A 922746-nucleotide genomic window follows, 5' to 3' on the forward strand; every position below is an offset into this window, starting at 1 on the left:
CCTGCCGCTAGCGTTCATCCTGAGCCAGGATCAAACTCTCCATCGTAAATATGTGCGTAGCTACTCGAAAGTAGCTACTATGTTTTTAGCACGATTTGTGCTTTACTATTCTGCCAATACGCCAAAGAACTGATCCCTGTTTGATAAACTCGCTCACCGTTGTGCGCTGTTTCTATCGATTTGGGACTGCAAAGGTAGGGTGACAATTAGCTTTACGCAAGCTCTAGCCTGAAAATAATTTAAAAATCTTTTTCCATAAATGGGTAACTCACTGAACGTGGGGAAACTAAGGTTTCTTTTATTGTTCGCATCGATACCCAACGCATCAAATTAACCGCTGATCCTGCTTTGTCATTAGTGCCGGAAGCCCGTGCGCCACCGAACGGCTGCTGTCCAACAACGGCGCCGGTTGGCTTATCGTTGATATAAAAGTTGCCAGCCGTATTCACCAGCTTTGCGGTTAGCTCCGTGATCACATGCCGGTCTTTCGTTAGAATCGCTCCTGTCAAGGCGTATGGTGACGTCGTATCGATCAGGTTTACTACCTCGTCGAGATTTGCATCATCGTACACGTAAACCGATAGTACAGGCCCGAACAATTCATCACACATTGTTTGATACTTCGGATCACTCACTTCGATTACTGTTGGCTCAATAAAGTAGCCAACCTCGTCGCTGTAGTTACCGCCCGCAATGATCGTTTGACCATCGGCTTTTGCCTTATCGATGTAGCCCGTGATCTTCTTGAACGACTTCGCATCAATGACCGCGTTGAAGAGGTTGCTGAAATCTTCCACGCTTCCCATTGTCTGCTTGGCAAGTTCTTCCTGTAACTGCTCTTTAATGGCTGGCCACAAGCTGACAGGTACGTAGGCGCGCGATGCTGCCGAACATTTCTGTCCCTGGTATTCGAACGCCCCCCGAATCATGGCCACAACCGACTCCGTGACATCGGCCGTATTGTGTACCAGAATATAGTCTTTACCGCCCGTTTCTCCTACAATCCGTGGGTACGTCTTGTACTTATTTATGTTCTCACCAATCGATTTCCAGATTGTTTGGAATACGCCGGTGCTGCCCGTAAAGTGAATGCCCGCGAAATCTGGATGGTTGAAAATTACCTCCCCTGCTTCCGGACCATCTACATAAATCAGGTTGATCACGCCGTTAGGCAGGCCGCTTTTCTGCAATACGTCCATGATCACCTGCGCCGAATACGCCTGCGTGTAGGCCGGTTTCCAAACAACCACGTTCCCCATCAATGCGGCTGATGTAGGCAGATTACCTGCGATGGCCGTGAAGTTGAACGGAGTCAACGCGAAGACGAATCCTTCCAAAGCCCGGTATTCCAAACGATTCCATACACCCGGCGGTGAGTAAGGCTGCTGCGAATAGATCTCCGTCATGTAATGGACATTGAATCGCAGGAAATCAATGAACTCACAGGCAGCATCTATTTCTGCCTGATAGACGTTTTTTGACTGACCAAGCATTGTTGCCGCGTTGATCTTTGCCCGATATGGCCCGGCAAGCAGATCGGCAGCTTTCAGGAAGATACTGGCGCGCTGCTCCCAGGGCATCGACGACCAGCTTTCACGCGCCTGCAAAGCCGCGTCTATCGCCTGGTGTACATGCGACGCATCCCCTTCGTGTAGATAGCCTAATGTGTGGGCGTGCTCGTGTGGTGGCGAAACCCGTATCTTTTTACTGCTGAACACGGCCTCTCCGTTGATGCACATCGGCAGGGCCTGCTCGCTGGACTTGGCCTCTTTCAGCGCTTCCTGAAGGGCTTTACGCTCTGGTGAGCCAACCCGATATTCCTTTACCGGTTCGTTCTGGGGTTGGGGTACACCCGTAATTCCGTTTGTCATCTTTTTTAGTTTGTCTCCTGCAAACTTAACAAATAGCTACCCTGTAAGCGTTCTTTCGCGACTTACTATGATGAACGTGAACTGATTTTGGCTTTCTGTTTCAGGGGCTTTACCCCTAACTTGCAACCACTTTTTTGCTACTCGCTGCTCATGACCTTCTACAGTACAAACAGTTCGGCCAACGTTGTTTCCTTGCAGGAAGCCCTTTTCAATAGCCTTCCACAAGATAAAGGCCTTTATATGCCTACGTCTATTCCGCAGTTACCAGCCGGATTTATGGATGGTATTTCGAATCAGTCGCTGGCCGAAATTGCGTATAAACTAACCAAGCTCTGGTTGCATGAAGACCTGACCAATGAGCAGATCGAGGAACTGGTAACGCATGCTTTCCCCTTCGATACGCCATTGGTTGAACTGGAAGCCGGTCGGAAATATGTGCTGGAGCTTTTTCACGGCCCGTCACTGGCTTTCAAAGACGTTGGGGCTCGTTTTATGGCCGGGCTGATGTCGATCTACTCCGCTACCCAGTCTCGTGAAGTGCATATTCTGGTCGCTACATCGGGCGATACAGGCGGGGCGGTTGCTATGGGTTTTCACAACGTACCTGGTGTTCGGGTATCTATTCTGTATCCGAAAGGACGGGTTAGCCAGCTTCAGGAAAAGCAACTGACCACTCTGGGTGGTAATATTCACGCCTTCGAGGTCGACGGCTCATTCGATGATTGTCAGGCAATGGTGAAAGCTGCTTTTCTGGATGATGATCTTACTAAAGCGTTCTCACTTTCATCAGCCAATTCGATCAATATATTCCGACTCATTCCCCAAAGCTTTTACTATTTCCGGGCCTTGGCTCAATTAAAGCCTGACCACGCCCCGGCTGTCTTCTCAACGCCAAGTGGAAATTTTGGCAATTTAAGCGCTGGCGTTCTTGCCTGGCGAATGGGTTTACCTGTACAATCGTTTGTGGCAGCTACCAATCTAAACAAGGTTGTACCCGATTACCTCTTATCTGGACAATACGCACCCATGGCGTCACTGGCTACACTTTCCAATGCCATGGATGTAGGGAATCCGAGCAATTTTGTTCGTTTACAACGCCTTTTCAACGACGATTTCGAGCAGATGAGCCAGTTGATTTCCGGCCATTACTTCACTGACGATCAGACAGTTGCTGAGATGATAACGCTACGTGATAAGTATAAGTATATCGCTTGTCCACACACGGCTGTCGGGTTATTAGGGCTCGAAAGTTATCAACAACCGCATGTGGATAACTGTGGTATTGCGTTGGCAACTGCTCATCCGGCCAAATTCAGTCCGGCTGTGGATACTATATTCGGCCATGCTGTCGACGTACCTGAACGATTAGCTATCCTCTCTCAACGTGAGAAACAGGCTATTGCTATTCCAGGTACGTTCGCGGCTTTCAAAGAGTCTCTATTAGAACTGGCGTAAGTCTTACAAGGCACTAACCTTGTAGTGTGCTAGATGAATTAGATTTACCACAAGGCTGGTACCTTGTAAGACTTCAGTTTATCTGATCGCCACGTAGCTGACGTAGGCGTTTGCGAGCATCGGCGGCGAATAGACTTCCCGGGTACGTTGTCAGGAATTGTTGATAAAGCTTCAAAGCCTCCACAGTGTTCTTCTTGCGCTCATCGGTGAGTTTCGCCATCTCATACAGCGCATCATCGCCTAGTATGTCAAGTGGATATTTATCAACAATTGTCTTCAGGTTGGCAATTGCTTCGTCGACCTTCCCTTCTTTCACGTAGATCTTCGACTGTAGCCAGATTAACTCATCTGCCAACGTGTGCTTTTCGTACTTTTTCAACATGACGTTGATCTGATTGGTGGCTTCTTCCAACTTATTTTGAAAAAGCAACAGATCAATTGCTGAGTAGTCTTTCATGGCTGTTTCGGTACTATCCAGGCCTGTGTTGTCCAAGATCAGCATACTCAATTGTTCGGCGTCGTTGGCAATCTCCCGCGTCGTAGCCATTTTTAATACATCAAGTACCGATTTAGCCAGTGTAAAATCGCCCCGATAGTAGTGCAGCTTGGCGTTTTTCAGTTTGGCCTCGTAACCCAGCAGGTCATCTTTCTGTGATTTCTCAACCTGTGAATAAAGCAGGGTCGACTCCCAGGGCTCATTCTTCAGCAAATACACATCACCTTTATCCAGCTTGCACTTATCCACAAATAGGGGATCACTTTTCCCCATTGTGATCGCTTTATCCAGCATAACCAGTGCTGAATCTTTCTCGTCGAGGTAGTTTGCGTAGAGATTAGCCGAATTGCGAAGTGCATCAAGCGTTTTAGGCGTAATGCCTACGTCGCTTAAAACCCGCTGATAATCGTAAATGAGTTTCCTTATTTCAGCTTTCTCGATTGGATACACATTCTTCACCTGTTCTTCCCGGGCATTGATGATCATCCGGCGAGCGTAGGGGTAAAACGTGCCCTGTGGATACGTCTGAATTATATACTCGTAGGAGTCTATAGCCGTTTTATATTCCCGGTTCGTCATGGCCAGTTGGGCCAATTCGAACACTTTCGCGCCTGATAATTTCAGGCGTTTATCCATTGCTTTCTCTTGCAACAGGGCCCGACTAAACTTCTGCTTCTGGAGATAATACCAGGTAAGCATATCGTTGGTAGCAATCGATTCCGGTTCTTTCTGTACACGCTCGTAAAGGACCTGCTCTAAAAGGGGTTCCTCTTTGGTGTTGATCAGCGCCTGATAAGCACCCTGAACCCGCTCTCGCTGGTCGGGCTTTTGCGATAAGGGCAGTAGCGTCTCGATCCACCGTCTGGTATCGCCTTTTCCACGATATAAAGTCGCTAAATCCTCCGCGTGGAAGGTTACATCTTCTGTAAGCTGTTGGCCTCTCTGGTAGGCCTGAATAGCCCAATCAGCAGCATTTACTTCTTCGAACAGCTCGCCTATCCGCGCCACTTTTATTGGGTCGCCTTTGGCCAGGTCATAGGCCTGACCAAACTGTTTCTTTGCAGTCAGTGTATCACCCGTTTCCTGTGCACCGCTGCCAAGCAACAGCAATGCATACGTTTTCACGTTGCCTTCTGCCTTTGCCCACTTCTTGAGCTGACGGTCGGCTTCATCAGATTTCTTTGATTTCTTCAGGCTAACAACGTACCTATAGACGGTTTGCCAGGTCGGCCCCCCATTCTCTTCATTCTTTCGGACTTGCTTTCCGTACTCTGCGGCGGCTTTTTCAAATTCTCCGTTTTTGAAGTATTCATCAGCCAGGTCTTGCTCTGTTTGACCCCACGATAGCTGGCTGACCAAAAGCAGGAACCCCAGCAAAATCTTTCCACAAGCCCTATTTTTCATTTTATAGTTTTGGTTTCCAAACCTTTTTAATGTCTCTATTATGCCTGTGCATAAGTGCACAACATGGTTGTCCACTAAAATCTATGCCAAGTGTGTATAAGCTTTTAAAGTTATCCACGGGGTTATCCAGGTTCTTTTGGCTTATCTGGCTCTGTGGTAAAGCTTTTTACAAGTTATCAACATTTACCACAAATAGCCAACCTGTATTTGTGGATTAGAACTGTCCACATTTCTACGGGCTTATAACTTGTTTGGGAGCCGTTCAAAACCGGGCTGTTCTGCACATGATCTCCTGTGGATAACAACGAATTGTGTAGAACGCTTCTTTCATCCACATTCCGGTTTGTTGCTTTATCTGGTTATCCACAGTTTATATGATCTTTTCCACCTTATTCTCCACAGAAAAGTGGCGAAAAATATAGTTTTCATTGACCTTTTCTAATAAGCCAGATTAATGTCATCTGACTCGAAGTTTTGCTTGATCAGTATAATTCCCGGATAATAAATGATGGGCTCGGCCGGTATCCGTTGTTCATAACGGCCTGTGTTCCACATACCGTTGTTGTTGGTATCAATGATAAGCCGAAGCCTGTATTTACCCGGCTTTATATTCTTCAATTCATAAACAGGTACGTTCCTCAATCGCTGAACTACTACCTTTCGCTCGTCTATCAACTCCAGAATGTAATTGGGTTCCTTTGTTGTGATACGACCGCGCAGGACACCAAAGTTTTCTGGATTAAGAATTGGGTACGTTATAGTGGCTGCCGTTATCGTATCGCCCAACATACTTTCAAAAGCATCCTTGTTCAATCTGATTCGTATGAACTTCCGGGCTTTGGTAGTTATACTGGTCAATAATTCCGTCTGTTGCCGCCCAACAACGGACGTGAAGGAACTTAGATCAGTTGAAGAGAGGCTGTCGATTGAGAATTGAACCCGCTTCTCATTGACTTTTCCGATGGGTTTGTTAAACAGCAGTTTCCACGAGAAGTTTGGCTCTACAGCATCATTTGGCGACGGGTCTGGCTTAAACGTAAACTCTTCGGGTTTCTCGCGCTTACTCTTTTGCCGAAAGTTTATCGTATGTTTTATCTGATTAGTCAGCCCTAAGGAATCAATGGCTGTCAGCAGGATCGACAGCGTATCCGTTGTCTCCTTGGTTCGGAAGAATTTGATCTGGTTTATCGCGGGCTGAATCGACGGTAAACTGTCTTTCAGATCACGAAATTTGACGGAGTAGGCGGCTATCCCCTTATTCAAATTCAGGGTATAACTGTCAGATCGTGAGTCGGTTCGCTGCACTCTGATTGGCGTCGTATTCTGCTCGAATAACTGAATAGCCAATCCATTTACTGGCTTATCCAGTTTCACCCGTTCCCTCGCAAAGCCAATATCTTCTCCATTCGGGTTAAAGAGGAAGTTGTTGTTTTTGTCTGTAAAGGCCAGTACATCGTACTCACCAGCCTTTATGTTTTCGATAATAAACCGACCCGACGTGTCTGTTTTTGTATAATATACAGGCTTTATACGTTGGGCGTCCAATGTATCACGTGGCGTGTATAAACCAACCAAAGCACCTTCTACCGTCGTGCCTGTGGTGACGTTTGAGACGGTTCCATTCAGACTTAACGAATCTAATTGATCACCCGTACTGAACACCAGTTTCAGATTAGTTGCCGGGTTTCGTTCGCTGGCATCGCGAATACCATCGGTGAAACTGATGGTGTAGGTGGTGCTATCTTTTAATGGCTCGTTAAAAATCAGTACCACGCTTGTTGGCTTTGCCCGGTAATCGAACGTCATGCCGCTACCGGGCGTGATGATTGTTTTCTGAGGCAGGTTTTCCACGTTGATGTATTCATCAAAGAAAAGTTCGACCTGTTTAGGCTTTACATTCTTAGCTCTCATTTTGGGGATGCTAGCAATCAGCTTTGGAGCAAGTGTATCTTTTTTACCACCCGGCGGCTGGGCTATCTGAGCGCAGTTGCTGGCAAAAATGGCGATACATACCAATAAGAAAACGCCCCACAAGGAGGGCGTTCGGTAAGCGGCTGATTTCATTCTGTTAGAGTTTCCTGAATACATAGGTAAGGCTTGAGTAGTTACCTGTCTTGCCAGCAGCGTTGTTGGATCGCATACCACTTGAAAGGCTCTCGACATAATCAATTTTTCCGTCTCGATGTTTGGTACTTAGCATGGCAATGTAATACGCATCGAACCGCATCGGCAGGCTCTTTTGGAGTTTTAGACCGAACGTTTCAATTAGTGCTGTCAAAACAGATGGCGTGAAATGGTATAAATGTCTGGGTACGTCATAAGCGGCCCAATTGGCACCATACATGGCCGCATCTTTCGACGCTGGATTGGGTACAGCAATAACAAGATGACCACCCGTTCTGAGTTTATTAGACAGCATTGCCAATGTCTCGTTTAGGTCAGCTACATGCTCCAACACATGCCATAGCGTAATAACGTCAAGTTCAGGCAGACTCTTTATCTCGTCGTTATCTTTTAAGATTTTTTGGCTAACCCGTTCGCTTGCCAGCCGTCTCGCATCATTGTCGGGCTCAAAGCCAATGATGTTCCAACCTTTTTCCTGGCACTCTTTTATGAAAGCACCTGTACCACAACCATAGTCGAGCACCGCCCCTACCCCACCATTCATTGACTTTATCCAACTTTCCTTTTGGCTCAAAGCGTAAGAACGAACAGTGCGATAGATCGTGTCTACTATCCCTTTCTTCGTATCATCATGGGAGATGTAGGTATCGGATTTGTAGTATGAACCGATTGTTTCAGCAGATGGGCGAGGATTGGTAAATAATAACTGACACGAAGAACACTGCTGAATAGTGAACTGCTTTTGACTGACTAATTGATCCTGACATGTCAGGTACGGGGTAAACAACGTACCTGCACATGCCGGACATTCCTGTAATTCTTCCACGATTAGCGACCCATGTAAACTAACAAAATTGAAATGTCGGATGGGCTTACGCCGCTGATCCGGGTAGCCTGCCCGATGGTTTGTGGCCGAAGTTTCTTGAGTTTTTCACGCCCTTCAAATGATAACGCTTTAACCTTATCAAAGTCAAACATGGGCGTAATTTCCAGCGATTCCCATTTCGTTAGCTTCTCTGCGTTTTGCCGTTCACGACTCAGGTAATCGTCGTACTTGATTTCGATTACCGCTTGTTCCAGCGTTTCGTTGCTAAATGAAGCCGGCACAAATTCACCGGAAGCACCTACCAGTTCAAGCAATTGCCGAACGTCGACGGCGTCGATCTCTGGCCGTTTTATTAAGCTTAATACAACCGATTTTTCGCGTAATGGTGCTGAACCTCGGGCAACAAGCCAGTCGTTAACTTCGTCGGGCCGGAGCTTGGCCTGTCGGAAAATAGTGGTCAACTGCTCTATGCCTGCTTTCTTCAACCGCATTGTTTGCAGCCGTTCATCATCGGCCAATCCAATTTCGTGACCTTTTTCAGTGAGCCGTAGATCGGCGTTATCCTGCCGTAATAAGGTTCTAAATTCAGCCCTAGATGTGAACATCCGATATGGTTCTTCGGTCCCCTTCGTTATCAGATCATCGATCAACACACCGATGTACCCTTCCGACCGACTGATGGTGAACGGGGCTAGCTCGTGTGAGTTACGATGTGCATTGATACCAGCCATCAGTCCCTGACAAGCCGCTTCCTCATAGCCGGTAGTTCCGTTGATCTGTCCTGCGAAGAATAAATTGGTTACCAGTTGTGTCTCCAGCGTTTGTTTTAACTGGGTTGGCGGGAAGAAATCGTACTCGACAGCATAGCCTGGACGGAACATTTTGGCCTTTTCAAAACCAGCAATTTTGGTTAACGCCCGGTATTGAATGTCTTCAGGCAGGGACGTTGAAAAGCCATTTACATAGACCTCTACTGTGTTCCATCCTTCTGGTTCTACAAATATCTGGTGACGGTCTTTATCCGCAAATCGGTTGATCTTGTCTTCGATTGAAGGACAATACCGTGGCCCTAATCCTTTGATTCTGCCCGTAAACATCGGCGACCGCTCAAATCCTTCTTTCAAAACATCGTGGACGGCATTGTCTGTGTACGTAATCCAGCAGGACCGTTGCTTAGTTAAGGCTGGTGTGTTGGTGTACGAAAACTTGCCTGGATTCTCATCACCTAGTTGCTCTTCCATCTTCGTGTAATCAAGACTACGTCCGTCTACACGTGGAGGCGTACCTGTTTTCATCCGGCCTGATTCAAATCCCAGATTAATTAACTGCTCCGTCAATCCAGTTGCTGCCCGTTCGCCTGTACGCCCTCCACCGAACGTTTTCTCGCCGATAAATAAGCGACCATTCAGAAACGTACCGTTTGTGAGTACAACCGACTTAGCCCGGACTTCTACACCCATGGCTGTTTTGACGCCCTGTACACGACCATCTTCAACTAGAACTGCATCGACGGTATCTTGCCAGAAGTCAACGTTTTCGTTACGCTCCAGGGTGTCACGCCATTCTTGAGCAAACAACACTCGATCGCTCTGGCAACGAGGACTCCACATAGCTGGGCCTTTCGACCGATTTAGCATTCGAAACTGGATCATCGTTTTATCACTGATGATTCCAGACTGGCCTCCCAAGGCATCTATTTCACGAACGATTTGCCCTTTTGCCACGCCACCCATTGCTGGATTGCAAGACATTTGGGCAATCGTCTGCATGTTCATTGTAATTAGCAGCACCTTGGAACCCATTGTTCCAGCAGCATGCGCAGCTTCACAGCCTGCATGCCCTGCTCCTACTACAACAACATCATATTCATTAAACATTGGTGAAAATTTAAAAATGTTCCACGTGGAAACTTTCACAAAAACATGGAAAGTCAATTATACTACTTCGTGAGTTTCTGTAAATACCGATTAGACTCACGCTTATAGAATAAGTTGTATGCAGGCGAAACAGTTCGCAAAGCCTCTACTTGACGTGAGCGACTTTGTGAATCAGGAACAACGAAGGTAGGCTGACTAATCTTTTGTTGCTTAGCTGCTTCTCCCTGACGTTTGGGATCTTCTTCCTGCTGGCGCAACGCTTTCTCCGACTCCAATAGACGAGTTAAGATGTCTTTCTGCCGATTGTTGACGGCTGGATTAATACGCTTATTGACCAGATCCGTTTCCGTTTCATCCATCTTTTTCATCAAGTCCTGAACCTGCTCAGCTTGCTGTTTCCCGGCTTCGGTGCCTTTTGCCTTGTCTTGTAGCTCCTTGAGCATATCGCGAAGAACGCCCTGCTCAGCAGCTAACCTAGATAGTTCTTCCGATAGAGCACGGCCTTGTTTGCCACCTTGAGAAAGCTGCTGAATGCGCTCATTAAGCTGTTGTTGCTTCTCGCCAATACCAGGAGAAGGTTGATCACCCTTGCTTTTGCCTTTGCTCTTGCCCGAACCAGGCATCGCCATCGCGTTCATTTGCGCTTGCATTTGTTTGAAAGCATCGTTCAGCATCAACGACAAATTGTTGATTGACGTCATGGATGATTGCTGCCGGGCCGAAGCCATGCTCAGTCGACGCTCTTTCAAAAATCGTGAACTTTCGTCCATGTAATAGCGCATGTTCGTTAGTTCACGCGTGACAAAAGGCTGAATTTGTGGCTCACGAGAAGCCAACGAGTTCAAGCTGTCTTCCAATACTTTGGCGTTATCCTGCAAGCGAATCTGCTCTTGCGACAGCTTAAGCACACGAGGGTCTTGTAAACTCATACTCCTGAAATCACGCATCAACCGCTCCTGAGTAAACGACAGAGTAATCAAGTTATCCAGCAGATTACGAAGATCATCAAGGTTCTCGCTCATGCTCTTCATGTCTTGACCTTCCATCGACTCTTCCATCGACTTGGCCATGTTACGCATCGACTTAGCCGTTTTCTTCTGTGACTTAGCCGCGCTTTTCTGCTCTTTCTTATCAAGCTCCTTTTTCGATTCGCCCATCTGTTTCTCAATCTCCTCCTGCTCTTCCTTCTGGGTATCTGGTGATGAAAGCTTCTCTTTCTCGGCGTCCTGCTTCAGTTTATCGAGCTGTTCCTGTAGCTTTTTAAAGTCTTCTTCAGCTTTCTTCTGCTCCTCTTTCTGTTTCTCCAGAGCTGCTGGGTCCTTCTTAGCGTCTTCTTTTTCGTTCTTCTCGGCAAGCTTCTCCTGCTGTTCAGCCTGCTTCTCCAGCTCTTTAATCGCGTTCTCAGCCTTTTGGTCCTGCTGCATTTGCTTGAACATCTTCAAGGCCCGATCAAGCTCCTTTTCCAGATTACGCTCCTTCCGATTCAGCTTGTTCATGAGTTCAGAGGCACGTTCGTCCTGCTTCTTCTCCATCATCTGCTTTAGCTCTTCATATAGCTTTTTCGATTCAGGGTCCTGCATTTGGTCGAAAAGCTTTTGCAACTGCTCAAGCTTCTGCTTCATCATTTCCTGCTGCTGAGGATTCATTCGCTGTTGCGTATCATTCGTTTTCTTGAACTGTTCCTGCAACTTCTCAATCTCATTCATCAGTTCGTCACGCTTCTGGAGGATGTCCTGGAGTTGCTTCTTATCCTGAAAATCCGACGACTTCTTAGTACGCATTCGTTCTTCCAATTGCGTCAATTCTTTCTTGATAGCCTGAGCCGTTTTCATGGCTTCATCCATCTGCTGCTCTGTCTTGTCAGCCGATTCCTCCACCTGTTTTTGAAGCTCGTCAAGCGAAGGAACTGCAAACGTCATAACAGACGAACGGGTTGTTTTAGGGCCATGTACCCCATCGTTGTCAGCCACCTGAACGTAGTAGTCTAACTTATCCTTCGGCTGGAGTTTCAGGCTATCAAGCGCCCAGTTGTATACGTAGTTCTGCGAGGTAGTAGCCGCAGCAATCGGAATCGGACGTGTAAACGATTGTTTAGTTGTGCCATCCGCACGTGTAATGGTAGCAACCAGCTTCAAATTCGAAAAGCCATAATCGTCGGTGATTAGACCATACAAGCCGATGTAATTATAGGTAACGGAGTCTTGTGTCTTCTGAAGATTGATCTGCGGAAAACGGTCAGGAATAACCTGGATAGAGTACGTCAGGTCTCCCCCATTCCGCGCATGGCGGTTCATCAGATTCAGCGAATACGTACCTGACTGCAAAGCGCGATGGGATAAACCAAAGGCGTTGTCTTCAACTTGAGAAGCTCGAACCATTCCGCCTGGCGCAAACTGAACGGCTAATGAATCGGCATGATCAGCCAGAAATTTCCACTGAATAGATGTGCCCTCCGGTACGAGCAGATTACCAACATTCGAGAGTTGTTCGGCTGGCTTGCCCAGATAGGCTGGGTACGTTAACGATACGTCGAACGAAAGAACTGATGGCCGGTCAAGCAGCTCGAGCTGGTATGTGGGCGAGCTAAAGCCTGCCGCTGAGACCTTGAAATCGAGATCACGCTGTACGTTATCGAAGGTGTAGGCATAGGCATTACGGCCCACATTTTCGAGTTTAAACCGCGTATCGTTCAAGACCAGATAAACGGCGTCAGGAACGGCATCTCCTTCCAGATGGAGTTTGAGCGTAAAATCTTCGTTACGAAAAGCTTCCAGCCGCTTCGAATCCAATACAAACCGGAAGGGTGCTTCTTCAACGAATTCTTTATCAAACTGTACAATCCGTGACGAACTCTTGGTGAAAAACGCTGGGTATAGCAACAGGATACCGCCAATGATAGAAGCAGGAACCAACGCATATTTGATAAAGCGGCGGTTCTTATTTAACTGGATCGCCGACGAGAAACGGGTAATCAATAATTGACTCGAACGTTGCTCAATACTTGCTTTTAGCAAATCACTTTGGTCATTGGTCAGGCTACGGAGTTGAAGCGTATTCAGAAGTTTATCGCCAATCTCCGGGAAGAACTGGCCAATCTGCTGAGCGGCTACCTCATCGGAGATTGGTTTACGGAGTCCATACAAACCCATCACTGGTTTGAGGACGTACCCATACATGCCAGCCAGAAATAGCCCAATGTAACTGAACAGCATAATAGCCCGAACAGGCGTGCTGAAACGACCGTAATACTCAACGGTATTCAGAAGCAGGTACGTTGCCAGCAGAATGCCCAAAAAGAGCAGTGATCCTTTGATCAACTGATTCTGAAAATACCGGCGTTTATATTCGTCGATTTGTTGCGTTAATGCGGTAAAAGAAGATTGAGCGACCATGAGTTTAGCTGTTGAGCATCGAATCAAAATAAAGCAACACGTGTGATTTCAATAAGTCTTCCTGAGCAAGAATGTCGCCAGAAGGCAACGGTTTTAATAAGTCGAACTGCGGCCAGTTATCTTTATCAAGGCCAGCCGGTGCGTAATAGCCGGACTGGCTAAGAACAGTGCAAACAGCAACGTGCAGAAGGTCTTGCTTTTGCTCTTTCGAGAAACGCTTGGGTCCCCGACCCAACTCTTGCATACCAATCAGGAATAATACACCATTAAGATCGGCTGGTCGTTTACCGACCAGTTTTTCAAGCGCATCGAGCAAGTTTTCCCATTTGACATCAAGGGTAGATGAAGCAGCACTGAAAGGCATAACAAGTTGGTAATGATTGATTAAAATTACAGGATTTCCTGTAAATCGATATATAAGTATGTGTCGCTACAACTGAATAACCGGCTGCAAGTCAGATATAATTAGCTAGTAACGATAAAACGTTCAATCAAGATGATACCGTTTATACAATCTGCTTTCGAGAACCTTATTTATCTCTTTTACCCGACGCTCTGTGCGGGTTGCCAAACTATGCTGTACGGGGAAGAAAAAGGGTTGTGTTCGACCTGCCGAATGCAACTACCCCACATAAACACAGGAGAGGAACAATCAGTGCTGCTTAACAAATTTGGAGGACGTACCCAGGTCGACTATGTATATGCCTACGCGTATTTCACGAAGAAAAGTATTGTTCAACGATTGATTCATCAGTTGAAGTACCGGGGTAAGCGCGATCTTGGTTTCCAGCTTGGTCGCTGGTGTGGTCAGGAATTAATGGAGTTGAAGGGAATACCAACACAAGCAGACATGCTCATTCCTGTTCCAATTCACCCACGCCGCCGTCAGCAGCGAGGCTACAATCAGAGCGAATGGATTGCCGACGGCTTATCACAAAGTTTGGGAATTGTGAGCAGAACCGACGTTATGGAACGTACCCAGTTTGTTGCTTCACAAACCCGGAAGAACCGAATAGAACGCTGGAAAAATGTGGCGGATGTATTTCAAGTTACAAAACCAATTGCCGTGCGCGGACAGCATGTAATTGTTATAGATGACGTGTTGACGACTGGCGCAACGCTGGAGGCCTGCGTAACTCAGTTGCGTGCGGCTGGAGCTACAACCGTAGGCATTATAACAATAGCGGCCACCCGATGAGGAGTGGCCGCCAGGCAAAGAAAAAGAGAGTTGGTACTACTGTTTATTTGTTGAAGCCAACACCTGTCATAGCACAACGGAAACCGATGGTAGCTGTAGCTGAATCCTGGTCCATAAAACGACGGGTACCTGGTGCTAACCAATAGGCTACATCGCTCCAAGAACCGCCTTTGTACACACGAAGCTTGTCGTTGATCAGCGAGTTGTTACCCTTGCTGTCGTAGTTTTTCGCTTCATCGAGATAACCATTCCGACGTATCGGGTTAAGGTCATTTTCAACCTGGAACGTCAACGGGCGGTATACGTCATATACCCACTCATTCACGTTACCGGCCATGTTATAAAGCCCAAAATCGTTGGCAGGATATGCATAGATTTGCTGGGTGATGATAGCGCCGTCGTTTGAACGGCCGGCAATACCGGCGTAGTCACCACGACCCCGCTTGAAGTTAGCCAGCATTTGACCTTGTTTGCGGCCTTTCTTCGGGTTACGAACCGATGAACCATCCCAGGGGTAGATTCGCTGATTCGATTGGTTCTCGTCAACGTATTGCGTACCAATAAGTGCTTTAGCAGCATACTCCCACTCCGCTTCCGTTGGAATCCGATAGTCAGGCAAAATCAGACCGCTTTCCAGACTCGGCTTGGCAACCGCTGCTGTTGCTGTTTCAGCACCCTGCACGGTTTCGGCCGCTGGATCGGCCGCTTTTGATTTACGCTTCAGCGAGAAGCCCTTGCCGCTGCTCTTCTTGGCTTTACCACTGCCTGTTTTATACAATTCTGCATTAACAGCATCGGTCCGCCAAACAGAGTAATCGTTGGCCTGCACCCACGATACACCCACCACCGGATAATACCGATAGCCAGGGAAACGAAGGTACTGCGTTACGTACGCGTCATTGAACGATAGTGGATTGGCCCAAACGGTGGTGTCTGGCAACGCACGGGTATACACTTCTTCCGATGAATCGCGACGAATGGCATCCAGATATTCTAAGTAGTGGATGTTCGCAATCTCAGTCTCGTCCATATAGAATGACTGAATAGATACAGTTCGCTCACGGTTGTCGCGTGAGTTTACTACATCTTCTTCCAGTGCACCCAATGTAAAGCGACCACCTTCAATATAAACAAGGTTCGGTCCGGCTTTCGGTCCAGCAAATTTCTTAACCTGGAAACCTTCCTTCTGATTGTAGGCAATGCCCGTTGCTGTACTTGTTTTACCCGGCTTTACGCTCGTCGGGTGTTTGGTCTTACAGGCTGCCATGGCGGCCGTTGCGAGGAGCACGAGAGCCGCGCGTTTCAGGTGATACTTCTGAATCATTGTTGTGTATTGTGTGCAGGCTTTAACTACAGTAGCAGGACATAAAGAAGCGGGAAGCAAGAATTAAACGGATAAATAACTTGCTTCGTATATTCCAGCGTCTTGCGACATACGTCTAAAATCAGGTATTACTCAGTTAGTTTTTCGAGAATCTTGTCCATCTGATCAATGTTGGTCACGGTCTGATGGGTAAAGATCAATCGGTTTTTGACGTCTTTAAGCGAGCACTCTTTTGGGTGCGCCTTGATGTAGTCAATTACCTTGCCAAAGCGGTCTGATGAAAAGAAGCTATCAGCTCGATTGTCTTTCTCGGAAGAAACGAAGGTTCCCTTCAAAATCGTATTCTTAAGTGTCAGTTTTTCAAGGTGTAGCTCTTCTGCCTTCCAGCGAACAGACACCATTTTAAACAAATTCTCAACCCCACGAGGAACAGGACCGAACCGATCAGCTACTTCTTTCTTAAAAGCCTGTAATTCAGCTTTGTCCTTGATGCTATCCAAACGGGTGTACAAAGATAAACGCTCGGAGATGTTCGTCACGTATGATTCTGGGATCATCACCTCCAAATCGGTTTCAATAATAGTATCCGGTAACAGCGGCCTGAAGACATCGGGTGTATCCATGAACAGTTCCTTGAATTCCGTTTCGCGCAGTTCCTGTACGGCTTCATCCAGAATCTGATGGTACATCTCATAACCAAGGTCGTTCACGAAACCGCTTTGCTCTGCGCCCAATAGGTTACCCGCTCCACGAATGTCGAGGTCACGCATGGCGATCTTGAAGCCTTCGCCGAGGTCCGAGAAGTCCTCAAGCGTTTGCAGCCGCTTACGGGCGTCAGAAGACAATACAGAGGCTGGCGGCGTAAGCAAGTAACAGAATGCCTTCTTGTTCGACCGCCCTACCCGACCGCGCATCTGATGCACATCCGACAGGCCGAAGTTCTGCGCCTGATTGATGAGTATCGTATTGGCGTTCGAAATATCCAAGCCAGACTCAATGATGTTGGTTGACACCAGTACGTCTGTTTCGCCTTCAATGAACCGGGTCATTACTTTCTCCAGCCGGTCGCCTTCCATTTGTCCGTGGGCAACACCTATCCGCGCATCAGGCACCAGCCGTTTAATCATATTGCCCATCGACTCAATATCGCTAACCCGGTTGTGCACAAAGAAAACCTGTCCACCCCGGCGTAATTCATAGCTAACAGCATCGCGAACGAGCGTGTCGCTGAAGGGGTGAGTTTCGGTAGTGACGGGCTGACGGTTGGGTGGTGGCGTGGCAATGACCGACAGGTCGCGCGCACCCATCAGCGAAAAGTGAAGCGTCCGGGGAATGGGTGTGGCCGTAAGCGTAAGTACGTCTACCTCCACGCGCATCTCTTTTAACCGATCTTTTGTTTTTACGCCAAACTTCTGTTCCTCATCAATAATCAGCAAGCCGAGATCTTTAAACTTGACGTCTTTATTCACGATGCGGTGAGTGCCGATCAAAATTCCTAGCTCGCCGGAAGCTGCCTGCCGCAGGGTTTCTTTAATCTGAGCCGTTGTCTTAAACCGGTTGATGTAGCCAACTTTCACCGGAAAATTTGCCAACCGATCTTTGAAGGTGTGATAGTGCTGCATAGCCAGGATCGTGGTTGGTACCAGAATCGCTACCTGCTTATTATCGGTCACGGCTTTGAACGCCGCCCGAATCGCCACCTCCGTTTTTCCAAAGCCAACATCGCCACAGACAAGCCGATCCATCGGGTGCGGCTTCTCCATATCATTCTTAACATCGGCGGTTGCTTTAGCCTGATCGGGGGTGTCTTCATAAATAAACGATGATTCCAATTCAGCTTGTAAAAAAGAATCATCGGAGAACCGATAGCCAGGCGCATTTCGCCTTTTCGCGTATAAAGCGATCAATTCGCGGGCAATATCCTTAACCTGCTTGCGAACTTTCGATTTTTTTAAATCCCACTCCTGCGAACCAAGTTTGCTCATCGTGGGTGGCCCACCCTCTTTTCCGCTATACTTAGAGATTTTATGGAGTGAGTGAATGCTTACCAACAGGATGTCATTGTCTCGGTAAATGAGTCGGATCGCTTCCTGTTCGTTGCCGCCATGATCGACCCGCTCCATACCGGCAAACCGGCCAATACCGTGATCGACGTGGGTGACATAGTCGCCCGGTTGCAGGGTCTTTAGTTCGCGAAGGGTTAGCGCTTTTGATTTGCTGAACTTGTCGCGAACCCGATACTTGAAATACCGGTCAAAAATCTGGTGGTCGGTAAAGCAAACTACTTTTAAGGTTTCATCGATGAAGCCTTCTTTGATGCCGACCTGAAGTGTTTGAAATTTCAGGAAGGGGTCGATTTCATCGAAGATCGTTTTCAGTCGTTCAAGTTGTTTGAACGACTCCGCAATCAGGATGTTGGTAAATCCCTTGCTTTGAAAATCGTTCAAGGCTTCGGCCACCCGCTTGAAATCTTTGTTAAACGACGGCTGCGGCTTGGACGGATAGGCGAGCTTATTTTCTGATTTGAAGTAAAACTTCCGGCCAAACTCAACGGTCGTAAATCCTTTTACATGATTCAGAAACGTCCGGCGTGTTTCAAACAATGTTTCAGGATCGTCGACAACCTGAATATTTCCGCCGACTCCTACCACCTGTGCCAGACTTTCTTCGGCCCGCTCGAAGCACTTCTCAACGATTTCGAGGGCAAACTCAATGTCTTTGAACCAGAGGCAGGTTTCCTTTGGTAGAAAGTCCAAGAACGATTCGCGGGTCTCGTGCGTCAGCCGGGTTTGTACGTTCGGGATGATGCTGATCAGGTCGAGACGGTCGGTTGAGAGCTGGGTTTCGGGGTTGAAATGGCGCAGGCTTTCGACTTCATCGCCAAACAGTTCGATGCGATACGGAAATTCGGAAGCAAACGAAAACACGTCGATGATACCACCCCGAACGGAGAATTGACCGGCTTCATACACGAAGTCAGTTTTCTCGAATTCATAAGTTTGCAGCATCTCAGAAATGAAATTCGTATCGAGCCGATCTCCAGCACGTACGGTCAGCGTATTTGCCTTCAGCGATCGTCTGTTGATCACTTTCTCGAATATGGCCTCCGGGTACGTTACAATGAGGTTGGGCAGTGCTCCACCAGGTTGCTTGTTGGCCAGTGAGTTACCCCCCAAATTGATACGGTTTAATACTTCAGCCCGCATGAGCACATTGGCATTCTCAACTTCTTCGTACTGATACGGTTTCTTGTACGACATCGGAAACATCAGTACGTTACTAGACGTATCAACGGAGCTAGTAGCCCGATCACGGTCTGATAATTCAGTAACGCCAAGCAGGTTTTGGAGGTCGTTGAAGAAGTAAGACGCCTCTTCTTTATCAGTCAGTACAAAGAGGTGGTTGCCGCCGGTTTGCTTCGTCAACGTAGCAGCCAGCATAGCGTCCAGGCTTCCGGTTATGCCTTTCACCTGAATGCGTGTAGGGTCAGTCTTACTGCGGCTAAGCAGTGGTTGCGCCAGGATGTTAATGAACGGATCGTCGGCGTAAAGCGATAAAAGAGCAGTGGTTGTCAAGGCGTAAAAACAGGTCTGCGAGAACACGAAAAGCCGCCGGGCGATAAAACCCGGCGGCATAAAAAGAACAGCAATTCGAGCCAATTTGTTGCTGTAACGAGGGTATCAGGCCGCATTTTGGCGTAGAAAAGATGCGGAATGGCTGGCCCTGCTTAAAGGACGTGTTACGGCAATAAACCCCTACCCTACCGTTTCAAACGCGATGCCTTCCTGCTCAATCAGGGATTCAATGCGGGGGCTGGTCTCGAAAACGATTGAGAGTTCTTTCTTATCAGCCATATCGGTCTCATCGTCGGCCATCCACTTCCAGTCTTCGGCGGTTGCTTCGAGAATGGCCAGCACAGAAGCTACCTTTTTCGGGTCGCGCTCCTGACTGATCAATTGATCGGTGTTGGTGAAATAAAGAACGATCTTCTCATCTTCCAGCCATTGTAAATCGTTCAGCGCATCGTTTAACGCGTCGAGATTGTTGCCAAAATCGGGGAACTCCAGCACATCGGCTATCTGATCGTAAAACTGGCGCAGCGTGCGGGCTTTACTCCCATCGATATGAGCCACAAAGTGATCTGGAAAGCGCTCGGCCAGAGCCGGTTCAGATGAAGAAAGAATGAAGTTAGCAGCCATAGTATGAGGTTTGCGGTTTTTGGCGTAACTCCTAAATCCCCTGAAGGAGACTTTTGCACTGCTGATCGAAGCTTTTTAAGTAGTAGCGCTAAGTCTCCTTCAGAGGATTTAGGGGTTACGCCAAAAACCCATTTATTTCACTTCCACGAATGTGTTATAATGATCATTTGTATACCAGGCGCGGTTGTCTGAGCCAATGATCAATCGCTCGGTACCCCGGTTGCGGCCCTGAACTTTCGGGTTAACATCCCATTCCTGATACTGAATGGGTTTTCCGCCGGTGTCTGAACGAGGGAGGTGATTTTCGAAATTTCCGAATCGACGTCCGCCAACGTATCCGTCCATAGCACGCTTGTTGGCCCGAACGTAGGTTAATACATCATAGACTTTCTGCGGAATCTGCCCTGTCTGGGTACGTTCGCCTGAATCCTGGGTTACCCTGCTGGATTTATCTTGCTGGGTACGTTGCCCCTGCTGAAAATTGCGATCGCGATGACGTTTGCGGTGCTTCTTCTGGTGCGTCCGGGCTTGTTCGGTTGCTTCTGAATCCTGTGTATTCGATTGGCAATCAGTAAATAACGACGTACCTGTAAAGAGGAAAAGAAACAGGAAGCAGCGGCGGAGGTAGAAAGGCATAGGCATAAAAAACCTATAAGGTTGTCGAAGACCTTATAGGTTTAACTGGTCAATTGAGCGAGAACATCGGTACACGCAATGAGACGACATTGTTGAACATCAGTTCTGAGATATCGGGCTTCATATAGTCGATCAAGGGAAACTGGGCGATAATTTCCATCACATCCAGTTCGGAGTCGGCGTTAACGATGCACCACAATTTAGAACGGTCGGCGGCCAGCGAATAAGACAAAATGTGCCCCTGCTCCATCAACTCGTTAATTTTAGCCCGTTGTGCTGGAACCTTGGCCATAAATACCTCATCCATATTGGCTAGCGAAAACTCGACCATGAATTGACTCATAACGACTAGAAGTTAGGTGCCTGGCCCTGTTAACTGGCCATCAATACGGTATTAACCAAAGATAACTCATCTTCGTTAATTGTGTGCCCACCATTGGGATAGATTCGTGTTTGCACGGTGGCCCCCATACTGGAAAAAATAGCGTCTGTTTCCAGCACACGTGCTTTTGGGATGTGCGAATCGGGGTCGCTACAACCCAGCACAACTGGCGTGCCAGCAAACGTACCCGGATAGTCGCGGGGTGTATTGTCTGGCCCGATGACGCCACCGCTCAGACCGAAAATGCCACCGTAAGCTGCCGGATTACGCGCCAGAAATTCGAGCGTTAAACAGGCACCCTGCGAAAAGCCAAGCCAGTATATCTGCGTGGGTTTAACATTGAAATCAGCCTGCAAACGTGCTCTGACCATTTCCAGCGTAGTCAATGCCGACGACAGATAAGGCTCATTGCGTTCGGTAGGTTGCAGAAATGAGTATGGATACCAGGTTCCGTCGGTTGCCTGCGGGGCGACAAAGGCCATGTCGTCAGCGTTCAGGTACGTTGCCAGCGACAACATATCACGCGCCGAACCGCCCCGGCCATGCACCATGATCATCACGCGCTTGGCCTCTTCGAGCGGTACGCCAGCGGTGAGGTAATTGTTTGGGTTGTGAATCATTGTAGAAGATGGCCCCTATCCGTGGTTCTCTGTCCTCCGTTGCGCTGCCCAGGTACGTTACTGATAAGCAGGGCAACAGAGAAATGAAGACAGAGGGCTTAAAAATTAGTCAATTACTGGCAATACCTTCTCCAATTGAGCGCGGCGCGCTTCGTATTGAGGCGGCAACATCAGCGACGTACCCAGCAATTCGGGCGATTCGTCGATGGCAAATCCGGGCGGGTTGGTGGCTACTTCAAACAACACGCCACCCGGCTCGCGGAAGTAGATGCTGTGGAAATAGTTGCGATCCTGCACGGGCGTTACCTGATAATTAGCCTCGGCCAACTGGTGCTGAATAGTCAACTGCGTTTCGTCGGTATCGGTCGAAAAAGCAACGTGATGGACCGAACCAGCGCCTTGTAAGCCACGAACCGGGTTGGGCGATACGTGAATGTCGACGTATTTGCCTGACCCTCCTACCCCGGCTTCGTAACGGAACAGACCAGGCTCTTCGGCTACCAGTCGGTGCTGCATGATGCCCGTCAGTAACTCAACCGTCCGGTCGGGTTTCAACTGCTCCAGCGTGACCGTGTGGAAGCCCCGAACAGCGTTTTCGGGCGTTATCTGACCATTACTATACCCCGGACGCGTGTCGGCATCGGTGAAGACGAGTTCAACGCCCATGCCGTCGAAATCTTCGAAACGCACATACATTTCGTCGAAGCGTTTGTTGGGTCCGGCATACGCAATCTGGAACTGATGCAACCGATCGAGCCAGAAACTCATCCCTGCTACAGGTACCGAGAATGCGGTGTAGGTCAACTGACCAACGCCTTTCCGGCCGCGTGGAATGTTGCCGTATGGGAATGACGTGTAGATAGTGCCGGGTGAACCCGTTTCGTCGCCATAATACAAGTGGTACACGTCCGGCGCGTCGAAGTTGACGGTTTTTTTCAGGAGTCTCAGCCCTAATACATTTCTGTAAAAGTCAACGTTGCGATGCGTATCACCGGCAATGGCGGTGACGTGGTGAAGGCCGTTAATCAGCGTGCTCATGGTCTGGTTCTTTTTATTTTCAACTGTATTTAATGTTGATACATTTAATAAATCTATTTCGTTCATTACCAGTTAAAATTCGTTCAGGAGGCCCAAATCATAGGGTATTTAAACCACTGGGCCTGTGAAACGTTTACCCTTTCAGGCACTACACCACTGTCATTACATAAACAGGAATGAATCCCCCCTCTGAAAGCACCGAACGCCCGTTAGTAAGCAAGCGCATCGACGATACATTGTTGTCTTTATACAACGTATTCACGTTTGTGGGCCGCTTTTTTCGGGATGTTGCCTTGCCGCCTTATGAAGGGCGCGAGATCATCCGCCAGTGCTACGAGGTTGGGGTACGTTCGTTACCGCTTATTTCGCTGACGGGCTTCATCACCGGCATCGTGTTTACCAACCAGTCCAGACCTTCGCTGTCGCAGTTTGGGGCTACTTCCTGGCTACCGTCGCTAGTGTCTATTGCGCTCGTCCGGGCTATTGGCCCGCTCGTAACCGCACTGATTGCAGCAGGTCGGGTTGGCTCAAACATTGGCGCTGAACTCAGTTCGATGCGGGTAACCGAGCAGATCGACGCCATGGAGGTATCCGCTACTAACCCATTTAAGTTTCTGGTTGTCAGCCGGGTCTTGGCCACCACGTTCATGATTCCAGTGCTAACCATGTATGCAATTTGTGTGGGGTTCCTTGGCTCGTTTTTGAATGTGAGCGGTAATGAAGCGACCAGCATGCAATCATTCATCAGCGAAGTGTTCAACACCATTACTTTCCTGGACATATTCTCGTCGGTTATTAAATCGATCGTCTTTGGCTTCACCATCGGGATGGTTGGTTGTTACCAGGGCTACAATTCATCGAAAGGCACAGAAGGCGTTGGTAAAGCGGCCAACGCGTCGGTGGTAACCTCGATGTTCCTGGTATTTGTTGAAGAATTACTCTCCTTACAGATCGTCAGCGCAATTCGCGACATGTAGGTAAACCATCCCAACTAACTATGTCACAATCAGTTATTCAGATACACGACCTGCACGTTGCCTTTGGCGACAACTACGTGTTGCGCGGTGTCGATCTGGATTTATATAAGGGTGAGAACCTGGTCGTATTGGGTCGTTCGGGTACGGGCAAATCAGTATTGATCAAAGTCGTTGTTGGCCTGCTAAAGCCGGATTCGGGCACCGTGAAGGTTCTCGACGAGGACGTGACGGCCCTCGGTTCGATTGAACTGGATAAGCTCCGGTTAAAAGTGGGCTTTTCCTTTCAGAACAGTGCCCTCTACGACAGTATGACGGTGCGCGAAAATCTGGAATTTCCCCTGGTGCGAAACGTGCGGAATCTGACTCGTGCCGAAATAAACAAACAGGTTGAAGAAGCCCTGGATAACGTCGGCTTGAAGCAGGCGATCAACCAGGTACCTTCCGAACTGTCGGGTGGGCAGCGTAAACGTATCGGTATTGCCCGTACGCTGATTCTAAAGCCCGAAATAATGCTGTATGACGAACCCACGGCGGGCCTCGATCCGATAACCTGTACCGAAATCAACAGCCTGATCAACGAGGTACAGGAACGAAACGGCGCTTCGTCGATCATCATTACCCACGATTTAACCTGTGCAAAAACCGTTGGCGACCGGGTGGCCATGCTCTTCGACGGCCAATTTCAACGCATAGGTACGTTCGACGAGGTGTTTGCCACCGATGATGAACGCGTTCAACAATTCTATCACTACAATTTCACTGAATAATAATGGGTTCGCCGAGAATCCGGTCAATCTGCATTCCATTCAATACACATCCTTATGAAATCAAATCGACGTGGCGTTATAGTTGGCCTGTTTGTACTCATTGGTCTCACCATCCTGATTGCGGGCATCCTGTTTCTAGGTGGCCAGCAGAAACGGTTTGTATCGACGGTACAGATTAAAGCCGTTTTTAAGGATGTTGGCGGACTTAAAACGGGCAACAATGTCTGGTTTTCAGGCGTCAAAATCGGTACCATCAAACGCATCAGTTTCGTAGGCTCCTCAAAGGTCGAGGTGGATATGAACATCGAAGAAAAATCGGCGCAGTACATTCGGAAAGATGCGCAGGCAACACTTGGCTCCGATGGGTTGATCGGTAATAAGCTGATTGTAATCGTGGGTGGTTCACCAGCATCGCCGCCCGTTGAAGAGGGCGATATGCTACGAGTACGTGAATCGCTCAGTATGGAGTCGGTGATTGATACGTTGCAAATAACCAACCGTAACCTCCTGAAAATCACCACCGATATTGGTGCGATCGTAAATAAGGTGAAAAATGGCCGTGGCCTGGCTGGCCTGTTGCTGAACGACACAACGATTGTTCAGAACTTCCGCGGAACGATGACCGGATTGCAAAAAGCATCCAGCAATGCGGCGCAGATGACCAGTTCGCTGACTGCCTATACCGCTAAGCTAAACCGCCCGGGTACGCTGGCCAACGACCTGATCACCGATACAACCATCATGCGCAGCGTTCGGGCGTCGACGTCGAATCTGCAACGGGCATCTGTTTCAGCAAACGATGTAGTAGCTGACGTGAAACAGGCCAGTGAAAAACTGAAAAACGGCAATAGCGCGTTGGGCGTGCTGACCAGCGATCTGTCGGTTGGTAATGACATTCGTAGCACGGTTCGAAACCTGAACAGCAGCACGCAGAAGCTCGATCAGAATCTGGAGGCATTGAAGAGCAATTTCCTGTTCCGGGGGTATTTCAAAAAACAGGAAAAAGCGAAAGCTAAAGCAGCAAAAGAAGCCGAGAAAAACGGAACGCCGCTACCTGTCACGCCCGCCGATTCGGTTAGGTAGGTGAGTTAACCCAGCTATTACTTCTGAACACGTTTGTTCATTATTTTCAGAAATAAGGCAGGGGCTAGCCTTGAGCCGATGCGAAGAGCTTTTACCCGGCCAACGTTGATCGCATATGCATTAGCTTTTAGTCCTTTCAGTGTGGCTTTGGCAACTTCGTCTGGTTCAATACCCATATCGGTCTGTCCGCGTGCCTTTCTGGCTCCTTGGTCCAGCTCGGTGTCTACAATGGGCGGAACAACATCGAATACCTGCACTGGCGTACCTGCCAATTGCTGGCGGAGCGAGATGCTAAATGATTGCAGGGCTGCCTTTGTAGCGCAGTAAACAGGCATAATGGCCAACGGCACGTATCCAAGCCCCGACGAAACGTTGATCACCGCCGCTTCTGGTTGTTTGAGTAGCCGCGAGATTAACAGCAAGGTTAAATGAATGGGCGCGGTCAGGTTTATTTCGATCTCATTTTCTTGTATAAATGCGTCAGCAACACCGGTTTGTTTCACCATAAACTGCCGCTGGATACCCGCATTGTTCACCAGAATATTTAGGTTTGGATGCGCCTCCGCGAGCCACTCGGCCAGGCTTCTCCGGTCATCGGTGCTGGTCAGATCGGCCACCCGCGTGTGAAGTTCCGGGTACGTTTCTTTAGCTTGCCGGAGCGCACTTTCGCGGCGCCCACAGACAATAACGGTATTGCCTTCCCGCAAAAAAGCGGCGGCTAGTGAGAGGCCAATGCCCGTTGCTCCGCCCGTAATTAAAATGGTATTGTTGGTAAGTTGCATGCTCAGGTACGTTGGTGGTTGTTTAGGTCGTAAAAGTCAGCACATTACCGGACCAATGCATTGCTTTAGCGCAACGTTTTCAATGTATTTACTTGAAAAATGGCTCAGAGTTGAGCTTTTAACCGGCTAAGGGTAGCTGGGGTGATGCCAAGGTAGGATGCAACCAGTTTACTCGATACCCGACCAAGTAGTTTTGGTTGGGAAGCCATTGCCCAACGTACCTTCTCAATGGCCTCCAAGCCTTGAAAACCGTAAATTCGCTTCTGAGCGGATATAAAAGCAATTTCGAGAATAGCGCGGTATATGGCCCCAAACGCAGGTACGTTATCGACCAGCCAGTAGAAATCGGTTCGGCTAATGACCAGCAGTTCGGCGGGTTCGATGGTTTGTACATATTCGAAAGCCGGTTGTTGATCAATAAGGCTTGGCAGGGCCGTACCGAAAGCTCCCTCGAAGGCGAAATAGCGGGTGCCTTCGATGCCCTCCTTGTTGATGGTAAACAGACGCAGGCACCCTTTATTAACGAAGTAATAATGCTGGCAAATCTGACCGGGCGAAAGTAGGATTTCGTTGCGTCTCGTTTTTTGAACCTCGAATTTTGAGCAAATAAGAGCCAACGTAGCGAAGTCAATGGTCTGTCTATCCGTTAAATAGCGGGTCAGTTGGTCGAACATAAAAGAGAAAATTTGCTTCATTGTTTGCAGATAATCAGCTTGGCTACGTGCTGGCTTTATCCGGGTGTCCATATCTAAAGATCAGTTATCAAAATGGTAACTGCTACCAATTACCCTGCCCAGTTCTCCCGGTCCAGGCTGCGGTATTGAATGGCTTCGGCGAGGTGCTCAATTCTTATTTCGTCGGTGCCGGCGAGATCGGCAATGGTTCGCGATACTTTCAGGATGCGGTCGTAGGCGCGAGCCGAAAGGCCGAGGCGCTCCATAGCGGTTTTGAGCAGTATGCGCCCTGCCGGGTTTATCTGGCATATTTCCTTCACCATTTGCGACGGCATCATGGCGTTCGAGTAAATGCCTTCCTGCCCCTCGAATCGTTTGGTTTGTTGCTCACGGGCTTTAATTACCCGTTCGCGAATGGCCTCACTTGTTTCGGCAGGGCGGTTGCCGGTCATCTGATCAAATGAGACGGGGGTGACTTCTACGTGCAAATCAATCCGGTCGAGCAGCGGGCCGCTCACTTTGTTCAGATACTTCTGCACCACACCAGGCCCACACACGCACTCTTTATCGGGGTGATTGTAATAGCCGCACGGACAGGGGTTCATGCTTGAGATGAGCATGAAATTAGCCGGAAACTCGACCGCCCATTTTGCCCGCGAAATGCTGACTTTCCGATCTTCGAGCGGCTGCCGCATCACTTCCAGCGCCGACCGTTTAAACTCGGGTAGTTCGTCGAGAAACAAGACGCCGTTATGCGCCAGTGATATCTCGCCCGGTTGTGGAAAGCTTCCTCCTCCTACCAGCGCCGCGTCGGAAATAGTATGGTGCGGTGCGCGATACGGGCGGCGGGAAACCAGCGTGGCTTTGGCTCCAAGTTTACCCGCTACTGAGTGAATCTTGGTGGTTTCCAACGCCTCCTGAAGCGTCATTGGCGGCAAAATTGTTGGGAGCCGTTTCGCCAGCATGGTTTTCCCGGCTCCTGGTGGGCCAATCATAATGACGTTATGGCCACCAGCGGCGGCAATTTCCATCGCCCGTTTGATGTTTTCCTGACCCTGTACGTGAGCAAAATCGGCATCGTAGGCGTTCTGATTACTGAAGAATAAATCGCGGGTGTCGACAACGAGTGGTTCGATGGCTTTCTTTCCCTCAAAGAATTCGAGCGCATCCATCATGTTGTGGACCGGAATAATGTCGAGGTTATTCACGATGGCGGCTTCTTCAGCATTTTCAACAGGCAGCACAAAGCCTTTAAACCCTTTTTTGCGTGCTTCGATTGCGATCGGTAACACACCTTTGATCGGGCGTAGGGTGCCATCCAGTGCCAGTTCACCCATGATCACGTACTCTTCCAGTTCCTTCTCGAAGTTCACCTGTTCCGACGCTTTCAACACACAAAGCGCAATGGGCAAATCATACGCTGAGCCCTCTTTCCGTATATCGGCCGGCGCCAGATTGACCACCACTTTCTGGCGCGGCATCCGGTAACCCGAGTATTTCAGCGATGCTTCAACACGCTGTTCGCTCTCTTTTACGGCACTGTCGGGCAAGCCAACCATAAAAAACTTCATGCCCTGTCCGGCAGTCACTTCAACGGTAATGATGGTGGCATTAACGCCATATACGGCTGCGCCAAAGGTTTTTGCAAGCATAATTTTACGGTAGGCAACGATACGATTACACCCGAAGGGTATAACTGTCAAATCTACAACAATCCTGACTATCTGCCGTACATGACAGGATACGGGTGTAGTAATGGGGTTTTAGATACTTATCTTTTTGCATATTTTTTGACAGGATTTACGGGATGAACAGGATTTTCTTTGCTCTTGATAAATGAAGAAATCCTGTTCATCCCGTAAATCCTGTCAAAAAATATGCGCTGTCTCTCAGTCATTCATCAGGCCGTTCGCTAAGGTTGTGCACTATTGCAGGCCGTTATGCGTTATGTACACATCGTTTCACCTAAACTCCTATTCTATAGAATTACTCTACCTAGTACCTCAATTTTGTGTTTGTTCAACTAAAATCCGTACTATTTATTATGGAGAGTAATCAGCAGAAGCCAAAGGCAAACGGAGCACTTTTAGCCGCCCTTATATTAATGACGGGCCTGGCCGGAGTGACGAGCTACCTGTATTTCGATAAGAAAACAGTGGCTGAAACCCAGGAAGTCACCATCGCCGAGCGCGTGGAAGAACTATCCAATACCCGCGTAAAGCTTGATTCGATTTCGACCGCTCTGGATACCAAAATTGCCGAAGTGCAGCGGTTAGGGGGTGACGTAACGGAGCTTCAGAAGGTGAAAGCGGATCTGGAAGCCGATAAAGTAGCTCTTGCCAGAGGTGCCAAACTATCCAGGGCCAACATCGCCAAATATGAGCTTAAGATACAGGAGTATATGGCGTATCTGGCCGAAAAAGACACCGCTATTGCCCAGCTACAGCGCGAGAAAGAGGTGTTGGCTGTGGATAATCAGACCCTGAATTCCGAGAACGTTGGTTTGAAAACGCGTCGTCAGCAGTTGGAAGATACGGTAGCCGTTGTGGCGTCGCAGAATCAGGAACTCGCCTCGAAGGTGACGCGGGCTTCGGCACTTAAGGCGCAGAACATCAAGGTGTTGTCTGTGAATAGCAAGGGTAAGGAAAAAGAGGACGATGCCTATAAGTCGAAGCGCCTGGAGAAGATTAAGCTGGTGTATGCGCTGGCCGATAACCCAATTACGCAGGAAGAGCCCAAAGACGTGTTCATCCGTGTATTGGACCCCGATGGTGCCGTGATCTCTGATATGGCCAACGGATCAGGTACGTTCAAGTCAGGTAGCGACGAAATGGTTTACACTGTTAAGCAGACGGTTGACTATGACCGGAATGGCAAGAATGTCGAGCTGCTTTATACACGTGGTACACCTTATCGGCCGGGTAAGTATACAGTAGAGCTGTACAGTGAGGGCTTCAAAATTGGAGCTGGCGCTTTTGCAGTTCGTTAATTAACAAGAAGTTAACAGTGTAAACCCGTCAGGAACATGCTCCTGACGGGTTTTTTGTAAATGAGCGGGTTGCCAAGCGAGAAAAATCCCATGTTCTGATAAGCTTCGAACGTACCTGTGACTCGTTTTCACCAACGGGGAACCGTCAGTCAACTACCCCATTACCTGTCGCCTCTTCACTGAAGCCATTGACAAAAACGTACTTTGTTTTGCTTCCCTGTTTCAGCAGAAAAGTTGGTATCTGACCCAAACCGGGCGGTCGACCTGGTAGTTTCCCATCTGAAAGCAGATGAACCAGGTACCTCGGGAACGTATTTTTTCTGATTGGTCCCCGAATTTTGAAAGCTACGATGCCTTCCTGCCGAAGTGTTACCAGGTCCAACTTGCGCAGGTCGGCGATCGAGTCGAGTGTGGTGGGATGCAGGCGAACTGGGGTCAGGGTCAGGCCGGTTGCATCAAGCTCGGTTAGCCCATGAAATGTGGAGAGGTCGCCAATATCTTCGATGGTACTGCGGTACGAAAATGCCCGAGCCGAGTCGGTGTTGACCTCGACATGGTTGATGCCTAGATCGATGGCGTATGGCTTGCCATTACGCATCGCGGTAGCGTTGCGAATCAGGAGATCGAACAGGGGGCGACCGTTCTCCGGGATGGCCTGATAGTCAGCTATTTTCTCCTCTGAGTATGACTGTGTAGCAATAGCGTGCAGGGCCGTGAGGATGGCTACAAAGTTAAGCCGACGGATGCTCATTTTCTCCGGGTCGCCAACCTGCCCGCCCGACTCGATCAGGATCAGCGTTGTTCCCCATTTCTGAATGTTGTCGCCGAAAGCGCGGGGTTCAAACTCATCATCGTAGCGGGCCACCTGACCGGGAATAAACCGTTGCAACACACGGTTCATACCCACGATCAATTGCATCGATCGCTTTCTAACCTCATTGATACTCCGGGCCGGATCGTAGGCCGTAGCCAGGAACGACACCACCGCCTGCTTATCTGAACGACCTACACTGTACCGCGGATTCTGGTCGTGAAGGTTAAAGCCTACAAGCGGTTTCAGCGTTTGTTGAAGGCTTTTCAACAGGACCGATTCGGGCGATTGAAGCCGTAACGCATCGCGGTTCATGTCGATATCGGCCGAGGTACGTCGTTGGAACCGTTCGGCCCCGTCCGGGTTCAGCATGGGCAAGAAGTAGAGCGTAGTATTGCTCAGAATAGTCTGCCGCATCTCATCGAAACCATCACTGGAGGCTTGCAAAAAGCGGAAGATATCGAACATAGCCATCGTAGCCGTAGCTTCATCACCGTGCATCTGCGACCACAGCAGCACCGGAATAGACCCCGTGCCTGCCTTTACCTGGTGAATGCTGCGCCCCTCCAGCGACGTACCTACCGGGCTCACCGACAAGGGTTCACCCAGTTGCTGGAGAACCGGCAGTATATCGCGGTGCTTGAAACGACGGTGCGTAAACGACGAATCTTTATAGCTTTCGTGGGCATCGTATAGCTGCTTCGATAGCTCCTGCGCCTGTGTTTGGGTAGTCGAAATCATGCACAAAAGTAAAATCAATGTGGCTGTTAAGGTAGCAAGTTGATGCATAGCAGGAAATGCGGGTTAATGTTTTCAGGTACGTTGTTTCATTCATTTGGATGCCAGCCACCAGCCCGTTGCCGATGCCAGCAGGCAACCCAGTACATTGAGCGAAACATTCAGAAAGGCGGCTCCTATCCTACCCTCTTGGAGCAATAGCAGATTATCCTGACTGAAACTGGAAAATGTGCTTAAGCCACCGCAAACGCCAATGCCCAGTAGCAACCGCCACGGCTCAGCTTCGGGCCGACCAGCGACCCAACTTACTACGGCGCTTAACGTGGCAGAAGCAAGTACGTTTATAGTGAGGATACTGACCGGAAAAGACGTACCCAGCCAGGTAACAGGCATCACTTTACCCAGGCTAAAACGAAGAATGCTGCCAAGGCCACCGCCCAGAAAAACAAGTACGTATTGGTTCATCGGCCAGAAAAAGAAAAAGCTCAGAATGTAGGGCCAAAATACGCGTAAAACGTACCTGACCCTATATTCCGAGCTTTAATCAGTCAATCGATGATTATCGGGTAACCATGATCTTTTTCACCTGCCGGGCGTCGCCTGCATTGAGTTGCAGGAAATACATGCCTGCTGGTAACTGGCTTACATCAAGCTGCTCGCTGATTTGCTTGCCATTACGCACCGCTACGGGCAACTGCCGTAAGGTTTGCCCGCTTGGGCTGGTCAAGGTCATTGTGCCCTCTGTAGCTGCCTGTGACAGCTCGGCCGTTACCCGAACCGAACCCGACGCCGGGTTTGGATAGACCGCGAACGACGCCATTGGAAGCGGTTCAGTGGCCAGAATAACGGGTGGTGGTGGCACCTGGATTTTCAGGTTGTCGATCTGCCAGCCCCAGCCATGCGCTAGCTGATCGGCATAAAGCCGGAACCGGATTAGAATTACGTCGTTGGCTTTGAATTTGCCACTCGTCTGTAGGCCAATCGTGCGGGTTTTCAACAGCGAGGGCGTACCCACTGCCGTCGAATTCACTTCGCCCGTGTTAGGTAGTCCAGGCGCGCTGCTCGAACTCCAGGTATTGAGCCATTCGGTATAGGCGTTGGTGTTGTATCCGTCCAGCAACGGTTGCCACGTTAAACCGTTGTCTTTACTGCCCTCGACTATGGCATAGTCGTAGAAGCCAGTACCTCCATAGAATGAACCAGCGTCATTGGGTTCTACCAGTGCAATTTCGTCAAACTGAATACGGGCACTATCGGGATTGGTCTTTACCCGGATTGGAGCCAGCAGCGTATACGTATAATTGGCTTCACTAAAGGCATCTGCTCCATTCTTGTATGGATGCTCGGAGTTGATACTGGCACTGGTAAAACTTGTTGGTTGCTGAATGCTGAATCCGCTACCAACAAAGTCAGTTGCCGCTGTTGCGCCCACGTTGAAATCATTGATGTATTGACTTCTAACGGTTGTCTGAGGTGCCACAACGCTAACGGAGTAGAAACCTGTAGCAGGGCTGATTGCCTGATTCCGGGCCGCCGATACGTCGCGGGCTACAATCCGGTAGTTGATCACGGACCCCGCCTTCAGCGAGCGGGTTGGAATAGGAATGTAGGTATACCAGGTGCTGTCAGGTACGTTAAACACATTCGTATCCAGTAGTCCCATCCGTATGGCCGGCCGAGCTACGCCATTGATTTGATATTCAACGTAAACCGTGTCGACTCCCTGCTTGGTGCGAGCCGCGTTGATCAGCCTGCGGTCGTCTGTAACCCTGGCCAGAATATCCAGCGTATCTACTTCAGCCTCAAGTATGACCGTCTTGTCTGGTGCATGAACGATAGTAGGGGCTACGCGGTCAGGGCCAAGCGTGAAGGAATAATAATACTGAAGTGTACCGCCATTGTCTTTACCCGGGTTGGTGTATGTGCGCCCGCCCGCGTCCTGCGTTTGCAGGTAGTAAACGGTACGCCCCGGCGTTTCAGTAGTTGGCAACGTAACCGAGTACGTATCCGAAGTGCCCTGTCTGACCAGATTGACCTGTTTGTACGTATTATCGGTATTGGTTGGTATACCGGTACGATAGAACAGTTTAGGCGGAGCAGTACCCGGCACCGTATCACTAACAACGCGCGCTGTAAACGTTACGGCGCTTGTCGATTCGGTATCGGTGATGGGCGTGTGCAGCAATGAGGTCGTCTTCCATTCCATATCCTCGAAAAAGGACAAAATAACAGGGCCTGGGTTTTGGGCTACCTCAGCGGCACCGATGAAGGGTGTCATCAGCGAGTTGGGGTCATTGGCTTTATACGTGGTTTCGTCGAGGTGGTACAGCGTTGATCCCGTACTGTAGGTAGCCGGGGCATACAATTTGGCTCGGTCACCCGTTCTCTGTTTCAGAATAGGCGCATTGATGTACAGGTTCTGACCGGTTAACTGCGTAAACAGTGTTGATGGATTAGCGGCGATAGCCTCACTTAATATCTTGGTACCCAGACGGTTTTCAACGTAAGCGTCAAAAACGGTAGAGTAGTTAACACCAGCTTCTCTGGTCGATGTGTTGGCCCGAATACCGCCAGTGAAGCCCAGTCCGTGACCCAGTTCATGCAGTACGATCGTTACCAGATCATATTTACCAGCCGTGGGCTTTCCGTCTAATCCTAGATACCAGGTGTTGGTGCTGCTGAAGTTGGCAACAATATCAGCCGAGTCGGGATGGTTAATATTACGCCGGGCAATTTTTTCGGCCAGGGCCATTGGGTAATACGTAGTAGCCCGTTGCGACCCGTCTGGCGCACCTATATAGTCGGCCGGGCTGGCGCTACCCAGTACACCGCTTCCCAGCGGTTGCCATCTGGCTGTAATGCGAATGGGAACGGGGCTAACGAGCAACGTTGACCAGATATCTACAGCCCGCTGAAACGCGGCTCTGGCACTGTCGGGATAACCAATGTATTTAACGATAAACGTGGCGGTAGCGGCCTTTCGTGCCCGGGAATCGTTGAAGCCGGCTGGTGGTCCTATGCGCGAAAACACATTTTCTTTCGATGCATAGCAGATGATCGAATCATTTTTTACGATCCGGTTTCGCAGGGCGAAATTCTCGTATGTCGTCAGGGGCTTTGTGCGGGCGGGTGCTGTTCGTTTCTGGGCCATCAGCGAACCCGTAGCCAGCAGAAAAACTACCAGCAAACGCAATGCGTATTGGTGCATCATATACGTAGTATTGAGTCAGAGTCAAGAAGGATTGATTAGTACTAAAGATACTGAATTCAGGCAATAGCGCAAGCCCGTTGGCGGCGGGCCATCGTCGAATACGTGCCCAAGGTGCGCGTCGCATACATTACAAAGCACTTCAACCCGATACATACCATAACTGTAGTCTTTTTCGAGGCGAACGGTGTCAGCGTCAAGGGGTTCGGTGAAACTTGGCCAGCCCGTACCCGACTCAAATTTATTGGTCGATTCAAACAACGGTGTTCCGCAACAGACGCAGGCATACGTACCCGGCTCTTTCGATTCGCAATACTGACCCGTAAAGGGGCGTTCTGTGCCTTTCTGCCGCGTCACCCGAAACTGTTCGGGTGTCAGAATCTGTCGCCACTCCTCGTCGGTCTTTACAACTTTTTCCATAGTACAGGTCTTTTCTCAACGGAATTGAGGTTTATTCTACAAACGAACAACTCTGCCTAATTGTCTTACCGAAAGCCGGCGTACGCCTGTTATTTTTGTAATACGTATGACTGCGCCACAACTGTTGCAAACGTATTGGGGTTATTCAACTTTCCGGCCATTGCAGGAAGACGTTGTCAATGCCATACTCGACGGCCACGATGCCTTGGTGCTCATGCCTACGGGTGGTGGTAAATCCATTTGTTTTCAGGTGCCTGCGCTGGGCATGGAGGGCGTTTGCATTGTGGTAACGCCGCTCATCGCCCTGATGAAAGACCAGGTGTTTCAGCTACGGAGGCGAGGCATCCCGGCCGCAGCGATCCATTCCGGCATGCATTATCGCGAAATTGACACCATTCTCGACAATTGCATCTACGGAAATCTGAAATTTCTGTACGTCTCGCCCGAGCGCCTGCGCACCGAGATCATGATTGAACGGGCCAAACAGATGACCGTTTGCTTGCTGGCGGTCGACGAAGCGCACTGCATCTCGGCTTGGGGACATGATTTCCGCCCGCCTTATCTCCAGATCACCGACTTTCGAAACCACCTTACCGACAACGTACCTACGATAGCCCTCACCGCCTCGGCCACGCCTGATGTGCAGCAGGAAATCATCGAAAAACTGGATTTTCGGACGGGCTACCGTGTCTTTCGGCAAACGTTTGCCCGGCCCAATCTATCCTATTCGGCCATGCTGGAAGAAGGCAAAGAAACGCGCCTCCTCAAGATTCTGACCAACGTACCCGGAACCGGAATCGTCTACGTGCGCAGTCGGCGGCAAACGCAGTATATCGCCGAATGGCTGGTGAAGCAGGGCATTTCGGCCGACTTTTACCACGCTGGCCTCAGCACGCCCGAGCGCTCGCAGAAACAGGAAGACTGGATCAATAACCGAACCCGCATCATCGTGTCGACCAACGCGTTCGGGATGGGTATCGACAAGCCCGATGTACGCGTAGTGGTTCACCTTGACCCGCCCGATACACTCGAAGCCTATTATCAGGAAGCTGGCCGTGCCGGGCGCGACGGGCAGAAAGCCTACGCCGTACTGCTCTACACCGAAGCCGACTGTGAGCGGGTACTTCGTCAGACAGAACAACAATACCCGGCCGTCGACCTGATCCGGCGAACCTATCAGGCGCTGGCCAACTACACGAAAGTGCCCGTTGGAAGCGGTGAATTCGAGACGTTTGATTTCGACCTGGCGCAGTTTACCAAAACGTATTCGTTACCGCCGCAAGACACGCATTACGCGCTGAAACAGCTTCAAATGGCTGGATACATCGACCTCAGCGAAGCCTACTTCCGACCATCGCGGGTAGTGATGAACATGGACAATCGGGCTATCTATGAATTTCAGGTCATGAACCCCCGCTTCGACCCGTTTTTGAAACTGCTGCTCCGCATGTATGGTGGGGAACTGTTTACGGATTTCCTCCCCATTTCTGAAGGCAATTTGTCGCGGGCGTTCATGGTGTCGGAGAATGAAATCAGTCAACTGCTGACCCAACTTGCCGAACGGGAGATCATCATCTATGAAAAGCAGACCGACAAGCCGCAGCTAACGTACCTAACTCCCCGACAAGACGCCCGGCAACTTCCGTTTGATGTCCAGGGCCTGGAAAAACGCCGTCAGCACGCCCTCGCCAAAGCCCAGGCTTCGGTAGACTATGCCCGCCACCAGACCCAATGCCGAACCCGGTTGCTGCAAAATTATTTTGGCGAAGCAACTGATGCCGCCTGCGGGGTTTGCGATAACTGCCTGAAAGCGAAGAAGAAAGCAGGTCCCGACCCGCAGGTACGTGATCAGGTACGTCAGTACGTGACGCTGGCGCGCGATAAAGGCGTTACGCCCAAGCAACTGTCTGGCTATTTCAGCCAAACCGACGAAACCGATCTGGCGCAAACCGTTCGCCTGATGCTTGCCGAAGAGGAACTCCGCTACAACGCCGCCGGTAACCTGACAATGAATAAGTGAAAGGCTTATTCTGGTTCACCCCCAACCCCCTGAAGGAGGCTAATGCGCTGGCAATTTTCCCTCGCGAAGCATCAGTCCCCTTCAGGGAGTTGGGGTGAACCGAAGCAATTCATTAAAAATAAAGGCCCTTCAGACAGTATCTGAAGGGCCTTTACGAAGAGACTAAACGTGTGAAATCTACCGACGGCCGCCGCCGATGTCGAAGCCAATTTTGATGCCGGCATATGAGTTTTTACTCTCTACGCTGGTGCCAATCTTGTTTGTCCCGTTGTTGTCATAAACAACAGAAGTGGTGCTTGGAATCAGGTTGTACTCAAGGCCCAGAACAAAGTGACCGGTTTTGAAGCCAACACGTGCCATCCCGCCGAAAACATTACCGGCCGAAATCGTGCCATTCGTACTCTGGCTAGTTGAGCCAGACCCGACTACCGTTACACCAGTGCTCCCTACGCCAAACAAACCAGCCCCAATACCAACGAATGGCCGGAAACCAGCGTCAGATAACATGTAGTTTCCGGTCAGGATATATGAACCGGCAAACTTAACATCGCCCGTTGTAGTGTTACCATTGGCTACTACGTTGCGGGCCATGCCGGCACCTTCGATACGCAACCCAATATCGATCTGGTCGTTGATACCATATTTCGGTTCAACGGCAAACAAAACGCCACCGCCGCCGCTTGGAATAGCAGCACCAATTGATACATTTACTTTGAATGGCTTAAACTCTTGTGCCTGAGCGCTTACGCCCAAAAGCAACGATGCACATAAGGCAAAAAACTGTTTCATTGGATTGTGTAAATAAATGTGAGAGAGGCCGTTTATTAGCTAAACGCCCCCTTAGAAAACAGGCATTATCGAAACATGGGCGAATCATCCTATTTTACGGCCCAACAACCAGCATGTTCTTCAATGAAACGCTTTTTCGCTACTGCCGCCCTGCTAACGGGCCTATTCGTGTCGGCTAACGCACAAACAACCACAAAACCAGCAGCTCCTTCGCCCGAAATGATCAAGCTGGATTCGCTCACGAAGCTATCGCAGCGGTTTCTGAACGAACAAAAAGTGGATTCGCTCTACGCGCTGATGGGTGCCGCCTTCAAAGGCCAGATTTCGCCCGAGATGATGAAGCAGGTCGCTTCGCAGGTAAGTGGTCAACTAGGCAAGTGGACTGCCGCCGAGCCGGTTGGTATCAAAGATGGAATCGCCAAATACAAAGCCACGTTTACCAACGCCGCCCTCGATTTTTACATCAGCCGCGACGCTGAAGGGAAGATTGCTACGTTCCTGATGAAACCGTCAGAATAAGAAGATATTAAGAAAAAATAACTTGTTGTTACAACGCTTGCGGCCTAACTCGCGTCTAGGGAATGAAGCGCATACGATCATGAAAAAAGCCTTACTGTTCAGCATCTTACTTCTCGTATCGGCCGCCTGTAGCCGCAGCAACGACGTAGCGCCAACGCTGGCTGGAGAAGTGTCGGGAACGTACCTGACCAACGGCTTTCTGGATTATCTCTGCATTGCCTTACCGGCCAATCAGATGCCAACCGCCACGCTGACGCCCGAAACAGAATCGACCGTGACGCTAACGTACCTGCGCAAATACCCGACCGCCCAATCGCAGGCGTTCCCGCACCTGCAACTCACCCGCCTGGCTGATAAAAGCATTCAGTTATCCCGGCAAGGCCAGGTTTTCGGCACTGTTCAAACCGACCGCGCTTTTAATACCAACGGCATGGAACGTCAAGCCCTTGTCCTCCGTGTACAGTCAAATCCCAGCGATCCACAAGACGCCATTACCTTCACCGGCGCGAAAGAATAAACGTATTTAATACTTTGGTTAGCCTAGTTCTTGGTGAGCCAGGCCCTTCGACAGGCTCGCCAAGAAACAGGCTAATTTGCATCGAACCATAAACAACAATGGCCATTCCTGCACAGGAATGGCCATTGTTGTAACAACCCTATGAAGTCTCTTTTCTGACCTTATAGGGTTAGTAATCAATCCGCTAGTTCCGCAGTGGTTTGCCGCCTTGCAGCAGGCTCTGAATGCGCTCCAGCGTTTTCTTCTCGCCGGTCAGAGACAGGAAGGCTTCGCGCTCCAGGTCGAGGAGGTATTTTTCCGTAACGTTCTGAGGTGAACTTAGGTCGCCGCCGCAGATAACGTAAGCCAGTTTATCCGCGATTTTCAGATCGTGCTCCGAAATAAATCGGCCCATTTTCATGGCGGTGATACCCGCTTTGAACAACGCGATACCCGTTTTGCCCTGCACCTTAATGTCATTGCGCTGTTTGGGCTGCGTGTAGCCATTCTCGGCCAGTTCAATCGCTACCTGCTTGGCTTCGGCAATCTGACGGCTGCGGTTTAGCACAATCTGCGCCGAAGGCAACAGGTAATTCATCTCGCGGGCCTCCTGCGCCGACGTCGACACTTTCGCTGTGGCAATATTCATGTAAGCCGCTTGCAGAATGTTCAACTCCGGGTCGCCGGTTTGGTACAGGTCCGAGCAGCGGGCGGCCATTTCTTTGGTGCCCCCACCCGCTGGAATCAAACCCACGCCTACTTCCACCAGACCCATATAGGTTTCTGAATGCGCCACCACACGGTCGCAATGCAGGTTTATTTCGCAACCGCCACCCAGCGCCAGCGAATGAGGCGCACCCACCACCGGAATAGACGAATACCTCGCCCGCATCATGGTCTGCTGGAACTGCGAAATCATCAGGTTGATCTCATCATATTCCTGCTCCAGCGCAAACATGAACAACGTAGCCAAATTAGCTCCCGCCGAGAATGCCTCGGTCGATTCGTTACCGATCACCAGACCCCGGAAGTCTTTCTCGGCCAGCGCAATTGCTTTGTTCAGGCCTTCGATTACCTCCGCGCCGAAGGTGTTCATCTTCGAGCGGAATTCGAGGTTGATAATGCCGTCGCCCAGATCATAGATGGCAGCACCGGCATTTTTCCAGATCACATCATCGCTCAGGCTTTCGAGAATAATGAACGACTCAGTACCCGGAATGGTCTTATACGCTTTTGCGGTAATGTCGTAATACTGCTTTTTGCCTGTCGAGGTTTTGTAGAAGCTCGTAGCACCGCTGGCGGCCATGTCGTAGACCCATTGCGCGGGTTTCGAATCCAGCTTTTCCATCATGTCGATACCAGCCTGCAAACCAATCGCGTCCCAGGTTTCGAACAGGCCCATCTGCCAGCCAAAGCCCGCTTTAATGGCTTCGTCGATCTTGTATAGCTCATCGGCTACTTCGGGAATACGGTTAGTGGCGTACTGGAAGGCGTCGGAGAAGGTACGGCGGTAGAATTCGCCTGCTTTGTCGGTGCCCGCCAGCAACACCGAAAACCGCTTCCGCAGGCTCTCGATGGCTTTAGTGCTCTCGAGTGTGGCAAATTTTACCTTCTGCGAGGGTTCGTACTCAAACGTTTTCAGGTTGAGGGCCAGAATGACCGTTTTGCCCTTTTCGTCTTTCGTCTTCTTGTAGAAACCCTGTCCGGTTTTGTCGCCGAGCCACTTGTTATCGCTCAGCTTTTGCATCACCGAGGGCAGTTCAAATGCCGCCCGCGACTCATCATGCTCAACCTTCACCAAATTGCTCGCCACGTTGACGGTCGTGTCCAGACCAACCACATCCGACAAACGGAACGTACCTGACTTCGGCCGACCAACCACCGGACCTGTCAGTTTATCCACTTCCTCCACGCTGAGGCCCATCTCTTCGGCAACGCGGATGGTCTGCACCATGGCGTAGATACCAAGCCGGTTGGCAATGAAGCCGGGCGTGTCTTTGCAGAGAACAGTTGTTTTACCCAGATACAGATCGCCATAGCTCATCAGGAAATCCACGATGGCGGGGTCGGTGTCGGGGCCGGGAATGATCTCGAGCAGGCGCAGGTAGCGCGGCGGATTGAAGAAGTGCGTGCCGCAGAAATGCCGGCGAAAATCGTCGCTTCGGCCTTCAGTCAGCAGATGCATCGGAATGCCCGACGTATTGCTGGTAATCAACGTACCTGGCTTGCGGAATTGCTCAACGCGCTCATACAGTGACCGTTTGATATCCAGCCGTTCCACGATAACCTCAATCACCCAGTCGTAGGTGGCGATGTCTTTCAGGTTATCGTCGAAATTGCCCAGCTTCACCCGGTCGGCAAATTTGGGGCTGTAGAGCGAGGCGGGTGATGCTTTTAGCATCGTTTGCCAGGCCTCGGTTACCATCCGGTTGCGCACCGCAGGTACGTCGGTAGTAAGACCTTTGGCAGCTTCGGCGGCATTTGGTTCGCGCGGAACCATGTCGAGCAGCAGCACGTCGAGGCCGATATTAGCGAAGTGAGCCGCAATGCGCGACCCCATGATGCCCGATCCCAGCACGGCTACACGCCGGATGCTACGGTTCTTCTGAGTTGTTTTGGTTTTTTCGAGTGTTGCTTCCATGAGAAGGGTAAATGGAAAAAGGTCATTAAATAGTCATTGGCTACGCTGTCGTTAGGTGGTCATTGATAGTCATTTATTGAAAGGGGACTTGGGGAAACAACAAATGACTATCAATGACCACCTAATGACAGCGTAGCCAATGACATTTCTGTCTATAAAACGTCTTCGATTGGGGCGTTGCTGGCTTTCAGCTTCGTGTTTTCTTCTTCCACAATGAGGTTAATTTCCTTGATGACGTCGAAGAAGACAACGAGCTTATCGAGCGGAATTTTGTCGCGAACCATCTTATTGAACTCGATTACGCCCTCGCGGGCCATTTCGCGCTTCTCTTTGCCTTCTTCCGTGAGGTAAATGCGCACAAACCGCTTGTCCGACTTGTCAGTCTCTCGCCGAATCAAGCCGCGTTCTTCCAGCGTTTTCAGCATCCTGACCAGGCTACGCGGCTCCATGCCAAGCAGCGGACCAATTTTGGTAGCGGGTGTTCCCTGCTCGGCGTCGATGTTCAGCAGCACGTACCCAGTAGCCATCGTCAGATCGAACCGGGCCGCATGGGCATTGTACATTCTGGAAATGGCGTGCCAACCCCACTTCAGGTGAAAATCAACGGTTTTCTCTTTCTTCATAGCGCGTGTCGCCTGCCCAATAGATTGTTGTTCAGTAAGACAAAACTACGAAATTTTCAAAAATAGTATGCATGCATACTGATTTTGATTGAGTACAGTTAACAGAAATGATGATGGTAACTAAATAGTAAGTTTAGATGTGAAATTCATAGCTTGCATCAACGACAAGTTATAGATCAAAACACACAGCAGTCATGGCGAAATACCTTTTCCTGATCGGTATGCTAATCGCACTTGCTGGCGTTTACCTCTTTTCCTCCCACGCCAACGTAGTGGTTGCCGGTCGATAATGGCTTGTGGATTTATTATAGAAGTGGTTGGTGGCTTTCTGATTATCAGACAACTCATTAAGAAAAAAATTATTTGATAAATAAGGGCACAAACAGAAAAAGGCGACTGGATCATCCAGTCGCCTTTTTCTGTTTGTGCTTCCTTACGCCGTCCGCGAAACAGCAGGTTTAGCTTGCTTAGCGCTTCCGTAGGCCGGACAAACACCTTTGCGGGCGCAGGCACCCATCGACAGTAACAAAACGGCACTCGCCAGCATGACTACCTTTTTCATGAGTTTGATTTGGTTAATTATCTTCTTTCACTAATTCAGGCTGTAGGTCGGCAATTTCCTCTGCTTCTTCAGCGGCCTGTGCCGCTTCCAGTTCAGTTGGTTGCGGTGTACTGGTAGGCGTGTAGCCCAATATTTTCAACATCGACTCGCTGTGCTGCTCCGGCGCAAACAGGCGCGTGCGGAGGTTGCCTTCCTCGTCTTTGTCGACAATGACGTGTTGCGGTGCCGGAATCAGACAGTGCTGAATACCGCCATACCCGCCAAGTGATTCCTGATACGCCCCCGTGTGGAACAGACCCACATACTGATCTTCCGTCTCCTGATCGAAAATAGGTAAATAGAGGTCAGCCGAGTGCACTTCGGTATTATAAAAGTCGTGCGAATCGCAGGTTAATCCACCCAAATTTACTTTCTGGTATGGATTGTCCCAGTTATTCACCGACAGCATGATGTACTTCTGCCCCAAGCCCCAGGAGTCGGGCAGTTGCGTAATGAACGAACCGTCGATCATGTACCACAACTCCTTGTCATTCTGGAGTTTCTGGTCAATCACCTTGTAGATAACGGCGCCACTCTCGCCTACCGTATACGAACCGAACTCGGTGAAGATATGCGGTACGGGTACGTTGTTCTTGTTGCAGATCCACTGAATCGATTCCACGATCTGGTCGATCATGGCCTGGTAGTCGTACGAGAACTGGAACGAGGTCTGAATGGGCAGTCCGCCGCCGATATCGATGCTGTCGAGGTCAGGGCACATCTTGCTCAGTTCGCAGTATTTGTACATAAACCGGCTCAATTCGCTCCAGTAATACGCGCTGTCTTTCACGCCCGTATTGATGAAGAAATGCAGCATCTTCAGTTTGAACTTGCTGCTGTTCTGAATCTTGCTTTTATACAGTTCATTAATGTCGCTGTACCGAATACCAAGCCGCGAGGTATAGAACGCGAAGTTTGGTTCTTCATCCGTCGCAATTCGGATGCCAAGATTGACCGAATCGGCAGTTACTGAGTCTTCGTAAGCCTCAATTTCCTTCAGATTATCCAGAATCGGCAGCACATTAAAGCCCTCATTTATGAGTTCGCTGATGTACTGCGTGTATAAAGGCCGTTTGTAGCCGTTACAGATAATGTATGTGCTCTTATTGATCTTTCCGCTCCGGTATAACTCCCGGATAATGGGAATATCAAACGCCGACGATGTTTCGAGGTGGACGTTATTTTTGAGCACCTCGTCGAGTACAAACCGGAAGTGCGATGACTTCGTACAATAACAGTAGGTGTAGTTGCCTTTGTAATTATAGCGCTTCATCGCGTTTTTAAACAGCGACTTAGCCTGATCAATATGTTCCGTAATTTTCGGCAGGTACGTCAGTTTAAGCGGGGTGCCATACTGCTTTACAATGTCCATCAGCGGTACATTGTTGAACAACAGGTGGTTGTTCTCGACGTTGAACTCCAGGGTTGGAAATTCAAATGTCTGGTCAATAAGGTCGTAGTACGTCTTCATCCCTGCGGTCAGCGCATAAAGAATTTGTTCGTGGTTAGTAAAAAAACGGGTTGCGAAAGTGGGACTAATTTTGGTGTCATGCAAGTAGTCTCCATCTGCAAAATAGAAAACGCATTTATGGGGGGTTTGATTCTATGACGTTACGTTTTTTGGGGAAAGTTTGGCTATTGGCATTGATAAGCTTGCTACCGAATAGCAGATATGCATGGTGTTCGCCGCCCGATCGTGGACACGCCCAGTGGTTGCCCGTGCTGCTTGATGGTAGATATGTAGGGGCGGGCCATCGTGCCCGCCCGCTCTCGGACCGTCAGGGCCGCGTATTTGTTGCGGGCAAATACACACCGGATAATCACAATTCACAGGCCAGTATTCAACATCTGGGAAGTGGACGACATTCACAGGCGTCCCTGACGGTCCGAAAGCGGGCGACCACGATGGGTCGCCCCTACATGCGAACCATCCAGTATACGTTTCGGCGTGGATTGATGGGGACAACATTTACCGTCAGGCTATACGCCAATGATAGCCTAACCGCCAAGAACGCATACGAGGCTGTTTCGGCGCGGATGGATACGTTGAACCAGATCATGAGCGATTATCTGGATGGGTCGGAGTTGAATCGGTTATCGGAAACGAGTGGGCAGGGCCGCTGGGTACGTGTTTCACCTACGCTGTTCGATGTGTTGCAGAAAGCCAAAACCATTGCGAGGCAATCGGGCGGGCGGTATGACCCTACGATTGGGCCACTATCGCAATTATGGCGGCGGGCGGTACGGCAGCGCACACGGGGCGGGTTCGCCTTTCCTGATGCCCGCGAACGGCGAAATGCGCGCCGGGCCGTTTCGTGGCGGTATATCGAGCTGGATTCGACTACACAATCGGTACGATTGCAGAGACCCCACATGCGGCTCGATCTGGGTGGTATCGGTCAGGGATTCGCTATCGATGAAGCGCAGAAAGTGCTTCATGAGCACGGAATTCGTGTTTTTTTGCTCGATCTGGGCGGTGATATTCTGGCCGGTGAGCCACCGCCCAACCAGCCTTCAGGTTGGCGAATAGGGTTAGCCAGCCGCAATCCCGTAAAAGCCGGGCAGGCTATATCTGACGCAGACACGACCGTTATCTTGTTGAAAAACGCAGCCATCACCACATCGGGCGATACCGAGCGGCATCTGGACATCAATGGTCGCCGGTATTCGCATATCATGAATCCGCGAACGGGTTTAGGGCTGCGGCATTTCGTGCAGGCAACCGTGCTTGCTCCCACAGGTACGTATGCCGACGCGCTCACGAAGGTGTTCAGCATGGCTACGCCCGGCCAGCGAAAGCGATTGCAACGCCGTTTTCCGCAGGCACGGGTGTGGATTAGGGAGGAAAAGTGAAGGAAAAAGAATTGTAACTCTGAGCCACACAGAGGTGCTTCAGGGTTATACAAAGTCGCCAGTAAAAAAACTCTGTGTAGCTCCGTACTCTAGTTTTCTGCCCCGCTCATCCCATTTCATACTGCCTTCGTGCAGGCTAGACTAATCTTTGCCGACCTATGCTTACTCTTCATAATTTCCGGAAATCATACGGCGAACGGCCTATCCTGATAATTCCTGACTGGCATCTGCCAGACGGAATTCACTGGTTAAAAGGGCCGAATGGCGCTGGAAAGACCACGCTGTTCAGGTCCATTGCCGGTATGTTACCCCATGAAGGGTCGGTGAGGCTGGACGAACTGGATAGTCGGCAAGATGTGGTAGCCTATCGGCTGAAGGTAAACTATGCTGAGGCTGAACCAACCTTCCCGCCTTTTCTGACCGCCCACGAACTGATTTCCTGGATTGCCAGTGCCAAACGAGCGCCCGCTGGCCAGGCTGAGGCGTTGATTGACGAATTTGGCATTGGTACGTATCAGCATACGCCCGTGGGTACGTATTCGAGTGGGATGTTGAAGAAAACATCGTTGATTATGGCGTTCCTGGGCCAGCCCACGCTGATTTTATTGGATGAGCCCCTTGTTACACTCGACGTGGCGGCCACGAAAACAGTTTCCAAACTGATCGACGAGGCGCGGCTACAGGGTATAAATTTCCTGCTTTCATCGCACCAGGCGATGGAAACGGCGCAACTCCCCATCGATTCTGTTTGGCAAGTGGCGAATCAGACGGTAACCCCCGCTACGGCATGATGGGCACCCCGTTTCGATCAACCTGTATCATTCTGACCAAAACGCTGGTCTATCCCTTTTACCGGCAAAATGCGGGGCTGCTATGGATTGCCGGACTACTGGCGGGCGGTTTCATGCGGAGTAGCGATCATATCGCGCTGGCGACCTATGCGGTGTCATCCGGTTTGGTACTGGCATTGTATGTTGGTATCTGGCTGCTATACACCTTACTGGCCACGCGTTTCGCCGTGAGCATGATCAATCGGTACGACGTGTTGCTGCACCTGCGACTGGTCAAGCCACTTCAAAGATGGGCTGGTTTGGGGGTGGCGCAACTCCTGCTGATGGGGCCAGCAGTGGGCTATGCGTGGTTTGTTGGTCGCATTGCGGCGCAGGAAGGGCAGATGTGGGCTGTTGTTGCTATTGGAGCGAGCTTATTACTGCTTCTGATGGCTGGATTGGCCTGGTACGAATACGCCTTACGCCACCCAAATCCGGTGAGCCGATGGGCAGTGTGGGTAAACCGATTACGTAGCTATATTAACACGCCCTACGGCCTGTTTTATCTGCGTTATCTGCTGAACGAACAAGCTACGCTATTCTGGCGGACGAAGCTAGGAACGGGCCTCATCTGGATTGGTATGTTGAAGCTCTACGCCACCGACCACTACCAGATAAATCTCTTCCGCACGCCCGATTATGACCTTCGGTTGATCGGGTTGGGCGGCTTACTGGTTGGGTTAGGTCACGCTACGATGGTCTACGAGCACTACCGATTCGAGCATCAGTGGTTACCTATTTACCGGAATATGCCCGTAGCCAACTGGCGGCGATGGGCTGGGTACGTTGGTCAGTTCGCGTTGCTGCTCCTGCCCGAAGCTCTGCTCCTGCTCTATCACCTCCCGGCCGACCAACCTCTGTGGCGATCGCTTGGAGCCTGGGCGTTTGGCGTGAGTCTGCTAAGCGTGCAACACGGTTTGCTGTTTCGCGTTCACCGGACGCCAGATCGTAGCATGACAGTTGTCTACATCATGCTGATCGCTTATTTCCTTTTCATTATGTTCCGCATTCCGCTCTGGCTGCTGGCAACGGCAAATCTGCTGGCCTCCGGTTGGCTGTTCAAACGGTATTACTGGACGTCGGCCTGGGAAGGGGAATAAATGTCGTGTTCGAATTAACCCCTAAATCCCCTGAAGGGGACTTTGGCTCTGCTTATGGAACGACCTCGTTCTTTAGCGTAGCAAAGTCCTCTTCAGGGGATTTAGGGGTTAATCCGAGACAATAAATTACACCGTGATCGTCTTACCCGGAACGGCTACGGGGTAGAAACCGTCGGCGTTGGGGAGGAGTTTTGGTTTAGCATCCCAGGCCAGCGTATCGGGGAAGAGGTCGATCTGCGAATTGATCGCGTCGTCCCATTTCACTACGTTGCCTGAGTAGGTTGCCATCCGGCCCATGATTGATGTCATGGTGCTTTTCGCCCCGTTTTCGGCATCGGCAAATTTGTACTCCCCTTTGGCAATGGCCGCAAACAGTTCGTTGTGTTCAACCTGATAGGGGTCTATGTCTGTTTTAGCGCTTGCATGGGCATATATCGGTTGCCCTTTATACCCTTTCAAGATCGTTTTGTTACCGTTGAAAGAGTCAATACGGCCTTTTGTGCCCAGGAACTGCTCATCTACTTTACTGAATGTTCCCTCGTAGTGGCGACACTGGCTGTTAATTGTCGTGCCATCTGCATACACGAAATCGACGATATGGTGATCGAAAATTTCGCCGAACTCTTTGCCGGTACGTACCTGCCGTCCGCCGGTTCCCTGCGCCGACACGGGGTATCCGCGTTTCGCCCAGTTGGCTACATCGATGTTGTGAACGTGCTGTTCAGTAATATGGTCGCCGCATAACCAGTTGAAATAGTACCAGTTACGCATCTGATACTCCATTTCTGTCTGGTTCGGTTGCCGTGGATTATTCCAAACGCCACCGCTAATCCAGTATACACTACCGCCCACAATGTCGCCAATGGCACCATCGTGAATCCGTTTCATCGCCTCGCGGTAGTTGCTCTGGTAGTGCCGTTGCAAACCAACCACCACGTTGAGCTTCTTCTTTTTCGCTTCTTCAGCCGCCGCCAGCACTCGCCGGATACCCGGCGCATCGGTAGCAACCGGTTTCTCCATGAAGATATGCTTGTTCTGCTTAACGGCCTCTTCAAAATGACCAGGACGAAAGCCCGGTGGCGTAGCCAAGATCACCACATCGGCCAGAGCAATAGCCTTCTTATACGCATCCAGCCCAACAAACTGACGCTCTTTAGGCAAGTCTACTTTCTGAGCATTCTCCGGCTTGCTTGTCAGCGTCTTGTAGGCAATATCGACCCGATCCTGAAACGCATCGGCAATGGCGACAATCCTGATATTCTGCTTGGTATTGAGCGCCTGCATGGCAGCGCCCCTTCCCCGGCCTCCGCACCCAATCAGGGCTACTTTAATGGTGTCATCAACGGACGTATGAAAGCCGGGGTTCGCTGCTGCCGATAAGCCGAAAGGAAGGCTGGAAAGCAACGCACTGCCCGTAAACAGGCCAGATGTTTTTAGGAATTGGCGGCGATCGCCCGAAAGCGAATCAGTATCGTGAGTAGCCATAGCGATTGACTGTAAAGGGGTTGGTTTTCCTGCGAAAGGGAAAAACAAACCCGTTTTACTTGTAAATCAACTGGTAACACGGACTTCAGCCCGTTTTTGGCACAGCCTAAAAACGGACTGAAGTCCGTGTTACGTTAGTCACTTAGAAATCGCCGCCTACTGCCCTGAGCAAGGCCACCAGATACTGCACTTCCTGCCCGCGTAGCTGAACGTATTGTTGTTCATTTGTCAATACAGTGCGTTGTGCATCGAGCACGTCCAGGTACGTTGTCAGGCCCTTCACGTACAGTTCACGGTTGTATTGTTCGGTGCGGCGGGCAAGCGCCAGTGTCTGGTTTTGCAGGTCGAGTTGTTGGCGCAGGTACGTAAGGTTATCAAGGGCGGTTTCAGCTTCGCGTTGGGCAATCTGAAATGCCTGTAGATACGTCTGCTGGCTGGTTGTGATCTGTTGCCGCGACAGAGCTACGTTCTCCCGATTGCGGCGGCCTTCGTAAAGTGGAACCGATGCGTTGACGCCGAGCAGGTACGTGGCGCTGCTTGGAGCAAATGTGTACCCCAATTGGCCTGAAAGCAGGCCGCCTGATCCTACAAGCGTGACACGCGGCTGTACGCTGGCCTGTTGCAACACCACCTGCGCGCCAGCGATCTGAATGGCCCGGTCGGCCTGGAGCAGGTCGGGGCGACGACGAAGCAGATCAGGTGTGATAGCCACGTATGGAAAAACTGGCAACGTACCTGGCAGTGCTCCGGCGTCGATGCCAAACGTAGCGGGCTCCTGCGCCGTGAGTTGAGCCAGTGCGTTCACCAGTTCGGCTCGGGCACGTTGCAGGCCCATCACCTGAACGCGCAGACCTGCCAGATCGGTTTCGGCCCGTTGTACGTCGAGTTGATTCACGAGGCCCACCCGAAATCGTTCGCGGACAATACCCAGTGTAGAATCACGGGTAGCGATGTTGCGCAGAAAAACGGCCTGCTCCGATTCATTGGCACGGATCAGGTAATACGTGCGGGCAATGTCGGACGCAAGCGTGAGTCGGAAAGCGCGCAGATCGGCTTCCGACGCCAGCGTTTGTTGCTGGGATAGCACAATACTACTCCGAATCCGTTTGAACAGGTCGAGTTCCCAACTGGCATCCAGTGGTAGTAACTGGAAGGTATTTAGCTGAAAGCGCGGTAGCTTATCCGTCGCCACGGGAACAGCGACGGGGCGGTGTTCCGATAAACTTTGTGTAGATACCAGCACGCTGCTCCGCAGTGATGGTTGTAAAAATGACTGGGCAACACGTACCCGGCCCCGTGCTTCTTCAATTCGGCTGATGGCCGCCCGCAAACTGGGGCTGTTGGCCAGACCTGTCTGGATAAGATCGGTCAATAGCGGGTCGTTAAACCGCTGAAAGCCAGATGCCGAGAGGTCGGTGGGGGTGGGGGCGTTGCCAGATAACGTACCTGGCGCGGGGGCAGCCTCCGGTATGTTATTGCCCGTTGGCTGTACCGTTCCTGCACCTGGTTGAAGCGTTACTGCTCCACCCGGAGGGCTTGTTTGGGCAAACGCACTGGTTGACAGAAAAAAGAGGACGATCAGTTTTTTCATAAAGGGGAATGGTTCGTGGTTTGCCACGGCGTATTCCCTATATCCAATACATTGAGCCGCCCTGAAGGAGATTTTGCTCCACTTTTAGAGCGTTCGGTGCTCTGGTAACGCAAAATTCCCCTCAGGGCGGCTCAATGTATTGGATGTAGGGGATACGCCCAAACTCTTTTTTACGCCTGCTCGGGCTTGGTTTTTTGCTGACGTAACCGGACTTTCATGCCGTCTTTGAGGCGGTCATTCGGATTGGTGATTACTCGTTCGCTGCCCGTTAGCCCCGAGGTTACTTCGATAACGGTGCCGTAGTCGCGGCCCAGTGTAATGGGTTGAAAACGCACCTTCATGTTATCGTCCAAGATAGCGGTAAGAGCACCTTTAGGGGTCATTTTCAACGCGTTAGCGGGTAGCATGATGCTGCCTTTTGAGGCTCCACGTGGAGCGAATTTCACCTGCGCATACAAACCGGACGGAATACTTCGACCCGGATTGGGTATAACGACCTCGGTCAGTAGCGTCCGGGTATCGTTGTTGAGGGAACCACCAGTGCGGGCTACGGTGCCTGTCAATGTCCGGTTTTTCAATTCCGCGATTGTCACTGTAGCGGGCATGCCCACTTTGATTTGCTGGAAGTACGTTTGCGGTACGTCAACGTACACGCGCAGCCTGTCGGTTTGCGACAGCGTGTACATTGGTTTCACGCTGGACGGCGAGATGAGGTCGCCAACTTCAACGTCACGCGTAGTGATAAGCCCGCTGAATGGCGCCCTGATTTCCTGCAAACCCCGTACTGACTGGAACCGACGCAGGTTTGCTTCGGCCACTGATACGGCTGATCGCCGGTTGTCGATATCCTGTTTCGATACCGCACCCGCCAGGGTTACACTGGTGACGCGGGCCAGATTGGTTTGGGCCAGATCAAGGTCGGCGCGGGCGCGGGCGAGGTCCTGCTCAATTTCAGGTACGTCGAGTGTGGCCAGAAGTTGCCCCTGCTGCACGGTGTTACCAATGTCGGCCATCCGTTTTTTGACGAAGCCCTGTGAGCGGGCACGGATAGGGGTTTCCAGAAATGGACGGATCTGGCCGGGCAGCGTCAGGCCAGTCGAATCCATGCCCTGTTGCAGCGAAACCACGTTGACGATCAGTTCACGGGTACGTTCGGCATCGGCGTCGGCCAGTAGCTCCTGCTTATTTTTGATGCGGGGCAGGATGCCGATAAAGACAAAGAGCGCGATCAATGCGAGTGGAAGTAGAAAAAGAAGTATTCGTTTCATAGAAAAGAGTAGCACCGAAGCTCCAGCTTCGGTAGTCAGCTTCACATGAATTACCTACCGAAGCTGGAGCTTCGGTGCTACAGGCTATTTGATTTCTTCCACCATCACCACGGCGTCTTTATTCAATTTGCCGTAGAGATGAGGGAAATGTTCGTTATTCGTTGCTGCTTCGTACCGCAGGTTATGCATCAGCTTGTTAGGGTCGATCTGAAGCAACAATAAGTCAGCTACGTTCTGATAATACCGTTCCAGTACACCCGCTACCTGTTCTTTCGTCGACAGATGAATGAACCCTTCGGTTCGCAGGCTTGGTGCTTCATACTCAGCTTCATCGGCCTGCCGTTCCCAATCGGCTTTGGTTACGATATGATAGATCATACGATTTATTTGGTCATTAGCGTAGCCCCCAACCCCCTGAAGGGGGCTATTGCGCTGCTTGGCTATATCGCGGAGCAGTATCCCCCTTCAGGGGGTTGGGGGCTACGCCAGTTCTCTTTCACTCTTCTTTTTATCGCCTGCGAGGTAACTGAAAACGGTTGGTACGAATAGCAGCGTGGTGAATGTGGCGAGTAGCAAACCACCAATGACCGCACGGCCTAACGGGGCGTTTTGTTCGCCACCTTCGCCTAAACCCAGTGACATGGGCAGCATACCGATAATCATAGCGATAGCCGTCATCAGGATGGGGCGGAGGCGGGTCCGGCCTGCTTCCAAGGCTGCTTCGTAGGCGTTGTTGCCAATTTCGGGCAGGTGATCTTTGGCGAAACTCACCATCAGAATACTGTTGGCCGTGGCGACGCCCACACTCATGATCGCACCCATCAGCGACGGAATACTGAAGGTAGTGTGCGTCAGGAACAGCATCCAGACCATGCCGCAGAGGGCACCGGGCAAGGCCGTAATGATGATGAACGGATAGCGGAACGACTGGAAATTGACTACCATGAGCAGGTACACGAGCACCGCCGCAAAGATGATACCGATGCCCAGACGGCTAAACGCACCTTCCATGCTTTCGACCTGCCCCCGAATCAGGATTTTGTTGCCTGGCTTCAACTGTGGTTCGTATTCCTTCGCCAGCTTGTTCAGCTCCGTGGCTACAGATCCCAGATCGGTGCGTTCAACGGCGGCATACACATCGTAGGTCGGCTGGGTATTTACCCGGTTGATGATCTGGGGCGTGGTACTGCGTTTTACGGTGGCTACATTGCTTAGCAGTTGCGGCGTCATAGACTGGTTGGCAATCAGCGGCGTACGCAGGAGTTTGTCGTAACTGTCGAGTTTGTAAGGCGGCGTTTGTACGGCAATCAGGTAGGGAAAACCTGTAACCGGATCGGGCCAGAAGTTGGGACGTACCTGGGCCGTTCCGCTCAGCGAAATGTTCAGGTTAGTGGCCACACGTTGTTCAGTCAGGCCGAACTGCCCCGCCCGTTCGCGGTCAATTTCCAGGAAAATTTCGGGGGCATCCAGCACCTGGTGAATGTGTACATCGACCGCACCGGGAATCTGGGCAATGCGCTGGCGCAGTTCACGGGCGATTTTCAGGTTGTTGCCCCGGTCGAAACCGCTGATCTGCACATCGATGGGAGAGGTGAGGCCGAAGTTCAGGATTTGCCCCACAATGTCGGCGGCGAGGAAGAAATACGTTACGTCGGGCATCTCTTCGCGCAGGCGATTCCGAAGTTCGTGGATATAATCGTCGGTCGGTCGGCTAGGGTCTTCGGCGAGAGAGATCAGCAGTTCGGCATCACCCGCACCAGCAGCGGCATTATCCGTGAAAGTGAAGTTATAGCGTTCGGATGTCAGACCGATGTTGCTGATGATGGAAGCGACTTCCCGCTCAGGAATGACTTCGCGAATAATGGCTTCGGTCTCAGCAGCAATGCGTTCCGTTTCTTCCATCCGCGAGCCAACCGGAGCCCGCAGATGTAATTTTATCTGGCCCGCATCAACGCGGGGGAAGAAGTCGCGGCCAACGAATGGGAGCATGGCAATGGTGACGCCCACTGTCACGGCGAAGAGCGCCAGCACTGTTTTCCGGTTATTCAATGACCAGCTCAGTGCACCCAGGTAACTGTTCTGAAATCGGTCGAAGCCAGCGTTGAACCGGTCGTAAAACGTGCGGCGGGTGCCAGCGTTAGTTGCTCCATGCCCTTCGGCCCCATGCTTTTTGTGTTCGTTCCGGAGCATCAGATCGGCGAGCATAGGCACCAGCGTTCTTGACAGGATGTACGAAGCCAGCATGGCAAAAACGACGGCCATTGCCAGCGGCCCGAACAGGAAACGGGCAGGACCTTCGAGGAAGAGTACCGACACGAAAACGATACAGATCGTCAGGGTAGCAACCAGGGTGGGCGTGGCAATCTGGGCGGCACCTTCCAGAATGGCTTCGCGCAGGGGTAGGCCCAGTTCTTCATTGCGGTGGATGTTCTCGATAGTCACCGTGGCGTCGTCGACCAGAATACCGATGGCCAGCGCCAGGCCGCCAAGGGTCATGATATTCAGCGTTTCGCCAAGCAGATACAGGGTTGTGAGCGAGGCCAGAATCGAGAGTGGAATCGAGATAGCAACGATCAGGGTACTGCGCCAGCTACCCAGAAAGATCAGGATCATGGCGGCGGTGAGCAGGGCCGCAATAATGCCTTCTACGACTACGCCCTTGATGGAAGCACGCACAAAAACAGACTGGTCGAACAGGGCAACGAGCTTTAAGCCGGCCGGTGCCGACGCCCGAATGGTGGGAATAACCCGGTTTGTGATTTCATCGACAACGCGGGTGGTGGAGGCGTTACCGGTCTTTACCACGCTCAAGAGCACCCCCCGGCTGCCATCCTGTTTCACTACGTTGGTTTGTACCGCTGAGCCATCGTGTACATTCGCCACGTCGCGCATGTGAATGGTAACCCCGCCAACGACCTTCACCGGAATGTCGTTCAGAGTTGAAATGACATCAGGTTTACTGTTTAGCCGAACGGCATACTCGCGTTCTTCGAGGCGAAGTGAGCCGCTGGGGAGTGTCAGGTTTTGGGCCGAAACTGCGTTCGTTACATCTTCGGGCGTAACACCACGGGCAATGAGTTGTTCTGGTTCCAGATCGACCATAATCTGGCGGGTACGTCCGCCAAAAGGCTGCGACATTCTACTGCCGGATACGGTCGCCATCTGCGGACGAATGCGGGTGGCCGAGTAGTCGGTGATCTGCGGCTCCGTGAGACTGTCCGACGAGAGGCCCAGTTGCAATACAGGTACGTCGGTGGCGTTGTAGCGAACAATCAGCGGTGGCTGCGTACCGGGCGGCATGCGGACAATGATCGTTTGCGAAATAGCGGCTACCTGCGCCAGTGCTTCTTCGATTTTGACCGTTGGCTGAAAAAAGAGCTTGATAACCGCGGTGCCGTTATACGTCTGCGATTCAACGCGCTGAATGTCCGATACGTTGTTGATGAGCGAGGTCTCGGAGAAGTTGGTCACCATCTTCTCCATCTCGTTGGTTGACAGGCCACTGTACCCCCAGATTACCGTAACAACGGGAATATTGATGCGGGGAAATATATCGGTGGGCATCTGGATACTAGCTACTGTCCCCATTATCAGAATCAGCAGCGCCATTACGGCAATCGTGTACTTCTTCTCAAGAGCGAGTCGAACAATCCACATAAAATGGGCGAGAGAGAGTAATCAATACGATTTTGCAACAGTATGACCCTAAAATTGGTTGCCCTCCGTTTCGTCAGATTACCTATTGCGTTGCCTACCTTTGATTATTCTCCATGCGTCAATATCGCGGAACCACGCGTTAACAGGGATTATCTATGAGCGTTATCAACCGCCTGAAAGGCATCGTTAAGCAAGCCATTCAGCCTAAGCCCAAGCGGGTTACTGACTTTGATTATCAGACAGTTCCGTGGATCGATAAGAGAGAGGCCGACATAGATCAGTTCAGTAAGCAGTTTGCTCCTGCCGCCAACGTCCCCTATGACATGGCGGAGAAGCTGGCCTTCTGGAAAAAAAATGGGTACGTTATTTTTGAGCAGGCAATTCCGACCGAATGGATCGATATGCTGTGGGGCGAGGTGGAGCAGGTCATCGATACGCATGAAAAGTACGACATGCAGGTACGTATCGACCTGCCCGATTACACCAAAACGCCGGTTTTGCCGGTGAAAGACGTGCCTCAATCCGTGTTGAACGGGCCGTATATCAAATACATGGACTTTCACGATGCCTCTGTGGTAGGCAAGAAAATCATGCTCCATAACCATATCGTGACGTTTCTAGAGGCCGTTTTCAATGATCGCGTAGTGGCCATGCAGAGCCTGTTGTTCAAGTACGGCAGTCAGCAGCCAACTCATCAGGACTTTGCCTATGTGGTGTCGGAAATTCCGAGTCACCTGGCGGCGGCCTGGATTGCGCTGGAAGATGTAGAGCCCGATTCTGGCCCGTTGTTCTATTACCCCGGCTCGCATACCATTCGTAAGTTCGACTTTGGCAATGGCATCTTTTTTAACGGAGAGTCGACCAATGATCCGAATGACTTTGCCAACTATTTAGACGAAGTGTGCCAGAAAAGCGGGCTGACGCGTGAAACACTGCTCATCAAAAAAGGCGATCTGCTGATCTGGCATGCGGCCCTGGCTCATGGTGGTGACGCTATTCGTAATGAAAGCCAGACCCGGAAATCGTATGTCTGTCATTATTCGTCGCAAAGTGCCTATAAGCACCACCGGTCAGAAGTGAGCAAGGAGCCGGAGCGTTACACGCATAATAACGCCGATGTGTTCAAAAATCCGCTGATTCCTCAGGAAGAGAACATTTTCAAAGGCGGGGAGGCGATTTAGTTCAAGGTCTAATGTCTGAAGTTGCTCTGCTAATCTGCGGAGCAACTTCAGACATTAGACCTTGAACCTTACAAATTCACTTCGCCACGATGACCTGATCGGAGAACTGGATGCTTTTGCCAGTGGATGACGAACGGGCCCAGCCTACGCGGTAGGTTCCGGGCCGGAGATCACTGGCCCGTAGTTCGGCCTGTAGCACCCGTGATGGGCGGTGTAGCCAGAAGGTTGGTAGCCGGTAAGGCGTTTTAGCGGGCGTCAGGTACGTATGCTCAGGTGATTGCAACACGGCATACGCCTCGCTGATCGGGTCGGGGAGGCCGTCGCTCTCGATGATGTACGATTCATTGGCCAGTTGAACAACGGCCCGTAGCGGTTCACGGCTTTCCGGGTAATCGGCCACCGGACTGGCCGGAAAGACGTAGTATCCTTTTTTCACGGCCCCATCAAGCGCGTTTTTGATGTACCCTTCGAGAAACGTGCCGACCTGACCACCCAGCCCGATTCCGTTATGTTCCTGGTTGTAGGCGGCGGCCCGCACGAACTTATTCCGGTATAGCATTTCGGGTAGATGCCAGAAGTACGACGACCCCCAGATCAACAGACCCACTACCAGGCCAACCCGTTGCCACGTGGGTCGCTGGCGGTGCGATACCTCCTGTAAGCCATTGAGGTAGAGCAGGCAGATCAGCAACGCCGGGTAGATCATGTAGTTGCTCACCAGCATGACGCCGTAGCCGTACCGCATCCGCAGCAGCCCTACGGCCGCAGCATTGATCAGGAGCAGCCCGTAGCAGCCCACGAAAAAATTGTCATTCATGGTCCGGACCGACCTGTTATCGCTTGTTGTAAACTGACGACGAAATGGCCACTTCATCTGACTGATCAGCCACAGCGCGACGCCGACCAGCAGCAAGCCACCGATGGTGGGTAGAATACCCCGCCAGAAATAGGGGAGAACGGGCAGGAAATCGAACGAGCCGCCGATAAACGACAAAAAGCCGATGATGACCATGTGTGGCTTGTGAATCAGGAAATCAAGGCTTTGGCCGTGGCCCTGTGCATTATCAAATCCCCGCACGTAAAGCACCATCGTCACTACGCCCATCAGCCCCCAGATGGCCAGCCTTTTGTAATGCCCCTGCCGCCAGAGAATGACCCCGCCGCTGATCCAGCCGAAGAGGGCATTGCTCATCGACAGTGATGCAAAGATCTGGAGTGGCAATGCCCACACAAATCGATTTCGCCCGCTTCGGGATAGCAAATACATGACCGAACAGGACAGAAACAGCACCACCGGATGTTGAAGACTGGTGATACTCCAACTGATGGTCATGAAGTACTGCGGCTGAAGCAGAATAAACGGCACCGGCACAAACGCCCAGACCGGCAGGCGCATCGATCGGAAAATGGCGTATAACAGGCCGAGGCTGAAGAACAGAAACAGGTTTCCGATCAGTGTCATGCCCCGAAAATTCATATGGCCGGTGGTGAGGTAGGTAAATAGCGCCGCCAGTTTGGCAAAAAGAATCCGGTGCTCGTTGTTGGGTTCCAGCAGCCAGTAAACCTTTTCGTTTAATGTATCGACGTTGTAATAATCCTGAATGAACACGATAAACATCTCCACATCGTCGTACCAGGGTATGTTTTCAACAAAACGAAGCGCAATGCTGGCAAAGAGAAGTATGGGCAGGGCAATCAGTAACCAGGCTAGCCAGGGCGAACGGGTTTTCAACGACGTTTGTAGCGAAGAGTTCGGTGAAAAAGGCATGGACAGTTAACGCAGATGGCTATAGGTACGGTAAATGCGATACATCTCGGTCCACATGCGGAACATGTAGGTGGGGCTAATCCGTGAATCGGCCTGCTCGATCCATTCCTGCAAGGGCTCTTCCAGCAGCTTGCCTCCCAGGTTTGGCCGACCAAAATGACCGATCAGCCGGGCCAGTAATTCCACATCGAACAACCACGGACTGATGAAACTGTCGCGGAAAACGGAACTGACAACCTCACGGCGAAGGAGTTTTGCGCCACATTGCGTGTCGTAGGCAGGCAAGCGTAAGATAAGACTGATGATGGTGGCAATGATGCGGCCTACGTAGTGCCGGAAGGCGTCGCGTTTGATGTTCACGCCCAGGTGCTTGATGCGGGAACCCATCACAAATACACAATCAGGGTGTTTGTCGAGTACCAGCCGCAGGTTGTCGATTTCGGCCAGCGGTGTGGCCAGATCGGCATCGAAATAGCCCAGATAATCATGGCCCTGCTGAACAGCGTGGAGCATCCCCGCCCGTACGGCCCCCGCTTTCCCCTGGTTCTGCGTCAGATTCAGCACATCGAATTGGGCTGGATGCTGTTGCTGCAGGTTGGCCAGCACCTCGGCAGTTCGATCGCGGCTGCCATCGTTCACGAAGCAGAACGAAACGTCGGTGTGCGTTTGCTGGTAGGCTAGAAACGCGTCGACGGGCAGGCGTTCGGCTTCGTTATAGCAGGGGATAATGATACAAACAGGTGTTGTCATAAGCGGGGGAAAGGGGCACGAAGCGTAGTGTCGACGATGATGGTCTTATGGTGATAATACCCGGACTGGCAGCGATTCCACCAGTGCGTGGGGTCGGTGCGTACATCTTCCAGAAACAGGCTGGGCGGGTAAGCCGTCAAGGGTGCCAGTCGGAGTGTATCGGCCGGTTTTGAGGTAACAAGGTACTCATGCCGGGCCGTCATTTCGCGGTTATACGTAGCGGCGTTTCCGCCCAGCAGGTCACGGTATAGCTGTTTCATGGGCTGGCTGTTGAACAAGCTGCTCAAAAGCCAAAGGCCGGTTAAGGTGGGAAGCACCGATGGAGGTACACGGGCAATAGCTGAAAACGCCATTAGTTGGCTGGTAATCAGGTAGAAGAAGCCGAATAGGAATACGGCATACGTAACATTGACAGCCCGCAACGTCAGGAACTGGGTGGCGTAGAAAGAGGGAAGCACCGTTGCCAGTAAAAGTCCGGCCACCACCAGCGCGGCATACCACAACGGCAGGCGAAATACCGTCGGTAGCGAGCCGCCTTTATACAGGTATGTGTTGCCAATGACGCCCCACCAGATAGCCAGGGGCAGCAACGGTGTTTTGATGAACCAGCCAGGTACGTTCCTGATCAGCCACTTGAGCGATAGTACCAGTCCGCCAACCAGATCGCCACTCGTTGCGCCGCCGCTCATCCGAACGGCATTGCCCGGAGCCCGAAAAACCAGCCAGGCCGACACAAGCGCAACTACCAGCAACCCAGTCAACCGCCAGTCGATGAAACGATGAAAAAGCAGGTGGTACATGATAATCGCCAGCAACAGGCTGATTAATAGGAGCATGTGCGTCTCGCCGCAACCGACAATCAGGAAAACCAGCACACTGGCCCAAACGCCCGTAAGGCTATGCAACGTACCTGAAGGCTGCCGGTACCAACGCAGGAGAACCGCGCCCCAGTAGAGCATCAGGGCGGTGGGCACCGTATACACCGTTATCGATGCCATCCAGACAAACGCTTCGACTACGCTTGGCAACAGAAGCATATACAGGAAAAACAACGTACCTGTCAGCAGCGCAGCGACACGACGAATTGTTGCCACCGGGACCAGACCATGCAGTAATTCGCTGATGAACAGATAGCTGGCCCAGACCAGGGCCGTGGCCATCAGGGCGGGAATAAGTTTAAAGCCGTTGTACCAGCCCCACACAAGCGGGCTACCATGCACCAGAAAATTCGAGAAATAACGCCCCGTCCAGCCGTCGTAGTAATATTTCTGGGCCTGCCAGAATCCGTAGTGCACGGCTGTATCGGCAAAACAATAATCGTCGGCGGCGGAGGGGTGATTGAACCAGGAAAGCGCTAAAAGCGGGACAAACGCTATGGCAAAAAATCCGTAAGCAGAGAACGACAGCAGGCGGGCCAGTAGCGGGTGGTTCATGGGGAATCAATTATCAACGATCAATTATCAATGAACAGTTTGTCAGTCTTGGTGCGTTGATGTGTTATTCAACTGGGTGACTGATCATTGTTTATTGATAATTGATCATTGTTTAAAAAAGGATAAGCCAGCACGGCCAGCAGAATGACCAACGTGCCGAGGTAAAAGCCTGTGGTCATTCGCTCGCGGTCGTTGAAAATCAGGACCGCCAGTAGAATGCCATAGACTGGCTCCAAATTTACGGTCAGAATAGCCATGTACGGCGAAAACTTGCGCAAGAGGCTCACGCCCGCCGTGTAGGCATATACGGTGCAGACGAAAGCGAGGATAAAAAGCCACAGCCACTGCGCCGGGCGTTGGGGTACTAGTTCGGCTATTGGCGGGTGGACAACGGCGATGTAAAGAGCACATAGTGCCGCTGAGGTCAGAAAGGCACCGATCATTTCCTGGCGGGCAATGACCAGCGAAGCGTGCCGTTGCGCAAACCGGCTATTGATGATGGTGAACAGTGCCGCCAGCATGGCCGAAAATACGGCCATAGCCAGCCCGGCTACCTTGTCGAACTCAAACCGGAAAATTAGATAGAGTCCAGACATGACTACCACGCCCATCAGAATCTCGATGGCTTTAACGCGCCGTTTAAGAATGATTGGCTCCAGGGCCGATGCCCATAGCGAGCTGGTTGCCATACCGGCCAGACAAACGGACGCATTGGACAGCCGCGCCGCCCAGAAGAACGCAAACCAGTGAACGGCAATGAGTCCGCCCGTGGCCAGTAATGCCCATTGATCGCTGGCGCGTTGCTGGGCAACCAGCGCCTGCCCGGACGCGGGACCGCCCGCTTCGGTGGGGTTGCCAGTCTGCGTTTTATCGGGTCTGATTTTCAGTACCAAAATAAGCCCCAGCGCGGCTAGTCCCGTACGAAGGGCGACGAGCGCCGGTGCACCAAGTGGTTCCAGCAACAGGCCGAGAATAGCCGTAAACCCCCAGATCAGAACGATGAAGTGTAAATGCAGGTAATCGCGGAAGGAGGGAGTGGGGGTCAAAGGAGTTTATTGTTTTCTGTTTACTGTCTTCTGTAGCGCTGCTTCTGCACCACCTCATACCTTAGCGGAGAAACAGAAGACAGTAAACAGAAAACGGCAAACGTAAGATTATCGTGGTATCGTATTATACAGCAGCACGCCGATGCCCGCGAAAATAAGGTTGGGAAGCCAGACGGCCAGCACCGGACTGATTGCCCCCGACTCGGCAACGCCTTTGGCCAGCATGTAGAAGAGGATATACACGAAGGCAAGAATGAAGCCCAGTGCCACCTGCCAACCCACGCCCCGCCGACTTTTACGCGCCGACATGATCACGCCGATGACGGTCAGGATCACGATGGCGAAGGGACGCGTGGCACGGGTGTATTTTTCGAGCAGGTACGTTTGCACTCCGTCGGCTCCCCGGCTCTGAATCAGGGCAATATAACTTTCGAGTTCGGGCTTGGTCAGGGTTTCAAACAGGCTGAAATCCGAGTCGAAATCGGAGGGTTTCATATTCAGCGTCGAGTCGGTGCGCGAAATGGGCGGGGTGAGGCTTTCATGCTGCTGATCGTCGAATTTACGTACCTGATAGTCGTATATCGACCATTTCCCTTTTTTGGTATCCCACTCAATGCGGTCGGCCGACAGTTTTTGGCGGAGTTGATTTCCCCGGACTTCTTCAAGTGTAAACTTATAGCCCGTATTGTTCAGGTTGTTATAGCTTTCCAGGTACGCGTATATGTTGGGGGCCAGTTTCATATGCACATTCCGGCCTGTGTAGGTGTAGGCGTCTTTAGTGTACTTCAGTTCAAAGCCGATCCGCGTTTTGTTGGCCTTGGGAATCAGGTAATTCACCATGTAATAGCTCACCGCCGCCAGAATGAGCGACCCAAGCACATAGGGATAGAGCAACCGGATAAAGCTGACGCCACTACTCAGAATGGCAATAATTTCGGAGCGGGACGCAAGCTGCGACGTCAGGAAGACGGTGGCGATGAAGACCATCAGTGGGCTGATCATGTTGGCCCAGTGCGGAATGAAATTCAGGTAGTAATCGAAGAAAATAGCCGCACCGGGTGCCGACCGTTTGCGGAAATCATCGACTTTTTCGGTATAATCGACCACGCAGACAATCAATACGATGAGCAGCACGACGAAAAAGTAGGTCTGCAAAAATCGTTTGAGAATGTACCAATCAAGCTTTTTCATTAGGAAACTAACAAGTTCTTCGCCACATCGTAGCTAACAAATAACGCCTGATCGGGCCCAATAGTCACCTGCATCGACCGATCGAACGGGCTGATTTCAGAAACTTTAACAACACTGCCCAGGGTCAGTCCGCAGGCGTCGAGGTGTTGGAGAAAAGCTACTGAATGATCCAGTACGCCCATCAGGCAGGCCTCATCGGCGGGGGAAAGGTCGGCTAACTTTCGGTAGGTTACGTTGGGCATCAGACCTGCCGGGTTCGGAATGGGGTCGCCGTGGGGGTCAAACTGCGGGTGATCAAGGAACGCATCCAGGCGGGTTACCAGTTCGTCGGAGCGCACATGTTCCAGTTCTTCGGCCATCTCATGAACCTGATCCCAGCCAAAACCAAGCTTGTCAACGAGAAAAACTTCCCAGAGCCGGTGCCGCCGGATAATGGTCAGTGCCAACCGTTCACCTTCTGCCGTTAGCCGAACGCCCTGATAGCGTTTATAGTGAATCAACCCTTTGTCGGACAGACGCTTAAGCATATCTGTCACCGATGCAGCGCGGGTGGCTGTCATCTCCGCCAGCGCGTTGGTTGTCACCTCACCTTCCTGCCGACTGGCGATAGCGTAGATCGTTTTCAGATAGTTTTCTTCAGTGAACGAAGGTGTCGCCATAGCATCGCAGGTACGTTCTTTCCCGTTTGTACAGGTAGCGTGAACATATTTCGCACAAATGTAGTTTTTTGGTTGATGATAATAAATTTTTAGACGAATCTAAAATAAGTCTTCTGTCTTCAGTCCTCTGTCTTCTGTTGCGTTGCTACTGAAAAAGACAGTGAGTAAGCAGCGCAACAGAAGACAGAGGACTGAAGACAGTAAACTGTTTAATTATGGCCTGGCGGCAGGAAATCTTTACTCAATCATTACCGGAGGTGCATTCCAGCGTTCACGTACCTACGTCGGCTGGATTTTTCCGGACGTTAAAAGCGTATTTAGGCCCCGGCCTGATGGTGGCTGTCGGTTATATGGACCCCGGCAACTGGGCCACTGATATTGCCGGTGGGGCTCAGTTTGGGTACAAACTGCTGTCGGTGGTGATGATCTCCAATCTGTTCGCCATTCTGCTTCAACATTTGTCGCTGAAGCTCGGCATTGCTACCGAACGCGACCTGGCGCAGGCCTGCCGCGATCATTATAGTCGCCCGGTAGGGTTGGGGCTTTGGGTGCTGGCCGAAATCGCGATTGCGGCTACTGATCTGGCCGAAGTCATTGGCTCGGCTATTGCGCTCAACCTGCTCTTTGGTATGCCGCTGGCCGTTGGGATTTCGGTTACGGCCGTTGACGTGCTACTACTGCTCTGGCTACAGAACAAAGGGTTCCACATGATCGAAATCATTGTGGCTGGCCTGATTTTTATGATTCTGGCCTGTTTCGCCTACGAGTTAATTGTGTCGAAGCCGGAGGTAAGTGCCATCTTTGGCGGACTGATACCCCGTGCTGAAGTGGTTACGAATCCGAAGATGCTGTACATCGCGATTGGTATTCTGGGGGCAACGGTTATGCCGCACAACCTGTACCTGCATTCCAGCATTGTACAAACCCGCGACTATCCCCGTACCGAAGTGGGTAAGACGCAGGCAATCAAATTCGCCACCATCGACTCGTCGGTGTCGTTGTTACTGGCGTTCTTTATCAACGCAGCCATCCTGATTCTGGCCGCTGCTGCTTTCCACTTCTCAGGCAATCAGCAGGTTGCCGACATTACCGATGCCCACCGCCTGCTCGATCCATTGCTTGGCGTTCAGTTGGCCAGTACCATCTTTGCCGTAGCGCTGCTGGCATCGGGGCAGAACAGCACGCTCACCGGTACGTTGGCCGGGCAGATCGTGATGGAAGGCTTCCTGAACCTGCGCCTGAAACCCTGGGTACGTCGCCTGATCACCCGACTGATTGCCATTGTGCCCGCTCTGATCGTCGCGATCATTTACGGCGAAAAAGGAACGACCGAATTGCTTGTCTTGAGCCAGGTTATTCTGTCGCTGCAACTCAGCTTCGCCGTGGTGCCGCTCGTGCAGTTCACCAGCGACCGCCTGAAAATGGGCCGTTTCGTCAATCCTGGCTGGGTACGTTATTTGTCGTGGGCCGTTGCTGGCCTGATCATCGGCCTGAACGTGTACTTGCTGGTTGAAACGGTGTTGGGCTAACGAATCAACACCGTAGCGCTCACGAAACAGATTAGTGCCCATTCTATATTTGCCAAAACACACGTAGTTTCTTTACATAATGGCACCTATATAACACCTCCATTCCAACGTTTTTGAATAGAAAGGTATCCTTGTTGTGTGAAAGTAGACACTGATTCTAAGAAACACACATCATGAAAAACAACATATGGATACTAGTGCTTGTATTAGCAGGATGCCATAAAGAGCCGGACTTATCTGTGCAACCTGGTCAACTAATAGGAACTTGGAATAGCTCTTCTGTTTTACCTTCGGCTAGTAAAAAACCCTTTCTTCGTTGGACATTTGAGCCAGACTATTTATACACTTTAGAAGATACGTCGAAAACTTGCCAATCGCTTAATAATAACACTTACTATAGGTACTGGATTGAAGACGGAGATATCCTAGTAATGCGGTATATGGGTATCAGCGTCGGCCCCGGCCCTACAGTTGATACTCGTCGGCGAATTGTCTCCATTACAGCTAGCGAAGTGGTGTTAGATGCGCCCCGACAGATACTTGAAAAATGCCTGTAGGATTTGTACAATTACACCCAAACGGATATGCCACAATTAGCCATTATTAGAACCTTCCATTTACATAAGCGCACTTATAAAACAGTTTAGATTCCAACCCTGGCGAGCAAAACTGGCTCTACCATTGAGAATTAAATAAATACGTATATGCGCCGTCTACTTATTATATCTGGATTGTTACTTTCCATTTTTAGTTGTGGTAAAGACGTTGAATCTCAAGAAAAAGCAGCTTTAGTAGCTTTTCAGGATTTCACTATGTGTGCTGGCTGCGGGGGTTGGATACTCAAAGTAGACGATCAGTCGTTGAGAGCTGATTTGCCGATTTCATTCACTAGGCCGAATACAGCAGTTTGGCTTCGTTACGAGCGAGATGAGAAAAAGGCAGGCAATTGGATAAACGTTTTGTCGATAAGAGAGCGATTACCGTAATTTCTTTACACAGTACTAACTTATACAACAGAGTTCGCTAAAGACAGTTTGAGAGTAACAGTTAGTGGATACTTTCTTACATTTCCTGAAATCGAACTTATGAATGTGAGCCCCCTTTCTTTTGAAGTAACCGGTGCCAGATTGCGTAAATAGAAAATTCTTACGTTGTGAATAATTTAACGATACTAACTGCTTCTGGCTTTAGTCGAATAACATAATTATAGTTATGAAGCCTGGGTAAAAAAATGTAAAGTCTTTCCCTTAAATATTTTTATACTATTCGGATTAATTTAAAAGTGTGAACGTACGTTTAGCTACGGAAAATAGACGTCTCGTTCACTACAGCCCCAGTTCCTTTCGCAGGGTGCTGTCGGCGGGGGTGTTGTGGTTCCAGTAATCAGATTGAAGGCTTTTCTGGAGGATGGCGCGTGAGGTCAGCACCTTGTCTTTTGTCTTGTAGGTATCTTCCCAACCGGCAATGCGATGCGGAAAAGCCGACTCGAAAACGACGGTTAACGTTCGTCCGTCTTCCTTGTAATCGATCGTATATGCTTTGCAGGGGCCAACGGCCACGCCAGGTACGTAGGTACGTGTCCAGGCAACGCCCTGAGCCGAGTCGAGGGTGGCGGTGGCAGAGAGCGCTTCCAGGCGTTTGTGGCGGAGGCGGGCGGCCTGCGTACCGGGAATCAGATGGATATCGCCGGTAGGCAGCTTGTCGGGGTTTAGCCGGATGCGGTTCCAAAGCTCATCTTCCAGCATCGCCTTGCCAATGGTATAGTCTTCAGTAGCTTCCTGCTCAAAATACGACCGGCCCGATACCGCATACCCGTTGTTTTTGTAACTGACCTGCACATAGCTCTGGCCGCACCATTCCTGCCCCGACGTAGTCACTTTCAATGTATTCGGGAATTTGGGGCTGTCAATCGGCGTGAAGACCGACGTGAACAGCGAGTAATCATACACGCCCGTGACGAAGCGGCGGATGTAATTGGTTTTCAGCACCGGGATAGCCATACTGCGCGACTCGTCCGACTCTGATTTTACCTGCTTATCGGTTCTGAAATCTTCCGTTACGAACACCAGCACGGCTTCGCCGGTGCGGGAAGCCCCGTATTGTGCCTGATTGAGGCGGTAGGTGTTTAGTTCGGCTTTTCCACCAAACCAGTAATCCCGGAACGGTTTTGTGGAGGCCAGCGACGGGGCGGGTGGTGTGGCGGGGCCTTTCTGGTAGACAGTGGCGCCCATAAAAATGGCAAAGCCCACGGCCAGGGCCATAACAATATACAGGAAGTTGCGCTGAACGAACATTATGTCAAATATTTAGTGTAGAGACACCACCGGGCATTGCCACGCCGACGGGCCATTCTTTGCAGCAAACCTACATCATTATGCGCCTTCTTTGCTACCTCGTCCTGCTTCATGGCATCAGGTAGGCGAGACCCGCTACTTTGGTTGGTTTTTCACAGTGAAAATCAGTTGCTGGCTACCGGCTACACCTTGCGTAGTGAGGCCATTTACGTCAATCAGGTACGTTCCTCCCTGGTCCGACGTCGAGAAGTTGATTTGGGCTTTGCCCTGGGCGTCGGTTTTTAGATCGGGGTTCCAGTACAGGAGCGTGCGGGCGTCGGGCAGGCGACTGGTGGCGGTTCGGTCGTAGCGGGGCGTATAGAATTCCCGTTGAAGTTGCAGCCCGTCATAATCGAGCTTCACCAGTTTATTGGTAAGGGGAAAACCAGCCAGATCACCTTTATAAGTCATGAAGCTGATAATGCCCGAAAATGGATTGGCTCCAATAAAATGCTGATTCGTGACAACGTCTAACTGCTTAATTTTTAGCGGACTAAAGTCGATTACTTTGTCCATGTCGAAGATGGGGACTCCATCCATCAGCACGAGCGATGGCTCATCGAACAGCGTAGCGCCGTAGGGAATGTTGGGAACAAAAAGCCGGAAACTGCCTTGCCGTTTTCGCGGCATCACACCGCGTACGTATTCACGCAATACCTCTTCCATGCGGGGAAAACGCGTGTAGATATCCAGCAGATACGATTCGCTGGGCGTGCCGTAAAAGGCGGTACTATCAACGGTTGGCAGCCGGTATTGACTCACCTGCTCGCCGGTATAGGTTGATTGTACCTGCATGGCCACGCTACGCCTTACCAGTAGGTCGGCCTGTGATTCGGGTAGTGAAAAATCGGCCAGTCGCGTGCTGGAACGGCTGGCAGAAAATGGAGTAGCGATGGTCAGATTATACAGGCTATCTGGCGGATTGGTCTGGAGAATCAGGTTTTTGGGGCCATAGTAGTCTTCCAGTTCAAACTGGATTTGCCCGGCGGAGTTACTTCTCGACGCATACAGCCGAACTGGCTTGCCGGGCGGGGTCAGGTACGTTAGCACGTCTGAAACGGGTGCTCCCGACGTGGGATTGGTCACCCTGCCCTGCACCAGCAATCGGTTGTATTCAGGAATAAATGGCCTGGCTGGTTGGCTGGTACTCAGCACCTCGTTCCATCGAAACCGCCGCCATCCGTGAGTCAGCATCAGGTTGTCGGCGGCCTGTAGTTGCTCTGGCGTTTCGGGCTGTAGGTAGTAGGCCGGCGATTCGATAGCACCCCGCAGGTCGGAGGTCATCCAGAGGTAACTCAGTATGTTGCCCGAATCGGTGGTGGCGAGCGAATCAACCCGATAAACGGCCACCGACAGGCCCGCCTGACTGGTTTTTGTAACCGGTGCCTGCACCGACACATCCAGCTTGACTGCCGATCGGGAGGTGTACTGGCGCTGATCTGATGTCAGCGAAATGGCCAGTTGCTGGGCCGGTCGTTTAAAGTACAGGCGCTCACAAACAGGTTTCTGATTAGCATCGAAAATGGTCAGGTGCGAGATTCCGTCGCCCAGCACGTTCCTGTCGAGCAGAAAGGTCGTTTCCCGCTGAATAGGCTTCATATCGGCCACCTTGATATCGTGGCGGGTATGCGCGAACAGATAGACGGCCGATGCTCCGTCGACGTTAGTCGCCACGGTCACTTTTAGCTGGTTCGTGCCGCCATCGGCAACGTGCATGGTGTAGCCCCGTGCCTGCACCGCCGGTAACGGGCGCGTTCTGATCGTGCCTTTCTCATCCTGAAAGACAATGCGGTAACTTACGTTGGCCTGTGGGGTTACGGCAAAGGTGCCGATGCCAAATTTATGCGTCTGGAAGAGGGTCAATGTATCATTTTTGTCGGTCAGCAACCAGCCGCGTACCGCCACGCCCCTGCCCGATGGATTTGTTATCTTGAAAGCCACGTTGCCCGGTAGCCCCTGCACCAACTGCCCGCCTTCTGGAAATAGTTGAACATCATCACTGGCCGTTTCGGTGAGCAGGGGCAGGCCCAATGGCTTAAACGTGTTGACGATCGTCAGTGGTTTTTCGAAGAAGAAATCGGGGCCGAAATTCTTCATCCAGCTTGTGTAGGCGCGTATCAGGTACGTACCTGAGTTGAGCGAGGCAGGTAAAAACAGCGAGCCATTACCACCGTCGGGCGAAAGGGCAATTTTTGCTTGTAAAGCGGGTTTGCCGTCCTTATCCAGCAGGTCAACATACGCTACCTTGCTCAGATCGAGCGGTTGGTGAAAGGCTCCATCCACGTAATACAGTTTGAACCAGATGATCTCGCCAGTCAGGTAAAATGCCTGATCGGTATGCATGAATAGCTTTTCCTGAAGCGCCTGCCTGCGATACTGGTCAAACGATTGCACGAGCGTATTGGCGGGCGCAGGCGTTTGGGCCGTTAATGGCAAGCTACTCAGTGTCAACAGAGTAAGTAGTGTGCAATATATGAATCGTCGTCTTGCTGGCATACGTGTCTTATCTCCAGAAGTCAGGTCTTTTGGTAGTGCCTCCTCTTATTCGACAATCGATACACTCTGTTGTGGTGGTCGTGTACTTCACATTGTCGTATGAAATAATGGCTGGCTGGAGTCGGCGAATGGTGATCAGCGACATGGTATCGGTGATTTCGCAACCACCGAATCCCGGTCTGTTTAGCCAGAAAGGTAATTCTGCGTTGGCAATAAAGAGGCGTTTGGTTTCAACAGAGCCAACCCGGAAAAAACCTACGACTATATCGCTGTCGTTCGTTGCCGAATGGATGTTGCCTGTAACCTGGGTGGGTTGCGGGTCGAAGACGGAGCCAATGTTTTGGGTCAGTTTAGCCAGTTGATCATAGTAGTTGAAACCCGCCTGGGTTAAGCCTATTTGCTTCACCAAAATGCTGTATTGGTAACCAAGTTTGATAGACGTGCCGGAGACGAACGTAATCGGGTATTGGCTGACAACATCTTTGCTCAGCCGGACGGTGGAAGTCGTCAGGATATTGGTTGAGTTTTCGTTGCCCCAACACCGGAAGATATAGTCCTGACGATCTACCACCTGGTTGTTTTTCAGCTCTTTGTCTGAGAAAAAGTCGGCGGTATACTCCCAGGTTGCCTCGTATTCCCAGCGGTAATACCGGGTGTTGTTGGTGGGGTCGTGGGTGTTCACGTTAATCTGTACGCCCTCGTTTTCAACGCGCCAGCTAACACTATCGACCGGTGGTGATTTAACCACAGGTACGTAGTCAGAGTAATAGTCGAGCCCTTTTGTTGTACGAATATGCAGCCGGTACAACTCGCCTGCCTGGGGAGTTATTCCCGCCAGTGTGTAGGCACCAGCGCTGCTTTCGGTAAACGTGTAAATCGTTTTTTTCTGACTCTCGACCGTTACCTGCGCCTTGGTTTCCAGGATGGGCGTTTTGTTGTCGGCCAGGTTCTGGGTACGTGTCAGACGAATAGTGGAAGTGGCTCCTGGTGTGCTGTTGAAGAACCCGTTCATGACCAGATAGCTGTCTGGCGCACTGATCTCGGGTGGCCGGTAGGGGTCAACGCAACCGCCTGTTGCCAGTAGCAAAAGCAGCGAAAAGCCTATGAGTTGACGTTGAACGGCTGACAGCATGTTACTTCCAGAAATCGGGTTGTTTGTTGGTGCCTCCCCGTAGGCGACAGTCCATGCAGGTCTGGGTGGTTGTCAGGTAGAAAATAGTAGTGCCAGGAGGAGGCTGCCAGGTCGTGACAATAAACGACTGGTTTTTTCGGACCTGATCAATGAGTAGTGTATCTAACAGGCAGCCTCCATCACCGTAATATGGGGGCCATTTGGGTAATTGTGAATTGGCAATAAAAATACGCTTTGTTTCCACAGAACCAACCCGGAAAAAGCCCATGACCAGTTCGCTTTCGTTGGTGGCCGAGTGAATATTGCCCGTAATCTGAGTGGGTTGCGGGTCAAAAACGGAGCCGATGTTCTGGGTCAGTTTAGCTAGCTGGTCGTAGTAGTTGAAGCCAGCCTGGGTCAGGGCCATCTGCTTCACCAGAATGCTGTACTTAATACCAAACTTAGGCGAGCTGCCGGGAATATAGGCCACCGGAAACTGGCTGACAATGTCTTTGCTAAGCCTTGTTGTCGATGTGGTGATGATGTTGGTTGATGCGCCGCTACTCCAGCAATTGTAAAGGCTTTCCTGACGATTGATAACTTCATTACTCTTCAACTCAAAGAGTGAATTGAAGATAGCTTTGTATTCCCAGGTTTCGTCATAATCCCAGCGGTAGTATCGGGTGTTGTTGGTGGGGTCGTGGGTATTTACGTTGATCTGCACGTTCTCCTCGTCGATGCGCCAGCTAACACTGTCGATTGGTGGCGACTTTACCACCGGCACGTAGTCGGAATAATACTCGCTCCCCCTGGCCGTGCGGATGTGCAGCCGGTACATTTCGCCTGCCTGTGGCGTTATGCCTGCCAGCGTGTAGGTTGCACTGCTACCCTCCGTGAGCACATAGTTTGTTTTGCCCTTACTTTCGATGGTAACCTGCGCTTTGGTTTCCAGAATAGGCGTTTTGTTGTCGGTCAGGTTCTGGGTACGTGACAGGCGAATAGCGGTGGAGGCTCCCGGCGTGCTATTGAAAAAACCGCTTACGACCAGATAGCTTTCCGGCGAACTGATCTCGGGTGGCCGGTAAGGATCAACACAACTGCCCACCACCAGCAAAAGCAGCAAACAAGCCAGCCGTGTTGTGTATAACCAGTTCATGGTCAGAACCTAAAATTGTAGGTGATGGATGGAAGCGGCTCGCCGAAAATAGACAACTGATACCCGTTGATCCGGCCGTTTTCCGATTTGAAATAAACCGAATACGCGTTGTGCCGACCCAACAGGTTATAGACCGAGACTGTCCAGGAACTGTGCGCCAGTTTTTTCACCTTATGATTGCCCTCAATGTTCATGGCAATGTCTGCGCGGATGTAATCAGGAATCCGGTACTGATTGCGATCCGAATACAGAAGCCGGGGTGCATTATCGAGCGTAAATTTGCTGACGGGCACGGTAATGGGTCGGCCGGTGCTGTAGGTGAAATTCAGGGAGAAGCTGAACCGGCGGCTGAATTTGTAGTTGCCCACCATCGTCACGTCGTGGGGTTTATCGTAGCTGCTTGGGTAAAAGTTGCCTTTGTTGATCGTTTCGAGGCTACTCAGGCCCTGCGTACGCAGGAGCGTTCGGGCGTAGGTGTAGCTTAGCCACCCGTTCAGCTTACCCGTCGCTTTCTTGATCATTAGTTCCACGCCATACGCCATGCCCTCCGCGTTGACAACGTCGGTTTCGATATGCTGATTGAGCAGCAGGGTCGCGCCGCTTCGGTAATCGAGCATGTTCTGCATGGTTTTGTAATACACCTCCGCCGACATTTCGATGGTGTTGGCGCGGGCATTCTTGTAGAAACCCAGCGAATACTGATCGCCCACCTGCGGCTTGATCGACGGATCGCTCAGCTTCCAGATGTCGGTTGGCGAGATCACGGTCGTGTTCGAGAGCATCTGTATATACTGGCGCGTGCGGTTGAAACTCGCCTTGACAGAGGCCGTGGTAGAGAGCGAATACCGGAGCGCCAGGCGATACTCGGGACCGTGATACGTTGAAATACCCTGATTGGCCCCATACGACAGCGTATCGGTGATGGTGTCTACGGATTTAGGTAAACCCGGCGCATACTGAAACTGGTTGTGCGGCCCCAGGTAGGTATACAACGAATACCGCAAGCCACCACTGATGGAGAGGTTGGCGTTAACGTCGAACCGATCGCCGATATACACGGCACTTTCCCGGCCTTGTTCGGTGGGCACCACATCGGGCAGGATCAACGATTTGGGGCCACGCGGACCAAACGTTCCGGGCGAAATCTGGTATCTCGTGGTGCTGATACCAAAATCGAGCGCGTGTTGATTGCTCGGGTAGTAATTGAAATCTGCTTTTGCCTGAACCTGATTGATGGCAAACGCCAACTGGTACGCGTTGACTGGATTTTTCTCGCTCAACACGTCGTACTTGTACCCACTGTAGCTACCCGTAAAGACACTATACAGTTTGTTAGTGAAAACATGTTTCCATTTCAACGTAGCCGTCTGATTCTGATAGGTATACGCCGTATCGCTGGCCAGTTTAAACCGGTCTTTGCTGAGGTAACCCGTCAGGTAAAGGGTGTTTTTGTCGTTGAAGTCGTGCGTGATGTGCAGGTTAAGGTCATAAAACTGCCCCTGACTTTTGCTGTAAGCGCCGTTTTGTAACTGCTTCAGCAACCAGTCGGAATAGGTAGACCGGAGGCCAATGATGAACGACGTTTTATCTTTGAAAATCGGCCCTTCCAGCGTCAGGCGGCCGGTGAGCAGGCCAATACCCCCCGATCCGATAAATTTTTTCTTGTTGCCATCGCGCGTCTGCACATCCAGTACCGACGAGAGCCGCCCCCCAAACCGCGAAGGAATGAAGCTTTTGTACAGCTCGGCGCTTTTGATCATGTCGGGGTTGAACGCAGAGAAGAAGCCAAACAGATGGGATGAGTTGTAGATCGTGGCATCGTTATACAAAATCAGGTTCTGATCGGTAGAGCCGCCACGAACGTTCAGGCCCGTTGAACTTTCGCCAACCGTTTTCACGCCCGGCAGGGTTTGAATGACCCGCAGCAGATCGGCTTCGCCGAGGGCGGTAGGCACCTGCTTGATGCTTCGGATATCGACCCGTTCCTGGCCCATTTGCAGGCCCGATATGTTTTTGTCTTTTTCCGCTTCGATCACCACTTCTTTCAAGGCAATCACATCGTCGGCCATCTCCAGATCAAACTTGCCGTCATCGTAGAGCACAATCCGCCGCCGCCCGTCTTTCATGCCAATGCTTCGTAGTTTCAGTTCATGTCGGCCGCGGGGCAGCGTAATGGAATAATAGCCAAACTGGTCGGTTGCGGTGCCAACGCGCGGGTTGTCGAGGTAAACGGAAGCGCCCACGATTGGCTCGCCCGATGCCGAGTTTCGAACGTACCCGGCCAGGGTAGCGCGCCCCGCCCGGATGGGAGTGGTTCGTTTGCCTATTTCGTATACTTTCGTTTCGGGCTGTACCGTCTTTTTCTGGGTCTCGGTCAGGTACGTGTTCATGGTTGAATCTGAACCGGAATCGAACCCGCCCCGACGGAAAAACCCAATCGGGAGTTCCGTTCGAATAACCCGGCTGACGGTGATGTACACCCGATGCTCCTTGTCGATGGCGTATCCGTAGCTGGTGCCCTCGAAAACGCGTTGCAACACCACCGGCAGGAGTTGATTTTCCACGCGTGCGCCTACCAGCATACTATCGGCATAGGCTGGGTTGTAATAAAATCGGTAGGGCGTCAGGGCTTCAATCCGCTGGGCAAACTGCTCCAGGCGCAGGTTCTGAAAATCACCACTAATGGGCTTGTCGGGCGTTGATTGCCCAAAAACAGGCACCGCAACGAGGGTGACGGTTACCAAAAGCAAAAGAACACGGTATAAACGGGCCATAGTTACCGGGTTAATTCGTCGTAACGTTGAGCAAGGCGGGCGATCGATAAGCCGTGCTGTTCTCCTTTAAATGGGAGGTTGTTGGCTCGAATGTATTTTCGTAATTCCCGTGTTTGCCCGTCGAAAAGCCCAAGCACAGCCCGTTTCGACTTTACGTCATGATACGCCCCGTCTTTCAGCACATAGAACCGATCTTTTTGCACGTAATTGGCTTTGTACGTTCCGCTCGATACATCTTCATTGATCGTTTTGATCCGGCGCGACACGACCTGCGTTTTCCCGTCGTACAGCATTTCGTAGAACCCCGTTGCCAGGCCCACCGCATTCCCGCCGTCGTCAGGCGAAACGAACCGGACAAATCGATCGGTGTTGATGGAAAAAGCAGTGATGAGTTCATTGCGTAAACGAACCCGAAACCCACTTTGTGCCGGCTTAATCGCCAGTTCGTCCCGCACAACGTCGTATTGCATACGCAGGTTACTATAGTGCACACCGTTGTAGGTGACTGTTCCCGTCTGTAAGCTGTCGACCGGGTAAAATGGGTACCCTTGTATGCGGAAATTGTGGGCAATATATTCGTTACCGTCAAACACGTGCGCCTGCTGCCGGGTAGCCCGTTCGTAGGCCAGAACAGCCTGATCGCGCGCTGCCCGAACAAACGAACTGTCTGACTTTACCGCCTGTCCGAACGCATTAGCCGAGAGAAGAAGAACGAGCAGCACAACGTTGAGAGGCGGCATAGAGAAAGTAGTCGTATTCGTTAGCAAAAACCGGAGTGCTAACAAACATACTGTTGTTACTCATCAAGTTAGACCTGGAATGTGTTCAATAGCGCAATAAATCATATGTTAAACAAGGATTAGGTCAATTGTCCCGGTTTTTGCGTGGATAAATCTTGGACGTAGCTGGCAGTCTGGCCGATTCGATATAGTGTGCACTTCCAAAAACTGTGAATGAAATGGAAACCGACCCCTGGGAATTTCTACAAGCCTACACCGCCGCCCGTATTGCGCGGGGGCGGGCCGGTTATAGTTTGCCAACGAGAGCCCTGCTCGATTTTCAGCTCGATCATGCCCGCGCCCGCGACGCCGTTTATTCGACGCTTGAAACCGGCCGTTTGCTGGCTGAAATAGATCGGATTCAGCCTCGCCCCGTACTGTTGCAGAGCCAGGCTCCAGATCGCCGAACGTACCTGCAACGCCCCGACCAGGGCCGTCGCCTCGACGCCGAATCGTGGCTTCGCCTGCAAACGCTGGGTACATCGCCCGCCGATTTGTCGATCGTGGTTGCGGATGGGTTGTCGGCCACGGCCATCAACACGCACGTTACGCCTTTACTCAGTCAACTGGTGCCTGAACTGGTAGCGCAAGGCTGGACACTGGCGCCCATCTGTCTGGTGCAGCAGGGCCGCGTAGCCATTGCCGACGAAGTGGCTTATGCCCTGAAAACGAATGTTACACTGATATTGATTGGCGAACGGCCTGGTCTCACCTCTCCTGATAGCCTGGGTGCTTACCTGACCTACGTCGATGCGTTGACCCGCCCCCGCTCCGGCCTGACGGATGAGTCGCGCAACTGTGTGTCGAACATCCGGCCCGAGGGAATGCCCTACGATTTTGCCACGCAGAAACTCTTATACCTGCTCACCGAGATGAAAACCCGCAAGTTATCCGGCGTTCAGTTGAAGGATGAAATGGGGTTGCTGGATGGATAAGTAACCAGTGGTAAAGAGGCAGGGCCTGCGATGAAGCGGCCTCTGGAGACGGCGCGGACCATGTAGTAGAGGGTTTTGGTTTCTGAGCCGCCCACCGAGAGGTAGTAGTTGACCCGGTCGTCGCGGATGTCGAAGTAATCGACGGGCGAAGCGTTTTTGATTAGGCGGGTTGTAAACCTCTGTCGGGCATGGTGAAGTGCTGAATTAAGGCCCGATTTACTTTCTTTTCGGCATGCCATAGCTCGTAGTTTTTCTGGAGGTTTACCCAGAATTGGGCGGTGTTGCCGAATGCTTCTGACAGTTTTACCGCAAGTTCGGGGCTGATACCAGCCCGCTCGTTCACGACGGCGGATAGATTCGCGCGGGCAATGCCGATGCCTTTCGCTACTTCGGTAACCGTTAAGCCGCGCTCTTTAATATAATCTTCCCGTAGAATCTCGCCGGGGTGTACAGGTGCCAAGTTGCGTTTCATAAGTTGTGTATGTTAATGATAATCAACGTAGTCTACATCATAGACGTCCCCGTTGTCGAATCGAAAAATTACCCGATAGTTTGGGGTGATGGTAACCGCCCAAAAGTCGGCTAAATCGCCCGTCAGCTTGTGAATGCCTGAACCCATCTGCTGAATATCACTGATCGATGTTACGGCATCCAATTGGTCAAGAATCCGGTTGATCTTTCGCAGGTATTGAGCGGGCAACTTAGCACCGTTACCCTCCTCGTAATACTGCTGTAAGCCTTTGTGACGGAACGTTAGAAGCACATCGGTGTGTATTGTGTAATACTACACATTACACCTGAGAAAGGCAAGATTTGTGGCTTAATGCCTTTCAAGTATTTGATAATACATTTTTGTCATCCTGACCGCACCGGCGGACCGGTCGGGATGACAAAAAAAGCAGAATACAATCTACTCCACCACGACCCGTCCTGCGCCGTTGTAGCTGCGGAGTTCGGGGTTGTACATGGCGTCGGCGGCGGCGGGGCCTACGATGAAACGGCCTTTGGAGACGGCGCGGACCATGTAATAGACGGTTTTGGTTTCTGAACCACCCACTGAGAGGTAGTAGTTGACCCGGTCGTCGCGGATGTCGAAGTAATCGACGGGCGAGGCGTTTTTGATCCAGTCGAGGGTGCGCTGTTCGGCCGTGCCGTTCTGGGCGGTGGCGCCGCTGAGGCGTGGGTTCTCTACCTCGAAACCGGCGGGAAGCAGGTCGGTCAACACCACGTTCTTCACCGGTAAGCCCGATTGGCTGCTCAGGGTCAGCTTCACCACGATCAGGTCGTTTTGCCTGAAGCGCGTCTGCACGGCTCCGTCGCGGCTCAGGTACGTCCGGCGCACAATCAGCCCACGGTCTTCGTCAGGTACGTTGCCAGAGGTCGGTACGCCTTCGCTTTGGCCGAAATAATACAGGCTTCCGCTGCCTTTGGCGGTCAGCGTCAGCGGTTGGCCGGTGGGTAGTCGGCGGAGGATCACATCAGTGCCGGTAAACGTGCCCAGGGCTTTGCCTGCGCCGGTCAGCGTGGCGGTGGCGGTGCTGTTGGCGTTTTGTTTGGCCAGCTTGCCGAGGGCCAGAAACGCAAAGGCGGCTTCCTGCGTGTTCAGGTAATCGGCCTGCTGCACCGCGCCAGACAGTTGCCGGGCCAGCGTCGGAATCTGCAAATTATCGGGATCGGTGTCGACCAGGTTGCTCAGCACCAGCGCCACGTTGCGGATCGGCGAGGCGTAACTGTCGCCGGTTTCGCGGCCCATCGTTCCGGCGGCAAACTGCTTCGGCAGGAGGGAGGCGCTGCTTGCCTGATCGCCGAGGCGGGCGTAGGTCGTCGCCAGCAGGTAACGTCCGTCGGTGGTCAATGACGTACCTGCCGATTCCTTGTAGACGCTCATGGCGGCGCGGTTTGGTTTTTCGGCCAGCGCCAGCACATACAGGCCGTAGAGGTTCGTCCGGCTCGCCACAGTGCGGTCGGTGCGCGAGCCGTCTTCGTTCATCACCGATACCGTTTCAGTGCGGTTGTTGCCCGTCAGCGTCGTGAGGCGGTCAATGAGTTTGCTCTTCACCGTGGCGTTTGCCTCAAAGCCCGCTTTTTCGGCTTCGACCATGAAGTGCAGCGCGTAAGCCGTGGCCCACGGATCTTCCACGTTGTAGCCCGGCCAGAGCGTGACACCGCCGTTGAACAACTGCCGGTTTTCGATCTGCTGCAACGCTTGCTGAATGTTCGTCGCCGGGTTATAGTCCGACTCGCCATTGCGGACGAAATAGACCGTGCCCTGCCGCACCGTTTTGGTCAGGTCGGCGAAGTAGAGCTGCGGAAACGCTTTCGAGATGGTCTGTTCCGTGCAACCGTGCGGATAGCCCAGCAAATAGCTCAGCGTTTTGGCATACTGCACCACCGGCGACCGGCTGATGGTGAGGCTGCTGCGCGTGGTGCCCGGCAGGAAATTGCCCGTCAGCGTCAGGGCCTGGGTACGTCCACCCGCCACCACGCCCGCTACTGTGGTTTTCTGCAACGGCGCGGCGGGGCGAACGGTGATGTCGGTTTTCTCGACGTACGTTTTGCCCATCGCAGTCACCGTCACCGTAATATCCCCCGGTCCAACGCCGCCCGTGGCCCGGATGCGGAAGGTCGTGCGGCTTTCGCGCCCCGGCTGAACGGTCAGCGACTGCGACACGCTACGGCCCGAGTCGGCTACCACCTGTAGCGGCCCGCTGACGGTGACTTTCGCCACTACCCCGGCGGCTTTGCTGGTCGTGTTGCTCAGGTTAACGGGCATGTTCAGCTCATCGCCGGGCGACAAAAAACGCGGAATGCCGGGGCTGATCACGATCGGGTCCGATACGGTCATGCCCTGCTCGCCCGACCCGAAGGCGTTGTCTTTGTAAGCCACGGCCATCACACGCAACGTACCTGAGAACTGCGGAATGTCGATGGTGTATTCGGCCTCGCCCGAGCTGTTGGCTTTGAGCACGCCGCTCCAGAGCGCCACGAGTTGTACGCGCTTGTTGCTCAGCGGATTCACGCGCCTTTCCAGATCGTAGCCGTCACCGCCACTGCTCGACCGGCTTCGGAGCGACAGTTCGGGATACAGCAAGGCGTAGCCATCAGACGGAATCACTTCCAGCGCCCGTTTCTGGAAAAAATAGCTGTGCGGATCGGGCGTTTTGAAGTTTTTCAACTGCAAAATCCCCTCGTCGACCACCGCAACCGTCACCGATGCGTTGGCCTTTGTTTTCACGCGAATGGTCTGTTTCGTCTTGGAAAACGACTTCGCCACGGCCTCGATCGTCACTGGCAATTTCGTGTCGGGATCGGTCACGGCTACCGACGCGAAGCCGTGAGCCACGGTCAGCGGGAGGTCGGTGCCGTCCATGGCGCGGATGAGCGTGGCCGTGACGTAGGCGTTGGGCAGGTGCGCTTCATCGACGGAAAATGTCCATTCGGCGGCTTTGTTTTCGGTGGTCAGCCAGGCGTGGGTTAGTACACCGCTGCGCTCTACCGTCACCAGGATTTTCCCCTCGAACGGTGCTTTGAACAGGACTTTAACGGTGGAGCCGGTTTCGTAGGAAGGCTTGTCGAACTCCATCAATACCTCGCCTTCGGTGCTTACTTCAAACGACGAAGCCGACGTGCTGCCCCAGCCATAGGCATAAAAGTCAGCGGCCGTATGCCCCACCGCGCCCGGTCGACGTACCCGGACTTCGTACTCGCCCGACACCGTGGGAACGTACCTGAACGGCGTGGGTTTCGCGCCCAAGCTCAGCGTGTTGGTGTACACGATCTTCTCGCGGCGTTTGCTGCTGTATTTGATCTGTCCGTCGGCCTGTTTTTCGGTCACGGTCTGGTAATCGAACCGCACCACCTCGACCTGTGCCTTGGCCGACTGCGGTTGACCGTCCTTATTCAGGCCCACGACCTCAACGGCCAGCGGCGTGTTGGTGGTCAGGTACGTATCGGCCAGCCGGATGCCGTAGAATACGTCCTGCGTCTGCACGTCGAGGCGGCGGAGGCGGTTCACGGGTCGGCCATTTTCGTCGAAAACGGTGACGAATAGCTTGGCTTCAAGCAGCCCGATGTCGCGGTAATCGGCGGGGATGGGGAAGCTTTCGGTGGCTTGTCCGGCGGCGTCGGTCCGGCCCTGCCGCAGCGTTTTCTCGAACGACGTGGGTACGCCCGTCGCCTCGGCGGGGATGCTGAACGTGTAGGCTCCGTAGCCTTTGGGGGCAAAAACGCGGCGTTTCAACTGCAATTCAACTTCGTAAGCCCGATCAGACGCGGGTGGGCCGAACAGGTTCTGCGCCGTGGCTGACAGCACGATCGTTTGCCCCGCTTTGTAGCTGTCCTGCGCTGTTTTCACGTCGACCTTGATGCGGTCGGGAATAAACTCTTCGATGCTGATTGCCTGCGAGGTAAGCAACGTATTACTGGCGTTCAGCACTTCCACGGTATAGTTGCCCGTCACGGCGGCGGGGTCAACAGGTACGTCGGTTTGCACCGATCCCTGCTCGTCGGTCACCTTGCGGAACACACGGTATTCGCTGCCGTTGGGCATCAGCACCCGCACCGTCAGCGGAATTTCGGCGATGGTGGTTTTGCTGCCCGCTTCGTTACGGATAACGGTGTTCAGGTGAATCGTTTCGCCGGGGCGGTAAATGTTGCGGTCGCCATAAACAAAGGCATTCAGGCCCGTCGCGTTCGTGCGTTTACCATCCACCTCGAAGCGCGACGTTTCTACCTGCGTGTCGGTCAGGTGCAGGAAATTAAAGTCATCGGCGGTGCGGGCCGTGAGCATGGCAATGGTGAAGCCCAGCGCTTTTTCCTGGATTTTCTCGAAACGAACAAACCCCTTTCCATCGGTCTTCAGCGTGTACACCGACTGGTTATTGCTGCTGATCAACGAAATCTCCACGCCATCGAGCGGCTCGGCGGTCTGAATGGAATTGGCCCAGACCAGCAGATCAGTATCCGTTTTCCGGGCAATCAGGCCGATATCCGAGATCGACACCAGTTGCGTCGCCGATACATACGCCTCGTCTTTCGACTGTACCGACACCAGGTACGCGCCGCGCAGAGGCCGCTCACGGTCGCCGCCGCCCTGCTCAGGAATGGCCAGGTTCAGGGCCGACACGCCGCGTACTTTCGGCAGATCGCTCGTCTGCACCGTCTTATCGACCAGCACGCTGCTCAGGTCGCCCTCTTCGTCATTTCCGTACGAATACGTACCTGACGGTCCCCAGGTGGCATCTTCGCCGGTGCCCTGCTGCACGTACTCTTCGTAGCGGTTATTTTTCAGATAATGCAGCAGGTTGTTTTCGTACAGCCGCGCAATTTTCACCTGCACTTTTTCCACGTTCGTGATACTCAACCCCACATTCCGCGACCCTTTCGACGACAGATACAGCGCATTTCGGGTGGCGAATTGTAGCCCGGCGGGCATTTTTCCGAAGAACACATCGCGCGAAACGGGCTCTTCGAGTTTGGTGTTCAGCACCCCGCGCATGGCGTCGGTGAAGGTGATGACGTAGGTGTCGGTTTCGTTGAAATCGCCTTTGATCAGCAGGCCGTTCTCGGTGAGCTCGGCAGTGGTTTTAACGGCGGGCTGAATGGTGTAATACTGGCCAGGATTCTGGGTTGGTTGCAGCGTTTGCGTGGTCACCACGCGCACCGTGCCCAGTTGGCTTGCGTAGCCGGTCTGCACATCCACCACCTCCAGCTTCGAGCGGGTCGGTAGCGTGGCGGTTTGCTGAATGGATTCGGTACTCGTATAGGCCGTGTTCGGCACTTTTATGCCTTTATCGACGGTAAATGTCAGCGGCTTTTCATTGTCGGCATTCGGCGCATCGGTCAACGTGACAACCAGGCCACCACCAGAGAGCGCATCGCCTTGCGCTTGAATCGGCCCCGCCGTAACGGTTGCGTCTTCCGCTTTGATGCCCAGCCGCGACGCCACTTCTGCGGCCGAAACGGGGTAGTTGAACCGAAGTCGTGTTTTGGCAACTGGTTGCCCGGACGTACCTGAGCCGTTACCTGATGCACGTGTCCACCACGTTTCGGTACCGACCAGTTGCAGATACGGCGTATGAAATTCGATCTCTTCGCCCGATACGCTCAGGTCTTTATCGGTCGCATTCCGAAGCAGTTCTTTCGACAGTTCGGCGCGGTAATTCGTGGCGGGATCGAAGGCCGTGGCGGGCGAAAATACCAGCTCGCTCGGCGACGTCCATTTGAATTGCCCTTTCACAGCGGGCTTGAAGGTGATGTACGGCGTTGATTCCCAAACGTCCGCCTGCGAGCCGGTCCCATCCGGCCCGACGTTTTTATTGAAGGAGAAAACCAGGTTTTGCGACTGCTGAATCTCATCCTCGAAGTTGCGGCCAACCACCGAAACGGTATTTGATAAACGGGCGCAGTGCGACAGCGTCAGCGTGACGGTCAGGAGTGCCGGCCACAGGCGGGCGGGGGCAGAAAAGAACATGAATGGCAAGGGTTTACGCTGCTAATAAACGCAGAATTCCGGTGCCTTTCGTATAGTAAGAGGGGATTGTCTTTTGTACGGTAATGTAGCGGTAGGTTAGACTAAAGAGCTATAGTGGGCTGGTGCTGTATTGCTTCGCGCTACGTGCCCTTCGACTAGGCGTCCCCGACAGGCTCAGGGTGACAAGAAATTCAGGTACGTCCATGATGACCTTGAGTGGGATTGTCACCCTGAGCCTGTCGGGGACGCCTAGTCGAAGGGCACGTAGCGCGAAGCTTTTTTCCTTTCTACAAACTAGCCAATACGCGTTCGGAGGCGTTCAGCAAATTCTCGGCAATGCAGTCACCGGCCGAATCGGTGGGGGCATGGGTTACGTGTACCGTTTTAACACCCACGCGGCGACCGGCGAGCATGTCGCGCAGGGCATCACCGATCATCCACGATTTAGTGACGTCGATGTTGTATTTGGCGATGGCTTTTTCGAGCATCAGCGACTCCGGCTTGCGCGTTAGCGAGCGGGTATTGTAGTCGGGGTGATACGGACTGTAGTAGATATCGTCGATCAGATTGCCACACTGTTCCTGCAAATAATTGTGGCAGCGCATCACATCGTCGCGGGTGTACAACCCTTTGGCAATACCCGCCTGATTAGTCACCACAATTAGCATGTAACCTGCTTCCTTGAGCCGCCGAAGCCCTTCCACGACACCATCCGGGATAATGAAGTCTTCGACCCGATACACATAGTCGGTCCGATCCTCATTCAGTACCCCGTCGCGATCAAGGAAGATGCACTTATTCATGGTTGAGCTAGTCGTATGTTTGATAGTCGGTTGCAATATACGCATCTAATTAAACTATTTCATTAAGTAATTGCAATTAATCAAGCAAAAACCTGGCCGAAGTTTTCAAATAGGGAAGTTTGCTTACTACATGCCTTTCTACCTCTACCTGATAGACAACAGTTGCTATGGTTCGTTTAACATTTTTAGTGCTCTTTTTGCTTTCTGTTTACCAGCATTCAGCGGCTCAAACCACCGATTTTGCTTCCTACACGCAGGTGATCACAGGCAGTAACCAGACGTATCCCATGCAGGCTATTACCGGCGGAACGTACCTGATGGGCAGCCCTGCTACCGAAAAAGGGCGTAAACCAGACGAAGGGCCGCTGCATAAGGTCACCGTTGAACCCTTCTGGATGGGGAAATTTGAGGTCACCTGGGATATCTACGACCTGTTTACGACAAAAAATATCGAAAAGGAAATGGCTTCCCGCTATCCTGAAGGAGCCGACCTAAGCAAAACCGACGCCACTACCCGGCCGAGTCCGTCGTATGTGGATATGTCGTTTGGCATGGGCCGCTCGGGCTATCCGGCGATCAACATGACGCAGTATGCGGCGGTCAAATTCTGTGCCTGGCTGTATGACAAAACGGGTATTTTTTACCGCTTGCCCACCGAGGCTGAATGGGAGTATGCCTGCCGTGCTGGTACAACCACACCCTTCTCGTTCGGAGCCGATCCGAAATTGCTGGGTACGTATGCCGTGTATAAAGCCAACAGCGGGGGCGGCTATAAGAAAATCGGCACTAAGAAACCCAATAAATTCGGCCTGCACGACATGCACGGAAATGTGATGGAATGGACGCAGGATCAGTATATCAGCGACTATTACGCGCAGGTGGCCAAAGGCCTGGTGAACGAGCCGTACGCGCCCCGAAAAACACTGTACCCGAACAGCGTTCGGGGCGGCTCCTGGGACGATGACGCAACAGTGTTGCGCTCAGCCGCCCGCACGCCATCCGATCCCGCCTGGAAAGTGATCGATCCGCAAAGCCCGAAATCAGACTGGTGGATGACCTCTGCCTCGTTCTGTGGTTTCCGAATCGTGCGCCCCATGAAAACCCCTTCCGTTGAGGAAATCAGGGCCTATTACGACATTAAGCCGATCAAGGATTATTAACAGAAACACTGGGGGAATTATTTTTCGCCCGCCAGTTGTAGTAGCGGATTCCCCGCCCGAACGGGTAATAAATGGCCTTTCTTGTCTGTTAGTCCCATCTTTTCCAGCCAGTTGACGAATTCAGGAGCGGGTTTGCTGCCCAGCACCTGCCGCACATATTGTGCATCGTGAAAACTGGTGCTCTGGTAATGGAGCATCACATCGTCGGCACCGGGCAGGCCCATCACAAACGTCACGCCCGCCGCGCCGAGCAACGTTAGCAGCGTGTCCATATCGTCCTGATCGGCTTCGGCGTGGTTGGTGTAGCAAACGTCGACGCCCATAGGCAGGCCGAGCAGTTTTCCGCAGAAATGATCTTCCAGCCCCGCCCGGATAATCTGTTTGCCGTCATACAGGTATTCGGGACCGATGAAGCCCACTACCGAGTTGACCAGCAACGGATTGAACGCCCGCGCTACCGCATAGGCCCGCGCCTCGCAGGTTTGCTGGTCAACGCCGTGATGCGCATTGGCCGACAACGCGCTGCCCTGCCCGGTTTCAAAATACATTACGTTTTGCCCAACTGTGCCGCGTCGCAGCGCCAGCGTGGCTTCGTATCCTTCGCGCAACAAGGCCAGATCAACGCCGAACGACCGGTTCACGGCTTCGGTGCCGCCAATACTCTGAAACGCCAGATCGACCGGTGCTCCCTGCTCAATGGCCCGAATGGTGGTGGTCAAGTGACTCAGTACGCAGGTTTGCGTAGGAATAGCCAGCCGCTCACGTACTTGATCGAGCATGCGGAGCAGGTTGATCGTGACCGGTACGCTATCAGTCGCCGGATTGACGCCAATCACCGCGTCGCCCGATCCGTAGCAGAGGCCGTCGATGAGGCTGGCCGTGATGCCCCGCAGGTCGTCGGTGGGGTGATTGGGTTGCAGGCGGGTATGAAACCGGCCGGGTCCACCGAGCGTATTCCGAAAGCGGGTGACGATATGGCAGTTCCGCGCCACACTGATCAGGTCCTGGTTCCGCATCAATTTCGACACGGCGGCAACCATTTCGGGTGTCAGGCCACGGTGCAGGCGGGTGAGCTGGGCCGGGTCAGCAGCTAGCAGGTGATCGCGCAAGTCGCCAACGGTCAGGTGACGTAGCTGAGCGAAGGACTCGGCATCGTGGGTATCGATAATGAGCCGGGTCACTTCGTCCTGCTCGTAGGGAATCACCGCTTCGTTGAGGAACGTACCCAGCGGCAGGTCGGCCAGCGTCATTTGTGCCGCCACGCGCTCTTCGGCCGACGCCGCTACCAGCCCCGCCAGTTCATCGCCCGACCGCCGGGACGACGCCTGCGCCAGCAGCGTTTTCAGGCTGGCAAAGGTGTAGGTACGTTGCCCGATGGTATGCCGATACATGCAGTTGAGTTGCGAGTGGTTTTGGTACTACTTGTTTAGCCGAACGGCCAATTAACGCATCTAAATTAAACCAATCACCCCAATCAGGCAGGTGCTTTTCCTCCCGGCCACGGTATAACCGCCCGGCTGAGTTACGTAGCCGAGTATTCCCGGTATGGCAAAGTGACCATTCTTAACAAGTTATTACATTATTCGAGTAATTACTATGAAAAATCACAGTAATGTGCCTTCAATGGCTTAAACTGTCATTAATAAAACAAAACGCTTTACTTATGAAAAAAAGAATCCTGGGATTCGTCTTGCTACTGGCAGTCGCATCCGCATGTAAAAAGGGGGACGACAACGGGGGGACCACACCGGTACCGCCTGTGGTGGAAGCCACAACGTTGAAGGGAGCCGCTACATTTCCCATTGCTGTGGCGGGCAGTAATAACGCTTTTCTGACAAATGCCATCTCATCTACGGTGCTCAGGGGTGAATTTAATGGCATCACGTTTGAAAACGAAATGAAGAACAGCTCCCTCGTGACTAGTTCCGGGGGGTTCAATTTCGCTACGGCCGATGCCATGGTGGCGGCGGCACAGGCGGCGAATATTCAGGTGCACGCCCACGTGTTAGCCTGGCACTCTCAATCGCAGGGAACCTATTACAGGAGCATTCTAAGTGCGGCTACGCCAAGCGGTACCAATCTGATTCCAAACCCTGGATTCGAAACTGGAGATGCAGTCAGTTTCGGCAATTTTACCATACTGAATACCGGCAATCCAGCCGGCACTGCCAGCGTAACAGTAGGCGCCGGCACAGCCGAGGTACGTTCCGGTACCCGGTCGATGAAAGTAGTGAACCCCACTGCCTACAATACTGAGCAATGGCGGGTGCAGGTGGCTACCGATCCGATTCCGCTGACCGTGGGCAAGCAATATCAGGTTAGCTACTGGGTGAAAGCGGCAACGGCAAACGGCTCTATACGGCTTTCTACCCAGCCATCGGCTTTGTATCAGGCCGATCAGACAATCGGCACTGCCTGGCAGCAGGTTGTCTGGCTCATAACGGCCAATGAAGCGCAAACCCGCATTGTGTTCGATATGGGACGTACCAACAATACTTATTATATCGATGATGTAAGCGTCAATGAATTGATCTCTGCGGGTGGTCCCACCAATAACTATACAAAAGTGGACAGCCTGCTTAAAAACAACATTCAACAGATTGCGGGGCACTTTAAAGGTAAAGTGCGGGGCTGGGATGTGATCAATGAAATGTTTTCTGATGGCCCTGCCGGCGCTATCAGAAACAACACGAATACAGCCAACGCTACCGCAAACGATGTGTTTGTCTGGAGCGCGTATTTGGGCCGTGATTTTGGGGTAAAAGCATTCAAATATGCCGCTGAAGCTGATCCGTCGGCAAAGTTGTTTATCAACGATTACAACCTCGAATCGTCTACGGCCAAGCTGGATTCACTGATTAGTTATGTGGCAGAGATCAGAAGCAAGGGCGCTAAAGTGGATGGGATAGGTACCCAGATGCACATTAGCATCAGCACGAATAAAGACCAGATCGACACCCACTTCAGGAAGCTGGCGGCTACGGGCTTGCTGGTTCACGTGTCTGAACTGGATATAGGCGTTAACACTACGAATGCAACCAGTTTAACGCTTACCGATGCCCTGGAAACCACGCAGGCTGAGATGTACAGTTACGTCGTCACGTCCTACATGCGGAACGTACCCAAGGCGCAGCGTTATGGTATAACTATTTGGGGCATACTCGATGATCAGAGCTGGCGGTATAGAAGTGGTGCAGATTATCCGCTTCTTTTCAACCCAGCCGGTACTAAAAAGAAAGCCTACAATGCCGTGTTGAGCGCATTGAAATCGGGGCTGTAAGTCACATTGCCACAACATAATACAAGTCTGGTCAGCCATCCAGGTACATTTTAGCGTATGTCACGCTCTGAAATGTACCTGGATGGCTGACCAGACTTGTATTATGCCAATCCTCTACGTTTAACCTGCGCCTGAAACGACGGATTCTGTTAATCTTGCACATCTGAACCGTCGGACCGCTTTCATAAAAAACGCTGATGAAGATTTCCTGGCGAACAGCTTGTGCGTTAGTTATCTCGAATATGGTTGGCACGGGCGTATTTACCAGCCTGGGTTTTCAACTGGCCGTAGTCCAGAATACCTGGTCAATTGTGCTTTTATGGGTACTGGGCGGTGTTCTTGCGCTGATCGGTGCCTTCACCTTTGCCGAATTGGGCACGCACTACGCCCACGAAAATGGGGGTGATTACGTATTCATTTCCAAGGGATTACATCCATTTTTGGGCTATCTGTCGGCCTGGGTATCGCTCGTGGGCGGATTTGCAGCACCAGTCGCCATTGCGGGGAAAGCGATGGAATCGTATCTCGCGCCCGCCTTCGGCCTGCCCAATCTGCGCGTTTTGACGGTGGCGGTGGTGCTGCTCATTGGCTTGTTGCACTCGGTTAGCCTACGCCACAGCAGCGTATTTCAGAATGCGACCACGCTGGTGAAGATCGGTTTTATAGCGGCCATTCTGGCGGTGGGTGTATTCGCCCCGGCCATTTTCGGCAATGCGTTGCGCTGGGACAGCAGCTATCAGGCCGAGGTGTTCACGTCGCCTTTCGCCGTTTCCCTGCTCTATGTTACCTACGCCTACACCGGCTGGAATGCCGCCGCCTATATCGTGGCCGAAATCCGTGATCCGCGCCGGAACCTGCCGCGTGCGCTCCTGCTGGGTACGTTGGGTGTGGCCATTATCTATGTTTGTCTGCAACTGGTGCTGCTCAAATTGGCCCGCGTCGAGCAATTGCAGGGGCAGGTCGATGTGGCGGTTATCTCGCTGGCGAACGTGCTGGGGCCATCGGGCGGGCGATTGGTGGGTGCGGGCATTGCCATTCAGTTGATCGCCACCATGAGTTCCTACGTGTGGGTGGGCGGGCGGGTAACACAACGCATGGCGCAGGATTTTCCGCTCTGGCACTTCTTCAGCAAGCAGACAGCCGGGCAAATTCCGGTGCGGGCAATCTGGCTACAAGTGGGCATCACGCTGGTGTTGCTCTTCTCTGGTACGTTGGAACAGGTGCTGCTCTGCACATCGTTTGTGTTGCAATTGATGGGTACGCTGGCGGTGGCCAGTTTGTTACGTACCCCACGCCAGCCCGGCGATTTTCCGAGTCCGCTTCGTCCGTGGCTCCAATGGGGGTATATTGCCTTTAGCCTATTTGTACTGGGCTTCATCCTGACCGATCGCCCCCGCGAAAGCCTGATTGGGCTGGCTGTTGTGGCGGTGGGCGGCGCAACGTACTGGCTTAAAAAGAGCGGAGACGCCCAATGAACATCTACCTCGATTTTATAACGCTTTTCGACGTTTTCTGCATTGTCCAGGGCCTGACCACGGCTACGTGGCTGTTCTGGACGCCCAACAAACCCGCCAATCGCTGGCTGGCCTGGCTGATCCTGGGCCTCACGCTTCAGACAATCGACTACTTTCTGAGCCGGTCGGGCGTGTATTATCGGCATCGGTCGCTGTATTTCATGCCGCTTTTTTTCTCCTGGAGCTTCGGTCCGCTCTTTTATGGGTACGTTCGGGCGCTGACAAACAAGCCGCCCACCATCAGCAGGTTCTGGTTGTTACCTGTCGTGGTCCAGGTCCTGTTTTATTGCGTTTTGACGGTACAGACGCTCGACACAAAAGCGTGGTTCTGGCAAACCGTTCACAAACCGTACACGCGCTATGTCGATTACTACGTTGGCTGCGGCTTGATGCTGTATTTTCTGGCCCGTAGCTGGAAAACCATCGAGTCTGACAATCCAGCGGGAAACTGGCTCAACGGGTTGATAAAAAGCCTCGCCGTTTTTTATGTCATCGCCGCCATCGACCCGCTAGTCAACGCAACGTACCTGGCCCCCAACGCTCCCCGATTCTACCTCACAACCCTGGCTCTACCTTTTTTTGCGTACATGCTGGCACTGACGGGCCTGTTTCGCGACCGGTTCAAGCGCGTGGTAAAACAGCCACCAATCATCGTCTCGGCCGATCAGCAGGAGCGGCTTCGGCGGGCAATGAGCGTCGACAAACTATATCGAAACCCGGATCTAACCCTCGCTGTGCTGGCCGAACACCTCGGGTTAACGACCAATGCGGTTTCCCGGTTGATTAACGCGGGATTCGACCGCTCCTTCGCCGACTTCGTGAACGCCTACCGGGTCGATGAAGTGAAGCAGCGGCTGGCCGCGGGCGAGGCCGACCGGGTAACGATTCTGGCCCTGGGACTCGACGCGGGCTTCTCATCGAAAACGACCTTCAACCGGGTCTTCAAGGAACAGACCGGTTTTACCCCGAAAGACTACGAAAAGAAGTCCCAAATCACACCGTGGGACGACACGGCGCCTGAAACGCTCTAAGTTTGGTGCATAAACCATACAACAATGCACACGGTACTACTCATGGCCTGGCTCATGTTGAGCGGCCTTCTACTGGCTGGCCACGCCACCGCCCAGATTCCTAAAACCACGGCCGACCGTATGCAGCGCGTCGAGAACAGCCTGATTCCCTACGTACCTGTAACGGGTTTCAATAACTGGAACCTGACCGACCGGATGGCCTTTCACCGCGTACAGGGCCTGAGTATCGCCGTGATGCACAACTACCGGATCGACTGGGTGAAAGCGTATGGAGTAGCCGACACAACAACCCGCCGACCGGTAACGACCGAGACGCTGTTTTCGGCGGGCTCCATCTCGAAGCTCGTTGCGGCCATGGCTGCAATGACTCTGGTAGACCGAAAGAAAATGGCGCTCGACACGCCCATCAATACGTACCTGACTTCCTGGACATTGACCGAAAACGAGTTTTACCGCCAAAAACCGGTCACGCTGGGGCTGCTCCTGAGCCACCGGGGCGGCACAAGTCAATCCGCTTATTTTGGCTACACACCCGACAAGTCGCCCCTGCCATCGGTGGTCGATATTCTGTCGGGTGCGCCCGGTACCGAAACCCGACGGGTGGTGGTGAACAGTGAGCCGGGCAAAGAGTTTCGGTACTCGGGTGGTGGGTATCTGGTGGCGCAACAGGCAATGGCAGACGTGAGCAAACAGGATTTTGCCACGTTTACCAACGAAGCATTGTTTCGTAAGCTGGGCATGATGCACTCCACGTTTGCGCAGCCATTGCCCAAGCAACTGGACCGTAACGCGGCCTGGGCTTATTCTGAGAACGGCTGGTTTAAAGGCATGCCCTACGTGTATCCGCAGGCGGCTCCGGCCGGTCTCTACAGCACCCCCACCGATCTGGCCCGCCTGCTGATTGACCTGCAAAACAGTTATCGCGGTAAAGGCGGGATACTGAGTCAGGCAGCAGCCCGGACTATGTTAACGCCCAGAGCCCCGGTTTCTAGTGGCTATTATAAAGAAGAAATTGGCATGGGTCCGTTTTTTTTGCAACGGACTGATAACCAGACAAAAGCAGGGGTTTATTTTGAGCATACCGGTGTAAATGCCGGCTTTCTTGCCTACGCAATCGGTAGTCTGGAAGGAGGCAACGGCGTAGTTATTATGATGAATAATGATGGGGGAGCCAGCGAGTTGGGTAAGGAAATCAGGCGGGCCGTGGCGCAGGTTTATCAGTGGCCCGGTTTTCTGCCCGATCCCATTACGCCCCGCCCTCAGCCCGAATCCGTACTGGCTGGGTACGTTGGTCGGTTTCAGCGCGGGCCCGATGAAGTCATCACGTTCCGAAAAGAGCAAAACTACCTTGTTGAAACCATTAATGAAGGCAATCCGATCTACTGTTTCCCCATTGCCCGTGATACCATCGCCTTTTCCGATTATCCCCTGAAAGCATATTTCCACCGCAATGCTTCAGGTCAGGTCGATTCTGTGCGAACAGAATGGCAACAGACCGCCATGCGTCGTTTGAGTGATAATGAATTGCTGCCCAACGAGTTGATTCGGGCGGGACGAATCGCTGAGGCCGTAAACGGGTACAGAGCTATGAAAAAAGGACTGTATGATCTGACCTACATGGCTTATGACTTTACCAATCGACGGCCCGCCAACCTCGACGCGGCAAAAGGTATTCTGGAGCTGGCGCAGGAACAGCACCCTCAGGCCAGCATCGTGTATGCCCGGTGGGGCGATTTATACCAGAAGCAGGGAAGCAAATCGAAGGCTATAACCGCCTATGAAACAGCCACAAAACTTGATCCCAATGACACCGATAGCCGCGAAAAGCTGACCGCCTTACTGGCTCATTGAGGTAGAGTTATGGCTGTATCTAGCCTTATGCGGGCTAAAGTGAGTCAGCGGGATTAGGCTGCGTCTAAACCATTTCGAGTCTATTTAGTCAATAGGTATATAGCTACGTAATAGATCGTGGCTTTACTCAACTAAACGACTTAAACCATGAATCGCTTTTCACTCCTAGTCGTAGGGTCTCTGTTATCAACGTCGACCCTATCGCTTGCTCAAACTACGGGCGGCCTTCCGCAGGCCCTTCTTGAGCTTGTCGGCTCTGTCACCCTTTCCGACGCGCAGGTGGTTGAAGCCTCGAAACAGGCTGTACAACAGATGGACGCGCAAAACCAGGTGGCGGGTCCGAGTGATCCGTATACCGTTCGGCTGAACAAAATTGTGGCTCGCCACCACACCATCAGTGGCATTCCGGTCAACTACAAAGTGTATTTGACCAAAGACGTCAACGCTTTTGCTACCGCCGACGGCAGTGTGCGGGTGTTCAAAGGTCTGATGGACATTATGACCGATCAGGAAGTGCTGGCGGTGATGGGCCATGAGATGGGGCACGTGGTGAACAAAGATTCACGCGACGGGATGAAAGCCGCCCTTCGCCGGTCGGCCGTTCGTGATGGACTAGCTTCCCGGTCGGGTACCGTTGGGCAGGTAGCCCGGTCGCAGTTCGGGGCAGCGGCAGATTACCTGCTCGGTGCTAAATTCAGCCGGCAACAGGAAACAGAAGCTGACGACTACAGCTACCAGTTCCTGAAGAAAAATGGGTACAGCGTATTGGCATTGGCTACCTCGTTTGAGAAGCTGGCGAAATTAGGTGGTGGCGGTGGTCCCGAATTCATTTCCGATCACCCCGACAGCGCCAAACGGGCTCAGCGCGTCCGTGATCGCGCCCGTCAGGATGGACTAGCGAGGTAGTGAATATGGGGCCACGAGCGTGGAGCAACATTGAATACACACAAAAAAGCCGTTCCTGATTCAGGAACGGCTTTTTGACTCTTCAGTTGTTGTAAAAAGCGTAATTAGCGACTGGCAGCCACTTAAAAAATGTATTTATTCTCGGCGATCATGGCATCGGCCACGCGACGGCGAGCGTCTTTCAAATTGATCGGTTCAATTTTGGTGAACCGTTTCAGGCCCATCAGCATCACCCGTAGTTCATCGCCTTCCGCAAAGCTCGTAATGGCTGACCGACCGGCGTTGCTGATCTTCTCAACGGCTTCGTGCAGGTACGTGATGGCAATGTCTTTCTGCAACGCCAACGCCGCTTCGCCTTTCACCCCGATCGACTTCTCGACGCGTAGCAGTACCGACTCGGCCACGTACACTTCGATCGCCATATCGGCCAGGTTCATCAGTATCTCCTGCTCATGCGAGAGTTTGCCCATGAACTTCTGAACGGCCGCACCGGCTATCATCAGCACCGATTTTTTCAGGTTTTTCAATACCTTCTTTTCAGCGGCAAACATCGACTCGTCTTCGTCGGCGCTGAAATCAGGAATCGACATGATCTCTTTGGCAATCGCCATCGCGGGCGTCATCAGGTCGAGTTCGCCCTTCATGGCGCGCTTCAGCAGCATATCCACCACCAGCATCCGGTTGATCTCGTTGGTACCTTCAAAAATCCGGTTGATCCGGGCATCGCGGTAGGCACGTTCCATCGGTGCGTCGGCTGAGTAGCCCATGCCGCCGTACACCTGAACGCCTTCATCCACCACGTAGTCGAGCACTTCTGAGCCGTGAACCTTCATGATGGCGCACTCGATGGCAAACTGCTCCAGGGCTTTCAATTTCGCCGTAGCATCGTCCATGCCGCCTTCTTTCAGGTCTTCGATGGCATCATCGATGTTCTGACCGGCGCGGTAGCTGGCTGATTCCGAAGCGTATACCTTAATCGCCATTTCGCCCAGCTTGTGCTTGATGGCACCGAAGCGGGAAATGTTGATGCCGAACTGTTTCCGTTCGTTCGAGTACCGGACCGCGTCGTTGATCGCCTGCTTGGCACCACCCACAACGGCAATGCCGAGTTTGATACGACCAATGTTCAGGATGTTCACGGCAATTTTGAAGCCGTTACCACGATCCGACAGCAGGTTCTCAACGGGCACTTTTACATCGGTGAAGAACACCTGACGCGTGTCTGACCCTTTGATACCCAACTTGTGCTCGGGCTCGTTCATCGTGATGCCTTCGTACGAACGCTCAACGATGAAGGCCGATAAATTCTTGTCATCATCTATTTTGGCGAAGACAATATACAGGTCTGCGAAACCACCGTTGGTGATCCACATTTTCTGACCGGTAATGGTGTAGAACTTACCATCTTCCGTCAGTTTAGCTTTCGTTTTACCCGAATTGGCATCTGAACCAGAATCGGGCTCGGTCAGGCAATAAGCCGCTTTCCACTCACCCGTAGCCAGTTTAGGCAGGTATTTAGCTTTCTGCTCGTCGTTGCCATAATACACGATGGGCAACGTACCTATACCCGTATGCGCCGACAGAGCCACCGAGAACGAATGACCGGCACCCGTTGCTTCAGCTACCAGCATCGACGTATTGAAATTCATGCCAAATCCGCCATATTCTTCGGGAACCGACGTACCCAGCAGACCCAGTTCACCCGCTTTATCCATCAATGACGACATCAGGTCGGGCGACTTGGCGGCGTCAATTTCGTCCAGACGGGGCCAGATTTCTTTGGCCAGGAACTCGCGGCAGGTAGCCGCAATCATCTGTTGCTCCTCCGTAAATTCTTCAGGAATGAACACCTGCGAGGCATCCGTGTCTTTAATCAAAAACTCGCCGCCTTTAATCGAAGCTTTATTGTCGGTTGCAATCATTGTTCAGGAATTGTTATGCGTGCATACTATTTACGTACAAAGATGAGAATTAATTCAATAGGTAGTATGCATGCATACTATTTTTTATGCAAGTGGTTTCTGCCCAATTGACGTAACTTTCAGCGCTGAATTTAGTAGTCACTTTACTACGGTGTCATTTGCCACCAAAGACCTTAACACGACAATCAATGGATTTTCTGTATTCGTTCGACACCTCTACCTGGCTTATCATTGGCGGTATCTTGCTATTCATCATTGGCGTCGCCATCTATCTCCGCTGGTCGGCCGGAAAAAGCCCAAAAGCGGTGGCGCAGGCTACCCAAAACGGAATCACCGTAAAGGTGTTCTATAGCCAGCCCAGCCGAAACGACCGCACCATTTTTGGGGGCGTCGTGAAATATGATAAGGTCTGGCGCACAGGTGCCAACGCTGCCACGATCATTGAGTTGGCGCAGGACGTTCGGGTCAGCGGAAACCGCCTGGCCAAAGGCCGCTATTCACTCTACACCATTCCAACACCCACCGACTGGACGATCATCATCAACCGCCGCACAGGCCAGTGGGGGCTGAGTTATAAAGAAGCCGCCGACGTGCTGCGTTTCACCGCCTCGACACGTACCTACAGCCCAGCCGCCGAGCAATTTTTCATCAGCTTCGAACCACAACCCGGCGGCCTCAACATGTTGCTTACCTGGGCAGACGTTCAGGTCGTGATGCCGTTCCAGAAAGCGGCGTAAGTAAGAGCACGAGTAGCCAAGCAGCCCCCAAAGCGCGAAACGGTGGCTATTTTAGTACATCAATCGTGTGGACCGGTTGCGCCCTATCGACCAGCATTTGCATGGTCGTTGTTTCGTAAACCGCCAGATTGGCGTCACGTACCTGGAGCATGATGGGCCGGATGGTGCAGGTTTCCTCGTCAGCACAGTCGTCGCAGCGGACGTAGAAATTGAGCGATACGCAGGGGGTTGGCGCAATGGGGCCGTCGATAATACGAATGACCTGTGCCAGCGTGATTCGTTCCGGGTCGACCCGCAGCGAATACCCGCCGCCTTTACCTTTCTGACTTTGTAGCACGCCGTGATTGCGTAATTCCAGGAGGATGGCTTCCAGAAACTTCTGGGGAATCAACTCTCTGGCCGCTATTTGGGAAATCAGAACCGGCCCTTCACCGTATACTTCCGTGAGCGCTTTCAGCGCCTTGAGGGCGTATTTTGCTTTTTTAGAGATCATGTGTCCTGTCAGCTAGTTGTGAATCGGGTAGGCCGTTACCATAGTCCTTCTGGTCAATAAATTTTATATAGTTATTCGAAAAATAAAAATTTCGGTCCTCTGCAAACCACCTCCCGCCCGCCGAATCCATTTGGGCGGGCCATACCAGATGCCTATCCTGCTATAACGATAGACCTCCCCGATTGCTTTGCTGAAGCGACAATTTTTGTGTAACGGCAACTTCATAACTTGATAATGAGTAAATTAATAATCTTAGTCTATTGATTTGATATAATAACTCCCTAAAGCCTATAGACTTTTGTTCAAGTATTTGATAATCATTTGCTTATATTTTCTTTTCGTAACTAATCTTTACTGTTCATCTTTGCTGTACCTATTCACCAACCGTGTTATGAACTTCTCTTATTAACTCTATGATCAGATTCTTACCTAAAAATCAATCAGCCACCGGTTTCACCGCCTACTGGCTGATCATCATCGGATGTATGTTCATCCTTCCGTCGGCCTGGGCGCAGACGATTGTTACCGGCACCGTCACCGATGCTACGTCCAACGAACGGCTGGCCGGTGCCACGGTTCAGGTCAAAGGCACCACGGTCGGAACCACTACGGATGCGCAGGGAAGCTACAAAATCAACGTACCTGCCAACGGCTCGTCGGCCACGCTCGTCTTTTCATTTATTGGCTATCAACCGCTTGAGCAGTCCGTTGGCAACCAGACAACCATCAATGCGAAACTGACCAGTTCCGACAACGCACTGGGCGAAGTAGTCGTTGTTGGTTATGGCGTGCAGAACCGGCGCGATATTACCACGGCTATTGGTTCGGTTCGGGCGCAGGATATTGCCAATCAGCCGGTTTCGAGCTTCGATCAGGCCCTGGCGGCTAAAATTGCCGGCGTGCAGGTAACCCAGACATCAGGCGCACCGGGTGCTGCTCTCCAGGTACGTGTGCGGGGCACTGGCTCGATCAGCGCGGGCCTTGATCCGCTGTATGTGATCGACGGTATTCCGCTGTCGCGCGATACGAAATTTGCGACGGGCAGCACAAACACCCAGTTTCCCGATAACCCGATCAACGTACTGAGCACGCTCAACACCGACGATATTGAGCGGATTGAAGTGTTGAAAGATGCGTCGGCGGCGGCTATTTACGGGTCGCGGGGCTCCAACGGCGTGGTGCTGCTAACGACCAAACGCGGTAAAGAGGGAAAAACCATTATCAGTTACGATTCGTATGTGGGTTTTCAGCAGGTGACCAAAAAACTCGATCTGCTCAACGCCTACGAGTACGCGACCCTGAATGCCGAGGGGAAAAACACCGCCTACCTGGAACGCAACCCGGCTGGAAAACCAACCGACTCGAACGATATTCGGAACAGCAACGCGGCCTGGGGGGCACCCAGTACATTGATTCCACCCCAGGTTACGCCGTATCTGACCGGGCAGGCGGGACTGACGAATACCGACTGGCAGGATCAGATTTTCCGGACAGCGCCAGTTCAGAATCACACGATCTCGATCTCTGGTGGTAACCCGAACGTCAAGTACTACGTGTCGGGCAACTACATGGATCAGCAGGGGACGGTCATTAATTCGGGGTTCAAACGGTACAGCGCCCGCGCTAATCTGGACATCAAAAGCGGTCGCCTTTCAGTTGGTTTTAACCTGAACCCGACGTTTGCGCACCACGACCTGATCAAAGCTGAAGGCCCGTATCTGGCCGATGGCGTGATTGGTCTGGCGTTGCAAATTGCCCCGATCTGGCCTGTTTACAATGCTAATGGCTCGTATAATTTCGACGCCAACGGCTGGGGCTACGGCGCTACCTCAATTCTGAACCCGGTGGCCGTGGCTAAAGAAGTGAGCGACAAACTGGATCAGATCCGGCTGCTGGGAAATGCCTACGCGCAGTATGATATCACGAAAGGCTTATCGTACCGACTCAACATCGGAGCTGATCTGAACAACTTCCAGCGCGATTACTACCGCCCGTCGACCGTTGAAATTCGTGACCGCAAAGGCCCGTCGATTCCAACCGGCTTTTCGCGTACCCAGAATTATGTTGACTGGCTGATCGAGCATACGCTGAACTATACCCGCACCATCGGCCTGCACAACCTGTCGGCGCTGGCAGGATTCACTTCGCAGAAAGATCGCCGGACGGCCAGCGAACTGTCGGCTACAAACTTTCCAAACGATCTTGTTCAGACGCTTAATGCCGGTCAGGTTACGGGCGGCAGTTCCGACATTCAGGAATGGTCACTGCTTTCGTATCTGGCCAGGGTTCAATACGATTACGATGGTCGATACCTGCTTTCTGCCGCCATTCGGGCCGACGGTTCGTCGCGTTTCGGAGCCGCCAACCGCTGGGGCTATTTTCCAAGTGTGTCCGCTGGCTGGAACGTTGCTCAGGAGCCTTTTCTGAAATCGTCGACATGGCTCAGCGACCTGAAACTACGCGGCAGCTTCGGTCTGACGGGGAATTTCCAGATTCCAAACTACGGCTCGGTTAGTCTGCTTAACTACCAGAACTACGTACTTGGGCCCGAAACGGTCGTGAGCGGACTGGCTCCCGGCAACTCGGCCAATGATAAACTAAAGTGGGAAAAAACGGCCATGCTCGACATCGGGTTCGACGCCAGTTTCTTCCGCAACCGCCTCACGCTGACCGTCGATTATTACAACGCCAATACGTCTGACCTGCTGCTGAACGTACCTGTGCCGCGTACCTCAGGATTCAGTACGGAACTACAGAACATCGGAAAAGTAAATAACCAGGGTTTTGAGTTCACGCTGGGTACGCAGCAGACCTTCGGGCGGTTTGGCTGGACGGCGAGCGCCAACCTGGCCACCAACCGCAATGAAGTGAAGGCACTGGGCGCGTCGGGCGATCCGATCATTGTGTCGGGCGGGGTTGCCGGAGCGCAGTTTATTACCCGAATCGGCGAACCGATTGGCCAGTACTGGACTATGCAATACGACGGTGTGTTTAAAAACCAGGCCGAGATTGACGCCTATCCGCATACGGCCACGACCCGGCCCGGCGACTTCCGGTTTATTGACACCAACGGGGATAAGAAGATTGACTTCAGCAGCGACCGCACCGTGACCGGCAGTTATTTTCCGAAATATACCTTCGGCTTTACCAACCGGTTTACGTACTCAGGTTTCGATCTGGGCGTGACGGTGCAGGGTGTGCAGGGCAATAAAATCATGAACCTGATCCGGCGCTACCTCTACAATTCCGAGGGTAACGGCAACCAGTTCCGGGGTGCGCTCGACCGTTGGCAGTCGGCCGATAATCCGGGCAATGGGCTGGTTAACCGGGCCAATCGTCTGCAAACCGGATCGAACGGCGAAATATCGACCTGGCATATCGAAAACGGCTCGTATGTTCGGATCAGGACGATCTCGCTCGGTTATTCGTTGCCCTCCGCCCTGTTGCAACGCCTGCACCTGAACCGGGCCAGAATCTACGTCAGCGCGCAAAACCCGTTCACATTCACCAAATACAGCGGCTATAACCCGGAAGTGAGCAGCCGACCCGATAACTCGCTGTCGCAGGGCGAAGATTACGGCACGTACCCACTTGCCAAAACCACCTCGCTCGGCATTAACCTCAGCTTCTAAACCCACCCAGCGATATGAACAAAGGAACACATCCCATTCAACAGTCGGTCTTTCGTACATCACTGCGCAAGACGGTTGCTCTTTCACTTCTGATTACGGGCCTTTCTGCCTGCCAGCAAGGCTTTCTTGACCTGAAACCGCTGTCGCAACCGAACGTCGATAACTTTTACAAGACCGCCAACGACTTTGGCAACGCGGTAAATGGGGCGTACGACGTGCTGCAATCGGCCAGCCAGTATGGTGGCGATTTCAATACACTGCTCGAAGCCCGAAGCGATAATGTGCTCGACAACGACCCATCGTCGAACGCCGGTCTGCGCTATAATGTCGACCGGTTCATCGAGCCAACCACCAACTCGATTCTTCGCGATACCTGGGGCAGCCTGTACACTGGCATCAACCGGAGCAACCTGATCCTGGACAGGATCGATGCCGTGACCTTCGACAATACGCTGAAGAACCGGTACAAAGGCGAAGCTCAGTTTATTCGGGCGCTGTCTTATTTCAATCTGGTTCGCTTATGGGGAAAAGTACCGCTGGTACTCAAAGCCGGAACGACCACCGACTCGCGTTCGTACATCCGCAATGAGGTAGCTGAGGTATACGCCGCCATTGAAAAAGACCTGACCGATGCGGCGGTGAATCTGCCCGCCAGCTATACGGGCGCCGATATAGGCCGGGCCACATCGGGCGCGGCCAAAGGGTTGCTGGGCAAGGTACTGGTAACCGAAAAGAAGTTTGGCCAGGCGGCTACGGTGTTGCGCGAGGTCATCAGCGCAGGTACGTATCGCCTGTTGCCAAACGCGGCCGATGTGTTTGCTGTCACCAATAAGAACAACGCCGAAATTGTGTTTGCGGTGAAGTTTAAGAAAGGTGTCGGCGGTGCCTTAGCGGAAGGTCATGCCCTTTGGTACGGCACCAACATCGGTGATAACATCGAGGCGTCGCTCCGGGCAGCCTATCCGGCTGGCGATACGCGCAGAGCGTTGACGGTGCAGATTCCGGTTCCCAGCAACGTCAATGTGGTGCCCCGGAAGTTTTACGACGAGTTCTCGGCGATCAGCGACGTAGGTAACGATTTTCCAGTGTTGCGCTACGCCGACGTGCTCCTGCTGTATGCCGAAGCCGTAAACGAATCGGCGGCTCAATTTAGCAGCGAAGCGCTGTCGGCGGTTAATCAGGTACGTTCGCGGGCGGGTGCGCCAGCTTATACGGAAGCGCAGCTTGGCGGTTTACAAGCTACCTTCCGCGAAGCCATCATCAACGAACGTCGGCTTGAACTGGCGTTGGAAAACGACCGTTGGTTTGATCTGGTCCGTACGGGAAAGGCCGTGGACGCGTTGAAAGTGACGGGTATTACCGTGCCTGCCAACCGGCTCGTTTATCCCATTCCCCAATTGGAAATCGATACCTACAATAATCCGACAACGTTTGCCCAAAATCCGGGTTATTGAGTAAAGAGACTTTTATCTATTACATCGCGCCAGATACGTTGCTGGCAAGCAATATCACCAACTCGCGAAGCAATAAACGATGTATATGACGCGTAGACGTTTCTTCGAACATTCTTCAACAAACAAAAAACGAGTATGAGTAGCTTACAACAGCCGAACCGGTTCGCCGGAGCGACGGCCCGGCCCATCGGGATTTATTACGAACATCCCGACTGGTTTAAACCGCTCTTTGCCGAGTTGGACCGGCGCGGTATTGCCTACGAACGAATCGACGCAGCGCACCATCTGTACGACCCTTCGGAAACAGAAAGCCCGTATGCGCTGGTCGTAAATCGCATGAGTTCGTCGGCCTATCTGCGTGGGAACGGGCAGGGTATTTTCCATACGGCGGGATTCCTGACTCATCTGGAACGCATCGGCGTGCGGGTGATCAACGGTACGGTAGCCACGAGCATCGAAACGAATAAAGCGCGGCAATTGTCGCTGCTGGCTTCACTTGGGTTATCTTTTCCGAAAAGCCTCGTTGTGAATCACGTCTCGCAGATTCCGAAGGCGGCGGCACGATTGCAGTTTCCGCTGGTGGTGAAAGTAAACATCGGCGGTGCCGGGGCGGGCATTGTCCGCTTCGACACGCCTGAAGGGCTACAGGCCGCTGTCGACGCCGACCAGATTGATCTGGGCATCGACCAGACGGCGCTGGTACAGGAATTTGTACAACCGCGTGGTGGGCATATCGTTCGGGTGGAAACGCTGAACGGCAAGTTTCTGTACGCCATGAAGGTGTTCACGACGGGCGAGAGTTTTAATCTCTGTCCCGCCGAAATCTGCGCTATTCCCGAACAGCCCAGCGCCGATTTCTGCCTGACCGACGCCCCGAAAAAAGGAGTTCAGGTGGAAGCCTACACGCCGCCAGCCAACATCATCGCCGATGTAGAGCGCATCGCCAAAACTGCTCAAATTGACGTCGGCGGTGTGGAATACCTGATTGATGACCGTACGGGCGAGGTGCTATTCTACGATATCAATGCCCTCTCCAATTTCGTTGCCGACGCGGTGAATGTAGTGGGTTTCAACCCCTACGCCAACTTCGTCGACTATCTGGAAACCCAACTGGCTGGCGACTCCGTGGAGTCGAAAGCTGAAGATGTTTTGGAGGTGTCGTAGAGACAACGATCAGGTACGTTACGCCATACGTTAAAAGTCACTCAACAACGCTAACTCAACAAGTATGAAATTTGGTTATTGGATGCCCGTCTTCGGCGGGTGGCTTCGCAACGTCGATGATGAACAGATGCGGCCCGACTGGTCGTATGTAAAAAACCTGGCCCAACGATCGGAAGAGTGGGGCTATGACCTGACGCTCATCGCTGAATTAAACCTTAACGATATCAAAGGCGAAGAGGCTCCGTCGCTCGATGCCTGGTCAACGGCGGCTGCACTGGCTGCAGTTACGGAGCGAATCGAATTGATGGTGGCGGTGCGGCCCACGTTTCATTCACCCGCCCTGTTGGCCAAGCAGGCCGCCAATATCGACCATATCAGCGGGGGAAGGCTCACGCTCAATGTTGTGTCATCCTGGTGGCAGGACGAGGCTAAGAAGTACGGTGTTCATTTCGAACAACATGATGATCGCTACGCCCGCACGGCCGAGTGGCTACATGTAGTGGACAACCTTTGGAAGCAGGATCATTTTTCGTTCGAGGGAAAATACTATCGGGTCGAGGATTCGATTCTGCAACCCAAGCCACTGTCGCTACCACGGCCATTCATTTACGCCGGAGGTGAGTCAGACGCGGCCAAAAACCTGATCGCTGCCCAGTGCGATGGGTACGTCATGCATGGCGATGATCCCGAAGCCATTGGCCGACGAATCAACGACCTCCGTGAACGGCGCGAACGCCTGCGCCCGGACCTTCCGCCAATGAAGTTCGGCGTGGCTGGCTACTCGATTGTTCGGAATAGCGAACAGGAGGTAAAACGGGAGATCGCGCGCATTACGAATGTGCAGGGCTCGTCGGCGGGGTATAAGAATTACCAGCAGTGGCTGGCCGGTACGCAGTTGGAAAAGAAACCGTCGCTCGAAGATTATTCGGTCTCGAACCGGGGTCTTCGTTCGGGCCTCACCGGCACCCCCGACCGGGTGGCTGAACAGGTGGCCGCTTTCGAGGCCGTGGGCGTGGATTTTCTGCTGTTGCAATGCAGCCCGCAATTAGAAGAAATGGAGCGGTTCTCCGAGGCGGTCATTCGCGTAATGGCATAGGAGACTGACTGAACGCTTACATTTCGGGACATATAATGGACAAGCCCCTGCTGGTTACCCCCTTAGTCAAGATAGGGGCTAACCAGCAGGGGCTTTAGTACATGTAGGGGTTATCGGGCAATCAGCACGCGCCTGGTCTGAATGCCGGTTGGCTCTACAACTCGTAGCAGGTACGTTCCTGTTTGCAAACCGCGTACGTCAAGTTGCAGTCTGTCGGTGACAACGGCTTGCCAGTGGTGGCGTTGCCCGTTCATATCGAGTAGCTCGGCGGTAGAGCCGGGAATCAGGCCCGCAATGTTGATGTCTGTGCCAACGGGGTTGCCCAGAATAGTGAGCTCGCCGTTGGCACGAATGAGCACCGCCCGGATAGGGGAGTAGCTGAATGTTCCGTCGGCATCCACCTGCTTTAGCCGGTAGTAGTTGGCACCGGAAGCAGGCGTTTCATCGCTGAAACTATATTGCTGGCGTGTTGTGGTTGTGCCCTGACCAACTACGTGCCCAATGCGCGTGAAGGTCTGTGCATCAAGGCTGCGTTCTATATCGAAGTGGGCATTGGCTATTTCGCTGGCGGTAGTCCAGTCCAGGCGGGCCATCAGATTAGTCGCTTTGGCGGTGAATGACGCGAGCGTAACGGGTAGCGTCGTATTGGTTATAGAAAAAGTGGCTACGACTGGGTTGGCGGCACTACCATCGACAAATGGCCCCCCATTGCCCGTATTGGCGGAGATCGTAAAATAAACGTTGAGGATGTAGTTTCCTGACGGTAGACCTGCCGCCAGATTGATACCGGCATTTGTGGTAGTCCAGGACTGATCACCATTCGCAAAATTTTGACCAAATGGTAAGTTAATGGCTGTGTAGGCAGGAGCCAGATTCCCTTGTTGGTATACGCGATAATACATTGTGGCCCCTGTAACATCACCACCACTATTTTTATACGTTTTCACTTCGCCCCCGTTCAGGAAAATCGAGGTGTTGATCAGCCCAAAATTGACTCCATTCAGGGGTGGATAGAAATTTTCGGGCCCCACGAATCCTTCGCGATATAGGTTGCCTCCACCGTCTATGTTGAGGATAGCATACGTTTGAAAAAGACCGGCGTTTTGAGCGTTCGCTGAAAACAACAGCGATAAGCAAAGCAATAAGCTGTAAATGAACTTCATAGGTTGGTTGGTTAGCACCCACAAATATGAAGCTTTTTACCTAATAAATGGTATAAATTACCTAATAGGTTAGTATTTTTCCGTGTTTAGTCGGCTATGGTTACATAAACTAATCGGGGCCGTTGCACCCATATCATTAGTGCAACGGCCCCGATTAGTTTGTAATAAATTACTTCTTGTTGCTATCTACTTTCAACCGTTCCTCACGGTTAGCGATTTCCCAGGCGGTGAAGAAAACAAGCCGGGCCGTTTTTTCTGCCAGCTTAAAATCGATCTTCTCTACATCGTCGGTAGGCCGATGATAGTCTGGATGGAGGCCGTTGAAATAGAAGATGATGGGTATTTTGTGCTTAGCGAAGTTGTAGTGATCCGAGCGGTAGTAGATGCGCTCGGGATCGTTCGGATCATTGTATTTGTAATCCAGGTCCATCTTCGTGTTGGCGTTGTTCTGCTCTTCGCTGATCTTGTGCAGATCGCTCGACAGTTTATCCGAGCCGATCACGTAGATGTAATTGTCGTTGGGCTGCTTGTCTTTGTGCAGGTCATCGACCCGGCCAACCATGTCGATGTTCAGGTCGGCAACGGTGTTTTCGAGTGGGAAAATCGGGCCAAAATCGGCGTAGTATTCCGAACCCAACAGGCCTTTTTCTTCACCTACCACCGTCAGGAACAGGATTGACCGGCGAGGGCCCTTGCCTTCGGCCTTTGCTTTGGCAAATCCCTGAGCCAGTTCCATCACCGATACGGTGCCCGAGCCATCGTCATTGGCCCCGTTGTTGATCTGTCCGTCGGGGCTAATGCCGATATGGTCGTAGTGGCCTGATACCACCAGCACTTCGTCTTTCTTGTCGGAGCCTTCCAGGTAACCTGCTACGTTTTCGGTCTGCACGTTCTCGTCTTTGCGTTCGCCTTTCACCGATATCTTACCAGCGAGCTTACCAATGGTGCTGGTGCCCATTTTCGCCATCTGATCCAGTCCCTTGCGGAATTTGTCGGGCGACTGACCAAGTAGGGCGGCGCCCATATCGGTCGATACCATGAACGTACCTATGCTGCCGGTGTTTTCGGCACCGGGTTTCAGCGACAGCCGGTTGAAGCGTTGTTGCAGGGCACCGCGCTCGCGCAGCAGTTGCTTGAAGCCCGCCGCGTCGGCCGTTGAGATAATGAATATTTGCGCGGCTCCTTTGTCTTTGGCGGCGGTCACCTTGGCCCGGTAGCTATCGGGCTTACCCCACTTCGACCCTTCTTTGGTGTTGTTCACGGCCGATGTTCCGTCGGCGTTTTTGGGCTCGCCATCGAGCATGACCACGGCTTTTCCCTTCACGTCGAGGTTCACGTAATCGTTGAATTGATCGTCGACGATGCCGTAGTTCACGAAAACGGTTTCGTAGTTGGTTTCGGCTGGTAACGAGAACAGGCCGTTGAGCAAAAAGTCGGTCAGGTACGTAAACTGCTTGCCACCCGCTTTAACGTAAAGGTCGCCCCAGTTTTTTTTGTACAGGGTAAACGGTTGCAGGAAGCCCATTGTACCGTCGGCCTGTTTCACAACGGGTTTCAGGCCGTAGGAAGCGAACTGGCTGGCGATAAAGGCCGCGGCTTTTTTCTGGCCACGCGTGCCTGTTTCGCGGCCTTCCATATCGTCGGCGGCCAGAATGCGCAGGTTTTTTTCAAGGTCAGCCGCCGTAACGGTCTGCGCGTAGGTAACAGCCGCCGCCGACGTTGGACCGGAAGCCGTTGGGGCCACCGAAGAAACGGTCTGAGCCAGCACAAACTGGCCGGTCAGCATAAGAAGGCCGGTCAGCCGACCAGCGCGAAGTGAATACATAAGGTGTATGTAAGGTGATGAACGCGTGTATTGCAATTCCAAAGATAAACGATTGACTGGCAGTGGATGGTATCTGACGAGTACAACCGCATTTTTAATGAGTTTTGTCATCGCACCGGATGGTATCTATCCCTTTAACCTGTCTTTATAGTGGTATGAAAACGAATGGATTACTGATCGGTGGCATAGGTGCAGTGGTAATTCTGTGCTCGTTCTCGTTATGGGGGCCTTTCACAGACCGTGTCGATTTCAATACGCAGATCAAACCGATTCTCAACAAGAATTGCATCGCCTGCCACGGCGGGGTTAAAAAGGCGTCTGACTTTTCGTTGCTCTTCAAGCAGGAAGCGTTTGCGCCTGCCAAATCTGGCCACCCGGCCATTATCCCCGGCGACGCTGACGGGAGCGAACTCATCCGCCGCCTGAGCCTGACCGACCCCGACGAGCGCATGCCGCTGGATGCACCGCCGCTGAAAGCTGACGAGATCGAACTGCTCAAAAAGTGGGTCGATGAGGGTGCCGAATGGGGCGATCACTGGGCCTTTCAAACCCCAGCTCTGCCAGACGTACCCAGCATTGGCACCATCTGGAGTCGACTGGGGCTGGGCGCGCATCCCGAAACAGACTGGGCCACCAACGAAGTGGATCATTTTGTGTTGGAAAAGCTTCACGAGAAAGGCCTGACCGCCTCGCCAATGGCCGATAAAGCCACGCTCCTTCGCCGCCTTAGCCTCGATATAACGGGCCTGCCGCCAACGGAAGCCGAACTCGCCGCCTTTACCGCCGACCACTCGCCCGACGCGTACGCAAAACAGGTCGACCGGCTGCTGGCTTCGCCCGCTTTCGGTGAAAAATGGGCGGGTATGTGGCTCGATCTGGCCCGCTACGCCGATACGAAAGGCTACGAGCGCGACCCCGGCCGAAAAATATGGCGATACCGCGATTACCTCATCAACGCCTTCAACGCCGACAAGCCGTATAACCAGTTTCTGACCGAACAACTGGCCGGTGATCTGCTCCCCGATGCCACCGACGAACAACTGATTGCTACGGGCTTCCACCGAAATACGATGAATAATGACGAAGGTGGTACGCAGGACGAAGAGTTTCGGGTGGCAGCGGTCATTGATCGGGTGAACACCACCTGGGACGTTTTTCAGGGAACTACCTTCGCCTGTGTGCAATGCCACAGCCACCCGTATGACCCTTTCCGGCACGACGACTATTACAAGTACATGGCGTTTTTTAACAACGCCCGTGACGAAGACGTGACCACCGAAACGCCGACGCTACGGTTCTACAAAGGAAATGATTCGACCCAACTGGTTCAGTTAGCCTCGTTTGTGCGCCGGTCGGTGCGCGATCCGAAACAGGCCGATGCGGAGGTGCGTCGGGTAGAGAAGCTGGCCCGCATGGTGGAGCCGAAGATCAATTCCCACGATTTCGATCAGTATGTGAACGCCTCGTTGCTCGATGCCAAGTTCTTCGTTGTTCAGGATAAAGGCTCGGCCCGCATCAAGCCGATGACCCTCACGGGACGTACCCGACTGTATGTAGCCTGGGGTACGTCGGCGCCCGATGCGCAGATGACCTTCCGGCTCGACAGCCCAACCGGGCGCGTGCTGACAACGGTGCCGGTGCCCAATACGGGCGGTGCCTGGAGCGATTCGGTGCAGGCCATCACGCTGCCCAACGTACCTGGAAAACACGCCGTGTATCTGTCGCTGAACAGCCCGACCAAACCGACTGAGTGGGTGATGTTGAAATGGGTGTCTTTCCAGCCGCCACTGGCTTCCGTTGCCGAAACTACGCTGCTTGGTTTGTTGAACAAAAATCCCGACCAAACACCCATTATGCTCGACGGTACGGGCGAACTGGCTCGCAAAACACATGTGTTTGTGCGCGGAAGCTGGCTGTCGCCCGGTGCCGAAGTGATGCCCGACGTACCGGGTACGTTGCCCCCGATGGACACCGACGGCCAAACGCTACCCCGCAACCGCCTCGGCCTTGCCCAATGGATGACCCGCGCCGACCATCCGCTGACGGCCCGTGTGGCGGTGAACCGGTTTTGGGAGCAGCTTTTTGGTACAGGCATCGTAGAAACCGTAGAAGATATGGGCACGCAGGGCATTCAGCCCACCCACCGCGAACTGCTCGACTGGCTGGCGGTGACCTTTGTGCAGGATGATGAGTGGAGCATGAAGAAGTTACTGAAGCGGATGGTGCTGTCGAGTACATACCGTCAGCGGTCCGGTGTTACGCCGCCCGCGCTGGCGGCCGATCCGTTCAACCGGTATTTTGCGCGTGGGCCGCGAGTCCGTTTATCAGCCGAACAAGTGCGCGATCAGGCGCTGGCGGTGAGTGGCTTGCTCAATAAAAAAATGTACGGCCCGAGTGTGATGCCACAGCAGCCCGATGGCATCTGGCAGTCGCCGTATAACGGCGAAGCGTGGGTGCAGGCCAAAGACGGGGAGCAATACCGTCGCGCACTATATACGTACTGGAAACGTACCGCGCCGTATCCGTCTATGATCACATTTGATAGCCCCAGCCGTGAGTTTTGCCAGATTCGCCGCCTGCGCACGAACACGCCGCTTCAGGCCCTGGTTACGCTCAACGATCCGGTCTACGTAGAAGCCGCCCACCGCCTGGCCGACTACATGATTCATCGAGGGAAAACAACTGACCAGCAAATCCAGGCCGGTTTTCGCCGCCTGACGCTGCACGATCTGACAACCAAAAAGCAGGCCGTCCTGCTGAATTTATACCGCACTACAGAAGCTTACTACGCTCAACACCCGACCGACGCAGGTACGTTGTTGGGGCAGGCTACTGGCTCAGGTACGTTGCCTGCTGCCGGTGAGTTGCCTAAGCGGGCGGCACTGCTGGTGGTGGCCAACACGATGATGAATCTGGATGAAGTGATTACGAAGGAGTGAGGGTAAACACAACTACACATGAAAAACCTACAAAACGAACTTCAGCAAGCCGCCCTTCGTCGCGAAACGAGGCGGCACTTTCTGCAAACCTGCTCAACGGGGCTGGGGGCTATGGCCCTGGGTACGTTCATGGGCGGTTGTAACCCGTTCAGTAGCGATAAAAAATCTGCCGCCAGCCTGGCTACCGGGGCTGATCCCGCTGCGGCCTCGATGGATCCTCGGTTGTCGCAGTTTGCGCCGAAAGCCAAGCGGGTCATCTACATCCACATGGCGGGTTCGCCGAGCCAGTTAGAGTTGTTTGATTACAAGCCTGAACTACAGAAATACGATGGCAAAGACTGCCCGCAGGAGCTGCTCACGGGTAAGAAGTTCGCCTTTATCCGGGGCGTGCCGAAGATGCTTGGCTCAACGGCTAAATTCAGCCAACATGGGCAGTCGGGCGCGTGGATCAGCGACTATATGCCCCACTTGCAGACGGTTGCCGATGAGCTGACGTTTATCAAATCCATGCACACCGACCAATTTAATCATGCCCCGGCACAGTTGCTCATGCATACCGGCTCGGCGCGACTGGGACGCCCTAGCATAGGCTCGTGGGTGACCTACGGGCTGGGAACAGAGAATGATAACCTGCCCGGTTTCATCGTGCTGGCATCGGGCGGGAAACAGCCCGACGCGGGGAAGTCGATCTGGGGAAGCGGTTTCCTGCCAACGGTGTATCAGGGTGTGCAATGCCGGACGGATGGTGACCCCGTTCTGTATGTGTCTGATCCCAACGGCATGTCGCGCGATATTCGGAAGCAGACCATCGAGGCCATCAACCAGATCAACGAGCAGGAATACCAGGAAGCCAAAGACCCGGAGATCCTGACCCGGATTTCGCAGTATGAAATGGCCTTCAACATGCAGGCGTCGGTGCCCGATGCAATGGCCATAAGCGGCGAACCCCAGTACATCCTGGATGCCTACGGCGTTGATCCCAACAAAGGATCGTTTGCCCGAAACTGCCTGCTCGCCCGCCGACTGGCCGAACGCGGTGTTCGGTTTGTGCAGCTTTTCGACTGGGGGTGGGATACCCACGGCACCAGCAAAGATTCGTCGGTGGATTTTGGTTTGCAGGAAAAGTGCCGACAGACCGATCAGGCCGTGGCGGCGCTGATCAACGATTTGAAACAGCGCGGCATGCTCGACGATACGCTGATTGTCTGGGGCGGCGAATTTGGTCGAACCCCGATGCAGGAGAACCGCGACGGGCAGACGCAGGCATTCCACGGCCGTGATCACCATCTCGACGCGTTTACGGTCTTTATGGCGGGCGGTGGCGTAAAGCGGGGCCTGACCTATGGCGAAACCGACCCAATCGGCTATTACGCCATGAAGGATAAAGTGCATATTCACGACTTGCAGGCCACCATTTTACACCAGATGGGTTTCGATCATACCAAACTGACTTACCACTTCCAGGGGCGTCCGTTCCGCCTCACCGACGTGGCCGGAAAAGTGGTGAAGGGCGTGCTGGCGTGATAATCAGGGGTGTGGGTAATTGGTTGGCCGGTTTCTAATACATTGCTTTTGCGAGTTGCTTCGCTAGTTGTGCCCTTCGACAGGCTCAGGGTGACAATCATACCCAAGGTCGTCATGAACATCTAGATGTGAGTTGTCACCCTGAGCCTGTCGAAGGGCACGACTGGCGAAGCAACACGTAAAAGCTTCACAACAAAGCATTATCTTGCTTTCCACCGCTTCCCCCATCGATTCATGAAACACCTCTTCCTCCTGCTCTTCAGTATAACGACGGCATTGGCCCAACCCTATGATCTGATAATCCAAAACGGACGGGTCGTCGATGGGACTGGTAACCCCTGGTATTATGCGGACGTTGCCGTGCAAAATGGCCGGATCGCCCGAATTGGTACTATTCCGGCTAGTGAAGGCAAAAAGGTGATCGACGCGAGGAAACAGATTGTTGCGCCGGGGTTTATTGATGTGCATACCCATGTAGAAGGCGATCTGGAGAGCCGCCCCGGTGCTGAGAATTTCATCTACGACGGTGTTACTACTATGGTGACGGGCAATTGTGGTGGGTCACGCACAGACTTGCAGACGATGTTTGATACGCTTCGGGTAAAAGGGTTCTCGTCTAATCTGGCTTCGCTGGTCGGCCACAATTCTGTGCGGCTGAAAGTGATGAAAGCGGCTTTTCGTGAACCAACGGCCCGTGAACAAACAGAGATGGAGGCGCTGGTAGAGAAAGCCATGAAGGAAGGTGCCGTTGGCCTGTCTACGGGTCTGATCTACACGCCGGGTACATATGCCCGCACGCCCGAAATCGTGAGCCTGGCCAAAATGGCGGCAAAATATGGCGGCGTGTACGCCTCGCACATTCGGAATGAAGGCCAGGATGTACAAACCGCCATTCAGGAAGCCATTCAGATCGGTCGTGAGGCGGGTATTCCCGTGCAAATCTCTCATTTTAAAGTAGCCAGCAAGCCGCTCTGGGGAAAGAGCACCGAAACCGTTTCGCTGGTTGAAGCGGCTCGACATAACGAAGGCATCGACGTAACAGTCGACCAGTACCCGTACACGGCGTCGAGTACATCACTACAGAGTATTATACCTTCCTGGGCCCTGGCCGACGGCGATTCGGTAACGCTGGGGCGCTTCCGCGACGCTGCAACTCGTCGAAAAATTCGGAACGAGATGACGGTTTCGTTGAAGAAGAACGACCGTAAAAATTACGATTACGCTGTGGTATCGCGTTTTGAAGCCGACACGACCTACAACGGAAAAAGCATTCATCAGATCGCAGTGCTTCGCAAGCTGAAAACAGATGCCGCCTCGGAGGCTGAGCTGGTCATGACCCTGATTGAGCAGGCGCAGATGAAACGGATTCAGATGGTGTATCATACCATGTCGGAAGAAGATGTGGCTACCATCCTGCGTTACCCGAATACCATGATTGCTTCTGATGCGGGCGTTGCCAGTTTTGGCCGAAATATGCCGCATCCCCGCGCTTATGGGACCAACACACGGGTTCTGGGCAGGTACGTTCGTGAGCTGAAGGTAATTCCGCTGGAAGAAGCTGTTCGCCGCATGACCTCACTGCCCGCCCAGCGTTTTCGCTTCGCTGATCGGGGGCTGATTCGGACAGGCTACGCCGCTGATCTGGTCATTTTCGATGAAAACACCGTCAGTGACCAGGCAACTTATGAAGCGCCACATGCCTACGCCACTGGACTCAGCTACGTACTCGTGAATGGTGTACCCGTAGTCGAGAACGGGAAGCATACCGGAAAACGGCCCGGCCAGATCTTGCTGGGAAGTGGCTATAGCAAGTAATTACTACGGGAACAATCCACCGATAGGGAAAATAAGCGGGTTTCGCCCTTTCACAAGATATTGATAATGACCGTTCGGGTAATGTAATCCCGTACTCGCCTAAACCATGACTATGCAATCACGACGCACTTTTTTGAAGAATACAGCGCTGGCCTCGGCCATGCTGACTGCCCCGGCCGTCCCGGTCCTGACAAGCCGTGCCGAAGATGCTGTGGTTATCGGCCACGGCACTAACAAATATCGGGTTGTACCGAACTGGGGCGTACTCGATGCCGGAAAAAACCCTGTCAACGACTGCCACGAGATGGTGCAGGACGCCAAAGGGCGCATTTTCCTGTTGGGCAACGAAACCAAAAACAACGTACTCATATACGACCGATCGGGTAAATTGCTGAGCACCTGGGGCACAACGTACCCAGGCGGGCACGGCCTGTCGATTGGTACCGAAGGCACGGATCAATACCTGCTCATCTGCGACACCGACCGCCATCAGGTGATCAAGACCGACCTGGCCGGTAAAGAACTGATGAAGATCGACTACCCGCGCGAAACGGGGGTCTACGCCTATCCAGGCCAGTTCAAGCCTACCGAAACGGCTATTAACCCGTCAAACGGCGACATCTATATCGCCGACGGCTACGGCTCTAACTACGTCACGCAGTTCGACCGGACGGGGAAACTCATCCGGTATTTTGGCGGGGCGGGCGGTGCCAGCGAGCAGTTCGACTGCTGCCACGGAATCGTAGTCGACACGCGCAACCAGGCAAACCCAACCCTACTGGTTACTGACCGGCGACATAATTGCCTGAAACGATTTACCCTCGATGGAAAGTACCTCAGCACTATCGCATTGCCCGGTTCGTACGTTTGTCGGCCCGTGATCAAAGGTGATATGCTCTACGCGGCCGTATTCCGCAGTACGTCAGATGGTTACCCTGATTCCGGGTACGTTCAGATCCTGGATAAGAATGACAAAGTCGTATCGACGCCCGGCGGGTCGGCCCCAACGTACCTGAACGGCCAGCTTCAGGAGCAACGTAAAGACCGTTCGTTCATGACCTTCCTGCACCCTCACGATGTACTGGTCGATGTCGACGAGAATCTGTATGTAGCCCAGTGGGCTTCCCGCAAAACCTACCCCATTAAGTTAGAACGCGTTTAACTTAGTTACGAGGTACGAATTTCAGTTTGCGTTGCCGAATTGAAATTCGTCCATAAAACGGAGCTAAATCGTAATTCGTACATCATATGCTCTTCCTTCAGGCCCAACCTTCCGACTGGGCGTTGTTTTTTGGCCGTTTCCACCCGCTGATTGTGCATTTGCCCATCGGCTTTCTGGTCGTGGCCGGTATTCTCGAAGTTGGCCGTCGGTTGGGTAAACTGCAGGTAAGTGGCAGCACCATGTCGGCCATTTTATTCTGGTCGGCGGTCAGTGCAACGGTGGCTTGCGTGTTTGGATATCTATTGTCGCTGGGCGGGGGCTACGACGAGGAAATTCTCGACGAACACAAATGGCAGGGCATCGGGGTGGCGGTGTTCGCCTGGATCGCCTGGGCCGCTAAAAGCGATTTCCTGCTAAAAAAGGTGCCATTTAGCGCGGTGCTGTACCTGCCTGCACTGGGGCTGTCGCTGGTGGCCCTGATGGTGGCCGGGCATCATGGCGGGTCACTCACCCACGGCTCCGATTACCTCACGCAGTACACGCCCGAGCCGTTTCGGACAATGGCAGGTCTGCCGCCCCGTGCGGCCAGCGTTGCGGTCAAAGCCAAGCCGATCATCGACGTGACTCAGGCGATGGTATACGAACAGATCGTGAATCCAATTCTGCAAAGCCGCTGCGTACAATGCCATAACGCCGAGAAATCGAAAGGCGATCTACGGATGGACACGCCCGAGAAACTGATAAAAGGTGGCGAGAATGGCCCCATTTTCGTAGCCGGAAAGGGAACCGACAGTGAGATGATCAAACGCTGTCTGCTCGACGAAGGGGATGAGCACCACATGCCGCCCAAAGGCAAAACACCCCTTACCGATCAGCAGATCACGCTACTTACCTGGTGGGTTGATCAGGGTGCGCCGTTCGACAAGAAAGTGGCCGACTTGGCGGTGACCGATATGGTCAAACCGGCTCTCGCTTCGTTAGGTAATGGCAAGGCCGTGGCCAGCGCCGAAGCTACCGGAAAGGCAGTTCCTGTCGTTGGCCCCGCACCACTCTCGCCAGTTTTAACCATGAACGTACCGGCTGCCGATCCGAAGGTGATCGACGAGCTGAAGAAGACGGGGTTGCTCGTCTTACCTTTATCCAAAGAGAATAACCAGCTGGAAGTCAGTGCGGTCAATGTTCGTACGTTCAACGACGCACAGGCGGCAGCATTGGTAAAACTCAGTAACCAGATTGTGTGGCTTAAACTGGGCGATACGCAAATCACCGATGCCGCGCTGGCGTCGATTGCCAAATTGAAGAACCTGCAAAAGCTGCATCTCGAACGTACCCAGATCACTAATGCCGGCCTGGAAAAACTGACCGGCCTAACGTACCTGGAATACCTGAACCTCTACGGCACCGCCATCACCGACGTTGGTCTCGCCAGTCTGAGCGATTTGAAATCCCTGCGGAGTGTGTACGTCTGGCAAACGAAAGTGACCGAATCAGGCATCACCGCCTTGAAAAAAGCCTTACCCAACGTAGAGGTCGTAGGCGGCATGAGCGAAAACGGCGTGGCGAAACGTTGATAATATAGCCTGTTCGTTGATTTGTAGGGGCGGCCCATTGTGGCCGCCCGCCTTGCGTCAGCAATGCGCGTTCAGGAACGTAGTATCTCGCCCAACAGGCGGTCGCTGTCGCGCCCGAAAGCGGGCGGCCATTACGGGCCGCCCCTACAGATCAACCTACTAGGCTTTCCGCTTCGCCAGCCAGTCTTTCACGGCCGGGCCAGTGCCGAAAGGCCAGGGGCGCAGCTCGTTGATGGGCGTAAGTTTATAGGCCTGTAGCTCGGTTGTGTCCATCACGATATCTCCGGTGGCGCGAACATGGTAGGTGAAGATGATCTCGTTGCGCTGGTAGAACGTGTAGATACCCAGAAACTCCACAATCTCGACCTGCGTAAGGCCAATCTCTTCCTGAATTTCGCGGAGTATAGCCTCGGCGGGCTCTTCGCCTTTCTCCAGAAAGCCCGTTACCAGACCAAACCAGTCAGCAGGCCAACCGATGTTCTGCGTCAGCACCACCGTGTCGTTGTCATACTCGACAATGGCACCTACTACCGGCAGTGGATTATCGTAGAAGACATACCCACAGGGCTTTGAACAAACCAGTCGGTCGCGGCCACTGGCTTCTTTTACTTCCAGTGGTGAGGCGCAAACGGGGCAAAAATTAAGTGTCGCCATGTGTAGATTAAAAAGAGGTATTAACTCTGAGTTATAACCTCTTTTTTTAAATCTCGTCCCAAAATGCTTCAATCGCACCCAACGCCTCATCAACGGTGTTGGCTACGATGAGCAGCGCACGGTTTTCTGGTTTCAGAAAACCATCTTCCACGCAACGGTCAAGCTGCTGGAGCATCAGGTCGTAATACCCATCTACGTTGATTACTGCAATGGGACCATCGTACAGCTTGAGCTGACGCCAGGCCAGAATTTCGAACAGCTCGTCGAATGTGCCATAGCCACCGGGCAGCGTGATGACCCCTTTCGCCAGCGTAACCATTTTGTATTTACGCTCGTGCATCGTTTCCACGAAATGCAGTTCTGTCAGCGTGTTATGGGCTACTTCCAGTTCGGCCAGAAAATTCGGGATGACGCCCGTTACTTCACCGCCGGCGAGTAACACCGTATCGGCCACGTTGCCCATCAGGCCAAATCCGCCGCCGCCGTAAATGAGGCGAATGTTCCGCTCGGCCATTTTCTGACCCAGTTCAACAGCTACTTCTTTATAAATAGGTTTGGTCCCAGGTGAGGAACCGCAGTAAACGACAATGCTTTGCATAATTTTTATTCTTAGAATCGGCCTACCCCCACCCCCTGAAGGGGACTACTGCGCTGCTCGCTTAGCCCCCTTCAGGGGGTGGGGGTAACTTAGACAAATTTAGTTAAATCCATCCCGCCGAACGTACCCGGACGCGGGACCGCCGAACTCATCAGGAGAAAAATATCGGTGTTGGCTTGGTTTTGCTTGATAAAGGCTTCCAGATCAGCGATTTCTGTAAATACCTGTAGGCCGGGTTTGTCAAATGCGTTTAGAACGTCGGCTGGTGAGATGGGTTCCAGCCGTTTTACAGCCAGCGTGTGGGCGTTGAAATAAACCGCCGTTACGTCGGCCTTGTCGAGGGTGTGGCGATACTCGGCCAGAAAGGCGCTGTTGAGGATGCTGGAGGCGTGCAATTCCACGCAGGCCAGCACCTGCTTGTCAGGATACTGCGCCTTCACGGCTTCAGTGGCGGCTTCTACTTTCGAGGGAGCATGGGCAAAATCGTGGTACACGATCCTGTTGCCTGAAAGAGCTACTGTTTCGAGCCGCCCCGTTGCCCCTTTGAACGTCTGAATGGCTTCATAAAACTGCTCGTCGGTAACGCCCAGCCGGTCACAGACGGCCATTGCACCAGCGATATTTTTCATGTTGTGCAACCCGAATACCTGCAATGGAATCTCGCCGCCTGTTGTGGTAGTCAGGTACGTATGCCCATCGCGGATCACGTGCGGATGTGCCTCGTAGGGCACTTTCTGAACGTCGCTGCGTTCTTTGGCACCAATCACATCCAGCATATTATCCGTTTCGTCGAAGATCAATACCCCCGACTTGGGCATCTGATCAGCCAGTAGTTCAAACTGGTCGACGTATTCGTCGTAGGTCGGATAAATAGTAACATGGTCCCAGGCCAGACCGCTGATCAGCGCCATATGGGGGTGGTAATGCAGGAACTTGGGGCGGCGGTCGATCGGTGAGGAGGCGTACTCGTCGCCTTCGATAATAATCACTGGCGCGGCATCGGCCGAGGTGTCATCGGTCAGGCCAACCATCGTATCGAAGCCGTCCAGTTGGGCACCAACCAGATAATCGAACTTCCGATGGTGGTACTTCAACACGTGCAGAATCATTGATGTGATGGTTGTTTTTCCGTGACTGCCGGCAATAACGACCCGTTGCTTTTGCTTGCTCTGCTCGAAAATGAACTCGGGATACGAAAAAACAGTCAGTCCCAATGCCCGTGCCCGTTCGAGCTCCGGGTTGTCGAGGCGGGCGTGCATGCCCAGGATAACGGCGTCGAGGCCCGTATGAACCCGGTCGGGAAACCAGCCCATTTCGGTGGGCAACAGGCCTTTATCGTCTAAACGAGTGCGGGCGGGTTCGTAAATTTCGTCGTCGGAACCCGTTACCGTATGGCCTTGCTGATGAAGGGCCAGCGCGAGGTTATGCATGGCACTCCCGCCGATGGCGATAAAATGGTAGGCCTGCGGCATGAAATGTGCCATGTAGGTATGAGGTGTTGAAATGGTAGACGAAGGTAAGGGCTATCTTCGTTTCATAATTAAGCGTACTCTCTCCGCATTCATGAAACGTACTTACTGGCTCGGAGCCGGATTGTTGGTTGTTCACATAAGCCTCGCGCAGGCGCAGGTAGTTCCGTCGCCCTACAAAGGCGAAAATCTGGGGCCACAGGTCAATTCGACTTACAACGAAGGCACGCCCCTGATCAGCCCCGATGGCCGAATACTTTACTACACCCGCGAAGACCATCCCAACAACACCATGTTTGCCGACAAAGACAACGGCAGCACCGACATCTGGTATTCGGAGTGGCAACCCAGCAACCAGTGGGGCCCCGCCCGGCGGATGGGCGCACCGCTGAACCAGTTCAACCACAACGCCGTATTCAGCATCACGCCCGACGGTAATTCGTTGCTCCTGCGGGGTGCCTACGTGAACGGACGGTACGAAACGCGCGGGTTCTCGATCAGCAAACGCGTGAACGGCAACTGGAGCACGCCCGAGCAACTGGTTATTGCCAACTACGAACGGATGAGCAAAGGCGCGTTCGATTTCGCGTACCTGACCGTCGACGGAAAGACGCTGCTGTTGTCGTTCAGCGAGAAAAAGAACGGCGTCAAAGATGATCTGTACGTCTCCTTCCGGCAGAAAAACGGCACCTGGAGCCAGCCCATGAACCTCGGCCCCGACGTGAATACCGAGGATTTTACCGAAACGACCCCCTTTCTGGCCCCCGATGGCAACACGCTTTATTTTTCGACGAACCGCCCGGGCGGACAGGGCGATAACGACGTTTGGGTAACGCGTCGGGTTGATAAAACCTGGAAACGCTGGTCGAAACCGCAGAACCTCGGCCCCACCGTCAATACCGATGGCTACGATGCGTACTATTCCATTTCGGCCCTCGGCGACATGGCCTATATGACCACGTTCAAGAACACCCAGGGTGGCAAGGGCGGTGATATCGTGCAGATTAAACTGATCGACGACGTACCTGCCAAACCGGGTGCGGATTCGACTACGCTGGCGCAAAACCCGGCGAAAGCAGGCGGTGGGGATAAAAATCCGGCCGACGACCTGACGCGTCCCGGCGCGGTAGCCATGCTATCGGGAAAGGTGATAGACCAGAAAACGGGTAAGCCGATCTCTGCCCGAATCGTGGTGCAAACTTTACCAGATGGAGCGGAGGTTAGTGAAACAACGTCAGATCCTAACACGGGAGAATACAAACTTATTTTGCCTTACGGTCAGAAATACACCATACGTCCAATTTCGCCAGACTTTATTGCCGAAGGAGAAAACGTGGATTTAACTGGCGGTCCGAATGATAAGCGGAAAGGTTTTCAGGAAATAAAAGGGAAGGAGTTGAAACTGATTCCCATCGAAACCGGTGGCGTCGTTCGTCTCAACAACGTGTTCTTCGATACGGGTAAAGCCATCCTGCGCGACGAGTCGGCCCCCGAGCTTGACCGGATGGTGGTGGTGATGAACGAGAACCCCAAACTAGCCGTCGAACTGGGCGGCCATACGGATAACACTGGCTCCAACGAAATCAACGCCAAACTCTCGCAGGACCGCGCCGATGCCGTTCGCGAATACCTGATCGGCAAAGGCATCGAACCCGACCGCATTGCCAGCAAAGGCTACGGCGAAACCAAACCCGTTGCCCCCAACGACACCGACGCCGGTCGTCAGCAAAACCGCCGCGTAGAGTTCGTGATCACGAAAAAGTAGTAGGTGGTGAGCGTGCCGAACATTTACACACAAATTTATCTGCACGTTGTATTCGCGGTGAAACACCGGCATGGGTTAATTCGGTCAGCGTGGAAAGAAGATTTGTACCGATACATGACCGGGATTGTGAAAAATCAGGGCCATAAACTGATTGCCATCAATGGTATGCCTGATCATGTTCACGTGTTTATCGGCGCGGATCCGAAGCAGGCGATTTCCGAACTAATGCAATACCTCAAAATGGATTCCTCGAAGTGGATTAATGAGGAAAAGCTGACGCAAAGCCGATTCGAGTGGCAAACGGGCCACGATGCCTTTTCATACAGCCACTCCCAGATAGATGCTGTTGTTAAATACATCGAAAATCAGGAGCAACATCATCAGAAGCAGAGTTTTCTGGACGAATACACCACATTCTTCCAGAAATCTAACGTGCCTTAAGACGAACGCTACTTGTTCACACCAATACAGCAGGAGTAGTGATACAGTTAGAAAAGAAAAAGTTTGGTCGCTATGCGACGGAAAACGTGGAAGTGGCGAACGCTGCTATAGACATTGAGTCGCTATGCGACGGTAAGGAGCGTACCTGAAATTCTCCCATGAGTAGTGATTCAGAAGAAGGTGATATTTCCTCGTCGCATAGCGACCAAACTTTATTCCAAAACCTCCCCGTTACTGCCAAATCCGCGTTCCATTCGCCTACTTTGCAGGCATGTGGCAAATCTGGATTGATACGGGCGGCACCTTCACGGACGGCATCGCCCGTGACCCAAACGGCGTTCTTCATCGTACCAAAGTACTGAGCAGCGCTCGCCTGCGTGGGCAACTCATCAACGGGCGCGTAGTAGCTCCCTGGTTAACGGCACCTATTTTCGACGGCTACACACTGCGCCTTGTCGACACAGGAGCAACGTACCTGATTCAATCGCTATCTGCTGATGGGAAGCTGACACTGGCTGATGGGGATAACGTACCCAGCCAAACCGTTACCATCGAAGTCTTTACGGGGGAGGAAGCGCCCGTACTGGCTGCGCGGCTGCTGACGCAAACGCCCGTCAGTCAGGCTTTTCCTGCCCTGGACATGCGGCTTGGTACTACGCGGGGTACCAACGCCCTGCTCGAACGGAAAGGTGCACGGGTGGTGTTGCTGGTAACCGAAGGCTTTCGCGATTTGCTGCTAATCGGGACGCAGCAACGGCCCGATCTGTTCCAACTGGCTATTCCGCCCGCCGAAGTTCTCTACGATACGGTCATCGACGTACCTGAACGAATGGCCGCCGACGGACAGGCGTTAAGGCCGCTTTCCGGCGAAGCAATCCGGGCCGTGATCGATCTGGTACAGCTTGCCCGGCCAGATGCGGTGGCCATTTCGCTGCTCAATGCGTATCAGAACCCCGCCCATGAATGGCAACTAGCCGAAGCGTTACGTCAGGCCGGTTTCCCGACCGTGACCACATCCACTAGCTTATCGACGGCACCCGGCTACGTGTCGCGCACGCAGACTGCCGTGATCAATGCGTACCTGACCCCTGTGCTGGCAACGTACCTGACCAACGTACAGACGCAACTGGGCGGGCAATCGGTTCGGGTCATGACGAGTGCGGGCGGGTTGGTTCGGGCCGATCTGTTTCAGCCCAAAGACAGCCTGTTGAGTGGACCGGCAGGTGGCGTAATCGGTGCCGCAGCCGTTGCTGCCGCAGCACAAGCCGAAGCGGTATTGACCCTCGATATGGGCGGCACCAGTACTGACGTAGCGCGGCTCGAAAAAGGTCGGCCCGACTACCGATTTACAACGCCCATCGGCCCGTTTGAGCTACAATTACCGTCGCTGGCTATTGAAACGGTGGCGGCTGGAGGCGGTTCCATCTGCTGGTTCGATGCGCTGACCGGTCAGTTACGCGTTGGACCAAAGAGCGCGGGCGCCAATCCCGGTCCGGCCTGCTACGGCGTGGGTGGTCCAATGACGATTACCGACGTGAACCTGTTGTTGGGTAAGGTAGATCCGCAACAGTTTGGTATTCCGGTGTTTACTGAGAAGGCGCAGGAAGCACTCGACGCCATTGTGCAACAGGTAAACGGGGTAACGGACGTACCTACAAATCCGATTGAGCTGTTGCAGGGTTTCGAGCGCATCGCCGACGAAATCATGGCCGGGGCTATCCGCAAAATATCGGTTTCGCGGGGCTTCGATCCGGCCGGTTACAGTCTGCTGGTTTTCGGCGGAGCGGGTGGCCTGCACGGCTGTTCGGTAGCCCGGCTGCTGGGTATGAACCGACTCATGCTCCCCTTCGACGGCGGATTACTAAGCGCCTACGGTATTGGTCAAGCGCAGATCGAACGGCGCGCCAGTCGAACGGTACTACAACCGGCAGCAACGGTATTCGATCAGCTTCCGGTCTGGATCGATGAACTTACAGAGCAGGCAACGGTAGCTCTTCAACAGGACGTACCTGCTCAGAATAGGTCGCTGATAACGGCTGTTACGCTGTTTTTGCGGCTGCAAGGTCAGGAAACTACCCTGCCTGTCCTGTTTACGAAAACTACGCTGGCCGAAGTAGAAGCGGTGTTCAGGCATGACTACAAACAGGTTTATGGCCACTTGCCGACAGGGAGGGTCATTGAAATCGAAAGCCTGCACGTAACTGTAGGTACAGCCAATGCGGCTATGAACAGCGGACCGGCCAGTACCAACGAAGCAACAGAGGCTACCCCCGCTTTCCAGACCGATACGTACCCAGCTTACGACTGGACGACACTACAACCCGGCGACACTTTCAGCGGTCCGGCTTTGCTGCTTAATACGACCTCATCGGCCTTCATCGAAGTGGGATGGGAGGGAACAGTTCAGGGGGATATGACGGTGGTAGCGGTGACGCCTGCCCTCAGCCGGACGCGGGACCGCCCCAACGTGGGAGAGGGGCCGGGGCGGTCCAGCGTCCGGGTGAGGGCAGGCGTCATCGAGCTCGAACTCTTTACGCAGCGTTTTCGGGCTATTGCCGAGGAAATGGGCGCTCAGTTGCAACGCACGGCTTTCTCGATAAACGTAAAAGAACGCCTCGATTTTTCCTGCGCCCTGCTCGATGCCGATGCCCGCCTGGTGGTCAATGCGCCGCATATTCCGGTGCATCTGGGTAGCCTGGGCGTCTGTGCCCGGCTGACACTGGCGAAGCTGGAACAGGACGGTACGCCGCTTGGCCCGGGCGACGTGGCTGTGACGAACCATCCAAAGTATGGCGGTTCCCACCTGCCCGATGTGACGTTGCTGCAAGGCGTATTTGATGATGATCAGGTCTTGATCGGGTACGTTATCAACCGGGCGCACCATGCCGAAATTGGCGGCAAAACACCCGGGTCTATGCCCCCCGACGCCACGTCGCTCGTTGAAGAAGGCGTGGTGCTGGAACCGCAGTTTCTGGTGCGGAATGGCCATTTCTTGTGGGAGACCGGGGCTGATGGTCAACCCAAAAGTGGACTGGCTCATGCCTTTTCTCAGGCAACGTACCCAACCCGGGCACTAGCCGAGAATAGGGCTGATCTGGAAGCCGCCATCGCGTCGCTACGGGCGGGCGAAACGGCCTTGCAAAATCTGGTGCGGGCGCATGGGCTGGAAACGGTGCATCACTACATGGACCGGCTTCAGCAATCGGCCGCAACGGCCATCCATAGCGTGCTGTCGCAGTATGACGGCCAGTCGTTTTCGGCCATTGAAACGCTCGACGACGGCTTGCCGATCCAGGTACGTATGTCGGTGCATTCAGCCGTTCCGTCCGATCAGCAACTGACCATCGACTTGCGTGGAACGGGCGCGGTTCATCCCAACAACCTCAACGCCAACATATCGATTCTGCATTCGGCGGTATTGTATGTGTTGCGGCTGTGGGTGGGTGAGCAAGTCGATGCGACGAATATTCCGCTCAATGAAGGCTTAATGGAACCTGTACGGTTCATTTTGCCCGAATCGTCGTTCCTGAATCCGATTTTCCCTGATGATTCTTCCGCTTGCCCGGCGGTGGTTGGGGGCAATACCGAGGTTAGCCAGCGGCTGGTCGATACGTTGCTCAAGGCACTGGGACTGGCGGCGTGTAGTCAGGGAACGATGAACAACTTCCTGTTCGGTAACGAAACGGTAGGTTATTACGAAACCATTGGCGGCGGGGCGGGGGCAACGCGCGGGCAGGCGGGCCGGTCGGGCGTGCATCAGCACATGACGAATACCAAACTCACCGACCCTGAGACGTTGGAACGTCGCTACCCCGTGCGGCTCTGGCAATTCAGTCTGCGACCTGATTCGGGCGGGGCAGGCACGTGGCGCGGCGGCGACGGGCTAATCCGTGAACTGGAATTTCTGGCCCCGTTACAGACCACACTCATCAGTCAGCATCGGGTGGTAGCTCCCTACGGTCTTGACGATGGTAAGCCGGGCGCAGTGGGAAAACAAACATTGATTTTTCCTGATGGAAAGGAGGAACGGCTACCCGGACTCTTTACCCGGCAGATGCTCCCCGGCGAACGCATCCGTCTGGAAACACCCGGCGGTGGCGGAGTAGGAGGGGGCACCGAAGCTCCAGCTTCGGCAGAGTAAAACTAGCCTTGACTATCGAAGCTGGAGCTTCGGTGCCACACATCTATCTGATATGAAAACTCTTTTCTACCTTCTCTTGCCCCTCATAACCCTGTCCGCTTTCGCCCAAAAGAAGGTGGCTGACAACCAGGAATGGCTGTCGCTGTTTAACGGGAAAGACCTCAGTAACTGGGATATAAAAATTACCGGTTACCCGATGGGTGAAAATTACGGCAACACGTTTCGCGTCGAAAAAGACATGATCCGCATTGCGTATGATCAGTACAAAACGTTCGATGGGAAATTCGGGCACATGTACTATAAACAGCCTTTCTCGCACTACATCCTGCGGTTCGAGTACCGGTTTACGGGCAACCAGACACCCGGCGGTGCCACCTGGAACGTGCGGAACAGCGGCATTATGTTCCATTCACAATCGGCGGCGAGTGTGAGTTTGAAACAGGATTTCCCCGTGTCGCTGGAAGTGCAAACGCTGGGTGGACTGAGCAACGGAAAGCCCCGGCCAACGGCCAATCTGTGTTCGCCAGGTACGTTGGTAAAGCAGAAGGGACAGGTGAATCCGCTTCACTGCATTGAATCGACCTCGAAAACCTACGATGGCGATCAGTGGGTAGCTGTGGAAGTGCTGGTGCTGGGCGATTCGCTCATCGAACACCGCATGGAAGGGAAAACCGTGCTGGCCTACGAGCACCCGGTGACCGACGCTGTGTTTATCAGCAAAACCAACGATTATGAGCAGGCCGGTGTGGCCGACGCCGCCTACTGGCGCGCCAGAGCTGGTAAGCCCCTGAAAGAAGGCTATATTGCTCTGCAAGCCGAAAGCCACCCTATCGACTTCCGCAACCTGAAGGTGCTGAACCTGAAAGGCTGCATGAACCGCAAAGCCAAAAACTACAAGTCATACTACGTCGAGGCAGACAACAGCCAGTGCGTGTTTAAGTAACGGTGAACCACAAAAAAATGCCCAAATCCCTATCCATACGCGCCGGTCTTGGTAGTATTCTCTTTTGGTCGGTCATTTCGGCTGCGTTTATTGGTCCCGGCTCGGTTACGGCCTGTGCTATGGCCGGTTCGCGCTACGGACTGGAACTGCTCTGGGTGCTGACCTTTGCCACGTTTGGAACCGTGTGGTTGCAGGAAGCCGCCTCACGAATCACCATCACCACCGGGCGCGATCTTGGGCAAGTGATTCGACAGAGCTATTCGGGCAAAACAGGCGTTTGGGTAGCCTGGGCCCTATTTCTAGCCATTTTTCTAGGTTGCGCTGCTTATCAGGCCGGTAATATTCTTGGCGCAGTAGCGGGGCTGTCGTTACTCACGGGCGTACCCGGAACGTACCTGACGGGGATTGTTGGGCTGGTGTGCGTGGCCCTGCTCTGGGTGGGGTCAACGCAACACTTGGCTAACTTTCTGGGGCTGATCGTTTTTGCGATGGGAGGCGCGTTTGTCTACGTTGCTTTTGGTGCTCCTGTCACGCCCGTTGCGCTGGCAAAGGCGCTGGTTGTGCCTTCGTTGCCCGCCGGTTCGCTATTGCTTGTAAACGGACTGATTGGCACAACCATCGTTCCGTATAACCTGTTTTTTGGGTCAAGCATATCACCCAATCAATCGCTGGGCGACATGCGGTTGGGCATCTGGGTGGCGGTGGTGCTGGGCGGCATTATTTCAGTAGTGCTGTTGCTGGCCGGCCTGCTCATCCCCGGCGATTTTTCGTATCCACACATGGCCGCCGTGTTGTCCGAAAGCCTGGGTACGTGGGCGGGTTCGCTGTTTGCTTTTGGGCTATTTGCGGCGGGGTTTGCGTCATCACTCACCGCTCCGCTGGCTGCCGCGATCACGGCACAAAGCCTGCTGGGTATTCCTAAAAACTCGCCGCAGTTCCGACTGATCTGGCTGGCCGTACTGGCAACGGGTGTTGGTTTCGGGCTAGCCAATGCCACACCGATTCCGGTCATTGTAGCCGTGCAGGCGATCAATGGCATTCTGCTTCCCTTCGTCACGGTGTTTCTTTTTGTGGCCGTTAATAATCGCACGTTGTTGAAAGAACATGTTAATTCACTGCCTCAAAACATCGCGATGGCGTTGGTGGTGCTGGTTACGGCTGTGCTGGGCGGCTGGAATGTATGGCTGGCAATATTACCCCCAAGCCCCTGAAAAGGTTGGGGGTAAACCTACTTCGGAATCAGCGTGTATACGTTGATGCTGGTGCCCGTTTTCAGGTTCGGTTTGGTAGCCTTGATGACGAGTTATAAGCCTTTGGGAATCAGCCTTAAAATGAAAATATAGTTAGTTGACCCGTTCATAAAGCTTGTTCCCCCGGCCCCGGTTGAGGTGCATACCACTGCCGTTGTCGTTAATGAAATAGTCGCCCCAGATTCCATCGGCTACTTTTTGTTGGGTGGCGTGTAGCCAGATTTGGTTGCCTTTGGTGTACCAGACCACCCCCGGTTCAATGGTGACCCCATCGGCTCCCGTATTCATATACGATGAACCGGCGGCTCCGTCGTAGCTGGCTGCGGCTTCCCCTGTACTTGACCCCAGCCGCCCGTCGGGGTAGAAATAGAGAAAACTGCGGCTCGTAAACCTGAAATCGCCGCCACTGCGGTAGGTACTTGAGTAAACCCACACGCCCATCAGTCGGTTGTTGCGTGGCAGGCGATCCTGGGCACGTTGCTGGTCAGGTACGTTGGCGCGGGCTTGCGGCCCGACCTCTCTGCCACCCGCGCCGAGGCGAGTCAGCGTACCCGTCATGATGGGCGTGTTGTTGAGGCCAACTGCAAACGCCAACTGCGCCCCGGTGAGCTGCGCCTCGAACTGAAATATTGAGCCGTCTTTCGGGTACGTGGCCGTACCTGCCGCTTGCCCGTCCTTCGCCCTCCCCTGCAACACATACAGATCCTTCACGCCCTGCGATTCCATAATGACGCTGCCCGTTAGCTCCGTACCTACGACGCTGAACGTGACTGTAGCTGGGTACGACAGGGACTGATTTTGCGTAGAAACGAGCCTTCCCTGCCACGACGTACCTCCCAACGACTGTGCTGAGCCGGTGGTTGAAGCGAACAGAGTGATGAATGATAAGATACTGACTTTCAGTATTTCGAATGGTATGTGGTGCAGTTCCATTAATCAGTTAGTCTAGGCTAATACGAGTCTCACTTGTCAATAAGGCTGGCTCAATTTACAGCGGTAGCCTCCTTGGTCGCTTGCCTATAGAAGTAGACAAAGCCAAGCCCCAATGCCAGCCGGAACAGTGAATCGGCTACGAAAAATGTACTGAAAGGTACGTGTAGCACTACCACGTGATAAACCCCCAGCATTACCCCGGCCAGAATCGTGCCCGCCTGTGCCAGCAGAAGCGTACGAAGTGGGTACGAGTTGGGCTGGTTGCGGTTCAGCAACGTCATCAGGGCTAATGCCCCGGTACTTGCCCCCAAAAACTGCATGATGGCAATATGGTCAACATCAACTTTCGGAACACCATAGTTGGTCAGGCTGCTTTCCGTCAAAAAGAGCATGGTTATGGCCAGGAGAAGGCCGTATGTACCGGCGAAAAGGAGGAAATGCGAACGTTTCATGATCAGCTAGTTAAGGGAGAGATATGAATGATGAGCCTAATTGGGCGACGCATACAACGCTTTCACATCGGCGGCGGTGAGGGCGCGTTTGAAGATATAGACCTCGTCAATTTTTCCATCGGTGCCGTAAGCACTAAAGTTATCCTTGCCATCTGCCGCTCCGCTGGCTAATGAGCCAATGTATAAAGGGGAAAAGTGTCCTGTTTTTGGGTAGCTATAACAACCTTTTGTAGTTATTTCCTGCACCTGCGTTCCGTTGAAATAGAGTCGCGTAATGTCGCCTTCCTGAACCGATACTACATGCACCCATGTTTCCTGCGGGAAAATAAACATCGAAGTTTTTGTTTTCCAGTGGTACTTTTATGTCGCAATAACACGTAGAATTTCCGTCGTAAACAGGTTTCATAAAATCTTTGCCAACACCGGCAAAATAAGACGCCTCCAGTTTAAGTCTAAAGTGCATGTCTTCTGGAAAATCTCCGTACCTAGAATCGAATAACTTTCCCCATTTGGTCAGGATTGGAAAGATAGTGGCTCCTCTATTTAGGTAAACCCAGGCCGAAAGAGTGATATTATCCCGTAATTTATTCAGTAAGTGGGTCGTGTCAGCGTAGGTAACCGTAGCTGTTTTACTGGTCGTTATTTTAAACGCGCTTTTTTGAGCACCATTAAAGGCATAGGCTCTGTTGGCCCGTCCGTTTCGGTCGGTAGTCAGAACGGGGCTGTTTATGGGCACAGCATGAAACGCATTAGTTGTCGAATCTTTTGAATGGCCATTGAATGAATAATAGGCCACTAACCCGGTTTTGATATCGGAAGTTTCGTCAGCAGGTTCGCAGGGTGGGGCGAAACTTATTTCTTTCAGTTCTATAAGCGGTTTGCTATACAGCAGCAGCCTCGGCTCAATGATTGGCGTTACGCCATATAGACCAAGCTTTGCTTCCAGGTACGTATCCCAGGTAAGTGAAGGCTTGATTGTGAACTTATTACAGACAGAACCGTCTGACAATTTCCCGATACTGGAAAGGGTTGCTTTACCGCCGATAGCTACTTCTGTGGCCAGTGCAACGTAGGAGTTGGCCTTGTCTTTGTTGTAAGCAAAAGCGGGAAATCTCAGGAATAATCCGGCACCACCGGCCAGTTTGAATTTGCCATCAAACGTTATTTCGGTTCCATAACTTTCCGTGGCCGTTGTGAGGGGTGTAACCGTTCGCTGATTGGGCTGGGCCGAATTATACTTGTAGGTATAGCCAAAGTTTTCATAGCTGTAAAAGATCCTAAACCGTCCTTCGCCATCCAGTTCAAACAGCATATACACATCAATCGCCGGCCGTACAACAAGTGAGGCCAGTGGATTATTGGGCAGTGGAATGGTGAACAGCAGTATTTTCGTACCAATAACTTCCCGCTTAAATGAATTAAATGATTCTGCGACGATTTTTTTCGTCAGTTTATCCGCCACATATTCATACGAAATGGCGGGACTAAACGTGTATTTATGTTCGCCGGATATAGTAAACGCGTCACCGCCGGTATACTCGATATTTGAGGTGGCTTTGGTGTGTTCGAAGGTAAATGTAAAAAATAATTGATTATTACTTGTATCATAATTTTTGTCAACGTCATAGGCTACGTACTTTATATCGAATCGTTTTTCGGTGGCTTTAAATTTAACCCGCTTTGGGTTGGCCAGGTCCAGGAGTGTACCTCCCGCCCCTACGCGCCCACCTCGATTGACGGGGTCCATCGGGTCATAAAAAATGGGTGGATTCTGCAAGAAATCAGGTGCGAAGGTTTGGTCTTCTTTCAGCCTGGCAAATACTTCGCTGATGGTGGCCGGGCGGGTATCAAAAACTACATTGTTGCCCTGAACGGTCTTTTTTGTTACCACCAGCGCGTAGCCATCGGGGGCCTTATCCGTTGGGAGCGAATACAGGGTTTCGCCCACCGCAATGGTGTTCGATTCGGCCGAGGCCAGGTACGTTATGCTGGTGGCCCCCAGGTCAACAAGCTTGTCGTTCAGGTCTTTCCGAATCAGGATGGCCGTTGGCTTCAACTCGATGGTCGACGCGGGCGTTGTGGCCGTGTAGCCCCGAACGGATGAGGTTACCGAACTGACGGGTGGTGCTGGTGGTGTAGGGGTTGGGTCCGCCACTTTTTTGGCACATGAAAACAGGATCAGCACAAGGAGGCAGCTAGATAAACGCTTCATAAGGGTGTAGTTTTAACTTGATAATCATTGAATTAGCCCCTGCCGCATAGCTTGTTTCACCAATCCGGCCACACTTTTTACCCCTGCCTTTCGGAGCAGATTGCGGCGGTGCGTTTCCACCGTTGGCACCGACAGGCCCAGCACACCAGCAATTTCGGTGGTGGTTAGCTCGGTGGCAATTAGGGTCAGCACCTGCTGTTGACGGATGGTAAGGAGCATGGTGGTGTAGAAAAGAAGCAGAAAGCCAGTGACTATTGCCTGGTCAAAGGTGACGGCTTATTGCCTGTCTGCATTTCATGGTAAACCATGAAATTAGATCATGCTTTACCATGATTTTCTAAAAAGAATCTAGCTTGCGTGCCCTATCTCCATCCAACTCATGCGCTTGCTTTCCACGCTGATACTCATTCTGTTATTGACCACAACCGGGTTGGCGCATCCAACAGATTCGCTGATCAATCCGACTCTTCGGCGAATCAGGAAACTGGAACTACAACCCGCCAGCCGAAATCGGGATACAGCAATGGCTGTACTGCTTGATAGTTGCGCCCGATTCTGGATCGGGCGTGGGCGGCCAACAGAGGCACTGGAATCCTTACGCCGGTGCGAAGCTATTTCCGCTCAATACGAATGGCCCTATGGCGAGGCCCTACTGTTGTATCGAAGAGGGCATTACGAAGTGTTGCTGGGTAACAGCACCAAAGCCAAAGCCTATTTTCTGGAAGCCATACCCCGCCTGAAGCAAATCGGTCAGATACATGTCATGTTGCTGGCCTACGTGCAGATGGGAATAAGTGATATTGATCGCGACTGGTCAGATACGACCGGTATTCGCACCGTTATCCGGTATTTGCAGGAGGCAAGAGCAATTTCATTGAAACCCCCCAATCGGCTGTCTTATGCTTCGCTGACCTTCCGCCTGAGCCGGGCCTATATGCAACTCCAGAACTACCGGGAGGCCCTGCATTATCTGACTGAGTCGTGGCACGAAAGCCAGCGCAACGGCTATACAGATATGCCTTTTTTTAATTGTCTGCACTTTGCCGTTTGTTATACGCACCTCAACGACGAAGTACGACGCCAACCTGTTTGGGCAAAGTGCCAGACATTTCTACCTACCCTGAATGTGCGGGAATACTATGCTTATTATTGGTTCAGTGCGGATATGCATCGCTACCAGAAAAAGCATGAACTGGTTGTAGCCGACGGAAAGCAACTCGTGCGGTATGCTCAGGAAATTGGGTCGCCATCGAAGAAATTACAGGCACATCGCATTCTATTCGATGCCTATAAACAATTAAACCGTTCGGCTGTTGCGCTGGGGGAACTGGAACTGATCAATAGGCTGGAAGATAGTACCCGTCAGCAACGCTCAAACGTGATGTTGGCCGAGTTACAGCTTAAATACGATATGAAACAGAAGCAGGCAGAAGTAGACCGGCTAACGATTGATAACCAGCGTAGCCAGACTCGATTTCTGGGTGCTGGCCTTGTGGTGCTGGCTTTGTTGCTGTCTCTGATTGTTTATAATAACCGTCGCCTTCGCCAGAAAAATCGCCAAATCACCGCTGCTCACCTTCAAGGACAAACCCTCGAACGCCAACGGGTAGCGGCTGACCTGCACGATAACCTGGGCACGACCCTCACAGCCCTGCAATGGAGCCTGGATGCGACGGATAAATCGAAACTTACCGCCGCCGAACGGGCCGTGTATGCCACCATTCGCGAGCAGGTGGGGCAGGCTTACCGCGATGTCCGGTTATTGTCGCATAACCTGTTGCCCGCCGAACTGGCCAAACAGGGATTGGCCGTGGCGCTGGGCCAGTTGGTGGAAAAGATGAACCGCAACACGGCGGTTCGCTTTCGCCTAACCGGGGCCGAACGGCTTCCCCGCCTCGATGAGCAGACAGAGTTTGAACTGTATAGCATTTGTCTGGAATTGCTGAATAATACCATCAAACACGCTAAGGCCAAAGAAAGTAGCATTGACTTCCGGCTCACTACAGATACGTTGTTTATGACAGTCAGTGATACGGGGAAAGGTGTCGATAGTCAGTCTGTAAACGGGCGGGGTTTGGCCAACATAGCGGCGCGGGTGGCGTCGCTCTCAGGTACGTTGGTGACCAGTTCAGAGTCGGGCGGTGGGGTGCGAAACCAGATTACGGTGCCAATCAGGCTACCAGTCCGTGCTTCATCGCAAACTTAACCATGCCGACCACGCTTTTTACGCCCAGTTTCTGCATCAAATGGCGGCGGTGGGTTTCTACCGTCGGAACGCTGATATACAATTTCTCGGCAATCTGATGGGTAGGGTGTTCATTGGCAATCAGCCGCAACACATCTACTTCCCGCTTTGTCAGGGCCGACAGTAGCGTATGCTCGGTGCTTGTGTCGGTCTGTAGGTACGTTAGCTGGTCGATAATATCGGGGCTAAAATACCGTTGACCTCGCCTGAGCATGTTGATGGCTTTTTCGAGTTCTTCGCGGCCGGCCCGTTTCAGCACGTACCCGGCGCAGCCTACCCGCACGGCCTCGCGGATGGTGGCGGCCTCTTCGGCCATTGTCAGCAGCAACACCTTCAGGTGGGGGTGGCTTTGCCGGAGTTGCAACGTCAGGTCTGTGCCCGACAGATGAGGCATGTGCAGGTCGCAGACGAGCAGGTCAACGGCTAGTTTAGTAACCAGTTCGGGCACCCGGCGGCTGTCATTCATTACCCCAACCACTTCCACGCCAGAAATTGACGCAAACAGCAGTTGAAGACTGTCCAGGATCAGTTGGTGATCGTCGACAAGTAACAGGCGGGCGGGGCTATTCATGGCTATGGAACGTATCTGTGGTTGAACGGAATAGAGAGTTACATACTGGCTAAGTTACTACGAAGTAAGTTATGGCCAATAGCTGCTGCCAAGATGCTTTACACGTTTCTAAGTGCCCAACTGCCAGGCGAAACCGGCCGCACCCCGATTGATGGTCAGGCGCTGAATCTGGTCGGCTTTGCTGTACTTATCAGTAAGCAGGTGCAACAGTGAAGAACGATTTCAGGTACCGGTAGATGGGGTTTTGCTTATAAAGCAACGCATGATCGTTCGCTAATAAAAATGCCTCGATTTCGTTTAAATAAGGTAGTAAGGAATGACCCCGCCAAAACGTTATTATCTTGGGCGGGTTAATCTGTTTTGCTCCATTCGATTATGAAATTCTATATGCGGGTTCCGCTGCTGATTCTGAGTGTAGCCATTGGGCTGAGCAGTTGTAATTCGGCCATGCAGGCCTACAAGAAAGGTGTTCGCCACTTCGACGCTGGCGAATATAATCTGGCCCTTGGCCAGTTTACAAAAGCAGTCGGCAAGGTCGATGCCGGGCGGCTGAACTATTATACAGCCGAATCGTACCGCCTGTCCAATCGAATCGATCAGGCTGCGCCATTTTACCAGAAAGCCATTGAGGGTGGTTTGGGAGCCGCTGCTGTAACTACCCCCGACGCGCCAGCAGCTACACCAGCGCTGGCCGATGCCAATCTGGCCGACATTCGCCTCAACTACGCCTACGCGCTGAAGGCTGGTGGTGATTATGCGGGGGCACAAGCGCAACTGCAACAATACATCGACGCCCGCCCAAAGAGTAAGGTTGGGCTGGCTAAAGCACAACGCGAAATAGAAACGTTGCGGGCTATCAGCGCTATTACGGCCAAGCAGGCCGACTTTCGGGTGACTAACCTGGGTGGTATAAACTCGCCCGGTACGGAGTATGCCCCGGTGCTACGCGGTGACGAATTGATTTTCACGGCTTCGCGGAAAGACGTTACCTACAAAAACAATGGCCTGGCCATGACAGGCTTATACAAGGCAAAACTTGGTCAGAAACCCGACGAGACAGGCGCGGGTAGCGCAGGACCGCAATTGTTTAGTGGCAACGTATTTCAGGGCGATGTAAATGAAGGGACGCCCGCTTTTTCGAAAGACGGCAAGATGATGGTGTTTGCCCGGGGTAACAACGGAAAGCGCAAAGGTGGTGCCGACGTTGACCTGTACTTAAGTCGCCAGGACCAGAGCGGCAACTGGAATCAACCGTTCCGCCTCCCTATCTCCGATTCACTGGCGTGGGACGGGTCTCCTGCTTTCTCGGCTGATGGCAAAACGCTGTATTTTGCCTCAAACCGGGCAGGTAGCGTAGGCGGTATTGACCTGTACCGGGCCAACATGGATGCCTCGGGCCGGTTCAGCCGCCCTGTAAACATGGGTCGCGATATCAATACGCCCGGCGATGAGCTGTTTCCGTTTGTAGCGGCCGATGGCAAGCTGTATTTTTCATCCGATGGGCACCCTGGTTTGGGTAAGCTGGATGTATTCGTGGCAACTCGTTCGGGCGGGGTCATTCGCATCGAAAATATGGGGCAGCCTATCAACTCACCGGCCGACGATTTCGGCCTGACTTTCCCGGAGCCAACTAGAGGGTATATGGCCAGTAACCGCCCCGGTGGTAAAGGTGACGACGATATTTATCTGGTCGAAAATGGGTCTGTTCCGTCGGGCGACACAACGACGATTGCCCGTAACGATCCACCGAAAGCGGGTGCCCCCAAAGTGGTGCGCTATTTCCTGGCCGGAACCGTTAAGATCAACGCCGCTCCCAACGCGCCGCTCGATTCGGCCCGGGTACGTATCGTAGACGATAGCAACGATGCTACGGTAGCCGAAGCCACTACGGGTCAGCCAGGTACGTTTGGGAAGTTTCCAGTCGTGGAAGGGAAAACATACAGCGTGATTGCCGAACGTCGTGGTTACCTGACCCGCCGTGAACCGTTTACCATGCAGGGCCGTAGTATTCCCGAGATTTTCCTGACCAAGCCCGAAACGGATACCACCTTCAACGTAGCATTGTTGCTGGACAAAGTGGAGCTGAACAAGACTTTCGCCCTGGAGAACATTTATTACGACCTCAACAAGTACAATATTCGCCCGGATGCTGCCGAGGAACTGGATAAACTGGTCACGATTCTAAAAGACAACCCGACGATCAAGATCGAGCTTGGTTCACATACCGATGCCCGGTCGCCTGATGCGTATAACATGACGCTATCGCAGAACCGGGCCAAAGCGGCCGTAGATTATATCGTTTCAAAAGGCATTGAACCAGAACGGATTACGGCGAAAGGCTATGGTGAAACGCAGCTAGTCGTGAAAAATGCCCGGACTGAAGAAGAACACCAACGCAACCGCCGCACCGAATTCAAAGTGCTGGCTCTGTAACCAAACGTATATAGGTTTAAAAAGCCCTGCCAGTATCAGCAGGGCTTTTTAATGATCTTGATAACTAAATTTATAGTTATAAGCGTAAGTTTGTGGCCAAGCTGTCTGACATACTGTCTAAAAGGTGATGCGAATCCTCTTATTGCTCTTGCTAACTACACTCACGGCTCATGCCCAACTTTCGCTGCGTGGCCGTGTTGTGAATGCTGCTGATGGGCAACCGGTGCCTTTTTGTAGTGTATTTCTAGCCAACACAACTAAAGGCACTACTGCCGACGAAAACGGCAACTTTCTACTGCCTAATCTGCCCGCTGGCCGTTTCGACCTGATTGTTTCCAGCGTAGGGTTCGAGACGCTGGCCTCGCCGATCAATACGAATCAATCGGCTCCGTTGTTGATTCGGCTTGCTCCATCGGCCAATCAGTTGGCGGAAGTACAGGTACGTGCCAATCGTGATCCCGAATGGCTGGAGCATCTGGACGTATTTCTAAAGAATTTTATAGGGACCAGCAAGAATGCACAGGAGTGCCGGATTGTGAACCAGAATGCCCTTTGGTTCGACGATGATCGGGCCGCTCTACAGCTCAAAGGGGGAGCTCGTGAACCGCTGGTGATTGAAAATAAGGCGCTGGGTTACCGGATCAGGTACGTTCTGGAGCAGTTTATGTTCGATTATGGCCGCAAGTCGGTGTCGTACCTGGGTTATCCCGTTTACGAACCCATGAAGCCCCGCAGCCGACGGGAAACGATGCGGTGGGAAAAAGCCCGCAGAACGGCGTATCTGGGCTCATGCATGCACTTTATGCGAACGCTTTATGCCAGGAAAACGGCTGAAGAAGGGTTTGAGATACGCCGGGTGCTGGAGCGGGCCGATTCTACGAAAGTAGCGGGTCAATGGCGGGTCAAGCGGGCGCGTTACCTGGTGAAAGACGCGTTGCCTGCCACGTTTCTCCTGAATGACGACGCCTCGACTGATTCGACAACTGCATTGGCCTTCGAAAACCTGATTCAAATAACGTATACCCAGGAAAACGAATCGCCGGAGTTTGTGCGTTCGCTTTCGCCGTTTAGCGAAAAGCTTAGCCCTGGTGGTCCTCAAACGTCGCTTATTTACCTTACAGAGCCAACCGTGACGGTGGAGCGAAATGGGAATTTTTATAATCCGCTGGGCATTATCTTCGAGGGGTATTGGGGGTGGGAAAAGATGGCGGAATTATTACCGCTAACATACGAGCCCTAACCGCCAGGTACGTAACTTGTGAACACTTGGTGAACGGCGCGGGTTGTATCACCAATCAATTCTACAGGTCTTATGATGAATGATCGTTTACGTCAGGTACTGGTGGTCGTTGTTACGGTTACACTGATCGTAATGAATGGCCTCTCGAACGCGCGCGTGTTTGGCCCAAAGACGAACGGCGACGTGTCGAATAAATACAACACCCTGATCATACCTGCCGGTTATGCGTTTGCAATCTGGGGTGTTATTTTTCTGGGTCTGCTGGGATTCGCCATTTATCAGGCACTGCCTTCTCAGCAACATAATCCGCGTTTTCGAACAGCAGGTCCGTGGTACATCATCAATGCCCTGGGTAATGCGTTCTGGAGCCCAATTTTTAATCAGGAATGGATTGGCGGAGCCTTGGTTGTTATTCTGATCATGTTCGTCAGTCTGTTTATGGTGATGGAATCGCTGCGTATCAATCCGCGTACCGATATGGCGATGATGCGGCCCGTGAAAGCCGCCGAAACGTGGCTGGCCAGAGTGCCGTTTTCTATTTATTTTGGCTGGTTAACGGTGGCTACAATACTGAACATCACGCTCTGGTTCCGCGCCCACAGTTTCGATCTGTCAGGTATATCGGAGCCAGTCTGGGCCGTTGGCGTGCTGGTGTTGGGCCTGGTGGTTGGCGCGGTGCTCTACAATAGGTATCGGAGTGCAGCTTTCATTCTGGTGTTCACCTGGGCCTATGCCGCCATTGCGGTTAAGCAGGAAGCCACGCCTACTGTACAGATTTTCGCGGGTGCCGGTGCCATCATCGCCGTCCTGCTGGCCATCTACGGCCTTATCGCCCCCAAGCGCAGGCAGGTTTCATTTTGAGCTAAGAGTTAAAAGTGACGAATTAAGAGTTGCGTTGCCAGGCCTCAGATCGGTACTGTAAGTCAGCAACGTAACTCTTAATTCGTCACTTTTTACCCCTTAAGCATTCACCAGTTTCATCATTGCCTCTGGGTAGCGTTCACCGGCGACGGCACCTTTGGGGGATATACCTTCAATGGCGGCCAGATCGTCCGGGCTAAGTGACACATCGAGGGCACCGAGGTTTTCTTTCAGGTACGTCCGGCGTTTGGTGCCTGCGATAGGCAGAAATTCACTGCCCTGAGCTAGAATCCAGGCCAGCGCCAACTGCGAAGCTGTTACGCCTTTCTGAGCAGCTAGTGCTTCAATCTGCTTCACCACGTCGAGGTTCTTCTGGAAATTTTCGCCCTGAAAACGAGGCGAGAAGCGGCGGTAGTCATCGGCGGCAAGATCGTCGAAGTTTTTGATCTGCCCTGTCAGGAAACCGCGTCCGAGCGGGCTGTAGGCTACCAGCGTAATGCCCAGCTCACGTACCGTAGGCAGCACTTCATCTTCAATGTCGCGGCTCCAGAGCGAATATTCCGACTGCACGGCCGCGATAGGATGAACGGCATTGGCCCGCCGAATGGTATCGGCTCCGGCTTCTGACAAACCCAGAAAACGTATCTTCCCTTCATCAACCAGTCGGCTCATTTCGCCTACTGTCTCTTCGATGGGTGTAGCCGGATCTACCCGGTGTTGATAATACAGGTCGATATGATCCACGCCGAGGCGCTTCAAGCTGCCCTCACACGCCTGCCGTACGTAGTCGGGACGGCCATTGATACTCCGTTTCGTGGGGTCGTTCGGATCACGGACGATGCCGAATTTGGTGGCTAGAAATACATCATTGCGACGATTTCGGATAGCGTCGCCTACTAGTTCTTCGTTCGTGTAAGGGCCGTACATGTCGGCGGTATCCAGGAAATTCAAGCCTGCATCGAGCGCGGCATGGATGGTCGCGACCGATTCGTCATCGTTACGCTGGCCGTAGAAGTCGGTCATTCCCATGCAGCCAAGGCCAATTGCCGATACTATCTGCCCTGTATTTGCGAGTGTTGTGGTTTTCATATAATCAGTTTTGTTAATTAGCCGTTCGTAAGGGCATCCAGGCGAATTACACGGTTAGGTACAGAATAGTTTTTAGCATGACGAACAGATAGAAGCTACTTAGCTTATGGCCGTTAGCTGGAATGCCGTTACTTTTTTATCAGCTTTTCGAGTTTCTACCGTTTACTCCTAGGCAAGCTATTGCCGTAGCTGGAATAGCTTGCGCACCCAATCAATACCGTTGATTAATGTACGTACTTTATACTAAACTGATTGCTTTGCCCGTTCGTTTGGCTTTGCTAGCTCACATAGGCTGGCTATCCTTTGGGTTAGTGAGTGCTGTTCAAGCGCAGAATGCCCGAATAAATCAGTATCACCTGGAGGCGGGTAGTCTGCTGTCAACCGATCAGACACCGTTTTGGTTACGGGCTAATCAATACGGCATTGTTCCATTGAAAGGCCCGGTAGTTCGGTTGCAGGGCGGCATTCGGTCAGATTACAGGCTTGCCGATAGTAGCGGTCATCGGCCCAAAGTGGATTGGGGCTATGCCGTTGATGCTGTAGCCAACGTAGGTGTTACGAATCAGATTATTCTGCCCGAAGCGCACGTAAAAGGCCGTCTAGGCGCTTTTGAGCTCTATGTTGGTCGTAAACGGGAGATTGTCGGGCTTGTCGATACGCTGCTGACATCGGGTGCTTATGCCTGGTCGGGTAATACGCTGCCACTCCCGAAAATTCAGATCGGCCTTTATCAATACACGCCTATCCCGTTCACGAAGGGTATTCTCTCTGTTCTGGGTGCTTATTCACATGGTTGGTTCGAAAACGGAGATCGCCTGGTAAAGGGCTCTTACCTGCACCAGAAATACCTGTACGGACGAATCGGTAAACCGACCTGGCCCTTCCGGCTATATGGCGGTTTCAACCATGAAGTGATCTGGGGTGGACAGGCGGCTCCCGGTGTGTTGAGTGATCTGATCGCCGTAAATGGAAAACTGCCATCGTCTATCCAGTATTACCTGCCAATGGTGCTGGGCTTGCGCGGGCAGGGAGACCGTAACGATCCAAACGTAACCTCGCTTGAAGACAACCGGATTGGGAATCACCTTGGCTCAGTTGACCTGGGAGCAGATGTTAATCTGCGCAACTGGAATCTGTACGTGTACCGGCAGTTCCTCTACGACGATGGCTCCTTGTTTTACGGAACGAATTTGGCTGATGGTCTGAACGGTTTACGAATAAAGAATCGTCGCCAGTCGGCTGGTGAGCCATTTTTTTTACAGCAGATTACCCTCGAATACCTGTTTACGGAGAGCCAGGGTGGAGACGACTTTGTGATCGATGACCCTGAACTGCGTGGACGGGATAACTACTTTAACCACAGTCAGTTCATCGACGGGTGGACTTACTTTGGCCGCACAATTGGTACGCCCTTTCTGACGCCAACGGCCGAAGCACGCCCGACGTTACCGAGTAGTATAGGCATTGTGAACAATCGGGTGAGCATGGTGCATTTAGGGGGTAGTGCTCTTCTATCGGGGAAGATCCAAGTTATAACCCGCTTGTCGTTCTCACGCAACCTGGGTACGTATCCTTATCCTTATCCAGATGCACCGACGCAATTTTCGGGTTTACTGACGGCTGCCGTGCCTGTACGCGCCTTTGGGGGAACGATGCTGAGCAGTTCACTGGGCCTGGATCTAGGCGGTTTGTTGCCCAACAGCGTAGGTGTATATGTTGGCCTGCGCAAGACGGGGCTGCTCAGTCGTGGTAATAATCAGACGCTCACACCACGTTGAGGTACGTATCTTTGGGGCATGTCTACAGGATTTGTCCCCGCTTCTGTCTATCTTCTTCTTGGTGCCAATCTGGGTGACAAACAGCAGATGTTTACTGACGCTCGCAGGTACATTGCCGGGCAGATCGGGCCAGTTACCGCGCAATCGAGGCTCTACGAATCGGAAGCGTGGGGCGTGGCCGACCAGCCAACGTACCTGAACCAGGTGCTGGTGGTGGCAACGTACCTGGAACCCGCCGAGGTTTTAAGCCGAACGCAGGCTATTGAAGAAAGACTAGGCCGGGTTCGGGTCGAAAAGTGGGGCTCCAGAGTGATTGATATTGATATGTTATTTTACGATGCGCAGATTATCTGTACGCCCACGCTAACGGTGCCGCATCCACTCTTACACGAACGTCGGTTTACGCTGGTGCCTTTAGCCGAAATTGCCCCTGATTTTGTGCATCCGGTACTGAAACAACCTGTTCAGGCGTTGCTTGAAAGCTGCGCTGATAAGAGTGAGGTAATTAAATTCTCCTAACTATCCGGCTTAACTGCGTTGAAGTCACTAATTTTGTGGTCATTCAGTTGCCAAATTTTCAATAAACAGATACCAGTATGGCTATTGCCGTAGAAAGTCCCGCCAGTATGCTGGCCGACCGGATTAATGCGCTTGAAGAATCGTCGACGCTGGCCATGACCAAAATGGCGCGCGAACTGGCCGCCAAAGGCCACAAAGTGATTAGCCTGAGTGTGGGTGAGCCCGATTTCAAAACACCCGCTCACATCTGTGAAGCGGCTAAAAAAGCCATCGACGACGGTTTTCACGGCTACAGCCCGGTAGCTGGTTACCCCGATCTGCGGAAAGCCATTGCCGATAAGTTCAACCGGGACAATAACCTGCCCTGGAAACCAGAAAACATCGTGGTGTCGACGGGAGCCAAACACTCCTTGGCCAACGTGTTGCAGGTTTTGGTAAATCCCGGCGACGAGGTAGTTATTTTCTCGCCCTACTGGGTTAGCTATTCCGAAATGGTGAAGCTGGCTGAAGGTGTATCGGTTGTGCTCGACGGTGCTTTTGATAACGACTTCAAAGTAACACCCGAACAGTTTGAAGCTGCCATAACCGAGCGCACGAAAGTGGTGATGTACGCATCGCCAAATAACCCAACGGGTTCGGTGTATTCAGAAGCCGAACTGCGGGCCATTGCCGAGGTGGTAGCCCGGCACGAGAACGTGTATGTGCTGGCCGACGAAATCTACGAATACATCAACTTCACGCCCGAAGGGCATTTTAGCATCGGCTCGATTCCTGAGATAGCAGATCGTGTTATTACCGTCAATGGCGTGGCAAAGGGCTACGCGATGACGGGCTGGCGCATTGGCTATATTGGTGCCGCCAAATGGATTGCCGAAGGTGTTGAGAAACTACAGGGACAGGTAACGTCGGGCACCAACTCGATTGCCCAGAAAGCAACCGTAGCGGCCCTGAATGGTTCGCTCGACGCCAGCCGCGAAATGGCAAAGGCCTACCACCGGCGCCGCGACCTGGTGGTCGGTTTGCTGAAAGAAATTCCCGGCTTCAAAGTAAACACACCGGAGGGCGCGTTCTATGCTTTCCCCGATGTAAGCGCCTATTACGGTAAGTCAGACGGAACGACGGCGATCAACAACTCCGACGATTTCTCGAATTGGCTCCTGAATACCTGCTATGTAGCTACTGTGGCCGGCTCAGGTTTTGGCGCACCCAACTGCATCCGAATCTCTACCGCCGCCGCCGACGAAGCCCTCGTCGAAGCTGTACAGCGCATCCGTGATGCCGTAGCGACGCTGAAATAACTGGCCACTAAATAGTGTATAATGCACGATGGGCTGACGCAAGAGTATGTTTGCGTCAGCCCATCGTGCATTATACACTATTTAGTGGCCAGTGAGTCAAACCAGTTCGCGTATTTCCAGCAGGTCGGCGGGGAGTTTGATACGAGCCAGTAATCGTTCTTCGAGCAGATTGGCCCACTCGTGCAGGTACGTTACCACGTCGTCGCGGCGATTATGTTTCAGGAAGCGTTGCTCGATAGGGAACCGGTGCAGTACGTCGCGGTCGTCCAGCTTTTCGAGGTGTTTCAGGTCTTCCAGCGAAAGCCCCGCCTGTAGCATCTGGTTAATGATGATATCGAACGGGAGCTGGCTTGTGTCACAATAATCGGCCACCTGTTCGTTCCAGTCGCCATAGCGTTGCATCGCATACTGGTGAATCTGGTCTTTGGTCATTCGGGTCAGTTCCTGCGCCAGATTGCCACAGTTGCAACTGCCCATGTGGCCCCATTGGTAGGGTGCGCCTTCAGCTACGTTACGAGCCGTACGCCGCAGAGCGTCGATCAGTTCGGGGGTTGGTCGTGCCATAATTAAGTTTGACTAGGTTTATTGGGAAAGCCGATTAACTCGTCAGAATGAACCATCGAAACTACACGTTTTACCAACGATCCAATGTAGATCAGATAAAAAATAACGTGCAACGGCAGCTCGCATTGACAACGACCCGTTCAGCCGATTTGTTCGCCGACTACAAAGTACCGATACTACCTTTGATGTCTTCTTCTAACTATCCGTTTGTGATTGGGTCCGCGCTGATAAAGAGCCGATACAGGCTGCTTGCTTTCTTCTTTTCTCTGATTTCGGGTCAACTGGCTGGGCAATCAATCTTGTCTTCGCCGCTCGCGAAGGTGTACTCGGTGGCTCAACTGCGGAGTGATTTTCAACTCATGCGCCGGGCGATGGAAGAGGCACATCCCGGCTTGTATCGGTATCATCCCCGCGATAGCGTATCTCGCTGGTTCGATGCCACTGAAGCCCGCCTGAGCCACCCAATGACCGAGCTCCAGTTCCGGCGGGTTGTTGAGCCTACCATCGACCGAATCGGCTGTGGGCATACCGACCTGTATGGCTCAAAAGCGTATGTGAAATACCGCAAGACGCACCCTCTCCGGCCGTTTCCTGTCGACGTGTTTGTGCTGGACGATAAACTGTATGTGCGCGAAAATCGCAGCACTGACACCACCGTACGGCGGGGTGCCGAATTAATGGCCATCAACGGTCGGCCCGCAGGTACGTTGCTAAAACAGTTCTACAAGTACATTTCCTCCGACGGTTATAACCAGACCTTTAAACCTTATGTGTTGAACACGGGCCTTTTTAGTTCGTACTACATGCTGGCTATTGGCCTCGACTCAACCGCTCAACAGTTGACTTTGCGCGATTCGACCGGCGCGGTGCGCACGTTGACGTTTCGGACCCGCCCCGACAAAATCAAGGCGGGCGCTGATTCAGTGGAAAAACGAGTGATTCCCGCTTCAAAGCCGCGTAAGCCAAAACCACGCAAACCCGATCCTAAAGAAGACGCCGCCGTACGAACGCTGACGTTCTCAGAGCGTGATTCATCCGTAGCGGTGTTGAAAGTGGGGTCGTTTACCGGCGGCGGGCAGCGGTCTTTCTTCCGCCGGAGCTTCAGGGCAATTGCCAAACGAAAAACCGTTACCAATCTGGTTGTCGATGTACGGGGCAATCTGGGGGGTAACTCAGGTACGTCGGCGAAACTGGTTTCTTACCTAGTCGACAAACCTTTTCAGGCCTACACTCAGGTGGATGCGAACGTCCGGCAGGTATCGTTTAACCGCCATCTGGGCTGGAAATTCTGGCGCTTCTGGATTCGTAACTTCTTTACCCACCGAACGCCCGAGGGAACCTTCCGGCGAGCCGGTGTAACGAAGCTTATTAACCCAACCGGCAACAATGGGTTCCGGGGAAAGGTATTCGTGCTGACGAACGGAGGCACTTTTTCAGCGGCGTCTATATTTACATCCCTGGTAAAGCACAACGCCGCCAACCGGGTCACGGTGGTTGGCCGCGAAACGGGTGGCGGCGAGTATGGCTGTAACGCCTTTACGTCTCCATATATGACCCTGCCCGAAACAGGCGTTCAACTTCGCCTGCCGCTCTACAAGATCGTGCTGGCTATTCCCGGTACCGACAAAGGCCACGGCGTTATGCCCGACGTACCTGTGCCCTACACCGCGTCGGCCATCCTGTCAGCGCAGGATTTAGACATCGAGAAGGTGTACGAATTGCTCAATAACTGAACCGTTATTAAGTGGTCATTTGTCATTGAACGGATGAATGATCATTTAACGACAGATCAATTATGCGTTTGATAACTGACCGGCTACGTTCTGGAGGGCCGCACCAAGGGCTTCGAGGCGAGTGGCCATATCGCCCTCCGGCCCAACTTTTACGCCCATCTCGTGCGTATGCGTTGCCAGCTCGAGCAGAATCTGCTGCATTTCGCCGGGGTTGGGCGTACCGCTCTCCAGTTGGGTTTTTAGCTGTTGAAGCAAGTCAACAACCTCTTTCGTATTCTCCGATGGGCTAAGCGTACTGATCCAGTGGTCAATAACTCCCTTTCCGCTTTGTGGCGTTAAGTCGGTTACACCAGTAGTCAGCGTAGACATGGTCGTGTCGAGCAAATCGGTAGCTTCTTCGTGATTATCCATGTTAGGGTAAACTAAAAGTGCCCCACTACCGGTATGGTAGTGGGGCACTTGCGTGTAAATTATACAGTCGTTGAGAGCTGACCCGCAAAATTGCGGAGTGATGTGCTCAACGTATTCAGCCGCGAGGGCAAATCGCCACCTGCCGACGTACCCAGCGCATCCGTCTGGTCGGCCAGATTCAGCAGTAGATCGTGTAACTTCTGATTGCTGGGCGAGCCACTCTGCAACTCAGCCTGTAACTCCTGCAATGGCTGGATCATCTTGCTGGCGTTATGATCACTTTTAAGCGACGAAAACCAGTCGGTAATTAGAGATAATCCTTCCTGAGGAGAGGCCGCCTGCCCCTGATCAAAAGCCTCGATTGTAGCGTCAATTAATGTCGACGCCGATGAACCGCTTGATTGTGAATGTTGATTTGCCATGATTTGAAACGTGTAAACTGTAAACTAACTTTATTTTGACCCGTAGCCTGAATTGTAAGGGCCGCCGTCTTGCTGGGCAGCGCCGCTGGCGCCAAGCGAGTCATCATCGCTGTTGGCCGACGAAGCACCAACGCTCGGTGCTACCGTAGCCGGGGCACTTCCATCGCCAGAACGGTTACCGGCCAGCCGTTGGCTAAAGCCTTTCAACGCATCCGACAGTTCGATCAGCGACATTTGTTCGCCGCCGTCAACGGAGCGGGCTACGTTTCTGGTCTGTTCGGTCAACTCGTCGAGAAGGCTTTGGATTTGCCCAACGTTTGACGTATTGCTCTGCAATTGCATGCGTAACTCGCTGAGTGTATGTGCAATCGGGTTCGTCGACTCGTCGCCTGAATGAAGTGCGCTAATCCAGTTCTCGATCAGCGAAATGCCATCTGTGGGCGAAACTGTTTCGGCGCCGCCGCTGAATGTGTTTACGGTCTCGTTGACGAGTGCCGTTGCAAATTGTGATGATTCTGCCATGGGAATAGGAGAAGGTAGGGGACGTGCTAAGTCTGAACTCGGTACGTCCCCCAACTGTCATTTAGATACTTGTTGGTTAAGCGATTCCAGTGTTGAAACGAGCCGTTGCAACTCCGTTTGTTGCGCACTCGCTTCCGGCGACTCCATAACGCTCTGGGTAATGTCGATAAGGTCTTCCAGATAAGCCTGAACAACAGATGGTTCTGGTGAACCGCCGTTCTGCTTGCTTTCCTCCAGTTCAGCTTTCAGGTCTTCGAGAACATCGGCGATTTCGTCGGTCTCATCATTGCCATTCTGATCGAGCAATTCAAGCCACTGATCAATGAGCGACAGTCCATCTGTGGGCGTTGTCGTCTGAATACCGCTGTCGAAAGCAGAGATCGTCTGTTCGATCAGCGCGGTTGTTTGGGGGTCTTGTGATGTAAGGGCCATTTTGTGGGTATTTTGTTCACCTGCCAGCAGGATGAACGATTACTTATTTAAGTTCTTTAGCAAAGTCTTTGAGCGATTCACCCAGGTCTTTCAGCGATAGCTGGTATCCGTCGTCTGCTTTCTTAGCAACCTTGGCCGTCTCATCGCCTAACTTTTTCATTAATTGAGCGATCTTCTTTTTGTCGATTTCTTTCTCGCTCAACTGGTCGTGAAGTGTCTGCAACTCATCAGCAATACCACTGGCCGATTCGTCTTTCTTCACAAATGCAATCCATTCTTTTAGTAGCGATACGCCATCTTTAGGTTTTGTGCTATCGACACCATTGTCAAGCGTTTCGATAGTCGATGTAAGTAGCGTTTCGGCTTTTTTGGTCGCCATCTGTCAACTGGTATTGAGTGATCAAAAGAGTCCCTATTGCTACTGGACGTAGCGTGGGGATAAAACTCGACTAAATCGGTATTGTTTGTAGAAAAAACGTCACCTGAGTTAATGGTCAGTTGGGCTGACTAGGAATGACCCACTTCGTCGGTGCTGGCGATCAAACCCTGTAATGAATCTGCTAATCGGCGCAGGGCCGCAGGGTTGGTGGTCGTTTCCTGCTGGGCAAAAGCCTGGGTGTACTCGGCCAGTTCCATCAGCAGCACACGGATCTGAGCTGGGTCGCCGTGGTTCAGCAACGTTTTCTGAAGGCTGCTGAGCGCCTCCCGTACATTGGCGAGTCCGTCGTAGTGGGCTAATTCATTCAGCCAGTCATCGACCAGCGCCGGGCCTGATTCGGTCGTGTGTTCGCCGTTGGTAAGGGCCTGAACGGTGGTTTCGAGCAGCGTATCGGTTGATTGAGGTGTGTTCATGCTGTTGCGTTTTTTTAACAGGTATACGGATTTTGATGGATACCATCGTCACGTACTATATGGTTAAACTGTTTTGGTAGCATAATGGCTGTTTATCTTTACCCAATGAATCCTCAACTCGAACGCCTGTATCAACTCGCTCAGAAATCCGAACGCCGTATCATCGGTCTAATGTCAGGTACGTCTCTCGATGGGTTAGACGTTGCCCTCTGCCGGGTATCGGGAAGCGGCCCACAGACGCGTGTTGTTATCGAGCAGTTTACGACAGTAGTATATGAGGAAGCTTTTAAAGCCAGTATCCGGGCTGTTTTTGCGCAGAAACAAGTTGATTTTGAGTTACTAACGCTGCTAAATGAGCATATTGGTCGCCAACACGGTCGATGGGTAGCCGACTGCCTGCGCAGTTGGAACGTACCTGCTAACTCGGTGGATTTGGTCGCCAGTCATGGACAAACAGTGTACCACGCTCCCCGGAAGCAACACCAGCGATCGGGTTACCCCAATGCTACCCTGCAAATCGGCGACGGCGATCATATTGCGGCCGAAACGGGCATCATTACCCTCAGTGACTTTCGCCAGCGCCATATTGCCCACGGCGGAGAAGGCGCTCCACTGGCTGTCTACGGCGACTATTTTGTCTTTTCGCAGTTGGGCGAAAACCGTATCCTGCTCAACATGGGCGGCATTGCCAACTTCACGTATCTGCCTGGCTCACTCGATGCCAGCGTTGTGTTCACGACCGATACTGGTCCCGGCAACACGTTGCTGGACGCTTACGCGCGGCTGTTTACCGGCAAACCGTATGACGACGGTGGCCAGCTTGCGGCTAAAGGACAGGTTAATGGCCAACTGCTTACTGCCCTGCTCGATCATCCGTTTTTTGCCCAGCCATTTCCAAAAACGACGGGACCGGAAGTGTTCAACATAGGGTACGTTCGTGATGCTCAGCAGCGTAGCCAAACCGATGATCTGTCGGCCGAAGACCTGATGGCTACCCTCACGCGGTTTAGTGCTGAAAGCATTGCTCATGCCATTGACCAGACCCTTACCAGGCCCGTCAGCGCAAATCAGGCTGAGCCTGGAGTAGCCAGTCCTGTGCGTGTGTACATGAGTGGCGGGGGCGCCCACAATCCCGTGTTGACCAAAACAATAGAAGGGTTGCTTCCGGGTTGTACCTTTGCCAGAACCGATGAGCTGGGCATTGCCGGCGACGCCAAAGAAGCGGTCTTGTTTGCCGTTCTGGCCAACGAAGCCGTAGCAGGTTCAGGTACGTCCTTCGGTGAGCGGCAAGGCGTGCCCAGTGTCTCGATGGGGAAAATCAGCTTTACTAAATAGAGTTTACCGGTTACTGTTTACCGGTAAACGCAAAAATATGATTGACGTAACTGTAATTGGCGGGGGGATCGTTGGCCTGGCTACGGCTCTGCAAATCAAGCAGCAACGACCGGCGTTGTCGGTGATCGTGCTGGAAAAAGAAAACCAGGTAGCGGCGCATCAGACCGGACATAACTCGGGCGTTATTCACTCGGGGCTATACTACAAACCGGGGAGCCTGAAAGCCACCAACTGCATTGAGGGCTACCGAATGCTGCTCGATTTCTGTGATCGGGAAGGTGTGCCGTACGACCTCTGCGGTAAAATCGTAGTCGCTACCAAACAGGAAGAAGTTGGCCAGTTGAACACCCTTTTTCAGCGTGGTCAGCAGAACGGGTTGGGCGGGCTGCGTCGTATTTCGCTGGCCGAGATGCGCGAGATCGAGCCGCATGTGAAAGGTGTGGAAGGCATCTTCGTCCCGCAAACGGGCATCATCGACTATACGCAGGTTTGCGAAGCCTATGCCCGCAAATTCCGGGAGCTGGGCGGTGAACTGCACCTCGGCGAACGGGTTGAACAGCTTACCCCAGGTACGTCCCTAAGCGTGGTGGTAACCAACAAGAGCCGTTACGAAACGAAACTGGTTGTGAACTGCGCCGGTCTGTATTCAGACAAAATTGCCCAACTGACGCAACGGGAGCCGATTGCCCTGCAAATTGTACCGTTTCGGGGCGAGTATTTCAAGATCAAACCGGAGAAGCAGTACCTCGTCAAAAACCTGATTTATCCCGTGCCCGACCCAAATTTTCCATTTCTGGGCGTACACTTTACCCGCATGATTCATGGTGGCGTAGAAGCGGGTCCGAACGCCGTGCTGGCGTTTCAGCGCGAAGGCTATAAGAAGTCGGACGTGAATTTGCGGGAATTCTGGGAAACGCTGGCCTGGCCGGGCTTCCAGAAAGTAGCGGCCAAATATTGGCAGATGGGTCTGGGCGAAATGTACCGTTCCTTCTCGAAGTCAGCGTTCACCAAAGCTTTACAGGAGCTAATCCCGGACATCCAGGAAGACGACCTGATCGAAGGCGGCGCGGGGGTACGTGCTCAGGCCTGCGACCGCACCGGCGGCCTTCTCGACGATTTCTCGATCATCGAGACCGACCGCGCCGTCAACGTGTGTAATGCACCTTCGCCCGCTGCCACCTCTTCATTATCAATTGGAAAGACGGTATCGGAGAAGGTTCTGGCGCGGTTTTAACAAATCGTTGCTATGTAGGGGCGGGCCTTCGTGCCCGCCCGCTTTCGGGCGCAATAGCGACCGCATGGAAGAGCGAGAGCAGGCGCGTTAAATAGATAGGGCTATTCCTTCATAGAGTACGCATTCGGTAAGGGGGAGCGTATTATTGGCGGTCGCCATCGCGCCCGAAAGCGGGCGGGCACGATGGCCCGCCCCTACATAGCAACGATTTGTAAACAATCCTACCGCTCCAGTTTAAAGCCGGGGTCTACTGTTGGGCGGGTAGGAGCGTTGGCGACTTGCCACGCGGTGACGTACATCCAGCGGGTCATGTTGGCCAGTTTGGCGTAGTCGATGCGGGCGGGTTCATCGCGGGGTGTGTGGTAATCGGGGTGCAGAAGCGAAGTGAAGCAGATCGCAGGTACGTTGGCGCGGGCGTAGGGTAGGTGATCCGAGCGGAAATACCAGCCTTCGGGGTGGTCGGGGCGGTCCCAGAGTGTATCGAGTTTAAACTTCGCCGTAACCTGATTCGCGCTCATCGCCTGATTCACCAACTCGAGGGAGTTCCGGTGTGGTACCTGCGAACCAAGCAACGCCGCGCTGTCGGGTGAGTTTCGGCCCATCATCTCGCCGTTCAGCACCGCCGCGATGGCTGATTTAGGCACAGTTGGGTGCTCCACGAAATAGCGTGATCCTAGCAATCCCCGCTCTTCAGCCCCGTGGAAAACGATTAGCAACGACCGTTTACCGGGTTTCTGTGCAAAGGCGCGCCCGATGGCCAGCGCCGCCGCACAACCGGTCGCGTTGTCGTCGGCTCCGTTATAGATCGAGTCCCCTGCTACCGCCCGCCGAATGCCGTCGTGATCCTGGTGCGTACTGATAAGCACGTATTCTTCTTTCAGTTTGGGGTCCGTTCCCGGCAATTTTGCCACGATGTTCACCGACGGATAGCTGAAGCTTTCTACGTTTACCACGTTGGTAAACTGCTGGTTCGGTTGCTGCACCAGAGCCAGCTTACTGGCCGGTAGCCAAAGTAACGGCGCCTGTGCAAACACGCGGGTATTTGGTCCGCCGGGTAGATCGTAGCGGCCCATTTCCATGGCGCTGCTCCACCAGTTGTAAATCGCGTCGGCCCGGGTATCGGAGACAAAAATGGTCGCTACCGCACCGGCTTTCACAAACTCGGCGGCCCGCCTGTTCATCGTTGTCTGCATAAACCGGCGAAAGCTTAGGTCGCCCGGCGGAGTGCCCGAAAAGAGAATCGCCACGGCTTTGCCCTTCACGTCTACTTTCGCCATCTCGTCGGGCGTACCGGTGCCAACATACACCAGCGGTGCATCAACTGAGGCAATGGCGGGGGCCAGCGCAATCACGTCCGGGCCATAGGTCAGGGCTTTGCCGCCAATAACAAACCGGCTGGTTTCGCTCACGCGGGTACGTTGGATGTGGAAGAACTGAAAATACGTACCGTCATCGCCAGCAGGTTGCAGCCCCATAGCGCGAAACTGTTCGGCAATCCAGGCCGAGGCTTTCAATTCGTTGAGCGAACCAGCCACGCGACCCTGAAAATGGTCATCGGCGAGTTTGTACACATCGCGTTTCAGATCGGCCTCTTTAATAGACGCCCGGTTGTCGGCGGCTTGCTTTTGGGCAAAGGCGGCGGTCGACAAAAGAATCATCAGCAGGGCCGTCTGGCCGATGAAGCGAGTTAAGTTGATCACAGAGAGTAGTCGGTTAGATGATGAGCTAAAGTACTACGGATTTGAGCGTAATACTGGTCTTTAAGGCCATAATTACGCTGTATTGCCCTAAAAGCGCATCAGACCGGACCGGTAGGTGATCACACAGAAGTAAGCAATGCAGACCTGCTAATCTCTGCTTAGGAGCCCGTTCAGCAGAGCAGTGGCTGAAAGTGGCGGTACTACTACAAGGCTTGTTTCAGCCCTTTGAAATCGCTGACCGAGAATTTAAACGCCAGTGTCAGCGCACCATAAACGGCACCACCAATAACTATTTCCGCGATGGTGTTGACGATGCCTTCGTAGCCGAAGATCGATTTGTACACGGCGATGGACCCGACCATGAGCAGACAGAAGAGAATCGGGCGGACAATATTGCGCAGGAATATGCCCATAAAGTCGCCGATCAGGTACTGAACAAGCACAAAATTGGCCAGCAGATTGAACAGCGTCGCCGACAAAAAGGCGGTTGCGGCTCCCATAACGCCGTAGGTACGTCCCAGCCAGTATACGAGCGGAATCTTGACGATGAGTGTAACCAGGTTGAGGTAAAACAGCAGGTTGGGTTTCCCCTTCGTAAAGGCCAGGGTAAACAGCGGATGGCTCAGGCACATCATCATCCCGACAAACACAAACACCTGAATCAGGCCAACAGTACCGCCCCAGCCGGGCCCGTAGAAGAGAGGGACTACACTGTCGGCGGTGATGTACAAACCGGCCAGCAACGGGAAGTTACAGTAGCTCAGTACGTCGAGGATTTTCAGATAAGACCGCTTCAACTCGTCGTTGTTATTCTGCATTTTAGCCAGCACCGGGTAAGCTACCTGCAAAATAATGGGGTTGAGTTTAGTGATCGGGAAGATGGCCAGTTGGTACGCCAGCGTGTACAGGCCAAGCATTTCGTTGCCCAGAATGAAGCCGATAAACAGGTTGTCGTAATTGGATTGAACGTACCCAAGAATGCCGTCGCCGAGGTTGAAGAGGCCAAAACGAAGGTGCTCACCCACTTCACCGAAGGCAAATCGGAAGACCGGCCTGAAGAGCGAACTCCCAAATACAACCTGCAATGTGGTTTTGATGGTTTGCGTAACAAGCTGCCCAATCACCAGCGACAGTTCATGATAACCGTTGAACGCCATGGTCAGGGTGGTGGCTGTGCCAATGAACGTACCTACAATCTCCATGATGGCGATGGTTCGGAATTGCAGCTCCTTTTCCATCAGGAACAGGTAAATCTGCCCGAAGTAGACAATCAGAAAGTAGCAGGAAGACAGGTGCAGCACCCGGTCCAGGCGGGGCTCGTGTTTGAAACCGACAATGGCCGGTGTGGCCAATTGAATGATCCCGAAAATGAGGATGCCAAGCGTAATATTCAGCACATACAGTGTCGATAGAACAGAGCGGTCGCTTTCCTGTTTATAAATGATCGAATTGGAAAATCCGAGGTTGGTAAACAGTTGAAAGAAGGTGAGGATAAGGTTGCTGAGTGCTACCAACCCAAAGTCGCTGGGGGTGAGCAGGCGCGCGAGAACAACCATCTGACCAAATTGAAAGACAGTTGAGATCACCGTAGCAATGGTGATCCACTTTCCCCCATTCATGGCCGCACTTTTTGTGTTCATCAGTTACTAATTATGGTCTTTCTCCGGGTCTGTGCCTACTTTAATTTGCCAGGTGAGCGCAAAACAAAGACGGGTGTTTCGCCCACCGGAATCTGTATACTACCATTGAGACTGACAATAGTACGTTTTGTCATATTTTCCTGCCCTCTAGTAGGTATATATAGCTGAATAGTGTCGCCTTTCGGGGCTGGCAACGAAAAAAAAGCCGTGCGGCCACGCTCGTCGGGTACCATCAACGCATACGCCGTCTGGGTAGTACCATCGGGCCGACGCAGCATATAGCGGTCAACGATAGGCTGGCTGGAACTGGACCGGTGCAGCGTTTCCTGGTAGGTGAAATTGCCAATCAGCCGGGTTGCCTGATACAGGTAGTCGGCGCCGGGCTTACGCGTTTTGTTTCCGGTGATGAGTCCCATAGAACTGAACTGCGTTGGGTCGGCCGGATTTTCGTCATACATCTGGTAGAAGAAGACCCGATCAATTCCGGTGCGAAGGTAAAGCAACGCCGTGCGTAATACCCAGTCGGCCTGGGTTTGCTCTACCGATTTGTTGCCGATCGGAATGGCATGAAACGGGCTGCCCTGATTGGTGTCGTAGCCCGCCTCTGTAATCCAGACGGGCATGTCGTTACACAAGTCGTGCGACAATTTGACAAACGCCGCCGCCTGCTCGCCAACGCCTGCCAGTTCGGGCGCCGCGCCGCGCGAAGCCGCTTTTCCGGTGCTGCTCTGCGACGTACCTGCATTGTTGGCGTACAGATGCTGGTTGATCACGTCCCAGCAAAGGTTTACCCGCCCGTCGGGATGATACCCCCGAAATTCGCGGCACCAGTCAACCATAGCCCTGACATAATCGGTGGTATGGGCGGCCAGTCCACCAATGACTACGGTAACCGATGGATCGGCGTTTTTAACACCCGCCCCCGGCCCCAGTATATTCTTGTGCCCATCATAAAAGGCCGATAGATTGGCGGCGTATTCACGGGCTGTCTGGTAGCCTTGCCGACCTTTCCAGGTTTTATCACGCTCGTTTTCGCACTCGATGTACCGGATCAGCCCCAGTCCTATCTTCTTCTGATTGGCGGGTGCCCAGTGGTTATGTTGTGCCGTAACAGACACCAGCGTGGGGTCGATGCGCTTGTTATAGCCATAACGGGCCATATACTGAAACGCCACCCGTGCCTGCTCCAGGTAAGATGCTGGTTTAGACAGGTCGCTGCCGTAGCGAACCGGATTGTTGCCGTAGTCGCGCTGATCGGCCGGGTATAAATTTTCCAGCCATTTTGGAATCGTTTTCAGGCAGGCCAGCACGTCGATATGTTCGGCTTTCAGGCGTTCGTACATGGCATCATAGTTCCAGGCTCCGCTGAGGGTCAGGTTACAGGAGTACTGGCCGGGCTGCGCTTCCAGTTTCTCCCAGTCCAGGTAATGCCGCACCGCCGCAAAGCTACGCATGGCCGGTATCCGGTTTTCGTCCACCTCCCACGACCGCGCCGCCTCTTCCATATTCCACTCGAACATGTTGACACCCACGGCCTGCCGGAAAGGCGTCTGCCGAACAGGAATAGCCGTTTTAGTAGCTACGCCCGGTTTGTACGTGCCGTATAGTTCCAGTTCAGACGGATAAGCCCCCGAGGTGTTGATCAGCAGAAACCGCGCCCCGGCAACGGGTTTCTTCAATCGGAACGTACCTGGTTGCGCCGGATCGGGGCCTACCCATTCTTTATATTTATCGCCAACGAACCGCGCAATCGGAATGCGTTTCCAGTCGGCCGTGATGATCGACAGCGTCATGGGCTTGTCCAGGTTCTGATCCGCGTAGTCGTAGAGCCGAATCCGGTCGATGGTCATCTGTTCGCCATCGCGGAGTGGGTAATACGCGTCGTAGTTCGTGAGCAACTTGTTCCAGCCGGTGTTCACATTCTCTTCCGTAACCCCGTCGAAAAGACCATCCAGCCCGGCACTGGCGTTTACTACCTGATACCATCGTTTGGCATCGATGGGTATCCGACCGGCAGTATCGAAGGCAGTGGTTATCAACGAAGCTGTTTGGGGTGGATGCGATTCCACGCTGTTTGGCCGGTTTACCAGCAACAGGATGACGCCCAACGCCGCAACGGAAAAAAAGAGAATCGATTTCATTAACTAATGCCGAAGCCGGGGCTTCGGTTGTAACAACATTTTTCTACCTACCGAGGCTAACCAATAAGCGCCGCTCCGGTTCAAACTCGTGATCACCTCATCAACAGTACGCGGCCAGTGCATGAATACGTTGAGGTTGTATTGAGTGACGTAACAAATTGATAGCTTACTGTCCAGATGTACTGGCCTTCGGGGCAAGGTTGCCCGTTCACGGTGCCGTCCCACTGCTGCTCCAGATTCGTACTGGAAAAGATGGCATTGCCCCACCGGTCAAACACATTGATAGTGACGGAGGTTGCCCCGGTCAGGTAGATGGCGAGGCGATCGTTTTTCTGATCATTATTGGGTGTGAATACGTCAGGTACGTAGACGGGCTTGGCGGGGCAGGCATTGCATCGAATCAATTGCAGGTCGTCGATGAGAAAATCATTGCCGCATCCCGACTGGCCTTGATTATCAATAAGTTTCACCACAACTGCTTCATCGACATGTGGTGTGGTAAATGAAACCGAGAAACGCTGCCACGTGGGTACGGCAGTCTCTGGTATCGACCCAACGGCGGCTTTGGCCAACAAGCGGCCCGAGGCGGTTTCGATCTGAATACTCAGATCTGGAACAAGGGTTCGGCTGCACCGTTTCAATTTAAGAAGATTCAACCCCCACACCGAAAATTCGTAGGTCGAATTACCACACAGGCTGGGGAGTACCTGCCGGTAGAACTCGCCGGGTATGTTGGAGCCGTTGACAATCAGCATAGTACCTCCTTCGCCTGCCTGCGTATGATCGGTAGGAACAGCATGCCAGGCTCCGCCGAAACAGGTTCCGTCTACCCGACTGGCCAGGGCGTACTCACCATCATTGGGGCACGACGCCGTAGTGGCGCGGTATGATGTTCGCTGGGCCAATGACGTACGGCTGGTCACGGTGCCGAATGTCTCATTAATGAGTACTTCGGCGTTTGGGCCCGAACACGTTTGAGCTTGTGTGGGAAGTGCTGTTACCGAGAATAACAGCAGAAGAAGCCAGTTGTAACTCCCGGTCTGTTGTCGTGATCTGTACGCCCAGAAACAAAAATGAACCCAATTAGCCATTATAGGTATTTAGACCTTAAATAAACAACTTCGTCACGCAAGTTATTCCTGCGAATTGTACTTATACTACTCACCAATATGCTCGTTCATGCGTCCTGGGAACGGTGGTCTACCGGGTTGGAGCCCCCTTCACTGGCTGTATTTCGCTATCGTATATGCCCGGCTGATCAACCCTGGTTGTATGACTTGCTGCTGCCCGATGAACAGCAGCGGGCCGCTCGGTTCAGGCGCGAGGCAGACAGGCACCGCTTTGTGGCCGGGCGTGGCTGGCTGCGCTGGCTAATCGGCCAGTTTACCCACCAGTCACCCACCGCAATCCAATTGACGACGGGGCCGTTTGGAAAACCGGAATTGCTGACCACTACAACCTCTGGTAGCAACTGGCACGTCAATGTGTCGCATGCGGGTGAGTGGGTACTGCTGGCGGTTGGTCCTGTGCCCGTAGGCGTCGATGTAGAATGGATAAATCCAGACTGGCCTTACCAGGATCTGATCGCTTCGAGTTTCAGCGCCGTCGATCAGGCTCAACTGGCGGCCAGTTCAACCCCGCGTGCGTTGTTTTATACGTTCTGGACGCGAAAAGAAAGTTTACTTAAAGCCACTGGGCAGGGGTTAACGAATGACCTTCTTGCTTTTTCGGTGTCAAAAGAGGGAGATCAGTGTATACATGGCTTACAGACTGAAGCAAGTTCCTGGATGATAGTGAGTTTTACGGTAACCGATGGGTATGTAGGTTCGCTGGCCTGTCAGAAATTGCCGGAGTCAAGTCGCTTTTTTACGCTCGCCGCGACGTCTGTAAGTATCGATCCGCCCACCACCGATTAAGAATAAGGGTACATTAACATGATTATTGGTCTTGAAGCCCAGCGACTACTGCGGCCCCATAAACACGGAATGGACATCGTAGCGCTGGAAACGATTCGGGCGCTGGTTGCTCACCGTGAGCACGAATTCGTCGTTTTCGTAAAACCTGATACAGACCGTGCCTGCCTGCCAATCGCCGACAATATGCGGGTTGTTGAACTGGAAGGCGGCCCTTATCCGGTCTGGGAGCAATGGGCGTTACCGAGAGCCGTTCGGCAGGCGGGCGTAGATCTGCTCCATTGTACGGCCAACACGGCGCCACTGCGCGCTTCTGTTCCAGTTGTATTGACGCTGCACGACATAATTTTTCTCGAAAAAGCCATCGTTGGAGGAACGGCCTATCAACGGTTTGGCAACGTCTATCGCCGCTGGAACGTACCCAGGGTTGTGAAAACGGCCGACCTGATCCTGACCGTTTCGCACTACGAACGCCAGCGCATCATCGAACACCTGCATATTGCCCCCGAGCGTGTAATAACCGTTCATAATGCCGTGAGTTCGAAGTTCAGTCTGATTGCCGATGCCGCGCAGCTTGCCGATGTGCGGGCTCAATTCAAGCTGCCCGGCGAGTTTATGTTCTTTCTGGGAAACGCCGATCCGAAAAAGAACGTACCCAACGTACTGCGGGCGCTGTTGTTGCTGAAACAGCGTGGGCAACTTACGCTACCGCTCGTGATGGCCAACGTATCGGCCGAGTATGTGGATAAGGTGCTGGAAGAGACCGGAACCACAGCCCTGAAGCCGGATATCCTGTTGTGCGGCTATATTCCCAACCCGCTGCTGCCTACGGTCTACAACCTGGCTACGGTGTTTCTTTGTCCGTCGTTGCGCGAAAGTTTCGGCCTGCCCATTCTGGAAGCGATGGCTTGCGGAACGCCCGTACTGACGGCCAGCACATCGGCCATGCCCGAGGTAGCGGGCGAGGCGGCGTTACTGGCCGACCCAGCTTCGCCCGAAGAAATGGCCGGGCAATTGGCCCGCCTGCTCACCGACACCGACCTGCGCGCTGATCTTCGGCAACGAGGCCTTGACCGGGCAGCCTTATTTTCGTGGGCCAATACGGCAAAGCAGTTACTGACAATATATGCGGGGGTTAACTGAAGTATAACGGCCAATGGCCATCGTTGCTTTGCTCGGTAAAGTGACCGCGATAAGCAGAGCAACCTTAAACGGTGACCTCATTTTTATGATTAAAAAACTACTTCTCAAATCATTGTACGTCGTTGCGGCATTGCGTTATCCACGCTATCGCCCCGACCTGCGTTACTTTGTGCGGGATAACTACTTTGCCCGCCTGAGTCAATGGCGCTTCTGGCGAGCCGATTTTGTGAAGAAAACGCCGTATAAGGTAGTTGAATTTTACGGCGAATTCGACCAGGAAGTGCGGTATGCCATGCCATTTGCCTACTGGCACTACCTGAACGGTACATTGAAGCAGACCATCGGCGCGAAGAATACCCGACCCTTTTACTTCTTCAGCCCCGACCATGTTGAAAAACACGAAAAGCGCGTGTGGGAGGCCGGTTACGGAAACTACAGCATTCCGAATATGACCCACGCGCCCAGTTACGATTTCTCGAAATGGACGCGGGTGCCGTTTAAACAGCAGTACCGGAATGACCTGTTTGTTTATGACAAACCGCTGCTGGTGATTGCCAACAAATACAATATCGAATGGGATAAACCACCCATTAACTTCCTCGATATCCCGTCGCTCGACCGACTGATTCGCCAGTTAAAAGACCGCTATCAGATCATCTACAATCGGCCGCTGGGTGGGCAGATTGTGCTCGACAACAGCGAAATCATGGACCTGGGCGAGCACGCCTGGCTACAGGCAACGTACCCGGAGGTATTGTTAATGAACGACTTATTCGAGCAGCACCATAACCGTGTCGACAACTTCAATCACCTGCAACTGATGGTCTACGCCAACTGCGACCACTTTATTTCGATGCACGGTGGCACGGCGGCGCTGGCAAGCTGTTTCGGCGGTGTCAACACATTGTTGTCGCATCCGGGCGGCGGTTTTGAACACGATTTCGACGAATACAAAAACTTGTTTCCTGCCTTATCGGGCGCAAAAATCCTCCACGCCAAAAATCGCGATGAGCTGTTCAGGTATGTAGACGAGGAATACTAACAGGTAGTAGTTACCAGTTATCGGTGGATAGCTTCGCGGAAGCAACGTACCTGAGCAGGCCGATAACGACTAATTGTTGACGGTTAACTGATATATGGTTATTGCAAAAATTACATCCGGGCTTGGTAATCAACTGTTTCAGTACGCGCTGGGGCGGCATCTGGCGGTGCAGAATAAGACGTCGCTCTGGTTCGACCTCCGGTATTTTCGTCAGGAATATGCGACCGACACGCCCCGGAAGTTTAAGCTCGACCGGTTCAATGTAGCCTACAACCTCCTCGACCGGTCGCCCTGGTTGTGGGCGTCTAAAGCAACCCGACTATTGCCCGGCCGTTCGCTGCCGCCATTCATCGACACCCGCTACGAAACCGAGTTTCATTTTGATCCCCAGATCATTCGGCCTGCTGCCCCGTTCACCATTCTGTGGGGATTCTGGCAGTCGGAACGCTACTTCGAGGCTAGTGCCGCTCAGATTCGCCAGGAGCTGACGTTTAAACCGCGGGAGAGTAAAACATTTTTAACGTTTAGTAATATAATTGAACAGACGAAAATACCTATATCTGTTCATGTTCGAAGAGGTGATTACGTGACCCACCCCGAGTTCAGTAAATCGTTCGGATTTGTGGGGCTCAGCTACTACCAGACGGCACTGGCGCAGCTAAAAAATCAGTTTCCCAACGCGACGCTTTTCTTTTTCAGTGATGATCCTGACTGGGTTCGTGCCAACATTGCTACCGATCAGCCTCATGTATTTGTGGCCAATAGCGGTCCCGATGCAGACGTCGATGATTTGCAATTGATGAGCATGTGCCATCACCACGTCATTGCCAATAGCTCGTTTAGCTGGTGGGGTGCCTGGCTGAATTCGCGGCCCGATAAAGTAGTGATTGCCCCGCAGCGCTGGTTTGCCAACAAGCCCTGGGACACAAAAGATTTAGTGCCTGCCTCGTGGTTGAGGCTATAAGATATATGTATAGCCGACGATTGATTTATTCAATGAGATGATGAAGTCATACATCGATGCCCGCCCGGCGTTGAAACGGTTTATTCACTGGCTCCTGGTGCCTGCAAACGAGGCCAGGCCCCGCCGTTGGGTAAGCTGGGTCCTGAACCCATTCGTGCACGAGCGTCATGTTTCGGCGCGCATCCGGTCGCGGGCGCGTCTGGACGTGCTTCCCTTCAATCCCTTCAAGATGGGGGCCAACAGCCTGATCGAAGATTTCAGCGTGGTGAATAACGGCGTTGGCGGCGTAGTAATAGGTAAAAATTGCCTGCTTGGCATTGGGTCAACCGTCATTGGCCCCGTCAGCATTGGCGATAATGTCATTATTGCCCAGCACGTTGTGTTGTCGGGGATGAATCACGAGTACAAATCGGTAGTAACCCCAATCCGGGATCAGTCGGTAACAACGGCTGAAATTGTGATCGAAGCCGATTGCTGGATCGGCGCCAACGTAACCATCACGGCAGGGGTGACTATCGGTCGGCATTCAGTTGTGGCCGGGGGCAGCGTGGTTGTCTACGACGTACCTGCGTATACCGTCGTTGGCGGGAACCCCGCCCGGATTTTAAAGCAGTATGAGCCAGAAAGTGGCCAGTGGATGTCGGCTACCGCAGCAGCAACGTTGCTGGCTAGTGTGCATGAATAAATGCTGGATACGGGCCATTTGCAGTCTAAATCCAGACAGTTAGCTCGTGGGACTGGCTTTGTGCATCAACTGCGCAAAGACCGCTTCGAACTCCTTGGCCCGGTGTGCCCACGAATTGCCACGGGCCATCTCCACGCGAGCCTGAATTTGGGCGGGTGCCTGGTCTGCAAGTGCATGGCGAAGGGCTTTAGCAAATGCTTCGGGCGTATCGGCTAGCTCAACGATGCCCGTAAACTCGTCGAGGATTGAGAAGGGCGTGGATACTACGGGCAGGCCACCAGCCAGGTACTCGTTGATTTTTAGCGGATAGATCGTGTACGTATGGGCGTTGCAAACGAACGGGATCATCGTGGCCGACAGCCCCGCCAGCAACGGCGGCAGGTTGGCGGGCTGGTGCGGCGGTGTGAAAACAACGTTAGGCAACGTACCCAGCCGCTGCGTAATGGCTGGCTCCTTTATTTCGCCGATAAACTGAAACGTCACATCAGGCATGGTCCGGGCGCAGTGTTCCACAATGTCGACGTTTACCCGGTCGTCGGCCGTGCCGAGGTAGCCCACAACGGGTCGGGTGGGTGGGTGCTGTTCGGCCAGTATACGCGCCTGATTGAAGAGCGGAAAATTGACCCCGTTTTTCACGCAGAACGCATTTGGCTGGAGCCTGGCTTTCGTTTGTCGTAAGGTTTCGGAGGTCGTCACCACGGCGTCGACCCGGCGTAGATAGTCGGGTTCATATCGGCCACCGTGTTTGCTCATCCACCTGGCGATGGTAATCTCGTCGAAGCAGTAGTAGATGGTACCCGCTTCATCGAGTTCGCCCAGCAAGGCCAATCCCAGAACCGGGTGCATGCCGTTGATGACCAGCGGCCTTTTAAAACCCAGCTTGGCCATTACCTGCCGTAGCCCCGAAACCAGCCGCCCGGCGTTCAGTTTCAGAAGCGGGTCATGAAGCGTAGGTGGCAGAAAATTAATTGGCAGCATAACGGGTGGCTGCCACACGTGAACAAGGCTGCCATCTTTCCCCGGTTTGGTCGTCAGTGGGTTGTCGAGCCGCACAACCGCACGAGTAGGTACGTCTTTTTGTCGACCTAACGTGCCCAGCAGCAGGTCTTTGGCCGTGTGTTGATAGTCGACATACAGCACCCGGTGGCGCACCGCCAGTTCGCACATAAGTTGCACAACGGCTTTCTGAAAGTCGCCTTCCCAGGTAGTCTGGCCGACGCAGATAATACTATCGAAGGGAGGCATGGGCCGAGCGCGATGCAGCTTGAAGCGTTGAACGTTTGACCGTAGACGCTTTCTTTTCCCACCGGTTGGCCGAAGCAAAAAGCATGGAATTGATATAAAGCATCGTACTGGTTGGGAATTGACCCAGAATTGGATTAGAGTAGCTGACCACGCAAATGCCAATGAATTCGCATAATAGCACGAGCATGAGGGTGATCAGCCACGGGTCTTTCAGATGCCACAGTTTCCAGATACCCGTTAGAATGATGCCCGCCAGCACAAAGAGGTAAATACTGAGGCCAACGATACCTGTCTCGATCCAAAGCTGCACATACCAGCTATCGGGGGGGATCTGGGCGGCCCAGTGCCAGGGTGTAAACCGAACGCCTGCCCCCGATGAACTACCAATACCGGTGCCAAATGGGAGATTGACCAGATACGCTTTCAGCCGTTGCTGGTTTTCGAGCCGTACCAGAAATGATTCATCCTGAGTGGGATGGAGGGCCGTTCTGATTCGGTAAATCTGGTACACACTGTCGCCAATGTTTGTGAAATACAGGACAGCCATGAGCGGAATGCCCACCGCCGCACTGTAGATAACCGGCATCAGTTTGCGCTGGAGCACCAGAAATGCACCGAATCCACCTACCAGCACAAACAGGGCTGAACGGGTACCCGACACGGCAAATCCCCAGAAAATAACGAGGGAAAGAACGAAATACAGTGCCCGATAAAACCAGCTTTTTTCGGCCATGAACAGTATAATGCAAATCAACGCAACCCCGGCCATTTCGGAGCCGAACTGCCCCGCATCGGAGTAGAATGAGAAGCTGCGCAGTTGGCCCCAGAGGATGTGGGTACGTGCCGCGCCCGCCGCCAGCCAGTTTAATTCGGCCTGTTCCAGCCCGATATATTGCTGCTTGAATCCCCACAAAGCCGCCAGTATCGACCACACGATCCACGTCTTAACCAATAGCCAGACGTCTTTCAGCGTGATAGGGTTTACCAGTACGATCAACGAAAGAAAAGACCAGCTCAGCGAAAAGGACCGGGCGTGGTAGAACCAGGCGGGTGGATACGGAGAATCTGGATTGAAATATTCGAGGATGGTATAAAACAACCAGAGCAGAACCAGAAAGAAGGCCGGGTTTTTCAGTCGGCTCCACTCCATACGTTTCGCATTGAGCAATGTAGCGGCGAAGGTGAGCACAAGCAGCCCATCGAGGCCCAGCCCGATCTGAACATCGCCTTCCATAAAACGCGCCATGCCGATCATGAAACTGAAGTTGGCGTAGAGATATACCCCGAATTTGGGTTCGAGGAGTATACCCACCAGTGTCGCCAGCCCGATGGGAACCGCAATGACCAGCATCCCCCCCATGATACCGAACCTAGCGAGCAGTACGCCCGCCAGCAACGCCAACGCGAGGCCCAACCCGCCGTATATCCACGGGTTATGGCGCCATTGGCTGGTCAGTATAGAGAGTTGATCGCGCAAGAAAAACGAGTTTACTGTTTACTGTTTGCCGTTGCCCTGCTTAGGTGCGCCTGATTGACTTGGCAGCGCAATAGAAGACAGAAAGCAGAAAACAGTAAACTTTTTTATACCGCCGAGGCTGTTCCATTCTGCAAATTCCAGACGGTAGCTTTCAGAAAGGCTTTGGCATGTTGGAAACGCCCCTTAAGCAAATACGAAGCTACGTGTTTGGGCAGTACCGCCACGGCAAAAAAACTATAAAAGATCAATCGTTGTGCCAGCGAACCGTGTCGCCGGATAAACAGGATACGGTTTCGGGTGAGGTAATAAGTACGAAGGGTACTTTCCCGCCCTACCGATGCCGATTCTTTATGCCAGATTGTGGCCGTGGGCTGGTAGTGTATCAGAAAACCCGCGTTCCGAATGCGTTGCGACCAGTCGAGTTCTTCATAGTAGAGAAAAAACCGATCAGCGAATCGACCCACCCGGTTCACCACCGCCCGGCTAACGAGCATGGCGCATCCATGCGCAAAGGGCGACGTACCTGGCTGATCGAACTGGGGGCCGTCGGGCTGGTTGAAGCCTACGAGGTGGGCGGTTCCCGTCAGCATGTTCATGGGACCGTAGCCTGCGAACTGCACCAGATTGGGCGCATCGAAAAACCGGATTTTAGGGCAAACCACCCCAACCTGGGGATTTTCCAGAAAAGGCTTAATGAGTTCGATCAACAGGTTGGCTTCCAGCTCTGTATCGTTATTGACTATGAAGAAGTAATCGCCTTTCGCCGATGCGATGCCGAGGTTGTTTCCTCCGGTAAAGCCCAGGTTTTGCTCGCTGCGAATCAACCTGGCGAAAGGGTACGCGGCTAGGTCAAGTTGGGTGCTTAAGGCTGGCGACGATGCATTGTCGACCACCACTACTTCAAAAGTCGGGTATGTTAATCCGCGCACCGATTCCAGAAAGAGCCGGGTCATTTCGGCCTGATTGTAATTGATCGTGACCAGCGAAATCAGAGGGACAGCCGGACTCATGCGTTGTGTGGGGTGTGCATGAACGACTTGAACGCCTTCCGCATATTCAGTAGCGCTCGCCCAAAACTGATCATCAGTGAAAAGACCACGCCCAAATCCCGGATCGACAGGCGTTTCCAGAGATAAGCAGGAATCGACAGGGCCATACTGAGACACAACGCCAGTAACAGGCCCGCCGACAGCAGGATAGTAGGTACGTTGCCGGTTAGCAAACAAACCAGCGTGGTAATCAGGAGGATACCCAGTAGCAGCACTTTCGGCAGGGCCATCTCCTGCACTAACTTAATGCCGCTGAGCCAGTTGCCCGCCAGTAGGTTGCGCATGCCGGGCTTAAAATAATCGGCAACGAATTGCCATTGCGCGGCGATCCAGCGGGTGCGCTGATGCTCGAAGACAGCCCGCTTCGCTACCTTTTCGTCGTAGACATACGCTTGCTCGAGATAGCCTATTTTATGGTTATCAACCGCCAGTTTCATGGCCAGTTCTTTATCGAACCCGCCAATGGTGGTCAGGTTGTCCATAGCGGCTTTCATCAGGCCCAGATCCACGGCCATGCCCGAACCGATGATCGTGGCCGAAACCCCCGCCGCCCGGTAGCCTTTGCGGGTGATGTGGTTGTTGATCTCCTCACTGACCGCGTCGAGCACGGCAACGCGTGTGTTGGTGTTCTTCGCCACGCGGTGACCCTGCACGGCCCGCCATCCGTTTACGAACGCTGCATTGACCCGGCTCAAAAAATCGGTAGCCAGGTGATTATCCGCATCAGCTACCACCACAATATCATAATCACGGGCCGATAACGTACCCAGCGCCGTGTTAAGCGCCTTGGTCACCGTCGACACCTCGAACGACACGGGTAACACATGCACGGGCAATTTTGCCAGCGCATCGAGTGTATGTGGCTGAAACGAGTCGGCAATGACGATCAGATCGTACCGGCTGGCGGGGTAATCCTGTTTCAGATTGGCTTCAACAGAGTCCAGAATGACCGCGTCTTCTTTATAGGCAGGTACCAACACCGCAATGCGGTTTAACGATGCATCCAACGGAGCAACGGCTTTGTTGGGCGTTACATCGTCGGCGCGGCCAATACGGCCCATTATGGCGTAAAAGAGGTAGTGTAGCGTGTTTAGGCCCAGAAAAAGAAAGAAGAGACCGACAAGTAGGTGGAATACTGTTTGCATGTGAATAAACCAATAAGGTCGCTGCAGGACTTCACAGGTTTGGAGGTTCGTCTATTTAGACGCGAAAAAGTCTGTTCAGTAACACCGTCCCCACACCTTCATCGTCAACCCTGTTGTTTGGCCTGATTCTTATAGTACCGGATCATTTCGCCGTAACCCATGCCCATCGTAAAGCCCGAAACGGCCTGAGCAATACGTTTGGCTTTGGTCTCGGTAGTTTTCGCGCTTTCGATCCAGTTGGTATAGTACCGCTGATGGCCCGGTGGCAGCGAATCGAAGAAAGTCTGTGCGGCCGGATCGTCGGCAAGGCAGGCCAGTAAATCGGCCGACTGCGCGAATGGCTCGTCATCGACCTCGATGGTGACCTGTACTGAAGCGCCTTCTTCTTTACGGATAGCCCGGCGCATGGTTGCGTTCACAACCAGAATGAAGGTGCTGTCACCAATGGGGATCAGCGCTACCTGCCGAAACGGATAGGTGTCGAGTAGGCCCTTTACCCGGAACGAGGTACGTTGACCGGGACTGAGCGTTTCAGCCAGTGCGGCTGGGATTTCGATGTATGTCCAGCCTGTTTTTTCGCCGTTCTGGCCGTATTTCAACAGGCTGGTTTTAAACGTGATAGGCATAGCTAAGCGGTGGTGACTAGCTCGGTAACTACTTAATGACCACGCAACGTAATGGCGTTTAAATTACTCCACTTCTGTCATGGATCGCCAGATCGATTTGGCGGCAGATTGCAGGAAACCCGGCCCTTCCGATTTGCCTTCGTTGAACTCGAATACGTACCCATCAGGATCAGATACATATAGGCTATTCTGGCCTGTCGACATGCTTTGTCTGGATATAGCCACACCGCGCTGCTTCAACTGTTGCTCTGTCTGCTTTAATGAGCTGACAACCAGGGCGAGATTCATGGTTGTGGGGCGGCTGGCGTCTGATCGGCCTTCGATCAGACGAATCTGTTGGCCACCGCCAATTTCGAACCAGGCTTGCGAACTGGCTACTCCGCTGGGTACAGCTACGGGTTTCAGGCCAAGTACGTTATTATAAAATGGAATACTGGCGGCCAGCGATTTTACAGGCAGCACCACGTGGCCATACCGTTGAATGCCCAGCCGTCCCTGTCCGGCCGCTACCAGCGACACCAGCAAGAGTATGACCGTCAATCGTTGTTTCATACGTCGATAAGTTTCGTTTCGCAAGTTAGCGGTTGAGCAGGTACGTTCCCGCCGCCAGGCTGCAATTGACAGATGCCGAATGGGCACGTCTCCGTTGCATACCAGTTGCCAAAAAGTACGCTTATTCGACAACGTGACCCACAAACTGAGCTGTGTTATCGATGACGGCACCACCCCGACGAAACCCAAGCCCACAGGCTTCACCCGCAAAGAATACGCCTGCCTGATACCGATTGCCGGCTGCATCCTGCGGAAAATCAACGTATTGCTGGTAGATCGTGTCTTGGTCGCCGTAGTCACCATCAACCGTTTGCGTAATCTGACCGGCCGCGTCGAGAATACGCACGTTGGCTCCTTCGCGCCCGAACAGCACTTTCTCGACCGATGATTTTCCCTGCAACGGTTCTATATCCGTTTCAAGTAAAAGCGGGCTGTCGGGAAACAATTCCCAAAGAATCTTCAACATGTATTTCGACTGAAACAGCAGCGCATACGCCGGATTCAGGATGACCACTTTTCGTTGCCGGACCAGTTGCGTCAGAATCGCTGCGAGTTCGGGTTCGTCGTTGCCGATATATTCCCAGGGAATGAGCTTGAACCAGAAATCGAAGCGGGTGAAGGCCCCATCTTCGAAGCGATAAATGCCTTCTGTGGCTGAGAACTCTACTTCGTCGATGTAAGCGAAAGCGACGTCGAAGCCGGCTTCTCGGGCGGCTTCGCCCAGCAAGGCCACGTTGGCATCGTCTTCAGGTGAATCGCGCATGGCCGAGAGCAGAATTGTCGGCGTCAGGTCGTTGTTCTGCGCCTTTATTTCTTCGAATTGAGCTACCAGTGCCTCAAATACGGCGTTTACCTGCTGGCTTTCATCCAGATTGTTCGCTTTCAGGTGGGCGTATTGTACCACTGCCGTTTCGGGCAGGCAGGTAGCTGTATCCGCGTTGAATTCGATCAACTTCACTGGCTTGTCATCAACGCCACCGGCCAGATCAAAGCGGCCGTAGAGCAGAATATTCCGGTCGTCGTCCCACGAGTGGCGAATAAGGTCCACCAGATTTGCAGGAATGCCAAGTTCGGCAAAACGATCCTGGTCAATAACATGTTGTCCGGCTTCGACCAACATCTCGAACAGGCGGTTGGCAGCTTCGGCATAGCCCATTGCCTGCTGTACGTTCAGTTGAACTACCTCATTGGTCAGATAGGGCCGTGTATCGGTGCCCAGCATCCAGTCCCACCCAAGCTGGCGAAGTTGCACATCGGGCGATTGGGGGAGGGGTTTAAGTGAAATCATCAGGGTTTGTGGTTTGTCGTCTGTGGTTGCGTTGCTAATCTGCGGTACAACTGGTTTAGCAGCGCAACCACAGACGACAAACCACAAACTGTATCTGTTCTATCCCGAAAAGCCTCGTCCGCCGGAGCTGCGGCTGAAAAATCCGCTTCGGCCACCTGATGGGCGGCTGGTGACTACCCGCGACGAGGTAACGGTACGGCCAATCTGTTGCGACCGATTGTAGGTATTTGGATTCGTGTAAAAGCCTGAACTGTAGCGTTGTTCGTTATAACGCGGAGCCGTACTGCGCCCCAGCATATAGCCCAGTCCGCCCCACAGCAACGCATTGGAGAGCCCATTCGAATGGTGTTGTCCATACGATCCCGGGTCGTTAAAATACCGACTCGTCGATGGGTCATTCTGCACTAACTTTCGGGCTGCTTCTACGCTCAGTGTGTCGGAGTGGCCATCTTTGTAGTTTACGATCGCCCCGGATGCACTCGGTTCTGCTTCCGTTTCGTCGGTGATTTTAAATTCGCCGGGGGCCGTTTCAGTAATCACCGAGCGGACACCTTTTTTGAAGGTAACAGTCTCTTCCGCAGGACCGTCGCCATAGCTACCACCCGTCTCGTCGGAGCGGTTATTGCCACAGCTTTGTAGCATCACCGAGCCGTTGAGGAGGGCAATGGTGAGCGTAGTGCCCAGGGTTATGTCTTTAACGCGCCGTAACAGCGTGCCTTGTCGTAGTATGGTCATGAGTGATAACTGCCTGTCTGAATATACTAAACTACAATCGGCTATAGCTGGTTGCAATGGCTTTCGGGCAGGCGGTTGCGGGGCTTGGCAAGCGTAAACCAGACCGGTTGGACGGAGGCGTTACGCCTGTTTCGCAGGGGCTATAAAGCCAGCGAGCAGCCCGGCTAACTTACTGTTAACTGGCTGCTCGCTGGCTTTCTTTATGTAGCTATTGGTTGCTTACTTAAGTCGTCGGATACTGATTGGTACACATACGCTACCCACGCAATTGCATGATGCCGGGGCCAGGTACGTTATCGTTTGGGTGCCACAACCCGGTAGCGTGATGGTGACCGTGTGAACAAGCCCATCAGAAACCAGACCGTTGAAGGTGGCCACCGCCGTTGTAGCTCCTATTGAAGCGGGCACTACAAACGGCACGCTTCGGCTGCCCTCACTCACCGTCAGGGTGCCTGCTGTAGGATTGGTGAGCGTAACCAGCACCGTGTTGGAGTAGGTATTGGTGGCTGAAGCACATAAGCCAGGGGTAGCTACCGCACTCAGGCTACAGGGAGGCATCACCGAGCAGGACGCTGGCGCCGAGTAGGTGGTCGAGGCCGTTCCACAGTTACTGCCAACGACCGAAACGGTATGCGTTGCCCCATCACTTGTCAGGGTGGTGTAGCTGAAACCGATGGTGGTTGTACCCGCACTGGCGGTCAGCGACCGAACATAGCTGCCATCCGTTAGTGTCAGCGTCTGGCTGGTGGGGCTGTTGGCCAGGGTAATAGTACCACTCAGCACATAGAGGTTGGTGGCCGGATTGCAGTTGGTGCCGCTGGCCGTTACGGTGAGTCCACAGGCAGGTGTTATTGAGCAGGAGGCCGGGGCCGTATAAGTGGTCGTGGTGCTGCTGCAACCGGGTAGGCTAACCAGTATTGCGTGCGCTGCTCCGTCAGAAACAAGCCCGTTAAACACTGCTACATAGGTGGCTGAGCTAACAGGCGTAGTCACAAACGTTAAGCTCTGCGCCCCATCACTGACCGTCAGGGTGCCCGCCATGGGGCTGGTCAGTTGCACCACCGCCGTTGTTGAATAGGTATTGGTAGCGGTGCTGCAAAGGCCCACCGTAGCCGTAGCCGTCAGACTACAAATCGGTGCTACTGAACAGGACACTGGCGCGGTGTAGACAGTAGTTGTAGTTGAACAACCCGGCAGGCTAGCCGTAACAGTATGGCTCGCTCCATTAGAGATCAATCCAGTGAAGATCGCCGTAAAGGTGTTCTGACTGTTAGCCGTCGTAGAGAAGGCCAGGGTCTGTGCGCCATCGCTAACCGCCAGTGTTCCAGAAGTTGGGTTCATAACCGTAACAACAACTGTTGATGAATAGGTATTCGTAGCTGTCTGGCAGAGACCGGCTGTGATCACCGCACTCATGCTACAGGGTGGCGCTACCGAACAGGCCACCGGCGCTGTATACGTAGCCGTAGTGGTGCCGCAACCAGGTAAACTGACCGTAGCTGTGTGACTGGCTCCATCGGAGATCAAACCGCCAAACACCGCCGTAAAGGAGGCCGTATTGGCGGCGATTGTCTGGCTGATAGGGCCTGAAGCTCCGGGCAGCGTTACGGTTAGGGTTCCGGCCGAGGCATTGACCAGACTAACCACAACCGAAGCAGAGTAGGTATTGGTGGCCGAGGCACACTGACCAGCCGTTACTGCCGCACTGAGGCTACAGGGTGGTGCTGCCGAGCAGGAAACCGGGGCGGTATAGGTTGTACTCACTGGGGAGCAGGCCGAATCGGAATAGCTGGCTGTAACCGTGTAAGTCTGCCCCGTAGAGACCAGTCCGGAGTAGCTGAACGTACCTGAAGCATTGCCGACTGGCAGAGTAATGGTCCGGTTGGCAAAGGAGCCTGAGCTAATGATGAGCGTTCCGCTGGTAGGTACATTGGTGGCGGTAACACTGCCAGAGAGTACATAGCTATTGGTAGCCGACAGACACAGGCCCGGTGTAACAACCATATTGAGGCCGCAGGATGGTGCTACTGTACAGGCTGCTGGAGCGGTATACAGTGTACTATCTGTACCGCAACCGCTCAGTTGGGTACTAACAGTGTGACTGCCACTGCCAGACGTCTGACCCGCCAGCGTGAAGCTGACGGCTGTGGTACTGGTAGCCACCGAGGCCGTGGTGCTGAGTGCACCATCGGTAATTGTCAGGATACCTGCCAGCGCATTGGTAAACGACACCGTTCCCGTTAAGGCATATTGATTGGTAGCCGTGTTGCAGGCTCCTGGCGTAACAGCCACACTCATCTGCCCCCGGATAACCCGCACGGTGTCGCTGCAACCCACACCGGATGAGAGGACAAATTGATAGATACCATTAGCGGTCAGCCCCGTAACTCGCCGGAGTTTCCCGATGATGGTTGTACTGGTCGGGTTGCCTGGCACAGCCATCCAGGTTTGTCCGCTTACCATTGCCGAAAGGCCAGCATCGGTAGTTGGCGCACAGATGTGAACATCGGCTCCTGCATTGGGTTTAACACAAGCCTGCACCAGTACATTCACCGTCAGGCTGGCGTAACAGCCATTGTTATCAACGGTCACCTTATACGTACCTGCATTGGCGGTGGTGACGTTGGGAATGGTTGGATTAGCCAACGTGGAAACAAAATTATTGGGGCCAGTCCAACTGTAGGTGCCTCCACCACTGGCCGATAATGATAGGGTACCACCAACAGCTACAGGTGAATTGGAGGAAACGGTGGGCGTAAAGCCACAGTAAATACCCAGGTCCCAGGTAAGGTCTTCTTCCAGCGCATCGAGTTGGGTGATAGACGTAACATAAGCAGGTGCTCCCTGATAAGTCGTTACGGTACCGTCCGAATCAATGGTATCGTTGGTTCCCTGATTAGGCAGAGAAACCGAATAGCTGGTAGGGGGGAAAAATAGGGCGTAATAGCTACCGGCCGTCAGGTTAGGAAATAGATACTTGCCGCCGTTGCCGGTAACCGTAAAGCCAATCTCCGTGTCGGTGGCTGGATTGGATACACCGTCCCCATTATCCTGAAAGAGAATCACCTTTACACCATCAACGCCTTGTTCACCGGCATCCTGAATGCCATTGTGGTTGGTGTCGTACCAGACATAATCACCATAGTAAGCTGGGGCTGGGGCCGCTAATTCAATACCCACTTTGATGGGCTCAGCGGCTAACAGGCTGGTGTTGTTATCGGTTCGGGTGGCAACAAAGGCGAACGAGTTCCAGGCATTCTCACCGTTCGTAGGGGCATCTACGGGCGCTCGCATAGGCCAGGTTAACGCCAGTGAATCACCACCATTGAGCACGATTGAGCCAAAATCGAACTCAAGCGACTGTACCGTCGTGATATCGGTGGGGGGAACTGTACTCCAGTTGGCAACAGTGCAACCGGTTGGGAACGGCGACGGGTCCGTAGCCGCTTTCAGTTCGTCGCGGCAGGGGTTCTGAGCGGTGCTGTAGTAGACCGTGACACCCGCTGGCGCCGTGATTGGCCCGGCCAGGTTTGGCCGCCATTCCGTATTGCGGGCGCTTGGGTCAATTACACCCATATCACCGATAAATGGCAGAATATCCACGACCAGAATATTCTTCATGGGTACGTTACCTGTGTTTTTAACAATCAATTTATAATCAGCTTTTCCGCCGGGAACTGTGGTGCCCGACGCGGGATAGCGTGAGTAATCAGCATCTAACTGGCCCTTGACCCACTTAACGGATTCCATTGAGGCCGAAGCCGCCACCGTAATGCGGCAACTGCTGTACGACGTTTCTGAGGTTCCTATAATGTCGGTGGTACTTCCATTGTTATTTAAATCGTAGGTGTCGACTGCCGTAATTGGCGCACCGCCCAGATAATGGGCGAAGCTGCCAATATTTGTGCCACTGACGTAAGACCTCAGTTCCTGCCCGGAGGTGACACCGTTCGTTATTACGAATTTGGCACTAACCGACATATTTGTGCCATAAGGCAAAACGGTACCGGTGGGGAATGTCCAGCGCAGCAGGAATCGGCCGGTTCCTGCATAGTCAGGGATATACTCGAATGTAGGTGTAACGGTCAGGCTGGACGTACCGCTGAGGAATGTAGCGCTGCCAGGTACGTAGGTGAAGGCACCAGTTGGGCCGGGAAACATCATCAGCACCGGGTTTTCCAGATCGGCCCCGCCCTGGTTTGTCGACACGATAAGGCTGCTGGTCAGTACCTGTCCCATAGTGTAAGGAGCCTGACAGCCGGGCGAATGATAAGTACCCATCGCAACAATGGATTCTGTCGGGCGAGGTTTCAATGTAATTGTATTCTCGCAGGCAGTCCGGTTGGTTGGAAGGCTAGTCGTTGTACTGGTCCATTCTACGCAGTTTTGGACGGGCGTATCAACGGTAACATCAGTAGCGGGTGTGAAGTTGAAGCTAGGGCAGGTACCAGCGTAACCAGGCAACGTGGCATTGGGTGGAAAAGGCGACGTGAGTACTATCTTAATTTTCGTATAATACTCTGCTGGATTATTGGGGTCTGGCCCGGGCGATGGACCGCTTACCGGGCCGGTCGTCCAGGTAGTATTCAGATTTGTTTGGTATTCAAAATGGTCGATATAGCTATTGGTAGGGCTGAAGTTTTTTCCTGCATAGCGTAACGTAGCCGGTATGGTTTCAATAATCTCAGCATTGGTCAGATCAACGTTTCCTGTATTGGTGAAGTTGACGCAATAGTTGAATGTTTGTCCAGGATAAATATCTGTATTTACGCCGTAGCCCCGTGTTTTCTCAAGAACAGCGTTGACGATTGGCGCGGCTAAAACGAGCGACTCCTGCAAGTCATTTATACAGGCATCAGCAGAAACCCGGCTACCGTCGGTAACGGTAATTGGACTACCTCCCAGCGGAGTGAAAACCAGACTGGCTACATTGTTTACCGTTTGACCGGCAGTAAACCCGGATGCTGTATTGTATTTTACGCTGATACGAAGCTCGTACAAGTTAGATCGCCAGGTAGTAGTCCCTGAACGATTTACGATTATATCGGGAATCACTGCTGTAATGACTCCGCCACTTTGACTAATAGTCGTTGATACAGTACTGTTATCACCTAAATCAATCAATTGAGCACTGACAAACTGGGCTCCGGCGGGCAGGTTGTCGGTTAGTGTGATATTCGATGCATCTAAATAACCATAAGGTGCAAACCCGTAGCCTATATCATTGGCTGAAATGCGAATGGCATATGTTGTAACATTATCCAAAGCGCCTCCCCCTGTCAGGGTCTTTTTTGTGCAGATGTATGGAGCAGCGGTCACGGTTACCGAATTACTTTGCACTCCCGACGTAAAGCCTCCCGTGCTTGTCAGCTCCGCCGTAGTAGGCACAACAGTTCCGTTTGGGATCTCACCATTGTTAAGGACTAGCCCAACCTCTAAAACTCCTGTAGAGCCGGAAGGTAACGGGTCAATAAACGTGATGGTTATAGTTTTTGCACCTGGCGTATTATCGAAGACAAAATTGGCGACAGGAGCGTGTATAGTCCCTACTAAGCCCGTTACATCTATAATATTATCAGGAAGATTAATGACCGCCTGTACGCCCGAAGCATTCCCCGTGGTGCTGGATATGGAATAATTTAACTGCATGGTATACACGCTGCCAGCAGGAAGAGTAGTGACATTGTTTTTCTCCGTGTATTGGAGTGAGACTGTCACTTGAGCTTTCATTTGAAGACTCAATAGAAGTAATCCTATAAACCAGAACAGGGTAAACGACTTTGGCTTTATTTTAGTAGGCGATAGATGCATAATAAAGAGTGGTTTTAAGTGCCACGCCAGAGGAAGTGTACACTTGTTTAATCGAAAGGTTAGAAGGCTGTTGGCAGCTAAGAAGAAATTGACGACAAACCCAGGAGGGTATACTAGCGTACCCTCCTGCGGAGACTTGTCTGCTGATATCTATTGGTATGGAAGTCTTCCTGAATAACTGAAAAGCTTTTTAGAGCTTTCGCATGAAAAGGAAGGCGCTATTCGCCGGGAGGCAGAATAAGACAGGCTATTTATTTTTGATGATTGGGTTTCTCGGCAATACTGCACAATTGAGGCATCGTACGTCAAACCACATGCCACTTACTTATATGATAGCTTTGTATTATATACCGAAAACACTAAGTTGTTGCTAGTGCTGCAACAGTCTCAAAAAAACAAGAAAAACTACTTAGTAATAAGGGTTAGCCATTTTTAGCAACTTCCATACCAATATTTCTTGGTTGGCTAAATAAACTAAGGCACATTCAAATTATACAGCCTTTTTAAACGTATTAATATTTGAGTATAAATACACTGTTTGTGACTATGGACAGGCGATATTTTTTGTTAATGCCCCCCTTTGAGTTAGTGTCTGGTAACGAGCCAACTGACTGCCAACGTTTCATAATAGCAAAGCCGCCCTGACTCCAGAGCGGCTTTGCTATTATGAAACGTTGGCAATATGTATTATTTACCCCGCCAGCTCCATGGCCAGGAACTTGCCGGTATAGCTGCCTTTGGTTTTGGCTACTTTTTCGGGCGTGCCTTCGGCAATGATTTCGCCGCCTTTATTGCCGCCTTCCGGGCCGAGGTCAATAACGTGGTCCGAGACTTTGATCACGTCGAGGTTGTGTTCGATCACCAACACTGTATTGCCTTTATCAACCAGCTTTTGCAGCACACCCAGCAATAAGGCAATGTCCTGGAAGTGGAGGCCTGTGGTGGGTTCATCCAAGATGTACATCGTCTTGCCCGTATCCTTTTTCGAGAGTTCTTCGGCGAGTTTTACCCGTTGCGCTTCTCCGCCAGACAACGTCGTGGCATGTTGGCCGAGCGTGATGTAGCCAAGACCCACGTCGCTGAGGGTCTGCACTTTACGAATGATCTTTGGCTGGCTCTGGAAGAACTCAAGCGCCTGTTCAACGGTCATGTCGAGCACGTCGGCGATGGACTTCCCTTTAAAACGTACCTCCAGCGTTTCGCGGTTGAAGCGTTTGCCTTTGCAGGTTTCGCAGGGTACGTGTACGTCGGGCAGGAACTCCATTTCGATCTTCTTCATGCCCGCACCTTCGCAGTCTTCGCAACGTCCGCCTTTCACGTTGAACGAGAAACGGCCCGGCTTGTAGCCCCGAATTTTGGCTTCCGACAGTTCAGCAAACAGCGTACGGATTTCCGAGAACATACCCGTGTACGTAGCCGGGTTCGAGCGCGGGGTACGTCCAATCGGCGACTGATCCACCTCGATTACCTTATCCAGAAACTCCAGCCCTTCCACGCTCTTGTGCGGCATCGGCTCGCGCTTCGACTTGTAGAAATGGCGGTTCAACAGCGGGAACAGCGTATCGTGAATCAACGATGATTTGCCACTACCCGACACGCCCGTGATGCTGATCATGCGACCAAGCGGCAGTTTCAGGGTGGCGTTTTTCAGGTTGTTGCCCGTTGCGCCCTTGATGATCAAAAACTTGCCGCTGCCTTTGCGTCGCTCGGCAGGTACGTTGATGTTCGTCCGTCCACTCAGGTAATTGGCCGTGGTGCCGCCTTTCTGAATGAATTCGGTGGGTGTACCGTAGCTCACCACCTGCCCGCCATGCCGACCCGCGCCGGGACCAATATCCAGGATATAGTCCGATTCGAGCATCATGTCTTTGTCGTGTTCAACAACCAGTACGGTATTACCCAGATCGCGCAGGTTCTTCAACGATTCGATCAGTTTAACGTTGTCACGCTGATGAAGACCAATGCTCGGTTCATCCATAATGTACAGTACGCCAACGAGTTGCGTGCCAATTTGCGTGGCTAGCCGGATACGCTGCGCTTCGCCACCCGACAAGGTTTTCAGCGACCGGTTCAGTGTCAGGTAGTCCAGGCCAATGTCGACCAGGAAGCCAATGCGCTTACGGATTTCCTTCAGAATTTCTTTGGCAATGGTGTTTTGCCGGTCAGTCATCCGCGACTCAACATCAACGAACCAGTCGGCCAGTTCGGAAATGTCCATGTTGGCCAGTTCGGAGATATTCTTTTCGGCAATCCGGAAATACTGCGACTCCTTTTTTAAGCGAGCACCATTACATTCCGGGCAGGTATTGACCACCAGAAAATCGCGCAGCCATTCCTGAATCTTCTCGGAGCCCGTTTCCTGCTGCCGTTTCAGGAAATTGACAATGCCCTCAAATTTGAAGTTGTAGTAGTCCTCTCCGGGATGTTTTTTCGACGGAACGGCCGCTTCTTCTTCCGTGCCGTGCATCAACACGTGCAGCAACTCGGGTGGGTATTTGCTAACCGGCGTGGTCAGGTTCATCTTGTATTTTTTCAGGATGACCTCCACTTCCTTGAAAAACCATAGCTCGCGGTATTCACCCAACGGTGCAATGGCGCCCCGGCTAATACTCAGCGACTTGTCGGGAATGACCGATTCTTCGGTAATTTCTTCCACTACGCCAAGCCCCTGACAGGTGGGGCACCAGCCATAAGGCGAGTTGAACGAAAACGAGTTTGGCGATGGCTCGTCGTAGCTGATACCCGATTCCGGGTCCATCAGGTTCTGCGAGAAATAATGCAGTTTGTCTTTGTAATCAACTACCTGAATGGCCCCTTTGCCTTGCTTCAGCGCCGTGGCCACCGACTGACTAAGTCGGAAACGGTCTTCCTGCGTTGGAATCAGCCGGTCGATCACGATCTCGATATCGTGCACCTTGTAGCGGTCGACCTGCATTTTCGGCACAATATCCTGAATCACGCCGTCGACCCGCACTTTGGTGTAGCCGAGTTTGGCGATCTGCACAAACAGTTCGCGGTAATGCCCTTTCCGGCCGCGTACTACGGGAGCCAGCAGCGTTGTTTTCTTGTTGGCGTACTGTTCCAGCAGTGTATCCACGATCTGATCCTGCGACTGCCGAATCATTTTCCGGCCTGTCACATACGAGAACGCTTCACCCGCACGGGCGTAGAGCAGCCGCAGAAAGTCGAAGATTTCGGTAGTGGTACCCACCGTTGACCGAGGGTTCTTCGACGTCGTTTTCTGCTCAATGGAAATCACCGGGCTCAGTCCGTTGATCTTGTCTACGTCGGGCCGTTCCATATCACCCAGAAAGGAGCGGGCGTAGGCCGAAAAGCTTTCCATGTAGCGCCGCTGTCCTTCGGCGTAGATGGTATCAAATGCCAGCGACGATTTACCCGATCCGCTGATGCCGGTGACGACAACCAGCTTGTTTCGGGGAATGGAAACGTCGATGTTTTTGAGGTTATGTTCGCGGGCACCGAGCACGTCAATCTGCTCATAGCCGGTCAATTGCACGTCGGTAAGCGGTGAGCGGTCAGACTGGGTCGTTGGCTCGGCTGCTGGCGTAGTATGGGTCGTTTGTTGTTCCTGCGTCACGTGTTGTTCATTGGCCCAAAGCGACAGGGCTATTCTTAAGATCAACACCCAATGAGCAGGGGGAGTTTCCGCCAAATTCTATTTGATTCAGGTTAATCCTGATGCGCGCCGCCATACGTCAGCTCACCCGCTTTGATGGGCACTGCCAGCCGGTTGGCCGCCGGTGGAATGGGGCAGGCATAGCCCGATTTGTAGGCGCAGTACGGGTTGTATGCTTTGTTGAAATCGAGCATCAGTTTCCCGTTCTGAATCTGCCTGGTCCTGAGGTCGAGATACCGCCCGCCGCCGTAGGTTTCTTTGCCGGAGGTGGCGTCGGTGAATGGCAGAAACAGGTAATCGCGATACAGCGGATTGTTCGCCAGGCTCAGGCTTCTATACACCGTTAACTGGCATGGTTTGCCGTCGATGGTAAATGAGAGCGTGGCGTAGGGCGCTTCGGTAGCCGTTCTGGTGGCCATCGACGTCGGCAAGTCGACCGGTGCCATACGAGGGGTAAGCTGCACGGTGGCCGTCACGCGATACATGGAGTCGGGCGGGTAGAAACGAAGCAACGAGACAGCCTCCTGCGACTGCAACGGGCTACTTTTTGTGCTTAAAAACTCAGCCTTATACTGTTCGCGGTGCGCGGCAATTTGCTGATCGAACGCCGATTGCGCGCTGGCATTCAGGCTGGTCAGGGATAGCAGAAGAAGACAAAACTGCCTGGGTACGTTGTTCATCGCGTTACCGGCTTCCCTGTAAAGTCAGTTCAATCTGGCGGTTGTTGGCCAGCGATTTGCCGGGCTCCAGCGACTGGCTGACTACTTTGCCACGCCCCTGGGCCACCACCCGCAGGCCCCGATTTTCGAGTAGGGGCAGGGCATCGCGCAGGGGTAATCCGCGCACGTCGGGCACCTGATCTTTCCGAACAGGCATGCTTTTCCAGTCTCCGCCTGAGCCACGACGTACCCAGCCTTCGGCGGCGGGTTGGGTAGCGATGTTCAGTTCCGTGCCAATAGTGTGCAGGTCATCGGCATAGCCCGCACTCGCAAGCATAGCCCCCTGCGGCCGCTTATTTTTCCTCGCCCTCATCGGGGCGTGAATGTCTGTATCGTAGGCGTAAATACGGTCGGCTACGGCTTTAAAAACCGGGGCCGACACACTGCCCGCATACAGCAGATTAATGTTTTCACCACGCGGATTGTCGACCATGGCGATCATGCTGTACTTAGGGTGGTCGGCGGGGAAATAGCCGATGAATGAGGTGTAGTAATATCCTTTCTGGTACTTACCACCAATGATTTTCTGTGCGGTGCCCGTCTTACCCGCAATCGAATAGTTGGTATCCAGGATATTGCGGGCTGTACCGTGCGTCACAACGCCTTCCAGCATTTTCTTCACCAGCCGAATGGTTTCAGGTTTGGCAATCGGGTTGGGCGATACATAGGGCTGCGTTTCCTCGACCACCTCGCCCGCCAGTTTTACCTGCTTCACCAGCATGGGACGTACCCACTTGCCATCGTTGGCTACGGCATTGTAAAACGTCAGCATTTGCAGAGGGGTAAGCTGCATTTCGTATCCATACGACATAAAGGTGAGCGAGGTCTTGCTCCAGCCTTTCATATCAGGATTACGCATGAAAGGTGGTGCCTCGCCTTTCATATGAATACCCGTTGGCCGATTTAAATGAAATTTTCGGAGGTACTGGCAATACAGGTCAGGGCGGGCGTAGAAGTAGCTCTGCATCATCATATGGATGCCCACATTCGATGACTTTTCAAACACCTGCTGGGCGGTGAGGCTACCCGATGCACCACCCTTCGAGTCGGCCACTTCAACGCCGTAATAGTGAACCGCATGATCGCCGGTATGGACCATCTTGCCGGGATAAATTGCTTTTTCTTCCAGCAGGGCTATCATCGTAGCCAGTTTGAAGGTGCTGCCGGGGTCGGTGCGGCCTGCCAAAGCATGGTTGAAGTTTTCGACGTACCCGTCGCCGTCTTTCGTCAGGTTGGCCAATGCCCGGATTTCGCCGGTCTGCACGTCCATCACGATCACGCATCCTTTGTCGGCGTTGTACTTCACGAGCGCCTTCTTCAGGGCCGTCTCGGCAATATCCTGAAAGTTTATGTCGAGGGTTGTGTGCAGGTCGAGGCCGGGCTCGGGCTTCATGTCGGGGCCATCGTCAACGGGTTTTTTCACGCCTCCGGCCAGCACTTCAACCAGACCTACGGCATTCTTCCCGGCCAGAACGGGCTGAAAAGAGGCTTCAAGGCCCATTTGTCCCTGCATGTTGCGCGGGTTCAGGTCGCCCACTGTTCGGAGCGCCATTTGCCCATACGGATGATAGCGTTCGTAGTAAGCCCGCAGGCCGCCACCCCGGGCAGAGAGCTTTTTGGTTGACCGGAAAAATGGCCACGTCAACAGCTTTTGCCGTTCCTGAAACGAAATACGGCGGTGATTGAGCAGTAAGTATTTACGGCCACTAAGCCGCGCCGCCCGGATCAGACTCGTGTACTCGTTTGCCGATTTATCCCGAAACAATCCCGACAGATGCTTGCCCAGTGAGTCTACTCTACTGTTGAAATAAGCGTCTTTGGCCACGCGCGGGTCAATGCCAACCTCGTAGGTAGGCAGCGAGGTGGCCAGCAGACTTCCGTCGCGGGCGTAAATGTCGCCGCGTTTGGCCCGGAGGGTATCCTGCCGAATCTGAAACCCTTCAATTCGGTCGTGCCAGTACTTGGCTGTCGTTTCGCCTTTCTTTTTGAATGTGGCGAAATACTGCATGTAAACCAGTCGACTAATGATCGCCACGCCCAGCAACACCAAAAAGTAGAAGGCGTGCCGCGACCGGATGAGGAATTCTTCTTTGATGTTCATGGGAAAAGTTTACTGTTTTCCGTTGCCCCGCCAACGTACCTGGCTTTGCTTTAGCCACGCAACAGAAGACAGTAAACAGATTGTTAGTCGTTGACAATCAATTTGGTTGGTGGGCTTTGGCTGTCGAGCAGGCTATCGGCCAAAACACGTTTGCTCAGTTCAGATTGCTTACTACTTCGGGCCAGATCGGCTTCAAGTGTAGTAGCCTGCGAGCGAAGTTCATCCACATCGGTACGGGTACGGTGAATTCGACGAACCAGGCGTTCGGCATTGTGATTCAGACCGATATATACGACCAACAGCAGCGTTACCCACAGAATACGGTTGATGTTTCGGATGGGCCAGGCATTGTCTGAGCCAAACAGCCGATCAAATCCCATCACCTCGTTGATCCAGACAGCGAGGCGGTTGGGCTTCCGTTTACGCCGGAGCGGCTTCACCGGCGGCTGATGTTTGAGTGTGTTAAGGGCCATAAAAACAGTTGATAAGTCTTCTGCCTCCTGTTCTGTGCTACACTGCTTACAAACGTTAGGTACGTTGCCTGACAGCACAACAGAGGCCAGGAGACATAAAAAGACAACTTATTTTTTCTCCGCTATTCTCAGTTTTGCTGACCGTGCCCGTGGATTTCTCGCTACTTCGTCGGCGCTGGCCTCAACGGGTTTGCGCGTAATGGATTGCAACGGTTTAATCTCGTTGCCATACAGGTCTTTCTCTACCTCGCCCGAGAATTTTCCTTTATTGATGAAATTTTTCACCAGCCGGTCTTCCAGCGAATGATAACTCATCACCACCAGCCGCCCGCCGGGGGCCAGCACGTCGGGCGTTTGCTCCAGAAACTCTTCAAGCACTTTCAACTCGTCGTTCACTTCAATGCGCAACGCCTGGAACACCTGCGCAAAATACTTGTTCTCTTTGCCTCGTGGCGCACAGCGTTTCAACGCCTCTTTCAGATCGTTAATTGTCTGAATCGACTGGTTGGCGCGGGCCGATACCAGGGCGGCGGCGGCGGTGCGGGCGTTGGTTAGTTCGCCATACATGCCCAGAATACGGTGAAGGTCGGGTTCCGGGTATGAATTGACAACCTGCTTAGCCGTGAGGTCGCCCTGCTGGTTCATGCGCATGTCGAGATCGGCCTCAAAGCGGGTCGAAAACCCTCGTTCGGGCGTATCGATCTGGTGCGATGAAATACCCAGGTCAGCCAGAATACCGTCTACCTGACGTACCCCGTAGAGGCGCAGGTACCGTTTCAGATTGCGGAAATTGGCAGCAATGAAGGTTAGTCGGGGATCGTCAATAGCGGCGGCATTAGTGCGGGCGTCGGGGTCCTGGTCAAACACCAGTAACTTGCCTGCCTGACCTTTCGTATCTGGTTGCAGCGCGTCGAGAATAGCCCGACTATGCCCGCCGCCGCCGAAGGTCACATCCACATATACTCCCCCTGGTTTCAGGGCGAGACCGTCGATGCATTCGGCCAGCATAACGGGATTATGGTACTCAGTAGTCATAGGGCGTGGGTTAGGGAGGCTCGTTGAGAAAGCCTTATACAAACTTAGCAAAACCCGCTCAATTGAGCTTCTACAAGTTGTTAGTGAAGTTTATTAATACCCAACTGAATGATTTGTATACAAACTATTTAGTAAACAAGCTTGGTTGTTTTTGCACGCAAGGCGATGGTGACAATTCAGAGACCTTAATTATTTCTTATAGTCATCGATAAGACGTTATTGACTAGAAATAAATCGCCTAATTTATAATGGTAGGTTAAATGAATATAATGAGATGAGATTGGATTTTGTATGAGATTATCTGAGCAATCAATACAGATAGGGTGATAATTTTTTATAAATCCGCCTGGGTCTTCATTCAAACAAGAATCGCAAGCACAGATGTAGCATTCCCACATAGTTTATCGATAGATTATATCTTGACAGAATAATTCACCTGAATAACTACGCGCTCTGTTCGGTGGAAGTTACCTATAGATGACAGAGGGTTAAAATAATAGGAGTGGTTGACTTTTTCTCTGAAATTTTTGACCACAAATAAACAATACCTGTCTAGTAATCTTTCAGCCATATAATACTCTTTTTGAGTTAGCATAATATTGCCGTTTTGGCTCGATAAACCCTTCACTTCTACGAAATACATATTTTCATGGCTGTGGGCTAGTTCGAAATCATATCCACACCCGAATAGTGTTGTGTCTTTCAGTGTATGGCTTTGAAATTCAGGTATTAGTCTATAGTTACTTTTAAAATAGTGCTCGGCAGCCAGACCAGTTACGAGTCTTTTTTGTGCACTTAATGGCTGATTCTCTTCCGTAGTTTCATTAAGAATTTCTTTATACATGTCTAACTCAAGTAGAGACCCAATTGTATTATAAAAATCTGAAAGAGACAAACTGGAAAAAATATCATAAATTGGCCGACAGTAAGCTTTCATTTCTCTATTTCTCCAACCTTTTCTATTGTTTGGAAAATAGGGATCAAATTCATCTCTGTAATTTTTGATAGTTGAAGGTGTTGTATCGAGGATATAACTGAACAAATTGAAAGCCTCGGTGAAGGTAGAGAGTCCAAAATAATTTAATCCTTCCTTATCAAACTTTGACAAAAATAGGCCAATCAAGATCGATTTTTCACTTTTTGTTAATTCTTTCATTAATTATAATTGTTACAACCGTATTTTTCAAAACCCAGACAAATGCCACCTGTACCGGCAAGAAGACAATAACCTTCATGGAGCGTATAGGCGGGCGGGCTTACTGCCGTTGCCTTATACAAACTTAGCAAAACCCGCTCACCTGACCAGACTCCTGGGTACGATAAACCCTAAAACAGTCGTAGTTGGCTTATCGTAGTCATAATTATGCTAACTCAGCAAGAAACCAGCACAGCCCGAGCGGCATCAGGTACGTTGCTGGCTTAGCCGTGAACGGGAAAGCCCCTTTTTGCTGTTGCCCACTTTGTAAATCGGAGCTTACCCTACAGGCGTTTACCGCATGAAAAATCGACTGAATTACGTCACAACGGCATTACTTATTCTACCTTTTCTGGCCAATTGCCAGTCAACCACGACGGTGAAAACGGGTGTGTGGCGGGCTACGTTGCAAACGAGTGGCGGGCAATTGCCGTTTGGCCTCGACATTAAACCTACCGCAAAAGCAGGGAAGTACACTGTTTTTGCTATCAACGGTGCCGAACGCCTGCCAATGGATGAGGCTACGCTTATGGGCGATACGCTGCGTATACCGATGGGGCTGTTCGAGTCTGAACTCGTCGGGAAAGTGTCGGGTGATAAACTGACGGGCGTCTGGCGCAAACGGCGCGTGAAAGATCAGTACCAGGTAGTGCCCTTTTCGGCGCAATTTGGACAGACATTCCGGTTTGCAGAGTCGGGTAAAGCGCCGTCGGGCAATTTGTCGGGTAAATGGCAAACGGTATTTCGGGCCGCAGGTAATGACGGTGCACCGGGCGACACCACGGCAGCAGTTGGTGTATTTGAACAGAAAGGTAACCTGGTAACAGGTACGTTCCTGACACCAACGGGCGATTACCGGTATCTGGCAGGAAACGTATTCGGTGACAGCCTATTGCTATCTTGCTTCGATGGGAGTCATGCATTTTTGTTTAAAGCTAGGAAGGGGGCAAATCAGACGTTGACGGGCGTTTTCCATTCCGGCCCAACGTACCGTGAAACCTGGACGGCCCGGCTAGACCCTACTGCGTCACTGCCAGATCCGGCTAAGTTAACGTACCTGAAACCTGGTCAGCCGTTTTCATTTGCGTTTCCGAATGCGTCGGGTAAAACCGTATCGCTGGCCGATCCGCAGTTTAAGGGCAAGGTGACTGTAGTGCAGATTATGGGTTCGTGGTGCCCCAATTGTATGGATGAGACTAAGTTTCTGGCGCCCTGGTACTCGAAAAATAAAAGCCGCGGCGTAGAAGTGGTTGGCCTGGCTTTCGAAAAAACGGCCGATTTGGCTGAGTCCGGGCCAAAACTGACCCGGATGAAAGATCGGTTCCAGATTCAGTATCCCGTATTGCTGGCTGGTACAAACGATAAAGCCGAAGCGGCCAAATCACTGCCTGCGCTGAGTAGCGTGGTTGCCTTCCCGACTACGATCTTCATTGATAAGAAGGGGGCCGTCCGCCACATCCATACCGGATTTGCCGGACCCGGAACGGGAGTGTACTACGATCAGTACGTTGGTGAGTTCAATCGGCTGATCGATAAATTACTGGCCGAATAATTGCTCTGTGCTCACGCTGAAGCAACAGGATTTGTGAAAACCCCAGTAGGGGAAATACCTGTATACGTCGGCACAAAAAACTTATGTATCTACACTTACTTTTTTCTGTGAAAAACTAATCCGTCCTTTGTTTCAGAATCTAACTTTTTTTAACCGTATGAAATTTTTACTCATCCCTGTAGCCGCTCTGTTAAGCTTATCGGCCGCCAATGCGCAAACCTGGACCGTTGATAAGTCGCACTCGCGGGTTGGCTTTACCGTAACCCACCTGCTGTTGTCGGAAGTAGATGGCAACTTCAAAACGTTCGACGCCAAAATCACGTCGGCCAAAGAAGATCTGTCTGACGCTGTCATTGAACTGACTGCCGACGTAAACTCGATCAACACGGACAGCGAGCGCCGCGACGGTCACCTGAAAAGCCCTGATTGGTTTGATGCGGCTAAATTTCCAACGGTGACGTTCAAGAGCACCTCCTTCAAGAAAGTAGAAGGCAAGAAATACAAACTAATGGGCGACTTGACCATGCACGGTGTAACGAAGCCAGTGACGCTTGATGCCGTTCTGACGGGTCCCGTTAAAATGAAAGGTATGGGTGGCAAAGAGCAGGAAAAAGTAGGCATGAAGCTCAATGGCACCATCAAACGGACTGATTTTGGTGTAGGCTCATCGGGCGGCGCTACCGTTAGTGAAGAAGTAGAGCTGAAAGCCGCTGGCGAATTCGCCAAGCAGGCTGCCCAGTAGTAGCTGGTCAATCCAGGTACGTCCTTCCATTGAAAAGCCGATGCGTTCCTGCGTGTCGGCTTTTTTGTGCCCGGCTTTGCCCCCCGCTCTAAAGGGTACCCGCTGGCGCATAAACACGTCTTCGGCGGAGCTACTCGTGCGTCGGCAGACACCCTTTAGGGCGAGAGGCAAAGCCAACAAACAGGCTATTTATTCGTATTTTTGCGGCCTCAAAGTGGCCTAGGCCCTACCAGACGGCATGATTGCAAAAACATATTCACCTACCGATATTGAAGCCAAATGGTACCAGTATTGGCTTGATAATAAACTGTTTACCTCTACGCCCGACGATCGCGAACCGTACACGATCGTGATTCCGCCACCCAACGTAACGGGTGTGCTGCACATGGGCCACATGCTGAACAATACCATTCAGGATGTGCTGATTCGCAAGGCCCGGATGGAAGGGAAAAATGCCTGCTGGGTACCCGGCACCGACCACGCCAGCATTGCCACCGAAGCCAAAGTGGTGAATATGCTCAAAGAACGAGGCATTGATAAGAAAGACCTGAGCCGCGATGAGTTTCTGGCCTATGCCTGGGAATGGAAAGAAAAGTACGGCGGAATCATCCTGCAACAACTCCGTAAACTCGGTGCCTCCTGCGATTGGGACCGCACCCGTTTCACGATGGACCCCGCCCTGTACGAATCGGTGATCGATGTGTTTGTTGACCTATACAACAAAGGACAGATCTACCGGGGCGTTCGTATGGTGAACTGGGACCCGCAGGGAAAAACTGCCGTCTCGGATGAGGAAGTAATTACAAAAGAAGTACAGCAGAAGCTCTGCTACATCAAGTACGAGATAGTAGGCAGCGACGAGCACGTTATCATTGCCACTGTTCGGCCCGAGACGATCATGGCCGATGCCGCTATTGCCGTGAATCCAACCGACGAACGGTATCTGCACTTGCACGGTAAAAAAGCACGCATTCCACTGATTGGCCGCGAAATTCCGATTATCACCGATGAGTATGTAACGATCGACTTCGGTACGGGCTGCCTGAAAGTGACACCTGCGCACGACCCGAATGACTACGAACTGGGTATTAAACACAACCTACCCGTTATTGACCTGCTCAACGACGATGGAACGCTGAACGAGAAAGCGCAGATTTTGGTCGGAATGGATCGGTTTGCGGCCCGGAAAGCGATTCTGAAGATGCTGGAAGAATCGGGCAATCTTGAGAAAGTAGAAGAATACAAATCGAACGTCGGTTTCTCGGAGCGGACCAATGCTGTCATTGAGCCGAAACTGTCGTTGCAGTGGTTCCTGAAAATGCAGGATATCGCCAAACCCGCCCTCGACGCGGTCATGAACGACGATATTGCGCTGGTGCCGCCCAAGTACAAGAACATGTATCGTTCGTGGATGGAACAGCCCCACGACTGGTGCATCAGCCGCCAACTGTGGTGGGGGCAGCGTATTCCGGCGTTTTACATGCAGGATGGCACCGTAATCGTAGCCAAAAACAAGCGCGAAGCCCTACGGAAAGTGCAGCACGAAAAACTGCTCTTCGCCATGACGGAAGCCGACCTGACGCAGGACGACGACGTACTGGATACCTGGTTCTCGTCGTGGTTGTGGCCCATCTCGGTATTCGACGGTATCCGCCACCCCGACAACGAAGAGATCAACTATTACTACCCGACCAACGACCTCGTTACGGGTTTCGACATTATTTTCTTCTGGGTGGCCCGGATGGCGATGGCGGGGTTCGAGTTCCGTGGACAGCGACCGTTCAAGAACGTGTATTTCACAGGTATGGTCCGCGATAAACAGGGCCGTAAAATGTCGAAGCAACTCGGCAACTCGCCCGACCCGCTTATACTGATCGACCAATTTGGTGCCGATGGCGTACGGACGGGTATGCTTTTCAGCGCTGCCGCCGGTAACGACCTGCTGTTCGACGAGAAGCTCTGCGAACAGGGCCGTAATTTCTGCAATAAAATCTGGAATGCCTTTAGGCTGGTGAAGGGTTGGACGGTAAGAGAGAAAACGCTGATAGATGGATTAATCGACAAAATTAGTTGGCAGAAAAGTAGTAACGAATTGGCTATAGACTGGTTCGAAGCCAAACTGAGTCAAACACTGGTTGAAATCGAAGATCATTTCAGCAAATTCCGCATTTCGGACGCCCTTCAGAGCATCTACAAGCTGATTTGGGACGATTTCTGTTCGCAATATCTCGAACTCATCAAGCCAACGGACTACACCGAAAAAGACGCCGATGGTACTTACAGCGGCATTATCGACGAGGCAACGTACCTGGCAACGATCAACTTCTTCGAGCGATTAATGGCCCTGACGCATCCGTTCATGCCGTTTATCACCGAAGAAATCTGGCAGGATATTCGGGAGCGTCAGTCCGGTGAAAGCCTGTGTACGGCCACGTTCCCAAAAGCAGGGCAGATCGACACGGCTATTTTGGCCGATTTTGATACACTGTTCGAAATCGTAACCAGCATTCGGAACATTCGCAATGCCAAGCAGATTGCGCCAAAGGTCGAATTGCCACTGTCTATACGCACCGCTACGCCTGACCGGTTTAAACCATTGGAAGGGCTAATTCAGAAGATGGCGAACGTACCTGCGATCGACTACGTATCGGAGAAGCCAGAGAATGCGACGTCATTCCTGATCAAAGGCGACGAATTCTACATCGATCTGGCCGATCAACTCGACGAAGAACAGGAAAAAGAAAAAGCCGGGCAGGAGCTAACGTACCTGATCGGCTTCCGCGATTCGGTCATGAAGAAGCTGTCGAACGAGCGGTTTGTAGCCAACGCCAAAGCCGATGTTGTGGAGCGCGAACGTCAGAAAGCCGCCGATGCCGAATCGAAAATCGCCTCGTTGCAAGCGTTTTTAGCGAAGTAGCGTTTACGGCTTCGCGCTTGTTTGTTGCTTCGCCAGCCACCTGGCAAAGCAACACACCTCAGCAAGATAATACAGCACAAAAAAGCCCAACCGTTGCCGGCCGGGCTTTTTTGTAAACCACAGTTCATCTCTTTCCTGTTAAAAACTGCCAGAAGGAGCGCCGTTTAGGCTGGTCCTGCCGAATGACAAGAAGGCCACCGCCAACGACATCATGTCTTGGTGCTGGAGCGTTCACGGTGAGACGTAGTGGAGGCTGCTCCTGTTTAGTCGACACATTAACATATTGTCGATCGTCATACCTCATGGACACCCTTATCGAATCTTTTTTCTGATCGGACGCATAAATGGGCAAACGGAATTTGCCGTCGCCATCTGCCACCACTGAGACGCCTGCCGATTCATTTTGGACAATGGCGCGGCTGTATGGCTTTCCATCCCCGTCAACTACCTGTCCTGTTACATACAGCACTGGTTCCGGGCTGATTAGCGGACGAAGACCACTTACCAGACCTGCTTTAGGCTGTATCGGCGACAGGGTGGCTGGCGAGTTGTTTGATCTGGCTGCACTAGTCTGGCCCTTCGCCGTTTGCCAGCCCAGCACAAGCGCCACCGCCCAACGTACCCAGTTTCCGTTTCTGCTTTGTTCCGAACGTACCTGAACGGGCTGTATAGGCCGCTCTAGTTGATCAGCGCGAAGTCGACCGCAGATTGCGCCGCCATCGTAAGAGGATAGCCAGTTTGCCAGATCTCGGTCCGAAAACGCGGAGAAATCCTGTACCGTTTTTTGGCAGGCGGCGCAATGTCGTCCACCGCCTACGATCTCCATCTGCTCCCAGGGCTCAGGGCAGGGTGAGGGAATAGCGATTATAGCTGGCTTTTTCATGAACCGTTCGTAGTCAGCAAGATATAAAAAAGTCTCAATTAGCTACACCTGGTTCGCTTTACTGGCTTCAACTAAAGCCCGAACTTAAGTGAAGCAATTCATCTGTACTGGCAGGTAAGTGAGGCGGGGTGTCGTGACTTTGATTAGCCATCGAAGTCCAAGGAACAAACCACCATCTCACTATACACATATGGATTTCACTAAAATTACGGATCAACTCCTGACGTTGGTCACGCTCTACGGCACCAAGTTACTGCTGGTCATTGTCACGCTGATTGTTGGCTTGTGGGTCATTGGCCAACTGATCAAATTCCTGTCGAAACTGATGAACAACCGGCATGTCGACCGCGATGTTCAGCCATTTCTACTGTCACTGATTAGCGGTTTACTTCGCGTGTTGCTGCTCTTAAGCGTAGCCAGCACATTGGGTCTCGAAACCACGTCGTTTGTCGCCATTATCGGGGCAGCGGGTCTGGCCGTCGGACTGGCTTTACAGGGTAGCCTGTCCAACTTCGCTGGTGGTGTGCTGATTTTGATCTTCAAGCCGTTTCGCGTGGGCGACCTCATCAGTGCTCAAGGGTTCACCGGTCATGTCGATTCAATTCAGATTTTCAATACCATTCTGGTTACGCCCGATAACAAGACCATCATTCTGCCAAACGGTCCATTATCAACTGCACCCATCGTCAACGTGTCGACGCGTAACCTGATTCGGGTTGATATGACATTTGCCGTTGGTAATGGTAATGATCTGGCCGCTACCCGCGCTTCGGTGCAGAAGGTGATCAATGCCTGCCCCTACGCGGTTAAAGACAGAGAGCATGACATACTGGTTAACCACCTGAACGACAACGGCGTTGCCTACGACGTACGCGTCTGGACCAAGCCCGAAACCTATTGGGAAACCTACTATTACGTACAGGAAAACGTAGCCAAACAATTCAGAGCTGACGGTATTGTTGGGCAACGAAACGCCATACTTGTTCAGCAGGCGTAGCGCTGCGAGCGTGCAGTAACACATAAAAAACGTCTTTGACCAGCAGAAGTCAGAGGCGTTTTTTTATGGCTGCTTATTCAGTAGATCCTGATTGATGAAAATCAGGTTCTCGTGTTTCATGTCGAAACTGAAATTATACTGGCTCGTTGCTCTGAAAACGGCGGCCGAACTTCCCATCTGCATGTTATCATGTACTTCAACCAGCAACATGCGCACCCTGGGAAGCCATGATTCGTAGTTGGTAGAAAAAATCTCTTTTTCTGAACCTTCAATATCAACTTTCAGCAGATCGATAATAGGCCAGTTTTGCTGTTGCATAATCGTTGCCAGGCAAATGGCCGGAATAGCGCTGGCATCAGCGGGAGAGGTTTCAACCACTCGAAACGAATTGTTTGTTGCCTCGGTGTTGATGATTTTCAAATAGCTGTCCGTCGACCAGACGCCCGCGCAAATGGCCTTGACGTGTGGATAATTGACGCAGTTCTGCTGCAATTGAGCGAAATTGGCTTTGTCTGGCTCGATGGCTATTAGCTGGGCGTTGGGGAAACGGTGCGAAAAATAAACCGCTGACAGCCCGATATTGGCTCCTGCGTCAACAATGGTGTGGGGCTCGAACGGGTAGTTAAGCTGGTACTGATCCTGAATGAATACCTGATCGAAGGTATACAGATCAGACGTACCTGGCCGGAGGTGAAACGTAGTACTGTAACGACTCGATGATAACTTCCCGCCTGGCTTTGTCTTAATGTGCGAATACATGCGGAGCCCATCGAGCCACCCAAACGCTTTACGTAATCCAATGAATCGTGATGCCATACTATCTGCACGCAACGGCTTACTAACGCCTCTTTTGTTGAACAAGCCACAATGTTACTGCAAGGTGCAGAAATCTCACTTGTCGGCTCGCGGTTTACTCAACAATAAACATAGTTGGGTAATGGAATAAACCGGCTGGTACTAAAACGACAGAACCTCAACTCGTTGCAACGAGTTGAGGTTCTGTATAATGTGGGGAAAGCGTAGTCGCTTATTTGTTACCGTACTTCTTACGGAACTTGTCAATACGGCCGGCGGTATCGAGCAGTACGTTCTTACCCGTGTAGAAAGGGTGCGATTGCGAGCTAACTTCGATTTTTACCAGTGGGTACGTTTGACCTTCAAACTCCATCGTGTCTTTGGTCTGAACAGTTGAGCGCGTTACAAATTTGTAATCGGCCGACATGTCGTGGAATACCACATCGCGGTACTCTGGGTGAATGCCCTTTTTCATTGTATCTATCTGATTATCTGCCAAAATTCGGTTTCCGTCCGAAAAGGATTGCAAAAATACGGGCTTTTTCGCTGACACACAATACTTTCTGACAACGAATTGCAGAATTAACCGCACCCTAATATTAATGCTGTAAAAGGGGCCAGGACGCTGGGATTTTCAGTCGCAAATCGAGTATTTTAGTGAGCCTCCTGGTAGATCTTTCCGTCCTTTTACCTACTAATCCTATATATACAGTGGTTTCAATGGCTTCTGTGCGATATAATTTTTTTGAGTATCACCTTTTTTAGGTAATATGTTCAGTAGGGCTTTGTAAGTCGTTTACGATCAGCCATCAACATAGTAGTTGGGTGTTTAACCAAGTTTCACTTTTCAAAGGAGTTTCCAAGCGAGCGAATTTTTCGGCCGCTTTGGGGTTACCTTTAACAGAGACTTAATAATCCGTCGGAGTCCACTTTATTTCTATATTGGTCTAATTTTCAGCACATTGAATTATATCTGATTGGCCGGCTGCGTAGGTTTGTACAGATCTTTTTGCGGCCAGTGTTAATCCTAAAATCACCGAAAAACGCATATCTAACCCCCTACAAGCACCATGTATGTAATTAAGCGAGATGGCCACCGGGAGTCGGTCAAATTCGACAAAATCACCGCCCGTATCGAAAAACTATGCTATGGCCTTGACCCAGCCTATGTACAACCCGTTGAAGTAGCCATGAAAGTGGTCAACGGTCTTTATGACGGCGTGAAAACCACTGAACTCGACAACCTGGCCGCCGAAACGGCCGCGTCGTTGACTACCCGGCACCCTGATTATGCGATTCTGGCAGCCCGCATCGCGATTTCCAATCTGCATAAGGAAACGAACAAATCATTTTCAGGGACCATCAAGCGTCTTTACAACTACATTGACCCCAAGACGGGTGAGAATGCGTCGCTGATTTCGAAAGAGGTATATGACATCGTTCGGGAGAATGCCGCCATCCTCGACTCAACGGTGATTTATGACCGTGATTACGGCTATGATTATTTCGGCTACAAAACGCTCGAGAAATCGTACCTCCTGAAGATGGAAGGTCGGATAGCTGAACGTCCTCAACATATGCTCATGCGCGTATCTGTTGGTATCCACATGGACGATATCGACGCGGCTATTGACACCTACAACCTGCTGAGTGAAAAGTGGTTTACCCACGCTACGCCTACGTTGTTCAACGCCGGTACGCCGAAGCCACAGATGAGTAGCTGCTTCCTGCTGACAATGAAAGACGACAGCATCGAAGGTATCTACGACACGCTGAAGCAGACGGCCAAAATATCGCAGTCGGCGGGCGGCATTGGCCTGAGCATTCACAACGTGCGGGCCACAGGTACGTATATCAAAGGCACCAACGGTACCTCGAACGGTATTGTACCCATGCTGCGCGTATTTAACGATACGGCCAGGTACGTTGATCAGGGCGGTGGCAAGCGGAAAGGCTCGTTCGCCGTTTATCTGGAGCCCTGGCATGCCGATATCTTCGACTTCCTGCAACTGAAGAAGAACCACGGTAAAGAAGAAAACCGTGCCCGCGACCTCTTCTACGCCCTCTGGACGCCCGATCTGTTCATGAAGCGGGTAGAAGATAACGACGTTTGGTCGTTGTTCTGCCCCCACGAGTGCCCCGGTCTGTCTGATGCCTACGGCGACGAATTCGAGGCGTTGTACACCCGGTACGAGCGTGAAGGTCGCGCCCGCCGCACGGTGAAAGCGCAGGACCTGTGGTTTGAAGTGCTGGAAAGCCAGACCGAAACCGGTACACCTTACATGCTGTATAAGGACGCCGCCAACCGGAAATCGAACCAGAAGAACCTTGGCACCATCAAGTCGAGTAACCTCTGCACCGAGATCATGGAATACACCTCGCCCGACGAAGTGGCGGTGTGTAACCTGGCCAGCATTGCCCTGCCAAAGTTTATCCTGAAAGGCGACGACGGCGTGTTGCGGTTCGACCATCAGAAATTATATGAGGTAACGCGCACAGCTACGCGCAACCTGAACAAAATTATTGACCTCAACTACTACCCGGTTGAAGAAGCCCGCCGCTCGAACATGCGTCACCGGCCAATCGGGCTGGGTGTGCAGGGGCTGGCCGATGCCTTCATCATGCTCCGTATGCCGTTCGAATCGGACGAGGCGCGGCGATTGAACGAAGATATCTTCGAAACGATCTATTACGCCGCCATGACCGCTTCGCTGGAACTGGCCAAGCAGCACGGCCCGTACGAAACATGGAAAGGCTCGCCAATTTCGCAGGGCCAGTTCCAGTTCGATATGTGGGGCGTAACGCCGAAATCAGGCCGTTGGGACTGGAATGCACTGCGCGCCGAGGTAATGGAGCACGGTGTACGGAACTCGCTGCTATTGGCTCCGATGCCAACCGCGTCGACAAGTCAGATTCTGGGTAACAACGAGTGTTTCGAGCCGTACACGAGCAACATCTACACCCGCCGCGTATTGTCGGGCGAGTTTGTGGTGGTGAACAAGCACCTGCTGCGTGATCTGGTGAAACTGGGTCTATGGAACGAGAGTATGAAGAATAACCTGATCATCGCCAACGGATCGGTGCAGGATATTCCGAACATTCCGCAGCATCTGAAAGACCTCTACAAAACGGTTTGGGAGATCAAGCAGAAGCACATCATCGATATGGCCGCTGATCGCGGTGCGTACATCTGTCAGTCGCAGTCGCTGAACATCCACATTCAGGATGCCAACTTCGGCAAGCTGACGTCGATGCACTTCTATGCCTGGAAAGCGGGTCTGAAAACGGGTATGTACTACCTGCGCACGAAGGCCGCCACCGACGCCGTGAAGTTCACCGTGGTGCAGCCACAAGCCGAGCCACAACTCGAACCCGCCATGGCCGAAACCGCCCCCGTCGAAAAACCCCTCGACTACGTTGGCTACGCCAAAGAGCACGCGGCGCAAAACCCACAGCAGGTCAGCGAAGCTGAACAAGCCTATGCCGCCATGATCTGCTCAATCGACAACAAAGACGATTGCGAAATGTGCGGATCTTGATTTAAAGATTAAACAACAGTTACTTATCGCTCCCGGCTGTGTCTGACATGGCCGGGAGCAATTTTTTATATATGTAGAAGGGAGAATTGTCATTAGTAACTTACTATAAACTATTCCAGTTGAAGTGTACAGTAACAATAACAAAGTATGAATGAGCTTCTCGCTTTCGTCATCGCTGCACTGGAAACGGTGCCGATGAATTATATGCTGACAGGGAGCATGGCGATGACTGTCTACACCATTCCGCGTTCTACTCGCGATATTGATCTAGTTGTTGAAGTAATGCCGAGTCAGAAGGAGATGTTTTTGGCGCAGTTCAAAGACAGGTTTCATTTCAATGAACAAACTATAATCGATGAGTTTGCTGGCAAAGGGGTAGGGATGTTCAATCTGATTGACCACAAAAGTTTTTACAAAATCGACTTTATAATCAGAAAGACAAACCGATACGAACAGGTTAAATTCAGTAACCGTCGACGAGTGGTAATAGGTGATACTGAAGCATGGGTGATAAGCCCTGAAGATTTAATTCTTTCAAAAATTCAATGGATACAGCAGCTAGAAAGCGAACGACAAAAAGAAGATATTCGTCAGCTCCTGGACTTTTCTGGCTTAAATATGACCTATGTAACTAGTTGGGTAGATTTTCTCAAACTTAATACATACAATCTACTTCCATGAATGATACATCACCAGACATGGCTGCTTTGCAGAAGCAATTGATTATGGGCTTATCGGAAGGCGAGCGGCTTCGGATGGGGTTGCAAATGGCTGAAGATGGCTGGAATCTGATGTTAGCAGGTATTCGGTCGCGGCATCCCGAGACGGCGGGCGACGAGAAAGCGTTTCGGCGCGTGGTGTTGGCTCACCTGCAACGCTTCGACCCCGCCGGGTATGGCTGGGTACGTATGGAAGATGTGTAATGCCCGCTATTTCATCGTCAACTTCACTACAACGGGCTGGTGGTCGGAGGGGTAGCGTTGGTCTTTGGCGTCGGTGAGGACGGCGTAGGAGAGGACCCTGATGGGTTTGCTGACAAATACGTAATCAATGCGATCTTTCAACGGGGCATCGAATTTAAAGCCGTTGAACGTACCTACGGGGCCGTAGGGCGGCATGGCGGTTACCTGATACGAGTCGTTCAGGAGCGTCTGGATGGTCTTAACCTGCTCGGTATCGGGCGTTGAGTTCAGGTCGCCGACGCAGATGGTCAGGTCGTTGCCGGCAATTTCTTTCATTTTCTGCACCATCAATTTCCCTGATTCACGGCGGGCTACCACGCCCTGATGATCGAAGTGAACGCTGAAGAAGTATAACGTCTTTTTCGTGGTCTTGTCTTTGAACTTCGCCCAGGAGCAGATGCGGTTGCAGCAGGTAGCATCCCAGCCTTTGCCAGGTACGTCGGGCGTTTGGCTCAGCCAGAAATCACCGGACGTGAGCACCTCGAAGCGGTCTTTTTTGTAGAAGATGGCCGAATGTTCACCGGCTTCTTTCCCATCGTCGCGGCCCTTACCCAGAAAGGCAAATTCGTTCATCTCGGCCAGATCGACAAGCTGACCGCGTAACGCCTCCTGCACGCCGAAGAGGTCAAAATCGTGGTACCTGACCAGGGCTTTCACCATCTCTTTCCGGTTTGGCCAGGCGTTGATACCATCGCCGGGATTATTGTAACGGAGGTTATAGGAAGCAACGGTGATCTGCTCTTTCTTCTGGGCCAACGCTGAGTGTGTCCAGAAGAGGCTACATACGCTTAGAAATAGGATTAGTCTCATTGCAGGCTAAAGGACAAAAGCCCCCAGAGCTAACTATCCTGGCTGGGTACGTTGCCAATCAGCAATTCTGTCAGCGGTTACAGATGAAGCGAACTGAGCTATGGAACACTATTAAATTTACACGTTCTGATGCGGATATCCAGGGTAGATAACCGGCCCGCTCTAGTTTGAGTAATGGGGGCATAAAATAGGGCTGAAAATAGAGTTTCAAACCTATTTCATACTAAGTGGGCCTATAAGGGCGAATTATATTTAAAAAGTACAACTTATTTGTATGGTTTACAGTTGCCTATACGGTGGGTTATACTATACCCGCACGGATTGGTGGCCCGTTTAGGCGATTGCCTACCTCTCTGGATATCAATCCTGGCGCAGGCGCGCGGGTTCTCTCACTTAATACCAATCATGAATGGAGACATTTAGCAAGAAAGAAAAAGAAAAAGCAAGACAGAAAAAGAGAAAGGATAAAGATGAAAAGCGGGAAGAGCGCAAAGCCAGTGCTCAGAAAGGCCTTGGTCTTGACGACATGATGGCTTACGTTGATGAGAATGGAAACATTACGTCGACGCCGCCAGACCCGAATAAAAAGAGGCGCGTAATTGACCAGGCAGACATCCAGATCGGCGTGTCGAAGCAGGAAGATGCCGCCCCTGAAGATTTAGTCAGGAAGGGGATCGTTACCTTTTTCAACTCCTCGAAAGGCTACGGCTTTATTCGGGACCAGCAAAGTCAGGAAAGTATTTTTGTTCACATGAACGGCCTCATAGACGCCATCACGGAACAGGATAAAGTAACCTTCGAAGTCACGAAGACCCCTAAAGGGCCTAATGCGGTTGAGGTTAGGAAGCAAGTAGCCTAGATCATACATTAATTTTTATCATACGAATCATGAGCAAGCCAGTTTATACATCCATTCCGCCTACTACCGACAACGTTTACTGGATGCTCAAATTCTCGGACGGGAAAACCAGCATTTACGTTCCACGGGATAAGGAACTTGATCGTCAGTTGAAGATCAAATTCCAGGCCGAAGTTGCCGCCCGGACATCGATTAAGCGGAAGCGGAACAGCTCAGCTTCATAACCTTTAGTCAGGTACGTTACGTTTACGAGGCATCTACAGACTTTTTGGCGTCTGTAGATGCCTCGTTCTTTTTACGGGTATAGGCCTTTTCTTCGCCTGCTTCCTCTGCTTCCAGTTTCTGCTGAGCATCGCGGATAGCTTCCTCTACCGAGTGCGTCTTACGCAAGTCACTGGCCGTACGAGTCAATTCAGCAAGCGTATGGTAGTGTTGTCGGAGTACTTCCAACTCCTGTTCCGACAGCTCTTCAACAGAAACGAGCCTATTGCTGGCTCCTTTTGTGGCCGCAATAAGCTCATTGAGCTTTAATTGCACAGCCATCGACTCTTTATTCTGCGCCTTTTGGATCACAAATACCATCAGGAAGGTGATGATCGTGGTGCCCGTATTGATTACCAGTTGCCAGGTTTCGGAGTAATGGAAGAACGGACCAGTGGTAGCCCAGATAATAACGACGGCAAAAGCCAGCAGAAACGCAGTTGAACTGCCGGTAATACGGGTTATGTATAAGGCAAATCGCTCGAAGCGTTCAGCCATGCGTTCAGAGAAGGTCTGTTCCTGGTCCATATAGATAATCGTGTAAGATGGTTTTCGTCTAGTATAACAGTAAAAACGGCTCGCACCGGTAGGTTTGAGCCGTTAAAAACTACTTAACGTTGTTTTGTTGCGCGACAGCGACACATACAAGAAGCAGTTCGCCTAGACAGTGGCTGGTTGCACTCGCTTTTCCTGTTTCTTTCGATCCTGACGGGTGTAGATCAAGCCGTAAATAACGGGCAGGATCAGGAGCGACAGGATGGTGCTGGTAATGAAACCGCCAATCATCACTGTTGCCAGTGGCTTCTGTGTTTCCGAACCAATTCCCGTCGATAAAGCCGCTGGTAGCAGACCCAAAGAAGCCATCAGGGCGGTCATCATGATAGGCCGGACCAGGGCGATGGCTCCTTCCCGTACGGCTTCCAGAATGTGCATTTTCCGATGCTGGTTCTCTTTGAACCGGTTGATGAGGATTACGCCGTTGAGCACCGATACGCCGAATAGACAGATAAAGCCTACCCCCGCCGAGATACTGAAGTTGATGCCGGTAATCCAGAGCGCCAGGAAGCCGCCAATGAGGGCGAAAGGAACGTTCAGGATCACGAGCGTGGCGTCGAGCGCACTGCCGAAGGTGAACAGCAAAATCAGGAAGATGACAGTGATCGAGATGGGGACCACCACCATCAGCGTTTTTTGCGCGCGGGTCTGGTTCTCAAATTCACCCGCCCACCGCATCCGGTAGCCTTCGGGCAGTTTTACCTGATCGCCTACCGTTTTTTGCGCTTCGGCAATGGTTCCGCCCAGATCACGACCGCGTACCGAGAACTTGATGGCAATAAAACGGGCGCTATTCTCGCGGTACACGAACGCCGGACCTGACTTGGTCGTAATCTCCGAAATCTCCTTCAGCGGCACCTTGGCCCCTGACCGGGTTGGCACCAGCAGGTTTTCGATCATTTCGGGCGAATACCGGAAACGTTCGTCGTACCGCACTTTGATGTCGTAGCGGCGTTCGCCTTCGAAATACTGCGTCACGGTTTTACCGCCAATGGCCGTTTCAATAACCGACTGCGCCACGTCGGTAGGTACGTTGTAGAGTGCCAGTTTCTGTGGGTCGAGGGTAATGCGGAATTCGGGCTGGCCGAGGTTACGGAATACGCCAAGGTCTTCGACGCCCCGGACTTTCTTCATCACATTTAGTACCCGCGTGGCTTCTTTATCAAGCACGTTCAGGTCCTGCCCGATGATCTTGATCGCCATCGACCCTTTCACGCCCGATACGGCTTCTTCCACGTTGTCGGAAATAGGTTGCGAAAAGCCGAACGTTACGCCGTGGAAACGGGCTAGTTTCTGCCGCATCTGTTCAATGATCTGGTCTTTGGTCAGGCCGCGCGTCCATTCTTCTTTGGGGTACAAGTCCACGAAGAATTCGTTGTTGAAAAAGCCGGTTGGATCGGTACCGTCGTTTGGTCGACCGGTTTGCGAGATCACGCCACGTACCTCAGGGAACTCCTTAAAAATGGCCCGGAACTTCCGCGTGTAGGCGTAGCTTTCGTCGAGCGATACCGAGTAGGGGAGGCTGGCCCGAACATAGATCGATCCTTCGTTGAGGCCTGGCAAAAACTCGGAGCCCACGTGCGCGGCGAAGATGTAGCCCGAGATTGCCAGACCGGCCAACGCGATGCCGATGATGGCTTTGGGTTTCTGAATGGCCCAGTCGAGCGCAGGTACGTATCCTTTCTCGATTCCCTGCACAATAGGGTTGTGCCGTTCGCGGACGTTCTTTTTCAGCAGCAGCGAGCACAACAACGGAATGAGCGTGAGGCTGACGATTAGGGCACCGAGCAGAGCAAAGCCGATGGTCCAGGCGAGTGGGCTGAAGAGTTTACCCTCCACTTTCTGGAAGGCGAAAATGGGCAGCAATGCCGTAATGATGATGATTTTAGCGGTGAAGATCGATTTCCCTACCTCCGTTGCCGACGACGCGATCCAGCTCAGTTTGGCGCGTTTGTTAAACTGCATCATGCCCAACTGATCGGCTCGGTGGGCTAGCATCACGAAGAGGCCTTCCACCATAATCACGGCACCGTCGATGATGATACCAAAGTCTAAGGCGCCGATACTGAGCAGGTTGACCGTCATGCCGCGCAATCGCAGACAGATAAACGCAAACAACAACGAGAGCGGAATGACGATGGCTACCATGAGCGTGGTGCGCCAGTCGGCCAGGAATAGCAGCAGAATAACTGTGACCAGGAAAATGCCCAGAAACACGTTTTCACCCACCGTATGCATGGTGTAGTTGTTCAGTGTTGTGCGGTCGTAGAACGTCTTGATCTTGACGTCTTTGGGTAAAATCTGGCTGTTCAGCTCGTCGATCTTTGCTTTCAGGGCGGGAATAACTTCGTTGGGGTTCTCGCCCTTCCGCATCACCACGATACACTCCACGACATCGTCTTTCTTGTCGCGGCCCACAATACCCAGCCGGGGTTGAAACGACTCGCGAACAGTAGCCACGTCACGTACCCGGACAGGCGCGCCGTTGACGTTGTCGATGATGATACCGGCTACGTCTTCAGGCTTGGTCAGCAGGCCGATACCCCGCACGACGAGCGCCTGGTTGCCTTGCTTGATGACGTCGCCGCCCACGTTTACGTTGCTTTGGTGAATCGCCTGATCGACATCTACAGCCGTGAAGCCGTAGTTCGCCAGCAGCGTTGGGTTGAGGCTTACCTCGATGGTCTTCACTTTACCGCCAAAGCTCACCACGTCAGCAATGCCCGGCACCGATTTGATTTGCCGTTCGATCACCCAGTCCTGAATCGATTTCAGTTCGGTGATATCCTTCGTTTTGCTTTCCAGCGTGAAGCGGTAAATTTCACCCGTTGGGCCGTATGGCGGCTGAATTTCGGCCTGTACGCCTTCTGGCAGATCCACGCCGGCGATGCGGTTGGCTACGTTGGTTTGCGCGGTGAAGTTGTCGACTCCATCGTCGAAAATCATCGTCACCACCGATAGGCCGAACAGTGATACTGACCGAAGCGTGGTTTTCTTGGGAACCGAATTCAACTCGGTCTCCAGCGGAATAGTCACGTAGCGTTCTACCTCTTCGGCCGACCGGCCCGGCCACTGCGTGATGACAATGGTGTTGGTATTCGTTACGTCGGGAAACGTCTCAACGGGCGTATCCATGAAACTAGCCACGCCGCCCACAATGATGAGTAGAATGCCGAAGAACACGGCAAACCGGTTCGTAAGGGCAAACGTGATAATACTGCGAATGAATTTGTTCATGATGGTGACCCCACCCCAGCCCCTCCCATCAGGGAGGAGGGTAGCTTTGGCGTAGTTCTGCCAGGTAGCAAAACTGCTGTAGAAAACGTCCCCTCCCTAACGGGGAGAGGCTGGAGTTGGTGTATTTTTAGTCTGTTAAGTCGTTGTATAACAGCAGGCTACCTTCTGTGATGACGGTTTCGCCGGGCCGGACATTGCCTTCAACGAAGGCATAGCGCGACGTGTTTTTTTCTACTTTCACTTCACGTACCTCATACTTCTCTTTGCCCGTTTGTACGACCACGTAGTAATGATCCCGGTCGAAGACGACGGCTTTCTGGGGAACGGCCAGGGCGTTACCGGCTGTGCCACCGCCATTGTTACCTACGTGTACGTGAATGGTGGCGAACATATCGGGCTTTAGCAGGCCTTCTTTGTTGTCGAGCACAATACGCACCTTCAGCACCCGCGCCTGTTCGTCGAGAACATTGCTAATATTGTCGATGTGGCCACGGAAAATCCGGTCGGGGTAGGCCAGCAGTTGAACGTCGACTGCCTCGCCCTGTTTAATCTGCGGAATGTCCTGTTCATACACATTCGCCATAACCCAGATGCGCTGGAGGCTCGAAATGGTGTAAAGCGGATTCTGGTTGTCAGAGCGTAAATCCTGACCGGTATTCACGTTTTTTTCCACAATATACCCGGCAATTGGTGCTTTCACCGTGAAGTAAGGTTGTCCGGTATTCGCATTGGCGCCGCCATAAACCCGCAGCACATTCGTTGACCGGCCTAGTTCTTCCTGCGCTTTCTTGAGGTTGTTGCGGGCGGTGATCAGATCAGTTTGCGACGCGAAACCAGCTTTATACTGGGCTTCCGTGTTCTTCACCGCCTGTTGTGCCACTTCCAGATCAGCCTTATCGGCCTGATAGCTATTGACGTAATTCGAGATATCGCCCGACCGGATCACGGCCAGGTCTTGTCCCTTCTTCACATAAACGCCCAGCGTTACGTTGGCTCTTTCGACGTTGCCCGACACCAGTGGAAACACCCGAACTACATTGTCCTGGTCAAAGGTGACCGTACCGTTGAGGATCAGTTCGTTTTCGGGGTTCATCCGCCGCACCGAATCGGTAAGATAGCTGGCGGTAGAGTCGGCATCAGACGTAGGTACGTTGGCGGCCTTCTCATCTTTGCTCCCGCACGCGGCCAACAGGCAAACGGCGAGAAGTGGGAAAATTGAATGGATCGGTTTCATATGAATGTTTACCCCCAGCCCCTCCCGTAGCGGCAGACCGCCCACGTTGGGAGAGGGGCTTTTTAGAAAAACTTCGTGTTCGTTACGAAATCAAGTTGTTGCTGACTCTGGAAGACGTTATTGAGCAGGTTGATGTGGTTAAGTTGTGCCTGCTGGTAGGTACGTATCTTGTCCAGATAATCGAGGAGACCGATGGTGCGGGCGTTGTACGCCTTCGACGCCTCGACGGCAATGTTCTGAATCCGGTCCAGGTACGTTGGTGGGCGGGAGTTTACCTGTTGGTAATAGGCATTCAGCACGTCATAGGCGTTCAGGACGTCGCTCTGCACGATGGCCTGGGCGTTTTCGAGACCAGCCCCGGCACTTTTGGCCGTCAGTTCGGCTGCCCGGATAGCCCCCTGATTTCGATTACGGATGGGTAAGTCCATACTAGCCTGTAGTCCAATGAAATTGGTATAGGCATTTCCGTAGCGTTCATAGAGTAGCCCGGTTGTGAGGTCGGGCGTTCGGCGGGCACGTTCGAGGCTGAGGCTTCGTTGAGCGTTGGTAATTTGTTCCTGTGTCAGGGCCAAATCCGGGCGGTTGGTCAGGGCCGAATCGAGCGCCATACTAAGCGCTGGTGCAGGCTTTGTTTGTAATGATAGTGTAATGGGCAGGATGAAGGTTGGGCTGGCCTGCCGTAATAAAATGCGCAGAGTAGCCTGCTCATCAGCAATCTGATTTCGGTAATTTGAAATATTAGCTTCTAAATCCCGGTTTGCTACGTCGAGGCGCGTTACTTCATAAGTTGCTGCACTACCCGTCTGTAACGCAATCCGGGTTGATTCAACCAATCGCTGCTGCCGGGCTAATTCTTCCCGAAACAGGTTCAGGGCCTGTAGGTCAAAATACAGATTGGCGTAGGTCGTATATAACTGGTAGCGCAGCGACCGTAACACATCGCGAAAAGCAATTTGCGATAGTGTACGGTTGCTCTCTGCCAACGCAACCAGTTTTGATCGTTTCCCGGCCAGCGTGATCACCTGCTGCAGTTGCACCGCGAAGTAGCCACTATTGAAGGTTTGCTGCTGTAGATCGGCCTGTGAGGGTGTTCCGAGTGGTAACACTTTGCCCGTGTTTGGATTATACAGGTTGGTTTGAAACCACAGATTCGGATTTACGCGTAAGCCGGCCTGTGTGATCGCAGCACCAGCAATGTCGATCTGGTACCGTTGGGCCAATAGCTGATAATTGCGGGTCAGTACCTGTTGCTCCAGGTCTGGCAGGCTAATGCGAAGCGTATCGGTAACGGATGGAACGATGGGAGCAGCAGGAGCCTGGGGCTGAGCTTGCCCGGATAAATAACCGAACAGGAGTGAAGCGCAGCATAAGTATTTCCACTGTGTTGAGCTAACTCCAACTAAGAATTTCATAAAAATCACTAGTCTATGATGTGTGCCATGGTCAGCGCAATAGTAATGCCCTGATTGCGGGTGCAAGTAGCCAGCGTCCTGTTAATGTCTAATTAAACAGTTATTAAGACCTTCTTAAACTAAAATGAGGACGTTTATGCGGTTTTAATTCTGTGTTCACACTCATTTAATGCTGTGCAGATACCTTCGCAGTTACAAATTACACTCAGCTATTCATGCACCTGCCAAGTACTAATTCATTCTGTAAATGCTTATTAATCTTCAGCTTACTTGGTAGTTCGATCGTTGATTTATACGCCCAGAAAGACAACAATAATAACTACCTGGACTCGTCGCAGGCCTGGAGCTTACATTATCAATTCACAACCATTGTGCAGGGACACACAAGCTTCAAAGGCGCTGGGTACGTTGGTCATAATACCCTTAGTGCGTTGCCTGATACCGCGTTATCGGTAACTACGACGTTATTCGTTGGCCGGAAATTATGGAAAGGCGCGGCTATCTACGCCAATCCTGAGATTGCAGGTGGGGTGGGCGTGGGCCATCGGGATGTGGCCGAACCGTATAATCCCGCCCTCTACAGTGCGGCGGTAGGTATTGCTGGCTTCCCCAATGGCGAAAGCTTTCGGATTGGTAGTCCAAAACCTGCCGTTTATATGGCCCGGTTTTTTGTTGAGCAGGTTTTTGCGCTCAACGATGCACAACCAGAAGATATTCAATCGGAAGCAAACCACGTAAAACAACGTCGTCCCGACTCGCGGGTGGTTATCACGGCCGGGAAGTTTTCGGTTGCCGATATCTTCGACAATAACAGGTATTCACACGATCCCCGAACGCAGTTTTTCAACTGGTCGCTGATGAGTTACGGTGCCTGGGATTATCCTGCCAATACGCGGGGCTACACCTGGGGGCTAGCCGTGGAGTATGTCAAGCCGGCTTATGAGTTGCGGATTGCTTACAACCTGATGCCTCAGACTGCTAATGGTAATGTTCTTGACTGGACTATCAGCCAGTCGGGTGGCTTAACCATCGAACTGGAAAGTCGATATCGAGTATTGGCGCAACCTGGCACCGTTCGATTACTGGCATTTCGGAATGCCTCGAAAGCACCTGCTTACCAGGATGCCACCCAACGGCTACTCAACGGTACGTACGACACGTCGCTTCCCTACATCTTAAACGGACAGCAGTACGGTGGCGTGAAATACGGTTTTGGCATAAGCCTTGAACAGCCAATTGCCAAAAACAGCGGCCTGTTTGCTCGTGCCAGTTGGAATGATGGCAAGACAGCTACCTGGGCCTTTACTGAGATTGACCGAAGCATTTCGGCCGGAGCCTTTATTGCCGGTGGGCGCTGGGGTCGTCCTGAAGATGCGATTGGCATCGCGGCCGTCGTCAATGGTCTGTCGCCCGATCATGCCGCCTTTCTAAACGCAGGTGGCATAGGGTTTATGGTTGGCGACGGGAGGTTGCCGAATTATAAAACGGAGCAGATACTGGAGGCGTTCTACAAAACCCGCCTTACCCGCGCCCTATTTTTAACCGCTGATTATCAGTTAGTCGATAACCCTGGTTACAACGGCGATCGTGGTCCGGTGAATTTGTTTGCCCTACGTACCCATGTGGAATTTTAGTAAGTTTCACCCCACCCCCAACCCCCTAAAGGGGGCTAATGCTCCGCGTCGCTCTGTAATAGCGCATTAGCCCCCTTTAGGGGGTTGGGGGTGGGGTGAAACTCGTCTAGATTTGCCATCTCGCTGACAAGATTAACCAATAAAAAAGCCCAACCGTTGCTGGCTGGGCTTTTCTCATATGAAACACATCGAAGCATTAAACAGCTTCTGAAGTAATTTTCGACCCCAGGTATTCGCGGTTCAAGCGGGCAATGTGATCGAGTGAAATCTCTTTCGGACATTCAACTGAGCAGGCACCGGTAAACGAACAAGCTCCAAATCCTTCGGCGTCCATCTGTGCTACCATGCGCTCGGCACGCTGGCTGGCTTCTGCCTGACCTTGGGGCAACACCGCCAGGTGCGATACTTTCGCCGCGACGAACAACATGGCCGACGCATTTTTGCAGGCCGCTACGCAGGCACCGCAACCGATGCACTGAGCCGCATCCATCGCCTCATCAGCAATAGGGCGGGGAATCAGTGTTTCGTTGGCATCACGGGCAGAACCAGTATTGACCGATACGTACCCACCCGCCTGAACGATCCGGTCGAATGCCGACCGGTCGACCATCACGTCTTTGATAACAGGGAATGCCCGGGCCCGCCACGGCTCAACCACGATGGTATCGCCATCGCTGAACGAGCGCATGTGTAACTGGCAGGTGGTAGCCCCCGTTTGCGGGCCGTGCGCCCGGCCATTGATGTACATCGAGCACATACCGCAGATACCCTCGCGGCAGTCGTGGTCAAAGGCAATTATTTCTTCACCTTTCATGGTTAGCTCGCCGTTCAGCACGTCGATCATTTCCAGAAAAGACATATCAGGAGAGATATTGTCGAGTTGATAGTCAACGAGTTTGCCCTGTGCGTTCCCGTTGCGCTGTCTCCAGACTTTGAGGTTAACTTTCATAGAAGAAGGGTCATTAGGTTGTCATTACGCTACGCTGTCATTGATAGTCATTCATTGCAAAACGGTAAATGACCTCTAATGACAGCGTAGCGTAATGACAACCTATGACATTTATTTATAGCTACGCTGGGTGAGTTTGACGTTTTCGAACTCAAGTTCTTCTTTGTGCAATACTTCAGGTACGTTGTCGCCTTTGTATTCCCAGGCCGATACGTATGTGTAGTTGGCATCGTCGCGAAGGGCTTCGCCGTCTGGCGTCTGGTGCTCTTCGCGGAAGTGACCACCGCATGATTCCTCCCGCGCCAGTGCATCGTCGACCATCAGTTCGCCCAGTTCAATGAAGTCGGCCACACGCCCGGCATGCTCGAGCGACTGGTTCATTTCTTCATTTTCGCCCATCACCCGAACGTTCGTCCAGAAATCAGCTTTCAGCTCCTGGATCATCTTCTTGGCTTTGGTCAGGCCCTCGGCGTTACGTGCCATGCCGCAGTATTCCCACATAATATGACCCAGCGCCTTGTGATAGGCATCAACCGGCTTGTCGCCTTTGATGGTCAGGAACCGATCGATCATGTGCTTCACATTGGCTTCGGCTTCTTTAAACGCCGGATTGTCAACCGATACTTTATCGGCAGGGCCGATCGTAGCCAGATAGTCGCCCAGCGTGTAGGGAATCACAAAATAACCATCGGCCAGACCCTGCATCAGGGCTGACGCACCCAGGCGGTTGGCACCGTGGTCAGAGAAGTTAGCTTCGCCTAATGCGTACAGGCCAGGAATGGTCGTCATCAGGTTGTAATCGACCCACAGACCGCCCATTGTGTAGTGAACAGCCGGATAGATCATCATCGGCGTTTCGTACGGGTTGTCGTCGACGATTTTTTCGTACATCTCGAACAGGTTGCCGTATTTAGCTTCGATGGTTTTTTTGCCGTCGCGCTTGATCGCATCTGAAAAATCAAGGTAAACGGCCAGCCCTGTTGAGGCAACACCACGTCCTTCATCGCACATGTTCTTGGCGTTTCGTGACGCCACGTCGCGGGGAACCAGGTTACCGAAAGCCGGGTAACGGCGTTCCAGGAAGTAATCACGATCTTCTTCTTTCAGGTCGGTTGCTTTCAACTGACCTTTCCGGATTTTCTCGGCGTCTTCTTTCGTTTTTGGTACCCAAACGCGACCATCATTCCGCAGCGATTCCGACATCAGGGTCAGTTTCGACTGGTAGTCACCTTTAACCGGAATACAGGTCGGGTGAATCTGCGTGAAACAGGGGTTACCAAACAGGGCACCTTTCTTGTGCGCCCGCCAGGCCGCCGTTACGTTCGAGTTCATGGCGTTGGTACTCAGGTAGAACACGTTTCCGTAGCCGCCTGTACACAGCAATACTGCATGGGCCGCGTGCGACTCGATCTTACCTGTTACCAGGTTGCGTACCACAATACCACGGGCTTTGCCATCCTGAACCACCACGTCGAGCATTTCGGTGCGGGGGTACATCTTCACTTTACCGTTGGCAATCTGCCGACTCAGGGCCGAATAGGCACCCAACAGCAGTTGCTGACCGGTTTGTCCCCGCGCATAGAACGTACGGGATACCTGTGCCCCACCGAACGACCGGTTGGCCAGCAGACCGCCGTACTCGCGGGCGAAGGGTACACCCTGCGCTACGCATTGATCGATGATGTTGACACTCACTTCGGCCAGGCGATACACGTTGCCTTCGCGGGCGCGGTAGTCACCACCTTTGATGGTATCGTAGAAGAGGCGGAAAACTGAGTCGCCGTCGTTCTGATAGTTTTTGGCCGCGTTGATACCCCCCTGCGCCGCAATACTGTGGGCCCGGCGGGGGCTATCCTGAAAGCAGAACGCTTTCACGTTATAGCCTAATTCGGCTAGCGAGGCAGCGGCAGACGCACCGGCAAGCCCTGTACCTACAACGATGACGTCGTATTTACGCTTGTTGGCGGGGTTTACCAGCTTAAGACTAAACTTGTGCCGTGACCATTTTTCGGCCAGCGGCCCTTCGGGAATTTTTGACTCTAAGTTCATAGACAATCGTTGTTAGGAAAGCTACTTATCCGATTATACCTACGTGTTTTAAGAACATATATACCGGCATGGCTGCAAACAAAACCGGTATGAGAATGGCAAAGACATAAACACCAAGAAACTCGATGAGGGGTGTATATTTTTTATGACGTAAGCCCAGGGTCTGGAAACCACTTTTGAAACCGTGGACGAGGTGATAGCCCAGAGCGGCCATTGAGATAACGTAAATGGCCACGTACCACCACTGCGAGAAGGCGGCCACTACCGTCTTATACAGGTCTTTATATTGCTTACCGTCATACTCGGCCATTGGTACGCTGCCAAAGTGCATCTCGTACCAGAACGTCCGCATATGAAGAACAATAAAGATGAGCAGAATCGTGCCCAAAATTCCCATGTTCCGCGACGACCACGGGCTGTTTGCTTCGGGCTTTGCATACGCGTATTTCACCGGGCGTGAAGCCTGATTGTGGCGCGTCAGAATAAGGGCCATCAGGGCGTGAACGATAATCGACGTGTAGAGCAGGTAGGAAACCGTCATGATCAGCGGATTATGCGTCATGAAGTAACTATACTCGTTGAAGGCCCGGCCTTCGTCACCTTTAAAAAGCTGAAGATTGCCCGCAACGTGAACAATCAGAAACGTACACAGAAATAGGCCTGTTAGTGACATAATCACCTTCCGGCCCAGTGAACTGGCTAACGTTTGGGTTACCCAAGACATAGATTGATTGGCAGAGATAAACAGTTGAAAAACAACAAAACAAGTCTTTTATTTCAGCGAAAAAGTAGCCTCGTAAAGACCGCGTAAAAGTACAGACCGATGGATACGCAAACAAGGTAGCCCCCTGTTTTTTGCCAGCCACAGGTCGTTTTAGCGTATGTTCGCTAACTGCCTGTTTAGCTCCTTTGTTCTGATAAGCCAACACGTACCCGTATTTAGTAGGCTGGCGGGCCCAATCGGTAGGGAAACCGTCGTTGCTCCCGTGTCCTATTTTTCTGATAGCCAGTACAATTGATGAAGCAGTTTGCGCTTGCAAATCTCACAGATGATGGCTATATTTACTCTACTATTTCAGTAAACTAACAAACAGATGAACGCCGGGCACCGCAGTGGTGAAAACCGGCTTTTTTGCGCTTATGGCACGTACCAAATATCATCCTGCACAGCTTCAGATTGATTTTCTGGCCAACTTCCGCCAGATGCTCGTCAGCCTAGGCAACGCCGATAACCTTCCTCAAAACGAGGCCCTCTTTGTTCGTATGACTGACCAGTGGGAAAGTCGGCAGGTGTTACCCGCTGATCTGCTGTTTCAGAAGAGCCCCGTTGAAGCGGTTGTCTATCGGCTTCAGAAAGAAGAAGTACAGGCTGGCACCGACCGCCTACGGTTTCCGACCGATCTGATTGCCGGCGAATTACGCGGCACGCCGGGGTTGACAGGCTTTTCGGCCCTGTTCCGGGAGCAGGGCTGGATCATCCTGCCCGCTGAGCTATCGGGCATGTACAAAAACCTGTTCCTGAATATCCTCACGGCTTCGATTGGTTTGGCCCATCTGTATCCGAACCGTCGCGAATTGCTGGTTGAAGCCGAGAAAGTGGCGCTGGCATCGCTGTTGCCTGAGGCCGAAATGAAAAAATTCTTTGGCATCAAGCTGTCGCGCTTTCCCGACTCATTCCGGAGCGAGGTGTCGAACTACTTCAACCTGCCGTTTGATTATGTGCTGAAGAGGGCGCATCACATGGGGGCAGTTACGGCCGAGGCGGTTGAGGAAGCAGCCAATCCGCGCAGTGTTCGTCCGGCTACCTTGCGTAAGCCTGCCAGTTCGCGAGCTGCGTAGACGCGCACGTAGTCAGCCGTTTAGACCGTATATGTAAAAAGGGTGACCCGTCGGGGTCACCCTTTTTACGTTTGTAGCGGTGCTATTTCCAGACACACAGGTGACGCTGATCAACCTGATATAGTACTAATCGCAGACAGATTTTGCCTGAAGAAAGAATCTTCAAAAAACTTAGGAAACTGCAAACTTTCTGCGAGTTTCCTAAGTTCCGGGTGAGATGAACGTACCTGTGACCGGAAATATTAAAGAGAAAATCCTCTCTGAATCAGAAAAACTGCTTTGGAAATATGGCGTGCGCACGATTACTATGGATGACATCGCACGTCGGCTGGGGATTTCGAAAAAAACGATTTACCAACATTTTACCGACAAGGAAGATATTGTTTATCACGTAGTTAGTCATCATCTGACCAATGAGATCTGCGAGGTTGATAAGATTCTGGAGATTGCCGAAAACCCCGTAGAGGAGATGATCCTGGTATCGGACATGATGCGTCAGCATGCTGATGCGGTCAATCCGAGCCTCCTGGTTGACATCCAGCGCTATTACCCTAAAGCGTGGGCTGCGTTTCTGGAACATAAAGAAAACCGAATTATTAAAGACATCATGGCCAGCCTGCAACGGGGCGTTGAGCAGGGCCTCTACCGCGCCGATATAGACCTGGAAACGATGGCACGGCTCCGCGTTGAACTAATCCAGCTTGGCTTTGATGACCGTGTATTCCCGCATGCAAAAGATATAATGGCCTTACAGGATCAACTGCTGCACCATTTTGTGCGTGGTATCCTAACCGATGCTGGCTTCGTTGCTTACAACCAGAGTATTGATAAGCTTAAAAAGAGTACAATCTGATTCTTCCATAACAATGAAAAATACGCTACACACACGTACCCTGCCACGCTTCGTTCCGGCCATCTGGCTGGCAATGGGCTGGCTGGTTGCCGCTACGCCAGGTACGTCTCTGGCGCAGGTACCTGCGGCGGGGGCACCAACGGGTACGGTGCCTACTCAACCGTCGGTGGGGCAACAACCAACCGGAGCCGCCGCCAGCGGTCAGCAGCCAGGGGCTCAACAACCAGCGGCAACAGGCTCGATCTCGCCAAACGGGCAGGCAACAGTCCCATCTCAGCCAGGTACGTTGCCTGCAGGTACTACCCAGGCGGGTATTCAGACTACGCCGGTCAATCTACAGTCGGGTAACATTTCAACCTTCAATTCAGGGTTGGCTCCGGCCCCAATGGGTTTGAAACCATCGAATCAGCAAGGCGACGGACAGCGGTTCTCGATGCAGGAAGCCATCGATTTTGCGATCAAGCAAAATATCAACGTGCGTAACAGCCAACTCGATGCGGTCAGTGCCGAAGCGCGCATTCGGGAGGTAAAGGCATCGGCGCTACCACAGGTAAGTGCAAGCGGCTCGTTTACCGATAACCTCATCATTCAACGGGCCTTCTTACCTGCCAACTTCTTCGACCCTAAGGCATCGCCTGATGCGCCTGCTGTGCCGGTGCAGTTTGGGGTAAACTACTCGGCCAATGGTACCGTTGCTGTGAACCAGTTGCTTTATAGCGCAGGCCTGAATGTAGGGCTGCGTGCCGCTGCTACGTACCGTGAGTTGGCGCAACGCACTACGCAGGCAACCAAAGTAACGGTGGCCGAGCAGGTAGCGAAAGCGTATTACGGCGTGCTGGTAGCCCGCGAGCGGTCGAAACTGCTCGACCTGAATATTGGTCGGCTTGATACACTGCTGCGCGACACGAAAGCGTCGAACCAGCAGGGCTTTGTGGAACGGCTCGATGTGCAGCGGCTCGAAGTACAGGCCAACAACCTGCGGTCGGATCGGCAAAATGTGGAGAACCTGATTCAACTTAGTTATGCCCTGCTGAAATACCAGATGGGCCTGACGGTAAACGATGAGATCACCCTTAGCGAGCAATTGCAGGACCGCGACCTCGCCGAACTGGAATCGTTGATTGCTCCCGACCCGACGTTCCAGTATCAGAGCCGGATCGAATATTCGACGTTGCAAACGCAGCTAAAACTGGCTGAACTGGACATTGAGTTGTCGAAAAAAGGCTATTTGCCAACCGCTTCGGCGTTTGTTAACTACGGGTATAACAATGGTAAGAACCGGCTCGGCGACATGGTGACTACGCCCTGGCTCAACTTCGCAACGGCTGGTCTGAGCCTCCAGATTCCGATTTTCGATGGTTTCCTGAAGAAATACCAGATCGCTCAGAAACGCATTACGCTTCAGAAAGCACAGAATAGCGGTGAACTGCTGAAAAACTCGATCGATCTGCAAATCCGGCAGTCGAGCATTACGCTCAACAACGGTTTCCAGACCCTGCGAACCCAACTGCGTAACCGCGATCTGGCCCAGGAAATCGTTCGGGTCACCCGCATCAAATACAAGGAAGGGGTTGGTTCCAACATTGAAGTGCTCAATGCTGAAACATCGCTCCGCGAAGCCCAAACCAATTATTTCGCCTCCCTTTATGATTTTCTCATCTCGAAAGTAGATCAGGACAAAGCATTGGGTCGGCTATATACAGGACAATAAAAAAGTTTACTGTTTACAGTTTTCTGTTGGGCTGCCGAGTAAGAACTATCCCTTCAGCGGAGCAACAGCAACCAGTAAACTCAAGAAAAAAATGAAACACACATACATCATTATTGCGCTGCTGGGTACGTTGCTGGCAGCTTGTGGGGAAAAGAAAAGCGACCTGCAAACGAAGAAGGCGGAACTGGATAAGCTGAAAGGCGAACAGGCTGACCTGAGCGCGAAGATTAAAGGATTGGAAGGGGAACTGACCAAGCTTGATCCGGTAAAACGCGAAGAAGCGAAGATAAAAGCAGTGGCCGTGTCGCCAGTAACGGCGGGTACGTTCCGGCATTTTGTGGAACTCCAAGGGTCAGTTGATGCGAAGAATAACGTTCAGGTAACTCCGAAAGGGCAGGGCGGTGTGATTACGGCCATGTATGTAACGGAGGGAACACCTGTAAAGCAGGGCCAGGTGATTGCGAAACTCGACGATCAGATTGTACGTGAGTCGCTGGCGGAGGTGCAAACCCAATTGGCGCTGGCCAATACGGTTTTCGATAAGCAAAGCAATCTCTGGAAACAGCAGATTGGAACGGAACTGCAGTATCTGCAAGCCAAGAGCAACAAAGAATCGCTCGAGCGCCGGATCGCTACGGTTAAAGCACAGTTGGGCCAATCGACGGTAACGGCCCCCATTTCGGGTGTTGTCGATCAGGTGATTGGAAAGGTTGGTCAGGTAGCAGCGCCGGGTATGGGTATTGTCCGGGTGGTTAACCTGTCGAAGTTGAAGGTCGTTGCCAAAGTGGCCGATACGTATGCGGGCACGGTGAAACGGGGTGATGCCGTGCAGGTTGTCTTCCCGGATATCAACAAGCAGATCAACGCGCCGATCAGTTTTGTATCAACATCGGTTGATCCATTGAGCCGGACGTTTACGATCGAGGTTCCGCTTCCGTCAGACAACACGTTGAAACCCAACATGCTGGCTCAGGTGAAAGTGAATGACTTCTCGAAGGCGAATGCTATTGTGATTAACCAGAACCTGATTCAGAATACGGAGAACGGCCAACTGGTGTATATCGCTGTGGCAGAAGGCAACAAGAAGATTGCCCGCGCCAAAAAAGTGGTTGTGGGGCAGAGCTACGGCGGCCAGATCGAGATTACGCAGGGCCTCAGCGCAGGTGATCAACTCATCACGCAGGGCTACCAGGAAGTGACAGACGGACAAACTATTTCTTTTTAGTCATTATGCTGCGCTGTCATTAGGTAGTCATTACGCTGCGCTGTCATTAACAGTCATTCTTTGCCTTTCCAGTAATGACAATCAATGACAGCGCAGCACAATGACAACTGAATGACGCCGCAGGCAAATGACCCCCTTCTATGAAATTCACAGACTATAAAACCCTTGGCTTCACCAACTGGTGCGTCGAGAATCGGACGGCGATTTACATCTTCACCTTCCTGATTACGTTTGGCGGGTTGTTCGTCTACAATAACCTCCCAAAAGAGCAGTTCCCGGACATTAAAGTCCCCACCGTCATTATTCAGACGGTCTATTTTGGTACGGCGCCCGCCGATATCGAAAATACGATCAACAAGCCGATCGAGAAGCAGTTGAAGGCGGTTACGGGCGTAAAACGCGTAAAATCGAACTCATTGCAGGATTTCTCGCTCATCACCGTCGAGTTCAACCCCGATGCCGATGTAGCCGAAGCCCTACAGCGGGTGCGTGACGCCATTGATAAGGCGCGTCGCGATCTGCCACAGAAGCTCGATAGTGGCCCAACGGCACAGGACGTAAACTTCTCGGAGTTTCCGATCATGAACATCAACCTGGCCGGCAATTTCTCACTGAACCAGTTGAAAGACTACGCCGAAGACATGCAGGATGCCATTGAGGCCATGCCTGAGATCAGCCGCGTAGATATTGTTGGTGCGTTGAAGCGGGAAATCCAGATCAATGTGAACCTCGCCCGGATGCAATCGACCGGCCTGACCTATTTCGACATTCAGAGTGCCGTACAGGGCGAGAACATCAACGTGTCGGGCGGTGACCTGGATGTGGATGGCGTTCGCCGGACGTTGCGCGTAAAGGGTGAGTTTACCGACGTAGCCCAGCTTCGTAACCTGCAAATCCGCACCGGAACGGGGGCCACCGTACGCCTTGGCGACGTGGCCGATGTGCAGGATAGCTTCGAAGAACAACAGGATTTTGCGCGCCTGGACAACAAAACGGTCGTAACACTGAACGTTATCAAACGGGCGGGGGCCAACCTGCTGTCGGCATCGGAGAAAATCGAGCAAACGATTGATCAGTATAAAGAAGATCGTTTTCCACAAGGCCTCGACATAAAAATCACGGCCGATCAGTCGGAGAAGACAAAGGAAAACGTCAATGACCTGGTGAACACCGTTGTACTGGGCTTCATCTTCGTGGTACTTGTGCTTATGTTCTTTATGGGCGTGCGCGACGCCATCTTCGTTGGCCTGTCGGTGCCACTCTCGGCGCTGGTGGCTTTCGTACTGATGCCCGTACTTGGGCCAATCGTGGGAACGGCTTTCACGCTGAATACTATCGTGCTCTTTGCCTTCCTGTTGGGCCTCGGTCTGGTGGTCGATGACGCCATTGTGGTTATCGAAAACACGCACCGACTCTTCAATGAGAATAGAAGCTGGACCATTCAGCAAGCTGTAAAAGCGGCGGCTGGTGAGGTATTCATTCCGGTATTCTCAGGTACGTTAACAACCATTGCTCCTTTCTTCCCGCTGCTGTTCTGGCCGGGTATTGTGGGTGAGTTCATGAAGTTTCTGCCTCTGACGCTTATTCTGACGCTTTTCGCTTCGCTATTCGTAGCCTATGTGATCAATCCGGTGTTTGCGGTATCGTTCATGAACCGTCACGACGATGATCATCATGAAGACAACCAGGGTTTTGATACCATCAAACGGCCGCTGATGATTATAGGCGGGCTGGCTATCATTGGGTACGTTGTTGATCGGGGTGTTGGCAACCTGTTTGTGGTTGGGTTACTACTATATGTATTCAACCACTATGTGCTGACGCCAAAGTTGATCCTTCCTTTCCAGGAGCGCCTGCTGCCCCGTCTGAAGAGCGGCTACCGGAAGATGATCTCGTTCCTGTTGACTGGTTACCGGCCCGTATTCGTCGTACTGGCGGCCTTTGGTCTGCTGATCACCACGTTCCTGCTGCTGGGCGTTTTCCCGCCAAAAGTGATTTTCTTCCCGAGTGGCGAGCCTGATTACATTTACGTATATAATGAGTTGCCCCAGGGTACCGACGCCCGCGTGACCGATTCGGTGACGAAGGTGATTGAGAAACGGGTGTACAAAGTGCTGGAAGAAAACAAGGCAAAGGGTACGGTCAACTCGGTAATATCAAACGTAGGTAAAAACGCGGGTGATCCACAAAACCCCGACCGGAACGCTACACCGCAGAAATCGAAAGTGACCATCGCGTTCAAAGGTAACGAAGAGCGGGAAGGCATTTCGACGGATACGCTGCTGAACAAGGTGCGTATCGCCATGCAGGGCATTCCGGGTACCAACATTTCGGTACAGCGCGAAAGCAACGGACCACCAACGGGCAAGCCTATTTCGGTTGAAATTGCCGGCGATGACTTTGTTCAGCTTCAGAAACTGGAGCAGCAGGTACGTCAGCGGATTCAGCAGGCGGGTATCGAGGGTATCGAGCAGTTAAAATCCGATCTGGTGACCAATAAGCCCGAGATCGTTCTTAACATCAATCGCGACAAAGCAGAACGGGAAGGTATTTCATCGCAGCAGGTAGCGTTTGCGGTACGTACCGCTCTGTTTGGCACGGAAGTATCGAAGTTCCGCGATGCGAAAGATGAATATCCGATCATGGTTCGTCTGCAAAAAGACAACCGGAGCCAGATCGAGCGCCTGTTGAGCCAGAATATCGTGTACCGCGATATGAACTCAGGCGGTGCGTTGCGTCAGGTGCCCCTGTCGTCGGTGGTTGATATTCAGTACTCGACCACGTTTAGCCAGATCAACCGTAAGAATCAGAGCCGTCTTGTCACGCTCAGTTCCGATGTGGTGACGGGCTATAACGCCAACCAGATTGTGGGTCAGATTCAGCAGATTGTGAATGACCTTGACGTACCCAACGGCTACACGATCAGGATGGGTGGTGAGCAGGAAGATCAGAAAGAGTCGATGAACTTCCTGGTGTCGGCGTTCGGCATTGCCATTCTGATGATCTACCTGATTCTGGCCACGCAGTTCAACTCGGTCATCAAGCCATTTATCATCTTCACTACCATTCTGCTGTCGTTGATCGGTGTGTTCCTTGGCTTCATGATCACGGGCAAATCGTTCTCGGTCATCATGTCGGGTGTGGGTATCATCGCCCTGGCCGGTATTGTGGTGAAAAACGGTATTCTGCTCATCGAATTCATCGAAGAATTGCGCGGACGTGGCGTGCCAACACGGGAAGCCATTATTGAAGCGGGTGGTACGCGTTTAACGCCCGTGTTGCTGACCGCGGCGGCGGCTGTTCTTGGTCTGGTGCCCCTTGCCTTCGGCCTGACGGTCGATTTCGTGGGCCTCTTCCGCGATTTCGATCCGCACGTGGTCATTGGTGGTGACTCATCGGTGTTCTGGAATATCCTGGCCTGGACTATCATCTACGGCCTGACGTTCTCGACGGTGCTGACACTGGTCATGGTACCCTGTCTCTACTGGATCAACGAGCGTGTCCGCGACAAGTGGTTCCGCAAAGGCAACGCCATTGCCCAGCCTGCCCATCAGGAGGAGCCCGCCGAAGTGTAGGAACGTACCTGATGTACATGCAAAGGCCCGCCGCGATTTCTCGCGGCGGGCCTTTGCTGTATTAAATAGATTTACAGAGAGCTGTTTCGGGAAATAAATAGCTTGTCCGTCTTTACTTGGGAATCCATTTGACGTGACGTCTGCCAACATGGGTCATAACGACCGTACTGGTTTTTATCGCCTTTGTGTATTGCCTGATTACTACAGGCTGGGCTTACGTGGCTCATAACCAGTAGTTGCTTTATCCATTCGTTGCCTTGACGGGCGGGCTATTGGTTATTACTCTGGTGCTTGGAGGAGAAGCCAGTGAGCAGTTCAGGAAATGAGAGGGTAGCCCTGACAACTGGCTTCTTTTCTGTAGCTTTGATAGTACGAGTCAACCAACAAACTACATGTCATGGAGCCTATTTTTGCTACCGATCATACCCGCGAGCTGATTCCCCGCATCCGCGCATTCATAGAAAACGAAATCATTCCGCTCGAAACGGCTGAGCACCTGACGGGTAACTTTTCAAAGGTGGCCGCCATTCTTGATCAGAAACGCGAACTGGTCAAGAAAGCGGGTTTGTGGGGCTTGCAACACAGTGTTGAAGAGGGTGGTCTGGGGCTGTCGCTCTGCGAATTCGGGCAGGTAAGCGAGGTGCTGGCCTATAGTCCATTTGGGCATTACACGTTCAATTGCCAGGCTCCCGACATTGGCAATATGGAGCTGATGCATAAATACGCGCCGGAGCATCTGAAACGAACGTACCTGGAACCGCTGAAAGAGGGCCATATACGCTCGTGCTTCTCCATGACCGAACCCGAATTTGCCGGGTCGAACCCTACGCAACTGGGTACGTTGGCCGAGCGCGAGGGTGACGATTGGGTGATCAACGGCCATAAATGGTTTACGTCGTCGGCCGATGGATCGTCTTTTGCCATTGTTATGGCCGTTACCAATCCTGATGCCGCGCCGCACCGCCGCGCCAGCATGATTCTGGTACCAACCGATAATCCCGGTTTTGAACTCGTTCGGAACATCAGCATCATGGGCGACGGGTCTGACCACTGGGGCAGCCACGCCGAGGTACGTTACACCAATTGCCGCGTACCCACTGCCAACCTGATTGGGGGCGAAGGGATGGGCTTCACACTCGCGCAGGAGCGCCTCGGGCCGGGCCGTATTCACCACTGCATGCGCTGGATCGGCATTGCCGAACGCTCGTTCGATCTGATGTGCCGCCGCGCCGCTACCCGCGAAATGGAACCGGGCGTGATGCTGGGCGAAAAACAGTTTATTCAGGGATTCATTGCCGAAAGCCGCGCCGAAATCGACGCCTCGCGCCTGATGGTGTTGCGTACCGCCCGCAACATCGACGAACAGGGAGCCGCCGCCGTTCGCAACGAGATATCGACCATCAAATTCTACGTGGCCAACATGATGCTGCGCGTAGTGGATCGGGCTATCCAAACGTTTGGCGCGGCAGGCATCACCGACGATGTGTTACTGGCCTGGTATTACCGCCACGAACGCGGTGCCCGCATTTACGACGGTGCCGACGAAGTGCATAAAACGGCCCTCGCCCGCAGCATCCTGAAAGGCTACGGCCTCGACACCCGCAAGGCCAAACAAGTAGTAGGTTGATATGTAGGGGCAGGCCATCGTGCCTGCCCGCTCTCGGGCGCAACAGCGACCGCTGACAGGAAGTTAGTATAGTATAGTTGAAAATGGTCTTTCTTATCTACGATTTTACATTTGCTCTATCTGCGGTCGCTGTTGCGCCCGAAAGCAGGCAGCCACGATGGGTCGCCCCTACATATCAGCGATAATGGACGTTAAACAAGACAGTGCTCGGCCCGTGCGGGCGGGGGAAGAACTCAACGTACCTGCGCTGGCAACGTACTTGGGCCTTGGGCCGATTACCAGCGTTAGTCAGTTTCCGGGTGGGTATTCCAACCTAACGTACCTGATTATGATTGACGAATGCGAGTACGTGCTTCGCCGGCCGCCGGTGGGAGCGAAGGCGATTAAAGGCGGGCACGATATGGGGCGTGAGTTCCGGGTGTTATCGCTGCTGCGCGATGTGGGGTATGGCAAAATTCCCGCTCCGGTGGCCTATTGCGAGGACGAGAGCGTACTGGGTTGTCCATTCTACGTGATGGAGCGGGTGCCGGGTGTGATTCTGCGTGCTCAGTCGGCACCGAAATTGGGGTTACCAGCAGCAACGATGCATGCCCTGTCGACGGCCTTGGTCGATACGCTGGTCGCGTTACACGCGCTGCCTGTTCAGCCCAGCCTGATTCAGTTAGGTAAGCCGGATGGGTACGTTCAGCGGCAGATTGAGGGGTGGCACAAGCGCTATCTGGCCTCACAAACCGACGAGATAGCCGCAATGACCGAACTAGCCCGTTACCTGATTGACAACCTGCCTTCGCAAAACTCCGATGTTACGCTGCTGCACAATGATTTCAAGTACGATAACGTGGTGCTAAACCCGGATGATCTGACTGGTGACCCAATCAGAGCCGTTCTCGACTGGGAAATGTGTACGGTTGGTGATCCGTTGATGGATGTGGGTACGTCCTTATCGTACTGGGCCGAGGCGGCTGACGATCCGTTTCGGAAGTCGTTCAATCTGACGTGGTTGCCTGGTAACCTGACCCGCCGCGAATTTGCCGATCGGTACGCCGAACAGTCGGTACGCGACCTCTCACATATCCTGTACTACTACGTCTTCGGTCTCTTTAAAAATGCCGTAGTCATTCAGCAGATCTATGGCCGCTACAAACAGGGCCTGACCAACGACGAACGCTTTGCCGGTTTGCTGACCGGGGTACAGGCCCTGTCTACGGTTGGCGTGAAAGCAGTGGAAACGGGAAGACTGTGAGCTAGTTTGCGTGTATGTTAAACTAGATACTAACTCGGGTATCAAAGATGGACTTTGCCTATATTTAAAAGCAAAAACTCGTCTGTTATGAAAACTATGATACCGATCATTGCTGCGTTGGCAATGCTCAGCGGCTGCGCTTTACCGCCCAATAAATCGCAACTGGTAACGCTCAGTAGTACGTTACAGGCAGCGCCAGAAAAAGGATTCGTTTACGAGACAGATACGCTGCGTCTCAGCTACCAGTTTTTCAGCGAAGGCGGTACGGTTCACTTCAGCATCGAGAATAAACTGGCCCGCCCGCTCTACATTGACTGGAAACGTTCGTCGTTTATTATCGGTCAGAAAAAGCTGGATTACTGGTATGATGCCTCGTCGATCAATCTGACTGGAACCGCTTATACAAGTGGTTACGGCCGTTACCTGCGTACGTCGAGCAGTACATCCGTGAGCCTGACAGGCAGCGTTAACAAAGAAAACGCGGTTGACTTTATCCCGCCCGGTACGAAAATAGAAAAAGACCAGTTTGTGCTGGTACCAGGCTCTGCGCTAATTCTGCCGGGTCAGTACCTGACCGAGAAAGTGGCGTCTACTGATTTATCCAGAAGAAAACCGGTCGACGTGCAGACCTATCAGTATACGGTCGATACCTCGCCCCTACAGTTTCGCAATTACCTGACGTTATCGACCGATAAGGACTTCAGGAGCGAATTTGTGTTAGATAACAAGTTCTGGGCCTCGGGGGTGAAAGTGATGCCTTTCCAACAGCTTACGGGGGGAAGCTTCTATGATTACGAGTTCAAAAACAATAATCTGAGTACGCTCAAATCATTTCCTTATTTCCGATCTGATGCGTTCTTCATTCACTACTCGCCCAATTCATACAGCTCAGCCGGTACACTTGATCCGGCCCCCAGATAGGCTAGCTAAGACAGCCCTAACTGCTTCTCGATGAGCAGAATAAACAGGTGAATAACCTTGATGTGGACTTCCTGAATGCGGTCGGCATAGCCGAAGTGCGGCACCCGGATCTCAACGTCGGCCGCGTTGGCGAGTTTACCGCCATCTTTTCCCGTCAGCAACACAACCTTCATTCCCCTGGCGCGGGCCGCGTCGACAGCGCGGATGATATTGCCCGAATTGCCGCTGGTGCTAATGCCCATGAGTACGTCGCCCTCGTTGCCGAGGCCTTCGACAAAGCGTGAAAACACCGATTCGTACCCGTAATCGTTGCTTACGCAGGACATATGACTAGGGTCGGAAACGCACAGTGCAGCTAGTGAACGGCGATCGCCACGGTACCGGCCCGACAGTTCTTCGGCGAAGTGCATGGCGTCGCAATGGGAGCCACCATTGCCGCAGGAAATAATTTTTCGGCCGTTTTGCAGCGCGTTGGCCATTACCTGAGCCGCGTTAGCAATGGCCTGTATGTTGGCTGGGTCGGCCATGAAAGTGTCCAGAACCAACCGTGCTTCGGACAGTTCGTTGATGATAATATCGTTCATTTGTCTGACGTTTGTTGTTTGAGGTTTGTAGTGGCGTATCAACGGACCACGAACAACAAACCACTAAAACATCCAGCTTCGATAAGGAGCGTTCCAGCGGATGGCGAAGGTGGCAACCGTCGTGTTATAACTGTCGGGGATGTACTGACTGTCCTGCATGCGATTCAGGTAGCGGCCTTCCAGAAAGAAGTTATGCTTCAGCATATAGGTCAGGCGCAAGTCGGCATAGTTGATAATCGTTTGTCGGCCCTGCCCCACGAAATTACCATAATCGCGAAGGCGCTCTTCGTAATCTTTGAGTGGATTTCCCCCGTAATTGCGTCCGGGGGGATCAGTGCCTTTCATCATCACGCTGAATGTTCCATTAACAGTCATACGCTTATACTGATAGCGGACGATGCCGATGCCTTCCATAAAATTGGCTCCCAGTGGGTGGGCCAATGGCTGGTTATAGTGCGTGTAGTTGGTCTGTCCCGATTTGTGGGCGTAGGTATAGGGGCGGGCTATGTTAAATTCTCCCTGCAAATCAAGGTTTGGGATACCGAGCACATCGATATACTTCGCCCCGGCCTGAACCGCAAACTTGTTGGTCCAGGATCCATTAGCAGCCCGCAGTTCCTTGATCAGAAATTCATCGAGCATCAACTGGCCGTAGAGCAGAAAATGATTGGCGGCATTCACTTTAAAATCTAACCCAACAAAGGCGTTATCGCCGCTGCCTCGGGCCGACTCAACGTACCTGTAGAAGATAACCGGGTTCAGGTAATTGATGTCGAATTTATCGCGGCTGTATATTTCCGATTCGAACAGGCCGATATTCACCCGCTTGCTCAGGTTGATGCTCAGGTGGTGCATTGCCGTGAATTTCTGCGGGAAAAAGTTACTGCCATCCAGAATTACTTCGCCATTCTGCAACTCCGTAAACAGGTTCGTGTACAGGAAGCGCTTACCAAACCGGGTCTGGAATTTCAAAAACAGGGTCGACGCGGCGTTGTCTGATAACAGTAAAGAGCGAATTCCATTTCCGAAGAAATTACGGTCGTGACCAAACTGTATGTTTATGATTTTCAGTGCGTTGAAGGTAATGTAACCTCTGGCTTCGATAAAGTCGGCCGATCCGTTGAAAAGCTTGGCAACGCCCTGCCCCGGAGCAAAACCACCGCCTGTATTGAGTTTGTAGAGCTGCCCGTAGTCCTGAATGTATTTTGGGTAATAGATCTGATTATCGGCCACGAATGTGTAAAAACCCAGTCGCCGACCGATGCTGCCGCGAATTTCAACGCCGCGGGTGTTGGTAGTCAGGGCCGTTGTTAAGGCCTGATCACGCCCGTATCCGATGCTAAGAACCGGGCTGATGTGGAGGTCAAAATCGTCGTTTTTAATACTATAAAAGTCGTTTTTCTTCCGGTAAAAATAGCCCAGCAACGGCTTCTCGCTGTTGCCCGGCTCTTCGTAGCGTAGAATGACCGGCTGGGTAGCCGACGAATCGGAGGAGCGACCGAAAGCGACCGAAACGGGCGGGAACATCGCACGCACGGGTTGCGGGCTGGCCCACTCCCAACTGTCGGCGCGGAGGTAATCGATATTGAATTTATCTGTTGGCGACAGACTCACCCCGTCAGGGTCGTTTTGCAGGGTATCGATCAACTGCATGACGGCCTGCCGGTTGTAGGGCTTCACGGTGCTGTGAAAATTGTCGGCCCAACGGCCCTGCCGAATCTCGTACCGATCGATGAGATGATACTGGTCCTGGTTTAGTGGAATGTACGGACTCTGAGCCCGAACGGTCAGCGAAATAAGCAGGTAAAATAGAACGAATAAGCAGCGCATAGAGGACTCAGCAAAGGAAGGCAGTGCAAGGCAAGAGGCCATGTAGCGAAAAATAGCCGTTTGTGTTGGCATTACGTGATCTGGGCAGCTAAATTACACGGAAACTTAGCGACAATTAGTACAACCGTATGTTTGTATTTGCCCAGCACCCCTCTATTGCCAACCAATACCTCGCCGAACTTCGTGACGCACAGGCACAAACTGACCGGCTGCGTTTTCGCCATAATCTGGAACGACTCGGTGGGCTAATGGCCTATGAAATCTCGCGGACGCTGGCTTACCAAAATGGCAACGTGCAAACACCACTGGCGATGGCAGCCAGTCAAACGCTGCTGCAACAGCCTGTTCTGGCAACGATCCTGCGCGCTGGTTTACCGTTTCATCAGGGCTTCCTGAATGTGTTTGACCGGGCCGACAATGCCTTTGCCGGAGCCTACCGCCGCGTAGCCCGCCCGGGCGATGATGACAACGAGTTCGATATTGAAATGGAATACGTCAGCGGGCCAGACTTGAGCGGTCGCACGCTGATTCTGATTGACCCGATGCTGGCCACGGGGCGGTCGCTGGAGAAGGTGTACCATACCATGCTTCGCTTCGGGGTGCCCGCGCAGACCCATATTGCGGCGGCGATCGCCAGTCCGGAGGGGGTCAGGTACGTTCAGCAGCAACTCCCGCAGTGCCGGCTCTGGCTCGGAGCCATAGATAGTCACCTCAACGATCATTACTACATCGTTCCCGGCCTCGGCGATGCCGGTGATCTATCCTTCGGCGAGAAGATTTAGCGGGTAACGTGTCAGTTGCTTTGCGGTTTACCCCCAACTTATTTCACAAGCACCTTATGTACCTGCGTGGGCTGGCCGCTGGCGTAGAGAGACAGAAGGTAGATGCCCGTTGATAGCTCGCTGACCGTGATTTCGGTAACGTCACCCGTTTTAGCTTGCCGTCGTACAATCCGTCCTGTCAGGTCGGCTAGTTCGAGTTGGCCATCAACGTTTTCGTTTAGCCAACGTACCCAGAGGCGATCTGTGGCCGGGTTGGGGTAAACCGTAATTGCGCTGGCGACCGGTTCTGTGGCTGTGATAATGTAGTTCAGCGCTTCAGATGGCAACGATGAACACCCCCCCGATACCGCGACCACGTAGTAGGCACCCACGCCGTTTGGCCTGAACCGTGGACTAGTGGCACCTGCCACCGGCTGGCGGGAATTAGTATACCATTGATACGTTACCCCCGACGACGCACTAGTGCTGACGACTAGCTCTTCGCCCGCCTGTACCACGGCTGGTATAGCTGGTGCCACGCCTACCGTAACCGCCAGCGGATCGCCTGTATAAGCGGGCAGTGCAGAGGCGGCCCGTAACCGGTAGCCAGTGCCAGCAGCCATCGTGCCGGGCAGGGGTACGGTAACCACAAAATTGGTTGCATTGAACGGCGCACCCGTTACGCCAATAGGTATGTTACCAACTGTTTGGGAGTTGTTGAAATTTCCCTGCGCATCAGACAGTTGAAGAACAGGCCCCTGCTCAAAATAACCGGTATACGTACCGCTCAGCGGAACACTACTACCTGCACAAAGGACCGCCGAAACTGAAGCCGGGCGAAGCACAAACGGTTGCAACTGCGCTAGGAAATAGGCCGGTGCTGCCGACGTACCTGTCACCGACAACGTACCCAGTGGCAGCATTCCCGTTGTTTTACCCAATAGCAGGAGCGCACCGTTTTCGGCGCGGGCCACATCAACGAGGCGATCAGTACCGGTTGGGGCGTTCAGTCGTGTCGACCAGCGCAGGGTGCCAGCAGGGGAATAGCTGGCCAGACTACTATAGTCGGATGTGCCATACTGGTTAGTCGACTGGTCGTAGGGGCCATCGTAGCCGCCATGCGCAATAAATGCTCCGCTCTGATCGGCCAGCACGCCGGTAGCCACAGCCGAATCAAGGCGGGACACACCAGTCCTGAGCCATTGATTGTGGCCGGTAGCATCGTATCGAAGTAGCACCTGACCGTTTTCAATGGGAATACCCAGCGTTCTGTCGATGAGGGTATAATTGCTCAAAACCAGCAGGTTATCGTCTTTGTCGAGGGCTATATCTACAGGCGTTGTATCGTAATTTCTGGTTGCGTTGTTGCCCAGTGCTTCGTACAGGTACGTTCGCCACTGAGTGTCATCTTCGTTGGCCGCAACCAGCACCCCAAACGATCCGCTCCGAGTACGTTCGGTAATGGCCATTCGGGCAGCACCTTTCGAATCTGCAGCCACCACAACTGCTTCTGGAGCAGGTATGGTGGGAAAACCAAATACATTGGCACTGGCAAAGCGGCCATCTGCATCGAAGGTACAAAGAAATGGAACCCCCGTACCGGCCTGTCGGCCAAAAGCCATCACCGTTCCCGTTGCATCGATAGCCAGGCTTACCGGCTGGCTCATCAGCCCTTTCGGCGTAAGTACATACGTCAGCCAGCGTTGTGTATGGGTGCTGTCGAACTCGGCAATAAACGTACTACTCTGAAAAGCGTTGTCGAGGCGGTAGGTAGAGTCGCCAACGGTAAACTGCCCGGAAAAAGCTCCGGCTATAACTAGGTTTCCCGTGGGCGTGATGGCAAGACGCTGGATCGTTGGCCAGGTAGAAAACGTCTGTTTCCAGCGCTCACGGCCTTTGTTGTCGAGCAGGATCAATGTGTTGCCTTTGGTAAGAACGTAGGCACCGCGCGGCCCATCGGCGACTACCGCCAGCGGTTCGGCGGGTAGGGTGGTTACCCATGTAAAATTAGTCGACATGTCTGTAACTACCTGCGCCTTACATGGATCAAGTATAGCCAACAGGAGGATAAACAGAGTAAGTAAACGGTTCGCCATCATTACAAGATTTCCACAAAATCGACGCCAGGAACGAAGATAAGAAAACAACCCGCAGCCATGCTATCCTACGGTCCGTAAAATGAGAGGGGGCGCTGCCAATGAACAGCTAGTTCATCGGCAACGCCCCCTCTAGATAAAGCGTAATGAATGCGTCTTGGTCGGTTTAGCGCATCAGTTCATCAAAGGTTAAACCTATGTAGAACATTGAACCAACGGTTGAGCTACCGTATGCTTGGAAGTAAGGTGTGCCCAGGATATTGGTGCCGCCTACCTTCACAATCGACTTGATGCTGGTCAGCTTGTAGCTCACTTGGGCATCCAGGTTATCAATGGCTGGCACTATTGTGTTGTTGAATGGCGTTACACTCGCTTCGGATGGCTGCACAATGCTCGATTCCCAGACGAACTGATCCTGATGTTTCAAGTTCACACTAAAGCCGATCTTCGAGGCGTTGGTCGCCCGTTTGGTGAACGTGAGGTTGTAGCGGTATTTCGGCGTATTGAAGCCTGAATACTGCACCTCGTCAGACGGAACAAAGTTGTTTAGGTTGTTATTTGAGATGTTGCCGCTAATTACATACCCTTTCTCCAGTGCGTAGTTCAACCCAATGGCCCAACCCGATGCCGTAATGTCCTGGCTGCTGTTGGCCGGGAGCGAATAGGCCTTGCGGGTACTGCCACCAAACACGCCACTTTTCAGATCGAGCAGACCGGGAGCCGCTGAAGCAGTAGGCTGTATTAGCACCGCGCTACCAATAAAATCGGTATAAACGCTATAGTAATAATAGGCATCAACGAAGAGTTTCTTGCCGAAAATGCCCCGGTATCCAATTTCATAGTTGGCTACGCGCTCTGGTTTAAAGGCCCGTTGCTTGTAAGGAACCAACTTGCCATAATTGTTAAGGACGGCAACCCCCTGTTTCGTCGCATCAAGGTTGGCCGTGATGGCCCCCGGCAACGCAGCTGCTACACCCTGCTGAATTACGGTCGCTGATACACTGGCTGGAATCGTTCCTGCGGCTACACTCATTGCAATTACGCTCGTTACCTGAGCCGTTACCTGCTGCGCAATCAATCCCCTGGCTGCGGCTTCGGTGGCCGGATCGGCAAGCGACCTCATGATGTCGGCCCCAACTGCCTGTACATTGCTGAGTGTGTATGAGTTATCCAGCTTGTAGCGCGTGTAGAACTCTGGCAGGCCACCAATCAGGCGGGCGTTGGGCGTTTGCAGGTCGATGTACTGATTTTGCGTTGTCGGGATACGGAAGCCAGTCTGGTACGACAGGCGAACGTTGTGATCGCCAAAGGTGGTGACGGCCGAGACACGCGGCGTAAATTGCCCCTCGAAGTTTTGGTTTTTATCGTACCGTAAAGAGCCGGTAATTTTCAGGTGATCGCTCAGCAGGTTTTTACCTACCTGTGCAAAAGCACCATATTCATTGATGTTGATGCGTCCGTTCCGACCTTCTGCCTGATCAGCAAAAAGTGTGCCTTCTGAACCGAGTTGATACTGCCGGACGTTGGCACCCACCAGTATGTCCGCGAATTTGATCATGTCTTTGAAGTTATACACCCCTTCCGCATGATACATATTTGATTTGTCGAGAAAGGCACCGCCCCCCTGCGAGATTGGTTTTTTGCGGTATGTTTCGTACAGCGTTTCGTAGGCTGCTGTACCGGGTACAGGACGAACCCCGTTATTAAAACCTGCCGTGTACGGGTTGTTATCGGCGAAGGTCCGCGCCGTTACGAATGCCTGATCGACAGGCTGTCCTGCGCTGCGTGCCTGCACAAAAGCACCAGCGTACTCGCCAAACCATTGGGTGCTGGGCTTCCAGGCTTCATTCATGTATATGCTGGCCAGGCCCGCCGCGTAGGAGTCGCCCGAGCGTTCCTGGGTGGTGTAGGCCCGTAGTGAATAGTTGCTACCCCGCAGTTCTAGTTTAGCCTGCGTGATGCTGAAATTGCGCAATGAATACCGGCTGGCACCCGTGTATACCGTAGTTCCCTGACCGTAGTTCAATTGACCAATCAATTCAGCTTTTTCTGTTACCCGGTAATGAACAGCGCCATTGAATTTCAGGCTTTTCGTATTATAATCAACCAGATCAAGCTCTTTGTAGCCGGTCCGGCTTACGCTCTGGTTTGGCAACAGGCCCAACGCCGCCGCCGGGAGCCTGCCAGCAGCAACCAGACTTTGGCCAACCGATAATAGGTTGGCCTGGGCTTCGTCGCCATAGACGTTTGCGCCGTCGTAGTTTGGGGCAACACCCAGGCCACGAGCCGGATCATTGAGGCCTACTTGCGGGCCATTGATGTTCAGGTTGCTATAATTATTGGCCTGCCAGTCATTGGCTTTGATGTAGGAAAGGTTCAGCTTGAACGCGATCTTGTTGTTAAATGCTTTGGCATACCGGATCGAGCCGTCGTAGAAGCCGGTTGTGGGGGTTGTCCGGCTACTTTCACTCATGATACCCGTTTTCACGTTGGCACTCAGACCCTGGTAGAGGAAGGGGCTTTTGCTGCTCATCAGAATCAGGCCATTGATGGCGTTGGGACCGTAGAGGGCCGACGCAGCACCGGGCAGGATTTCAACGCTTTCTACGTCCAGTTCGGGCATGCCTACGATGTTATCGACGGGGAAATTCAGGCCGGGAGCCGAGTTATCCATTCCGTCGATCATTTGTACGGTGCGGGGGTTACCAGTAGCACCAAACCCGCGCAGGTTGATCGATTTGAACAGAAATCCCTGCGTAGCCATATCCACCCCTTTGACATTGGCCAGACCGTCGTAGAAGTTGGCAGCAGGTGTTTCGCGAATGGCCCGGATGTCCATTTTTTCCACCGCTACGGGCGATTTCATGACGCTCTCTTCCACGCGCGAGGCGGCTACAACAATCTCCTGACCTTGCATGGCCTGCTCCTGGAGCCGTACGCTGATGGTCGAAGTATTACCAGTAACGGTGGTTTCCTGCGTGGCAAAACCAACCGAGGAAATAACAAGTACAAACGGTGGTGGCGTATTTGTTGTGAGCGAGAAGTCGCCTTTTACATCTGTGGTTGTTCCGGTCACTTTGCCTTTCACTTTCAGGCTGGCCCCGGGTATTGGTAGCCCGATGGCGTCGATGATACGGCCCGAGACTCTTGTTTGCGCCATCGCCGTAATTGACAGAAGCAGCATGGACAGGATAAGGGCGTAAACGGTTTGAGGTACGTGTTTCTGCATATAGAAATTTGTTGATTGTTTCTGGTGGTTATTTAGCGGTCGAAATTACATATACCATAGATTGTGTACAATTTAATATTAGAATTATTACCTAACCCAGATTAAAATTAAGTCCAAATGCTTCGTTACCAAACAGTTACATACATAAATGTTTTTTTAGCTCGTTGCCTGTAAGTCAGTGGGTTAATGCTTGAACTATACCGAATTAAGCGAACAGGGCACATTAAAAATGGTGTTCCACGGCGATAATTATCATAAATAGGTTGCATTGCCTAATAATTCGGAGGCGTCTTTCCGCTTTGCCTTACCTTTGCCGCAACATCGAGTTCACTATGAATCACACATATGTTGTAATAATGGCAGGCGGCGTTGGCACACGCTTTTGGCCGTTCAGCCGTACGAGTTATCCGAAGCAATTTCATGATGTGCTGGGCACCGGTCGCACGCTGCTTCAACAAACCGCCGACCGCTTCGAGGGTATTTGCCCGGCCAGTAATATCTACATCGTCACCAGCGATAAGTACAAAGACCTTTGCCAGCAGCAATTGCCGCAGCTCACCGACGATCAGGTGCTTTGCGAGCCAGTGGCACGGAATACGGCCCCCTGCGTGGCGTATGCCTGCTATAAAATCCTTCAGCAGGACCCTGACGCAAACATTATAGTGGCCCCCGCCGATCATATCATTCTGAAAGAAGAAGCCTTCCGTGACACCATCCGCACGGCACTGGCGGCTACGGAAGGCAAAGACGTGCTGGTGACACTCGGTATCCAGCCCAGCCGCCCCGACACAGGCTACGGTTACATTCAATACCTGGCCGACTCGACCAATGGTGCCGGGGGTAGCGTGAAGAAGGTAAAAACCTTTACCGAAAAACCACATCTCGAACTAGCCCAGCAATTTGTTGAGAGTGGCGAGTTTGTCTGGAACGCAGGTATCTTCGTCTGGAACGCAAAGTCTATTCGCAAAGCGTTTGAGCAGTATCTGCCTGAGATTGCCGAAATATTTGCCGAAGGGGATAACGTGTATTATTCCGACAATGAAACGGCTTTCATTCACAAAGCCTATTCGTTGTGCAAAAGCATCTCGATTGATAACGGGATCATGGAAAAGGCCGACAATGTGTACGTAGTCCTGAGCGACTTTGGCTGGTCGGATCTGGGTACGTGGAAGTCGCTCTATGAAGTATCGGATAAGGGCGAAAACCTGAACGTGATCGATGGGCACATTCTGCTCTACGACACAAAGAACTGCATCATCAAGACGCCCAAAGACCGGCTCGTGGTTGTGAATGGCCTCGACGGCTATATTGTAGCTGAGTATGATAACGTACTGATGATCTGCCGCAAAGACGAAGAACAGAAAGTGAAAGAATTCGTTGCCGACGCCAAAGAGCGGGGTAATGAGTTCGTCTGATTCTGTTCACCGTTGCGCTGCTGATCAGCAGCGCAACGGTGAACAGAATCAGACTGGTAAATACACGTTGAAAGTTGCGCCCTGACCGAGTTGGCTGTGTGCGGCAATGGCTCCACCGTGGTTTGATACCACTTTCTCGCAGATAGCCAGACCGATACCAGTGCCGGCATAGTCGTTTTTACTATGCAGACGCTGAAACACCTGGAAGATTCGATCGGCGTATTTTTCTTCGAAACCAATGCCATTATCAACTACCGAGATCCGGTAATAAGCGCCCGCCGTTCGGGTAGGACTTACAGAAGGCGGTAGATCGGTTGCCATGATCAACTTGTTGCTTATCCGAACGAGTGGAGCCACCGCAAGGCCGAGAGCGCTTGTTTGTCGGAATTTCAGCGCATTACTGAGTAAATTTTGAAAGAGCTGCCCCAACTGCATAGGATCGCCTAATACGGTTGGTAAAAGATCGACCTTGATTACGGCGCCCGTCTCCTGAATCAGTATGTCGAGGTCGGCCAGAACGCTGTTGACCACGTCGTTTAGGGAAACCAGTACCAGTTCGTCTTGCCGGGGAAGAATGCGTGAGAAACTGAGCAGATCCCGAATCAACGTCGACATTCGGAGGGCTGCTGCCTGCATACGCTCCAGATAAGCCACACCATCGCCCAGTTGATCGGCGTATTGGGTCTGTAGCAAGTTGCCAAACTGCTGTACTTTCCGCAAAGGCTCCTGTAGATCGTGCGAGGCCACATACGCGAACCGCTCCAGGTTGGTATTCGACCGAATGAGCATCTCGTTGGATTCGTGCAGGTCTTCATTCATGGCTATGTACTCTTCGTTGATACTGGCGTACTCTTCGTTGAGGGCGGCCAGTTCTTCGTTGGTCGCCTGCAAGTCCCGGATGGCGGCGGCCAGTTCTTCGGTTCGCTCGTTCACCTGGCGTTCCAGCGCGAGTTGTACCCTGCGTTGGTCGGTAATATCCCGTGCAGTACCGCTTAGGTGTACCGGATTGCCGTTGGCATCGCGGAATACCTGCGCCTGCGCATGAATGATACGTACCTGGCCCGTAAGCCGGTTAACGATGGGGTGCTCATTCTCATAAATCCCCGACGAGTTTGGGGCGATAGCTGCTTCTATTGCTTCGCCTACAGATTCGCGGTACTCTTCAGGTAGCGGGTTATAGGCGTCATCCAGCGCCTTGGTCGATTCTGAGAAGCCAAGCCAGTCCATGAATCGTTGCGAATAATGGAACGTAGCGGCCGGAATGTCCAGGCTCCAGGTGGCCAGTTCAGCCAGTTCAACAGCGCCTCGTAGCGATGCCTCGGCTTCTTCGATCTTTTTGCGGGCCATAACCCGTTCAGTAACATCGACAGCCACGTTCAGGATGGCATACACTTCCCGTTTTTCGTTCAGCAATGGCTGATAGGTGAAGGTGAACCAGTAGGCCTGCAAAACGCCGTCGACAACCAGATTAGCCTGTTGCTCATCAGACTGATAAGCGATGCCCGAGTTATACACCTGCTCGAGCAAGCCAATAAATGGTTGGCCTTCAAGCTCTGGTAAGGCATCGGTCAGTTTCATGCCAATTACGGCCTGGGTTTTTCCCCACACCTTAATCATGGCGTCATTGGCCGTTTCTATAATCAAGTCGCGGGTGGCATAAACGGCCGTTGCAACCGGCGATTCTTCGATCAGGGTCCTGTATCGCTTTTCACTATGCTCCAGATCACGCTGCCTGGCTGGCGCGTTAGCCGTTTCCAGGCAGGTAATGAGTACCCCAGCTATCTGTCCGGTGTCGTTATACGCCGGGCTATAGCTGAATGTTCCGTATGTATGTTCCAGTCGGCTATTCTGAAAAAACGGAATCAACTGGTTTTTATACCAGACAGGTTCACCCGTTTCGAGTACTCCGTCGATGAGCGGGCCAATAAAACCCCATAGTTCCGGCCATACCTCCCGGCCCGGTTTGCCCAGCGCCGGATGCTTTCCCTGAGTGCCCAGACCAGGCCGAAAGGCGTCATTATAGAAACAGATAAGGTCTTTTTCCCAGAACAGGAACATGGGAAAAGCCGAGTGGAGCACAAGTGCTATGGTTGTGCTCAGACTCGGCGACCATTGGTCGGGTGTGCCAATCGAGGTGCCCGACCAGTCATACTGTCGGATCATTCCTCCCATTTCGCCCCCGCCTTTCAAAAAAGGGTATTCGTTTGTGGCAGTTGTCGTCTCCAAGGTGCAAAGCGTCTTTCCCTGTTTGTCTCTTTCTGTGTTTATAAAGGCTGACAGTCATTTAAGAAGCTATTGGCTGCCTGTTATGGCCTAAAAGGAAAGCACCAGAAGTTAACAAGATGGACTAAGTGTGTGTTTAAAAAAGGGGACCATCTGTAGTAGGTTGATTAAAAAAAGTCTTCTGTGTGCAATTTGACGTCGGCCCACCGACCCGGCCATCGGGTATTGTGCCGGGAACGTACCTGAGTTTTGATACCTCTTCTTCCGTATGGCAGCATTGAAACAAGGCACTCAACGTGGCGAGATCGCACCAGAGCTGGCTCAGTTCAGGACGAATAAGATCATTCCTGCGGTGATTGAAGGGAATGTGCTCATGGCGCTGTCGTTTTACCCTGAGTTGAAAAACGTAGCGATTCAGTTCGTCTTCAAACAGGCTATAAAGTCCTCGGTCATGCAGGCACAGCCCGTATTCAGCAGTCTGTTGAACAGCCGCAAAAACAGGTCGTACCGGATCAATATCAGCGCGCTGTTCAAACTGACACATACGGCTATTCCCATTCATCAGTTGCCCGACGCCATCATGATCGGCTGGATCGGTCACGAACTGGGGCATATCATGGACTACCAACAGCGCAGCAATATGGGTATGGTTGGGTTCGGTCTTGGGTACGTGCTGTCTTCTGCCTACGTGAAAAAAGTAGAGCAACTGGCTGATCAGTATGCCGTACAGCACGGATTGGGCCACTACCTGATTGAAACAAAGCGGTTTATCCTCGACCATGCCGAGCTGCCGCAGGCCTACAAAGATAAGATCGCCCGCCTGTACGTGTCGCCCGAAGAGATTGTGGAGCAGGTGAAACGGCTCGAAGAAGAGAAAGTGGCCGCTCAGAAAAAAGCGCTATGAGAAGGAATACAGTGTATGCCAGTTACGCCATATCGCCAAGATATAACGTAACTGGGGCAGAACTATGAAAGGCTACTGACATACTGGTCGAACTCCAGAAAGTCGGCCTCCTTCATTACTCTGGGAATCTTTGTTTGCCCGCCTAGTTTTTTGACGTCTTCGCTCCATCGGTAGACATGTTCGACCGGAATAACATCGGCCTCTACACCTTTCAGCGATTTGCTGCGGGCCACTTTGTAGTTCTTGTTCAACTCGCATAAGGCCGCATCCAGCGAGGCGGCAAACGTCTGCCCATCCACCACCTTATTTGAGCCAATCACCCATTTGTTGATGTACTCGCCCTCTTTCCGAATGGCCGACACCACAAATTCTTTGATTTCAACGTCAAACTGTTGCTGCATGGCTTGCATGGCCTTATTCATCTGATGAACAGATAATTGCTCGCCCACCACGTTCAGGAAATGCTTGGTTCGACCGGTAATTTTTATCTCGGCCCGCTGCTTGTCGGTGATCATGACCGTATCGCCGATCATGTACCGCCACGTACCTGAAACCGTGGAGATCAGGAGTACATAGTCAACATTTTCCTCGGCTTGTTCCAGCGATAGAATGGTTGCATCCTGCTTCACCCGCCCTTCTTCATCCATATTCTCGTCCAGGAAAGGGACAAACTCGAAGAAGATGCCATTGTCGACGATCAGTGCCATCGACGAGGTGTCGGGCCGTTTCTGCGTGGCCAGGTATCCTTCCGACGTCAGGTACGTGTCGATGTAGATCAACGGCTTCGCCAGTAACGTTTCCAGGCTTTTTCGGTACGGGTCGAGCGCCACACCGCCCGATGTGTAGACCTGTAGGTTGGGCCAGATGTCATGGATGGTCTTTAGCCGGTTGTGGGCGATTACTTCTTTGAGCATCATCTCGATCCAGGACGGAATACCGCTCAGACTACCAATATCCCAGGTCGGTGCTTCCGCTGCAATTCGCTGCACCCGTTCGTCCCAGTCGGTGATCGACGCAATCTCGACGCCCGGTTTATAATAGCCTCTGAACCAGGCCGGGATGTTAGCCGCGCTGATGCCACTGATCTCTCCCTCCTGATGATCGTCTTTCTCAATAAGGCTTACGCTGCTACCGAGCATCATGATCTGCTTCTCGAAAAAATCGGCGGGCAGGTCGAAGTTCTTCAGGCTCATAACCTGCTGTATGCCCGCTTTCCGAATCGAGTCGAGCATATCGTCGGTCACCGGAATTGATTTGCTGGTGCTGGTGGTTCCGCTGCTTAGGGCAAAATACGATTGCCCGCCGGGCCAGGTCACGTTCTGATGCCCTTCGAGCAGATAATGCCACCAGTCGGCATACATTTTATCGTAATCATGGACGGGAACGGCCTGTTGAAAAGTCGACACGATGTCATCGCTAGCCAGTAATTCGCTGAAATTGTGCTTTTTACCAAAGGCAGTGAGCCGGGCTTTGGTGACAAGCTTGCGCAACTCCTCACGTTGCGCTGTTACCGGATCTGGCTCTGACGTGACGAATCCATAAACATCAATTGCTCGTTTGAGGAGCTCACCAATAACTGCCATACGTACCTGAATCGAATAGTGGTTCCATTGGCTAACCCGTCAGGCTGAGCATTGTTGGTTATTGTTCGTATAAGGCACCGGCTGGTATAACCAACAAAAAAGCCCTCAACGGGCTCATTTGACAATTCCGGTAAGTGATTTCCGCTGGCTCAATGCGCTACGTCGGCCCGCAACTTCTCTTTAAGAAATTGAAGATTACTTATTAATGACTGATAATCAGATATTTATATATTATAATAGCTGTGAGGTACAAATAAGGAGCAAAATTGCCAAAACATCAATGTTCCCAACTATACCTTACTCTCGGTGGGCGTAATACAGGAGTGAAATACATCATTTCAAAATTGGCCTACCGAATGGGGGAAAGAGACTATCTATATGAGACAAGCTTAAGTTTTTGGCATAAATTAGTGTACTGATTTGATACCATACCCTTTCGCAATTGATGGTTACTATTGATTATCTCAAACATGCCCGTGAATCAGAGGATCACGTTGAATTTAAGGAGGCTAAAGGAGGAAGCTATTCATACAACGGAGGAAGCAAGTTGACGCCTAGAGATAGGAGGCACTGTATACTAGGCTACGTGGTTGCACTAGCTAATGAGGGTGGTGGGCGTTTAGTCTTAGGAATGGCTGATAAATACCCTCATCTAGTGGTCGGTACAAGTCAATGCCTTGACGGATGTGGTAAACTAGAGCAAGATATTTATAATGACTTACGGATTAGAGTTGATGTTTTTGAGCTGTATGAGAACGAAAAGCGCGTACTAGTTATAGAAATACCGTCTCGTCCTACAGCTAAAATTTATAAGTTTGAAGATGTGCCCTTAATGAGAGTTGGTGATGAACTTCTTCCAATGTCTGATGAGCAATACTTGAAAATTATTCAAGAGCAGGAACCTGATTTTTCTCAAAAAATTAATCAAGACTTGAGTATTAGTGATCTTGATGTCTTAGCGATAAGAGCTATGAAGGATTACTATTCTGAAAAAAATAATAACCAGCTTTTTCTAACATTGCCAGATAGTCAAGCACTTAGAGACTTAAAGTTGATAACTGAGTCTGGAGAAATTACAAACGCTGCTTTAATCTTGGTTGGAAAGAAGGAGTCTATACAAAAGCACTTACCCCAGTCTGGTATATTTTTAGAGTATCGAAACGTTGTTGGTCAGATAACTTTTGATAATCGGGATTTTTTTCAGGGACCATACTTCCTGATTATTGATGATATATGGGATCGAATCAATGCAAGAAATGGTAAGGTGCCTGTTCAACAGGGGCCTTTTATTAAATTCGATATTCCATTTTTCAATAAAGAGGTTATTCGTGAAGCAGTTAATAACGCTATTGCTCATCGGGATTACCGTAAAAACAGTGAAGTTGTTATAAAGCAGTATCCTTATCAATTAATTATAACTAACCCTGGAGGATTCCCCCCGGGTGTAAACTTGGAAAATATAATCACAGTAGCCAGCACTCCTAGAAATAGGCGCTTAACAGATGTTATGGCGAGGACTGGAATAGTAGAAAGGTCTGGACAAGGAGTTGACAAAATTTTTTATCAGTGTTTATCTGAGGCAAAATCTGTTCCAGATTACACACAATCTGATGATTTTCAAGTTGAACTTAAACTATCTGCTGTCGTAGAAGATAAGGCCTTTGCGTTATTTATCAACCATATTCAAGAAGATAGAAACGATGGAGATAGAGAACGATTATCTGTTCAAGAGATAATCGTTCTTAATCAAGTGAGAAAAGGAGTTCATAAAGACTTGATCTCGAGACATATAGCTAACAAGCTACTTAATGACGGATTAATAGAAAAAATTGGTAATACAAGTAGACAATTCTATCGTTTACCTAAAGCTTATTACGTTTTTATTAATAAAGAAGGAGAGTATACTAATGCTGCAACTGTAGATGAGACTCATGCAACAATGTTGATAATGAAGCACTTTGAGTCTTTTAATCAAGCCTCAATGGGCGATTTTGTTAGCTTTTTGGGCAGATTTATGTCAAGGGAGCAAATAAAGAGGTTAGTATATACCTTAGTCAAACAGGGTCAGTTAGAGCAACTTAAAGCTCAGAGAGGTACAAAATACATTATTAGTGAAAGGGCGATAGCTGGTAGGAAAGTTATTAATAGGGCAATAGATATTGGACTTGAGGAAATGCGCAAGAGAGGGGAAATAGGGTAGTTACACAAGAACTTGTGCAAAATACACAGCAATCTGTGCAATTGATTGATTTTCAGGTGTTTATGTTGAACATAAAATGCACATGAATTGCTATAGAGATGCAACACTTTAACTCACACAGAAAGAAGGAAGTTACACATAAAATACACATAGATTTATCAGATCAGACACAACTATCTGAAATACAGGTGATTGTCATAGAGTAGAGTGAACATGTTTATGTTTTTAACAATGTATCTTAGATGGATAAGCCTGATATCAGTTACTTTGATTCTAAGTTGAAGTGTAATGATCTTCGTATATCATTGTATTTCAGAGCAACAGTATATCTTTAAATTCATACCGATATCATAGGCTCAAAGTATTGGGTATGTCCATTGTGAGATTTGTTATCGATGGTTCCTTTGCAACTCGAGCGTATTATCTCCGGTGGCCAGACGGGTATCGATCAGCTCGGCCTCGAAGTCGCCCGCTCGCTGGGCATTCCCACCGGTGGGGTAGCGCCTAAAGGCTACCTGACCGAGGCTGGTCCAAACAGCTCGTTACGCGAATGGTACGGGCTCACCGAACACGAGTCAGCGAACTACCCACCCCGCACCCGTAGTAACGTGCAGCAGGCAGACGGTACGCTGGTGCTGGGCCAGTTGACTGGCGGGACGAAGCTGACGGTAGACGCCTGCCTGAAGGCGAGTAAACCCTACCTGGTGAACCCAATTGCGGATGAGGTACGGGCCTGGCTGAATGAGCATCGGATCAAGATTCTCAACGTAGCCGGTAATCGGGCAAGTGCCTTGTCGGCCGAGCAGCTAACGCACTATCGGAGACTGTTGTACGAGGTACTGATGACCAACCAGCGGTTAGCCGTACTGTTTCAGGAACGCCCCGCGCAGTGGGGTCTGCGGGGAGATCCCTTTCTGTGGGATGAACTCGAGCAGGTAAGCAGGACGCTGGTGCTACCCAAGACAACGCAGGAGTTGAATCGGCTACTTCTGTTGCTAATTGGCAACTTAGTCGGCGAAGACTTGATACCTGGCAAATATATTCCTGTAGCCCGATACAGCTTCGGTGGCATGAGTAGCGGCATATTGAACGCTGATTTCTGGCTGGAAACCGTAATTCCCATGTTGCAAGAACGATTAATAACAAAGCTACTGCCAAGAAACTGAATCAGCGTTTTTGCAATACATAAGCCGAGAAGCTTTATGTCTGTTTGACTCCTGTGTAGCGACTTTGGAGCCAAGTGTTAGCAGAGGCTTATTTTAAGCTAAGCGACGGGTACCTAAATACAATTGATAGATTTGTCCTTCAATCACTTTCGAAACTTGACTTAATCTCTATGACAATCATTCAGCGTTTACCTCTCTTAACCGTCCGACGGGTCGCGCTTCACACCATAATTGAAAAAGGAAATAATGATACATGCGCCACTGTTGAACATGATCAGGAACTATTGAGCGCATCCGATGAGATCATAACAATGCTACTGGGTAGGGTTGTTGAGGCTGCTGGGCGACAAACAAAATCATTTTCGCTTGAGATTGCGCATTCTCAACAAGGCTCATTCTTTGACCTTTGCGAACCGATTAAGACACAAACCGATCAAGAGTTTTTACGCACTTCTAGCCAGCTTGCCGAAAAGCTAGCAGCCGCTCAGACACATAATCGGATACCTAGTGGGTATTTCGTAATGCTTGATTGCTCAGACCCTTCAACTCAATTAGGTCAATACATTGTTATAAAAGCTGAGCTAGACGAGGTTATACACGTTACTCGTGAGAATAATGTAACAAGACTTGAGTTGTTGAAGAAGGTATTTTTCGGTAGCGCTAAGAAGCTGTATAAAATCGGTATGCTATTTGAGCGTCCACAAGCTCAGGGGCCGCTTCCCAATGATCGTTATGAATGTATCTTGTTTGATGATCAATTCAATGATGACAAAAAGCCAGCCGAGTATTTTTACAGTAACTTCTTGGGGTACTCAATTGATAGAAATGGTAAGATACAAACGCAGCGGTTCGAGCGTCTCGTTGAATCTTTCGGTCGTGATCATATTTCTGATGACCGACGTTTGCAAGATTGGGTCGATGCGCTTCGCGTCGAACTTCGGAGCCAAGATAGTTTGATTGATCCCATGAGTTTTGGGCATCGTCATTTGCATGATAGAGACTTAGAGGATCAGTTCCTTGCTCAAGTGGTTAGTCAACTCCCACAGGCAATCCCAAAAGATACGTCGCTGATAAGCCGTCGTCTTAACCAGCGCAAAGTAGATTTCCCAGACAAGATAATAGTAAGTGGACCTTCGGATGACTTTGACGATAAAGTGAAAATCATCCCTCCCGGTGAGTCTCTCGATCCACTATTCGAGGAGGAGGGTGAGGAAGTAACTTACACGTATATCCGTATAGCAGGCCGTCCTTATCCACGCAAGCGTCGCTGATATGGACGAGCAGCAGTTACGAAATGCTTTTCGTGGTATTAAGCTCAACTTGGAAAGTTGGGGTAAGCGGGTCGATCAGATAATAAAGGATGTTTTGGATCCTTTGGCTAGCATCCATCGAGTGCAAATCGGACCGCAATTTCGAATAAAAGATGAAGATTCATTTATTGCAAAAGCCCTGTACCGTAACAAAGATTATTCGGACTACTTGCTCAACATAGAAGACAAGATTGGTACTCGTGTGGTTATGTTGATGTCTGAGGATGTAAGTGCAGCCGCTGATCTACTAATGCAATACCAGGGGTGGTCTTGTAAGGTAGGAAAAGATCATAGAAACGAGATCAGCCACCTGCCTAACCTATTTGATTATCAGTCGATTCATCTTACTGTTTGGCCCAAAGAAAACACTTCCGAATTCCCTGAAAATGTCGTAAATTTATTGACCTGCGAAATACAGATTCGTACTCTTCTTCAGCATGCGTATGCTGAGGTTAGCCACGATAACGTATACAAAGGCCCATATAAAAACGACAAAGGAATTCAGCGAAAGTTAGCCAAATCGATGGCCCTGATGGAGTCAACAGACGACTACTTTTGCGATATTTTTAAGCTAATGACAAATGAGCAGCGACCAGACCAACTCTTTTTGGGGGAGTTGACGAAACGATTTCGCAGGCTCAAACCGCAAGCTGAGCCTGCGCCGATAGATACGACGATTACGGACTTAATTTTTGGCTTACTTTCTTCTAAACAGGTATCGCCTGCCGATATAGACAAGTTCCTTGATGAGCGAGGTGAAGAAGTTGTGCCTTACATAAGGAAAAACGACTCTTTACTATTTAATCAGCCTATTATATTGCTCGTTGCATATTACCTTCTCTATAACCAGCGATTTATGGAGGAAAATTGGCCTTTGAATCGCAATGCTTTACAAAGTGTTAAACGTGGTTTTGGATATGGTTATAATTAAATATAAAGCAAGTAGTTGGAGTTGAAGAGTTTGACTAGCACCAACTGCTTGCTTTATTTAACCGTCAATATATCCTTCCACCTGGTCGTATATCGCCTTGACATCCACTGCTGTTTGTGATGCCAGGTCAGATCGTAGCCCGCTGCGGCGAGTCTGATCTTATACCGACTATAGTGTCCCCTATCAAGTGGACTACCACTGTTAGAGCGGGTAACTTAATCAATCTGGCCGAGGCTATGCTTATAGCTTTCCCCCACGGGTATGATTGTGTCACCAATCGTAATGCTACTCTTATCGGCCAGATGAACGAAGGACTTGTTGACTAAATAGGATCGATGCACCCGAAAAAAAGGGGGAGAGGGTAATAGCTGGGTCAAGTACTTCATGGTCATATGCGTTAAATACTTACCGTTGAGAGTGCGCAGTAGGACATAATCCTTGACTGATTTCGCGTACAACAAGTCAGTGTGCGCTATTTTCACTAGCTGGCCGTCTATTTTGAAGTAGGTGTACGCTTTGGGTACCGCTAGCTGAGGAGGATGGAGTTTTAATAATTTGGTTATGCCTCGGCAAAAGCGCTCATAGGAAATTGGCTTCAGTAAGTAATCAATGGCGTCAAGTTCAAAACCGGCCATCGCATACTCCGCAAAGGCGGTCGTAAAAATGACGGCTGGCGCTGCCCTTAAGGATTTAATAAAGTCCAGGCCGTTGATGCCGGGCATTTTGATATCCAGAAACAACAGGTCTACCGGCTGATGATGCAACACCTCGAAAGCTTGCAGGGCGCTGCTACAGGACTGAATCAGTTGTAGGGCAGGCGTACGGTCAATGAAGTTTTCCAGCACCTCCCGCGCTAAGGGCTCATCGTCCACAATAAGACAGCGAATCATGCGATGCGTAGGGTCAAGGTTACCTGATAGGTCGTCGGAGTGTCCTGGGTGTCGATCTGGTAGTGGCCAGGATACAATAAGTCAAGGCGTTTATAAACATTGGCTAGTCCTACCCCTCTATCGCTCCCTGCTCGTCGGGTATCAGGTTTACTATTCTCGACGGCCAGCACTAACTCGTCTTCGGTTTGACAGAGGATAACGTGGACAAAACCCTTGTCCGTTTCCTCTTCCAGACCATGCTTAAAGGCGTTCTCCACAAAGGGTAACAGCAGTAGGGGCTCAATTTGGTAAGTGGGGCAAATGCCCTGCACCTCAAAGTGAATCTGACTAGTGGGTGGATACCGAATCCGGGCCAGTTCGATAAAACCGCCCAAAAAGTTAACCTCTCCCTGGAGAGGAACGGTTTGCTGCGCGGCTTGGTAGAGCACATACCGCATCATTTCTCCCAATCTGGCTATCATGGGTGCTGTTTCGGCGGATTGCTTCAGGGCCAGGGCGTAAATGTTATTGAGTGTGTTAAAGAAAAAATGAGGCTGGAGCTGGGCTTTCAGGTAGCCGAGTTCAGCTACCAGTTGCTGTTCGGTTAAGGCCTTGAGTTGAGTCGCCTGCGTCAAGGACCGGACCAGAAAAGCCAGGCCCAGCAGCGGAATGATCGCTGCGATCAACAAGTAATTGATGGGGAAGCCGATTATAGGCCGCTTCAAACTACGCAGTGCCCGCCGCCGCAGGTCGTCGGCGACAAAATCGGCCTCGGAGACGGCCCAGTTGATGACGTATTGATTAAAGATATGATAGACCACCACGAACCCGAGCGTGGCGAGTAGGATGCCCACCAGATTACGCTGGAAGACGTAGCGCTTTAAAAACCCCCAGTAGTATAGCCCATAGGGAAGGAGTTTTAAAAAGTCGGTTACTACCCGGTAGCCCAAACTTTCGGTAAACTTCCTGACATCATGTTCCTCATAGGTGCTGTACTCTAGATCACTGATGAGCGACAGGCCATAGCAGAGAAAAAGCAGGAAGAGACATTCTAATCTGAGGTAAGGGCGGCTTAGTATACGGTGGCCAGTATCCATGCCGAAAAGTAGGCATTTCCGATTAGGCTACCCACTTAGCCTTCCCGCGTTTCGACCAACCTCCCTTTTTTTTAGACTAAGCCCGTCCCGTCGCTCCTGGTCGAAATTACCGGAGCGCTGGTCGAATACGTCGGCACCAACGAGATAGAGGCCTCTACATTTGCCCAAAACAACGCCCGTTTATGACCTCTTCCATTGGCTTACTTGCCACCGCCTTGCTGCTGTTCACAACCTGTAGCCTTACCCAAGCCCAGCAAGGGTATACGATTAAGGGTACCGTGGCGGGGCTGCCTGACAGTACCTGGCTCTACCTTCGCACGAGTGAACCATTCGACTCTTGTCAGGTCCTGAACGGGCAATTTAGCATGAGCGGTCGGCTAGCCGAGTCAGCGAAACGGGTTCTGTTGCACACCCGTGGCTTTACCAACTATGTTAGTTTCTGGCTGGAGAATACCCACCTCAGCCTGAGCCTGAAAGCTGGTGGCTTCAAGCAAGGACGCATTAGTGGTTCGGCTACGCAGGATGAGTCTAAGCGATTAGCCGCCTTGCACGAGCCAGTCGATCATCTCATCGATAGCCTCGACCGGTACCGACAAACTACCAAGGATCCTGTCCTCCGAAAAGAGTTGTTACATCAACGCCATCAGCTAGCGCAAAAGAATACGCAAATCGATACCGACTGGATCAAAGCTCACCACGGCTCCTTGTTTGCTACGGAATTGCTGAACATCTACGCAACTACCTGGGGAAAAGCCATGGTTCAGCCGTTATACGATCACCTGAGTGCAGCGATGAAGGCCACCCAGTCTGGCCAGGAAGTGAAGCAGTACTTGGTACTCTACAGGGGAGGTAACATCGGCGACCAGTTCCTGGATTTTGAGCAGCCGAATCCGGCAGGACGCTTGGTAAAACTCTCTGAAGCGAAAGGCAAATACACCCTGCTTGATTTTTGGGCCAGTTGGTGTGGACCCTGTTTGGAGGAGAACCCTGTCCTCAAGGAAATTTATGGCCGTTACAAAGACCGGGGTTTCACGGTGGTAGCGGTATCTTTGGACAACAATAAAGCAGCGTGGCTCAAGGCGATTGAAGCGGGCAAAATACCCTGGGAGAATGTGAGCGATCTGCGGGGTGACAAGAATGTGGTAGCCCTGATGTACGGTATCAGTGGGATTCCGGATAACTTTCTGCTTGACGAAAAGGGGATCATTATTGCCCGAGGGTTACGCGGTAAAGCGCTGGACGATAAGCTCAGGCAGCTGATGCCTTAACCCTAACGAGATCACTGGTGGTACCTTATTGGTCGCGAGCGGCCAGCTACATTACTGTCGATAAAGAAGGCTCCTGGACTAGTTTCCAATCAAGAAAATGGTAAACCAACAGACTGCCTATACTAAAAAGTAGTATACCCTTAAATGGCTTAACCGAAACTAGCCCTTTCAACAGATCGGTGGCTTCTCCGTCGAAGGGGGTTAATGCAAACGCGCCGACCAGGAGGCATACCATTAGCCCCAGTGCTAACCAGCCATACACGACGGTATCGGTGGCAGTCGATCGCTGAACCTCAAGCTGGCTGATAACTTGATCCGAAAAGTTGGGGGCCGCCTGAATGGGAAGAGTCTGTTTGAGTTCATCGAACACCTGCTGGTACAACTGAACCTCGCTGGTATTAGCCACTGAGCTTGCATCGACAAAGGGTAAGCCATCGTCCAGCATCTGCTGAATCTGCTGGTCAGTGAAGTGACGTTTCATAATTCTTGGTTAAGGCTAATGGCTAATCGATCTTTTAACAACTTACGGGCGCGGAACAAATGGCTTTTAATGGTGCCAACAGGCATACCCGTAATCTGCTCAATCTCGCTGTGCGAAAATTCTTCCAGGTGATACAACGTCAACACCACTCGATACGATTCGGGCAACGTCTCGATTAATTTCTGGATATACGACGAAACGTCGGATTGAATCAATACCTGCTCGGGGGTATCATGCGTCAAATAGAGCTGATCGACGGGCTGGGTGGAGTCAGTTGGGTTGGAAGGATATTTTCTCAGATAATCGATAGCCGTCAAATAAGCGATACGGGCAATCCAGGTGGCTAGTTTGGACTCGAAGGCAAAGGTATCCAGTTGCCTGTAGACCTTGATGAACACCTCTTGGCTAATATCTTCGACGTCTTCAGGCCGCGTCACGATTCGCTGAACAACGTGAAAGACCAGCTTCTGGTATTGCTTTACCAATACTGAAAACGCTTTCCGATCTCCCCCTTTTATTTGTTGCAGGACCAGCCTCTCATTGAACATGCCCAGTAGACGGATGATCGGTTCCAAAGGTTGCAGAAAGTTGGTTCCAATTGCAACCTTTGGAACCGATCATCCGTCTACTGGGCCAAACACACGTTAAATCATACCAACCATGGGAGGTCCGCACATCGTTGCCGTCGCGCTATTTTTAGTTATCGCTTTCATCATCAATGCTCTGTTTACCTATTTGCTCAAGAAACGTATTATTGACTCCGGACGGATCGATAAGGAGGCACTTCAGGTATTGTTGACGCCAAACGGGACCACCCCTCTTGGCGCGAGTTCTGAGTCGCTTAAGTGGGGATCGATCTTGTTTTTTGGGGGTATAGGACTAATCATCCTGGAATTTGTACCTTATCAGCCCGACAACTCGACTCTGCCTTACGGTATTGAAGCCGTATGCCTGTCGACGGGTTTCCTGGCGTACTACCTATGGATGCGTAAGTTGTCGTAGAATTTGGGGGATTCATACGATCTTCAGCGAAGAGTCCTTGCAGCCCAACTAGTCAGCCTGTAAGGACTCTTCGCTGTTTCACTGTGGACCTCAGACCCATTAGAAAGACAGCATATAACTGTCGCCATCTGCTAGCGATCGAAAGGACTACTTGGCAGACAAATCAGTGGCGTTGACAGATTATGTTTCTGATGGCTACCCACTCGCGTCACCTTTGAGCCAATAATCACCTTCGATCGTTGTCTTATGAGAAACCTCATTGTACTTCTAGGCTTGCTTCAGCTAAGCTTAGTTTCGGCCTCCGCTCAGCCAGCTCAAACCCCTACCGCTAAGTCCATCAAGGACAAAGCCTTTATCAAGGCCATTCGACAAGCGGAAGCGTACGTCGATTCACTACGTACGCGCCAAGCTATTCCGGGCCTGTCAGTTTGCGTAGGGACTCCAAACAAAGTCCTATGGGCGCAGGGGTTTGGCTACGCCGACCTGGAAGCCCAATTGCCGGTCACCATCGACACTAAATTCCGACTCGGCTCGGTATCCAAATCAGTTACCTCTCTAGCTATTGGGCGATTAGTAGAGCAGCAGCAGCTTGACCTGGACCAGCCCATCCAGCGCTACGTTCCCACCTTCCCGCTAAAAAAGCATCCCGTTACCCCCCGGCAGCTAGCAACCCACACGGCCGGCATTCGTCATTATCGAGACAGTGATCCGATTGCCTGTAGCCCTGGATCAGATTCTCTACATCGAAGGCATGCGAGATTACCGGCGGATTCATCTGGCGACCGAAAAGATCATGACCCTGGAAACGTTCGGTGAACTGGAGCAGCAATTGCCTGCCCAACAATTCTGCCGGGTTCATAAGTCGTACCTAGTCGCCGTGGCTAAAGTCGAGTCGATCGAGAGGGATCGCTTAAAAATCCAGCAGACGCTCATCCCCCTCTCCACGACCTATCGAGCCCGATTCTATCAACTGATTCATCGATCGGCAAAGTAACCGGTGCTGTATTCATGGCCTTGGCTACCCTCGCCTACCAAAGCGTTACTGCACGGCAACCTTGCTGAATTCGGTAAAGACGCTACGGGTAGTGTACCCATTCAATTGGGTTCTATTGGCGGTGTGTCAAAACCAGTCCGACTACCTGATGGCTACCCGCTGGAGGTTAAGACGATGCCCAACTTAAGTAACAAAAGATGATCACTCAAGCAACGCTCGCCTGGTGTAGCTCCTCATTACCCGTCCTCTAAAGGATTTAGAAAATTGATTAGTTTAGTTAACAAAGCCCCGATTTCCTAAGTCGGGGCTTTTTGTGGTAAATCATGACATCGGGTTGCCTACACCACCTCGGTAAGTGTCTGCATTTTTCCCCTACCTTATCGCACATTTATAATGTAGTTTGCACCCACATCGAAAGGGAAGTAAATCCGCCTTGGTAATCGGTGCTGTATTTGCACTTTACCCAGCTTTAGCAGCTGCTTTAATCCTGATCAGACCAAGGGCGTGAGCCTTCAAAAGCTTCTCTTCCAAAATTGGAAAATTAAAACGAGCAGACCATGGCCACTAAAAAAGCGAGCCTTCCCCACTATTACATGATCTACCAAGTAGATGATGCTTACCGAACGCAACAAGCCAGAAGTTACATCGAAGCGACTGAAAACCTTAAGGACGCAGCCCAGCAGGGAGCTATCCCTGTCGCTATTTACGATGTGTTCGACTGGAGAACAGACTGGAAGCTACCAGCTCCCCACAAACGGGAGACGCACGAAGCGGCAGTACTGAATCTTACCGACGTACTCCGACTGAAGCACGAATGACGTTCTCATAGAATGCTATCACAAGGCATAATCTGTTGTCAAAGGGATAGGTCGTTTTACGGCGTATTAAAGACGAGCTTATAGCCGCTTACTTTCTTCGTCCAAACCCGTTTTTCGCTGACGAGCCGCTTTAATCTGCTTACGACCAAATGCATAAGTGAGGTTTACACGGACCTGCCGACTTTCGTAGCTCCCACTGGCATTCATGTACAAACCGCCAAACTGACTGATTCCTTGCCACCGTTGGCTGTTGAAGGGATCTGACAACGTCAGAATAAGACTTCCCCGGTCAGCCAGCATTTTCCGTTGCAGGCCGATGCTGCTGCCCCAGTATCGTCGGTTGAGGAAGGTGCCCCCCCAGAGTGAAGGCGAGGTATAAAAGGCAGACAGCTCTACGCGCCACGAGCGGGGCAAGCTAATGGTGTGCTGCATGTAGAGACTCACCACATTGGCCGTCAGACCAATGGCTTTCCCCTCGCCAAAATTAGCCTGATTCGCCGAGCGGTAGGCGCTCGCGTTGGCAAAGCCGGTCCACCATTTAGCGACGGAGAAGGGGTAGCTGACATTGAGGGACAGGACCCGCTGGCTAGCCAGGTTGCGCGTGGTGATGTAGTTCCGGTTGCCCTGGGTGGTGTCCGTGATCTGGGTAAAAAAATCCTGGGTGTCGCTGTAGCTGACCGACGTCGTCAGTTTATAATTAAATGTGTGAGACAACTGAAGGGTATTGGTATACTGGGGCCGCAGGAAGGCGTTCCCTTTCTGGTAAGTTAGCTCGTCGAGTTTTGCCTCAAAAGGATTCAGGCTCTGGTACGTGGGCCGGTCGATCCGGCGACTGTAGGTCAGCGAAAAGCGATGTTTCTGGGTATATTGGTACGTAAGCCCCGCGCTGGGAAAGGCGTTCACATACTGCCGCGACACCCGCGCGTCAGTTTGCTGGAGCGCACTGGTGAGCTGCCCATCAGACTGGGTCTGCTCGACACGCAGGCCGAGTTGCCCCTGCCATCTACCCCGGACTTGTTCAAACCCGGCGTAAGCCGCCCGGATGTGTTCAGTGTACGTAAATTGATTCGTCCGGTCACTGTTTAGTACGTTTTGCCCGGTAAGCACATCAAAAAACTGGAAGCGGTTGGCTGTTTGTACCCTGGAGAGCTTAAACCCGGCACTCAACTTGCCGCCCCAAACCCGTTGGTTGTAGTCTGCCTTCAGTGTTTGCAAGTAGATGTCCGTCAGCGTTTCCATGCGATAGTTTCGCTCAGACAGGACCTGGCTGGTAACCGGGTCGAGGTATTGGTTGGGCTGCTGGTTATCGCCCGCCGAGTGAAACCGGCCCAGGTCGGCGTCGATAGTCAGTTCGTGCCCCGAGGTATCGGCAAACCGGTAGTTCAGGTTTGCGTTGCCATTGGCCCGGTTACTGCCACTGTGGTTATCGGCCACCAAAAGGCTAGTGGGTGCTTTGCTCAGGGTACCGATCGGTGTACGGCCCAGGGTCGCATAGGTACCGTCGTTAAGACTGCCATCCAGCAGGAAACCAAGCGTACTCCGTGGATGGATAAACCAGTCAGCACCCAAACGGGCATTCTGGCCCACCGAGCGCGCCCGGGTTTCGCTTCGCTGATCGAAATACTGCCCCTGCTGCTCCCGGTATAAATTAACGCTCGACCAGTCACGGGCCTGTCGCTGACTGTAGGAAGCAAAGACATTAGTCTTGGCCGTCCGGTTGTTGAGCGACAGGGAGCCGTTGTATTTGGGGTAATAAGCGCCCTGGGAATACCCCAGCGTGGTGCTGCCGTTAGTCCCGAAACTCCGGTTCTTTTTGAGCCGGATGTTCAGGATACCGGCATTGCCTTGAGCGTCGAAGCGGGCGGAGGGCTGGGTAATGATCTCGATGGCCTCAATGTCCGTTGCCTGCAGCGTACGCAGGTAGGCGGCCAGGTCCGCTGGCCCCAGGGGGGAGGGCTTCCCATCGATGAAGACGCGGACGCCGTTTTTCCCTTGCAGGACGATGTTATCCGACGGATCGATTTGCACCCCGGGTGCTTTCTGAAGCAGCTCCAGGGCCGAATTGCCCGCCGCCGTGATACTGCTCTCCACATTGAGTACAATCTTGTCGGGCTGTACCTCCACCAGCGGCCGGGTGGCTTTTACGCGTACTTCATTCAAGGCTTGGATGGCCTGGCTTAACACCGGCCCCGGTAGCGTCAGGGCCTGGTCGTCCCGCAGGGCCAGGACGTCTGAGGTCCAGGGCACATACCCAATCCCCGACAGGTTGAGGCGGTAAGCCGCTGCCCGAAGGCCCGTGAACGAAAAGTCGCCCTGGGCGTCGGCAACGGCGGCTTTGACCAGGGAGGAATCAGTGGCCAGCCGGAGGGTGACCGTCAAAAAGGGAATGCCCTGCCCGGCGGCATTGCTGGCGGTACCCCGGATAGATGCCCTCTGGGCCATGGAAGACACCGAGTAAATCAGCAGATAACAAACGAATAGCTTTTTCATCGCCTTGATTAATGGATGAATCAAAACTATTGCGCCGCCCAAGGGCTCACTACCCCCAACCGGCGAAGGGCCGAAAGCGTCGCCAGACGCAGGAGCTGTGCATTGGGCGACGTATTTAGCCGCTGGGCGGAAAATACCGGGAAAACGTCCGCTATTCGACTACGTTTGTTTATATGCATGGGAACCGCACCGCTTTCTGGGGAATATCGTACCGGCAACTAGCAGTAGTGCTGGGCCTATACGGCTTATCCGCGCTCTTCTACGCCGGGACGTTAACGATTAGTCAACTCCATTGGTTGAAAAGAGGCATATTGGCTAATTTTATTCTTGAAACGCCCCGGATCGTTCTGGACTATAGCCTCAAATTGCTGGTTACCATTCCGATCTGGTATCTGCTATTTAGACAATTACGCCAGTTGCCTTTATTACGGCGGGCTGGGCTTCACCTGCTGCTATTACCCCTGTTTCTGATCAGCTGGCAGGGCTTATACTACGCCTTGTCGGACGGACTACATATCTGGCGCTTGCAGGGCGACGGCCAGGTCTGGGATACCTATATCAGCGCCTTATTTTATCTGGTCCAGTTCGGCATTTTTCACGCTTATACCTACCATCATGACCTGCAGCAACAACGCGCCCTGGAGGCGGATCTTCGCCAGTTGGCCCTGCAAAGTGAACTCTCAGCCCTGAAAGCCCAACTCAATCCGCATTTCCTCTACAACGTATTCAATACCATCAGCGCATCAGTGCCCCCCGCTCAGGAGCGCACCCGCGAGCTGCTGGCCGAACTAGCCGATTTATTTCGTTACCAGTTACAGGCTTCCAAAGCTGAAGTAGTCCCGGTTCGCGACGAGCTGGCTTTTGTGGGCAAATACCTGGATTTGGAGAAGGCCCGGTTTGGTGACCGGCTTCAGGTTCATATCGAGGTAACTGAAGAGGTCCTCGACTGTCTTATGCCCCCGATGCTGTTGCAACCGCTGGTCGAAAATTCAGTCCGCCACGGTATTGCCACTCTGATCGAAGGAGGCGAAATTCGGATTCGAATCCAACGCCAGGACCATCAATTAAGCGTCGAAGTTGCCGATACGGGAGTTGGTCTGATGGAGTCGGTCAAGGATGGGTCAGGCGTGGGTTTGCTTAATACCCGGCTACGCCTGGCCAAAACCTATGGCAGTGTGCTACACGTCGAGCCGAATAAGCCTCGGGGCGTTTGCATCCGGTTTGCCATTCCACTGCTTCAGAAAACACCGTCCAGGGCTCAGTCTGAAGTCCTTTCCGTAGCGGTTTAGCCCTCGAGCACCATGCAGAAACTAATTATTATCGATGATGAGGCCGCCGGACGCACGTTGATCCGACAATACCTGGAGGCCTATCCAACCTTGATTGTGGTGGGCGAAGCCAACAATGGTGTCGATGCCGTTCGGCTCATCAATGAATTCAAACCCGACCTGATTTTTTTGGATGTGCAGATGCCGGGCCTCTCAGGCTTTGATGTGTTGACCCATTTGCAGGAGATTCCCCAGATTATTTTTTCGACCGCCTACGATGAATATGCCCTACAGGCTTTCGAGGTGCATGCGGTGGACTACCTACTTAAACCCTATACCCGGGGCCGCTTTGCGCAGGCCATTCAGCGGGTGATCGACTCGCGAACGGGGAATCTACAAAAACTTCAGCCCTTCGCTGAGAGCTTATTGACCACGGCCGCGGCCTATCCCGAAAAGATACTGGTCCAGACCGGCAACCGGCTCATTACGGTTGCCGTATCCGACATTCTACGTATTGAAGCTGAAGGAGATTATGCAACGCTTGTCACGGGAACGGGAAGGCACCTAAGCAACTATGGCATTGGTGCACTAGAAACTCGACTCAACCCTCAGCAATTTATCCGGGTTCACCGCTCGGATATGGTCAACCTGCATTACATCCGCGAAATTCAAAAATACCCTTCGAGTTATGACATCATTATGACCAATGGCGATGTGGTAAGGGTCAGTCGGTCTTACATGGATAAGATTCGGCAGTTGACGTTTTAGCATCCTGCTCCATACAGAGGCGAACTAAGAGGTACCTACCTCAGCTCAAATAGTGATCAATCTGCTCCTTTTGGCTTTCTCGACCAATCCAAGCGGGTACCGAATTCCAGCCCAGCGCCCCCACTTCTGGTAGACAAACCAGACAGGCCCGAAGCGCGAAAGCCAACCAGTCTTAACTTTAAGCTTGATGACTACTCAGACTATGGATGACTCTATCGGCTACGGCAGACCTCCCCGCACGACCCAGTTCCAGCCCGGTCAGTCCGGTAATCCTACTGGCCGTAAGCCCGGCTCGAAGAATCGCTCGACGGTGGCCCGGCAGGTACTGGATCTGGCCGTCAACCTGCCGCCCCATAAACTGGCGCGGCTCCAGCAGATGCTTCCCGGACTGACGGCCGACATCGATGTGGAACTGGCCATGACGCTGGCGCTAGCAGTGCGAGCAATCAAGGGGAACATCAATGCCTACAAAGCCCTTATGTACTCGGCCTATGGCTCCCCAAAGCAAACCATCGACAGCGAGGACGCTTTCCAAATCATTTGGCTTGAGTCCAAAACGTACGAAGTCAAAGGGCTGCCAGTAGGACAAAAGCAGCAGGGAAGCTAGTTCACCCGGCGCATCTTCATGACCGATCTACAGGGAATTTACAGCAATAAACCCCCACTTTTCCCCCCGCTTCCCCTCACCCATCCGGTTTGTACTTTAACGGGATGCCGTCGGCCTATATCAGATGGGTCAAAAATCAAATCTGCAGGGAATCTAACGGAATAACCCCGTTTTTACGCCGCTCCTGGCTCGGCAGTCTGGGTTGTACTTTGGTGGGATAAGACAAGAGCTGACCGATGAGGTACTTCATAGATCAGACACCCGCTACGGGCCTATCAAGCTACTATACGAATCTATCAAGCTGTCGGAGGAAGCTATCAAGCTACTGGAGTAAATGAACTAGCTCTCGTATCCACTCGAACTCAGTAAGCCAGGAAATGAATTTGAGCCCATCGACGAGAGTTTTGGCCTTTTGCCAATTGGTCAATTCTGAGACCGGCTGAGCGTTGCGGGCGCCGTGCCGCTTCTGAGTTGACGCTTTAATCTTTTTCATTTTTATTCATAGTTAAGGTAGGTGAATTGCAAAGGTTGAGAGCTGACTAGGGTGGAGGTGGGACAACCCCCCGCCCGCGTACAAAAAACCTTTGGGCAGTTGAGCGGAGGTGGGACGCAGGCGGCCTACGAAACAAATTTCCAGTAACGCCGCTCCAGATACCAGGTCACAACTGAATCAGTCGACGACAAAGGTTAGCCTCGGCTCAGGCCAGAAACAGGTCAGAACTGAGTCTGTCGGGCAACAAAAAACCCCTCCAGTAGTGCTGGAGGGGTAGCGGTATTAGTCATATGTTACTGCGCGTGCGCAGAGAGCCGCGGCTTTCTGTCTATTCGCTACGCAAACTCTTGACTGGATTGACCAACGCGGCCTTTACACTCTGGAAACTCACCGTGGCCAACGTGACCACCAGAGCCCCTAGGCCTGCAATAGCAAAAATCCACCACGAGATATCGGTGCGGTAGGCAAACGTTTGTAGCCAGCTGTTAACGACATACCACGCCAGGGGTGAGGCCAGTAGGATAGCAATGAGGACTAACTTCAGGAAGTTTTGAGACAGTAAGGCGACAACACTGGCAACATTTGCCCCCAGTACTTTTCGGATGGCAATCTCTTTATGGCGTTGTTCGGCAGAAAATATAACCAAGCCCAGCAGGCCAAGGCATGATATGATGATCGCCAGCCCGGCAAATACATCCGAGAGCTTAGTGATCACTTGCTCACTCTGATAAAGCTTCTGATACTCCTGATCAAGAAATTGATAATTGAATGGATAGTTGGGGTTATTTGTCCGGTACACCTTCTCCAGTCCAGCCAGTGCCTCCTTCGTCTTGCCTGGCTGGGTTCGAACCAGTATGACGCCGAAATATTCGTATTCTTTCACATCGACTATCAACGGTTTGATGGGTTCGCGCAGTGAGTGCGTGTGATAGTCTTTTAAAATACCAATGATATGCCCCTTCTTTTGCCAGGCCGACACCCACTTCCCAATGGGATTTTTCAGACCCATCTGCTTGACGGCTTCCTGGTTGACCAGGAATGCATCGGCCGAATCAGTAGCGATAGCTCGGGAAAAGTCACGGCCTTCGGTAATGCTCAACTTCATCAGTTTGACAAAGTCAAAGCCCACCGAGGTAGGCTTAAAGCCGACTGAGGCATTTTTTTCCTTTCCTTCCCAGTTAATGGCTGGCGGCTGGGTCGTCGTTCCATTGTCATCGACCACGAAGCCCATCGCATGAGGTGCTTCGCTGCTACGGTCAACCATCGCGATGCCGGGCAATTGGGAAACCTGCTCTTTGAAGCGCGCGTAGTTACGTGGCGATGCTAACTCCCCTTCGATGCGAACGTAGACTAGATTCTCCCGGTCGTAACCCAGGTGGGTGTGTTGCACGTAGTTGGTTTGTTTCGAGACGACAAGGGCAACGATAACCAGTAGAATAGCCAAAACGAACTGAAATACGGTTAGTCCCTGCCGGAACCAGATCGCTTGCCGCGTGAAGCGTAACACCCCCTTCAAGACCCGGACGGGTTGAAGTGAGGAGAGGAACAGGGCGGGATAACTTCCGGCAAGTAGCCCTGCGAAGAATAACACGCCCAGCAAGGAGGCCCAGAAAGCGCCCTTGGTCAGCGGTGAGCTTATTTGTTTTCCCGTAAACGCATTGAAAGCAGGCAACAGTAGCACAACTACCAGCAGCGTCGCCACCATTGCCAGCAAGGCCAGAAGGAACGCTTCGCCAAAAAACTGCCCGGCCAGGTGAGCACGGGTTGAGCCTAACACCTTTCGCACCCCTACTTCTTTGGCCCGCTTCACCGAGCGAGCCGTAGCCAGGTTCATGAAATTGATACAGGCGATGAGGAGGATAAAGATGGCAACGCCAGTGAAGACATGAACATACTCAATCCGTCCTCCTTCTGGTTTGCCGTTTACAAACGTACCATGCAGGTATTGATCCCCAAAAGGTTGAAGACCCACGCGCGTTTCGACCCCTTTTTCTTTCAGTAACCGGGGTTGCAGAAACCGGTTTATCTTCGTCTCTACAAGGTTCTTATCCGCATTGGCTGACAATTGAACAAAGGTTCGGAAGCCATTGGAGGACCATTCCACTTTCCCTTTTTTCTGCACTTCCCAATTCAGCAGGAAATCAAACGTGAGTGAACTCTGTACGGGCAGGTTTTCAAAAACGGCGGTGACCATAAAATCCAACCTGTTTTCGTAGCGGAGTGTCTTGCCTATGGCGTAGCGCGGTTGTTTGAAAAACAGCTCGGCCATTTTTCGGGAGATCGCAATGCTGTGTATATCCTTGAGGGCCGTTTCTGCACTCCCTGCGATAAGCGGATAGCTGAGCATGGTAAAAAAGTTGCTGCTCGCCCGAGAGCCCTCCAGCTTAAATTTTTTCTCGCCTCTTTGAAACGTTTCAGGATGTCCCCAGGGTAATTCGTATCCCGTTGCATAGAAGGAAGCATATTGCACTTCGGGGACCGCCTCCCCGACGTCCTCTAGTAGGATAGAAAAGGCGCTGTCGATCACCCGTATGGGGGTAGTATAGTTGCCATCCACTTTTCCATTGGTTGAAACGGTCTGGTAAGCGGTGTACAGGGTCTCACCATTCGCATGGAAATTATCTACGCTCTTTTCATCGTGCACCCAAAGAGCAATGAACAGACAGCAGACCATACCGAAGGCCAGGCCCAGAATATTAATGGCACTAAAGGATTTACTGGTCAATAAATTCCGCCAGGCAATTTTGAGATAGTTTTGAAACATGGCTGGTTGTAGAAAAAAAGGTTGAGGGTAGTCCGTTGTATAGGCGAAGGCGGGGTTGATCGGTGCCGATCGCCAAAGCCGGGGATGTAGTAGTAGCAGACAGTCAAACAGGTAAGCGTACCTGGCTCGGGTAGCCCCGTAACGCTGCGCTCGCTGTCTGAACAGCTCCTCTAAATCGCCCATTATAATCTCCTGCAGGTGCGAAGCTGTAATGCGCATCATCAGGCGCTGAGCCCATCGGGGTGGCTGAGGTAGTTGGTTCATGAGAGATGGGGGCTAAGGGCGGCGGGGGGAATATGGGCCCAGAACTCGTTCCGCAGTTGGCGTGCCTGGTGTAGAGCCTGCACGCCGGCCGTAGACAGGACGAACAAGCGCTTTCGCCGTCCGCCCCGTTCGGCGGTGGCCTCTCCGAATCGCGACTGCACCAAGCCTTTCTCTTCCAGTCGCTGCATCGTGCGGTGAACGTTGCCTAAACTAATCGGGCGCTCCAACCGCCTGCTTAGCTCCTCGACGACAGCCACGCTGTAAGCCTCATCGAAAAGCAAAGCGATGGTCAATAGTACTACCTCTTCGAATTCGCCTAGCTGCGTTCCTTTCATACACTAAGTTGGTCAGTGGGGCGCTCAGACCCCTGTATGCATATGCTTTTCATTTGCATAGCAAATAGGTAGCCAAACTCAGCTAAAGCCATTTGGAAGGCGTAATGAGTCCTTTATGCCGATGGACGGCTTCTCGACTGTCCGGTAATGGACAAAATTTGTACGAGTTGGGACAACGCTCTAGCCAGAGCTTATTGTCTGCCAATCGACCCCATGATTGGGAAAACCGCGTTTCCAGTGGGTTACTGGCATCAATCAGAAAGGACACGCAGGTCGGCCGCGATCAGCGCGTTGACATACTCGTTGGTCGTAATGAGCCGCCCCTTCTGAATGCTCAGCTGCTCGGTCCGGCTCACTAGCGCATGATGCCGGTCGGTCTCCAGCATGACGCTTAATTTGACCAGGCCGTTAGCCTCCTGCCTCCCGCGACGGTCAGCGATATACTGTTGTGCCAGGCGCCTAATCAGCAGCTTGTCGGCCATGCTCACCTTGGCGTAGTATTCCGCCTTGGAGCCAAAGTATCGGGTGATGGCCGTGCGTACCGTCAGGCCACCGGCGACGGCTGTGTGCATGGCCAGGAGACGAGGATCGGCCCCATCAGGGAGCAACGCAGGGTCCTGGGCGGTAGTCTTCATGTCACAAGTTACCACCTCGACTTAGTTCTCGTGAAGCCGCTGACGAAGTTGAACCAGTTCGTTGTATCGATCGACAATGATCTCGTGATCGGCCAGTCGATCAAGGGCCTGATCTATGAGGGATTGCAACTTATGTAACAATTCGTCTTTCTTCTCGGCCGACGCAGTCAGGCGTTCATTGGTCGCCATTAGTGCTTCGCTGCTGACAATGAGTTCCTGAACCTTGGGTCTAACTGACGCCGTGTAGGTACGTTCGATATCTCGTTCGGCTTCGGCCTGTTTCAGCCGCTTCTTGAGCGATCGGCGGGAGCGGTGATAGATCAGCCACCAGACAATGTTCAGCAGGCAGAAGAGCAGCGTTTGGGATAGTGATAGGTCAAACATGGGTCAAGTCAACGCATTCTTTGGCTTGCCGATCGTCGACGAAAGTTTCATCGACTGCCAGCCTTTAAAAGTAAATAGAAAGAGATTGGATACTGTTTATCATGGGTTAGTTCGTCCGTCATTGGCAGCGGGTACATTGGACATGGCTCATGTTGACCAGTAGGCCAGGGTAGCTAATTTACCCTGGCCTACCCATTGAGGTTTCGTTCTAGTGTTGCCTGGGTTGGGTCAACTCATGATATCGTTCGACGATGTCTTGCCTGGCAGTGGGCACACTGAAAGCTTCTTTAGTCAACAAGAACAACGAATCATACAATTGATTCTGTTCATGTAAGAGTTGAACGAGATGGGCTTTTTCGTGCTCAAGGCAGGCTACGGTATTTAAAGCGTTTAGCATTCGATCGCGCAGCTTTTTTGAGCAGGCAAGTTCGACATCACGTTCCTCTTCAGCACGTTCAGCACGTTCAAGCAGGGCCTGACGACTGGTAAACCACGAAACGAGAATTCGTCTAATAACTGTCATTGGTTGATAAAAGAGATAGTAGGTAGAACTTGATTTATTGCCAGTACTCTAATCGACTCTAAGTTGATTGATCAGGATGCGGCGATGAGGGTTATTTTACTAGGTACGTCAGGTACGTAGTCGGATACCTGGCTGATGTAGTAGTAGGTCGGCGGCAGCGACAACCCACCGATGGCCTGACTATGAATGTACACCAGCCGGTCGAGCCGCAGCACCGAAATCTCGGTCGGTGTCAATAGCCGCATCAGCTCCAGTGTCCTCGGCCGTTCTAGTACCTGCTTCAATCCGCTGAAGAATGCACTGATCAGGCCCTGCTCCCCTTTGGCCGGATCGTCGAACGACAGGCAGATCGGCAACCCACCTCCCTGTTTCACCATGTCCGGGCGGGTATCGAACCAGGCTACGCGCAGCGGCACGTCGATCGTCCGGTTCATTCCGTTTATCGTCTCCAGTGTCTTCATAGCCTGAGTCAATGACGAGTGGACCAGCAACCAATGCGGCCCGTTTTCGGCATCTTTGTCGTTAACCGTCACGGTCCCGTCGAAGCTACGGTCGACGGTTCGCATTTCGATTCGTGGTATCGCATTGATTTGGCCGATTGCCAGCTTCGAGACCGGTACAGGGCCAAAGGGCAAGGTGAACAATGTCTGCTTTTCGTTGAGCGCCGAGGCTGATATGGCGATCATTCCGTTACCCTGCGTGGCTTTCTCGTCCGCCTGTTTGTAGGCCAGTGTATTCTGCTGGCCGTAGGGGTCGATGCTGGGCACGTACCGGCAGTCGCCCCCCTCGTCGATGCGATCAGACCAGTCTACCGCATTCGCCCGATCGGCCACCAGTGGCGTTAGTGGTACGAAGCGTAAAGACTGTGTGAGTTCGTCGATCAGGTAAGTTCCGCAGCAGGCCAGCGCCACCGACTTGAGCAGCTCCAGGCAGGTCAGGCCAGGCAGGTTGGCCGCCAGTGGGTAGGTATCACCGTAGGTAACGGTCGTGTCCGGAGCCAGCGTCCAGCTACTGCTCTCGTCGTCCAGCAGAAAACCCCAACCACCAAAGTAGGTCAGTTGGCGACCACTGAGTTGCAGTGTCAGCCGGTCACCGGCCACCACGTCGACGCTCTCTTTCCAGCGGAATGACTGCTTATTCATCAGAAAGATGTTGTGCGGCCCCCCCTGCTCATAACTATCCTCTTTGATGACCTGCCCGTTCTTGAGAAGCTGGAGCGTCAGGCGCACGCCACCCGTCGTCACCTTGAACAGGTAGGAGAGGTTGAGATCAAAGGCCAGGCGCATGGTCGTATCGGCCACGTAACCGGACAGATTCGCCCGGTAGTTGCCGAGGCGTCCCTGACTGAAGCCCTGACTTGGCCGATCGACGAGGTTGAAGGGGACGACAACGCTGAAGTCATCGCCAAAACCAACCGGAAAGGCACCACGGATCGTCAGGTCCATCCCGGCGCGGGCCTGCCGATCGGCGACGAAGCCTTCCTCGACAGCTCGTTTGGGTCGCGATGAGGTCATGGGTAGCACCAGCGCATTCAGGAACTCGTTGTAAGGGGAAACGCTCGGCCAGTCCAGTTCGTAGCCTTCTTCACGGAGCATCGTTTGCAACAGCGTCTTCACGAACACGGCAGGCAGCAGTAGATCGGCGGCCTGACCCCCGTTCTCGATGGCGCCGTAGTCGATCAGGGGGAAGCAGTAGCCTTCGGTGTTGGCGGCCGCCGCGATCACGGCGTCGGTGTTCCACTTGAAAGCCCACCGATCCAGATTGATCGTGCTCAACTTACGATCCAGTCGCACGTACAGGGCCTTGTTCTTATCGACCAGGTTGATCAGCCAGCCGGTTTGTGAGTTGAACTCCATGAAGCGGGCAAAGCCATCGAATACATTGATTCCATTCTGCACGAGGTAGGCGGGAATCAACGAGAAAGGCACCCGTGAGGCTGAATTCGTCGCCTCGGCTCCTTCGGTAATCCGGCGAACGGTCAACGAGTCAGGCAGGGTATACGCCGAGCTGTACGAGGTCTGGAGCGTAGCAGGCTCGCGCAGGTCGTTGGCCTGAAACGTCAGGCGCAATTCCTCGCCAGGCGATAACCACACGTTATTGAGAGAGAGTCCGTCTGACATAACCTAGGTGTTGGCACTGTGTTGAAGAACTTTGACCTGATTGGCAACCCGCTCGTAGTCGCTCACCACGATACGCGGTGCCGGCATCTGCGCGATCGCCTGCCTGAACTGTTCGCCGACCAGATCGGCCAGTACCTGTGGATCCACGCCGCCCACCGTTGAGGCAAATGGACTGGATTGGCCTAACATGGCTGCGGTCACGTAAGTCGGACGTGGTGCTGTCTGGGCATCGGCTATACCTTTTGCCCGAACATCAGCCAGAAACGAACGTATGTCAACGGGTTTCGCCCCGGGGAATGGTACACCTCCACCGTCGACGTTCATCGCTGACAGCTCGTCGTAATATTTATCCGTCGTCTGTGCATTCATGACAGACTCACGAACCGAGAGATCGGCGGGTATACTGTCCGACGTTGTGGTACCTGGCCCGCTGACCACGCCCTGGTACCGACGACGCTTTGCCTCCCTTGGCACACCACCAACAGCGAACTGCTGAGACTCAATGACGGCCTGCTGAGCAATACCTGTTGCAGCTGCTAAGGCAATCTGAATAACATTAAGGGGGAAAGGGTTTCCTGCGGCAATAGTTATGCTTTTTGCCGTATTTATGATGTTCTCGACTGTCGCTATCTTCTTCCGCTTCTTGGCTGCCTCCAACTCAAGGGCGGCTTTCTTTTGCTGGAAGTCTTTTTCGATGGCCGCGCGCTGATCGGAGGTCAGCAGGGCATTGTCCAGACTAGCTTTCTGTTGTTTATCTAAGGCTTGGCTCTGGGCTTGAAACTCGGCTTCTATAATCTTGGTGAATACGTCCGTAGCCTGTAGGGCGTAGCCGGTGTACTCATCCACTTTAGCCCTGAAAAATGATCTGCGCAGATCAGCTTTTCTCCGTTCGTATTCAAGCTCGATACGATATATCGCCTCGGCACTGTCACCAGCAGCAGCCAGTTCAGCCTTCTTTTGATTCTCAAGGTCTGCTAACTGAGCGTCTAACTCTTCTTTTGAGCCTGCTGCACTCTGGGCCAGACGCGCTTTGATCAGTTCGCCATCCTGCTTGAGTCCTTCCTGCGTAATCTCATCATTCGTTTTCTTCCGATCGGCTTTTCGCTTCTCGTCGAGGGCCTTGAGTTTGGCGTTTAATTCTTCAAGGTTAGTGACAGTACGGAAAATCTCCTGCTGCTCCAAATCCTGACGCAATTCTGACGCCTGTTGCTCTAATATCTGGCGTTCGACACTATGCTCCCTCAGGTTGACTATCTGCTGTTCTAAACCAGCGAGCTGAATTTCAATTGCCCTGCGGTTGATCTCGTCAGCTTCCCGAACATTCAGCGCAGCCTCCTCGACCCGAAATTTCGCCTTGATAGCGGCTTCCTGGTTGGACCCTTCCACCAAAGCTGCCAACTCGTACTTTTCCTGATTCTTGAGTAATTGACGACGGACAGCATACTCGTCTTCCCTGATCCGGAGGACGCCCTCGACGATCTGCTCTTCGTTCGATAGAGCATAGGCCAAACGTTCTTCATCAAGGGCAATAAGGGCAGCAAAACGGTTTTGATCTGATGCTTTCTGCAACTCATTCTCCTTATTCTTCAGCTCGGTCTGCTTACCCAGGCTGTCTGCCTCAAATTGGTAGAGTCGCTGCTTGGCCTCAGCTACCTTGTCAAGGTCTTCGTCCTTATTCCCGTTACGTTTGGCTTCAGCATCGAGGATGTCAATGCGGCGTTTCTCCAGGTCGATTTGCCGTTTTAGCAGACCTTGCTCTAGGTTGGAGCCATCTTGAGCAGCCTTTAACCGAACAGCCTCGGACTTAGTGACGTCTTCCGATAACTTTTTCAACTCCTCGATCTGAGCCCGTGATTTTTCCCGGTCGACGTTCAGTTTTCGTTCTTCCCTTCTCAAATTCTGGCTGGCTAGTTCGGTTGCTGTTGCCGCCGCCGCAACCTGTGCAATCTCTTCACCAACGCCCGAAAATGTTTCCTTGAATAACTGGTAGGCTTTCCTCGGACTGGCAAATACGTTCGAGAGTGCTTCAGCTAGTTTCACGCCCCGATTGATCAGCACCGTGAATACGGCACCAGCTGCTGCGGTAATCTGGGACATTTTGTCCATGCCACCCTGCGTACGGGTCAGAATGGTGTAGAGACCACTCAAGGCTAGCAGTAGCAGCCCGATACCAGTAGCGGCGATGGCTCCTTTCAACCCCGTCAGGCCGAGTTTCATCGCGCCGAGCCCTTCCTTGGCACTAGACAACTTATCTTTCAGGGAACCGATGGTACCACCGAACAACCCGAAGCTCTGTTCCGCCTTGGCCAGGTTGTCGCCGATGCGGCGACTGTTATCACCCAGGGCTTTCTCTTCTTTCTTCATCTCCTCGGTGATCTCCCGGATATGTTTCTGCATGGCCTTGCCAGCGGCCGACTCCCGTTCGGCTTTGCCCATGGCATTGTAGGCAGGAGTCAGTAGCTCGATCGTGGCCCGGTACTGATCCATCGACCCTTTGGCCGCGGTTCGGATCTTCCGAGCCAGCTCCTCCGCTTTGGTCGACTCAGCCAGAGCAGCCGTCGTCTCTTTGAGCTGCTTCTCGGTTTGCTCGAGCGCGGTGGCGAACTGGTCCTCGCTGATCTGGCTGGCCTTGTTGGCTTTGATCAACTCGGCCTTCGTCGCCTTCAGCAGGTCCAGCTCGGTTCTGAGCCGTTTGGTCTTCTTCTCCGATGACTCGGAATTTACGTCGACCGTGATAAGGATAATTTCGTCCTTGTCTGCCATGGTTACCTATTCGTTGTAGCGTGTGTGATTGATTTAAACGTTGCTTGCCGGGTTCTGGAGCCGGTTGAGGTGCCGTTGCCGCTGGTACTCGAAGTAGAGCCAGGCCACGGTGCTCATGGCGTCGTTGTACTTCAACTGCCAGACTTCTTCGTGCTTGAGTTGGCGGTGCTGGGCAATGGCGTGCGTCTGTTCGTAGCCTTCGTAGAGCGCCAGTTGCGGAACCATCGACCGGGCCGCAGTCGCCACCGAGAGGGTATCATCAGTTCCGTTGCTACCTGCTCGTATGTGATTCGCCCAGAGGGTATCGAGCCGGTTGATTTCTGCAAAAAAAAAGCGGCCAACGGAAGGGCAATGGGGCAGGGAAGGTCTAGAATGGCCGATCTGTAAGGCTCGGCATCGATGATATCATTGAAAGGCTTACCTGACAACTGCGGATAGAGATAAACCGACAGCAACGCTAGTGCGGCGTCGATATAATTGTAACGATCCGCCCCTTGTAGGCGCCGTAGTTCCTCGTCGAGCGTGATCTTTTGGCCGTACGTTTCAAGGCCGATATCCATCGGTCGTTTGATGCGCCGTTCGACTGGCTTACCATCTTCGTCAATCGTTATCGTCAACCGATCGGCCACAGGCATGGCCGAGAAGTCAGGTATGTTGGCGATAAACTGGAGGTGAGGCAGGATGGTCTCGTCGGCGTTGGGGTCAGGTAGTCGCCTCAGCAGATCAGGATTCGAGGCCAAGGCGAAGATCACCGACGAACTAGTACCGATGGCCAGCACCTGGCGAAGCGTTACCTCGGACCAGGTAGTGGGGAAGCTGACGACTTGATCAGCAAAGTGAGCACGGAGCATTGAATGAAAAGGATGGATTACTATCGACGGTAATAAGTAAATTAATTCACAAGGCGGCGAGGCGCTGCACAGGGCCGAAAGGTGACCGCGCTGGACATGTGTTCCCTCTGGGTCCGAATGCAGATGGTGAACCGTTTGACCTCCTCAGAGCTTGCCGTAATCTTTGGCTGGCTCTCGACGGGTTTGTGTGGCTCGGAAATCTGGTGAGCCTGCCCGCTGAGGTGCGGCGAATCGGTTACCGCGCCACTCGCCGAATTGCTTAACGTTGCCGGCGTCGGTACGGCCTGACTTGTTAGCGTCGCCAGTGGCGGCGTTGCGCCCAGATTGGGTGTTATCGGATTCACGTCGTGGTACGATTTCGTTGTTGAACTTCTTTTCAGTCAGGTAATTGTTGGGGAAACCCCTGAATTGCTTCTCGGGCCTCGACTCAACGAAAGCTGGCGTGTGCTGCATGGCTGTCTGCCGTTCATCGTCGGTCAGATCGAGCCAGGCCGCCTTTGACTGCTCTTGGTTGGCGTTGTAGCCGAAGGCGGCAAACCAAGCGGAGAAGGGTACGTTGCAGTCTTCGGCATCGCGGTTGCGCAGGAAGGGGTCACGGCCAGAGGGCTTGGCCACGGGGGGGGGCGCGGGGGCCGGGGGGGCTTTTTCTTCTTTTTGACTTTTAACGACTAAACTCTTCCTTTCTTCCTCATCCACCAGCGGTACTCGCGATTGGTTGGTTGGTGTGTTTAAGGGTTTAGTTGTTTTATAGTTTAAATGTTTATCTATAATAGGTATAGCAGAGGTATCACAGGGGAGCGACAGAGGAACATCAGAAGAGCTACTGAGGAGCAGCAGAGGAACATCAGAAGTCGATTTTTGAGCCTCTGCTTTTAGTTGGTCTGTTAGTGTGAATTGTGCCGGAAAATCATAGTTTTTGCCCGGTACAAAATCAATCAGCTTTTCGTCACGCAGCCATTTGCGACCGTCCAGGTAAGATTTCTTGCCGATCTGGGTTTTATTGATGATCCGGTCGTACTCGATCCGCGTACTCTTCCAACCGTTCCGATTGATCGAATCGACTATGGCCATGAATAGAATACCGTACTCGGACTTATAACCCTGCCGGTATGGCACGTCTTCCCAGAACCAGTTAATGAGTTGGATGTAGTTCATGCGCTGTAGCGACGTCCGTGACTAGTCGAGTTAGAAAGCTGTTCCTGATCGCGTATCCAGATAGACTGGCTCAGGTGCTGTGGCTTTGCGCTGATATGCATTGCCTCATTGATGGCCAATTCATCGTAGAAGGCTTTTGTTAATTCGTAGCCAGTCATAGAAAATTACTATTGATGGTAATAATTGGACTAAAGGAAAACGGACGATTGGTTCGCTTTCATGAGTTACTGCGGGATGAGGAGGTACGTCTCTGACGGGCGGTGCGCTGGACATTGTACGCTTCGGTAGCTTCCTGGATGGTGGCCGTACGATGCTGCTTTAGCCAATCAATCAGATCGGAGCGAAGGAAGTACAGTTGAGCACCGGTTGGTTTGCAGAACGGAATCTTACGGGCTGATACCATACCGTAAACCGTTTGCTTTGTAAGGTTGAGTAGCTCAGCGGCCTGCTCAATTGTCAGTACCTCATCGGCGGGCGGGGTGGCCTGTGATGTCGGTAGGTTGTTTCGAACGGCTATACTGGCCGTTTCAATCATCATCAGCCGTAGATCGGCTACGGGCATTAGTACCATTTCCATCTTGCGCGGTGTTTGCGTTTTCGATGGCTAAAATTGGCCATTTGGTACGGGCCGTAAGTGCGTATCGTGCATTCACGCACGATACGCACGATCTAGTCCTCTCTAAATTCTCTACATTAATGAAGTCAATGACTCAATTATTTTTGAGTCTGCAGGATCACTAAATACCCGTGCGTCTTTACCCATATTCAATCCTTGAAAATAGGCGTTCAGGAATTGAACAAGCTCCTTACGACGTGTACCAGTAAGGCATATGATTTTTGATGGTCTTGATCTTTCCATTGCTTCAATCCAAGCAACGATTACGCCTTTATCTTTTCCGTTATTGCCGATCCACTGATTAGCTCCATTGATGACGGGCTTTTCTGGACGGTATTTACGTAGGGCTTCGACACACTTCTCTTCGCAGCCAAGTACAAACAAGTCGGACAGGCTCCGATAATCGTCAACTGTTGGATGGCGGCGAGTATAGAGTTGGTTAGCCTGATCGACTTTCTGTTGTTTGAATGGAGATACGTACCGTTGTGTGGTGGTAATATCTCCATGGCCAAGTGCCTGCTGGACTAATCTTAGGTCGTCAGTTTGATCATATAAATGATCGGCGAACGACCGGCGAGCTGTATGACTAGATATGTTAGGGGTAGTACCAAGTCGCTTCGATACCTCCTTGAGTAATGTATTAACGTAGCTAACGCGTTTATCAATTTCCGGACCCATCCGCTCTTCTGGCCAGTGGCGAAGTTCATTTGGTAGAAATGGAAAAATAAAATCACCTGGCTCTTTGTCCTGTAAGTACGGGGTCAACAGTTTTTGTAAAAAAGGCTCGACGAGTACGAACTTTTTCTTGTCTTTCTTGTCGCTGATATACTCAAAGCGTACCCGTGTGGTGAACTGTCCATCAACCATCTCTCGAACGGTCATCAGTTGACCAACGCGGCCGCTGATGAGGTCACCAATGCGAATACCGTGCAGATAGTAAGCTGTTAGAAACAATACGCGAGCATTCTCTTGAGCCTGATCTGCCCTTGTCTCAATCGGCCAAGAAGCCTCTTCCCATGCTTGAATCTCTGCTTCGGTCATCCAACTTGGGTTTGTCGGGGCGGTGGCGAATCGCATACCACGAGTTGGATCCGCCTCCGATGGTAGGCTATGACGGGCAATATACGGCATGATATGTTGTCGCAATCGCCGTAATAGGTCAGTAGCAGTATTACGACGCGAGGATTCTGTTGAAGCTGCCCGCTTTGAGGGTTGAGTCAATAGCCACTGTTCAAATAAACGAACGCGCTCAGGCGTCAGCATGGACAAATCTATTCTGGGTGGTAAAGGCGTGTCTCTCAATTCTTGAAGTCTTTCAGGGGAGACTTCAGATATATTGAATGATCGCGGGGGTGGTAAAGGCCCAGATGCTCTACTGTTTTGCTTCCTAGCAGGAACATACCCAGTTAGGAATTCGCGTAGCTTGTTAAGCATCTCCTGATGGTTGCGCGCGTTATCATCTTGCCCGCTCTCCTGCCAATGGGCAATTTGCTCTTCGATAAATGCTGAAAGAGATTCGTCTTGGTTTCCCAGAAGTTTTGCCTTCACTTCTGCGGCCGTGTAGGTGCTACCAGTTTGAATTAGCCGCTGTATGAGGTTGGTCATGCGGTCGTGCCAAATTAGAAGGGTCTTGTTCAACAGGTCATGTTGCGGATGCGACCGAGAAATCCAGTTCCTTTTTTGCGGGTCGCCGGCCTGGTTGAACTGGTCGGGTTTTGCATAAACGCCTGTGCTGACAAACTTTTTGACGCGCAGGCTGGTGATCCGAAGCATAACCAACCGGGGAACGTCCTGGGGTTTGTCATTCGCCACCGTGTTAAGTACAAACTTATAGGTGATAGCCATTCTGTGTGATGATTATTTGACTTTAACAAGCGCTAACCTCATAAACATAAGCATTGATGAGGTTAGCGCATCTATGAATTAGTTGAAGGGGCGAAGGGTCTGCATCACAACATGCTCGCGCAGAGTAATTGCGACTATCGGCTTTGTCTCGCCACACTCTCCGAAGAAGTGGAGCAGTTCAGCCACGTAGGCAGACCACCAGTCTGCTTGCCGATGTCCGCAGAAGACGACGAATAGCCGATGCATCATCAATACCCGTTGAATCGGGGTGTAATAGGCGTAGGCTTCCTCTGCGTCGTCCGCTTTAGTAGCTTGGTCATCGGGTTCACCAAAGCCTAGATCGAGGTCGTCGAAGCCAAGGTCGAAATCGCTGAGGTCTATATTGAAGTCCCCGAATGGATTGTCATCATCTTTTGACTGGTCGTCCGATTTGGTGTCGGCAGCGAGGGGGCGGAACACCCAGGGATAAAATACATAATCCAGGTACTGGCGTAATAGAGCTAGGTCAGCCGTTAGACGGGGGGTGTGGACCGTCTGTACAATTTGAGGAGCCGATGGCTCATTGAGGGTTGGTACAGCACCTGTCGTGCTGTATTTTTGCTCCGTCTTCATGAGAACGAAAGTTTGAGTGTTGAAACCGCCCCCTTCGTTGTCCTCTGCCAAGAATGATCAGCGTTGGGGGTATCTTATGTCTGTAAGACTCTGTAAAAATAACAAAACTTATATATATATATTAAGTTATCGGTAAATTTATTTCTTTAAAGGTCTTTTATTCTCGCTTGAATATAGCATATATATATTAAGTCTTACATTTGAGGTAACAGATAAAAGACAGGCATTAAATGACAGATATAGTTAATATTACAAAGCTGGTTGGAACCCAGATTCGTGACATTAGAAAGAGCAAAGGTGTTACTCAGAAGGAGTTAGGGGAACGTCTGGGTATCTCTGAGGTTGCAGTTAATCGTTACGAAGCCGGAAATCAGAACTTGACATTGAGGACTATTCAGAAGATTGTTGACGTACTCGAAGTCAAGCTTTTTATTACGATCGTACCTGGGCCTGGCAGTAAATAGGAATGAATACAGTCCGCTAGTCGTTTTACCAGCAGTGTCAGACATGGGTAGCACTATTTGGCCAAGCCCGGCGACTATTTTATTCTGAACGATTCAATTGACTTGGTGAGAAACACAGGGTCTTTTTGATTGTATGCCGAGTAAGATTTGTACAGCTTATCACCACTAGCATGCCAATCATAATTCGATACTAATTCTAATGCATCACTGGGGTCCAATGAATATCTGGACAGTTTATGCACTATTGTGCTACGATCTTCTTCACCATAGTAGTCTCTGCTGATCGGGCTTACGTCGATTACTTTCCCCTGATAGCGAATAACTGATACTGACAAATAAAAGGCTGGCTGACTCTTACCAATGATATCCTGTCGAGGTTGGCTTCTAATAGTACCAGGCTCTATATCAATTGTCAACGTACCCACTGTCAAATCAGACGAAAGGGAGGAGCCTTTAGGGCGTAGCTTGAAGCGGATCACCTGCCGCCGATAAAAAGTCTCAGTCGAAGGACTAACGGTCTGCTGCATGGGCCGGGCAGAAACGATGTTGCCGTTGCCATCAACTCGAATCTGGTAAATGATCTTTCCGTCTTCATTAGAGTCGTCCCTGTCGAGTCGGTTATTACCAAACAACCATCCTGATATATTCAAGGCTATTTTGTGCTTCGTACGTACACTATCAGCCTGACTAATAGCTGAGTGCGAAGATAAAATCAGGCCAGCAAGGAGTAAAAACGTTTTCATGTTCAGGCAACAAAGTGGTTTTTGATGAGCGTAATATGTCGACCTGATCCTCGTCAGCCTCCAGGTACGTCCTGGCTTGATGCTGGCGGTAGGCTCCATTGACTTTATAGGTCAGGCAGGAGAGTGTCAACTCATGTTTAAATACACCCTACTTTGACCAATTAATAAATCATCACTGATACTTGCCCACGATACTAACGAGGCGTCTCTTTTGTCACTTTCTTTAGACAACAATCATAAACACCTTGCTCTTAGTGAAAGGAAGCCTCCAGTCAGACGATACGTCGCGGGCCTTAACGGTAGGGAGGGCGTAATATGGTAATCTGTGAGGCGGCGGACTCACGCGCTACGACGAACAGCTATCGACAGCAAGAGTAGAATCCATTGGAAAAAGTTGAACTAAGCAGGTAGATATAAAGAATATTAATCACACTTATGGAATTTTTTGATTTTTTAAAGAAAAAGGAGCTTGTTCAGATTGATGAGCTAAAGGCTAAGATTGAGCAAATTCAGGCAAGCGAAAACAGCTTAAAACAGCAGTTAGAAGCGGCAAACAATATCGGTTTCGAGTTGATGACTCAACTCGAAAAGTATAAGATAATCACCGACATTGAAGACGAGGCTGAACGTCGCCGAAAAAAACTAGCCGATAATTATTCAGAAAAGCGGCAGGAGCTTCAAGATCTGAACGAGAAGACTAAACAGGTGGATGCAGATTATAAAAAGGCATTTGCTACCTACACTCGGCTCAGGAAGGAAATTAGCCTTTACGAGTCTAAGCTGGACATTGTCGAATTTGGCATATATGAGCCGGTCTACGATTTTGAAAAATCGGCACAATATCAATTAGAGCAGGCTCATATCATTGATAGGCAAAAGGCAATGGTTTCCAGTGATAAGGCCGCTACCTGTCTTCGTCAATGGACGGTTGAAGGTAGTTCAGCGAAGGGGGCTGCCGTTATCAAGGTTTACAAAAAATTGATGCTACGCGCTTTTAACGGCGAATGTGACGCGTTGATCGCCAAGGTCAAGTGGAACAACGTCAACCAGATGAAAGAGCGAATGGTAAAGCTTTTTGAAAGCATAAACAAATTAGGCAGTGGCTTTACTGTGAGCATCACGAGTCAGTATCTGGAGCTAAAACAGAAAGAGTTGATCCTCGAGCACGAGTATCAGTTGAAGCGCCAGCAGGAGAAAGAGGAACTGCGGGCTATTCAGGAGGAACTGCGGGAGGAAGAAAAAGCGCGGCGGGAATTTGAACAGGCGCAGCGGGAGGCCGAGAAGGAGGAGTCGAATTACGAAAAGGCACTCGACAAAGCCCGCCGGGAGATTGAGTTGGCAACGGGGGACAAGCACGATAAATTACAAGCCCAAATTGAACGGCTCGAAGCCGAGTTGCTGGCTGCTCAGGAGAAGAAAGAACGAGCTTTATCAATGGCCCAGCAAACCAAGCGTGGGCATGTATATATCATCTCCAACATCGGTTCGTTTGGCGAGAATGTCTACAAAATTGGCATGACCCGCCGACTTGAGCCGCTAGACCGGGTGAAAGAGCTAGGCGACGCTTCAGTACCATTTCAGTTTGATGTTCACGCTATGATCTATTCGGACGAAGCCCGAACGTTGGAGAATGAACTGCACAAGGCGTTTACTAACCAAAAGGTGAATATGCTCAACTATCGCAAAGAATTCTTCAACGTCAGCCTAGATGAGATTGAGCAAAAGATCAAAGACCTCGGTTTTGATGCCGAATTTGTCCGGTTGCCCGAAGCAATGGAGTATAGAGAGACGCTGGCCATCATTGAAAAGATAAATGCGCCCCAAGAGCATAGAAGCGTTGAAGAATTGATTGCGAATGAGTTCCCTAATCAGCTACTCAACTAAGCTCTATCAAGCCTACTATTAATATCTACGCCGATTATCAGTGAGTCTGGCTACTAATAATTAGTAAACGTTAATCCTGACTCAGATTCTTTGCTTTTCGAGCCTCCTTCCAAGCAACCTGCGTCCTCGTCCTGCCAGCGTAATTTGTAGCTCCTACGTACTGCCGCATAATCGGCTGGTCACCTCGACCTGAATTCGTTGAAATTAGGAGTAGATAGGAAGGTCATTCCCAGCCCTCAGATAATGACTGACGACGAAATAAGCCAAGCAATATTAAACGAACTTCATGAGCGATACAATGATTCCATGAGGCTTCCGCTTCACATTTATGACTTTGCCAGAGGGCAACTTGGCGTCTTATTAGATGGGAGGCTTGATCTTATAATTGATCAGTTGCAGTTAGATGGCTTAATTCAGAATTTAGGTACGACTGGTGGCCACTCGGGCTTAGATTATAAATTGACCATGAAAGGTTTACGTCTAGTAACCCAAGGCAGTTGGTCGAGTTATAAAGCGGAGAAGGAAGCTGCTATTCGTAAAGTGGAAAAAGAAGCCTACTTAGCCAGCCGTAAGTTAGAATGGGAGGTTAATTATTTGTGGATTGGTATCGCCGGATTGCTCGTAGCTGTACTGACTGTCGGTTGGACGATATACCATGATCTCAGTGATGATAAGCCTACCAGGCAAGAGTTCAATCTACTCAAAGCTAAAGTAGACTCATTGCAGGGAAAGCAACAAAAGATTACGTTGCCCATACCGAGCCGGTAGAAAGGCTCGATTTATCTAAGAGTATTGGCCTTCAGATCTATTAGGCACCGCTTATTTTACCCGTGTACGCAAAAGGTGCACATGATAGAACAAGCGCCCCTCTGCCTTTCTCAATTATGCAATACTACACTTGGTACCCAGTTTCCTTCGCGTCTATGCTACCGACTGGTGAAGGCCTTTCAGAACCGAGCGGTAAAGTTGTCAAGTGGGTAGATGATACCTGGTCGAACCTGCTGTTATACGATCCGAATGTTGGCGTACAAAGCGGCTTCTACGATCCCAACGATCAGACGCTGTACCGGCACAATGAAGAATACGACTTGGATGACGAGTGCTACGACTGGGTTTACGAGGCTTGCCCGGGAGCCACTCATTTCATGGTAATCACCTTGCCAGAGGATGCAGGAGCCAGTGCCAATGGGCAATCGATTCGCCCGATACCGAGCTGGTTACTTGGCGCAGGTGGGCTTGCCAATTAAGTCGGCCTATGTTAACGTTTGGCTGTGTTGGTTTTAGATCATAGTCTAAACAGAAAGGCCACTTGATTGCTATTCGTACCTCTTCCGAATCTCCTCGGTAATGTCCAGCACTTCCTTCTCGTGCTCCTCCCGTTTGTGTGGTGATGGTAGTTTCCAATCCGTTCTCCAGTCGAACACATCATAAATGGCAACGGGGATCGCTCCCTGCCTGGCGACGTCTGCCAGGTCTTCGTCTGCCTCCAGGTACGTTCTGGCTGGGTGCTTGCGGTAAGCTCCATTGATCTGATAGATCACGTAATAGTGGGGGACGTGTGGGGTATTCGCTTTTTTGTTGGCCATTGTTTTTCTTATCTAAGTAAGGCGGGGAAGCTCCACCTGCTCCTCACAGATCAAGCGTCAATCGATCCACGGCGGCCCGCTTCTGCTCGTTAACGATCTTAGTGTATATCTGGGTACTGGCCAGGCTGCGGTGACCCAGCAGTTCGCTGATCGTCTTGATATCAGTCCCGCCTTTCAATTGCAACGTGGCGAACGTATGGCGAAAGGCATGGAACTTGATCCGGCGGCTGATCCCGGCTCGCTGGGCCCATTCCCGGAGTTTCTGGTTTTGCCAGTCAGAGTAAGCCAGATCGACGAAAACCCGATCAGCATCGATGCCCCGCTCCCCCAGTAGGCTGCGGGCTGTACTACTGAGCGGCATTGTTTCAATGCCTTCGGTCTTCTTTTGCCTGAAGCGAATATAAGCTCCCTCGGCATCGTCGTACACTTCCGACCAGACCAATTTGGCGACATCACTGTAGCGTAAGCCAGTCAGGCCCGAGAACAGCGCAGCACGCTTGAGATAAGGCAGGTCACAGTCCGTATTGGCCAGTCGTTGCAGCTCGGCCTGGGTGATAAAATCCCGTTGGGTTTCCTTAATGGTCAATCGCTCGACGCCGGATGCCGGATCGACAGCGAACAGTTTGGCCTTAGTGGCCCGTTTGGTGGCCGTCTTGAAAATGGTGAAGTAGCCGACGGCCGAGTTGAAGGCAATGGATTTCTTGACCGACTTCTTACTGTTGAGCGCCTTGGCCGTGGTGAGGTAGTCCCTGAATTCCTCGCAGAACTCGGGCGTTACGTCATCGGTCGCCAGCTCCCCATCGGCAAACAGTTTAAGGTGATTGTACACGCTCATCCAGTTGTTGCGGCTTCCCAGATCCTTGGCCTTCTCGATCTCGGCCTGTTCCAGAAAAAAGGCCAGAAAATCGACGCTAACGACCTTCTTCGCCAGAAAGCCGTAGTTACCTGCCTGCACTTCCAATTGGCGCTGAGCGCTGACATTTTGCGCCAGTGCACGCGTCTGTTTGTTGTGCTGCCGGTCGAGCTCGGTCCTGGGCTTTTCGATGAGGTACAAGCCCAGAAATTCCCGGCGCGTAGCCTTTCCCGTTTCGGGGTGCGGTATGGGCGGGTAAAAGTCGAGGTAGAGACTGAGTCGACCGTTCAGGATCGGCTTCTCACGCAGGGTAACCTTCATGTGATTTGTACCTCGACTGTTGACTATTCCTGGTAGAGGTACGACGAAGGTACAAATAGGGGCCAAGTCAACCTATAGTGGATACCTAACAAATCCTGACGGGACAACAAAAAAGCCCCATCAGGGGCCATTTTAAGCGTTTTACTAGGTGTTCACTCAATGAACGTTATCGGCCTTTAATTTCTCTTTAAAAACTTTTTTGAATTTGTCGAGCTTTGGAGCAATCACGAAGGCGCAGTAGCCCTGGTCGGGATTTTGGGCGAAGTAATTCTGGTGATACGCTTCAGCCTCGTAGAAAGTAGTGGCCGGGCTGATTTCCGTCACGATGGGCTTGGGGTAAGCACCTGATTTGTCCAGTTCAGCTTTGGCGGTTTCGGCGATGCGTTTCTGCTCATCGTTGTGGTAGAAAACCACCGACCGGTATTGGGTGCCTACGTCGGCGCCCTGCCGGTTCAGGCTGGTTGGGTCATGGCTCCGGAAGAACGCTTCGAGTAGTTCGGCGTAGGTAACCTTACTGGGGTCGTAGGTCACTTCTACGCATTCGGCGTGGCCGGTGGTACCCTCACAAACCTGCTTATAGGTGGGGTTCTTTACCTGTCCGCCTTCATAACCCGACACGGCCGATTGTACGCCGTCGAGCGTTTCAAACATGGCTTCGGTACACCAGAAACAGCCGGTGCCAAATGTTGCTTTTTCCATAGGTATAGTTGCCGCTGTGGCTTGAGAATGCATACGTTGTTTTTTTGCGGCTGTAGCTGATTGAGCAACCACAGCCGAGAAGTTGGCACTAATCCCGAACACAGCAAGCCAGGAGGCAAAAAACAGATACAGTCGGGGTCCAGCTTGGGTAATAACCATTTGGGTTGTTTTACGGTTAGATTGCCTACCGATAGAACAGGAGTAAATACGTATAAGTTTGCGGTTGGGGTTTGGCGTGTCAACCAGTTGTCGACGTACCTGAAGCGACTGCAAGCCTCCCGCTACTCTTGATTAACGTACCTGCCAAGTTTATAAACGATTACTGATGAGTAAGATAGACGCTTTCCGTTACGACGGGTCCAACAAGTTTTCTGCGAAAAAAGCCGATACAAAAATTGACGACTGGTATACCGACGATGCCGATTATGCCGCCCGGCTCCGCGAACAGGCCACCGAAATAGACGCCCTGCAAACCCGCATGTATGCTGATAATCGGTATGGGGTGCTGGCCATTTTTCAGGCAATGGATGCGGCTGGTAAAGACGGTACAATCCAACATGTGTTCACCGGTACGAACCCGATGGGCCTGCGCGTGTATTCATTCAAACGGCCTACTGAACAGGAGCTTGACCACGATTGGCTCTGGCGTACGTACCTGAACCTGCCCGAGCGGGGTACCATCGGTATTTTCAACCGGTCGTATTATGAAGAGGTGCTGGTGGTGAAGGTGCATCCTGATATTCTAACCAAGAGCCAGCGCATTCCCGCCGACCTGACCGCCGATCTCGATAAGGTTTGGAAGCACCGGTACGATGCCATTGTCGATATGGAAAAACACCTGGCCCGGAATGGTTTTCTGACGATCAAATTCTTCCTGAATGTCTCGAAAAAGGAACAGGCCGACCGGTTGATTGCCCGCATCGAGGACCCGGAGAAAAACTGGAAATTCGAGGAGCAGGATGTAGAGGAACGCGAATACTGGGCTGAGTATCAGAAAGCGTTCGAAGAGGCGATTAACGAAACGGCCTCAAAGAATTCGCCCTGGTATGTGATTCCCGCCGACGATAAAAAGAACATGCGGCTCATCGTTGGCCGCGTGCTGATCGAAGAGATGAAAAAGCTGAACATCGGCGACGTAAAACCAGACGAAGCCCGGTTTCAGGCGTTGCAAAAGCTGATTCCCAAGCTGAAGGCATAAGCGTGCAGAGGTTGTGGTATGGAGCCGCTTCACGCCGTACCCCATACCCAACTCCGCGTTTACAGGCCCAGATTGCGTTTCCAGTAGGGCGTTACAAACAGGTTATGCGGGTCCATCTGCTGGCGCAGGGTCATGAACTTATCCCAGTTCGGGTACTGGCTGCGTAGGTACGTTGTTCCCTGCGGACCACTCGGGTCGGGCAGGTATTTGCCCCAGTGCGGTCGGAAATCGAACCCGGCGGCGGGCAGTGCTTTCCAAAACCGGTCATAATAAGCAATAGGGTCTTCTTCGTTTTTGGCAAACCAGAAAATATCGATCCTGAATACGTCGGTCTGGTAAGCGGGACTCAGCCAGAACTGGCTCGATTTGGCGGCATACAGTTCCACGGAGAAGATACCGGCGTTTTCGGGGTCTTCGTAGAACGTGCGCAGGAAATTCATGGCCGCCTGGGTCTGCCCGATCGGAATCCAAAGTTCGGTAAACCAGACCGGAAACAACTCGTCGCTCATCTGATTGTCCATCGGCAGGCCATTCCACCAGATATCCTGAAACGGCTGGTTCTCGCTGTCGCTGACAAAAAACTTCAGAATCATGTGCAACACGCCATCCTGAATGCTTTCGAGCTTCTCGACCAACTCCTGATAGGTCGGGCTGGTGGGGCCAAACCATTTCGCGAATAGAAACTCAAGCCAGTTAGGTAGCCGGTCGACAATCTCGAATAACCGACCCGCCAAATATTCTGTCAGTTCCTGGCTGCCCAGAATATAAGGCACCTCCAGATACGGCTTCGGAACAAAGGTTTGCCAGTTGGTAAAGGCATCGGTGCGGGCAGCCTGCCAGATCACCATCTGTTGTTCGGCTGCTTGTGGCCACCACATCAGGCGGGTGTAATCAGTGGCTTGTAAGAACCCTTGCAGACCTGGCTTCGTGGCATCGCCCGCACCAAATAGATCGACCAGGGCGCAATCATCCTGCTGAAACGTTTGTTCGCTGCCGCTGATATTGAAGGCTGGAATACACTGATACGTGGCTTCTACCACAATACCCATCAGGCCCATGCTGGCGAAAGCAGCCCCGAAGAAAGGGTCGTCCGGGTTGTTGTCGGCGGGGCGCTCGAACGTTCGTTCTTCTACGCCCGTCTCGCCATGATAAACCACCTTGACGCGCCGAAGGGCATCTTCAAACGCAAATTGTGTTGACCCGCCCGACGAACCCGTAGCCATGAATCCGCCGATGGTCTGGTGCGTAATGCCCCCAAGATCGGGTAGTGCCCAGCCCGGTGGCGACTGTCGTCGGCCGTTGGCGTCTAGCGGGTCGAGCTGGCTACAGAGCGAATTTTCGGTGGTCGAAACGCCGGTGGGATCAAACGGATCGAGGCCCAGATGGCAGCCCGCCTGTACCGTTACCAGACCGGTGGCGCTATCCAGCGAAACCGCGTTCAGGTACGACAGCATAATGTGCAGCGTCTGGGTAACGGTGGCCGTTTGTTGCGTGAGTGGAAACGAATGACCAGACCCACGCACCGAAACGGTTTGATTGTCTTGTCTCGCCTGCCGAAGAAGGTCTTTTACATCATCTATAGAATGAGGCAGGTAAAATAGAGTGCCGTTAATTAGCTGTGATTGCATCAGGGATCAGTATCAATAGGTAGGGTCGAAATGTACTGAGAAGCTACCTCTGCTAGCTGAAAATTGATTAAGCGTCGTTGGTGCAACCTAATCAGCTGTGCTGCTTAAGCTATTGATTGTCAATTGATAATGTTAGATCGGAGGGCAAGCGCCTGATTGCCACTGATCCTGGAGCGCCTGACCGTGAGCCAGTAAACAAATTGGTCGGGGTTTGGTTGAAGAAGCGGTGGCCCGCAGCGCCAAAAAAATACTGGTGCCACCCATACGTACTCACTCAACTATGAAAAAGATACAGTCAGGTACGTTCCGCTTCGACGGCACCAAGCCCTACGCTGCCCACGATACCCCCACACTCGTTGATCCATTCTATACCAATGAAGCCGACCGCGCCCGACAGCTCGACGCGCTTAGTGAGCGGATGGATCAGGCTCAGAATCAAATGCATGCCCACGAAAAGTATGGGCTCGTTGTTCTGTTTCAGGCGATGGATGCGGGCGGAAAGGACAGTAGCATCCGGCATGTGTTCAAGGGTGTAAATCCGTCTCGCTTCAAAATCGCGTCGTTTAAAAAGCCGGGAAAGACCGAACTGGCACATGATTTCCTGTGGCGATTCTGGCAAAAACTACCCGAACGAGGCACCATCGGTATCTTTAACCGGACCTATTACGAGGAGGTATTAGCGATGAAAGTGCATCCCGAACGGCTGGAAGATAGCAACGTACCTGACGAATTTATCAGCAACCTGCCCAAACTCTGGAAAGAACGCTACGCTGATATTGCCCAATTTGAGGACTACCTGCATCGGAACGGCTTTCGGGTGGTGAAATTCTACCTGCACGTTTCGAAAAAAGAACAGGGAAAACGCCTCATCGCCCGGTTAAAAGACGACGAGAAACAGTGGAAACTCAGCGACAATGATTTAGTTGAGCGGCAACAGTGGGACAACTACATGCAGGTATATGAAGACGCGATCAACGCCACTGCCACAAAGACGGTCCCCTGGTACGTGATTCCCAGCGACGATCGCGATAACCAACAGCTACTCATCGCCCACATCATGACCGAAATCTTGGAGTCATTGCCCGTCACCTTCCCGGAGAAAGACGATAAAGAAGCCAAACGCCTGATCAAAGAAATTGAAAAACAGGACGCTGTCATTAGGTAGTCATTATGCTGGGCTGTCATTAGGTAGTCATTACGCTGCGCTGTCATTAAGTAGTCATTACGCTGGGCTGTCATGAAGTGGTCATTCATAGTTCAACGACAAATGACAATCAATGACCACTTCATGACAGCGCAGCATAATGACTACCTAATGACAGCGCAGCGTAATGACCGCCTACTTCACCGCTTTAACAACGTACCCAGCTTCGCGGAGGAGGTTTAACAGGCCGTTGGGGCCGGGGAGGTGACCAACGCCGACAGCAATGAAGGTAGACCGTTCAGCTATGACGGGCCGTAGCTGGCTCATCCAGCGCAGGTTACGGTCGTCGATCAGGGCGTATAGGTCGGCGGGGCTGTCGCTTTCTCGCTGAAACAGGTTCCACATACCCTCGAGGTCGGCGCGCAGGTACATATCGGTGAGGCTGGTTCCAGGTGTTGTGGGTACGTTCTTTTGTTTCACCATCTTCACCAGTTGCTCAGCCTGTTGCTCAACGGGCTGGCGGTCGTAGAGTAAGGTCAGTTGTTGTTCCAGCGTTTCAAGGCCTTTGAGCGGTTTTTGCCTGGCCTGGGCCTGCTTCACGAAATAGAGGTCGATGGGCTGCCCGGAGAATCTGGTGAGCGTATCAGACCGTTGCCGGGCATAGGCCACACTGAGTGCCGTGGCAATGATGACCGGTTTTACCTGGTTATAAAACGAAAGTTCCTGACCCGTTACCGCGTTAAACTCATCGGCTACCAGTTTGTAATCCGTCGCGTCGATGAGGCGGATCAGGTTGTTATCGGCCATCGTGGCGTACTGCCTCACTTTCCCGGCGGCCGATGAGTCGAATACCATTTCAACCACCACACCCTCTGCCTGCTCGAAGTGAATCCGGGTCAGTGAATCCTGTTTCAGGTAGCTATCGCGCAGGATATGATAGGTGCCGAAGAGGTAAGACGGTTTTTTCAGGCCGTTGCCCGATAGTTCCCAAAGCAGTGACTGCGCCCGTCCGGCTGTGCCGGAAAACAGTAAGGTAACGAGTAGGAAAGAGAACTGGCGCATAACGGTGAATTCTTGGATTTGTACGTTAATTCAAACCGTCTACCCCGGAAAATCGTGGTCTTGTCTATTTCTTAACATACGGCTGAACAGCACACTGTACTTTTGGTGTACTACTAACAAATAGCGTGCCCTCACCGTTAGTTTACTGATTCACCGGACACAACCAGATTAGGAATGAAATCTATACGTCTACTTTGCCTATTGTTGATTTTCAATGCGTTGGGAATCAGTATGCAGGCACAGGATAAACTCACCGTTAGTGGCTACGTCAAAGACGCATCGGATGGCGAAGGGCTGATCGGCGTGTCGGTCTACAGTAAAGAGAGCGGCACCGGAGCCGTGACTAATAACTACGGGTTCTACTCGGTTACCCTGCCCAAAGGAACCTACACGTTTGTGGTCTCCTACGTAGGCTACGAAAAAGAAACCCGCACCGTAACCCTGGCTGATCAGAACGTGCGGCTTGATCTTGAACTTAAAGAAGAAGGGCGCGACCTGAAAGAACTCGTGGTGTCGACCCGCCGCGAAGACGATAATGTATCCAACATTGAGATGAGCGTGAATCGGGTGGATATCAAAACGATTCAGCGCATTCCGGCTTTGCTCGGCGAAGTAGATGTGGTGCGGAGTATCCAACTGTTGCCCGGCGTGTCGACGGTGGGCGAGGGGGCTACGGGTTTCAACGTGCGCGGGGGCGGCATTGATCAGAACCTGGTGCTGCTCGACGAAGCGCCGGTCTATAACTCATCGCACCTGTTCGGTTTCTTCTCGGTTTTCAACCCCGACGCCGTAAAAGATGTGAAACTCATCAAAGGCGGTATCCCGGCCATGTACGGCGGCCGGATCGCCTCTATTCTGGATGTTCGCCTGAAGGAAGGAAACTCGAAAAAAGGTGAACTGAACGGAGGGATCGGGTTGATATTTAGCCGGTTGTCATATGAGAGGCCATTGTTCAAGGGGAAAGGATCGTTCATTGTTGCTGGTCGCCGTTCGTATGCCGATGTACTGGCGCAGCCATTTCTGACGGGAAACCTGAAAGGGTCGCAGTTTTATTTTTATGACCTTACGGCTAAAGGCAACGTGCATCTCAACGAGAAAAACACGCTGTTTCTGTCGGGCTATTTCGGGCGCGATGTGTTCGGAGCGGATTTTGGCTTCAACTGGGGCAATGCCACCACCTCGCTGCGCTGGAATAAGGTGTTCAATGATAAACTCTTTCTGAACACGACGGCCTTCTACAGCAACTACGATTACTCGCTGGACTCTGACCTTCGGAAAAAAGCCGAAAACGCCAACGATTATTTTCGTACCAATTCCAAGATCGTCAACTACAGCATCAAGCCCGATTTTACGCTGTACTGGAATAAAAACACGGTCACCTTTGGTGGGCAGGCGTTGTTCTACGATTTTCAGCCTGGTACTGCCACCGCCGCCAGTGCCGGCGTGGTTCGCTCGTTTGGTTTGAAGAACAAATACGCGCTGGAAAGCTCGCTTTATATAGGTAATGAACAGCAAACGACCGCCCGTCTACAGCTTCAGTATGGTTTGCGATACTCGTTCTACCAGTACCTTGGCCCCGGCGAAGTATATACCCTCGGTCAGTCAGATACGCCGGGTTTACGCAGCCGGCCCATAACCAACACAAAGACCTACTCGCCGGGCGAAACCATTCAGACTTACGGTAACCTGGAACCCCGGTTTGCGTTGAAATACGACCTGACGCCCGGTAGCTCGGTGAAAGTAAGCTATAACCGGCTGGCGCAGTATGTCCACCTGCTCTCGAACACCACCGCCTCAACGCCCCTCGACGTCTGGACGCCCTCGACCAATAACGTAGCGCCACAACTGGCCGACCAGGTGGCGGCAGGCTATTTCCGCAACTTCGGCGGCACGGATGGTAACCTGTTCGAAGCGTCGGTAGAAGTGTATTACAAATCGCTGCAAAACCAGATTGACTACATCGACCGGGCCAATCTGGTGCTGAATCAATACCTGGAAGCTGATTTGTTATCGGGCAAAGGGCGGGCCTACGGGGCCGAGTTTTATTTGCGTAAAAGCAAAGGACAACTCAACGGTTGGGTGAGCTATACGCTGGCCAAAACCGAGCGCTTGGTAGAAGGCGTCAACGAAAATAACTGGTATCCAACCCGCTTCGACAAGCGCCACACCGTAAATGTCGTAGCGCTCTATGACCCGATCAAATCGAAGCGCTGGAGTTTCTCGGCCACGTTTGTACTGGCCAGCGGAACGCCCGCTACATTCTTCAGCAACCGTTACACATTTCAGAATATAGCCGTGGGCACCAACCCCGACGATGTGCGCAACAACTACCGGATTCAGCCCTACCACCGCCTCGATCTGGCCGCCACGTTGCAGGGACGTAAGAAGCCCGGTAAACGGAAAGAAGATAACTGGGTGTTCTCGGTGTATAACGCCTATGCCCGCAAAAACCCATTCTCAGAATATTACCGGGCCAACCCTGAAAACGTCTTCCAGACGCAGGCCATTCGGTATTCGGTTTTCGCCACGGTCATTCCATCGGTTACCTACAACTTCAAATTCTGAGCCGTCAACCCCGCTAAAACGGGGTAAGCTGTACCTGGCCTTTGTGCCTCAGATAGTCACTCATCATGAAATCACCTGCTTACATAGTCATTTTTATGCTGGTGGCCGCCGCCGCACTGAGTAGCTGCGAAACGGTCATCAACGCCAATATCGCGTCGGCTCCTTCGCAGTTGGCGGTCGATGCCTGGTTGACCGATCAGCCCGGCGAGCAACAGATCAAGCTGACCCAGACAGTCAACTATTTTAACAACGCCACGCCAACACCCGCGCTGAACGCCAGCGTGACCGTGGGCGATAACACCGGCCGGGTGTTCAGCTTCACCGACCCTGATAATGATGGGGTGTACACCTGGAAACCAGCCAACGCCAAAGACACGACCAGAATAGGGGTGATCGGACGTACCTACGGATTGCAGATTCAGCATCAGGGCGAAACCTACGTATCCGCTACCCAGATGCCCCGGATTCCGCGGATCGACTCGCTCACTTTTTTTAAAGATAGGGTAACGCCGCTATCAACGGAAGAGGGGTATCGGGCCGAGTTTTTTGCAACTGACCTGCCCGGCGCCGTTGATTATTACTACATCCGGTTCTATCGGAATGGGCAGTTGCAGGTACGTACGCAGGATATTGTGCTGGCTTACAATGGGGCATTCCGGGGAAGCGCCGACACCGATGGGCTGATGTTTATCCGTCCGATCCGGCGGTCTATCAACCCGGAAAAACTGTACGCGCTGAATGATTCCGTCCGCGTTGAACTACGGACGATTACGTTTGAAGGCTATACGTTTTGGGAGTTACTGAAGGCACAGTTACAGAATGCGGGTTTGTTTGCCACCCCGCCTTCCAACGTACCCAGCAATATTCGGAATCAGAAAACGGGTGGTCAGGGAGCGGTTGGTTTCTTTCTGGTGTCGCCCGTCCGCACACGCACTACGGTGGTATCGAAAGAGAATCTACGCAACGGGGCGTGACAGGCCAACTATCTTGCGGCCAAGCACATAAATAGCCATAGCGCCGATAATAAACAGGCTGGCCGAAACAGTCAGGAACACGCCAACGAAGGCGAGGCACGTCAACACAAAGAGGAGCAGGCTTTTCATAAAAAATGGCGATAAGAATAACTAGTGTTATTCTTATCGCCATTCAATTTTTGTGCCAACTCGTTTAGGTTTATGAAATCTTCGCCTTCAGATACTCAATGACTACGTTCAGGCCTTTCTGGTAATGTATATTATTGGGAATCACGATGTCGGCCTCGGCGCGATAAGGCTTGATAAACTGCTTGTACGTTGGCTTAACGTGGTTTTTCCAGCGATACATCACGTCATCCAGATCATAGCCGCGCTCTTCTGCATCGCGTTTCACGCGCCGTTCGAGCTTGATGCTGTTTTTGGCGTCGATGAAAATCTTCAGATCCATTTGGTCGGATAACTCCCGGAAGTGAAACACGAAGATGCCTTCTACCACGATAATGGGCGCGGGCTCAAACGTGAGCATCGTTGGAATAACATCGGGGTTATTGAAGGTGTACTCCTTCTGAGTTACTATTTCGCCCCTGCGCAGCATACCGATATGTTCGGCGTACAGATGATGGTCGATGGTTTCGGGCATATCGAAATTATGGATACCCTGGTCATCAACGGCAATTTCGCTAAGGCTGCGGTAATAATTGTCCTGCGAAATGAGGCAGACCTGATGCGGCTGAAACGCATTGAGTAGTCCTTTTAGAAACGACGTTTTCCCGGACGCGCTGCCGCCGGTGATGCCAACAATGTATGGTTGCACAAGTATTGATGAATAAGTACGGTGATAACTGACGGCCAATGTACCTGACCACTCCTTATACAAAGGTACATACGCAGGCTGTAGACAAGCTTATTTGTGGACTCTGCGACTGCCCTATGTTATGATAAAAATACGGGCGTACAACGACTTTTGGCCTTAAAATGCTTGCGTAATCAAGTAGAACACTGTTCCTTTACAGCGTTATTACGCAATCAGCGAAATTTCGCTAAAAGAATAATGATTACAGACGCTCCTGCCACGCAACTAAATCGGTTCAGCCAGACGCTTACCCAAAAGATGGATAACCCCGCCGCCAAAGCCATGCTTTACGGAATTGGGTTGACCGCCGACGATATGCAGAAGCCCCAGATTGGCATTGCCAGCACGGGCTACGAAGGAAACACCTGTAATATGCACCTCAACGGGTTGTCGGTTTATGTGAAGCAGGGAATTCAGGCGAGCGGGCTGGTAGGGCTGATTTTCAACACCATCGGCGTCTCCGACGGCATGACCAACGGTAACGATGGCATGCGCTACTCGCTCCCCAGCCGTGATCTCATTGCCGATAGTATCGAATCGGTGGTAATGGCGCAGTGGTACGACGGGGTAGTAACTGTAGTTGGTTGTGATAAAAACATGCCCGGTGCTGTCATGGCAATGGCTCGTCTCGACCGGCCCGGTATCATGGTTTACGGCGGCACCATCCGCTCGGGCCATTATAAAGGACAGAAACTCGATATCGTGTCGGCATTTGAAGCCCTCGGTAAGAAGTACGCTAATGCTATTTCCGACGAAGATTACGAAGGTGTTATCCGTAACTCGATTCCCGGCGCGGGTGCCTGCGGAGGGATGTACACGGCCAACACCATGGCCAGCAGCATTGAGGCGATGGGTCTGAGCCTGCCGTTCAGCAGCAGCTACCCGGCTACGCACGAAGGCAAGCAGGAAGAGTGCAAAAAGATTGGTGCCGCCATGCGCGTGCTGCTCGAACGCAACATCACGCCCGCCGACATCATCACCCAAAAGTCGCTGGAGAACGCGCTGACAGTGGTTATGGCCCTTGGTGGTTCCACCAACGCGGTGCTCCACTATCTGGCCATTGCCCGTGCGGCAGGCCTGAATTTATCGCTCGACGATATTCAGGCAATCAGCGACCGGGTACCGTTCCTGGCCGATCTGAAGCCCAGCGGCAAGTATTACATGGAAGATATGCTGGCAATCGGTGGTGTGCCGGCGGTGATGAAATACCTCTATCAGAACGGCATGATTCATGGCGATTGCCTGACGGTAACGGGCAAAACCGTAGCAGAAAACCTTGACGAGATTCCTGAGCTGAACTTCGAAACCCAAAGCATCGTACGTCCGCTCAGCAATCCGATCAAGGCTACGGGCCACATCCAGATTCTGCGCGGAAACCTGGCCCCCACGGGTTCAGTGGCCAAGATTACCGGTAAAGAAGGCCTGCGTTTTGAAGGGGTCGCCAAAGTGTGCGAGCACGAAGGCGAAGTCATCGAGGCCTTGTCGAAAGGGGAGATTTTGCCCGGCCAGGTAATCGTTATTCGGAATAGCGGCCCTAAAGGGGGGCCTGGTATGAGCGAAATGTTGAAACCAACATCGGCCATCATGGGTGCCGGTCTTGGCGATAAAGTAGCCCTCATCACCGACGGCCGTTTCTCGGGGGGCACCCACGGTTTCGTGGTCGGCCACGTAACCCCCGAAGCATTTGACGGTGGCCCTATCGCGTTTGTAAAAGATGGTGACCTCATTACGCTCGACGCCGTTGGTCGCGAACTGACGCTGCACATATCTGATGAGGAAATGGCTGAACGCCGTAGCCACTGGACGCAGCCAGCTCCGCCATTTACGAAAGGCGTGTTGGGCAAATACATCCGCAGCGTAAAGTCAGCCAGCGAAGGCTGCGTAACGGACGAAGCGTAGTTTGCGTTATTTATAAAACGCTAATTGACAAGCATATGAACGTCATTGAACAAACAGTTAAGGTGCAGAACGGAGCTATTGACCTGCACATTACTGTCCCGGAAAGCCTGGATGGCTATTTGGTGAAAGCTGTGATCGTGTACGAAAAGGTTGATATAACTACTGAAGAGCCAAAACGTACGGGATTAAGCAAGCACCGAGGCGCTTTTGCCCACTTGCCCCTCGAACAACGACTGGAAATGCAGAAGCAATTAGACGATATGCGGAACGAATGGGAGAGGCCTATCTGATCGATACTTCCGCCTACAGCAAGTATTTGAGTGGGCTATTGGGAACAGAGCAACTCGATTTAATAGCTGATGTAGTTGAGGCTGGGCCAATCATTTCGGTGATAGTCCAAATGGAATTACTGAGTTGGGTGTCAACTACTAAGCAAGTTGAAATACGGGTACGTGAGTTTATCGAAGCATCGGTTATAATGCCTCTGTCTGAACCTGTTATTCTTCAAACCGTCAAACTACGGCGGCATTATAGAGGGCTCAAACTACCCGACGCCATTATTGCAGCTACGGCCATAGTGCATGACTTTACCTTATTGTCGACAAATGACAGTGATTTTACCAAGATAACGGGCTTGAAATACCGAAGTCTAACCGCCTGAAACCATGTATACCGACACCGTCCATACGCTTCCCAAGGGCTTTTCTGCCATAGAAGTTGCCAGCAAGTCCATTCGTTTTTCAATGCCGTCTGACCTGCAAACGGGGGCGTTGTTGAAAGCGTTGGTTGGGTCGAAACCAAAGGCGCGTGTGCTGGAGATCGGGACAGGCACAGGCCTGGCAACGTCGTGGTTACTGGCCGGGATGGACGCGGACTCGTCGCTGCTGTCGATTGATAATGAAGCCACGTACCTGGCCGTTGCCGATAACATTCTGGGCGACGATGCTCGTTTGCAACTTCTCTGCACCGACGCAGGTACGTGGCTGGAAGCTGAAAATCAAACCCGGCAATTCGATTTCATTTTCGCCGACGCCTGGCCCGGTAAATACGCGAATCTCGATGCGGCGCTGGGTACGTTGTCGGCGGGTGGTATGTACGTCATCGACGACATGTTGCCGCAACCCAACTGGCCGGAGGGGCATGCCGAAAAGGTCGACAAACTGGTTGCTGACCTGGAAAGCCGCGATGACCTGCAGCTTGTGAAAATGGCCTGGTCAACCGGAATTCTGATTGCCACGAAGAAGTAACTGACTGAACACAACAAACTGAACAACTTACACGTACCACGCTATGGAAACGGTCAGTGTATTGCCTGAACTCACAATTGAACCGACGGAAATCAAATTGATGTCGGGTTCGGAGGCCCTTATGCGCTCGCTGGTAGCCGAAAAGGTCGATACTATTTTTGGTTATCCCGGTGGCGCTATCATGCCTGTGTATGATGCGCTTTACGATTTTCAGGATCAGATCAATCATATTCTGGTACGTCATGAGCAGGGTGCCGGCCACGCCGCGCAGGGCTATGCCCGGATGCAGGGCCGCGCGGGTGTATGCCTCGTTACCTCAGGCCCGGGAGCTACCAACCTTGTCACGGCCATTGCCGACGCCCTGATCGACTCTACACCGCTAGTGTGCATTGTGGGGCAGGTAGGTAAGAAACTGCTGGGAACCGATGCGTTTCAGGAAGCCGACGTAATGGGCGTAACGATGCCGATCACCAAATGGAACTACCAGATTACCAGTGCCGATGAGGTGCCGGAGATTATGGCCAAAGCGTTCTACATCGCGCAGTCGGGGCGGCCGGGTCCGGTATTGATCGACATGACCAAGTCGGCGCAGCTTGAATTGATGACCCAGCCATTTGTGTACGAACGCTGCCAGACAATCATCAGCTACCGGCCGCGTCTGGTGCCCAAAATGGAACAGGTTGAAGCAGCGGCAAAGCTGATCAACGAAGCGAAGCGCCCGTACATTTTCGCTGGTCATGGTGTGCAACTGGCAAAAGCTGAAGCCGAGCTGCTGGCGTTTGCCGAAAAAACGGGTATTCCGGTTGCCACCACACTACTGGGCCAGTCGACTATTCCGACCAGCCACCCCAACCATGTGGGGTGGCTGGGTATGCATGGCAACTACGGCCCCAACGTACTGACGGACCAGGCCGACGTAATTATTGCTATCGGTATGCGGTTTGACGACCGGGTGACAGGCGACGCCAGTAAGTACATCCGGCAGGCCAAGGTGATCCATATTGAAATTGACCCTGCCGAAGTCGACAAAATCATCAAGGCACATGCCCCGATTGTTGGCGATGCGAAGGAAGTGCTGAAAGCACTCTTACCGCTGGTTCATGATAACGATCATACCGTATGGCGCAACGAATTCCGGAAATACGACGCCATCGAGAATGAGGCGATTACGGCACCAGAGCTATCAGGCGATACCGAAAAGATCAAGATGGCCGAAGTAATTGACCTGCTGTCGCGGAAAACCAACGGTGACGCCGTACTGGTAACCGACGTTGGTCAGCATCAGATGATGGCATCGCGCTATTATCAGTTCCGGCAGAAGAACAGCCTCGTTACGTCGGGCGGAATGGGTACAATGGGCTTTGCCTTGCCTGCTGCTTTCGGTGCGCAGGTCGCCGCTCCTGACAGGCAGGTAGTCGCCATCATCGGCGACGGTTGTTTTCAGATGACGTTACAGGAACTGGGCACCATTGTGCAGAATAAGCAGCCGGTGAAAGCCATCATCCTGAATAACAACTTTCTGGGGATGGTTCGCCAGTGGCAACAGCTTTTCCACAGCCGCCGCTATTCGTTCGTGGAGTTGCAAAACCCTGATTTCGTAACCATTGCTAAAGGGTTCGGTATGGCGGGCCACACCTGTAATGAGCGCGAAACGCTGTCTGATTCCCTGGATCAGATGCTCGCCTACGACGGCCCATACTTGCTGGAGGTGATTGTCGAAAAAGAAGAAAACGTGTTCCCGATGGTACCCGCCGGTGCCAGCGTGTCACAAATACGATTGAAATAGTCATTATGCTTCGCTGTCATTTATGGTCATTGAGTAGTCATTTAGTCGTTCTCTGTACAATCGATGACGGCGAAGCCTAATGACAGCGTAGCGTAATGACAACAAATGACCTTTTTTATGACAACCTACACCATTTGCATTTTTACGGGCAACACTATCGGGTTGTTGAACCGCATCACCATCATCTTTACCCGGCGACGAATCAACATCGAAAGCCTGACGGTATCGGAGACGGAGCGGAAAGGCGTGTCGCGCTTTACGATCGTTATCCGGCATGAATCACGCGATGAAGTAGAGAAAATTGTACGGCAAATCCGGAAAATAGTGGAAGTGCTGGCCGTTTTTGGCTACCTCAACGACGAGATCGTGTTCAACGAAATTGCCCTGTTCAAAATCTCGACCCCACTGGGTAGCAAACCGCTCGACGTGGAAACGATTAACAAGCAGCATAAAGCCTGGGTCGTATACTGGGGTCTCGACTATGTCGTGATTGAAAAGACGGGGAATGAAACCGAGATTTTTGCCTTCTTCGAATACCTGCGCCAGTATGAGATTCTGGAGTTTGTTCGCTCGGGCCGGGTAGCCGTTGGCAAGACGGAGAAAGGCCTTGTCGAATACCTGCCCGAAGCTGAATGGGCTTACTACTTATAAATCGAAATACACTAATTTTTTACCATCTAAATACAGTACCAGAATGGCACAAATTAACTTCGGCGGAACGGTCGAGAATGTCGTAACCCGCGAAGAGTTTCCGCTTGAGACCGCCCTCGAAACACTCAAAGACGAAACAATCGCCGTTATCGGCTACGGTGTACAAGGCCCCGGCCAGTCACTGAACATGCGTGAAAATGGCTTCAACGTGATCGTAGGCCAGCGTAAAGGTAAAACCTACGATAAAGCGGTAGCTGATGGCTGGGTCCCCGGCGAAACGTTGTTTGAAATCGAAGAAGCCCTCGAAAAAGGAACGATCATCTGCTTCCTGCTGTCAGATGCCGCCCAGATCGAACTGTGGCCAACGGTGAAAGCCGCGCTTGTTCCTGGTAAATCACTGTATTTCTCGCACGGCTTCGGCGTGACGTATAAAGAGAAAACCGGCATCATCCCTCCACCTGATGTCGATGTGTTCCTGGTGGCTCCCAAAGGCTCAGGTACGTCGCTGCGTCGTTTGTTTGTAGAAGGTAAAGGGCTAAACTCTAGTTTCGCCGTGTATCAGGATGCCAGCGGAAACGCACGCAACAAGTGTATCGCGATGGGTATCGGTGTAGGTTCAGGCTACCTGTTCGAGACTGATTTTTATAAAGAAGTAACGTCTGATTTGACCGGCGAGCGGGGTACGTTGATGGGTGCCATTCAGGGCATCTTCGCGGCTCAATATGAAGTACTGCGCGCCAACGGACATAGCCCATCCGAAGCGTTTAACGAAACGGTTGAAGAACTGACTCAGTCGCTGATGCCACTCGTGGCCGAAAACGGTATGGACTGGATGTACGCCAACTGCTCGACAACGGCTCAGCGCGGTGCCCTCGACTGGTGGAAACCCTTCCGCGATGCCACCAAACCTGTTTTCGAGCAACTATATAACTCGGTGAAAACGCAGGAGCAGGCCGAAATCAGCATCACCCGCAACTCACAGCCCGACTACCGCGAGAAACTCGAGGTGGAACTGGCCGAACTGCGCGACTCTGAAATGTGGCAGGCTGGTGCCGCCGTGCGCAACCTGCGTCCAGAGCGTAGTTAGGCTAGAAACGTCATTAGGCTTTGCCGTCATCAAGTAGTCATTAGGCTTTGCCGTCATCAAGTAGTCATTAGGCTATGCCGTCATTAGGTAGTCATTTGTAGTCATTCGTTGTTTCTTTACAATCAGTGACTATGGATTACCACTTAATGACGGCAAAGCCTAATGACAGTAAATGACGGCATAGCCTAATGACTTTTTCTATTTATGGGGATTAACGACTTGCAGATTTATCAGTTGGCCATGACATTGGGCGAACAGGTTTGGGCCGTTGTTGTTCACTGGGATTTATTTGCCAGAGATACGGTTGGTAAGCAGGTTGTGCGTTCGGCCGATTCGGTAGCGGCAAACCTTAGTGAAGGCTTTGGACGTTATCACTTCAAGGAGAATATTCACTTCTGTTATATTGCTCGTGGTTCACTACTAGAAACCAGAACGTGGCTTGATAAAGCAAGACGAAGACAATTAATCAATGATGAAGTCTACGCGCAGTTTGACCGTGACATAAACATGCTTGGCGTTAAACTCAACAACTACTTAAAGACATTGGGTAAAAGGAGCACCTCGGCGCAGAATGCTGTTGGAGAACCAGAAACAAGTTATCAGACAAGCAGGAGCTCAGCAGACTGGGATGATAACGCGCCTGATATCGCCGACGCCGTAAAATAAATGGGGTGGCCAGCTTGGCACGACCTAATGACAATAAATGACCACTTCATGACCACTAATGACATTTCTCTTCCCGATTTAGACAACATCTATCTGGCCGCCGAACGGTTAAGAGGAGTTGCTTTTCATACGCCGTTACAGGAGAATCTAAATCTGTCGGAACGGTATGGTGCCACGATCTTTCTGAAACGGGAAGATTTACAGGTGGTGCGGTCGTACAAGATTCGGGGCGCGTACAACAAAATGGCCAGCCTGTCGGCCGACGAGCTGGCGAAAGGCGTTGTCTGTGCCAGTGCCGGTAACCACGCGCAGGGCCTGGCCTACGCCTGCCGGAAAATGGGCGTGAAAGGCACTATTTTCATGCCGACGACTACGCCCAACCAGAAGGTGAAGCAGGTGAAGCTGTTTGGCAAAGAGTTCGTCAACGTAGTGCTGATCGGCGATACGTACGACGACGCTTTCCATGCCGCAACTGAGTATGTGCAGACTCACGACAGCACCTTCGTGCACCCGTTCGACGATGTGCTGGTGATGGAAGGGCAGGGCACGGTTGGGCTCGAAATCTTCAAAGATTCCAATTTCAAGATCGATTACCTGCTCATGGCCATTGGTGGTGGCGGACTGGCTTCAGGTGTCTCGACGGTATTTAAACAACTGAGTCCGAAAACGGAACTCATTGGTGTTGAGCCACTTGGCTCGCCGTCGATGAAAGTGGCTATGGAAGAAGGCCATGTGGTTACGCTCGACCACATCGATAAATTTGTCGACGGAGCCGCCGTAAAACGGGTTGGCGACACAACGTTCGAAATCTGCCGCCGCAACCTTGACCGGGTGCTGCTGGTGCCAGAAGGAAAGGTGTGCACCACTATCCTGGAACTCTACAACGAAGAAGCCATCGTAGCTGAGCCCGCCGGAGCACTAACCATTGCCGCGCTGGATTTGATCAAAGACGAAATTAGGGGGAAGAACGTTGTTTGCCTGGTTGGTGGCGGTAACAACGACATTACACGCACCGAAGAGATCAAGGAACGTTCGTTGCTCTACGAAGGGCTGAAGCACTACTTCATTATCCGATTCCCCCAACGTGCCGGTGCTTTTCGTGACTTTCTGGAACTGGCCCTCGGCCCTAACGACGATATCACGCTATTCGACTATGCCAAGAAAACGAATCGCGAACGGGGCTCGGCGTTGGTAGGTATTGAATTAAAGAGCAAAGCTGATTTTGAGCCGCTGATCGAACGCATGAAAGAAGCCAAAATCCAGTTCGAGTATATCAACGACAAACCCACCCTGTTCGAGTTTTTGATCTGATGCTATGGCTGAAATAATGTTTTACCCGAAACGGTGGAAGCAACTGATTTATCTGTTGTTATGCGTCGCCTTTGTCGGTATAGGCGTTACTATTCTAATTAAAGACGGCGATCCGATAGCCTGGGCATGTATTGCTTTTTTTGGTTTAGGGGTAGGGGTGTTTGGTGTGCAACTTTTTCCTGGTGCTGCTTACCTTACATTAACGCAGGAGGGGTTCGAGATGTGCTCTCTTTTTAAAAAGCATTTCACTCCCTGGAAAGACGTTGAGGCGTTCGGCCTTGGTGAGCTGGGTATCCGAAAAATGGTATTGATAAAATTTGCGGCCCATGTACGCTCAATGCCGGTAGCCAGAGAACTATCGGCGTTTGTAACGAATGGCTGGGATGGCGGACTACCCGACAATTATGGCCTGGATTACAGTGAATTAGTAGCATTAATGAACCGTTATTTGGCAGAGTCAAGATTGCAGAGCTAACGCATTTAGATGTATGCTACGCGTTCCCTCGTCTATACAACCCCATCAATTTCAGTCGCTGACTATTCAGCGGCCTGACTCGGCTGGGCCTGATGGTTCGCGTTCTGACGGGGCACGAGACGGGTCGGAGATGACGTTTGTGGCGTATCGCAGCGACGTGTATCCCGAGCGGAACGAGATTTTCTTTGAAGAACATGCCGTGGTTGTGGTGCTGGAAGGGGAGAAGAAATTCAGCTCACCCACGCAGGAACTGCACGTCAGGAAAGGCGATATCCTGTTCTTTCAGCGGGGTTGTTACTCCATGAACGAGTCCATCGACGTGAATTACCGGAGCCTCGTGTTCTTCGTGAATGAGCGGCTGCTGAAAGAATTCGTCAGCCAGCATCTTAGCCTCTTTCAACGTACCCCGCCGGTCCGCCGCTCGCCGAATCGGTGCGGTGGACTTGCCCAGACAGGTTTTGAGCCTCTGCCAGAAGCGGCGATCCTGTCGTTTGCGTCATCAGGTACGTCTATTCCAGGTACGTTCACCAACTTTATTCAGTCGCTATTGCCGTATTTCGGGTCGCGCACTCCGTACCTCAACGAACTGCTTCGGCTCAAATTTCAGGAGTTGATGCTCCATCTCTTTGAACTCGATACGACCGGGCAGCTTCGCACTATTCTCTGGCAGCTCTATCAGGGGCAGAAAACCGACCTCGATTACCTGATGAGCACGTACCTGCTCAAACCGCTGTCGATGAATGAACTGGCTCGGATCTCAGGCCGTAGCCTTTCCGCCTTCAAGCGTGATTTTGAGGAACATTTTCACAGCTCACCTGGCCACTGGATCCGCCGCAAACGCCTGGAGCACGCCCATTTCCTGCTCCGCAACACCGATAAGAACGTCTCGGAAGTAAGCATGGAAATCGGCTACGAAAGCGTATCCCACTTCATTAAAGCATATAAGCTACAGTACGGCTTTACTCCAAAACGGGCGCTGGCAGCTACATAATCTGAGTGGCCACTTCGGTAAGGCATATTTGTAGCGTCTACTCCTTAATTCACTTAACTAATTCTCGGCTAATCCGAAAAAATATTTAGGAAACCAATCGGTTGCGCGTATATTTGCAACCGATTGGTTTCCTAAATGCAGTGATAAACATAATGAGACGAGATATTTTTCAGGCGATAGCCGACCCCACAAGGCGGTCAATAATTGCCTTGATTGCCTTACAGGCAATGACACCGAATGCCATTGCCGAGAACTTCAACACGACCCGACAAGCTGTTTCCAAACACCTGCGCGTACTCACAGAATGCGAGCTGGTGAAACAGGAACAACAGGGCCGGGAAATTTACTACTCGCTTGAGGTTGAAAAAATGAAAGAAGTTGATCAATGGTTAAACCAATTCAGAAAAATTTGGGAAACCAGCTTTAATCAACTCGACAATGTATTGGCAACACTTAAACAACAAAAAAATGACAACTGATTCGCCCCTTGATTTTACCGTTGACAAAACAACAAAAATGGTCTACATGACCAGAGAATTTGATGCTGACCTGTCGCTGGTGTGGGATGCCTACACTAAACCGGAAATTCTTGATCAATGGTGGGCACCTAAGCCCTGGTTTTCAAGGACAAAATTTATGAATTTTGAAGTAGGTGGACGACGGTTTTACGCGATGATAAGCCCTGAAGGACAGGAGCATTGGTCACTTCAGACATATACGTCCATTACGCCAAAAACGAATTTCAAAATGTTGAACGCGTTTGCCGACCAAGATGAAAATCCCGAATTGCCCGGTTCTGATTGGGAGTTTAATTTCAGCGAGCAAAACGGAAAAACAAAAGTTAGTATTAGTATTTACAATGAATCGCTGGCTCGTTTAGAGAAAATGATTGAGATGGGTTTCAAGGAAGGAACGGCTATGACCCTGAAAAATCTGGAAGAATTACTGGCAAAATTATCGCAGCGATAGTAAAGAAATACGGCTGCTACTAGTAATCTTTTTAGCCCCAAAAACACTGACGCGTGGCCCTTCGACAGGCTCGGCGCCCCCGGCTCAGGGTGACAGAAAACTCAAGCATGTTTATTATGAACTTGGGTAGGATTGTCACCCTGAGCCGGGGGCGCCGAACCTGTCGAAGGGCCACGCGTCAGCTATTCGGGAAGCTAAAAATGAGTGCTGCATTTTATGAGAAAGCCCCTGACTCTTTACCGGGCACGAAGTCCTGCGCGTTAGCCACGTTATGCAGTTTTACACCCACGATTGCTCTCTGAGCTAAAATCGCTATTTACTGGACGGATGGCGTGATGCGTAGTTCTGTACGGTCTGCCACTTTTGCAGAGACGTATATAAGTTCTCCGCTATAGTTATGAGTACCCCCAAAACACTATTTGATAAAGTATGGGATGCGCACGTCATCCGGCATATCGACGATGGTCCCGACGTGTTTTTTATCGACCGCCATTTCATCCACGAGGTAACCAGCCCGGTGGCGTTTCTGGGGCTCGAAGGCCGTAACGCACCCGTCCTGTTCTCTGAACGTACCTACGCTACAGCCGACCACAACACGCCCACAATCAACCAGCACCTGCCAGTCGCTGATCCGCTGTCGGCCAACCAACTGGATGCACTGGAGCGGAACAGTGCCAAATACCACATCTCGCACTGGGGACTGGGCAATCCCAAAAACGGTATCGTGCACGTGGTTGGTCCCGAAAATGGCATTACCCTCCCCGGAATGACCATCGTTTGCGGCGACTCGCATACCTCGACCCACGGCGCGTTTGGTGCCATTGCGTTCGGAATCGGTACGTCGGAAGTAGAAATGGTGCTGGCTACGCAGTGTATCATGCAGCCCAAACCGAAGAAAATGCGGATTTCGGTGAATGGCACGCTGGGTAAAGGCGTGTTGCCGAAAGACGTGGCCCTGTACATCATCGCGCAGATTTCAGCGAGTGGTGCCACCGGCTACTTCGTTGAATATGCCGGCGATGTGTTCCGCAACATGAGCATGGAAGGCCGCATGACGGTCTGCAACATGAGCATCGAAATGGGCGCGCGCGGTGGTATGATCGCCCCCGACGCCACCACGCTAACGTACCTGAATGGCCGTGATCTGGCCCCGAAAGGCGAGGCCTGGGATAAGCTGGTTCCGTACTGGGAATCGCTGAAAACCGACGAAGACGCCACGTTCGACCATGACCTGACCTTCGACGCCGCCGACATTGAGCCGCAGATTACCTACGGTACCAACCCCGGCATGGGCACCGGCGTAACCAAACACATTCCACTGGCGGCTGATCAGCAGGATGGTGATGCCAGCTACCAGAAATCGCTGGCTTATATGGGCTTCGCGGAAAACGAATCCATGATCGGTAAACCCATCGATTTTGTGTTCCTGGGAAGCTGCACCAACGGGCGGATCGAAGATTTCCGTGCGTTTGCCTCCATCGTGAAAGGCCGCAAAAAGGCGGATAACGTAACGGCCTGGCTGGTGCCGGGTTCGCATATCGTAGAGGCGCAGATCAAGGCAGAAGGCATTCTGGATGTGCTGACCGAAGCCGGGTTTGCCCTTCGTCAGCCCGGTTGCTCGGCCTGTCTGGCCATGAACGACGACAAAGTACCCGCCGGTAAATACGCCGTATCAACCTCGAACCGCAACTTCGAAGGTCGTCAGGGTCCCGGCGCCCGCACCCTGCTCGCCAGCCCCCTGGTCGCCGCCGCCGCCGCCGTCACCGGCGTTGTAACAGACCCTAGAGAATTTATTTAAACGTCATCACGCTTCGCTGTCATTAGGTGGTCATTAAGTAGTCATTTATTGTTTCCTTACGAATGACTACTTAATGACCACCTAATGACAGCGAAGCGAAATGACAACAAATGACATTTCCCCATGGCTTACGATAAATTTACAATACTCCGTAGCAGTGCCGTTCCGATGCCGATCGAGAACGTGGATACGGACCAGATTATTCCTGCCCGTTTCCTGAAAGCCACCGAACGCACCGGATTTGGCGACAACCTGTTCCGCGACTGGCGGTACAACAACGACAATACCCCCAAAGCCGATTTCGTACTGAATAACCCGACCTATTCGGGCAAAATTCTGGTGGGCGGTAAGAACTTTGGTAGCGGATCGAGCCGCGAGCATGCGGCCTGGGCCATTTACGATTATGGCTTCCGTTGCGTGGTATCGAGCTTCTTTGCCGATATATTTAAAGGTAACTCGCTGAACATCGGCATTTTGCCCGTGCAGGTAAGCCCAGAATTTCTGGAAAAGATATTCGCCGCTATCGCCGCTGATCCAACCGCGGAACTGGAGGTGAACCTGCCTGCGCAGACCATCACCCTTCTGGCTACGGGTGAAAGCGAGCCCTTCGATATCAACAGCTACAAGAAAGATAACCTCACCAACGGCTACGACGACATCGATTACCTGCTATCGATGAAACCTGAGATCGAAGCCTTCGCCGAAACAAGGCCATTTTAAAGAAATGTCATTCGCTTCGCTGTCATTTATTGTCATTAGGTAGTTATGTGTTGTTTTCGATAAATGACCATTTCGTGACAATAAATGACAGCGAAGCGAATGACATTTACTACCATGAAAACCCGCCGCTACATTGAAATAATGGATACGACGCTCCGCGATGGTGAACAGACCAGCGGTGTGTCGTTTTCAGCGTCCGAAAAACTGGCACTGGCGCAGTTGTTACTCACCGAGGTCAAGGTAGATCGCGTGGAAGTGGCATCGGCGCGGGTGTCGGCGGGCGAGTTGGAAGCCGTGAAGCAGATCACGCGCTGGGCCGCCAGTGTCGGCATGCTGGATAAAGTCGAAGTGCTCACGTTCGTGGACGGACAAGCCTCGCTCGACTGGATGAAAGCATCGGGCGCGAAGGTGATGAACCTGCTGACCAAAGGGTCGCTGAACCACCTGACCCACCAGCTAAAGAAAACGCCCGACTGCCATTTTGCCGATATTCAGCAAGTGATTAATGACGCGCAACAGCTTGGCATTCAGGTAAACGTGTATTTGGAAGACTGGAGCAATGGCATGCGTAACTCGCCTGAGTACGTAGTGCACTACCTGGACTTCATGCAGACGCAGCCCATTTGTCGCGTGCTGCTGCCCGACACGCTGGGTGTGCTGACACCAGCCGAAAGCTACACGTTCGTGCATCAGTTGGTAACTCGTTATCCGACGCTGCATTTCGATTTCCACGCCCATAACGACTACGATCTTGGTGTTGCCAATGTCATGGAAGCCATCCGGGCGGGTGCGCATGGTATTCACTTGACCGTGAACGGCCTGGGCGAGCGGGCGGGTAACGCGCCGATGGCCAGTGTCATCGCCGTGCTGCGCGATTTCATGCCCGAGGTACGTATGGGTGTCGTCGAGAAGTCGCTGTATCAGGTGAGTAAGATTGTCGAAACGTTTTCGGGGCTTCGCATTCCCGACAACAAACCTGTTGTTGGCGACAATGTATTTACCCAAACCGCCGGTATTCATGCCGACGGTGATAAGAAGAATAACCTCTATTTCAATGCCTTACTGCCCGAACGCTTTGGCCGGAAACGGAGCTACGCGCTCGGAAAAATGTCGGGTAAGGCCAACATTGAGAATAACCTGCGCGAACTAGGCATTCAATTGTCGGAAGACGATCTGAAAAAAGTAACGCAGCGCGTGATTGAATTGGGTGATCTGAAAGAGACGGTCACGCGCGAAGATTTGCCCTACGTGATTGCTGATGTGCTGAATACCAGCGCCGTTGCCTCGCGGGTTGAAGTGCTCAACTATGTGCTGACCCACTCCAAAGATCTGAAGCCATCGGCTACGCTCCGGGTACGTATCGATGAAGAGCAATTCGAGGAAAACGCCCAGGGCGATGGGCAATACGACGCCTTCATGAATGCGCTGAAGAGCATCTACAACCGCAAGAAAATGGTGTTGCCAATGCTAACCGATTATGCCGTGCGGATTCCAACCGGCGGCCGTACCGATGCCCTGTGTGAGACAATCATCACCTGGAAATCGAAAAATAATGAATTCAAAACCCGGGGCCTCGACTCTGACCAGACCGTGTCAGCCATCAAGGCAACCCAAAAAATGCTAAATACTTTAGAATAGAACGTCATTACGCTTCGCTGTCATTGGGTGGTCATTTTCCTACGGCGTCATTCGTTGTGAGAAGCAATAAATGACGCCGCAGGAAATGACCACCCAATGACAGCGAAGCGTAATGACAGCGAAGCGAAATAATGAAAAAACACATTCTCGTTGTGCCAGGTGATGGCATTGGGGCCGAAGTAACCACCGTCGGCAAACAGGTATTGGAGGCAATCGCCCGCAAGTTCAACCACGAATTCACCTACGATGAAGCCCTGATCGGCCACGTAGCCATTGAAGCGACTGGCTTGCCACTACCCGCCGAAACCTTAACAAAGATGCGCGCTGCCGATGCCGTTCTGTTTGGCGCGGTAGGTCACCCTAAATACGACAACGACCCGTCGGCCAAGGTACGTCCCGAGCAGGGGCTGTTGCAGATGCGTAAGGAATTAGGCCTGTACGCTAACCTGCGCCCCATTAAACTGTTCGATGAACTATTGGAAGCGTCAAGCATCAAGCCGGAGATTCTGCGCGGGGCTGATATCCTTTTCTTCCGCGAACTGACCGGCGACGTGTATTTCGGCGAAAAAAAACGCTCGGCAGACCGCAACACCGCCTCTGACCTGATGGTATACCAACGGTACGAAGTAGAACGGATCGCCGTGAAAGCCTACGAAGCCGCCCGTACCCGTCGCGGTAAACTGATGAGTGTCGATAAGGCTAATGTTTTGGAAAGCAGCCGATTATGGCGTGAAGTGGTGCAGGAAGTAGCCCTCCGCTATCCAGACGTTGAAACGGAACACCAGTTTGTCGACTCGGCGGCGATGCTGCTCATCAAAGATCCGACCCGCTTCGATGTGGTTGTGACCGGCAACCTTTTTGGCGATATCCTGACCGACGAAGCCTCACAAATTGCCGGGTCGATGGGTATGCTGGCGTCCGCGTCGGTAGGTGACAGCACCGGAGTATATGAGCCAATTCATGGTTCTGCGCACGATATCACGGGCAAAGGCGTAGCGAATCCGCTGGCGTCAGTATTATCGGTTGCGTTGCTGTTGGATATCTCGTTTGGTATGAAAGCCGAATCAGAAGCCGTGATTGCCGCAGTCGATGCCGTATTGAAGGATGGTTACCGCACCCGCGACATCGCCAATGCCAACACTGACGCTGACAAACTGCTGGGTACGTTCGCAATGGGCGAGCAGGTGTTGTCGCATTTGGTGTAGGTCAAGCACTTGGTTTGTATTTAGTTGATAGATAGTGCGTTGCCATTGTGCAACGTGCTTCGCGAGTCGTGCCCTTCAACAGGCTCAGGGTGACATTCCAACTCAAGTTCATCATGTACTTGCTTGAGTGAGTTGTCACCCTGATCCTGTTGAAGGGCGCGACTCGCGAAGCACGTTGTATAACAGCCATCATATATCAGGCAATCTAGGTCATAGCACTTTTGAGAATCCATATTACTGCAACACCCTAAAAAATTCTCTTTGCTTAACGTCGTAAGAATTAAAATCTGGCTATTTTTGTAGTGAAATAACGCATATAGCGAAATTTCGCTACAAGCCTTCAGTCTGATTTTGACCATGAGCAACCGGATTTACATCTTCGATACCACCCTTCGCGACGGCGAACAAGTGCCTGGCTGTCAGCTAACAACCGATGAGAAAGTGCAGGTAGCTGTTCAACTGGAGCTATTGGGCGTAGACGTGATTGAAGCTGGATTTCCTGTGTCGAGCCCCGGCGATTTCCGGTCGGTGGTTGAGATTTCGAAGGCTGTAACTAACCCAACCGTTTGCGCCTTGTCGCGGGCTGTGGTGGGTGATATTGATGCGGCGGGTGAGGCACTTAAGTATGCCAAACGCGGGCGCATTCATACTGGCATTGGTGCGTCAGACATTCACATTCGTAATAAATTCAGCAGTACCCGCGAAGCCATTCTGGAGCAGGCGGTGAAAGCCGTTAAACACGCCCGTGGGTACGTTGACGATGTGGAATTCTACGCCGAAGACGCCGGCCGGGCCGATCTGGATTTTCTCTGCCGCCTCACCGAAGCCGTAATTAAGGCTGGTGCAACGGTCGTCAACATCCCCGATACCACCGGCTACTGCCTGCCTGACGAATACGGCGCGAAGATCAGGCATATCTACAATTGCGTACCCAATGTGGATAAAGCCACAATCTCTATTCACTGCCATAACGATCTCGGGCTGGCAACGGCTAATTCGCTGGCGGGCATTATGAACGGGGCGCGGCAAATCGAGTGTACCATCAACGGTATCGGCGAACGGGCGGGCAACACCTCCCTCGAAGAAGTGGTGATGGCCATGAAAGTGCATAAAGAACTGGGCTTCGAAACAGGCATCGATACCACACGGCTGTACCCGGTGAGTCAACTGGTTTCGGGTCTGATGCGGATGCCGGTGCAGGCAAACAAAGCTATTGTGGGCCGCAACGCCTTCGCCCACTCATCGGGTATTCACCAGGACGGGCACCTCAAGCATACCGAGAACTACGAGATCATGAACCCCCTCGACGTGGGCGTCGATAAGTCGCTGATCATCCTGACGGCCCGCTCAGGTCGTCACGCGCTCCGTCACCGCCTCGAGCTGCTGGGCTACCGCTACGACAAACCCACCCTCGATACCATCTACACTCGCTTCCTCGACATGGCCGACGTCCGCAAGGAAGTGAACGACAAAGATTTGATGGAACTAGTCCGCTAGTCACAAAAAAGCCTCGCCAGAATAGCGGGGCTTTTTTTATGATTTAGATAATCAATGAAACAGTAATTGGGATGTAATATGATGAGGTTTCATTCGTCATCATCCCATTCATCGTCGTCATACTGCGCTGGCGACGTACCTACCTGTCCAATGATGGTAGTTACTTTGGCGTCATCATCAGGCAGTTGTCTTACCACGGTAATGGCAAATTCCCAACTGGCATTGTAGTCGAATTTGTACAGAAACCGCTGCCCTTCGTGTAGATTTAGGCTGGCTATAGTTGTCTCACAAGCGAGTTTACCATACCTCTTAAGTGTAATGTTATAATTTATGGATATATCTGTATGAGTATTTATCCTTTACAATGATTGCTAAATAATTTGAAGTAGGATTATTTGTTAATTATCTTTTAATTGCATATTAGTACACAAACGACAAAATTTTGAAGCTAATAAAGCCTTTTTTGAAGTGGCCGGGTGGCAAACGATGGTTTGTAGAGAAACATTCAACTTTATTCCCAACAAACTACAATACATACATTGAGCCCTTCTTAGGTAGTGGCTCCGTATTCTTTTTCCTGCAACCTACTAGAGCCATTCTAAGTGATATTAATAAAGAACTTATCAACACATTCATAGGTGTAAGAGATAATTACTCCGAGGTTGTGAAGCAGTTACAAGAGTACCAAACTGAACACTCAATAGAATTTTACTACAATACGCGAGCAGCGTTATCTACAAATAATGTTGATGACGCTGCAAAATTTATCTATCTAAACCGAACGTGTTTTAATGGTATATATAGAGTGAATAATAATGGGGTTTTCAACGTTCCGAAAGGTACAAGTGATTCAGTATTTAGAAAAGAAGATGACTTCAAAAACTGGTCAAGAATACTTTCTACAGCTCAGCTAAATGTCTCTGACTTTGAAGTTACTATTAATGAAGCAATGGCTGGAGATCTAATTTTTGCAGATCCTCCTTATACTGTAAGGCATAACCTAAACGGCTTTAGAGAATATAATGAAAAGTTATTTTCTTGGGATGACCAAGTTCGCCTTTCAGAAGCTCTTGTACGAGCGCGAGATAGGGGCGCCCATATAGTATCAACAAATGCGAATCATCAATCAGTACGTGAACTATACGAAAATAGAGGATTATCGCTACTTACTACTTCACGATTTAGTTCTATTTCCGCGAACCCAACAAATAGGCGCCAATTCGATGAACTTGTTATCTTAAGTAGTGAGCATTTTTTGTTATAAACTAAAAGACCTGACTATGTTGAATGAAATTGCTATAGATGATTTTTTTGATGCCGCAGCTACGCAAAACAACCCAATTAGCGCATTGCATACTTTTTTACAAAACGAAGATGGTTTCGAAAAAGCTAAGCAAACAGACAAAATGCGTTTCGTTGGCTACGTGTTAGAACTTGGCTATGAAACTGCAAAGATTATAACATCTGACCCCTATAAGTTGGCAGTTGGTGGTATTCCACGTGGCTCATTTCTTTTAATGACACCAAACAACATTGCTAAAGTAACACCTCACTTTACATTATTAAGGGTAAATGGTGTGTCACCGACTCCTCTAAGTAGTCAAGTACAACAGACTTATTTTGAACTTCATAAAAAGTCTATGCCTGAACTAGACGTTTGGACTCAGAGTGAGTTGCAATGGGGCGCTCTTGACTGTGACGTTCTAGGAATGTTCTATGCCAGTCCAGCTAATGTTGATCGCTTAGCCTTTTCAGGTGATGTGAATAATGTTGTTAGCGCTCATAGGTACAAAGTATACGCCCCTGACAAGACTTTGTTGGAGTTGATTGTAAACGGTACAGTTAAGCTGGAACATCAGTTCGATTTGGGAGTATTGCGTACAATGGAATGTCAGCTCCCTTTTTCATCTGGAAATAAGCAACCAGACACTCCTGTGAAGATTTCAATGCAAGACTTTAAAGGTTGTCGAACAGCAATGTTTGGGAAAACTCGCCTTGGAAAATCCAATGTGGTAAAGCTGATCGCTCAAGGAATACTTGAGGCTACGAAAACAGACAATTCTGTTGGTCAAATCATTTTTGACATTAATGGTGAATATGCGAATGACAATCCTCAGAACAAATCTATAAGAGGAGCTTATGAATCACGTTGCCAAGTATATGCTCTAACACAGAGAAGCAGTACGCCTTCTAAGCCTTTAAGACTAAATTTTTATGAACAACCCGAATCAGGTATAGGAGTGCTTGCCGCTATGCTTGAGCAGGACAATAAGACCTCCAATTATATAAGAAGTTTTGGCAGTATTAGTTTACCTACCATCGAATCAATTACAGACTTGCCTGATGACGAAAAAACTAGGCCAATTAGAAAAATACAAATGTATTGGGCTGTTTTGAATAAAGCGGGCTTTCCAGCTGACATGACTCGATTAAGAAGTAAAGGACTAACTTCTGCTAATGCAAAACACTTTGACCCTCATTTTAATGATCCGTTGAGAACAGCTGCCTATCAAGCGGTTGAGAGTTCCACCCCGCCAAGTCACCCAACTAATTTAAACGAAATGGTCAGGGAGTTTGAAGTGATGGCTCAATTTAGACGGGAAAACCCTAGAAACAGGAACTTAACGTCTAGTTCAGGGAACCCAATGTTTGACCCGAGCGATATTGCCATTTTAGATTTTCTGTTTCCCTCTTCAGGTGGGTCTTCAGGGCCATCACTGTTACGTAATTATATAAGATTTCATGCTTCAAATGCAGACGATTTCCTGAATGACATTATTCTGTCGGTTAATAATGGCATCACGGTAATCTTAGACTTAGGAAATGCAACTGACGCATTAAGAAGGTACTTTGCGGACATGATTTCAAGAGAAGTTTTTGCTATCCAAGAAGAGAAGTTCGTCAATGATAATTTGGGTAACCACTTCGTTCAATTATATTTTGAAGAGGCACACAACTTGTTTCCGCCTAATGATAATGATTTAACAGGAGTTTATGCTCGATTTGCGAAAGAGGGGGCTAAATTTCATATTGGAATGGTGTATTCAACTCAATCTCCATCAACTATTAATCGTGAGTTGTTGGCCCAAACTGAAAATTTCTTTGTCGGCCATATCTCCTCACAAGATGAAGTTCGTGCGCTGTCTAGAGTTCAAGTAGCTTTCGCTGGCACAGAACAAGATATAATGAGGGCAAAAACTCCCGGTTATATGCGTATGCTTACGATGTCAAATCGGTTCGTTATACCTGTACAAGCTAAGTTGTTTGACGCTGACTCATCAAATAGATAATTTATGCCTTATCAAGGAGGGTCAAGACTACCCACAGAAACAGCGTCGAAACTTGGGCATTTGAAAGTAATTCAAAGTGATTGGGTCAAATCGCTCATTGAAGACTTTGAATATAACGACTCTGATCCTAAAGATGAAAGTAATACGGTTTGGACAGAGTTTGACGTAAAGTCAGCGGCTCCATTACCAAGAATATTTGCTGTAGATGGATCTTGGGTTCCTGTTTCATCAGACAATTACCCTAAAAAAGAGGTAGCGTTTGTTAAGACAGCATTAATGCGTATTGACAAAACAAAACTTGATAGGATTGATCATGATAGTCCACATCCTCTTCTATTGCAAGATATCTTAAACGGAAGTGCATTATTCCACACAACTGTATTCCCGTTAAAAAACGTCAAAACCCCGCTAGGTAACAATTATTCCGCTGTTAGGCATATTATTCGGGATTCGATCAAAGTTGACCAAGATGGTGCTTATTATGAGACGTTGAAGTGGCTCACTTACAATAAATGGGGAGTAAACACACCAAACTCACCGGCGTTTGAATGTCCTCATTGCAGTCAAGTTATTCCTGGGCTACCATATGATGCAGATGAGACTTTGTGTGCTTCGTGTAAAGGGGCTGTTTTTCTGACAGATATGATCGGCTTCCATTTGGATATGGAAGACGAGAGTGCGTCAACTACTGTTCCCAATACATATATGTTAATAATGGAAACGTTGATGTTACTTACAGCTGTTAGAATCTTTTGGAATAAGCAAGATAAAACATTAGTTAGTAATTGTCTTTTTATAAAAGATGGCCCACTCAGCTTGAATAGCCAATATTCCAAACTTGTACCTTCTCTCAGAGATTTCTTCGAACATGCCAAAAACGCTGGTCGTCCTATTCATTTGATCGGGCAAGAGAAGACAGCGGCTTTTGCAGATCATTTAGCATCAATAGCTCGGTTCGCTCATCCTCAACAACAAGGTGAACCAATGACTTATTCCGTACTGAATCATAAATATGTTAGGAAGGAAGTATACAGACAACCGGAATTGGCAAATCCATATGGGTCGCGTACTAACTGGGGTGAAAAACTATATGTGAAACTCGAACCATCTTGGTATGCAGTTCTAAATGTACCTCCGGGCCTTTATAACAACGACACTAATTTTCCAGTGGCCGATGATTTGATTGGTCTAAGCCGGATATTAGCTACTTTACCAAGTCTAATAAGTAGGAAATACGAAGGGGCATTATACCCTATAGAACTGGCGAACGGAATTGCTTCAATGTCTAGCTACCCTTCAGCGAAGGTGTTACAGCTATTCGCAAGGTTATAGATTACTTCATACTTAACCATTGAAAATACTCGAAGCTGCTTCCTATCTAAGTCCAATTCGTTTCGGCGGCTCGACCAGACCCTGGGTCGTGCAAGTGGGTAGTCTAGACGGTCCTATTCCATACGTCGTAAAACTGTTTACTGAGAAACAGACGCAACAGATTCATCCAATTGCGAAAGAAGTATTTGGGAATGAGTTAGCCCGCGAGTTTGACTTGGCCGTGCCTGAATGGGCACTGATAAGATTTGGTGGCGCCTTTGTCGCTAGTCTTCCAGAGCGGGAAGGGTTGCGGCTAAGAGAGATCAGAGCCGGTTTGAAATTTGGCTCGGTAGAAATACCAAATGCTCCAATTGTCGATGTGCGTCAGCAGCGAGCGTTTTTGAAAAACTATGACATTGGTACTATCTTTGCTTTCGATAATTTGGTCTGGAACCTTGATCGGGGCGGGTCGCATAACAAGCCTAACCTGCTCATCAATGATGATACGTTAGTTCTCATAGACCATGAACAGATATTCCCTTTCGCCAATGATACGCTTGCGCCAGATGCTTATGTGATGCCTTCGTTTGAACGAAGTGCGTGGTATTACCCCTACGATAAGCACCTGTTTTATCCGTTACTCAAACGGATGTCGGCCTCCGAAAAGGCAAGCGTTTTTGATACATTCGAGTATTTCTTGCAGAACCTGTCACTTGGCTCACTAGATACTGCCGCTTCAGCATTAACCAAGCAGGGTATTGAAATCGGTAACTATCCCGTTATTCGTAAACACCTGTTGCAAACTAAAGCCCGTGCTGGCGAGTTCTGTACATTTTTAACGACTTTAATCGCGTGAACTCAGTCTTCTACTATAGCGTCCTGCAATATCGGTACGCCCAATCATTGGGCGAGGTGCTGAACGTTGGGGTGTTGCTACTGTTTCCTGAGCAACGCCAGGCCATTTTTCGCTATCCGGATCGGTTAGGCCGTATCCGAAAGTTATACCCCAACTTTTCCGAGAAGACCATTCGCTCCTATTTCAAGGGTATCGCGGCCCGGACGGATCAGCTATCTAAACAACCGGAGATATTTGCAAACTATGAGGAGCACCCGCGTCAACTGATTGATAATGAGATTCTGGTTCGAGACAGCAGTGCCTTGCAGTTTGGTGAGTTAAAGCCCTCGGTTCTGTATACGAATGACCTGTCAGCAATCAGCGACCAGTTTTACAACATCTATTTGTCCTTCTATGAGGAAGACGAACATAAGGTCCGCCATGATGAGGGCTACTTGCTGAAAGAATACCAGAAGCGACTTCAACAACGCTTGCGTGGGTTACTGTCTCGTGAAGCGTTCGACCGACCATTTACCGTTAAACCAGAAGGCACAAATTTTGCCTACCAGTTTGCCTTCGCCTGGCAGAATGGTAGCTACAACCTGGTGAAACCAGTTAGTTTCGATCTTAAGCTAGAGCAGTCGATCACGGATAAAGCAACACTGAACGTTGGGCAGTTTACAGTGCTGCGTCCCTACGCCGAGCAACATAATGCCCGATTTGATGTGTTGGTAGCCCGTCCCAAAGACCGGGGGCTCTATAAGCCATATGATCAGGCGATTCAATTATTAGCTGATCAACCACACGTCAATATCGTTGAGGAAGAACAGCTAGATAGCTATTCTGAGAAAACGGCGGATGCATTGAGGTAGATCTTTTAATTCATTGCAGGGTGATCAACGCGCCACAGATATTCAGCTAAAGCGTGGCAGGTACGCTATGCCTTCGCCAGCGTTTGCAACGCCGCGACAAATGTATCCAATTCAGCCAGTGAGGTGTAAAGATTAGGAGTGATGCGGACTCCCTGTACGGAGGCGGCCGGGTTGTCGATGGCGACGGTCCAGATCTTGTGGTTGGCGAGCAGGAGTTTGGCCAAAACTGCCGGAGCCATACCCACGACGCCCACGTTGGCAATACCGCAGGCCCGTTCGGGTTGGGCGGGGGTATTCAACCGGATATTCAGTAGGGAACGTACCTGACTTGTCCAGTACTGCTGGAGATGCCGGAGGCGGGATTCTTTGGTTTTGATGCCTATTTTTTCGTGGAAGTCGATGGCATCGGCAATGGCCAAATCAGTATGGACGGGGTGCGTTCCGGTGTGGTTCAGCTTTCGAATGTCGTCGTCGGCGTAGCCCAAATCGGCGAAAAGCGGCCATAAACCCTTTATCTTCTCCTTTTTTACGTAAAGCAATCCCGCGCCGATGGGTACGCTCAACCACTTGTGCAGACTACTGGCGTAATAGTCGCAGCCGAGGTCGGGAATGGCGAAATCGAGGTGGGCGAAGGCATGGGCCCCGTCGACCAGCACCTCTACGCCGTGCCGATGGGCCATGTCTGTGATCTTTTTCACCGGTAAGATCTGCCCCGTGATATTCACCATGTGGCAAACCATCAGCAGCCGGGTTTTGGGCGTGATGGCCTGCTCGTAGAGGCTAACGATCTCGTCGTCGGATGCGGGATGTACGGGTATGGTCAGCACCTTGTTTACGATACCGTAGCGCCGGGCCTGCAACTGAAACATGTCGAGCATGGCGCCGTAATCGTGCGTAGCCATAATGGCTTCATCGCCCGCTTTCCAGGTCAGCCCCGCAATTACCGTGTCGATGGATTCGGTGGTGTTGCGGGTGATGATCAGCTCGTCGGGCGAGCAACCGGCCACTTTCGCCAGGCGATTCCGGGCGGCGGCTTTATCATCGAACTGGCGGGTGCGCATGTAGTATGACCCCTCGCGGTTTACGTCGCGCACGTGCTGGATGAAGCTATTCAGCACCGGTTCAGGTTGAATGCAATAGTAGCCGTTTTCGAGGTTGATGTAGTCTGGCTTGATCTGGTATGCTTGCCGAATCGTCGCCCAGAAGGCTTCGTCGCGCGCTAGCTCGGCAGTAGGTACGTCCATACCGGGTACGTTATGCGCGCTGGTCAGCAGCCTGTTCAGGCCGTCTGGCAGCAGGGGTACAATGGATATAGTTTTAATGAATTCCCGTTTCGTCATGGTAGTTACGCGTTAATGAGGATTCTGTACTACCTCCACTGTTTCCGTGGAAAACGCCACTGGCTTATCGGCAAACAACACTTTGGTGGCGGCCCAGGTTGTTCGGAAGAGGTCAGACTGACGGTAGGCTTCCAGTGCTTCGGCCGATTCCCAGTGGCTGTGCGACATCCTGACGTTTGGCTGGTCGAGGTCGCGTAGTAGTTCGAGGTGCTGGCAACCGGGAAATGCCCTGATTTTCGCTTTCGACGCGTCGAAGATGGAAAGGAAATCGGCCAGCCGATCTTCCTGAAAGGTCATGCGAACAAAGCGAATGAGCATGGTATTCGGGGATAATTCGAAGGGCTTACAGCGCGAAGCAATGTACGCTAACCCATGTTGATAGTTGCATAAATCAGTTGTTTCTCGGCGTCGATATATGGTTTTATAAATGTTGATAAGCCATTGGCACTCAATAGGTCAACAGGCTTTTTTAGTAGGATTGCCAATTCATCCTGCATTTGAATAAACCCAAAAAAATCAGCTCCCTGTTCATAATCAAGTTCAACAAGTATATCAACGTCGCTCGTTTCCGACTGCTCGCCCCGTACATAGGATCCAAACAAATACGCTCGTATTACCGGTTTAGTCCTAAAATAATCGGTCAGGACCGTCTTAAAGGGCATGGGCTCGCCAATCTGATTTAGTGCCTCTTTCATGGGGATAAGCTACCTATTTTCTGCTTTCTAAAAAAATAACCAAGTAACTGATGCAATACAGGACATTTGGCCGTACAGGCTGGCAAGTAAGTGAAATAGGCTATGGCATGTGGGGCCTGGCTGGCTGGACGGGGTCTGACAAGGCTGAGGTGCTGCGCGCCCTGCAACGCTCGGTCGAACTGGGCTGTAACTTCTTCGACACGGCCTGGGGCTATGCCGAGGGCGTCAGTGAGCAGATTCTGGGTCAGTTACTGAAAGACAACGCCGGTAAGAAGCTATATGCCGCCACCAAGATTCCGCCCAAAAATCGGAAATGGCCGTCGAAACCAGATTTTTCAATCGACGATGTTTTTCCGGCCGAGTACATTGTCGAGTACACGGAAAAGAGCCTGCAAAACCTGGGCGTTGAACAGATCGACCTCATGCAGTTTCACGTTTGGGAAGATGCCTGGGCTGAGCGCGACGAGTGGAAAGAAGCCATTCAGAAGTTGACCGAACAGGGAAAGGTAAGCACCTGGGGCGTGTCGGTAAACCGCTGGGAGCCGGACAACTGCCTGAATACGCTGCGTACCGGCCTGATCGACGGCGTGCAGGTGATCTACAATATTTTCGACCAGAATCCCGAAGACAATCTCTTCCCGCTCTGCCGCGAACTGAACATCGGCGTGATCGCCCGTGTCCCGTTCGATGAAGGTACGCTGACAGGTACGTTTACCAGGGAGACGACCTTCCCGGCCGACGACTGGCGGTCGACGTATTTCGTGCCAGAAAACCTGAACAGTAGCGTCGACCATGCCGATGCGCTGAAACCGCTGGTTCCACAAGGCATGACCATGCCGGAAATGGCGCTACGTTTCATCCTGGCCAACCCCGATGTGGCAACGACTATCCCCGGTATGCGCCAGATCAGGAATGTAGAAGCCAACTGCGCCGCCAGCGACGGAAAAGCTTTGCCCGCCGAACTACTGGAAGAGCTAAAAGCCCACCGCTGGGACCGTACGCCGACGGAGTGGAGCCAGTAGACGGATTTTGGATTGGGTTGACGCACGAACATTCTTCGCGTCAGCCCAATCCAAAATCCGACATCTAAAATCCCAAATCCGTTAGTATTCCTGCGTCAGTGGGTGAACCATGAACTCATCGATGACCACATGGGCAGGGCGGGTGAGGATGAACAGCATCGACTCAGCCATGTCTTCGCTTTGCAGGTAGTTTTTCGATGTGTCGTGGCCGTGGCCTTTGGCGTGGAAATGCGAATCGACTAGGCCGGAGTAAACGCCGGATACTTTAATACCGAACGGACGAACCTCCTTTCGCAACGCGCCCATAAACGCTTCCTGCGCGTATTTACTGGCTGTGTAGAGCGACCCGCCCGCGAAGGTACGCTTGGCCACGTCCGAGGCCACGATGACGATGTGGCCGCTACCATTGGCTTTCAAGGTTGGCAGGGCGGCTTTTGTCAGCAGGAACGTACCTTTTACGTTGGTGGCCATCACCGAATCCCATTCGTCGACACTTATGTCTTCAACGTTCTTGAAAACGCCGTAGCCCGCGTTGTTGATTACCACATCGATGCTGCCAAACCGGTCGAGCGCCGTTTGAACAACCAGTTCCATATCTGTTTCGCTGGCTACGTTGCCGGGAACGACCACGATCTTGCTGTTTCCTTCGGCTTCGAGCGTACCCAGTTCGTCGGCGTTACGGGCGGTTGCCACGATATTAGCGCCGTTTTGGGCGAGTAGCAAAGCTGTGGCCCGGCCAATTCCCCGCGATGCGCCGGAGATGATAATCGTTTTGTTGTCGAGAGTCATGTGTATGAGTAGTTATGGATACCCTTCAGGTGGTCCGGCATTCCGGCGGGGGGCAGGCCAGCGCAACGTACCTGGCTGTACCTTATTCTGCAAAGATGCGGTGTAACTTGCCGCCCGTGTTTATTCCGTTTAAAAAATGATCTACCTCCTCGCCAGCATCGGGCTTTCGGTGATGTTGCTGCTCAATTTCCGCCTGTTTCCGCGCTACAATGTCAATACGGTGCAGGCTATCAGTCTCAATTACATCGTCTGTTTTCTGACTGGGTACGTGCTGCTCCCGGCTGGCATTGGGTTCTCCCTCGATTTCGGTCAAACCTGGACCTGGGTGGCTCTGGGAATCGGCGTTGCGTTTGTCGTCACCTTTCTACTATCGGGCGAATCCACGCAGCGGAATGGCATCACGGCCACATCGCTGGCCAATAACCTGTCGCTGGTGATTCCGGTCTGCATCAGCCTGTTCGTTTTGGGTACGTCGGGACGAGCGTTCGACGGCTGGAATTACCTCGGTCTGTTACTGGCCGTAGTGGCCGTGGCATTGAGCACCTACAAAAAAGCAGACACCAACGTACCTGGCAGCCCAACCAGTGCCGGGTTAGTGGCCTTACTGCCTGTAGCGGTGTTTTTAATGTATGGGTTCACCAATACGATGATCAACTACATGAATATCAGGTATATAGCTACTGGTGTAAATCCTGTGGTGGTCACGTTGACAATGGTAATCGGAGCCATTGCGGCGGGTATGGTGCTGTTTACGTACCGATTAGCGAGTGGCCGTGATCGCCTTGATGTTCGAAATATGGTTGGTGCCGTTACGCTGGGTGTGCCCAATTTTTTGAGTTTCTACACACTGGTGCTCGCCTTGTCGGCCTATAAAGGAAACGGCGCATTGGTGTATCCGCTCTACAACATTGGCGTCATCCTGGTTGCCGCTGGTGTGGCGGCGCTTTTCTTCCGCGAGAAACTGTTGCTTATCAACAAAGTGGGCCTCGCGCTAGCTGTGCTGGCTATTGCGCTGATCTCCTGGCAGGAGTTTGTCTGACGGTCAGGTACGTATCAGGCTGTTGTTATCCAGTCTAAAACGCGGCTGGTTCTGGCACCTGTTTCGCCGGTGCTGGGGCTCTGACTTTTGCCCCTCAGGTCGTTGACAATCAACTCGATCAGCGGCTGTTGTACGTGTTCTGGAAAGGGCACGGTGCTCGTTTCTGTGCCCGCTGCCGTGTCGACAGTGATGGTAAAATTCTCGAAGAAAGAGAAGGTGATTTTTCCTTTCGAGCCAATCAGTTGCGTTTGTTCAATGCGTTGCTCTTTGTTGACGGTGAAGCACCAGCTTCCGGTGCCCACCACGCCCGATTCGAACGCAAATGTGGCTACTACCATGTCATCAGCCGCATACAAACCCGCCTGATTTCGGGCAACGCCGCTAGCCGATTTGACCGGACCAAGCAGATAGTCCAGAAAGTCGAACTGGTGAGCGGCCAGGTCATGGAAAAGGCCGCCGCCCGAAACGGTCGGTGAGACCCGCCAGTTAGGCTGCGCCCCAACTTCGCGCTCATCCGGTTGCCAGTTTAGCTCGATTAAAACGGCCCGAATATCGCCAATGACCTGCTCGTCGACGAGTTGTTTTACCTTCAGAAAATAGGGGAGAGCCCGCCGGTAGAAGGCTACAAAAAGCGGCACGCCCGTTTCCCGGCTCACCTGGTTCATGGCTTCGCACTCGGCTGTATTCAGCGCCATTGGCTTCTCCACATACACCGGTTTGCCCGCCCGCATGGCCTTGATGGCGTAATCGGCGTGGCTGCTGGGTGGGGTGGCTACGTAAATCGCGTTCACGTTGGGGTCGTTGATGAGCGCGTCGGCATCGGTATACCAGCCAGGTACGTTGTGCCGCTTGGCGTAATCAGCCGCTTTCTCTGCGTCGCGCCGCATCACGGCAACGAGCGACGAATGCGGTACTTTATTGAAAGCCGGGCCGCTTTTCACTTCCGTCACGTCGCCGCAACCAATAATGCCCCATCGTAGATCTTCCATATGATCAAAAGCAGGTTTGGCCAAAGTTTACCAGTCCCGTCTTCCACGGCTGGTGCCGTGGAAGACGGGACTGGCCATGTGCGAATTCGCACCTACAGTGCATTCCCGCACGTGATTCTTTGTTGAGAAAGCTAGTAATCTTCTGATAGATAATCGCTTAGCTACTGGCACGTCATTGGCACTCAGTATGAGCGAAATGTGTATGCTGTATGGATCGTGAACTTGCCCCTGAACTAATTACCCGCTCTCGCCGAAAGCCGTGGCTCGTTGGCCTGGCTGCGCTCGTCGGCCTGACCGGCATTGTAGTGGGCGCACGGTCGTTGCTGAAAACATCTATTGGGGCCGATAAAATCCGGACGGCGGTGGTGCAGACCGGTGCGGTCGAAAACACGCTGAATGCGACGGGTGAAATTATTCCGGCCTACGAACAGACGATGACAAGCCCCATCCGGGCCAGCATTCGGCGGGTGCTGCTTACGCCCGGCGCGCGGGTACGTCCCGGTCAGCCGTTGGTGGAACTGGATAAGTCGCTGACGCAGATTGAATACGAAAAACTACAGGATCAACTGGCGTTGAAGCAGAATAGCATTGAGCAACTCCGAATGAAGCTCGACAAGAACCTTTACGACGCCGATGTAAACGACCAGATCAAACTGCTCAATATTAATAAACTAATTGCCGACGTTGACAACGCCCGCCGACTGCTGAAGGTGGGCGGCCAGACGCCGGAAGACGTCACCCGCGCCGAAAACGCCCTCCGCATCGCCCAACTGGAGAAGAAACAACTGGAAAACGACCTGGATTATAACCGCCGATCGATGGGAGCCAGCCTGCGCGAATCGCAGTTACAGGCCCGTATTGAAGGAACCAACCTGAAAGTGCTGGCCCAGAAACTTCGTCAGGCCGATATTCTGGCCGATCGGGCCGGGGTATTGACCTGGGTGAACGAAAACGTTGGCTCGGCGGTGAACGAGGGCGAGATGCTGGCGAAAGTGGCCGATCTGGGCAGTTTTCGGGTCGAAGCCTCCTGCTCCGATACCTACGCCGACCAACTGCGGGCGGGGCAGCCGGTGATTGTCCGCATCAACGAAACGGATCTGCGGGGACTGATCACGCAGGTGAAGCCATCGGTACAAAACGGGACTATCAAGTTCGCTGTCAGCCTCGACGATAACCACCACGCCTCGTTGCGGCCCAATCAGAAAGTAGAGGTGTTTGTGGTAACCAACCGGAACGCCAATGCTGTTCGTGTAGCCAATGGACCGGCTTTTAAAGGCAAACGACGCCAGTTTGTGTACGTGTTGCAGGCAGATAATGTGGCCCGGCGGCGCGAGGTTGAGATTGGCCTGACCAACTTCGATTGGGTAGAGATCAAAAGCGGCCTGCAACCCGGCGACAAGGTAATCCTGACCGACCTGAGCGATTACGAACATCTGGAGCAACTCACCATCGACCCGAAAAAGCCATGAAAACGAATTGGAAGGGGTTTGTTGCTACTGCCAGGTACGTTGCTTTCGCGTGGCCGAAACGTCGGACCGCCTTCGCCAGGGTCAGGGTGACAGGAAGCATCTGGATGTTGATGACGGACTTGAGTAAGGTTGTCACCCTGAGCCTGGCGAAGGGCACGACTCGCGAAGCAATACATACAATCATCATCTTTTTCCTCTTCACACTTCTCCTCCTCGCCAACGTACCCGGCATGGCCCAGCCGAATGCGCTGAAGATGACACTGGAGGAAGTCGTGACGCTAGCCCGCGAGCAGTCGATTGCGGGAAAGCAGGCGGCTACGCTGAAGAAAACCAACTACTGGAAATACCGCTCGTTTCTGGCCGATTTCAAACCGCAACTGAGCCTGGACGGGTCGCTACCGAGCTTTACGCGCTCGTTCATTCAGGTGCAGCAGCCCGACGGCACCATTGCATTTCAGCCGGTATCGCTCAATAATTCGTTGCTCAACCTCTCGCTGAGCCAGAACATTCCGCAAACAGGCGGCTCCATTTATGTACAGCAACAGTTGCAGCGATTCGACAATTTCCTGAATCGAACCACGCTCTACAATGGTATTCCGTTTGCCTTTGGCATCAGTCAACCGCTGTTTCGCTTCAACCAGATGAAGTGGGATCGCCGAATTGAGCCGTTGCGTTATGCCGAAAGCAATCAGCAATATATTGAAGCGATGGAACAGGTAGCACTGGATGCCACCGGCCTGTATTTCGACTTGCTGGTGGCGCAGGTAAACCTGCAAATCGCCGAGACGAACCGGGCTAATAACGATACCCTGTATACCATTGCCAAACACAAGCTGGAACTGGGAAAAATCTCGCGCAATGACCTGCTGCAACTGCAACTGAGCGTATTGAATGCCCGTAAAGACCTGGCGTCGGCCCGGCAAAGTGCCGAAGTGGCCTCGCTGAAACTACGTTCGTTCATCAATATACAGACGAACAACAGCCAGGTACGTTCATTTGACCTGGTGATTCCCGATCAGGTACGTTCGTTTGATATTGATCTGCAACAGGCCCTGGCCGAGGCGTTTGCCAACCGATCCGATGCTATTGGGTTCCAGCGAAAACGGCTCGAAGCAGATCGGGATGTAGAAAAAGCCCGTAAGGAAAATGGCCTTAACGCCACGCTCAACGCCGATTTTGGCCTTACGAACCGGGGAAACCGCCCGATCGACGTGTACATACAGCCGCAGGATCGGCAGTCGGTTGTGCTTCAGTTCATCGTACCCATCATGACCTGGGGCCGGGCGCAGGCCCGCACCGAAACCGCCCGTGCCAACCAGCAATTGACGGTACAGACGGTAGAGCAGGCCCGGCGCACGTTTGAACAGCAGATTTACACGCAGGTTACGCTGATCGATATGCTCCGGCAGCAGGTAAAACTGACAGCCGAAGCCGACCAGATTGCCCAGACCCGCTACCAGATTGCGCAGGAACGATTCCGCCTCAGCGACCTGACCGTGACTGACCTCGGCATTGCTACCCAGGATAAAGATCGCGCCCGCCGCGACGCCATCCTGGCCCTCCGCGACTATTGGCAGTCTTATTACACGCTTCGTTTATTGACCTTATACGATTTCGACACAAACCAGAAATTGCAATGACCCTACCCCAGCCTCATCCTAACGGGGTGGGGCTGCAAAACACACCCATTATGATCACGCTCAAAAACATCGAAAAAGTGTACCGCACCAGTAGCATCGAAACGCTGGCGCTGACCAACATCAACCTGAGTATCAAATCGGGTGAGTTTATCTCTATCATGGGGCCCAGCGGCTGCGGAAAATCGACGCTGCTGAACCTGATGGGCCTGCTGGATGCACCCAGCGGCGGGCAGGTAGAAATTGGTGGAAACGCCGTGACGCAGTACCGCGACAAAGAACTGGCGATGCTGCGTAATCAGCAGATCGGCTTCATTTTTCAGAGTTTTCACCTGATCAATGACCTGTCGGTGCTCGACAACGTCGAGATTCCGCTGCTTTATCGGAAAGGCGACGCCACGGGTGCATCGCGTCGGCAATTGGCGCAGGAGGCGCTGGAGAAAGTGGGCCTGAGCAACCGGATGAAGCATTTTCCCGGTCAGCTATCGGGTGGGCAGAAGCAGCGCGTAGCCATTGCCCGTGCCATCGTGGGTCGCCCGTCGATCATTCTGGCCGATGAACCAACCGGCAACCTCGACAGTGCAATGGGTAACGAGATCATGGCGATCCTTCAGCAACTGAATGCGGAAGGAAGCACGATCATCATGGTGACGCATGACGAAACGATGGCTAAGAAAACACACCGCCTGATCCGCCTCTTCGACGGCGCAATGGTGGGCGACAGCCAACTGGTTTCGGACTCGGGATCGCCGATCCTAGATTAGACAAACGCAAACCTATGTGTACGTAACCAGCCCAAATCCGCAATCCGAAATGATACTTAATTACATAAAAATAGCCTGGAAGGTGTTGCTGCGGCATCCGTTCTACACCTTCATTACCCTCTTTGGCATCAGCCTCACGCTGACGGTGCTGATGGTGCTGACCTCGTTTCTCGACCACCTCTTCGGCACGCATTATCCCGAGCTGAAGCGCGACCGGTCGATCTATATTCAGATGATGACCCAACTGGATTCAACCCGCACCGGCCGAACCCAGGGACCTTTGAGCTTCAAGTTTCTGACCCAATACGCTAAGAGGCTGAAGTCGGCTGAGCGGGTTACGATCTGCTCCATGTTCAATGCCTCGAATGCGTATGTAGGCTCGCAGAAAATTGACCTGAATACCAAGTACACGGATGCTGATTTCTGGCAGGTAACTGATTTTGATTTCCTGGAAGGCAAGCCCTACAACGAACAGAATATTGCCAACGGCGATTACGTAGCCGTGATTACCGACGACTTTAAAAAGCAGTATTTCGAGGACCCGCAGGAACCGGTTATTGGGAAGGATATCGAGATCGAAAATATTCATTATAAGGTGATTGGCGTGGTAAAAGGCAGCCCAATCACGCGCATATTGACGCACGCCGACGTGTATTTTCCGTACACCGCGCCCAAGAGTAATTACCAGAATACTGGTATGCGGGGAAATTATATTGCCATTGCGCTGGCAAGCGATAAAAGTGGCCTTAAGGCGATTAACGATGAATTTCAGAGCTTCATTAAACGCATTTCGGTACCGGGTGATCAGTATGGATTTAAATACTACGAAGTGGTTGTAAAGAGCCTGCCCTATCTGGAAAGTTTTATCGGCGCCTTTGCCGATGGAGATAGCGGTCTGAAAACTATTTTCTACGGCGTCATCGGGTTTATCATGCTCATGCTGATGGGGTTACCGGCCATCAATCTGGTCAATGTAAACGTCAGCCGGATTCTGGAACGCGCCTCGGAAATTGGCATTCGCAAAGCCTTTGGCGCGCCCATCCGTACCCTGCTTTGGCAGTTTATTGTCGAGAATATTTTCATAACGTTCATCGGTGGTGCCATTGCGCTGGTGCTTACGCTGATCGCCATTTCGCTGATCAACAACAGCGGCTGGATCGCCCATGCCGACCTGACTATCAACGTTACAGTATTTCTGGTCAGCCTTGGTATCTGCCTGATTTTCGGGCTTTTATCGGGCGTGTTGCCCGCCCTGCGCATGTCAAAACTTAATATCGCCGAAGCACTAAAAGCGTAAAAAATGATCCGTCATCTGTTCACCCTCATCTGGAACAAGAAAAGAGCCCACTCCTTGTTGATTGTGGAGATTTGGGCCTCGTTTATGGTCTTGTTCGGGCTAGCTTCGCTGCTGGTCTACAACCTCAGGAATTACCGCGAGCCGCTGGGTTTTTCCTACGAGCATGTCTGGGTCGTTGACCTGAGCAACAACCAGGATACCACCGGCGTAAGCGAGAAAACGGAGCAGATTATGCAGCGCATACGAGCCTTTCCAGAAGTGGCGGCGGCGTCACGGATGAGCGATAACTCCCCGTTTTCGGCCAATACCATGAACAATAACGTTGAGCGTGGCAAACGAAAAACGATGATGGATTTTTACGTGACCGACGAAAATTTCATCAACGTACTGGATATGCAGCCAAGTGCGGGCCGGTGGTATAAAGCCGCCGACAGTGTGGGGAAATACCGGGCTGTGGTGATCAACCAGAAAGCCAAAGAAGTACTGTTTGATGACGAAGACCCGGTGGGACAGTTGCTGGGCGAAAAACCCAAAGAAAATGATGGATCACGCCAGATGAAGGTCGTGGGTGTAGTCGATAATTTCAAGGCGAAAGGAGAGTTTATGACCAATAAACCGGCCATTTTTCAGCAGTTAGGGGCCAATGAATCGTACTACAAAAAGATACTCATCAAGGTGAAGCCAGGCACTGACGCTGTTTTTGAAGCGAAATTGGTGAAGACCATTACCGCTATGGTTACCGGCTGGAGCGTCGATGTGGATCACCTGACCGAGTCGCGCGAAAATCAGCATAACCTCACGCTGGTGCCCGTCATCATCTTCGTGGTTATCTGTAGCTTTCTGCTTATCAACGTAGCCCTTGGCCTTTTCGGCGTGTTGAACGTAAGCATCACCCGGCGGCGGGGCGAAATTGGGCTCCGTCGGGCCCTAGGTGCTACCGAAGGGTCAATTTCATGGCAGTTTGTGGGCGAGATGTGGGTGCTGGCTACTTTTGCGCTGGTGTTGGGTTTGTTATTAGCCTGCCAGTTTCCGTTACTCAATGTCTTCGATCTTGCTTCCAGTGTATACGTAATAGCTATCATCATCGCCGCCCTCATCGTGTATCTGCTCGTTACGCTCTGCGCCCTCTTCCCCAGCCGCCAGGCTGCGACCATCCAACCCGCCGTGGCTCTGCATGAAGAATAAATAGTTGGGCCCAACCTCACTCATGCTCCTCATCATCGACGACGATATTGCTGTTCAGACGTCTCTTTCGCTGCTTTTCAGGAAAGAAGGCTTTGCCGTACGTATTGCCGATGGGCCGTTTGAGACACGGGAGGTGCTGGAGCAGGAAACACCCGAAGCGATCCTGCTCGATATGAACTTTTCGGTCGATACATCGGGTGATGATGGGATTCGGCTGCTTCGGTACATTCGCGAGCGATTACCTAACGTACCTGTACTGCTCATCACGGGCTGGGGCAGCATCGATCTGGCCGTACAGGGCATGAAAGCCGGGGCCAATGATTTTATCACCAAACCCTGGCAGAATGATCACCTCGTTCAATCGGTGCAAACGGCGATCAAACTGGCTGGTGCAACCCGTCATCCCGGCGAAGACGTATCGGCCAGTCGACGCCAGCTTGACAGTCAGTTTCAGTTTGACAATATTGTGGGCGAAGACCCCAGACTGCTGGATGTGCTGTCGACCATTGGCCGCGTGGCACCCACCGACGCGCCCGTGTTGATCACCGGCGAAAGTGGAACGGGTAAAGAACTTATTGCTGAGGCCATTCATCAAAATAGCCGCCGGAAACGCCAGCCGTTTGTGAAGGTGAATCTGGGTGGTATCTCCAGCACCTTGTTTGAAAGCGAATTATTCGGTCATGTACGCGGGGCCTTTACCGATGCCAAAACCGACCGCATCGGCCGCTTTGAACTGGCCAATCGGGGCAGCATCTTTCTGGACGAAATTGGCGATCTGGATGCGGCTTCGCAGGTGAAACTGCTGCGTGTGTTGCAGGATCGCACGTTCGAGCCGCTGGGGAGCAGCAAGACCCGGACGGTCGACGTGCGGGTGATCTGCGCCACTAACCGCAACCTCGAAGATATGGTCAGCCTGGGTACGTTCCGCGAAGACCTGTTCTACCGCATCAACCTCATTACGGTCCGCTTGCCCGCCCTCCGCGAACGCCCCGCCGATATTCCCCGGCTGGTCAACTTCTTCACCGATAACCTGAAAATCCTCTATGGCCGCCCGAATTTGCAGGTCAGCAAAGACGCGCAGCATTGGCTTAAAGACCTGTCGCTGCCCGGTAATATCCGCCAGTTGAAAAACGTGGTTGAACGTGCCGTGTTGCTCGCCCCCGGTGATACGCTGACCGTTGCTGACTTCGAAAAACACCTGCCAACGAATCCCCAGCCAGCAACCCCCAGCCCTGCGCTTCCGCCGGTGGGTAGTATGACCCTCGATCAGATGGAACGGCAGATGATTGAGCGGGCGATGGCCTATCACCACAACCGGGTGGGCCACGTAGCGCGGGCACTCGGTATTACCCGCTTTGCCCTCTACCGCCGCCTGGAAAAATACGGCATCGCGTATAGTACGGATGAATAATAAGCCCCCAGGCCTCACGCACGTTTCCAGTCGATCTCAATACGGCGGCCAGTGTCGGCAGATCGCACGATGGCTTCGATAATGCGGAGGTCTTTGATCCCTTCTGCCGCCGAGGCGATGGGCTCGGTGTTGTCGATAATGTTCGTGGCAAAGGCATCCATCTGGCGAATTTGCTGAAACGGTGGCGCAGTCAATTCAATCTTTCCTTTTGACGAATCACCCTTTGCGCCCGTAGCGTTAAAGGCTGGCTGCAGACCAAACCACTGATAGCCAGTAGTAGCGTAAAGCCGATCGACGTATGATGTGTACGTTGTTGTAGAACTCGATAGTGCTCCACCGGGAAACTCCATCTGGAAAAACATGCTTTCGTATATGTCTTTAAAAATCGTTTTATCCCGCACAAATCCCTGTGCTGTTACCGCAATCGGATCTTCGCCAATTGTTCGGCGTGCACCCTGAATGGCATAGACGCCCAAATCCATGATGGCCCCGCCACCGCCCATCTGTTTGTTGAGTCGCCATGATTGCGGATTGGCCATTGAAAAGCCAAGCGCTGTTTCCATCAGTTTCACCGTACCAAGTTCGTTCGATTGGGCCAGCCGACGTACCTCCAGATGATGCGGTTCAAAATACAGCCGATAACCCACCGATAGTTTCACCCCCGCCTTTTTACACGCCTGAACCATCTGCTCACATTCACCCACGTTGAGGCCCATCGGCTTTTCGCAGATGACGTGCTTGCCCGCTTTCGCCGCCCGAATCACGTATTCGGCATGCATCGAATTGGGCAGCACTACGTAGACAATATCTATGTTGGGGTTGTCGGCAATACGGTCAAACGTCTGATAGTCATAGACGTTTTCTTTGGCCACGTTATACTTCTGCATCCATTCCTGCGCTTTCGTTGGCGTGCCCGTCACGATACCCGCCAGTCGACAGCGTTCCGTGTGTTGGAGTGCCGGGCCAAGCTGCACGTTGCTATACGTACCCAGCCCCACCAGCGCAACGCCCAGCTTACGAGTATCGGCAGAGCGCATGAGCGGGGCTGCTTCGGCTGTTAGCAAGGCGCTAGTGCCAAGCGCAGCCTGCGTCATGAAAAGGCGACGGTTCATAGTGTCAGAGGTTAGACGTATAAGGACGGTTGAATTTTCTGATAGTTGCTTTTTGCAATGCGTGGCTTCGCGAGCCTGTCGAAGGGCACCACTCGTGAAGCCACGCATTGCAAAAAGCAACCGAACTTACACAAAGCAATTTTACCGAAATTGTAATTATAACTGAGCAGACCTTTGTTGCCAACAAGATACCGAAAGCGCGTATCCATCGTGTATGAAATTTCAAACCCGTTACCTGCTCTACATTGGGGCTGTTCATGCCGTACTGATCGGGCTGACGTTTCAACTGCTGAAAGAAGATAAACCCTACTTCATTGCGTCGGAATTGCTGATCCTGCTGTCGATGTACATTGCTGTACGGCTGTATCAGTCATTCCGGCAACCGGCAGCATTTATCGCGTCGGGGATTGAGGCTATTCGGGATAAAGACTTCACGGTCAAGTTTGTAGCAACAGGTAACGAAGAGGTCGACGGCCTGATCAATGTCTATAACCTGATGATCGACCAGCTTCGGCAGGAACGTACCCGGCAGGCCGAACAGCAGTTTTTTCTGGACAAATTGATCGAAGCCGCCCCTATTGCGCTTCTGACGTTTGATTTCGACGAGCGTGTTTCGGCCGCGAACCCCAAGGCGCGCCAGTTGCTGAACCTGCCCGATATTGAGTTGATCGGCAAACCGCTGTCGGCCATCGGCCACCCACTGCTAACGTACCTGACTGACCTCCCCGCCGACCAGCCGCAGACAATCAAACTAACGGGCGTTGAAACCTATCGGGCCATGCGCGGGCAGTTCATTGACCGGGGTTTCCGGCGGCAATTTCTATTCATCGAAGAACTGACGGCTGAAATTATCGAAACCGAGAAGAAAGCCTTTGGCAAGGTGATCAGGATGATGGCCCATGAGGTGAACAACTCGATCGGCGCTATCAACTCCATCCTCCACATTGCCGAGCCCGACGTACCTGACCCCGACGTACGAAAAGCCGTGCGCGTCGCTATCGAGCGCAACGACCGATTGAATCAGTTCATGCGCCGCTTTGCCGATGTAGTGCGGCTGCCCGTACCCAATCCCGTTCTCAGCAACGTACCTGAGCTGCTCCGCGACGTACTTCAACTTATGCAACCCCAGGCCAGCGCGCGCGGTATATCGCTGACGTTGTCCCTGCCAGACATACCTGTATCAAAATCGCTGGATGTTGCTCAGCTAGAGCAAGTGCTTGTAAACGTGGTGAAAAATGCGCTCGAAGCCTGCCAGCCTGGTCAATCGGTCGAGATGGTGCTGACGAATCGGGACCTCCTTATCCGCGATAATGGCCAGCCAATTTCCGACGAAGTAGCCACTAATCTGTTCAATCCATTCTTCAGCACAAAAACCACCGGACAAGGCATCGGCCTGACGCTCACCCGCGAAATCCTGCTTAACCACGGATTCGCCTTCTCGCTACGTACCCAGCCCGACGGCTGGACGGTATTCCGAATCAAATGGAACACTGATTTGGCGGATTAAGCGGATTCCTAGTCTCATGCAGACGAATCTGTTTTAATCCGCCAAATCAGTGTTCCATCATCATTTGCATCTCATTATTTGGGCAGGCATCGGTTCAGGCGGAGGCCTTGTGAGTTAATGGCTGTGATCAATAGCGTTTCGTTGTTTGGGCCGTGTAAAAGCGCCGACGAGCGGGCGTCGCCCCGAATCAACAAACTACTTTTTGTGGGGTCGAGTGGGCGGAAATGACCACGGCCATCGCCCAGTAGCACCACGCCAACCGAAGCGTCTTCCCGGCCCATATTCACCTCGTTTGGGTAAAAATTACCCGTCAAAACTGCGTCCAGATGGCCATCCTGGTTAAAATCGTGCACAACGATACCGAAAACGGGTGCTACCTGCGCCGGGCGAGGCAACGCCCGAACAGCGAATTTTCCCTTTCCCAGATTTTCGATATAGGCACTTTGCAAATAGGTCGCCCGCGCCTGGTAGGCATTTTTAAGCTCATCCTTTGTCAGTAAATCATCGAACGTGACGGCGGCATAATCGGCGTATCGCTGGTATTTTCGGCGGAACTGGATCACCTGCTGATTTAGTGCATCGCGGGGAATGGCCGGATAACACACGCCATTGATGAAGTAGCCCATCAACGGGTCCACAGTGCCATCTTTGTTAAAATCGTCGGCGATGATTGTAACCGGTTCGCTCGTCGATGCCTGATAAAGCGTGTTCAACCCCTCATTCCCGGCGATATAATCGAGGTCGCCGTCGTGGTCAAAATCGCCTTGTGCCAGCGTGTTCCACCAGCCGCTCGTGTTCGGAAGCTGTAGGGCGGCTGCTTTAAAACTACCCCGTTCATTTTTATACACCGTGAGGGGCATCCATTCACCAGCCAGCAGCAGATCGGGCCAGCCGTCCTGGTCATAATCAGACCAGAGCGCCGAGCAAACCATGCCGACCTTCATCAGCGACGGACATAACTGCTGCGTCACATCGGTAAAATGATACCCCGTTGCCGACCGGTCGTTGCGCAACAGATAGCTCCGGGCAGGCAGCGGGTATTCGCCGGGAACCTGCCGACCGCCCACAAACAAATCCAGATCACCATCGTGGTCAAAATCAGCCGCAAGTACGCAGGAGCCACTGCCCGACAGATCGGGCAACGTACCTGGAGGGGATAGGCTGAAGTTGCCTTTTCCATCGTTGACATACAACTGATCCTGGTAAAATGCCGTATCCGTTACCGGGCGCTCGTTTCCCCCATGCACCACATACAGGTCCAGGTCTTTATCGCCATCAGCATCAAAAAACAGCGCGTTAGTTGCTTCCTGATTGGCTTGTGCTGGAAATGGCTTTTTTACGAACCCGCCCGTTGCTTTACGAACGAACAGACAGGCAGAACTGCCCCGGTAGGAACTGCCCACAAAACAATCGTCGAGCCCATCGCCGTTGACATCGCCTACTGCCAACGCAAAACCAGCACGCGATAGCATCTTGAGCATAGCGGCCCGCTGCTTGAAATCGACAAAATCGGATTCCTGATGCACGAAATCGACCGGATAGTCTGCTGTGACGTCGGTAAAAAGCGGACTGCCGACTGGCTCGACTGGCTCTTTTGTAGCCGCCGTTGCTTGCGCATACGATAATGTAAGCGGTTGATCTACAGGTATGTTGCGTCTGGTTTCTGTTCGCCCTCCCGGCCATTCGATACGTACTGAGTCAATTTTGGTTTTGTTGCCTACCCCGAAATGAAGCCGCGATTCTACCGATGACAGATACCCGCGTACCGTGAATAGCTCCGCATACTGCTTCTGGCCTCCTGCCCAGAGCGTTACGTTTGCGCCTATTCCTTGTCGGTTGGCCGAATCGCCCTGTAGCTTAATGGTCAGGTAGTGTTGATCCGGCGCTTGCTCGCGGCTTCGGTTGCGGTAGACAAGCGCTTCACCGTCAACGTTGTTGACTGCAATGTCCAGGTCGCCGTCGTTGTCGAAGTCGGCATAGGCGGCACCATTTGCGAATGATTTAGTGTTGAGCCCCCAGGATTGGGAAACGTCGGTAAATGAGCCATCGCCCGTATTGCGAAACGCATAATGCGCGAGTGGAATCTCAGGTACGTTGTTTAGTAAGTCAAGGCGCTTTTTCGTATTGTATTCGGTGGTGCCAAAACTGGAAAAGTCTTCGGTAAACGTGATGAAGTCGCGGTCGGTCACGTTTTTGCGGTAGCCGTTGGTGATGTACATATCTTTCCAGCCGTCATTGTCGAAATCGGCTAGTAACGTTGCCCAACTCCAGTCTGTCTGGGCTACCCCCGCCATCATGCCTACTTCGGCGAAAAGGGGCACTGGGCCTGGGGCTTGGGGCTTGGGGGTGCTCTGCCGGGGAACGCCCCTCTGCCCCTTGCCCTCTGCCCCACGCCCTACGCCAAGATTCATCTGGAGCGAGTTGCGCATGTACTGCATTTGATTACCGTAGCGTGGCGAAACGCTCATCTCTTTGCGGTCGTAATCCTGACCACTCAGCATCATTTTAAGCCGCTCGTTTTCCTTTGGCAGCATGTCGAGTTGCATCAGGTCAACTCGGGTATCGTTGTTCAGATCGGCCGCATCCACGCCCATGCCATACATGCTGGTGTGGGCAGTCGCCTCTTTGATGACGTTGGTAAAATGGCCATTCCCTTCATTCAGATACAGAATGTCGCTGCTGGTAAAGTCATTGGAACAATATATATCCGGGTAACCATCTTTATTGACATCACTGACGACCAGCCCCAGGCCAAGCGCATCATACGTAATACCTGCCTGCCGGGAAACGTCGTTGAAAACCGGATGTCCCGCCGGGCCACGCCCTTCGTTTCGGTAGAGTTTACCCGTGCCGGGGTGCGACCCATCCGATACAACCGGGCGAACGTGGGCCGGGTTCTGGTAATCAGGTGCCGTATTGAGCAGAAAAGCGTCCAGATCACCATCCAGATCGTAGTCAAAAAAGGCGGTTTGTGTGGTAAAAGCGGAATCTGCCAGCCCGTAAGATTTCGCCATCTCCTTGAAAACGGGCTTTCCATTCGTCAGGCCCTGGTTGACAAAGAGCAGGTTTTCGCTCTGTTTAAGCGATGTATGACTGGCCACAGAAATGTAGATATCGAGCCAGCCGTCCTGGTTGACATCCGTCATGACTGCCCCCGAACACCATCGATTGGTGGTCAATCCGGCCTTTTCGGTAATATCATCGAAAGAAAAACCGTCGTTCGTCTGTTTGCCCTGATTCAGGTACAGATGGCAACTGACCTGATTGCCGGTGAAGAACACATCCGTGAAACCATCGTTGTTCACGTCGCCAACGGCCACGCCGCCACCGTTGTAAAAGTTGGTGAACGTAAAGCCATTTAACTGCTCGCTGGGCGTCAGCGAATTGGCAAAGGTGATGTGGGTTTGGCTGCTGGAAATCTGCTCAAACAGGGTCGCTGGTGCCTGCTGACAAGCCAATAGAATGCTGCTCAATACACTTGCCCAAACTACACGTACCCAATGCATTTGCATACCTATCTTTTTTGGATTTGCGTATTACAACAATGACACCGGACGTTCCGGTGTCATTGTTGTAATACAATCGTATATGTTAAGCTACCTGATTAATAGCCAGGGTTTTGTCCTTTAATGCCAACATTCGGGTTGTTATCGATTTCCTGTTGAGGAATGGGTAGCAATTCATGCTTGCCTTTCTGGAAATACGAGAAAGGTTCAGTCGTTAACTTACCCTGTTTCCGCCAGCGCAGAATGTCGCGGTTACGAACTTGCTCGCCGCTTAATTCTACCCGACGTTCGTGTACAATGGCGGCAAATACCTGATCTTTCGTAGCCGTGGGGTATTTAGCATTTGGGTACGTAGGCATCGCCACACTAGCCCGATTGCGGATCATGTTCAGGTAGTTGAGCGCACTGGCCGAGTTGCCCAGTTCATTTTCGCATTCTGCCATCGACAGGAGCGTTTCAGCATACCGCATGATTCGCTGATTGATGCCGCCCGTTGTAGAAACGGGCGCTTTATACATCAGCGTAAACTTCCGCCAGCTTACTTTCTGCGCCTTGCCGTCAACCATCGATGTGTTACCGTTCACCAGTTCATCTGTCAGGACGTTTAAGTCTTTGTTGAACTTATCACCTACGGTATAAAACGATTTGGCATAGCGAGGATCTGTCTTGGCATCGCCTTTAGTGGTTTTCTCGAATTCAGCCAGCAGACTGTTCGATGGGATAATATTCCGCCAGCCAATAGCCGAATACTCCTGGGTACGTACCGTTTCTTCACCGGCTGTAGCGCCGTCGGCATCGCCATTCCAGTTAAAGGACCCCCCCGAAGGCAGGAAATTCACTTCCCAGATCGACTCCTTATTAAACTCGCCCTCTTCGGTGAAGTTATCGTTAAACTCGTCTACCAGTGCATATGTCCCAGAACTGATAACTTTCTGTAGCTCAGTCTTGGCATTGGTATAATCACCCTGTTGCAGGTAGACCCGGGCCAGCAGCATCTGAGCAGCGCCCTTGGTAGCACGACCCTGATTGGCAGCGTCGTAGGTGGCGGGTAGTGCATCCTGAGCCGCTTTCAGGTCGGCAACAATAAACGCATACACATCAGCTTCCGGCGAACGGGGTAACGATCCGGAAACACCCGTAACATAGGTTTTGTAGAGTGGAACGCCTCCCCACATACTCACCAGTTCGAAGTATGACCAGGCCCGCAAAAACTTGGCTTCACCCACCGCCTGGGTAGCCACACTGGCCGTAAGCCCTTTAGCCGCCGCCGCTTTCTCAACGACTACATTGGCCCGGTGAATCACGCGGTAAGCCCCTGTCCAGACAGAGCTTACCAGCCCATTGTCTGTCGTATGAACACCCAGCAACAACTGGTTACGTGGGGTTTCGAGTTGAGCACCACCTGTTGCTACATCGTCTGAGCGCATATCGTGGGTAAAGAACCACTCACGGGCAACCAGGTTTGTCGATTGAAGAGCCCCATATACGCCATTGACTGCGCTCCTGATCTGTAGGTCATTCTGGAAATAACTGTCGGTCGTTACTGCGTTGGGGTTTAGCTGTTCCAGCTTTTTATCATCACACCCAGCGGTCAGAACCAGCAGGAAAGCGCCGGTTAAGAAATAGTGACTTTTCATAAAAAAAGTATGCTTTAGGTTTGTTTGAATCAGTTAAAATGTAATCTGAAGACCAGCCAGTAGTGTCCGTGACTGCGGATAGTTGGCGTAGTCGATACCGCTGCGCAGCAGCGTGCCATTACGAGAGCCAATCTCCGGGTCATAACCCGTGTACTTAGTGATCGTCAGTAGGTTCTGGCTCGATACATAGATCCGAACTTTGTTCACTGCCCCACTGGTTAAACTGCCCAGGGCTTTGGCTGGAATTGAGTAGCCGATAGACAGGTTTTTGATCCGCATATACGAGCCGTCTTCAATAAACCGATCTGATGTCCGGCTATTGTTGTTCGGGTCGCCCCCAACAGCCCGTGGTATGCTTGTATTCATGTTGGTTGGTGACCAGGCATTCAGAACGGCTGGGCCAGCATTGAACAAACGGAGCATGCCTTCGGTAACAACTCGGGTACCGTTATAAATTTTGTTGCCGTAGGTTCCCTGTAGATACAACGTGAAGTCGAAGTTTTTGTAGCTACCGCTGAAGTTAAGGCCGTAGTTGAACTTCGGCAGGTAGCTTCCCAGGTACACCCGGTCGTTGGCATCAATTTTACCGTCAGGGACGCCATTGGGACCACTGATGTCTTTGAAGCGAATATCGCCCGCCGATGTATTTTTAGCCGGATTATCCAGGTCGCGCGTAGCAGGCCGGTTTTGAACAGGCGAAGCGTAAACTTCATCAATCGACTTAAAGATGCCGTCGACTAGGTAGCCATAGAACGACTGAATGGGTTGGCCAACTTCGGTCTTGGTAATATCGGCTCCGCCAAAGTCAGCATCTGAACCTGCGTAGATGGCAGAGGTTGGCGTGGCCAGGCTCATCACCCGGTTGCGGGTGATACCCACGTTGGCCGACAGGTTCCAACGCAACGCGCCTTTGGCATAGTTATAGCCCGCCTGGAATTCATAACCCCAGTTTTTCATGCTACCAATGTTGGCCGACGGGGCATTGCTGTAGCCAATCGAGTTTGGAATGGGTACGCCCAGAATAAGTCCGTCAGTAGACCGGTTATAGATTTCGGCCGTAAACGTGAGCTTATTACTAAACAGCCCTACGTCGATCCCGCCATTGACCATGTCGGTTGTTTCCCACTTCAGCTCGGTGTTGCCCAGCGAGTTGAAATACGAGCCCAGGCTGTTTGCCGAGCCAAACGGGTAAGCTGTTGCATCGGCCGACACGAGTGACTGCCAGGCGTAGTTTCCGATTCCATTGAAGCCCGTCTTACCATAGCTGGCCCGGAGTTTCAATTCAGAAATCTGTGGTACACCCTTCATGAACGCTTCCTGGTCCATACGCCAGCCTACCGATGCCGATGGGAAATTACCCCATTTGTTGCCTGGCGCGAACAGCGACGAACCATCCCGGCGAATCGAGGCGCTTAGCAGATACTTACCCGCATAATCGTAATTGATACGACCGATGTAGGAGATCAGGTCCGTTTCTGCACGGCTACTGGTGATAGACGGGTTACTAACGCCCTGAATGACATCCAGATCGTTATTGGGCCGGGTACCCGATCCGTTCATACCCGTCGACAGGACTTGCTGGGTTTCGGCAACGGCCAGCGCACTTACAGAATGCTTGCCGAAGGTTTTGTCGAACGAAAGCTGGTTGGTGATCGTCTGGGCAATGTTCGTGTTTCTCGATTGCGACACGGTAGCCGAGGTACGTTGTGTGTAGCCATCGGCGTAGATCGGGTTGAACGTACTGCCATTCGAGAAGCCCAAGTCAACGCCGTAGTTGAACCGGTATTTGAGGAAACTCGTCAGCCGAATATCGGCATAGATGGTAGCAAAGGCTTTCAGGAACTTGGTGCGGGTAAGGTCCATGGCTGGTGCCCGAAGCGGATTTTCTGGATCTGACCCATCGGCCGCCGTTGGCGCGCTAAACCCTCCTACTTTGGTAGGATCCATAGTAGGCCAGTAGGGCATCATACGCAGGGCATGCATCAACTGTGACCGGTTACCATTGGTTTCGTTACGTTGATTGCTGTAGGCCGCTGTCAATGTCTGACCGATCGAAAGAAACTTGTTGATCTGATGGTCTGAGTTCAAGCGCAGCGAGCCGCGTTCGAAATCGGTTCCCAGCATGATACCATCCTGTTTAAAATAACTGCCTGATGCAAAGAACCGCGACGTTGCATTGCCACCCGACAAGGACAGTTGATGCTGCGCAATGCCCGCGTTACGGAAAAGCTCGTTTTGCCAGTTCGTTTCTGTCTGGGCAAACGTTTGGGTGGCACCGGCGTAAATTGGCACATCCAGGTTATTGAGTCGCGAAGGAAGCACAATGCCTGCGTTGGAAGTCAGCACTTTAGCGTACGCCACGTATTGATCCCGGTTAAGGACATCAAGCTTATGCGTTGCGCTTTGCGTTCCTACGTACGTATCCAGCGAAATACGCACCTTGCTATCCCGGCTTCCTTTTTTGGTCGTAATCAGAATAACGCCGTTGGCCGCCCGCGATCCGTAAATAGCCGCTGAACTGGCATCTTTTAGCACTTCCAGCGATTCGATATCATTGGTGTTGAAGCTGTTCAGGTCGCCGGTTGGTACTCCATCGATCACATAAAGAGGACCGGACCCGAAGCTGATCGAGCCCACGCCCCGAATCTGCACAATAGGCGAACTGCCTGGGCCTCCGTTGTTAACAACCGATACGCCCGGTACGCGTCCCTGAAGTGCAGAAGCAAGGTTGGGCACAGGTAAGGCCGTTATTTCTTTCGGTGTTACTGTCGATACCGCGCCCGTCAGTGATGACCGTTTCTGGGTACCATACCCCACCACTACTACTTCTTCCAGCGAACCGGCATCTGCTTCTAATGATACACTGATTATTGATTGGCTACCTACAGTTATTTCCTGTTTTTTGTAACCAATGTAGCTGAATACCAGTACAGCATTGCCGTTGGGTACGTCGATGCGAAACGCTCCGCGAGCATCGGTAGTTGTTCCTCGTGCTGTTCCTCTAAGTTGGATAGTCACCCCAACTAACGGGACACCTTTCTCATCAAGTACAGAACCCGTTACCGATTGATCGGCCGGGCGGGCCCAGACACTTGTTGTCAGGGCATGAATGATAAGAAGCGTATAGAGTCCAAGCCGCAAGAGCTTACTCAGTGAAGCATGGATTTGTAATTGTTTTGACATAATTTTAAGGGTTTGTTGGTTTTGCAACGGACAAAAAAGTCCCTGCATCCAATTTTGGATGTTCTTTCGCGGGAATAAAAGGGAGGTTACACGAGTCAGTAATGCGCCAACATTACTGACTCTTTTTATGCTTATACTATGTGTTCAGGCATAGGCTGAAAGGGGGTTGGGTTTAGTAGACGAATCAAATAATCTGGTTGTTCCAAGGTCAATGAATAGGAAGCTTACTTCATGAAGGCATACTGATAGCTTATTCCAAGGCAAAAACAGTCAGATATAGAATAGCGTGAACTAGCTTTCTCTCAGGCAAAGCCGATTGACAATATCCTATACATAATTTGCTCTTCCTTTAAAGAGCTGCTCATCTTTATGTATCAAAATAGCACTTTCCTGGTTGTAAGAGTAGAAAGGCGTCATTTTGACACATTCTGTCGGTGAAAACCGAAAAGAAAAGACTACTTATTGAATAATGACAATTAATGAAGTGAAAATACTATTTGTTTACCGATTGTCAAGGCGTCGGTCATGTCTCTACATATATCAGTCACTTTATCACATATATCAGTGAGGTTATCGGATATCCGGTATAATCGTAGCCTCGAATTACTACTTACAGCTATGTTTTCTGGATGAGCTATTGTCTACTAAATTGCCTCGCGGCTGAGGCCTTACTGATAAGTAGAATAGCCCTGTCAACTTACCATCCGGTACCGTGACAAAGCCATTCTTAAGGCTACATTCTTAATTGAACTGCCCTAGCCACTCATCTTCCTTGCCTCGCATTGTGGCCTGATCGGCTTCGGTTTTGTCGCCGTAGCCACAGAGGTGGAGCAGGCCGTGGGCTAATACGCGCCGCATCTCCTGCTCGGGCGACACGCCAAGCTGGGCGGCGTTATCGGCCACCCGGTCAACGCTGATGAAGATGTCGCCTTCGATGGGGTCGTCTTCAAATTCGCGGTTATCGAAGGTGATAATATCTGTGTAATAATCATGGTCGAGGTGCTCACGGTTGACCTGCAACAGATACTCGTCGGAGCAGAACACATAGTTCAGGTCGCCCATATCGTGCCCTTCGGCCTTGGCCTGCGTCGTGAGCCATTTTTTCGCTGCCAGCTTCTGGGGCAGCTTATAGTCGACGTCTTCGTTGAAAAAGCGAATCATGGGATTTGGGAATGTGGATTTAGCGCTGCTTTCTTACCATCATCTGGATTAGCAACGCTAAATCCACAATCCCGAATTCAAATTCCCAAGTTTAAAATTTCACCCTTACGCCCGCCAGTATGTTTCGACCGGCCTGTGGGTAATAGTTGTTATACGAAACTAGGCGACCCTCGCTGATGTAGCCATACGTGTAGCCGTTCGATTCGTAGCGTTCACTGAACAGGTTATTCACGAGCAGGGTAAACACGATCTCCTTCGCGAAGGTTGGTTTCAGCGTGTAGATGAATCGTAGATCATTTACGAAATAAGCGTTGATCTTCCGGTCGTTGCTGCTGGTGTTGTCTAGGAATTGCTGCCCGACGTATTTCGATAAAAAGCCGATTTCCAGCCCTTTAGCTGCCGTGAGCATCAACTGGGAGCCAGCAATAACGTTGGGTGAGAAAGCAATGTCTGTTTTGCTGAACTGGCGTGCTTCCTGCCCCGCATCTGAATCGAAGAACTGGGTGTAGTTCCGAATCTTGTTCTGGCTAAATGTGCCGTTCACACTCCAACGCAGCGTTTTAGTGAGCAACGTAGTGGCTTCGGCCTCAATGCCGGCGCGGTAGCTGCTGGGTACGTTGATCCGGTTGAACGCGCCTACGTCGTTGATGGCTCCGTTCAATACCAACTGGTTGCGGTAGTTCATGAAGTACCCGTTCAGGCTGAGGGCCACCCGGTCGGTGCGGGTTTTCACGCCGGCTTCCCAGTCATATAGCGTTTCAGCCAGCGGCCGACTGCCCGGTGTCGACTGCGTGTAGTCGTCGCGGTTGGGTTCTTTGTTGCCTACGCCAAACGACGCGTAAGCTGTAGTGCGGTCATTGACAGTATACGTAACGCCCGCTTTCGGGTTGAAAAACGTCAGCGACGCCTCCTGTTGCACGTTTTGCAACTGACGGTTGAAACCGAGAAACGAATAGTTGACCGAACGTACCTGCAAATCCAGGTAGGCATTCAGGGCTGACGTGAATTGGTAAAAGGCTTTCCCGTAGACGTTTACGTCTGTCTTGGTTGCGTCGTCTTCGTAATAACGGTAGGGTGTCACAGGCACGAACTGACCCGAAATAACCTCGCCGAAGTGCTTGCCCTGGTACCTGTTCAGTCCACCGCCGATGTTAGCCGTGAGCCGGTTCTTGTTGTCGTAATCGAACGAGAAAACGGTTCCGTAAAAGTCATTATCAAGCCAGCGGCGGCGCACAATGTTCGAGCGGCTGATCGTCGAATCGCGGATAACGACATTGGGCAGTCCGTATTTGCTGAGCTTATCGCCTTCTTTGAATTCTTCATAATACCCGCGCCCTTTCGTATAAAAGAGCGATACGTTGGCCCGCCAGTTGCGGCTCAACTCCGTCGACGTAATCAACTGATATTGATCCTGCTGATAATTATCGGTTTGGTTCGGGTACGTAAATTCGTTGTACGTCCGGTTGGTCGCCAGAATGTCTTCCGGTATGCCGTTCCAGGCCTGGTACGTTTTTTCCTGGCCCGAAAAGACGTTCAACCGGATAAAGCTTTTCTGGTTATAATACCCACCCGACAGATAAAACGATTTCAGATCCGACGCGGCCCGGTCGATGTAGCCATCCGATGCGATTTTCGACAGCCGCGCATCAACCACAAAATGCCCGGACATCAGGCCCGTTCCGGCCTGCACCGTCGCCCGGCGCGTGTTGAACGACCCGCCCGACAGGTTCACTTCGGCATACGGCTCTTTTTGCAGCGAGTTGGTCTGCACGTTCACACTGGCCCCAAACGCCCCGGCCCCATTGGTGGACGTACCCACGCCGCGCTGAATCTGCACGCTATTCACCGACGAGGCAAAATCGGGCATATTCACCCAGTATGTCCCCTGCGATTCGGCGTCGTTATACGGAATACCGTTGAGCGTAACGTTTACCCGCGTAGCATCGGACCCGCGAATACGAATGCCCGTGTAGCCCACGCCCGCACCTGCATCCGATGTGGTCACGACCGAGGGCGTGAAGTTGAGCAGCAGCGGCAAATCCTGCCCCAGATTTAGCTTGGTCAGGTCGCGCTTCGACACGTCGGTGTAGGCAATAGCCGATTTCTCGGTGGCTCGCGTCGCCAGCACAACTACCTCATCCATAACTACTTCGCTCTGATGCAGCCGGAAGGTAAGCGGTTCATCGGCTGGCACCTTAATGGTCTGGTCGGTAGGCTCATAACCCACCAGCGAGGCACGTACCTGATACGTACCCGGCCGAAGGTTGGTGAGCCGGAACGTACCTGACGCGTCGGTGTTGGTTCCTTTCAATGAACCATCGATCGTGATGGCAACGCCGGGTAGCGGGCTGCCGTTCGTTTCCCGAACAATGCCGGAAAGGGTAAGCGATTGCGCCCATACGGGCAGGTGGAACAGACACCACAACACTAGTGTGGCGGCAAAACGATAGGTCGTTGCGTTGGTCATCGAGACACAAACGGTTAACGATAAGGCGTAGGGGCCAGGCCTATCTTGGGTGAAAAATGGTTTGTAGTTTGAGGTTTGTAGTTGCTTCGCTTGAGGCGGGGAGTTGCTCTTTAGCAGCGCAACCACAAACCTCAAACCATAAACTACGAACTCGTTTACATTCCCTGCTGCGGCATTACCCGTGTACAGGTTCTATGGGTATAATCTCAGCCCGTTGTTATAAGGCACCCCTGAAAGATTAATGAGGCAAAGGTAATGTAAAAAAGAGTTCAACGTCTAAAGTTCCAAGCCCAAAGTCGCGCTGTTAATTAACCATGATGTGGCGTTGCAGCGCGACTTTGGGCTTGGAACTTTAGACGTTGAACTCTTTTTTACACCTCGACACTAAATGCCGATAGTTTCACGAACTGGTCGACCCGGTCCTGAATTTCGTCGGGCGAAAGATTCAGGATACGCTCGGCCCCGAATTTTTCGACGCAGAAAGAGGCCATTGCTGACCCGTAGATCACGGCTCGCTTCATGTTATCGAACGAAATGTCGTCGGTTTTGGCAATGTGGCCGATGAAACCGCCCGCGAAGGTGTCGCCCGCGCCGGTTGGGTCGAATACTGATTCCAGCGGCAGGGCAGGGGCGGCAAAGATTCGATCTTCGTGGAATAGCAACGCGCCGTGTTCCCCTTTCTTGATGATCACCGTTTTTGGCCCCATGCTCTTGATCGTAGCGGCGGCGCGTACGAGCGAATAATCATTGGTGAGCTGGCGGGCTTCTTCGTCGTTCAATACCAGCACGTCCACATCCTTCAGTAATGCTTTCAGGTCGTCGTTGGCAATCTCGATCCAAAGGTTCATCGTATCCAGCACGATCAGTTTGGGGCGGTTTGTCAGGCGTTTGATCACCAGGTGCTGAATAGCCGGGGCCGTATTACCCAGCATCAGGTACGTGCAAGTCTGATACGATTCGGGAATGACGGGGTCGAACTTTTCCATCACGTTAAGCTGCACCTCGACGGTGTCGCGCGAGTTCATATCGTTATGGTATTTGCCCGACCAGAAAAACGTTTTTTCGCCCTGCCGAATTTCCAGCCCCTCCACGTTTACGCCGTGGCTCACCAGGGTGTCGATCATGGTTTGCGGAAAATCGTCGCCAACAACGGCCACCAGGTTGTTTTCGCTGGTGAAGTACGAAGCCGACAGGGTAATGTACGTGGCGGCACCGCCAATGATTTTGTCGGTCTTGCCGAAGGGGGTTTCCAGGGCGTCGAACGCGACCGAACCCACGGTGAGTAAACTCATGCTGTTTGTAGTGTCAATTGATGCCCGCAAAGGTAAGCGTGAGTGGGTTATGTCTAGGCACGTTTGCCTGTTGAAGGGCACGACTCGCGAAGCAACATACAGTGCAAAGCAATGACTAAATCACTTTATGCCGTTTGAACTCCTTTTCGCGGTCGAATAAGTAGCGATACGTGATGTGGCGCTTGACGACTTTGCCGCCGAGCATTTTCGAGAAACGGATCATCCTGACGTTGAAATCGCCGATCCAGTTCAGTTCGAGCTTACTGAACTGGTGCTTTTTGCCACCCCACACCTCACGCGACGGGTACGCAATGGCAATGGCCGATTCGATGCCTTTTCCTTGATAATCAGGCACAACGCCGAAGATAACGCCAAAAGCTTTATTGGTTGGCTTCAGTAGTTTGTGGTACAGAAACGTCAGTTTGCCGCGTAAATCCATTTTGCCGTTTACGTGCTTGAAATACTGGTTCAGTTCAGGCAGCATGATGAAAAACGCCACCGGTTTTCGCTCAGGGCCGCTGCCATGATAGCCAAACCAGACCAGGTTTTCTTCCATCACCGGCTTCATCTTCTGCATCAGCGTCAGGGCTTTCTCCGTCGTCATGTCGGGCGTACCCAGGATTTTGGCCCACGCTTTGGTGTAGATTTCGGCAAAATCAGCGGCGTACTGGGGCAGTTTGTTCCGTTGAATATGCTCGAAGGTGTACTCCGGATTGTCCAGAATAGCCTGCGCCCGGTCGAGTACTTTTTGCTGCATCCCATTTTCCATCAGTTCATCGTAGTTGATGGGTAGCGCGAAGGTGTGTTGCTGGAAGTAATCCCGAAATCCATACGCCTCAAAAAACGGTACGTAATAGGGCTTGGTATACGGCATGCCGTAGTTCGGTTCTTTGTCGTAACCCTCCACAAGCAGGCCCCACCACCGGTCGCGGTCGCCGAAATTGATTGGGCCTTCCATTGCTTCCATGCCCCGTTCGGCAAGCCATGCGCGGCAGGTATCCAGTAGTTTAAAAGCGGCTGTCTGGTCATTGGTGCACTCAAAAAAGCCCATTCCGCCCGTTGGGTAGTCTTTTTCGGCCTTCAACGTTTTCTGATTGACGAATGCAGCTACCCGGCCAATCGTTTCGCCCGCGTCGTTTTTCAAGACCCACCGGATGCACTCGCCATCATCGAACAACTTGTTCCGTTTAGGGTCGAACACGCTTTCCAGATCATCGTCGAGTGGACGAATCCAGCAGGGGTCGTTTTTATAGAGGTGAACCGGCAGTTGAAGAAATTCGGTACGGAGGGCGGCGTTCTGGCCTACTTCGAGTAATTGCATGGGCGTAAAAATAAGGTCAAAGTTTAAGGTTTACGGTCTAAAGTTGCTTCGCTAACAGACTATTGGTAGTCAGGCGAAGCAACTTTAGACCGTAAACCTTAAACTTTGACCTTATTTTTGTGTCATGCAACCGCTCTCGCTCTACAATACACTTTCCCGCCAGAAAGAACAGTTTGAACCCATCAGCGCGCCCAACGTGGGCCTTTACGTCTGCGGACCAACGGTTTATAACTATGTTCACCTCGGCAATCTGCGCACCTTTCTGACCTTCGACAGCCTGTTTCGCTACCTGACATTCATTGGCTACAAAGTCAGGTACGTTCGGAATATTACCGATGTGGGCCACCTTGTGGGCGACGGCGACGAAGGCGAAGACAAAATTGGCCGGATGGCGAAGCTGGAGCAGATTGAGCCAATGGAGATTGTGCAACGCTACACCAACGATTTTCACGACGTGCTGCTCCAGTTTAATATGCGCCCGCCGAGCATTGAGCCAACGGCTACGGGGCACATGATCGAGCAAATCGAAGCTGTGAAGCTGTTGATCGACAAGAAGTTAGCTTACGAATCCAACGGGTCGGTGTATTTCGATATTGAGCAGTACAACAAGAACGGCGGCGACTACGGTAAACTGTCGGGCCGTATTCTGGACGATCTGCTCAACGAAACCCGCGAACTGGACGGACAGAGCGAAAAGCGAAATCCGCTGGATTTTGCGCTCTGGAAAAATGCCTCGCCCGAACACCTTATGCGCTGGCCGTCGCCCTGGGGTACTGGTTTTCCGGGCTGGCACCTCGAATGTACGTGCATGAGTACCAAGTATTTAGGTACGCAGTTCGATATTCACGGCGGCGGCATGGACCTGAAGTTTCCGCATCACGAATGCGAAATTGCCCAGGGAAACGGCCTCAACGACCGCGCGCCGGTGCGGTACTGGATGCACTCGAACATGCTGACGGTCAACGGCCAGAAGATGAGTAAATCGCTGGGTAACTCGTTCCTGCCCTCGCAGTTGTTTGCCGGTGATCACCCGTTGCTCGACCAAGCGTATTCGCCCATGACGGTACGGTTTTTCATGCTGCAATCGCACTACCGCAGCACGCTCGATTTTTCGAATGACGCCCTGAAAGCAGCGCAGAAAGGCTACAAACGGCTCGTAAACGGCTACCGGCTCATCAAGTCGATGACGTACCTGGCCGACGAAAGTGTGGGCATAGATCCGAAACAGGGCGAGGAAATTGCCAGCTACAATCAGGCTCTTTTTGCCGCCATGAACGACGACCTGAATACGGCCGTAACGATTGGCCACCTGTTTAGCCTGCTGAAAAAAGTGAACCAACTCGATACACGTCAGGTGTCGATGGGGCAATTGGGCGAAGAAGCGTTTAATCAGTTGAAAACCACGTTCATTCAGTTTTTTGAAGATGTGCTGGGCTTGCAGGAAGAAACCTCGCGCGACCAGACCGCGATGGTTGCCGGTATGCTCGACCTCTATCGCGAATACAAAACCCAGCGTCTGTACGATAAAGTCGATCAGGTACGCACCTATTTTAAATCGCAGGGCCTGGTCATCCGCGACATGAAACACCGAATCGACTGGGCGTATGAAGAGTAGCCGATTGAATGCGTAAATCTGGTCGCGCAGTGGTAGATGGCAGACGCCATCTCTACCACTGCGAAGCAAGTAGGCGCAGATCATGTAAAAACAGTACATTGCGTTGATCCTCATAAGGTTTGGGCCAACTACAATCAAAGCCGCCGGGCAACGTTCATTTATTGGTCATCGTGCTGGCGCAGTTTGCGGGCACGTCGCTATGGTTTGCCGGGAACGCTATTCTACCTAATCTGCAACCGCTACTCGGCACCACGGCGCTGAGTGGCTGGATCACCTCGGCGGTGCAACTGGGTTTCATCGCAGGTACGCTGGTCTACACCATCTTTCGCATTCCCGATACGTACCCGGCCCCGCGCGTTTTTCTGGTATCGGTAATCGCAGCGGCGGTATTTAATCTGCTCATTCTCGCCCTACCGCTTTTACCGGCTTACATACTGCTGAGCCGGTTTGGAACGGGTTTCTTTCTGGCTGGAGTGTATCCGGTGGGTATGAAAATCGCGGCCGACTGGTTCCGGCCGGTGCTTGGTCGGGTCATGGGCTTTCTGGTTGGCGCGTTGGTGCTGGGAACGGCCCTGCCACACCTGATACGCGGCGTGGGGCAGTCGCTGCCGTATCAGGACGTACTGCTCACCGTCAGTGTGCTGGCTGTGGCGGGTGGCCTGCTGTTGGTCTGGGTGATGCCCAAAACGGTGGTGACAGGTTCAGGTACGTTCAACCTGCGTGTTTTCCCGATGCTGTTGCGCCCCGGTGCCTTACGCGCTGGCGTGGTTGGGTACTTCGGGCATATGTGGGAACTGTATGCGCTTTGGGCCTTTTTGCCCGCACTACTCACCATCTATAGCCAGCTACACCCCGATTATCTGTTCAACAAATCAGTGTGGGCGTTCTATGGCATTGCGGCTGGGTTCCTCGGTTGCGCCGGTGGCGGATTACTGGCGTTGCGTATGGGAAGTCGGCAGGTAGCTACTGGTAATCTGGCCATTTCCTGCCTGTGTACGGCGCTGATACCGCTCGTAGTTCATGCATCGCCGATGCTGTTTCTGGGTTTCCTGCTCATCTATGGCGTCACGTTGGCCGGTGATTCGCCGCAACTGACCACGATCGTCTCGATCAACGTACCTGCCGAGATTCGGGGAAGTCTGCTGACACTGTTAACCTGTATCGGCTTCTCCATCACCATCATCTCCATTCAGACGCTGGCCTGGTTGTTGCCGTTTTCGGGCAACTCGGTGTGGGCGTTTTGGCTATTGGTGCCCGGGCCGGTTTTGGGTATCTGGGGCCTCGTGAACAAGCCGACTTCCTGATCGTTGTTCGGTATAGTACGCTGTTTTGGAACACCATCGCCAATTCACATCCGGTGAACCACACAGATGACGTACTTTTGGGCGTTCTGATAACAAACCGATTCGGTCTGTTGATACATTTTACTCATGAAAAAAACCTTCCTGGCCCTAGTGGCCTGTGCGCTGGTTAGTGCGGCCTGCGACGATAAAAAAAGTAGTTCGTCGGAAACGACCCAGACGGAAATGAAACTGGTTGCGGCCCCAACTTTTTCCGGCGATTCAGCCTATACATTCATTGAGAAGCAGATCGCTATTGGCCCACGTGTTCCCAACACACCGGCTCATGTGCGGGGCGGCGATTATATCGTAGCCACGCTAAAATCATACGGTGTCGAAGTAATCGAGCAGCCATTTACCGTAAAAGGCTGGGATGGTATCATGGTGAAAGGACGTAACATTATTGGGGTGATTAATCCGAAAGCCGAAAAGCGTCTGATGTTTTCGTCGCACTGGGATTCGCGCCGTTTTTCGGATCAGGATAGCCTGGAAGTGAATCATAAGAAACCGGTGCCCGCGGCCAATGATGGTGCCAGTGGCGTGGCCGTTCTGCTCGAAATGGCCCGGACCATTCAACAGGCAAAAGACAAGCCGACCGTGGGGGTTGATCTGGTCTTTTTTGATGCAGAAGACTGGGGTAATGGCGAGAAAGCCGTGGGCGACAAAGAGGCTGGTCACCCTGATATCGATTATGTAGGTTTCTGCTTAGGATCGCGTTACTGGGCCAAAAATCCGCACAAACCAGGTTATACCGCCTATTATGGCGTATTGCTCGACATGGTTGGAGCTAAAGGGGCCACCTTTCTGAAAGAAGGATACTCCCAGCAGTTCGCCCCCAGCGTAGTACAAACGATCTGGACAACAGCCAGCCAGTTAGGGTATAGCCAGTACTTTGTCGACAAAAATGGTGGTACCATTACCGACGACCATTTGGCACCCAATACCATTGCAAAAATTCCGATGGTCGATATTATTCACCTGAACGCGCTGAGTGGCGGCTTCTTCCACGACTGGCACACGGCCGAAGATGACATGCACAATATCGACCCAAACACGCTGAAGGCCGTTGGGCAAACGTTGGTTCAGGCGGTGTATAACGAGCAGCCATAAAACGGTATGAAGGCTGGACTTTGTGTTTGTCTCTGCGTAGGTTTCGGCCTGATTCATGGCTTAGCGTCGGCTCAACAGCCCCATTCCGCCCGTTCGCAATCGATAGATTCCGTTGCTGTGCAGCAGTTTCTGGCTGCTACAGGCCCGGCAGAGGAGGTGTTTTCGTTCTTCTCACTGCCCCTTTTGCGGTTCAATTCTGGCGTTTACATGGTATCGAATCGGATGTTTCCGCTACGTTCTTCTCCTGACTCGTTGGTGCAGTTGCCGATTGAGCGGGCTCACAGACAGGGGCGCCGGGCACGTATATCGGCGATAGCTACGGCCGTACCGTTAGCTGTCTTCACCTATTCGGTAACGCGCCTGGTCTTTTCACTGGGAAATGTGGTTGCCGGGCGTCAATCATCGTACGGTGGGCCAAACGGAGAGGTGATCAGGGTTTCAGGAATAGGCGTAGTTACGGGTATCACCGTTACCGGTGTATTCAATATCGCTTCATTAATAAATCTTCATAAGGGCGTGAAAAGACATAATAGCCGGTTTGGACGTAAGGTACCTTCCCTTTTCAATCCAAAAGGATTATAAGTTTAATCATTCTCCAGCCAGTTAATCTATACCATCACCTGATGAATTCTATGAGATCAATATTTGTGCTTGGATTAGTAACCCTGTTGCTTAGCTGCGCTGGCCCCGACAAGCTGGGTACGTTAGACCTGAAAGCCTGGCGTAACGATCGGGGCGGCTGTAACGGCGTTCGCCAGGGCTTGCTGGCAAATTTTACAACTGTACGCGACCAGTTCAAAGGTATTCATGTCAATGATCTGGGTAAGATGCTCGGCCGCCCCGATGTAAATGAAATCACTGATCGGAACGGAAAAATCTATGTGTATTACGTGGAGAAAGGCCCGCATTGTAGCGAGAATACCGGAGCTAAGTCAGCGGCTAAAAGCGTAGCCCTTCGGGTTAATTCCGTTGGAATGGTAACGGAAGTGTCAACTCAGAACGGAACGCCGTAGGCGAGTTCAACGTCATACGTAAAACTTTTTCCGTTCAATCATTTCTTCAACCACATCGGGCACCATATAGCGGATGGAGCGGTTGGCCCGGATGGCCTCGCGAATGTAGGTGGCCGAAATGTCGAGCAATGGCGCGGCGATCAGGCGTACATCTGGGTGATTGCGGAAGGGCGAAGGTTTTGCCAGTTCGCCAGGGCGAGCCGGTCGAGGGTATACGTAGAGGCCAAATTCGGTTAGCAGCCGTTCGTACTGTTTCCAGTTCGCAAACTGGTCCAGGTTGTCTTCGCCCATTAAGAGCTTAAACGTATGCTGCGGAAACTTCCGGCTCAACACATCCAATGTGTCGATGGTGTAACTGGGCTTCGGCATCGAGAACTCCACGTCAGTGGCCTTCAGGCGGCTATTGTCTGCAATAGCGCGCTCAACCATGTCGAGCCGATCAAATTCGTGTAATAAACTTTTCGTTTTCTTAAACGGATTCTGCGGCGACACGACAAACCAAACCTGCTCCAGGTCGGTACTGGTGGCCATTGTATTCGCCACAATCAAATGCCCAACGTGTATTGGGTTAAACGAACCAAAGAAAAGGCCGATTTTCATAAAAGAAAGTCCGCTGCCAAGGAACGTACCTGAGCCGAAACAGAGCAACAGAGGACGGAAGATACAAACGTTAAATTACCGTTGCTTTCGCGGGGACGACGCCTTCGTTGATGAAGTCGTCGATCAGTTTTTGGGCTTTCGCAAATGACTCTTCCAGGTCGTCGTTCACCAGCACTACGTCGAACCGATCCTGAAACGACATTTCAAAGTGGACTTTGAACAGGCGTTTCGACAGACTGTCTTCCGTTTCTGTCCCCCGGCCAATCAGGCGTTGTCGCAGGGTTTCTTCATCAGGCACCTTTACAAAAACGGCCAGCGCACGGTCGCCATAATATTGCTTTAATTTCAACCCTCCCTGCACATCTACATCGAACAGCACGTGTTTGCCCGTATCCCATACTCGCTGAATTTCGGATTTGAGCGTTCCATAGAAAGCGCCAACATATACTTCTTCCCATTCCACAAACTCATCAGCATCGATCTTGTGCTTGAACTCGTCAGGTGTCAGGAAGTAATAATCCTTGCCATTCTGTTCGGCTCGACCGCGACGGTCGCGTGTGCAGGCTGAAATAGAGAAGCCCAGGTTCTCATTTGATTGCAGCAGATGCCGGACAATGGTTGTTTTGCCAGAGCCGGAAGGAGCTGAGAAGATGATCAGTTTACCGTCCAAGTGGGGGGAAGTTTAATGGAAAGGAAACGTCATTAGGCTTCGCCGTTATTGATTGTCATTAGGTGGTCATTAATAGCATTTGTTGTAAAAAGCAATGAATGCTATCAATGACCACCTAATGACAATCAATGACGGCGAAGCCTAATGACGTTTCTTCTGCAAAGGTACAAAAAACGAATCGGGGTAAATGAGGGGCCGGTTGGCTCACTCATTTACCCCGAAGGCATTGGTTCAAAAAATCTTAATTGAAGGTAGCAATACGGCTACGGATATCATCGATAATCCGTTCTGGACAGCACCTTTTTTCCATCTTATTCTGAAGGAGAGCTTTCATCTCTTTCTCAAGGTGGTACATTTTAATACAGGGCTGGCACGATTCCAGATTGCGCTTCAATTTCTCAAGGTCCTGTTCGCTCGCTGCTCCGTCGAGTACCGATTGAATAAACTTCAGACAGTCGCTTTGGTGTTCACACGAATGTTTCATACTCTCCGGTACCTCTGGCGACGATGTTGGCAAAGACGTTTGCATTGGAAAAATTTCATTTATTCCAAAATTAGTTATATTGTTGCTATTGGTCTAACCAAAGTCTGTATCGTAAAAGTTCGGTTTAGTCGTCAATATTTTCGTTATAACCCATCGAAGCCGCATAATCTCGCAGCTTTTCCTTCAACAAGTTACGTGCCCGGTGTAACCGAGATCGTACCGTACCGATAGGAATGTCGAGGATCTTGGCCATTTCTTCATATGTGAATCCTTCAATATCACAGAGAATAATGACCGTCCGAAAATCGACGGGTAACGAGTTTAATGCTGTTGCAACTTCATCGCCGATCAGATCTGACACCGTCTCGGCCCGAAGGTCGACCGTATGCTCAGTTTCTGAATCTTCCGAGTTGTAAGTGGTCTCAACGTCTTGGTAATCAACCTTGGCGGGCTCCTTACTCTTCTTCCGATAATCGTTAATAAAGCTATTCTTCAGGATTCTGAACAGCCACGCTTTGGCGTTGGTTCCCTGTTCAAATGATGAGATAAACCGGAAGGCCTTCAGGTACGTATCCTGTACAAGATCGTTGGCATCGTCTTCGTCCATTGTCAGGCGAAAGGCGAAGTTGTACATGGAGTCAATATGAGGCATGAACTCCTTATTGAAGATCCGGTATTTCTGATCGTCGGTATATCCGCGAGTGGGCGTCGTATCTGACATAGTTTCGGGCATTGTCGACATAAAAGTAGGCGTTAAAGTCGGTTTGCCTCGACAGCCGCCAGATTTTACGCAGTTCTGAAAGAGAGACTGCGCTGGCAGAGGCCGGTATACAGTCTACTGCAAAAACCAAACCTTTGTTTAACTAAAAGGTTTACCGGCCAAAATGGCAGAACCAAACAAAAGGCATCGGTGTTGCAGCGGGCATCAACGTGGCAGAAATATAGACATCCGGGCAACGAATAAGTCACGAATTACTGGGCCGCCCGGTGTTCGCTTCTCATTATCGTCTGGCGAAGAATTGAATCAGGGTAATACTTACTGTTGTAAACAAGGTGCTGGCCAGTGTACGGAGGGCCGTTGGTACGAGAAGTGATACGCTGCCTGCCTCGATCAGAAAGAGCGTGGCATGATGAATCAGAACCAGCACAAACACATACTTAAAGAAGTCGGTGAACCCCAGTTCCTGTAACGTAAACACAACGCGTGACTCCTGGATGCGCTGGCTCATCTGTACCCGTACTACCAGAGGGCGCAGGTACGTCATCAATACCGTAGCTGCTGCGTGGATGCCCAGGGTATTATAGAACGTATCGACGATTATGCCGGTGGCAAAAGCGAGCAGTAACAACCAGGTCTGGCTGATCTCATTCGGCATCAGCAGAATACAGGCTACATAGAGGAAGCAAAAGCCATAGTCGAACAGGACCAGATTGCGAACGATCAGAATCTGGAGGAACAGATACAGCAGGAAAAGGGAAACAAGAACAAGAATTTCGCGAAGGGTCATTTAGTCGGTGGGGCGTTACGTACTACGGGGTTCCGGTCATTTCTCGCTGTCGACCTGTTTTTCCAGTTGCTCCTGCTGAGTAGCCAGGTTATTTTCAACAACGTATACGTATGACAGATTGCCAAAATTAGTCGACAGATCGATTAGTAAGTCGTGGAACGTTTGATTTGCCTGCACACCGATCGTTCGCACCCGGCCAATAAGAATACCTGGTGGAAAATTAGAATTTTGATCCGACGTCACTACCGAATCCCCTTTACTCACGGGCTTATAGCGCGAAATGTCGAGCAGCGTCATCTGCGTTGGATCGCTACCCAGCCAGCGGGCAGTACCGATCTCGTTGGCTTTGGCCAATTTTGCCGACACCCGGAATTCGGAATGCAGGATTGACGTGATAACGGAAAAATGTTCATTGCAGAAACGTACCCGTCCTACTATCCCTGCGGGTGAGATTACGCCCATACCCGGCCTGATACCATCCGCTGTACCCTTGTCGATAGTCAGGTAATTGTTGGCGAGCGTGGTCGTGTTATTGACAACCTTACCAACCGTGAATTTAAAGCGGGTGGCAAAAACAGAGTCGGCTTTGTACAGGGGCGGGGCTATTGGGTTGCGTTCCTGTTGCTGTTGCGTTAGCTGGGTGCGGAGGCGAAGGTTTTCGGCGGCCAGATCAGCGTTAACCTGCCGTAAGCTGGTGTATTCTCGTGCGGTATTCGACCACGTCAGCAGTTGAGCGGCGTACTTATTCGACGTATTGAAAAAACTCGTGCTCCAGTAGTTGTTTGTATTGATGATAAAGTAAAAGCACATCACTTCCAGCAACACAAACAGAATGAAGTTGCGGCTCTGGGCAATAAAGGCAAAGAGTTGTTCCAACGGGAAAGAATGGTGTCTTAAGGTGTGCTTCTAGTCTGCATGGAAAGTCAATTGCCCTTCTTTTGCTGTAGGCTCCGCGCCTCGGGCCCTTCGACAAGCTCAGGGCGACAGATAGCCCAGGTACGTTAAGAACGAACTTGAGTGTCCTGTCACCCTGAGCTTGTCGAAGGGCCCGAGGCGCGGAGCCTACAGCAAAATCACTACGATGACTACAAACAGGTTACGAAATCAGTACTGATTTGTAGAGATCAAGATTTTTGATCACTTCGCCGGTTCCTTTCACTACTGCTTTAAGCGGGTCATCGGCTACATGAATGGGTAGCTTCGTTTTGCTGGCCAGTCGTTTGTCGAGGCCGTGCAACAAGGCACCGCCACCCGTCAGGTGAATACCGTTGGTGTAAATATCGGCCGACAGCTCGGGAGGCGACACCTCCAGGGCTTTCATCACGGCTTCTTCGATCTTCGAAATCGATTTGTCGAGGGCGTAGGCGATTTCGCTGTAGGTAACCTTGATTTCTTTCGGAATCCCCGTCATCAAATCGCGACCCCGGATTTCGTAATCGGCCGGTGGATTGTCGAGTTCGGGCAGGGCTGAGCCAACCTCCATTTTAATCTGCTCGGCCGAGCGTTCACCGATCAGCAGGTTATGTTCGCGACGCATGTAATCCACGATGTCGCGGGTGAATACGTCGCCGGCAATCCGGATCGATTGTTCACATACGATACCTGACAGGGCGATAACCGCAATTTCGGTTGTGCCACCGCCAATGTCGACGATCATGGTTCCGTTGGGCTGTGTAATGTCGATGCCTATACCAATAGCAGCGGCGATTGGTTCGTGTACCATATACACCTCCTTGGCCCCTGCGTGTTCGGCTGAGTCTTTAACAGCGCGTTTTTCTACTTCTGTGATGCCCGAAGGAATGCAGATGACCATACGATGTGAGGGGGAGAATAGCCGGTTGCCCGACTCAATCATTTTAATCAACCCCCGAATCATCAACTCCGCTGCTGTAAAGTCAGCAATTACCCCGTCTTTCAGCGGGCGGATCGTCTTAATGTTTTCGTTCGTCTTTTCGTGCATCTGCATCGCTTTGTGACCAATTGCCAGCACTTTACCGCTGACTTTGTCCATGGCGATGATCGACGGCTCGTCGACTACAATACGGTCTTTATGAATAATAAGGGTGTTGGCCGTACCCAAATCGATAGCAATGTCGCTGGTCAAAAAATTAAAAAGTCCCATTTCAGGCTGGTTACGTATAAATACTATGCTTGTAAGATAGTGTCATTCGTAGTCATTGGTTGTTATTCATCGTCATTCATTTGCTTTTTCGCTAAAAAACTATGAATGGCAATCAATAACCATGAATGACAGTAAACGACGTTTCCGTTGATTATACAAAAGTAGGGATAATAAAAGACAACTTTAGCCCACTGTTTAAATGGACTTTTCTTTTTACGCGTGATTGTCAGCCTGTAAACGCCAAACCCGCCTGAACAGAGGTGTTCGGGCGGGTTTGATTGATAATGGCAAGAAAAACAAACTATTTCGCAGCCTCGTTTTTCTGGTCCTGAACTTCTGAACGGATCTGCTGGGCCATCGTTTTCAGGTCCTGCATACCTTTCCGTACACGAGTTCCGGCAGCCTGATTCTTCTTGTCATAGAATTTGTCGAAGTCGCCTTCGAGTGACATAATCAGGTTTTTTACTTCCTCAAAGCGTGTCATACGATTGGGGTTTAAGTGTGAAAAGTGCTTAAATGCGCTAAAAACGCGTATTTGGGCGAAATATAGTTATTCTCGTATACACCGCAAGAGCACTGTCAAAAAAATAACCGAATAATACAACTTAAACCCCTATCCCTTACTCAGCGGCAGACTCTGTAACCCCGATTTGTGCCATTTCAGCCATTCCGGTAGGTTTTTGCTGTACGTAGTAACCATTTTTCAGCTTTTCGACGATCTCACTGAAAACGGTAAGCGTGTAGGCAACATCGTCGAGCGAGTGGGCCGCTGTTGGAATTACGCGAAGCATAATAATTTCTTTTGGAACGACTGGGTACGTTACAATTGAGCAGAAAATGCCATAGGTTTCCCGCAGTTCGCGCACCATCGCCGTAGCCGCTACAATACCGCCATCATTTTGCAATAGTACAGGTGTAACCGGTGATTCTGTCTGGCCAATGTCGAAGCCCCGCTCACGCAGGCCGCTTTGCAGCGCCCGTACGTTTTCCCACAGTTTCTCGCGTAGTTCGGGGTGTTTTTTGATCAGCTCCAGCCGCTTCATGGCCCCCACAACCAGTGGCATTGGCAGGGCTTTAGCGTAAATCTGCGACCGCATGTTGTACTTCAGGTACATGATCACGTCGGCATCAGCGGCCACAAACGCGCCGATGGACGCCATTGACTTGGCGAATGTTGAAAAGTAAACATCAATGCCGTCCTGGCAGCCGAAGTGCTCGCCAACGCCTGCGCCGGTAGCGCCCATCGTGCCGAAGCCGTGAGCATCGTCTACGAAGAGCCGGAATTCATATTTTTCTTTCAGGGCAACAATCTTGTCGAGGCTCCCTATTTTACCCGACATGCCAAAAACGCCTTCGCTGATGACCAGAACGCCACCGCCGGTTTCGGCCGCTTTTTTGGTTGCCCGCTTCAGGTTGGTCTCCAGGCTGGCCATGTCGTTATGGTTGAACTTATAATAGTCGCCCATTTTGGCTTTGTGCAGCCGGATACCGTCAATGATACAGGCGTGGCACTCGGCGTCATACACGATAATGTCGCGACGGTCAACCAGTGCTTCGATGGCCGACATAACGCCCTGATAGCCGAAGTTGAGCAGGAACGAGTCCTGTTTGCCAACGAACGTAGCCAACTGCTGTTCCAGTTCCTCGTGCAGATCGCTATTGCCCGACATGAGACGAGCGCCCATCGGATAGGCAAGACCCCAGTCGGCGGCGGCTTTTGCGTCGGCTTCGCGTACTTCGGGGTGATTGGCCAGACCCAGGTAGTTGTTCAAACTCCAGTTAAGCATGCGCTTACCGAAGAACATCATGTGGGGGCCCAACTCGCCGGTCAGGCGTGGAAAGGCAAAGTAGTGATGCCCGTCAAAGAGCACAGAATTCGATCCTATTGGGCCGAGGTTGTTGCGTAGTTTCTCAAATAAATCCACTTTATGATGCCGTTTAAGGGCCTAAAGCCCTGTTTTCGATCTATTTAGTGCAAATTTAGGGAATAATGTATAATGCACAATGTACAATGCATACTGGCTTCGCCTTGGAGACGCTCTCCAGCAGGCGAAGCCAGTATGCATTGTACATTGTGCATTATACATTATTCCCTACAAAACAGGGTGTTTCTTATGCCAATCTGTCGCATCCTGATAGGCTTTGGCAACGGCCAGTACAGACCCTTCGGCGAAAAGTTGCCCGTTGAACGTAATACTGGTAAGGGTTTGCTGCGCGTTGAATCCGTTCGGTAAGACCACACAGGGGTGGCCCGTCAGGTTGGTAAGCGTGAGGTTGCCGCCCGCATACGTGGGCGAGATATACACATCGACCTGCGCTTTTTTCAGCACATCATGCATCTGGTTGATCAACTGGGTACGTATACGGTTGGCCTGCAAATACTCGACCGCCGGAATGAAACGCGACGATCTGAACTCGTTGGGCCAGGCTGATTTGCCCTGCCGCACCATCAGGCTATCGCGATTCGAGCGGGTCAGTTCATCGAAGGCGGCGGCTCCTTCAACACCGATGATCAGGGTTAGAGCACCATAGCGGAAAGGAGGAAGTTCGATGGGAACCAGGGTAGCACCAAGTTTGGCAAGCAGCTCAAGCGTGGCCTTATCATTGGCTTTGTTGGGATAGTCGCTGTCGAAGGCTTTTTGCACGATACCGATCCGCATGCCTTTCAACGAAGGTTGCGGCGCGTAGCGGAATGGTACGTTCTGCACCGTTGGGTCGAGGTTGTCGGGACCTTGGATAGCGTTGAAAACCAGGGCGCAATCCTCAACCGAACGGGTCATGGGGCCAATCTTATCCATCGACCAGGATAAAGCCATTGCTCCGTGGCGGCTTACTCGCCCGTAGGTTGGGCGCAGGCCCGTGACGCCACAAACGGTCGATGGCGACACAATGGAACCCAGCGTTTCGGTGCCAATGGCAAAGGGTAGCAGCCCGGCCGCTACGGTACTACCCGACCCCGCCGATGAGCCACTCGAACCCATCTCCGATTTCCAGGGGTTACGGCTTTTGCCTCCAAACCAGACGTCGCCCATCGCCAGTTCGCCCATCGCCAGTTTGGCGCATAGTACGGCACCGGCATCTTCCAGGCGTTTAATGACTGTAGCATCATAATCAAGCACCTGATCTTTGTATGGCACGGAGCCCCATGTTGTTTTGTAGCCACGGCGGGCCAGCAAATCTTTCGCTCCGTACGGAATCCCGTGTAGCGGTCCCCGGTATTTACCGGCTTTAATCTCGCTATCGGCGCGGCGAGCCTGTTGCAGAGCCAGTTCTTCAGTGAGGGTGATTACATTGAACAGCTTCGGGCTGTAGGCTTTCAGGCGGGTTAGAAAAAACTGGGTCAGCGCTTCGGACGAAATCTGCTTCGTTCGAATCAGTTCACCCAATTGACCTACCGTATAAAACGCCAACTCGTCGCGGCTGGCGGGCAGACGTACCTGGCCCGGTGCCGACGCTTTGAACGAACTGGCACCGGTGGGCAGGACAAAGCCTGTAGGGAGCGGGTTGAAATACAGGGCGGGCGCCACATCATTGGTCAGCTTAACGGTCCGGATCGTCTCGAAATCGCGACGCTGATCGGTAAGGTTGTCGAGCATGGAATCGCGCTCGGCCCGGGTAAAGGAAAGACCAAACACCTTAGCCGCCACATCGGCCATTTCGGCAGTAAGTGGCTGTTTGGGGTCGTCGTAGCTGGTAATGAACGCACCGGCGGTAAAACTAACCGCGCAGATGAGAAGAAGACGTATTTGTTTGTGCATGAAGTAACTAGTTTTCTGTTTACAGGCTACAGCTTTCTGTTATGCTGCTGTTCAACAACACGATAATAAGCAGTGTAACGGAAAACTGTAGCCTGTAAACAGAAAACTATTTTCCCGCAGGAGGCATAGCGGGTTGAAACTCCTTCACATACGTAGTTGCCTTGAAGTCGTCGAACTTCTCTTTGGTCTGGTAATTGCCGCCAAAATAGGTGATCACCTGATGGAACATACGCGGCTCCAGATACCCGGCAATGGGCTGGATCATCGCCATCTTTTCGTCCAGAAAAACGGTTGACGGGTAACTCATCTTTCCCTGCAACAGACTGACGGCCAGTTCGTGGGCGTTGCCCTGCTTGCGGAATGTCTGACCGCCAACGGTGATGTCGGCATCCTGCTCGGCATCGAGTTTTACGGCGTAGAAATGTTCGTTTACGTAGTCGATGATGGCGGGTTGGCTGAAGGTCTTCTGATCCATCACCTTGCACCAGCCACACCAGCCCGTATACACGTCGATGATGATCTTGCGCGGGGCTTTCTGATTTAACTCGTGTGCTTCCTTGAAACTGATCCAGTTTATTTTTTTGCCTTCGCGGGCGGGCGGATCGGCCACGTACCGATCGGCCGAGGGGCGGAAGGAGGCAAACAGGCCAGCAAGCAGCAGGGTGAGCAATAAAGCAGACAAACGCATGAGCAGGAGATGTTAACGATTTTGACAAATATCGTCGTTATAACGGCAAAAAACGGGCCGGAATTGCTGAATCGGTGGTTGGGGGCTGGGATAATTACCTTTCCATCAGTTGTTTCTTGCTCAACTGCCCCCACCGGTTATTTTTGGCAATAACCAACTATGAGCCATGCGAAACTGGCGCCCTCCCAGTCTTTTATTTTTTCTATGGCTGTGCGGCCTGCCGCTAGTTTATGGGCAGACTACGGATGTGGTCGTGCTGACTGATACTGATGATCCTCAGGCTGTCTTATCCATTGACGGGGCGTTGAGTCTGTACATCGATTCAACCCGGCAGCAGTCGTTTCCCACGATCCAGCATAAAGCGTTTAAACCGGTTGGCCGGATGGTACCCAATGTTGGCTACACCGGCGCAACGGCCCATCCCAACCCGATCTGGCTTCGCTTTCGGATTCAGAATGCCACGCGCAAGCCCATCCGGCTCTATACCCGCATTAATTTCTGGTGTTTCGACTCAATCCAGCTTTCGGTGGTCGACCCGGCCAACGATTCACTCCTGACCAGCTCACCGGTGCTGGGCTGGCGAACGCCTATCGAAGCCCGCCCGGTTCCTGACCGTAATTTCAGCTTTCCGGTAACCATACCCGCCGGTGCCGATCGAGTCGCCTACCTGCGTGTGTACAAGCTGCGGGGCACGCAGGTGATCCCGATAGGCCTCTGGCGCGAAGCCGGGTACGTTGCCAACATGCCGCGCGAATACCTGTTTTGGGGCGGCATTCTGCTATCGCTGCTGTTTGTGGCGGTGATGAGCCTCTTCTTTTTTATTACCACCCGCGACTCCATCTACTGGAGCTACATGTTCTGCGTGTTTTGCCTGATCGGGTTTTTCTTTATCAACGACGGGTTTATGAACCAACTCGCCTTTGATGCCCAATTCTGGTTGCCTCGTCAAAACATCTATTTCCTGTTTCCGCTGTTGCTGTTCTATTCACAACTGGTATTCATCCGTACCTTTTTACCCTTGCACCGAACAAATGCCCGCTGGCTTCACCGGCTCAGTACGGTTGGGTTGTGGGCGGGACTTGCCTGTATCCTGATGCTGACCGCCGAGGTTGTAACAACGTACCCACCCGGTGTAGAAGTGGCGTTCATGCGGATTTTTACACTCCTGTACTGGCTTCCCATGCCCATGATCGGGGCCTTTGTGGTGGTCAGCATCGGGCAGCGGTACTATGTGGCGGCGGGCTGGCTGTACCTGATCGCGGTATCGCCGTTTTACCTGTTGAACTTCGGTCAGGTGCTGGCCAATTTTGGCCTGATTCCTACCTACGGCCCGCTGGTCGATTTTCGCTGGTATGCCGTGGCCGCGCTGTTTGAAGTGCTTGCCCTAACGTTCGGTCTGGCGTATCGGTATAAACTAATGCGCGACCATAACGACAAGCTGCTGAGCAATCAGCGCGAACAGGAGCGGACTTCGTATGTGAGCGAAGTACAGTCCCTGGCTATGAGAAACAACATGCTGGAAGAGAAAGAGCGCATCGCCCGCGATCTGCATGATAACGTAGGGGCGCAACTGGCCCTGATGATTACCAGCCTGTTGCACATCAGTCGGCAGGCCGAGCAGGTGCCGGTTCTGAGTGGGAAGGGCCTTGGTGTAGACACCGATAGCCGGATGCCGCGCCTCGCCGATGAGTTGCGGTCGGTGGTGGGGTACGCCCGCGAAGCCATTCGGACGCTCCGCGAAACGATCTGGGCTATCAATCAGGAAAGCTTTACGGTCGATGAATTTGAGGAGCGGCTAAATCAGTACGTAAACCGGTACGTGCAGCAAATCAATGGCCTGGAAGTCGATGTGCATATCGAAGGCGATTCGGGCGAGCCACTCTCGTCGGTGCAGGTACTCAATTTTTTCCGAATTGTGCAGGAGGCCCTCAGCAACGTAGTCAAACATGCCGAAGCTACCCACGCTGATGTTCAGCTCATTACCCGCTCGGATGGTGCCTTTCACCTCACCATCCATGATAACGGACGGGGACTAAGCAATAATGGTAGTCAGTTCGATGATCGCCATTACGGGATTCACAACATGAAACGGAGGGCCGAAGAACTGGGTGGTCAATTCAGAATCTATGAACACGGCGGCACCGTTGTCGACGTAGTGCGCAAGGGACTTGATAAAGTAACCTGACAACGTACCTGACTGGCTGCCGGCCAGTTGAACGGTTCTATAACTGCTCTGTTGGATTCGCAACGTCAATACGTAGTTTCGTTTTGGCCAATTTGTTAACTTGGTTGCGAATCGCCTTTCTCAACGCCTGCTTTTCCATCTGCATGGGCCGATCTGTACTGTACGCTTTCTGTACGGCCTTGCTCGCCAGTACATGGTTGTCGATTTCGTGCGTGGCCCAACAGCAACCGGGCAGCGCCCGAAAAGCGATAGGGGATTATGACTTCTCGCAGCATGGCCTTCAGGCCGTTCAGCTACGGTATCCAAACCTGACGGGCAGCGGCCTGACAGTCTCTATCAAAGAGCAACCCTTCGATACGACCGACATCGATTTCCGGGGGCGGGTGGTGGCTTCGCCGGTGTTTAGCCAGCCCTTTACCGACCACGCCAACATCATGACCACGTTGCTTGGTGGGGCGGGCAATACGGCTGCCACAAGTCGGGGGGTGGCGTGGGGTGTTCGGCTGGCGTCATCGTCATTTAGTACACTTGGCCCCGACACACTCCCCGACCTGCAACGGCTGCGTATCTCGGTTCAGAATCATTCGTATGGCGTTGGCATTGAGCGCTTTTACGGCCCCGAAGCGCGGGCCTATGACGTACAGACGATGCTGGAGCCAAGCCTGCTCCACGTGTTTTCGTCGGGAAATAGCGGCCTGGAAGTGCCCGCCGCTGGGCCACCCATCGGGTCATTTGCCACCTTGACGGGTGAGTTCAAACAAGCGAAGAATGCACTAGTTGTCGGGGGAGTCAATAACCAGACGGTGCTGGAAGCCAGAAGTTCGCGCGGTCCAACGGCCGACGGGCGTATTAAACCCGAACTGGTTGCTTACGGGAATAATGGTACGTCAGAATCGGCGGCGCTCGTGTCGGGCACGGCGGCTTTGCTGCAGCAGAGTTATCGGAATCGGCATGGCTCGTTGCCTGCTTCGGCCTGGGTAAAAGCCTGCCTGATTGCCAGTGCGCAGGATACGGGCCTGCCCGGACCCGACCATGAAACCGGATTCGGAAGCCTTAACGCCCTGGAAGCTGTTACCATTGCCGGGAAGGGACAGTACCAGACAGGCATGCTGACCAATGCCGCCCCACAAACGTTTACGCTGACAATTCCCCCCAATACGGCTCGGTTTAGCGTTGCTCTGGCCTGGATTGATCCGCCCGCCGTTTCGGGAGCTACGAAACAACTACGTGAAGACCTTGACCTGTGGCTCGAATCGATAAAAACAGGAGAGATCATTCGCCCCTGGACGTTATCATCCGCCCTGCAGGCTGATTCATTGCGTTTGCCCGCCCGCCGGGGTATCGACCGGGCCAATAACGTGGAGCAGGTGTCGGTAAGCAACCCTACTCCGGGTACGTATCGGGTGTGGGTGCAGGGAACGTACCTGGACACACCGCAAGCCTATGCCGTAGCCTACAACGTGGCCGAAGCCATGACCTGGCTGAACCCAACAGCGGGGGCGTTGTTGCGGGCGGGTGAAGCGCAACCGGTTCGCTGGCAGTGGCTGGGGGCGGCCGATGCGGTGGGCACACTGGCCATGCAGTTTGTGGGTGATCAGAACTGGCAGCCTATTGCCCAGAACGTGCGCTTAGCCGACCAGTTGGCTGTCTGGAACACGCCCGACCAGAACCGTGCGGTCCGCCTGCGCCTGTCGGCCAGTGTAGGTACGTATGTGTCAGACACGTGTACGCTGACCCGCCCAACGGGCCTGCGGGTATTGCTGAACTGTGGCGAAGCCGACGGAGTGGTTCGTGCCGCCGTTGCCTGGAATCCGCAGCCTGCGGTTAAAGCGTACCAACTGTATCGGCTGGGGAGAACGTACCTGGAACCCCTGCGTCAGGTTAGCGATACGGTGGCGTTTCTGTCGCCAGCCGATGGCGTGTACGTGGCCGTTGCGCCGCTACAAAATGGACGCCCCGGCCTACCCGGCTTCCTGATCGACTACCGGAAACAGGGCGTCGGGTGCTACGTGGCCAATTGGCTGGCCCGGTTGCCCGTAGCCGATACAGCCCAACTTGATCTGACCCTGAGCACCGCCTGGAACCTGACCGCGATTACCCTCGAACGGGGCACCCAAACAACGTTTGAGCCAATCCAGACCATCCGGCCAACCAGCCATCAACTGACGTATTCGTTCAGTGACCGACCAACTGTACTGGGGCCAGTGCGGTATCGGCTTCGCCTGAACACCAGCACGGGCGAAACCATCCTGACCGGCGAAGAAACGGTTTATCTGGTTGGACCCGGTCAGCAGCTTGTTTTTCCAAATCCCGTTCCGGCGGGTGAGTTCGTTTCGGTGCTTATTACTGATAGTGAGGTAGTTGGGTCCTGGGTTACTGCCGATGGCCGCCGGGGTACGTCGATGTTGTTGTCTGGTGCAATCAAGCAGATGCCCACGGCTGGTTTGCCACCTGGTTTGCACCTGCTTCAACTGACCACGCCCAACGGCCAGGTACGTGTGTTGAAGGTGCTGGTACGGTAGGTGATCAGCAACAGAAAACCCCGGCTGTTGAGCCGGGGCTGGTGTTACTGTTCTGTGTAGGACTCTTAATCGGGTATATTTAATACAGGTAATTCAGCGCCGTCCGATCGTTGGAGCTGAAAGGACGGTTCTGATTGTTCGACACGCAGGCCAGCATCCACGAACTCAGATCGGCCGATGACGGCGTTCCCGGAATCAGGATGGCACCGATGCTGCTGCTGCCTTCGTTGCTGGTAGCTCCCCCGCAACTGATCGACCGGTCGTAGTAGTCGGTGTGACGGAAGCCGATGCAGTGGCCCACTTCATGCGCAAATACCGTAGCGTAATAGTTAACGCGGGTCGTTCCCGTAGTGGTGCCCAGCGCCGACACGTTGACCAGTACTCTGTTATACGGATTGCCTCCGCTGGGGAAGCCACTCGATGCCAGATACTGAGAACCCGATGGAGCGGCCGAAAACCGGATAGCCCCACCCGATGACACCCGCGAGAAACGCAGTTGCAGGCCTTCTGCATTGTAGCGGCGAATCACTTCGTCGACAGCCGTTGCGTAAACCGCTGGCAGACTGCTCGATAAGCTGATGGTGATGGTACGGGGCAGGCCGCTGACCAATGCCGTGGTGCGGTATTGTTCTTCAGTGCCTACCCGAAGCAGACTTTCCTGTTTACCATGTTTCTGCGACAGGGCCTGCTCATCGAGTATGATATCGCCTTCGACGAGGTAGCCCTCGGGAATACGCTTCATATTCTGAGTGCTGAAACCTAACTCGTTCACCTGTGCCAAAACGGCCGCCGGAATCTCATTGTCACTGCTCGTCGTCAAGGTGTCCGGGGCTGTTTGCTGGCACGAAAATACCAGCGAACCCAGTAGAAGCGAAGATAGATAGATGGTTAAGCGATTCATAGCTCGTGTCTTTTAAGTTGATTGAAGAATGCGAACAGTAACACGAGCAAGTAAACTAATTCCTGTATAAGTATAAAAAGTTTTTTAAGAAATTTTTAATGGTATCAATTTGTTCCGGCAAAATTATATACAGGCAAATAGGTAAGCTGGCCAAACATAGTAGGCAAAAAAGCTGGATTCAGGAAACCAGGAGTTTCTTGTCGATGGCGAATTTGATGAGCGCAGCCGTGTTTTTACAGCCTGTTTTGCTGAGAATATTCTTCCGGTGCGTGTCAACGGTGGTGCGGGCCAGACACAGTTGCTTGGCGATCTGATCATTGGTGAGGCCTTCGGCAATGTAGCCAACAATTTCACGCTCGCGGCGGGTGAGTGGCTCTATGTAAGCGAAGGTTGGCATGGGCCGTTCGGCCACGCCGTGGATGAGTACCGGCGACAGGGCCGAACTGACATAAATACGGCCCTGCGCTACACTTTCCAGCGCTTTACTCAACTCCGTTTTGCCGGTATCTTTCAGCAGATACCCGTCTGCACCCGCCTGAAGCATCAACTGCACCGTTGCAAAGTCGGCCATCATGCTAATGGCCAACACATTTACGTGGGGCCAGTGCCGCTTGATGAGCCGCGTTGTATCGATGCCATTCAACTCGGGCATCTCCACATCGATCAGCACACAATCGACCAGATTATGGTGGAGGAAATTGAGCGCTTCGCGGCCGTTTCGTGCCTCGCCTACTACTTCGCAGGCATCGATACGGTCGATCAGCATGCGAAGCCCGTCCACAAAAAGTTGATGATCGTCGGTAATCAGGATACGTTGTGCCATAGCGATAGTGGTGCAGATAGGAAACGACTATAATTTGATCAATTTAATGGATTTGGCCGGATAATTGTCTCGTAAGAGGTTCATTATCAACAGGCCAGCATTCTGTTTGCTCAGGTCGACAAGTTCGGTTTCCCGGTTTCCCGTTCCCCGGCGCTCCCGTTGCCAACTCACTTGCCCGGTGGCATTTACAAGTTGCAGCGTTGCTACCGTTCCAACCGGCGCCATCCATTCCACGGTGATTTCCTGACTGGCCGGTATGGGGTATACCTGAAGACCGAGATCCGCTGTTGGCAAAGGCTCGATGGCCAGCGGTGCCAGCACAATCAGTTGGTACTTATTCAGAATCTGCCCCGTTCCACAATCGTTGTCAAGCGCCTGTACCTCGTAGGTAACCGTGCCGGGTTTTGTCGGTTTTTCCCACTTCACCAATGGGCTGACACTGGTGGTCACTGTCTTGCCGTCCCAGAGCCGAACCCGCCAGGGAGGTTCGCCACCAAACCGTAGCCGGATGGCCGTACTGTCGTACAAAACAACGGTCGAGTCGCCCGTCAGGCGAACGGTAGCGCGGTTAAGAACCCGAACCGTCACGGTCTTACCTGCGCTCTCGCAGCCATTCTGCGTCTGCGTGACGGAATAACTCAACACCTGTCCAGTGCTGGTCGAGGGCGTAATACTGGACTTGGCGGTGCCGCTACCATCATACCAGCGCAGATTCTGGCCAACAGCGGTCAGGGCGGTGGGTGTATCATTGATGCAGAACGTACGGTCGCTGGCAACCGGAGCGGCCGGTACGGCGTAGACAGTGGTAACCAGTGCGGCGCGTGGCCCTTCGCAGGTGCCGAATCGCTGGGCTACCCAGTAGGTACGTTCGCCCAATGTAGCCGTCTGCGGGGTTAGCCCTGACGTAGATGTGCCGCCGGTTGCCTGATCATACCAGGCCAGGCCAACGCCTGTTGCCGTTAGGGGTTGTGCTACCTGATTCTGGCAAAGCGAAATCGGGCTAACGCCGGGTGCACCGGGCGTGTTTCGGACCTGCACCAAGAGAGCGATGAGCTTACTTTCGCAACCGTTGCTGTTCTGACTCACCTTGTAGGTAATGTCCCGCACCTGATCGGTCGGTGGCTTGGGCGCGTTGGTGCTGATGAAGGTGTTGCCCGCATCGTACCAGCGCAGGTTTTGTCCGCCCGCCGTGAGGGCAGGGGCTGGCTGGTCGCGGCAAAGCAGGAGGGTGGCCGTAGTGGGGTCGGGTGAGGCGGGGTTGATCGTCTGCTCGATCTTGGCCCGTGGCCCCTCGCAGTTATTCACAAACTGACTAACCCAGAAAGAAACCTTACCGGCCGGGTCGTTCAGTGGTTTAATCTGGTTTTCGGCGGTGCCTCCTGTTTCCTGCCGGTACCAGCGTAAATTCTGTCCCTGAGCCGTTAATACAGGTACGTCGACATACTGGCAAATGGGCGGCGGTGTGCTAACGGTTGGCTCGGCGGGTAGGGCGATAACGTGAACAGTGAGTTTGGCGCGTGGGCCTTCGCAGGTGCCAAATCGTTGCGATACCCAGTAGGTCTGATCGCCCGCCAGAGTCGTTGACACGATCGGGGCATTTTCGGCACCGGTTCCACCCGTTTCGGCCGTATACCAAAGCATACTACTTCCCTGGGCTGTCAGTGTGGGTGCCGTGGCTTTGTTACAAACATTGATATCGGCTACGCCGGGCGCACCGGGCGTGTTTCGGACCTGCACCAGTAGCGATACCAGCTTACTCTCGCAGCCATTGCTGGTCTGGCTCACCTTGTAGGTAATGTCCCGCACCTGATCGGTCGGTGGCTTGGGCGCGTTGGTGCTGATGAAGGTGTTGCCCGCATCGTACCAGCGCAGGTTTTGTCCGCCCGCCGTGAGGGCAGGGGCTGGCTGGTCGCGGCAAAGCAGGAGGGTGGCCGTAGTGGGGTCGGGTGAGGCGGGGTTGATCGTCTGCTCAATTTTAGCGCGGGGGCCTTCACAGTTATTTACCACCTGACTCACCCAGAAACTCGTCTTGCCGTCTGAATCGCTGACCGGTTTAATGGCCCCTTCTGAATTTCCCCCCGTTTCCTGCCGGTACCAGCGCAGATTCTGCCCGTTGGCGGCCAGCACAGGTACGTCTTTGTATTGGCAGATAGCCGCCGGATTGGTCACGCCCGGTGCTTGTGGTAACGCAATGACACGTACCTGTAGCTTGGCGCGCGGCCCTTCGCAACTGCCAAACCGCTGCGACACCCAGTAACTCTGGTCGCCTACCTGCGCGGTCGAAATTCCCGGCGGATTTCCGGCACCGGTTCCACCTGTTTCGGCCGTATACCAAAGCACATTACTCCCCTGGGCTGTAAGGGTAGGGGCAGATGCATTGTTGCAAACGTTTATGTCGGCAACGCCGGGCGGTCCGGGCGTCTCGCGTATCTGCACCACCAGATCAACCAGCTTACTTTCGCAGCCGTTGCTGGTCTGGCTCACCTTGTAGGTAATGTCCCGCACCTGATCGGTCGGTGGCCTTGGGCCGTCGGTACTGATAAAGGTGCTGCCTCCATCATACCAGCGCGGATTTTGCGCCTGTGCCGTGAGGGTAGGGGCCGTTTGTCGCTGGCAGAGTTGCAGGGGCGACGCAACCCCCGGATCGGGTGAGGCGGGGTTGATCGTCTGCTCGATTTTGGCGCGCGGGCCTTCACAATTATTCACCACCTGGCTCACCCAGAAAGCGGTTGTGCCAGAATTGCCGGAACCGGGTTTGATAGGCCCCTCGGAACTGCCGCCGCTTTCCTGCCGATACCAGCGCAGATTCTGCCCATTAGCCGACAGGGTGGGCGCATCTTTATACTGACAAACCGCGCCGGGATTAGACACACCCGGTGCCTGCGGCAGGGCCGTAACGTTGACGGTAATCTCTGTCAGGTCGGACCGGCAACCGGTGTCATCACGGGAAACGAAGAACTTTTGCTGCCCGGCCGATCCGGTATTTGGCCGTGGAGCCGTTGATCCCAGGCTGTTCCGGCTCGCATCGTACCAGATCAGGTTTGGCCCGTCTGCCGTTGAAAGCTGGTCTGCTCCCTGATTCTGGCAATAGGTTATATTCTGGTTAACAACGGGTTGCCTGCTTTTGGGCTTCACTGTTACCGTCAGGATGCCCAATGCACTCTGGCAGCTATTAACCGTTTGGGTGACCTGATACCTGTATGTTCCCGGTGATTTTGGCGAGTCGGGGGTAGCTGCTTTATTGTAGCCTTCATAGGCTCCCCCGTTTGTTGAAATACCATACCAGAAGATGTTGGACCCGCTTGCCTGAAGGGGTTGAGGCGAGCCTTCGCAGTAGGTTATGTCTGGTGTCACCGGAAGGGCCGACCGCGACAGGTTTATGCTTAACGTGGCGGCCGAGGCCTGCACAGCAAATGTATTATTGGTAGGAATAACGCGAATTTTGTAGCCAGGGCCGGGACCCAGACTCGCCATTGGTGTGGCGGGGCAGTTGATGGGCGAGGACGTACCTGTGCCAATGACCAGCGGATTCTGAAAGCTCCCGTTTATATCGGAAAGCTCAACGGAATACGATGTTCCGCCGGGCGGTGTGCCGTTCACGCCAAACGAAACCGACACGGCGTCGCGCCCCGGACAAATCGTTGCGTTGTTTAGTGAACTCGGTGTGACCGTTAATGGACTGACTGTGATGTAGGCCGAGCCAGATACATCACCCGCGCTACAAAGGTTGTTTTTAAAGGCGTCGATATCGTAGTCATCATAATTATAGTTCTGCGTGGCGGGAATATTGATTGTATAAGGGTTCTGGGTAGTGTTGGTGACTGTAGCGAAACTGCCCGAAGTGGTAGACGCAGTATTGTATTTGAACGACCACTGGCTCCCCCCCCCGGTAAACGTTAGTCTCACGGCAACGTTCTGACCGTACAATACACTGCCTCCACCTGAGATAACGGCCTTCGGTGTGGCATTTACAGTGAATACATTTGTGAATGAGGCGTTAGCAAAACTTAACTGGCAGGTTATGTAGATTTTGTACTGACCAGCGGCTAGTGAAGGTGGAATTTTAAAATCGGCCGATCGATAGTTTCTGCCACCTGATGTGGAAACAAAAGAGCCTACATCATAGTAGACGTATGTAGATTTTTCGTACTCTTCAGTCGACGAGGGAACGGGTGAGTATGTTGCTGGGTAAATACGAATGTTATATTTATTATCGTATGACCGATTGTCGTTGACATTGAACTTGAGCGAAACCGACCCGTCCTGACAAATGGGGGTTGGGATACTTGACGTCATAACAATGGTAGGTGTTTGTGCCAGTAGGCACATAGCGTTTAGCAACCCACCTATAGTAAACAGCAAACGTGAGAAGGTTTTCATGATGTGGTGATGTGAACAAGGTATTCATTACTTCTTTTTGCTCATTTTTCCGGCTCGCAATAGCGTCCGTATGCCATTGACAGTCAGGCCCAGACCGATTACGCCGCCGCCGTATACACCGTAGATGGTCGGGCTGCCGTATTCAGTCATAGACAGCACATTGGGTGGCGGTAGAACGGCCCGTCGCGACAGATCGCGGTAGAGGTTGTAGTCGGCATTGAGCGCGTTCACTTTCTGCGAATAGGCATCGTAGTCTTTCCTGATGCCCGAATAGGCTACGTAACTTCCGCCCAATGCCGCCAGACCACCTACTACCTGCATCCAGCCGCGCAACCGCATACCCGACACAATGCGTTGCTGTTCGCTGGTAAGCGATTTTTTCAACGTGGGCGAAACTGACATGGCCGCTGGTTTCTGAATAATTGGCTTCGGTAACTTCTCTTTCTCCACCGCCCTGGGTACGTCGGCTAAAACGGGGGCGGGTAGCGATAGCTTTGAAGCCGGTTGCGTTACGATTGGCATGTCCGGTGCTTTTTGCTCCGTTGGTTTCTCAGCCGGTGGCTTAGGCAGTTCAGGAACAGGCTTCACGGTCGTGGCTACAACCTTGGGTGGTTCTGCAACTGGCTCTATAACAGGTTGCTTTTGTTCGGCAACGGGAGGAGTGGCTGCTGGTTTGGGCGGTTCTGCCTGTGGCTTAGGTGGTTGCTTAACCGGTTCGGCGCTTTGGTTCGCCGCTGTGGGAGCAGTCGGCTTCGGCTCTACAACGGCTACTGATTCAGCAACAGATGTACTCACCGGTGGCTCTACCTTGCGTTTGCGCTGATCGGGGTTGAGGGGCAGATAGCCGGGCGTAACCACGTCGGGCAGTGGTTTTGCCGCCACGGCTCTCGTTGTATCTGGCTTTGGGGCGGCTGGTTTCAGTCGCACAAATCCCATGATATCCCGATCGCGGTTCTTGTAGATGAACCTGTTTTTGTCGGTTTCATCGAACCGGATAGAATTGCCTGCTAGCTCGTAATTGCCATCCCCATTGTTGCGATACTGCCCCAGCGGAACACGGGGTGAATCCGATTTGACAACATCCAGCGCTTTCTTATTGGCGCGGATGGTGATTGTGAAATCATAATCTTCCTGGTTATAAACCACCATCGGTTCGCGGATATCTATCTGTGGCGGAGGTGGCGGGGCTACAACGGCAACAGTAGCCGTTACAGGAGCTGTAACTGTGCCGGCGGTCTGAGTTTGGCCGGCACCTGGTCGGTAGAAAATGATCTGGCGGATGAGGACAACCCATTTTTTGCCAAGGCGTGTAGCCTGAAAAAGCGCGGACCGGTTTACAGTCTGGTAGGTACGTCCCGATTTATGGCTACCCTTAAATTGGGAACTGTAAAAGATGTTGATGGTAGCAGACGTGGCGCTTTCCGCAAATACATCGCCTCTAACAACTTTAGAAATCACAAAACTAGGTATTTCCGGGTCGGGGTTTTTGGCGTAGTAGCTGAGTAAATCACTGAGATATTGCCGGACTGGTTTGTCTTTTTTGAGGCCTTCTCCTGTTTGTGCCGGATCAACGTCATCTTCGATGAGAACCGCATCATCAACAAAAATCTGCTGTGTATTCGGCAGGTAACAGTTGTGCATGATCTCAACGCGGTCGGTTTCGTTGAGGTCTTCCACCACCAGATTATTGATTCGTGCCGGTAGGTCGAGTTTGATGATCTTTTCAGCCTGACGCTTAATCTCATCTTTATCGCGTTGGGTAAGGGCCTGGTCCTGAGCCTGGAGTGGTGTTATAGCCAACATGAACTGGATTGCCAATAGCCAGACAAACGGCGTAATGGAGCGGTGCTTGTTCATAGCTATCTGGATGAGCAGTTGGTGTAATAAAACTTCGCGCGTTCGCCGGTACTGGCCGAATAGCCCAACGCGTAGCCTTCACCATTGTAGGTATAGCTGAACTTGACGTTCTCGGTCAGCGTCAGTTGGCCATTCCGAAACTGGTTGAGTACGTACCCAGTCAGCAAACCCGGCTTGCCACTACCATCCTGTATGTCGGGAATGCCCCGGAAATACAGTTGCGTATCAGCGAAGTAGCCATTCGTAGCGTAGGTGTATGTTGAACTGGTCAGTTTGCTAATGGCTGGTTCATTGTAGGTCTTCACCAGGTGGTTGCCTGCATTGTTGACGGTGAAGGTTTCAAAAACACCGTCGGTATGGGTGTAGGAAGTCACGTAGCCCGAAACCGGATCAACGGTAAAGCGCTCGCTACTTTGGGGGCGGGTACGGGTAGCCAGTTTACCATCGGCCCGAAAAGTGAGTAGTTCGGTTACACTGCCATTGGCGGCTTTAGTGGTCAGACTCTTCAGGGTAGTGCCTTCCCAGGCGTATTCATATGTAGTACCGCTGCCCTGGATAGGAGCAATCCTGGTGATCAGCTTTGAGGTCGCATCATAAGTATAGCCATACCTGACGGTGCCAGCGGGCGTCTTGTCTTCGCGCGTTCGTACATAATGCGCGGTGTCATACACGTAGGTTTGAGTCAGACTACGCAGGCCGCTCTGGTTCTCTTCGTAATACTGGGTCAGGCTGCCGAAGTTGTCGTACAAATACCCTTGCCGACTGATGTTTCCGCCCTCCCGAATAACCTCGACCAGCCCAATCCGGCAGGCAGGCGGAATCTGGGCGGCCGATAAATCGGGCTCTTTATAGCACCCTGCCATCAAGAGTACACAACCCATAAAAAACAGTAGAGTTGATTTCATAATGGTCTATTTATCAAGTGATCTGTTGGTTTCTGGAGTGGGCCGGGCAGGAACAAACCGTAGCGTTACGCGCCGGTTTCTGCCCCGGCTTTCTGAGGTTACATCGGTGCCTACCATGAAGCGGCTGCCGTAGCCCACAATCTGAAGTCGTTCGTCGGCGACTCCCTGCCAGTACAGGTAATTAGCTGCCACTTTGGCCCTGAATTCGCCCAGATATTGGTTTAATCGTTCATCGCCGAGGCGGTCTGTATGGCCTACCAACCGCAGGTTTATATCGGGGTGCTGCTTCAGGTACGTGCCTACCTGCTGTAGTATGGTGCGGGCCGCATCGGAAAGGAGGTAACTGCCTTCGTCGAAAAAGAGCATAGGCAGGTTATCAGCTAAAACCGGGCCGGCACCCGGCCCGGTTGTGGCCGCAGCTACAGGCGTAAGAACTGGTTGTAGTGCGACCGGTTTGGCGTTGGATGAAGCCAGTTTAGGAGCAGGGAGCGTAATTGTCTGTACGTTCAAACCCGGCGAAACTGTGATTACCTGCCGATGAAGTACCGTCTTCTGCTTGTCGAGCAGCAGTAGTTCGTAGCGGTTTGGCAGTACGTCGTACGTTGTGAAAACGCCTGGCCTATCGGCGGAAGACGCCATCAGTACGGGTGTTTTGCTGCCCTCGCGCCGCAGCATGCTCTGCACGCTGAGACCCGGCTGTACTGGCTCACTCTGTATGGTCAATACGTTCAGTTCGCGAATCAGCCGCACAGTGTGGGAGAGCACCGGCCCGCCCAGTTGCTCCACACTGATGTTGCCCTGATAAGCCTGGTAGCCCGTTGCCCGAACTTCCATCGCCACAATGTCTTTATCGGTAAAATCGGTTTTACACTGCCCCGTGGCGTCAGTATCGAGGCATTTTTTTATTCCTGTTTTCGTGAAGAAAAAGCACACCTGAGCCTGTAAGGGTGTTCCCGTCAGGGCGTCGGTTACGGCAAAGGTGTTGTGTTGCACCTGGCCGGTCGAACTACTGCCACCTGGTTGTACATAGTGTTTCTGCTCCGTCTGGAGATAAGGCCGATCGGCGCCCTGCTGGTCGGTAGCTACCAGCGGAATCACCACATACACTTCGCTGGCTGACGCCAACGTGCTGAGGTTCAACGGTAGGCGCTGGGGCCGATACCCGGTTCGTTCAATGAGCAGCAGGCTGGCCGTGCAGGTAAGATCAACGGCAAACCGACCGGTGCCGTCGGCACTGCTACCAAGCGTAGCCCGGCTACTGCCCGACCGGACCGACAGGTTTGCGGCCAGTGGTTTATGCGTTGTGAAATCCTGCACAACTCCTACCAGCCGTATGCAAACCTGATGGCCCTGGTTGCCCCGAGTAGTGGCTGAGGTGAGTATAGTCAGCGACAAAAACCAGAAGAACAGGATGAAGAAGCGCATAGGGTTGTGGAGTAGAGAAAACGAAAACAGGGAGATTGGATAACTGCGGGCGAAGATGAGACCATCCACGCCCGCAGTCGCCTACTGGCTCGACCCCACCCCGACGCTGCCGAGCAAGACCTGCCAGTTTGTTTCGTTTTGCCCGTCAATTGTTTTCTGGTACGACTTCAGCTTCACCCGAACGTTTTTGTCCGTCACATCTTCGTAGTCGACCCGGTTGCCTTTACCAAACCCCTTGAATTTTTGTTTGCCCGCAATGATGCCGTAATAATCGCCATCGGGAGCCTGGGTCAGCTCTTTCACATACTGCACATCAGACCAGGTTACCTCGGTGTAGGTGTAGGGGAGAAGCTTTAACCGACTCAGGTACGTGCTGATGCTCATTCGCCGGGGTGGAGTTGCTTTGTTGGCCGACGTAACTTCGATGGTGGCGTCGGGCAGGAATAGTTTCTTTGCTTCCTCGATGGCCCGGTCCTTATCATCGCTTGACAGGCTTTTGTCGGTGATAATGCCGATGTACGATACAAAATCGTCAACGCGCTGCACTGCCTTAGCCCGGTATGTAACGTATTCGTCATCGCTAAGGGCAGCTTTGGTTCCGCTAGCGGGCGCCGGCCGGGGATCTGCTGATTCCGTTGGCGCTGGTGTGCTGGTCGGCCGACTGGGAGTCGGCCGATTTGGGCGGGTTGTTGCCGCTACCGGTTGCTCAGCGGGGGCTGTAACCGGGGCAGGAGTTTCCACTACGGCTACTGGTGCGGGCGCGGGTGCTGATTTGGTAAGGAGCTGCGGGCGTAATTCGGCCAGAATGGGGGCTGCTTCCGTGAAGTCGCTCAGTACCTGATGTTTGCCATCCCGATACAGAATAACCATCAATTCATTCTTGCTGATCGAGGCCGCCCCGCCACTGACAGGCTGGTAGTTGACCACTTCTTCGCTTTCATAAGAAATGATGCCGCGCAGCACTTCCAGCGGTACCCGCCTCACCATAATATCGGTGGGTGCCGAGCGGGCGGGTGCCATCAGGAAATCTTTCAGTTGTTGATCGGCCTGGCTCCGGTCCTTGCTTACCTGGTCGATGATTAGAAAATTGCCTTCCTGCGTAAAGGACATCAGGACCAGGTCACGCCCATAATTATGGTTGGTGAGCATATCGCCGTGTTTCACCGTGAATTTTACCCGTTCGTCGGTGATCTCTACGATCTGGGCGTTTTTAAAGCGGCTTCCATTGGCGAGGTAAACAGCATCGCCGGCCGGGCCGATGTTGCTTTGGGCGCTTGCTGTGTGTAAGCCGCACAGCAGGCACAGGCCCACTACTAAACGGTATAACATGATGTGGAGTTGATTAAGTGTGAACGAGCTTACTTACCGAACAAATAGCGAATGCCAACCCCAAACGTAAGCTGAGTAGTAGCAGGAATAGTAACTTTGACGCCCTGAACGGTAACAGTACTAGCAGATTGAACCGGCATGATTCCATAGCTACCCTGCGCATAAACGGTTAAGGCCTGGCTAAACCGCGCACCCAGTTTCACGTCTCCGCCCGCATGGAATGCGTTTAATTTAGCCTCGTCGAACGAAACACTTTCGCCACCGCCACTGACACTTACGCCGTAAGCGCCGTATACGCCAACCGAGTAAAACAGATTGACAGGCTTCGATTCATTGTACAGCGACGCAATGGCCAACGTACCTACGGCGTAGTTGAAGGCGGCTGTATTTGGGCTTTTTCCCTGCGACAGTTGCAGAAATTCAACCGACGGAGCCAAGGCTATTTTGCTGCCAATCGGAATTTCAGCGGTGATGCCGGCCCGAAAAGCCACGCCCATATCTGAGCTGGTTCCCGATGACTGGAAAAAACCGCCTCCGCCACCGGCGGTAATGCCAAACCGGGCGTGGGGATCAGAGGAAGACGCAGCGGGAACTGCGGCCCGGCTTGGGCCAGGTACGTTCCGTGCTGGTTCAGGTCTGGTACGGTTGGCTGGAGCTGTGCTTGCCGAACGGGCGGTGCTGGCCGGCTTAACCGCCTTTTCCTCGAAACTTTCGATTTCGTTATTACTATACTTGATGTAGCGTACGTCCGATTTTTTGACCTGGTATTGCTGGCCCTGTGGTGCTGTTGTTTTGCGGTAATAAATGGCCGTCTCGTTGATCTCACTGATGAGACCCTGAATGATGCTGTTATCCTTGCGAACGATTTCATCAGGGCGGCGAGCCGCCTGACCGTAGCTGACAAATGACATGAATTGGCTTACGAGTAAGCTCAGTAACAGGAAGGTACGGGTATTGCTCATGAGAGAAATTGGTTATGGTGTAAATAAAAGACTTCGTTAAAAGCGTGATTCTGGATAGACTGTGGGTCAAAGTTCGGCCTGTGACGAATGCCGCGAATCCCATAAAAAGGGTATATATGCACCTACTTAGTAAAAGGTAATCAGTTGGTTAGTGCGCCAGATCGATTCGGATGGGCCGGTTCAGCTTAACCGTGAGTGAACTGCCGCCCGGGCCGCCTACGTCAAGGGCCGACGTATTGGCCTGGACCTGGAAGGTAAACAGCCCATCGGCTACCATAAATTGATTTTCCTGCTGGTCCTTATCGACATAGTTGATACGCCAGGGTGTGTTTTGCGGGGCCGAGATGGCCGTTATACGTAGGCCGGCTGGCGCCGAATAGAGCTCGTACCGCTCCGTAGTTTTGGCAAATGTGTTGTTATCACCTACTTCAAAATAAAGACTGAGAATAACCTGTTTTTCGTCAACCACGATTACCTGTGCCGATACATTCACCTGTGGACTATTACCCCCAAACTCGCCGGATCCCCGCACCAGCAATGGCTTGAAAGGGCCGTAATGGCCCGTGAAAATGGCCGGGTGCATATTGGTTGCTTTGCCGCCACCCGATGGCGGCGGTGGCGGTGCGCTTCCTCCACCGCTGGCGGCAACAGCAATAGCCTTGTTTAGCCCACCTAAAGCGGTTTGTAGGCCTACCTGTTTTGTTTCCAAATCACTACGCTGCGCCGAAAGCTGCTGTAATTCAGGGTCTCCGTTCTGTCGGCCGTCTTCATACTCAGCCACTAAACGGCGGTAACTACGGGTGGCGCTCAGGAAAGGTGTTTCCGTAAACTGCTGATCGAGTGCGTCGGCCTGACCGAAAAAGGTACTCAGCCAGGGCTCGTCGATAGGGGCTCCCTGGCTGAGCGCCGCCAGGTGCAGGTCGGTCCGGGTTAGCTGCTTACGATAGGTGGCTAGCCGCCCCGCCGACTGGCTGAGTTGCTCGTCGGCCAGGGCTGGAATGGTGCGGAAAGATACCCAGCAGCAAAGGGCAATCAGGCACAGCAAGGCTAGATAGACCAGGCTAAACTGGAATTGGCGGCGATTGCGTTCGGCGTAGTTCTCTGGTTTCATGGTCGTTGGCTGGCTTTCATGGCGCGAATGTTATCAAGGTTGTTCTGTTTCAGCATCACCTGGGTTTGCAGGGCCTGTACGGCCGTATTAAGGCCATCGATCTGTAGCTTCAACTGTGTCTTAGCCGTTACACGGTTCTGGCGGTTGGTCGTTTGCAGGGCAACCAGATCAAGTAGTTTCTGGTAATTTTGGCCGGTGGTACTCGTAATCTGGCTGAAGAGGCTGTCGGGGCCATAGCCTTTTTGTAGCCGGCCAATGGTTTCCTGAAGCTGAAACCTGAGTGTCGAAAAATCACTGGCTTTTTCGACGGGATCTGTCTTCTTTAACTGACTAACCAGGCTATCAGCCAGTTGAGCGTCAGCTATATAGCGGCTTTCCTGCTCGGTCGTGATCGACTGCCGCCCCGAATTACCCTGCCCGGCTACCCAGTATATGCCACCCACCACGCCCAGGCCAAGCACCAGCGTAATCAGAGAGAATTTAATAAACGACATGTTCATGTGTGGTGTGAGTTAGTAGCCTGGTGTTTAGCCGCCAATCAGTACGGTAGGCAGGCCGGTTATAATTGTGCCGCCGTGCATGGTTTGGTCCCCCATTCGGGCAGCGGGTTTTCCGCCGATCAGTACCGATGTGGAGCCGATCAGAATGGAATCGGGAGGGCCAACACACAGACACATATCGCCCATGCAGGCGGCGGGTTGGCCGCCAATAAGCACGGTAGGTGTGCCGGGCGGCAGAATTGGGCCGCCTACATGTGGAATTGGCGGCAAGCCCGGTGTTACCATCGGGCAAAGGTGGTTGTCGCCCATCCGGGCGGCAGGTTGTCCCATAGCTGGTTAGTGGTTATTGAGTGGTCATTTACTCCAGAATCCACTGCGCACCCCAGCCGGTTTAGGCGCAGGTAAGTCCTGTTTTTCGACAAAAAATTCGTCTTTCGAGCGTTCCAGGTAATTCAGGTCGCTGAGCTTTGAGAAGAGCTTGGCCAGGCACTCGTTCAGGCGAATGAAGGCAGCCATGACAGGTTGACAGTCGGCGTGTTCGTACGGTGTATCGAGCATGTCCTGCAAAGCCGTTTCCCACTGCACAGGCGTTACCGGCGTCCAGTTTTTGATGTAATTGAACATGGCTTCCCGTTCTCGATCGGGTGTGCTCTGAATGGCGATTTGCAGCGTGCGGGCCAGTCGTTTTCCTACGCCGGCCAACCCCACCGGCGCATCATGCAGCCCCCGAAGCTGAAAAGCATCGAGTTGGTCGCCCAGGCTGTGCAGGCATGCTTCGGCAACGTACCCAATGCTGGTTGCCAGTGCGTTTGGCTGGCCCGAACGGGCATTGGTCCGTACGCGTACCAGAATGGCTACCGCGTAATTGAGCAATTCGCTGAGCTGTTTGCGCAGGCTGTGGTACAGATCACGGTAGTCGGGTAGCGAACCCACCGCCCGGCTTGGAGGCAGGTAGCCGTCGGCCAGGCTAAATATTCCGTTGGCTAACAGGAGTTTACCTACCGGCAGGTGATACGCTGCCGCCAAGGCTGTATGCAGATTCACTACGGGCACCGCGCTCAGCCGCAGACTGGGCCGTACGAATGGATAACGCAGTGGTTCTTCGTCGGGGTTGGGCTGACCGTGTGGCTGCGGGTCGAACGGGTTTGCTTCAACAACGACGTACCCAACCGACTGCCCCATGCGTACCCAGGCTTCGCGGACGGCGGTAAGTGACAGGTGCAGCACGTCGGCCGGGTCGGTACTTAGCTCAATGCGGGCACCACCCGGTGTAATGGCCCGGCATACCGACAGCACCACCGATTGTCCGTCGCAGGTAAGGCGCAGGGGTACGTCCTGCCCGGCAGCGGGCGGCAGCAAACCATAGTCGAGACCAGACAACAACGACCCGGCCGCGTCGCGGGCCATGTCGCGGGTGGCATCGTCGGTAGCCAGTAGGTGGCCCCGGGTTACCTTCATTCCGTCGGCCCAGTTTACGGGCCAGTGGGTCAGTTGAGGAAGCATGGTATTTATCTGTTTACTGTCTTCCTTCTTCTGTCTTCTGTTGCGTTGGTAATGAACCTTGTGGGTAAATAGCAGCGCAACACAGGACAGAAGACGGAGGACAGAGGACTTAAAAAGAGGCCTATTTTTGAATGCTGCTGACGTAGCTTCGGGCAACAATGATGGTGTCGGATGTAAGCTTGCTTCGGCTCAGCGACAGGCTGGGGTCGAGGTAGTGTTTCAGGAAACCGCCCAGTTTCGGTCGGTAGAAAACCCATCCCAGCAAGCTCCCTTCCGTATCCACTTCGTGGTATTCGATCGGGTTTTCGGGGTCTTCCTCGTTATTATGCGAGTAAATCATGTAATGAAACAGGTCGTGTAAACTCCGGTCTATGGGTGCTTTCACGGTATAGGTCGTCAACTGCGGCTGATCGGGCTTTTTGCTCACCTGAACATGCAGCCGGATGGTATCGACCAGTTCAATCAGCGGCACCTCGCGGTCGACGGGGTAAAACCATTTCCGATAGACCCGCGCCGGAATTTTTGCAAATGCTTCGTAGGCCAGCATAAACAGCGTAGGCAGGAAGAACGGAAGCCAGCCCAGTGCCACGGCCGGCAGGAACGTACCTGAGGGTCGGAGTAGACCGTATGCCAGCGTTTGTGCCATTGCCAGCAAAGCCGCCGTCAGCATCAGTAAGCTTAGTTCATCGCTGACAGGAGCGGTGTGAATCCAGGAAAATTGCGATCGGGCCAAAACCAGATGGCCCACACCCAGCACCAGCACCAGCCCTTCGAGCCAGTAAAAAGCTGTGGTAACCGACTCTATCCGGGCCAGTGAGGCCCCTATACCCGCCGCCACAGCCAGACCGGCCAGCAGATAAAGCGCCATTCGTTTACTAAGCACGTCGCTTTTCCGCCTCACAATGAGCAGTACCAACGCGGCCAAAGCAAGGCTGAACAGACTAACAAGGGGTAGAATAAGGTCAGTAGTCATGAGGCATAGGAAGTAGGTTGTGATAATTCCGTCGTCATACCCAGTCGACCAGTCGTAGTGTTGTCGGCCAGCGTGAAAAAGGCCTTTCCAGCCTCTGGAATAGGCACCACCAGGTAATCGGCATCAACGGGAAACAGGTAGCCTGCCAGCAGTGATACATACCGCCACCCAATGCCACCAGGCAGAAAATCAATAAGTTGCGTTGTAGTAAGCGGCCCGATAGCCAGTTGTACGATGCCGCCCTCGTCAATAACTTCCAGAGCAGGAGGTACTATCCAGTCAATGCCTATTCTGGTTGCTCCCAGCCGAGGTTGCAGCTTTTGCCGGGCGTTGCGCGAAGCCGGACTAAAGGGAGAAACGCGTTGTGGCCCGTAGGTAATATTGACGGGTACTTGCAAGAAACGACTGAAATAGATGGCCGTTTCGGGCCAGTTGCCAACCACCCAGTGGGCTCTTGTGATTAACAGAAAGAGCGTTAATTTTTGCGAGACGGTTAAGGAAAGAGCCTCTGCCTCGGGCGCTATCAGCTTTAGTAGCTCGGTTAGCAATGCATTGTCATCACCACGAAGAATTTGGGTTTCAAACCGGGCAATAGCTGCCCTTTGGTGGTTCAACTCGTTATCGAAGGGTAAAAAGAAGTGCCTCGATTCGTCCTCCTGCTTTTCTTCCTCTTCTCTGATCTCTTCCCAGTGATCTTCGTCTTTGGGCCGCCCCTTGGCCCGATGGAATAGCTGCTCAGGTAACGAATCGTAAAAACCATCGCGCGGAATATCAACCTGCCAGCGTGTTGTCCCGTTACTCTCGGGTCGTTCTTTCACGGTCGTAATATCCCGTTCGAAATTATAGACCGACGTGCGTTCAGGACGAATTACCAGGTCCTCTTTAGTGAGTACTTTTTCCTCAAGAAGCTCATTCACAATTGTTTCAAAGCGCAGCCGCCTGGTTGGTACCTGGTTGAGAAGAGCATCTATAGTAGGTAGAAGTGACATCGGTCTTACGGCTTTATTTTACAACCAGAACCCGGTAGGGTGTTAGCAGAAATGATTGTTTTTCAATGAGTTGCTTTATCAAATGGCAGTACTCGTCCCACTCCTCGTCGGTTGTTAATCGTTTAGGATTGGGCTTTAGCTGCACGTCGATAGTGCGCATTAGGCCCTGCGTTTTGGTGGCACCGGTCATCAGTCCTTTCGATACACTGACATGTAGCAGCCTATCACCTAATTCAGCAAAGCAGACAGCCTTGATGTCCTCTACCGTTACCAGTCTGCCCCTTGTAAGCAGAGCCTGCCGGAAAGCAGGCAGGTTTTCATCCACCTTCAGTTGTTGTCTGGCACCTGTAGTAGTGGTTAGTAATACAGATTCATCATCTGTGAAAAACAACTGACCACGTTCTTTGCTGAGTTTGGTGCCAAACGGAATGCGGTTGGCCGATTCACCATTAGTGCTCCAGAATCGAACAGTGACCCGCCCATTCTTTTCAGGTGTTTTTACGGTTAAAAACAGGTGCTGGTCGTTCCCCTGCCCAATGGCCGTGTTGATCTTTTCGAGTCGTTTTCTGATCTCTTCTACTTCGCTTTCCAATTCACTACGCCCCAGCGACATGAACATGGCGCTTTCGTCGCGGAGCAGGGTAAGAAGGTAGGCGATGATGTCGTAGCTATCCCGTTCGTCGAACCGGGTGACCCCGCCCTTACGGAGTACATACTGATGTTGTGTTTCGGAGGTGATCTGTTGTGCTGGCTGAATCAATTGTCCGCTGGCGGTTTCAACATCGATCAGCTCCAAAAAAGACTCCTGATTCTCGACCCGAATCGGGAAAATGTTGAAAAATGGGCGTAGCTCATGTGTGTCGATGCATCGCTTGCGGTTTACCACCGGAAAAGCGTTTACCTCGACCTGAACACGGTAGGTCGTTTCTTCACGCAAGCCAACCGGAAACTGAAGTTTTAGCCAGACCAGCTCTGTCGAAAACAATTTAGCCGACTCCTCAGCCGTCAGGAACTGACTTAGTTCATCAGGGTACTTACTGCGGCAGTTGGCCAGTGAGATTGGCTGCTGATCGGTTTTTGTCCGGCTGCTGATTGATAAAAAGTGGCGGTTATAGTAGCGACGTACCTGATCGTGCAGCGTATGGGAAAGACTTTGTTCACCGGGTACGTATATATCCGGTAGACCCGGTAACAGATCGAGTTCGGTATCGCCCAAGAACACCCGGATACCGGCAACCTGCTCCAGGTGAGTAGACCGGAGCGGGTCATTCCGCCAATCGAAGAAGAGCAGGAAGTCCTCGAATGCGGTAAGCTCAGGGTCTAACTCAAGACCGATCCAGCCGCTATTTTCAGGAATTACCTGATTCAAAAACGACTCTTTAGCCGTTGTTCCATAGGCTCTTACCTTGTTCTGAATAACAAACGTTTTGAGTTTGGCATTGATCAGAGCAAAAGAGCCTGCTGCTGAGAAATGAACTTCTTTACCGCCTGCATTGCACGAAAATGAGTGCGTAGGGAGCACCTCGAAAACTGGGTCTACTACGTTTGTTCGCATCACGGCATGAGCAGGCCGGGGGCCTGTCATCACTTCGGGGGTGAGCAACTGAGCCAGCCGTTGCACAATACGCGTGCGTGAATTCTGCAACTCGTGGTGCAGCCCTTCCAGGCCGGTAGCAAAAGCACCTACCAGCAAACCTACAAGCGGATCGAAGCCCTCGACCGCCATTTCCGACTCGTCGTAGTTCCAGGTACGTGCAACCTCCCGGATCATCTCGCTGCGGATGCTTTCGCGAGATCGTTGGCGTTGTGGTGTCATGGTCAGCTTGGTAGGTGTGTTATGAATAGCGAACTACCCGAAACTTCATCTCGGGTAATGACTGATGCGTTTGGATAAGCCGGCAGCGGATCACGATCTGCACATACCGGCATATGCGCGGGTTACGGCCTTCCACTTTCTCTTCAATGTCGGCCACTTCAACGGTTACCCGCTCTGGCTCAATGCGTTGATCGAGCTTTTTGAGGTAGTCTTCAATAGATCGCTTTATCTGGTCTTTGCTGGGGGTTTCGTTCAGTTCATGAAACTCGTAGTTGTGAAGAATACAGCCATACTGTGGGTCATACGGATACTGACCGGGCCGGGTAGCCAGATACAAGCCAATATGCTGCGCAACCGACTCTTCGATTGGCAGCTTTTTCAAGACCTGGCACCTGGTTAAGTCGCCAAATGAAGGTGGTATGGCGTAGTAGTCGGTCATAGCTAGTTGATCTTTACGAGTGTACCTTTCAATGAGGCAACTCCACTACTCTCCAGATCGAGCGAGGCATCGGCGCTGACCTTAACCATTGCCCCCGATGCCTTCAATTCCGCCGTGGCACTAAGCGTGGCATTTGTCATCGCCGACAGCATGAGTTCTTTTCCGGCAATCAGTTCTACATCTCCCCCGGTGGTTTCCATAACAGCATGCTGGGCTTTCGTTTTAGCGTCTTTTTCGGCCGTCATCATAATATTTTTTGCTTTCATAGTAATGTCGCCGGTCGCCTGAAGATTAATATCACCCGTACTTTTAATAGTAATGTGTGTGCCATCGAGCGATAATTCGATGCTATTTTTTTTATCTTTATTGTAAATGCTGATACTTTCTTTACCTGATTCATCATTGATGATAATGTGGTTACCGCTACGGGTGATAATGCCCTTGATATTGTTGTCTTTGTTGAACAGTGAGCCGGGTTTAAACCCTTCTTCCTTACCGCAATACATGGCTCCCGTTACAAAAGGTAAATCAGGGTTGCCAAATTCAAAGTCAACAAAAACAACATCCGCAATTTCAGGGATAAAGTACGACTTAGATCCAGCAGCCATCATATTCGAAACTCGAATCCAGGGCGTATTTTCGGTACCTTGCCAGTAAAAAGAAACTTTGATACGACCTAACTCTTTAGGGTCGTTTGTGTCTACAACTAACGCAGGTTGAGGTTTAGCCTGCGGGGCTATAATATGATAGTCCACCGGGCTACAACTCGTATCTTGTGGAATTGCATCAATATAATTCTTGTATACACCACGTGAGTCAAGCGAGTGGCTAATCCGCGTGACAACAAAAGTTCCATAATCTGTAGTACTTGTTTTAGTTCTACCTACGGTACTATCTATCGTTTGGTATGTATCATCTTTTACTTTTATTAAACCTCCTAATCGTATTTCCATTTCTGGAGTTTTCCCACTTAAAGTGGCTAATTGATTAACTCGTTCACCTTTTTTTAATTTAACTGCTTTCTTTAAGCTATTTTTATCTTTATAACCTTGAAAGCTAAGATTGATCAGCTCATCATTATATAGCTTTTCAGCTTTTCCTTTTAGCATACTCCCATATGATTGAAGTTCATCAACCGATTCAGATAATGACGGCACCTTGAATAATTCCTCTTTTTCGTAGTCATAATACGAAGCTTCAAAATTAAGCGGTATAACACGAACATTATAATCCAAATCTATGATGTTCACTTCATAAGTTAATTCCACAGGAGCTGCCGCTTCTCGCCCAGATTTGCCGAAAATAATCGTTTGACCATCGTAATACATCCACTCGCCATACGTTTCCGCCAAGCGTTGAAGGAAATGAAAATTGTCTTCTTCGTATTGCGTAATGTATTCTATTTTTTCCTTGTAAGCCGGAGAAATATTTTTAGAAATTGTTTTAAACGGATCCAACACTTTAGTGACGATATCAGATAGCGTTAATAAAGTGAATGTACGAGATGTAACATTAGCGTTCAGTAATATGGTTGGACTAACACCTGAAAAAGAAATAGACCCTAGACCACCTATATTTTTGTTTAGCTTAACCGAAGTTATGATTCCTTTAAAAATATTTTTTTGAACCTGATTTTTAAGCTGTCTATTTTCCATTTCCCCCTGCATCAGCTTGATAGATATGTCTTTTCCAATGTTTGTATCTATCAAATTCTGCATCTCTACCATACCGTCACTTTTCCCAGTACTGGAGAAAGAATTTATAGGAAAATTCACTTCAAACTCGTGGTGTCCGCCAAAAATTTGGCTAATATTTAAATAATTAAACTGGCTAATTATTTTGCCATTTATTGTAATTTCTGCTGTGGCGATTAACTGATTGGTCGAGAGTGCCATAATACTTAGTAATTAATTTTAATTTTGTGTTGATTGCGTATTTAAATCAATGCTGGTCATGGCTCCTTTAGCTCCTGTAAGATCATTGATTTTCTTATCAGAGTGAACTCTGCTAAAAGAATCGTATGAGGATAAAGCCTCTGATTCTGGCGAATAATTATCAGCCGTGATGTGCATTGAAAAAAACATATCATAGAACAAAACTTGTTTAAATACATATTGTGCGTGCTCTTCCATTTCCTTAATGCTACCATAAACTGAACTTATCCTTGAGGCTCTATAAATCTTTCCATCCCCCCAGGATAATTCATTAATTCGCTTTCTATATTCAAACTTGGACATCGATATAGCTTCATTAAAAACATGTTCAACTTCACTTAACGAGTAAGACCTTCTGCTGAATCCTGACTTAGATCCGCTTTCACTGTACGTTATTTTCCTGGCTTGATCAATAATAAGGCAGGAAAGTAAAACACCGTATAGTGTTCGGACATAGTTAAAAAAGAGCGTTTCGCGTTGCCAGGGGTGGTCTGGAAAAGTTCCATCTTCAGCATGTCCATGCCCAAGCACATCAGTAAAAATAAAACTCGATCTGTACAGTAGAGATCCGTTACTACCTGGAGTCTCAAAATTAAGTTCATCAGTTTTCCCTAAACGAGTATGAGCAAATGTATCGCCCAAGCGATGGAGTAAGAATCCAAATTTTGTTAAATCAAAATTATCCCGAAAAGTATCCTGTAATAATTGAACTGTTCGCTTCTGCTCTTCCTTGGCACTTTTTCCAGTCAATGAGTGGAGCGTCCGTTCAACCTGAAATCGTTGTATATTTTCATCTGTGTTGCGCAATATTGTTTCAGCATCTTGTGTGGCTTGTATTGGGTGCAACGCATACTTGCGGGGATTATTTTTTATTAAATCTTTAGCTAAACTGGCTACGTGCTTCCCATACTCTATCTCTAAATTAGTTGCATCTAACTCTTTTACCTGGTCAGGCATCTGAGTAAAGAATGCAAAATCTTTAGCTTGCTCATGAGAAAACCCAACGGCAAGTGAGACATAATAGACAGTATAGTAATGGCCAGCAGCTTCCATTAACTTAAGTAAAAAATACGATGGATGGTAGCCGGGATTTTGTGCTATTACTGTACAAAATCCCGGCATGAATTTTCGAATTTTACTCGCGCTGAAGCTTCAGTTTCTGGCCGTTCACGTCCAGGTCGCGTGAGCAGATGGTGAAACTCTGCGTGCCTGTGCCACTGCCCGACAGGCTAAACGACTCGCTGAAATTGACAATAGCCGAATGGGCAAACTTGATGGTACGTAGCTCTTCGCCTTTTTGGTTTTTCAACTCCACAGTGCCGCTGATATCATCTTTGTGTGGCAGTACCATAAGTTCAATGATCTTGGCGTCGGCGTTGCGGGTCTCGATCGACACATCGATGTTGCCGCCAAAGACTTCCGATGTTGTTTCGTTGGTATTTGGATTCACATGCTGGTGGAAACTGTACGACAGGTTGAGTACTTCAAACTCTTTACCGTCAATCTTAAGGAGTGATTTGTGTGCCATTGGTTTGTTTAGTTTTGGTATGCGGTAGAATTAAAGTTGGTTGGTTAAGAGAGTTCAGCATCCCACTTGCCCTTGGTGCCAGTCAGGTTAATTTCGAAGACTTTAGCGGGGAAGAATGGCTTTAACTTCACGTTTACAATGACGTGCGTGGGGTTGGTGGGGTGGCGGCGAATATCGAGCGCGCTGTAATCCTCAATGATTTTGCCTGGCCCCCGGATGGTTGCCAAAAACTCGGCTACCTGGGTTTTGATGTCCTGCAACATGGAGTTGTCGATGTTCTCGAACGTACGCCGGTTCAGGAAGTCCTGAAATACCTTGCCAATCCAGTCAAATACGCGGACTACGCTGTAGGTTTGCAGCCCCACGTTATCGCCATTGAAGAGCGTTTTTGCCGAAAAGGGGATAACGCGCCCATATTCGTATACCATCGGGATGAGGCCTTTATCTTCAAGCTGGGCAATTTCCCCCTTGCGCATGCTGAACCGAACCCCACTCGCCATTTTGAGCTTGCCATGCTTCACCCCTGCCGACGGCTGGGCAATGTGCCCGCCCCAGAGCATCCCCGCCAGTGCCATCGCGGGCGATACATAGAGGTGTTCCTCCTGCCCCAGTTCGGTGTAGGCTTCCCGACCCACAATCCAGTTGCAGGGCATCATCACGTTTGCTTTGTACGCGTCGGCTCCCGTCAGTTTGTCCTTTTCAAAGGTGGCTTCTACGCTGTCGGGGTCATCCAGGTGCCGGTAGTCGGTCAGGAGCATTACCTTGTTCTGGTGCGCTAAAGCGGCCCATTTATCCAGAATGACGTTTTTCTTAAGCCAGCCTGGTAGCACCAGCAGCGAATAATTGGCTGATAGGTCGAGCTTATCGTAGCCATCGCGGAGTTCTTTGGCTACCTGCTCGAAAATACCCGTCGGATTGCTGAACCCATCCGCGTCGGTGGTCATGTCGAGGCCGGCGTCGAAGAGCACCAGATTCTTTACTTTCTCGGCCTCTGCATTTTCGAAGAAAAGTGACAGCGATCTGTACGAGGCCTCCAGTTCTTCGGTTTCGTTCAGCACGTTCACTAAATTCTGCTTCAGCGAATTGCTGGCAGCATCTGCTTTTTCAGTGGCGGCGGCTATCATGTCAGGTACGTTATCGTAAGCCGCCAATAACTCAGCTACGTCGAGCAGCCGTTTTTTCAGCTTGGCTCGTTCCTGTTTGTTCTCTTCTTCCGACAGGAAAATGGATTTGCGGGCCTTCTTGGCCGGGTCCATGTTTTCGGTGCCGTCTACAATTGTTTTAATAAACTCGAAACCGCCGAATTTCGACAACTGCTGCACGCTCTCAGGCAGCGAGCGGGTAGGTACGTTGATCTCGCGCTCTTTGAGGCCGAGGGCTGGACCGGTGTTTTTTTGACCTTGGTCTGTCATGGTAGGTAGCGCAGATAAAAAGTTAGTTGCTGTCGGCGGCGTCAATTTCCTGAGCCATCACGTTGAGCGCGTCAATAAATGCCTGTTTGGCCTGCGGGTCGGCCAGGAGCCGCTGAAACGCCTTGTTCGTCACCAGGCGTTTGATCAGCGTCTGGTAATTGTCTTCCTGCTGTTGAAGGGCCTGTAAAAACGCGCTTTGGTCAATGATGCCCTTCTTGCTGAAGGCGGTCAGGTTCTGGAAAAATAGCGTTTCGCTTACCTCCCGTCCATCGTCGGTTTGGTGAGTCACGTCTATTTGTGGCTCAAACTTATCAAAGGCTTCCTGCAATTTCTGTACGCCTTCCACAGGAGCCTGTGTCATGGAATCGGCGGTGAATTTGCCAACCATCGCCGTTTTATTTTCCGCAAGGAACTTGATTGCCTCGCTCGTTTCTTCGGGGATAATGACTCCGCCGATTTGTGGTTTATTGACTGCCATTTTTGGCTGGTGTTTTGAGGTTTTTGGATAGATAAACAGTTTACGGTAAATCCATCTTGTCTTTATCCATTTATTAAGCCACCCTTGTATAGGACCCATGTCTATTCAAGGCATTAGAATTTAATATTCTGGGATGAGCGAGCAAAATTCTTTCTAAACCAGGAAACTGAATATTATGCCGGCTTGCAAATGCCATTACCTGGCTTACACTTGTGCCTGTGGAAGGTGCTGAAGTTGAGGCAAATAGAACGTCAGACAGGACTTCTCCTGCCGCCACAGCTACGCTACCAATCACAGCACCAGCGTAGAATGAGGCAGACACTGCTGCGGCAACACCCAGTAATTCCAGACCCGTTGTTGCGCCTAGTATTTCGCCCATCGTGGCCGACGGACCAAGTGTTTTTAAGCAGTTTAATATCGCTGAAGCGGTTGCCAATGCGCGACTCTGCGTATCGAACAGGGATTGTGGGGCTGGAAGGCCCATGTCCTCCATGTTTTTGTTGAAATAATAGAAAAAACCGTGCGTTGCCATGATGAAATTTTGTTTATGTGTGCTATTATTTATACAAATGACTCCATTTATAAACTGCCTTATTTCGCTATTTATAAAGTCGCCAGATACTTGTTCTACAGGCCGATCCCCCACACCAACTCATCAGATTCATTTACTGTCAAACTCAACGAGCTGCCCTTACTTATTTCCCCACTCACAATCATGCGCGAGAGGGGGCGGCGGAGGCGGTTGCGGATCACGCCGCGCAGGGGGCGTGCACCGTATTTGGGCGTGTAGCCTTCCAACGCGAGTTGTCGGCGGGCCTCGTCAGAAATCGTTAGCGTGATGCCCTGCTTGGCCAGGGCCGTGAGCAAGGGTTTGAGTTGTATGTTGAAAATGCTCATCACCGCCGCTTCCGAAATGGGCAGGAAGGGGATGATCTCCGTGAGGCGGCCCAGAAATTCGGGCCGGAAAAAGCGGCCCATGATGTCCATCAATTCCCCGGATGTGGCCAGTTCGTTTTTGGCGGCTTTCTCTACTACCCAGTCGCTACCGATGTTGGACGTGAAGAGGATAATGGCATTAGAAAAGTCACCCTCGCGGCCGAGCCGGTCGTGCAGTAGCCCTTCGTCCAGAATTTGCAGGAAAATGTCGAACACCGACGGGTGGGCCTTTTCAATTTCGTCGAAGAGTACCACGGCGAACGGTTGTTGCCGGATTTTGGTGACCAGCAAACCACCATTCTCGTAACCAACGTACCCAGGAGGCGCACCGTAAAGCAGGGCAGCCGAATGTTCTTCCTTGAACTCCGACATGTCGAACCGGATGAGTGCCCGTTCGTCGTTGAACAGGAAATCGGCGATGGATTTGGCCAGTTCGGTTTTGCCGGTGCCGGTGGGGCCACTGAAAAAGAACGAGCCAATAGGTTGCCCGGCCCGGCCCAGACCGGAGCGGTTTTCCAGAATGGCGTCGGCAATGATCTGGGTAGCATGGTTTTGCCCCACTACCCGCTGTTGAAGGTGATCAGACAGGACGAGCAGTTTTTCCCGCTCCTTCGATTGAATTTTTCCGAGTGGAATTCCCGTTCGGCGGGCCACTACGGAGGCGATCTCGGCGGGGCCAACGTGTTCGCTTAGTGTCTCGCTCAACCCGTCGAGGCGCGTAAGCAGGCTGGTCAGGTGAGTGGTAAAGGCTTCGGGAAGATCAAAGGCGGTGGTATCCGTTTCGTCGTCGATCTGCCCCAACAACACCGGACTGATTCGATGGTTGATTTGCCGTTCAAACCAGCGAAGGTCGGGCATGGCCAGTTCGGGCAGGCTATGGGTGTGCTGTTCCGTCAGGAGTTGTAGCTCGGCACGAAGGCGACCTAGTTCGGGAGCGGTGTTGGAATTGGCCAGTTTCAGCGCCGACATGGTCCGGTCGATCAGGTCGATAGCTGCGTCGGGCAGGCGGCGATCTTTCAGATAACGCCGCGCCAGCCGCACCGATTCGGCTACGGTGCCAGGCACCAGGCTCACGCCGTGATAGGCCTCAAAGGCCGGTACTACGGTGCTCACCATACGGGTGGCCGTTTGTTCGTCGGGTTCTTCAACCAGCAGCCGTTCAAACCGGCGGGCAAAGGCCTCATCTTTTTCGATATACTTTCGGTATTCGTCGTTGGTGGTGGCCCCGATTAGCGTTAGCTCGCCACGGGCCAGTTCCGGTTTCAGCAGGTTGACCGTGCCCATTGCCCCGCCGTTGGGGTCCAGGAGCGTATGTATTTCGTCGATAAACAGCAGGGCTTTATCAAACGATTTTAGTTCGGCCAGTATGTTTTTAAGGCGCTCTTCTACTTCTCCTTTATACGAAGCACCAGCTACCAGTGCCCCAACATCCAACTGCAATAGGGTGGCTCCCTGAAGTTTAGGGGGTACCTGACCTGCAACTATCTGTTGGGCCAGTCCTTCCACAAGTGCAGTTTTACCCACGCCCGGCTCGCCAACAATCAGCACATTCGGTTTGAGCCGACGACCCAGGATTTCGAGAAGTTGCCCCGTTTCGCGCTCCCGACCGATGATGGCATCGAAACGCCCTTCGCGGGCTGCCGCCGTACAATCGGTGCAGTATTTGAACAGTACCTTGAGGGACGTACCTGGCGCGGTTCCTGTTTGTGTTATACCGCCAGTTGTGGCCCCGGTTGAGCCACCAGTAAGGGTTTGTTGCAACACCGCATCGCGGAGGGCGTATTCGAGAAGTTGGTTTTCGGTAAGGGGAAACGACTTTAGCTGATCGGCCGAAAAAGCCAGATTGGGTTTGGTCATGGCCGTCAGCACGGCTAGTGGGCTCAGCTCTGTTTGGCCCAACTTCATCCGTACCACGTCGGCCACTTCCAGCAGGGCGCGGGTAACCTCCGAGGCGCGTGGCTCGTCGGTGACTCTGGCCGACCTGGGATTCGACTCAATACGAATGTCGGCCCAATCGCGGAGGTAGATCACATCTATGTCCCAGAGCACCAGTTGCGAGGCTAGCCCAACATCGTTGTGGAGCACACCCGCCAGCAAATGGCCCGGTGCAAACTCAAGGTGCTGGTTTTCGCGCGCAATAGCCTGGGCTACCTGAACGGCCTGCCGTAATTCGTCAGTGTAAGCGAAAGAGACCATAAGCTGTGTGGTATAGATGTAATCTAAAGGGTAGGCGTACACTTACCGAAAGCTGGGGTAACCCAGTAGATAGCCTACGCGTAATTGTTAAGCAAACGTAGCAAGTCGCTGAATATCAGTATATCCCATGAAAGGGGGATATGAGCATACGGTTAATTGTGTGCTTAGTAGATGGCATATGCTTCCAGGTACTCAATACTCGGCTTTGTCCAGGTTGGGTACAAGCCTGACAGGATGAATAGCCCGGAATACATGGCGAGTAGCCGAAATTTCAGGGTAGCTGATTATTCGGCAGGTACGTTGTTGCTGGCGGCGGCTGTGTACACAGAAGGAGCGTGGTCATAAAAAAAGGAAGAAGTGCGGATAGGTAAATCGTGCATCAAAATTGCGTAACTGCCTACCCTCATACATCCCCCAAAAGGGGTATTTTTCAGCATACCTGTATATATTAATTTCGCGTATCTGCCTGTAAGTAAATTGTTTCGCTCATTATAACGCCTTTGCATGTAATCAGTAAACCAGTAGTTGATGCGTCATGAAAAACAGCCACTATATCGTTGCCGCTCTACTTTTAAGTATGAGTTTTACCACTCAGGCGCAATACAGCTATCGGCATTATACCCTTAGAGACGGACTGGCGCAGGGCTCTAGTAATTACATCATGCAGGACTCGCGCCGGTTTCTCTGGATGAGTATACAGGGAGGCATCAACCGTTTCGACGGAAGCCGGTTTGTTTTCTACGCGAATGGGAAAAAAGGCTTGCGGGGTGGCTTTGCCAGCGGATTGATTGAAGCGCCAGATGGCGACTTATGGATTGGTACCGAAATAGGGTTGAACCGTTACAATCGGAAAACCGACACGTTCACGGCTATCCTGCCAGCAGGGCATAAAGCGACTGCAACGCACGTTTTCGATGTCGATAGTGCTGCCGTCTGGTTTGTCAGCGATGCCTTGGGGCTGGTTCGCTACAACTACCACACCAACCAATACACCGTGCTGTTGCCGGGCCTGACGACGAGCAAAAGCCTGGAAAACGACTACGTTTTTCATGACCGGGCCGCGCATCAGATCTGGTTTGTACTGCCTAAAGGGTTGCTGGTCGTTGATTATAACAGCCACCACCAACACACCTATTTTTCAGATGACATTGGCGACCCAATGCACCGCCCAACCTGCTTTACCGCAATTCGGTGGGATGCTGCCCGTCGGGTTTTCTGGCTAGCCGATAAGGAGGGAATACTGGCTTTCTCGCCACAAACGAAAACGTACACCTTTTATAAAAGCCCGGTTGATCAGGAGACGTACCCAGCGTATGATATTCATATCGACGCCCGTCAGCAACTGTGGATTAATACCGGTGGGGCAGGTATTATGGTATTCGATAGCCGCCGCCGGGAGTTTACGGAACACCTGCGCCATCAGCCGCAGAATCCCCAGAGTTTGGCGATCGACGAGGTAGGTAGTCTGTATATAGACCGGGAGGGGACTATCTGGGCCAATGTTGACCCGCTCGGCATTGATCGAATAACACCCGACCAGGGGGGGATACGTACCTACACCGCCAACAGTTTCGAAAAACAACCCCTTGTTGCTGATGCCGTTCGCGGCATAACAGAAGCACCCGATGGGTCGATCTGGATTGGCAGCATCAGTGGCGGAGCGAGCCGACTTGACCCGACTTCCGGCCAAATTCGACGGTACATTGCCACCAGCAAACCAGGTAGCCTGCCCGACGGAGCTATCAGCGGATTCTGTGTTGATAAGCAAGGACGTACTTGGCTGGCTACGCGTCAGGGGCTGGCGGAATACAGTCCGGCTACAGATCAGTTCAGGCTGTATCGACCCTCCGACACCAATACACAGGCGTCGTGGGTAAAGGGGATTTTTGCCGAAGAAGGAAACTCCCTACTGGTCGCCACCTATGCGGGGTTGTTTCGGTATATGATTGATAAACGGCGGTTTGTGGAAGTTGGTAAGTTAAGTGATCGCCTGGTAGGCTCGTTCTGGCACGATACGCTAAACCACCGGCTTTATATTGGTCGCTGGCAAGCCGGATTCGACGTGTATGAGTACCGGAATGGCCGGTTAAAATGGGTGTATAACGAACCGCTGAATGGGCAGAATGCGCTTTGTTTCCACTACGACACAACGCGGCGGACGCTGTGGGTTGGGAGTAGCGAACTAGTCGCCTATGATGTGACCAACCAGCGGATCGTGCGGCGGATTGCCCTGGGCGATGAGGTCTGGCCCATATACGCCATTGTACCCGATAGCCCAACCAACTGGTGGGTGCCAACCAATCAGGGCTTGTTCCGGTACAATCCCGAAACGGGACTGGCCAACTTATTCAGGGCTGTCAGGCCACAGGAGTACAACTCACTGGCCGCGCTGAAAACCCGTCGTGGGCTACTGTTTTTTGGTGGTAATGAAGGTGTTGTGTCCATCAATCCGAAGAAACTGACCAGTCGCTTCAATCCTGTTACTGTAGCCTTGTCGTCTATCCTGATCAATGATCGCCCAACCGCACTGGCCGCCAACGAACTTGATACGGTTCGTTTGCCAGCCAATCAACGTACGTTGACCGTACATTATGGAGCGGTCGATTTTGTATCGGAAGGTAAAAATCAATACAAATACAAGCTTTTGAGCTATGATCCCGCCTGGATCGATGCGGGCAATTCGATGGTTGCCCGGTACGCTAATCTGCCACCGGGCACATACATGTTTGATGTAAAAGCAGCCAACGCCAACGGCCAGTGGACTGCCAGGCCCCGGCGCCTCGTTGTGTTGGTCGGCAAGCCTTTCTGGCAGGAGATTTGGTTTATCTTACTGGTAGGAATTATTGGCAGTATCGTACTGTATGGCGTTTTTCGCTGGTTGCTGGCTCGCCGTTTACGAAGTCAGCGGGCGCGCTTCAATCTGATCCTTAAGTCGCAGCAGGATGAGCGCGCCCGGCTCGCGCGCGAACTGCACGACCATATCGGTCCTGATTTAGCCGTTTTAAAACTGAAGCTCGAACTGGCTACCGACGAAGCGATGGTGGCCAGTGAAGCGCAACAGCTAGCTAAATTCAGCGCCGATCTGGGCCATATTCTGGGTGACCTGCGGAATGTGTCGCACGCCCTTTTACCGGCCGACCTTCAGGCGCATTCACTGGTCGATAGTTTGCAATCGTTTATTGGCAAGCTATCGAATATACCCGACCGGCCCGAAGTAAGCTTTGTGCACAACATCGTTGGCAGCATCCCGCAACTACTGCAGCAACCTATTTACCAGATTGTGAAGGAGTTGGTCTACAACGCATTGAAGCATGCTAATGCGTCGCTGATCGATGTTGAACTGAATCAGCAAAATGGTAACCTGAGCCTCACTGTCACCGATGATGGTCGGGGATACGATCCTGTGGTTGCGCGGAGCCAGAGTAGCGGTATTGGGTTACGGAATCTGGAAGCCATCGTGGCTATGCTCAACGGCGAATTGATCATTCATCCGCGGCCCCTGCGCGGCACTGTTCATCGGGTACGTTTACCGGCCTAGGTACGTTCCAACTGCATGTACTGGCCATTGCTACTCATTAGGCAATAAGAGCGGATGAAAACGAAGCCCTTTCACCGGATTGTATTCCAGAGAAGGAGCCGCAATTTTGAAGAATTGCACCGTACCCACGAATCGTTGCCAGGGCAGCGGCTGTAACGGATCGCGCTGGTTGATGCGGGCCAGATCAACGTCGGGCGAGATAAAAAACTGCCGAAACCGCCTGAATACAACCGGTTTACCGTCGGCGTCGGTCATCGGCGGATTTTCATGACCTCCGATCATTCCGCTACCACTATAACCTACGTCTAGGTTCAGCCATCGCGGAAAGTCGGGACCAACGGGCAGTACCGATGCCAGATTCACCGACAGCCAGTATTGCTGCCCGTTGTAATCTTTCAGCATTTGCTGACCAGTTGTTTTACCCAGCAGGTTGGGCCTGAAGGGCGGATAAATTGTTTTCCGAAAGCCGTATTTCAGGCTTACAACCTGTTGACCCGCCCCAAATTGTTGCCCCATAAACAGGGCCGTTCCCGCGACGTTAGCGACCATATCGCCTTTAGAGAAACCCCAGCCTTCGGCATGGCCGTCGTATACTTCAAGGGTAGTTTGGAAAAGCAACGCCAGTAGGCCACCGGTCAGAATGCTTGCCCGCTCGTCGACCCCGCTCCAGCGCATAAGTTCGTAGCCGCCCCGGCTCATGCAGTACGCCGTAGCGGCATGGCCTACTTTATCCATCTGAAGCCATTCCCGGTTATCGTTGAAGGTGTGGAACGGCATCTTTTTTTTATACCATTGTTTCCGTAGCAGCAGTAACGTAACCGTATAGAAGGCGGCTGTACCCACCACTACACCAATAAACCGACCCTGGTTGATGCCTGCCTCGCCCGGAGTAACCACCGTTGGCATAGGCTGCGCCTGCAAGGGCTGACCAAGTGTGAGCAGCAGATCAACGAGTAGTAACAAACGAATCTGTTTAATCATAGGCTAAACCTAACAAATAGACGCGAAAGCGACGAAGCAGAACGTAAGATAAGGTACAACTAAGGTCGCTTACTCGTCGCTCAGGGCACGGCTGGTACGAAATATGCTGAAGCAGTGGGCATTGGCATCTCTGTCGGCGTCCGGCAAACTCAATTAAAATAACTGTTTCCAGGTGCCTTTCATGTAGTTGTATTTCAGCGTGCTGGGTAGTGCTTTCCACCAGTATTTCGTTACATCAACGGCGAAGGAAGGCTGCATGTAACAGTTGATGGCACAGCCTTCGCAGGCGGGCAGCCGACCTTCCAGCGCTACCAGCTTTTGTACCTCATCAGACCGGTACAGGTCATAAAGCTGGCCATTGATGGGGAAGCTCTTGAGGCCCAGGTGGTAGCAGGGAAGTACCAGTTCGTTTTGCGGCGAAATAACGAGGGTTGTACTGGCCGCCCGGCAGACGGGCTTGTTGATGTGGTTGCCGCCATCACGCCGAAGTTGCACAAATCCGTCGTTGAGGTATACGCCCCGCTGTTTGCCCCAGTTGGTGAGCCGCTGTAATGCCGCCTCAGACAGCGCACCACCCGTATCCACGGTGTTATAGGAGAAAACCGGGTTCAGGATCAGCACCAGGCCGTTGGGTTGGCAGATGTCAGCATACATCGTCTCGATCTGGTCGATGTTGTGCTCAAAGACGGTAAAGAGAATGTCTGGCCGTTCGCCAAAAGAGGTAGCTATGGCAATCGACTCCATCACCTTGTCGAAGCAACGTACCCCGCGCCCTTTATCGTGCTCAGCAGCATGGGGCGAATCGAGCGAGAAGTGAAGCATGTCCACCAGACCACGCAGACTCTCAGCCTGTTTGGGATACAGCAGGCCGTTGGTGGTTACGGTGGTGATGAAACCTTGCTGCTTGGCTTCGGCCAGTAAGTCGGGCAGTTGACGATGCAACAGCGGTTCGCCGCCGGTGAAGTCGATCACCCGCACGCCGAGGCGCTTCAGGTCCCGGAAATTATCGCGTGCCTGATCGAGCGTTACATAAGGCGAAGGCCGTTCCCAGATGTCACAAAAACTACAGGTCGCGTTGCAGCGATACGTTACGTAGTAATTGCACAGAACCGGGTGTCGAATAAGGCGCATGGAAAAAACTGTTAAAATGTCTTCAGTCTTCCGTTCTCTGTTGCGTTGCTACATCACAGTAGTTGATGAGTAACAGCGCAACAGAGAACGGAAGACCGAAGACAGTAGACATTTTTAACAGCGCTATCCGATCATTTTTAACAAACTGGCGAGTTTGTCTTTCAGGTCTTTACGGTCAACGATGAAGTCGAGGAAGCCGTGTTCCAGTACAAATTCAGCACTTTGGAAGCCCTTGGGCAGGTCTTTGCCAATGGTTTCACGAATAACACGCGGGCCGGCGAAGCCAATCAGTGCGTTCGGTTCGGCAATGTTGAAGTCGCCCAGCATGGCGTAGGAAGCCGTAACGCCGCCCGTAGTCGGATCGGTGAGCAGGGAAATATAAGGCAGTTTTGCTTCTGATAGCCGCGCCAGTTTAGCCGACGTTTTTGCCATCTGCATCAACGAAAAACCCGCCTCCATCATCCGTGCGCCCCCCGACCGGGAGATCATCAAAAACGGGGTTCTGTTGGCTAGTGCATAGTCGATGGCACGGGCAATCTTCTCGCCTACCACTGAGCCCATTGAGCCGCCAATGAAATTGAAATCCATGCAGGCGATGGTAATTTTAACGCCATCCATTGGCCCGTGAGCCGTTCTGACAGCATCTTTCAGGCCTGTTTTACTGACCGTTGACCGAATTCGATCTGGATAATTCTTCGTGTCGGTAAACGTCAGTGGGTCGGCCGAAATCATATTGGCATCCAGTTCGGTGAATGTATTGTCATCGAACAGGATTGAGAAATAAGCATCTGAGCCAATTTTCTCATGGAAGTTACAGTGCACACATGTATAAGCGTTCATCTTGTGTTCGCGCGTGTGCATCACCTGCTTGCAACTTGGGCATTGATACCACAACCCATCGGGAGCCTCCCGCTTCATTTCGGTTGGGGTCTGAATACCCTTATCTTTACGTATAAACCAGGACATATTAGTTGTCTTTGCTATATCCCTTTTCAGTAAACTGGCTAACTAAACGGACTAGTTAAGCTGTTTCCGAGAAATGGAAACGCAAAGATACGAAGGAAATGAGGCCTTCGATTGAACCCACCTTTGAGTAGGTGCATCTTGCCGTGTCAAAGCAGGGGAGAAAGTAGCTCTGATGCCTGCTGATCTTACCGTCAAACAGATTCCTAGAGGGCCATAAAATGTTGTCGTTGAGCTGGTTCATGGCGTTCTATTGCGTATCGTAAGGCCGTGCGGGGAAGGCGTCGAATATGATCGTGCAGAAATTCATCGAGTGCTGCCTGATCGCGCTTTCCTACTTCGCGGAGCATCCAGCCAATGGCTTTATGAATCAAATCGTGCCGGTGGTCAAGTAGTTTTTCGGCCAGGGCAAAGGTGTCGAAAAACTGGTTGTGGCGTATAAATTGCCAGGTTGTCACCATCGCGATCCGCTGACTCCAGAGGTGGTCTTCGTCAGCCAGTTCGTACAGCAAAGACCGGTCGCCTGTCAGCATTGGCAACCCGAGCAGGGTTGGACACGAAGAATCAACCAAGTCCCAGTTGTTAACGTACCTGCGGTTGGCAACGTACCTGTCGGCTATATCCTGCCTGACCAGACTGCCGCCTTTCTTTGCCTGAAGCGTCCAGATGAGCAATCCGGTCATCCGGCATTCGTGGTAGGGATCGTTGACCAACAGTTCTGTTTCGTTGGTTGGTAATCCAGCAAACCGGCGCGCCAACTCGTGCTGTTGCGGCATCGACAGCCCTAAAAAAACATCACCCTCGCCGTATTGACCAGGGTGCGTTTTGAAGTAGCGGGAGACAAATGAGGCCCGTGCGGGCTGCTCGAGGGCCATAATTGCGGCTCGAACGTCAGTATAGGTCATGATCACCTAATGATAATATACCGGCACCTAATCGAATAGCCGGCTGCGGATGATCTCATGATCTGGCAACAGCGGCATTTCGTACAGCATGATCCGGTGACGGCTAAAAGCCGGGGCTTCCAATTCGCGTTCGCTGAAGCGGTTGTTCAGAAAATCATTGATCAACTGTTTGATCTCTTCGGGGTCTTCGTGACGCACCGGATTCAGGCTAATCCGATTGTCGCTTCCGTAACCTACACCCGATAAGCCATTGGCATAGCCTCCCGCCAACGGTAAGGTGGTGGGGCCAGCGTGGGTAAACGTGGGCGTACGTACCTTGGCATCGTCTGTAACCAGATCGGGAGTCAGTACGCCTTCGGCAGGCTTCTGCTCCGGGGGAACGGCTCCCGTTTCGGGCGTTTGACCTGCGCCGTCAGGCACGGTTACTGTGTCAACGACAACTGCCGCCGGAGCAGGCTCAACAAAACTGGTTGTTTCAAAGCCGGCAGCGATGATGGTCACCCGCATTCGGGCCCCTAACGTATCATCGAAGATGGCACCGATCTTAAATAAGCGGGCTTCCTCGCCAATTTTTTCAACGATATAGTTCGAAATGACCGTTTGCTCTTCCAGGGTAGCTTCGTACTCCGAACTAGACGAAATAGTCAGTAGGATTCGCTTTGCTCCCAGAATATCACTGTCGTTCAGCAGCGGTGAATTCAATGCTTCCTGAATGGCCTTCAATGCCCGGTCGTCGCCTTCCGCATCAGCCGATCCCATCACCGATGGCCCAGCTTCCTGCAGCACCTTCTTCACGTCCATGAAGTCGGTGTTTACATCGCCACGTGTGGTAATTACTTCAGCAATACTCTTTACGGCTGTTGCCAGCACATTGTCGGCATGGGCAAACGCTTTACGAATGCTGAGCTTACCATAGAGGTCGGCCAGCTTGTCGTTCATTACCACCAGCACGGTATCGCAGCTCTTCTTCAGCAACTCAATACCCTCGGTTGCCTGTTGCCGCTTGTCGATGCCTTCATACTTGTAAGGGGCAGTTACAACGGCTACCGTAAGCAACCCCATTTCGCGGGCTACTTCGGCCACCACCGGAGCCGCGCCGGTACCCGTACCACCGCCCATACCGGCGGTAATAAATACCATTTTAATTGAACCGCCCAGCAGGTTACGAATCTCATCGATGCTTTCCAGTGCGGCTTTGCGCCCCACCTCAACGTCCATGCCAGCGCCTTCGAGTCCCGTGCCAAGTTTGAGTTTTGTTTGCACATTACTGCTAATCAGCGCCTGACGGTCTGTGTTGCAGATGGCAAACTCAACGTCCTTTACCCCCATCGTTACCATGTGCTGAACGGCATTGCTACCGCCTCCACCCACGCCAATTACTTTAATGATGGGGGCATTACCGTCGGGCAATTCGTAGGTAAATCCGTGGTCTAGCATAGCCTGATTTCGGAGTGGAGTTCGAGTTGTCATGATAACAGTGGGTAAAGCAGCGGGGGTACTTAAATTTATAAATTGGCTTGGCTATTTAACAGATAGTTGGCTAAATATCAGGACGGTAACTGTTGACTATCAATCCCGATACGAGTCATTTACGTCGCCCAATTTTGGGTTAAACAACTTTTTCAGCCAATCGAACAGGCCCGTTTCCGGCCGCTCTTCCGGCTGTTCAGGGGCTGGTCGGGTTGTTGTCTGACCAGCATTTCCTTTTTGAGTCGAGCGTGTCGGATCCGTAGGACGTACCTGGCCATTGTGTTGTGTAGCAGGCTGCCCTGGATCGCTGATGAACGAAATACGATCATCTACATTTCTGAAACCTGCCCATACCAATCCAATTGCCGTTGCATAAGCCGGATCGCTAACCAGATCTGCTCGCAAATTGTATTCCAACTGCTCGGGGTAACCAATGCGCACATCCATATCAGCCACCGTCCGGAATATCTCGTCGATGCCGTCAATGAGTGCCGAACCACCGGTTAGCACAATGCCACCAAGCAGTTTGTCTTTATAGCCCGACCGGATAATCTCGGCCTGTACCAGCGCGGCAATCTCCTTGAGCCGTTCAGCAATGATGATCGATACGTTGCGAAGGAGCACATCTTTGGGCTGACGACCGGGCAAACCGGGCACCGACACCACCTCGTTGAGGCGGTAGGCAGATGGGTTGGCGTTGCCAAACTTGGTTTTCAACACCTCTGCCTGCTGGGGAAGCACCTTGCAGCCATCCTGAATGTCGTTGGTGAGGCAATTGCCGGCCCACGGAAACACCGCCACATGCCTGAGCACATTGCGGTGGTAGATGGCCAGGTCAGTTGTGCCGCCACCGATATCGACCAGTGCCACGCCCGCTTCGCGCTCTTCAGGTGTCAGCACGGCCATGGCCGAAGCCAGGGGGGACAGCAGCACCTGATCGCGCTGGAGGTGACTGGCGGTGCGTTCAATGCAACGGCGCACGTTCACGGCAGCATCAGACTGGGTGGTGATGATTTGAAAATCAGCACCCAGCTTCACACCGTTACGGCCAACGGGGTCTTCAACGCCCGATTCACTATCAACGGTAAAGTCCATCGGCAATACGTGAACGATCTCTTTTCCTGCCAGCAGGGGAGTTCGGTACATATCGCGCAACAGGTGATCAATATCAGCAGGGGTTACTTCATCGCCGGGCGAGAGGCGGGTGATGCTTCCCGGTTGTTTCTGTGAGTTGATATTGTGATTACTGAAGCTGACATTGACTAAGCCAATATCAACGTTGGACTGGTTCGATACTTCCTCAATAGCCCGATTTATGGCGTCGACCGTTCGGGTAATATTCATGACTTTGCCTTTCGTCACGCCTTCCGAACTGGCCCGACTTACGCCCAGCACTTCCAGCATAGGCTGGTTATTACTGCTTCGAGACAACCGACCCGCCACAGCACACACTTTCGTGCTGCCAATGTCGAGTCCTACCACAATCTTGTCATCCATTTGATGATGGGTCATCATTCGCAAACTAACTGGTTTCGGTACTGTACACTCACCCGGTGATAGCGGTCCCATCTTTTTTGAGGTGCTATCTGGGTATAGAACAGTTTCACTTTTCTAAATTTCATATCAATACCATCGGGCTTACCAAACTCAATCTGGTAATTTCCAACTTGTGGCCACAACGTCACATTACCGGAGTAATCAACGTTAATCTCCGCAATCTGCGCCCGCCATAAATCCGATTCCCGGATGTATTGAAGCAGGGTGAGCAGTGGTTTGCCTGCCTCATCGGCCAGGGTTCGGTGGGTTTGAAACCACTCTCCCGACACAATAGGCACGCGGGCTGAGTAATTCATCGATAAAGGGAAAAAACGCCCTTCGTCGCTGATATACTGTCCGCCAATTACGCGTGACCCGTCTCCGCCCGCTACTAATCTAGCTATTGGTTGGGGCTGCTTAATCTTGACGAGTAAGTTGCCCGCTAAGTCACGCGACACATGCGCCTGCCTGATCAAACTATACCGCCCGAGCCGTTGCTCAAGCTTACTGAGGCTGATCTCATCAAAAGGTAACCCGATGATGGGATCGTTCCCGTTGTTGGTCAAAAAACCAGTGACGTCTCTACGCGTCAAAAACCGCTGTCCATCCAACTCGTCAATGTCGACAAGGATGGCTTCGCAATGGGTTTGGTGCAGGCGTTCTTCTGTAAACGCGAGCAGGCCGAAAAGAGTTAGCAACCCGATTGACCACCAAATCCATATTTTTCGGTTACTAAAAGTAGAAAACATCTGTAGATAAGCTAATTCAGCCGATTAATTATTTTATCTATTGGTGTTAAATAAAATCTTAAGGGCCGAAATCTGCTGATCAATATCACCTGCACCTACCGTTACGAGTAGTGTAGGTTTTATTTCCCGCAGAACGTCAGGTAACGCTTCTTTGGTACTAATCCGTTTCGATTGTGAGGTAACGCGTTGTAGAATCAGGTCAGATGTTACTCCGTCAATGGGTAATTCACGAGCCGGATAAATATCGAGTAATATCAGATGATCGGCCAATGAAAGACTTTCGGCAAATCCTTCGGCAAAATCACGGGTACGACTGAATAAATGAGGTTGAAAAATTACCGTTAATTCACGATCCGGGTAGAGTGCTTTTACGGAAGATAGAAACGCCTGAACTTCAGCCGGATGGTGGGCGTAATCGTCGATAAATACGATCTCGTCTGTATCCAGCACATACTCGAACCGTCGGCGTACACCCCGGTAGGTGGTCAATCCTTCGCGTACTGCTCCGGGCGAAACGCCTGCTTCAAGCGCCACTGCGCCAGCCGCCACCGCATTTTCTACATTGTGAAAACCCGGAATCAGCATCCGAATATCGGTAATGGTACCGCCTGGATAAACAAGATCAAAAACAAAACGGGCTCTCTCGATCCGAAGATTGGCGGCATGATACGCGGCTGGTTGGTGCGCGTCTCCGTTGAGCGCGTAGGTACGTACCTGAGCCGACGTTTTATCGGCTAATGCCAGGCCCTGCCGTTGAAAAAGAATGCCCGTTGGTTTAATCTGACTCACGTAAGCCGCAAATGAGTCGAGCACTGAATTATGATCACCATAGATATCGAGGTGATCGGCATCGGTCGACGTTACAATGGCATACTGCGGAAAAAGTGTTAGAAAAGAGCGATCGAATTCGTCGGCTTCTACTACACAAATGACCGTCGACAGGTCATCGGCTGGTTCGTTGAGCAGAAAATTAGTGCCGTAGTTCTGGGTAATACCGCCCAGAAAAGCCGCACAATTTACGCCGGCCTGCCGCAACAGATGCGCCACCATCGACGACGTGGTTGTTTTGCCGTGGGTACCGGCTACGCCGATGGTCGTCATCCGACTGGCCAGAAAACCAAGCACCTGCGACCGTTTTTGCAACGTAAATCCGTTCTCGGTCAAGTAGATGTATTCGGCATGCGTTTTCGGAACAGCGGGCGTATAAACGACTAGCGTCTGCGCAGGATCGGCTAGAAAAGAAGCGGGAATTTGAGCGACATCTTCCTGAAAGTGAATAGACATGCCCTCTGCCGAGAGGGTGTCTGTCAGTGGGGTTGACGTGCGGTCGTAACCGGCAACGTTATAGCCATTGACAAGAAACCAGCGGGCCAGCGCGCTCATGCCGATACCGCCGATGCCCAGGAAGTAAATATTACGGATAGTGGATAAGGATGAAGGTATCAATGGATAGGTCTGGTGTAGTTCTACAAAAGTAACTGCGTGATTTACAAATCCGCAAGGGGTTCATACTACTTTATTTCTTGAGGTAAGATGAATCACCTCCTGCGCAATATCAACGGCTGCCGTTGGGAATGCTAATTCGTGAATCCGTTCACTTAAAGTTTGACGTTGCTTAGAATTAGATAACAATGCGAGTGCTTCGCTTAGTAAGGTTTGCCGGGCGTCGCGGTCATTGACCAGCAAGGCCGCCTCTCGATTCACGAGCGCCATGGCATTGTGTGTCTGGTGGTCTTCAGCGGCTGTCGGCAACGGAACCAGAATAGCCGGACGGCCCACAATACACAGTTCAGACACCGATAACGCGCCCGCTCTCGACACTACGGCATCGGCTACGGCGTAGGCTTTGTCCATGTCGTAAATAAACTCGTGTGGCTGTACCAGCGTGGCGCCCGCCTGCGCTACGGCTTGGCGGGCCCGGTCGATAAACCCTGTACCCGTTTGCCAGATTACCTGTATACCCGCCTGCTTCAGTTGCGGCAAACCAGCCTCCAGACTCTCGTTCAGCGTTCTGGCTCCCTGGCTTCCGCCAATGACGAGCAGCGTGGGTACGTTGGCCGACAGACCAAATCGTGACCTGCCAGCATCGATTTGTTGATCAGCCAGTTGTATATCACTGCGTACGGGGTTGCCTGTCAACCTGATTTTGGAGGCTGGGAAGAAGGCATCCATGCCCGGATACGCCACGCAGATACGCTTTGCCCAGCGGGCCAGTACTTTGTTGGTGAGCCCGGCAAATGAATTCTGCTCCTGGATGAGGATAGGTACGTTGGCGAGGGCGGAGGCCAGTAACGTTGGCCCACTGGCATACCCGCCCACGCCCACGGCTACGTCGGGCTTGAAGTCGCGCACGATCTGCCTGGCCCGGAGCAGACTGCGGCCCAGTTTGAGCGGAAAAGCCAGATTTGCCAGGGTTAATTCACGTTTGATACCAACTACCGGCAAGCCTTCGATCCGGTAACCGGCTCGGGGCACCTTCTCCATCTCCATTTTGCCTTCGGCACCCACAAACAGGATCTCTGTGGCTGGATCAAGGCGTTTCAATTCGTTGGCAATGGCAATGGCCGGATAAATGTGCCCGCCCGTTCCGCCGCCGCTGATGATTACGTTCATTTTTGAGTCTTGAAAGTCGGTCTAATACTAAGTCGTGCGTCTTGAAAGGTGTTTTTTAACGGTAAGCATTCCTCTGACGACTTTCCAGACTAGGGACTGCGGTGCTAAAACGACTTTCAAGCCTATCTTAAAAGTTTACTTTCATCGGCTTCGTCCCGGCTCACACCGATCACTATGCCGATGGCGGCACCGGTAAATAGTAGGGAAGTACCTCCCATGCTCAACAAGGGCAGGGGAAGGCCCGTAACAGGCACCAAGCCAACTGCTACCAGCATATTCGTCATGGCCTGAATCACGATACTAAAAGTCAGTCCCGCCGATAACAATCCGCCAAAAGGGCGGCTACTACTTCGAATCGCCCGCATGCCGCGCATAAGCAACCATAAGTAGGCGACCAGCACCGCAATACCACCCAAAAGCCCGTATTCTTCCACGATAATGGCATAGATGAAATCGGAGTAGGAGTGCGGGAGGAAATTCCGCTGGTGGCTGTTGCCTGGCCCCTGCCCTGTGAGGCCACCGTGCGCCAACGCAATGTAGGATTGTGCAACCTGATCTTCGATGTTGTTTGGGTCCATGAAGCGGTTGATACGCCCTACAAAAGTCTGGTAGCGTTGGCCAACCACCAGCGCAAAACCGCCCGCCACCAGGCAAAATAGCACCATGCCTGCCAGGTAGTTGCGTGGCACCCGCCCGATATACATAAGCAAAAAACAGGTGGCCCCCAGCAACAACGCCGTCGACGCATTTGAAATCACGATCAAGGCACAGATAGCCCCAATCCAGCCAATCATGTTTACCAGCACCTGAGGCTCGTAGGCTACCCGCTGGCGTTTGGCCAGCATAGCTGCCAGATTGGAAATCAGGGCCAGTTTAGCCAGATCGGACGGCTGGAAAGTTTGATTGATGATCGGAATGGTGATCCATCTGGACGCGTCATTGAGGTTGGCCCCTTTGAAGTAAGCCCATAGGAGCAACGGCACCGAAAGCCAAAGCCCAAACTTGGAAAGCCGGGCGTAATGAATGTAGTTGATGCGGTGGGCCACAAACATGCACACAAGCCCCAGCACGACCAACGCGCCATGTTTAAAGAGATACGCCTCGGTGTTGCCCTCCATTTTCTGATAAGCAATGGTACCAGTAGCACTGTATACTACCAGTACACTCAGAATAGACAGGAACAGTACGATCCACCAGATTTGGCGGTCGCCTTTCAGGTTGTCACGAGTCCACTCGCGGATAGAGTAGGTCATAATTGTCATCCAGGGTACCAGCCCTGGTGTGTGAATATTTCGGGTTAAATTAGGTGATCATCATACGCCAGAACTGCCGCCCAGGATGATTGATTCTACTACCGCTTTAAACTGATTGCCTCTGTCTTCATAATTTTTAAACAGATCGAAACTGGCGCAGGCCGGGGAAAGTAACGCAACATCACCGGGCTGACCCAGCTCGATCGCGATCTGCACGGCCTCCGCAACGTCCTGCGTTTCCCGAACTGTGGCTATTTTATTGCCGAAATAATCGATCAATTTCCTGTTGTCTTTACCAAGGCAAATCAGGGCTTTCACATGCTGGGCAATAACGCCATCCAACTGGCTATAATCGTTTCCTTTATCCTGGCCGCCCGCAATCCAGATGGTTGGTGAATTCATGCTCGACAGTGCATAAAATACCGAATCGACATTGGTTGCTTTCGAATCATTGATGAACCGAATCTTGTTAATTACGCCAGCGGGTTCCATCCGATGGGCTGCATTCTGGAACGTACCCAGCCCGTTGATGATAGCCTGGTCAGGTACGTTCATCGACTGGGCAGCCAATATGGCTGCGAGCATATTCAGGGCATTATGTGGCCCTTTCAGTGGCAAAGCGGCCGAATGGATCGACAAGCTACGGTCGCGAAAACGGGTAGAAAGTAGTCCATCATGCAAGTAGCCACCGGGCGATACAGCGGTTACCAATGAGATCGGAAGCGCATATACGTCGGGCTTGCGACGGGCTAATTCCTGCCTTGTCGGTTCGTTTTCCTGGAAGTAGATAAACGTATCGTCAAGATGCATATTTTGTAAAATTCGGAACTTACTGTCTACGTAGTTCTGAAAATTGTAACTATAGCGATCCAGGTGATCGGGCGTGATATTCAGCAATACGGCTGTATTGAGTCTGGTTTCATACATACTGTCGAGCTGAAAACTACTAAGCTCCAAGACAAAGTAGTCGAAGGTATCGTTGATGACCTGTTTGGCAAAGCTGTCGCCAATGTTACCGGCTAACCCTACATTGTATCCCGCTGTTTTCAGCAAATGGTAGGTTAGCAAGGTAGTAGTGGTTTTACCGTTGCTGCCTGTAATACCGATGAGTTTGGCCTGCGTATAGCGGGCGGCAAACTCGATTTCCGAAATCACAGGTATACCTAACGCTTTCAGCTTTAGTACCAACGGCACGGTATCCGGTATGCCTGGACTTTTGACTACCTCTGTTGCGTTCAGAATCAGGCTTTCAGTGTGTTGGCCTTCTTCAAAAGGTATCCCTGCTGTTTGGAGTGTTTCCAGGTACGTTGCCTTTAGCGGGCTCCGATCCGACAGGAAAACGTCATATCCTTTGGCCTGCCCCAGCAAAGCAGCCCCAACTCCCGATTCACCACCACCCAGAATTACTAATCGCATTGGCTATGTGAGAAGCTCACCAGACTTATACAGGCCGGTGGGCATTTCGTTTTTTAATATGTTATACTACAAAATAACAGAACGCCCAGCGGTAGCCGTACTACTGTGTAGAAAAATAAAAACCCCGGCCTATTGAGCCAGGGCTTTATCAAGTGGTTTTGAACGTACTATTCCTTGGGAGCCAGTGCGTTGTCGACACGCATCCGATTCGCCGCCTTTACGATCAGGAAGATTACCCAGGCTACCATCAGAAACTGAATAACGGCATTCAGGAAGTTTCCGTAGCGGATTGCCACTTCGGGCACTGTACCGGCCGCTTCTTTCAACACAATCTTTAACTCGGCAAAGTCAACGCCACCCAGCACTAAGCCCAGTATTGGATTAAGAATGTCTTCGACCAGCGAGGTAGTTATTTTACCAAAGGCAGCTCCAATAATGACACCAACCGCCAGGTCAAGTACGTTTCCCTGCGCAATGAAGGTTTTGAATTCTTTTAACATAGTTGTTTGATTTAGAGGTTATTTCTTCCTGAATGTACTGGCATTATAGACTAACCCAATGCCAAGTGTCTGCTGAAGCTGGAATCCGTCGAAAAAATCCTTGTCGTAAAGGCCAATAAAACCAAATGTGGTGCTCAGGTAACGGTTTAGTTTCGCCGCTAACAGTACGTCTACCCGATGATCGATGGCATCTAATGTCTGATAGTTGGCATACATCTGGTAGCGGGCATTTAGGCTCACGTTTTCGCTTAACTTCTTGTTCCAGACCGCCTGAATCTGTAGTGCTGCCCACTCGGCCCGCACTGTCTTGCCAGCGTCTACGCCGTATGTTTTGGCCGTTGGGTCGGGAATAATCACTTTGTCGGCACCTTCCCGGAAGCGGACAGCGTCGTCGAACAGGAATGTAAATCGAGGAGCAAACGGACTGATACGCAGCGAAAACTCGTCGTTTGGTTTGTAGGCCAATCCCCAGGCAAGTGCAAACTGGGCTGGGGCGAAGAAACCAGAGATTCGTAATTCTGACGTGCCTGCCGGCAGGTTATCGTAGCGGAAACCGGGGGCGAAATAAGTGTTGAACGTACCTGAAGCGAACAGATCCCATTTAGGTTTGATCTTGTGCCCCAGCACCGAAATAATGATTAGCTGATCGGAAGCTTTGCGGGTAACACTTCGTTGCGTGATGTAGCCTAGCTGAAAGTCAGCCGTATTGTCCCACGAGGTTTTGCCTTTTTCATAGAGGGCACGGGCCGCTACAACACCACTGATGGCAACCGAGTTGACGCCGCCGCCCACCCAATTGCTAAAATTGGCCTGGTTAAAGTTCACGCCACCAGTTATGGATTTTTGCCAATAGGTGGTATCTCGCTTTATTGATACCGTATCTTTAAAATTCGTGGTCACTTGTTGAATTACTGGGTCTTGTGCAGCGGCTGAAAAGGCATAGCCTACGGCTAAGGCTGTGCAGAGTACTGTATTCTTCATTGTGGTAATCTGTTACGATGGGAAACGGGTACTTAAAAGTTACTTGTCTAAGAATTCTACAGTCTTTGTTTGTAGCATTTGCATCGGAATAGTTGTCGTCGACTCGCCGGTTTGCAAGGTCAGGGAAGTACTGTCTACTGATATAATTTGGCCGGTAATGCCTTCCAGCCGGATCGTCTGGCCCTCCTTAAACTTGTTCTTTGAATAAAAAGAAGAGAGGATGTTGGACATGACATCGCGCGAGGCCAGGCCGTACCCAACAGCGAAAGCAAGGAAAACGGCGCCAATCAACAAATTGAAACTTGACTCAAGCAGTTCGGTATTGATACCCGCCTGACCGAGTGCTGAAATGATGGTGATTATGAGAAAAAAGAAGAAAACGACCATTCCCAATAGTCTTCCCGACGAAATGCCAAAGGAGGCGCACAAGCTTACCACGCCCTGCTTCAGTACATCGGCTACCAGCACGCCAACCTGAAGCATAATGGCGGCGGCGATCAACTTAGGAATGAAATTAACCAGCGAGGTCACCATACCCGTAATAGCTGCGATACCGAGCGTTTCGGTGGCTGCTGTAACAAAGACCAGCAAGACAAAATAGTAGAGAACCTTCGCCACGATTTCGCTTAGCTTGATCTCGGTTTGAAGTTGCCGAATCAGGTCAATTTCATTCAGCTTATCACCGAATCGGTCAAAACCAGCTCCTTTAAGAACGCGCTGCACAACGGCAGCCAGGATTTTCGCTACGACCACACCGATCCCCAACACAACACCCGCCCCAATGAACTTAGGGACAAAATTGATGAATTGTGTTATCAGCGATTGAAAGGTGTTTATAAGTATTTGGGTGATGTTCGGTAGCTCAGGATTCATTACTGGTAGGGAGTGAAGAGTAGGAAATAAGGTTATACGTTAGGTGACTTTTTATCGGTGATCGGACCCAACATAGCTGAAATAGAACCGAATAGGTCCCCTGAATAGAGTTCAACTACTTTTAATGCGTTTCGAATCAGGTCTATTTCTGAGACAAGCTGGTCTTTTAGATGGGGGGGGCAATTTTCCTCCGACTCAATAAGTTTGAATGGATTTTCCATGTTAGTTTTTTACAACAGAAGGCTGTTACTTCCAGAGTGATAATGCTTTAAGGCCAACCAGCACCCAAAAGATGAGTGCTTCTAAATAGCGCCGTCGAAGCTTTTCTTTCGCACGCATCAGGCGCATCTTTACAGCGCTCTCGGTTAATTTCTGACTATCAGCGATCTCGCGAATGCTGATATCATCCTGGTACTTCATCATTAGCAATCCCCGCTCATCGGTTGTCAGATAATCTAGTGCCTGATTGAGCCTTTGGGCTTCCATCTCCGCTATATCTGCGTCTTCATCATCGGAGTAATTAGCCAATGTTTCATAAGGATCGTCGGAGTATACTTCCTTTTGCCTCGGACTGCGAAGCTGATCCATGCAGTAATTGTAGGTAACGGAATAGAGCCAAGTAGAGAACTTAGCCTGCTCCCGGAAGCTACTTAACTTAGTGACTACTCTAATAAAAATGTCGTGCGTAAAGTCTTCAGCACGCTCTCTATTTTTCGTGAATGATAAGCACTTACGGAAAACTTTATCGCAATACCGGCTGTATAAAGCTTCAAAGTAACTATTGCGCTGAGTTGAGATGTACAACTGTACCAACTCTTCGTCTGTTAGGTGTTTCATGCTAAGTTATTGTGAGACAAGTAGCGTGCCGGAAAGTAACAGAAAACACTAAAAAAGCCCGACCATTTGGCCGGGCTTTTTATAAAAACGGTTGTAAATCAGCTATTAACCAATAGACACGCGCTTAAATGACGATACAGTTAAGCCTTTACTGGTCTTATCGAGTAATTGAGCAATTGTCAATGAGTTATCTTTCACAAACTCCTGGTTCAGTAGGGTGTTGTCTTTATAAAACTTATTCAGTTTACCCAGCGCAATTTTTTCGAGCATTGCCTCTGGCTTACCCTCCTGACGGGCCTGATCTTTACCAATCTCGATTTCGCGTTCAACTACGCTGGCGTCGATACCATCTTTATCGAGAGCAAGCGGTTTCATGGCGGCAATCTGCATCGCCACGTCTTTGCCCACTTCAGCTATGTCGGTTCCGTTTGTGTTGCTCAACCCTACCAGAACGCCCAATTTGCCGTTCGAGTGAATGTATGACACCACTTTATCGGCGCTAACGGTCTCAAACGAAACCACGTCGATTTTCTCGCCAATTTTGCCCATCAGGTCCGTGATGTGATCCTGAAGTGACCGGCCATCTGCCTGTACTTCAGCCAGGAGTGCTTCTTTTGTGGTTACATGATCAGCAACGGCGTTGCTCAGAATGCTCATCGCCAGGTTCTGGAAATCAGGCACTTTTGAAACAGGCTCTGTTTCGCAGGCTACCGCTACCACTTTACCCGATTTGCCGTCCGCGCTTACGTGAGCCAGTACTACGCCTTCAGCGGTGGCGTTGTCGGCCCGTTTGTCGGCGATTTTCTGCCCCTGCTTGCGCAGAATTGCTTTGGCTTCTTCAAAATTGCCATCGGCTTCAACGAGGGCTTTTTTGCAATCCATCATACCGGCACCTGTTTCCTGCCGGAGTTTATTTACGTCTGCTGCGGTAATTGCCATTTTTTGGAAAATGTTGAAATGTCTTCCGTCTTCTATTGCGGTGCTGCGTAGCACCGCAATAGAAGACGGAAGACGTTTTGAACTAGTTTTAAGAAAATAGCCCATAGCCGTGTGGGGCTACGGGCTATCCGGTCAATCGTCTGTGTCTGTTAATTAGTATTAATCGGTGTTGCCTTCCGGCGTTGCGTCGATTGGCGCAGCTTCAACTTCAGGAGCTTCTTCTACGGCCACGGCTACAGGAGCCACCTCAGCTACGGGAGCATCAGCTCCTTCAGCCGCAGCAGCGCGGGTTTCTTCCTGACGCTTGGCGTCTTCTTCTTCCTGTGCAGCCTGACTGTCTTTATCCTGCTTGCGCTCCATCAGACCCTCTTCAATGGCCTTTCCAATCGCCAGCGTAATGAGCGAGATCGATTTGTAGGCATCGTCGTTTGCTGGAATGGCAAAATCAACGAGATTCGGGTTTGAGTTCGTGTCGCACATGGCGAACACGGGGATGCCCAAACGGATCGCTTCCAGAACAGCAATGTTTTCCCGCTTCACGTCAACTACGAACAAAGCCGCAGGCAGACGGGTCAGGTCAACGATACCACCCAATACACGCTCCAGTTTTTCTTTTTCGCGCGTCAGTGTCAGCCGTTCCCGCTTGGCGACGTTCTTAACGAGGACTTCGTCTTTGAGCATCTTCTCCAGCGTTTGCAGCTTTTTCAGCGACTTGCGGATCGTGGCGAAGTTGGTCATCATGCCACCGAGCCAGCGGTCAGTCACGTACGGCATTTTCAACCGACGCGCTTCTTCCGAAACGATTTCCTGAGCCTGCTTCTTGGTTGCCACGAACATCACCTTGCGGCCCGAGCGAACAATGCCTTTCATGGCATTGCACGCTTCGTCGAGCGAAGCAAGCGTTTTATTCAGGTCAATAATGTGGATGCCGTTCTTCTCCATGAAGATATACGGAGCCATCCGGGGGTCCCACTTGCGCGTAAGGTGGCCAAAGTGCACACCGGCGTCAAGGAGATCTTTATATTCGACTTGTGCCATTTTCTTTAAGGAACAAATACTACTAAAAAGTGAGAAATACGCAGCACTGCGCGTCGGCATCTTCTAAGCGCAGCCTGGACTAAAAGGAGTTTACAGTTTGGTGTTTGCCGTTTTCTGTGGCTTCGCGTGGTAGCAGCGCAACAGAAAAATGTAAACAGAAGACAGTAAACGGTGTATTAACGTTTCGAGAACTGGAACCGGCGACGGGCTTTCTTACGACCTGGCTTCTTCCGTTCTACCATACGTGAATCCCGTGTCAGGAAACCTTCTTTCTTGAGGGCTGGCCGGTTTTCAGCGTTGGCTTCAACCAGTGCACGGCTGATGGCCATACGCGTAGCTTCGGCCTGACCCGTTACGCCACCGCCCCGTACGTTCACTTTCACGTCATACGTCGTGTCGGCTTTTACGGTAGCGAAAGGCTGGCGAGTGATAATTTGCAATACTTCGGTCGGGAAGTATGCGTTCAGTTCTTTTCCGTTAACCGTGATGGTTCCGTTACCTGGCTGCATATAAATGCGGGCAACAGCGGTTTTCCGGCGACCGATGGTGTTGATACGATCCATTGGTTAGAATTTAATTTCTTTCGGTTGCTGCGCCGCGTGGGGGTGGCTGTCACCCGTGTACACGTACAGATTGGTGAATAAACGACGGCCCAGACGGTTTTTGGGCAGCATACCGCGGATGGCATGCTCGAGCACACGCTCAGGGTGTTTCTCTAGCCATAGACGCGGCGAAGCAAAACGCTGACCACCGGGATAACCCGTGTGACGCACGTATACTTTGTCGGCCATTTTACGACCTGTGAAACGGATTTTCTCGGCGTTGATGATGATGACATTGTCACCGGTATCAACGTGGGGAGTGAAGTTGGGCTTGTGTTTGCCACGAATGCGCGACGCCACCTGAGAGGCGAAACGACCAACAATGGCATCCTTGGCGTCAACGAGGATCCACTCCTTGTTTGCGGTCCCTTTGTTGGCCGAAACAGTTTTGTAGCTTAACGTATCCACTGGATTGTGAGCGGTATTTATTGATTAACAGACGATTGCACAGAACAAAAAGATTCCCGCCCTAAAACGGGAGTGCAAATGTACGGTGTATTTAGCTGAATAGCAAGGGTTAAGCCGTCTGTTACTCAGCAAATAAGCCGATTCGTCAGCAGAGCAATAAATTGACGGAATAGTGGCTCAACAGGCAGTAGGCCGATGTTTACGCAAAAACCGTTTTTCGGTAGATATCCGACATGGGTAATGCCAACGTACCCAGCCGAACGGTCGATTCCAGCGTCCGGTAATCGTGATTGAGCCATTCGTCAGGTACGTTGGTGCGGGAATAAACGGAAGCGAAGGGCTGTAGCTGATCAATAAATACAATGTGTTGGAGGGAAGGAATCAGCTTATAATAATTCATTTTTTCGCCCTGATCAAACATGCGCGTGCTTTTCGAGAGGACTGCCACCACAATCACTGGGTTCTCAATGCGCATCGTTGATGGCTTACCGCCGGGTGTGGTGCCATATGTGACAGGCACTTTTACAACAGAAATATCTGCATTGAAATCAGCCTGCTCATTGGGTAAGGTGATCATCACATTACTGCCTAATACCCGGTAATCAGGCAGATTGATGTAATGATTATTCAATAGCCAGATAATGACCGCAACAAGGGTCTCGTGATCGGCCGACGCCTGACTCATAATGATCTCGTCGTTTAAGAATTGAACGGTATAGGGTACGTTATCAATTACGTCGAGATATTCTTCCCAGGTAGCTGGCAAACGCAGCAACTCATCGTCTTCCAGCGAGTCCGGTACTTTCAGGGCAGTGGCTTGCATCGGCATGTCAGTTTGGTTAGACAATATATTGAGCTGTTTAGGATTTTCAAATCGGTTCGTCGACGCGGTTAATGTATGAATAGCTTTATGTTGTGTATTAGCCTATTGCTTACGCGAGGCGGGCGGCCACGATGGGCCGCCCCTACATCTGGAACCGTCATGTGTAGGGGCGGCCCATCGTGGCCGCCCGCTTTCGGACCGATAGGGCCGCAAAAACAAGAGCCGAATAGTAAGATCCTACGCCAATAACGGCTTAATCACTTTGCCATGCACATCGGTCAACCGGTAGCGGCGGCCCTGGTGTTTGAACGTTAGCTTTTCGTGGTCTACGCCCATCAGGTGCATGATCGTGGCCTGGAAATCGTGGACGTGAACGGGATCTTTCACAACGTTATAGCCGAAATCGTCCGTTTCGCCGTAGACTAATCCCTTCTTCACGCCAGCGCCGGCCATCCAGATGGTATAGGCGCGCGGGTGATGGTCGCGGCCGTAATTGTCGCGGGTGAGTTTGCCCTGCGAGTAAGGACCACGGCCAAATTCGCCGCCCCAGATCACGAGCGTATCATCCAGCAACCCGCGCTGACGCAGGTCATTGACGAGCGCCGCCGAGGCCTGATCCACGCTCTTGGTTTGAATCTGAATATCGTTCGGTAAGTTGCCGTGCTGATCCCATCCCTGGTGGTAGAGTTGCACAAACTTCACGTCTTTCTCGATCAGTTTTCGGGCCAGCAGACAGTTGGCAGCGAACGTACCTGGCTTGCGACTTTCGGGGCCGTACATGTCGAAAATGTAGTCGGGCTCCTTGGCGATGTTGAGCGTTTCGGGCACCGATGCCTGCATGCGGTAGGCCATTTCGTACTGCTGCATCCGGTTGTTTATCTCGGGGTCGAGCACGTACTTGCTTTGTTCGGCATGTAGTTTGGTCAGGTAGTCGAGCATGCGGCGGCGGCTGGTACGGTCGATGCCGGGCGGGTTGTTGAGGTAAAACACCGGGTCGGGACCAGACCGGAACACGACGCCCTGATGCACCGAAGGTAGAAATCCATTGCTCCACAGCTTAGCATACAGCGGCTGGTCGCCACCCCGGCCTTTAGAGAGCAGCACCACAAACGAAGGCATATTCTGGTTATCAGAGCCTAGCCCGTAACTTACCCAAGACCCAAAACTAGGCCGTCCACCCTGCTGACTACCGGTCTGAATAAACGTAATGGCCGGGTCGTGATTAATGGCGTCGGTATTGAGCGTTCGGATAAATGTTGCGTCACCAGCGATCTTCGCAATGTTTGGCAATAATTCGCTGACCCACATTTGGCCCGGCCCGTGCTGCGCAAATTTAAAGGTCGAGGCCGCCAGCGGAAATTTACTCTGGCCTGCGCTCATGCCCGTGAGTCGTTGCCCATTCCGCACCGATGCGGGTAAATCCTGCCCCCACATGGCCTCCAGCCTGGGTTTATAATCGAACAGGTCAAGTTGCGACGGCGCTCCACTTTGAAAGAGGTAGATGACCCGTTTCACTTTTGGCGGGAAATGTGGTTTTCCCAGCGCCGGTACGTCTCCCGGTTTAGACCCATTACCTGCAAAAAGCTGGCCGGGGTTCAGCAGGGAAGCCAACGCCAACGTACCCAGGCCCGCGCCGGTTTGCCCCAGAAAATTCCGGCGGCTAAGGGTATCGTGTATTTCGTCCTGGATGTCCATATCTAAAATGTCATTATGCCTGCGGCGTCATTTATTGTCATTACGCTACGCTGTCATTAGGTGGTAATTGGTCGTCCAAACAGCAAATGACAGCACAGCGTCCCATTTTATCGTTTCACAATTGCTTCGTCGAAATTCATAATGGTGCTGGCTACGACTGTCCAGGCGGCTAGTTCGGCAGTATCGAACTTCGGGTTTACCGGATACTCGCCGACGGTGAGTAACTCCTGCGCCCGTTTCGGGTTTTTCCTGAAATCGGCTAGTTCTTCCGTATACAGTTGCTGCATCAACGCTACCTCCTGGGTACGTGCCGGACGGCTTATGACGCGGCGGAAAAAAGCATCGACGATTGTTTTATTCCGGTCTGTACTGGTTGGCAAGTCAATGATTCGTTGCGCCATGACGCGGGCTGCTTCGATGAACTGCGGGTCGTTTAGTGTCACGAGCGCCTGAAGCGGTGTAGCCGTTTTCTGGCGTTTGACGGTGCAGATATGGCGTTCGGCGGCGTCGAAGTTGAGCATCATGGGTGGCGGCGATGATCGTTTCCAGATCGTATATAAGCTGCGCCGGTACAGGGTGTCGCCGTGATTTTGATTGTAAACGACCGCGTTGCGCGTGGCCAGTGCTTCCCAGATGCCCGCTGGCTGGTACGGCAAAACGCTTGGTCCGCCCACTTTCCGAGTCAACAATCCGCTGGCTACCAAGGCATTGTCGCGGACCTGTTCGGCCGAGAGACGATAGCTTGGCCCACGGCTCAGGTACGTGTTATCGAGATCGGCTTCCCGCGCTGCCGGGCTAACCGACGATGATTGCCGATACGTGGCCGAGGTGACAATAAACCGGTGCATGGCTTTCACATCCCACGGCTGAACGCCGTCATCAGTAGCTCCGTCGCGGAAGCGAACAGCCAGGTAGTCGAGTAGTTCGGGATGGGAGGGGAGTGCGCCCTGATTACCGAAGTCGTCGGGATTTTTGGCCAGACCCTGTCCGAAATACTGCTGCCAGATGCGGTTGACCATTACCCGGCTAAACAGTGGGTTGCTATTGCTGGTCAGCCAGTTGGCCAGGCCGAGGCGGTTGCGTGGCTGATCGCCGTCGAGGGCGGGCAGGAAGTGGGGTGTTTCGGGCGTTACTTCATCGCCGGGCGCATCATAGGCACCTCGTTTCAGCAGGTACGTTCGGCGGGGCTGGCCCATTTCCCGCATCACCATCACCTGTTTGGCGTCGGTGAGGGTCATGAATTGCCGACCCCGATAGACCATTGCACTGTCGAAGGCAGCGCGGTAACCTTTTTCCTGGGTACGTATGTAATAGGTATATAGGCCTGTCCGCTGCTGAGGTGTTCGGGTATCGGCGGGTAGGCGCAGGGCCGCCGCAATAGCATCGGGTTTACCAGCGAGACGGGGCAGTTCGAGGGGAGTAAGGCACCGATTGTAGATGCGTAGTTCATCCACGGCGAAATCCTTGTAAAAATTATCGTGCATGCGGCCCACATAAAATGGATGCTGCGCCCAGTGCGACTTTTTCATGCCCCAGACAATGCTGTGAATCAGGTGGTCGTTGATCACCCGCGTAGCCATCGGCTGCCCATTCAGATACAGCGAAAGCCCTTTCGCTTTGCCAAACCCATCGTAGGCAAAAGCTACCTGAAACCATTGGCCGGCGGGGACTTTTTCAACCGATTCAATATCGATGGCGTTGGCGGGCCAGACGTGGCTCATCATCACTTTCAATCGCCCGTCGGGAAGGAGATTCAGTTGATAACCGCGCTGCCCATCCATTGGCCCGGTGGTACGGCCAACCAGGGTCATTTCTGTACCGAGTTTATTGAGTTTAAACCAGCTACTGACCGTAAACGGTTGATTCTGATCAAATGCGGCCAGTTCAGATGGCAGACTAATAAAACTGTCGCCGGGCAGGAAACGGGCTTTTCCAAATCGGCCCGCTACCTGTTTGGGTAAATTGTCAACATCGCCACCCAGGTACGCGTGCAGCGTGTCATTGGCGGTGTTGAGAAAAATGTTGCGCGGATTTTCTTCAACCGACTGACGGGTTTTCGGCTTGGGCGGTTCCTTTTTTTCAGTAAGCTTTCCGGCAACAGCGGGTTTGCCCTTCAGTTGCTTCGCCTCGTCCAGTTTGCGTTGTTCATCTTTCCGCTTCCGTTCGTCCGCCTTTTTCAGCTCGTAAGCTTTTACATCGGCCTTGTCGGCTTCATCGAACGTATAATGGGCTATCAGGCCAGTTTCGTTGGGCGTACCGGGGCGTCGTTCAGCCTGTGTCAGCCATTTGCCGAACCCTTGTTGGTAAACCGTTCGATTAGGGTTGAGCTGCTGCTGAAGTGGAGTCAGTTTCTGATGAATAAATGCCAGTTGTGCCTGTTGTTCAGCCGTGGTGAGGGTGATGGTCGGGGCCGCTTCGCCGTTATAGGGAATCTGGCCGCGCTCGTTGTTTGAGTTGAAAAAGGCAAACAACGAGAAGTAGTCTTTCTGAGAAATAGGATCGTATTTGTGATCGTGGCAACGGGCGCACTCGGTGGTCAGACCCAGAAATGCCTTGCCAAATGTAGCTACCCGGTCGGCTACATATTCAACGCGGTATTCTTCATCAACAATGCCCCCTTCCTGCGATTGCTGGTGGTTTCGGTTGAACGCTGTTGCCAGTAACTGATCGCGGCGGTCGTCGGTGTTGGCGGGTTTGGGTAATAAATCGCCCGCCAGTTGCCAGGTGACAAACTGGTTGAATGGCTGGTTCTTGTTGAACGACCGGATTACCCAGTCGCGGTAGGGCCACATGGTACGGAGGCCGTCGTCCTGGTAGCCATGTGTATCAGCATAGCGCGCCACGTCGAGCCATTCCACCGCCTGTCGTTCGCCATACCCTGGGCTGGCTAGTAGCCGATCAACCACCTTTTCATACGCATTCGCCGACTTATCGGCCAGAAACGCATTGACTTCGGCAATGGTTGGCGGCAAACCCGTCAAGTCGAGGGTGACGCGGCGAAGCAACGTCGTTTTATCGGCCTCGGGGGCATGCTTTAATTTCTGGTTAGTCAGTTTGGCCAGTACAAACCGATCAATGTCATTGCGTGCCCACGAATCGTTTTTGAGTTCAGGTACGTCCGGCATGGTTGGGGCTACCAGTGACCAGTGTTCTTTATAGGCTGCGCCCTGTTCAACCCACCGGATCAGCATCGCTTTTTCTTCCGCGCTCAACGTCAGGTTCGACTTTGGCGTGGGCATCATCTCGTCGGGGTCGGTGCTGATGATGCGGTGGAACAGCTCACTACTGGCCAGATCGCCGGGGACGACGGCTTTTTTGCCGCTCTTGGCCAGTGCCTCGTAAGCGCCTTCGGGTGTGTCGAGCCGTAGACCGGCCTGCTGTTTATTCTTATCCGGCCCGTGGCAGGCGAAGCAGCGATCAGATAGAATAGGCTTTATGTGAAGGTTATAATCGACCTTTTCAGGTACGTTCACCTCAGCCGCTAGAATGTCGGCTGGCTTGGTCACGCTGCTGAATTGGCTGCACGACGACCAGATCACGCCGCCAAACAAGCTTACTGCCAGCGTGAATACGCCATAACGAATCTGTTTCGATGCCCGATGTGTCATACTGATTGAGTAAGTCGGCGTTGTAGAAACTCAAATTTACGTTAGAATAATGCAAATTTATTCGTCCGCCTGGTATTCTGTAAAACAAGAAGTAGCCTACTTTTTCCCGGTTTCCCGGATTAAACTCTATCTTGACTGTTGCGTCTATATCAGGCTTTTTAGCATAGATACGGCCTGGGCTAGTTCCTTTTCGGTAGACGAGGCAAATCCCAGGCGTGTGCTATTCAGTAGCTGACCAGGCAAGTTATGAACTACGCCCGGCGACAGGTACAGGCCAGCTTTCCCGGCGCGTTCGGCAACGGTTGGCAGGTCAATGTCCTTATCAAACGTAGCCCAGATCGCTAAACCGCCGTCGGGTTTGCTGAACTGAATTTGGTGGGGAAGTTCGTGCGCTAACAGACCACACAGATAATCGCGGCGCGCTTCGTAGGTACGTATCGCTTTGCGGAAATGCCGTTTCATGTCGCCGCTCTGAAACAGTTGACCAATCGCAAATTCAAGCGCCGGGTCGCCTTGCCGGTCGATGATGCGCCGGAGTCGGGCCATCTCGTCGATCAGCGCAGTTGGGCCAACAACGTACCCAACCCGAAAAGCCGGCGCAACCGATTTCGTCAGCGAGCCAATGTAGATAACCATACCCTGCGAATCGGCGCTGGCTAGCGGTAAAATGGGCCGCCCCAGGTAGTGGAAATCGTAGTCATAATCGTCTTCCAGAATGGCAAAGCCATGTTGTTGAGCCAGTTGCAGGAGCCGTATACGCCTGTCGGCGCGCATGGTTACGGTGGTTGGGTAATGGTGGTGAGGCGTGACATAGATCATCCGAACGGCTTGATGAGCACAGAGGTCAGCCAGCGCGTCAACGTTCAGGCCGTGCGCATCCACCGGTACAGTTACTAAACGGGCACCGGCTTGCTGCGCATTCATGGTGGCACCCGCCCAGGTCGTTTCGCCCGTAACAACTACATCGCCGGGCTGGAGCAGCACCTGACAGGCCAGATGAATGCCCATGATGCTCCCGCGAGTGATGAGCACATTGTCGACCGTGATCTGTAGCCCACGGGTTTCGTTGAGGTGCGCCGATACCTGTTCGCGCAGGAGCGGGTGGCCTTTGGTGTCGCTATACCCGAAATGGGCCTGCGGGTTTCCCCATTTACCATAAGACCGATACGCCCGGCTCAACTCATCGAGCGGGGCAAGCCGGGCATCAGGCAGTCCGTCATCAAATCGCAGTCCCGACGGACTACCCGCTGCGGCGCGCTTTAAATACGTTCGTTGCTCAAAAGAATAGCCAGGTTGCTGTACCGGCGAATGAGTGGGTGACTGGCTCTGTCTTGCCTGGGTACGTTGTGTGTTTGTAAAGGGTTGTGGGGTTAGGTTGGGCATGTGTCCGGCCACGAACGTTCCGCTACCTGCCCGGCTCTCAAGTATGCCCTGCGCCAGTAGATCGTCGTAAGCGGCTACTATCGTTTGGCGATTCAAATCTAACTGGCTGGCTAGCAGCCGCGTTCCGGGAAGCCGCTGACCAGCCGACAACGTACCTGCGCGGATGAGTTGCCCAAGCCCTTCGCTGAGTTGCACGTATAGCGGCGTAGCCATTGTTTTATCGAGATGAAGTAACGTCGCGTAAGGCAGCATAAACAAACCGGACTAGTTGTTTTTTGAAAAGTGGTATAAATAGATAGTCCGGTAAGGTACGATGTTTGGGCTATGAAAACACAACGGACAACCCCCAGCCGACTCGCCAAACGGGCTCATTACGACGCCGAAACGATTCACCCGATTCTGGATGACGCGCTCTTCTGTACCGTCAGTTATGTGCTAAACGGGCGGCCAATGGCCATTCCAACGGCTTTTGCCCGAAACGGAGACCGGCTCTACATTCACGGATCAGTAGGCAGCCACTTTATCCGAAGCATCGAAAACAACCCCGCCACTGGCCCGGAAGGGGCGGGGCGGGCGGTACCCGTCTGCATTACGGTCATGCTGGCCGACGGACTGGTACTGGCGAAATCGGCGTTTCACCACTCGGTCAATTATCGGTCGGTGGTCGTTTTTGCCACAGCGGAAAAAGTCGTTGATGAGGCTGAGAAGATGCATGCGCTGGCCCTCATCACTGATCATCTTGTTCCCAACCGCTGGGCTGATCTGCGCCCAACAACAGCCAGCGAACTGCAAAAGACAACCGTATTGGCGTTTTCACTGACCGAAGCCTCTGCCAAACTCCGCACCGGCGGCCCCGGCGATGACCCCGAAGATGTTGACTTACCTACCTGGGCCGGTGTAATTCCGCTGCAAACCGTTCGCCTTACGCCCCTTCCTGCTGATCACAACACGGTGGAGTTGCCGGGTTATTTGACTTTGTAATTAAGTTGCTTCGGCGTAGCCCCGCAAAACCGACACGAACATTAGCTTATTACCCTCATGTACGTACCCAAACAGTTTCAGGAAAATGACCGTGATGGGCTTTTCCAGTTCATTCGCGAGCACTCGTTTGCACTACTTGTGTTGCCGAACGAAGCCGCCGTACCTATCGCCACGCACCTGCCGATCGAACTTCAGGTTGATCCTGACGGCACTGCGCGGTTGATCGGACATATCTCGAGGGCCAATCCGCAAGCAACACTGTTTGGTGGGAAAGCGACTGCCTTGGCCGTTTTTTCGGGGCCGCACGCCTATATCTCCTCGTCGTGGTATGACCATGTGAACGTACCCACCTGGAATTACCTGTCGGTGCACGTGTACGGACATACCCGCGTACTGACAGATCAGGAAACGTTCGACCTGCTCCGAAAACAGGTTGATAAATACGAAAACGCCTCGGCTTGCCCAGTATCTATCGAGAGCATGACTGAGGCGTATGTTCGTCAGCAAATGAAAGGGCTGGTGGCGTTTGAATTAGAAATCGAAACGATGCAGGGAGCCGCCAAACTAAGCCAGAACCGGGATGATACCAACCACGCCGCCATCGTCGATCAACTTCACCAGCGCAATGACACTGATTCGCAGCGCATAGCTGATGAGATGATTAAGCGGCGAGTAGGGAAGGGGTAGGTTGTTAGTGGCGGCTTCGTACCTGCGTGTTGCTTCGCGCTGTAAAATATTGCTTACGCGTGGCCCTTCGACAGGCTCAGGGTGACAATCCCACCCACGTTGATCATCAACCTCTGGATGTGAATTGTCACCCTGAGCCTGTCGAAGGGCCACGCGTAAGCAATATTTTACAGCGCGAAAGCCATTGTTACACCAGCGTAGGTACGCTAACTACACTGGCCACTTCGCCGTAGAGATCAAACGGTTGAGCGTCGGTGATACGTACCTGGGCGAAATCACCAAGGCGGACGTAGGTGTTTTTGGTGGCCGGAACCAGCACTTCATTGTCGACTTCCGGCGAATCGAATTCGGTACGGCCGATGAAATAGCCGCCTTCTTTCCGGTCGAACAGCACCTTAACGGTCTGGCCTACTTTCTTCAGGTTATTCTCGTGCGAAATGCCTTCCTGAATCTCCATGATGGCGTCGGCGCGTTCCTGCTTTACTTCGTCAGGTACGTTGTCGGGCATCGAGTAAGAGTGCGTCTGATCTTCGTGCGAGTAGGTGAACGTACCCAGCCGGTCGAAGCGCATCCGGTTTACGAAGTCGAGCGTTTCTTCAAACAGCGCGTCGGTTTCGCCGGGGTGCCCCACAATCAGCGTCGTGCGCAGGTGAATACCCGGCACTTTCTCGCGAATCGTGTGCACCAGTTCTTCCGTTTTCTCGCGGGTAATGCCCCGGCGCATCAGCTTCAGCAACTCCGTTGAACCGGTTTGCAGCGGCATATCGAGGTAGTTGCAAACGTTCGACCGTTCGCGCATCACGTCGAGCACGTCTAGCGGGAACCCGGATGGATAGGCGTATTGCAACCGAATCCAGTCGATGCCCTCTACGTCGGCCAGGCGGTCGACGAGTTCGGCGAGGTTACGTTTTTTCGCCAGATCGAGGCCGTAATAGGTCAGGTCCTGCGCAATCAGAATTAGTTCTTTGGTACCACGACGGGCCAGCGATTTAGCTTCCATCACCAGTTCGTCCATCGGGCGCGACACGTGGTGACCGCGCATGATCGGAATGGCGCAGAACGAGCAGGGCCGGTCGCAACCTTCGGCAATTTTCAGGTACGCGTAATGGGCGGGGGTCGTCAGCAGGCGTTCGCCAACGAGTTCATGCTTGTAATCGGCCCGTAATGTTTTCAGCAGCCGGGGTAGCTCATTGGTGCCAAACCAGGCATCGACGGTCGGCATTTCAACCTCCAGTTCGTCTTTATAGCGGTGTGATAGACAGCCTGTTACGTACACTTTATCCACAACGCCCGCCTCTTTTGCGTCGACGTATCTGAGAATGGTGTTGATGCTCTCTTCTTTGGCATTATCGATGAAGCCGCAGGTGTTGATCACCACAATGTTGGCGTCGTCCTTCTTTGATTCGTGCGTCACGTTCATGCCGTTGCCCCGCAGTTGGGTATACAACGTCTCTGAATCAACCAGGTTTTTTGAGCAACCCAGCGTGACGATGTTGATTTTAGTAGTAAGTAAGCCTTTGGTTTTCAAAACAAAATTGGATTGACTCTATCGTGGATAAGGTAACGCCTGAATATTGTTTCAAGTTTCAGGTGATAGTGTTATAGCTTTTTTGTCGTTCTCAACCCTTCAATTGCTTCCAGGACCTGCCCAACCTGCGCATTTCTAGCCAGAACAACCGGCGCGGCAGCGCGAACGGAGCAATCGGGGATAGGGCAACGTTCGCAGGTTTCGCCGACGTCGGTGCGGGGAATGGCCGGGTCGTCGAGAAAAGCGAAGACGGAGCGAAGTTGATCGGTGATGGGCAGACCGATGTTGATACTGCTATTGGTTGTTGAGGGCGGCGACGATTTCGCAATCGACAGCACAAAATAGGCGTTCCCGTCGCTGGGGTAGGTCGTAATTTGGGCCTGGCAAGCGGGTTGTCCGTTCCAGTTGTCCGTTGCCTGTTGCGTCCGGAGGTCATTTAATAAGGTTAAGGCTACTTGCCGACGGCAGTAGTGTTCATCACGGGCAACACCGTGGGGCGTGTGTAACCGGCTAAGGTGCAATTCTTTGGATAAAACGAAGCGTTGGTTTTCAGTAGGCTGGTCAAAACGGAGGAAAAACAGATCATTCAGGCCGAAACCACTAGCCAGCAGGCTCATTGTTCGCAGCAGAAACATTTCGGGCGTCACCCCAAAGCGCGTGATGGTGCTAAGCAGTCGGTTGGGTTGCCAGGTACGTTGCGCCACAAATTCGGTTAAAATCGGCATCAACTCGGCCCGCGGCATCAGCACCGCCCGCGCAAAATAGGACGCTCTAAAATTGTTCAATACCTCATCGAAGGACCGGGCAGCCAACATCGACGATTCGAGCGGGCGATGGATTACATGTAAATGCCGGTATCCGACCTCACGGGCCAGTGTAAAGGCCGTTTGTTCGGCCGATAGTCGGCTGTTGATCAGTAACGTATTCGACTCTGGGATGTACACGGATCGCAGTGACGTGAGGGCAGGGTGAGTTGCATCATCGTAGGGCGTGACTATACAGCCGTAGGTTGTAGTCAGTACGCCCGTCAGCAGGGCAGGGAGCTGGGCTGGTGATTCGGGCAGCGGGTATTGAGCCAGAAACGCGTCGGCCTGCTGTTCCAGATCATCGAAATACGTATCGTGCATGGCCTGATAGGTACGTAGAACCGAAAAATAAAACTGCTCGACGCGCAGGTCATAATTCCGGCCAATTTCGATGATCGTACTGATGAACGCGCTCAGCTTAGCGGGTGCACTGGCCATTACTTCCAGGAAGTAACCAGGTTCAATACCGAACAGGTCGAACGGTAATTCGTTGAGCACGTTCGAGTTAAGTAAGTCAACGACCGGTTCTAGCTGTTTACTGACTTTCAGCGATACCAGCGAATCATAGTCGGTACCCAGTGCTTTGGCAATCGCAAAGATCTTCTCGGTCTTCGGGTACTTCTTGCCTTTTTCAATTTCATTCAGGTACGATGGTGACAGGCCGGTCAGGTCGGCCAGATCATAGGTCGACAGGCCCTGATCGGCGCGCAACTGTTTCAATTTGAGGCCGAAAATGAGCCGTACTTTATCCCGATCCGTGTTCATAGCGCGTATTGGCGAAGGCCACCGTAAAAGTAAGAAGTCCCGCTTAATAAGCGTTGGAATAATAATTAGCGAACGTTCGCTAATTATGTAATGATCGCTACTATCTTTGTTCCATCGTTCGCACAGTTAACTCCCGTATCGTATGGTCATCGAACAATCGCAATCATTCGCTCAACTAATTAGCCTGAACTTCCCGGCTGATAACGCTATTGATTTTCTGCAACTGGCAGAACCGGCTGAACTGTTTTTTCAACTTTCGCCAGCGGCGTTGATCGAGCAGGCTGTGCAACGTGGCGAAGGTCAGTTGACCGATACCGGTGCGCTGATGTGCTCAACCGGCCGTTTTACCGGTCGCTCGCCGAAAGACCGGTATATTGTCCGCGATGAGTTAACGGCCGATACGGTCGATTGGGGAAGTGTTAATATCCCGTTTTCGTCGGATAAGTTTGACCGGCTCCACCGCCGGATGCGGAGCTTTCTGGAATACCAGACGGTGTACGTGCGCTATGCCCGCGCCGGTGCCGACCCTGCCCATCAGCTTAACCTATGCATCCTGACTACCTCGGCCTGGCAGAACCTGTTTTGCCACAACATGTTCCTGCGGGTTGCTGATGAGGAACTGAACCGGTTCAAGCCTGATTTCACCGTGCTGGCCGTGCCCAACTTTAAAGCCATTCCGGATGAAGACGGTACGCGCGGCGAGAATTTTGCCATTCTAAACCTGTCGAAACGGATGCTGCTCATTGGCGGAACGGGCTATGCGGGGGAGATAAAAAAAGGCATTTTCTCGGCACTTAATTACCTCTTGCCCCCGCAAAATGTGCTGCCTATGCACTGTTCGGCCAACGTTGGCGAGCGCGGCGGAAAGCCCGACGTCGCCCTGTTTTTCGGGTTGTCGGGTACTGGCAAAACAACGCTTTCGGCTGATCCTGACCGCGCCCTGATTGGCGATGATGAGCATGGATGGAGCGAAACCGGTGTCTTCAATTTTGAAGGAGGCTGTTACGCCAAAGCCATTGACCTGACCCGCGAACGCGAACCCCAGATTTTCGACGCGATCCGGTACGGGGCTATCGTGGAAAATACCCGCTTCGCGCCCGGCAACAGCACGGTCGACTACAGCGATACCAGCCTGACCGAAAATACGCGGACATCGTACCCCATCGACTTCATCAGCAACGCCCGTGTGCCTTCGGTGGCGAGACATCCCAACACGATTTTCTTCCTGACCTGCGACGCGTTCGGCGTGTTGCCGCCCATTGCCCGGCTTACGCCCGAACAGGCCATGCAGTATTTTCTGCTGGGGTATACGGCGAAAGTGGCCGGTACTGAAATGGGCGTTACGGAGCCACAAGCCACATTTTCAGCTTGTTTTGGTGCCGCGTTCATGCCACTTGCTCCAGGTACGTATGCCCAAATGCTGGGTGATAAAATCCGGGAGCACGATGCCGATGTCTGGCTCGTCAACACCGGCTGGACGGGCGGCGGCTACGGCGTGGGCAAACGCATTAGCCTCACCCATACCCGCGCCCTGATTCGGGCTGCACTTTCGGGCCAGCTTGACCTAGATCAGGTACGTTACCAGGCACATCCAATCTTTGGCCTTGCTATGCCAACCGCCTGCCCCAACGTACCCGACGCCCTGCTCGACCCATGCCAAACCTGGGCCGATACCGCCGCTTACGATGAAAAAGCAACTTACCTGCAACGGTTATTCAACGAAAAACGGCAACTGCTGTAGACGTTAGGTTTTGTCGGCGTAGCCCCCCAACCCCCTGAAGGGGCTTTTGCTCCGCCGAATGGTTTAGCCCTCTTCAGGGGGTTGGGGGCTACGCCGACATATCTCAATTTGCGTTTCATCTACCCTGGTATGATGTTCACTGATAATACTTCCGAAATCAGTCAACTGGCGTTGCCCGTTGGCACCACGCTCGACCGCTACATCATGCGTCGGCAAACGGCCTTTCCGTATGCCACGGGTGAACTGTCGCAACTCTTACGCGATATTGCGCTGGCCAGCAAGATCATCAATCGCGAGATAAACCGGGCGGGGTTGATGGATATTACCGGTTCGGCGGGGTCGGGTAATATCCAGGGCGAAATGCAGCAAAAGCTGGACGTGGTTGCGAATATCCGGTTTCTCCGTGCCCTGAAAAATGGGGGAGAAGTCTGCGCCATTATTTCGGAGGAGGACGATGATATCATCTGTACCGGCAACCGCCACGCCAAGTACGTAGTTGCCATCGACCCCCTCGACGGATCATCGAACATTGACGTGAACGTGTCGATCGGTACGATTTTTTCGATCTATCGGCGCGTCACGCCGGTAGGCACCGAAGCCACAATGGCCGATTTTCTGCAAGGCGGCGATAAGCAGGTGGCGGCGGGCTACATTCTCTACGGTTCCTCCACGATCCTGGTCCTGACCACGGGTGATGGCGTCAGCGGATTTACGTACGATGCGTCGTTGGGGGAATATATTCTGTCGCATCCGGGTCTTCGTCAGCTAGCCGACGGGCAGATTTTTTCATGCAATGACGGCAACCAACTCGACTACCCTGCTTATGTGCAGACGTACCTGAAAACCTGCAAGCAGCAACGTCTGACGGGTCGTTACATCGGTTCGCTCGTAGCCGACTTTCACCGGAACCTGATCAAGGGCGGCATTTACCTGTACCCGCCAACGGTGAAAACGCCCAACGGCAAACTGCGGCTACTTTATGAATGCTTCCCAATGGCCTACATCGCTGAACAGGCCGGGGGCGTCGCAACAAACGGCCACAAACGCCTGCTCGACGTTGAGCCAACCAACCTCCACCAGCGTTGCCCGCTCTATATTGGCTCACCCCAGATGGTTCAGGCATTGCGCAGTGCCGAAGAAACTGCTGTTAAACAGTTACACTGCTGAGCTTGCCAAGCGAGCCGGTGCTGCTGATCACCAGGCAGGCTTCGCGCTTGTGGCCCTGAGCCTGTCAGGAACGCCTAGTCGAAGGGCCACAAGCGCGAAGTACCCCAAAGTGCGAAGCGAAGCAAAGCAAAATTGACGACGCTGACCTATGAAACCGGCACGGTATCAAACGGGAATTTATGCTCAACGTACTTCACAGGAACACCTTTAAAATAATCCTCCAAGGCGAAACCCAGACCTTTACCATAATCGAAAAAGAACGTCGCGTGTCCCTCGCGATCAACGAAACGGAAATGCAGGTAGCTGAATTTACCTTGCGCCGTTATGTGCGACTCGATTAACGCGACGGTGTTGGCCGTCAGCACAGTAGACGTACCTGCACGGTAAACGGTTATTGATTTTGTAGTCGGGTCAAGCGCTAGAGCTGTATCCTTGATGATCGTCCAAAAACGCTCCTCCAGTCGGCTTACTTTGTAGACCAGATAAAAAAAGCCGACTGATAAAACGAGTACAGACCCGGCCAGAAGATAGTGCCAGGGCCTGGTCGCGGTGTTCAGATTTGTGAGTACTAACCAGGACATCCACATAAATGCAAAGCTGAAAAAAACCAGCATGGGCGTGTTTGTCCATGTCAAAAAATCCCATTTGTTGTACTGATACACAACGGCTCTGTGTAGTGGTGATTCTTCTCCAACGGATTCACTCGTATATCGAATTGCCCGGTATATCAACCAGCCGACCAGAGAAAAGGGAATGGCGAACAACAGGAACGGACTCATTATTAGAAAGCTGCCTGATACGTGATTTGAACCGTATGCTGTGTTACGGTATTCTGCTTCACCGTCACGACATTCAGTCGCCCTTCCATATCGAACATACTGGCGTACAGACCTTTGGGTTCGCGGACAAGCACCGAATACGTACCTGCCGGAACGCCATACAGGCAAAATTTACCGTCTTTGTCCGACATCACCGTTTTGATCGGTTTTACTCCTTTTGTCGACGTAATAAACCCGTCTTCCATACCCTCCACACCGTCCATCGTTAGAGCGGGGTAGATCAGTACCTCGCGGCTAACGGGTGTGCCTTTCGAGGGTACTTTGCCGGGACCGGGCATCTGATTGCCGGTTTGCTCCACTACCATGCCGCAAATTCCCTGCTTTTTAGGCGGCACTTTCTTAAGCTTTTTCTGAGCAAACGCACTGGTTGTCAGGCAAAAGAGCGTGAGTACAATAAGAAGGCTACGCATGGCGCTGGGATGGTTTATAGTTGGGTAATAGATTACTGACGTGAAGTAATATACATGTGTCAGCAACTCATTACACAGACCAATAAACTGCCGAATCGTTTAACTCACTTTCCGAAAGAACGAATCCACGAACTCCATCTTGTCAAAGGTCTGCAGATCGTCGATCTTCTCGCCCACGCCAATGTATTTCACCGGAATCTGGAACTGATCGGAAATGCCGATGACCACGCCACCTTTGGCCGTGCCATCCAGTTTTGTGATAGCCAGTGCCGTTACTTCGGTCACTCTCGTAAATTCGGTTGCCTGAATGAACGCATTCTGTCCTGTTGAGCCATCCAACACGAGCAACACTTCGTGGGGAGCATCGGGGATGAACTTCTGCATCACCCGCTTGATCTTCGATAGTTCGTTCATCAGGTTTACCTTCGTATGCAGTCGGCCAGCGGTGTCGATAATGACCACGTCGGCACCCATTTCCTGCCCTTTTTTTACGGCATCGTAGGCCACGGCCGAGGGGTCGGTGTTCATGCCGTGCGAAATAACGGGCACGCCCACGCGGTCGCCCCAGAGCTTAAGCTGGTCAACGGCGGCGGCCCGGAAGGTATCGCCCGCGCCAAGTACTACCACTTTGCCTCGCTTATGAAACTGCGACGCCAGCTTGCCAATTGTCGTCGTTTTACCCACGCCATTGACGCCCACGACCATAATAACATACGGTTTTTTGCCGGCAGGCAAGTCGAAATCATCGCTGCCGGTAGCGCTGGCACTTTTGTTATCAGATAGCAGGGCGGCAATTTCTTCGCGCAGGATGGTATCCAGTTCGCTGGTACCCATGTACTTGTCGCGGGCCACGCGGGCTTCAATCCGGTCAATGATTTTGACGGTTGTTTCAACGCCTACGTCAGAGGAAATCAGCACGTTTTCGAGCTCATCGAGCACCTCTTCGTCAACGGTCGCTTTACCGACAACGGCCCGGCCCAGTTTTGAGAAGAAGCTGTCTTTGCTTTTCTCTAAGCCTTTGTCGAGCGATTCTTTTTTCTCTTTTCCAAATAAACCGAAGAAAGCCATAGGTATGTGTAGTCTTGAAAGTCGTCATTGAGGAGTTCTAAGTCAGGAAAGCTGTATGCTCGTCTTAGGTGAGCAGCGCGACTTATGACTCATCGATGACGACTTTCCTGGCTTTGAACTTCCTGTACAAAGCTAAAACAAAAAAAGTCCCTCATCGGGACTTCCTTGTACGCGGTTACTAAACGTTGACGGGCAACTAGGCTTTCAGTGCGTTTTGCACTTCGTCGATCAGTACCATTTCTTCTTTGAAGGTGTAAGCCCCCGTTTTGGGTGACTTCACGGCGCGGATCACTTTCGCGTATGCTTTGCCGTTATCCTTCGTTTTCAGGGTTGCAACTACCTTCTTTGCCATTGGTTTGAGCTTGTTTTGACGTGTGCCTCAATGCGATAATGCAGTGGGTTCCGCCGGGATGATTAGTTACTTAATCTCTTTATGGAGCGTTACCCGCTTCAAATTCGGATTGTACTTCTTACGCTCGATACGAGCTGGCGTGTTCTTACGGTTCTTAGTCGTAATGTACCGCGATGTGCCGGGAACGTTAGTTTCCTTCTGTTCTGTGCACTCTAAAATTACCTGAACTCTATTACCTTTCTTAGCCATGGCTATTTGATTTTTCTCAACGGGACCGCAAAGATAGGAAACGTAAATTTAATGCGCAACGGTCTTTTTAGTATGGCTGTCAGTTTCTTACGTCTGAAAGACAGTGTGCCTGTTGAAACACGACCAGCCGGTCGGCCTTCATTACTTTTAGCAACAACAACGTAAACAGGACGTACCTGCGTTAGGCATAAGTAAATGGCCGTCAACGGGCTAGCTACGTACCTACAAAAAAATCATGTTTTCACCGATGACGTGTATACCTTTCCATTCGCTGTTCGTCTCCATCTGTTTGCTGATCCTGTGTGCTGCTGAAACCGCACAGGCGCAGAAGCAGATTTGTATCACCATCGATGACTTGCCAACTGTTTCCCGTTCTTATCGGACGTCGGCGGGTCAGGAGGCGCTCACGAAACGCCTGCTGACTCACTTAACGCAGCGTAACGTACCTGCCATCGGTTTCGTGGTTGGCGAAAAACTGATGGTGCAGGCGAAACCTGATCCCGCCCAGATCAGGATGCTTACGCTTTGGCTCGATGCTGGCATGGAACTGGGTAATCACACATTTGCCCACAAAGATTACAACACGATATCGGCGGCTGAGTCTCAGCGGGACATCGTGGGAGTGGATACGCTGCTGCGCGCTTTGCTTCAACCGGCCAATCAGCAGCCCCGCTATTTTCGGCACCCGTACCTGCATCGGGGAAACACCGTTGGCAAGCGCGATTCACTGGTGCGGTATCTGGCCGACCATACCTACCGGGAGGCGCCCGTTACGATTGATAATGGCGATTACCTGTTTTCTGCCGCCTACGACGCGGCCCTGCTTCGAAAGGACTCTACCCTGGCGACATTGGTGGGTAAGCAATATGTAACGTATATGCTCGATTGTGTTCACTATTATGAAACGCAGGCCGATTCGCTGTTTAAACGCCCGATCGCCCATATTTTGCTGACACATGCCAATACGATCAACTCGTTTTACATGGGGGAAGTGCTGTCTCGCCTGGCAGCAGAAGGATACCGCTTCATTCCGCTCGATCAGGCTGTTCAGGACCCGGCCTACCAGTCGCCCGACACCTACGTAAACACGGGCGGTATTTCCTGGCTCCACCGCTGGGCCCTGACGCAGGGTAAACGGGGCGCTTTCTTTAAGGGCGAGCCGGAAGTTCCCGACGCCATTACCCGGCTGGCCGAGGGGAGATAACGAGCATGAATCGATCGGTTAAATAGCCGGTTAGGGTAATTATTTGGGAGCTGGATCTGTTAGCTATGAAGTCGTCCAGGTGGTATCTGGAACGACGTTTAGCTTTCAGCAACGAAATGAATAACATTCCTTTTTCTATACTTGATCTGGTTCCTGTTGCCCAGGGCAGCACGGTCAATCAATCCTTACAAAATGCCCTTGATCTGGCTCAACATGCCGAAACATGGGGCTACAACCGCTATTGGCTGGCCGAACATCATAACATGACCGGAGTGGCCAGTGCCGCTACCTCCGTTGTGATTGGCTACATAGCAGGCGGCACGCAGACGATTCGCGTTGGGTCGGGTGGGATCATGTTGCCGAACCATTCGCCGCTGGTTATTGCGGAACAGTTTGGTACCCTGGCGTCGCTGTATCCGGGGCGGGTCGATCTGGGCGTGGGTCGGGCACCGGGTTCCGATCAGGTGGCGGCCCGTGCTCTGCGCCGTAATCTGACTGGTCCTGATACCTTCCCGCAGGATGTAGTTGAATTGCGGCAGTATTTTCAGGAAGTGCAGCCGGGGCAAGCTGTTCAGGCAATGCCGGGCGCGGGCTTGAACGTACCTATCTGGATACTGGGGTCCAGTTTATTTGGTGCTCAACTGGCCGCCATGCTCGGCTTGCCCTTTGCTTTCGCGTCTCATTTCGCGCCCGATGCCCTCATGCAGGCATTGCATATGTATCGCACGCAGTTCAAACCGTCGGAAACGCTGGCCAAACCCTATGTGATGCTGGGCGTAAACGTCGTAGCGGCCGATACGGATGATGAAGCGCGCCGCCTGTTTACGTCGGTGCAGCAGCAGTTTATCAACCTGCGCCGGGGTACACCGGGTCAACTGCCCCCACCCGTTGATCGCCCCGACCTGCTCGACTACGCCATTCAGCAATCGGGAGCCAATCAGATGTTGCGCTATGCAATGGTGGGCGCACCCGACACCGTACAGCGGGGCCTGACCAGTTTTCTTGAGCAAACCCAGGCCAATGAGCTGATGGTAACCGCCCAGATATTTGACCATACGGCGCGGCTACGTTCATTTGAGATTGCGTCGCAGGTACGTCGGACGTTAGCGCCGCAATTAGTTGGCGAGGCGATGTCTGCCTAGTTCGTTAGAAGCTATCCAACAAAGAAGCAGACAATGCGCGCGTCCATCTGTTGCCAGTTTAACCAATTGGCAACAGAATTTTGGTGCATATTAGGACTATATAAGGGAAGAACAGGGCTAAATACCGATAAATCAATAGCCGTCAATAATTAGCTGTTGATTTATCTACTTTGGCCGTTAATTATTGCCTGTTAGTCGGTTAAGGACGCCTATAAGGCCAAAACCGTCTGTGTACTATCTATTATATACAACCTGAAACGTATGCATTCTCTACCAGCCGTGTTCGCAGGCGCAGCGATTCTATCGAATCCAGTCCTGCTATTCTATCGACCGACAACGCACCGTTATTGTTCTCATTGCGGAGACAAGGAAACTCTTGAGCGAGTTCACAGGCCGTTTCTCGTGAAGACGTTACTTTTCTTTTTACCTGTCAAGGCGTACAAATGCCTGCTGTGTTCGCGTAAGTTTCTACGCCTGGGGTAATTCGTTATTGGTACTAGCAGTTCATTGGCAGCACTGTCAGAAACAAAAAAGCCTCTGATTTCTCAGAGGCTTTCGCTTTGTAGCGGGAGCTGGACTCGAACCAGCGACCTTTGGGTTATGAGCCCAACGAGCTACCAACTGCTCCATCCCGCGGTGTTGGGAGTGCAAATGTAAGACTGATTTCAAGAAATTCAACTATCTTTGTAAAAATATTTTTTCGGCCACCTTCTGTTGGGAAACAAAAGGCACGGCCTTCACCTCAAAGCCATTGGTTAACCAACCAATATGGGATCACCTGACATACAACCACCCGGAGACCAACTCCCGGTAAACCCGGCGGCAGCGCATAACCCTGTCGCAGACGGTTTCAAATCAGGGTTCGTGAGCATTGTCGGTAAGCCGAACGTCGGTAAATCGACCCTTATGAACCAATTGATTGGCGAACGCCTCTCAATCATCACCTCTAAAGCCCAGACCACCCGCCACCGGATCATGGGCATCCTGAACGGCAACCACAACGGGCAACCATTTCAACTCGTTTATTCCGATACACCGGGGATCATTCAGCCGAAGTATAAGCTGCATGAGTCGATGATGAGCTTCGTGCGTGGCTCACTCGAAGACGCCGACGTGATCCTGTTCGTAACCGATATTTTCGAGCGGCACGACGAAGACGACGTGATCAAGCGGCTGAAATATGCCAACGTACCCATCATTCTGTTGATCAATAAGATCGATCAGGCTACACCCGAAGAGGTGGAGGCTAAAATCGCCTATTGGGAGGCCCATTTCGAAGTGGGCGGGTACGCTGTTCTCGAAGAGAAAACAGTTGACCCCGACATTGACGAGCTAGCCGAAGAGCATGAACTCGACGAAGACCCTACGGATGAGGCCGATACCAACGTACCTGGCGAATCTACACCCGGCGCACCACGCAAAGCCACGGAAATTATTCCGATTTCGGCGCTGAACGGATTTAACCTGGATCGGCTGTTCGACGACATCGTGCGTTACCTGCCGGTGCATCCGCCTTATTTTCCTGAAGATGAACTTACCGACAAGCCAGAGCGGTTTTTTGCCTCGGAGATCGTTCGGGAAAAAATCTTCCTGAATTATAAGAAAGAAGTGCCTTATAGCTCGGAAGTGATCATCACCGGTTTTAAAGATCGGGAGGATATGATCGTGATTTCGGCCGAGATCCTGGTAGAACGCCCTACACAACGGGCTATCCTGCTTGGTGAAAAAGGTAACATGATCAAAAAAACGGGCATAATGGCCCGCGAAGAACTGGAACGCTTCTTCGGTAAAAAAGTCTTTTTAGAAACACATGTCAAAGTAGAACCCGATTGGCGCCAGAAAGAGCGTATGCTCCGCCGGTTGGGTTATGATGAATAAATAATTCGTCCTCTGTCCTCTGCCTTCTGTCTTCTATTGCTTCGATACTCAGCACGGTCCGACGAATCGGCGCAACGGAAGACAGAAGACAGAGGACGGAGAACACCTTCAAGATGGCAAACATTGTAGCAATTGTAGGTCGCCCGAACGTGGGTAAATCGACGTTGTTCAATCGATTGATTGAGCAACGGGTGGCCATTATGGATAACCAGTCGGGCGTCACGCGCGACCGGCACTATGGACGGGCCGAGTGGACCGACCATTTCTTTACCGTGATCGATACGGGTGGGTACGTTGTTGGATCGGAAGATGTGTTTGAGGAGGCAATCCGCGAGCAGGTCCAGATCGCCCTTGACGAAGCCACGGTGGTACTGTTCGTCGTGGATACGATGAGCGGCCTGAGCCCGTTGGACGATGATTTCGCGGATGTACTGCGCCGTTCGAAAAAACCGGTATTTCTGGTCGCCAACAAAGCCGAAACGAACGAACGTCGTCAGGCTGCTTCCGAGTTTTATTCGTTAGGTATGGGTGATCCATATCCGGTGTCGGCCCAAACGGGTACAGGCACGGGCGATCTGCTCGACGAAGTGGTGAAGCATTTCCCACAGGGCGAAGTAGAAGACCCCGACGCCGGGATCCCGCGTATCGCCATCATTGGGCGGCCTAATGTGGGCAAATCGTCGTTTGTAAATACGTTACTTGGCAAGGAGCGCAACATCGTGACGGATATTGCCGGCACAACCCGCGACGCTACCAATACGCGGTACAAAGCGTTCGGTAAGGATTTTATTTTGACCGATACGGCCGGCCTGCGCCGGAAGGCCCGCGTCAGCGATAATATTGAGTTCTATTCAACGCTCCGTACCATTAAAGCGATGGAAGCGTCGGATGTCTGTATTGTCATGCTTGATGCAACGCGTGGTCTCGAAAGCCAGGACATGACTATCATTGGCCAGGCGGTGAAGGCGAAGAAAGGTGTGGTGATCATGGTGAATAAGTGGGATGCCATCGAGAAGGATCATAAAACGGCTGATGTCTGGAAAAAAGAGATCAACCAACGCATGGCCCCAATCGATTACCTGCCCATCATCTTTACGTCGGTGCATGAAAAGCAGCGTATTTTTCAGGTAATGGAGAAGGCGATGGAGGTTTATGAAAACAAAACCAAGCGGATCGCAACCTCGAAAATCAATGAGTTGATGCAGCCTGAGGTAGAAGCGTATCCACCACCAGCTATTAAAGGCAAGTATGTGAGAATCAAGTACATGCTTCAGGTGCCAACGCCCTCGCCTACATTCATCTTCTTCTGTAACCTGCCTCAGTATATCAAAGAATCGTATGAGCGTTTTCTGGAAAATAAGCTCCGCGAACACTTCGACTTTGAAGGTGTACCGCTAACCTTGTTTTTCCGGCAAAAATAGGGGCTCAGTTTGCCGTTTTCTGTTGTTGCTCTGCCGGGGTCTATCGGCTGGTTACGGCTAGTATCACAGAAAACGGTAGACCGAAAATCCGCTTTTCTATACAGACAGGTAGCCGGGGGCTGCGGTTTCGTCACGAGCGCGCTATTAAGTTAGCGCGCTCTGTGTGTTTTTCGACCGTTGCCCAACTGGGTACGTTCTGGATCGAATGGGTTTTATTGGTCTGATTTCCCAGGCTATCGGCGAGTCTATATTTATCCAATTGAGTGTTCAATAGGAGGTATATCACCTGATGTACGGCTGATATGGTGCCGACCCACATCCAGTAGATTATAGGAAGGCTTGACATGTAAGTAATTTTCTTGCTTACAATTAGTCTGTTAGGTTTTTGATAGCTTAAGCAATGCTATGGTTCTTATCTTTTCGGTAGAAGATTAGGGGGACTAGCCCAGACAGTGGATCGGCCCCAGAAATTTCCGACTCCGTATTCACATTATTGGTAGTATATAATTTAATAAATAGGCATATTTCAGGTGGAAACCGAGGCCATAACATTTATTCTGGCATTAAGTTTTCCTTATTAGCTAAAAGAGTAAAAGAAGTTGATAAAGATGAGTATGTATAAATAAGTTTAAGTAAATAATACCTATTATTAGTATTCAGGCATTAATAATTCCTTTAAATAAGTTGTACAATTATATATGATGTTTACTTTTAGGTGAGTAACGAATGTGTGCGTATTTTCATTGACCAATAATAGCTCCTGCCCATAACCACCGAGGCAATCATGGAAGAAGAAAAAAAGATCGAAAAAGCAGCCTATGTACTTAAGGCTGTAGCTCACCCACTTCGGATTAAGATTATTCTGATGCTTCAGGAAAATAGTGAACTGAACGTCTCAGCAATTTACAAGAACCTGAATGCTGAACAATCATTGATTTCACACCATCTGATCAATATGCGTGATAAAGGCATATTGGAGATTAGACGCAGTGGAAAAAACATCTATTATTTCCTTGTCGACAATGCAGTAGCTGAGATCATCGATTGCATTTACAAAAGCAAGATCCTGGCCTAAAGGCACAATCATAAGAAAAGCCCGGTTAGCGGGCTTTTCTTATGATTTAGTTAACCGAACAACTCACCATTGCGGGTTTGGGGCACCACGCCGAGATGGAAATACGCTTTCTCGGTGGCTTCGCGGCCTCTTGATGTTCGTTTCAGAAAGCCTTCCTGAATCAGAAACGGCTCATACACTTCCTCGATGGTCTCCGATTCTTCACCACAGGCCGTTGCAATCGTTGACAACCCTACCGGACCACCTTTAAATTTCTCGATAATCGTCGATAAGATCCGGTTATCCATCTCATCCAGCCCATGCTGGTCTACCTCAAGTGCATTGAGCGCAATTTCGGCAATGTCGACGTTGATGATGCCGTTGCCACGTACCTGCGCAAAGTCGCGGGTGCGGCGAAGCAGATTGTTGGCGATACGTGGCGTACCCCGGCTGCGCCGGGCAATCTCATAAGCGCCTTTCTCGTCGATGGGCGTTGCCAGAATCTGCGACGACCGTTGCACAATACTGGTCAGCAGTTTGGCGTCGTAGTATTCCAGGCGGCTGCTGATGCCAAACCGGGCACGTAACGGAGCTGTCAACATACCCGCGCGGGTGGTAGCACCAATCAGCGTAAACGGGTTCAGCTTAATCTGTACCGACCGGGCATTCGGTCCCGAATCGAGCATGATATCGATCTTATAATCTTCCATCGCCGAATACAGGTACTCTTCCACAATTGGGTTGAGTCGGTGTATCTCGTCGATGAACAAGACGTCGTTTTGCTGAAGATTGGTCAGCAAACCGGCCAGATCGCTTGGTTTGTCGAGCACCGGGCCGGAAGTCATTTTGATGTTGGCTCCCAGCTCATTGGCGATGATATGGGAAAGGGTTGTTTTGCCCAAACCCGGGGGGCCGTGCAACAGCACATGGTCGAGGGCATCGCCGCGCATCATGGCTGCTTTTACGAATACTTCGAGGTTTTCGAGCACCTTGGCCTGACCCGTAAAATCCTCGAACGACAACGGACGAAGTGCGCGCTCGATTTCCTTCTCGGTCGCCGACATGCCCTCGTTTGTGCCGCTTATAATATCCTTACGCATAGTTCATTAGCAGGTTGTTTGCTGCCGTTGTGATTCTACCAAATTTACTAAAAACAGGCGAAAAGAGCAAGTGATGATGGGACGCTGATTCCGCAGTTTTAAAGGGATTTGCGCTGATTTTTGATGGGAACACGGATTGGGCGGATGAAGCGGATTTACGCGGATTTTTGGATTGAATCGGACTCGCTACGCTTGTTTATGAATCCGGCTCATCCGCCCAATCAGCGTGCCTATTAGTGTTACGACCACAGATTATCCGGGTACGTGCCGCTGTCGTGCAGGCGTTTGAACGATTTTTTTACCGTTGGTTTGTCTTCCGGGTATGTCACACCAAACCACTCCGACTGGCTGCGGAACACGCGGCAGGCACCTTCATTGGTCTGGATCAACTGCATCATCACGGTGGGTATATAGAACTCCGCTTTGGGTATGTCGAAGTTGGCGCGGGCGTAGGTTTCGAACTGGCTTTGTACCTGTGCGAACACACCAGTTTTGAATCCCCAGAAGTTCATCGAGACCGGCGTTTGCGGGTCGAGCGGCGTGAGACCTTCGGGCTCTTCATAGACAATGAGGTCGTCTTTGCGATAAATCTTGGTCCGCTCAACTACCGATGTCAGGTTGTTGGCGTCATCGGTAGCGCACACGCCCCGCGAAACAGAACCGAAGTCAGACAACGTATTTTTTACTTCATAGCCAACCATGGCGTGCAGGTTGTTGTTGGTATCTGTTTGCAGAAACTCGCCCATCACCTGAAAGGCTTCACGCCCGTAGAAATCATCGGCATTAATAACGGCGAAGGGCGTTTGCGTGTGCTCTTTGGCGCACAACATGGCGTGGCCCGTGCCCCAGGGTTTGGTGCGCCGTACAGGCCCCAGGTCTTCAGGTACGTAGGAATAAAGTGCCTGAATAGCGAAATCAACCTCGATTTTTCCGGCTAGTTTAGGCAGAAAAATAGACTCGAAGTCGGCGCGTAGTTCCTGACGGATAATAAACACGACCTTGCCGAAGCCCGCCCGAATAGCGTCGTACAGCGAATAATCGATGATTGTTTCGCCATGCGGGCCAAACTGGTCGAGTTGTTTGATGCCTCCGTAGCGGCTACCCATGCCTGCAGCAAGGATTAGAAGAGTAGGTTTCATGTAAAGGAGAACTAGTGAACCAGCGAATGAGCGACACGTGCTGAGCCGCCGCCTGTTCGTCTCGCAAATGTACTGACAAGCCCGTATAGGGTTTTGCCGGACGAAAAGATTTAAAGGGCGGGGGGGCAGAGAGCCTAAGGTAAGGGGTGTTGCTTGCGCATGAGTACTGCACCTGCATAAGCAACACCCCTTGCCTTAGGCTCTCTGCCCCACACCCCGCCATATACTAATAGTTTATCTGGGTTAGATACAAAATCGTCCGTTTCTTGTTATAATTGTACGCTAAGCAATAATTGTTAAGCTAATTAACTTCATCAAGAAACAAGGTATAGGCAGCGTTGAGAGTGAATCAACCACCCAACGTTGCCCGGACCTGCCTAACGCCATGAAAAATCTGCTTGTGCTGGAGCCAACTACCGCTCAAACTGGCGAAGCCGTTGCCACTATAAATCCCGGCCCTGATTTTTTGCCACTCAACGGGACCGACTACGTTGAAATGTACGTTGGCAATGCCCGGCAGGCAGCCCACTTTTTCCAGACCGCTTTTGGCTTCCAGCCACTAGCCCACGCCGGCCTGTCGACGGGCCTGCGCGACCGCGAATCGTATGTGCTTGAGCAGGGTAAAATTCGCCTTGTTCTGACGTCACCTCTGCATGGCGACACGGATATTGGGCGGCATATCGACCGTCATGGCGATGGCGTTCGGGTTGTGGCGTTCTGGGTCGATGATGCCCAACAGGCGTTTCTGGAAACAACCCGGCGCGGTGCCAGGCCGTATCTGAAGCCCGTTCGAGATGACGACGCACATGGATACGTTGTTCGGTCCGGCATTCATACATATGGTGATACGGTTCATCTGTTTATCGAACGTACCCAGTATTCGGGGGCGTTCTTGCCGGGGTATGAAGCCTGGCAACCTGCTTACCAACCGGCATCGGTAGGGCTGCAATATGTCGATCACATGGTGGGCAACGTGGGCTGGAACGAAATGAACCAGTGGGTTGATTTTTACGCCAATGTACTTGGCTTCAGTCAGTTGGTGTCGTTTGATGATAAAGATATTTCGACCGACTACACGGCGCTGATGAGCAAAGTGATGAGCAACGGCAACGGGCGTGTGAAGTTTCCGATCAACGAACCGGCTGAAGGGAAAAAGAAATCGCAGATCGAAGAATACATTGATTTTTATGGCGGTGCCGGCATTCAGCACATGGCCGTGGCGACGGATAACATCGTGGAAACGGTAACCGCCCTGCGCGATCGGGGCGTAGAGTTCCTGCGGGTTCCCGAGGCTTATTACGATGATCTGAAGGACCGTGTTGGCCAGATCGACGAGGAAATCGAGACACTGCGCCCGCTGGGAATTCTGGTCGACCGTGACGAAGAGGGCTACCTGCTCCAGATTTTCACGAAACCGATTTGTCCCCGCCCAACGCTGTTCTTCGAGATCATTCAGCGCAAAGGCGCCCGTTCCTTCGGAAAAGGCAATTTCAAAGCCCTTTTCGAAGCCATCGAGCGCGAACAGGAAGTTAGAGGAACATTGTAACGATTTGGGATGTCGGATTTGGGATTTGTTGCTGACGCATGAAGACGCTTGCGTCAGCAACAAATCCCAAATCCGACATCCTAAATCCGACATCCAATGAAACAGATATATGAAAATTATACCCCCGACGATCAGGCTGTTTGGGGTATGTTGTTCCGGCGGCAGATGCACCAGTTGCCGGGGCGTGCTTCGCAGGCATACATGGATGGTATTGTGGCCACGGGCTTTCCAAACGAAGCCATCCCGAATTTTGACGAAGACCTGAATCCGCGCCTGTTGCCGCTGACGGGCTGGCGCGTAGTGGCCGTGCCTGGGCTGATCGGTAACCGGGAGTTTTTTGAGCTGATGGCTGATCGGCAGTTTCCGGCCACAACCTGGCTACGTACCCGCGATCAACTCGACTACCTGCCCGAACCCGATATGTTTCACGACACCTTCGGGCACGTACCTGTACTGACCAATCAACACTTCTGTGACTTTCTGGCCGCCCTGAGCCGCATTGCGCTGAAACACGTTGACCATGAAGAGGCGATCGATATGATTGCCCGGCTGTATTGGTATACCGTTGAATTTGGTCTGATTCGTGAAAATGGCGAACTGCGCATTTATGGCGGCGGCATTCTGTCGTCGCCGGGCGAAACGATTTATGCACTGGAGAGCGACGTGCCTACCTGCGTCGACTATGATGTGACCACACTGTTGCAGACGCCCTATGTCATCGACCGATTTCAGGAGAAGTACTTCATTATTGATTCGTATGAACAACTCTACGAGTCGATACCTGAGATCGAGCGGCAGTTGGAGCAGTTGCTGGTTGGGTTCAGCCACTCACCTGCGGCTTAGTGTAGTCAGCCGAACGGTTGGCAGATCATAAGCCGGCACAGGGCCATCATTAGGCCCAGGGTAGTAGACGGTCCCTTTTTCTGGTAACGCGACACCGCTAAAAAGGACTGGCAATTTCCTGATATTACTATTGTAGGCGAAAAAGTAGCTTCTGAGCGTGTCGGCATAGTTGGTGATCAGGTAATTTTTGGTCGAATCGTTACTATCTGGCTGAAGGATGAACTGATAGGACCCTCGCGTTGCGACGCTAATTTTAACGATTCCTTCCTGTTGCGTATAAGTTTGAGTAGCAACCTGTTCCGCGCCGCAACCGGTTATCAATAGAAGGAGTGCATATAAATGAAACGATCTCATCGTGATAACTTTAGATCAGGATTCAAGTGCCATATAGTTGGTTGCAAGGCTCTTACAAAACATAATTTAAGCCGCGCCGTTTGCCTAAATGTTTGTATAACAGAATAATAATTCGTTTTTTTGTATATAAACGGAATAGTATTTCGTCTGTACACACCTATGACTCACCCATCTGATCAACGGGCCTATTTTTTTAAAATCGATACAACCATCAAACGCATTCGGTATGCGCTTCAGAAGCGGTTTACCGAAGCCGGTTATGACCTCACCGTTGACCAATGGGTGCTGATCGACCACCTGCACCGAAATCCCGGAATCAGTCAGAATCAGTTGGGCGAGCTAACTACCAAAGATGCACCTACCGTAACGCGAATCATCGACCTGCTGACTAAAAAAAGCCTGGCAGAACGTCGCCTCGCCGACGACGACCGTCGCAAGTTTCTAATCTCGCTTACCCCCGCTGGCGAACAGCTATACGAAGAGTTGCTTCCCCTCGTAGTTGATATTCGCCGACAGGGCTGGGGGCAACTCAGTGAAGAAGATTACCAGCATTTTACCCGAATTATGGACTCGATCTATCAGAATTTCAGCGCATAACGTACCTGAGTAGCGAAAAAGGCTTCTCCTATGATGGAGAAGCCTTTTTCGCGAATTGCTTCACGCTGGTTTGTGTTGCTGACGCCAAGCCACCCACACCAATCAAATCAGTAAGCCGTTCTGTCGCGGACAGACTGCGGATCGTTGTAGGGCAAGTCAAGTCCATCAGTCGATTTGGTATCGCTCCGATCGCCGTCTTCGCCAATCATTTCCTGCGCTTTGGTCAATGATTCGTCGGCGGCCTGCCGTGGATTCGTCATCATTTCCTCTAGTTCTTCAGGGCGCTCACCCGGTTTGTAGGCCGAAGGGGCGTTACCGTCTTCTTCATACGGATAGTCGGCTATCCCTGTATCGGGCGTACTTTCCATGCCCTCGGCGTCATCAATCCCCGTCGACATATGTACGTATTGATTACCCGGCACTGCTTCGCCCGGCTCAACCTGATCGGGCGTAGGCTCAACATGGTTTTGATCAACCGATACTGTTGACGTCTGTGTGGCGAAACCACCGTAGCCGTAGTGGCCAAGGCCTGGCGGTATGGCAGTCGGGTATTTCGACGTACCTACCCAGTTGCTGCCCGACGAACCGGCGTTTATTTCGTGCGAACGGCCGGGCTCAGAGGGTTCGGTGATCTCTGGCCGGTCGGGCGAGGGAGAACCCGGCAGATCTGGAATTTCGGGACCTGGTGAGGGGGGCGTTGGTGGTGTTTCGGGCACACCGGGAAGCGGCGTATTCGGGTCGGGCGTGCTGGGCGTGGTCGGAACCATATCGCCGGTGATATTCATCGAATACGTATTCGTCTGATCAGCACCGTTGGGCTGAATCCGGCTGGTTGGAGTACCATCGTTGGCCGCCGCTGTTGTGGCTGGTTCGTCTTCACTGCCTCCCTGATCGGCTTCGAGCGTGTACGTGTTTTCGTCGTCGTTCGTGGCTGGTCCGTTATCTTCTACCACATAGGTCTCGGTCGTTTCCTGCGCATCATTGCTGGCGTCGGGCTTCACGTCTTCGGCTCCGCGCAGGGAAGCGTCTGACGTTTCGTACGTTTTTTCGGTATATCCCTGAAGGCTCCGCTCTTCGTCGCTGCTGTAGCGATTGCGAAGCTGTTCGTCCATCACATCGTCGTCGGTGTCGCCCATTGGCGTCAGTTTTCCGTCGACAAGTTTGACCATATTTGTTTCGGCCTGATCGGCACCGAACATCGTTTCGGCATTTTCATTAGAGACCAGGTTGGCTTGTTGAGAGCCGTCGGAAGATGCTGAAGAGGCAGCCATAGCGTAGGTTTTGTTGAGTTTATATATCAGACAAAACCCCGCCTGTACCGAAAGGTTTACGCGGCTTATTTAAGGGGGCGAAGTGTAAGCGGGGCAGGGCTTTCAGGTACGTCCTGTGTCTTGCGTACCTCGCCCGATTGCTTCCGGTTCTGATCGAAGAGCCAGGGGAGCAGGCGGGCGTCGGCAAAGGCTTCACGCCAGGTCGACCGCCCGGCCCGTTCATACTCGGTGTACTTAGGCTCAGCTTTCAACGTTCTGAGGCGATTGGCAAGGATTTGCGAGAGGCTGACGGGTATGATCGGGTCGTCCTGACTATGGAAAAGCCAGACGGGCACCTTTCTGGCGTATTTATCGCAAACAGTAATATCGCCTCCCCCGCAAATAGGAACGGCTGCGGCAAACAGACCGGGCCGCATCGCCAGGGCTTCCAGGGTGCCGAATCCGCCCATCGAGAGGCCCACGATATACACTCGATTCTTATCGATATGCTCGTCGGCAATCAGGCGGTCGATCAGGGCGAGGGTGGCACGCAGGGGCTCGCTCGCCTGTTTGCCATATTTCCCCAGTTGAACATCTTCGCCGGGATTTTTCAGAAAGCCAAAGGTGCTCCAGTTGTCAGGCTTGGGACACTGCGGAAAAACAACGTACGATTGGAAGCGCAGCCGATTGTCGAAGCTGGCAAATACGGCACCACCGGTAAGCAGTTGCCGCTCATTATCGGTCCCTTTTTCGCCCGCTCCATGCAGCACAACCACCAATGGATATTTCATTTTGGTGTCTTTTTCCAGCGGCTCCAGCATCCGGTAGGGGAGGGTATAGTCGCGCCGAAAAACAAAGTTCTTCTTCAGATAGAGCGTACTATCGGCAACGGAGAAAGGGGCCGTAGGCTGAGCTGATACGGAGAAGGTAAGACCGCAAAGGAAGTAGAACAGGTAGGTACAGAATCGAGTCATTGAGCGAACTGATCGGAGGGTGGAGTGTCTAGTGCGTTGGTGGTTCTACTGGCTCTGATTTTTTGGCCTAAATGAACAGTTCTATAAACAGGACAGTTGCCCGTATGTTCATGACCACCAAACTACGCCAAATTCTGACTGGTCCGGCTTTGCTGGGTCTCCTGCTATCGGCCCTACCAGTGCTGATGAGTTCGTACATCACATATTATGCCGTAATGCACGAAACGCAGATTGCTGCCTTCACTTCTTCTGAGTGGGCGTTGGCCACTGTCGTCTGTTGTTTAGGCTGTGCCTTTGCATTGATGCTTCCCACACCGCTGGCCCTTATTTTTGGGTACTTCCTGGGCTGGAAGGCAACACTGCCCCTGTTTGTCATCAATATGGCGGCCATTTTGCTGGTCAACCTGGTTGTTCGTCGGCTGGATCACGACCGTGTTCGACGGATGATTGAACAGAATCCCAAAGCGGCCCGCGTTCTGGACCGTATCCGCGATCGGGAATTGCTCTTTATTTTCTTCGCGAAATTATCGCCTGCCCTGCCTTTTTCGCTGACCAACATGGTGTTTTCACTGTCAGGTGCGAGTCTGCGCAACATCCTGCTGGGGGGCTTTCTGGGCATGGTTCCCCGCACGCTACTCGCCATCTGGACAGGTGCCGAAGCGCACCACATACGTACCCTGCTGGATAACCCGAACGAAGGAAGCCACACGCAGATCATAGTCATCGCCCTCCTCATCGTTTCTATGGGCGGCCTGATTTCCGTACTCAGCAAAGCACTGGCAAAATGAGAGAGTAGCAAACCATAAACTCATTTCACGGTTTAACCAGGATTTTACCCCAGCGGCCGGGGGCGTCGGCATGTTCAACGGCTTTCTTGATGTCATCGAGGCTGTAGGTAGCTTCGACGGGCATTTTTATCTGGCCTGATGCCAGCATACCAATCACTTCGCCCGCTACCCGTTGCCGCGTTTTGGCATCGACGCGACGCATCCAGTCGGTTAGCCAGAACCCTTTGATGGTCAGCTCCCGGAAGATGATCAGCCCGGCATTAAATGTCGGGTCCTGCATACTCAACAGGCCGTATATCAATAGCTTACCGCCTCTGCCGAGACACTTCAGCGCTTCGGATGCCGTATGGCCACCCACCGCGTCGAGGACGCAGGCTACGCCCTGTCCGTCGGTGATCTGCTTTGTCCGGGCCGCCATGTTGTCGGTTTCGGTGTTGATAATCTCGGTAAGGCCAAGGGCGGTGAGTTCGTCGTTCAGGTCGTTGTGGCGAACGGTGCCGATTGTTTTTATGCCCCGTTGCTTACAGAGCTGAATCGCCATTTTGCCAAACGCCGACGCACATGCCGTGATCATCAGCCAGCTACCAGCCGCTACACCCGCCTCTTCTACCATTGCGAAGGCAGTAAACGGGTTGACAAATAATTGCGCTGCCACGTCGTCGGGCATTTCGTCGGGAACAGGAATCAGGGCTTTGTGATGCGTAATCGCGTATTCCGACCACGTACCTACGCCCGTGAAACTCACCCGCTGACCAACTTCCATCTCAACGCCTTCGCCTACCGCGTCGATCACGCCCATACCCTCAAATCCAGCACCCGACGGCAACTGAGGACGGATGCCGTACAGGTTTTGCACAAACATGATATCGGACGGGTTGATCGGGCTCACGCCAACGCGGATACGTACCTCGCCCGCACCCGGTTCAGGTACGTCTTTTTCAACTGCTTTAAGAATGTCGGCCGGTTTGCCGGTTTGTTCGAACTGAATGGTCTTCATGGTAGAAAGGTAACTGCAACGTTGTGAAGAGGCGTGGATAGATACAAAGTAGTAATCCAATGGCCGTACAGACTTTGGAGCGGAAACAAATTGACGTGTATATTGGCTGAAAATTACCCTAAATTATCTCAAATAGAGACTATTCCCGGCCTTAACGCGCCTTTTTCTATGCAAACTTCTCCCTTTCTTGGCGAACTGATCGGCACGATGGTGCTTATACTTCTGGGTAACGGAGTGGTCGCCAACGTAGTACTTCGACAAACGAAAGGGGCCGATGGTGGGTGGATCGTGATTACCACAGGTTGGGCTTTTGCCGTGACAATGGGTGTTTTCGTGGCCAAGTCTTTCGGCAGTATCGATGCCCACCTGAACCCGGCCGTTACCGTTGCCTTTGCCGTGGCAACCAATGACTACAGCCACATGGTACCGTTTATTTCAGCGCAAATGATGGGGGCCTTTCTCGGCGCTGTGCTGGTGTGGCTTATCTACCTGCCCCACTGGCGCGTCACCCCCGATCCCGGTGCCAAACTGGCTGTTTTTAGCACCGGGCCTGCTATTCGGCAACCGGGCGCTAACCTGCTGAGTGAACTCATCAGTACACTGGTTCTGATTCTGGGCCTGGCAGGTATTTCGTCGAAAGCGCTGGGCGTACTGGCCATTGGCGTAGGGCCTTACCTGGTCGGCGTGCTGGTCTGGAGTATTGGCTTGTCGCTGGGCGGCACCACGGGGTATGCCATGAGCCCCGCCCGGGATCTGAGCCCTCGAATAGCCCACGCCCTGCTGCCCATTCCCGGCAAAGGATCGTCAGACTGGGCCTATGCCTGGGTGCCGGTGGTTGGGCCACTAGTTGGCGCGGCAATTGGCGGGCTGCTCATCCGGCTATTTGCCTTGTAAATTTAAGGATTCAGGGAAGGCAAAAACGTACCTTTGTCGTTATGGCTTTTATCCAAACCGATACCTATACCCTTCATAGCTACGAATGCGATGCTACCGGGCGGCTGAGCGTGCCTGCACTGATGAACCTGATGCAGGAGTCGGCCAATCGAAATGCCGATGATTATGGCATCGGCAGCGGTACGCTTCAGGCACAGGGGCTCGGCTGGATGCTCATGCGCTTCGGGTTGACAATGCATCAGTGCCCAACTAACGGGCAGATAATCAGCGTAGTAACGTACCCAACGTTCGTTGAGAAGTTTTTTGTCTACCGCGATTTTCGCGTGCTGGCCGACGATGGAACGTTGCTGGCCGAAGCCAGCAGCACCTGGCTGGTGTTCGACACGGCCAAGCGCGGCATTATTCCCGTTCCCGGTTTCATCCGCTCGCTGTCGCCCCCCGAGGTGGTCGATGTGTCGCCGAAGCTACCGTTGAAACCTGCGTATCAAACGGTTGACTTTTCGGCAACGCCCGCCGACCAGGTCACGGTAGGCTGGTTCGATATCGATGCCAATCAGCATGTCAATAACGTGGTTTATATCCGTTGGCTGCTCGAACAACTCCCCGATACCATCCTCCAAACGCAGAAGTTGGCCGAACTCGACGTGGTGTATCGCACCGAAACGCATTGGCGCGAGCAGATCGATGTGCAAAACCTGCCAACCGAGCCAGGTACGTTCGTTCACCGGCTTGCCCATGCCGAAACGGGCAAAGAGGTCTTGCTGGCCCAAACCGTATGGCGGTAGATCGGTCGGTAACGTTCTTTCCTGACTGACGCGATCCAAAAGGGTGTGCGATGATAAGCCGTTTTACCCGCTGCGGATACTACAGCGATTTATCTGACGGGCTACACACCGTTTACAGACAGTATGTTACCGGGCAGAACGCCATCTATAGTCTACAGGCGGCGTTCTGCCCATATGGCTATGGCCGGTATGAATCTAGTTATGTCAATAAATAAGCTTACCGTTTGCCTACTCGCTCTGATCGGCACGTTTGGCCTGCATCAACGTGCACAGGCTCAGAAACAACTCGTCGATCTGGTTAATCCGCTGGTCGACGCGGCCAATTCGCGCTGGTTCTTTTTCAATTCGGCGTCACGTCCGTTCGGCATGGTCAATCTCAGCCCCGATAACGGCGTCAATGCCGATTGGGGGGCGGGCTATCGCTACCATCTGGATAGTATCAAGTGCTTTAGCCACGTACACGGCTGGCAGTTGTCGGGTGTGCCGGTGATGCCCACAACCGGGGAATTCAAGGGGCATTTAGGCTCGGAGCAGTACGGTTCCCAATTTTCGCACGCGAAAGAAATCGTGAAAGCGGGCTACCACAAAGTGGTGCTGGAAGCTTACAACATCACCGCCGAACTAACGTCGACTACACGCGTTGGCTTTCATAAATACACGTACCCAGCCTCGGCGCAAAGCCATATCCTATTTGATTTTTCCACTTTTTTGGGGCCGTCAGATACGCAGGAAGGGCATGTGAAAAAGGTTAGCAATCAGGAGATCGAAGGCTACGCGATTATGGCTCCAACCATTCGACGACCCAAAACGCTGACCGTATTCTTCGTCGCCGTGTTCGACAAACCGTTCGATTTGTTCAGGGGCTGGCGGAAGGGTAAACTGGAAGCGATCAACGATAGGATCGAAGGGGAGCACGTAGGAACGTACCTGAGCTTCGAAACCAAAGCGGGCGAGGTTCGCAAAATGAAAGTGGCCATTTCGTACGTTAGCGAAGAACAGGCCCGCATTAATCTCAAGGCCGAACTGCCGCATTGGAATTTTGAAAAAACGGTGCAGGAGAGCCGCGCCGACTGGAACAACTGGCTGAGCCGCATTGCTGTTCAGGGCGGCAGCGATACCACGCGCAGCCGCTTTTACACCGACCTCTGGCACGCCTTGCAGGGTCGGCGCATCATCTCCGACGTGAACGGAAAGTACAGCGACATGACCGGTCCCGAACGACGAATCAGGCAGATTCCGCTGGATGCCAACGGCAAACCCAGGTTCAATCACCATAATTTCGATGCCATGTGGGGTGCGCAGTGGTCGCTCAATACGCTCTGGCACCTGGTGTATCCTGAGGTGACGGAGTCGTTCGTTAATTCGATGCTGCTTATGTACGACGATGGCGGCCTGATTCCGCGCGGACCGGCGGGTGGCAACTACACCTTCGTGATGACGGGTGCCTCGTCGACACCCTTCATCGTGAGCGCCTACCTGAAAGGAATCCGGGGGTTTGATCAGAACAAAGCCTATGAGGGGATGCGCAAAAATCATTTTCCCGGTGGATTGATGAGCAAAGCTGGCTACGAGCACAACACGTTCAAAGGCGGAGGCATCGAATTTTACATGGAGCGTGGGTACGTGCCGCATCCGATGAGCAAAACCCGTTACGGCTTCCATCAGGACGGCTCCACGCAGACGCTGGAATACGCCTATCAGGATTATACGCTGGCGCAGATGGCCAAATCGCTTGGGAAAACCGACGATTACGGCCTGTTTATGAAGCGGGCGCAGAACTACAAAAACATCTACAACCCCGATATTGGCTGGATGTGGAACCGGACGCTGGACGGAAAATGGGCTGAACCTGTTGACATTCTGCGTTATGATAATGGTTGGGAAGAAGGTAACGCGGCCCAGTATACCTGGTTTGTACCCCACGATGTGCAGGGCCTGATTAACCTGATGGGCGGCCGGGAAGCGTTCGTCAGCAAGCTGAACGGCTCATTCAAGAAGGCACAAACGCATGATTTTGTGACGGGAAAAACGCATGCCAGCGAGAACCAGGAAGAGGCCCGCCGGATATTCATCAACTACGGCAACCAGCCCTGCATGCAAACGGCCTGGCTCTTCAACTACGCCGGGTCACCCTGGCTAACCCAGTACTGGACGCGGCAGGTGGTAGAGAAAGTATACAGCGGCATCTCGCCCGATTATGGCTACAGTGGCGACGAAGACCAGGGGCTCATGGGTAGCCTGTCGGTGTTGTTGAAAACGGGTCTATTTTCAACCAACGGCGGCACAACACCCGACCCGTTCTACGAAATCACCAGCCCGATTTTCAACAAGGTCACCATCAAGCTCAATCCAAAATACTACAAGGGCAAACAGTTCGTGATCGACGCCCGGAATAACTCGGCCCGAAACGTGTACATTCAGTCGGCCACATTGAATGGTCAGCCCCTCGACCACCCGTGGCTGCTGCATAATACGGTTGTCAACGGTGGTACGCTGACGCTTCAGTTGGGTGATAAACCAAACAAAGCCTGGGGCAGCAAGCCCGAACAGGCACCTGCCTCCATGTCGGCACCGCCGAAATAATAATGTACGCTTTGGGTGGGGTTATGAAAAGGATAAATCGGCCACGGTTGACTTTACCAGAATAGGATTGCCGGAACGTACCCACCGCGGATTAGGCGCGGCCAATGGATGTAGTCCTCCTTTTCAGTTCATTAGAATCGATATTCGGCATTTCGGCGTTATAAGGCTGCGGCTTTCCCCGGCAAAAAAGAGTTATATCAACATGGCTACCAAAAGATCTTACACACTGGCATTTGCTTCACTGCTGGCACTAACTACCGTTCTGGCCGGGTTCAACATCGCTTCGTTTGAGGAGCCCCGAATTTCGCTTGAAAACTACAAGGTAGAAGACGGTTTTACGCTGAGCCTGATTGCGTCTGAATCGGTATTGAAGGCACCCGTCAGTATGGATTTTGACGATAAAGGCCGGATATGGGTGGTCGAAATGATTGGTTACATGCCCAACCTCGAAGGGCTGGGTGAGGAAGACCCGACCGGCAAAATTTCCATTCTGGAAGACAGAGATAAAGATGGCGTTGCCGACCACGCGAAAGTATTTCTGGATAAGCTTGTGCTGCCCAGAGCCTTGGCGCTTGTTTATGGTGGCTTATTATACGTCGATGGACCAAAACTTTGGTTCGTGGACATAAAAAATGATAAACCCGGCAAAAAAACGCTGGTCGATCCGGTGTATGCTGAGGGGGGAAATGTGGAGCATTCGTCTAACGGATTAATGATGAACATCGATAACTGGATCTACAATGCGAACTACAATTTCAGGTATCAGCTAAGAAACGGCAAATGGATAAAAGAGCCCACCACCGACCGGGGGCAATGGGGCATAACGAAAGATAATTTCGGGCGGCTTTATTACAATAATAACTCTACCAATTTGCAGGGTGATTATGTGCTACCCAATAAAGTAATTCGAAATAAATATTACAAACCGGTCATCTCGGAACATCAACGGCTGGCTAGCAATCGGGTCTATCCCATTCATCAAACATCCGTCAATCGGGGGTATCAGGCCGGGGTTTTAGACGAAAAAGGATTTTTGAAAGACGTGACGGCGGCCTGCGGCCCGTTGGTGTATCGCGGGGCAGCTTTCCCGGAAGACTACAATCAGAATGCGTTTGTCTGCGTGCCCGAAGCCAACCTCATCAAACGGAACATTCTGCATTTCGATGGCAACAAAACAACGGCTAGTCAGGCTGTAGAAGGAAGAGAGTTTATTGCCTCGACCGACGAAGGTTTCCGGCCGGTGAATCTGTTCAATGGTCCCGATGGCGCTATCTATGTGGTTGATATGCACCGGGGTATCATTCAGCACAAGGCTTATATTTCGCAGTACCTGACTGAACAGCTTGCCGGTAAAAAACTGGATACCTTGCAGAATGCGGGACGTATTCTGAAAATCACCAGCAACTCAGCCAAGCTAAATCCGGTCCCCGATTTGTCGAAGGCATCGGCAAAAGAACTGGTTTCCCTGCTCAGTAGCCCGAATGGCTGGTTGCGAGACCGCGCCCAGCAATTACTGATTCAAAAGAAAGACCTCACGGTGGTTGGTCAGTTAACCAGTTTGGCCAAAGCAGATAATCCGTTTGCAACGGCTATTCACGCTTTGTATGTGCTGGACGGCCTGAACGCCCTGTCGTTTACATCAGTGGGCGATATTATCAATCAATCGAAACAACCCGAAACGATTGCTCATGCGCTGGGACTTCTGGAGCGATTTGCCGCGCCACAGCAGGTGTCTAAAATGAAGGCGATGAGCACACAGTTGGTCGCTCGAAACAACGAAACAATTGACCTCTATTTGTCCATGTCGCTGAATCCGTGGCTCAAACTTTCGGAGGCGACCTTTCTACCTTTTCTCGCTGAAATTGATAAAAAATATGCCACTAAACCCATCTTCCAGGAAGCACTTGTTAGCGGCCTTGACGGTGAAGAAGAGCGTTTTCTGGCGTCGATGAATCCCAGCGATTTACTGAAAGACAAATTGACGGCTACGATAATCAAGCGGCAGAAAAAAGAAATGAATTCGATTTATGTGGTCGAAAAAAACGAAGTGGATAATCGGACAAAAGGCTTAAAATTATTCAGAAGTATTTGCGCTACCTGCCACGGTCCCGACGGAAAAGGAATTCAGGATCTGGCACCACCGCTCAAAGGTTCCGAATATATCGATGGCTCCATGAAGCGGCTGGCGGCTATTATTTTGCACGGTGTCAGCGGGCCGATTCATGTTAACGGAAAGCTGTACCAGTTGAACAATGAAATGCCCGCACTGATCAATAATAAAGAGATTAGCGACCAGGATATCGTCGATATTATTCAGTATACCCAAAATGCGCTTGCCAAAGAAGGGAAAAGTATTTCGGCCAGAGATGTGAAGAAGTTGCGGGATAAAAAGCCAGCAGGCAGTGGTATCTGGACCGAGAAAGAACTGCTCGGAGACGATTTTGATAAATAAGCACTTCGTTCTGGCACAACACCTGCATGATGGCATCCCGGACGGTATATAAACTCCTGGTTCGTTCGCTGTTGCTGACGCTGGGCATGCTCCTTATCTGGTGGGGACTGGACTCGTTTTTCACCGGCGACGTTTGGCGTGGTATGGAGGTGAGTAAATCGGCACTGACGGTTGAATACTGCGAATTCAACCATGTCGACCGGTTTTTTCATCAACCCATGAACACATATTCAAACCTGGCCTATTTCTTTTTCGGGGTGCTGATTCTGCAAATTGCGTTTCAGGATAGACGTACCCAGGGAATCGAGCATCAGAACAGGCTGGCGTCGTTTCCACTCTTATCGGCGCTGTTGGGCGTCTGCTTCATATACCTGAGCCTCGGCAGCGCCTTTTTTCACGCATCGCTCACCTGGCTAGGGCAGCGCGTTGATATGAACGGAACCTACGGCCTGACCCTCGTGCTGGTCAGCATCGGGCTGTATCATGTCCTGCACACCATCCGATTTACGCAGCGTATCAAGAACGTCTGGATAGTAGGATTGGTGATTCTTATCTTCTTGTTTTTAAAGATCGCATTGTTGGTAACAAGTTCGGTTTTGTTGCCATCGCTGATCCTGTCACTGCTGCTATGCATAGCCATCAATTATGGACAGTTCCGGAAAGAGCGGTCCGCCCTTTTGGCCATTGCCAGCCTCGTGTTGATGGTTGTCGCGGTTCGGTTTCGTACGCTGGATGTGCAGAAAATCGGCTGCGATCCGCATTCACTGGTGCAGGGGCATTCCATATGGCATCTGTTGATTGCGATGAGCAGTGCCTGTAGTTACGCCTTCTTTCGATTTGCTAAAAAATAGCCTTATCATTTGTTGACATGAAACGTAACCAATTGATCGTTAGTACACTGGCTCTGTCTGCGTTTGTTTACGCCTGCAAGGTGCAGATGGCAACAAAAACGGCAGTTTCCAATCCGGTTACGGAGGCGGTGGCCGTTGTTCCAACGGTGAACGGTGATAGCATACAGCCGCTGGCACCCTTTTCAATCACTCCGCTGACACCCGAGCAAAGCCAGCGGGCGTTTGTGCTCCCGGCCGGTTACCATATGGAACTGGTGGCGAGTGAACCCATGATTACCGAACCCGTGGCCCTTGCCTGGGACGGTAACGCCCGCCTGTATGTGGCCCAGATGGAGACCTACACGCAGGACGCAGACGGCACCGGAACCAAGGATAAGAAAAGCCGGGTGATGCTGTTGGAAGATACCAACAACGATGGTAAAATGGACAAAAGCACGGTGTTCATCAAAGACCTGATGCTGCCGCGCATGCTGCTCTGCGTGAACCACGAACTGCTTGTCAACGAGACCGATACGTACGATATCTATAGCTATACAGACACCAATGGCGATGGCGTGGCCGACGCTAAAAGAGCCGTGTACGAGCTTGGAAAAGTGGCCCCCGGTAATCTGGAACACCAGCGTAGCGGCCTGGACTGGAACCTCGACAATTATATCTACCAAACCGTTGACCCGATCCGGTTCAGGTACGTTGGCGGGATGCTCAAAGCCGATTCGCTGCATAGTGGCTCCAACGGGCAGTGGGGCCTGACACATGACAATTACGGACGGCTGTTCTATAGCCGGGGCGGCGGCGAAAACGCAGGTTCTGGCTTCCAGATCAACCCGAAATATGGCGCGCTCGAATTTGCCGACGCCTATAATGAAGAAACATTCAGCCCCGTCTGGTCGCGGATCTCAAACCCTGAAGTGCAGGGTGGTGCCCCTCGTTTGCGGCCAGATAGCACGCTGAATCACTTTACGTCGGGCAATGGTCAGTCTATTTTCCGGGGCGACCGCCTGCCCGCCGATCTGGTGGGCGATTACCTGATCAACGAACCCGTGGCGCGTATCATCCGGCGGGCTCATGTGGTCAATCGGGAGGGGAAGACGTACCTGGAAAACGTGTATACCCACAAGGAATTTATTGCCAGTACCGACTTCTTTTTCAGGCCCGTGAATACCTACACCGGCCCCGACGGCCTGCTGTACATCATCGACATGAACCGGGGCGTAATTCAGGAGTCGAACTGGACGAAGAAGGGGACGTTTCTGCGGGGTAAAATCGATCAGTATGATCTGGCAAAAGTGAATCAGCGTGGTCGTATCTGGCGGTTGGTGCACGACGGATTCAAACCCGGTCCCAAACCCAACATGTTGGACGTACCGGCCGCCGAGCTGGTGAAGCATCTGGACCACGCCAACGGCTGGTGGCGAGATAACGCCCAGAAACAGATCATTCTGCTGGGCGACAAGTCCGTTATCCCGACCCTGAAACAGATGGCGATTGGTCAGCAAAAGGCATCGGCGTTGGGCCGCTTACACGCCTTATGGACGCTTGAGGGCCTGGATGCTATCGATAAAGACTTATTGATGACAACGATGACCGATGCCGACGCGCAGGTTAGACGCGCCTCTGTCTGGATCAGCGAGCGATACCTGAAGCAAAACGATACCGACATGATTGCCCGCGTTGGTAGCCTGGCTAATGATGAAAGTTACGACGTTAAAACTCAACTGGTTCTTTCATTGGGAGCCAACAAAAACGACCGCGCCCGGCAGGTGGTTCAGGATATTCTGGCCCGGAACCCGACCAGTCAGATGCTGGCCCGCGCCAAAAACAGCATCGATAAAAACGAAGACGCCAAGGTCTACGGCATGAAGCTAGCCAGCTTCACCCCACCAGAACGGAAGATGATTATGGCGGGCAGCGAAATATATAAAGGCATGTGTTCGCCCTGCCACGGGGGCGATGGCAATGGCTTGCCCACCAACGCCGCCCCGGCCCTGAGGGGAGCCAAACACCTGAATCATGATCGTGACTTCGCCATCAGGATTCTTCTGCACGGTTTGAAAGGCCCCATTGAAGGAAAGTCGTATCCAAGCGAAATGGCATCCATGAAAGATAACTCCGACGAATGGATTGCTTCAGTGGTCAGCTACATTCGCTACGAGTTCGTGGGGACGTCGGCGCGGGCCATCAAGGGCCGACAATCAGCGTTGGTGCATCCCGACGAGATCAGGAAAGTTCGGGAGGCTTATGATTCGTCACGGGAAGCCTGGACAATCGATGAGCTGGAAAAGGCCCTGCTGCCACCACCGGCTCCAAAGTAACTTTGAGCAGAACAGCCCCAGGTACGTTGTCAGTTGAACCGCCAACGTACCTGGAGCTTCGCTTCTGTTTTATGTGGCGCGGTAATCAGGTTCAGATCCGAGCCGATATCCGGCTGATTGCTGATGTCGGTGCGGGCGTAGCGCATCCAGATGTCGAGGTGTTTGTTGACTTGATACCGAGCCAGCACGTAATGCCGGATGCCCCGGTCGAAGTAGGCGGGAAACGAAAACGCGTACAGCACATCCCGCTCGTAGGCGTACTGTCGGCTGTCGTAATCGTCGGTGCCAAACAAGGCTACCCGGCCGCTCAGGCTCAGTCGTCCCCGTTCATAGGTAACATCCTGCATAACTGCGAAGCCCGCCGAACTGGTTGCCGATGAAGCGTACCCGAACGTACCTGCCTGTAGGCGGGAGCGCATGGTCAGGCCGGGCGCAACGGTGTAGTCGGCCGTGAGGGCGAGGCTGCGGCGGGTGGTTTGTCCTATTTCCTTCGGTGTGGTTTTATTGTCGGGTTTATTTTTCTGTTTATGCTCGTCGTGGAAAATGAGCGAGAAACGCGTTTGCCGACTGGGCAGGTACGTGGCCGTCAGCAGGTAATCAAACCCGCCGGACGGACCATCAATCAGGTATTTCCACCACGGAAAGCGAAACCCGTCGACGAAGCCGCTGAGCGTTAGTTTCCGGTAAACACTATACTTCACGCCGCCGTAAACACCCGTTTCATTGATTGTTCGGCTACCTTCGCTAAAGGCGTTGGCGTAAAAACTGTGAAAATTCCGGTCGTAATGCCGCACTAGCACCGCCAGATCGAGGTGGCTGCTCAGGCTGGTCAATACGCCCGCCACGGCGCCAATGCCGCCGCTGTTCGTCACAGAACCACTGCTTCGGGCCACTTCGCCAAACAGATTCATGTTTCGCCAAACGTACCCGGCGTGTAGGCCAATGACCAGGTTCTGCCTGCCCACAAATTCGTACTCGTTGTAAGTCAAGTCGCGCTTTTGCAGTTTGGTGTCGAAACTGGTTCGTAACACAGTCAGCCCCAGTTGAAACGAAAGAGTATGGTAATGAAGATGACTGCCCAAATTCGTTTCGGCAACCGCCCGTAAATCGAGTAAGTCGCTGCTGGTTTGGTGCAGACCCGACGTACCGAACGACGTTACCACGTTCTCGTCAAGTGGCGTTTTACCGGTTGCAACATTGGCGTCGCGGCGATTTCTGGCAGCAATAAGCGTTAAATCCAGACTGGGCAGGAGGCTGTAGGTAGCGGAAATGCCCCGTAAATAACCGTATTCTGTCAGTGACGTGTAGGGTCGTGCACCCAGCGTAGGCCGTCGAACGGTGAGAATCGTTTCGGCATTCTTCCCCAGCGAAAAGCCCGCCGACAGGATAAGGCCCTGCCCAATCTGCTGCTGAAAATCGCCAATAATCACATTCCGCCAGTGGCCCCGCTTCTGAATTTGAGCATGAAACGATACGTAATCGATGCCATACTGCCGGGTAGCCGGGTTCCAGCGAAAGGCCTCGCCGGGGTCTTGCTCCAGGGTAATTCCCACGCTATAAAACCCCGGACGGCTATTTCTGTACCGTACATACCACTGGCCCGGACTACCCTGATAGCGTAGCGGTAACCGGTCCGCCGGTGCGGTACCTGATTTGCTGGGAATAGCTTCTGAGAAGCCTTTTTGTTCCTCCAGAACCCGTTCGTAACGGGCAATCAGGTAGTTGTCGGTTGGCGCGGGTAGGTTGGCCGTTAGGGCATCTGACCGGATCGTTACGAAGGGTTTTACGCGCAGAATGCCGGAGACGTCGAAGTTGGGTACAGCCTGTAACTCGGCAACGGCCAGCAAATCGCCGTTGGTTTCCCGATACCCCAGCAGGCTGCTTATCTGGCGTTCTGTAAAGAGTAACGTGGCCGAAAGCTCATCGCGGCTGGCTCGGTTCAGGTCGAGTGGGTTACTGTATAACTGGGCCAGATTATCGAAAACGGCCTGATAATCTGTGCCGTCTGTTTGTACCGGAAACAGATCCTGAAACAGGCGATTCAAGGCATCGTCGGAGCGGATACTTGACCGGGCTGCGGCAGACGAACCACGGGGAGAAGCGATTGGCTGGGCTTGCGGAAAGACAGGCGTACTAATCAACCAGCTTACCAGTAGAGAGTATATACGAAAAGTCAACGTAGGTAGCGTTCGGTGGTGGCACGAAAGCTAATTCATTGACATACAGAAGGCAAACAGATGAAAAAAGTTTATAATTTTTCGGTCAGGATTTTGAGAATAAGTGCTTGTGTGACCTTCACATCTGAAATATCCTGACGTACTCCGTTGAACTGTTGGTTCATATCATCACGAAGATGATCAATACGAAGATTAGTTTCATCAACGCGCAGATTAGTCTCGTCAATGCGCAGATTAGTTTCGTCAATGCGCCTATTCGTTGATTCGTGATTTTGCTGCGCCTGTTCGCGATCTTTTTGAAACTCCACCGTTAAAGTAGCCAGTCCTTTAGCTACGGTTTCCAGTAGTTTACCGTCTTCGACTGCATGAGCCTCTAACTGATCAATTCGCTGTTCGATGTACAATGCCATAAATCAAATATACGACAAAGCAGCTACAGCAACGCACTTGCCGGTTCGTTATGCCATGCGATTTACGATGTACACTCTCATCGTGGTATTGCACAATTTATACTTGTCTGCGCTACATTTGCGTAATCGTATGCATGCATACTACTTGTAGTGTAAAACCTGACATTAACTATGGCCAACGCCTTCATATACGACGCCGTCAGAACCCCGCGTGGGCGCGGCAAGAGCGACGGATCGCTCCACGATATTCAGCCTATTTCGTTGTTGACCAGCGTGTTGCGAAACATCCGTGACCGGAATGGCCTGGATACCCGCCTGGTCGATGATGTTATCATGGGTTGCGTAACACCGATGGGCGAGCAGGGGGCCGACATTGCCCGCACGGCTGTTCTCGAGGCTGGCTATGCTGAATCGGTAGCGGGTGTGCAACTGAACCGCTTCTGCTCGTCGGGGCTGGAAGCGATCAATCAGGCGGCAGCCTACGTGATGTCGGGGCAGGTAGATGCCATCATTGCCGGGGGCGTCGAGTCGATGTCGCGGGTGCCGATGGGTTCCGATGGCGGTGCCATTTTCATGAATCCGCAGATAGTGGCGCAGCATAACATCGTGCCGCAGGGAATCTCTGCCGACCTTATTGCCACGCGGCAGGGCTACTCACGGAACGACGTCGATGCATTTGCGGCCGAGTCGTACCGACGGGCCGAGGTGGCACAACGCGAAAATCGATTCCAGAAAACGTTGGTGCCGTATAAAGACGAGATTGGTATAACGGTGCTCGACCGCGACGAAGGGGTACGTCCGGGCACTACTATAGAGACATTGGGCAAGCTGAAACCCGCGTTTGAAACAATGGGCCAGATGGGCCTGGATGCGTTGGCACTGCTGAAATACGCCGACCTGAACCAGATTAACCACGTGCACCATGCCGGTAATTCGTCGCAGATTGTCGACGGTGCGGCCGGAGTGCTGGTTGGCAGCGAAGCGTTTGGGCAGGCATCCGGGCTGAAGCCTCGCGCCCGCATTGTTGCTTTCGCCATTGTGGGGTCCGAACCCACGATCATGCTCACTGGCCCTGTTCCGGCTACGCATAAGGTGTTGAAAAAGGCCGGTATGAGTATCAACGACATCGACCTGTTTGAAGTCAATGAAGCGTTTGCCGCCGTACCGCTGCTGTTCATGGAGGAATTTGGCGTAGACCATAGTCAGGTAAATATCAGCGGTGGTGCCATTGCGCTGGGGCATCCGCTGGGAGCTACCGGGGCCATCATTTCGGCCACACTGCTCGATGAACTGGAGCGCACCGGCAAACAGTTCGGCCTGTCGACTCTCTGCATCGGCGGCGGTATGGGCATCGCTACCATCTTTGAACGTCTTAACTAACTAAATAATAAACAATTACCAATGAACAATGATCAGTAATGAGTTGAGGACTGCTCCCGAGCGAAGCCATTGATGATTGTTTATTGATAATTGTTTATTGACAAACTTATGATCAACTACACCGTAGAGCAAAACGTGGCTGTCATCCGCTGGAACATGACCAGCAGCCCGATGAACGTGCTCAACGACGAGTCTATTCCTCAGTTTGAGGAGGCACTCAATAAAGCCTACGCCGATGAGTCGGTGAAAGGTATCATCATCACGTCGGATAAGCCGGAGTTTGTGGCCGGGGCCGATCTGAAAATGATCCTTCGCAACAACGATCAGCCTCCCGCCGAGATGTTGAAGGTGTCGGTAGAATTAAACCGCATTTTCCGGCGCATCGAAACGAGTGGTAAGCCAACCGTAGCGGCCATCAACGGCACGGCACTGGGCGGTGGCTACGAAATCTGCCTCGCCTGTCATCACCGAATCGCCCTGAGTAATCCGAAAACGCAGATTGGCCTGGTCGAGGTAACCATCGGCTTGCTGCCGGGCGGCGGCGGAACGCAGCGGCTACCGCGCATGATCGGCATGCAGGCGGCCCTGCCCTTGCTGGTCGAAGGCAAAAAACTGAACGTACCTGACGCGCTGAAAAACGGCCTGATCGACGACGTTGCCGAAACACCCACAACGTTGATGGATAAGGCACGTACCTGGATTCTGGCCAATCCGCAACCGATCAAACCCTGGGATCAGGTCGATAGAAAGACGGGCAAAATTGTAGCGCGGGATGCTTTTAAGGTGCCGGGCGGTAACGTGCAAAGCCCAATTGGTGCGCAGACGTTTGCGGCTGGTACGGCCATGCTGATGGATAAAACCAAAGGCAACTACCCCGCGCCGCTGGCCATTATGTCGTGCGTGTATGAAGGCCTGCAAGTGAACATCGACCGGGCGCTGGTGATCGAAGCGCGCTATTTTGTGAAGGTAGCTACCTCGAAGGTGGCTAAAAACCTGATCGGTACGATGTTCCTGGGTATGAATGAAGCCAACAAAGGAGCCAGTCGACCAAAAGACCAACCGAAAACAGACGTGAAGAAAGTCGGCATTCTGGGCGCAGGCATGATGGGTGCGGGTATCGCCTATGTCTCGGTGGTGGCGGGTATCGAGGTGGTTCTGAAAGATGTATCCGTTGAGGGTGCCGAAAAAGGAAAAGACTATACACGAAACCTGCTTAAAAAAGGCGTTGAACGCGGTAAAGTTGATCCCACGACGGTCGATACAATGCTGAACCGGATCAAAGCAACGGCCGATGTAGCTGACCTACAGGGCTGCGATCTCATCATCGAAGCCGTTTTCGAGAAGCAGGAACTGAAGGCAACTGTCACGAAAGAAGCCGAGCCAATGCTGGCCCCGAATGGGGTTTTCGGCTCAAATACATCGACCATACCCATTACGGGTCTGGCCGAGGCGTCGGCAAATCCGGCGAATTTCATTGGCATTCACTTTTTCTCGCCCGTCGATAAGATGATGCTGGTAGAGATCATCATGGGTAAGCAAACGTCGGATTATGCGCTGGCCGTCGCGATGGATTATACCCGCAAGATTCGGAAAACGCCCATCGTGGTCAACGACAGCCGGGGCTTTTATACCTCGCGTTGTTTTGGCACCTACACCTCCGAAGGCATGGAACTCCTGCGCGACGGTGTAAACCCGATCCTGATCGAGAATGCCGGCAAAGATGCCGGCATGCCCGTTGGTCCGCTAGCTGTGCATGACGAGGTAGCGCTGGACCTGAGCCTGAAAGTCATGACCGAGTCAGTAAAAGCAGGCGTGATGAGTAGCGATGAGCCAACGTACCTGATGGTGCAAAAGATGAACGAGTTAGGCCGAATCGGGAAGAAAGCTAAGGCTGGTTTCTACGAATACCCCGAAGACGCGCCAAAGAAACTATGGTCGGGTTTGGCCGAGTTATTCCCTGTCGCTGCTCAGCAGCCGGGCCTCGACGAAGTGAAAACAAGGCTGCTGTATCGCCAGTCTATCGAGGCGGTGCGCTGCTTTGAGGAAAACGTCGTTCGTACCAAACTCGATGGGGACCTTGGCTCTATTCTGGCCTGGGGATTTCCCGCCTATACGGGTGGTGCCCTCTCATTTGTCGATTTTGTGGGCGTAGGTACGTTCGTAGAAACGGCCGACCGGCTGGCCGATCAGTATGGCGAGCGTTTCCGCCCCACGGAAAAACTGCGTGAACGGGCTGGCGCGAAGACCCTGGCCTGAACTTACCACAAGTATGCCGCGAAGAGTAACCACTAACTGGTTGCTCTTCGGGCTTACCTCACACGAATTGAGTTTGCCGACGAAGTGCTAATTTTTAACTTGCTGTTCGTTAGGTATTTCAAGCTGCCGTCCAGAATAAGCGACCACGTGTTGCCAGCGTAGTTGGCTGGCAATGTTATGGTATGCCCGGTAGAGATTGTGAGCGGCGTGGTTGCCGTTGGCACACGCTGGCACGACCACACGCTGGGGTTATCCCAGTCGCCACTTTGCAGCGAAACCATATCGGGCGCCACCTGCACCTCTGCCTGCTGACTCACGCTACAACTCGGCAGGTTACAGGTGGCGGTATAATTGGTCGTTTGCGTTGGACTAACCACAATCGAGCTACCCGACCCCGCACCGGGAAGCCAGGCAACCGTACCCGTACAGTTCGTAACGGCCAGTGTAACACTTTGCAGACAGGTAATAGCCGAGGCCGATTGGGTGATGGTAGGCGTAGGTGGGCAACCTGGGTCAACGTAAACCAGGTAATCCTCTGCTTCGCCATAGCTTAATACATCGCAGGGCGCGTTGACGGGAGAGGAAAACTGATTTCTGATACGCATCCGGTAGGTTATTCCCTTCTGTACGTTGGCCGGTATTGTCAGTGAACCCGACACGGGCACCTTGACACCTGTTGTGGTGCCAAACACACGTTCATCCGCCTCAAACTCGTAATTCTGGTTGAAATCAATCCAGATGGCGAGTTGCTGGGCATTAAAATAGCCGAGTAAGTCAATGGTGAACGGATTCGTTGCGTTCAATGAAAGGCTCGCCACCGGACTGGGGTAGAACGTATAGTACGTGGGCGAACAACCCGAATTGTTGCTCAGCACCGTTCCATTTACGACAACTCGCTTAAGACCAATGCCATAGGTACAGCCATTGTCTGAATAGATCGGTGTGCAGTAAATCGGCGCGCCGGTAGTAAAACTTGCCTCAGCCGAGTAGCTGCCCGAGCATTCACCTGTTACACGCCAGCTATAACTCGTATTTGGCTGTAAGCCTGATAACGTGTAGCGTTGACCGATAAACGGACCAACCGTTGTCCAGTTGGCAGCGTTAGCGGGGCGATATTGTATCGTGAACTGGGTACTACCCGCGTTAGATACCCAGTACGTTGTGATGCTGGTAGCCTGCGCACTTTTCGTTCCTAAACTGATAGGTACATCGCTACCGGTAGGAATACAAGCCTTGCTAGTCACCCGGCTACGAATCAGATTGCCCGGTAATAGGCCGAAGCCGTTGGACAGGTTGATACCTGCTGAAGTCAGGTGGCAGTAGCTCATAATGGTGCCACCATTGACGGGAGCAGGCCCGGCCGCACAACCCCCTTCCGTAGTATAGCAGTTATCGATAGCGCCCCCCGGCCATGAGCAGCTTTGGGTGTGCGGCGAACCGAAATTGTGACCCATTTCATGCGATACGACCATTACTTCCCAGGAGTAATTCGGAAATTCCAGATAAGTGGTCGACAAGCCGGTGCTCAGGCCATACTTATACGTTGAGCTACAAAGCACGTCTATATAAGCGATTCCGCCGCCCAGTGCACGACCTGAAAGCAGATGCGCTAACTGATGATTTACACCCGGTGGCGGATTGGTATTCTGGTATGATTGGAAAGCGCCAAGCAGATCACTGGTGGAAGTCTGATTTACATACGGGTCGGCTACTGTCCATACCTTAATACCCGCGATGCGGATCGCGATATTCTCACGGTTATAGATAAGCGCAACCTGATTGAACAGATTGGCAACGTAGTTGGTCGTCTGGGTAACGTTTGCGCCGTTCTTAGTGTACAGATCGAAGTCGACCTCGACATAAACGTTCACAACTTTACAACTGATACTCTCCGCAACGACTACATCCTGCGTCTTCACAGGTACGTTATCTGTGTTAACGCCACACGTAAATGATCGGGGAGCAGATAGGGTATTGTCCCGATAAAGCAGGTAGCCAGTCTGAGTTGTCCGTAGTCGGCTGAGCACGCGGTTGCCGGTTTCGTCGGTAATCAAACCCGCTACTTCACCATTGGTAATGGTAATGGCTACCAGCGATTTTTCGTTGCCTTTAACAAAGCCCTGGTAAAATACGCCTTTGTTAATCGGTACGTCGACTGTGCCAGTGGCTGTACCTAGCAGGAGTTTGCTTCCCGCCGAAAACAAGTCTACCGATACCAGTTCAAGGTCTACAGAGCCGGTTTCGGTAGGTATCGAAAAGGCCAGCGCGTTGGGGCGCTCATCGACAATCCGGGTGAGCTGTTCGGTATCAACCCGTAGCGACGTTGGTAGCTTGCCGGGCAGAAAAGATGATCCCTTATAGACGGCCGTATCGGACAGGCTGAATAGCGGAAACGTCTTTACTGCCAACTCGCGTCTGGCCTGGTTCAAACGCTGTTGTAACTGATCGGCTACGAGTGTTTGACCAGGCGACGTGGTGCGAAGGGCCAGTGCAAGTAAGGTAAGTAAGTATATTTTTCCCATACGCTTGTCGCTGTAAGAAACCAGACAGCGTAATGTTACAAAGCAGGGAGCAATACTTTATGAAATAAAGGAGAATAAATGTAACTGGTATTTGTAATTAACAACTTATATGTAAAAAGTGAATACAAATGGTACTTATTGGCGTTGGCAACAGTTGGTAATAAAAGCTACTTTGCCTCACTGGCAAGGGGCCGTTCGTACGTGCGGTTCACATCTTCGAGAAACTTACCCGTTACCCAGCCAATATCTGAGTCGCGGATAAAAACCAGCCGTTTAGCCGTGGTTGTGTTGTCGTAGGCCCGTACAACGGCTTCCAGCCATAGTGCACCGGCAATGATTTGTTTCTCGTTGAACTGACTTTGCGCGTTGGCAATATCTTTTTCTGCCTTCTTCCGGGTGGTTGCATCGGTGATATCGGTCATGTCGGGGTGCAGCAGGGCCTGGTAGTCGGTCAGCGCCAACCGTTTGAACCGCTCCACGTCGGAGGCCGTCAGGGGAATAGCCGTGAGGCCCGCTTTTTCGGGATGCAGGTACGTTACCATCGCCCACGCAATTCCTCCGCCGAAGCCTACCGTGCGGCGCTGCTGTAGGCCGATCAAGTCCGCGTTGGTCTTCTTCAGGGTTGAGTCGGCAATGGTTTTTATTATGCGCTGCGCCTCCTGACGATACTGTTCGAGGCCCATCGACCGGTCTTTATCGATCAGGGCTGGCAGCGATTTTGTGCCAAACGGGAAGCTGACGGCGTGAAACGACTGATTATCATCGTAATAACCACCTTTGGTGTTGCCGCTACCAATGTCCATGCAGGATGTCGACGTCCACATTTTGCGCGGAATAGCCCCAACCGTATACAACTCGGCTTCGCGCGCTGCGGTCAGGGTGGTGTCGCACTGAACGCCTTTGGGCAGTTCAGCCGACAGAAAATCGTATAACTTCCGCCGCAGGCCGGGCTGTTTACCCAACCCGTCGTTGATACCGCTGCTAAAAGCTACGTAGATGCGTTCGGCCGGAATCTTATGTTGCCGAATCGAATCAACGTAAGCCCGCAACACGGCCTGTCCGGCTTCAAACGACTGGTTGGTGCCCGAAATCAGTGTCACGTTGGGCGAATCGGGTTTCGACCGGATCAATTTCGTGTAGAAACCATCTTCCAGCTTGGTGCTGAAAATCGCCAGCTTAATACCCGACGACCCAATATCGATACCCGCGTATTCTTTCTTGCCGGTTGCGCCGTCGATGAGTTCGTTCATCGCCGTTTCGCTGGCCGTATATTTCAGCGCCTTGTAGATCAGTTGCGCTTTCTGGAAATAGCGAATGGCTTCGGTTGTATTTTCCTGATCGTTGTAGGCCAACCCCAGATTTTCGTACGCGACAGCCTCCCAATAAAGGTCTTTGCCTTTAACGACTGGAAGCGCCCGCAACAGCAACTCGATGGACTGCTGCGGTTTATCGACCTCGCGCAGGGTATTTCCCAGCTTGATAAACTGAATGGCTGCGCTTGCATTGGGAGCCGGTTGCGCCAGGCCAGACAGCGCCAGACCGCTGAGTAGCAGCAAGAGGCAGAACTGTTTTTTCATAATGTTGAGTAAGCAGGGCGCAATATACAATGGCCGACTAATTCTATAGGCATGCCGCTTACTGCAAGGCTTCCAATTTCCCGTCCTGGTCAACGGTGCGGATCGCCATGACCTGCTGACGGATTAGTTTCAGCGTTTCGCGGAGGGCCACGTTCCGGTTCGTCATCAAATCGTCGTGGGTACGTTGCGCGGTGAAATCGGGCTCAATGGTAAAGCCATTGGCGTGTGCTTCAGCAACGGCATGAGTCAGCTTCTTCAACGGAATACGTACCTGAATGCGTGAATGGGGGAGCGTCACGTACTTGAACTGGCCGGCGAAGTCGCCCCAGTAAGCCCCGCCGCTAGCCTCACCAACAAACGTACCCTGACCCGCATCGAGCGTTTTGGCCAGTACCGACGTGGCTGCTGAAAACGACGAGCCGTTCATGAGCAAGTACAGATTGCCCCGAAACGCCAGGCGTTTGTAGGGCCGGTAATGCCTGCTGACCGCGGCCCGGCTGGCAAATCCGCCCTGTCCGTCGCGGCGATAGCGGATTTTGAAATCCAGCACCGACAGCGGATTCCAGCGGTTGACGAGTTCGGCGCGGGCGGCGGGCTTGATATGCTCGCTCTGCATGATCGTAAACGGTTTACGCATCCAGAACTGCAACAGCCTGGCCGAGTTAATCACGGCCCCACCGCCGTTATCCTGCAAATCAACAACCAGGTTCTCAACGCCTGTGGCTTTTATTTGCCTGAACGCTTTCTTCAGCCGCTTCTTGAACGCCCACTGAAATGGGTCGAATGTCTTCGGATTCAGAAACGACGATACCCGTAATACCGATGTTTTCGACAGCGAATCGACAAGGCGCAGGCTCAGATTCGGTTGCCGGAACTCTGAGTTTCGACCAAAATCAGCTTTATAACGATCCAGCAGGGTTTGCCGGAAGGTCGACGAGATAATGCCCGCCACCCGCGTTTGCCGAATCACCGAATCGAGCGAACCATCGGGCCGGGCTACCTGATACTGAATGGTGACCGAGTCGATGGAGCCGTACCAGGCTGCGTAGTAATCGGCAAACTGCATCATGCTCCAGTGATGGCGGCCCGTCAGGTTGTCGCCGTCGGACCCGGAATGATCGCCATCCATCAAGGCACGGTGAACCTCGGCGATGGGTTGCCCCTGCACGGCCAGTAGGCGCGTACCACGGCGCAACGAGGTATCGGCTGAGGCGTTGTGGCTAATAAAATAATCATGATCGACCTGCCTGACGTAAAAGGGCACAAAGCGGGTGGCGTCGTCGATAAAGCCGCGTCGGTGATTCAGGTTGGTATGGCCGTCTTTCAGGCCATTGAGGTAAGGCGACAGGTGATGGAAAAAAGACAGGTATTCGATTGGGCTGTTGACGCGGTTATAGAGCGAGTCGAACGTCTGTTCCATTTGGGCATTTGGGGTATAATGGCCAAGGCCGGGATGGTAGGCACGCAACTGACGGCGTAGGTACAGCAGGTCGTCGTGCGCCTGATCGGGGGTAAGCGTAAGTGATTGCGCTGCCAATGGACCTGTCAGCAGTGCCAGCCAGGCCACAGCCAGCCCGGCTATACGGAAAAGTACAGTCATAGTAAGGTTAGTACAAGAGTTAGCCTATAGGCTTTATTGCGTTACGAACCGTCAATCTATCAACTTCGCATAGAATATGCAACTTATTTTTAAACAATCCGTATCTAATTTGGTTAATGGTGATTTTGGCAGAAGCGAGTGAGGATTTGGGCTATTGGATTGGGGATTGTTGCAGACGCATTAGCATACGCTGGCGTCAGCAACAATCCCCAATCCGATAGCCCAAATCCGATATCCACTTTACCTTTGCCATATGGCAGAAACACTTCATATTCCGCAAACAGATAACCGGCAGGCTGTATACGACAGTCTGATTCCGCAGATAGAGGCGCTGATCACGGGCGAAACCGACCTGGTTGCCAATCTGGCCAACGTAGCGGCGGCCCTGCGGGAAGCATTCGGTTTTTTCTGGGTTGGCTTTTACCTTGCTAAAGAAAATCAACTGGTACTTGGGCCTTTTCAGGGGCCGATCGCCTGCACGCGCATTGCGTTCGATAAAGGCGTTTGTGGGGCTGCCTACACCCGTGGCGAGACCATACTGGTGCCCGATGTCGACGCTTTCCCGGGGCATATTGCCTGTAGCTCCGCCTCAAAATCGGAAGTGGTCGTGCCTATTGTCAATAAGGCTGGCGATGTAACGATGGTGCTCGACGTTGACAGCGATCAACTGAATGATTTCACCCACATAGACGTGACTGGACTGGAAGCCGTGGGGAGGTTGATAGGAAGAAATATGTAGTTCAAAGTCTCATCTTCAGGGGTCAAAGTCGCGCTGCCAACTCACCATATTCTGGTGTTGCAGCGCGACTTTGACCCCTGAAGATGAGACTTTGGCCTCTTTTTAAATCTTTATCGCCCTGATAACCTCGCGTTTACGAGCGGGGCCTACGTGCTTCTCCACCTCGAAACCAGCTTCGCGGAGGTTGCGTTGTACGGCCGATTTTGAGCAATAGGTAGTCAGCGCACCGCCAGGACGGAGCAACGTGGCTATTTTCTGGAAAACCTCCAGTGTCCAGAGTTCGGGCTGGCCTTCGGGCGCAAAAGCATCGTAATAAACCAGATCGAACGTACCTATGGGAGGCAGGTCCTGTAGCCGGGTGTTGTATTTGGTGAGCGTCAATTCGGGAACGATCGGCGTAGGTACGTTCCAGGGGGCCTCGTGTAGGTCGGGGAGCCAGAACGTAGTTAGCTCGTGATCGTAGTTCAAGAGTTTGGCCTCGTTGATCGGAATCGGGTAGGCCTCAACCGTAACGTAATCGATCACCCGATGATGGCGTTTTGCCTCACGAATAGTCATCAGCGCGTTAAGGCCCGTGCCAAAACCCATCTCGAAGACACGAACCGGCCCGTCCACCCGGTCGAAGGTGTAGAGTAATCCCAGTTCAATAAACACACGGTCCGACTCCTGAACGGCGCCATAGATAGAGTGGTAGTGTTGCCCTACCTCCGCGTTGAATACCGAATGTGACCCATCGGCTGTTACCACCACTTGCGTATTCATCAAAACATTCAGGCTTTTCGGCTAATTTCGCCATTGGCTACCGACATGACTAACCTGTATAAGCAGTTAAAGGGCGGCGGTGTTTTGCACTGCCTGTTGGTTAATCGTTAAACAGACTACAATTTCTTATAAAAAAATGATTCAACGCATTCAAAGTGTTTTTCTATTTCTGATTTCAGCGGCAATGGGCGTGGCCCTGGCCAACCCCATCTGGGAAAAACCCGGTATGCAGCCCGGAGAAGAAGCCGAACTGACGCCCCTTCAATATACGTATGAACAGGGAGTAACTACGTTCACTACGCCGCTCTGGTACTTGGGTGGCCTACTGGTTATTGTGGCCCTTTTGGCTCTTTTTGCCATTTTTCAGTATAAGAAGCGGTTATTGCAGATGGGTCTTTGTGCCGCCAATGCTATTCTATTAACTGCGTCGATGGGCGTCATACTGTATAACGTGCTGATAAATGGCAAAACATATGGCAACCCCGCCGATCAGGGATCGTTCCTGACAGGCTTTTGGGCAATTGTTGGTGCGCTTGTACTTAACGCACTAGCTAACCGATTTATCCGTCGCGACGAAAAATTAGTCCGCGAATCGAATCGCATTCGGTAGAATGGTACGCGGATCGGGCGGATGAAACGGATTCACGCGGATTTTTAGATTTAAACGGGTTATACCTATACCTGTATCAGAGCCAATCAGTTTAAATCCAAAATCCGCGGGAATCCGTTTCATCCGCCTAATCCGCGTACCCATCTAAAAATCCGTATCAGAATTTCGGGCAGCCGCAGTCTTTCTTTTTGAAGAGCCCCCACATGAAGCCCTTCTTGCGGCGATAGCCTTTTTTCTTGCGCTTAAAAATAGATTCTTCCTTCACCGTAGTGCGGGTAGCCGAAAGCGTTGCCGCCGGGGCTTCGCCAATCAGCAGCGACGCCGAAAAGACGAGTAAAAAAGCCGTTGTTTTCATAACTCATTCGGTTGACTACGCTTCAGTATACCTAACGCAGAAAGCGCCGTGATCGTTGTACCGATTTAGCGTGTAAAAGAATGAAACAAACAACACGCCAACAACTTCCCGCTACATAAAAAAAAGTCCCGGCCAGTAACTGGTTCGGGACTTTTCGTTGATAAGCCAGTAAGCAGTAGTATAGCCTCCTGCTGTTTATTTTACTAAATTCTTGAAAGCTGAACCAAAAATTAAATAACTGGTATTTCCACCGATCGTGCCTTCATTTTGGCCCCAGAAAAATGGCCAGTCGTCGTAGTTCTCAAAGTGATCGGGCTGTCTGAATAATAGACCTGGTGCAAGATTGCCCGGTATGAAGGAAAAATCAGCCCTGTTGTTGCCATAAAAGACCGCTTTGGGACGTGTAGCACCCACCGTGGCTACTAATGAATAATTGTGATACGGGTGGCAGCCGTACAGGTAGTTGGCGGCCTTAAACGCGTGACTTTCGTCGATGATATCCGGGAAGTATTTACTGGCGAAGCAAATAGTGGTGCCAAAGTTTACCACGTCGCCGCTACCCGCCCAGTTACGAAGGCCAATCGGCACGCCGTATGGATTGTCTTTCTCCAGGTTAGTGATGTAGGCTTTATATTTTACAATATAAGGCCGGAGTTTTTCCTTATAAGCCGCATCCATGTGCGGTATGGCATCAAGGGCAGTCAGCAAGACGAACGTGACATTGCGATCAAGGGCAGGCCATAAAGCTTGCTGAAATTTATCAACATATTCTTTTTCACCGGTCGATATATACAATTGGAGATTAGTACCAATATCAACCCGTCCCCGCCTGCTTAAGCTATCTTGCGACCGATTAGCCATTAATTCCGTTGACTCTTTTAACAGTCTTTTCGACTGCTGCAACGCTCTGGCTGAAAGATCGTCATTATAACCCTTCAGCGCCCGGCTGGCTGCGGCAAACATCGTTGCCGCACTTAGATCAAGGCCGGGATTACGGCTTGTAAACGCCCACAAATCATCCTTCACGCCACTCGACCGGCCGTCGGCAGCTACTTCATAAGGCCCCAATTTGGGATTATACGGGAGACCGTCGGTCAATGAAGCGGCATCGCCGAGGTGGTGGTAATTGTCGAGCACAGCGTTAGAGAGCGTTTGGGTCATGTGGCCAACAATCTCGGCCTGAGCTACCAGATTCAGCGTGCCGTGCTCGATAAACTGCAACACGTCGGGCGTTCCATCGGGCCGGTGAAGATCGACATACCGTTGCTTCTGGTCAACAAACGTCTGATCCCGCATTGGCTTAAACGATTCCCAGGTTCTGACGAAGTTTTGCACCACACCAATATTCGACCCGGTTTCGATGTCGAAATCACCAGCGTCGAAAAAACCGCCAACGTTTAATCCGGGGATCAATTCGAGCGCTTTATATTTTGTATCGGTTGTTGGTCCCTGGGCATGCAGGTCGAAGTGGTCGGTGTTTGGCGGTGCCTGACGATACCCTTCTTTAAAAGGCTCGCCATGCCATACCCGGTACGCTTCGTTGACAAACATGTGATCCATATGAATCGGAATCCATATGTCGCTGGTGGCATCGGTGATTTTATCGTAGACGTTATCCTGGATTAAAAAATCATTGGTTTTAATGCTTCCGTATTGGATATAATAGATGCCTGGCGTTTTAACCGACGAGAAATCGAACTTTACGTAGTTGTATTTAAAATAGGGACCCCAGGATGCAATCTTGCCGGTAAATACTTTGGTCGCTTTGCCGTCGTCGCCGATTTTGTATAAGGATGAAGTGGCGAGCGGTTTGTCTTTCTTATCCAGTTCGATCACCGCTACTTTGGGTTGCGAAGTGAGGTAGCCCACCTGAGAGAAACCGACGTTTGGCTCACGTACCCAGCCTGGAATGGCATTTGGTTCAACGGTCCAGGTCAAGACCTTACCTGTTTTGCCGGCCGGCAGTAAACTACGCACGACAAACCAGCCATTTTGGGCCAGCATACGCCCATCAAAAAGCATCAGATCGGCATCTTTCGACGTAATTTTCAGCAGGCGCGACGGCTCATCAGGGGCAAGGAGGAGAGTGCGCCCGGTTTCGAGGGGAAGAGGATCAATGTATTTGCCGGTTCCTCTGTCGTCAGACGTTTTGTAGCCTTTATACTGTTTTGGTTTTTCGCTGTTGGGCTTCGTTATGGTGTTACCGACTACGTACCGTGGAAACCGGTTATAGCGCCCATCCATCAAATAGGCCTTTTGCCAGTATTGCGAGGGAAGAAACTCAAGATTGAATCCGGCACTTCCTTCAAGGGCTTTGGGAACGGGTTTATCCAGGTAAACAGCGATCTCGACCCCTTTACCCTTGGCCGTTACCACCACCCGCGACTCAAAATCGTAATCGGCATACGTTAAGGTAGCCTCGATGGTCTGGGTGGCCGCATTTACTTTTCGGTTTGATATGTTGGGAACAAGGTCCCACTGCTCCGGCGTATTGGACAGTCGTACGGCACCACCTTGCGCGGTTCGTACGCCGTGGTGAATCAATTCGATTCCGGAGTTCTTCTCATCGTTGAATCCCCCGGTAAACAGGTTATTGTACACCAGTACGTTGACGCCCTGTGTTTCGAAATACTCAAGCTTGTTGAGCTTTAAATCCTGGGCCGACGCATAGTTGACTACCGCCAGTAGTTGCAGGGCAAGCCATAAAAGTCTTCCTTTTGTCATGGTACTTTGAACTAAACAATCGTTTTAGGTTGCTCCGATTGCTAACGAATGAAAGAAATCGAAGTGGTTTCCTATACTATGGCGACAAAGCCATTTCATACTGTAAATTCATCAATTAATCTTTTTTCAATCCATTTCTAATCCTATTGTTTGGGTTAGGTACGTTGCTGACGCACAAGTAGAGACAGGCGGACCGGCCTCTACTTGTGCGTCAGCAACGTACCTGCGTCAGGATGGTCACGAAAAAGCCCCAACCAATGGCAGGGGCTTTTTATATGCTACTGTAAAATAAGACTTACCGCCGTCTTCCGCCGTTGTAGGGGCGGGGGTTGCTGTAGCGGTAACTATAATTGGGGCTTCTGTAATAGCGGGGGCGGCTGTAATAGACTCGTGGCGGAGCCACATAGACGGGCCGTTGTGGGTAAGCGTAGTAGGGGCGGGGCGCATAATAACCATACGAAGGGCCATAGCCATATCCTGAGCGAACGCCCACGTACGAAGGACCACAACCTGCCAGTGTAACAACGAGCAACAAGCTTAACAGCGCGTAACGCAATGTGTTGTTTTTCATAGCAAAGGCCACGCTACTGGATTGGTGAGCCACACGTAGCAGGCATATCCCTATAACGTTTGAGCGGCAAAAATGATTTTAGTAATGGTTGATTGGAGATTGGCTGCCATGAAACGTCATGCGTCAGCACTTGCCCTAATCAACCAATCCCTAAGCAACCAATCTCCAACCATTTGGTAAATTCCGTACTCTTGTTCATCAACCTGAAGACGTACCTGGCTAAACGGTTGCCATTATTTGTTGTCTTAAGGGTATAACCCGATTCACTATGCGTATTCCCGCCATTATTTATACACTGCCGCTGTTTTTGCTGCCCCTATTCTTGCTGACGCAGCCAGCCAAAAAAAGCTTACTACCACCCATGACCGATTACGCTGCCAGTTGGAAATCGGCCGATTCGTTGATGGCCCGCGGGTTACCACAATCGGCGCTCGTTATTGCCGATCGAATTTATGCCGAAGCCAAGCAGGCGGGCAATGATCCGCAATTGCTGAAAGCCGCCATGCGTCGGGTGGTGTACCGGACCAACGGGGCCAAAGACGAAGAAACGTACCTGACGCTGGTTCGGTCGCTGCGGGCTGATGTCGAGGCCACCAACGGCCCAACGCGCTCGGTGCTGCAGTCAGTATTGGCCGAGGTGTACTGGCAGTATTTCCAGCAAAACCGCTACAAGTTCTACGACCGTACGGCCACTGCACCCGACGAGCCCACGTCGCAAAGTGCTACCGCCGACGCCATTGACCCACGTACCTGGGACGCCCGCCGCCTGCAAACGACGGTGACCGAATTGTATAAGGCGTCGGTGCAGGATGCCGCCCGGCTGCAACAGTCACCCATCGGCCCCTACGACGTGGTGATCAGCAAGGGCAATGAAGCCGGGCGGGCGTTGCAACCCACTATGTTCGACGTACTGGCGCACCGGGCTATCGACTTTTTCGGCGAAGCCCAGTCAGATGTGATCAGGCCCATCCAGGCGTTCAACGTCAACGATCCTGCTTATCTGGCTGGCCCAGAGGCGTTTGTGGCGTTGGTGCTACCCGCTACCGATCCGCTGTCAGGTACGTATCAGGCGTTGCGGCTGTACCAGCAGTTGCTGGCTTTTCACCGGAACAACGCCAATTCGCTCCCGTATGCCGTGAACGACGTGGCGCGGCTGGCATTGGTGAAACGCGTAGGAACCCTGCCCAATGAAGCCGACCTGTATCGCCAAACGCTGACAAAGCAGATAGAGACGTTTAAAAACAAACCGTCCGAAGCGGAGTATGCGCTGGCGCTCGTGCAGGAACTGGCCAGCGACGGTCAGGTACGTCCCATGCCCAGAGGTCGCTCTGGTAGCACCGATCAGCAACCGGGCACACCCGATTCCGATACAACCCACCGCTGGGACCGAAAACGCGCCGCCGATCTGGCCCGCGACCTGATTGCCCGCTTTCCAAACACCCTCCCCGCCCAGACTGCCCGGCCGTTGCTCGATAATCTGTTGCGTCCGTCGCTGGTGGTAGAGCTAGAAGAGGCCAATGAACCGGGTAAGCCGTTTCGGGTGCGGGTGACGTTTCAGAATACCAAAACGCTGTTCTACAAAATTCTGCGCCTCAACGCCGAAGAAGCCCGTCTATTGACTCAGTTTGACGATTACCAGGCCGATCCGAAGCGCGACAAGTGGTTTGCGGCCGTTCAGAATCACCCGGTGGTGGCGCAGGAACAGTTGGCCCTGCCCGATGACGGTGATTTGCACAGCCATAGTGTAGAGATTCCGGTGAAAGGGTTGCCGGTGGGCAATTACGTGCTGTTGGTTTCCAACGAAGGAAAATGGACGAAGCCCAGTGCCGAAACCGCCGAGGTAGTCGGCCTTGGCACTTTTGCCATGTCAAATTTGAGTTACGTTGTAGCGGGGAACACTTACCAGTACGATGGCGGACAGAAGACGATTTACGTGACCGACCGGATGACGGGGCAACCATTGGCCAACGTGCAGGTGCAACTGTATGTATTGAACGACCGGCGGGCGGGCGCTACGCTGTCAGGTACGTTCCGCACCAATGAAGAAGGCAAGGTCACGATCACCCCGTCGCAGGTGCCCAACGGCCGGTCTTACTTTCTGCGTCTGACCCGCAACGACGATGTACTGGATACTGATTCGTTTTACAACTACCGTGGTTATCAAAACCCGCAAGGGCCGGAAGATACCCGCCGTACGGTCATCTTTACCGACCGCGCCATTTACCGGCCCGGACAGGTAGTTTACTGGAAAGCCCTGCACTACAAAGGCACAGACAATCAGTTTGCCGTAGTGCCCAACGCCACCATGAGCGTCCGGCTGACGGACGTGAACGGCGAAGAAGTAGCCAAAGCGGAGGTGAAAACCAACGAATTTGGCTCGGCTTCAGGTACGTTCACCGCGCCGGTGGGGCGGCTAACCGGCCAGATGGCCATTGCTACCGACTATGGTCAGGCCACGATTCGGGTTGAAGAATACAAACGGCCTACGTTTACAGTAATGGCCGATCCGCTGAAACAGGCCGTGGTGCTGGGGCAGAACGTGCCCGTGAAGGCGACCGCTAAAACGCTGGCCGGAGCCGTGGTTGATAATGCGAAAGTCAGCTACCGGGTTACCCGCACTTACTACCAGCCCTACTGGTCGTGGTGGCGGCCGTCGCGCCCTGCCAACGAACAGGAAATCGCCAACGGAACCGCCACGACCAACGCAGAGGGCATCGTTTCGTTTTCGTTTCTGGCCCAGCCCGACCTGAGTATTGCGGCGTCTGAAAAGCCACAGTTCACCTACTCCGTAACCATCGACGTGACCGACCAGTCGGGCGAAACGCGGTCGGCTACGCAAAGCTTGCGCATTGGCTACACCACCCTGACGGCGGAACTTGCCCTGCCCAGCCCCGTGCTGACAACCGAGCGGAAACCATACGTAGCACGGTTAACGAACGCCAGTGGAAATGAGGTTGGTATTAAATCAGGAACGGTCACGATTTCGAAGCTTAGTCCCCAACGTACGGGCCTCCGTAGCCGCCTCTGGCCCCGTACCGACCGGACCATACTGACCCGCGACGAATACAGCCGCCAGTTTCCGCTCGACCTCTACGCCGATGAAGATGACCCCGCAACCTGGACCAAAACGCCCGTACGTTCCACCTCCCCGCAATCGGTGAGCCTGGCTGGCCTAGCGTCTGGTATGTACGTGGCCGACATCAACGCAACGGACTCAACCGGCCAGACGGCGCAGCAAACGGTCTATTTTCAGGTCATCGACCCGCAACAACCTACGGCACCCATCAAAGCGGGCACGTTCGTGCAGGTGCAGAAAGCAACCGCCCAACCCGGCGAGGAAGCCATTTTCTGGGTCGGCTCATCGACTGCCAGCGCCACTCGGCCCGACAAAGTGCTGATGGCGGTGGAAGAAAAAGGAAAGATCGTGCGCGAAGAGTGGCTGACTGTGACGGGGCAACCGCTGCGCGTGGCCCTTCCGGTGCTGGAAAAGCACCGGGGTAACTTCGCCGTGCATTTCGCTCTGGTGCAGAACGGGCGTTTACTCAGTGAGTCAGAAACCGTGACGGTGCCCTTCAGCAATAAAGAATTGACGGTGGAAACCGAAACATTTCGGGATAAATTGAAGCCCGGCCAAGCCGAACAATGGACGTTGCGGATCAGTGGTCCGCAGCAGGATAAAGTGCTGGCCGAACTGGCCGCTACGCTGTATGATGCGTCGCTCGATGCCTTTGCCCGCCTCGAGTGGCCAACGTCTTTTTACGGCGTCAACAACACCAGTTCGAGTTATTGGCAAAGCCCGGCTTTTGGTATAAAGACGACACAGGCGTATTGGAGTGCGCCGATTACAAATTATATAGTCCAGACGCGGGTTGTGCCAGAATTGGGTTGGGGACCCTATCAATACGAGCCGTACCAGGGGCGGTTTGTTATTCGATTTGCCAACCATCAGCCGGCTACTATTTGGGTGGAGCGTAACGGCAACATACTTAAAGGAAGGGTGTCGCAGGGCCAGGATGATGGATTGGCGGGTGTACTCGTTGGGCTAAAAGGATCTAAGCAACAGACTACGACAATGGCCAATGGTGAGTTCAACCTGACCATAAATAAGCCGCCGAAGAAACTGACGTTATTATTTAGTATCGTTGGATTCCTGCCAACAGAAATCGAATTGGGCACTAAACGGCTTATTTCTGGCACAATGGAACCAGACCCGTTATTACAGAACGAACAGGTGACGGTTGGGTATGGTACGTCAATAGGCAGGCAGTTAAATGCCAACTACAAGCGGGGTCGGGGCGACTATGCCGGTGCCCCCGCGCCAATGGCGATGGCCAAAATGTCGGCTGATGCGGCGGCTCCCCCACAGGTAGAAGAGTTACGGGAATCTGTAGCCGCCGAGAAGAAACAGGAAACGGGCAAGACCGCCGATGTGCCACCTTCTGTTCGGAAGAATTTCAATGAAACGGCGTTTTTCTTCCCGCAACTGCAAACCGATAAGCAGGGCCGCGTGGTGCTGAACTTCACCATGCCCGAAGCCCTCACGCGCTGGCGGCTGGTCACCTTCGCCCACACCAAAACCATGCAGACGGGCACGATGGAGCGAGAAATCGTAACGCAGAAAGAGCTGATGGTCACGACCAACGTACCCAGGTTCCTGCGCGAAAACGACACGCTCCGCCTCACCGCCCGCATCGACAACCTCAGCGGTAAACCCCTCACCGGCACCGCCACGCTCCAGCTAACCGATGCGTTTACGGGTGAGCTGCTGAATGAAAAGATGCTGCCCAAAACCAGCGGAGCCACTTTTTCACTCAGTCGCTCGTTCACTCTTTCCAAAAGTGGCGTCGTAGACTGGACGCTGGTTGTGCCGCAGGATTTGCCGCCCGTAGCCATCCGGGTAACGGCCACCGCCGGGACCTTTACCGACGGCGAAGAGCGCGTGGTGCCGGTGCTGCCTAACCGCACGCTCGTGACCGATGTGCAGCCCTTCTGGATCAATGGCGGCGACAAAGACCGCACCTTCCGGCTGGTGCCGCTGGCCGATCGCAACCCGGAATTGCCTCTAAATACCGAACGCCTGACGGTGGAGGTGACCAGCAATCCCGCCTGGTATGCGATGCAAAGCCTGCCCTACCTGATGGAATACAGCTACGACTGCGCCGAGCAACTGTTCAGTAAAATGTATGCCAATAGCCTCGGCGCGCATATCCTGAACAGCCGCCCGCAGTTTCGGCAGGTGGTTGATTTGTGGAAACAGTCGCCGCCGAAAAGCCCGCTGGCAAGCAACGAAGAACTAAAAGCTGTAACACTCGAAAACACGCCCTGGCTCGCCGATGCTAAATCAGAAACGGAGCGGACCGCCAAACTTGGTCAGTTTTTCGATAAAAACCGACTGGCTGGCGAACAGCAACGCGCCATCGGGAAACTGCGTCAGTTGCAGGACGGAAGCGGTGCGCTCACCTGGTTTGCGGGCATGCGCCCCAACCTGAACATGACCCTGCACGTGTTGGCAGGACTAGGCCATCTTCATAAACTCGGTGTGGCGTTCGACCCCAGCGTGCAGGGTGATGTGGCTACGTTGCAGGCAGGTTTACTTCGCTATGCCGATGCGGAAATAATCCGGCAAATTGCCGAAGAAAAGCAGCGGGCGGCTCAGCAGAAGATGACGCCCGGCACACCCTACTGGGCGGCACAATACCTCTACGCCCGTAGCTTTTACCTCGACAGTAATCCTGTTGATAAAGCCACAAAGACGTACCTGTTGCCGGTATTGACGAGCGGCTGGCAGCAGAGTTCGCTACAAAGTCAGGCGTTGGCGGCGAGCACGTTGTACCGATTTAAACAAGTCGATGCGGCCCGCGCCATTCTGCAATCGCTGACCGAGCGCAGCAAACTGTCGGACGAGTTGGGTATGTACTGGCCCGAAAACGCGAGCGGCACATACTGGTATCAGGCTCCGATTGAAACGCAGGCCTACATCATCGAAGCCTACGACGAGGCTTGCCAGAGCGAGTCTGCCAGTGGTAAAATAACCGGTTCGCTGGATTGCTTTGCCTGGCTACGGAAACAGCCCGAATACAGTAAGCTGGTTGGCGCTGAGCCGTTTATCGACAAAATGCGTCAGTGGCTCGTGCAACAGAAACGTACCCAGTCGTGGCCATCGACCAAGGCTACGACAGAGGCGACGTATGCCCTGTTGCTACGCGGAAATGACTGGCTCGATACCAAAGCGACGATGAAAGTGGTGGTTGGCGGTAAAGACATGGCCAGCCGGGTAACGAAAACCGAAGCCCTGACCGGCTACCAGAAGGTGACGTTTGCTGCCACCGAAGTAACGCCTGCGATGGGTGTGATAACGGTGAGCAAAACGGCCAAAACCGGCCCCGGCTGGGGTGCAGCCTACTGGCAGCATTTCGAGCCGCTGGATGCCATCGCCGCCAATGGCAATAACCTGACGCTCAAGAAAACGCTGTTCCGCCAGCGCAACACCGATGCCGGGCCGGTGCTGGACCCCATCACGCCCAAAACAGCATTGAAACCGGGCGACCTGCTGAAAGTACGCGTGGTGCTGACGGCCGACCGGGCGATGGAATACGTGCATCTGAAAGACGGCCGCGCCTCTGGTTTTGAGCCGGTGGCGGCCTTGTCGGGCACGAAGTACCAGAACGGTCTTTACTACTACGAAGCTCCCCGCGATGCCAGCACCGATTTCTTTATCGAGTACCTGCCCACGGGTACGCATGTGTTCGAGTATGCGCTGCGCGTGGTGCATACCGGCGATTTTGGCTCCGGGGTAGCCACCGTTCAATGCTTCTACGCCCCCGAGTTTGCCGCCCATTCAACCGGCGGCCGGGTGCAGGTGAAGTAATACCGTCTAAACAATTCTAAGCTGGCAGGCTCCGTTTGTGCGCACAAACGGAGCCTGCTTTTCGTTTATAGGCAACATCCTTCTACTCACTGTGCATTATGAAATGTCTACGCCTTCTTACGCTCTGGTTCACGCTCCTGGCTGTCGGGCTGAACATGACCAACTGTAAGACCGCTGATCCGGTCGTTACCCAATCCACAACGCTGGTCAGCAGTACACAGATTGCCACATTCACCAAAGCGCAGCTAGTTCAGCGGATTGCTGCTTCCGGCCTGGTCGATGCGCAGACGAGCGGGTTTCTAAACATCCTGCTGCAACGTGATATTCAGGCGTATCGGCTCGTTTACAAGACAAAAAATGCTGACAATACGGATGTGAACGCCTCGGGCGTGCTGATTGTGCCCGTGCCAATTGGTACTGAAACGTTTCCGATGGTGAGCGAGCAGCACGGCACTCTGTTCAATGAAGGCGATGCGCCGTCTTATTTCACGGAGGCGAGCGAAGCCGGGACAATTGGCGCGTTATTTACCTCGAATGGCTTTATTCTGTCATGCCCGGATTATGTAGGTTATGGCGAATCGAAGAATGTGCCGCACCCGTACCTGCACCGGCAGACAGAGGCACTGGCGAGTCTGGATATGCTGCGGGCCGCGCGTGAATTTCTGAAAACCAGCAACGCCAAGTGGGATAATCGCGTGTTTCTGGCAGGTTACTCGCAGGGCGGACACGCTACGATGTCGTTGCTGAAAATGATGGAAGAACAGTTCCCAAATGAGTTTACGATCACCGCGGCCTCCTGTGGCGCGGGACCTTACAACGTGGAAGGGTTTATGCAGGACCTGGGCACCAAAACAACCCACGGCATTCCGGCCTACAACAACCTGTATGTGTGGGTATTACAAACTTACAACCGCGTCTATGGCCTGAACCGGCCCATGAGTTACTATTTCAAGGAGCCATATGCCACCGATGTCCAGGCAAACGGCACCCGGTCGACCATCAACGTAAGCATTAACACGGCTTTCTCCGACGGATTCAAGAATGGGATTATCTCTGGCTCAGACGCGGCTTTTCTGACCGCTGTTCGCGACAATAATGTCTATGACTGGAAGCCCAACACCCCGTTACAATTGTATCACGGCACCGCCGATCAGCAGGTTTTTTACCGCAACTCGACAGACGCGTTTGCTGCTATGAAAGCACGAGGTGCTGCCAACGTGGAGTTGATACCAATTCCCGGACAAGATCACGGCCCCGCTATTCAGACCTTTCTGACAGGTACGTTCCAGTTCTTCAACAGCAAGCGATAGCCTTTTATGGGGACCTGGATAGGATGGATTTGCGCGGAAATGAAGGATTACTGACGCTGGGCCCGGAGCGAGAGGCCCAGCGTCAGTAATCGATCGTTGTTGCCCTATTTCGCAGTGAAAAGCCGTTTAATGCTTTTTATTGCAAAAGGTCGTAGAACGGAGTTATACAGGAATGTTTAAAGACCGGCGGCTGGCCATTATTTTCCTGATTGTCTTGCTCGATGTGGTAGTTGGCTCAGCAACTGGACCCGTTCGCCCCGAATTCGTTAAAGACTTATCAAATCCGGAATGGTGGCTGTCAGTAGGTACGGCCCTGTTTCTGGGGGTTCAACTGATCTCGGCCCCGCTGTTGGGTAAACTCTCCGATTCGGTAGGGCGTAAACCGTTGGTGCTGGTATCGGCGGTAGGTACGTTGGCGGCCAACTTGTTACTGATTCCAATCAAAGCTGGTTTTTTCTTCGCTAACCGAATCAGCGACGGCCTCACCAACGGCATGTACGCCCTCATGCGCTCGTCGGTGACGGACCTGTCGCCGGATGACGAACTGGCTAAAAACAGCGGGTATATCAGCACGCTGGTGTCGCTGGGGCATGTTTTCGGGCCAATGGTGGCGGGTCTGGCACTCTTTTTTGTCAACGACAAATCGAGCCAGGCAAAGCTGGTAGTCTGGGTACTCATTGCCCTTAGCGTGGTGAACGTCGGGGTGGTGCTGTTGATGAGCGAAACCACCAAGCAGCGCACTAAACTCGACTGGCGGGCGGTCTGGCAGGAAGTTGGCACCAACCTGAATGTGGCTAAACTCTGGAAACGACTATCCGACAAAGACAGGGAACACCCCGGCTTCCGCTTCCTGACGATTCTGATGCTTCTGGCCACGCTCCAACTGGGCTACCAAACGTATTTCATAACGTACCTGGCACTGAGCCCGCTGAAGTTCGATGCGCAGAAGATATCGTTCTTTTTTGTCTACTTCGGGGGCCTCAGTGCGTTGAGTAACTTGCTGTATTTTAAGTATTTAGTCAATAAGCTGAATAAGCGCCTGGTGCTGATCGTGGCTACGGTAGTTGGCGTGGGCATGCAACTGATCTACGCCAATGTGGGTACGTCGTTGCCTTTGCTTTATGGCGCCGTTGCTGTTGATGCGCTGCTGGTGTCGCTCGTCAGCGGATTGCTCAACGGGTTTCTGGCTAAACTCACTACCGACGAAGACCGGGGCGAGCTATTCGGACTGAATCAGGCGTTGACCGGTATCGCCAGCCTGCTTACGACGCTCGCCTATGGTGGCTTATCCACCATACACCTGAGCCTGCCTTTCTACTGGTTCGCTGCCAGTCTAGCCGCACTAGGTACGTTGTGCTGGCGATTGCCGAAGGAATAATTAAAGAGCCCAAGGTTTAAAGTCACAGGTCCAAAGTTGCTCTGCGAAGCGACCTTGGACCTGTGACTTTGAACAGTAGACTCACAACAATTCCCCCACTGCCTTGCGGATATTCTGCGCCATGCGTTCGGTGGGCAGGTCGTTGGCATCGGTGCCGAACGGGTCTTCAATCTCTTCGGCAATGAGCTCGAGGCTGGCCAGTACGTAGAACACGATGACTACCACCGGAATGACCCAATAGTGTAGCGAGAGCACGTATCCAAGTGGCAGCGTGAGACAGTAAACGGCCACAAATTTCTTCAGAAACGACGAGTACGAATAGGGAATTGGCGTGCTGTGAATCCGCTCGCAAATTCCGCAGACTTCAGTAAACGAGCTAAACTCACCGTTCAGTACAAGCAGGTGTTCGGGCCGTAACGTACCTGACTGATACAGTTCGTCCATCTTACTGAACAGGTGCATGGCTACCTGATTGGGTACGTGCTCGGCGGGCTTCAAACTAGCGGGGTCGAAGCCGGGGCAGGCCATCAGATCACTAACCTGAAAATCGTTGCGCAGGTGATTTTTTAGCGCAAAGGCGTAATTCGGGATCATCGCCCGGAAAAACGTGCGGCTATCCACATCGTCCGGTCCTAAAATGTGGACAAGTTTCAGCGCCAGATTTCTTGAGTTATTGGTCAGGCTTCCCCACGCCTTTCGCCCTTCCCACCAGCGGTCGTAAGCCGTATTGGTGCGAAAAACAAGCAGCGTCGAAATCACAAAGCCCAGCAGCGAGTGCATGATGGCGATGTTTTTCAGATCAGAGTCGGGGCCGGGGTGTACGTACTCGATGACCACGTAGGCCACCACGCCGCAATACACGACCATCGCCAGCAGCACTGGCCCCAGTTTCCGGGCTGTATCGCCTTTGTGGAGCGAAAAAATAAACCGGAGCCACTCTTTAGAATCGTAATCAACCATATGCAAAGAGTGTAACACGGACTTTAGTCCGTAGATGGTTGCCCGGCCTGCGGACTAAAGTCCGTGTTACAGTTAGTCACTCGTTATTTTTTTCTCCAGTTCAATAAACGAGAGCGGTACCTTGGGTTCGCCAAAACGTTCAGGATCATCCGGGAACGGATGAACGGCTCCCGTGCGCTGAAAACCGCGCCGTTCGTACCAGGCCAGCAGTTCGTGCCGTTGTGGAATAACCGTCATCGTCACGGCTCGGCAGTTTCGGTCGCGGGCAAGTTGCTCGGCCGCTTCGAGTAATTGCCGACCGATGCCACCTGCCTGCAAATCAGGCGATACCGTGAGCATACCCAGGTACAGATCGTCGCCTTTTTGCTCCAGATACACACAACCTAGTAGCTGATCGTCTTTAACGTACCTGAGAATGGTTGCGTTGGAGTTGGCAAACATTTCCCGAAGTGAGGCTTCACTGGTGCGAATGCCATCCAGTAAATCAGCCTCCGTTGTCCAGCCTTTACGCGAGCTGTCGCCCCGATAGGCACTGTTTACCAGCTCGTTTAGGGCCGAAATATCATCGATGGTGGCGGGACTAATAAGCGAATTATTCATGGTTAAAAAAGGCATCAGGCCTGCATCGCCGATCGAGCGTTACAGGCCTGGTGATTGGGGGTTAGGGAACTGGTGGACTAGTTGATTAGTCCGCCAACCACCTACTTGCTAATCTACAATGTGTCGGTGGTAGCTGGTGCTACGGGTGGCGGCGATTGTTGTTGGGGTTGCGTCTGCATCGGCTGCTGAGGCTGCCCCTGCTGAGGATACTGCTGCCCCGGAAAACCATATTGATTAGGCGTAGGCCCAACCATTTCTACGTTAGTGATGTAGTACTTCGTGTCGCCGTTCCAAGGAAGACGCAGGATTTTCTCTTCGTAATGGAGCGTAACCCGTTGACCGGATTTTACCGCGTCGGTGATCTGTTTGGCTATCGCATCATCTTTCACCGAAAAATCGAAAAACTGCGGGGTCAGCGAACCGGTTTCACCCGAAAAGCCGCCCACGTTCAGCACCCCTTCGTACGTTTTGAAGAGGTATCCCCGTCGGCTAAATTTAGAAACCGTGCCAGCCCGTTCGCCATCCGAGAAGCTCCAGCCCGTGAGAAGGTACAAAACGCCGAAAATAAGCAGCACAAAGACAAGCAGGTACGTGAAAAAGCGCATATGCGGTAGTGGTTAGATGTTACCCACAAAACAACAACAATTTCAGACATAGTGGGTATAACCCTAACAAGAACCCTAACTTGAGGGTTTGAAATCAACCCCAAACAGTTTACCGGTGAACCACCTCTTTCCATATATAGAGCGTACGCTATTGCACCCCAACGTGACCATCACCGAACAGTACGATGCCCTCGACGAGGTGAATCAGCTTGGTTTGGCGGGGCTGGTGGTAGCGCCATTCTGGGTGAAGAAACACCGCCGCGAATTGGGTGCCGCCCACCCGGCTACACTAACGGCAGTTGTTGGCTATCCTTTTGGTTATCAGCGTACAGAAGTGAAGCAGCAGGAGTTGGAACTGGCCCTGGCCGATGGTGCCAATGCCGTTGAGGTGGTGGTGAATACGTCGGCGTTGTTCTCGCCAACATCCGTCTGGCTTAAGATCGAACTGGTTAAACTGGTGGCGATGGCTCACGCCCATGAGATACCCCTGACGGTTGTGCTGGAATCGGCCCTGCTGGATGAGGCGCAACTGCTGACGATGATAAAAACCGCCACTGATGCCGGAGCCGATGGGCTGAAAAATGCTACAGGTGCCGCTCTTGCTACCGGACAAACTCCTTTTTCGCTGAAAAAGTCATTGGTCTTTCGCGCCAACGTACCCAGTTCAGTAACCGTTAGCATTGCCGCCGACGGGGCCACCGAGGCCGAACTCGAAGCGCTGGTATCGGCCGGTGTTAACCGGCTGGCGATGAGAGCGTGAGAGTGTTTCGGATCTCAAGTCGCAGGTTTCAAGTTGCGGGGGCTCTGCTAATGGACCAAGTGGCAGGCCAGCAGAATCCTTGAGACTTGAAACCTGAACCTTAAAACTTTTAACTTAAATCTTTTCCAATCCCACGCAACCTGACGTGTATACCCGTCCGTACTGCATTATGAACCGGTTCAACTGTTCGATCTTCTCACTCATCTCAGTTGAAACACATGCAGTACATTTCCAACTCTTTCCGGCCCCTTGCTTTCGCACTTGCGTTGTTGGGCGTCCTGTTTGCCTGTAAAAAAGACGAAACGCCAGCGGTGCCACTGCCCGAGATTCAACTCAACACCACTACGTTGGGCAACGTACTAACCGATCAGTCGGGTAAAACACTTTATTTTTTTGCGGCTGATGCCAGTGGCAAATCAGCCTGTTCAGGTACGTGTCTGGATACATGGGCTGTTTTTTACAAAGAAACGCCTACCTTGAGTACCAGCCTGACCGCTGCCGACTTTAGCACCATTACCCGCGCTGATGGCAGCAAGCAAACGGCCTTTCGCGGTTGGCCCCTGTATACCTTTAAGAATGATGCCAAAGCGGGTGATGTACTGGGCGACAACGTGGGTAAATCCTGGTACGTGGCTAAAACAGATTATTCGATCATGATTGGCTCGGGACAACTTGTTGGCAACGATGGCAAGTCGTACACCAAAACATACACGGAAGGAACAGGCAATACGCTTTACATGACCGATGGAACGGGTAAGACACTCTATGCATATGCCAGTGATAAAAAAGGCAAGAACAATTACACAAAGGCTGATTTTAGCAACAACACCACGTGGCCGCTGTTTGAAGACGTGATCAAATCGGTGCCCTCTGTTTTGGCCATTACTGATTTCTCCTCGACAACAACGGCTGCGCCCGGCCACATTCAGGTTACGTATAAAGGCTGGCCCCTGTATTATTTCGGGCCTGATGCCGGTGTACGAGGCAGTACAAAAGGAGTAAGCGTACCAAGGCCGGGTGTCTGGCCTATCGTATACACCGACTCGCCGGAAGCACCGTAATGTAGTTTGTGGTTCACGGTTTGTAGTTTGTGGTTGCGCTACTTCACCACGACACGATAAGTAGCAGCGCAACTATGAACCACAAACTACAAACCTCTTAAAACTCTTTTCATGGCCCAAACGCCTCAGATACTGCCCCTTTCCGACCTGCTGGCAGGTTGCCTGCGCCAGCATCGGCGCAGTCAGGAAGTGCTGTACCGGCAGTTCTACGGGTATGCGATGGGCGTCTGTCTACGCTACACGCAAACCCGCGAAGAAGCGGTGGAGGTGTTGAACGACGGGTTTTTGAAAGTATTTACGAAGCTGAATCAGTATGACCCCATGCAGCCATTCAAGCCGTGGCTGCGGCGGATTCTGATCAATACCGCCACCGATTATTACCGGCAGGCTGTACCGCACTACTACCAGAAAGACCTGGCAGCGGCCGAACAGGAGATGAGCCTGGAAGCAGATGGATTGAGTAATCTGGAATATGAGTACCTGCTAACGCTGGTGAAACGCCTTACCCCCGCCTACCGAATCGTCTTTAACCTGTATGCAATTGATGGATACAGCCACGATGAAATTGCCACCCAACTGGGCATTTCGGTAGGTACGTCGAAATCTAATTTGGCGCGGGCGCGGGAGAATCTTCGCCAGATGTTGCAAAAAAAAACGAACGATGAGTATGGAAGAGTGGCCCGATGACCATCTGGACGAACTCTTCAGAAAATCGGCTGAAGAGTTTGATGTCCCATTTAATACCGACGACTGGGCCGATTTAAGCCGCCGATTGGATAAACATGATCGACAAACGGTATTCGACCGCATTAGCCGCTGGGGAGGTATCGGCGCACTGCTGCTCCTGCTGCTGGGTGGTCTCGGCTGGTTTATGTATGACGAAAAACCGACGGGTACTCACCAACGAACAGTGATTACAGTGCTTACTCCCGCCCGGAAATTGGCCGGACAAGCCGCCGCGACCAGCCAGGCAACTAGTGAAAACAAGCCTCGAGAGGAGAATTCGGCAAATGAATCACCGCTTCGTAACGTACCTGGAAACCAGTCTGCTGAAGCGGAGCGCAACGATAAACAACCAGAAAAAGGAGAACGTACGATTAACCCTGCCGGGCAGGTAACAACAAATACGATGGACAGTCGGCAGGCAACAGCTACTGATCCAGAAGCAAGCCGGTCGGTAGTTGGGGAACAGCCAACCACCAATGCCACTGTGGCCCTGGTTAAGCGTCGTCGCGGAACACGATTGGTCAATACGGCCAAAGAGCCAACCAGTAGGCAAGCTGGTAAGTACATGACTCGTGCGTCTGTGAAAAAGCAGAAGAACAACCCAGTTGTAGACGGGCGATCGGTAGCTGACAATGCGTTGATCCAGCCTGCTACGAAAGCCGCAACACGCCCGGTCGACACGTACCCAACCCCGATGGGCAACGTACCTGGAGGCGGATCTGATAATCAGACAAGTGTGGCTATTCGGGCTACTGAGCCGGGAGCAGCAGTTACTACTGAACCGGTGGCTGATAGCCAGTGGATGCCTGCTCTGTCGCCGGCAATGAGCCTGAGCCGTGTGGTGCAGCAGGTACGTTCGGCTACTGAACCAACGCCGCCGGACGTGACGGTCAGTGCACCCACACGTCAGGCCATGCCCAGGCTATCGGGAGTAAGCGTGATGCTGTTTGCCTCGCCCGATCTGAGCAGTATCGGACTGAAAAACTTTGACCGTCCCGGCACCAACGCGGGTTTGGCGATTCAGTACCAGTTTACTGATCGGCTCAGTGTCAATGCGGGGGCGATGTATAGTACCAAACGGTACCAAACGAGCGCCAGTGAGTATGTCTGGCCCAGCTACATGAACATGGAGGTATGGCCTAACGACATCGCCGGGGTTTGCAAGATGATCGATGTGCCGGTAAACGTTCGTTACGACTGGCTGTTGCGTCGGCGTGGCGATGGCCGGGCACCCGCCCGTTGGTTTGCCAGTGCCGGGCTGACCAGTTATTTCATTCAGCATGAGGTGTATAGCTACCAGTTTGATAACCCTGCCGACCCTAAAATCAAGTACTGGGGCTGGGACAACCAGAAAGCGGGCCGACCGGGCGGTTCGTTTGGCTTCAGCAACCTCAACCTATCGATAGGGTACGAACACCCCATTACCAACCGGCTATCCTGGCAGGTAGAGCCGTTTATGAAGGTGCCCCTGAAAGAGGTAGGCTACTTCAAGGTGAAGCTGCTCAGTACCGGCGCATTCGTTGGGCTCCGTTACCGTCTTTAGTCTGATAATCAGTAATTAATCACCTATTTTTTCTGTACGTACCTTTTACCATAAAGACATGAACACAATGCCGAACAACCCCAACTCAACGCCGCAGCCAGCCGCCGAAGCGGCGCTATCCCGCGGTGAATTCATTCGTAGCCTGGGCATGAGCAGTGCCGCCCTGATGGCCTTTTATTGTATGGGTACGTTGTCTTCCTGCAAAGGCAGCAGCGATCCGGCACCAGTTACGCCGCCCGCTACAGGCGGCACCACGGGGCTGACGGGCAATTCGGTAGCGTCGGGCGGGGCTATCAACTTTACGCTCGATCTGACGAACAGTAACTACAGTGACCTGAAAACAGCCGGTAACTTCAAAGCTGTAGGCGATGTGCTTGTCTTCAACTCCGCGGGGAGCTACAAGGCGTTAAGCCGTATCTGTACGCATCAGGGTGGGAGCCTGTCGTATCGGGGAGGTGCCAATAATGATATTCAGTGTGATCTGCACTCGGCTACGTACACCATAGACGGAACACCAAAAACAGCACCTATTGGTGGAGGAACCACCACAGCGGTCAAAGCCTATGCTGCTACGCTTTCAGGAAATACGCTGACCGTAAAAGCGTAACTTCTTCAACCGGTGGGGTAATGCCAAACGCCTCACCGGCAACGACATCCTGGCTTTTGACGTACCGGTATTATGATGATCCGTTCCTTCTTTGTCTGCCTCATTTGCTGGCTGACTCTCACCTCCGCTCACGCACAGGACACCACCCGGGTTGCCCAGCCTGCCGCTGCCGATACCACCCGACCCGTTACCAGCTCGGCCGATGACCTGCTCGGTAGTCTGACCGACTCGATTCCGGCCGCTCCCCTGTTGCCCGACCATATGCTGATTACACAACGGCTATTCTGGGGAAAGAAAGGCTTGCTCCGCATTACCAACGCGGCTCCGCTAACGACGGAAGGCCGTAGCCACGAACTGAAGGTGAGGCGGACCATGCTGAAGTTGCACCAGATTGGCGGATTTGTTACCCTGGCGGGCTTCATTGCGCAAGGCATCATCGGTTCGCAACTCTACAAAGCAGATGCCACCGATTACCGTCGCCTGAAAGGCCTGCATGAGAGCATGGCCACGGCAATCAACATCTCGTATGCAACAACGGCGTTGCTGTCGTTAACGGCTCCGCCGCCCGCAGTTGGGCAGCGCCGGGGACTGAGCACGATCAAGCTTCATAAATACCTGGCTATTGTGCACATGGCGGGCATGATTGCAACCAATATTCTGGCCAGCCAGATTGGCAAGAATCCCGAACTAAAGCCTTACCACCGGGCGTCTGCATACACTACGTTCGGTGCGTTCGCTACTGCAATTATTGTGCTTAAATTCTAATGAAACGTCATTAGGCCAGGGCGCGTAGCCTTCGCTGTTATTGGTGGCCATTCGCTGGTTTTTTGCGAGTAATGACCACAAATGACAGCGCAGCGAACTGACAATGAATGACCAAAAATCCTATGAACCGTCTCTCCGTTCTCCTGTTGCTCGCCTTGTCGAGCTTCATTCCGCGTGCATTTGCACCCAAAAAATTGATGGTCGACAAGAGCAAGTCGACGGTGACGTATTCGATGGTACACCCCATGCATAAATGGGATGGCGTCAGTCACGATGTGAACGCGGCAATGGTCTACGACGAAGCGGCCAAGCAGGTGCAAAGCGTTGCCGTGGCTATTCGCGTGGCCTCGTTCGATAGTCAGAACCAGAACCGTGATTCGCACATGGTGGAGGTGCTCGACGGGATTAAATACCCGAACGTGACCTTCTCCAGCCAGGATATTAAACCTAATGCTGACGGCACGTTGACGGTCACGGGCAAGCTGACCTTTCATAACGTGACCAAACCGATTACTGTGCAGGTGACACGCCGCGATATGGGCAATCAGTTGATGATGAATGGAAAATTCGACCTGAAACTGACCGACTATGCCGTTGAACGCCCATCACTGCTAGGCATTGCCACCGAAGATCAATTCACCCTGGCCTTCGCGCTGGCGTTTGTGAAGTGAGGTTTAATGTTAAACATTGAACCTCACTTCACAAACGTCCTAATATTCTCCGCCACGCGGTTCATCAGCGTCTGACGGGCTTCAATGCTGCTCCAGGCAATGTGTGGGGCCAGCATAATACGCTCGGGATGGGCCATAGTCAGGTACGGGTGGTCGGCGGCGGGTGGCTCCTGCCCAAACACATCGACTCCGGCACCGGCTAATTTGCCCTCATCCAGTGCACGGGCTAAATCGACCTCGTTGACCATACCGCCCCGGCTCAGCAGGAGAAGAATGGCCGTCGATTTCATCTGAGCTAATTCATTGTAAGTAAGCAGGTTGTTTGTCTTCTCGGTCAGCGGCGCATGTACAGAAACCACATCCGACGTACCCAGTAGTTCGGCCAGTGAAACAGCCCGGTAAGGAACATCGTAGGTACGTCCTGAGGCTGAGAAGTAGACCACCTCGGCGCCGAAAGCGGTGGCGATCTGCGCGACCTGCCGCCCAATGGCTCCCAGCCCAATAATGCCAAACTGCATGCCGTTCAATTCCTGGAAGGGACGGCCCAGGTGAGTGAAAATCGTTTCGCGGCTATACGCACCCGACTTCACATACTGGTCGTAATACTGTGGCGAATTCAGTAGCGACAGCAACAGCGTGAACGTTACCTGCGCCACACTATGCGTGGAATACCCACTCACGTTCCTGACCGGAATACCCCGTTCAGCCGCAGCGGCCATGTCGATGTTGTTCGTGCCAGTGGCCGCCACACAAATCAGTTTCAGATCGGGACAGGCATCCAGCACCTCACGCGTGATGCGCACCTTGTTGGTAATGACCACGTCTGCGCCCTGCAACCGCCCGGCAGTTTGCTCCGGGCTCGTATCCGGGTACGACTTAAACGTACCCGCAGTGGATGCTGCCGCAGTGGATGCTGCCGCAGTGGACGCTGCCAGCGCGTCGAACTGGGTTAAATCAGGTTCAGTGCCAACGGTGCGGGCATCAAGGAAGACGATGGTCATGGGAATGTAGTTTCAGGTTTCACCGTTGGTGTATACTTTCAACCCCCTGAAGGGAGCTAATGCGCTGCTTCTTGCCAAATCGCGGAGCCTTAGCCCCCTTCAGGGGGTTGGGAGTATACGCCAACGGTAAACTTATTTGTTCGTTAGCGGACGTTCTGCTTTGATCTTTTCCTGTAGCTTCAGGAAGCCGTCGATCAGGGCTTCGGGGCGCGGGGGGCAGCCAGGTACGTATACGTCGACGGGAATAATGCGGTCGACGCCCTTTACTACGTGGTAGCCATGCTGCCAGTACGGGCCACCACAGTTGGCGCATGACCCCATCGAGATCACATAACGCGGTTCGGCCATTTGCTCGTAAAGGCGGCGGATACGGTCGGCCATTTTGTAGGTAACCGTGCCCGAAACAATCATGATGTCGGCCTGACGGGGCGATGGGCGGGGAAAAATGCCGAATCGCTCCAGGTCGTAACTAGACGTCATGGCGCCCATCATTTCGATGGCACAACACGCCAGTCCAAACGTCAAAGGCCATAACGACGATGATCTCGACCAGTTGAGGAGTTCCTCAGCGGTAAGAAACATCACGCCGGGTTCAGCCGATTTATCCATATCTCTAAAGTTCGAAGGTAATACTGTCGCTAACGCGAGCGGGCTGACGTAAGAGCCACTCGCGTCAGTAAGTTACGCCGGTAAGTCAGTCAATTAAATAACCTTACCGGCTATACCGTTCGTTCACGCGCTGATAGAGTTCTGGCGGTACGGGCGAATCTATTTTAGGAATTTTGGGCTGGGGCTTTTCCCAGTCTAAATAGCCTTTGGCCCAGGCATAGGCCAGCCCAAGTGCCAGCACGCCGACAAACAGAAAGGCTTCGGTTAGCGTAAACCAGCCCCAGAGCCCGCCTGTCTCGGCAATGAGCGTAGCCTGGCCAAATACGGTTGCCCAGGGAAAGAGGAATACCAACTCCACGTCGAACAGGACGAAGATCAGGGCAATGACATAAAAGCGGGGGTTAAACTGAATATTCGCGTTGCCGACCGGCTCTTCGCCCGACTCATAGGTCGTCAACTTCTCTTCGCCGGGCCGGTCGGGCCGGAGCAACTTTCCGAACAGCAGGATGCCGCCAATGAACGCAAACGCGGCCACGATGAACAGCAACATGATGCCGAAATCGGAGAGCATAGGGATTGGTTGACTAGTAATTGGGTAACTGGTTGATTGGTTAACTGGACTAGCTACCAATCAACCAGTTACCCAATTACTTTTTATAAAAATTATACACAATCGACAACTGGAAAGCGCGGTTCTGGAGGGTGCTGTTCACCGTTTCCGGAATCTTGGTGGTGCCATACACGTACCTGATATTCAGGCTAAACTTGTCGAGCATATCCAGAAAGTCGTAATGGATGCCAAGCGCAATGCCCAGATCACGGTTCGATCTGGGGCCGTTTGGCGTGTCAATGGCCCAGCTAAACTCTGGTCCGGCTTGCAGGGTGAGCCCTTCAACGGGAATATAGCCCAGCATAATGGGCAGGCTGACGTAGTTAAAGTTGTTCTCGGTCGTTGTCCGGTTTGTTGAACCGATCTGAAACTGCTGGTACGTACCGCCTTTCACCTGATACAACAGCTCGGGCTGAATCACGAATTTAGTAAACCGATAGCGGTACATCACACCCAGATGGAAATCCATCTTCTGTTTCGGAATAGTTGGCGACACGCCCTGAATAGGAGCTGCCGTGAGCGATGGCCCAATTTTAATGCCGAAATGACCGACGTTCAGCAAGGAACTGGGGCCATAGCCGCCGGGCGCGTATTTCAGGCCTCTGGTTGATTTTGAAACGGGCGATGCTGGTATTGAATCAGGCAATGGGGTAACCGACGTGGCCGAAACAGGAGTGGCAGACAGGGAATCGGAAACGGTCTGTGCCATCGTGCCGAAGGGCAACAGGACAACCACGACGAAAGCAAAAAGCTGATGGAGACGCATTAGAAAGAGAAAAAATGACAGGATCTACAATCAGTAGACCCATCCATAACGCCGGACGTTGGCATTCGGTACCACAAAGTTGGCGTAAAAAAGGTTAATAACCTCGACGGATGTCCTCGACAGACGTCCACGACGGATGCCCGCCGCGATCGTATCCTGATGTGTTGGACTGGTTTAGTTAAGCCGGGGATCAACCGGGTAATTAGACAGGACCTTGTATTGGCCGCCCATCCGCTTCAGAATATCGCGCCAGAGTTTATCGGCAGGCGTATCGAAGATAACGTCGGCGTCGGTTTGGGAGATGATCCAGGTCTTCTCGTTCAGTTCTTTGGTCAACTGGCCCGATTCCCATCCTGAGTAACCGATGAAAAAGCGTGCGTCGGCTTCGGTCAGCGTACCGATGTTCAACGCCTGTTTTACTTGCTCGAAATTTCCGCTCCAGTAAATGCCTTGCCCTAGCGGAATAGACCCTTCGATGAGGTCGGGGCGGCGGTGAATGTAGTGCAACGTGTCGGGTTGGACGGGGCCGCCCACAAACAGCGGAATGTCGGCATACACATCGTCGATCACATCACTGACATGCAGGGTCGTGCCCTGGTTAAGGATGAGGCCAAAGGTGCCATCATCGTCGGTATGTTCACAGACTACCACCACACTCCGTTCGAAGTTGGCATCGCCCAGGAAAGGTTCGGCAATCAACAGGCTGTTGCGGGTAATAGTCTTCGTCTTCATGAGCGTTGTGTTCTGATAATCACAAGAATACGGTAAAGAATGGTACACAGTTGCTTGATATAAAAATATTTAGCAACAGGTTCCACCTTGTTGAGTAAACGGAAATCCAACGGCGTCTTTTGATACGCTACTGAATGCGAACGCATTGTATTCCAAAATGTTACCAATTTTTGTCAGTCGTTTGGAAATGGTAACTGCACACCCGATTTAACGCAATTAATCTCAGACTTGTGTTCTGCACACGTAGATTCGGGCAAGCCGGTATATGATGCAATAGCATTAGTTTTTTACCCGAATGCCCACGGGTTTGCCGGTCAGTTGGGCGAGCATGGGCTGCAGGAGTGTAACGGCATTGCGGCGGGTTTGGTCCAGAATACCGCTTTGCATGGCCGAGGCACGTACCTGGCGTTCGGCTTGCCGATAAGCTTCGGTAACGAGTTGCTCTTCGTTCAGAAACGTATAGTCGGTATCATACACCCGCGACCGGTCATGGTTTATCTTCCAGGTACACAGTTCAGGGGCGGGCAAGTGCACAATCAGCGAGTCGCCCTCCGTGTCGATGTCGGCCGGTTTTAGTTTGGTGAGGTCGATGCAGCCAACGGCTTCACCTTCAATAATTAACACGGCCCGTGAGTTGGGTAGCAGCATGTTGGGCTGTTCATGCTCAACAATATCTTTGAACGTGTAACGCACCAGTTCCAGCTTGCCCAGGGCCGTGACTCGTTCGAGCACCACACTATGGCTGGTCTGGGCCGGTTGCCGGGTGAAGCGGGCCAGACACGAAGCGGTGCGCACCTGTTCCCAAACAGCCAGTAAGCCCACTACCAGTAGCCCCAGCAAAACGAGCCGAATGAGTCGATTCATATAGGTAGTGGGTGCATGGTTTAACAGGATAACGTACTGCGGACTTCAGCCCGCATCTTCCGGCTTAAAATGCCGCGGTACGTTGTTAGTCCAGGGCGGCCAGGGCTCTGGCTGCGTTTGCTTCGTTGGATAAATCGACGGCGTTCGCTTTCAGAAACCCCTCAAGCGCTGAGCCTTTGTCTTTCAGTGCTTTAACCAGCGATTTCTTCGTCAGCTTTACCCGCTCTACCGTATGGTCGGGGCGGATGAGGTAATAGGCCGACTCGTCGCGGTATTCATTAGCGGCTTCACCCAGCCCGCCGTAGGCCTGTTTTGTGGGGGCTTTGATGTACGTTCGTACCGGCAGTTCAACAAGGCTGTATGTTCCCTGCTGTATGATCCGAAGCAGGTCTGTTTTTAAGCTAACCTCATCGGTAATCAGATCAGGTACGTGTTCATACCGTAAGGGGGCGAAGCCAGTTGGTTGTAGGATCAACTGCTTTACTGTTGCCATGTCGTAGACCACCGAATCGTGGGCCGACCGTTTTAGATTGACAAGCCTGTTGATAATGTCGTAGTTGAACAGGCCAGTTTTGATGGATTTTCCACCCTCCAGCGTGAGTTCGCCGGGTGCCCAGCCCGACAGTACGAACGGGCTTCCTTTGGTACCAACAACGCTGTTGTTGAACGTACGCAGTGTGTTGTTGGTCGGCGTGGCAATGTTGTTCTGTACCTGAATCTCCTGGGCCGAACTGGTTTGCGCGACTGATTCAATACCATGAACGCAGCAAAATAAGGCCAGTATGGCGGTGGAGATTTTTTTCGTTGTGTTGAAGACGGCCATCGAATCTGTTTCGAAAGTGAAAGTGGAAATATACGTAATTACAACAACCAGATACCGGCACCGTTCGTGATTTTGACTACTGAACGACCTAATTCGCTTATTAAACGACGATCGTCCTTTTTTTTGTCTTCTTTACAACCCTTTGCGGCGGAGGTGAGTCTTTGAGTCACCAACGTATTATGCCGGACGAACGAACCCTAGTTGATGGCTGTCGGCAACAGGACCGACTTTCGCAGCGGCTGCTCTATGAGCGGTTTGCCGGGAAGCTGTTTGCTGTCTGTAAGCGCTATGTAAAAGACCCCGACGAAGCTGCCGATGTGTTGCAGGACTCGTTTGTGAAAGTATTCCGGCATATCGACCAGTTTCGGTTCGAGTGCCCGCTGGAAGCCTGGCTAAAACGGGTGGCCATCAATACGGCGCTCAAACACCTACGCAAGAACAAACCCTTCGAGCATATGACCGACGTTGACGAACTGGCTAATTTCCTGCCACAAGCCGACGAAAGCCTGCCCAGTCTGAACTACCAGTACCTGCTTAATCTCGTTCAGGAATTGCCTACCGGCTGTCGTACGGTATTCAACCTATATGCGATAGAAGGCTATACCCATCCTGAGATTGCCGCCTTACTCGGCATTTCGGAAGGAACATCGAAATCACAGTTTTTTCGGGCCAGAGGCCTGCTACAACAAAAATTAACGGACGACCAGTCCATTCGCAATGAATCGTTCTGACGATCTTTTTCCGCAACCCGGCGGCACGCCCGACCCGTACTGGAAGCGGGCTTTTGACGATGCCTTGGAGACGCCGCCGCCCCGCGTTTGGGAAGGGGTGGAGCGGCAGCTCGACCTCGACGACTCTGACGGTATCTTACCGCTCTGGCAGCATCAGCAGGGGCGACAATCGATGCTGTTTGGCCGCTGGGCAGCGGGCATTGCTGCATCGCTGCTACTAACGGCTCTTGGCTGGTGGGCCTGGCATCGCGAAGGCGCCATCCGGCCGGATGTTTCGGTGGCAGTGGCTTCCAAACCGGCAGAAACACGGGCGTCAGGTACGTATGTGCCAACTACTCCACGTATAGCGCATGCCGAGGCTACAAAAGTCAATACGTTGCCGTTGCCCCGCCTGGCCGATGCCCCGACTGTAGCCCGCCACCGGGTACGTACCCAGCCAGTGAATCAATCAGATGCGTTGGCCCGGAACGTACCTGCACCGGTAGGTACGTCTATGTCGGGCGAACCTACCGGTGCAGGTACGTCTCTCCTGGCCGAATCCATGCCATTCAGCCGGCCAGCGGCAGCCGGATTGAGCGTAGGTACGTTGGGAGCCACGCCTAAAATTGGTGTACAGGTTGTCAACGGCCCATCGCAGCAGGCTGATCTGTTGCCGGGTCGGACCGACGGAATGAACGGAACACTGGTTTTCTCGGAAACGACGATGTCTACTACCACCACTATACGTGGACTAGGAGCGCAGCCTTCTCTGTCGAGCCTGGCGGGGGGGCAGTTATCGAGAACGTCGCGTTCTACCGTGATGCGCTCGATGACCATGCAGTCGTTTACGTCGCAGTCGGGCACTTTTCAGGCTCCGGCTGGACAATTACCTCCCGGCAATGTCCAGCCTGGCACGCAGTCGGCATCGCCTGCTTCGGAACGGTCGGTAATTGCCTTGACCAACGAGTTGCCGGACCGGGTGGCGGAGGATGGTGCGCCACTGGCGATGAAACAGTCGGCACTTCGGCCGCAGTCTACTGCCACGAAAGAAGCCACGGCAGAGCCAGCCACAGCGACGTCTAAGAAACGGCGCGACCACCTGTGGGTGTCTGCTGGCGTGGGGGCTTCATCGTTCAACCCAACGGTTGCTTTACGGGCAGCGTTTAGCCCAACGGCGATGAACATGCCACAGGGAATAGCTACGAGTAACACAGCTACGGTGGTGCCGACGCTGCAAAATCAGGTAGGCCGGGCCATTGCCTTCCAGGCCGGGGTTGGTATTCCGCTGGGCGAACACTGGTCAATCGAATCGGGAGTTGGGTATCTGAGCGGCCAGAACGATATACAAAGCCCCGCGCGGATCTCGTCACTGACGTCGGCCGGCAAAACAGCAGTGTCGACTGACAATCTGTATGCTGATGTGGTGACGCGGCTGGCAAATCACTACGTGACGTCGGCGAACTTCTCGGCAGCCGACAAGCAGTATGATTATCTGGCGAATCAGGCCAGCAATTATACATCGAATCAGCAGCAAACGGTGAGCAACACCTACCAGTTTGTGCAGGTGCCGGTGCAGGTGGGGTACGAACTTCGGCCACGCCGGAAATTTGGACTGGCATTGCTGACGGGCATGGTGTCGAACTGGTTTGTGCGGAATACGATCGCCGAATCAATCACGATCAAGGCAAATGACGGCGTGTATCGGCCTGTAACGCTGGCGGGTACGGCGGGCATGCGCCTGCGGTACCGGCCCGATAATTACTGGTCAGCATCGGTGGCAGGTACGTTCCAGCAGAGTTTACAGTCACTTACGCAGTCGGACATCAGCCTACAGGCCCAGCCACAGCAAGTAGGGTTGAGCTTTAGCGTCGATCGTCATTTTTAGTGAATCTTATGAAAGCCCGACCTGCTTATTGGATCGTCTGTATAGCCTTGATGCTGGTTGCCGGTTGTTCGCCGAAGGAGGTAGCCGTTATGCCTGTGCCGGCTGGTAATGCTGGCGCCATTGCGGGCGACTGGTTACTAACCGAACCCGCTTCTGCTTATGCAATTACGTTACGTATTGACGGTGCCCCTACGCAACTGGCAGGCCATTATAGCCTTCAGCTAACAGGGCGTTCAGCCGTGAATACTTACTTCGCCACCGCCAGCTTTAGCCAAGGCCCTTCTATTGAATCGGGCGAAGCAGGCACTGGTGGTTTATCTGATCTTGGCGCAACCAAAATGGCTGGTTCGCCAGCGGCGATGCAGTTCGAGAACACCTATTTTGAGCGGCTTAGAGCTGTAAACAAAGCCGAACTAGCTGGCAATGATCGGCTTCGCCTTAGCTACGGTGGCCCATCGTCCGGCGTGTTGGTGTATAAACGACAATAACTTTTTCGGAAATAGCCTTTTCAGATATTTTGTGTAGGACTCGATCGCCCGGTGGTTTTACTGCCGGGCGATTTTTTTTGCTTTGTTACAACCGTATCGAATGGCACCGGGTCATGCGATTAACATTCCTTAACACATCGGCTTTATGAAACGCTTACTCTACTTGCTGCTACTTGGCCCCCTTGTCTGGATCGACACGGCCTGCACCGACCAATGCACCGAAACGCGGGTATTCCGCCAGTACACGCCTATCACATTGACGCCCAATCAGGTACGTTTGGGCGTTGGCGTGGCAAAGGCACGCGGGCTGGTCAACCCGGGGAAGATTTATACGAAAGATGGCTACCTGTTTATCAACGAACTGAAACAGGGCATTCATGTGATCGATAACCGCAACCCGGCCAATCCTCAACCACTCGCATTCATCAACATTCCGGGCAACGGTGATATCGCCATCCGCGACAATTTCCTGTATGCAGATAGCTACATGGATCTGGTTACGTTCGACATCAGCAATCTGGCTGATATTCACGAAGTGGCCCGAACCGAAAATGTGTTTTCACAGGGGCAGTTCGATGGTGGCTGGTGGTATTATTACCCCAATTCGACCAATAGCCTGATTCAGGATCAGCGGGTCGATTACGTCAAGCAGAGCGTCAAGACCAATTGCGAAGCAACACCGTCTATGAACACTACGTGGCCTGTCGCCTTTCAATCTGCCAGCGTTGACAGCAAAGCGATGCCGAGCAACGGTACCAGTGGTACGGGCGGCTCAATGGCTCGGTTTACGTTGTATGACAAATACCTGTACGCTGTTTCGTCATCAGATATGAAGCTGTTCAACGTGCAGCAACCCTCGAAACCGGCGTTGAGCAACACCGTGAATATGGGTTGGGGAATTGAAACTATTTTTCCGTATAAAGACAAGCTGTTTATCGGCTCGCAATCGGGTATGCTGATTTACGACAACGCTGACCCGGCCAAACCGAAGCAACTGTCGGTGTTCCAGCACGCCCGCGTTTGCGACCCCGTGGTGGTGAACAACAATACGGCCTACGTCACGCTGCGTTCGGGTAACGGTTGCGGCGGCTTCACCAATCAACTGGATGTAGTGGATATCACTAACCTGACCAACCCAACGTTGTTGAAAAGCTATCCGATGCGTAATCCACATGGCCTGGGCGTTGATTTTCCAAACCTGTTTATTTGTGAAGGGGCGTATGGCCTGAAGTCGTTCAACGTGAGCGACCCCATGCAGATTGACAAGAATTTGCAGCAATACATGGATGACCTTCAGGCGTATGACGTGATTCCGATGGGTGGCGTATCGGGGCAGAAAACGCTGCTGTTGATCGGGAAAGATGGCTTCTACCAGTTCGACTACACGAATCCGCGCAGCCTGCGCCTGCTGAGTAAGATTCCAGTCAGCCGACCCGATCTTACATAGGTACGTTGGGTGCATTGCTTCGTTAGTCGTGCCCTTCGACAGGCTCAAGGTCTTCATGCACATTCTTGGGTTTCCTGTCACCCTGAGCCGGGGGTGCCGAGCCTGTCGAAGGGCCACAAGCGCGAAGCAATGCATAAAATTATGCAATTCAATCAAGCCCCCTTCTCCATGAAACTGTACTATACACTCAGCTGGCTACTGCTCCTGAGTGGCCTTGCAAAAGCCCAGCAGCCTGTTGCCGAACGTACCCAGAAACGTACTTATCCCTTTGTAAACTATACCGAAGTGGGTGGGCTTTTCGGACGTGTTATCTATCCTACTTTTGCCGGTTCACCTAACGAGGTGGTCGAAAACAGACTGAGCCTGACGCTGCAAACTTTCAATGGCGTGCAGGTACGTCCCCGGCTGGCGGTTGGCGGCGTGGTTGGTATCGACTGGTACACTGGCGCACTGCTGATGCCGGTGGGAGCGGGGGTACGTTACGATCTGGCTCGACCAAACCAAAAGAACGTGAATGTCTTTCTGTCTGCCGATGTTGGCTACGGCCTTACCTGGCTCAATAAATCAACAACTGGCTACGACCTTACCCGTGGTGGCCTGATGCTCAACCCTGGCGTTGGCCTTCGGTTCGGTAAGCCTGGCAATGGCGCTTTCGTATTATCGGTTAGCTATAAACGGCAAAGCGTAGAATCGACCAAGCCGTTACAATCAAACGATATTCGCCGCGACGAAAGCCGGGTATATAATCGGCTAGCCGTTCGGTTGGGGGTGAGCTTTTAATGATTTGGGATTGGGATGTCGGATTTGGGATTGTTGCTTACGCGTAGTTTTGCTCTAGCGTAAGCAACAATCCCAAATCGTTTATTTCCTGAGCTTGCGCTTAACGGCATTGATGGTGGCAACGATGATGGCTAATAGTTCGTTGCCTTCCTTCCACAACGGACTAATAGCCATACGTTTTCCTTCGTCGAGGCCAACGATAAACTCAAGCCGGAATAAGTTTTATCTAATTTTTCCTCAACGATTTCCAGCTTATGTTTGAAATCAGCGGGTGATTTGGCCCTACAGGCAACCCGCTAATTTGCTGCTGATGAGGGACCGCTTCGAACGATCTGGTTCCGTACCGTTCTGAGTCCAGGCGATTCAGGCAGCCTTTCTGCAAGCCCGACAATAGCTATAGCATAAAGCTTCAATCTATATTGTAAATCCTTCTGGGTCATAAATAAATTAGGGATTGTTAGTTACGCAGGAGCAAACCTATGCGTAAGCAACAATCCCTAATTCAATATCCCAATATCCTACATCAGTTACGCCATCGCGAACTTGTTGGCGTTCCGTTTCCGCTCGTTCTCGTCGAGGTAGATCTTGCGAATCCGCATCGACTTAGGCGTTACCTCCAGATACTCATCTTTCTGGATGTATTCCATTGATTCTTCCAGAGAGAACGTGATCTTCGGAACGATCCGCACGTTGTTATCTGAACCAGAGGCCCGCATGTTGGTCAACTGCTTGGCCGTCTGTACGTTCACAACGATGTCGTTCTGACGGTTGTGCTCGCCGATTACCTGACCCGCGTAGATTTCTTCACCCGGATCAACGAAGAATACGCCGCGATCCTGAAGTTTGTCAATCGAGTAGGCCGTTGCCTGACCAGACGTCATCGAGATTAGTGATCCGTTGATACGCTCCTGGATTGGGCCTTTGTAGGGCTGATATTCTTTGAAACGATGCGACATAACGGCTTCACCGAAAGTTGCCGTCAGTACGTTTGAGCGCAGACCGATCAGACCACGTGATGGAATGTCGAACTCAAGGTGCTGCAGGTCGCCTTTCGGTTCCATGATCAGCAGTTCGCCTTTCCGTTGCGTAGCCAGTTCAATTACTTTACCGGCAGTCTCCTCAGGTACGTCCACAACGAGGGTTTCGATCGGTTCCAGTTTCTGGCCGTTCTCATCTTCTTTGTACAGCACCTGTGGCTGACCAACCTGCAACTCATACCCCTCGCGGCGCATGGTTTCGATCAGAACCGAAAGGTGAAGAATACCACGACCGTAGACCAGGAAGCGGTCTTCGCTGTCGGTGGCTTCAACGCGCAAGGCGAGGTTTTTCTCGATCTCTTTGTACAGACGCTCGCGCAGGTGACGTGATGTTACGAACTTACCCTCTTTACCGAAGAACGGTGAGTTGTTGATCGTGAACAGCATGTTCATCGTTGGCTCGTCAACCGAGATACGCTCCAGTGCTTCCGGGTTTTCGATATCCGTGATGGTGTCACCAATTTCGAAATCTTCCAGACCCGTGATTGCGCAGATGTCGCCGCACTGAACTTCAGCTACTTTCTGCTTGCCAAGACCTTCGAACGTTTGCAGTTCTTTGATCTTAACCCGCTTCACGCTACCGTCGGCTTTCACCAGCGCCATGTTGGCACCTTCTTTCATAATGCCACGGTGAACACGGCCAATGGCGATCCGACCAACGAAGGCCGAATAGTCGAGTGACGTGATCTGCATTTGTGGCGTTCCTTCGTTGACGGGCACCGGAGGAATGGTTTCAATGATGGTATCGAGCAGGTACGTGATATTGTCGGTTGGTGTTTTCCAGTCCGGTCCCATCCAGCCTTGTTTCGACGAACCGTAAACGGTTGGAAAATCAAGCTGGTCTTCAGTAGCACCGAGGTTAAACATCAAATCGAACACTTGTTCGTGTACTTCGTCAGGGCGGCAGTTTTCTTTGTCGACCTTGTTAACGATCACAATCGGTTTCAGACCCAACTGAAGGGCCTTACCAAGTACGAAACGCGTTTGGGGCATGGCACCTTCAAAAGCATCGACGAGCAGGCAAACGCCGTCGGCCATTTTCAGTACACGCTCTACTTCACCGCCAAAGTCACTGTGACCTGGGGTATCGATGATATTGATTTTAACGTCCTTGTAACGAACCGATACGTTTTTCGAAACAATGGTAATGCCACGCTCACGTTCCAGGTCGTTGCTATCTAGAATCAGGTCCTGGAATTCCTGGTTCTCGCGGAAAAGTTTCGACGCATGAATAATCTTGTCGACCAGCGTAGTTTTGCCGTGGTCAACGTGGGCGATAATCGCAATATTGCGGATGGATTGCATACAAAGTTTTCAACGTGCTTATCCTGTCGGACAAACACAGGCAATTTTCCCGCAAAGGTACGAAATGTTACGCTGTAAAACAGATATTTACAACATAAAAATGCTATTGCAGTCAATCAAGGCTATTGATTCCTTTTATTGTACAATTCCGCTAGTTTACTAGAGTATACCTCTATAAACGCAGCGAACGCAGCAACCGGAGCTACTGCGTTCGTGTGTGTCAATTTCTTGGCTGATTGCCTTATTTCTTCGGTGCGGCCATCATCTCCTTGATCAGCGAGTCTGAGATTTTTGCGCTTCGGAGTGCAATCATCCCTTCGACCGACGTATTGAAGTTGTTTTTACCCCGTCGAATCTTCTCGGTAATGATTGATTTCGAGACTTTCGCGTTGTTTAGCATAATCACATCGTCGTTAGTCATAACATCCGTCATGGTCGACTTAGCCATCATCGCTTTTACAATACCATCCGAAATTTTGCCGTTTTCCAGCTCGATCAGCCCTTTCGGCGTCAGGTCGTAGTTGGCTTTGCTACCACTGATCTTCGCCTGAATCAGGGAGGTGCCCACTTTGGCCATATTCATTGAAATGATGTCCTGATTGGTCAGCACATCCTGGCTTTTGGCGCTTACGGCCATTGTCAGCAATAGACTCAGCGTGAATAAAATTTGTCTCATAGCGTACATGTACGTGTTAGAATTGAAGCGGCAAATAACGGAAAATCCTTATGTGTCAGCATGCCAATTGATTAAGCGTATGATTTTGATTACTGTTTTTGCAATCTGGTCAACGCTGGCAAATCGCCGAACCGTTTCTGGTACAACAGCACAAGGCCAACCGAAGTCAGCACGCCCAGCATGGAACCAACAAACGCATCTTCTACGAAATGCTGAAACAGGTAGACCCGCGAGTAGCCAGCAATGGCCGCGAGCAACGTACCCAGCCAGCCCCACGCTTTACGGCGCCACAGAAAAGCGAGCATGCTGAACAGCGCGAAGGCCGAAGTGGTATGCCCCGACGGGAAACTGTTGTACTCGTTGATATGCAGGTCTTTGATGAGGTGATACTCCCAGTTTGAATGTTCGAAATACCGGACGGGCCGTAACCGTTCGGGGAAAACGATCAGCTTCAAAAACAGGCTGATTAATCCGGAAACGGCAAAACTGGCCAGGATCAACCATCCCGCCCGGCGGTTCAACACCAGTACCAGAACGCCGATGACTATAACAAAGCCGCCATCGCCCAGGTACGTTAGGTAGGGAAACAGCGCATCGCCAATTGGACTATTGTGTTCGTTGATAAATCGGATAAGTTGCTCTTTTGTGTAGAGCAGCATCAACGTACCCACGGCAAAAAGCAGCGCCAGGTACGTCAGAAAAAAGACCCGATTGGTCCGAAACAGTGCGGAAAACGTCATGGCCGCAAAGGTAGGCGTCTGTTATTTATCGTCATACGTATGAATCCAGCCGTTCTATTATCTACCGGAATCGGCAATCCGTGATGGGCTTTGTTATCTTTGGCATACGATTCGCACTGTCTTGCGCGTTGTGTTTGCTGAACGTTGCGACGATCAACTTTTTCCGCTACTTCCTGTATATGACCATTCTGCTTCAGGTTCCTTCTGCATCGGCCGTGTCCGATTCCACTGCCAATGCACTCAACGGGGCGGCAGCCAACACACAAACGCTCGGCCTTTTCGACCTGGTGGCCAAAGGTGGCTGGGTGATGGTGCCCATCGCCTTCCTGCTTTTTGCCTCGATCTACCTGATCATCGAACGGTGGGTACTGATTGCCAAGCAGGGCAAGGTAGACCCCGGTTTTGTCGATAATGTAAAGGACATGCTGCTACAAGGCAACGTGAAGTCGGCGGAGTCGTTCTGCAAAAACCAGCGGACCGCTATTGGACGAGTGTTCGAGAAAGCCGTGGGCCGGGTGGGCGTTGCGTCAAACAAAGAAATTGAAGGGACGATCGAAACCGTTGGGCAGATCGAGCTGTCGCGGATGGAGCGGAACCTGGGTTATCTGGGAGTGATTGCCGGTATTGCGCCTATGCTCGGCTTCATCGGTACGATTTCGGGTATCATCCGGATTTTCTACGATATCTCGCTGTCTGACAATATCAGCGTGGGCATCATCGCTGGTGGTCTGTACGAGAAAATGATCACCTCAGGCTCGGGCCTTATCGTGGGTGTAATTGCCTACACGGGATACCATCTGTTGAACATGATGATCGAACGCTTTACACTCAAGCTGGAGATGAACGCCTTCGAATTCATGGAAGTCCTCCAGAAACCTACCGAAACAGCGCGAGTCCGATAAAAAGTCCTCAGTTTACTGTCCTCTGTCTTCTGTTGCGCTGCAAACGTACCTGACTATGGTTTAGCAGCACAACAGAAGACAGTAAACTCCTTTAAAATGAAGCTTCGTCGAAAACGAAAATTTGCCGCAGAAGTGGCCACGTCGTCGTTGAACGACATTATGTTCTTCCTGCTGCTGTTCTTCCTGATCATCTCCACAGTAGCGAACCCGAACGTTATCAAGCTACTATTGCCCAAAGCGGCCGCCACGCAACAACTGAGCAAGAAGCAGGTAACGCTATCCGTTGATGCCAACAAACAATACTTTATCGATAAGCAACCTGTAGAAACAGCATCGCTCGAGGAAGAGCTTAAAACCGTAATGGCCGGTATTGACGAACCCACGATCGTGGTTCGTTTTGATAAAACACTGACTATTCAGGATCTGGTTGACGTGCTACAGACCGGCGCGAAGTTGAACATCAAAATGGTGATGGCAACGTCGAAATAAAAGAGTCCAAAAGTTCAAGGTCCAATGGTCAACGTCGCGCTGCTAACCAACCATATTGGGGTGCTGCAGTGCGGCGTTGACCATTGGACCTTGAACTTTTGGACTCTTTTTTAGTAGCCATTCGCCAGCATACCACCGTCGATGGCGAGTACCTGACCGGTGATGTAACTAGCGGCGGGCATGCTCAGGAAGGATACGGCCGAGGCTACTTCTTCTGGTTCACCAACGCGATTCATGGGTGTGCGTGCCACAATAGCCTGCAACTTCTCCGGATTTTCGAGTACAGGCGCAGCCAGTGGCGTGCGAATGTACCAGGGCGCTACCGCATTGACCCTGATGCCATCCTGCGCCCATTCTACGGCCAGGTTACGCGTTAACTGATTTATGGCAGCCTTGGTCATACCATAGAGCGATCCGCTGCTTGTGTGGGTCAATCCCGATACCGACGACACAAAGACGATACTACTCTGGCCCGTAGCTTTCAGGAGTGGGTACACCGCCTGAGTCAACTCGTAGGCGGAGCGAATGTTCGTATTTAGCACATGGTCATACTCGTCGGCCGCATAGTCGGCGGTGGGTTTACGGATGTTGGTACCCACATTATTGACCAGAATGCCTACGCTACCCCAGGTTTCCTTTACAGCGTCGGCCAGAGTTTTAGCTGAATCGGGCTGGCTTAAGTCAACGGCAAGGCCTTCAACCACGTAACCTTGCTGCCGGTATTCTGTGAGTTGCTGCTGAAGCAGATCGTTATCGCGGGCCACGACAAATACGGCAGCGCCAAGTTGTAGAAACTGCCGTACAATTGCTTCGCCAATGCCCTTGGTTGCACCCGTCACGAGTGCGCGTTGCCCTTGCAGAGAAAATAGATTGTTCATGATCGCTGAGTAATTCGGTCGAACAGGGTCTTGCCAACTACCAGCATGAGTAAACCCGGCAGCAGGATGGCCCCGGCCCTGAAGCCTGCGCCCGTCAATTTATAAACGCCTTCATTGAACTGTATAGCACTGGTAAACAGTAGGTATCCGCTGGCTGCCAGTAGCATGGCAAGTAGCAGCACGGAAATGGTTTTACCCGCCCGGTTAATCAAAGCAGTCAGCAGGATGGATGCACCGACCACGGCTGATACAGTACCGAGCGCGCGTGGAAACGTTTTCAGGTAATTGTAGTCGTAAAAGAATACACCCGCCCGGCCAAGCAGGTTCGGATGTGACATAAGCCAGCCGTCGAGCACTACAAGTACGGCCAGCAGCACATAGAAAAAAGGATTTTTCATGGTCAGTTACACAACCACCGGCTTGATGTACCGTTTTAGCCAGGTTTGGGCGGCGGGTATGTGCCAGTTGGCAAGGTACTCCGCTTTTGTTGTCACCTGCGTGTTGAAAACGATCGTTTCGGGCGTTAGCGTACCGTCAGCAAAAGCAGCTTTCAAGGCAGCCAGCGGTAAACTCTGCACCGATCCATCTGCGTCCAGGTACGTTACCGACCGATCCATAAAGTCGATCCCCATTACCTGCCCGGCCGCTTGCACTGAATGCACCGATGAGTCGATAGAACAGCCACTGGGAAGCCCCGCGCCTTCGTCGACGGCGACGAGCAGAAACCGGCCATCGACAACCTTAGCCGCCGCCAGCAACGGGTGTCCGTGAGCCGCCCAATTGGCTAGTGCTGGTTGCAACGTCATTTCAACGGCCGTTGTTTCGTCGGCCGTCAGTGCCCGGTTTGCCTGATACACCCACAGGCGGGCGTTCGGCGTTATTTGGTCGAAAGAGATTACCATAAATGGATTTGGGATTTACGATCGGTCCGCCGATGCGGTCGGATTTGGGATTTGCTTCGCTACGGAATGAGGTTGGCGAAGCAAATCCCAAATTCTACAACCCTTGCCCTTGCGCGATCAGTTCCGAAATGTCGTAGACCTTAACCGTGTCTTCGCGATTCTGATTTTTTACGCCATCGCTCATCATGGTCATGCAAAAAGGGCAGGATACGGCGATGGTGTCGGCACCCGTAGCGAGGGCTTCCTGCGCGCGTTCAACGTTCACGTCTTTTTTGCCAGGTTCCGGCTCTTTAAAGTATTGGGCTCCACCGGCTCCGCAGCAGAGCCCGTTGGCTTTCACCCGCTTCATCTCCACCAGGTCGGCGTCGAGGGCCGCCAGCACGTCGCGAGGGGCTTCGTAAATCTTGTTGGCCCTGCCCAGGTAACAGGAGTCGTGGAATGTGATTTTACGGCCTTTGAACGACTGCCCATCGGCCACTTTTACGCGCCCTTCGTTGATGAGTTGCTGCAAAAACTGCGAGTGGTGAATCACTTCGTAGTTGCCGCCAAGATCTGGATACTCGTTTTTCAACGTGTTGAAGCAGTGCGGGCAGGCCGTTACGATCTTCTTTACATTATAGCCATTAAGCACCTGTATGTTGCTCACAGCCTGCATCTGGAAAAGAAACTCGTTTCCCGCCCGCCGAGCCGGATCGCCTGTACATGATTCTTCCGGCCCTAAAACGGCGAATTTGATGCCGACATGATTCAGGATGCGGACGAATGCCAGGGTAACGCGTTTGTACCGATCGTCGAATGAGCCAGCGCAACCCACCCAGAACAGGATTTCGGGTTCATCGCCAGCCGCCATCATATCGGCCATGGTAGGTACGGTGAATGTTTTTTCAGACATGTTTTTTGTGTTTACTGTTTGCCGTTTACTGCTTTCTGTTGTGTTGCTACAGCACCAAATCGGCTGATAAGCGGAGTAACAATAAACAGCAAACTGAAAACAGTAAGTTATTTTTGGTTGATTTCGTCGGCCCAGTTAAAGCGGTCGCTTGGTGAGAATTTCCAGGGAGCCTGATTATTTTCGACATTACTAAACATAGCGTTCCACGAGGCAGGTGCCTGCGCATCTTCCATCACTTTGTAGCGCCGCATTTGCAGGATGATATTCAGCGGATTGATGTTCACCGGACAGGCATTAACGCAGGCCTGACAAGTGGTGCAGGCGTTGATTTCCTCTACGGTGGTGTAATCGCCGAGCAGTGATTTTTCGTCCGTATAGTCGGGGCCGTTTTTCTGTTTGCCATTCATAATTTCCTCGGCCCGCCAGCGGGTGTCCATCATGATCTTGCGCGGCGACAGTTTCTTACCCGTAATGTTGGCCGGGCAGGCGGCAGTGCACCGACCACACTGCGTGCAGGAGAACGCGCCCATAATGTCGACCCACGATAGATCAGGTACGTCCTTCGCCCCGAATTTACCCAGGTCAGAGGGTTGCTCGCCGTTTTCGTTGGCTTGGGCTGCCTGGCCTGTCGCGTCTTCGGTTACGGTTGGTTCAATACCGAGTGCCAGTTGCACTTCTTTAGTGATAGTCGGCATGTTCTTCATCTCGCCTTTTGGCTGTAGGTCCGAGAAGTAGACGTTGGGGAAAGCCAGGCCAATGTGCAGGTGTTTCGAATACGTTACGTAGGCGGCAAAGAATAAAATGCCCAGGATGTGGAACCACCATGAGAAGCGTTCGTAGGCAATCAGGCCTCCATCGCTCATGCCCGTGAACAATGGTTTCAGGTATTGACTAATCAGAAAATCGGGCACGATGCCTTTTAACTCACCATAATGACCCACCCCCCGGTCGCGGAGCACGCTGTCGGAGGCGTTCCAGGTCAGGAAAGCGATCATCAGGATGATTTCGAAGGTCAGAATCAGTGTGGCGTCAAGGCGGGGCCAGCGGGGGCGCATTTCTTCGTGCTGCTCAGGCTGTAACCGGCTCACTTTCGTGAGGTAGCGGCGGCACAGGAACACGACGCAAACAGCCAGTACGCCAAAGGCCAGTACTTCGAATACGCCGATCAGGAACGGATAAACGGGCGCGATATACGGGGCAAACACGCGGTGAGTACCCAGCAACCCATCGATGATAATCTCCAGAATCTCAAGGTTAATGATGACAAAACCAACGTAGATCACCAGGTGCATGAGGGCAACGGTAAGGTTGGTGAACATCTTTTTTTGCCCGAATGCGATGAGGAGCATCAGGTTAAATCGTTCGCCCGGGTTGTCACTTCGGTCTTCGGGCCGACCGAGGTTAATAGCCCCTGCGATGTATTTCACTCGTCGGGAAATGACGATGGCTGCTGTAATAAGCGCCACCGCAAATAACACTTGTTGAATAACGTTCATTTTTTTTAACAGGTTAATCGGCTAAGGGTCAACACAGAGGCGGTTAAGTTGTTCATTGATAAAACTTTTTTATGGATAAGGGCTTGCGCTGCATACCCTTTGCGTCTACTTTTGCACCCACGTTTAACACAGACGTCGCGGTGATGTAGCTCAGTTGGTAGAGCAAAGGACTGAAAATCCTTGTGTCGGCGGTTCGATTCCGTCCATCACCACCGCATTATCAGGGAGTTACGATCAAAAATCGTGACTCCCTTTTTTGTTGGTACAACAATGGTACAACATTTTGAAACTGGGGTTTCGGCAGCGTGAATTGGTTCATGTCGATAAATGTCGGTTCATTCCCAGCCTATTACAGCTAATTACTCATTCTTATAAAACTTCACGCAAGCAAAGCCATCGCGGATGAGCTAGATTATGCAGGTCGTTGTTGTAAACAATGATCGTCGTAATCGTCTGCGAAAATAACAGGTTTTTCGATAGTATGCATGCATACTATTTTGTGAATTGTTTAGCGGGTTCGCTTCCGGCTGCGTAGGCGGGTACGTTCGCGTACCTCTTTCTGCTCGGCTATCAATCGCTGTAGATCGCTATCCGCTTCTTTGGGTGCAGTTGCATATGCCTCTTGATTGTCGAAGAACTGTTTCGCCTTTTCGCGTTGCCGCTGGATATTGATTTCAGCAGGATCAGTAGGAGATAGGAGATCGTCTTTCTCGTTTAAGAAATCAGTCAGGGTTTGCCGGTAGTGATTGATAGCCTCAGTATCTGGCAATGTTTCCAGCTCATCGTCTGTCACCTCTTCATCGCGTTCCCTCTCATCCTGCCCCGAATGCGCTTCGATTGATGGCGTTGTATTGTCACTTGAGTTCGTGTCGTGGGTGGTGGGCAGTTTAGCCGCTTCCTCCGCTACTGTGTCGTTGAGCTTGCTGGTCAATTCATCGCCCATCGTGAGGAACGCGCTGGCCACCGCTTTTTTCTTTTCAAGGCTATCGTTTTGAATGGGTTCAGCGGTTTGCTCTTGACCCATCTGGATAAAGTCCGCCATCAGTTTATGACGACGATCCATTGGCTTACTCTGCGGCTGACTGGCTGGCGTATCGTCTGCATCTATGACACGCTCCGTTGTACGATCTGATATCGGATCGGCTTTTTGCTGTGGTGTGTTCGCTGCATCACTGTTGCTCTCCTGCCGTTCCCGCATGATCTCGATAGCCCGTTTCTCCGGTATCAATGTGGCGTCCCGCAACCGTTGCCGGACCTCTTTGATCCGTACCCCGTTTAATTGCCGAACTAGATCAAAAGAGCGACCCTGCTCATCCACCACCATAAACGGATGACGTGGTACACCTTCTGCCAATAAATACCCCTGCCCGTGTACCGCTTGGATAAAGTCTGGGGCGGTGGTGGTGTCCTGCCACAGCTTGGTCAATGTCTCTTTGAGTTCGGGACGGTGTTTGTTCCGGTGCGGGGTCGGAGCCTGTTCAAACACGCGCTCCATTTCTTTGCGGGCGCGGTCTTGTGCCAGGCGGCTAAAGCTGTTGGAGATGACCTTACCGGTCTGATGATTGTAGCGTTCAAACACGACATGGGCGTGGGTACGGTTTTTCTTGGTGTGGAGAACCACAACACGGCGTTGCCCGTCAAGCCCCAACTGTTTGCCTAAAATGTCGGCGGCTGTCAGCCAGTCTACCGTCGTCATCTTCCGGTCTTCGCTGTACGCCGGATTGATCTGTGCGTGATACAGGCCCTTCGGACTTTTGGTCAGCTCCGCCGTCATCGACATCGTCTGTAATGTCTGCTGCAAATACGACGCTTTGGCGTTCATCCGCCCATCGATCTCTAAGATATGAACGCGGTCGTTCTGCTCGTGACCAAGGAGGTATGCGGCCAGTTGCGCACCGTTGCCCCGTGTGTTGCCCCTAATGACCATGAGTGAGGAGAGCCAGTAGTTGAGCGGTCAACGCATCGACGCTCTCCATCGCCTGCGTCACGCTGTCTGGATTAATCCCGCTGGATGGTCCCTGCCCGTCTCGATTGAGGACGTGGGCAATCTGGTTGACGTTGCTGCCGATTTTGCCAAGCTCGGCCATGAGGTTTAAGAGAACCTCCCGCTCCGGTGTCGGCACCCGGCGCGATGGCTGACCGACAATAGTCTTGAGCCGCATGAAATCGCTCGGTGTGTGACCGCTCTCCTTGGCGCGTTGCCAGATCAGGTTCTTTTCGGCAAGCGTCACCCGAACGCGAATGGTCAGCTCGCGTTTATCGTCACTGTCTTTGTGCGGTCGTGCCATACGCGATGAAGAGATGAGGCAAACGCAAAGGGGCAATGAAAGAGGGTTAAGGGAGAATTTGGTCTCCCTTACAAGCAGGGTTTGGACGTGCAGAAACGAAGTTTTTGTAGCTACAAACCACGTCTTGCAACGCTTCGCTCATCTAGCCGTGGACCCGTTGGTCGAAGATAGGAAATTGCGCGGTATGTGCGACATGACACGCTGATTTTGTGCAGGTTACCGCTTAGTAAAGATGCGGAACATATACGACATGTAACGGCTCAATCTCGTAGTTTTAGAAACTATCCCCCACGCTCTAACTTTCACTCCCATGCAGCCGATTGAACAGGCGGACGTGCAATCTCAATCCGTCATCGGAAAATGGTTTGGCGTCACATCCAGTGAGATTGATGAACTGTTTCGCAGCGAGCCAAACCCAGGTGCGTTCAACAAGGCGGTGTTGGTGGCCGTTGGGTTGTTCTTGACCCCGATCACGCTGGCTGGGGCGTTGCTCGGCTTTACCCGCGCTTATAACCGCTTCACCCGTCGCCTGAGTATCGCGCCAAGTTTTGCGAACCTGTCGCCGATTACCAAGTTCGCAATGGTGGTGGGAGGCCTGTTGATCTGGGTCTTCGTTTTTACGCTCTTTATTGCCGTCATCCAGTTTGCTGGGTTCCTAGGGATGAGCGGCAAGTTCCTGCTGGTCTTTTTCGGCTTCAATCTGTTCTTCTCGCTTGTCGTGTTCGGAGCATACCGGCGGTGGCGGGTTGGCATCAACAATATGCTGATTGAGGGGAATAAGTTTGGCTCGGCGCGGTTTGCACGGCCTGAAGAACTGAACGCCTATCGCACCGGACCGGGCCTGTATATCGGTGGCGGGTTCGTCTTCAAAGATAAAGGCCACATGCTGACCGTAGCCGGTACACGGGGTGGTAAAGGCACGAACCTCATCATCCCGAACTTGCTGGGCCTGGGTGGCTATCAAGGCTCATGGGTGGTGATCGACCCGAAAGGTGAGAACGCCGCGATCACGGCGCGTTATCAGCGCGAGAGCGGCCAAAATGTCGTCATCCTCAACCCGTGGGGGTTGCTGGAAGAAAACGTTGGCGAGGCTACAAGCTATAACCCGCTGGATATCCTAGCCGATACCAGCAGCATTCATCTGGTCGATGATGCGCACATGATCGCGGAAATGCTCGTCCCGGTCGAGCGGGGCGACAAGAACAAGTTTTTTACCGATATGGCACGGTCGATTGTGACGGGTCTGATTATGCAGATCGTCACGACGCAAGAGGCCGAAGATCGCACGCTCACCACCTTGTGGCGGTGGGCAAGATTAGCCGGTGACGATTGGGATGAATTAATCGCCCGGATGCGGCTTAATGACGATCCCGTCAATGGCGAGATTGTACGCAATGCTGGCAACGAGATCGTCAAACTGATGCAAGCGGGTGAAGAGACGTTTGGCAGTATTCTCTCTTCTGTCTTACAGGCCACCGACTTTTTAAAAAGCCCAGCTCTGCAACAATCGTTACGCTCTGGCTATGATCCAACTAGCCTGTCTGATGGCAACACATCACTCAACATCATCATTCCAGCCGATAAATTACAGAGCCATGCGCGGTGGCTACGTTTGATCGTGACAACGACACTCAGAGCGGTGGTGCGCAAGCCGAATAAACGTGTTACTTTTTTGCTTGATGAGTTTGCAGCTCTGGGTTATTTACCTGAAATTGAGACTGCTTTGAGTACGTATGCGGGGTTTGAAGTAACGGTCTGGCCAATCCTTCAATCGCTCATTCAGTTGAAGGGACTGTATGGGGAGAATTGGGAGACATTCACCGCCAATACGGCGATACGGCAGTTCTTTACTATTAACGACAACTTCACGGCGAACTATGTGAGCGCGGCTATTGGACAAACATCACATGTAATCACGACGAAAGGGTTGTTTGGTGGAGTGCAGGATGCCAGTAGCAATCAACGGCCACTCGTCACCCCAGATGAAGTAAGACGTGGATCTGCAAATAATATATTCGCGTTTTTAGGTGGAAATCCGCCAACGACGTTTGCTAAACGACCATATTACGAAATTCAGAAAATACAAAGTTTTGCGGATTCGAATCCCTACGCAACATAAACTGAAAAGCATTTATTTTGACGAACAAATGCGTCTTTGAACAGTTACCATCTTTACTATTCTAGGGAATTAAGAATGAAACTTCTATTTTCTTTACTTACTTGGCTTTTCACGACCTTGTTCTTTGGACTTTTCCAAGTATGGATAACAGCCTTCATTCTGTACGTTAACGTTACACTTGTTAATATACTGGATGTAACCAAAGATGGGGGTTTATTCTTTTTCGCTACTTCACTTGCAGCAAGTAGCTTCTTAAATCATGCTAAGATGTTTAAGAACGCTCCTTATGAAGAAGTCATCTTTTCTGTTATCTTCGCGCTTGTTCTTATTGTATTTAGCAGTGTCAGCTTTGCTTCCGGTTATATGAAGGCAGTACCTACTAAACCAGGTTTTGTATCTAATCAGAACCAAGAGTTTGTTGGTTATCTTGTCTCTGGTTTTGGCATAATATACGGTATTATCACTGAAATCAGAGTAAATTTTTTTTTGAATAAAAAATTGCTAAATTGATGAATAATAATACGATAATTTTGTTCACAGTCTTACTCGGATTTTTGACTCTTTGGGGCTTCTTCAGAGTGTCAAAACTCTCTATATCAGAAGGATCGTATATTAACCTAAAATATATTACTACTTACAATGATTTGGGAATTATAGAATCTAGTCTAAAAAACTTGAAGCATATTGTAATATTTACAGATTACGTAGAAGAGCCGCAAGAGGGTTTACGAGAAGCAGTTAAAAATAATATCCAAAAGGGAATTAAATATACCTTTATAGTATCCGAATCAAATTTTGAATCAGAGAGAGATAAATATTTGTCGTTTTTTTATAAAATATTGCCTAAAGTTGAAGTTGATGCTAATCTGAATATATATGGATTTAATTTTGAGTGGAATCCTCCCAAATGTATATTTTACGAACTTGACCACGATCCTGAAGATATTGAAATACATGTACTCGGATATTGGGGTCTTGGTAAAGAAAATGGAGTAACTATAAATTATGCATACATACCAGATGAACAAGTTGCCAACATTGTACAAATTGCCTTAAAAGGAGTAAATCGAGGAGATGCAGTGTTTAATGTTATAAAAAACTTAAACTCGGCTACTACATATGCAACGAAAGAATTGGAAAACAATCGTTCACTTTTAGCTTCATGAGAGGGATTACTATGGACAATGTTAAACCGAAATACTTAGGCATTATTACTTGTTTATATATTACATTTGAGCTGGTTTCAGATGTAACAGCCGGAAAACTGATAGATGTTTTTTCTAATCCTGTGGCAGTTACTGTAATCTACTTTCCAGTTACTTATATATTTTCTGATATTATAACTGAAGTATATGGATACGCTAAAGCTAGAGCTGTCCTATGGATAGTTATGCTCTGCACTGTACTAGCTACTGTGATATATGTAATTGTAGCTGCGATTCCTCCATCTAAAATTTTTGATGCTAATGACGCATATGCTCGTGTATTAGGACAAGTACCACAAATCGTTATCGCCGCATGGCTTGCCGTGTTCTCAGGAGATATAGTGAATAACTATATTTTGGCCAAACTGAAAATCCTCACAAAGGGTAAAATGCTATGGCTAAGAACGATATCTTCCACAATTGCGGGGCAACTAGTTAATACAGCGGTCTTCTATTTTATAGGGTTATGGGGAGTGCTGCCTTTAAATGTGATGTTTCAATCTATCATAGCGGGTTGGATAATAAAGACATTGGTTGAAGTGCTGTTTACTCCTGTTACTTATATCATAGTAAATAAACTTAAGAGAGCAGAGGGTATTGATTTTTATGACACTAAGACAAATTTCAATCCATTCGTATTTAACCCTCCATTTTAAATATTCAAAGTACGAATAAGGGAAGATGTCTGACGTATTTACATTAACGGGACACGGGCTGTGCGGGCAAGATTACCAATCGTCATTTGTTCTTAACGATACACAGCTTTACACCTGAGATCCGCTTTCCTGAGGTATAAAATCATGCATGATCCGCATGATTCAAAGCTCCTCGGCTAAACAGGCCAAATCCTATTTCAACGATTCCTTACGCCGTTCGGATTATTATCTGGACGAACAGGAATTGCAAGGATGCCTGCATGGTCGTGTCGCTATCCGGCTCGGTGTTGAAAATCTACCGACGAATGCCGTGGTGTTTCAAGCCTTATGCGATAACATCAGCCCCCTCACCGGTCAGAGCCTCACTCCGCGCAACATGGCCAATCGCACGGTCGGCTATGACATTAATTTTCATTGCCCAAAAAGCGTTTCGATCCTTCACGCGCTCTCCAACGATCATCATGTCCTCGACGCGTTCCAGACAAGCGTTCATGAGACCATGCGCGACATCGAGAAAGATGCGCAAACGCGGGTGCGCAAACAGGGACAGGATATCGACCGGCCAACGGGTGAACTGATCTGGGCCGATTTTATTCACCAGACTGCCCGACCGGTTGACGGCCTGATGCCGGACCCGCATCTCCACGCCCATTGCTTTGTGTTCAATGCGACTTGGGACGAGGTCGAGAGAGAATTCAAAGCGGGACAGTTCCGCGACATCAAACGCGACATGCCGTATTATCAGGCGCGGTTCCACAAAATCTTGTCAGACAAGCTGATTGGTCTAGGTTATCGCATTCGGCGAACCAACACCTCCTTTGAAATCATTGGCATCCCGGAACGGGTCATCGACTTGTTTTCCAAACGCACCGACGAGATTGGCCGCATCGCCAAAGAGCTTGGCCTTAATGATCCTGAAAAATTAGATGCGTTGGGGGCTAGAACCCGCGCCAAGAAACAAAAAGGTTTGACGATGAGCCAACTGAAAGTGGAATGGCGTCGGCAAATCCATAGCATGGGCATGACTGGGAACAATGATGGCGATCAGCCAATCCGTTTTGCTCTTCCCCAACCTCTGCCTGACCTGACCGCCAACCACTGCGTCGATCATGCCCTTGCGTTGCGCTTTGAACGGGCCTCTGTGGTACAGGATCGGCGTCTTCTCGAAACGGCCTATCGGCATAGTCTGGGCTATATAACGGTCAGTGTCGATCAGATCACCGACGCATTTAAGGGAGACGAACGTCTGCTGCATCTGCAAGAGGGTGGCAAAACGCTGTGTACGACGCAAGAGATTCTAGCCGAAGAACAATGGATGGTGAATCTTGCCCGACAAGGGTTAGGCGCGTCACAACCCCTATACCAACAGATGCCAGACAGTTCTCTTGAAGGCGAACAGAAAGATGCTATTCGTCATATTCTCACCACTCCAGATCGCGTGTCGATTATCGGTGGGAAAGCCGGAACCGGCAAAACCACGTTGATGAAAGAAGCTGTGAGTCTGATCGAAGCGACCGGGCATCTTGTCACCGTTGTGGCCCCAACAGCGCAGGCTGCACGAGGCGTGTTGCGGGATGAAGGGTTTAGCGAAGCTGAGACCGTGGCACAACTGTTGGCATCTCCTGCCCTGCAAGCCGCTCTACAAAACGCTGTCATCTGGGTCGATGAGGCTGGCTTGCTCAACACGCACGAGATGACAAACTTGTTGACACTCGCGATCCGACAGAATGCGCGACTTATTTTGAGTGGTGACACGCGGCAGCATGCAAGCGTTGCCAGAGGCGATGCCCTACGCATTCTTAATACGGTCGCCGGCATACAATCAGCCCATGTGAGCCGGATTTATCGGCAACGCACGCTGGCCTATCGTCAAGCTGTACAGGCTCTGTCAGAAGGCCACACCCGGCAGGCCTTTGAAACCCTACATGAGATCGGGGCGATTAAACCGATGGATGCCGCCAATCCGTTTGCAAGTCTGGCCAACGACTATGTCAATACGCTCAAACGTGGCAAAACAACCCTAGCTATTGCCCCGACGCATCAGGACGGGGAACGGGTAACGCAAGCGATCCGCGCCAAACTGCGCGAAGTCGGCAAACTCGGCAGACCTGAATTTACAGCTGCCCAACTGGTCAATCGCAATCTGACCCAAGCCGAAAAAAGCGACGCTCGCCATTACCGGGTCGGACAGATCATTCAGTTCAATCAGAATGTGCCGGGCATGGCACGGGGGACGCGTTACACGGTCGTGTCTGCCGACGATGTCACGGTGAACATCCAAGACGACCAGAACAGTATCACCGCCCTGCCCTTAACCTTGATGGCCAAGTTCGATGTGTACCAGTTGCAAGATATCAAGCTGTCCAAAGGGGATGCAATCCGTATCACCCGCAACGGTTTTGACAGCCAGAAAAAGCGGCTGAATAATGGGCAATTACTGGAAGTAACTAAGGTTCAGGTCGATGGAACGATCATGCTGCGCAATACGATCAGTAAGGTACCCTACACCCTACCCAATCAGTTTGGGCATCTGGCCTATGCCCATTGCATCACGTCCCATGCAGCACAGGGAAAAACGGTCGATGAGGTGTTCATTGCCCAACCCGCTTCGAGTTTTGGGGCAACGAGCCTCAACCAGCTCTATGTGTCGGTGTCACGGGCGCGAGATCATGTCCATATCTACACAGACGATCCCGATGGCTTGCTGACCAAAGCCTCGGAGGCTAGCGACCGGCTGTCAGCACTGGAACTGTTGAAGCGCAACCGGGCAAACCGTGGGGCTAGCGAACATCTGATCCGGCAGCGGAAGCCCAGTGCCGACCCATTGCGGAAACCATCGCCGGTTGTTGATCCTGTCATTGCATCTAAGCGGGGGCCGCATGTCCCCCGTCCATGAGTTTATCGCCAATTTTGACGAGCCAGATGGGGCGGAACTGGTTTCGGAAATTCCTCGTATGCCCCTTGCGTCTAGACCTGGTCTGCCGCAGGTCCACGAACATGCAGAAGACAGTTCGGTGCGTAACCTATGTTTTGCATGGCCGGATGGCCGCAAGGCTTTTTTCAACTACGCTTATTTGGTGGCCACTGAGTTTGAGCCAAGTGATGAAAAAAACTTAATTCAACTTCGGTTTTCATCATACAACGTAGTACTGCATGGGTATAGGCTCGAGGCACTATTTATGGCGTTGCTTAACCACCGGCCCCGAATCATAACTGCTACTGATCTACGCTATATGCTCGCAGCTGATTCGAACACACCCGTCGTCGTTAATATTCGGATTGAGCCCAAAGCCGACTAAACAAGAAAGGCTGCTACTTACGTCTTTGACCGCCTAATCTATGCATTCTACTTAGCGTAAAAGGCTAATCAACAGCAGAATTGATGTATTTGACACGGGGTCAACTCTCTTGTGAACGAAACAAAATTTTTAGCACACGCTGTTGACAAAAGTTATTTTTGTATGTTTGTCAACATGAATCAGATAATAACATGATCACACCTGTCGGCACTAATCTTACCCGGATCCGCCAAGCTCGTGGATTGACCATGGACGAACTCGCTCGAATGGTCGGCTGCACAAAACAAGCCATTAGCTTGTATGAAAGCGGACAACGCCATCCTGACAGCCAGACGTTACTGTCAATCGCTAAGGCTCTGGATACAGGCATAGACTCATTCTACGACAGTTATAATGTCGCGTTTGAGCTAAACAGTGTAAGCTACAGAGAAGGAATGCTACTAAGTAAAACGCAACGCACATCGGTTGAAGAGCAAACCAGTGCTAAGCTCAGCGACTATTTGGAATTAGAAACGATTGCAAAATCCTGCATCGAGTTTAGCAATCCAATTGAAAACATCAAAGTCAACAACTCACAAGACGCAGAGAAAGCGGCCAAAGAACTTCGAAAACAATGGAAGATGGGAGATGGTCCGGTGCACAACATTTCCACTTTTCTGGAACGTAAAGGTGTTCGCATTATCAAGATTGATTTCGGGTTTTCCTACCGGCATGAAGGTCTTTCTGGTTGGGCCGAGCAGAAGCGCATTCCAGTTATCGTATTAAATGCACGGCAACAGGATACAGCACGTGTACGTTTCACGATGCTGCATGAGTTAGGGCACTTACTACTGATGACTGAAGATAACCTTACTCTTGATGTCGTCGAGCGGTTGTGTGACGCTTTTGCGGGGGCCGTATTGCTACCTGCTGATACATTAGCGTTGGAGCTTGGCAGGAATCGAACTCTTATCGTTATGCCGGAACTTCGACGGATCAAAGAACTATACGGCATCTCAATTCAAGCCATTATGGTACGGTCACGGGTCATTGGTCTAATTTCCTCTGATGTTTATCAAGGTTGGCAACAAACCTCTACGTCGAACCAAGACCATGGGCAATACCAAGGCACAGAAGAGCCGCAACGCTTTCTTCAAATGCTATATCGCTGTTTAAGTGAAAAGAAAATTGGCTTCGACAAGGCCGCTCAGCTTGCAGGCTGGGACGAAGCCGAATTAAGAGAACATTACGTACAACAATCAGAATTCTAAGATGAGACCTGTAGTCCTAACCGATGTTCATTTAGCAGCGAGACTGGTCCGGTCTGGTTTGTTGAAGTACTACTCCCCTGAGGAGTTTCAACTCCTGATATCGGATATCGGTTTTGATTACAATTACCCCCAAACTGTTTATAACCAGCACGATAAGAGTTTTGCCGAACGTATGCAGAAACAGGGGTTCTTACGAGTGAAGTCTTTCGATGAAACACAAATGATGCGTATGTATGCTCTCTTGAGGCAGCTCAAGCCCAAATTTACGATCAGGATTGTATCGGCATTATTATTGGCCCAGATGACAAACGCTACACTAATCAGTGAAGATGAGGTGCTCCGTGAAGTAGCCCAGATATCTCTGATTTCAGCCCAGAATAAACAGTGGTTGGTTGGTCAGTTGGTCCACGAATTAGCATTTCAAGGAATTACGCTTGATATCGAACTCGTCAACGAGTTGATATAAAAAAACCAGGTGGTGACCACCTGGCTTACGGATACTAAAGAAGGAAACAAAAGCATAGCCTGCTTTTGCGAACTCTAAGCTTGACACCTCAAAGGTACGCCCTGCTTTAGTAGACTGCAAGCCATAGGATTGGTTTCAACTAGAGTCGACTATATGATTGTCTGTAGATCTGTATCGCTCACTAAACATTGATTAAAGGCTAAAAGAACTCGCACATCGGGCTGTAACTACAGCTTCAGCCATAGGTCTTCTAATGGCTAATCAGTTTTTATCTCTTTAGTTAATCAGTTTAAGAAAATGTCTACTAACACAAGTTTGAAGTGCAAGTTTGAGGTGTTTAGAAGCACCGTTAACAACCAATTCTATTTTCGGCTGCGGGCTGAAAACAGCGAACCCATCTTCAGTAGTGAGGGCTACCTGCGGAAATCTGACTGCCTGAGCGGCGTAACATCTGTGCGGAAGCATACCACACAAGAGCAGTACTATAACCGATTAGGGAAGGCTCCTAACCTTTACTTCACGATGGAAGCCTCTAACGGTGAGCCACTTGGCCGTAGCGAAATGTATACAACATTAGCAGCACGGGAGGTCGGGATTGCGTCCGTCAAAGCAAATGCGCCAGTGGCACCGCTTGTCGATCTGACTCTTGCAACTGCCTAAGTTGAGCTAGCCGCCTTCCAATAGAAGGCGGCTTCTTTCACTTCAATCAAAATCAACATCATGCAATCTTCCAGTGAAAACAATCCTGGCGCTAACTCGCCAAGTCAACAATTGGCGCACGGCTTCAAACGAACGTTGTTTGGCTTCTCGCCGTCTTTTAAAAAAAATAGTCGTGATGATAACTACGGCTACTTGTGGCCTGGCGCCTTGACCACGCCTTTTTCCACGGAGAACCATGATTTGCTGGAGCGTCTTGGCCGCAGCATGATTGATACCAACAGCGTAGAAAATCCCTCAGAGTTTAGTACCATTGATTCCGGGTACACTTACTTTGGTCAATTTGTTGATCATGACCTGACGCTTGACGTAGACTCTAAATTGGAAACGGCGCAGGATGCCAGAAAACTCACCAATTACCGCACGCCTAATTTCGATTTGGACGCCTTATACGGCGATGGTCCGGCGGTTAGTCCCTTTATGTACGATGCCGAGCGTATCAAGTTTGTAGTTGGCAACATGGGAAATGAATTTGATGTGCCTCGAACGCCGGTAGGGACTGCTATCATTGGTGATCCGCGTAACAATGAAAATTTGTTTGTCTCGCAGTTTCACATGAGCATGCTACGTTTCCACAATGCTGTTATTGATCAAATACGTACACAGTTACCAGGACTCCGGCCAGACGAGTTGTTTCAACGCGCCCAGACAGAAGTGCGCCGCCATTACCAATGGGTAATTATACATGATTTTTTACGAACCATTGTTGGAGCGGACGTAATCCGTGATGTTTTGGATATGGGGCTTAAATATTTCAGTCATAAAAAATATCGCCGGTTTTTCATGCCGGTTGAATTTTCGGTAGCCGCATACCGCTTTGGACATAGCCAGATACGTAATCAGTACCGCTTCAACCGAGGCTTTACCAATGACGGTTTTTTTAATGCATTCAATTTTGTCAGAGGGAACGTACCCAGTAACTGGGTTATAGATTGGTCAGGTTTTTTCAGTGAAGTGGGACGTGAAGCAGCCAACAAAGCGCGAAAAATAGATACCCGCGTTGCATTGAGTATGAGCCAGTTGCCTACTGCTTCTGGCACTCCCCCCGATTCTATGTTTGCGGTCCTCTCAGCACGCAATCTAGTGCGCGGAATGGCGCTACAAGTTCCATGCGGTCAAGCCGTGGCTAAGCGGATGAGAAAGCAGCTGTTAACCGAAGAGCAATTGTTGAGCAGTCCTTTTTCGAATGCCACCCCCGAACAGCGTGACCAGCACCAGCAAGTTGTAGCCGTGTTACAGGCTAATAACAACTTACTTTTGAAACAGACACCGCTGTGGTACTACATCCTCAAAGAGGCTGAAGTATTGCAAGCGGGGAATCAATTAGGGCCAGTTGGCGGGCGGATCGTAGCGGAAGTTTTTGTTCGAATCTTGGTGGACAGTAAAGATTCAATTATGGGAAAAGATGCCGTTGACACTAATTGGCTGCCACAATTTGGTCTAAATGGAAAAGATCCTGCTGATTACAAAATTGTTGACATGCTTCAGTTTGCTGGAACCTTTAGAATCCCAAGTGTCAGTTAATATATGACAGTTCTAACAGCACAAAAGCCCATTAGCGGTGAGCTTTTGTGCTATGCAATACGAAACATATTGACATGTTTGATCGCATGTTCGATTTGAGTCGTCTTACACTTGAGCTGTTGTATTCGTTAGCGGCAACTGTATGTTTGTCCACTTAGAAATTCGTAAGAACCAGCATTTTTATCGTAGTTCACCAACATTTTAATCTGTTTAACACCTAATTTGCAATAGGTGAAATCTTGGCGCGCATTCACTGTTTTTGTGGTGGCCAGAACCCAGCCCGAAGTAGCCGATAAGGTCATGTTGTAATAGCACGTAACCGTAGCGGCTGCGGTTGTAGATTTGTTCCAAACCCAACCGTAAGTATAAGGAGCAGGTATAATCCGTGTTTCAGTCACGAAATTTGGCGCGGCTGTTTTAGCCGATCTGTCGGGTTGCGTTAGAACGTCTGTAGTGCTCTTCTCACAACCCGTCAGGCTTGTGAGAACAAAAAAGAGCGTAATGGCGGCAGTGAGAAGTGTTTTCATATTTATTATGGGAGTTAAAGTGAGTTTGTTCAGCGTTTACTCACCTTGATGAATGAACAGTGAACAAACACCTTTGATTCAGCAGTACATAAGTATTTTTTCATTTTTATACTCTTAAAATGGCGGATAATAGTTGGTGGACGAGTTCGACACAAATCAGTTCAATTGGACCAGAAGAAGCTGGTATGCTCGATAAGCCAAGTGTGGCTAGTGTCATGAAGACATCATGTCTCCGAATAGAGCCCAAAGCAGATATAAGACTACCTACAATGGATAGTTGTGCTACGTTAGAACTACATTTCAAGCTGAAGGAGGTCGTTTTGCGTAAAATTGACCCTATAGAGAACAAGCCATATGAGTTCGATAGCACAGCTAAAGAGATTCTGACGGCCATAGTCCATAATGAAGAGATTGGCGGAATCAACATAGTTGATAAAGTACAGGATCCAACCTTTCGTTTCAAAGCGATGCTTGACCCTGATCCTGAACTGGGCAGCTTTCTTTCAGAAGCAATCGCTATTGTATTAGATAGATCTCGCTTTATCGCTGCAAAAAGAAGTTCTGAGAAAGCGAGTGAAAAGCGTATCGCCAAAGCAAATGACTATGCTCTGAAAATGTATCAGGTCATAACCGATATGAAAGCAGAGGCAGGTGTTTCTACATATCGGGCAACGGCTGATTTGCTAGAACGTAAAAAGATTAAAAACCCTAACGGTGGCAAAGCTTGGAACGCTAGTACTTTACACGGTCTCCAGAAACGATGGCAGGAATTGGGCTTAGTGCCTCTCAAACCATAAGCCTGCAGGCCACGACCCAATAAACCTCTTATTATCTGCTGAAGTGTATGGATAGAACAGACTGGAAAGCAAAGTTTTATCAAATCACAAATAAGCCGGGCAGATCAACTACCCGGCTTAAAAGCGTTATTCGGCTTTCGGTTTGTTCTTACGGACAACAACCGGAATTTTCTGGCCGAGGATGTTTAAGGATAGGTTCAATCCCTCTTTATCGCCGTGTTCCCAAGCCGCGCCAACTCTGATCCAATCAGCTTGCTCTGTATCGGCTTGCGATTTCAGAATATAAACCGTGTGGGTTGGCTTGGTAGAACGGGTTTCGGTTTGGTTAGTCATCAGCTAGTCTCCTTTGTTTGCAGTTGATGATGGAAGCGGGCAAAGCCCGACTGGCCGTGACAGCTCCCCGAAGGCATAAATCGATACGCAGTGTCTATTTGTGCCTAAGTCGTTAGAGCCTTTTTGACTTGTCAAAAAGGAGGGATAGGCGTCGTCACGGATGGTTGGGCTAAGCTGACATCATAAATCAACCAACAAACAAAGAATCGTCGTTGATCGCAACGAAACAATGTCAAGCAGCCAACACATTTGGGTAAAGAACACGCACCGTTTAGGGCTGGGTAAGCCCGTGAATGTATTCAACGGCTTTTTGGGCGTAGGATGCAGCAGTAAAGATCAATTTTTTGTCATCCTGCAAGGCTTGCAACCAGGATTGGATATAGGCGGCACGATTTTTCTCAGGCATCGGCTCAAAGCCTAAATCGGCAGCCAGGAAACAGGCTCCCAGTTCGGCAACCAGCTCTTCTTTCGCATAACCTGCGTCACCATATGTTTTACGACCCAGATCACGATCTAGGCGGGTTGGATGACGGGTCCAGTGGGTCAACTCGTGCGATAAAACGGCGTAGTAATCGGTTACCGTTTGAAAGTTTTCAAACGGTGGCATCTGTACCCGGTCCGTGGTGATGGAATAGGAGGCCTGGGTTCCGGTGTAAATATCCGCTTTGGTCTGCTTGAAGAAGGCATCCAGTTCAGCATTTCGTTGTTTGGTATCGATAGCAGTTGCAGCTGGGATTGGATGGAAGCTTTCAGGAAGACCGTCAATTTGAGAGGCATTGAACACTGTGTAGCATTTGAGAAATGGGATCTGGCTGGTCGTCTTCTCGCCCTGGTCGTTCTCACCTTCACGGGTGATTTTATCGGCATAGACAACCTGTGTTGCCTTCTCGCCTTTGCGGACATTGGCCTTCAGTTCGGTGGCCTGTTTGTAGGTCATCCAATACGGTGACGTGTAGCCTTGCTCAGCCGCCGTGCCCCAGAGCATCAGGGTATTAATGCCACTGTAGGGAATACCATTCCAGCGTAAGGGGCGTTGTACGTTGCCCGCCAAATGTTCGGCGTTCCAGGGTTTGCGCCAGGTGAGATTGCCCTGCTCCAGATCCATGATGATCTTGTTAGTGATGCGGGCATAGACGTCATTTTGTTGGGGATTGCTTTGGGTCAATTGCGCCTCCTGTGGTGCGGTTGGTAAACGGGGTTTAGGGGGATTAGTAGTTGTCATTGCGCCGTCCTTTGATTGTCAGGATGATGGGGATGAACAAACCCGGCAGTCAGTCGAATGAACCAGCCAGAATATTGGTGGGGCGGGGAAAGCGTGAAACGCTGGCGAATATTGTGGTTGGTGGAATGAGCGCGTCGGGTACATCGCCAACGTCAATCCTGAAGAAACGAACAGGCACATTGCCGTTGACCGAATTGCCTTCACCTCAACACGGTTGCATCAAACCGCTAGCGTGGCATCAATCCAGCATCTGCAAGGGATGTATAATTGTGTGCCGTGATGATCAGATGATCGAGCACGTTGATATCGAGCAGCTTGCCACCCTCAACCAGTTTGCGGGTCAACGTGAGATCGGCACCACTGGCCTGTAGATTTCCGCTGGGGTGATTGTGCGCCAGGATGATACCGATGGCTCGGGCTTTGAGGGCCGTGGCAAAGATCATCTTGGGATCGGCCAGACACGCCGCCATGCCGCCCGTTGCAATGTCAGAGATGGCCAGACAGTTGTTTTTCTGATCCAGCATCAGGATTTTGAACTGTTCGACCAGTTCTAGCCGGTTTTCATCCCAATTGGCCCGTAACACTTCATAGGCCGTGGCTGACTGCGTGATCTGGATGCGATCCTGATACGGTATCCGGTTACGATAGATGATTTCGACTTCGTTGACTTTAAAGAGGTCTTGCAGATGGAGTTGTGACATGACATCTCCTTACAAGGTCAGGTTGCGTTGGTGCATGTGCCACGCATTCACATCCTTATGCGGCGCATAGATTTTGTTCATCGGGGTATGGGTGAGATCAGCCTGCGTTTTGAAGAATTCATTAAGTGCTGCCGTTGCTTTCTCTCCGGCTGGATCGTTATCAAGCCATGTAAAGGCTGTGCGATACCCGTAATTCTGGATATAGGGAATAGCCTGCTTGAGACACGACAGCGAGTTGGTGACTATCGCATCGCCCTTGAACCCTTTGCCATCTAATTGTGCGACAGCGGACAGATAATCCATGAAGCCTTCAAAGAGATGGATACTGTCTGGTTTCGGTTCTGTGCCTCGGATAAAGCTGATGGACTTCGCACCAAGACTGCCTTTGAAAAACGGATTGCGGAGTTCATAACCGCCCTCTTCATTGGCAAAGCCCAGCGCAAAAAAACTTTTCTGAGTGTTCAGGTTGCGGACGTGGATTTCTTTCAGATGTCGATGAGCAATCTCCAACGGAATGCCGCGCTTCTCCAAGTAATGGATCAAGCCGAGATGCTGAATGGGTTTGCGGGATTTGAGCACAAGGCTTGGCGCATCGGGTAGAGTTTGTTCAAAGGCCGGCGGCTTAAACTGATAGGGTGCTACACCCATGTTGTTGATCCAGCGTAATGCATCAGAGACAGTATGGGCTTCGCGGCAGAACTTGAGATAGGCACAGACGAGATCGACCGGATCACCACCACGTCCATCGCCGTAATCATGCCAGCGATTGGTTTTGAGATAGACCCAGAAACTGGGTGTTTTCTCCAGGCGCACCGGCGAGAGATACAATAGACGGTGAGCGGTGGTACGCTTTGGGTGAATATCGAGCTGGCCTAAAATCTGGGCAATGGGTATCGTATTCGCATGGGCAATGTCCATGACGACCTCCGTAAGCAGAATTGAAAAATAGAAGTTGAAAAGCGGCTTAACCGATGGGGCGGCTAGCGTGCCAGACGCTGTTCGATAAAGGCGTCTAGATCAGATTGGCGGTAACGCACGGCACGGCCAATCTTGATGAATTTGAGGTCATAGCGTTTGGTGCAAGCCCAGACAGCGAGTGTACCAGGTGACACGCGGAGATAACGGGCGGCGGATTTACGATCAAGCAGCGGTTCAATGATCTTTTTGGTCATGGATGCCTCCTCTGAATTAAGTCCTATCGTACAACGTGATGTGGGAATATATTCAGTGTATGTCAGATAAGCGCCCTAAGCAATAGGAATCTGATCCTGTTAATCAACAATAATCAAAGGATAAAGCCTTTGTGTATTAAACGGCATAATCTGGGTTACAATGAGTGCCTGTCGTGTGTTGACAATATACAAGTCTATTGCAGTTCCTCACCGTTAACCGTACATATTGGTTTACAAACGTACTACCAACGTCGTACGTTTGTAAAATTCAGGCTGTCTCCACTGAATCACTTAAATCTGTTACTAGCGTTATAGCTTGTCAGTTCAACGCTTTTACCTTTTTACCTTTTTACACTAAGCAGTCGGATTGCTAAGCCTATATCAGTACTGGTTCGGATTGCTTTTGAAAACCAATTTTACCAAACTGTTTTATTAAACTCTCAAAAGTGAAGTGTCCGGCCAAATAGGACCACCCCATACAACGGGGTGCGCAAGCACTCCAGTTTACAGTATTGCAGTCCTGTTCAATTTGAGTCTAAACACATCTCTCAAAATTAGCAAGAGACTGTCCGCCAAAACCCGACCACCCCAAACGCCCATCCGGTACAACCAAACTATAGGCAATTGCTTTATCAATGGCTTTTATTACTTCTCGGTCTGTACTTTTTGACACAAACACAAAGTTGCCACCAGCGATATGATTTAAGAGGTCATCTATTAGTTCTGGTTCTGTCATACTTAATTAGTTAGTCATTTACGCTTCCTAGTAGGCTTTTTACTTGATTTCTTTACTGTAGTACTCTTATTCTTTAGTAATGAAAATTTGTTATTGACGTCTCTGTAAAAGACGGATATTTTTCCATTCGTTTCGCTTTTAATTATATCGAAATCAAACAGCTTGTCAGTGGCTTTAAATCGACCAGATAGTATACTAGCAAAATTACTTGATTTAGATTTTTCGTTTGCTGTCGTTTTATACTGCCTAGCAATTGTGCTATCAGCCGAAACTATAGTGTGTACAATTTCTAAATGTAATTCTATGCTCTCTAAAAAGTATATAATATCGTTTAAAATAAGAGCAAAATCTTCACCCCCTTTATTAAAGAATAAACTAACTTTTGTTTTTATAGTACCGGTATCCCATGTGTCTTTCGACATTTCGTTACTCACAAAGTTTTTGACATTTTCGATACCACCTGCATCTATAATATTATGAAATAATTGGCCAATTGAAACGGTGTCTGTTGGTCCACAAAGAATTAACGTTCTTGCATCTATGTCTTTTCTGTCATATTTGAAACATCTTTTGTCTTTCAAATGGAATGATACACCATGTAAATACCATGCACTAGCATACCCAATTTTTATTGAAGCCGGTAAAACCCATTCAAATAGTGTATCAGCAGAAATTTCTTTTAAATCAAACAACTCAATATTAGCAACCTTCGAAGCCATGAGTATAGCGCTTCTCTGATAATCATTAACGGCAACAAATATTTTTTTCGTTATACCTTTTACTATTGAACAACGACCATTAAAATCATGAATTTTACTAATTTCAATAGGGCCTCCGAAATCTTTACACTCTATCGCCACCATTGAAGTAGTAAAACCAAACTTAGCTTTTATTATAACATCAAATTGCGACTTAGTGCCTAATATGTTATCCAACTTAATATCATGGATTACTTCTGAGCCTGGATACTCTTTAAGTGTTTCATATATTAACGCTACTAGTTTTTCTAGGGCTTTCCCATCAGCCGATAACCTATTAGACATAATTCCTAAAGCTATTGCGAGTTGAAACTTGTTTAAGCTATTAAATATAGCTAGATAGGAGAGCAATTATATTAGCAGAAATACTTTTCTCAACTTCCTTTCCAACTTGGCACTTATCTATCGCTCGATATACCAAACGCCACAAAAGAAACTCATTATTAATCAATTAAAACTGACGCTCTTCCGGCTGGGTCAGTTTGTCCATCAAAATGATATGATGAGACCAAGATAATTGGGCAACCGGTCGTTGCCCAATTGAGAAATCAGTATAGGCAACGGCAAACTGCCTCATATACTTGATGTTACGGTGTGACAACCCTTTCATGGTGGGGAATTCACTCTGCAAATCAACGGCCAGTTGCGCGGTTATTTTATCGCCCCATTGGGCCTGTTCCTGCTGAGTCAATGTCTGTTTACCAATTTGCCAATATAACTGTAAAAGCTCGGCGTTAGCGGCCACCGTTGCGCGTAATCGCGCCTGACGAATGTTGGCTTTCAGTTCATCGAGCAGTTGCGTGTAATTCGAAGGAAGCGGATTAGACATGGGAACAAAATACCATAGTGTTGTGACAAGAAAAAGTCTTAGCTGAATTGTCTTTAGCCAGTTCCTGACGATACACGGCGTCCAGATAATCCGCGTACTGTTGCATCATCATAATGCGTTGCGGTAAAAACTTGGCTCGGTCATAGGCACGGTCTGTACTGTTTCTGGGCGCATGGGCTAATTGTCGATCTGCAATCTCGTGAGTTATCCCTAATTTCTCTTTCAAGATTCCTAAAGCAAGTGAGCGAAACCCATGTCCGGTCATTCGGTTGCTGTAACCCATCCGTTTTAGCGCAACCAGAATAGCTCCTTTGCTCATAGGCTTTCTAGGCCTCGGCAGGCTAGGAAACACATACTCGCGATGGCCGTTCAACTCTTTCAGTTCAATCAGGATAGCTAACGCTTGAGTAGATAATGGCACCAGATGTGGACTGCGCATCTTCATGCGTTCAGGGGGTATGGTCCACATTGCCTGGTCAAGATCAATCTCGGTCCACTTGGCTTCAATCAATTCACTCGTACGAACAAATGTCAGAAACAGCAAGCGAATGGCTAAGTAGGTCTGTCGATAAAGGCGCGCTTTATGATGATGCAAGGCGAGTAAAAACAAGGGCAATTCATCGATGTCAATGGAAGCAAAATGGCCCTTTCTGTATTTAGTCAACGCGGTTTCCAAGCCGATGGTTAAATCTCGATCCAATCGGCTGGTTACAATCGCGTAGCGGCAAATATGACTGATCAATTGCTTGATGCGACGGGCCATGTCAGGGGCGGTCTTCTCGATCTTTTGCAAACAAGCTAAAATGACAAGGGGCTTTAGCGTATTCAGCGGGTAATGGCCGATTTCGTGAAAAGTGTATTTCTCTAAGCGGTACAGAACCGTCTGCCCATAACGGGGATTCCAGCTGTCTAGTCCCTTGCTGTGCCATTCTCTGGCGACCACTTCAAATGTCTGTGCATGGTTAAACGCAGCGGTCTGTTGCTTTTCAAGCTTGACAAAAAGTGGATCATAGCCGTCTTTCAGTTCAGTTTTTATCCGGTCTTTTTCTCGACGCGCTTCCAGGAGAGATAACTTAGGATAGGCGCCAAGAGCGATCCGTTTCTCTTTTTGATGAATCCGATATTTTAGCCGCCAATTCATACTACCGGATGGGCGTACTTCTAGATAGAGGCCTTCACTATCGAACAGTTTGTACGGTTTGTCTTTGGGTTTAGCAGTGCGGCATTGCATGTCAGTCAATGGCATGATGTTGCTCCTTTTCTACAGCTGGCGGTTGGTCTTTGATGGATAAATGGGGGACCAAGACTATGTAATTAGCGAAATGGTCCCCCAATGGTCCCCCAAATTGGATCAATGTGGGATAATCCGGGTTTGTGTCGGTAAATGAAAAAATACGCCGAAAGCCCTGAAAAGCTTGGCTTTTTTCAAGGCTATTAAGAACAAATAATATTGGGTGATAAGAGTTTTGGCTCCTCGAGCAGGATTCCATTTTTGGCTCCTATGCCATTTAAATCATTCGATTGTATTGCTCTTTACTTCAGTTTAGGTACCCCACTAGGTCCCCCAAAAAGATAGTGTATCGCTAATCAATCTGATTTTAGTTTATTAAATCCTACTTGCAATTGCAACCTTTTCCATGAATCAGTTCTCACCAGAGCGACCTTGATTGAGTGCGGAAAAGCCTAGAAATCCTTATCAGCCTGTCCAGTTTTGTTGCTAATAAACTGGACAACCGGAAAGTACAAGGCAACCCTGTGTGTATTAAGAGTGGTCGGTTTCAAGGTTTACCTTTAACTATCGAATAAGCCCGGTATAAGGCACAACACCTTACCTCGCTGATTACATTCGGACAGAATCCTTACAAGGACCGCATCGCTCAACGCAAGGCCATTTTGTTGGAGCAATTAACTGTTACCTGCCGCCGGGAAACAAGTTATTTAATGGCTATCGAGAAAACTTAGCCAATAGTTTAACCTCTGTTTTAAAAGCCTAAAAAGGCTTATTAGCTTCTAATTAGTCACTTATTTCGCTTTGTTCAGGTCTGCTTGACAATGGACAAGTTAGTTGCTTGGCACTTCATTCGTCCCGTTTAACGTTTGAGGCAATCAACTAAACCTAATGAACAAGGTAACTAAGCTAGGTTGCGTATTCTGTGAAATTGCGTCAGCGGCAATCGCGGTTCAGCAATTGTTTTATGGAGACTTTTGTCCCATATTTTCTCCACCCTGGCCGAACCCGAGTCGGTTCAGCGCCTGCATGATACCATACACCAGTATGACTGGTCACATGAGGAGAGCTGTAGCCGGATGGCAGTGTGTGGCGAATGACCTTCTAAATCGGCTCGCTACCCTACCTGGCCACTGTCTTACGTTAGGGTCGTCACCGTACTCGAACTACCCGCCCTGAGACCATTAACTACCAAACTTCCTTCTCCAATTATAGAAGGTGGCTTCCCTAATTCCCATTTTACCTAGACTTCCGCAACGACGGTGCCCGTGTCGTCTTGCCAAGGGGAAATACGACCTGCGCTTCGTGAATTTAGTTTTTTTATTAGCGATTGTTTGGTTATAAAAGTGCCGAAAAATCGCCCGAAGTTTTTACTTTAGAATGGTCCAGTTTATTGGCTCTTACGCACTTTATGTAGTTTTTTATTCAAATTGGCAGGACGCGTGGTTGAGTGTGGTTTACTAGAAAGAACATTTATACTTCACCACACAAAGTGCGTAAGAGCCAGAAATTGGGGATATCTGCATGACGGCTCAAACCCAACTCAAACTTGGCTCTCGAAAGGGTAAGGACAGGTAGAATAACAATATCTAATGCACATTATGAATTATAATGGATGTTTGTTATCTAACGAACCATTTCGATTAGATGACTAATTTCTTGAAATTGGTCATCTAAGGTTCCTCGAACACCAATAGACCGAGATCTTAGTCTTCCCAACTTATCTATTAGAATTCTTGCAGGTAAAGCGTTTACCTTAGCTTGTGATACTGCTCTGTTCTTTCTATCAAAAAGAATGGGGAAAGTAAAATTGTTAGTACTAACAATTTTGTTAATTGTATTATCAACTTTCTCTAATTCGTCATTTCTCTCCATTGTATTAACTGTGAGAATTATTACATCTGGATCATTTTTATATTTTTCGAATACCTTCTGCATCACATTAAGGCCATCAATACATGGTGCACACCAAGTGGCCCAAAAATCAATTAAAATTATTTTATTAGAGTAATCAGATCTACTTATTAATTTACCATTTTTTTGACTAAATATAAAATCTTCAATGTGTTCATTAATCAAATTAACATTTTTAAAAACAAATTTTTTATCTGCACTATGAGGTAATACACTCAGCTTAATGTTATACTTGCTAAATAAATCGTGAATTTGGCTTTCGGCATACAATTCCACTTTCCCATTTTCGGTTAGGTAAGTCCAATAGGCTATTGCTTTTTCAATGTATTTTAACTTCAGAAGCACTTCAATATAATTTATGTTTATATTATGGTCAGTGCTATGACCATAAGTAATTGCAGCATCCTTCAAAATAATTTCAGCCTCGCTGTCTTTATTTTGAAGCTGTAAGCTAGAACCCAAAATGCCAAGATATTCTGTTAATCTTTGCTCCCTAAACTTTCTAATTTCGCTATTTGTATAAAAACTATGCTCTGTCTTAATGCGATGATTAGCATCTAAATAAGTTTGCATCCAATTCACTGCTTGCTTAGCAAAAAGCTCACCTTCTTTAGCATGTCCTGATTCGTTAAGAGACTTAGCTGCATATATTAGCGTAGGATACTTAAAATCATCACTTAGTCCATTTACCTCTTTATGCCATTCCTCAACCTGATCATTCTCTACATAAAAGGGTGCTAGACGACTTAGCATAGTAATTCCTTTCCTCAAATCGAAGTATCTTTCGGTAAGCTCATCATCATAGTGGTTGTATTTTTGTTTAAATTTTCTGTATATTTTATCTTTTTCATATAATGACTTCGCTTCAAAAAATTCTTTTTGTAAACCCATTGAGGCTTGTTGTAAAGCCCAGCATCCTTGGGGATACTTGACAAAAACTAATTTATTATATTTTACAGCCTGGCTTTCATCATTAATGCTCCGATAGAATTTGCTAATTGCTAATAAATCCCATTCTGATAAATCCGATAAAGCTGAAAATTCACTAAGCTCGCTTTTAAAAGTAACAAGCTGTGTATCATTATTTTTATCTAAGGAAGATAAATACCACCTGAAATAAAATCTTTTGATAAATGAATGCTGGGTAAAATCTTCTTCAAAAAGTCTCTTCGCTAAATTTTTTTGACTTGAAATATGGTACCGCTCTGATGGCCAAGCGCCTGAATACATATAGGCGATGCTAGCAAACGCACCTGGTTTAGCTTTATTATTCTCAGTCATAGGTACCCAATACCCTTTACCTTCGTTATTATCAACATTGTTTAAAGTATCTGAAAACACTAACATTATACTCACTGCTTGCTGACTTAAAACTATTTTTCCAGACCATTTTTTATCACGTTGTTCTAATTTCAATTCAACTGCATGAGGTTCCTCATTTGTCAATTCATTTATATAAACAATTGCGTTAGTCGTTTTTGAATTACTAAGAGCTGTATTTGCAGGGTCATATATAAAATCAATTTGATTTTTTTTTAAACTATCTGGGTATGCGAAACTTATATTATCATAACTCTGGCCATTAGCGAATTCACTAATTATACAAAGTATAATTATGCTTTGCAACAAAACTAAAGATTGATTTTTCATGGTATATCAAAACAGGAAATCCGTTACTCTGAGTTAAATGCCAGAGTAACGGAAACATTATTACATTGATAAAGTACAGTAAAAGTACAGAAAATAGTCAAACATATTCTAACTAAAGCTTAGCATTATGAGGGTAGAGCGTAACGATCAGTAAAGGTACAAGAAACAGGGGTGCCAGCATCACAGTTATTCTGAGCATCCCTACGGTAATCATCAATAGTACCCCCACCAGAGTAGACTACAGCGCCACATTCACACTGATAATCATAAAACCACTGTCCGCCTTTTACGGCTTTTATTTGCTCTCTTGAAAGCAAATTGCTTGAAAATTTTGTCAAAAGACTTTCCATGTCAATTTAAAATTTAAAAAGTGAAACGATATATAATGATTCTAATGAATCCCTCATCATGAGATGTAATATTGCGGTAGCTATATTACATTAAATTAAAATTAACTTCCCGTACGTCATTATATAGTTCCTAGAGAGATTATGCAAAACCATAGATCCAATTTCTCACTATATTCTTATTTTGTACGTCTCGTGACCTTTGCATCGGTTCAATAAGTCAATCTTAGTAAAATCTGCGTAAAACACAGCGGAATGTGTACAAATCTTGCTAGTTAATACTTGTGGTGGCGTCTCTTGTTACCTACTATGTCAAGGGTCCAAAATATTGCTACAAAACAAAACTCTTTTAAGTGAGTTAGCAGGCCGATAGCTTGCATGTCAATCTATACAAGCTTCTGACAAATAATTGATTAGCTTCAAATCATTTGATTTTTTTGTAAACATTATCAGATACGTTGCTCATTGTGTAATCAACGTACACAGTAACAGAAATATCGGTAAGCAAGTTTGGTTGGAGAATTCATGTACTGATTTTGCTTAACTTTTGCATATATTGGCTACTTTGAAGGGCTCAATATACTAATTTCATTTAAATCTTAATCATTAAAGTGCTTTATTTTTGATGTGAGTAGGTTCGAAAAGAAAATTCCTAATATAAGTATGACAACTTACTCACCTGCTGATCACGAACTGTCGCACTGCGTTGTGCTGTTCTCGAAGAGCAGAACTGGCCTCAACTAAGCCTTGGAAATGATGGGGTTAGCCAAATCCTTAAAAAATACCGTTAAGACGGCCTCAATGCCCTGAACTGGAAAACCTGCTGGACTCGCTTGTCGACTCGATGAGCTGGCCATCTAACAGTGGTGGGATGAGCATTTAGTAGGGCTTAAAAAAAGCTAAGGATTAGAGGCGTGTCATTGTGTCTAATTATGTGTCTGCTCATCATTTACTGCCTTTCTAGCTCATGCGTGGGTACTTATAAGGCCAGAACCTACCCTAATGGACCTAGCGGGCCGCTCTCATCTGAACCTCATAGCTACCTTTTTGCCCAACGGACGGACTACTTGGGGGGCTAGATCTGCCTTTTGATAATCGAGATGTGATTTGGTTCTAGATTGCTTGTAAACCCGCTACCATAAACGAAATCTGTTGGTGTTTGGATGGTCCGCCCTGCGGACGGAGCCGCTAAATATGGGGCGCACCATAATCCCCAATCTGACGGTGAGTCCAGCGTGTGTTACTGACAAGCAATATCAGAGCATCATCGCCTGTCGGCTGATCTTCATTGCGCAGAGCCACAAACTGGTAAAGCTGTCTCTCCAGTATAAAATCCTGCCCGCACAACTTGCCCTTTGATGCCGATTGGAGCATGCTCTCATAGCGTCGTCTGCCCCGACTAATTTCGTTCTTGTAATCGTGTTTAGTGAGACGAATAATGAACTGTAAGCCACTGTCTTGTAAAAACATAAACCAGTCTTTACCTACATATTCCCGATCAGCTAACAGGCACATTCCTGTCAACGGATATAATAACATAGCCTGTTGCAAAACACGCTTTCGCTGTTGTTGTGCGGAGTGGCCTTTCTTAGCCAGATTGACCCAATACAGGGGTAGGCTGACGTTTCGATACACTAGGCTTAAGACCAATAGCTGAATGTTGACGGCCCCAAACTTCCAACTCGTAGCATCGAGTGTCAGATAGACGCTCAACGAGCGGCCATCCCACTTGCTGACATAGGTGATCATCCAACTGATGAGCCACTTCCAAAGCTTACGTTGAGCAATAGGTAGCTGGAAAATCGGGTCAGCCGCCGATAATTGGACTCCGCCAGCGTCTGATTATTACCCAGTAAGATGCCGACATGGTTCTTGAGTTTGTTTAAGTTGACGGTCTCTTTGACCAGGATGAGACAGCCCACTAGCACCAAATTTTTTAGCAGGGCGGGTGTCAACTCCTCAGCATATGGCTTAGGTTTGTCCAACAGCGAGGCATAGAGTTTTGGTACGTTCTTCACACAACAAAGCAAGCTCTATGACCTCGCTTTTGCTATAGATGCAGCCCATGTCCAGTACTGTGCGTCTTATATAGTCCTACCTTCTTCGCTTTAACACGAAATGTAAAGTATTAAGAGCGTGTAGGGGAAGTATGTTTGGCTCTAAGCGTCAATTCGTTGCAGCATGATCTGAATATTAGCCACATACAGCCAATTCGCCGAAGATGATATGGTGCACTCGTAATCCTTGGCAACTCGACGGAAGAAGTTTGTCCAAGCAATAGTTCTCTCGACTACCCAACGCTTTGCAACATGAACGAAACCACGTGCCGATTCAGGCCGTGAAGCCTTTTCAAAATCGATCGCAACGGCGTACCGTCTCCACTCGGCCAACGTTCTGGCAAAAACGCCATTGTAATCGGACCGCCGATGCAGCTTGATCACCATATACTTTTTCTAACCGATCGCCCACCTGCCACAATAGATCACCTATCAAGTCTACAGCGGCGGGACCATCACCTTGTTGAGCCGCATGCACACCCACTACCAAAATTCGACCCTGCGTATCAACGATTAATTGGCGTTTACGGCCATTGACACATTTGTGCCGATCAAAACCACGGTTTTTCCAGATCATGGGGTGTAACTTAATGCTTTGTGAATCAACGCATACTGCCGAAGGAAACGCCTCGCGGCCCGCTTGCTGACGATCCATTTGGTTCAACGCCGCATTGATTTGCTCGAATGTGCCATCGCTTTTCCATTGGTCAAAGTAGTACCGGGCTGGCGTAACAGTAAACCACCTGCCAATGCGGCCAGTCAGGAGGTAGATTTCGCCACTGACAACCCGTGCGTAGCAGCCATAAAATTATGTCGATGATTAAGTCGGTCCGCCGGTGCGGCAGTTCATACTTACGCTTGCGTTTCAGATTGAAAAAAAGCGAACCGGATCGCCGGCCGATTGGTCCCATTGAGGGTCGGTCAGTGGCTTCCACTGTTTGGTCATGACCCTGTAGTTTGGCGACCACAAAGTTGACACGGCTCTCAACCTTTCTCAAATCCTAAACACGCTCTAAGACTGCTATTAACATTTTACTTTTAGATGTGGAAGAGTTCTTATTAAACTTCAATAGTTAAGAATTATTCCACCTCCAAAAGTAGATTACTCAATTGGGTGTTATCAACTTAAAATATAGAAGAGGCCCTATTTCCGTAACATTTAAATAAGTATTTATAAGTGTATCATTTATAAGCTAACGACCGTTTGTTATTTTTCGTAATTGATAAAATAACTTCTCGATTAACCGACTATCATCCGTAATGACTTCAGCGGTTGCAGTCATTCCTGTCTTGTAAATTAACGATTTACCATATGTGGTTGTTAGGCCAGTAGGAAGTGTTACTTTAGCCATAAATACGCTATCTTTCAAGGGTATAGCAGCTATTGATGTGATACTGCCCCGGACTGCACCAAACTCTTGATATGGATAACCAGCGAATTTTATTAGCACGTCCTGTCCCACTTCCACTTTACCCGCATTAGCTTGCTTTATGTATAGCTCCCCTATAAAACCACTACTAGTTGGCGCGACATAAAACAGTTCTTGATTTAAAGATACTGATTGGTTTTCTTGTAAAGAGCCTAAATAGTAAACGCGTCCCCCCACTGGTGCTGAAAGTATATATTTTGCTCTCCAAAAATCAGTAGCACTATATAGGCTGTTTAAAGCTTGCATAAACTTATCTCTTTCTTCCGACACTTGTCTTTCGAGTTCCAATACTTCCTTTCTTTTGGCACGTTGTAATGAAAGATTATTTATAAGAGATAAAGCGGTCTGCTGGTAAGGTATCTTTCGAGCAATGTTTTTACTTTCTTCCCGCTTCAACTCAAGCTGCGCAATCACTTTTTCGTTAAAAAGTCGTTTCTGAATCTCATAATCCTCTTGTGCCAGTTTCATTTCTTGAGCTTGAATGGCATGTTGCTCATGAAGATTCAGAGCTAGTGATTGTAGATCACCTATTTCTTGAAGTAATATTGCCTTTTTTTTACTAAAAAAACCATTATTTAAATAGGCTTGTAATTGAATCCTGGATTGTTCGAAAGTCTGATAGGCAGATTGTAATTCACCTAACTTTCTGTAGTTAGATAATTTAAGTTGATTTAATCTCTCGAGATCACCGCGGCTAACTATAACCCAAGCTTTATTTAATTCTCTTGATAAACGTAAAACCTCCTCGTGCTCGGCTATAGTTTCAAGATAAGCCATAGCAAATCCAGCTGACACGTTTTGTCCATCGTGTACAAGTAATCTTATGATCTTGCCTTCTGTGCGAGTTATAACGGCACGCGGTGGATTTATGGATGTTAACTTAAATGAAGCCCGGACCAGATCTGGATAATGAAATAGAAATGAACCTATAAGTAATAAAGAAACTACTACAGCCACAACTGTGATTCCCCACCGTAATAACCACCTCGGTGGTCGAGCCATTATTTCTTGAACTTCTTCTGAATGAAGTTCAATGAATGGTTTTGATGTCATAAACTACCGGGTTTTTAATACCCCTTTTGTGAAATGAGATTTGATTCTTTGACAGTAGAAATTTCAGTCACATATCTTCATACCCCTAGCTCCAATTGGTTCTTTACTAGTTGCCAATAACTTCCCCTCAGAGCTATCAGTTCTGCATGTGTACCTAATTCAGCTAATTGTGATTTGTCGAGCACTACTATTTGATCGGCATTACAGACGGTGCTGAGCCGATGGGCGACAATCACCACAGTTCGTCCTGTGAAGAAATCACCTAGGTTTTTCATGATCACTGCCTCATTAGTTGCATCTAGAGCATTTGTAGCCTCGTCAAAGAAAATGTATTGAGGATTCTTATAGACAGCCCTGGCAATTAAAATTCGCTGGCGTTGGCCTTGGCTAATTCCGTTTCCTTCAGCTCCAATTTTTGTGTGTAATCCTGAAGGAAGTGACTCAACAAATATTTGAAGATTCGCTACACAAACCGCGTGATCAAGTTTGGCCTTATCTATTTGTTCAACACCCACAGCAATGTTACGAGCTATGGTATCAGAAAATAAGAAACCGTCTTGCATGACAACCCCGCATTGCGACCTCCAAAATGAATGCCTTATGTTCTTTAATGCTGTGCCACCAGAGCGGATCTCACCTTCATTTGGTTCGTAAAAACGTAAAAGTAGCTTAAGTAATGTAGTTTTGCCACTGCCACTCATTCCTACTATGGCCGTTGTTTTACCTGCCAGAATGGATAAATTAATATTTCGTAGAACAGGCTCGTTTCCAGCACCTGGATAAGTGAATGCAACATCCTTTAATGTTAGACTGTGGACAGATGGTAATTGCTCAATCAAGATCGAACTGAGGGGTTCCTCGTCTGTCAAAGTATGTATTTCATTGAGACGTTCTAAGCTTATTTTCGCATCTTGAAAGCTTTGTGAGAAGTTAATTAATTGGCTAACAGGCCCATTCAACTGCCCAATTATTTGTTGCAAGGCTAACATCGCTCCTAGGGTAAGTTGTCCGTTAATGACAGTCTGTGCTGCGAGAAAAGTGATAAGTATGTTCTTTCCATCATTAATCAAGAAACCTCCCACTTGCTGAAATTGCCCTAGTGACAAACTCTTAATCTGTAATCGAAAAAGCTTTGCTTGCAGTCTCTCCCACATCCATCTGTTATGTCGTTCAGCCCCTGCCAGTTTGATTTCTTGCATACCTTGAATCAACTCCACAAGGACACTCTGATTTTTAGCTGACAGATCGAAGCGCTTCATGTCGAGTTGACGTCGTCTTTTAAGAAATATTACAATCCAACCCGCATATAGTAGGCTACCTGCCATGTAAATGCCAAATATGGATAAATTGTAAAAAGCCACCACAAGGCTAAGCCCTATCATGTTGACTAAAGCAAAGGGTATTGGTAGAGCCTGGCTAGTTACGAATGTTTCAACGCGACGGTGATCGCCGATACGTTGCATTATATCACCAAATCGTTTCGTATCGAAATATGATAATGGCAAACGCATGAGTTTTACAAGAAAATCAGAAAGTATATTCAGATTAACCCGAGTACTTACATAAAGGAGCAACCAACCCTGAACAAGCTCAACCAATAAGCGCCCCGCCATAAGCATGAGTTGAGCCACTAAAACCAGGTAAATAAACGATATATTTTGGGTATTTATGCCTATGTCTACCACTGATTGAGTTAGCAGAGGGAACACTAATTGAAGCACGCTACTAACCGCTAAACCCAAAATTAGTTGAGCTAAAAGGCGCTTATATTGCCAGAGATAATGTAAAACTCGTTCAAAACTGTAATTAGGCGAGTGCTCATCGTCTTGCTCGAAAAAAGCTGGGGTTGGTTCTAAAAGTAAAGCCACGCCTTCAGGCTGTCCTCTATTACGTGATGCTATCCATTGACTGCAAAACTCTTCTCCTGTATACGTTACAAATCCTTTGCCTGGATCAGCGACGTAAACCATATTTTTGTTAAGCTCTGCTGTTGTTTCATCTATAATAAGTTTTGATCTATTCAGGTAACTATCTGAACCACCATTCACATCAACATTTAATATTTGAACAGAAGAAGGGAGGTGGGCATATCCGAAAAATGCTTTACCCATCTTCCAAACTTTACTAAAAAAAGTACGCATCTTATTTTGATTGTCCGCATTTTTTATTGCGTGAACGACAACAAAGTGATTTTGTCCCCAATGTACTATGCAAGGAAGTGGAGCTTCTTTGCATAACTTTTCAAAAGAAATTTTTACTCCTAAAGATCGGAGACCGATAGACTCAGCTGCTTCCGCAACTCCTAATAATGAAGCACCATCTTTGTTAATTTGTGTTTTGTCCCGTAGGGACTGTGCTGTGAAAATACGGCCATAATATTTAGCGATCATCCGAAGACAGGTAGAGCCACAGTCCATTTGATCTAATTGATGATAGAATGGAAATTTATTCATAGCTAATTAATTATTTAGTAAGTTAAGAAATTATCTGATAACTACTACCTTAGAACTAACATCAATAAAATTGTAACTACCATTGATGAAAATTTAAGAACAATTTGCATTGTAAAGCTTTATTTTAATTTTTAATTATTTAAGATTTTAGTAAGTTACCATTGCCATTTTAAAATATTGAATGATACACTAAAACAGCTTAAGCTTTAAAAGCTGGATAGGCATACTCACGAGATTGAGAGCTCGTTCAGGATCGAGAAAGATTTGTAAACATGTCAATTATAGATTAATTTGGATGCAAAATAATGATTAAACAGTGGCTACTAATGGTTGCCATCTAATAAGCGGGAATTGCGACTTCTTTGCTTTTCAAACGTAACCATAGCTTACGACATGCTACTCGTGGGCGTGTACCTGATGAAAACTTAATGAATGGGATCGGCGGTAATTGAGCAAAACTTGCTTTATAGAGCACTTAGCTCGATTCCTTAAGTGTGAAGCTTCACTCTGAAGTTAAGCAAGCTTGAAACCCTAATATTCGTTATTTGCTGTAATAAATTTGTGCCGATAAAGCATAAGTTTGCCATAGAAAAACGAATAATCATCATTAACTATCTCTGAAGTAGTAATAAATATTTCAGAAAAAAATGCTTTTCCATTTTTTTCTGAAATCAATCCATCTTGACTTACAACAACTTTAAATGCTACTACATATCCATTATTAACAGTTTTTAAGCTATACTTAATTTTGACAACATTACCCATTGTTTTAGGTGTGATGCTATTAAGTTTTGAAAAGATTTCAGAGATACAAGTGGGCGTTACTCTGACACTTTTTCTTGAATCTTCAAGAAAGATAGGAATAAACTTATCTTTCCTAGTAAGCGAACCTATGTTATTTGAATTATTTACTTCTTCAAATAGAGAAAACACATCATTGTAAGAGGCAGACAGCAAGTTTGGGAATGCCTTATTTTTCATAAGATTAGACAAATTCCTATAAATAAAATCTTTTTCATATATTGTACGATTCTTATTATTATATAATAATATTTTTAGTGTATAGGAAAAGGTGTTAATAGATTGACTATCTAATAAGTTCGGGTCACTTTGTAACAAACTTGACTCTAGATATAGGCAATTTTTACACTCTTTCTCAAACGATGGTATAGGATTAACAATATTCTTGGTAAGAACTAGTAAATCTTTGATATGGTTTAGTTTTCGAACCACACCAACGCTACTTTTAGTGGAATCAAAACGATTCTGGACATCTGCAAAGTGTATTGTCGGGAGTTTACAAGGGGGCTGGGCTTCAGCTTTAGTATGAATAACCATCGCAATAAATAAAAGCAGTATTATATTCCTTTTTAGAAAATACATAGGTATTGAGAATTATAAATTCAAATACAACCCAAAAGATACCCATTTTTATGGTGTAACAGGTAAATATTAAAGAAACAAGATATGCAATTATGAAAGACAAAGTTTCATGTTGAGCTTGATACACATATAACAAAGTGCATTGACTCTTATAAATTTTTTTGAGCTTTGTTGCATTGTGTCTTATATGGTCTGTTTCAAAATCAGAGGCCAATAGAGTAGATTTACTTAGACTTAGCAAACAGAAATTACAAAAAACAGTAACTTATGGGGCATTGTTTCTTGCTCTTGCCCATTTAGTACTTACCATTAATGATGAACCATGCAACAAAGCCCGTTAATGATTAATCATCGTATGCTACTTCAATCTGTTAACATGTAGGCTCAAGCTGACACGCTTTAGACGCATCGTTGACATCTCTGTAGCAAGTAGCATTATTACCTGTGGTACAATATGCCATTATCTGGCCACCTCTTATAGCTTTAATTTGTGCAGCCGGAAGAGCTTGACCCCGGAAAGAATCTAATGAATTTTTCATAAACTTTATTTGGTTAATAATCAAACTTAAAATAATAAGAAGTTGATAATAATAAGGTTACACAGCAGATAAAGCTCTGTAAAGATACGGGATTTCGGAAATATTAAAAATATCAGGTAAAAGGATGCCGTTCAAATATATTACAGGTGTATGCTGAATTTTCATAGTATTACACCATGTAACATGGTGCTTTAATTGTTGTGTATGTACATCAGTTACTACAGGGGCATTTATCAAAGTTTTCCAGTCTGAAGCTACTCTATTTTGTGACGAGAACCAACTACGCAGAGCGTAATCTACTTGATCGGGAGGTAATGCGAATAGGCTTCTAGCAATATCGCCTGATTTTTCATTCGGTTTTAAACTAGCTACCAAAATTAACTCACAACGTATGTCAGGAGAATCGTCTAATAATTTAGTTAAACGTTCATGCTGAATTACGCAAGCCGCGCATGTAGGATTAGTCACTATAGTGATAACTATGCTGCTTTCAGGATTACCTAAAACTAATGGAAACATTCCATCTAAATATGGCATCATGGTCCCCTGTTTAGCTTTCATATGAGTTAAGTATTCCTCTGAGTATTTTAGTTTTAAAACTTCTCGCTTTAAGGGAAATAATTGTTGAGATTTGTTGATTAATTCTTTGAGGTGTACCCATACTACAGATACAAAAATGTATGACCAGAGAATTGGAGAAATATCCACGAAATTCATAAAAAATATATTATTAATTCCCATCGTGTAAAATATTATAAACTCTAACCAAAGAAGCAGTTGAATTATAATGCATAAAGTACAAATCTGCTTCGCAACTACAATCTGAAAATATATTGACCAGACTGTATAAGGGAGTGACAGAATATTAATTAAAAATAGAAAGTAAAAAAGTGATTGTTTATCTATTAGTAAGATGATAATTGTGGATGTCAAACCTCCAGAAAAATAGATAATACCTATGTCAGCCCAACTTAACCAGCTAAATACAGAAGCTGCTTTAGATTGAAGGATATTATAACAACCAGATTTACTGTCTCCTATGCTACAAATTTTTTTGGCTATCTTGCTATCGAAATTTAAGTTTTGTCCTACAAGAAGTATGCATATGAAAGTACCAATCATCTCAATGCATACCAATAATGATATTTCACTATCTAAATACCACAAATAATAGAAGGGGTAAAATAGACAAAAGAATATAATTAAATTAGCAGAGAATTTTCTAACTTTTTGCTGTAATTCTCGTTTTTGTTGTAAATTATAATTACTTTCACCAGAATGCTCATCAGGCTTAATCAACAGAGCTACTCCTGTCCACTTTTGTACAAAAATATCGAAGTCAATCCTTTTCCAGCGATTTTTCGTATCACTAAAGGTATCGTACCATTCGACAGTACGGTCGTTAATTAAACGTATGGTTGCAAAGACTAGTTTATTATTGATACGTACTTGAACTAATGCAGGTAATGGAATGTCACGCAATTCAGATGAAGAGATTCTTGTAACTACATTTTCGATATTTAAATCATCTAATACATCACATAAAGCGGTCATTGATGGATAATCTGCATGATGCGATAGCTTGCTTAATATGGTCTGCTTAGTCACATGCACACCCGAGGTTAGTAGTAAGCTAACGAATGCATCAGCGGTATCTTCTTGTTGCGTAAATAAATTAACCATTATTTCAGAACATCAATTTCTTGTGAAAAAGTTAACTTGAAATTTAAATAAAGCGCATAACACTTGTGATGAAATCGACAATTACTTTGCAAGATGCTTCACATGAAGCATCTTGCAAAGTAATGACCTTCAAATTGGTTCGGCTTTTGTCAATTTCAACACAATTACGTAATGGCATTCAACTTCTTTTACAAAGCTCGGATGAGCCCTTAAAGGAAGTTATGAAAGCTTAGGACAGATTGTGATACTCTGAAAAGGTACATTCTACTGGGGATTCAGAGCCTCAAAAATGGAATACATCTGCCACATAATCATTCAAATTGTCGGATACATAAGATGAAATATAAATAAGTGGATCTGAAGGGCTTGAACATGAGCAGGAATAGTTGAACTTCCATACGCCATTCCTTGACCTAGTGCATCCTATCTCCTGATAGTGCTGCACCAATTTCTACAATGAGAGGTTTTTCATACAATTCTCATTCAGTTTGAAACAGATAAGGTTATTGCGTTATGTGCCGCAGTAAATATATTGCCTGTTTACTTAATATATATAATCGCTGTAAATAAAATTATAGTCCGATCAGGAATGTGAAAATCTGGACTCTGATACTAGTAAAACACTGTAAATTTTTTGAGTCGAAGATTAGATAGGAAGCTCTGGCCGATCCAGCCCATGAGTAACCGTCCGGGTACGTCGGGGCGTTTAATACGCGGATTGATGCATTCCGGATGATATAATCGGTATATCCGTTCTAATTGTTGCGCCACCCTTCTCGCTTTAGCAGCATGAAAATGTGTTGACAGCTATATAGCGTACGCGGGTTTGAACGGTCTGCAACTGTGGCGATATCTCGGATTCGCTTTCTGATCACCAAATCATCCCTAGATCGGGCTTTGTAAAACCAGCTTGACTGCCTCAGAAGTACCACTTCGTTGGAGATACGGTAGTCGTTCATTAGGCCTTGGATCAGCCTCTGCCGTTGAGCTGGCCTGCTCAGGCAACCTCGTAAAAGCTTTTTATTGATTACCTCTTGAGGCATCTATCTGTCTAGTCTCAGATCATCCACCATTTGCTTCAACTGTTGCTTCTCTTCTTCGGGTTGACGAAGCCTACGTAGCTCGGGAACCCCTAAACTAACATACTTTTTTTCCAGTTATAGAAGCGGTCCGCTGCGGGGCCTCACTAATGCCCATCCTGCGGCAAACAACAGCCCATTAGTCATGCTTCCACTGGACGTTGATCCTCTCTTTTCGCACTCAAGTGCCTTTCGTATCGTGGTGATCAGCCTCGTTGATCCGGATACTTATGACGCCTATGAGCACTTGCTGGAGATTATTGCAGAGGAGGATTATCTTCCATTCATCGAACTCTTGAAAGAAGGCGTTCCGCTCAGAGCTTGTTTTTCGGAACTGGAGGCTTTTTTAGCCTGGCGGCGGAAGGTACAGCCCTTCATCACCCGCTACAAGAATACGTTCATATCGCCTGACCAAGAGGTACAGATGTATTTGATTGAAAAACGATTTCAGCTGCCTATTTCAAGGCAACTCCTATAAAACTATTCGATCAACGCTATGGCATTTGCTGACGCTCAGGCCCGTCACAAACCCATCTGTATGACGACGGAATCGGTTAAGCTTACTCGCTTATTCAACGCTGCACGTGCGTAGTCACTCTTGTCCTCACCAGCTAGCCAATAGATACGTCAGGATTATACTTCAACTGATCCGGTTATAGGACTTTGTATCAAGACCGACACAGTCTTAATGCTGGAATGGAAGTGGTCAATCAATCCTCTGCCTTGCTGCACAAGCGAGTGAGCAGCTATCTAGGTTACACAGCCGTTTAACAACCGCGTATCGATTATACGATTGATCTTCGATCCAAGCATCACTAAATTGTGATAACACTCAATTTGTCCAGTTTTTTTACTCATAAACTGGACAAATCACACAAGGCCCGACCCGTGCTATGGGCTGCTACAACCCGCTGATTATTGAATCAGACGCAACTCCTGCATCATCTCCGCTAGAGAAATAGCCGTGACAGCGTTGGCAATTGGATACCGTTCTGTGCCCGGATAAACTACAAACCGGCGGGTTGCGCCAATGTCTTCGCAGCCTAAATAAAATCCTTTGGAGAGCGTTGGGGCCAGTGAACGTTTGATCTCGATAGCGTATGTCTGTTGCCTGTTACGCTCAATGACCAGATCTATTTCCGCGCCCGCCGATGTCCGGTAAAACCACGGGGTAACACCAACGGGTAAGCAGGATAACAGGTTTTCCACGACGAACCCTTCCCAACTGGCTCCAACCACCGGATGCCCCAGCAGATCATCCATATCGGTCAGGTTGAGTAACGCATGGGTAATGCCACTATCGCGTATATAGACTTTAGGTGTTTTAACCAGTCGTTTGCCGACATTACCAGACCACGGACGCAGATGGCGGATAAGCAACAAGTCTTCTAACAGGTCGATATAACGTTTGGTCGTTGGAATGGTAATGCCCAGACTGGCTCCTAATTGAGCCAGGTTTATCTGTGCACCCTGGTTGTGGGCAAGCATCGTCCATAAGAGCCGTAAAGTCGTGGCTGGAATGCGCGGGCCAAATTGTGGCACATCCCGTTCCAGATAGGTGCTGATAAAGTTTAGCCGCCAGCGCAGACTGGCTGGATCGGAGTTGGCTAAGAAGCTGTCGGGAAAGCCACCCCGCAGCCAAAGCCTGTTTTGATCGCCTGTCTGTGACGCAAGGATTTCCGTAGCGGTCAAACCCGATAATTCTTTATAAGCAATGCGCCCCGCCAGGGATTCGGAGGCTTGTTTTAACACATCGAGCGATGCCGAACCCAGAATTAAAAACTGACCGGCTCTGTGACCCTGCCTACGTCGTCGGTCGATCACACCACGCAAGATGGCAAATAATTCAGGCACACGCTGGATTTCATCCAGTATGATGAGCTGGCCTTTATGCAGCTCAAAATAGGCTTCGGGTTCACGCAATTTGGCTTGATCGGTCGGACTTTCCAGATCCAGGTAAAGTGGATCAGGATTGATCACAGTGGCAATTGTTTCAGCCAGCGTTGTTTTGCCAACCTGACGGGGGCCAAGGAGGGCAACGGCTGAAAACTCTTCCAACAGTTGGGCAATGTCAATTTGAGCGTCACGGGTTATCATCCTTGCAATTATAACACGGAAAGTTAGATTTGCAAGGATAATTTGTGTACAAAAATGGAAGGAACAGGTCTTGTACGTTGACATGCGTACCAGCCCGTGCGAGTCCTGCTAGGTGTCAATGCTATATTTAGCATCGGCTGCTTTGCTTTTTATGCTGTAAATGTCATTAAACGAGATATCATCAATGTTACATATAGGGGATGTAGACAGCTAGAAGCTCGTTTACACGTTGCTGTCGGAGCATGTGTGCTTCTGAACCAAGTTGAGCAGAAAGCGCACAAACCCGATATATCTTGAATTCTTGCTGAACAGGCAATGAAGCCCGCAACGATACGGTTGTGGTCAGATATTAGTTTAGGGGTCAACGCCTGATTGGAGTAAATGGCGAGTGAACCAGTTGAAATCTCGTTCTATAGTAAACTTATTGTCGTAAATATCCCGACAATCTACTTTTAGCGTCACTGTACTTAGCTTTCGTCTGATATGGTTCCTGTCTGCTTCATCGGCATCGTCTCTGAAATTTTTCTCAAACACCATCAAGTACGAATTAGGCAAAATGATTCGTTTAACTGTGTCATAAATAGGAATGTGCATATATGATCTTGGATCGAGGTCGAGACACTCTTCAATGCTAGAATATATATTATCACTCTTGCTGAACGTGAGCCGGTCGATAATCAGCGGCCCCAACCCATTATTACGAATATGAATGGCGATTTGATTTTTGTAGTCTGGGAGGTCAATTTGGCCCAATGGCTTGAGCGACTTTTCATTATGCACCCGCTGTAAATACAACCCATAAAGCGTTGCCAACAAGGCTAGTACGGAAATAGCGATAGATAACAAGACGAACCACCTCTTTTTCTGATTGAGGTTTATATCATCTGATATTCACGCAGCAATTGCAATCGCTCTCGTGCTTGAAGCTCATAAATGAGCGGGATAAACTGATGATAGAGGCTGCATTGCGGGTCTTTGCCATCCACGCGATAAACCGGACAACCGCTAGTACAAACGGATTTAAACTGGCAAGTCTGGCAGTCTTTAGATCGTGGGCCTTCATAGTGGCTTACGGCCTGGATCATCTCGACTAAATCCAGCCCGTCGTCAAAGATAGAGTGGGCCTGCTTCGTCGCGTCGCCCACATGCACATGACAATAATTAACGGTGCCATCAACATAAATAGCTCCACCGGAGAACCCCGACCCACAGGTCTGAAATCCTAGTTCACTCGGCTTCAGATCGCAGAACTGATGCCGCCTGGAAAACTGCCAACCACGCTCTATCGCTTCGCGCATAATCGCGTAGGACGCTGATAAATGCTGTTCGAGTAATTCCGCGTCGATGGCTTCGCCTTTCACAATCGAGTAGCGAAACGGAATATCAAGATCAATCAGGTAGCGGGTCAAATCAGGCAAACCGGCTAGATTGGCGTTGGTGACGACGGTACTTGTTGACACCGGAATGCCATGCGCTAGTAAGGTTTTCAAGTTCATATCCACTCTATCGAAGCTGCCGACACCGGATCGAAACGAACGCGTGGCATCATGGTATGATCCCTGCCCATCCAGCGATACCCCATAACTGATACCCTGCTCTTTTGAGAACGCGACAATCTCATCATTGAGAATGGTGAGGTTGGTCAGGAAGGAGACATCCAACGCACATCCCTCTTCGGCCAATATGCGTCGCGCTTGGGGAATAAACTGTTGCCATGACTTGAACTGGGTAAGCGGTTCGCCGCCTGCCAACCGAAACTTCACCCGCTTGAGTTTTCGGTTACGAACCGTTTCCACCAATTTGTGCAACAGTTGCTGTTGGGTGGCTTCCGGCATGCCGCCGCTGGTATTCAGCGTTGAGATATAGCAATAGCCACACGACAGGTTGCACCGGTTGGTCGTGTGAATCCAGAAATTGAGCGAGGTCGGGCTATCAGGCTTTTCTGGTTTACTGAACCGCTCGTCAAACCGAATGATGTCGGTTTGCGTCAGCATACCCAAAAAACCGTCTAACACGTCGGACGAAATGCCAAGTTGGTCACCAAGTACCTCTGTAGTGGTCTGACCGTCAATGGTATTCAGAATGTCGTATTGCGTTCTGTTCAACACTCGCAAGGAATTCGGATAGGCGCAATTGACCGCGTAGAAATAGTCACTCTCAAGGGGCCGCAACAGCAGGCTGGGCGATTTGATTGGTATAGCGTTCGTCATGATGTGATGTTAAAGGAGAGCCGGCACAATCACAGTTGGTATTCGGAGCGGTGTAGCCGATGCAATCGCAATCTGAATGGGCTAACGCGGTGATCAATTGCTGACGACCGAATTGCTGTGTCAGTAGGGCAAAATCATCGAATAGAATGGCCGAGGCATTTGTCGAGATCATAGCGAAGGAGCGTTTATGTTGTCTTCGCTAAAAATACCTGTTTCGACTGGCCAGCATGCTGTGTAACGGCTTGTATCGCACAACGCCACATTTGTTTTTTACTAGCCCGCTTCCGTGTAGCTTTGTGTATGGAGAACACGCCACCAACCGTACATCACGGTCGCAATGTCAAGCGCATTCGCGAGATGCTGGGGATTAAACAGGAGTTTTTGGCGACCTCACTAGGTCTAAGTCAGCAAGCCGTTTCTCAACTCGAACAAAAGGAGGTATTGGACACGTCAGTCTTGCAAAAAGTGTCGAAAATTCTTGGCGTGTCAGAAGCAGCTATTGAAAATTTTACGGAAGATTCTATCGTCCAAATTTTCTCAAATACATACCATGACCATGCTGCATCCGTTCAGTATAATTTCAATCCGATTGAGAAAATAGTTGAATTATATGATCAGAAGATCGCGCTTTATGAACGCATGCTTGCCTTGGAGCAAGAGAAAAACGAGTTGTTGCAGAAGTTGCTAACCGCTAAAGGGTGAAATCGCAAGAGGCTGATAATCAGTCACTACTTACGTCTAAGCTCTCGGCAATTTGTAGAGCAATAAGCCTACGATCTTAAAATTTGTAATACACGCAGACTGTATCGAGCAATGGCCTACAGCGACCTCTTAGCCGAGCAAGACAAAGAGCTGGAACAGCTTCATCAGCGGTTCTATGCCGATCAGGCCATGATCAGAAAAATGCAAGGCGATCATTTCGATCAGACGCGCTATGAGGGGCAACTGGAACGGCTGCAAGCCGATTTCGAGCGTCAGCGCGATGCGATGCAAACCCGTTTCGAGCAAGAGCAAAGAACTCACCTCAACGAACCTGATCTGCCACAAGCCGAAAAGAGGCCGGACATCTCAGAGAGCCAGGACAAGGCCGTGGTGATGATGAAAGAGTATCGGCAACAACAAACCAGCCGAGACCCGAAGCAGGAGGAACCGTTAAAAACAGACAAACCACTACAAGCCTCACCGTCAGCCAGCAATCCCAAAGAGGAGGACATCAAAAAGATGATGGAGGAGACCAAAAAACGCCGCCAATCCTGGCAGTATAAGCGGGGTGGTCACAAGCGGTAAGTATTGCGCAACGAGCCGTTGCGCAATATTATAATGGGTGCGTTTATATCCTGTTTTTGTGGAAAATAACAAAACGGTCGAATAGACTGAAAGTGCATTTCTATAATTTCCTTGACAAGTGGGTCGGTATGTTGTATTTCCTTTTTCTGCTATATTTAGCAGAAAAAGGAAATACATGAAATTCATCGCCTTCCAGCAGGCCTTTCGCAATAGTGGTGTAATCGAACTCCACGAGGTTCAAAAAGCCTTTCCGAACTTCCACGTCCGCCGTCTGAGCAATTGGCAAGAGAAGGACTATATTCAGAAGATTATCAACCGCTTTTACCGCTGGACAGACCAACCCGTAACGGAACAATTGGCGTTCTACACGGCCAATCGGATTTATCGGGATTCTTATATTTCGCTCTGGTCCGCGCTCAGCTATTACGGACTAATCCCAGAGGGGGTCTATCAAACTTATTCGGTTTCGACCCACAAAACCAAGTCTTTTGAGACACCAATAGGGGAGATGATCTATAAACACATCAAACCTGCCTTGTTTTTCGGCTATCGCATCGAACGGTGGGAGAATAAGCCTATTTTGATGGCTGAACCGGAAAAGGCGATCCTGGATACGCTTTATCTCAATCCGCACTGGCGCGACGCGGCTGATATTGACGGGCTGCGCCTCAACTGGCCTGTTCTGGTCGACATTGCGCAGGCGGCTATTATTGAGGAATACGCAGCCTTTTATAACAATCAGAGGGTAACCGACCTGTCTCACTATATTATTCAGCAGATGACCAATGCTTAGCCTGACATCCATTCAGACGTCGTTTCCAAGCCACGTGCAACAGGCTAAACGGTTTATGCTGCGCGAATATTTACAATGCCGGATACTGGAAATTCTGTTCAACACTGATTTCCGCAATCAGTTTGCGTTTTTAGGCGGAACGTGCTTACGGCTCATCCATGACAATCAGCGTTTTTCAGAGGATTTGGATTTTGACAATTTCAACATCACCGCTGAACAGTTCGATCAGGTATCAGCCGTTATCGCGGCAGGATTAAAGCTTCAGGGTTATACGGTCGAGTTTAAAACCATCAACAAAGGCGCTTACCATTGCTACATTCGTTTCCCCAAAATGTTGTTTGAGCATGGGCTATCGGGCTACGAGCAGGAAAAGATTCTGATTCAACTGGATACGGAAGCGCAAGAGTTCGACTTCAAGCCGGATACCATTCTACTCAACCGGTTCGATACGATTGTTCGCATTTTTACGACCCCCGCTGACATCATACTAGCTCAAAAGTTCTACGCCATCCTCAACCGTCCACGCAACAAAGGCCGTGATTTCTTTGATGTCGTGTTTCTCCTTGGTCGTAGCATCAAACCGGATTACCGTTACCTCGCTCAAAAAGTAGGAATAGAAGATGCCGCTATGTTGAAAGAACGACTGCTGGCCCACTGTGGAACGTTGGACATGGAGGATATGGCGAAAGACGTTGAACCATTTTTGTTCTATAAAGCAGATCGGACTAAGGTGATATTATTTGCAGATATTTTGAAGCAGGCTATGCTGTAGTAAATGACATTGACCTTTATATGTGGCAAAATGATATATGCATCACAGTGGCTTTGTTGCATGGCTCCCAATCTACCCGAAAAAGCCTGAATCCAGCTCAGACGAAGGTTCTAAATTGCCACTAACAGGTAATAATTTTACTGAAATAGGCTACTTGAATCGCTTCTCTGCAGGCTGGGATCAGGTCAAAACACTCCTTCTAAGAGCCATGCAACAAAGCCCATCACAGTTGAAACCATTGTAAGTTGGAAATAAGATAGTCAGCCAAACAAGCTAAGTTCAAAAAGCTAGTATAGTAGTTAGTGAAAAGCCTGGATATAGGCCCGTGATTTGCTGTGCAATCAGAAGATCATATCAAGACAAAAGTGACTAAATATCGTATAAGTTGGTGTTCAAAGTACCAACTTATACAACAATCTCTAAGCATAGGTTCTTTTCTATATAGCCAATGCCTTTTGTGGTTAAGACACACAAATTACCTTCATAATGAATGAACGCATCTGTATCTAATTCACTTAATATCTCTTTCCTAAATCTTGTTGTATTTGAATACCGAGTCCATTTTTGTAATTCGGTATCCATTAAGTTTTTTGGTTTGCTGTAGTATAGTAATAAAAGTATTTTACTTCTTACGCTAAGTGATGAATCTTGTACCTTAAGAAATCCATCAATGTTGAAAATTACTGGTATGTGGATTTGGTTAATACTTGAAGCAATGTCTCTTGCTTCGTTTATTGTGCAATTATAATATAGTCGAATTATTTCGATCAAAATCCAATCAGCTACCTGTGAAACAAGAAGTGAGTCAGAATAGTTGGGATCCACTTCGCCACCAACATGAGCTACATTTCTTCTATTGCGGATGTCTAATAGCACCCGTGCTAAACGGGGGATATAAAATCTCATAGACTCGTGTAAAGCCGTGTTGCCTTCGGCATGCCTTATTATTTGATCGATATTTGATAAATGTTGACCAAAGGGTGTATGAGGCGGAGCGCTGATATGTTGAATCAAGCGGATGACACATTCAGAGAAACGGCCTCCGTTCAACTCGCTAGGCGAATATCTTGCTAAGATCAAATGTTGTTTTATAGCTAGATACTCATCTAAGAGATTCGCAACTATATCTAAAGGCAGTGTCGGTGTTAGAGCGGCTATAAACTGTGTTTTGGTTACACTCATGAAGCTTTCTTTTTAATCGAGACTTTACCATCTATCCAACTCTCTACCAATTTTTGTCCATCTGTAGTGAGGTAATATAAACCTTCGCCGCTCTTGTTGAAAAACTTTTCGGCTTCCTTTGATGACATAGCTTTGCTAAATGAGTTACCTGTTACCGAAGTAGTATCATACTTTGAAGTCAAATAAAACATTGCTTCATTCCACTTAATTGAATTTGCTTTTTTTAGATGAACAGTTATTATCCAATATGCGAGTAAGGCATACTCTCGGGCAATTTTTACATCCCTAATATCCAGCTTTCCGAGCGCAACAGGTTCTTTGATCCAACTTGTAACTTTTGCTTTATCTTCCTTTGTAAGAATTGATGAAGGAGAAGCAGAATTCGCTGGTCGATTCCAATAATTGTGACCTGCTTTTGCGCTTGGGTCAATCATTTTCTTGATGATTTTCTTATACTCTTTCTCACCAGCGGCATTTAACACAAGACCCGTGCTGATTTGGGTCATAAACGCAGATACGGCTTTATTAAGATGAGTTGTAAAGTTACTAGAGTCAATTAAATTGAGTTTCGCAGCAGCATTTCTAATCAAGTCTTTGCTGGGTACAGCTTTGTTGAATAATTCTTTGTAGGCTTTAATGAACAGAACAATAAAAAATCTTTGTTGCTCAGCCCAACTTTCTCCTTTAAAATCATTATCAGTTGCAACTAACACATCACCATCACACTGAAAAAACTGTTTCACAACTTCTTTATCTAGTGACTCTTCCTCACTGGAAGGTGAGCTAGTTGATGTGTTTTTTACTTCAGTCTGATTACCATTGTTTTGGATCTCTTCTTTCGCCGTCAAATCTTCATAAGAAGTATCTATAGTTTGGTTATTTGAAAGGGACGGAGGTATAGGAGGTGTTATTTGTGCCTTTAAACCAGGCATCGTCTGACTAACAACGAAAGGTGCTATTTCGTGAACTGCCTTATCCGATAACGCAAATCGAGTATGCTCTTTATATTTATCACCATCTTGTTCAACACTTCTTTCATATTGGTTTGGGGCTTGGCTACTAGCAGATCTTATAACTAGAGGTTTTGAACAGGCGAGACAATAATCTTTACCTAGATAAGTTTTCTTACCACATTCTATGCATTTTATCTGTCCGTCACACTCAACACAGAAATTGTAATCTGCTGGTGTTTGTTTTCCACACAAATGACAAGTTACACTTGCTTCTTCTGGTTGTGAATAGACTTCACTCATAGTCTGCTAGGGATTAATAGTTTACCAAAACTAGTAATTTGTATGATAAACTACGTAAACCAGTAATTTATCATGGTTTTCGAGACAGATGTTATCCTAAGAATTTCACCGTTTTCTTTTAATCGACTTCTTCTGCTTATCACGAATGGCTTTCATTTCAGCCATCAGCGTTTCCCGTTGATGCTGTTCCTTGCCTTGCTGCATGGCTCTGGTGTAGTCGTTAGGCGTATTACCAGCTTGCACCTGTAAGAGCTTGTTAAGCAGTTCTGGCTCATGCTTGGATAACTGATAGCCGTGATTGAAGCCTTTTGAAAACTCCGGTGATGGTTCGTCCTCGTCAGTCATGGCTAGAAAGTGCTTTTGGCGTGACGGTTCAGATAAGCTTCGATTGAATCCGTATCGTACAGAATAATCTTCTTTTCTGGCTGGGTAAAGCGGATGCTGCCCTCATCACGCAGCTTCTGCAATGTGGTCTTGCTTTGTATCCGTAACCGTTGCATGGCCTCACTGCCAGAAATCCATTTATCTTCTCGGACTTTCTGTTGCTGTTGAATACGTTCGACCACCTTGTCGATCAAGGTGTAAAACGCATCGTCTTGGAGGCAGATTACTTCCATTGGGAGAAACGCGGCTTGGCCGCGCTAAGGTGTGGCAGACTAAAGCAAGGTAGCAATTCTTTGCAAAATTCAAAAATGCTAATCTGGTTACTTCGGTTTACGTGTGGGTGATTTTGGTTTCGCTGGTTTCTGCTTTTTATCGTCGTCCATGTTCAGCACTGCATCCAATGCATCATCAGTCTGCTGGGTGGTAAAGTTCGATTGATAACCCATCGTGGTCAGGATACTGCTATGCCGGTAGAGTTTTTGCAGGATTTGCACGGGGATCTTATCACTCGCCACTTGAGCAAAGGAGTGACGAGCCAAATGCATCGTCAGCTTCTTGTCGATTTTAGCCGCTGGAGCCACATGGTTTTTGAGGCATTTATCAATCGCACTCGTCTTGAAGGCAATCGTGCGCTGGGTGATAAAGTTATCATCAAAATCGACGCCCTTCAACTCTGGAAACACCAAATCAGCTTTGTTCTGCTGAAAAGCTTTGTAGTGATCGATAATCTTGATCGCCTTCTCCGGTATTTTGAGTGAGCCGCTCTTGTCATTCTTGCCCATCGCATAATGCAATCGATCATTTTGAAAGTCGCTCCATCGCAGGCGCAACACATCGCTCACGCGCATACCGGCGAAGTAGTAAGAAAAAAGCCACAGATTACGTGCGTGGTTGGCCGGTTCCGCTAGAGCGACCGTTTCCAGGCTTTTGATCTCTTCGGCGTTCAACCCGACTTTGCTGGATTCCGGGAACTTGATCTTCATCTTGCCTTTACCGAACAGATAATGCTTGGCATCAATCACGCCATCTTTGATGGCATGACTAAAGACAGAACGCACCATGACGATATGATTGACAGCGGAGCGTTCAGAATGGTTATGCTTGGTTTGCAGATAGGCTTTGAATCGTTCCAGCATGGCAACGGTCATGTCCTGAAAGGCCAGATCATTTTTGATGAACTCTTTGAAGTGTTTCACCCGTGGCTTGTCCGCCGTATACTGGTTGTATTTACCGGCTTCTTTCAGGCGTTGCAGATACAGGTCGGCTTGCGCAAAGAAGGTTGATCCGGCTGACGGTTTGATCTTCTGCTTGACAGCTCCCGGTGAGACGTAAGTTTTCTGCGTTTCAAGCTCTAACGAGTGGTCGTTAGCCTCGGAAAGTTTCTTGAGAATAAAGTTATTGAGCCGGGCGGCATTGGGGTGCGACTTCTTGACGCGTTGCTGGGATTCGTCCCAATCATCGACGCTGATATGATATCCCAGATAAATAAAAGATGACTTACGGTCTTTCGTGATGCGCAAAGTCAGCGGCAACAAGCCATCTTTGTTCGGTTTCTTGCGCAGAACAAGCTTAACAACAGCCATTTAGCCTCCGAAGTTGGTACAACAATGGTACAACAAATGGTGGTTTTACTTGGTTTTAGCTGGTTTGATGTATTTGCTAATGCGCTGATAATCAGCGTTATTGATACATATCGAACCATATCAAACCAGCTAAAAGAGGACTGAAAATCCTTGTGTCGGCGGTTCGATTCCGTCCATCACCACCGCAAAGAAAGCCTTCTCTAGTTAGGGAAGGCTTTTTTCGTTGTATCAGTCGAGTGAAGTCGATGAGCTGGGTAGTATGCATGCATACTATTTTTAATGAGTGGCAAATATACGCTTTCCCCGATTGTGGTCAAGGCAGAAATTCGGGTAATTTTGACCCGCTCCTTCTCCTTTGCCCGTTGCGCCGATGCCCTCTCTTCCTCGCCTGCTTTTAGCTATCGGCTACTGTATCGTCGTTACATACGCGCCGGTTTGGGGGCAGAGTTTAAACCCGGTATCAACCCCGGATACGCTGGTCGGTTTATCCACTACACCGCAACATATTGATGCTCAGATACGTGTCGATTCTGCCCGGATAACCGTTCATGGGTTTTCCGACCTGGCCGATACGCTGGCCCAGACAGATACGGTTTCCCGGTCTACCCGCCGCCGCCGAACGGGCTTGCTGGTTGGCTCATCGGTGCTGACGTTGGGATCTACGTACGTGTATCTGGAAAAAAAATGGTGGAGCGAGGGCTACACTAACTTTCACCTCGACGACGGCCGTGACTTCCGATACGCCAGTAATGTTGATAAGCTCGGGCATCTGCTGGGTGGTATTTTCACGGCCGACGTATATTATAGTGGATTCCGTTGGGCGGGTGTGCCGCAGCGCCGGGCCGAATGGTATGCGCTGGGTGCCGCCGCCTTTGTTCAACTGAGTATTGAGTTCAAAGATGGCTTTTCGCCCCGATATGGCTTCAGTTGGGCCGATGTGACGACAGGTACGTTGGGCGGTTTATGGCCCATGCTTCAGAACCATTCCCCGTTTTTTAAAGATAGCCAGGTTAAATTCAGCTATTGGCAGCGGACAGACAAATACTTTGAGCAGCGAGGCATAAAACTACAGCCGTTTTCCATCGACGATTATATCAATCAGGCCTATTGGTTCTCCTTTTCGCCGCGCCACATTTTTGGCTCTAAGTTTAGGCAAACATGGCCCGACTGGTTGCAGGTCTCGGTCGGTTTTGGGCTGGACGCCGACACCTGGAGCCCAACGCGGACCGGCGAGGGAGGGTTGTGGGAAGTGTATCTGGCACCAGACATTGATCTGGTGAAACTGTTCAAACCCCGTAAACCACTGATGCGCTCGGTGCTACACGTGCTGAACTACATTAAAGTGCCCCTGCCAACGTTGCAGATCGCGCCCAAACCACGGCTCTGGGGATTGTATTTTTAATTCATGCCGCGAGGTCAGCAACGTGCTATATATTTGGAGAATAGTACAAAACAGTCCTATGCAACGCCTTCAACTTTCCTTAATCATAGCCGCGCTGGCTTTACTGGGTTTAATCGGTTTACCGGCCCTCTCGCCGTCTGGTCTTGATAACGGCGACTGGGCCGATTACCTGGGTGGACCAGATCGAGCGCATTACTCGCCCCTGACCCAGATTACGCCCGAAAATGTGCGAAACCTGCGCGTAGCCTGGACCTACAATGCACCCGACAGCGGGCAAATGCAATGCAACACGATCATCGTCAATGGTGTGCTCTACGGCGTTACAGCTACGGTGCAGGCCTTTGCCCTCGATGCAGCTACCGGGCGCGAATTGTGGCGGTTTGGCGACGCGCTGAAAGCCTGGCACAGCACCAGCCGGGGCGTAGCGTTCTGGCAAAATTCGGACAAGACCGATCAGCGCATTCTCTATACGCTAGGCAGTAACCTCTACGCCCTTAACGCCAAAACCGGGAAGCCCGTACCAACCTTTGGCACTGGAGGACGTGTGGATCTGCATACAGGACTGGGTGCTGAACACAGCGAAAAATTTATTATCTCCAATACGCCCGGCACCATTGCCGGCAACCTGATCATCATGCCCGTTCGCGTGTCGGAGGAAGCGGGAGCTGCGCCCGGTCATGTGCGGGCGTTCGATGTGCAGACGGGCAAACTGGTCTGGACGTTCCGTACTATTCCGCACCCGAGCGAGGTGGGCTACGATACCTGGCCGAAAGACGCGTACAAAAACCCAAACATCGGTGCCGCCAACTGCTGGGCAGGCATGGCCTACGACCCTAAGCGACAGATCGTTTACGTACCTACCGGCTCGGCCAGTTTCGACTTCTATGGTGGTAATCGTAAAGGGACGAACCTCTTCGCCAATTGCCTGCTGGCCCTCGACGCCCGCACCGGCAAACGACTATGGCACTTCCAGTTCATGCACCACGACATCTGGGATCGTGACCTGCCCGCGCCGCCTACGCTGTTGACCATTCGCAAAGATGGTCAGCCCGTCGACGTAGTGGCGCAAACGACCAAAACCGGGTACGTGTATGTGTTTGAGCGCGCCACGGGCAAGTCTATTTTCCCGATTCGCGAAATGCCCATGCGGCCCTCGGAGATGCCCGGCGAATCGGCCTGGCCAACGCAGCCGATACCGTCGTTGCCCGCGCCCTTTGCCCGGCAGACGTTGACGGCTGATCAGTTGAATCCGTATTCGGTGGATAAAGACTCCATCACGACGGTGTTCAACACGATTGACCACCGGCCGTGGTCACCGATCAATCAGACCACAGGTACGTTGCTTTTTCCGGGTTGCGACGGTGGGGCCGAGTGGGGCGGGTCGGCGGCTGACCCCAACGGGGTGTTGTACGTGAACGCCAATGAAATGGCCTGGATATTTAAGTTGAAAGCTACCCCGAAAGAAGACGAGCTGGCGCACCTGAGCCCCGGTCAGCGAGTGTATACGGTTAATTGCCAGACCTGCCACGGTCCCGACCGGAAAGGAAACCCCAAAAGTGGGTATCCGTCGCTGGTCGACATTGGGAATCGCCGCGACCGGGCTTATGTGTCGCAGATCGTGAATGGCGGAAAAGGGATGATGCCCGGCTTTACGCAGTTGTCGGGCGACGAGAAGCAGGCGTTACTGGCCTTTTTGTTCGATCAGGAGAAGAAAGAAGTTAGTGCGTACCCAACAACGGCGAAGGCTGGAGCGAAAACGCCTGAACAACCTTATAAAATCACGGGCTATAATCGCTTTGTTGATAGTCAGGGACTGCCTGCCATTGCACCACCCTGGGGAACCCTCACGGCCATTGACCTGAACACGGGGCAACACCGCTGGCAGGTACCACTGGGCGATGTAAAGGCCATTTCGGCCAAAAACGGAGGTGTGCCCACCGGCACCGAAAACTACGGCGGCCCTGCCGTAACGGCCAGTGGGCTGTTGTTTATTGCTGCCACAAAAGATGAACAGTTTCGGGCGTTCGACACAAAAACGGGCAAGGTTGTTTGGCAAACAACGCTTCCTGCGGCTGGCCACGCCACGCCAAGCGTGTACCAAGTAGCTGGTAAACAATATATTGTGATCGCCTGTGGCGGCGGAAAACTGGGCACAAAGAAGGGAAACCAATACGTAGCTTTTGCGTTGCCCTGATGCCGGTTAGGTAACTACGGCCTGAAAAGTCAGTCCAATGCACACCGGTCTGGGTACGTTAGCGTAGTTTTGTATGGTCCCCGGAAGGACTCTGGTATCTGGTTTTATGACTCAAGCGGCTAACCCTATTTATTTTAAGGGCTTTAATGGGGTACGATTCATCGCCGCGTCGGCGGTGATTATTCACCATATTGAAGAATACAAATCGGTTTTTCTGTTCGGCCGGGAAGACCTGTGGGCGAGGCCATTCGCCTACCAGTTGGGGCGGCTGGGCGTGTCGCTGTTTTTTGTTCTGAGCGGCTTTCTGATCACCTATCTGTTGCTGGCGGAGAAGCAGAAGACGGGCCGGATAGCGATTCGTAAATTTTACATCCGGCGGGTGTTACGCATTTGGCCGCTCTATTTTCTGGTGGTTGGGTTGGGTCTAGTGGTGTGGCCGCTCGTTCCGATTTTGCAAACTCCCGCCTTACTGGGTGATGTTTATGATCAGTTTGGGCTGAAGCTCCTCGTATATGGGTTGGTGTTGCCCAATTTCGCGCTGGCCCTGTTTGGCAACGTACCTATGGTTTCGCACACCTGGTCGATTGGCGTTGAAGAACAGTTTTACCTCATGTGGCCGTGGCTGGTGATGAGTAACAACCCTAAACGAACGCTGAAGGTGGTGGCAAGTGTGGTTGGTTTACTGGCTCTGTGGTTTCTCTACGAACGCTTTGTGGCCCGTCCGGCCTATCTGGGCGACGATCCTGACCGCTCTCCTTTTGTGATTCTTGCCTTTTTTATGGCTCAGTTCCGCATCGGATGTATGGCCATTGGCGGGGTAGGGGCCTGGCTGCTCTTCTCACGGAATCGGGTGTTATCGAAGCTGTTTCAACGAGAGGTTCAGTTGGCGGTGTACGGTATCCTGTTGCTTTGTATTGCCTTCAGTGTTCGCGTTCCTGGCTTTAACTACGAGTTCTACGCGCTCTTTTTCTGCTTTATGCTGCTGAATCTGGCGGGTAATCCAGCCTCGCTGGTAAAGCTCGACAATCCCGTAACGCGCTTCATGGGCGACATCTCGTATGGCCTGTATATGTACCACCCGCTGCTTATTACGTTATGCATGAACAGCCTGTTGCTGTTGTGGCCCGGCTTGCCCGTTCACGGAAGCAATGCAGATCCGGTATTTATGATGTTGCTGTATGTAAGTAGTTTTGTCCTGACCACGCTCGTTGCCTGGTTGTCGTACCAGTATTTTGAAAAACCATTTTTGTCTCTAAAAGACCGGTTCGCGGTAGTCGCGTCCAGCCGTCGGCCCACTGAACAACCTGCTCCGCCAGCCTCCACGCCGATGGCCCCCTAACTGTATATCATGCTCATTCTCCTTGTTAAAGGCATTTCTTCACTCTTGCTGACGCTGGCTATCGGTCTGTTGCTCTGGCAACGTACCCGCGTTGAGCAACTACTGACTACGACGAAAGCACCCTGGATCGCCCTTTTTTTTGTTGTTCTCCGGCTGTTGCCGTTTCTGGGCGTTTACGTACTTATGGGTTTTGAACCCCAGTCTGACGTTCAGTGCTTTTATCCCATTGTGTCGTCGGCAACCCGTCTGGAAGTGCCTTATGTGGGCGCTTACAACGCCTATAGTCCATTTTTTGGCTATCTGCTGGCCCTTCCGCTGGCCCTCTACGATAACATTCGCGTGATTGTGTTGACGTTGTTGCTGCTGGAAACAGCAACGGTCTGGCTTACACAACGGATTTATCTGCCTCAACTCAGCCAGGGCGAACGCCTGTTTCGTTGCCTGATTTATTACCTATTACCCGTTTCGTTCGTTTTTGCTGTGTTCAGCGGACAGGAAGATATTCTCGTTTGGGGGGCCGCACTGGCGGGCGTGTGGTTGTGGCAGACCAGGAAGAATGCGTTTCTGGGCGGCGTAGCGCTGGGCATCGGCCTGCTGTTGACCAAAGCCACGTTTGTATTGCTCATGATTCCACTCTTTTTGCTGACCCGCCGCAAAGTGTCTTTTGTGGCAGGTGCGGCGGTTGTGGGGCTGCCGGTATTAGTATGGCTTTATCTCACCACTGGAATGCTGTTTCTGGAGCAGCCATTGCATGAAGGCGATTACCTGAAAGCGCCCAACTGGCGGTCTGTACTCAACCCTGTTCTGGTCGGCAACGTCACGCTGAACGGGAATCTTGGCAAATGGATCACGCTGGCACTGCTACTGGTGATTATTGGAGCGGCTACTTTCTGGGTACGTACCCGCGAGGCCCTGACGGGCTATTTGCCAATGCTGTACATCGCCATCTTTGCCGCAATGAGCGTATTACAGCAAAACTCGATTACCGTCTACGCGTTCGCGTTTATGTTACCACTTATTTTCTGTCTAACTGATCTGCGAAACAAAACTGAAGTCGCTATTCTCCTGGTATTCAACCTGCTGGCGGCAAACCATCCGTCTATCTGGTGGCGTATGAAGCAGCCGTATTATACGTTTAGCTCGTTCAGCAACCCACTCTATCTGGCCGAATACGTGATGGAATGGGTGATTATTGCTGGTTTTGTCTGGTGTGTCTGGCTCGCTATCCGGCAATTACGGCGCGGCCCGATCGCTACTCTACCCGTTTAAACTGCTGCTTCGCCTGTCTGCGTGAGAGCGCATTGAAATGCCACCACTCGTACTCGATAGGCATAAAACCGCCCGCCTGCATCGCCTGCCGTAACAGTCGCCGGTTGGCTACTTGTGGCTTGGTCAACTGCCCCGATTTAAGCATTGCCGCTTCCTGTTTCGGGTATGCTTTCGGCCCAAAAAAATCATAGGGTGTGCCCATATCCAGCGCACGACCGTCGGTGGTTGCGATGGTCAGATCAACGGCGCACCCGTAGCTATGAATCGAGCCTTCGCGCGGATTGGCCACGTAGGTACGTCGTTGTCGCTCTGAGTACTGAGGCAGCGCGTTCCACAGTTTCCACTGGGCCGATTGCGGCCGGGCCGCATCGTAAATCAACAGGCGTAAATCGGGCCGACGTACCTGGAGCCAGGTATTGGCAGTGGCTAGTTTGCGGGCGGCCATCGGTTGCAGGTACGCTCTGACAAGGTCGCCATACACATCCTGCTTCACGAAATTATCGGTGGTTGAATACTTCAGGTCAACCAGCAGGCTGGGGTCAACCGTTTGCACATTTACGAGGCCCTGTTGCTGCATGGATGCGTCGGTTTGGGCAAAGAGCGAAACCGCGAAAGAATGAAGGAGTGAAAGCGTGATCAGAACTGGAACGCAACGGGTCATTGGCTGTAGCTTTGGTTGATGGCATTTACCGTTGTAAACTTACGGTGAAAGGGAACGCCGCCCGACTGGTAACGCAGCGGCGGACCGCTCTTTCTCTCCTTCATTCTTTCACTCATTAACACATGGCCCTTAACTACATCTGGGTAGCTTTTTTCCTGATCGCCTTTCTTGTCGCCCTTGCCAAACTGATTTTTCTGGGCGATACCGAAATCTTCAAACTCCTGGTTGAAGGGCTGTTCGACTCATCGAAAGTGGCGGTGATGGACATCGCCCTGCCACTCGCCGGGGTAATGACGTTCTTTCTGGGCCTGCTTAACATAGCGGAGAAGATCGGCGCCATCAATGCCATTGCCCGGGTGATTGGGCCATTCTTCAATAAACTCTTTCCCGAGGTGCCCAAAGATCACCCGGCCAATGGGCAGATGATCATGAACTTCTCGGCTAATATGCTTGGCCTCGACAATGCCGCCACGCCCTTCGGCCTGAAGGCTATGCAGAGCCTACAGGAATTGAATCCCGACAAAGAAACGGCTTCCAATGCGCAGATTATGTTTCTGGTGCTGCACACATCGGGGCTAACCATTATTCCGCTCGGCATCATGGCGCAGCGGGCTATTCTGGGGGCTGCCGATCCCTCCGACATCTTTATTCCCTGCCTGATCGGTACGTATGTTGCCACCGTGGCCAGTATCCTGATCGTCGGAATAAAGCAGCGCCTCAATCTGTTCAACAGCACCGTGCTGGGCGGCATTCTTGGCGTTAGCGCTTTACTGGGCCTGGGTTTATGGGGCCTGGCTGGCTTACCAAAAGAGCGGCTCGAAGTCGTCTCGAAAATAGTTGGTAACGTGCTGCTGATGAGTATCATCGTCACGTTTCTGGTCGGAGCAATCCGCAAAAAGATCGACGTCTTCAGTACGTTTATCGAAGGAGCCAAAGCCGGTTTCGAGACATCCGTGCGAATCATTCCTTACCTGGTCGGCATGCTGGTCGCCATTGGCGCGTTTCGTAACTCGGGGGCGATGGACTATGTGGTAGGTGGCATGAAATACGTGATCAGCCTCTCGGGCCTGAACACCGACTTCACCGACGCGCTGCCGGTGGCGTTGATGCGTCCGCTGAGTGGCAGTGCCTCCCGCGCCCTGATGATCGACGCTATGAAGCAGTTTGGCCCCGACTCGTTTGTGGGTCGACTAAGCTGTATTTTCCAGGGAGCCGCCGAGACTACGTTCTACATCGTGGCGCTGTATTTCGGCTCTGTCGGCATCAAAAAGACCCGCTACGCCATCGTCGCCGGATTAGTAGCCGACTTCATCGGTGTTATTGCCGGTATTGCGCTGGGGTATTTCTTTTTCCACTGACCAGGTACGTTGTCGACTGATGCACACGTCGACTACGCTTTTAATGTTTGAAGGTCGATTTGGGCGGCGGGCGTGATATCGGCACTGAGGACACGTTGCATGTAGGCGATGGCGTCCTGCGTGTTTTTATCCGAGCCGGAGGCGATGCAGTCGGGGGGGATGATCAGTTTCAGGTCGCGGACGTAGGCATCGATGGCCGAGAATTGAACGCAAACGTCGGCGGCGATACCGGTCATAATCAGGGTGTTGACCTGCAGGTACGTTAGCAGTGTTTCCAGCGTGGTGGCGAAAAAAATGGAGTGCTTGGGCTTCAGTACCATGTAATCGTCGTCGTTGGGCCGGATGCGTTCCACAACGGGTTTACCACGTACATCGTCGGTGAGGCAATGTGCCAGTAGGTCGTCGAAATTGGAGCGCCACTTGCCAAAGTTATCGTTTACATAAATGACCGGAATGCCTGCGGCTTTGGCCCGCTGTTTCAATGCCGCAATCTGATTGGCTGCCGCCAGGGTGGGGGCCAGAAAGTCGGGCCCTTCGGGAAACTCCAGGTCATTGATCATGTCGATGATCAGTAACGCTACCGGTGATGAGTCGGGGGCATTGCCGTGGAGGTCGTCGCTTGTATGGTTCATAACGTAGTGATTGGATTGGCCGGAATATGGGGTCAACCAGTTACTAACGAACCAACCGTCAGATGGATTGGGATTGTGTATTTACGGGTTATAGTAAAGGCCAGCGCTGAATCAGACAGATCGTGCAATCTGGTTCGGCACTGGCCTTTTTGGCAGTAGAGACCAGACTAGGCGGTAATCAATTCCAGTGTTGCCGTAAGCGGAATAGTCAGTAATAGGCCCCACGATAGGAGGCGAGTAAAGAAAGTTAGCTTCTTCGAGTTAATAAGGTATGCAGTGTACCCTAAACATACTTACTTATAAACCAAACTTGCTAACTAGTTTAAGATAATGTACTTAGATTTTAGGCGGGCGGTTTATTTAGCCGGTGGGATGGCTATTAGTAGAGCCATTTATACCTTGATAATGACCCGCCGCTTGTACATGATCCAAAGAATGCAGCCCCAGATAGCTACAAACGTAAGTGCCCCGGCCAGCGAGGCCATGTTTGGATCGGCAAAGTGAGGAGCAATGAAGCCTTTGTAGAGGTATTCTTTCATACCTACTTTGGCGTTGCTACCGTCGGGGCCGGGCAACAGAATCAGGTTCATGATCCTCGGAATGAGGCCCGACAGGAAAAAGACGGTAATGGCGTTTACACCGAAAGCAATCAGTACGCCATTCCAGCCGAAGCCCTTGCGTACGTCGATGAGGTAGTAGAAGATGGCCAGCATACACATGGCCAGACCACCCGCCAGCAACACATAGGTACTGGTCCACAAGGCTTTATTAATCGGAAACAGGGGATTGAGCAACGTACCCAGCACTGCCAGCACTACCCCCGCGATGAAAAGAAACAGCGCTTTCTGACTCTCTCTAGCTGCCGATCCGTAGTTTTTTGCCTGTAACCATCGCCCCACCAACAGGCCCAGCAGCCCCGTGGCCACGGCCGGAAATGTGCTGAGCAGCCCCTCGGGGTCCCAGACTTTAGCCGGGCGATACACATGAGCCGTCGTGAGCAGCGTATGGTCGACCCAGGCGGCGAAGTTGGTCTCGGGTTCCAGATTCGGGTAGCCAATGCCCGGCACTGGCAGAACGGTCATGATCAGGTAGTAGCTGGTCAGAATCAGGACGGTGAGTACAACCTGCTGAGTTGAAGTGGTTTTCCGGTAGATCAGGGCGCAGGCAATGTAGACGAGCCCAATGCGCTGCAACACGCCCATAATGCGCACGCTGCTAAAATCGAACCGGGGAAACAGGTTCAGGAAAAAGCCCAGCGCAAACAGCGTCAGCCCGCGTCTGATAATTTTGGCTACTTCGCCAGCAGCTTCATCCTTCCGCAAACTGTAGGCCGATGTGTCGGGTCGCTTTAATGCAAATGTGATCGATACGCCCACAATGAAGAGAAAGAAGGGGAAAATAAGGTCGGTTGGTGTCCAGCCATTCCAGGGGGCGTGTTCAAGCGGGGCATAGATATGCGCCCAGTCACCGGGGTTATTGACCAGAATCATGGCGGCAACGGTTAAACCGCGAAAGGCATCGAGTGAGCGAAGGCGCATATAATTGACGGTACCGCAACGGCGGACCGTGCGGATCAAAGGGATTAAAAACGATTGACGCGGATTTTTTGATGTAAGCGGATGATAATGAGTACGCGGATTAGATGGATTAAACGAATTCACGCGGAGTAAATAATGGTACGCGGCTTTTGCGGAGTAAACGGATTTGCGCAGATTTTTGATTTAAGCGGATTCGTAATAGTAAGGCAGAGCCAATCTGTGTTACTCCAAAAATCCGCAGAGATCCGTTTACTCCGCAAAAGCCGCGTACCCATTAAAATCTGCGCAAATCTGTTTAATCTGCGTAATCCGTGTACTATAAAAATTCGCGTACCATTTTTGTGCAAGATGTCGATTTCTAGCGAAGGAACATCGGCCATCGTTTTAACTCGATTATGTCAACACCCCTCCGAATTGCGCTGATTGGCCCCGGTAAAGTAGCGCATCTTCACGCCAAAGCCACCCAACAAACGCCCCACGTTCGCCTGGTGGCCGTTTGTGGCCGCAACGCCCAGAAAACAGTCGACTTTGCCAGCCAGTATGGCATTGCGCCGTATACCGACGTGACAGATATGGTTACCCGCGAAGGCATCGATGTCTGTGTGGTGCTGACACCGCACCCCAACCACCGCGACCCAACCATTGCCGCGCTGGAGGCGGGCGCTAACGTGTTGGTTGAAAAGCCATTGGCCGCGTCGCTCGACGACTGTGATGCCATGATTGCCACGGCCGAACGTACCCGGAAACTGCTGAGTGTGGTAAGTCAGCGGCGGTTTTACGCACCCTGTCAGCGAATCAGGCAGGCGATCGACGCCGGCAAGATCGGTCCGCCTGCGCTGGGTATGGTGCAGATGCTTGGCTGGCGCGACGAAGCCTACTACGATAGCGATCCGTGGCGGGGTTCGTGGGCGCACGAAGGCGGCGGGGTGCTGGTGAACCAGGCACCGCACCAACTCGATCTGCTGCTCTGGTACATGGGCGAAATCGAGTCGGTGTATGGCGTCTGGCGGAATGTGAACCACCCCTATATCGAGGTTGAAGATACCGCCGCCGTGATCATTCAATTCAAAAATGGGGGGCTGGGCAATATTGTCGCCAGCAACAGCCAGAAGCCGGGCCTATACGGGAAAGTGCATATCCACGGCCAGAACGGCGCAACCGTGGGGGTACAGACCGATGGCGGCAGCATGTTTATCGCCGGCCGATCAGGCATTCAGGAGCCACCCGTCAACGACCTCTGGACGATTCCGGGCGAAGAAAACCAGCTAGCCACGTTCCAGGCGGACGACCACGCTTTTTTTGGCCAGACAGACGCCCTGACGTATTATTTCTCGCAACAACTCGCCGACTTCTGCGGGGCGATCCGGTCAGGTACGTTGCCCGCCATTACCGCGCAGGATGGCCGCCGTGTCGTTGCGTTGTTTCAGGCTGTCTACGAATCGACCCGTACAGGGCAGGCTGTGAAACTGGGGTAGTTTCGTCGTTGCCCGTTGGGCCGTTGCCAATTGACAAACACAAATCGACCACTAAATAAAACTATTCTCGGAAAGCGTACGTGAGCGGTTAATTCATTGGGAACCAAATCTATAGATTTGATAAATAAATCATATTGAAGTAAGTTTACAGAGTAGGTAAACAATTGTGGACTTACATCGATAATCTATTGATTTACTGCTTGTTTAGTTAACTCAACAACTGCTCATTGCGTGGGAAAAACTCTATTTTCGACTAGTTTCAGGTTGCTATATTGGGCCGGTCTGATCGGCCTTTCTGTTGGGGCACAGGCCCAGACTACCTATTACGTATCCAGTTCAGGAAGTGATAGCAATAATGGGCGCTCGACGGAAGCACCCTTTCAAACGCTTTTCAAGGTCAACTCGCTGACGCTGCAACCCGGCGATCAGGTACTGTTTCGGCGGGGCGAGACGTTTCGGGGCACGTTGCAGGTCAGGCAGTCAGGTACGTCGGCCCAGCCTATCGTGATCGACGCCTACGGATCGGGCACCAAACCGGTGGTGGCGGCTTCGTTGCCAATCAGCAACTGGAGCAGCATCGGAGGGAATGTATGGCAGGCCGACGCGTCGGTGCTGGGTAGCCAGGTAACGGGCGTTTATCGCAACGGGGCTATCCTGCCGCTGGGCCGGTATCCAAACCTAGACGTGCCTAACCGGGGTTACATGACCATTCAGTCGCACAACGGCCACACGCAACTGACGGGAAAAGAAACCTTGCCAACCAACTTTGTCGGTGGCGAATTGGTAGACCGACCCGTTCAGTGGATCATTAACCGAAGCACGATCACGCAGCAAAGTGGGAATACGCTGACCGTCAACCATCCAAATTCGTACGATTTCGGCGATAACTGGGGCTATTTTATTCAGAACCACCCGGCTACGCTTGACCAGCCCGGCGAGTGGTATTATAATCCCGGCAACAAAACGCTCCGGCTCTATTCGGTAGACAATCCGAATGGTCAGGCAATCACCGCTACGGCCTTTGCCTACGGCGTCAGTCTGTCGGGGGTCAGCAATGTAACGGTCCGCAACCTCACCATCACGCAGACGGTCAATACGGGTGTACTGATCGAAAACGGATCGGCCATTACGCTAACGGGCAACGATATTACAAGTTCGGGCGAAGACGGACTGATTGCACGCGGCAGTGGCAATACGATCCTGATCGAAAATAACCTGATTGAGGAGGTAAACAACAATGGGGTGTCTGTTTCGGGCTACCAGAATTTCGTATTCCGGGGAAATACACTCCGTCGGGTTGGGCTAACGCCGGGCCGGGGGAAAGATGGCGACGGAACGTATATCGGCTTCAACACCGTAAATACCGACCGGGTAACGATTGATAATAACGTGGTAGATCAGATCGGCTACAACGGAATCAACTTCATTTCGTCTACCACCGTGCAGCGCAACCGGGTATCGAATTTCTGCCTGACGAAAAGCGACGGGGGCGGCCTCTATATCTGGAATGGCAACCGGCAGTCGATGAGCAATGTGCGTATCCTGAGCAACATCGTATTCAACGGAATTGGTGCGCCCGAAGGAACACCCGGCGGGGCTTATTCAGGTGCCAACGGCATTTTCCTCGACGATTGCACCACAAATGTCGAGGTGCGCGACAATACGGTGTTCAACTGTCACGGGCTGGGTTTTTTCCTGCACGGAGCCATTACGGCGCAGTTTACCAACAATACGTCATTCAATAGTGGCGAGGCGCAATTTGCGCTCAACAGCCGGAATGGTGGCTGCTCACCCCGCGACAATCTGATTCAGAATAACATACTGGTGAGCCGCACGGCCGACCAACTGGTCACCAAATATGAATCACACTTAAATGACCTGACCAGCTTCGGGCAATTCGACAATAATGTCTACGCCCGGCCATTCAATGATGAGTTTAAGATCAGGGCGGTTTCCAATCCCGGATCGGGGGTAACCGGCGCCGATCTGTCGCTGTCGGAGTGGCAAAGCCGGTATGGGAAAGATCCTAACTCGCGAAATAGCCCGTTGACCTATAAGCCATTTGCCACAACGGGAAACGGCGTGTTCAAGCTCAACAATACGTTCGGCAGTACCAACGAAGGCTGGGATACCTACAGCCCTTACGGAAATGGCCGTGCCACCTGGGATAATGCCAATCGACTAGATGGAGGTAGTTTGGCCATCGCGTTTCCGTCGGCCTCGGGCCGGAGCGATTCGTATATGCTGGCGTCGAAAGACATCGGCTCGGTGAATCAGAACCAGGTGTATATGCTCTCCTTCGATGCCGTCGCGTCGGGCAGTGGCAAGCGGATTGAAGTCTTTCTGCGGCAGAAAACAGGCTCATACCGGGATCTGGATACCCGTTCGCTGATTCTGGCTGGTACGGGTCGGCAGCATGTCGAACTCTCCTATGTGGCCAATGCCAGCGAAGGCTCGGCCATTGTGGTGTTTCAGGTAACGGAAGATGGCAAAACGCTCTGGATCGATAACGTGCAGGTACAGGAAGCGACCCGTACCGTGCAGAATCCCGACGATTTTATCCGGCTGGAGTACAACGATACCAGTCAGGATAAGACAATTACGCTCAGTGAGCCCTACCGCGATGCCCGTAATACGCTCTATACCAGCCAGGTTACGCTTGCTCCGTTTACGTCGGTTGTGCTCTTTAAAAATAATGGCGATACACCGCCTGAGCCTCCGGTCGTTCCGTTGCGCGATCCCGAGAATCCGGCCAATACCGTGGCCGGGCTAGACTACAGCTACTACGAAGGAGGCTGGTCGTCGCTGCCGACATTCAATTCCCTCACCGCCGTGAAAACGGGCATTGCCACCCAGGTTGACCTAACGCCCCGCAATCAGGACGATAATTTTGCCTTACAGTTCAATGGCTACATCAACGTACCTACCGACGGCATCTACACCTTCTATACCAACTCCGACGATGGGAGCAAGCTCTATATCGGCACCAACGAGGTAGTCAACAACGATGGCGGGCACCCTGAGCAGGAGCGGTCAGGTACCATTGGCCTCAAAGCAGGTAAGCATGCCCTCACCGTTTCGTACTACGAAGGCGGCGGCGGACAGGCACTGAGTGTTAGCTATAGTGGCCCGAACATAAACAAACAGCCGATTCCCGGTACGGCCTTTTTCCGGGTGGGAACCGATACGCCGCCTCCGGCCGTCAGCCTGCGCGACCCGGAGAATCCGGCCAATGCCGTGGCCGGGCTGGACTATGGCTACTATGAAGGTAGCTGGGACGCCCTGCCCAATTTCGCCCTGCTTACGCCCACACGCTCGGCCACGGCCACCCTGCCTGACATCAGCCCCCGTAGCCGCGACGACAATTTCGCCCTGCAATTCAACGGCTACGTGAACGTACCCAACGACGGCGTCTATACCTTCTTTACAAACTCCGACGACGGCAGTAAGCTGTTTATTGGCACCAACGAGGTAGTCAACAACGATGGGGGGCATCCCGAACAGGAACGGTCGGGCACGATTGGGCTGAAAGCCGGTCGGCACGCGATTACCATTCCGTATTATGAAGGTGGCGGTGGGCAGGCCCTCAGCGTCAGCTACAGCGGCCCCGGCATTGGAAAGCAGGTCATTCCTGCTTCAGCCTTTTTTCGGGTTTACACCGCTCCACCTCCGCCGCCTGCCGTTAGCCTGCGTGATCCTGAAAATCCGGTCAATGTTGTTTCAGGACTGGATTACGGGTACTACGAAGGCAACTGGAATACCTTGCCCAATTTCGCCCTGCTTACGCCCACACGCTCGGCCACGGCCACGGTAGCCGACGTGAACTCCCGCAGCCGCGACGATAATTTCGCTTTGCAGTTTCAGGGCTACGTGAACGTACCTGCCGATGGTGTCTATACCTTTTACACTTACTCCGATGACGGCAGTAAACTGCTGATTGGCACTACTGAAGTCGTCAACAATGACGGTGGGCATGCCGAACAGGAACGCTCAGGCACGATTGGCCTCAAAGCGGGTAAGCACGCAATCACTATTCCGTATTTTGAAGGGACCGGCGGGCAGGTGCTTACGGTGAGTTACAGCGGGCCCGGCATCGGCAAGCAGGTCATTCCCGCTTCGGCTTATTTCCGGGTCTACACCGCTCCGCCTCCGCCGCCCGCCGTTAGCCTGCGCGACCCGGAGAACCCAGCCAATGCAGTAGCCGGGCTGGACTACAGCTATTATGAAGGAGGCTGGAATGCGTTGCCCAACTTCGATGCGCTCGCCCCGGTTAGCACCGGCGTATCCAGCCAGGCAGATCTTAACCTCGCTTACCGCAACGACCAGTTCGGGTTACGTTTCCAGGGTTATGTGAACGTACCTACCGATGGGACGTATACCTTCTACACGTATTCGGATGACGGCAGTAAATTGCTGATTGGCACTACTGAAGTCGTCAACAATGACGGTGGGCATGCCGAACAGGAACGCTCAGGCACGATTGGCCTTAAAGCAGGTAAGCACGCAATCACTATTCCGTACTTCGAGGGAAGCGGCGGGCAGGTGCTGAGTGTCAGCTATAGCGGGCCAGGCATCAACAAGCAGGTTATTCCAGCCTCGGCCTATTTCCGCGTCAGCAGCGGCACACCCGTATCTACAGGCACGGGAACCGGCTTGCTGGGTGAGTACTTTAACAATAAAACGCTAACGACTCCCGGTGTGCTTAGCCGTACAGATGCCACGATCGACTTCGACTGGGGGAACGGATCGCCGGGGGCAGGGGTGAACGCCGATAATTTCTCGGTGCGCTGGACGGGGCAGGTCGAGGCACCCGTAACGGGCAACTACGTTTTCACCACCATTGCCGACGACGGCGTTCGGTTATGGGTGAATGGAGTTCAGGCGATCAACGACTGGAACGACCACGCGCCCAATACAACCAACAGCGCCAGTATTGCCCTGGTGGCTGGCCAGAAATACAGCATTCGGATAGAGTACTACGAAAACGTGGTTGGTGCCGTGGCCCGGTTACGGTGGACGTACCCAGGACAGGCGCAGCAGACTGTTCCGCAAAACAGGCTTTACCCAGCCACCATAAATGGCCGGTTGGCGGTTGCTGAAGAGCCGACCTTACAGCAATCGGTTGTCTTTCCGGTTCCTGCCCGCGACGAACTGACCATCCGGTACGTAGGCACGCAGCCGGGAACCGCCAGCGTTCAACTGATCAGTGCGGCGGGTATTCCAGTGCTTCAGGCCGAACATATGGTCATGGCTGGAGTGAATCTGCTAAAGTTGCCGGTTCGCGAATTCACCCGCGGTTTCTACATTCTCAAACTTACCCAGGGCAACCAGCAACGTACCTGGAAAGTGCTCCTGAGCGAATAGTGGCGCATTCGTCGGCTACTACAAACAGGCCGCCTGCTCTCCTTGAGCAGGCGGCCTGTTTGTAGTAGCCGACGAATGAACAGCCGGGCTAGTTTTTCTTATCCGATGATGAACTCATCTTGGCTGGCGCAGCGCCTGTATTGGTCGCTGCCGCTGTCGTGATTGGATCGCCTTCTTTGTCGAGTTCAACCACTTCATACCCGAGTTTCGACAGGCCGGGTTTAACCAGTGCTTTGTCGCCAACGACCGCAATAACCATCTTGTCGACGGGCAGGCGTTTTTTGGCAATCGCATCGACCTGTGCTTTGGTGATCGTGCGCAGAATATCGGCCTGCTGTTCTACATAGTTTTTGGGCAGATCATAGTCGATGATGCGGCTGAGGAAGATCGCTTTCTGAAACGACGTTTCGTAGCGCAGCGCATCCACCTGACCAAGCGAACTCTTCACAAACGTTAGCTCAGGTTCCGTGATGCCCGACTGGCTGTAGTTCTTCATTTCTTTGATGAACTCCACCACCGAACTATCGGTAGCGGCGGCTTTCACCCCGGCGCTGGCCGTGAATGGCCCCGCCGTTTTGGTGCTCGCAAAACCCGACCGGGCACCGTATGTCCAGCCTTTGTCTTCGCGCAGGTTCATGTTGATACGGCTGCTGAAGGCACCACCGAGCATGTAGTTGACCAAACCGGTTTTGTAGTACTCGCCGGTGGCGTCGTAGGGGAGGTCGGTCAGGTAACCGATCCGAATTTCCGACTGTGCTGCTTTCTCCTTGTCGATCAGGTAGATACGGGTTTTGTCGATCTTCCGGGCAACTGCAGGCTTGGGCAGGGTAACAGGTTTCGCGGCCCATTTAGTCAGGAAAGCCAGCTTGGGCATCACCGCCGACTGCTCAATGTCGCCCACGATCACCAGATTCGTTACCGATGGCGAGAGCGAGTTCTGATAAAACGCCTTCACATCGTCGAGGGTGATGCTTTCAACCGTTTTGGTGGTGCCGCTCAACGGAACCGCCCGGATGTTGCCTTCGCCATACAGGAGTTTGTTATACGCTTTGTTGGCAATAACGACTGGCTGAGTGTTCTGGCTGGCGATATTCTCCAGTTGCTGCTTCTTGCGGCGCTCAAAATCGTCGGCCGCAAACTTGGGGCGCAACAGTTTCTCTTCCAGCAGCGCCAGGGTAGAATCGATGTTTTTCACCGGCGATTCAACCGAAACGTTGATCTCTTCCGTGGTGGCCTGGATGTTGATACTGGCCCCCAGTTTTTCCAGTTTGGTGTTCAGTTCTTCGTTTGAATACCGTTGCGTGGCTTCATTCATCAGCGAGGCCGTCAGTTGGGCAATTCCCGCTTTCGATGGATTGGCCGCCGACAGCAGGTGCCCACCCTTGATGCCAAACAGCATGGTCACCGTCGGAATTTCGTCGTTACGGGTGCCGATTACCTTCAAGCCGTTGGGCAACTTGTCGGTCCAGAAAGGCGGAACTTTCAGCGCTGGGTTTGGGCCGGGGCCGGGTTTCACTTTCCGGTCGAAACTGTCTTTAGCTTTAGTGTAGGTCAGGCCGTTGTAGCCGTAATCGGGTGCCTGATAGCCGGTCGTTACAATTGTGTAGTTGTCGGGTTTGGCCACAATGGCAGCTTTTCCTTTCGGATACACCGTTAATATTACCGCGTTTTTGCCTTTGATATACTGGTTATACACCCGCATCACGTCGGCTTTGGTCACGCTATTGTACCGTTTGATCTCCTGCGGAATGTAATTGGGCGTTCCCAGGTACGTCTGATAAGCCGCCAGTTGCGATACTTTGCCCGCTACACTGGCCAGGCCGGAGATCAGTTGCGCCTCGCGTGAAGCTTTAAACTGAGCCAGGTCGTCGTCGGTAACGCCCCGGCTTTCAAACTCCGTCAGTGTCTGGCGAACAATGGCTTCGGTGCTATCCAGACTCTTGTTCGGGAAGGGCAATATCCGCATGGTCAACTGTCCCGCCAGCTCAGATGTTGGATGACCGGCGTTTGCCTGAACGGCGAGTTGGGTCTTCACCAGATTCTTGTAGAACAGCGAATTTTTACCGCCGCCCAGAATTTCGGCCAGCGCGTCGAGCGGGGCTTCGTCGGGGTGGTAATTAGGCACAGTTGGGAACACGATCTGAAGTAGCGGAAAACGAACGTTATCTTCGTAGGAAACCCGTCGGTCTTTATCCAGCACTACCGCAGGAACAACCGTTTTTGTTACTTCGGGTCCGCGTGGAATACCCCCAAAATACTTCTCAACCATCGCCACAACCTGTTTGGGGGTTACATCACCGCCAATCGTCAGCACGGCGTTGTTGGGACCATACCAGCGCAGGAAGAAGTTTTTCAGGTCGTTTACATTTACCCGGTTCAGGTCTTCGATGTACCCGATCGTCAGCCACGAGTAGGGGTGGCCGTACGGAAACAGGTTTTTAGAGACGTACTCGCTGGCCAGTCCATACGGGCGGTTGTCGTAGTTCTGTCCCCGTTCGTTCTTCACCGTTGCCCGCTGAATCTCGAATTTCTTCTGCGTCACGGCGTCGAGCAGAAAGCCCATCCGGTCGGCTTCGAGCCAGAGTGCCCGCTCCAACTGGTTGCTCGGGAGCGTCTCGTAGTAGTTCGTGCGGTCGGTGTTGGTCGACCCATTGAGCGTACCGCCCGATTCGGTCACGATTTTGAAGTGCTCATCATCGGCCACGTGATCCGACCCCTGGAACATCATGTGTTCGAAGAAGTGCGCGAAGCCCGACTTGCCAATTTCTTCACGCGCCGAGCCAACGTGGTACGTCACGTCGACGTGTACGACGGGGTCTGAATGGTCTTCGTGAACAACCAGCGTCAGGCCATTGGGGAGTACGTATTTCTCGTACGGAATCAGGAGTTCTTTCCCTTGCCGGGTCACCTTCTCCACTAACTTAGTCTGCGCTGATGTGGTGCCTGCTAACAGGCAGCTCACCAGCACCGACAGGTAAACGGTTGCTTTTTTCATGTTTGGGTACTAGCCGAAGTAAGCCCGTAAGTTACCAAGAGAATCGACACAGGCGATAGAGGGGTGGTGAATTTATGCCCCTGGTAATCACTGGCTACACCGCCGAAACCCAACCACTTACCAGGCCTGCTGCCGCTTCAGCTTTTCGTACTCCTTCTCAATCTGGTTGCGCTCGTTTGGGTATCGATACACGGCCAGGTAGTGCGAAACCAGGCCGATTCCCCAACCCAGCATGGCAAATAGTGGCCAGGGCACGTACCCATGCCGGAAACCGATAGGCCCTGCACTCAGGCTTGTTACCAGATAAAGCAACCACAGACCAGCGTTGATGGTCAGGTACGAACGTAGATGCGTACGAAAGCCAACGCGATTTTTGGCTTGTTTCCACAAAATTGGATCATGGGCAGTTTCAGGAGTTGACATAGCTGTATTTGTTAAACGGGTTTACACCGGCCCCTGCTGGCGACCGACAGGTTGAAGATACAGGCACCCCTGCGCAAGGCACCAGTTGAATCTGACCAAGTGCCTGCTCACCGGCGTAAACTCCGTTTTTCGTCCGACAAACGCCCCGCCGTTTTCGTCCGTTGTTAACCGATCAGCGGTTCACCCGAATGTCGGCACTGGCTTCATCGTCTTCGCCGGGGCGTGTACTTCGGTTGTTGGGCGTTGAATCCGGATCGGCTACCGCCGACCGGGTGACTTCAACGCGGCAGGTATCCGAAGTAGCAGGCAACCAGTACACCGTTCGGCTAATGGTTGCGTTGGCATTGATCTGCCCAATGTCGATTGTCAGCGTAGTGCCTGCTGCTTTCCAGGTGGTTTTGTCAAGGCTGTAGGTGCCGTTTGGAAGCGTTAAGCCCGTCTGTACCAGTGAGGTAGATGCACCACCCTGATTTTGAACAAGCATCGTTACCCTGATGGTATCACGGACCTGCGCCACTCGTTTGCTCAGAGAAAGCAGTACGCTCAGATCAGCCTTGTTGGCCACCGGTGCCGGTTGATTTCCCGCGACAGCAGGCAGCAACCGCCCATTCGGATTAGGCGAAACACCCACATACCGGGTCGTATCGGTCGTGCGGAAGTCGGTGAGTGCGGTGTCGTCTTCGCCGTCGGCAAAGCCGGTATTGGGTTGGCTATCTGGGTCGGGAGTGTCGCAGGCAATTACTTCCACGGCGTTCAGGTACGTTCCCCGTTTGTTTACGCGCGTTCTGAAACTAACGGTGCGCGATTCGCCCACGGGTACGTTGCCAACGGCATAGCGAAGGCTGTCGCCGGTATTGGCCGATAGACTGCCCGTGTAGCTGAGGCCGGATGGAAGTCGGTTGATAAACAGCAGGTTTTCAGCCACATCCGGTCCCGCATTAGTTACCCGAACGAAATGCGTCACTGAGTCGCCCAACTGAAGATACCGTTTATTGACCCAACTGGTCAGCGATACATCGGCCCCATTGACAAACACCCGGACTATGGCTCCCATGCCGGCCCCGCAGCTATTGACCAGATTCACCAACGAATAGCTGGTGGTTTGACTGGGCGTAACTGTCAGCGAATACGGGTTCTGGTACGTGCTTACCACAGATTGCCCGCCTGCGAGTGAGAACGACCAGGGCCCGATGCCACTCAACTGAATGGGTAGCACCGCCGACTGCCCTGACCGAATAAACGGCCGGCCCAGTACCGTAGCCGAAGCGGGCTGATTGACCACAACCGACAAGGCGGCCGATTCGGTCAGACAGGTGCCCTGTTCGTAAACCAGGCTATAAACGCCCGTTTCGGTAGCTACCAGTTCGTCGAGTGTAGCCCCGTCCAGACGAACGCCATTCTTTTTCCAGTAGCTGTAGGGGCCGGTCACCCGTTGCAGTTCTACTGCCGAGTTGGGGCAGCGCGTTAGCCCGCCTGCGGCCATAATCGTTGGTTTGGCCGGTTGCCCAATGGTGACACTGACCGGTTTGGAGAGGCCACCACAAACCCCATTGGTGACCGAAACGCTGTATAGCCCGGAGGTGGTTACGGTTTGATAGGTTTGCGAGCCCTGCGCTATTTGTTGGCCATTCCGTAGCCAGCTAAATGCAACAGCGCCTGTGCGCGGGAAATCACGGGTCGATAGTTCAGCGCTGGCGCACTGTTCGTTGAGCGACAGGGTAGGGGTGAGCGTTTGGCTGAAGACGACTGAAATCGCTACCGCCGTACCCGAACAACTGCCTGAGGTATAGCGCAGTCCGTAGCTGCCTGGCGCATCAACGGTATAGCTGAAGCCCGTTGCGCCAGAGATAGGTACGTTGTTTTTGGTCCATTGAAGCGTGTGATTCGTGTTTTTGGCGTACAATACCAGCTTCTCACCGGCACACAAGGTTGTGCTTCCGTAGAAATAAAAGCCATTGCTCAACTGGTTGTTGGCGGTTACGGCAATCGGGTCGCTCACGGCCAGACAAGTCCCCCGCCGAATCTGTAACCGATAAATGCCTGCCTGACTAACATCGACGAACGAGCTGGTTTTCCCACTCAGCGAACGGCCATCCTGGAGCCACTGGTAGGTAGTGCTATCGGGCTGGCTGGTGGCGTAGAGGGTCAGTTTTTCGCTGCCACAAAGCGTTGGCAACACGTCATTCGCCACGGCAATTACTGGCGGAAGAATGGCCGGGCTAAACGGCAGGTACGTCGACGGCGCGGTGGCTACACACGTACCTGCACCCGATGCGCTAAAGGTGAGACTGTAGCTGTAAGCGCCTGTTGTGGTGATCGACAGAACCGGCGAAGTGGCACCGGGCAGGACAGTGCCGTTTCGGAACCACTGATAAGTCGCTCGTTGCCCCACGTAGGAAGCCCCCAGTGGCAACGGCGTACCGGGGCAGATAGGCCCATCGTCCGGGTTGGTCGGGTTAAGCACGCTAACCGTTGGCGAAGCGAGGGAGATGACCAGAAAGTCGTTGGCGTTGATGGTGGTGCAACTGCCCACCGAGGCCGTAAAACTATAGGTGCCTGTTTGCCCGGCTAGCAGTGTGGCACTGGTTTGGCGCGCGATTGGTTGCCCGTCGAGAGCCCAGCGATAGGTGGCCGTCACGCTCGTCGGCTGATTAGGCAGGTAGGCACGAAGCAGGGCCGAATCGCCGGGACATACGTACCCACTGGTGTACCTGGTTGCGGCCAGTCGGGGATCCAGCGTTTGGCGTTTGTCCAGAATAAACGCCTGACTGCTGGTTAAATTAGTTATCCGCAAGGGAGCATTGATAGGCTGTGTCAGGCTGAATTCCGCTGCTTCCAGACGAATTTTATAGCCTGTTCCCGATGATGTGCTGGTCGGTACGGTAGCTGAAAGTGGGCTTGACGAACCAGCCGCAATGACTGGTCCTTCGGTAAAGTCGCCCGCTGCATTTGACAGTCGAACCACCACCCGGCTTGGTGGCGTGTTGGTCAGTGTGAAGTTTACCGGAAACGTGCTTCCTGCGCACAGAGCGGTGGTCGACAGGGAACCGGCTACAAGTATGGGCGGATCAGAGGCCCAGATGTCGCTCTCCCAAACGCCACGCCCGTTGGTTACTACGGCGATATGCTCGTCGGATGCGCGGTAGACCAACTGCTTGCACCGGACAAGCGGCGCGGGGTTATTGGTCAATACCCAGGCAGGGTTAGTTGCTGTAATGTTCGCTGTCGACCAAACGCCCAGTTCAGTAGCCAGCATCACCTGCTGCCGGTTGGTAGGGTTCATCAAAACGGCATAGACGGGCAGGTCGGGCAGGCCGTAGGCGGGCAGGTCCTTACTCGTCCAGGTTGTTCCGCCGTTTGTGGTGTACCAAATCGACTGTACGCCGTAGTTAGAGAGGCTGACAATCAGTTCATTATCCGCTTCTCCCACATCAATGCCACTAATAGTGCTGCCAGTCGGAAAGGTGCCACCGTCGATCCGGGTTAGGGTTGGCGTGGCCTGATTGGTGCCGGTTATCCGGTAAAGCTGGCTATTGATAGTGGCCGCAAACAGGCTATTGGGGGCCACACCAACTTTCAGGCAGGTCGGCCGGGCGAGTCGGCCGCTGTCGAGCAACGAAAGCTGAGGGTTAGTGCCAATGCCGGTAGCTTTCCGGTAAGCACCCGACCAGAAAAAAAGCGTGTTACTGCGGCTGTCATAATCAACGCCGCCATCGGGGTAATCGCTCGCAAAGAAGTCTGGCGAATAATAATCCCAACCGATGGCGTCGTTGGTATTTCGGGTCAAAAACCCACCGTTCGATGTAGCGGCGACCTGAACGGCTGGCTCATTCTGATCAATGAATGGCCGAAGCGGGTAGGCTGGGTAAATCAGTTGCGTCGATCCCTGATTGCCAATGTCGGCCGTTTCAAGCAGGCCTGGCTCGCCAACGCTGCCTGTCAGCCGGTACCGGCTTCCCGCTGTATTTTTCATCGCTACGCCGGCCACATCCAACCCGCCGAAGCTCCGGGTACGATTGTGCTGACTCTCATTCCGTCCCTGACTAACAAGCTGTTGCGTTGGTGCATAATACACCTGGTTATCGGCAGCCCAGGCGATGCGCTGCGCTGGGAGTGGCAAAAACGCGGTCGTTCGCCCGATCGTCTGCCCCGCCGACCAGGTTGTTCCGCCGTCGCCCGATCGGTAGAGCTGGTCATAGGCGGTCATGTAAACCACCCGGGCCGAATCTGGGGAAGCGGTGAGGGTAAAGTATTTGTCGCCGAAGCCCAGGGTTACGTCCAGGTCAGGCGCATCCGCATAAACCGGGCGCGTCATTGATTGCCAGGTTTGTCCGCTGTTGGTCGATTTTTTCAGCCAGCGCAGGGTATATCCGTTGAAAGTAGCGTCTTCCGCTATCTGGGCAGCATAGAGCGTCTGATCGCTTCCGTCGGCAGAAGCGGCAATGGTCAGTTCGGTTCGGAGGCCGGTATAAGGGCTGGTAGCAGGCGGCGTGATCTCGGTCCAGGCAGTAGCCACCGGCCCGTTTGACCGAAACAAGCGCCCATTAGCCATTGCTACGTAGACAAACTCATCAGGGCCCATCTGAATCGCCGATACACGGTCGCTGCCTCCCGTAACCGGTTGTGCACCAATTCGTTGCTGAGGGGCCAGTAAGAATTGCCAGCTTCTTCCCTGGTCGAAAGACCGGAGGACACCACCCTGCGTTCCGGCTAATAGAAGCCCGGTTGTTGTAACAGTAATCCCGGCAATTCGGCTAAAAGCCGCTTGTAGCAACGTACCTGTCTGCGACGGAATCGTGGCTGATAAGCGTAGCCAGGTTTTACCCCTGTCGGCTGTTCGCCAGATACCCCCGCCAACGCCTTCGCCAAGTGGGTCGCCCGTTGCGGCATAGGCAACGATGTCGTTCGTTGGATCGTTGGCAAGTGCCGACAGATTGTTGCTGTCCCAGGCATCGCTGAAGGGGACCCAATTACTGCCGGGATCAGCTATGTTTGAGTTTGCCCATAGGCCGCCGGTTGTACTGCCAACCCAGATAGAACGGCCAGTCGGGTCACTAAAAGGGAATAAGGTTGTGCGAAGTGTCCCAGTAAAGCCTAGCGGACCACGCTCCGTCCAGATTATGTCGGAGGCGGCGGCTGCCCGCGCCTGCCGTTTTGAGCTGGCTGCCGACTGAATCAGTTTTTTTCGGATGCCATTCAGCCGTTCAGTAGGAACCCAACCTAATTTAGGATCACGCGTACGACGATTCTGTTCAGCCAGGTAATTGCGACGCAGTGAATCGGCTTGCCGGGGCGTTGGTAACCGGATTTTTGCCGTAACAGGACGTACCTGTGCCCAGGCAAACGGGCTTAACAATGTACAGGCTAGGATGGCGTACACTGCCAGGCGGGTAGAAAGTAGCATATGAGTCGGATCGCGTCGGTGGGTAATTACCAGATACCGAATCGCGGCCAATCTCGTGCCAATCTATAGGGTTTAAAGAACAAAAAGTGTTATGTGTAAACTATTTGATATTCTATAGACAAACCATTTAATAAATAACGATATTAGGTTAGTTTTAGTCGGTTGTATTTGCTTAGAGAGCACCCCATTACCACTCGTTGTGAACTAAAAGCTGAATTTTAGCATGCCACAGGTACATGCAACCGTAATTAAATTTTGTACCTGTAGCATGCCTCAACAGTCTACTGGAGTGTTGTCATGGCGTTTTCCAGCCGTTCCATCACTCCGACTTTACCAACGATCTCCATCGTCAACATCAAATCAGGCCCAGTGCCCAAACCCGTAAGCGCTAGTCGCATAGCCTGCATTACCTTACCCTGTTTGATGCCCGCCTGCACCAGCGTGTCTGACAACAACTGCTTGATGGCATCGGCTTCAAATGGCTTTTCGAATTGCACAAGCCGGTCGCGGAAAGCAACTACGGCCCGGCGGGCTTCGTCGTTCCATTTGGCTGCGCGTACGGTTTCGTCGTAGTCAGTGGGCGCGTAAAAAATGGTTTTGGCTTCCGTGAACAGCTCGTTAGCAAACGTGACGCGCTCTTTCAGCAAGGCCACGATCTTTTCCGCTTTTTCTTCCGAACAGTCAAATCCTGCGTCCTGAGCCTGTTTCAGCACAACAGGAGCCAGCTTTTCGTTTGGTTGCTGCCGGATATACTGATGGTTGAACCACTTCGCCTTCTCGATATCGAACCGGGCACCCCCTTTATGAATCTTCTCCAGGTCGAAGGCGTCGATCAACTCATCCATTGTGAACAACTCCTGCTCGGTGCCGGGGTTCCAGCCCAGTAACGAAACGAAATTGACTAGTGCTTCGGGCAGGTAACCATCTTCGCGGAAGCCACGAGCCACAGTGCCCGTAAACGGATCGGTCCATTCGAGCGGAAATACCGGAAAACCACCCAGATCAGCGTCGCGCTTGCTCAGTTTACCGTTGCCTTCGGGTTTTAGCAGCAGGGGCAGGTGCGCAAACTGCGGCATGGTGTCTTCCCAGCCAAGGTAGCGGTACAACAGCACGTGCAACGGTGCCGAGGGTAACCATTCTTCGCCCCGAATCACGTGCGTGATGCGCATCAGGTGATCATCGACCACGTTGGCCAGGTGGTAGGTTGGCAGGCCGTCTGACTTCAGGAGCACTTTATCGTCAATCGCTGAGGAGTGTACATTCACCCAACCGCGAACAAGATCGTTCAGCCGCACCTCTTCTTTGCGGGGCGTTTTCAGCCGGATCACATACGGCTCGCCCCCCTCGATGCGGGCCTTTACCTCGTCGGCGGGCAGCGTGAGGGCATTTTTCATCTGCATCCGGGTAATAGCATTATACTGCGCAGCGGGTGCATTGGCTGCTTCGAGTCGGGCGCGCATGGCGTCTAATTCTTCGGCGGTATCGAAGGCGTAATAGGCTTTTCCTTCGTCAACAAGCCGCAGGGCTTCTTTCTGGTAAATGGCCTTCCGCTCCGATTGGCGGTAGGGCGCATCGGCACCAACAGGCCCGTCGGCCGTTTGGCCTTCGTCAATTTGAATACCAACCCAGTTCAGGGCTTCGATAATATACTGTTCGGCTCCTGGCACAAACCGATTCTGATCGGTGTCTTCAATGCGCAGCAGCATCTGTCCGCCCATTTTTCGGGCAAACAGGTAGTTATATAAGGCCGTACGAACACCGCCAATATGAAGCGGCCCCGTTGGGCTGGGTGCGAAACGAACGCGGGGTGAAGTTTGCATAATGAGTTGGTGTGCGGATTTTTAGATGGATACCCGGATTGGCGGATGAAACGGATTTACGCGGATTTTTAAGCTGAAGCAGAGCAAATCCGCTTTCAATCCAGAAATCCGCGAAGATCCGTTTCATCCGCCCAATCCGGGTATCCATCCGCCAATCCGTGTACCATGATAATTAGACGGCGATGACGGAGATTTCGACGTTGACGTCTTTAGGAAGGCGGGCTACTTCAACGGTTTCACGGGCTGGGAAATCGCCGGTGAAGAAGCTGCCGTATATTTCGTTGATGGCCGCGAAGTTGTTCATGTCTTTCACGAAAATGGTCGCTTTCACCACATTGGCGTAGTCCATGCTGGCAGCCTGGAGAATAGCGCCCATGTTTTCCATTACCTTCCGCGTTTCGGCCTGAATATCGCCCAATGGAGCCAGTTCGGCGGCGATCTGGCCCGATATATATAACGTGTCGCCGATCTTCACGGCCTGGCTGTATGGTCCGATTGGCGCAGGGGCCTGATCGGTATAAACAATTTGCTTTGACATAGCTTAGTTAATGAGATTTACGGTAAACGGATTCATCCGCCCAATCCGCGTTCTATCACAGAGTACCAAGTCACAAAAGTACACATCCTATGGCTACCCACCACCTGATCATTTTTGTTAAGAACCCCATTCCTGGTACCGTTAAGACGCGAATTGCCCAAACGGTTGGCAACGAAAAAGCCGTTGAGGTGTATCGCCATCTGGTGCATTACACGCAGCAGGTGACCCGATACGGCCCCTGGGAGAAGACAGTTTACTACGCTGACTTCGTAAACCCAAATGACGGGTGGAGCGGCTATGAAAAGGCCATCCAGGCTGGGCATGACCTGGGCGGACGGATGGCCAACGCCTTTCAGGAGCGGTTTGCCGCCGGAGCCGAGAAAGTCATAATCATCGGCAGCGACTGCCTGACCATTACTGAAGACCACCTTTTCGCTGCTTTCCGGGCTTTAGACGAGGCCGATGTCGTTATCGGTCCAGCCACAGACGGCGGCTATTACCTGCTGGGAATGAGGAAACTGCACTCATCGCTATTCGAGAATATGCCGTGGAGCCAACCGGAATTGAGGTTACTCACTGAACAGGCCATCCTGATGCAGGGGCTCACCTTTGAACGCCTTGAGGAACTGACCGATATTGACGAGTGGAGCGATTACGAGCAGGCCATGCGCAGTAAGCTGAAAAATGATGCGTAGCTGGTTTTGCTGAACAAGGCTAACCAATAACTGATTACACCAGCCCTTCTTTTAACAGATCGTGCAGGTGAACAAAACCGACCAACGTGCCTGACTCTGCCACCAGGATCTGGGTGATGTTGCGGCTCTGCATAACTTCCAGGGCTGTCACGGCATAATCGTCGGGCGCAACACAAACGGGGTTCGGGGTCATAATGTCACGGGCGCAGAGGTGGCGATAATCGGTATGCTGACTAACCATGCGCCGCACGTCACCGTCGGTGATGATGCCCAGCAACGTACCCAGCCGGTCCGCCGGTGCGGTGGATTCGGCGGCGTTGTCTGCCTGATCTAGCACGGCGGCGGCGCCCAACCGGCCGGCCGACATCGCCAGCATCGTATCGTGAATGCTCTGGTCGGGCCGCACGCATGGGCACTGGTTATGCGGGTACAGATCACTTACTTTCAAATACAGTTTCTTACCCAACGATCCACCGGGATGGTAGCGCGCAAAATCCTGGCGGCTGAATCCGCGCGTCGTCAACAGGGCAATAGCCAGCGCATCGCCCATTGCCATGGCTACGGTTGTGCTGGTAGTGGGGGCCAGGTTGAGCGGGTCGGCTTCGTAGGGGGCGGGGGCAAGCAGGACAAAATCTGCCTGCTTGGCCAGATACGATTCCGGTTCGCCCACCAGCGCAATCAATTTGGCACCTGTGCGGTGAATGAGTGGAACCAGCACTTTCACCTCTGGTGTGTTGCCGCTTTTCGAGATGGCCAGCACCAGATCGCTGGCCTGTACCATGCCTAAATCGCCATGAATGGCATCGGCTGCGTGCATAAACAGCGCAGGTGTCCCTGTAGAATTAAGTGTGGCAACCAGTTTCTGGCCGATAAGGGCACTTTTGCCAACCCCAGTAACCACCACCCGACCCGCTGACGCCAGAATGGCCTCGACGCAGTGGTCAAACTGGCTGTCCAGGTATTTAATTGCCCCATGAATGGCCTCGGCCTCGGCCAGCAATACATCGCGGGCAATGGATTGTAGATTTTTTGTTAGTTTCAACGTCCAGAAATGCTTAGGTAACACGGATGGGTTGTAAATTCGCTAAGTTTCGTTCTTTAAAACATAGACTAAACCTATTAAATCTGGGTTTCGTCGTATTCAGCGAAGGCCACCGTTATACATACACACACAAAGATAGATACTCACGCAAGCTCCACTCACCTTCCGTAGTAGCGTACCATGATGCAAATTGACAATTCCGTCCAGACAACCCTAAAGGAGCGATTAAAAGAAATATTCGGGTTCGGCCAGTTTAGGGGAGAACAGGAAGCAATTATTCACAATATACTGGCAGGCCGCAACACCTTTGTTATCATGCCAACCGGGGCAGGTAAATCGTTGTGCTACCAGCTACCGGCCATCGCCTCTGAAGGGACCGCCATTGTGATTTCACCACTGATTGCCCTGATGAAAAACCAGGTCGATCAACTCAATGCCTTTGGCATCAACGCGCAGTTTCTGAACTCGACCCTCTCGAAATCCGAGATGACCAAGGTGAAGAAAGATACCCTCAACGGGACGCTCAAACTGCTGTATATCGCCCCTGAATCGCTGACGAAGGAAGAAAACCTGGATTTTCTGAAAAAGGCCGTTATCTCGTTTGTGGCGATCGATGAAGCGCACTGTATTTCGGAATGGGGGCATGACTTCCGCCCCGAATACCGCAAAATTCGGGGTATCGTTGATAACATCGGCCACCATTCGGGCCGTATGGGGTTGCCCGTTATTGCTCTCACGGCCACGGCCACGCCCAAAGTGCAGATCGATATTCAGAAAAACCTGAATATGGAAGATGCCGACGTCTATAAAACGTCGTTCAACCGGAAAAACCTGTACTACGAGATTAAGCCGAAGGTGGACGCTAAAAAGGCGCTCATCAAGTACGTCAAGCAGAATAAAGGTAAATCGGGCATTGTGTACTGCCTGAGCCGTAAAACGGCCGAAGACATTGCTGAACTGCTGCGTGTCAACGATGTGAAAGCACTGCCCTACCACGCCGGTCTCGATCCGCAAACGCGCATGAACAATCAGGATGCGTTCCTGAACGAAGAAGTCGACGTGGTTTGCGCTACCATTGCCTTTGGGATGGGCATCGACAAACCCGACGTTCGCTTTGTGATTCACTACGACGCGCCAAAATCGCTGGAAGGGTATTATCAGGAAACGGGCCGCGCCGGCCGTGATGGGCTGGAAGGCAACTGCGTGATGTTCTACAGCTACGACGACATTCTGAAACTGGAGAAATTCAACAAAGACAAACCCGTTACCGAGCGCGACAATGCCAAACACCTGCTGTCGGAAATGGTGTCGTATTCGAACCTCGGTGTATGTCGGCGGCGGCAACTGCTGGGGTATTTTGGCGAATACGTGGAGAAAGACTGTGGCTTCTGCGACAACTGCCTGAAACCCACGCCGAAGTTCAAAGCGCAGGCCGAAATTATTATGGCCCTCCAGGCCGTATTGCAGACCGACCAGCGGTTCGATGTCAGCCACCTGGCCGATGTGTTAACGGCTACGGATAATCAGTACGTGACCAGCTACGAACACGACAAACTGGAACTGTATGGCAAAGGCCGGTCGTTCAGTGAAGATTGCAACATCTGGTGTTCGCTCATCAAGCAGATTACCATCTACGGTTTCCTGGAAAAGGACGTCGACAACTATGGCGTGCTCCGGGTAACGCAGAAGGGCATGAACTACATTGAAGACCCGTATCCGGTCATGCTCTCGCAGGATCACGACTACGAGCAGGATACCGCCGACGCCAAAGAGGAGGCCGACGATGCGGCTGCACAGGCTGCCAGCGGAGGAAACGCCTACGATGAAGAACTGCTTGGTTTACTGAAAGCGCTGCGCAAGAAGATTGCCAAAGAGAAGAACCTGCCCCCCTACGTTATCTTCCAGGACCCCTCCATGGAAGAGATGGCCACCACGTACCCCGTTACGCGGGAGGAAATGGCCCAGATCAACGGCGTGGGTATGGGTAAGGTGCAAAAATTCGGCAAGCCCTTTATCGACCTCATTACCAAGTACGTTGAGGAAAACGAAATTGAGACAGACAAAGACGTCGTTGTTAAATCAACGGTTAATAAGTCGAAGATCAAGATTTATATTATCCAGCAGATCGACCGGAAAGTAGATCTGGAAGAGATTGCCGAAGCCAAGGGCCTTACGCTCGTAGATTTGGTGGAGGAAGTGGAGCACATCTGCTATTCCGGCACGCGCCTTAACCTCGATTACTACATCGACCAGATTATCGACGAAGACCGGCAGGACGAGATTTTCGAGTACTTCATGCGGGCCGACACCGATAATATTGCCGTCGCCCTAAAAGAATTTGATAGTGACGATTTCACCGAACAGGAACTGCGCCTGATGCGCATTAAATTCCTCTCGGAAGTAGCTAACTAAGTCATTGGACATTGGTCAGTAGTCATTAGTAGTATTGCCAGAATGAAGGTACTCAAGCGAAGCGACCAATGACCAATGCCCGATGACTAATGACCCAAAAATGAATATACTTATACTTGGCTCGGGGGGGCGTGAACACGCATTTGCGTGGAAACTGACCCAGAGCCCTTTGTGCGACAACCTCTTTGTGGCCCCCGGTAATGCGGGTACGGCGCAAATCGCAACCAATTTGCCATTCGCCTTTTCTGATTTTGCCGCTATTGCCGAAGCGGTACGTACCCATAAGATTGATCTGGTACTGGTTGGTCCCGAAGAACCACTGGTGAAGGGAGTGGTGGATTATCTGCGTCAGCAGCCTGATATGGCTTCATTGCGCATTGTTGGTCCCGATGCGCAGGGTGCTCAGCTAGAGGGAAGTAAAGACTTTTCCAAGCGGTTTATGGCCCAGCATAACGTACCTACGGCCTCATCGCAGACGTTTACCGGGGAAACCATCGACGACGGATTAACGTACCTGGAAACTCATTCGCTGCCCATTGTATTGAAGGCCGACGGGTTGGCTGCGGGAAAAGGCGTGATTATTGCCGAGACAGTTCAGGAGGCTCAGGATACGTTGCGTGAAATGCTCGGCGGCCGGTTTGGTGAGGCGGGGCATCGGGTGGTAATCGAGCAGTTTTTGCGGGGAATCGAGCTCTCGGTTTTTGTGTTGACAGACGGGGTAAACTACAAAATTTTACCCGAAGCCAAAGATTACAAACGGATTGGTGAAGGTGACACCGGCCCTAATACGGGGGGAATGGGTGCCGTGTCGCCGGTTGTTTTTGCGACGAAGACATTTCTTCAAAAAGTAGAAGAACGCGTTGTAAAGCCTACACTGGCCGGCCTCCAACAGGAGGGAATCGTCTATAAAGGCTTTATCTTTATTGGGTTGATGAACGTGAAAGGCGAACCTGTCGTCATCGAATATAACGCCCGTATGGGCGACCCGGAAACGGAAGTAGTGCTCCCGCGCATTCAGACCGATCTGGTTGAACTGCTGGTAGCGGCCGCAGATGGGGAACTGGACAAGATAACGATGCAGGTGTCGCCTCAAACCGCTGTTACAACGGTGCTGGTCGCCGGTGGATACCCCGATGTGTACGAAAAGGGTAAACCCATTACTGACCTTGACCGGCTGGACGATGTAACGGCTTTTCACGCGGGAACAACCAACCACGATGGTTCGGTGGTGACCAACGGTGGGCGGGTGCTGGCCATTACGGCCCTGGCAAACTCGCTCGAGAATGCCGTCCGAAAATCGCAGGAAGCGGCCCGGACGGTGAGTTATGACGGAAAGTATTTCCGAAAAGATATAGGGCTGGATCTGATCCGGTACCAAGATTAAGTGATTTTGGAGTGGGGATTTGGGATGTCGGATTGTTGCTGACGCCAGAGTAAACCACGCGTCAGCCAATCCGACATCCCAAATCCCCAATCCAAAATCAATTGTAGTAAACTAAAAAATATGGGATGTCAATCCTGTGCGGTTGGCGGGTGTGGGTCTAAAGCGAAAACAACCGATAGTGGCGGGGCCGAAGTGGCAGCCAAAACGGCGGGTTGTTCGAGCGGGGGCTGCTCATCCGGTGGCTGCAATAAATTAAATTCATTCGACTGGCTAAGCGATATGTCGCCGATTGCTGGTCCGGCCTACGGGGTCGTGGAAGTGAAATTCAAAGGTGGCCGGAAAGAATATTACCGGAACGTCCATAACCTCGACCTTACCACGGGCGATTTTGTGGTCTGCGAAATGACATCAGGTTACCATCTCGGTGCCGTGTCGATGCAGGGCGATCTGGTTCGGCTGCAACTGAAGCGCAAACATATTCAGATCAACGACGATACGAAGGCGATTCATCGTCTGGCTACGGCCCGCGATCTGGAAAAGCACGAACAGGCCGTACTGCGCGATCTGCCCAGTTTGTACCGCGCCCGCGAGATCGTGCGCGAACTGAAACTGCACATGAAACTGTCGGACGTGGAGTTTCAGTCAGATAACACGAAGGCGACGTTCTACTATTCGTCAGAAGAGCGCGTCGATTTCCGGGAGCTGATCAAGATGCTGGCGGGTGAGTTCAAGGTGCGCGTGGAAATGCGGCAAATCAGCCTGCGTCAGGAGGCGGGGCGGATTGGCGGTATTGGCTCGTGCGGTCGTGAATTGTGCTGTTCTACCTGGCTCACCGACTTCAAGAACATCACGACGTCGGCGGCGCGGTATCAGAACCTGTCGCTGAATCCGGCCAAGTTATCGGGTCAGTGCGGGCGGCTAAAATGCTGCCTCAACTACGAACTCGATACCTACGTGGATGCCCTGCGCGATATTCCGACCGTTGAAAAGCCGCTGGAAACGCAGAAAGGCCGCGCCTTTTTGCAGAAGACCGACATCTTCCGCAAAATCATGTGGTTCGGCTACAGCTCAGAAAGCACTTGGCATCCGTTGCCGATCAAACTGGTAAACGAGATTGTGGCGTTGAACAAGCAGGGGATCATTCCCGAATCGTTCGACGTGCTGACGCCGGTGGGCGAGAAGGAAGTGGTGCCCCTAGCCGCCCTCAACGCCGACCTCACGCAACTCGACAAGAAATACGCGATTCGTGGTGGTGGCGGAAGTAGTGCAAAGAAGAGAAAGAAACGGTAACGTACCTGGCTCAACATTGACAAAGATGCCCCTGATGATAAATCAGGGGCATCTTTGTGTTTCTATAATCGTTGTTGCTCGCTTTTGTCGCCAGAAACGTCTAGCCTTGTCAGTAATGCCGTATCTCGAAGACATGGCATTACTGACAAGGCTAATCCGTTCGTAACCAGCCCGTAATGCTCAACCGGTCGCGGCTGGCGGGCAAGACTTCATGTTCGAGCAGGCCACTATCGAAACAGACCAGGCGGCCACCAACCGGTTCGATAAGCGTAGTTTGTTCGCTACCGTCTGGCTGGGGCAGGTACACCGCTAATTGCCCACCGTCGGTCGGTTGCCAGTTATCGTTGAGGTAACAGACGACAGACAGCCTGCGCCTCGAATCGGACCGGAACCGGTCGAGATGACGCTTGTAGAACGTACCTGCGGGATAGCGGGCGTAATGCAGTTCACTATCCCGTAGGCCGAGGTAACAGGTTCGGTTAACGTACCCAATAAACTGATCGATCCGCTCCAGAAAAGCCGATTCTTCGGGTGTTACCGTAGCAACGTCGAGCCATAAAATCTCATCGCCGCGAATGGCTTTCTCCACGGCGGCCTGTCCACTCTGGTCTGCCGCCCGGCCAATACCTGCTTCGCGAAATTGCCCCGCTGCCTGTCGCTTTTGTAGTCGGTTGCGTAGGGCCACTACTTCGTTGGGCGCAAGAAACGAGTCGACTACGCCGTAGCCAGTTTCCAGAATACCATCGATGAGCGACTCAAACAGGGCTTCCGTGTTCATTATTGGTTGAGATCCGTGAGTTCATCCAGGCGTACCGTTCGGAAATGGCGATAGACCTGAATGATCATTGAGAGCGCCACGGCAGCCTCGGCGGCGGCCACAACAATAACAAACAAACTGAATAGCTGACCCTGTAACCGGTCGGGGTCATACTGGCTAAACGCTACCAGGTTCAGATTGACGGCATTGAGCATCAACTCGACACCCATCAGAACCACCACCGCGTGGCGTTTGACTAGCACTACGGCCAGCCCGATACTGAACAGCGCAGCGGCGACTAAAAGTAGAATGCCAGAAGAGAGAGGTTCCATGTTGTCGGTTATCAGTTAGGTTATTAGTGACCAGTTATCAATGGATCCGGGTGGCAAGACCGATTAGAGCTTAGCGGAGCCATTGATACTTGTTCATTGATAACTGGTTATTGCTTAAGTTTTGCCAGATAGCCCGATCCAACAAGGGCTACCAGCAACAGAATACTAATAATTTCGAAGGGCAACACATACTCCGTCATCAGTTGCCGCCCGATGGTGTCGACTGTTGTTGCTGCTGTTGAAGCGGGCCGGTCGAAGACGACAAAATGGGCATTAATAACCAACCGGCTTAATCCCCAGAACAGACCAGCCGCCAGCAATAACGCCAGCCAGGGTCGACGATTTTCTGTCAATATGCTGTTCGATCGTTCGCTAACGGGCTTGTCGCTTGTCGTTGCAGAAGCAGGCTTGTTCGTTAGCATGACGCCAAACAGCACCAACACCAGCACCCCACCAACGTAGACTACCAGTTGCGATACGGCCAGGAAATCGGCTCCAGCAAATACGAATAGTGCCGCTACGCCCAGCAGCGTTAATAGCAATAGGTAAGCCGAATAAAGCACGTTTCGTGTGAGCAGTATCCCAACGGCACTCGCCAGCGTCAGGGCGACAAACGAGAAAAAAGCGATCTGAATCAAAAGGAACAATGGGTTAAGATTTGGTCTCGATTGATACGTACTGGTTTGTAGTCAGCACATATCAATCAGACGATTTGGGCTTCATAGTTGGCCGGAAAGCCGGTTTCGGTTTAATCGTCGGCGTTTCTTCTGGAAGTGAAACTGGCGTTTCACTCGCCGACGCTTCCGGCGACGTACCTGACGGATCTTCTGCCGCCGGTTTTGCCCCCGCTGGCTTCATTGATGGGCGGAAAGCCGGTTTTGACTTCACTGGTGCCAACGATTTCTCGGTAAGTTGTTCAACTGGCGCATCCGAAACAGTCGGCGTTGTAGTTGTCTCAATGTTATCAGCAGGCTTAGCAGTAGCCGGTTTCATGGACGGTCTGAACGCTGGTTTTGGCTTTGGTGAAGCAGCTTCAGGTACGTTTGTTTCGTCAATAATGGGTGTAGGAGGGACTGGCACTGGCGCCGCAGGTTTCATAGAAGGACGGAACGGAGCGGTTTTTTTCGGAGCAGGCTGCTGGCTGGCTTCTACGTCAGGGGCATTCTTTTCGGCAACCGTTAGCGGTTCCGTCACGTTCGGTTGCTCGGCCACACCAATCATGGCAATGGCTTCGGCTTCGTCAGGAGCGGGGTCAGTCAGCGGGTGAAGCTGGTTGCCTTCCGTAGAATTTCCCGTTGCTGCGGGCGGTGTGTCTGCTTTAGGCGCAGGTTTCATGCCTGGCCGGAAAGCAGGGCGAGGTTTAGGCGGCGTAGCTGGTACAACCGGATCAGGTACGTTCGAGTCTGTAGGTACGTTGCCTGTCATGGATTCATCAGGTACAGGCTGCTTCGCTGGAGTGGCGTTGACTGGTTCGGTAGCGGGCTCTGCCGGTGCTGGTTTCGCTGGCGCTTTCATGCCCGGTCTGAAAACAGGCTTCGGTTTAACCGGCTGGTCGGCGGCAGGTACTTCACCCGCACCTGGCTCGGCTTTGCTCCGTTTGGCGGCTTCTTTCTCCTGAACAAACTGTTCGTACAGTGCCCGTTTTTCATCGGCCTGTTCGGGCGTCAGATTGGCAAATTCGTAGGTCAGATTGCCCAGTTCAAACGTGCTGTAATCGAACTTCTTTTCCATCGTCAGGCATTCGGTGGGGCAAACCACGGTGCACAAACCGCAGTAGCAGCACTTGGCCATGTCGATATCGAACTGGGCGGCGTAGAGTCTGATGGGCGAACCATCTGATGCTTTACCAATTTCTTCAGTAGCCTTGATCGGATCGATGGTAATGCAATCGACGGGGCAAACCTTAGCACATTTATCGCAGACAATACAGTCATCTATCTCGTTATGAAGCCGATAGCGGCCATTGTCGGGAATAGGTAATTGTTCGTGCGGGTACTGCAAGGTGACCAGCCCATCGGTCAGCTTGAAATAGTTATCATCTGCCACCCCCATGGGCTCGCGGCGATGCGTGGCATTACGCAGGTGCCGAACCGTTAAACTAAGGCCCTTCAGCGTGGTGCGTATGCCGTCACTTATATCAGAAAAGTAAGACATGAGTCAACAAAGAGTGAATGAATGAGAGAGCGGTCTGCCGTTGCGGTAAATAACGAACAGCCACTCTGGATAAACCATGTGATTGGTCGCTCTTTCAGTCTTCCCCTCCTTCACTCATTATTAATACAAGGCAGGAAACCGGTTTGGTTCGGCCTCCTGCATGAGTTCATACACCGCTTCGAAAACATCATCAACGGATGGTTTCGAGAAATAATCACCATCTGAGCCATAGGGCGGGCGGTGGGCTTTAGCCGTCAGCGTGCGGGGAGCCGAATCCAGGTAGCGATACCCATTCTGCTGATCCAGCACCTGTTGCAGCATATAGGCCGAGGCACCACCAGGAAAATCTTCGTCGGCAAACAGTACCCGGCTTGTCTTCTTAAGCGATTCGATGATCGTGCCCGTCAGGTCGAACGGTAATAATGTCTGAACGTCGATCACTTCAACGGAGATTCCGGTTTCGGCTAATTGCGCGGCGGCTTCCATCACGATCCGGCACATCGATCCGTAGGTCACCACGGTTATGTCGGAACCTGGTTGCAAAATATCGGGTGCTCCCAACGGCAGGCAGAAATCAGCGATGTTATCGGGTAAGCGTTCTTTGAGCCGGTAGCCATTCAGGCACTCGACTAGCAAGGCCGGGTCATCGCTTTTGATCAGGGTATTATAAAAACCCGCTGCCTGCACCATGTTGCGTGGTACCAGCACATGAATGCCGCGCAGGCTGTTGAGCATTGCGCCCATCGGTGAGCCGGAATGCCAGATACCTTCCAGCCGGTGCCCACGGGTGCGAATGATCACCGGCGCTTTTTGCCCGCCTTTGGTCCGGTACAGGAGCGTAGCCAGATCGTCGGTCAGCGTGGCCAGGGCATAGAATATATAGTCAAAATACTGAATCTCAACGATAGGACGCAACCCGCGCATGGCCAGGCCAATACCTTGACCAATGATGGTGGTTTCGCGAATGCCGGTGTCGGTAATGCGTAGGTGGCCGTACTTCTCCTGAAGACCGGCGAAGCCCTGATTTACATCGCCGATATGGCCCACATCTTCGCCAATAGCCACGGCACGGGGTTCGCGACCAAACAGGCTATCGAAGTAGCGTTGCATGATCAGGTAACCATCCAGCATCGGGCTTTCATCCGAGTATTGGGCTGGCACAGGTGTCACGCGGAGTGGCGACTCGTCGGATTGGCTGTAGAGGTGCGAACTGAAGCGATCGGTATGTTGCTCGGTTGCGTTTTTCAGCCAGCGTATCAAGGCTTGCTTACCCTGCCCCTGGTCGGCGCGGAGTAGCCGAAGCACGTGGCGAACGGCTGCCACCGAATCACGATAAAGAGGGGTTATTGCCTGTTGCAGTTCCATCCGAATTGCCATGATATCGGCTGATTTGGGATGGTTTCGGGCAGCTTGTTGCAGCAAGTCAAGTACGTCCGTTTGTTCGGCCAGCATTGGCTTCTGATAGGCTTTCCATGCCGCATTACGCGCCTCGCGGGCGGCGGCTAAGGCTTGCTTTTCAAGCGTAACGAGTTCCTCTTCCGTAGCAACCTCATTGGCGAGTATCCAGTTACGGAATTGGAGGTTGCAATCATGTTCCCGCTCCCAGGTTAGCCGGTCGGCGGGCTTATAGCGTTCGTGCGAGCCTGAACTTGAATGGCCCTGTGGCTGGGTCAGTTCCTGTACATGAACCAGCACAGGTACGTGTTCGGTGCGGCAAATTTGGGCAGCTTTTTCGTAGGTTTCCAGCAGGGCGACGTAGTCCCAGCCTTTGACCGTGAAAATGGCAAAGCCTTTATCGTGCTCGTCGCGCTGGAAACCAGCCAGCGCTTTTGAGATGCTCCCTTTTGTAGTCTGTAGTTCAACCGGCACAGAAATACCGTACCCATCATCCCAAACAGACACCAGTAAGGGCACCTGAAGCACGCCCGCGGCATTCATGGTTTCCCAAAACATGCCCTGTGAGGTAGAGGCATCGCCGATGGTGGCAAACGTGACTTCGTTGCCCTGTCGCGAAAACTGCGTTAGCTCGGCCAGTTCAGGATTATTGCGATATAGTTTCGAGGCGTAGGCAAGCCCGACCGAGCGCGGAATCTGACCGGCGGTAGGGGCGATATCACAGGCTGAGTTAAATAAGTCAGTCTGGCTTCGCCAGTGACCCTGTTCATCAAGCCAGCGTGTGGCAAAGTGGCCATTCATTGACCGCCCCGCCGTGTTGGGATCGTGCGAAAGGTCAGTATGGGCGTAGAGCTGGGCAAAAAACTCGGTCCAGCGAAGTTCGCCCAGTGCGGCCACGAAAGTTTGGTCACGGTAATAACCGGACCGGAAATCGCCGCGTTGAAAAGCGCGGGCCGCCGCCAGTTGTGCTACCTCTTTACCATCGCCGAAGATGCCAAATTTGGCCCGCCCGCCCATCACGTCTTTGCGGCCCAGCAGGCTAACCTGTCGGCTCTCGCAGGCTATTCGGTAATCGGCCAGGATGGTGTCCCGGGTTAGAGCGTCCGTTGTGCGAAGGGATTCATTTGCAATCACAGCGTGAGCACGGGTTAATGGTCAAAATTCTGAATGATGAAGTTGTGGGCTGACTAGGTGGCGGATAAAAAAAGTTGGCATCCGATTTAAACCCTTGCGGCATTGATTGTTCTAATGCACTGTAGCAAGTGGGTTATAAAACCTTGCGTAGTAAAAGTACGGCAAAGGAACGCATCGATCAAAAAAACGATTTTTTCGATTTCTTTGTTGAAACCACAGCCGCCAAACAGTCTTTGGCAAAGCGTTTGTGGTATATTTGTTTTAGCATCTGAATCTACCAGACAACCAAACCAATATCTGATTAAGCAATGAAAACCGCATTATCACTTTTCGTAGCTCTTTTTGCCTTTGTTAGTGTTAGCTTCGCCCAGGACGGGGTGGCTACGTTTGCCAAAGAAGCCCATGACTTCGGTAAAATAGAGCAAGGCAAGCCCGTAACGTACGTATTCTCATTCAAGAATACAGGTACTGCTCCTATCGTGGTTACTGATGCTACGGCCTCTTGTGGCTGCACCAAGCCATCATGGTCGAAAGAGCCAGTTGCACCAGGTCAGACGGGTAGTGTGTCGGCTACCTTCAACGCTGCTGGTATGGGTCCGTTCAACAAAACAGTTACCGTTACCAGCAACGCCAAAACATCAACGGTTTATCTGACCCTGAAAGGTGAGGTTGTATCGAAAGAAGCCGCTGAAGCTGCCGCTCAGGCTGCTCCTGCCAGCAAGAAGAAAGGAACAAAATAGGTTTCAAGTTTCAGGTGGCGGATTAATCAACTACTCGAAACGTGACACTTATTTTTAAACTCTTTTACTGAAGGGTTAATTGATCAAGTAGTACCTGAAAAGCATCCGGTAGTGTACCGGGTGCTTTTTTGTTGGTCATACCCGGCGACCGATGCTATAGGCCCGTATCCGTTCTTCCTGCATATGTTGCTAACGCGTTGGAATTGACTACGTTTGACCCAGTCTTAACTACGCAAAGCTATGTTTTTCATCGTTATTGGTATCGCTGTGCTCATCGCCGGCTTTGCCATCAATACGCCTTCTCTTTCATTCTCTCACTACGCTCGCCCAGTCAAAGTAGTTGGGATTGTTCTGATTTTAGCTGGTGCATTAACCGCCAGTATCCGCCAGATCGACGCTGGTCAGGTAGGTATTGTTTCGCTTTTCGGAAAGGTAACTGACACGGTGCTCATGCCTGGTCTGAACTTCGTCAATCCGCTCGCTTCAGTAACTGAGTTCGACGTGAAGACGCAGAACTACACGATGTCGGCCGATGTTGACGAAGGCGAAAAAAAGGGCGACGACGCCATCCGCGTTCTCACGGCTGACGGCCTGGAAGTAGTGGTTGACCTAACCGTCTTATATCGGTTAGTTTCAGCGGATGCACCACGAATTTACCGCGAGATCGGCACTGATTATAATGATAAAATCGTACGGCCTGTAACACGTACCCGCATACGCGATAATGCTGTTTATTACGATGCAGTGGCTCTTTATTCATCCAGACGTGATGAGTTTCAGAATCGTATTTACAAGAGCATCGAAGCCGACTTCAGAAAACGCGGCTTATTGCTGGAACAGCTATTAATTCGGAAAATTAACCTGCCCAACTCAGTGAAACTGACCATCGAATCGAAGATTAGTGCCGAGCAGGAAGCGCAGAAGATGCAGTTTGTATTGCAAAAAGAACGCCAGGAAGCGGAGCGTAAACGGGTTGAAGCACAGGGTATTGCCGATTACCAGAAGATTCTGTCCACTGGCCTGAGCGATAAACAGTTGCAGTACGAGCAGATTAAAGCGCAGAAAGAACTGGCCGCTTCACCCAATGCCAAAATTGTAATCATGAATGGTCGTGGCAACGTACCTATGCTGTTGAATAATTAGTTGATTGGTTATTGGTTAACTGAGACAGGCCCTGCGTTATACGATGGCCCACCTCAGTTAACCAACAACCAATCAACTAATTGCCCATTCTGACCTGTTTCAGCCAACCTTCTAATGCGGCGGGCCAGTTGGATACTGATTCTCCGGCTTTCGTGCGTAAGGCAAAACCGTGACCACCAGTGGGATATAGATGCATTTCGGCGATAACTCCCTGTTTAAGACAAGCTAAGTAATAGTTTATACTGTTTTCGACAGGTACCGTCTTGTCGTTCATCGAGTGTACCAGGAAAGTTGGTGGTGTGGTAGCTGAAACCTGTTTTTCGTTCGAATAATAGTCGATCCAGGTAGGGTCTGTGGCTAACGTACCCAGCAGTTTAGTGCGTGAACCCGCATGCGCCTTGTCGCCGAACGTAATGACGGGATACATCAGGATCGAGAAGTTAGGTTTAGCCAGTTGATCAGCTTGTGGGCCTTTATCGTAATGTGTCGAGAGGGTAGCAGCTAAGTGGCCTCCCGCCGAGAAGCCCATTACCCCAATTTGGTTAGGGTCAATCTTGTACTTGGCTGCCTGTTGCCGGATCAGGCGCATTCCCTGCATGGCATCAGAAAGAGGTGCTTCGTGGGGCGTTTTTTGCAATCGTGCATCGGGCAAACGATACTTCAGTACAAAGGCAGTAATTCCTCGATCGGCTAGCCAGTTGGCAATATCAGACCCTTCATGTTCTGCCGCCAGAATCGAGTAACCGCCGCCCGGACAGATCATAACCGCACTCCCTACAGCCTGTCCTTTTGCCGGATACACTGTCAGCGTGGGCGTAATTACATCACTGATACGTAGAATACCGCCACTAGTAGTACTTTTCTCCGTGATGGTAGTCGACTGCGCCGTGGATAGTACATTAGGCATGCCGTTGGCTGGCCACAGAGGAATCACTTCTTGGGCCATAGTTGCTATAGGAAGAAGACAGGCAATGGTAAACCGGGTCAGCGAAAATAGGGTCATAAAAAAGGGCTTTGTGCAGAACAAAGCCCTTTTCATTAAATCTCTACCTCTCCGTCGGTGGTATCAACGCCCTGTTTAGGACTACCATGCAGTATATCGATCAACTCCTGAACGCGATAGACCGTAGAGTTCAGCCGATTGCCTAGAATGATGATAACGTATTCGTCTTTCGGGCTAAACCAGAACATGGTATTATACCCCTTCCACCAGCCGGTATGGTAAATAAATTCAGGCTGGTTCATCGCGTCTAACTGCATACGGAACCCATAGCCATAGTTGCGTGCACCTTTTCGTTCAAAGCTACGGGGTACGAAGGCCTCTGCCAGCGACTTACGCGACAGTAGGCAGTCGCCGTTCAAGGCACGATACCAACGAAACAGGTCTCCAATGGTTGAATAAACACCTTTATCCCCCACCACATTATCGAAATAATCTTTTGGAATACGCCGGTGCATTTGATAACCTGCCGTTCGAAAGAGGTTGATCGAATCATTTTTGGTAGTAGCTACATACGTATCATGCATGCCCAGGGGCAGGAATATGGTGCGACGTAAATACTCATCGAAAGGTTGTTTGGCTACCTTTTCTACAATGGCGGCCAGCACCATGTAATTCGTATTGTTGTATGAGAAGCCCCGGCCAGGTACGTTATATTTCTTCGGTGTTGGCTTTACGGTGGCAAACCAGTGCATCACGTCGGCATTGGTGGGCAGCTTCGGGTCTTTCCGGTAGTAGTTCACCTTCATGCTATCGTCGAACGAATAGACATAGTTTGGTAAGCCACTCCGATGACTGAGCAAATCGCGAATCGTTATATCGTGATAAGGGAAATCGGGAAAAAAGCGCTGAATGGAGTCCGTAAAAGCCAATTTGCCCGACTCTTGGAGCTTTAGAACCGCAATAGCCGTGAACGTTTTAGAGAGCGACGCCAACTGAAATTTCGACTGTTCGACCAGCGAGTCGCGGGTATCTTTTTCGAAGTGAGCCAGCCCAAAGCAATGTTTATAGAGAACAATGCCTTTCTGCGCCACCAGCACGTTCCCGTTTAACCCGCCACGTACTTTCTGCTGGATAATAGCCTCGATTTGGCGGGTTTTCTCATCAGCCCCAATAGCTGATCGGAGATTTACTTCTTCTACTGGTGATAATACCTGTTCTTCAGCGCAATTGCGAAGCTCCGCCGCCGACTGGTTCGACTTGTATTGAGTCGATTGGCCGCAGGAAATACCAAGCGCAAGTAGTAATAATAGGGGGGCTTTCATGACCCGGCGACGCAACATCAATCTCATCAGCACAAAACCAGTCGCACAATGCGGTTACTTTACTAAAGGGGCAATATAATAAATGAGTATTCGTCTACGAATGCTATAGGGTGACTTTGTAAAAATAGCGTCACCTTGACAGGCAATCAACGCCTGATGGCAATAAAATAGCGTTAAAATATGCTTAAAGCTGATTCAGCGGCCTCGGCCTTGAGCCATTACCCGCAGGGTATGAGCAATGATCCATAGGTCAAGCCATAGCGAGCGGCGCTTGGGATAGAGCAAATCGAAGCGCAGGCGTTCAACCATTTCATCGACGTTAGCAGCATAGCCAAAGCGGATTTGACCGATTGACGTAATACCCGGCTTGACCTTCAGAAGCTCGGTATACTCTGGAGCGATTTCCGTTATTTTATCAATGAAATACTGTCGTTCAGGCCGCGGGCCAACGACTGACATGCTCCCAAACAGAACATTTAAAAATTGAGGAAGCTCATCAATGCGTGTCTGCCGCATGAATCTACCCCAGGGAGTAATTCGATTGTCGATCTGCCCCTGTGATAAGGAAGGACCTTCCTTCTCGGCATCTACGTACATGCTACGGAACTTATAGATCATGAACGGCTTACCTCTATGTCCTATCCGCTCCTGCATATAAAAAATCGGCCCGGTTGATGTAAAACGGGTAATCAACGCCACCAGAATGAAGATGGGGGAACCAGCTAGTAAAACGGCCATTGAAAAAGCCACATCGAAAGCGCGCTTGAGAAACGCTACCCGGAAGTTGTCGAGATCTTGTGGAGAGAGGTTAAGAACAGGTAAGAAATCATGATATTCGACTGAAGCCCCTTTTGCCAGGAATCCCCTGAAATCGACTAAAAGTTTTACCTGAAAATCAAGGAATTCTGATTGATCGATAATACCCTTCAACTGAGTATTGTCGATGTAAGGCAGGCAACAATACACACAGTCAATCTCTTCTTTCCGGACAAACTGAGCTAAATCGGTATAGGACCCTGTTAATGCTTCTTTATTATTCTCTGTAGGCCAATCAAAATAGCCCTGGAATCGGAAGCCCATTTCAGGGTGTATCTTGTAGAAATCAGTGATTGTTTGTGCCAGCTTGCCGTAACCCACCACGACAAACCGACGGCTGTTATAGCCTCTTGCCCGGTATTCCTGGAGAAATAAAAGACCGCCCAGTCTGAACAGCCCACCGGTTAATAAAAACAGGATATAGGTATAAGCTAGTTGTCCTCTTGAGAAGTAAACACCTCGCACAAACAGCCAAAACAAAGCAATAACTGCTGCGTGAAGCGCTGCGAGGTAGACTAGTTTTCTAAGCAGAGGTATTGCTTTAAAGAGCTGACGGGGGAAAACATAGGGTCGAGTCAGCAACACGATTGTTGCCCATACTACATTAAAAGCAATCCAAAGTGATTGGTATGGCGGCTGAGCAATACCTACCATTTCCCCAAATTTCAACCAATACGCACCAGTAAAAGACGCGTTTAGGCACACGAAGTCAAAGAAAACGTGCAGTGGGAAAAGTAGAATGGAATAACGATGCCTCATAAACCTAGGCTGCTAATGATCATTGTAAGTTACGACTCAGGAACATACAAGGTAGAACCTTATTAGGGAATGGCTCAAGGCCTTGCTCACAAATATAGTCTTTAGCTATCAGATAAATAGTATAAAGTTGGTGGAGCCTATTAGAAATGTCCTATTTGACCCAACTACGTCGTATACCTAAATACAAGCCTGCACCAGTTGGGTACAGATCTCCTGCGTCAATAGCCAATCGTCCGATCAATTCCGTGCCATCCAGAATGGCTCCTATACTTCCCTGAGACTGAATTGTTGCAGCTATCTGAAATAAGGAAGAAAACTGCGTAATCGGTCGGGGAAATGGACTATCATATGTTCCTAGATTCCTACTAAGCGACAATTTTGTCATGTAAGTAGGACTTTGCTTTAGCCATCGTGCTTGAATAGGCAACGTACCTGAGGCTGCTAGGTGCCAGGCATATAGTCTATTATTGATCGTATAACCACTAAAAGAGGTATTTCCATTGACGTCATAGTAGGGGTTAATAAAAGGAGTACCAATGGTCTGACGCTGATAAGCCCAACCATCGCGGAATTGTGCGTTATTGAAATAATTCACTTTTCCCCGCCGCTGCGGATCTTCAATTACGAACTCGGGACCCCCTTGGCTTGTGGTGTTTAAAAACTCAAAGAGAACAGTTTGAACGAGTGCATTCGGCGCGTGACTTCGGAGCCGAATCCCGTTCAAACCATCAGACAAGCTTGTAAGGTAAAACAGCGCCCCAGAGTCGAAAGGGTTTTGCCGGTAGATGAATAGCGAATGGGTTCGCAGATCGACTTCCAATGCCAGGTCGATCGATCCCAAATGATTCCCGATCCGGTTTGTCAAATCGAAATCGGTTAAGTTGCTGCCTATCGGAATGACTGATTGACTGCCCGTCCTTAAGCCGGACACAACCAACAAATAGTCCTGGAAGCTGGCGGGAAGCCGTTCTGAGGTTACAATCCCTGTTCCAACTAATTCAGGACTGATGCCCCCCCAGACCACATTGTGATTTATTCCACTGTAGGCTCGAAACGTACTTTGCGTTTTCCCCAAACGGAAAAAAAGAGATTTCTGATGCAAAAAAGAATGGCGAACATAGGTGCCGCCCATCCAGCCATGAGCAAACGTACCCATCACTGATAGCCATCCTTTTGTAAAGCCAATAGGCTTATAATAAGGAATTCCAATCTGGATCTTAGGAACTGGTAGTGCGTTACCTGACCAACTGTAGGAACCAGATGATAGTAATGTATCAGCTAAGCCGAATGTTTCTCGTCGCCTACCGACATAAGCTTCTAAAATGCCAAAACGAACTTTAACGTATGCCTGCTGAAGAAGGGCAACCTGAGTTGGAGCAAAGTTGACGTTTGTCGACCCGTTGACGACCAAGTCAACCCCATACCCAATATCAACCTTTGCTCTGGTAGTATCATAGTCAGTGCTAAGACCTATTTTGACTGTAGCAGAAGGCGCATTGTATGGGATGGACCCATACTGATTCGTTCGCAACCAGAAAGGGGTCTTCGACGTTGACGATAAGATTGTTCCTGCTTCCATCTGGTACTGATCAGGTTGTCGCACAATGGACGTTTGTGCGTACGATCTGTGAATACCGCAGAGGAGAAGAAAAGAGAAAAAACAGTATTTCACTAGCAAAAGCCAATTTAGAGCCTGGTTCGGATTGGTGAGGTAGCGAATCAGCTATGTTTATAATCACAATCTGTTTGCCAATGGCAAAGGTAGTTACTAGGTTTACAATAATTTAAAAAAGCAACCTCGTCCGAAATGGGCATCTATGAGCCAGCGCTTGGTAAAATAGTCAGTATAAAGGTTTTATTGTCTACTCAATTTGGGTACGCATTCCAAGTTGTTTAATTTTCCAGCTTACGTTGCCGAAATTCTTCATATTTGTCTAATACAAAGGATTTTATCTTCTCGATAAAACGTGGTTCATCGAACTGCTCTGCATGTTTTCGTATGAAATACGGATTGAACTCTTGCTCAATCTGCTCAAATTGTAATACAGCACTTTTTAGACTTTGCACTGTTTGGCGGTCGAAAAACACAGCCGTAGCTTTTTTTGGGTTGTCTTGTACTGGCAACTGAGTAGCCAAAACTCCACCAGCATTATAAGCAATGACAGGTTTACCAGCCGCGTTGGCCTCGAGTGGTGTAATGCCGTAATCTTCATGTTGTGGAAAAATAAATGCTCGGCAACCAGCATAAACATCAGCTAATTCAGCTCTCGATAGGCCCTGTTTGAAGGTTATATTCTCTCTTGCATGCGATTTAATCTCGTTGGCTTGCAAGCCCTTACCAACAACAACTAATGGGTAACCTAACTCGTTAAAAACTTCTATTACTAAATCTACCTTTTTATAATACTCTAATCTAGAGACAACCAGGAAGTAATCACCTGGTTGCGTTGACACATAGAAGCTACCGGCATTAACAGGGGGATTAATAATGTCAATGTCGTTGCGAATAGAATAAGCCTTACGTAACCTATCAGCTGTTTCTACTGTCATAGCTACATAGTAATTGGGCCTCTGTGCAAATTTAAAATCGATAGTTCGGAGTGTATTAACTACTTTGTCAAAAAGTAGACGTTTAATGCCTTTGGCTTCAGCATACTGAGCATAAGAAGATGGGTCCCATGCCAGGCGAAACGGAGTAAAACTGTAACTAATGACTAGCGCCTCAGACTTGGTTTTCACATACTTCGCACAATGAGTACCTGACATTAAAACTACATCGTAGCTAGTCAAATCATGTGATTGCATTGCCCACACGCCTAATGGAAAGAATACTTTCTTCATGACATCATCCGTTTTTACTAAATGCTGAAGCCATGATGGATGAACCTCACAGGTTTCGAATTCTGAGAATGTCAGTTCTGGTTGATAACATAAAGTGTATATAGGTGCGCTAGGAAAGGCTTTATGAAAGCTTAACGCCACTTGCTCGCCTCCAGCCCTACACATCAATCCATCTTGTACGAGAGCGATTTTCACAGTTTTCGTTAAAGAGTATAGTACGGCACAAAAGTAAGTGCCAGAACAATACATATTGTTCTGGCACTTACTTTTAAGCGTACACGTGAGGTAGGCTACTTTGAAATGCTTCTTTTTTTAGAAAGTGCCTTAAGTCGACTTTCAATATTGGCATTGTGACGCTTTATGAATTGGTTCTCTTTTCTGAGTTCAATCATATAAAGGGTCAATTCCTCAATTTTTTCTAAAAGCTTAGCATCCATCTTACCAACGTCAACACCGTCACGCACTACGTCGCTTGCTGATGGAATTCCTGGCAGATGCCCATGCTGTTTAATATATTGTTCCACTTGGTTGAGAGAAGACAAGTTATAGGTCTTTTCAAATACCTTATCTGACCATTCACTAGTGTTAGCAACAGCGACCTTCACTTTTTCTGTTAAAATGCCTTCACTTACGAAGAGACGATAACCTGCTGGAGTTTGGCTAACTCCAGGGCCAATGACAACTCCGCCTGTATTACTATTAAGGAGGTTATCGCCAGCTATCTGCCAGTTACTGCTCGAAGGCTCGTTACCTGTACGAGCTGAACTATTGGTGCTGCCTAATACAACATCACCATTAGAGTCTACAGTGAGAAACTTATTTGTGCTGAGAACGGTAGCCGGACTGTTGCTTTTCAAATTCGATAATCGAAGTCCAGAAGTATTTGTGGTAGAACTAACGATGTCTAGTTTATTACCAGGAGCTGTTGTGCCAATGCCAATATTTGCATTATTACCAAGTATGAGCGAATTTGACATTGATACTTTTGCGTTCGCTCCAATTGCAGCGGCATTGGTTAGGTTAGGAGCAGAGGCAGGTACTCCTGAACCAGTGCCGAGAAATGTGTTTAAACTCCCTGTTTTATTTTCAGCACCTGCATTCGGTCCAACAAACACGTTGTCGCTGCCGTCAGTATTAGAAAAGCCTGTATAGGTGCCAAGAAAAAGATTGCCATTACCGGCTTGATTCGATATGCCTGCACCGTTACCCAGGAACGTATTTGAAGATCCGGCAACATTATAATAGCCCGTTTGTGTGCCTAAGAACAAATTGTTACTACCCGACTTGTTCTGGCTACCCGCTTGGGTGCCAATAAACACGTTTTTTTCTCCATTTGTATTGCTAACACCCGTGTTAGACCCTATAAATGTATTATTGTTGCCATCCACATTAGCTAGGCCTGCTCCAACCCCTATAAACGAATTGCCAACGCCTACGCTATTAGCATAGCCAGACATGAAGCCCAGGAAGATATTTGATTGTCCAGAGGTATTATTATAGCCAGAGTTTGTGCCCAAAAATAAGTTTTGGTAACCGGTTGTGTTTTGATATCCAGTGAAACTGCCAATAAACGTATTATTAGAAGCCGATATATTGGATTGGCCAGCGTTTGCTCCCAGAAAGGTATTACCTACACCATCTTTGTTACCCTGCCCAGCCTTTGCTCCAATAAACGTGTTTTTACTACCTGATAAGTTACTGGAACCACTTAGAGATCCTACAAATACGTTTGAACTACCAATAGTATTTGCTCCTCCTGCATCAGACCCAATAAACGAATTGTCACTACCCGTAGTATTTGAATAACCAGACCCAACGCCTAAAAATGAATTATAGCTGCCTGAAGTATTAAAATATCCTGCATTATACCCCGTAAAGCTATTATTAAAACCTTCCTGATTGTTGTAACCTGCAAAGCTGCCGAGAAATGTGTTACCATTACCTAGATTATTGTTAAAGCCAGCACTGAAGCCTAGAAAAGCATTATTTTGCCCAGAAGAATTTTTGTTCCCCGCTTGAGATCCCACGAACGCGTTTTGGGTTCCGGCCATATTTAAACTACCTGTTCCTCGGCCAACCATCAAATTGCTGCTGCCACTCATGTTTGTGTTTCCTGCTCCCACTCCTATTAGGGTATTATCTGCTCCTGGAGTAACAGATGAAGGTGCAGTTGATACATAATTTGATTGAGCTTGTAGTTCGGACATACAAAGCAGCCCAATGAATAGTGTCAAAGTAAATCTGCGTACCATATTCTTGGTTGGATTAAAACATGTAAAAACCAAATATTCTAAAAATCTTTGAACTCGAGTTTGTTAGAAACTTAAAGCTATTATGCTAGTTTTAATTAGCAGCCTTTACTTAAGTACTATTAATCAGCTTAGACGGTGGTTAGAGGTAACTTGATGTGAAAGATAATCTCTATTAATGTTAATGACAACTTAAAAACTACATTTAAGTAATTATGTGTCAAGGCGCATTCTGGATAAAATAGAGAGGGCCGCTAAAAGAAATATGATTATGTAAAAACTCATAGTTCCTGCTGATCCTGTTAAGTATGATATAAAGCTTGAATAGACTATTACGCTACTAGCCTTTACAACGTTACCTTGACTTGTATACTTTTTCGTAAAATAGTCTACACGCCGTAGTATATAGCCCCATATAATCCCAAATAGTGCTACACCAATTATGCCAAAGTTTAAATACATCTCTCCAAACACGCCCATTCTCAAGCCAGGATGAGTAGTTTCGTCAAGACCTGCTGCCCTGACAGTAAGCTTACCAATTCCCCAAGTTTCACGGATAGGATACAGAGAAGATGGTATAAATGATAAAAATGCGGCGAGGTAACTACGACCTAAATAATATTCTCGATTCCAGTTGCCTAAAACCCAGCTAAAATCACGAACGTCTGAAAATGTGTTTCCGTAGAATATTTCCGCTATAAAAGATAGGGCTACTAAACTAGGGTCTGTGCTTGTTTCGTCTGTGCTGTTTCGAATATAAGCTAATAGCATAACTAAAAACAAAATTACAGATATAGCAGTCATTACTTTTGTGAGAGATATATATCCATTTCTCTTGTACATTATATAAAAGACCCCAAAGCTTATTCCCTGTAAAATTATCGGTGCTCTTACTCCTAAAAAAAAACCAAATACTACAAGAAATCCAAATAAAGTTTTGTCAATATTGTTGTTGAACTGAAGAGATCTAATAGAAATAATTATAAATGCTATCTCAAACGTAGAAATTATTAGTATATATATTGGCATATATTTCGTATTTAACATGAAAAACTCTCTTGGGTTCTTCATAAGGCCTGAGCTAACTATAAAAAACAAAAACCCAATTAAAACGACTATATATGATAAAATAAAACCTCTCGATATAAGTGGATTTTTAACTATTGATATGTAAAAGCGTCCAAGATAGTTGGAAAAAGGAATCAACATTAGTTCTATTAACACGAATGGTTTCTCCTTGTCAAATAGGTATTTACCTACATAGGCACAAGAAAAACCAGTCAACGATACGATAAAAGCTTCGCTAGAATGATCCTGTATTATGTACAGATTGTTTAAGCCAAGTACACTTAAAATATTTAAATCAGAGTTATCAAATGGGTACATGATTAGCACAGGTACGAAGAAAAATAAAAACATGTTATAATACCAAAAATCTATATAGCCACCTGTTTTGCGATAATGATTATACCATCCATATAAGAACCAAAAGATAAGTAATAAGTCCAATGCCATTAACCACTTATTGTAACCTACAATTCCTCCTAAAGCCTGTGTCATACTTTAACAAATTTTAGAGTTGCTAAAAAGGATAAAGATAAATTTAAATAATGGCCAATAGTTAATGGACACATAAAACGATTAAAAACACATTTTGAATACAATATGTAATAAATAACTATAGCTAAAGATTTAATTACTGGTAATCTATAATTGTAAACTAATGTGCGTTAAGAGAATCAATAATACTGATAAGTTTTATTGATGACTGATGCCAGCTAAACTTAGACAAGCGTTCATAACCTCTCTTTACAAGTGTGTTACTTAAATTTTTGTCAGATAAAATTTTAGAAAGACCTTCAGTTATACTGTTAATATCATAAGGATCAACATAGATACTTGCATCTCCACATACTTCAGGTAAACTTGTTGTATTTGACACTAGCGTTGGACAGCCGCAAGCCATCGCTTCGAGCGGTGGAATGCCAAATCCTTCAAAGTAGGATGGGTAGGCAAATACACAAGCATTCTGATATAATTCTATCAGCTCATTGTCATCTATATAGCCGGTAAAGACGATGCGAGAATCATTAGCAACTAATTGTTTTAAATCATTGTTCGCAAATACTTTGTGTTCAGATCCAACAATAACTAATCTAGTGTTACCGAAGTTACCGGCTTTAAATGCTTGAATTAAACCCTTAAAGTTTTTTCGGGGATCAATTGATGAAACGGCTAGAATGTAATCGCCATATTTTGAAAACTTCTCCGGTTTTAACGATGATTCCGAAAAATTCCTCGAAACACTCGGATAAATTATATCAATCTGTGATGCAGGTACGTTATAATACTTAGAAATATCATTTTTTGAACTTTCACTTATAGTGATGATTCTCTTAGCATTAGCTACTACTTTTGGGACAAAGAAGTTGTACAATAACGAGAACTGCTTTGAGAACCATTCGGGGTGTAGTTTAAATGATAAGTCTAGGACAGAAACGATATTATTTGAATAAGCAATAGGAGCCAAATTGCAAAGATTTAGTAATATAGGGCTACCATTTTGACGTAGAATTAGTGGTAATTCAAATTGCTCCCACAATATTCCCTTTCGCAATTTGCCTATCACTTTTACATCCAGTTCTTCGGCAATATCCTTATGAATGATGTTGTCTGGGGCCAGGAGAGTAATTGTAGGTTGTAACTGTTTGATCCCACGACATAACTCAATCGCAAACCGTTGTGTGCCAGTAATAGGTTGAGTTAAAAAGCGAGCATTTACTACTACTGGTCCAAACATAGCTTTGTTATTATTAGTGATACAAGCTTTTAGCTTGACTAATATGGTATTCTCAGCAAAAGTAATTGAGAAAATACATTTCGCCACATTTATTATTAATTTGGCATGTATATAGCTGTTGTTGAACCTAATTACCTATCTCAGTTACTACTCAGCACTGTTTTTAACTTGCTTCTTACCTTATACACTGGACATTTGTTGAAAACTTATTTTTAACTATACCTGGCAACTGGGTGCTACATTTATTCTACTCTAAATCGATAAAAGTCTAGCTCTTTACTCAAAAACAGCTGATTGCAAAAGCTAAAACAGCTTCTGTGGTAAAAGTGATAATCGTTTGTCCGTATGTTTATTGAATAAAATTACGTGTAATCCTACTGTTATAAAAATTTCAGTGATTGCAATCGATATAGTTGTACCAATAGCTAGATAGAGTGGCACAAGAAGAAAATTTAACAGTAAATTCAGTATCGCACCAACGCCAATAATTGGAAGGTAACTTCTGTTGAAGCGATTAATCACTAAAGTTTGATAAGCTGGCAAATTTAAACTGATAATTAGAGGAATAAATGAAAGATAACGCAATAGAGAAGCAGCTTCTGAATTCTCCTTACCTACTATGAACTTAATAAGCGTATTAGCCTCCCCAAAGCATAGTAAGCCCAGCCCAGTAAAAATTATAAGACAAGAATAAAATTCGTACGTAAGAAAGCGATTAAACTCCTTTTGAGACACAACAGCTAAGCGACAGGCATATGGATAAGTTGCTTGTGTAAGTACACCATATATCTGCTTTATAAGTAGCATTACTTTTTCAGCTACCGCATAACTACCTAAAATTTGCCCATTTGCAAATATACTTAAGATAAATAAATTGGAGTTTATATATAATGCATTTAATGCGTTTGTCGAAAATACAGCCCAACCGTCATGTAACTGGACCTGGATTGGCTTCCATTTAAAAGTTAAGTTTGTAGAAATTTTGTAATTCTTTTTTATAAAACTTATACCTATAAGGCCTATAATAATTTCGCCAGTTGCCCATAATAAATTTATTATTATGTAATCTCCCTTGGACTTCACAAGAGTAAAAATCAAACTGTATGTTATCAATCTTGATATAGTGTTAGCATAAGTAATTATATGACTCTTTTCTATTCCCATTAAAAACCAGACAGGAATTAAAAACTTACCAACCACTATAGCGTATGATAAAAGAAAAAGGTATCTATTATCCGAGAAGTTAGGGATTACAAACGTTAAAAATAAGATAAGGATAAAGCCAATTATGACTAAAAATAATCGAACTGAGGTTACATCATTATAAAGTTGATTTAAAAATGGTAAGTCATTTCGTCTTACTGATGCAGATTGGGTAGACGTTAGATTAAAACTGTAATCTGTTAGTATTACTGTAAAGTTCATTACGCCTTGAGCGAGCATAACTAGACCAAATTTTTCAATTCCTATAGTTCTGAGTAAATAAGGTGTTATTAGAAGTGGTGAAACAAAATTTATTAATTGAGAAAGCCCCAGGTATATTACACTTCTAAATAAAGTCAATTTATTTTCTACATTTCTCACATTAAAATAATAAAATGAAGCGATTGATAATTTGTAAACATATTCAAAGCTAGACTTATTTTCTAAGTACTACTTCAACGTTTAATGCAGGAAAAAGTCGGCTTAGAAAAGTGTCTTCATACAAATCTTGGTTACCCTCCCTCATGTTTATAAATGGCTCTATCAGGTAATTGTAAAAATATTTAGGTCGTTTCAAAAACGTTAATTTCAAACTTATCGTAGATGAATAGCTAAAGTCAAAATAATAATTTCTTCCTAAATATGAATCACTCACAAAAAAGTTAAACGTTCTATTAGAGAACATCTTTTTATGAGTGGGATCAATATAATTATTTCTACTTGTAAAATGTGGAACTCGTATTGTTAAGATTCCACCAGGTTTTAAAATTCTGTGTAAATCTTTTAGAACAGGAATATATTCGATATGTTCTAATATGTCTTGACATAGTATCTCGTCAAAATGACAATCTGCGAATGGCAACGGTAGTGTTTCAATATTATGCACAATATCTACACCAGCTAAATTAGCAATATCCATATTGACCCAACCAGGACGTATATCAGTGCCGCAACCCAAATTTAGTTTTAGAAGTTGTTTCGTTTCCACTAAGGTTTCCATAAAAAATTGTTTTAATTCTGGTGTGTTTTAAAACATTATTCGATTGTAGAATAACGCTTAGAATGGTTAATAACACAGAATTGGATAATCCTGCATAGTAAATTAGGACTTGAAGCAATAATAGTTGTACTGAAATGGCTGGCTCACAGATAATGAAGAGAACAAAGTTTCATTCATATTTTTGAAAAAAATTATTCATCAAGTCGTTTTTTGTCATTATTACTTGTTTTAGACATCTTTCTAAATACATTATTTTGGCGACTGATAGCATATATAAAACCTACAATCATCCCCAAAAGTGCAAATCCTAATATTAGTAGAGATCTTTTTGGCCCGCTCTTTTTTAATGGAATTTTTGCTGGTTCTAAGATCTTAAATACAGGAGTCTCCTGTTGAACTTTTATTTTAGCCATTTCGGCTTGCTTTGACAACGTATTATAAAGATCTTGTGATAGGATAAACTCGGCTTGTAAGCGTTGCTCCTCTATTTTAGAAGTATTTAAGTACACACTTCTGTTTTTATCTCGATATACTGAGAGATTATATTCAGCAGTCTGATACCGTTGTCTAGCAATCCCCACTTGTTTCGATAAGAAGTTCACTTCACGTCTAGCCTTCTCTGTTCGGTATGTTGTTATGTAATCGTTTAGATAGTTTAGGGACAGGGTTGCTATATGTGCAGATACTACTGGATCGGGCATAACAGAGTTAATCGTAAGTACACCTGATTTTTTATCAAATGTGGCACCTATATGTTCCTGTAAATCCTCTGCCATAGCTTCCTGATCTTTAGTCAGTTGTAATAGTCTAGTAGGATTTTGGACTTTTAAATCAGCCTGAACTTGATCTTCTGAGCCAAATGATAACCAATCAAGAAGATTCCATCCTCGCTGGTCCTCCCAGTATTTCTCGAATAACTGAGGTCGGCTAACCGACTTAGTATAAACCACTTGTTTGAAAAGGAAAAGCGCGAACGGGGCACTTTGTAGAACATCCGGGTATAATTCAGGGCGTATCGCATCTGACCCACCTGCTATATTATTTATATCAATTCCTGCCAAGCCTGCTAACGAACTCAGATTGCCTAAGCTTGCATTAGTTTTCATTTGCAACTCAGGTAGTACTGTTACTTGTGAGGTGTATTGGTTGGGTAGTGAAAAAACATACACTGCTCCTATAATTACACTAACGAGAACACTAATGAGTAGAATAAGTCGACTTTTTTTTAGGTAAGATATAATCTGACTCACCCGAATTTCTACAAGATCATCGTTTGAGTCATTCATCCGTTCTATAGATTCATTTGTTAACATGCACAGATCAGAACTATCGTCGTAATAAGTTTAGTACAGCCAGAATTAGCGAACCCGTCACTGATAAGATAGTTATACGTTCAACCGTAGACAGACGATTATTATCCAATGGTTTAAACGGTACTACTACTGTTGATCCTGGCTGAATGTCAGGGTAACGTTTAACGCCCAGAAATTGCTTGGTACGGTCTTTACGCCCGTTGGGATAGATGACATAAGAACGGCCAACTCTTGCGTTTTCTGTATAACCGCCAGATAACGATATATAATCTCGAAGCGACATGCCTTCCTCGTAGCTGACCGTTGAGGGATTTAAAACTGCCCCTTGAATAGATACTACATCAGAGCGTCGAGGGATAAATAGCGTATCACGGTCTTGCAATAGCAAATTCCCCTCACTATCTGGGTTCTCGACTACTACACGAATATCTGTGCCTACAATTTGCCCTTTTCGCTTAAGTTGTGATCCAGATAAGTAAGCATCGGGTTTTAGTCCGCCTGCTCGGGAGATAAGATCACTGATTCGCTCAGTCTGGTTCAAAATGGCATACGTACCCGAGTGCATAACTTCACCAGTAACAACTACCTGTTGCTGATTGCCATAATATGGCTGGGTACGTACATAAACGATGTCAAAGGGCTGAAGTAAGAATCGGGCATCGTCTTCATTAAGGCGTAATGATCGGTCTAGCGAAAAACGATATATCTCTGTATTGTTTTGCTCTGTTGTCGAATCGCTCCGGATGCGGCGGGCAATTTCAAGTCGATTAGCGGTTGCTCCTTCCTGAAAACCTCCTGAGAGCGTAATCAAATCCGAAACAGTCATGTTATCAGTGTAAGCGAATTTGCTCGGCTTATTTACGGCGCCTTCAATCGATACATAATACGCCTCTCGCAAATTACGGATCGATTGGATTACGACGCTATCCTGACGCAACAGTGGAATATCGGTTACCTCTCCGGAAAGTAGTTTGGCTACATCAAAGGGGATAAGCTCCAGGTCTGTGTTTTCCTTCTCACGGAAAATAGTGCCACGAGTGGTGAAAGCATCTTTGCGCAACCCATCAGCGCGACGGATCAATTCGCCAACTGTACTAATGCCGTTATTAAGCGCGTAGTCACCCGGCCGCATGACGGCCCCCGCGATCTGAACCCGGTTTTCATACCGGTCAAGGATACGGCCAATCATGTACCGATCACCCCGTTGCGGAGCAAACTGAGCGAATTCGTCAGGAGTAAGGGAAATTACTTTCCGTTCACGAGCCGTATTACGACGCACAGAGACAGAAGCGGTATAGGCTTCTTCATTGAAACCACCAGCAAAAGCAAGCAGAGTTTGAAAAGTTTCGCCAGGCAGAAGTTCAAAAAGATACGGACGGCGAACCTCACCCTGAACGTCGACACGAGTCTGGTATTCAGCTACCCGAATAACATCCTGATCCTGAAGACGGATATTGTCGCGCTGATCGGCGCGGAGCAGGAAATCATACAAATCAATAGTGCGGATGACGCGATTGCCACGGATCACCTGAATTTTGCGAAATGAACCCGTTTCCGGATTTGGGCCACCCGACAAATACAGCGCGTTGAAAGCCGACCCTAATGACGAAATTGTATACGTACCTGGCCGGACAACCTCGCCAACAAGCGTGACACGAATGCTACGGATTTTACCAACGGAAGCGGTAGCATACGTGCCACTTCCCGCAGTACCAAGCCCCTGAAAGCCGCCCTGTCGCAAACGGGCTATCAGGCGTTGTTCCGCCTGTTCAACGGTTAAACCACTCACAATTACGGGTGGCAGATTAGGAATCTTGACGGTTCCTTCAGGCGTTACCCGCAACTTGAAATTGTCGGCTGACGCACCATATATATCGAGCAGTAGTTCATCATCAGGGCCAACAACGTAGTTACGCGGGGTGGCGATCCGAATGTCTGGCTCAAAGGACAAGCTGGCATTCTGGAAAAGTGAAGCCCCAAATACACGGCTACGCATACTGGTCGAATCAGTTCGTGGTAAACTTAATGAATCCATTCGGCGACGCGACAGCCCATTAGGTAATGAACGAATGATGCTCGTGTCTGTATCGCCACTGCTTTGATAGGTACGTGGAGCCTTGCCACGAATCTGAGTAAGCCGACGGCGCATCTTGGCAATGTCATCCAGCGTATACCCCTGCGACATAGCAGCCTGCTCAATCTGGATTTCGCTTAAACCACTTGATTGGGCTCGACGGTAGAATTCCTGAACCTGTTCATCCGATAGTTGATCGACCCGTGACTGGGCAGTGGCGACAAGTGTCGATATGGTCAATAACAGGCTAAACAGAGCCAGAAAAAGACGGTGAATGCGGGAGGAAGAAAATTGAATTGCCAAGTTTGTTACGGGCATGACAAAGGGTCAATGACCAAAATTTAGAGTACAAATCTACTACGGTTTCTGTAAAATTAACGCTTTGATGGTTAAAGCATTGTCAGTAGACGGAACGGGAGGCTTAACAAAAGGGGCTACTTATTGTGCTACCGATATGCGAATCGGTGCTTGTTCAAGCGCAGCGTCGACCATCATTCGGGCTACTTCTTCCATAGAATGTTTGGCTGCCCAGCCCAACTTGAGCTTGGCTTTTGCTGGATAGGCGTGCCCTTCAGCAATGTCTGTAGGACGGAAAAACTGTGGATCAGACACAACATGATCTTCATAATTGAGACCTGCCTGATCAAAAACAGTGGCGATAAAGTCTTTAAGCGTATGCGTTTTTCCCGTGGCGATCACATAATCGTCGGCTACATCACGCTGGAGCATCAGCCACATCGCCTCTACATAATCGGGCGCCCAGCCCCAGTCACGGGCGATGTCGATGTTGCCCAACGTGAGCTTTTCGGAGCTACCGTTGGCAATTCGACAGGCCGCCGAAACAATCTTCTGCGTCACAAACCGCTCGGGCCGCAGCGGCGACTCATGGTTGAATAAAATGCCTGTGCTGGCGTGAAGCTGATAGGCCTCCCGATAATTGGCCAATTGCCAGAAGGCGGCGGCTTTAGCAACACCATACGGACTACGAGGCCGGAACGGCGTATTTTCGTCGGCCGACAACGTACCTGTGTCGCCGAAACACTCGCTCGACCCTGCATTATAGAGCCGGATAGGCTGGTTCGTAAACCGAATAGACTCAAGCAGGTTCAACGTACCTATGCTGATACTCTCCAGTGTTTCAACGGGTTGCTCAAACGATAAGCCTACTGAACTTTGACCAGCCAGGTTATAAACCTCGTCGGGTTTTACCTTTTGCAGGGTTTGCAATACGCTCCTGAAATCGTTGATGCTTACGGAAACAAGATTGACAGACTCTCGAATGCCTAGCCGTTCTAAGTTTCTGAACGATGACATCTGGGCGTCGCGTGAGCCACCGTAAACCGTATATCCTTTGTCTAAAAGCAGTTTGGCTAAATAAGCGCCATCCTGTCCCGAGACGCCGCAAATGAGGGCTGTTTTCATAAATTGTCTTCTAGGTTTGTGCAAAACTACCGCTTCTCCTGAGAACACCTGACAGCCATTACCTCAATGGTAAAGTATTGGCGTTCTCGGTTGGCTGTCGTAAATTTACGACATGATTTCCCGCAAGGCCTCCTTTTTCATGCATCATCGGTCCGTTTGCTAATGCAGACCGATGGCTTTGTCTTGTGACTATTTAGGACCGACTCACGAATAGACCAGCCCGTCTCTGCCAGGAGCCGGGCATTTTTTATGACTACCGTTATCATCAAATATAACGCCGGCAATGTGCAATCAGTGATGTATGCGCTCGACCGAATTGGCGCCGACTACGAACTCACCGATGATGAGAACGCTATCCGGGCCGCCGATAAGGTAATTTTTCCGGGTGTGGGTGAGGCAAGCACGGCCATGATGTACCTGCGCGAACGTGGCCTCGATAAACTCATCCCCAGCCTCACACAGCCTGTGCTGGGTACGTGCGTAGGCATGCAACTGATGTGCCGTTACTCAGAAGAAAACAACACGACATGCATGGGTATCTTCGATATCGATGTCCGTCGATTCCCGGCTTCGGCTGGGAAGGTGCCGCATACGGGCTGGAATAACATCCATAGTCTGCGCGGGCCGCTTACCGATGGACTGGCTGATTTGCCCGTTGATCCCTACGTATACTTCGTGCACAGTTATGCCGCCGACGTTTGCCCCGACACAACGGCTGTCTGCGATTATGGTCGACCATTCAGCGCCATGCTCCAGAAGAATAACTTCTACGCCGCGCAGTTTCATGCCGAAATCAGCGGAAATGTTGGGCAGCGTATTCTTGAGAATTTTTTAAAGTTATGAGTCACCGTCAGGCCGCAAAAGGAAGTGGCTAAGAGCGTAACACCTTTGGTGACTTTCTTTTGCGGCCTGACGGTGGACAATTTTCCTTCTTATGCACATTATTCCTGCCATTGATCTGATTGATGGGAAAGCTGTTCGGCTGACTCAGGGCGATTATGCCCGGAAAAAAGAATACAATGCCCGTCCGCTGGAAGTAGCACAGCAGTTTGAGGATGCCGGGCTGACCCGCCTCCATCTGGTTGATCTGGATGGAGCTAAAGAAAAGCGGATCATCAACCATAAAGTGCTGGAGCTGATCGCCACGAAAACCAAACTCCATATCGACTTCGGCGGCGGCGTTCAGTCAGACGATGATCTCCGAATTGTTTTCGAGTGTGGGGCCAGGCAGGTAACCGGCGGTAGCATTGCCGTGAAGAACCCCGATATGTTCGAGCGATGGTTGTCTCGTTTTGGGGCTGATGTGCTGATTCTGGGTGCCGATGCAAAGAACGAGAAGATTGCCGTTGGCGGTTGGGAAGAAGCAACTACTATTTGGGTCTACGATTTTGTGGATAACTGGGTGGATAAGGGGATAACGCACATAATCAGCACCGACGTTGCCAAAGATGGTCTGTTGCAGGGGCCGTCATTTGACCTTTACCGGAACTTACAGGAGCGGGCGCCCGGACTGAATATCGTTGCCAGTGGGGGCGTAAGCAACATGGGCGATATCGAAAAACTGGCCGAAATGAACCTGTTCGGTGTCATCGTTGGTAAAGCGATTTACGAAGGCCGGGTTACACTAAAAGAACTATCGACGATCAATGGACAGTGACCTAACGATCAGTACCGATAAGACCCGCCTCGACGTGGCGTTGATTCACCGTTTTCTGAGTCAGGAATCGTATTGGGCCGCCAACATTCCGCTTGAGATTGTTCAACGCTCGATCGAAAACTCGCTTTGCTTTGGCGTTTACGAAGGCCATGCTCAAATCGGTTTTGCGCGGGTAATCACCGATCAGGCTACCTTCGCCTATCTGGCTGATGTCTTTGTGTTACCTGATTATCGCGGCCGGGGAATTTCCAGGCAGTTGATAACCGAAATTTCTGCCTGGCCAACCTTGCAGGGTCTGCGTCGCTGGGTGTTAGCCACCCGTGACGCCCATGAGCTATACGCCCAGTTTGGTTTTACGGCCCTTGACCAACCCAACCTGTTCATGCAACGCAAACGCGAAAACGCGTATCAATGATCGTTGATAATTGACCTTATGCTCACAAAACGCATTATTCCCTGTCTTGATATTAAAGATGGCCGTACGGTAAAGGGAACCAACTTTGTTGATCTTCGCGATGCCGGTGACCCCGTTGAACTGGGCTCCATTTATGCTGCGCAAGGGGCCGACGAGCTGGTTTTTCTTGACATTACGGCTACGGTCGATGAGCGGAAAACGCTGCTTGATCTGGTCCGCCGCGTAGCCCACGCCGTGAATATCCCGTTTACAGTTGGTGGAGGCATTTCGTCGGTAGCCGACGTGTCGGCCTTGCTCAATGCGGGGGCCGACAAAGTATCCATCAATTCAGCAGCGGTACGTCGCCCTGAGTTGATCGACGAGCTTGCGCTCGAATTCGGGAGCCAGTGTGTTGTTGTGGCTATAGATACCAGGTACGTTCCTCAAGCGTCTGGCCTTCCTGCGCATATCGTACACACCCATGGTGGGCGGCGGGCCACTGAACTGGGTACGTTGGCCTGGGCGCGGGAAGCAGAGCAGCGCGGAGCAGGCGAAATATTACTGACATCCATGGATACCGACGGAACAAAAGCCGGTTTCGCCCTGGAGTTGACTGCCGCCGTATCGGGTGCAGCCAATATACCAGTCATTGCTTCGGGGGGCGCTGGAACGATGGAGCACTTCACCGAGGTTTTTACCACTGGGAAAGCGGATGCCGGACTGGCTGCCAGTATTTTCCATTTTAAAGAAATAGGAATTCCCGAACTGAAGACGTACCTGCACCAACGGGGTGTTTCGATGCGTTTAACAACTTAATAAATGGTCATTAGATAGTCAGTTATTGTCATTAAGTGGTCATTGGTAGTCCATGCATAGAAAGGCGACGAATGGCAATAAATGACCACTTAATGACAATGACTGACTATCTAATGACTAACCATAACCATGACTATTGATTTTGATAAATCGCCCGATGGGCTGGTGCCTGCTGTAATTCAAGACAGCGAAACGGGCAAAGTGCTGATGCTGGGATACATGAATGAGGAGGCTTACCGAAAAACGGAAGCTGAAGGAATTGTTACGTTTTTCAGCCGCAGCAAGCAACGCCTCTGGACCAAGGGCGAAACCTCTAGTAACTTCCTCCATGTGAAGCAGATGCTGGTCGATTGCGATGGCGATACCTTACTCATCAAAGCCAGCCCCGATGGGCCGACCTGCCATACCGGAGCCGATACTTGTTTCGACGAAGTGAACAGCGGTAAAGGACAGTTCCTCAACTACCTGCAGGCAATTATCCATGATCGGCGGATTAATCCGTCCGATGCGTCGTATACCGCGTCGCTATTTCAGAAAGGTGTAAACAAAATTGCACAGAAGGTGGGCGAAGAGGCCGTCGAACTGGTGATTGAAGCGAAAGACGATAACGACGACTTATTCCGGGGTGAAGCGGCTGACCTGATATTCCACTTTCTGGTCTTGCTGGAACAGAAAAACATGACGCTCGACGACATCATTGGCGTACTTCAACAACGGCACGACAAACAATAGACGAACCTCTACGGTTTGAGAGCTAAGTTTCTGTATCTCTTTCACTCACTAAATCACAAAACACTATGGGCGTTATTATCCGTATCCTGATCAGCGCGGTGGCCGTTTACATCGCCAGTATTTTCATTCCCGGTATCAGAGTGTCGGGTGGCCCCACAACGTACCTGATTGTGGCTATTGTGCTCGGCTTGCTCAACGCGTTTGTAAAGCCCATCCTCACAATTCTGACTATTCCGATCACGATCATCACGCTTGGTCTTTTCCTTATCGTTCTAAACGTGCTCATGGTTTATCTGGCCGCTTACCTGGTCCACGGGTTTTCCGTTAGCGGCTTTATTGCAGCTCTGTTGTTCAGTATCGTTGTCTCCGTCGTTACCTGGCTGATTGATGCGGTCGTAAGCTGAAATCAACACAAACCTATAAGGCCTTTTCAGGTCTTATAGGTTTACTAACCAACTAATTACCGATTAAAGGCTAGGCGTTGCCCGGCTTTTTCTGTTTTGAACGTACCCAACTCATAGACCAATTCACCGGAAACGAACGTATGCGTAATACGATGGCTAAACGTTTCGCCCAGCAGTGGCGACCAGCCGCACTGATACAGAATAGATTCGGGCGTGACGATCGTTGATTGGTTGGGATCAACCAGCACCAGATCAGCCCAGTAGCCTTCGCGAACGTACCCACGACGGTCGATCTGGAAACAGTCGGCGGGGGCGTGGGCCATTTTCTGTACTACTTTTTCGAGCGATAATTTTCCTTGCTTTGCGTAGTCCAGCAGCAGCAACAACGGATGCTGTACCAGCGGTAAACCCGACGGTGCCTGCCAGTAGGGCTGTTGCTTCTCGTCCCAGGTGTGCGGCGCGTGGTCTGTCGCAATAATGTCGAGGCGATCGTCGAGCAGGGCGGCCCAGAGCGCGTCGCGGTGATTGGCCGCCTTTATCGCCGGATTACACTTGATCTGGTTGCCCAGCCGCTCATAATCATCCGCCGTGAAATGCAGGTGATGCACGCACACTTCTGCCGTAATCCGTTTTTCTGTTAGCGGAATATCATTTCGGAATAAATGGAGTTCGTCGGCTGTCGTTAAGTGGAGGATGTGCAGACGGGTGTTGTGCTTTTTCGCTAATTCAACCGCCATAGACGACGAGCGAAAACAGGCATCCTCGTTGCGCACCAACGGGTGAATCCAGGCGGGGGCATTGTCACCATACTCGGCCCGGTAGCGTTCGGCATTGGCCCGAACGGTCGCTTCGTCTTCGCAATGGGTGGCAATGAGCATGGGGCATTCCCGGAAAAGTGCGTCCAGCGTTTGCTCATTATCAACCAGCATATTGCCCGTCGAGGAGCCCATAAATACCTTGACACCGCAAACGTCCGTTGCTTTGGTGCGCAAAACCTCGTCGAGGTTATTGTTCGACGCACCCATGAAAAACGAGTAGTTACCAAAAGCAGTCGCGGCAGCAATGTCGTATTTATCCTGCAACAACGGCTGGGTCAGCGCATTGGGCGTTGTGTTGGGCATTTCCATGAACGTGGTCACGCCCCCGGCAACGCCCGCCCGCGACTCACTGCGGATGGTAGCTTTGTGGGTAAGTCCCGGCTCGCGGAAGTGCACCTGATCGTCGATTACGCCCGGTAGCAGGTACGTTCCTGCTGCGTCGATGACCATATCGCCCGGTTTGGCCGACACACGTTGGCCTACTTCAGCGATAAAACCATTTTCAATACGAAGATCGGCAGATTGCGTTTGCCCCTCATTGATGAGCTGGGCATTAAGAATACGGTAGGCAGTCATACGTTCAGTGGAAGGGTACGCGTACTATTTAATCACAAAAGCGCGGCGGCTTCTTTGGCGAAGTACGTGAGAATCACATCAGCACCGGCGCGTTTGATCGATAGTAAGGACTCCATCATGGCGCGCTCGCCATCGAGCCAGCCATTCTGGGCGGCGGCTTTGATCATGGCATATTCACCACTGACGTTATAGGCGGCAATGGGCAGGTTACTGTTCTGCCGCAACAGACTGATAATGTCCAGATAAGCCAGCGCTGGTTTGACCATCAGCATATCGGCGCCCTCGATGGTGTCCAGTTCCGCTTCGATCAGAGCTTCCCGGCGGTTGGCCGGGTTCATCTGGTACGTTTTTTTGTCGCCAAATTTGGGGGCTGAGTCCAATGCATCGCGGAAAGGACCGTAGAAAGCCGATGCATACTTGGCACAATACGACATGATCGCCACGTTCTGAAAACCGGCTCTGTCAAGTTCCTGACGCAGGTACGAAACTCGACCGTCCATCATATCGGATGGGCCAACAATGTCGGCTCCGGCCTGCGCCTGCGCAACGGCCATGCGGCCAAGTACTTCCAGGGTTTCGTCGTTCAGGATCTTGCCGTTCTCGACAATACCATCGTGCCCGTCCGAACTGTAAGGGTCCATCGCCACGTCGGTCATGACCACGGCTTCGGGGTACGTTTCTTTTATGGCCCGTACCGTTTTCAGATAAAGCCCATCAGGATTATGGCTTTCGGTAGCGTATTTGTCTTTTTTCGACTCCGGCAGGTTAGGAAATAAATCAAACGTGGTGATGCCCAGATCAAGGCAACGGCCGATTTCGTCGAGCAGCAGATCCTGCGAATAACGGTAAATGCCTGGCATCGAACTCACCTCAGAACGAACCTGCTGACCTTCCAGAATGAAAACGGGAAAGATAAAATCAGACGCGTGCAGGCGGGTTTCCTGCACCATGTCGCGAATAGCTGCCGACTGACGATTGCGGCGGGGACGACGGATTATATTCATGATAAATAAACTACTACGCTACCAATTTAAATCCTTCGCCGTGCACATTTACGAGCTGAACAGCCGGGTCGTCTTTAAGGTATTTGCGGAGCTTGGTAATGTATACGTCCATGCTGCGGGCATTGAAATACGAGTCGTCGCCCCATACTACTTTCAGCGCGAAACTGCGGCCCAGCGGCTGGTTCAGGTTCTGTGCCAGCAACTTAAGCAGTTCCGATTCCTTGCTGGTCAGACGTTGACCGGTAGTGTCGTTGTTTCGCAGCAGCAACTGGTGAGGGTAATCGAAACGGAACGTACCTATCTGATACATAGTAGTTTCCGGTTGCGTGTCGGCTCCCTGATATCGCCGCAGAATGGCCTGTATCCGCAACAACAGTTCCTCCATGTTGAAGGGCTTGGTAATATAATCATCGGCCCCAAGGCGTAGCCCCTGAATGGTATCTTCCTGCATGGATTTGGCCGTCAGGAAGATGATGGGTACGTCGCGGCCGTCCATGCGGATTTCTTTGGCCAGTGTGAACCCATCTTTCTTGGGCATCATCACATCCAGAATACACAGGTCATACTGCCCGGCCATGAACTGTTGTAAACCGGCGTTGCCGTCGGTGGCGCGGTCGGTGGGGTAGCCTTTCAGCGTCAGGTATTCCTGCGTGAGCTGGCCAAGATTCGGATCGTCTTCAACAAGAAGGATAGAGGGCATAGGGTTGATTTGTAGGGGCGGCCCATCGTGGCCGCCCGCGACGCGTCAGCCCTTGTGCCTATGATTTGGCGAATGATATTATTACAGGCGGTCATGTCGGTCCGAGGGCGGGCACGACCAATTCAGCTACGTATAAAGTGGTATAACAAGTTGAAATTCGCTGCTTTGGCCAAGTGTGCTGGTGACGGTAATCTGTCCCTGATGTTCGTCGGCCATTTTCTTTACATAACTCAGGCCAAGACCGAAGCCTTTCACATCGTGGCGGTTGCCGGTTGGCACGCGGTAAAACGTCTCGAAGATACGGCTAATCTGCTCTTTCGTCAGGCCCAATCCTTCGTCGGCAACGGCTATGGCAACGGCTGGTTTGCCATTGGGTAATGTCGTGTTTGCTGTGCGGATGCGAATAGCGACGTGATCGGGCGAGTATTTAATGGCGTTGTCGATGAGGTTGTAGAGCATATTGGTCAGGTGAACTTCGTCGGCCAGTACTACGTCGTTGGTCGCGTCGAACTCCATGTCCAGTTCACCTTGCCGCTGTTCGATCGACAGGCTCATGGTATTCAATACCTTCTCGATCACGTCGTGAACGTTCACGGGCGTTAGGGCCAGCTTCACTTCGCCCTTGTCCAGCAACGCCATCTGCAATACCTTTTCGACATGCGACCCCAGCCGCTGGTTCTCATCGCGGATAATGCTAACGTACCTGGACAGGCGCTCGGATAGCCCCGAACTGCCCGTTGAACTACCTGCGCCAGCCAGTACCGGTGCGGCCAACTGATCACGCGCCATTTCGACCGCCAGTCCGATCGTCGAAATGGGCGTTTTGAACTCGTGAGTCATGTTATTGATGAAGTCGTTCTTGATGTCGGCCATCTTTTTCTGCCGGAGAATCGTTGTGATGGCCACGTAGAAACAGCCCATAATCACCAGAATCAGAATGGCGGAACCTGCCAGTGTGGCCGTCATCCGGCTCAGAATAAACGCCCGCTGATCGGGGAAGAACAGGTAGAGGTAATTACCCGTTTCCAAAATATTATTTGGGAACAGTGCTGCCTTATACGTCGATTCCTCGAACTGTTGTTGGATCGCCGTCCGGCTCGAAACCGGCATGTTGCCCAGCGTCAGTCCCGTAGACGTAAAGAGCAAATCCCCCTGTTGCTGGCTGCGCACGGCATAATCGAACGGAATATTAATGCCCCGCTCGCTCAGCGCCTGCCGAAGCAGCGTATCCAGCATAAACCGGTTTACCCGCTCGGTCAGCGGCCGGTCTGACATAAGTACCCCCCGGAATATATCTTTTATCGTTTCCGATTGGTCGGTAACAGAGGTGCCGCTTCCCGGCCGATTGCTGAGGCTATTTGCCGAGGGCGTAATCTTCTTGGCAGCCACCAGATCAGATCGTTTCTGCCTTGCTCTGTTGGTAGCCTTAGAGCTGGCTGCAGGATTATAGGTACGTTGTGGCCCCGATCTGGGCATAATCAGCGACACCGAGTCGGGTACAACCAAACCTGACGATGAACGAAGTACTTCGTTGATATGACTTTGCAACACCTGATCGATCCAGCGGCCGAAACGCTCCTGCTGAATAAGTTGTGCTTCCAGATCGCCCGCCGCAATCAGTTCATCCTGCTGCTTGTAAAATTCGTCAACCGTACGAAGTTGCTCAGGTGTCAGCGAACGCTGGATGGGCTGAAGGGCATCCATCTGGATGGTGACCGTACCGGGAATGCCTTCCTCCAACTGATGCGTCGTTGACGGGTGGACCACCGGCTGACGCCGCCGTGCGGGTGGCTGCATTATTGCGCGGGCATGATTCGTTGGCTGGCCAACGCCCACCAGTTTGTCGCCTTTACCAATAGCCCTCAACTGCTGTTGCTGCTGTTGCGCCGCCAGCCGGTGCCGGGCCTGATACTGAGTTTCCTGCCGTTCAAGGCTGCGAACAACCTCCTGAAGGGCATCAGTAACCTTATAGTCGAACTGCTCTTTCTGTAAATGCAGGGCGTTGCTGATCCAGTAGAGTTGAAACCCCACTAAACCTAACAGCCCAACGGCCATCGAAAGGACAATCCAGCGAATTTGTTTCGTTGACATTAAATTTAAAGAAATCGGTGCAACGCGGTGGCGCAGCGGCTCGTCTATACAAAGTACGCGCCTAACCCCGATGCGCTTATCGACTTAACAACTTTTAACAGGCAACATACCAGTGGCTTATCGGTTAGATAAAACCGCTGAAAACTACGCTGACCATGAAAAAAACAGTGAATACACTACGCCAGTTCGTACTGGGTACGTGTCTGACCGCCGGTTTAGCCGTTGCGGCAATGGCTCAAACTACCCCGCCGGTCAACGGCGAGATGCGGTTGAAAGTAACCGCGCGAAATGGCAACGAACTGCGTGAGATTGAACGTACCTACCGCACCAATGGCATGACCGATGCCAAACGCGATGCCCTCGTCAACAAACTAATCGATTCGTTGCGGGCCACCCGGAACGGTAAAGACAGCCAGATTTCAGTAACGATCGAAGATGAGCGTGGTACCGACCGCATTCGCTTCAACAACCGTAACGGAGCTGGTGGTGATGCGGTAGGAGGTATTTTTATGACGCCCGATGCGCCCGGCCGTGTTTATGCCATGCCCCGTGCTCCTCGTGGGGCTACGATTCCCCGCACACCCCGTGCGCCGCGTGCCCCCATGCTGCCGAACGCCCGCGCTGGTAGCGATAATTTTGAACTCGAAGGTAGTTTTTCGTTCGATGATGATTCACTCGGTGGCCGCCGTGCCCGTGTATTCCGCTTCGACCGTCGGCATCTCGATTCGCTAACCCAGAACATGAAGGCGTTTGGCTACAGTATGCAACAGGAATTTGCTCCCCTGGCCGACCGCCTATCGCGTGTGCAGGGCCTTCGTGGACTCGACAAGCGGCTGGCCATGCCGTTTGAAACGTGGTCGCGGGCGAGTGGCGGCAGCCAGGCGTCGACCATTCGTGGACTGGACGCTTACCCCAGCAACCCCGATAAGTTTATGCTGAACGTTCGGTTCACGGCTCCCGGCAAAGGTGATGCGCTCATTGTGGTGACGAACCCAAAAGGCAAGGAAGTAGCCCGTCGTGAATTGAAAGACTTTACCGGCGAATTCGTTGGTCAGGTTGATCTGGGCCGCAAAGCGGAAGGTGTGTTCTTCGTCACCGTTACCCAGAACGAAGACGGTGCCGTTCGCCGCGTTGTCCTGAAAAAAGACGAAGCCTCAACGAAGTAAATACTGATGTTAACAGCAGCCCCCGGCAACGTACCTACGAGACGTTGCCGGGGGCTGCTGTTTGCGGGTACGTTGCCGATAGAAGTGCAGGGCCATGCTAGTGAACAGCAAACCTGTTTTTGACGAAAAGTGCTTCGATTGCCGCCACCCAGATAAAAATGCAGCCTGTAGCCAGCAACGCTTGAGTGAACGGCTCGTTTGCCAAATTAGGAAGCAGTTTCAACATAAGCGCCGCGCTCCGGGCCAGACTGAATACTAAAAAGAGAAGGCTTAGCCTAACTCCGATAGCCGGGAAAGGCTGAACGAGCGACCTGCCCGCCACATACAGTAAGCTTTGTCGAATGAATAGAGCGATGGTTATAAAGGAAAGCCCGAACAGGAAGTATACCTGATCGGAATAGTGTGTCCATAGAAGCGAACGCAGTTGGGGAAAGCCACATAACGCAAGAAACAGCCCGGCTATAAACCCCGACCGATATGGCTGTTTATACGCTAAAATCACTTGCCAAAAATAGGTAGTTGCCTGCCTGAAGACTGGACCGTTCTTCGCTTTCTGTAGTTCTAATAACCCTCGTTGGCCACCAAAACTGGCCGTAACCAGCCCTAAAGCGTCAGTAAATGACATGTCTGGCTCCATCTTGGCCGCGATGGTTTCGGCATAATGATCCGCTAATTCGGCGATCAACTCGGCATTACTAAGCCAGTTATCAAACCGCAGATGGTACTCGATACGGCCAAGCTGATAGGGCGTTAGTTTCATTATCAAAAAGTTGGTCTATAGTAAAACGTCTCACGCGTAAGTTGAGGCAGGTTGCTGTTATAGCGACATGAGCTTTCGTTTGTAGCTAGTCGGCAATGTCAATATAAGCACTGGTAGGCTTCCTTTCAGTACGTGTTGAGTGGCATTTATGATGAACCAAATATATAATTTAATTATATGCATAATTTGTTTAGGTATGTATATTTTTTAGCTTCCACTAACTTCGCGGAATAACCTCACTAGAGTCAAGGCGATGCCCTGCCTCAGAGAAGCAAACAGTGTTCATTCTTAATTCTTCTTGTATACATGGGTTCAGCGCAGTATTTGGGTATCGACGTCGGCGGCACGAACGTTAAAATGGGCGTAGTTGACGCTAAAACGGGTAAAATCACCAACTTCTACAGCCACGACACCGATAGCTGGCGACAGTCGGGACACTTTATGGATCAGTTTGCCGACGCCATCGCCGTTGAACTGTATGCCAATAAAGAAGTAAAAAAAGTAGGCATTGGCTTACCCGGCATGATCAACCGGGAGCGTACCACGCCGCTCGAAATCACGGCAATTCCTGAACTGAACGGCGTACCGATGGTGGAAATCCTGAATAAGCGCTTCCCGGATGTTGAGTTTTTCTTGGAAAATGATGCCAATGCGGCGGCCCTCGGCGAATTCTATTTTGTGGAGGATATGAACGATGAAAATTACATTTTCATCACCCTGGGCACAGGTGTTGGTGGCGCGGCCATTATCAACAAAAAAGTATTTGTTGGCGGCGATGGTAACGCCATGGAGCCAGGGCACATTCCATCGCGGAATGGCAAGGTGCTGGAACGCAACATTGGCAAAAAAGAACTACTCGATCTGGCCAACGAGCGCCGATCAACCTTTACCGGCCAGACAACCCTGCCCGCTGATGGGAGCATCTCAACAACGGGTCTGGTGGCTGCCGCCGCAGAGGGCGACAAACTGGCACTGGCTATCTGGGGCGAAGTAGGCGAAATGCTGGGCGAAGGTCTGGTGTCGTTGATCCGTATCCTCGACATTAAGCAAATTCTGATCGGTGGCGGGTTGTCGGCGTCCTTCGACTATATTATGCCTGCCGTACAGAAAGAGCTCGACTACTGGCTAACGCCCTATTACAAAAATGGCCTGACCGTTACCAAAGCCACGCTCGGCAACGATGCGGGCCTGTTAGGAGCAGCATCACTGTGTTTCTAGTTGGTTGATCTGTAGGGGCGGGCCATCGTGCCCGCCCGCTTTCGGGCGCAGAGCGACCGCTGTAGTGCAATAAGTTTCATACGAGGTCGCGTTTTGAACTGAAAAAATAGCCTGGCCTTTTTACACCTCTGTGCATCTTCTTCAGGCGGTCGCTCTGCGCCCGAAAGCGGGTGGCCACGATGGGCCACCCCTACAAGTCTACCAACTAGTGGTTCTTCAACGATTTCATATCAATGACGTACCTGAAACGGACATCTTCCTTTTCCATCCTGTCGAAGGCGTCGTTGATTTCCTGCATCTGAATCAGTTCTACGTCGGGCATGATGTTGTGTTCAGCGCAAAAGTCGAGTACCTCCTGCGTTTCTTTGATGCCGCCGATCAGCGACCCGCCTACTGAACGGCGGTGCGTGGCTACCTGCATGTTGTTGGTAGGCTCTTTGAACGGACCCAACACACCCACGATGATTAGCTTACCATCGCGTTTCAGTAAGTTGACGTAGGGGTTGAGGTCGTAGGCGTCGGGGATTGTCGACAGAATCAGGTCGAACGAAAGTTCGGCAGCGGTCATGGCGTTGTCGTCGGCCGAGACCAGTACGGCGTCGGCACCGAGTTGTTCGGCAGCGGTGCGCTTTTCTTCCTGCCGGGTAATGGCCGTTACAGTAGCGCCCATTGCTTTGGCGAGTTTAACGGCCATGTGTCCTAATCCGCCAATGCCCACTACGCCCACCGATTGACCCGGTTGCACGTTCCAGTGGCGCAGGGGCGAATAGGTGGTAATGCCTGCACACAGAATCGGCGCCGAACGGGTAATGTCGAGTGAGTCGGGAATAGACAGCACGAACGACTCTTTGACGGTAATGTGAGTCGAATAACCGCCGAACGTGTTGTAGCCACTTCCGTCGGGTTTCATAGGGCCGTTGTAAGTAGCCGTGAAGCTTACCGGTCCTTCGCAGTATTGCTCCAGCCCTTCATGGCAGGAATCGCACTGGCCGCAGGAGTCGATCATGCATCCTACGCCTACGGTGTCGCCTTCCTTGAATTTTGTCACGGCCGGTCCCGCCTGAACTACTTTACCGATGATCTCGTGGCCCGGAACACAGGGCCAGATCGTGTTACCCCAGTCATTCCTGATCTGGTGCAGGTCGGAATGGCAAACGCCGCAGTACAAAATTTCGATAAGCACTTCGTCGGATTTAGGTGCCTGTCGTTCGATTTCCATCACCGACAGGGCATTCAACGAATTGATCAGGGAACGAGAGGTTCCGAAGGCTTTAGTTTTCAATACATCCATGTTGCTGAGTAAGTACTGTTGTATGCTCAGCAAACCGGATGTTTAGTCGATTGTTTTAGTAGATTATTTGAAGGCAGGCACTGGAGAGAATCGCCCTTTTCTACAGAAACCCGAACGCGTTGACGGCCATCCAGCTAAATGATATTGACTTCGGGGTTGATCGTGATGCCAAATTTCTCCAGTACCGATGCCTGTACCTGCCGGGCTAGCGCCAGAATTTCATGGCCGGTAGCGCGACCGTAGTTGACCAGCACCAGTGCCTGTTTGGCATGTACGCCCGCATCGCCAGCCCGGTAGCCTTTCCAGCCCGCCTGCTCAATCAGCCAGCCGGCCGGTACTTTTACCAACTCATCGCTGGTTGGGTAACCCGGTAATGCTGGGTACGTTGCCTTCAATTGGGTGAACTGCGAAACGGGAATTTCAGGATTCTTGAAAAAGCTTCCTGCGTTGCCAATCTCGGCGGGGTCGGGAAGCTTGCTGCGACGTATACGGATTACCGCATCGCTGATTGCCCGGATGCTCATGGTCTCATCCGTCACACCCATGTCTGCCAGCGTTTCGCTGATGGCGCCGTATCGGGTGTGGAAGGTTGGCGTCTTATCGAGCCGAAACGTGACCGACGTAATAATATATTGCCCTTTCAGTTCGTGTTTGAAGGCACTTTCGCGGTAACCAAACCGGCAGTCGGCATGCCCGAACCGACGTTTCTCGCCTGTTTCTATATGAACGGCCTCTAAATGATCGAATAGTTGCTCGATTTCTACGCCATAGGCGCCAATATTCTGCATGGGTGCCGCGCCTACCGTACCGGGAATAAGCGACAGGTTTTCCATGCCCGCGAAGTTGTTGGTCACGCAGTACATCACCAGCTCATGCCAGACTACGCCTGCACCAGCCCGTACATAGATGTGAAGGTCATCTTCCCGCACCACATCAATACCGCCAAGGGTGAGCCTAAGAGCCAGCCCGGGAAAATCCTGCGTCAGCAGCAGGTTACTGCCGCCGCCCAGAATTAGTTTTGGCAGTTCAGTAAATTCGTTGAGTTGAGAAAGCGTGTTGAGGTCGGTTTCTGAGGCGATATCAGCAAAATAATTGGCCTGGGCCTCGATGCCGAAGGTGGTATAGGGCCGTAGCGATACGCCACGTTGTACAGTCAGCATAGGTAACAAAATGATCACCCCAAAAGTAGTAGTTTTGTAGCCAGTAAGGCCCCTGGAAGTCGCCTAATCTCTTTACACCCACCAGCTATGATGCGTTTTATTGGAAAATGGCTTTTTTTGGGAACCACATGCCTGGTTTTCTGGTCCTGCGCACGTACCCCGGCAACCACCGGAAGCCGTACCACTACTGGTAGCTACAACGACTATTCGGAAGACCTCTCTACGGCCCGTCCGGTGTATACCCCACCAACGGCAACGCCTGCAACATCGGCCCCCGCTACATTGCCGCCCGGACGCGTTGTTGATACCCCGAAACGGCCGGGACAAGTACTTCCTGCCGAAGCGCTTCATGTAAACAAACGCCTCGATGCTATTCTGGACACAATTGCCGTACAAAACCGCCGGGTACGTTACGCGCCGGGCTACCGAGTGCAGGTGTATGTAGGCAATGAACGGGCCGCCGCTGATGCCGCCAAGCTGCAACTGTATCAGTTATTTCCTGAACTAAGTGCGTACATGAGTTATCAGCAGCCAACATACAGACTTAAAGTAGGCGATTTTATGCGGAAGATGGACGCCGAACGATATTTTAGTAAATTACGGACTGTGTTCGCCTCAGCACAACTCCAACCCGATAAAGTAGACGTTCGTCGGGGCCTGTTGATAAAATAAGTGCAATAAAATGGCCTCTGTATTGTAATTTTACAGGCTGTTACACGAAATTTTACAAATTCTTAGAATAATTATAATCGCATGAAAAAAGCGTTGATTACCGGCATAACGGGGCAGGATGGGGCATATTTGGCCGAATTGCTGCTCGAAAAAGGGTATGAGGTGCACGGCATTAAGCGCCGGAGTTCGCTCTTCAATACGCAGAGGATCGATCATATGTACGAAGATCCCCACGAGTCACACGTTCGGTTTAAGCTCCATTACGGCGATCTGTCGGACTCAACGAACATCATTCGCATCATCCAGGAAATTCAGCCCGACGAGATTTATAACCTCGGTGCCATGTCGCACGTGCGGGTAAGTTTCGATGAGCCTGAGTACACAGCGCAGGTCGACGGCATCGGGACGCTTCGTATTCTGGAAGCCGTACGCCTGCTGGGCCTGACCGAAAAAACACGCATCTATCAAGCATCGACGTCGGAGTTATACGGTGGTGTGCAAGGGCATGCTCAGTCGGAAACGACGCCGTTCTACCCCCGGTCGCCCTACGCGGTGGCGAAACTATACGGCTACTGGATCACGGTCAACTACCGCGAAGCCTATAATATGTATGCCTGTAACGGTATCCTGTTTAACCACGAATCGCCGCTACGTGGCGAGACGTTCGTCACGCGCAAGATCACCCGTGCCGTAGCCCGGATTGGTCTGGGTTTACAGGATAAAGTATTCATGGGTAATATCGACTCCCTGCGCGACTGGGGCCATGCCAAAGACTACGTTGAGGCCATGTACCTGATTTTGCAGCAGGATACTCCCGAAGATTTCGTCATTGCTACGGGCGTTACCACTACCGTGCGTGATTTTATCAAAATGTCGTTCCAGGAAATCGGTGTTGAGCTGGAGTTCCGTGGCGAAGGCGTTGAGGAAAAAGCCTACGTGGCTAGCTCCAGCAACCCTGAGTTCCCCGTCGAAGTTGGTAAAGAAGTAATGGCTATTGACCCCCGTTATTTCCGTCCTACAGAAGTTGACTTGCTGTTGGGTGACCCAACCAAAGCAATGACGAAACTGAACTGGACGCCGAAATACGATCTGCCAGCCCTCGTAAAAGACATGATGCAGGCTGATATCACGCTGTTCCAGAAAGATCAGTTACTCGCTCAAAGCGGCCACACTGTGCCGAATTACTACGAGTAGAAACCAGTCTGTTTTTTATCAAAAAAGGCCAATCCTGCGCAGGATTGGCCTTTTTTGATTTGTAACGCGGGCTTTAGCCCACATTTTTTTCAATATCTTACTGAAAATGCGGACTGAAGTCCGCGTTACGGAGTCAAAATTTGCTTGTTTGCGGCATGAGAACGACTTTTCTATTCGGCATGGCCCTGGCTTCTGTTCGTATGGCCCTTGCCCAGCCTGATATTCCGGCCAATTCCGTTAAACCAACACCGGCTCAGCTTCGCTATCAGCAACAGGAACTGATCGGGTTTCTGCACGTTGGCGTCAATACGTTCAGTGATCGGGAGTGGGGAACGGGCAACGAGTCACCGGCCAGTTTCAACCCTACTGCGCTCGATGCCCGGCAGTGGGTACGTACCGCCAAAGAAGCGGGCATGAAAACGTTGATTATTACCGCCAAACACCACGACGGCTTTTGCCTGTGGCCGTCTAAATACACCGAGCATTCGGTGAAGAATAGCCCGTGGCGAGGTGGTAAAGGTGATGTAGTTCGTGAATTGTCTGATGCCTGTCGGGCGGGTGGAGTAAAGCTGGGTATCTATCTGTCTCCCTGGGATATGCATGAGCCAACATATGGTACTGCCTCTTATAACCAGCATTACCTAAACCAGCTACGCGAACTACTGACGAATTACGGACCAGTTGCTGAGCTATGGATGGACGGCGCGAAAGGCGAAAATGCCCGGAATATGGAATATGATTTCGAAGCGTACCGCAAACTGATCGGGGAGTTACAGCCGCAGGCCGTCATTTTCTCCGATGTGGGGCCGGGTGTTCGCTGGATTGGCAACGAAAACGGCTTTGCGGGCGAAACCTGCTGGTCAACCATCCGCACTGATGGAATGGATATCGGAAAAGCCGACAGTAAGTACCTGAACACGGGCGACCCGGCCGGTGATAAATGGATTCCCGGTGAGTGCGATGTGTCGATCCGGCCAGGTTGGTTTTACCACGCCGCCGAAGATGCGAAGGTGAAAACGCCCGCCACCCTGTTCGATATCTACCTGAAATCGGTTGGCCGTAATGGCACGTTGCTGCTAAACTTACCTCCAGACAAGCGAGGACTGATCAAAGAAGAAGACGTAGCGGCACTGCGCGGATTGCGTTCGGAAATCAGAAAAGCGTTTGGACAAAATAAAGCGTTGAAAGCTCCGGTTGCCGAAGCGATCATCGATGGGGGAAAACTGACTGATGGCGATAATAACACCTATCTGGCGGCGGCAAACGGCCAGAAAAATGCTGTTATGACCCTGAACCTGGGGAAAGAGCAGCTTGTCAGGTACGTTGCCTTGCAAGAGCCCATTAGGCTGGGACAGCGGGTGATGAAGTTCCGGGTCGAGGCCAAGCAGCAGGGCACCTGGGTGCCATTAGCAACGGGCACTACAATTGGCTACAAACGACTGCTGAAGCTGGAAAAGCCAGTAACCGCCCGTCAGGTACGTGTTGTGATCGAAGAGGCGAACAATACGGTTGCGCTGGCGGAGTTTAGCGTGTATTGATGGAGCGTGATTTTTCTGAGCGGAGCTTTTTACCCTATCAGGGGTCCAATAGCGCAGCGTAGGTAGGTGAATGCCTCGTAGAACAACGCTATTTCACGCTGCTATCTCAGCTTTTCCTACATAAACGGGGCGTTGCCGATGAACCGACTGGTTCACTGGCAACGCCCCGTTAGTACTTATAAATTGCTTACGACAATCGAACCTTACATAGGAACGGCGTAGTAGATCATGCGTGAACTGTTGGGATACATACCGATCAGCAGCAGCCCTTCACCTTCTTTCACACTACCTACGATAGTTTCCAGGTCTTTCACCGACTTCACGTTTTTACCGTTGGCTTTCGTAATGATAAAGCCTTCTTCGATCTCTGTTTCGGCCAGTTTACCGTCCAGAATTTTAGTGACCCGAATGCCAATACCGCCGCTAATACCCAGGGCCTGACGTTCTTTGTCACTCAGATTGGCAAACTCGCCGCCCAGTGCTTTCATCGTCGATGAAGCCAGCTCTTCTTTCTTGATCACGTCGCGGCCACCGTTGCGATTGCGGAGTTCAAGTTTCACATCGCGCTCTGTACCGCCCCGGTTAATGGTTACGTTGAGCACATCGCCCGGACGACGACGACCAACAACCTCCCGCATCTGAGCGTCTGAATCCAGAGGCTGGCCTTCCATCTTCACAATTACGTCGCCTTTCTGAATACCGGCAGCTTTGGCAGCACCGTTTTCAGTTACGCTTTCCACGTAGATACCACGGCCAACTTTAGCCCCCACTTCCTGGGCTACTTTGCTGTCCAGTTCGCGGGGCAGAATGCCAATGTAACCACGTTGTACATTTCCGAATTTAACCAGGTCAGCGGTTACTTTTTTCACCAGCGATACGGGTACGGCAAAACCATAGCCACTATAGTAACCGGTTGCCGAGGCAATAGCTGAGTTAATGCCAACCAGTTCGCCGCGGAGGTTCACAAGGGCACCGCCTGAGTTACCCGGGTTGATAGCGGCATCGGTCTGAATGAACGATTCGATCGGCGTATCAACTGGTTTGGCACCGGGTTGCTGTGGTTGCTGGTTGCGGCTCAGAATACCGATACCACGTCCTTTGGCGCTCACGATACCGGCCGTTACTGTCGATTCCAGATCGAGGGGATAACCAACGGCTAATACCCATTCGCCTAGTTTCAGACCATCTGAATCGCCAAGGGTAATGCTCGGCAGGTTCGTTGCTTCGATTTTCACTACGGCCAAGTCGGTTAGTGGGTCGGTGCCGATCACTTTCGCTTTGAAACTACGCTTGTCGGTCATAATCACTTCAACCTCGTCGGCGTCCTGCACTACGTGGTTGTTGGTAACGATGTAGCCATCTTTCGAGATGATTACGCCAGAACCTGACGCCTGACCCTGTTCACGCCGTGGACGACCACCGCCCTGTCCCTGACCTCCGAACTCATCGCCGAAAAATTCGCGGAAGATATCGGGCATTTGTTGCTGACGAACCGTGCGGGTCATCGTAGTACGAATATGAACGACGGTAGGAGTCGCTGACTCAGCGGCATACGAGAAATCGCCGGGAGCGCCCGTAGGCGCATTGCCCGTCAACGAAGCCAGGCGGCTCAGCGGTGAACCCGTTGACGATTCGGTAAACACGACGTCCCGCTTGTTGAACCCAAGCAGGTTGTACGCGCCCAGTGTTACGGCGCTCGACAGGAGGGCAATCAACACTAAAACTTTCCAGTTGCTTTTCATGGTATTGGGGTACTGACAGTTGTTTTTTATGTAGGATTATGGGCGACGAAAAGGCTTCGGGTTAGTCGGTTAAGAGGGTGCCTGGCCTGTCGCTTCTGGTGATATAACGAGTAGTGGACGGCGAAAAATTCGATTGTCGACACCCCCTTAACGATTTTTAACAGCAGATGTTTTTTTGAGTTTCAAGTGTCAGGTGTCAGGTTTTATGTGCGCCGCTTCTCAACGAAATGGTATGTCAACAGCGCACGTGAAACCTGACACCTGACACTTAAAGCTACTCTCCTGAATAGAGCTGCCAATATTGTTTCGCGGTGTTATGCCAACGGAAGCGCCTGGCTTGCCATTGCAGCCGTTGTGCCTTCAGTGGATCATCGTAGTAATCGCGCATGCCGGCCCGCAGGGTCTCAACAACATCGGCGGGCTCGAACGAATCGAAATAGACCGCTTCGCGCCCACCGATCTCTGGTAAGCTGGTCAGGCGCGACAGAAAAACGGGTTTGCCTACACTCATCGCTTCAACAACCGGCAGGCCAAACCCTTCGCTGAGCGACGGAAAAAGAAACGCCTCGCAGTGTGCATAAAGCCACGATTTGGTCAATTCATCGACTGGACCCGTCTGCAATACGTTATCAACGCCCAACTGACTGACCTGCTCGCTTAGGTGGCGGGCATACGGATTATCGTTGCGCCCCGCCAACACCAGCATATAGTCTGGAAAAGCCTGCGCGATAGCCAACAGCACATGAAGATTCTTTTTGGGATGCAACACGCCCAGATACAGAAAGAACGGCTTGTTGAGGTTTATCAGGGCGGCGGGCGGTTCTACGGGCGGCACGGGTAGCTCCGACACACCGATGTAGACCGTTTGTAAGGGTACGCCCGCAGGTACGTTCAGATGCTCGCGCACGACCGTTTCTGTGTAGTCAGATATGGTCGTTAGCACCTGGGCACGGTCGATGCGACGCTGAACGGCGGCCAGTTTTCGCTGCTTCTTCGCCTCCGAATAGTCGGTGCGTTCCAGGAAATTCAGGTCGTTTATGGTCAGGATAAGCCTGTCGGGGCGTTGGGCGGGCCAGTAAGCGCCATCCTGGTGCAGGTTATGCCACACATCGAACCAGCCGGGGCTACGCAATTTATAGCGCCAGCTAGCTTCCCGATAGTGTAATGTGCCCGAGGGCTCGCCGAATACGCCGGTTTGCCCGGGAGGCACCAGAAACGTTAACGACGTACCGGCGGGCTGTTGCCGAACCAGTTCCTGACCAACGTGCAGGCAGGTTTGCCCCAGCCCACTATTCAAGTCACGAATCCGTTCGGTATCGACGAATATGTTGCGCATGCAATGAGGGGCGATGCAGCGGTTCAAGGTCCAAGGTCGCTTCACCTCACTGTGAAGAGCAAAGAAACCTTGAACCACTATGTCTAATCAAATTTGTTTACTCCACAAATCGCTTGAACAACACTGTGGCGTTGTGCCCCCCGAAGCCAAATGTATTGCTCAGCACTACATTAACGGTCTTTTTCTGCGCTACGTTGGGCGTCAGGTTGAGTCCTTCAGGTACGTTCTCATCGCGGTTGTCGAGGTTAATCGTTGGCGGAATCAGCCCGTGTTGCATAGCCAGGATACACGCAACGCCTTCGATAGCACCGGCTGCGCCAAGCAGGTGCCCCGTCATGGACTTGGTTGCGCTGATGTTCAGGTTGGTTGGGTTTTCGCCAAATACTTTCACGATCGCTTTGGCCTCCGATACGTCGCCAATGGGCGTTGAGGTAGCGTGAACGTTCAGGTAATCGATGTCTTCGGGCTGGAGACCTGCTTCGCGTATGGCTTCGCGCATGGCATTGGCCGCGCCGAGTCCTTCGGGGTGGGTGCCCGTCATGTGGTAGGCGTCGGCGGTTGCTCCTGAACCTACCAGTTCACAATAGATTTTGGCACCCCGTGCTTTGGCGTGTTCGTATTCTTCCAGAATGATACCGCCGCCGCCTTCGCCGAGTACAAACCCGTCGCGGTTGGCATCGAAGGGACGTGAGGCACGCTGTGGGTCGTCGTTGCGTTCCGAGAGGGCTTTCATGTTGCTGAAGCCACCCAGTGCCGAGTCGGTAATTACGTATTCTGAGCCGCCCGTTACGATGGCATCGGCTTTGCCCAGCCGGATAAAATTAAAGGCATCGATCATGGCGTGTGTACTTGACGCACAGGCCGATACCGGCGCAAAATTGACGCCCATAAAGCCATGCCGGATGGAGATCATACCGGCGCCCATGTCGGCAATCATTTTTGGAATAAAGAAGGGACTGAAGCGCGGGATTTTTCCGCCCGCTCCGTAGGCCAACACTTCTTCCTGGAAGCTATGTAACCCACCAATACCCGATGCCCAGATAACACCTACGCGCTCTTTGTTGATGCCTTCGTTCAGTAAGCCAGCATCTTCGATGGCCTGATCGGCCGTAACGATGGCGTAATGAACGTACCCGTCCATTTTACGGGCTTCTTTTCGATCAAAATAATTGAGTGGATCGAACCCTTTTACCTCACAGGCGAAGCGTGTTTTAAACAGGGACGCGTCGAATTTAGTGATGGGTGCAGCTCCGCTGGTGCCTGTGCTCAGGCCCTGCCAGAAGGCTTCGACAGTATTTCCGATGGGGGTAAGGGCACCCAGGCCCGTCACAACAACTCGTTTCAACTCCATAATAGGGGTATGCTTTTATGCCGCAAAGATGGTTGGATTCGGGGAATTAATAAAATAGTTCGTGATAAGCAAAGCAGATGACAGGCGTTGTTAACCAAATACCCAGGCCGAGTTATCTGTCTGCTACCGGTACTGGCTACTTAATTCTCTCTTGTATACGGCAAAACACACGCGGTCTATTTTCTATTTTTGTGAATATGATTATCAGAGCGATTGTAACGGGAGTGACAGGAATGGTTGGCGAAGGGGTTTTGCATGAATGCCTACAGGATCAACGCGTTGAACAAGTGCTAAGCGTAAGCCGCAAATCGTGCGGTATGGCGCATCCTAAACTAAAGGAACTGATTGTGCCGGATTTCTTCGATCTCTCGGCAGTGGCCGATCAGCTAACAGGGTATAACGCCTGTTTTTTCTGCCTCGGTGTTTCGTCGGTTGGTATGAAAGAACCTGACTTTTATAAACTTACTCATACACTAACGCTGCACATGGCTACCCTGCTCAGCCAGCGTAATCCCGACATGACGTTCTGTTACGTATCGGGTACGGGCACCGACAGCACCGAGCAGGGCAGTTTGATGTGGGCGCGGGTGAAAGGCAAAACCGAAAACGACCTGATGGCGCTGCCTTTCAAGCAGGTATTCAACTTCCGGCCGGGCTACATTCACCCCACACCTGGTTTGAAAAACACAAAAAGTTATTACAAGTATATCAGTTGGCTTTATCCGGTGGTGCGGTTGGTCGCTCCATCGTCTGTAATCACGCTTCGTCAACTGGGGAAGGCCATGATCAATGCGGTTGGCAAGGGCAAGCAACGGCGAGTGCTGGAAATAAACGATATTCTGAAACTGGCCGGGGAAGAACAATGATCAATTATCAATGGCGTTGCTGGCCAACAAATCTGTCTGTTGGCAGCGTCAGTGATCATTGTTCATTGACAATTGTTCTTCTTCTTCCTCCGATATTTGCAGCATGAAGTTAACTAATGATTTAGTGCTCCGGGCGGCACGGGGCGAGGACGTCGAGCGCACGCCGGTTTGGTTGATGCGTCAGGCGGGCCGGATCCTGGCCGAGTACCGGGCCGTTCGGGAAAAAGCCGGCAGTTTTATTAAGCTGGCTACTACGCCGGAACTGGCCGCCGAGGTGACTGTTCAACCCGTTGATCTGTTGGGGGTTGATGCAGCCATTATTTTCTCCGATATTCTCGTTGTTCCTGAAGCAATGGGGCTGCCCTACGAGATGGTAGAGCAGCGGGGACCGGTTTTTCCGCAAACGGTGCGGACCACGGCTGATCTGTCGCGGCTGCACGTTGCCGATGCTGAACAGGACCTTGGGTACGTTCTTGACGCCCTGCGGATAACGAAACAAATGCTGAACGGGCGGGTGCCGCTACTCGGTTTTGCCGGCGCGCCCTTCACCATTTTCTGTTACATGACGGAAGGCAAAGGCTCGAAAACCTTCTCGATTGCCAAAAAACTGCTGTACACCGACCCGGCGTTTGCCCATGCGCTACTACAACAGATTACCGACAGCACCATTGCCTACCTGAAAGCGCAGGTACGTGCCGGGGCCGATCTGGTTCAACTCTTCGACTCGTGGGCGGGTATTCTCTCGCCTGAGCAATACAATGTGTTTTCGTTACCCTACATCCGGCAAATCTGCGACGCGCTCAAAGCCGACGCGGAGGTGGGACATACGCCCATTACCGTGTTTGCCAAAGGGGCATTTTTCGCCCGTGAGGCTATTGGTCAGCTAAATTGCGACGTGGTGGGCCTGGACTGGAACATGGCCATTGCCGAATCGCGGGCCCTGATTCCGGGCAAAACGCTGCAAGGAAACCTTGACCCGTGCGTGCTCTATGCCGAACCTAGTCAAATTCGGGCGGAGGTACGCCAGATGCTGACGGCGTTTGGCCCGCAGCGCCATATCGCGAACCTCGGCCACGGCGTGTATCCAGACACCAACCCCGACCATGTGCGCGTGTTTATCGACGCAGTGAAAGAATTTTCGGCTTAATCAGGGTGACCATGATCACGTATCGACTTGCTGAATTGACCGATGCGGAAGCGATTGCCGCGCTGCATACCCAAAGCTGGCTACAGACATACCGGGGCATTCTCCGGGATGACTATCTCGACGGAAATATTGCCGAAGACCGGTTTGAGGTCTGGCAGGACCGGCTGGCTAATCCAGTTGCAAATCAACGTGTTCTGGTGGCTGAGGAAGATGGTCAACTACGCGGGTTCATCTGTTTGTTTCTTGATGAAGATTCCCAGTTGGGAACGCTCATCGACAACCTGCACGTCAGTTCGGCGGCAAAAGGGCGGGGAACTGGGCTTGGCTTGATGCGCGAGGCGGCCAAACAGGTAATTCCGCAGGCTACGCTACCCGGTTTTCATCTGGTGGTGTACCAAGCCAATCAGTCGGCCATTCAATTCTATGACCGGGTAGGCGGAACAAACGTTGGCCCCGAAACGTACGAAACGCCGGGCGGCGGTAAAGCAACTATTTTTCGGTACGTCTGGAAAACGCCTGCCGATCTTCGGTAACGTACCTGGCGGTGATAAGAAGAACTTGCTTTTTGCTGCAGGCTTCGCTAGTCGAAGGGCCACGCGAAAGCAAGTTTACCAGGTACGTTAAACAAGTAGCGAGAGAGCGAGGCTGAAACCCGGTAGCACGTCTTCGCCAGACAGGCTTCCTGAAAAATCAGTGATCACATCGACTGAACCGTTGGTGCGGTACACCATGACCGACTGCGTTTTGGGGTTGATGAGCCAGCCCAGCCGACAGCCATTGGCAATATATTCGGCCATTTTTGCTTCCGTGTCTTTTTGGGAATCTGTTTCGCTGACCAGTTTAACCAGGAAATCGGGGCCGAGGGGCAGGAATCCTTTGCGTTGTTCTGGCGTAAATGCATTTCGGCGTTCGGCGGGTACCCAAGCGGCGTCCGGGCTACGAACTGCACTATTTGGCAAGCGAAAAGCCGTTGACGAATCATAAACAAAACCAAGTTTGGTCTGTCGATTCCAGATTACCAATTCAGCAATTAGCTCGCTGCTTCTCTCGCCTGTTTCTGCGCCTGTTTGTCCCATAGATTTTATGTTGCCATTGGCGTCGCGCTCGAAATTGAGGTTTGTGTTATCCTGACAGAAATAGTAGAACTCATCGTCTGTCATATGACGCAACTGCTCGAACACATCGGCACCCGGCTCAAGCTCGATCGGTAATACAAGAGTGGTCATGGCTAATGGGTTAGCAGCCTGTATTGACTGTGGAGAGATACAAAATTCGATTGCCTAAATACCCAGCCGGACAGCCTCCTCGAATAGCCGGGTTTTGTCGATGGGCACTACGCCGACGCTTTCGCAGACGAGGCCACCACCCAGGTTCGAGAGGCCCGCAATGCGTTGGGGAGATTGCCGGAGCGCCACGCAACAGGCCGCAATGCTGATGACGGTATCGCCCGCCCCCGACACGTCGGCGATCTTGCGGACATGGGCCGGTAACTGCACCTGCTCGCCGTTCAGGTCGATGAATACGCCGCGTTCAGAGAGGGTAATCAACGTACCCAGTACGCTCATCCGGCTTTGCAACTGGGCTACTATGTGCGCGAGTTCGCCGGGCTCATCAACGTTGAAATCAACCTTGAGCCCCTCTTTCAGTTCCTTCAGGTTTGGCTTGAAAAGGGTCGTGTGCTCATAGTCAAGGAAATGCCGTTTTTTTGGGTCAACAACCGTAGGTACGTTCTGCTGGTTGGCGAAAGCGGTGATTTCGGCAATGGCTTCGTGACTCAGAACGCCTTTGTCGTAATCTTCAAAAATAACCACCTGGCAACTCGGAATCAATGATTTAGCGGTGGCAATAAGCTGGGTACGTTCGGCGTGGGTGATGTACTTATCCGTCTCGGTGTCCACCCGAACTACCTGCTGCGAACCGGCGATGATGCGCTCCTTGATGGTTGTAATACGCGACGCTGACCGGATCAAGCCGTCGCAGTTCAGGCCGCGTTCGATCAGTTGCTGGTGAAGCTGGTCGCCCGCCAGATCCGTACCAACAACGGAGCAGATGATGGCTTCTGCGCCCAGCGCCTGCACGTTGAGCAGCACGTTACCGGCACCGCCCAGACGAACTTCGCGCCGGTTGACCGTTACGACCGGAACCGGTGCTTCGGGCGAGATACGCTCAACACGCCCCCATACGTAGGCATCGAGCATCACGTCGCCAATGACAAGAACGCGCAGGGTACTGAATCGGGAAAATAAATCGGGAAGGGAGGTATTCATTCAACAAAAATAGTTCTCTGTTTTCAGTCCTCTGTCTTCTGTTGCGCGGCTAAGGCACAAATTGCTGGATTAGCCGCGCAACAGAAGACAGAGGACAGAGAACTATTTTTAGATTCGCTGCACCAGTTCGTTCACTTTGTGAATCTCCCGGCCCATCATGTGGTCGATGATCGCCTGGGCATGTTCCCGGCCATTTTCGATAAACACTTTTTCCGTGAAGACACCAGCCAGAACGGTTCCGCAGACGTAGAGGCCAGGTACGTTGGTCTCGAAGGTGGTGCGGTCGTAGTGCGGAATCTGGGTTTCGGGGTCGAGTTCGATGCCGCACCGTTGCAGCAACTCGGCGTCGGGGGTATAGCCTGTCAGAACCAGCACAAAGTCGGCAGGGAGATTGGTTATTTCGCCGGATTTAAGGTTGTGTACCCGCACATAATCAGGCCCGATGCGGGTGGCGCAACTGTTGAATACCGTTTTGATCTTTCCTTCTTTCACCCGATTTTTCACGTCAGGAATGAGCCAGTATTTCACCGTCGACCGGAAATCCTCGCCCCGGTGAACGACAGTTACATCTACATCGTGGCGGTACAATTCCAGGGCTGCCTCAACCGCCGAGTTGGAGGCCCCGATGATTACTACGTTTGTAAACGAGTATTTAAACGGCTCGTCATAATAATGGGAAACCTGCGGTCCGTCTTCGCCAGGGATACCGAGCCAGCGTGGCCTGTCGAAATAGCCCGTGGCCATAATCACCTTGTAGGCGTAGAAAACGTCGTCTTTGGTGGTAAGCACCCGAAACACGTCGCTCTGTTTCTGTACGCTTTGTACTTCAGTGAAGACCTTTGTTTTGAGGTGATAATACGCTGCCACCTTGCGGTAATATTGCAGGGCCTCGTTCCGGTTTGCTTTTACGCTCGAAACGGGAAATGGGATACCACCAATCTCGATGTTTTCGGCTGTTGAAAAGAACCGCATCAGTTTCGGATACCGTCGAATGGATTCGGTAATGCTGCCTTTCTCCAGGATCAAATGGCTCAGTCCACTCTTTGCTGCTTCGATACCTGCTGCCAGGCCGCAGGGGCCACCACCCACAATAAGTACGTCGAGAGGTTGCGAGATTGTTGTCATATTGGCGGAGATGTAGTCACACGTTCTGAAAGGTAACGCAAAAAAACACCCCAAAGGTTTGTTCTTCGGGGTGTTTCGGTTCAACAGCCAACATCAGTTACCGGATACGGGTGGCCTGAATCGGCACACATTCGGTTGGCCTGACAGTTACGGTCAACGCTACCGCCGGTCGGCAGTCTGGCTGGCCAATCACCTGTGCAGGGGTAGGGCTGATTATGGCGTAGATATAAAACGTTTGTGCCGTTGTGGTTGCCAGGTAGGGGGCCAGCACGCTGGATAACAACACGACCTGAGTAGCATTAGTGGGCGTAACGGTGCTTAGTATGGTTCCGCCTGTATACATCGCAGTCCCCGACTGGGGCGAGGTGAATTTTACAAACTGAACCTGTTGATTTGGCCCAAATGGGCTACTCTGGCTAGCCGTTACCGTAACAGACGAAACCTGATCAGCCGAACACACCGTAAGCGAAGCGGTGCTGATCGTCAGCACTGGACAGGGGTCATTCGTTGGCCCTTCCACAACAACTTCTATGAAATCGGAGCAGCCGGAAATCAGATCCGTTACGGTCAGTTTATAGAGTCCTTCGGTCTGAACCACCGGAAATTGTTCGGTACTGGTGAAGCTGTTGGGGCCCGTCCAGAAGAAGGAAACACCGCTTGCATCGGCCGCCAGCGTTACCGAACAGGTTGGACATTGTTTAGCACCACCGATGGCATCCACGAACGGGAGCGTGAGGTCGCCCTGGGTAACACTACCCGTCGTTGGCCCGGAAGCAACCGTACAGCCATTCGGGAAAGTGATATAGGCCGTGTACAGACCAGCGGTTGTTACATTGATTGGGTTGCTGTTGCTGGTGAAGCTGGCCGGGCCAGTCCAGCGAACGGGGTACGGCGACTTAACGCCATCTACGCTGGCTGTCAGCGTTACCATCGTTGTGCTGCAGGTCAGTGTTGCGTTGTTGACCAGCACTGTACCAACGCCTTTATCGTCCAGAACAGTCACTAAGCGCGGCTCGCCTGGGCAGCCGCTCAATGAGCCGGTCAGCGTATACACGCCGGGAGCACTTACTACCAGACTAGTGGCGGTAACGCTGGTTGGTGCCACCGGGCTTTTCCACACATAGATGGCTCCGGCCGTTGGGTTTTCAGCCGAGAGCGTTGCCGTTTGTTTTGCGCACGTGAGCGTAGTGGACAAAATATTGGACAAACCGTCGATGTCGATAGCGATGAATGGCGGCGTATTGGCTCCCTGCTTCACATCTACTGTGGCCGAAGCGGCTGTACAGCCATTGGGGAACGTAACGGTAGCGGTGTATAAACCCACAACGCTGGTAGAGAGCGGGTTTGCCGTACTGGTGAAGTTAGCTGGCCCCGACCACAAAACAGGATAAGCCGAAATCACCTGGTTGACCAGTGCGGTCAGCGAGGCTACGGGGCTTGAGCAGGATACCTCTGCACCGGGCACCGTTACCGAAGCCGTTAGTTTATCGTCACTTACTGTGGCGGTTACAGCATCACCGGCGCAGCCATCCAGCGTACTGGTGAGGGTATAAACGCCCGGTGAGCTAACGGCTATCGTTGAACTGGCTGTGCTGGTGCTGCCGGGCGGGCTTAGCCAGACATACTGGGCTCGTGGGGTTGGGTTCTTCGCCGCCAGAACCACAGTAGGTTGTCCACAGGTGAGTGTAGCAGAGGCTGTCAGTGCTGAAATAGCTGGTTTGGGCAGAACGGTCAACTTTGAGAGCGAAGCAACCCGGCATCGGGGGTCGGCGGGAGTAGGGTAAATAATGCCGTAGACGTAATACTCGATGGGTGCGCCCGACGGGTTGGCTGTTGGAATAGCCGGGGCCGTGAGCGAGGTGACATACGATGTTGGGTCAGTTGGTGTGAAGGTGGCCAGGACTTGCCCTCCAGTATACATAGCCGTGCCACTTTGCGGCGTACTGAAGTAAACAAACCGAAGGTCGTCGACCTGCGAGAAGTTAAGCCCCGTAACCGGAATTTCTGGAATCGTGCCTGCATCGGCGCAGACTGATAATGTTTCGATGGTGCCCACAACGGACGGGCAGGAGTAAACGGATAAGTCGTAGTTGTAATTATTTTCACCGAAACTGCCCGTTGTCAGGCTGATTACAGCGTCTGACCCAATAATGGTTGCGTCGCTATCACGGGTGGAACTACCCACTGCCGTGCCTTGTGTTTGCGGCGAAATGTAATAATCGCGCGTTACTGTTGCTCGCCGGGCATTCCGTTTAGGGCCACCCTGGGGTGTAGAAGCACTAAGGTCAAGGCTTGGTAGCTGCGCTACATCCATCCGAACCTGGTAGTTCTGGTTGACCTTCATGCCCGTAGGTACGTTGCTGTTGTTGAACACATACAGGCCACCATTGGCTGTAGTAGTGCTGGCAACCAACGTACCTGTTCCGCTGCTGCCCATGTCGAATAAGCGCAGAACAATGCCATCGACGCCCGGTTCGTACGCATCCTGAATGCCATCACGGTTATCATCGAACCAGACGCGGTTACCAATCTCGATGGGGGCGGGGTCGCACAGGATTTTGCCGTCGCCCAGGCCCGATACTTTACCGAACGTACCTGGTGCATTAAAACCGAACAGCGCATAGTTTCGGCGTAGAGTTCCATCCAGATTACTCATTACGCGCACCCCGCCCGATTGATACACGTCGGTGATTGGATCGAAGACCGAGGTCATAATTTCATTGCTGCCCGGGCGAAGCATCAGCGACCCATTGGTTATTTCATTATGCCCCGGTTGACCTGCTACATTGAAGTACCACTGGTCGTTGAAGTAAAACTCGCCACCACCCGGCCCCTGACTGTTACCAACGCCCGCAACCACATACGTACCAGTTACTGGATTGTAGGGCGGCGTCAGGCTCTGGCCTGAACCAGGAATTGTATTCGAGCCTGCGGTACGTCCCCCAACAGACCCGTTAGACTCCAGGCGGTAGGCAGAATTGTTGGGGGCAATGAGGCTGGCCCGCAGTATATCACCGCCCGTAAATCCGTTGTATGATCCCTGCCCGGCTGGATTATAATTCTGAACCCCGGCCAGGTGACCAAACCGGTCGAGCATACCGATGATCATATCACCGTTATCATCGAAGGCCAGATCGGTAACCATCGGTTGTGGCCACACGACAAACTGTCCGGTGCTGTTGCAACCCATCGGGAAGTCACTATTCCAGGGAAGCCAGTATTTGAAGTTCCTACAGTCGTCGGTCATGTCAGACGATCCCCGTTCAAATGTTAGGGGGAAACTCAATACGGTCTGGAAAGTAGCGGCGGCACCCTGCCGGGGATCAATTCGCATGATGATGGCTTTCAGACCTGCGGTATCAGGCAATGTGGCCGTCATTGCGGCCATTGCTGAGCCGGACTGAGAGATTTTTGAGGTCCGGTTTTCACCCGAACAGACACCACCTATATACACGTGCTTGCGGTAATTGTAGATAGCCCAGGGCCGGAAGTCACCGTTAGGGCAACCCGACTGGTCGATTGGCCACGATTTTACATCCGATGGGCCGGGTTTGCGGGCAGGTGAATCAATGAAGACGCCGTATAACTTACGGTCGAACATGTTCACGGCATACAATGTCTTGCTATCGTCAGACAGATCAATGCCGCCCAGGCCAATCTTCCCTATTGTCGACATCGGACCGGGGTCGCTGCTGGGCTGCGTTTTGTCGGGATTGAGCCCTGAGTGAGGGTCCGCTCCGGTTGGAATACCCAGATCAGCCTGGAAATCGAAAAATGGAGCCGAGGTGGCCGTGGGAAGATCCGTGATGTAGATGCCACCAGTTCCTAATGAGCCTAAGCCTGCATGTCGTTTGATGGTAGCGCTGCTCAGCACCTTTTTCTCAGTGCGCAGGTAGGCTACTCCCCAAACGGCCCCTATATCGCTGGCCGATGCCAGATGCGTAGGCGGAAAGTTGGCGGCGCTGGCTAAGCCTGTAGCATCAATGGAAAAAGAGACCAGGACGTCGCCCCTGGCTGCCTGGTTAGCAGGGTCTACCGGGCCATTGGCGTTGGTTGTCGTGAGTGGGTTACCGTTTACAAAACAGGGCATAACGATCTGTACCTCACCATTTTGGCAGTATTCGGTTGGGTAGTTGACACCACAGTTGACATTGGCGGCGGGTGCCGATACAAACCGTAAGTTTGTTTGGCTGTTAGGGCCAACCGGGCCGAAGAAAAAGCCTTCGTCAATTGTCGCAAACTCGATTCGTACCTTTGCCTGAGGTGGAATCTGCCCGGCCGAGAAGGCGTAGCCACCTGCTGCGTCTGTGGTAACACTTATGGGCGTGGTGCTAAAATTAACGTAGGCGTTTACCGTTACCCGGGGAACGCCCGGCTCAGTTGGTAAGTTGAGTGTCTGAGTGCCACTAGCGTCAAAGTCCCGATAAACAGTCCCGCTGATTTGTGCGTGTGTTGTTGAAAAAGAAAGTAAAAATACTACTCCCGTCAGCAATCTGTTTAGTGAAAATAAGTAAAAATCTTTCATTTAAAAAGGCTGTTTCACGAATACATTTAGTGTAGACTAGACCACAGGCAGAAGGATACATACAAGCAAGTAAGCCGACCCTTGTATTGGGTCGGTTGATTATTAAGTAACATTCTGTTCTTTATGAGTAGGGGTAATGCTCACCTGTGCGACAATTTTCTTGCCAGTCCGTTAACCTACTGCATCAACGACTCACCTTTTTATCATTATAGTAACTAATAGGTTTGACTAATACGTTATTTTCATATACAATCGGGGAAGAGGTCACATTATTTGTCGACCTCATATTGCCTGTTCCCGTCCCCCGTTTATTTACTTATAGAGTAAAGAGGGAAATGGCCAGCCTCATCAAAATTGGGGCCAGAGTTATCGTACCCTTCGGAAAAAGTAGAGTAATCACTGCAGTAGTTGCCAGTCTGCACAACCACCCGCCTCAGAATTACCAGGCCAGGTACGTCCTTGAACTGCTCGATGAGTATCCGCTTGTAACGGGCTATCAACTGCAACTATTCACGTGGATGGCCGAGTACTACATGTGCTGTATTGGCGAGGTGATGAACGTGGCCCTGCCATCAGGGCTGAAAATTACCAGCCAGTCGAAAGTGCAGTATAATCCTGATTTTGAGCATCCTGACCTGCTTACCGAACAGGAAGTAACCCTGCTGGAGGAGCTACAAAAACACCCTTCCCTATCGTATGAAGAGTTGGGTCGGCTGGTGGGTGAGGTCAATGTACCACCGATTATTAAGTCATTGGTTGGAAAGCGGGCGGTTATTGTTTTTGATGAAGTGAAGGAAAAATACGTCCCGAAAATGGTGCGTAAAGTGCGGCTTCACCGAACCTATGAGCAGCCCGAACAACTGCTGGCATTACTGCAACGGCTGGATAAATTACCTAAGCAACAGGAAGTGGTGATGCGTTACCTTCGTCATGTACCGATGCAGCGAAACCCGGCCCTCAACGAAAAAGGACTCGACAAGGGCATTCTGAACCAGGACGATGAACTGTCGCAATCGTCGCTGGGTACGTTGGTGAAAAACGGCGTCTTCGAAACCTTTGAACTCATTCAACCCCGGTTCTCCGACACCTTTTCGCCCCAGAAAGAGATCATCCTGACACCCGCCCAGCGGGTGGCTTCCGACAGTATCATGGCTGAATTTGCCCAGAAGAATATCGTACTCTTTCACGGCATCACGGGTAGTGGCAAAACGGAAGTTTACATCGATCTGATTCAGAAGGTGCTATCGGGTGGTTCGCAGGTTATGTATCTACTGCCCGAAATTGCCCTGACCACCCAGATCGTTGTTCGCCTGCAAAAAGTATTTGGCGACAAAATGGGCATTTATCACTCTAAATTCTCTGATAATGAGCGAGTTGAAGTTTGGAAAGGTGTTGTGTCCGGTCAGTTTCAGTTTGTGATCGGTGTACGGTCGGCAGTGTTTTTGCCCTTCGATAACCTGGGCCTGATCATTGTCGACGAAGAGCATGAAACGTCGTATAAACAACATGACCCTGCCCCCCGCTACCACGCCCGCGACGTAGCCATGATGATGGCGCACTGGCAGCAGGCAAAGGTATTACTGGGCTCGGCTACACCCTCGATCGAGACCTATTACCAGGCCAAACAGGGCCGCTATGGACTGGTTGAACTCTTTCAGCGCTACGGCAACGCCAATCTGCCGTTTATTTCGCTGATCAATATCAAGCAGGAGCGCAAACAGAAAACGATGAAGAATGAATTCTCGTCGGCGCTCTATAATGCCCTGGCCGACAACCTGGAACGGGGCGAACAAAGCATTCTGTTTCAGAACCGGCGGGGATATTCGCCCTACCTGCAATGCGAAGACTGCGAATGGACCAGTCAGTGCCTGAACTGCGCCGTTAGCCTGACCTACCACCAACGCGCCGCCGAACTGCGCTGCCACTACTGCGGTCATAAGGAAGAGGTACCCAAGGTGTGCCCCACGTGCGGATCGACCAAGGTGCGGACGGTAGGCTACGGGACCGAGAAGCTCGAAGATCAGTTGCAGATTCTGTTCCCTACAGCCCGTATTCAGCGGATGGACCTCGACACCACCCGCGCCAAGAACGCTTATCAGCAGATTATCAGTGAATTTGAAGGAGGCAACGTCGATATTCTCGTTGGTACGCAGATGATTACCAAGGGCCTGGATTTCGACAATGTGAGCCTGGTTGGTATTTTTGATGCCGACCGGATTATCCGTTTCCCTGAGTTCAGGGCAACCGAGCGGGCCTTTCAGATGATGACCCAGGTAAGTGGTCGTGCCGGCCGCCGGGCCGATCGGCAGGGACGCGTACTCATTCAAACCAGTGACCCCACGCAGGTAGTGCTCCAGAAGATCATCGACAATGATTACCTCGGCCTCTACGACGAGGAGATCATGGAACGTCGTGATTTCAACTACCCGCCTTTTTCGCGCCTGATCAAGCTGACCGTCCGCCACACCGATCAGCGCGTTAGCAAGAAAGCGGCCGAAACGTTACGGGCAAACCTGGCTGCGCAACTCGGCGATGAGCGCGTGCTGGGGCCGGAAGAGCCGCTGGTGGAACGCATTCGCAATCAGTTTCTCTACGATATCCTGATCAAACTCGAACGGGAGAAGATCAATTTCAAAGCGGTAAAAGCGTTTATTCAACGCTGTATCACCGATATCCTCACCGACAAAGGCCTACGCGCCGTGAGCGTAATCATCGACGTAGATTGCCTGTAATCTCAGGGTTCTACCGTAGCAGTGCTCTGATCTGCCTGTCAAGTTCGGCGGCTTTGGTGTTGGCTTCGTTGAGGGGCAAACCGATTTTCATGCCGGGGCGTTTATGGCCAGTGGCCGTAAGCCAGGCGTCTTTCATAAGGGTTTGACGCTCAGAAACGAGCGTCAACACCTGCGTTGCGTTCGGAATCATGGCCATCGCGGCCTGAATAGTTGGGGCGGCGGCAACAGCTTTTTCGCCCAGGTCGAGCAGGATGCTTTTCGCCATAATCCAGTGGCCAACTTCGCCGGGATGAACGCCGTCGTCGGCCAGTGCAAAACCGGAAATGGTAAACGTTGAGTCAACCGTCCGGTGCGCGTCCAGAAACCGCTTCATGGGGTAATGCACATCAATCACTGACCAGTTTTGGGTCTTCTTCTGACTTAGCAGCCAGTCGGAATACCGGTCCAGTACAGCAGCGTAACCTGGCTTATGACCGCGTAGCTCATCGAAAACGGGTGGTGTGAGGTGAATGATCTGCGCTCCGGATTTTACTATTTCGCCGTGTAGCCAGTTGATTCCGTCTTTGAACTGTTGAAACCGCCCGTCGTTGAACGGCAGGTAAATGCCGTCATTCATGCCATAGCTGGCAAAAACGAGGTCTGGTTTGGTCAACGCCAATACCCGCGCCAGCCGTTCGTGCAGATCGGGCCGTGGGAATTTACCGCCTGCGTGCCCCTCTTCCGAAAGGCCGGAAACGGTTTCGCTGGGTAAACCAACATTGATGAACTCAAAACCCTGCTGCGGGTAGCGTGCGCTGAGGTAGGCGTCGATGTAGGTGATGTACGTACCTGCGTAGGTAATACTGTTGCCCAGAAATACCACTCGGTGAACAGTGGCCGTAAACGGTGATTGGGCGTACGTTAACGTAGTAAACAGCCCGAAAAAGACAAGGCACAAAGAGCGGGTGAGCACAGTAGCGGCACGGTGGTTCTTCATCGCTGAGAAAGCGTTACCTAATGGGCAGCTACTGCTTTATCAGCAGACCGATACGAGCTGGTCATGCGTACCCGTTCGGTGCCGAATTTTGTTTCCAGCATCTTCATATAATACCCGCCAACGACTGATCTGGCCTGAAAGCCAACCTGTTTCGCATCGGTAGTTTCGTGCCAGTCGGTGAGCGGCACCCGCGAAGGTGTTTCGTTGGCAAACTTCCAGATGGGGGCTACAAATGCCTGAAAATCCTTGTCCGAATCGGCCAGTGTAGCCGTCCATATAATCCAGTCCGACTTAGTGTAGGTCTTACGGCTGTCCAGCGGCAAGCCATAGGGTTGCTGTTTGGTCAGATAAAACGCAACTTCTTTTTGAGCCAACGCTTTCGGAAAGACGTTCATTGCCAATAGCTTATCCCACACGAGGTTGTACTTCTGGCTCCAGGTATCGTCTTCATTGCCGAACGTAAGATCGGAGTGTGCCTTTGCGCCAGGCGTATGATCGGTGGCCAGTTGCTGCCAGTGGGCTGCCATGTCGCGGGCGGTTTTCAGGTACGTTGCCGCTGTTTTCTGATCGCCCAGTTTAGCCGCCAGTTGGCCGTAAGCAGCAATGCCCAGAATAGCCTTGGCCGACAGATTCGCGTTGCGCGCCAGATGACCGGCAAAGTCGTCGGTGCAGAGTTGATTTTTAGGGTCGAAGCCTTCTTTACGGAGGTAGTTGACCCAGGTGGTGAGCACTTTCCAGTGTTGCTTGGCGTAATTGGTGTTACCCTCCGCTTTAGAAATGGCCCCCATCAGCAGCAGCATATTGCCGCATTCCTCCACCGGCATGTCTTCGCCATAGGTTTGTCCGTTGGCAATTGGGTACGTTCCCACGTCGTGTGCCGCGAACGGTTTCTTCCACCGGCCACTTTCTGAATACTGAAAAATGGGCTCCATCATGCCTTTTAGCAGTGCGGGGTTGTAGAGCAGAAACAGCGGAGCCGACGGGTAGGTAATATCCACGGTGCCGATTGAGCCGTTGGAAAAATTCTCCTTCGAGAAGAAGAACAGTTCTCCTTTTGGACCAGCGACGAGTTTATGCGCGGTGATAGTTTGGCGGTATGCCAACGCGCATAGATCTGCGTACTTATTTCCCCCCGCTTTCCGGGCATCGGCATAGAGTCTGGCATCAAAGGCAGTGCTCTTCTGCCGAAGCCGCGTATAATCGTTCTCGGCAGCCTGCAGCAGGGTGGGCATGTTCATTTTTTCGTTTCGATGCCACCAGGGACGCAGATTCTTGCCGAAATATTGCACGGAATACACATCGTCATAGGCCAGCATAATGTGTTTTTGAACCGCCGACGTACCTACAGAACCAACCGGAATAGTAACCGCCAGGCCAAAGTCACGCGCCGCTCCGAGCGAAGCCTTGCCCGGCGGAACGGTGCCCTGACTGGTGAACCGCTTTTTCAGATCACTCAGTGAACCCGCCGTCAACTGTGCTTTCATTTGTTGTGAAACGGCCAGATAGGCGTAACCCCAGTCAATACGGACATCATCCCCCTTTCGCCCCAGCACAGGCTGCTTCTGGGTGCCGATCGTTAGCCAGTTTAAACCTGCTGTTTTACCAACATCAACCACAACCTCCTGGTCGGCATTATTGGTGGCCAACGTACCCGACGCGCCAACATACAACTGGACTAGATGCGGTTTGCCATCGGCCGATCTGGCGGTGAAGGTCAGGTACGTTATTGGGCGGGCTACAACGTCCAGTTCATCCAGTAACAGCGGCGACAGAAAATTAACGTTCAGTATAACCGGACCAGCCTTGAACGTATAGTCGGTTTGGGTGGCCGATACCTTAACTGCCGTTTGCGTAGCGGGTGTAATCGTTGCCGAAACAACCGGATTCACAATGCCCACGTCGATAAACGAACCGGCATAGGGGCTAATGCAGTGGACCGCCAGCACGTTTTTGCCCGGGCGCAGGGCCTTTTGCCCCATTTTCGACAAAGGCAGGTAAACGTAGTCATTGCGGTAACCCGATTTGGTTTGGATGCGGATACCGTTCAGGTAGATGGTGACTTCGTCGTCGTGGTAGAGCGAAAGCATGAAATTGGCGGGGTCCGTTTTTCCATCGTAAGTAAATTCGCGCCGATAATAAATGCCGTTTTTATGCGTGTCCCGGTTCTGCCAGTTTGTTTTGGATTCGGGTGTATCGCCAAATGGGCCGGGGCCGGTTTTCCAGTTCGCTGCCTCAAAATCGAGTTCGTTCCAGTTGGCGCCGGGCCGGTCGAACGTGTACCTGGTAGTGTATGCGTTCGTCGATTCGCCGCTGGGTAGAATAGGTTGGTAAATGGTTGGTGAGGCGCCTAGAAACTGGTAGGCCTTACCATCAACCCGTACTATGCCTTCCAGTGATTGGGGTTTACCGGTCCAGTGGCGGGTGGGCGAGTCGGTGAGCTTATCGGTCATGCTCCAGACGCTAAAATAGGGGTCGTGTGTAATCAGTGGGTAGGCGGGTGGTCGCAGCGTTTGGGCATGGCTAAGACCTGTTAAGGAAAGCGCAGCTAACAGTATGACGTGGAGATACATTTAAACGTTGATCTTATTAAGGAAAAAATATAACTTAAAACTGTCCAGAGACCCAGTTGTGCCCGACAACTTTATTTAACGCGCCATAGAAAATGCCATGATTCGTAATGTGGAACAGCATAGGGAAGTAGCGTATATCGCGTTGCACCTTGTCGAAAAGTGATTTATCGCCAATTGGAATGAGCGAACGGTGCCTGAGCCGAGGCTGGTTTTAAGGGGGTGAACGTTGCACCAGACAGGTTGGCTGGTAAGGAGCAACATGTAATAAGCCAGCCAACAACGCAACACCTACACCTAGGTACGTCTGATTACGTAAAGACGCAACTTTTTCAAATTACTCTTTTATCATATTTGTACTGCTGGTTGGAGAAAAGCCTTCCTGAGGGCTCAGAATCGCTCGTGAATCGTCTTCAGTAAGTCGCCCGTTCGGCGGCGCATCTCGCTGACAGGCTGCGTGAAATTGTTGTGCATAATGCTGAAATATAGCAGCTTACCGCGTCGGGTCAGTACATAGCCGCTCAGGTTATACACGCCCGTCATCGAACCTGACTTGGCAAATACATACGGCGTAGCACCCGATTTGATCGACCGCAACGTACCTGACTGACCAGCAGCGGGCAGCAGCGTAAACAGGCGTTCCTGTGGTACAAGGGCCTTTATTTTTTTCAGTAGCTCAATCAACACAGTTGGTGTGAAGAGGTTGTAACGTGATAAGCCCGATCCATCCTCCCACCTGGCGCTGCCTGTTGGGTAATGCAGGCTGTCGGCCACACGGCGTAGCTCTACCGACGGGGCGAGCATGGCGGCGTTTCGTTCGGCAGAGGCCATGAACAGCATCTGCTCGGCAAACTGATTGTCGCTCACATGCAGCATTCGTTTGTAGAGCGAATCAGTTGGGAAACCGCGAAGGAGGTGGGCGTCGGGCGGTACAGTCATCTGAACAAGGCTAACCGACCGGTGAAGCGTATCGGCCAGCAACTGAGCCGCCAGCTTCGGCGACCAGCGAAACGGCACATCCTGGCGGGCGGCCCGGCTCGTTGCAGGCTGCGTAAACTGATTGCTGAACTCGTTCCGCCGCACGTTGTTTCCCGAACCCGCAACGCGAAGGCTATCGGCGAACCGGTGTGGGCTAACCGTACTAACTGCCGATGCCGCCGACGTAATGAACCGCACTACGTTTCCGAACAGGGGCAGGGGAGCCAACTCGGCTGAATAATCATCGTTGTAATCATCCCAGGCCCAGCCCGCCCCAAATCGGGGGCCATTGTAGTTCGCCGGGGAGAAAAAAAGCTGCTCTGGCCGACGTCGTAGAAAAGCTATCAGTGTGGTGTCTGGCAGATCGGGGTGCAATGCCAACGGGTTGCCTGTTCCCCAGAAAATCAGCGAGTCGGCCTGATTCACGCCTTTTCTGACAACGTACCTGAGCGTCGGTAACGAGTCGTGCAGGGTGAGCAGGCCAGCGTAAAAGCTAAACAGTTTGGTGTTTGAAGCAGGTGTAAATGGTTTGTCGGCATTGTGGGCGATCACTGTTTTCTGCCTGACCGGATCATAGAGCGCCACCCCCGTGAAATGGTCGGTATACGCCGCATTTGTCTGTAAATCACGGCTGATACGCCGGGCCGGCGAACAGCCAACAATGACCAGTACAACCAGCCATATATATGTTTTCATAACCAAAGCTATGCACCGATTTTGGTAATTTACTGTGCTGATAGAGGATAACATGGCCGCATGTGGGTTGTAGGCTGACGCACGCTGGCTTTGCTGGTTGCGCCCTGGGCTTGTCGAAGGACCTGCAATAAAAAAATAGGTTCATCAGGTTGCCGGTTTGAACGTGGTCACAGCGTTACCCTGCTTTTTTGAAGGCTATCTACAGTGGCAGCACAGACCTGGTACAGTCAAGCAGGCACATCCAGGTGCTGATTGATTGCGTTTAGTAGCTCGGCGGGCCGCTGTGTACCAATCAACAACCGACTTCCGTCGGTCTTCTGGACTAAAAGGCCACTGTTTCCTTTGGCGTTATAAACGGTTCCATACTCGGCTGTGAAGCTAATGCCGTAGCCAACAAACCCATAGCTGATAATCTTAACATATTTGACCTCCTGCCATTTGACCACTGTGTTCCAGACAGGGAAATACTTCAGCCGAATTCCGTCGGTAGTTACTTCAGTGGTCAAGGAGCAGGCTAGCACAAGCGTGATTGCCGTAACGGGAAGCAGGGCCACAAACAGCAAGCCGCTACTGGAAATAGGCTTGTCGCCGATGGGATGACCCAAACCAATTTGCGAGACAAGTGCCCATGCCCCCAATCCTAAAAAAGCAGCAAGCAGCAGCAGAAGCCACCATTGGTTCATGCGTTGAATTTCTTTGTACGAACTCATAGCCAGGTAGTAGGCTTACGAATCTTACTGGCTTACTACTGAGTGCGATCAGTTTGCCAGTTCGAGAAAGCGACAATATAAAGAGCCAATATAACACCCACGCCGGGCAGGAACGCGATCAGGCTAAGCCAGGGATTTTGGCCTGATTTTTTGAAGATAGTCCATAGCGGAAATATGGGTATCAGCGGAATGAGAAGTAAAAAGGAAAGGATGAGGAGCAGTTCTTGCCCCCCCAGGCCGATAAGTGCTAACATGGTATCGTGTGTGGTTTAATGTATATCCTTCTGCCAAGCACGAATCTACTGAAAAAGTGATAGTTATGTCAGGGATTGATAGACACGCCGTTTGATGGCGCGAAGCAATGCCGTATAGCGTGAAAATTCACACATCACTGCTAAACAGTTATGCAAACCTATGAAGCGTGGTTCATGCTATATTCGCCTACCAATCGTCTATCATCATGCAATCGACAATACGGGGTTATTTACTACTGATTAGCCTGCTTCTGCCTGTTTCCGGCACTCTGTTGGCGCAGGGACGGCTGGCCGACTACCAACGGTCTGAAGCCCTGAAGACGAAACTGAAAGACAAGGTATACAACGCACCACAGCAGATAAACTGGACCAAAAACGGTAGTCGCTGCTGGTACGTAATCCAGACGGCGCGGGGCAAAGAGTTTGTGGTCGTTGACCCGAAACAGAAGACGCGGCAACTGGCCTTCGATCATGAGCAACTGGCCCGGCAGCTATCGGCGGCGACGGGAAAAAAGATCGAGCCGTTTAATCTGCCATTTACTACGCTGACATTTGGCAAAGAAGACGAGGCAGTGGAATTTGCGGCGGAGGGCTTCACCTGGCAATATGGGCCGGGCGCAATAGGCTTTAGCAAAAAAGGACCGCTTGGAAGCGAAGCTGTCGACCGGCGGTACTGGGGCGTAAACGCTACTGAGCAAAGCGACCGGGCCGTTCTGTCGCCCGATAGTAGCCAGAAGGCCTACATCAGGAATTATAACCTCTACGTTCGGTCGGAGAAGACCAAACAGGAACGGCAACTGAGCTTCGATGGCTCTGAAGGCGAGTATTACGCCAGCACAATCCAGTGGTCGCCCGACTCGAAAAAGATTGCGACCAGCAAGATCAGGCCCAACGTGAAGCACCTGATCTACTTTGTTCGCTCATCGCCCGATGATCAGTTGCAACCCAAGCTGGAAAATCGTGAATACCTGAAGCCGGGTGATGCATTGCCGGTTCGTCGGCCGCAATTGTTTCTGGTTGAGGAAGGCAAACAGATTCCGGTCGACGATGCGCTGTTCAACCAGCAATACAGCCTCTCGCGGCTGGAATGGCGCAAAGACAGCCGCGCGTTTACGTTCGAGTACAACCAGCGCGGGCATCAGGTGTATCGGGTGCTGGAAGTCAGCGCCGCCACTGGAGCCGTTCGGCCGTTGGTAGAGGAACGCAGCAACACGTTTATCGACTATAGCGGCAAACGCTACCGGTTTGATCTGGCCGACGGAAAAGAGATGGTCTGGGCCTCGGAACGCGACGGCTGGAACCACCTGTACCTGATCGATGGCATAACCGGGAAAGTGAAAAAGCAACTCACCAAAGGCGAGTGGGTGGTGCGCAACGTGGTGAACGTAGACACCGCCAGCCGGACTATCCTGTTTGCCGCCAGCGGCAAAACGCCCGGTCAGGATCCATACTTCACGCAGTATTACCGGGTGAGCCTCGATGGCACGAACCTGACAGCATTAACGACCGAAGACGCCAACCACGTAGCCACGTTCGCACCCGATTTCAACACATTCGTCGATTCGTACTCGCGGGTCGATATGCCGCCGGTAACGGTCCTGCGGAGTGCTACCGACGGAGCGGTGCTGTTAAATCTGGAGAAGGCCGATATATCGGAATGGCAGAAAGCGGGCTGGCAAACGCCCGACGTATTCACCGCCAAAGCCCGCGACGGCAAAACCGACATCTGGGGTATTATCGTGCGCCCCACAAATTTCGACCCGACGAAGACGTACCCAGTCATCGAAAACATCTATGCGGGGCCGCACGGCTCGTTCACGCCCAAATCGTTCATGACCACCAACCGATCGATGCACGAACTGGCTGAACTGGGCTTCATTGTGGTGCAGCTCGACGGCATGGGTACGTCGAACCGGTCGAAGGCGTTTCAGGATGTGTGCTGGAAAAACCTCAAGGACGCGGGCTTCCCGGACCGGATTCTGTGGATGCAGGCAGCAGCGAAAAAGTACCCGTTTATGGATTTGAACCGGGTGGGCATCTATGGCACGTCGGCGGGCGGACAGAGTTCGGCGGGGGCGTTGCTGTTCCACCCCGAGTTCTACAAAGTAGCTGTGTCGTCGTGCGGGTGCCACGATAACCGCATGGACAAAATATGGTGGAACGAGCAATGGATGGGGTATCCCGTTGGGCCGCAGTATGCCGAGTGTTCCAACGTGGTGAATGCTCACAAACTACAGGGAAACCTGCTGCTGATGGTGGGCGAGGTAGACGACAACGTTGACCCCGCTTCGACCATGCAGGTGGCCGATGCGCTGATTAAAGCCAATAAGAACTTCGATCTGGTTGTCTTGCCCGGCCAAAGTCATACGGCTGGCGGCGACTTCGGCGAACGTAAACGCCGCGATTTCTTCGTCAAACATCTCCTGAACACCGACCCGCCCGCCTGGACTGCCACTGCTTCGGGTGCAGGATCGGCTGGCATGGGAAAGTAGGTGTTCAGGATATGATAGTCAACGGCCACGCGGCGCTAAATCCAGGTTGCAGAAGATAAAGGGTTAATTTGCGATTTTTCTGAAATTGAGTTCTTTCTGTATTTCTTTCAACGTATTGAAGTTCAAAAAGACAATAGGCAGCAGCGCAAAAGGAATAACGCCTAAGGCAATGCTTGTTGCGTTAACTCCTTTTTTGACTGCCAGGAATACAACCATAATAAGCAGCATCGTTAGCATACCAGCCAGAAGCCCTGTCACTAGCTGTATAGATTTGCGTTGTCTAAGCAATTTTTCATCACTCATTTCATTGAACTTTGTCTTTTCCATTTGCCTGAATTTAAGTTTTAGGGGAATGCTGAATCAGATGTACTGGTTTCTGGGGTATGTTTTGGCTAGTCTGGAAGTCAGAGTCCGCCTTATCCTATAGTTACCAGGATCATGAACCAATCGGTTCAGGCCCAGACGTACTCCCAGTGGCAAGGTATCCAACAAATTTCGGATGACAAACGCAACCGCAGGCATTCACTCCCGACGCCATTTTATGGCTCTGCCATACGGGCGTACAAGGGCGTGAGTTACCCCAAAATGGTGGCTGCTCACTTGCCCTGCAAACGGTTTACTATCGTTTTCGACGGGGTAAAATTGGAATTGGCTTTATGTCTACTCTGCTAAATAGAGTCACCCAGTAATCCTCCAAAACTCACGCTTAGATTTACGAGATCTTATAGGCTTATCATGCAGTACACTCTCTCTGTTGCCGAACCGGGCAGTCACTACATCAATGTTACCTGTCGCATCGACGATGTCACGGGCGATATGCTTGAACTTCAGTTACCTGCCTGGCGACCGGGGCGCTATGAGTTGCAGCATTTCGCGAAAAATGTCCGGTCATTTGCCGTTTTTGATGAGCACGATCAGCCGCTGAGCCATCGGAAAGTGACAAAAGATCGCTGGCAGGTGCAGACCAGCGGCGCTACATCGGTGCAGGTGCGTTACGATTACTTTGCCTTGGTGGCGGGTGATCATAAGCTGGATGCCGGGAGTAGCTACGCCAATTCAACCCATTTCTGGTACATCAATCCGGTGAACCTGTGCCTATACGCGGAGGGGCGATTGCACGAAGCATGTACCCTTGCCCTCGACATCCCCGACGGCTGGCGAATTGCCTGTGGACTTTCGCAGAAAGATGACAAAACACTGATCGCCAGCGATTATTACGCGTTGGTTGATAGCCCGTTGATTGCCTCAGGTACGTTGCAGGCTATTCGCTACGTGGTTCAGGAGGTGGCCGTGACGGTTTGGGTGCAGGGTTGGAATTACCGAATGCCACCCGCCTTCGATCCGGCCCAAATCACGGCTGATTTTACCCGGTTTACCGAAGCGCAGATCAAGCTATTCGGCGACTTTCCCGAAAAAGAATACCATTTTCTGACGCTGGTGTTGCCGGTGCCCTATTACCACGGCGTCGAGCACCGGAATAGTACGGTGCTGGTGCTTGGCCCTGAACTGGAAGGGCTGGCTGCCGATGGAACAACCATCGAAGGGGCGGGTCTGTACACGGACCTACTGGGCGTGGCTTCGCACGAATTGTTTCATGCCTGGAACATCTGCCGAATTCGCCCGGCGGAGTTGACACCTTACGATTTTACCCGCGAAAATTATTTCACCACCTGTTTTGTAGCCGAGGGTATCACTACCTATTACGGCGATCTGATGCTCCGTCGGTCGGGTGTGTTCGATGATGCGGCTTATCTGAAAGAACTGCTGGTTATTCTGAAACGCCATTTCGAGCAGGCTGGCCGGGCGTCGTTGTCGCTCACCGAATCGTCGTGGGATCTGTGGCTGGATGGGTACGTTCGGGGCGCGCCTGATCGAAAAGTATCGGTTTACCATAAAGGGGCCATCGCCTCCCTGATTCTCGACCTGTACCTGCGCCGGAAATTCAACCACAAACGCTCACTCGACGATGTGATGCGGTTACTCTGGCAACGCTTTGGCCCAATCGAAAACGGTCAACCTGCCAGGGGCTACACCTACGACGATTACCGCGCCATCGCCGCCGAAGTAGCCGACGAACCCCTCGACTGGTATTTCGACAGTTGCATCACTGGCAACGTACCTATTGAACCGCTACTAAACGACTACCTCGCCTTCATTGGCTTGTCTATGAGCTACGACGATGCTGGACTTGTGGTGCTGGAATGGATTGGCCGGGAGCGGGAGCGAATGGAGTGGGAGCGGTGGTTTGCGTAACGCGGACTTTGGTCCGTATATCAACGCAATAAAAAACGGACGTCCGTTGTTACTCGCCACAGGCAAGCGACAACGACCAACCAGCCAACACCAACCTATACCGGCCGCTCCATCTTCATTTTCCCGGCCGCCGGAACACCGAAATCGGGCATGCCGTTGCGGTGCCAGTGAATGCGCTGAAGACGTGGGGTACGTTCATTTTCGCAACCTTTGTTGGGGCCGGGGTTCGCGTGGTACAGTAGCCAGGTCTGGCCGCCTTCGGTATGGAAAACACAGCCGTGGCCCGGTCCGAATGAACCGTTCCGGACCGAGGTTTTGAAGACGGGTTGCTGCGCTTTTGTCCATGATGAAGCGTTCATTAAATCGCTGTCGAGCCGAGCCGTTAACAAACCCATAGCGTAGTCGTCGGTCCAGCAGCCGTTGGCCGAATAAACGATGAATAAATACTCTTCATGGCGCATGAAAGCGGGCGCTTCGTTGACCAGGACGTGGTTCCGGCCGCTGTTGGGGTCGGGGTCGTGGTTGTGGCGTTCCCAGGGTATGGTGGGCTCTGAAAGTAACAGTCGTTTGCCCACGCAGGTCCACGGATTGCTCATACGGCAGAGGTAAATGTTCTGCTGCCCGTTTTCATCCCCTTCCCAACCTGACCAGCACAGCAGGAGTTGGCCATTCAACTCGATGACGGTGCCGTCGATTCCCCATTTACTGTCGGGCGTTGTGAGCTCGCATTTTACCTGCCATTCACCCTGCCACGGGTCACAATCCCTGTTTTCCAACACCCATATTCGTTGGTCGCCTGCATCCCGATCTTCGCCCGCGCTGAGGTAGGCGTACCAGCACTTTTCGCCGGTACCATCGTCCAGATAGTGAAGCTCGGGCGCCCACATATTTTTCGAAAATGGCCCGTTGTCAGGTACGTTCCAGACTACCTTTTGTTCGGCATGGGCCAGATCGGCGAGGCTGCGCGTTTTCCAGATCGTTAGATTGGTACGGGTTGAGTGGGTATAGTAGAAAAAACCATCGTGACATACCGTCCAGGGGTCTGGTCCATACGGCAGTAACGGATTCGTGAACATTATTTTTCCGGACATTTTGATCGGGCTAAAGGCCATGAAGAAACAACTGGTCCATTGTAGTCCGGGTTGGAGAAAGTTTAGGAAAGGGGCAACGTACCTGACTGGTGCCTGATCAAACTACTTCTTTTTGAAACGGGCTTGCCTGTTGACTGGTTTATTCGTAAATTGGTGGATTACGCCAACTCGTAGCAACAACGCTGATGAACTTTGAATTAACGTCTGAATTTCAACCCACCGGTGACCAGCCTAAGGCGATTGTTGAACTGGTTAAAGGGGTCAATAACAACGAACCGGCGCAGGTGCTGCTCGGGGTTACCGGCTCAGGTAAAACCTTCACAATTGCTAACCTGATCGCTCAGACCAACCGCCCCACGCTGGTTTTGAGCCATAATAAAACCCTGGCGGCACAGCTCTACGGCGAGTTCAAACAGTTTTTCCCGAACAACGCCGTCGAGTATTTTATCTCGTATTACGACTATTACCAGCCTGAAGCGTACATCGCCACCACAGGTACGTATATCGAGAAAGACCTTCAGATAAATGAAGAAATCGATAAGCTCCGGCTGGCGGCTACCTCAGCGCTGATGAGCGGGCGGCGCGATGTGATCGTGATCGCCTCGGTGTCGTGTATCTACGGCATGGGCAACCCCGAAGAGTTTAAAAATAGTATTATTCGTATTGCGGAAGGAGAGCGGATGAGCCGCAATCAACTTTTGCACAAGCTGGTCAGTATTCTCTATAGCCGTACCGAAGGCGATTTTGAGCGAGGTAACTTCCGGGTGAAAGGTGATACGGTCGATCTGTTCGTGTCTTACGCCGATTTTGCCTACCGGTTTATTTTCTTCGGCGACGAAATCGAATCCATTCAGCGGATCGATCCTGCTTCGGGGAAAAGACTGTCGAACGAAAAATCGGTGACCATCTTCCCGGCTACGCTCTTCGTTACAGGTCGCGAAACGCTGAACGGAGCCATTCACCAGATCCAGGATGATCTGGTGGCGCAGATCAAGTTCTTCGAGAGTGAATACCGGGAGCAGGAAGCCGAACGCATCAAGGAACGTACCGAGTTCGATCTGGAAATGATGCGTGAGTTGGGCTACTGCTCCGGCATCGAAAACTATTCGCGCTACTTCGACAATCGGCAGCCGGGGCAACGTCCGTTCTGTTTACTCGATTACTTCCCCGACGATTTTCTGATGGTGGTCGACGAAAGCCACGTGACCATTCCGCAGATCCGCGCCATGTGGGGCGGCGACCGGTCGCGCAAGGTTGCGCTGGTCGATTACGGATTCCGCCTGCCCTCGGCAATGGATAACCGTCCGCTGACCTTCCAGGAGTTTGAAGACCTGACGCCACAAACCATCTACGTATCCGCCACACCGTCTGACTACGAACTGCGCAAAAGTGAGGGTGTGGTGGTGGAGCAGCTTATCCGGCCAACGGGTTTGCTCGATCCCGAGATTGAGGTACGTCCCAGCCTGAACCAGATCGATGATTTGCTGGAAGAAGTTGATGCGCGTATCAAACGCAACGAGCGAGTACTGATCACGACGCTGACCAAGCGAATGGCCGAGGAGTTGAGCAAGTATCTGGAGCGCGTTGGCATCAAAACGCGCTACATTCACTCGGAGGTGAAAACCCTCGACCGCGTGGAGATTCTGCGCGATCTGCGGCTGGGTAATTTCGACGTGCTGGTGGGCGTGAACCTGCTGCGCGAAGGGCTTGATTTGCCCGAAGTATCGCTCGTGGCGATCATGGATGCCGACAAGGAAGGTTTCCTGCGCGACATCCGGTCATTGATTCAAACGATTGGCCGGGCGGCGCGGAACGTGAACGGCCGGGTGCTGATGTACGCCGACCGAATTACGGGTTCAATGGCAAAAGCGATCGACGAAACCAATCGCCGCCGTGCCATTCAGCTAGACTATAACATTGCTAACGGGATTACGCCCAAAACGGTGTTTAAATCGCGGGAAGCTATTATGGGGCAAACGAAGGTAGCCGACTCGAAGCCGAAACAATTTTATGTGGAGCCCGACGAGATCAACATCGCGGCCGACCCGGTGGTGCAGTACATGGGTAAGAACGATTTGCAGCAGCTCATTAAAGAGACGCAGGCCCGGATGGAACGCGCCGCCAAAGACCTCGACTTCCTGGAAGCCGCCCGCCTCCGCGACGAGCTATTCCAACTCCGTGACAAACTGAAGGCGGAGACGGTGTAGATTTAGCGTCATTAAGTGGTCATTACGCTTCGCTGTCATTAATGGTCATTCCTTGCGAATAAATCAATGACCATTAATAACAGCGAAGCGTAATGACCACTTAATGACAAGCACCATGTTTACCGACGAATACTTCATGGAGATGGCCCTTGCGCTGGCTGAAGATGCGGCTGAGGCAGGTGAGATTCCGGTAGGGGCACTGGTAGTTTGTCAGAACCGTATTATCGGAAAAGGACGCAACCAAACTGAACAACTCAACGATGTGACGGCTCACGCCGAGATGATGGCGATTACAGCCGCTACACAGACACTTGGTGGCAAATACCTGACAAACTGTACGATGTATGTAACGCTTGAGCCATGTGTAATGTGTGCGGGTGCTATTTTCTGGGCGCAGCTAGGTCGGCTGGTTATTGGTGCTGATGATCCAAAACGAGGCTATTCGCGACTAAATCCGTCGCCGATGCACCCGAAAACGCGCATCGAAACCGGCGTTTTAGCTCAGGAAAGCCGGGCGTTGATCACGAACTTTTTCGGGCGGCTAAGAACATAAAGCAAAAGCACGGTGTTAGACCGGGTGAATTAAACCTTAAACACAGACATGGCTTTCGTACTAGATCCACTGCCTTATTCGAGCGATGCGCTTGAACCAAACATAGACAAGCAGACCATGGAAATTCACCATGGTAAACACCATAACGCTTACGTAACGAACCTGAACAACGCCGTAGCAGGCAGCGACATGGAGAACCTGTCGATCGATGAACTGGTCGCCAACGTAAGCAAATACCCGGTGGCTGTTCGCAACAATGGCGGAGGACACTTCAACCATACCTTCTTCTGGAATATTCTGTCGGCGAACGGCGGTGGTCAGCCTTCGGGTGATCTGGCTACGGCGATTGACCAGAAATTCGGCTCGTTCGATACCTTCAAAGAAGAGTTTACGAAAGCTGCAACAACACGTTTCGGCTCAGGATGGGCCTGGTTGATCGTGACAGCCGATGGTGAGCTGGCCGTTACCTCGACGCCAAACCAGGATAACCCGTTGATGGATGTTACTGAGCAAAAAGGGACGCCAATCATCGGCCTTGACGTTTGGGAGCACGCATATTATCTCAAATACCAAAACCGCCGTCCCGACTACATCGCTGCGTTCTGGAATGTAGTTGACTGGAGCGCTGCCGAGGCTCGTTACCAACAAGCGAAAGCAGCGTAACTAGTTAAGAGATAAGAGTTAAGAATTAAGGGTGAAATTTTGTGCGAAAAACGCGGCTGAAGGCACTCTTAATTCTCAATTCTTAATTACCTTTGCATTCTCAAATTAAATGGTGCGCGTAGCTCAGTCGGTTAGAGCGCTGGTTTGTGGTGCCGGAGGTCGTGGGTTCGAGACCCATCGTGCACCCCTCATTTGAAGTCCTGACAGGAGTGTCAGGACTTTTTTTTGGTCTAAACTTCCGTTTTTGCTCGTACCTTACTACCAACAGCACTCAGCAGCATGGTCGATTTTCCTGTACCCCGCCACGATAAGATCATTCGTACCATCCTGGTTCTGGCTTATATAGCTGGTTTGATTGGTTTACAGATACCCGCCGTAGCTCCGCTTTTTAAACAGCTTACGGCGCTTAACCTGCTGGGTACGTTGGCAGCATTGCTCTGGTATCATACCGACTGGCGGCCTGCCTTCACGTTTTATATCGCTCTGGCCGTTCTAACGGGATACTTTGTTGAATTGCTCGGCGTACGCACTGGATACGTCTTTGGCGGACCTTATGCGTATGGGGCGGGTCTAGGGCCTAAGCTCTTCGATATTCCACCCATTATTGGTGCCAACTGGCTGTTGCTGACTTATTGTTTCGGTTCGGTTTTTGATCGATTCTCATGGCCTATTTACCTGAAAACGGCTATTGCTGCGGCTGGCATGGTAGCGCTGGACTTAATGGTTGAGCCCGTGGCCATCCGGCTTGACTTCTGGACTTGGTTTGGCCATACTATTCCCATTCAGAATTATTTGGGGTGGTGGCTGGTATCGGTTGCTTTGCTCAGCATCTGGTACGGCTTGCCTTTTCGGAAGGAGAATAGACTTTCCCTATTGATAATCAGTCTACAGGTGTTCTTCTTTGTTGGCCATCAACTGCTGTACAGGCTAGCCATTAGCTAAACAATTAATAGTTATATGGGGTTATTTAATAATATTTCCAATCGTGTTATTGGATTTTACATTGGAAAGTTGCAAAGCGACAAGTAGGTGCTTAGTTTAGACGTTGCGTTTATCTGTTCACTAGTAGAATGGGCTTATTTAGCTTGCTTTCACAGCTTCCAATATCAGCACCAACTTGTAATCTGATCATCCCATGAGTAACTACTCGATTAAAGATTTAGAGCAACTTTCCGGCATAAAGGCCCATACGTTGCGGATCTGGGAGCATCGTTATAATATTATTCAGCCCAAACGGACAGATACGAACATTCGCACTTATGATGATCAGGATCTGAAACTGGTGTTGAACATTTCGTTATTGAAAGATCACGGGTATAAAATCTCTGAAATCTCCAAGCTTACCGTTGAGGAGATGTACCAGGAAGTGATCAAGATTTCGGATCGGCAACTGAATTACCCCGACCAAATACATGCGTTGACGATCTCCATGATCGATCTGGACGAAGATCGGTTTGAGAAGATCATCAGCACGAACATTCTGCAATTTGGCTTCGAGAACACGATGATTCATATCATCTACCCGTTTCTCAGCCGCATAGGTACGTTGTGGGTCACGGGGTCGATCGGTCCGGCCCAGGAACACTTTATCACCAATTTGATTCGCCAGAAGCTAATCGTAGCCATCGACGGGCAAGTGAGTAAGCAGGGGCCTAATGGTAAGAAATACATGCTGTTTCTGCCTGAAGGCGAGATGCATGAAATCAGTTTGTTGTTTGCCAACTACATTATCCGGGCGCGGTACAACAAGGTCGTTTATCTGGGACAAAATCTGCCCTTTAATGAACTGGTGTTTGCTTATAACGTCCACAAACCGGATTATATCTTCTCAGCGATTACGTCAGTACCGTCAAACAGTGAAGCGCAGGCGTATGTCACTAAGCTAGGTGCCCAGTTTCCTGAGGCACATTTATTACTCACAGGTTATCAGATGGTTGGCCAGGACATACAGATGCCGGAAAACGGTACAATCGTCAACAATATCGATGATTTGATTCGGGTTGCAAGCACGTAGAAAGGAGTCACTGTGGTACGCTGTTGCCGGTAATGAAGCATCCCGGCCTGCTGGAGAAATAGACCCAGCTAACAAAAACACGCTAGTCTAGCCGCAATAACCGCTTTACCACAACTCCGCTCTCTGTTTCCACCCGTAACAGATACAACCCATTCATAGTTGGCAGTTGTACCCGTATAGGTACCATCTTTGGAAAAAGCAGGGTAGTCCATTGTCGAATTACTTTACCCGATGCATCGGTCAGCATAAAAGTAACTGCCTGCTTCGACGGCAGGTCGACTACGACTTGGCACTCGCTGGTGGTTGGGTTCGGATATACAGATACCTGACTGTCGCTAAAAGGGCTAAGTGCCTCGGTACCAAGTAGCAGACTAATAACAATGTTTACGGCAGGCGAAGTAGTTACGCGACCGTTGAGGGAGACGACAACCGCGTAGCTTCCCGATGATGAAGCGGTGTAAGTCGGACTGGCAGCACCGGGGATGACGTTGCCATTCAGGAGCCACTGATAAGTAGCCCCTGCATCGGCCCCGCCCGTCAGGCCAGTATTGGCCGAAAGAGTTATGGCTAATGTAGCGGTAGCTCCGCCAGGGGGGAGCGTGATTGTAGGCGTGGCACAGGTCCCAGACGAAACCGTGACCGCTGATGAGGTTACACCACAACCCTTTGCATCTGTAACACTGACGACGTAGCTACCAGGCGTGGCGGTTGTGAGCGACGCTGTACCGCTGGCGACAAGCGTGGCCCCCTGCCGCCATTGGTAGGCATAAGCCCCTGTTCCGCCAGTGGCCGTGGCTGTAAGCGTAGCGGACTGTCCCGTACAGATAGACTGTCCACCGCTTACGACAACAGACGGGCTGGGCGATGCAACGACGGTCAGGGTTGCCATTGTTGACGAACAGGCATCTGTCACCGATAAAGAATAGGTTCCTCCGCTGGCAATGCTGAGCGAGGCCGCGTTGTTGCCTACTACCGCGCCGTTCTGTTTCCAGACATATGTGAACGGCCCGGTTCCGTTAGCCAAAGCAGCGTTCAGCATACCCGTTTGCCCGCTACAGAGTGTAGTAGAGCCGGTAATTGTAACAGAAAGAGGTTTGGGAGCGCCGTTGAAAAACAGGTAAGGAGAGCTGCCTGTACATTGATTAGCTGATGTGACATAGACCTGATAATAGAAGTTGGTAGCTGTTGTTGAAAATACCGGTGCTGTTGAGGCACTTGCACCGTTTATAACCCAATTGTACGAATAGGGAGCAGTGCCTCCTTTGACAATGGCAGTTAATGCTGTGGGTTTACCAGTACAGTTTACCAACCCTTCGTCTATTAGTACTGTTGGGCTTTCAAGAGCTGTCAACGTAATGCTGGCGACCGAAGCTGGCGAGCAGGCATCTGTGATTGTTAGCGAATAGGTGCCCCCGGTAGATGTATTCAGTGAGGCTGATGTAGTGCTTATGGGTGAATTATCTTTTGCCCACCGATATTGATAAGGCGAAGTTCCATTAGCCGGGTTAGCCATGAGAGTTGTTCCCGCACTACTACAAAATGATAATGCCTGCGTCGAAGTAATGCTAGCTGTCAGACTACAACCGTTTGCTTTTGTAACTGGGCTATACACCCAAACTTCTTCGTTGTTCGTGGTGGAAGAATTACGGATAGAAAAAAAAATTTTATCTGCGGATGCTGCCAAATAGTTTAAACCAAGGCCGGAACTAACTGAAAATGAAGTGGATTGTGTATTCGCTATTGTGCCGTCAGTTCGATACATATCAGATACTATAGGGGCTGTTCCGACCGAAGGCCTGGCACTTAGAAAATAGGCATTGTCACCAATGATACCAGTACCCATAGAATAGTCTATATTTTTAAGCATAAATGTCCCTGTAGCTGTCCCATCAGAAATCCATGGGTTGACATTCCCATTGGAGGAAGTTTTTCCAGCGAAAAGAAATTTATTTTTTAACGACGTTGCTATATTATAATAGACTGATATAGCATTAGTACCTGTAAATGAATTGATTAACGTTGGTACGATGGCGGAATTGTTAAAAAATAGTAGATCGATACCATCGTCTTTACCTCCTAGTTTTCTATTTTTTTGGACGAACGTCTTTTCTCCGGCAGCGCCAACTAAATAGTATGTTTCGGTTACGCTCACTCCCTGAACGAGTTGAGTAGTGGAGCCTGCCCGATAGCCCAGCCGCCATATGTCTTCATTATTGCCGAGGTAAATAGCATCTTTCTGAACTTGGATATACTGAATATTAGCCGCTCGTAAACCGCTCCTTTCAGTGGGTAAAGGTGCAATTTTTTTTGTGCCATTTACGCTCCCATCAGTCCTGTATACCCCTCCGCCGTAATCATTGATGGCGAAATAATCCTTGTATGTACTAGCGTTGCCAATATTGAATATAAGCAAGCTGTCTGTACTACGCATCGCAGTAACCAGACCAATAGTTGTACTAATTAATTTAGTGCCGACATCTGTGCCATCAGTACGCCAAAGGTGAGGTGCGAAATTGGAAATTTTATTAGTTCCGACGGTTGTATCAGTAGCAGCAAAAAATAGAAGGGAATTGCCGAGAACAGCCATTGCTGTTATCGTGCCAGTTGGGGGTCCAGTTGGTGTTTTTACGGGTACTGTCCCTGTAGCTGTCCCATCCGTTTTCCAGAGTTTAGCCGTGCCATCGCTTGCGTTGACCCTAAAATAAATAAGGTTGCCAACAGCTAGCATTGACTCAGTAGTATTTCCTGGCGAACTGGCTAAAGGACCCGGTAATGTCATTAGTTTCTGAGTGCCGGCCACAGTACCATCCGTCTTCATCAGATCACTTCCTGAGACGAAAAACGATTTGCCGTCATTAGTTACCGCAAAGCCTGCGGTAGCGCCGTAAGGCTGAGTTCCTGTATGAATTCGGATCCCGGTTTGTGCATATGATACCGTAGATGATATAGCTAGTGCTACAACTAGTAGAAGTTGACCTTTCATAGTGTTGGAAGTATGGGCTTAATTGCCGGTTAACTGATACTGGTTCAGGCTGTTGCCCGTTTTGGGGCTGGCCGTAGTGCGGGTGATGTCGAGGGACATGCCAGTGGCCGAGTTGATCGTAAACTCGATGGTGCCGCCCGTGCCGGTGGGTTCAGGTTGCAGAGCGCTCAGTATCAGCTTGGTTTCGCCCTGTATTACATACGTACCCACAAAGGTATTTCCATCGAAATCAGTGAGCTTCACCGCAGGCGGAGTGCTTAGATCGAGCCGGAAAACGTTGTAGTTACGAATGTTGGCGGTGGCTCCTTTGGTAAATACGAGTGTACTATTCTCTCGCACAGCCTGCGCTGTCCAGGTACGTTTGATTCGGTCTGAGAGTGGATCTATTTTTTCTTTGCTACAGCCGTTGACAGCGTACCAGGCCATAGCAAACAGAGCAAGGTATAGTGTTGCCAGACCCAGCCGCGTTAAGGCAGCCTGGATAAGGTCACGAAGAGGCGGGTGCTCAGTCATGGAAAAGATGATGTGGATAGATGCGTTGGTTAACTCTTAACGCAAAGGTTGATCCTCACCCACTGGCGATCAATACCCCCAAACGGGGATTTTTCAGCCTGTTCTCTACCCTATAACCAGGATTTTAGACTACGGTAGTTGCTGGTAATCACCCCGTTCGTACTTTGAGGCAATGCTACCCCCATCAGGTATGAAACTTCGTTACAGTCTGTTGCTTGTCTGGCTACCCGGTGTACTGCTTGCTCAGTCGTTGCCAATACGCATAGATGCCACAGGTGGTTCTGCCTCAATCGATGGGCGGCAGGTAGAGGTTCTGGCCGACCCGGAGCATCGGATCGGGTGGGCCGATGTAAGACGTGACGTTTATAGCGCCCGTTTTAAACCGTCTCCGGTAGCCAATCTGAACTTTGGTTTCTCAACGGCCGACTACTGGGCACGCCTTAGCTTGCGGGTAAACGACCCAAACACACCGCACGTACTCGATATTGGGTTCACCAACTATACGCTCATTGAACTGTATTCGGTAGACAGCGCGGGGCGAGTAAACATAAGCCGCGTGGGGGACGGCCTAAAGGGCCCCAATCGACGTGAGTTCCCATTTTATACGTTTGGTATCCGTCTACCGTCAGATCAATATCAAACGCTTTACCTGCACCTGGTTAGTCATTACGGTCAGCAATATTTTCCATTAACGGTCTGGACTGAAAAGGCTTACGTAGAAGCCGGTTCGAGCATGTCTTTGTTATGGGGCGGGTTTTATGGCATACTGCTCATCGTCTTGTGCTACCATGCTTTTATATACGCGTTCACGCGCGAACGGAGTTACTTGTTACTGTGTGGTTATCTGGTAGCCTATATAGCCTATGAATGCTGTCGAAGTTACAACAGACTGCCTGATATCGAAAATTCGATACTGACGAGTGGCGTAGACCCGCAGGCAGTGGTGACGATATTTCCAGTACCAATTATTCTGTTTATGTTGTTTTATGACTATAGCCTTCGTATAACGCAGTATTTTAAGTGGTTCCGGTGGTTAATCGTTGCCACAGCAGGTTGGTGTTTATGCTGCGTTACGCTGGCTCATATATACCCGGTTACACAATTGTCAATTAACAGGCTGGCAGCGTGGGAAGGAATCCCGGTTGGCCTCATTATGATTGCTGTTTCCACTGCACTTTGGATTAAAGGGGTGCGCATAGCCCGGTTTTACGCGTTAGCCAGTATGGCTACAGCCGGTGGTGCCATTCTGATGATGATGCAACGGGCAGGCTTCATTGGTTCCGAAACCCTGCTGGTCAAGTTTGGGTTTAATATAGGTTCGCTGCTTGAGTTTATTCTGCTTACGCTGGGCGTGGCTGATCGCTTCCGCGAAGAACGAAAACGACAACGGGCCGACGAACTGGAGCGGGTCCGGCAGGAAACTCAGCGGGAGGCTGAACACCAGTTAGCCATCAAACAGGAACGGGAGCGCATGTCGATTGAACTCCACAATGACATTGGCAACTCGCTGATGAGTGCCCGGCTGATGCTCAACCGCCTGGATACCCATATGCTTTCGCCTACCGAACAAACTGTTTATCAGCAGCTAACGGTAACGATGGCCGATACTTATGACAGACTTCGGGACATTGCCCATGGGCTGAACGCCCAGAAGTTTGTGCGCATCGGGCTGGTGGCTGAATTGCATAAACTGATCAATGTGCTCAATACTACCGACCGGGTTCAGTTTGATCTGCTGGTAAGTCGAGAGGCCGATCATCTTCCCCCGGCGCTTCAGGCTACCTTGTATAGCTTTGCCACCGAACTAACACAAAATGTACTACGCCATGCCGAAGCCGAGCATGCGCATCTCCGGGTGGCGGTCGATAAAACGAGTATCCGGCTGAGTGTGCGTGACGATGGAAAAGGCCTGTCCGAAATGAGTGCGCCAACAGGACAGGGCATACGATCAGTACAGCAACAGGCGGGTATGCTAGGCGGTAGTTTCGTGCTAAAACCCCTGGCCACTGGCGGTACGTCGGCCGTTATTGTGCTACCACTGGCCGGGCCGGTCAGGTAATGGATCAACGGTGAACCCGTACCGATTAGCGACATTAGCCAGGGCGATGGCATTTTTGACGTTCAACTTCTTCATCAGGTTTTTACGGTGTGTTTCGACTGTTCCGACAGAGATAAATAATTTTTCGGCAATCTCCTGATTCTCATACTCATTGGCAACCAGCGTAAGTATCTTAAGCTCCTGCTTGGTTAATACGGGCAAATCAGTAGCGGGGCTTTTAAGTGAACCTGTTTTAGAAACAAGAATGGTCAGCAATCGCGGTGACAGATAAACCTCATCATCCTGAACAATGCGATAAATTGCTTTTAACAGTTCAGGCGATAGACAATCTTTAGGGAGATATCCCCGCGCTCCGGCCTGGAGTGCCATCCGAATAGAGTCAGGTGTTTCATCTACCGACAGAATCAGCATTGGTATGGCAAAACCGTCGGCCTGTAACTGAGTTAGTAACTGTACACCATTTTGGCCATCTTCCAGCCACAAATCACAGATTATCAGGTCTGCCGTCATACCTGCCTGGAGGGCCTTTAAGACTTGCTGCCCGGATGAGAAGACGCCAGTAATTACAATACCAGCGTTGCCCAGGATCGCTTCAACGCCCTCGGCCATCAGCCGATGATTCTCCACCAGAATAATTCGCATTGGCTGAGATGCTGGTTTGCTGTTCATTGTTGACCGAAGGGGTTGACGATTATTGCTAAAGTTCAACAAACAAAAAAAGCCTTCCAAATCGTTGGAAGGCTTTTTGTACTACGGAAACTTAAACTTTGATTTCTACATCGACACCGCTGGGTAGTTCGAGTTTCATCAGTGCGTCAACCGTTTTAGAACTGGTCGAATAAATATCAACCAAACGCTTGTAGGTGCAAAGCTGGAATTGCTCGCGCGCCTTCTTGTTCACGTGTGGTGAACGTAGAACCGTGTAAATCTCTTTGTCGGTAGGCAGTGGAATTGGGCCACTTACCATAGCGCCGGTCGATTTAACGGCCTTTACAATTTTTTCAGCCGACTTGTCAACCAGCATGTGGTCGAACGACTTCAGTTTAATGCGAATCTTCTGATTCATAAAAAGCGGTTCGTTTAGTTAATTAAGCCCCAGCCGAAAGAACCATTTACTCCGGAGAGGGAAGGTTTTAAGAAGTCCTCTGTCTTCAGTCCACAGTCTTCTGTTGCGCTGCTGAGGAGCGAAGCAACAGAAGACTGTGGACTGAAGACAGAGGACAGTTTTTTATGACAGGCCGCCTTTCTCTTTCTTCACAACTCCCTCGGCGATGTTATTCGGCACGATTTCGTAGTGAGCGAAGGTTAAGTTGGCCGTGGCACGACCCGATGACATCGTACGGAGTTCAGTGATATAACCGAACAGTTCCGACAGCGGCACATCAGCTTTGATCACCTGCGAACCAGCGCGGGTGTCCATACCTTTCATGATACCCCGGCGACGGTTCAAGTCACCCGTGATCGGACCAGTATATTCTTCTGGCGTCAGCACCTCAACGGCCATGATCGGTTCGAGCAGTTTCGGACCAGCCTGACGAGCCGACTCACGGAAGCCCATCCGTGCAGCTAACTCAAACGACAGTGAGTCTGAGTCAACGTCGTGGAATGAACCGTGGAATAACCGAACTTTCATTGAATCGACAGGGTAGCCCGCCAACGGACCCGTTGACATGGCTTCTGCAAACCCTTTCTGAATAGCCGGAATGAATTCGCGCGGAATAACACCACCAACGATCGCATTGTCGAACTGGAGACCAGCTTTAACGGTGCCATCTTCTTCTGGGTCACGTGGCATCAGTTCAAACACGATGTCGGCAAATTTACCGCGACCACCCGTTTGCTTCTTGTATACCTCGCGGTGTTCAACCTTCTTGGTGATCGTCTCTTTGTAGGCTACCTGAGGCGCACCCTGGTTCACTTCAACCTTGAACTCACGACGCATCCGGTCGATGATAATTTCCAGGTGAAGCTCGCCCATACCACGAATGATGGTTTGGCCAGTTTCTTCGTTCGACTCAACTTTAAGGGTTGGGTCTTCTTCAATCAGTTTACCAATGGCTTTCGAGAAGTTGTCCTGATCGGCGGTCTTCTTAGGCTCAATGGCGTACCCAATAACGGGGTCAGGGAAGACCATCGACTCAAGAACGATTGGGTTCTTTTCGTCTGACAGCGTATCGCCTGTTTTGATGTCTTTGAAACCAACTACGGCCCCAATATCACCCGCCTCAAGACGGTCGATCTGGTTCTGTTTGTTGGCGTGCATCTGGAAGATACGTGAAATACGCTCTTTGTTGCCCGACCGGTTATTGAGGATATACGAACCTGACTCCAGCACACCCGAGTATGAACGGATGAAGCACAGACGGCCAACGTAAGGGTCGGTCGCAATTTTGAACGCCAGGGCCGAGAATGGCTCAGTCGTTGATGGCTTGCGCGACACCTCGGCACCTGTATCCGGGTTGGTACCAATGATGCTCTCTTTGTCCATCGGCGATGGCAGCAGGGCCATCACATAATCGAGCATCGTTTGTACACCTTTGTTCTTGAACGATGAACCGCAAAGCATCGGCACGATCTTCATGCTGATCGTTGCTTTACGCAACGCCGCCAGAATTTCGTCTTCCGAAATCGACGCAGGATCTTCGAAGTATTTCTCCATCAGCGAGTCGTCGAATTCGGCAACTGCTTCCAGAAGTTTTTCCCGCCATTCGGTTGCTTCGTCCAGCATATCGGCTGGAATCGGCACCTCACGGAAGGTCATACCTTTATCATCTTCGTTCCACTCGATGCCCCGGAAGTTAACCAGGTCAACCACACCACGGAATGTATCTTCTTCGCCGATTGGCAACTGAAGAGGCACCGCGTAGCTACCCAGCATTTCCTTCACCTGCTTACACACGTTCAGGAAGTCGGCGCCAGAGCGGTCCATTTTGTTTACGAAGCCAAGACGGGCAACGTTGTAGTTGTTGGCCAAACGCCAGTTCGTTTCCGACTGAGGTTCTACACCATCAACGGCACTGAAAAGGAACACCAGACCGTCCAACACACGCAGTGACCGGTTCACCTCAACGGTGAAGTCAACGTGACCTGGGGTATCGATGATGTTGATGTGGTATTTCTGGTCGCGGTAGGTCCAGTCAACGGTAGTGGCAGCCGAGGTGATCGTGATACCACGCTCCTGCTCCTGCTCCATCCAGTCCATTGTGGCAGCTCCATCGTGAACCTCACCGATCTTGTGACTTACCCCGGCGTAATAGAGAATACGTTCGGTAGTAGTCGTTTTGCCTGCGTCGATGTGGGCAGCGATACCGATGTTTCTCGTCAATAATAAATCGCGAGCCATTAGCTTGTTATACAGAAAGTTATGTAATTCTAAAACGGTGGAAAGAAGACAGCCAACGAAAACCGGCTGGTCTTTCATGAATCAGGTCGCAAAATTACTGACTTCCAGCGGTAAAGTCAAGCTATATGATAAAGGATTGGTAACTACGACAGTAAACCCGACATACTGGGCAACAGGGGCGATTGCTTATCGCGGTAGATGGCCTGATACCGCATGGGGGTGGTGCCCGTTTGCTGCTTGAACTGCCGGTGGAAGTGCGAAATATTATTGAAGCCGCACTCAAACCCAACCTGGCTGACGCTCATGTCTGCCTGCGTGAGCAGCTTGCGCGCATGGCTGATCCGCAGTTCGTTCAGGTACTCGACAAAAGACTTGCCGGTCCGTTTCCGGAAATACCGACAAAAAGCCGCCGGGGCCATACCAGCTACCGAAGCGATCTGCTCAATCCTGATTTCTTTACGAAAATGCTTTAACACAAACTCCAGCACACGTTTCATACGCTCGGTCTCCGCCTCACTGGCTGTGAGCTGGTAACTGTCTGACGCCAGCAGAATAGCCTCCCGATCGGTCGATAGCTCATTCAGGATACTCAGTAGTTCGAGTACCTGCGCCATACCGTCGAGGTGCGGCAGTTGGATGAGCCGGGATGCTAATCGAGCCACCGTGTTGGGGCTAAAGCACAGCCCATAACGCGACCGTTGGAGCAGTTGACGAATGGCACCAGACTCGGGCAAGACGCTCAGCAGGTTTTCGTCCAGGGTTGCCGGGAACTGGACAACAATCGCTTCGGCCGGTAGCTCGTCGTAACGATCATCGTCGTTCCGCCAGAAATGTGGGAGGTTCGGTCCAATCAAAACCAAGTCACCAACGTCGAAATTCGTAACGTGATCACCTACAAATCGCTTTCCATTGCTTTCCAGAATATAGGTAAGTTCATACTCTGGATGGTAATGCCAAAGTGCGCCAAAAGCCGTAAGACGGATATGTTTTACAAGCAGCGAGTGTTCCTGGTCGATATTTACCTTTTCGTAGAGCGCTTTCACGGACTGTTACATTTTGACTGCTGAGGACTTAAAACTTAGTAAAAGTAGTTAGGATTTTACATAAAAGTAGTCATTTACTAGCTATGTGGGATAAGCTGGCTTATTTTTTGGCAGGATAAATGAGCTAAAAGGCTTCCTTTTTAAGGCTGTACAGGCCTGCAGTTATTATCCTGAACCGCTTTTGCTACCCACTTTCGGGACTGCTGCGGAAAAGGGACTATTTTTCGGGCAAAACGCGTTACTCCCGTAACCTATAAGTTGCACCTACATTGTATGAATCGGTTTATTGCCCCGCTGGGCCTGTTGCTTTGCCTGTTTACCGCCGTTACAACCAGCTTCGGCCAGTTCGGCCAGAGTGGTATTCAAAAACCCGCTACTTTCTCCTACAGCGTTTCGCCCACAAAAGCTAAAGTGGGGGATATAGTAGAGCTTCGGATTACGATCAATGCCAAAGAAGGATGGCATGCCTACGCGGCCAAGACCAACCCGAAAATAGACGGAGGGCCATTGCCAACAGCGCTGACACTGACGAAGAACAAAACGTTTGACCTGGTTGGCGGGCTGGTGTCGGTAGGCTATGAGACCAAATACAGCGATATTTGGGAAGGCGACGAGTACATTATGCCCAACCCGGCACTGTTTACCCAGAAAATCAAGCTGCTGGCCGCTAAGCCCATTCTGGCCGGCACAATCGAGGGTTCAATCTGTAAAGAGAACTGTGTTCCCTTTAATGAGGACTTCGATATTTCGGCTAAGTTAACGGTCGCCGCTGCCGCACCGGAAAGCCAGACCACTGCCACGGCGAGCGCACCCACCAGCACAACGATTGTTGCCGCAACGAACGTACCTGAGTCAACCTCTACTGTGGCTGAAGTGGCAGTCGATACGGTGGTGGCGTCAGGTACGTTGGCCGCACCGATTGTTGATGAAGTAGACCCGCTGGCGACATCCGGCGAACAAGGGTCAACGTCATTATGGGGTTTCGCGCTGGCTGCATTTCTTTCGGGCTTGGCGGCCCTGCTAACGCCCTGCGTGTTCCCGATCATTCCGATGACGGTCAGCTTTTTTACGCACCAGAAAGGTGGCTGGTGGAAAGCGTTGCTCTATGGCGCGTCGATTATTGCAATATACGTTCTGATTGGTACGCTGGTGTCGCGCATCAACGGCCCGGCGTTTGCCAATTTCCTCAGCACGCACTGGATTCCTAACCTGCTGTTCTTTGCTGTGTTCTTCACCTTCGGCCTGTCATTTCTGGGTCTGTTTGAGATTACGCTGCCTAGTTCGATCGTTAACAAAGCCGACGCCGCTTCGGAGCGGGGTGGACTGGCCGGCATCTTCTTTATGGCCTTCACGCTGGTGCTGGTTTCGTTTTCCTGCACCGGACCTATTGTTGGTAGCCTGCTGGTGGCTTCGGCGGGGGGCGCAGTGATCAAGCCAATTATTGGCATGGCGGCGTTCTCATCCGCGTTTGCCATTCCCTTTACGCTGTTCGCCCTGTTTCCGCAGTGGCTCCAGAAACTCCCAAAATCAGGCGGCTGGCTGAACTCAGTGAAGGTGGTGCTTGGTTTCCTGGAACTGGCACTGGCCTTGAAATTCCTGAGTATTGCCGATCAGGTCTATCACTGGAACCTGCTCGACCGCGAGGTATATCTGTCGTTCTGGATTGTTATCTTCAGCCTGATCGGATTTTATCTGCTGGGCAAAATCCGGCTACCTCACGACAGCGACGAGATGATGGTGATCGATAACCCAGCGACGGGAACGATGCGCTTTCCGATTCCGAATGCAAAGGTCAGCGTGTTCCGCATGCTATTGGCCATCATCACGTTTACGTTTGTGGTTTATATGGTGCCGGGTTTGTGGGGCGCACCGCTAAAAGCACTGGCTGGTTACTTGCCGCCCGAAACAACGCAGGATTTTAATCTGCACAGGGCCGGGGGCATCGGGCAGGGCACGCCAGCAAATCAACGCATGGTCAGACACGGAAACCTCTTCAAGATGCCGCACGGTCTTCCCGGCTTTTTTGATTATAAGGAGGCGCTGGCCTATAGCAAGACAGTAAACAAACCGGTGTTTATCGACTTTACCGGTCACGGTTGTGTGAACTGTCGCGAAATGGAGCAGCGTGTCTGGGTTGATCCAGCTATTCTAGCCCGTTTACAGAACGACTACGTAGTGGTGGCGTTGTACGTCGATGATAAAACCGAGTTGCCTGAAGGCGAATGGTATACGTCGAGCTATGATCAGAAGCAGAAGAAAACGATCGGTGCGCAGAACGGCGATTTGCAGATTACGCGCTACGGCAACAACGCCCAACCCCACTATTGCCTCGTCGATAGCGACGGTAAACTGCTGGTGAGGCCCATCAACTACGACCTGAACGTTGAGAAGTTCGGCCAGTTTCTGGACTCGGGAAAGGTAGCTTTTGCCCGCAAGTAAGGATCATAAGGCAATACTGAGTTCAAAGCGGCCAGACAATCGTAAACAGCGCGCTTTGCGTATGTTTGTTGTTAGCCAACCCAATGCAGGAGTAATCCTTGATCAACGCGACCGCCATACTCATTTTTGCTCAGCCCGTTTCCATCGACGTGGTTCGCAAACGTGTCGCCACCCAGCCGTTACTTACTCGTCGGATACTGGAGCGGTTGAATGAACGTACCCGGCAAACGGCCGAAGCTACGGCAATGCCGGTCATTCATTCGGCCACGTTGATCAAATGCGCTGGTACATTCGGTGAACAGTTCGATCGCGCCTGTCGGGCCGCGTTTGCACTTGGCTTTGAGCGGCTACTAGTGATCGGGAACGACTGCCCCGCGCTTACATCAATTCACCTGCTACACGCTGCCGACCAGTTACAACAAGCTTCTGTAGTAATTGGCCCCGACCAACGCGGGGGCCTCTACCTGCTTGGTATAACACGGGCTTCATTCGAGGTGCTGGTGCCCGGCACTTTACCCTGGCAAACCTGCCAACTGGCACGGGCCGTGCGCCAGCTGCTTGTGAACCTGCCGGTTGTGGTAATGCCCCGGCTGGGCGATGTAAACAAGCTGGTTGATTTGTACCAGTATCAGTCAGGTACGTTAGCCGTCACTTTATTCATTGCCCAACTACTACTGTTGGACGTTGGTGAACCAATGCGGTCAACAAATCAGCAGTTGGCCCAACCCACTGACGTTTACCCGGGAACCCGTTTTCTGCGCGGACCCCCTATCGCTGGCATATCAGTACTCGCTGCGTAATCCTCTTCATTTTCTGGCATACACATGCACAAAGCCTGGCTGCTCTGACGGGTCGGTATTGCCTTCTTTTTATATTTAACAACTATCTGATTATGAGAAAGTGGTTTACCCAATTAGTATTTATTGCCAGCCATTGCCTGATCGGTGCGGCTCATGCCCAAACGACTCCGGGTGGAGCACAACTTGAGGTAAGTGTGACCGATCTGCTGCTACGTCGGCCAGTTACAAATACCGTAGTTTACCTGCAAAACAGCACGACTAAAACGCTTGACTCGGCCCGTACAAATGGTGAAGGGAAAGCGCAATTTAGTGCTGTGTCGCCCCTAAGCCGATACCGGGTTTTTACCCGCCCCAGCGTAACCTACACCGATGATGAAACGGCCGACGTGGCCATCAAACCCAATGGCCTTACTACCGTAACGCTCCAGCTACCCCTGCGCCGCGAGAGTACGCTCGAAGAAGTGGTGATCAACGACCGGCGGCTGGCCCGACTCAATACGCAGAACGCCGAAGTGTCGGCTCTGGTCTCGAAACGCGAATTGCAAAATTTGCCGCTCGAAGGCCGTGATATTACTCGTGCGCTGTACCGCCTGCCCAACCTGACGTTGGCCACGCAGGGATACGCCGAAGCGCCCAACGTGGCTATCAACGGCCTGAACGGTATTTACACCAACTACCTGATTGATGGTATGGATAACAACGAGCGGTTTTTGGGCAACATGAAGTTCAATACGCCGGTGGGATTTGCGGAGGGTATCACGGTCTACACCAACAACTACTCGGTGGAGTTTGGCAACACCAGCAACGGGGTTATCAACGTGACTACCCGCTCCGGCTCCAATCAGTTGACGGGCGAGGCGTTTTATCTGACTCGCCCTGGTTCAATCATCGACAGCCCCTCGCGCTTTGCGACCTCCGATTTGTCGGGCAACGCGGTGAAAGACGGGTTTCAGCGGCAGCAGCTTGGCTTCGGGCTGGGTGGGGCACTCAAGCAGGATAAAACGTTTTTCTATATCAACGTAGAACAGACCTTCGACCGGAAAGACAACCGCCTCGTGGTACCATCACTGGGGGTAGATGAGGTGGTGACGGGCCGCAACCGCTTCTCCTACGTGTCGGGCAAGCTCGATCAGGTGTGGAGCAACCGGTTCAAAACCACGCTACGGGCCAACATTGGTAGTTTTGATATTGAGCGGCAGGGCGGCGGCCTCGAAGGAGGTATTCTGTTCCCCTCGGCCGCAGCGTCGCAGAAGAATCGGACGTACCTGATTTCGCTGAAAAATGCCTATGTCATTGGCAATGAAATCACGGGCGAAACAAACTACCAGCATTCACGCTTCCGCTGGAACTACCGCGAACCGGTGAACCCAACCAACCCGTCGGCGACGGTACGTGGGCCAAACGGTGTGCCCATTGCCACCATCGGTCAGAGCGGGGCGATCTTCGATGACATTGAAAACACCGATCAGATTCAGCAGAAATTTACCCTCCGCCGGGGTGATCATACGTTGAAAGCCGGGGCCGAATTCATCACGTCCGACTATGCCTTGCTGGGTGGAGCAAACCCCTACGGCACCTACGATGTGCAACTGACGCAGGCGCAACTCGACGCCCTGAAAGCCCGCAACATTGGCTCGGCCCTGAACGTGAACGACATTCCCCGCGACGTAACGGTACGTACCTACGACGTTGAACTGCGCCCCACTACGTTCGGTACGCGGCAGAACGTGTATAGCCTGTATGCCGAAGATCTTTGGGCAGTTCGACCAAACCTGAACCTGACGGTTGGGCTACGCTACGATTATGACAACCTGTCGAAAGGCGGAGGCGACAAGGGCGATTACAACAACATTGCACCCCGCTTGGCCTTCAATTATCAGTTGACTGAGAAAACGGTGATTCGGGGTGGTTATGGCATGTTTTACGACAAGATCAAGTACTCCGTTTACAGCGATAATCTGCAATTCAGCAACAACGGGGCCGATTTCAAGAAGGAATTGAATGAACTTAAGCGGCTTAATATTTTGCCCGGCTCGGCTGATCTGGACAAGATCACGTTTCCCGGCAACCTGAACGCCCGCTCTACCACGCCCGTAACGTACCTGAACGGCCCAACCTCTGACCAGCTTCAGGCCCGGCGCGACAAGCAATTCAGCAATAACTTCCGAATCATGAATCCTGATGGGTTCCAGAATCCATACTCGCATCAGTTTTCGTTGGGACTTCAGCATAAGCCCACGGCCAACACGCTGTTCTCGATCGACCTGGTGCACGTTGCAACCAATGATCTGTTCTACATCTATAACCTAAACGCCCCGGCGCCTTATCCGCTCACAAACGCCGCCGATGCCAAAGTAAGAACGGTAGCGCAGGCTGACCTGACCCGTCCTATTCCAATCCGGTCAGACAGCCGCGGTGCGTATGCGGTGGTGAACAGCAACGACACATTACGGGGTATTTCGCGGAATATCTTCGAGACGCGCACCGACGGTATTGCCCGCTACTGGGCCGCCAATTTTGTGTTCCAGAAACTCAAAGGGTCAGATAAGTACGCGTACCGCCTGGGCTACAACCTGTCGGTGATTCGTAGCAATACAACGGGAATCAACACGCGGGCGCAGGATTCCAATAATTACGATGCCGAATACGTATATGACGACAACGACCGGCGGCACGTATTCTCGGGCATTTTCTACTACTACCCACTCCGCAACCTGGTCATTACGCCCACGGTGCTGTTGCAAAGCGGTTTGCCCATTACCCGTGTAGCCGACGCTTCGAAGTTTGGCGGCGTTACTGACCTGAACGGCGACAGCGAAAGCTACAGTCTGCCTTCGGATATTCAGCCCGGCGAAACCCGTAACAATGACCGGCTACCCTGGGCCAAAACCGTTGATTTATCGGTGAAATACACCGTGATGTTCCTGGGTCGTCCCCGGCTCGAAGTCTCGGCTGATATCTATAATGTGCTGAATACCGAGAATATTTCGGGCTTCAACGTGGTGCGTGGCTCATCCAATCAGTTCCAGACGGGGCCGAGTGGGTCGGGCATTACCACGCGGTCGGCGGCTCCCCTCCGGCAGTTTCAGTTTGGATTACGGTATATTTTGTAGATAGCTAAACACAGAGGCGGTCCGCCTCTGTGTTTCATTAAAATGAAAAAAATCCTCCTTTTCCTCTTCCTCCCCACCCTGCTTTTTGCGCAGTCGAAGCCTCGTCGGGTGTGGTTCGATACCGACATTATGATTGGTCTGCCCGAACGGGCTCCGCGTGAGGTCGATGATGGCGTAACGCTGATTATGGCGCTTCGGCAGGCCGATAAGATCGAACTGGCGGGTATCAGCACCGTTACCTATGTGGATTACGGCTACGATGTGACGCAGAAAATTCTGGGCTGGTACAACAAGACAGGCAAAACTATTCCGGTTTACAAAGGCTCGGATAGTGGAAGCAACACAGGGGTTGAAACAGACGCGTCGCGGGCTATGGCAGCCGCACTGCGTCGGGAGAAGATGCCTATTCTGGCCCTGGGGCCAGTCACAAACGTGGCTACCGTGGTGAAGAATCACCCCGAATTAGCAGCTCAAATTGAGGAAGTAGTTGTCTGTGCCGGTCGTACTTCAGGCTTTCCATTTCGTCCGGGACTGGAGAAAGCGACCGTTGGTGATTACAATTTCGAGCGCGATACGCTGGCTTTCCGTGTGCTGTTCGACGCGGGAATCAAGGTCGTTCTGTCGGGATTTGAATGTAGCGCCTACCTACTTCTTGGCAAAACAGACATTGATTTTCTGGAAAAGTCCTCTTTTGACGGTGATCAGTGGTTATACGCCCAACTGCGCCCCTGGCAGGGACGGGCTCAATCGCTGTTTGGTGTTGAAGGTTTCATTCCCTACGATGTCACGCCCCTCGGGTACCTTACACATCCCGAGTATTTTAAATACTATCGTGATATTCCGGTGCAGATCAACATCAAACCCAACGACTCCACGATTGGATCATCGGTGAGTCGTCGGGAGAAGCCGTTTCTGGACGTTTCGTACGAGTACAAAAACACAAAGTGGCGGGCTTTGTATGCCTACAAAACCCTGCCCGGCTTTGAAGAAATCGTTATCGAGTCGCTGAAGAAATAGGGGGTAGCTTACCGGTAGGCGGGCTATTTAATTTCTCGATGGCGAGGAGCTGCTTCATCGTTTTTTCCATGCCGTCGGTTGAGCCATCGAGGAAGATGACGTTGCCTTTGCTGTTTTCGGCGAAATGCTTCACGGCTTCAGTCCAGATCGAGAACAGAATCAGCGAGGCGTCGAGGTCGGCTTCGTTCATCACCTTCGCCGATTCGGCCATGCCCTTGGCTACTTCTTCCCGGAAGAGGGCCACCCCCTGACCACGAAGTTGAGCCGCTGTTTTCTCCGCTTCGGCCGAAATCTTGATGGCGTTACCTTCGGCTTCGGCAGCTTTGGTTTTGGTGATCAGTAACGCTTGCCCTTCGTTTTCGGCGGCGGCTTTGAGGTTCGACGACGCCACAACCTGCGCCATCGACCGCATAATGACCTCATCAAACGCAATGTCGTTCAGTTGCAGGTCGGTGAGGTGGTAGCCCCAGCTTTCGAGCAGCGTATCAATCTGCGATTTAACGTGTTCGATGATTTCGGAGCGGAGAGCCAGAATCTCCGACTGCCGTTTGGTGGCCACAAAACTCCGGATCGAGCCTTCGATGGTGCGGATGAGCGCTTGCATGAACGAGGCTTCGTCGATGAACTTGAACGCCACATTCTTGATCGTCTCTTCGTCCTGATTCAGCACCGAATAGACCAGCATCGCCTTGAAATTGACGTTGGCCTGATCGGCGGTGATGGCCTGAAACGCCAGTTCGACCGACCGGTTCTGAATCGAGATCTTGCGATAAATGAGCTCGATAAACGGAATCTTGAAGTTTAATCCCGGCGTGAGTACACGGCTGTACTTCCCGAAAATAGTTACAACGGCCACCGTGCCCTGCTGCACAATGACGATGGAGAGAAACGCGATGAGCGCAATCAGAAAGAGAAGAAGCGGCGTAAAGAGCATGGTAGGGGTTTGATTATCAGAAAAGTAAACTTCGTACAAGATAATGAACCTGTGGATTTAAACTCTCTATTAAATATTGATCGGCTGTAGATATACTAGTCAGAAGAATAGCATCGTGCGGTGGCGGGTAAGGCTTATGAGCATTCTGAATACTGGAAAAGTCGTTGCGTAGCTCGGTTGGCTTCGCAGGGCTTTCTCATAAAAATTGGGTTGTATCTAAAATTTTTTGTGAGAAAGCTCGGTTGGCTTCATGAGTTGTGCCCTGCGATACGACGGGATAGAAGTTACCCAACATTCTGCCTTGCCAGGAAAAAGTAACGTTCAAAAAGATAGGTCAGACTCCTTAATACTTTAGTAAAACCTATAAATAAATATGATGGGTTTCCAGGTTATTATTTTGATAAGTTAATATAAAAACTGAAATTCTGTAAATAAAATAACGCGATTAGCTGTGAAAATTTAAAAATCGGTTAGAAGAACCTGTAAACTGATTTGTGCTTTTTTGTGGAGCTTCCCGCTTCTGGTAGCTCTAAATTAACTTCCGTGTAGAGAAAAACTGTAAAGCATGTACAAAAAGAAACAGGGGTTAAACTACTTAATTCGCTTTAAGTAGTTAGTACATGATTTGCTGTCTTCGGTATATCAACAGATAATTTTTGCTCAATAATGTAATAAATGTAATATTTTATATAATTACGCTAATAAAATTAGTCGATTTTTACTCACATGGATAAGTTATTAAAATATTTTAAAAACTAATAATATATTTGCCCTATAACAAATGAAGCAAAATATTCTGCGGAGTGAGGGAATAAGCCATTATAAATTGATACGCGTGAGCAACATACAGCGCGTAATCTACAGGGGACTTATATTGACTAGCTAGAAATCAGGAGATTGTCTGCTAGTCAACGTACCTGGAACAAGGGTACGGGTTTGATTCAGGTACGTTTGAGACTTAGCTATAATTCTGTAAATACTTAAGTATATTTTTCGCGTATTGGCCAAAGATAAGTATTGTATCAGTGCTGCCAGTAAACATTATTCCGTGTAGAGTGGAAAAGTGTCAGTGCCGTTTACGTAAGAGTGTTACTATTTAACCATAATCAAAAAAACGATGAAGCAATGTAGAAACAGATTTACCTTGTTGATTGCCTTCTTTTTCCTGGGTTGCTACGTAGCAATGGCTCAACAGGTAACCGTTCAGGGGAAGGTCTCCGAGAACGCGACAGATGTAATTCCCGGCGCGAATATCCTGATTAAAGGATCGAACAAAGGCACGGTTACCGACGCCGAAGGGCGTTTTTCAATCACGGCACCCAAAGGAAGTGTACTCGTGATTCAGTCGCTGGGCTTCATCGCGCAGGAAGTAACGGTTGGCGATCAGACAATGCTCAACATTACGCTGGCGGTTAGTGACAAAACGCTCGACGAGGTTGTTGTGACGGCCCTCGGTATTTCCAAGGATAAGAAAGCACTTGGCTACGCGGTGTCTGAAGTTAAAGGCAGCGACCTTACGCAGGCTCGGGAAATCAACCTGGGGAATGCCCTCTCTGGCCGGGTAGCCGGTTTGAACGCCACCAGTACGGCAACCGGCCCCGGTGGATCGAGCCGCGTGATCATTCGTGGTAACGGCTCGCTGAGCGGCAACAACCAGCCCCTATACGTGATCAACGGCGTGCCCATTGACAACACAAACGTGAACTCGGCCGGTATGTGGGGTGGTAACGACTCAGGCGACGGGCTGAACAGTATCAACCCGGACGATATTGAAACGATGTCGGTGCTGAAAGGCGGAACGGCAGCAGCCCTGTACGGCTCACGGGCCTCGAACGGCGTTATCCTGATCACCACCAAAACGGGCAAGAGCCAGCGTGGTATCGGCGTGGAATACAACGGGACCTATACCGTCGACCGTCCATTCTCGCTCAACGACTGGCAGTATGTCTACGGTCAGGGAACTCGCGGTGCTAAACCACTGACGCAGGACGAAGCGATTCAGACGGGGGCCTCATCATGGGGTGCTAAACTGGATGGGTCAAACGTCATTCAGTTCGATGGCGTGTCCCGCCCGTATGTTGCGCAGAAAGACAACATCAAAAACTTCTACAACTCGGGAAACACCTTCTCGAACACGGTAGCAGTGTCGGGTGGTACAGATGCCGCCAGCTTCCGCTTCTCGGCCTCGGATATGAACTCGAACAGCGTGGTGCCAAATGCTGGGTTCAACCGTAAATCGTTCAACCTCAGTGCCAACGCCAACCTGTCGAAGAAGGTTATATTTGAAGGCGTTGCGCAATACAATATCGAAACGGGCACCAACCGGACGTTCCTGTCGGATACGCCGAAAAACCCGAACTATGGGGTCCAACTGATCGCCAACTCGGTCGATATCCGCACGCTGAATCCGGGCTACGACAGCCGGGGCTACGAAACCCTCTGGAACAGCAACGTGTATTCGACCAACCCCTATTTCGCGGTCAACAATGTGCCAAACAGCGACGTCAGAAACCGGTTTATCGGTCAGTTTTCCCTCCGTTACAACATCACCGATTACCTGTATCTGCGCGGCCGGGTTGGCACAGACTACAACCAGACCAAATTTGTCAGCGTTGAGCCAACCGGTATTGCCTACGCAACCCGTGGTAGTATGGGCCGCACCAATACACAGATCGGCGAAACAAACGCCGAGTTGCTGTTGGGCTTCAACAAGGAGTTTGGCAGTATTTCGGTGAACGCCCTGATAGGTGGTAACCAGATGCGCCGCTCTACCGAGAACCTGCGCTACAACGGGCAGTATTTCGTGGTGCCGTTCAACTACTACCTCGACAATACGGTGACGAAAACGCCTGGCTACGACTACAGTGCGCTGGGAATCAACTCGGTATTTGGCTCGGCCGATATTGGCTACAAGAATATTCTGTTCCTGACCCTGACGGGTCGCCAGGACTGGTTCTCGACCTTATCGAAACAGAACAACAGCCTGTTCTATCCATCGGCAGGGGTAAGCTTCATCGTATCTGACGTGATGAAGGATCGGCCAAACTGGTTCAACTACGGCAAAATCCGGGCATCGGTGGCGCAGGTAGGGGGTGGCTACCCAAACCCATACGCGCTCAACCTGACGTATAACCTCCAGACAAACAACTACATCGGCGATATTCCGCTGATGTCGGTCAATGGCGGCACCATCCCGAACGCGCTGCTGCAACCCAATACGTCGACCACGACGGAGCTGGGCCTTGAGAGTAAACTGTTCAACAACAAGCTGGGTGTAGACTTGACGTTCTACAACCGCACCACCACCAACGATGCCGTTACGGCTTCGACCTCGTCGGCAACCAGCTACGGCAACGTGCTGCTGAACGTAGGCAAGGTGGTTAACAAAGGCATTGAGCTGTTGCTGACCGGTACGCCAATCAAGAAAGCGAGCGGATTCAACTGGAACGTAGCGTATAACATCGCCTACAATGACAACAAGGTGGTGAAGATCACCGACGATCTGACCACCTTCCAGGTTGATCAGTCACGTACCCAGAGCGCCTACATCTACCACTACACTGGCCAGCCATATGGGATGATTACGGGGTACCAGGCGCTGCGGAATGCCAGTGGCCAGATCGTGTACAACTCGGCAACGGGCCTGCCACTGCAAAGTGCCCTGATGCCGCTGGGTCGTGGTGTACCGCCGCTGACGATGGGCCTGACCAACACATTCAGTGTGAGCAATTTCTCGTTCAGCTTCCTGCTCGATGGCAAGTTCGGCTCTAAAATCTACAGCGCCACCAACTATTACGCCACGGCCAATGGCCTGACACAGGAAACGTTGAACGGTCGGGAAGGAGGCATTACGGTGACGGGCGTTACCCAAAATGGCGATGCGTTCACCAAGACTCTTTCGGCGCAGGACTACTACGGCAGCGGTGCGTACCGGAACATCACCGAGAACTTCGTGTATGATGGCAGCTTCGTGAAACTGCGTCAGTTGACTTTCGGCTATTCATTGCCGAAATCATTCCTGTCGAAGACGCCGATTCAGGGAGCAAGCATCTCGCTGGTGGCGCGTAACCTGCTGATCCTGTACAAGAACGTACCTAACGTTGATCCAGAATCGAACTACAACAACGGCAATGCGCAGGGGCTCGAAATGTTTGGTGTTCCACCCGCCCGCAGCTACGGTCTAAACCTGAACGTTCGTTTCTAACTCACCGCTTTTAACGCATTTACCCATGTTACGATCTCTTAAAATATACCGATTACCGGCGCTGGCATCCCTGCTGACGGCTGGCCTGCTCTTATCGTCCTGCGATAATGGCTTCGAACAGCTCAACACCAACCCCAATGCCCTCACCACACCGGTTATTCCCAACTTGCTGTCGTATTCGCAGGTTAAAACGGCGGGTACGGGCTACGAAAACCACCGGGGCAACCTGATCTACGCCGGTGCGATGGTGCAGCACTTTGCGTCGCTGACTACCTACTGGTCGGGCGATAAATACCTGTACAACGCACCGTATTCCGATGCATACTTCGAAACGGCCTACGGCGAACATGTGAAGAACGTGGAGCAGATCGTGGCCCTCACCAAGGGCAACGCCGATCAGGTGAACCTCTACAATATCGCGCGTATCTGGCGGGTGTTCGTTTATCACCGCATCACCGATCTATACGGTGATATTCCCTATTCGCAGGCGGGGCAAGGGTATCTGTCGAGCGTATTCAGTCCGAAATACGATAAGCAGGCCGACATTTATGCCAACATGCTCACTGAACTTGAGCAGGCGGCGGTGGCGCTCGATAACACGAAAACGGGCTATGGCGCGGCAGACCTGATCTACGCGGGTGACCTGACCAAGTGGAAGAAGTTTGCCTATTCGATGATGCTGCGGCTGGGTATGCGCCTGACCAAAGTAGATGCCGCTACAGCGCAGAATTACGTGAAAAAAGCCATTGCCGGCGGTGTGATGCAGAGCAACGATGATTTGGCGAAGATCAACCACGCCGAGGGCAACGACAACACGCGGAACCTGGATGGCAACACGCTCAGAACGCAGGAGTACGATGCCGCCAACCTGAAAGGCAAGGCCAACAGCAAACTCAGCAACACGCTGGTTAACTTCCTGAAAACTAACAACGACCCTCGTTTGCCGTATATCGCCACGCTCTGGCAGGGCAATGCCAACCCGGCACAGGAGGCTACGGCTACAGACCCGACCAAGCAAAAAGGGTTGCCAAACGGGTTCGATGCGCAAACGATCAAGTCGCTGATTCCGGGCTGGGGCGCTACTGATTCGCTGCCCGCCTACTCAGAAGCCAACCTGAACAAAATTGCGAGCAATACCGCGCCAACGGTATTTCAGAGCTATGCCGAAGTGGAATACCTGCTGGCCGAAGCCGCCCTCCGGGGATGGGGCGACGGGCAGGCTGCTCTTCACTACAACAAAGGCGTAACGGCGGCCATGAGCATGATGTCGCTGTATGGTGGAACGGTAAGTGCTGCCGCCATCACAACGTACCTGACGGCCCACCCGTATCTGGCGGCTGGCACAACGGCGCAGCAGATGGAACAGATCGGCACGCAGTATTGGGCGGCCAATTTCCTGAACTCGTATGAAGCCTACGCCAACTGGCGCCGTACGGGTTATCCGGTCCTGACGCCAACCAATTATGTAGGCAACGAAACGGCCGGTATTATTCCGCGCCGCCTGCGGTACCCCTCGACCGAAAGCAGCAAAAACGCCGCGCAGTACAACGCCGCCATTGCCGTTCAGGGCCCCGACCTGCTCACGACTCGTATGTGGTGGGATAAGTAAGACTTCGGATTTGGGGTTTCGGATTTGGGATTTGCTTCGCGCTGTAGGCCCTTCGACAGGTTCGGCGCCTACAGCGAAAGCAATTGCCGTTGAGAATTATCCAGAATTCACATTAAATTACGGGTTAGTAAATCACCAGTTGACCAGCGTGATTTGCTGACCCGTAACCATAACTAATGCATTATACTCGCCAACTTCGTCTTTGCTGGTTACCGCTGCTTTTGGCAACAGGCATGATTTTGCCGGTTGTCGTGCAGGCTCAGTTTACGCGGCTTGGAGCAGAAAAAACGGGCGTTCGGTTCACCAACCAGCTCACCGAAACGGAAGAGCATAATGTGCTGGCCTACGAATATTTCTACAATGGCGGTGGCGTGGCCGTGGGCGATCTCAACAACGACGGGCTCCCCGATCTGTATTTTACCGGCAACATGACACCGGATCGCCTGTACACCAACACGGGTAAACTCACCTTTACCGATATCAGCAGTTCGGCGGGCGTTGGGCAGGGAACGGGCTGGAAAACCGGCGTCACCCTTGTTGATATTAACCGCGACGGCTGGCTCGATATTTATGTCTGCTATTCGGGCAGTGGTGACCCCGCTACCCGGCGCAACCGGCTCTATATCAATAATCACCTCTCGAAGAAAGGGCAACTAACCTTCACCGAACGCGCTGCCCAGTACGGGCTCGATTCACCCGCCCACAGTACGCAGGCCGCCTTTTTCGACTATGATAAAGATGGCGATCTGGATTGCTTCCTTCTGAACCACAACATTAAAGATTTTAAACGATTCGACGCCGAGCTGACCAAAGCCATGCGCGACGAATACGCCGGCGATAAACTGCTGCGAAACGATAACAACCGGTTTGTCGACGTCAGCGAAGCGGCGGGCATCAAAGGCAACCCCATCGGTTTTGGGCTGGGCGTTGCCGTAGCCGATGTCAACCTCGACGGCTGGCCCGACCTCTACGTGTCCAACGATTATATCGAGCAGGATTACCTCTACCTGAATGATGGAAAGGGCCATTTCATTGACCAGCTCGATGCGGCCGTTGGTCACCTGAGTTACTTTTCGATGGGCAATGACATTGCGGATATGAACAACGATGGCTGGCCCGACATTTTCACGCTCGACATGCTGCCCGAAGACAACCGTCGGCAGAAACTGCTGTACGGTCCCGAGAACTACGAAACGTACCAGAACATGCTGCGCAATGGGTTCTCGCACCAGTTGATGCGGAACATGCTGCAACTGAACAACGGCAATACCGGCCTGAAAGCGGCGGGCGTGAACGTACCTACATTCAGCGAGATTGGCCAGTTGGCGGGGATTTCCAATACCGACTGGAGTTGGACGCCACTCGTGGCCGATTTTGATAACGATGGCTGGAAAGACCTCTTCGTAACCAACGGCTACCTCCGCGACTACACCAACATGGACTTCATGAAGTTCTACGCCGATGCTCAGTTGAAAGCATCGCGCGGGAGCGCAACGGCCATGATGGACATTTTGAAGCAGATGCCGTCGTCGGCCACCAAAAACTACATCTTCAAAAATTCCGGTAAACTCACCTTTACCAACAAAGTAGCCGACTGGGGATTCGACCAGCCCGTCTTGTCGAACGGTGCCGTGTATGCCGACCTCGATAATGACGGCGATCTGGAGATTATCACCAATAACGTCAACGTACCTGCCTCCATCTACCGGAACGACAACCCGAAGCAGCATTACCTGGCTATTCAACTCGGCGAGAGTTCGGCAACGCAGGCCGTGGGTACGCGGGTGTGGGTGTATACGGCCGGTAGGCAGCAGTACCAGGAATTCAACCCGTCGCGAGGGTTTCAGTCGGGCATGTATACGCCGCTGCATGTTGGTCTGGGCAACTACGCGCTGGTCGATAGTCTGCGCATTGTCTGGCCTTCCGGGAAAACGCAGGTGCTCCGCCAGATCAAAGCCGACCAGAAACTGGTTGTTCGGCCCGAAGCCGCTTCAGGTACGTATAGCTGGTCTACACCAGTGTCACCACTGTTTACGGAAATCGCCCCCGATTCGGCTATTTTCCGCCATACAGAAGATCTGTACAACGATTTCAAACGCCAGCCTGCCATGCCCAATATGCTGTCGAATCAGGGGCCGCACCTGGCGCAGGCGGATGTAAACGGCGACGGCTTCGTGGATCTGTACGCGCCGGGTGCCAAAGGGCAGTCGGGTACGTTGCTCATGGGCCGGGCCAACGGAACGTACCTGACGGTGCCGCAACCAGCGTTTATTGCCGATAAACTGAGCGAAGATACCGACGCCCTGTTCGTTGATGTGGATGGCGACGGCGACCAGGACCTCTACGTGGCGAGTGGTGGGTACGCCTACCTGCCCGACGACCTGCTGCTCCAGGATCGCCTGTACCTGAACGATGGCAAAGGTAACTTCACCCGATCAACTGAGGGGCTTCCCATCGACCAGGTCAGCGACGCCTGCGTGGTGGCGTTCGACGTGGATAAGGACGGCGACAAAGACTTGTTTGTGGGTGGGCGTGTACGGCCGGGCCGTTACCCCGAGCCAGTTAGCAGCCGGATACTGGTCAACGATGGCAAAGGCAATTTCACCGACGCTACGGCTCAACTGGCCCCTTTCCTGACCAATATTGGCCTGGTAACCGACGCGGTGGCGATCGATGCCGACAAAGACGGTTGGGACGATCTGGTGCTGGCGGGCGAGTGGATGCCCGTTTATCTGTTAACAAATGAGCAGGGAAAACGACTGGCAACCCCCACTACGCTGGCCGCCGCCGGGTGGTGGAGCCGGGTTGACAAAGCGGACCTCGACGGCGATGGCGACGATGATCTGGTCGTCGGTAATTTTGGTCGGAACTGTCAGATGAAGCCCACAGCGCAGGAGCCCGTTCAGGTTACCTACGCCGATTTCGACCAGAACGAATCGCTCGATCCGTTTCTGACCTACTACATTCAGAAAAAGCCCTACCCGCTGGCCAGTCGCGATGAGGCGTTGAATCAACTGTTTTCGCTCCGGCGCAAGTTTACCAGCTACGAGTCGTATGCGGGTGCTACCCTCTCGGACATTCTGACGCCCGACCAGCTAAGTAAAGCGAGTACGCTACAGGCCACTGAGTTTGCATCGGGCATTTTAGAGAACCAGGGAGCAAACCGGTTTAACTGGCACGAGTTGCCGGTAGAAGCTCAGTTTGCGCCCATCTACGCCATCGCCCTCTTCGACGCCGATGCCGACGGGCGCCCTGATCTGTTATTGGCTGGTAACCAATCGAATACGCGTATAAAAATTGGCAAAATGGACGCCAATTACGGGCAATTATTTCGGAACGAAGGCAATTGTCAGTTCAGGTACGTTCCCCAGATGCAGTCGGGATTTACCGTAACCGGCGATGTACGCGACGTGCTGGTCGTTGGGCAGGGCGAGGGGCAGCAGATCCTGTTTGGCCGAAACAACAACACGATTCAGCGCTACCGCAAAAACTAGTATACTACCCATGAATCGACTGTTTCTGATGCTGTTTGTAGGCTGTCTGGCTGGGCCGGGTTACGCCAAACCACCGGGTAAACCGGCAGCGGCGCTGGCCTACACACAAGCCGTCAAGCAACTGACCGATGTGATGGTCATCGACGTGATTGGTCCCTGTGCGGCGGCGCGGTATTATGCCTACGCCAACCTGGCCGCCTACGAACTGATGTACCGGCAGCAGCACCCGGCTGGGTACGTTGCCTTTTCGGGCCTGCTGCGCCACTATCCGTTTACTGCTTCGGCCAGCCCTATGCCGGCAGTCGATGCCGACTTTGGTGCTCAGTATGCCCTCCTGCGCATGGGCGAGGAAATGTTGCCCTCGGGTTACCTGCTCGAAGCAGCCCGTGAGCAATTGATTGCCAACGCCCGGACCCAGCATCACCTGAGCAACGAACAGCTACTGGCCACCAGCGCATTGGCTGATAGTCTGGTGAAAAAACTGCTGAGGTATGCGGCGGCTGATGGGTACGTTAAAACCAGTGGTTACCTGCGCTTTACCCCCGGCGGCCAGGCCGGGCAATGGCAGCCAACGCCCCCGGCCTATTCCGAATCGTATGAACCTTACTGGTCAACCTTACGCCCGTTTCTGCTCGACAGTGCCGCCCAGTTTCGGCCCGTCCGGCCCGTCGCTTATAGCGAGCAGAAGGAATCGGCTTTTTATAAGCAGGCGAGGGAAGTATACGATACCTGCCGCGTTCTCACGCCAACTCAGCAGCATATCGCCAATTTTTGGGACTGTAATCCGTTCTTCCTGAACCAGAAAGGACACGTCAGTTTCGGCACCAAAAAGATTTCACCGAGCGGGCACTGGATGGGTATCACCAGTCTGGTTAGCGTGCAGCAGCACCTGACCCTGGCCGAAACAATACGCTGGCATACGCTGGTTGGGCTAACGATGGCCGACGCGTTTATTTCGTGTTGGGAAGAGAAGTATTACAGCAACCGGATTCGGCCCGAAACATACATCAATCAGCAGATTGACCGCAGTTGGCGACCACTCCTGCAAACGCCTCCTTTTCCCGAATACACCAGTGGACACAGCGTGATGTCGCAGGCCGTTGCCACGGTGTTGATGGAACTGGCTGGCAAACCAATTGGCTACACCGACACCGTGGAAGTGGAGTTTGGCGTACCGGCCCGGACGTACCGCTCGTTCACTCACGCGGCCGGTGAGGCGGCGATGTCGCGTTTGTATGGCGGTATTCATTTTCGGGATTCGATCGAGAGCGGCCTGGTGCAGGGCGAACGGATTGGCCGGTTTGTCCTGAAAAAGATTGGGCTGCAACCGTAACATGAGCAAAAGCATCATCGAACAAAACAGAGCCTGTATTTCACGGCTACACAAGTAACTGTCTGAGCACCGATGGTTTGTGAGGTGAGTGCGTACAGTCATCGCTCAAAACGGTCGATCCAACGCCGTTGCCGATGACCCGGTACGCGTCTCTCTACGATCTCCCCACTCCAACAGTAAATCGGCCTGATTGGCTAATGCCAGAGCGAAACGATACTATGTATGACCAACCTGCTGTCTCTGTAATTGACACGAAGAAAAACAAGCTAAAGCGAAGCATTATCGCTGACCTGTACCGATCCGAATCACGGACCATCGCTCAACTGGCCAGCGTTTTACACACGAGCGTACCGTCTGTCACAAGCCTTATCGACGAATTGACCACCACAAAGTGGGTTTGGGGAATCGGCACGGGAACGGCACACATGGGCCGGAAACCATCTCTATTCGCCTTAAAGTCAGATCACTACGTGACAATCGTGGTTGACATCACCGTTCACGACACCAAACTGCTTGTCTTTGATCTGGCCAATCAGGTTGTGCATCGAATGGACCTGACGCTACAACTGGGCGATTCTCCTTCGTTTGTCGGCGCGTTGAAGGCTCCCCTACGGCAACTCGCCCGCCAGCTTGCTGCCAGCGGGTTAACAGTCATTGGCATTGGTGCCACTATGCCGGGGCTGGTGAATCCTGAACTGGGTGTCAACTTCACGCACCCGGAGCTCAATCAGCCGGGGCAATCGTTGAGTTCGCTTTTTGAAGCCCTCTTCGCTGCGCCTTTTTTCTTTATCAACGATACGAAAGCGACTATTTTCGGCGAAAGCAAGTTTGGCCTGGCCCAGGGTAAAAAGCACGTACTGTCGATCAACATCGACTGGGGCATTGGGCTTGGCGTGATGATCAACGGCGACATTTTGCAGGGAACAGCGGGCTTTGCCGGTGAACTGGGCCATATCCAGATCAAACCGGATGGTGAGCTGTGCACGTGTGGTAAGATCGGTTGCCTCGACACGCTGACGTCGGCCTCATCGCTGATCCGGCGCGCCCGACTTGGCCTGGCTCAGGGCCAACCGTCGATGCTGGCCGACGAAGGGGCCGATAAGGTCGACATCGAGTTGATCATCCAAAAGGCCAACGCCGGTGATGCGTTTAGCATTGATCTGCTGCGGGACGCCGGCGCTGAGCTGGGCCGGGGATTAGCCATTGCTGTGCACCTGTTCAACCCCGAACTGATCATCGTGAACGGTGTATTGGCGAAAGCAGCCACGGCCATTACCTGGCCCATCGAACAGGCGCTGATCGACCATTGCCTGCCCGATTACCGGAATAATCTGACCATTAACCTGTCGAAACTGGGCGAGATGGCCAAACTCTACGGCACACATGCCTATGTGTTGCAAAGCCTGCTCGAGCACGAACATATACCCTGACAGGGCCGGGGCAACAACTTACCCATGACAATAAACTACCTATGAAGCATACGTACCTGGGGCTCGCTATCGCCCTGTTCCTGTCGCTAGACGGCTTTTGTCAGCAGCATTCCGAACAAAAGCACGACAAGTATGTCTGGCCCGCCGACGAACTGGTAAAGAAAAAGCTGGCCCATTGGCAGGATGTTAAATTCGGGTTGCTCATGCACTGGGGCACCTACAGCCAGCGGGGCATTGTGGAGTCATGGTCGCTTTGTCCCGAAGATGAGGGCTGGTGTGAACGAAAGGGACCCACCGCCGACAACTGGTACGACTACAAGAAAGGATACGAAATGCTCCAGACAACCTTTAACCCGGTAAAGTTCAATCCCAACCGGTGGGCTGAGGCAGCGCAGAAGGCGGGCATGAAATACGTCATCTTCACGACCAAGCACCACGATGGGTTTTGCATGTTCGATACGAAGCAGACCGATTACAAGATCACCAGTTCGAAATCACCCTTTTCATCGAATCCGCGCAGCAACGTCACCAACGAGATTTTGCAGGCATTCCGGGGGCAGAATTTCATGGTCGGCACGTACTTTTCAAAGCCCGACTGGCATAACGAGCATTACTGGAAGCCCTATTTTCCGCCCAAAGACCGGAACGTAAACTACAACCCGAAGAAATACCCCGACGAGTGGGCCAAATTCAAAGACTTCACCTACAACCAGATTCAGGAACTGATGACCGACTACGGCCCGGTCGATATTCTCTGGCTGGATGGCGGCTGGGTACGTCCCTTCAGCAGCATCGACTCATCCGTTAGCTGGCAGCGAACCATTCCCTTCGATCAGGATATCGACATGGCGCGAATTGCGGGTATGGCCCGTCAGAAACAACCCGGCCTGCTGGTCGTTGACCGTACCGTTTCCGGCGAATTCGAGAATTACGTCACGCCCGAGCAGCAAATTCCTGACCATTACATGCCCATCCCCTGGGAAACCTGCCTGACAATGGGCGATAGCTGGTCGTACGTTCCGAAGGAAAACTTCAAATCGGCCCGTAGGCTGGTGCAAACCCTCGTTGATGTGGTGGCTAAAAACGGGAACATGCTCCTCAATATTGCCCCCGGCCCTGATGGGGAGTGGCATGAAGAAGCCTACCAGCGGCTGGCGCAAATTGGCAACTGGCTCCAGGTCAATGGCGAGTCGATCTACAACACCAAGCCATTGGCTCCCTATCGGCAGGAGAAATGGGCGTTTACCAGCAACGGAAAGGCCACCTACGCCTCGTACCTGCCCTCGGAGGCTGAATCGCAGTTACCCGCCGAAATCACGCTTCCCGTTGTGCCAACGAAAGCACTCACGCTACTAGGTAGCAATCAACCGCTTAAATGGAAAAAATCGGGTAGCTCAGTGGTGGTTACTATACCCGCCAAGGTTCAGCAGCAACTGGCTGGTCAACCGGCCTGGGTGTTCAAACTCACATAATGGCTCTGAAACGGGCTATTCGGGCGGTTTCGGCAGGTATACACCCCAGCCAAATGTTGCCCAAACGAATAGGCCGGGGCCTGGCAACGTTTAGAGGAATGGGTCGGACATTGGGATAAATAGGAAATGTCGGGCTCGGTGTCTATGTTCACTTTCAGGCATTTCCTGAACATTAACAACACGATTGCCCTATGAAAAAACACCTGCTGATTATTGGTGCCGGACCCGGCGTGGCCCTGGGCGTGGCACATCGATTCGGCCACGAAGGCTTCGCTGTTTCGCTGGTTGCCCGTCGGGCCGGATCGCTTGACGAACGGGCTGGTCAACTCCGTGTTGCTGGCATAGACGCAGCAACGTACCTAGCCGACGTGGCTGATTTTGCCCAACTGGCGCAGGTAATCCAGACGGTTATCGCTGAACGCGGACCAGTTACGCTCCTTCATTACAATCCTTCGGTCTACCGGGAGGCGACTGGATTAACGCTCGAACCCGAACAATTTATGCAGGATATGCGTACCGATGCGGGCGGATTACTGGCTGCTGTTCAGGCCGTTGTCCCCGCTATGCAGGCGGCTGGAGGCGGGGCCGTGCTGGTCACCGGTGGTGGGGCGGCGCTGTATCCGTCGGGCGATTTACTTTCCCTGTCGGTAGGCAAGGCGGCGGTGCGCACGATGGCCGAATGCCTGCGCCAAACGCTTGAGCCTATGAATATCCGCGTAGCTACTGTAACTATTGTTGGCGGTGTGGGCAGTAACGACCATTTTTCGCCGGAACAAATTGCCCGTGCTTTTTGGGATCTGCACCAACAACCCCGCGACAACTGGACGTTCGAGACGATCTACCGCTAATCGCTCTTGCTTTGTAACTAGCCATCTACCACCTACATGAACAAAATCGTTCTGCTTGTACCTGCCCTGTTGCTCACCGGTTTAGTCTATGCCCAGAGCGAGTTGACCCTTAAAACACGTACCTACCGCCAGCAGCACGAACACCAGTTGCTGAGCGAGTTCATGGGCTTGCTGGCGTTGCCCAATGTTGTCTATGATACGGTAGGTATTCAGAAAACAGCCGATTACGTAGCCGCTATGTTGAAACGGCGAGGCATTGAGCCACAAAGGCTCGATGGTAAAACGAAGGGCGTTCCACCTGCTATTTACGGCGAGGTTATGGTGCCGGGTGCTACCAAAACCGTTGTCTTTTACGCCCACTACGACGGGCAGCCCGTAAATCCCAATCAATGGGCCGATGGACTAAAACCGTTTGAACCAACACTATACAGTGCTTCGCTCGATGCGGGTGGTCAGGCCATTTCGTTGCCGAAAGCAGGTGAACCCCTTAACCCGAACTGGCGAATTTATGGCCGTAGCACGTCTGACGATAAAGCGGGAGTATTCGCTATTCTGGCGGCTTATGAAGCATTGGTGAAGATGAACGTTAAGCCAACGGCGAACCTCAAATTCTTTTTTGAAGGCGAAGAAGAAGCCGGTTCGGCGCACCTGAGCGAAATTCTGGAACGCCACAAAGACAAACTAAAAGGCGACCTCTGGATCATCTGCGACGGGCCGGTGCATCAGACAGGGCGCAAGCAGGTGCTCTTCGGGGTTCGGGGCGACGTGAATCTGGAGTTGAAAGTATTTGCTTCGAAACGACCGCTGCATAGCGGCCATTACGGCAACTGGGCCCCCAACCCCGCCATGATGCTGGCCCGCCTGCTGACTTCCATGAAAGATGATGATGGAAACGTACTTATTAAAGGCTTCTACGACGATGTTACGCCGCTGACCGATCTGGAAAAACAGGCCCTGGCCAAAATTCCGCCGGTCGATGAGCAGCTAAAAAAGGAGTTGGGGTTCACCGTGGCTGAAGGTGGCGGCAAACCACTGGCCGATCTGCTCATGCGTCCGTCGTTGAACATCAATGGCTTTGCGAGCGCCAACGTTGGCAAGCTGGCCGCCAACGTTATTCCAACATCGGCCACAGCAGCGCTCGATCTGCGGCTGGTGCTGGGCAACGATGCCCAACGGCAGGTTCAGAAAGTAATCGACCATGTGGTGGCACAGGGATATTACGTGACGCAACAGGAAAGTATCACCGATGAAGAACGGGCCAAATACCCACGCATAGCCCGAATCGTGGCCAAATCGGGCTATAATGCGCAACGTACCCGGATGGATTTGCCGATCGCCCAGACGGTGGTCAAAGCTGTTCAATCGACAGTGAGTGGCGATATTGTATTGCAACCTAGCCTGGGCGGAAGCTTGCCGCTGTACCTGTTCGACCAGATTCTAAAAACACCCACTATCACTGTTCCGATTGCCAACCACGACAATAACCAGCATGCCGAAAACGAAAACCTGCGCCTGCAAAACCTCTGGGACGGTCTGGAAACCTATGTGGCCCTGATGCGGCTGCAGTAGGTAAATTGCTGGCACTTGCCAAGCGTATAATAACGTACCCAGCCACATTCTTCGACCTCTTAGAGAGAACGGTTAGCCTTTCTGGCAGGTCTTCTGTATTTTTGCACTTTCCTAAGAAAATGAACTGATCCAGATGGGTTTGGCTCATTTTCTGTTCACGGAACAAAGAACATCGTAATTAAACAAACCGACGTCGTTCAATCGATATGCAAACGTCAACATACGTCCCCTACAAGGTTAAGGACATCGCCCTCGCTGAGTGGGGCCGTAAAGAAATTCGTCTGGCCGAAGCCGAAATGCCCGGCCTGATGGGCCTACGCGAAGAGTTTGGCCCTAGCCAGCCGCTGAAAGGTGCCCGCATCGCCGGTTGCCTGCACATGACCATCCAGACTGCCGTACTGATCGAGACGCTCGTAGCGCTTGGTGCCGACGTAACCTGGTCATCGTGTAACATCTTCTCAACGCAGGATCACGCCGCCGCCGCTATTGCTGCTGCCGGTATTCCGGTCTATGCCTGGAAAGGAATGAACGAAGAAGAATTCAACTGGTGCATCGAGCAAACGTTGTTCTTCGGCGAAGATCGTCAGCCCCTCAACATGATTCTCGACGATGGCGGCGACCTGACCAACATGGTGTTCGACGTGTATCCTGAGCTCATCGCGGGTATCAAAGGGCTGTCTGAAGAAACGACGACTGGTGTTCACCGCCTGTATGAGCGAATGAAGAACGGTACGTTGCACCTGCCTGCTATCAACGTAAACGACTCGGTAACGAAATCGAAGTTCGATAACAAATACGGTTGCCGTGAGTCGCTGGTCGATGCCATCCGTCGCGCCACCGACCTGATGCTGGCCGGTAAAGTAGCCGTTGTGGCTGGTTATGGCGACGTAGGTAAGGGCTCGGCTGAGTCGTTGCGGGGTGCTGGTTGCCGCGTGCTGGTGACCGAAATCGACCCAATCTGCGCCTTGCAGGCAGCAATGGACGGCTACGAAGTGATTCCGATGGATGAGGCCGTAACCCGCGCCAACATCTTTGTAACGGCTACCGGCAACATCGGCATCATTAAAGATCGCCACTTCAAAGCCATGCGCGACAAGTCGGTGGTGTGTAACATCGGCCACTTCGACAACGAAATCGACATGGCCTGGCTGAACGAAAATTATGGCCACACCAAGAGCCAGATCAAGCCACAGGTTGACATGTACGAAATCGACGGCAAAGAGATCATTGTACTGGCCGAAGGGCGTCTGGTGAACCTGGGCTGTGCTATGGGCCACCCATCGTTCGTGATGTCATGCTCATTTGCCAACCAGACCCTGGCGCAACTTGAACTGTGGGAAAACCCAGGCAAATACGAGAACAAAGTATATGTACTGCCTAAGAAACTCGACGAGAAAGTAGCGGCCATGCACCTTGCCCACGTGGGTGCCCGTCTGGAGCCACTAGGCCAGGATCAGGCCGACTACATCGGTGTATCCGTATCCGGTCCGTTCAAATCGGAGCTGTACCGATACTAGTACAGGTAACAAGTGTCAATAAATAATGGCGCTGCCGGGTACCCAAAGGTATGTCGGCAGCGCCATTATTTATTGTACATCAAAAGAACGGACTCTATATCTGCCCGGCGACGTACCCAGCCTGGTCTGAAACAGCCGGTTCAAGGTGCTGATATTGTCGAAACCGGCCTGTGCCGCAATTTGGCTGATGGGTAAATCCGTTGAGGTGAGCAACTGGCAAACGTGCGTAAGGCGCACCTTATTCACGTAGTCGACAAACGTGAGACCCGTGTTTTGTTTGAACCAGCGGCAGAATGCGTTGGGCGAAAAATGACATTTCCCGGAAATTTCCTGTAGCGAAATGGGTCGTTGATAGTGCGCGTTAATGTAATCGATGGCAGTACGAATACGCGTCGAAGCGTCGGCCACAACAGCCTGACGCTCATAGTCTGGCTGTAGAATGGGAGCTCGCTCAGGTACGTTGCTCAAATGGTCGAGCAGCCCAATCAGACTGACCAGCGCCAACGTACCTGTAGTCAGCACGGCTTCCCGAATTTTTTCGATCACAATCTCGTCCGGCTTCGGAAAGGCAATGCCTCGTTTTGCCTCTTGAAACAGGCGCATCAGCAGTTTGCACTCGACAAACGAATCAAACATTCCTTTCGGAAACTGAATACAAAACGCCTCCACCAGCGGCGTAGCTTCCTCGGCATAGCTGACGAACGTATGCGGCAGGCTTTCGCCGATCAGGAATAAATCTCCTTCGGTATAAAGCGAAATATCGTCGCCAATAAACCGCACGCCTTTCCCCCTGGCGAAATAGACTAACTCCAATTCGGGGTGATAATGCCAATGCGACACAAACGCAGGCTGGTGCAACCGAAACGCCTTGAACGAAGCATCCGGCAGATTGGCAATGCCAAGTTCAAGTTCAGGTTTCATGGGGGTGGAGATGAGATCTGTAGGCTTTAGTACCTGGTGTTTTGCTTTGGTAGGTGGATGAGTTGCTTCGCACACCGCACTTTAACCGAAATATTACCCGTATATGCGATGAATATAACTAAAATTGGTAATATCGGAATAATACCAGAATAAATATGTAAAACGGCGGGCTAGGTTTTTACTGCACTTTTGTAATGACGAAGCAGGTACGTTATCACTTTTCAAGCCATTTAGCCCCATGAACTCGTTAGACACGCCTTACGAACTAAGCCCCGAACAGATCGCTTTTTACCAGAAGAATCGATTCATCAAACTCAAAAACGTGTTCGATGCCGATACGCTGGCCCGGTATAATGACGCCATCAGCGAGCAGGTTGCGAAAATGAACACCGTTACCGTCGCGCTGGACGAACGGGATACGTATGGCAAAGCATTCCTGCAACTGTTCAACCTCTGGCGCGAAAATGACGATGTAAAAACGTTTGTGTTCAGCAAGCGGCTGGCCAAAATCGCGGCCGATCTGATGCAGGTAGACGGTGTGCGGATGTACCACGATCAGGCGCTGTTCAAGGAAGGCGGCGGCGGCATTACGCCCTGGCATGCCGACCAATATTACTGGCCGCTGAGCAGCGACAAAACCGTTACCGCCTGGATTCCCCTGCAACCCGTTCCGCTGGAGATGGGGCCGCTCGAATTCAGTGCCGGCAGCCATCAGATCGTAGAAGGCCGGGAATTGAGTATTGGCGACGACAGCGAAAAACTCATTGCTTCCAAACTACGCGTCACCGACTTCGAGCATGTCATCGAACCGTTTGACCTGGGCGAAGTGAGCTTTCATTCGGGCTGGGTGTTTCATCGCGCCGGGGCCAACGTAACCGATCAGATGCGGAAAGTAATGACCGTGATCTACATGGACCGGGACATGAAACTGGAGCAGCCCATCAATAAAAATCAGGAAAACGACTGGCACACCTGGTGCCCCGGCGCAACAGTTGGCGACGTGATCAACACAGAATTGAACCCGGTGCTGTACTAAAAGCTATGAGAATTTGTGTGTATTGCGCGTCGAGTGCGCTGGTTGATGCCGTTTATTTCGAGGCTACCGAGCGGCTGGCAAAAATACTTGTCGCTGCCGGTGTATCCGTTGTGTATGGCGGCGGTGCTGTTGGCCTGATGGGCAAACTGGCCGATACGGTGATTGCCAGTGGCGGCTCTATAAAAGGCATCATGCCCAACTTCATGAATGAGGTTGAATGGGCGCATAAACAGGTGACTGACTTCGAGTTTACCGATACCATGCACGAACGGAAAGCGCGCTTTCTGGCCGGTATCGATGGTCTTGTGACACTTCCGGGTGGTAGTGGCACCCTAGAAGAGTTGCTGGAAGCCATTACCCTGAAACGGCTGGGACAGTTTACAAAGCCGATCATTATTCTGAACACCAACGGCTTTTATGATCCCCTGAAGCAGATGCTCGACCGGTGCATTACGGAGAAATTTATGCACGAAAAACACCGGCAAATGTGGACATTCGTTGACGAGCCGGAGGAAGTTATAGCGAGCATTCACAGCGCCGAAGCATGGGACGAAGCGGCTATTCAGTTTGCTACAAACAAGTAGATTCGGACAAAATCGTTAACCACCGCGCTTCATGAAACGAATTCTCATCGGTAGCTCATGGCTATTGAGTACGGTATTCAGTTTTGGCCAACAGCCAACCGTAACCTCAGGTACGTTGATACGGTACGCCGGTTTTGCGTCAAAATTTGTGGAGGCGCGCAACGTAGATATCTGGTTGCCTGCTGGTTACCTGGCCAGCAAAAAATAACCGCCATTGTATCGTGGTGGCTATCTGGAACATACCCGCCAACCGGTTCGCCGATTATTTCTCCGAAAAAGTAATCACCCACATCCCTGAACCCACCCGAACCACCGTTCTGACCCGGCAAATCAAAGGAAAACCAACGGCGACCAGACTGGCGATGCCTTCTACAAAGCCAGCCGAACCGCGATTGATACGTCGACGCGCCAAAAGGGCTATTCGTCGGCGTACTGGCAAACCCGGTTTTTCCCTGGCAAAAGCCATTCGAAGCATCCTGGGCAAAGCGACTGAACGTACCTGTCCCTTTTTTGCTGAACTGATCGGATAGTTCTACCCAAACCAACATGAACCTCAGGCATAGTATACCTCTGTTGACCGGGCTGTTATCGCCCGTTACCCTGCTTGCCCAGCATCATGCCGACCATGTTGCAGCGAACAGTCCGTCGGTTGCGGCGACCTTATCTGTTGTGACCGACGTTGCTGCCCAGCCACTGCTGGCGCAGGCGGTGCGATTGCAGGAAGCACTGGCTTTTCTGGGTAGCTCGCTATCGGCCGAAGACACCGGGCGGCTGAAAGCGTTGCAACAGAAAGTGCCCGATCAGAAAACGGTGACCGAAATTCAGCACCTGCTCGATCCCTATTGCCTGGCGATGGTGACGATCAACCCGGAGGCGCGGGTAACGGTGTCGCGGGGGCCGGCCGGGGTAAAGTTGATGCAGGGTGGCTGGAAAAGTTTTCTGGTGAAAATAAAAAACGAAGCCAGCAGCAAAGCCGAGCTACAGGTCGAGAGCCCGCAGGCGCAGTTTCCGTTTCAGCGGTACGAGTGGTACCCGAAAGACCGGAAAGAGCAGACCATCTCGCCCGGACAGGTAGCCAACCGGTTTCTGGAAATTCAACTGTACAAAAACCGCCCGCTGACCACCAACCTGTCGGGCCTGCTGCTCGAATACGCGGTGGTGCAGCTATACAGCAGAGACAGTGGCCCGCGTGAGGCCAACATTGGTTTCCACATCGGGCAGGGCACGCAGGATATTGGTTTCCGCAACGTCATTCCGGTGCTGTTCAACGTGGCCCCCGCCGTGAAGGTGGTGCTGCAGGTGAAAGACGATGACGGTACGCCCACGATGGGCTCGTTTGTCATTGCCGATGGCGTACAACGGCTCGCGGCCGATGCGCAGCACAAGGCTGATTTCCGGCTGACGGGCTCGTCGAGGGAATACAACGTCGACAATGCGTTTCTGGGTCAGAAAACGCTGACGGGCATTTACCCACTGCCCTCGCGGCGCGTAGCCGATTTTGATGAGTACCCCGATTTTTATTTTCATCCGCAAATTTACCGGGCCGATGGTGAGCACGTGTTTTTGCCGCCGGGTACGTATACCGTCACCTACACGCGCGGCCCCGAATATCTGCCGCAGCAGAAACAGATCGACGTACCTGAAGGGGTAGATTCCGTGGCGGTTTCGTTTCAGCTAAAACGCTGGATTCATCTAGCCAAACTGGGCTGGCATAGTGCCGATCACCACATACACGCGGCGGGCTGTAGCCATTACGACATGCCCGAAGAAGGCGTAAAACCCAGTGCCATGTGGCGGCAGATTCTGGGTGAAGACGTAAACATCGGCGCGTCGCTGGCCTGGGGGCCAAGCTGGTACCATCAGAAAACATTTTTCACGGGAAAAGACGAGCCGTTTTCGACGACCGGAAACCGGCTTCGCAACGATGTGGAAGTGTCGGGTTTTCCGTCGTCGGATAACGGGCATCTGGTGCTGCTTCGTCTGAAAGAAGACGACTATCCTAACACGAAGAAGATTGAAGACTGGCCTAGCTGGACGTTACCGATTATGCAGTGGGCCAAAGCGCAGGGCGGTGCGGTCGGGTACGCCCATTCGGGCTGGGGCCTTGAGCCGGTAACGCCCACCAACGCCCTTCCCTTTTATGAAATGCCCAAAATGGATGGCATCGGTGCCAATGAGTTTATCGTGACTGTGACGCAGAACGTCGTTGATTTCTACAGCGCGGGCGACACGCCCCCTTCCTGGGAACTAACCATGTGGTACCACAGTCTGAACAGCGGTTTCCGGCCCAAATTGAGCGGCGAAACGGATTTTCCCTGCATTTTCGACGAACGGGTGGGACTGGCCCGCAGCTATTTCAGAACCGACGGGCCGCTGACGTATGAAGCGTTTGTGGAAGCCATCCAAAAAGGACGAGCTTACGTCTCTGACGGGCATTCGCACCTAATGAACTTTGCCGTGAACAAGCAGGAAGTGGGCACGGGCAACAGCCAACTTTCCTTCGCGAAGAAGCAGACCGTAACGATTACCGCGACAGCGGCGGCTTACTTGCTTGAGCAGCAGGACGCTATCGGGGAAGCCATTGTAGGCCGGGAGTCGCACCAGCAGCCCTACTGGCATATCGAACGCGCCCGCCGGGGGAAATCCAGGAAAGTGGCCGTTGAACTGATCGTAAACGGCGTGCCGGTCGATACCACCGAGATTACCGCCGATGGGAAGCTTAGTCAGGTACGTTTCGAGTACCCAATCAGCCGGTCGAGTTGGGTGGCGTTGCGGGTGTATCCGAGTGCGCACACGAACCCTATTTTCGTTGAGATCGCCGGGAAACCTGTTCTGGAGCCGAAAAGCGTGGCCTGGTGCCGCAAAGCCGTTGACCAGTGCTGGAAAATGAAAGAAAAGAATATCCGCCCGGCCGAGCGCCCCGCCGCCAAAGCAGCCTACGACGCGGCCCGTGGTGTATACGATAAATTGCTCCAGACAGCCTCGAAAAAGTAACTGATTAAGCCAACCTACCGTGATGCATCGCTTCCTGAGTTTTCTCTTATTCTTCTGCTACGCCGTTTCTGCCGCCGGGCAATCACCGATACACGTTTCGTCGGGAACGATCGAACGGCTGGCTGATTTTCCGTCGAAATTTGTCAATCCGAGAACGGTAGATATCTGGTTGCCAGACGGGTACACAGCCACGAAGAAGTACGCCGTGCTGTATATGCACGATGGGCAGATGCTGTTTGATTCGGCTACCACCTGGAACCATCAAAGCTGGGAAGTTGACGAAGTGGCCGGAAAGCTGCTGGCGATCCATCAGGTGCAGGACTTTATTGTGGTGGGCATCTGGAACGATGGAAAGAACCGACACGCCAATTACTTTCCGCAAAAAGCCTATGCGTTGCTGACCAGTGAGCAACAGGCGTTTGTGACTAAGCAATTGCAGGGTGCGGGTCGAACAGTGGAAGCCTTTCAGCCCAATTCAGATGCGTACCTAAAATTTCTAGTGACGGAACTGAAGCCCGGCATCGACCGGAAATACAGCGTTTATACCGACCGGGCGCATACGTTTGTGGCGGGAAGCAGCATGGGCGGGCTCATTTCCATGTATGCCATCTGTGAATATCCGGCTGTTTTTGGTGGGGCCGCCTGCCTGTCTACGCACTGGCCCGGTGTTTTTTCGCTGGAAAATAACCCGATTCCCGATGCGTTTGTGAGCTACCTGAACGCGAAACTGCCTGATCGCAAAAGCCATAAACTCTACTTCGATTACGGCGATCAGACGCTGGACGCCCTTTATCCGTCGTTGCAGAAAAAGGTCGACGTAGTGATGAAGGCGAAAGGGTATACGACGACCAACTGGGTAACCCGCTATTTTCCCGGCAATGACCATAGCGAAAAGTCGTGGCGTGGGCGGCTGGCGATTCCACTCGAATTTTTATTGACGAAATAGCCCATGAACAAGCTAGTCAGGTACGTACTCGTCGCTGCTTTTGTGGCAGGCATGAATCCGCTATCGGCGCAGTCGCCGGTACGCGAAAAATACCAGTTGTTGCCCCTCGGTGATGTGAAACCAACAGGCTGGATCAAAGCCCAGATGCAGCACGATTTGCAGGGATTTGTCGGTAACCTCGACCGCCTGGTTCCCGACCTGATCGTGAACGACGATATCTACGGGAAGGACCGGCTCACCAAAGCCATAAAAACGAAAGACGTAGGGGCGCTGGGCCTGGGGGCAAACGATGTGCAGATATTGTGGTGGAACAGCGAAACCCAGTCGAACTGGCGGGACGGGTTCGTTCGGCAGGCGTTTTTGGCGGGTGACGTGCCGACGCAGAAACGGGCCAAAGCGTATATCGGCAAGATTCTATCGACGCAGGATGCCGACGGTTACCTGGGTGTGTATGCGCCTGACCTGCGCTATAAACTCACGGGCGAAAACGGCGAACTATGGGCCAAAGCCACGCTGTTGCGGGTGCTGCTCGGTTATTATGAACTGACCAAAGACCCTAAAACGTGGCAGGCGGTTTTGAAGGCCGTAGACAACGTGATGGTCAATTACCCCATTAATCAATCGTCGCCGTTTAAAGCCGAAAAGCCGTTTGCAGGCCTCAGCCACGGTCTGGTATTCACCGACGTACTGGATCGGTTATACCAACTTACCAACAACCGCAAGTACCTCGACTATGCCCTGTTTCTGTATACCGACTACTCGAAGAATACGGTCTCAGAAACGGATGTTCAGCTTGGTAATATTCTGAATGATAGCTACTTGATGCACGGCCACGGCGTTCACAGTTATGAGCACCTGCGCCCGCTGACGGTAGCTTACTGGGCGTCGGGCGATGCGCAGTTAAAGCAGGCGCTGGATCGCTATCAGCAACGGATCGTTCGACTGACTACGCCGACGGGTGCGCCTATCGGCGATGAGTGGATTACCCGGCAAGACGCCGATGCCACGCAGACGGGCTATGAATACTGTTCGCTACATGAACTGCTGCACAGCTATTCGATGCTGTTGCAAAAGACGGGCAACGCCGCCTACACCGACCAGATCGAACGCCTGTTTTTCAATGCCGCTCAGGGCGCAAGGCACCCGGAGAAAAGCAGCATCGCGTACTTGAAAACAGACAATTCCTACGAGATGACTGGTATGCGAAACGGGGCTGGTGATCCCAGACAGACCCGTTACAAGTACTCGCCCGCTCATCAGGATGCGGCCGTGTGTTGCGTGCCCAACGCTGGCCGGATTGCGCCCTATTACGTACAGGCGATGTGGATGAAAGATACGGATGGACTGGTGGCCAACCTGCTCGGCCCCTGCCAGTTGACGACTAATCTGGGAAATAATACGGTTCAGATTCAGGAAAGTACAGACTACCCGTATCAGACCAGTTTCATGTTCACCATCAAGGCGCAGAAACCTTTTACGCTAAAAATCAGGCAGCCCGACTGGGTTGAAACGGCGACCTGTAACCTAGCGTATAAAGCCGAAAACGGTTACCTGAACATGGCCATCAAAGCGGGCGAAACGGTTGTGCGGCTGGCCTACGAAACAGCGGTTGTAACCCATACCTTTGCCGACAAAGAGACGTATTTCAGCTACGGCCCGCTGATCTACGCACACCCGATTGAGGCGGAAGAAACGGTTGCCAAAACGTTTCCGGTAGCGGGTTTTGCCGATCTGAAATACAAGTCGACAAACCCGGCCACGTACAGGTACGTTACGGATAGCCCGGCAACGTACCTGAACTCGACGATTGAGATAAAAGCTAAAAACGACAAAACACAGGCCATAGAACCCATCCGCTTAGTGCCCGTTGCCAAGACGATTCTGCGGCAGGTTACCTTTTGAGATGCCATATTTTGAATGCCGTTTTTGCCATCCCGACGGCAGGAGGAATGACAAAAACGCTTGAAACGACAACCATTAATGCATTACCTTAAAACCCCTCACCTATGACTATACGCCGGTTTATTGCTGCTATTCTCCTGATTGTCATTGCCAGTTCCGCCCTGTTTGCCCAGCGTATCGAACCACTGAACTGGTGGGTGGGCCTGAAAAACCCTGACGTGCAACTAATGATTCAGGGCGAGGCCATCGGTGAAACTACGCCTGTAATCAGCCATCCGGGCGTGACGGTAAAAAAGGTCACGAAGGCCGACAGTAAAAACTACCTCTTCGTAGATATCCGCATTGCCAAAACCACCCGGCCCGGCAGCTTCCCGATTCAATTCAGGAAAGGGAGTAAAGTGGTCTCGACGGCCACGTATACCTTGTTGGCTCGCCAGCAGGATGCCGCTCAGTTTAAAGGATTTACGCCTGCCGATGTTATCTATCTGATTGTCCCCGACCGTTTTGCTAATGGCGACCTGACCAACGACGTGGTGGCGGGAATGAAAGAAACGACCATCAACCGCCGTCTCGCCGGAGGTCGGCACGGGGGCGATTTGCGCGGTATCATCAATCACCTCGATTACATTGCCGACATGGGCTACACGGCTATCTGGCCCACACCCCTGCTCGAAAACAACATGGCGGCTTATTCGTATCATGGCTATTCGATCACGAATCACTATAAAGTTGACCCGCGTTATGGAACCCTCGACGACTACAAAGAACTGGCCGCCAAAGCCCGGCAGAAAGGCATCAAACTGATTTATGACGAGGTGCTAAACCACATCGGTACAGGCTATTGGTGGATGGGTGATTTGCCGTTTAAAAACTGGCTTAACTATCCCGATACGCTCACCATTACCAACCATCGACGTACCGTAAATCAGGATTTGTATGCCGCCAGGTATGACAAAAAATTGATGACTAACGGCTGGTTCGACCGGACAATGCCCGATATGAACGCCCAAAATGAATGGATGGCCAACTACCTGATCCAGAACACCATCTGGTGGATTGAGACCCTACAGTTGGGTGGCGTTCGGCAGGATACGTACGGCTATTCCGACAAGGCGTTCCTGACTAAATGGAGTTGCCGGATTATGGACGAGTACCCGAATTTCAGCATGGTAGGGGAGGAGTGGAGCGTGAATCCGCTCATCACATCGTACTGGCAACGGGGCAAACAAAACCGCGATGGCTACCAAAGCTGCCTGACCACCATTATGGATTTCCCGATGCAGGAAGCTTTGGTTCAAGCCTTGACCGAACCGGAAACCTGGGGCAGGGGAATCACCAAACTCTATGAGGGCTTAGCGAATGACTTTGTGTATGCCGACCCAAAAAATATGCTTGTTATGGGGGATAATCACGATATGGACAGGCTGTTCACGCAGCTTAACAACAACGTTGATTTAACCAAAATGGCCCTGACCTACCTGCTGACTATACGTGGTATTCCGCAGATTTATTACGGCACCGAAATTCTGATGGAGAACACCGGGCATCATAAAGTGGATGGCCTGATTCGCTCCGATTTCCCCGGTGGCTGGCCGGGCGACACTACGAACGCCTTTACAGGTAACAGGCTGACTGCCAATCAGCAGGCTATGCAAACGTATACTAAACAGTTGCTGAACTGGCGCAAAGTCAATCCGGTCATTGCCAACGGCGATACCCGCCATTTTGCCCCTTCCGATGGAGTATACGTCTATTTCCGCTACAACAACGCGCGCAAGGTCATGGTCGTGATGAACAAGAGCACCGACGCTAAATCGCTGGAGATGACCAGGTACAAAGAGATGCTGGATGGCCACCAAACGGTTAAAAATGCGCTGACGGGCCAGACGCAGACGTTGAGCCAACCTGTATCAGTGCCCGCGATGAGCGCGACGATTTGGGAGGTGAAGTAGTGATGTATTTCGGGGTCGGCTTTGCGCATGTGTTTCCGTTGTCGCTTGCCTGCGGCGAGTGACGACGGCGCCTAAGTAAGCCAGCGAATATCAAGGCTGCATCTGCAATATGCCATCTTCCACGTACCAATACTTAACCTGGCTCCCCGCTGGAATGGCCCAAGTGTTCAGGTTGAACGTCCCTGTGGCTTGTATTTCTGTCACGCGAATTGCCTTTTTGTTGGCCGACCACACCAGCGGTTTTCCAACTGCACATTGTTCAGGGCCGCTGGCACCGGACGGAGTAATGAAATAGGCGACGCCTGAGCCAAAGACCGTTGCCATGCCAGTCGGCTCAATACCAACCGCCGTTTTTTCGCTTATGCCAATGCCTCGTCCGGTCACATTCCAGTCGGTACGCATCCGGGCCAGAAAAGCTACGAGTCGACCCTGACGATTGCGCTGGGCGAAGTGCGTATCGGTGACGGTATTGGCCATAAAGGGGGCGTTGATGAAGTCACTGCGGCCCAGCATCAGATTCGCGTGGTACGGGTCGCTCAGGGCTTCGGCGGAAGTCAGGCTTTCGTTGAAGGCGGGGTAATAGATCTGGCCGAGAATGGCGCAACCGGCACTGGTGCCGCCTACGGGTACTTTCTTGGTATTGATAAGATAATTGATCGCCTCCTCCACCTTCGAGTCTTTCCAATACTTCACGTAGTTGCCCTGGTCGCCACCTGCAATAAACAGCGCTTCTGCGTTCCTGATTTTTTGCGCAACGGCTTCGTCATTGACCCATTCAGCCGAATTGAGCATGATTGTTTCGACTGAATTGACTGTTTCGCTCAGCGTTGCGTACAGGTACGTGTTATAGCCGTCGGCCCCACTGGCGCGCAAAATCACCACATCCCCCCCACCCGACTTTTTAAGGAACCAGCGCATGGCCTCGGCCACATCGGTACTGCCACCAGCCAGTAAGAGTCCGGGCGAGGTTACCGCCGTTACGTCTGCCGCATCGCCCGTTAGCCAGGTGGTGGGGCCGGTAGCGGTGCTTGTGGTTAGCGCGGGTACGTTCTGCCCACAGGCCAACTGACCTGGTACGATCAGCAGACAAAGCAGTAACCGTAGTAGAGTGAAGCGATTTGCAGTGGCTAGCATGAAGAGATCAGGTACGTTTGCTACGAAGTAAGCCGCAAAAGAGCCATAAAAAAAGCCAGGTACGTTGCTGCACCTGGCTTTTGAAAAGAACGAAATCGGTTAATCGCGGCTGCGGCCGTTCAGGATGCTCACGTAGTAGAGCAACGTAGCCAATGAACTAAGGGCAGCAACCACATAAGTCATGGCGGCCCATTTCAGCCCGTCTTTGGCTATACCATATTCACGTGGCGACACTACACCCCGGCTTTCGATCCAGGCTAAGGCTCGTTTGCTGGCGTCGAACTCAACGGGCAGCGTAATGAACGTGAAGAGCGTAGTGACGGCAAACAGAGCGACGCCGATCTGTAATGGCAATAGCGTGCTGTTAATCATCAGGATGCCGGCCAGTAAAATCCATTGCATATACCGCGACGACACACTGACAAACGGCACAATAGCCGACCGGAACTGCAACGGACCATAAGCCACCTTATGCTGCACCGCGTGCCCGCATTCATGCGCCGCCACGGCCGCCGCCATGACGCTCCGGCCGTGATACACGTCGGGCGAGAGGTTTACGGTTTTGTCCTGCGGGTTATAGTGGTCGGTGAGTTGGCCGTCAACAGACAATACCCGCACGTCGGTTACGCCGTTTTCGTACAGCATTTTCTGCGCAACTTCAGCACCGGTAAGGCCGCTGCTGAGCGCAATCTGCGAGTATTCAGTGAATTTGCTCTTGAGACGCCACTGTACAAACAGGCCCACAAGGAACAGGATAATCATTAAAATGTATGCACCAGGCATGGTCTTCGAGTTAGTTTAGTGGAAGATAGTTAAATCCTGTGTCGATTCGGGCACTGATCTGGCTACCTACAAATAAAACAGCAACAGGCCGAAAAATGTGCCAATTGGGCAACCATTCATCCAGACCAGGCACCGATAGTCAACCGTAGGCCTCAACTATTTTCTGGATCAGGGAGCTGGTAGAATAACCGGGAACCAGCGCGATGGTTTCAACGCGGCCACCATTGCCTAACACGAAATCGGCCCCAACAATGGTGGCAACAGTGTAGTCATCACCTTTCACCAGCACGTCGGGCCGCAGGGTTTCGATCAGTTCCAGCGGGGTTGGTTCGCCAAAGAGCGTGACCAGATCCACGAATTGCAGGGCGGCCATCAGGCGGGCGCGGGCTTGCTCATTCACCACCGGGCGCAGTGGCCCTTTAAGGCAACTGACCGACGCGTCGGTGTTTAAACCCAGCACAAGTTTATCGCCCAGGGCACGGGCTTTTTCGAGGTAATCGATATGGCCAAGATGCACGATGTCGAAGCAACCGTTGGTAAAAACAACGCGTTGCCCCTCAGCATGCCAGGCACGTACCTGCGCCGCCGCTTTATCGCGGGAAACAATTTTTTGGGAAGTCATGTCAGGTACGTTGAAAGGCTATTCTGCACTAACTGGCGATGTACCCACCTCGGCCCCCGCTTTTCTGCGGCGGCTCAGAACGATCAGGAAAGACAAGCCGCCGAAGACAATCACTACGGCCCATTGCGAAAGCAGCATCAGTGTGGCCAGCGTTTGACCATCCTGCTGGGTAAGTCCGTAAATGACCAGCGCCGAACCTACCATGATATTGAAGGCACCTAAACCGCCCTGCGTGGGGGCGGCCATACCAATGGTGCCCATCATCAGGATCGTCAGCGCCGCCACCGGACCGAGGTTTGCCGTTTGGGGCATGGCGAAGAACAGGACGTACATGGTCAGGTAATAGAGCGTCCAGATCAGCAGCGTATGGAAGATAAACAGGCCCGGCTGACGGAGCTTACGGACGCTCAGTAGCCCATCGACAAGGCCCAGAGCAAACGTTTCTACTTTGACAAACAGCGCATTACGTCGTAGTACTTCTTTGTATTTGTTGTACATGAACCAGGCCACCACGGCCCCGCCGATGGCTGCGGCCAGAAAGAGGTAAAGGCCTGTGCGGCTACCCGTTCCTCCTTTACCCGCAAACAGGCCAAAGACCAGATCGCTGAGACGGGTAAATTCCAGCACGAGCGTGAGGCCAATGATAACGAGCAGCATCAGTACGTCGAAAATGCGTTCGGCCACGACTGTACCAAAACTTACGTTGACCGGTATGCCTTCGAGCCGGTTCATGGTGCCGCAGCGGGTTACTTCGCCCATGCGGGGAATGAGCAGGTTGGCAAAATAGCCCGTCATCACCGCCAGCGTTGAATCGACCTGCGACGGGCGATGACCCACTACGGGTTCGAGCAGTAAACTCCAGCGCACGCCCCGGCTCCAGTGCGACAGCATGGCGATCACGGCATAAACCCCAACCCAGACCAGATTGGCCTGACCGAGAGCGGCGAACATGGCGTTGAGGTCAATGTCTTTGAAGACAAACCAGAGAAGCCCCCCGGCCACAGCGAGGGAAATGGCGTAGGTAAGAATGTTCTTCATAGAAAAGTAGTCTAAAGGTTCAATGTCTAAGGCCCAATGTTGCGTTGCTATGGCCTCGGATTATGAGTTTAGCGGAGCAACATTAAACCTTAGACATTGAACTTTAAACTTAAAATTTACCCCCTTGCGGCTTGCCCTCCGGTTACTAACCGGTTGTTTTCGTCGGGGAAAACAACCATCGGTTTGTGCGTTTTAGCCTCCTCGTCGGTTAGCATGCAGTACGAAATAATGATGATGATGTCGCCGGGTTGGGCACGCCGGGCGGCGGCTCCGTTGAGGCAAATGATACCCGTACCGCGCTCACCTTTAATGACATACGTAATGAGTCGTTCGCCGTTGTTATTGTTTACGATATGCACCTGCTCGTTTTCCAGCAGACCCACAGCGTCCATCAGGTCTTCGTCGATGGTGATGCTGCCCACGTAGTTCAACTCAGCCTGAGTGACTTTCACGCGGTGCAACTTCGATTTCATTAGGGTAACAAACATGGTTCGTCGTTAATAAGCTCTTCATACGAAAAGCGTCTGTAAAGGTAGGGGACGCCTTCCGGTGAGCAAAACAAGTGCATGTAGGGTAACGTTCAGACGGGGATGAGCGCAGTGCTATTCCGTTGAATCTACCCCTCGATCACACAAGGCTAACTGCCTGAACACGTCGTGATACGCCTCAGAAGTGTCGGCCAAATACTCTTTAATTAGCTCATCAGTAACGTATTGCGTCTCCAAATTGGCCATTTTTCTGAGTCGTCTACAGGCAACTTTTCGCTAGACAGGTTTGAACGTCCTTCAGTCATGGTCACATTAGCAGGATTGGGCAATCAATCTACTGATAAGTAATAAGGTAGCGGCAAAAGGGAAGCATTTTGTCTATTTTCAGAACGGCACCACCACCTTCAGGCTCACATTCCTTCCCAGATTAAACACGCCGATGCGGCCGGTTGCATTGTTTCGGTCGAGGTATTTCAGGCGGCTTTGGTGGGCCTGATAGATCACATCGAACAGATTAGTGGTCGAGAAGTAAACCGAGAAGAGCGTCTGTTTGCGGTTACCTGTAATGTCGCCACCGGCACCGATATGCACCAGCGTGTAACCCGGCGTGGCCGTTTCGGTGTTCGAGGCGGCCAGGAAGCGGTCCTGCGTCTGCGTGACTTCAACGTCCATTGTCGCATACAGATTACGGAAACGGTTGCCAATCCGGTCGCGGGTGAGGCGGAGCTGCGTGACCCAGCGTGGAGCGGGCATGAACGGCAAAAACTGCGCATCATCGGTAATGGCCGAGAGGTTCCGCCCGAATACCGACGAGTAAGTTTGTGTAATGCTGAACCACCGCGCCGCCGCCGGATTATAGGTCACCATGCCTTCAAGCCCACGCAGACGGGCATCGCCCTGCGCGTAGCGGAACACAGGTACGTTGCCCTGGAACAGCGAGTCGGTGCCGGCCCGGTTCAGTACCCGTTCCGAATAGATGTAGTTCTGAATACTGTTCTGAAACAAACTTAGATCGACATACCAGTTCTTGCTTTCGTAAGTAAGGCCTAAATCACCCTGATACGCCACTTCCGGCACGGCGTCGAGCTTCCCGATCTCGTACCGGAACGTACCTGCGTGTACCCCATTCGACGATAGTTCGGGGACGGTTGGTGCCCGGAATCCGCGCGAGGCGTTGATGCGGACGTTGAGCTTGTCGGTTACCGAATACACCCCGCCGAGGCTGGCCGATACGTTGCGATATGTTTTGTCGGCCCCGCTAAATCGCTGGCTGCCCGGCCCCTGCGAACGTACCTGGAAGGCCCCTTCGGAGTCGAGATACAGCGCACCGATGCTGAGCAAACGAATATCGAACCGGGCGCCGCCGCTGATCTTCAGCTTGCCGATGTTCTTCTTGAGGAACACAAACTCGCCGTTGTCGAACAGGTTGTAGTTGGGGTATAACGCCTGATAACCCTGGTTGTCGAGCGACTGCTGCATACCGTTGCTACCGACGGTAATTTCCAGGTTGTTTTTCGTCGGAAAGTTGTAGCGGACATCGTAGTAGTTGGTGTACAGAAACAGGCCCAATTGCGCCTGATTGGGGCGCAACACGTCGGCAAACTCGTCGCGACGGTTGCGGGCATAGCTTAGATTGACCGTCAACGAACCGCTGTTGCTGAATTGAAACAGGTTGTTGAGCGAGATTTTGGCATTCACCAGCCGTTGCGAATTGAACGGTAAAAACGCCCTGCTCGTGAGTTCGTCATCCGTCACGGGCCGATCAGCCACGTCGCCATTTCCTAAAATAGAGGCTGTGGTAAATCGGCCGGTTCTGACGTCGCGGGTGCCGTTGATGATGTTGAACCGCTGTTCTGTTCTGAGGAAATACAACCGCGAGTAGCCCCACCGTTTGTTCAGGCCAACGTACCCACTGAGGTCAAGAATGTCGGCGTAGTTGGAACCGTAAACGCGCCCATCGGCCCGGTTCTGGTAATTTCCCGCCGATTTGGTCGACGCCGTTCCCAGCCACACAAAGCCGCTCTGGTTGCCTGCCGCCTGCACCGAGGCTCCCAGCAGCCCGTGGTTGCTCTGGTAACTGGTGAGTACACGCCCCCGAATTTTGCCTTCCTCAACCGGCCGCGGCGACAGGGCTGTAACCACCCCGCCCAGCCCGTCGGAGCCGTACATCAGGCTACCGGCTCCGCGAATCACTTCGTAGCGGTCAATCGAATATTCGTCGAGTTGAATGCTGTGCTCTTCGCCCCACTGGTTGTCTTCCTGCCGAATACCGTCGTGCATGGTAATGACCCGGTTAAAGCCCAGCCCCCGAATGATGGGCTTACTCAGCCCCGCACCCGTGGTTACCTGCGACATGCCCGGCAATTTCGATACGGCGTCGATCAGGTTTGTGGAGCTTTGCTGCATCAGCCGTAGTTGCGACATGGCGGCAATCGGAACCGGACTTTCGCGGATAATCGTTTTGGTTGAAGCCCCCGACACGATGACTTCTTCCAGCATCTGCGAGGCATTTTCCATCGTGAAATCCTGCGTTGTCGCTGCGTTCACGGTTACGCTTTTAATCAGCGTTTTGTGCGAAATGTAACTGACCTGCACCGTGAACGTACCTGTGGGCAGGTTGGTAAGGCGGTAGGCCCCGTCGAGGTCAGTGGTAGCTCCGAGGCGCAGGTCGGGCAGGTAAATGGCCGCGCCAATCACGGCCTCGCCCGACTCACCATGCGTGACACGGCCGGACAAACTATTTTGGGCAAAACAAACAGAAACAGGCAGCCCGAGACAGGCCACCATGAGGAGTAAAATCTTCATAAGGACAGTGAAAACGTTGCGAGAAATAGCGTAACCCCCAACCCCCTGAAGGGGCTAAAGCTGACGCAAGCTTACCTCCGGCGAAGCCTTAGCCCCCTTCAGGGGGTTAGGGGTTACGCCAATTATCCCAACGGTGGTCCTCGATGTGAAAAACAGGTGAATGTTGCCCAACGTACCTGCGCGTGAATGGCCGACGTAGGGGCGGGCAGCAGTGGCTGATCGGGCGCCTGAAACGTGAAGAACGTGGGCTCCGCGAACGGATAGGCCACATCGGTCATGGCATCAAGCCAGATCAGTTGTTGCTTGCTGTGGTTATTCGGCTGAACGGGGTCCGAGCCGGGGCCGCCAAGGGCCTTGGGCAGGAACGGGTGCGCATGAACGACAATCGTACCGTCGGGCAGCCGGTGGGCATGCCGAAACACCACGGCGTTGGTCAGCATGAAGAGCTGAACCAGCAGCAGGAGCCGGGCCACGGTAATACGATATGTAGCGGTTTGGCGCATTTGTCAGTAAACATAACATACGACTATTTGCCCAAAGTCGATGTGATGTGTTAAACCACAAATTAACGCTATAAATTGAAGTTACTCAATCGATTGATCAATTAAGCAGGAATCGTCTTTAACCGGTGTAGAGTAAGAAGGGTGATTCATTGCTTTGACAACAACTAGCCGATATTCGCCGTTTAGATGCTACCGCCAACGGTACACACTCCATTATTCATGCAACTTCTTCTCGACAAATTAACACAGCAAACCGTACGTACCCAGCTCGGCGGTGGCAAGAGAAAGCTGGACGATCAGCACAAAAAAGGCAAACTGACCGCCCGCGAGCGAGTAACGTACCTGATTGATCCCGAGACTCAATTTCTTGAAATTGGCCTGTTCGCGGGCGATGGCATGTACGCCGAACACGGCGGTTGTCCGTCGGGCGGTGTGGTCACGGGGCTTGGGTACGTATCCGGGCGGTTGTGCGTGATCGTCGCGAATGATGCCACGGTGAAAGCCGGAGCCTGGTTTCCGATTACGGCCAAAAAGAATCTCCGGGCACAGGAAATAGCTATGGAGAACCACCTGCCCATTATTTACCTGGTAGATAGTGCCGGTGTGTACCTGCCGCTGCAAGACGAAGTCTTCGCCGATAGGGACCATTTCGGACGCATGTTTCGGAATAATGCGCACCTGTCGGCAATGGGTGTGTTGCAGGTCGCCGCCGTTATGGGTAGCTGCGTGGCGGGCGGCGCGTACCTGCCCATCATGTCAGACGAAGCGCTCATTGTGGAGGGAACCGGCTCCATTTTTCTAGCCGGTCCATACCTCGTAAAATCGTCGATTGGTGAAGATGTTGGCGCCGAAACATTGGGCGGAGCGGCCATGCACACGGAAATTTCGGGCGTAATCGACAACAAATACCCCGATGATCAAAGCTGCCTCGACGCTATCCGAAGAATTCTTGACAAAACGGGGCGTACCGAAACCGCCGGTTTTAATCGCGCCACGCCCGCGCCGCCTACCGCCGACCCAACCGAGATCTACACCCTATTGCCGCAAGACCGGGTGAAGCCGTACGACATGCAGACGATCATTGATCGGCTCATCGATAACTCTGATTTTGACCCGTACAAGCCCGATTACGGCCAGTCGCTGCTCTGCGGCTACGCCCGCATCGATGGTTGGGCGGTGGGAATCGTGGCCAATCAGCGAAAAGTGGTGAAGGCAAAAGTGCGGGCTGCGCTGGGAGGTAGCACGCCCGGCGGGGCGGCTACCGAGATGCAAATGGGCGGCGTGATCTACGGTGACGCGGCCGACAAAGCGGCCCGGTTTATTATGAACTGCAACCAGAAAAAGATTCCGCTGGTGTTTATTCAGGACGTCACGGGCTTTATGGTTGGCAGCCGGGCCGAGCAGGGCGGCATCATTAAAGACGGGGCCAAGCTCGTCAGCGCGATGGCTAATTCGGTGGTGCCCAAGTTCACCATCGTAGTCGGAAACAGCTACGGTGCCGGTAATTACGCCCTCTGCGGACGCGCCTACGATCCCCGGCTGATGATTGCCTGGCCCACCGCCCAGATGGCCGTGATGAGTGGGGCATCGGCGGCAAAAACGCTGTTGCAGATTCAGGTGGCGTCGTTGAAAGCCAAAGGCGAAACCATTACGCCGGAAGACGAGCAGGCATTATTGCAGAAGATTACCGATCAGTATAACGCCCAACTCTCACCCTACTATGCCGCTGCCCGCCTCTGGGTCGATGCCGTGATTGATCCACTCGATACCCGCCGGTATATCTCGACCGGTATTGAAGCCGCCAACCACGCGCCCATCACAAAGGCGTTCAACGTAGGGAATATTCAGACGTAGCTAATGTCGTAGCGCCGAAACTGTAGCTTTGGCGCTACTTCCCCGCGCAGGCCCCTTTCGTGTACGCCACGCCAGCGCAGGCCGCTTCGCAGGCATTGCCGTAGGTCCGTCCGTCGCAACCGCATACGGGATCGTATTGCTGTGTGCAGACGCAACTGGTATTGGCTTTTGGCATACAGTCACCTGCGGGTTCTACTGCGTTTCGGGAGCACCCCATCAGGCAGGCTAGACTCAGAGATGTCAGGAGCGTTTTCATAACTTGTTTTGTGAAAAATAACGTACCTGCAAGACCTCGATCAGGCTGAAAGGGTTGCAAAAGCCAAACCTGTAAGGTCTTTTTGAGACCTTACAGGTTTGAAAATCACCCTTCTTTTCCCTGTACCCAATCCATCCGTTCGGGGATATCCTGCTCGATGGCCTTCCTGACTTTCTCGACAATCTCCTCTACGCTTTCGCCAGGGCCGATAATCAATGGGGCTTTGAAGCGGATGGATAGTTGTGTGTTCCGCTTTTTGAAGCGTAACCCTTTCTTGTCAAACGCCCGCCGGAACCCGTTGATGACCACCGGGATGACGATAGGATCGTTGGCCATGATTAAATGAGCCGTTCCTTTTCGGATGGGGGCGAAAGGCTTGGTTGTTCCCTGCGGGAAGCTCACGACCCATCCGTGTTTCAACGCTACCTGAATCTTATCGACTGCCGACGAGTCGACACTGCGCTGCACTTCGCGGCCATCGGCCCGCCACGAACGTTCGATGGTGAGGGCACCGCCAAGGGCAAAAATCTTAGCCAGAATGCCTTTCTGCATGGTTTCGCTGGCCGCTACGTAATACTGCCGGGCGCGGGGAGCCAGCAAATACATGGGGGGTAGAATGGTGTCTTTAAAGCCCCATTTCACAGCGCAGAACACATGAAAGAAGGCAATAACATCGGCGAAATAGGTCTGATGATTCGATAGAAACAGGACGTTATTGATCGGCAAATTCTCAAGATGCTCTGTCCCTTCGATCTTAATACGGTTAACCGTCGTGTAGCGAAAATAAGTAAACCAGCCCACCGCTGCTATGATTATCCGCCTGAACAGCAGCCAGTTGCCAAACGGATCGCACTCGAACAGACCAATGAAATCAAGCCGATCAAGGGGTTTAGGCAGGTAGCTAAAGCGAGTGGGTTTAATGTAACGCATAACAACGGAGGTAAAACGCTGATTCTGGGAGTAGTATCAATGTTTTCGGGGAAAAGTACAATATAAAATCAAAAGGACGCGCAAAGGAAATGGAATTGGCTTCCTGAAAAAATTTTCCAACCGGCATTAATCCTTCAGGTACGTCTCGCTATCCAAGCTACAAATAACCACAAAACGCGCTTCTACTTTCCGATTTACCTTTTCACAACCCATCGGGACGCACATAGTTCAAACGCCTTATTGATCATGAAAACTCAGCTCGTAAACGCTCTTCTCGGCTCTGCCTTCACTGTAGCCTCTCTTTTTGTTAGCTCGTCATCCTTTGCCCAGGTGCAGGTTGGGTTTCGGGGCGGTGCAAACTGGAGCACAGTCTCAGAGCCATCCCTGCTGAAAAATCTGCCTGTTCAGCCCGAGCTGTCGCCTGGTCCAGCCGGCGCTATCTTCCTCGATATTCCGCTGAGTAACCGGGTGTCGTTCCGGCCCGAGGTTGGGTACGTTCAAAAGGGATTTGTGCTCCGCGAAGGAACCAGCCTCGATCTCGGCATCATCGATATTCCCATTGGCGCCCGGGTAGCCTACCAAACGCAGTCGATCCAAACGGGTTTGCTCATTAAAGCGAACCTGACCGATGGCCCCGTTCAGCCTTACGTTTTTGGTGGGCCAGCGGTTGGCTATAGCTTCGACGGCCGTATTCGCACTCGGGCTACAGCGCTGTTTACGACACAAAACATGGACGTTGACCTTGATTTCGGTAACACACTCAATCCCTGGGATATCAGCGCCGTTGGTGGTCTGGGCCTGTCGGCCGAGATGGGAGCTGGCAAGTTTTTTGTTGAAGCTCGGTACGACTACGGCCTGACCCGCCAACTGCAAGTGCCCCTTGTTAACCTGCCTGTGCGGAACCGTAGCGTGGGCGTGTCAGTAGGCTATGCCTTTACACTGTAAAATCCCCGGCGTGCTCAGCACGTCGTCACACTCTTCTATATTTTGTTGATTACGAATCAATCGATAGACGTACCTGCTGCTGGCGGGTACGTCTTTTTTTGGGACCTGCGTTGTTTTGCGCTGGCGCAAAAACAATGCAGCAAAAGCAAGCATAAGCCATGTAGATGAGTCGTCTTTTTTATTAACTGCATCTTAAAATGATGGGCATCATGTATACAAATGATAAATAGGCGTTGAGTGGCACTCAATTCTGTTTATTTTTGTCAGTCCGTAACAGAACAAAACAGCATAGTCGGCTTTACCGACCTTGAATTCAGCAAACAGAACATGGCAACACTCATTAACGATTTTACGTATTCAACCAAGTCGGAGCCGCACCGGATGCGTACGCGGCAGATCATGAAAGCCCACCCGGAGGTGAAAAAACTGATTGGGCAAAAAAATCCTACTACGTTTTGGGTGGCGCTTGGCTGCGTAGCCATGATCATTACAATGGCCTGGTTCCTGCGTGATCAACCCTGGTGGATGGTTGTTGCGGCGGCCTGGTTCATTGGTGCGTTTCCGGCGCATACGCTGTTTATCTGTATTCACGAAGCGGCCCACAACCTGATTTTTCGTAAACCCGCCGCCAACGTCTGGACGGGTATTTTTGCCAACCTGCCAACGGTATTTCCAACGGCTATTTCGTTCAAGAACTTCCACATCAAGCACCACGCTTTCCAGGGTGTTCACGAACTTGATGCCGATCTGCCCGACTGGTACGAAGCGAAACTGATCAACAACTACGCTATCGGCAAAGCCATCTGGCTGTTGCTGTTCCCGATCTTTCAGGGTATTCGCACCCTCCGCTGCATCGAACTGGCCGTGATTGACAAGTGGGTAGTGGCCAATGTAGTGGTTCAACTCGTGTTCGACGTACTGATCGTCGTCTTTTTCGGCTGGAAAGCGCTGGCTTTCATGGTGATGTGTCTGTTCTTCTCGGTTGGTCTGCACCCACTGGGCGCCCGCTGGATTCAGGAGCACTACCTGACCCTCGATCCCGAGCAGGAAACGTACAGCTATTATGGCCAGTTGAACAGCGTGAACCTGAACGTAGGGTTCCACAACGAGCACCACGATTTCCCGTCGGTACCCTGGAATAAGCTGCCGCAATTGAAAAAAACAGCGCCTGAGTACTACGAATCATTGAAGTATCATACTTCATATGTGAAACTGCTGTTCATGTTCCTCTTCAGCCAGGAAGTGTCGCTCTACTCGCGGATCGTTCGCAAAGAGCGCGGCCGTGTCACCCTCGACGACCAGTCGAAACCGGACGTTGAACTGGTTCAGGCGCAAGCCCAGCCACAACCAGTCACGGTATAACGTACCTGACTTTCTGGAAAAACGCCCGCTTCTGGTTCAGAGGCGGGCGTTTTTTGTTGCTCAGCCTGCAACGGCGTAGACCCCCAACCCCCTGAAGGGGGCTACTGCGCTGCAACATCACCTAGCGGAGCTTTAGCCCCCTTCAGGGGGTTGGGGGTAAAAGGCGATGAGTGTCAACCTTGTTTTTGTCCAAAAACCATAAATCACGGATTTCGGCGTGAAAAGGCCTAAAAACCTTTTGCACAATAAGTTTAGGGCCGCGACTGCTTCACCGACCTATCGAATGAACTTTGTGATTACGCGGTTTTATTCCTACTTTTGCGGGCTGAAATAGGTTCTTACTTTTCATATTTATCATATACCAATGATTACGGAAACGGCAGTCAATACGGGTAAGATCACACAGGTGATTGGCCCGGTTGTAGACGTGAGTTTCGAGGCAGAAGGCTCTCGGATTCCGGCTATTCTCGATGCCCTTAAGGTAACGCGGCCCGATGGCCAGGTCGTTATCATGGAGTGCCAGCAGCACCTTGGCGAAGATCGCGTTCGCGCCATTGCGATGGATTCGACCGAAGGTTTGCAGCGCGGCATGGACGTGGTTGACCTGGGTAGCCCCATCACAATGCCTATCGGCGAAGCCATCAAAGGCCGTCTGTTCAACGTCGTAGGCGAGCCTATCGACGGGTTGGGCGCACTGCCAAACGAGCGTCGGTCATCGATTCACCGGGCTGCTCCCCGGTTTGAAGACCTGGCAACGTCGACCGAAGTACTGTACACGGGTATCAAAGTAATTGACCTGCTGGCTCCTTACGTAAAAGGTGGTAAAATCGGTCTTTTCGGTGGTGCCGGTGTTGGTAAAACCGTATTGATCCAGGAACTGATCAACAACATCGCCAAAGCCTACGAAGGTCTGTCGGTGTTTGCTGGTGTAGGTGAGCGTACCCGCGAAGGAAATGACCTGATGCGCGAAATGATCGAAGCTGGTATTATCAAATACGGCGACGCGTTCAAACACAGCATGGAAGAAGGCGGTTGGGATCTGACCAAAGTTGATTACGAAGAGCTGAAGAAATCGCAGGCTACGTTCGTGTTCGGTCAGATGAACGAACCCCCCGGAGCCCGTGCCCGTGTGGCTCTGTCTGGTCTGACGATCGCCGAATATTACCGTGACGGTGATGGCGAAGGTGAAGGCCGCGACATCCTGTTCTTTATCGACAACATCTTCCGCTTCACCCAAGCCGGTTCAGAAGTATCCGCTCTGTTGGGCCGGATGCCATCGGCCGTAGGTTACCAGCCCACGCTGGCTACCGAAATGGGCGCCATGCAGGAACGTATCACGTCGACCAAGCGTGGTTCAATCACATCCGTACAGGCCGTATACGTACCTGCCGATGACTTGACTGACCCCGCCCCTGCAACGACGTTTGCTCACCTTGACGCCACGACGGTATTGAGCCGGAAAGTAGCCGAACTGGGTATCTATCCTGCCGTTGACCCGCTCGACTCTACGTCGCGGATTCTGTCTGCCGAGGTACTGGGCGAGAAGCACTACGGTACGGCGCAACGCGTAAAAGAAATTCTGCAGCGCTACAAAGAATTGCAGGATATCATCGCCATCCTTGGCCTGGAAGAGCTATCGGAAGAAGATAAGCTGGTGGTAAGCCGGGCCCGTCGGGTTCAGCGCTTCCTGTCGCAGCCGTTCTTCGTAGCCGAGCAGTTCACCGGTCTGAAAGGGGTATTGGTGCCTATCGAAGAAACCATCAAAGGCTTCAACGAGATCATCGACGGCAAATATGACCACCTGCCCGAATCAGCGTTCAACCTGGTTGGTAACATCGAAGCCGCCGTTGAAAAAGGCGAGCGTCTGATCAAAGAAGCAGGACAATAAGGTAGTTTACAGTTTTCTGTTTGCCGTTTTCTGTTGCGCTGCCTAAACCAAGTAGTTGAGGTAGCGAAGCAACAGTAAACGGCAAACGGTAAACAGAAAACTTTAAAAAAATGCAACTCGATATCATAACCCCAGACCGGAAGGTATTTTCAGGTGAGGCTTCGTCGGTGACGTTTCCGGGATCGGAAGGTCAGTTTCAGGTGCTGAACGATCACGCGCCGTTAGTGAGCACACTGGCTCGTGGGCCGGTTACCATTGCCACATCGGGCGGGGTGAAAACCTTTACCGTTGATGGCGGCGTGGTAGAAGTATTGCGCAACCGCGTGCTGGTCCTTGCCGAAGCTGTTCTGGCCGCATAAGACCAACGTACCTATATACAAAGCAGACTCAGCAATGGGTCTGCTTTTTTTGTGGGTTTCGGTGAAACTTGCTTCGCGAGTCAGGTTGCTTGCGCATGGCTTCGCGAAGCAAGATTCACCGAAACGGCCACCACTTTCTCGCCCGGGCGATGAGCAGGTAGGCAACCGTACCCAGTGCGGTAACAGTCATGCCGGAGAGCATATACTTGGGTCCGGTTGAATAAAAAATATACCCCCACACGGCGATGACCAGCAAGACCGGTAGCGGATACAGCGGCATCCGGAACGGAAAATTGACGGCTAGCTTACCATCGGCGGTTCGTTTTCGGTGTAAAAGAAGTAAGCCCACCGCCTGACCAATGAATTGGATAACGACCCGCATAGCCAGAATAGCCGTGATAACGTTGGCCAGTTTGAACAGCAGGCTGAAGACGAAGGCTAGTCCACCCAGAAAAAGAAGCGAGATGTAGGGGAATTCGCGGGTGGGGTGCAGTTTCGCGAATAGACTGAAAAACTGCCCGTCTGCTGCCGCTGCGTAGGGAACGCGCGAATAGCCCAGCAGTACGGCGAAGAGCGACGAAAAGGCCACAACCAGCACCAGCAACGTGGCAAATTTGGCCGCTCCGCTGCCATATAGCGCCTCGACCATCGTACTGACAATAAAGGGACTGTTGGCGGCCTTCTCAAAGGGCAATACACTGGCAACGCTCAGGTTCAGCGCTCCGTACAGGACGGCAATGCCAATCACAGAAAGGAACATACTCAGCGGAATATTTCGCTCCGGCTTCTGAATCTCGCCGCCCAGATGGCATATGTTATAGTAGCCCAGGTAACAGTAAATTGTCTTTACCGATGCTACGCCTATAGACGCCGCCAGCACGGTAGGCGAAACGCTTTCGGCTGACGTCCAGGCGTCGCTGAGCAACGTACCTACCGACCGCGTTCCGTAATATAAGCCGCCGAAGATCAACCAGCCCATCGTACCCAGTACGCATAACCACAGCAATACGCTGATACGACCAATGCCATCAATGCGGCGATAAAGCAGGGCAATGACCAGCAGCACGACTGTACCGGAAACGATCCGGCGCGTGACTTCGTCGAGTGGGTAGAGATAGGAGGCGTATTGCGCAAAACCGATGGCTCCCGAGGCAACCACCAGTGGTGCCTGAATGAGCGTTTGCCAGACATAGAGAAAGGAGAACAGCTTCCCCCATTTCTGATCGCCATACGAGATTTTCAGGAACTGATAACTACCGCCAGCCTGCGGAAAAGCCGCGCCTAACTCCGACCAGACCAGCGCGTCGATGATCGAGATCAGCGCGCCCAACGCCCAGGCCAGCAGGAAATGTGGCCCGCCAATGGATTTCATCACGAGCGGTAACACCACAAATGGCCCAATCCCGACCATGTCGATCATGTTCAGGGCTGTTCCCTGCACCAGGCTAAGCCGACGGGGTAATCCGGCGGGGGGCGTTGACTCAGGTACGTTGGAAGAAGTAGACGTGTTCAAATCAAGCAGTTTCTCACTGAAGGTTATATCCGTCTGTTGAATCCGCACCGGGAACGTAAAGTTCCAGTGTGGCTGGTCCGGCTAGTAAGGCAATAGAGCATACGTTTTATTGCTTCGCGCTGTAGGCTTTGTGCTGTAGGCCCTTCGACCGGCTCAGGGTGACAATCTCGCTCAAGATCGTCATGAACATCTGGATGTGTCGTGTCACCCTGAGCCTGTCGAAGGGCCTACAGCGCGAAGCCACGCCAACCCATTCTTCTATCGCCCCGCCTCCGTCACCTCCAGCACAACGCTGGTGCGCCGATCGCTGACGGCCGGGTTCAGGCCCACCGTCATTAGAAAATCGCCTGAATAACTGATGGTGCTGTCGATGGGCGATTTTACGCCGGGCATCAGGTTTATTTCCTGAACGGTATAGCGTTTATCGGGTTGCAGGCCACGTAGCCGGATAGTCGGTAGGTCGCTGCCCGCTTTGAAGCGATTGCTTATTAGGTAAGAGAACAGAACCGCTTTGTCCTGCTTTTCACTCACGTATAACATAGAAGCCACGTCGTTGCCATACGGCGGCTGAAGCCGGTACAGATCGCCGTGGTAAATGGCGGGCTTCAGGCGGTCGTAGTTTTTGAGTGCCTGCTGACTGAAGGTCAATTCATCGGGCTTCATATGGCTCACCACCAGATCATACCCCATTTTGCCCATCATGGCCACATCGGTGCGGAACTTGATAGGTACGTTGCTCCAGTTGGTGATGTGGTTGCAGGTAGCAATGGCCGGGAAGAACATCGAATAATTATACTGGATAAAAATCCGCTCGCTGGGGCTGGTATTATCGCTGGGCCAGAATTCGGTGAAGTACTTCAGCGCACCATAATCGACCCGCGCACCGCCGCCCGAACACAGCATCATTGGTACAGTTGGGTATTTAGTCCGCAGCCGATCCAGAACTTTGTACAGGCCCCGCACGTAATCGACGTACAGGTGGCTTGTGGGGTTAACCGATGAATAAGCATTGTAGATCACCGCGTTACAATCCCACTTTATATACGCCAATTTTGGATTTTTGGTGAACAGATCGTCAACAACGCCGTAAACGAACTCCTGAACAGCCGGATTCGACAAGTCTAAAACCTGCTGATTTCGGAAAACCGCATTCTCGCGGTTCGGTAATTTGATCACCCAATCGGGGTGTTTTGTGTAAAGATCACTCTTCGGGTTCACCATCTCCGGCTCAATCCAGATGCCGAACTTGACACCCGCTGCTTCAGCTTCTTTCACCAGGTAACCGATTCCGTGGGGAAGTTTGGCCTTGTTTTCCTGCCAATCGCCGAGACCCGCTTTATCGTTGTTGCGCGGAAAGTTGTTGCCAAACCAGCCGTCATCGAGCAGAAACAAATCGACGCCAAGTTTTTTGCCATCTTTAAATAGATCAACCAGTTTGGGTTCATCGAAGTCGAACTGAGTGGCTTCCCAGTTGTTGAGCAGCGTGAGCCGATCGCCATTGCCTTGCGGAATACGGTGATTGCGGGCCCAGCGGTGCAGGCTACGACTGGCGCCACCGGTTCCTTGGGTAGAAAACGTGTATACCAGCGCGGGCGTGGTAAAGTCGCGGCCCGGTTCGAGGGTGTATTCCGATGCGTAGGGGTTGATTCCTGCCAGCACCCGGACGTTGTGATATGGGTCAAGCTCAAACGCGAACTGGAAATTGCCCGACCACGCTAACGTACCTGCGAGCACCTCGCCCTGTTCTTCCTGCGCGGGCTGATTCAGCGAAAGCATGAACATAGGCGACTGGAGCATCTGCGCACGGGTGCCCAGCTTGCTGTCAAGCACTTTCATACCTGCCGTGAGCTGCGTCTCTTCGGGACGTACCTCACTGGCCCAGTTGCCGTGGTAGTGCGTCAGGTAATACTGATTTGCCGACAGGTACAGGTTAGCCGAGGCGTATTTCTGCAAGCGAACGGCTTTCTTCTCCATATGCCGGATCGTCGACCAGCTTTCGAGCACATCTTCATTCTGGTAGGCCCGAAAATTCAGCGTCACCTCGAACGGGTACTGCGGATCTTTTAGCAACACCGTTGTCAACGTCTGTCCTTGTCCGGCCGGTTTCGTTTCGTGGCGAACATATACCAGATCGAGCGAGGGGTTTCCATCGGCGTGGGTGGCCTGAATAGCTGGTTCGAGCAAATTTCGTGACCCGGCGGGGGTGTAGGCGGCATTATAAAACTCTGAATAGCCTTCGTTTATGTGCGTTATGCCCCGCAACCGGCTGTATTCGCTCGCCTGTTGCAGTTTCTTTCCGTGATGGATGATAACCAGATGGCCGTCATTGTCGACGCGCAACACAAGGGCTGTCCGGTTTGTTTCGATGGGAATTTCGATGACAGCAGCAACTGCTGTCATGGCAGTTATTGATACTGAAAAGAGCAGACTTAGGGTAAGTAAGGAACGCATATGTAGCTGATAAGAAAGACTAAAATTAGGTTGTATTCGCATTTTATTAGCTCATCGGTCGATCAGTTTCCCGATTCGCTCCATGGTTTCCATGCAGGCCCGGCCGTTATGATACGGACACTTCCAGGCGCTGATCTTCGTGTTACCCAGCACCTTACCCGTCTGGTCGACACCGCTGAACCATTCGCCATCTTTGGTGTCGAGCAGGTGCGTTTTGGTAAAATCCCAGCTAGCGGCCGACTTGTCGAGAAACAACTTGTCTTTGGTAAGTTGGTAGGCGTTCATGAAACCAACCATCGCCTCGGCCATCACCCACCACGACCGTTCGCGGTTCCAACGGCCGCCGTCGTGGCTTTGCATGGGCTTGCTTTCATCAGGCCCTTCATACTCGTAGTTCATGCCACCATCCGGGTCAAGGCCCGACAGTGCCGCCCGCGCCATCAGTACAGATTCCTGGCGGACCTTTGCCAGCAGATCGCTTTCGTGCAGCACTTTGGCGGCTTCGAGCAACAGCCACGAGGCTTCAATGTCATGTCCGTAGCTGATACCCGTCCGGCGCGGCTCCCAGTTGGTGCCCTGAAACAGGACCATCCGGTGCGTTTTTGGGTCGATGATGTGATCGAGGAAAATATGAATCAGGCCACGTACCTGCGTTTTTAAACCACTATCCGGCCAGACGCGGAGCAGGCCAACGAACGCTTCCAGAATATGCAGGTGCGTGTTCATCGTCTTGCTCTCGCCATTATCTTTTCGGGCAATGGCATATGATTTTGCCTCGGTCCAGTCGCGGGCAAACGCTTCGATGAAGCCACCTTTTGCCGGATCGTAAGCGTGCTCGACCATGTTTCGGTAAATGGCCTGCGCGAATTCCAGCGCCGGTTTGTGCTTCGTGGCGTGGTAATATTCGCTCAGGCCATACACGGCAAATGCCTGGCCGTATAGCTGTTTGCTATCATCAATAGATTGCCCTTTGGCATCGACCATCCAGTATACACCACCATATTGCGGGTCGCGAAAGTAGGTGGCCAAATAATCGAAGGCGCGTTTTGCCACGGGCAGGTATTCATCGGTATGTTGTGTGTGCCTGGCGGCGGCCGAAAATGTCCAGAGAATACGGCTGTTCAGCACCACGCCTTTGGCATCGCCGGGTCTGGGTACGTTGTCAGAGCCCACTGTTCCGTAGAAACCGCCATTAGTTGGGTCAGGCGCATACCGTTGCCAGTAGGCCAGAATATCTTTCAGTTCCTGGCTGAGTTCACGTTGCCAGAGGCGCAGGTCGGGAATGGTCATAAGAAATGGCATTAAGTCGTCGTTTGCCTTCGGCCTCATTAGGTGGTCATTTATGGTCATTAAAAGTCAGTTGTAGCAAGACAATAAATGACTATTTAATGACGCCGCAGGCGAATGACGACCTAATGACGCGTGGTATACTATCATCAGAAGTAGGTTTTCATTACGGCGGGGTACTGTGGAATAACCTGTTCCGGGTCTGCGATTTCGGGATGCCACATCTTTTCCCACTCAAAGCTGTAGTAGCCTCTGTAATTACCTGCCTTCAACGCGTCGATGGCTGTGCGAAGTGGTGCTTCGCCCTGACCAACCTGCACATACTGATGCTTACTGGCCACAAGCCGAAGGTCTTTAACGTGTACGTGCCGGATAAACGGTTTCAACTGTTGATACACCATCGCCGGGGCCTCCTGCGCATCGACCCACATGTTGACAATATCCCAGATCAGGCCCACGTTTGGGTGTTTTGCCGCCTGCATGATCGGGAGCAGTAACTCACTCCGCGTCAGTTCGCCATGCGATTCGAGGAGTACCGTCACTCCGCTGGTTTGGGCATACGTACCCAGTTCCAGCAAACCGTCGCTGATGAGGTGTAGCGTTTCGTTCCGATTCTGGTCGGGAGGGAGCTGGTCGGGAAACACGCGGACGAACGGGCAATCAAGTTCATGCGCGAGGTCGATAAACCGGCGGGCATCGTCCAGGTTTTTGCGGCGTTTTGCGGCGTCGGCATGGTGCAGTTGAGCCGACGAACCGAGATTGCAGATGCAGATATCTCGGTCGGAAAACTGGGTACGTGTCTCCTGGATATGCGCCGCAGTGTCGAAGGCGGGGCTTTTGGGTAGATCCAGTTCGCCCATCAAACCACGAAACTCAACGGCCTGATACCCCGATTTGGCCGCCATGTTGATGATCGTTGCCAAATCCCATTTCGGACAACCGAGTGTAGAAAAGGAAAAGCGTGGTTTTCTGGCTATAAAGGCCAAAGCAGACGTACCTGACAACGCCGTTGCCAGCCCGCCAAGAATCGTTGTTTTGAGTGCCTCTCGGCGGGTTGGTTTGTTCATGGGTGGCTAGGCTGGCATAATCACAATTCGCCTCGTTTCATCTGCTTTACAGCATAATCGGCGGCGCGGGCGGTGAGGGCCATGTAAGTCAGCGACGGATTTTGGGTCGAGGTTGACGCCATGCAGGCCCCGTCGGTGACGAATACGTTTTTGCAGGCGTGCAACTGATTCCACTTGTTGAGCAGCGACGTTTTCGGGTCGCGGCCCATCCTGACGCCGCCCATCTCGTGGTTTTCGCTGCCGGGTAGCCGGCCGGTGTCGTGCGTTTTGATGTTTTTGAAACCGGCCCCGTCATACATCTCGGAGAGTTGTTCCCAGAAGTCGTGAAGCATTTTTTCGTCGTTCTCATCATACGCCACCGAGACCCGCAACAGCGGAACGCCCCACCGATCGGTCAACGTCGGGTCGAGCCGGACGGTGCTGACTTCTTTCGGAATCGTTTCGCCCATCATGCCCGACGAAACCTGCCAGGGGCCGGGCGTGTAGCTGGTCATGCGTTCTTTCAGCTCGGCACCAAATCCATGCCGGTCTGGTGCCGATGGCCGTGAGGCTGATAAGGTGGAGGCGTAGCCCCGCAAGAACCGGGACGCCGGACCGCTCGTTTCCTGCTTATATACGTTCCGAAAGCGCGGAATGTAGCTGCTGTTTGGGCGGCGGCCCCAGGTGGTCGAGTCCGGGAAGCCGTCGTATTCGGCCGTAACACGCCCCCGGTAACTGTGGAAAGCCATGAACTTACCCATCAGCCCGTTGTCGTTGCCTAAACCTACCGGGAAACGATTGGAGGTTGAATTGAGCAGAATCTTGTTGGTATTCAGCGACGAAGCGTTCAGAAACAGAATTTTGGCGAAATACTCGGTCATCTGGCCCGTATGCGCATCAACTACCCGCACGCCGGTAGCCTTCTTTTTCGCGTCGTCGTAAATAATCGAATGAACCACCGAATCGGGCCGGAGGGTAAGCTTACCGGTTTTCATAGCCCACGGAATCGTCGACGAGTTGCTGCTAAAATAGCCGCCAAACGGGCAACCGCGTTCGCAGAGTGTTCGGTGCTGGCATTGCGCCCGGCCCTGTTTCGTATGAATTGGGTTCGGCTTCGTCAGGTGCGCTACCCGGCCGATGATGACGGGGCGATCGGGGAATTTCTGGCGCATCTGCTTCGTGAAATACGTTTCCACGCAACTCATCTGGTGGGGCGGCAGAAACTCGCCGTCGGGTAGGGTAGCCAGCCCGTCACGATTGCCTGAAATACCGGCAAATTTTTCGACATAACTATACCACGGAGCCAGATCGGCGTAGCGAATGGGCCAGTCGACGGCGAACCCATCGCGGGCGGGGCCACTAAAATCAAAATCGCTCCACCGCTGGGTTTGCCGCCCCCAAAGCAGCGAACGACCGCCCACCTGATTACCCTGAATCCAGTCGTAGGGCTTGTCCTGAATGTAGGGGTTCTCGCTGTCTTTGGCGTAAAAGTGTGCGCTGCCCTCGTAGAAGGCATAGTTCCGGCTGGCTACCGAATAGGCCTGTTTCATGTCAAGGCTTGCTGGTCCCCGATGGGTAAAATCCCAGGGGTTCATCATGGCGGTGGGGTAATCCGTGACGTGTTCTACGCTCCGTCCCCTTTCCAGAAGTAAGGTGCGTAACCCGTTGCCAGTAAGTTCTTTGGCAGCCCAGCCGCCGCTTATGCCCGACCCAACCACAATGGCGTCGAACTGATTAAGAGTTGCCATGCTTTTTGTTGGTTTGGCAGCGTGTTTAGTCTGGTAAGGCAATCCGTTGACTATTCTAACCCCGTAACGCGGACTTCAGTCGGGGACGCCCAGTCCGCGTTACACCTGTTCAAACGGCTTCCACATCGATTCGGCTGACGCTGGTGTCTGACCAACATTCAATCGGCGGGTTCGCCAGTTTGGCGCGTCCAGTTTAAGCGTTTCCCAAACCGATTCAATGGTTTCGTAGGAAAGAAACGGACGGGAAACAGCCGATGCCGCGGCCGAACACGCGTTGACTACCTGATGCAACTTAGCCAAACTAGCTTCCATAATCGCCTCGCCCTGAGTAGCCGACGCCGCCAGCGCATCCTTGCCCTGCGCAAATCGACCCAGCGAATCCGCGTCGTTTATCCGGTCGTGTTTGCTTAAATCGACCATTGTCGGCGCAATGTGTAGCAGTTGGGAGATTTCGTAAGCCCCGGCATGATCGCCCGTGAACTGACCGCGAACCAGTTCGGGATCAGCAAAAACACGTACCTGCATGTCGCTGACCTGCGCAAAATGCCGGGCTGCCAGCTCGAAATCCTGTTCGTTTCCCCCTGCATGTCCCGTCAGGACGATGGCCGTTTTGAAATTGGCGTTGTGAAATGCGCGCAACTGATACAGGAAAAAATACAGCATCACATGTGGCGGCATGGCGGTCATGAACGGGCGCACGTTGCCCACTACTTCGGCCAGCCAGGGCGCGTGATAGCCCGATTCGTGAATCTGATAGCCCTGCGTGGGGGCCACGATACCGCCAAATCGTCGGGCGGCTTCCTCGCATAGGTAATCGGCCTTAATGGTATCGAGCCCCAGTACGGCAATGTGGCCGTGTGGTTCGCACATACCCATCGGCAGGTACACCACCGACTGGCTGGCCTGCCGTTCCAGGAATTCGTCGGGGAAGAGTTCGGCCCAGCGTATTTTATTGGTCATCTGCGGAAGAAACGGCTTCGGTGGCTGAATTTGCTTTGTCTAGGTCGTTGGTTTCCATCCAGTATTTAGATGTATAGAAGTTACGTACCCAGCGGTGGTGCGTGCGGAGTTCGTAGGCGATTTCCGGGCTAAGTGGTTGTTCATCAATGGCAGCGAGGTTGTCCATCAGGTACTTCTCCACATGCATCGACGCAATGGCCGTGGTCACGCCGGGATGCGACAGCACGAACTTGACAGCCAGCCGGGCCAGTGAGCCCGCGTGTTCGGGGACGAACGCCCGCAGCCGGTTGACGCGCTCGATGTACATGGAACGCGGCACTTCCTCGAAAAAGGTCTTTCGGAAGTCGTGATCTTCGAATGGCGTGGTTTCGGTCAGAAAGCCAGTCAGGCCGCCTTCGTCCAGGATGCATCGGGCAATGACGGCCACTCCATTTTCCTGGCAGATGGGCACCAGTGAATCGAAGGCGAGCGGATCGAAAATATTCAGAATAACCTGTACCGAATCAATGCCGCCGCTCATCACGAGCGGAATACCCACATCAGCGCGGTGGTCGGGCAGCGATACACCGATGGCCGCTACTTTACCCTCATCTTTCAGCGCCTGCAACTCATCGAGCCAGTAACCCGAAACGCCCCAGTTTGGCCAGTATAGGTGTAATTGCAGGCAATCGAGGCAGTCGACGCCCAGTAGCCGGAGCGATTCTTCGGCGTTTTGCCGGATAAGGTGACGGGGAAAGGTTTCATCGACAGATGGCGGAATGGCCCAGCGCGTATTGTGTTGTCCGTGCGACTGGATTTTGGTGGCGATAAACGGCTTTCTGCCCGACCATTGCTTTAGTGCCTTGCCTACTATTACCTCCGACTGACCGTAATGTCGGGCTGTATCGATGAAGTTGCCGCCCTGTTCCAGGTACGTTAGCACCGAGCGAATGCCTTCCTGTTCGTCGAAGGTGCCGAATGCGCCGCCGAGTCCCATTGCTCCGTATCCTAACCGGGCTACCTGTCGGCCCGTTTTGCCAAATTCTGTGTAGTACATGGTGCCCCGCGTGTTTTATATCGCCTCTGTTAAACGAACTCACTACGGCTTTTTCCCTACTCATTGGCTGGTATAATTATGGCACCTCCACCTCTCAGAAAGCAGACCCGTACCTAAAACTTCTCAACCATTTACCGGCTCCGCGACTTATTCAGGTAAAAAAAGCTATGAACGAACAGGAACTAGCGGGAAAAGTAGCCCTGATCACAGGGGCCGGATCGGGCATCGGTAAAGCGGCGGCTGTGTTGATGGCGAAAGCCGGAGCTAAAATTGTAGCCATCAGCCGCACACAGGACGAAGTAGACGAGACCATTCGCGAGGTAGAAAATGCCGGTAGCGAAGGCCTTGCCCTGACCGCTGATATTTCTAAAGCCGACGATATGAAGCGGGTTTACGATGAACTGGACAAACGCTTCGGCCGCCTCGACATCGTTTTTGCCAATGCCGGTATCAACGGTGTATGGGCACCCATCGACGAACTGACGCCGGAAGAATGGCAGAAAACCATCGACATCAACCTAACAGGTACGTACATGACGGTGCATTTTGGGGTCCCGCTGTTGAAACGGCAGGGAGGTGCTATCATCATCACCGCCTCGGTCAACGGTACGCGCATATTCACCAACACAGGCTCAACGGCCTATTCGAGCACCAAAGCGGCGCAGGTGGCTTTCACTCAATTGATTGCGCTGGAACTGGCGAAACACAAAATCCGTGTCAATGTGGTTTGTCCCGGTGCTATCGATACGGAGATCAACGACAATACCGAACACCGGGATATTGAGACGATCAAAGAACCAGTGGAATTCCCGGAAGGCGAAATTCCACTCACCGACGGTAAGCCGGGTACGTCTGAGCAGGTAGCCGATCTGGTACTGTTTCTGGCCTCTGATCGCGCCAGCCATATAACTGGTACGCCCGTCTGGATCGATGGCGGCGAATCGCTACTGATTGGCTAAACATACTAGTTAGCCCATAGGTTAATAGTTTAGACTTTTCAATACTCAACGACATGAAAAAGCAATGGATAGCTAGCCTGGCTCTGGTTTTTTGCCTAACCACAGCGGGCTTTGCGCAACAACAGACTCAGACAAAAACAAACGGAAATACAACCCCGTCAACGCAGCGAAATACGTCCTCGCGGGAGGGGCTTGAGCGAAAAGGTGGGAAGGATGTAGGGACCCGGGGCAGTGAAAAAATGAAGGATGGCGTGTCGCGGTCGGGCAACTCAAATCTATCGCCTACGTCACCAACCAACGTTCCGCCGCCGGGGGGCGATAAGCCGGGTTCGTCTGGTGCTGCCAAAGGCAATAGCACGGCTGCTGCCAATACGGTATCGCCGGAAACCATCACGCCGGCCGCGCCAACGAAGCCAAAGGGAACGGGCACACGCAATGGCAACACTGAGTCGAAAGGGATTAAGCCCGTTCAAACGCAGGGAAGTACCTCAGAAGGAACAGCCAGTGCACCATCGCCGGGCGGTGCGCCGGGTACAGGCACCAAAACGGTGCGGTCTGTACAACCGAAAAGTCGGGCTGCCGCGATGGATGCCAACGCCAGCCAGAATCAGGCATCGGCGGCCGGACAGGCTAGCAGCGGTAACAAAACAGGTAGTAATGGTCAGCCTTCGCCGGGTTCCAGAAACACGTCGGTAACGGAGCGCGGCCAGAAAGAGGGTTCGTATAGCGACGCCGCTAAGCGCAATAAAACAGCCGAAGGCCCCAGCAAAGATCCGCTGAAAACCGGCCCCAATGGGCAGCAGACAAAGCCGAAGCAGTGATTTGGAGACTGGTTGACTGGTTATTGGTTGATTAGGTTATTGGGGAACTGATTGATTTGGTAACTGATAAATTGGAGTAACTTAGTCATGTCTTGAGAATTATGCTCTAGTCAAATCCTCTACTTATCAATCAGTTTCCCAATCAACCAGTCAACCAATAACCAGTTCCCCAATAATGGTACGACCCAAACCGTGTGAAGAACTTACTGCCCTGACGGAGTTGAAGGTTGCGCAGGCGTATGTCTGTGAAGAATGTATAAAAACCGGCGATTCGTGGGTTCACCTGCGTACCTGCCAGACCTGCGGGCAAACGCACTGCTGCGATTCGTCGCCAAACAAGCACGCTACGAAGCACTTCCTGGCTACCCAACACCCCGTTGTCTCATCAGCCGAACCGGGCGAGCAGTGGGTTTGGTGCTTCATTCACGAAGAAATAGCGGGATATTGAGAAAAGAGTTCAGGGTTTAACGGCCAAAGGTCCAAAGGTGCTTTGCCAGTTCACCAATCGTGAATGAGCAAGTAACTTTGGACCTTCGGCCGTTAAACCCTGAACGCCTTAGACGCTACTACCTTCCGTAGCCTGTATTATCGCTGTTGGTGGCCATCAGCGGGTACTGGTCGAAGATCGAGCGGACAATACCCTTGAAGTAGTTATTCTTGAAGTTCGCATTCCGCATCATCTTCGAGGCGTATCCTTTCCAGATAACCTGATACGATTCGGCGTCGATGAGGGAGATCATCAGCGTGCCTTCGTCGAGGTTATAGTCGACGCGTTTGTAGGTGGCGTCATCATCTTCGCGAACCACCCAATCTTTGATGATCGGTTGCTGATACCCCCGGAAACGGAGGTCACTGCGGAAGATATTGTATGAAACGAGCAGATTCGGTGCGCGGTTGCTGACCCGGTACCCCCGTGCTTCCATCTGATGCCGAATGGCGTCCTGAATATCGGAGCATAGTAGGGTAGAGTCAATAAATTCGCACTCCAGGAAATTGAATGATTTGTAGTCTTTGAAGTGGCCTTCATAACTATAATCATGTTCAACAAAAAGCTGGTTACCTCCCGGCGAACAGCAAACCATACTAAAACCGGCCAGTGCCAGTGCAACGAACAAGCCGAAAAATCTGCTCATAATTATGGAGTGTAAATGTTGTTAGTTCAGATACTTGTTAAGGTCAAGTGAAGAAAATGATGTACGCTTTCAACAGCAATCTACCAACTATTGTTTGGTGTTCCTACGGATAACGCAATGAATTGATAATTTATTAACCCCGATAATAATCAAGTGCTTGGCGCATCAATGTTTTAGTAACCGGTATATCGTAGGCACACTGGCCGGGTCCGTCAATCAGGGCCATTCGTACCTGACCAGCGCGGTTTTTTTTGTCCTGAAGCGTATTGACAAGGATCGGTTCCGTATCCTCAGTTTTCAGGGCAACACGACCATATACGGCGAAAAGATATTCTTCGATTTGCTCCAGCAACGATTCATCGATCAGGCCAAGTTGCAAACTAAGGTACGCTTCCATCACCATCCCGGCGGCAATGGCTTCGCCATGCAATAACCGACCTTTTGGGCGGGCCAGAAAGTGGGTTTCAACGGCATGTCCCAGCGTATGACCGAAGTTCAAAATCTTCCGCAACCCTTTCTCAGTTGGGTCCTGCGCTACCACCCGTTCCTTGATGGCTACCGAGTGCGCCACAGTCCGGTTCCAATCGAGGTCTTCCAGGTCGTAGCGACGCAGCCGCGCCCACTCGTCGGCGTCGGCAATGAGGCAATGTTTGATCACCTCGGCAAAGCCCGATCGCAGTTCCCGTTCGGGCAACGTACCCAGAAAGGCCGTGTCGATCAGTACGGCATTGGGTAACTGAAACACGCCGATATGATTTTTCAGCCCCTGAAAGTCGATACCCAGCTTGCCGCCAACACTGGCGTCGACCTGCGAAAGCAAGGTAGTGGGGAGTTGGGCAAAAGCGATCCCGCGTTTGTAGGTAGCCGCGCAAAAACCGCCCATATCGCCAATCACGCCGCCGCCGAGGTTCAATACCAGCCCGTGCCGGTCGAAACTGGCTTTTGTCAGGGCACCCCAGATGGTTTCGCAGGTAGCAAGGTGCTTGTGCCCCTCGCCCGCCGGAATACGGATCAGGGTATGTTTGGGCAAGAGCGGTTTCACCAGTGGGTAGCAATATCGGGCCGTATGGTTATCGACCAGCACCGCCACGGCCGACGGCTGTTGCTGCTCGATAAACTGCGGTAGACTTTCGGAAAGGGATGCGATGGATACAGACATGGGGAAATAGTAAAGGAGGTACGTTCTTTTAAAGGAAGAGGTTGCTTCGGCAGGCAACTTAATTGCAGGTACGTTGCTCTTTCTTTAAAAAGCAGCGTACCCGGCACTCATCGGGCTCGCGCCGCCAGATCGGCAACCGGAATATTGAGCAACTGGCCCACTTGCCTGCCGTCGCGGTAAGCGGCCACACGAAGGCGGTCGGCTCCCTTAGGGAAAACAAAGGGCTGACTATAACGGGGCGCAAGCGAATCGGGAATCGTGTTATCTGTGGTATAATACAGGTCGGTGTTGGTCAGTTCGTGGCTTATTAGAATATTGATCATACCCGACGTTTGCCGCTGCACGGTTACGTATGGATTCAGATAGCTTTTACTATAATTGACCCCCGCCACATCGAAGCGGGCAAAATGCTGCTCAACGCGCCGCACGAAATCGGGCCAGTTGCGGGCATTTTTGGGCGACCACAACACATCGGCGATGGCGAAGGCGCGGGGCCATACCATGTACTGGGCGTGGCGGGCGGTAGGCACAGACTCGGTCCAGAGGTTGGCCTGACCACCCAGAATCAACTCCGCCCGAACGCTGTCGGGCACTGGCTCAAAGGCATACGAGTTGCTCAGGCGACAATTGCCGTAGGTGCTCGGTTCGGCCGACGGGTCGCCCTGATACAGGTCTACGTAGCAATTTTGGTAGGGCGTCATAATCACCGGATGGCCCTGTTTAGCCGCCGCAATACCACCGTTCATGCCGCGCCAGCTCATCACGGTGGCGTTTGGTGCAAGGCCGCCTTCCAGGATTTCGTCCCAGCCGATAAGCCGCTTGCCTTTGCTCTGCACAATCTTCTCGACCCGTTGAATAAAGTAGCTCTGTACTTCTTCCACGGTCTTCAAGTTGTTGGCCGCCATCAATGGTTTGCAGGCGGCACACTGCTCCCAGAACCCTTTAAATGCCTCGTCGCCACCGACGTGGATATACGGACCGGGAAACAACTGGGCAATTTCGGTAAATACCTTATCGATAAATAGATACGTACTGTCGTTGCAGGGGTTCAGCGTATTGTCTTCCAGCTTGTAGAATTTGCCGTTCGGATAAATAGGCACCACTTTTCCGCTACACGTCAGGTTGGGATAAGCGGCAATGGCTGCCAGCATATGCCCCGGCATATCGACTTCAGGCACGACCATGATCTGTCGCTCGGTAGCATACTGAACCACTTCGCGAATATCATCCTGGGTATAAAAGCCGCCGTAGCTCTGCACTTCGCCGGGCACAGGGTTTTCGCGATCCCACCAGCGGCCGGTTCGCGGCGCGCGCCAGGCTCCCACCTGCGTCAGGCGGGGGAGCGCTTTTATCTCTACCCGCCAGCCCTGATCGTCGGTGAGGTGCCAGTGAAAGACATTGTATTTATAGCGTCCCATCAGGTCGATAAATTGCTTGACCTCTTCTTTCGTGAAAAACGACCGGCTCACATCGAGCATCATACCCCGCCAGCCAAACCGAGGCTGATCGCGAATAACAACGGCGGGAATCGTGCTTTTCTTCGCCGTCGCCACCGTCGTACCTGTAAACCGGAAACCGGGCCGTTCGCGCTCGGCGGGTAGTAGCTGCCGCAGGGTTTGCAAGCCGTAGAAAAGCCCCGCCGCTTCGGGCGCCGTAAGCCGGATTCCGGTTGGCGACACCACCAGTTCGTACCCCTCCCGCCCGATATTGGCTACCGGAGCCAGCCGCACGGTGATGTTGTTGGTAGGCTTGGCGAGGTCGTTGATCCGTAGGCCGGGCAGGTTGGTTTGCACCATCCGCCGCACCTCGGCCACAGGCGTGAGTACGGCTAGCTGCGTGTTTGCCGTGATCGTAAACTGGCCAGTTCCCGCCTGAACGGATTGGGGTTGGGGAATAAGTGCCGGTAGGGGACGTTGAGCAAAGGTGGGCAAGGTAAGTGTAAGCAGACCGACGAGAATGGCTTTCATGGACGAGCAGGTTGTCGCCACGAAGGTAGGTAAACCCACTGTCTCCTACCGATACGCGATGTATTGATTCTGAACGGTGCCGTCGTTGTATAAGTCCACCAGTGCGTAGCCGGCGGCGGTATGCTGGTAAGCACCAAACCACCAGGCACCGCTCACGGCTCCGTTGCAGTAGTAGCTAACGCCGTTATAATCAACGCGGTCGGTCAGGTGAATATGGCCGCTGAGGCAGGCCTTCACGTTGCGGTGTTTATCAAAGAGGTCGACCAGGCGCCGGGCGTCGGCGTGCATCCAGCGGCCAGGTACATTCCAGGTTTGCCCTTCGTACCGTTTTCCGTCGAAAAAGACACAGGCGGCCAGAATCGGAATGTGGGTAACAACCAGCACAGGTACGTTGGCGGGTGTTGCTTTCAGATCGTCTGCAAGCCAATCGTACTGGGCTTCGTCGAGATGGGCGGTGTACCAGCTTCCGTCGGCGTTGGCCTGCACGCTGTCGAGGATGATCAGGTGCCAGCCGTTTCGGTCAAGGCTATAATACGGTTTCGTGAGGGCCAGCTCGTCCATCGCCCACTTTCGTCCATCGCCCAACGCGGCGGCGGTCTCTTCGCGGCACCAGATGTCGTGGTTACCTACGCAACTCAGCACCGGCAGGCTATTGTCCTGTTGTAACACCTCGCGGTACAGGCTCCATTGCCGCTCCACGCTGCTACGGTTCCGGCCATGCGCCTCCATAATAGCATCGCCGCCGTTGATCAGCAGATCGGGCGGTGAGTCGAGGTTTTGCGCGTGATGCAGGCAGCGGGCAAATCCCTTTGCGGCACCCACTACCGACTGCATATGCACATCGGTGAGATGGGCAATGCGTAGCGAGCGGCTGGGCGCAAGGGCAGTTGGGAGAGGGGGTAGGTTTCCGGCCGATGCGTGCTGATCGGAGCAGAGGGGAATGGCGTGGGCGGTAAGCGCAGGCGCAGCCAGAGCGGCGAGACCAGCGCCCGCCCGTTTAATCAGGTTCCGGCGATTCATAGTCCGTTTTCTTGCCACAAAAGTCGGTTTGCACTGTGACCTGCGTGTTGATCTGCGGTTACGAATCTGTTAGGTATTATACCTAAATGCGCTTTTCGGTAACGATGCGGTAACACCAGCCTGCCTTATGCCCTATCTATCAACAACAAAAACGCGTACTTTAACCCCTTGAAACTCGTATTGGTTATGCTCCGCCTGATTTATATTCATGGGTATGTTGAAGACCCCAGTATTTTCGATAACCTGGCTCCGTTACTACCGGCCGAATCGGTGCTCAAACTCAATTTGCAGGACGAATTCGCCCGCTGGAATCCCGACGACCAGACCGTTAATGTATCCACATTGGCAACGTACCTGGCAAAGACCCACCAGATCAGCGCCAGCGACGTGGTGATTGGTCATTCAATGGGCGGCTGGATTGCGGCCAACCTGAAGGCGCAAACGGGCTGCCGGGCCGTTCTCATTGCGTCGTACACAGATCAGAAAAAACTGATCACGTTTACGCATAACATACAGGTTGTCAGGCTACTGCTAAAAGTAGGCGTGGTGCAAAGTCAGTGGTTTGCCAGGTATACACTGAAAAAATACCCGTTCAATGAATCGCGGGTATTGCATAAAACCCTGATTGGTACCATGACGAGCCAGCCCCGCAGATATATCTATCAGCAGTTGCGCGTATTACTGGCACCCTCTCCCATACCTCCCGCTTCACCAGATTTACGCATTCATGCGCGCCCCGATAACATTGTGCGCCGTCCAGACGAAGGGTATGTTGAAACCCCCGGCGACCATTTTAACCTTGTATTTTATCCTGACACCGTAGCCGCCCCGATTCTGGCCTTACTAAAGGGCATGGGGATTGCGGCCTAGCCAGGTCTTATGCCCCCTGTCGCTGGCTCGTTGCAGCCCGCACGATTACGTACAGCAGCATTCCCAACGGCCCGAGCATGAAGCAGAAGAGCAGACAGGGAATAAGCCAGCCGTGTGCAATGCCACGCTGTTGGGCGTCGCGCAGAATCCAGCAGCCAGCCACCAGGTCGAAAGCGAGGTAATGAATCCAGCCCGCCAGCATAACCTGTTCGCCGCCTTGTTGAAAGAGCGTCATCACGCCCTTCAGGGTAGCAAACGACATAAAATCGAGCGATCCGCCGGTGCTTGTGAACAGATAATAGGCGTACATAACCGCCAGCAAAGCGGGTATTACCAGCGTACTCGTCAGCCAGTTGGTGACCCGCCAGCGTGGTGCCGCCAGCATAAGTAACCATTGTGGGAACACCAGCGCATTGGCAATGGCGAAAGCATTTTCGTTCGACATATTGATTCTAAGTTCACGGTAGCAATACCTAAAGTAACACTTCAGTATTGGAGGGTAAATGGGAGTAATCCACAATAAATTAGGTTATCCACACTGATTGAGGGGCAAAGTGTGGATAACTCACGTAATTGTTTAGTATATACTGATCGAATGGGCCAGATGGGCATAACATTCTACTCGTTTTATAGTTGAGCAGCCACCCGGCGAACCAGCGACGTATGGCCGGTTGCCAGTATCGTTACTTCGCAGGCGGGTAAAGCCACCTCCAAAGGTCTGGTCTGTGCACGGGGTAGAACAGCATCGTACTCGCCTAAAAACAAACGTACCCGAATACCATTACCAGTCATAACGTTGGCGAAACTAGTCATGTCGGTAGTCAGCATTCGGAATCCCGTCCAGGAGCGGTAAATCTGATCACGCTGCTCAGGCGTTTGCATGGTAGCCTCCACAAAGCGGAGCAGGACCGCATTCAACACGCCAAGCCGAACCAGGCCGTGCCCGATCGACATAAAAAACGGGGTGTTTTTCAAAAAGAAACGGAGCAGGGCCCGCCCTACTCGGGAGGACGTACCCAGCTTGAACCACGGGTCCTGGGTAACGCCATCGGGAGCCAGCAAGAGTACCTCGTCGATGCGGGAGGCAAGTTCCTGAGCCGTAATGAGGGCAAATCGGCCGCCCATGCTAAAACCAATTACCGAAAACCGACTTATCTGGTGGGTGGCAGTAAATGCTTCTATCAAACTTTGCCAGTATGTTCGGGTTATTACCGCAGGCCACTGGGTGAACCGGCTTTTTCCGTGAAAAGGGAGATCAATGCTGTAAATAGTATGCGTTTGGGCCAATTGCGCAGCAATCGGCTCGAAACAACTGCTATCCTGCCCGATTCCGTGAAACGCCAGCCAGACGATTGGCCCGGTACCGTACTTTGTAAATGTTAACACCTGTTGGCGATTGGATTCCAGTTTCCAACGCCTAATCCCTATGCAAACATTCCCCAACCTGGAGGCCTTTGCCGCCCACGCCGGTCAGGAACTCGGCACAACCGACTGGGTTACCATATCCCAGGAGCAGATTCAGCTATTTGCCGATGCCACCGGCGACCACCAATGGATTCACCTCGAACCCGAGCGCGCCGTTCGTGAGTCGCCTTATAAAACAACCATTGCCCACGGATTTTTGACGCTATCGCTGGCACCGCGTTTGTTGTCAGCTATTTACAGTGTAGATTCGGTGAAGATGGCGATCAACTACGGCGCCAACAAGATCCGGTTTACCAATGCCGTACCCAGCGGAAGCCGGGTACGCATGAAAGCCTGGCTCCACCATGTTGAGCCAACAAATGCAAACGAGGGGTCAACTGGTGTTCGGGTCATCATCGAGTGCGTTTTCGAGGTAGAAGGCCAGACCAAACCCGCCTGCATTGCCGAGTTGATCATGTTATTGTTTGAGTAAATTACCCCATTCCTAACCCCTCCCCTTTAAAAGAGGGACTAGGGGAAAGGTCAAACTTATGCGCCTTAAAGATAAAGTTGCCATCATCACTGGCGGAGCACGCGGCATTGGCCGGTCTGCCGCCGAAATTTTCACCCGCGAGGGTGCTGCTGTCGTTATCTGGGATATGCTCGATGAAGGCGAAACCACCGCCCAAACCCTGCGCGATCAGGGGCATGATGCTACCTTCATGCGGGTAAGTGTAACCGACGTACCTGGCATAGAGGAAGCGGTTCAGTCGGTGCTGGAACAGCATGGCCAGATCGATATTCTGGTAAATAATGCCGGCATCACGCGTGACCGTACCCTTTTAAAAATGAGCCATCTGGAATGGCAACAGGTAATTGACGTTAACTTAACGGGCGTTTTCAACTGCACCAAAGCGGTGGTGCCGCATATGGTTGAACGGGGATATGGTCGTATTATCTGCACCTCGTCGGTGGTGGGCGTACACGGTAATTTTGGGCAGACCAACTACGCGGCAACCAAAGCGGGTGTGGTGGCTATGTGCCGGACCTGGGCCAAAGAACTTGGGTCGAAAGGCATTACGGCCAACGCCGTTGCCCCCGGCTTTATTCGCACCGACATGACTGATGCCATGCCCGAAGAAGCCCGGCAGGCCACGATTAGGCTGATTCCGGCCCGCCGGATGGGTGAGCCCGAAGACATCGCCAATGCGTATCTGTTCTTGGCCTCCGACGACGCATCGTTCGTAAATGGTCAGGTGCTGGGCGTGAATGGCGGGCAAGCCAGTTGATTTCGGATTGGGGATATCGGATGTCGGATTTGTTGCTGACGCATGGGCTTGCTCTAGCGTCAGCAACAAATCCGACATCCGATATCCCCAATCCGAAATTGTTATGCATGCATACTAATTTCCTTCGTAATTTTACTTCATCAAACCATAATCAGAATGACAACGGCACCCCATGACCTTCAGGGTCTGAATTTTAATCTGTCTGAAGAGCACCTCGCTGTTCAGGAGGCAGCCCGCGACTTTGCCAATACCGAATTATTGCCGGGTATTGTTGAGCGCGACAATGCCCAGCAGTTTCCTACCGAACAGGTACGCCGGATGGGCGAGCTGGGCTTTATGGGCATGATGGTCTCGCCCGAATACGGTGGCGGTGGAATGGATACCGTATCCTACGTGCTGGCGATTGAGGAGATTTCTAAAGTCGACGCGTCAGCTTCCGTGATTATGTCGGTAAATAATTCGCTCGTTTGTTACGGACTGGAGGCGTTTGGTTCGGAGGAGCAGAAGCAGAAATATTTGGTTCCGCTGGCGAGTGGTCAGATGATCGGGGCTTTCTGTTTATCGGAGCCCGAAGCGGGTTCTGATGCTACTTCGCAAAGCACCACCGCCGACGATAAGGGCGATCATTATGTGGTGAACGGCACCAAAAACTGGATCACCAACGGCGGTACGTCGGGCGTGGCGCTGGTGATTGCCCAGACTCACCGGGAGAAAGGCCACCGGGGCATCAACTGCCTGATCGTGGAGAAAGGAACGCCGGGTTTTGTGGTCGGTAAGAAAGAAGATAAGCTTGGCATTCGGTCGTCGGATACGCATTCGCTACTGTTTACCGACGTGAACGTACCCAAAGAAAACCGCATCGGCGACGATGGCTTCGGCTTTAAATTTGCTATGTCTACGCTTAATGGCGGTCGTATAGGCATTGCTGCTCAGGCACTTGGCATTGCGGCGGGCGCCTATGAGCTGGCACTTAAATACAGTCAGGAACGGAAAGCGTTTGGCAAAGCCATCTATGAGCATCAGGCCATTCAGTTCAAGCTGGCCGAAATGGCAACCAAGATCGAGGCCGCCCGATTGCTGGTTTACAAAGCGGCCCGCCTGAAAGATGAGCACAAAGATTATGTGCAGGCAGCAGCGATGGCCAAGCTATTTGCGTCTGAAATTGCCATGTGGGCAACCACCGAAGCGGTTCAGATTCATGGTGGTTATGGCTTCGTCAAGGAGTTCCATGTAGAGCGCATGATGCGGGATGCCAAGATCACCCAGATATATGAAGGTACCTCCGAAATCCAAAAATTAGTGATTGCGCGTGAGCTCGTTCGATAAGTAGTTTCTTAAAAAAACTATATTTTCATAAAGAGGTGGCCCTATTTTCAGCAGATAGGGCCATTTTTTTTTATCAGACGGAAACTTTTGTGCTTGTATTAGTTTTGTACAATTTATTAGTTTTGTGCAATATTGCAGCGCAACACGGCTTATGCAATCCGGTTCCGACTATGGAAGACTACAATAAGATTATCGAATCGCTGGGGGTGAAGTTTATCAAGGCACGGAATATCCGCATCCTGCAGCCTATTGTGATCAAGAATTTCTACGACGTAGAGAATACGTTGTTGATCCTATATAACGGTGAAGTGTCGTACGGTGATGAACATCAGAAGGTCGAAATTGGCGACATGTTGTTTATTCCCGGCGGCAAACACGTAACGGTTACGTACGGCGAACCGTCGAACCCCAAGCCGGTCACGAACGAGGAGTTCATGACCCATCGCGAACATTATTTCGAAGCCAACCGCGATCCAACGCGAATTGGCAACATGCCCAACTCGTTTGGGTACGTGTCCTTCGAGGCCAAAGTGTTCGATTCGGTGAACTTCTTCAACTCGCTCGACGTGCCGCCATTTATCATCAAGCATGACGAAACGCTGGCGCAGGCGATCCGGCAGATCCTTATCGAGGACATGACCGATATTGCCGGTAAGGGGCGGGTGATCAAGATCAAGACCGAAGAGATCGTAATCGAAGTTATTCGCTACATCCTCAAACAACGGCTGTTCGTTGAGCAGTTGGTTACCAATAGTACCTACTTCAAAGACCCCCGCCTGATCGACATCTTTGCTTACATCAAAGACAATATCGGTGGCGACCTCTCCAACAAGGTGCTTGCCAACGTAGCTAATGTGTCGGAAGATTATGTGGGGCAGTATTTCAAGATGCTGACGGGTATCAACCCACAGGATTACATCGAATACCAGCGCATGGAAGCGGCCGTAGGCTTGCTACGCACTAGCAAGAAAAGCATTCGGGCCATTGGTGCCGAGGTGGGCTACAAAGACACGGCGTATTTCTGCCGTCGTTTTAAAATGATGTTTGGTATTCCGGCCGGTAAAATGCGCCGTCGTGAATCACTGATGAACGTGTAGAATCGCGTAAAAAGATTAATTAACTGTACGTTAAAGGCCCGACCCGGATACTTCTGGTTCGGGCCTTTTGTGTTTGGTAAACAGATGGGAAATGGCATCAGGATAATGGAAACAAAAAGCTGATAATCAATTAGTTATCATATTTGAGTTGCTATTTTTTTACTTGCTATTTGATTTGTTATTTGGGGCGATTTGTCAACGCTATCCCCTAGTTTATAACCTATCAAATAACACTACTTTATGGACACATTATGTACTTACACAACAAACTTCGCAAATTCCATCTTACGCGTAGTTTGCTTGATTATCCTGACTTGTTCAGCCAGCGAAGCACAAAGTCTAGCAGGCTGGGCCTTCACTAACAATACTGCCCCAAGTTCTACCTCGCAGTCAGCTAACACTACTTCGCCAAATGCAACAACAGTCAATAGTTTTATTAATGCAATAGGAAATGTGAACAACGGTTATTTGGAAATGGATAACTGGCCTGTAACTCTTGATATCAATAAATATTTCGAATTTCAGGTTGTTCCCGCTACCAACTACAACCTTACCGTTACTGGCTTCAGTATGATTTTGTCCAGTAGCAGCACAGCTCAAGGTCCCAAAGATTATGCTATAAGAACAAGTGCAGATAATTTCGCTTCTACCATAGCAACCAATACAGGTATTGTAAATTCTGCTCAGACCTTTTCAGGTTCTATTTCTGGTATTCAACAGATTACGACTGCGATTACCGTGAGGTTATACTTGTATAATACTGTACAAACTTCGCGATTTGGTCGTGTAAGTAGCTTTAAGTTACTAGGCACTGTACAACGGCCTACCCTCACGCTTTCGCCAACATCGCTATCAGGATTTTCAACTACGCAGGGTGTTCCATCAGCAGCGCAGAGTTACGTTGTTTCGGGAAGTAGCTTAGTTGGTGATGCTACTCTTACTGCTCCTTCAGGTTATGAAATAAGTACAAGCCCGACAAGCGGTTTTGGCAACACGTTAACTCTACCTAACGTAAGCGGAGTGGTTACGAATACAACTATTTATGTGCGACTGACGGGTGCCGCCCAAGGTTCTTTTTCAGGAAATGTTAGTAACTCGTCTACGGATGCAGTTACCCTAAATGTTGCTCTCTCAGGCAGTGTCCAAGCATCATTACCCGTTGAACTCGTTAGTTTTCGCGGAAAATCAATTGCTAATACTGTGCAACTAGATTGGTCTACCGCCTGGGAACAGGTCGCCGACCGATTCGTAGTTGAGCGAAGTCTGGATGCGGCTGAGTTTGCCGAGGTAGGTACGTTGCCTGCTGCCGGAAACACGAACGGGCAACGTACCTACACGCTAACCGACGAAAAACCCAATGATGGAGCCAACTATTACCGCCTTAAACAGATCGATCAGGATGGCGCGGTGAACTACTCGAAAACAATTGCCGTAGTTGTTCGGACCGACCAGCCGTCTGTGGTTGTTTATCCGAATCCGGCAGACGGGCGGCAGTTGCACCTTCAGGTACGTAATCTGATTGCGCCAACGGCGGTGATACAGACAATGAATGGACAAGCTATATTCGGTAAGTGGCTGCCACGAACCGATACCGAAGCCACCTGGCAACCCGACGTACCCCTGTCGCCGGGCCTGTATGTGCTGACCGTGCGCGACGGTGCCATTCGGCAGACGGTGAAGGTGCTGGTGCAGGAATGATATTGGGTTGCCCCGCAACAAAATACCGGCTTTGGATGTCGTATACAAAGTCAGTGATGTTGTATCTTGACCCACTATGCAAGCTGAATTAACCCTCGCCCGCCCACCCCGGCACTTTCTGCCAGACACGTATGAACTCCACGAATGGGCCGACGTACAGACTTTCTACGATGACCTGCTGAGTCGATCGTTGCCCGATGCCGATGCGCTGCGGCAATGGTTCAGCGACCGCAGCGAACTGGAGTCCTATCTGTCCGAAAACTTCGCCTGGCGGTACATTCGCATGACCTGCGATACGGCCAATGCTGAACTGGTTGACCGGCTGAATTTTTTTATCGAAACCATTCAGCCCATGATGAGCACGCTGGGCAATGAACTGGATAAAAAAGCACTCGGAAGCCCGTGGCTGGCTGAGTTGACTGAGACCGCCGAACAGGTGATGCTACGCAGTATGCAGGTTGCCAGTGCCATTTTTCGCGACGAAAACGTGCCGCTGCAAACGGAAATGCAGACCGAAGAGCGGCAGTACGGTGCTATTGTGGGCGCGATGACTGTGACGGTTGAAACCGATGGGATTCGGGAAGAGGTTACCCTCCAAAAGGCATCCGACCTGTTGCAGTCGACCGATCGGGCGGTGCGGGAAAACGCCTGGTTTCTGATTCAGGATCGACGCTTCAAAGACCACGAAAAACTGGATGCACTGTTCGATAAACTGATCGAGCTTCGGCAGCAGATTGCCCATAATGCCGGTTTCGCCAATTTCCGCGACTACATGTTCGCCGCGCTGGGCCGCTTCGATTACACCCCGGCCGACTGCTTCACGTTCCACGAGTCGGTAGCGGAGGCTGTAGTTCCCCTGCTCAACGAACAGGCGACCGACCGGCTGGCCAAACTACAGCGCCTGGACGCCTCGGTGACGGCATTGCGCCCCTGGGATAGCAAAGTTGACCCGGAGGGCCATCCGCCCCTGGTGCCTTTTGCTACGGCGGCCGATCTGGTCGAGAAAACAATTCGCTGCTTCGATCACCTGGACGCTACCGGTGAACTGGGTGGTTATCTGCGCATTATGCGGAAAATGGCTCACCTGGACCTGGACTCGCGGAAGGGCAAAGCGCCGGGCGGCTATAATTATCCGCTCGAAGAAATTGGTGTGCCCTTCATTTTCATGAACGCCACTTCAAGCCTGCGCGACCTGGTGACGATGGTGCATGAAGGAGGCCACGCCGTGCATTCGTTTCTGACCCGCGAGCTACCCCTGAAAGCCTATCGCAATCCACCGATGGAGGTGGCTGAACTCGCGTCGATGTCGATGGAACTGATGTCGATGGATCACTGGGACGTCTTCTTCGAGAACCCGGATGAACTACGCCGGGCAAAACTGGCTCATCTGGAGTCGATCATCGAGACGTTGCCCTGGGTAGCCACCATCGACCAGTTTCAGCATTGGCTCTACGGCACCCCGCCAGCGTTGGGCGCGATTCATTCAACCGCCGAACGCCGGGCGGCCTGGGTACGTACCTACGACCGTTTTGCCGATCAATTGACCGACTGGAGCGGGCTGGATCATTACAAAGAATACGTGTGGCAAAAGCAACTGCACCTGTACGAAGTGCCGTTCTATTATATCGAGTATGGCATTGCTCAACTGGGAGCTATTGGCGTATGGCGCAACTACCGGCAAAACGCACAGGAGGGCCTTCAGGGCTATAAGGCCGCGTTGAAACTGGGCTATCAGGCACCCATCCGCGACATCTACGCAGCGGCCAATGTTCCGTTCGACTTTTCAAAGCAGCATATCGGCGAACTGATGGCTTTTGTACAGCAGGAAATTGGCAATCTAAAAAACCAATCGCCCACCCCTGTTGGCTAACCACTTTGTGATTACCTTTGCCGAACTTTCGATTCACAATCAAGCAGCTATGAAACGCGTCGTTTATATGGGAATGTTCGTACTGGCCGGTCTTTCGCTGGCATCGTGCGATTACCAGAAGAATAATACCATCCGTCAGGAAGATTTCCGCAAGAACGACTTCCGGGCGGGCTACAAAGCCGGTGACGGTGAAGTATATGGCACCGGGCCAGACTCGGCCGCCGTTCAATCGACCTATAAATACAAGCCAAATCCAGAGCTGGATGCCCGGACGCAGAAAATCCGTGAGAAGCTATTTGGGGCAGGCACCGTTGGCGAAGGCGCTTGATTTCGCCGGGCCGTCAGCTAAAAGGAGGCGATACCATAAGGTATCGCCTCTTTGTTTGTTAGGGAATGGTGAATGTGAATATAACTTTTTTGCGTTACTTTGCCCCACTACTAAGCCCGTTCAATTAGGATTTTTTGGATAGTATAGGCTGACAAACAAGGGTTTTCAGGTATGAATGTTGCATTAGTTACAGGTTCGGCAGGACTTATTGGCAGCGAATCAGTTGCCTTTTTTTCAGATAAGTTCGATCTCGTGGTGGGTATCGACAACAACATGCGTCAGTACTTCTTCGGTGCTGAGGGATCAACGGAGTGGAACCGCAACCGGCTGAGTGACGCGTATAGTAACTATACGCACCGCCCCGCCGATATTCGGGAAGTATCACAATTGGAACCGATCTTCAAAGAATTCGGTGCCGACATTAAATTGATCGTTCACGCGGCTGCTCAACCCAGCCATGACTGGGCCGCCCGCGAGCCATTTACCGACTTCACGGTAAACGCAAACGGAACGCTGAATCTGCTCGAAATGACCCGGCAACACGCGCCGGAGGCTGTTTTTATCTTTACATCGACCAACAAGGTATACGGCGACAACCCAAACTACCTGCCCTTGATCGAAACCGAAACGCGTTGGGAAATCGACGAAAACCATCCGTATTTCAAAGATGGTATCGACGAGTTTATGAGCATTGACCATACCAAACACTCGCTGTTTGGGGCGTCTAAAGTAGCGGCCGACATCCTGGTGCAGGAATATGGCCGGTATTTCGGCATGAAAACGGCAGTATTCCGGGGTGGGTGCCTTACCGGGCCGAACCATTCGGGTGCGCAGCTACACGGCTTCCTGAGCTACCTGATGAAGTGCGCCATCACGGGTACGCAATACACCATTTTTGGCTACAAAGGCAAGCAGGTACGTGACAACATTCACAGCTACGACCTGGTGAACATGTTCTGGCACTTTTACCAGAATCCAAGAGCCGGTGAAGTATACAACGCCGGTGGTGGTCGCCACGCCAATTGCTCGATGATCGAGGCCATCAAGGTGTGCGAAGAAATTTCGGGCAACACCATGAATTATACGTACTCGGAAACGAACCGGATTGGCGACCATATCTGGTATATTTCGAACCTGAATAAATTTAAAGAGCATTACCCCGGCTGGAACTGGACCTACGATTTGCAGCAGACATTGGTGCAAATCCACGATAGCATGGTGGCTCGGTTAGGGCAAACAGCCTAGTCGAGACAGTGGCCGTCGGCTGGTACCGGCGGCCACCCTTACTAACACATGAAACCTTCTACCCAATTAGTAGTCACTGGATGCGCGGGCTTTATCGGCAGTCACCTCACGGATCGGCTGCTCGACAGTGGATACCGGGTTATTGGCGTTGATAATTTCGATTCATTCTACCCACGCTCCGTCAAGGAGCGGAACGTATCGGGCGCGCTGAAGCACCCGAATTTTACGTTTGTCGAAGCTGATATTCGCGAAACCGACTGGTTGACGAAACTCGATGCTGATGTAGATGCCGTCATTCATATTGCGGCTAAAGCGGGCGTTCGTCCATCCATCGAGCAACCCGCCGATTACATCAGTACCAACATTGCCGGTACCAATAACCTGCTGGCCTGGATGCAACAACGGGGCATCCGCAAAATGGTGTTCGCCTCGTCGTCGTCGGTATATGGCAACAACGAGAAAATACCGTTCAGCGAAACCGACAGTGTCGAGCAGCCTATTTCGCCGTATGCGTTCACCAAACGGGCGTGCGAACTGCTAACCCACAATTACCATCATCTCTATGGGATGGGTATTGTCAACCTGCGGTTTTTTACCGTCTATGGCGAACGGCAACGCCCCGATCTGGCCATTCATAAGTTTGTGCGCATGATGGCTGCCGACCAGCCAATTCCTATGTTCGGCAAGGGCGACACCTCACGTGACTACACCTATGTGGGCGACACAGTAGCAGGCATCATGGCCGCGCTAACGTACCTGGACGCGCACCCAACAACCTACGATATTATTAACCTTGGTAACCACAGCCCGGTTACGCTGCAAACGCTGGTGAGCACGCTATATCGGCTGATGGACAAAGCACCGCAGATCGAGTACCTGCCCATGCAACCCGGCGACGTGGACCGCACCTACGCCGATGTGTCGCGGGCAGCAGAATTGTTAGGCTATAAACCAAAGGTGTCGTTGGAAGAAGGGTTGAGCCGCTTTGTCGACTGGTATAAAGCAACGTACCTATGACCAGCCCACGGTTGCTCAGGCCAGCCGGTAGTTGGCTGTACTGGACTGTCATTGCGTTGGTAGTAAAAGGCCTGTTTTTCGGTTGGTTCCTGACCCGGACATACTACCACGATATCGACGGTTTCTGGGGACAGAGCAACGGGGATATGATGACGTATATTCAGCCCGTCGAAAGTTTGCTGGCTCATCATGGTTTTCAGACCGACGTACGAATGCCCGCTTATCCGGGCGTGTATCTGGCATTTCGGCTGTTTTTTAAGCCAGCCGTAGCCTGCAATCTGGTTATTCTGCTTCAACTGATCGTATCGGCGATCTCGGTCTACGTGCTGGGTCTGTGTGCGCGTCATCTGTTTCAGAACGAACGCGCCTTCTACTGGGCTTACTCTATTTACCTGTTCAGCACATTCGTCAGCGTATTCGACGGTTATTTCCTGACGGAGAGCCTGGCTGCTTCGGCCTCGGTCTTCTTCCTCTATAGCTGGCTCCGGTTTGAATCGAACCCGACCCGATGGCTACCCGCAATGGCCGCAGGTACGTGGATGGCGTGGTCGATCTTTCTGAAACCAGCCCACGCGCCCCTGTTGGCCGTTCCAATAGCCATATGGGGGCTCCGCTGGTTACAGAAACGACTGACAGTCAAGAGCCTCATTCGGTACAGCTTCCTGTTTTTACTGCCGTTTGTATTGGCTGATGGTGCCTGGATGGTGCGCAACTACCGGAGCTACAGGCAGGTAATTCCACTGCTGAAGAGTCCCTGGTATCCCGAAGGTTTCTGGCCCGCCAATTACTTCGACCTAATGGCGTTTTGCCAAAGCTACGGTGAAGATTTTTCGTACTGGTTCCCAAACGCGGGTATCCGGTGGATACAGGGTTGGGGAAACGGTAACTTTCTGCCGCCCGTGCGCTGGTATGTAAAAGAAGACCTTGGCCCGCCCCCCAACTACGTCTACACGTCGAAATTTACCCTCGATTCGATCACGTCAGTGCGGAATCTATGCTATCGGCTGGGCAACGGGCCGGTGCTCGACTCGGTTCAGCGGAGTGCCATATCGGCTCAGATAAAAGAGAAGATGAACCGGTATACACGGTCGGTGCGGGAAGACAATCCGTTGGTGTACTATGTCTGGGCGCCACTCCGTTATACGGGTACGTTCTTACACGGAACCTGGGGGTATACCTTCCTCGACGATATGGTCCGGTCGCAGTGGCCCCGGTTCCTGCTTCGGCTTTATCACTACGCCTTCATTCTGATTCCAGGATTAATCGGGCTAATTTTACTGACCCGGCGCGGACTTCGGCGCGATGATCGGCTGCTGGTTATTCCACTTTCGTTTGCCTACTGCCTGGTGGTGTATGTGCTGGTATTACGCCATCCTGAAACACGTTACCTGGCTCCCTTTTATCCGTTTCTGGTCTTAAGTGCCGTCACTACATTTTTGTCAATCGTTCGTTCGAGACAGTCTCAAAACCGTACAGTTACATGGCCTACCTCTCCGTTATAGTTCCAATTTATAATGAATCGAAAAGTATTCCCATCCTCTTCGATACCCTTGAAAACGCCATCGGGCAGTATGATTATGAGATCATTGCCGTAAACGATGGCTCAAAAGACGACTCGCTCGATCAGTTACGGATCGTCTGCGCCCGCAACAAACGGGTGAAGGCCGTTAACTTCAAGCGTAACTTCGGGCAAACGGCAGCCATCAATGCTGGTATTCAGCATGCATCGGGTGACGTAATTGTGCTGATCGACAGTGATCTGGAGAACGATCCGAACGACATTTCAAAACTGGTCGATAAGCTCGATGACGGGTATGACGTAGTGAGTGGCTGGCGGCAAAATCGATGGAAAGGCGAATTTCTGACGCGTAAACTGCCTTCGATGACGGCTAACAAGTTGATTAGCAGTATCTCAGGCGTTCCGTTACACGATTATGGCTGTACGTTGAAAGCCTACCGTCGGGAAGTGATCAGAGATGTGACGCTCTACGGACAGATGCACCGGTTCATTCCAGTCTATTGCGCCTGGCAGGGTGGTAAGGTGACCGAGATGCCGGTAAACTACCAGCCACGTCAGTTTGGAAAAAGCAACTACGGTATTTTTCGAACCTATAAAGTAGTGTTGGACCTGGTACTGATCAAGTTTTTGGAAAAGTACATGCAGCGCCCTATTCACTTCTTCGGCGGGGCCGGTATTCTGGCTTTTCTGGTCACGTTTGTGGCAACCATCATGGCCGCCTATTTTAAACTAACGGGCCAGAAAGATTTAGTTGAAACGCCATTGCCTACCATTGCCTCCATGTTTTTTGTGGTGGGCATTCAACTCGTGCTAATGGGCGTTATTGCTGAAATCCTGATGCGAACCTATTACGAGTCGCAAAACAAAATGCCGTATAGTGTAAAAGAACTGATCAATTTCAACGTACCTGGCGAAGCGGCTGACCATGCAGAGACAGTGCAGTCTGAGCGGTTACGATTGAGATAATTGACTTGATAAAATTATGTGTGGACTAGCAGGGTTTACGGGGCGCGGCACGGAGACGGATATGCTACGCATGATTCGCCAACTGAATTATCGGGGTCCTGATTTTCAGGGCGGCGATTTGAAGACTGGCCGTTCAGGTGAATCTGTTGGGTTAGGCCATGCCCGCCTGAGTATCATTGACTTAAGTTCAGGGGCAAATCAGCCGTTCTACACTGAAGACCAGCAAATTGGTATGGTCTTTAACGGCGAAATTTACAATTATGTTGCGCTGAAAGAGGAATTGCAAGCGCTGGGTAAATACCATTTTCGCACTACTTCCGACACCGAAGTACTGCTGTACCTCTATCAGGAATATGGCGAGAAGTTGTTCGATAAGATCAACGGCATGTTTGCGTTTGCTATCTACGATTTCCGAACTGGCAAAACGATGCTGGCCCGCGACCGGATGGGCAAGAAACCCCTGCACTACAGCGTCATCGGCGACACACTTATTTACGGCTCGGAACCGAAGGCGTTGCTTCAACATCCTTTAGTGAGCAAAGCCATCAGCCCCGACGCGCTGAATGCCTACCTGACGTTTGAATACGTACCTACGCCCTACAGCATCTACAGGAATATTCAGAAACTAGAGCCCGGCCATTATCTGCTGTTTGAAAATGGGAAAGTAACCGTCAACCGGCCCTTCTGGACCATCGAGTTCAACCACCAGCCCATTTCATTCAACGCGGCTCTGAGCCAGTTTGACGAACTGCTGAATGACGCCACGGCCTCCCGGCTGGTCGCCGACGTGCCATTGGGCGTATTCCTGAGCGGCGGGCTGGACAGTTCAGCCATAGCGTATTATGCGCAGAAGAACAGCGAGAGCAAGATCAAAACGTTCTCGATCGGCTTCCAGGAAAAATCGTACGACGAAGCCGATTACGCCCGAGCAGTTGCCAAACACTTGGGCACCGAGCATTACGAGAAAGTACTGACCGCACAGGACTCGCTCAACCTGCTACCCGACATTACGGCCAAGCTCGACGAGCCCTTTGCCGATGCGTCGATCATTCCAACGTACCTGCTGTCGCAATTTACCCGCGAACGCGTAACAGTGGCGCTGGGCGGCGACGGGAGCGACGAATTGCTGGCAGGTTACCCCACCTTCACCTCCGATTATGTTCGGGGCGTGTACGGGTCGATGCCACGGCCTATAAAATCACTGGCCAACCGCGTAGCTGAATTGCTGCCGGTCAGTGATAACAACATTAGCCTTGATTTCAAAGCCAAGCAATTTCTGAAAGGATTCCAGGAAAAACCGGCTTATACACACACGCTTTGGCTCGGCAGTTTTTCACCGGCCCAAAAACAGAAGTTGCTGAGTGCCGATGTGCAGGCTCAGTTGACGGACAAAACGGGCTTAGGCCTGATCGACAAACACCTGGCCGATCTTCCCGCTAACACTGACCCATTCGACCAGACGTCGTACATCTATTACATGACGTACCTGCTTGATGATATTCTGGTGAAAGTTGACCGGGCCAGTATGTATAATTCGCTTGAAGTACGGGCGCCTTTCCTCGATTACCGCATCGTGGATTTCGCCAACAGTCTCCCCGAATCGTTCAAGCGGAAAGGGTTGACGGGCAAATACATTCTGAAAACGCTGATGCGTAACAAGATTCCTGATGATATCATTGATCGCCCCAAAAAAGGATTCGGCATACCGCTGTCGCAATGGTTGCGCAACGAACTCCGCCCCCTGTGCGACGATCTGCTGTCGGACGAATCGCTGAAGCAGCACGGACTATTTAACGCTGGTTACGTTCGGCAGCTTCAGCAGGAACACTATGCCGGCAAACAAAACCACCGCAAACTGCTCTGGACACTCATGGTGTTTCAGCAGTGGTACAGACATTATCATTGAGTATGAATTGGCAAAAAAAAGGCGTCGTTTATAAACCCACCGGGGAATTCTCATTCAGTCAGACGCACGCACAAGTACCGTTCGGTTTCCCGATGGACGACCGGCTGCGGGTTTATTTTTCAACCCGCAACAAAGACATTCAGTCGGCCACTTCGTTTGTTGAACTCGACCCCGACGACCTGTCGAAGGTGCTGTACGTACATGATAAACCCTGCCTGACCAAAGGCGAGGTAGGTACGTTCGACGAGAGCGGAGCCATGCCGTCGTGGTTTTTGCAGGTAGAAGACGAGATCTGGCTGTATTATACCGGCTGGAATAAGAGCGAAACGGCTTCGTATCGGCTCGGTATCGGCCTGGCAATCAGCCGTGATGGTGGTCTCACCTTCGAGCGGAAGTTTACCGGCCCTCTGCTGGATCGGTACATCTTCGATCAGGTGTGGGTGGCTCAGCCCTGTGTCATCCGTGAACGACCTGATTTGTGGCGCATGTGGTATCTGTCATGCACCAAGATCGAAGTAATCGACGGGCATCCCGAGCCATTTTATGATGTGAAATACGCCGAATCGACGGATGGTATTCACTGGAATCGCACGGGGCAGGTTTGCGTTGGGTACGATGCGTTCACGGATGCGATTGGCCGCCCAACGGTGTTTCGCGATGGTGATCTTTACCGGATGTACTTTTCGTACCGGAGCGCCACCAATTACCGGACCGACGTACGGAAAAGCTACCGGATCGGCTGTGCCGAATCGACGGATGGCATCAACTGGACCCGGACGGATGACCAAGCAGGCATAGAGCGGTCGGAGGAAGGGTGGGATTCAATGATGATGGATTACTGCCACATCTTTCAGCATCGCAATCAGTGGGTCATGCTGTATAACGGGAATGGCTTCGGCGCTTCCGGTTTTGGTTATGCGTTGAATCAGCCTGAACCTTGAGCAAAATCAGGACGTTGGCTTAACTGATCGCCTTAAGTTTGTACGTTTCCACTCGCTAAGAAACTAGTCTATCACTGGTTTCTGGGTTGGTTGACGGCTAACTTGTCTCACAATATCATAACTCACTATGCAGGAGGTAGCTAAGTACATCATCAAAGTTAACGCCGACATAAAGGACGGGCATATCGTGCCTGAAATACCCTACGAAGAGGTAATGCGGCTGGTAAATGAGCCAAACATCGTTATCATCAAAACGGGATTTGCGCCTGAAACGCTTCGTAGCGTGATTGATGGCACCCGCGCCTGGGCAGCAAAAACGCCCCTCGCCGAGGCCCCGGATACCTTCGACAATAACCAGCATAAGCAACGGCTGCACATCGCCAAAATTCAGCAGGCCCCGCAGCTATTTCACGACCACACGTTCGACGCCATTCTTGACCTCGACGACGAATTCCGTCAGACGCTGCTAACTGTGTTCGACCCGGTTCGCGAATTCTGGAACAGTATCACGGGCAATAACGAGTCGTTCGGTATTCGGAAAGGGCAGCCGTATTTCCACCCACAGGTGACGCACTACCCATTGGGTGGCAGTTTCTTTGGGCGGCACTGGCACCCACTCAACCCGCAAAAAGTGGGCATGATCCTGGCCTTGAACCAGTACGGTAACGATTACCATTCGGGGGGAACCGGATACGTGATCAATAACCACATTGTAGAGACCGAAGGGTACCAGGATATGGGTGATATGATCCTGTTCCGATATGATCTACCCCACTGGGTAAGTCCATCCAGTTTTGCCGATCGCTTCAGCTGGGATAACCCCGCGGGGCGCTGGGTTTCTATTTTACCATTTTATGACCCCTGGGCCAAGCCTGCCGACAATGAAGAGCCGCAGGGTTGGAGCAAGCAAATTGTGCAGGCGAAAGAAGTAGCCGTTTGATGAAGGTAAAAGTTAGTGTACTGATTATCACGTACAATCAGCAGCGATTCATCCGAAAGGCGATAGATAGCGCCCTTGCTCAGCAGACATCGTTTCCCATCGAGATTTTGGTGGGAGACGATTTCTCCAGTGATGGAACGCGGGCCATTATTCAGGAATACGAACAACTGCATCCGGGCCTTGTCAAGGGGGTGTTGCACCCGCGAAACATGGGCAAGAACGGGGGCATCAATTTCCTGGAAACGCTCAAGTTAGCCGCTGGCGAATACTACGCGCTGATGGATGGCGATGACTACTGGACCAACGACCAGAAGCTGCAAAAGCAGGCCGATTTTCTGGATGCGCATCCAGACTATTCAACGGTTTTCCATAACGCGCTGATCACCTATGAAGACGGTACACCCGCACATGTGTTGAACGGCCCCGAAACAAAGCCTTTTTTCACGATCGATGATCTGATTGGCGAGGAGGAAATCTGGTTTATGGCCACGTCGAGCACCATGTATCGCAACAGCATTCGCGAGTATCCGGCCTGGTTCATGGAATCGGTGAGTGGTGATATTCCGCGGTTGATCCTGAAAGCGAAGCAGGGAAAAATTGGTTACCTGCCCGATGTGATGTCAGTCTACCGCAAGAACAACAACGGCACCAGCTTTACGGATAAATACGACGACGCCAATTTTCTGCGCAATCGTATTGCCATGTATGAAGCCATTGGGCGGGAACTGGCCGGTAAGTACGACGATAAGCTGAAGCGTAATATTGCCCGGTATTACCGCTGGATGCTGGATAGCCATCAATACCGCGACCACTATTATCCACGCAACCTGCTGGCTATTAAATACTTGAGATTAGCGAAGCCGCCGGAAGATGAGTGGAAGGAAATTGTACAGGAATACATTGTACCGGCGCCATTAATGCGGCTTTATAGTGCGCTTGCTATTCGTCTGGGCCAATTGCGCCGTCCTGGCTGAGTTTTAAACGTACCTGACGACGTACCCACAAAAAATGCCCCCGACTGGTTGAGTCGGGGGCATTTTTATGTCGTTTCAACAAAACGGATTATTTGCCTTGACCGCTCGAGAGCAGGTTAAAGAACTGATCAAGTTTTGGCGTCAGGATGATCTCTGTACGACGGTTCGATTTACGACCTTCGGGTGTTGCGTTGTCATCTTTAGGCGCGTATTCGCCACGGCCACCAGCGGTGAGGCGGGTTGGAGCAACACCAAATTTAGTTTGCAGCACGCGCGAAACGGCTGTTGCGCGCAGTACGCTCAAGTCCCAGTTGTCGCGCAGTACACCCGATACAAACGGAACGGCGTCGGTATGACCCTCAACCAGAATGTCGAGTTCGTTATGGTCGTTTACTACTTTGGCTACTTTCTCCAGCACAGCTTCAGCTTGTGGGTTCACATCAAATTTGCCTGAGTTGAACAGCAGCTTATCAGAGATAGACACATAGACAACACCTTTCTTCACTTCTACCTGCACATCCTGGTCGTTGATGTCGGCCAGAGAGCGTTTCAGGTTCATCACCAACGCCAGATTCAGCGAGTCTTTGCTACGAATCTGATTGTTGATATTGTTGACGTATTTGGTTTGCTCGTTCAGTGTTTCGAGCGATTTCTTGATACTCTCGGCACCCTGCTTGCTCACCACCGATAGGTCAGACATGCGATCGAGCAGGTTATTGTTGGTTTTCTTCATATAGTCGAGCTGGCTTTGCAAGTCGGCTAATTGAGTAACCTTGTTGGCCAGATCGGCATCTTTACTTTTAATGGTCGACTGTAGGTCTAGTGTCTTTTTGTCGCAGTTGTTCAGATCGGCCAGCGTTTTTTCATGGGCTGACTGCAAGTTTGCCAACTCTGCTTTTTGTTTTTTGCTGGCAGCGCAGGATGACAGCAAAGCCAGACCAGCGCAGATAATCAATACGTTTTTCATGAAGGTTTTGAAAAGTTAACTAGATACCGGTCAAACGCCGATGATCTCAAGATTGGTACCAGACAATCTTATGTTTTAAGAAATAATAAAATGCCTCACTGTTACTTGCATCAGACCGCAAAATTACAATTTTTTCTAATAAGAGCCACGCCGCAACTACTTAATAAACAAAGGTAACCTATTGATTTGCTGATGTTGACAGTTGACGGTAACGAGTTTTTTTGTATCTTACCTCTTCAGTATGCTCGGACTATTCAGACGCAAAAAAAAGGAGGAGGTACGCGCTCTACCACCGACTTACCCCTTGCCAGCTCACATGGCTGACTGGCTCTCTGTAGAAGAATATAACCAGATTCTTCTGCTTACGATCAGTCAATTAAGCCTGAAAGGGACCATTGACCTTATAACGGATGATGGAGTCGTTCATGTTCAATTCGATGGACAAAAAGGACCAACCCGTTTTTACATGGACAATCTGTTGCGGAAATGCAAGGCAACAGACCCTGCCGAATGGGAGGCAATGGTCATTGGCCACGTGAAGATTCTGCCAATTAATAATGCGGCGATAACCTACATCTACAAAGATTTCGAGTTTGCGGCTCCGCTCCTGAAGGTGCAGGTGAAACCAGTTGGTTTTGCCGAGGATATCATGGAAGATTGCGTGTATCGGCAAGACTTTCCACAGACGAATACATTTCTGGTTATTGATTTCGACGATGCGCTGCATTATGTCCGGCGGAGCGAGATCGGCGAGTGGGAAGCGTCGGATACGTACCTGTTCGAGACGGCGCTGGATAATGTCGCCCGTGAAAAACCAGACCTGTCCGGTCATTCGCTAACGGATGAACTGCCGCTATATACCCTTTTTCACAACGACTTCGCCGTAGCCTGCGCTATTGAGTTGACTCGTAACGCCGATGAGGCCGTAGGCCCTTATGGCGCGGTTGTCAATATTCCGGCCAAAGGATCGGTATTTATCCACCCACTCGAAGCCGACACGGTACTGGACTATATCGCCGCCTCGCACGAAATGGTGCACGGCTTTTATACCGAGGAGGTGTATACCGTCAACGAAGAGTATTACTGGTATTATGAAGGCCAGTACAGCCTGTTTCCGATGCGCGTAGAGGGTAATCAGGCCTACCTGTCGTACCCTGATCGGTTGCGGAAGTTGTTGCAGGATGAGTAGGGCTATCTAAAACAAACTGCCCTGCACCACTTGTGGTTGCAAAACAGGTTCGCGCAGGTTTAACCCGCAGTGCTCGTTGAGCTGACGTACCCAGTATCGAATCAGCTCTGGCGCAGTATCGTTATCGCCGCCGCCATGCACAAACAGGTAGGCCGTCTGGAGCCCCTTATCAAACCAGCTTTTCAGGCGTTGTATCCACTCGTCGGTACGTGTATAGTCGGTCGGGTGGCCTTCATTAGCAATGAACCGCAGCGTCAGCACGGGGCTGCTCAAGCCCATGTGCAGCACATCGCGCCGACCGGATACATCGGTAATGACCGTATGACGGTGCAGTGCGTGCAGGCGTTCCAGCGTTTGACCCCAGATGGACGCTGATTTGAACCAGTCGGGATGACGAAATTCGACGGCTACGTCGAGGTCGTCGGGGAGGTCGCTGAGGTAGCGTTCCAGTACCGGCCATTTATCGGGGCCGAACATGGGCGGCAGTTGCAGAAACGACATGCCCAGAAATTCTTCCAACCCAAAAATGGCGTTGACGAATTCGGCGGTTAGATTTTCGGCTCCCTGCAACAGCCGTTCATGGCTGATCGCCTGTGGAAATTTAGGACAGTAGAGAAACGACGTACCTACATTTTTGCGTTCAGCAACGGCACCCGCTGCTTCCGTTTTCCACTTATCGATCATGCCCTGCGTTGGAATCTGGTAGTGCGTCAGGTTTAACTCGATGGTGTTGAACTGCCGGACGTAATAGTGCAGGAAGTCTTTCTCCTTCGCGGTTGATGGATACACCTTGCCTACGTAGTCTTTATTCGCCCATACCGGCCCGCCAATAAACACGTTGGGTTGCTTGGTGGGTGTCACATCTGTCCAGATCCGGGCATTGAACGTATGACCGGGCGGTAGAGACAGGGTGACAGTGTCGAGGTTGGTGGTTTTTCCAAAGTCCATGATGAAGGCGCAGCAGTCAGTGTAGCAAGCCGCTTTGTAGCTATAATACGAAATTCATGCCCTTTGTTTTCAGTTGCCTGTAGTGTCATTCATGGGCATTCGTTGTCATTACGCTAACGGCAAATGACCACCGCCGCCGCGAAGCATCAGTCAGTGTTTAGCGCGTTCATAATGGTCGCGGAGAAGGTCATCGCCGAAATCGTTGGTCAAGTCGCGCACGACGGTGTGAACATGGTTGGCGTTGTTCTGCGTGTTGTCATATTCGATCAGCAGCATTGGTCCGTGAATGCGATAGTAGTAACCAATGCTGTTACCCTCGGTCATGTCGCCCGCCCAGGCAAAACGAAGCTGATCCAATCCCGCTTTTTCGATCCGATCCATCTGCTGTTTAGCCAGCGTTATCCGGTAACGACCTACGTAGAGCTTCAGCAGGTCAAGAAACTGCCGTCGTTGACTAGCCGTCATGTCGGCGTAAGTGAGGCCGTCCATACGTTCGAGCGATGCCCGGCGGCTGTTGCCCGTCAGGATGTTACCGAAGGCTTTTTTGGCCAGCGTAGCCTGGGTTAGCTGGGTTTCGTTCAGGCTGTGAAGTAGCTTGAAGGCCATGTCGGTTTCTTCGCGCATGAGCTGTTTGCCTTTCTGAGGTACGTCGACACGAACCACGCCGGGGTTGCTGCCCATAAACATAGGCGTTAAGGCCATCACTTTGCCCGTCAGCGACGAGAACTGCGCCGACAGGTGGTGCCCTTCAAAGCGCCATCCCCACGGATCGGTACTGCCCACGTCGCCGAACAGGGTGACGTAATAGCCTTCGGGATCTCGGTAGGTATCGTTCTCGGGACGTTTTTCTACTACCCGCAGCACATTTTCCAGATCCGAAATCTGCGTGGCTTTACTATAGCCTTCATCGCTGAGGCCGGTTTTCAGCAAAGCCCAGGCCAGTTTTTGTTGCTCGGGGGTCATTTGCTTCAACATCAGGCCCTTGCGGGCATGTGGCACAAAGTCCCAGTTTACCCGTTCATTATCGGTGAATGGGTACGTTGCCTGCTTGCGCTGTTCGGGCGTCATTGTTTGCAGCAGTGCCTGGGCGGCATCCGCCATATCGTCTTTCACCCGTTGCGGCGCTACTACTTGTGCAGATGCTGGCAGGATGAAGAGACAGAGAAGAACAAGGAGGGGAGGTCTCATAAAACAACACGGTTAACTCGCCTTAGAAGGGCAGGTTAACCGTGGTTCTACTGAGTATAACTGGGTACGTTATCTAGGCCCAAGTTGAACAACATCGTAGCCAAGAGAAGTAAAGTAATCAATGACCGCCTCTTCTTGTACAGCCGTTAAGGCTCCATAGCGACCGGATGAGTAATTGATGTACACTTTATCATCGTCGCCAAACCAGAGTTCGCCGCCCTGTAAGGCGAGCGCTCCGCCAGTTATGTTTGTATGGCACACCACTCCACGTTTAGCGATTGGATTTGGTGTAGCCTCTAAAAGAATTCTTAGGCCGTTCTGGTCGATCACCCATAAATAAAGACCATCTTTACTTTGTTGAAAGACAGTCGCTGATGATATTACAACGCAGTTTGGCGGTTTTCCACCATTAGTGGCGTTGAAGGTCTCTGCATCAAAAAGGATATCTTCGCCTACAGATATGCTTCGCATTGGGCGTCTACGTGCGAAAGGAGGAGTTTCCGGGCCGAGGCGTTTAATCTGTTCTGCAGTAGGCGCGGGCATTATAGATTACAGACGTGAATAACCTCGTTCGTTTGCTTCCTCCATTTTAGCAAGGCCAAATCGAACAAGGGCATCAACAGGAGCAATTGGTTTAAGTGGGCCAAAATCACGCTCTATCAACTCGTTCGTACCCATACTCAGGTAGCATTGTGACGTGTCCGTGTAGAAGGGTAGCGGGTTTTCAGTTAATAATTTAACGATCATGGCATCATTAATCGCTCCGCCATTTTCAGCTAAAGCCCGGTCCACCAACTCATCACCTAACAGGGCGTTTAAATGCCAGGGCTGATTAGGTGAGGTTAGCAGTGTGTTATGCTTGGTGCTCCTGACAACGGGATACTGTTTACCCCCACGAACAAAAGACATTAATTCTCCCATAACCGTAGCGAAAGTTAGCTTCTAAGCTACAACAACATAAGTGAAAGGCAAAGTTCTGCCTCACAGTTTATACGCAAGAACCACGGTTGACTCGCCTTATGAAGGGCAGGTTAACCGTGGTTCTACTGAGTCTGGGTACGTTCCCGAAAGGAGACCCTGGTCTTACAAGCTTCCCTTTCCGGCCAGATTTAGCATAAAGGCGTATTCCATCGCTACCTCCTTCAGGGCGTTGAACCGGCCCGATGCGCCTCCGTGACCGGCCTCCATGTTTGTGTGTAGCAGCAGTACGTTGTTGTCTGTCTTCATGGTGCGGAGTTTAGCGACCCATTTGGTAGGCTCCCAGTACTGCACCTGCGAATCGTGCAGGCCGGTGGTCACCAGCAGGTTTGGGTACGCCTGTTTCGATACCTGATCGTAGGGCGAATACGACAGCATATAGTCATAATATTCTTTCTTCTTCGGATTGCCCCATTCCTCAAACTCACCCGTTGTCAGCGGAATGCTTTCGTCGAGCATGGTCGTCACCACATCCACGAATGGTACGGCCGCCACAACGCCCCGATACAATTCGGGAGCCTGATTGATCACCGCGCCCATTAGCAGGCCACCCGCGCTGCCACCCAGTGCAAACAATTTGTCGGGCGCCGAATACTTGTTGGCGATGAGCCATTTCGATACGTCGACAAAGTCATTGAAGGTGTTTTTCTTTTTCAACAGTTTACCGTCGTCGTACCAGGCGCGGCCCATTTCCTGCCCACCCCGAATGTGGGCGATGGCGTAGATGAAGCCCCGGTCGAGCAGGCTGAGGCGGTTGGTGCTGAAACCCGGTTCGGTATTGCTGCCGTATGACCCGTAAGCGTATTGCAACACCGGCGAGGTGCCATCTTTCGGGGTGCCTTTGCGGTATACAATCGACACGGGCACTTTCACGCCATCGCGAACGGTGACGAAAACGCGCTCAGACACGTAGTTGTTCTTATCGAAGCCGCCAAGAACGGGCTGTTCTTTCATCAGCGTACGGGCCTTCGTGTCCATGTTGTAATCGAAGGTTGACGAGGGTGTGGTCATCGACGAGTAGCCGAAGCGGAGCACGTTGGTGTTGATGTCGGGGTTGTTGCCGATCCCCGCCACGTAGGCCGGATCGGTAAAGCTGAGGTACTCGTCGGCCTTTGTTTTCTGGTTGATCACCCGCAGTTTGGCCAGGCCGTCTTTGCGTTCGCCCAATACCAGGTGATTGGTAAACACGTCCATGTTTTGCAGGAACACATCGGCCCGGTTTGGCATCACTTCTTTCCAGGCGGTGCGATTGGTGGTACCGGCGAGGTTATCGGCTGCCTCCATCAGGCGGAAATTCTGCGCCTTGTAGTTGGTACGCACGTAAAATTTGTTGCCAACGTGCTGAAGATCATACTCGTGGCCGCGCTCACGTGGGTAAAAAATGGCGAACGTACCTGTAGGCTTGCTGGCTTCCAGCAGTCGGTATTCGGTGGTGACGCCGTTGTGGTCGCTGACAATGGCCACGTACTTTTTCGACTTCATCCGGTACAGACCCATGTAGAACTGGTTATCCTTTTCTTCGTACACCAGCACGTCGGCCTTCGGGTCGGTGCCCAGCACGTGCCGGTATACCTGGTAACCAAGCAGCGTCTGTACATCTTTCTTCACGTAGAAAAACGTTTTGTTATCCGTTGCCCACGCGTAATTGCCCGCTTCTACATTTGGAATTACTTCGGGATAAACTTGCCCCGTTTTCAGGTTTTTCACCCGCAGCGTATACAGGCGGCGGCTAACGGTGTCTTCGCAGAAAATGGCCAGTTCGTCGTTGTCCGACACCTCGAAGCCGCCCAGGCTGTAGTAGTTATGCCCTTTCGCCATCGCGTTGCAATCGAACATCAACTCTTCGGGGGCGGTCAGTGTGCCTTTCTTCCGAACGTAGACCGGGTATTCGCCGCCCTGCACGAAGTTGGTCTGGTAATAATACGCGCCCTCTTTATACGGCACCGACTGGTCTTGTTGCTTGATGCGGCCCTTCATTTCGGTGAAAAGCGTTTCTTCCAGCGCCTTTTGCGGAGCCAGAACGGCCGTAGTGTAGGCGTTTTCTGCGTTAAGGTAGCTGATGACTTCCTTGTCTTCCCGGTCGTTTAGCCAATAGTAGTTATCGGTGCGAGTGCCGCCGGGGGAAACCAACTCTTTCGGTTTAATCGGAGCCACGGGGGGCTTGGCCGGTCCTGCGTTCGGTAATGTCTGTGCTTGCGCCATACTAGACAGCATCAATGCTGCGAAAAATGCGGTAGTGTGTTTGTTCATGAGAGACGATGGAAATACCCTTACCGGTTCCCTGCGAAGCGGAATACGAACTTACGGCAAAATGGCCATCCTTCAGGCACGTATGGCGTAGCTGTTTTTTGAACGGTAGAAGTTGGTGTATGGCTTCGTGTTGTAGCGGGCTGACGCATGGACGTACCCAACTTCTACCGAAAATCAAAGTACAACACGCCCTGCAACGTGTCGGCGGCCCCGTTGGCTACGGTTAGGCTCGGCTGCCCCTGTGGACCAAGCAGGTTCGCCGTCTGAAACTTGCCGCCAATGGCCGGAATGTCGTGCAGGAAAGACAGGCCACCCGCCGGGAACGCAGGAACCGTATTGGCATTATTGGCTTTCTGGGGCGGCGATGGTGTGAATACGCGCAGGAATAAATCTTCGCTGGCCGACAGCACCGTGAAATCGCCTTCGTCGGTTTGTAAACGAGCGCCGTACACGTTGGCATAGTACCCTTTGAATTCAGGATAATCCCAGCGTTCGCCCGTTACGCCATCGTTGTATGGCTTGCTCCAGCCGTTGATAGTGCCGCCTTTGAGCCGGTTCCGCCAAACGCGGTAAGGGCCATTTCCCAGCAGATACATCCCACGAACGCGCTTTTCGGGATAATCAAACGTGACGCCGGGCGTTTCCAGACTTACGCCGTTGGGCCGATAGCGATACGCCAGCTTCACCCAACCCGACGGATACATGGTCCAGACAAGGTTGTACCGGAAGGCACCGTCGAACGAAACGTCGACACTATGCGCCCCGCCTTCGTCATACTGCCGAAGTGATTTGAACGTGGCTTCCCCGCCGATCAGCACCGGACCGTTGGTAAGCGAAATCGTGTTTCTGGCATTCTTCACCGTCGCCAGCATCCCCGTTCTGGTATTGATCACCAGCGACACGCCGCCAGCGGCCATCGTGAGCTGATCGCCTTTTTCGGTGGCCGTTACCGTGCCAGTGCCTGTGGTCATCAGTCGGCCGGCAACGCGGTCGGGCAGCGAGATAGGCCACGACCAGGTGTTGATTTCGCGGCCATACGGGTCGTTGGCGGTCAGGTAAAGTACGTCGTAGTCCTGCCATTTTGCGGGTAGGTTCAGTTGCAACGTACCTGCGCTGCGGGGTTTGATGTCCGGGGCGGCTGCTTTCCCGCTGATGGCCGTAGTGTCGCCCGCGGTCAGGCCCGTGAACCGTTTTAGTTTCCAGCGAAATGTGCACTGGTTCAGGTTCGTCTGGTCGAAGCGGTTTTCGACGGGAAGCTGACCGTTGAACTGAGCCGTGATCTGTTTCTTCGGAAAAAAGACCGACGCCCAGATCTCGCGAATGGTGTAAAAACTGGCTTCTTTCTCCCGATATGGCCCCACAATGCCATCGGCCCCTGAGTTACCGGCCGTGTCGATAATGCCATCTTTATCCGTACGAACAATGCCTTGATCGCAGAAATCCCACAAGAATCCACCTGCCGACAACGGATTCGACCGCATCAGGTTCCAGAAATCATCCAGGCCCGCGCCGTGCCCGCCATCGTAGAGGCCGTGCAGAAACTCGGTTGGAAAGAACACGTCATGCCCGTTGAAGAACGTACCTAGGCCGTAGTTGTAGTTGATGTAGTGTTTAGTGTTGGTGCCCAGCCGATTGAGCCAGGGGTGAATGATGGGCCGTTTCTGAACGTCGTATTTCGGATAATCGGGCAGTAGATCGAAGTTGAAACCGCCCTCGTTGCCATTGGCCCACAACACAATAGAGGGATGATTCACGTCGCGGGTGATGAGCTCTTTCACCAGCTTGCGGCCCACCTGCGTATCGTAGGGCGGATATTGCCAGCCGGTCAACTCATCGACGACAAACAGGCCCAACGAATCGCAGACGTCCAGAAAATGCCTGTCGGGCGGGTAGTGCGACATCCTCACCGCGTTCATGTTCATGTCTTTGATCAGGTTCGCATCCAGCAGACTCAGCTCCCGGTTCGATGTGCGGCCGGTGGTTGGCCAGAACGTACCCCGGTTCACGCCCCGAAACATGATTCGCTGCCCGTTCACGTAAATGCCGTCCCGTTCGCGCAGTTCAACCGTGCGGAAGCCGAACCGTTCGGTCAGGGTATGCACCACCGTTGCTTTGTTTGTCAGACGTACCTGCACCCGGTACAGATTCGGGAACTCGGGTGTCCACAAGGCCGGGCTGGGTACGTTGCCCCGAAGCTGAACGAGACTATCGCCGGAGTTTACCTGGGCGGTCATGGGCTGGCCAACGGCTTTACCGTTTTTATCGAAAAGCCGGGCTTCAACGATTCCCGCCGTTTTGATGCCGTCGGTGAACACGTTCATGCTAAATGAACCATTGGCTTTAGCGTCGATGGCGGTTCGTTCGATGCGTTGCTGCGGGTACGCTTCCAGAAAAACGGGCCGGAAAATGCCGCCGAATACCCAGAAATCAGCCCCGCGTTCAGCCTCGTTCACCGAGCGATTTGCCGACAGTTTACTAACGCGGACTTCCAGTTGATTCGCCTGTCCGATCTTCAGCAGTGGCGTAATCTCATACCGAAATTGGTAGTATGCGCCCTGATGCACCGGTCCGGCAAGTTGACCGTTGATTTTTACTTCGGTATCCGTCATCGATCCGTCGAAGACAATGAAAATACGTTTCTGCTGCCAGGCCGTGGGTACGTTGAAGGTGTGTTTATACAGGCCGGCTTCCAGCGAATCTTCTTTGGAGTTGCCATACTGGTAGGTGCCAAATCCGTGCAGTTCCCATTGCGAGGGAACGGGAATTGTCGTCCATTTACCGCTGTTCCGGCCACGCGTACACTGAAAATCCCAGTTGACGGTATGGTCTTTCCCGCTACCCGACAGGTACTGAATCTCGGTTTTTTGGGCAAAAAGCGGCTGAACTGCCAGCAAAACGCCCAGCAGGAGGATAAAACGAAGAAGCATGAGTGGAGGGGTTGTGTGTATGCTCGGTACTGTGTGGTTGGCTTTGTTTTTTGCTTCGTACTGTAGGTTGCTGATGCTGGGCCCTTCGACAGGCTCAGGGTGACAAGACACATCAGAATGTTGATGACCAACTTGAGTGAGGTTGTCACCCTGAGCCTGTCGAAGGGCCCAGCGTCAGCAACCTACAGTGCGAAGCAAAGCACGAAATCATCCACCACCTACGGCACTACTTTCATAATGCCTTGCATGACGTAGAAATGGCCGGGAACCGAGCATTCGTAGGTGTATTCACCGGGTTTAGCAGGCGCAATGAAGTAGATCGACTCGTTGGTGTTGGGTTGCAGCAGGTTGGTATGATGCAGCACCTTGTCGGTCTGGGGGATGTAGTTTTTCTCTTGTCCTTCCAGGCCCAGTTTCATCGCCAGTTCACCCACCTGAATGGCTGAACCGGGCGTTACCACCACGAAGTTGTGCAACATATCATCTTCGTTGTTGAACACAACCCGAACTTTGCTGCCCGCTTTCACCTGAAACTGTTCAGGCGCAAACTTCAGACCCGGCTTCGTGCCCATATTGATCGTGTAATCAGCATCGCCACCCCAGGAGGCGGGCATCTCGGTTACCCGTTTCGCTGCGCTACTGCCTGCTGTTTTGCCTGTTGGTTTGGCCGTAGCTGACTTTGTTGCGGGGGCTTTCTTTCCGGTCGATTTTGTCACCGCCGGGGGAGCCGTCGACGTTGAGGCCATCATCGAATGGTCGTGCATGGGAGCCGGAGCAAGGCTGGCTACGGCCAGTTTTTCACCGTCGGGGATATTGTTCAGCGTATAATAACCCACATTATGCAGCAGCGTGCGGCCATTTTCTGACCGTATACCCGCCGCCGTGATCTCGTGAATGTAGCCCAACCGCAGGCTATCAACGACCAGCCGCGCTTTCAGGCCGTCTTTCGAGACAACGACGCCTTTGATGGGGCAACCGCCCCGATTAATGACCGGGCTGCCGTAGGTGGCGTGGTACTTGTAGTTGAAGCCCGTTACTTTATACGAAGCCGGATCGGCCGCCAGTTCGGCATCGACCGGAGTGGTGAACTCGATCTCGAAGCCGTCGGGCATAGCGTGGATGGTCTTCATCTCGAACGGCATTTTACCCGTCCAGACCACGCGTTGCAGGCTGAACAACTCCTTGCCGGTCGACGACCAGCCGCGACTGGTCATGCCCACGAACATGGACGCATCGTGCCCCCACACTAGCCGGAAAACGCCCGACGAGAAGCCTTCGCGGAAGGGGAAAACAACGCCCTGGTACTCGCCCTTCACCTTTTCAAGATCAACGCGTGAGAGAATGCTTTGCCCCTGATCGCCAACGAATAACTGCCCGGCGAAGGGACCGAAACCGCCTTTCGTATTATCGGGAATCATGCCCGACGTTGAGATGCCGAGAATGCCGTGGGGCAACCAGACAGCGGGCGCTTTCAGGTCTTTAAACTTCTTTGCGACGTCGTAGAGCGGCTCGCCGGTGTTGGGTACGTCTCCTGGCTTGATGGTCAGTGGTGAGTCGGCGAGGCCGGTCCAGCGGAGGCTTTCGGCATTGCCCATAAAGTCGCCGCGTTCAACCTGCGAAATACGACCCGAGCCAACCCAGTCGCCCTGATTTTCGCTGTAGAAAAAGTCGCCCGCTTCGTTCATCACGTACCCGGCCGGTGAGCGCATACCCGCCGCGAAGGGCTTCATCTTGCCGTCGGGCATCAGTTCGAGCGTCCAGCCGCGCCAGGGAACCAGACTTACGCCGTGGCCAAGGCTATTGCTCCAGCCTACGTTGAGGGTTACCAGCATATTGCCGTTGGGCAGAAACGTGGGGCCATACGAATACTCGTGGTAATTGCCCGACAGTGGCCACGAATACACTTTGTCGTACGAATCGGCGCGTCCATCCTGATCGGTGTCGCGGAGGCGGGTCACTTCGCTGCGTTGCGTCACGTAAATGTCACCGTCTTTGTAGGCCAGCCCCAATGGTTCGTGCAGCCCCTGAGCAAAGCGTTTGTACGTTGGCCGCGCCGACCCGCTGATGTAGGGGTTCGACACGATCCAGACTTCGCCCCGGCGCGTACAAACGGCCAGGTTCCCATCGGGCAGGGTGGCCATGCCGCCCACTTCCAGAATGACATCTTCGGGAACGGGCAACGAAATGATTTTGTAAAAATCGTCCGGTTCGGCGTCCCGATCCCGTTCGGGATCGACTTCCGGTTTGGCTAATCCTTTGGGAGCCGGAGCGGGTTGCTTGCTGCTCGAACTAACCGGCTTGCCATCTTTGGATTGAATCTGCGCCTGTGTTGGTAATTGACAAATGCCGATAAGTGCCGTCGTGACGAGGGCCAATCCGAGCAGGTTATGTACGTTGTATTGACTGGGTTTCATAAGTTAGTGGTCGTCTGAGCAGACCCCCAACCCCCTGAAGGGGGCTAAAGCTCCGCGAATTGGCGAGTAGCGCAGTAGCCCCCTTCAGGGGGTTGGGGGTTTTACCAAATAATTGAATAAGTCGCGGTGCCGGTGGCTCCGGTTGTTTTTAGAGGAAGCAGTAACTCCTGGGTACGTTGCGGCGTGGTGCGTACGACTGGTTTTTCGGAAGCGGGTAGCTCAACGAAATACTGCCTGTCGTTGACGGCGTAAAGGCCATTAGGCAGTTGTGTAATTGTGCTTCCCTCCGCTACGCGGCACCAGAGCTGGCCTTTTTCCTGACCCAGCCCCACGGTGAACGAATGCGATAAACGGCGGCCTTCGTCGGCAGTAGTGAACGATTCGCGGACGCTGGCTGTGCCGAGAGCATACTTGAATACAGGCCGTCCTGCTTTGTCGATATCGTAGCCCTGATTCACATACGTAACGTTGGAGTCGGGCCAGGCGGCGTTCTGATCGGCCAGGAAGGTGATGGATGGTTTACCCGCCATCTCGATCACGCTACCCAGCGGCACCGATAGCTGCGTTTCGCCGCGCCCATACCACATCGGCGTTGTTTCTAGGAAATCGCCCCGCCATATTTGCAGGAATTCGCCTTTGCTCAGGTCGATGCTATAGTTGGCATCGCCGGGTTCACCCACCGAAATCGTGTGGGTACGTTTGGCTCCTTTGTAGTTGACGAAGCCCCGCTGCATAACCGGCTCGTTTTTGGCTAGTATCGAAATTTCGCCGACAGGGTCCTGCGCGACAATCACCGGATTCAAGGTAGTATACTGCACGCCTGGCCCTTCGAGCGACAACGTAATGTCGTTGGTGCGGGCATACCAGAGTCCGAAATTTTTGTAGTACGCCAGTTTCAGCGGATGATCGCCCGCTTCGAGCGTTACCATAGCCGAGGCTGTACCGCCATTTTTGCCCGTAATGGTGAATACGGGCTTATTGGCAATCGTCAACTGGCCTTCGCCGTTGGGGTTGTTGGGGTTCGTCTCTGCCGGAATCCAGGCCAGGTTCAGGTCGATCAGGTATTGGCCGGCGCGGGGAATGTGAATCATCCCGGTGATGACGCCGCCAAACTTATCGCGGCTGCCGGGTGCCTGATGCGCGAGCAGGTTGATGGGCATTTCCCGTTTGGGTGTCATTGCCGCCATATCCTCCACCGACTTGAACCGGCCTTCGTACGCTTTCAACGTCATGTTGGTAAGCGTTACCGGTTCGGTGCCGTACGCTTTGTAGCGGATGTTACGCACCGCAACGGCGCCGTGGTCGCCCTGAATCATGAGCGGACCGGTTGGTTTTTCATCGGTGAAGGCCGCCGAGCGGGTTGGGCCGGTCACTTCCACGTTTTCCTGCACAATCACGCCGTTCTGAATCACTTTCAGGAACCGCGCATTCGCTATTTTCTGGCCAGTGCTGTTGAAACGGGGTGCGCGGAACACAATCGAAAGGTGCTGCCACAGACCCGGCGCTTTGCTAACGTTCTGAGCGGGTGGATGCCCTTCGTAGCCTTTTCGACCGTCGGGGCGGTTATCATCCCAGCGTTCGTAAATGGCCCCGCAATCACTCGATTTCGGGATACTCACGCCCCAGCTATCGAACAACTGCACTTCGTAGCGGCCTTGTAAATAAATACCCGAATTGGACCCTTTTTCCATCATGAAGTCGAGGTCGAGTTGTAGGTCGCCATGTTCCACTGTGGTAAGCAGGTGCTCGTTGGCCTTGGCCGACAGGGTATTAACGAGAATACCGCTACCGGGCCTGGTACTGCCTTTACCGGCGGTGTTTGGGTCGTAAGAGGCCTCTCCCACGACTTTCCAGTTGTTGCCCGTTGGCCTGAACGCGGACAGATTCTGAAGATCAATGGTTTGGGAAGGAATTTCATTCTGCTGCGCCACCGCACTGAGCGATAGGGCCAACAAGCTGGTTACTAAACAACTAACTGGCTTGATCATAGGTACTATAAACGTGAAATGAATCGGCTCAACTAACGCCGGTTAGCAAAGCCGATTCGGGCTGGGTACGTACTGGACTGATAAGAGTTGGGTTCCCTAAAATTACTATGTTGCGTGGTTTAGAATCGGTTAAATCGGGCGCGTTTTGCGTATTGGTTGTAGGTTGGCTTCGCGCTGTAGGTTGCTTTCGCGTGGCCCTTCGACAGGCTCAGGGTGACAACCTCACTCAAGATCGTCATTCACATTCTTGGGTGGGATTGTCACCCTGAGCCTGTCGAAGGGCTACGCGACAGCAACCCACAGCGCGAAGCCAACTAGCAAAAGCAACCCACAACCACTAAACCCTTACTGTTTCAAAATCTTAATTACGGCTTGTTTTTCATCGGTGCCGGTGCGGATCAGGTACGTCCCGGCGGGATAAGGCGACATGTCGATGATGAGGCTGGAGCCGGACAGTTTGGTTGACAGCACCTCCCGGCCCGCTGCGTTCAAGAGTAACACCGTCCGGCCGTTCATGGCTTCGGGGGCGGTGAGTGTCACTTCGCCGGTAGCCGGGTTGGGAAAGGCTTTTACCAGACTGGTTTTTGGCTCATCGACGGCCAGAATAGGTTCGGCAGGAGTAATGTTGGTTTCGCCATAAATAACGCCCCGACCAGCCGTACTCATGTACACGCGGCCATATATGTTCATGTCGCCCAGCATAAACTGACCATTACCCGGTCCGCCATATTCGTGTGCATCGTCGTTGAGACGCGTCCAGGTGCTTCCTTCGTCGGTTGACCGGTAAATGCCCAGTACGTTATTGACCGTGCCCCACATGAACAGCGTAGGATACGCACTGGCTGATACCGCTTTGCCAAAGCCAATGGCTCCGCAGTAGGTGACACCAGCTACTTTGGCAATCGTTTGTCCCGAATTGGTTGTCCGGGCCAGCCCCTGACCGTAGAGGGCAATCCAGACGTGGCCTTCCTTGCCGGGAATGGCCCGGATCACTTTCGAGCCGCCGCTGGAGGTGGTGCCGGCCGCTGTGAAGGCCGCGCCATTGTTGCCGTCACTAACCAGCAACGACCCGTTCGACGGGTTGTAGGCGTAGAACTTGTTCGGATTCACCATGTCGACAATGGGCCGTGCTTCATTGAATGACAGCCCGGTAACGGGGCTCCAGCTCACGCCGCGATTGGTGGATTGGTACGTAACGTTCGACGAGGCGGGCGCATGCAGGAAAATATCCGTCGGGCCGTTTTGCGAAATAGCTACCTGCCCCTGCTTACCATTGATCGTGCATTCTGTCCAGGTAACGCCCTGATCGAGTGAGTAATACATTTTTTCGCCTACCCGAAGCAGCTTGCTCGTGTTGGCGGGCGCAAAAGCCAGGCCGGTGGTAGTGCCCATGCGGGGCTGGTGAATGGCCGCATAGTTCTGCACGTTCGTGTGCCGGAAACCGTCGTAGTCGCCAATGACCGAGATAGCCGGGCCGTTTGGAATACTGACAAACCCGAGCGGCACCGTTTCTTCCAGACCCGCTACGGTAAACGTCCACACGCCCGCTGACGCGCTGATGTCGTTGTTGACGAAGATGCCGTTGCCCGATGTTACCCACACTTTCTTCGAGTCGGCGGGGTCGAATTCGATGCAGCCCGCCCAGTGAATCGACTGGCCGCTGATCCACGATATGCCGTTGGGGTTCATGCTGAAGCCCCGCGAAACCACATCTGTCCAGCTTTGGCCGCCGTTTTCCGACAGAAAAAGCCGATCGCCATACACATTGGCTTGTTGAAGCAGGTACGTATTGGTTGTCGAGGCCACAAGCCGTTGCGGGTTGGCCGGGTCAACGCTGATGCCACTAAATGCCCGCGCCACATTCTGCGGCGTCACGTTCGTCCACGTACCTGAGGCAATGGCGTATTTCCAGATTTGCCCGTTGTCAACGGGTTCGGGAAGCGTTCCGCTACCGTGTGGCCCGGCCCCGTTGGCGTAGGTGATGAACAGGTTACCCGCGCCATCCAGCACGGCGCGTTGCGGCATAAACGTGGCGGGCAGGGCCGGGTTGGCAATGGCCGTGAAGCTTTCGCCGCCATCGGCACTGGTCAATAAATTGGGCGTGGCACTGCGCGAAATTCCCACAAAGAGGCGATTCGTTTTCCCCCCTGCATTGGCCGATTTATCCAGCACCACAAAGCTGATTCCGTTTTCGTTGGGCGTCGTGGTCACGTTCAGCCCGGCCATGCGGGTCCAGGTAACGCCCGCGTCGGTGCTTTTGAATAGGCCATTGTAGCGCGTTCCGCAATACAGAATATTGCTGTTGAGCGGGTCGACCTGCAATTTTTCGCCATTCTGCCGACCCATGCCGTTCCCATGTGCCTTGAACTGCGCCGTGACGTTAACGACCGAAAAAGTCCTCCCCGCATCGGCTGAGCGCAGAATGGCCGTTTTGCCGCTGTTGAAATACGAAATCCCGACCAGCATATACACGCGGTCGGGCTGTTGCGGATCAATGGCAATGGACTCCACGCCGAGGTAGCCCGTTTCCTGGTCAGATACCCAGTCGGTGAGGGGAAGCCAGCGGCTGGTTGAATTGTCCCATCGGTAGGCACCCCCCACGTCGGTGCGGGCATAGATTAGCGGGCCGGTAGCTGTCTTCTGCATCACGAGGCCCGATACAAACCCGCCGCCGCCAATGGCTACGCTGTTCCAGGTATATTGTTCGGTCTGCTGCGCGTAGCTGGTAAGGGCGGTTACCAGCAGGCAGATAATGAGGTAGATACTGTATTTTTTCATAGTTGGGTGTTGCCGTGGGTACGTTGTTTTTGTGTAGGCTTCGCGAGTCGTGCCCTTCGACTCCGCTCAGGGTGACATCAGTCATCACCCTGTTCAGGCTGTGATCCTTTAGTTTCCTGTCACCCTGAGCGGAGTCGAAGGGCACGACTCGCGAAGCTTACACGAATTACCTACCAATTCCTGACAATCCGAATGTTGTCGATGGCGGTGGCGAAACCGGGCTGGGCTACACCGCTGTCATTGTTGAACATGAATTGCATGGTTCCGTTCCCGGTGGCGCTAAGTAGTGCCCCCAGGTTCGGCGCAGGATCGCCCGTGCCGTCTTTGCCGTCTTTCTTGGTCAGGAACCGGTTGAGTGGGATGGTTACCGTCACCCAGCCCGGTGTGGTAAATTCCTTGGTGGTGGTGGCATTCACCATCCAGGGGCGGTAAAGGGCCACGTACGTCCAGGCGGCACGGGGATTTACCATCAGCGTGCCGGCTGTCCAGGGTTTTTTCACGTAGATCTCAAATTTCATCGAGTAATCCTTAACCGGTTTTGCCAGTTCGCTGGCTGGTATTAACTGGCTGGCGTTGAGGTTGATCGAGCGGCCCGACTCCCAGTTGTTCCAGTTGCCCGCGGCGATGTTGCCAAATTCCATCGTGGCGTATTTGCCCTGTGAGCCGGGGTAGAGGGTAGCATCACTGGCTATCGCCGTAGCGCCCCAGCTATAGGTGTTCTTCGTGTCGAAATCACAGATGATGCCCGCCGGGTCACGGAACGAGACGGTGTCGGCACCGAACTCATTGACCACGATCATCTTACCACCCGTCGTCAGGTTTGTAGGTACGTTCACCGTAATCAGCGTGCCATCGCTGGCCGATTTTACGTTGGTTCCCTCCACGTTGCCGGGGAAAATGACCTTCTGAATCACGTACAGGTTGCTGCCCGACAATTGAATGGTGGAACCGGGAGCTGCAAACTCATTCGACACCGCGCTGACCACCGGAGCAGGCACCAATACACGAAAATCGAACGTGGCTTCGCCGTGCGTGGTCACAATCCGTATGTTGTTGGGCACAGTTGGGTCGGTCGCTGCCGTGGGTACGTTGGCCGGAATCGTGACGATGATGTTTGTGCTTGTGGTATAGTTCGCGTTGAAATACGCCTTCATTCCATTAATGTACACGTCTGTCAGGCCGTCGAGGCGTTCGCCGTGGATCACGATGATCCGGTTGGCGTAGGATGCCTGGAATGTACTGTCTTTGGCGATACTGAGTGGCTCGGTCCGGGTAATTTTCGTAATCACCGGCGGGCCAACGTTCACGTCGTCTTTGCAGGCTATCAGGTACGTGCTTGCTGCGCATAATAGAACGAGCACGACTACACGGATACCGCTAAATGGGGTTATCGTTTTCATTGGAAGTTTGGGATGTAAGGGCGTTGGCCGCTTAGAATTTGTACGCAACAGGCGCTTCTTTCAGGAGTGGATTCTGCACGACTTCAGATTCTGGATACGGGAACCGCATGTTCTCGTTCGTCGCCTTCACCGGGTTTGCTTTCCGGGTGGCTACCCGCAGCACGAGGTTGTTCGACGCGTCTTTGTGGTACGTGTACGACGCCCCCCGTTCCTGTCCGTTGATGTAATTCAGAATTTCGGTCGGCTTGAAATACCACCACGACACCAGATCGTACCAGTACTGGAATTCCATCGCGAACTCGACCCGTCGTTCGTTCATCATGTCGCTGAGTGTGATCGACGTTTTTGGGGCTACCCGGGCGCGTGTCCGTACCATGTTGAAATATGTCAAGCCATCGCCGCTGCTCAACGAGGCTGAATTGCCTAACGCCGCCTCGGCATACGTCAGGTACACGTCCGACAGGCGAAGCATGTAGGTTGTCAGCGGTGAGCTTTGCGTGGCCACAATAGCACCGTCGTTATCGGCCGTGCCGCCGGGTACGTACTTCTTGATCGGGGCGCGGGTCGTGTCGGTGCCGGGGTATCGGAAGCCACCGGTCGCTTTGTTGATTTCGGGATAAAAGCTGCCACCGCTCATCCAGGATGTATTCCGGCGGATGGTGTCGCCTTTTTCGTACGATTTCAGCATGTCGTACGACGCGTAGGTGCTGCTCCAGCCATTGGCCGAGCCGCCCAATACCGCCGACGAATACGCTAAGTCAGACACCAGTGTGTTGCCCACCAGCCAGCCGCCGTTTGGGACCCACTGCAACGAGAACAGGCTTTCGCGGTTGTTCCTGAACTGGTACTTGAACAGGTCAGGGTAGTTTTCCAGCAGGGTCAGGCCACTGTTCCTGATCACGTCGCCCGCGTAGAATTTGGCACTGTCGAGATCAGCCTGATTGCGGGTACCGTTGTTGTTATAACCCGAGCGCGACAGGTACGCTTTCGCCAGTAACCCTTTGGCCGCCCACTGCGTCACCCGGCCGGGCTCGTCGGTAGCGGGGAGGCTTTTGGCGGCAAACGTCAGGTCGTTGATCACGAACTTATACACATCTTCAACCCGGTTTGTACGCACTATGGGGTTCTTCAGCAGGTCCTCGTTATTCTCGATGATAATCACCGGCCCCCAGGCCCGTACCAGGTTCAGGTAGGCTTGTGCCCGCATGAAGCGAGCCTCACCAATGGCCGCATTTTTCTGCGCGTCGGTTACGCCGGTAGCATTCTGGGCAATCGAGCGCATGATGATGTTGGCCTGCCCGATCACGTTGTGGAAACCCGTCCAGGCGTTGAACAGGCTACCGTCCAGCGAACTGAGCGTGAACATGTACCAGGGCTCGGAGTTGTACGGAGCCAGCAGATTACCCGCCCGCGACTCGCCCATCGGCATGATGGCCCGGTTGTGGAAGTCGAACCAGACGATGTTGTAGAGCGGAGCCGTAGCCAGCCGCAGATCGGCGTATGATTTGTAGAAGTTGTCTACCGCCAGCCTGTCTTCAGGCGGACGGTTCAGGAAATCGTCTTCACAACTTGCCAGCCCGATAGTTGCGGCGATGGCCAGGGCAAAGAATGCTTTTATTGTGTTGTTTTTCATGATGTTGTTGTCGTTTACAGCGATGCGTTCAGGCCAAAGGTGAAGATGCGGGGCGTTGGATAGCGACCACTTTCAACCCCAAATTCCAGGGCACTGTTGCCGCCCACTTCAGGGTCATAGCCTGAATACCTGGTGAACGTGTACAGGTTCTGCACGTTGACATAGGCCCGGATGGCAGTCATGTGCATCTTCGACAGCAGGCTTTTAGGCAGATTATAGCCCAGCGACATGTTCTTGATCCGCATGTATGATCCGTCTTCCACGAAGCGATCAGACGCCCGGTAGTTGGCGTTCAGGCCGTTCGACGTGGTCATCCGGGGAATCAACGTACCTGGATTCGACACGATCACGTTGCTCGGAATCTGGTCGGGGTTCCTGGTCAGTCCGTCTGCGGGATCAACAGTCAACGCTGGGTTGATCACCGTCAGCTTGGCGTAGTTGGTCACCGTTTTCAGCAGGCCCTGAAGGCTGGATGGGTTCTCGAACTCCGTGCGGAGGGTATTGTAAATCTGGTTGCCGTACACGCCTTGCAGGAAGATCGACAGGTCGAAGCCCTTGTAAGAGAAGTTGTTGGTGAAGCCGTACTGGAATTTGGGCTGCGGATTACCAATGATCGTCCGGTCTTTCTCGTCGATGACGCCGTCGTTGTTCAGGTCTTTAAAGCGGTAGTCACCCAGCCATACGCGGTCGGGCGAAATCTGACCGTTCACTTCCTTTGGCAGAGCCACTTTCAACGGCTGACCACTCTCGTTTTTGAGGATATTCCCCTGCGCATCCTTCTGGTAAAAGTCAGACAACTGGTTGAACATGCCGTCGACCTGATAGCCGTACATGATACCGATCGGCTGACCTACCCGCGTTTGCGACACCACGCCGCTGGCAATGAGCGCGTCTTTGTTCACCAGGCTCACCACCCGGTTGCGGTTGAGCGAGTAAATCAGGCTGGTGCGCCATTTGAAGTCGCCCTTATCCATGTTTACGGTGTTGATCGTCAGCTCGAAACCTTTGTTTTCCAGGTCGCCCAGGTTCACGAGCGGGGCGCTGATGGCACCGGCTCCGGTAGTGCCGGCGTAGCTGGGCAGGGGCAACCGAAGCAGCAAGTCGTTGGTACGCTTCAGGTACGCGTCGGCAATAACCTCCACGCGGTACTTGAACAGGTTGATGTCGAGGCCAATATTGGTAGCTTTCGATGATTCCCAGCGCAGGTCGGGGTTGGCGATGTTGGCCGGAATAACGCCCGTGCCCCATACCGTTCTGACGTTGTTCAATGCCACGCCGTAACCGAAGTTTTCCCAGCCCTGATTACCCACCTGACCGTAACCGACGCGGAGTTTCAGGTTGTCGATCGCGGCTGGCTTGATCCGCTGAAAGAACGGTTCGTTGGTGATTTTCCAGGCTGCTGAGAACGACGGGAACGTACCCCAGCGAAAGTTCTCGCCAAAGCGCGACGAGGCATCGCGGCGCAGCGTAGCCGTCAGCAGGTAGCGGTCGCCGAACGAGTAATTGACCCGGCTGAAATACGACAGAATCGAGTTCGACCCCCGGCCGCTTGAGTTCGTCGCCGTTGAGGCATCACCGATGGGCAACTCCTGAATGTTGTTGGTGAAGAACCGGCTCCGCGCCGCCGACAGGTTCTCGTAGCTGCTCTCCTGGGCTTCGTACCCGATCAGCGCCGTCAGGTCGTGCTTCTGGCCAAAACGGTGGTTATAAGTCAGATAATCCCGAAACTGCCAGTTGAACGTGTTATCGGCCGACCGGCTGCCGCTGCTTTCGTTGGGTGGCAGCAGTGGCCCCAGATTCAGCGACGGGTTAAACAGGTAGCTATTGGTATAGCCAATGTTGGTCGACAGTTCGGCATGGTTTACCAGGCCCTTCAACGGAGTAATGTCGGCGTAAACCGTGCTCAGCAACTGCGTCTGTTTCCGATCATTTTGCCGCGAAAGAGCCTCGGCAATTACGTTTGTAGTATAGTTACCGAAGTTCTCTTCCGTTGGGAAACCCCAACTTCCATCCGGGTTACGGGCCACAATGTCGGGCCGCTGACGCAGGGCCAGGTATACCAGGTTCGACTGGGTAACGGTGATGCGCTGGTTGGTGCGACTACCGATGAGGTTGGCGCCCACTTTCAGCCAGTTAGCGGCCTGCGTTTCCACGTTCAGGCGCAGATCATACCGTTTGAAGTTCGAGCCGATGGCAATACCGTTCTGGTCGAAATAACCCGCCGACAACGCAAATTTGGTCCGGTCATTTCCGCCCGATAGCGAGAGGTGATGATTCTGCATCGGGGCAGAGCCAAACAGCTCGTTCTGCCAGCTTGTGCCCTCGCCCAGTAGGCTCGGGCTGGCGAACACTTCCCGCGCACCAAAACCCAGCAACTGCGACCGCACGTTCGAGTACTCGGCGTACTCGCGCAGGTTCATTACCGGTATCCGCTTTGGCAATTGCTGAATGCCATAGTAGGCTTCGTAGCTCACCTTGGTCTTGCCCGCCTCGCCCCGACGTGTGTTAATGATAATTACCCCATTCGACGCCCGCGATCCATAAATGGCCGTGGCCGACGCATCTTTGAGCACGTCGAGCGAAATAATATCCGACGGGTTGATCGTGGCCAGCACGTTCGACGCGCTCCCGTCTATCTGGATACCGTCGATCACGTAGAGCGGCTGGTTGTTACCGTTGATGGAGTTGATGCCCCGGATGTTTACCGTGACGCCGCCACCGGGCGTACCTGAGTTTTGGGTTACCTCAACCCCGGCCGCCCGGCCCTGCAACGCCTGCTCCAGCGTGGTATTTACCGAGCGTTTTATGTCCTGCTCCGAAATGGTCGTTTGCGCCCCCGTCAGGTTCGAGCGATCGGCTTTACCGTACCCAACAGATACGACACGTACTTCGTCGAGGCTGTTGATATCTTCCACTAACTTAACATCAACCGTAGTGCGGGTACCTACGTTAATTTCCTGCGGTACGTAGCCAATAAACGATACGTTCAGCACTTTCTGCTGACCCGTAAGCCGAATCGTATATTGCCCTTTTGCGTTGGTGCTTGTTCCTTGGCTGGTGCCTTTAATAACTACGTTTACGCCGGGCATTTCCAGCCCTTTTTCATCGGTAATTTTTCCTGTTACCAACTGCCCCTGCGCCAATAGCCGGGTAAGTCCTAACAGAAAAAAGCCGATTGAAAACAGAACTCGGTTTCTGTATTTGTTCTTCATGTTTTTTTGAGGTTAACACTCGGTTAGTGTCAGTAAGCTGCGACGTGTTAATGCTGTCAGTCACAGGTTTAGTTGATACCTCAAAATTGCAGGATAGGCTACGAACGAAGGGGTGGTAGATGTTGTGATCTGCGGTTCAACCGGTCACACGACGGGCATGGAATGTATCAAAATAATGTACGAAATGGTACATTGTTGATCTAATCCACTTTTTTTCAGGAAGATACAGGGGATGCCGATAAACCGTTTGGGTCTAAAAATGGGCTTGTTTCATCTGGGTGGAATGATATGGATCGCATGGTAGGTACGTTTGTTTGCTTAACGTTGTGAGTTGCTTTCGCATGGCCCTTCGACAGGCTCAGGGTGACAATCATACACAAGTTCGTCATCAACATCCCTGAGTTTCCTGTCACCCTGAGCCTGTCGAAGGGCCATGCGAAAGCAACTCACAACGTTAAGCAAACAAACGTACCTACGCGCTATGCTGCGGATTTCTACTGGCCGCGTACTGCGAAGGCAACACGTTGAAATGCTCTTTGAAATATTTAGCGAAATATTTTGGATTATTGAAGCCAACTTCATACGCCACTTCTGATACAGTAAGCTGACTTTTTTCCAGCAGTTGTGCGGCACGGCTCAGGCGGATAATACGAATAAACTCAACAGGCGATTTTCCGGTAAGTGACAGTAATTTCCGGTATAAATGGGCACGGCTCATGCCGAGATCATTGCTTAATTCTTCAACCGAAAAATCCGCATTGGCCATATTTTTTTCAACGAGTAAAATCGCTTTTTCAATCAGCTTCTCGTCAAGTGAGGTGATCGAGATATCACTGGCTTTGATGTTGATTGTCCGCTGAAATGTGCTGTGTTGCTGCGCCCGGCGATCAATCAGGTTTTTGATACGTACCTGGAGTAACTCGAAGCTAAACGGCTTGGTGATATAGTCATCGGCGCCCATTTCCAGGCCAGCCAGCCGCTGCTCTTCCGACGATTTGGCGGTGAGCATGATAAACGGAATATGCGAGGTGCGCTGATCGGTACGGATCTGCCGACAGAGTGTGGTGCCATCGACTTTGGGCATCATCAGGTCGCTCACAATCATGTCGGGCATCACAGCCATCGCCTTTTCCCAGCCTTCCTGGCCATCCTTCGCCTCCTCAATCTGGTAACGCTCACGCAGGTTATCGCGCAGGTACTGCCTGAAATCGTCGTTGTCTTCAACCAGCAGTAAAATCGGCTTGCCCGACTGTCTGTCGACCGGCGAGTCGGTTGGCGCTGTCCAGTTGGCGGTCGTTAGTTCTTCCGGTGAGGGCGTCAACGCGGGTTTAGGGGCCATCGTCAAGTCAACAACCGGCAACGCAACGGTGAAGCAGGAGCCGTGCAGGCCGTCGCTTTCCACGTTGATGGTGCCGCCGTGCAGCTTCACAAACTCGTTGGTAATAGCCAGTCCAATACCGCTTCCTTCATTAACGACACTGGCGGGCAAATCGGCCTGGAAGAAACGGTCGAAGATTTTGGGCTGGTTGGCCGGCGCAATGCCGATGCCGCTGTCACGTACCTGAATAATGAGTTGGTTCGGGTCAACCGTTGTGTCCAGATCAACGCTTACCACAACGGTGCCGCCTTCGGGGGTGAATTTAAAGGCGTTGGAAATGAGGTTGAACAGGATGCGTTCGACCTTGTTTTCGTCGAACATCGTCTCGAACGAGTCGGTCCACGACATGAAGGTGAACTGAATATGTTTGCTTTCCCAAAGCACTGAAAAAGACAGCGACACCTCTCTGATAAACTTCACAATGTCGCCTTCCGATAGGTTGAGGCGAACTTCCTGCACCTCCATCTGCCGAAAATCGAGCAGTTGATTCACCAGGTTCAACAGTCGTTTGGCGTTGCGATGGATCAGTTGTAGCTGCCCCTTTTCCAGACTAACCGTAGCCGACGGCTGCTTGATATACGATTCGATCGGCGTTAGGATCAGTGAAAGCGGGGTGCGGAACTCGTGACTTACGTTGGTTAGAAACTTGATTTTCAGCAGGTCAAGCTCGTGCAGGCGCAGGCTGGTTTCCCGCTCGTGCTGCGCTTTGTATTTCATCCGTTCCCGCTGCTGAATAAAGCGCCGACCTGCCCAGAAACCGCCAATCACCAGCAGGCAATACAGGATGTTGGCGGCGGTCGATTTCCAGAACGGTGGCAGAATCCGAATCGTGACGCGCGCGCCCTCCTCATTCCAGACGCCATCGCTGTTGGCCGCCATGACCCGAAATTCGTAGTCGCCGGGGTCGAGGTTGGTGTAGGTGGCCGTGCGGTTGTTCCCCTGCGTGTCGACCCAGTTTTTGTTGAACCCGTCCAGCTTGTACCGATACCGGTTTTTCAGTGAATGAAAGAAACTCAGCGCGGCAAACTGGATCGAAAAGGCATTTTCATCCGGCCCCAGCGTAATCAGCTTCGTTTCGCTAATCGACTGCGGCAGAATCACCTTCCCGTTCACTTCCTGGCCCGTTCTGACAGTGCTGTTGTTGACCTGCAAATTGACCAGTACCACCGGTGGTTTGCTGGTATTGATGCGAATCGTCGACGGGTTGATCAGGTTAAACCCGTTGACACCGCCAAAAAGAAGGTCACCAGACCGCGTCCTGAAAGCCGCCCCCTTGTTGAACTGCTTCCCCTGCAAGCCGTCGCTCTCGTCGTAGTTGATAACACGTACCTGAAGCGACTGTGCGGAGGGCTCCACACTGAGGTAAGAAATACCCTTGGTGGTCGTCACCCACAATTTTTTATACCCGTCTTCGGTAATCGTCAGGATATTGTTGTCGATCAGGCCGTCTTTCTCACGGAATACCGTAAACCTATTCGTCTTCGGGTCGTACGCGTTCAACCCATCCTGCGTGCCCACCCAGAGTAAACCCCGACTGTCCTGGCACAAGCTCAAAATGTTGTTGTTGGACAGGCTCCCCGGCGATTTGCTGGCCAGTATGTGATCGAAGTTGGCCTTCCCTTTCCGCAACACCGACAGCCCGTAACCCGTACCGGCCCAAATGTTGCCCTGCCTGTCTTCGAGCAGTGCAGTAACGTACCCAGAATAAACGCCCCGCAGATGCTGAAAGTTGGTGAACTGGCCGGTGGCCGGGTTGTAGCGGTCCAGGCCCTTGTTCAGCGTAGCGATCCAGATCGTGTGGGCCGAATCTTCCAGCACATCCCAGATACTGTTGGCCGACAGGCTGTTGGCATTGGCCGGATCGTGCTGAAAATGCCGAAACTGGCGACCATCGAAATAATCCAGGCCGCCGAAATAAGTGCCAATCCACAGTTTGTTCTGGTGGTCGACCGTCATACTTACGATCACATCGCTGCTCAGGCTGTTGGTATTTGCCGGATTATTGACGTAGCGCTTGAAGGTATTCGCGTGACGATCGAAATAGAGTAGTCCGCCGCCGTTCGTACCAACCCAGATATTGCCTGTGGCATCTTCGGCGAAGCGGTTTATGTCGTTCGTTGGCAAACTGGCGGGTTTCAACGGACTGTGCTGGTACAGGGTAAACCTGTTCACATCGGGATTATAATAGTCCACGCCCCGTTTGAACGTACCTACCCACATGGTGTTTTCGTGGTCTTTATGAAGCGTATTGACCGAGTTCTGCGCCAGGCTACGCCCGTTATCCGGGTCATTCAGGCTATACGTGACCGTCCCGTTTTTTTTGTCGATGATGTTCAACCCGCCATGATCCGTGGCAATCCAGATACGGCCGTTATCGCCAATCTCCAGGTCGCGGATGATATCGTTGTTGAGCCGGAGTGGTCGGGATTTTTTATCGATATGCGTCAGGGATTGGTCGGCTTCACTAAACTGATAAACGCCATTGTTTGTGCTGCTGGCATAGATCCAGAGGTTGCTTTCCTGGTCCCGCTTAAACCTGTATCGTTCATTGCGGGTACGTTCGGCCAGTTGAGTATTGGTATACTGAACCTGAAACGAGTTCCGATCCAGTTTGGTGAACAGCCCGTTGCGATAGATAATCCACAGATCGCCGTTCGCATCTTGCAGAAAGTCAGACATGGTTTGTCCCGATTGCGGTTTGATCAGAACCGTTTTTCGGGTACGTGGGCTGTATCGATAGAGGCCGTCTGCGTAGAGAAACCAGTAATTGCCAGCCTGATCATTTCGGATATCGTTGATACTACCGGCAGGCAACGAAAACGCCTTGAGAATCGGATCGATGGTCCGGGTAAAACGGTCAGAAACGGGGTCATACACGCAAAGACCGGCCGTAGTAAACACCCAGATTCGGCCTTTGGCATCTTCGTATAGTTTGCTGATCGAGTTGGCGGGCAACGAAGTCGAGTCAAGTTCATTGTAGGTAAACACGTTGAACGAATACCCGTCGTAGCGATTCAAACCCGACATAGTGCCCACCCACAAGAACCCCTTGCGGTCGCGCAGGATAGCCGTGACCTGGTTGTTGGAGAGGCCCTGATCGATCGTCAGGTGAGAAAAACTATACGATCTTTCCTGACTATATCCGCCTATATAACAGAGCAGCCACAGGCAGGTAAGAAAAAAACGCTGACTCATCATAGTAGGTATCAGACAGCCGCCGCTGAATGAAGTGGAAGGCTAATTTACGAACAATCTATAGGTATTGTAGGACGATTTCCTGATTTAACGCTACTTGTCAAGCCACTCGGCCCTCTCTTGAGCGCTCAGTCGCCTTTTGTCGGGTCACTAATGGGAGAGGTAAGTTACTTACTAATACAAAACAGGGTATACGGGTAACAATACGTGGACCGTAGCCTTTTTTTCGGTACATCAGCATTCCTGTCTGTGTAAATAGCTTACTAGATTACCTATATTAGCCTGTAAATTAAGCTGATGACTATGCCCACTCGTTCGTTCACGTACCGGTACTTATTAGCCCTGTTACTGATAGCAGGCTTAACTAGTTGGGGGCAGGTACTGATACAACGGCAACTGAGCGAACAGAAGAGCGATTCATGGCTGGTAAACTATGCTGGTCGGCAACGCTTCCAGAGCCAGGCTATCGTAAAAGATGCGTTACTGTTGACCGTCGGCGCGTCGATGGTCAATACCAGGCAGGTCACCGCTGAATTGACGCAGTTGCTAAACACCTGGGAGCAATACCACATCGAGCTTCGAACGGGTAAGCTAACGGCGCTCAACGTCCAGCAGGTCAACAGCACTATCGTTCAGGGGTTGTTCAAAAAGATTGAACCGCATTTTGAAGCGATCCGGATTGAAGCCCACTACCTGCTCGAGAAACCGGCCTTATCGCTTGCCGCAAAGCAACAGGCGGTTGATGCCATTCTGTCGCATGAACGCCAGTTTCTGAGTCAGATGAATCAGATTGTAGATCAGTACCAACGCGAAGCGCAGCAGAAAACCGAAGCCGCGCAGCGTAGTCAACGCATACTGATGCTGGCTACTGCATTGCTGCTTCTGTTGGAAGTTTTCCTGATCTTCAACCCTATTGTACAGACGATACGCACGAACTTCGCGCAGTTGGCAACGGCCATTCAGCAGGCACAGGCCGACAATGGTGTTTTGCAGGCGACCAATACGGCAACACAACGGACACAACAGCAGCTCCTGCGCGAATTGGGCTTGCGGCACCAGCAACAACTGAGCGAGCAGCGCATTCGAATGGCGTCGCTGGTGGAAGGGCAGGAAGATGAACGTCGCCGCCTCTCGCGTGATCTGCACGATGGCATCGGTCAAATGCTGACCGGCCTGAAATTACTGGTCGAAAACCTACAGTCGGCCCATCTGTTGCCCGCCAATGAACAACGTACCTATGCCGGGGTTAAAGAACTGGTTGTGAAAATTATTCAGGAGACACGCCAGGTATCCAACAACCTGATGCCGCCTGTCCTGTGTGATTTTGGCCTTGAGCCGGCGCTACGTTATATAGCGGAACAATCGGCCCAGCAATCGGGGCTGACCATTCGGGTGCTCTCGATTGGGGCCGATACCCGCCTGGAACAGAGCATGGAAATTGGGCTGTACCGCATTGTTCAGGAGGCCCTCACCAACACGATCAGGCACGCCAACGCAACGGATGTTGACATTGAACTCCGAATTCGCGAGAACCGGTTGCTGCTCGCGATCAGCGACAATGGCCGGGGCATTGGTCCTGCCCAGAGCGACGACGTGGTGAATGGTCAGGGACTGCACAACATGCGCCAGCGCGCCCGCCTGATGAATGGCGTACTTCGGTTTATTTCCCAGCCCGATCTGGGCACCCGCATCGTAGTCACCATTCCGCTGGAAACGGACTTGATCGAGCCGATTCCCGTTGTCGGCCACGAAGAGATGGCTTGATCAGGCACTCAAAATTACCGGTCCACTTCCCCCATCACCAGGTCGAGCGAGCCTATGACGGCCACTAAATCGGCCAGCATACCACCCCGGCTAATTTCGGCGATGACCGATAGATTGTGGAATGAACACGACCGGCAGTGAACACGCACCGGAATATCAGATCGTCCGTCGGTGCGGAAGAAGAAACCTAACTCCCCTTTTGCGCTTTCGCCCCGGAAATAATAATCACCCGCTTTGGGTCGAATCTTCTTCGGCACCATCGTCTGCGGATTATAGTCGGGCGTCCGCTTGTGATCGGTGGTGAGCCGGTCCAGGCACTGCTCAATGATGCGCACCGACTCCCAGCATTCCCGAACGCGCACATAGTTCCGGTCCCAGCAATCGCCCACCGCGCCAGCTTGCCCGGTACCAATGGGAATATCGAAATCCAGTTCGGGATATACCGAATACGCGTCAACGCGGCGCAAATCATAGCGCAGACCCGATCCACGCAGCACAGGCCCGGTACAGCCGTAATCGATGGCCACGGCCAGTGGCAAAACGCCCACATTGCCCGTCCGTTTTCTGAATATTTCGTTATCGATCAGCACCTGTTGCAACTCTACAAGCTTGGGTTTCAGGTACGTGACAAACTCGCGGCAGCGTTCCTCAAAGCCAACGGGCAGGTCATAAAATAAACCGCCGATCCAGATATAGTTGTACAGCATGCGTGCTCCGCTCACCCACTCCAGCATCCGCTGAATGTGTTCGCGGTCGCGCATGAGCCAGAGAAAGGGCGTAAAGGCCCCAATGTCAAGCCCATACGTGCCGATGGCCACAAAATGTGAAGCAATGCGGTTGAGTTCGGCCACCAGCACACGGATGTATTCGGTGCGTTTCGGAATGTCGTTTTCGATGCCCAGCATCCGTTCCACGGCCATTGCCCAGACATGTTCGCCGTTCATGGCTGCCAGGTAATCGAGCCGATCAACAAACGGAATACTTTGGTTAAAAGGCAGGTTCTGCGTGTGCGATTCGAAACAGCGGTGCAGGTAACCCAGATGCGGCACCACGTCCTGCACAATTTCGCCGCTGGTAACGATTTCCAGCCGCAACACGCCGTGGGTACTGGGGTGTTGCGGACCCATGTTCAGAATCATCTCACCTTCACCGAGTTGCTCTGATTCATAGACGTTGGGCTCCGAGGCCCGAAAATGGCCGGGGCTGTATTCGTATTGAATGCGGGATTCGAGTGGTTGTTCTGTGATCATGGCTATACAAAAGTAACAGCCATTCCGTGGGAATATGTTTGCTTGGACCAGGACGAGGATAAACGGGTGAAGTAGTAGTAGATTGGTGCGCTACGGCTTCGTGCGAAGCAACACAGTAGACGCATTCACACAGTAAAAACAGTCAACCCGTTCCAGAAAAACAACGTACCTGGTCAGTAGTTGCTACTGGTGATCTGGTAAGTAACCAGAACCAGATCATGGCTGGCATAGTTACTCCTGTTTAACACAACATTATACAGTACATGGGAATCACATTAGCACAGGCTGAACAGGCCATTGCCGCTGCCAAAGCCAAATCGACTGAATTAGGCCTAAAAATGAACATCGCCGTTGTTGACGCGGGCGCTAATTTGGTTGCGTTTGCGCGGCAGGATGGCGCTTGGTTAGGCTCGGTCGACATTTCGATCAAAAAAGCAAAAACGGCCCGCTTCTTCGATATGAACACGGGCGACCTGGGACAAGCCTCACAACCGGGCGGCTCGCTCTACAACATCGAACACTCGAATGGTGGGCTGATTACGTTTCCCGGCGGTATTCCCATCAAAGATGCTACTGGTGAAGTAATCGGTGGCATTGGGGTGTCGGGCAGCACCGTCGAGAATGACCACGCCGTTGCGCAGGCGGGTGTGGAAGGGATCAAGTAGGGCATTCAGTTTTTTCGTTGCTGTAGCGCTTCGCGCTACAGCAACGAAAAAACACACGATTAACTGCTACTCGGCAACGTACCTGCGTCGCCACGCCGCCAGATGAAGCCATCGAGGACGTAATGCGTTAGCTGAGGAAGTGCCAGTAACGGCACGATCAGCACCAGCCAACTAGAATTGGTTAGCGCGGGTAACTGCTGAAACGGTGCGAATACAGTGGCATGATCGCGCCAGACGAGCCCATCCCAGAGGCCCTCTTCCAGATAAGCGAGCAGCGCCAGAAAGCCGGTAAACAGGAGCACACCCCACACTTTGGCTTGCAGTTGGGTGGGCATAGTGCGGCGATTGCTCACCCAGATCAGGGCCATGTATGGAATACCGTGCGCCACCACGTTGAGCAGCGTGAATGTGAGGTCACCGTTGAACCAGACAATACCCACATACCACGAAAGAGCCGTGCCAAGGACGAGTCCCTGCCTGGGTACGTTCCACTCTTTACGCGTCAGATAACGCCAGATTTCCTGCCCGACATAGGCAAGCAGTAAGGCCAGATAGGCTATTCCCAAAAGTAGTTTGATCGTATCAGACGAGGTTGCCGGTAAACCGGGTTGCCAGAAATCCCCGTCGACAAACCAGTTGAAGTTGCGGTTAGGCGACAGATGCCACCATAAAATAGGGTAGAGGGTGGCGGCGTAAATCGTCCACACATCGAGGCGGGTGGTTGGCGAGTGGCGGTTATACAACTTTAGAAACCCGTATTGCTGCCGGATGAAATGGAACACCGCCACGTAGGCAAGTCCCCGCCAGAACCAGTCGGCACCGAGGCTATAGAGCAACGTACCCAGCCCGTAACAAATAACAGGAACCAGCAAAAATGTGGCTCTCTGCCGCCGAAAACGCGCCGGATCGGCATAGGTACGGAACAGCGTACTGTAGACATGCGCCACGTCGATGAGTAGTACCAGCACCACCCAGGCCGCCACCGGCATGGCGTTGCTTAGCCCGTATTGCTCCGGTAACACCGCTACTATCGCCAGCGCCACAAAAGGCGGTGCCAGAATAAATGCAGTGTCATAAGCCGGTGATTTTATCCAGGGTGACATAGTTGAGAAATTAAGGAGTTTTTTGTCATCCCGACGCAAGGAGGGATGGCAAAAGTGGTCGCTGGCTGCTATTGAATCAACGGATACGTTTACTGATAGTACTACCACCATCCAGCATCTCCCGCGCCGCACGGATGCCCTGCGAGAAGGCTTCTTCAAAAATAGAAATACCACTTAAGTCACTGTGCGCGAAATGAATACGGTTTTGAATAGGCCGACGTGCCTGCTGTCTTGCCTCGCCCCACACGAAACCGGGCGTGGGCGAAATCATGCCGTGGCCCCATACCCACACATCAGCCTGACGGATATGGTCTGACAGGCCCGGATGCGCCACTTCCAACTCCTTCACTGTTTGCCTGAGCCATTCTTCGCGGGTAGTTTGATACGCGCGCCGACGTACCTGAGCGGAATCATTGCCCGTCAATGGCCGGTAAACAGTCAATACCCGCTGGGGATTGTCGGTCAGGTGCTGGTGATTGGCCGACACGTACCCAACTGATTCTGCACCATACAGCACGTTATCCCAGCAAAGTGATTTGCCAGCGGTTTGTGGCAAGGCATCGACGGTCAGATTCACTACCACCCAGGGCGCATAGTGAAATCCGGTGGCGGTTCGGTTTGGCTCAACGCTCGCCAGCAGCCGACTTGCCACAAACTGCGGAACTGCCAGTAGCACCTTTCGGGCCCGAATCACCGTTTGGTTGCCTGTATGTACGTTTGTTACTGATACACGAACGAGGCCGGTATCGGCAAGATCAATCGAATAGGCGACGCTTTGCGACCGGATGGGCGCGTCGGCCTGCTTACGAAGGTCATTCATCAAAAAACCGTTGCCTTCGGGCCAGGTCAGCACCGCCGACGTGAGCGGCTCGCCACTGGCATCAACGCCGGTCCCTTTTCGAGAGGCGAAGTAATGCAGCCCCGCCCAGGCCGACGTTTGATCGGGGGTGCTGCCGTAATCGTCTTTGCAACTGTAGGTGATGTACCAGCGCAGATAAGGCGAGGTGAATTGTTGATCGTCCAGCCACTGGGTCATCGTGATAGTGTCGAGCTGCCGATAGGCCGGGTCGGTAGAGGAACGGTCGAGGGGAATGGCGAAGGCATCGTGGCCGTCGGCTCCTTTGGCTTTTTTTAGCGTTTCGATCAGCGTTAGAAATCGGGCGATCTGCCGCCGGTCGTCGTCGGGAATTCCCTCATTTGGAATCAGGCCATCCTGCCAGCGACCGTCCAGGAAAAGCCGCTCTTCAGGGTCGTGACAGAGGTGATAATCATTGTAGACTGGCAGGTTATTCGCAGTAAAGCCGGTTATGGTGCCTGTTTCGCGCAGAAAATCAATCAGTTCCGTATGACGAACGTCGGGTACAGGCAGGTAATGCGCCCCTAGGGGATATGCCGACACGCTGTTCCGGCCACTGGCCGAATTGCCGCCGGGTCGCGCTTCCAGTTCCAGTAAAAGGGTATGGCGAATGCCTTGCCGCCATAACCACCGCCGGGCCGACAAGCCTGCTATGCCCCCACCAATGATCAGAACGTCATAAATCGCCGGTTCAACGGCCGTAGCGGGTGTCAGCGTCTGACGTAGCCAATGCCCTGCTTTCGCATTTGGCCCTGCCAGTTGGCCAGGTACGTTTCCCCAGTCATAGTCTGCTGCCGACGTACCTGATGCACCGCCCGCCGACGTACAGCCCGGCAACAAAGGTGGCACCGTAAAAGCGCTAAGTCCCAGCGCGGTAGTCTGTATAAATCGGCGTCGGTTCATAGCGTTACTGACCGGCGTCACCCCAGTCTTCTTCAAAATACTGCACCAGCGACTGGTTATTGAGTTTATTGAGGTCGGTGGGGACTTCGGCCATGTCGGGTGGGAAATCGCGAAGGCGGCGCAAGCTGTTAGCGTCGATGAAGCGGAGGCCGGGCGGTACGGTTTGGGTACGTGGCCGGGGGGTGTCGGTGAGTGAAGCCAACACAAAACCCCACTCGCCAAACGACGGTACGTAGGCATGGTACGGCAACGTCTGAAAGCCCTCAGCCTGCATGCTATGCACCACACACCAAAAGGACCGCCGCGCCAGAAACGGCGAGGTAGACTGCACCACAACTACCGCGCCCGGAGCCAGTCGCCGGGTTAGTTCGCGGTAAAAAGCGGTGCTGTACAATTTGCCGATCGAGTAATTTGAGGGGTCAGGAAAGTCAACGATCACCACATCGTACCGGGCTGTGTCGGAACGTACCCATCCGTAGGCATCGGCATTGATAACCTGCACTTTTGACGATAACAACGCGCGTTTGTTGAGGCTGGTTAGCAAGGTGTTTTCCTGAAAAAGACGCGTCATGCCGGGGTCCAGGTCAACCAGCTTTATCGTGCTTACCTGTTGATAGCGAAGCAATTCACGAACGGCCAGCCCATCGCCGCCGCCGAGCACCAGCACGCGTTTGGCTGTGGGATTAGCCTGCATGGCCGGATGCACCAGCGCCTCGTGGTAGCGGTATTCGTCGGCCGAGCTAAACTGTAGATTGCCGTTCAAAAACAGCCGCAGATCGCGGGCGTTGCGGGTCAGCACAATACGCTGATACGGTGTGCTTTTGCTGTAGATGACAGAACTTTGATAGGTGGCCGCTTCCGCAAAGCCCATGATTCGTTCGGCCCCGGCAAAGCCAGCCAGCAAAGCCAGCGCCGCCAAGCCAGCGGCCGTCAGGAGGCCCGATCTGAACGGGCGGGTTTCGGAAAAACGGAGCAGCAGCCAGACCGCCACGCCTACGTTGAGCAGGCCAAACAGCAGCGAAGTGCGCACCAGACCCAGCATGGGCACCAGCACCAGGGGGAAAATCAGCGAGGCCAGTAGTGCGCCGATGTAGTCGAAGGTGAACACGCGCGAAACCAGGTCGCGGAAGGCTACGCGGTGTTCGAGGATACGCATGAGCAGCGGAATTTCGAGGCCCACCAGTACGCCCGTCAACCCGACCAGTGTGTAGAGGACCAGCCGGAAAGAGACCACATATTCAAACAGGACGAACAGCAACGGGGCGCTGAACCCGCCGACCAGTCCCACCAGTATTTCGATGCGCAGGAACCAGCGTAGCAGGTTCCCATCGAGCTTGTTGGACAGCCACGAACCCACGCCCATGGCAAACAGGTACGTGCCGATGATGGTTGAAAATTGCGTGACGGAGTCGCCCAGGAGGTAACTGGCCAACGTACCTGCGATGAGTTCGTAGATGAGTCCGCAGGTGGCAATGACAAAGACAGACAGTAGCAACAGCCACTGCCGCGACGCCTCGCCATCGGCCACCGATCTACTCCGCCCGCTCCCCGACCGTGTTGGCTGGTCAACCATGCGACGCCATACCGACAATGAAGGCCACCGCCAGCATAAAACCCGCCGCCATGATAGCCAGGGCTACATTCTGCTCATCGACGATCTTTTTCCAGAGGTTTTCGGGAGCTAGTTTTTCGATCGCTACAAACGAGATAATCAGAATCACGATGCCAATCAATGAGTACACAATCGAGGCGATGATGGCCTTCTGGTTGAGGTATTCCATACGAAAAGGGAGTTATTTATGATAAAAGCTGCTTCGTCCACGGTGATAGCCCCGCCCCGTTGAACCGGAGCCGTAGCCGTGTTGTTCGGTCTCGTACTTATCGTCGCCGATTAGTCGGTTGCCTGTAAATTCAGACCAGGCAAAAAAGCCCAGCAATAAGAGGAGGCACCCGAAGTAGATCGGTGATTTCGTGATAGCGGTGATGATTTTTGGTAGCATGATTATTCTTCTTCTTTCGGTCCAAAATCGCTCTGCGACCAGCGTAAATTCTCGAAGCCACTCCGGCGAAAAAGCAGGTAAATCGGGTAAATAGCCAGCAGCCCAAGAATCAGAAATACATTGCTGATCAATGACGTGTTTTGCCCCACTTTCACCGAAAAAGAGAGTTGCTGCCCATATTGGGTGTAGGGCGTTATCTCTACATGATACTGGCCCGACGGGATTTTCGATAGGGTAGCCGAGTTTTCGGTGCCGCCTTCGCTCCAGCTTTCACCGCCTTCATACCCATGATAATATTCAACGGCTTCGGTAAAGATGTAACGCTGATTGGTCTGTTCATTCACCAGTTCGGTAGCAAATTCAACCCACGTGTTGTTCACGTCAGCCTTGAATTCAAGATCAAGTGCCGTTGGACCTTTGACAGTAAACGACTGGGTACGTACCATTTTTGGAGTCGGCTGCGTCTGGGCGATCGTTGCCGAATCGATTGCCCGTTGATTGGCATCGTACCCCGTAGCAGGGACCAGCGCTATCGTAGAAAGGGTCTCCTGATGAACGGTGCTCGACGGGCGAAAGCCAATGTTGATAACGTGAATACCGATTGCCACTATCGCCGCCAGCAAGGTCAGGCGAAGGATAACCGGCCACTTTTCGGCAAACGTGTTCGGCTGAATAGCGCCTACACCGTAGGTGTCGGGTAGCTTGTCGAGGGCAATATCGAATGCCTTGGCAACCTCTTTTCCGGTTAGGTAGTCCGCTTCGTACCACTCATTCTGAACACTGTTTTTCTCATTGACCAGCATCCGGGGTGGCGCAATGTATTCTTCAATGGTCAGCCGTTCGTCTTCCAGAATATTCCAGTCGAACTCGCCAATGGCGTTCAGTAGTTCGGCTGTGTAACGGGCATAGATTCGGTAGTCGTCGCCTGCATTGTTGATCACATATGATTTGCCGTTATGAACTGAAATGGTGTAGGGATTGGCAGCCGGTTCAATCCACATCCAGTGCCCGTTAAACTCGGCAAGCTGGCGGGGAGTGCCGTCTTTTAGCAGCAACATATACTCGCGCCACCGATACGAGGTGCCTTTTTCCTGCTTCAGCATGTAGCCCGTGACACGTACCCACTCGCCCCGCAGGTAACCTTCCGAGCCAATCGCCAGAACGGGAGGTCCCCCGCCCGGCGTAGCGTTACTGGCCTTCTGAATGATCTGCGGCCTTTGCTCATACTCCGCTTTGAAGAAAGCATGGCAAGCGGGGCAGGCATAAAACGAACTGTTGGGGTCGTAATACGTCAATTCATGCTGGCAGTTGGGGCAGGTAACCGTGTCGGGTGTTGGCCAGGGCTGGGCGTTGGTAGGTAGCGAGTCGGTCATCGGCTGACGGTCTGAAGGGTAAGTTCTGTACCCGCAAAGGCCCGCAGGGTATCGGCATAAAACGTACGCACTTTGCCAGAATTATCGCGCAGGTAATTCGATAGGAACACGTCGAATGTAGCGCGGCCAAATTCGGGCCAGGTATGAATTGACACGTGCGATTCGGTCAGGCAAACCACCGCCGTAAACCCGCTATTTTCGAAGGAATGATACACCTCGCCCACCTTTGTCAGCCCCAGTTCCGCAATAAGTCGGTCAAATACCGCACGGCACGCTTCAACGTCGGTCAGCCGGTTAATGGGGGCCTCAAACGTAGCCAGCAAGTGCAGACCGGGTTGGTACGTGTTCATGCCACAAGTATAGTTGTTAAAATAATGTATACGTAATCGGTTTAGGAAGAATGGTTTTAACGGCTGAACAAGCTCGTGTATAGGTGGTTTAGTAGAGTATGTGTCAGCAATACCAGAGAAGCATACTTTACAGGATCACCCCCTAACGACCCATGCGACCAAACTTTCTTTGCGTCCTTCTTATCGGCCTGACTGCCTGCAACCGGCCACAGTCAGCTAACCAGACAACGGCTAAAACTGACAGCACGCCACCGAAAACCCAGCAGACGAGTTTTTACGCCGAAAAAACGCCTGCCTACGATGGAATTGGCCGAACGTACCTGGGCCGGGAAATTTCGCAGGTAATGGGTCATCTGGGTGCCGAATGGCTCGAACGTCCCGAGCGGCAGCAGGAAGAACGTACCGATTTATTGCTGGACGCGCTCGCCCTGAAACCAACTGACGTAGTGGCTGACATTGGTGCCGGAACCGGCTATTTCAGCTTTCGGCTGGCGCGGGCGGTGCCGCAGGGTAAAGTGCTGGCGGTAGATATTCAGCCCGAGATGATCGAGTACCTCAACGACGGGAAGAAGAAGGAAAATCTCACGAACGTAGAGCCAGTCCTCGGCACAATCACCGACCCCAAACTACCCGCCAACAGCGTGGACCTGGCTCTGATGGTCGATGCCTACCACGAATTCTCGAATCCTCGCGAAATGGGCATCGCCCTGGCTAGGTCGCTGAAGCCCGGCGGCCGGATCGTGCTGGTTGAATACCGCGCCGAAGATCCGAACGTACCCATCAAGGAGCATCATAAAATGAGCGTGATGCAGGCCACCCGCGAAATGACCGCCATTGGTCTCAAACTCCTGAAAAACGATAGCCGCCTCCCCCAGCAACACGTGCTGATCTTCGGGAAGAAGTAGAAGGAAGTTTCAGGGCTCAGGGTTGCAAGGTGCTTCGCGTGCGGGCTACCCCCACCCCCCTGAAGGGGGCTATTGCGCTGCAACACAACGTCGCGGAGCTTTAGCCCCCTTCAGGGGGGGGGGTAGCCCGCACGCGAAGCACTTGACACCGCAACAGCAAACAGTAAACTTTTTTCAATCCCCTTTCCAACCAATTGATGGTCGGGCTGCACTTTGTCGTGTAGCACCGGAACGCCGGACCGCTGAAAACCATGTTTCGCCTGGCCACTTTACCCGACATATCTGAACGTGATCTAGTCGACCAATGCCTTGGCGAACTGGTGGTTGAGCGACGGGCGGCGCAACGAACGCTTTATGACCGGTATAAACGGGCGATGTATTCGACTGCCTACCGGATCACCAACGACGCTGATCATGCGCACGATGTGTTGCAGGACGCCTTTGTCGAAGTATTCAAAAACCTGCGTCAGTTTAGTTTCCGGTCAACACTGGGAGCGTGGATCAAAACGATTGTAGTCCGGCAGGCCATTCGCAAACAGCAACTCGAAGGCCGCTTCGAAACGATCGACGAAACCCGTCATGACCAGCCTGCTGCTTTACCCGACACCATGACGGGTGCGGAGCTGGACGCAGCTATCCGTTCGTTGCCCGATGGGGCACGCACCATTTTTTTGCTGGTGGAAGTGGAGGGGTACATGCACCACGAAGTCGCCACGATGCTGGGAATTGCCGAGGGGACGTCGAAATCGCAGGTGAGCTACGCGAAGAAATTACTTAGACAGCGGCTCTCATGAACGATCTCTTAACCCGCCTCCCTGAATATGAACCCCGGCCCGACCTCTGGAACCGGATCGAGGCCGATCTGGATACCGACGAGCGACTCGTGCAGGTAATCAATGAATTGCCCGATTTTGAGCCGGAAAATGACCTGTGGGACCGGATCGACGCGGCGCTCGACCAGCCCAACCCCACGCTGCAAGAGCCGCGCCTGTTGCTGCATCCGGCCACGGAATCGGCCCGGCAAGTGCCATTTGGCCGCCAAACTGGTCAGGTACACATTGCCCCACGGTGGCGGGCTTGGCTGGCCACTGGTGTGTCGGCGGCCTGCCTGGTGTTGCTGGGTACGTGGCTGTTCAGGTATATGACCGCGCTGCCTACCGAACGAATTGAATATGCTGTGGAGCAGGCGGAGCCAGTACCCACCGATGTAGCACTACCCGAACAAAGTACCGCCGATCAGCGCGCCGAAGAATTCATTGCCCGGCAATGCGAAGAGTCCGCTCTGGCATGTCAGAAGCCAGAAGTCCGTGAGCTCCGGGCGCAACTGGGCGAACTGACCAGCGAACAGCAACGACTAGCGGCTGAACGACGAACGTTTGGCGATGATCCGGCGCTGGTAATGGCGCAGGTGAAACTGGAAAACCAGCGCGCCGAAGTCACTAAAGAACTCATCACGCTCCTGCGATCATGACCCGTATTCTCTCCTTTTTTCTGCTCTGGATTCCATTGCTGAGCCAGGCACAAACGCCGGTTCAAGTGGTGACAAAGGTGGTCGAAAAAGACCTGCCTTATACCGACGGGCAGACTATCCGGCTCAACGCTCAGAAAGCCGACGTTCAGGTGCGTGCGTGGAATCGGTCAACGGTGTCGATCCGGCTCCGGCTGGTGGCCAGACACCCCGACCGCGCCGTGGCCGACCGCGAAGTGGCGTATCACCAATACACCCTTCAGGCAACCGGCAACGTGCTCGAGCTGTCGAACAGGATCGCCGTTCCGGCGGGGGCAGGTAAGGTGCAAAGCCAGGTGAAAGCGATTTATGAGGTGAACGTACCTGAGAAAGCGCTGCTGTCGATAACCAATTCGTTTGGTGATATAACGCTTCGAGGCTTGTCGGGTGAGGTGACGTTGACATTTGAATTTGGCAAGCTAACGCTGGATGACATAGCCGGAAAACTGACCGTCACCTCCAGCTACGGCGACATTGACGCCCGAAATCTCGACGCGGTCCTGACGCTAAAAGCCGAAAAAGCCGATGTGAGCCTGCGCGATCTGGGGGGCACCTGCCGCATCTCCAGCCACTACGGTAAGCTGCTTTTACAGCTAAATCCGCAGTCGTTAAAAGCGCTATCCGTCGATGCGGCTCGTGCCGAAACAACGATCCAGACCCGAAGCATCACTGATTTTCGCTATGACGTTATCGCCACCTACGCCGACATCCGGGTGCCCGACGGCCTGACTGATGAACTGGGCAAATTCGGCAGCAAGCAGACGTTTACCTACGAACCACCCGGCCGAAAAGTGGAGTTGGTCATTCGTTCCAGCTACGCCAACGTGCTCATTCAGAGTGATAAAGCTTTCGTTAATCGTTAACTGCACAACCATGTACTCACGTTTGAACTGCCTCTTGAGTGGACTACTCTGTCTGCTGCTGATTACTCCGTCGATGGCGCAGGAATGGTCGTTCGGCCCCAAAACTTACCTTGGCCTGAGCCGCGTGCTGACCGTTGGCGATGAAGCCTTGCTGCCCATCGGCTATATCAGCACTGTAGCCGATGGCGACGCCACGATGAGTGGGCTGGGCGTTTTCGCCCGATACGACCGCCCACGCTGGTACGCCGAACTGGATGCGATTCAGGGAAAAAGTTACGCCGCCAATATTAACATTCAGTCCCGGTCAATTTCGGCACCGCTGTATCCGAGCGCCCGCCGATACGATGCACGGCTGATCGTAGGTTATAAACCTTTGCCCTGGCTTCGGCTCAGCGCCGGTCTGGTTGGGGTGGCCAACAACTGGAAACAGCGGGACAACACCGCGGAGATCACCCGGCTGGAAGCTTTGGCACAGGCCGAACAAAACCCGTCGATGCGGGAGCGGTTTCAGTACGAAGCAGAGTATTATCGCCTCAACGATATTGCCGGTAAAGCCCTGAAACAAAATGTGCTTGAAGCACAACTGGGTATTGGCGCTGACATCGGTGGCCTTACGCTAGACCTGACGTACAACCCCGGCCTGTCGCCAAGTATTGACGGCATTGCCTATCAGGCACGTACCTACGCCCTTCGGCAGCGGTATGCGTATTGGTCGCTGGGAATTGGCTACAAGCTCTTTCCGCTGAAAAGCCACCTGACAGCCCCGCGCAAAAACAAGGCCTACGCCCGCATTCAACGCGATATTCCGTTTATCCGCAATGAATTTCATGTTGGTTTGGGCATCCTGTTTGAAGACGTCAACAGCGCCTTCATCTATGAAAATCGCTACACCCGCTATATTCGGCCGCGCCTCGGCTGGACGGTAGGGCTGACTTATCTGCGTGGCTTAGGCGGATTTGAACCAGTTGCCACATCTGCCTTCCAAACTGGTGGGTTTTCGGCCACCAATACCATCTCGCTGCTTGCCGGTGCCCGTGTGCTACCGCTCTATAGCCGCCAGCACCGCATCGGCCTTACGGTCGGCGCCCAACTGACTTATGTTGGCGGTAGTGTGAGTAGTAGCGGCAGTTACCGCACCGTAACGGTCAACGGACAGACGACGGTGATCAGACCGGTGACCCTCACGGCCGGTTCACACAGAGACGGATTCTCCGTCACGCCGCAAGCCAGTATCGATTACCAGTTCCTCCCCACTGACCGGCTAGCTATTGGTCCCTGGCTCCGCGCCACGCCAGATTTTGGTTCGTACGGGTTGCAGGCAGGGTACCGGTTTTAGGGCGTCCCGTGGCACCGTAGCTCCAGCTTCGGTACTAATAAATCAACTACTGACTACCGAAGCTGGAGCTACGGTACCACACGCCTCTACCAGTTTCGGACAATATTACGCCTCATGAAACCTCTCTTTTCTCTCCTCATTTGCCTGGCAACGTACCCAGCTTTTGCCCAGTCGCCTTTCCGATTCGAGGCAGAAACGGGCGTGTCGAGCCTTCGGCTACCAACTCCGTATCGGAATGGCTGGCATGTTCGGCAGCAGTTGACGGCTTACCTTCAGCCCCGGTTAGGCGTAGCGCTGGGCCTTGGCTGGGGTGGCTCGTCCAATAACAACCCCTTGACTACACAGCCTAACAGGTACGGGCAGCCGGACCCAAACGCCCTGCTCGATTTTTACAATCGGCAGGAGCGTATGACCGATTTGTCGGCCGTTTGGTTGCCTGTACTTACCCGTCGGCACCAACTGAAAGTGCAGGCTGGCTTGTCGCTGCAACGACGGCGGGAAGTAAGCATAGACAGCATCTTCCGCGAGCAGCCGGGCCTTGATACCTATTACGACGCGTTGCCGACGTATACCGACCAGAGTCGGGTTGTGCCAATGGCCGCTCTGGGATATGATTATCGCCTCTCGCCGCGCTGGACAGTAGGTGTCAATGCCGTAACGTATTTACCTGCCAACGAGAAAGCCATCTCAACCATTGGCCTGCGAACCAGCTATCGATTCAATATCTCCCGCGATTCGCTGGGTATTAGCAACGGCCCCGTCGAGCCGCTGACATGGGGAGTGCGGCTGGTGGGAAGTCGGGTAGGAGAGAACGGCAGTTCGAGCGCGTCGTCGCGAAATATAACGCGGTTCGTTGCCGGTCTATGGACAGAATACCCGCTATCGCTGACCTGGGCGATGCGCGGCGAAATAAACTACGCCCAACGCGGCTACCGCTTCGAGGCCTACAGCACTGGTGGTCGTTCGGCTATCGGCTCTCAAACAGAAGCCACGTACCTGGAGATGCCGCTATTGTTCCGGCACGAAGCGGCCGAACGATGGCACCTGTACGCTGGCCCTTATCTGGCGTTTATGCTGAATGGTACTTCCTCGTCAGATGCTCGCCCTACGGTGGCCATCAGCCCGCACACAAACAGCGGACTGATGCTGGGAGCCGACTATCAGCTTAGCCAGAAAGTATCGATCGACCTGCGTTACCAGCGTGATCTGCTTCAGATCTCAACTACGCCCTACAGCAATAGCTACCATAGTTATCAGCTAGGCGTAAACTGGCAGATTCGGTGAGATAGCGAGTGGGTGAGGGGGAACTACGCCAGTTTGCTTTTTCTGAACCCGTATGTGAAATAGATGGCCAGGCCGATGACCAGCCAGATACCGAAAATACGCCAGTTACTGGCCCCCAATTCGGTCATCAGGTACAGATTCGTCAATACGCCGATAACGGGCAGCAACGAGAAATTATACCGGAAGCCCTGAACGGCCAGAACCGCCCAAACGCCCCAGAAAACGATCAGTAGCGGTTTGCTTTCCAGCGTCTGGATCAGGTTGCCCGTTGTAAGCGCGTAGGCCATCACCAACAGTAACACCACACCAATGATGTACTTGCCATTGATGTACGGGACCTTGAACTTCGACTGCGCCGTAAGGCCCTTGGCATCCAAAAACAGAATGCCCGCGCAAACCATGATGAAGGCGAAGAACGTACCTACACTGGTGAGGTCAACGAAAAATTTAAGGTCCATAAACAGCGACGGTATCGCTACCAGGAAGCCCGTGACGATGGTGGCAAACGAGGGCGTTTTGTACTTCGGATGAATCGTTGAGAAGCGTTTCCAAAGCAGTCCATCGCGGCTCATCGTCATCCAGATGCGGGGCTGCCCGAGTTGATACACGAGCAGCGCACTGGTAATGGCCACCACCGCACTCACCGAAATGACGCCCGCTACAAAATCCAGGTTTACTTTCTGGAACACATACGCCAGCGGATCACTCACGCCCAACTCCTTGTAATTCACCATACCCGTCAGCACCAGCGTAATCAGCACGTATAAAACCGTACAGATCGCCAGGCAGTAGAGCATGGCTCGGGGCAGGTCGCGTTGCGGGTTTTTACATTCTTCGGCTGTAGTTGAAATGGAGTCGAAGCCAATGAAGGCAAAGAATACCGACGCCACGCCACTAAGCACGCCCGCCACACCATTGGGCGCAAACGGCGACCAGTTGGCTGGTTTTACATAAAAGGCACCAACCCCAATAACCAGCGCAATAACGGCCAGTTTCAGCACCACCAGGATGTTGCTGGCCACGCGTGATTCCTTGATACCAATGTAAACCAAGGCCGTAATCAGCACCGTGATTGTTCCGGCGGGGAGGTTGGCAATCAAATGGAGATCGCCAACTGTTGGTGCATCGGCCCAGGCTTGTGCCAGAACACGCGTGTTTTCGGGCAGTGTATCCAGCGACGTACCTGCCAGTTTGGTTTGCTCCACCAGGTCAAAGGCGCGGTGGGCCGAGCCGTAGTCGGTAGCGAAATATTTAGGAAACGTGATACCAAATCCGCTCAGCATCGAGGTGAAATATTCAGACCACGAAATGGCCACTACCATATTGCTGACAGCATATTCAAGAATGAGCGCCCAACCGATTACCCACGCAAAAATTTCGCCGAAAGCCACATACGCATATGTGTAGGCACTGCCACTAACAGGCACGGTGCTGGCAAACTGGGCGTAACTGAGCGCCGTAAATACGCAGGCGATGGCCGTGAACACAAACAGCAGCGACACCGCCGGGCCACCGTTGTAGCTGGCCAGGCCGATAGTGCTGAAAATACCGGCACCAATGATGGCTGCAATCCCGAACGAAGTGAGGTCACGGACGCCCAGTGTCTTCACCATCTTGCTGGATTCACCGTCGGCGGCATCACTTAAAATTTGTGTTACGGTCTTTTTGCGGAAAATAGAATCGCTCATGTAGTGAGGTCGGCTTACTTTTTTAGATCATGATTCGTTAAAAATAGGCAGAGTTTGCCCTTTTTTGCCAAATGTCTATCCAGATCACCAATCTTTCCAAGCAATACGGCCAGCAACGGGCCGTAGATACCATTGCGTTTCAGGTCTCGCCGGGCGAAATTGTTGGCTTTCTGGGGCCAAACGGAGCCGGAAAGTCTACGACCATGAAAATTGCTACCGGCTACCTCGCGCCTAGTGAGGGAACGGTGCTTATCAACGGCCACGATATACAAACCGATCCAATGGCGGTGCGACGGAGCGTAGGTTACCTGCCCGAGCATAACCCACTTTACCTGGACCTGTATGTGAAGGAGTACCTGCGCTTTGCGGGTGAGCTGCACGGCATGCGGGGAGGCGCGCTAAAATCGCGTATCGCCGACGTGATTGACCAAGTCGGGCTAACCAACGAACAGGGAAAACGCATTGGCCAGCTCTCGAAAGGCTACCGCCAGCGTGTTGGCCTGGCGCAGGCATTCCTGCACAACCCGCCCGTGTTGATCCTCGATGAACCCACCACCGGCCTCGACCCTAATCAACTCGCCGACATTCGGCAGGTGATCAAAACGGTAGGTCGTGATAAAACGGTGCTCTTTTCAACGCACATCATGCAGGAGGTGGAGGCACTCTGCGACCGGGTTATCATCATAAATAAAGGCAAAATTGTGGCGGATAGCCCATTGGCCCAGCTTCGTGGTCAAACGGCTGATTCGACCAGCCAGGCAACGTACCTGGCCGATTTTGAGACCGACCTGCCCGATTTGGCTGTGCTGGGTACGTTGCCCGGCGTACTCTCGGTTGATCGGTTAGAGCTTGGGCACTACCGCCTCACGGCCACGTCTGATATTGATTTGCGGGCTGCCATTTTTCGTCTCGCCGCCGATCGTGGCCTGATCCTCGTTGGCCTCCGCAAGCAGGAAACCTCCCTGGAGGGGGTGTTTAAGGAGTTGACAAAGTGATGTGAGTCAACAGGAGCCCTAACACGGAGCTACACAGAGAACCGCAGAGTCAGTATTTTTCTCTTGGGAATAGACCTCTGTGCAACTCTGCGGTTCTCTGTGTAGCTCCGTGTTAGAGCTCCTGTTGACTCACATCACCGTAATTGAAAAATGCGCCACGAAGCTGTTGCCAGCTCGAATGCGGTGAATGCCCTGTTTGCCCTCGATGGGGCGGGGTTTAGAGGATGTATCGGCTACGCCCAGCCACGGTTCAATGCAGACAAACGGAGCACCTGGTTTAGCCCAGATACCCAGATAAGGGAAAACGGCGAAATCGATGCGGATCGACTGGTCGTTTTTGTGGCTCTTTAAGGTCACCTGCCGCGACTTGAGGCTCAGCAGTACCAACGCATCATTATTGAACAGATCGGGCGTCAGGTTCAACTGGCGGTTGTCCAGGCTGATGCGTTGCTTCTCACCATTCAGTAACCCGTCGGCCCCGAGCAGGCTGGTTTCCAGTGAACCGTCGCGCTCGAATTCGAGGTAATAATCGGTGTAGTCTTCACCCGGCTTGAAAGGCACATTGAACGCGGGATGCGCACCAACTGACATAAACATGTTGTCGGTGCCTTTATTTTTTACCCGATAAGTAATGGTCAGTTCCGGCCCATCGAGTTCGTAGGTAATCTCGAACATGAAATCGTAGGGATAAATGGCTTTTGTGGCTTCGGACGAATGCAACTCGAAGGAGGCGAATTCCGGGCTCGATTCGGTGCAGATAAAGTCGGAGGTGCGGGCAAATCCGTGCCGTTTCATTGGGTACGTTTGCCCATCCACTACGATCTCATCATTGGTCTGCCCGCCAACTACCGGGAATAAATTAGGCGCGTGCCAGGGCCATATGGCCGGGTCGGCCTGCCAGAGGTGTTCCGTGTTTGTTTGCCGGTTAAAAAGGGAGGTAAGCTCAGCTCCCTGATCGCGTATACCAACGCGGAGGTATTGGTTTTGAAGCGTATGAGTCATGCTTTTAGAACGAGAGTACAATCGATTGTGAAGATTAACTGTACAAAAATTGGTTGGTTTTTATAACATTGCCCCTACGAACCCGTTTAAGGCATAACTTGCTCAAAAGCAGCCTCTGAAAAAAAGCAGGGGAAATGTATTGCATTAGTGATTTTTTTTACTTTTGCACCCTCAAAAATATTGACATCAAATCAGCTAGATTTCTACTATGTACTGGACTCTCGAATTAGCATCCTACCTTGAAGATGCCCCATGGCCTGCCACTAAAGATGAACTGATTGACTTCTCGATCCGGTCGGGTGCCCCACTGGAAGTGGTCGAAAACCTTCAGGAACTGGAAGACGACGGTCAGCCTTATGAAAGTATTGAGGAGATCTGGCCAGATTATCCAACGAAGGATGATTTCTTCTTCAACGAAGACGAATATTAACAAGCAGACACGACTGGCATGAGCCATTAACGTGTTGGAGGGATTCACTAAGTGGGCAATGTTGGCATGGCTGATGTTGCCCATTTTTTTGTTTCTTTTTGGGTTGAAACGGTAATATAGGCTCTGTAATGCAATTTTCTTGAAAAATAATCAAACTATTTTTCAAACAGTAAACTAAAACAGTCATTAGGGCGTTTACCTTATATCAATCACAACAAAGCCCTGGTCCGTCAAACAGACTAGGGCTTTTTGCAGTAAGGCGAGTCGTGTGCTGGCAGTACAACCAGCAGAGGCAACGTACCTAGAATACCAGGAGCGACGTAATTATGACCATCGCGATGGGCAGACCAATGGCAAACCACTTGGCCGTCATCCAGTTGGGCACTGGCCAGCCGAGCTCTGAACGGATGCCCGGGTAAAAGGCCATTCCGCAGACCAGCCCCCCCAACAGACCGCCGATATGAGCGGCATTGTCAGCGCCGATGCTGATACCGATCAATAAGTTGATGCCCACAACCGAGAGTGTACTTTTCAACAATGCTTTTCGCACGTCGTCGGTGAAAAGATTGGTCAATACCAATGCCAGTAGTACACCTTCGATGCCAAAAATAGCCCCCGATGCACCCGCACTGACTGCAACGGTATGCCACCACAGGCTACCCAGACTGCCCGTCAGGCCAGTGGCCAGGTAGGCGACCAGAAAACGCCAGCTACCCAGTAAGGGCTCGATCTGCATACCCAGATACCGCAGCGACATCATGTTTACGGCCAGATGAATCACGCCGATATGCAGGAAACAGGCTGTCAGCAACCGCCATGGTTCTCCGGCCCGCGTCAGGGTGGTGTAGTTGGCACCCCAATGAACCAGATCCTGCCCGGTAGGACTCATGATATTGACGCCCGAAAACACCATTACGGCAAACACGGCGATGTTCAGCAGCATCAGAATAGGCGTGACCCGGTACCTGTTGCGGGGCGTAAACACATCGCGCAGGCTACCGGGGTGGTAAGCAGGCGTTTCTTGCTGGGGTGGATTCGGTTCGGTGGGTGCCATGTAGGAGAGATTACGTTTAGAGTGTCAATCTACAGGTGTCAAATGCTTTACTCATTAACGAGATGATTAATGAGTAAAGCATTTGACACCTGTAGATTGACACTCTAAACTTACTTTTTAGCCATTACCCGCCAGACGGTGCCTTTCACTGAATCGGTAATGTAGAGCGAGCCATCTGGTCCCTGGGCGAGTCCTACCGGGCGGTGTTTGGCTGAGCCGGGGCTGGCTAATTCAAGTTTACCAGCATTTGCCTTTTTGCCGGGAATGCCCTGCTCGGGAACACCCGCGAAGTTTTCGGCAAACACTTCGTAATCTCCCGATGGACGGCCGTCTTTACCAAACGGAATGAAGGCAACAAAATAACCGCCCTGCATCAGGGGTGCACGGTTCCAGGAGCCATGAAAGCAGACAAACGCGCCGTTTTTGTAGCGGGCTGGAAACTGATTTCCGGTATAAAATAATAGGTCATTGGGTGCCCAGTGAGCCGGGAAGGCCATGATGGGTTTCTCTTTACCCGCACACAGGTCCTGTTTGGTGCCGTCGCCGCCATATTCGGGAGCCAGCAGTTTCTTGTTCACGTAGTGATTATTGTAGCAGTAGGGCCAGCCGAAATCGGCTCCTTCTTTCACCATCAAAAATTCTTCAGATGGCAGCTCGGCACTAACCGAATCGGTGAAAACGCCACCCCAGTTATTGAGGTTGTCGCGCCCGTGCTGCAAGGCGTACAGCGAGTTAGACACAGTGTTCCAGTCAAGGGCCACGGCGTTGCGGATGCCCGTTGCATAGCGCTTTCCGTCGGCTTGCCGTTGGTTGGTCTTGTTAGCATCGAACTGCCAGATACCGCCGTAGTTTTCCAGAATAGGGCAGGGCATCTGTCCTTTTGAACCGGGTTGCCGATCTTTTTCCTGACAGGCGTTTGACGGGGCACCAAAATTCACAAACAGACGACCGTCGGGCGAAATAGCCAGCGACTTACTGGCGTGCTGGCGTTGCAGTGTAAGGCCTACCACGATTGGCTCGGCTACGGCATCGGCCATTACCTTACCGTTTGTTAGTTTGTAGCGGTACACCGATGTGTCCGACGAGGCGTAGAGGTAGCCATTGGCAATGGCGGCTCCTGTGCCCGTGTTGTTGCTGAACATCACCGTTTCTTCGGCCCGGCCATCACCGTTGGTGTCGCGCAGTTGAACAAGACCCTTGCCGTCTTTCAGGCGTTCGAGTTTTACGAAAACAGTACCTGTAGTAGGGTCGACGGCTGCGTGGCGGGCTTTCCCGATATTGTCGGCAAACACCAGGGCGCTGAAGCCGGGAGCGAGTTTCAGCCCACCATTATCATCGTCGAACCGAATACCCTGGATAACAGTGGCTTTTCTGGCTGGTTTGCCGGGTTTGGGTGCGGCGTTGACTCCCAGGCTCAGCAGTGTGAGCGGAAGGAGTAAGAGAGTTGTTTTCATCGAAAGGATATTGTGTTGTTAGCAGGTTGATAACCATTTACGGAACTGCGAAGTTAGGCAGCTAGATCAAAATCGCTTTGTTCTGTTACGTAGTTTAACATAGAGTAACACCAAACGTAGCGTATCCCGTCTGTTGACGCCAGCAAATCAGGCGTCTGGGTTTGGGGTGGAACGGCATTAAACCAGATATAACCAACTAAATAGCCTTGAGCGATGAACACACAACCGAACGCCGACGAAGCAGAACAGCCCGACAGTAATACACTGGGTGGTACATCCAGCACTGGTGCCGGTCCTGATGGGGAAAACGCCAGCGTACCGACGCCCCAGACAACCGGGTTAGGGCACGACGATCTGGATAAGGCCGATGACGTGGCCCAGCGGCTGGGAGAGTGATGGCTGGAAAATAATTGAGTAGCAGATACATATGGGAATACAGGAAATCAGCGTGCAATTTTGCTTTAGCTAAGGCAACTGGTAGAAAGCCAGTTGCCTACTATTCAGCCTGCTCTGATTGTCACCTATGCGTAAACTGACCCTACTGCTGGGTGGCCTGTGTATCAGCCTGTCTGGCTTATACACTGCCGCCTGCGCTCAGACTGCCCTGCCCCGCCTCGACCTGTCGACGCTCAGCCTCCCTGCCAACTGGCAACGGGCTGGTGGCGTTACCGTTGGCCCCGAAAGTACCGCCATTAAATCGAAACCGGGCGGTGACGTTATCCTGATCAGTGCTGGCAAAGACCCGCTCACACTCATCACGCCCGCCAGCGATTTCTCGCTTGAGTTCGATGTGCTGATGGCACCAAACGCCGATGCCGTTCTGATCTTGCCCAATGGAGAAGCACTCAGCCTGGACCATGCGCGGGACATCGTTCCGTTGCTGAAATTACCGGGCCTCTGGCAACCTATTCGTCTGGACTACCGGGCCGAAAGCAATCTGGCAGGCCCCATCCTCGAACGGCTGTTGGTAAATGGTGTAGTGGTGCGGGAAGGGTATAAGCTGGCGCAGAAAGCTGCCGGAGCCCGGCCCGTTCAACTCGTGGCACAGACCGGTTCACTAGCCATTCGGCATGCAGGTTATCGCGCTCTGGAAAACCGCAAGGTAGCCAACTGGGCTGGCCCACTCACCTACAAACTGTACGGAGAAAGCATTGAAACCCGCGAAGGACTGGCCGGGAAAACGCCCGTTAAGGCAGACACGATCAGCAATCTCAGCTACAACGTATCGTATGGACGGCCAGGCCGATTTGCCGTACTGTTCGACGGTAAATTGAACGTACCTGCGGCGGGCGATTACCAGTTCGATCTGGTGATGGGTGGCGTAGCCGGCCTATGGGTCGACGGAAAAGCCGTAATTCCGATGGTATACGACGAACTGGGTGCTACTAAAACCTACACGACGCCACTAACGGCTGGTATTCATGCCATTGAGGTCATGTTTTCGCGCTCGTGGCCACGTCCGGGTCTTGGCCTGTTCATCAGTCAGGCAGGAACACGGCCCCAGGCGTTGCATGCCGACGGATCGGTGCCCGAGTTCTCGCCACCGGGGCAGGTGACCGTGCAGGCCGAAGCGCGCCCTACCCTGATCCGGTCGTTTATCCAGCTTCCCGGCGAACTCAACAAACGTACTAAATCCCTGTCGGTGGGCAGCGGTACCGGGCTACATTATGCCGTCGATCTGAGCCAGATGGCCCTGCTGATGGCCTGGAAAGGGGACTTCGCCGATGTGACGCAGATGTGGTACGAACGCGGCGAGCCACAACTGCTCAAGCCAATGGGCACGCTGGTAAGGCCATCGCCGCGCCCTGCTTTCGCACTGTTGGCAAACGCCAACGCTGCCTGGCCCGACAGCCTGAATGAAGACGTGTTGACCTATGGGGGCCTGGTATTGAATAAAGAAGGATTGCCCACGATGGAGTATACCCTGGCTGGCCTGACCATCCGCGAAAGCCTGCGCCCCACCAGCAATCGGCTCGATCATACGTTCGCCGTAACCGGCAACGTACCTGCGCAACCGATTTATTGCCGGTTGGCAGCCGGGAAAATCATCGAAGAAGTGGCTAAAGGCCTGTTTGCCATCGACGACCGTAGTTACTACATCCGGGTTGACCCGAAAGTGAACCTGGTGTTGCGGCAACTGGGTACTCAGCAGGAGTTGATGATGCCCGTTTCGCTGAAAGACGGCGCGGCAACGGTCCAATACAGCCTGGAGTTTTAAGATGGAACCACTATCCTGGGCCGATTTCATGAAGGTCGATATGCGCGTGGGTACCATTACGGCAGCCGAACCGTTTCCGCAAGCCCGCAAACCGGCCTATAAACTCACCATCGACTTCGGCGCTGAGATCGGCATTAAACGTACGTCGGCGCAAATCACCAGGCTCTACCAACCCGACTCGCTTGTTGGGCAACAGGTAATTGCCGTGGTCAATTTTCCGCCGAAGCAAATTGGCCCGTTCATGAGCGAATGCCTTGTCATGGGCAGTGTCGCCGCCGACGGTACCGTAACGCTACTAACCACCACGCAGCCAGCCGAAAACGGACTGCGCATCGGATAAATCCTCCAAACCTATAAGGCCGGAAAAGAGACGGGGTCGCCCAGACCTTATAGGTTTAAAAACATCGTTGAACTGTGAAAAAACAACTGATACAACTAGTGGCCGTAGCCACACTTTCACTCATTCACTCTTTTTCTTTCTCACAAGGCAAACCTGCCGGTGAAGACGATTATTACCGCATTGTCACACTGCCCATCCCAGACGGTGTACAACTCGAAGTGGGCGGCATGACCTCGTTGCCCGACGGGCGGCTGGCGGTGAGTACCCGGCGCGGCGATGTCTGGCTTATTGGTAACCCCTACATGCAGGGAAGCCGACAGCCAACCTTCAAACGCTTTGCTACGGGCCTCCACGAGCCGCTGGGCCTGCTTTATCGAACTGTTGGTCCGTATAAAGGGCAGCTTTTCGCCACGCAGCGTGGTGAGGTAACACGCCTGATCGACACCGATGGCGATGAAGTGGCCGACGAATACCGGGCATTTTACAAATGGCCGCTGTCGGGCAACTACCACCAATACAGCTACGGCCCCATTCCACTGCCCGATGGCGATATGGTCATCACGCTCAACCTCGATTGGGTCGGGAAAGGAGCCAGCCAGTCGAAATGGCGCGGGTGGATGCTGAAACTGAACGACAAGGGCGAAATGACCCCCTGGGCAACGGGCCTGCGCTCACCGGCGGGCTTCACGGCCCTGCGCGATGGCAGCATTTTTTACGCCGAGAATCAGGGCGACTGGGTTGGATCGGGCCGGGTAACGCATCTGGAAAAAGGTGATTTTGCCGGTAACCCGGCTGGCCTGCGCTGGTCGGGTGAGCCCGGTTCGCCGCTGGCACTGCGGCCGGAGGACGTACCCAGCACCGGCAAACCGATGTTTGAGGTAGCCAAAACCGTGAAAAACCTAAAAGTGCCCGCCGTCTGGTTTCCGCATACGCTAATGGGTATTTCAACGTCAGACATCAAAGAAGATACCACGAACGGAGCTTTCGGGCCGTTTTCGGGGCAACTGTTCGTGGGTGATCAGGGCCATAGTAAAATCATGCGGATGAGCCTCGAAAAAGTAGGAGGTAAGTGGCAGGGCGCTTGTTTCCCCTTCCGTGAGGGCTTTCAGTCGGGTATTTTGCGGATGCTCTGGGGGCAGGATGGCTCCATGTTTGTCGGTATGACCAGCCGGGGTTGGGCCGCTACCGGCAAATCGCCCTTCGGTGTACAGCGCCTCGTCTGGACGGGTAAAATGCCCTTCGAGATGAAAACGATCCGCTCAAAACCCGATGGCTTCGAGATCGAATTCACGATGCCCGTCGACCGGAAAACGGGCGAAGATCCGGCCAGCTATGCGCTCAACAGCTTCACCTACAAGTACCACAGTACCTACGGCAGTCCCATCGAAGACGCCCGTACCGTGCCGATCCGGGGCGTAGTTCTGAGTCAGGATGGGCGCACCGCCCGTATTGTGGCAGATACGACCCTGCGCCAAGGGTATATTCACGAAGTAAAAGCAGAAGGCGTGAAATCGGCTTCAGGTACGTTGGCGTTGCTGCACAACACAGGCTATTACACCCTCAACGCCATTGCCCCCGGTGATCTGGCAAACGTACCTGCACGTATGGTGGCATCGGTTGCCACTGGCCAGACTGGTGCCATGCACGACCACAGCGCCATGATGGCGAGCACGTCGGAAAAGGCGGGTATGGGCGCGAAAACAACGGGTAAAGGCAAAGCTATTACACCCACGAAGAAGGTAGCGGCTTCCATCAGTGCAAAACGCATGGTTGATATGCCCGCTACCTGGACAAACGGCCCCGATCAGACGATCAGCATCAGCACTAAACCGGGTCTAAAATTCGATACCGAAAAGGTAGACGTGAAAGCCGGGAGCCGCATTAAGTTCGTTTTTAATAACAACGACGATATGCTGCACAACTGCGTGATTGTGAAACCCGGAACCGCCAACGCCGTGGGTAATCAGGCTTTGAAATTGAACCTGAACGGAGCTAAACTAAACTACGTACCTGCCTCGGGCGATGTGCTGTTCCACACGAATATCCTGCAACCCGAATCGGCGGAAAGCATTTACTTCACCGCCCCCACCGAACCCGGCGACTACCAGTTCGTCTGCACCTTCCCCGGCCACTCGTCGCTGATGCAGGGTATTCTGCGGGTGGTGAAGTAGTAGGATCAGTGTGAGGCGCAAAAAGCGAAAAGACAGAAGCTCTTTTCGCTTTTTTTATGCCTTTTGCAAGCTACATAGATGGGCTGATTGTGACATTTAGGTACGTTGCGCATCCATACTGGTAGATATAGACTATAAAATCCTCACCACTTATGACCCTCCGTATTGCTGTGCTGATCGCATTGATTTTAGGCTCTGCCTGTGTGCGTGCGCAGGAGTCTGTTGAAAAAACTGACTCAACCATTACGCAGATTGTTTACCCCGAAAAGGAGTTAAAAATTTGGTACGGCAGCGACGATTTTCGAGTCGATAGATTTGTGATTCTTCCAAACTATACTCTCTTGTATAACAATGCATTATCGACGTTTCGATTGCTTGAAAACAGCGAAAATTTAGTTAAAGATGAGGCGCATCTGTTGCGTATTAAGTCGGTAAGGCCATATCACGTAGTGGTTGGCTCCAATGAACAGAAATGGGCATTAGGGCCAACCACTACGTGGTTTACGGTGCTGACTGACTCAACCGTGCTGGCTGGCACCGTGTTGTTTGAGGGCCGAAAAGAAGTGCCTGGCTATTTGTTGATTACGATCAAAAATGGCAAGCTACTGATCGAGGAAAAGCAGTTTGATCTGGATAGCAAAACGGATAATGTTGAGCCCAACTATTTGCAGTTAATAGATGCCTATACAGACTATAAAGGAGCACAGCTTTATTCCAGCAGGTTGATCCTGTCGCCTACTCCGAAAGATGAATTTGTTGCTCAGAAAAGTTTGTATTTAAAAACGGCTCAGAAACCGTTGTTTCTCTATTTTGCTGAAAAGCTGGATACGACAAGAAGGAAACTAATTTACCCTTACCAGCTTATTGCAACGAATGACCGGTTGCTTATCTACAATCCCGAGGCGGAACAGCTACGTGTAGTTACTACGGATATAGCTAATCCGGTACTGCTCGATGTTGCAAAGGCTTTACCCAACAACGTACCCAGGGGCCGCAAATTTGGCCCCGAGTTTATGGTCGACAGAGTAACGAATCAGTTGTATTATAAAACGTTGGCCAATTCGGAAGGAATCATCGATCAGTTGGTAATGAGTGTACGTTTAACGGCTGATACCATCACGTTTGACCCAGTTTTGCGTAGCGGTATGACCAACTATTTCAGCCGGTATGTCAACAACCGGAAACTGTTTTTCTACGACAGTAAGAAAGGCTACATCTACGTGACCAAAGCCGATTTGCCATGATTAACGCACGGCTGGTTCTAATAGTTGAATGGTGCCTTTGGTGGCGTCTATCTCCGCATTGAGACCGACGGGAATGGTAAACTTGTCGGTGATGTGGCCGATCATGGAGCCCGTAAAGGCAGGTACGTTCAGCGGTTCCAGGTACGTTGCCAGAATGTCTTCCAGCGTCAGCGAGCCGTTGGTGTTCTCCGAATCGCACTTGGTGCATTTGCCGAAAACTACGCCCGCCACCTGATCCAGAATACCCGCCAGTTTGAGTTGCGCCATCATCCGGTCGATGCGGTAGGGGGCTTCCTGCACGTCTTCCAGAAAAAGAATCGCCCCTTTCCAGTCCGGTACGTAGGGGGTGCCGATGAGGTGGCTGAGCACCGTCAGGTTGCCGCCGATGAGCCGACCACGCGCTGTGCCGGAACGGATGGTCGTGATGCGGTCGCGGGTGGGGGCAAGCGTTGGGGCGTCATCAACCGGGTTCTGAAACTGCACGGCTTCTCCGTCTACGAGTACGCGCTTCAGCCAGTCGGTGGTGAAGCGATTCCAGGTAACTGCGCCCACCGGGCCATGCATGGTAACCAGCCCGGTTTTGGCGTTGATGGCCAGCAGCAGGGCCGTAATGTCACTATAGCCAATGATGATTTTAGATGTGCGGCGTATCTGGTCGTAGTTGAGCAGCGGTAAAATGCGCGCACATCCCCAGCCGCCGTGCATGGCCATCACCGCGTTGACAGATGAATCGGCAAAAAAGGCGTTCAAGTCAGCGGCCCGGTCTGCATCATGACCGGCCAAATAGCCGTACCGGTCATAGAAATGAGCCGAAAGTTTCGTTTTGAAACCCAACGCCTGTAACGACTCGATGGTAATCTGTACCGTTTCCCTGCTATAAGCGGGTGCCGCCGGGCAGAACAGACCAATGGTGTCGCCAGGTTTGAGGCGAGGCGGTTTGACAGATGGGAGGACTGGTTGTTGCCGGACCGGAAATTGGGTTACAAGTGGGGCCAGTAGAGCCGATTTAAGCCAGGTACGGCGTGGAATCATATCCTTGATTTTCGCACTAAAAGCGCTCTTTCTGCTATTTATACCCAAAACAAACAGCCTTTGGTACCCGTTTTGATTCACTCAGTAGAAAGGTATTTTAGCCACCTTTGGCAATCTATAGTGCACTTCGCAACGGAAAATAAATGAAGCCTTACGCCCAGTATACAGCTAGAGAGCTGGCTGCAGACGACCTGTTTATCCGGTGGGTGAAACACCCGGAGGATGATGAGGTGGCGGCGTTTTGGCAGGGGCTGGAAGACATGCAGCCCCAGTTGCGAATCCGGTTCAGAGATGCCCGGCAACTGGTGCAGGAAATTGGCCAGTCGCTGACAATCAATACGCTACGCTCCGACGAAATGGCGACGGTATGGGAGCGTATCCGGGGCTCGTTGCAGGACATGGAAGACGTGCGCCCGCTCCGGCCCGAGGTGCGTTCCTTCATCGGCTGGTGGTACTTTGCCCGGTCTATCGCCGCCACCGTAGGCATTATACTCCTGGTGAGCTGGACAGTTTACAAGCAATACACCCAGGAGGCCTCCCGGTTAATTACCACAACAACCCAGTCGCGGCGGATCTCGCTCCCCGACGGGTCGGTCGTTACCCTGCTGCCCCACAGCCAGTTGCGCTATACACCACGTGGGTTTGCGCGGGAAAGTGCGGCCGAAGGCGATTCGACGGTTGAACTTACCCGGGCTGTCTGGCTCGACGGAACCGCCGATTTTGAGGTAGCCCGCCCCACCGGAAGGGGGATATCCAATGCCTTTCGGGTGCATACGGACAACCTGACGGCCGAAGCTACCGGAACGCGCTTTCGGGTTAGCCACGAGCAGGAAGGCACCCGCGTGCTGCTACATGACGGCGAACTGGACCTACTGGTAGGCCATCGCCAGGTACGTCATCTGTCGCCCGGCGAATCGGTTCTGGTAGCTGGTGGCGATGTGCAGGCAGAGTAAGGAACTGTCATCACGCTGCGCTGTCATTTATTGTAAAAGCGATGAATGACAATCAATGACAGGGTAGCGTAATGACCACATAATGACAGCATAGCGTAATGACAGTCTACACCAGCTTTCCCTTCAGCAGAGCCATTTCGGCGGATGGTGTGGCCCCTTCGTACAAAATTCGGTAAACAGCATCCACGATGGGCATACGTACCTGATACGTTTCGTTGATGGCGTAAATGCTTCGCACGGCGTAGTACCCTTCGGCAATCATGTTCATCTCGGTTTGCGCCGACTGGATGGTGTAGCCCCGGCCGATGAGGGTGCCGAAGGTGCGGTTTCGGCTAAACGGAGAATAAGCGGTCACGAGTAAATCGCCGAGATAGGCCGACCGGCTCAAATCACGTTCCATCGGATACACCGCGTCGACAAACCGGCGAATCTCCTGCATGGCATTGGAAACCAGCACCGCCTGAAAATTGTCGCCGTAGCCCAGGCCGTGGGTAATACCGCAGGCCAGGGCGATGATATTTTTCATCACGGCACTATACTCTACCCCATACAGATCATTGAGCGGCGAGGCTTGCACAAACCGGCACGTCAGTAAGTGCGACACCGTCTGAGCGCAGTCTTTTCCTGTCGAGGCAATGGTAAGGTACGATTGCTTTTCCAGGGCTACTTCTTCAGCATGGCAGGGCCCGGCAATGCAACTGAGGTGCTCTTTAGGTACGTTATAGGTCGATTCCATCCAGTCGGTGACTAGTTGGTTAGACGTAGGAATCATGCCTTTGATGGCTGAAATGACGTGTTTTCCGGCAAAATGAGCTGGCGTGAGGCCGGTAAGGGCTTCTGAAATAAAAGCGGCAGGAACGGCCAGAATAACAAAGTCGGCATCGCGGATGGCGTCGCGGATTCTGGTGCAGACCTTTACCTTACGGGGGTTAATCTGTACGTCGCTGAGGTAGCTTCTATTATGATGAAACTTCTGAATATGTTCGGCGTCGGTCTTGCTGCGCAGCCACCAGCGAATAGAACTGTTCCCTTCCGAGAGAATTTTTATCAGCGCAGTGGCCCAGCTACCGCCGCCAATCATGGCTATTTTTACGGGTGTCGATGACTTCATAGAACAAATAAACCCGTTTTCGACTCGAATGGCCAAATTTTCGGCTGAACAGACCCCGTTTGCACCATGCTCGTCATCCTCGGACCCACCGCCAGCGGCAAAACGCACCTGGCCGTACAGATGGCCCACCAACTCCGAAATGAAGGTAAACCCGCCGAAATCATTAGTGCCGATTCGCGGCAGGTATACCGGGGCATGGATATTGGCACGGGGAAAGATTTGGCCGAATATACAGTTGACGGTCAGCCGATACCGTACCATCTGATCGATATTGTTGAAGCAGGCGACGAGTACAACGTCTTCCGGTATCAGCAGGATTTCGACCGGGCCATGCAGGCTATTCGTGACCGAAATGCCGTGCCAATTTTGTGTGGTGGCTCCGGTTTGTATATCGAAGCCGCCTTACGCCCCGACGCTATGCTGGCCATTCCACCAAACGATGCACTTCGGGCGGAGCTGGAAACGCTCAGCGATGCGCAATTGCGCAACCGGTTTGAGCAAACCCCATCGACCTATTCAGATAAGGCAGATACCTCGACCCGTAAGCGCCTGATTCGCGCCATCGAGATCGGAACGTACCTGAATGCTCATCCCAATGCTTCACCCGCCCGGCGCCCGCCTCTGCCCCCTTACCACACGATTGGCCTTGACCCGCCGGTAGCTGTTCGGCGTGAACGAATTAGCCGCCGTCTCCGTAGTCGCCTTCAGTACGGGTTAATCGACGAGGTAGAGCGCCTGCTCAGTCAGGGAATCTCGGCGGATAAATTGATCTACTATGGCCTTGAATATAAGTTTGTTACGCAGTACGTTCTTGGGCAGTTAACGTACCCGAAGATGGTTGTTCAACTGGAAACGGCCATTCATCAATTCGCTAAGCGCCAGATGACTTACTTCCGAAAGATGGAACGCGATGGGCTGGTGATTGACTGGCAATAGGACATCGGATTTTGGAGTGGGGATTGTTGCTTACGCCACAGCAAAACCCATGCATCAGCAACAAATCCAAAATCCGATATTCCCAATCCAAAATCGTTTCTACTCCTGCACCCACTCGCGGTGGGGGGCGTCGGGTCCTAAGTGAAAACACCTACGACACCTTGCTTCATAACTATCTGTTTCTCCGAGTAATACGCGCTCCTGGGAGGGGAGTAGCCGGTATGAATAATGAGCAATATCACCACAAATGACACAAATGGCATGAACTTTGGTAACAAACTCAGCAACAGCCATTAACTGCGGCATGCAGCCAAAGGGTTTACCCGAAAAATCCATGTCCAGCCCAGCTACGATGACCCGTTTGCCGTCATTGGCCAACTGATTGCACACCTCGACAATGGCCGAATCGAAGAACTGCGCTTCGTCGATTCCAACTACGTCGCAGGCATGCACCAGGGGCAGAATACTGGCTGCTTGTGAAACCGGGACCGACGGAATTGCGGACGCGTTGTGCGACACAATGTCGTGCTCGTGATACCGCGTATCGAGGCTGGGCTTGAAAATGCCGACGTTGAGTTTGGCAATTCGGGCGCGGTTGAGGCGCCGGATCAGCTCTTCTGTTTTCCCCGAAAACATGGAGCCGCAAATCAGTTCTATCCAGCCTACACGCAAATGAGGCGGTTCGCGCCGACGGGTGGGTTCAATAAACATACTATTAAAGACGTTGGGATGCTGTCAGCACAGTTGGGCGAGGCTCATTTTGAGGGATTCATTCGGGCCGTAATCCGCAAACGATTCGTCGAGCGGGACCTGTTACACAATTTTTTGGGCCTTCAAATCGAGGTTTCTCAAAAGCGGCTGCTTGATTTCAATATATTTACAAAGCAAAGGCTTTTAACAATGTCGAACAAGTTCAATACAAACGCACTCAACGAATACAGTAAGTCGTATGCCCGGCGGGTCACGGCTGATTTTTATCATGCTAATCCCACAATCAATGGCAAGCAGATTCTGAACCTTACGCCCGTAAATCAGATCAATTTATTCGTTGTCAGCAGCTTATTCGATAAGTGGAAAGGAGAAACCGAAAAGTTTCGCAGTCCCTTTTTTGATTTTAGCAGCCCGGAAGTAGAAGAGGCACTTCGTTCGTTCATGAATGTGGTGTCGCAACATATCGCGGTTCGCCGCGAACACCTCGAACCGCTACTGGCCGATGCCACCAAACGCACATTGATTGCCCTTTTTGATCCCCGTTATTATTACGACGATCAGCTTCGTAACCAGCCGGATTTTACGCTGACTGCCGAAAACCTGCGCCATCTGGTTCGGTATACCCAGATCAATAAATTTATTCCGGTGGCGCTGGAACAGCGGCTCAACGGGCGTCCATTTATTTACGTAAATCAGGCGCTGGGTTACCTGGATGAAATTATGACGCAGCGCGTTCAGGAACTCGAACGGCCCGAGAAGTATGTAGAAATGTTCTCGGAGAAAGTGGTGATGGATCTATCGACATTATTGCGCGGACAGGCATTGGAAAATTACAACTCCCCTTCGGCCCGTTCGTTTTTTGATCTTGACGAAGAAACCCCAACTCCGAAAGCGGCACCAGCCCCCCCTCAGGTAACGGTTAGCGCCCCGCCAACGCCGCCACCGGTTGTCGAGCCTGCTCCGGTTGTTGTGCCCGCTTTGGTCGATAAAGAACCTGCCGAGTCAAGATCGGTAGCGTTGAATGGTAACTCTGGCGGCTATTTCGCTGGTTATCAGGAAGCCCCAACGGCACCCAGCAACCAGCCGAGCGTGTTGTCGGTCGATACAGAAGCGCCTGCATTGTCGCTGAATACATCACAAGCAACATCTACAGACGGTGTGGCAACGCTGGGTGATTCGCTCCAGAAAGCAACGCACGGCAGTCTGGCTAAAGGCATTTCGCTCAACCAGAAATTCCGGTTTATCAATCAACTGTTCAACGGCAGTGCCGATGCTTATAACGAAGCCGTTGCTGAACTCGATCAGGTGACCAACTACGGCGAGGCCCTCGACCTGATTTCATACCGCTATGCCAACCAGTTTATGTGGAATATGGAGAGCGATGAGGTGACCGAACTGGTGGAAATTCTGAAAAGGCGGTTTTAAAGAGGCGATCATACGGAGTTACCCCAGAGTTTCCTTTTCTCTAAACTGAGGATAAACCTCCGTGTAACTCTGTGGCACCTCTGGGTAACTCCGTGTTATAGCTCTTTTTAATTTAATAAGTCTTCTAAGGCTTTGCGCAGGTCCGGGAATTTGTACTGGAAGGCAGTTTCATCGGTAACGCGGCGGTTAAGCACGTAGTTGCCGCCCAGTACGGTGATAGCCATTTCGCCAAACATCAGTTTGATCACGAAAGCCGGAATATTAGGCATGATCTGCGGTTTGTCGAGCACCTTCGCGATCAGGTGCGTAAGGTCGGCATTGGTGACGGGCTGAGGCGCTACGCCGTTGTACACGCCGTTCCATGCGCTGTTTTTCATCGCTTCGATGAACAAGCCACAGAGGTCGTCGATGTGTATCCACGATATGTATTGATTGCCTGATGCAATCGGCGCGCCAACGCCCAACTTGATCGGCTGCACCAGTTTAGGCAACGCGCCACCATCCATAGTGAACACAACGCCCGTACGAATCTTGACGGTACGAATACCCAGGGCCGCCACCGCGTCTACCGACCGTTCCCAGGTACGTGTCACCTGCGCCAGGAAATCGGAGCCGGCCGGGCTATTCTCGCGCAGGGGGCGGTCGCCACTATCGCTGCCATAATACCCAATAGCCGATGAAGAGATGAAGCTCTTTACATGATGTTGCGTGTCTTTCAAGGCGCTCGCCAGCAAGGCCGTCGACTGCGTGCGGCTATCCAGAATTTCGCGTTTTCGATCGTCGGTCCAGCGGCTGTCGGCAACACCTGCGCCGGCCAGGTGAATAACATGGTCGGCGGTTTGTATGGCCCGGATATCGAGTTGCGCCTTAGGTACGTCCCAAATATAGGTTTTAACGCCGGTATGTTCCTGGGCTGAACGGCTCAGGTACGTAACCGTATAGCCCTGTTGTTGAAGAAGTTGAGTAAGTCGGCGGCCAATTGTGCCCGTTCCGCCCGTAATAAGAACAGTTTCCATGTCAGTGAATAGTTATCAATGAACAGTTATCAAAGGCCAGGCCAGACAACGTACTTAAGCAACGCTGATAATTGATAACTGTTCACGGCTACTTGTCATTGTCTCCACTCCGTTGGCGTATCCAGTTGCCGGGCGTAGTGAGCCGCGGCGCTGTTGTAGACGTACCTGAGCAGTGTGTTCATGTCTTCCTCGAATTCCAGGTAATAGTCGGGGTCGAGTTTGTTCAGCTTTTTCAGGATGGCGTCGGTCCGTTTGGCCACGTAGATCGCGCATTTTTCGGTCCGGCTGCTGAGGCGTTGCAACAGATCGGCGTGGTTGTCGAAGAAGCTCTTGAGCATGTGAATGGTCAGGTCAACTTCGCCATACGTATCCTTCGTCACCTTTACATGCCGGGTAATATAACCGCTTACCGTACGCATGTCCATCATCATCCAGGCGGGTGAATCCTGGCTGAGTATGGCCGTCCGGTTGGTCAGGTCACGAATCAGTTGACGCCGGTAATCGAGGGTCGTTTTTTGTTCAACCAGTTCGTAGTCAAGCTTTTCGGTCAGAATCGGGTCTTTGGCAATAAGTTTAAGCAGCAACTTATCTTTTTCTTTATCTGGCAGGTACGTTATGGCTCGTTTCAGATCGGGGCTTAGGGCAACGGGCATAGGAGTGAAAAGTAGCCTGAAGCTACCGTTTTATCAACCGTGTGAAGGTGAGCGAGAGATCGAGCAGAATCATTTTGGCGCGGGCGTTTCGTTCGAGGTGGTAGGCTGCCTCGTTCAGGTCGCCAACCATACGTTCGATCAGGTCGGGTTTCAGCACTTTTCCGAAGTTACGAACAAAATTAAGCTCATCGTCGGGAAGGCGTAGTAGCTGTTCGGCTCCCTGCTGCCAGAGGAATAAATCGCGGCAAAGGCGCAGGCTGTAGTCGAACAGGTTCTTCTGGCGTTCTTTGGGAATCTTGTCAAATTCGTCGGCCTGTTTCACCAGCCAGGTCAGGTCCTGCCGATAGCAGGCGCGCATCCAGTCGGCAAACCAGGTGTGCTGGCTGCTACCGGCCAGTTCGTCTGCTTTCGATTGCCCGAGTAGCAACGCCTGCGCCATGTCGCCATCACTGAGGTAAGCAATGCGGCGGGCCTTCGTTTCGTCGAAATTAAGCATCTGCCTCAGGTACGTGGCTACCTCCGTATCCGTAAAATTACGGACCGGTACACGCTGGGTACGTGACAGAATGGTGATGAGCAATTTGTCGGGCTGGTTGGTGACGAGCAGGAACAGCGTTTGTTCGGGGGGCTCTTCCAGCACTTTCAGCAAGGCATTGGCGGCCGTTGCATTCATGTGTTCGGGTAGCCAGATCAGCATCAGCTTATACGCGCCTTCATACGCTTTCAACGACAACCGTTGCAGGATATTCCGGGCTTCTTCGGCCGAAATATTTGCCTGTTTGTTGTCGCCTTCGGTGGCTCCCAGCCAGTCAGTCAGTGTTCGGTAGGGGTTGTTTGCCAAGAACTTACGCCATTCGGGAAGGAGTGCTTCACTGTTATTTTTGCCCTTGATGTTTACCACCGGATACACCATGTGCAGGTCGGGGTGCACGAGTTTAGCCGTTTTAATGCACGAGGCACATTGGCCACATCCGTCTGTTTGTGCGGGGTCATTCAGGCGGGTTTCGCAGTTAACGTAGGTTGCCAGGGCCAACGCGAGCGCTAAGTTGGCACTGCCCGTTCGCCCGTCGAAAAGCAGGGCGTGGGCAAGGTGGTTGGTTTGAACGGCCCGCACCAGAGTTGCTTTGGTGTCGTCGTGGCCAATAATATCAGAAAACAGCATTGTGCTACGAAGATACCATTGAAAGGGGTTTTGACAGGATTCACATGATTTTCAGGATTTCTTTTGCTCCCCGATTCTAGTCTGTGCAAAAGAAATCCTGAAAATCATGTGAATCCTGTCAAAAAAAGAACCCTGTCGAGGCGGTATCTTTGTCATTCACCGTTTACTACCGAATTCCGTTGCGTGTCGTTCATTTAAATACGTACCAGACCACCGGCGGGGCTGCCGTTGCTGCTGGTCGGCTCAACCGGGCGTTGAACCAGATTGGGGTCGACAGCACATTGTTGGTGCAGGAAGCGACCCGGCCTGAAGCCGATGTGGAAGCGCTGGCAACCAGTTTTTTAGCCAAAAAAATGGCGTTTGCCCGGTTTGGCGGCGAGCGCCTTGCTTTTCTGCCTTTCGAGAAAGACAAGTCGGTTCGTTTCCAGTTTTCGCCCGCCGTTACGGGTGTTGATCTGACCTACAATTCGTTGATTCGTCAGGCCGATGTGCTGCATCTACACTGGGTTAATTTCGGTTTTTTTTCGGTCGAAGGCTTGGAAAGCCTGATGCGGCTGGAAAAGCCCGTGGTCTGGACTATGCACGACATGTGGCCGTTTACCGGCGGTTGCCACCACAGCGGCACTTGCGAAAACTACCAACGTACCTGCGGAAACTGTGTGCCTTTTTTACGCAATCCCGGTCCCGGCGATTTGTCGCATCAGGTGTGGGAACGGAAGCGGAAAGCGTATTCGTCGGCGCATCTGGTGCCTATTGGCTGCAGTGAATGGCTGGCTAACCGTGCCCGCAAAAGTGGCCTTTTTCGCCCCTTTTCTGTATTGAATATTCCGAATCCGATTGATACTGACTTGTTCTCACCAATCGACAAGGCCGAAGCGCGCCGGGCGCTGGGTTTACCAACCAACCGGCGATTGATCCTGTTTGCGGCGGCAAAAGTGAGCACTGTTGGTAAAGGATTTACGTATTTTCAGCAGGCGCTGCATCAACTTCATAGCCAGTTGGAGAATCCTCGCGAGGTTGAACTGTTGATTTTCGGAGCGGGCGATAAAGGACTGCTTCATGAGTTGCCGTTTCAGTACCATTTTCTGGGACCGTTGAGCGATATGACTAAGATCAGTCAGGCCTACAATGCCGCTGATATGTTCGTGATTCCATCGCTGGCTGAGAACTTACCCAATACGATTATGGAATCGATGGCCTGTGGTACGCCTGCGGTTGGCTTCGAGGTAGGTGGTATTCCCGAAATGATTCAACATCGCGAATCGGGTTATCTGGCGCAGTATAAATCGGCCGAAGACCTTAGCGCGGGCATTAACTGGCTGCTGAGCCTGTCGCCAAACAACTATGCTGCCATTGCCCATGCCGCCCGGCAACATGTACTGGCGCATTACGATGAGGCTGTAGTGGCCAGTCAGTACGCGGGTCTGTATGCTCAATTAGTGAAGGAGTGATTCGTGGCACCGAAGCTCCAGCTTCGGTAGTGGCCTTTCGGGTTATTGACTACCGAAGCTGGAGCTTCGGTGCCACACGTTTTTATGATCTCCATCATTACCATTACCCACAACGCCGAACGGTTTCTGGAACGCACAATTCAGAGCATTGTAGCGCAGGAGGGTGTTGTGTTGGGCGCTGACTACGAATACCTGGTGGTTGATGGAGCGTCGACGGATGGTACACTGGCACTTGTTCAGCAGTACGAAAGCGGTATTTCGCGCTGGATTTCTGAGCCGGATAAGGGGTTGTATGACGCCATGAACAAAGGCCTACACATGGCTACGGGCGATTACGTCTGGTTCATGAATGCGGGCGACGAACTCTATGATCCGCAGGTTTTGACACACCTACTCCATCAGGTACGTTCCTCCAGGCCTGACGAATCGGCTGATGTGTATTATAGCGACGCTCTGTTCGTGAATGAGGATGGCTCACCGGTTGGGTTGCGGAGTCAGGTAACGCCGCACACGTTGCCAGCAGGTGTCTCCGATACGTTACGCTGGCAGGACATGGCGCTGGGCATGAAAGTGAGCCACCAGGCGTTTGTTGCCCGCCGCGACATCGCGCCCGATTATCCACTTACCAACCTCAGCGCTGATCTGGATTGGGAAATTCGCTGCCTGAAAGCCGCCAAACGTGTTGAACAACTCCCATTTTTGCTGTGTCGCTACCTCGTTGGCGGGTTGTCGAAGCAACAGCATCGCCGCTCACTGACTGACCGGTTCAAAGTGTTGAGCTGGCATTTTGGTCTGTTTCCAACCTTATGGAATCACGCCCGCATTGTGTGGCGGGCGGTTAGACGGAAAGTAGGGGCGTAAAAAAGCCTATAAGGTCTGAAAAGAAACCTTATAGGCTTGGAAATGTACCGCGGACTGGGCGTCCTCGACTGAAGTCCGCGTTACGCTAATTCAGTACACCAACTTTCTCTGTTGCGACTGGCTCCGCTGTTTTCTCTTCCGGCAACACAAACCGCAACGGTTTGCTCACCTGTTGGGGCAGCAGCGCAATATCGAGCACCTGACCAACGGTGTCTACGTAGTGGAAGGTCAAATCTTTCACATAGGCCGGGTTGATCTCTTCGATGTCTTTGCGGTTCTTCACGCACATGATGATTTCTTTCACGCCCGCTCGGTTTGCCGCCAGGATTTTCTCTTTGATGCCACCAACCGGCAGCACTTTCCCACGAAGGGTTACCTCTCCCGTCATGGCCAGGTAAGGCCGAATCTTACGCTGTGTGAAAATCGAGGCCATTGATGTGACCATCGTGATACCGGCCGACGGACCGTCTTTTGGCACCGCGCCCGCAGGTACGTGTACGTGCAGGTCGTAGTTGCTGAAAATTCGGTAGTCGATGCCAATTTCGTCGGAATGGGCTTTCAGGTAAGAGAGTGCCGTCATCGCCGACTCTTTCATTACATCGCCCAGTTGGCCCGAGAGTGTCAGTGCGCCTTTTCCCCGGCTGAGGCTGCTTTCGATCAATAGGATTTCACCGCCAACCTGTGTCCAGGCGAGGCCAGTCACGATACCGGCAATGTCATCGTCGGAATACAGGTCTTTGTCGAAAATTTCGGCCCCAAGCAGCTTGGGTACGTCGGCGGGCTTTACCAACTGATTGTAGGGCTCCTCCATGGCGATCGACTTGGTAGCCTTACGAACCATAGCGCCGATCTTCTGCTCCAGATTCCGCACGCCCGACTCACGGGTGTACCCTTCGATGATGCGCAGAATTGCTTTATCGTCGAAGGCCAAATCTTTCGTTTTCAAACCATGCTCCCGACGTTGTTTCGGAATCAGGTACTTCTTGGCAATCTGTACTTTCTCTTCTACGGTGTAGCCCGTAATGTCGATGATCTCCATCCGGTCGCGCAGGGCGGGGTGAATGGTATCGAGCGAGTTGGCAGTGGCGATGAAGAGGCACTTAGAGAGGTCGAACTCAACATCGAGGTAATTATCGACGAACGTTGAATTTTGCTCAGGATCAAGCACTTCCAAAAGGGCAGACGATGGGTCGCCCCGGAAATCGCTGCTCACTTTATCGATTTCGTCCAGAATAAATACCGGGTTCGAGGTGCCGCATTTGCGAATATTCTGGATGATCTTGCCCGGCATGGCGCCGATATACGTTTTGCGATGACCGCGAATCTCGGCTTCGTCATGAACGCCGCCAAGTGCCATCCGGCTATATTTACGGCCCAGTGCTTTGGCAATCGACCGGCCCAATGAGGTTTTACCCACGCCGGGGGGACCATACAGGCACAGGATCGGCGCTTTCATGCCGTCGGTGGCCCGCTCGCTTTTCAGCTTCAGCACGGCCAGGTACTCCAGCACCCGTTCTTTTACTTTTTCCAGCCCGAAATGGTCGCCGTCGAGGATTTTCTGCGCCCGTTTCAGGTCGAAATTATCTTTCGAGAAGTCGTTCCAGGGCAGGTCTACCATCAGTTCGATGTAGTTCATCGTGATGGGGTATTCCGGGGCCATCGGGTTGCTGCGTTGCAGCTTGCTCATTTCCTTATCGAAATGATCTTTCACCGCCTTTGGCCAGTGTTTTTTGCTGGCCTTTATACGCAGTTGCTCCAGTTCGCGGTCGGGATTGTCCATCCCCAACTCGTCCTGAAGCACCTTCATTTGCTGACGCAGGTAATAATCGCGCTGTTGCTGGTCGAGGTCGAGCGTGGCTTTGCTCTGAATTTCCCGTTTCAGTTCCAGTAACTGCACCTCCTTCAGCATGTATTCGAGCAGGAGCTGGGCCTGCTGTACACCTTCCAGTTTTTCCAGAAGCATCTGTTTATCAGCTACATCGGCGTTGATGTTGGATGATAAAAAGTGCAACAGGAACATGGGGCTTTCAATATTGTCGAGCGCAATGCGGGCTTCCTGTGGAATTTCGGGATTTAACCGAAGAATCTTGTAAGCAGCTTCTTTAATAGTCTGCAACAGGGCTTTCCCCTCCTTCTTGGTCGCGTTGGGAAACGAATCGTCAATCTGCCGCACGGTAGCCGTCATGAACGGATCTTCCTGCGTTATCTTGTTGATCTCGAAGCGTTTCTTTCCCTGAATGATAATGGTAATATTACCATCGGGCAGCGTTATCATCTTGATGATGTAAGCTACCGTACCAATATTATAGAGATCATCGGGAGTGGGCTCGTCTTTTTGCTGACTGTTCTGCGCCACTACACCAATGATACGACTGCCTTTGTAGGCTTTCTTGACCAGACGCACTGATTTCTGCCGTCCTACGGTAACGGGGACAACCATACCCGGAAACAACACCGTATTGCGAACGGGTAGAATGGGTAAGTTTTCGGGCACTTCGTATTCCACGTCGTCGTCGTCAGGAGAGCCGAGCGGAATCATTTCTATGTTATCTAGGTCGGTATCTGCCATAAACAGACCGGTAGTTAAATCATTTGGAAAAATCATAGGCGTTCCTGCCAAAGTGGCAGTAAGTAACGTATTGAGTGGGGTAGTACAGGCTCGAGGAAGCGGAAAGGTAAGTTGGGCAATGAGTGTGCCAACCGAACTTTACTCCGAATATGTCCGGGTATCAGCCGCGGCAATGAAGGTAGCCGATTTACTTTAAAGCGATACTGCCTGTACCGGTTGATTGTTTCGGAACACCACTGTTTTCTTCTGCTGCTGGTACTGGATGTTTATTAAATTAACCTGATCGCTAAACACATCCATTAATATATCCTGCTTTATCACTATGTTTTTAAATGGATCAGGTCCACCGGCAGGCATCTCTATATATACCCAATGAGCGTCGGATTCCTGCTCGTAGCCAACGTATGTATACGGTTTCGGTTTACGCTGTGCATCAGCAACAACGAAATGCTTACGAACATACCGTTCAAGTAATTGATCAAGCTTTGCCGGGCCACCAAACTGGACCAGTTTTCCGCCATTTTCGTGTGTTAAGGCCGTTTCCAGATCATCGGTAAACATACGGATGCTAATCTCGACCGTTTGCGACTTCGCCTCGAACTGCATCTGGGTCAGGCTCGTATGGAAGTCATGCCATCGGAAAGCGACCAGCGTTACAGCCATGACCAGGAGTAGCAGGAGGGGTAAAAAAACGGAATGTCGGATGCGCTGATTGCCCATCCGACACTGATTAACAGGATATTCCAGTTTTTTTAAACGCATTATTTAAAGAAGATATCATTTAAAAAGGCAAAGGCCATCAACCCCAATAGAATCACCATGCCCACTCGCTGTGCGCCTTCCACGAATTTATCAGACGGCTTACGGCCCGATACCATTTCGTACAATAGCATACTCGCATGACCACCATCGAGGGCCGGAATAGGCAGGGCGTTCATGAAAGCCAGGGCCATTGACAAAAGTCCCGCCAGTGACCAGAAGCGTGTCCAGTCCCAGACACCGCCAAACATTTTAGCGATACCTACGGGACCACTGATGGCTTTTGAAGGCGATACTTCCCCTTTGAAGATTTTAGCGAAGCCCCGGATGTTATCATAGATGACGCCGAATGCACGCTCGGTCCCCTTTGCTACGGCTTCTCCGAACGTGTAATCAACATGTGTTTCTTTCAGCAGTGAATTCGGGAAGAAGCCAATTGTTCCCTCATTTGACACCACTGGGCGGATAGTTAACGCCTGATTGCCGCGTTGTAGCCCCAGCGTAATTGCCTTGCCTTTGTTGGCCCGAACTACCTCCTGCACTTCGTGGAAATAGGCGGTTGGTTTACCATTGACGCTCGTGATTCGGTCGCCTGTTTTCAAACCGGCTTTCTCGGCTTCCGAACCCAGTTGCACCTCAGCAATGTCGAAAGGAAAAATAGGCGCAATAAACTGGCTTGCTGTTTCCTTACTCGAAAACTTCTCGGCCAGGTTGTTGGGTACGTCGATGCGGATACGTTCCAGGCTACCGCTGGCATTAGGTCGCTCAACGGTGTAATAGCTGTTGTTCCCCAGTAATACGTCGGGGCTGGTTACATCGGCGAGGTTATCGAAGGGTTTGCCGTTGATTTCAACGATCCGGTCACCGGTTTTCAGGCCGATCTGCTTGCCGTATTCCAGCGCTACAATGCCATATTTAGCGTCCTGCGTGGCAATGTACGTGCTACCCAGGCTGTACATCAGCGCCACAAAAATGGCAATACCCGTAATGACATTGACGATGATACCACCCAGCATCACTATGAGGCGTTGCCAGGCTGGTTTGGCACGGAACTCATACGGCTGCGGGGGCAGGTGCATCTGCGCCGTATCCAGCGACTCATCGATCATCCCCGAAATCTTCACGAATCCACCCAGCGGAATAGCACCAAGGCCATATTCTGTATCGCCTTTCTTAAAACTAACGACTTTGGGCGGAAAGCCGATGAAGTATTGCTCTACGCGCATACCAAACATGCGGGCGGCTACCAAGTGCCCCAATTCATGAAGGCCTACTAAAATTGACAGGGCCAGCAAGAGCTGACCAACCATGATTACTGTTTCCATCTATTACTTTATAATACCGGATGGTGGCACAGGCCAGCCAACGTTGATCTGTAGGGGCGACCCTTCGTGGTTGCCCGCTTTCGGGCCGACGAGACCGCCTGTAACGCGTTATTGGCAGTTCGCTTCTGCACGCTATTAGCGGTCCTATCGGCCCGAAAGCGGGCAACCACGAAGGGTCGCCCCTACAGATCAACGTTGGTCGACATAGCCAACGTCTTAATTTCTAAACAAAAGTACCAATCTTTTCGGTCGCAATCCGGCGGGTTTCTTTATCGGTGGCTACGTAGTCGGCGTAGGAAGGGTTGGCTACGAACGAACTATGTTGCATGGCGGCCTCGATGACGTCGGAAATGCCGAGGAAGCTGACCCGATCATTGAGGAATGCGTCGACGGCTATTTCGTTGGCTGCGTTGATGATACAGGGCATATTGCCGCCCCGGTCCAGTGCGTCGAAGGCCAGTTGCAGATTCCGGAACGTACCCAGATCGGGCTGCTCGAAAGTCAGCGACGGGTAATTGGCGAAATTAAAACGCGGGAAATCTGATTTTAGCCGATTGGGGTAGCCAAGGGCAAACTGGATGGGTAGTTTCATGTCGGGCAGGCCCATCTGCGCTTTCAGGCTACCGTCTTCAAACTGCACCAGCGAATGCACGATACTTTGCGGATGCACTACCACGTCGATCTGATCGGGTCTCAGGTTGAACAGCCATTTGGCTTCGATCACCTCCAAGCCCTTATTCATCAGCGTGGCTGAGTCGATGGTGATCTTTGCGCCCATTGTCCAGTTGGGGTGTTTCAGGGCCTGCGCGCGGGTCACCGTTTCCAGGTACGTCCGGTCGCGCCCCCGGAACGGCCCACCCGACGCCGTGAGGATAATTTTCTCGATCGGATTATGAAACTCCCCGACAAGGCACTGGAAAATAGCCGAATGCTCGGAATCGACGGGGTAGATATTGACGCCCCGTTCGGCCGCCATGCGCGTGATGAGTTCACCCGCGACCACCAGCGTTTCTTTGTTGGCCAGGGCAATGGGCTTGCCGGCTTCAATGGCTTTGATCGTTGGCAACAGCCCGGCATAACCAACCATTGCCGTCAACACCATATCGACCGTTTCCATTTGTACCACTTCGGCAATGGAGTTTAATCCGGCGTATACCTTGATATGGATCGGATCAAGAGCCGCGAAAACGGTGTTGTAGCGCGACTCGTCGCAGATCACCACCACGTTGGGACGTACCTGACGGGCCTGTTCAATCAACAGCTCGGCGTTGTGATTGGCGGTAAGTACTTCCACCTCGAACTCATCAGGATGGGCCAGTATCACCTCAATGGCTTGTGTACCAATAGAGCCGGTAGAGCCCAGAATGGCAATGCGGCGTTTGGGGTTCGGATTCGTCATTCAAATAAATCAGCAGACCGTAAATAGGCTTTTATTTTATCAATTACATAAACAGCATCGCTCACAGATTTTTGAGCATCGTCTAATACGATCAGGTCATCAAAATCGTAATCTGCTTTTTCGCGTAGATCCTCCCTTTTCGCCAGAATTGCACTTAGTGGCCGGGGAAGTTTGCCATTTACAAAATAAAGTTCGTACAGCTTGGCCTGTAGGCCTTTGTGCGTCTTCGCAAAGACACCTTCGATAAAGAGTAATGTACGAAACGCGTCAAACATGGCATAATAGGCCCTATTGATGGTGTCCGTCAGATGACCCTGTGACAATAGTAATTGCGCCGACTCCAGCTTGTCATCTGCTTTGTCGATCAATTTCTTAACGCGTTCCTTCACAGTTCAATGCCATCTTTATGGACAAACATGAGAAGGAAAGTGTCTGCTCGCTCATAGTGATCTGCCAGGGTCGCTACGATAGAAACTTTGACCTGATCCCGTAGAAGGCGCGGGTAGGTAATGTCGAATAATGCCTCTCTCTTCAAGTCATCTACTGATGAGCCTACAACGACTGGCATAATGTCGATATCTGATTCGGTATGAAAGTCGCCCCGCGCATAAGAACCGAAAAGGATTAATTTCTGAAGCTTATCGCCGTAAAGATGGGCGAGTTCGCGCTTCAACTGAGTCAACACCGCCTGAATGTGCTCAGGTACGTGGGCTAGCCGATTAGAGGTTGTTACTTGCGCTTCCATAACTCAAAGCTAACGCAATACCTGCAAAAGCCCGTCGGCGAGGGTGCGGTCATTGCTGAGGCGGGGGACTTTGTTCTGCCCGCCGAGCTTGCCCTGACTTTTCATGTACTGCTGAAACGCGCCGCGTGGCAGGGCCGTTAGCTTTAACGGTTGCAGAATAGACCCGCTGATGAGATCGTCGTAATACACATTGAGTTTGGCCAGATACGTATCCAGATCGTGCACAAAGCGCGCTGTATCTCGGGGGACTTGGCCAAACTCGATCAGCCATTCGTGATACGGAAGCCCTTCGGATGGGCTCACCATCGGAGCCACCGTGAACTCAACGACCTCCGTTTCGGGCTGTTGCTGCATGGCGTAGTGCAGCGCTTTCTCTACTTCTTCGCCAATGACGTGCTCGCCAAACGCCGAAATAAAGTGCTTGATACGTCCCGTAACCACAATCCGGTGAGGATTTCGACTCACAAACTTCACGGTGTCGCCCAGCGAGTAGCCCCACAGACCCGCATTGTTGTTGATGATGACGGCGTAATTTTTACCCAGCTCAACCTCGTCGATGCTCAGGCGGGGTGGATTTTCGGCGAAATACTGGTCGGCGGGAATGAACTCGAAGTAGATGCCGCTATCAGCCAGCAACAGAAGTCCCTCGGCGGTTTGCGAATCCTGGTAAGCAATGAAACCCTCCGAGGCTGGGTACGTCTCGATGCTGTCGATACGCTTGCCGATGCTCTCGAACAGCCGGTCGCGGTAAGGCGCGAAGTTCACTCCGCCGTAGACGAAGACCGAGAAGTTGGGGAATACGTCTTTTATGGCCTTGCCCGTTCGCGCCTGAATACGGTCGAAATACATCTGCACCCAGGGCGGAATCCCCGAGATCAGCGACATGTCTTCGGCCAGCGTTTCGTCGATGATGCGGTCGAGTTTGGTTTCCCAGTCGTCGATGGTATTTGTCTCATAGCTCGGCATCTGATTTGAACGCAGATAAGCCGGAATGTGGTGATTGACGATGCCCGACAGCCGCCCGGTATGAATGCCTGCTTTCTCGTCTAGTTCGGGGCTTCCCGACAGAAAGATCAGTTTTTTGTCCAGAAAGGCCGAATTGCCTGTCTCATCAACGTAGCAAAGCAGCGCGTCACGGGCCGAATTGATGTGATTGGGCAGCGATTCGGCTGTAAGGGGAATGTATTTGGTGCCCGACGTAGTGCCCGACGTTTTGGCAAAATAGGCCGGTTTGCCGGGCCAGAGAATATCGGGCTCGCCGTGGGTAACGCGCTCGATATAGGGCTTTAGCACTTCGTAATCCCGAATAGGCACCGCCTGCCGGAAATCGGCCTGGGTACGTATGTCGGCGAAATGATGGTCGCGACCGAACTGCGTCTGGCCTGCCCGATCGACCAGTTGCCGGAACCAGCGTTGCTGTGCGTCGCCGGGCTGTTCGCGCCACGATTGTTGCCGTTGCCGAACCCAGCGGGCCAGTGGTTTACTGAAAGTTGAGCGAATTCCCATACAAACGCAAAGGTACGGTTTTGGCCGATTTGGGTGGCGGGTAGCTGACTACAGCGTAATCATTGCTGGATTTCGGTAATCATGCATCTCGTTATTGGTGTAGTACCCCAGCATATTACTCACCAGGCAGGTATCGCCAAGCTGAAACGCCGGTTTATTAGCATGACTGTGGCCGTATATCCAATAGGCTGGTTTGGTGTCGAGAATAAAGTCATCGAGGTTAGTGGCGAAGCCTTGTTCAAGCAAGCTACCAGCATGCCTCGAATGAACGCATTGCATTGAGGGTAAATGGTGCGTAACAACTACCGTTGGTTCACTAACGGGTTTGGCCAACTCCGAACGCAAAAAATCCAGCGACTGACCATGCAGATCGCGCGTGTAAACGGCGGGATGCAGACGCTTCCCCCGGTAATTGATTAGCTGGAAATCGGCCATTCCCCGTCCGATGGCATACTCGTTCTCCTGGTCGATATGGCTCCAGAGCGTTGAGAAGAGAAAGCGTACGCCGCCGTAGGTACGTGCCACATTATTAAGCAAAAACACGTTGGGGTGTAAAGCCTCCTGAAGCGGTTGGTCTAGGAGTCGGGCGTCGAGGCTGCGGTAGAACTCGTGGTTACCGGGAATGTAATATACCTGCTTAAACTTCTCTGCTAAAGTCCTGAAGAACGCTTTCTCCAGTTTTCGCGATCTGTAGTAAGCCAGGCTTGTGATGTCGCCCGCCAGAATAAGTACATCACCCACGGCCTCAATCGGATTCTTCAGCAGATAAGCTGCATTCTCGGGGAATTCGAGATGAAGATCCGAAACATACTGAATGGTCATGGGGATAGAATAATACAGGCACTGACTCAACCGGCACGTAGTTTCCACGCCGGGTAAGTTCAGTGCCTACACGTTTTTTGCTGCCAGAACAACAGCCTTATTTATGACCGGCGAAGCTTGGCTTCAATGGTTTGCTGCGTATGTGGCACAGCCCGAAGCCGTTCTTTAGGAATTAATTTGCCGGAATCGATGCAGATGCCGTATGTTCCATTTTTGATCCGCACCATAGCTGACTCCAACTGGTTGGTGAACTTTTGCAGGCGAGCAGCTAACTGACTTAGGTTTTCGCGCTCACTGGTGTCGGCACCATCTTCCAGTAATTTCGAGTTGCCCGACGTATTGTCGGTGCCGCTGTCGTTCCGCTTGCTGAGGGCTTCCTTAATGTAGTTCAACTCACTACGGGTTGCCTCCAGTTTTTGCGAGATCAGCACCTGAAACTCTTTCAAATCTTCTTCCGAATAACGCTTTTTCTCTTCCTGAACCATTTGTTGGTTGTATTGATATGGCTGGTATTGCCCGGTGAATACCACAACAAAAATACAATGCTGTGCGCGTCTTTTCAACAAAACATACGACCACTCAAACTTTTTCAGAAAACTTACTCAGTTGATTTTTCGTAGAATAGCAAACCAATATTTTGAAAAATGCTCAATCGATGCTGAACTATTCGGCTAAACCATGTACACGGCGAACAATATACGTCACTAATCTATTACACGATTCTCAGATAAAATAGGCTTTTATCTTTAGGTCATACTTAATCGTTAAGTTTACGGCCGCAGCCAGCGCATAGAAACAAGAAGACAAAAGGCAAAAAGTTAAGAACCTTATGGCCAGAATTTTGCTTCTTAATATCTTGCTTCTCTGCGTACTAGCACAGAATCAGCACAGACTAAAAATAGACTAGTAATGGGATATATTGAACCAGCTCCAATTAAAGACAAGGAAAATCCGCTTCAATCCATGATGTCGCGTTTCGACGCAGCGGCCCGGCTGGTGGGCATCAGCGATGAGATGTACGACATCCTGAAGGTGCCGGCCCGGCAAGTGATTGTGGGCCTGCCCGTAACGATGGATAATGGAAGCATCCGGGTGTTTGAAGGCTACCGGGTTATTCACTCCAATATTCTGGGACCTTCGAAAGGCGGTATTCGCTTGGACCCGGCCGTACACCTCGACGAGGTACGTGCCCTGGCCGCCTGGATGACCTGGAAATGTGCCGTTGTCGATATTCCGTATGGTGGTGCCAAAGGCGGTATTGCCTGTAATCCCCGCGAGATGTCGCCCGGCGAAATTGAACGGCTGATCCGTGCGTATACCGTGCAGATGCTCGACGTATTTGGCCCCGATCGCGACATTCCGGCTCCCGATATGGGCACCGGACCGCGCGAAATGGCCTGGATCGTGGACGAATATTCGAAAGCGAAAGGGATGACCGTCAATGGTGTGGTAACGGGTAAGCCACTTGTTCTGGGTGGTTCGCTGGGGCGTACCGAAGCAACGGGTCGCGGCGTTACCGTAGCGGCACTCTCGGCGATGGATAAATTGCGAATGAACCCTTACCGGGCGTCGGCGGCTGTTCAGGGATTCGGTAACGTAGGTTCATTTGCTGCTGAACTGCTTCATGAGCGGGGCGTGACGGTCAACGCGGTAAGTGATATTTCGGGGGGGTATTACAACGACCGGGGTATCGATATTACGGCGGCACTGGCTTATCGAAATGCTAACAGGGGAACGCTGGACGGCTTTACGGGCGCCGAGAAAATCAGCAATGAAGAACTGCTGGCTCTAGCCGTCGACGTGCTGGTTCCTGCCGCTAAAGAGGATGTAATCACCGATGAAAACGCGCATACCATTCAGGCGCGAATGATTGTGGAAGGTGCTAACGGGCCAACGTCCGCGTCGGCCGATGAGATCATTAACAGCAAAGGCATCATGGTGGTGCCTGATATTCTGGCCAATGCCGGGGGGGTAACGGTATCGTATTTTGAGTGGGTGCAAAACCGGATCGGCTATAAATGGACGCTCGATCGCATCAACCGCCGCGCCGACCGCGTAATGAAAGATGCTTTCGACCGGGTGTTTGAGACTTCACAGAAATATAAAGTGCCCATGCGCCTGGCTGCTTATATGGTGGCCATCGAAAAAGTAGCCAGCACCTATACGTACCGGGGCGGGTACTAAGCAGTACAGTTACCACAAAAAAGCGTCGGCTTCCAGTTTGGGGGTCGACGCTTTTTTGTGGCTAGGTACGTTGCTTAAGCGCGAGTACCCCCCGCCCTGAAGGGGGCTCGTAGCTCCGCCGTAAGCAGGCTCCCCTTGTGGCGGGGGCTATGCCGAACTAGCTTTTCGTCAACTCCTCGACGATCCGTTCGGAGTCGAGGCGGATGCCGCGGAGAATGCCGGTTAGGGGCAGGGCAAAGCCGAGAAAGTAGAGGCCTTGCAGGGCAGGGTTTGTATCCCACAGGCCGCGCGGGTAGCCTTTTTCGTTCAGAATTCTCTGGCTCAAGTCAGGCGCAAGAATGTCGGAAAGGCCGGTACGGTAACCCGTCGCCAGCACAATGGCGTCGAATGGGTCTTCACGTCCATCGGTGAAGGTGACGCTGTCAGGATTCACCTGCTCAATACCGGGGCGCACCGCAATGGTGCCCGCCTTGATCTGATCGACTGTGCCGAGGTCGATGACTGGAATCTTGCCAAGTACCCGAATCTGGTATGAAGACGGGTAAGGTGGCGTAATCAGCCCGTACTGCGACAAATCGCCCACCGTCAGTTTCTGCGACATGCGAGCGGCGAAATCGTAGAACCAGTTTGGTAATTTACTCAGCTTAATGGCCGAAGGCTGAGCCGGTCGGCCAAAGGTATCGCGCTTGACGATGTTGACCGGGCCACGCACCGAAATGGTTGGAAAAGCCCCCTGCTCCTGCAAATCGAGGGCAAGTTCTGCACCTGTGTTACCCATACCGACAACCAGCACCCGTTGCCCCTTGAAGGTCGCCCCGGTCCTGTACTCGCGACTGTGTAACACTATGCCCCGGAAGCCACTGAGGCCAGGTACGTCGGGTTGGTACGGAACCCGGTTGTAGCCTGTGCAAACCACTAGGTTATCAGCCTCAAAGGTATGGGTCTTGGTTTTTGCCAGCCAGTGCCCAGCCGGGCTACGTTCAACCGTTCTGACGAACTGGTTGAATAACGGTTTTATGCTGAAATGAGCAATGTACTGTTCCAGGTACGTTACCAACTGGTCGCGCGAGACGTAGGTGGGGTAATCGGCGGGGTAGGGCAAATGCGGTAAAGCTGATTCTTCCTTAACCGTGTGTAGACAAAGCCGGTCGTAGTGCTTGCGCCAGGCAGCGCCTACGTCGTCGGTAGCTTCAAGCAACGTAAATGGTTGCCCTAGTTTAGCCAGCCTGCCCGCTACGGCCAGCCCCGCCGGACCGGCACCGATGATAAGCGTGTTCATAGGAGTTTAATATACAACGGATACTGTATAATGCGCACTGGGCGCTGCCGGTATCAGAAGATAAGTTACCAGCAGCGCCCAGTGCGCATTATACAGTATTTATTCAATTAATCCGTGTCCAGGTTTGCGTTTTGCCGATCAGCGAGATGCCCACGTAGCCGCGTACGTCGAGCGTATTCGGGTTCTTGAGCGTCATCTTGCAACTATACGTTTTGCCATCTTCCGGGTTATAAATCTTACCATCATCCCAGACGTTGTCGCCGTCGTAGCTGAAATTGGTCATGATGTTGAGGTTCATCATTGGCCGACTTTTCAGCTTATCGTCCGGGTTCCTGAAATCGAGCTTTGGTTTTCCCGTAGCCGGGTCGTTGGGCTCGATAAGCCAGATCAGTTTGCCAAAATATTTGTCACCCTGCTTATAAATCTGGATACGGCCTTTTTTGGTCCCGTTCAACCAGGTACCAACAACGGCGTCGGGGTTATCCGACGAGCGAAAAGCAGTGGCCAGGAAGGTGACGAGGAGTAGGGGAATGATGAAGCGTATGGCGTTCATACTTTGTGTTAAATAAGGTTAGAATATGATTTAAATTATGTGACAAAGATAGATGATTACCTAATCTGTTCTCCTTAGAATCATACTGTGGCGTTTCGTTTAACTTACCCGAATGAAACTCCTGATCCGCACGTACGTGAACGCCCCACTGCCCACCGTTTGGGCTGGTTTTGATCGATCTCTGTTTAATCGGTTGAGCCCGCCTTTTCCGCCCGTAAAGGTGCTTCGGTTCGATGGGTGCCTGACTGGCGATGTGGTGTCACTTGAACTAAACTTCATCCTGTTCAGGCAGGTATGGAACAGCGACATAATTGAGCAAAAAACTACCAACGACGAAATCTATTTCATTGATCAGGGAACGAAGCTTCCCTTCTTCCTGAAAGCCTGGCATCATAAACACCGCCTGATTCGACAAGGTGAAGGAACGATCATCGCCGATGAAATCACGTACCTAACACCCAACCGACTGCTCGATTACGTCATGTATCCGTTGATGTGGGCACAATTTGCCTATCGAAAGCCAATTTATCGGCGAGTTTTCAACCGATGAAAAAGAATTAGGAAAAAATGTGTATCAACTATGGGTGTTTTCTTAACTTGAAGGCTCATCCTCTAAAGCATAGACACTCTTAACCTTCATGGAACCAACGCCTTACTCACCCTCCGTCCCGTCAATGCTCGTTAAGGCAACTGCTGGACAGCGTTTCGTAGCTATTCTGATTGATGGGCTCATTTTCAGTGTTCCTCAATACATACTCGTTAATGTAATGGGCTTATACAGCCTGGGAACGCTTATTACATTACTATCGCTAGGGTATACATTTACCAAAGACACGGCTCCTTTCTTTGGTGGACAAAGTATTGGTAAGAAGACGATGGGTATCAAGGTCGTGCATGAAGCTGACGGCACGTCGATCTTAAACAATTGGGGAGCGGGCATTATCCGATATCTCTCACTTTTCATACCGCTTGTTGATCCTATTTTAGTCCTGATTGGTAAAGACCGGTTGGGCGACGGTTGGGCAAAAACAATGGTCGTGAAAGCATAAATCAACCTACAATTCCCAAAAACAGCCCCTGCCATATTTGGTGGGGGCTGTTTTTTTGCCTTTCCTGTATGAATTGAACCGTTCTGTGCAATGCCGTCTGTGGGTATGGTGGCGACGCGTATATTTGAGTTACCGTCGCAGCTAAGACTGTTCACTAACGGAAACGCATATGGCTATCCTGGAAACCCGCCACATCAGTAAACAATATGCCCAGCATCGGGCACTCGACGACGTCAGTCTGGTTATTCCGCAAGGCAGTATTTTTGGCTTACTTGGCCCGAATGGCGCCGGTAAAACGTCGCTCATCCGGATCATCAACCAGATTACCGGCCCCGACGCCGGGGAGGTCTTTTTTGAAGGAAAACCGCTCGGCCCGGAACATATCCGTCGCATCGGATACCTGCCCGAGGAGCGGGGCCTGTACAAAAAGATGAAGGTAGGCGAACAGTTGCTGTATCTGGCTCAGCTAAAAGGCCTTAGCGAAAAGCAGGCAATGGATAAGCTCAAAATCTGGTTCGAAAAATTCGAAATCAAGACCTGGTGGAGCAAGAACGTCGAAGACCTATCGAAAGGCATGCAGCAGAAAATTCAGTTTGTGGCGACGGTACTCCACCAGCCCGACCTGCTTATTCTGGATGAACCCTTCTCCGGCTTCGATCCCATCAACGCCAACCTCATCCGCGACGAGATTCTGGAGCTTCGGCAGAATGGAACGACCATCATTTTCTCGACCCACCGGATGGATACCGTAGAAGAACTATGTGACCACATCGCGCTGATTCACCGCTCTAAAAAAATCCTTGACGGGCCGAAGCTGGCGATCAAAGAGCAATTCAAAACGCATACCTACCGCGTTGAATACCAAGGCAACCTGAGCCAGTTGCCCGCCTCGTTCACCGTGGCTGACGCTGGCAAAAGCGAAGACGATTTTAGCCGGGCCGATATTAAAATTCCGCCCGATGCCGCTGTAAATGACCTCATTCGTCTTCTTATTGACCTCGTTCAGGTACGTAGCTTCGGCGAAAATATTCCCAGCATGAATGACATCTTTATCAAAGCCATCGGTACCGCCGCCCTATGAACACTATACTGATTATCATCAAACGCGAGTATCTGGTTCGGGTCCGGAAAAAGTCGTTTATCGTCATGACCATTCTGGCCCCGCTACTACTGGCGGCGTTTTACGGAGCCATTGGCTGGGCTGCCGTTGGCTCTATTTCGTTGAAGAAAGTGGCGATCATCGATCAGAGCGGACAGTTCGTGAATAAGCTGAAAGGCGATAACGAAACGGCCTTTGTTTACGTCAATGAGTCGCCTGAGCAGGCTAAAAAACAACTGGTTCAGAAGAGCTACGATGCCCTGGCGATCATTCCGAAAGATGTGATCGAGCAGCCGAAAACGGTACAGATTTTCTCGAACAAAAGCGTGAGCCTGACCCTGCAAAGCAATATTGAATCGGCTATTTCCAAAGAGATCGAAACGATTAAACTAAGCCGGGCTGGCATTACCCAGCAGGTGATCAAAGACGCGAAGGTAGACGTCGACGCCAAAACAATCAACCTCAGCGACGAAGGTGAGAAAAGCACGAATTCAATCATTACCACCGCGATTGGTGGTTTGTGCGGCTTCCTGATTTACCTGTCGGTGTTCATCTACGGAGCACAGGTAATGCGGGGCGTTCTGGAAGAAAAAACGAACCGGGTTATTGAAGTGATCATCTCGTCGGTAAAGCCGTTTCAGTTGATGATGGGTAAAATTGTGGGTGTAGGTCTGGTTGGCCTGACCCAGTTCATGCTTTGGATTCTATTAACGGCAGGCGTAGTGTCGGCTGGAACAGCCATTTTCGGGGCGAAGTACGCCAAAGATGCTGCCAAAGCACGATCCATGCAGATGAGTGCTATGCCTGGGCAACGCGACGTGCAGAAAAAGATGGAAGCCTCGAAAAACCCAATGGCTGAATTGTCGGCCGCGGCCAAAACCCTGAATATCCCCCTGATTGCTGGCTGCTTTCTGTTCTATTTTCTGGGTGGTTACCTGCTGTATAGCTCATTGTTCGGCGCAATTGGTGCGGCCGTTGACAGTGAAACGGAAACGCAGCAGTTTATGCTACCCATCACCATTCCAATTATCGCTTCTATCGCGTTGGCGCAGTTTATTATTCGTGACCCTGATGGTCCACTGGCCTTCTGGATGTCGATTGTGCCGCTAACATCACCAATCATTATGATGGTCCGAATTCCGTTTGGTGTGCCAGTCTGGGAAATTGCGCTCAGTATGATCTTACTGGTTGGTGGATTCATCGGGACCACCTGGCTGGCGGCCCGCATCTACCGCGTCGGCATTCTGATGTACGGCAAAAAACCGACGTATAAGGAATTGTCGAAGTGGATTTTTTATAAAGCGTAGGTTTTCAAAACGTTGATCTGTAGGGGTAGCCCATCGTGGCTACCCGCTCTCGGGCGCGATAGCGACCGCCTGTATAGCAAACACATCATGTCAACTGAAAAAATAGTTTCACTACAGGCGGTCGCTATCGCGCCCGAAAGCGGGTAGCCACGATGGGCTACCCCTACAGATCAACGTTACTTTTATGTGGCAGGAAACAGACAATAAGCTTGTTCGGCATTTTACCTTTGCCGACTTCATGGAGGCGTTTGCCTTTATGACCCGCGTGGCGCTGATCGCCGAAAAAATGGACCACCACCCATTCTGGACCAACGTCTACAACAAGGTGACCATCGAACTCACGACCCACGACGCGGGTAATACCGTGACCGAAAAAGACCGCAAGCTGGCGGCAGCGATAGATAAAATTTAGTCGTAAGTGCTAGGTGGTAAGTCTGGAAAGTGGTTTTTAGTGTTACTGGCGTAAGCGGAATAATCGTGCGTCAGCAACACTGAAAACCACTTTCCAGACTTACCACCTAGCACTTACGACTCCTTCCCATGAAACTCTACCTCGTTCCAACGCCCATTGGTAACCTTGATGATATTACGCTTCGGGCGGTGAAGGTGCTGCAAAGCGTTGATGGAATTCTGGCCGAAGACACCCGCACGTCGGGTTTTTTGCTGAAACACCTAGGTATCAGCAAGCCGTTGCACAGCTATCATATCTTTAACGAGCATGGTACGATTCAGAAAATCATTGGTCAGTTGAAGGCTGGTAAAACGCTGGCGCTGGTATCTGATGCCGGTACGCCGGCCGTATCGGACCCTGGCTTTATGCTGGTTCGAGCGTGCATCGAAGCCGATATTTCGGTGGAATGTCTGCCCGGCGCTACGGCCTTTGTTCCGGCGCTGGTAAACTCAGGGTTACCAACAGACCGCTTTACATTTGAAGGCTTTTTACCGCACAAGAAAGGCAAACAAACCCGCATGCAGGCCCTGGCTGATGAAACGCGCACAATGATTTTCTACGAATCGCCGCATCGCCTGCTGAAAACGCTGGAGCAACTGGCTGAAGTATTTGGCGCCGACCGTCCCGCCAGTGTGTCGCGGGAGTTGACCAAGCTGTTTGAAGAAACGGTGCGGGGTACGTTGGCCGAGGTTCAGGCGTATTTTGCGGCGAAACCCATCAAAGGCGAAATTGTGTTGTGCGTGGGGGGCAAAGCAGAGCCGATCGAACAAAAACGCAATAAGAAAGGCGATGACTATTACAAACAACGGGCAACCGACAACGATGAGGCAGACGAAACAGATGAAGATGACGAATAACCTGCTCAAGCTTAGGTACGTCCTGACAGCCTTGTTCATCGTCTATTGTTCATTGTTCAGTAGTGCTTCAGCTCAGCAATTGTCGCCAGCCGCGCACGTCAGCCTGATTACGTATGGACCTGGTCAGGAAGATATTTCGTCGGTGTTTGGTCATACCGAAATCCGTATCAATGACCCGATGACGGGGATCGACCGAAATTACAGCTACGGCGGATTCGACTATGCCGCCGATTACTTCGTTATCAAATTTCTGCGAGGTACGTTGCCGTACCATATTTCGTCGCATAATCTGTTTCAGGTAGCCTACTATTATCAGCAGTACAACCGGAGTATCCGCGAGCAGGTGCTGAACATGTCGGTCCCGCAAAAACAGCGGCTGTATCAGGCCCTGGAAACGAATCTGCTCCCGCAAAATCGCGAATACAGCTACCGGTTCTACTACGATAACTGCTCGACGCGCCCCCGCGACATGATCACGACGGCCATGGGCGATAGCCTGATCTGGTCACCGCAGGTGAAACAACTCACCAAGTCGTACCGCGACTGGATGAACGATTACCTGGGCGCCAAGCCCTGGGAACGGCTGGGTATGAACCTGGCCATTGGTCGTCCGGCCGACAAGGTAACGACCGGCTGGGAGGCCATGTATTTGCCTAACAACGTATTCGACCAGCTCACCAAAGCGCAGGTACGTGCTCCAAATGGACAACTGACGCCATTGGTCACCCAGACGCAAACGATTTTCGAGGGGCAGCAACTGTTCAAGAGCACACTGCCGATTGTAGTTTATCCCGATTTTGTATTTCTGGTGTTGCTGGTGCTTGTTGCGTTCCTGACGTGGCGGCATTGGAACGCGGGCGAGCGCGCCGGCCTCTGGCTCGACCGGCTGTTGTTTGGCTTTGCGGGCGTTTGGGGCTGGTTCCTGTTCCTGCTCTGGTTCGCTACCGACCACGGCGTTACGACCTGGAACCCCACCTTGCTCTGGCTGATGCCGTTGCACATTCCGGGCGTTTTCTGGGCCACTTCATCGAAGCGACATCCGTTTCAGACAAACACCTATTTCCGCATCACGGCTCTGCTGTTGATTGTCTCGTTCTTTTTCCTGAATGCCCCCGGTTTTGCCGATACGCTATTCGTAGGTACGTTGCTGGTGCGGGCGCTCTACCGCTCGTGGGTGAAAACCGAACGGGTGAACCTGCGTACCGACGTGATAAGGCAGAGTTAATTTTTTCTGACAGGATTCACATGATTTACGGGATTTTGAGGTAACGGTGAATCGCTCAATTCTTTGGGATCACAAAAGGTCGCTACCTCAAAATCCCGTAAATCATGTGAATCCTGTCAGAAAATAATCGTTATAAAATGACTTTTTCTCAAAATTTCCGCGCTAATCTCAACACTATTGCGCGTGAAGCAGGTACGTTCCTGTTGGCCGAACGCCAGAAGTTCAGCCTCGATGCTGTTGAATACAAAGGGCTGAACGATCTGGTCTCATACGTCGATAAAGAGTGTGAGAAGATGCTGGTGCCGAAACTGCACGCCCTGCTGCCCGAGGCGGGTTTCATCACCGAAGAAGGCACCACCGATCAGGCGGACAAGTCCGACGGAACGCCGCCCGGCTTGAACTGGATTATCGATCCGCTCGACGGTACGACTAATTTCATTCATGGCTTACCCATTTTCGCCGTGAGCATTGGTCTGGCGCAGGGTAACCGACCTATCGCGGGCGTTGTCTACGACCCAAACCGCGACGAATGTTTCTCGGCACTCGACGGGCAGGGCGCGTGGCTAAGCGTTGGTGGCGGCGAGGAACAGCCCATGCGCGTATCGGGGGCACAGAAGCTGGCTGATGGCCTGATTGCCACGGGTTTCCCCTATTACCGCTTCGAGCAGATGCAGCCGTATTTGCAGATTCTGGAGCAACTCATGCAACGTACCCACGGCCTGCGCCGGATGGGGTCAGCCGCCATCGATCTGGCTTATGTAGCGGCGGGACGGTTCGAAGCGTTTTTCGAGTATAACCTGAAATCGTGGGATATGGCAGCAGGCATGTGCCTCGTGCGCGAAGCCGGTGGCACCGTCACCGATTTTGAAGGGGGCGATACAACTCTATTCGGCGGTGATGTCGTAGCCGGTTGCGCTGTTCAGCCCGAATTGCTGGGCGTTATCGGCGAGTATTGGGGAAGATAATCTGGGTACGTTGTCAATGTAAAAACGGGTGCTTTACCTGAACCATGTGGTCCAGGTAAAGCACCCGTTTTTGGTGGATTGGTTGTATTTCGCGTATTGCTGACGCCTCTGAGCCGCAAGATGTTGCCGGTCCGCCGATGCGGGCTCTACACTGGTACAACGTTATTTTAGAATCGGCTCTAAGGCTTCGCGGTTGGCGTCTAGCCAGGCGTGGATGTCGGAGACGATTTCACGCATGCCTTTTTCGGGTTTCCAGCCGGTGAGGGCCGTTACCTTGGTGTTGTCGGTGATGTATAGGCGAATGTCGGCGGCGCGGTTTTCGGCTACTTCACGGATCGGGATGGTTTTGCCCGTTACTTCCTGACAAATTTTGGTCAACTCCTGCAACGAGGCACTGCTTTCGTTACCACCACCGGCGTTCAGAATTTCGCCGTTTACTACGTCGAGGTTATGGAGTTGGAAGTCGATGAGGCGGTAGAGGTCGTCGACGTGCAGCATGTCGCGGGTTTGTTTGCCCGTTCCGCCATAGCCGATGTAGGCGAGTTGCTGCTCGAAATAGTGCTTGGCAATCCAGAGCACCATCACGCCCTGATCGATCTTACCCATCTGCCACGGGCCAGTGATGACGCCGCACCGGTTAATTACGGTTTTCAGGCCGTAGAACTCGTTGTATTCCTGAATCAGCAGTTCCGACGCCAGTTTGGTGGTTCCGTAGAGTGAACGCGCGCCATCGAGGGGAAAATTCTCGGCAATGCCTTTGCTCGACACGCCCGGAATGGGTTGATCGTCGGTGAGTTCAAAGCGGGTGTCGCCTTCCTTGAAGTTCAGCGTTTCCAGTGCCTTGATGGGGTAAATCCGGCTGGTCGACAGGAAGATAAACGCGGCTTTGTGCTTCAGGGCGTAGTTGAGGCAGTTGACCGTTCCAAACAGGTTCGTATTGATCAGGTAATCCGGGGTACCGTCGAGGCCAGCCAGTACCGATGGCTCGGCCGAGGCTTCGATCACCGTGTCAACGGCAGGGAGCGCGTCGAAATCTTCTTTGCTCCGAATATCGCCGTGCACGAACTCGACACCCGCCTGCTTCAGCCGCGAAATATTCAGTTCCGACCCCCGACGTTTCAGGTTGTCGAGGCAATAGATGGTATAGTTCGGGTAGTTCTTTTTGAGGGCAATGGCCAGTGCAGAGCCAACGAACCCGGCCCCGCCGGTGATTAGAAGTTTCATGAGAATCGAATAAGTAGAGACGCAAGATGTTGCGTCTCAGCTTGCGTCAGCAATTTGGCCAGGCTGAGACGCAACATCTTGCGTCTCTACGATGGTATACGTTTGAGTGAAATGTTTTCGATTGGGCGGATGACGAGCGGTACTTTCTCAACTTTCACCGAACTGCTGTCGAGGCCGAACCAGCGATCTTCGGGCGTCGTGAAGGCTTTGATCGAGAAGTAAGCGTTCATGATGATGCGCTCGAACGTAGACAGGTCATTTTCGTACGACAGGAATTTTTCGAGCACCACAAACCGGAAATCGCCGATTACGTTTTGCCGGTTTAGCGACTCGTAGCGGCTCGTGATGTCCACTTCTTTATGCCGCACCATGTCTTCGATCACCTTCCGCAGAAACAGGTTGATTCGCTGCTCGACGCGGAAGCCCAGTTTAAACGTAATTTTATACGCATCGTCGGGCGCAATGGTATTTACTTTATATTCCATTGTATATGGATCGTCGGTGGTGTCGACGTGGACAAACCAGTAGATATCAGCGCGTTTGGGGCGTTTCTGAAAGATCGAATAAATCACTTTCGACTCGATTTCCGACTGCCGGGCGGCGTTGCTCATAAACACCAGGTGTGTGGCATATTTCGGAATGCTGATATCGCGGCTAAGCTCTTTCAGCGATTGTAGATAGTGGTCGATGCGGACGTATTCGGTCAGTCGCAGTTTGATCTGGAACGCCTGTAGCCAGATGTACATTACGCCCGCAATAGTGGCCCCAATCATCAGGGAAACGTACCCACCATGCGGGAACTTGATCAGGTTGGCGACCAGGAAGGAGCCTTCGATGGCCAGATAAACCGTCAGAAACAGGACCACGCCCCATGCCTGATACTTTTTGCTATACAGGTAGTAAGCCATCAACATGGTCGTCATCAGCATGGTCAGTGTAATGGCCAGACCGTAGGCTGCTTCCATGTTGCTCGATTCGCGGAAGTAGAGCACGATGCCCACGCAGCCCATCCAGAGCAGCAGGTTGATGCTGGGTACGTAGAGTTGTCCTTTCTGAGCCGATGGGTAACGAAGCCGTACTTTGGGCCAGAAGTTAAGGCGAATGGCTTCACTGATCAGCGTAAATGAGCCGCTGATGAGGGCCTGCGAGGCAATAACGGTGGCCGCCGTGGCAATGATGATGCCGATGGTCAGGAAACCGGCGGGCATTAACTGGTAGAAGGGAATGCGGTCGTGCAGGTTTTCACCGGCATGGTTGATGAGCCAGACACCCTGCCCAAAGTAGTTCAACAACAGGCATGATTTAACGAATACCCAACTTACCCGGATGTTTTTTCGTCCGCAGTGGCCCATATCCGAATACAGCGCTTCGGCCCCGGTAGTACACAGGAAGACCGACCCTAGCAACCAGAATCCACCCGGATATTCAACCAGCAACTCGTAGGCATAGTAGGGATTGAGGGAGGCAAAAATGGTTGGGTCATGCGCAATACTCATGATACCCAAAACGCCCAGCATGCCAAACCAGACCAGCATGACCGGGCCGAAAGCCGTACCAACAACGCTGGTGCCAAAGGCCTGAATCAGGAACAGTACCGTCAGAATACCCACCACAATGGTGACGATCTCGGTTTCGGTAATAGCCGGGTACAACTGCCGGATTCCTTCAACCGCCGATGTGACGGAGATGGGCGGCGTAATGATGCCGTCGGCCAGCAGGGCCGAACCGCCGATGATGGCAGGGAGCGTGAGCCAGCGCGCATGTCGCCGTACCAGGGCATACAGGGCGAAAATCCCTCCTTCGCCCCGGTTATCGGCCCGCAGGATCAGGATGACGTACTTAACGGTAGTTTGGAGGGTGAGCGTCCAGAATATACAGGAGAGGGCTCCCCGGACAACGTCGGCGTTAATAACACTAGTCGGGCCAACAATAGCGCGGAGTGTGTAGAGCGGCGACGTACCTATGTCGCCGTAAATGATACCGAATGCCACTAATAAACCGGCGGCGGTAACGGTATCCAAGTGTTTCTTATCTTCCATAGAAGCAGGTAGGCACCGGCAGTGGCTGCCAGCGGCTGAAGCGCGCGCAAAGATAACAGGCCAGTACACAGAATGTTCTCTCTGGCCTGTTGAAACATACACCAGGCCAATTTACGGGGCTACAAGTCATAGAAACGACTATTTTTACGTCGATTTAGCCCATTACTACCTTGACTTCTTCACCGCCAGCCCTGTCGTCGCGTATCAATATTGTTATTCCGCTCTTCAACGACTGGGAAGCACTGACGCTGCTGCTTCAGACTGTACGTCAAACAGTTGCCCCCAACTTATACGCGCGTTTCGCCTTTTTAATCGTTGACGACTGCTCGGCTACTGACCTGCCCCGTCGCCCGGAACTGGTTGGTCAATCACTGTCTATCCTCCGGTTATACCGGAATGTTGGCCATCAGAAAGCCATTGCCCTGGGGCTTGCCTATCTGGCCGATCAACCCGAACAATACCACACCGTGGTGATGGATGGCGACGGCGAAGACCTGCCCATTGATATTGGTAAGCTACTGGAAACGGCGGAGCAGCAGCCTGGTAAAATTGTGTTTGCTCACCGCTCAAAACGGCACGAAGGCCTGCTATTCCGAGTCTTCTACACCATCTACAAGAATATCTTCCGGTTGCTGACCGGCAAGGTGATTACCTTTGGCAATTTCAGCCTTATTCCGCCGCAGTTGCTTCGGAAACTGGCCCACGTGTCTGAAATCTGGAATAATTACCCCGGCGGAGTTATCCGGTCGCGGTTGCCCTACACGGCCATCCCGATAGAGCGGGGCAGTCGGCTGGCGGGGCAGTCGAAAATGAATTTTGTATCGCTGGTACTACATGGTCTGAGCGCCGTATCGGTGCTTATGGATACCACCGCCGTACGAATTGCCCTGTTTTGTGTGCTAACGGCTGGGGCTTCCTTTGTAGGTATTGCGGTGGTGGCCTACATGCGATTGTTCACCCAACTGGTTGTTCCGAGTTGGGCCAGCTACCTGGTTTTCTCTTTTTTTATCGTCATTCTTCAGGCTTTTCTTATCTCGTTATTATTGATTTTCATTGTGTTAAGCTACCGGACGCAACAGCACTTCTTACCCGCTAAACAATACCGGGATTTCATCGAACGGGTAGATGCCATCTATTCCGTCGATACGCCCGCGCCGGTACGCTGAGCAATAACTTTGTGCGTAGCCCAGACTAATCACGGTCAGTGATGCTCTTCGTTGTTCTGGAGCGCTTTTGCAACAGCATCGAGCCAGATTTGCCTCCCCTGGCAGTTCCAGTGTGCATCACCCACAGCGTAGGGGGCTTTCTTCATTCGACTATAGGGAGTGTACAGATCGACAACAGTAAGTTGAAGACGCGGATGCTGTTGAACACGTTCGATGAGGTGATTATACGCGCCTCTGTCAGGTTCCAGCAGCGTGATCTTGTTTGGAATTACCGATAGAATAACCTTATCGAACCCCGCTTTTCGGAAACGTGCCGCTATCGCGTTAAGCTGTGTCACCAGCCTCTCCACTTCAACGTCGGTAAGGGGCGAAAAAGGGTAGGTGAGCGGGAGCGTCGCATCGGTGTCGGAGCCTACGAATAGGTGTTGTTTGTTCTTTGAGAGGGCAACCGTGGGAGCAACTCTGTTAAAAAAACGCAGGTTTAAACTGGCTTTAAGTTCGCAGAACCACAAGAAAAAATCGTGGCTGAAGAGGACAATCTCCAGGCGCTCACTGATATTATACTGCATAAACAGCGCGGTCTTGATCTGGCTGGCAAAGCTGGTTAGCCAACTCGTCTGCGGCTGGCTGTCCTTAGTGATTCCTTGCGGCAAACTGGTCACAATAGGGTTGTTAAGCGGTACGGCCGCCCGTTCACGCAGATGCCTTTCAACAGTTTCCAGTAATAAGACGTTTTGGGCGGTTGTGTCAATCTGCATGGCCTGATTCAAATTATAATACCAGTGATACCAGGTCAGTTTGTGTATCGGTAAGTCAGATTGGTTGAGAAACTGTCCTTCAGTAAAGCTATCGCCGATCATGTACAGATTGAGTGCCTTACCTGTCGAATCTGTCTGTTTGATGGAATAGCCACAGGGGTTTTTAGGCTCCCGGAATTGGGGTAAGTTGGCCAGGCGGTACAAGTCGCCATACCGAAAAGGATCAACGATCACGTGTGATCTGTAGAGCCGTTGGTTGATTGGTTCAAAGCAACCGCCGAGCCAAAGAATACAGGCAATCAGTAGAAAACCGTACCGGACGAATCTCATTTGAATTAGTATATAAAATCCCCTGGAGGGAACTTAATAGCTTGTTTGACGAAATTAGTTTAGACAATAGTCAACAAAGGCACGATGTCACGCTTCTTTTTCGTGCAAAGTCTAGCCTTATCGATTAATAAAAGAGCAGTAAAACATGGTAATGATACGATAAGTTGTCCCCTAAAATTCGATTATTACCCGGAATATGTTGTTGGCACCAGGCGCGAAGAAGGGCAATTATGTAGAATAGGGTCTGTATAGTATATTGATTATAAGACACTTAATTACAGATTTTGTGTACTGGTCGCGTGTTTTTAAATTGGCTAGTTACAAGCCATGTAAAGGTCTAATTTTGCGTTGGATACTAATGCCCACAGATCATGCTCTTCAATTCGCTTCAGTTTCTTCTGTTTTTTATAGCCGTTACGCTGACGTATTACAGCCTGCCGAAAGGAAACGGGCGGTGGTCGTTGTTGCTGATTGCGTCCTGCTATTTCTACGCAGTTTTTCAGCCAACCTACATTTTTATCCTGTTCCTAACCATCGTGATCGATTACATCGCGGGCATCTGGCTGGAGAAAACGCCGATTGGCGGGCGTCGTAAATGGCTGCTTATCATTTCGTTGATCTCAAATGTCGGCATTCTGGCATTCTTCAAGTACCTGGGCTTTTTCACCGAAAACATTGCCTGGCTGTTCGATCACCTGCATATGCCGGGGGCAGCGGAAAAAGTAACGTACCTGGCCAACCGGGTATTTGTGAAGGTGATCGAGATATTCGGGCAAAGCGGCATTTCGTCGTTTAAAGACAACATGAGCATTCTGCCGGTTGGTCTGTCGTTCCATACGTTTCAGGCCATGAGCTACACCATCGAGGTGTACCGCGGCAACCAAAAAGCAGAGCGTCATTTCGGTATCTACGCGCTCTATGTCATGTTCTACCCACAACTTGTGGCGGGGCCTATTGAACGGCCGCAGAATGTGTTGCACCAGTTCCACGAGCATTTTGCCTATAACTTCGAAAACATCAAGGCGGGGCTAATGCGCATGGCGTTTGGCTTTTTCAAGAAAGTGGTCATTGCTGATCGGCTGGTGATGATGGCCGGGCCAGCCTTCACCGATCCTGAGTCGCATAATGGGCTGAGCCTGCTGGTGGCCACGTTTTTCTTTACTTTCCAGATCTACTGCGACTTCTCGGGCTACTCCGACATTGCTATTGGGGCGGCGCGGGTGATGGGCTTCGACCTGATGGAGAACTTCAAGGCACCTTACATGGCCTGGTCCATTACCGAGTTCTGGCGGCGATGGCACCTCTCTCTCTCCACCTGGTTTCGCGATTATCTCTACATTCCGCTGGGCGGCAACCGCAAAGGCGAGTTCCGGCGAAACTTGAACCAGATGATCGTTTTCCTGGCTTCCGGCCTATGGCACGGGGCCAACTGGACTTATGTGATCTGGGGTGGTTTGCACGGCGTGTATCAGGTAGCAGCCGGGTTGCGCGACAAGCACCTGGGAAAAGGAAAATATGAGCCCTCAGGCAATGTATCCGTACAACGGGCGGGTTTTACTGCGGGCCGGATATGGCGCGTCGGCAATGTGCTGATCACGTTTGTATTGGTGATGCTGACCTGGGTCTTCTTCCGGGCTACCAGTGTAGGGTCGGCGTTCCTGATCCTGAAAAAGATAGGTACGTTGTCGTTGTTTGACCCGATTCAGACGCCGATGAACGCCACCGAAATGTGGTTTAGTCTGGCTCTGATTGGCCTGCTGCTGGTCAAAGAATCAACGTACCTGACTATTCCAACGCGCAGCACGCCCCGCTTCTTTGTGCTGCTTGGCCTCATCTGCGCCCTGACCTACCTGTTTGGCGTCTTCACGTCCAACCAGTTCATCTACTTCCAGTTTTAGCAAAGTCGCACACGGCTGGTGCCGTGTGGGCAGCTAAATGTGTATACCAGTGCCGTAAGTTAACCAACTTATTCAGCCTGCCTACACGGCTGGTGCCGTGCGCGACTAAGGCTGGTTAGCGGATGTGTAATTGCGATCAATACAATTTATTTATCCGTTGATTGTAGTAAAAAGCAGATAACTAGTCAAAATACAGTCGCAATGCTCTATAATACAATTATTCAAATACTATTTTTCCTGTAAAAAGTAGTAATAGCAGGAGAGAGCAGGTGGGTTAGATTCTATCTGTCGACTTAATTTGGGATTAAATCCAGTAATTATTGCAAGTCCACTGGTACGCCGTGCCGGTCTGCGGAAGACCAACAGGCAGGTACAAGTGGGCGTCAGCGGATCGGCTGGTAGCAAGGTTTCCCAAAAGTTTGACAGCAGAATATGACGTACAGACCTCTACTTTTCTTCTTTATAGTGATCCTGGGAGTAGCCGCTGTAAGCAGTTGTTCGAAGAAGCAATTCGATGACGTGTATGCCCGACCCGAAACGCTGGCTCCGCCCATCTATCAGCAACTGCAAAGCAAAGGCCGGTTCACCAATCTGCTGGCACTGATCGATAAAAGCGGGTATCAGAAAACGCTGAGCAGTGCTGGCTACTGGACGCTCTTTGCGCCCAACGACGATGCATTCAAGGCGTATTACCAGAAGAACAGCCTCAGCCTTGCCCAGATTGATTCGGCCAAAGCGCGGGAGATTGTGCAGTATATGCTGGTCTACAACGCATTCGCCAAAGATCGGCTCGACGATTATCAGGGGCCAACGGGTTGGGTGCCGACTAAAGCGTTCCGCCGGAGAACGGCACAGTACACCGGTTTCTACACGGACGAAACAGTGACAGGCTCATCGGTAAAAGCCGTGGCCGCTAACCGGAATGGCAATTTCTACGTCAGCGCCGATAACAACAACAAGCACATTACGTACTTCACCGACGACTACTTCGGGCAGCGCGGTTTATCGGCCTACGATTACAACTACTTTTTTCCCGATGTAACGTATTCGGGCTTCAACGTGCTGAACTCGAAGGTGTTGGAGAAAGATATCTTCTCTGAAAACGGGATGATCCACGAAGTAGATAACGTGTTTACCGCCCAGCCATCACTCGATCAGTACCTGCGGACAAAGCCGGAATACAGTGAGTTTCGGAAACTGTATGAGAAGTACATGGTAAGCTTCGTGCCCAATACCGATGCTACGACGCGCTACCAGATTTTGACCGGAAAGAGCGATCAGGTATTCGTGAAGACGTACTCGAACCTGCTCACGTTTGCGCCCAACAACGAGAACTACTTCAAGCTCAGCGACAACGACGCACAGCAGGAGTGCTGGAGTATGTTTGTGCCTACTAACGACGTACTTCAACCTTACATCAAGAACGTCATTCTGGAAAACTACACGTCGCTTGATGTGTTGCCTCCCCAGATTATTGCCGATTTGCTGAATGCGCACATGTGGTCGTCGGCGGTATGGCCCAGCAAGTTTAAAGACACGTACAACTCGTTTTCCGAAGAAGCCCGGTTTGACCCGGCGGCCAACGTGATTGACAAGAAAGTGCTGAGCAACGGCTTGTTCTACGGAACCAATAAAGTGCAGGCTGCCAACGTGTTTTCGACGGTATACGCCCGGGCCTATCTCGATCCGAAATACTCGATCATGACCCGCCTGCTGAATGCAGATCTACGGCCGGTATTACTCAATCCCAAGCTGAAATACACGGTGTTCATGCTGAGCGATGACGCCCTGCGGGCAGCCGGGTATGATTACGACGGCTCTAAAAATGAGTGGTATTACACCGCGCCGGGTACAACGGTGCGTACGGTGGGCGAGGCCAATAGAAACCGGTTGCTGCGCATCGTGGCCACCAGCGTTGTGGCTACGCAGGCCGATGAACTGAACAACCTGTCGGGATCGGGCATCATCGACTCATTCAACGGAGAGTTCATTAAATACGAGAACAACCAGGTTTACTCGTCGGGTACGGTAGCCAAACCCTTGAAAATCATTGGTTCCAAGTCGTCGGTAAACGGGAAGGTTTACTACACCGATGGCATTCTGAACTTCACGGAGCGGAACATCGGTCAGGACATCGAGGCCCTGGGAACAGCCACCACCTCGCCGTATAACTTCTTCTGGCAGTACCTGAAAAACTCGCCTGCCTACAACGCTACCACCGGCGAGATTGTGGGCACCAGCGCAGGTACGTTCTACACCGTGCTGGCACCCGACAACGCGGCCATTCAGGCGGCGGTCGATGCCGGATTGCTGCCCGGAACCGGCACCGGTGCCAAAAAGACGCCCCTGTTTGTCCCCACGCTGCCCGCCGACGTCGATAAGGTGACCAACTTTATCTATTACCACATCTTCAACAAAAAGACCATCGTTCCCAACGGCAAAGAGTCGGGCAATGCCGAAACGCTGCTGAAAAACAACGTGGGCGATGCGGTATTCGTAACGGTACTCAACACGCCGGGTGCCATGCAATTGATCGACAACGTGGGGCGGAAAGCCAACGTTAGGGTGCCTCAGAGCAACGTTCTCTCGAACCGGACGGTGATTCATCTGATCGACAACTACTTAAGGGCGCAGTAAGCAGCTACTTCCGGGCAACCGGCTTCCATACTCTTGCACAGTCTATTTCTTTAAACGGATGAACGTATTTCTACGACTACTCTTTCTGACAGGTTTGCTACTCTGTGGCTTATACGCCCAGGCGCAAACGCCGGCTACTGTTTATTCAGTGCGCGGTAAGGTCAAAGACGCAAAAGATAGCACAGGCCTTGTTGGCGTGACGGTGGCCGAACTCGACAAAGACAACCGGATTATCAAGGGTGTTACCACCGACATTGATGGCAACTACGTCATCAGGATGTCGAACGAGAACAACATTCTGGCTTTTTCCAGCATCGGTTACAAGAACGTTCGCATACCCGCTCGCGGCCGAAAAACGATCAGCACGTTCATGGAATCGTCGGCCAACGAGATGAACGAAGTCGTGGTTCGGGCTGCCCAAACGGATAACGGACTGCTCTCTGTCTCGGAACGCAACTCAACACTGGCCGTAGCCAAGATCGATGCCAAAGCACTCGAAGAAATGCAGGGCACCTCGATCGACCAGATGATGCAGGGCCGACTGTCGGGGGTCGATATTGCTGCCAACTCAGGTGACCCCGGCGCGGGCATGCAAATTCGGATTCGGGGTACGTCGTCGATCAACTCGTCGGTCGATCCGCTGATTGTGGTGGATGGCATGCCCTACGAAACGCAGATTCCGTCTGATTTTAACTTCGGGGCCGCCGATGAACTGGGTTACGCGCAACTGCTGAACATCCCGCCATCAGACATCAAAACGATCAGCATTCTGAAAGATGCAGCCGCAACGGCCCTGTGGGGTTCGCGGGCAGCCAGCGGTGTGGTTGTGATCAATACGAAGCGTGGAGCCGTTGGCAAACCGGTCATTACATACACCTTTAAAGGGTCGGTTTCGCAGCAGCCCAACGCCATTCCGATGCTCTCGGGCGACCAGTATTCGTCGCTCATTCCGGAAGAATACATGAACCGGAGTGGCTTGCCCCTGAACACGCAGCAGGTGAAAGAGTTTCAGTACGACCCGAATGATCCATACTGGTTCAATAACTACAGCAACAACACGAACTGGATCGACCGAATTACGCAGATCGGTAACTCGTACGACCACAACCTGGCGATCAGCGGCGGCGGCGAAAAAGCGCGTTATTATGCGTCGCTGGGCTATTTCTCGCAACGTGGTACGACCATCGGCACCGGCCTCGACCGGATCAACACCCGGATCAACCTCGATTATAACGTATCGAACCGGATTCGTTTCCGAACTGACCTAGCCTTTACGCACTCGAGCAATGATCGGAACTACGTGAACTCAAACGCCACGCAGGATCTATTGCGGAGTATCGCGTATACAAAAATGCCCAACATGAGCGTAAACGAGTACAACGAGTTCGGCGTGCTGACGCCAAACTACTTCTCGCCGCTCAACAACATTCAGGGGCAGTATCCGGCCACGTATAACCCGGTAGCGATGGCCAACAGCGCCAAGAATACGATCACCACCGACCGGATCATTCCTCACTTCCAGTTACAGTACGACCTGAAGCCGAACGTCTGGATGCTGGCCGTCGACGTTCAATTCGATATCAATAACACGAAAAGCCAGTCGTTCCTGCCTCAGATAGCAACCGGCCAGCGGTATACCAGTACATCGGTGAACCAGGCCTATGATGGCGACGCCGATGTATTTGGCGTCATCACCAAATCGTCGCTGCTGTACACGCCACAGTTTACCAATACTGATCACCAGTTTTCGAGCCTGTGGGTGCTGAATACATCTGATAACAAGAGCGTTACCCAACAGGCGTCGATTCCTAATACCCCCTCTGATCTCTTGCAGGATGTGACCAATTCGGGCCGGCAGACGGCGTCGACTATCGCGTCGTCGGTGTTTGAGACGCGTACGGTGGGTCTTCTCTGGAACGTTCATTACGGATACAAAGGCAAATACAATGTCGACGTGGGTGTGCGCGGTGACGGAAACTCACGGTTCGGTCCGGCGTACCGTTACGGTGTGTTCCCGTCGATTTCGGGTAAGTGGAACATTTCGGATGAGCCGTTCATGCAGCGGTTCAACAAATACCTCGATTTTCTGGGTCTGCGGGCCAGTTACGGACAAACGGGTAATGCGCCCCGCTACGACTACACCTTCTTTGGCACCTACACCACGCTGCCCTGGTCGTATCTGGGATCGCCCGCCATTGTGCCCGCCACGATGGAATTGCAGAACCTGCGCTGGGAAACGCTCATCGGTCAGAACTTCGGCCTTAACCTGATCATGTTCAAACGGCGCATAACGCTGGATGCCGAACTGTATAAAAATCGGACAAACAATTTGTTTTTCAGGGGCTTACAAATTCCGTCGTACACTGGTTTCAACAACGTCGACATGAACGTAGGTACGTTGGATAACCAGGGCTGGGAGTTGAACCTGGGTATTACACCCTACAAAACGAAGAACATCACCATTGATCTGAACATGAACATTGCGCGGAACATCAACATCATCCGCGAAATTTCGGACCTGTATCCACGTGAGTCGGGTAACATCACGGCCAACGGTCAGTACAAATCATACATTCAGGAAAATAACCCCTTCGGATCGTTCTACGGCTTCCGCTACAAGGGTGTTTATAAGGATGAAGCCGCCACGGTAGCCCGTGGCCGCAACGGCGAACCCATCATTACCCCGGATGGGCAGGGTGTGAAAATGCGGTTCAACTACCCCGCCACCGATTATATTTTCCAGCCGGGCGATGCCATTTACGAAGACATCAACCATGACGGGAATATCAACTACCAGGACATTGTGTACCTCGGCAACAGCAACCCGGCCTTTACGGGTGGCTTTGGCGGCAGCATCGGTTGGCGCGACCGGCTAAAGCTTACGGCGTTCTTCAACTTCCGCTCAGACTACGATATCGTAAACGGCACCCGCATGTCAACTACGGCCATGTATTCGTATGACAATCAGAGCACTGAGGTATTGTCGAGGTGGCGGCAACCGGGCGACGTTACCAACGTACCCAGAGCCTTGTATGGGGCGGGCTATAACTGGCTTGGGTCGAGTAGGTACGTTGAAGATGCCTCATTCCTGCGCTTCAGAACGGTAACGCTGCGCTACACATTCGCCAAACAGGTGCTTGATAAACTCCGGTTGAAAGCCCTGAGCGGTTACCTCACCGTCGAGAACCTCTACACCTGGAGTAACTACAAAGGACAAAACCCGGAAGTGAGTCTGCGTGGTAACGACCCGTTCCGTATCGCGATCGACTACTCGATGACACCACCCGCCAAAACGGTTACCCTGGGGCTTACCGCTTCGTTTTAAGAGTTGCCCCCACCCTCCTGGAATGCCAGACAACCATCAGGGAGGGGTAAGGGTGGGGTCAACTAATAAATGACAAACGATTTCAGTCATGATAAAGAAAGTACTCTATAGTTTATCGGCCCTGCTGCTGCTGCTGTTACCAACTTCGTGTAATACGTACCTGGACCTGCAACCACAGGACGGCATTACGAAGGATGAGTTCTGGCGCACTAAAGAGCAGGTGCAGGCTGCCGTCATGGGTTGCTATGCCGGTATGCTCAACGGCTTGCCCGAAACGATGTTTCTCTGGGGTGAACTACGGGCCGACATGATTTCGTCGACGTTTGTGACTCGCCCGGAAGAAACCGACATGATCAACGTGAACCTGCTGCCGAGCAATAGCATTGCCAACTGGCGCAGCATTTATCAGGTTATCAACTATTGCAACACCGTTATTGAATTTGCGCCGACGGTTACGGAAAGCGATAAAACCTTTACCCAGGACGCGTTGAACATCAGCCTGGCCGAGGCGAAGACCATCCGGGCACTGCTGTATTTTTATCTGGCCCGCACCTTTGGTGATGTACCGCTGAAACTCAACGCTACCATTTCTGATAATCAGATAACGCCCATTCCGAAGAACACGCAGGCCGAAGTACTGGCGCAGATTGTCAAAGACCTGAAAGAAGCCGAACCAGCCGCCCCGCTCACCTACGGTGATGTGGCGTCGAATAAAGGGCGTATCACCCGGTATGCGGTGAATGCCTTACAGGCCGATGTGGCCCTCTGGATGGAGAAGTACGACGACGCGCTGGTGGCCTGCAACAAGATTACGAGCAGCGCCAAATTTGGCCTCATTCAGGGCAATGCCTTTCATAATCAGGTGTTTGTGCAGGGAAATTCGAACGAAGGCATTTTCGAACTACAGTATGATCGGCAGCGCATCAACGGGTTCTACGGCATGTTTGTGGCCCCCCGCCGGTTTATTGCCAGCTCCTACGTGATCGACGAGATCTACACTCAGGACTTCTTCGACGATACCAAAAAAGACCTGCGTGGCGACGAATCGGCGGTGCGGGCTACCGACGGAACCATCTGGAAATATGTCAGTCTGAACGGAACTACCCTGCGCGTGATCAGCGAATCGTATGCGCACTGGATCGTGTATCGCTACGCCGATGTGCTGTTGATGAAGGCCGAGGCCCTAACCATGCTGAAGCGCGGACCCGAAGCACTGACCATCATTAAAACCATTCGCGACCGGGCACAGGCGCTGGACGGTACCTTGAAAACGCCTGACCCCGCCGATACCGAAGCGGTGATGGATTATATTCTGGAAGAACGCGCCCGTGAACTGGCTTTTGAAGGCAAACGCTGGTACGACGTGCTGCGCCATGCCAAACGCGGTAACTACAAGCGCCTGGATATCCTGCTCGACATGGTGGCCCGAAGCGTTCCGCCCGATCGGCAGCAGTCGGCTATTGCCAAGTACAAGGACTACAACAGCCATTACCTGCCCATCTACCAATACGAGCTACAAACGAACAAGCTGCTGGTACAGAACCCATTCTATAAGTAAGCCTGCTGGTTGTTGATAGTACACAACGCTTCTGATTCAAGAGAGCCATGAAAAAGTTTACTAATTCCCTACTGCTCACCTTCGTTATCCTGCTGCCGCTGGTGTACCTGATCGGTTGCCGCGAGCAGGATTTCGTGCAGACCACGACGAGCGACGTGAACATGTTCAGCTACCTGAAAACCCGTCCCGATAGTTTCTCCGAGTTCACCGCTATTCTGGATAAAGCGGGCTACGAAGGCTTCCTGGATGCCTACGGTGCCTACACCATGTTTGTGCCGACCAACGCGGGCGTGCAGACGTACCTGAAATCGATAGACAAAACGGCGGCTTCGCTCTCGAAAGAAGAGGCGCAGAACATTGCCAAAATCCACATCATCCGGGATACGCTGACAACCAAGTCGTTCAAAGACGGTAAGCTGCCGCTGGTAACCATGTACGGGCAGTACCTGCTGGGTGGCGTTTCCTTTGCCAACGGTACATCGAGCTACAGCCTGAACCGGCAGGCGCTGGTGCTGGAAACCAATATCACCACCAGCAACGGCATTGTGCACGTGATCGATAACGTGCTGAAACCCGCCACAATGACCCTGGCGGCGACGCTGGAGAAGAACCCAGCCTATTCGATTTTTACCGAAGCGATCAAACAAACCGGCTATTACGACTCGCTGAATGTTGTATTGACCGATCCCGATCGCCGATGGACAACCGTACTGGCTGAGTCGAATACGGCACTTGGTAAAGCCGGTTTTACCAGTTTCGATGCCTTGAAAAAACGGTATTCAAAAACGGGAAATCCGCGCCTCAAAACCGACAGCCTGAACCTGTACGTGGCCTACCACATGCTGCCGGGCGCGAAATACCTGGCCGATATTATTACGGCTCAGTCGCACACGACCAAGGTGCCGCTGGAAGTAGTAACCTCGAAACTGGATGGGCAGACGGTACTCATCAACGATGACGATTTCAACGGCGTGCATGAGCAGGGTGTGGAGCTGGAGCGGCCCATCAGTGATATCGCGGCGACCAACGGCGTGATTCACAGTTCAACGGGGCATTTCGTGTCGAAAGTGCGCAAGCCAACGCCCGTATACTGGGACGTTGCCGACTTCCCGGAGATTCGTAAACTGCCCGCTTATTTTGGTAAGAAAAGTTACGACTTCATTTACGGCTCGGTCAAAGACATCAACTGGGAGCGGTCGAACTTCAACCTGTCCTACTCCTACAACACGGCATCTAATTTTGCCTGTTTCAAAAATGACTACCTCATGATTCCGCTGGGTGCGCCAAACCGGAGTATCTGGGTGGATCTGAAAACGCCGATGCTGGTAAAAGGCCGCTATAAAGTGTGGGTCTGCTACCGTTTCCAGAAGCAAAGCGGTGGCTCGATCAACATCTGCCAGGGAAGCGTTGATGGCGAGACATTACCACGGCCAATGGCCTTTACCGACACAGCGCCAGCCGGTTCGGAAGGGGAACTGGAAGCCCTGGGCTGGAAACTCTACAGCGACCCCGGCACCGACCGTAACCTGGCGGGCCGTCTGCTGGGTATCATCGACATCAAAACTACCGACCGCCACACCTTCCGCCTCACCTGTATTTCGGGCACGCAGAATAATAATAACCTCGATATGGTGCATTTTATTCCGATCGATATGCCTCAGACGAGACCGCGCTTTAACCGGAATGGCACGCTGGTACCGTAATCAGTCCGGCTTCATTCATTATTTCTTTCTGCAATGAAAAAACAGTATTCATTCCTGCTGATTGTCCTGCTGGGCGTCTGTATCGTGGCTTGCCAGAAATGGGACGACCGGATCACCGTTTCCAACGAAGCGTTGACCCGTACCCTGTTCAGCGAAATCAAGGCGCAGCCCGACCTGAGCAAGTTCAGCGAACTGCTGGTCAAGAGTGGCTACGACAAGCTGCTCAGCTCATCGAAAACGTACACGGTCTGGGCACCGACCAACAAAGCGCTGGAAAGCCTGGATGCCGCAACCGTCAGCGATACCACAGCCCTGAAGCTGTTTGTGGGTAACCATATTGCCCTGCAAACGTACCCAGCGCCAACCGGCACAGAGGTGCGCATTCGGATGCTCAACGACAAATACCTCGGGTTCGCAACGGGCCGGATTGGCAATGCAACGATCGTTGGCTCGAACAAATACGTGGCCAACGGCGTGTTGTACATGCTCGATAAACCATCGGTGGTGGTGCCAAACCTGATGAGCTTTATTACCACGTCAAAGGACACATATGTGCAGAACAAGGTGCTCGGTTCACTGTCGTATCTGGTGCTCAACCCGGACAAAGCTATTGTCGATAGCATCAGCTCAACCACGGGCCGACCGGTGTACCGGCCGGGAACGGGCATTGAACAGAAGAATAAATTCACCGATCTGGTCTATAACCTGGCCGACGAGTCGAAGCAGTACACATATATTCTGCTGACCAACGATGCGTTTGCGTCGGAGGTAACTAAGCTGTCGCCGTATTTCAAGACCAGTACTGCCGACAGTACGTATAACCTGGCCAGTTATCAGGTGTTGAAAGACATGGCGGTTGAAGGGCTATACACGGCGGATAAACTACCCGCCGTGCTGAAATCGAAATTCGGCGTAGATGTGCCACTCGACAAAACGGCATTGGTGCAGACCGTTAACCTGAGCAATGGCATTGCCTACGTATTCAGCAAATCCAGCGTGACGTTACAAAGCCGGTTACAACCCATTGTGGTGCAGGGTGAGAACTATCAATCTCAGCTTCAGAATGTTACCTCTACGGCCATCGCCATTCGGGAAAAACTGAATCCGGTGACGGGGCAAACCTTCCGCGATCTGTCGATCATCGCCCACGGGGTGAGCAACTTCTGGGTACGTTATCGAGTGCCCGAAGTACCGAATATGAAGTACAAGGTCTATTGGGTAGCCCTCAACGACCAGACCCGTAACTACCGGACCAACACGTTGCCGATCGTGGTCAATCAGCGGCTGGTAATGGGGAGCCTCACGTCGACTACGTTTGCCAACACGGCTGTTGCCAACGATACCTATACCGAAGTGCTGCTGGGCGAATACACCACTACATCCTTTGGTACGCTCGACATGTACCTGATGGCTAACGGAACCAATAGTATGGCCCTGGATTACATCAAGCTGGTGCCTTCATTTTAAGAAATGTCATTATGCTTCGCGTCATTCACTGTCATCACGCTACGCTGTCATCGATAGTCACTACTAATTATTCTTCGTGAAAGAACAAATGACTATTAAATGACGCCGCAGGCTAATGACTACCTAATGACAGCGCAGCGTAATGACAACAAATGACCATTAAATGACGCCTTTCCATAAACCGTCGATGCAACATTTTATACAATCAACTCAGGCAATTCACCGCGCGGGCCTCTTGCTGGTCGTATGCGGACTGATGCTGCTCCCGCTGGTGAGCAATGGGCAGGACGGTGCCGAATACGTAACCGTTGTGGCTGCCAAAGCCCCGCCTAAATTCAAAGGCGAAATAAAAGGAGTCGTGATTGACGCGGCCACCAAAAAACCGCTGACGGGTGCCCGGGTCTTTTACAAAACCCTGACAACGTCGATCACTGGTGATGATGGTCGGTTTACGCTGGCTGTGCCGAGCAGCAATGTGTCGGTAGGCGTTGAAATTCCCGGTTACCAAAGCCGTGAAATTCCCATCGATGGTCGCAAGAGTCTGAATATAGCCCTGAATGAAGGGGAGCGTCCGTCGCTGTTCAATCCGCTGGTGCTGGCAAACCACGCCATGCCCGCCAACCGGCTCACCAACGCCGCCGCCACCGCCGACATGGCCGACCTCTGGACGCGGTACAATGAAACGCCGGATTCGTATTTGCAGGGAAAAATCGCCGGTCTGAACAGCATCCGCAGTTCGGGAACGGCCAACGCACGCGCCAATCTGCTCCTGCGCGGCTACACCTCCCTGCTGGCGACCAACCAGCCGCTCATCATCGTCGACAACTTGATCTACGACAATGGCTCATACGGCAGTTCACTGGCCAACAACTATGCCGAGAATCCGCTGGCCAACATCGACGTTCGCGATATCAGCAACATCACCGTGCTGAAAGATGCGGCTGTAACGGCGCAGTATGGCACCAAAGCCGCCAACGGCGTGATCGTGATCACGACGGCGCGGGCCAAAGACCTGGGCACCCGAATCGACCTGTCGATCAATGGTGGCGTGAATCTGGCGCCCGCCTCGCTGCCCGTGTTGAATGCCACCGATTACCGGACGTACCTGGCCGATGTGTTAAGCTCGGGCGGAGCCACTACGGAGCAACTTCAGGCCCTGCCTTACTTCAACGATGCGCTCAACTCAGGTACGTATTACCAGTACCACAACAGCACCGACTGGCAGAAGAAACTTTTTACCAACAGCCTGGCCAACAACGTTTATCTGAAAGTGACCGGGGGCGACAACATTGCCAAATATGCCCTGTCGATGAATTACCTGACCAACAACACGGCACTGGCGCAGTCGAATCTGGGCAAATACAGTACGCGGTTCAACGCCGACCTGAACCTGAGCAATCGGTTGAAGGGGGTTGCCAACATGAGCTTTTCCTACAACGAAGCCAACATGAAAGACCTGGGCTATGCGCCAAAAACAAACCCGATCTTTCTATCGCTGGTCAAGGCGCCGTTCTTGAGTAACTACGAAATCTCGTCGACCGGCATTGCTTCGCCCGATTATGCCGATGAAGACATCTTTAGAGTGGGTAACCCTACGGTGGTCAGCAACCTGATGCAGGCCAGCAACCGGGCATACCGGTTTGTGGGCGACCTGGGCCTACAGTACAACGTGTTGCCCGGCGTAGAACTAGGCGCAAGTGTTGGCGTTATTTTCGACAAGATCAAAGAGAATCGGTTTGTGCCACGCCGGGGTGTCCTCAGCGATACACTGAGTAATGCCATCGCCCAGAACCAACTGGGTTCGCAGACAAAACGCCTTTTTAATTTCAACACCGAAGTATACGCTGCTTACAAGAAAACGATCAACTACTGGCATGAGTTTTCGGCCCGTGCCGGGGTGCGCTACCTGAACAGCAAAACTGAGCAGGACCGGATTTCGGGCTATAACTCGGCCACCGATGAACTGATCAGCGCGGGTAATGGCATTGCCTTACTCAACAACCTTGGGGGCGGGCTGGGCGAGTACAACTGGCTGAACACGTACCTGAACCTCAACTACGCCTATGCCGACAAATACTTTGTGTCGTTCAGCGGGGCAATGGACGGTTCGTCGCGGTTCGGTAAGCAAGTGTCTACCGAATCGGTGGGTATTGGTGGCCTTCGCTACGCGCTGATGCCTGCCGTGTCGGCAGCGTGGCAGATTTCGTCGGAGAAATTCATGGCTGGTTCGCCGTTCGATCTGCTGAAATTACGCGCCTCGTATGGTCGCGTGGGCAACGACGACATCGGCAACTACGGTGCTCGCCAGTATTATGTGGGCCAGAACCTGCTCGGTATTCAGGGTTTGATTCGCAGCAACATCGCCAATCCGGGCCTGAAATGGGAAACCGTGACCAAAGCTAATCTGGGCCTCGACATGTCGTTCCTCAACGACCGGGTGAGCGTGAGCCTCGATGTGTTCAGCAACAAAACCACCGATATGCTGACTGTGGAGACGACACCAACGGTAGCGGGCATCTCCACCATGCTGCGCAACGGCGGGGGCATGACAACCAACGGAGTTGAAGCCAGTGTAAATGTGAAAGTGCTGAATACGCCTGCCCTTAGGTGGGACCTGGGCGTGACCATCAGCCGCGCCGCATCGACCATCGACCAGCTTCCCGACGGCAATCTGATCAACACATTTGGCGCGGCAACGTACCTGACCAGCGTAGGACAAGCGCCAAACGCCTTCTACGGCTACGTGGCTCAGGGGGTGTTTGCCACCGATGCACAGGCGACTGCTGCCGGTTTACAGACCCGGCAAAAAGACGGTTCGTTGCGCCCATTCCGTGGGGGCGACGTGCAATTTGCCGACCTGGACAACAACAAGATCATCGATGAGCGCGACCGGCAGATTATCGGAAATCCAACACCTAATTTCTACGGTGGCATCAGCAACCACATCAGCTACGGTAATTTTACGCTCGACGCGCTGGTCACGTTTGTATCGGGCAACAGCCTCTACAACTACACCCGCAATGTGCTCGAATCCGTATCAAGTCCGTATAACCAGACGCAGGCCACGCTGAATCGCTGGCGCGGCGACGGGCAGGTCACCGACGTACCCAGAGCATCGCTCGGCGACCCGCTGGGCAACGCCCGTTTCTCGAACCGCTGGATCGAAGACGGCTCCTATATCCGGTTGCGCACGGTGGCTGCCTCCTACAATTTCCCGATAAACCGGGCTTTACTGAAGTACCTGACGTTGTACGCCAGCGCCAATAACCTGCTGACGTTCACGAAGTACCTGGGCTACGATCCCGAGTTTAGTGCTACCAACAGCGTGTATGGTCAGGGCGTAGACAACACACTCGAGCCCATTCAGAAATCCGTTCAGATCGGTGTCAAGTTTGGCCTCTAATCCTTTTTGCCGCTCCTTATGAAATCGTCAGTTAAGAAAAAAATAGGTATCGCGGGGCTGGTTTCGTGCCTGCTCGTCGGGGCGTCGGCCTGTACCAAACTGCTGGAAGTAGACACCAAAGATGCCCTTACCTCAGATCAGGTGTACCGCAACGTGTTCGATGCCGATGCGGCGGTGCTGGGTCTGTACGGTAAATTCATGAACCTGGCCCAGCAGTACGTAGTCCTGAACGAATTGCGCGCTGACCTGATGGACGTAACGGCGAATGCCGACGACCAACTCCGGCAGCTCAACAACCACAACGTGGCCGTGGGCAATGCCTACGCCGATCCTCGGCCGTACTACGAAGTGATTCTGAACTGCAACGACATTTTGAAGAACTTCAGGATCATGTTGACGCAGAACAAGATGCGCGTGGACGAATACAATCAGCGCGCCGCCGACATTACGGCGTTGCGGAGTTGGGTGTACCTGCAACTGGGCATTCAGTTCGGATCGGTGCCCTACGTAACGGAAACCTACGAAAACGTAACGGATATTGCCAACGTAGCGTCGGTGCCCCGGATGGAACTAACCGTGCTGATTAAGGAACTGATCAAGACAATGGAAGCTATTCCGTCGGTGTATCGCGAACCCTATACATCAACCACATCGATTGTGGCGGCACCGGTAGATGGGTATCCGCTAAACAAATTTTTCATCAACAAGCATGTGCTGCTGGGTGATCTGTACCTCTGGGATAATCAATACCTCAAGGCCGCACAGACGTATAAACTGGTGATGGAAACGGCCGCCCGCACCGGGGTTGATCCAAACTCGGAAGCGTTTTATGCTACGTACAAAATTCACTATGCAGGCACCGCCAACAATGATCTGGCCGTTGGCTACATCGACGGAGTGAGCAGCGTGAACCGGCTGGCCGATGCCAACACGCTGGGCTGGCGGTCGATGTTTGCCCGGCGCAGCACCGAAAACTGGTTCAACTACGAGTGGATCTGGTTCATGCCGTTCGACAAAAACTTCAAGCCCCAAAACCCTTTCGTCGACCTGTTCTCCAACATCAATGGCCGCTATCTGGTGGCACCTGCCCAGCAGGCTATAGACCTTTGGAATAGCCAGAAACAGAGTAATAATTTCCCCTTCGATGCCCGTGGCCGATTGACCTACAAGACCGTTGCGGGTAGTCCGGTGATCATGAAGTACCTCTATAATTACCTGGACCCCAACACAGGGCTACCAATTGGAGCCACCCTGCAGGAGAAAAATGGCACCTGGTTTTTGTACCGTGCGGCCACATTACATCTGCGTTTTGCCGAAGCCGCCAACCGTGATGGTCGCCGTAAACTGGCCTACGCCCTGCTCAACTACGGTATCTCCACCACGTTCGATTCTGACCCCGTTGGCCGCGATGAAACCTTCCAGCAGTCGACGTTCGATGTAGCGCCGTACGATTTCTTTGCCCGCAACGGTGACGTACCCCTATTCCGCGATCCCTGGTACCGAAACAACGGCATCCGGGGCCGCGCCGGCCTGCTGAACGTACCTGTCGTGGGCGACAGCACGGTGTCGATCGAAAATTCGCTCATCGAAGAATCGGCGCTGGAGCTTGCCTACGAAGGTCAACGCTGGCCCGACCTGGTGCGCGTAGCCCTGCGCCGCAACGACCCCGCTTTCCTGGCCGACAAAGTGTATCTGAAGTTGAAAAAAGCCAACAACCCCAACGCCGATGCGGTACGTACGAAGTTGATGGACAAGAACAACTGGTTCCTGCCTTTCAAGTTGAAGTAGGGTTAATTGTTAGTCACAGTAGGTTGCTTTTGCTTTAGGCCCTTCGACAGGCTCAGGGTGACAGGAAACTCAAGAATGTGAATGACGAACTTGAGTTTCCTGTCACCCTAAGCCTGTCGAAGGGCCTAAAGCGAAAGCAATCTGCTCCAACCTCACGCTCGTTTTATGAAAATCAGAACGCATGTAACGATTGTCGCAATCCTGCTTCTGGCGGGAATGTCAGCCCAGGCGCAGATCGGCACGCGCTCCCCGTCTGAGCGCAAAGTCGTGAAAGACCCCATCACTGGCACCCCGCTGACCTTTCTGACCAGCAAACCGTCCGGCGATTCCAAGATTTACCAGACGCACCGGCAATGGACCGCCGACGGGAAGTGGCTGATCTTTCGCTCGAATCGGGTGAAGAACGAAGCGATCGCAGTGAATGAGAAAACGGGCGAGCAGGTGCAGGTATCGGAAGGCGGCTATACCGGCATGCTCAACATTGCCAGTAAGTCGATGAAGCTTTACTTCATGCGCAACCCCGCCCGAGCCGCCGAACGTGGACCCGAACCGGGCCAGAACACATCGCTACAAATCGTAGAAGTTGACCTCGCCAAACTTTTTGCCGACAGTGAATCGGGCAAGCTACAACCCGCAACGGTCTACCAGCGTGTGTGCGGCACCACCCCGCCCGAACTCGGAGCTGGTGGTGATATGGCACTGGATGCCGATGAAGAATGGGTGTATTTCCGGGTTGGTAAAACCGAAGCAGCGAAACACCTGGCGGCTAACGCAAAAATTGAAGGCTCGTTCGGTCCCCGAAAAATGGGTGCCGGTCCGGCTGGTTTGGCGGGCATGAACGTGAAAACGGGACAGATTAAATACATCGTCTCGGTGCCATTTCAGGTGGGGCACATTCAGACAAATCCGTTCGTGCCGGGCGAGATCGTTTTCTGCTGGGAAACGGGCGGCAAATCACCCCAACGTACCTGGACGGTCCGGGCCGAGGGTACCGGCTTACGCCCGCTGTATCCCGAATCGGAGTATGAATGGGTAACGCACGAAGCCGTCATCAGCCGTGATGAGGTGGCCATTGCGATCATGGGGCACCGGAAAGTAGCCACAACAACAGCGGCGCTAGTGAGTCAGACAGACAAGGCGGCTACCGTGCCTGATGTGCAAAATCCCGGACAGGAAACCGATTGGGGACCATCAGGAACGCGCGAGAAACCAACCGGGCTGGGTATCGTGAACCTACGTACCCGGGAGATGACCATCGCCGGACAGACTCCCAGTGGCAGCGGTCTCTGGCACGTACACGGCTCGTCGGACGGACGTTGGGCAGTAGGTGACGACTTCGCCCGGAACATCTACCTGATCGACCGCCACACCCGCGAAATGATTCTGCTGTCGGCGGGCCACAAAACCACCGCCGCCGATCACCCGCACCCCACCTTCAGCCCCGACGGCACCCGCATCCAGATTCAATCGGCCATGCTCTCCGACGATAACAAGTCGATGAATATCTGCATCATCCCCGTCCCCGCCGACTGGCTGAAAAGGCAGTATAAAGACTAGTTTTGGCGTGTTTCTGCTGACGCTGTGTGGGCTTCGCGCCAGCAATACATTACGGCGCGAAGCCCACACAGCGTCAGCAACACATTTGCACCTAACCCCCACCCCAAGATGGCCAACCATATTTCCCTCCTTCTTTTTGGGTTGTTCGTGGTTTGGCAACCGGCTTATTCGCAGGAATTGTACCCGATTAATGTATCGACGAACCTGTGGCATAATCAGCAACGCGAACTTCGCTACCAGCCCGACGGTACGGATTTCGTGATCACAAACGGCAAACGGCTATTCACCAGAGCCCTATACGGCACCAACACGGCCTTTCGAATTGAGGCGGGCGACCGGCCGGAATTTGCCCTGTACATGCCCGGTATGGGTGGTAACCTAAAAATTGGAATCATCGTTGACGGGCAAAGTAAGTGGCTGACCAATGCACAGACAATCACCGCCCGCTACCGGCCCGGTGCCATGCTCTACACGATCAGCGACCCATTATTGGGCGGGGGCCAGTGCCAGTTGGAACTACAGGCACTGGCCGATAGCGAAGGGTTTGTGCTGAAAACGCGCTTTCAGCAGGTGAATAAACCCGTCGAGTTGATTTGGGCGTTTGGCGGGGCAAGTGGCAGGAAATTCTCCCGCGATGGCGACATGGGTCCTGACCCTGAATCGAGCTTTTACCTCAAACCTGAAAACTGTAAAGACAACAGCTACGCTATCAGTTCAGGTACAGCCAGTCCCGCCTCAGCGGAATTTTCGCTGACCTACGGAACTGGCCAGCCGGTTGGCCCCGATGGCCGCTACTTTGTGGAAGACGCCAGGCAACCGGCTAAACCCGTTAAAGAGCAACGCCTATCAGGTACGTTCCCACCCGCATCTGTGCTGAAACTTGGTGATGCCACGAAGCTAACGTTGCCGCTGGCGTTGGACCAGTCGTCGCCTGAAAAAGCGCCCGTGTTGGTTGGCAGGCTGGCTATCACGCCAGACACTGATACGTACCTGACCATCTATAACCCTGCTACAAAATCGGCCATCAGCTATGCCGACGTACCCGGCGTATTTTTGGAGGCCGAAACGAAGCGGGCGCAACTGGCCGGACGCGTGGTCGTGAACACGCCTGACCCGTACCTCAATACCATCGGCGGGGCGTTGGCCGTTGCGTCTGATGCCATCTGGGAATCACCGTCCTATATGCACGGTGCTATTGGCTGGCGCATGCGGCTGAACGGCTGGCGCGGTCCTTACACGGCCGACCCGCTGGGCTGGCACGACCGCGCCCGAACCCATTTGTCGGCCTACGCGGAGTCGCAGGTGACGAGCCCGGCGGCGGGACCGATTGTGGCTGATACCGCCATGCATCTGTCACGAAGTCTGGAGAAACTGGGTATCGGTATGTTTTCGAGCGGCTACATCAGCCGCGATCCCAATGGGAAAAACCCACGCGCGCACCACTACGATATGAATCTGGTATACATCGACGCGTTGCTCCGCCATTACCAGTGGACCGGCGATCTGGATTTTGTACGCGAAACCTGGCCTGTTCTGAAACGGCACCTGGCCTGGGAAACCCGCAACTTCGACCCCGACGGCGACGGCCTGTATGACGCCTACGCGGCCATTTGGGCCAGTGATGCGCTGCAATACAGTGGAGGAGGGGTGACGCATACGTCGGCCTATAACTGTCTGGCTTATAAGAAAGCGGCCGACATTGCCTTGTTGCTGGGCGAAGATCCGGTCCCTTTTCGTCGTGAATCGGAGAAGATCAGGAAGGCGATGAATGCGCTGTTGTGGTTGCCGCAGAAGGGGACCTACGGCGAATACAGAGACCTGCTCGGTAATCGGCTCGTACACCCGGCCGCCGCCATCTGGACCATCTACCACAGCCTCGACTCCGACGTACCCGACGCCTTTCAGGCCTGGCAAAGCGTGCGCTACATCGACACCGACATTCCGCATATTCCCGTTCGGGCGACGGGGCTCGATGATGGTAATTATTACACGATTTCCACCACCAACTGGATGCCCTACACCTGGTCGTTGAACAATGTGGCGCTGGCTGAATCGATGCACGCGGCACTGGCCAACTGGCAGGCGGGCCGCACCGACGAGGCGTTCAACCTCTTTAAAAGTGAAGTGCTGGCGTCGATGTACATGGGCGGAAGCCCCGGAAATATCGTCCAGATTTCGCACTACGATGCCACCCGTGGCGAGGCCTACCGCGATTTCGCCGACCCCATCGGCATGTTCTCGCGGGCGCTGGTCGAGGGGCTGTTCGGTATCGTACCCGATGCCCTGAACAAGACGCTGACCATTCGCCCCGGCCTCCCCGCCACCTGGAACTACGCCTCGATAAACATTCCCGATCTGACCTTCGATTTCAAGCGCGAAAACCGAATAGATACGTACCTGCTGCGGCCTGATTTTCCAACGAAACTCAACCTGAAATTCCAGGTCATTGCGCAGGGGCAGGTGAAGCGGGTTACCATCAACGGTCAGCCGGTTGCCTGGGCCAACGTATCGGCGTCGGTCGGAAAGCCGGTGATCGAGATCGCTGCACCACCGGCCGCCGAGTATAGGATCGAACTAACCTGGGACGGAGCCAAACCTGTGTTGCCCGCGCCGGAGCAGACGTATGCAACGGGCAGCACGCTGTCTGCCCGGTTTGCCGGGGCGCAGGCCAGTGGGGCAAGGGTGGTGACGACGAAAGACCCGCAACAGGCGCTGAGCGACATTAAACTCACGCCGCAGGGAGTTACAGCAAAGATCAAGGCCGCGCCGGGTACGTACACGGCTTTTTTGCAGGTACAGCAGGGCGCGTTAACCTGGTGGATGCCGCTCTGCTTCCGCGTCGACAAGCCGGTGACGGTGCTACCGAACGAAGCCGAAGTCAGTAGCCCAACGTTTCGGTTGCGGAACAATACCGGCGCGGCGATGCAGGCGGCGGTGACAGTCAACGGTTTCAAGACAACACTGAACGTACCTGCCAACATACCATCAGACGCCATTACGGTTTCCCAAAGCAACCTGCTGCCCGGTACCAATACCGTGATGATCCGCCTTCCCAACGGCACCATCGTCACCGAACGCCTGATTGACTGGACGACAAAAGCGACCAAGAAGTTGGAGACCATCGACCTGTCGCGCTACCATAACGACCGGGTGACGCAGATTTTTCGGAACAAATACCTGTCGCCCCGTCCGCAGGTGACTACCCTGCAACTGCCCTGGCAGGGAACCGGCGACTGGCCGCATCCGCTCGAAATGCACGAAATCGACGATAGCGGTTTACGGAAGCTGGCGGGCGTAGAAAATCGAATCGTGCTGCCGCAGGGAATTCCGTTCAGCACGCCCGGCAATGTTGGCATAAAAAACATTCTGTTTACGGCGCAGTGGGACAATTACCCTCGTCAGCAGACGATTCCGCTCACGGGTAAATCGTCGCACGCCTGGCTGCTGATGGCGGGGTCGACCAACCCCATGCAAAGTCAGTTCACCAACGGCGCGGTGGTGGTCAGCTACACTGATGGGAGCACCGACAGCCTGGCGTTGCGCAACCCCGAAACGTGGTGGCCCATCGAAAAAGAGTATTACACCGATGGTTTCGCTTTCTCTCTGAAGCAACCCCGCCCAATCCGCATCCACCTCAAAACAGGCGAAATTGTTTCCGGCGAGGAATCGAAACAGAAATACAACGGTCGGGAAATCGCCGGGGGTGCCGCCACGGTGCTTGATCTGCCGCTGAATCCATCGAAAAAATTGAAACAACTAACCCTAAAAACAATAGCCAATGATGTCGTGATCGGCCTGATGAGTCTGACGTTGGCTAGAGAATAACTCAACAGCAGGAGACCGCAGGATGCCATTCGCCGCAATGATTTTGATCTTTCGTTCGTAATCGGCGTAGCCCCCCGCCCTAAAGGGAGCCCGCTGGCGCAGGACTACGCCTACGGCGGAGCTACATATGCGCCAGCGGGCTCCCTTTAGGGCGGGGGCTACGCTACCCCCAACCATGAAACAAACCTTCCTCTTCATAACTGCTCTGGCTATAGCCAGTGGAACCGTATACGCCCAGACTGCGCCCAAAGCCAACGATACGACCACGCCGCTGCACCTGCTAAAGCCCGATTACCCGGTTCCGTATGGCCAGCCGAAGGTAGAAGACGTGACAAAGGTGCTCGACCGCGTGTATACGTACCTGGACACGACGACGCCCGCCGAACTGGTCGATAAATCAACCGGGAAGGCCATCACCGATCTGGGTACGTTCAACCCGAACGCGATCATCAAACCCGGCGATTACCGGCTGACCAGCTACGAATGGGGCGTTACCTATGCTGGTATGCTGCTGGCCAGCGAAGCCACCGGTGACCCACGTTACGCCGAGTACACCAACAAACGGCTTGCCTTTCTGGTCGGTATAACACCGTATTTCAAGAACCAGGTAGCGGCCGATCCCAAAGCCAATACGCCGTTGCGGGCTATGCAGGCTCCCCACGCCCTCGATGATGCCGGGGCGATGGCGGCGGCCATGATCAAGTCGGCCCGGACGGGCAAAGTGAAGACTGATTTCCGGCCGCAGATCGACACGTACCTGAACTACATTACCAAGAAAGAGCACCGTCTGGCTGATGGCACGCTGGCCCGCAACCGGCCGCAACCCAACACGCTCTGGCTCGACGATCTATTCATGAGCGTTCCTGCGCTGGCGCAAATGGGTAAACTGACTGGTGACAAAGTGTATTACGATGAGGCTGTGAAGCAGGTGCTACAATTCTCGAAGCGCATGTTCAACAAAGAAAAAGGCCTGTACATGCACGGCTGGGTCGAGGGCATGAGCGTTCATCCCGAGTTCCATTGGGGACGTGCCAATGGCTGGGGCCTGATGACCACCGTTGAATTGCTCGACGTGCTGCCCGAAAACCACCCCGGTCGCCCGGCGTTGCTTGAGTTGCTTGGTGCGCACGTGCGTGGGCTAGCCGCCTGCCAGTCGGGCTCGGGTTTCTGGCATCAGTTGCTCGACCGGAACGACTCATATCTGGAAACCTCAGCCACCGCCATTTACGTCTATTCAATCGCCCGTGCCATCAATCGTGGCTGGATCGACCCGCTGGCGTACGCGCCGATGACTATGCTTGGCTGGAACGCCGTTTCGACCAAGGTGACGAATAACGGGCAGGTAGAAGGTACCTGCGTCGGCACCGGCATGGGCTTCGATCCGGCGTTTTATTACCACCGCCCCATCAACATCTACGCCGCCCACAGCTACGGTCCCGTGTTACTGGCTGGTGCTGAAGTGATTAACCTGCTCAAAAAAAAGACATTTGAAATCAACGATAGCTCGCTGCAACTGACAGAGAAACGGTGAGCCTTTTACCCCCAACCCGAACCGTCGGACCGCCCTGAAGGGGGCTGCCGCGCTGCTCGCTGAGTCGCGGAGCTTTAGCCCCCTTCAGGGTGGTCCGACGGTTCGGGTTGGGGGCAGCCCGCACGAGAAGCCGCTACCCCTACAACGCATGAAAAAAAGATTCACGACCGCCCTTCTCTGCCTCACGATGGCAACCGCCATTGCCCAGACACCGGCCAGCTACAAGTTTGACTTTGGGTCTGGAAAGGTGGCGAAGGGCTATACTGCTGTGTTACCCACTACACAGTATAGCAAAGAGCTAGGCTACGGATTTACGAAGGAAGCACAGCTTACCGCCGTTGATCGGGGTGGCCGGAATGCGCTGACCGGCGATTATTGCACCAGCGATAAGCCGTTCTATTTCACCGTCGACGTACCTGAGGGCAATTACGACGTGACCGTTACGCTGGGCGACAAATCCGGTGAGTCGGCCACGATGGTTCGGGCCGAATCGCGCCGGTTGATGACTGGGGAGGTGGCGACAAAAACCGGGCAGTTTGAGACGCGCACGTTTACGGTAAATGTCAGAACCCCCAAAATCAACGAGCAGCAGAACGTTCGGTTAAAGCCGCGCGAACGGGGTTACCTCAACTGGGATAATCAATTGACGCTGGAATTCAACGGCCCAAATCCGAAAATTTGTGCCGTTGAAATCAGCCGGAACGATAAGGCGACGACCGTTTTTCTGGCGGGAAATTCTACCGTTGTCGATCAGGACCGCGAGCCCTGGGCCGCCTGGGGACAGATGATTCCACGCTTCTTCAAGCCGGGTAGAGTGGCCATTGCCAACCATGCCGAGTCGGGCGAGGCGCTGAAAAGCTTCGTCAGCGAAAAGCGGCTGGAGAAGATTGTGAGCCTGATGAAAGCCGGCGATTACCTGTTCATCGAATTCGCCCATAACGACCAGAAGCAGGGCAGTGCGCACGTAGAGCCGTTCACGACCTACAAAGAGCAACTGAAACTGTATATTGGTGAAGCCCGCAAAAAAGGCGGCATTCCGGTGCTGGTCACCTCGATGCACCGCCGCAGTTTCGACTCGACCGGCCACATCACGAACACGCTGGGCGATTACCCTGAAGCCATGCGGCAGACCGCCCGCGAAGAAAACGTGGCGCTGATCGATCTGAACGCGATGAGCAAAACGATGTACGAAAGCTGGGGACCTGAAACGTCGCTGAAAGCCTTCGTGCATTACCCGGCCAACTCGTTTCCCGGCCAGACCGAAGCGCTGAAAGACAACACCCATTTCAGCACCTACGGGGCCTACGAGATCGCCCGGTGCATCGCAGAGGGAATTAAGGCGAACGTACCTGAACTAGCCAAATCGCTGATGACCGATATGGGTACGTTCAATCCCGCCCATCCTGACCCGCTGACTACCTGGAACTGGCCACTCAGCCCGATGATAACCGCTGTTAAACCGGATGGAAATTAACGTACCCCGGACTTCAGTCCGGTTAAGCGCTGAAAGAAAACCGGACTGAAGTCCGGGGTACACATCTATGAAACAACTCCTTTCCCTTATCCTGCTGCTGACCATCGGCATCGCGGCTGTTCGGTTTCAGCCGGTGACAAAAAAGCCTAACGTCATCTTTATTCTGGCTGATGATATGGGGTATGGCGATCTCGGCTGTTTCCGGTCCGCCGTCGCGGGGCAAAAGCAGATTCAGACGCCAAACATCGACCAGTTGGCGAAAGAGGGTATGCGCTTTACGCAGGCGTATGCCGGTACGTCCGTTTGCTCGCCCTCTCGGAGTTCGCTGATGACGGGGCAGCACACTGGACACACCTACATTCGGGGAAATTTCGGTCCGAACCGCAGCCGCGTTTCGTATCCCGACAGTATTTTCACGATGGCCGAACTGTTTAAAACACAGGGTTACGCAACGGGCATTTTTGGGAAGTGGGGGCTGGGAACGAAAGGGTCGACCGGGACGCCCAACAAACAGGGATTCGATGAATTTGCGGGTTACCTCGACCAGAACCACGCCCACGATTACTACACCGACCACCTCGACCTGAACGAGTCTGTGGTGCAACTCCCCGAAAATAGCGGCGGTAAAAAAGGGACGTATTCTGCCGACTGGTGCTTCGATAAGCTGAAAACCTTCGTGCAGGGCCACACCGAACAACCCTTCTTTATCTTCTTCGCCACCACACTGCCACATGATAAATACCAGCTTGCTGTAAAACCGCAGTACGTCAACAAGGACTGGCCCGAAGGGGAGAAAATTTACGCCTCGATGGTAACCCACCTCGATCAGCAGGTAGGTGAGTTGCGCAAACTGCTGAAACAATTGAAGCTCGATGATAACACGCTGATCGTCTTCACCAGCGACAACGGCCCCGCCACGCTGGCGGCTAGCGGACCGGATAGTCCGGCGTTTGATGCGTCGTTTTTCAACAGTTCGGGCGGTCTGCGCGGGATCAAGCGCGAGATGTACGAAGGCGGCTTGCGCGAGCCGATGATCGTCAGTTGGCCGAACCACATCAAGGCGGGAACAACCAGTACGTACCCGGTCGCGTTCTGGGATTTCATGCCCACGTTTGCGTCCCTGACCGGCTATGAAAAGCCGATAACGACCGATGGCCTGTCTATTCTTCCGCTGCTGACCGGCGGCAAGATGGCGGCTCAACCCGGCCGGACACTGTACTGGGAGTTCCACCTCGAAGATAGCAAGGTGGGCGACATGAAGCAGGCCGTGCGTTGGAACAACTGGAAAGCCGTTCGCAACAGCGTCAGCCAGCCCGTCGAACTGTATGACTTGAGCCGCGATGTACAGGAAAAGACTAACCGGGCCGCTGCGGAGCCAAAACTAGTGCAGCAATTAACGACCCTGATGCAGCAGGCGCACCGTGAGTCGGCTTACTGGCCGGTACCGGGCGCACAAACAACCCAACGATGAAAAACTTGACCAAACACGTACTCGTAATCACCTGTCTGTTGCTGATTGGCGGGTCGAGCAACGCCCAACGGCTGATGGAAAACCTGAGCCGGGGTGTTGTGGCCATCAATCAGGGCGGCGGAAACGTGTATGTTGGCTGGCGATTGATGGGCACCGAACCCACCGATATTGCCTTCGATCTGTACCGCACCACGGGCAGCGGTAAGGCACTGAAACTGAACAAACAACCGATCACCCAAAGCACCAATTTCGTCGATCAGGGTGTTGACCTGAGCCAGCCAGTCAGGTACGTGGTGAAAGCGGTGCTGAAAGGGAAGGAGCAGTCGGCCAGTGAACCGTTTACGCTCGCGGCAAATGCGCCCGCGCAACCATACCTGAGTATTCCGTTGCAAACGCCCGCTGGCTACACGCCCAACGATGCGTCGGCGGCGGATCTGGATGGCGACGGCAACTACGACATTGTACTGCATCAGGCAGGTCGTGGTCGTGATAACGGCTCGGCGGGCATGAGCGACGCGCCCATTCTGGAAGGCTACAAGCTGGACGGTACCTTGCTCTGGCGCATCAACCTCGGCACGAATATCCGCGAAGGGGCGCACTACACGCAGTTTATGGTCTATGATCTCGACGGCGACGGGCGGGCCGAAGTGGCCTGCAAAACCGCCGACGGTACCATCGACGGACAGGGTAAAGTTATCGGTGACTCCACGAAACACTGGGTACGTGCCGACGGTAAAATTCTGGATGGCCCTGAGTTCTTCACCATTTTCGACGGAAAAACGGGCGCGGCCCTGGCCACTACCGACTACATTCCTTCGCGCTACCCGACCGACGGCTGGGGCGGTATTGGCGGCAACGGTGGCACGGACAATAACGGCAACCGGGTCGACCGGTTTCTGGCCTGCGTGGCGTACCTCGACGGTAAACTGCCCAGCGTGGTCATGTGTCGGGGGTATTATGGCCGTACGGTGCTGGCTGCTTGGGACTGGCGCGGAGGCAAACTGACATCGCGGTGGGTGTTCGATTCAAAAGATAAACCCGGCTTTTCGGGCATGGGCAACCACAACCTGACCGTCGCGGATGTGGATGCTGACGGAAAGGATGAAATTATATACGGTTCAATGGTGGTCGATGATACGGGGCAGGGTTTATTCACGACCAAACTCCGCCACGGCGACGCACTGCACGTCACTGACCTGGACCCCACCCGGCCGGGCCTGGAAGCGTGGGGTATTCACGAGAATGAAGAGAAGGTAGAGGGCTACGAAAACGGCTACGGCGCGGCGCTATACGATGCCCGGACGGGCGAGATTATCTGGGGTACGTTCCCCGGAAAAGACGTCGGACGAGGCGTGGCGGCTGATATCGACCCCGATAATCCTGGCGGCGAAATGTGGTGGTCGGGTAGCGATGGCCTGTACGATGCGAAGGGCAAACGAATTGGCAGCAGTCCCCCGTCGACGAATTTTCTCTGCTGGTGGGATGGCGACCTGACCCGCGAATTGCTGGACGGAAACCATATCGATAAATACCAGAACGGTGCCCCGGCCACCCGGCTGCTCACCGCCACCGATTGCTCCTCCAACAACGGGTCAAAAGCAACGCCTACCCTCAGCGCCGACCTCTTCGGCGACTGGCGCGAAGAGGTGATCTTTCGTGCCAACGACGGCAAAAGCCTGCGCATTTACACCACGACCATCCCAACGGAATACCGCTTCTACACGCTCATGCACGACCCGCAATACCGCCTGAGCATCGCCTGGCAAAACGTCGGCTATAACCAGCCGCCCCACACTAGTTTCCACATTGGTGCAGGCATGCAAACCCCGCTCAAGCCGAACATTGTAACCAGCTTGAAATGAATTGACTGTATGTTTTGCTTCGCGCTCTAGGCCCTTCGACAGGCTCAGGGTGACAACTCACTCGAGCAGGTGAATGACAAACTTGGGTGGGATTGTCACCCTGAGCCTGTCGAAGGGCCTAGAGCGCGAAGCAATACAACCACTAAACCAACCCCAATCAAATCCGTCAAAATTCAACATGAAAAAGCACCTCAAATTAACCCTATTCGCCCTACTCGCTTTCGCTGGTATCGCGGCGATGCAGGCACCGCGCCCAACGCTGTACATCATTGGTGACTCTACCGTTCGGAATGGCTCCGGAAAAGGGTCGGATGGCCTTTGGGGCTGGGGAAGCCTGATTTCCGCGCATTTCGATACAACGCGCATTCACATCGAAAACCACGCCATCGGCGGGCGTAGTAGCCGCACCTTCCTGACCGAAGGGCGGTGGGACAAGATCATGGAGCGACTGGCCCCCGGTGATTACGTCATCATGCAGTTTGGCCACAACGATGGCGGGGCCATCAACGACAGCACCCGCGCCCGTGGGTCGATCAAAGGTATGGGCGATGAAACCCAGGAAATCGACAACATGATGACTAAGAAGCATGAAGTCGTGCATTCGTTTGGCTGGTACATGAAGAAGTACATTGCCGACACGAAGGCAAAAGGAGCCACGCCGATCGTGTGTTCGCTGGTACCGCGCAATGTCTGGAAACAGGGTAAAGTAGAACGCGGATCGGGCAGCTACGGGAAATGGGCGGCTGAAGCAGCTACGGCGGGTGGTGCCTATTTCATCGACCTGAACGAGATCATTGCGAAGAAATACGAGGCCGGTTACGACGAAGCCAAACTGAAAACGGATTTCTTTCCCGGTGATCACACCCATACTAATTACAACGGAGCCAAATACAACGCCGCCGCCGTGGTGGAAGGCCTTCAGCAATTGAAAGACTGCAAGCTGAACCAGTATGTGGTGAAGTTGTAGTTGAGGCTTGACGCACTACGAAAGCAACAGGCTCATCTTTTCCGCAAATAGCAGGAGAGTTCAGGAGGCCTATACCAACTGAATAGACCTACTTTACCAGCTTGCCAACCGATCGTTAGCGACAAATGCCAATGAATGACGCGAAACGAATGATATTTTCCTAAAACGCCTATAACCTGCAAATCAAATGACACCTATACAAACTTTCCGTCACGTCAGCTACCTCTGGGATGATGCCAAAGCGGATGAACTGGCAGGCAATGAAGTGGACCTATTCATCTATCGGTCGAACCGGCTCGGTGCTGACCTGCGCCTGACGAATTATGCCGGAGGCAACACGTCGGTGAAATTGATGGAAACCAACCCGCTGACCGGCGAGCCGGTGGAGGTGATGTGGGTGAAAGGATCGGGGGGCGACATCGGGACGTTGACCAAAAAAGGGTGTGCCAATCTATACGTCGACCGGCTGCATGCCATCAAGAAGCGCTATCGGGGACTGGCGTTTGAAGACGAAATGGTAGCCTTGTTCACGCATTGCCTCTTCGACCCGACCTGCGCGGCTCCATCTATCGATACGCCGTTGCACGGGTTGCTGCCGTTCAAACACATCGACCACCTGCACCCCGACGCGCTGATTGCGATTGCCGCCAGCCGTGATGGCGAAGCAATCATGCGCGAGATCTGGGGCGATACCATGGCCTGGCTTCCGTGGCAACGTCCCGGCTTCGACTTGGGCCTGAAACTGGAAGAGACCGTCAAACAGAACCCGAATCTGCGGGGCGTCATTCTGGGCGGGCACGGCCTGTTTACCTGGGGTAATACGTCGTACGAATCGTATATGAACACGCTCGAAGTCATCGAGCAGGCATCTGATTACCTCGAACAGCATTACGGTACGAAACGCGCTGTGTTCGGTGGCGCGGCCCGCGAGTCAGACGAGGATCAGGTACGTTACCAGAAAGCGGCCGATCTGATGCCTACCCTGCGCGGCCTGGCGTCGGGTCAGCGGCAGATGATCGGTCATTTCACCGACGACGCCCGCGTGCTGGAATTCGTCAACTCAAACGACCTGCCCCGACTGGCTCAACTGGGTACGTCCTGCCCCGACCATTTTCTGCGCACGAAAATCCGTCCGTTAGTGCTTGATCCCGCGCAACTGGCCGCCGATGAACAGGCGTATCTGAGCAACGCCTTTGCCGATTACCGGGCCGACTACGCCGCCTATTATGAGCGTAACAAACGCCCGAACAGTCCGGCTATCCGCGATGCCAATCCGGTGGTGATCCTGTATCCGGGCGTGGGCATGTTCACCTTCGCCAAAGACAAGCAAACGGCGCGCGTAGCGGCCGAATTTTACACCAATGCCATCAACGTGATGCGTGGTGCCGAGGCCATTTCCAACTACGTTGGGCTGCCGGAACAGGAAGCGTTCGACATTGAATATTGGCTGCTTGAAGAAGCTAAACTTCAGCGAATGGCCAAACCGAAAGCACTATCGGGCAAAATTGCGCTCGTGACGGGCAGCGGCGGCGGTATCGGGAAAGCCATTGCCAGGAAAATGGCTGCTGAAGGTGCCTGCGTGATCCTGAACGATATTGATCAGGATCGCCTCGACGCTTCGAAAGCGGAATTTGTGAAAGCGTTCGGTGCCGATGTAGTGTCGACCACGACGCTGAACGTGACCAACGCCGGGAGTATCAGCGACGCATATAAAGCGGCCTGTCTGGCATTCGGCGGCGTCGATATTGTGGTCAATAATGCGGGCATCAGCATTTCGCGGCCCATCGCCGAGCATACGATCGAGGAGTGGGACCGGCTGTATGATATTCTGGTGAAAGGCCAGTTTATGGTTACGCAGGCCTCTGTAGCCGTGATGCGGAAGCAGAAACTGGGCGGTGATATCATCAACATCGTCTCGAAAAATGCACTGGTGGCCGGACCAAACAACGCCGGTTATGGCTCGGCCAAAGCCGCGCAACTGCATCTGAGTCGCCTCAATGCAGCCGAACTTGGCGGCGATCATATCCGGGTCAACACGGTGAACCCCGACGCCGTTATTTCTGATTCGAACATCTGGGCGGGCGGTTGGGCCGAAGGCCGGGCCAAAGCTTACGGCATCACCGTGGCCGAACTGCCTGCTTATTACGCCAAACGTACCCTGTTGAACGAGATCATTCTGCCCGACGATATTGCCAACGCCTGTTTCGCCTTCGTGGGTGGTCTACTTGCCAAATCGACCGGTAACGTGCTGAACGTGGACGGTGGCGTAGCGATGGCATTTGTCCGGTAATCGTAACGCGGACTTCAGTCCGCATTTGCCCGAAAAAAATGCGGACTGAAGTCCGCGTTACGTTAAGTCAATGAAAAAGACCCACTTGATCACCAGCCTGTTTATCAGTCTGCTACTGATAACACCGACTGTCGACGCGCAGAAACTGCCTGCTAAAAAGGAGATTCTGGCCAAAATGACGCTGGCCAATGACTACTTCATGGCGAAGTGGCCTGATACCGGCAAAGAAATCGTGACCAACAAAACGCGCCCCAGCCACATCTGGACGCGGGCCGTGTATTACGAAGGCTTGATGGCGCTCTACGAAACCGACAAGCAGAAGCGCTACTACGACTACGCCGTTGACTGGGGCATGAAGCATAACTGGGGTATGCGAAGCGGCATCAAAACCCGCAACGCCGATGACCAGTGCTGCGGCCAGACCTACATCGACCTCTACCTGATCGATAAGCAACCCCAACGAATTCACGATATCAAAGCGTCGATCGACAGCATGGTGGCGAGCCCGAAGGTCGATGACTGGAATTGGATTGATGCGTTGCAGATGGCGATGCCGGTGTTTGCCAAGCTGGGTGTGATCTATAAAAATCCGGCCTACTTCGAGAAGATGTACCAGATCTACATGTACTCGAAAACGAAGCACGGCGGTCAGGGGCTATACAACCCAAAAGATGGCCTGTGGTGGCGTGATAAGGATTTTGTGCCGCCCTACAAAGAGCCCAACGGCGAAGATTGCTACTGGTCGCGGGGCAACGGCTGGGTGGTGGCGGCGCTGGTTAAGGTGCTCGATATCATGCCGAAAGATGCGCCTCACCGCGCCGAATACGAGCAAACGTACCTGGCCATGATGAAGGCGCTGGCGCCGCTGCAACGCCCGGACGGCTACTGGAACGTGAGTTTACATGATCCGACCAATTTCGGGGGTAAAGAAATGACCGGTACTGCTCTGTTTGTATACGGCATGGCCTGGGGAATGCGCAATGGCCTGCTCGATAAAAAGGTGTACGCGCCCATCGTGGCTAAAGGCTGGAATGCCATGGCAACCGAAAGCGTCGATACCGACGGCCGGCTGGGCTGGGTGCAGGGAACGGGCAAAGAGCCGAAGGAAGGTCAGCCGGTAACGTTTACCAGCAAACCCGATTTTGAAGATTATGGCCTTGGCTGCTTCCTGCTGGCCGGTGCCGAAGTGTATAAACTGAAGTAGAGTAAAATAGTGATTGGTTGTTGGCTTCGCACTGTAGTGCTGACGCTAGGCCCTTCGACTAGGCGTCCCCGACAGGCTCAGGGTGACACTCCCACTCAAGTTGGTCATCAACATCTAGATGTGAGTTGTCACCCTGAGCCTGTCGGGGACGCCTAGTCGAAGGGCCTAGCGTCAGCATACACTACAGCTCGAAGCCAGCACCACTATCAGCCAAATTCCCTTAACCGAGATGAGAAAATATATAGTCCCCAGCCTGCTTTTAGCCGCGTTACTGACGGCTGGTCAGACCGCTTACAGTCAGCCGAAATGGCCGACCATTACCCAGCAGGCTAAACCCTGGACGCGTTGGTGGTGGATGGGCAGCGCCGTGAACGATGCCGACCTGACACGCCTGCTGGAGCAATACCAGAAAGCGGGGCTGGGAGGCGTTGAAATCACCCCGATATATGGCGTAAAAGGGGAGGAGAAGCAGTTCATCAGCTTCCTGTCGCCGAAGTGGATGGACCGCCTCACGCATACGCTGACCGAAGCACAGCGGCTGGGTATGGGCGTTGATCTGGCGCAGGCGTCGGGCTGGCCGTTTGGCGGTCCCTGGGTGACGCCGGACGATGCCTGTAAGTACGTGGCTTATAACAGCTACACGGTGAAAGGCGGCGAGTCGCTGAAGGAGCCTGTTGTGTACATACAAAAGCCGCTGATGCGGGTGGTGGGCGAGCCGATCGACATCAAAAAACTGATTGATCCGATCGCGAAGAATCCCGATCTGCAACTACACGCCTTCGATCAGGTACGTTTCGAGAAGCCGCTGCCATTGCAAAGTTTGATGGCGTACCCTGAAAAGGGCGAACCCGTTGAGCTAACCAACCGCGTTGATAAGTCAGGTACGTTAAATTGGGTGGCCCCCGCCGAACCGTCGGACCGAGGTAAATGGACGTTGTTTGCTGTTTTTGAAGGCTGGCACGGGAAGCAGGTCGAGCGGGCTGGTCCCGGCGGAGAGGGCGACGTGATCGATCACTTTTCGAAAACGGCGACCGACCATTACCTGCAGCGGTTTGATCAGGCGTTTAAAGGGTATAACCTGACATCGCTGCGGGCGTTCTTCAACGATTCGTATGAAGTGGATGACGCATCGGGCGAGGGCAACTGGACGCCGAACATGTTTGCCGAATTCAGCAAGCGGCGCGGCTACGACCTGAAAGCCTATTTGCCCGCCCTGTTTGGTAAAGACACCGACGACGCTAACAAGCGCGTATTGAGCGATTACCGGGAAACGATCTCGGAGCTATTGCTCGAAAATTATACCAAAACCTGGAGCACCTGGGCGAAGGGCAAAGGCAAGCTGATTCGCAATCAGGCGCACGGCTCACCCGCCAATATCCTCGATCTGTACGCCATTACCGACATTCCCGAAATTGAAGGAACGGAACTGTTACGCATCAAATTTGCGTCGTCGTCGGCGCACGTGATGGGTAAACAACTGGCTTCGTCGGAATCGGCAACCTGGGATAATGAGCATTTTCTGTCGAAACTGAGCGATATTAAAAAAGATATGGACCGCTTTCTGCTGGGGGGCGTGAACCACACGTTCTACCACGGCACCAACTACTCGCCCCAAAGCGCCGCCTGGCCGGGCTGGCTGTTTTACGCCGCCGTTCATTTCAACCCCAACAATAGCTTCTGGACGGATTTTGGCCAGTTGAACCAGTACGTAGCGCGTTGCCAGTCATTTTTGCAAGCTGGAAAACCTGATAATGATGTGCTCGTTTACCTGCCCATCTACGACGCCTACACCCGCCCCGGAAAAGTGCTCTTACAGCATTTTGATGGGATCGACCACGGGTTTAAAGGGTTGCCGGTGGAAGAGCTAACCGAATCGATGCTGGCAAAGGGCTACGCGTTTGATTTCATTTCTGACAAGCAACTGCTGGGCGTAACAACGGCGGGTGGCAAGCTGCAAACGGGCGATAATACCTACAAAACGATTCTGGTGCCGGAAGCGAAATACATGCCGCTGGGTACGTTCCAGCAGTTGATGAAGCTGGCTTCGGCCGGTGCTACAGTCATTTTCGCAGGTGGCCTGCCTGAGGACGTGAATGGCATGGGCAACCTGGAAGCGCGTCGGGCTACGTTTAAAAATGGGCTGGCCGGTCTAAAATTTACCAATGAAAAAGGCGTTGAACGGGCTACGGTTGGCAAGGGCCTAATTTTAACCGGCAAGAAAGTTGATCAGTTACTGTCGGAAGCTGGGGTTAACCGTGAAACGATGGTCGAGAATGGCCTGCAGTGTATTCGTCGGGCTACCAAAACCGGGCATTATTACTTCATCACCAACTGGGGCGAGAAGGCCGTCGACGGCTGGGTGCCGCTTCAAACAACGGCTAAGTCGGCCGCATTATACAATCCTATGACGGGCCAAACGGGTATGGCGTCGTTTCGGGCGGTGGGTGATGCCGTGGCGGGCGGTAGCGAAGTGTATCTGCAACTGGCCCCCGGCGAGTCGTGCCTGCTGGACTTGACCCAAACCGCCGTTAGTGGTCCGGCCTACGCTTACCGGAAAGCGGCGGGAGCACCGCAGCCAATTACCGGAAGCTGGACTATCAACTTCACGAAAGGCGGGCCCGAATTGCCCAAAACCGTACACACAACTGACCTTGGAAGCTGGACGAAACTGGATGGTGATGCGGTGAAGAAATTCTCGGGCACCGCCGCGTATTCAATCAACTTCCCGATGCCAACGGGCACGGCCAACGAGTACCTGCTTGATCTGGGCGGCGTGGCCGAAAGCGCGCAGGTGCAGCTCAACGGCGTAAACCTGGGTACGTTGCTTGGTCCCGTGTATCAGGTAACAGTGCCGAAGCAGGCGATGAAAGCGACCAATACGCTGGTTGTGACGGTCTCGAACAGCATGGCCAACCGCATCATCGACATGGATAAAAACCATGTGGTCTGGAAGAAATTTTACAACATCAACATGTCGGCTCGCCTGAGAGAAGACCGCGGTGCCGACGGTAATTTCACCGCCGAAAAGTGGGATCTGAAACTGTCTGGTTTGCTGGGTCCGGTAACGATCACACCAATGGATGTGGTGTCGGTGAAGTAGTAATTATGATGCTTTAGCGTAGCCCCGCCACTAAAAAGCAACACCAAAAAAATGGAAGAAATAGCCTTTACCATGCAGTTGAAGCCCGGCGTTGTGGCGGAGTATAAACGGCGGCATGATGAAATCTGGCCGGAACTGTCGGCGGCGATTACTGAAGCGGGCATCCGTGATTATTCGATCTATTTGGATCCGGTATCAGGTACGTTGTTTGCCGTGCAGAAACGATTGCCGGGCCACACCGCCGACGCCTTGCCCGAACTACCGGTCATGAAACGATGGTGGGCATACATGGCTGATCTGATGGACACCAATTCGGATAATTCGCCCGTTGCCAAGCCGCTGGAGCCGATCTTTCACGCCGATTAGCCGCCTGCCTGAGCAGGTAAGTACGGGAAGGTTGAGCAAATGGGAAAGGTAGATTTGCATGTAAAAAGGTCCTCCGTCCTCCGTCTTGCATCCTCTGTTACGCTGCTAAGTAGCGAAGCAACAGAAGACGCAAGACGGAGGACGGAGGGCAGAAAGCTTTCCTTTATGTCGACCGAGAACCTCAGCCGTAGAAATTTTATTCAGCAATCAGCCGTCGCTACGGCTGGCTTGCTATCGGCCAGTAGCGTAGCCGCTATAGCCGCATCAATAGACCCAACATCGGCGGTGAAACGCCGGATTGCGATGGTTGGCACCGGCCACCGGGGCACCAGCATGTGGGGCGTACCCGTTGCGAAGGAGTTTGGCGATCTGGTCGAGTTTGTCGGCTTGTGTGATAAAAACCCCGGTCGGGCAGAAACAGCGCGGAAGATGCTGAATGTGACCTGCCCGCTCTACACCGACTTCGAGAAGATGATGAAGGAGGCGAAACCCGACCTGCTCATTGTAACGACGGTTGACGCGACGCACGATCAGTTTATTATCAAAGGCATGGAAATGGGCGCGGACATCATCACGGAGAAACCGATGACGACCGATGAAACCAAGTGCAACGCGATTCTGGAGGCCGAGCGCAAAACGGGCAAAAAAGTAACCGTGACATTCAATTACCGGTACTCGCCGCACCGCCGGAAGCTATACGAAATTCTCCGCGCCGACACCATTGGTAAGGTGACATCAGTTGATTTTCACTGGTATCTCGACGTTAAACATGGGGCCGATTATTTCCGTCGCTGGCACCGGCTGCGCGAGAATAGCGGGTCGCTCTGGGTGCACAAAGCCAGCCACCACTTCGACCTGCTGAACTGGTGGCTCGAATCGGAACCACAGACGGTTTACGCGCAGGCTTCGCTGGATAATTACGGCAAGAACGGTCCGTTCCGGTCGACGAACTGCCGCCCGTGCACGTTCAAAGACAAGTGTTCGTTTTATTACGACATGACCAAAGACAAGCGTCTGATGGCCCTGTATGCCGATAATGAGAAGTTCGACGGCTACCTGCGCGATGGCTGCGTGTACAAAGAGGATATTAATATCTTCGACAAGATGGCCGCGACGATCCATTACGCCAACGGCGTGAACGTGGCCTATTCGCTGACGACGTATTCGCCCTACGAAGGGTACCGCATCGCGTTCAACGGCACCAAAGGCCGCGTAGAAGCCTGGATAAAAGAAACCGGTGCCATGACATTGGAGCCTTACGACGAGATCATGATCTCGCACAACTTCGGCAAGATCGAAACCATCCGCGTACCACAGGCCGACGGGCACGGTGGCGGTGATGCGTTGCTCCGCGATAAGGTTTTCCGTAATCCTAAAGCGCCCGATACCTTCCGGCAGTCGGCGGGGAGCCGCGATGGAGCGATGGCAATTCTGGTCGGTATTGCTGCCCGTAAAAGCGTCGATTCCGGCAAGCCCGTCAACATTGCCGATCTGACCGAGTTGAAGCCGCTGGCGGTGAAGGCGTAGGTACGTTGCTTCAAGTATAAAGGCTTCGCGCTGTAGGCCCTTTGACAAGCCTACTCAAGTTTGTCATGCACCTGCTGGATGTGCATTGTCACCCTGAGCCTGTCGAAAAGCCTACAGCGCGAAGCCAACTATATACACGAAACACCACAATCGTAGCTTCCTCTTTTCAGTATCATTTTCCTTCCCCAAAATGCTCAACTCGTTACGAACGTTTCTTCTTCTCAACTCTATCCTGCTATCGTTCAGCAGTACAGCCGCACCGGCACCTATTTCGCTCAAAGGCCAATGGCGGTTTCGGACGGACCCGGCTGACGTTGGGGTGACCGAAAAATGGTTTGGTGCCACGCTGCCCGAAACCATCAGGCTGCCGGGTTCGATGCTCGAGAACGACAAGGGCGACAAGGTGACGCTGAACACGCAGTGGACGGGCAGCATCTACGACAGTTCGTGGTATTTCAATCCGCGGATGGCCCGGTATCGGCAGCCCGATAACCTGAAATTTCCGTTCTGGCTGACACCTGCCAAGTATTACGTAGGGGCGGCCTGGTATCAGAAAGACGTGACGATTCCGAAAGCCTGGGCGGGGCAACACATTACGCTGGTGCTGGAACGGGCGCATACCGAAACCCGCGTCTGGGTCGATGATCGGGAGATTGGCCTGCAAAACAGCATGGTCGTGGCGCACGAATACGACCTCAGCAGCGCTCTGACGCCGGGGAAGCATACCATTTCGATTCGCATCGATAACCGCATCAAAGAGATAAATGTCGGTAAGGATTCGCACAGCCTGACTGACCATACGCAGGGCAACTGGAACGGTATTGTCGGCAAGCTCGAACTCCGCGCCGAGGCTCCCGTTTGGTTCGACGATGTGCAGGTCTATCCCGATCTGGCCAACAAACGGGCGCGGGTGAAACTAACCGTTCACCAATTGCAGAAGCAGCCGCTGTCGGGCACGATCACGCTGGCAGCGGTGAGTTTCAACACGCCGGTGAAACAGACGGTAAAGCCGCTGACGGTGCCGGTAACGCTGGATGGAACCGAAAAAGTTGTGGAAATTGAATTGCCAATGGGCGTAAATTTTCTGACCTGGGATGAGTTCGATCCGGCGTTGTATCGACTGACGGCCACTGTCAAAACCACCAGTGGACTACAAAGCGATAGGCAGGTATCATTCGGCATGCGCGAGTTTGGTATCGACGGAACCCGGTTCACCGTTAACGGTCGCCCGACGTTCCTGCGCGGGACGGTGGAGAACTGCCAGTTTCCGCTGACGGGTTACGCGCCGATGGACGTAGCAGCCTGGGTACGTGTCTACAAGATCGCGAAGAAGTACGGGCTGAATCACATGCGGTTCCACTCGTACTGTCCGCCCGAAGCGGCGTTTGAAGCGGCTGACCTCGTCGGTTTCTACCTACAACCAGAAGGACCAAGCTGGGCCAATCACGGGTCGTCGCTCGGCGATGGGCACCCGATCGACAAGTTTATTTACGACGAAACCGACCGGATGGGCAAGGCGTATGGCAACTACGCGTCGTATTGCATGTTGGCCTATGGCAACGAGCCGCGCGGTGGAAAGCAGGCGCAGTACCTGGCGAAATTTATCAACTACTGGAAAGCGAAAGACCCTCGCCGCAAATACACGGGCGCATCGGTGGCGATGAGCTGGCCCCTGGTTCCCGAAAACGAGTACATGATCAAGTCGGGGCCGCGTGGGTTGCCGTGGAATCAGCTCCCGGGAAGCATGGGCGATTACCGCAGTAAGATCGCTGATTTCAAGGTGCCGTACGTGACGCACGAGTTGGGGCAGTGGTGCGTATTCCCGAACTTCAACGAGATCAAAAAGTATACGGGCGTGTACAAGGCGAAGAATTTTGAACTCTTCCAGGAAGACCTCGCCGACCGCGGCATGGCCGACTTAGGCGCCGATTTCCTGATGGCCACGGGCAAGTTGCAGGTGCTGAGCTACAAGACCGAGTTGGAAATGGCCCTTCGTACGCCCGGTTCGGCTGGTTTCCAGATGCTGTCGCTTAACGACTATTCCGGTCAGGGCACCGCCCTAGTTGGCCTGCTCGACCCGTTCTGGGACGAGAAAGGCTACCTGACCGCCCCGGAGTTTACCCGTTTCTGTGCCCCGACCGTGTTGCTGGCTCGTTTGCCCAAGTTCGTGTATCAGGCCAATGAAGCCCTACAGGCTGACCTGGAGCTGTTCCACTTTGGCAAAGCGCCATTGACGAAAGCGCGCATCAACTGGACGCTGACGGATGCCAACCAGGCCGTAGTTGCCAGCGGTCACTTCGATCAGGCAACCATTCCGATTGGTAGCAACAACGCCATCGGAAAAATTTCCGTGCCGTTGACGAGTCAAAACAAGGCGCAGAAACTGACGCTGACGGCTTCGCTCGCAGGTACGTCGACTACTAATGATTGGGATATATGGGTGTATCCGACTATAGTGGCCGATGCCAAACCCGCCGACATTTATTTCTGTACCGAGTTGGATGCCAAAGCCGAAGAGACATTGAAAAACGGTGGGAAAGTGTTTTTGCAGGCGGCCGGTAAGATCGAGAAAGGGAAAGAAGTGGTGCAGCAAATGCAGCCGGTTTTCTGGAATACGTCGTGGTTCAAGATGCGTCCGCCCCACACGCTCGGCTTCCTGGTCGATCCGAAGCACCCCGCCTTCGCTGATTTTCCGACCGACTACCACAGTAACCTCCAGTGGTGGGAAATCGTGAACAAGGCGCAAGTGATGAACCTCGAAGATTTTCCGCTCTCGTTCCGCCCGCTGGTGCAGCCGATCGACACCTGGTTCCTGAACCGGCGGTTGGGCATGATCGTCGAGACGCGTGTTGGCACTGGTAAGCTCATGCTGTGCAGCGCCGACCTGACGAGTAGCCCCGAAACCCGACCGGTGGCGCGTCAACTACTTCACAGCCTGACGACCTACATGCAATCGGACAAGTTCAACCCAAAGGAATCCGTCGAGCTATCGGTGGTGAAAAAGCTGTTCACGACACCCTCGCAGGATACATTTAAGGCCTACACGGCCGATGCGCCGGATGAGCTGAAGACGAAAGCTCAACTGAAGCATTGATTGGCGTAGGTACGTTGCTGGTGTATTGTTGCTGACATCTCGTATTGCTGACGCCTGGTCGAAGGGCTCGCACGCGACGTACAACGTATCGCAAAGCAACACACTGGCACAAAGCCTATATCCTAATTATCTCAACCCATGAACCTTAAAACGATTTTCTTTCTGCTACTGAGCTGCCTGCTATCCACAGTAGCCACACTAGCCCAGCGCCAGATGGAACGGCTGAACCGGGGCGTCGTGGCCGTTCGGACGAGTGCTGATGCGATTTATGTAGGCTGGCGGCTGTTCGGGACCGACCCGGCTGATGTTGCGTTTAATGTATATCGTGGAAAAACGAAGATCAATGCGTCGCCCGTCACGGGTGCCACGAATTTGATCGATAAGACCAGTTCGGCAGGTACGTATACCGTTCGGGCTGTGATCAAGGGAAAGGAACAGGCCGCGTCGGAATCGGCGAGCGTATGGGCAAAAAACTACCTGTCGATCCCGATTCAGGCACCTGCCAGCGGCACAACTACTACCGGACAAGCCTACAGTTACGTCGCCAATGATTGCAGCGTGGGCGATCTGGACGGCAACGGCGACTACGAAATTGTGGTGAAGTGGGACCCGTCCAACGCCAAAGACAATTCGCAGGCGGGCATAACCGGCAATGTGTATTTGGATGGCTATAAACTCGACGGTACCCGGCTATGGCGTATCGATCTGGGCCGGAACATCCGGGCGGGGGCGCATTACACCCAGTTTATGGTCTACGATCTGGATAGTGACGGAAAAGCCGAAATCGCCTGCCGAACCGCCGACGGCACCGTTGATGGAAAAGGTAAAGTGATTGGCGATAGCACTGCCGATCACCGGAATGAAAAGGGTTTTATTCTGAAGGGGCCTGAATTTCTCACCATCTTCAACGGACAGACGGGCGCGGCAATGGCGTCGACAACGTACCTGCCGCAGCGCGATCCGGTGGGCGGCGATAACCCAACCGACGACCAGATGCGGGCTACCTGGGGTGACGCCAATGGCAACCGTATCGACCGCTTTATTGCCACGGTGGCCTACCTCGATGGGCAACGGCCGAGCCTCGTGATGGGGCGCGGTTACTACACCCGGCTCGTGCGCGTTGCCTGGGACTGGCGCGATGGGAAGCTCAGCCAACGATGGATTTTCGACAGTGAATCGTCGCCTGAAAACCGGGCATACCGGAGTCAGGGGAATCACCAGCTAACAACCGGCGATGTGGATGGCGACGGAAAAGACGAGGTTATTAACGGATCGAGCGTGATTGATGATGACGGTAAAGGATTGTACGTCAATGGCCTGGGTCACGGCGATGCGCTGCATATGAGCGATATGGACCCCGACCGGCCGGGTCAGGAGCTATGGCAATGCCATGAATCACCCCGCTCGTATGGCAACTACGGTCTTGAGTTCCGCGATGCCAAAACGGGTCAGCCGTTGTGGGGCGTACCGGGCACCGGAGATATCGGCCGGAGCCTTGCCGCCGATATTGATCCGACGCACAAAGGCTACGAATGCTGGGGGGCGACGGGTGGTTTATATGACTGTAAAGGGCAGCAGATTGGCACGGTTAAACCGCCGGTCAATTTCGCTGTCTGGTGGGACGGCGACCTGTCGCGCGAGTTGCTCGACGGCCCACGGGTGAGTAAATGGGACCCGGCTACCAACATGAACAACCGGCTGTTTTCGGCCACCGATGTGGCAGGCGGCGTGTCGAACAACGGCACTAAAGCGAACCCCGGTGTGACCGCTGACTTGCTCGGCGACTGGCGCGAGGAGATCGTTTATCGTAACAGCACCAACACGGAATTGCTGCTGTTTACCACTACAGAGTTGACGGCAACTCGCTTGTTTACCCTGATGCACGACGCGCAGTACCGCGTAGGCGTAGCCCACCAGAATTCGGCCTATAACCAGCCTCCGCACCCCAGTTTTTATCTGGGAACCGACATGGTTATGCCAGTACAACCAAACATCGTAACGAAAGCGAAATGAGGGGCTGATGGGTGCGTATGGCTGACGCTGAGCCGGGGGCGCCCAGTCGAAGGGCCTACAGCGCGAAGCAGCTAAATCGAGCTTAACCAAGTAAACGCGGCGACACGTGTCCCTTTACGTTCACAACCACGCTCTCCCTTGACCGGATGATACGACTATCCCTTTTTACCTTTTTTTTCGTTTTGTCGATTGCTTCGTTTGGGCAAAAAAAACAGACACTTTGGTATAAACAACCGGCCCGAAACTGGAACGAAGCCTTGCCCGTCGGCAATGGACGGCTCGGCGTAATGGTATTCGGAAAAGTGAACGAAGAACTGCTCCAACTGAACGAAGAGACCCTCTGGTCGGGTGGGCCGGTGAACCGGAATCCGAATCCGGGTGTCGCCAAATTCCTGCCTGAGGTGCGTGAAGCCCTGTTTCGGGAAGATTACGCACAGGCCGCCAAGCTGACGCAGAAAATACAGGGCCTATACACCGACGCCTATCAACCGCTGGGCGACCTGGTGCTGAAACAGCCACTGACCGGTACTGCTACCAATTATTACCGCGATCTGGATGTCGCAAACGCCACGGCAACCACCCGGTTTACCGTCGATGGCGTGACGTATACCCGCGAGATTTTCGTCTCGGCACCCGATCAGGTCATCGTTGTCCGGTTGATATCGAGCAAGAAAGGCGCGCTGAATTTTACCGCCGCTACCCGTAGCCCGCATCCCGTTACCAAAATGATTGTTGGGCGTGATGAACTCGTTATTCGGGGGAAAGCCCCGTCGCGCGCTGATCCAAACTACGTCAATTACAACAAACAGGCTGTGATTTATTCCGACAGTATGGGTTGCAACGGCATGCGGTTCGACTGGCGCGTAAAAGTGCGCTCGACCGACGGGCAGGCATCGACCGATACGGCTGGCATTCGCATTCAAAATGCTACCGAGACGATTCTGTACGTGACCGCTGCAACGAGTTTCAACGGCTTCGATAAATGCCCCGACAGCGACGGGCGCGACGAAAAAAAACTGTCGGAGACGTACCTGAGCAAGGTACTGGCCAAAGCGCCCGCCGTAGTCCGCCGCGACCATATTGCCGACTACCAGAAACTGGCGAATCGCATGAGCCTGACTCTGAACGGAGGAGCCTCCCCGGTAGATTTGCCGATGGACGAACGCCTGAAACGCTATGCCGAAGGGGGTGCCGATCCCGCGCTGGAGAGCCTCTACTTCGCCTTTGGCCGTTACCTGCTCATCTCGTCATCGCGGCCGAAAACGGCGGGTAACTTTAGTGTACCTGCCAATTTACAGGGTATCTGGAACCCGATGGTTCGGCCGCCGTGGAGCAGCAATTTCACAACCAATATCAACGCCGAGATGAACTACTGGCCCGCCGAGATGGTCAACCTGTCGGAGCTTCACACGCCCCTGCTCGACTGGATCGGTTACATGGCGGCAACGGGTCGCGAAACGACAAAGAATTTTTATAATATGGGCGGCTGGACAGTTCACCATAACTCGGATATCTGGGGGCTATCGAACCCGGTTGGCGACAAGGGGAAAGGCAGCCCGTCGTGGGCCAACTGGGCGATGGGCGGTGCCTGGCTAAGTCAGCACCTGTGGGATCATTATACCTACACCGGCGACCGAACGTACCTGAAAGGCTATGCCTACCCGCTCATGAAAGATGCCGCCCAGTTCTGCCTCGACTGGCTGGTCGATGATCAGAAAGGACACCTGGTTACCGCTCCGTCTACCTCGCCAGAAAACGTATTCGTGACCGAAACAGGCCAGAAAGGGTCCGTTTCAGTGGCCACCACAATGGATATGGCCTTGATCTGGGATGTGTTCAGCAATGTCATTCAGGCGTCGGAGCAGTTGAAGGTAGACGCTGATTTTCGTCAGAAACTGACTGAGGCCAAGAAGAAGCTGTTCCCGTTGCAAATTGGTAAGAAGGGCAACCTGCAGGAATGGTACAAAGACTGGACTGACGAAGACCCACAACACCGGCACGTATCGCACCTGTTTGCGTTGCACCCCGGCCGTGAAGTGTCGCCCCTGACCACGCCTGCCCTGGCAGCGGCAGCCCGCAAAACGCTCGAAATTCGGGGCGATGGCGGAACGGGCTGGAGTAAGTCGTGGAAGATCAATTTCTGGGCGCGGCTACATGACGGGAATCACGCTTACAAACTCCTCCGCGAACTGCTGAAACTGACCGGTATGGAAGGCACCGATTACGCCAATGGCGGCGGAACGTACCCAAACCTGCTCTGTGCGCACCCGCCGTTCCAGATCGACGGTAATTTTGGCGGCACGTCGGGTATCGGCGAGATGCTGTTGCAAAGCCATGATGGCGTATTGAACCTGCTACCCGCCCGCCCCGACGCCTGGGCATCGGGTGAGGTGAAAGGCCTGAAAGCGCGGGGCGGCTATGAACTGGATATGACCTGGGCCAACGGTAAACTAACGCGGGTTGTGGTGCGCTCGGCCCTCGGCGGCAACTGCCGGTTGCGGGTGCCAGGTACGTTGGTAGCCACCATCGGCACGTTGAAACCCGCCACCGGCACGAACCCGAACCCGTTTTACGCCTTACCCGAAAGCCAATACCGCACCCGAACGCCGGAAACCGCCACCAACGGCTCCGTTGTATACGATTTAGCCACCGTAGCGGGGAAAGCGTATGTGCTGGTGGGAAAATAGCGTTTTGTTGACGCGATGCGTGAGCAACCCAGCGAAAGCAAAGTATTGACTAACCATTTTTAAACCAGATTATACCAATGAAAACCCTCCTTTTTTTCGCCGCTACCCTGACCATGTGTGCCTTCTCTGGTACAGCCGCCTTCGCTCAGAAAAATGAAAAAGGCGTGGCTGAAGCCGTTGAAAGGCTCCGCAAAGCCATGATCGATCCCACTGAAGCTGAACTGAGCGCGCTTGTTTCCGACAAACTGACCTACGGTCATTCGGGTGGCAAGATTGAAGACAAAGCCGAGTTTATCAAGGCGCTGGTGAGCAACGATTCCGATTTTAAAACCATCGACCTGACCGAACAGAAAATCGAAATTATTGACAACACGGCGCTGGTTCGGCACGTGCTAACGGCTGTGACGGCCAACAAAGGCGTGCCAGCAACGGCGCATATCGGTATTCTGCTGGTGTGGGTGTATCAGAAAGGTGCCTGGAAAATGGTAGCCCGGCAAGCGGTTAAGGTGTAATGTCGTTGTTTGTCAGATAGACTGCTTCGCGCTGTGGTGTTGCTTCGCGCTTGTGGCCCTGAGCCTGTCGGGGACCGCACCGGCGGACCGGCCTAGTCGAAGGGCCTACAGCGCGAAGCCCATTACAGCGCGAAGCTTCCTACATTCAATTTCCCCAACATGATCTCTTTCTTCCTCTTTCTTTCCTTCCTGCTCCCCGCCACCGCTGATAAACCGGCACCACCCGCCTGGGTAAAACTGGTTGGCGCACGAATGGCCCCATCGAAGGAAGTGGTGTTTTCAACCGCTGCGTACGGGGCAGTGGCCGATGGGAAAACAATGGCTACCAAGGCTATTCAGAAAACAATCGATGCCTGTGCGGCAAAAGGGGGAGGCGTGGTGACGTTTAAAGCAGGGCAGTACCTGACGGGGTCGCTGTTCCTGAAAAAAGGCGTGACTCTGCACCTCGACAAAGGTGTTGAACTGCTCGGTAGTCAATCGCTGGCCGATTATCCGGAGATTGATACGCGGGTGGCGGGGATTGAGATGCGCTGGCCAGCGGCGTTGATCAATATTATTGATCAGAAAAATGTAGCCATTACCGGAGAAGGCACAGTGAACGCGCAGGGTAAGCCGTTTTGGGAGAGCTACTGGGCTCTACGCAAAGAGTATGAAGCAAAAGGCCTGCGCTGGATCGTGGATTACGACGCCAAACGACCCCGCACCCTGCTCGTTTCCGGCTCATCAGATGTAACCCTGAAAAGCATCACGCTCCAGCAAGCGGGTTTCTGGACGGTCCATATTCTCTACTCCGATCACGTTACGGCCGACGGCTTGGTGATTCGCAACAACATCGGCGGTCACGGTCCCAGCACCGACGGTATCGACATTGACTCGTCGACCTACGTTCTGGTGCAAAACTGCGACATCGACTGCAACGACGATAATTTCTGCCTCAAAGCCGGTCGCGACTGGGACGGGCTGCGCGTAAATCGGCCAACGGAATACGTGCTCATTCAGAACTGCGTGTCGGGTGCAGGCGGTGGGCTGATCACCTTTGGTAGTGAAACGTCGGGTGGTATCAACCACGTGATGGCCCGCAACCTGACTGCGAAAGGTACCGGCGTGGGCATTCGCCTGAAATCGGCCATGACGCGGGGCGGCACCGTGTCGGATATTTACATGGAAAATATCACGATGGACGATGTGGGTGTACCGGTGGAGGTGACCATGAACTGGAACCCCAGCTACAGCTACTCGACCCTCCCCGCTGGCTATACTGAAGCCACCCTGCCCGCCCATTGGAAAGCAATGCTGGCTAAAGTAGAACCAGCCGAACGGGGTATTCCGCACTTTAAAGACGTACACATTACCGGCCTGAAAGTCACCGGGGCCAAGCGTGGCATTATGGCGGCGGGCCTCGCTAATTCGCTGCTCGAAAACTTCACGTTCACCGACGTAACCATCGCCGCCACCACCGCCGGTCAGATCGACTACGCCAGAAACTGGACGGTGAAGAACCTTCAAATCACTGCTAAAGACAGCAAGCCCATCGTCGTGAAAAACAGCGATGGGTTGAGCTTGTAGGTGTCTGTCTTACTGTTGCGTGTTGCTTTGCCCTACAGCAAATGACATACCGACAGGGCGAAGCAATACGCAACAGCAAGACACAATGTGCTTGACAACGTACCTATGGCATTTTGGCCAAATTCTCCCAGCGCACTAGCCACTTGCCGTTTTTCGGGAAACCGGGCGATGTCACGCCTGAATCTGTATCCCAACCGGCGCACATCATGGCAACGGCAGCAAGTAAGCCCCCGTTGCCGGGCAGGTAAATGCGGAGGTTATCGCGCTGGTAGTTATGGCCGTTGTGTAGAAACGTGTTTTTCGTCACTGGCATCAGTAGCGCATCAATGGCTTTGTCGGGTTTGCCGAGGCGGGCGGCCGTCATCGCTACAAGCGGATAATCCCAGCCCCAGGTGCTTTCCCAATTCCAGACGGTCATGATCTTATCGAAGGTGCGGGTCATCGTGGGTACGTCGAGCGACGGGCTTTTGGGCATGTAGCCGTACGCGCCCAGCACCGCCGGGTGATCGGTCATGAACTCGGGGTTAGTGTATGAATCGGGAGCGCTTTCGGCGGCTAAATACAGCCCATCCTGCGTGGGCAACGGCGATAGCCCGGCCAGGACCTTATCCCAGTCCGGGTTGCGGGGCATCCCCAGCCGTTCGCGCCATTGCTGAGCCGTAGTGAGGCCCCACCACCAGTAGGTCAGCTCGAACGGCGGGTTGTAGGTGCTGGCGTATTTAAAGCGTTCCTGCGCCGGAATCATGCCTTTACCCAGTATGTACTTGCCCTTCTGCGGGTCGAGCCAGGCATAGGACGCCATAAAATCGGCGGTGGCGAAAACGAGGTCTTTGTAGGCGTTCAGCGTTTTCTGGTCGCGGTGATTCCGGTAGCTGAGTTCGGCGAAATAAATGAAGTGTGGCTGCTGCCAGATCAGGAACGGACCGATCGGCGAAGGGCTTTCATTCGCATCCTGATCCACCATTTTCTGCCAGCGAACGCCTTTAAAGCCCTGCCGTTGCGCCAGATCGGCGGCTCCGGGACGTGCTTTCTTGTACCAGCCCAGGCTTCTTTCGAGTAGCGCGGGTCGGTTCCAAAGGGCGAAATGGGCCGCATGCCACCAGTGCATTTCCAGATGTGGTTTGCCGTACCAACTGTTGTAGGTGAGGCCGGTTTCCTGCGGCGGAATAGTACCCGAACACTGAATTTTGGTCAGGTATTGCGAGAGCACAATCCGTCGCTCCAGCTCCTTTGCCCGTGAATCAGTACTGCCCGATAAGTCAACGGCCCCGCCTGTTGTCCAGAATGATTGCCAATGCGTTTGGTTAGCCTGTTGCGTAGCGGCAAACGTGGGTTGCGGGCTTTTGGCCGGTGCCGCACCCGACGTGAACCGACAGGTAAAATCGAACGTCGTGCCCGATTGATGCGGAGTTAGCACAAACTCGTGGGCCCTCACTTCGCGAACGGAAGCCTTCCCCGTCCAGGCGAGGGCGGTGGTGTAGCGTGTGGTGTCGAGCTGGCGTTCCAGCACCACGGCGTTTGCGCCCGTTGACCGTAAGCGCGTCGTGTGCCGGGTCGGCTTGTCAAAATCGGGGAACCCTTCCCAGGTACTGGCCCCGTACGGAAAGCGCAGCGTAACCTGTAAGCGGCCCGTCGTCACCAGTGGGGAACGTACCTGAACGGCCACCATATCCTGCACGGGGTGGCAGATCGTTACTACATCGACAGGCTGGTTGTCGACCTCGAAATGGCTGCGGATTTCGCCTTTCCACATAGCCAGCGTCTGCCGGATGTTCCGAAGATCGGCCATTTTTACGGTTGAGCCATCTGCTTTTTTCAGAGCGAACCCGATCATGCCGAGGTGCAGGCGATGTGGGTTTTCACGGAAATAGTTCGACACGGCCTCCTGCCGGCCAGCGCCTTTGATCGAAAATGTATAGGGCACTTTCCGGCCGTGCTGATCGATGGAATTGTACACCTCGCTCAGTTTATAATCGCCGGGATTGGGCACGGCATGCCAACCCCACTGCGACTGCGTGCCCAGCGGAACGGCGTCTTTGTAGTAATCTGGAAACGTTTGCAGACCCGTTGCATCGACGGTGAAAGCAAACTCGCCATTACCAACCGACACCGAACCAAGCGTATCGAAACGAGTATTGATCACGGTGTGGCGACTCACGAGCGCTTTACGATCAATTTTTGGGGTCGGCTTCGTTTGCGCAGGGGCGAGTTGAACGCCGAGAAAGGCGATGAGTAGCGATATAGAACGCATGAGCAGTGGCCTGAAGCTCCAGCTTCGGGAGAAGAAGAATGTATCGGTAACTAGTTTCTACCGAAGCTGGAGCTTCGGGCTACTGAGTACAAAAAGAAGCCCATCAGAGATCTAATGGGCTTCTCACATTTATGAGAATTAAGCTAAATAGAAGCAGTTGTCAAGCAACGTACCCGGCCACTATAAAGACTCCCGGCGGATCATATAGAACGGATTTTTGACTTTAATCCGCTTATTGTCGAGCAGGAGAGCGGCCGTGGTAAAGCCCATCGCCTCAAAATCGGTTGTAATAACGGTGATATTCAGTAACTCTTTGAGCGTGGTTTCATTGAACGAGATCATCCCGATTTCGCGACCGAGTACAAAGCTCGACTGGCGCACTTTCTTGACTAGTTCCGACAGGTCCATTTCTTCAACGACCACATAGGCCGTACCCGCCTGTAGGCTTTCGTTGAGCGCGTTTTCCTTAATGCAGAACTCCTTATTCGTGTTGATACAGAACGACTTGAAGCCGCGCGCAATCTCCACCGGATAGTTGCCGTCGCTGGGCAGAATCAACACCATCCGGTCGTATTTGGCCAGCAGGTCTTCGGCCGTTTCCAGGGCTTCCCGAATGTCTTTATCAAAGTTTTGGTGAACGCTCAGGAACGTACCTGGCAATTCGGGTACGTCTTTGTCGAGCAAAACCAACTGGTTGGATGGAATCGTTTCGAGCACCTTCATGTAATTGGCTTTGTCGAGGTCCTGCGTGAAATGAGGCATGATCACGTAGTAATTGTACTTGCCGAGGTTCTCTTCGATGATTTCCTGAAAATGCTGTGCGCTGTAGTGGTGAATCTGCAGGTCAACGTTGGCCCGGTCGCCCAGGGCCTTCAGGAAGGCGTAATAAATAATTTTCTTGTAGGAACTGAGCTTGTTGAAGACCAGCAGGATTTTCAGCTTGGGCGCCTCATTCGCCTGAACATAATACCCTTTCCCCTGCACCGACGTGATGTAGCCTCGTTCCCGAAGCTCGCGGTATGCTTTCTCGACGGTGTCGCGGGCCAGGTAATATTCAATGCTCAGTTCACTGATCGAGGGGAGTTGCTCGCCCTTCCGTAACACGCCCCGGCCAATATCGGTAATGATCGACTGGACGATCTGCTTATACTTGGGCGTCTTGTCTTTCGGGTTGAACTGAAGCTGGTAGATCGGGAAAGACGTATTCGGATACACATCGATAAAATCATACGACTGACGGCGTTGACGGGGTTCGATGGCTTGTCTCTGTAACATAACTGTTCGAGTAAAATACGTTTGGGCAAGAGGAAAAGACTGGAATGTCCAGGACACGGAGCGGTAATGTGACAGGTTAATTTTCGTCTGTTTTTAGACATAATCAAGAAAATATCTGATTTTATTTATGCAATCGTTACCGGGAACGTTGCCAGTCAAAACTTGCTGTTCCAACAAACGCTAAACCTGCCGGTTATCGGGTCGAAAGGAGCGGGTGGGTATTCCGGGCAATATGGTATTTTTGCGGACCCATTGGCGGGTACGTTTATGCTCGAAACTCTTTTTAATGCTGCTTCCTATCAGGCTGGCCGCTTCGTCGATACGGTGCTATCCCTGTTGAAAGTGCTGATCAAATCCCGATTTTCGGTCGAGATGCCTGCCCCACAACGGCCTGCCTGTTCCATATTGGGGAATGGGCCGTCGCTCCGCCAATCGCTTGATAATGACCTGGCGTTTATCCGCCAAACCGAGACGATCTGTGTCAACAACTTTGCGTCGTCGCCCGAATACGCCCAGCTACAACCGATGAATTACGCCCTGCTCGATCCGGCGTTTTTCCTGTACAGTGAGCAGAATAATAGCCGCAAAGACGTGGAGAAAACGATTCGCTGCCTGGTAAACCTCACCGTTTGGCCAATGAACCTATTTGTGCCGCAGTCGGCCCGGAGCAGCTACCTGGTGAACCAGCTTCACGGCAAACACCTGAATGTGCGTGTCGTTTTCTACAATTACACCGTGGTGCGGGGGTATGCCTGGTTTCGGCATTTCATTTTTCGGAATGGATGGGGCATGCCACAAGCGCAGAATATTCTGGCGGCTTCGCTCTATCTGGCCATTACCCGCCGTTTCGGGGAGGTTTATCTCTTCGGGGCCGATCATTCGTGGCATGAAGAGATCCGCGTTTCCGACAGCAACGAACTCCTGATCAAACAGGAACATTTTTACGACAAACCCGGCGACGCTACCCACATTCCCGTCTATGATGTGGTGAAGAAGGAAACCTCGCGGATGTCGGCACAATTTGCTTCGCTATCCAAAGCGTTTTATAGTTACGAAATCCTGCGCGACTACGCAGCCTCACTCAACGTTCGGGTCCTGAACGCCAGTGCAAAAAGCTACGTTGATGCGTTTAAACGAGTTAAAATTTAGTCATTACGCTTCGCTGCCATTAAGTAGTCATTCGCTTCGCTGTCATTTATTGTTTTTACGATGAATGACAGCGAAGCGAATGACTACTTAATGACAGCGAAGCGTAATGACCCTTTTCATATGCTTGATCTATCAAATAAATCCATTCTTATTACCGGCGGGACTGGCTCGTTTGGCAAGAAGTTCGTCGAAATGGTGTTGCAGCGCCACCCCAACATCAAACGGTTGGTCGTCTACTCACGCGACGAGTTAAAGCAGTTCGAAATGAGTCAGACGTTTCCAACCAGCCGGTACAAAGCCATGCGCTACTTCATTGGCGATGTGCGCGATGGTGAACGCCTGAAACGGGCCTGTGAAGGAATCGATATCATTGTCCACGCTGCTGCGCTGAAGCAGGTGCCCGCCGCTGAATACAACCCGATGGAGTGCATCAAAACCAATGTCTTTGGTGCCGAAAACGTAATCAACGCAGCCCTCGACAATGGCGTACAGCGCGTAGTGGCCCTTTCGACCGATAAAGCCGCCGCGCCAATCAACCTCTACGGAGCCACCAAACTTTGTTCAGACAAGCTGTTTGTGGCGGCCAATAACATGAAAGGCTCGCGTGATCTGACCTTCTCGGTGGTGCGCTACGGAAACGTGATCGGCTCGCGCGGATCGGTGGTGCCGTTCTTTCTGGAAAAGCGCAAAGAAGGGGTGCTGCCCATCACGCACCCGGACATGACCCGGTTCAACATCTCGCTTGAAGATGGAGTGGACATGGTGCTCTACGCGCTGGAGCATGCCTGGGGCGGCGAAATATACGTACCCAAGATTCCATCGTACCGCATCACCGAAGTGGCCACGGCCATCGGACCTGATTGTGAACAGGTGCTGGTGGGCGTCCGGCCCGGCGAGAAATTGCACGAAGAGATGATCACCGAAACCGATTCGCTCAACACCGTCGAAACCGATCAATATTACGTCATCACCCCTTCAACACCAACCTGGAGTGTAGACGATTACCTGGCCGCATTCAACGGGAAGCGGGTAGCCGAGGGATTTAAATACAACTCAGGCACCAACACCGAATGGCTCAGCGTTGACCAACTCCGCGACCAGATCCGCGAACACGTTGATGCTTCCTTTACGGTGTAAATAGTACTATTCGCCGGAAGCAGGTAAATACAACGTCTTATGCATACTACTCCTATTCCATACGGTCGGCAACACATCACCGACGAGGATATTGCGGCGGTGGCCGAGGTGCTGCGCGGGCCGATGCTTACGCAGGGACCGGCCATCGGTGCGTTTGAAAAGGCGTTTGCCGACTACATCGGAGCGCCTTATGCCGTTGCTGTATCCAACGGAACGGCCGCGCTGCACCTGTGTTGTATGGCGTTGGGTGTTGGGCCGGGAACGCGGGTGATTACTACGCCCATTACGTTCTCGGCGTCGGCCAACTGTGTTCGCTACTGCGGTGGCGATGTGTACTTCGCCGATATCGATCCCGACACAGTATTGCTGGATGTGGAGGCCGTTCGGACGCTGATCGAATCAAAGCCCGCCGGTTATTTTTCAGGCATCATTCCCGTCGATTTCGCGGGGTACCCCGTCGATATGGCCGCGTTTCGGGCGTTGGCAGATGAGCATGGTCTGTGGCTGCTCGAAGATAGTTGCCATTCGCCGGGCGGTTCATTTGTTGGTGAGCAGGGGCCCGATGCGTCGGACCGTTCCTATCGCTGTGGCGACGCGTCGCTGGCCGATCTGGCTATTTTTAGTTTCCATCCCGTGAAGCACATTGCCTGTGGTGAAGGCGGTATGATCACAGCCAAAACCGAGGTGCTGTACAACCACCTGATGCGGTTACGTACCCACGGCATCACCAACAAACCCG

General features: G+C 52.0%; 726 protein-coding genes, 4 tRNA genes, 1 pseudogene and 1 riboswitch (1 of these 732 only partly in view). Of the genes and pseudogenes, 332 read left to right on the forward strand and 399 right to left on the reverse strand.

Going from position 1 to position 922746, the window contains the following annotated elements:
* Positions 1–239 precede the first annotated feature (239 nt).
* A complete protein-coding gene (gene pruA, locus ACFE8Q_RS00005) occupies positions 240–1871 on the reverse strand; it encodes an L-glutamate gamma-semialdehyde dehydrogenase (protein WP_375443295.1) in 1632 nt (543 codons plus the stop codon).
* A 150-nt stretch (positions 1872–2021) separates the two neighbouring features.
* Here pruA and thrC point away from each other — a divergent pair, with 150 nt between their 5' ends.
* Positions 2022–3326: a threonine synthase gene (thrC, locus tag ACFE8Q_RS00010; protein WP_375443296.1), complete on the forward strand. Its 1305-nt coding sequence runs from the start codon at positions 2022–2024 to the stop codon at positions 3324–3326.
* Positions 3327–3399: 73 nt separating this feature from the next.
* Here the strand turns inward: thrC and ACFE8Q_RS00015 are convergent, their stop codons facing one another.
* The 6 genes from ACFE8Q_RS00015 to ACFE8Q_RS00040 all read right to left on the reverse strand — a co-directional run bounded on the left by ACFE8Q_RS00015 (position 3400) and on the right by ACFE8Q_RS00040 (position 13809).
* Entirely contained in the window at positions 3400–5226 is a 1827-nt protein-coding gene (locus tag ACFE8Q_RS00015; protein ID WP_375443297.1) for a tetratricopeptide repeat protein, read from the reverse strand.
* Positions 5227–5664: 438 nt separating this feature from the next.
* Entirely contained in the window at positions 5665–7290 is a 1626-nt protein-coding gene (locus tag ACFE8Q_RS00020; protein WP_375443298.1) for an Ig-like domain-containing domain, read from the reverse strand.
* A gap of 4 nt (positions 7291–7294) precedes the next feature.
* Positions 7295–8176, reverse strand: coding sequence for a class I SAM-dependent methyltransferase (locus tag ACFE8Q_RS00025; RefSeq protein WP_375443299.1), 882 nt, complete (start codon positions 8174–8176; stop codon positions 7295–7297).
* A gap of 2 nt (positions 8177–8178) precedes the next feature.
* Entirely contained in the window at positions 8179–10053 is a 1875-nt protein-coding gene (gene mnmG / locus ACFE8Q_RS00030) for a tRNA uridine-5-carboxymethylaminomethyl(34) synthesis enzyme MnmG (RefSeq protein ID WP_375443300.1), read from the reverse strand.
* A 62-nt stretch (positions 10054–10115) separates the two neighbouring features.
* Positions 10116–13445: a DUF4175 family protein gene (locus ACFE8Q_RS00035; RefSeq protein WP_375443301.1), complete on the reverse strand. Its 3330-nt coding sequence runs from the start codon at positions 13443–13445 to the stop codon at positions 10116–10118.
* Between the two features lie 4 nt (positions 13446–13449).
* The gene (locus ACFE8Q_RS00040; RefSeq protein ID WP_375443302.1) at positions 13450–13809 is read right to left on the reverse strand and encodes a hypothetical protein; all 360 of its coding nucleotides are present in this window, start codon (positions 13807–13809) and stop codon (positions 13450–13452) included.
* Positions 13810–13941: 132 nt separating this feature from the next.
* Between ACFE8Q_RS00040 and ACFE8Q_RS00045 the strand changes: the two genes are divergently transcribed.
* Entirely contained in the window at positions 13942–14643 is a 702-nt protein-coding gene (locus tag ACFE8Q_RS00045) for a ComF family protein (RefSeq protein ID WP_375443303.1), read from the forward strand.
* A gap of 43 nt (positions 14644–14686) precedes the next feature.
* Here the strand turns inward: ACFE8Q_RS00045 and ACFE8Q_RS00050 are convergent, their stop codons facing one another.
* From ACFE8Q_RS00050 to ACFE8Q_RS00080, 7 genes are all read right to left on the reverse strand, one after another.
* A complete protein-coding gene (locus ACFE8Q_RS00050) occupies positions 14687–15967 on the reverse strand; it encodes an SUMF1/EgtB/PvdO family nonheme iron enzyme (protein WP_375443304.1) in 1281 nt (426 codons plus the stop codon).
* Between the two features lie 128 nt (positions 15968–16095).
* Positions 16096–19602, reverse strand: a complete 3507-nt coding sequence (gene mfd / locus ACFE8Q_RS00055; protein WP_375444342.1) for a transcription-repair coupling factor — start codon at positions 19600–19602, stop codon at positions 16096–16098.
* 120 nt (positions 19603–19722) lie between these two features.
* Positions 19723–20166 carry a barstar family protein gene (locus ACFE8Q_RS00060; protein ID WP_375443305.1) on the reverse strand — a complete coding sequence of 148 codons (444 nt, stop codon included), beginning with the start codon at positions 20164–20166 and terminating at the stop codon, positions 19723–19725.
* A 132-nt stretch (positions 20167–20298) separates the two neighbouring features.
* Positions 20299–20802, reverse strand: coding sequence for a ribonuclease domain-containing protein (locus tag ACFE8Q_RS00065; protein ID WP_375443306.1), 504 nt, complete (start codon positions 20800–20802; stop codon positions 20299–20301).
* A 49-nt stretch (positions 20803–20851) separates the two neighbouring features.
* Positions 20852–21145, reverse strand: coding sequence for a muconolactone Delta-isomerase family protein (locus ACFE8Q_RS00070; protein ID WP_375443307.1), 294 nt, complete (start codon positions 21143–21145; stop codon positions 20852–20854).
* A 29-nt stretch (positions 21146–21174) separates the two neighbouring features.
* A complete protein-coding gene (locus ACFE8Q_RS00075; protein WP_375443308.1) occupies positions 21175–21804 on the reverse strand; it encodes an alpha/beta hydrolase in 630 nt (209 codons plus the stop codon).
* A gap of 105 nt (positions 21805–21909) precedes the next feature.
* Positions 21910–22842, reverse strand: a complete 933-nt coding sequence (locus ACFE8Q_RS00080; RefSeq protein ID WP_375443309.1) for a ring-cleaving dioxygenase — start codon at positions 22840–22842, stop codon at positions 21910–21912.
* Positions 22843–23018: 176 nt separating this feature from the next.
* On the opposite strand from ACFE8Q_RS00080, the gene ACFE8Q_RS00085 reads away from it, so the two are divergent.
* Genes ACFE8Q_RS00085 through ACFE8Q_RS00095 form a run of 3 tightly spaced genes read left to right on the forward strand, consistent with a single transcriptional unit; the run spans position 23019 to position 25669 of the window.
* Positions 23019–23819, forward strand: coding sequence for an MlaE family ABC transporter permease (locus tag ACFE8Q_RS00085; protein ID WP_375443310.1), 801 nt, complete (start codon positions 23019–23021; stop codon positions 23817–23819).
* A gap of 20 nt (positions 23820–23839) precedes the next feature.
* Positions 23840–24586, forward strand: coding sequence for an ABC transporter ATP-binding protein (locus tag ACFE8Q_RS00090; protein WP_375443311.1), 747 nt, complete (start codon positions 23840–23842; stop codon positions 24584–24586).
* Between the two features lie 54 nt (positions 24587–24640).
* The gene (locus ACFE8Q_RS00095; protein ID WP_375443312.1) at positions 24641–25669 is read left to right on the forward strand and encodes an MlaD family protein; all 1029 of its coding nucleotides are present in this window, start codon (positions 24641–24643) and stop codon (positions 25667–25669) included.
* A gap of 17 nt (positions 25670–25686) precedes the next feature.
* Here ACFE8Q_RS00095 and ACFE8Q_RS00100 read toward each other — a convergent pair whose 3' ends face one another.
* The 3 genes from ACFE8Q_RS00100 to ACFE8Q_RS00110 all read right to left on the reverse strand — a co-directional run bounded on the left by ACFE8Q_RS00100 (position 25687) and on the right by ACFE8Q_RS00110 (position 28777).
* Positions 25687–26451 (reverse strand): SDR family oxidoreductase, encoded by a 765-nt coding sequence (locus ACFE8Q_RS00100; protein ID WP_375443313.1) that lies wholly within the window; start codon positions 26449–26451, stop codon positions 25687–25689.
* A 104-nt stretch (positions 26452–26555) separates the two neighbouring features.
* Positions 26556–27146, reverse strand: a complete 591-nt coding sequence (locus ACFE8Q_RS00105; protein WP_375443314.1) for a Crp/Fnr family transcriptional regulator — start codon at positions 27144–27146, stop codon at positions 26556–26558.
* A gap of 89 nt (positions 27147–27235) precedes the next feature.
* Positions 27236–28777, reverse strand: a complete 1542-nt coding sequence (locus tag ACFE8Q_RS00110; RefSeq protein ID WP_375443315.1) for a YifB family Mg chelatase-like AAA ATPase — start codon at positions 28775–28777, stop codon at positions 27236–27238.
* A 392-nt stretch (positions 28778–29169) separates the two neighbouring features.
* Between ACFE8Q_RS00110 and ACFE8Q_RS00115 the strand changes: the two genes are divergently transcribed.
* Positions 29170–30114, forward strand: coding sequence for a hypothetical protein (locus ACFE8Q_RS00115; RefSeq protein WP_375443316.1), 945 nt, complete (start codon positions 29170–29172; stop codon positions 30112–30114).
* Between the two features lie 145 nt (positions 30115–30259).
* On the opposite strand, the gene ACFE8Q_RS00120 is transcribed toward ACFE8Q_RS00115, so the two are convergent.
* From ACFE8Q_RS00120 to msrB, 4 genes are all read right to left on the reverse strand, one after another.
* Positions 30260–31666, reverse strand: a complete 1407-nt coding sequence (locus ACFE8Q_RS00120) for a M14 family zinc carboxypeptidase (RefSeq protein WP_375443317.1) — start codon at positions 31664–31666, stop codon at positions 30260–30262.
* Between the two features lie 90 nt (positions 31667–31756).
* The gene (gene crcB, locus ACFE8Q_RS00125; protein WP_375443318.1) at positions 31757–32128 is read right to left on the reverse strand and encodes a fluoride efflux transporter CrcB; all 372 of its coding nucleotides are present in this window, start codon (positions 32126–32128) and stop codon (positions 31757–31759) included.
* A 94-nt stretch (positions 32129–32222) separates the two neighbouring features.
* Positions 32223–34874, reverse strand: coding sequence for a T9SS type A sorting domain-containing protein (locus ACFE8Q_RS00130; protein WP_375443319.1), 2652 nt, complete (start codon positions 34872–34874; stop codon positions 32223–32225).
* Positions 34875–34895: 21 nt separating this feature from the next.
* Positions 34896–35291, reverse strand: a complete 396-nt coding sequence (msrB, locus tag ACFE8Q_RS00135; RefSeq protein ID WP_375443320.1) for a peptide-methionine (R)-S-oxide reductase MsrB — start codon at positions 35289–35291, stop codon at positions 34896–34898.
* A gap of 106 nt (positions 35292–35397) precedes the next feature.
* Between msrB and ACFE8Q_RS00140 the strand changes: the two genes are divergently transcribed.
* The gene (locus ACFE8Q_RS00140) at positions 35398–37311 is read left to right on the forward strand and encodes an ATP-dependent DNA helicase RecQ (RefSeq protein ID WP_375443321.1); all 1914 of its coding nucleotides are present in this window, start codon (positions 35398–35400) and stop codon (positions 37309–37311) included.
* Between the two features lie 177 nt (positions 37312–37488).
* Here the strand turns inward: ACFE8Q_RS00140 and ACFE8Q_RS00145 are convergent, their stop codons facing one another.
* Positions 37489–38100: a hypothetical protein gene (locus ACFE8Q_RS00145; RefSeq protein ID WP_375443322.1), complete on the reverse strand. Its 612-nt coding sequence runs from the start codon at positions 38098–38100 to the stop codon at positions 37489–37491.
* A 123-nt stretch (positions 38101–38223) separates the two neighbouring features.
* Here ACFE8Q_RS00145 and ACFE8Q_RS00150 point away from each other — a divergent pair, with 123 nt between their 5' ends.
* Positions 38224–38619: a DUF3887 domain-containing protein gene (locus ACFE8Q_RS00150; protein WP_375443323.1), complete on the forward strand. Its 396-nt coding sequence runs from the start codon at positions 38224–38226 to the stop codon at positions 38617–38619.
* A 79-nt stretch (positions 38620–38698) separates the two neighbouring features.
* Positions 38699–39136 (forward strand): hypothetical protein, encoded by a 438-nt coding sequence (locus ACFE8Q_RS00155; RefSeq protein ID WP_375443324.1) that lies wholly within the window; start codon positions 38699–38701, stop codon positions 39134–39136.
* 184 nt (positions 39137–39320) lie between these two features.
* On the opposite strand, the gene ACFE8Q_RS00160 is transcribed toward ACFE8Q_RS00155, so the two are convergent.
* From ACFE8Q_RS00160 to ACFE8Q_RS00175, 4 genes are all read right to left on the reverse strand, one after another.
* Positions 39321–41756 carry a 3-hydroxyacyl-CoA dehydrogenase/enoyl-CoA hydratase family protein gene (locus ACFE8Q_RS00160; protein ID WP_375443325.1) on the reverse strand — a complete coding sequence of 812 codons (2436 nt, stop codon included), beginning with the start codon at positions 41754–41756 and terminating at the stop codon, positions 39321–39323.
* 152 nt (positions 41757–41908) lie between these two features.
* Entirely contained in the window at positions 41909–42379 is a 471-nt protein-coding gene (locus ACFE8Q_RS00165) for a MarR family winged helix-turn-helix transcriptional regulator (RefSeq protein ID WP_375443326.1), read from the reverse strand.
* Positions 42380–42812: 433 nt separating this feature from the next.
* Positions 42813–42941, reverse strand: a complete 129-nt coding sequence (locus ACFE8Q_RS00170) for a hypothetical protein (protein ID WP_375443327.1) — start codon at positions 42939–42941, stop codon at positions 42813–42815.
* 13 nt (positions 42942–42954) lie between these two features.
* On the reverse strand, positions 42955–44451 hold the full coding sequence (locus ACFE8Q_RS00175; RefSeq protein ID WP_375443328.1) for an arginine decarboxylase: 1497 nt from the start codon (positions 44449–44451) through the stop codon (positions 42955–42957).
* Between the two features lie 248 nt (positions 44452–44699).
* Between ACFE8Q_RS00175 and ACFE8Q_RS00180 the strand changes: the two genes are divergently transcribed.
* The 3 genes from ACFE8Q_RS00180 to ACFE8Q_RS00190 all read left to right on the forward strand — a co-directional run bounded on the left by ACFE8Q_RS00180 (position 44700) and on the right by ACFE8Q_RS00190 (position 47763).
* The gene (locus ACFE8Q_RS00180) at positions 44700–45833 is read left to right on the forward strand and encodes an FAD:protein FMN transferase (protein WP_375444343.1); all 1134 of its coding nucleotides are present in this window, start codon (positions 44700–44702) and stop codon (positions 45831–45833) included.
* A gap of 158 nt (positions 45834–45991) precedes the next feature.
* The gene (locus tag ACFE8Q_RS00185) at positions 45992–46624 is read left to right on the forward strand and encodes an ATP-binding cassette domain-containing protein (protein ID WP_375443329.1); all 633 of its coding nucleotides are present in this window, start codon (positions 45992–45994) and stop codon (positions 46622–46624) included.
* Positions 46582–47763, forward strand: a complete 1182-nt coding sequence (locus ACFE8Q_RS00190; protein ID WP_375443330.1) for a hypothetical protein — start codon at positions 46582–46584, stop codon at positions 47761–47763. The genes ACFE8Q_RS00185 and ACFE8Q_RS00190 overlap by 43 nt, the downstream gene beginning before the upstream one ends.
* 126 nt (positions 47764–47889) lie before the next feature.
* Here ACFE8Q_RS00190 and ACFE8Q_RS00195 read toward each other — a convergent pair whose 3' ends face one another.
* The 5 genes from ACFE8Q_RS00195 to ACFE8Q_RS00215 form a co-directional block, all read right to left on the reverse strand.
* A complete protein-coding gene (locus ACFE8Q_RS00195) occupies positions 47890–49248 on the reverse strand; it encodes a Gfo/Idh/MocA family protein (protein WP_375443331.1) in 1359 nt (452 codons plus the stop codon).
* A 142-nt stretch (positions 49249–49390) separates the two neighbouring features.
* Positions 49391–50839, reverse strand: a complete 1449-nt coding sequence (locus ACFE8Q_RS00200) for an efflux transporter outer membrane subunit (RefSeq protein ID WP_375443332.1) — start codon at positions 50837–50839, stop codon at positions 49391–49393.
* A gap of 170 nt (positions 50840–51009) precedes the next feature.
* On the reverse strand, positions 51010–52107 hold the full coding sequence (locus tag ACFE8Q_RS00205; RefSeq protein ID WP_375443333.1) for an efflux RND transporter periplasmic adaptor subunit: 1098 nt from the start codon (positions 52105–52107) through the stop codon (positions 51010–51012).
* 84 nt (positions 52108–52191) lie between these two features.
* On the reverse strand, positions 52192–52485 hold the full coding sequence (locus tag ACFE8Q_RS00210; protein ID WP_375443334.1) for a DUF952 domain-containing protein: 294 nt from the start codon (positions 52483–52485) through the stop codon (positions 52192–52194).
* 102 nt (positions 52486–52587) lie between these two features.
* Positions 52588–55764, reverse strand: a complete 3177-nt coding sequence (locus ACFE8Q_RS00215) for an efflux RND transporter permease subunit (RefSeq protein ID WP_375443335.1) — start codon at positions 55762–55764, stop codon at positions 52588–52590.
* Between the two features lie 155 nt (positions 55765–55919).
* Here ACFE8Q_RS00215 and ACFE8Q_RS00220 point away from each other — a divergent pair, with 155 nt between their 5' ends.
* Entirely contained in the window at positions 55920–56945 is a 1026-nt protein-coding gene (locus tag ACFE8Q_RS00220; RefSeq protein ID WP_375443336.1) for a phytanoyl-CoA dioxygenase family protein, read from the forward strand.
* Positions 56946–57021: 76 nt separating this feature from the next.
* Here the strand turns inward: ACFE8Q_RS00220 and ACFE8Q_RS00225 are convergent, their stop codons facing one another.
* The 6 genes from ACFE8Q_RS00225 to ACFE8Q_RS00250 form a co-directional block, all read right to left on the reverse strand.
* Complete coding sequence (locus ACFE8Q_RS00225) at positions 57022–58713, reverse strand: hypothetical protein (RefSeq protein WP_375443337.1); 1692 nt, start codon at positions 58711–58713, stop codon at positions 57022–57024.
* A gap of 6 nt (positions 58714–58719) precedes the next feature.
* Entirely contained in the window at positions 58720–59463 is a 744-nt protein-coding gene (locus ACFE8Q_RS00230) for a dolichyl-phosphate beta-glucosyltransferase (protein ID WP_375443338.1), read from the reverse strand.
* Positions 59460–60896, reverse strand: a complete 1437-nt coding sequence (locus ACFE8Q_RS00235; RefSeq protein ID WP_375443339.1) for a DUF6056 family protein — start codon at positions 60894–60896, stop codon at positions 59460–59462. Before ACFE8Q_RS00235 ends, ACFE8Q_RS00230 begins: the two co-directional genes overlap by 4 nt.
* A 68-nt stretch (positions 60897–60964) precedes the next feature.
* Positions 60965–61942, reverse strand: a complete 978-nt coding sequence (locus ACFE8Q_RS00240) for a DMT family transporter (RefSeq protein ID WP_375443340.1) — start codon at positions 61940–61942, stop codon at positions 60965–60967.
* 108 nt (positions 61943–62050) lie between these two features.
* A complete protein-coding gene (locus ACFE8Q_RS00245; protein WP_375443341.1) occupies positions 62051–63133 on the reverse strand; it encodes an LptF/LptG family permease in 1083 nt (360 codons plus the stop codon).
* Entirely contained in the window at positions 63133–63792 is a 660-nt protein-coding gene (locus ACFE8Q_RS00250; RefSeq protein ID WP_375443342.1) for a metal-dependent transcriptional regulator, read from the reverse strand. Before ACFE8Q_RS00250 ends, ACFE8Q_RS00245 begins: the two co-directional genes overlap by 1 nt.
* A 215-nt stretch (positions 63793–64007) precedes the next feature.
* On the opposite strand from ACFE8Q_RS00250, the gene ACFE8Q_RS00255 reads away from it, so the two are divergent.
* The 3 genes from ACFE8Q_RS00255 to ACFE8Q_RS00265 all read left to right on the forward strand — a co-directional run bounded on the left by ACFE8Q_RS00255 (position 64008) and on the right by ACFE8Q_RS00265 (position 66307).
* Positions 64008–65321, forward strand: a complete 1314-nt coding sequence (locus tag ACFE8Q_RS00255; protein WP_375443343.1) for an Nramp family divalent metal transporter — start codon at positions 64008–64010, stop codon at positions 65319–65321.
* Positions 65322–65494: 173 nt separating this feature from the next.
* Entirely contained in the window at positions 65495–65878 is a 384-nt protein-coding gene (locus tag ACFE8Q_RS00260; protein ID WP_375443344.1) for a hypothetical protein, read from the forward strand.
* A gap of 147 nt (positions 65879–66025) precedes the next feature.
* Complete coding sequence (locus tag ACFE8Q_RS00265) at positions 66026–66307, forward strand: hypothetical protein (protein WP_375443345.1); 282 nt, start codon at positions 66026–66028, stop codon at positions 66305–66307.
* A 339-nt stretch (positions 66308–66646) separates the two neighbouring features.
* On the opposite strand, the gene ACFE8Q_RS00270 is transcribed toward ACFE8Q_RS00265, so the two are convergent.
* The 6 genes from ACFE8Q_RS00270 to ACFE8Q_RS00295 form a co-directional block, all read right to left on the reverse strand.
* Entirely contained in the window at positions 66647–67615 is a 969-nt protein-coding gene (locus tag ACFE8Q_RS00270; RefSeq protein ID WP_375443346.1) for a hypothetical protein, read from the reverse strand.
* A gap of 135 nt (positions 67616–67750) precedes the next feature.
* Positions 67751–70105, reverse strand: a complete 2355-nt coding sequence (locus ACFE8Q_RS00275; protein ID WP_375443347.1) for a hypothetical protein — start codon at positions 70103–70105, stop codon at positions 67751–67753.
* Between the two features lie 52 nt (positions 70106–70157).
* Entirely contained in the window at positions 70158–71282 is a 1125-nt protein-coding gene (locus ACFE8Q_RS00280; protein WP_375443348.1) for a DUF4249 domain-containing protein, read from the reverse strand.
* Position 71283: 1 nt separating this feature from the next.
* Entirely contained in the window at positions 71284–72417 is a 1134-nt protein-coding gene (locus ACFE8Q_RS00285; protein ID WP_375443349.1) for a DUF4249 domain-containing protein, read from the reverse strand.
* Between the two features lie 2 nt (positions 72418–72419).
* A complete protein-coding gene (locus ACFE8Q_RS00290) occupies positions 72420–75191 on the reverse strand; it encodes a carboxypeptidase-like regulatory domain-containing protein (RefSeq protein WP_375443350.1) in 2772 nt (923 codons plus the stop codon).
* Positions 75192–75193: 2 nt separating this feature from the next.
* Positions 75194–75931: a hypothetical protein gene (locus ACFE8Q_RS00295; protein WP_375443351.1), complete on the reverse strand. Its 738-nt coding sequence runs from the start codon at positions 75929–75931 to the stop codon at positions 75194–75196.
* 218 nt (positions 75932–76149) lie between these two features.
* On the opposite strand from ACFE8Q_RS00295, the gene eutC reads away from it, so the two are divergent.
* Positions 76150–76905 (forward strand): ethanolamine ammonia-lyase subunit EutC, encoded by a 756-nt coding sequence (gene eutC, locus ACFE8Q_RS00300; protein WP_375443352.1) that lies wholly within the window; start codon positions 76150–76152, stop codon positions 76903–76905.
* Here eutC and ACFE8Q_RS00305 read toward each other — a convergent pair.
* From ACFE8Q_RS00305 to ACFE8Q_RS00325, 5 genes are all read right to left on the reverse strand, one after another.
* Positions 76869–77144 carry a hypothetical protein gene (locus ACFE8Q_RS00305; protein ID WP_375443353.1) on the reverse strand — a complete coding sequence of 92 codons (276 nt, stop codon included), beginning with the start codon at positions 77142–77144 and terminating at the stop codon, positions 76869–76871. The genes eutC and ACFE8Q_RS00305 overlap by 37 nt on opposite strands.
* Positions 77066–77377: a HigA family addiction module antitoxin gene (locus tag ACFE8Q_RS00310; protein WP_207330100.1), complete on the reverse strand. Its 312-nt coding sequence runs from the start codon at positions 77375–77377 to the stop codon at positions 77066–77068. The genes ACFE8Q_RS00305 and ACFE8Q_RS00310 overlap by 79 nt, the downstream gene beginning before the upstream one ends.
* Before the next feature lie 12 nt (positions 77378–77389).
* Positions 77390–77668, reverse strand: coding sequence for a type II toxin-antitoxin system RelE/ParE family toxin (locus ACFE8Q_RS00315; RefSeq protein WP_375443354.1), 279 nt, complete (start codon positions 77666–77668; stop codon positions 77390–77392).
* Between the two features lie 147 nt (positions 77669–77815).
* The gene (locus tag ACFE8Q_RS00320; protein WP_375443355.1) at positions 77816–83377 is read right to left on the reverse strand and encodes an alpha-2-macroglobulin; all 5562 of its coding nucleotides are present in this window, start codon (positions 83375–83377) and stop codon (positions 77816–77818) included.
* Between the two features lie 287 nt (positions 83378–83664).
* Positions 83665–84180 (reverse strand): D-glycero-alpha-D-manno-heptose-1,7-bisphosphate 7-phosphatase, encoded by a 516-nt coding sequence (locus ACFE8Q_RS00325; protein WP_375443356.1) that lies wholly within the window; start codon positions 84178–84180, stop codon positions 83665–83667.
* Positions 84181–84347: 167 nt separating this feature from the next.
* On the opposite strand from ACFE8Q_RS00325, the gene ACFE8Q_RS00330 reads away from it, so the two are divergent.
* Positions 84348–85340, forward strand: coding sequence for a formylglycine-generating enzyme family protein (locus tag ACFE8Q_RS00330; protein ID WP_375443357.1), 993 nt, complete (start codon positions 84348–84350; stop codon positions 85338–85340).
* 17 nt (positions 85341–85357) lie between these two features.
* Here the strand turns inward: ACFE8Q_RS00330 and ACFE8Q_RS00335 are convergent, their stop codons facing one another.
* The gene (locus tag ACFE8Q_RS00335; protein ID WP_375443358.1) at positions 85358–86731 is read right to left on the reverse strand and encodes an ethanolamine ammonia-lyase subunit EutB; all 1374 of its coding nucleotides are present in this window, start codon (positions 86729–86731) and stop codon (positions 85358–85360) included.
* Between the two features lie 272 nt (positions 86732–87003).
* Between ACFE8Q_RS00335 and ACFE8Q_RS00340 the strand changes: the two genes are divergently transcribed.
* The 5 genes from ACFE8Q_RS00340 to ACFE8Q_RS00360 all read left to right on the forward strand — a co-directional run bounded on the left by ACFE8Q_RS00340 (position 87004) and on the right by ACFE8Q_RS00360 (position 93922).
* Entirely contained in the window at positions 87004–88620 is a 1617-nt protein-coding gene (locus tag ACFE8Q_RS00340) for an endo-1,4-beta-xylanase (protein WP_375443359.1), read from the forward strand.
* A gap of 197 nt (positions 88621–88817) precedes the next feature.
* A complete protein-coding gene (locus tag ACFE8Q_RS00345; RefSeq protein WP_375443360.1) occupies positions 88818–90095 on the forward strand; it encodes an APC family permease in 1278 nt (425 codons plus the stop codon).
* On the forward strand, positions 90092–91165 hold the full coding sequence (locus ACFE8Q_RS00350) for a helix-turn-helix domain-containing protein (RefSeq protein WP_375443361.1): 1074 nt from the start codon (positions 90092–90094) through the stop codon (positions 91163–91165). The genes ACFE8Q_RS00345 and ACFE8Q_RS00350 overlap by 4 nt, the downstream gene beginning before the upstream one ends.
* A 24-nt stretch (positions 91166–91189) precedes the next feature.
* Positions 91190–93016: a serine hydrolase gene (locus ACFE8Q_RS00355; protein ID WP_375443362.1), complete on the forward strand. Its 1827-nt coding sequence runs from the start codon at positions 91190–91192 to the stop codon at positions 93014–93016.
* 147 nt (positions 93017–93163) lie between these two features.
* Complete coding sequence (locus tag ACFE8Q_RS00360; RefSeq protein WP_375443363.1) at positions 93164–93922, forward strand: M48 family metallopeptidase; 759 nt, start codon at positions 93164–93166, stop codon at positions 93920–93922.
* 122 nt (positions 93923–94044) lie between these two features.
* Here the strand turns inward: ACFE8Q_RS00360 and ACFE8Q_RS00365 are convergent, their stop codons facing one another.
* The gene (locus ACFE8Q_RS00365) at positions 94045–95844 is read right to left on the reverse strand and encodes an acyl-CoA dehydrogenase family protein (protein ID WP_375443364.1); all 1800 of its coding nucleotides are present in this window, start codon (positions 95842–95844) and stop codon (positions 94045–94047) included.
* A 188-nt stretch (positions 95845–96032) separates the two neighbouring features.
* On the opposite strand from ACFE8Q_RS00365, the gene ACFE8Q_RS00370 reads away from it, so the two are divergent.
* Entirely contained in the window at positions 96033–96581 is a 549-nt protein-coding gene (locus ACFE8Q_RS00370) for a DUF2911 domain-containing protein (RefSeq protein ID WP_375443365.1), read from the forward strand.
* A 46-nt stretch (positions 96582–96627) separates the two neighbouring features.
* On the opposite strand, the gene ACFE8Q_RS00375 is transcribed toward ACFE8Q_RS00370, so the two are convergent.
* The gene (locus ACFE8Q_RS00375) at positions 96628–97074 is read right to left on the reverse strand and encodes an RrF2 family transcriptional regulator (RefSeq protein WP_375443366.1); all 447 of its coding nucleotides are present in this window, start codon (positions 97072–97074) and stop codon (positions 96628–96630) included.
* 413 nt (positions 97075–97487) lie between these two features.
* Between ACFE8Q_RS00375 and ACFE8Q_RS00380 the strand changes: the two genes are divergently transcribed.
* From ACFE8Q_RS00380 to ACFE8Q_RS00395, 4 genes are all read left to right on the forward strand, one after another.
* Positions 97488–100706, forward strand: coding sequence for a SusC/RagA family TonB-linked outer membrane protein (locus ACFE8Q_RS00380; RefSeq protein ID WP_375443367.1), 3219 nt, complete (start codon positions 97488–97490; stop codon positions 100704–100706).
* 14 nt (positions 100707–100720) lie between these two features.
* On the forward strand, positions 100721–102160 hold the full coding sequence (locus ACFE8Q_RS00385) for a RagB/SusD family nutrient uptake outer membrane protein (protein ID WP_375443368.1): 1440 nt from the start codon (positions 100721–100723) through the stop codon (positions 102158–102160).
* A 135-nt stretch (positions 102161–102295) separates the two neighbouring features.
* Entirely contained in the window at positions 102296–103324 is a 1029-nt protein-coding gene (locus ACFE8Q_RS00390; protein ID WP_375443369.1) for a RimK family alpha-L-glutamate ligase, read from the forward strand.
* A 64-nt stretch (positions 103325–103388) separates the two neighbouring features.
* Positions 103389–104420, forward strand: coding sequence for an LLM class flavin-dependent oxidoreductase (locus tag ACFE8Q_RS00395; RefSeq protein ID WP_375443370.1), 1032 nt, complete (start codon positions 103389–103391; stop codon positions 104418–104420).
* Between the two features lie 110 nt (positions 104421–104530).
* Here the strand turns inward: ACFE8Q_RS00395 and ACFE8Q_RS00400 are convergent, their stop codons facing one another.
* On the reverse strand, positions 104531–105583 hold the full coding sequence (locus ACFE8Q_RS00400; RefSeq protein WP_375443371.1) for a T9SS type A sorting domain-containing protein: 1053 nt from the start codon (positions 105581–105583) through the stop codon (positions 104531–104533).
* A gap of 169 nt (positions 105584–105752) precedes the next feature.
* Positions 105753–107408, reverse strand: coding sequence for a M28 family peptidase (locus ACFE8Q_RS00405; RefSeq protein WP_375443372.1), 1656 nt, complete (start codon positions 107406–107408; stop codon positions 105753–105755).
* Positions 107409–107563: 155 nt separating this feature from the next.
* Here ACFE8Q_RS00405 and ACFE8Q_RS00410 point away from each other — a divergent pair, with 155 nt between their 5' ends.
* From ACFE8Q_RS00410 to ACFE8Q_RS00430, 5 genes are all read left to right on the forward strand, one after another.
* On the forward strand, positions 107564–110347 hold the full coding sequence (locus ACFE8Q_RS00410) for a DUF1553 domain-containing protein (RefSeq protein WP_375443373.1): 2784 nt from the start codon (positions 107564–107566) through the stop codon (positions 110345–110347).
* 18 nt (positions 110348–110365) lie between these two features.
* Entirely contained in the window at positions 110366–111871 is a 1506-nt protein-coding gene (locus tag ACFE8Q_RS00415) for a DUF1501 domain-containing protein (protein WP_375443374.1), read from the forward strand.
* Positions 111872–112105: 234 nt separating this feature from the next.
* Complete coding sequence (locus ACFE8Q_RS00420) at positions 112106–113686, forward strand: amidohydrolase family protein (RefSeq protein ID WP_375443375.1); 1581 nt, start codon at positions 112106–112108, stop codon at positions 113684–113686.
* 106 nt (positions 113687–113792) lie between these two features.
* Positions 113793–114848, forward strand: coding sequence for a 6-bladed beta-propeller (locus tag ACFE8Q_RS00425; RefSeq protein ID WP_375443376.1), 1056 nt, complete (start codon positions 113793–113795; stop codon positions 114846–114848).
* Positions 114849–114934: 86 nt separating this feature from the next.
* Entirely contained in the window at positions 114935–116419 is a 1485-nt protein-coding gene (locus ACFE8Q_RS00430; RefSeq protein WP_375443377.1) for a c-type cytochrome domain-containing protein, read from the forward strand.
* A 159-nt stretch (positions 116420–116578) separates the two neighbouring features.
* Here ACFE8Q_RS00430 and ACFE8Q_RS00435 read toward each other — a convergent pair whose 3' ends face one another.
* From ACFE8Q_RS00435 to murC (ACFE8Q_RS00445), 3 genes are all read right to left on the reverse strand, one after another.
* On the reverse strand, positions 116579–117073 hold the full coding sequence (locus ACFE8Q_RS00435; protein WP_375443378.1) for an NUDIX domain-containing protein: 495 nt from the start codon (positions 117071–117073) through the stop codon (positions 116579–116581).
* Between the two features lie 46 nt (positions 117074–117119).
* Positions 117120–117671 (reverse strand): TIGR00730 family Rossman fold protein, encoded by a 552-nt coding sequence (locus ACFE8Q_RS00440; RefSeq protein ID WP_375443379.1) that lies wholly within the window; start codon positions 117669–117671, stop codon positions 117120–117122.
* 89 nt (positions 117672–117760) lie between these two features.
* Positions 117761–119143: a UDP-N-acetylmuramate--L-alanine ligase gene (gene murC / locus ACFE8Q_RS00445; protein ID WP_375444344.1), complete on the reverse strand. Its 1383-nt coding sequence runs from the start codon at positions 119141–119143 to the stop codon at positions 117761–117763.
* A 91-nt stretch (positions 119144–119234) separates the two neighbouring features.
* Here murC (ACFE8Q_RS00445) and ACFE8Q_RS00450 point away from each other — a divergent pair, with 91 nt between their 5' ends.
* The 5 genes from ACFE8Q_RS00450 (at position 119235) to ACFE8Q_RS00470 (ending at position 127641) form a co-directional block, all read left to right on the forward strand.
* Positions 119235–120905: an OmpA family protein gene (locus tag ACFE8Q_RS00450; RefSeq protein WP_375443380.1), complete on the forward strand. Its 1671-nt coding sequence runs from the start codon at positions 119235–119237 to the stop codon at positions 120903–120905.
* 12 nt (positions 120906–120917) lie between these two features.
* Positions 120918–121346 carry an IS200/IS605 family transposase gene (tnpA, locus tag ACFE8Q_RS00455; RefSeq protein WP_375443381.1) on the forward strand — a complete coding sequence of 143 codons (429 nt, stop codon included), beginning with the start codon at positions 120918–120920 and terminating at the stop codon, positions 121344–121346.
* A gap of 271 nt (positions 121347–121617) precedes the next feature.
* The gene (locus ACFE8Q_RS00460; RefSeq protein WP_375443382.1) at positions 121618–125487 is read left to right on the forward strand and encodes a hydantoinase B/oxoprolinase family protein; all 3870 of its coding nucleotides are present in this window, start codon (positions 121618–121620) and stop codon (positions 125485–125487) included.
* A 52-nt stretch (positions 125488–125539) separates the two neighbouring features.
* Complete coding sequence (locus tag ACFE8Q_RS00465) at positions 125540–126430, forward strand: DUF1080 domain-containing protein (RefSeq protein ID WP_375443383.1); 891 nt, start codon at positions 125540–125542, stop codon at positions 126428–126430.
* A gap of 17 nt (positions 126431–126447) precedes the next feature.
* Complete coding sequence (locus ACFE8Q_RS00470; RefSeq protein WP_375443384.1) at positions 126448–127641, forward strand: NRAMP family divalent metal transporter; 1194 nt, start codon at positions 126448–126450, stop codon at positions 127639–127641.
* Positions 127642–127773: 132 nt separating this feature from the next.
* Here the strand turns inward: ACFE8Q_RS00470 and ACFE8Q_RS00475 are convergent, their stop codons facing one another.
* From ACFE8Q_RS00475 to ACFE8Q_RS00495, 5 genes are read right to left on the reverse strand one after another with little or no spacing between them, the layout of a single operon-like run.
* Complete coding sequence (locus ACFE8Q_RS00475) at positions 127774–128613, reverse strand: hypothetical protein (RefSeq protein ID WP_375443385.1); 840 nt, start codon at positions 128611–128613, stop codon at positions 127774–127776.
* A gap of 50 nt (positions 128614–128663) precedes the next feature.
* The gene (locus tag ACFE8Q_RS00480; protein WP_375443386.1) at positions 128664–129065 is read right to left on the reverse strand and encodes a hypothetical protein; all 402 of its coding nucleotides are present in this window, start codon (positions 129063–129065) and stop codon (positions 128664–128666) included.
* A gap of 36 nt (positions 129066–129101) precedes the next feature.
* A complete protein-coding gene (locus ACFE8Q_RS00485; RefSeq protein ID WP_375443387.1) occupies positions 129102–129398 on the reverse strand; it encodes a LamG domain-containing protein in 297 nt (98 codons plus the stop codon).
* Positions 129280–131277 carry a hypothetical protein gene (locus ACFE8Q_RS00490; RefSeq protein WP_375443388.1) on the reverse strand — a complete coding sequence of 666 codons (1998 nt, stop codon included), beginning with the start codon at positions 131275–131277 and terminating at the stop codon, positions 129280–129282. The genes ACFE8Q_RS00485 and ACFE8Q_RS00490 overlap by 119 nt, the downstream gene beginning before the upstream one ends.
* A 24-nt stretch (positions 131278–131301) precedes the next feature.
* Positions 131302–131496, reverse strand: coding sequence for a response regulator transcription factor (locus tag ACFE8Q_RS00495; RefSeq protein WP_375443389.1), 195 nt, complete (start codon positions 131494–131496; stop codon positions 131302–131304).
* Positions 131497–131656: 160 nt separating this feature from the next.
* On the opposite strand from ACFE8Q_RS00495, the gene ACFE8Q_RS00500 reads away from it, so the two are divergent.
* Entirely contained in the window at positions 131657–133483 is a 1827-nt protein-coding gene (locus ACFE8Q_RS00500) for a sensor histidine kinase (protein ID WP_375443390.1), read from the forward strand.
* Here ACFE8Q_RS00500 and ACFE8Q_RS00505 read toward each other — a convergent pair.
* A complete protein-coding gene (locus ACFE8Q_RS00505; RefSeq protein WP_375443391.1) occupies positions 133449–134093 on the reverse strand; it encodes a response regulator in 645 nt (214 codons plus the stop codon). The genes ACFE8Q_RS00500 and ACFE8Q_RS00505 overlap by 35 nt on opposite strands.
* A gap of 375 nt (positions 134094–134468) precedes the next feature.
* Here ACFE8Q_RS00505 and ACFE8Q_RS00510 point away from each other — a divergent pair, with 375 nt between their 5' ends.
* From ACFE8Q_RS00510 to ACFE8Q_RS00520, 3 genes are all read left to right on the forward strand, one after another.
* The gene (locus tag ACFE8Q_RS00510) at positions 134469–136526 is read left to right on the forward strand and encodes an OmpA family protein (protein WP_375443392.1); all 2058 of its coding nucleotides are present in this window, start codon (positions 134469–134471) and stop codon (positions 136524–136526) included.
* Between the two features lie 148 nt (positions 136527–136674).
* Positions 136675–137766, forward strand: a complete 1092-nt coding sequence (locus tag ACFE8Q_RS00515) for a carboxypeptidase-like regulatory domain-containing protein (protein ID WP_375443393.1) — start codon at positions 136675–136677, stop codon at positions 137764–137766.
* 72 nt (positions 137767–137838) lie between these two features.
* Positions 137839–138627: a TspO/MBR family protein gene (locus ACFE8Q_RS00520; protein ID WP_375443394.1), complete on the forward strand. Its 789-nt coding sequence runs from the start codon at positions 137839–137841 to the stop codon at positions 138625–138627.
* Between the two features lie 99 nt (positions 138628–138726).
* Here the strand turns inward: ACFE8Q_RS00520 and ACFE8Q_RS00525 are convergent, their stop codons facing one another.
* Positions 138727–139716 (reverse strand): aldo/keto reductase, encoded by a 990-nt coding sequence (locus tag ACFE8Q_RS00525; protein ID WP_375443395.1) that lies wholly within the window; start codon positions 139714–139716, stop codon positions 138727–138729.
* Positions 139717–139943: 227 nt separating this feature from the next.
* On the opposite strand from ACFE8Q_RS00525, the gene ACFE8Q_RS00530 reads away from it, so the two are divergent.
* From ACFE8Q_RS00530 to ACFE8Q_RS00540, 3 genes are all read left to right on the forward strand, one after another.
* The gene (locus tag ACFE8Q_RS00530; RefSeq protein WP_375443396.1) at positions 139944–141494 is read left to right on the forward strand and encodes a capsule assembly Wzi family protein; all 1551 of its coding nucleotides are present in this window, start codon (positions 139944–139946) and stop codon (positions 141492–141494) included.
* An 18-nt stretch (positions 141495–141512) separates the two neighbouring features.
* Complete coding sequence (gene folK, locus ACFE8Q_RS00535) at positions 141513–142013, forward strand: 2-amino-4-hydroxy-6-hydroxymethyldihydropteridine diphosphokinase (RefSeq protein WP_375443397.1); 501 nt, start codon at positions 141513–141515, stop codon at positions 142011–142013.
* Between the two features lie 77 nt (positions 142014–142090).
* Entirely contained in the window at positions 142091–143311 is a 1221-nt protein-coding gene (locus ACFE8Q_RS00540) for a pyridoxal phosphate-dependent aminotransferase (protein WP_375443398.1), read from the forward strand.
* 96 nt (positions 143312–143407) lie between these two features.
* On the opposite strand, the gene ACFE8Q_RS00545 is transcribed toward ACFE8Q_RS00540, so the two are convergent.
* Positions 143408–143875 (reverse strand): hypothetical protein, encoded by a 468-nt coding sequence (locus tag ACFE8Q_RS00545; RefSeq protein WP_375443399.1) that lies wholly within the window; start codon positions 143873–143875, stop codon positions 143408–143410.
* A 185-nt stretch (positions 143876–144060) separates the two neighbouring features.
* Here ACFE8Q_RS00545 and ACFE8Q_RS00550 point away from each other — a divergent pair, with 185 nt between their 5' ends.
* Complete coding sequence (locus ACFE8Q_RS00550; protein WP_375443400.1) at positions 144061–145608, forward strand: S41 family peptidase; 1548 nt, start codon at positions 144061–144063, stop codon at positions 145606–145608.
* A 60-nt stretch (positions 145609–145668) separates the two neighbouring features.
* On the opposite strand, the gene ACFE8Q_RS00555 is transcribed toward ACFE8Q_RS00550, so the two are convergent.
* The 6 genes from ACFE8Q_RS00555 to ACFE8Q_RS00580 form a co-directional block, all read right to left on the reverse strand.
* Positions 145669–146019 (reverse strand): hypothetical protein, encoded by a 351-nt coding sequence (locus ACFE8Q_RS00555; protein ID WP_375443401.1) that lies wholly within the window; start codon positions 146017–146019, stop codon positions 145669–145671.
* Between the two features lie 59 nt (positions 146020–146078).
* Complete coding sequence (locus ACFE8Q_RS00560) at positions 146079–146441, reverse strand: hypothetical protein (RefSeq protein WP_375443402.1); 363 nt, start codon at positions 146439–146441, stop codon at positions 146079–146081.
* A 30-nt stretch (positions 146442–146471) separates the two neighbouring features.
* Complete coding sequence (locus ACFE8Q_RS00565; protein ID WP_375443403.1) at positions 146472–146963, reverse strand: hypothetical protein; 492 nt, start codon at positions 146961–146963, stop codon at positions 146472–146474.
* A 57-nt stretch (positions 146964–147020) separates the two neighbouring features.
* On the reverse strand, positions 147021–147395 hold the full coding sequence (locus ACFE8Q_RS00570) for a hypothetical protein (protein WP_375443404.1): 375 nt from the start codon (positions 147393–147395) through the stop codon (positions 147021–147023).
* 43 nt (positions 147396–147438) lie between these two features.
* Positions 147439–147774 carry a hypothetical protein gene (locus ACFE8Q_RS00575; RefSeq protein WP_375443405.1) on the reverse strand — a complete coding sequence of 112 codons (336 nt, stop codon included), beginning with the start codon at positions 147772–147774 and terminating at the stop codon, positions 147439–147441.
* A gap of 128 nt (positions 147775–147902) precedes the next feature.
* Positions 147903–148247: a hypothetical protein gene (locus tag ACFE8Q_RS00580; RefSeq protein ID WP_375443406.1), complete on the reverse strand. Its 345-nt coding sequence runs from the start codon at positions 148245–148247 to the stop codon at positions 147903–147905.
* Between the two features lie 105 nt (positions 148248–148352).
* On the opposite strand from ACFE8Q_RS00580, the gene ACFE8Q_RS00585 reads away from it, so the two are divergent.
* On the forward strand, positions 148353–149582 hold the full coding sequence (locus tag ACFE8Q_RS00585; RefSeq protein ID WP_375443407.1) for an anhydro-N-acetylmuramic acid kinase: 1230 nt from the start codon (positions 148353–148355) through the stop codon (positions 149580–149582).
* A gap of 37 nt (positions 149583–149619) precedes the next feature.
* The gene (gene lhgO / locus ACFE8Q_RS00590) at positions 149620–150816 is read left to right on the forward strand and encodes an L-2-hydroxyglutarate oxidase (RefSeq protein WP_375443408.1); all 1197 of its coding nucleotides are present in this window, start codon (positions 149620–149622) and stop codon (positions 150814–150816) included.
* 221 nt (positions 150817–151037) lie between these two features.
* Here lhgO and ACFE8Q_RS00595 read toward each other — a convergent pair whose 3' ends face one another.
* The 4 genes from ACFE8Q_RS00595 to ACFE8Q_RS00610 all read right to left on the reverse strand — a co-directional run bounded on the left by ACFE8Q_RS00595 (position 151038) and on the right by ACFE8Q_RS00610 (position 157220).
* Positions 151038–152474, reverse strand: a complete 1437-nt coding sequence (locus ACFE8Q_RS00595; RefSeq protein ID WP_375444345.1) for a M28 family peptidase — start codon at positions 152472–152474, stop codon at positions 151038–151040.
* A gap of 245 nt (positions 152475–152719) precedes the next feature.
* Positions 152720–154156, reverse strand: a complete 1437-nt coding sequence (locus tag ACFE8Q_RS00600; RefSeq protein ID WP_375443409.1) for an MOP flippase family protein — start codon at positions 154154–154156, stop codon at positions 152720–152722.
* 35 nt (positions 154157–154191) lie between these two features.
* On the reverse strand, positions 154192–156297 hold the full coding sequence (locus ACFE8Q_RS00605; protein ID WP_375443410.1) for a hypothetical protein: 2106 nt from the start codon (positions 156295–156297) through the stop codon (positions 154192–154194).
* Between the two features lie 92 nt (positions 156298–156389).
* On the reverse strand, positions 156390–157220 hold the full coding sequence (locus ACFE8Q_RS00610; RefSeq protein WP_375443411.1) for a gliding motility-associated C-terminal domain-containing protein: 831 nt from the start codon (positions 157218–157220) through the stop codon (positions 156390–156392).
* 246 nt (positions 157221–157466) lie between these two features.
* On the opposite strand from ACFE8Q_RS00610, the gene ACFE8Q_RS00615 reads away from it, so the two are divergent.
* The 5 genes from ACFE8Q_RS00615 to ACFE8Q_RS00635 all read left to right on the forward strand — a co-directional run bounded on the left by ACFE8Q_RS00615 (position 157467) and on the right by ACFE8Q_RS00635 (position 162044).
* Positions 157467–158213, forward strand: coding sequence for a 4'-phosphopantetheinyl transferase family protein (locus ACFE8Q_RS00615; RefSeq protein WP_375443412.1), 747 nt, complete (start codon positions 157467–157469; stop codon positions 158211–158213).
* Between the two features lie 18 nt (positions 158214–158231).
* Positions 158232–159353, forward strand: coding sequence for a glycosyltransferase family 4 protein (locus ACFE8Q_RS00620; protein WP_375443413.1), 1122 nt, complete (start codon positions 158232–158234; stop codon positions 159351–159353).
* Positions 159354–159438: 85 nt separating this feature from the next.
* Entirely contained in the window at positions 159439–160395 is a 957-nt protein-coding gene (locus ACFE8Q_RS00625; protein ID WP_375443414.1) for a hypothetical protein, read from the forward strand.
* A 94-nt stretch (positions 160396–160489) separates the two neighbouring features.
* Positions 160490–161359, forward strand: a complete 870-nt coding sequence (locus ACFE8Q_RS00630; protein ID WP_375443415.1) for an alpha-1,2-fucosyltransferase — start codon at positions 160490–160492, stop codon at positions 161357–161359.
* 37 nt (positions 161360–161396) lie between these two features.
* Positions 161397–162044, forward strand: a complete 648-nt coding sequence (locus tag ACFE8Q_RS00635) for an acyltransferase (protein ID WP_375443416.1) — start codon at positions 161397–161399, stop codon at positions 162042–162044.
* A gap of 39 nt (positions 162045–162083) precedes the next feature.
* On the opposite strand, the gene ACFE8Q_RS00640 is transcribed toward ACFE8Q_RS00635, so the two are convergent.
* The 15 genes from ACFE8Q_RS00640 to ACFE8Q_RS00710 all read right to left on the reverse strand — a co-directional run bounded on the left by ACFE8Q_RS00640 (position 162084) and on the right by ACFE8Q_RS00710 (position 185093).
* The gene (locus ACFE8Q_RS00640) at positions 162084–163289 is read right to left on the reverse strand and encodes a glycosyltransferase (RefSeq protein ID WP_375443417.1); all 1206 of its coding nucleotides are present in this window, start codon (positions 163287–163289) and stop codon (positions 162084–162086) included.
* Complete coding sequence (locus ACFE8Q_RS00645) at positions 163273–164766, reverse strand: O-antigen ligase family protein (RefSeq protein ID WP_375443418.1); 1494 nt, start codon at positions 164764–164766, stop codon at positions 163273–163275. The genes ACFE8Q_RS00640 and ACFE8Q_RS00645 overlap by 17 nt, the downstream gene beginning before the upstream one ends.
* A 104-nt stretch (positions 164767–164870) precedes the next feature.
* Positions 164871–165776, reverse strand: coding sequence for a glycosyltransferase family 2 protein (locus ACFE8Q_RS00650; RefSeq protein WP_375443419.1), 906 nt, complete (start codon positions 165774–165776; stop codon positions 164871–164873).
* Entirely contained in the window at positions 165773–166960 is a 1188-nt protein-coding gene (locus tag ACFE8Q_RS00655; RefSeq protein ID WP_375443420.1) for a glycosyltransferase, read from the reverse strand. Before ACFE8Q_RS00655 ends, ACFE8Q_RS00650 begins: the two co-directional genes overlap by 4 nt.
* 104 nt (positions 166961–167064) lie before the next feature.
* Positions 167065–167586 carry a YdeI/OmpD-associated family protein gene (locus ACFE8Q_RS00660; protein ID WP_375443421.1) on the reverse strand — a complete coding sequence of 174 codons (522 nt, stop codon included), beginning with the start codon at positions 167584–167586 and terminating at the stop codon, positions 167065–167067.
* Between the two features lie 63 nt (positions 167587–167649).
* Positions 167650–168138 (reverse strand): VOC family protein, encoded by a 489-nt coding sequence (locus ACFE8Q_RS00665; RefSeq protein WP_375443422.1) that lies wholly within the window; start codon positions 168136–168138, stop codon positions 167650–167652.
* Positions 168139–168259: 121 nt separating this feature from the next.
* Entirely contained in the window at positions 168260–169426 is a 1167-nt protein-coding gene (locus tag ACFE8Q_RS00670; RefSeq protein WP_375443423.1) for a glutathionylspermidine synthase family protein, read from the reverse strand.
* 99 nt (positions 169427–169525) lie between these two features.
* Positions 169526–170161: a hypothetical protein gene (locus ACFE8Q_RS00675; RefSeq protein ID WP_375443424.1), complete on the reverse strand. Its 636-nt coding sequence runs from the start codon at positions 170159–170161 to the stop codon at positions 169526–169528.
* A gap of 219 nt (positions 170162–170380) precedes the next feature.
* Positions 170381–175549 carry an SdrD B-like domain-containing protein gene (locus ACFE8Q_RS00680; RefSeq protein WP_375443425.1) on the reverse strand — a complete coding sequence of 1723 codons (5169 nt, stop codon included), beginning with the start codon at positions 175547–175549 and terminating at the stop codon, positions 170381–170383.
* 1114 nt (positions 175550–176663) lie between these two features.
* Positions 176664–179489: an excinuclease ABC subunit UvrA gene (gene uvrA / locus ACFE8Q_RS00685; protein WP_375444346.1), complete on the reverse strand. Its 2826-nt coding sequence runs from the start codon at positions 179487–179489 to the stop codon at positions 176664–176666.
* 173 nt (positions 179490–179662) lie between these two features.
* On the reverse strand, positions 179663–180289 hold the full coding sequence (locus ACFE8Q_RS00690; protein ID WP_375443426.1) for a DUF1684 domain-containing protein: 627 nt from the start codon (positions 180287–180289) through the stop codon (positions 179663–179665).
* A 4-nt stretch (positions 180290–180293) separates the two neighbouring features.
* A complete protein-coding gene (locus tag ACFE8Q_RS00695; RefSeq protein WP_375443427.1) occupies positions 180294–182429 on the reverse strand; it encodes a penicillin-binding protein in 2136 nt (711 codons plus the stop codon).
* A gap of 83 nt (positions 182430–182512) precedes the next feature.
* On the reverse strand, positions 182513–182902 hold the full coding sequence (locus ACFE8Q_RS00700; protein ID WP_375443428.1) for an FtsL-like putative cell division protein: 390 nt from the start codon (positions 182900–182902) through the stop codon (positions 182513–182515).
* A 108-nt stretch (positions 182903–183010) separates the two neighbouring features.
* The gene (gene rsmH / locus ACFE8Q_RS00705) at positions 183011–183937 is read right to left on the reverse strand and encodes a 16S rRNA (cytosine(1402)-N(4))-methyltransferase RsmH (RefSeq protein ID WP_375443429.1); all 927 of its coding nucleotides are present in this window, start codon (positions 183935–183937) and stop codon (positions 183011–183013) included.
* Positions 183938–184349: 412 nt separating this feature from the next.
* Positions 184350–185093, reverse strand: a complete 744-nt coding sequence (locus tag ACFE8Q_RS00710; protein WP_375443430.1) for a DUF3883 domain-containing protein — start codon at positions 185091–185093, stop codon at positions 184350–184352.
* A 340-nt stretch (positions 185094–185433) separates the two neighbouring features.
* Between ACFE8Q_RS00710 and ACFE8Q_RS00715 the strand changes: the two genes are divergently transcribed.
* Entirely contained in the window at positions 185434–186684 is a 1251-nt protein-coding gene (locus tag ACFE8Q_RS00715) for a peroxiredoxin family protein (protein ID WP_375443431.1), read from the forward strand.
* A 157-nt stretch (positions 186685–186841) separates the two neighbouring features.
* Entirely contained in the window at positions 186842–187426 is a 585-nt protein-coding gene (locus ACFE8Q_RS00720) for a YceI family protein (protein ID WP_375443432.1), read from the forward strand.
* On the opposite strand, the gene ACFE8Q_RS00725 is transcribed toward ACFE8Q_RS00720, so the two are convergent.
* Positions 187349–187597 carry a hypothetical protein gene (locus ACFE8Q_RS00725; RefSeq protein WP_375443433.1) on the reverse strand — a complete coding sequence of 83 codons (249 nt, stop codon included), beginning with the start codon at positions 187595–187597 and terminating at the stop codon, positions 187349–187351. The genes ACFE8Q_RS00720 and ACFE8Q_RS00725 overlap by 78 nt on opposite strands.
* Before the next feature lie 67 nt (positions 187598–187664).
* Between ACFE8Q_RS00725 and ACFE8Q_RS00730 the strand changes: the two genes are divergently transcribed.
* Entirely contained in the window at positions 187665–190343 is a 2679-nt protein-coding gene (locus ACFE8Q_RS00730; RefSeq protein ID WP_375443434.1) for a valine--tRNA ligase, read from the forward strand.
* 124 nt (positions 190344–190467) lie between these two features.
* Here ACFE8Q_RS00730 and ACFE8Q_RS00735 read toward each other — a convergent pair whose 3' ends face one another.
* Positions 190468–191226 (reverse strand): carboxypeptidase-like regulatory domain-containing protein, encoded by a 759-nt coding sequence (locus ACFE8Q_RS00735; protein WP_375443435.1) that lies wholly within the window; start codon positions 191224–191226, stop codon positions 190468–190470.
* Between the two features lie 190 nt (positions 191227–191416).
* Between ACFE8Q_RS00735 and ACFE8Q_RS00740 the strand changes: the two genes are divergently transcribed.
* Entirely contained in the window at positions 191417–192223 is an 807-nt protein-coding gene (locus tag ACFE8Q_RS00740) for a mechanosensitive ion channel family protein (protein ID WP_375443436.1), read from the forward strand.
* Between the two features lie 63 nt (positions 192224–192286).
* On the opposite strand, the gene ACFE8Q_RS00745 is transcribed toward ACFE8Q_RS00740, so the two are convergent.
* Together ACFE8Q_RS00745 and ACFE8Q_RS00750 are read right to left on the reverse strand one after the other, a co-directional pair.
* Positions 192287–193039: an FkbM family methyltransferase gene (locus ACFE8Q_RS00745; protein ID WP_375443437.1), complete on the reverse strand. Its 753-nt coding sequence runs from the start codon at positions 193037–193039 to the stop codon at positions 192287–192289.
* Positions 193040–193250: 211 nt separating this feature from the next.
* Positions 193251–193493 carry a type B 50S ribosomal protein L31 gene (locus ACFE8Q_RS00750; RefSeq protein WP_370729225.1) on the reverse strand — a complete coding sequence of 81 codons (243 nt, stop codon included), beginning with the start codon at positions 193491–193493 and terminating at the stop codon, positions 193251–193253.
* A gap of 595 nt (positions 193494–194088) precedes the next feature.
* On the opposite strand from ACFE8Q_RS00750, the gene ACFE8Q_RS00755 reads away from it, so the two are divergent.
* The 3 genes from ACFE8Q_RS00755 (at position 194089) to ACFE8Q_RS00765 (ending at position 197480) form a co-directional block, all read left to right on the forward strand.
* Positions 194089–196557 (forward strand): ribonucleoside-diphosphate reductase subunit alpha, encoded by a 2469-nt coding sequence (locus tag ACFE8Q_RS00755; protein WP_375443438.1) that lies wholly within the window; start codon positions 194089–194091, stop codon positions 196555–196557.
* A gap of 147 nt (positions 196558–196704) precedes the next feature.
* The gene (locus ACFE8Q_RS00760) at positions 196705–197238 is read left to right on the forward strand and encodes a nucleotidyl transferase AbiEii/AbiGii toxin family protein (RefSeq protein ID WP_375443439.1); all 534 of its coding nucleotides are present in this window, start codon (positions 196705–196707) and stop codon (positions 197236–197238) included.
* Positions 197235–197480: a hypothetical protein gene (locus ACFE8Q_RS00765; protein WP_375443440.1), complete on the forward strand. Its 246-nt coding sequence runs from the start codon at positions 197235–197237 to the stop codon at positions 197478–197480. Before ACFE8Q_RS00760 ends, ACFE8Q_RS00765 begins: the two co-directional genes overlap by 4 nt.
* Positions 197481–197486: 6 nt before the next feature.
* On the opposite strand, the gene ACFE8Q_RS00770 is transcribed toward ACFE8Q_RS00765, so the two are convergent.
* Positions 197487–198329 carry an endonuclease/exonuclease/phosphatase family protein gene (locus ACFE8Q_RS00770; RefSeq protein ID WP_375443441.1) on the reverse strand — a complete coding sequence of 281 codons (843 nt, stop codon included), beginning with the start codon at positions 198327–198329 and terminating at the stop codon, positions 197487–197489.
* 409 nt (positions 198330–198738) lie between these two features.
* On the opposite strand from ACFE8Q_RS00770, the gene ACFE8Q_RS00775 reads away from it, so the two are divergent.
* Complete coding sequence (locus tag ACFE8Q_RS00775; RefSeq protein WP_370724592.1) at positions 198739–199188, forward strand: cold-shock protein; 450 nt, start codon at positions 198739–198741, stop codon at positions 199186–199188.
* 29 nt (positions 199189–199217) lie between these two features.
* A complete protein-coding gene (locus ACFE8Q_RS00780; protein ID WP_085411483.1) occupies positions 199218–199412 on the forward strand; it encodes a hypothetical protein in 195 nt (64 codons plus the stop codon).
* A 22-nt stretch (positions 199413–199434) separates the two neighbouring features.
* Here the strand turns inward: ACFE8Q_RS00780 and ACFE8Q_RS00785 are convergent, their stop codons facing one another.
* The 4 genes from ACFE8Q_RS00785 to ACFE8Q_RS00800 form a co-directional block, all read right to left on the reverse strand.
* Positions 199435–199977, reverse strand: coding sequence for a low affinity iron permease family protein (locus ACFE8Q_RS00785; protein ID WP_375443442.1), 543 nt, complete (start codon positions 199975–199977; stop codon positions 199435–199437).
* Positions 199978–200109: 132 nt separating this feature from the next.
* Entirely contained in the window at positions 200110–203241 is a 3132-nt protein-coding gene (locus tag ACFE8Q_RS00790; RefSeq protein ID WP_375443443.1) for an efflux RND transporter permease subunit, read from the reverse strand.
* 127 nt (positions 203242–203368) lie between these two features.
* A complete protein-coding gene (locus ACFE8Q_RS00795; protein ID WP_375443444.1) occupies positions 203369–204475 on the reverse strand; it encodes an efflux RND transporter periplasmic adaptor subunit in 1107 nt (368 codons plus the stop codon).
* A 62-nt stretch (positions 204476–204537) separates the two neighbouring features.
* The gene (locus ACFE8Q_RS00800; RefSeq protein WP_375443445.1) at positions 204538–205887 is read right to left on the reverse strand and encodes a TolC family protein; all 1350 of its coding nucleotides are present in this window, start codon (positions 205885–205887) and stop codon (positions 204538–204540) included.
* Between the two features lie 215 nt (positions 205888–206102).
* Here ACFE8Q_RS00800 and ACFE8Q_RS00805 point away from each other — a divergent pair, with 215 nt between their 5' ends.
* Entirely contained in the window at positions 206103–207521 is a 1419-nt protein-coding gene (locus ACFE8Q_RS00805; protein ID WP_375443446.1) for a carbohydrate porin, read from the forward strand.
* A 196-nt stretch (positions 207522–207717) separates the two neighbouring features.
* On the opposite strand, the gene ACFE8Q_RS00810 is transcribed toward ACFE8Q_RS00805, so the two are convergent.
* The 3 genes from ACFE8Q_RS00810 to ACFE8Q_RS00820 all read right to left on the reverse strand — a co-directional run bounded on the left by ACFE8Q_RS00810 (position 207718) and on the right by ACFE8Q_RS00820 (position 211243).
* Positions 207718–208470, reverse strand: a complete 753-nt coding sequence (locus tag ACFE8Q_RS00810) for a succinate dehydrogenase/fumarate reductase iron-sulfur subunit (RefSeq protein ID WP_375443447.1) — start codon at positions 208468–208470, stop codon at positions 207718–207720.
* A 111-nt stretch (positions 208471–208581) separates the two neighbouring features.
* Entirely contained in the window at positions 208582–210519 is a 1938-nt protein-coding gene (locus tag ACFE8Q_RS00815) for a fumarate reductase/succinate dehydrogenase flavoprotein subunit (protein ID WP_375443448.1), read from the reverse strand.
* 25 nt (positions 210520–210544) lie between these two features.
* Positions 210545–211243, reverse strand: coding sequence for a succinate dehydrogenase cytochrome b subunit (locus ACFE8Q_RS00820; RefSeq protein WP_375443449.1), 699 nt, complete (start codon positions 211241–211243; stop codon positions 210545–210547).
* A 416-nt stretch (positions 211244–211659) separates the two neighbouring features.
* On the opposite strand from ACFE8Q_RS00820, the gene ACFE8Q_RS00825 reads away from it, so the two are divergent.
* The 8 genes from ACFE8Q_RS00825 (at position 211660) to ACFE8Q_RS00860 (ending at position 223513) form a co-directional block, all read left to right on the forward strand.
* Positions 211660–212358, forward strand: coding sequence for a hypothetical protein (locus ACFE8Q_RS00825; protein ID WP_375443450.1), 699 nt, complete (start codon positions 211660–211662; stop codon positions 212356–212358).
* A gap of 217 nt (positions 212359–212575) precedes the next feature.
* Complete coding sequence (locus tag ACFE8Q_RS00830; protein WP_375443451.1) at positions 212576–213211, forward strand: TetR/AcrR family transcriptional regulator; 636 nt, start codon at positions 212576–212578, stop codon at positions 213209–213211.
* Positions 213212–213224: 13 nt separating this feature from the next.
* A complete protein-coding gene (locus ACFE8Q_RS00835; protein WP_375443452.1) occupies positions 213225–214922 on the forward strand; it encodes a TolC family protein in 1698 nt (565 codons plus the stop codon).
* 91 nt (positions 214923–215013) lie between these two features.
* A complete protein-coding gene (locus tag ACFE8Q_RS00840; RefSeq protein ID WP_375443453.1) occupies positions 215014–216147 on the forward strand; it encodes an efflux RND transporter periplasmic adaptor subunit in 1134 nt (377 codons plus the stop codon).
* Between the two features lie 140 nt (positions 216148–216287).
* Complete coding sequence (locus ACFE8Q_RS00845) at positions 216288–219722, forward strand: efflux RND transporter permease subunit (protein WP_375443454.1); 3435 nt, start codon at positions 216288–216290, stop codon at positions 219720–219722.
* A gap of 397 nt (positions 219723–220119) precedes the next feature.
* Positions 220120–221349 carry an acyl-CoA dehydrogenase family protein gene (locus tag ACFE8Q_RS00850; protein WP_375443455.1) on the forward strand — a complete coding sequence of 410 codons (1230 nt, stop codon included), beginning with the start codon at positions 220120–220122 and terminating at the stop codon, positions 221347–221349.
* 184 nt (positions 221350–221533) lie between these two features.
* Positions 221534–222592, forward strand: a complete 1059-nt coding sequence (locus ACFE8Q_RS00855; RefSeq protein WP_375443456.1) for a phosphotransferase family protein — start codon at positions 221534–221536, stop codon at positions 222590–222592.
* An 87-nt stretch (positions 222593–222679) separates the two neighbouring features.
* Entirely contained in the window at positions 222680–223513 is an 834-nt protein-coding gene (locus ACFE8Q_RS00860) for a hypothetical protein (RefSeq protein WP_375443457.1), read from the forward strand.
* Between the two features lie 5 nt (positions 223514–223518).
* Here ACFE8Q_RS00860 and lpcA read toward each other — a convergent pair whose 3' ends face one another.
* Positions 223519–224097, reverse strand: coding sequence for a D-sedoheptulose 7-phosphate isomerase (gene lpcA, locus ACFE8Q_RS00865; RefSeq protein WP_375443458.1), 579 nt, complete (start codon positions 224095–224097; stop codon positions 223519–223521).
* Between the two features lie 63 nt (positions 224098–224160).
* Positions 224161–225927: a hypothetical protein gene (locus ACFE8Q_RS00870; protein ID WP_375443459.1), complete on the reverse strand. Its 1767-nt coding sequence runs from the start codon at positions 225925–225927 to the stop codon at positions 224161–224163.
* A gap of 128 nt (positions 225928–226055) precedes the next feature.
* Here ACFE8Q_RS00870 and upp point away from each other — a divergent pair, with 128 nt between their 5' ends.
* Positions 226056–226709 carry a uracil phosphoribosyltransferase gene (gene upp, locus ACFE8Q_RS00875; RefSeq protein ID WP_375443460.1) on the forward strand — a complete coding sequence of 218 codons (654 nt, stop codon included), beginning with the start codon at positions 226056–226058 and terminating at the stop codon, positions 226707–226709.
* 38 nt (positions 226710–226747) lie between these two features.
* Here the strand turns inward: upp and ACFE8Q_RS00880 are convergent, their stop codons facing one another.
* Positions 226748–228706, reverse strand: a complete 1959-nt coding sequence (locus ACFE8Q_RS00880; RefSeq protein WP_375443461.1) for a T9SS type A sorting domain-containing protein — start codon at positions 228704–228706, stop codon at positions 226748–226750.
* Positions 228707–228950: 244 nt separating this feature from the next.
* Positions 228951–232013 (reverse strand): carboxypeptidase-like regulatory domain-containing protein, encoded by a 3063-nt coding sequence (locus ACFE8Q_RS00885; protein WP_375443462.1) that lies wholly within the window; start codon positions 232011–232013, stop codon positions 228951–228953.
* A gap of 332 nt (positions 232014–232345) precedes the next feature.
* On the opposite strand from ACFE8Q_RS00885, the gene ACFE8Q_RS00890 reads away from it, so the two are divergent.
* Positions 232346–233428 (forward strand): mannose-1-phosphate guanylyltransferase, encoded by a 1083-nt coding sequence (locus ACFE8Q_RS00890; RefSeq protein WP_375443463.1) that lies wholly within the window; start codon positions 232346–232348, stop codon positions 233426–233428.
* A gap of 48 nt (positions 233429–233476) precedes the next feature.
* Here ACFE8Q_RS00890 and ACFE8Q_RS00895 read toward each other — a convergent pair whose 3' ends face one another.
* The gene (locus ACFE8Q_RS00895; protein WP_375443464.1) at positions 233477–235654 is read right to left on the reverse strand and encodes an ATP-binding protein; all 2178 of its coding nucleotides are present in this window, start codon (positions 235652–235654) and stop codon (positions 233477–233479) included.
* Positions 235655–235919: 265 nt separating this feature from the next.
* Between ACFE8Q_RS00895 and ACFE8Q_RS00900 the strand changes: the two genes are divergently transcribed.
* Complete coding sequence (locus ACFE8Q_RS00900) at positions 235920–236555, forward strand: hypothetical protein (RefSeq protein WP_375443465.1); 636 nt, start codon at positions 235920–235922, stop codon at positions 236553–236555.
* Between the two features lie 62 nt (positions 236556–236617).
* On the opposite strand, the gene ACFE8Q_RS00905 is transcribed toward ACFE8Q_RS00900, so the two are convergent.
* Positions 236618–238138 (reverse strand): GH3 auxin-responsive promoter family protein, encoded by a 1521-nt coding sequence (locus ACFE8Q_RS00905; protein ID WP_375443466.1) that lies wholly within the window; start codon positions 238136–238138, stop codon positions 236618–236620.
* 445 nt (positions 238139–238583) lie between these two features.
* On the opposite strand from ACFE8Q_RS00905, the gene ACFE8Q_RS00910 reads away from it, so the two are divergent.
* From ACFE8Q_RS00910 to ACFE8Q_RS00925, 4 genes are all read left to right on the forward strand, one after another.
* Positions 238584–240338 (forward strand): ATP-binding protein, encoded by a 1755-nt coding sequence (locus ACFE8Q_RS00910; RefSeq protein WP_375443467.1) that lies wholly within the window; start codon positions 238584–238586, stop codon positions 240336–240338.
* Positions 240339–240733: 395 nt separating this feature from the next.
* Positions 240734–241504 carry a YpsA SLOG family protein gene (locus ACFE8Q_RS00915; RefSeq protein ID WP_375443468.1) on the forward strand — a complete coding sequence of 257 codons (771 nt, stop codon included), beginning with the start codon at positions 240734–240736 and terminating at the stop codon, positions 241502–241504.
* Positions 241505–241674: 170 nt separating this feature from the next.
* The gene (locus tag ACFE8Q_RS00920) at positions 241675–242775 is read left to right on the forward strand and encodes a nucleoid-associated protein (RefSeq protein ID WP_375443469.1); all 1101 of its coding nucleotides are present in this window, start codon (positions 241675–241677) and stop codon (positions 242773–242775) included.
* A 1-nt stretch (position 242776) separates the two neighbouring features.
* Positions 242777–243745 (forward strand): GTP pyrophosphokinase family protein, encoded by a 969-nt coding sequence (locus ACFE8Q_RS00925; protein ID WP_375443470.1) that lies wholly within the window; start codon positions 242777–242779, stop codon positions 243743–243745.
* 53 nt (positions 243746–243798) lie between these two features.
* Here the strand turns inward: ACFE8Q_RS00925 and ACFE8Q_RS00930 are convergent.
* The 3 genes and pseudogenes from ACFE8Q_RS00930 to ACFE8Q_RS00940 form a co-directional block, all read right to left on the reverse strand.
* Positions 243799–243909 (reverse strand): annotated as a pseudogene (locus ACFE8Q_RS00930) (DUF4113 domain-containing protein); the annotation flags it as partial.
* A 51-nt stretch (positions 243910–243960) separates the two neighbouring features.
* Positions 243961–244635, reverse strand: coding sequence for a LytR/AlgR family response regulator transcription factor (locus ACFE8Q_RS00935; RefSeq protein ID WP_375443471.1), 675 nt, complete (start codon positions 244633–244635; stop codon positions 243961–243963).
* On the reverse strand, positions 244632–245711 hold the full coding sequence (locus tag ACFE8Q_RS00940) for a sensor histidine kinase (RefSeq protein ID WP_375443472.1): 1080 nt from the start codon (positions 245709–245711) through the stop codon (positions 244632–244634). The genes ACFE8Q_RS00935 and ACFE8Q_RS00940 overlap by 4 nt, the downstream gene beginning before the upstream one ends.
* Before the next feature lie 182 nt (positions 245712–245893).
* On the opposite strand from ACFE8Q_RS00940, the gene ACFE8Q_RS00945 reads away from it, so the two are divergent.
* Positions 245894–246979 (forward strand): redoxin domain-containing protein, encoded by a 1086-nt coding sequence (locus ACFE8Q_RS00945; protein WP_375443473.1) that lies wholly within the window; start codon positions 245894–245896, stop codon positions 246977–246979.
* 46 nt (positions 246980–247025) lie between these two features.
* Here the strand turns inward: ACFE8Q_RS00945 and ACFE8Q_RS00950 are convergent, their stop codons facing one another.
* The gene (locus ACFE8Q_RS00950; RefSeq protein WP_375443474.1) at positions 247026–247460 is read right to left on the reverse strand and encodes a hypothetical protein; all 435 of its coding nucleotides are present in this window, start codon (positions 247458–247460) and stop codon (positions 247026–247028) included.
* Positions 247457–248035 carry an RNA polymerase sigma factor gene (locus tag ACFE8Q_RS00955; RefSeq protein ID WP_375443475.1) on the reverse strand — a complete coding sequence of 193 codons (579 nt, stop codon included), beginning with the start codon at positions 248033–248035 and terminating at the stop codon, positions 247457–247459. The genes ACFE8Q_RS00950 and ACFE8Q_RS00955 overlap by 4 nt, the downstream gene beginning before the upstream one ends.
* Positions 248036–248120: 85 nt before the next feature.
* Between ACFE8Q_RS00955 and ACFE8Q_RS00960 the strand changes: the two genes are divergently transcribed.
* From ACFE8Q_RS00960 to ACFE8Q_RS00975, 4 genes are all read left to right on the forward strand, one after another.
* Positions 248121–248462 carry a hypothetical protein gene (locus tag ACFE8Q_RS00960; RefSeq protein WP_375443476.1) on the forward strand — a complete coding sequence of 114 codons (342 nt, stop codon included), beginning with the start codon at positions 248121–248123 and terminating at the stop codon, positions 248460–248462.
* Between the two features lie 246 nt (positions 248463–248708).
* Positions 248709–249278, forward strand: coding sequence for a serine hydrolase domain-containing protein (locus ACFE8Q_RS00965; RefSeq protein ID WP_375443477.1), 570 nt, complete (start codon positions 248709–248711; stop codon positions 249276–249278).
* Complete coding sequence (locus tag ACFE8Q_RS00970) at positions 249166–249456, forward strand: LytR/AlgR family response regulator transcription factor (protein ID WP_375443478.1); 291 nt, start codon at positions 249166–249168, stop codon at positions 249454–249456. The genes ACFE8Q_RS00965 and ACFE8Q_RS00970 overlap by 113 nt, the downstream gene beginning before the upstream one ends.
* Positions 249457–250013: 557 nt before the next feature.
* Positions 250014–250274, forward strand: a complete 261-nt coding sequence (locus ACFE8Q_RS00975; protein ID WP_375443479.1) for a hypothetical protein — start codon at positions 250014–250016, stop codon at positions 250272–250274.
* Between the two features lie 78 nt (positions 250275–250352).
* Here ACFE8Q_RS00975 and ACFE8Q_RS00980 read toward each other — a convergent pair whose 3' ends face one another.
* Positions 250353–252764, reverse strand: coding sequence for a TonB-dependent receptor domain-containing protein (locus ACFE8Q_RS00980; protein WP_375443480.1), 2412 nt, complete (start codon positions 252762–252764; stop codon positions 250353–250355).
* Positions 252765–252937: 173 nt separating this feature from the next.
* Between ACFE8Q_RS00980 and ACFE8Q_RS00985 the strand changes: the two genes are divergently transcribed.
* From ACFE8Q_RS00985 to ACFE8Q_RS00995, 3 genes are all read left to right on the forward strand, one after another.
* Positions 252938–254053 (forward strand): sensor histidine kinase, encoded by a 1116-nt coding sequence (locus ACFE8Q_RS00985; protein WP_375443481.1) that lies wholly within the window; start codon positions 252938–252940, stop codon positions 254051–254053.
* A 12-nt stretch (positions 254054–254065) separates the two neighbouring features.
* On the forward strand, positions 254066–254800 hold the full coding sequence (locus ACFE8Q_RS00990; RefSeq protein WP_375443482.1) for a LytR/AlgR family response regulator transcription factor: 735 nt from the start codon (positions 254066–254068) through the stop codon (positions 254798–254800).
* A 187-nt stretch (positions 254801–254987) separates the two neighbouring features.
* On the forward strand, positions 254988–255407 hold the full coding sequence (locus tag ACFE8Q_RS00995) for a DUF5681 domain-containing protein (protein ID WP_375443483.1): 420 nt from the start codon (positions 254988–254990) through the stop codon (positions 255405–255407).
* Positions 255408–256228: 821 nt separating this feature from the next.
* Here the strand turns inward: ACFE8Q_RS00995 and ACFE8Q_RS01000 are convergent.
* From ACFE8Q_RS01000 to ACFE8Q_RS01060, 13 genes are all read right to left on the reverse strand, one after another.
* Positions 256229–258928, reverse strand: coding sequence for an ABC transporter permease (locus ACFE8Q_RS01000; protein WP_375443484.1), 2700 nt, complete (start codon positions 258926–258928; stop codon positions 256229–256231).
* Entirely contained in the window at positions 258925–259263 is a 339-nt protein-coding gene (locus ACFE8Q_RS01005) for a PadR family transcriptional regulator (protein ID WP_375443485.1), read from the reverse strand. The genes ACFE8Q_RS01000 and ACFE8Q_RS01005 overlap by 4 nt, the downstream gene beginning before the upstream one ends.
* A 251-nt stretch (positions 259264–259514) precedes the next feature.
* Complete coding sequence (locus tag ACFE8Q_RS01010) at positions 259515–259898, reverse strand: hypothetical protein (RefSeq protein WP_375443486.1); 384 nt, start codon at positions 259896–259898, stop codon at positions 259515–259517.
* 21 nt (positions 259899–259919) lie between these two features.
* On the reverse strand, positions 259920–260282 hold the full coding sequence (locus tag ACFE8Q_RS01015) for a hypothetical protein (RefSeq protein WP_375443487.1): 363 nt from the start codon (positions 260280–260282) through the stop codon (positions 259920–259922).
* 208 nt (positions 260283–260490) lie between these two features.
* Complete coding sequence (locus ACFE8Q_RS01020; RefSeq protein ID WP_375443488.1) at positions 260491–260805, reverse strand: hypothetical protein; 315 nt, start codon at positions 260803–260805, stop codon at positions 260491–260493.
* 71 nt (positions 260806–260876) lie between these two features.
* Positions 260877–262925, reverse strand: coding sequence for a hypothetical protein (locus ACFE8Q_RS01025; protein WP_375443489.1), 2049 nt, complete (start codon positions 262923–262925; stop codon positions 260877–260879).
* 3 nt (positions 262926–262928) lie between these two features.
* Positions 262929–265688, reverse strand: a complete 2760-nt coding sequence (locus ACFE8Q_RS01030) for a hypothetical protein (RefSeq protein ID WP_375443490.1) — start codon at positions 265686–265688, stop codon at positions 262929–262931.
* Positions 265689–265819: 131 nt separating this feature from the next.
* A complete protein-coding gene (locus tag ACFE8Q_RS01035) occupies positions 265820–266539 on the reverse strand; it encodes a hypothetical protein (protein WP_375443491.1) in 720 nt (239 codons plus the stop codon).
* A gap of 144 nt (positions 266540–266683) precedes the next feature.
* On the reverse strand, positions 266684–267694 hold the full coding sequence (locus ACFE8Q_RS01040; RefSeq protein ID WP_375443492.1) for a hypothetical protein: 1011 nt from the start codon (positions 267692–267694) through the stop codon (positions 266684–266686).
* Complete coding sequence (locus tag ACFE8Q_RS01045; RefSeq protein ID WP_375443493.1) at positions 267691–267852, reverse strand: hypothetical protein; 162 nt, start codon at positions 267850–267852, stop codon at positions 267691–267693. Before ACFE8Q_RS01045 ends, ACFE8Q_RS01040 begins: the two co-directional genes overlap by 4 nt.
* A 59-nt stretch (positions 267853–267911) precedes the next feature.
* Complete coding sequence (locus ACFE8Q_RS01050; RefSeq protein ID WP_375443494.1) at positions 267912–268271, reverse strand: helix-turn-helix domain-containing protein; 360 nt, start codon at positions 268269–268271, stop codon at positions 267912–267914.
* A 111-nt stretch (positions 268272–268382) separates the two neighbouring features.
* Positions 268383–270155 (reverse strand): tyrosine-type recombinase/integrase, encoded by a 1773-nt coding sequence (locus ACFE8Q_RS01055; protein ID WP_375443495.1) that lies wholly within the window; start codon positions 270153–270155, stop codon positions 268383–268385.
* Positions 270156–270233: 78 nt separating this feature from the next.
* Positions 270234–270767, reverse strand: a complete 534-nt coding sequence (locus ACFE8Q_RS01060) for a hypothetical protein (protein WP_375443496.1) — start codon at positions 270765–270767, stop codon at positions 270234–270236.
* Between the two features lie 230 nt (positions 270768–270997).
* Between ACFE8Q_RS01060 and ACFE8Q_RS01065 the strand changes: the two genes are divergently transcribed.
* A complete protein-coding gene (locus ACFE8Q_RS01065) occupies positions 270998–271231 on the forward strand; it encodes a helix-turn-helix domain-containing protein (protein WP_375443497.1) in 234 nt (77 codons plus the stop codon).
* A 74-nt stretch (positions 271232–271305) separates the two neighbouring features.
* Here ACFE8Q_RS01065 and ACFE8Q_RS01070 read toward each other — a convergent pair whose 3' ends face one another.
* Positions 271306–271974 carry a hypothetical protein gene (locus ACFE8Q_RS01070; protein ID WP_375443498.1) on the reverse strand — a complete coding sequence of 223 codons (669 nt, stop codon included), beginning with the start codon at positions 271972–271974 and terminating at the stop codon, positions 271306–271308.
* Positions 271975–272409: 435 nt separating this feature from the next.
* Between ACFE8Q_RS01070 and ACFE8Q_RS01075 the strand changes: the two genes are divergently transcribed.
* The 3 genes from ACFE8Q_RS01075 (at position 272410) to ACFE8Q_RS01085 (ending at position 275105) form a co-directional block, all read left to right on the forward strand.
* On the forward strand, positions 272410–273858 hold the full coding sequence (locus ACFE8Q_RS01075) for a DUF4041 domain-containing protein (RefSeq protein WP_375443499.1): 1449 nt from the start codon (positions 272410–272412) through the stop codon (positions 273856–273858).
* Between the two features lie 243 nt (positions 273859–274101).
* Entirely contained in the window at positions 274102–274626 is a 525-nt protein-coding gene (locus tag ACFE8Q_RS01080; RefSeq protein WP_375443500.1) for a hypothetical protein, read from the forward strand.
* Between the two features lie 155 nt (positions 274627–274781).
* A complete protein-coding gene (locus ACFE8Q_RS01085) occupies positions 274782–275105 on the forward strand; it encodes a hypothetical protein (RefSeq protein WP_375443501.1) in 324 nt (107 codons plus the stop codon).
* Positions 275106–275174: 69 nt separating this feature from the next.
* On the opposite strand, the gene ACFE8Q_RS01090 is transcribed toward ACFE8Q_RS01085, so the two are convergent.
* The 3 genes from ACFE8Q_RS01090 to msrA form a co-directional block, all read right to left on the reverse strand.
* Positions 275175–275444, reverse strand: a complete 270-nt coding sequence (locus ACFE8Q_RS01090; RefSeq protein ID WP_375443502.1) for a hypothetical protein — start codon at positions 275442–275444, stop codon at positions 275175–275177.
* 43 nt (positions 275445–275487) lie between these two features.
* The gene (locus tag ACFE8Q_RS01095; protein WP_375443503.1) at positions 275488–276618 is read right to left on the reverse strand and encodes a tyrosine-type recombinase/integrase; all 1131 of its coding nucleotides are present in this window, start codon (positions 276616–276618) and stop codon (positions 275488–275490) included.
* A gap of 156 nt (positions 276619–276774) precedes the next feature.
* Entirely contained in the window at positions 276775–277317 is a 543-nt protein-coding gene (msrA, locus tag ACFE8Q_RS01100) for a peptide-methionine (S)-S-oxide reductase MsrA (protein WP_375443504.1), read from the reverse strand.
* A 325-nt stretch (positions 277318–277642) separates the two neighbouring features.
* On the opposite strand from msrA, the gene ACFE8Q_RS01105 reads away from it, so the two are divergent.
* Positions 277643–278515, forward strand: a complete 873-nt coding sequence (locus ACFE8Q_RS01105; RefSeq protein ID WP_375443505.1) for a PPK2 family polyphosphate kinase — start codon at positions 277643–277645, stop codon at positions 278513–278515.
* A gap of 59 nt (positions 278516–278574) precedes the next feature.
* Here ACFE8Q_RS01105 and ACFE8Q_RS01110 read toward each other — a convergent pair whose 3' ends face one another.
* Positions 278575–280143 carry a D-arabinono-1,4-lactone oxidase gene (locus ACFE8Q_RS01110; RefSeq protein ID WP_375443506.1) on the reverse strand — a complete coding sequence of 523 codons (1569 nt, stop codon included), beginning with the start codon at positions 280141–280143 and terminating at the stop codon, positions 278575–278577.
* Between the two features lie 280 nt (positions 280144–280423).
* Between ACFE8Q_RS01110 and ACFE8Q_RS01115 the strand changes: the two genes are divergently transcribed.
* On the forward strand, positions 280424–281308 hold the full coding sequence (locus tag ACFE8Q_RS01115) for a PPK2 family polyphosphate kinase (protein ID WP_375443507.1): 885 nt from the start codon (positions 280424–280426) through the stop codon (positions 281306–281308).
* 174 nt (positions 281309–281482) lie between these two features.
* On the opposite strand, the gene ACFE8Q_RS01120 is transcribed toward ACFE8Q_RS01115, so the two are convergent.
* Positions 281483–282349, reverse strand: a complete 867-nt coding sequence (locus tag ACFE8Q_RS01120; RefSeq protein WP_375443508.1) for a TraB/GumN family protein — start codon at positions 282347–282349, stop codon at positions 281483–281485.
* 174 nt (positions 282350–282523) lie between these two features.
* Between ACFE8Q_RS01120 and ACFE8Q_RS01125 the strand changes: the two genes are divergently transcribed.
* Together ACFE8Q_RS01125 and ACFE8Q_RS01130 are read left to right on the forward strand one after the other, a co-directional pair.
* Positions 282524–284914 carry a carboxypeptidase-like regulatory domain-containing protein gene (locus ACFE8Q_RS01125; protein ID WP_375443509.1) on the forward strand — a complete coding sequence of 797 codons (2391 nt, stop codon included), beginning with the start codon at positions 282524–282526 and terminating at the stop codon, positions 284912–284914.
* A gap of 65 nt (positions 284915–284979) precedes the next feature.
* Positions 284980–285888, forward strand: coding sequence for a DUF4249 domain-containing protein (locus ACFE8Q_RS01130; RefSeq protein ID WP_375443510.1), 909 nt, complete (start codon positions 284980–284982; stop codon positions 285886–285888).
* Here the strand turns inward: ACFE8Q_RS01130 and ACFE8Q_RS01135 are convergent.
* Together ACFE8Q_RS01135 and udk are read right to left on the reverse strand one after the other, a co-directional pair.
* Positions 285871–286017 carry a hypothetical protein gene (locus ACFE8Q_RS01135; protein WP_375443511.1) on the reverse strand — a complete coding sequence of 49 codons (147 nt, stop codon included), beginning with the start codon at positions 286015–286017 and terminating at the stop codon, positions 285871–285873. The two genes, ACFE8Q_RS01130 and ACFE8Q_RS01135, sit on opposite strands and share 18 nt — an antisense overlap.
* A 70-nt stretch (positions 286018–286087) precedes the next feature.
* Positions 286088–286702 carry a uridine kinase gene (udk, locus tag ACFE8Q_RS01140; protein ID WP_375443512.1) on the reverse strand — a complete coding sequence of 205 codons (615 nt, stop codon included), beginning with the start codon at positions 286700–286702 and terminating at the stop codon, positions 286088–286090.
* 237 nt (positions 286703–286939) lie between these two features.
* Between udk and ilvD the strand changes: the two genes are divergently transcribed.
* From ilvD to ACFE8Q_RS01255, 23 genes are all read left to right on the forward strand, one after another.
* Positions 286940–288640, forward strand: coding sequence for a dihydroxy-acid dehydratase (gene ilvD / locus ACFE8Q_RS01145; RefSeq protein ID WP_375443513.1), 1701 nt, complete (start codon positions 286940–286942; stop codon positions 288638–288640).
* Between the two features lie 35 nt (positions 288641–288675).
* Complete coding sequence (locus ACFE8Q_RS01150; protein WP_375443514.1) at positions 288676–288930, forward strand: hypothetical protein; 255 nt, start codon at positions 288676–288678, stop codon at positions 288928–288930.
* Positions 288912–289301: a type II toxin-antitoxin system VapC family toxin gene (locus ACFE8Q_RS01155; protein WP_375443515.1), complete on the forward strand. Its 390-nt coding sequence runs from the start codon at positions 288912–288914 to the stop codon at positions 289299–289301. The genes ACFE8Q_RS01150 and ACFE8Q_RS01155 overlap by 19 nt, the downstream gene beginning before the upstream one ends.
* Positions 289302–289305: 4 nt before the next feature.
* A complete protein-coding gene (locus ACFE8Q_RS01160) occupies positions 289306–289887 on the forward strand; it encodes an O-methyltransferase (protein WP_375443516.1) in 582 nt (193 codons plus the stop codon).
* Positions 289888–289930: 43 nt separating this feature from the next.
* Positions 289931–291673 (forward strand): biosynthetic-type acetolactate synthase large subunit, encoded by a 1743-nt coding sequence (gene ilvB / locus ACFE8Q_RS01165; RefSeq protein WP_375443517.1) that lies wholly within the window; start codon positions 289931–289933, stop codon positions 291671–291673.
* Positions 291674–291790: 117 nt separating this feature from the next.
* Positions 291791–292324: an acetolactate synthase small subunit gene (gene ilvN, locus ACFE8Q_RS01170; RefSeq protein WP_375443518.1), complete on the forward strand. Its 534-nt coding sequence runs from the start codon at positions 291791–291793 to the stop codon at positions 292322–292324.
* A gap of 43 nt (positions 292325–292367) precedes the next feature.
* Positions 292368–293411: a ketol-acid reductoisomerase gene (ilvC, locus tag ACFE8Q_RS01175; RefSeq protein ID WP_375443519.1), complete on the forward strand. Its 1044-nt coding sequence runs from the start codon at positions 292368–292370 to the stop codon at positions 293409–293411.
* Between the two features lie 204 nt (positions 293412–293615).
* A complete protein-coding gene (locus tag ACFE8Q_RS01180; RefSeq protein ID WP_375443520.1) occupies positions 293616–294077 on the forward strand; it encodes a four helix bundle protein in 462 nt (153 codons plus the stop codon).
* A gap of 48 nt (positions 294078–294125) precedes the next feature.
* On the forward strand, positions 294126–295388 hold the full coding sequence (gene ilvA, locus ACFE8Q_RS01185) for a threonine ammonia-lyase IlvA (protein WP_375443521.1): 1263 nt from the start codon (positions 294126–294128) through the stop codon (positions 295386–295388).
* Positions 295389–295392: 4 nt separating this feature from the next.
* On the forward strand, positions 295393–295863 hold the full coding sequence (locus tag ACFE8Q_RS01190; RefSeq protein ID WP_375443522.1) for an STM3941 family protein: 471 nt from the start codon (positions 295393–295395) through the stop codon (positions 295861–295863).
* 13 nt (positions 295864–295876) lie between these two features.
* The gene (locus ACFE8Q_RS01195) at positions 295877–296854 is read left to right on the forward strand and encodes a helix-turn-helix transcriptional regulator (RefSeq protein WP_375443523.1); all 978 of its coding nucleotides are present in this window, start codon (positions 295877–295879) and stop codon (positions 296852–296854) included.
* Between the two features lie 152 nt (positions 296855–297006).
* Complete coding sequence (locus ACFE8Q_RS01200; RefSeq protein WP_375443524.1) at positions 297007–297333, forward strand: ArsR/SmtB family transcription factor; 327 nt, start codon at positions 297007–297009, stop codon at positions 297331–297333.
* The gene (locus ACFE8Q_RS01205; RefSeq protein WP_375443525.1) at positions 297323–297823 is read left to right on the forward strand and encodes an SRPBCC domain-containing protein; all 501 of its coding nucleotides are present in this window, start codon (positions 297323–297325) and stop codon (positions 297821–297823) included. The genes ACFE8Q_RS01200 and ACFE8Q_RS01205 overlap by 11 nt, the downstream gene beginning before the upstream one ends.
* A 397-nt stretch (positions 297824–298220) precedes the next feature.
* Positions 298221–299621 carry a 3-isopropylmalate dehydratase large subunit gene (gene leuC, locus ACFE8Q_RS01210; RefSeq protein WP_375443526.1) on the forward strand — a complete coding sequence of 467 codons (1401 nt, stop codon included), beginning with the start codon at positions 298221–298223 and terminating at the stop codon, positions 299619–299621.
* A gap of 123 nt (positions 299622–299744) precedes the next feature.
* Positions 299745–300341 carry a 3-isopropylmalate dehydratase small subunit gene (leuD, locus tag ACFE8Q_RS01215; protein WP_375443527.1) on the forward strand — a complete coding sequence of 199 codons (597 nt, stop codon included), beginning with the start codon at positions 299745–299747 and terminating at the stop codon, positions 300339–300341.
* 114 nt (positions 300342–300455) lie between these two features.
* Complete coding sequence (locus tag ACFE8Q_RS01220) at positions 300456–301979, forward strand: alpha-isopropylmalate synthase regulatory domain-containing protein (protein ID WP_375443528.1); 1524 nt, start codon at positions 300456–300458, stop codon at positions 301977–301979.
* 131 nt (positions 301980–302110) lie between these two features.
* Positions 302111–303184 (forward strand): 3-isopropylmalate dehydrogenase, encoded by a 1074-nt coding sequence (gene leuB, locus ACFE8Q_RS01225; RefSeq protein WP_375443529.1) that lies wholly within the window; start codon positions 302111–302113, stop codon positions 303182–303184.
* A 357-nt stretch (positions 303185–303541) separates the two neighbouring features.
* Positions 303542–304681, forward strand: a complete 1140-nt coding sequence (locus ACFE8Q_RS01230) for a 2-isopropylmalate synthase (RefSeq protein WP_375443530.1) — start codon at positions 303542–303544, stop codon at positions 304679–304681.
* A gap of 442 nt (positions 304682–305123) precedes the next feature.
* Entirely contained in the window at positions 305124–305945 is an 822-nt protein-coding gene (locus tag ACFE8Q_RS01235; RefSeq protein WP_375443531.1) for a DNA adenine methylase, read from the forward strand.
* A gap of 16 nt (positions 305946–305961) precedes the next feature.
* Positions 305962–307971: an ATP-binding protein gene (locus tag ACFE8Q_RS01240; RefSeq protein ID WP_375443532.1), complete on the forward strand. Its 2010-nt coding sequence runs from the start codon at positions 305962–305964 to the stop codon at positions 307969–307971.
* Between the two features lie 3 nt (positions 307972–307974).
* The gene (locus tag ACFE8Q_RS01245; RefSeq protein ID WP_375443533.1) at positions 307975–309303 is read left to right on the forward strand and encodes a hypothetical protein; all 1329 of its coding nucleotides are present in this window, start codon (positions 307975–307977) and stop codon (positions 309301–309303) included.
* A gap of 19 nt (positions 309304–309322) precedes the next feature.
* Entirely contained in the window at positions 309323–310138 is an 816-nt protein-coding gene (locus ACFE8Q_RS01250; protein ID WP_375443534.1) for a HipA family kinase, read from the forward strand.
* Positions 310135–310989, forward strand: a complete 855-nt coding sequence (locus ACFE8Q_RS01255; protein WP_375443535.1) for a DUF3037 domain-containing protein — start codon at positions 310135–310137, stop codon at positions 310987–310989. Before ACFE8Q_RS01250 ends, ACFE8Q_RS01255 begins: the two co-directional genes overlap by 4 nt.
* A gap of 65 nt (positions 310990–311054) precedes the next feature.
* Here the strand turns inward: ACFE8Q_RS01255 and ACFE8Q_RS01260 are convergent, their stop codons facing one another.
* The 3 genes from ACFE8Q_RS01260 to ACFE8Q_RS01270 are packed head-to-tail and all read right to left on the reverse strand — an operon-like array spanning position 311055 to position 313024.
* Positions 311055–312329, reverse strand: a complete 1275-nt coding sequence (locus ACFE8Q_RS01260) for an aminotransferase class V-fold PLP-dependent enzyme (protein WP_375443536.1) — start codon at positions 312327–312329, stop codon at positions 311055–311057.
* Positions 312330–312341: 12 nt separating this feature from the next.
* A complete protein-coding gene (locus ACFE8Q_RS01265; RefSeq protein WP_375443537.1) occupies positions 312342–312647 on the reverse strand; it encodes a putative quinol monooxygenase in 306 nt (101 codons plus the stop codon).
* Between the two features lie 47 nt (positions 312648–312694).
* The gene (locus ACFE8Q_RS01270; RefSeq protein ID WP_375443538.1) at positions 312695–313024 is read right to left on the reverse strand and encodes a nucleotidyltransferase family protein; all 330 of its coding nucleotides are present in this window, start codon (positions 313022–313024) and stop codon (positions 312695–312697) included.
* A gap of 50 nt (positions 313025–313074) precedes the next feature.
* On the opposite strand from ACFE8Q_RS01270, the gene ACFE8Q_RS01275 reads away from it, so the two are divergent.
* Positions 313075–314046, forward strand: coding sequence for an aldo/keto reductase (locus ACFE8Q_RS01275; RefSeq protein ID WP_375443539.1), 972 nt, complete (start codon positions 313075–313077; stop codon positions 314044–314046).
* Positions 314047–314127: 81 nt separating this feature from the next.
* Here ACFE8Q_RS01275 and ACFE8Q_RS01280 read toward each other — a convergent pair whose 3' ends face one another.
* Positions 314128–314835, reverse strand: a complete 708-nt coding sequence (locus tag ACFE8Q_RS01280) for an SDR family oxidoreductase (protein WP_375443540.1) — start codon at positions 314833–314835, stop codon at positions 314128–314130.
* 136 nt (positions 314836–314971) lie between these two features.
* On the opposite strand from ACFE8Q_RS01280, the gene ACFE8Q_RS01285 reads away from it, so the two are divergent.
* Positions 314972–315874, forward strand: a complete 903-nt coding sequence (locus ACFE8Q_RS01285) for an EamA/RhaT family transporter (protein ID WP_375443541.1) — start codon at positions 314972–314974, stop codon at positions 315872–315874.
* A 14-nt stretch (positions 315875–315888) separates the two neighbouring features.
* On the opposite strand, the gene ACFE8Q_RS01290 is transcribed toward ACFE8Q_RS01285, so the two are convergent.
* Complete coding sequence (locus ACFE8Q_RS01290; RefSeq protein WP_375443542.1) at positions 315889–316863, reverse strand: Gfo/Idh/MocA family protein; 975 nt, start codon at positions 316861–316863, stop codon at positions 315889–315891.
* A gap of 209 nt (positions 316864–317072) precedes the next feature.
* Between ACFE8Q_RS01290 and ACFE8Q_RS01295 the strand changes: the two genes are divergently transcribed.
* From ACFE8Q_RS01295 to ACFE8Q_RS01320, 6 genes are all read left to right on the forward strand, one after another.
* Entirely contained in the window at positions 317073–318332 is a 1260-nt protein-coding gene (locus ACFE8Q_RS01295) for an efflux RND transporter periplasmic adaptor subunit (protein WP_375443543.1), read from the forward strand.
* A gap of 230 nt (positions 318333–318562) precedes the next feature.
* Positions 318563–319972 carry a TolC family protein gene (locus tag ACFE8Q_RS01300; RefSeq protein WP_375444347.1) on the forward strand — a complete coding sequence of 470 codons (1410 nt, stop codon included), beginning with the start codon at positions 318563–318565 and terminating at the stop codon, positions 319970–319972.
* A 50-nt stretch (positions 319973–320022) separates the two neighbouring features.
* Entirely contained in the window at positions 320023–320733 is a 711-nt protein-coding gene (locus ACFE8Q_RS01305; RefSeq protein WP_375444348.1) for an ABC transporter ATP-binding protein, read from the forward strand.
* Positions 320734–320782: 49 nt separating this feature from the next.
* A complete protein-coding gene (locus ACFE8Q_RS01310) occupies positions 320783–322030 on the forward strand; it encodes an ABC transporter permease (RefSeq protein ID WP_375443544.1) in 1248 nt (415 codons plus the stop codon).
* A gap of 3 nt (positions 322031–322033) precedes the next feature.
* Entirely contained in the window at positions 322034–323215 is a 1182-nt protein-coding gene (locus tag ACFE8Q_RS01315) for an ABC transporter permease (protein WP_375443545.1), read from the forward strand.
* Positions 323216–323237: 22 nt separating this feature from the next.
* Entirely contained in the window at positions 323238–324626 is a 1389-nt protein-coding gene (locus ACFE8Q_RS01320; protein WP_375443546.1) for a sigma-54-dependent transcriptional regulator, read from the forward strand.
* Positions 324627–324640: 14 nt separating this feature from the next.
* On the opposite strand, the gene ACFE8Q_RS01325 is transcribed toward ACFE8Q_RS01320, so the two are convergent.
* On the reverse strand, positions 324641–325738 hold the full coding sequence (locus ACFE8Q_RS01325) for a Gfo/Idh/MocA family protein (protein WP_375443547.1): 1098 nt from the start codon (positions 325736–325738) through the stop codon (positions 324641–324643).
* Between the two features lie 214 nt (positions 325739–325952).
* Between ACFE8Q_RS01325 and ACFE8Q_RS01330 the strand changes: the two genes are divergently transcribed.
* Positions 325953–327245 (forward strand): PAS domain-containing sensor histidine kinase, encoded by a 1293-nt coding sequence (locus tag ACFE8Q_RS01330; protein ID WP_375443548.1) that lies wholly within the window; start codon positions 325953–325955, stop codon positions 327243–327245.
* Between the two features lie 74 nt (positions 327246–327319).
* Here ACFE8Q_RS01330 and ACFE8Q_RS01335 read toward each other — a convergent pair whose 3' ends face one another.
* The 7 genes from ACFE8Q_RS01335 to ACFE8Q_RS01365 form a co-directional block, all read right to left on the reverse strand.
* Positions 327320–330757: a VCBS repeat-containing protein gene (locus ACFE8Q_RS01335; protein ID WP_375443549.1), complete on the reverse strand. Its 3438-nt coding sequence runs from the start codon at positions 330755–330757 to the stop codon at positions 327320–327322.
* A 92-nt stretch (positions 330758–330849) separates the two neighbouring features.
* On the reverse strand, positions 330850–332388 hold the full coding sequence (locus ACFE8Q_RS01340; protein ID WP_375443550.1) for a RagB/SusD family nutrient uptake outer membrane protein: 1539 nt from the start codon (positions 332386–332388) through the stop codon (positions 330850–330852).
* 33 nt (positions 332389–332421) lie between these two features.
* A complete protein-coding gene (locus tag ACFE8Q_RS01345; protein ID WP_375443551.1) occupies positions 332422–335571 on the reverse strand; it encodes a SusC/RagA family TonB-linked outer membrane protein in 3150 nt (1049 codons plus the stop codon).
* Positions 335572–336312: 741 nt separating this feature from the next.
* Entirely contained in the window at positions 336313–336732 is a 420-nt protein-coding gene (gene ybeY / locus ACFE8Q_RS01350; RefSeq protein ID WP_375443552.1) for an rRNA maturation RNase YbeY, read from the reverse strand.
* A 91-nt stretch (positions 336733–336823) separates the two neighbouring features.
* The gene (locus ACFE8Q_RS01355) at positions 336824–339199 is read right to left on the reverse strand and encodes a TonB-dependent receptor (RefSeq protein WP_375443553.1); all 2376 of its coding nucleotides are present in this window, start codon (positions 339197–339199) and stop codon (positions 336824–336826) included.
* A gap of 143 nt (positions 339200–339342) precedes the next feature.
* Positions 339343–339440: riboswitch (TPP riboswitch) on the reverse strand.
* A gap of 130 nt (positions 339441–339570) precedes the next feature.
* Positions 339571–340491, reverse strand: coding sequence for a PfkB family carbohydrate kinase (locus ACFE8Q_RS01360; protein ID WP_375443554.1), 921 nt, complete (start codon positions 340489–340491; stop codon positions 339571–339573).
* A gap of 115 nt (positions 340492–340606) precedes the next feature.
* Complete coding sequence (locus ACFE8Q_RS01365; RefSeq protein ID WP_375443555.1) at positions 340607–341812, reverse strand: hypothetical protein; 1206 nt, start codon at positions 341810–341812, stop codon at positions 340607–340609.
* A gap of 124 nt (positions 341813–341936) precedes the next feature.
* On the opposite strand from ACFE8Q_RS01365, the gene cysS reads away from it, so the two are divergent.
* From cysS to ACFE8Q_RS01390, 5 genes are all read left to right on the forward strand, one after another.
* Positions 341937–343427 (forward strand): cysteine--tRNA ligase, encoded by a 1491-nt coding sequence (cysS, locus tag ACFE8Q_RS01370; RefSeq protein WP_375443556.1) that lies wholly within the window; start codon positions 341937–341939, stop codon positions 343425–343427.
* Between the two features lie 119 nt (positions 343428–343546).
* Positions 343547–344731 (forward strand): MFS transporter, encoded by a 1185-nt coding sequence (locus tag ACFE8Q_RS01375; RefSeq protein ID WP_375443557.1) that lies wholly within the window; start codon positions 343547–343549, stop codon positions 344729–344731.
* A 126-nt stretch (positions 344732–344857) separates the two neighbouring features.
* The gene (locus ACFE8Q_RS01380; RefSeq protein ID WP_375443558.1) at positions 344858–345877 is read left to right on the forward strand and encodes a M28 family peptidase; all 1020 of its coding nucleotides are present in this window, start codon (positions 344858–344860) and stop codon (positions 345875–345877) included.
* Positions 345878–345883: 6 nt separating this feature from the next.
* Entirely contained in the window at positions 345884–346459 is a 576-nt protein-coding gene (locus ACFE8Q_RS01385) for a hypothetical protein (protein ID WP_375443559.1), read from the forward strand.
* A 50-nt stretch (positions 346460–346509) separates the two neighbouring features.
* The gene (locus ACFE8Q_RS01390; RefSeq protein ID WP_375443560.1) at positions 346510–346890 is read left to right on the forward strand and encodes a hypothetical protein; all 381 of its coding nucleotides are present in this window, start codon (positions 346510–346512) and stop codon (positions 346888–346890) included.
* 12 nt (positions 346891–346902) lie between these two features.
* Here the strand turns inward: ACFE8Q_RS01390 and nadD are convergent, their stop codons facing one another.
* The 10 genes from nadD to ACFE8Q_RS01440 all read right to left on the reverse strand — a co-directional run bounded on the left by nadD (position 346903) and on the right by ACFE8Q_RS01440 (position 356720).
* Positions 346903–347490, reverse strand: a complete 588-nt coding sequence (gene nadD, locus ACFE8Q_RS01395; RefSeq protein WP_375443561.1) for a nicotinate (nicotinamide) nucleotide adenylyltransferase — start codon at positions 347488–347490, stop codon at positions 346903–346905.
* A 70-nt stretch (positions 347491–347560) separates the two neighbouring features.
* On the reverse strand, positions 347561–348160 hold the full coding sequence (gene gmk / locus ACFE8Q_RS01400; RefSeq protein ID WP_375443562.1) for a guanylate kinase: 600 nt from the start codon (positions 348158–348160) through the stop codon (positions 347561–347563).
* Between the two features lie 608 nt (positions 348161–348768).
* Complete coding sequence (locus ACFE8Q_RS01405) at positions 348769–349386, reverse strand: sigma-70 family RNA polymerase sigma factor (protein ID WP_085411381.1); 618 nt, start codon at positions 349384–349386, stop codon at positions 348769–348771.
* Positions 349387–349645: 259 nt separating this feature from the next.
* The gene (locus ACFE8Q_RS01410) at positions 349646–350152 is read right to left on the reverse strand and encodes a hypothetical protein (RefSeq protein WP_375443563.1); all 507 of its coding nucleotides are present in this window, start codon (positions 350150–350152) and stop codon (positions 349646–349648) included.
* A gap of 36 nt (positions 350153–350188) precedes the next feature.
* On the reverse strand, positions 350189–351028 hold the full coding sequence (gene mreC, locus ACFE8Q_RS01415) for a rod shape-determining protein MreC (protein ID WP_375443564.1): 840 nt from the start codon (positions 351026–351028) through the stop codon (positions 350189–350191).
* Between the two features lie 220 nt (positions 351029–351248).
* Positions 351249–352274, reverse strand: coding sequence for a rod shape-determining protein (locus tag ACFE8Q_RS01420; protein ID WP_085411377.1), 1026 nt, complete (start codon positions 352272–352274; stop codon positions 351249–351251).
* A 301-nt stretch (positions 352275–352575) separates the two neighbouring features.
* A complete protein-coding gene (locus ACFE8Q_RS01425; RefSeq protein ID WP_375443565.1) occupies positions 352576–352758 on the reverse strand; it encodes a histone H1 in 183 nt (60 codons plus the stop codon).
* Positions 352759–352894: 136 nt separating this feature from the next.
* Positions 352895–354199, reverse strand: a complete 1305-nt coding sequence (locus tag ACFE8Q_RS01430) for an aminotransferase class I/II-fold pyridoxal phosphate-dependent enzyme (protein ID WP_375443566.1) — start codon at positions 354197–354199, stop codon at positions 352895–352897.
* Positions 354200–354367: 168 nt separating this feature from the next.
* Positions 354368–356032, reverse strand: a complete 1665-nt coding sequence (locus ACFE8Q_RS01435; protein WP_375443567.1) for an amidase — start codon at positions 356030–356032, stop codon at positions 354368–354370.
* A 106-nt stretch (positions 356033–356138) separates the two neighbouring features.
* Positions 356139–356720, reverse strand: coding sequence for a thioredoxin family protein (locus ACFE8Q_RS01440; protein WP_375443568.1), 582 nt, complete (start codon positions 356718–356720; stop codon positions 356139–356141).
* A gap of 166 nt (positions 356721–356886) precedes the next feature.
* Here ACFE8Q_RS01440 and ACFE8Q_RS01445 point away from each other — a divergent pair, with 166 nt between their 5' ends.
* Positions 356887–358905, forward strand: coding sequence for a 7TM-DISM domain-containing protein (locus tag ACFE8Q_RS01445; protein WP_375443569.1), 2019 nt, complete (start codon positions 356887–356889; stop codon positions 358903–358905).
* A 143-nt stretch (positions 358906–359048) separates the two neighbouring features.
* Entirely contained in the window at positions 359049–361427 is a 2379-nt protein-coding gene (locus tag ACFE8Q_RS01450; RefSeq protein WP_375443570.1) for a S8 family serine peptidase, read from the forward strand.
* 79 nt (positions 361428–361506) lie between these two features.
* On the opposite strand, the gene ACFE8Q_RS01455 is transcribed toward ACFE8Q_RS01450, so the two are convergent.
* From ACFE8Q_RS01455 to ACFE8Q_RS01565, 23 genes are all read right to left on the reverse strand, one after another.
* A complete protein-coding gene (locus tag ACFE8Q_RS01455) occupies positions 361507–362328 on the reverse strand; it encodes a M57 family metalloprotease (RefSeq protein ID WP_375443571.1) in 822 nt (273 codons plus the stop codon).
* Positions 362329–362506: 178 nt separating this feature from the next.
* Positions 362507–363151 (reverse strand): response regulator, encoded by a 645-nt coding sequence (locus ACFE8Q_RS01460; protein WP_375443572.1) that lies wholly within the window; start codon positions 363149–363151, stop codon positions 362507–362509.
* A 27-nt stretch (positions 363152–363178) separates the two neighbouring features.
* Entirely contained in the window at positions 363179–367447 is a 4269-nt protein-coding gene (locus ACFE8Q_RS01465) for a hypothetical protein (RefSeq protein WP_375443573.1), read from the reverse strand.
* A gap of 111 nt (positions 367448–367558) precedes the next feature.
* On the reverse strand, positions 367559–369388 hold the full coding sequence (locus tag ACFE8Q_RS01470) for a hypothetical protein (protein WP_375443574.1): 1830 nt from the start codon (positions 369386–369388) through the stop codon (positions 367559–367561).
* Between the two features lie 2 nt (positions 369389–369390).
* Entirely contained in the window at positions 369391–370293 is a 903-nt protein-coding gene (locus tag ACFE8Q_RS01475; RefSeq protein ID WP_375443575.1) for a hypothetical protein, read from the reverse strand.
* A gap of 6 nt (positions 370294–370299) precedes the next feature.
* Positions 370300–371718, reverse strand: a complete 1419-nt coding sequence (locus tag ACFE8Q_RS01480) for an OmpA family protein (RefSeq protein WP_375443576.1) — start codon at positions 371716–371718, stop codon at positions 370300–370302.
* Positions 371719–371799: 81 nt separating this feature from the next.
* Complete coding sequence (locus ACFE8Q_RS01485; RefSeq protein ID WP_375443577.1) at positions 371800–373047, reverse strand: hypothetical protein; 1248 nt, start codon at positions 373045–373047, stop codon at positions 371800–371802.
* A gap of 29 nt (positions 373048–373076) precedes the next feature.
* A complete protein-coding gene (locus ACFE8Q_RS01490; RefSeq protein WP_375443578.1) occupies positions 373077–374009 on the reverse strand; it encodes a hypothetical protein in 933 nt (310 codons plus the stop codon).
* A gap of 148 nt (positions 374010–374157) precedes the next feature.
* Positions 374158–375120 carry a hypothetical protein gene (locus ACFE8Q_RS01495; protein WP_375443579.1) on the reverse strand — a complete coding sequence of 321 codons (963 nt, stop codon included), beginning with the start codon at positions 375118–375120 and terminating at the stop codon, positions 374158–374160.
* Positions 375117–375620 (reverse strand): hypothetical protein, encoded by a 504-nt coding sequence (locus ACFE8Q_RS01500; RefSeq protein WP_375443580.1) that lies wholly within the window; start codon positions 375618–375620, stop codon positions 375117–375119. Before ACFE8Q_RS01500 ends, ACFE8Q_RS01495 begins: the two co-directional genes overlap by 4 nt.
* Before the next feature lie 27 nt (positions 375621–375647).
* Complete coding sequence (locus tag ACFE8Q_RS01505; RefSeq protein ID WP_375443581.1) at positions 375648–375950, reverse strand: PAAR domain-containing protein; 303 nt, start codon at positions 375948–375950, stop codon at positions 375648–375650.
* Between the two features lie 24 nt (positions 375951–375974).
* Positions 375975–377123, reverse strand: a complete 1149-nt coding sequence (locus tag ACFE8Q_RS01510) for a hypothetical protein (protein WP_375443582.1) — start codon at positions 377121–377123, stop codon at positions 375975–375977.
* 121 nt (positions 377124–377244) lie between these two features.
* Positions 377245–378096, reverse strand: a complete 852-nt coding sequence (locus tag ACFE8Q_RS01515) for a TssN family type VI secretion system protein (protein ID WP_375443583.1) — start codon at positions 378094–378096, stop codon at positions 377245–377247.
* A complete protein-coding gene (locus tag ACFE8Q_RS01520; RefSeq protein WP_375443584.1) occupies positions 378093–379013 on the reverse strand; it encodes a hypothetical protein in 921 nt (306 codons plus the stop codon). Before ACFE8Q_RS01520 ends, ACFE8Q_RS01515 begins: the two co-directional genes overlap by 4 nt.
* 85 nt (positions 379014–379098) lie before the next feature.
* Positions 379099–380901, reverse strand: coding sequence for a hypothetical protein (locus ACFE8Q_RS01525; protein WP_375443585.1), 1803 nt, complete (start codon positions 380899–380901; stop codon positions 379099–379101).
* 19 nt (positions 380902–380920) lie between these two features.
* On the reverse strand, positions 380921–381283 hold the full coding sequence (locus ACFE8Q_RS01530) for a GPW/gp25 family protein (protein ID WP_375443586.1): 363 nt from the start codon (positions 381281–381283) through the stop codon (positions 380921–380923).
* Positions 381284–381342: 59 nt separating this feature from the next.
* A complete protein-coding gene (locus tag ACFE8Q_RS01535; RefSeq protein WP_375443587.1) occupies positions 381343–383235 on the reverse strand; it encodes a type VI secretion system Vgr family protein in 1893 nt (630 codons plus the stop codon).
* 18 nt (positions 383236–383253) lie between these two features.
* Entirely contained in the window at positions 383254–384327 is a 1074-nt protein-coding gene (locus tag ACFE8Q_RS01540) for a DUF6765 family protein (protein WP_375443588.1), read from the reverse strand.
* A gap of 82 nt (positions 384328–384409) precedes the next feature.
* Complete coding sequence (gene tssD / locus ACFE8Q_RS01545; RefSeq protein WP_375443589.1) at positions 384410–384802, reverse strand: type VI secretion system tube protein TssD; 393 nt, start codon at positions 384800–384802, stop codon at positions 384410–384412.
* 44 nt (positions 384803–384846) lie between these two features.
* Positions 384847–386214, reverse strand: a complete 1368-nt coding sequence (locus ACFE8Q_RS01550; protein WP_375443590.1) for a type VI secretion system contractile sheath protein TssC — start codon at positions 386212–386214, stop codon at positions 384847–384849.
* 22 nt (positions 386215–386236) lie between these two features.
* Positions 386237–386692 (reverse strand): hypothetical protein, encoded by a 456-nt coding sequence (locus ACFE8Q_RS01555; protein ID WP_375443591.1) that lies wholly within the window; start codon positions 386690–386692, stop codon positions 386237–386239.
* Positions 386693–386765: 73 nt separating this feature from the next.
* Entirely contained in the window at positions 386766–387224 is a 459-nt protein-coding gene (locus ACFE8Q_RS01560) for a hypothetical protein (protein WP_375443592.1), read from the reverse strand.
* Positions 387225–387319: 95 nt separating this feature from the next.
* Positions 387320–389824, reverse strand: coding sequence for an ATP-dependent Clp protease ATP-binding subunit (locus ACFE8Q_RS01565; protein ID WP_375443593.1), 2505 nt, complete (start codon positions 389822–389824; stop codon positions 387320–387322).
* 577 nt (positions 389825–390401) lie between these two features.
* On the opposite strand from ACFE8Q_RS01565, the gene ACFE8Q_RS01570 reads away from it, so the two are divergent.
* Entirely contained in the window at positions 390402–393362 is a 2961-nt protein-coding gene (locus ACFE8Q_RS01570) for a triple tyrosine motif-containing protein (RefSeq protein ID WP_375443594.1), read from the forward strand.
* Positions 393363–393392: 30 nt separating this feature from the next.
* Here ACFE8Q_RS01570 and ACFE8Q_RS01575 read toward each other — a convergent pair whose 3' ends face one another.
* From ACFE8Q_RS01575 to ACFE8Q_RS01685, 23 genes are all read right to left on the reverse strand, one after another.
* The gene (locus ACFE8Q_RS01575; RefSeq protein ID WP_375443595.1) at positions 393393–394343 is read right to left on the reverse strand and encodes a DUF2279 domain-containing protein; all 951 of its coding nucleotides are present in this window, start codon (positions 394341–394343) and stop codon (positions 393393–393395) included.
* Between the two features lie 153 nt (positions 394344–394496).
* Positions 394497–395474, reverse strand: coding sequence for a radical SAM protein (locus ACFE8Q_RS01580; protein WP_375443596.1), 978 nt, complete (start codon positions 395472–395474; stop codon positions 394497–394499).
* A gap of 123 nt (positions 395475–395597) precedes the next feature.
* Positions 395598–396440, reverse strand: a complete 843-nt coding sequence (gene accD / locus ACFE8Q_RS01585) for an acetyl-CoA carboxylase, carboxyltransferase subunit beta (protein ID WP_375443597.1) — start codon at positions 396438–396440, stop codon at positions 395598–395600.
* A 203-nt stretch (positions 396441–396643) separates the two neighbouring features.
* A complete protein-coding gene (locus ACFE8Q_RS01590) occupies positions 396644–397342 on the reverse strand; it encodes a DNA alkylation repair protein (protein WP_375443598.1) in 699 nt (232 codons plus the stop codon).
* A 27-nt stretch (positions 397343–397369) separates the two neighbouring features.
* Positions 397370–398779: a cell division protein FtsZ gene (ftsZ, locus tag ACFE8Q_RS01595; RefSeq protein WP_375444349.1), complete on the reverse strand. Its 1410-nt coding sequence runs from the start codon at positions 398777–398779 to the stop codon at positions 397370–397372.
* Between the two features lie 132 nt (positions 398780–398911).
* Positions 398912–400327 (reverse strand): cell division protein FtsA, encoded by a 1416-nt coding sequence (gene ftsA, locus ACFE8Q_RS01600; RefSeq protein WP_375443599.1) that lies wholly within the window; start codon positions 400325–400327, stop codon positions 398912–398914.
* Positions 400324–401046 (reverse strand): cell division protein FtsQ/DivIB, encoded by a 723-nt coding sequence (locus ACFE8Q_RS01605; protein ID WP_375443600.1) that lies wholly within the window; start codon positions 401044–401046, stop codon positions 400324–400326. The genes ftsA and ACFE8Q_RS01605 overlap by 4 nt, the downstream gene beginning before the upstream one ends.
* A gap of 84 nt (positions 401047–401130) precedes the next feature.
* A complete protein-coding gene (gene murC / locus ACFE8Q_RS01610) occupies positions 401131–402480 on the reverse strand; it encodes a UDP-N-acetylmuramate--L-alanine ligase (protein ID WP_375444350.1) in 1350 nt (449 codons plus the stop codon).
* A 123-nt stretch (positions 402481–402603) separates the two neighbouring features.
* Positions 402604–403710, reverse strand: a complete 1107-nt coding sequence (gene murG / locus ACFE8Q_RS01615; protein WP_375443601.1) for an undecaprenyldiphospho-muramoylpentapeptide beta-N-acetylglucosaminyltransferase — start codon at positions 403708–403710, stop codon at positions 402604–402606.
* A 122-nt stretch (positions 403711–403832) separates the two neighbouring features.
* Complete coding sequence (locus ACFE8Q_RS01620; protein WP_375443602.1) at positions 403833–404963, reverse strand: FtsW/RodA/SpoVE family cell cycle protein; 1131 nt, start codon at positions 404961–404963, stop codon at positions 403833–403835.
* A gap of 60 nt (positions 404964–405023) precedes the next feature.
* Complete coding sequence (gene murD, locus ACFE8Q_RS01625; RefSeq protein WP_375443603.1) at positions 405024–406379, reverse strand: UDP-N-acetylmuramoyl-L-alanine--D-glutamate ligase; 1356 nt, start codon at positions 406377–406379, stop codon at positions 405024–405026.
* A gap of 167 nt (positions 406380–406546) precedes the next feature.
* Positions 406547–406879 (reverse strand): large-conductance mechanosensitive channel protein MscL, encoded by a 333-nt coding sequence (gene mscL, locus ACFE8Q_RS01630; RefSeq protein WP_375443604.1) that lies wholly within the window; start codon positions 406877–406879, stop codon positions 406547–406549.
* Between the two features lie 18 nt (positions 406880–406897).
* Entirely contained in the window at positions 406898–407860 is a 963-nt protein-coding gene (locus tag ACFE8Q_RS01635; RefSeq protein WP_375443605.1) for a DUF3078 domain-containing protein, read from the reverse strand.
* A 39-nt stretch (positions 407861–407899) separates the two neighbouring features.
* Positions 407900–408733, reverse strand: coding sequence for a hypothetical protein (locus ACFE8Q_RS01640; RefSeq protein ID WP_375443606.1), 834 nt, complete (start codon positions 408731–408733; stop codon positions 407900–407902).
* A gap of 246 nt (positions 408734–408979) precedes the next feature.
* Positions 408980–409570: an RNA polymerase sigma factor gene (locus tag ACFE8Q_RS01645; RefSeq protein WP_375443607.1), complete on the reverse strand. Its 591-nt coding sequence runs from the start codon at positions 409568–409570 to the stop codon at positions 408980–408982.
* Between the two features lie 105 nt (positions 409571–409675).
* A complete protein-coding gene (tsf, locus tag ACFE8Q_RS01650; protein WP_375443608.1) occupies positions 409676–410509 on the reverse strand; it encodes a translation elongation factor Ts in 834 nt (277 codons plus the stop codon).
* A 159-nt stretch (positions 410510–410668) separates the two neighbouring features.
* Complete coding sequence (gene rpsB / locus ACFE8Q_RS01655; protein ID WP_375443609.1) at positions 410669–411547, reverse strand: 30S ribosomal protein S2; 879 nt, start codon at positions 411545–411547, stop codon at positions 410669–410671.
* A gap of 176 nt (positions 411548–411723) precedes the next feature.
* Positions 411724–412110: a 30S ribosomal protein S9 gene (rpsI, locus tag ACFE8Q_RS01660; RefSeq protein WP_375443610.1), complete on the reverse strand. Its 387-nt coding sequence runs from the start codon at positions 412108–412110 to the stop codon at positions 411724–411726.
* 3 nt (positions 412111–412113) lie between these two features.
* Positions 412114–412557 (reverse strand): 50S ribosomal protein L13, encoded by a 444-nt coding sequence (gene rplM, locus ACFE8Q_RS01665; protein WP_375443611.1) that lies wholly within the window; start codon positions 412555–412557, stop codon positions 412114–412116.
* 199 nt (positions 412558–412756) lie between these two features.
* Positions 412757–413404: a Uma2 family endonuclease gene (locus tag ACFE8Q_RS01670; protein ID WP_375443612.1), complete on the reverse strand. Its 648-nt coding sequence runs from the start codon at positions 413402–413404 to the stop codon at positions 412757–412759.
* Between the two features lie 213 nt (positions 413405–413617).
* On the reverse strand, positions 413618–415075 hold the full coding sequence (locus ACFE8Q_RS01675) for a DUF1501 domain-containing protein (protein ID WP_375443613.1): 1458 nt from the start codon (positions 415073–415075) through the stop codon (positions 413618–413620).
* Positions 415076–415182: 107 nt separating this feature from the next.
* Positions 415183–418683 (reverse strand): DUF1553 domain-containing protein, encoded by a 3501-nt coding sequence (locus ACFE8Q_RS01680; protein WP_375443614.1) that lies wholly within the window; start codon positions 418681–418683, stop codon positions 415183–415185.
* Positions 418684–418827: 144 nt separating this feature from the next.
* The gene (locus ACFE8Q_RS01685; RefSeq protein ID WP_375443615.1) at positions 418828–420318 is read right to left on the reverse strand and encodes a PLP-dependent aminotransferase family protein; all 1491 of its coding nucleotides are present in this window, start codon (positions 420316–420318) and stop codon (positions 418828–418830) included.
* A 72-nt stretch (positions 420319–420390) separates the two neighbouring features.
* Between ACFE8Q_RS01685 and ACFE8Q_RS01690 the strand changes: the two genes are divergently transcribed.
* Positions 420391–421047, forward strand: coding sequence for a pyridoxamine 5'-phosphate oxidase family protein (locus ACFE8Q_RS01690; protein ID WP_375443616.1), 657 nt, complete (start codon positions 420391–420393; stop codon positions 421045–421047).
* A gap of 57 nt (positions 421048–421104) precedes the next feature.
* The gene (locus ACFE8Q_RS01695) at positions 421105–421734 is read left to right on the forward strand and encodes an FMN-binding negative transcriptional regulator (protein WP_375443617.1); all 630 of its coding nucleotides are present in this window, start codon (positions 421105–421107) and stop codon (positions 421732–421734) included.
* Between the two features lie 187 nt (positions 421735–421921).
* Here the strand turns inward: ACFE8Q_RS01695 and rimO are convergent, their stop codons facing one another.
* Together rimO and ACFE8Q_RS01705 are read right to left on the reverse strand one after the other, a co-directional pair.
* Positions 421922–423262 carry a 30S ribosomal protein S12 methylthiotransferase RimO gene (rimO, locus tag ACFE8Q_RS01700; protein ID WP_375443618.1) on the reverse strand — a complete coding sequence of 447 codons (1341 nt, stop codon included), beginning with the start codon at positions 423260–423262 and terminating at the stop codon, positions 421922–421924.
* A 71-nt stretch (positions 423263–423333) separates the two neighbouring features.
* Positions 423334–424833 (reverse strand): helix-turn-helix domain-containing protein, encoded by a 1500-nt coding sequence (locus ACFE8Q_RS01705; RefSeq protein ID WP_375443619.1) that lies wholly within the window; start codon positions 424831–424833, stop codon positions 423334–423336.
* 142 nt (positions 424834–424975) lie between these two features.
* Here ACFE8Q_RS01705 and pckA point away from each other — a divergent pair, with 142 nt between their 5' ends.
* Positions 424976–426574 (forward strand): phosphoenolpyruvate carboxykinase (ATP), encoded by a 1599-nt coding sequence (pckA, locus tag ACFE8Q_RS01710; protein WP_375443620.1) that lies wholly within the window; start codon positions 424976–424978, stop codon positions 426572–426574.
* A 129-nt stretch (positions 426575–426703) separates the two neighbouring features.
* Positions 426704–427741 carry a class 1 fructose-bisphosphatase gene (gene fbp / locus ACFE8Q_RS01715; protein ID WP_375443621.1) on the forward strand — a complete coding sequence of 346 codons (1038 nt, stop codon included), beginning with the start codon at positions 426704–426706 and terminating at the stop codon, positions 427739–427741.
* 146 nt (positions 427742–427887) lie between these two features.
* Here fbp and ACFE8Q_RS01720 read toward each other — a convergent pair whose 3' ends face one another.
* From ACFE8Q_RS01720 to rpmG, 5 genes are all read right to left on the reverse strand, one after another.
* On the reverse strand, positions 427888–428520 hold the full coding sequence (locus ACFE8Q_RS01720) for a hypothetical protein (protein WP_375443622.1): 633 nt from the start codon (positions 428518–428520) through the stop codon (positions 427888–427890).
* 2 nt (positions 428521–428522) lie between these two features.
* Positions 428523–428990 carry a carboxypeptidase regulatory-like domain-containing protein gene (locus ACFE8Q_RS01725; RefSeq protein WP_375443623.1) on the reverse strand — a complete coding sequence of 156 codons (468 nt, stop codon included), beginning with the start codon at positions 428988–428990 and terminating at the stop codon, positions 428523–428525.
* Positions 428991–429089: 99 nt separating this feature from the next.
* Complete coding sequence (ftsY, locus tag ACFE8Q_RS01730; RefSeq protein ID WP_375443624.1) at positions 429090–430058, reverse strand: signal recognition particle-docking protein FtsY; 969 nt, start codon at positions 430056–430058, stop codon at positions 429090–429092.
* Between the two features lie 196 nt (positions 430059–430254).
* Positions 430255–430410 (reverse strand): DUF4295 domain-containing protein, encoded by a 156-nt coding sequence (locus ACFE8Q_RS01735; RefSeq protein WP_085411322.1) that lies wholly within the window; start codon positions 430408–430410, stop codon positions 430255–430257.
* Between the two features lie 66 nt (positions 430411–430476).
* On the reverse strand, positions 430477–430659 hold the full coding sequence (rpmG, locus tag ACFE8Q_RS01740; RefSeq protein WP_085411320.1) for a 50S ribosomal protein L33: 183 nt from the start codon (positions 430657–430659) through the stop codon (positions 430477–430479).
* A 247-nt stretch (positions 430660–430906) separates the two neighbouring features.
* Between rpmG and ACFE8Q_RS01745 the strand changes: the two genes are divergently transcribed.
* A complete protein-coding gene (locus ACFE8Q_RS01745; protein WP_375443625.1) occupies positions 430907–431863 on the forward strand; it encodes a polysaccharide deacetylase family protein in 957 nt (318 codons plus the stop codon).
* 116 nt (positions 431864–431979) lie between these two features.
* Positions 431980–433005 carry an LLM class flavin-dependent oxidoreductase gene (locus ACFE8Q_RS01750; protein WP_375443626.1) on the forward strand — a complete coding sequence of 342 codons (1026 nt, stop codon included), beginning with the start codon at positions 431980–431982 and terminating at the stop codon, positions 433003–433005.
* 563 nt (positions 433006–433568) lie between these two features.
* On the opposite strand, the gene ACFE8Q_RS01755 is transcribed toward ACFE8Q_RS01750, so the two are convergent.
* A tRNA-Met gene (locus ACFE8Q_RS01755) sits at positions 433569–433641 on the reverse strand.
* Positions 433642–433773: 132 nt separating this feature from the next.
* Here ACFE8Q_RS01755 and ACFE8Q_RS01760 point away from each other — a divergent pair.
* The 3 genes from ACFE8Q_RS01760 (at position 433774) to ACFE8Q_RS01770 (ending at position 437379) form a co-directional block, all read left to right on the forward strand.
* On the forward strand, positions 433774–434883 hold the full coding sequence (locus ACFE8Q_RS01760) for a GTPase Era (RefSeq protein WP_375443627.1): 1110 nt from the start codon (positions 433774–433776) through the stop codon (positions 434881–434883).
* 113 nt (positions 434884–434996) lie between these two features.
* The gene (gene der, locus ACFE8Q_RS01765) at positions 434997–436304 is read left to right on the forward strand and encodes a ribosome biogenesis GTPase Der (RefSeq protein ID WP_375443628.1); all 1308 of its coding nucleotides are present in this window, start codon (positions 434997–434999) and stop codon (positions 436302–436304) included.
* A 784-nt stretch (positions 436305–437088) separates the two neighbouring features.
* Positions 437089–437379, forward strand: coding sequence for an ArsR/SmtB family transcription factor (locus ACFE8Q_RS01770; protein WP_375443629.1), 291 nt, complete (start codon positions 437089–437091; stop codon positions 437377–437379).
* 50 nt (positions 437380–437429) lie between these two features.
* Here the strand turns inward: ACFE8Q_RS01770 and ruvB are convergent, their stop codons facing one another.
* On the reverse strand, positions 437430–438458 hold the full coding sequence (ruvB, locus tag ACFE8Q_RS01775) for a Holliday junction branch migration DNA helicase RuvB (protein WP_375443630.1): 1029 nt from the start codon (positions 438456–438458) through the stop codon (positions 437430–437432).
* Positions 438459–438697: 239 nt separating this feature from the next.
* Complete coding sequence (locus ACFE8Q_RS01780) at positions 438698–439597, reverse strand: NDP-sugar synthase (RefSeq protein WP_375443631.1); 900 nt, start codon at positions 439595–439597, stop codon at positions 438698–438700.
* A 385-nt stretch (positions 439598–439982) separates the two neighbouring features.
* Between ACFE8Q_RS01780 and hppD the strand changes: the two genes are divergently transcribed.
* From hppD to ACFE8Q_RS01795, 3 genes are all read left to right on the forward strand, one after another.
* Positions 439983–441143, forward strand: a complete 1161-nt coding sequence (gene hppD, locus ACFE8Q_RS01785) for a 4-hydroxyphenylpyruvate dioxygenase (RefSeq protein ID WP_375443632.1) — start codon at positions 439983–439985, stop codon at positions 441141–441143.
* 96 nt (positions 441144–441239) lie between these two features.
* Positions 441240–441986, forward strand: coding sequence for a phenylalanine 4-monooxygenase (gene phhA / locus ACFE8Q_RS01790; protein WP_375443633.1), 747 nt, complete (start codon positions 441240–441242; stop codon positions 441984–441986).
* 513 nt (positions 441987–442499) lie between these two features.
* A complete protein-coding gene (locus ACFE8Q_RS01795; protein WP_375443634.1) occupies positions 442500–442937 on the forward strand; it encodes a MarR family winged helix-turn-helix transcriptional regulator in 438 nt (145 codons plus the stop codon).
* A 107-nt stretch (positions 442938–443044) separates the two neighbouring features.
* Here the strand turns inward: ACFE8Q_RS01795 and ACFE8Q_RS01800 are convergent, their stop codons facing one another.
* Entirely contained in the window at positions 443045–444208 is a 1164-nt protein-coding gene (locus ACFE8Q_RS01800) for a hypothetical protein (RefSeq protein WP_375443635.1), read from the reverse strand.
* 65 nt (positions 444209–444273) lie between these two features.
* Entirely contained in the window at positions 444274–445161 is an 888-nt protein-coding gene (locus tag ACFE8Q_RS01805; RefSeq protein WP_375443636.1) for a prolyl oligopeptidase family serine peptidase, read from the reverse strand.
* A 110-nt stretch (positions 445162–445271) separates the two neighbouring features.
* Between ACFE8Q_RS01805 and ACFE8Q_RS01810 the strand changes: the two genes are divergently transcribed.
* Positions 445272–445949, forward strand: coding sequence for a TVP38/TMEM64 family protein (locus ACFE8Q_RS01810; RefSeq protein ID WP_375443637.1), 678 nt, complete (start codon positions 445272–445274; stop codon positions 445947–445949).
* A 25-nt stretch (positions 445950–445974) separates the two neighbouring features.
* Here ACFE8Q_RS01810 and ACFE8Q_RS01815 read toward each other — a convergent pair whose 3' ends face one another.
* Positions 445975–446946, reverse strand: a complete 972-nt coding sequence (locus ACFE8Q_RS01815; protein WP_375443638.1) for a zinc-dependent alcohol dehydrogenase family protein — start codon at positions 446944–446946, stop codon at positions 445975–445977.
* Between the two features lie 168 nt (positions 446947–447114).
* Between ACFE8Q_RS01815 and ACFE8Q_RS01820 the strand changes: the two genes are divergently transcribed.
* From ACFE8Q_RS01820 to ACFE8Q_RS01845, 6 genes are all read left to right on the forward strand, one after another.
* Positions 447115–447840 carry an MIP/aquaporin family protein gene (locus ACFE8Q_RS01820; protein WP_375443639.1) on the forward strand — a complete coding sequence of 242 codons (726 nt, stop codon included), beginning with the start codon at positions 447115–447117 and terminating at the stop codon, positions 447838–447840.
* 41 nt (positions 447841–447881) lie between these two features.
* Positions 447882–448625 (forward strand): acyl-[acyl-carrier-protein] thioesterase, encoded by a 744-nt coding sequence (locus ACFE8Q_RS01825; RefSeq protein ID WP_375443640.1) that lies wholly within the window; start codon positions 447882–447884, stop codon positions 448623–448625.
* A 201-nt stretch (positions 448626–448826) separates the two neighbouring features.
* On the forward strand, positions 448827–451208 hold the full coding sequence (locus ACFE8Q_RS01830; protein WP_375443641.1) for a GH92 family glycosyl hydrolase: 2382 nt from the start codon (positions 448827–448829) through the stop codon (positions 451206–451208).
* A 202-nt stretch (positions 451209–451410) separates the two neighbouring features.
* Complete coding sequence (locus ACFE8Q_RS01835; protein ID WP_375443642.1) at positions 451411–453660, forward strand: c-type cytochrome; 2250 nt, start codon at positions 451411–451413, stop codon at positions 453658–453660.
* Positions 453661–453686: 26 nt separating this feature from the next.
* The gene (locus ACFE8Q_RS01840) at positions 453687–454511 is read left to right on the forward strand and encodes a ceramidase domain-containing protein (RefSeq protein WP_375443643.1); all 825 of its coding nucleotides are present in this window, start codon (positions 453687–453689) and stop codon (positions 454509–454511) included.
* Positions 454512–454528: 17 nt separating this feature from the next.
* Positions 454529–456823 carry a c-type cytochrome gene (locus ACFE8Q_RS01845; protein WP_375443644.1) on the forward strand — a complete coding sequence of 765 codons (2295 nt, stop codon included), beginning with the start codon at positions 454529–454531 and terminating at the stop codon, positions 456821–456823.
* A gap of 29 nt (positions 456824–456852) precedes the next feature.
* Here ACFE8Q_RS01845 and ACFE8Q_RS01850 read toward each other — a convergent pair whose 3' ends face one another.
* Positions 456853–459000: a ComEA family DNA-binding protein gene (locus ACFE8Q_RS01850; RefSeq protein ID WP_375443645.1), complete on the reverse strand. Its 2148-nt coding sequence runs from the start codon at positions 458998–459000 to the stop codon at positions 456853–456855.
* Between the two features lie 71 nt (positions 459001–459071).
* Complete coding sequence (locus ACFE8Q_RS01855) at positions 459072–459410, reverse strand: hypothetical protein (RefSeq protein WP_375443646.1); 339 nt, start codon at positions 459408–459410, stop codon at positions 459072–459074.
* 171 nt (positions 459411–459581) lie between these two features.
* Here ACFE8Q_RS01855 and ACFE8Q_RS01860 point away from each other — a divergent pair, with 171 nt between their 5' ends.
* Positions 459582–460790, forward strand: coding sequence for an acetyl-CoA C-acetyltransferase (locus ACFE8Q_RS01860; protein WP_375443647.1), 1209 nt, complete (start codon positions 459582–459584; stop codon positions 460788–460790).
* A 108-nt stretch (positions 460791–460898) separates the two neighbouring features.
* Positions 460899–463046 carry a 3-hydroxyacyl-CoA dehydrogenase NAD-binding domain-containing protein gene (locus ACFE8Q_RS01865; RefSeq protein WP_375443648.1) on the forward strand — a complete coding sequence of 716 codons (2148 nt, stop codon included), beginning with the start codon at positions 460899–460901 and terminating at the stop codon, positions 463044–463046.
* A gap of 53 nt (positions 463047–463099) precedes the next feature.
* On the opposite strand, the gene ACFE8Q_RS01870 is transcribed toward ACFE8Q_RS01865, so the two are convergent.
* The 3 genes from ACFE8Q_RS01870 to ACFE8Q_RS01880 form a co-directional block, all read right to left on the reverse strand.
* Complete coding sequence (locus tag ACFE8Q_RS01870) at positions 463100–465568, reverse strand: M12 family metallo-peptidase (protein WP_375443649.1); 2469 nt, start codon at positions 465566–465568, stop codon at positions 463100–463102.
* Positions 465569–465735: 167 nt separating this feature from the next.
* Entirely contained in the window at positions 465736–467145 is a 1410-nt protein-coding gene (locus ACFE8Q_RS01875) for a tetratricopeptide repeat protein (protein WP_375443650.1), read from the reverse strand.
* A gap of 58 nt (positions 467146–467203) precedes the next feature.
* Positions 467204–468745 carry a S41 family peptidase gene (locus ACFE8Q_RS01880; RefSeq protein WP_375443651.1) on the reverse strand — a complete coding sequence of 514 codons (1542 nt, stop codon included), beginning with the start codon at positions 468743–468745 and terminating at the stop codon, positions 467204–467206.
* A gap of 253 nt (positions 468746–468998) precedes the next feature.
* Between ACFE8Q_RS01880 and ACFE8Q_RS01885 the strand changes: the two genes are divergently transcribed.
* Positions 468999–469484: a GAF domain-containing protein gene (locus tag ACFE8Q_RS01885; protein ID WP_375443652.1), complete on the forward strand. Its 486-nt coding sequence runs from the start codon at positions 468999–469001 to the stop codon at positions 469482–469484.
* Between the two features lie 102 nt (positions 469485–469586).
* Here ACFE8Q_RS01885 and mnmD read toward each other — a convergent pair whose 3' ends face one another.
* Positions 469587–470246 carry a tRNA (5-methylaminomethyl-2-thiouridine)(34)-methyltransferase MnmD gene (gene mnmD / locus ACFE8Q_RS01890; protein ID WP_375443653.1) on the reverse strand — a complete coding sequence of 220 codons (660 nt, stop codon included), beginning with the start codon at positions 470244–470246 and terminating at the stop codon, positions 469587–469589.
* 136 nt (positions 470247–470382) lie between these two features.
* Here mnmD and ACFE8Q_RS01895 point away from each other — a divergent pair, with 136 nt between their 5' ends.
* The gene (locus ACFE8Q_RS01895) at positions 470383–470856 is read left to right on the forward strand and encodes a DUF4293 domain-containing protein (protein WP_375443654.1); all 474 of its coding nucleotides are present in this window, start codon (positions 470383–470385) and stop codon (positions 470854–470856) included.
* Positions 470857–471013: 157 nt separating this feature from the next.
* On the opposite strand, the gene ACFE8Q_RS01900 is transcribed toward ACFE8Q_RS01895, so the two are convergent.
* From ACFE8Q_RS01900 to ACFE8Q_RS01910, 3 genes are all read right to left on the reverse strand, one after another.
* On the reverse strand, positions 471014–471211 hold the full coding sequence (locus tag ACFE8Q_RS01900; protein ID WP_375443655.1) for a hypothetical protein: 198 nt from the start codon (positions 471209–471211) through the stop codon (positions 471014–471016).
* A 195-nt stretch (positions 471212–471406) separates the two neighbouring features.
* Positions 471407–473935, reverse strand: coding sequence for a cellulase N-terminal Ig-like domain-containing protein (locus ACFE8Q_RS01905; protein WP_375443656.1), 2529 nt, complete (start codon positions 473933–473935; stop codon positions 471407–471409).
* 295 nt (positions 473936–474230) lie between these two features.
* Positions 474231–474506, reverse strand: a complete 276-nt coding sequence (locus ACFE8Q_RS01910) for a hypothetical protein (RefSeq protein ID WP_375443657.1) — start codon at positions 474504–474506, stop codon at positions 474231–474233.
* A gap of 268 nt (positions 474507–474774) precedes the next feature.
* Between ACFE8Q_RS01910 and ACFE8Q_RS01915 the strand changes: the two genes are divergently transcribed.
* From ACFE8Q_RS01915 to ACFE8Q_RS01925, 3 genes are all read left to right on the forward strand, one after another.
* Positions 474775–481374, forward strand: coding sequence for an alpha-2-macroglobulin family protein (locus ACFE8Q_RS01915; RefSeq protein WP_375443658.1), 6600 nt, complete (start codon positions 474775–474777; stop codon positions 481372–481374).
* A gap of 98 nt (positions 481375–481472) precedes the next feature.
* Entirely contained in the window at positions 481473–482684 is a 1212-nt protein-coding gene (locus ACFE8Q_RS01920) for an alpha/beta hydrolase family protein (RefSeq protein WP_375443659.1), read from the forward strand.
* A 139-nt stretch (positions 482685–482823) separates the two neighbouring features.
* A complete protein-coding gene (locus ACFE8Q_RS01925) occupies positions 482824–484062 on the forward strand; it encodes an MFS transporter (protein WP_375443660.1) in 1239 nt (412 codons plus the stop codon).
* An 81-nt stretch (positions 484063–484143) separates the two neighbouring features.
* On the opposite strand, the gene ACFE8Q_RS01930 is transcribed toward ACFE8Q_RS01925, so the two are convergent.
* From ACFE8Q_RS01930 to ACFE8Q_RS01940, 3 genes are all read right to left on the reverse strand, one after another.
* Entirely contained in the window at positions 484144–485022 is an 879-nt protein-coding gene (locus tag ACFE8Q_RS01930) for a bestrophin family protein (RefSeq protein WP_375443661.1), read from the reverse strand.
* 72 nt (positions 485023–485094) lie between these two features.
* On the reverse strand, positions 485095–485622 hold the full coding sequence (locus ACFE8Q_RS01935) for a GNAT family N-acetyltransferase (RefSeq protein WP_375443662.1): 528 nt from the start codon (positions 485620–485622) through the stop codon (positions 485095–485097).
* 113 nt (positions 485623–485735) lie between these two features.
* Positions 485736–486227 carry a hypothetical protein gene (locus tag ACFE8Q_RS01940; RefSeq protein ID WP_375443663.1) on the reverse strand — a complete coding sequence of 164 codons (492 nt, stop codon included), beginning with the start codon at positions 486225–486227 and terminating at the stop codon, positions 485736–485738.
* Positions 486228–486342: 115 nt separating this feature from the next.
* On the opposite strand from ACFE8Q_RS01940, the gene ACFE8Q_RS01945 reads away from it, so the two are divergent.
* From ACFE8Q_RS01945 to ACFE8Q_RS01975, 7 genes are all read left to right on the forward strand, one after another.
* A complete protein-coding gene (locus ACFE8Q_RS01945) occupies positions 486343–486987 on the forward strand; it encodes a deoxyribose-phosphate aldolase (RefSeq protein WP_375444351.1) in 645 nt (214 codons plus the stop codon).
* A 218-nt stretch (positions 486988–487205) separates the two neighbouring features.
* The gene (locus ACFE8Q_RS01950; RefSeq protein WP_375443664.1) at positions 487206–488048 is read left to right on the forward strand and encodes a hypothetical protein; all 843 of its coding nucleotides are present in this window, start codon (positions 487206–487208) and stop codon (positions 488046–488048) included.
* Positions 488049–488159: 111 nt separating this feature from the next.
* Positions 488160–488735, forward strand: a complete 576-nt coding sequence (locus ACFE8Q_RS01955) for an RNA polymerase sigma factor (protein ID WP_375443665.1) — start codon at positions 488160–488162, stop codon at positions 488733–488735.
* A complete protein-coding gene (locus tag ACFE8Q_RS01960) occupies positions 488716–490317 on the forward strand; it encodes a hypothetical protein (protein ID WP_375443666.1) in 1602 nt (533 codons plus the stop codon). The genes ACFE8Q_RS01955 and ACFE8Q_RS01960 overlap by 20 nt, the downstream gene beginning before the upstream one ends.
* Before the next feature lie 58 nt (positions 490318–490375).
* Positions 490376–490924 carry a Rieske (2Fe-2S) protein gene (locus ACFE8Q_RS01965; RefSeq protein ID WP_375443667.1) on the forward strand — a complete coding sequence of 183 codons (549 nt, stop codon included), beginning with the start codon at positions 490376–490378 and terminating at the stop codon, positions 490922–490924.
* A 72-nt stretch (positions 490925–490996) separates the two neighbouring features.
* Entirely contained in the window at positions 490997–491689 is a 693-nt protein-coding gene (locus ACFE8Q_RS01970; RefSeq protein ID WP_375443668.1) for a hypothetical protein, read from the forward strand.
* A gap of 122 nt (positions 491690–491811) precedes the next feature.
* Positions 491812–492360 (forward strand): YceI family protein, encoded by a 549-nt coding sequence (locus ACFE8Q_RS01975; RefSeq protein ID WP_375443669.1) that lies wholly within the window; start codon positions 491812–491814, stop codon positions 492358–492360.
* Between the two features lie 23 nt (positions 492361–492383).
* Here ACFE8Q_RS01975 and ACFE8Q_RS01980 read toward each other — a convergent pair whose 3' ends face one another.
* From ACFE8Q_RS01980 to ACFE8Q_RS02010, 7 genes are all read right to left on the reverse strand, one after another.
* Positions 492384–493361: a D-2-hydroxyacid dehydrogenase gene (locus ACFE8Q_RS01980; RefSeq protein ID WP_375443670.1), complete on the reverse strand. Its 978-nt coding sequence runs from the start codon at positions 493359–493361 to the stop codon at positions 492384–492386.
* 132 nt (positions 493362–493493) lie between these two features.
* Positions 493494–493970 (reverse strand): NADH-quinone oxidoreductase subunit B, encoded by a 477-nt coding sequence (locus ACFE8Q_RS01985; RefSeq protein WP_375443671.1) that lies wholly within the window; start codon positions 493968–493970, stop codon positions 493494–493496.
* Positions 493971–494073: 103 nt separating this feature from the next.
* On the reverse strand, positions 494074–494541 hold the full coding sequence (locus ACFE8Q_RS01990) for an NADH-quinone oxidoreductase subunit A (RefSeq protein ID WP_375443672.1): 468 nt from the start codon (positions 494539–494541) through the stop codon (positions 494074–494076).
* A 76-nt stretch (positions 494542–494617) separates the two neighbouring features.
* A complete protein-coding gene (locus tag ACFE8Q_RS01995; protein WP_375443673.1) occupies positions 494618–495346 on the reverse strand; it encodes a porin family protein in 729 nt (242 codons plus the stop codon).
* Between the two features lie 174 nt (positions 495347–495520).
* A complete protein-coding gene (locus ACFE8Q_RS02000) occupies positions 495521–496078 on the reverse strand; it encodes a YqgE/AlgH family protein (protein WP_375443674.1) in 558 nt (185 codons plus the stop codon).
* Positions 496079–496357: 279 nt separating this feature from the next.
* Positions 496358–496942: a DUF4230 domain-containing protein gene (locus ACFE8Q_RS02005; protein WP_375443675.1), complete on the reverse strand. Its 585-nt coding sequence runs from the start codon at positions 496940–496942 to the stop codon at positions 496358–496360.
* Between the two features lie 85 nt (positions 496943–497027).
* Positions 497028–497765, reverse strand: a complete 738-nt coding sequence (locus ACFE8Q_RS02010; protein ID WP_375443676.1) for a hypothetical protein — start codon at positions 497763–497765, stop codon at positions 497028–497030.
* Positions 497766–497944: 179 nt separating this feature from the next.
* On the opposite strand from ACFE8Q_RS02010, the gene ACFE8Q_RS02015 reads away from it, so the two are divergent.
* The 5 genes from ACFE8Q_RS02015 (at position 497945) to ACFE8Q_RS02035 (ending at position 503075) form a co-directional block, all read left to right on the forward strand.
* Positions 497945–498496: an RNA polymerase sigma factor gene (locus ACFE8Q_RS02015; RefSeq protein ID WP_375443677.1), complete on the forward strand. Its 552-nt coding sequence runs from the start codon at positions 497945–497947 to the stop codon at positions 498494–498496.
* The gene (locus tag ACFE8Q_RS02020; protein ID WP_375443678.1) at positions 498483–500360 is read left to right on the forward strand and encodes a hypothetical protein; all 1878 of its coding nucleotides are present in this window, start codon (positions 498483–498485) and stop codon (positions 500358–500360) included. The genes ACFE8Q_RS02015 and ACFE8Q_RS02020 overlap by 14 nt, the downstream gene beginning before the upstream one ends.
* Before the next feature lie 8 nt (positions 500361–500368).
* The gene (locus ACFE8Q_RS02025) at positions 500369–500848 is read left to right on the forward strand and encodes an META domain-containing protein (RefSeq protein ID WP_375443679.1); all 480 of its coding nucleotides are present in this window, start codon (positions 500369–500371) and stop codon (positions 500846–500848) included.
* 145 nt (positions 500849–500993) lie between these two features.
* Positions 500994–502295, forward strand: a complete 1302-nt coding sequence (locus ACFE8Q_RS02030; protein ID WP_375443680.1) for an LVIVD repeat-containing protein — start codon at positions 500994–500996, stop codon at positions 502293–502295.
* Between the two features lie 168 nt (positions 502296–502463).
* Positions 502464–503075: a hypothetical protein gene (locus ACFE8Q_RS02035; RefSeq protein WP_375443681.1), complete on the forward strand. Its 612-nt coding sequence runs from the start codon at positions 502464–502466 to the stop codon at positions 503073–503075.
* A gap of 527 nt (positions 503076–503602) precedes the next feature.
* Here ACFE8Q_RS02035 and typA read toward each other — a convergent pair.
* The 3 genes from typA to ACFE8Q_RS02050 all read right to left on the reverse strand — a co-directional run bounded on the left by typA (position 503603) and on the right by ACFE8Q_RS02050 (position 506833).
* A complete protein-coding gene (typA, locus tag ACFE8Q_RS02040) occupies positions 503603–505417 on the reverse strand; it encodes a translational GTPase TypA (RefSeq protein ID WP_375443682.1) in 1815 nt (604 codons plus the stop codon).
* A 241-nt stretch (positions 505418–505658) separates the two neighbouring features.
* The gene (locus ACFE8Q_RS02045; protein WP_375443683.1) at positions 505659–506093 is read right to left on the reverse strand and encodes a hypothetical protein; all 435 of its coding nucleotides are present in this window, start codon (positions 506091–506093) and stop codon (positions 505659–505661) included.
* Between the two features lie 89 nt (positions 506094–506182).
* Positions 506183–506833: a phosphatase PAP2 family protein gene (locus ACFE8Q_RS02050; RefSeq protein WP_375443684.1), complete on the reverse strand. Its 651-nt coding sequence runs from the start codon at positions 506831–506833 to the stop codon at positions 506183–506185.
* Positions 506834–507012: 179 nt separating this feature from the next.
* Here ACFE8Q_RS02050 and ACFE8Q_RS02055 point away from each other — a divergent pair, with 179 nt between their 5' ends.
* Entirely contained in the window at positions 507013–507735 is a 723-nt protein-coding gene (locus ACFE8Q_RS02055) for a MotA/TolQ/ExbB proton channel family protein (protein ID WP_375443685.1), read from the forward strand.
* Positions 507736–507831: 96 nt separating this feature from the next.
* Positions 507832–508224, forward strand: a complete 393-nt coding sequence (locus ACFE8Q_RS02060) for an ExbD/TolR family protein (RefSeq protein ID WP_375443686.1) — start codon at positions 507832–507834, stop codon at positions 508222–508224.
* A 110-nt stretch (positions 508225–508334) separates the two neighbouring features.
* On the opposite strand, the gene ACFE8Q_RS02065 is transcribed toward ACFE8Q_RS02060, so the two are convergent.
* The 5 genes from ACFE8Q_RS02065 to ACFE8Q_RS02085 form a co-directional block, all read right to left on the reverse strand.
* Positions 508335–509102: an SDR family oxidoreductase gene (locus tag ACFE8Q_RS02065; protein ID WP_375443687.1), complete on the reverse strand. Its 768-nt coding sequence runs from the start codon at positions 509100–509102 to the stop codon at positions 508335–508337.
* Positions 509099–509500 (reverse strand): hypothetical protein, encoded by a 402-nt coding sequence (locus ACFE8Q_RS02070; protein ID WP_375443688.1) that lies wholly within the window; start codon positions 509498–509500, stop codon positions 509099–509101. The genes ACFE8Q_RS02065 and ACFE8Q_RS02070 overlap by 4 nt, the downstream gene beginning before the upstream one ends.
* Before the next feature lie 6 nt (positions 509501–509506).
* Positions 509507–510004 carry a hypothetical protein gene (locus ACFE8Q_RS02075; protein WP_375443689.1) on the reverse strand — a complete coding sequence of 166 codons (498 nt, stop codon included), beginning with the start codon at positions 510002–510004 and terminating at the stop codon, positions 509507–509509.
* A gap of 94 nt (positions 510005–510098) precedes the next feature.
* Entirely contained in the window at positions 510099–510896 is a 798-nt protein-coding gene (locus ACFE8Q_RS02080) for a (Fe-S)-binding protein (RefSeq protein WP_375443690.1), read from the reverse strand.
* A gap of 107 nt (positions 510897–511003) precedes the next feature.
* Positions 511004–512392 carry a 4Fe-4S dicluster domain-containing protein gene (locus ACFE8Q_RS02085; RefSeq protein ID WP_375443691.1) on the reverse strand — a complete coding sequence of 463 codons (1389 nt, stop codon included), beginning with the start codon at positions 512390–512392 and terminating at the stop codon, positions 511004–511006.
* A gap of 139 nt (positions 512393–512531) precedes the next feature.
* Between ACFE8Q_RS02085 and ACFE8Q_RS02090 the strand changes: the two genes are divergently transcribed.
* A tRNA-Phe gene (locus ACFE8Q_RS02090) sits at positions 512532–512604 on the forward strand.
* A gap of 296 nt (positions 512605–512900) precedes the next feature.
* Here the strand turns inward: ACFE8Q_RS02090 and ACFE8Q_RS02095 are convergent.
* Positions 512901–514319: a relaxase/mobilization nuclease domain-containing protein gene (locus tag ACFE8Q_RS02095; RefSeq protein ID WP_375443692.1), complete on the reverse strand. Its 1419-nt coding sequence runs from the start codon at positions 514317–514319 to the stop codon at positions 512901–512903.
* Positions 514309–514680, reverse strand: a complete 372-nt coding sequence (gene mobC / locus ACFE8Q_RS02100; protein WP_375443693.1) for a plasmid mobilization relaxosome protein MobC — start codon at positions 514678–514680, stop codon at positions 514309–514311. Before mobC ends, ACFE8Q_RS02095 begins: the two co-directional genes overlap by 11 nt.
* A gap of 310 nt (positions 514681–514990) precedes the next feature.
* Here mobC and ACFE8Q_RS02105 point away from each other — a divergent pair, with 310 nt between their 5' ends.
* The 9 genes from ACFE8Q_RS02105 to ACFE8Q_RS02145 all read left to right on the forward strand — a co-directional run bounded on the left by ACFE8Q_RS02105 (position 514991) and on the right by ACFE8Q_RS02145 (position 525916).
* Positions 514991–516799 (forward strand): type IV secretory system conjugative DNA transfer family protein, encoded by a 1809-nt coding sequence (locus tag ACFE8Q_RS02105; RefSeq protein WP_375443694.1) that lies wholly within the window; start codon positions 514991–514993, stop codon positions 516797–516799.
* A gap of 75 nt (positions 516800–516874) precedes the next feature.
* Positions 516875–517309, forward strand: coding sequence for a hypothetical protein (locus ACFE8Q_RS02110; protein ID WP_375443695.1), 435 nt, complete (start codon positions 516875–516877; stop codon positions 517307–517309).
* Between the two features lie 68 nt (positions 517310–517377).
* Positions 517378–517965, forward strand: coding sequence for a hypothetical protein (locus ACFE8Q_RS02115; RefSeq protein ID WP_375443696.1), 588 nt, complete (start codon positions 517378–517380; stop codon positions 517963–517965).
* Positions 517962–518660: a queuosine precursor transporter gene (locus ACFE8Q_RS02120; protein WP_375443697.1), complete on the forward strand. Its 699-nt coding sequence runs from the start codon at positions 517962–517964 to the stop codon at positions 518658–518660. Before ACFE8Q_RS02115 ends, ACFE8Q_RS02120 begins: the two co-directional genes overlap by 4 nt.
* A 148-nt stretch (positions 518661–518808) precedes the next feature.
* Positions 518809–521556, forward strand: a complete 2748-nt coding sequence (gene mobF, locus ACFE8Q_RS02125) for a MobF family relaxase (RefSeq protein ID WP_375443698.1) — start codon at positions 518809–518811, stop codon at positions 521554–521556.
* Positions 521557–522150: 594 nt separating this feature from the next.
* Positions 522151–523209, forward strand: a complete 1059-nt coding sequence (locus ACFE8Q_RS02130; RefSeq protein WP_375443699.1) for a helix-turn-helix domain-containing protein — start codon at positions 522151–522153, stop codon at positions 523207–523209.
* A gap of 1 nt (position 523210) precedes the next feature.
* On the forward strand, positions 523211–523675 hold the full coding sequence (locus ACFE8Q_RS02135) for a hypothetical protein (protein ID WP_375443700.1): 465 nt from the start codon (positions 523211–523213) through the stop codon (positions 523673–523675).
* Between the two features lie 297 nt (positions 523676–523972).
* A complete protein-coding gene (locus tag ACFE8Q_RS02140) occupies positions 523973–524335 on the forward strand; it encodes a YegP family protein (protein ID WP_375443701.1) in 363 nt (120 codons plus the stop codon).
* A 60-nt stretch (positions 524336–524395) separates the two neighbouring features.
* Positions 524396–525916, forward strand: coding sequence for a heme peroxidase family protein (locus tag ACFE8Q_RS02145; RefSeq protein ID WP_375443702.1), 1521 nt, complete (start codon positions 524396–524398; stop codon positions 525914–525916).
* A gap of 128 nt (positions 525917–526044) precedes the next feature.
* On the opposite strand, the gene ACFE8Q_RS02150 is transcribed toward ACFE8Q_RS02145, so the two are convergent.
* On the reverse strand, positions 526045–526443 hold the full coding sequence (locus ACFE8Q_RS02150) for a hypothetical protein (protein WP_375443703.1): 399 nt from the start codon (positions 526441–526443) through the stop codon (positions 526045–526047).
* Between the two features lie 119 nt (positions 526444–526562).
* Here ACFE8Q_RS02150 and ACFE8Q_RS02155 point away from each other — a divergent pair, with 119 nt between their 5' ends.
* The gene (locus ACFE8Q_RS02155) at positions 526563–527240 is read left to right on the forward strand and encodes a hypothetical protein (protein WP_375443704.1); all 678 of its coding nucleotides are present in this window, start codon (positions 526563–526565) and stop codon (positions 527238–527240) included.
* 126 nt (positions 527241–527366) lie between these two features.
* Here the strand turns inward: ACFE8Q_RS02155 and ACFE8Q_RS02160 are convergent, their stop codons facing one another.
* From ACFE8Q_RS02160 to ACFE8Q_RS02245, 18 genes are all read right to left on the reverse strand, one after another.
* Positions 527367–527573, reverse strand: a complete 207-nt coding sequence (locus ACFE8Q_RS02160) for a hypothetical protein (RefSeq protein WP_375443705.1) — start codon at positions 527571–527573, stop codon at positions 527367–527369.
* Positions 527574–527844: 271 nt separating this feature from the next.
* The gene (locus ACFE8Q_RS02165; protein ID WP_375443706.1) at positions 527845–528795 is read right to left on the reverse strand and encodes an ArdC family protein; all 951 of its coding nucleotides are present in this window, start codon (positions 528793–528795) and stop codon (positions 527845–527847) included.
* A gap of 49 nt (positions 528796–528844) precedes the next feature.
* Positions 528845–528973 (reverse strand): hypothetical protein, encoded by a 129-nt coding sequence (locus ACFE8Q_RS02170; RefSeq protein WP_375443707.1) that lies wholly within the window; start codon positions 528971–528973, stop codon positions 528845–528847.
* Positions 528974–529022: 49 nt separating this feature from the next.
* Complete coding sequence (locus tag ACFE8Q_RS02175) at positions 529023–529496, reverse strand: JAB domain-containing protein (RefSeq protein ID WP_375443708.1); 474 nt, start codon at positions 529494–529496, stop codon at positions 529023–529025.
* A gap of 9 nt (positions 529497–529505) precedes the next feature.
* Positions 529506–530414, reverse strand: coding sequence for a toprim domain-containing protein (locus tag ACFE8Q_RS02180; protein WP_375443709.1), 909 nt, complete (start codon positions 530412–530414; stop codon positions 529506–529508).
* 62 nt (positions 530415–530476) lie between these two features.
* On the reverse strand, positions 530477–530668 hold the full coding sequence (locus ACFE8Q_RS02185) for a helix-turn-helix domain-containing protein (protein WP_375443710.1): 192 nt from the start codon (positions 530666–530668) through the stop codon (positions 530477–530479).
* A gap of 535 nt (positions 530669–531203) precedes the next feature.
* Positions 531204–531404, reverse strand: a complete 201-nt coding sequence (locus ACFE8Q_RS02190) for a hypothetical protein (protein WP_375443711.1) — start codon at positions 531402–531404, stop codon at positions 531204–531206.
* Between the two features lie 14 nt (positions 531405–531418).
* Positions 531419–532447, reverse strand: a complete 1029-nt coding sequence (locus ACFE8Q_RS02195; RefSeq protein WP_375443712.1) for a restriction endonuclease — start codon at positions 532445–532447, stop codon at positions 531419–531421.
* 166 nt (positions 532448–532613) lie between these two features.
* The gene (locus ACFE8Q_RS02200; protein ID WP_375443713.1) at positions 532614–532991 is read right to left on the reverse strand and encodes a DUF1016 N-terminal domain-containing protein; all 378 of its coding nucleotides are present in this window, start codon (positions 532989–532991) and stop codon (positions 532614–532616) included.
* Positions 532984–534237, reverse strand: a complete 1254-nt coding sequence (locus tag ACFE8Q_RS02205; protein WP_375443714.1) for a tyrosine-type recombinase/integrase — start codon at positions 534235–534237, stop codon at positions 532984–532986. The genes ACFE8Q_RS02200 and ACFE8Q_RS02205 overlap by 8 nt, the downstream gene beginning before the upstream one ends.
* Positions 534238–535845: 1608 nt before the next feature.
* Positions 535846–537783: a TlpA family protein disulfide reductase gene (locus tag ACFE8Q_RS02210; RefSeq protein WP_375443715.1), complete on the reverse strand. Its 1938-nt coding sequence runs from the start codon at positions 537781–537783 to the stop codon at positions 535846–535848.
* A gap of 1535 nt (positions 537784–539318) precedes the next feature.
* Positions 539319–539879, reverse strand: a complete 561-nt coding sequence (locus ACFE8Q_RS02215; protein WP_375443716.1) for a transposase — start codon at positions 539877–539879, stop codon at positions 539319–539321.
* 600 nt (positions 539880–540479) lie between these two features.
* The gene (locus ACFE8Q_RS02220; protein WP_375443717.1) at positions 540480–540842 is read right to left on the reverse strand and encodes a transposase; all 363 of its coding nucleotides are present in this window, start codon (positions 540840–540842) and stop codon (positions 540480–540482) included.
* Between the two features lie 52 nt (positions 540843–540894).
* Positions 540895–541098, reverse strand: a complete 204-nt coding sequence (locus ACFE8Q_RS02225; RefSeq protein ID WP_375443718.1) for a transposase — start codon at positions 541096–541098, stop codon at positions 540895–540897.
* A gap of 282 nt (positions 541099–541380) precedes the next feature.
* The gene (locus tag ACFE8Q_RS02230) at positions 541381–542670 is read right to left on the reverse strand and encodes a hypothetical protein (protein WP_375443719.1); all 1290 of its coding nucleotides are present in this window, start codon (positions 542668–542670) and stop codon (positions 541381–541383) included.
* Positions 542671–542747: 77 nt separating this feature from the next.
* On the reverse strand, positions 542748–545123 hold the full coding sequence (locus tag ACFE8Q_RS02235) for a peptidase domain-containing ABC transporter (protein ID WP_375443720.1): 2376 nt from the start codon (positions 545121–545123) through the stop codon (positions 542748–542750).
* Between the two features lie 531 nt (positions 545124–545654).
* Positions 545655–546506, reverse strand: coding sequence for a hypothetical protein (locus ACFE8Q_RS02240; RefSeq protein WP_375443721.1), 852 nt, complete (start codon positions 546504–546506; stop codon positions 545655–545657).
* Positions 546507–547102: 596 nt separating this feature from the next.
* Positions 547103–548728 carry a vitamin K epoxide reductase family protein gene (locus ACFE8Q_RS02245; RefSeq protein ID WP_375443722.1) on the reverse strand — a complete coding sequence of 542 codons (1626 nt, stop codon included), beginning with the start codon at positions 548726–548728 and terminating at the stop codon, positions 547103–547105.
* Between the two features lie 1224 nt (positions 548729–549952).
* On the opposite strand from ACFE8Q_RS02245, the gene ACFE8Q_RS02250 reads away from it, so the two are divergent.
* Entirely contained in the window at positions 549953–550285 is a 333-nt protein-coding gene (locus ACFE8Q_RS02250) for a hypothetical protein (RefSeq protein ID WP_375443723.1), read from the forward strand.
* Between the two features lie 437 nt (positions 550286–550722).
* Here the strand turns inward: ACFE8Q_RS02250 and ACFE8Q_RS02255 are convergent, their stop codons facing one another.
* The 4 genes from ACFE8Q_RS02255 to ACFE8Q_RS02270 form a co-directional block, all read right to left on the reverse strand.
* Positions 550723–551904 (reverse strand): ATP-binding protein, encoded by a 1182-nt coding sequence (locus tag ACFE8Q_RS02255; RefSeq protein WP_375443724.1) that lies wholly within the window; start codon positions 551902–551904, stop codon positions 550723–550725.
* A 354-nt stretch (positions 551905–552258) separates the two neighbouring features.
* Entirely contained in the window at positions 552259–552717 is a 459-nt protein-coding gene (locus ACFE8Q_RS02260) for a hypothetical protein (protein ID WP_375443725.1), read from the reverse strand.
* 62 nt (positions 552718–552779) lie between these two features.
* A complete protein-coding gene (locus tag ACFE8Q_RS02265; protein ID WP_375443726.1) occupies positions 552780–554114 on the reverse strand; it encodes a radical SAM protein in 1335 nt (444 codons plus the stop codon).
* The gene (locus ACFE8Q_RS02270; protein WP_375443727.1) at positions 554062–554286 is read right to left on the reverse strand and encodes a hypothetical protein; all 225 of its coding nucleotides are present in this window, start codon (positions 554284–554286) and stop codon (positions 554062–554064) included. The genes ACFE8Q_RS02265 and ACFE8Q_RS02270 overlap by 53 nt, the downstream gene beginning before the upstream one ends.
* A 128-nt stretch (positions 554287–554414) precedes the next feature.
* Here ACFE8Q_RS02270 and ACFE8Q_RS02275 point away from each other — a divergent pair, with 128 nt between their 5' ends.
* The 4 genes from ACFE8Q_RS02275 to ACFE8Q_RS02290 all read left to right on the forward strand — a co-directional run bounded on the left by ACFE8Q_RS02275 (position 554415) and on the right by ACFE8Q_RS02290 (position 556966).
* Entirely contained in the window at positions 554415–554816 is a 402-nt protein-coding gene (locus ACFE8Q_RS02275) for a helix-turn-helix domain-containing protein (protein ID WP_375443728.1), read from the forward strand.
* A 111-nt stretch (positions 554817–554927) separates the two neighbouring features.
* Positions 554928–555401: a hypothetical protein gene (locus ACFE8Q_RS02280; protein WP_375443729.1), complete on the forward strand. Its 474-nt coding sequence runs from the start codon at positions 554928–554930 to the stop codon at positions 555399–555401.
* Positions 555402–555576: 175 nt separating this feature from the next.
* A complete protein-coding gene (locus ACFE8Q_RS02285) occupies positions 555577–556194 on the forward strand; it encodes a hypothetical protein (RefSeq protein ID WP_375443730.1) in 618 nt (205 codons plus the stop codon).
* Positions 556187–556966, forward strand: coding sequence for a nucleotidyl transferase AbiEii/AbiGii toxin family protein (locus ACFE8Q_RS02290; RefSeq protein ID WP_375443731.1), 780 nt, complete (start codon positions 556187–556189; stop codon positions 556964–556966). The genes ACFE8Q_RS02285 and ACFE8Q_RS02290 overlap by 8 nt, the downstream gene beginning before the upstream one ends.
* A gap of 405 nt (positions 556967–557371) precedes the next feature.
* On the opposite strand, the gene ACFE8Q_RS02295 is transcribed toward ACFE8Q_RS02290, so the two are convergent.
* From ACFE8Q_RS02295 to ACFE8Q_RS02315, 5 genes are all read right to left on the reverse strand, one after another.
* Positions 557372–558148 carry a hypothetical protein gene (locus ACFE8Q_RS02295; RefSeq protein WP_375443732.1) on the reverse strand — a complete coding sequence of 259 codons (777 nt, stop codon included), beginning with the start codon at positions 558146–558148 and terminating at the stop codon, positions 557372–557374.
* Positions 558145–559401, reverse strand: a complete 1257-nt coding sequence (locus tag ACFE8Q_RS02300; protein ID WP_375443733.1) for a hypothetical protein — start codon at positions 559399–559401, stop codon at positions 558145–558147. The genes ACFE8Q_RS02295 and ACFE8Q_RS02300 overlap by 4 nt, the downstream gene beginning before the upstream one ends.
* A gap of 105 nt (positions 559402–559506) precedes the next feature.
* Positions 559507–559746 carry a hypothetical protein gene (locus ACFE8Q_RS02305; protein WP_375443734.1) on the reverse strand — a complete coding sequence of 80 codons (240 nt, stop codon included), beginning with the start codon at positions 559744–559746 and terminating at the stop codon, positions 559507–559509.
* 2 nt (positions 559747–559748) lie between these two features.
* Positions 559749–560018, reverse strand: a complete 270-nt coding sequence (locus ACFE8Q_RS02310; protein ID WP_375443735.1) for a helix-turn-helix domain-containing protein — start codon at positions 560016–560018, stop codon at positions 559749–559751.
* 87 nt (positions 560019–560105) lie between these two features.
* Entirely contained in the window at positions 560106–561368 is a 1263-nt protein-coding gene (locus tag ACFE8Q_RS02315) for a phage integrase SAM-like domain-containing protein (RefSeq protein WP_375443736.1), read from the reverse strand.
* Positions 561369–561429: 61 nt separating this feature from the next.
* Between ACFE8Q_RS02315 and ACFE8Q_RS02320 the strand changes: the two genes are divergently transcribed.
* The 5 genes from ACFE8Q_RS02320 to ACFE8Q_RS02340 all read left to right on the forward strand — a co-directional run bounded on the left by ACFE8Q_RS02320 (position 561430) and on the right by ACFE8Q_RS02340 (position 567572).
* Positions 561430–561550, forward strand: a tRNA-Phe gene (locus tag ACFE8Q_RS02320).
* A 188-nt stretch (positions 561551–561738) separates the two neighbouring features.
* Entirely contained in the window at positions 561739–562770 is a 1032-nt protein-coding gene (locus ACFE8Q_RS02325) for a hypothetical protein (protein ID WP_375443737.1), read from the forward strand.
* Positions 562771–562828: 58 nt separating this feature from the next.
* Complete coding sequence (locus ACFE8Q_RS02330; protein WP_375443738.1) at positions 562829–564964, forward strand: PQQ-binding-like beta-propeller repeat protein; 2136 nt, start codon at positions 562829–562831, stop codon at positions 564962–564964.
* A gap of 106 nt (positions 564965–565070) precedes the next feature.
* The gene (locus ACFE8Q_RS02335) at positions 565071–566303 is read left to right on the forward strand and encodes an acyltransferase family protein (RefSeq protein ID WP_375443739.1); all 1233 of its coding nucleotides are present in this window, start codon (positions 565071–565073) and stop codon (positions 566301–566303) included.
* Between the two features lie 9 nt (positions 566304–566312).
* Positions 566313–567572, forward strand: coding sequence for a glycosyltransferase 87 family protein (locus ACFE8Q_RS02340; RefSeq protein ID WP_375443740.1), 1260 nt, complete (start codon positions 566313–566315; stop codon positions 567570–567572).
* Here the strand turns inward: ACFE8Q_RS02340 and ACFE8Q_RS02345 are convergent.
* Positions 567556–568233, reverse strand: coding sequence for a M15 family metallopeptidase (locus ACFE8Q_RS02345; protein WP_375443741.1), 678 nt, complete (start codon positions 568231–568233; stop codon positions 567556–567558). The genes ACFE8Q_RS02340 and ACFE8Q_RS02345 overlap by 17 nt on opposite strands.
* A gap of 122 nt (positions 568234–568355) precedes the next feature.
* On the opposite strand from ACFE8Q_RS02345, the gene ACFE8Q_RS02350 reads away from it, so the two are divergent.
* On the forward strand, positions 568356–569591 hold the full coding sequence (locus ACFE8Q_RS02350; protein WP_375443742.1) for a nucleoside recognition domain-containing protein: 1236 nt from the start codon (positions 568356–568358) through the stop codon (positions 569589–569591).
* A gap of 32 nt (positions 569592–569623) precedes the next feature.
* Here ACFE8Q_RS02350 and ACFE8Q_RS02355 read toward each other — a convergent pair whose 3' ends face one another.
* On the reverse strand, positions 569624–570223 hold the full coding sequence (locus ACFE8Q_RS02355; RefSeq protein ID WP_375443743.1) for an isochorismatase family cysteine hydrolase: 600 nt from the start codon (positions 570221–570223) through the stop codon (positions 569624–569626).
* 392 nt (positions 570224–570615) lie between these two features.
* On the reverse strand, positions 570616–571761 hold the full coding sequence (locus ACFE8Q_RS02360) for an acyltransferase family protein (RefSeq protein WP_375443744.1): 1146 nt from the start codon (positions 571759–571761) through the stop codon (positions 570616–570618).
* A 395-nt stretch (positions 571762–572156) separates the two neighbouring features.
* On the opposite strand from ACFE8Q_RS02360, the gene ACFE8Q_RS02365 reads away from it, so the two are divergent.
* Together ACFE8Q_RS02365 and ACFE8Q_RS02370 are read left to right on the forward strand one after the other, a co-directional pair.
* Positions 572157–573236, forward strand: coding sequence for a Gfo/Idh/MocA family protein (locus tag ACFE8Q_RS02365; RefSeq protein WP_375443745.1), 1080 nt, complete (start codon positions 572157–572159; stop codon positions 573234–573236).
* A gap of 231 nt (positions 573237–573467) precedes the next feature.
* Positions 573468–578600 carry a PA14 domain-containing protein gene (locus ACFE8Q_RS02370; protein WP_375443746.1) on the forward strand — a complete coding sequence of 1711 codons (5133 nt, stop codon included), beginning with the start codon at positions 573468–573470 and terminating at the stop codon, positions 578598–578600.
* An 88-nt stretch (positions 578601–578688) separates the two neighbouring features.
* On the opposite strand, the gene ACFE8Q_RS02375 is transcribed toward ACFE8Q_RS02370, so the two are convergent.
* The 5 genes from ACFE8Q_RS02375 to ACFE8Q_RS02395 form a co-directional block, all read right to left on the reverse strand.
* On the reverse strand, positions 578689–581595 hold the full coding sequence (locus tag ACFE8Q_RS02375; RefSeq protein WP_375443747.1) for a M16 family metallopeptidase: 2907 nt from the start codon (positions 581593–581595) through the stop codon (positions 578689–578691).
* 117 nt (positions 581596–581712) lie between these two features.
* A complete protein-coding gene (locus ACFE8Q_RS02380; protein ID WP_375443748.1) occupies positions 581713–582018 on the reverse strand; it encodes a 2TM domain-containing protein in 306 nt (101 codons plus the stop codon).
* A gap of 172 nt (positions 582019–582190) precedes the next feature.
* Entirely contained in the window at positions 582191–587422 is a 5232-nt protein-coding gene (locus ACFE8Q_RS02385) for a hypothetical protein (protein ID WP_375443749.1), read from the reverse strand.
* Between the two features lie 281 nt (positions 587423–587703).
* On the reverse strand, positions 587704–589242 hold the full coding sequence (gltX, locus tag ACFE8Q_RS02390) for a glutamate--tRNA ligase (protein ID WP_375443750.1): 1539 nt from the start codon (positions 589240–589242) through the stop codon (positions 587704–587706).
* A 172-nt stretch (positions 589243–589414) separates the two neighbouring features.
* Positions 589415–589780 carry a Rid family detoxifying hydrolase gene (locus ACFE8Q_RS02395; RefSeq protein ID WP_375443751.1) on the reverse strand — a complete coding sequence of 122 codons (366 nt, stop codon included), beginning with the start codon at positions 589778–589780 and terminating at the stop codon, positions 589415–589417.
* Between the two features lie 89 nt (positions 589781–589869).
* On the opposite strand from ACFE8Q_RS02395, the gene ACFE8Q_RS02400 reads away from it, so the two are divergent.
* Complete coding sequence (locus ACFE8Q_RS02400; protein WP_375443752.1) at positions 589870–590475, forward strand: TIGR04282 family arsenosugar biosynthesis glycosyltransferase; 606 nt, start codon at positions 589870–589872, stop codon at positions 590473–590475.
* Between the two features lie 34 nt (positions 590476–590509).
* On the opposite strand, the gene ACFE8Q_RS02405 is transcribed toward ACFE8Q_RS02400, so the two are convergent.
* Positions 590510–591517: an SIS domain-containing protein gene (locus ACFE8Q_RS02405; protein ID WP_375443753.1), complete on the reverse strand. Its 1008-nt coding sequence runs from the start codon at positions 591515–591517 to the stop codon at positions 590510–590512.
* A gap of 180 nt (positions 591518–591697) precedes the next feature.
* On the opposite strand from ACFE8Q_RS02405, the gene recQ reads away from it, so the two are divergent.
* The 3 genes from recQ to ACFE8Q_RS02420 all read left to right on the forward strand — a co-directional run bounded on the left by recQ (position 591698) and on the right by ACFE8Q_RS02420 (position 596603).
* Positions 591698–593929 (forward strand): DNA helicase RecQ, encoded by a 2232-nt coding sequence (gene recQ / locus ACFE8Q_RS02410; RefSeq protein WP_375443754.1) that lies wholly within the window; start codon positions 591698–591700, stop codon positions 593927–593929.
* 100 nt (positions 593930–594029) lie between these two features.
* Positions 594030–595313: a phosphoribosylamine--glycine ligase gene (gene purD, locus ACFE8Q_RS02415; RefSeq protein ID WP_375443755.1), complete on the forward strand. Its 1284-nt coding sequence runs from the start codon at positions 594030–594032 to the stop codon at positions 595311–595313.
* Positions 595314–595433: 120 nt separating this feature from the next.
* Positions 595434–596603, forward strand: coding sequence for a stage 0 sporulation family protein (locus ACFE8Q_RS02420; protein ID WP_375443756.1), 1170 nt, complete (start codon positions 595434–595436; stop codon positions 596601–596603).
* Between the two features lie 151 nt (positions 596604–596754).
* Here ACFE8Q_RS02420 and ACFE8Q_RS02425 read toward each other — a convergent pair whose 3' ends face one another.
* From ACFE8Q_RS02425 to ACFE8Q_RS02445, 5 genes are all read right to left on the reverse strand, one after another.
* Positions 596755–597381: a 2OG-Fe(II) oxygenase gene (locus ACFE8Q_RS02425; RefSeq protein WP_375443757.1), complete on the reverse strand. Its 627-nt coding sequence runs from the start codon at positions 597379–597381 to the stop codon at positions 596755–596757.
* Positions 597381–597692: an NADH-quinone oxidoreductase subunit NuoK gene (nuoK, locus tag ACFE8Q_RS02430; protein WP_375443758.1), complete on the reverse strand. Its 312-nt coding sequence runs from the start codon at positions 597690–597692 to the stop codon at positions 597381–597383. The genes ACFE8Q_RS02425 and nuoK overlap by 1 nt, the downstream gene beginning before the upstream one ends.
* A gap of 107 nt (positions 597693–597799) precedes the next feature.
* Positions 597800–598330: an NADH-quinone oxidoreductase subunit J gene (locus tag ACFE8Q_RS02435; RefSeq protein ID WP_375443759.1), complete on the reverse strand. Its 531-nt coding sequence runs from the start codon at positions 598328–598330 to the stop codon at positions 597800–597802.
* 61 nt (positions 598331–598391) lie between these two features.
* A complete protein-coding gene (locus ACFE8Q_RS02440) occupies positions 598392–599846 on the reverse strand; it encodes a 4Fe-4S dicluster domain-containing protein (protein WP_375443760.1) in 1455 nt (484 codons plus the stop codon).
* 120 nt (positions 599847–599966) lie between these two features.
* Positions 599967–602375, reverse strand: coding sequence for a thiamine pyrophosphate-dependent enzyme (locus ACFE8Q_RS02445; RefSeq protein ID WP_375443761.1), 2409 nt, complete (start codon positions 602373–602375; stop codon positions 599967–599969).
* 308 nt (positions 602376–602683) lie between these two features.
* Here ACFE8Q_RS02445 and ACFE8Q_RS02450 point away from each other — a divergent pair, with 308 nt between their 5' ends.
* Complete coding sequence (locus ACFE8Q_RS02450; protein ID WP_375443762.1) at positions 602684–603115, forward strand: DUF1573 domain-containing protein; 432 nt, start codon at positions 602684–602686, stop codon at positions 603113–603115.
* A gap of 240 nt (positions 603116–603355) precedes the next feature.
* A complete protein-coding gene (locus ACFE8Q_RS02455; RefSeq protein ID WP_375443763.1) occupies positions 603356–604258 on the forward strand; it encodes a prohibitin family protein in 903 nt (300 codons plus the stop codon).
* A 76-nt stretch (positions 604259–604334) separates the two neighbouring features.
* Here the strand turns inward: ACFE8Q_RS02455 and ACFE8Q_RS02460 are convergent, their stop codons facing one another.
* From ACFE8Q_RS02460 to ACFE8Q_RS02520, 13 genes are all read right to left on the reverse strand, one after another.
* Entirely contained in the window at positions 604335–605204 is an 870-nt protein-coding gene (locus ACFE8Q_RS02460; RefSeq protein ID WP_375443764.1) for an alpha/beta hydrolase, read from the reverse strand.
* Between the two features lie 92 nt (positions 605205–605296).
* A complete protein-coding gene (locus tag ACFE8Q_RS02465; RefSeq protein ID WP_375443765.1) occupies positions 605297–606523 on the reverse strand; it encodes a serine hydrolase domain-containing protein in 1227 nt (408 codons plus the stop codon).
* A gap of 195 nt (positions 606524–606718) precedes the next feature.
* Positions 606719–608098, reverse strand: coding sequence for a sugar transferase (locus ACFE8Q_RS02470; protein ID WP_375443766.1), 1380 nt, complete (start codon positions 608096–608098; stop codon positions 606719–606721).
* 151 nt (positions 608099–608249) lie between these two features.
* Positions 608250–609677 carry a capsule assembly Wzi family protein gene (locus ACFE8Q_RS02475; RefSeq protein ID WP_375443767.1) on the reverse strand — a complete coding sequence of 476 codons (1428 nt, stop codon included), beginning with the start codon at positions 609675–609677 and terminating at the stop codon, positions 608250–608252.
* 314 nt (positions 609678–609991) lie between these two features.
* Positions 609992–611134 carry a glycosyltransferase gene (locus ACFE8Q_RS02480; RefSeq protein ID WP_375443768.1) on the reverse strand — a complete coding sequence of 381 codons (1143 nt, stop codon included), beginning with the start codon at positions 611132–611134 and terminating at the stop codon, positions 609992–609994.
* A 95-nt stretch (positions 611135–611229) separates the two neighbouring features.
* Positions 611230–613146 (reverse strand): beta strand repeat-containing protein, encoded by a 1917-nt coding sequence (locus ACFE8Q_RS02485; protein WP_375443769.1) that lies wholly within the window; start codon positions 613144–613146, stop codon positions 611230–611232.
* Positions 613147–613401: 255 nt separating this feature from the next.
* Positions 613402–614748, reverse strand: a complete 1347-nt coding sequence (locus tag ACFE8Q_RS02490; protein WP_375443770.1) for an O-antigen polymerase — start codon at positions 614746–614748, stop codon at positions 613402–613404.
* 160 nt (positions 614749–614908) lie between these two features.
* Positions 614909–615988, reverse strand: a complete 1080-nt coding sequence (locus tag ACFE8Q_RS02495; protein WP_375443771.1) for a glycosyltransferase family 4 protein — start codon at positions 615986–615988, stop codon at positions 614909–614911.
* A 303-nt stretch (positions 615989–616291) separates the two neighbouring features.
* On the reverse strand, positions 616292–617572 hold the full coding sequence (locus ACFE8Q_RS02500) for an oligosaccharide flippase family protein (protein WP_375443772.1): 1281 nt from the start codon (positions 617570–617572) through the stop codon (positions 616292–616294).
* 55 nt (positions 617573–617627) lie between these two features.
* Entirely contained in the window at positions 617628–618191 is a 564-nt protein-coding gene (locus ACFE8Q_RS02505) for a methyltransferase domain-containing protein (RefSeq protein WP_375443773.1), read from the reverse strand.
* A gap of 191 nt (positions 618192–618382) precedes the next feature.
* Positions 618383–619504 (reverse strand): Wzz/FepE/Etk N-terminal domain-containing protein, encoded by a 1122-nt coding sequence (locus ACFE8Q_RS02510; protein ID WP_375443774.1) that lies wholly within the window; start codon positions 619502–619504, stop codon positions 618383–618385.
* Positions 619505–619517: 13 nt separating this feature from the next.
* Positions 619518–621896: an SLBB domain-containing protein gene (locus ACFE8Q_RS02515; protein WP_375443775.1), complete on the reverse strand. Its 2379-nt coding sequence runs from the start codon at positions 621894–621896 to the stop codon at positions 619518–619520.
* Between the two features lie 120 nt (positions 621897–622016).
* Positions 622017–623000, reverse strand: a complete 984-nt coding sequence (locus tag ACFE8Q_RS02520) for a GDP-mannose 4,6-dehydratase (RefSeq protein WP_375443776.1) — start codon at positions 622998–623000, stop codon at positions 622017–622019.
* Positions 623001–623249: 249 nt separating this feature from the next.
* Between ACFE8Q_RS02520 and hisH the strand changes: the two genes are divergently transcribed.
* The 6 genes from hisH to ACFE8Q_RS02550 all read left to right on the forward strand — a co-directional run bounded on the left by hisH (position 623250) and on the right by ACFE8Q_RS02550 (position 627003).
* On the forward strand, positions 623250–623843 hold the full coding sequence (gene hisH, locus ACFE8Q_RS02525; protein WP_375443777.1) for an imidazole glycerol phosphate synthase subunit HisH: 594 nt from the start codon (positions 623250–623252) through the stop codon (positions 623841–623843).
* Between the two features lie 91 nt (positions 623844–623934).
* A complete protein-coding gene (gene hisA, locus ACFE8Q_RS02530; protein ID WP_375443778.1) occupies positions 623935–624657 on the forward strand; it encodes a 1-(5-phosphoribosyl)-5-[(5-phosphoribosylamino)methylideneamino]imidazole-4-carboxamide isomerase in 723 nt (240 codons plus the stop codon).
* Positions 624647–625072 (forward strand): GNAT family N-acetyltransferase, encoded by a 426-nt coding sequence (locus ACFE8Q_RS02535; protein WP_375443779.1) that lies wholly within the window; start codon positions 624647–624649, stop codon positions 625070–625072. Before hisA ends, ACFE8Q_RS02535 begins: the two co-directional genes overlap by 11 nt.
* Before the next feature lie 18 nt (positions 625073–625090).
* Complete coding sequence (hisF, locus tag ACFE8Q_RS02540) at positions 625091–625867, forward strand: imidazole glycerol phosphate synthase subunit HisF (RefSeq protein ID WP_375443780.1); 777 nt, start codon at positions 625091–625093, stop codon at positions 625865–625867.
* Between the two features lie 129 nt (positions 625868–625996).
* Entirely contained in the window at positions 625997–626599 is a 603-nt protein-coding gene (hisIE, locus tag ACFE8Q_RS02545; RefSeq protein ID WP_375443781.1) for a bifunctional phosphoribosyl-AMP cyclohydrolase/phosphoribosyl-ATP diphosphatase HisIE, read from the forward strand.
* Between the two features lie 65 nt (positions 626600–626664).
* The gene (locus tag ACFE8Q_RS02550; RefSeq protein ID WP_375443782.1) at positions 626665–627003 is read left to right on the forward strand and encodes a phage holin family protein; all 339 of its coding nucleotides are present in this window, start codon (positions 626665–626667) and stop codon (positions 627001–627003) included.
* Between the two features lie 56 nt (positions 627004–627059).
* Here ACFE8Q_RS02550 and ACFE8Q_RS02555 read toward each other — a convergent pair whose 3' ends face one another.
* The 4 genes from ACFE8Q_RS02555 to ACFE8Q_RS02570 form a co-directional block, all read right to left on the reverse strand.
* Positions 627060–628397 (reverse strand): dihydroorotase, encoded by a 1338-nt coding sequence (locus ACFE8Q_RS02555; protein ID WP_375443783.1) that lies wholly within the window; start codon positions 628395–628397, stop codon positions 627060–627062.
* A 32-nt stretch (positions 628398–628429) separates the two neighbouring features.
* On the reverse strand, positions 628430–629401 hold the full coding sequence (gene hemB, locus ACFE8Q_RS02560; protein WP_375443784.1) for a porphobilinogen synthase: 972 nt from the start codon (positions 629399–629401) through the stop codon (positions 628430–628432).
* A gap of 13 nt (positions 629402–629414) precedes the next feature.
* A complete protein-coding gene (locus tag ACFE8Q_RS02565; RefSeq protein WP_375443785.1) occupies positions 629415–630101 on the reverse strand; it encodes a response regulator transcription factor in 687 nt (228 codons plus the stop codon).
* Between the two features lie 126 nt (positions 630102–630227).
* Positions 630228–632192 (reverse strand): sensor histidine kinase, encoded by a 1965-nt coding sequence (locus ACFE8Q_RS02570; RefSeq protein ID WP_375443786.1) that lies wholly within the window; start codon positions 632190–632192, stop codon positions 630228–630230.
* A gap of 155 nt (positions 632193–632347) precedes the next feature.
* Between ACFE8Q_RS02570 and ACFE8Q_RS02575 the strand changes: the two genes are divergently transcribed.
* A complete protein-coding gene (locus ACFE8Q_RS02575) occupies positions 632348–633358 on the forward strand; it encodes a T9SS C-terminal target domain-containing protein (protein WP_375443787.1) in 1011 nt (336 codons plus the stop codon).
* Between the two features lie 97 nt (positions 633359–633455).
* Here ACFE8Q_RS02575 and ACFE8Q_RS02580 read toward each other — a convergent pair whose 3' ends face one another.
* Positions 633456–634118 (reverse strand): hypothetical protein, encoded by a 663-nt coding sequence (locus ACFE8Q_RS02580; protein WP_375443788.1) that lies wholly within the window; start codon positions 634116–634118, stop codon positions 633456–633458.
* A gap of 306 nt (positions 634119–634424) precedes the next feature.
* On the opposite strand from ACFE8Q_RS02580, the gene ACFE8Q_RS02585 reads away from it, so the two are divergent.
* Positions 634425–635336 carry an ROK family protein gene (locus tag ACFE8Q_RS02585; RefSeq protein WP_375443789.1) on the forward strand — a complete coding sequence of 304 codons (912 nt, stop codon included), beginning with the start codon at positions 634425–634427 and terminating at the stop codon, positions 635334–635336.
* A 205-nt stretch (positions 635337–635541) separates the two neighbouring features.
* Here ACFE8Q_RS02585 and ACFE8Q_RS02590 read toward each other — a convergent pair whose 3' ends face one another.
* Both ACFE8Q_RS02590 and murB read right to left on the reverse strand, forming a co-directional pair.
* The gene (locus ACFE8Q_RS02590; protein ID WP_375443790.1) at positions 635542–636627 is read right to left on the reverse strand and encodes an NAD(P)-dependent alcohol dehydrogenase; all 1086 of its coding nucleotides are present in this window, start codon (positions 636625–636627) and stop codon (positions 635542–635544) included.
* Between the two features lie 134 nt (positions 636628–636761).
* Positions 636762–637787, reverse strand: a complete 1026-nt coding sequence (murB, locus tag ACFE8Q_RS02595; protein ID WP_375443791.1) for a UDP-N-acetylmuramate dehydrogenase — start codon at positions 637785–637787, stop codon at positions 636762–636764.
* Positions 637788–637874: 87 nt separating this feature from the next.
* Here murB and ACFE8Q_RS02600 point away from each other — a divergent pair, with 87 nt between their 5' ends.
* The 3 genes from ACFE8Q_RS02600 to ACFE8Q_RS02610 all read left to right on the forward strand — a co-directional run bounded on the left by ACFE8Q_RS02600 (position 637875) and on the right by ACFE8Q_RS02610 (position 641191).
* Positions 637875–638459: an SPOR domain-containing protein gene (locus tag ACFE8Q_RS02600; RefSeq protein ID WP_375443792.1), complete on the forward strand. Its 585-nt coding sequence runs from the start codon at positions 637875–637877 to the stop codon at positions 638457–638459.
* A gap of 81 nt (positions 638460–638540) precedes the next feature.
* Entirely contained in the window at positions 638541–639653 is a 1113-nt protein-coding gene (gene gmd, locus ACFE8Q_RS02605) for a GDP-mannose 4,6-dehydratase (RefSeq protein ID WP_375443793.1), read from the forward strand.
* Between the two features lie 155 nt (positions 639654–639808).
* Positions 639809–641191: an alpha-L-fucosidase gene (locus ACFE8Q_RS02610; protein WP_375443794.1), complete on the forward strand. Its 1383-nt coding sequence runs from the start codon at positions 639809–639811 to the stop codon at positions 641189–641191.
* 203 nt (positions 641192–641394) lie between these two features.
* On the opposite strand, the gene ACFE8Q_RS02615 is transcribed toward ACFE8Q_RS02610, so the two are convergent.
* From ACFE8Q_RS02615 to fabF, 3 genes are all read right to left on the reverse strand, one after another.
* A complete protein-coding gene (locus ACFE8Q_RS02615; RefSeq protein WP_375443795.1) occupies positions 641395–642933 on the reverse strand; it encodes a Do family serine endopeptidase in 1539 nt (512 codons plus the stop codon).
* Positions 642934–643207: 274 nt separating this feature from the next.
* Positions 643208–644269: a glycosyltransferase family 4 protein gene (locus ACFE8Q_RS02620; RefSeq protein ID WP_375443796.1), complete on the reverse strand. Its 1062-nt coding sequence runs from the start codon at positions 644267–644269 to the stop codon at positions 643208–643210.
* A 97-nt stretch (positions 644270–644366) separates the two neighbouring features.
* Positions 644367–645620 carry a beta-ketoacyl-ACP synthase II gene (gene fabF / locus ACFE8Q_RS02625; RefSeq protein WP_375443797.1) on the reverse strand — a complete coding sequence of 418 codons (1254 nt, stop codon included), beginning with the start codon at positions 645618–645620 and terminating at the stop codon, positions 644367–644369.
* A gap of 197 nt (positions 645621–645817) precedes the next feature.
* Here fabF and ACFE8Q_RS02630 point away from each other — a divergent pair, with 197 nt between their 5' ends.
* The 3 genes from ACFE8Q_RS02630 to ACFE8Q_RS02640 all read left to right on the forward strand — a co-directional run bounded on the left by ACFE8Q_RS02630 (position 645818) and on the right by ACFE8Q_RS02640 (position 648166).
* Positions 645818–646486, forward strand: coding sequence for an NAD-dependent epimerase/dehydratase family protein (locus ACFE8Q_RS02630; protein ID WP_375443798.1), 669 nt, complete (start codon positions 645818–645820; stop codon positions 646484–646486).
* 103 nt (positions 646487–646589) lie between these two features.
* A complete protein-coding gene (hemE, locus tag ACFE8Q_RS02635) occupies positions 646590–647633 on the forward strand; it encodes a uroporphyrinogen decarboxylase (RefSeq protein ID WP_375443799.1) in 1044 nt (347 codons plus the stop codon).
* An 11-nt stretch (positions 647634–647644) separates the two neighbouring features.
* A complete protein-coding gene (locus tag ACFE8Q_RS02640) occupies positions 647645–648166 on the forward strand; it encodes a GNAT family N-acetyltransferase (RefSeq protein WP_375443800.1) in 522 nt (173 codons plus the stop codon).
* 87 nt (positions 648167–648253) lie between these two features.
* On the opposite strand, the gene ACFE8Q_RS02645 is transcribed toward ACFE8Q_RS02640, so the two are convergent.
* From ACFE8Q_RS02645 to ACFE8Q_RS02660, 4 genes are all read right to left on the reverse strand, one after another.
* On the reverse strand, positions 648254–648859 hold the full coding sequence (locus ACFE8Q_RS02645; RefSeq protein WP_375443801.1) for a Uma2 family endonuclease: 606 nt from the start codon (positions 648857–648859) through the stop codon (positions 648254–648256).
* 54 nt (positions 648860–648913) lie between these two features.
* Positions 648914–649900: a bifunctional heptose 7-phosphate kinase/heptose 1-phosphate adenyltransferase gene (locus ACFE8Q_RS02650; protein ID WP_375443802.1), complete on the reverse strand. Its 987-nt coding sequence runs from the start codon at positions 649898–649900 to the stop codon at positions 648914–648916.
* A gap of 108 nt (positions 649901–650008) precedes the next feature.
* On the reverse strand, positions 650009–651025 hold the full coding sequence (locus ACFE8Q_RS02655) for a YpdA family putative bacillithiol disulfide reductase (RefSeq protein WP_375443803.1): 1017 nt from the start codon (positions 651023–651025) through the stop codon (positions 650009–650011).
* A gap of 97 nt (positions 651026–651122) precedes the next feature.
* Positions 651123–655550, reverse strand: coding sequence for an SdrD B-like domain-containing protein (locus ACFE8Q_RS02660; protein WP_375443804.1), 4428 nt, complete (start codon positions 655548–655550; stop codon positions 651123–651125).
* A gap of 287 nt (positions 655551–655837) precedes the next feature.
* Here ACFE8Q_RS02660 and priA point away from each other — a divergent pair, with 287 nt between their 5' ends.
* Positions 655838–658282, forward strand: coding sequence for a primosomal protein N' (gene priA / locus ACFE8Q_RS02665; protein ID WP_375443805.1), 2445 nt, complete (start codon positions 655838–655840; stop codon positions 658280–658282).
* 10 nt (positions 658283–658292) lie between these two features.
* Here the strand turns inward: priA and ACFE8Q_RS02670 are convergent, their stop codons facing one another.
* The 5 genes from ACFE8Q_RS02670 to ACFE8Q_RS02690 all read right to left on the reverse strand — a co-directional run bounded on the left by ACFE8Q_RS02670 (position 658293) and on the right by ACFE8Q_RS02690 (position 664463).
* Positions 658293–659258, reverse strand: coding sequence for an SGNH/GDSL hydrolase family protein (locus ACFE8Q_RS02670; RefSeq protein WP_375443806.1), 966 nt, complete (start codon positions 659256–659258; stop codon positions 658293–658295).
* A 17-nt stretch (positions 659259–659275) separates the two neighbouring features.
* Positions 659276–661828: a glutaminase domain-containing protein gene (locus ACFE8Q_RS02675; protein WP_375443807.1), complete on the reverse strand. Its 2553-nt coding sequence runs from the start codon at positions 661826–661828 to the stop codon at positions 659276–659278.
* Positions 661829–662215: 387 nt separating this feature from the next.
* A complete protein-coding gene (locus ACFE8Q_RS02680; RefSeq protein ID WP_375443808.1) occupies positions 662216–663499 on the reverse strand; it encodes a D-alanyl-D-alanine carboxypeptidase/D-alanyl-D-alanine-endopeptidase in 1284 nt (427 codons plus the stop codon).
* 227 nt (positions 663500–663726) lie between these two features.
* The gene (locus ACFE8Q_RS02685; protein ID WP_375443809.1) at positions 663727–664209 is read right to left on the reverse strand and encodes a hypothetical protein; all 483 of its coding nucleotides are present in this window, start codon (positions 664207–664209) and stop codon (positions 663727–663729) included.
* A 35-nt stretch (positions 664210–664244) separates the two neighbouring features.
* Positions 664245–664463, reverse strand: coding sequence for a hypothetical protein (locus tag ACFE8Q_RS02690; RefSeq protein WP_375443810.1), 219 nt, complete (start codon positions 664461–664463; stop codon positions 664245–664247).
* A 206-nt stretch (positions 664464–664669) separates the two neighbouring features.
* Here ACFE8Q_RS02690 and ACFE8Q_RS02695 point away from each other — a divergent pair, with 206 nt between their 5' ends.
* Complete coding sequence (locus tag ACFE8Q_RS02695) at positions 664670–666955, forward strand: DPP IV N-terminal domain-containing protein (protein ID WP_375443811.1); 2286 nt, start codon at positions 664670–664672, stop codon at positions 666953–666955.
* A 63-nt stretch (positions 666956–667018) separates the two neighbouring features.
* Here ACFE8Q_RS02695 and ACFE8Q_RS02700 read toward each other — a convergent pair whose 3' ends face one another.
* Positions 667019–667282 (reverse strand): redox-active disulfide protein 2, encoded by a 264-nt coding sequence (locus tag ACFE8Q_RS02700; protein ID WP_375443812.1) that lies wholly within the window; start codon positions 667280–667282, stop codon positions 667019–667021.
* 408 nt (positions 667283–667690) lie between these two features.
* Here ACFE8Q_RS02700 and ACFE8Q_RS02705 point away from each other — a divergent pair, with 408 nt between their 5' ends.
* Positions 667691–669208 carry a M61 family metallopeptidase gene (locus ACFE8Q_RS02705; RefSeq protein ID WP_375443813.1) on the forward strand — a complete coding sequence of 506 codons (1518 nt, stop codon included), beginning with the start codon at positions 667691–667693 and terminating at the stop codon, positions 669206–669208.
* Between the two features lie 95 nt (positions 669209–669303).
* On the opposite strand, the gene ACFE8Q_RS02710 is transcribed toward ACFE8Q_RS02705, so the two are convergent.
* Positions 669304–670299: a family 43 glycosylhydrolase gene (locus tag ACFE8Q_RS02710; RefSeq protein ID WP_375443814.1), complete on the reverse strand. Its 996-nt coding sequence runs from the start codon at positions 670297–670299 to the stop codon at positions 669304–669306.
* Between the two features lie 185 nt (positions 670300–670484).
* Here ACFE8Q_RS02710 and uvrB point away from each other — a divergent pair, with 185 nt between their 5' ends.
* The 6 genes from uvrB (at position 670485) to ACFE8Q_RS02740 (ending at position 675736) form a co-directional block, all read left to right on the forward strand.
* Positions 670485–672506, forward strand: a complete 2022-nt coding sequence (uvrB, locus tag ACFE8Q_RS02715) for an excinuclease ABC subunit UvrB (protein WP_375443815.1) — start codon at positions 670485–670487, stop codon at positions 672504–672506.
* A gap of 115 nt (positions 672507–672621) precedes the next feature.
* On the forward strand, positions 672622–673059 hold the full coding sequence (locus tag ACFE8Q_RS02720; RefSeq protein ID WP_375443816.1) for a nucleoside deaminase: 438 nt from the start codon (positions 672622–672624) through the stop codon (positions 673057–673059).
* 48 nt (positions 673060–673107) lie between these two features.
* Positions 673108–673722, forward strand: coding sequence for a superoxide dismutase (locus ACFE8Q_RS02725; RefSeq protein WP_375443817.1), 615 nt, complete (start codon positions 673108–673110; stop codon positions 673720–673722).
* A 112-nt stretch (positions 673723–673834) separates the two neighbouring features.
* Positions 673835–673908: transfer RNA gene (locus ACFE8Q_RS02730), tRNA-His, on the forward strand.
* A gap of 93 nt (positions 673909–674001) precedes the next feature.
* Positions 674002–674664 (forward strand): carotenoid biosynthesis protein, encoded by a 663-nt coding sequence (locus ACFE8Q_RS02735; protein ID WP_375443818.1) that lies wholly within the window; start codon positions 674002–674004, stop codon positions 674662–674664.
* Between the two features lie 193 nt (positions 674665–674857).
* A complete protein-coding gene (locus tag ACFE8Q_RS02740; protein ID WP_375443819.1) occupies positions 674858–675736 on the forward strand; it encodes a MerR family transcriptional regulator in 879 nt (292 codons plus the stop codon).
* A gap of 82 nt (positions 675737–675818) precedes the next feature.
* Here the strand turns inward: ACFE8Q_RS02740 and ACFE8Q_RS02745 are convergent, their stop codons facing one another.
* On the reverse strand, positions 675819–678719 hold the full coding sequence (locus ACFE8Q_RS02745; RefSeq protein ID WP_375443820.1) for a T9SS type A sorting domain-containing protein: 2901 nt from the start codon (positions 678717–678719) through the stop codon (positions 675819–675821).
* An 18-nt stretch (positions 678720–678737) separates the two neighbouring features.
* Positions 678738–679232, reverse strand: coding sequence for a hypothetical protein (locus ACFE8Q_RS02750; protein WP_375443821.1), 495 nt, complete (start codon positions 679230–679232; stop codon positions 678738–678740).
* 190 nt (positions 679233–679422) lie between these two features.
* Here ACFE8Q_RS02750 and ACFE8Q_RS02755 point away from each other — a divergent pair, with 190 nt between their 5' ends.
* A complete protein-coding gene (locus tag ACFE8Q_RS02755) occupies positions 679423–681291 on the forward strand; it encodes a 7TM diverse intracellular signaling domain-containing protein (RefSeq protein ID WP_375443822.1) in 1869 nt (622 codons plus the stop codon).
* On the opposite strand, the gene ACFE8Q_RS02760 is transcribed toward ACFE8Q_RS02755, so the two are convergent.
* The 4 genes from ACFE8Q_RS02760 to ACFE8Q_RS02775 all read right to left on the reverse strand — a co-directional run bounded on the left by ACFE8Q_RS02760 (position 681265) and on the right by ACFE8Q_RS02775 (position 685677).
* The gene (locus ACFE8Q_RS02760; protein ID WP_375443823.1) at positions 681265–681960 is read right to left on the reverse strand and encodes a response regulator; all 696 of its coding nucleotides are present in this window, start codon (positions 681958–681960) and stop codon (positions 681265–681267) included. The two genes, ACFE8Q_RS02755 and ACFE8Q_RS02760, sit on opposite strands and share 27 nt — an antisense overlap.
* 91 nt (positions 681961–682051) lie before the next feature.
* Positions 682052–682357 carry a 30S ribosomal protein S10 gene (rpsJ, locus tag ACFE8Q_RS02765; protein ID WP_085411961.1) on the reverse strand — a complete coding sequence of 102 codons (306 nt, stop codon included), beginning with the start codon at positions 682355–682357 and terminating at the stop codon, positions 682052–682054.
* A 162-nt stretch (positions 682358–682519) separates the two neighbouring features.
* A complete protein-coding gene (gene fusA, locus ACFE8Q_RS02770) occupies positions 682520–684634 on the reverse strand; it encodes an elongation factor G (RefSeq protein ID WP_375443824.1) in 2115 nt (704 codons plus the stop codon).
* Positions 684635–684777: 143 nt separating this feature from the next.
* Positions 684778–685677 carry a helix-turn-helix domain-containing protein gene (locus tag ACFE8Q_RS02775; RefSeq protein ID WP_375443825.1) on the reverse strand — a complete coding sequence of 300 codons (900 nt, stop codon included), beginning with the start codon at positions 685675–685677 and terminating at the stop codon, positions 684778–684780.
* Between the two features lie 273 nt (positions 685678–685950).
* Here ACFE8Q_RS02775 and ACFE8Q_RS02780 point away from each other — a divergent pair, with 273 nt between their 5' ends.
* From ACFE8Q_RS02780 to ACFE8Q_RS02795, 4 genes are all read left to right on the forward strand, one after another.
* On the forward strand, positions 685951–688116 hold the full coding sequence (locus tag ACFE8Q_RS02780; protein ID WP_375443826.1) for a cytochrome c biogenesis protein CcdA: 2166 nt from the start codon (positions 685951–685953) through the stop codon (positions 688114–688116).
* Positions 688117–688214: 98 nt separating this feature from the next.
* Positions 688215–688916 (forward strand): DUF2064 domain-containing protein, encoded by a 702-nt coding sequence (locus ACFE8Q_RS02785; protein WP_375443827.1) that lies wholly within the window; start codon positions 688215–688217, stop codon positions 688914–688916.
* A gap of 92 nt (positions 688917–689008) precedes the next feature.
* A complete protein-coding gene (locus tag ACFE8Q_RS02790; protein WP_375443828.1) occupies positions 689009–692029 on the forward strand; it encodes a TonB-dependent receptor plug domain-containing protein in 3021 nt (1006 codons plus the stop codon).
* A gap of 42 nt (positions 692030–692071) precedes the next feature.
* The gene (locus tag ACFE8Q_RS02795; protein WP_375443829.1) at positions 692072–693046 is read left to right on the forward strand and encodes a nucleoside hydrolase; all 975 of its coding nucleotides are present in this window, start codon (positions 692072–692074) and stop codon (positions 693044–693046) included.
* On the opposite strand, the gene ACFE8Q_RS02800 is transcribed toward ACFE8Q_RS02795, so the two are convergent.
* Positions 693024–693980 carry an SPFH domain-containing protein gene (locus ACFE8Q_RS02800; protein WP_375443830.1) on the reverse strand — a complete coding sequence of 319 codons (957 nt, stop codon included), beginning with the start codon at positions 693978–693980 and terminating at the stop codon, positions 693024–693026. The two genes, ACFE8Q_RS02795 and ACFE8Q_RS02800, sit on opposite strands and share 23 nt — an antisense overlap.
* A 1144-nt stretch (positions 693981–695124) precedes the next feature.
* Between ACFE8Q_RS02800 and ACFE8Q_RS02805 the strand changes: the two genes are divergently transcribed.
* The 9 genes from ACFE8Q_RS02805 to ahcY all read left to right on the forward strand — a co-directional run bounded on the left by ACFE8Q_RS02805 (position 695125) and on the right by ahcY (position 711456).
* A complete protein-coding gene (locus ACFE8Q_RS02805) occupies positions 695125–698184 on the forward strand; it encodes a SusC/RagA family TonB-linked outer membrane protein (RefSeq protein WP_375443831.1) in 3060 nt (1019 codons plus the stop codon).
* A gap of 25 nt (positions 698185–698209) precedes the next feature.
* Positions 698210–699793 carry a SusD/RagB family nutrient-binding outer membrane lipoprotein gene (locus tag ACFE8Q_RS02810; RefSeq protein WP_375443832.1) on the forward strand — a complete coding sequence of 528 codons (1584 nt, stop codon included), beginning with the start codon at positions 698210–698212 and terminating at the stop codon, positions 699791–699793.
* A gap of 176 nt (positions 699794–699969) precedes the next feature.
* A complete protein-coding gene (locus ACFE8Q_RS02815) occupies positions 699970–703287 on the forward strand; it encodes a VCBS repeat-containing protein (protein ID WP_375443833.1) in 3318 nt (1105 codons plus the stop codon).
* A gap of 10 nt (positions 703288–703297) precedes the next feature.
* On the forward strand, positions 703298–704620 hold the full coding sequence (locus ACFE8Q_RS02820) for a vanadium-dependent haloperoxidase (protein WP_375443834.1): 1323 nt from the start codon (positions 703298–703300) through the stop codon (positions 704618–704620).
* Between the two features lie 218 nt (positions 704621–704838).
* Positions 704839–706050: an ROK family protein gene (locus tag ACFE8Q_RS02825; RefSeq protein WP_375443835.1), complete on the forward strand. Its 1212-nt coding sequence runs from the start codon at positions 704839–704841 to the stop codon at positions 706048–706050.
* Between the two features lie 41 nt (positions 706051–706091).
* Complete coding sequence (locus ACFE8Q_RS02830) at positions 706092–707522, forward strand: alpha-L-fucosidase (protein WP_375443836.1); 1431 nt, start codon at positions 706092–706094, stop codon at positions 707520–707522.
* A gap of 191 nt (positions 707523–707713) precedes the next feature.
* On the forward strand, positions 707714–708370 hold the full coding sequence (locus ACFE8Q_RS02835) for an SDR family NAD(P)-dependent oxidoreductase (RefSeq protein ID WP_375443837.1): 657 nt from the start codon (positions 707714–707716) through the stop codon (positions 708368–708370).
* 36 nt (positions 708371–708406) lie between these two features.
* Positions 708407–709939: a M20/M25/M40 family metallo-hydrolase gene (locus ACFE8Q_RS02840; RefSeq protein ID WP_375443838.1), complete on the forward strand. Its 1533-nt coding sequence runs from the start codon at positions 708407–708409 to the stop codon at positions 709937–709939.
* 206 nt (positions 709940–710145) lie between these two features.
* Positions 710146–711456 carry an adenosylhomocysteinase gene (gene ahcY, locus ACFE8Q_RS02845; protein WP_375443839.1) on the forward strand — a complete coding sequence of 437 codons (1311 nt, stop codon included), beginning with the start codon at positions 710146–710148 and terminating at the stop codon, positions 711454–711456.
* 69 nt (positions 711457–711525) lie between these two features.
* On the opposite strand, the gene ACFE8Q_RS02850 is transcribed toward ahcY, so the two are convergent.
* Entirely contained in the window at positions 711526–712377 is an 852-nt protein-coding gene (locus ACFE8Q_RS02850; protein ID WP_375443840.1) for a helix-turn-helix domain-containing protein, read from the reverse strand.
* Positions 712378–712615: 238 nt separating this feature from the next.
* Here ACFE8Q_RS02850 and ACFE8Q_RS02855 point away from each other — a divergent pair, with 238 nt between their 5' ends.
* From ACFE8Q_RS02855 to ACFE8Q_RS02890, 8 genes are all read left to right on the forward strand, one after another.
* Positions 712616–713413 (forward strand): phytanoyl-CoA dioxygenase family protein, encoded by a 798-nt coding sequence (locus tag ACFE8Q_RS02855; protein ID WP_375443841.1) that lies wholly within the window; start codon positions 712616–712618, stop codon positions 713411–713413.
* Positions 713414–713418: 5 nt separating this feature from the next.
* The gene (locus ACFE8Q_RS02860; protein WP_375443842.1) at positions 713419–713997 is read left to right on the forward strand and encodes a TIGR00730 family Rossman fold protein; all 579 of its coding nucleotides are present in this window, start codon (positions 713419–713421) and stop codon (positions 713995–713997) included.
* Positions 713998–714028: 31 nt separating this feature from the next.
* Entirely contained in the window at positions 714029–714205 is a 177-nt protein-coding gene (locus ACFE8Q_RS02865) for a hypothetical protein (RefSeq protein WP_375443843.1), read from the forward strand.
* Between the two features lie 13 nt (positions 714206–714218).
* On the forward strand, positions 714219–714527 hold the full coding sequence (locus ACFE8Q_RS02870; protein ID WP_375443844.1) for a hypothetical protein: 309 nt from the start codon (positions 714219–714221) through the stop codon (positions 714525–714527).
* A gap of 16 nt (positions 714528–714543) precedes the next feature.
* On the forward strand, positions 714544–716991 hold the full coding sequence (locus tag ACFE8Q_RS02875; protein ID WP_375443845.1) for a CehA/McbA family metallohydrolase: 2448 nt from the start codon (positions 714544–714546) through the stop codon (positions 716989–716991).
* Positions 716992–717013: 22 nt separating this feature from the next.
* Positions 717014–717937, forward strand: a complete 924-nt coding sequence (locus ACFE8Q_RS02880) for an alpha/beta hydrolase (protein ID WP_375443846.1) — start codon at positions 717014–717016, stop codon at positions 717935–717937.
* A 3-nt stretch (positions 717938–717940) separates the two neighbouring features.
* On the forward strand, positions 717941–719839 hold the full coding sequence (locus ACFE8Q_RS02885) for a beta-L-arabinofuranosidase domain-containing protein (RefSeq protein WP_375443847.1): 1899 nt from the start codon (positions 717941–717943) through the stop codon (positions 719837–719839).
* Between the two features lie 104 nt (positions 719840–719943).
* Positions 719944–721791 (forward strand): glycoside hydrolase family 13 protein, encoded by a 1848-nt coding sequence (locus ACFE8Q_RS02890; RefSeq protein ID WP_375443848.1) that lies wholly within the window; start codon positions 719944–719946, stop codon positions 721789–721791.
* A gap of 90 nt (positions 721792–721881) precedes the next feature.
* Here ACFE8Q_RS02890 and ACFE8Q_RS02895 read toward each other — a convergent pair whose 3' ends face one another.
* From ACFE8Q_RS02895 to ACFE8Q_RS02925, 7 genes are all read right to left on the reverse strand, one after another.
* Positions 721882–722925 carry a cyanophycinase gene (locus ACFE8Q_RS02895; RefSeq protein WP_375443849.1) on the reverse strand — a complete coding sequence of 348 codons (1044 nt, stop codon included), beginning with the start codon at positions 722923–722925 and terminating at the stop codon, positions 721882–721884.
* 99 nt (positions 722926–723024) lie between these two features.
* Positions 723025–723708, reverse strand: coding sequence for a zinc metallopeptidase (locus tag ACFE8Q_RS02900; RefSeq protein ID WP_375443850.1), 684 nt, complete (start codon positions 723706–723708; stop codon positions 723025–723027).
* A gap of 139 nt (positions 723709–723847) precedes the next feature.
* On the reverse strand, positions 723848–724330 hold the full coding sequence (rfaE2, locus tag ACFE8Q_RS02905; RefSeq protein WP_375443851.1) for a D-glycero-beta-D-manno-heptose 1-phosphate adenylyltransferase: 483 nt from the start codon (positions 724328–724330) through the stop codon (positions 723848–723850).
* 18 nt (positions 724331–724348) lie between these two features.
* Complete coding sequence (locus ACFE8Q_RS02910; protein ID WP_375443852.1) at positions 724349–725368, reverse strand: lysylphosphatidylglycerol synthase transmembrane domain-containing protein; 1020 nt, start codon at positions 725366–725368, stop codon at positions 724349–724351.
* Between the two features lie 116 nt (positions 725369–725484).
* A complete protein-coding gene (panD, locus tag ACFE8Q_RS02915; protein ID WP_375443853.1) occupies positions 725485–725856 on the reverse strand; it encodes an aspartate 1-decarboxylase in 372 nt (123 codons plus the stop codon).
* 384 nt (positions 725857–726240) lie between these two features.
* The gene (locus ACFE8Q_RS02920) at positions 726241–728661 is read right to left on the reverse strand and encodes a TonB-dependent receptor (RefSeq protein WP_375443854.1); all 2421 of its coding nucleotides are present in this window, start codon (positions 728659–728661) and stop codon (positions 726241–726243) included.
* Between the two features lie 122 nt (positions 728662–728783).
* A complete protein-coding gene (locus ACFE8Q_RS02925) occupies positions 728784–729164 on the reverse strand; it encodes a hypothetical protein (RefSeq protein ID WP_375443855.1) in 381 nt (126 codons plus the stop codon).
* Positions 729165–729383: 219 nt separating this feature from the next.
* Between ACFE8Q_RS02925 and ACFE8Q_RS02930 the strand changes: the two genes are divergently transcribed.
* Positions 729384–731018, forward strand: a complete 1635-nt coding sequence (locus tag ACFE8Q_RS02930; RefSeq protein WP_375443856.1) for an acyl-CoA carboxylase subunit beta — start codon at positions 729384–729386, stop codon at positions 731016–731018.
* 34 nt (positions 731019–731052) lie between these two features.
* On the opposite strand, the gene ACFE8Q_RS02935 is transcribed toward ACFE8Q_RS02930, so the two are convergent.
* Both ACFE8Q_RS02935 and ACFE8Q_RS02940 read right to left on the reverse strand, forming a co-directional pair.
* Positions 731053–731193 carry a Kazal-type serine protease inhibitor domain-containing protein gene (locus ACFE8Q_RS02935; protein ID WP_375443857.1) on the reverse strand — a complete coding sequence of 47 codons (141 nt, stop codon included), beginning with the start codon at positions 731191–731193 and terminating at the stop codon, positions 731053–731055.
* A gap of 186 nt (positions 731194–731379) precedes the next feature.
* Entirely contained in the window at positions 731380–732204 is an 825-nt protein-coding gene (locus ACFE8Q_RS02940) for a lysophospholipid acyltransferase family protein (RefSeq protein ID WP_375443858.1), read from the reverse strand.
* Between the two features lie 246 nt (positions 732205–732450).
* Here ACFE8Q_RS02940 and ACFE8Q_RS02945 point away from each other — a divergent pair, with 246 nt between their 5' ends.
* From ACFE8Q_RS02945 to atpC, 4 genes are all read left to right on the forward strand, one after another.
* Positions 732451–733149 (forward strand): porin family protein, encoded by a 699-nt coding sequence (locus ACFE8Q_RS02945; RefSeq protein WP_375443859.1) that lies wholly within the window; start codon positions 732451–732453, stop codon positions 733147–733149.
* A 327-nt stretch (positions 733150–733476) separates the two neighbouring features.
* Positions 733477–734511, forward strand: a complete 1035-nt coding sequence (locus tag ACFE8Q_RS02950) for a fatty acid desaturase (RefSeq protein WP_375443860.1) — start codon at positions 733477–733479, stop codon at positions 734509–734511.
* 364 nt (positions 734512–734875) lie between these two features.
* Positions 734876–736399 carry a F0F1 ATP synthase subunit beta gene (atpD, locus tag ACFE8Q_RS02955; protein ID WP_375443861.1) on the forward strand — a complete coding sequence of 508 codons (1524 nt, stop codon included), beginning with the start codon at positions 734876–734878 and terminating at the stop codon, positions 736397–736399.
* 110 nt (positions 736400–736509) lie between these two features.
* Positions 736510–736758, forward strand: a complete 249-nt coding sequence (atpC, locus tag ACFE8Q_RS02960; RefSeq protein ID WP_085411989.1) for an ATP synthase F1 subunit epsilon — start codon at positions 736510–736512, stop codon at positions 736756–736758.
* Positions 736759–736873: 115 nt separating this feature from the next.
* On the opposite strand, the gene ACFE8Q_RS02965 is transcribed toward atpC, so the two are convergent.
* The 7 genes from ACFE8Q_RS02965 to ACFE8Q_RS02995 form a co-directional block, all read right to left on the reverse strand.
* Positions 736874–738271, reverse strand: coding sequence for an APC family permease (locus ACFE8Q_RS02965; RefSeq protein WP_375443862.1), 1398 nt, complete (start codon positions 738269–738271; stop codon positions 736874–736876).
* A gap of 258 nt (positions 738272–738529) precedes the next feature.
* The gene (locus tag ACFE8Q_RS02970; RefSeq protein ID WP_375443863.1) at positions 738530–740671 is read right to left on the reverse strand and encodes an alpha-galactosidase; all 2142 of its coding nucleotides are present in this window, start codon (positions 740669–740671) and stop codon (positions 738530–738532) included.
* Positions 740672–740773: 102 nt separating this feature from the next.
* Positions 740774–742012, reverse strand: a complete 1239-nt coding sequence (locus ACFE8Q_RS02975; protein WP_375443864.1) for an AGE family epimerase/isomerase — start codon at positions 742010–742012, stop codon at positions 740774–740776.
* A gap of 146 nt (positions 742013–742158) precedes the next feature.
* On the reverse strand, positions 742159–743076 hold the full coding sequence (locus ACFE8Q_RS02980) for a sugar phosphate isomerase/epimerase family protein (RefSeq protein WP_375443865.1): 918 nt from the start codon (positions 743074–743076) through the stop codon (positions 742159–742161).
* 20 nt (positions 743077–743096) lie between these two features.
* Positions 743097–744803: a GMC oxidoreductase gene (locus tag ACFE8Q_RS02985; RefSeq protein ID WP_375443866.1), complete on the reverse strand. Its 1707-nt coding sequence runs from the start codon at positions 744801–744803 to the stop codon at positions 743097–743099.
* Positions 744804–744902: 99 nt separating this feature from the next.
* Positions 744903–745763, reverse strand: a complete 861-nt coding sequence (locus ACFE8Q_RS02990) for a creatininase family protein (RefSeq protein ID WP_375443867.1) — start codon at positions 745761–745763, stop codon at positions 744903–744905.
* The gene (locus ACFE8Q_RS02995) at positions 745753–746799 is read right to left on the reverse strand and encodes an aldo/keto reductase (RefSeq protein ID WP_375443868.1); all 1047 of its coding nucleotides are present in this window, start codon (positions 746797–746799) and stop codon (positions 745753–745755) included. The genes ACFE8Q_RS02990 and ACFE8Q_RS02995 overlap by 11 nt, the downstream gene beginning before the upstream one ends.
* A 167-nt stretch (positions 746800–746966) precedes the next feature.
* Here ACFE8Q_RS02995 and ACFE8Q_RS03000 point away from each other — a divergent pair, with 167 nt between their 5' ends.
* The 3 genes from ACFE8Q_RS03000 to ACFE8Q_RS03010 all read left to right on the forward strand — a co-directional run bounded on the left by ACFE8Q_RS03000 (position 746967) and on the right by ACFE8Q_RS03010 (position 749027).
* Positions 746967–747758: an SDR family oxidoreductase gene (locus ACFE8Q_RS03000; RefSeq protein WP_375443869.1), complete on the forward strand. Its 792-nt coding sequence runs from the start codon at positions 746967–746969 to the stop codon at positions 747756–747758.
* Between the two features lie 53 nt (positions 747759–747811).
* A complete protein-coding gene (locus ACFE8Q_RS03005; RefSeq protein WP_375443870.1) occupies positions 747812–748579 on the forward strand; it encodes a hypothetical protein in 768 nt (255 codons plus the stop codon).
* A 175-nt stretch (positions 748580–748754) separates the two neighbouring features.
* Positions 748755–749027, forward strand: coding sequence for a UBP-type zinc finger domain-containing protein (locus ACFE8Q_RS03010; protein WP_375443871.1), 273 nt, complete (start codon positions 748755–748757; stop codon positions 749025–749027).
* Positions 749028–749145: 118 nt separating this feature from the next.
* On the opposite strand, the gene ACFE8Q_RS03015 is transcribed toward ACFE8Q_RS03010, so the two are convergent.
* From ACFE8Q_RS03015 to ACFE8Q_RS03030, 4 genes are all read right to left on the reverse strand, one after another.
* Positions 749146–749661 (reverse strand): DUF4136 domain-containing protein, encoded by a 516-nt coding sequence (locus tag ACFE8Q_RS03015; protein ID WP_375444352.1) that lies wholly within the window; start codon positions 749659–749661, stop codon positions 749146–749148.
* Between the two features lie 184 nt (positions 749662–749845).
* Entirely contained in the window at positions 749846–750871 is a 1026-nt protein-coding gene (aroB, locus tag ACFE8Q_RS03020; RefSeq protein WP_375443872.1) for a 3-dehydroquinate synthase, read from the reverse strand.
* A 107-nt stretch (positions 750872–750978) separates the two neighbouring features.
* On the reverse strand, positions 750979–752838 hold the full coding sequence (locus tag ACFE8Q_RS03025; protein WP_375443873.1) for a beta-N-acetylhexosaminidase: 1860 nt from the start codon (positions 752836–752838) through the stop codon (positions 750979–750981).
* 45 nt (positions 752839–752883) lie between these two features.
* A complete protein-coding gene (locus tag ACFE8Q_RS03030; RefSeq protein ID WP_375443874.1) occupies positions 752884–753858 on the reverse strand; it encodes a metallophosphoesterase family protein in 975 nt (324 codons plus the stop codon).
* A 186-nt stretch (positions 753859–754044) separates the two neighbouring features.
* Between ACFE8Q_RS03030 and ACFE8Q_RS03035 the strand changes: the two genes are divergently transcribed.
* Complete coding sequence (locus ACFE8Q_RS03035; protein WP_375443875.1) at positions 754045–754728, forward strand: alpha/beta fold hydrolase; 684 nt, start codon at positions 754045–754047, stop codon at positions 754726–754728.
* A 7-nt stretch (positions 754729–754735) separates the two neighbouring features.
* On the opposite strand, the gene ACFE8Q_RS03040 is transcribed toward ACFE8Q_RS03035, so the two are convergent.
* Positions 754736–755173: an ABA4-like family protein gene (locus ACFE8Q_RS03040; RefSeq protein WP_375443876.1), complete on the reverse strand. Its 438-nt coding sequence runs from the start codon at positions 755171–755173 to the stop codon at positions 754736–754738.
* A gap of 182 nt (positions 755174–755355) precedes the next feature.
* Positions 755356–756114, reverse strand: coding sequence for an alpha/beta fold hydrolase (locus tag ACFE8Q_RS03045; RefSeq protein WP_375443877.1), 759 nt, complete (start codon positions 756112–756114; stop codon positions 755356–755358).
* Between the two features lie 40 nt (positions 756115–756154).
* Between ACFE8Q_RS03045 and ACFE8Q_RS03050 the strand changes: the two genes are divergently transcribed.
* The 15 genes from ACFE8Q_RS03050 (at position 756155) to ACFE8Q_RS03120 (ending at position 773248) form a co-directional block, all read left to right on the forward strand.
* Positions 756155–756625, forward strand: coding sequence for a MaoC family dehydratase (locus ACFE8Q_RS03050; protein WP_375443878.1), 471 nt, complete (start codon positions 756155–756157; stop codon positions 756623–756625).
* Between the two features lie 58 nt (positions 756626–756683).
* Positions 756684–757421 (forward strand): 3-oxoacyl-[acyl-carrier-protein] reductase, encoded by a 738-nt coding sequence (fabG, locus tag ACFE8Q_RS03055; protein ID WP_375443879.1) that lies wholly within the window; start codon positions 756684–756686, stop codon positions 757419–757421.
* 156 nt (positions 757422–757577) lie between these two features.
* Positions 757578–758747: an acyl-CoA dehydrogenase gene (locus tag ACFE8Q_RS03060; protein ID WP_375443880.1), complete on the forward strand. Its 1170-nt coding sequence runs from the start codon at positions 757578–757580 to the stop codon at positions 758745–758747.
* Between the two features lie 170 nt (positions 758748–758917).
* On the forward strand, positions 758918–759844 hold the full coding sequence (locus ACFE8Q_RS03065) for a helix-turn-helix domain-containing protein (protein ID WP_375443881.1): 927 nt from the start codon (positions 758918–758920) through the stop codon (positions 759842–759844).
* A 1200-nt stretch (positions 759845–761044) separates the two neighbouring features.
* Positions 761045–761542, forward strand: a complete 498-nt coding sequence (locus ACFE8Q_RS03070) for a T9SS type A sorting domain-containing protein (RefSeq protein WP_375443882.1) — start codon at positions 761045–761047, stop codon at positions 761540–761542.
* A gap of 76 nt (positions 761543–761618) precedes the next feature.
* Positions 761619–763412, forward strand: a complete 1794-nt coding sequence (locus tag ACFE8Q_RS03075; RefSeq protein ID WP_375443883.1) for a M3 family oligoendopeptidase — start codon at positions 761619–761621, stop codon at positions 763410–763412.
* A gap of 49 nt (positions 763413–763461) precedes the next feature.
* Positions 763462–763740, forward strand: coding sequence for a hypothetical protein (locus tag ACFE8Q_RS03080; RefSeq protein WP_375443884.1), 279 nt, complete (start codon positions 763462–763464; stop codon positions 763738–763740).
* A gap of 171 nt (positions 763741–763911) precedes the next feature.
* Positions 763912–764985, forward strand: a complete 1074-nt coding sequence (locus ACFE8Q_RS03085) for an NAD-dependent epimerase/dehydratase family protein (RefSeq protein WP_375443885.1) — start codon at positions 763912–763914, stop codon at positions 764983–764985.
* A 48-nt stretch (positions 764986–765033) separates the two neighbouring features.
* On the forward strand, positions 765034–766002 hold the full coding sequence (locus ACFE8Q_RS03090; protein WP_375443886.1) for a GDP-mannose 4,6-dehydratase: 969 nt from the start codon (positions 765034–765036) through the stop codon (positions 766000–766002).
* Complete coding sequence (locus ACFE8Q_RS03095; protein WP_375443887.1) at positions 765999–767504, forward strand: hypothetical protein; 1506 nt, start codon at positions 765999–766001, stop codon at positions 767502–767504. The genes ACFE8Q_RS03090 and ACFE8Q_RS03095 overlap by 4 nt, the downstream gene beginning before the upstream one ends.
* A complete protein-coding gene (locus tag ACFE8Q_RS03100) occupies positions 767483–768487 on the forward strand; it encodes a glycosyltransferase family 2 protein (protein WP_375443888.1) in 1005 nt (334 codons plus the stop codon). Before ACFE8Q_RS03095 ends, ACFE8Q_RS03100 begins: the two co-directional genes overlap by 22 nt.
* Positions 768488–768503: 16 nt before the next feature.
* Positions 768504–770393 (forward strand): asparagine synthase (glutamine-hydrolyzing), encoded by a 1890-nt coding sequence (asnB, locus tag ACFE8Q_RS03105; RefSeq protein ID WP_375443889.1) that lies wholly within the window; start codon positions 768504–768506, stop codon positions 770391–770393.
* Positions 770394–770395: 2 nt separating this feature from the next.
* Positions 770396–771334 (forward strand): hypothetical protein, encoded by a 939-nt coding sequence (locus tag ACFE8Q_RS03110; RefSeq protein WP_375443890.1) that lies wholly within the window; start codon positions 770396–770398, stop codon positions 771332–771334.
* A gap of 127 nt (positions 771335–771461) precedes the next feature.
* Positions 771462–772274: a hypothetical protein gene (locus ACFE8Q_RS03115; protein WP_375443891.1), complete on the forward strand. Its 813-nt coding sequence runs from the start codon at positions 771462–771464 to the stop codon at positions 772272–772274.
* Complete coding sequence (locus ACFE8Q_RS03120; RefSeq protein WP_375444353.1) at positions 772274–773248, forward strand: glycosyltransferase family 2 protein; 975 nt, start codon at positions 772274–772276, stop codon at positions 773246–773248. Before ACFE8Q_RS03115 ends, ACFE8Q_RS03120 begins: the two co-directional genes overlap by 1 nt.
* An 88-nt stretch (positions 773249–773336) precedes the next feature.
* On the opposite strand, the gene ACFE8Q_RS03125 is transcribed toward ACFE8Q_RS03120, so the two are convergent.
* Positions 773337–774215 (reverse strand): flagellar motor protein MotB, encoded by an 879-nt coding sequence (locus tag ACFE8Q_RS03125; RefSeq protein WP_375443892.1) that lies wholly within the window; start codon positions 774213–774215, stop codon positions 773337–773339.
* Positions 774216–774531: 316 nt separating this feature from the next.
* On the opposite strand from ACFE8Q_RS03125, the gene ACFE8Q_RS03130 reads away from it, so the two are divergent.
* Positions 774532–775404, forward strand: a complete 873-nt coding sequence (locus ACFE8Q_RS03130) for a hypothetical protein (protein ID WP_375443893.1) — start codon at positions 774532–774534, stop codon at positions 775402–775404.
* A gap of 6 nt (positions 775405–775410) precedes the next feature.
* Here the strand turns inward: ACFE8Q_RS03130 and ACFE8Q_RS03135 are convergent, their stop codons facing one another.
* From ACFE8Q_RS03135 to ACFE8Q_RS03195, 13 genes are all read right to left on the reverse strand, one after another.
* Entirely contained in the window at positions 775411–776352 is a 942-nt protein-coding gene (locus tag ACFE8Q_RS03135; RefSeq protein ID WP_375443894.1) for a DUF72 domain-containing protein, read from the reverse strand.
* 150 nt (positions 776353–776502) lie between these two features.
* A complete protein-coding gene (locus ACFE8Q_RS03140; RefSeq protein WP_375443895.1) occupies positions 776503–777540 on the reverse strand; it encodes a DUF3500 domain-containing protein in 1038 nt (345 codons plus the stop codon).
* Positions 777541–777609: 69 nt separating this feature from the next.
* A complete protein-coding gene (locus tag ACFE8Q_RS03145; protein ID WP_375443896.1) occupies positions 777610–778011 on the reverse strand; it encodes a hypothetical protein in 402 nt (133 codons plus the stop codon).
* 78 nt (positions 778012–778089) lie between these two features.
* Positions 778090–778461: a hypothetical protein gene (locus ACFE8Q_RS03150; protein WP_375443897.1), complete on the reverse strand. Its 372-nt coding sequence runs from the start codon at positions 778459–778461 to the stop codon at positions 778090–778092.
* A 162-nt stretch (positions 778462–778623) separates the two neighbouring features.
* Positions 778624–780768 carry a S9 family peptidase gene (locus ACFE8Q_RS03155; RefSeq protein ID WP_375443898.1) on the reverse strand — a complete coding sequence of 715 codons (2145 nt, stop codon included), beginning with the start codon at positions 780766–780768 and terminating at the stop codon, positions 778624–778626.
* A 164-nt stretch (positions 780769–780932) separates the two neighbouring features.
* Complete coding sequence (locus ACFE8Q_RS03160) at positions 780933–783695, reverse strand: glycoside hydrolase family 2 protein (RefSeq protein WP_375443899.1); 2763 nt, start codon at positions 783693–783695, stop codon at positions 780933–780935.
* A 218-nt stretch (positions 783696–783913) separates the two neighbouring features.
* Positions 783914–786109, reverse strand: a complete 2196-nt coding sequence (locus ACFE8Q_RS03165; protein WP_375443900.1) for a plastocyanin/azurin family copper-binding protein — start codon at positions 786107–786109, stop codon at positions 783914–783916.
* Positions 786110–786210: 101 nt separating this feature from the next.
* Positions 786211–788097 carry a DUF1080 domain-containing protein gene (locus ACFE8Q_RS03170; RefSeq protein WP_375443901.1) on the reverse strand — a complete coding sequence of 629 codons (1887 nt, stop codon included), beginning with the start codon at positions 788095–788097 and terminating at the stop codon, positions 786211–786213.
* A gap of 345 nt (positions 788098–788442) precedes the next feature.
* On the reverse strand, positions 788443–790875 hold the full coding sequence (locus ACFE8Q_RS03175) for a T9SS type A sorting domain-containing protein (RefSeq protein ID WP_375443902.1): 2433 nt from the start codon (positions 790873–790875) through the stop codon (positions 788443–788445).
* A 170-nt stretch (positions 790876–791045) separates the two neighbouring features.
* The gene (locus ACFE8Q_RS03180) at positions 791046–792275 is read right to left on the reverse strand and encodes a glycan-binding surface protein (RefSeq protein ID WP_375443903.1); all 1230 of its coding nucleotides are present in this window, start codon (positions 792273–792275) and stop codon (positions 791046–791048) included.
* A gap of 31 nt (positions 792276–792306) precedes the next feature.
* Positions 792307–793908: a RagB/SusD family nutrient uptake outer membrane protein gene (locus ACFE8Q_RS03185; protein WP_375443904.1), complete on the reverse strand. Its 1602-nt coding sequence runs from the start codon at positions 793906–793908 to the stop codon at positions 792307–792309.
* 14 nt (positions 793909–793922) lie between these two features.
* Positions 793923–797120: a SusC/RagA family TonB-linked outer membrane protein gene (locus ACFE8Q_RS03190; protein WP_375443905.1), complete on the reverse strand. Its 3198-nt coding sequence runs from the start codon at positions 797118–797120 to the stop codon at positions 793923–793925.
* A 472-nt stretch (positions 797121–797592) separates the two neighbouring features.
* Positions 797593–801696 carry a two-component regulator propeller domain-containing protein gene (locus ACFE8Q_RS03195; protein WP_375443906.1) on the reverse strand — a complete coding sequence of 1368 codons (4104 nt, stop codon included), beginning with the start codon at positions 801694–801696 and terminating at the stop codon, positions 797593–797595.
* 300 nt (positions 801697–801996) lie between these two features.
* Here ACFE8Q_RS03195 and ACFE8Q_RS03200 point away from each other — a divergent pair, with 300 nt between their 5' ends.
* Positions 801997–803457, forward strand: a complete 1461-nt coding sequence (locus ACFE8Q_RS03200; protein WP_375443907.1) for an ATP-binding protein — start codon at positions 801997–801999, stop codon at positions 803455–803457.
* A gap of 14 nt (positions 803458–803471) precedes the next feature.
* Here the strand turns inward: ACFE8Q_RS03200 and ACFE8Q_RS03205 are convergent, their stop codons facing one another.
* Complete coding sequence (locus ACFE8Q_RS03205; RefSeq protein WP_375443908.1) at positions 803472–804707, reverse strand: NADH-quinone oxidoreductase subunit D; 1236 nt, start codon at positions 804705–804707, stop codon at positions 803472–803474.
* A 263-nt stretch (positions 804708–804970) separates the two neighbouring features.
* Here ACFE8Q_RS03205 and ACFE8Q_RS03210 point away from each other — a divergent pair, with 263 nt between their 5' ends.
* A complete protein-coding gene (locus ACFE8Q_RS03210) occupies positions 804971–805372 on the forward strand; it encodes a heme-binding protein (protein ID WP_375443909.1) in 402 nt (133 codons plus the stop codon).
* 59 nt (positions 805373–805431) lie between these two features.
* On the opposite strand, the gene ACFE8Q_RS03215 is transcribed toward ACFE8Q_RS03210, so the two are convergent.
* The 7 genes from ACFE8Q_RS03215 to ACFE8Q_RS03245 form a co-directional block, all read right to left on the reverse strand.
* Positions 805432–806475, reverse strand: coding sequence for a hypothetical protein (locus ACFE8Q_RS03215; RefSeq protein WP_375443910.1), 1044 nt, complete (start codon positions 806473–806475; stop codon positions 805432–805434).
* Between the two features lie 76 nt (positions 806476–806551).
* On the reverse strand, positions 806552–808234 hold the full coding sequence (locus ACFE8Q_RS03220) for an FAD-dependent oxidoreductase (RefSeq protein WP_375443911.1): 1683 nt from the start codon (positions 808232–808234) through the stop codon (positions 806552–806554).
* A gap of 4 nt (positions 808235–808238) precedes the next feature.
* Positions 808239–809807 carry a polyamine aminopropyltransferase gene (locus ACFE8Q_RS03225; RefSeq protein WP_375443912.1) on the reverse strand — a complete coding sequence of 523 codons (1569 nt, stop codon included), beginning with the start codon at positions 809805–809807 and terminating at the stop codon, positions 808239–808241.
* On the reverse strand, positions 809800–810015 hold the full coding sequence (locus ACFE8Q_RS03230; protein ID WP_375443913.1) for a DUF350 domain-containing protein: 216 nt from the start codon (positions 810013–810015) through the stop codon (positions 809800–809802). The genes ACFE8Q_RS03225 and ACFE8Q_RS03230 overlap by 8 nt, the downstream gene beginning before the upstream one ends.
* Positions 810016–810027: 12 nt before the next feature.
* Positions 810028–810234 (reverse strand): hypothetical protein, encoded by a 207-nt coding sequence (locus tag ACFE8Q_RS03235; RefSeq protein ID WP_375443914.1) that lies wholly within the window; start codon positions 810232–810234, stop codon positions 810028–810030.
* Between the two features lie 2 nt (positions 810235–810236).
* Entirely contained in the window at positions 810237–811607 is a 1371-nt protein-coding gene (locus ACFE8Q_RS03240; protein ID WP_375443915.1) for a DUF4178 domain-containing protein, read from the reverse strand.
* Positions 811604–811957, reverse strand: a complete 354-nt coding sequence (locus tag ACFE8Q_RS03245; RefSeq protein ID WP_375443916.1) for an S-adenosylmethionine decarboxylase family protein — start codon at positions 811955–811957, stop codon at positions 811604–811606. The genes ACFE8Q_RS03240 and ACFE8Q_RS03245 overlap by 4 nt, the downstream gene beginning before the upstream one ends.
* A 152-nt stretch (positions 811958–812109) precedes the next feature.
* On the opposite strand from ACFE8Q_RS03245, the gene ACFE8Q_RS03250 reads away from it, so the two are divergent.
* The 6 genes from ACFE8Q_RS03250 to ACFE8Q_RS03275 all read left to right on the forward strand — a co-directional run bounded on the left by ACFE8Q_RS03250 (position 812110) and on the right by ACFE8Q_RS03275 (position 817852).
* The gene (locus ACFE8Q_RS03250; protein ID WP_375443917.1) at positions 812110–812862 is read left to right on the forward strand and encodes a class I SAM-dependent methyltransferase; all 753 of its coding nucleotides are present in this window, start codon (positions 812110–812112) and stop codon (positions 812860–812862) included.
* A gap of 251 nt (positions 812863–813113) precedes the next feature.
* Positions 813114–813656, forward strand: coding sequence for an RNA polymerase sigma factor (locus ACFE8Q_RS03255; protein WP_375443918.1), 543 nt, complete (start codon positions 813114–813116; stop codon positions 813654–813656).
* A complete protein-coding gene (locus ACFE8Q_RS03260; RefSeq protein WP_375443919.1) occupies positions 813653–814333 on the forward strand; it encodes a hypothetical protein in 681 nt (226 codons plus the stop codon). Before ACFE8Q_RS03255 ends, ACFE8Q_RS03260 begins: the two co-directional genes overlap by 4 nt.
* Entirely contained in the window at positions 814330–815232 is a 903-nt protein-coding gene (locus tag ACFE8Q_RS03265) for a DUF4097 family beta strand repeat-containing protein (protein WP_375443920.1), read from the forward strand. Before ACFE8Q_RS03260 ends, ACFE8Q_RS03265 begins: the two co-directional genes overlap by 4 nt.
* A gap of 10 nt (positions 815233–815242) precedes the next feature.
* The gene (locus tag ACFE8Q_RS03270; protein ID WP_375443921.1) at positions 815243–816568 is read left to right on the forward strand and encodes a hypothetical protein; all 1326 of its coding nucleotides are present in this window, start codon (positions 815243–815245) and stop codon (positions 816566–816568) included.
* Between the two features lie 114 nt (positions 816569–816682).
* Entirely contained in the window at positions 816683–817852 is a 1170-nt protein-coding gene (locus ACFE8Q_RS03275) for a porin family protein (RefSeq protein ID WP_375443922.1), read from the forward strand.
* Positions 817853–817875: 23 nt separating this feature from the next.
* Here ACFE8Q_RS03275 and ACFE8Q_RS03280 read toward each other — a convergent pair whose 3' ends face one another.
* Positions 817876–819540, reverse strand: a complete 1665-nt coding sequence (locus ACFE8Q_RS03280) for an amino acid permease (protein WP_375443923.1) — start codon at positions 819538–819540, stop codon at positions 817876–817878.
* Positions 819541–819611: 71 nt separating this feature from the next.
* Here ACFE8Q_RS03280 and gldA point away from each other — a divergent pair, with 71 nt between their 5' ends.
* Positions 819612–820535 (forward strand): gliding motility-associated ABC transporter ATP-binding subunit GldA, encoded by a 924-nt coding sequence (gene gldA / locus ACFE8Q_RS03285; RefSeq protein WP_375443924.1) that lies wholly within the window; start codon positions 819612–819614, stop codon positions 820533–820535.
* A 129-nt stretch (positions 820536–820664) separates the two neighbouring features.
* Here the strand turns inward: gldA and ACFE8Q_RS03290 are convergent, their stop codons facing one another.
* The gene (locus tag ACFE8Q_RS03290; protein WP_375443925.1) at positions 820665–821537 is read right to left on the reverse strand and encodes an aldose 1-epimerase family protein; all 873 of its coding nucleotides are present in this window, start codon (positions 821535–821537) and stop codon (positions 820665–820667) included.
* Between the two features lie 208 nt (positions 821538–821745).
* On the opposite strand from ACFE8Q_RS03290, the gene ACFE8Q_RS03295 reads away from it, so the two are divergent.
* Positions 821746–821967, forward strand: a complete 222-nt coding sequence (locus ACFE8Q_RS03295) for a DUF2795 domain-containing protein (RefSeq protein WP_015329640.1) — start codon at positions 821746–821748, stop codon at positions 821965–821967.
* 301 nt (positions 821968–822268) lie between these two features.
* On the opposite strand, the gene ACFE8Q_RS03300 is transcribed toward ACFE8Q_RS03295, so the two are convergent.
* Both ACFE8Q_RS03300 and ACFE8Q_RS03305 read right to left on the reverse strand, forming a co-directional pair.
* A complete protein-coding gene (locus tag ACFE8Q_RS03300; RefSeq protein WP_375443926.1) occupies positions 822269–823021 on the reverse strand; it encodes a rhomboid family intramembrane serine protease in 753 nt (250 codons plus the stop codon).
* A 110-nt stretch (positions 823022–823131) separates the two neighbouring features.
* Positions 823132–824475 (reverse strand): PQQ-dependent sugar dehydrogenase, encoded by a 1344-nt coding sequence (locus tag ACFE8Q_RS03305; protein WP_375443927.1) that lies wholly within the window; start codon positions 824473–824475, stop codon positions 823132–823134.
* Positions 824476–824688: 213 nt separating this feature from the next.
* On the opposite strand from ACFE8Q_RS03305, the gene ACFE8Q_RS03310 reads away from it, so the two are divergent.
* The 5 genes from ACFE8Q_RS03310 to ACFE8Q_RS03330 all read left to right on the forward strand — a co-directional run bounded on the left by ACFE8Q_RS03310 (position 824689) and on the right by ACFE8Q_RS03330 (position 830448).
* On the forward strand, positions 824689–824871 hold the full coding sequence (locus ACFE8Q_RS03310) for a hypothetical protein (protein ID WP_375443928.1): 183 nt from the start codon (positions 824689–824691) through the stop codon (positions 824869–824871).
* Positions 824872–824998: 127 nt separating this feature from the next.
* A complete protein-coding gene (locus ACFE8Q_RS03315; protein WP_375443929.1) occupies positions 824999–826693 on the forward strand; it encodes a hypothetical protein in 1695 nt (564 codons plus the stop codon).
* Between the two features lies 1 nt (position 826694).
* Entirely contained in the window at positions 826695–827033 is a 339-nt protein-coding gene (locus tag ACFE8Q_RS03320) for a tRNA-binding protein (protein ID WP_375443930.1), read from the forward strand.
* 74 nt (positions 827034–827107) lie between these two features.
* A complete protein-coding gene (locus ACFE8Q_RS03325) occupies positions 827108–829204 on the forward strand; it encodes a plastocyanin/azurin family copper-binding protein (protein WP_375443931.1) in 2097 nt (698 codons plus the stop codon).
* A 152-nt stretch (positions 829205–829356) separates the two neighbouring features.
* Positions 829357–830448 carry a hypothetical protein gene (locus ACFE8Q_RS03330; RefSeq protein WP_375443932.1) on the forward strand — a complete coding sequence of 364 codons (1092 nt, stop codon included), beginning with the start codon at positions 829357–829359 and terminating at the stop codon, positions 830446–830448.
* Here the strand turns inward: ACFE8Q_RS03330 and ACFE8Q_RS03335 are convergent, their stop codons facing one another.
* Positions 830449–831480, reverse strand: coding sequence for an LD-carboxypeptidase (locus tag ACFE8Q_RS03335; RefSeq protein WP_375443933.1), 1032 nt, complete (start codon positions 831478–831480; stop codon positions 830449–830451).
* Positions 831481–831623: 143 nt separating this feature from the next.
* Between ACFE8Q_RS03335 and ACFE8Q_RS03340 the strand changes: the two genes are divergently transcribed.
* Complete coding sequence (locus ACFE8Q_RS03340; protein ID WP_375443934.1) at positions 831624–832433, forward strand: FecR family protein; 810 nt, start codon at positions 831624–831626, stop codon at positions 832431–832433.
* Between the two features lie 106 nt (positions 832434–832539).
* On the opposite strand, the gene ACFE8Q_RS03345 is transcribed toward ACFE8Q_RS03340, so the two are convergent.
* A complete protein-coding gene (locus ACFE8Q_RS03345; RefSeq protein ID WP_375443935.1) occupies positions 832540–833544 on the reverse strand; it encodes an NAD(P)H-dependent glycerol-3-phosphate dehydrogenase in 1005 nt (334 codons plus the stop codon).
* A gap of 66 nt (positions 833545–833610) precedes the next feature.
* Here ACFE8Q_RS03345 and miaA point away from each other — a divergent pair, with 66 nt between their 5' ends.
* Positions 833611–834480: a tRNA (adenosine(37)-N6)-dimethylallyltransferase MiaA gene (gene miaA, locus ACFE8Q_RS03350; protein ID WP_375443936.1), complete on the forward strand. Its 870-nt coding sequence runs from the start codon at positions 833611–833613 to the stop codon at positions 834478–834480.
* A gap of 99 nt (positions 834481–834579) precedes the next feature.
* On the opposite strand, the gene ACFE8Q_RS03355 is transcribed toward miaA, so the two are convergent.
* Positions 834580–835191 carry a thymidine kinase gene (locus ACFE8Q_RS03355; protein ID WP_375443937.1) on the reverse strand — a complete coding sequence of 204 codons (612 nt, stop codon included), beginning with the start codon at positions 835189–835191 and terminating at the stop codon, positions 834580–834582.
* Positions 835192–835380: 189 nt separating this feature from the next.
* Here ACFE8Q_RS03355 and ACFE8Q_RS03360 point away from each other — a divergent pair, with 189 nt between their 5' ends.
* Positions 835381–836616, forward strand: a complete 1236-nt coding sequence (locus ACFE8Q_RS03360; protein WP_375443938.1) for a hypothetical protein — start codon at positions 835381–835383, stop codon at positions 836614–836616.
* Between the two features lie 107 nt (positions 836617–836723).
* On the opposite strand, the gene ACFE8Q_RS03365 is transcribed toward ACFE8Q_RS03360, so the two are convergent.
* The 3 genes from ACFE8Q_RS03365 to ACFE8Q_RS03375 all read right to left on the reverse strand — a co-directional run bounded on the left by ACFE8Q_RS03365 (position 836724) and on the right by ACFE8Q_RS03375 (position 839447).
* On the reverse strand, positions 836724–837632 hold the full coding sequence (locus ACFE8Q_RS03365) for a TIGR01777 family oxidoreductase (protein WP_375443939.1): 909 nt from the start codon (positions 837630–837632) through the stop codon (positions 836724–836726).
* A 95-nt stretch (positions 837633–837727) separates the two neighbouring features.
* A complete protein-coding gene (locus ACFE8Q_RS03370; protein ID WP_375443940.1) occupies positions 837728–838285 on the reverse strand; it encodes a hypothetical protein in 558 nt (185 codons plus the stop codon).
* Between the two features lie 22 nt (positions 838286–838307).
* A complete protein-coding gene (locus tag ACFE8Q_RS03375; protein WP_375443941.1) occupies positions 838308–839447 on the reverse strand; it encodes an ATP-binding protein in 1140 nt (379 codons plus the stop codon).
* 149 nt (positions 839448–839596) lie between these two features.
* Here ACFE8Q_RS03375 and ACFE8Q_RS03380 point away from each other — a divergent pair, with 149 nt between their 5' ends.
* Both ACFE8Q_RS03380 and ACFE8Q_RS03385 read left to right on the forward strand, forming a co-directional pair.
* Entirely contained in the window at positions 839597–840898 is a 1302-nt protein-coding gene (locus ACFE8Q_RS03380; protein ID WP_375443942.1) for a glycosyltransferase family 4 protein, read from the forward strand.
* 84 nt (positions 840899–840982) lie between these two features.
* Entirely contained in the window at positions 840983–841759 is a 777-nt protein-coding gene (locus ACFE8Q_RS03385) for a glycosyltransferase family 2 protein (protein ID WP_375443943.1), read from the forward strand.
* Positions 841760–841844: 85 nt separating this feature from the next.
* Here ACFE8Q_RS03385 and lon read toward each other — a convergent pair whose 3' ends face one another.
* From lon to ACFE8Q_RS03430, 9 genes are all read right to left on the reverse strand, one after another.
* The gene (lon, locus tag ACFE8Q_RS03390; protein ID WP_375443944.1) at positions 841845–844364 is read right to left on the reverse strand and encodes an endopeptidase La; all 2520 of its coding nucleotides are present in this window, start codon (positions 844362–844364) and stop codon (positions 841845–841847) included.
* A 156-nt stretch (positions 844365–844520) separates the two neighbouring features.
* The gene (locus tag ACFE8Q_RS03395; protein ID WP_375443945.1) at positions 844521–845090 is read right to left on the reverse strand and encodes a DUF6702 family protein; all 570 of its coding nucleotides are present in this window, start codon (positions 845088–845090) and stop codon (positions 844521–844523) included.
* Complete coding sequence (gene rseP, locus ACFE8Q_RS03400) at positions 845090–846412, reverse strand: RIP metalloprotease RseP (RefSeq protein ID WP_375443946.1); 1323 nt, start codon at positions 846410–846412, stop codon at positions 845090–845092. Before rseP ends, ACFE8Q_RS03395 begins: the two co-directional genes overlap by 1 nt.
* A 223-nt stretch (positions 846413–846635) precedes the next feature.
* The gene (locus ACFE8Q_RS03405; protein ID WP_375443947.1) at positions 846636–847811 is read right to left on the reverse strand and encodes a 1-deoxy-D-xylulose-5-phosphate reductoisomerase; all 1176 of its coding nucleotides are present in this window, start codon (positions 847809–847811) and stop codon (positions 846636–846638) included.
* The gene (locus ACFE8Q_RS03410; RefSeq protein WP_375443948.1) at positions 847808–848200 is read right to left on the reverse strand and encodes a HEPN domain-containing protein; all 393 of its coding nucleotides are present in this window, start codon (positions 848198–848200) and stop codon (positions 847808–847810) included. Before ACFE8Q_RS03410 ends, ACFE8Q_RS03405 begins: the two co-directional genes overlap by 4 nt.
* Positions 848197–848556: a nucleotidyltransferase family protein gene (locus tag ACFE8Q_RS03415; RefSeq protein ID WP_375443949.1), complete on the reverse strand. Its 360-nt coding sequence runs from the start codon at positions 848554–848556 to the stop codon at positions 848197–848199. The genes ACFE8Q_RS03410 and ACFE8Q_RS03415 overlap by 4 nt, the downstream gene beginning before the upstream one ends.
* Positions 848557–848565: 9 nt before the next feature.
* Entirely contained in the window at positions 848566–850062 is a 1497-nt protein-coding gene (locus tag ACFE8Q_RS03420) for a GH3 auxin-responsive promoter family protein (RefSeq protein ID WP_375443950.1), read from the reverse strand.
* Positions 850063–850110: 48 nt separating this feature from the next.
* Positions 850111–850884, reverse strand: a complete 774-nt coding sequence (locus ACFE8Q_RS03425; protein WP_375443951.1) for a metallophosphoesterase — start codon at positions 850882–850884, stop codon at positions 850111–850113.
* A gap of 101 nt (positions 850885–850985) precedes the next feature.
* A complete protein-coding gene (locus tag ACFE8Q_RS03430; RefSeq protein WP_375443952.1) occupies positions 850986–851369 on the reverse strand; it encodes a TraR/DksA family transcriptional regulator in 384 nt (127 codons plus the stop codon).
* A 424-nt stretch (positions 851370–851793) separates the two neighbouring features.
* Between ACFE8Q_RS03430 and ACFE8Q_RS03435 the strand changes: the two genes are divergently transcribed.
* Entirely contained in the window at positions 851794–853068 is a 1275-nt protein-coding gene (locus ACFE8Q_RS03435; RefSeq protein ID WP_375443953.1) for a Glu/Leu/Phe/Val dehydrogenase, read from the forward strand.
* A 157-nt stretch (positions 853069–853225) separates the two neighbouring features.
* Here ACFE8Q_RS03435 and ACFE8Q_RS03440 read toward each other — a convergent pair whose 3' ends face one another.
* Both ACFE8Q_RS03440 and ACFE8Q_RS03445 read right to left on the reverse strand, forming a co-directional pair.
* Entirely contained in the window at positions 853226–854347 is a 1122-nt protein-coding gene (locus ACFE8Q_RS03440) for a flavin-containing monooxygenase (RefSeq protein ID WP_375443954.1), read from the reverse strand.
* Between the two features lie 103 nt (positions 854348–854450).
* Positions 854451–854900, reverse strand: coding sequence for a DUF2147 domain-containing protein (locus tag ACFE8Q_RS03445; RefSeq protein WP_375443955.1), 450 nt, complete (start codon positions 854898–854900; stop codon positions 854451–854453).
* Between the two features lie 112 nt (positions 854901–855012).
* Here ACFE8Q_RS03445 and ACFE8Q_RS03450 point away from each other — a divergent pair, with 112 nt between their 5' ends.
* The 8 genes from ACFE8Q_RS03450 (at position 855013) to ACFE8Q_RS03485 (ending at position 861853) form a co-directional block, all read left to right on the forward strand.
* The gene (locus ACFE8Q_RS03450; RefSeq protein WP_375443956.1) at positions 855013–855450 is read left to right on the forward strand and encodes a hypothetical protein; all 438 of its coding nucleotides are present in this window, start codon (positions 855013–855015) and stop codon (positions 855448–855450) included.
* An 88-nt stretch (positions 855451–855538) separates the two neighbouring features.
* Positions 855539–855949 carry an RDD family protein gene (locus ACFE8Q_RS03455; protein WP_375443957.1) on the forward strand — a complete coding sequence of 137 codons (411 nt, stop codon included), beginning with the start codon at positions 855539–855541 and terminating at the stop codon, positions 855947–855949.
* Positions 855950–856118: 169 nt separating this feature from the next.
* On the forward strand, positions 856119–857030 hold the full coding sequence (locus tag ACFE8Q_RS03460) for an ABC transporter ATP-binding protein (RefSeq protein WP_375443958.1): 912 nt from the start codon (positions 856119–856121) through the stop codon (positions 857028–857030).
* Positions 857027–858355 (forward strand): ABC transporter permease, encoded by a 1329-nt coding sequence (locus ACFE8Q_RS03465; RefSeq protein WP_375443959.1) that lies wholly within the window; start codon positions 857027–857029, stop codon positions 858353–858355. Before ACFE8Q_RS03460 ends, ACFE8Q_RS03465 begins: the two co-directional genes overlap by 4 nt.
* A 184-nt stretch (positions 858356–858539) precedes the next feature.
* Positions 858540–858767, forward strand: a complete 228-nt coding sequence (locus ACFE8Q_RS03470; protein ID WP_375443960.1) for a 4a-hydroxytetrahydrobiopterin dehydratase — start codon at positions 858540–858542, stop codon at positions 858765–858767.
* A gap of 128 nt (positions 858768–858895) precedes the next feature.
* A complete protein-coding gene (gene rsmI, locus ACFE8Q_RS03475; protein WP_375443961.1) occupies positions 858896–859663 on the forward strand; it encodes a 16S rRNA (cytidine(1402)-2'-O)-methyltransferase in 768 nt (255 codons plus the stop codon).
* Positions 859596–860888, forward strand: a complete 1293-nt coding sequence (locus ACFE8Q_RS03480) for a DUF4105 domain-containing protein (RefSeq protein ID WP_375443962.1) — start codon at positions 859596–859598, stop codon at positions 860886–860888. The genes rsmI and ACFE8Q_RS03480 overlap by 68 nt, the downstream gene beginning before the upstream one ends.
* Before the next feature lie 137 nt (positions 860889–861025).
* Entirely contained in the window at positions 861026–861853 is an 828-nt protein-coding gene (locus tag ACFE8Q_RS03485; protein WP_375443963.1) for an inositol monophosphatase family protein, read from the forward strand.
* Between the two features lie 162 nt (positions 861854–862015).
* On the opposite strand, the gene ACFE8Q_RS03490 is transcribed toward ACFE8Q_RS03485, so the two are convergent.
* Together ACFE8Q_RS03490 and ACFE8Q_RS03495 are read right to left on the reverse strand one after the other, a co-directional pair.
* On the reverse strand, positions 862016–863077 hold the full coding sequence (locus ACFE8Q_RS03490; RefSeq protein WP_375443964.1) for an NAD-dependent epimerase/dehydratase family protein: 1062 nt from the start codon (positions 863075–863077) through the stop codon (positions 862016–862018).
* Between the two features lie 86 nt (positions 863078–863163).
* Positions 863164–865116, reverse strand: a complete 1953-nt coding sequence (locus ACFE8Q_RS03495; RefSeq protein WP_375443965.1) for a KUP/HAK/KT family potassium transporter — start codon at positions 865114–865116, stop codon at positions 863164–863166.
* A gap of 170 nt (positions 865117–865286) precedes the next feature.
* On the opposite strand from ACFE8Q_RS03495, the gene ACFE8Q_RS03500 reads away from it, so the two are divergent.
* Positions 865287–866282 carry a glycosyltransferase gene (locus tag ACFE8Q_RS03500; RefSeq protein WP_375443966.1) on the forward strand — a complete coding sequence of 332 codons (996 nt, stop codon included), beginning with the start codon at positions 865287–865289 and terminating at the stop codon, positions 866280–866282.
* 35 nt (positions 866283–866317) lie between these two features.
* On the opposite strand, the gene ACFE8Q_RS03505 is transcribed toward ACFE8Q_RS03500, so the two are convergent.
* Positions 866318–867370, reverse strand: a complete 1053-nt coding sequence (locus ACFE8Q_RS03505; protein WP_375443967.1) for a hypothetical protein — start codon at positions 867368–867370, stop codon at positions 866318–866320.
* Positions 867371–867741: 371 nt separating this feature from the next.
* On the opposite strand from ACFE8Q_RS03505, the gene ACFE8Q_RS03510 reads away from it, so the two are divergent.
* From ACFE8Q_RS03510 to ACFE8Q_RS03630, 25 genes are all read left to right on the forward strand, one after another.
* Positions 867742–869268, forward strand: a complete 1527-nt coding sequence (locus ACFE8Q_RS03510; RefSeq protein WP_375443968.1) for an MBOAT family O-acyltransferase — start codon at positions 867742–867744, stop codon at positions 869266–869268.
* A 432-nt stretch (positions 869269–869700) separates the two neighbouring features.
* On the forward strand, positions 869701–871905 hold the full coding sequence (locus tag ACFE8Q_RS03515; RefSeq protein ID WP_375443969.1) for a fasciclin domain-containing protein: 2205 nt from the start codon (positions 869701–869703) through the stop codon (positions 871903–871905).
* 58 nt (positions 871906–871963) lie between these two features.
* On the forward strand, positions 871964–875230 hold the full coding sequence (locus ACFE8Q_RS03520; protein ID WP_375443970.1) for a SusC/RagA family TonB-linked outer membrane protein: 3267 nt from the start codon (positions 871964–871966) through the stop codon (positions 875228–875230).
* Between the two features lie 88 nt (positions 875231–875318).
* The gene (locus ACFE8Q_RS03525) at positions 875319–876788 is read left to right on the forward strand and encodes a RagB/SusD family nutrient uptake outer membrane protein (RefSeq protein WP_375443971.1); all 1470 of its coding nucleotides are present in this window, start codon (positions 875319–875321) and stop codon (positions 876786–876788) included.
* Between the two features lie 47 nt (positions 876789–876835).
* The gene (locus tag ACFE8Q_RS03530) at positions 876836–878491 is read left to right on the forward strand and encodes a fasciclin domain-containing protein (RefSeq protein ID WP_375443972.1); all 1656 of its coding nucleotides are present in this window, start codon (positions 876836–876838) and stop codon (positions 878489–878491) included.
* 33 nt (positions 878492–878524) lie between these two features.
* A complete protein-coding gene (locus ACFE8Q_RS03535) occupies positions 878525–879958 on the forward strand; it encodes a fasciclin domain-containing protein (RefSeq protein WP_375443973.1) in 1434 nt (477 codons plus the stop codon).
* A 187-nt stretch (positions 879959–880145) separates the two neighbouring features.
* On the forward strand, positions 880146–883361 hold the full coding sequence (locus tag ACFE8Q_RS03540; protein WP_375443974.1) for a SusC/RagA family TonB-linked outer membrane protein: 3216 nt from the start codon (positions 880146–880148) through the stop codon (positions 883359–883361).
* An 18-nt stretch (positions 883362–883379) separates the two neighbouring features.
* Positions 883380–885149 (forward strand): RagB/SusD family nutrient uptake outer membrane protein, encoded by a 1770-nt coding sequence (locus ACFE8Q_RS03545; protein WP_375443975.1) that lies wholly within the window; start codon positions 883380–883382, stop codon positions 885147–885149.
* A 165-nt stretch (positions 885150–885314) separates the two neighbouring features.
* Positions 885315–886706: a hypothetical protein gene (locus tag ACFE8Q_RS03550; RefSeq protein ID WP_375443976.1), complete on the forward strand. Its 1392-nt coding sequence runs from the start codon at positions 885315–885317 to the stop codon at positions 886704–886706.
* Positions 886707–886814: 108 nt separating this feature from the next.
* A complete protein-coding gene (locus tag ACFE8Q_RS03555; RefSeq protein ID WP_375443977.1) occupies positions 886815–890531 on the forward strand; it encodes a DUF4450 domain-containing protein in 3717 nt (1238 codons plus the stop codon).
* A gap of 175 nt (positions 890532–890706) precedes the next feature.
* Entirely contained in the window at positions 890707–892062 is a 1356-nt protein-coding gene (locus ACFE8Q_RS03560; protein ID WP_375443978.1) for a glycoside hydrolase family 105 protein, read from the forward strand.
* 148 nt (positions 892063–892210) lie between these two features.
* Positions 892211–893536 carry a rhamnogalacturonan acetylesterase gene (locus ACFE8Q_RS03565; RefSeq protein WP_375443979.1) on the forward strand — a complete coding sequence of 442 codons (1326 nt, stop codon included), beginning with the start codon at positions 892211–892213 and terminating at the stop codon, positions 893534–893536.
* A gap of 67 nt (positions 893537–893603) precedes the next feature.
* Positions 893604–895007, forward strand: a complete 1404-nt coding sequence (locus tag ACFE8Q_RS03570; RefSeq protein ID WP_375443980.1) for an arylsulfatase — start codon at positions 893604–893606, stop codon at positions 895005–895007.
* Positions 895004–896869, forward strand: coding sequence for a rhamnogalacturonan lyase (locus tag ACFE8Q_RS03575; protein ID WP_375443981.1), 1866 nt, complete (start codon positions 895004–895006; stop codon positions 896867–896869). Before ACFE8Q_RS03570 ends, ACFE8Q_RS03575 begins: the two co-directional genes overlap by 4 nt.
* Positions 896870–897047: 178 nt before the next feature.
* Positions 897048–897836 carry a rhamnogalacturonan acetylesterase gene (locus tag ACFE8Q_RS03580; RefSeq protein ID WP_375443982.1) on the forward strand — a complete coding sequence of 263 codons (789 nt, stop codon included), beginning with the start codon at positions 897048–897050 and terminating at the stop codon, positions 897834–897836.
* Positions 897837–898023: 187 nt separating this feature from the next.
* Entirely contained in the window at positions 898024–900126 is a 2103-nt protein-coding gene (locus ACFE8Q_RS03585; RefSeq protein WP_375443983.1) for a bifunctional aldolase/short-chain dehydrogenase, read from the forward strand.
* A gap of 70 nt (positions 900127–900196) precedes the next feature.
* Positions 900197–901330 (forward strand): glycoside hydrolase family 88 protein, encoded by a 1134-nt coding sequence (locus ACFE8Q_RS03590; protein WP_375443984.1) that lies wholly within the window; start codon positions 900197–900199, stop codon positions 901328–901330.
* Positions 901331–901559: 229 nt separating this feature from the next.
* Positions 901560–904430, forward strand: a complete 2871-nt coding sequence (locus ACFE8Q_RS03595) for a glycosyl hydrolase (protein WP_375443985.1) — start codon at positions 901560–901562, stop codon at positions 904428–904430.
* Positions 904431–904481: 51 nt separating this feature from the next.
* The gene (gene rhaM, locus ACFE8Q_RS03600) at positions 904482–904796 is read left to right on the forward strand and encodes an L-rhamnose mutarotase (protein WP_375443986.1); all 315 of its coding nucleotides are present in this window, start codon (positions 904482–904484) and stop codon (positions 904794–904796) included.
* A 165-nt stretch (positions 904797–904961) separates the two neighbouring features.
* Positions 904962–906323 (forward strand): Gfo/Idh/MocA family protein, encoded by a 1362-nt coding sequence (locus tag ACFE8Q_RS03605; protein ID WP_375443987.1) that lies wholly within the window; start codon positions 904962–904964, stop codon positions 906321–906323.
* Positions 906324–906513: 190 nt separating this feature from the next.
* Complete coding sequence (locus tag ACFE8Q_RS03610) at positions 906514–909417, forward strand: sugar-binding domain-containing protein (RefSeq protein ID WP_375443988.1); 2904 nt, start codon at positions 906514–906516, stop codon at positions 909415–909417.
* A 138-nt stretch (positions 909418–909555) separates the two neighbouring features.
* Complete coding sequence (locus tag ACFE8Q_RS03615; RefSeq protein ID WP_375443989.1) at positions 909556–911430, forward strand: rhamnogalacturonan lyase; 1875 nt, start codon at positions 909556–909558, stop codon at positions 911428–911430.
* Between the two features lie 146 nt (positions 911431–911576).
* Entirely contained in the window at positions 911577–914117 is a 2541-nt protein-coding gene (locus ACFE8Q_RS03620; RefSeq protein ID WP_375443990.1) for a glycoside hydrolase N-terminal domain-containing protein, read from the forward strand.
* A 77-nt stretch (positions 914118–914194) separates the two neighbouring features.
* On the forward strand, positions 914195–914629 hold the full coding sequence (locus tag ACFE8Q_RS03625; protein WP_375443991.1) for a nuclear transport factor 2 family protein: 435 nt from the start codon (positions 914195–914197) through the stop codon (positions 914627–914629).
* Positions 914630–914788: 159 nt separating this feature from the next.
* Entirely contained in the window at positions 914789–916195 is a 1407-nt protein-coding gene (locus ACFE8Q_RS03630) for a glycoside hydrolase family 28 protein (RefSeq protein ID WP_375443992.1), read from the forward strand.
* A gap of 103 nt (positions 916196–916298) precedes the next feature.
* On the opposite strand, the gene ACFE8Q_RS03635 is transcribed toward ACFE8Q_RS03630, so the two are convergent.
* Together ACFE8Q_RS03635 and ACFE8Q_RS03640 are read right to left on the reverse strand one after the other, a co-directional pair.
* A complete protein-coding gene (locus ACFE8Q_RS03635; protein ID WP_375443993.1) occupies positions 916299–918446 on the reverse strand; it encodes a hypothetical protein in 2148 nt (715 codons plus the stop codon).
* A gap of 180 nt (positions 918447–918626) precedes the next feature.
* The gene (locus ACFE8Q_RS03640) at positions 918627–919721 is read right to left on the reverse strand and encodes a GntR family transcriptional regulator (RefSeq protein WP_375443994.1); all 1095 of its coding nucleotides are present in this window, start codon (positions 919719–919721) and stop codon (positions 918627–918629) included.
* 162 nt (positions 919722–919883) lie between these two features.
* On the opposite strand from ACFE8Q_RS03640, the gene ACFE8Q_RS03645 reads away from it, so the two are divergent.
* From ACFE8Q_RS03645 to pseC, 3 genes are all read left to right on the forward strand, one after another.
* On the forward strand, positions 919884–920870 hold the full coding sequence (locus ACFE8Q_RS03645; RefSeq protein WP_375443995.1) for a hypothetical protein: 987 nt from the start codon (positions 919884–919886) through the stop codon (positions 920868–920870).
* A 120-nt stretch (positions 920871–920990) separates the two neighbouring features.
* On the forward strand, positions 920991–922007 hold the full coding sequence (gene pseB, locus ACFE8Q_RS03650) for a UDP-N-acetylglucosamine 4,6-dehydratase (inverting) (RefSeq protein ID WP_375443996.1): 1017 nt from the start codon (positions 920991–920993) through the stop codon (positions 922005–922007).
* Between the two features lie 39 nt (positions 922008–922046).
* Positions 922047–922746, forward strand: partial view of a UDP-4-amino-4,6-dideoxy-N-acetyl-beta-L-altrosamine transaminase gene (gene pseC, locus ACFE8Q_RS03655; RefSeq protein WP_375443997.1) — the 5' portion only. Its footprint extends 494 nt past the window's final position; 700 of the gene's 1194 nt are visible here — the first part of the coding sequence; the start codon lies at positions 922047–922049; its stop codon lies beyond the right edge, outside the window.

This window comes from uncultured Fibrella sp. (assembly GCF_964250085.1).
Taxonomy (GTDB): Bacteria; Bacteroidota; Bacteroidia; order Cytophagales; family Spirosomataceae; genus Fibrella.

Excerpts from the sequence above, each read along its gene's own strand:
- pruA (WP_375443295.1), bottom strand. The coding sequence starts at position 1,871 with ATGACAAACGGAATTACGGGTGTACCCCAACCCCAGAACGAACCGGTA.
- thrC (WP_375443296.1), top strand. The coding sequence starts at position 2,022 with ATGACCTTCTACAGTACAAACAGTTCGGCCAACGTTGTTTCCTTGCAG.
- ACFE8Q_RS00015 (WP_375443297.1), bottom strand. The coding sequence starts at position 5,226 with ATGAAAAATAGGGCTTGTGGAAAGATTTTGCTGGGGTTCCTGCTTTTG.
- ACFE8Q_RS00020 (WP_375443298.1), bottom strand. The coding sequence starts at position 7,290 with ATGAAATCAGCCGCTTACCGAACGCCCTCCTTGTGGGGCGTTTTCTTA.
- mnmG (WP_375443300.1), bottom strand. The coding sequence starts at position 10,053 with ATGTTTAATGAATATGATGTTGTTGTAGTAGGAGCAGGGCATGCAGGC.
- ACFE8Q_RS00035 (WP_375443301.1), bottom strand. The coding sequence starts at position 13,445 with ATGGTCGCTCAATCTTCTTTTACCGCATTAACGCAACAAATCGACGAA.
- ACFE8Q_RS00040 (WP_375443302.1), bottom strand. The coding sequence starts at position 13,809 with ATGCCTTTCAGTGCTGCTTCATCTACCCTTGATGTCAAATGGGAAAAC.
- ACFE8Q_RS00045 (WP_375443303.1), top strand. The coding sequence starts at position 13,942 with ATGATACCGTTTATACAATCTGCTTTCGAGAACCTTATTTATCTCTTT.
- ACFE8Q_RS00050 (WP_375443304.1), bottom strand. The coding sequence starts at position 15,967 with ATGATTCAGAAGTATCACCTGAAACGCGCGGCTCTCGTGCTCCTCGCA.
- mfd (WP_375444342.1), bottom strand. The coding sequence starts at position 19,602 with ATGCCGCCGGGTTTTATCGCCCGGCGGCTTTTCGTGTTCTCGCAGACC.
- ACFE8Q_RS00060 (WP_375443305.1), bottom strand. The coding sequence starts at position 20,166 with ATGGCTGCTAACTTCATTCTTTCTTCATCTGAACCGGCTCTGGCCGAG.
- ACFE8Q_RS00065 (WP_375443306.1), bottom strand. The coding sequence starts at position 20,802 with ATGCCTTTCTACCTCCGCCGCTGCTTCCTGTTTCTTTTCCTCTTTACA.
- ACFE8Q_RS00070 (WP_375443307.1), bottom strand. The coding sequence starts at position 21,145 with ATGAGTCAATTCATGGTCGAGTTTTCGCTAGCCAATATGGATGAGGTA.
- ACFE8Q_RS00075 (WP_375443308.1), bottom strand. The coding sequence starts at position 21,804 with ATGATTCACAACCCAAACAATTACCTCACCGCTGGCGTACCGCTCGAA.
- ACFE8Q_RS00080 (WP_375443309.1), bottom strand. The coding sequence starts at position 22,842 with ATGAGCACGCTGATTAACGGCCTTCACCACGTCACCGCCATTGCCGGT.
- ACFE8Q_RS00085 (WP_375443310.1), top strand. The coding sequence starts at position 23,019 with ATGAATCCCCCCTCTGAAAGCACCGAACGCCCGTTAGTAAGCAAGCGC.
- ACFE8Q_RS00090 (WP_375443311.1), top strand. The coding sequence starts at position 23,840 with ATGTCACAATCAGTTATTCAGATACACGACCTGCACGTTGCCTTTGGC.
- ACFE8Q_RS00095 (WP_375443312.1), top strand. The coding sequence starts at position 24,641 with ATGAAATCAAATCGACGTGGCGTTATAGTTGGCCTGTTTGTACTCATT.
- ACFE8Q_RS00100 (WP_375443313.1), bottom strand. The coding sequence starts at position 26,451 with ATGCAACTTACCAACAATACCATTTTAATTACGGGCGGAGCAACGGGC.
- ACFE8Q_RS00105 (WP_375443314.1), bottom strand. The coding sequence starts at position 27,146 with ATGAAGCAAATTTTCTCTTTTATGTTCGACCAACTGACCCGCTATTTA.
- ACFE8Q_RS00110 (WP_375443315.1), bottom strand. The coding sequence starts at position 28,777 with ATGCTTGCAAAAACCTTTGGCGCAGCCGTATATGGCGTTAATGCCACC.
- ACFE8Q_RS00115 (WP_375443316.1), top strand. The coding sequence starts at position 29,170 with ATGGAGAGTAATCAGCAGAAGCCAAAGGCAAACGGAGCACTTTTAGCC.
- ACFE8Q_RS00120 (WP_375443317.1), bottom strand. The coding sequence starts at position 31,666 with ATGATTTCGACTACCCAAACACAGGCGCAGGAGCTATCGAAGCAGCTA.
- crcB (WP_375443318.1), bottom strand. The coding sequence starts at position 32,128 with ATGAACCAATACGTACTTGTTTTTCTGGGCGGTGGCCTTGGCAGCATT.
- ACFE8Q_RS00130 (WP_375443319.1), bottom strand. The coding sequence starts at position 34,874 with ATGATGCACCAATACGCATTGCGTTTGCTGGTAGTTTTTCTGCTGGCT.
- msrB (WP_375443320.1), bottom strand. The coding sequence starts at position 35,291 with ATGGAAAAAGTTGTAAAGACCGACGAGGAGTGGCGACAGATTCTGACA.
- ACFE8Q_RS00140 (WP_375443321.1), top strand. The coding sequence starts at position 35,398 with ATGACTGCGCCACAACTGTTGCAAACGTATTGGGGTTATTCAACTTTC.
- ACFE8Q_RS00145 (WP_375443322.1), bottom strand. The coding sequence starts at position 38,100 with ATGAAACAGTTTTTTGCCTTATGTGCATCGTTGCTTTTGGGCGTAAGC.
- ACFE8Q_RS00150 (WP_375443323.1), top strand. The coding sequence starts at position 38,224 with ATGAAACGCTTTTTCGCTACTGCCGCCCTGCTAACGGGCCTATTCGTG.
- ACFE8Q_RS00155 (WP_375443324.1), top strand. The coding sequence starts at position 38,699 with ATGAAAAAAGCCTTACTGTTCAGCATCTTACTTCTCGTATCGGCCGCC.
- ACFE8Q_RS00160 (WP_375443325.1), bottom strand. The coding sequence starts at position 41,756 with ATGGAAGCAACACTCGAAAAAACCAAAACAACTCAGAAGAACCGTAGC.
- ACFE8Q_RS00165 (WP_375443326.1), bottom strand. The coding sequence starts at position 42,379 with ATGAAGAAAGAGAAAACCGTTGATTTTCACCTGAAGTGGGGTTGGCAC.
- ACFE8Q_RS00170 (WP_375443327.1), bottom strand. The coding sequence starts at position 42,941 with ATGAAAAAGGTAGTCATGCTGGCGAGTGCCGTTTTGTTACTGTCGATG.
- ACFE8Q_RS00175 (WP_375443328.1), bottom strand. The coding sequence starts at position 44,451 with ATGAAGACGTACTACGACCTTATTGACCAGACATTTGAATTTCCAACC.
- ACFE8Q_RS00185 (WP_375443329.1), top strand. The coding sequence starts at position 45,992 with ATGCTTACTCTTCATAATTTCCGGAAATCATACGGCGAACGGCCTATC.
- ACFE8Q_RS00195 (WP_375443331.1), bottom strand. The coding sequence starts at position 49,248 with ATGGCTACTCACGATACTGATTCGCTTTCGGGCGATCGCCGCCAATTC.
- ACFE8Q_RS00200 (WP_375443332.1), bottom strand. The coding sequence starts at position 50,839 with ATGAAAAAACTGATCGTCCTCTTTTTTCTGTCAACCAGTGCGTTTGCC.
- ACFE8Q_RS00205 (WP_375443333.1), bottom strand. The coding sequence starts at position 52,107 with ATGAAACGAATACTTCTTTTTCTACTTCCACTCGCATTGATCGCGCTC.
- ACFE8Q_RS00210 (WP_375443334.1), bottom strand. The coding sequence starts at position 52,485 with ATGATCTATCATATCGTAACCAAAGCCGATTGGGAACGGCAGGCCGAT.
- ACFE8Q_RS00215 (WP_375443335.1), bottom strand. The coding sequence starts at position 55,764 with ATGTGGATTGTTCGACTCGCTCTTGAGAAGAAGTACACGATTGCCGTA.
- ACFE8Q_RS00220 (WP_375443336.1), top strand. The coding sequence starts at position 55,920 with ATGAGCGTTATCAACCGCCTGAAAGGCATCGTTAAGCAAGCCATTCAG.
- ACFE8Q_RS00225 (WP_375443337.1), bottom strand. The coding sequence starts at position 58,713 with ATGCCTTTTTCACCGAACTCTTCGCTACAAACGTCGTTGAAAACCCGT.
- ACFE8Q_RS00230 (WP_375443338.1), bottom strand. The coding sequence starts at position 59,463 with ATGACAACACCTGTTTGTATCATTATCCCCTGCTATAACGAAGCCGAA.
- ACFE8Q_RS00235 (WP_375443339.1), bottom strand. The coding sequence starts at position 60,896 with ATGAACCACCCGCTACTGGCCCGCCTGCTGTCGTTCTCTGCTTACGGA.
- ACFE8Q_RS00245 (WP_375443341.1), bottom strand. The coding sequence starts at position 63,133 with ATGAAAAAGCTTGATTGGTACATTCTCAAACGATTTTTGCAGACCTAC.
- ACFE8Q_RS00250 (WP_375443342.1), bottom strand. The coding sequence starts at position 63,792 with ATGGCGACACCTTCGTTCACTGAAGAAAACTATCTGAAAACGATCTAC.
- ACFE8Q_RS00255 (WP_375443343.1), top strand. The coding sequence starts at position 64,008 with ATGGCCTGGCGGCAGGAAATCTTTACTCAATCATTACCGGAGGTGCAT.
- ACFE8Q_RS00260 (WP_375443344.1), top strand. The coding sequence starts at position 65,495 with ATGAAAAACAACATATGGATACTAGTGCTTGTATTAGCAGGATGCCAT.
- ACFE8Q_RS00265 (WP_375443345.1), top strand. The coding sequence starts at position 66,026 with ATGCGCCGTCTACTTATTATATCTGGATTGTTACTTTCCATTTTTAGT.
- ACFE8Q_RS00270 (WP_375443346.1), bottom strand. The coding sequence starts at position 67,615 with ATGTTCGTTCAGCGCAACTTCCTGTATATTGTTATGGCCCTGGCCGTG.
- ACFE8Q_RS00280 (WP_375443348.1), bottom strand. The coding sequence starts at position 71,282 with ATGCTGTCAGCCGTTCAACGTCAACTCATAGGCTTTTCGCTGCTTTTG.
- ACFE8Q_RS00285 (WP_375443349.1), bottom strand. The coding sequence starts at position 72,417 with ATGAACTGGTTATACACAACACGGCTGGCTTGTTTGCTGCTTTTGCTG.
- ACFE8Q_RS00290 (WP_375443350.1), bottom strand. The coding sequence starts at position 75,191 with ATGGCCCGTTTATACCGTGTTCTTTTGCTTTTGGTAACCGTCACCCTC.
- ACFE8Q_RS00295 (WP_375443351.1), bottom strand. The coding sequence starts at position 75,931 with ATGCCGCCTCTCAACGTTGTGCTGCTCGTTCTTCTTCTCTCGGCTAAT.
- eutC (WP_375443352.1), top strand. The coding sequence starts at position 76,150 with ATGGAAACCGACCCCTGGGAATTTCTACAAGCCTACACCGCCGCCCGT.
- ACFE8Q_RS00305 (WP_375443353.1), bottom strand. The coding sequence starts at position 77,144 with ATGGCATGCCGAAAAGAAAGTAAATCGGGCCTTAATTCAGCACTTCAC.
- ACFE8Q_RS00310 (WP_207330100.1), bottom strand. The coding sequence starts at position 77,377 with ATGAAACGCAACTTGGCACCTGTACACCCCGGCGAGATTCTACGGGAA.
- ACFE8Q_RS00320 (WP_375443355.1), bottom strand. The coding sequence starts at position 83,377 with ATGTTCTTTTCTGCCCCCGCCCGCCTGTGGCCGGCACTCCTGACCGTC.
- ACFE8Q_RS00325 (WP_375443356.1), bottom strand. The coding sequence starts at position 84,180 with ATGAATAAGTGCATCTTCCTTGATCGCGACGGGGTACTGAATGAGGAT.
- ACFE8Q_RS00330 (WP_375443357.1), top strand. The coding sequence starts at position 84,348 with ATGGTTCGTTTAACATTTTTAGTGCTCTTTTTGCTTTCTGTTTACCAG.
- ACFE8Q_RS00335 (WP_375443358.1), bottom strand. The coding sequence starts at position 86,731 with ATGTATCGGCATACCATCGGGCAACGTACCTACACCTTTGCCAGCCTG.
- ACFE8Q_RS00340 (WP_375443359.1), top strand. The coding sequence starts at position 87,004 with ATGAAAAAAAGAATCCTGGGATTCGTCTTGCTACTGGCAGTCGCATCC.
- ACFE8Q_RS00345 (WP_375443360.1), top strand. The coding sequence starts at position 88,818 with ATGAAGATTTCCTGGCGAACAGCTTGTGCGTTAGTTATCTCGAATATG.
- ACFE8Q_RS00350 (WP_375443361.1), top strand. The coding sequence starts at position 90,092 with ATGAACATCTACCTCGATTTTATAACGCTTTTCGACGTTTTCTGCATT.
- ACFE8Q_RS00355 (WP_375443362.1), top strand. The coding sequence starts at position 91,190 with ATGCACACGGTACTACTCATGGCCTGGCTCATGTTGAGCGGCCTTCTA.
- ACFE8Q_RS00360 (WP_375443363.1), top strand. The coding sequence starts at position 93,164 with ATGAATCGCTTTTCACTCCTAGTCGTAGGGTCTCTGTTATCAACGTCG.
- ACFE8Q_RS00365 (WP_375443364.1), bottom strand. The coding sequence starts at position 95,844 with ATGATTGCAACCGACAATAAAGCTTCGATTAAAGGCGGCGAGTTTTTG.
- ACFE8Q_RS00370 (WP_375443365.1), top strand. The coding sequence starts at position 96,033 with ATGGATTTTCTGTATTCGTTCGACACCTCTACCTGGCTTATCATTGGC.
- ACFE8Q_RS00375 (WP_375443366.1), bottom strand. The coding sequence starts at position 97,074 with ATGATCTCTAAAAAAGCAAAATACGCCCTCAAGGCGCTGAAAGCGCTC.
- ACFE8Q_RS00380 (WP_375443367.1), top strand. The coding sequence starts at position 97,488 with ATGATCAGATTCTTACCTAAAAATCAATCAGCCACCGGTTTCACCGCC.
- ACFE8Q_RS00385 (WP_375443368.1), top strand. The coding sequence starts at position 100,721 with ATGAACAAAGGAACACATCCCATTCAACAGTCGGTCTTTCGTACATCA.
- ACFE8Q_RS00390 (WP_375443369.1), top strand. The coding sequence starts at position 102,296 with ATGAGTAGCTTACAACAGCCGAACCGGTTCGCCGGAGCGACGGCCCGG.
- ACFE8Q_RS00395 (WP_375443370.1), top strand. The coding sequence starts at position 103,389 with ATGAAATTTGGTTATTGGATGCCCGTCTTCGGCGGGTGGCTTCGCAAC.
- ACFE8Q_RS00400 (WP_375443371.1), bottom strand. The coding sequence starts at position 105,583 with ATGAAGTTCATTTACAGCTTATTGCTTTGCTTATCGCTGTTGTTTTCA.
- ACFE8Q_RS00405 (WP_375443372.1), bottom strand. The coding sequence starts at position 107,408 with ATGTATTCACTTCGCGCTGGTCGGCTGACCGGCCTTCTTATGCTGACC.
- ACFE8Q_RS00410 (WP_375443373.1), top strand. The coding sequence starts at position 107,564 with ATGAAAACGAATGGATTACTGATCGGTGGCATAGGTGCAGTGGTAATT.
- ACFE8Q_RS00415 (WP_375443374.1), top strand. The coding sequence starts at position 110,366 with ATGAAAAACCTACAAAACGAACTTCAGCAAGCCGCCCTTCGTCGCGAA.
- ACFE8Q_RS00420 (WP_375443375.1), top strand. The coding sequence starts at position 112,106 with ATGAAACACCTCTTCCTCCTGCTCTTCAGTATAACGACGGCATTGGCC.
- ACFE8Q_RS00425 (WP_375443376.1), top strand. The coding sequence starts at position 113,793 with ATGACTATGCAATCACGACGCACTTTTTTGAAGAATACAGCGCTGGCC.
- ACFE8Q_RS00430 (WP_375443377.1), top strand. The coding sequence starts at position 114,935 with ATGCTCTTCCTTCAGGCCCAACCTTCCGACTGGGCGTTGTTTTTTGGC.
- ACFE8Q_RS00435 (WP_375443378.1), bottom strand. The coding sequence starts at position 117,073 with ATGGCGACACTTAATTTTTGCCCCGTTTGCGCCTCACCACTGGAAGTA.
- ACFE8Q_RS00440 (WP_375443379.1), bottom strand. The coding sequence starts at position 117,671 with ATGCAAAGCATTGTCGTTTACTGCGGTTCCTCACCTGGGACCAAACCT.
- murC (WP_375444344.1), bottom strand. The coding sequence starts at position 119,143 with ATGCCGCAGGCCTACCATTTTATCGCCATCGGCGGGAGTGCCATGCAT.
- ACFE8Q_RS00450 (WP_375443380.1), top strand. The coding sequence starts at position 119,235 with ATGAAACGTACTTACTGGCTCGGAGCCGGATTGTTGGTTGTTCACATA.
- ACFE8Q_RS00460 (WP_375443382.1), top strand. The coding sequence starts at position 121,618 with ATGTGGCAAATCTGGATTGATACGGGCGGCACCTTCACGGACGGCATC.
- ACFE8Q_RS00465 (WP_375443383.1), top strand. The coding sequence starts at position 125,540 with ATGAAAACTCTTTTCTACCTTCTCTTGCCCCTCATAACCCTGTCCGCT.
- ACFE8Q_RS00470 (WP_375443384.1), top strand. The coding sequence starts at position 126,448 with ATGCCCAAATCCCTATCCATACGCGCCGGTCTTGGTAGTATTCTCTTT.
- ACFE8Q_RS00475 (WP_375443385.1), bottom strand. The coding sequence starts at position 128,613 with ATGGAACTGCACCACATACCATTCGAAATACTGAAAGTCAGTATCTTA.
- ACFE8Q_RS00480 (WP_375443386.1), bottom strand. The coding sequence starts at position 129,065 with ATGAAACGTTCGCATTTCCTCCTTTTCGCCGGTACATACGGCCTTCTC.
- ACFE8Q_RS00485 (WP_375443387.1), bottom strand. The coding sequence starts at position 129,398 with ATGTTTATTTTCCCGCAGGAAACATGGGTGCATGTAGTATCGGTTCAG.
- ACFE8Q_RS00490 (WP_375443388.1), bottom strand. The coding sequence starts at position 131,277 with ATGAAGCGTTTATCTAGCTGCCTCCTTGTGCTGATCCTGTTTTCATGT.
- ACFE8Q_RS00495 (WP_375443389.1), bottom strand. The coding sequence starts at position 131,496 with ATGCTCCTTACCATCCGTCAACAGCAGGTGCTGACCCTAATTGCCACC.
- ACFE8Q_RS00500 (WP_375443390.1), top strand. The coding sequence starts at position 131,657 with ATGCGCTTGCTTTCCACGCTGATACTCATTCTGTTATTGACCACAACC.
- ACFE8Q_RS00505 (WP_375443391.1), bottom strand. The coding sequence starts at position 134,093 with ATGAATAGCCCCGCCCGCCTGTTACTTGTCGACGATCACCAACTGATC.
- ACFE8Q_RS00510 (WP_375443392.1), top strand. The coding sequence starts at position 134,469 with ATGAAATTCTATATGCGGGTTCCGCTGCTGATTCTGAGTGTAGCCATT.
- ACFE8Q_RS00520 (WP_375443394.1), top strand. The coding sequence starts at position 137,839 with ATGATGAATGATCGTTTACGTCAGGTACTGGTGGTCGTTGTTACGGTT.
- ACFE8Q_RS00525 (WP_375443395.1), bottom strand. The coding sequence starts at position 139,716 with ATGAAAACCACAACACTCGCAAATACAGGGCAGATAGTATCGGCAATT.
- ACFE8Q_RS00530 (WP_375443396.1), top strand. The coding sequence starts at position 139,944 with ATGTACGTACTTTATACTAAACTGATTGCTTTGCCCGTTCGTTTGGCT.
- folK (WP_375443397.1), top strand. The coding sequence starts at position 141,513 with ATGTCTACAGGATTTGTCCCCGCTTCTGTCTATCTTCTTCTTGGTGCC.
- ACFE8Q_RS00540 (WP_375443398.1), top strand. The coding sequence starts at position 142,091 with ATGGCTATTGCCGTAGAAAGTCCCGCCAGTATGCTGGCCGACCGGATT.
- ACFE8Q_RS00545 (WP_375443399.1), bottom strand. The coding sequence starts at position 143,875 with ATGGCACGACCAACCCCCGAACTGATCGACGCTCTGCGGCGTACGGCT.
- ACFE8Q_RS00550 (WP_375443400.1), top strand. The coding sequence starts at position 144,061 with ATGTCTTCTTCTAACTATCCGTTTGTGATTGGGTCCGCGCTGATAAAG.
- ACFE8Q_RS00555 (WP_375443401.1), bottom strand. The coding sequence starts at position 146,019 with ATGGATAATCACGAAGAAGCTACCGATTTGCTCGACACGACCATGTCT.
- ACFE8Q_RS00560 (WP_375443402.1), bottom strand. The coding sequence starts at position 146,441 with ATGGCAAATCAACATTCACAATCAAGCGGTTCATCGGCGTCGACATTA.
- ACFE8Q_RS00565 (WP_375443403.1), bottom strand. The coding sequence starts at position 146,963 with ATGGCAGAATCATCACAATTTGCAACGGCACTCGTCAACGAGACCGTA.
- ACFE8Q_RS00570 (WP_375443404.1), bottom strand. The coding sequence starts at position 147,395 with ATGGCCCTTACATCACAAGACCCCCAAACAACCGCGCTGATCGAACAG.
- ACFE8Q_RS00575 (WP_375443405.1), bottom strand. The coding sequence starts at position 147,774 with ATGGCGACCAAAAAAGCCGAAACGCTACTTACATCGACTATCGAAACG.
- ACFE8Q_RS00580 (WP_375443406.1), bottom strand. The coding sequence starts at position 148,247 with ATGAACACACCTCAATCAACCGATACGCTGCTCGAAACCACCGTTCAG.
- ACFE8Q_RS00585 (WP_375443407.1), top strand. The coding sequence starts at position 148,353 with ATGAATCCTCAACTCGAACGCCTGTATCAACTCGCTCAGAAATCCGAA.
- lhgO (WP_375443408.1), top strand. The coding sequence starts at position 149,620 with ATGATTGACGTAACTGTAATTGGCGGGGGGATCGTTGGCCTGGCTACG.
- ACFE8Q_RS00595 (WP_375444345.1), bottom strand. The coding sequence starts at position 152,474 with ATGATTCTTTTGTCGACCGCCGCCTTTGCCCAAAAGCAAGCCGCCGAC.
- ACFE8Q_RS00600 (WP_375443409.1), bottom strand. The coding sequence starts at position 154,156 with ATGAACACAAAAAGTGCGGCCATGAATGGGGGAAAGTGGATCACCATT.
- ACFE8Q_RS00605 (WP_375443410.1), bottom strand. The coding sequence starts at position 156,297 with ATGAAATCGATTCTCTTTTTTTCCGTTGCGGCGTTGGGCGTCATCCTG.
- ACFE8Q_RS00615 (WP_375443412.1), top strand. The coding sequence starts at position 157,467 with ATGCTCGTTCATGCGTCCTGGGAACGGTGGTCTACCGGGTTGGAGCCC.
- ACFE8Q_RS00620 (WP_375443413.1), top strand. The coding sequence starts at position 158,232 with ATGATTATTGGTCTTGAAGCCCAGCGACTACTGCGGCCCCATAAACAC.
- ACFE8Q_RS00625 (WP_375443414.1), top strand. The coding sequence starts at position 159,439 with ATGATTAAAAAACTACTTCTCAAATCATTGTACGTCGTTGCGGCATTG.
- ACFE8Q_RS00630 (WP_375443415.1), top strand. The coding sequence starts at position 160,490 with ATGGTTATTGCAAAAATTACATCCGGGCTTGGTAATCAACTGTTTCAG.
- ACFE8Q_RS00635 (WP_375443416.1), top strand. The coding sequence starts at position 161,397 with ATGATGAAGTCATACATCGATGCCCGCCCGGCGTTGAAACGGTTTATT.
- ACFE8Q_RS00640 (WP_375443417.1), bottom strand. The coding sequence starts at position 163,289 with ATGCCTCCCTTCGATAGTATTATCTGCGTCGGCCAGACTACCTGGGAA.
- ACFE8Q_RS00650 (WP_375443419.1), bottom strand. The coding sequence starts at position 165,776 with ATGAGTCCGGCTGTCCCTCTGATTTCGCTGGTCACGATCAATTACAAT.
- ACFE8Q_RS00655 (WP_375443420.1), bottom strand. The coding sequence starts at position 166,960 with ATGCAAACAGTATTCCACCTACTTGTCGGTCTCTTCTTTCTTTTTCTG.
- ACFE8Q_RS00660 (WP_375443421.1), bottom strand. The coding sequence starts at position 167,586 with ATGCCTATCACGTTTAAAACCAGCCTGTTGAAATACGGCCAGAACGGC.
- ACFE8Q_RS00665 (WP_375443422.1), bottom strand. The coding sequence starts at position 168,138 with ATGAAACAACGATTGACGGTCATACTCTTGCTGGTGTCGCTGGTAGCG.
- ACFE8Q_RS00670 (WP_375443423.1), bottom strand. The coding sequence starts at position 169,426 with ATGATTTCACTTAAACCCCTCCCCCAATCGCCCGATGTGCAACTTCGC.
- ACFE8Q_RS00675 (WP_375443424.1), bottom strand. The coding sequence starts at position 170,161 with ATGACCATACTACGACAAGGCACGCTGTTACGGCGCGTTAAAGACATA.
- ACFE8Q_RS00690 (WP_375443426.1), bottom strand. The coding sequence starts at position 180,289 with ATGAACAACGTACCCAGGCAGTTTTGTCTTCTTCTGCTATCCCTGACC.
- ACFE8Q_RS00695 (WP_375443427.1), bottom strand. The coding sequence starts at position 182,429 with ATGAACATCAAAGAAGAATTCCTCATCCGGTCGCGGCACGCCTTCTAC.
- ACFE8Q_RS00700 (WP_375443428.1), bottom strand. The coding sequence starts at position 182,902 with ATGGCCCTTAACACACTCAAACATCAGCCGCCGGTGAAGCCGCTCCGG.
- rsmH (WP_375443429.1), bottom strand. The coding sequence starts at position 183,937 with ATGACTACTGAGTACCATAATCCCGTTATGCTGGCCGAATGCATCGAC.
- ACFE8Q_RS00710 (WP_375443430.1), bottom strand. The coding sequence starts at position 185,093 with ATGAAAGAATTAACAAAAAGTGAAAAATCGATCTTGATTGGCCTATTT.
- ACFE8Q_RS00715 (WP_375443431.1), top strand. The coding sequence starts at position 185,434 with ATGAAAAATCGACTGAATTACGTCACAACGGCATTACTTATTCTACCT.
- ACFE8Q_RS00720 (WP_375443432.1), top strand. The coding sequence starts at position 186,842 with ATGAAATTTTTACTCATCCCTGTAGCCGCTCTGTTAAGCTTATCGGCC.
- ACFE8Q_RS00730 (WP_375443434.1), top strand. The coding sequence starts at position 187,665 with ATGATTGCAAAAACATATTCACCTACCGATATTGAAGCCAAATGGTAC.
- ACFE8Q_RS00735 (WP_375443435.1), bottom strand. The coding sequence starts at position 191,226 with ATGAAAAAGCCAGCTATAATCGCTATTCCCTCACCCTGCCCTGAGCCC.
- ACFE8Q_RS00740 (WP_375443436.1), top strand. The coding sequence starts at position 191,417 with ATGGATTTCACTAAAATTACGGATCAACTCCTGACGTTGGTCACGCTC.
- ACFE8Q_RS00745 (WP_375443437.1), bottom strand. The coding sequence starts at position 193,039 with ATGGCATCACGATTCATTGGATTACGTAAAGCGTTTGGGTGGCTCGAT.
- ACFE8Q_RS00750 (WP_370729225.1), bottom strand. The coding sequence starts at position 193,493 with ATGAAAAAGGGCATTCACCCAGAGTACCGCGATGTGGTATTCCACGAC.
- ACFE8Q_RS00755 (WP_375443438.1), top strand. The coding sequence starts at position 194,089 with ATGTATGTAATTAAGCGAGATGGCCACCGGGAGTCGGTCAAATTCGAC.
- ACFE8Q_RS00760 (WP_375443439.1), top strand. The coding sequence starts at position 196,705 with ATGAATGAGCTTCTCGCTTTCGTCATCGCTGCACTGGAAACGGTGCCG.
- ACFE8Q_RS00765 (WP_375443440.1), top strand. The coding sequence starts at position 197,235 with ATGAATGATACATCACCAGACATGGCTGCTTTGCAGAAGCAATTGATT.
- ACFE8Q_RS00770 (WP_375443441.1), bottom strand. The coding sequence starts at position 198,329 with ATGAGACTAATCCTATTTCTAAGCGTATGTAGCCTCTTCTGGACACAC.
- ACFE8Q_RS00775 (WP_370724592.1), top strand. The coding sequence starts at position 198,739 with ATGGAGACATTTAGCAAGAAAGAAAAAGAAAAAGCAAGACAGAAAAAG.
- ACFE8Q_RS00780 (WP_085411483.1), top strand. The coding sequence starts at position 199,218 with ATGAGCAAGCCAGTTTATACATCCATTCCGCCTACTACCGACAACGTT.
- ACFE8Q_RS00785 (WP_375443442.1), bottom strand. The coding sequence starts at position 199,977 with ATGGACCAGGAACAGACCTTCTCTGAACGCATGGCTGAACGCTTCGAG.
- ACFE8Q_RS00790 (WP_375443443.1), bottom strand. The coding sequence starts at position 203,241 with ATGAACAAATTCATTCGCAGTATTATCACGTTTGCCCTTACGAACCGG.
- ACFE8Q_RS00795 (WP_375443444.1), bottom strand. The coding sequence starts at position 204,475 with ATGAAACCGATCCATTCAATTTTCCCACTTCTCGCCGTTTGCCTGTTG.
- ACFE8Q_RS00800 (WP_375443445.1), bottom strand. The coding sequence starts at position 205,887 with ATGAAATTCTTAGTTGGAGTTAGCTCAACACAGTGGAAATACTTATGC.
- ACFE8Q_RS00805 (WP_375443446.1), top strand. The coding sequence starts at position 206,103 with ATGCACCTGCCAAGTACTAATTCATTCTGTAAATGCTTATTAATCTTC.
- ACFE8Q_RS00810 (WP_375443447.1), bottom strand. The coding sequence starts at position 208,470 with ATGAAAGTTAACCTCAAAGTCTGGAGACAGCGCAACGGGAACGCACAG.
- ACFE8Q_RS00815 (WP_375443448.1), bottom strand. The coding sequence starts at position 210,519 with ATGAACTTAGAGTCAAAAATTCCCGAAGGGCCGCTGGCCGAAAAATGG.
- ACFE8Q_RS00820 (WP_375443449.1), bottom strand. The coding sequence starts at position 211,243 with ATGTCTTGGGTAACCCAAACGTTAGCCAGTTCACTGGGCCGGAAGGTG.
- ACFE8Q_RS00825 (WP_375443450.1), top strand. The coding sequence starts at position 211,660 with ATGGCACGTACCAAATATCATCCTGCACAGCTTCAGATTGATTTTCTG.
- ACFE8Q_RS00830 (WP_375443451.1), top strand. The coding sequence starts at position 212,576 with ATGAACGTACCTGTGACCGGAAATATTAAAGAGAAAATCCTCTCTGAA.
- ACFE8Q_RS00835 (WP_375443452.1), top strand. The coding sequence starts at position 213,225 with ATGAAAAATACGCTACACACACGTACCCTGCCACGCTTCGTTCCGGCC.
- ACFE8Q_RS00840 (WP_375443453.1), top strand. The coding sequence starts at position 215,014 with ATGAAACACACATACATCATTATTGCGCTGCTGGGTACGTTGCTGGCA.
- ACFE8Q_RS00845 (WP_375443454.1), top strand. The coding sequence starts at position 216,288 with ATGAAATTCACAGACTATAAAACCCTTGGCTTCACCAACTGGTGCGTC.
- ACFE8Q_RS00850 (WP_375443455.1), top strand. The coding sequence starts at position 220,120 with ATGGAGCCTATTTTTGCTACCGATCATACCCGCGAGCTGATTCCCCGC.
- ACFE8Q_RS00855 (WP_375443456.1), top strand. The coding sequence starts at position 221,534 with ATGGACGTTAAACAAGACAGTGCTCGGCCCGTGCGGGCGGGGGAAGAA.
- ACFE8Q_RS00860 (WP_375443457.1), top strand. The coding sequence starts at position 222,680 with ATGAAAACTATGATACCGATCATTGCTGCGTTGGCAATGCTCAGCGGC.
- lpcA (WP_375443458.1), bottom strand. The coding sequence starts at position 224,097 with ATGAACGATATTATCATCAACGAACTGTCCGAAGCACGGTTGGTTCTG.
- ACFE8Q_RS00870 (WP_375443459.1), bottom strand. The coding sequence starts at position 225,927 with ATGCGCTGCTTATTCGTTCTATTTTACCTGCTTATTTCGCTGACCGTT.
- upp (WP_375443460.1), top strand. The coding sequence starts at position 226,056 with ATGTTTGTATTTGCCCAGCACCCCTCTATTGCCAACCAATACCTCGCC.
- ACFE8Q_RS00880 (WP_375443461.1), bottom strand. The coding sequence starts at position 228,706 with ATGTCGACTAATTTTACATGGGTAACCACCCTACCCGCCGAACCGCTG.
- ACFE8Q_RS00885 (WP_375443462.1), bottom strand. The coding sequence starts at position 232,013 with ATGCAGAAACACGTACCTCAAACCGTTTACGCCCTTATCCTGTCCATG.
- ACFE8Q_RS00890 (WP_375443463.1), top strand. The coding sequence starts at position 232,346 with ATGAATCACACATATGTTGTAATAATGGCAGGCGGCGTTGGCACACGC.
- ACFE8Q_RS00900 (WP_375443465.1), top strand. The coding sequence starts at position 235,920 with ATGGCAGCATTGAAACAAGGCACTCAACGTGGCGAGATCGCACCAGAG.
- ACFE8Q_RS00905 (WP_375443466.1), bottom strand. The coding sequence starts at position 238,138 with ATGGCAGTTATTGGTGAGCTCCTCAAACGAGCAATTGATGTTTATGGA.
- ACFE8Q_RS00910 (WP_375443467.1), top strand. The coding sequence starts at position 238,584 with ATGGTTACTATTGATTATCTCAAACATGCCCGTGAATCAGAGGATCAC.
- ACFE8Q_RS00915 (WP_375443468.1), top strand. The coding sequence starts at position 240,734 with ATGGTTCCTTTGCAACTCGAGCGTATTATCTCCGGTGGCCAGACGGGT.
- ACFE8Q_RS00920 (WP_375443469.1), top strand. The coding sequence starts at position 241,675 with ATGACAATCATTCAGCGTTTACCTCTCTTAACCGTCCGACGGGTCGCG.
- ACFE8Q_RS00925 (WP_375443470.1), top strand. The coding sequence starts at position 242,777 with ATGGACGAGCAGCAGTTACGAAATGCTTTTCGTGGTATTAAGCTCAAC.
- ACFE8Q_RS00935 (WP_375443471.1), bottom strand. The coding sequence starts at position 244,635 with ATGATTCGCTGTCTTATTGTGGACGATGAGCCCTTAGCGCGGGAGGTG.
- ACFE8Q_RS00940 (WP_375443472.1), bottom strand. The coding sequence starts at position 245,711 with ATGGATACTGGCCACCGTATACTAAGCCGCCCTTACCTCAGATTAGAA.
- ACFE8Q_RS00945 (WP_375443473.1), top strand. The coding sequence starts at position 245,894 with ATGACCTCTTCCATTGGCTTACTTGCCACCGCCTTGCTGCTGTTCACA.
- ACFE8Q_RS00950 (WP_375443474.1), bottom strand. The coding sequence starts at position 247,460 with ATGAAACGTCACTTCACTGACCAGCAGATTCAGCAGATGCTGGACGAT.
- ACFE8Q_RS00960 (WP_375443476.1), top strand. The coding sequence starts at position 248,121 with ATGGGAGGTCCGCACATCGTTGCCGTCGCGCTATTTTTAGTTATCGCT.
- ACFE8Q_RS00965 (WP_375443477.1), top strand. The coding sequence starts at position 248,709 with ATGAGAAACCTCATTGTACTTCTAGGCTTGCTTCAGCTAAGCTTAGTT.
- ACFE8Q_RS00975 (WP_375443479.1), top strand. The coding sequence starts at position 250,014 with ATGGCCACTAAAAAAGCGAGCCTTCCCCACTATTACATGATCTACCAA.
- ACFE8Q_RS00980 (WP_375443480.1), bottom strand. The coding sequence starts at position 252,764 with ATGAAAAAGCTATTCGTTTGTTATCTGCTGATTTACTCGGTGTCTTCC.
- ACFE8Q_RS00985 (WP_375443481.1), top strand. The coding sequence starts at position 252,938 with ATGCATGGGAACCGCACCGCTTTCTGGGGAATATCGTACCGGCAACTA.
- ACFE8Q_RS00990 (WP_375443482.1), top strand. The coding sequence starts at position 254,066 with ATGCAGAAACTAATTATTATCGATGATGAGGCCGCCGGACGCACGTTG.
- ACFE8Q_RS00995 (WP_375443483.1), top strand. The coding sequence starts at position 254,988 with ATGACTACTCAGACTATGGATGACTCTATCGGCTACGGCAGACCTCCC.
- ACFE8Q_RS01000 (WP_375443484.1), bottom strand. The coding sequence starts at position 258,928 with ATGAACCAACTACCTCAGCCACCCCGATGGGCTCAGCGCCTGATGATG.
- ACFE8Q_RS01005 (WP_375443485.1), bottom strand. The coding sequence starts at position 259,263 with ATGAAAGGAACGCAGCTAGGCGAATTCGAAGAGGTAGTACTATTGACC.
- ACFE8Q_RS01010 (WP_375443486.1), bottom strand. The coding sequence starts at position 259,898 with ATGAAGACTACCGCCCAGGACCCTGCGTTGCTCCCTGATGGGGCCGAT.
- ACFE8Q_RS01015 (WP_375443487.1), bottom strand. The coding sequence starts at position 260,282 with ATGTTTGACCTATCACTATCCCAAACGCTGCTCTTCTGCCTGCTGAAC.
- ACFE8Q_RS01020 (WP_375443488.1), bottom strand. The coding sequence starts at position 260,805 with ATGACAGTTATTAGACGAATTCTCGTTTCGTGGTTTACCAGTCGTCAG.
- ACFE8Q_RS01025 (WP_375443489.1), bottom strand. The coding sequence starts at position 262,925 with ATGTCAGACGGACTCTCTCTCAATAACGTGTGGTTATCGCCTGGCGAG.
- ACFE8Q_RS01030 (WP_375443490.1), bottom strand. The coding sequence starts at position 265,688 with ATGGCAGACAAGGACGAAATTATCCTTATCACGGTCGACGTAAATTCC.
- ACFE8Q_RS01035 (WP_375443491.1), bottom strand. The coding sequence starts at position 266,539 with ATGCTCCGTGCTCACTTTGCTGATCAAGTCGTCAGCTTCCCCACTACC.
- ACFE8Q_RS01040 (WP_375443492.1), bottom strand. The coding sequence starts at position 267,694 with ATGAACTACATCCAACTCATTAACTGGTTCTGGGAAGACGTGCCATAC.
- ACFE8Q_RS01045 (WP_375443493.1), bottom strand. The coding sequence starts at position 267,852 with ATGACTGGCTACGAATTAACAAAAGCCTTCTACGATGAATTGGCCATC.
- ACFE8Q_RS01050 (WP_375443494.1), bottom strand. The coding sequence starts at position 268,271 with ATGGAAATGGTACTAATGCCCGTAGCCGATCTACGGCTGATGATGATT.
- ACFE8Q_RS01055 (WP_375443495.1), bottom strand. The coding sequence starts at position 270,155 with ATGGCTATCACCTATAAGTTTGTACTTAACACGGTGGCGAATGACAAA.
- ACFE8Q_RS01060 (WP_375443496.1), bottom strand. The coding sequence starts at position 270,767 with ATGAAGACGGAGCAAAAATACAGCACGACAGGTGCTGTACCAACCCTC.
- ACFE8Q_RS01065 (WP_375443497.1), top strand. The coding sequence starts at position 270,998 with ATGACAGATATAGTTAATATTACAAAGCTGGTTGGAACCCAGATTCGT.
- ACFE8Q_RS01070 (WP_375443498.1), bottom strand. The coding sequence starts at position 271,974 with ATGAAAACGTTTTTACTCCTTGCTGGCCTGATTTTATCTTCGCACTCA.
- ACFE8Q_RS01075 (WP_375443499.1), top strand. The coding sequence starts at position 272,410 with ATGGAATTTTTTGATTTTTTAAAGAAAAAGGAGCTTGTTCAGATTGAT.
- ACFE8Q_RS01080 (WP_375443500.1), top strand. The coding sequence starts at position 274,102 with ATGACTGACGACGAAATAAGCCAAGCAATATTAAACGAACTTCATGAG.
- ACFE8Q_RS01085 (WP_375443501.1), top strand. The coding sequence starts at position 274,782 with ATGCTACCGACTGGTGAAGGCCTTTCAGAACCGAGCGGTAAAGTTGTC.
- ACFE8Q_RS01090 (WP_375443502.1), bottom strand. The coding sequence starts at position 275,444 with ATGGCCAACAAAAAAGCGAATACCCCACACGTCCCCCACTATTACGTG.
- ACFE8Q_RS01095 (WP_375443503.1), bottom strand. The coding sequence starts at position 276,618 with ATGAAGGTTACCCTGCGTGAGAAGCCGATCCTGAACGGTCGACTCAGT.
- msrA (WP_375443504.1), bottom strand. The coding sequence starts at position 277,317 with ATGGAAAAAGCAACATTTGGCACCGGCTGTTTCTGGTGTACCGAAGCC.
- ACFE8Q_RS01105 (WP_375443505.1), top strand. The coding sequence starts at position 277,643 with ATGAGTAAGATAGACGCTTTCCGTTACGACGGGTCCAACAAGTTTTCT.
- ACFE8Q_RS01110 (WP_375443506.1), bottom strand. The coding sequence starts at position 280,143 with ATGCAATCACAGCTAATTAACGGCACTCTATTTTACCTGCCTCATTCT.
- ACFE8Q_RS01115 (WP_375443507.1), top strand. The coding sequence starts at position 280,424 with ATGAAAAAGATACAGTCAGGTACGTTCCGCTTCGACGGCACCAAGCCC.
- ACFE8Q_RS01120 (WP_375443508.1), bottom strand. The coding sequence starts at position 282,349 with ATGCGCCAGTTCTCTTTCCTACTCGTTACCTTACTGTTTTCCGGCACA.
- ACFE8Q_RS01125 (WP_375443509.1), top strand. The coding sequence starts at position 282,524 with ATGAAATCTATACGTCTACTTTGCCTATTGTTGATTTTCAATGCGTTG.
- ACFE8Q_RS01130 (WP_375443510.1), top strand. The coding sequence starts at position 284,980 with ATGAAATCACCTGCTTACATAGTCATTTTTATGCTGGTGGCCGCCGCC.
- ACFE8Q_RS01135 (WP_375443511.1), bottom strand. The coding sequence starts at position 286,017 with ATGAAAAGCCTGCTCCTCTTTGTGTTGACGTGCCTCGCCTTCGTTGGC.
- ilvD (WP_375443513.1), top strand. The coding sequence starts at position 286,940 with ATGATTACAGACGCTCCTGCCACGCAACTAAATCGGTTCAGCCAGACG.
- ACFE8Q_RS01150 (WP_375443514.1), top strand. The coding sequence starts at position 288,676 with ATGAACGTCATTGAACAAACAGTTAAGGTGCAGAACGGAGCTATTGAC.
- ACFE8Q_RS01155 (WP_375443515.1), top strand. The coding sequence starts at position 288,912 with ATGGGAGAGGCCTATCTGATCGATACTTCCGCCTACAGCAAGTATTTG.
- ACFE8Q_RS01160 (WP_375443516.1), top strand. The coding sequence starts at position 289,306 with ATGTATACCGACACCGTCCATACGCTTCCCAAGGGCTTTTCTGCCATA.
- ilvB (WP_375443517.1), top strand. The coding sequence starts at position 289,931 with ATGGAAACGGTCAGTGTATTGCCTGAACTCACAATTGAACCGACGGAA.
- ilvN (WP_375443518.1), top strand. The coding sequence starts at position 291,791 with ATGACAACCTACACCATTTGCATTTTTACGGGCAACACTATCGGGTTG.
- ilvC (WP_375443519.1), top strand. The coding sequence starts at position 292,368 with ATGGCACAAATTAACTTCGGCGGAACGGTCGAGAATGTCGTAACCCGC.
- ACFE8Q_RS01180 (WP_375443520.1), top strand. The coding sequence starts at position 293,616 with ATGGGGATTAACGACTTGCAGATTTATCAGTTGGCCATGACATTGGGC.
- ilvA (WP_375443521.1), top strand. The coding sequence starts at position 294,126 with ATGACCACTAATGACATTTCTCTTCCCGATTTAGACAACATCTATCTG.
- ACFE8Q_RS01190 (WP_375443522.1), top strand. The coding sequence starts at position 295,393 with ATGGCTGAAATAATGTTTTACCCGAAACGGTGGAAGCAACTGATTTAT.
- ACFE8Q_RS01195 (WP_375443523.1), top strand. The coding sequence starts at position 295,877 with ATGCTACGCGTTCCCTCGTCTATACAACCCCATCAATTTCAGTCGCTG.
- ACFE8Q_RS01200 (WP_375443524.1), top strand. The coding sequence starts at position 297,007 with ATGAGACGAGATATTTTTCAGGCGATAGCCGACCCCACAAGGCGGTCA.
- ACFE8Q_RS01205 (WP_375443525.1), top strand. The coding sequence starts at position 297,323 with ATGACAACTGATTCGCCCCTTGATTTTACCGTTGACAAAACAACAAAA.
- leuC (WP_375443526.1), top strand. The coding sequence starts at position 298,221 with ATGAGTACCCCCAAAACACTATTTGATAAAGTATGGGATGCGCACGTC.
- leuD (WP_375443527.1), top strand. The coding sequence starts at position 299,745 with ATGGCTTACGATAAATTTACAATACTCCGTAGCAGTGCCGTTCCGATG.
- ACFE8Q_RS01220 (WP_375443528.1), top strand. The coding sequence starts at position 300,456 with ATGAAAACCCGCCGCTACATTGAAATAATGGATACGACGCTCCGCGAT.
- leuB (WP_375443529.1), top strand. The coding sequence starts at position 302,111 with ATGAAAAAACACATTCTCGTTGTGCCAGGTGATGGCATTGGGGCCGAA.
- ACFE8Q_RS01230 (WP_375443530.1), top strand. The coding sequence starts at position 303,542 with ATGAGCAACCGGATTTACATCTTCGATACCACCCTTCGCGACGGCGAA.
- ACFE8Q_RS01240 (WP_375443532.1), top strand. The coding sequence starts at position 305,962 with ATGTTGAATGAAATTGCTATAGATGATTTTTTTGATGCCGCAGCTACG.
- ACFE8Q_RS01245 (WP_375443533.1), top strand. The coding sequence starts at position 307,975 with ATGCCTTATCAAGGAGGGTCAAGACTACCCACAGAAACAGCGTCGAAA.
- ACFE8Q_RS01260 (WP_375443536.1), bottom strand. The coding sequence starts at position 312,329 with ATGACGAAACGGGAATTCATTAAAACTATATCCATTGTACCCCTGCTG.
- ACFE8Q_RS01265 (WP_375443537.1), bottom strand. The coding sequence starts at position 312,647 with ATGCTCATTCGCTTTGTTCGCATGACCTTTCAGGAAGATCGGCTGGCC.
- ACFE8Q_RS01270 (WP_375443538.1), bottom strand. The coding sequence starts at position 313,024 with ATGAAAGAGGCACTAAATCAGATTGGCGAGCCCATGCCCTTTAAGACG.
- ACFE8Q_RS01275 (WP_375443539.1), top strand. The coding sequence starts at position 313,075 with ATGCAATACAGGACATTTGGCCGTACAGGCTGGCAAGTAAGTGAAATA.
- ACFE8Q_RS01280 (WP_375443540.1), bottom strand. The coding sequence starts at position 314,835 with ATGACTCTCGACAACAAAACGATTATCATCTCCGGCGCATCGCGGGGA.
- ACFE8Q_RS01285 (WP_375443541.1), top strand. The coding sequence starts at position 314,972 with ATGATCTACCTCCTCGCCAGCATCGGGCTTTCGGTGATGTTGCTGCTC.
- ACFE8Q_RS01290 (WP_375443542.1), bottom strand. The coding sequence starts at position 316,863 with ATGGAAGATCTACGATGGGGCATTATTGGTTGCGGCGACGTGACGGAA.
- ACFE8Q_RS01295 (WP_375443543.1), top strand. The coding sequence starts at position 317,073 with ATGGATCGTGAACTTGCCCCTGAACTAATTACCCGCTCTCGCCGAAAG.
- ACFE8Q_RS01300 (WP_375444347.1), top strand. The coding sequence starts at position 318,563 with ATGGCCCAGCCGAATGCGCTGAAGATGACACTGGAGGAAGTCGTGACG.
- ACFE8Q_RS01305 (WP_375444348.1), top strand. The coding sequence starts at position 320,023 with ATGATCACGCTCAAAAACATCGAAAAAGTGTACCGCACCAGTAGCATC.
- ACFE8Q_RS01310 (WP_375443544.1), top strand. The coding sequence starts at position 320,783 with ATGATACTTAATTACATAAAAATAGCCTGGAAGGTGTTGCTGCGGCAT.
- ACFE8Q_RS01315 (WP_375443545.1), top strand. The coding sequence starts at position 322,034 with ATGATCCGTCATCTGTTCACCCTCATCTGGAACAAGAAAAGAGCCCAC.
- ACFE8Q_RS01320 (WP_375443546.1), top strand. The coding sequence starts at position 323,238 with ATGCTCCTCATCATCGACGACGATATTGCTGTTCAGACGTCTCTTTCG.
- ACFE8Q_RS01325 (WP_375443547.1), bottom strand. The coding sequence starts at position 325,738 with ATGAACCGTCGCCTTTTCATGACGCAGGCTGCGCTTGGCACTAGCGCC.
- ACFE8Q_RS01330 (WP_375443548.1), top strand. The coding sequence starts at position 325,953 with ATGAAATTTCAAACCCGTTACCTGCTCTACATTGGGGCTGTTCATGCC.
- ACFE8Q_RS01335 (WP_375443549.1), bottom strand. The coding sequence starts at position 330,757 with ATGCAAATGCATTGGGTACGTGTAGTTTGGGCAAGTGTATTGAGCAGC.
- ACFE8Q_RS01340 (WP_375443550.1), bottom strand. The coding sequence starts at position 332,388 with ATGAAAAGTCACTATTTCTTAACCGGCGCTTTCCTGCTGGTTCTGACC.
- ACFE8Q_RS01345 (WP_375443551.1), bottom strand. The coding sequence starts at position 335,571 with ATGTCAAAACAATTACAAATCCATGCTTCACTGAGTAAGCTCTTGCGG.
- ybeY (WP_375443552.1), bottom strand. The coding sequence starts at position 336,732 with ATGATTCGCTTTTTCAACGAAGACGTCGACTATAAGCTGCCCCAGAAG.
- ACFE8Q_RS01355 (WP_375443553.1), bottom strand. The coding sequence starts at position 339,199 with ATGACCAACGCAACGACCTATCGTTTTGCCGCCACACTAGTGTTGTGG.
- ACFE8Q_RS01360 (WP_375443554.1), bottom strand. The coding sequence starts at position 340,491 with ATGAGTTTACTCACCGTGGGTTCGGTCGCGTTCGACGCCCTGGAAACC.
- ACFE8Q_RS01365 (WP_375443555.1), bottom strand. The coding sequence starts at position 341,812 with ATGCAATTACTCGAAGTAGGCCAGAACGCCGCCCTCCGTACCGAATTT.
- cysS (WP_375443556.1), top strand. The coding sequence starts at position 341,937 with ATGCAACCGCTCTCGCTCTACAATACACTTTCCCGCCAGAAAGAACAG.
- ACFE8Q_RS01380 (WP_375443558.1), top strand. The coding sequence starts at position 344,858 with ATGAAAAAAACCTTCCTGGCCCTAGTGGCCTGTGCGCTGGTTAGTGCG.
- ACFE8Q_RS01385 (WP_375443559.1), top strand. The coding sequence starts at position 345,884 with ATGAAGGCTGGACTTTGTGTTTGTCTCTGCGTAGGTTTCGGCCTGATT.
- ACFE8Q_RS01390 (WP_375443560.1), top strand. The coding sequence starts at position 346,510 with ATGAGATCAATATTTGTGCTTGGATTAGTAACCCTGTTGCTTAGCTGC.
- nadD (WP_375443561.1), bottom strand. The coding sequence starts at position 347,490 with ATGAAAATCGGCCTTTTCTTTGGTTCGTTTAACCCAATACACGTTGGG.
- ACFE8Q_RS01405 (WP_085411381.1), bottom strand. The coding sequence starts at position 349,386 with ATGTCGACAATGCCCGAAACTATGTCAGATACGACGCCCACTCGCGGA.
- ACFE8Q_RS01410 (WP_375443563.1), bottom strand. The coding sequence starts at position 350,152 with ATGACCCTTCGCGAAATTCTTGTTCTTGTTTCCCTTTTCCTGCTGTAT.
- ACFE8Q_RS01420 (WP_085411377.1), bottom strand. The coding sequence starts at position 352,274 with ATGGGACTTTTTAATTTTTTGACCAGCGACATTGCTATCGATTTGGGT.
- ACFE8Q_RS01425 (WP_375443565.1), bottom strand. The coding sequence starts at position 352,758 with ATGACACGCTTTGAGGAAGTAAAAAACCTGATTATGTCACTCGAAGGC.
- ACFE8Q_RS01435 (WP_375443567.1), bottom strand. The coding sequence starts at position 356,032 with ATGCACAAACAAATACGTCTTCTTCTCATCTGCGCGGTTAGTTTTACC.
- ACFE8Q_RS01440 (WP_375443568.1), bottom strand. The coding sequence starts at position 356,720 with ATGCGTTTGTCTGCTTTATTGCTCACCCTGCTGCTTGCTGGCCTGTTT.
- ACFE8Q_RS01445 (WP_375443569.1), top strand. The coding sequence starts at position 356,887 with ATGCGAAACTGGCGCCCTCCCAGTCTTTTATTTTTTCTATGGCTGTGC.
- ACFE8Q_RS01450 (WP_375443570.1), top strand. The coding sequence starts at position 359,049 with ATGGGCCGATCTGTACTGTACGCTTTCTGTACGGCCTTGCTCGCCAGT.
- ACFE8Q_RS01455 (WP_375443571.1), bottom strand. The coding sequence starts at position 362,328 with ATGAATCGCTTAACCATCTATCTATCTTCGCTTCTACTGGGTTCGCTG.
- ACFE8Q_RS01460 (WP_375443572.1), bottom strand. The coding sequence starts at position 363,151 with ATGGCACAACGTATCCTGATTACCGACGATCATCAACTTTTTGTGGAC.
- ACFE8Q_RS01465 (WP_375443573.1), bottom strand. The coding sequence starts at position 367,447 with ATGACGTCAAGTATCCCAACCCCCATTTGTCAGGACGGGTCGGTTTCG.
- ACFE8Q_RS01470 (WP_375443574.1), bottom strand. The coding sequence starts at position 369,388 with ATGAACAAGCACCGCTCCATTACGCCGTTTGTCTGGCTATTGGCAATC.
- ACFE8Q_RS01475 (WP_375443575.1), bottom strand. The coding sequence starts at position 370,293 with ATGAAATCAACTCTACTGTTTTTTATGGGTTGTGTACTCTTGATGGCA.
- ACFE8Q_RS01480 (WP_375443576.1), bottom strand. The coding sequence starts at position 371,718 with ATGCGCTTCTTCATCCTGTTCTTCTGGTTTTTGTCGCTGACTATACTC.
- ACFE8Q_RS01485 (WP_375443577.1), bottom strand. The coding sequence starts at position 373,047 with ATGTTATACCGTTTAGTAGTGGGCCTGTGCCTGCTGTGCGGCTTACAC.
- ACFE8Q_RS01490 (WP_375443578.1), bottom strand. The coding sequence starts at position 374,009 with ATGAGCAATACCCGTACCTTCCTGTTACTGAGCTTACTCGTAAGCCAA.
- ACFE8Q_RS01495 (WP_375443579.1), bottom strand. The coding sequence starts at position 375,120 with ATGAAACCAGAGAACTACGCCGAACGCAATCGCCGCCAATTCCAGTTT.
- ACFE8Q_RS01500 (WP_375443580.1), bottom strand. The coding sequence starts at position 375,620 with ATGAACATGTCGTTTATTAAATTCTCTCTGATTACGCTGGTGCTTGGC.
- ACFE8Q_RS01505 (WP_375443581.1), bottom strand. The coding sequence starts at position 375,950 with ATGGGACAACCTGCCGCCCGGATGGGCGACAACCACCTTTGCCCGATG.
- ACFE8Q_RS01510 (WP_375443582.1), bottom strand. The coding sequence starts at position 377,123 with ATGCTTCCTCAACTGACCCACTGGCCCGTAAACTGGGCCGACGGAATG.
- ACFE8Q_RS01515 (WP_375443583.1), bottom strand. The coding sequence starts at position 378,096 with ATGACTACTGACCTTATTCTACCCCTTGTTAGTCTGTTCAGCCTTGCT.
- ACFE8Q_RS01525 (WP_375443585.1), bottom strand. The coding sequence starts at position 380,901 with ATGACACCACAACGCCAACGATCTCGCGAAAGCATCCGCAGCGAGATG.
- ACFE8Q_RS01535 (WP_375443587.1), bottom strand. The coding sequence starts at position 383,235 with ATGGCACTCTCGACCAATCAGTTAATCGCCACAGCAGAAATTACAATA.
- ACFE8Q_RS01540 (WP_375443588.1), bottom strand. The coding sequence starts at position 384,327 with ATGGAAGCTGCTGGCCATTACTATACTGTCTATTATGTCTCACTTGCC.
- tssD (WP_375443589.1), bottom strand. The coding sequence starts at position 384,802 with ATGGCACACAAATCACTCCTTAAGATTGACGGTAAAGAGTTTGAAGTA.
- ACFE8Q_RS01550 (WP_375443590.1), bottom strand. The coding sequence starts at position 386,214 with ATGACAGACCAAGGTCAAAAAAACACCGGTCCAGCCCTCGGCCTCAAA.
- ACFE8Q_RS01555 (WP_375443591.1), bottom strand. The coding sequence starts at position 386,692 with ATGGCAGTCAATAAACCACAAATCGGCGGAGTCATTATCCCCGAAGAA.
- ACFE8Q_RS01560 (WP_375443592.1), bottom strand. The coding sequence starts at position 387,224 with ATGGCAACGCACGGTTTTTTCTATTATTTCAACAAAAACATGGAGGAC.
- ACFE8Q_RS01565 (WP_375443593.1), bottom strand. The coding sequence starts at position 389,824 with ATGGTCTCTTTCGCTTACACTGACGAATTACGGCAGGCCGTTCAGGTA.
- ACFE8Q_RS01570 (WP_375443594.1), top strand. The coding sequence starts at position 390,402 with ATGAGTTTTACCACTCAGGCGCAATACAGCTATCGGCATTATACCCTT.
- ACFE8Q_RS01575 (WP_375443595.1), bottom strand. The coding sequence starts at position 394,343 with ATGATTAAACAGATTCGTTTGTTACTACTCGTTGATCTGCTGCTCACA.
- ACFE8Q_RS01580 (WP_375443596.1), bottom strand. The coding sequence starts at position 395,474 with ATGCGCCTTATTCGACACCCGGTTCTGTGCAATTACTACGTAACGTAT.
- accD (WP_375443597.1), bottom strand. The coding sequence starts at position 396,440 with ATGTCCTGGTTTATACGTAAAGATAAGGGTATTCAGACCCCAACCGAA.
- ACFE8Q_RS01590 (WP_375443598.1), bottom strand. The coding sequence starts at position 397,342 with ATGACCTATACTGACGTTCGAGCCGCAATTATGGCCCTCGAGCAGCCC.
- ftsZ (WP_375444349.1), bottom strand. The coding sequence starts at position 398,779 with ATGCTAGACCACGGATTTACCTACGAATTGCCCGACGGTAATGCCCCC.
- ftsA (WP_375443599.1), bottom strand. The coding sequence starts at position 400,327 with ATGATGACCCATCATCAAATGGATGACAAGATTGTGGTAGGACTCGAC.
- murC (WP_375444350.1), bottom strand. The coding sequence starts at position 402,480 with ATGAGCGCGCTGGCCCGCTGGTTTCTTGTCAATGGCTATAACGTTGCC.
- murG (WP_375443601.1), bottom strand. The coding sequence starts at position 403,710 with ATGAACGTAATCATCAGCGGCGGCGGAACGGGCGGGCACATTTATCCG.
- ACFE8Q_RS01620 (WP_375443602.1), bottom strand. The coding sequence starts at position 404,963 with ATGACCTACTCTATCCGCGAGTGGACTCGTGACAACCTGAAAGGCGAC.
- murD (WP_375443603.1), bottom strand. The coding sequence starts at position 406,379 with ATGCGATTAGTAATTCTGGGTGGTGGTGAATCGGGAGTTGGGGCTGCT.
- mscL (WP_375443604.1), bottom strand. The coding sequence starts at position 406,879 with ATGTTAAAAGAATTCAAAACCTTCATTGCGCAGGGAAACGTACTTGAC.
- ACFE8Q_RS01635 (WP_375443605.1), bottom strand. The coding sequence starts at position 407,860 with ATGAAGAATACAGTACTCTGCACAGCCTTAGCCGTAGGCTATGCCTTT.
- ACFE8Q_RS01640 (WP_375443606.1), bottom strand. The coding sequence starts at position 408,733 with ATGAATCCTGAGCTACCGAACATCACCCAAATACTTATAAACACCTTT.
- ACFE8Q_RS01645 (WP_375443607.1), bottom strand. The coding sequence starts at position 409,570 with ATGAAACACCTAACAGACGAAGAGTTGGTACAGTTGTACATCTCAACT.
- tsf (WP_375443608.1), bottom strand. The coding sequence starts at position 410,509 with ATGGCAATTACCGCAGCAGACGTAAATAAACTCCGGCAGGAAACAGGT.
- rpsB (WP_375443609.1), bottom strand. The coding sequence starts at position 411,547 with ATGGCACAAGTCGAATATAAAGATCTCCTTGACGCCGGTGTGCACTTT.
- rpsI (WP_375443610.1), bottom strand. The coding sequence starts at position 412,110 with ATGGATCGTATCAACACCATCGGTCGCCGGAAAACCGCTGTTGCCCGC.
- ACFE8Q_RS01675 (WP_375443613.1), bottom strand. The coding sequence starts at position 415,075 with ATGGACATCCAGGACGAAATACACGATACCCTTAGCCGCCGGAATTTT.
- ACFE8Q_RS01680 (WP_375443614.1), bottom strand. The coding sequence starts at position 418,683 with ATGACACATCGGGCATCGAAACAGATTCGTTATGGCGTATTCACGCTG.
- ACFE8Q_RS01685 (WP_375443615.1), bottom strand. The coding sequence starts at position 420,318 with ATGCTGCCTTACGCGACGTTACTTCATCTCGATAAAACAATGGCTACG.
- ACFE8Q_RS01690 (WP_375443616.1), top strand. The coding sequence starts at position 420,391 with ATGAAAACACAACGGACAACCCCCAGCCGACTCGCCAAACGGGCTCAT.
- ACFE8Q_RS01695 (WP_375443617.1), top strand. The coding sequence starts at position 421,105 with ATGTACGTACCCAAACAGTTTCAGGAAAATGACCGTGATGGGCTTTTC.
- ACFE8Q_RS01705 (WP_375443619.1), bottom strand. The coding sequence starts at position 424,833 with ATGAACACGGATCGGGATAAAGTACGGCTCATTTTCGGCCTCAAATTG.
- pckA (WP_375443620.1), top strand. The coding sequence starts at position 424,976 with ATGGTCATCGAACAATCGCAATCATTCGCTCAACTAATTAGCCTGAAC.
- fbp (WP_375443621.1), top strand. The coding sequence starts at position 426,704 with ATGATGTTCACTGATAATACTTCCGAAATCAGTCAACTGGCGTTGCCC.
- ACFE8Q_RS01720 (WP_375443622.1), bottom strand. The coding sequence starts at position 428,520 with ATGAGTCCGTTCCTGTTGTTCGCCATTCCCTTTTCTCTGGTCGGCTGG.
- ACFE8Q_RS01725 (WP_375443623.1), bottom strand. The coding sequence starts at position 428,990 with ATGCGTAGCCTTCTTATTGTACTCACGCTCTTTTGCCTGACAACCAGT.
- ftsY (WP_375443624.1), bottom strand. The coding sequence starts at position 430,058 with ATGGCTTTCTTCGGTTTATTTGGAAAAGAGAAAAAAGAATCGCTCGAC.
- ACFE8Q_RS01735 (WP_085411322.1), bottom strand. The coding sequence starts at position 430,410 with ATGGCAAAGAAGGTAGTTGCAACCCTGAAAACGAAGGATAACGGCAAA.
- rpmG (WP_085411320.1), bottom strand. The coding sequence starts at position 430,659 with ATGGCTAAGAAAGGTAATAGAGTTCAGGTAATTTTAGAGTGCACAGAA.
- ACFE8Q_RS01745 (WP_375443625.1), top strand. The coding sequence starts at position 430,907 with ATGACGTGTATACCTTTCCATTCGCTGTTCGTCTCCATCTGTTTGCTG.
- ACFE8Q_RS01750 (WP_375443626.1), top strand. The coding sequence starts at position 431,980 with ATGAATAACATTCCTTTTTCTATACTTGATCTGGTTCCTGTTGCCCAG.
- ACFE8Q_RS01760 (WP_375443627.1), top strand. The coding sequence starts at position 433,774 with ATGGGATCACCTGACATACAACCACCCGGAGACCAACTCCCGGTAAAC.
- der (WP_375443628.1), top strand. The coding sequence starts at position 434,997 with ATGGCAAACATTGTAGCAATTGTAGGTCGCCCGAACGTGGGTAAATCG.
- ACFE8Q_RS01770 (WP_375443629.1), top strand. The coding sequence starts at position 437,089 with ATGGAAGAAGAAAAAAAGATCGAAAAAGCAGCCTATGTACTTAAGGCT.
- ruvB (WP_375443630.1), bottom strand. The coding sequence starts at position 438,458 with ATGCGTAAGGATATTATAAGCGGCACAAACGAGGGCATGTCGGCGACC.
- ACFE8Q_RS01780 (WP_375443631.1), bottom strand. The coding sequence starts at position 439,597 with ATGAAACCTACTCTTCTAATCCTTGCTGCAGGCATGGGTAGCCGCTAC.
- hppD (WP_375443632.1), top strand. The coding sequence starts at position 439,983 with ATGAAAAATCTGCTTGTGCTGGAGCCAACTACCGCTCAAACTGGCGAA.
- phhA (WP_375443633.1), top strand. The coding sequence starts at position 441,240 with ATGAAACAGATATATGAAAATTATACCCCCGACGATCAGGCTGTTTGG.
- ACFE8Q_RS01795 (WP_375443634.1), top strand. The coding sequence starts at position 442,500 with ATGACTCACCCATCTGATCAACGGGCCTATTTTTTTAAAATCGATACA.
- ACFE8Q_RS01800 (WP_375443635.1), bottom strand. The coding sequence starts at position 444,208 with ATGGCTGCCTCTTCAGCATCTTCCGACGGCTCTCAACAAGCCAACCTG.
- ACFE8Q_RS01805 (WP_375443636.1), bottom strand. The coding sequence starts at position 445,161 with ATGACTCGATTCTGTACCTACCTGTTCTACTTCCTTTGCGGTCTTACC.
- ACFE8Q_RS01810 (WP_375443637.1), top strand. The coding sequence starts at position 445,272 with ATGACCACCAAACTACGCCAAATTCTGACTGGTCCGGCTTTGCTGGGT.
- ACFE8Q_RS01815 (WP_375443638.1), bottom strand. The coding sequence starts at position 446,946 with ATGAAGACCATTCAGTTCGAACAAACCGGCAAACCGGCCGACATTCTT.
- ACFE8Q_RS01820 (WP_375443639.1), top strand. The coding sequence starts at position 447,115 with ATGCAAACTTCTCCCTTTCTTGGCGAACTGATCGGCACGATGGTGCTT.
- ACFE8Q_RS01825 (WP_375443640.1), top strand. The coding sequence starts at position 447,882 with ATGGCTTTTATCCAAACCGATACCTATACCCTTCATAGCTACGAATGC.
- ACFE8Q_RS01830 (WP_375443641.1), top strand. The coding sequence starts at position 448,827 with ATGTCAATAAATAAGCTTACCGTTTGCCTACTCGCTCTGATCGGCACG.
- ACFE8Q_RS01835 (WP_375443642.1), top strand. The coding sequence starts at position 451,411 with ATGGCTACCAAAAGATCTTACACACTGGCATTTGCTTCACTGCTGGCA.
- ACFE8Q_RS01840 (WP_375443643.1), top strand. The coding sequence starts at position 453,687 with ATGATGGCATCCCGGACGGTATATAAACTCCTGGTTCGTTCGCTGTTG.
- ACFE8Q_RS01845 (WP_375443644.1), top strand. The coding sequence starts at position 454,529 with ATGAAACGTAACCAATTGATCGTTAGTACACTGGCTCTGTCTGCGTTT.
- ACFE8Q_RS01855 (WP_375443646.1), bottom strand. The coding sequence starts at position 459,410 with ATGGCATTGTACATCGAACAGCGAATTGATCAGTTAGAGGCTCATGCA.
- ACFE8Q_RS01860 (WP_375443647.1), top strand. The coding sequence starts at position 459,582 with ATGGCCAACGCCTTCATATACGACGCCGTCAGAACCCCGCGTGGGCGC.
- ACFE8Q_RS01865 (WP_375443648.1), top strand. The coding sequence starts at position 460,899 with ATGATCAACTACACCGTAGAGCAAAACGTGGCTGTCATCCGCTGGAAC.
- ACFE8Q_RS01870 (WP_375443649.1), bottom strand. The coding sequence starts at position 465,568 with ATGGGAAAAATATACTTACTTACCTTACTTGCACTGGCCCTTCGCACC.
- ACFE8Q_RS01875 (WP_375443650.1), bottom strand. The coding sequence starts at position 467,145 with ATGAAAAAACAGTTCTGCCTCTTGCTGCTACTCAGCGGTCTGGCGCTG.
- ACFE8Q_RS01880 (WP_375443651.1), bottom strand. The coding sequence starts at position 468,745 with ATGACTGTACTTTTCCGTATAGCCGGGCTGGCTGTGGCCTGGCTGGCA.
- ACFE8Q_RS01885 (WP_375443652.1), top strand. The coding sequence starts at position 468,999 with ATGGCAGAAACACTTCATATTCCGCAAACAGATAACCGGCAGGCTGTA.
- mnmD (WP_375443653.1), bottom strand. The coding sequence starts at position 470,246 with ATGAATACGCAAGTGGTGGTAACAGCCGATGGGTCACATTCGGTATTC.
- ACFE8Q_RS01895 (WP_375443654.1), top strand. The coding sequence starts at position 470,383 with ATGATTCAACGCATTCAAAGTGTTTTTCTATTTCTGATTTCAGCGGCA.
- ACFE8Q_RS01900 (WP_375443655.1), bottom strand. The coding sequence starts at position 471,211 with ATGAAAACAACGGCTTTTTTACTCGTCTTTTCGGCGTCGCTGCTGATT.
- ACFE8Q_RS01905 (WP_375443656.1), bottom strand. The coding sequence starts at position 473,935 with ATGACAAAAGGAAGACTTTTATGGCTTGCCCTGCAACTACTGGCGGTA.
- ACFE8Q_RS01910 (WP_375443657.1), bottom strand. The coding sequence starts at position 474,506 with ATGAAAAACAACACATTGCGTTACGCGCTGTTAAGCTTGTTGCTCGTT.
- ACFE8Q_RS01915 (WP_375443658.1), top strand. The coding sequence starts at position 474,775 with ATGCGTATTCCCGCCATTATTTATACACTGCCGCTGTTTTTGCTGCCC.
- ACFE8Q_RS01920 (WP_375443659.1), top strand. The coding sequence starts at position 481,473 with ATGAAATGTCTACGCCTTCTTACGCTCTGGTTCACGCTCCTGGCTGTC.
- ACFE8Q_RS01930 (WP_375443661.1), bottom strand. The coding sequence starts at position 485,022 with ATGGTTGATTACGATTCTAAAGAGTGGCTCCGGTTTATTTTTTCGCTC.
- ACFE8Q_RS01935 (WP_375443662.1), bottom strand. The coding sequence starts at position 485,622 with ATGAATAATTCGCTTATTAGTCCCGCCACCATCGATGATATTTCGGCC.
- ACFE8Q_RS01940 (WP_375443663.1), bottom strand. The coding sequence starts at position 486,227 with ATGCGCTTTTTCACGTACCTGCTTGTCTTTGTGCTGCTTATTTTCGGC.
- ACFE8Q_RS01950 (WP_375443664.1), top strand. The coding sequence starts at position 487,206 with ATGCAGTACATTTCCAACTCTTTCCGGCCCCTTGCTTTCGCACTTGCG.
- ACFE8Q_RS01955 (WP_375443665.1), top strand. The coding sequence starts at position 488,160 with ATGGCCCAAACGCCTCAGATACTGCCCCTTTCCGACCTGCTGGCAGGT.
- ACFE8Q_RS01960 (WP_375443666.1), top strand. The coding sequence starts at position 488,716 with ATGGAAGAGTGGCCCGATGACCATCTGGACGAACTCTTCAGAAAATCG.
- ACFE8Q_RS01965 (WP_375443667.1), top strand. The coding sequence starts at position 490,376 with ATGAACACAATGCCGAACAACCCCAACTCAACGCCGCAGCCAGCCGCC.
- ACFE8Q_RS01970 (WP_375443668.1), top strand. The coding sequence starts at position 490,997 with ATGATGATCCGTTCCTTCTTTGTCTGCCTCATTTGCTGGCTGACTCTC.
- ACFE8Q_RS01975 (WP_375443669.1), top strand. The coding sequence starts at position 491,812 with ATGAACCGTCTCTCCGTTCTCCTGTTGCTCGCCTTGTCGAGCTTCATT.
- ACFE8Q_RS01980 (WP_375443670.1), bottom strand. The coding sequence starts at position 493,361 with ATGACCATCGTCTTCCTTGATGCCCGCACCGTTGGCACTGAACCTGAT.
- ACFE8Q_RS01985 (WP_375443671.1), bottom strand. The coding sequence starts at position 493,970 with ATGGATAAATCGGCTGAACCCGGCGTGATGTTTCTTACCGCTGAGGAA.
- ACFE8Q_RS01990 (WP_375443672.1), bottom strand. The coding sequence starts at position 494,541 with ATGCTCTCCGATTTCGGCATCATGTTGCTGTTCATCGTGGCCGCGTTT.
- ACFE8Q_RS01995 (WP_375443673.1), bottom strand. The coding sequence starts at position 495,346 with ATGCGTCTCCATCAGCTTTTTGCTTTCGTCGTGGTTGTCCTGTTGCCC.
- ACFE8Q_RS02000 (WP_375443674.1), bottom strand. The coding sequence starts at position 496,078 with ATGAAGACGAAGACTATTACCCGCAACAGCCTGTTGATTGCCGAACCT.
- ACFE8Q_RS02005 (WP_375443675.1), bottom strand. The coding sequence starts at position 496,942 with ATGAATCGACTCATTCGGCTCGTTTTGCTGGGGCTACTGGTAGTGGGC.
- ACFE8Q_RS02010 (WP_375443676.1), bottom strand. The coding sequence starts at position 497,765 with ATGGCCGTCTTCAACACAACGAAAAAAATCTCCACCGCCATACTGGCC.
- ACFE8Q_RS02015 (WP_375443677.1), top strand. The coding sequence starts at position 497,945 with ATGCCGGACGAACGAACCCTAGTTGATGGCTGTCGGCAACAGGACCGA.
- ACFE8Q_RS02020 (WP_375443678.1), top strand. The coding sequence starts at position 498,483 with ATGAATCGTTCTGACGATCTTTTTCCGCAACCCGGCGGCACGCCCGAC.
- ACFE8Q_RS02025 (WP_375443679.1), top strand. The coding sequence starts at position 500,369 with ATGAAAGCCCGACCTGCTTATTGGATCGTCTGTATAGCCTTGATGCTG.
- ACFE8Q_RS02030 (WP_375443680.1), top strand. The coding sequence starts at position 500,994 with ATGAAACGCTTACTCTACTTGCTGCTACTTGGCCCCCTTGTCTGGATC.
- ACFE8Q_RS02035 (WP_375443681.1), top strand. The coding sequence starts at position 502,464 with ATGAAACTGTACTATACACTCAGCTGGCTACTGCTCCTGAGTGGCCTT.
- typA (WP_375443682.1), bottom strand. The coding sequence starts at position 505,417 with ATGCAATCCATCCGCAATATTGCGATTATCGCCCACGTTGACCACGGC.
- ACFE8Q_RS02045 (WP_375443683.1), bottom strand. The coding sequence starts at position 506,093 with ATGAGACAAATTTTATTCACGCTGAGTCTATTGCTGACAATGGCCGTA.
- ACFE8Q_RS02050 (WP_375443684.1), bottom strand. The coding sequence starts at position 506,833 with ATGACGTTTTCCGCACTGTTTCGGACCAATCGGGTCTTTTTTCTGACG.
- ACFE8Q_RS02055 (WP_375443685.1), top strand. The coding sequence starts at position 507,013 with ATGACCATTCTGCTTCAGGTTCCTTCTGCATCGGCCGTGTCCGATTCC.
- ACFE8Q_RS02060 (WP_375443686.1), top strand. The coding sequence starts at position 507,832 with ATGAAGCTTCGTCGAAAACGAAAATTTGCCGCAGAAGTGGCCACGTCG.
- ACFE8Q_RS02065 (WP_375443687.1), bottom strand. The coding sequence starts at position 509,102 with ATGAACAATCTATTTTCTCTGCAAGGGCAACGCGCACTCGTGACGGGT.
- ACFE8Q_RS02070 (WP_375443688.1), bottom strand. The coding sequence starts at position 509,500 with ATGAAAAATCCTTTTTTCTATGTGCTGCTGGCCGTACTTGTAGTGCTC.
- ACFE8Q_RS02075 (WP_375443689.1), bottom strand. The coding sequence starts at position 510,004 with ATGGTAATCTCTTTCGACCAAATAACGCCGAACGCCCGCCTGTGGGTG.
- ACFE8Q_RS02080 (WP_375443690.1), bottom strand. The coding sequence starts at position 510,896 with ATGTCTGAAAAAACATTCACCGTACCTACCATGGCCGATATGATGGCG.
- ACFE8Q_RS02085 (WP_375443691.1), bottom strand. The coding sequence starts at position 512,392 with ATGAACGTTATTCAACAAGTGTTATTTGCGGTGGCGCTTATTACAGCA.
- ACFE8Q_RS02095 (WP_375443692.1), bottom strand. The coding sequence starts at position 514,319 with ATGGTCATTAGGGGCAACACACGGGGCAACGGTGCGCAACTGGCCGCA.
- mobC (WP_375443693.1), bottom strand. The coding sequence starts at position 514,680 with ATGGCACGACCGCACAAAGACAGTGACGATAAACGCGAGCTGACCATT.
- ACFE8Q_RS02105 (WP_375443694.1), top strand. The coding sequence starts at position 514,991 with ATGCAGCCGATTGAACAGGCGGACGTGCAATCTCAATCCGTCATCGGA.
- ACFE8Q_RS02110 (WP_375443695.1), top strand. The coding sequence starts at position 516,875 with ATGAAACTTCTATTTTCTTTACTTACTTGGCTTTTCACGACCTTGTTC.
- ACFE8Q_RS02120 (WP_375443697.1), top strand. The coding sequence starts at position 517,962 with ATGAGAGGGATTACTATGGACAATGTTAAACCGAAATACTTAGGCATT.
- mobF (WP_375443698.1), top strand. The coding sequence starts at position 518,809 with ATGATCCGCATGATTCAAAGCTCCTCGGCTAAACAGGCCAAATCCTAT.
- ACFE8Q_RS02130 (WP_375443699.1), top strand. The coding sequence starts at position 522,151 with ATGATCACACCTGTCGGCACTAATCTTACCCGGATCCGCCAAGCTCGT.
- ACFE8Q_RS02135 (WP_375443700.1), top strand. The coding sequence starts at position 523,211 with ATGAGACCTGTAGTCCTAACCGATGTTCATTTAGCAGCGAGACTGGTC.
- ACFE8Q_RS02140 (WP_375443701.1), top strand. The coding sequence starts at position 523,973 with ATGTCTACTAACACAAGTTTGAAGTGCAAGTTTGAGGTGTTTAGAAGC.
- ACFE8Q_RS02145 (WP_375443702.1), top strand. The coding sequence starts at position 524,396 with ATGCAATCTTCCAGTGAAAACAATCCTGGCGCTAACTCGCCAAGTCAA.
- ACFE8Q_RS02150 (WP_375443703.1), bottom strand. The coding sequence starts at position 526,443 with ATGAAAACACTTCTCACTGCCGCCATTACGCTCTTTTTTGTTCTCACA.
- ACFE8Q_RS02155 (WP_375443704.1), top strand. The coding sequence starts at position 526,563 with ATGGCGGATAATAGTTGGTGGACGAGTTCGACACAAATCAGTTCAATT.
- ACFE8Q_RS02160 (WP_375443705.1), bottom strand. The coding sequence starts at position 527,573 with ATGACTAACCAAACCGAAACCCGTTCTACCAAGCCAACCCACACGGTT.
- ACFE8Q_RS02165 (WP_375443706.1), bottom strand. The coding sequence starts at position 528,795 with ATGACAACTACTAATCCCCCTAAACCCCGTTTACCAACCGCACCACAG.
- ACFE8Q_RS02175 (WP_375443708.1), bottom strand. The coding sequence starts at position 529,496 with ATGTCACAACTCCATCTGCAAGACCTCTTTAAAGTCAACGAAGTCGAA.
- ACFE8Q_RS02180 (WP_375443709.1), bottom strand. The coding sequence starts at position 530,414 with ATGGACATTGCCCATGCGAATACGATACCCATTGCCCAGATTTTAGGC.
- ACFE8Q_RS02185 (WP_375443710.1), bottom strand. The coding sequence starts at position 530,668 with ATGACCAAAAAGATCATTGAACCGCTGCTTGATCGTAAATCCGCCGCC.
- ACFE8Q_RS02190 (WP_375443711.1), bottom strand. The coding sequence starts at position 531,404 with ATGACAGAACCAGAACTAATAGATGACCTCTTAAATCATATCGCTGGT.
- ACFE8Q_RS02195 (WP_375443712.1), bottom strand. The coding sequence starts at position 532,447 with ATGTCTAATAGGTTATCGGCTGATGGGAAAGCCCTAGAAAAACTAGTA.
- ACFE8Q_RS02200 (WP_375443713.1), bottom strand. The coding sequence starts at position 532,991 with ATGTCTAATCCGCTTCCTTCGAATTACACGCAACTGCTCGATGAACTG.
- ACFE8Q_RS02205 (WP_375443714.1), bottom strand. The coding sequence starts at position 534,237 with ATGCCATTGACTGACATGCAATGCCGCACTGCTAAACCCAAAGACAAA.
- ACFE8Q_RS02210 (WP_375443715.1), bottom strand. The coding sequence starts at position 537,783 with ATGAAAAATCAATCTTTAGTTTTGTTGCAAAGCATAATTATACTTTGT.
- ACFE8Q_RS02215 (WP_375443716.1), bottom strand. The coding sequence starts at position 539,879 with ATGATCACCTATGTCAGCAAGTGGGATGGCCGCTCGTTGAGCGTCTAT.
- ACFE8Q_RS02220 (WP_375443717.1), bottom strand. The coding sequence starts at position 540,842 with ATGGATCGTCAGCAAGCGGGCCGCGAGGCGTTTCCTTCGGCAGTATGC.
- ACFE8Q_RS02225 (WP_375443718.1), bottom strand. The coding sequence starts at position 541,098 with ATGGGACCAATCGGCCGGCGATCCGGTTCGCTTTTTTTCAATCTGAAA.
- ACFE8Q_RS02230 (WP_375443719.1), bottom strand. The coding sequence starts at position 542,670 with ATGACATCAAAACCATTCATTGAACTTCATTCAGAAGAAGTTCAAGAA.
- ACFE8Q_RS02235 (WP_375443720.1), bottom strand. The coding sequence starts at position 545,123 with ATGAATAAATTTCCATTCTATCATCAATTAGATCAAATGGACTGTGGC.
- ACFE8Q_RS02240 (WP_375443721.1), bottom strand. The coding sequence starts at position 546,506 with ATGTATTTTCTAAAAAGGAATATAATACTGCTTTTATTTATTGCGATG.
- ACFE8Q_RS02245 (WP_375443722.1), bottom strand. The coding sequence starts at position 548,728 with ATGGTTAATTTATTTACGCAACAAGAAGATACCGCTGATGCATTCGTT.
- ACFE8Q_RS02250 (WP_375443723.1), top strand. The coding sequence starts at position 549,953 with ATGCTTCCACTGGACGTTGATCCTCTCTTTTCGCACTCAAGTGCCTTT.
- ACFE8Q_RS02255 (WP_375443724.1), bottom strand. The coding sequence starts at position 551,904 with ATGATAACCCGTGACGCTCAAATTGACATTGCCCAACTGTTGGAAGAG.
- ACFE8Q_RS02265 (WP_375443726.1), bottom strand. The coding sequence starts at position 554,114 with ATGACGAACGCTATACCAATCAAATCGCCCAGCCTGCTGTTGCGGCCC.
- ACFE8Q_RS02270 (WP_375443727.1), bottom strand. The coding sequence starts at position 554,286 with ATGATCTCGACAAATGCCTCGGCCATTCTATTCGATGATTTTGCCCTA.
- ACFE8Q_RS02275 (WP_375443728.1), top strand. The coding sequence starts at position 554,415 with ATGGAGAACACGCCACCAACCGTACATCACGGTCGCAATGTCAAGCGC.
- ACFE8Q_RS02280 (WP_375443729.1), top strand. The coding sequence starts at position 554,928 with ATGGCCTACAGCGACCTCTTAGCCGAGCAAGACAAAGAGCTGGAACAG.
- ACFE8Q_RS02285 (WP_375443730.1), top strand. The coding sequence starts at position 555,577 with ATGAAATTCATCGCCTTCCAGCAGGCCTTTCGCAATAGTGGTGTAATC.
- ACFE8Q_RS02290 (WP_375443731.1), top strand. The coding sequence starts at position 556,187 with ATGCTTAGCCTGACATCCATTCAGACGTCGTTTCCAAGCCACGTGCAA.
- ACFE8Q_RS02295 (WP_375443732.1), bottom strand. The coding sequence starts at position 558,148 with ATGAGTGTAACCAAAACACAGTTTATAGCCGCTCTAACACCGACACTG.
- ACFE8Q_RS02300 (WP_375443733.1), bottom strand. The coding sequence starts at position 559,401 with ATGAGTGAAGTCTATTCACAACCAGAAGAAGCAAGTGTAACTTGTCAT.
- ACFE8Q_RS02305 (WP_375443734.1), bottom strand. The coding sequence starts at position 559,746 with ATGACTGACGAGGACGAACCATCACCGGAGTTTTCAAAAGGCTTCAAT.
- ACFE8Q_RS02310 (WP_375443735.1), bottom strand. The coding sequence starts at position 560,018 with ATGGAAGTAATCTGCCTCCAAGACGATGCGTTTTACACCTTGATCGAC.
- ACFE8Q_RS02315 (WP_375443736.1), bottom strand. The coding sequence starts at position 561,368 with ATGGCTGTTGTTAAGCTTGTTCTGCGCAAGAAACCGAACAAAGATGGC.
- ACFE8Q_RS02325 (WP_375443737.1), top strand. The coding sequence starts at position 561,739 with ATGCCCTCTCTTCCTCGCCTGCTTTTAGCTATCGGCTACTGTATCGTC.
- ACFE8Q_RS02330 (WP_375443738.1), top strand. The coding sequence starts at position 562,829 with ATGCAACGCCTTCAACTTTCCTTAATCATAGCCGCGCTGGCTTTACTG.
- ACFE8Q_RS02335 (WP_375443739.1), top strand. The coding sequence starts at position 565,071 with ATGACTCAAGCGGCTAACCCTATTTATTTTAAGGGCTTTAATGGGGTA.
- ACFE8Q_RS02340 (WP_375443740.1), top strand. The coding sequence starts at position 566,313 with ATGCTCATTCTCCTTGTTAAAGGCATTTCTTCACTCTTGCTGACGCTG.
- ACFE8Q_RS02345 (WP_375443741.1), bottom strand. The coding sequence starts at position 568,233 with ATGACCCGTTGCGTTCCAGTTCTGATCACGCTTTCACTCCTTCATTCT.
- ACFE8Q_RS02350 (WP_375443742.1), top strand. The coding sequence starts at position 568,356 with ATGGCCCTTAACTACATCTGGGTAGCTTTTTTCCTGATCGCCTTTCTT.
- ACFE8Q_RS02355 (WP_375443743.1), bottom strand. The coding sequence starts at position 570,223 with ATGAACCATACAAGCGACGACCTCCACGGCAATGCCCCCGACTCATCA.
- ACFE8Q_RS02360 (WP_375443744.1), bottom strand. The coding sequence starts at position 571,761 with ATGCGCCTTCGCTCACTCGATGCCTTTCGCGGTTTAACCGTTGCCGCC.
- ACFE8Q_RS02365 (WP_375443745.1), top strand. The coding sequence starts at position 572,157 with ATGTCAACACCCCTCCGAATTGCGCTGATTGGCCCCGGTAAAGTAGCG.
- ACFE8Q_RS02375 (WP_375443747.1), bottom strand. The coding sequence starts at position 581,595 with ATGAAAAAAGCAACCGTTTACCTGTCGGTGCTGGTGAGCTGCCTGTTA.
- ACFE8Q_RS02380 (WP_375443748.1), bottom strand. The coding sequence starts at position 582,018 with ATGTCAACTCCTGAAACTGCCCATGATCCAATTTTGTGGAAACAAGCC.
- ACFE8Q_RS02385 (WP_375443749.1), bottom strand. The coding sequence starts at position 587,422 with ATGCTACTTTCTACCCGCCTGGCAGTGTACGCCATCCTAGCCTGTACA.
- gltX (WP_375443750.1), bottom strand. The coding sequence starts at position 589,242 with ATGCAAACTTCACCCCGCGTTCGTTTCGCACCCAGCCCAACGGGGCCG.
- ACFE8Q_RS02395 (WP_375443751.1), bottom strand. The coding sequence starts at position 589,780 with ATGTCAAAGCAAATTGTTTATACCGATCAGGCCCCTGCGCCAATCGGA.
- ACFE8Q_RS02400 (WP_375443752.1), top strand. The coding sequence starts at position 589,870 with ATGGCTACCCACCACCTGATCATTTTTGTTAAGAACCCCATTCCTGGT.
- recQ (WP_375443754.1), top strand. The coding sequence starts at position 591,698 with ATGATGCAAATTGACAATTCCGTCCAGACAACCCTAAAGGAGCGATTA.
- purD (WP_375443755.1), top strand. The coding sequence starts at position 594,030 with ATGAATATACTTATACTTGGCTCGGGGGGGCGTGAACACGCATTTGCG.
- ACFE8Q_RS02420 (WP_375443756.1), top strand. The coding sequence starts at position 595,434 with ATGGGATGTCAATCCTGTGCGGTTGGCGGGTGTGGGTCTAAAGCGAAA.
- ACFE8Q_RS02425 (WP_375443757.1), bottom strand. The coding sequence starts at position 597,381 with ATGAACACGGAAGCCCTGTTTGAGTCGCTCATCGATGGTATTCTGGAA.
- nuoK (WP_375443758.1), bottom strand. The coding sequence starts at position 597,692 with ATGGAACCTCTCTCTTCTGGCATTCTACTTTTAGTCGCCGCTGCGCTG.
- ACFE8Q_RS02440 (WP_375443760.1), bottom strand. The coding sequence starts at position 599,846 with ATGTCTTACTTTTCTGATATAAGTGACGGCATACGCACCACGCTGAAG.
- ACFE8Q_RS02450 (WP_375443762.1), top strand. The coding sequence starts at position 602,684 with ATGAAAACCGCATTATCACTTTTCGTAGCTCTTTTTGCCTTTGTTAGT.
- ACFE8Q_RS02455 (WP_375443763.1), top strand. The coding sequence starts at position 603,356 with ATGTTTTTCATCGTTATTGGTATCGCTGTGCTCATCGCCGGCTTTGCC.
- ACFE8Q_RS02460 (WP_375443764.1), bottom strand. The coding sequence starts at position 605,204 with ATGGCCCAAGAAGTGATTCCTCTGTGGCCAGCCAACGGCATGCCTAAT.
- ACFE8Q_RS02465 (WP_375443765.1), bottom strand. The coding sequence starts at position 606,523 with ATGAAAGCCCCCCTATTATTACTACTTGCGCTTGGTATTTCCTGCGGC.
- ACFE8Q_RS02470 (WP_375443766.1), bottom strand. The coding sequence starts at position 608,098 with ATGAGGCATCGTTATTCCATTCTACTTTTCCCACTGCACGTTTTCTTT.
- ACFE8Q_RS02475 (WP_375443767.1), bottom strand. The coding sequence starts at position 609,677 with ATGGAAGCAGGAACAATCTTATCGTCAACGTCGAAGACCCCTTTCTGG.
- ACFE8Q_RS02485 (WP_375443769.1), bottom strand. The coding sequence starts at position 613,146 with ATGTCCGAACTACAAGCTCAATCAAATTATGTATCAACTGCACCTTCA.
- ACFE8Q_RS02490 (WP_375443770.1), bottom strand. The coding sequence starts at position 614,748 with ATGACACAGGCTTTAGGAGGAATTGTAGGTTACAATAAGTGGTTAATG.
- ACFE8Q_RS02495 (WP_375443771.1), bottom strand. The coding sequence starts at position 615,988 with ATGTTTGGACCAGTAGTAGTAAATGCTCGCTTTTTAACTCAACCTATT.
- ACFE8Q_RS02505 (WP_375443773.1), bottom strand. The coding sequence starts at position 618,191 with ATGGAAACCTTAGTGGAAACGAAACAACTTCTAAAACTAAATTTGGGT.
- ACFE8Q_RS02510 (WP_375443774.1), bottom strand. The coding sequence starts at position 619,504 with ATGTTAACAAATGAATCTATAGAACGGATGAATGACTCAAACGATGAT.
- ACFE8Q_RS02515 (WP_375443775.1), bottom strand. The coding sequence starts at position 621,896 with ATGCCCGTAACAAACTTGGCAATTCAATTTTCTTCCTCCCGCATTCAC.
- ACFE8Q_RS02520 (WP_375443776.1), bottom strand. The coding sequence starts at position 623,000 with ATGAAAACAGCCCTCATTTGCGGCGTCTCGGGACAGGATGGCGCTTAT.
- hisH (WP_375443777.1), top strand. The coding sequence starts at position 623,250 with ATGACTACCGTTATCATCAAATATAACGCCGGCAATGTGCAATCAGTG.
- hisA (WP_375443778.1), top strand. The coding sequence starts at position 623,935 with ATGCACATTATTCCTGCCATTGATCTGATTGATGGGAAAGCTGTTCGG.
- ACFE8Q_RS02535 (WP_375443779.1), top strand. The coding sequence starts at position 624,647 with ATGGACAGTGACCTAACGATCAGTACCGATAAGACCCGCCTCGACGTG.
- hisF (WP_375443780.1), top strand. The coding sequence starts at position 625,091 with ATGCTCACAAAACGCATTATTCCCTGTCTTGATATTAAAGATGGCCGT.
- hisIE (WP_375443781.1), top strand. The coding sequence starts at position 625,997 with ATGACTATTGATTTTGATAAATCGCCCGATGGGCTGGTGCCTGCTGTA.
- ACFE8Q_RS02550 (WP_375443782.1), top strand. The coding sequence starts at position 626,665 with ATGGGCGTTATTATCCGTATCCTGATCAGCGCGGTGGCCGTTTACATC.
- ACFE8Q_RS02555 (WP_375443783.1), bottom strand. The coding sequence starts at position 628,397 with ATGACTGCCTACCGTATTCTTAATGCCCAGCTCATCAATGAGGGGCAA.
- hemB (WP_375443784.1), bottom strand. The coding sequence starts at position 629,401 with ATGAATATAATCCGTCGTCCCCGCCGCAATCGTCAGTCGGCAGCTATT.
- ACFE8Q_RS02565 (WP_375443785.1), bottom strand. The coding sequence starts at position 630,101 with ATGCCCTCTATCCTTCTTGTTGAAGACGATCCGAATCTTGGCCAGCTC.
- ACFE8Q_RS02570 (WP_375443786.1), bottom strand. The coding sequence starts at position 632,192 with ATGTCAACGAAACAAATTCGCTGGATTGTCCTTTCGATGGCCGTTGGG.
- ACFE8Q_RS02575 (WP_375443787.1), top strand. The coding sequence starts at position 632,348 with ATGAAAAAAACAGTGAATACACTACGCCAGTTCGTACTGGGTACGTGT.
- ACFE8Q_RS02580 (WP_375443788.1), bottom strand. The coding sequence starts at position 634,118 with ATGAAACTAACGCCCTATCAGCTTGGCCGTATCGAGTACCATCTGCGG.
- ACFE8Q_RS02585 (WP_375443789.1), top strand. The coding sequence starts at position 634,425 with ATGGGTTCAGCGCAGTATTTGGGTATCGACGTCGGCGGCACGAACGTT.
- ACFE8Q_RS02590 (WP_375443790.1), bottom strand. The coding sequence starts at position 636,627 with ATGGATGTATTGAAAACTAAAGCCTTCGGAACCTCTCGTTCCCTGATC.
- murB (WP_375443791.1), bottom strand. The coding sequence starts at position 637,787 with ATGCTGACTGTACAACGTGGCGTATCGCTACGGCCCTATACCACCTTC.
- ACFE8Q_RS02600 (WP_375443792.1), top strand. The coding sequence starts at position 637,875 with ATGATGCGTTTTATTGGAAAATGGCTTTTTTTGGGAACCACATGCCTG.
- gmd (WP_375443793.1), top strand. The coding sequence starts at position 638,541 with ATGAAAAAAGCGTTGATTACCGGCATAACGGGGCAGGATGGGGCATAT.
- ACFE8Q_RS02610 (WP_375443794.1), top strand. The coding sequence starts at position 639,809 with ATGAGAACGACTTTTCTATTCGGCATGGCCCTGGCTTCTGTTCGTATG.
- ACFE8Q_RS02615 (WP_375443795.1), bottom strand. The coding sequence starts at position 642,933 with ATGAAAAGCAACTGGAAAGTTTTAGTGTTGATTGCCCTCCTGTCGAGC.
- ACFE8Q_RS02620 (WP_375443796.1), bottom strand. The coding sequence starts at position 644,269 with ATGCGCAACATATTCGTCGATACCGAACGGATTCGTGACTTGAATAGT.
- fabF (WP_375443797.1), bottom strand. The coding sequence starts at position 645,620 with ATGGAGTTGAAACGAGTTGTTGTGACGGGCCTGGGTGCCCTTACCCCC.
- ACFE8Q_RS02630 (WP_375443798.1), top strand. The coding sequence starts at position 645,818 with ATGATTATCAGAGCGATTGTAACGGGAGTGACAGGAATGGTTGGCGAA.
- hemE (WP_375443799.1), top strand. The coding sequence starts at position 646,590 with ATGAAGTTAACTAATGATTTAGTGCTCCGGGCGGCACGGGGCGAGGAC.
- ACFE8Q_RS02640 (WP_375443800.1), top strand. The coding sequence starts at position 647,645 with ATGATCACGTATCGACTTGCTGAATTGACCGATGCGGAAGCGATTGCC.
- ACFE8Q_RS02645 (WP_375443801.1), bottom strand. The coding sequence starts at position 648,859 with ATGACCACTCTTGTATTACCGATCGAGCTTGAGCCGGGTGCCGATGTG.
- ACFE8Q_RS02650 (WP_375443802.1), bottom strand. The coding sequence starts at position 649,900 with ATGAATACCTCCCTTCCCGATTTATTTTCCCGATTCAGTACCCTGCGC.
- ACFE8Q_RS02655 (WP_375443803.1), bottom strand. The coding sequence starts at position 651,025 with ATGACAACAATCTCGCAACCTCTCGACGTACTTATTGTGGGTGGTGGC.
- ACFE8Q_RS02660 (WP_375443804.1), bottom strand. The coding sequence starts at position 655,550 with ATGAAAGATTTTTACTTATTTTCACTAAACAGATTGCTGACGGGAGTA.
- ACFE8Q_RS02670 (WP_375443806.1), bottom strand. The coding sequence starts at position 659,258 with ATGAAGAACCACCGTGCCGCTACTGTGCTCACCCGCTCTTTGTGCCTT.
- ACFE8Q_RS02675 (WP_375443807.1), bottom strand. The coding sequence starts at position 661,828 with ATGTATCTCCACGTCATACTGTTAGCTGCGCTTTCCTTAACAGGTCTT.
- ACFE8Q_RS02680 (WP_375443808.1), bottom strand. The coding sequence starts at position 663,499 with ATGAAAACATATATATGGCTGGTTGTACTGGTCATTGTTGGCTGTTCG.
- ACFE8Q_RS02685 (WP_375443809.1), bottom strand. The coding sequence starts at position 664,209 with ATGAGTTCGTACAAAGAAATTCAACGCATGAACCAATGGTGGCTTCTG.
- ACFE8Q_RS02690 (WP_375443810.1), bottom strand. The coding sequence starts at position 664,463 with ATGTTAGCACTTATCGGCCTGGGGGGGCAAGAACTGCTCCTCATCCTT.
- ACFE8Q_RS02695 (WP_375443811.1), top strand. The coding sequence starts at position 664,670 with ATGCAATCGACAATACGGGGTTATTTACTACTGATTAGCCTGCTTCTG.
- ACFE8Q_RS02700 (WP_375443812.1), bottom strand. The coding sequence starts at position 667,282 with ATGGAAAAGACAAAGTTCAATGAAATGAGTGATGAAAAATTGCTTAGA.
- ACFE8Q_RS02705 (WP_375443813.1), top strand. The coding sequence starts at position 667,691 with ATGCAGTACACTCTCTCTGTTGCCGAACCGGGCAGTCACTACATCAAT.
- ACFE8Q_RS02710 (WP_375443814.1), bottom strand. The coding sequence starts at position 670,299 with ATGTCCGGAAAAATAATGTTCACGAATCCGTTACTGCCGTATGGACCA.
- uvrB (WP_375443815.1), top strand. The coding sequence starts at position 670,485 with ATGAACTTTGAATTAACGTCTGAATTTCAACCCACCGGTGACCAGCCT.
- ACFE8Q_RS02720 (WP_375443816.1), top strand. The coding sequence starts at position 672,622 with ATGTTTACCGACGAATACTTCATGGAGATGGCCCTTGCGCTGGCTGAA.
- ACFE8Q_RS02725 (WP_375443817.1), top strand. The coding sequence starts at position 673,108 with ATGGCTTTCGTACTAGATCCACTGCCTTATTCGAGCGATGCGCTTGAA.
- ACFE8Q_RS02735 (WP_375443818.1), top strand. The coding sequence starts at position 674,002 with ATGGTCGATTTTCCTGTACCCCGCCACGATAAGATCATTCGTACCATC.
- ACFE8Q_RS02740 (WP_375443819.1), top strand. The coding sequence starts at position 674,858 with ATGAGTAACTACTCGATTAAAGATTTAGAGCAACTTTCCGGCATAAAG.
- ACFE8Q_RS02745 (WP_375443820.1), bottom strand. The coding sequence starts at position 678,719 with ATGAAAGGTCAACTTCTACTAGTTGTAGCACTAGCTATATCATCTACG.
- ACFE8Q_RS02750 (WP_375443821.1), bottom strand. The coding sequence starts at position 679,232 with ATGACTGAGCACCCGCCTCTTCGTGACCTTATCCAGGCTGCCTTAACG.
- ACFE8Q_RS02755 (WP_375443822.1), top strand. The coding sequence starts at position 679,423 with ATGAAACTTCGTTACAGTCTGTTGCTTGTCTGGCTACCCGGTGTACTG.
- ACFE8Q_RS02760 (WP_375443823.1), bottom strand. The coding sequence starts at position 681,960 with ATGAACAGCAAACCAGCATCTCAGCCAATGCGAATTATTCTGGTGGAG.
- rpsJ (WP_085411961.1), bottom strand. The coding sequence starts at position 682,357 with ATGAATCAGAAGATTCGCATTAAACTGAAGTCGTTCGACCACATGCTG.
- fusA (WP_375443824.1), bottom strand. The coding sequence starts at position 684,634 with ATGGCTCGCGATTTATTATTGACGAGAAACATCGGTATCGCTGCCCAC.
- ACFE8Q_RS02780 (WP_375443826.1), top strand. The coding sequence starts at position 685,951 with ATGAATCGGTTTATTGCCCCGCTGGGCCTGTTGCTTTGCCTGTTTACC.
- ACFE8Q_RS02790 (WP_375443828.1), top strand. The coding sequence starts at position 689,009 with ATGAGAAAGTGGTTTACCCAATTAGTATTTATTGCCAGCCATTGCCTG.
- ACFE8Q_RS02795 (WP_375443829.1), top strand. The coding sequence starts at position 692,072 with ATGAAAAAAATCCTCCTTTTCCTCTTCCTCCCCACCCTGCTTTTTGCG.
- ACFE8Q_RS02800 (WP_375443830.1), bottom strand. The coding sequence starts at position 693,980 with ATGCTCTTTACGCCGCTTCTTCTCTTTCTGATTGCGCTCATCGCGTTT.
- ACFE8Q_RS02810 (WP_375443832.1), top strand. The coding sequence starts at position 698,210 with ATGTTACGATCTCTTAAAATATACCGATTACCGGCGCTGGCATCCCTG.
- ACFE8Q_RS02815 (WP_375443833.1), top strand. The coding sequence starts at position 699,970 with ATGCATTATACTCGCCAACTTCGTCTTTGCTGGTTACCGCTGCTTTTG.
- ACFE8Q_RS02820 (WP_375443834.1), top strand. The coding sequence starts at position 703,298 with ATGAATCGACTGTTTCTGATGCTGTTTGTAGGCTGTCTGGCTGGGCCG.
- ACFE8Q_RS02825 (WP_375443835.1), top strand. The coding sequence starts at position 704,839 with ATGTATGACCAACCTGCTGTCTCTGTAATTGACACGAAGAAAAACAAG.
- ACFE8Q_RS02830 (WP_375443836.1), top strand. The coding sequence starts at position 706,092 with ATGAAGCATACGTACCTGGGGCTCGCTATCGCCCTGTTCCTGTCGCTA.
- ACFE8Q_RS02835 (WP_375443837.1), top strand. The coding sequence starts at position 707,714 with ATGAAAAAACACCTGCTGATTATTGGTGCCGGACCCGGCGTGGCCCTG.
- ACFE8Q_RS02840 (WP_375443838.1), top strand. The coding sequence starts at position 708,407 with ATGAACAAAATCGTTCTGCTTGTACCTGCCCTGTTGCTCACCGGTTTA.
- ahcY (WP_375443839.1), top strand. The coding sequence starts at position 710,146 with ATGCAAACGTCAACATACGTCCCCTACAAGGTTAAGGACATCGCCCTC.
- ACFE8Q_RS02850 (WP_375443840.1), bottom strand. The coding sequence starts at position 712,377 with ATGAAACCTGAACTTGAACTTGGCATTGCCAATCTGCCGGATGCTTCG.
- ACFE8Q_RS02855 (WP_375443841.1), top strand. The coding sequence starts at position 712,616 with ATGAACTCGTTAGACACGCCTTACGAACTAAGCCCCGAACAGATCGCT.
- ACFE8Q_RS02860 (WP_375443842.1), top strand. The coding sequence starts at position 713,419 with ATGAGAATTTGTGTGTATTGCGCGTCGAGTGCGCTGGTTGATGCCGTT.
- ACFE8Q_RS02865 (WP_375443843.1), top strand. The coding sequence starts at position 714,029 with ATGAAACGAATTCTCATCGGTAGCTCATGGCTATTGAGTACGGTATTC.
- ACFE8Q_RS02875 (WP_375443845.1), top strand. The coding sequence starts at position 714,544 with ATGAACCTCAGGCATAGTATACCTCTGTTGACCGGGCTGTTATCGCCC.
- ACFE8Q_RS02880 (WP_375443846.1), top strand. The coding sequence starts at position 717,014 with ATGCATCGCTTCCTGAGTTTTCTCTTATTCTTCTGCTACGCCGTTTCT.
- ACFE8Q_RS02885 (WP_375443847.1), top strand. The coding sequence starts at position 717,941 with ATGAACAAGCTAGTCAGGTACGTACTCGTCGCTGCTTTTGTGGCAGGC.
- ACFE8Q_RS02890 (WP_375443848.1), top strand. The coding sequence starts at position 719,944 with ATGACTATACGCCGGTTTATTGCTGCTATTCTCCTGATTGTCATTGCC.
- ACFE8Q_RS02895 (WP_375443849.1), bottom strand. The coding sequence starts at position 722,925 with ATGCTAGCCACTGCAAATCGCTTCACTCTACTACGGTTACTGCTTTGT.
- ACFE8Q_RS02900 (WP_375443850.1), bottom strand. The coding sequence starts at position 723,708 with ATGCCTGGTGCATACATTTTAATGATTATCCTGTTCCTTGTGGGCCTG.
- rfaE2 (WP_375443851.1), bottom strand. The coding sequence starts at position 724,330 with ATGACTTCCCAAAAAATTGTTTCCCGCGATAAAGCGGCGGCGCAGGTA.
- ACFE8Q_RS02910 (WP_375443852.1), bottom strand. The coding sequence starts at position 725,368 with ATGAAGAACATTCTTACCTACGCCATTTCCCTCGCTGTGGCCGGGGGG.
- panD (WP_375443853.1), bottom strand. The coding sequence starts at position 725,856 with ATGTTTGTTACCCTAATGAAATCGAAGTTGCACCGCGTGAAAGTCACT.
- ACFE8Q_RS02920 (WP_375443854.1), bottom strand. The coding sequence starts at position 728,661 with ATGAAGATTTTACTCCTCATGGTGGCCTGTCTCGGGCTGCCTGTTTCT.
- ACFE8Q_RS02925 (WP_375443855.1), bottom strand. The coding sequence starts at position 729,164 with ATGCGCCAAACCGCTACATATCGTATTACCGTGGCCCGGCTCCTGCTG.
- ACFE8Q_RS02930 (WP_375443856.1), top strand. The coding sequence starts at position 729,384 with ATGCAACTTCTTCTCGACAAATTAACACAGCAAACCGTACGTACCCAG.
- ACFE8Q_RS02935 (WP_375443857.1), bottom strand. The coding sequence starts at position 731,193 with ATGCCAAAAGCCAATACCAGTTGCGTCTGCACACAGCAATACGATCCC.
- ACFE8Q_RS02940 (WP_375443858.1), bottom strand. The coding sequence starts at position 732,204 with ATGCGTTACATTAAACCCACTCGCTTTAGCTACCTGCCTAAACCCCTT.
- ACFE8Q_RS02945 (WP_375443859.1), top strand. The coding sequence starts at position 732,451 with ATGAAAACTCAGCTCGTAAACGCTCTTCTCGGCTCTGCCTTCACTGTA.
- ACFE8Q_RS02950 (WP_375443860.1), top strand. The coding sequence starts at position 733,477 with ATGGCAACACTCATTAACGATTTTACGTATTCAACCAAGTCGGAGCCG.
- atpD (WP_375443861.1), top strand. The coding sequence starts at position 734,876 with ATGATTACGGAAACGGCAGTCAATACGGGTAAGATCACACAGGTGATT.
- atpC (WP_085411989.1), top strand. The coding sequence starts at position 736,510 with ATGCAACTCGATATCATAACCCCAGACCGGAAGGTATTTTCAGGTGAG.
- ACFE8Q_RS02970 (WP_375443863.1), bottom strand. The coding sequence starts at position 740,671 with ATGACAGCAGTTGCTGCTGTCATCGAAATTCCCATCGAAACAAACCGG.
- ACFE8Q_RS02975 (WP_375443864.1), bottom strand. The coding sequence starts at position 742,012 with ATGACCATTCCCGACCTGCGCCTCTGGCAACGTGAACTCAGCCAGGAA.
- ACFE8Q_RS02980 (WP_375443865.1), bottom strand. The coding sequence starts at position 743,076 with ATGAACAAACCAACCCGCCGAGAGGCACTCAAAACAACGATTCTTGGC.
- ACFE8Q_RS02985 (WP_375443866.1), bottom strand. The coding sequence starts at position 744,803 with ATGGCAACTCTTAATCAGTTCGACGCCATTGTGGTTGGGTCGGGCATA.
- ACFE8Q_RS02990 (WP_375443867.1), bottom strand. The coding sequence starts at position 745,763 with ATGACCAATAAAATACGCTGGGCCGAACTCTTCCCCGACGAATTCCTG.
- ACFE8Q_RS02995 (WP_375443868.1), bottom strand. The coding sequence starts at position 746,799 with ATGTACTACACAGAATTTGGCAAAACGGGCCGACAGGTAGCCCGGTTA.
- ACFE8Q_RS03000 (WP_375443869.1), top strand. The coding sequence starts at position 746,967 with ATGAACGAACAGGAACTAGCGGGAAAAGTAGCCCTGATCACAGGGGCC.
- ACFE8Q_RS03005 (WP_375443870.1), top strand. The coding sequence starts at position 747,812 with ATGAAAAAGCAATGGATAGCTAGCCTGGCTCTGGTTTTTTGCCTAACC.
- ACFE8Q_RS03010 (WP_375443871.1), top strand. The coding sequence starts at position 748,755 with ATGGTACGACCCAAACCGTGTGAAGAACTTACTGCCCTGACGGAGTTG.
- ACFE8Q_RS03015 (WP_375444352.1), bottom strand. The coding sequence starts at position 749,661 with ATGGTTTGCTGTTCGCCGGGAGGTAACCAGCTTTTTGTTGAACATGAT.
- aroB (WP_375443872.1), bottom strand. The coding sequence starts at position 750,871 with ATGTCTGTATCCATCGCATCCCTTTCCGAAAGTCTACCGCAGTTTATC.
- ACFE8Q_RS03025 (WP_375443873.1), bottom strand. The coding sequence starts at position 752,838 with ATGAAAGCCATTCTCGTCGGTCTGCTTACACTTACCTTGCCCACCTTT.
- ACFE8Q_RS03030 (WP_375443874.1), bottom strand. The coding sequence starts at position 753,858 with ATGAATCGCCGGAACCTGATTAAACGGGCGGGCGCTGGTCTCGCCGCT.
- ACFE8Q_RS03035 (WP_375443875.1), top strand. The coding sequence starts at position 754,045 with ATGCTCCGCCTGATTTATATTCATGGGTATGTTGAAGACCCCAGTATT.
- ACFE8Q_RS03040 (WP_375443876.1), bottom strand. The coding sequence starts at position 755,173 with ATGTCGAACGAAAATGCTTTCGCCATTGCCAATGCGCTGGTGTTCCCA.
- ACFE8Q_RS03050 (WP_375443878.1), top strand. The coding sequence starts at position 756,155 with ATGCAAACATTCCCCAACCTGGAGGCCTTTGCCGCCCACGCCGGTCAG.
- fabG (WP_375443879.1), top strand. The coding sequence starts at position 756,684 with ATGCGCCTTAAAGATAAAGTTGCCATCATCACTGGCGGAGCACGCGGC.
- ACFE8Q_RS03060 (WP_375443880.1), top strand. The coding sequence starts at position 757,578 with ATGACAACGGCACCCCATGACCTTCAGGGTCTGAATTTTAATCTGTCT.
- ACFE8Q_RS03065 (WP_375443881.1), top strand. The coding sequence starts at position 758,918 with ATGGAAGACTACAATAAGATTATCGAATCGCTGGGGGTGAAGTTTATC.
- ACFE8Q_RS03075 (WP_375443883.1), top strand. The coding sequence starts at position 761,619 with ATGCAAGCTGAATTAACCCTCGCCCGCCCACCCCGGCACTTTCTGCCA.
- ACFE8Q_RS03080 (WP_375443884.1), top strand. The coding sequence starts at position 763,462 with ATGAAACGCGTCGTTTATATGGGAATGTTCGTACTGGCCGGTCTTTCG.
- ACFE8Q_RS03085 (WP_375443885.1), top strand. The coding sequence starts at position 763,912 with ATGAATGTTGCATTAGTTACAGGTTCGGCAGGACTTATTGGCAGCGAA.
- ACFE8Q_RS03090 (WP_375443886.1), top strand. The coding sequence starts at position 765,034 with ATGAAACCTTCTACCCAATTAGTAGTCACTGGATGCGCGGGCTTTATC.
- ACFE8Q_RS03095 (WP_375443887.1), top strand. The coding sequence starts at position 765,999 with ATGACCAGCCCACGGTTGCTCAGGCCAGCCGGTAGTTGGCTGTACTGG.
- ACFE8Q_RS03100 (WP_375443888.1), top strand. The coding sequence starts at position 767,483 with ATGGCCTACCTCTCCGTTATAGTTCCAATTTATAATGAATCGAAAAGT.
- asnB (WP_375443889.1), top strand. The coding sequence starts at position 768,504 with ATGTGTGGACTAGCAGGGTTTACGGGGCGCGGCACGGAGACGGATATG.
- ACFE8Q_RS03110 (WP_375443890.1), top strand. The coding sequence starts at position 770,396 with ATGAATTGGCAAAAAAAAGGCGTCGTTTATAAACCCACCGGGGAATTC.
- ACFE8Q_RS03115 (WP_375443891.1), top strand. The coding sequence starts at position 771,462 with ATGCAGGAGGTAGCTAAGTACATCATCAAAGTTAACGCCGACATAAAG.
- ACFE8Q_RS03120 (WP_375444353.1), top strand. The coding sequence starts at position 772,274 with ATGAAGGTAAAAGTTAGTGTACTGATTATCACGTACAATCAGCAGCGA.
- ACFE8Q_RS03125 (WP_375443892.1), bottom strand. The coding sequence starts at position 774,215 with ATGAAAAACGTATTGATTATCTGCGCTGGTCTGGCTTTGCTGTCATCC.
- ACFE8Q_RS03130 (WP_375443893.1), top strand. The coding sequence starts at position 774,532 with ATGGCTGACTGGCTCTCTGTAGAAGAATATAACCAGATTCTTCTGCTT.
- ACFE8Q_RS03135 (WP_375443894.1), bottom strand. The coding sequence starts at position 776,352 with ATGGACTTTGGAAAAACCACCAACCTCGACACTGTCACCCTGTCTCTA.
- ACFE8Q_RS03140 (WP_375443895.1), bottom strand. The coding sequence starts at position 777,540 with ATGAGACCTCCCCTCCTTGTTCTTCTCTGTCTCTTCATCCTGCCAGCA.
- ACFE8Q_RS03145 (WP_375443896.1), bottom strand. The coding sequence starts at position 778,011 with ATGCGAAGCATATCTGTAGGCGAAGATATCCTTTTTGATGCAGAGACC.
- ACFE8Q_RS03150 (WP_375443897.1), bottom strand. The coding sequence starts at position 778,461 with ATGGGAGAATTAATGTCTTTTGTTCGTGGGGGTAAACAGTATCCCGTT.
- ACFE8Q_RS03155 (WP_375443898.1), bottom strand. The coding sequence starts at position 780,768 with ATGAACAAACACACTACCGCATTTTTCGCAGCATTGATGCTGTCTAGT.
- ACFE8Q_RS03160 (WP_375443899.1), bottom strand. The coding sequence starts at position 783,695 with ATGCTTCTTCGTTTTATCCTCCTGCTGGGCGTTTTGCTGGCAGTTCAG.
- ACFE8Q_RS03165 (WP_375443900.1), bottom strand. The coding sequence starts at position 786,109 with ATGAAACCCAGTCAATACAACGTACATAACCTGCTCGGATTGGCCCTC.
- ACFE8Q_RS03170 (WP_375443901.1), bottom strand. The coding sequence starts at position 788,097 with ATGATCAAGCCAGTTAGTTGTTTAGTAACCAGCTTGTTGGCCCTATCG.
- ACFE8Q_RS03175 (WP_375443902.1), bottom strand. The coding sequence starts at position 790,875 with ATGAAAAAATACAGTATCTACCTCATTATCTGCCTGCTGGTAACCGCC.
- ACFE8Q_RS03180 (WP_375443903.1), bottom strand. The coding sequence starts at position 792,275 with ATGAAAACGATAACCCCATTTAGCGGTATCCGTGTAGTCGTGCTCGTT.
- ACFE8Q_RS03185 (WP_375443904.1), bottom strand. The coding sequence starts at position 793,908 with ATGAAAAACAACACAATAAAAGCATTCTTTGCCCTGGCCATCGCCGCA.
- ACFE8Q_RS03190 (WP_375443905.1), bottom strand. The coding sequence starts at position 797,120 with ATGAAGAACAAATACAGAAACCGAGTTCTGTTTTCAATCGGCTTTTTT.
- ACFE8Q_RS03195 (WP_375443906.1), bottom strand. The coding sequence starts at position 801,696 with ATGATGAGTCAGCGTTTTTTTCTTACCTGCCTGTGGCTGCTCTGTTAT.
- ACFE8Q_RS03200 (WP_375443907.1), top strand. The coding sequence starts at position 801,997 with ATGCCCACTCGTTCGTTCACGTACCGGTACTTATTAGCCCTGTTACTG.
- ACFE8Q_RS03205 (WP_375443908.1), bottom strand. The coding sequence starts at position 804,707 with ATGATCACAGAACAACCACTCGAATCCCGCATTCAATACGAATACAGC.
- ACFE8Q_RS03210 (WP_375443909.1), top strand. The coding sequence starts at position 804,971 with ATGGGAATCACATTAGCACAGGCTGAACAGGCCATTGCCGCTGCCAAA.
- ACFE8Q_RS03215 (WP_375443910.1), bottom strand. The coding sequence starts at position 806,475 with ATGTCACCCTGGATAAAATCACCGGCTTATGACACTGCATTTATTCTG.
- ACFE8Q_RS03220 (WP_375443911.1), bottom strand. The coding sequence starts at position 808,234 with ATGAACCGACGCCGATTTATACAGACTACCGCGCTGGGACTTAGCGCT.
- ACFE8Q_RS03225 (WP_375443912.1), bottom strand. The coding sequence starts at position 809,807 with ATGGTTGACCAGCCAACACGGTCGGGGAGCGGGCGGAGTAGATCGGTG.
- ACFE8Q_RS03230 (WP_375443913.1), bottom strand. The coding sequence starts at position 810,015 with ATGGAATACCTCAACCAGAAGGCCATCATCGCCTCGATTGTGTACTCA.
- ACFE8Q_RS03235 (WP_375443914.1), bottom strand. The coding sequence starts at position 810,234 with ATGCTACCAAAAATCATCACCGCTATCACGAAATCACCGATCTACTTC.
- ACFE8Q_RS03240 (WP_375443915.1), bottom strand. The coding sequence starts at position 811,607 with ATGACCGACTCGCTACCTACCAACGCCCAGCCCTGGCCAACACCCGAC.
- ACFE8Q_RS03245 (WP_375443916.1), bottom strand. The coding sequence starts at position 811,957 with ATGAACACGTACCAACCCGGTCTGCACTTGCTGGCTACGTTTGAGGCC.
- ACFE8Q_RS03250 (WP_375443917.1), top strand. The coding sequence starts at position 812,110 with ATGCGACCAAACTTTCTTTGCGTCCTTCTTATCGGCCTGACTGCCTGC.
- ACFE8Q_RS03255 (WP_375443918.1), top strand. The coding sequence starts at position 813,114 with ATGTTTCGCCTGGCCACTTTACCCGACATATCTGAACGTGATCTAGTC.
- ACFE8Q_RS03260 (WP_375443919.1), top strand. The coding sequence starts at position 813,653 with ATGAACGATCTCTTAACCCGCCTCCCTGAATATGAACCCCGGCCCGAC.
- ACFE8Q_RS03265 (WP_375443920.1), top strand. The coding sequence starts at position 814,330 with ATGACCCGTATTCTCTCCTTTTTTCTGCTCTGGATTCCATTGCTGAGC.
- ACFE8Q_RS03270 (WP_375443921.1), top strand. The coding sequence starts at position 815,243 with ATGTACTCACGTTTGAACTGCCTCTTGAGTGGACTACTCTGTCTGCTG.
- ACFE8Q_RS03275 (WP_375443922.1), top strand. The coding sequence starts at position 816,683 with ATGAAACCTCTCTTTTCTCTCCTCATTTGCCTGGCAACGTACCCAGCT.
- ACFE8Q_RS03280 (WP_375443923.1), bottom strand. The coding sequence starts at position 819,540 with ATGAGCGATTCTATTTTCCGCAAAAAGACCGTAACACAAATTTTAAGT.
- gldA (WP_375443924.1), top strand. The coding sequence starts at position 819,612 with ATGTCTATCCAGATCACCAATCTTTCCAAGCAATACGGCCAGCAACGG.
- ACFE8Q_RS03290 (WP_375443925.1), bottom strand. The coding sequence starts at position 821,537 with ATGACTCATACGCTTCAAAACCAATACCTCCGCGTTGGTATACGCGAT.
- ACFE8Q_RS03295 (WP_015329640.1), top strand. The coding sequence starts at position 821,746 with ATGTACTGGACTCTCGAATTAGCATCCTACCTTGAAGATGCCCCATGG.
- ACFE8Q_RS03300 (WP_375443926.1), bottom strand. The coding sequence starts at position 823,021 with ATGGCACCCACCGAACCGAATCCACCCCAGCAAGAAACGCCTGCTTAC.
- ACFE8Q_RS03305 (WP_375443927.1), bottom strand. The coding sequence starts at position 824,475 with ATGAAAACAACTCTCTTACTCCTTCCGCTCACACTGCTGAGCCTGGGA.
- ACFE8Q_RS03310 (WP_375443928.1), top strand. The coding sequence starts at position 824,689 with ATGAACACACAACCGAACGCCGACGAAGCAGAACAGCCCGACAGTAAT.
- ACFE8Q_RS03315 (WP_375443929.1), top strand. The coding sequence starts at position 824,999 with ATGCGTAAACTGACCCTACTGCTGGGTGGCCTGTGTATCAGCCTGTCT.
- ACFE8Q_RS03320 (WP_375443930.1), top strand. The coding sequence starts at position 826,695 with ATGGAACCACTATCCTGGGCCGATTTCATGAAGGTCGATATGCGCGTG.
- ACFE8Q_RS03330 (WP_375443932.1), top strand. The coding sequence starts at position 829,357 with ATGACCCTCCGTATTGCTGTGCTGATCGCATTGATTTTAGGCTCTGCC.
- ACFE8Q_RS03335 (WP_375443933.1), bottom strand. The coding sequence starts at position 831,480 with ATGATTCCACGCCGTACCTGGCTTAAATCGGCTCTACTGGCCCCACTT.
- ACFE8Q_RS03340 (WP_375443934.1), top strand. The coding sequence starts at position 831,624 with ATGAAGCCTTACGCCCAGTATACAGCTAGAGAGCTGGCTGCAGACGAC.
- ACFE8Q_RS03345 (WP_375443935.1), bottom strand. The coding sequence starts at position 833,544 with ATGAAGTCATCGACACCCGTAAAAATAGCCATGATTGGCGGCGGTAGC.
- miaA (WP_375443936.1), top strand. The coding sequence starts at position 833,611 with ATGCTCGTCATCCTCGGACCCACCGCCAGCGGCAAAACGCACCTGGCC.
- ACFE8Q_RS03355 (WP_375443937.1), bottom strand. The coding sequence starts at position 835,191 with ATGTTTATTGAACCCACCCGTCGGCGCGAACCGCCTCATTTGCGTGTA.
- ACFE8Q_RS03360 (WP_375443938.1), top strand. The coding sequence starts at position 835,381 with ATGTCGAACAAGTTCAATACAAACGCACTCAACGAATACAGTAAGTCG.
- ACFE8Q_RS03365 (WP_375443939.1), bottom strand. The coding sequence starts at position 837,632 with ATGGAAACTGTTCTTATTACGGGCGGAACGGGCACAATTGGCCGCCGA.
- ACFE8Q_RS03370 (WP_375443940.1), bottom strand. The coding sequence starts at position 838,285 with ATGCCCGTTGCCCTAAGCCCCGATCTGAAACGAGCCATAACGTACCTG.
- ACFE8Q_RS03375 (WP_375443941.1), bottom strand. The coding sequence starts at position 839,447 with ATGCTGTTTTCTGATATTATTGGCCACGACGACACCAAAGCAACTCTG.
- ACFE8Q_RS03385 (WP_375443943.1), top strand. The coding sequence starts at position 840,983 with ATGATCTCCATCATTACCATTACCCACAACGCCGAACGGTTTCTGGAA.
- lon (WP_375443944.1), bottom strand. The coding sequence starts at position 844,364 with ATGATTTTTCCAAATGATTTAACTACCGGTCTGTTTATGGCAGATACC.
- ACFE8Q_RS03395 (WP_375443945.1), bottom strand. The coding sequence starts at position 845,090 with ATGCGTTTAAAAAAACTGGAATATCCTGTTAATCAGTGTCGGATGGGC.
- rseP (WP_375443946.1), bottom strand. The coding sequence starts at position 846,412 with ATGGAAACAGTAATCATGGTTGGTCAGCTCTTGCTGGCCCTGTCAATT.
- ACFE8Q_RS03405 (WP_375443947.1), bottom strand. The coding sequence starts at position 847,811 with ATGACGAATCCGAACCCCAAACGCCGCATTGCCATTCTGGGCTCTACC.
- ACFE8Q_RS03415 (WP_375443949.1), bottom strand. The coding sequence starts at position 848,556 with ATGGAAGCGCAAGTAACAACCTCTAATCGGCTAGCCCACGTACCTGAG.
- ACFE8Q_RS03420 (WP_375443950.1), bottom strand. The coding sequence starts at position 850,062 with ATGGGAATTCGCTCAACTTTCAGTAAACCACTGGCCCGCTGGGTTCGG.
- ACFE8Q_RS03425 (WP_375443951.1), bottom strand. The coding sequence starts at position 850,884 with ATGACCATTCAGTATGTTTCGGATCTTCATCTCGAATTCCCCGAGAAT.
- ACFE8Q_RS03430 (WP_375443952.1), bottom strand. The coding sequence starts at position 851,369 with ATGGTTCAGGAAGAGAAAAAGCGTTATTCGGAAGAAGATTTGAAAGAG.
- ACFE8Q_RS03435 (WP_375443953.1), top strand. The coding sequence starts at position 851,794 with ATGGGATATATTGAACCAGCTCCAATTAAAGACAAGGAAAATCCGCTT.
- ACFE8Q_RS03440 (WP_375443954.1), bottom strand. The coding sequence starts at position 854,347 with ATGAACACGCTTATCATCGGTGCCGGTCCGGCGGGGCTGGCCGTAGCG.
- ACFE8Q_RS03445 (WP_375443955.1), bottom strand. The coding sequence starts at position 854,900 with ATGAACGCCATACGCTTCATCATTCCCCTACTCCTCGTCACCTTCCTG.
- ACFE8Q_RS03450 (WP_375443956.1), top strand. The coding sequence starts at position 855,013 with ATGAAACTCCTGATCCGCACGTACGTGAACGCCCCACTGCCCACCGTT.
- ACFE8Q_RS03455 (WP_375443957.1), top strand. The coding sequence starts at position 855,539 with ATGGAACCAACGCCTTACTCACCCTCCGTCCCGTCAATGCTCGTTAAG.
- ACFE8Q_RS03460 (WP_375443958.1), top strand. The coding sequence starts at position 856,119 with ATGGCTATCCTGGAAACCCGCCACATCAGTAAACAATATGCCCAGCAT.
- ACFE8Q_RS03465 (WP_375443959.1), top strand. The coding sequence starts at position 857,027 with ATGAACACTATACTGATTATCATCAAACGCGAGTATCTGGTTCGGGTC.
- ACFE8Q_RS03470 (WP_375443960.1), top strand. The coding sequence starts at position 858,540 with ATGTGGCAGGAAACAGACAATAAGCTTGTTCGGCATTTTACCTTTGCC.
- rsmI (WP_375443961.1), top strand. The coding sequence starts at position 858,896 with ATGAAACTCTACCTCGTTCCAACGCCCATTGGTAACCTTGATGATATT.
- ACFE8Q_RS03480 (WP_375443962.1), top strand. The coding sequence starts at position 859,596 with ATGACTATTACAAACAACGGGCAACCGACAACGATGAGGCAGACGAAA.
- ACFE8Q_RS03485 (WP_375443963.1), top strand. The coding sequence starts at position 861,026 with ATGACTTTTTCTCAAAATTTCCGCGCTAATCTCAACACTATTGCGCGT.
- ACFE8Q_RS03490 (WP_375443964.1), bottom strand. The coding sequence starts at position 863,077 with ATGAAACTTCTAATCACCGGCGGGGCCGGGTTCGTTGGCTCTGCACTG.
- ACFE8Q_RS03495 (WP_375443965.1), bottom strand. The coding sequence starts at position 865,116 with ATGGAAGATAAGAAACACTTGGATACCGTTACCGCCGCCGGTTTATTA.
- ACFE8Q_RS03505 (WP_375443967.1), bottom strand. The coding sequence starts at position 867,370 with ATGAGATTCGTCCGGTACGGTTTTCTACTGATTGCCTGTATTCTTTGG.
- ACFE8Q_RS03510 (WP_375443968.1), top strand. The coding sequence starts at position 867,742 with ATGCTCTTCAATTCGCTTCAGTTTCTTCTGTTTTTTATAGCCGTTACG.
- ACFE8Q_RS03515 (WP_375443969.1), top strand. The coding sequence starts at position 869,701 with ATGACGTACAGACCTCTACTTTTCTTCTTTATAGTGATCCTGGGAGTA.
- ACFE8Q_RS03520 (WP_375443970.1), top strand. The coding sequence starts at position 871,964 with ATGAACGTATTTCTACGACTACTCTTTCTGACAGGTTTGCTACTCTGT.
- ACFE8Q_RS03525 (WP_375443971.1), top strand. The coding sequence starts at position 875,319 with ATGATAAAGAAAGTACTCTATAGTTTATCGGCCCTGCTGCTGCTGCTG.
- ACFE8Q_RS03530 (WP_375443972.1), top strand. The coding sequence starts at position 876,836 with ATGAAAAAGTTTACTAATTCCCTACTGCTCACCTTCGTTATCCTGCTG.
- ACFE8Q_RS03535 (WP_375443973.1), top strand. The coding sequence starts at position 878,525 with ATGAAAAAACAGTATTCATTCCTGCTGATTGTCCTGCTGGGCGTCTGT.
- ACFE8Q_RS03540 (WP_375443974.1), top strand. The coding sequence starts at position 880,146 with ATGCAACATTTTATACAATCAACTCAGGCAATTCACCGCGCGGGCCTC.
- ACFE8Q_RS03545 (WP_375443975.1), top strand. The coding sequence starts at position 883,380 with ATGAAATCGTCAGTTAAGAAAAAAATAGGTATCGCGGGGCTGGTTTCG.
- ACFE8Q_RS03550 (WP_375443976.1), top strand. The coding sequence starts at position 885,315 with ATGAAAATCAGAACGCATGTAACGATTGTCGCAATCCTGCTTCTGGCG.
- ACFE8Q_RS03555 (WP_375443977.1), top strand. The coding sequence starts at position 886,815 with ATGGCCAACCATATTTCCCTCCTTCTTTTTGGGTTGTTCGTGGTTTGG.
- ACFE8Q_RS03560 (WP_375443978.1), top strand. The coding sequence starts at position 890,707 with ATGAAACAAACCTTCCTCTTCATAACTGCTCTGGCTATAGCCAGTGGA.
- ACFE8Q_RS03565 (WP_375443979.1), top strand. The coding sequence starts at position 892,211 with ATGAAAAAAAGATTCACGACCGCCCTTCTCTGCCTCACGATGGCAACC.
- ACFE8Q_RS03570 (WP_375443980.1), top strand. The coding sequence starts at position 893,604 with ATGAAACAACTCCTTTCCCTTATCCTGCTGCTGACCATCGGCATCGCG.
- ACFE8Q_RS03575 (WP_375443981.1), top strand. The coding sequence starts at position 895,004 with ATGAAAAACTTGACCAAACACGTACTCGTAATCACCTGTCTGTTGCTG.
- ACFE8Q_RS03580 (WP_375443982.1), top strand. The coding sequence starts at position 897,048 with ATGAAAAAGCACCTCAAATTAACCCTATTCGCCCTACTCGCTTTCGCT.
- ACFE8Q_RS03585 (WP_375443983.1), top strand. The coding sequence starts at position 898,024 with ATGACACCTATACAAACTTTCCGTCACGTCAGCTACCTCTGGGATGAT.
- ACFE8Q_RS03590 (WP_375443984.1), top strand. The coding sequence starts at position 900,197 with ATGAAAAAGACCCACTTGATCACCAGCCTGTTTATCAGTCTGCTACTG.
- ACFE8Q_RS03595 (WP_375443985.1), top strand. The coding sequence starts at position 901,560 with ATGAGAAAATATATAGTCCCCAGCCTGCTTTTAGCCGCGTTACTGACG.
- rhaM (WP_375443986.1), top strand. The coding sequence starts at position 904,482 with ATGGAAGAAATAGCCTTTACCATGCAGTTGAAGCCCGGCGTTGTGGCG.
- ACFE8Q_RS03605 (WP_375443987.1), top strand. The coding sequence starts at position 904,962 with ATGTCGACCGAGAACCTCAGCCGTAGAAATTTTATTCAGCAATCAGCC.
- ACFE8Q_RS03610 (WP_375443988.1), top strand. The coding sequence starts at position 906,514 with ATGCTCAACTCGTTACGAACGTTTCTTCTTCTCAACTCTATCCTGCTA.
- ACFE8Q_RS03615 (WP_375443989.1), top strand. The coding sequence starts at position 909,556 with ATGAACCTTAAAACGATTTTCTTTCTGCTACTGAGCTGCCTGCTATCC.
- ACFE8Q_RS03620 (WP_375443990.1), top strand. The coding sequence starts at position 911,577 with ATGATACGACTATCCCTTTTTACCTTTTTTTTCGTTTTGTCGATTGCT.
- ACFE8Q_RS03625 (WP_375443991.1), top strand. The coding sequence starts at position 914,195 with ATGAAAACCCTCCTTTTTTTCGCCGCTACCCTGACCATGTGTGCCTTC.
- ACFE8Q_RS03630 (WP_375443992.1), top strand. The coding sequence starts at position 914,789 with ATGATCTCTTTCTTCCTCTTTCTTTCCTTCCTGCTCCCCGCCACCGCT.
- ACFE8Q_RS03635 (WP_375443993.1), bottom strand. The coding sequence starts at position 918,446 with ATGCGTTCTATATCGCTACTCATCGCCTTTCTCGGCGTTCAACTCGCC.
- ACFE8Q_RS03640 (WP_375443994.1), bottom strand. The coding sequence starts at position 919,721 with ATGTTACAGAGACAAGCCATCGAACCCCGTCAACGCCGTCAGTCGTAT.
- pseB (WP_375443996.1), top strand. The coding sequence starts at position 920,991 with ATGCTTGATCTATCAAATAAATCCATTCTTATTACCGGCGGGACTGGC.